The organism is Lacticaseibacillus rhamnosus (genome assembly GCF_900636965.1).
Taxonomy (GTDB): Bacteria; Bacillota; Bacilli; order Lactobacillales; family Lactobacillaceae; genus Lacticaseibacillus; species Lacticaseibacillus rhamnosus.
The window spans coordinates 402836-1325581 of the sequence record NZ_LR134331.1 but is presented as its reverse complement, the minus strand read 5'-3'; the positions used below and the strand labels follow the sequence as shown (position 1 = coordinate 1325581).

The 922746-nt window shown below is 46.4% G+C and carries 846 protein-coding genes, 38 tRNA genes, 6 rRNA genes, 1 other RNA gene, 8 pseudogenes, 2 riboswitches and 4 other annotated features (2 of these 905 only partly in view); of the genes and pseudogenes, 258 read left to right on the top strand and 641 right to left on the bottom strand.

Going from position 1 to position 922746, the window contains the following annotated elements:
* From EL173_RS06900 to EL173_RS06885, 4 genes are all read right to left on the bottom strand, one after another.
* Window positions 1-1371, bottom strand: partial view of a dihydrolipoyllysine-residue acetyltransferase gene (locus tag EL173_RS06900; RefSeq protein WP_015764445.1) — the 5' portion only. It extends 270 nt beyond the left edge of the window; 1371 of the gene's 1641 nt are visible here — the first part of the coding sequence; its start codon is at window positions 1369-1371; its stop codon lies beyond the left edge, outside the window.
* 17 nt (window positions 1372-1388) lie between these two features.
* Complete coding sequence (locus EL173_RS06895) at window positions 1389-2366, bottom strand: alpha-ketoacid dehydrogenase subunit beta (RefSeq protein ID WP_005689188.1); 978 nt, start codon at window positions 2364-2366, stop codon at window positions 1389-1391.
* A gap of 2 nt (window positions 2367-2368) precedes the next feature.
* Window positions 2369-3481, bottom strand: coding sequence for a pyruvate dehydrogenase (acetyl-transferring) E1 component subunit alpha (gene pdhA, locus EL173_RS06890; RefSeq protein ID WP_005685622.1), 1113 nt, complete (start codon window positions 3479-3481; stop codon window positions 2369-2371).
* A 260-nt stretch (window positions 3482-3741) separates the two neighbouring features.
* Complete coding sequence (locus tag EL173_RS06885) at window positions 3742-4557, bottom strand: P-type ATPase actuator domain-containing protein (RefSeq protein ID WP_005689186.1); 816 nt, start codon at window positions 4555-4557, stop codon at window positions 3742-3744.
* Window positions 4558-4770: 213 nt separating this feature from the next.
* Window positions 4771-4934: riboswitch (M-box (ykoK) riboswitch) on the bottom strand.
* Window positions 4935-5069: 135 nt separating this feature from the next.
* Here EL173_RS06885 and def point away from each other — a divergent pair.
* Complete coding sequence (gene def, locus EL173_RS06880; RefSeq protein ID WP_005685619.1) at window positions 5070-5624, top strand: peptide deformylase; 555 nt, start codon at window positions 5070-5072, stop codon at window positions 5622-5624.
* A gap of 41 nt (window positions 5625-5665) precedes the next feature.
* On the opposite strand, the gene EL173_RS06875 is transcribed toward def, so the two are convergent.
* Both EL173_RS06875 and EL173_RS06870 read right to left on the bottom strand, forming a co-directional pair.
* A complete protein-coding gene (locus EL173_RS06875; protein ID WP_005689184.1) occupies window positions 5666-5965 on the bottom strand; it encodes a hypothetical protein in 300 nt (99 codons plus the stop codon).
* A 22-nt stretch (window positions 5966-5987) separates the two neighbouring features.
* Window positions 5988-6440: a hypothetical protein gene (locus EL173_RS06870; protein ID WP_014571310.1), complete on the bottom strand. Its 453-nt coding sequence runs from the start codon at window positions 6438-6440 to the stop codon at window positions 5988-5990.
* A 494-nt stretch (window positions 6441-6934) separates the two neighbouring features.
* Between EL173_RS06870 and EL173_RS06860 the strand changes: the two genes are divergently transcribed.
* The 3 genes from EL173_RS06860 (at window position 6935) to EL173_RS06845 (ending at window position 10036) form a co-directional block, all read left to right on the top strand.
* Window positions 6935-7147 (top strand): DNA-dependent RNA polymerase subunit epsilon, encoded by a 213-nt coding sequence (locus EL173_RS06860; protein WP_005685615.1) that lies wholly within the window; start codon window positions 6935-6937, stop codon window positions 7145-7147.
* 4 nt (window positions 7148-7151) lie between these two features.
* Entirely contained in the window at window positions 7152-8834 is a 1683-nt protein-coding gene (gene rnjA, locus EL173_RS06855; protein WP_005685614.1) for a ribonuclease J1, read from the top strand.
* Between the two features lie 251 nt (window positions 8835-9085).
* The gene (locus tag EL173_RS06845) at window positions 9086-10036 is read left to right on the top strand and encodes a diacylglycerol/lipid kinase family protein (RefSeq protein WP_005689173.1); all 951 of its coding nucleotides are present in this window, start codon (window positions 9086-9088) and stop codon (window positions 10034-10036) included.
* A 129-nt stretch (window positions 10037-10165) separates the two neighbouring features.
* Here the strand turns inward: EL173_RS06845 and EL173_RS06840 are convergent, their stop codons facing one another.
* The 11 genes from EL173_RS06840 to EL173_RS06785 form a co-directional block, all read right to left on the bottom strand.
* Entirely contained in the window at window positions 10166-11383 is a 1218-nt protein-coding gene (locus EL173_RS06840) for a GNAT family N-acetyltransferase (RefSeq protein WP_005685609.1), read from the bottom strand.
* Window positions 11384-11388: 5 nt separating this feature from the next.
* The gene (gene recD2 / locus EL173_RS06835) at window positions 11389-13854 is read right to left on the bottom strand and encodes an SF1B family DNA helicase RecD2 (RefSeq protein WP_014571309.1); all 2466 of its coding nucleotides are present in this window, start codon (window positions 13852-13854) and stop codon (window positions 11389-11391) included.
* Window positions 13841-14512: a tetratricopeptide repeat protein gene (locus EL173_RS06830; protein WP_005689169.1), complete on the bottom strand. Its 672-nt coding sequence runs from the start codon at window positions 14510-14512 to the stop codon at window positions 13841-13843. The genes recD2 and EL173_RS06830 overlap by 14 nt, the downstream gene beginning before the upstream one ends.
* Window positions 14513-14557: 45 nt before the next feature.
* Window positions 14558-15220: a histidine phosphatase family protein gene (locus tag EL173_RS06825; protein WP_005685606.1), complete on the bottom strand. Its 663-nt coding sequence runs from the start codon at window positions 15218-15220 to the stop codon at window positions 14558-14560.
* A 457-nt stretch (window positions 15221-15677) separates the two neighbouring features.
* The gene (gene mnmA / locus EL173_RS06820) at window positions 15678-16811 is read right to left on the bottom strand and encodes a tRNA 2-thiouridine(34) synthase MnmA (RefSeq protein ID WP_005689165.1); all 1134 of its coding nucleotides are present in this window, start codon (window positions 16809-16811) and stop codon (window positions 15678-15680) included.
* Window positions 16812-16926: 115 nt separating this feature from the next.
* Window positions 16927-19200 carry an ATP-binding cassette domain-containing protein gene (locus EL173_RS06815; protein ID WP_005689164.1) on the bottom strand — a complete coding sequence of 758 codons (2274 nt, stop codon included), beginning with the start codon at window positions 19198-19200 and terminating at the stop codon, window positions 16927-16929.
* A gap of 216 nt (window positions 19201-19416) precedes the next feature.
* The gene (locus tag EL173_RS06810; protein ID WP_005708322.1) at window positions 19417-19758 is read right to left on the bottom strand and encodes a DUF1831 domain-containing protein; all 342 of its coding nucleotides are present in this window, start codon (window positions 19756-19758) and stop codon (window positions 19417-19419) included.
* Between the two features lie 293 nt (window positions 19759-20051).
* Window positions 20052-21215 carry a cysteine desulfurase family protein gene (locus EL173_RS06800; RefSeq protein ID WP_005689162.1) on the bottom strand — a complete coding sequence of 388 codons (1164 nt, stop codon included), beginning with the start codon at window positions 21213-21215 and terminating at the stop codon, window positions 20052-20054.
* 11 nt (window positions 21216-21226) lie between these two features.
* Window positions 21227-21937 carry a 5'-methylthioadenosine/adenosylhomocysteine nucleosidase gene (locus EL173_RS06795; RefSeq protein ID WP_005685601.1) on the bottom strand — a complete coding sequence of 237 codons (711 nt, stop codon included), beginning with the start codon at window positions 21935-21937 and terminating at the stop codon, window positions 21227-21229.
* Window positions 21938-22013: 76 nt separating this feature from the next.
* Window positions 22014-22274, bottom strand: coding sequence for a hypothetical protein (locus tag EL173_RS06790; protein WP_005685599.1), 261 nt, complete (start codon window positions 22272-22274; stop codon window positions 22014-22016).
* The gene (locus tag EL173_RS06785) at window positions 22261-22806 is read right to left on the bottom strand and encodes an NUDIX hydrolase (RefSeq protein ID WP_024305581.1); all 546 of its coding nucleotides are present in this window, start codon (window positions 22804-22806) and stop codon (window positions 22261-22263) included. The genes EL173_RS06790 and EL173_RS06785 overlap by 14 nt, the downstream gene beginning before the upstream one ends.
* A gap of 211 nt (window positions 22807-23017) precedes the next feature.
* Here EL173_RS06785 and EL173_RS06780 point away from each other — a divergent pair, with 211 nt between their 5' ends.
* Together EL173_RS06780 and EL173_RS06775 are read left to right on the top strand one after the other, a co-directional pair.
* Window positions 23018-23680, top strand: a complete 663-nt coding sequence (locus EL173_RS06780; RefSeq protein WP_014571307.1) for a 5-bromo-4-chloroindolyl phosphate hydrolysis family protein — start codon at window positions 23018-23020, stop codon at window positions 23678-23680.
* Window positions 23677-24873, top strand: a complete 1197-nt coding sequence (locus EL173_RS06775; RefSeq protein WP_005689158.1) for a toxic anion resistance protein — start codon at window positions 23677-23679, stop codon at window positions 24871-24873. The genes EL173_RS06780 and EL173_RS06775 overlap by 4 nt, the downstream gene beginning before the upstream one ends.
* A gap of 128 nt (window positions 24874-25001) precedes the next feature.
* Here the strand turns inward: EL173_RS06775 and EL173_RS06770 are convergent, their stop codons facing one another.
* A complete protein-coding gene (locus EL173_RS06770) occupies window positions 25002-26438 on the bottom strand; it encodes an MFS transporter (protein ID WP_014571305.1) in 1437 nt (478 codons plus the stop codon).
* Between the two features lie 175 nt (window positions 26439-26613).
* Here EL173_RS06770 and EL173_RS06765 point away from each other — a divergent pair, with 175 nt between their 5' ends.
* Window positions 26614-27519 carry a phosphate ABC transporter substrate-binding protein PstS family protein gene (locus tag EL173_RS06765; RefSeq protein WP_005685590.1) on the top strand — a complete coding sequence of 302 codons (906 nt, stop codon included), beginning with the start codon at window positions 26614-26616 and terminating at the stop codon, window positions 27517-27519.
* A gap of 221 nt (window positions 27520-27740) precedes the next feature.
* On the opposite strand, the gene EL173_RS06760 is transcribed toward EL173_RS06765, so the two are convergent.
* From EL173_RS06760 to EL173_RS06680, 17 genes are all read right to left on the bottom strand, one after another.
* A complete protein-coding gene (locus tag EL173_RS06760) occupies window positions 27741-27965 on the bottom strand; it encodes a cold shock domain-containing protein (RefSeq protein ID WP_005685589.1) in 225 nt (74 codons plus the stop codon).
* Between the two features lie 12 nt (window positions 27966-27977).
* Window positions 27978-30764 carry an isoleucine--tRNA ligase gene (ileS, locus tag EL173_RS06755; RefSeq protein WP_005689155.1) on the bottom strand — a complete coding sequence of 929 codons (2787 nt, stop codon included), beginning with the start codon at window positions 30762-30764 and terminating at the stop codon, window positions 27978-27980.
* A 242-nt stretch (window positions 30765-31006) separates the two neighbouring features.
* Window positions 31007-31795 carry a DivIVA domain-containing protein gene (locus EL173_RS06750; RefSeq protein WP_014571304.1) on the bottom strand — a complete coding sequence of 263 codons (789 nt, stop codon included), beginning with the start codon at window positions 31793-31795 and terminating at the stop codon, window positions 31007-31009.
* Between the two features lie 170 nt (window positions 31796-31965).
* The gene (locus tag EL173_RS06745; RefSeq protein ID WP_005685586.1) at window positions 31966-32745 is read right to left on the bottom strand and encodes a YlmH family RNA-binding protein; all 780 of its coding nucleotides are present in this window, start codon (window positions 32743-32745) and stop codon (window positions 31966-31968) included.
* A 5-nt stretch (window positions 32746-32750) separates the two neighbouring features.
* Window positions 32751-33038: a YggT family protein gene (locus EL173_RS06740; RefSeq protein WP_005685585.1), complete on the bottom strand. Its 288-nt coding sequence runs from the start codon at window positions 33036-33038 to the stop codon at window positions 32751-32753.
* A gap of 12 nt (window positions 33039-33050) precedes the next feature.
* The gene (locus tag EL173_RS06735) at window positions 33051-33506 is read right to left on the bottom strand and encodes a cell division protein SepF (protein ID WP_005685583.1); all 456 of its coding nucleotides are present in this window, start codon (window positions 33504-33506) and stop codon (window positions 33051-33053) included.
* Between the two features lie 17 nt (window positions 33507-33523).
* Complete coding sequence (gene ftsZ / locus EL173_RS06730) at window positions 33524-34789, bottom strand: cell division protein FtsZ (protein ID WP_005689151.1); 1266 nt, start codon at window positions 34787-34789, stop codon at window positions 33524-33526.
* 24 nt (window positions 34790-34813) lie between these two features.
* Window positions 34814-36151, bottom strand: coding sequence for a cell division protein FtsA (ftsA, locus tag EL173_RS06725; protein WP_005689149.1), 1338 nt, complete (start codon window positions 36149-36151; stop codon window positions 34814-34816).
* Between the two features lie 112 nt (window positions 36152-36263).
* A complete protein-coding gene (locus EL173_RS06720) occupies window positions 36264-37118 on the bottom strand; it encodes a cell division protein FtsQ/DivIB (protein ID WP_014571303.1) in 855 nt (284 codons plus the stop codon).
* Window positions 37119-37123: 5 nt separating this feature from the next.
* Complete coding sequence (murG, locus tag EL173_RS06715; protein WP_005689147.1) at window positions 37124-38215, bottom strand: undecaprenyldiphospho-muramoylpentapeptide beta-N-acetylglucosaminyltransferase; 1092 nt, start codon at window positions 38213-38215, stop codon at window positions 37124-37126.
* On the bottom strand, window positions 38216-39595 hold the full coding sequence (murD, locus tag EL173_RS06710) for a UDP-N-acetylmuramoyl-L-alanine--D-glutamate ligase (RefSeq protein WP_005689145.1): 1380 nt from the start codon (window positions 39593-39595) through the stop codon (window positions 38216-38218).
* A 28-nt stretch (window positions 39596-39623) separates the two neighbouring features.
* Window positions 39624-40589: a phospho-N-acetylmuramoyl-pentapeptide-transferase gene (mraY, locus tag EL173_RS06705; RefSeq protein ID WP_005685577.1), complete on the bottom strand. Its 966-nt coding sequence runs from the start codon at window positions 40587-40589 to the stop codon at window positions 39624-39626.
* A gap of 14 nt (window positions 40590-40603) precedes the next feature.
* Window positions 40604-42748 carry a penicillin-binding protein gene (locus EL173_RS06700; RefSeq protein WP_005689143.1) on the bottom strand — a complete coding sequence of 715 codons (2145 nt, stop codon included), beginning with the start codon at window positions 42746-42748 and terminating at the stop codon, window positions 40604-40606.
* Entirely contained in the window at window positions 42745-43110 is a 366-nt protein-coding gene (gene ftsL, locus EL173_RS06695) for a cell division protein FtsL (protein ID WP_005685575.1), read from the bottom strand. Before ftsL ends, EL173_RS06700 begins: the two co-directional genes overlap by 4 nt.
* Window positions 43111-43123: 13 nt before the next feature.
* Complete coding sequence (rsmH, locus tag EL173_RS06690; RefSeq protein ID WP_005689141.1) at window positions 43124-44065, bottom strand: 16S rRNA (cytosine(1402)-N(4))-methyltransferase RsmH; 942 nt, start codon at window positions 44063-44065, stop codon at window positions 43124-43126.
* Window positions 44066-44067: 2 nt separating this feature from the next.
* Window positions 44068-44499: a division/cell wall cluster transcriptional repressor MraZ gene (mraZ, locus tag EL173_RS06685; RefSeq protein ID WP_005685573.1), complete on the bottom strand. Its 432-nt coding sequence runs from the start codon at window positions 44497-44499 to the stop codon at window positions 44068-44070.
* 175 nt (window positions 44500-44674) lie between these two features.
* Window positions 44675-45007 (bottom strand): hypothetical protein, encoded by a 333-nt coding sequence (locus EL173_RS06680; RefSeq protein ID WP_005689139.1) that lies wholly within the window; start codon window positions 45005-45007, stop codon window positions 44675-44677.
* Window positions 45008-45498: 491 nt separating this feature from the next.
* Here EL173_RS06680 and EL173_RS06670 point away from each other — a divergent pair, with 491 nt between their 5' ends.
* Window positions 45499-45618: a DUF4044 domain-containing protein gene (locus EL173_RS06670; RefSeq protein WP_005713817.1), complete on the top strand. Its 120-nt coding sequence runs from the start codon at window positions 45499-45501 to the stop codon at window positions 45616-45618.
* 81 nt (window positions 45619-45699) lie between these two features.
* Here the strand turns inward: EL173_RS06670 and cls are convergent, their stop codons facing one another.
* The 18 genes from cls to ezrA form a co-directional block, all read right to left on the bottom strand.
* Window positions 45700-47133, bottom strand: a complete 1434-nt coding sequence (gene cls / locus EL173_RS06665) for a cardiolipin synthase (protein ID WP_005689133.1) — start codon at window positions 47131-47133, stop codon at window positions 45700-45702.
* Between the two features lie 292 nt (window positions 47134-47425).
* Window positions 47426-47581, bottom strand: a complete 156-nt coding sequence (locus tag EL173_RS06650) for a hypothetical protein (RefSeq protein WP_064460563.1) — start codon at window positions 47579-47581, stop codon at window positions 47426-47428.
* A 348-nt stretch (window positions 47582-47929) separates the two neighbouring features.
* Window positions 47930-48742: an amino acid ABC transporter substrate-binding protein gene (locus EL173_RS06640; protein WP_005689131.1), complete on the bottom strand. Its 813-nt coding sequence runs from the start codon at window positions 48740-48742 to the stop codon at window positions 47930-47932.
* Window positions 48739-49377, bottom strand: coding sequence for an amino acid ABC transporter ATP-binding protein (locus EL173_RS06635; protein WP_005689129.1), 639 nt, complete (start codon window positions 49375-49377; stop codon window positions 48739-48741). The genes EL173_RS06640 and EL173_RS06635 overlap by 4 nt, the downstream gene beginning before the upstream one ends.
* Before the next feature lie 11 nt (window positions 49378-49388).
* Window positions 49389-50045 carry an amino acid ABC transporter permease gene (locus EL173_RS06630; protein WP_005684790.1) on the bottom strand — a complete coding sequence of 219 codons (657 nt, stop codon included), beginning with the start codon at window positions 50043-50045 and terminating at the stop codon, window positions 49389-49391.
* Window positions 50046-50316: 271 nt separating this feature from the next.
* Window positions 50317-50543, bottom strand: a binding site (T-box leader).
* A 92-nt stretch (window positions 50544-50635) separates the two neighbouring features.
* Window positions 50636-51433: a septum site-determining protein MinD gene (gene minD / locus EL173_RS06625; RefSeq protein WP_005684791.1), complete on the bottom strand. Its 798-nt coding sequence runs from the start codon at window positions 51431-51433 to the stop codon at window positions 50636-50638.
* Window positions 51434-52090, bottom strand: a complete 657-nt coding sequence (locus EL173_RS06620; RefSeq protein WP_005684792.1) for a septum site-determining protein MinC — start codon at window positions 52088-52090, stop codon at window positions 51434-51436.
* 14 nt (window positions 52091-52104) lie between these two features.
* Entirely contained in the window at window positions 52105-52635 is a 531-nt protein-coding gene (gene mreD / locus EL173_RS06615) for a rod shape-determining protein MreD (protein WP_005684793.1), read from the bottom strand.
* Between the two features lies 1 nt (window position 52636).
* Window positions 52637-53497, bottom strand: coding sequence for a rod shape-determining protein MreC (gene mreC, locus EL173_RS06610; protein WP_005684794.1), 861 nt, complete (start codon window positions 53495-53497; stop codon window positions 52637-52639).
* Window positions 53498-53584: 87 nt separating this feature from the next.
* A complete protein-coding gene (locus EL173_RS06605; RefSeq protein ID WP_005684795.1) occupies window positions 53585-54586 on the bottom strand; it encodes a rod shape-determining protein in 1002 nt (333 codons plus the stop codon).
* A gap of 138 nt (window positions 54587-54724) precedes the next feature.
* Entirely contained in the window at window positions 54725-55393 is a 669-nt protein-coding gene (radC, locus tag EL173_RS06600; protein ID WP_005713815.1) for a RadC family protein, read from the bottom strand.
* 103 nt (window positions 55394-55496) lie between these two features.
* Window positions 55497-56141 (bottom strand): HAD family hydrolase, encoded by a 645-nt coding sequence (locus EL173_RS06595; protein ID WP_005689122.1) that lies wholly within the window; start codon window positions 56139-56141, stop codon window positions 55497-55499.
* Window positions 56138-57424 carry a folylpolyglutamate synthase/dihydrofolate synthase family protein gene (locus tag EL173_RS06590; protein WP_005689120.1) on the bottom strand — a complete coding sequence of 429 codons (1287 nt, stop codon included), beginning with the start codon at window positions 57422-57424 and terminating at the stop codon, window positions 56138-56140. Before EL173_RS06590 ends, EL173_RS06595 begins: the two co-directional genes overlap by 4 nt.
* 279 nt (window positions 57425-57703) lie before the next feature.
* Complete coding sequence (locus EL173_RS06585; protein ID WP_019728559.1) at window positions 57704-60346, bottom strand: valine--tRNA ligase; 2643 nt, start codon at window positions 60344-60346, stop codon at window positions 57704-57706.
* Between the two features lie 131 nt (window positions 60347-60477).
* Window positions 60478-60679: a binding site (T-box leader), on the bottom strand.
* 356 nt (window positions 60680-61035) lie between these two features.
* Window positions 61036-61698, bottom strand: a complete 663-nt coding sequence (locus EL173_RS06575) for a redox-sensing transcriptional repressor Rex (RefSeq protein WP_014571299.1) — start codon at window positions 61696-61698, stop codon at window positions 61036-61038.
* A 323-nt stretch (window positions 61699-62021) separates the two neighbouring features.
* On the bottom strand, window positions 62022-63239 hold the full coding sequence (thiI, locus tag EL173_RS06570) for a tRNA uracil 4-sulfurtransferase ThiI (RefSeq protein WP_005684804.1): 1218 nt from the start codon (window positions 63237-63239) through the stop codon (window positions 62022-62024).
* A gap of 129 nt (window positions 63240-63368) precedes the next feature.
* Window positions 63369-64526: a cysteine desulfurase family protein gene (locus tag EL173_RS06565; protein ID WP_019728513.1), complete on the bottom strand. Its 1158-nt coding sequence runs from the start codon at window positions 64524-64526 to the stop codon at window positions 63369-63371.
* Between the two features lie 444 nt (window positions 64527-64970).
* Window positions 64971-66674 carry a septation ring formation regulator EzrA gene (ezrA, locus tag EL173_RS06555; RefSeq protein WP_005689111.1) on the bottom strand — a complete coding sequence of 568 codons (1704 nt, stop codon included), beginning with the start codon at window positions 66672-66674 and terminating at the stop codon, window positions 64971-64973.
* A gap of 174 nt (window positions 66675-66848) precedes the next feature.
* On the opposite strand from ezrA, the gene EL173_RS06550 reads away from it, so the two are divergent.
* From EL173_RS06550 to drmB, 5 genes are all read left to right on the top strand, one after another.
* The gene (locus tag EL173_RS06550; protein ID WP_005689109.1) at window positions 66849-67331 is read left to right on the top strand and encodes a GAF domain-containing protein; all 483 of its coding nucleotides are present in this window, start codon (window positions 66849-66851) and stop codon (window positions 67329-67331) included.
* A gap of 175 nt (window positions 67332-67506) precedes the next feature.
* Complete coding sequence (gene rpsD / locus EL173_RS06545; protein ID WP_005713812.1) at window positions 67507-68118, top strand: 30S ribosomal protein S4; 612 nt, start codon at window positions 67507-67509, stop codon at window positions 68116-68118.
* Window positions 68119-68527: 409 nt separating this feature from the next.
* The gene (locus EL173_RS06540; RefSeq protein ID WP_005689106.1) at window positions 68528-70945 is read left to right on the top strand and encodes a hypothetical protein; all 2418 of its coding nucleotides are present in this window, start codon (window positions 68528-68530) and stop codon (window positions 70943-70945) included.
* A 14-nt stretch (window positions 70946-70959) separates the two neighbouring features.
* Window positions 70960-74472, top strand: coding sequence for a helicase-related protein (locus tag EL173_RS06535; protein ID WP_005689104.1), 3513 nt, complete (start codon window positions 70960-70962; stop codon window positions 74470-74472).
* Entirely contained in the window at window positions 74465-76426 is a 1962-nt protein-coding gene (gene drmB / locus EL173_RS06530; RefSeq protein WP_019728358.1) for a DUF1998 domain-containing protein, read from the top strand. Before EL173_RS06535 ends, drmB begins: the two co-directional genes overlap by 8 nt.
* A 27-nt stretch (window positions 76427-76453) precedes the next feature.
* Here drmB and EL173_RS06525 read toward each other — a convergent pair whose 3' ends face one another.
* The 7 genes from EL173_RS06525 to EL173_RS06495 all read right to left on the bottom strand — a co-directional run bounded on the left by EL173_RS06525 (window position 76454) and on the right by EL173_RS06495 (window position 86469).
* Complete coding sequence (locus EL173_RS06525; protein WP_005689101.1) at window positions 76454-77701, bottom strand: DNA cytosine methyltransferase; 1248 nt, start codon at window positions 77699-77701, stop codon at window positions 76454-76456.
* Window positions 77702-78015: 314 nt separating this feature from the next.
* Window positions 78016-79317 (bottom strand): APC family permease, encoded by a 1302-nt coding sequence (locus EL173_RS06520; RefSeq protein ID WP_014571296.1) that lies wholly within the window; start codon window positions 79315-79317, stop codon window positions 78016-78018.
* Complete coding sequence (locus tag EL173_RS06515; RefSeq protein ID WP_005689097.1) at window positions 79310-80059, bottom strand: gamma-glutamyl-gamma-aminobutyrate hydrolase family protein; 750 nt, start codon at window positions 80057-80059, stop codon at window positions 79310-79312. Before EL173_RS06515 ends, EL173_RS06520 begins: the two co-directional genes overlap by 8 nt.
* A gap of 240 nt (window positions 80060-80299) precedes the next feature.
* Window positions 80300-82477: a Tex family protein gene (locus EL173_RS06510; protein WP_005689095.1), complete on the bottom strand. Its 2178-nt coding sequence runs from the start codon at window positions 82475-82477 to the stop codon at window positions 80300-80302.
* Window positions 82478-82722: 245 nt separating this feature from the next.
* Window positions 82723-83370, bottom strand: coding sequence for a GNAT family N-acetyltransferase (locus EL173_RS06505; protein ID WP_005689094.1), 648 nt, complete (start codon window positions 83368-83370; stop codon window positions 82723-82725).
* A 49-nt stretch (window positions 83371-83419) separates the two neighbouring features.
* The gene (locus EL173_RS15215; RefSeq protein ID WP_064522544.1) at window positions 83420-84025 is read right to left on the bottom strand and encodes a DUF2399 domain-containing protein; all 606 of its coding nucleotides are present in this window, start codon (window positions 84023-84025) and stop codon (window positions 83420-83422) included.
* Window positions 84026-84972: 947 nt separating this feature from the next.
* Window positions 84973-86469 (bottom strand): hypothetical protein, encoded by a 1497-nt coding sequence (locus tag EL173_RS06495; protein WP_005684825.1) that lies wholly within the window; start codon window positions 86467-86469, stop codon window positions 84973-84975.
* A gap of 254 nt (window positions 86470-86723) precedes the next feature.
* Between EL173_RS06495 and EL173_RS06490 the strand changes: the two genes are divergently transcribed.
* The 5 genes from EL173_RS06490 to EL173_RS06470 all read left to right on the top strand — a co-directional run bounded on the left by EL173_RS06490 (window position 86724) and on the right by EL173_RS06470 (window position 91033).
* Entirely contained in the window at window positions 86724-87608 is an 885-nt protein-coding gene (locus EL173_RS06490; RefSeq protein WP_014571294.1) for an ABC transporter ATP-binding protein, read from the top strand.
* Between the two features lies 1 nt (window position 87609).
* Window positions 87610-88374: an ABC transporter permease gene (locus EL173_RS06485; protein ID WP_005689089.1), complete on the top strand. Its 765-nt coding sequence runs from the start codon at window positions 87610-87612 to the stop codon at window positions 88372-88374.
* Between the two features lie 67 nt (window positions 88375-88441).
* Complete coding sequence (locus tag EL173_RS06480) at window positions 88442-89470, top strand: sensor histidine kinase (RefSeq protein ID WP_005689087.1); 1029 nt, start codon at window positions 88442-88444, stop codon at window positions 89468-89470.
* 2 nt (window positions 89471-89472) lie between these two features.
* Entirely contained in the window at window positions 89473-90081 is a 609-nt protein-coding gene (locus tag EL173_RS06475) for a response regulator transcription factor (protein ID WP_014571293.1), read from the top strand.
* Window positions 90082-90187: 106 nt separating this feature from the next.
* Complete coding sequence (locus EL173_RS06470; protein WP_005689084.1) at window positions 90188-91033, top strand: ATP-grasp domain-containing protein; 846 nt, start codon at window positions 90188-90190, stop codon at window positions 91031-91033.
* 154 nt (window positions 91034-91187) lie between these two features.
* Here EL173_RS06470 and EL173_RS06465 read toward each other — a convergent pair whose 3' ends face one another.
* The gene (locus EL173_RS06465) at window positions 91188-92045 is read right to left on the bottom strand and encodes a DegV family protein (protein ID WP_005689082.1); all 858 of its coding nucleotides are present in this window, start codon (window positions 92043-92045) and stop codon (window positions 91188-91190) included.
* 266 nt (window positions 92046-92311) lie between these two features.
* Between EL173_RS06465 and EL173_RS06460 the strand changes: the two genes are divergently transcribed.
* Window positions 92312-93328 carry an IS30 family transposase gene (locus EL173_RS06460; RefSeq protein ID WP_019728331.1) on the top strand — a complete coding sequence of 339 codons (1017 nt, stop codon included), beginning with the start codon at window positions 92312-92314 and terminating at the stop codon, window positions 93326-93328.
* 64 nt (window positions 93329-93392) lie between these two features.
* On the opposite strand, the gene EL173_RS06455 is transcribed toward EL173_RS06460, so the two are convergent.
* From EL173_RS06455 to EL173_RS06435, 6 genes and pseudogenes are all read right to left on the bottom strand, one after another.
* The gene (locus EL173_RS06455; protein ID WP_005689080.1) at window positions 93393-93866 is read right to left on the bottom strand and encodes a GNAT family N-acetyltransferase; all 474 of its coding nucleotides are present in this window, start codon (window positions 93864-93866) and stop codon (window positions 93393-93395) included.
* A gap of 13 nt (window positions 93867-93879) precedes the next feature.
* On the bottom strand, window positions 93880-94743 hold the full coding sequence (locus EL173_RS06450; RefSeq protein ID WP_005689078.1) for a GNAT family N-acetyltransferase: 864 nt from the start codon (window positions 94741-94743) through the stop codon (window positions 93880-93882).
* A 217-nt stretch (window positions 94744-94960) separates the two neighbouring features.
* Window positions 94961-95581: pseudogene (locus EL173_RS06445) on the bottom strand (SAP domain-containing protein).
* A 250-nt stretch (window positions 95582-95831) separates the two neighbouring features.
* Window positions 95832-95957: a hypothetical protein gene (locus tag EL173_RS15345; protein WP_005689074.1), complete on the bottom strand. Its 126-nt coding sequence runs from the start codon at window positions 95955-95957 to the stop codon at window positions 95832-95834.
* Between the two features lie 36 nt (window positions 95958-95993).
* Window positions 95994-96311, bottom strand: coding sequence for a carboxymuconolactone decarboxylase family protein (locus tag EL173_RS06440; RefSeq protein WP_005689073.1), 318 nt, complete (start codon window positions 96309-96311; stop codon window positions 95994-95996).
* Window positions 96312-96314: 3 nt separating this feature from the next.
* Window positions 96315-96731, bottom strand: coding sequence for a cupin domain-containing protein (locus EL173_RS06435; RefSeq protein ID WP_005689072.1), 417 nt, complete (start codon window positions 96729-96731; stop codon window positions 96315-96317).
* A gap of 113 nt (window positions 96732-96844) precedes the next feature.
* Here EL173_RS06435 and EL173_RS06430 point away from each other — a divergent pair, with 113 nt between their 5' ends.
* Window positions 96845-97729, top strand: a complete 885-nt coding sequence (locus tag EL173_RS06430) for a LysR family transcriptional regulator (protein WP_005689071.1) — start codon at window positions 96845-96847, stop codon at window positions 97727-97729.
* 89 nt (window positions 97730-97818) lie between these two features.
* On the opposite strand, the gene EL173_RS06425 is transcribed toward EL173_RS06430, so the two are convergent.
* Complete coding sequence (locus EL173_RS06425; RefSeq protein ID WP_005689070.1) at window positions 97819-98589, bottom strand: ABC transporter permease; 771 nt, start codon at window positions 98587-98589, stop codon at window positions 97819-97821.
* Window positions 98586-99515, bottom strand: coding sequence for an ABC transporter ATP-binding protein (locus EL173_RS06420; protein ID WP_014571291.1), 930 nt, complete (start codon window positions 99513-99515; stop codon window positions 98586-98588). Before EL173_RS06420 ends, EL173_RS06425 begins: the two co-directional genes overlap by 4 nt.
* A 145-nt stretch (window positions 99516-99660) precedes the next feature.
* Here EL173_RS06420 and EL173_RS06415 point away from each other — a divergent pair, with 145 nt between their 5' ends.
* The 3 genes from EL173_RS06415 to EL173_RS06405 all read left to right on the top strand — a co-directional run bounded on the left by EL173_RS06415 (window position 99661) and on the right by EL173_RS06405 (window position 103027).
* Window positions 99661-100335, top strand: a complete 675-nt coding sequence (locus tag EL173_RS06415) for a response regulator transcription factor (protein WP_014571290.1) — start codon at window positions 99661-99663, stop codon at window positions 100333-100335.
* A 15-nt stretch (window positions 100336-100350) separates the two neighbouring features.
* Window positions 100351-101256 (top strand): sensor histidine kinase, encoded by a 906-nt coding sequence (locus EL173_RS06410; protein WP_005689065.1) that lies wholly within the window; start codon window positions 100351-100353, stop codon window positions 101254-101256.
* A gap of 130 nt (window positions 101257-101386) precedes the next feature.
* A complete protein-coding gene (locus EL173_RS06405; protein ID WP_019728296.1) occupies window positions 101387-103027 on the top strand; it encodes a peptide ABC transporter substrate-binding protein in 1641 nt (546 codons plus the stop codon).
* Between the two features lie 55 nt (window positions 103028-103082).
* Here the strand turns inward: EL173_RS06405 and EL173_RS06400 are convergent, their stop codons facing one another.
* The 9 genes from EL173_RS06400 to EL173_RS06360 all read right to left on the bottom strand — a co-directional run bounded on the left by EL173_RS06400 (window position 103083) and on the right by EL173_RS06360 (window position 111038).
* Window positions 103083-103895 (bottom strand): PHP domain-containing protein, encoded by an 813-nt coding sequence (locus tag EL173_RS06400; protein WP_014571289.1) that lies wholly within the window; start codon window positions 103893-103895, stop codon window positions 103083-103085.
* A 261-nt stretch (window positions 103896-104156) separates the two neighbouring features.
* Window positions 104157-104885, bottom strand: coding sequence for a deoxynucleoside kinase (locus tag EL173_RS06395; RefSeq protein WP_005689059.1), 729 nt, complete (start codon window positions 104883-104885; stop codon window positions 104157-104159).
* A gap of 75 nt (window positions 104886-104960) precedes the next feature.
* The gene (gene pnuC / locus EL173_RS06390; RefSeq protein WP_005689057.1) at window positions 104961-105692 is read right to left on the bottom strand and encodes a nicotinamide riboside transporter PnuC; all 732 of its coding nucleotides are present in this window, start codon (window positions 105690-105692) and stop codon (window positions 104961-104963) included.
* Between the two features lie 226 nt (window positions 105693-105918).
* Window positions 105919-106854, bottom strand: coding sequence for an SDR family NAD(P)-dependent oxidoreductase (locus tag EL173_RS06385; protein WP_005689055.1), 936 nt, complete (start codon window positions 106852-106854; stop codon window positions 105919-105921).
* Window positions 106855-106875: 21 nt separating this feature from the next.
* Window positions 106876-107715, bottom strand: coding sequence for a peptide-methionine (S)-S-oxide reductase MsrA (gene msrA / locus EL173_RS06380; RefSeq protein WP_005689054.1), 840 nt, complete (start codon window positions 107713-107715; stop codon window positions 106876-106878).
* A gap of 180 nt (window positions 107716-107895) precedes the next feature.
* Window positions 107896-108588 (bottom strand): histidine phosphatase family protein, encoded by a 693-nt coding sequence (locus EL173_RS06375; protein WP_005689052.1) that lies wholly within the window; start codon window positions 108586-108588, stop codon window positions 107896-107898.
* A gap of 93 nt (window positions 108589-108681) precedes the next feature.
* Window positions 108682-109551 carry an L-serine ammonia-lyase, iron-sulfur-dependent, subunit alpha gene (sdaAA, locus tag EL173_RS06370; RefSeq protein ID WP_005684865.1) on the bottom strand — a complete coding sequence of 290 codons (870 nt, stop codon included), beginning with the start codon at window positions 109549-109551 and terminating at the stop codon, window positions 108682-108684.
* Window positions 109552-109598: 47 nt separating this feature from the next.
* Entirely contained in the window at window positions 109599-110264 is a 666-nt protein-coding gene (gene sdaAB, locus EL173_RS06365) for an L-serine ammonia-lyase, iron-sulfur-dependent subunit beta (RefSeq protein WP_005689050.1), read from the bottom strand.
* Window positions 110265-110429: 165 nt separating this feature from the next.
* Entirely contained in the window at window positions 110430-111038 is a 609-nt protein-coding gene (locus tag EL173_RS06360) for a DUF1054 family protein (protein ID WP_005689048.1), read from the bottom strand.
* A gap of 164 nt (window positions 111039-111202) precedes the next feature.
* Here EL173_RS06360 and EL173_RS06355 point away from each other — a divergent pair, with 164 nt between their 5' ends.
* A complete protein-coding gene (locus EL173_RS06355) occupies window positions 111203-111625 on the top strand; it encodes a YueI family protein (RefSeq protein ID WP_005689047.1) in 423 nt (140 codons plus the stop codon).
* Between the two features lie 181 nt (window positions 111626-111806).
* On the opposite strand, the gene EL173_RS06350 is transcribed toward EL173_RS06355, so the two are convergent.
* A complete protein-coding gene (locus tag EL173_RS06350; protein ID WP_029778431.1) occupies window positions 111807-113771 on the bottom strand; it encodes a hypothetical protein in 1965 nt (654 codons plus the stop codon).
* A gap of 337 nt (window positions 113772-114108) precedes the next feature.
* Here EL173_RS06350 and EL173_RS06345 point away from each other — a divergent pair, with 337 nt between their 5' ends.
* The 3 genes from EL173_RS06345 (at window position 114109) to EL173_RS06325 (ending at window position 116987) form a co-directional block, all read left to right on the top strand.
* Window positions 114109-115404, top strand: coding sequence for a replication-associated recombination protein A (locus EL173_RS06345; RefSeq protein ID WP_014571286.1), 1296 nt, complete (start codon window positions 114109-114111; stop codon window positions 115402-115404).
* Between the two features lie 743 nt (window positions 115405-116147).
* Window positions 116148-116426 carry a hypothetical protein gene (locus EL173_RS06330; RefSeq protein WP_005684873.1) on the top strand — a complete coding sequence of 93 codons (279 nt, stop codon included), beginning with the start codon at window positions 116148-116150 and terminating at the stop codon, window positions 116424-116426.
* Window positions 116427-116486: 60 nt separating this feature from the next.
* Complete coding sequence (locus EL173_RS06325) at window positions 116487-116987, top strand: universal stress protein (protein WP_005684874.1); 501 nt, start codon at window positions 116487-116489, stop codon at window positions 116985-116987.
* A gap of 191 nt (window positions 116988-117178) precedes the next feature.
* Here EL173_RS06325 and EL173_RS06320 read toward each other — a convergent pair whose 3' ends face one another.
* The 13 genes from EL173_RS06320 to EL173_RS06250 all read right to left on the bottom strand — a co-directional run bounded on the left by EL173_RS06320 (window position 117179) and on the right by EL173_RS06250 (window position 130193).
* On the bottom strand, window positions 117179-118066 hold the full coding sequence (locus EL173_RS06320) for a helix-turn-helix domain-containing protein (RefSeq protein WP_005716240.1): 888 nt from the start codon (window positions 118064-118066) through the stop codon (window positions 117179-117181).
* A gap of 663 nt (window positions 118067-118729) precedes the next feature.
* The gene (locus EL173_RS06315; protein ID WP_005689038.1) at window positions 118730-119698 is read right to left on the bottom strand and encodes a DUF2785 domain-containing protein; all 969 of its coding nucleotides are present in this window, start codon (window positions 119696-119698) and stop codon (window positions 118730-118732) included.
* 60 nt (window positions 119699-119758) lie between these two features.
* A complete protein-coding gene (locus EL173_RS06310; protein WP_014571283.1) occupies window positions 119759-120139 on the bottom strand; it encodes a DUF1694 domain-containing protein in 381 nt (126 codons plus the stop codon).
* A 334-nt stretch (window positions 120140-120473) separates the two neighbouring features.
* Entirely contained in the window at window positions 120474-120656 is a 183-nt protein-coding gene (locus EL173_RS06305; RefSeq protein WP_005684879.1) for a hypothetical protein, read from the bottom strand.
* A 241-nt stretch (window positions 120657-120897) separates the two neighbouring features.
* Entirely contained in the window at window positions 120898-122334 is a 1437-nt protein-coding gene (sufB, locus tag EL173_RS06300; RefSeq protein ID WP_005689032.1) for a Fe-S cluster assembly protein SufB, read from the bottom strand.
* Entirely contained in the window at window positions 122327-122773 is a 447-nt protein-coding gene (sufU, locus tag EL173_RS06295; protein ID WP_005684883.1) for a Fe-S cluster assembly sulfur transfer protein SufU, read from the bottom strand. Before sufU ends, sufB begins: the two co-directional genes overlap by 8 nt.
* Window positions 122760-123956: an aminotransferase class V-fold PLP-dependent enzyme gene (locus EL173_RS06290; protein ID WP_005689030.1), complete on the bottom strand. Its 1197-nt coding sequence runs from the start codon at window positions 123954-123956 to the stop codon at window positions 122760-122762. Before EL173_RS06290 ends, sufU begins: the two co-directional genes overlap by 14 nt.
* Complete coding sequence (locus EL173_RS06285) at window positions 123949-124980, bottom strand: SufD family Fe-S cluster assembly protein (RefSeq protein ID WP_005689028.1); 1032 nt, start codon at window positions 124978-124980, stop codon at window positions 123949-123951. The genes EL173_RS06290 and EL173_RS06285 overlap by 8 nt, the downstream gene beginning before the upstream one ends.
* Complete coding sequence (gene sufC, locus EL173_RS06280) at window positions 124973-125740, bottom strand: Fe-S cluster assembly ATPase SufC (protein WP_005684886.1); 768 nt, start codon at window positions 125738-125740, stop codon at window positions 124973-124975. The genes EL173_RS06285 and sufC overlap by 8 nt, the downstream gene beginning before the upstream one ends.
* 180 nt (window positions 125741-125920) lie before the next feature.
* Window positions 125921-126610 carry a methionine ABC transporter permease gene (locus EL173_RS06275; protein ID WP_005684887.1) on the bottom strand — a complete coding sequence of 230 codons (690 nt, stop codon included), beginning with the start codon at window positions 126608-126610 and terminating at the stop codon, window positions 125921-125923.
* 4 nt (window positions 126611-126614) lie between these two features.
* Window positions 126615-127667, bottom strand: a complete 1053-nt coding sequence (locus tag EL173_RS06270; RefSeq protein ID WP_005689026.1) for a methionine ABC transporter ATP-binding protein — start codon at window positions 127665-127667, stop codon at window positions 126615-126617.
* An 18-nt stretch (window positions 127668-127685) separates the two neighbouring features.
* Entirely contained in the window at window positions 127686-128516 is an 831-nt protein-coding gene (locus tag EL173_RS06265; RefSeq protein ID WP_005689024.1) for a MetQ/NlpA family ABC transporter substrate-binding protein, read from the bottom strand.
* Between the two features lie 849 nt (window positions 128517-129365).
* Entirely contained in the window at window positions 129366-130193 is an 828-nt protein-coding gene (locus EL173_RS06250) for a MetQ/NlpA family ABC transporter substrate-binding protein (RefSeq protein WP_005713311.1), read from the bottom strand.
* A gap of 501 nt (window positions 130194-130694) precedes the next feature.
* Between EL173_RS06250 and EL173_RS06245 the strand changes: the two genes are divergently transcribed.
* The gene (locus tag EL173_RS06245) at window positions 130695-131819 is read left to right on the top strand and encodes an ArgE/DapE family deacylase (RefSeq protein WP_005689019.1); all 1125 of its coding nucleotides are present in this window, start codon (window positions 130695-130697) and stop codon (window positions 131817-131819) included.
* 129 nt (window positions 131820-131948) lie between these two features.
* Here the strand turns inward: EL173_RS06245 and EL173_RS06240 are convergent, their stop codons facing one another.
* The 21 genes from EL173_RS06240 to EL173_RS06120 all read right to left on the bottom strand — a co-directional run bounded on the left by EL173_RS06240 (window position 131949) and on the right by EL173_RS06120 (window position 149373).
* On the bottom strand, window positions 131949-132248 hold the full coding sequence (locus EL173_RS06240) for a glycine cleavage system H family protein (protein ID WP_005689017.1): 300 nt from the start codon (window positions 132246-132248) through the stop codon (window positions 131949-131951).
* Between the two features lie 11 nt (window positions 132249-132259).
* Complete coding sequence (locus tag EL173_RS06235) at window positions 132260-133465, bottom strand: FtsW/RodA/SpoVE family cell cycle protein (protein ID WP_005713773.1); 1206 nt, start codon at window positions 133463-133465, stop codon at window positions 132260-132262.
* A gap of 121 nt (window positions 133466-133586) precedes the next feature.
* On the bottom strand, window positions 133587-133808 hold the full coding sequence (locus tag EL173_RS06230) for a DUF2969 domain-containing protein (protein ID WP_005684898.1): 222 nt from the start codon (window positions 133806-133808) through the stop codon (window positions 133587-133589).
* On the bottom strand, window positions 133801-134106 hold the full coding sequence (gene yidD, locus EL173_RS06225; RefSeq protein WP_005707670.1) for a membrane protein insertion efficiency factor YidD: 306 nt from the start codon (window positions 134104-134106) through the stop codon (window positions 133801-133803). The genes EL173_RS06230 and yidD overlap by 8 nt, the downstream gene beginning before the upstream one ends.
* Before the next feature lie 8 nt (window positions 134107-134114).
* Entirely contained in the window at window positions 134115-134285 is a 171-nt protein-coding gene (locus EL173_RS06220) for a DNA-directed RNA polymerase subunit beta (protein ID WP_005689010.1), read from the bottom strand.
* Between the two features lie 12 nt (window positions 134286-134297).
* Window positions 134298-135287: a rod shape-determining protein gene (gene mreB, locus EL173_RS06215; RefSeq protein WP_005684901.1), complete on the bottom strand. Its 990-nt coding sequence runs from the start codon at window positions 135285-135287 to the stop codon at window positions 134298-134300.
* A gap of 64 nt (window positions 135288-135351) precedes the next feature.
* On the bottom strand, window positions 135352-135588 hold the full coding sequence (locus EL173_RS06210) for a DUF1146 family protein (protein WP_005689008.1): 237 nt from the start codon (window positions 135586-135588) through the stop codon (window positions 135352-135354).
* Between the two features lie 718 nt (window positions 135589-136306).
* Window positions 136307-136738: a F0F1 ATP synthase subunit epsilon gene (locus tag EL173_RS06200; protein ID WP_005684903.1), complete on the bottom strand. Its 432-nt coding sequence runs from the start codon at window positions 136736-136738 to the stop codon at window positions 136307-136309.
* 14 nt (window positions 136739-136752) lie between these two features.
* The gene (gene atpD, locus EL173_RS06195; RefSeq protein WP_005689007.1) at window positions 136753-138219 is read right to left on the bottom strand and encodes a F0F1 ATP synthase subunit beta; all 1467 of its coding nucleotides are present in this window, start codon (window positions 138217-138219) and stop codon (window positions 136753-136755) included.
* A 260-nt stretch (window positions 138220-138479) separates the two neighbouring features.
* Window positions 138480-139403: a F0F1 ATP synthase subunit gamma gene (locus tag EL173_RS06190; protein ID WP_064522023.1), complete on the bottom strand. Its 924-nt coding sequence runs from the start codon at window positions 139401-139403 to the stop codon at window positions 138480-138482.
* Window positions 139404-139414: 11 nt separating this feature from the next.
* A complete protein-coding gene (gene atpA, locus EL173_RS06185; RefSeq protein ID WP_005689004.1) occupies window positions 139415-140944 on the bottom strand; it encodes a F0F1 ATP synthase subunit alpha in 1530 nt (509 codons plus the stop codon).
* A 23-nt stretch (window positions 140945-140967) separates the two neighbouring features.
* Entirely contained in the window at window positions 140968-141513 is a 546-nt protein-coding gene (atpH, locus tag EL173_RS06180; protein ID WP_005684907.1) for an ATP synthase F1 subunit delta, read from the bottom strand.
* Window positions 141500-141988: a F0F1 ATP synthase subunit B gene (gene atpF / locus EL173_RS06175; RefSeq protein ID WP_005689002.1), complete on the bottom strand. Its 489-nt coding sequence runs from the start codon at window positions 141986-141988 to the stop codon at window positions 141500-141502. The genes atpH and atpF overlap by 14 nt, the downstream gene beginning before the upstream one ends.
* Window positions 141989-142023: 35 nt before the next feature.
* A complete protein-coding gene (gene atpE, locus EL173_RS06170) occupies window positions 142024-142236 on the bottom strand; it encodes a F0F1 ATP synthase subunit C (protein WP_005684909.1) in 213 nt (70 codons plus the stop codon).
* Window positions 142237-142258: 22 nt separating this feature from the next.
* The gene (gene atpB, locus EL173_RS06165) at window positions 142259-142969 is read right to left on the bottom strand and encodes a F0F1 ATP synthase subunit A (RefSeq protein ID WP_005684910.1); all 711 of its coding nucleotides are present in this window, start codon (window positions 142967-142969) and stop codon (window positions 142259-142261) included.
* A gap of 298 nt (window positions 142970-143267) precedes the next feature.
* Window positions 143268-143897, bottom strand: coding sequence for a uracil phosphoribosyltransferase (gene upp / locus EL173_RS06155; protein WP_005689000.1), 630 nt, complete (start codon window positions 143895-143897; stop codon window positions 143268-143270).
* Between the two features lie 40 nt (window positions 143898-143937).
* Window positions 143938-145170, bottom strand: coding sequence for a serine hydroxymethyltransferase (glyA, locus tag EL173_RS06150; protein WP_005684912.1), 1233 nt, complete (start codon window positions 145168-145170; stop codon window positions 143938-143940).
* A gap of 415 nt (window positions 145171-145585) precedes the next feature.
* Window positions 145586-146608, bottom strand: coding sequence for an L-threonylcarbamoyladenylate synthase (locus tag EL173_RS06140; protein WP_005688999.1), 1023 nt, complete (start codon window positions 146606-146608; stop codon window positions 145586-145588).
* Window positions 146609-146707: 99 nt separating this feature from the next.
* Window positions 146708-147538, bottom strand: a complete 831-nt coding sequence (prmC, locus tag EL173_RS06135; RefSeq protein WP_005688998.1) for a peptide chain release factor N(5)-glutamine methyltransferase — start codon at window positions 147536-147538, stop codon at window positions 146708-146710.
* On the bottom strand, window positions 147531-148610 hold the full coding sequence (gene prfA, locus EL173_RS06130; protein ID WP_005684917.1) for a peptide chain release factor 1: 1080 nt from the start codon (window positions 148608-148610) through the stop codon (window positions 147531-147533). The genes prmC and prfA overlap by 8 nt, the downstream gene beginning before the upstream one ends.
* Before the next feature lie 169 nt (window positions 148611-148779).
* The gene (locus EL173_RS06120; protein WP_005688996.1) at window positions 148780-149373 is read right to left on the bottom strand and encodes a thymidine kinase; all 594 of its coding nucleotides are present in this window, start codon (window positions 149371-149373) and stop codon (window positions 148780-148782) included.
* A 127-nt stretch (window positions 149374-149500) separates the two neighbouring features.
* Here EL173_RS06120 and EL173_RS06115 point away from each other — a divergent pair, with 127 nt between their 5' ends.
* Complete coding sequence (locus EL173_RS06115; protein ID WP_005688995.1) at window positions 149501-150853, top strand: Mur ligase family protein; 1353 nt, start codon at window positions 149501-149503, stop codon at window positions 150851-150853.
* Between the two features lie 65 nt (window positions 150854-150918).
* On the opposite strand, the gene EL173_RS06110 is transcribed toward EL173_RS06115, so the two are convergent.
* Window positions 150919-151923: a serine hydrolase domain-containing protein gene (locus EL173_RS06110; protein ID WP_005688994.1), complete on the bottom strand. Its 1005-nt coding sequence runs from the start codon at window positions 151921-151923 to the stop codon at window positions 150919-150921.
* Between the two features lie 33 nt (window positions 151924-151956).
* The gene (locus EL173_RS06105; protein WP_005684922.1) at window positions 151957-152823 is read right to left on the bottom strand and encodes a VOC family protein; all 867 of its coding nucleotides are present in this window, start codon (window positions 152821-152823) and stop codon (window positions 151957-151959) included.
* 242 nt (window positions 152824-153065) lie between these two features.
* Here EL173_RS06105 and EL173_RS06100 point away from each other — a divergent pair, with 242 nt between their 5' ends.
* Window positions 153066-153824: a flavodoxin family protein gene (locus tag EL173_RS06100; RefSeq protein WP_005688992.1), complete on the top strand. Its 759-nt coding sequence runs from the start codon at window positions 153066-153068 to the stop codon at window positions 153822-153824.
* A 123-nt stretch (window positions 153825-153947) separates the two neighbouring features.
* On the opposite strand, the gene EL173_RS06095 is transcribed toward EL173_RS06100, so the two are convergent.
* From EL173_RS06095 to EL173_RS06080, 4 genes are all read right to left on the bottom strand, one after another.
* Window positions 153948-155831, bottom strand: a complete 1884-nt coding sequence (locus EL173_RS06095; RefSeq protein WP_005684924.1) for an ABC transporter ATP-binding protein — start codon at window positions 155829-155831, stop codon at window positions 153948-153950.
* Entirely contained in the window at window positions 155831-157561 is a 1731-nt protein-coding gene (locus EL173_RS06090; protein WP_005684925.1) for an ABC transporter ATP-binding protein, read from the bottom strand. Before EL173_RS06090 ends, EL173_RS06095 begins: the two co-directional genes overlap by 1 nt.
* 55 nt (window positions 157562-157616) lie before the next feature.
* Window positions 157617-158273: a TetR/AcrR family transcriptional regulator gene (locus EL173_RS06085; protein ID WP_014571280.1), complete on the bottom strand. Its 657-nt coding sequence runs from the start codon at window positions 158271-158273 to the stop codon at window positions 157617-157619.
* Window positions 158274-158677: 404 nt separating this feature from the next.
* Window positions 158678-159436: a histidine phosphatase family protein gene (locus EL173_RS06080; protein WP_005688988.1), complete on the bottom strand. Its 759-nt coding sequence runs from the start codon at window positions 159434-159436 to the stop codon at window positions 158678-158680.
* A gap of 416 nt (window positions 159437-159852) precedes the next feature.
* On the opposite strand from EL173_RS06080, the gene EL173_RS06075 reads away from it, so the two are divergent.
* The 3 genes from EL173_RS06075 (at window position 159853) to EL173_RS06065 (ending at window position 160707) form a co-directional block, all read left to right on the top strand.
* Entirely contained in the window at window positions 159853-160188 is a 336-nt protein-coding gene (locus EL173_RS06075) for a hypothetical protein (RefSeq protein ID WP_005713761.1), read from the top strand.
* Window positions 160181-160366: a hypothetical protein gene (locus EL173_RS06070; protein ID WP_005688984.1), complete on the top strand. Its 186-nt coding sequence runs from the start codon at window positions 160181-160183 to the stop codon at window positions 160364-160366. The genes EL173_RS06075 and EL173_RS06070 overlap by 8 nt, the downstream gene beginning before the upstream one ends.
* Window positions 160367-160539: 173 nt before the next feature.
* The gene (locus tag EL173_RS06065) at window positions 160540-160707 is read left to right on the top strand and encodes a hypothetical protein (protein ID WP_019728545.1); all 168 of its coding nucleotides are present in this window, start codon (window positions 160540-160542) and stop codon (window positions 160705-160707) included.
* Window positions 160708-160845: 138 nt separating this feature from the next.
* Here the strand turns inward: EL173_RS06065 and EL173_RS15110 are convergent, their stop codons facing one another.
* A complete protein-coding gene (locus EL173_RS15110; protein ID WP_005688982.1) occupies window positions 160846-161022 on the bottom strand; it encodes a hypothetical protein in 177 nt (58 codons plus the stop codon).
* Window positions 161023-161786: 764 nt separating this feature from the next.
* Window positions 161787-161857 (bottom strand) — tRNA-Gln (locus EL173_RS06060).
* A gap of 126 nt (window positions 161858-161983) precedes the next feature.
* Here EL173_RS06060 and EL173_RS06055 point away from each other — a divergent pair.
* Together EL173_RS06055 and EL173_RS06050 are read left to right on the top strand one after the other, a co-directional pair.
* Window positions 161984-163414 (top strand): C69 family dipeptidase, encoded by a 1431-nt coding sequence (locus tag EL173_RS06055; RefSeq protein ID WP_005688976.1) that lies wholly within the window; start codon window positions 161984-161986, stop codon window positions 163412-163414.
* Between the two features lie 432 nt (window positions 163415-163846).
* A complete protein-coding gene (locus EL173_RS06050; protein ID WP_005688974.1) occupies window positions 163847-165040 on the top strand; it encodes an MDR family MFS transporter in 1194 nt (397 codons plus the stop codon).
* 80 nt (window positions 165041-165120) lie between these two features.
* On the opposite strand, the gene EL173_RS06045 is transcribed toward EL173_RS06050, so the two are convergent.
* The 7 genes from EL173_RS06045 to EL173_RS06005 form a co-directional block, all read right to left on the bottom strand.
* Window positions 165121-165258, bottom strand: a complete 138-nt coding sequence (locus tag EL173_RS06045; RefSeq protein ID WP_005685842.1) for a hypothetical protein — start codon at window positions 165256-165258, stop codon at window positions 165121-165123.
* An 868-nt stretch (window positions 165259-166126) separates the two neighbouring features.
* The gene (locus EL173_RS06035) at window positions 166127-166357 is read right to left on the bottom strand and encodes a hypothetical protein (RefSeq protein WP_014571279.1); all 231 of its coding nucleotides are present in this window, start codon (window positions 166355-166357) and stop codon (window positions 166127-166129) included.
* A 1020-nt stretch (window positions 166358-167377) separates the two neighbouring features.
* Window positions 167378-167572: a hypothetical protein gene (locus EL173_RS06030; RefSeq protein WP_005688965.1), complete on the bottom strand. Its 195-nt coding sequence runs from the start codon at window positions 167570-167572 to the stop codon at window positions 167378-167380.
* Between the two features lie 852 nt (window positions 167573-168424).
* Window positions 168425-168640: a hypothetical protein gene (locus EL173_RS06020; protein WP_005688961.1), complete on the bottom strand. Its 216-nt coding sequence runs from the start codon at window positions 168638-168640 to the stop codon at window positions 168425-168427.
* A 679-nt stretch (window positions 168641-169319) separates the two neighbouring features.
* Window positions 169320-169391, bottom strand: a tRNA-Glu gene (locus EL173_RS06015).
* 132 nt (window positions 169392-169523) lie between these two features.
* Window positions 169524-169991: a nucleoside deaminase gene (locus EL173_RS06010; RefSeq protein WP_014569506.1), complete on the bottom strand. Its 468-nt coding sequence runs from the start codon at window positions 169989-169991 to the stop codon at window positions 169524-169526.
* Window positions 169992-170091: 100 nt separating this feature from the next.
* Window positions 170092-171009, bottom strand: a complete 918-nt coding sequence (locus tag EL173_RS06005) for a Gfo/Idh/MocA family protein (protein WP_005688956.1) — start codon at window positions 171007-171009, stop codon at window positions 170092-170094.
* 456 nt (window positions 171010-171465) lie between these two features.
* Between EL173_RS06005 and EL173_RS06000 the strand changes: the two genes are divergently transcribed.
* The 4 genes from EL173_RS06000 (at window position 171466) to EL173_RS05985 (ending at window position 174934) form a co-directional block, all read left to right on the top strand.
* Window positions 171466-172629: a glycosyltransferase gene (locus EL173_RS06000; RefSeq protein ID WP_014571275.1), complete on the top strand. Its 1164-nt coding sequence runs from the start codon at window positions 171466-171468 to the stop codon at window positions 172627-172629.
* Between the two features lie 128 nt (window positions 172630-172757).
* The gene (locus EL173_RS05995) at window positions 172758-173501 is read left to right on the top strand and encodes a sunset domain-containing protein (RefSeq protein WP_005688954.1); all 744 of its coding nucleotides are present in this window, start codon (window positions 172758-172760) and stop codon (window positions 173499-173501) included.
* Window positions 173501-174352: a DNA/RNA non-specific endonuclease gene (locus EL173_RS05990; protein WP_005688952.1), complete on the top strand. Its 852-nt coding sequence runs from the start codon at window positions 173501-173503 to the stop codon at window positions 174350-174352. The genes EL173_RS05995 and EL173_RS05990 overlap by 1 nt, the downstream gene beginning before the upstream one ends.
* A 294-nt stretch (window positions 174353-174646) precedes the next feature.
* Complete coding sequence (locus EL173_RS05985; protein WP_005688950.1) at window positions 174647-174934, top strand: putative quinol monooxygenase; 288 nt, start codon at window positions 174647-174649, stop codon at window positions 174932-174934.
* A gap of 347 nt (window positions 174935-175281) precedes the next feature.
* Here EL173_RS05985 and EL173_RS05980 read toward each other — a convergent pair whose 3' ends face one another.
* The 3 genes from EL173_RS05980 to EL173_RS05970 all read right to left on the bottom strand — a co-directional run bounded on the left by EL173_RS05980 (window position 175282) and on the right by EL173_RS05970 (window position 178561).
* On the bottom strand, window positions 175282-176622 hold the full coding sequence (locus EL173_RS05980; RefSeq protein WP_005713744.1) for a glucose-6-phosphate isomerase: 1341 nt from the start codon (window positions 176620-176622) through the stop codon (window positions 175282-175284).
* Window positions 176623-176818: 196 nt separating this feature from the next.
* Complete coding sequence (locus tag EL173_RS05975; protein WP_005688941.1) at window positions 176819-177676, bottom strand: GRP family sugar transporter; 858 nt, start codon at window positions 177674-177676, stop codon at window positions 176819-176821.
* A gap of 279 nt (window positions 177677-177955) precedes the next feature.
* Complete coding sequence (locus EL173_RS05970) at window positions 177956-178561, bottom strand: VanZ family protein (protein WP_005713742.1); 606 nt, start codon at window positions 178559-178561, stop codon at window positions 177956-177958.
* Window positions 178562-179101: 540 nt separating this feature from the next.
* Here EL173_RS05970 and EL173_RS05955 point away from each other — a divergent pair.
* The 3 genes from EL173_RS05955 to EL173_RS05945 all read left to right on the top strand — a co-directional run bounded on the left by EL173_RS05955 (window position 179102) and on the right by EL173_RS05945 (window position 182770).
* On the top strand, window positions 179102-181360 hold the full coding sequence (locus tag EL173_RS05955) for an LTA synthase family protein (RefSeq protein ID WP_005688937.1): 2259 nt from the start codon (window positions 179102-179104) through the stop codon (window positions 181358-181360).
* Between the two features lie 84 nt (window positions 181361-181444).
* Complete coding sequence (locus EL173_RS05950) at window positions 181445-182191, top strand: hypothetical protein (protein WP_005688935.1); 747 nt, start codon at window positions 181445-181447, stop codon at window positions 182189-182191.
* 9 nt (window positions 182192-182200) lie between these two features.
* Complete coding sequence (locus EL173_RS05945) at window positions 182201-182770, top strand: hypothetical protein (protein WP_005685821.1); 570 nt, start codon at window positions 182201-182203, stop codon at window positions 182768-182770.
* Between the two features lie 185 nt (window positions 182771-182955).
* On the opposite strand, the gene purB is transcribed toward EL173_RS05945, so the two are convergent.
* From purB to EL173_RS05900, 9 genes are all read right to left on the bottom strand, one after another.
* Window positions 182956-184251 carry an adenylosuccinate lyase gene (gene purB / locus EL173_RS05940; RefSeq protein ID WP_014571273.1) on the bottom strand — a complete coding sequence of 432 codons (1296 nt, stop codon included), beginning with the start codon at window positions 184249-184251 and terminating at the stop codon, window positions 182956-182958.
* A 102-nt stretch (window positions 184252-184353) separates the two neighbouring features.
* The gene (locus EL173_RS05935) at window positions 184354-185463 is read right to left on the bottom strand and encodes an ATP-grasp domain-containing protein (RefSeq protein ID WP_005711311.1); all 1110 of its coding nucleotides are present in this window, start codon (window positions 185461-185463) and stop codon (window positions 184354-184356) included.
* 20 nt (window positions 185464-185483) lie between these two features.
* Window positions 185484-186812, bottom strand: coding sequence for a nucleobase:cation symporter-2 family protein (locus EL173_RS05930; RefSeq protein ID WP_005688928.1), 1329 nt, complete (start codon window positions 186810-186812; stop codon window positions 185484-185486).
* Window positions 186813-186820: 8 nt separating this feature from the next.
* A complete protein-coding gene (locus tag EL173_RS05925) occupies window positions 186821-187399 on the bottom strand; it encodes a xanthine phosphoribosyltransferase (RefSeq protein WP_014571272.1) in 579 nt (192 codons plus the stop codon).
* A gap of 190 nt (window positions 187400-187589) precedes the next feature.
* Window positions 187590-188225 carry a glycoside hydrolase family 73 protein gene (locus EL173_RS05920; protein WP_005688925.1) on the bottom strand — a complete coding sequence of 212 codons (636 nt, stop codon included), beginning with the start codon at window positions 188223-188225 and terminating at the stop codon, window positions 187590-187592.
* A 5-nt stretch (window positions 188226-188230) separates the two neighbouring features.
* Window positions 188231-188713: a GNAT family N-acetyltransferase gene (locus tag EL173_RS05915; protein ID WP_014571271.1), complete on the bottom strand. Its 483-nt coding sequence runs from the start codon at window positions 188711-188713 to the stop codon at window positions 188231-188233.
* Window positions 188714-188953: 240 nt separating this feature from the next.
* Entirely contained in the window at window positions 188954-189196 is a 243-nt protein-coding gene (locus EL173_RS05910; RefSeq protein WP_014571270.1) for a hypothetical protein, read from the bottom strand.
* A gap of 220 nt (window positions 189197-189416) precedes the next feature.
* On the bottom strand, window positions 189417-189617 hold the full coding sequence (locus EL173_RS05905) for a cold-shock protein (RefSeq protein WP_005685812.1): 201 nt from the start codon (window positions 189615-189617) through the stop codon (window positions 189417-189419).
* A 517-nt stretch (window positions 189618-190134) separates the two neighbouring features.
* Window positions 190135-191100 carry an aromatic acid exporter family protein gene (locus tag EL173_RS05900; protein ID WP_014571269.1) on the bottom strand — a complete coding sequence of 322 codons (966 nt, stop codon included), beginning with the start codon at window positions 191098-191100 and terminating at the stop codon, window positions 190135-190137.
* Window positions 191101-191406: 306 nt separating this feature from the next.
* On the opposite strand from EL173_RS05900, the gene EL173_RS05895 reads away from it, so the two are divergent.
* Both EL173_RS05895 and EL173_RS05890 read left to right on the top strand, forming a co-directional pair.
* Entirely contained in the window at window positions 191407-192051 is a 645-nt protein-coding gene (locus tag EL173_RS05895; RefSeq protein ID WP_005685809.1) for a YkyA family protein, read from the top strand.
* Window positions 192052-192117: 66 nt separating this feature from the next.
* Complete coding sequence (locus tag EL173_RS05890) at window positions 192118-193047, top strand: glycosyltransferase family 2 protein (RefSeq protein ID WP_005688915.1); 930 nt, start codon at window positions 192118-192120, stop codon at window positions 193045-193047.
* Between the two features lie 112 nt (window positions 193048-193159).
* Here the strand turns inward: EL173_RS05890 and EL173_RS05885 are convergent, their stop codons facing one another.
* Both EL173_RS05885 and EL173_RS05880 read right to left on the bottom strand, forming a co-directional pair.
* A complete protein-coding gene (locus EL173_RS05885; RefSeq protein WP_005716121.1) occupies window positions 193160-193825 on the bottom strand; it encodes a Fic family protein in 666 nt (221 codons plus the stop codon).
* 205 nt (window positions 193826-194030) lie between these two features.
* Complete coding sequence (locus EL173_RS05880; RefSeq protein WP_005688913.1) at window positions 194031-195758, bottom strand: glycosyltransferase family protein; 1728 nt, start codon at window positions 195756-195758, stop codon at window positions 194031-194033.
* Window positions 195759-196117: 359 nt separating this feature from the next.
* Between EL173_RS05880 and EL173_RS05870 the strand changes: the two genes are divergently transcribed.
* From EL173_RS05870 to EL173_RS05860, 3 genes are all read left to right on the top strand, one after another.
* Window positions 196118-198766, top strand: a complete 2649-nt coding sequence (locus tag EL173_RS05870; RefSeq protein ID WP_020752210.1) for a YfhO family protein — start codon at window positions 196118-196120, stop codon at window positions 198764-198766.
* Window positions 198767-199210: 444 nt separating this feature from the next.
* Window positions 199211-201046, top strand: coding sequence for a beta-glucoside-specific PTS transporter subunit IIABC (locus EL173_RS05865; RefSeq protein WP_014571266.1), 1836 nt, complete (start codon window positions 199211-199213; stop codon window positions 201044-201046).
* 14 nt (window positions 201047-201060) lie between these two features.
* Window positions 201061-202527: a glycoside hydrolase family 1 protein gene (locus tag EL173_RS05860; RefSeq protein ID WP_014571265.1), complete on the top strand. Its 1467-nt coding sequence runs from the start codon at window positions 201061-201063 to the stop codon at window positions 202525-202527.
* A 76-nt stretch (window positions 202528-202603) separates the two neighbouring features.
* Here EL173_RS05860 and secA (EL173_RS05855) read toward each other — a convergent pair whose 3' ends face one another.
* The gene (gene secA, locus EL173_RS05855; RefSeq protein ID WP_015764414.1) at window positions 202604-205675 is read right to left on the bottom strand and encodes a preprotein translocase subunit SecA; all 3072 of its coding nucleotides are present in this window, start codon (window positions 205673-205675) and stop codon (window positions 202604-202606) included.
* A gap of 265 nt (window positions 205676-205940) precedes the next feature.
* A complete protein-coding gene (locus EL173_RS05845) occupies window positions 205941-206957 on the bottom strand; it encodes a glycosyltransferase (RefSeq protein WP_014571262.1) in 1017 nt (338 codons plus the stop codon).
* 338 nt (window positions 206958-207295) lie between these two features.
* Between EL173_RS05845 and EL173_RS05840 the strand changes: the two genes are divergently transcribed.
* A complete protein-coding gene (locus EL173_RS05840) occupies window positions 207296-208156 on the top strand; it encodes a glycosyltransferase (RefSeq protein ID WP_005688896.1) in 861 nt (286 codons plus the stop codon).
* A 289-nt stretch (window positions 208157-208445) separates the two neighbouring features.
* Here the strand turns inward: EL173_RS05840 and EL173_RS05835 are convergent, their stop codons facing one another.
* Complete coding sequence (locus tag EL173_RS05835; RefSeq protein WP_019728467.1) at window positions 208446-209351, bottom strand: glycosyltransferase; 906 nt, start codon at window positions 209349-209351, stop codon at window positions 208446-208448.
* A 252-nt stretch (window positions 209352-209603) separates the two neighbouring features.
* Between EL173_RS05835 and EL173_RS05830 the strand changes: the two genes are divergently transcribed.
* Window positions 209604-211019: an IS5-like element ISLrh2 family transposase gene (locus EL173_RS05830; protein WP_019728464.1), complete on the top strand. Its 1416-nt coding sequence runs from the start codon at window positions 209604-209606 to the stop codon at window positions 211017-211019.
* A gap of 190 nt (window positions 211020-211209) precedes the next feature.
* Here the strand turns inward: EL173_RS05830 and galU are convergent, their stop codons facing one another.
* Together galU and EL173_RS05820 are read right to left on the bottom strand one after the other, a co-directional pair.
* Window positions 211210-212124 carry a UTP--glucose-1-phosphate uridylyltransferase GalU gene (gene galU / locus EL173_RS05825; protein WP_014571261.1) on the bottom strand — a complete coding sequence of 305 codons (915 nt, stop codon included), beginning with the start codon at window positions 212122-212124 and terminating at the stop codon, window positions 211210-211212.
* A 208-nt stretch (window positions 212125-212332) separates the two neighbouring features.
* Complete coding sequence (locus EL173_RS05820; RefSeq protein ID WP_014571260.1) at window positions 212333-213406, bottom strand: phosphomevalonate kinase; 1074 nt, start codon at window positions 213404-213406, stop codon at window positions 212333-212335.
* 336 nt (window positions 213407-213742) lie between these two features.
* Here EL173_RS05820 and EL173_RS05815 point away from each other — a divergent pair, with 336 nt between their 5' ends.
* Window positions 213743-213952 carry a DUF1659 domain-containing protein gene (locus tag EL173_RS05815; RefSeq protein ID WP_005685794.1) on the top strand — a complete coding sequence of 70 codons (210 nt, stop codon included), beginning with the start codon at window positions 213743-213745 and terminating at the stop codon, window positions 213950-213952.
* 15 nt (window positions 213953-213967) lie between these two features.
* Window positions 213968-214201, top strand: coding sequence for a DUF2922 domain-containing protein (locus EL173_RS05810; protein WP_005688886.1), 234 nt, complete (start codon window positions 213968-213970; stop codon window positions 214199-214201).
* A gap of 376 nt (window positions 214202-214577) precedes the next feature.
* On the opposite strand, the gene EL173_RS05800 is transcribed toward EL173_RS05810, so the two are convergent.
* Together EL173_RS05800 and map are read right to left on the bottom strand one after the other, a co-directional pair.
* Complete coding sequence (locus EL173_RS05800; protein WP_005688884.1) at window positions 214578-215624, bottom strand: glycosyltransferase family 2 protein; 1047 nt, start codon at window positions 215622-215624, stop codon at window positions 214578-214580.
* A gap of 181 nt (window positions 215625-215805) precedes the next feature.
* On the bottom strand, window positions 215806-216630 hold the full coding sequence (gene map / locus EL173_RS05795; RefSeq protein WP_005685788.1) for a type I methionyl aminopeptidase: 825 nt from the start codon (window positions 216628-216630) through the stop codon (window positions 215806-215808).
* A gap of 853 nt (window positions 216631-217483) precedes the next feature.
* Between map and EL173_RS05790 the strand changes: the two genes are divergently transcribed.
* On the top strand, window positions 217484-217945 hold the full coding sequence (locus EL173_RS05790; RefSeq protein WP_005685786.1) for a flavodoxin: 462 nt from the start codon (window positions 217484-217486) through the stop codon (window positions 217943-217945).
* Between the two features lie 73 nt (window positions 217946-218018).
* On the opposite strand, the gene EL173_RS05785 is transcribed toward EL173_RS05790, so the two are convergent.
* The 3 genes from EL173_RS05785 to EL173_RS05760 form a co-directional block, all read right to left on the bottom strand.
* Entirely contained in the window at window positions 218019-219023 is a 1005-nt protein-coding gene (locus EL173_RS05785) for a YihY/virulence factor BrkB family protein (protein ID WP_019728360.1), read from the bottom strand.
* 155 nt (window positions 219024-219178) lie between these two features.
* Window positions 219179-220555 (bottom strand): DUF2252 domain-containing protein, encoded by a 1377-nt coding sequence (locus EL173_RS05780; RefSeq protein ID WP_014571259.1) that lies wholly within the window; start codon window positions 220553-220555, stop codon window positions 219179-219181.
* A gap of 658 nt (window positions 220556-221213) precedes the next feature.
* Window positions 221214-221822, bottom strand: coding sequence for a TetR/AcrR family transcriptional regulator (locus EL173_RS05760; RefSeq protein WP_005685782.1), 609 nt, complete (start codon window positions 221820-221822; stop codon window positions 221214-221216).
* A gap of 274 nt (window positions 221823-222096) precedes the next feature.
* On the opposite strand from EL173_RS05760, the gene EL173_RS05755 reads away from it, so the two are divergent.
* Window positions 222097-223332, top strand: coding sequence for an aminopeptidase (locus EL173_RS05755; RefSeq protein ID WP_014571256.1), 1236 nt, complete (start codon window positions 222097-222099; stop codon window positions 223330-223332).
* 238 nt (window positions 223333-223570) lie between these two features.
* Here the strand turns inward: EL173_RS05755 and recQ are convergent, their stop codons facing one another.
* The 7 genes from recQ to EL173_RS05710 form a co-directional block, all read right to left on the bottom strand.
* A complete protein-coding gene (recQ, locus tag EL173_RS05750; protein WP_005688870.1) occupies window positions 223571-225352 on the bottom strand; it encodes a DNA helicase RecQ in 1782 nt (593 codons plus the stop codon).
* 116 nt (window positions 225353-225468) lie between these two features.
* Window positions 225469-226191 carry a hypothetical protein gene (locus EL173_RS05745; RefSeq protein ID WP_005688868.1) on the bottom strand — a complete coding sequence of 241 codons (723 nt, stop codon included), beginning with the start codon at window positions 226189-226191 and terminating at the stop codon, window positions 225469-225471.
* 84 nt (window positions 226192-226275) lie between these two features.
* Window positions 226276-226349 (bottom strand) — tRNA-Arg (locus EL173_RS05740).
* Window positions 226350-226445: 96 nt separating this feature from the next.
* Entirely contained in the window at window positions 226446-226868 is a 423-nt protein-coding gene (locus tag EL173_RS05735; RefSeq protein ID WP_015764411.1) for a DUF3284 domain-containing protein, read from the bottom strand.
* A gap of 327 nt (window positions 226869-227195) precedes the next feature.
* Window positions 227196-227525 (bottom strand): PTS lactose/cellobiose transporter subunit IIA, encoded by a 330-nt coding sequence (locus tag EL173_RS05720; protein ID WP_005685773.1) that lies wholly within the window; start codon window positions 227523-227525, stop codon window positions 227196-227198.
* A 37-nt stretch (window positions 227526-227562) separates the two neighbouring features.
* A complete protein-coding gene (locus EL173_RS05715; RefSeq protein WP_005688865.1) occupies window positions 227563-228858 on the bottom strand; it encodes a DEAD/DEAH box helicase in 1296 nt (431 codons plus the stop codon).
* A gap of 57 nt (window positions 228859-228915) precedes the next feature.
* Window positions 228916-229869: a Gfo/Idh/MocA family protein gene (locus EL173_RS05710; RefSeq protein ID WP_005688863.1), complete on the bottom strand. Its 954-nt coding sequence runs from the start codon at window positions 229867-229869 to the stop codon at window positions 228916-228918.
* A 325-nt stretch (window positions 229870-230194) separates the two neighbouring features.
* On the opposite strand from EL173_RS05710, the gene EL173_RS05705 reads away from it, so the two are divergent.
* The gene (locus EL173_RS05705; RefSeq protein ID WP_005685770.1) at window positions 230195-230551 is read left to right on the top strand and encodes a DUF4828 domain-containing protein; all 357 of its coding nucleotides are present in this window, start codon (window positions 230195-230197) and stop codon (window positions 230549-230551) included.
* A 310-nt stretch (window positions 230552-230861) separates the two neighbouring features.
* On the opposite strand, the gene EL173_RS05700 is transcribed toward EL173_RS05705, so the two are convergent.
* Together EL173_RS05700 and EL173_RS05695 are read right to left on the bottom strand one after the other, a co-directional pair.
* Window positions 230862-231218, bottom strand: a complete 357-nt coding sequence (locus EL173_RS05700; protein WP_005685769.1) for a YxeA family protein — start codon at window positions 231216-231218, stop codon at window positions 230862-230864.
* A 131-nt stretch (window positions 231219-231349) separates the two neighbouring features.
* Entirely contained in the window at window positions 231350-232075 is a 726-nt protein-coding gene (locus EL173_RS05695) for a GH25 family lysozyme (protein WP_014571253.1), read from the bottom strand.
* Between the two features lie 564 nt (window positions 232076-232639).
* Between EL173_RS05695 and EL173_RS05685 the strand changes: the two genes are divergently transcribed.
* From EL173_RS05685 to EL173_RS05670, 4 genes are all read left to right on the top strand, one after another.
* Window positions 232640-232834, top strand: a complete 195-nt coding sequence (locus tag EL173_RS05685) for a hypothetical protein (protein ID WP_005685766.1) — start codon at window positions 232640-232642, stop codon at window positions 232832-232834.
* Between the two features lie 41 nt (window positions 232835-232875).
* Window positions 232876-233808: an SPFH domain-containing protein gene (locus EL173_RS05680; protein ID WP_005685765.1), complete on the top strand. Its 933-nt coding sequence runs from the start codon at window positions 232876-232878 to the stop codon at window positions 233806-233808.
* Window positions 233809-233999: 191 nt separating this feature from the next.
* Entirely contained in the window at window positions 234000-234872 is an 873-nt protein-coding gene (locus EL173_RS05675) for a DegV family protein (RefSeq protein WP_005688859.1), read from the top strand.
* Between the two features lie 379 nt (window positions 234873-235251).
* On the top strand, window positions 235252-235707 hold the full coding sequence (locus tag EL173_RS05670; protein ID WP_005688857.1) for a GNAT family N-acetyltransferase: 456 nt from the start codon (window positions 235252-235254) through the stop codon (window positions 235705-235707).
* Window positions 235708-235834: 127 nt separating this feature from the next.
* On the opposite strand, the gene EL173_RS05665 is transcribed toward EL173_RS05670, so the two are convergent.
* Window positions 235835-237733, bottom strand: a complete 1899-nt coding sequence (locus tag EL173_RS05665; protein WP_005688855.1) for a M13-type metalloendopeptidase — start codon at window positions 237731-237733, stop codon at window positions 235835-235837.
* A gap of 122 nt (window positions 237734-237855) precedes the next feature.
* Here EL173_RS05665 and EL173_RS05660 point away from each other — a divergent pair, with 122 nt between their 5' ends.
* The gene (locus EL173_RS05660; RefSeq protein ID WP_005688853.1) at window positions 237856-238731 is read left to right on the top strand and encodes a PPK2 family polyphosphate kinase; all 876 of its coding nucleotides are present in this window, start codon (window positions 237856-237858) and stop codon (window positions 238729-238731) included.
* Between the two features lie 75 nt (window positions 238732-238806).
* On the opposite strand, the gene EL173_RS05655 is transcribed toward EL173_RS05660, so the two are convergent.
* The 10 genes from EL173_RS05655 to pcrA form a co-directional block, all read right to left on the bottom strand.
* Window positions 238807-239622, bottom strand: a complete 816-nt coding sequence (locus EL173_RS05655; protein WP_014571251.1) for a Cof-type HAD-IIB family hydrolase — start codon at window positions 239620-239622, stop codon at window positions 238807-238809.
* Between the two features lie 77 nt (window positions 239623-239699).
* Window positions 239700-240902: an MDR family MFS transporter gene (locus EL173_RS05650; RefSeq protein ID WP_020752204.1), complete on the bottom strand. Its 1203-nt coding sequence runs from the start codon at window positions 240900-240902 to the stop codon at window positions 239700-239702.
* 282 nt (window positions 240903-241184) lie between these two features.
* On the bottom strand, window positions 241185-242555 hold the full coding sequence (gene rlmD, locus EL173_RS05645; protein WP_019728376.1) for a 23S rRNA (uracil(1939)-C(5))-methyltransferase RlmD: 1371 nt from the start codon (window positions 242553-242555) through the stop codon (window positions 241185-241187).
* Window positions 242548-243582: a diacylglycerol kinase gene (locus EL173_RS05640; protein WP_005684628.1), complete on the bottom strand. Its 1035-nt coding sequence runs from the start codon at window positions 243580-243582 to the stop codon at window positions 242548-242550. Before EL173_RS05640 ends, rlmD begins: the two co-directional genes overlap by 8 nt.
* A 211-nt stretch (window positions 243583-243793) precedes the next feature.
* The gene (gatB, locus tag EL173_RS05635; RefSeq protein ID WP_014571248.1) at window positions 243794-245224 is read right to left on the bottom strand and encodes an Asp-tRNA(Asn)/Glu-tRNA(Gln) amidotransferase subunit GatB; all 1431 of its coding nucleotides are present in this window, start codon (window positions 245222-245224) and stop codon (window positions 243794-243796) included.
* Window position 245225: 1 nt separating this feature from the next.
* Window positions 245226-246680 (bottom strand): Asp-tRNA(Asn)/Glu-tRNA(Gln) amidotransferase subunit GatA, encoded by a 1455-nt coding sequence (gene gatA / locus EL173_RS05630; protein ID WP_005688842.1) that lies wholly within the window; start codon window positions 246678-246680, stop codon window positions 245226-245228.
* A 3-nt stretch (window positions 246681-246683) separates the two neighbouring features.
* Window positions 246684-246980 (bottom strand): Asp-tRNA(Asn)/Glu-tRNA(Gln) amidotransferase subunit GatC, encoded by a 297-nt coding sequence (gatC, locus tag EL173_RS05625; protein WP_005710356.1) that lies wholly within the window; start codon window positions 246978-246980, stop codon window positions 246684-246686.
* A 51-nt stretch (window positions 246981-247031) separates the two neighbouring features.
* Window positions 247032-248183, bottom strand: coding sequence for a CamS family sex pheromone protein (locus EL173_RS05620; RefSeq protein WP_005688838.1), 1152 nt, complete (start codon window positions 248181-248183; stop codon window positions 247032-247034).
* Window positions 248184-248195: 12 nt separating this feature from the next.
* On the bottom strand, window positions 248196-250220 hold the full coding sequence (ligA, locus tag EL173_RS05615) for an NAD-dependent DNA ligase LigA (RefSeq protein ID WP_005688836.1): 2025 nt from the start codon (window positions 250218-250220) through the stop codon (window positions 248196-248198).
* Window positions 250221-250267: 47 nt separating this feature from the next.
* Window positions 250268-252520, bottom strand: coding sequence for a DNA helicase PcrA (pcrA, locus tag EL173_RS05610; protein WP_005688834.1), 2253 nt, complete (start codon window positions 252518-252520; stop codon window positions 250268-250270).
* A gap of 294 nt (window positions 252521-252814) precedes the next feature.
* Here pcrA and EL173_RS05605 point away from each other — a divergent pair, with 294 nt between their 5' ends.
* The 6 genes from EL173_RS05605 (at window position 252815) to EL173_RS05580 (ending at window position 257233) form a co-directional block, all read left to right on the top strand.
* Window positions 252815-253135 (top strand): DUF898 family protein, encoded by a 321-nt coding sequence (locus EL173_RS05605; RefSeq protein ID WP_005688830.1) that lies wholly within the window; start codon window positions 252815-252817, stop codon window positions 253133-253135.
* A 50-nt stretch (window positions 253136-253185) separates the two neighbouring features.
* Window positions 253186-253968, top strand: a complete 783-nt coding sequence (locus tag EL173_RS05600) for an SGNH/GDSL hydrolase family protein (RefSeq protein WP_014571247.1) — start codon at window positions 253186-253188, stop codon at window positions 253966-253968.
* A gap of 3 nt (window positions 253969-253971) precedes the next feature.
* Entirely contained in the window at window positions 253972-255156 is a 1185-nt protein-coding gene (locus EL173_RS05595) for a zinc-ribbon domain-containing protein (RefSeq protein WP_020752202.1), read from the top strand.
* 112 nt (window positions 255157-255268) lie between these two features.
* Window positions 255269-255451, top strand: a complete 183-nt coding sequence (locus EL173_RS05590; RefSeq protein ID WP_014569414.1) for a hypothetical protein — start codon at window positions 255269-255271, stop codon at window positions 255449-255451.
* Window positions 255452-255600: 149 nt separating this feature from the next.
* Window positions 255601-256908, top strand: coding sequence for a Y-family DNA polymerase (locus EL173_RS05585; protein ID WP_005688823.1), 1308 nt, complete (start codon window positions 255601-255603; stop codon window positions 256906-256908).
* Complete coding sequence (locus EL173_RS05580; RefSeq protein WP_005688822.1) at window positions 256886-257233, top strand: hypothetical protein; 348 nt, start codon at window positions 256886-256888, stop codon at window positions 257231-257233. Before EL173_RS05585 ends, EL173_RS05580 begins: the two co-directional genes overlap by 23 nt.
* A 190-nt stretch (window positions 257234-257423) precedes the next feature.
* Here the strand turns inward: EL173_RS05580 and EL173_RS05575 are convergent, their stop codons facing one another.
* Window positions 257424-257927 carry a hypothetical protein gene (locus EL173_RS05575; RefSeq protein WP_005684614.1) on the bottom strand — a complete coding sequence of 168 codons (504 nt, stop codon included), beginning with the start codon at window positions 257925-257927 and terminating at the stop codon, window positions 257424-257426.
* A gap of 24 nt (window positions 257928-257951) precedes the next feature.
* A complete protein-coding gene (locus EL173_RS05570) occupies window positions 257952-258386 on the bottom strand; it encodes an ACT domain-containing protein (protein ID WP_005684613.1) in 435 nt (144 codons plus the stop codon).
* Window positions 258387-258819: 433 nt separating this feature from the next.
* Between EL173_RS05570 and EL173_RS05565 the strand changes: the two genes are divergently transcribed.
* Complete coding sequence (locus tag EL173_RS05565) at window positions 258820-259014, top strand: hypothetical protein (protein WP_005684612.1); 195 nt, start codon at window positions 258820-258822, stop codon at window positions 259012-259014.
* A gap of 73 nt (window positions 259015-259087) precedes the next feature.
* On the opposite strand, the gene EL173_RS05560 is transcribed toward EL173_RS05565, so the two are convergent.
* From EL173_RS05560 to EL173_RS05545, 4 genes are all read right to left on the bottom strand, one after another.
* Complete coding sequence (locus EL173_RS05560) at window positions 259088-259621, bottom strand: GNAT family N-acetyltransferase (protein ID WP_005688818.1); 534 nt, start codon at window positions 259619-259621, stop codon at window positions 259088-259090.
* Window positions 259622-259770: 149 nt separating this feature from the next.
* Window positions 259771-261312, bottom strand: a complete 1542-nt coding sequence (locus EL173_RS05555; RefSeq protein ID WP_005688816.1) for a sensor histidine kinase — start codon at window positions 261310-261312, stop codon at window positions 259771-259773.
* On the bottom strand, window positions 261309-262040 hold the full coding sequence (locus EL173_RS05550) for a response regulator transcription factor (RefSeq protein ID WP_005684609.1): 732 nt from the start codon (window positions 262038-262040) through the stop codon (window positions 261309-261311). The genes EL173_RS05555 and EL173_RS05550 overlap by 4 nt, the downstream gene beginning before the upstream one ends.
* A 16-nt stretch (window positions 262041-262056) precedes the next feature.
* A complete protein-coding gene (locus tag EL173_RS05545; protein WP_005688812.1) occupies window positions 262057-262452 on the bottom strand; it encodes a hypothetical protein in 396 nt (131 codons plus the stop codon).
* A 114-nt stretch (window positions 262453-262566) separates the two neighbouring features.
* Between EL173_RS05545 and ssrA the strand changes: the two genes are divergently transcribed.
* The 4 genes from ssrA (at window position 262567) to EL173_RS05525 (ending at window position 264047) form a co-directional block, all read left to right on the top strand.
* Window positions 262567-262930: a transfer-messenger RNA gene (ssrA, locus tag EL173_RS05540) on the top strand.
* A gap of 232 nt (window positions 262931-263162) precedes the next feature.
* Window positions 263163-263531 (top strand): large-conductance mechanosensitive channel protein MscL, encoded by a 369-nt coding sequence (gene mscL / locus EL173_RS05535; protein WP_005716056.1) that lies wholly within the window; start codon window positions 263163-263165, stop codon window positions 263529-263531.
* 111 nt (window positions 263532-263642) lie between these two features.
* Entirely contained in the window at window positions 263643-263891 is a 249-nt protein-coding gene (locus tag EL173_RS05530; RefSeq protein WP_003568375.1) for a GlsB/YeaQ/YmgE family stress response membrane protein, read from the top strand.
* A gap of 15 nt (window positions 263892-263906) precedes the next feature.
* Window positions 263907-264047 carry a hypothetical protein gene (locus EL173_RS05525; protein ID WP_003568371.1) on the top strand — a complete coding sequence of 47 codons (141 nt, stop codon included), beginning with the start codon at window positions 263907-263909 and terminating at the stop codon, window positions 264045-264047.
* A 721-nt stretch (window positions 264048-264768) separates the two neighbouring features.
* On the opposite strand, the gene EL173_RS05520 is transcribed toward EL173_RS05525, so the two are convergent.
* From EL173_RS05520 to EL173_RS05445, 16 genes are all read right to left on the bottom strand, one after another.
* Window positions 264769-265110: a phage head closure protein gene (locus EL173_RS05520; RefSeq protein ID WP_019728375.1), complete on the bottom strand. Its 342-nt coding sequence runs from the start codon at window positions 265108-265110 to the stop codon at window positions 264769-264771.
* Entirely contained in the window at window positions 265094-265384 is a 291-nt protein-coding gene (locus EL173_RS05515) for a head-tail connector protein (protein WP_019728374.1), read from the bottom strand. The genes EL173_RS05520 and EL173_RS05515 overlap by 17 nt, the downstream gene beginning before the upstream one ends.
* A 55-nt stretch (window positions 265385-265439) precedes the next feature.
* On the bottom strand, window positions 265440-266984 hold the full coding sequence (locus EL173_RS05510; protein WP_019728373.1) for a phage major capsid protein: 1545 nt from the start codon (window positions 266982-266984) through the stop codon (window positions 265440-265442).
* Window positions 266971-268155: a phage portal protein gene (locus tag EL173_RS05505; protein WP_005716051.1), complete on the bottom strand. Its 1185-nt coding sequence runs from the start codon at window positions 268153-268155 to the stop codon at window positions 266971-266973. The genes EL173_RS05510 and EL173_RS05505 overlap by 14 nt, the downstream gene beginning before the upstream one ends.
* Before the next feature lie 4 nt (window positions 268156-268159).
* Window positions 268160-268339 carry a hypothetical protein gene (locus tag EL173_RS05500; RefSeq protein WP_003593556.1) on the bottom strand — a complete coding sequence of 60 codons (180 nt, stop codon included), beginning with the start codon at window positions 268337-268339 and terminating at the stop codon, window positions 268160-268162.
* Window positions 268305-270008 carry a terminase large subunit gene (locus EL173_RS05495; protein WP_005716050.1) on the bottom strand — a complete coding sequence of 568 codons (1704 nt, stop codon included), beginning with the start codon at window positions 270006-270008 and terminating at the stop codon, window positions 268305-268307. The genes EL173_RS05500 and EL173_RS05495 overlap by 35 nt, the downstream gene beginning before the upstream one ends.
* A complete protein-coding gene (locus tag EL173_RS05490; protein ID WP_003593553.1) occupies window positions 270005-270475 on the bottom strand; it encodes a phage terminase small subunit P27 family in 471 nt (156 codons plus the stop codon). The genes EL173_RS05495 and EL173_RS05490 overlap by 4 nt, the downstream gene beginning before the upstream one ends.
* 124 nt (window positions 270476-270599) lie before the next feature.
* Window positions 270600-270974, bottom strand: coding sequence for an HNH endonuclease signature motif containing protein (locus tag EL173_RS05485; RefSeq protein ID WP_005690496.1), 375 nt, complete (start codon window positions 270972-270974; stop codon window positions 270600-270602).
* A gap of 82 nt (window positions 270975-271056) precedes the next feature.
* Window positions 271057-271398 carry a hypothetical protein gene (locus tag EL173_RS05480; protein WP_013245609.1) on the bottom strand — a complete coding sequence of 114 codons (342 nt, stop codon included), beginning with the start codon at window positions 271396-271398 and terminating at the stop codon, window positions 271057-271059.
* 263 nt (window positions 271399-271661) lie between these two features.
* Window positions 271662-273086, bottom strand: coding sequence for a virulence-associated E family protein (locus EL173_RS05475; protein ID WP_019728371.1), 1425 nt, complete (start codon window positions 273084-273086; stop codon window positions 271662-271664).
* Entirely contained in the window at window positions 273079-273906 is an 828-nt protein-coding gene (locus EL173_RS05470; RefSeq protein WP_019728370.1) for a bifunctional DNA primase/polymerase, read from the bottom strand. The genes EL173_RS05475 and EL173_RS05470 overlap by 8 nt, the downstream gene beginning before the upstream one ends.
* Window positions 273890-274078, bottom strand: a complete 189-nt coding sequence (locus tag EL173_RS05465) for a hypothetical protein (RefSeq protein ID WP_005716042.1) — start codon at window positions 274076-274078, stop codon at window positions 273890-273892. Before EL173_RS05465 ends, EL173_RS05470 begins: the two co-directional genes overlap by 17 nt.
* Window positions 274075-274350 (bottom strand): hypothetical protein, encoded by a 276-nt coding sequence (locus tag EL173_RS05460; RefSeq protein WP_019728369.1) that lies wholly within the window; start codon window positions 274348-274350, stop codon window positions 274075-274077. Before EL173_RS05460 ends, EL173_RS05465 begins: the two co-directional genes overlap by 4 nt.
* Window positions 274351-274394: 44 nt before the next feature.
* Complete coding sequence (locus tag EL173_RS05455; protein ID WP_019728368.1) at window positions 274395-274586, bottom strand: hypothetical protein; 192 nt, start codon at window positions 274584-274586, stop codon at window positions 274395-274397.
* Between the two features lie 110 nt (window positions 274587-274696).
* Complete coding sequence (locus EL173_RS05450) at window positions 274697-274918, bottom strand: hypothetical protein (RefSeq protein ID WP_005716036.1); 222 nt, start codon at window positions 274916-274918, stop codon at window positions 274697-274699.
* Between the two features lie 67 nt (window positions 274919-274985).
* Complete coding sequence (locus tag EL173_RS05445) at window positions 274986-275255, bottom strand: helix-turn-helix domain-containing protein (protein ID WP_019728366.1); 270 nt, start codon at window positions 275253-275255, stop codon at window positions 274986-274988.
* Between the two features lie 168 nt (window positions 275256-275423).
* Here EL173_RS05445 and EL173_RS05440 point away from each other — a divergent pair, with 168 nt between their 5' ends.
* Together EL173_RS05440 and EL173_RS05435 are read left to right on the top strand one after the other, a co-directional pair.
* Window positions 275424-276083, top strand: a complete 660-nt coding sequence (locus EL173_RS05440) for a helix-turn-helix domain-containing protein (protein WP_019728365.1) — start codon at window positions 275424-275426, stop codon at window positions 276081-276083.
* A 107-nt stretch (window positions 276084-276190) separates the two neighbouring features.
* Window positions 276191-277339 carry a tyrosine-type recombinase/integrase gene (locus tag EL173_RS05435; protein WP_019728364.1) on the top strand — a complete coding sequence of 383 codons (1149 nt, stop codon included), beginning with the start codon at window positions 276191-276193 and terminating at the stop codon, window positions 277337-277339.
* Window positions 277340-278004: 665 nt separating this feature from the next.
* Here EL173_RS05435 and EL173_RS05430 read toward each other — a convergent pair.
* The 17 genes from EL173_RS05430 to EL173_RS05345 form a co-directional block, all read right to left on the bottom strand.
* Complete coding sequence (locus tag EL173_RS05430; RefSeq protein WP_014571243.1) at window positions 278005-280299, bottom strand: alpha-galactosidase; 2295 nt, start codon at window positions 280297-280299, stop codon at window positions 278005-278007.
* Between the two features lie 223 nt (window positions 280300-280522).
* On the bottom strand, window positions 280523-281395 hold the full coding sequence (locus EL173_RS05425; RefSeq protein ID WP_005688804.1) for a 1-acyl-sn-glycerol-3-phosphate acyltransferase: 873 nt from the start codon (window positions 281393-281395) through the stop codon (window positions 280523-280525).
* Window positions 281392-282348 (bottom strand): glycosyltransferase family 8 protein, encoded by a 957-nt coding sequence (locus EL173_RS05420; protein ID WP_005688802.1) that lies wholly within the window; start codon window positions 282346-282348, stop codon window positions 281392-281394. The genes EL173_RS05425 and EL173_RS05420 overlap by 4 nt, the downstream gene beginning before the upstream one ends.
* Window positions 282349-283188 (bottom strand): glycosyltransferase, encoded by an 840-nt coding sequence (locus EL173_RS05415; RefSeq protein ID WP_014571241.1) that lies wholly within the window; start codon window positions 283186-283188, stop codon window positions 282349-282351.
* Entirely contained in the window at window positions 283185-283949 is a 765-nt protein-coding gene (locus EL173_RS05410) for a lysophospholipid acyltransferase family protein (RefSeq protein ID WP_005688798.1), read from the bottom strand. The genes EL173_RS05415 and EL173_RS05410 overlap by 4 nt, the downstream gene beginning before the upstream one ends.
* Window positions 283950-283980: 31 nt before the next feature.
* Window positions 283981-285345, bottom strand: a complete 1365-nt coding sequence (locus EL173_RS05405; protein ID WP_005684599.1) for an amino acid permease — start codon at window positions 285343-285345, stop codon at window positions 283981-283983.
* A gap of 214 nt (window positions 285346-285559) precedes the next feature.
* Entirely contained in the window at window positions 285560-286015 is a 456-nt protein-coding gene (locus tag EL173_RS05400) for a hypothetical protein (RefSeq protein ID WP_005688795.1), read from the bottom strand.
* A gap of 268 nt (window positions 286016-286283) precedes the next feature.
* Complete coding sequence (locus EL173_RS05395) at window positions 286284-287297, bottom strand: class I SAM-dependent methyltransferase (RefSeq protein WP_005688793.1); 1014 nt, start codon at window positions 287295-287297, stop codon at window positions 286284-286286.
* Window positions 287298-287701: 404 nt separating this feature from the next.
* Window positions 287702-288025, bottom strand: coding sequence for a hypothetical protein (locus EL173_RS05385; protein ID WP_005688791.1), 324 nt, complete (start codon window positions 288023-288025; stop codon window positions 287702-287704).
* Window positions 288022-288489, bottom strand: coding sequence for a hypothetical protein (locus EL173_RS05380; protein ID WP_014569400.1), 468 nt, complete (start codon window positions 288487-288489; stop codon window positions 288022-288024). Before EL173_RS05380 ends, EL173_RS05385 begins: the two co-directional genes overlap by 4 nt.
* A complete protein-coding gene (locus EL173_RS05375) occupies window positions 288449-288760 on the bottom strand; it encodes a hypothetical protein (RefSeq protein WP_005688787.1) in 312 nt (103 codons plus the stop codon). The genes EL173_RS05380 and EL173_RS05375 overlap by 41 nt, the downstream gene beginning before the upstream one ends.
* Complete coding sequence (locus EL173_RS05370) at window positions 288730-289152, bottom strand: type II secretion system protein (RefSeq protein ID WP_005688785.1); 423 nt, start codon at window positions 289150-289152, stop codon at window positions 288730-288732. Before EL173_RS05370 ends, EL173_RS05375 begins: the two co-directional genes overlap by 31 nt.
* Complete coding sequence (locus tag EL173_RS05365; protein ID WP_005684590.1) at window positions 289149-289469, bottom strand: type II secretion system protein; 321 nt, start codon at window positions 289467-289469, stop codon at window positions 289149-289151. The genes EL173_RS05370 and EL173_RS05365 overlap by 4 nt, the downstream gene beginning before the upstream one ends.
* A 2-nt stretch (window positions 289470-289471) precedes the next feature.
* A complete protein-coding gene (locus tag EL173_RS05360; RefSeq protein WP_005688784.1) occupies window positions 289472-290425 on the bottom strand; it encodes a type II secretion system F family protein in 954 nt (317 codons plus the stop codon).
* Window positions 290422-291291 carry an ATPase, T2SS/T4P/T4SS family gene (locus EL173_RS05355; RefSeq protein ID WP_014571239.1) on the bottom strand — a complete coding sequence of 290 codons (870 nt, stop codon included), beginning with the start codon at window positions 291289-291291 and terminating at the stop codon, window positions 290422-290424. The genes EL173_RS05360 and EL173_RS05355 overlap by 4 nt, the downstream gene beginning before the upstream one ends.
* A gap of 376 nt (window positions 291292-291667) precedes the next feature.
* Window positions 291668-292399, bottom strand: a complete 732-nt coding sequence (locus EL173_RS05350) for a YebC/PmpR family DNA-binding transcriptional regulator (RefSeq protein ID WP_005684587.1) — start codon at window positions 292397-292399, stop codon at window positions 291668-291670.
* 70 nt (window positions 292400-292469) lie between these two features.
* Window positions 292470-292961: a VanZ family protein gene (locus tag EL173_RS05345; protein WP_005716007.1), complete on the bottom strand. Its 492-nt coding sequence runs from the start codon at window positions 292959-292961 to the stop codon at window positions 292470-292472.
* 73 nt (window positions 292962-293034) lie between these two features.
* Here EL173_RS05345 and EL173_RS05340 point away from each other — a divergent pair, with 73 nt between their 5' ends.
* The gene (locus EL173_RS05340) at window positions 293035-294840 is read left to right on the top strand and encodes a M3 family oligoendopeptidase (protein WP_005713700.1); all 1806 of its coding nucleotides are present in this window, start codon (window positions 293035-293037) and stop codon (window positions 294838-294840) included.
* Between the two features lie 149 nt (window positions 294841-294989).
* Here the strand turns inward: EL173_RS05340 and glmS are convergent, their stop codons facing one another.
* The 4 genes from glmS to cdaA all read right to left on the bottom strand — a co-directional run bounded on the left by glmS (window position 294990) and on the right by cdaA (window position 300574).
* Window positions 294990-296801, bottom strand: coding sequence for a glutamine--fructose-6-phosphate transaminase (isomerizing) (gene glmS / locus EL173_RS05335; protein WP_014571238.1), 1812 nt, complete (start codon window positions 296799-296801; stop codon window positions 294990-294992).
* 428 nt (window positions 296802-297229) lie between these two features.
* Window positions 297230-298594 carry a phosphoglucosamine mutase gene (glmM, locus tag EL173_RS05330; RefSeq protein ID WP_005688773.1) on the bottom strand — a complete coding sequence of 455 codons (1365 nt, stop codon included), beginning with the start codon at window positions 298592-298594 and terminating at the stop codon, window positions 297230-297232.
* Between the two features lie 28 nt (window positions 298595-298622).
* Window positions 298623-299720, bottom strand: a complete 1098-nt coding sequence (locus tag EL173_RS05325) for a CdaR family protein (RefSeq protein ID WP_005688772.1) — start codon at window positions 299718-299720, stop codon at window positions 298623-298625.
* Window positions 299717-300574 (bottom strand): diadenylate cyclase CdaA, encoded by an 858-nt coding sequence (gene cdaA / locus EL173_RS05320; RefSeq protein WP_005684581.1) that lies wholly within the window; start codon window positions 300572-300574, stop codon window positions 299717-299719. Before cdaA ends, EL173_RS05325 begins: the two co-directional genes overlap by 4 nt.
* A gap of 259 nt (window positions 300575-300833) precedes the next feature.
* On the opposite strand from cdaA, the gene EL173_RS05315 reads away from it, so the two are divergent.
* The 4 genes from EL173_RS05315 to EL173_RS05300 all read left to right on the top strand — a co-directional run bounded on the left by EL173_RS05315 (window position 300834) and on the right by EL173_RS05300 (window position 306279).
* Window positions 300834-301568: an ABC transporter ATP-binding protein gene (locus EL173_RS05315; protein ID WP_005688770.1), complete on the top strand. Its 735-nt coding sequence runs from the start codon at window positions 300834-300836 to the stop codon at window positions 301566-301568.
* Entirely contained in the window at window positions 301558-302697 is a 1140-nt protein-coding gene (locus EL173_RS05310) for an ABC transporter permease (protein ID WP_005688768.1), read from the top strand. The genes EL173_RS05315 and EL173_RS05310 overlap by 11 nt, the downstream gene beginning before the upstream one ends.
* A gap of 33 nt (window positions 302698-302730) precedes the next feature.
* Window positions 302731-303411: a TetR/AcrR family transcriptional regulator gene (locus EL173_RS05305; RefSeq protein WP_005688766.1), complete on the top strand. Its 681-nt coding sequence runs from the start codon at window positions 302731-302733 to the stop codon at window positions 303409-303411.
* A 75-nt stretch (window positions 303412-303486) separates the two neighbouring features.
* The gene (locus EL173_RS05300) at window positions 303487-306279 is read left to right on the top strand and encodes a cation-translocating P-type ATPase (RefSeq protein ID WP_005688764.1); all 2793 of its coding nucleotides are present in this window, start codon (window positions 303487-303489) and stop codon (window positions 306277-306279) included.
* A 192-nt stretch (window positions 306280-306471) separates the two neighbouring features.
* Here the strand turns inward: EL173_RS05300 and EL173_RS05295 are convergent, their stop codons facing one another.
* On the bottom strand, window positions 306472-306663 hold the full coding sequence (locus tag EL173_RS05295) for a hypothetical protein (RefSeq protein ID WP_005688762.1): 192 nt from the start codon (window positions 306661-306663) through the stop codon (window positions 306472-306474).
* 321 nt (window positions 306664-306984) lie between these two features.
* Between EL173_RS05295 and EL173_RS05290 the strand changes: the two genes are divergently transcribed.
* Both EL173_RS05290 and EL173_RS05285 read left to right on the top strand, forming a co-directional pair.
* Window positions 306985-307350, top strand: a complete 366-nt coding sequence (locus EL173_RS05290) for a hypothetical protein (RefSeq protein ID WP_005688760.1) — start codon at window positions 306985-306987, stop codon at window positions 307348-307350.
* 27 nt (window positions 307351-307377) lie between these two features.
* The gene (locus tag EL173_RS05285; protein WP_005688758.1) at window positions 307378-307950 is read left to right on the top strand and encodes a DUF5067 domain-containing protein; all 573 of its coding nucleotides are present in this window, start codon (window positions 307378-307380) and stop codon (window positions 307948-307950) included.
* Window positions 307951-308159: 209 nt separating this feature from the next.
* Here EL173_RS05285 and EL173_RS05280 read toward each other — a convergent pair whose 3' ends face one another.
* From EL173_RS05280 to murB, 7 genes are all read right to left on the bottom strand, one after another.
* Window positions 308160-309233 (bottom strand): ABC transporter substrate-binding protein, encoded by a 1074-nt coding sequence (locus EL173_RS05280; protein ID WP_005684572.1) that lies wholly within the window; start codon window positions 309231-309233, stop codon window positions 308160-308162.
* The gene (locus tag EL173_RS05275; RefSeq protein WP_005684571.1) at window positions 309217-310050 is read right to left on the bottom strand and encodes an ABC transporter permease; all 834 of its coding nucleotides are present in this window, start codon (window positions 310048-310050) and stop codon (window positions 309217-309219) included. The genes EL173_RS05280 and EL173_RS05275 overlap by 17 nt, the downstream gene beginning before the upstream one ends.
* Entirely contained in the window at window positions 310040-310864 is an 825-nt protein-coding gene (locus tag EL173_RS05270; RefSeq protein ID WP_005684570.1) for an ABC transporter permease, read from the bottom strand. The genes EL173_RS05275 and EL173_RS05270 overlap by 11 nt, the downstream gene beginning before the upstream one ends.
* Before the next feature lie 93 nt (window positions 310865-310957).
* The gene (locus EL173_RS05265) at window positions 310958-312046 is read right to left on the bottom strand and encodes an ABC transporter ATP-binding protein (protein ID WP_005688752.1); all 1089 of its coding nucleotides are present in this window, start codon (window positions 312044-312046) and stop codon (window positions 310958-310960) included.
* Between the two features lie 13 nt (window positions 312047-312059).
* On the bottom strand, window positions 312060-312599 hold the full coding sequence (locus tag EL173_RS05260; RefSeq protein ID WP_005684568.1) for a helix-turn-helix domain-containing protein: 540 nt from the start codon (window positions 312597-312599) through the stop codon (window positions 312060-312062).
* 223 nt (window positions 312600-312822) lie between these two features.
* Entirely contained in the window at window positions 312823-314937 is a 2115-nt protein-coding gene (locus EL173_RS05255; protein WP_005688750.1) for a cation:proton antiporter, read from the bottom strand.
* 36 nt (window positions 314938-314973) lie between these two features.
* Window positions 314974-315873 carry a UDP-N-acetylmuramate dehydrogenase gene (gene murB, locus EL173_RS05250; protein ID WP_015764387.1) on the bottom strand — a complete coding sequence of 300 codons (900 nt, stop codon included), beginning with the start codon at window positions 315871-315873 and terminating at the stop codon, window positions 314974-314976.
* A gap of 489 nt (window positions 315874-316362) precedes the next feature.
* On the opposite strand from murB, the gene EL173_RS05245 reads away from it, so the two are divergent.
* Both EL173_RS05245 and EL173_RS05240 read left to right on the top strand, forming a co-directional pair.
* Window positions 316363-317121 (top strand): exodeoxyribonuclease III, encoded by a 759-nt coding sequence (locus tag EL173_RS05245; protein WP_014571235.1) that lies wholly within the window; start codon window positions 316363-316365, stop codon window positions 317119-317121.
* A gap of 11 nt (window positions 317122-317132) precedes the next feature.
* Window positions 317133-317675: a 3'-5' exonuclease gene (locus EL173_RS05240; RefSeq protein ID WP_005688746.1), complete on the top strand. Its 543-nt coding sequence runs from the start codon at window positions 317133-317135 to the stop codon at window positions 317673-317675.
* A gap of 187 nt (window positions 317676-317862) precedes the next feature.
* On the opposite strand, the gene EL173_RS05235 is transcribed toward EL173_RS05240, so the two are convergent.
* From EL173_RS05235 to EL173_RS05215, 5 genes are all read right to left on the bottom strand, one after another.
* Window positions 317863-319122, bottom strand: a complete 1260-nt coding sequence (locus EL173_RS05235; protein ID WP_014571234.1) for an ABC transporter permease — start codon at window positions 319120-319122, stop codon at window positions 317863-317865.
* On the bottom strand, window positions 319115-320011 hold the full coding sequence (locus EL173_RS05230; RefSeq protein WP_005688742.1) for an ABC transporter ATP-binding protein: 897 nt from the start codon (window positions 320009-320011) through the stop codon (window positions 319115-319117). Before EL173_RS05230 ends, EL173_RS05235 begins: the two co-directional genes overlap by 8 nt.
* 205 nt (window positions 320012-320216) lie before the next feature.
* On the bottom strand, window positions 320217-320681 hold the full coding sequence (tsaE, locus tag EL173_RS05225) for a tRNA (adenosine(37)-N6)-threonylcarbamoyltransferase complex ATPase subunit type 1 TsaE (protein WP_005688741.1): 465 nt from the start codon (window positions 320679-320681) through the stop codon (window positions 320217-320219).
* Window positions 320678-321655 (bottom strand): phosphate acetyltransferase, encoded by a 978-nt coding sequence (pta, locus tag EL173_RS05220; protein WP_005688739.1) that lies wholly within the window; start codon window positions 321653-321655, stop codon window positions 320678-320680. Before pta ends, tsaE begins: the two co-directional genes overlap by 4 nt.
* A gap of 175 nt (window positions 321656-321830) precedes the next feature.
* Window positions 321831-322520, bottom strand: a complete 690-nt coding sequence (locus EL173_RS05215; RefSeq protein WP_005684558.1) for a uracil-DNA glycosylase — start codon at window positions 322518-322520, stop codon at window positions 321831-321833.
* 119 nt (window positions 322521-322639) lie between these two features.
* Here EL173_RS05215 and EL173_RS05210 point away from each other — a divergent pair, with 119 nt between their 5' ends.
* Both EL173_RS05210 and EL173_RS05205 read left to right on the top strand, forming a co-directional pair.
* Window positions 322640-323533, top strand: a complete 894-nt coding sequence (locus EL173_RS05210; RefSeq protein WP_005684557.1) for a Cof-type HAD-IIB family hydrolase — start codon at window positions 322640-322642, stop codon at window positions 323531-323533.
* A 47-nt stretch (window positions 323534-323580) separates the two neighbouring features.
* Window positions 323581-324087, top strand: a complete 507-nt coding sequence (locus tag EL173_RS05205) for an LURP-one-related family protein (protein WP_005684556.1) — start codon at window positions 323581-323583, stop codon at window positions 324085-324087.
* A gap of 142 nt (window positions 324088-324229) precedes the next feature.
* Here the strand turns inward: EL173_RS05205 and EL173_RS05200 are convergent, their stop codons facing one another.
* Window positions 324230-324802 carry a GNAT family N-acetyltransferase gene (locus EL173_RS05200; RefSeq protein WP_005684555.1) on the bottom strand — a complete coding sequence of 191 codons (573 nt, stop codon included), beginning with the start codon at window positions 324800-324802 and terminating at the stop codon, window positions 324230-324232.
* Between the two features lie 298 nt (window positions 324803-325100).
* Between EL173_RS05200 and EL173_RS05195 the strand changes: the two genes are divergently transcribed.
* From EL173_RS05195 to EL173_RS05175, 5 genes are all read left to right on the top strand, one after another.
* Window positions 325101-326162, top strand: a complete 1062-nt coding sequence (locus EL173_RS05195) for an ABC transporter ATP-binding protein (protein WP_019728431.1) — start codon at window positions 325101-325103, stop codon at window positions 326160-326162.
* Complete coding sequence (locus EL173_RS05190; protein WP_005684552.1) at window positions 326152-327045, top strand: carbohydrate ABC transporter permease; 894 nt, start codon at window positions 326152-326154, stop codon at window positions 327043-327045. Before EL173_RS05195 ends, EL173_RS05190 begins: the two co-directional genes overlap by 11 nt.
* 16 nt (window positions 327046-327061) lie before the next feature.
* The gene (locus tag EL173_RS05185; RefSeq protein WP_005684550.1) at window positions 327062-327883 is read left to right on the top strand and encodes a carbohydrate ABC transporter permease; all 822 of its coding nucleotides are present in this window, start codon (window positions 327062-327064) and stop codon (window positions 327881-327883) included.
* A gap of 9 nt (window positions 327884-327892) precedes the next feature.
* Entirely contained in the window at window positions 327893-329206 is a 1314-nt protein-coding gene (locus EL173_RS05180; protein WP_005684549.1) for an ABC transporter substrate-binding protein, read from the top strand.
* 195 nt (window positions 329207-329401) lie between these two features.
* Window positions 329402-330646, top strand: a complete 1245-nt coding sequence (locus EL173_RS05175) for an MBL fold metallo-hydrolase (RefSeq protein WP_014571233.1) — start codon at window positions 329402-329404, stop codon at window positions 330644-330646.
* Between the two features lie 49 nt (window positions 330647-330695).
* Here EL173_RS05175 and EL173_RS05170 read toward each other — a convergent pair whose 3' ends face one another.
* The 56 genes and pseudogenes from EL173_RS05170 to EL173_RS04860 all read right to left on the bottom strand — a co-directional run bounded on the left by EL173_RS05170 (window position 330696) and on the right by EL173_RS04860 (window position 394405).
* Window positions 330696-330884: a helix-turn-helix transcriptional regulator gene (locus tag EL173_RS05170; RefSeq protein WP_005684546.1), complete on the bottom strand. Its 189-nt coding sequence runs from the start codon at window positions 330882-330884 to the stop codon at window positions 330696-330698.
* Entirely contained in the window at window positions 330874-331176 is a 303-nt protein-coding gene (locus EL173_RS05165) for a hypothetical protein (RefSeq protein WP_005688735.1), read from the bottom strand. Before EL173_RS05165 ends, EL173_RS05170 begins: the two co-directional genes overlap by 11 nt.
* Before the next feature lie 60 nt (window positions 331177-331236).
* Window positions 331237-331539 (bottom strand): hypothetical protein, encoded by a 303-nt coding sequence (locus EL173_RS05160; protein ID WP_005684545.1) that lies wholly within the window; start codon window positions 331537-331539, stop codon window positions 331237-331239.
* Between the two features lie 139 nt (window positions 331540-331678).
* A complete protein-coding gene (gene pgmB / locus EL173_RS05155; protein ID WP_014571232.1) occupies window positions 331679-332350 on the bottom strand; it encodes a beta-phosphoglucomutase in 672 nt (223 codons plus the stop codon).
* Window positions 332343-334604 (bottom strand): glycoside hydrolase family 65 protein, encoded by a 2262-nt coding sequence (locus tag EL173_RS05150; RefSeq protein ID WP_005684542.1) that lies wholly within the window; start codon window positions 334602-334604, stop codon window positions 332343-332345. The genes pgmB and EL173_RS05150 overlap by 8 nt, the downstream gene beginning before the upstream one ends.
* A gap of 129 nt (window positions 334605-334733) precedes the next feature.
* Complete coding sequence (locus EL173_RS05145) at window positions 334734-336485, bottom strand: glycoside hydrolase family 13 protein (protein WP_014571231.1); 1752 nt, start codon at window positions 336483-336485, stop codon at window positions 334734-334736.
* A gap of 364 nt (window positions 336486-336849) precedes the next feature.
* Window positions 336850-337323 (bottom strand): SsrA-binding protein SmpB, encoded by a 474-nt coding sequence (gene smpB / locus EL173_RS05140; RefSeq protein ID WP_005684539.1) that lies wholly within the window; start codon window positions 337321-337323, stop codon window positions 336850-336852.
* A 36-nt stretch (window positions 337324-337359) separates the two neighbouring features.
* Window positions 337360-339729, bottom strand: coding sequence for a ribonuclease R (rnr, locus tag EL173_RS05135; RefSeq protein ID WP_005684538.1), 2370 nt, complete (start codon window positions 339727-339729; stop codon window positions 337360-337362).
* 1 nt (window position 339730) lies between these two features.
* Window positions 339731-340465, bottom strand: a complete 735-nt coding sequence (locus tag EL173_RS05130) for an alpha/beta hydrolase (protein ID WP_005688730.1) — start codon at window positions 340463-340465, stop codon at window positions 339731-339733.
* Window positions 340466-340640: 175 nt separating this feature from the next.
* Window positions 340641-340877: a preprotein translocase subunit SecG gene (secG, locus tag EL173_RS05125; protein ID WP_005684536.1), complete on the bottom strand. Its 237-nt coding sequence runs from the start codon at window positions 340875-340877 to the stop codon at window positions 340641-340643.
* 159 nt (window positions 340878-341036) lie between these two features.
* Entirely contained in the window at window positions 341037-341405 is a 369-nt protein-coding gene (locus EL173_RS05120) for a hypothetical protein (RefSeq protein ID WP_005684535.1), read from the bottom strand.
* 101 nt (window positions 341406-341506) lie between these two features.
* Window positions 341507-343087 (bottom strand): ClC family H(+)/Cl(-) exchange transporter, encoded by a 1581-nt coding sequence (locus tag EL173_RS05115; protein ID WP_014571230.1) that lies wholly within the window; start codon window positions 343085-343087, stop codon window positions 341507-341509.
* Window positions 343088-343424: 337 nt separating this feature from the next.
* Window positions 343425-343799, bottom strand: coding sequence for a hypothetical protein (locus EL173_RS05105; RefSeq protein ID WP_005715969.1), 375 nt, complete (start codon window positions 343797-343799; stop codon window positions 343425-343427).
* Window positions 343800-343967: 168 nt separating this feature from the next.
* Window positions 343968-345272 (bottom strand): phosphopyruvate hydratase, encoded by a 1305-nt coding sequence (gene eno, locus EL173_RS05100; protein ID WP_005684531.1) that lies wholly within the window; start codon window positions 345270-345272, stop codon window positions 343968-343970.
* Between the two features lie 47 nt (window positions 345273-345319).
* Window positions 345320-346075, bottom strand: a complete 756-nt coding sequence (gene tpiA / locus EL173_RS05095; RefSeq protein ID WP_005684530.1) for a triose-phosphate isomerase — start codon at window positions 346073-346075, stop codon at window positions 345320-345322.
* Window positions 346076-346152: 77 nt separating this feature from the next.
* Window positions 346153-347343: a phosphoglycerate kinase gene (locus tag EL173_RS05090; RefSeq protein WP_005684529.1), complete on the bottom strand. Its 1191-nt coding sequence runs from the start codon at window positions 347341-347343 to the stop codon at window positions 346153-346155.
* A 182-nt stretch (window positions 347344-347525) separates the two neighbouring features.
* Window positions 347526-348548 carry a type I glyceraldehyde-3-phosphate dehydrogenase gene (gap, locus tag EL173_RS05085; RefSeq protein ID WP_005684528.1) on the bottom strand — a complete coding sequence of 341 codons (1023 nt, stop codon included), beginning with the start codon at window positions 348546-348548 and terminating at the stop codon, window positions 347526-347528.
* Between the two features lie 36 nt (window positions 348549-348584).
* The gene (locus tag EL173_RS05080; RefSeq protein WP_005684527.1) at window positions 348585-349622 is read right to left on the bottom strand and encodes a sugar-binding transcriptional regulator; all 1038 of its coding nucleotides are present in this window, start codon (window positions 349620-349622) and stop codon (window positions 348585-348587) included.
* Between the two features lie 804 nt (window positions 349623-350426).
* Window positions 350427-350498 (bottom strand) — tRNA-Arg (locus EL173_RS05075).
* Window positions 350499-350817: 319 nt separating this feature from the next.
* Window positions 350818-351408 (bottom strand): ATP-dependent Clp endopeptidase proteolytic subunit ClpP, encoded by a 591-nt coding sequence (clpP, locus tag EL173_RS05070; RefSeq protein ID WP_064522019.1) that lies wholly within the window; start codon window positions 351406-351408, stop codon window positions 350818-350820.
* 119 nt (window positions 351409-351527) lie between these two features.
* Window positions 351528-351969, bottom strand: a pseudogene (locus EL173_RS05065) (MarR family winged helix-turn-helix transcriptional regulator).
* Window positions 351970-352259: 290 nt separating this feature from the next.
* Window positions 352260-353207, bottom strand: a complete 948-nt coding sequence (gene whiA / locus EL173_RS05060; protein ID WP_005684524.1) for a DNA-binding protein WhiA — start codon at window positions 353205-353207, stop codon at window positions 352260-352262.
* Window positions 353208-353211: 4 nt separating this feature from the next.
* On the bottom strand, window positions 353212-354240 hold the full coding sequence (locus tag EL173_RS05055; protein WP_005688720.1) for a gluconeogenesis factor YvcK family protein: 1029 nt from the start codon (window positions 354238-354240) through the stop codon (window positions 353212-353214).
* Window positions 354237-355124, bottom strand: coding sequence for an RNase adapter RapZ (gene rapZ, locus EL173_RS05050; RefSeq protein WP_005684522.1), 888 nt, complete (start codon window positions 355122-355124; stop codon window positions 354237-354239). The genes EL173_RS05055 and rapZ overlap by 4 nt, the downstream gene beginning before the upstream one ends.
* A gap of 396 nt (window positions 355125-355520) precedes the next feature.
* Window positions 355521-356060, bottom strand: coding sequence for an HdeD family acid-resistance protein (locus EL173_RS05040; RefSeq protein ID WP_005688718.1), 540 nt, complete (start codon window positions 356058-356060; stop codon window positions 355521-355523).
* 201 nt (window positions 356061-356261) lie between these two features.
* On the bottom strand, window positions 356262-359156 hold the full coding sequence (uvrA, locus tag EL173_RS05035; RefSeq protein ID WP_014571226.1) for an excinuclease ABC subunit UvrA: 2895 nt from the start codon (window positions 359154-359156) through the stop codon (window positions 356262-356264).
* A 180-nt stretch (window positions 359157-359336) separates the two neighbouring features.
* A complete protein-coding gene (uvrB, locus tag EL173_RS05030; RefSeq protein ID WP_005688715.1) occupies window positions 359337-361352 on the bottom strand; it encodes an excinuclease ABC subunit UvrB in 2016 nt (671 codons plus the stop codon).
* 392 nt (window positions 361353-361744) lie between these two features.
* The gene (locus tag EL173_RS05020; protein WP_005688713.1) at window positions 361745-362392 is read right to left on the bottom strand and encodes a YfbR-like 5'-deoxynucleotidase; all 648 of its coding nucleotides are present in this window, start codon (window positions 362390-362392) and stop codon (window positions 361745-361747) included.
* A 586-nt stretch (window positions 362393-362978) separates the two neighbouring features.
* Window positions 362979-365345 (bottom strand): annotated as a pseudogene (locus tag EL173_RS15385) (ABC transporter permease).
* Window positions 365346-365349: 4 nt separating this feature from the next.
* Entirely contained in the window at window positions 365350-366015 is a 666-nt protein-coding gene (locus EL173_RS05000) for an ABC transporter ATP-binding protein (protein WP_005688708.1), read from the bottom strand.
* A 99-nt stretch (window positions 366016-366114) separates the two neighbouring features.
* On the bottom strand, window positions 366115-367125 hold the full coding sequence (locus tag EL173_RS04995; protein WP_005688706.1) for a sensor histidine kinase: 1011 nt from the start codon (window positions 367123-367125) through the stop codon (window positions 366115-366117).
* Window positions 367118-367765, bottom strand: coding sequence for a response regulator transcription factor (locus EL173_RS04990; RefSeq protein WP_005688705.1), 648 nt, complete (start codon window positions 367763-367765; stop codon window positions 367118-367120). Before EL173_RS04990 ends, EL173_RS04995 begins: the two co-directional genes overlap by 8 nt.
* Before the next feature lie 262 nt (window positions 367766-368027).
* A complete protein-coding gene (locus EL173_RS04985) occupies window positions 368028-369755 on the bottom strand; it encodes a phospho-sugar mutase (RefSeq protein ID WP_005688704.1) in 1728 nt (575 codons plus the stop codon).
* A 251-nt stretch (window positions 369756-370006) separates the two neighbouring features.
* Window positions 370007-370954: a thioredoxin-disulfide reductase gene (gene trxB, locus EL173_RS04980; protein WP_005684511.1), complete on the bottom strand. Its 948-nt coding sequence runs from the start codon at window positions 370952-370954 to the stop codon at window positions 370007-370009.
* Between the two features lie 65 nt (window positions 370955-371019).
* Entirely contained in the window at window positions 371020-372075 is a 1056-nt protein-coding gene (locus EL173_RS04975) for an NAD(P)H-dependent glycerol-3-phosphate dehydrogenase (RefSeq protein WP_015764377.1), read from the bottom strand.
* Between the two features lie 10 nt (window positions 372076-372085).
* On the bottom strand, window positions 372086-372913 hold the full coding sequence (lgt, locus tag EL173_RS04970) for a prolipoprotein diacylglyceryl transferase (protein ID WP_005684509.1): 828 nt from the start codon (window positions 372911-372913) through the stop codon (window positions 372086-372088).
* 1 nt (window position 372914) lies between these two features.
* A complete protein-coding gene (hprK, locus tag EL173_RS04965; protein ID WP_005684508.1) occupies window positions 372915-373874 on the bottom strand; it encodes an HPr(Ser) kinase/phosphatase in 960 nt (319 codons plus the stop codon).
* Between the two features lie 267 nt (window positions 373875-374141).
* On the bottom strand, window positions 374142-374477 hold the full coding sequence (locus EL173_RS04960) for a phage holin family protein (RefSeq protein WP_005684507.1): 336 nt from the start codon (window positions 374475-374477) through the stop codon (window positions 374142-374144).
* A gap of 2 nt (window positions 374478-374479) precedes the next feature.
* The gene (locus tag EL173_RS04955; protein WP_005688700.1) at window positions 374480-374740 is read right to left on the bottom strand and encodes a hypothetical protein; all 261 of its coding nucleotides are present in this window, start codon (window positions 374738-374740) and stop codon (window positions 374480-374482) included.
* An 11-nt stretch (window positions 374741-374751) separates the two neighbouring features.
* Entirely contained in the window at window positions 374752-376242 is a 1491-nt protein-coding gene (liaX, locus tag EL173_RS04950) for a daptomycin-sensing surface protein LiaX (protein ID WP_005688699.1), read from the bottom strand.
* Between the two features lie 706 nt (window positions 376243-376948).
* Entirely contained in the window at window positions 376949-377626 is a 678-nt protein-coding gene (phoU, locus tag EL173_RS04945; protein WP_005684502.1) for a phosphate signaling complex protein PhoU, read from the bottom strand.
* Between the two features lie 10 nt (window positions 377627-377636).
* A complete protein-coding gene (pstB, locus tag EL173_RS04940) occupies window positions 377637-378401 on the bottom strand; it encodes a phosphate ABC transporter ATP-binding protein PstB (protein ID WP_005684501.1) in 765 nt (254 codons plus the stop codon).
* 9 nt (window positions 378402-378410) lie between these two features.
* On the bottom strand, window positions 378411-379229 hold the full coding sequence (pstB, locus tag EL173_RS04935; protein ID WP_014571222.1) for a phosphate ABC transporter ATP-binding protein PstB: 819 nt from the start codon (window positions 379227-379229) through the stop codon (window positions 378411-378413).
* 70 nt (window positions 379230-379299) lie between these two features.
* A complete protein-coding gene (gene pstA / locus EL173_RS04930) occupies window positions 379300-380184 on the bottom strand; it encodes a phosphate ABC transporter permease PstA (protein WP_005684499.1) in 885 nt (294 codons plus the stop codon).
* Window positions 380181-381104 (bottom strand): phosphate ABC transporter permease subunit PstC, encoded by a 924-nt coding sequence (pstC, locus tag EL173_RS04925; protein ID WP_005684497.1) that lies wholly within the window; start codon window positions 381102-381104, stop codon window positions 380181-380183. Before pstC ends, pstA begins: the two co-directional genes overlap by 4 nt.
* 147 nt (window positions 381105-381251) lie before the next feature.
* Entirely contained in the window at window positions 381252-382118 is an 867-nt protein-coding gene (locus EL173_RS04920) for a phosphate ABC transporter substrate-binding protein PstS family protein (protein ID WP_005688693.1), read from the bottom strand.
* Window positions 382119-382207: 89 nt separating this feature from the next.
* Entirely contained in the window at window positions 382208-383875 is a 1668-nt protein-coding gene (gene pnpS, locus EL173_RS04915; protein ID WP_005688691.1) for a two-component system histidine kinase PnpS, read from the bottom strand.
* Window positions 383868-384572, bottom strand: coding sequence for a response regulator transcription factor (locus tag EL173_RS04910; RefSeq protein WP_005688690.1), 705 nt, complete (start codon window positions 384570-384572; stop codon window positions 383868-383870). Before EL173_RS04910 ends, pnpS begins: the two co-directional genes overlap by 8 nt.
* Window positions 384569-385666 (bottom strand): PDZ domain-containing protein, encoded by a 1098-nt coding sequence (locus EL173_RS04905; protein WP_014571221.1) that lies wholly within the window; start codon window positions 385664-385666, stop codon window positions 384569-384571. The genes EL173_RS04910 and EL173_RS04905 overlap by 4 nt, the downstream gene beginning before the upstream one ends.
* Window positions 385667-385936: 270 nt before the next feature.
* Window positions 385937-386824, bottom strand: a complete 888-nt coding sequence (ftsX, locus tag EL173_RS04900; RefSeq protein ID WP_005684490.1) for a permease-like cell division protein FtsX — start codon at window positions 386822-386824, stop codon at window positions 385937-385939.
* The gene (ftsE, locus tag EL173_RS04895) at window positions 386814-387500 is read right to left on the bottom strand and encodes a cell division ATP-binding protein FtsE (RefSeq protein WP_005684489.1); all 687 of its coding nucleotides are present in this window, start codon (window positions 387498-387500) and stop codon (window positions 386814-386816) included. Before ftsE ends, ftsX begins: the two co-directional genes overlap by 11 nt.
* A gap of 76 nt (window positions 387501-387576) precedes the next feature.
* Window positions 387577-388693 (bottom strand): peptide chain release factor 2 gene (prfB, locus tag EL173_RS04890; protein WP_154243967.1). Its coding sequence is split into 2 segments (ribosomal slippage): window positions 387577-388620 and window positions 388622-388693, totalling 1116 coding nucleotides; the frame shifts between segments, so codons are not numbered across the junction.
* 140 nt (window positions 388694-388833) lie between these two features.
* Window positions 388834-391197 carry a preprotein translocase subunit SecA gene (gene secA, locus EL173_RS04885; protein ID WP_005688686.1) on the bottom strand — a complete coding sequence of 788 codons (2364 nt, stop codon included), beginning with the start codon at window positions 391195-391197 and terminating at the stop codon, window positions 388834-388836.
* 583 nt (window positions 391198-391780) lie between these two features.
* Complete coding sequence (gene hpf / locus EL173_RS04870; RefSeq protein ID WP_005684485.1) at window positions 391781-392338, bottom strand: ribosome hibernation-promoting factor, HPF/YfiA family; 558 nt, start codon at window positions 392336-392338, stop codon at window positions 391781-391783.
* 124 nt (window positions 392339-392462) lie between these two features.
* The gene (locus EL173_RS04865; RefSeq protein WP_005688681.1) at window positions 392463-392981 is read right to left on the bottom strand and encodes a ComF family protein; all 519 of its coding nucleotides are present in this window, start codon (window positions 392979-392981) and stop codon (window positions 392463-392465) included.
* A 158-nt stretch (window positions 392982-393139) separates the two neighbouring features.
* Window positions 393140-394405 (bottom strand): DEAD/DEAH box helicase, encoded by a 1266-nt coding sequence (locus tag EL173_RS04860; protein ID WP_014571217.1) that lies wholly within the window; start codon window positions 394403-394405, stop codon window positions 393140-393142.
* Between the two features lie 27 nt (window positions 394406-394432).
* Here EL173_RS04860 and EL173_RS04855 point away from each other — a divergent pair, with 27 nt between their 5' ends.
* Complete coding sequence (locus EL173_RS04855; protein WP_024129572.1) at window positions 394433-395089, top strand: YigZ family protein; 657 nt, start codon at window positions 394433-394435, stop codon at window positions 395087-395089.
* A gap of 88 nt (window positions 395090-395177) precedes the next feature.
* Here the strand turns inward: EL173_RS04855 and rny are convergent, their stop codons facing one another.
* From rny to EL173_RS04765, 12 genes are all read right to left on the bottom strand, one after another.
* Entirely contained in the window at window positions 395178-396749 is a 1572-nt protein-coding gene (rny, locus tag EL173_RS04850) for a ribonuclease Y (protein WP_005684479.1), read from the bottom strand.
* A 624-nt stretch (window positions 396750-397373) separates the two neighbouring features.
* Window positions 397374-398426, bottom strand: coding sequence for a recombinase RecA (recA, locus tag EL173_RS04835; RefSeq protein WP_005688671.1), 1053 nt, complete (start codon window positions 398424-398426; stop codon window positions 397374-397376).
* A 51-nt stretch (window positions 398427-398477) separates the two neighbouring features.
* A complete protein-coding gene (locus EL173_RS04830; protein WP_005688669.1) occupies window positions 398478-399719 on the bottom strand; it encodes a competence/damage-inducible protein A in 1242 nt (413 codons plus the stop codon).
* Between the two features lie 228 nt (window positions 399720-399947).
* A complete protein-coding gene (gene pgsA, locus EL173_RS04825; protein WP_005688184.1) occupies window positions 399948-400541 on the bottom strand; it encodes a CDP-diacylglycerol--glycerol-3-phosphate 3-phosphatidyltransferase in 594 nt (197 codons plus the stop codon).
* Entirely contained in the window at window positions 400538-401473 is a 936-nt protein-coding gene (locus EL173_RS04820; RefSeq protein ID WP_005688668.1) for a helix-turn-helix domain-containing protein, read from the bottom strand. The genes pgsA and EL173_RS04820 overlap by 4 nt, the downstream gene beginning before the upstream one ends.
* Before the next feature lie 86 nt (window positions 401474-401559).
* Window positions 401560-402288, bottom strand: coding sequence for an elongation factor P 5-aminopentanone reductase (ymfI, locus tag EL173_RS04815; protein WP_005688666.1), 729 nt, complete (start codon window positions 402286-402288; stop codon window positions 401560-401562).
* Window positions 402288-403580, bottom strand: a complete 1293-nt coding sequence (gene yfmH, locus EL173_RS04810; protein ID WP_005688664.1) for an EF-P 5-aminopentanol modification-associated protein YfmH — start codon at window positions 403578-403580, stop codon at window positions 402288-402290. The genes ymfI and yfmH overlap by 1 nt, the downstream gene beginning before the upstream one ends.
* Window positions 403577-404839, bottom strand: coding sequence for an EF-P 5-aminopentanol modification-associated protein YfmF (yfmF, locus tag EL173_RS04805; protein ID WP_014571215.1), 1263 nt, complete (start codon window positions 404837-404839; stop codon window positions 403577-403579). Before yfmF ends, yfmH begins: the two co-directional genes overlap by 4 nt.
* 8 nt (window positions 404840-404847) lie before the next feature.
* On the bottom strand, window positions 404848-407148 hold the full coding sequence (locus EL173_RS04800) for a DNA translocase FtsK (protein WP_014571214.1): 2301 nt from the start codon (window positions 407146-407148) through the stop codon (window positions 404848-404850).
* A 525-nt stretch (window positions 407149-407673) separates the two neighbouring features.
* The gene (locus tag EL173_RS04785) at window positions 407674-408081 is read right to left on the bottom strand and encodes a DUF1149 family protein (protein ID WP_005687267.1); all 408 of its coding nucleotides are present in this window, start codon (window positions 408079-408081) and stop codon (window positions 407674-407676) included.
* A 23-nt stretch (window positions 408082-408104) separates the two neighbouring features.
* Window positions 408105-408614, bottom strand: a complete 510-nt coding sequence (gene trmL, locus EL173_RS04780) for a tRNA (uridine(34)/cytosine(34)/5-carboxymethylaminomethyluridine(34)-2'-O)-methyltransferase TrmL (RefSeq protein WP_005688659.1) — start codon at window positions 408612-408614, stop codon at window positions 408105-408107.
* 485 nt (window positions 408615-409099) lie between these two features.
* Window positions 409100-409942: a methyltransferase domain-containing protein gene (locus tag EL173_RS04765; RefSeq protein ID WP_005688657.1), complete on the bottom strand. Its 843-nt coding sequence runs from the start codon at window positions 409940-409942 to the stop codon at window positions 409100-409102.
* Window positions 409943-410007: 65 nt separating this feature from the next.
* On the opposite strand from EL173_RS04765, the gene EL173_RS04760 reads away from it, so the two are divergent.
* From EL173_RS04760 to rpsN, 3 genes are all read left to right on the top strand, one after another.
* Complete coding sequence (locus EL173_RS04760) at window positions 410008-410955, top strand: magnesium transporter CorA family protein (RefSeq protein WP_005688655.1); 948 nt, start codon at window positions 410008-410010, stop codon at window positions 410953-410955.
* Window positions 410956-411150: 195 nt separating this feature from the next.
* Complete coding sequence (locus EL173_RS04755) at window positions 411151-412128, top strand: GMP reductase (RefSeq protein WP_014571210.1); 978 nt, start codon at window positions 411151-411153, stop codon at window positions 412126-412128.
* A 114-nt stretch (window positions 412129-412242) separates the two neighbouring features.
* On the top strand, window positions 412243-412512 hold the full coding sequence (gene rpsN / locus EL173_RS04750) for a 30S ribosomal protein S14 (protein ID WP_003564153.1): 270 nt from the start codon (window positions 412243-412245) through the stop codon (window positions 412510-412512).
* Between the two features lie 49 nt (window positions 412513-412561).
* On the opposite strand, the gene EL173_RS04745 is transcribed toward rpsN, so the two are convergent.
* Window positions 412562-412936 carry a PTS glucitol/sorbitol transporter subunit IIA gene (locus EL173_RS04745; RefSeq protein WP_005688651.1) on the bottom strand — a complete coding sequence of 125 codons (375 nt, stop codon included), beginning with the start codon at window positions 412934-412936 and terminating at the stop codon, window positions 412562-412564.
* Window positions 412937-413179: 243 nt separating this feature from the next.
* On the opposite strand from EL173_RS04745, the gene EL173_RS04740 reads away from it, so the two are divergent.
* The 4 genes from EL173_RS04740 (at window position 413180) to EL173_RS04725 (ending at window position 417176) form a co-directional block, all read left to right on the top strand.
* The gene (locus EL173_RS04740; RefSeq protein WP_005688649.1) at window positions 413180-414220 is read left to right on the top strand and encodes a lactonase family protein; all 1041 of its coding nucleotides are present in this window, start codon (window positions 413180-413182) and stop codon (window positions 414218-414220) included.
* 204 nt (window positions 414221-414424) lie between these two features.
* A complete protein-coding gene (locus tag EL173_RS04735; RefSeq protein WP_005688647.1) occupies window positions 414425-415243 on the top strand; it encodes an undecaprenyl-diphosphate phosphatase in 819 nt (272 codons plus the stop codon).
* 19 nt (window positions 415244-415262) lie between these two features.
* Complete coding sequence (locus EL173_RS04730) at window positions 415263-415901, top strand: copper homeostasis protein CutC (RefSeq protein ID WP_005688646.1); 639 nt, start codon at window positions 415263-415265, stop codon at window positions 415899-415901.
* 216 nt (window positions 415902-416117) lie between these two features.
* Window positions 416118-417176, top strand: coding sequence for an FAD:protein FMN transferase (locus EL173_RS04725; protein ID WP_005688645.1), 1059 nt, complete (start codon window positions 416118-416120; stop codon window positions 417174-417176).
* Between the two features lie 143 nt (window positions 417177-417319).
* On the opposite strand, the gene EL173_RS04720 is transcribed toward EL173_RS04725, so the two are convergent.
* The 3 genes from EL173_RS04720 to yjbM are packed head-to-tail and all read right to left on the bottom strand — an operon-like array spanning window position 417320 to window position 419698.
* Window positions 417320-418222, bottom strand: a complete 903-nt coding sequence (locus tag EL173_RS04720) for an RluA family pseudouridine synthase (RefSeq protein WP_005688644.1) — start codon at window positions 418220-418222, stop codon at window positions 417320-417322.
* The gene (locus tag EL173_RS04715; protein WP_005687253.1) at window positions 418222-419019 is read right to left on the bottom strand and encodes an NAD kinase; all 798 of its coding nucleotides are present in this window, start codon (window positions 419017-419019) and stop codon (window positions 418222-418224) included. The genes EL173_RS04720 and EL173_RS04715 overlap by 1 nt, the downstream gene beginning before the upstream one ends.
* 1 nt (window position 419020) lies before the next feature.
* Window positions 419021-419698 (bottom strand): GTP diphosphokinase, encoded by a 678-nt coding sequence (gene yjbM / locus EL173_RS04710; RefSeq protein ID WP_005713649.1) that lies wholly within the window; start codon window positions 419696-419698, stop codon window positions 419021-419023.
* Window positions 419699-419864: 166 nt separating this feature from the next.
* On the opposite strand from yjbM, the gene EL173_RS04705 reads away from it, so the two are divergent.
* Both EL173_RS04705 and EL173_RS04700 read left to right on the top strand, forming a co-directional pair.
* Window positions 419865-420458 (top strand): CYTH domain-containing protein, encoded by a 594-nt coding sequence (locus tag EL173_RS04705; RefSeq protein ID WP_005688639.1) that lies wholly within the window; start codon window positions 419865-419867, stop codon window positions 420456-420458.
* Window positions 420459-420527: 69 nt separating this feature from the next.
* On the top strand, window positions 420528-421163 hold the full coding sequence (locus EL173_RS04700; protein ID WP_005687248.1) for a DsbA family protein: 636 nt from the start codon (window positions 420528-420530) through the stop codon (window positions 421161-421163).
* 240 nt (window positions 421164-421403) lie between these two features.
* Here the strand turns inward: EL173_RS04700 and EL173_RS04695 are convergent, their stop codons facing one another.
* The 3 genes from EL173_RS04695 to EL173_RS04685 all read right to left on the bottom strand — a co-directional run bounded on the left by EL173_RS04695 (window position 421404) and on the right by EL173_RS04685 (window position 424402).
* Window positions 421404-422471, bottom strand: a complete 1068-nt coding sequence (locus EL173_RS04695) for a competence protein CoiA (protein WP_014571209.1) — start codon at window positions 422469-422471, stop codon at window positions 421404-421406.
* A 166-nt stretch (window positions 422472-422637) separates the two neighbouring features.
* Window positions 422638-423981, bottom strand: a complete 1344-nt coding sequence (locus EL173_RS04690) for a PFL family protein (RefSeq protein WP_005688634.1) — start codon at window positions 423979-423981, stop codon at window positions 422638-422640.
* A 154-nt stretch (window positions 423982-424135) separates the two neighbouring features.
* Window positions 424136-424402, bottom strand: coding sequence for an ACT domain-containing protein (locus tag EL173_RS04685; RefSeq protein WP_005687240.1), 267 nt, complete (start codon window positions 424400-424402; stop codon window positions 424136-424138).
* Window positions 424403-424616: 214 nt separating this feature from the next.
* On the opposite strand from EL173_RS04685, the gene EL173_RS04680 reads away from it, so the two are divergent.
* Entirely contained in the window at window positions 424617-425945 is a 1329-nt protein-coding gene (locus tag EL173_RS04680; RefSeq protein ID WP_005688631.1) for a metallophosphoesterase, read from the top strand.
* 127 nt (window positions 425946-426072) lie between these two features.
* Here EL173_RS04680 and EL173_RS04675 read toward each other — a convergent pair whose 3' ends face one another.
* Window positions 426073-427281 carry a MalY/PatB family protein gene (locus EL173_RS04675; protein ID WP_015764365.1) on the bottom strand — a complete coding sequence of 403 codons (1209 nt, stop codon included), beginning with the start codon at window positions 427279-427281 and terminating at the stop codon, window positions 426073-426075.
* Between the two features lie 106 nt (window positions 427282-427387).
* Window positions 427388-427861, bottom strand: a complete 474-nt coding sequence (locus EL173_RS04670) for a glutathione peroxidase (protein WP_005688627.1) — start codon at window positions 427859-427861, stop codon at window positions 427388-427390.
* A gap of 129 nt (window positions 427862-427990) precedes the next feature.
* Here EL173_RS04670 and EL173_RS04665 point away from each other — a divergent pair.
* From EL173_RS04665 to EL173_RS04655, 3 genes are all read left to right on the top strand, one after another.
* Window positions 427991-428075, top strand: a tRNA-Leu gene (locus EL173_RS04665).
* A gap of 182 nt (window positions 428076-428257) precedes the next feature.
* Window positions 428258-428758 (top strand): NUDIX hydrolase, encoded by a 501-nt coding sequence (locus tag EL173_RS04660; RefSeq protein ID WP_005687236.1) that lies wholly within the window; start codon window positions 428258-428260, stop codon window positions 428756-428758.
* Window positions 428755-429585, top strand: coding sequence for an NAD(P)H-hydrate dehydratase (locus EL173_RS04655; RefSeq protein WP_005688624.1), 831 nt, complete (start codon window positions 428755-428757; stop codon window positions 429583-429585). The genes EL173_RS04660 and EL173_RS04655 overlap by 4 nt, the downstream gene beginning before the upstream one ends.
* 130 nt (window positions 429586-429715) lie before the next feature.
* Here EL173_RS04655 and EL173_RS04650 read toward each other — a convergent pair whose 3' ends face one another.
* From EL173_RS04650 to leuS, 4 genes are all read right to left on the bottom strand, one after another.
* Complete coding sequence (locus EL173_RS04650) at window positions 429716-429931, bottom strand: zinc ribbon domain-containing protein (RefSeq protein WP_005688621.1); 216 nt, start codon at window positions 429929-429931, stop codon at window positions 429716-429718.
* Window positions 429932-430016: 85 nt separating this feature from the next.
* Complete coding sequence (locus EL173_RS04645) at window positions 430017-430727, bottom strand: pseudouridine synthase (RefSeq protein ID WP_005688618.1); 711 nt, start codon at window positions 430725-430727, stop codon at window positions 430017-430019.
* Between the two features lie 4 nt (window positions 430728-430731).
* Window positions 430732-432375, bottom strand: a complete 1644-nt coding sequence (locus EL173_RS04640; RefSeq protein ID WP_014571206.1) for a putative polysaccharide biosynthesis protein — start codon at window positions 432373-432375, stop codon at window positions 430732-430734.
* 519 nt (window positions 432376-432894) lie between these two features.
* Window positions 432895-435306, bottom strand: a complete 2412-nt coding sequence (gene leuS, locus EL173_RS04630; RefSeq protein WP_005687226.1) for a leucine--tRNA ligase — start codon at window positions 435304-435306, stop codon at window positions 432895-432897.
* Window positions 435307-435352: 46 nt separating this feature from the next.
* Window positions 435353-435546: a binding site (T-box leader), on the bottom strand.
* 180 nt (window positions 435547-435726) lie between these two features.
* Here leuS and EL173_RS04625 point away from each other — a divergent pair.
* Window positions 435727-436398: a phosphatase PAP2 family protein gene (locus EL173_RS04625; RefSeq protein WP_005688613.1), complete on the top strand. Its 672-nt coding sequence runs from the start codon at window positions 435727-435729 to the stop codon at window positions 436396-436398.
* Window positions 436399-436462: 64 nt separating this feature from the next.
* Here EL173_RS04625 and EL173_RS04620 read toward each other — a convergent pair whose 3' ends face one another.
* Window positions 436463-437188, bottom strand: coding sequence for a DUF4811 domain-containing protein (locus tag EL173_RS04620; RefSeq protein WP_032956589.1), 726 nt, complete (start codon window positions 437186-437188; stop codon window positions 436463-436465).
* A pseudogene (locus tag EL173_RS04615) lies at window positions 437185-438663 on the bottom strand (MDR family MFS transporter). Before EL173_RS04615 ends, EL173_RS04620 begins: the two are co-directional and overlap by 4 nt.
* Window positions 438664-438884: 221 nt before the next feature.
* On the opposite strand from EL173_RS04615, the gene EL173_RS04610 reads away from it, so the two are divergent.
* On the top strand, window positions 438885-439355 hold the full coding sequence (locus tag EL173_RS04610) for a MerR family transcriptional regulator (protein WP_005688608.1): 471 nt from the start codon (window positions 438885-438887) through the stop codon (window positions 439353-439355).
* A gap of 176 nt (window positions 439356-439531) precedes the next feature.
* Here EL173_RS04610 and EL173_RS04605 read toward each other — a convergent pair whose 3' ends face one another.
* Window positions 439532-441025, bottom strand: coding sequence for an MDR family MFS transporter (locus EL173_RS04605; protein WP_005688606.1), 1494 nt, complete (start codon window positions 441023-441025; stop codon window positions 439532-439534).
* 529 nt (window positions 441026-441554) lie between these two features.
* Entirely contained in the window at window positions 441555-442739 is a 1185-nt protein-coding gene (gene metK, locus EL173_RS04595; RefSeq protein WP_005713641.1) for a methionine adenosyltransferase, read from the bottom strand.
* Window positions 442737-442824: riboswitch (SMK box riboswitch) on the bottom strand. Its footprint overlaps the gene before it by 3 nt.
* A 93-nt stretch (window positions 442825-442917) precedes the next feature.
* Here metK and EL173_RS04590 point away from each other — a divergent pair.
* Window positions 442918-443571 carry a hypothetical protein gene (locus EL173_RS04590; RefSeq protein ID WP_005688600.1) on the top strand — a complete coding sequence of 218 codons (654 nt, stop codon included), beginning with the start codon at window positions 442918-442920 and terminating at the stop codon, window positions 443569-443571.
* A gap of 153 nt (window positions 443572-443724) precedes the next feature.
* On the opposite strand, the gene EL173_RS04585 is transcribed toward EL173_RS04590, so the two are convergent.
* A tRNA-Val gene (locus EL173_RS04585) sits at window positions 443725-443797 on the bottom strand.
* 1240 nt (window positions 443798-445037) lie between these two features.
* Between EL173_RS04585 and EL173_RS04570 the strand changes: the two genes are divergently transcribed.
* Window positions 445038-445430: an acyltransferase family protein gene (locus EL173_RS04570; protein WP_225433565.1), complete on the top strand. Its 393-nt coding sequence runs from the start codon at window positions 445038-445040 to the stop codon at window positions 445428-445430.
* 29 nt (window positions 445431-445459) lie between these two features.
* On the opposite strand, the gene EL173_RS04565 is transcribed toward EL173_RS04570, so the two are convergent.
* Window positions 445460-446476, bottom strand: a complete 1017-nt coding sequence (locus tag EL173_RS04565; protein ID WP_019728331.1) for an IS30 family transposase — start codon at window positions 446474-446476, stop codon at window positions 445460-445462.
* Window positions 446477-446607: 131 nt separating this feature from the next.
* Here EL173_RS04565 and EL173_RS15380 point away from each other — a divergent pair, with 131 nt between their 5' ends.
* Window positions 446608-447255 (top strand): acyltransferase family protein, encoded by a 648-nt coding sequence (locus EL173_RS15380; protein WP_323368217.1) that lies wholly within the window; start codon window positions 446608-446610, stop codon window positions 447253-447255.
* Window positions 447256-447402: 147 nt separating this feature from the next.
* Here EL173_RS15380 and EL173_RS04555 read toward each other — a convergent pair whose 3' ends face one another.
* From EL173_RS04555 to EL173_RS04345, 44 genes are all read right to left on the bottom strand, one after another.
* Window positions 447403-448587 (bottom strand): GH25 family lysozyme, encoded by a 1185-nt coding sequence (locus EL173_RS04555; protein WP_020752189.1) that lies wholly within the window; start codon window positions 448585-448587, stop codon window positions 447403-447405.
* A gap of 11 nt (window positions 448588-448598) precedes the next feature.
* A complete protein-coding gene (locus EL173_RS04550) occupies window positions 448599-448871 on the bottom strand; it encodes a DUF6275 family protein (protein ID WP_025014102.1) in 273 nt (90 codons plus the stop codon).
* A 14-nt stretch (window positions 448872-448885) separates the two neighbouring features.
* Window positions 448886-449299 (bottom strand): phage holin, encoded by a 414-nt coding sequence (locus EL173_RS04545; protein ID WP_020752188.1) that lies wholly within the window; start codon window positions 449297-449299, stop codon window positions 448886-448888.
* Window positions 449289-449582 (bottom strand): hypothetical protein, encoded by a 294-nt coding sequence (locus EL173_RS04540; protein ID WP_014569500.1) that lies wholly within the window; start codon window positions 449580-449582, stop codon window positions 449289-449291. Before EL173_RS04540 ends, EL173_RS04545 begins: the two co-directional genes overlap by 11 nt.
* A 141-nt stretch (window positions 449583-449723) precedes the next feature.
* On the bottom strand, window positions 449724-452837 hold the full coding sequence (locus EL173_RS04535) for a CotH kinase family protein (protein ID WP_020752187.1): 3114 nt from the start codon (window positions 452835-452837) through the stop codon (window positions 449724-449726).
* Entirely contained in the window at window positions 452837-454309 is a 1473-nt protein-coding gene (locus tag EL173_RS04530) for a phage tail protein (protein ID WP_020752186.1), read from the bottom strand. The genes EL173_RS04535 and EL173_RS04530 overlap by 1 nt, the downstream gene beginning before the upstream one ends.
* 1 nt (window position 454310) lies before the next feature.
* Window positions 454311-455024: a distal tail protein Dit gene (locus EL173_RS04525; RefSeq protein ID WP_020752185.1), complete on the bottom strand. Its 714-nt coding sequence runs from the start codon at window positions 455022-455024 to the stop codon at window positions 454311-454313.
* Entirely contained in the window at window positions 455024-459916 is a 4893-nt protein-coding gene (locus EL173_RS04520) for a phage tail tape measure protein (RefSeq protein ID WP_020752184.1), read from the bottom strand. The genes EL173_RS04525 and EL173_RS04520 overlap by 1 nt, the downstream gene beginning before the upstream one ends.
* Window positions 459917-460038: 122 nt before the next feature.
* Entirely contained in the window at window positions 460039-460452 is a 414-nt protein-coding gene (gpG, locus tag EL173_RS04515; protein ID WP_003661382.1) for a phage tail assembly chaperone G, read from the bottom strand.
* A 102-nt stretch (window positions 460453-460554) separates the two neighbouring features.
* Window positions 460555-461169, bottom strand: a complete 615-nt coding sequence (locus EL173_RS04510) for a major tail protein (protein WP_020752183.1) — start codon at window positions 461167-461169, stop codon at window positions 460555-460557.
* Window positions 461170-461202: 33 nt separating this feature from the next.
* Window positions 461203-461589, bottom strand: a complete 387-nt coding sequence (locus EL173_RS04505; RefSeq protein ID WP_005686982.1) for a hypothetical protein — start codon at window positions 461587-461589, stop codon at window positions 461203-461205.
* Window positions 461589-461975: an HK97-gp10 family putative phage morphogenesis protein gene (locus tag EL173_RS04500; RefSeq protein WP_015764352.1), complete on the bottom strand. Its 387-nt coding sequence runs from the start codon at window positions 461973-461975 to the stop codon at window positions 461589-461591. The genes EL173_RS04505 and EL173_RS04500 overlap by 1 nt, the downstream gene beginning before the upstream one ends.
* On the bottom strand, window positions 461975-462304 hold the full coding sequence (locus EL173_RS04495; RefSeq protein WP_020752182.1) for a head-tail adaptor protein: 330 nt from the start codon (window positions 462302-462304) through the stop codon (window positions 461975-461977). The genes EL173_RS04500 and EL173_RS04495 overlap by 1 nt, the downstream gene beginning before the upstream one ends.
* The gene (locus EL173_RS04490) at window positions 462294-462653 is read right to left on the bottom strand and encodes a head-tail connector protein (RefSeq protein ID WP_005686976.1); all 360 of its coding nucleotides are present in this window, start codon (window positions 462651-462653) and stop codon (window positions 462294-462296) included. Before EL173_RS04490 ends, EL173_RS04495 begins: the two co-directional genes overlap by 11 nt.
* A 10-nt stretch (window positions 462654-462663) precedes the next feature.
* Window positions 462664-462903 (bottom strand): Ig-like domain-containing protein, encoded by a 240-nt coding sequence (locus EL173_RS04485; protein ID WP_005686975.1) that lies wholly within the window; start codon window positions 462901-462903, stop codon window positions 462664-462666.
* Window positions 462904-462920: 17 nt separating this feature from the next.
* Window positions 462921-464123: a phage major capsid protein gene (locus EL173_RS04480; RefSeq protein WP_020752181.1), complete on the bottom strand. Its 1203-nt coding sequence runs from the start codon at window positions 464121-464123 to the stop codon at window positions 462921-462923.
* A 41-nt stretch (window positions 464124-464164) separates the two neighbouring features.
* Window positions 464165-464794, bottom strand: coding sequence for an HK97 family phage prohead protease (locus tag EL173_RS04475; protein WP_015764348.1), 630 nt, complete (start codon window positions 464792-464794; stop codon window positions 464165-464167).
* On the bottom strand, window positions 464748-466001 hold the full coding sequence (locus EL173_RS04470) for a phage portal protein (protein ID WP_020752179.1): 1254 nt from the start codon (window positions 465999-466001) through the stop codon (window positions 464748-464750). Before EL173_RS04470 ends, EL173_RS04475 begins: the two co-directional genes overlap by 47 nt.
* A 4-nt stretch (window positions 466002-466005) precedes the next feature.
* Window positions 466006-466197: a hypothetical protein gene (locus EL173_RS04465; RefSeq protein ID WP_003661399.1), complete on the bottom strand. Its 192-nt coding sequence runs from the start codon at window positions 466195-466197 to the stop codon at window positions 466006-466008.
* A gap of 11 nt (window positions 466198-466208) precedes the next feature.
* Entirely contained in the window at window positions 466209-467921 is a 1713-nt protein-coding gene (locus tag EL173_RS04460) for a terminase large subunit (protein WP_020752178.1), read from the bottom strand.
* A gap of 21 nt (window positions 467922-467942) precedes the next feature.
* Window positions 467943-468398, bottom strand: a complete 456-nt coding sequence (locus tag EL173_RS04455) for a P27 family phage terminase small subunit (protein ID WP_005712753.1) — start codon at window positions 468396-468398, stop codon at window positions 467943-467945.
* A 200-nt stretch (window positions 468399-468598) separates the two neighbouring features.
* Entirely contained in the window at window positions 468599-469393 is a 795-nt protein-coding gene (locus EL173_RS04450) for an HNH endonuclease (protein ID WP_020752177.1), read from the bottom strand.
* A 202-nt stretch (window positions 469394-469595) separates the two neighbouring features.
* Window positions 469596-469919 carry a thioredoxin domain-containing protein gene (locus EL173_RS04445; RefSeq protein WP_025014104.1) on the bottom strand — a complete coding sequence of 108 codons (324 nt, stop codon included), beginning with the start codon at window positions 469917-469919 and terminating at the stop codon, window positions 469596-469598.
* Between the two features lie 3 nt (window positions 469920-469922).
* Complete coding sequence (locus tag EL173_RS04440; protein ID WP_020752174.1) at window positions 469923-470453, bottom strand: NUMOD4 motif-containing HNH endonuclease; 531 nt, start codon at window positions 470451-470453, stop codon at window positions 469923-469925.
* Window positions 470440-471657 (bottom strand): GcrA family cell cycle regulator, encoded by a 1218-nt coding sequence (locus tag EL173_RS04435; protein ID WP_020752173.1) that lies wholly within the window; start codon window positions 471655-471657, stop codon window positions 470440-470442. The genes EL173_RS04440 and EL173_RS04435 overlap by 14 nt, the downstream gene beginning before the upstream one ends.
* A 642-nt stretch (window positions 471658-472299) precedes the next feature.
* Window positions 472300-472965 (bottom strand): hypothetical protein, encoded by a 666-nt coding sequence (locus EL173_RS04430; protein WP_005688553.1) that lies wholly within the window; start codon window positions 472963-472965, stop codon window positions 472300-472302.
* A gap of 63 nt (window positions 472966-473028) precedes the next feature.
* Window positions 473029-473144 (bottom strand) — tRNA-OTHER (locus EL173_RS15090).
* Between the two features lie 2 nt (window positions 473145-473146).
* Window positions 473147-473223 (bottom strand) — tRNA-OTHER (locus EL173_RS15085).
* A 276-nt stretch (window positions 473224-473499) separates the two neighbouring features.
* The gene (locus tag EL173_RS04425) at window positions 473500-473928 is read right to left on the bottom strand and encodes an ArpU family phage packaging/lysis transcriptional regulator (protein WP_005711378.1); all 429 of its coding nucleotides are present in this window, start codon (window positions 473926-473928) and stop codon (window positions 473500-473502) included.
* Between the two features lie 344 nt (window positions 473929-474272).
* Window positions 474273-474482, bottom strand: a complete 210-nt coding sequence (locus EL173_RS04415) for a hypothetical protein (RefSeq protein WP_020752172.1) — start codon at window positions 474480-474482, stop codon at window positions 474273-474275.
* Window positions 474479-474757, bottom strand: a complete 279-nt coding sequence (locus tag EL173_RS04410; RefSeq protein ID WP_370742936.1) for a hypothetical protein — start codon at window positions 474755-474757, stop codon at window positions 474479-474481. Before EL173_RS04410 ends, EL173_RS04415 begins: the two co-directional genes overlap by 4 nt.
* Before the next feature lie 28 nt (window positions 474758-474785).
* Window positions 474786-474962: a hypothetical protein gene (locus tag EL173_RS15080; RefSeq protein ID WP_020752170.1), complete on the bottom strand. Its 177-nt coding sequence runs from the start codon at window positions 474960-474962 to the stop codon at window positions 474786-474788.
* Window positions 474952-475458 carry a DUF1642 domain-containing protein gene (locus tag EL173_RS04405; protein WP_020752169.1) on the bottom strand — a complete coding sequence of 169 codons (507 nt, stop codon included), beginning with the start codon at window positions 475456-475458 and terminating at the stop codon, window positions 474952-474954. Before EL173_RS04405 ends, EL173_RS15080 begins: the two co-directional genes overlap by 11 nt.
* Window positions 475455-475640 carry a hypothetical protein gene (locus EL173_RS04400; protein WP_025014105.1) on the bottom strand — a complete coding sequence of 62 codons (186 nt, stop codon included), beginning with the start codon at window positions 475638-475640 and terminating at the stop codon, window positions 475455-475457. The genes EL173_RS04405 and EL173_RS04400 overlap by 4 nt, the downstream gene beginning before the upstream one ends.
* An 11-nt stretch (window positions 475641-475651) precedes the next feature.
* A complete protein-coding gene (locus EL173_RS04395) occupies window positions 475652-476116 on the bottom strand; it encodes a hypothetical protein (RefSeq protein WP_020752168.1) in 465 nt (154 codons plus the stop codon).
* A gap of 12 nt (window positions 476117-476128) precedes the next feature.
* Entirely contained in the window at window positions 476129-476494 is a 366-nt protein-coding gene (locus EL173_RS04390) for a RusA family crossover junction endodeoxyribonuclease (protein WP_003607027.1), read from the bottom strand.
* Entirely contained in the window at window positions 476491-476745 is a 255-nt protein-coding gene (locus tag EL173_RS04385; RefSeq protein ID WP_020752167.1) for a hypothetical protein, read from the bottom strand. The genes EL173_RS04390 and EL173_RS04385 overlap by 4 nt, the downstream gene beginning before the upstream one ends.
* Entirely contained in the window at window positions 476732-477019 is a 288-nt protein-coding gene (locus EL173_RS04380; RefSeq protein ID WP_020752166.1) for a helix-turn-helix domain-containing protein, read from the bottom strand. The genes EL173_RS04385 and EL173_RS04380 overlap by 14 nt, the downstream gene beginning before the upstream one ends.
* 12 nt (window positions 477020-477031) lie before the next feature.
* On the bottom strand, window positions 477032-477376 hold the full coding sequence (locus EL173_RS04375; RefSeq protein ID WP_020752165.1) for a hypothetical protein: 345 nt from the start codon (window positions 477374-477376) through the stop codon (window positions 477032-477034).
* 1 nt (window position 477377) lies between these two features.
* Window positions 477378-478640, bottom strand: coding sequence for a DnaB-like helicase C-terminal domain-containing protein (locus EL173_RS04370; protein WP_020752164.1), 1263 nt, complete (start codon window positions 478638-478640; stop codon window positions 477378-477380).
* Entirely contained in the window at window positions 478637-479473 is an 837-nt protein-coding gene (locus EL173_RS04365; RefSeq protein ID WP_020752163.1) for a helix-turn-helix domain-containing protein, read from the bottom strand. The genes EL173_RS04370 and EL173_RS04365 overlap by 4 nt, the downstream gene beginning before the upstream one ends.
* Window positions 479466-479780 carry a hypothetical protein gene (locus tag EL173_RS04360; protein ID WP_025014106.1) on the bottom strand — a complete coding sequence of 105 codons (315 nt, stop codon included), beginning with the start codon at window positions 479778-479780 and terminating at the stop codon, window positions 479466-479468. The genes EL173_RS04365 and EL173_RS04360 overlap by 8 nt, the downstream gene beginning before the upstream one ends.
* Window positions 479781-479854: 74 nt before the next feature.
* Window positions 479855-480058 carry a hypothetical protein gene (locus EL173_RS04355; RefSeq protein ID WP_020752161.1) on the bottom strand — a complete coding sequence of 68 codons (204 nt, stop codon included), beginning with the start codon at window positions 480056-480058 and terminating at the stop codon, window positions 479855-479857.
* A gap of 84 nt (window positions 480059-480142) precedes the next feature.
* A complete protein-coding gene (locus EL173_RS04345) occupies window positions 480143-480499 on the bottom strand; it encodes a DUF771 domain-containing protein (RefSeq protein WP_020752160.1) in 357 nt (118 codons plus the stop codon).
* 74 nt (window positions 480500-480573) lie between these two features.
* On the opposite strand from EL173_RS04345, the gene EL173_RS04340 reads away from it, so the two are divergent.
* Window positions 480574-480879, top strand: coding sequence for a hypothetical protein (locus EL173_RS04340; protein WP_015764321.1), 306 nt, complete (start codon window positions 480574-480576; stop codon window positions 480877-480879).
* Here the strand turns inward: EL173_RS04340 and EL173_RS04335 are convergent.
* The 4 genes and pseudogenes from EL173_RS04335 to EL173_RS04315 form a co-directional block, all read right to left on the bottom strand.
* On the bottom strand, window positions 480872-481132 hold the full coding sequence (locus EL173_RS04335; protein WP_015764320.1) for a hypothetical protein: 261 nt from the start codon (window positions 481130-481132) through the stop codon (window positions 480872-480874). The two genes, EL173_RS04340 and EL173_RS04335, sit on opposite strands and share 8 nt — an antisense overlap.
* The gene (locus EL173_RS04330; protein ID WP_020752159.1) at window positions 481133-481873 is read right to left on the bottom strand and encodes a phage regulatory protein/antirepressor Ant; all 741 of its coding nucleotides are present in this window, start codon (window positions 481871-481873) and stop codon (window positions 481133-481135) included.
* Window positions 481874-482013: 140 nt separating this feature from the next.
* Window positions 482014-482238, bottom strand: a pseudogene (locus tag EL173_RS04320) (BRO-N domain-containing protein); the annotation flags it as partial.
* The gene (locus EL173_RS04315; RefSeq protein ID WP_020752157.1) at window positions 482235-482501 is read right to left on the bottom strand and encodes a helix-turn-helix transcriptional regulator; all 267 of its coding nucleotides are present in this window, start codon (window positions 482499-482501) and stop codon (window positions 482235-482237) included. The pseudogene EL173_RS04320 and the gene EL173_RS04315, both read right to left, overlap by 4 nt.
* Window positions 482502-482649: 148 nt before the next feature.
* Between EL173_RS04315 and EL173_RS04310 the strand changes: the two genes are divergently transcribed.
* From EL173_RS04310 to EL173_RS04300, 3 genes are all read left to right on the top strand, one after another.
* Window positions 482650-483297, top strand: coding sequence for a LexA family protein (locus tag EL173_RS04310; protein WP_025014107.1), 648 nt, complete (start codon window positions 482650-482652; stop codon window positions 483295-483297).
* Window positions 483298-483368: 71 nt separating this feature from the next.
* The gene (locus EL173_RS04305) at window positions 483369-483587 is read left to right on the top strand and encodes a LexA family protein (protein ID WP_005712700.1); all 219 of its coding nucleotides are present in this window, start codon (window positions 483369-483371) and stop codon (window positions 483585-483587) included.
* Window positions 483588-483677: 90 nt separating this feature from the next.
* Window positions 483678-484787, top strand: coding sequence for a restriction endonuclease subunit S (locus tag EL173_RS04300; RefSeq protein ID WP_020752156.1), 1110 nt, complete (start codon window positions 483678-483680; stop codon window positions 484785-484787).
* Window positions 484788-485069: 282 nt separating this feature from the next.
* Here EL173_RS04300 and EL173_RS04290 read toward each other — a convergent pair whose 3' ends face one another.
* Complete coding sequence (locus EL173_RS04290; RefSeq protein WP_005714766.1) at window positions 485070-485291, bottom strand: hypothetical protein; 222 nt, start codon at window positions 485289-485291, stop codon at window positions 485070-485072.
* A gap of 138 nt (window positions 485292-485429) precedes the next feature.
* On the opposite strand from EL173_RS04290, the gene EL173_RS04285 reads away from it, so the two are divergent.
* Together EL173_RS04285 and EL173_RS04280 are read left to right on the top strand one after the other, a co-directional pair.
* Window positions 485430-485693: a hypothetical protein gene (locus EL173_RS04285; protein WP_025014108.1), complete on the top strand. Its 264-nt coding sequence runs from the start codon at window positions 485430-485432 to the stop codon at window positions 485691-485693.
* A gap of 107 nt (window positions 485694-485800) precedes the next feature.
* The gene (locus EL173_RS04280; protein WP_020752155.1) at window positions 485801-486928 is read left to right on the top strand and encodes a site-specific integrase; all 1128 of its coding nucleotides are present in this window, start codon (window positions 485801-485803) and stop codon (window positions 486926-486928) included.
* Between the two features lie 121 nt (window positions 486929-487049).
* On the opposite strand, the gene EL173_RS04275 is transcribed toward EL173_RS04280, so the two are convergent.
* The 8 genes from EL173_RS04275 to EL173_RS04240 form a co-directional block, all read right to left on the bottom strand.
* Window positions 487050-487139 (bottom strand) — tRNA-Ser (locus tag EL173_RS04275).
* A gap of 8 nt (window positions 487140-487147) precedes the next feature.
* A tRNA-Asn gene (locus tag EL173_RS04270) sits at window positions 487148-487220 on the bottom strand.
* A gap of 7 nt (window positions 487221-487227) precedes the next feature.
* Window positions 487228-487344 (bottom strand): 5S ribosomal RNA (rrf, locus tag EL173_RS04265).
* A gap of 197 nt (window positions 487345-487541) precedes the next feature.
* Window positions 487542-490459: ribosomal RNA gene (locus tag EL173_RS04260) — 23S ribosomal RNA — on the bottom strand.
* A gap of 220 nt (window positions 490460-490679) precedes the next feature.
* A 16S ribosomal RNA gene (locus EL173_RS04255) occupies window positions 490680-492249 on the bottom strand.
* The 16S, 23S and 5S rRNA genes sit together here with 2 tRNA genes alongside, the layout of an rRNA operon.
* 492 nt (window positions 492250-492741) lie before the next feature.
* Window positions 492742-493182, bottom strand: a complete 441-nt coding sequence (locus EL173_RS04250; protein WP_005688075.1) for a Fur family transcriptional regulator — start codon at window positions 493180-493182, stop codon at window positions 492742-492744.
* A 211-nt stretch (window positions 493183-493393) separates the two neighbouring features.
* On the bottom strand, window positions 493394-495487 hold the full coding sequence (locus EL173_RS04245; RefSeq protein ID WP_014571204.1) for an LTA synthase family protein: 2094 nt from the start codon (window positions 495485-495487) through the stop codon (window positions 493394-493396).
* A 622-nt stretch (window positions 495488-496109) separates the two neighbouring features.
* Window positions 496110-496391 (bottom strand): YkuJ family protein, encoded by a 282-nt coding sequence (locus EL173_RS04240; RefSeq protein ID WP_005688073.1) that lies wholly within the window; start codon window positions 496389-496391, stop codon window positions 496110-496112.
* A 297-nt stretch (window positions 496392-496688) separates the two neighbouring features.
* Between EL173_RS04240 and EL173_RS04235 the strand changes: the two genes are divergently transcribed.
* A complete protein-coding gene (locus EL173_RS04235; protein ID WP_005693297.1) occupies window positions 496689-497861 on the top strand; it encodes a pyridoxal phosphate-dependent aminotransferase in 1173 nt (390 codons plus the stop codon).
* A 164-nt stretch (window positions 497862-498025) separates the two neighbouring features.
* Here the strand turns inward: EL173_RS04235 and EL173_RS04230 are convergent, their stop codons facing one another.
* The 4 genes from EL173_RS04230 to EL173_RS04215 form a co-directional block, all read right to left on the bottom strand.
* Window positions 498026-499036 carry a lysylphosphatidylglycerol synthase transmembrane domain-containing protein gene (locus EL173_RS04230; protein ID WP_005693301.1) on the bottom strand — a complete coding sequence of 337 codons (1011 nt, stop codon included), beginning with the start codon at window positions 499034-499036 and terminating at the stop codon, window positions 498026-498028.
* Window positions 499037-499048: 12 nt separating this feature from the next.
* On the bottom strand, window positions 499049-500077 hold the full coding sequence (locus EL173_RS04225; RefSeq protein WP_005693303.1) for a glycosyltransferase family 4 protein: 1029 nt from the start codon (window positions 500075-500077) through the stop codon (window positions 499049-499051).
* A 2-nt stretch (window positions 500078-500079) separates the two neighbouring features.
* Window positions 500080-501288, bottom strand: a complete 1209-nt coding sequence (locus EL173_RS04220) for a glycosyltransferase family 4 protein (protein WP_014571203.1) — start codon at window positions 501286-501288, stop codon at window positions 500080-500082.
* Window positions 501289-501535: 247 nt separating this feature from the next.
* Window positions 501536-503140 carry an APC family permease gene (locus EL173_RS04215; RefSeq protein ID WP_223391104.1) on the bottom strand — a complete coding sequence of 535 codons (1605 nt, stop codon included), beginning with the start codon at window positions 503138-503140 and terminating at the stop codon, window positions 501536-501538.
* 492 nt (window positions 503141-503632) lie between these two features.
* Here EL173_RS04215 and EL173_RS04210 point away from each other — a divergent pair.
* Window positions 503633-504172: pseudogene (locus tag EL173_RS04210) on the top strand (sigma-70 family RNA polymerase sigma factor).
* A gap of 621 nt (window positions 504173-504793) precedes the next feature.
* Window positions 504794-504934: a hypothetical protein gene (locus EL173_RS15075; RefSeq protein ID WP_005693308.1), complete on the top strand. Its 141-nt coding sequence runs from the start codon at window positions 504794-504796 to the stop codon at window positions 504932-504934.
* 24 nt (window positions 504935-504958) lie between these two features.
* On the opposite strand, the gene EL173_RS04205 is transcribed toward EL173_RS15075, so the two are convergent.
* From EL173_RS04205 to EL173_RS04060, 30 genes are all read right to left on the bottom strand, one after another.
* A tRNA-Leu gene (locus tag EL173_RS04205) sits at window positions 504959-505042 on the bottom strand.
* A 50-nt stretch (window positions 505043-505092) separates the two neighbouring features.
* Window positions 505093-505163: transfer RNA gene (locus EL173_RS04200), tRNA-Cys, on the bottom strand.
* A 45-nt stretch (window positions 505164-505208) separates the two neighbouring features.
* Window positions 505209-505280 (bottom strand) — tRNA-Gln (locus EL173_RS04195).
* Window positions 505281-505287: 7 nt separating this feature from the next.
* Window positions 505288-505360, bottom strand: a tRNA-His gene (locus EL173_RS04190).
* 10 nt (window positions 505361-505370) lie between these two features.
* Window positions 505371-505441, bottom strand: a tRNA-Trp gene (locus tag EL173_RS04185).
* Between the two features lie 5 nt (window positions 505442-505446).
* Window positions 505447-505527, bottom strand: a tRNA-Tyr gene (locus EL173_RS04180).
* 4 nt (window positions 505528-505531) lie between these two features.
* Window positions 505532-505604 (bottom strand) — tRNA-Phe (locus tag EL173_RS04175).
* Window positions 505605-505649: 45 nt separating this feature from the next.
* A tRNA-Asp gene (locus tag EL173_RS04170) sits at window positions 505650-505723 on the bottom strand.
* A gap of 7 nt (window positions 505724-505730) precedes the next feature.
* Window positions 505731-505804 (bottom strand) — tRNA-Met (locus EL173_RS04165).
* Between the two features lie 10 nt (window positions 505805-505814).
* Window positions 505815-505906: transfer RNA gene (locus EL173_RS04160), tRNA-Ser, on the bottom strand.
* A gap of 9 nt (window positions 505907-505915) precedes the next feature.
* Window positions 505916-505987, bottom strand: a tRNA-Glu gene (locus EL173_RS04155).
* A gap of 4 nt (window positions 505988-505991) precedes the next feature.
* Window positions 505992-506079: transfer RNA gene (locus EL173_RS04150), tRNA-Ser, on the bottom strand.
* 27 nt (window positions 506080-506106) lie between these two features.
* Window positions 506107-506180 (bottom strand) — tRNA-Ile (locus EL173_RS04145).
* Between the two features lie 14 nt (window positions 506181-506194).
* Window positions 506195-506265, bottom strand: a tRNA-Gly gene (locus EL173_RS04140).
* Window positions 506266-506284: 19 nt separating this feature from the next.
* A tRNA-Phe gene (locus EL173_RS04135) sits at window positions 506285-506357 on the bottom strand.
* A 5-nt stretch (window positions 506358-506362) separates the two neighbouring features.
* Window positions 506363-506436: transfer RNA gene (locus EL173_RS04130), tRNA-Asp, on the bottom strand.
* Window positions 506437-506443: 7 nt separating this feature from the next.
* A tRNA-Met gene (locus EL173_RS04125) sits at window positions 506444-506517 on the bottom strand.
* A gap of 48 nt (window positions 506518-506565) precedes the next feature.
* Window positions 506566-506639, bottom strand: a tRNA-Ile gene (locus EL173_RS04120).
* Between the two features lie 8 nt (window positions 506640-506647).
* Window positions 506648-506721, bottom strand: a tRNA-Met gene (locus EL173_RS04115).
* A 27-nt stretch (window positions 506722-506748) separates the two neighbouring features.
* A tRNA-Pro gene (locus EL173_RS04110) sits at window positions 506749-506822 on the bottom strand.
* Between the two features lie 5 nt (window positions 506823-506827).
* A tRNA-Arg gene (locus EL173_RS04105) sits at window positions 506828-506901 on the bottom strand.
* Window positions 506902-506961: 60 nt separating this feature from the next.
* Window positions 506962-507033 (bottom strand) — tRNA-Gly (locus EL173_RS04100).
* Between the two features lie 34 nt (window positions 507034-507067).
* Window positions 507068-507140 (bottom strand) — tRNA-Thr (locus EL173_RS04095).
* Window positions 507141-507182: 42 nt separating this feature from the next.
* A tRNA-Lys gene (locus EL173_RS04090) sits at window positions 507183-507255 on the bottom strand.
* 2 nt (window positions 507256-507257) lie between these two features.
* Window positions 507258-507330 (bottom strand) — tRNA-Val (locus tag EL173_RS04085).
* Window positions 507331-507338: 8 nt separating this feature from the next.
* Window positions 507339-507455 (bottom strand): 5S ribosomal RNA (gene rrf, locus EL173_RS04080).
* A gap of 110 nt (window positions 507456-507565) precedes the next feature.
* A 23S ribosomal RNA gene (locus EL173_RS04075) occupies window positions 507566-510483 on the bottom strand.
* Window positions 510484-510703: 220 nt separating this feature from the next.
* Window positions 510704-512273, bottom strand: a 16S ribosomal RNA gene (locus EL173_RS04070).
* 803 nt (window positions 512274-513076) lie between these two features.
* Window positions 513077-513460 (bottom strand): CvfD/Ygs/GSP13 family RNA-binding post-transcriptional regulator, encoded by a 384-nt coding sequence (locus tag EL173_RS04065; RefSeq protein ID WP_019728266.1) that lies wholly within the window; start codon window positions 513458-513460, stop codon window positions 513077-513079.
* A 63-nt stretch (window positions 513461-513523) separates the two neighbouring features.
* Window positions 513524-514108 carry a peptidylprolyl isomerase gene (locus EL173_RS04060; RefSeq protein ID WP_005692059.1) on the bottom strand — a complete coding sequence of 195 codons (585 nt, stop codon included), beginning with the start codon at window positions 514106-514108 and terminating at the stop codon, window positions 513524-513526.
* A 234-nt stretch (window positions 514109-514342) separates the two neighbouring features.
* On the opposite strand from EL173_RS04060, the gene EL173_RS04055 reads away from it, so the two are divergent.
* The 3 genes from EL173_RS04055 to EL173_RS04045 all read left to right on the top strand — a co-directional run bounded on the left by EL173_RS04055 (window position 514343) and on the right by EL173_RS04045 (window position 516666).
* The gene (locus EL173_RS04055; protein ID WP_014571202.1) at window positions 514343-515329 is read left to right on the top strand and encodes an NAD(P)/FAD-dependent oxidoreductase; all 987 of its coding nucleotides are present in this window, start codon (window positions 514343-514345) and stop codon (window positions 515327-515329) included.
* Between the two features lie 94 nt (window positions 515330-515423).
* A complete protein-coding gene (locus EL173_RS04050; protein ID WP_005685566.1) occupies window positions 515424-515927 on the top strand; it encodes a phosphatidylglycerophosphatase A family protein in 504 nt (167 codons plus the stop codon).
* A gap of 85 nt (window positions 515928-516012) precedes the next feature.
* Complete coding sequence (locus EL173_RS04045; RefSeq protein ID WP_005685565.1) at window positions 516013-516666, top strand: VTT domain-containing protein; 654 nt, start codon at window positions 516013-516015, stop codon at window positions 516664-516666.
* Window positions 516667-516726: 60 nt separating this feature from the next.
* Here the strand turns inward: EL173_RS04045 and EL173_RS04040 are convergent, their stop codons facing one another.
* The 8 genes from EL173_RS04040 to EL173_RS04005 all read right to left on the bottom strand — a co-directional run bounded on the left by EL173_RS04040 (window position 516727) and on the right by EL173_RS04005 (window position 523266).
* Window positions 516727-517359 (bottom strand): TIGR01906 family membrane protein, encoded by a 633-nt coding sequence (locus EL173_RS04040; protein ID WP_005692051.1) that lies wholly within the window; start codon window positions 517357-517359, stop codon window positions 516727-516729.
* Window positions 517360-518136: a TIGR01457 family HAD-type hydrolase gene (locus EL173_RS04035; protein WP_005714507.1), complete on the bottom strand. Its 777-nt coding sequence runs from the start codon at window positions 518134-518136 to the stop codon at window positions 517360-517362. It lies immediately after the preceding gene.
* 8 nt (window positions 518137-518144) lie between these two features.
* Window positions 518145-518753: a YutD family protein gene (locus EL173_RS04030; RefSeq protein ID WP_014571200.1), complete on the bottom strand. Its 609-nt coding sequence runs from the start codon at window positions 518751-518753 to the stop codon at window positions 518145-518147.
* 102 nt (window positions 518754-518855) lie between these two features.
* Complete coding sequence (locus EL173_RS04025) at window positions 518856-520232, bottom strand: bifunctional metallophosphatase/5'-nucleotidase (RefSeq protein ID WP_014571199.1); 1377 nt, start codon at window positions 520230-520232, stop codon at window positions 518856-518858.
* A gap of 112 nt (window positions 520233-520344) precedes the next feature.
* Window positions 520345-520947: a metallophosphoesterase gene (locus tag EL173_RS04020; RefSeq protein ID WP_005685560.1), complete on the bottom strand. Its 603-nt coding sequence runs from the start codon at window positions 520945-520947 to the stop codon at window positions 520345-520347.
* A 1-nt stretch (window position 520948) separates the two neighbouring features.
* Window positions 520949-521686: a YibE/F family protein gene (locus EL173_RS04015; RefSeq protein WP_005685559.1), complete on the bottom strand. Its 738-nt coding sequence runs from the start codon at window positions 521684-521686 to the stop codon at window positions 520949-520951.
* A complete protein-coding gene (locus EL173_RS04010; RefSeq protein WP_005692042.1) occupies window positions 521683-522750 on the bottom strand; it encodes a YibE/F family protein in 1068 nt (355 codons plus the stop codon). The genes EL173_RS04015 and EL173_RS04010 overlap by 4 nt, the downstream gene beginning before the upstream one ends.
* 201 nt (window positions 522751-522951) lie before the next feature.
* The gene (locus EL173_RS04005) at window positions 522952-523266 is read right to left on the bottom strand and encodes a hypothetical protein (RefSeq protein WP_005685557.1); all 315 of its coding nucleotides are present in this window, start codon (window positions 523264-523266) and stop codon (window positions 522952-522954) included.
* Window positions 523267-523376: 110 nt separating this feature from the next.
* Between EL173_RS04005 and EL173_RS04000 the strand changes: the two genes are divergently transcribed.
* The 3 genes from EL173_RS04000 (at window position 523377) to EL173_RS03990 (ending at window position 527148) form a co-directional block, all read left to right on the top strand.
* Window positions 523377-524717: a glycerophosphodiester phosphodiesterase gene (locus tag EL173_RS04000; protein ID WP_014571198.1), complete on the top strand. Its 1341-nt coding sequence runs from the start codon at window positions 523377-523379 to the stop codon at window positions 524715-524717.
* 135 nt (window positions 524718-524852) lie between these two features.
* The gene (gene pepV / locus EL173_RS03995; protein ID WP_005692039.1) at window positions 524853-526256 is read left to right on the top strand and encodes a dipeptidase PepV; all 1404 of its coding nucleotides are present in this window, start codon (window positions 524853-524855) and stop codon (window positions 526254-526256) included.
* A gap of 145 nt (window positions 526257-526401) precedes the next feature.
* Window positions 526402-527148, top strand: a complete 747-nt coding sequence (locus EL173_RS03990) for a biotin--[acetyl-CoA-carboxylase] ligase (RefSeq protein WP_014571197.1) — start codon at window positions 526402-526404, stop codon at window positions 527146-527148.
* A 16-nt stretch (window positions 527149-527164) separates the two neighbouring features.
* Here EL173_RS03990 and EL173_RS03985 read toward each other — a convergent pair whose 3' ends face one another.
* Window positions 527165-527848 carry a YjjG family noncanonical pyrimidine nucleotidase gene (locus EL173_RS03985; protein ID WP_014571196.1) on the bottom strand — a complete coding sequence of 228 codons (684 nt, stop codon included), beginning with the start codon at window positions 527846-527848 and terminating at the stop codon, window positions 527165-527167.
* A gap of 624 nt (window positions 527849-528472) precedes the next feature.
* Here EL173_RS03985 and EL173_RS03970 point away from each other — a divergent pair.
* Window positions 528473-531217 carry a transglycosylase domain-containing protein gene (locus EL173_RS03970; RefSeq protein WP_014571194.1) on the top strand — a complete coding sequence of 915 codons (2745 nt, stop codon included), beginning with the start codon at window positions 528473-528475 and terminating at the stop codon, window positions 531215-531217.
* Window positions 531218-531378: 161 nt separating this feature from the next.
* Here EL173_RS03970 and ccpA read toward each other — a convergent pair whose 3' ends face one another.
* Window positions 531379-532380, bottom strand: coding sequence for a catabolite control protein A (gene ccpA, locus EL173_RS03965; protein WP_005685547.1), 1002 nt, complete (start codon window positions 532378-532380; stop codon window positions 531379-531381).
* A gap of 354 nt (window positions 532381-532734) precedes the next feature.
* Between ccpA and EL173_RS03960 the strand changes: the two genes are divergently transcribed.
* The gene (locus EL173_RS03960) at window positions 532735-533838 is read left to right on the top strand and encodes a M24 family metallopeptidase (RefSeq protein ID WP_005685546.1); all 1104 of its coding nucleotides are present in this window, start codon (window positions 532735-532737) and stop codon (window positions 533836-533838) included.
* Between the two features lie 153 nt (window positions 533839-533991).
* Here EL173_RS03960 and EL173_RS03955 read toward each other — a convergent pair whose 3' ends face one another.
* The 3 genes from EL173_RS03955 to EL173_RS03945 all read right to left on the bottom strand — a co-directional run bounded on the left by EL173_RS03955 (window position 533992) and on the right by EL173_RS03945 (window position 535607).
* A complete protein-coding gene (locus EL173_RS03955) occupies window positions 533992-534525 on the bottom strand; it encodes a transcription repressor NadR (protein ID WP_005692030.1) in 534 nt (177 codons plus the stop codon).
* Between the two features lie 138 nt (window positions 534526-534663).
* Window positions 534664-535164: a YtxH domain-containing protein gene (locus tag EL173_RS03950; protein ID WP_005692028.1), complete on the bottom strand. Its 501-nt coding sequence runs from the start codon at window positions 535162-535164 to the stop codon at window positions 534664-534666.
* A 14-nt stretch (window positions 535165-535178) separates the two neighbouring features.
* Window positions 535179-535607, bottom strand: a complete 429-nt coding sequence (locus EL173_RS03945; RefSeq protein WP_005714494.1) for a DUF948 domain-containing protein — start codon at window positions 535605-535607, stop codon at window positions 535179-535181.
* A 731-nt stretch (window positions 535608-536338) separates the two neighbouring features.
* Between EL173_RS03945 and EL173_RS03930 the strand changes: the two genes are divergently transcribed.
* Window positions 536339-537223, top strand: a complete 885-nt coding sequence (locus tag EL173_RS03930; RefSeq protein WP_005692024.1) for a mechanosensitive ion channel family protein — start codon at window positions 536339-536341, stop codon at window positions 537221-537223.
* Between the two features lie 51 nt (window positions 537224-537274).
* The gene (locus EL173_RS03925; protein ID WP_005692023.1) at window positions 537275-538177 is read left to right on the top strand and encodes a DUF368 domain-containing protein; all 903 of its coding nucleotides are present in this window, start codon (window positions 537275-537277) and stop codon (window positions 538175-538177) included.
* A gap of 51 nt (window positions 538178-538228) precedes the next feature.
* Here the strand turns inward: EL173_RS03925 and cbpB are convergent, their stop codons facing one another.
* Window positions 538229-538714, bottom strand: a complete 486-nt coding sequence (cbpB, locus tag EL173_RS03920) for a cyclic-di-AMP-binding protein CbpB (protein WP_005692021.1) — start codon at window positions 538712-538714, stop codon at window positions 538229-538231.
* 287 nt (window positions 538715-539001) lie between these two features.
* Here cbpB and EL173_RS03915 point away from each other — a divergent pair, with 287 nt between their 5' ends.
* Window positions 539002-539733 carry an MIP/aquaporin family protein gene (locus EL173_RS03915; protein WP_005692019.1) on the top strand — a complete coding sequence of 244 codons (732 nt, stop codon included), beginning with the start codon at window positions 539002-539004 and terminating at the stop codon, window positions 539731-539733.
* A 92-nt stretch (window positions 539734-539825) separates the two neighbouring features.
* On the opposite strand, the gene EL173_RS03910 is transcribed toward EL173_RS03915, so the two are convergent.
* Window positions 539826-540350, bottom strand: coding sequence for a YfcE family phosphodiesterase (locus EL173_RS03910; protein ID WP_005692017.1), 525 nt, complete (start codon window positions 540348-540350; stop codon window positions 539826-539828).
* Window positions 540347-541801: a glutamate racemase gene (racE, locus tag EL173_RS03905; RefSeq protein ID WP_014571192.1), complete on the bottom strand. Its 1455-nt coding sequence runs from the start codon at window positions 541799-541801 to the stop codon at window positions 540347-540349. The genes EL173_RS03910 and racE overlap by 4 nt, the downstream gene beginning before the upstream one ends.
* A gap of 294 nt (window positions 541802-542095) precedes the next feature.
* On the opposite strand from racE, the gene EL173_RS03900 reads away from it, so the two are divergent.
* Window positions 542096-542578, top strand: coding sequence for a DUF2507 domain-containing protein (locus tag EL173_RS03900; RefSeq protein ID WP_005692013.1), 483 nt, complete (start codon window positions 542096-542098; stop codon window positions 542576-542578).
* A 135-nt stretch (window positions 542579-542713) separates the two neighbouring features.
* On the opposite strand, the gene dltD is transcribed toward EL173_RS03900, so the two are convergent.
* From dltD to ruvA, 28 genes are all read right to left on the bottom strand, one after another.
* Entirely contained in the window at window positions 542714-543985 is a 1272-nt protein-coding gene (dltD, locus tag EL173_RS03895) for a D-alanyl-lipoteichoic acid biosynthesis protein DltD (RefSeq protein ID WP_005692012.1), read from the bottom strand.
* Window positions 543982-544227, bottom strand: a complete 246-nt coding sequence (gene dltC / locus EL173_RS03890) for a D-alanine--poly(phosphoribitol) ligase subunit 2 (protein WP_005685531.1) — start codon at window positions 544225-544227, stop codon at window positions 543982-543984. Before dltC ends, dltD begins: the two co-directional genes overlap by 4 nt.
* A gap of 69 nt (window positions 544228-544296) precedes the next feature.
* Entirely contained in the window at window positions 544297-545514 is a 1218-nt protein-coding gene (dltB, locus tag EL173_RS03885) for a D-alanyl-lipoteichoic acid biosynthesis protein DltB (RefSeq protein ID WP_005685530.1), read from the bottom strand.
* The gene (gene dltA, locus EL173_RS03880) at window positions 545514-547034 is read right to left on the bottom strand and encodes a D-alanine--poly(phosphoribitol) ligase subunit DltA (protein ID WP_015764309.1); all 1521 of its coding nucleotides are present in this window, start codon (window positions 547032-547034) and stop codon (window positions 545514-545516) included. The genes dltB and dltA overlap by 1 nt, the downstream gene beginning before the upstream one ends.
* A 14-nt stretch (window positions 547035-547048) precedes the next feature.
* A complete protein-coding gene (locus tag EL173_RS03875; protein WP_005714493.1) occupies window positions 547049-547198 on the bottom strand; it encodes a teichoic acid D-Ala incorporation-associated protein DltX in 150 nt (49 codons plus the stop codon).
* Between the two features lie 400 nt (window positions 547199-547598).
* Window positions 547599-547910, bottom strand: coding sequence for a thioredoxin (gene trxA / locus EL173_RS03870; protein WP_005685527.1), 312 nt, complete (start codon window positions 547908-547910; stop codon window positions 547599-547601).
* 67 nt (window positions 547911-547977) lie between these two features.
* A complete protein-coding gene (locus EL173_RS03865) occupies window positions 547978-550338 on the bottom strand; it encodes an endonuclease MutS2 (protein ID WP_019728521.1) in 2361 nt (786 codons plus the stop codon).
* Window positions 550339-550405: 67 nt separating this feature from the next.
* On the bottom strand, window positions 550406-550939 hold the full coding sequence (locus EL173_RS03860) for a CvpA family protein (protein ID WP_005685524.1): 534 nt from the start codon (window positions 550937-550939) through the stop codon (window positions 550406-550408).
* Window positions 550940-550951: 12 nt separating this feature from the next.
* Complete coding sequence (locus EL173_RS03855; RefSeq protein ID WP_005685523.1) at window positions 550952-551197, bottom strand: cell division protein ZapA; 246 nt, start codon at window positions 551195-551197, stop codon at window positions 550952-550954.
* Window positions 551198-551394: 197 nt separating this feature from the next.
* The gene (locus EL173_RS03850) at window positions 551395-551715 is read right to left on the bottom strand and encodes a DUF1292 domain-containing protein (RefSeq protein WP_005685522.1); all 321 of its coding nucleotides are present in this window, start codon (window positions 551713-551715) and stop codon (window positions 551395-551397) included.
* Between the two features lie 46 nt (window positions 551716-551761).
* On the bottom strand, window positions 551762-552196 hold the full coding sequence (gene ruvX / locus EL173_RS03845) for a Holliday junction resolvase RuvX (RefSeq protein ID WP_005705639.1): 435 nt from the start codon (window positions 552194-552196) through the stop codon (window positions 551762-551764).
* Entirely contained in the window at window positions 552196-552456 is a 261-nt protein-coding gene (locus EL173_RS03840) for an IreB family regulatory phosphoprotein (RefSeq protein WP_019728522.1), read from the bottom strand. The genes ruvX and EL173_RS03840 overlap by 1 nt, the downstream gene beginning before the upstream one ends.
* Window positions 552457-552559: 103 nt before the next feature.
* Entirely contained in the window at window positions 552560-553663 is a 1104-nt protein-coding gene (locus tag EL173_RS03835) for a hypothetical protein (protein WP_005692003.1), read from the bottom strand.
* A 151-nt stretch (window positions 553664-553814) separates the two neighbouring features.
* Window positions 553815-556460, bottom strand: coding sequence for an alanine--tRNA ligase (gene alaS / locus EL173_RS03830; RefSeq protein WP_014571189.1), 2646 nt, complete (start codon window positions 556458-556460; stop codon window positions 553815-553817).
* 138 nt (window positions 556461-556598) lie between these two features.
* Complete coding sequence (locus EL173_RS15230; RefSeq protein WP_014571188.1) at window positions 556599-556943, bottom strand: hypothetical protein; 345 nt, start codon at window positions 556941-556943, stop codon at window positions 556599-556601.
* A 215-nt stretch (window positions 556944-557158) separates the two neighbouring features.
* A complete protein-coding gene (locus EL173_RS03820; RefSeq protein WP_005691994.1) occupies window positions 557159-558094 on the bottom strand; it encodes a hypothetical protein in 936 nt (311 codons plus the stop codon).
* Window positions 558095-558098: 4 nt separating this feature from the next.
* On the bottom strand, window positions 558099-559445 hold the full coding sequence (locus EL173_RS03815; RefSeq protein WP_005712623.1) for a DEAD/DEAH box helicase: 1347 nt from the start codon (window positions 559443-559445) through the stop codon (window positions 558099-558101).
* 5 nt (window positions 559446-559450) lie between these two features.
* The gene (locus EL173_RS03810; protein WP_005691989.1) at window positions 559451-560407 is read right to left on the bottom strand and encodes a DHH family phosphoesterase; all 957 of its coding nucleotides are present in this window, start codon (window positions 560405-560407) and stop codon (window positions 559451-559453) included.
* Between the two features lie 6 nt (window positions 560408-560413).
* Entirely contained in the window at window positions 560414-561727 is a 1314-nt protein-coding gene (locus EL173_RS03805; RefSeq protein WP_005685512.1) for a DRTGG domain-containing protein, read from the bottom strand.
* 599 nt (window positions 561728-562326) lie between these two features.
* The gene (dinB, locus tag EL173_RS03800; protein ID WP_005693235.1) at window positions 562327-563430 is read right to left on the bottom strand and encodes a DNA polymerase IV; all 1104 of its coding nucleotides are present in this window, start codon (window positions 563428-563430) and stop codon (window positions 562327-562329) included.
* Window positions 563431-563959: 529 nt separating this feature from the next.
* Window positions 563960-565447 (bottom strand): glucose-6-phosphate dehydrogenase, encoded by a 1488-nt coding sequence (zwf, locus tag EL173_RS03785; RefSeq protein WP_005691988.1) that lies wholly within the window; start codon window positions 565445-565447, stop codon window positions 563960-563962.
* 29 nt (window positions 565448-565476) lie between these two features.
* Window positions 565477-566121, bottom strand: coding sequence for a metal-dependent transcriptional regulator (locus tag EL173_RS03780; protein ID WP_005685509.1), 645 nt, complete (start codon window positions 566119-566121; stop codon window positions 565477-565479).
* A 160-nt stretch (window positions 566122-566281) separates the two neighbouring features.
* Window positions 566282-568888 (bottom strand): bifunctional acetaldehyde-CoA/alcohol dehydrogenase, encoded by a 2607-nt coding sequence (gene adhE / locus EL173_RS03775; protein WP_005714490.1) that lies wholly within the window; start codon window positions 568886-568888, stop codon window positions 566282-566284.
* A 243-nt stretch (window positions 568889-569131) separates the two neighbouring features.
* Window positions 569132-569536 (bottom strand): preprotein translocase subunit YajC, encoded by a 405-nt coding sequence (yajC, locus tag EL173_RS03770; RefSeq protein ID WP_029778475.1) that lies wholly within the window; start codon window positions 569534-569536, stop codon window positions 569132-569134.
* A 93-nt stretch (window positions 569537-569629) separates the two neighbouring features.
* Window positions 569630-570772 carry a tRNA guanosine(34) transglycosylase Tgt gene (gene tgt, locus EL173_RS03765; protein WP_005691977.1) on the bottom strand — a complete coding sequence of 381 codons (1143 nt, stop codon included), beginning with the start codon at window positions 570770-570772 and terminating at the stop codon, window positions 569630-569632.
* 490 nt (window positions 570773-571262) lie between these two features.
* Window positions 571263-572348, bottom strand: a complete 1086-nt coding sequence (queA, locus tag EL173_RS03760; RefSeq protein WP_005691975.1) for a tRNA preQ1(34) S-adenosylmethionine ribosyltransferase-isomerase QueA — start codon at window positions 572346-572348, stop codon at window positions 571263-571265.
* Window positions 572349-572357: 9 nt separating this feature from the next.
* The gene (gene ruvB / locus EL173_RS03755; protein WP_005685502.1) at window positions 572358-573404 is read right to left on the bottom strand and encodes a Holliday junction branch migration DNA helicase RuvB; all 1047 of its coding nucleotides are present in this window, start codon (window positions 573402-573404) and stop codon (window positions 572358-572360) included.
* A 75-nt stretch (window positions 573405-573479) separates the two neighbouring features.
* Window positions 573480-574076 (bottom strand): Holliday junction branch migration protein RuvA, encoded by a 597-nt coding sequence (gene ruvA, locus EL173_RS03750; RefSeq protein WP_005685501.1) that lies wholly within the window; start codon window positions 574074-574076, stop codon window positions 573480-573482.
* Between the two features lie 91 nt (window positions 574077-574167).
* Between ruvA and EL173_RS03745 the strand changes: the two genes are divergently transcribed.
* Entirely contained in the window at window positions 574168-574764 is a 597-nt protein-coding gene (locus tag EL173_RS03745; RefSeq protein WP_005691972.1) for a TVP38/TMEM64 family protein, read from the top strand.
* 85 nt (window positions 574765-574849) lie between these two features.
* Here the strand turns inward: EL173_RS03745 and EL173_RS03740 are convergent, their stop codons facing one another.
* Complete coding sequence (locus EL173_RS03740; protein WP_005685498.1) at window positions 574850-575323, bottom strand: S-ribosylhomocysteine lyase; 474 nt, start codon at window positions 575321-575323, stop codon at window positions 574850-574852.
* A gap of 134 nt (window positions 575324-575457) precedes the next feature.
* Window positions 575458-576591 (bottom strand): vitamin B12 independent methionine synthase, encoded by a 1134-nt coding sequence (locus EL173_RS03735; RefSeq protein ID WP_014571184.1) that lies wholly within the window; start codon window positions 576589-576591, stop codon window positions 575458-575460.
* Between the two features lie 886 nt (window positions 576592-577477).
* On the opposite strand from EL173_RS03735, the gene EL173_RS03730 reads away from it, so the two are divergent.
* Together EL173_RS03730 and EL173_RS03725 are read left to right on the top strand one after the other, a co-directional pair.
* Entirely contained in the window at window positions 577478-577939 is a 462-nt protein-coding gene (locus EL173_RS03730) for a DUF3290 family protein (RefSeq protein WP_005705496.1), read from the top strand.
* Window positions 577940-577949: 10 nt separating this feature from the next.
* Window positions 577950-578597, top strand: coding sequence for a DUF421 domain-containing protein (locus EL173_RS03725; RefSeq protein ID WP_015764303.1), 648 nt, complete (start codon window positions 577950-577952; stop codon window positions 578595-578597).
* Between the two features lie 9 nt (window positions 578598-578606).
* Here the strand turns inward: EL173_RS03725 and EL173_RS03720 are convergent, their stop codons facing one another.
* Complete coding sequence (locus tag EL173_RS03720; RefSeq protein WP_015764302.1) at window positions 578607-579452, bottom strand: alpha/beta hydrolase; 846 nt, start codon at window positions 579450-579452, stop codon at window positions 578607-578609.
* Window positions 579453-579457: 5 nt separating this feature from the next.
* The gene (locus tag EL173_RS03715) at window positions 579458-580219 is read right to left on the bottom strand and encodes a hypothetical protein (protein ID WP_014569300.1); all 762 of its coding nucleotides are present in this window, start codon (window positions 580217-580219) and stop codon (window positions 579458-579460) included.
* Between the two features lie 334 nt (window positions 580220-580553).
* Here EL173_RS03715 and EL173_RS03710 point away from each other — a divergent pair, with 334 nt between their 5' ends.
* Together EL173_RS03710 and nrdI are read left to right on the top strand one after the other, a co-directional pair.
* Window positions 580554-581378 (top strand): aldo/keto reductase, encoded by an 825-nt coding sequence (locus EL173_RS03710; protein ID WP_005685491.1) that lies wholly within the window; start codon window positions 580554-580556, stop codon window positions 581376-581378.
* A 174-nt stretch (window positions 581379-581552) separates the two neighbouring features.
* Window positions 581553-582023 carry a class Ib ribonucleoside-diphosphate reductase assembly flavoprotein NrdI gene (gene nrdI, locus EL173_RS03705; RefSeq protein WP_005705470.1) on the top strand — a complete coding sequence of 157 codons (471 nt, stop codon included), beginning with the start codon at window positions 581553-581555 and terminating at the stop codon, window positions 582021-582023.
* A 15-nt stretch (window positions 582024-582038) separates the two neighbouring features.
* On the opposite strand, the gene EL173_RS03700 is transcribed toward nrdI, so the two are convergent.
* The gene (locus EL173_RS03700) at window positions 582039-582971 is read right to left on the bottom strand and encodes an alpha/beta hydrolase (protein ID WP_019728524.1); all 933 of its coding nucleotides are present in this window, start codon (window positions 582969-582971) and stop codon (window positions 582039-582041) included.
* A 121-nt stretch (window positions 582972-583092) separates the two neighbouring features.
* Here EL173_RS03700 and EL173_RS03695 point away from each other — a divergent pair, with 121 nt between their 5' ends.
* Window positions 583093-583551: a MarR family winged helix-turn-helix transcriptional regulator gene (locus EL173_RS03695; RefSeq protein ID WP_005685488.1), complete on the top strand. Its 459-nt coding sequence runs from the start codon at window positions 583093-583095 to the stop codon at window positions 583549-583551.
* Window positions 583552-583664: 113 nt separating this feature from the next.
* On the opposite strand, the gene EL173_RS03690 is transcribed toward EL173_RS03695, so the two are convergent.
* The 5 genes from EL173_RS03690 to EL173_RS03665 form a co-directional block, all read right to left on the bottom strand.
* Window positions 583665-584321, bottom strand: a complete 657-nt coding sequence (locus EL173_RS03690; protein ID WP_015764300.1) for an HAD hydrolase-like protein — start codon at window positions 584319-584321, stop codon at window positions 583665-583667.
* 256 nt (window positions 584322-584577) lie between these two features.
* Window positions 584578-585732: a cation:proton antiporter gene (locus EL173_RS03685; protein WP_015764298.1), complete on the bottom strand. Its 1155-nt coding sequence runs from the start codon at window positions 585730-585732 to the stop codon at window positions 584578-584580.
* Between the two features lie 24 nt (window positions 585733-585756).
* Window positions 585757-586287, bottom strand: coding sequence for a GNAT family N-acetyltransferase (locus tag EL173_RS03680; RefSeq protein WP_005715187.1), 531 nt, complete (start codon window positions 586285-586287; stop codon window positions 585757-585759).
* 526 nt (window positions 586288-586813) lie between these two features.
* Window positions 586814-587161, bottom strand: coding sequence for a hypothetical protein (locus EL173_RS03670; RefSeq protein ID WP_005685484.1), 348 nt, complete (start codon window positions 587159-587161; stop codon window positions 586814-586816).
* A 52-nt stretch (window positions 587162-587213) separates the two neighbouring features.
* A complete protein-coding gene (locus EL173_RS03665; RefSeq protein ID WP_015764296.1) occupies window positions 587214-588137 on the bottom strand; it encodes a proline iminopeptidase-family hydrolase in 924 nt (307 codons plus the stop codon).
* 166 nt (window positions 588138-588303) lie between these two features.
* Here EL173_RS03665 and EL173_RS03660 point away from each other — a divergent pair, with 166 nt between their 5' ends.
* A complete protein-coding gene (locus EL173_RS03660; RefSeq protein ID WP_015764295.1) occupies window positions 588304-590652 on the top strand; it encodes a cation-translocating P-type ATPase in 2349 nt (782 codons plus the stop codon).
* 80 nt (window positions 590653-590732) lie between these two features.
* Window positions 590733-591062, top strand: coding sequence for a hypothetical protein (locus tag EL173_RS03655; RefSeq protein ID WP_015764294.1), 330 nt, complete (start codon window positions 590733-590735; stop codon window positions 591060-591062).
* A gap of 146 nt (window positions 591063-591208) precedes the next feature.
* Here the strand turns inward: EL173_RS03655 and ndk are convergent, their stop codons facing one another.
* Window positions 591209-591655, bottom strand: a complete 447-nt coding sequence (gene ndk / locus EL173_RS03650; RefSeq protein ID WP_005691943.1) for a nucleoside-diphosphate kinase — start codon at window positions 591653-591655, stop codon at window positions 591209-591211.
* 337 nt (window positions 591656-591992) lie between these two features.
* Here ndk and pepF point away from each other — a divergent pair, with 337 nt between their 5' ends.
* Entirely contained in the window at window positions 591993-593807 is a 1815-nt protein-coding gene (gene pepF, locus EL173_RS03645; RefSeq protein ID WP_015764293.1) for an oligoendopeptidase F, read from the top strand.
* A gap of 85 nt (window positions 593808-593892) precedes the next feature.
* On the opposite strand, the gene EL173_RS03640 is transcribed toward pepF, so the two are convergent.
* A complete protein-coding gene (locus EL173_RS03640) occupies window positions 593893-595485 on the bottom strand; it encodes an ATP-binding cassette domain-containing protein (RefSeq protein WP_019728361.1) in 1593 nt (530 codons plus the stop codon).
* Between the two features lie 114 nt (window positions 595486-595599).
* Here EL173_RS03640 and EL173_RS03635 point away from each other — a divergent pair, with 114 nt between their 5' ends.
* Window positions 595600-596574: a helix-turn-helix domain-containing protein gene (locus EL173_RS03635; protein ID WP_005691937.1), complete on the top strand. Its 975-nt coding sequence runs from the start codon at window positions 595600-595602 to the stop codon at window positions 596572-596574.
* A gap of 156 nt (window positions 596575-596730) precedes the next feature.
* Here the strand turns inward: EL173_RS03635 and EL173_RS03625 are convergent, their stop codons facing one another.
* The gene (locus EL173_RS03625) at window positions 596731-597252 is read right to left on the bottom strand and encodes a flavodoxin domain-containing protein (protein ID WP_005714480.1); all 522 of its coding nucleotides are present in this window, start codon (window positions 597250-597252) and stop codon (window positions 596731-596733) included.
* 341 nt (window positions 597253-597593) lie between these two features.
* Between EL173_RS03625 and EL173_RS03620 the strand changes: the two genes are divergently transcribed.
* The gene (locus EL173_RS03620; protein WP_005691933.1) at window positions 597594-598091 is read left to right on the top strand and encodes a thiol peroxidase; all 498 of its coding nucleotides are present in this window, start codon (window positions 597594-597596) and stop codon (window positions 598089-598091) included.
* Between the two features lie 57 nt (window positions 598092-598148).
* Here the strand turns inward: EL173_RS03620 and EL173_RS03615 are convergent, their stop codons facing one another.
* Both EL173_RS03615 and EL173_RS03610 read right to left on the bottom strand, forming a co-directional pair.
* Window positions 598149-599135, bottom strand: coding sequence for an AEC family transporter (locus EL173_RS03615; RefSeq protein WP_005684056.1), 987 nt, complete (start codon window positions 599133-599135; stop codon window positions 598149-598151).
* A 4-nt stretch (window positions 599136-599139) separates the two neighbouring features.
* Window positions 599140-600807, bottom strand: a complete 1668-nt coding sequence (locus tag EL173_RS03610; protein WP_005714479.1) for a malolactic enzyme — start codon at window positions 600805-600807, stop codon at window positions 599140-599142.
* A gap of 422 nt (window positions 600808-601229) precedes the next feature.
* Here EL173_RS03610 and EL173_RS03600 point away from each other — a divergent pair, with 422 nt between their 5' ends.
* Window positions 601230-602108 (top strand): LysR substrate-binding domain-containing protein, encoded by an 879-nt coding sequence (locus tag EL173_RS03600; protein ID WP_014571180.1) that lies wholly within the window; start codon window positions 601230-601232, stop codon window positions 602106-602108.
* A 124-nt stretch (window positions 602109-602232) separates the two neighbouring features.
* Here the strand turns inward: EL173_RS03600 and EL173_RS03595 are convergent, their stop codons facing one another.
* Entirely contained in the window at window positions 602233-603168 is a 936-nt protein-coding gene (locus EL173_RS03595; protein ID WP_005691926.1) for a magnesium transporter CorA family protein, read from the bottom strand.
* A gap of 90 nt (window positions 603169-603258) precedes the next feature.
* Here EL173_RS03595 and EL173_RS03590 point away from each other — a divergent pair, with 90 nt between their 5' ends.
* The 6 genes from EL173_RS03590 to EL173_RS03565 all read left to right on the top strand — a co-directional run bounded on the left by EL173_RS03590 (window position 603259) and on the right by EL173_RS03565 (window position 607683).
* Entirely contained in the window at window positions 603259-603609 is a 351-nt protein-coding gene (locus EL173_RS03590; RefSeq protein ID WP_005684061.1) for a DUF488 domain-containing protein, read from the top strand.
* A 7-nt stretch (window positions 603610-603616) separates the two neighbouring features.
* Window positions 603617-604189 carry a 5-formyltetrahydrofolate cyclo-ligase gene (locus tag EL173_RS03585; RefSeq protein ID WP_005691925.1) on the top strand — a complete coding sequence of 191 codons (573 nt, stop codon included), beginning with the start codon at window positions 603617-603619 and terminating at the stop codon, window positions 604187-604189.
* A 165-nt stretch (window positions 604190-604354) separates the two neighbouring features.
* Entirely contained in the window at window positions 604355-605314 is a 960-nt protein-coding gene (locus EL173_RS03580) for a hypothetical protein (protein ID WP_005691924.1), read from the top strand.
* Between the two features lie 298 nt (window positions 605315-605612).
* Complete coding sequence (locus tag EL173_RS03575) at window positions 605613-606230, top strand: flavin reductase family protein (RefSeq protein ID WP_005691923.1); 618 nt, start codon at window positions 605613-605615, stop codon at window positions 606228-606230.
* Window positions 606231-606251: 21 nt separating this feature from the next.
* A complete protein-coding gene (locus EL173_RS03570; protein ID WP_005684066.1) occupies window positions 606252-607199 on the top strand; it encodes an AEC family transporter in 948 nt (315 codons plus the stop codon).
* 10 nt (window positions 607200-607209) lie between these two features.
* Complete coding sequence (locus tag EL173_RS03565) at window positions 607210-607683, top strand: hypothetical protein (RefSeq protein ID WP_019728400.1); 474 nt, start codon at window positions 607210-607212, stop codon at window positions 607681-607683.
* 120 nt (window positions 607684-607803) lie between these two features.
* On the opposite strand, the gene lexA is transcribed toward EL173_RS03565, so the two are convergent.
* Both lexA and EL173_RS03550 read right to left on the bottom strand, forming a co-directional pair.
* Window positions 607804-608430: a transcriptional repressor LexA gene (lexA, locus tag EL173_RS03560; protein ID WP_005691921.1), complete on the bottom strand. Its 627-nt coding sequence runs from the start codon at window positions 608428-608430 to the stop codon at window positions 607804-607806.
* 394 nt (window positions 608431-608824) lie between these two features.
* Window positions 608825-609019, bottom strand: a complete 195-nt coding sequence (locus EL173_RS03550; RefSeq protein WP_005684071.1) for a hypothetical protein — start codon at window positions 609017-609019, stop codon at window positions 608825-608827.
* A 445-nt stretch (window positions 609020-609464) separates the two neighbouring features.
* Here EL173_RS03550 and EL173_RS03545 point away from each other — a divergent pair, with 445 nt between their 5' ends.
* Together EL173_RS03545 and EL173_RS03540 are read left to right on the top strand one after the other, a co-directional pair.
* A complete protein-coding gene (locus EL173_RS03545; protein WP_005684073.1) occupies window positions 609465-610631 on the top strand; it encodes an AI-2E family transporter in 1167 nt (388 codons plus the stop codon).
* Window positions 610624-611103, top strand: a complete 480-nt coding sequence (locus tag EL173_RS03540) for a hypothetical protein (RefSeq protein ID WP_005684075.1) — start codon at window positions 610624-610626, stop codon at window positions 611101-611103. Before EL173_RS03545 ends, EL173_RS03540 begins: the two co-directional genes overlap by 8 nt.
* A gap of 73 nt (window positions 611104-611176) precedes the next feature.
* On the opposite strand, the gene EL173_RS03535 is transcribed toward EL173_RS03540, so the two are convergent.
* Window positions 611177-611539: a hypothetical protein gene (locus EL173_RS03535; RefSeq protein ID WP_014569282.1), complete on the bottom strand. Its 363-nt coding sequence runs from the start codon at window positions 611537-611539 to the stop codon at window positions 611177-611179.
* A 210-nt stretch (window positions 611540-611749) separates the two neighbouring features.
* Between EL173_RS03535 and EL173_RS03530 the strand changes: the two genes are divergently transcribed.
* The gene (locus EL173_RS03530; protein ID WP_005691913.1) at window positions 611750-612775 is read left to right on the top strand and encodes a zinc-binding alcohol dehydrogenase family protein; all 1026 of its coding nucleotides are present in this window, start codon (window positions 611750-611752) and stop codon (window positions 612773-612775) included.
* 32 nt (window positions 612776-612807) lie between these two features.
* Here the strand turns inward: EL173_RS03530 and EL173_RS03525 are convergent, their stop codons facing one another.
* The gene (locus EL173_RS03525) at window positions 612808-613107 is read right to left on the bottom strand and encodes a hypothetical protein (protein WP_005691911.1); all 300 of its coding nucleotides are present in this window, start codon (window positions 613105-613107) and stop codon (window positions 612808-612810) included.
* Window positions 613108-613263: 156 nt separating this feature from the next.
* On the opposite strand from EL173_RS03525, the gene EL173_RS03520 reads away from it, so the two are divergent.
* From EL173_RS03520 to EL173_RS03495, 6 genes are all read left to right on the top strand, one after another.
* Complete coding sequence (locus EL173_RS03520) at window positions 613264-613569, top strand: SemiSWEET family transporter (RefSeq protein WP_005684079.1); 306 nt, start codon at window positions 613264-613266, stop codon at window positions 613567-613569.
* 169 nt (window positions 613570-613738) lie between these two features.
* Window positions 613739-614077 carry a PadR family transcriptional regulator gene (locus EL173_RS03515; RefSeq protein WP_005684080.1) on the top strand — a complete coding sequence of 113 codons (339 nt, stop codon included), beginning with the start codon at window positions 613739-613741 and terminating at the stop codon, window positions 614075-614077.
* 19 nt (window positions 614078-614096) lie between these two features.
* Window positions 614097-615104, top strand: a complete 1008-nt coding sequence (locus EL173_RS03510; protein WP_015764289.1) for a permease prefix domain 1-containing protein — start codon at window positions 614097-614099, stop codon at window positions 615102-615104.
* Window positions 615105-615307: 203 nt separating this feature from the next.
* Window positions 615308-615380, top strand: a tRNA-Ala gene (locus EL173_RS03505).
* Between the two features lie 331 nt (window positions 615381-615711).
* Window positions 615712-617532: a helix-turn-helix domain-containing protein gene (locus tag EL173_RS03500; RefSeq protein WP_014571178.1), complete on the top strand. Its 1821-nt coding sequence runs from the start codon at window positions 615712-615714 to the stop codon at window positions 617530-617532.
* Window positions 617533-618025: 493 nt separating this feature from the next.
* A tRNA-Ala gene (locus EL173_RS03495) sits at window positions 618026-618098 on the top strand.
* Between the two features lie 296 nt (window positions 618099-618394).
* Here EL173_RS03495 and EL173_RS03490 read toward each other — a convergent pair.
* Entirely contained in the window at window positions 618395-619966 is a 1572-nt protein-coding gene (locus EL173_RS03490) for a hypothetical protein (RefSeq protein ID WP_014571177.1), read from the bottom strand.
* A gap of 691 nt (window positions 619967-620657) precedes the next feature.
* Between EL173_RS03490 and EL173_RS03485 the strand changes: the two genes are divergently transcribed.
* Entirely contained in the window at window positions 620658-623525 is a 2868-nt protein-coding gene (locus tag EL173_RS03485) for a coiled-coil domain-containing protein (protein ID WP_019728398.1), read from the top strand.
* A 272-nt stretch (window positions 623526-623797) separates the two neighbouring features.
* Here the strand turns inward: EL173_RS03485 and EL173_RS03480 are convergent, their stop codons facing one another.
* Together EL173_RS03480 and EL173_RS03475 are read right to left on the bottom strand one after the other, a co-directional pair.
* Window positions 623798-624904, bottom strand: coding sequence for an alpha-hydroxy-acid oxidizing protein (locus EL173_RS03480; RefSeq protein ID WP_005691899.1), 1107 nt, complete (start codon window positions 624902-624904; stop codon window positions 623798-623800).
* Window positions 624905-624943: 39 nt separating this feature from the next.
* A complete protein-coding gene (locus EL173_RS03475) occupies window positions 624944-625603 on the bottom strand; it encodes a nitroreductase family protein (RefSeq protein WP_005691897.1) in 660 nt (219 codons plus the stop codon).
* Window positions 625604-625884: 281 nt separating this feature from the next.
* Between EL173_RS03475 and EL173_RS03470 the strand changes: the two genes are divergently transcribed.
* A complete protein-coding gene (locus EL173_RS03470) occupies window positions 625885-626265 on the top strand; it encodes an iron-sulfur cluster biosynthesis family protein (protein WP_005684085.1) in 381 nt (126 codons plus the stop codon).
* A gap of 142 nt (window positions 626266-626407) precedes the next feature.
* Here EL173_RS03470 and EL173_RS03465 read toward each other — a convergent pair whose 3' ends face one another.
* Together EL173_RS03465 and EL173_RS03460 are read right to left on the bottom strand one after the other, a co-directional pair.
* Complete coding sequence (locus EL173_RS03465; RefSeq protein ID WP_005684087.1) at window positions 626408-627700, bottom strand: sensor histidine kinase; 1293 nt, start codon at window positions 627698-627700, stop codon at window positions 626408-626410.
* Window positions 627697-628392, bottom strand: a complete 696-nt coding sequence (locus EL173_RS03460) for a response regulator transcription factor (RefSeq protein ID WP_014571175.1) — start codon at window positions 628390-628392, stop codon at window positions 627697-627699. Before EL173_RS03460 ends, EL173_RS03465 begins: the two co-directional genes overlap by 4 nt.
* A gap of 719 nt (window positions 628393-629111) precedes the next feature.
* On the opposite strand from EL173_RS03460, the gene EL173_RS03450 reads away from it, so the two are divergent.
* The 5 genes from EL173_RS03450 (at window position 629112) to EL173_RS03430 (ending at window position 636942) form a co-directional block, all read left to right on the top strand.
* The gene (locus EL173_RS03450; RefSeq protein WP_005691892.1) at window positions 629112-629519 is read left to right on the top strand and encodes a GtrA family protein; all 408 of its coding nucleotides are present in this window, start codon (window positions 629112-629114) and stop codon (window positions 629517-629519) included.
* Window positions 629506-631704 (top strand): ArnT family glycosyltransferase, encoded by a 2199-nt coding sequence (locus EL173_RS03445; protein WP_005691889.1) that lies wholly within the window; start codon window positions 629506-629508, stop codon window positions 631702-631704. Before EL173_RS03450 ends, EL173_RS03445 begins: the two co-directional genes overlap by 14 nt.
* A gap of 30 nt (window positions 631705-631734) precedes the next feature.
* Window positions 631735-632712, top strand: a complete 978-nt coding sequence (locus EL173_RS03440) for a glycosyltransferase family 2 protein (protein WP_005691887.1) — start codon at window positions 631735-631737, stop codon at window positions 632710-632712.
* Window positions 632713-633173: 461 nt separating this feature from the next.
* Window positions 633174-635840, top strand: coding sequence for a cation-translocating P-type ATPase (locus EL173_RS03435; RefSeq protein WP_014571172.1), 2667 nt, complete (start codon window positions 633174-633176; stop codon window positions 635838-635840).
* A gap of 142 nt (window positions 635841-635982) precedes the next feature.
* Complete coding sequence (locus EL173_RS03430; protein ID WP_005691882.1) at window positions 635983-636942, top strand: acrylyl-CoA reductase family protein; 960 nt, start codon at window positions 635983-635985, stop codon at window positions 636940-636942.
* A gap of 90 nt (window positions 636943-637032) precedes the next feature.
* Here the strand turns inward: EL173_RS03430 and EL173_RS03425 are convergent, their stop codons facing one another.
* The 5 genes from EL173_RS03425 to EL173_RS03395 form a co-directional block, all read right to left on the bottom strand.
* Window positions 637033-637836 (bottom strand): ABC transporter ATP-binding protein, encoded by an 804-nt coding sequence (locus EL173_RS03425; RefSeq protein ID WP_005684094.1) that lies wholly within the window; start codon window positions 637834-637836, stop codon window positions 637033-637035.
* Window position 637837: 1 nt separating this feature from the next.
* Window positions 637838-638809 (bottom strand): ABC transporter permease, encoded by a 972-nt coding sequence (locus EL173_RS03420; RefSeq protein WP_005691881.1) that lies wholly within the window; start codon window positions 638807-638809, stop codon window positions 637838-637840.
* A gap of 28 nt (window positions 638810-638837) precedes the next feature.
* Window positions 638838-639806, bottom strand: a complete 969-nt coding sequence (locus tag EL173_RS03415) for an ABC transporter substrate-binding protein (RefSeq protein ID WP_005715153.1) — start codon at window positions 639804-639806, stop codon at window positions 638838-638840.
* Window positions 639807-640390: 584 nt separating this feature from the next.
* Complete coding sequence (locus tag EL173_RS03405) at window positions 640391-641347, bottom strand: ABC transporter substrate-binding protein (RefSeq protein ID WP_005691876.1); 957 nt, start codon at window positions 641345-641347, stop codon at window positions 640391-640393.
* 750 nt (window positions 641348-642097) lie between these two features.
* Window positions 642098-644485: a beta-glucosidase gene (locus tag EL173_RS03395; RefSeq protein WP_005691868.1), complete on the bottom strand. Its 2388-nt coding sequence runs from the start codon at window positions 644483-644485 to the stop codon at window positions 642098-642100.
* A 457-nt stretch (window positions 644486-644942) separates the two neighbouring features.
* On the opposite strand from EL173_RS03395, the gene EL173_RS03390 reads away from it, so the two are divergent.
* A complete protein-coding gene (locus EL173_RS03390; protein WP_019728331.1) occupies window positions 644943-645959 on the top strand; it encodes an IS30 family transposase in 1017 nt (338 codons plus the stop codon).
* 542 nt (window positions 645960-646501) lie between these two features.
* Here EL173_RS03390 and EL173_RS03380 read toward each other — a convergent pair.
* A complete protein-coding gene (locus tag EL173_RS03380; RefSeq protein WP_005691864.1) occupies window positions 646502-647155 on the bottom strand; it encodes an NAD(P)H-binding protein in 654 nt (217 codons plus the stop codon).
* A 171-nt stretch (window positions 647156-647326) separates the two neighbouring features.
* On the opposite strand from EL173_RS03380, the gene EL173_RS03375 reads away from it, so the two are divergent.
* From EL173_RS03375 to thiD, 3 genes are all read left to right on the top strand, one after another.
* Window positions 647327-648160 carry a hypothetical protein gene (locus tag EL173_RS03375; protein WP_014571171.1) on the top strand — a complete coding sequence of 278 codons (834 nt, stop codon included), beginning with the start codon at window positions 647327-647329 and terminating at the stop codon, window positions 648158-648160.
* A complete protein-coding gene (locus EL173_RS03370; RefSeq protein WP_005684104.1) occupies window positions 648153-649214 on the top strand; it encodes a hypothetical protein in 1062 nt (353 codons plus the stop codon). Before EL173_RS03375 ends, EL173_RS03370 begins: the two co-directional genes overlap by 8 nt.
* 92 nt (window positions 649215-649306) lie before the next feature.
* Window positions 649307-650128, top strand: coding sequence for a bifunctional hydroxymethylpyrimidine kinase/phosphomethylpyrimidine kinase (gene thiD / locus EL173_RS03365; RefSeq protein ID WP_014571170.1), 822 nt, complete (start codon window positions 649307-649309; stop codon window positions 650126-650128).
* A gap of 190 nt (window positions 650129-650318) precedes the next feature.
* Here thiD and EL173_RS03360 read toward each other — a convergent pair whose 3' ends face one another.
* The 9 genes from EL173_RS03360 to EL173_RS03305 form a co-directional block, all read right to left on the bottom strand.
* Complete coding sequence (locus EL173_RS03360; protein WP_005691858.1) at window positions 650319-650843, bottom strand: DUF308 domain-containing protein; 525 nt, start codon at window positions 650841-650843, stop codon at window positions 650319-650321.
* 273 nt (window positions 650844-651116) lie between these two features.
* Window positions 651117-651296: a hypothetical protein gene (locus tag EL173_RS03350; RefSeq protein ID WP_005691857.1), complete on the bottom strand. Its 180-nt coding sequence runs from the start codon at window positions 651294-651296 to the stop codon at window positions 651117-651119.
* On the bottom strand, window positions 651293-651961 hold the full coding sequence (locus EL173_RS03345; protein WP_005684108.1) for an NAD(P)H-dependent oxidoreductase: 669 nt from the start codon (window positions 651959-651961) through the stop codon (window positions 651293-651295). Before EL173_RS03345 ends, EL173_RS03350 begins: the two co-directional genes overlap by 4 nt.
* The gene (locus EL173_RS03340; protein WP_014571168.1) at window positions 651958-652749 is read right to left on the bottom strand and encodes an alpha/beta hydrolase; all 792 of its coding nucleotides are present in this window, start codon (window positions 652747-652749) and stop codon (window positions 651958-651960) included. Before EL173_RS03340 ends, EL173_RS03345 begins: the two co-directional genes overlap by 4 nt.
* A 91-nt stretch (window positions 652750-652840) precedes the next feature.
* Window positions 652841-653956 (bottom strand): A/G-specific adenine glycosylase, encoded by a 1116-nt coding sequence (mutY, locus tag EL173_RS03335; protein WP_024305800.1) that lies wholly within the window; start codon window positions 653954-653956, stop codon window positions 652841-652843.
* A gap of 279 nt (window positions 653957-654235) precedes the next feature.
* Complete coding sequence (locus tag EL173_RS03330; RefSeq protein WP_005684114.1) at window positions 654236-654712, bottom strand: Hsp20/alpha crystallin family protein; 477 nt, start codon at window positions 654710-654712, stop codon at window positions 654236-654238.
* A gap of 612 nt (window positions 654713-655324) precedes the next feature.
* Window positions 655325-655468 (bottom strand): hypothetical protein, encoded by a 144-nt coding sequence (locus EL173_RS03320; RefSeq protein WP_005684115.1) that lies wholly within the window; start codon window positions 655466-655468, stop codon window positions 655325-655327.
* A 268-nt stretch (window positions 655469-655736) separates the two neighbouring features.
* Window positions 655737-658868 (bottom strand): AAA family ATPase, encoded by a 3132-nt coding sequence (locus tag EL173_RS03310; protein WP_005691848.1) that lies wholly within the window; start codon window positions 658866-658868, stop codon window positions 655737-655739.
* A complete protein-coding gene (locus tag EL173_RS03305; protein ID WP_005691846.1) occupies window positions 658865-659989 on the bottom strand; it encodes an exonuclease SbcCD subunit D in 1125 nt (374 codons plus the stop codon). The genes EL173_RS03310 and EL173_RS03305 overlap by 4 nt, the downstream gene beginning before the upstream one ends.
* A gap of 62 nt (window positions 659990-660051) precedes the next feature.
* Between EL173_RS03305 and EL173_RS03300 the strand changes: the two genes are divergently transcribed.
* From EL173_RS03300 to EL173_RS03255, 9 genes are all read left to right on the top strand, one after another.
* Entirely contained in the window at window positions 660052-660678 is a 627-nt protein-coding gene (locus tag EL173_RS03300; protein WP_019728471.1) for an HAD family hydrolase, read from the top strand.
* 450 nt (window positions 660679-661128) lie between these two features.
* On the top strand, window positions 661129-661905 hold the full coding sequence (locus EL173_RS03290) for a DeoR/GlpR family DNA-binding transcription regulator (RefSeq protein ID WP_005684120.1): 777 nt from the start codon (window positions 661129-661131) through the stop codon (window positions 661903-661905).
* A gap of 3 nt (window positions 661906-661908) precedes the next feature.
* Window positions 661909-662337, top strand: a complete 429-nt coding sequence (lacA, locus tag EL173_RS03285) for a galactose-6-phosphate isomerase subunit LacA (protein ID WP_005684122.1) — start codon at window positions 661909-661911, stop codon at window positions 662335-662337.
* Window positions 662338-662377: 40 nt separating this feature from the next.
* Entirely contained in the window at window positions 662378-662896 is a 519-nt protein-coding gene (lacB, locus tag EL173_RS03280) for a galactose-6-phosphate isomerase subunit LacB (protein WP_005684124.1), read from the top strand.
* 32 nt (window positions 662897-662928) lie between these two features.
* Complete coding sequence (locus EL173_RS03275) at window positions 662929-663930, top strand: tagatose-bisphosphate aldolase (RefSeq protein ID WP_005691842.1); 1002 nt, start codon at window positions 662929-662931, stop codon at window positions 663928-663930.
* A gap of 129 nt (window positions 663931-664059) precedes the next feature.
* Window positions 664060-664998, top strand: coding sequence for a tagatose-6-phosphate kinase (lacC, locus tag EL173_RS03270; RefSeq protein ID WP_014571165.1), 939 nt, complete (start codon window positions 664060-664062; stop codon window positions 664996-664998).
* Between the two features lie 20 nt (window positions 664999-665018).
* The gene (locus tag EL173_RS03265; RefSeq protein ID WP_005691839.1) at window positions 665019-665699 is read left to right on the top strand and encodes a DUF4867 family protein; all 681 of its coding nucleotides are present in this window, start codon (window positions 665019-665021) and stop codon (window positions 665697-665699) included.
* 85 nt (window positions 665700-665784) lie between these two features.
* Window positions 665785-666810, top strand: a complete 1026-nt coding sequence (locus tag EL173_RS03260; RefSeq protein WP_005691837.1) for a serine hydrolase domain-containing protein — start codon at window positions 665785-665787, stop codon at window positions 666808-666810.
* A 248-nt stretch (window positions 666811-667058) separates the two neighbouring features.
* The gene (locus EL173_RS03255) at window positions 667059-667265 is read left to right on the top strand and encodes a hypothetical protein (RefSeq protein WP_005691836.1); all 207 of its coding nucleotides are present in this window, start codon (window positions 667059-667061) and stop codon (window positions 667263-667265) included.
* Window positions 667266-667864: 599 nt separating this feature from the next.
* Here EL173_RS03255 and EL173_RS03245 read toward each other — a convergent pair.
* From EL173_RS03245 to lacT, 13 genes are all read right to left on the bottom strand, one after another.
* Window positions 667865-669316, bottom strand: coding sequence for a PTS galactitol transporter subunit IIC (locus EL173_RS03245; RefSeq protein WP_005691834.1), 1452 nt, complete (start codon window positions 669314-669316; stop codon window positions 667865-667867).
* Window positions 669317-669372: 56 nt separating this feature from the next.
* Window positions 669373-669681, bottom strand: a complete 309-nt coding sequence (locus EL173_RS03240; RefSeq protein ID WP_005691833.1) for a PTS sugar transporter subunit IIB — start codon at window positions 669679-669681, stop codon at window positions 669373-669375.
* Between the two features lie 14 nt (window positions 669682-669695).
* Window positions 669696-670190 (bottom strand): PTS sugar transporter subunit IIA, encoded by a 495-nt coding sequence (locus EL173_RS03235; RefSeq protein WP_005705126.1) that lies wholly within the window; start codon window positions 670188-670190, stop codon window positions 669696-669698.
* Between the two features lie 372 nt (window positions 670191-670562).
* Window positions 670563-671282, bottom strand: coding sequence for a hypothetical protein (locus EL173_RS03230; protein ID WP_019728486.1), 720 nt, complete (start codon window positions 671280-671282; stop codon window positions 670563-670565).
* Between the two features lie 283 nt (window positions 671283-671565).
* Entirely contained in the window at window positions 671566-672576 is a 1011-nt protein-coding gene (locus EL173_RS03225; protein WP_005715123.1) for an aldose epimerase family protein, read from the bottom strand.
* Between the two features lie 74 nt (window positions 672577-672650).
* Window positions 672651-673646 carry a LacI family DNA-binding transcriptional regulator gene (locus tag EL173_RS03220; RefSeq protein WP_005691825.1) on the bottom strand — a complete coding sequence of 332 codons (996 nt, stop codon included), beginning with the start codon at window positions 673644-673646 and terminating at the stop codon, window positions 672651-672653.
* A 41-nt stretch (window positions 673647-673687) separates the two neighbouring features.
* The gene (locus EL173_RS03215) at window positions 673688-675145 is read right to left on the bottom strand and encodes a UDP-glucose--hexose-1-phosphate uridylyltransferase (RefSeq protein ID WP_005691823.1); all 1458 of its coding nucleotides are present in this window, start codon (window positions 675143-675145) and stop codon (window positions 673688-673690) included.
* Window positions 675142-676137 (bottom strand): UDP-glucose 4-epimerase GalE, encoded by a 996-nt coding sequence (galE, locus tag EL173_RS03210; RefSeq protein WP_019728487.1) that lies wholly within the window; start codon window positions 676135-676137, stop codon window positions 675142-675144. Before galE ends, EL173_RS03215 begins: the two co-directional genes overlap by 4 nt.
* Window positions 676138-676203: 66 nt before the next feature.
* Complete coding sequence (locus EL173_RS03205) at window positions 676204-677370, bottom strand: galactokinase (protein ID WP_005684144.1); 1167 nt, start codon at window positions 677368-677370, stop codon at window positions 676204-676206.
* A gap of 333 nt (window positions 677371-677703) precedes the next feature.
* Window positions 677704-678039: a lactose-specific PTS transporter subunit IIA gene (lacF, locus tag EL173_RS03200; protein WP_005691817.1), complete on the bottom strand. Its 336-nt coding sequence runs from the start codon at window positions 678037-678039 to the stop codon at window positions 677704-677706.
* 288 nt (window positions 678040-678327) lie between these two features.
* Window positions 678328-679752, bottom strand: coding sequence for a 6-phospho-beta-galactosidase (gene lacG / locus EL173_RS03185; RefSeq protein WP_005691814.1), 1425 nt, complete (start codon window positions 679750-679752; stop codon window positions 678328-678330).
* Window positions 679753-679807: 55 nt separating this feature from the next.
* Window positions 679808-681520 carry a lactose-specific PTS transporter subunit EIIC gene (locus tag EL173_RS03180; RefSeq protein WP_005691812.1) on the bottom strand — a complete coding sequence of 571 codons (1713 nt, stop codon included), beginning with the start codon at window positions 681518-681520 and terminating at the stop codon, window positions 679808-679810.
* Window positions 681521-681569: 49 nt separating this feature from the next.
* Window positions 681570-682448: a transcription antiterminator LacT gene (lacT, locus tag EL173_RS03175; RefSeq protein WP_005684149.1), complete on the bottom strand. Its 879-nt coding sequence runs from the start codon at window positions 682446-682448 to the stop codon at window positions 681570-681572.
* 441 nt (window positions 682449-682889) lie between these two features.
* On the opposite strand from lacT, the gene EL173_RS03165 reads away from it, so the two are divergent.
* From EL173_RS03165 to EL173_RS03150, 4 genes are all read left to right on the top strand, one after another.
* Window positions 682890-683618 carry a glycosyltransferase family 2 protein gene (locus tag EL173_RS03165; protein WP_005691806.1) on the top strand — a complete coding sequence of 243 codons (729 nt, stop codon included), beginning with the start codon at window positions 682890-682892 and terminating at the stop codon, window positions 683616-683618.
* Window positions 683619-683824: 206 nt separating this feature from the next.
* On the top strand, window positions 683825-685342 hold the full coding sequence (glpK, locus tag EL173_RS03160) for a glycerol kinase GlpK (protein WP_015764267.1): 1518 nt from the start codon (window positions 683825-683827) through the stop codon (window positions 685340-685342).
* Between the two features lie 64 nt (window positions 685343-685406).
* Window positions 685407-687260 (top strand): type 1 glycerol-3-phosphate oxidase, encoded by a 1854-nt coding sequence (gene glpO, locus EL173_RS03155; protein ID WP_005691802.1) that lies wholly within the window; start codon window positions 685407-685409, stop codon window positions 687258-687260.
* A 14-nt stretch (window positions 687261-687274) separates the two neighbouring features.
* Window positions 687275-687982 (top strand): MIP/aquaporin family protein, encoded by a 708-nt coding sequence (locus EL173_RS03150; protein ID WP_005691800.1) that lies wholly within the window; start codon window positions 687275-687277, stop codon window positions 687980-687982.
* A 173-nt stretch (window positions 687983-688155) separates the two neighbouring features.
* Here the strand turns inward: EL173_RS03150 and EL173_RS03145 are convergent, their stop codons facing one another.
* The 3 genes from EL173_RS03145 to EL173_RS03135 all read right to left on the bottom strand — a co-directional run bounded on the left by EL173_RS03145 (window position 688156) and on the right by EL173_RS03135 (window position 692196).
* Window positions 688156-688737 carry a uracil-DNA glycosylase family protein gene (locus EL173_RS03145; RefSeq protein WP_005691797.1) on the bottom strand — a complete coding sequence of 194 codons (582 nt, stop codon included), beginning with the start codon at window positions 688735-688737 and terminating at the stop codon, window positions 688156-688158.
* Window positions 688734-690410, bottom strand: a complete 1677-nt coding sequence (locus EL173_RS03140; RefSeq protein ID WP_019728344.1) for a MutS-related protein — start codon at window positions 690408-690410, stop codon at window positions 688734-688736. The genes EL173_RS03145 and EL173_RS03140 overlap by 4 nt, the downstream gene beginning before the upstream one ends.
* Before the next feature lie 148 nt (window positions 690411-690558).
* Complete coding sequence (locus EL173_RS03135) at window positions 690559-692196, bottom strand: ABC-F family ATP-binding cassette domain-containing protein (protein WP_024305796.1); 1638 nt, start codon at window positions 692194-692196, stop codon at window positions 690559-690561.
* Window positions 692197-692915: 719 nt separating this feature from the next.
* On the opposite strand from EL173_RS03135, the gene EL173_RS03125 reads away from it, so the two are divergent.
* Window positions 692916-693737 carry a DNA/RNA non-specific endonuclease gene (locus tag EL173_RS03125; RefSeq protein ID WP_005691786.1) on the top strand — a complete coding sequence of 274 codons (822 nt, stop codon included), beginning with the start codon at window positions 692916-692918 and terminating at the stop codon, window positions 693735-693737.
* Between the two features lie 5 nt (window positions 693738-693742).
* Here the strand turns inward: EL173_RS03125 and EL173_RS03120 are convergent, their stop codons facing one another.
* Window positions 693743-694408 (bottom strand): MgtC/SapB family protein, encoded by a 666-nt coding sequence (locus EL173_RS03120; protein ID WP_005684160.1) that lies wholly within the window; start codon window positions 694406-694408, stop codon window positions 693743-693745.
* Window positions 694409-694698: 290 nt separating this feature from the next.
* Here EL173_RS03120 and EL173_RS03115 point away from each other — a divergent pair, with 290 nt between their 5' ends.
* The 12 genes from EL173_RS03115 to EL173_RS03055 all read left to right on the top strand — a co-directional run bounded on the left by EL173_RS03115 (window position 694699) and on the right by EL173_RS03055 (window position 706566).
* Complete coding sequence (locus EL173_RS03115) at window positions 694699-695640, top strand: Dyp-type peroxidase (RefSeq protein WP_005691784.1); 942 nt, start codon at window positions 694699-694701, stop codon at window positions 695638-695640.
* Between the two features lie 343 nt (window positions 695641-695983).
* A complete protein-coding gene (locus EL173_RS03110; RefSeq protein WP_014571158.1) occupies window positions 695984-697300 on the top strand; it encodes an ammonium transporter in 1317 nt (438 codons plus the stop codon).
* A gap of 145 nt (window positions 697301-697445) precedes the next feature.
* Window positions 697446-698357 (top strand): quinone oxidoreductase family protein, encoded by a 912-nt coding sequence (locus tag EL173_RS03105; RefSeq protein WP_014571157.1) that lies wholly within the window; start codon window positions 697446-697448, stop codon window positions 698355-698357.
* A gap of 235 nt (window positions 698358-698592) precedes the next feature.
* On the top strand, window positions 698593-699102 hold the full coding sequence (locus EL173_RS03100; RefSeq protein WP_005691778.1) for an NAD(+) diphosphatase: 510 nt from the start codon (window positions 698593-698595) through the stop codon (window positions 699100-699102).
* A gap of 231 nt (window positions 699103-699333) precedes the next feature.
* The gene (locus EL173_RS03090) at window positions 699334-699660 is read left to right on the top strand and encodes a heavy metal-binding domain-containing protein (protein ID WP_005704915.1); all 327 of its coding nucleotides are present in this window, start codon (window positions 699334-699336) and stop codon (window positions 699658-699660) included.
* Window positions 699661-699795: 135 nt separating this feature from the next.
* Window positions 699796-700437, top strand: a complete 642-nt coding sequence (locus EL173_RS03085; protein ID WP_005691772.1) for a carbonic anhydrase family protein — start codon at window positions 699796-699798, stop codon at window positions 700435-700437.
* 71 nt (window positions 700438-700508) lie between these two features.
* Window positions 700509-701291, top strand: a complete 783-nt coding sequence (locus EL173_RS03080) for an alpha/beta fold hydrolase (protein WP_005691770.1) — start codon at window positions 700509-700511, stop codon at window positions 701289-701291.
* Between the two features lie 308 nt (window positions 701292-701599).
* Complete coding sequence (locus EL173_RS03075) at window positions 701600-702493, top strand: ABC transporter ATP-binding protein (RefSeq protein ID WP_014571156.1); 894 nt, start codon at window positions 701600-701602, stop codon at window positions 702491-702493.
* Between the two features lies 1 nt (window position 702494).
* Window positions 702495-703361 carry an ABC transporter permease gene (locus tag EL173_RS03070; RefSeq protein ID WP_005691766.1) on the top strand — a complete coding sequence of 289 codons (867 nt, stop codon included), beginning with the start codon at window positions 702495-702497 and terminating at the stop codon, window positions 703359-703361.
* 97 nt (window positions 703362-703458) lie between these two features.
* A complete protein-coding gene (locus EL173_RS03065; RefSeq protein ID WP_014571155.1) occupies window positions 703459-703911 on the top strand; it encodes a LytTR family DNA-binding domain-containing protein in 453 nt (150 codons plus the stop codon).
* Window positions 703912-703919: 8 nt separating this feature from the next.
* Window positions 703920-704327: a DUF3021 domain-containing protein gene (locus EL173_RS03060; protein ID WP_005691764.1), complete on the top strand. Its 408-nt coding sequence runs from the start codon at window positions 703920-703922 to the stop codon at window positions 704325-704327.
* A gap of 256 nt (window positions 704328-704583) precedes the next feature.
* Window positions 704584-706566, top strand: a complete 1983-nt coding sequence (locus EL173_RS03055) for a cation:proton antiporter (protein ID WP_005691762.1) — start codon at window positions 704584-704586, stop codon at window positions 706564-706566.
* Window positions 706567-706684: 118 nt separating this feature from the next.
* On the opposite strand, the gene EL173_RS03050 is transcribed toward EL173_RS03055, so the two are convergent.
* On the bottom strand, window positions 706685-708889 hold the full coding sequence (locus EL173_RS03050; protein ID WP_014571154.1) for a DUF3800 domain-containing protein: 2205 nt from the start codon (window positions 708887-708889) through the stop codon (window positions 706685-706687).
* A 245-nt stretch (window positions 708890-709134) separates the two neighbouring features.
* Between EL173_RS03050 and EL173_RS03045 the strand changes: the two genes are divergently transcribed.
* The 6 genes from EL173_RS03045 (at window position 709135) to EL173_RS03015 (ending at window position 715414) form a co-directional block, all read left to right on the top strand.
* Window positions 709135-710526, top strand: coding sequence for an amino acid permease (locus EL173_RS03045; protein WP_005691758.1), 1392 nt, complete (start codon window positions 709135-709137; stop codon window positions 710524-710526).
* 199 nt (window positions 710527-710725) lie between these two features.
* Window positions 710726-711571 (top strand): aldo/keto reductase, encoded by an 846-nt coding sequence (locus EL173_RS03040; RefSeq protein WP_005684180.1) that lies wholly within the window; start codon window positions 710726-710728, stop codon window positions 711569-711571.
* A gap of 115 nt (window positions 711572-711686) precedes the next feature.
* Window positions 711687-712310 carry an SDR family oxidoreductase gene (locus EL173_RS03035; RefSeq protein WP_005691755.1) on the top strand — a complete coding sequence of 208 codons (624 nt, stop codon included), beginning with the start codon at window positions 711687-711689 and terminating at the stop codon, window positions 712308-712310.
* 448 nt (window positions 712311-712758) lie between these two features.
* Complete coding sequence (abc-f, locus tag EL173_RS03025; protein WP_005691751.1) at window positions 712759-714243, top strand: ribosomal protection-like ABC-F family protein; 1485 nt, start codon at window positions 712759-712761, stop codon at window positions 714241-714243.
* A gap of 99 nt (window positions 714244-714342) precedes the next feature.
* The gene (locus tag EL173_RS03020; RefSeq protein ID WP_014569206.1) at window positions 714343-714783 is read left to right on the top strand and encodes an OsmC family protein; all 441 of its coding nucleotides are present in this window, start codon (window positions 714343-714345) and stop codon (window positions 714781-714783) included.
* Between the two features lie 202 nt (window positions 714784-714985).
* Window positions 714986-715414 carry a hypothetical protein gene (locus tag EL173_RS03015; protein ID WP_014571152.1) on the top strand — a complete coding sequence of 143 codons (429 nt, stop codon included), beginning with the start codon at window positions 714986-714988 and terminating at the stop codon, window positions 715412-715414.
* A 294-nt stretch (window positions 715415-715708) separates the two neighbouring features.
* Here the strand turns inward: EL173_RS03015 and EL173_RS03005 are convergent, their stop codons facing one another.
* Both EL173_RS03005 and gdhA read right to left on the bottom strand, forming a co-directional pair.
* Window positions 715709-715909, bottom strand: coding sequence for a cold-shock protein (locus EL173_RS03005; RefSeq protein WP_003563620.1), 201 nt, complete (start codon window positions 715907-715909; stop codon window positions 715709-715711).
* A 214-nt stretch (window positions 715910-716123) separates the two neighbouring features.
* Entirely contained in the window at window positions 716124-717467 is a 1344-nt protein-coding gene (gdhA, locus tag EL173_RS03000; RefSeq protein ID WP_019728541.1) for an NADP-specific glutamate dehydrogenase, read from the bottom strand.
* A 234-nt stretch (window positions 717468-717701) separates the two neighbouring features.
* Between gdhA and EL173_RS02995 the strand changes: the two genes are divergently transcribed.
* Window positions 717702-718640: an L-lactate dehydrogenase gene (locus EL173_RS02995; protein ID WP_014571151.1), complete on the top strand. Its 939-nt coding sequence runs from the start codon at window positions 717702-717704 to the stop codon at window positions 718638-718640.
* Between the two features lie 175 nt (window positions 718641-718815).
* Here the strand turns inward: EL173_RS02995 and EL173_RS02990 are convergent, their stop codons facing one another.
* The 8 genes from EL173_RS02990 to EL173_RS02955 all read right to left on the bottom strand — a co-directional run bounded on the left by EL173_RS02990 (window position 718816) and on the right by EL173_RS02955 (window position 731756).
* Window positions 718816-720297, bottom strand: coding sequence for an APC family permease (locus tag EL173_RS02990; protein WP_005684195.1), 1482 nt, complete (start codon window positions 720295-720297; stop codon window positions 718816-718818).
* A gap of 304 nt (window positions 720298-720601) precedes the next feature.
* Window positions 720602-721888: a serine/threonine transporter SstT gene (gene sstT / locus EL173_RS02985; protein ID WP_005684196.1), complete on the bottom strand. Its 1287-nt coding sequence runs from the start codon at window positions 721886-721888 to the stop codon at window positions 720602-720604.
* Between the two features lie 254 nt (window positions 721889-722142).
* The gene (locus EL173_RS02980) at window positions 722143-724143 is read right to left on the bottom strand and encodes a PTS sugar transporter subunit IIABC (protein WP_005691740.1); all 2001 of its coding nucleotides are present in this window, start codon (window positions 724141-724143) and stop codon (window positions 722143-722145) included.
* A gap of 3 nt (window positions 724144-724146) precedes the next feature.
* Window positions 724147-725802 carry an alpha,alpha-phosphotrehalase gene (treC, locus tag EL173_RS02975; RefSeq protein ID WP_014571149.1) on the bottom strand — a complete coding sequence of 552 codons (1656 nt, stop codon included), beginning with the start codon at window positions 725800-725802 and terminating at the stop codon, window positions 724147-724149.
* Between the two features lie 48 nt (window positions 725803-725850).
* Entirely contained in the window at window positions 725851-726567 is a 717-nt protein-coding gene (gene treR / locus EL173_RS02970) for a trehalose operon repressor (protein WP_005684201.1), read from the bottom strand.
* 303 nt (window positions 726568-726870) lie between these two features.
* Entirely contained in the window at window positions 726871-728094 is a 1224-nt protein-coding gene (locus tag EL173_RS02965; protein ID WP_005684202.1) for an L-lactate MFS transporter, read from the bottom strand.
* Window positions 728095-728252: 158 nt separating this feature from the next.
* Window positions 728253-730034, bottom strand: coding sequence for an ABC transporter ATP-binding protein (locus EL173_RS02960; RefSeq protein ID WP_005691736.1), 1782 nt, complete (start codon window positions 730032-730034; stop codon window positions 728253-728255).
* A gap of 3 nt (window positions 730035-730037) precedes the next feature.
* Complete coding sequence (locus EL173_RS02955; protein WP_005691735.1) at window positions 730038-731756, bottom strand: ABC transporter ATP-binding protein; 1719 nt, start codon at window positions 731754-731756, stop codon at window positions 730038-730040.
* Between the two features lie 893 nt (window positions 731757-732649).
* Here EL173_RS02955 and metE point away from each other — a divergent pair.
* The 7 genes from metE to EL173_RS02915 all read left to right on the top strand — a co-directional run bounded on the left by metE (window position 732650) and on the right by EL173_RS02915 (window position 741570).
* A complete protein-coding gene (gene metE, locus EL173_RS02950; RefSeq protein ID WP_005691734.1) occupies window positions 732650-734935 on the top strand; it encodes a 5-methyltetrahydropteroyltriglutamate--homocysteine S-methyltransferase in 2286 nt (761 codons plus the stop codon).
* On the top strand, window positions 734913-735785 hold the full coding sequence (gene metF / locus EL173_RS02945; protein ID WP_005691733.1) for a methylenetetrahydrofolate reductase [NAD(P)H]: 873 nt from the start codon (window positions 734913-734915) through the stop codon (window positions 735783-735785). The genes metE and metF overlap by 23 nt, the downstream gene beginning before the upstream one ends.
* A gap of 287 nt (window positions 735786-736072) precedes the next feature.
* Window positions 736073-736897, top strand: coding sequence for a PfkB family carbohydrate kinase (locus tag EL173_RS02940; protein WP_005691732.1), 825 nt, complete (start codon window positions 736073-736075; stop codon window positions 736895-736897).
* Between the two features lie 231 nt (window positions 736898-737128).
* Window positions 737129-737677, top strand: coding sequence for an ECF transporter S component (locus EL173_RS02930; RefSeq protein WP_005684210.1), 549 nt, complete (start codon window positions 737129-737131; stop codon window positions 737675-737677).
* A gap of 254 nt (window positions 737678-737931) precedes the next feature.
* Window positions 737932-738729, top strand: a complete 798-nt coding sequence (locus EL173_RS02925; protein WP_014571148.1) for an ABC transporter ATP-binding protein — start codon at window positions 737932-737934, stop codon at window positions 738727-738729.
* The gene (locus tag EL173_RS02920) at window positions 738713-740431 is read left to right on the top strand and encodes a hypothetical protein (RefSeq protein ID WP_005691730.1); all 1719 of its coding nucleotides are present in this window, start codon (window positions 738713-738715) and stop codon (window positions 740429-740431) included. The genes EL173_RS02925 and EL173_RS02920 overlap by 17 nt, the downstream gene beginning before the upstream one ends.
* A gap of 164 nt (window positions 740432-740595) precedes the next feature.
* Entirely contained in the window at window positions 740596-741570 is a 975-nt protein-coding gene (locus tag EL173_RS02915) for an EamA family transporter (RefSeq protein WP_005691728.1), read from the top strand.
* A 107-nt stretch (window positions 741571-741677) separates the two neighbouring features.
* Here EL173_RS02915 and EL173_RS02910 read toward each other — a convergent pair whose 3' ends face one another.
* The 8 genes from EL173_RS02910 to EL173_RS02865 all read right to left on the bottom strand — a co-directional run bounded on the left by EL173_RS02910 (window position 741678) and on the right by EL173_RS02865 (window position 750858).
* Complete coding sequence (locus tag EL173_RS02910; protein ID WP_005691727.1) at window positions 741678-743717, bottom strand: WxL domain-containing protein; 2040 nt, start codon at window positions 743715-743717, stop codon at window positions 741678-741680.
* Between the two features lie 269 nt (window positions 743718-743986).
* Window positions 743987-744676, bottom strand: a complete 690-nt coding sequence (locus tag EL173_RS02895; RefSeq protein ID WP_014571145.1) for a WxL domain-containing protein — start codon at window positions 744674-744676, stop codon at window positions 743987-743989.
* On the bottom strand, window positions 744657-745031 hold the full coding sequence (locus EL173_RS02890) for a Rossmann-fold NAD(P)-binding domain-containing protein (RefSeq protein ID WP_005691724.1): 375 nt from the start codon (window positions 745029-745031) through the stop codon (window positions 744657-744659). The genes EL173_RS02895 and EL173_RS02890 overlap by 20 nt, the downstream gene beginning before the upstream one ends.
* Before the next feature lie 114 nt (window positions 745032-745145).
* Window positions 745146-745862, bottom strand: coding sequence for a WxL domain-containing protein (locus EL173_RS02885; protein WP_005715056.1), 717 nt, complete (start codon window positions 745860-745862; stop codon window positions 745146-745148).
* Window positions 745863-746693: 831 nt separating this feature from the next.
* A complete protein-coding gene (locus EL173_RS02880) occupies window positions 746694-748769 on the bottom strand; it encodes a WxL domain-containing protein (protein WP_005691720.1) in 2076 nt (691 codons plus the stop codon).
* Entirely contained in the window at window positions 748766-749122 is a 357-nt protein-coding gene (locus EL173_RS02875; RefSeq protein ID WP_005691719.1) for an LPXTG cell wall anchor domain-containing protein, read from the bottom strand. Before EL173_RS02875 ends, EL173_RS02880 begins: the two co-directional genes overlap by 4 nt.
* Entirely contained in the window at window positions 749103-750125 is a 1023-nt protein-coding gene (locus tag EL173_RS02870) for a WxLIP family cell surface protein (protein ID WP_014571144.1), read from the bottom strand. Before EL173_RS02870 ends, EL173_RS02875 begins: the two co-directional genes overlap by 20 nt.
* Before the next feature lie 64 nt (window positions 750126-750189).
* Window positions 750190-750858: a WxL domain-containing protein gene (locus EL173_RS02865; RefSeq protein ID WP_005691714.1), complete on the bottom strand. Its 669-nt coding sequence runs from the start codon at window positions 750856-750858 to the stop codon at window positions 750190-750192.
* 910 nt (window positions 750859-751768) lie between these two features.
* On the opposite strand from EL173_RS02865, the gene brnQ reads away from it, so the two are divergent.
* Entirely contained in the window at window positions 751769-753160 is a 1392-nt protein-coding gene (gene brnQ, locus EL173_RS02855) for a branched-chain amino acid transport system II carrier protein (RefSeq protein ID WP_005691712.1), read from the top strand.
* Window positions 753161-753326: 166 nt separating this feature from the next.
* Here brnQ and EL173_RS02850 read toward each other — a convergent pair whose 3' ends face one another.
* Window positions 753327-754235: a hypothetical protein gene (locus tag EL173_RS02850; protein WP_005691710.1), complete on the bottom strand. Its 909-nt coding sequence runs from the start codon at window positions 754233-754235 to the stop codon at window positions 753327-753329.
* Window positions 754236-754580: 345 nt separating this feature from the next.
* Window positions 754581-754826: a binding site (T-box leader), on the top strand.
* Between the two features lie 141 nt (window positions 754827-754967).
* On the opposite strand from EL173_RS02850, the gene EL173_RS02845 reads away from it, so the two are divergent.
* From EL173_RS02845 to EL173_RS02830, 4 genes are all read left to right on the top strand, one after another.
* Window positions 754968-755681, top strand: coding sequence for an amino acid ABC transporter permease (locus tag EL173_RS02845; RefSeq protein WP_005691707.1), 714 nt, complete (start codon window positions 754968-754970; stop codon window positions 755679-755681).
* A 26-nt stretch (window positions 755682-755707) separates the two neighbouring features.
* Window positions 755708-756520, top strand: a complete 813-nt coding sequence (locus EL173_RS02840; RefSeq protein ID WP_005684222.1) for a transporter substrate-binding domain-containing protein — start codon at window positions 755708-755710, stop codon at window positions 756518-756520.
* 94 nt (window positions 756521-756614) lie between these two features.
* Window positions 756615-757751 (top strand): trans-sulfuration enzyme family protein, encoded by a 1137-nt coding sequence (locus tag EL173_RS02835; RefSeq protein WP_019728490.1) that lies wholly within the window; start codon window positions 756615-756617, stop codon window positions 757749-757751.
* A gap of 49 nt (window positions 757752-757800) precedes the next feature.
* Window positions 757801-758001, top strand: a complete 201-nt coding sequence (locus EL173_RS02830; protein WP_005691700.1) for a hypothetical protein — start codon at window positions 757801-757803, stop codon at window positions 757999-758001.
* Window positions 758002-758288: 287 nt separating this feature from the next.
* On the opposite strand, the gene EL173_RS02825 is transcribed toward EL173_RS02830, so the two are convergent.
* The 4 genes from EL173_RS02825 to EL173_RS02810 all read right to left on the bottom strand — a co-directional run bounded on the left by EL173_RS02825 (window position 758289) and on the right by EL173_RS02810 (window position 761278).
* Complete coding sequence (locus tag EL173_RS02825) at window positions 758289-759062, bottom strand: hypothetical protein (RefSeq protein WP_014571143.1); 774 nt, start codon at window positions 759060-759062, stop codon at window positions 758289-758291.
* A 229-nt stretch (window positions 759063-759291) separates the two neighbouring features.
* Window positions 759292-759363: transfer RNA gene (locus EL173_RS02820), tRNA-Arg, on the bottom strand.
* Window positions 759364-759508: 145 nt separating this feature from the next.
* Entirely contained in the window at window positions 759509-760438 is a 930-nt protein-coding gene (cysK, locus tag EL173_RS02815; protein WP_005691697.1) for a cysteine synthase A, read from the bottom strand.
* Window positions 760439-760450: 12 nt separating this feature from the next.
* Window positions 760451-761278 (bottom strand): homoserine O-succinyltransferase, encoded by an 828-nt coding sequence (locus EL173_RS02810; RefSeq protein ID WP_005691695.1) that lies wholly within the window; start codon window positions 761276-761278, stop codon window positions 760451-760453.
* Window positions 761279-761765: 487 nt separating this feature from the next.
* Here EL173_RS02810 and EL173_RS02805 point away from each other — a divergent pair, with 487 nt between their 5' ends.
* On the top strand, window positions 761766-762266 hold the full coding sequence (locus tag EL173_RS02805) for a DUF1440 domain-containing protein (RefSeq protein ID WP_005691693.1): 501 nt from the start codon (window positions 761766-761768) through the stop codon (window positions 762264-762266).
* 156 nt (window positions 762267-762422) lie between these two features.
* The gene (locus EL173_RS02800; protein WP_014571142.1) at window positions 762423-763757 is read left to right on the top strand and encodes an MFS transporter; all 1335 of its coding nucleotides are present in this window, start codon (window positions 762423-762425) and stop codon (window positions 763755-763757) included.
* Between the two features lie 231 nt (window positions 763758-763988).
* Here EL173_RS02800 and EL173_RS02790 read toward each other — a convergent pair whose 3' ends face one another.
* The 10 genes from EL173_RS02790 to EL173_RS02740 all read right to left on the bottom strand — a co-directional run bounded on the left by EL173_RS02790 (window position 763989) and on the right by EL173_RS02740 (window position 776945).
* On the bottom strand, window positions 763989-765437 hold the full coding sequence (locus EL173_RS02790; protein WP_014571141.1) for an amino acid permease: 1449 nt from the start codon (window positions 765435-765437) through the stop codon (window positions 763989-763991).
* A 261-nt stretch (window positions 765438-765698) separates the two neighbouring features.
* Complete coding sequence (locus EL173_RS02785) at window positions 765699-768233, bottom strand: M1 family metallopeptidase (RefSeq protein ID WP_005691688.1); 2535 nt, start codon at window positions 768231-768233, stop codon at window positions 765699-765701.
* A 284-nt stretch (window positions 768234-768517) separates the two neighbouring features.
* Window positions 768518-769147, bottom strand: coding sequence for a hypothetical protein (locus EL173_RS02775; protein WP_005691687.1), 630 nt, complete (start codon window positions 769145-769147; stop codon window positions 768518-768520).
* On the bottom strand, window positions 769107-770234 hold the full coding sequence (locus EL173_RS02770) for an ABC transporter permease (protein ID WP_014571140.1): 1128 nt from the start codon (window positions 770232-770234) through the stop codon (window positions 769107-769109). Before EL173_RS02770 ends, EL173_RS02775 begins: the two co-directional genes overlap by 41 nt.
* Window positions 770235-770246: 12 nt before the next feature.
* On the bottom strand, window positions 770247-771146 hold the full coding sequence (locus EL173_RS02765; protein ID WP_005691683.1) for an ABC transporter ATP-binding protein: 900 nt from the start codon (window positions 771144-771146) through the stop codon (window positions 770247-770249).
* Window positions 771147-771337: 191 nt separating this feature from the next.
* Window positions 771338-772462: a HAMP domain-containing sensor histidine kinase gene (locus tag EL173_RS02760; RefSeq protein ID WP_005691681.1), complete on the bottom strand. Its 1125-nt coding sequence runs from the start codon at window positions 772460-772462 to the stop codon at window positions 771338-771340.
* Complete coding sequence (locus tag EL173_RS02755; protein WP_014571139.1) at window positions 772450-773130, bottom strand: response regulator transcription factor; 681 nt, start codon at window positions 773128-773130, stop codon at window positions 772450-772452. Before EL173_RS02755 ends, EL173_RS02760 begins: the two co-directional genes overlap by 13 nt.
* 206 nt (window positions 773131-773336) lie before the next feature.
* Window positions 773337-774953 carry an MFS transporter gene (locus tag EL173_RS02750; protein ID WP_019728489.1) on the bottom strand — a complete coding sequence of 539 codons (1617 nt, stop codon included), beginning with the start codon at window positions 774951-774953 and terminating at the stop codon, window positions 773337-773339.
* Window positions 774946-775680, bottom strand: coding sequence for an ABC transporter ATP-binding protein (locus EL173_RS02745; RefSeq protein ID WP_005691675.1), 735 nt, complete (start codon window positions 775678-775680; stop codon window positions 774946-774948). The genes EL173_RS02750 and EL173_RS02745 overlap by 8 nt, the downstream gene beginning before the upstream one ends.
* Before the next feature lie 125 nt (window positions 775681-775805).
* Entirely contained in the window at window positions 775806-776945 is a 1140-nt protein-coding gene (locus tag EL173_RS02740; protein ID WP_005691673.1) for a hypothetical protein, read from the bottom strand.
* A 225-nt stretch (window positions 776946-777170) separates the two neighbouring features.
* On the opposite strand from EL173_RS02740, the gene EL173_RS02735 reads away from it, so the two are divergent.
* Entirely contained in the window at window positions 777171-777923 is a 753-nt protein-coding gene (locus EL173_RS02735) for a sulfite exporter TauE/SafE family protein (protein ID WP_005684244.1), read from the top strand.
* Window positions 777924-777996: 73 nt separating this feature from the next.
* On the opposite strand, the gene EL173_RS02730 is transcribed toward EL173_RS02735, so the two are convergent.
* Complete coding sequence (locus tag EL173_RS02730) at window positions 777997-778341, bottom strand: winged helix-turn-helix transcriptional regulator (RefSeq protein WP_005684245.1); 345 nt, start codon at window positions 778339-778341, stop codon at window positions 777997-777999.
* Window positions 778342-778444: 103 nt separating this feature from the next.
* Here EL173_RS02730 and EL173_RS02725 point away from each other — a divergent pair, with 103 nt between their 5' ends.
* Window positions 778445-779467, top strand: coding sequence for a zinc-binding alcohol dehydrogenase family protein (locus tag EL173_RS02725; protein WP_005691670.1), 1023 nt, complete (start codon window positions 778445-778447; stop codon window positions 779465-779467).
* 179 nt (window positions 779468-779646) lie between these two features.
* Here the strand turns inward: EL173_RS02725 and EL173_RS02720 are convergent, their stop codons facing one another.
* The gene (locus EL173_RS02720; RefSeq protein WP_014571137.1) at window positions 779647-780513 is read right to left on the bottom strand and encodes an aldo/keto reductase; all 867 of its coding nucleotides are present in this window, start codon (window positions 780511-780513) and stop codon (window positions 779647-779649) included.
* Window positions 780514-780690: 177 nt separating this feature from the next.
* Here EL173_RS02720 and EL173_RS02715 point away from each other — a divergent pair, with 177 nt between their 5' ends.
* Window positions 780691-781116, top strand: coding sequence for a MerR family transcriptional regulator (locus EL173_RS02715; protein WP_005691667.1), 426 nt, complete (start codon window positions 780691-780693; stop codon window positions 781114-781116).
* Between the two features lie 109 nt (window positions 781117-781225).
* On the opposite strand, the pseudogene EL173_RS02710 reads toward EL173_RS02715, so the two are convergent.
* The 3 genes and pseudogenes from EL173_RS02710 to EL173_RS02695 all read right to left on the bottom strand — a co-directional run bounded on the left by EL173_RS02710 (window position 781226) and on the right by EL173_RS02695 (window position 785312).
* A pseudogene (locus EL173_RS02710) lies at window positions 781226-782580 on the bottom strand (APC family permease).
* 36 nt (window positions 782581-782616) lie between these two features.
* Complete coding sequence (locus tag EL173_RS02705) at window positions 782617-783759, bottom strand: amidohydrolase family protein (RefSeq protein ID WP_015764252.1); 1143 nt, start codon at window positions 783757-783759, stop codon at window positions 782617-782619.
* Between the two features lie 209 nt (window positions 783760-783968).
* Window positions 783969-785312, bottom strand: coding sequence for a glutamine synthetase family protein (locus tag EL173_RS02695; protein WP_005691662.1), 1344 nt, complete (start codon window positions 785310-785312; stop codon window positions 783969-783971).
* A gap of 306 nt (window positions 785313-785618) precedes the next feature.
* Here EL173_RS02695 and EL173_RS02690 point away from each other — a divergent pair, with 306 nt between their 5' ends.
* Both EL173_RS02690 and EL173_RS02685 read left to right on the top strand, forming a co-directional pair.
* Window positions 785619-786215 (top strand): type IV toxin-antitoxin system AbiEi family antitoxin domain-containing protein, encoded by a 597-nt coding sequence (locus EL173_RS02690; protein WP_014571136.1) that lies wholly within the window; start codon window positions 785619-785621, stop codon window positions 786213-786215.
* On the top strand, window positions 786215-787090 hold the full coding sequence (locus EL173_RS02685; RefSeq protein ID WP_005691657.1) for a nucleotidyl transferase AbiEii/AbiGii toxin family protein: 876 nt from the start codon (window positions 786215-786217) through the stop codon (window positions 787088-787090). Before EL173_RS02690 ends, EL173_RS02685 begins: the two co-directional genes overlap by 1 nt.
* Window positions 787091-787176: 86 nt before the next feature.
* Here the strand turns inward: EL173_RS02685 and EL173_RS02680 are convergent, their stop codons facing one another.
* Both EL173_RS02680 and EL173_RS02675 read right to left on the bottom strand, forming a co-directional pair.
* Complete coding sequence (locus tag EL173_RS02680) at window positions 787177-787929, bottom strand: gamma-glutamyl-gamma-aminobutyrate hydrolase family protein (protein WP_014571135.1); 753 nt, start codon at window positions 787927-787929, stop codon at window positions 787177-787179.
* A gap of 104 nt (window positions 787930-788033) precedes the next feature.
* A complete protein-coding gene (locus tag EL173_RS02675) occupies window positions 788034-788768 on the bottom strand; it encodes a class I SAM-dependent methyltransferase (protein WP_014571134.1) in 735 nt (244 codons plus the stop codon).
* 183 nt (window positions 788769-788951) lie between these two features.
* Here EL173_RS02675 and EL173_RS02670 point away from each other — a divergent pair, with 183 nt between their 5' ends.
* The 3 genes from EL173_RS02670 to EL173_RS02660 all read left to right on the top strand — a co-directional run bounded on the left by EL173_RS02670 (window position 788952) and on the right by EL173_RS02660 (window position 791565).
* Entirely contained in the window at window positions 788952-790019 is a 1068-nt protein-coding gene (locus EL173_RS02670; protein ID WP_005691652.1) for a mandelate racemase/muconate lactonizing enzyme family protein, read from the top strand.
* A 42-nt stretch (window positions 790020-790061) separates the two neighbouring features.
* Window positions 790062-791075 carry a serine hydrolase domain-containing protein gene (locus EL173_RS02665; RefSeq protein ID WP_005691650.1) on the top strand — a complete coding sequence of 338 codons (1014 nt, stop codon included), beginning with the start codon at window positions 790062-790064 and terminating at the stop codon, window positions 791073-791075.
* A 202-nt stretch (window positions 791076-791277) separates the two neighbouring features.
* Window positions 791278-791565, top strand: coding sequence for a hypothetical protein (locus EL173_RS02660; RefSeq protein ID WP_005691648.1), 288 nt, complete (start codon window positions 791278-791280; stop codon window positions 791563-791565).
* A 211-nt stretch (window positions 791566-791776) separates the two neighbouring features.
* Here EL173_RS02660 and EL173_RS02655 read toward each other — a convergent pair whose 3' ends face one another.
* Window positions 791777-793510 carry a pyruvate oxidase gene (locus EL173_RS02655; protein WP_005691647.1) on the bottom strand — a complete coding sequence of 578 codons (1734 nt, stop codon included), beginning with the start codon at window positions 793508-793510 and terminating at the stop codon, window positions 791777-791779.
* Between the two features lie 588 nt (window positions 793511-794098).
* Between EL173_RS02655 and fba the strand changes: the two genes are divergently transcribed.
* Complete coding sequence (gene fba / locus EL173_RS02650; protein WP_005684263.1) at window positions 794099-794980, top strand: class II fructose-1,6-bisphosphate aldolase; 882 nt, start codon at window positions 794099-794101, stop codon at window positions 794978-794980.
* A gap of 34 nt (window positions 794981-795014) precedes the next feature.
* Here the strand turns inward: fba and EL173_RS02645 are convergent, their stop codons facing one another.
* From EL173_RS02645 to EL173_RS02605, 8 genes are all read right to left on the bottom strand, one after another.
* Complete coding sequence (locus tag EL173_RS02645) at window positions 795015-796430, bottom strand: IS5-like element ISLrh2 family transposase (RefSeq protein ID WP_019728464.1); 1416 nt, start codon at window positions 796428-796430, stop codon at window positions 795015-795017.
* Window positions 796431-796689: 259 nt separating this feature from the next.
* The gene (locus tag EL173_RS02640; RefSeq protein ID WP_005691646.1) at window positions 796690-796908 is read right to left on the bottom strand and encodes an AbrB/MazE/SpoVT family DNA-binding domain-containing protein; all 219 of its coding nucleotides are present in this window, start codon (window positions 796906-796908) and stop codon (window positions 796690-796692) included.
* 231 nt (window positions 796909-797139) lie between these two features.
* On the bottom strand, window positions 797140-798321 hold the full coding sequence (locus EL173_RS02630) for an RNA-guided endonuclease InsQ/TnpB family protein (RefSeq protein ID WP_014571132.1): 1182 nt from the start codon (window positions 798319-798321) through the stop codon (window positions 797140-797142).
* 34 nt (window positions 798322-798355) lie between these two features.
* Window positions 798356-798952: an IS607 family transposase gene (locus tag EL173_RS02625; RefSeq protein ID WP_005691643.1), complete on the bottom strand. Its 597-nt coding sequence runs from the start codon at window positions 798950-798952 to the stop codon at window positions 798356-798358.
* 142 nt (window positions 798953-799094) lie between these two features.
* Window positions 799095-799670, bottom strand: a complete 576-nt coding sequence (locus EL173_RS02620; RefSeq protein ID WP_014571131.1) for a DNA-3-methyladenine glycosylase I — start codon at window positions 799668-799670, stop codon at window positions 799095-799097.
* A gap of 153 nt (window positions 799671-799823) precedes the next feature.
* On the bottom strand, window positions 799824-800987 hold the full coding sequence (locus EL173_RS02615) for an MFS transporter (protein WP_005691640.1): 1164 nt from the start codon (window positions 800985-800987) through the stop codon (window positions 799824-799826).
* Window positions 800988-801068: 81 nt separating this feature from the next.
* Window positions 801069-801362 carry an ArsR/SmtB family transcription factor gene (locus tag EL173_RS02610; protein ID WP_005684269.1) on the bottom strand — a complete coding sequence of 98 codons (294 nt, stop codon included), beginning with the start codon at window positions 801360-801362 and terminating at the stop codon, window positions 801069-801071.
* Between the two features lie 242 nt (window positions 801363-801604).
* The gene (locus EL173_RS02605; RefSeq protein ID WP_005691639.1) at window positions 801605-801853 is read right to left on the bottom strand and encodes a hypothetical protein; all 249 of its coding nucleotides are present in this window, start codon (window positions 801851-801853) and stop codon (window positions 801605-801607) included.
* A gap of 561 nt (window positions 801854-802414) precedes the next feature.
* Between EL173_RS02605 and EL173_RS02600 the strand changes: the two genes are divergently transcribed.
* The 3 genes from EL173_RS02600 (at window position 802415) to EL173_RS02590 (ending at window position 804539) form a co-directional block, all read left to right on the top strand.
* On the top strand, window positions 802415-802687 hold the full coding sequence (locus EL173_RS02600; protein WP_014571130.1) for a type II toxin-antitoxin system RelB/DinJ family antitoxin: 273 nt from the start codon (window positions 802415-802417) through the stop codon (window positions 802685-802687).
* A gap of 27 nt (window positions 802688-802714) precedes the next feature.
* Complete coding sequence (locus EL173_RS02595; RefSeq protein WP_005691636.1) at window positions 802715-802900, top strand: type II toxin-antitoxin system mRNA interferase toxin, RelE/StbE family; 186 nt, start codon at window positions 802715-802717, stop codon at window positions 802898-802900.
* Window positions 802901-803123: 223 nt separating this feature from the next.
* Window positions 803124-804539 (top strand): 3'-5' exonuclease, encoded by a 1416-nt coding sequence (locus EL173_RS02590; RefSeq protein WP_005691634.1) that lies wholly within the window; start codon window positions 803124-803126, stop codon window positions 804537-804539.
* 242 nt (window positions 804540-804781) lie between these two features.
* On the opposite strand, the gene EL173_RS02585 is transcribed toward EL173_RS02590, so the two are convergent.
* Window positions 804782-805657, bottom strand: a complete 876-nt coding sequence (locus EL173_RS02585) for an Rgg family transcriptional regulator (protein WP_025014074.1) — start codon at window positions 805655-805657, stop codon at window positions 804782-804784.
* 446 nt (window positions 805658-806103) lie between these two features.
* Between EL173_RS02585 and EL173_RS02575 the strand changes: the two genes are divergently transcribed.
* The gene (locus tag EL173_RS02575; protein ID WP_005691630.1) at window positions 806104-806712 is read left to right on the top strand and encodes a hypothetical protein; all 609 of its coding nucleotides are present in this window, start codon (window positions 806104-806106) and stop codon (window positions 806710-806712) included.
* A gap of 491 nt (window positions 806713-807203) precedes the next feature.
* On the opposite strand, the gene EL173_RS02570 is transcribed toward EL173_RS02575, so the two are convergent.
* Entirely contained in the window at window positions 807204-807893 is a 690-nt protein-coding gene (locus tag EL173_RS02570; protein ID WP_005691628.1) for a rhomboid family intramembrane serine protease, read from the bottom strand.
* Window positions 807894-808422: 529 nt separating this feature from the next.
* On the opposite strand from EL173_RS02570, the gene EL173_RS02565 reads away from it, so the two are divergent.
* From EL173_RS02565 to EL173_RS02530, 8 genes are all read left to right on the top strand, one after another.
* Window positions 808423-808851 carry an OsmC family protein gene (locus tag EL173_RS02565; protein ID WP_005691626.1) on the top strand — a complete coding sequence of 143 codons (429 nt, stop codon included), beginning with the start codon at window positions 808423-808425 and terminating at the stop codon, window positions 808849-808851.
* Between the two features lie 192 nt (window positions 808852-809043).
* Window positions 809044-810063, top strand: a complete 1020-nt coding sequence (gene dhaK / locus EL173_RS02560) for a dihydroxyacetone kinase subunit DhaK (protein ID WP_019728427.1) — start codon at window positions 809044-809046, stop codon at window positions 810061-810063.
* Window positions 810050-810631 carry a dihydroxyacetone kinase subunit DhaL gene (gene dhaL, locus EL173_RS02555; protein ID WP_005691622.1) on the top strand — a complete coding sequence of 194 codons (582 nt, stop codon included), beginning with the start codon at window positions 810050-810052 and terminating at the stop codon, window positions 810629-810631. Before dhaK ends, dhaL begins: the two co-directional genes overlap by 14 nt.
* A 148-nt stretch (window positions 810632-810779) precedes the next feature.
* The gene (gene dhaM, locus EL173_RS02550) at window positions 810780-811148 is read left to right on the top strand and encodes a dihydroxyacetone kinase phosphoryl donor subunit DhaM (protein WP_005686376.1); all 369 of its coding nucleotides are present in this window, start codon (window positions 810780-810782) and stop codon (window positions 811146-811148) included.
* Between the two features lie 89 nt (window positions 811149-811237).
* Window positions 811238-811804, top strand: a complete 567-nt coding sequence (locus EL173_RS02545; RefSeq protein WP_005691618.1) for a TetR/AcrR family transcriptional regulator — start codon at window positions 811238-811240, stop codon at window positions 811802-811804.
* Window positions 811805-811889: 85 nt separating this feature from the next.
* Window positions 811890-812021, top strand: a complete 132-nt coding sequence (locus tag EL173_RS15340) for a hypothetical protein (protein ID WP_005714982.1) — start codon at window positions 811890-811892, stop codon at window positions 812019-812021.
* An 11-nt stretch (window positions 812022-812032) separates the two neighbouring features.
* The gene (locus EL173_RS02535) at window positions 812033-813727 is read left to right on the top strand and encodes an oleate hydratase (protein WP_005691614.1); all 1695 of its coding nucleotides are present in this window, start codon (window positions 812033-812035) and stop codon (window positions 813725-813727) included.
* 270 nt (window positions 813728-813997) lie between these two features.
* Complete coding sequence (locus tag EL173_RS02530) at window positions 813998-814963, top strand: hypothetical protein (RefSeq protein ID WP_014571125.1); 966 nt, start codon at window positions 813998-814000, stop codon at window positions 814961-814963.
* A 178-nt stretch (window positions 814964-815141) separates the two neighbouring features.
* Here EL173_RS02530 and EL173_RS02525 read toward each other — a convergent pair whose 3' ends face one another.
* From EL173_RS02525 to EL173_RS15275, 4 genes are all read right to left on the bottom strand, one after another.
* Window positions 815142-816158, bottom strand: a complete 1017-nt coding sequence (locus EL173_RS02525; RefSeq protein ID WP_014571124.1) for a linear amide C-N hydrolase — start codon at window positions 816156-816158, stop codon at window positions 815142-815144.
* A gap of 210 nt (window positions 816159-816368) precedes the next feature.
* The gene (locus EL173_RS02520) at window positions 816369-817226 is read right to left on the bottom strand and encodes a MetQ/NlpA family ABC transporter substrate-binding protein (protein ID WP_005691611.1); all 858 of its coding nucleotides are present in this window, start codon (window positions 817224-817226) and stop codon (window positions 816369-816371) included.
* Window positions 817227-817877: 651 nt separating this feature from the next.
* Window positions 817878-817973, bottom strand: a complete 96-nt coding sequence (locus tag EL173_RS15280) for a putative holin-like toxin (RefSeq protein ID WP_019728288.1) — start codon at window positions 817971-817973, stop codon at window positions 817878-817880.
* A gap of 359 nt (window positions 817974-818332) precedes the next feature.
* Complete coding sequence (locus EL173_RS15275; RefSeq protein ID WP_019728288.1) at window positions 818333-818428, bottom strand: putative holin-like toxin; 96 nt, start codon at window positions 818426-818428, stop codon at window positions 818333-818335.
* 538 nt (window positions 818429-818966) lie between these two features.
* On the opposite strand from EL173_RS15275, the gene EL173_RS02510 reads away from it, so the two are divergent.
* The 3 genes from EL173_RS02510 to EL173_RS02505 all read left to right on the top strand — a co-directional run bounded on the left by EL173_RS02510 (window position 818967) and on the right by EL173_RS02505 (window position 821031).
* The gene (locus EL173_RS02510; protein WP_005691609.1) at window positions 818967-819857 is read left to right on the top strand and encodes a hypothetical protein; all 891 of its coding nucleotides are present in this window, start codon (window positions 818967-818969) and stop codon (window positions 819855-819857) included.
* A gap of 160 nt (window positions 819858-820017) precedes the next feature.
* Window positions 820018-820146, top strand: a complete 129-nt coding sequence (locus EL173_RS15335) for a hypothetical protein (protein ID WP_005691608.1) — start codon at window positions 820018-820020, stop codon at window positions 820144-820146.
* Window positions 820147-820260: 114 nt separating this feature from the next.
* A complete protein-coding gene (locus tag EL173_RS02505; protein WP_015764249.1) occupies window positions 820261-821031 on the top strand; it encodes an aminoglycoside adenylyltransferase domain-containing protein in 771 nt (256 codons plus the stop codon).
* A gap of 66 nt (window positions 821032-821097) precedes the next feature.
* On the opposite strand, the gene EL173_RS02500 is transcribed toward EL173_RS02505, so the two are convergent.
* From EL173_RS02500 to EL173_RS02470, 7 genes are all read right to left on the bottom strand, one after another.
* Window positions 821098-822783 (bottom strand): glycoside hydrolase family 13 protein, encoded by a 1686-nt coding sequence (locus EL173_RS02500; RefSeq protein ID WP_014571122.1) that lies wholly within the window; start codon window positions 822781-822783, stop codon window positions 821098-821100.
* Window positions 822776-823192, bottom strand: a complete 417-nt coding sequence (locus EL173_RS02495) for a PTS sugar transporter subunit IIA (protein WP_005691605.1) — start codon at window positions 823190-823192, stop codon at window positions 822776-822778. Before EL173_RS02495 ends, EL173_RS02500 begins: the two co-directional genes overlap by 8 nt.
* A gap of 123 nt (window positions 823193-823315) precedes the next feature.
* Complete coding sequence (locus EL173_RS02490) at window positions 823316-825565, bottom strand: glycoside hydrolase family 31 protein (protein ID WP_005691604.1); 2250 nt, start codon at window positions 825563-825565, stop codon at window positions 823316-823318.
* Between the two features lie 35 nt (window positions 825566-825600).
* Entirely contained in the window at window positions 825601-826422 is an 822-nt protein-coding gene (locus EL173_RS02485; protein ID WP_005691603.1) for a PTS system mannose/fructose/sorbose family transporter subunit IID, read from the bottom strand.
* Window positions 826415-827221 carry a PTS mannose/fructose/sorbose/N-acetylgalactosamine transporter subunit IIC gene (locus EL173_RS02480; RefSeq protein ID WP_005714970.1) on the bottom strand — a complete coding sequence of 269 codons (807 nt, stop codon included), beginning with the start codon at window positions 827219-827221 and terminating at the stop codon, window positions 826415-826417. Before EL173_RS02480 ends, EL173_RS02485 begins: the two co-directional genes overlap by 8 nt.
* 31 nt (window positions 827222-827252) lie before the next feature.
* The gene (locus EL173_RS02475; RefSeq protein WP_014571120.1) at window positions 827253-827744 is read right to left on the bottom strand and encodes a PTS sugar transporter subunit IIB; all 492 of its coding nucleotides are present in this window, start codon (window positions 827742-827744) and stop codon (window positions 827253-827255) included.
* Window positions 827745-827797: 53 nt separating this feature from the next.
* Window positions 827798-828805: a LacI family DNA-binding transcriptional regulator gene (locus EL173_RS02470; protein WP_005691599.1), complete on the bottom strand. Its 1008-nt coding sequence runs from the start codon at window positions 828803-828805 to the stop codon at window positions 827798-827800.
* A gap of 238 nt (window positions 828806-829043) precedes the next feature.
* Here EL173_RS02470 and EL173_RS02465 point away from each other — a divergent pair, with 238 nt between their 5' ends.
* The 3 genes from EL173_RS02465 to EL173_RS02455 all read left to right on the top strand — a co-directional run bounded on the left by EL173_RS02465 (window position 829044) and on the right by EL173_RS02455 (window position 831875).
* Complete coding sequence (locus EL173_RS02465; RefSeq protein ID WP_005691594.1) at window positions 829044-829316, top strand: type II toxin-antitoxin system RelE/ParE family toxin; 273 nt, start codon at window positions 829044-829046, stop codon at window positions 829314-829316.
* A 122-nt stretch (window positions 829317-829438) separates the two neighbouring features.
* Window positions 829439-830257, top strand: a complete 819-nt coding sequence (locus EL173_RS02460) for a Cof-type HAD-IIB family hydrolase (RefSeq protein WP_029778470.1) — start codon at window positions 829439-829441, stop codon at window positions 830255-830257.
* 247 nt (window positions 830258-830504) lie between these two features.
* A complete protein-coding gene (locus EL173_RS02455; RefSeq protein ID WP_005691590.1) occupies window positions 830505-831875 on the top strand; it encodes an FAD-dependent oxidoreductase in 1371 nt (456 codons plus the stop codon).
* Between the two features lie 166 nt (window positions 831876-832041).
* Here EL173_RS02455 and EL173_RS02450 read toward each other — a convergent pair whose 3' ends face one another.
* The 6 genes from EL173_RS02450 to EL173_RS02425 form a co-directional block, all read right to left on the bottom strand.
* The gene (locus tag EL173_RS02450) at window positions 832042-832731 is read right to left on the bottom strand and encodes an ABC transporter ATP-binding protein (RefSeq protein ID WP_019728448.1); all 690 of its coding nucleotides are present in this window, start codon (window positions 832729-832731) and stop codon (window positions 832042-832044) included.
* A gap of 4 nt (window positions 832732-832735) precedes the next feature.
* A complete protein-coding gene (locus EL173_RS02445) occupies window positions 832736-833797 on the bottom strand; it encodes an ABC transporter permease (protein ID WP_005691585.1) in 1062 nt (353 codons plus the stop codon).
* Window positions 833798-833801: 4 nt separating this feature from the next.
* Window positions 833802-834305, bottom strand: a complete 504-nt coding sequence (locus EL173_RS02440; protein ID WP_005691584.1) for a TetR/AcrR family transcriptional regulator — start codon at window positions 834303-834305, stop codon at window positions 833802-833804.
* Between the two features lie 224 nt (window positions 834306-834529).
* The gene (locus tag EL173_RS02435) at window positions 834530-835294 is read right to left on the bottom strand and encodes a GH25 family lysozyme (protein WP_005691582.1); all 765 of its coding nucleotides are present in this window, start codon (window positions 835292-835294) and stop codon (window positions 834530-834532) included.
* A gap of 11 nt (window positions 835295-835305) precedes the next feature.
* Window positions 835306-835458, bottom strand: a complete 153-nt coding sequence (locus tag EL173_RS02430; RefSeq protein WP_005686332.1) for a YvrJ family protein — start codon at window positions 835456-835458, stop codon at window positions 835306-835308.
* 116 nt (window positions 835459-835574) lie between these two features.
* Window positions 835575-836120 carry a hypothetical protein gene (locus EL173_RS02425; protein WP_005691581.1) on the bottom strand — a complete coding sequence of 182 codons (546 nt, stop codon included), beginning with the start codon at window positions 836118-836120 and terminating at the stop codon, window positions 835575-835577.
* A 725-nt stretch (window positions 836121-836845) separates the two neighbouring features.
* Here EL173_RS02425 and EL173_RS02415 point away from each other — a divergent pair.
* Window positions 836846-837583, top strand: coding sequence for a hypothetical protein (locus EL173_RS02415; protein ID WP_005691579.1), 738 nt, complete (start codon window positions 836846-836848; stop codon window positions 837581-837583).
* Window positions 837584-837618: 35 nt separating this feature from the next.
* Here the strand turns inward: EL173_RS02415 and EL173_RS02410 are convergent, their stop codons facing one another.
* The gene (locus tag EL173_RS02410; protein ID WP_014571116.1) at window positions 837619-838263 is read right to left on the bottom strand and encodes a nitroreductase; all 645 of its coding nucleotides are present in this window, start codon (window positions 838261-838263) and stop codon (window positions 837619-837621) included.
* 138 nt (window positions 838264-838401) lie between these two features.
* Between EL173_RS02410 and EL173_RS02405 the strand changes: the two genes are divergently transcribed.
* Entirely contained in the window at window positions 838402-838719 is a 318-nt protein-coding gene (locus EL173_RS02405) for a winged helix-turn-helix transcriptional regulator (RefSeq protein WP_005691575.1), read from the top strand.
* Window positions 838720-838736: 17 nt separating this feature from the next.
* On the opposite strand, the gene EL173_RS02400 is transcribed toward EL173_RS02405, so the two are convergent.
* The 6 genes from EL173_RS02400 to EL173_RS02375 form a co-directional block, all read right to left on the bottom strand.
* A complete protein-coding gene (locus EL173_RS02400) occupies window positions 838737-840806 on the bottom strand; it encodes a BglG family transcription antiterminator (RefSeq protein WP_014571115.1) in 2070 nt (689 codons plus the stop codon).
* Window positions 840807-840867: 61 nt separating this feature from the next.
* Window positions 840868-841503, bottom strand: a complete 636-nt coding sequence (locus EL173_RS02395) for a beta/alpha barrel domain-containing protein (RefSeq protein WP_005691571.1) — start codon at window positions 841501-841503, stop codon at window positions 840868-840870.
* A gap of 14 nt (window positions 841504-841517) precedes the next feature.
* Window positions 841518-842417, bottom strand: a complete 900-nt coding sequence (locus EL173_RS02390; protein WP_014571114.1) for a dihydrodipicolinate synthase family protein — start codon at window positions 842415-842417, stop codon at window positions 841518-841520.
* Between the two features lie 38 nt (window positions 842418-842455).
* A complete protein-coding gene (locus EL173_RS02385; protein ID WP_005691569.1) occupies window positions 842456-843715 on the bottom strand; it encodes a PTS ascorbate transporter subunit IIC in 1260 nt (419 codons plus the stop codon).
* A 24-nt stretch (window positions 843716-843739) separates the two neighbouring features.
* Entirely contained in the window at window positions 843740-844030 is a 291-nt protein-coding gene (locus tag EL173_RS02380; RefSeq protein WP_005686316.1) for a PTS sugar transporter subunit IIB, read from the bottom strand.
* A gap of 5 nt (window positions 844031-844035) precedes the next feature.
* Window positions 844036-844497: a PTS sugar transporter subunit IIA gene (locus EL173_RS02375; RefSeq protein ID WP_019728446.1), complete on the bottom strand. Its 462-nt coding sequence runs from the start codon at window positions 844495-844497 to the stop codon at window positions 844036-844038.
* A gap of 276 nt (window positions 844498-844773) precedes the next feature.
* Here EL173_RS02375 and EL173_RS02365 point away from each other — a divergent pair, with 276 nt between their 5' ends.
* A complete protein-coding gene (locus EL173_RS02365) occupies window positions 844774-845385 on the top strand; it encodes a KpsF/GutQ family sugar-phosphate isomerase (RefSeq protein ID WP_005686312.1) in 612 nt (203 codons plus the stop codon).
* A 133-nt stretch (window positions 845386-845518) separates the two neighbouring features.
* Here EL173_RS02365 and EL173_RS02360 read toward each other — a convergent pair whose 3' ends face one another.
* The 5 genes from EL173_RS02360 to EL173_RS02340 all read right to left on the bottom strand — a co-directional run bounded on the left by EL173_RS02360 (window position 845519) and on the right by EL173_RS02340 (window position 851741).
* The gene (locus EL173_RS02360; protein WP_005691562.1) at window positions 845519-847228 is read right to left on the bottom strand and encodes a putative frv operon regulatory protein; all 1710 of its coding nucleotides are present in this window, start codon (window positions 847226-847228) and stop codon (window positions 845519-845521) included.
* A gap of 1 nt (window position 847229) precedes the next feature.
* Complete coding sequence (locus EL173_RS02355; RefSeq protein WP_005691560.1) at window positions 847230-848396, bottom strand: MalY/PatB family protein; 1167 nt, start codon at window positions 848394-848396, stop codon at window positions 847230-847232.
* A 64-nt stretch (window positions 848397-848460) separates the two neighbouring features.
* Entirely contained in the window at window positions 848461-850005 is a 1545-nt protein-coding gene (locus tag EL173_RS02350) for a PTS fructose-like transporter subunit IIBC (RefSeq protein WP_005686305.1), read from the bottom strand.
* Between the two features lie 72 nt (window positions 850006-850077).
* A complete protein-coding gene (locus EL173_RS02345; protein ID WP_014571113.1) occupies window positions 850078-850521 on the bottom strand; it encodes a PTS fructose transporter subunit IIA in 444 nt (147 codons plus the stop codon).
* 464 nt (window positions 850522-850985) lie between these two features.
* Window positions 850986-851741, bottom strand: a complete 756-nt coding sequence (locus EL173_RS02340; RefSeq protein WP_014571112.1) for a MurR/RpiR family transcriptional regulator — start codon at window positions 851739-851741, stop codon at window positions 850986-850988.
* Window positions 851742-851900: 159 nt separating this feature from the next.
* Between EL173_RS02340 and EL173_RS02335 the strand changes: the two genes are divergently transcribed.
* Genes EL173_RS02335 through EL173_RS02325 form a run of 3 tightly spaced genes read left to right on the top strand, consistent with a single transcriptional unit; the run spans window position 851901 to window position 855608 of the window.
* A complete protein-coding gene (locus EL173_RS02335) occupies window positions 851901-853241 on the top strand; it encodes a family 4 glycosyl hydrolase (RefSeq protein WP_014571111.1) in 1341 nt (446 codons plus the stop codon).
* Window positions 853222-854004 carry a carbohydrate deacetylase gene (locus EL173_RS02330; protein WP_005691552.1) on the top strand — a complete coding sequence of 261 codons (783 nt, stop codon included), beginning with the start codon at window positions 853222-853224 and terminating at the stop codon, window positions 854002-854004. Before EL173_RS02335 ends, EL173_RS02330 begins: the two co-directional genes overlap by 20 nt.
* The gene (locus EL173_RS02325; protein ID WP_005691550.1) at window positions 854001-855608 is read left to right on the top strand and encodes a PTS transporter subunit EIIC; all 1608 of its coding nucleotides are present in this window, start codon (window positions 854001-854003) and stop codon (window positions 855606-855608) included. The genes EL173_RS02330 and EL173_RS02325 overlap by 4 nt, the downstream gene beginning before the upstream one ends.
* A 281-nt stretch (window positions 855609-855889) precedes the next feature.
* Here EL173_RS02325 and xylB read toward each other — a convergent pair whose 3' ends face one another.
* The 24 genes from xylB to EL173_RS02205 form a co-directional block, all read right to left on the bottom strand.
* The gene (gene xylB, locus EL173_RS02320) at window positions 855890-857356 is read right to left on the bottom strand and encodes a xylulokinase (protein WP_014571110.1); all 1467 of its coding nucleotides are present in this window, start codon (window positions 857354-857356) and stop codon (window positions 855890-855892) included.
* Window positions 857357-857452: 96 nt separating this feature from the next.
* On the bottom strand, window positions 857453-858136 hold the full coding sequence (locus tag EL173_RS02315; protein ID WP_005691548.1) for a D-lyxose/D-mannose family sugar isomerase: 684 nt from the start codon (window positions 858134-858136) through the stop codon (window positions 857453-857455).
* A gap of 6 nt (window positions 858137-858142) precedes the next feature.
* Entirely contained in the window at window positions 858143-859117 is a 975-nt protein-coding gene (locus EL173_RS02310; RefSeq protein WP_014571109.1) for an aldose 1-epimerase family protein, read from the bottom strand.
* 24 nt (window positions 859118-859141) lie between these two features.
* Window positions 859142-860227: a PTS fructose transporter subunit IIC gene (locus EL173_RS02305; RefSeq protein WP_005691545.1), complete on the bottom strand. Its 1086-nt coding sequence runs from the start codon at window positions 860225-860227 to the stop codon at window positions 859142-859144.
* Window positions 860228-860241: 14 nt separating this feature from the next.
* Entirely contained in the window at window positions 860242-860559 is a 318-nt protein-coding gene (locus tag EL173_RS02300) for a PTS fructose transporter subunit IIB (protein WP_005691543.1), read from the bottom strand.
* Window positions 860556-861029, bottom strand: a complete 474-nt coding sequence (locus EL173_RS02295; protein WP_005691541.1) for a PTS sugar transporter subunit IIA — start codon at window positions 861027-861029, stop codon at window positions 860556-860558. Before EL173_RS02295 ends, EL173_RS02300 begins: the two co-directional genes overlap by 4 nt.
* Window positions 861030-861057: 28 nt before the next feature.
* Window positions 861058-861999 (bottom strand): ketose-bisphosphate aldolase, encoded by a 942-nt coding sequence (locus EL173_RS02290; RefSeq protein WP_005691539.1) that lies wholly within the window; start codon window positions 861997-861999, stop codon window positions 861058-861060.
* A gap of 1 nt (window position 862000) precedes the next feature.
* Window positions 862001-862471: a PTS sugar transporter subunit IIA gene (locus EL173_RS02285; protein ID WP_005691537.1), complete on the bottom strand. Its 471-nt coding sequence runs from the start codon at window positions 862469-862471 to the stop codon at window positions 862001-862003.
* Window positions 862464-863930: a BglG family transcription antiterminator gene (locus tag EL173_RS02280; protein ID WP_005691534.1), complete on the bottom strand. Its 1467-nt coding sequence runs from the start codon at window positions 863928-863930 to the stop codon at window positions 862464-862466. The genes EL173_RS02285 and EL173_RS02280 overlap by 8 nt, the downstream gene beginning before the upstream one ends.
* A 281-nt stretch (window positions 863931-864211) precedes the next feature.
* Window positions 864212-865696, bottom strand: coding sequence for a glycoside hydrolase family 1 protein (locus EL173_RS02275; RefSeq protein WP_005691532.1), 1485 nt, complete (start codon window positions 865694-865696; stop codon window positions 864212-864214).
* A 126-nt stretch (window positions 865697-865822) separates the two neighbouring features.
* The gene (locus EL173_RS02270; protein WP_005691530.1) at window positions 865823-867685 is read right to left on the bottom strand and encodes a beta-glucoside-specific PTS transporter subunit IIABC; all 1863 of its coding nucleotides are present in this window, start codon (window positions 867683-867685) and stop codon (window positions 865823-865825) included.
* 270 nt (window positions 867686-867955) lie between these two features.
* A complete protein-coding gene (gene licT, locus EL173_RS02265) occupies window positions 867956-868807 on the bottom strand; it encodes a BglG family transcription antiterminator LicT (RefSeq protein ID WP_005691528.1) in 852 nt (283 codons plus the stop codon).
* 195 nt (window positions 868808-869002) lie between these two features.
* Complete coding sequence (locus EL173_RS02260; protein WP_005691527.1) at window positions 869003-869683, bottom strand: HAD family hydrolase; 681 nt, start codon at window positions 869681-869683, stop codon at window positions 869003-869005.
* Window positions 869684-869759: 76 nt separating this feature from the next.
* Window positions 869760-870248, bottom strand: coding sequence for a PTS sugar transporter subunit IIA (locus tag EL173_RS02255; RefSeq protein WP_005691525.1), 489 nt, complete (start codon window positions 870246-870248; stop codon window positions 869760-869762).
* Window positions 870249-870326: 78 nt separating this feature from the next.
* Window positions 870327-870911 carry a PTS sugar transporter subunit IIB gene (locus tag EL173_RS02250; RefSeq protein ID WP_005691523.1) on the bottom strand — a complete coding sequence of 195 codons (585 nt, stop codon included), beginning with the start codon at window positions 870909-870911 and terminating at the stop codon, window positions 870327-870329.
* 15 nt (window positions 870912-870926) lie between these two features.
* Window positions 870927-871430: a hypothetical protein gene (locus EL173_RS02245; protein WP_005691521.1), complete on the bottom strand. Its 504-nt coding sequence runs from the start codon at window positions 871428-871430 to the stop codon at window positions 870927-870929.
* The gene (locus EL173_RS02240; protein ID WP_014571107.1) at window positions 871399-872211 is read right to left on the bottom strand and encodes a MurR/RpiR family transcriptional regulator; all 813 of its coding nucleotides are present in this window, start codon (window positions 872209-872211) and stop codon (window positions 871399-871401) included. Before EL173_RS02240 ends, EL173_RS02245 begins: the two co-directional genes overlap by 32 nt.
* 51 nt (window positions 872212-872262) lie before the next feature.
* Window positions 872263-874146, bottom strand: a complete 1884-nt coding sequence (locus EL173_RS02235) for an alpha-glucoside-specific PTS transporter subunit IIBC (protein WP_005691517.1) — start codon at window positions 874144-874146, stop codon at window positions 872263-872265.
* 125 nt (window positions 874147-874271) lie between these two features.
* On the bottom strand, window positions 874272-875600 hold the full coding sequence (locus tag EL173_RS02230; RefSeq protein WP_005686274.1) for a 6-phospho-alpha-glucosidase: 1329 nt from the start codon (window positions 875598-875600) through the stop codon (window positions 874272-874274).
* Between the two features lie 529 nt (window positions 875601-876129).
* Window positions 876130-876933: a Cof-type HAD-IIB family hydrolase gene (locus EL173_RS02225; protein ID WP_005686272.1), complete on the bottom strand. Its 804-nt coding sequence runs from the start codon at window positions 876931-876933 to the stop codon at window positions 876130-876132.
* A 9-nt stretch (window positions 876934-876942) separates the two neighbouring features.
* Window positions 876943-878022: an L-ascorbate 6-phosphate lactonase gene (gene ulaG, locus EL173_RS02220; RefSeq protein ID WP_005686271.1), complete on the bottom strand. Its 1080-nt coding sequence runs from the start codon at window positions 878020-878022 to the stop codon at window positions 876943-876945.
* An 18-nt stretch (window positions 878023-878040) separates the two neighbouring features.
* A complete protein-coding gene (locus EL173_RS02215) occupies window positions 878041-878328 on the bottom strand; it encodes a PTS sugar transporter subunit IIB (RefSeq protein ID WP_005686269.1) in 288 nt (95 codons plus the stop codon).
* An 18-nt stretch (window positions 878329-878346) separates the two neighbouring features.
* Complete coding sequence (locus tag EL173_RS02210; RefSeq protein ID WP_005691515.1) at window positions 878347-879660, bottom strand: PTS ascorbate transporter subunit IIC; 1314 nt, start codon at window positions 879658-879660, stop codon at window positions 878347-878349.
* Complete coding sequence (locus EL173_RS02205) at window positions 879661-880113, bottom strand: PTS sugar transporter subunit IIA (protein WP_005685052.1); 453 nt, start codon at window positions 880111-880113, stop codon at window positions 879661-879663. It lies immediately after the preceding gene.
* Between the two features lie 126 nt (window positions 880114-880239).
* Here EL173_RS02205 and EL173_RS02200 point away from each other — a divergent pair, with 126 nt between their 5' ends.
* Entirely contained in the window at window positions 880240-881073 is an 834-nt protein-coding gene (locus tag EL173_RS02200) for a MurR/RpiR family transcriptional regulator (protein ID WP_005691513.1), read from the top strand.
* 146 nt (window positions 881074-881219) lie between these two features.
* Here EL173_RS02200 and EL173_RS02195 read toward each other — a convergent pair whose 3' ends face one another.
* The 4 genes from EL173_RS02195 to EL173_RS02180 all read right to left on the bottom strand — a co-directional run bounded on the left by EL173_RS02195 (window position 881220) and on the right by EL173_RS02180 (window position 884162).
* Window positions 881220-882212: a 1-phosphofructokinase family hexose kinase gene (locus tag EL173_RS02195; protein ID WP_005691511.1), complete on the bottom strand. Its 993-nt coding sequence runs from the start codon at window positions 882210-882212 to the stop codon at window positions 881220-881222.
* A gap of 5 nt (window positions 882213-882217) precedes the next feature.
* Window positions 882218-882742 carry a DeoR/GlpR family DNA-binding transcription regulator gene (locus EL173_RS02190; RefSeq protein WP_241969345.1) on the bottom strand — a complete coding sequence of 175 codons (525 nt, stop codon included), beginning with the start codon at window positions 882740-882742 and terminating at the stop codon, window positions 882218-882220.
* Window positions 882743-882788: 46 nt separating this feature from the next.
* Window positions 882789-883805, bottom strand: coding sequence for an IS30 family transposase (locus EL173_RS02185; RefSeq protein ID WP_019728331.1), 1017 nt, complete (start codon window positions 883803-883805; stop codon window positions 882789-882791).
* A gap of 63 nt (window positions 883806-883868) precedes the next feature.
* The gene (locus EL173_RS02180) at window positions 883869-884162 is read right to left on the bottom strand and encodes a DeoR family transcriptional regulator (RefSeq protein WP_241969344.1); all 294 of its coding nucleotides are present in this window, start codon (window positions 884160-884162) and stop codon (window positions 883869-883871) included.
* A 254-nt stretch (window positions 884163-884416) separates the two neighbouring features.
* Here EL173_RS02180 and EL173_RS02175 point away from each other — a divergent pair, with 254 nt between their 5' ends.
* The 4 genes from EL173_RS02175 to EL173_RS02155 all read left to right on the top strand — a co-directional run bounded on the left by EL173_RS02175 (window position 884417) and on the right by EL173_RS02155 (window position 887698).
* Window positions 884417-884890, top strand: coding sequence for a PTS sugar transporter subunit IIA (locus EL173_RS02175; RefSeq protein ID WP_005691509.1), 474 nt, complete (start codon window positions 884417-884419; stop codon window positions 884888-884890).
* 12 nt (window positions 884891-884902) lie between these two features.
* Window positions 884903-885232 carry a PTS sugar transporter subunit IIB gene (locus tag EL173_RS02170; protein WP_005691507.1) on the top strand — a complete coding sequence of 110 codons (330 nt, stop codon included), beginning with the start codon at window positions 884903-884905 and terminating at the stop codon, window positions 885230-885232.
* 26 nt (window positions 885233-885258) lie between these two features.
* Window positions 885259-886644, top strand: a complete 1386-nt coding sequence (locus EL173_RS02165) for a PTS galactitol transporter subunit IIC (protein ID WP_005691506.1) — start codon at window positions 885259-885261, stop codon at window positions 886642-886644.
* 274 nt (window positions 886645-886918) lie between these two features.
* Window positions 886919-887698, top strand: a complete 780-nt coding sequence (locus EL173_RS02155; RefSeq protein ID WP_005685060.1) for a class II aldolase/adducin family protein — start codon at window positions 886919-886921, stop codon at window positions 887696-887698.
* Window positions 887699-887863: 165 nt separating this feature from the next.
* Here EL173_RS02155 and EL173_RS02150 read toward each other — a convergent pair whose 3' ends face one another.
* Window positions 887864-889387 (bottom strand): flavocytochrome c, encoded by a 1524-nt coding sequence (locus EL173_RS02150; RefSeq protein WP_005685061.1) that lies wholly within the window; start codon window positions 889385-889387, stop codon window positions 887864-887866.
* Window positions 889388-889797: 410 nt separating this feature from the next.
* Between EL173_RS02150 and EL173_RS02145 the strand changes: the two are divergent.
* The 3 genes and pseudogenes from EL173_RS02145 (at window position 889798) to EL173_RS02135 (ending at window position 893987) form a co-directional block, all read left to right on the top strand.
* Window positions 889798-891473, top strand: a pseudogene (locus EL173_RS02145) (alpha-glucosidase).
* Window positions 891474-891491: 18 nt separating this feature from the next.
* The gene (locus EL173_RS02140; RefSeq protein ID WP_005685063.1) at window positions 891492-892871 is read left to right on the top strand and encodes an SLC45 family MFS transporter; all 1380 of its coding nucleotides are present in this window, start codon (window positions 891492-891494) and stop codon (window positions 892869-892871) included.
* Window positions 892872-892964: 93 nt separating this feature from the next.
* Entirely contained in the window at window positions 892965-893987 is a 1023-nt protein-coding gene (locus tag EL173_RS02135) for a LacI family DNA-binding transcriptional regulator (RefSeq protein ID WP_005691496.1), read from the top strand.
* 124 nt (window positions 893988-894111) lie between these two features.
* Here EL173_RS02135 and EL173_RS02130 read toward each other — a convergent pair whose 3' ends face one another.
* The 5 genes from EL173_RS02130 to EL173_RS02110 form a co-directional block, all read right to left on the bottom strand.
* Window positions 894112-894948 (bottom strand): energy-coupling factor transporter transmembrane component T family protein, encoded by an 837-nt coding sequence (locus tag EL173_RS02130; RefSeq protein ID WP_005691494.1) that lies wholly within the window; start codon window positions 894946-894948, stop codon window positions 894112-894114.
* Window positions 894945-896645 (bottom strand): ABC transporter ATP-binding protein, encoded by a 1701-nt coding sequence (locus EL173_RS02125; RefSeq protein WP_005691492.1) that lies wholly within the window; start codon window positions 896643-896645, stop codon window positions 894945-894947. The genes EL173_RS02130 and EL173_RS02125 overlap by 4 nt, the downstream gene beginning before the upstream one ends.
* Window position 896646: 1 nt before the next feature.
* Window positions 896647-897207 carry an ECF-type riboflavin transporter substrate-binding protein gene (locus EL173_RS02120; RefSeq protein ID WP_005691490.1) on the bottom strand — a complete coding sequence of 187 codons (561 nt, stop codon included), beginning with the start codon at window positions 897205-897207 and terminating at the stop codon, window positions 896647-896649.
* A gap of 82 nt (window positions 897208-897289) precedes the next feature.
* Complete coding sequence (locus tag EL173_RS02115) at window positions 897290-898126, bottom strand: SAM hydrolase/SAM-dependent halogenase family protein (protein ID WP_005685070.1); 837 nt, start codon at window positions 898124-898126, stop codon at window positions 897290-897292.
* 279 nt (window positions 898127-898405) lie between these two features.
* Window positions 898406-899299, bottom strand: coding sequence for a LysR family transcriptional regulator (locus EL173_RS02110; RefSeq protein WP_005691489.1), 894 nt, complete (start codon window positions 899297-899299; stop codon window positions 898406-898408).
* Between the two features lie 146 nt (window positions 899300-899445).
* On the opposite strand from EL173_RS02110, the gene EL173_RS02105 reads away from it, so the two are divergent.
* A complete protein-coding gene (locus tag EL173_RS02105; protein ID WP_014571103.1) occupies window positions 899446-900723 on the top strand; it encodes an FAD-dependent oxidoreductase in 1278 nt (425 codons plus the stop codon).
* 1 nt (window position 900724) lies between these two features.
* Window positions 900725-902209: an SLC13 family permease gene (locus EL173_RS02100; RefSeq protein ID WP_005691487.1), complete on the top strand. Its 1485-nt coding sequence runs from the start codon at window positions 900725-900727 to the stop codon at window positions 902207-902209.
* Window positions 902210-902341: 132 nt separating this feature from the next.
* Here the strand turns inward: EL173_RS02100 and EL173_RS02095 are convergent, their stop codons facing one another.
* The 6 genes from EL173_RS02095 to EL173_RS02070 form a co-directional block, all read right to left on the bottom strand.
* Complete coding sequence (locus EL173_RS02095; RefSeq protein WP_005685071.1) at window positions 902342-903241, bottom strand: class II fructose-bisphosphate aldolase; 900 nt, start codon at window positions 903239-903241, stop codon at window positions 902342-902344.
* Between the two features lie 188 nt (window positions 903242-903429).
* A complete protein-coding gene (locus tag EL173_RS02090; protein ID WP_005685072.1) occupies window positions 903430-904278 on the bottom strand; it encodes a mannose/fructose/sorbose PTS transporter subunit IID in 849 nt (282 codons plus the stop codon).
* Window positions 904279-904296: 18 nt separating this feature from the next.
* Window positions 904297-905130: a PTS mannose/fructose/sorbose transporter subunit IIC gene (locus EL173_RS02085; RefSeq protein WP_005691486.1), complete on the bottom strand. Its 834-nt coding sequence runs from the start codon at window positions 905128-905130 to the stop codon at window positions 904297-904299.
* 13 nt (window positions 905131-905143) lie between these two features.
* The gene (locus EL173_RS02080) at window positions 905144-905638 is read right to left on the bottom strand and encodes a mannose/fructose/sorbose PTS transporter subunit IIB (protein ID WP_005691485.1); all 495 of its coding nucleotides are present in this window, start codon (window positions 905636-905638) and stop codon (window positions 905144-905146) included.
* Complete coding sequence (locus EL173_RS02075; RefSeq protein ID WP_005685075.1) at window positions 905638-906054, bottom strand: PTS sugar transporter subunit IIA; 417 nt, start codon at window positions 906052-906054, stop codon at window positions 905638-905640. Before EL173_RS02075 ends, EL173_RS02080 begins: the two co-directional genes overlap by 1 nt.
* Before the next feature lie 34 nt (window positions 906055-906088).
* The gene (locus EL173_RS02070) at window positions 906089-906889 is read right to left on the bottom strand and encodes an SDR family oxidoreductase (RefSeq protein ID WP_005685076.1); all 801 of its coding nucleotides are present in this window, start codon (window positions 906887-906889) and stop codon (window positions 906089-906091) included.
* A 135-nt stretch (window positions 906890-907024) separates the two neighbouring features.
* Between EL173_RS02070 and EL173_RS02065 the strand changes: the two genes are divergently transcribed.
* Together EL173_RS02065 and EL173_RS02060 are read left to right on the top strand one after the other, a co-directional pair.
* Window positions 907025-907981: a sugar-binding transcriptional regulator gene (locus EL173_RS02065; RefSeq protein WP_005685077.1), complete on the top strand. Its 957-nt coding sequence runs from the start codon at window positions 907025-907027 to the stop codon at window positions 907979-907981.
* A gap of 129 nt (window positions 907982-908110) precedes the next feature.
* On the top strand, window positions 908111-909349 hold the full coding sequence (locus tag EL173_RS02060; RefSeq protein ID WP_005685078.1) for an alcohol dehydrogenase catalytic domain-containing protein: 1239 nt from the start codon (window positions 908111-908113) through the stop codon (window positions 909347-909349).
* 285 nt (window positions 909350-909634) lie between these two features.
* Here the strand turns inward: EL173_RS02060 and EL173_RS02055 are convergent, their stop codons facing one another.
* From EL173_RS02055 to dcuC, 12 genes are all read right to left on the bottom strand, one after another.
* Complete coding sequence (locus tag EL173_RS02055; RefSeq protein ID WP_005685079.1) at window positions 909635-911578, bottom strand: PTS fructose transporter subunit IIABC; 1944 nt, start codon at window positions 911576-911578, stop codon at window positions 909635-909637.
* 39 nt (window positions 911579-911617) lie between these two features.
* A complete protein-coding gene (locus EL173_RS02050; RefSeq protein ID WP_005685081.1) occupies window positions 911618-912484 on the bottom strand; it encodes a ketose-bisphosphate aldolase in 867 nt (288 codons plus the stop codon).
* Window positions 912474-914342 (bottom strand): BglG family transcription antiterminator, encoded by a 1869-nt coding sequence (locus EL173_RS02045; RefSeq protein WP_005691481.1) that lies wholly within the window; start codon window positions 914340-914342, stop codon window positions 912474-912476. The genes EL173_RS02050 and EL173_RS02045 overlap by 11 nt, the downstream gene beginning before the upstream one ends.
* Before the next feature lie 260 nt (window positions 914343-914602).
* Complete coding sequence (locus tag EL173_RS02040; protein ID WP_005685084.1) at window positions 914603-915862, bottom strand: PTS galactitol transporter subunit IIC; 1260 nt, start codon at window positions 915860-915862, stop codon at window positions 914603-914605.
* 32 nt (window positions 915863-915894) lie between these two features.
* Window positions 915895-916893, bottom strand: coding sequence for a 2-hydroxyacid dehydrogenase (locus EL173_RS02035; protein WP_005691480.1), 999 nt, complete (start codon window positions 916891-916893; stop codon window positions 915895-915897).
* A 20-nt stretch (window positions 916894-916913) separates the two neighbouring features.
* Window positions 916914-917678, bottom strand: a complete 765-nt coding sequence (locus EL173_RS02030; RefSeq protein WP_014571100.1) for an SDR family NAD(P)-dependent oxidoreductase — start codon at window positions 917676-917678, stop codon at window positions 916914-916916.
* A gap of 33 nt (window positions 917679-917711) precedes the next feature.
* The gene (locus EL173_RS02025) at window positions 917712-919241 is read right to left on the bottom strand and encodes an FGGY-family carbohydrate kinase (RefSeq protein WP_005691478.1); all 1530 of its coding nucleotides are present in this window, start codon (window positions 919239-919241) and stop codon (window positions 917712-917714) included.
* A gap of 33 nt (window positions 919242-919274) precedes the next feature.
* Complete coding sequence (locus EL173_RS02020) at window positions 919275-919838, bottom strand: glycerol-3-phosphate responsive antiterminator (protein WP_014571099.1); 564 nt, start codon at window positions 919836-919838, stop codon at window positions 919275-919277.
* Between the two features lie 59 nt (window positions 919839-919897).
* Window positions 919898-920695: a class I fructose-bisphosphate aldolase gene (locus EL173_RS02015; protein WP_015764238.1), complete on the bottom strand. Its 798-nt coding sequence runs from the start codon at window positions 920693-920695 to the stop codon at window positions 919898-919900.
* A 210-nt stretch (window positions 920696-920905) separates the two neighbouring features.
* Window positions 920906-921646 carry a winged helix-turn-helix domain-containing protein gene (locus EL173_RS02010; protein WP_005691472.1) on the bottom strand — a complete coding sequence of 247 codons (741 nt, stop codon included), beginning with the start codon at window positions 921644-921646 and terminating at the stop codon, window positions 920906-920908.
* A 41-nt stretch (window positions 921647-921687) separates the two neighbouring features.
* On the bottom strand, window positions 921688-922185 hold the full coding sequence (locus EL173_RS02005) for a GNAT family N-acetyltransferase (protein WP_005691470.1): 498 nt from the start codon (window positions 922183-922185) through the stop codon (window positions 921688-921690).
* A gap of 15 nt (window positions 922186-922200) precedes the next feature.
* Window positions 922201-922746: the final stretch of a C4-dicarboxylate transporter DcuC gene (gene dcuC, locus EL173_RS02000; RefSeq protein ID WP_005691468.1), read on the bottom strand. The gene runs 861 nt beyond the window's last position; 546 of the gene's 1407 nt are visible here — the last part of the coding sequence; the start codon falls outside the window, past its right edge — the gene reads right to left on this strand; its stop codon occupies window positions 922201-922203.

Here is a 922746-nt window from a genome sequence, read left to right as displayed (position 1 = left end):
GCGCATCTCATCTGGCTTCAACTTGCTGTCATATGCCTTTTGTGCATTGTCACTGATTTCCTTGGCAATTTCGAACATGCTCTTGGCATCAGCATTCTTGATGACCGGCACGTATAACCCATGATCCGTGTTCGTGGCAATCCCGATATTAAAGTAATGTTTGTAAACAATCTCATCGGTGGTGTCGTCAATTGACGCATTAAATTCTGGATATTCACGCAATACCGTGACCAAAGCTTTAACGATGTATGGCAAGAACGTTAATTTAATGCCTTTATCAGCCGCGTACTGCTTGTACTTCTTCCGATGCGCCATTAACTTGGACACTTCAACCTCGTCAAAGCTCGTGACATGCGGGCTTCGTTGTTTCGAAGCTAACATTGCCTTGGCAATTGCCTTGCGCGTTGGCGTCATCTTCTCGCGAGTCTCCAGCTCGGCTTCACTGCCGGTTGAAACGTAAGGCGCGACTGGCTGCGGTTTTGGCGCTGCCGGTGTTGCTGCTGGAGCTGGTTGCGCTGCTTTAGGCGCGGAGGTTGCTGCTGGCTGCGCAGGTGCTGCAGCTGGTGCCCCTGCTTTAAAGGCATCGATATCGGCTTTGGTAATGCGCCCATGCTTCCCAGTTGCTGGCACTTGTGAAATATCAATGCCTTGTTCGCGTGCATATTGGCGAACAGACGGCATCGCCAGAATTTCCCGATTTGGATCGGTGATGGCCGGTACTGATCCGGCAGCAGCTGGTGCCGCGGCCGAGGCAGCCGTATCCGTATTGGCTTGGGGCGCTGCAGCGGTACCCGATGCAACCGGCGTATCATTATGCCCCGGTGCGTCAATATCAACCAGCGCTTCGCCAACAGTTGCGGTTTCGCCTTCTGGTACTAAAATTTTAACAACGGTTCCGGCAACTGGTGATGGAATCTCTTCAACGCTTTTATCGCTTTGAACCTCAAGCAGTGTATCGTCTTCTTTGATCTGGTCACCGGGTTTAACCGCCCACTTGACAATTTCACCTTCCGCCAGACCTTCACCAAGTTCTGGCAATTTAAATTGATAGACCGACTTAGCAACTGGCGCATTGCCTGCTGAAGCATCGGTTGCCGCGGCAGGTGCGGCTGCAGGTTGTGCGGCCGGACCGGAGCCATCATCAATTTCAACCAGTAAATCACCGACTGAAGCGGTTTCACCTTCTGGTACTAAAATCTTCAAAATTTTTCCTGAAACCGGTGAAGGAATTTCCTCGACACTTTTATCACTTTGAACTTCAAGCAGGGTGTCATCCTCCTTGATGTCATCGCCTGGCTTCACGTCCCACTTGACGATCTCGCCTTCTGCCAAACCTTCGCCAAGTTCTGGCAGTTTGAATTCAAAAGCCATGTTGGCACCTCTTCTCTCTAGAAATTGACAGTTTCCCGAACTTTAGCTTCGATATCCTTAGCATTTGGTAACCAGATATTCTCCGCTTGGCCAAATGGGAATGGGGTATCTGGAGCCGCGACCCGACCAATCGGTGCCTCAAGCGATAAAATGGCCCGCTCAGAAATTTCACTGATCACATTAGAAGCAACGCCGGCCATCCGCTGCGCTTCCTGAACCACAACCGCTTTGTGTGTCTTTTTGACGGAAGCAATGATCGTCTCGACGTCAAGCGGTGCAATCGTCCGTAAATCCACAATCTCAGCGTTGATGCCGTCTTTCGCCAGATTATCAGCTGCCTTAAGTGCTTCGCGAACCATCGCACCATAAGTGATAATCGAAACATCTGTGCCTTCGCGGGTAACGGCTGCTTTATCCAGTGGAACCGTGTAAGTGCCATCCGGAACATCTTGCCGGAATGAACGATAAAGTTTCATGTGTTCCAGGAACAAAACCGGATCGTTACTGCGAATCGAACTGATCAGTAACCCCTTGGCGTCATATGGATTACTTGGAATAACAACCCGCATACCAGGAAATTGAGCGATCAATCCTTCAAAATTATCACTATGCATTTCCGGTGTATGGACGCCACCGCCAAACGGTGCCCGAATCGTAATCGGCATGGACCGTGTTCCGCCCATCCGATAGCGCATACGTGACATTTGCCCGCCAATGCTATCCATCGTTTCAAAAACGAAACCAAAGAACTGAATTTCCGGAATTGGCCGCCAACCAGTCAAGGCAAGTCCAATTGCCAAACCGCTAATGCCTGATTCTGCCAATGGTGTATCGAAAACACGATCCTCACCGTGTTTGGCCTGTAAGCCATCGGTTGCCCGGAAAACCCCGCCATTCTTACCAACATCTTCGCCGAATACCAAGGTCTTAGGGTCGTTCGCCAACTCAACATCAAGCGCATCGGTAATGGCTTGGATCATTGTTTTTTGTGCCATGGTTACTTCGACTCCTTTCCTTGAAATTCTGCCAGTTGTTCAGCAACATTTTGCGGGGCGACTTCATAGGTGTCTTTCAAGAAGCGCGATACCGTCTGCTGCGGCGCTTTATCGGCCTTATTGATAGCATCTTTAATTTCATCCTTGACCTTTTCAATCAAGGCATCTTCTTTGTCTTTGCTCCACAAGCCTTTATCGGTCAAATAGTTGCGCATTCGAATTAAAGGATCCCGTTTTTGCCATAACTCATCGGTTTCTTTGGAGCGATAACGAGTTGGGTCATCACCTGATAGCGTGTGTGGGCCATACCGATATGTCAAAGTTTCAATCAAAACCGGACCATTACCAGCCGCCGCCCATGCACGGGCTTCCTTGGTGACTTCATAGACTGCTAAAGCGTCCATCCCGTCAACCTGCACGCCGGGAACACCGGCTGCAACCGCCTTTTGCGCAAGCGTTTTGGCTGCCGTCTGACTCGCCCGCGGCACGGAAATAGCAAAGCCGTTATCCTGAACAATAAACAGTGCCGGAGCTTTGAAATGCCCAGCAAAGTTAACGCCTTCATAAAAGTCACCTTGTGAAGTACCGCCATCACCCGTATAGGTGAAGGCCACCTCATCACTGCCATTTTTCTTCAAACCGAGCGCAACACCCGCAGTTTGAACATACTGCGCACCAATAATGATTTGCGGCGGTAATGCGTGAAAATCTTCCGGATACTCATTGCCGGCAACATGACCGCGCGACCAGAGAAAAGCTTTGTCAAGCGGTAACCCATGTTGAATCAATTGCGGTAAATCACGGTAAGCTGGAAGCAGCCAATCTGATGACTTCATAGCAGCGTGACTACCAATCATGCTGGCCTCTTCGCCTGCACTTGGGGCATAAAAACCTAATCGTCCCTGCCGATTCAACGCTGTCGCCCTTTGATCCAGCACGCGTTGCCAAACCATTTTTGACATCAAATCGACCAGCTGATCATCACTCAAATCGGGCATAATATCAGGATTGACGACTTTGCCAACTTCATCCAGAATTTGGATCGTGGGCTTAAAATCGGCATCTTGATTGTCCAACAGTTGCTTAAAATCAACTGCAGCATGCTGTTTTGCCATAATCAGAACCTCTTTCCATTCCTGTAGTCATTAACTCAGGAAAACTGTACTAATTAAAACTCCTACAAAGAAAGCGTAACATTGCAAAATTCTTGTTGCAAGCGTTTTATTTCAAGGTGAGCAAGAACTGACTTGCGATAAGATTGCCGCTTATCCGAAAGCTTAATGGACTATAACAGAATACTTTTTAAACTAAAACACAAAGAAAGCATGCGCCTTCACAAGCGCATGCTTTCATAATTGAATTTAATGACCAAGCTTCACGAGACTGGATCTTGGTTGTGCCGAAAATCACTAGTTTTACTGTGATGTTTCATGGCCCCAACCAAGGTAGCGTGATGAGCAAATGCGATCTCTACCCGAATCTGCTCGTCTCGGTCTATTTGCTTATTTTTTAACATTTCAAGTGACGCAACTGATACAGCCAGACGGAAAATTCGGCAAATCTGTTGTAAGACCAATTTCAGGCCGGCAACCGCACTCGTTACAAGTGAAGTTGGCGTTGTTGTAACAGATTGTCCAGCCAATTGCTTGAGTCCATGATCAAGCAATCCGTCATTTAAAACTGCGGTCACTGTTGCCTGGGTATCGGTTGCCATCACAGCACCGGCAATACCCACCCCGGTTGGCACCCGCCGATTTAACAAAATCAGCAGCCCGGCCAGGTCACGTGGCAAGGTTACGGATGCACCAGGAGCTAATGCAACATCAACCGGCAGCTTTTCTCCTGCTGTCAGCATTAAAACATCACCAACAACGAGATCTTGCGCGCGAACTTGACGAACCAATCCGTCACGCACGACCAACACTGGCTGCTGCGGCTGACCTTGATGGCGCGTGATTGCTTTTGCCAAATAAGCAATGACCATCACCGTCAAACTAGCCAAAATCGCAACAATAGCAGTTAAAAACCAGCTGTGGCTCATAACCATAATTAAACTGCTCACACCAGCCAATGTCATCAGCAAGGGCAAAAAGAGATTCGTCTTGCTGATCGTTTCTTGGCGTATGGTAGTTGTTTTTTGGGCCTTCTGCGCTTCGTAGCGTGTCAGACCGCTTGATACCATCATCAACATCGACAAACTCCTTCCCGTATCCCGGGAAGAGCCGCGATGCTGCCGAATCCATTAATTTCACTTAAGAGATCGTAGTGGCAGCATAATGGGCCTTCCGGGATCTGCTAAATCGCTACTACTACCACTACTCTTTGAAGATTGTTCCATTATGCTCACCACCTTTTTTCTTCCCATCAAGCAAAAAAACTGCACGCCGATTGAGAGCGTGCAGAAAAAGCATCCCAATCGTTTAGTTTTAGCACTATACGCCTAGAAGCGAGCTTCAGCTGCATTAGCGTAAGCCTTAATGGGCAGACGCAGTTGACTCAATTGGCATCTCTCGATGTTTCTGAGCAGCAGCATTGTTCGTATAGGAGCCTCACCTAACGGAAAGCACCGTATTTGTTGAACCTTCTATATGATAGAGGATTGGGTGGTAGATGTCAACACTCCGACTCCTGCTGCAATAACGCGCTTTTCACATTTTCGCTCCTGTGCTAATCTAATAGAAGAAATGAACGGAGGTACGGATCGTGTATTTAATGAAGGATATCACCCGTGACGGCGCTAAGGTTTTGCGAGAAAGGGCCAAACCGGTTACTTTTCCGCTTTCCGATGAAGATAAGCAATTGGCGCATGATATGATGGCATACTTGGTTATCAGCCAAGACGAAGAGCAAAACGAGAAATATCATTTGCGTCCGGGTGTTGGTTTGGCAGCGCCGCAAGTTGGTCAAAGTAAAGCAATGGCCGCTGTCTTGGTTCCTGGTGACAACGATGAAATTCTCTTCAAAGAAGTTTTAATTAATCCGCGGATTATTAGTAACAGTGTGCAACATGCCGCATTGGCTGAAGGCGAAGGTTGTCTCTCGGTTGATAAAGATGTTCCGGGTTACGTTGTCCGTGCCGATCGCATTACGATTGCTTACCAAAACGAAGCCGGCGAACACAAAAAAGTCCGACTCAAAAACTATCCGGCAATTGTTTGTCAACATGAAATCGACCACCTCAATGGCGTTTTATTCTATGACCACATTAACAAGGAACATCCCTTCTCGATTGATCCGGAAGCGGTTCTGATCCATTAAACAATGAAGCAGCGAGCCTTATAAAACGGCTCGCTGCTTTTTTACTTGTCCGGATTACGATTTATTAACTGCTGTTCTTGAATCCACGCATTTAAACGCTGATATTGGTGAGCAGACAATCTTGTCTGTTGCCACTTTTTCAATTGTGCTTGGGCCGCGATTAACCCTTTTTCACGAATCACAGTCATGAGCGTTTTTTGATAACTGGCCAGACTCACTTCTGCTTCGTGAAAAACGATCACGGGTTGGTCTGATTTGCGTTGATTTTTGCCCAAAGCAGCGCCTAATCCCTGAGCAAAGCTTTTGATTTGACGCATGATTAAGTCTTGATCATCATTCATATCGCGCGAGCTCCTTATCTGCCTATGACGACACACGATTAACGTCGCGAACATATTCAATAGTTGCCTCGTTAGTAATAAAGGCAACATCAATATGTAATTCGCCTTCGAGTTCAAAAAAATCGGTTAAAACAAACGGTGGCAATGCCGGATCTGAGCTGGCAATGTCTAACTGTCTGGCTGCTTGGCGTAAAGCTTGATCAAGTGCCGGCTGGGTGACTTTCCCCAGACTTGACGAAATTTGATATGAAAATGCCATCACCCCATGCCCCCAAATATCGGCGATGGGCTTTGACGTCATCGGCTTGTCAGTTGAGATGCCAAGCTGCTGTAGAGCCTCTGTCATCGCCTGATCGGTTAATCGTTGGCTGTGGTAGAGCAGGATCTGAATCGCCTTGTTTCGCCGCCAACGTTTTCTGAATAACCAGAGAGTGGCAAGCACAACAAGCAGTACAACAATCAGAAGCCAGACCATGGCATCCACCCCTTTCACGCTGATTCTGCGAACGTACCTGTCTTCATTATACCTAAGTTCAACGATTAACTCACCATTGCTACTTAAAAGGGCAGCTCCTCGGTACTAAAAAGTCTGGTAGTCGGGGCCGTCCAGCTATGATCGAGGTATCGACCAAGTACGTTAAACTTTTCTTGCCACAATTAGCTGATTCGCCAGCAGGCACGTCTGTGATGCTCGTAAGCTGTTCACGCTCCATTAAATATGCTAAACTATGCCTAGCTGTTGTATTCACAACAAATCGATCGGTCATAAAAGTTTTAGGAGTTGTGGCAGGAAATGGACCACGGCAATGGTGTTATGTTGCCATTTTGCGGTTCAAGCGACGAAACATCGGCCATTCCAGCAAGATCGCCCATGCTTTTTGTGGTTCGTCATCTTGATGGCATGTCCTTTTTTTCGGAAGCTGTTTTGTTGCACTTCCTTTCTTTTTGTACCACGGAAGGAGTCCAAACATGATCTACAAAGTCTTATATCAAAAAGACAAGATCCAAAATCCGCGACGGGAAACCACTCAGACGCTATACCTCGAGGCGCCATCTGCGGTTGAGGCGCGTGCGCTTGTAGAAGCCAACACGCCTTACAATATTGAATTTATTCAGGAACTTTCTGGAAATTTCCTGGAGTATGAGGAAAAGTCAGCCAATTTCAAGCTGACCACTTTCTAATCATATGAAATTAAATATTAAAAATAACGAAACCGCCGTCTTTGCTGTCGGCGGTTTAGGTGAAATCGGGAAGAACATGTACGGGGTTCAATTCCAAGATGAGATCATCGTCATTGATGCAGGGATTAAATTCCCCGAAGACGATTTACTTGGGATTGATTATGTTATTTCCGATTACTCCTATTTGGTTCAAAACAAAGATAAGATCAAAGCTTTGGTCATCACCCACGGCCACGAAGATCATATCGGCGGGATTCCCTATTTTCTCCAGCAAGTGCCCAACGTTCCCATCTATGCCGGCCCATTAGCGGCAGCGTTGATTCGCGGCAAACTTGAAGAACATGGGTTATTACGGACCACAAAGTTAACTGAAATCAACGAAGACACGGTTTTGAAGTTTAAAAAGCTAAGTGTCGAATTTTTCCGTACCACCCACAGTATCCCGGATACGCTCGGGATTGCGGTGCATACGCCACAAGGAATTGTCATCCAAACCGGGGACTTCAAGTTTGATTTGACTCCGGTTGGGGATCAGCCATCACCGAATTTCCAAAAAATGTGCCGGTTCGCCGAAGAAGGCGTTTTGGTCTTGATGTCTGACTCGACCAATGCTGAAATTCCGACTTTTACAAAATCAGAGCGTTTCGTCGGCAAGTCAATTCGGCATATTTTCGACCGGATTGATGGCCGCATCATTTTTGCCACTTTTGCTTCCAACATTTCACGGATTGCTCAAGCGGCCGATGCAGCAATGGCACATGGCCGCAAGATTGCGGTTTTCGGACGGTCTATGGAAACGGCAATGGTGAATGGCCGTGAGTTAGGTTACCTTAATATTCCCGATGACGTCTTAGTGGATGCACATCAACTGAATTCATTGCCAGCCGATAAAGTAATGATTCTATGTACTGGCTCGCAAGGTGAACCTATGGCTGCGTTAAGTCGAATTGCCAACGGAACTCACCGGCAGATCAGTATTCAACCAGGAGATACGGTGATCTTCTCCAGCAACCCGATTCCCGGCAATACGGTCAGCGTCAATCACGTGATCAACCAGTTAAGCGAAGCCGGCGCAGAAGTGATTCACGGCAAGGTCAACAACGTCCACACGTCCGGACATGGTGGTCAAGAAGATCAAAAATTAATGCTTCGTCTGATTAAGCCGAAATTCTTCATGGCTTGCCACGGCGAATACCGGATGCAAAAAATTCACTGCGAACTCGCCCAACAATGCGGGGTTCCAGAGAAAAACTGCTTCATCATGGAAAATGGCGACGTGCTGGCGTTAACCGAAAAAAGTGCGCGAATTGCCGGACACTTCCCTGCTGGTGACGTCTACATTGACGGTAGCGGTGTCGGTGATATCGGTAATGCCGTGATTCGCGATCGCCGCATGTTATCCGAAGAAGGTTTGGTCGTTGTGGTTGCAACGATCAATATGCAAAAACAAGCGGTGCTGGCCGGTCCTGATTTACTCTCTCGCGGCTTTATCTACATGCGTGAATCCGGGGAACTGATCAACCAGGCTCAGCGGCGGGTTTATCGCACTATCAAATCAACTTTTTCAAATAATGAAAAGGTCACCGAAGCTACCTTGAAGGATGCGATTACCAGCAGCTTGCAGGAATTCCTTTTTGATAAAACCGAACGTCATCCGGTTATTCTACCGATGCTGATTCTGCTATAGCAGCCTTCACAATCTCAAATATTTATTCTCACACCGCACCTGCCATGTAAGCTGTGCGGTGTTTTTTTGCAATTTTTAACCTGCCATTTAAACGTTAATCTTTTTGAAAGGCCCCCTGACCGTTACGCCGGCTTTGCTGAAAAGTTAAGTTTACTTCTATTGACGAATATGCTATTCAAATATGACGGTAATATTGTTTTTCTTGGCTTTTTCGGTATAATTGATTGCGTGTCTAATTAGGAGGAAAGTTGATGGCGGCTGTTTTTTATTATCTCATCTATAACCCGGCGGCAGGTGGCGGAGCAGCAATTCCTATTTTTAAACAGGTTAAAGCCGTCTTAGACCAACGCCAATTGCCTTATGCAATCAAAACCTCCCGCTATCCCGGTCATACCAATATCATCGCGAAACAAATTGGTAATTTTAATACCCGCGACCATGCTATTTTACTGGTGATCGGCGGCGATGGCACATTAAATCAAGCCATCAACGGTTTAATCGGTACCCGGCAGCACGATCTGCCCGTCGCCTATGTACCGGCCGGATCCGGCAATGATTTTGCTCGCGGTATCGGGATGTCGGAAGATCCAATGCACGCGCTAGAACAGGTACTGCAAGCCACTAAACCGGTTGCAATCGATATTGGCCGTTATCATGAACGTACTCGTGATGAAACCGGTTATTTTGTCAATAATATCGGGATTGGCTTTGATGCGGCGGTTGTCAGTGCAGCCAATCACAGCGATAGTAAACAGCTGCTAAATAAATTTCATCTCGGTAAATTAACTTACTTGTTTCACGTTATTGGGAGTTTGCTAACCCGCCGCCCGTTTCCGGTTGCGGTCTATGAAAAAGGCGTCCGGCATTTTTTTCATCGCGCCTACATTTGCACAACGACAAACATTCCCTATTTTGGCGGTGGTATTCAAATCTATAAGCCGGCTGACCCGACTGATGGGCATCTTGATTTGATCATTGTCGAATGGTTTAATATCGTGTCCTGGGCATTCGCGATGATTCAACTCATGCGCGGCAAGGCTCCAACAAGTCGCGCGGTGCATCTTTTTCACGCCAAAAAGTTGACAGTTGAAACCAGTTCACTGGAATTTGGCCAAATGGATGGCGAAGAAATGGGAACACGCCCGTTTGAAATCGACTTTTCGGTGGCCTCCCAAAAGTTTTGGATTGACCGTAGTATTTAACCTTTTTAAATAGTTTCCAATTAAAAAAAGCCTTCAGATAAAAATCAGTCTGAGGCTTTTTCGCTTTTATCACATAAAACCCATCACGTGCAGGCTTTGACAACAGCATGCAGTCTTTCGAAATGCCGATCAGAAATAGTCCGAAAAATAAGGCTCTTCCATCGGTACCGCATTCTCCAACAACTTGATCGCATGTTTGCTAGCAGACAAACGCTCGATTTGGGCTAAATAGGATGGGCGCCGGTAACTCATTAACATCGTGGTTAAGGTTTGAATGTCCGTCGTAATCGCTTCGCCAACAGGTCGGTTCGTAATTTTTACCTGCTGATGCTCATCCCAATAAACGCCAAATGTCCCATTATTCCACGGCGCCAAGGGATCACTTACAACGAAATGAAACGGTTCTGTCGTCTCGGCAGCAAACGGATATTGTGCCAGAAATGCTTTAACGTCCACAATTCGCGCCATATAATACGGCTTGATAGTTTGATAAATATCGCCATCGTCCAGAAGAAAATGTAACGGCTCGTTTTTATAGATATTGCCCTTAACGTGGGTCACCATTGAAAAGTGGGCACTGATAAAATTCCACAAGCCTACGCGTGCCTCTTGATTGGTATAAATCATTTCTTTGACGTGAAAAACTTCATCGGCAATCCAGTATAAAACATAGCCTTGAGGTTCGTCATTGGCATCATAATACACGCCGGCTGTTCGCTCTTCTTCATTTTCCCAACGCCAATATTCATCCCAGTTTAGCTGATTGCGAATCATGGCACCGTGATTTTTCATGGCAAAGCGATTGTAAGTTTCAATCACATCAGGATCATCTATCTCCAGCCGTTCAACGTGACCCGGAACCTCGACTTGTTTCGGCAACTGGGTATCCTTCACATCAAACGTCAGATGATCAGACATGATTTCCCAGCCTTTTTTCCGATAAAACGGAATACTATACGGATACAGATAGGAAATCCATTGCTTATGTTGCCGCATGTGCTCTAAGCCTAACTTCACCAAATCGTGCATTAAGCCATGCCCTGCGTACTCCGGATAAGTGCCGACTCCGGTTAAACCAGCCATCTGATATAAGGTGCCGTGAATATTGACGGTGCACGGATAGATTGCCAGCGAACTGACCAGCTCATTTTGATGAAACCATCCCAATACGTCCGACTTTTCCAAAACCGGACGCTTGGCCCGTTCAAGTTCCCCTTCTTCATACCCAGATTGTTCCAGATCTTTTTGCGTGACCTGAAATACATAAGTCAAAAGGTCGTTGAACTGTTCAAGATCCTTAGGCGTCACTGATTTAATTTGCAGTGACTTGCGTATGTTGTCCTCCATAAAGGTTATTTCTCCTTCGTCATAAACATTTGTGGCGTCACACCATTCATCCCAATCATAGGATCAATCCGCTGTGAAGCCACCAATGCAGGGGTTAGCTGATAATTGTTCGATTCGTCAGTACTAATTCCATTATCCAAGTCAGACGGGTTAGTGTCAATTTGTCCGTTATTCTTGCTGACTTCAGTTGCAGGCGTCGGCTTTTCTACGTCCGGCTGGGAAACGGTCATGCCAAACGCTTGTTGCAGCCGCTGGACCAAACCCGTATGCCGATTTACCGCAATTTCGCCAACTGCGGTCTCAAATGCAGCCAGCTCGCCCACCAGAATCAAAAACGATTTTGCTCGGGTAATGGCCGTATAAAGTAGGTTCCGGCGCAGCATCCGGCGACTCTGCATGGTTAATGGCAAAATCACCATTGGAAACTCGCTGCCTTGCGCTTTGTGAATCGAAGTCGCATAAGCCAAGGTGATTTTGCTGAAGTCGCTGCGTTTATACGTTATTTCATTGCCGTCAAAATCAATCGTCAACTCATCGGTTTTACTGGCCGCCTCTTTGGCAAGTGTGATCCCGACAATCTGGCCAATTTCGCCATTAAACACATTTTGATTCGGATCGTTGACCAATTGCAGAATTTTATCGCCAATTCGATACTCGGTTTCGCCAAAATGAACGGTTTTTGTCCGAGCGCTGCGTTTCGGGTTCAAAATATCCTGCAACAATGGATTCAACCGATCAATCCCCGCAGTTCCGCGATACATTGGTGCAAGCACCTGAATGTCCGCAATCGAAAACTGTTTAACCGCGGCACGCTGAACCACCTGCCCGACCACTTCCGGAACCTGGCTGGGTGAACACGGCAAAAAGCTCCGATCCACTTGCGGGCGGGTGAAGTCATCCGGCAAGCGCCCGGCATTGACTGCATGCGCCAACGGGATAATCGAACTGTCCGCGTCCTGGCGGTGAATGTGGGTTAACGCTGCGTGAGGTAAAGCCTGGCTGCGTAACAAATCAGCAAAAACCTGTCCCGGTCCGACACTTGGCAGCTGATCTTTATCGCCAACCAACACAATTTGCATACCCGGGTGCAGCGCCGTCAACAACGTTCGAAAAAGATACGTATCAACCATCGACATTTCATCAATAATTAAAAGGCCGTCCGGGAGATCATTAGGCGCAAACTCCTGCGTATCCACGCCCAATCCCAATAGTCGATGAATCGTGCTTGCCGGTAACTGTGTCGTCTCACTGATCCGTTTAGCAGCCCGGCCAGTCGGTGCTGCTAGCATAATCGGGAAAGGATCATCCGGCGTGTATTCATGGCGATCCAAGGATAAATCATGCAATTGCGCATAGGTGCGGACAATCCCGTCCGTCACCGTTGTCTTTCCGGTTCCGGGGCCGCCGGTTAAAAGAAAAATCGGCGACTGCAAGGCAGTGATAATCGCCTTTTTTTGCACCTCATCATAGGCAATGCCAGTCTCTTCCTGTACGGCGGCCAATGTTTGTTTAATTTCGGCCAGTGCAGGTTGCTTGGCAGCGCGCCCGGCATCCGCCAGTCCTTTTAACTGCCGGGCAATCTGCCATTCGGAATCATAAAGTCGTTTAGGAAAAATGCGCTTACCTTCCGCTACCAGCGCATTGTCCTTGGCTAAAGTGACGATTGCCTGGCCGACTGCTTCGGGGTTCACTGCAACCTGACGCGCTCGCTCCAGTAAATCAAGCGTCTGGGTGACCAACGTTTTCAAATCGACAAAAGTGTCGCCTTCACCGTCCGTCAAGCGCTGCAAGGTATCCATGACCGCACCACCGAGCCGCAGTTGCGAATCCGCGGCAATCGCTAACTTGGCGGCAATCTGATCGGCCCGCGTAAACCCGATACCGTCAATATCATTGATTAACTGATACGGATTTTGCTTAATGACTTCCAGCGCATCATTTTGATATTGCTGATAAATTCGGCCAGCCATGTTACTGGTGAAGCCGTAGTCATTAAGACCGATGATGACCCGTTCCATTCCCTGATTCGTCTTGAGATTGGTGACCAGCATCTTCTGCTTGGCCGCCGAAATCCCCAATCCTTTTAAGCTCTCAGGGTCATCCAAAATACGATCAATCGCATCAACCCCGAGCTTGTCAATGATTTTCTCCGCTGTTTTGGGGCCAATTCCCGGAAACTTGTCGGAACTAAGATAATTGATCAGTCCCGTTTTATTCGTAGGCCGATCCACATGGTAATTATCCGCTTGAAACTGCTGGCCATATTTCGGATGGTCCACGACATGCCCGGTAAACGTGTACGTCTCATCTTCTTTAATATCCCCGAACGTACCGGTCACCACAATATCCGGCTCCGTCCAGGTAATCGTGGTTGCCGTGATATCAATCAGCAGGATTTTAAAAAAGTTAGTCGGATTCTGAAAGAAAATACTTTTGACCCGGCCAGTGACGCTATCTTCATGCCTGTCCATCATGGCCCCCTTCCTGCAACCGTAAGAAGCGATTGATGTCAGCAACGGTACCGGCTTTTTGATCGTAGCCTTTAGGATCAAGCCGTTTGGCTGCATCTAAATAGGCACTGCCATCTTTACCCGCAGCACTCAACGCCATGCCGTAAGTAAATAGAACTTGCGGCTGACGGGTTTCCAGCAGCGGTTTCAAAATCTCCGCGGCCGCGTCAAAAGCTTGCTCGCCTAATAACAAATCTGCCGCCAGCAACGCCGCATCTGTTTGCTTCGGCGCCAATTCGTGTGCCGTCAATGCAAAGGCCAGTGCTTTTTTAGGTTGACCGGCTTGCTGATAGCTCAATGCCAACATGTACGTGGCATCGTTTTTTAACGTCTCATCCTGGCGACACTTAGTAAACCAGGCAGCCGCTGCCGGAAAATCCGCCTGCGCATAGGCAAAAAGACCAGCTGTGTACTGTAATTCCAAGTCATCTGGGAAGAGTGCCCGCGCTTTGGCTAGTAACTCACCTGCTTGATCCAAGGCCTTCAAACTAATCAGCATCGTTGTCAAAACCGCATAACGCTTAGGATTTTTCGGATCAGCATCAATCGCTTTAACGGCTGCCTGAATCGCCTCTTCGTGTTTTCCTTGATTAAATGCGGTTAAAATATTTGAATCCATAGCATCCTCTTCATTCAGTGTGCGATATGATCGCAGTCACGACCATTAAATCGTGTCGGTTGGCTTCGGTGGCTCGGGAAGAAAACTCGTTTCATTCCAGTTTAACAACTTAAATGGCAGACTCGGACCATCCGCTTGTAGAATCGTCACACTGCTATTTGTCAGCCCACCATCTTTGCGAATCTCTGCCAATGGTGTACCAAGCAGACTCTGAATAACCGCTGCCAAGGCCGCACCATGACTGACATATAACAAATTAGCCGTACCGGTCCGATCCATCGCGACGGTAGCCACAATCGCCGGAATGGCCCGATTAATCAACTGCGGAAAAGATTCACCGTGAATTTTACGCGGATCATACGCTGCCGGTTCATGCCGAAATGCATGTAATTCCTGAGGAAAATGCTTAGCGACATCCGTAAATGTCATCCCTTCCATTTTCCCTAAATTGAACTCCCGCAAAGCCGGCATAATCGTCAACGGAATCGGTTCATTTAAGTCTTTAATAAGCGTCTGGGCCGTGACGCGGGCACGTTTGAGCGGACTGACATAAGCATGCGCAAACGAAATGCCACGCAAATAATCAGCCAATGCTTTGATTTGTTCAAAGCTCTCCGGCAATAATGGCGAATCACCATTTGCACCTTGATAACGCCCCTGATTATTCCATTCTGTTTTGCCATGGCGCACAAAATATAACTTGGTCACAAGCCGCTCCCCTTTTCACATCTTAACCTTTTTATTATCAGTATTTTCGGACAAAATATCAAGAGCGCGAACAGGGCCGCTTAGAAACCGGAGCATAAGTGGCCTTGGACGTGATGGCCGGGCTTTGGCCATTGCGTCCAAGGTCCTTATGTGCAGGTTTCTGGCCCTGTGAGCGCGTTTCGGAAACAGAGCGCGAACAGGGCCGCTTAGAAACCGGAGCATAAGCGGCCTTGGACGTGATGGCCGGGCTTTGGCCATTGCGTCCAAGGTCCTTATGTGCAGGTTTCTGGCCCTGTGAGCGCGTTTCGGAGAATAAACCCGACCAACCAACAGCGGCGTTATAAAACCCAAAACAACCCCACCCCAATCAGCCAGACAAAGTAAAACGGCCCCGGAGATAAAGTTTATCTCCGGGACCGATCTTCCTTACATCACATCATGCCAACTTGCTGGCGCACTAAACATACTGCAACTCATTAGTATGAGCATAGGCTGCATCAATCGTACCGCCGCCTAAACACTCCTCGCCATCATAGAAGACCACTGCCTGACCGGGCGTAATGGCTCGAACCGGTACATCAAAGTCGACAGTCGCCGTTCCGTCATCATGATAGTGAATCGTCACGCCGGTATCACGCTGCCGGTAACGAAACTTAGCTGTCATATGCGTGCCATCAGCCGGAGCCTCGCCGGTGGTCCAATTAAGGTTCGATGCACTGAGACTTGTGGCCATCAACGCCGGGTTGTCAAAACCCTGACCAACATACAAGATGTTTTTGTCTAAATCCTTGCCAACCACAAACCAAGGCTCGGAGTTTTGCGAGTTACCGCCGATGCCCAAGCCTTGACGTTGACCGATTGTATAATACATCAAGCCGTCGTGGGTGCCTTTCTCAACGCCATCCACTGTCATCATCTTTCCGGGTTGAGCCGGAAGATAGGTGCTGAGGAACTGCTTGAAGTTACGCTCACCGATAAAGCAAATCCCGGTTGAGTCCTTCTTCTTGGCAGTTGCCAATCCAGCTGCCTCGGCAATCTTGCGCACTTCCGGCTTCTGCAAATGACCGATTGGAAACATCGACTTCTTGAGCTGATCCTGGGAAAGCTGACTTAAGAAGTACGTTTGATCCTTATTACCGTCCGCGCCTCGCAACATATGAACAACGCCCTGCTCATCGGTTTTAACCTGCGCATAGTGCCCCATTGCAATGTAATCCGCATTCAGCTGCTCGGCATAATCCAAAAATGCCTTGAACTTGATTTCCTTGTTGCACATCACGTCCGGGTTTGGTGTGCGCCCAGCCTTGTACTCGTCAAGGAAATATTGAAAAACGCGATCCCAGTATTCCTTTTCGAAATTAATCGAATAATAAGGAATGCCTATCTCACTAGCCACCTTAGCAACGTCCTCATAGTCCGTGGTGGCCGTACAAACACCATTTTCATCAGTGTCATCCCAGTTTTTCATGAAGACACCGACAACATCATATCCTTGTTGCTTCAGCAATAATGCCGTGACGCTTGAATCAACGCCGCCGGACATGCCAACAACAACACGGGTGTTGGAATTGTCCAAAACAATCACCATCATTTCATCAGATTCTGGAGATATCCGATTTGAAGGTCGAATTCCAGTAAGTGCTATTATAGCAGGCCAAGAACAGATAGCAAGCGAGCTCCCTGCTAAGTGCGCCAAAGTGCTGCCATTAATCGTGCTGACGCTCCGGTGCTGCATTATATTGCCGTAAAGCCTGTCCGGTGCGCGATTGCTTAGCCTCCATACTAGCTTGCGGCGTGCCAGCATAGAGAATCTTACCGCCATAGATACCAGCATCCGGTCCCATGTCAATGAGCCAATCGGCCTGACTGATGACTTGCAAGTTATGCTCAACAATGATGAGTGAGTTGCCCGCTGCCACCAAATCATCAAACAAATGCAGCAATTTGGTGACGTCTTGTAGATGCAACCCGGCAGTCGGTTCGTCCAATAAGTAAATTTCGCCAGTGCGGTTTAATTCAACAGCAAGCTTCAATCGTTGTTTTTCCCCACCAGATAATGTCGTCAGCGGCTGACCGAGCGTGAGATAATCGAGCCCGACTCGCGCCATATTTTCTAACGGCTTGGCAATGTCGTGATTCTGCGCAAAAAATGTCTGCGCTGCGGCAATCGGCATGGCTAAAACATCTGCCATGTTTTTGCCTTGAAACGTATATCCAAGTGCCTGATCGTTGTAACGTTTGCCATGGCACTGTTCGCAAACGGAAACAACCGGATCCATGAAGGCCATGTTAGTAATGGTGACCCCTTTGCCTTTGCACCGCGGACATGCGCCACGGCCGTTGTAGCTAAACCAACTGCTGCCAACGTGATTGGCTTGAGCAAATACTTTCCGAATTGGATCAAGGATTTTCAAATAAGTCACGGGTGTCGAACGGATATTAGCACCAATATCCGCTTGGGCCAGATCAATGTACGGCACCGTTAAATGATCACGTAACGCCGCAACTAACGTACTTTTACCGGAACCTGCCACACCGGAGATAACCGTTTCGATGCCCAGTGGGATGGCAGCATCGACATCTTGAAGGTTGTGGCGGGTAATATGCGGCAAATGGATGGTCGTTTTAGCCGATCGCGGTTGCCGAAATGTCAGTCGCTGTTTAAGCAGACGCCCCGTCAAGGTTTGACTCGCCAATAGTTGCGGATAAGTGCCGGTAAACGTAATGTGGCCGCCAGTTGTGCCAGCACCGGGCCCAACCTCAACAATATAGTCGCCTAATGCGATCAGCGCTGGGTTATGCTCAACGATCAAGATGGTGTTGCCTTTTTCCTTGAGACGGAGCAGTGCCCGCTTGATCAGCTCGATATCGTGAGGATGTAACCCAACACTTGGTTCATCGAGAATATAAACCATATCGACCAAAGCACTGGTTAGAAACTTGGCGATTTTGATCCGTTGGGTTTCGCCGCCGGAAAGCGTCTCGGTGGGTCGATCTAAAGAAAGATAGCCGAGGCCAATATCAATCAGTGCATCAATTTTGCGTAATAATTCCCGGATCACATCCTGAACCAGCGGCACTTGAATGGCTTTCAGAAAATGCCGTACGTTTACCAAGTCCATCTGCAACACTTGGGCAATATTGGTTTGATTAATCAAACAGGTTAACACTTCCGGACGTAGGCGTGTCCCTTGGCAATCCGGACAAGGCTTGCGCGTTACGATTTCTGCCAATGCCGCCTTATGATGTTCTGCTTCTTTTTTACCAATAATGGATCGTTTAATGCGAGGCACGACACCTTCATATAGCGCTGTTCTGGGCCATTTAGCTGGTGCATGCTTCAGTGTCTGTTGCGGTGCATAAAGTAACAGTTTCATTTCTTCGGGCGTGTAGTCACGTAAAGGTTTGTCATTATCAAACAACCCGCTGTAGGCATAACGCCGCCAACGCCAAGTATCCGGTCCAAAACTGACAAAGGTGATCGCCCCTTGGTTAAGCGATTTATTGGGATCAATCAACTTACTGACGTCAATATCATCCACGTAACCTAAGCCTTGGCAGGTGGGGCACATCCCCTGAGGTAAATTAAACGAAAATGTGTCCGAATAGCCGATGAATGGCTTGCCGGCACGCGAAAACAACAGCCGTAACAGTGAGTAAATACCCGTGTAAGTTGCTAAAGTTGAGCGAGCGTTTTTCCCGATACGTTTTTGCTCCACCACAATGGCAACCGGCAAGTGATCGATCGAACCGACATCAGGCTGGCCATACTTTGGTAAATATTGCTGGGTAAAGCTCGGAAAAGTTTCGTTCAACTCCCGCCGTGACTCCGCAGCAATCGTATCGAACACTAACGATGATTTGCCTGATCCTGACCGACCCACAAAAACCGTAATGGCATCCTTAGGTATCTTCACATTCACATGTTGTAAATTGTTCTGATTGGCATCATGTACCTCAATAAACCCATGTTCAAACATACAAGCCCTCCTTCATATCAAAATTTCAATGTTTCCAGCTTACCACTTTTGGCCACTTGATTTGGCGGTCACGACATTCGCCTCACTAAAACCACGCATCCGTGATGTGGCTCATGCTTTACCAGTCGTAACGCTTTAATCCGTGATTCATGCAACAAAAAAACACGGTAATCTCCGCTTGTTTAAAAGGAAAGTTACCGTGATTTTCAAAGAGACTTATTTAGGCTCGAGCACACCACGTTCAATGAAATTGTTAATCCAATATTCATATTGTTCAACATTTTCCTTCGTGCTGTCATTCTTGAAAATGTTAATCGCCTTAAGCCCGTTGCCTGTGGTCACATCCAGCTGAAACTTGTCCAGCGTCTTAGCCACCGTCATCTTCAGTTTATTCGCCGCGGTATACGGTGAATTAGGATCCAACGACCGCTGAAGCTGAAAATTACCATTCTTCGTTGGAACAAAACCTAAATCAATTAACGTAAATCGTTTTAAGTTGGACCCAATTCGATAAGTCTTAGGATCCCCTTGAGCCGATCCGGTTGAAGCTAAAGCCATGATTACCAAACCTCCTGAGCGTGAACCAGCGCGGGTAGAAGTCGGAGTGTAAGCGGCCTCAGGCGTGATGGCCGGGCTTTGGCCATTGCGACTGAGGTCCTTACACGCAGACTTCTGCGCTGGAGAACGCGTTAATATGAGCGTAAAACGCAAGACACGTGCGTTATGAACACGCTTAACTACCCATAAGTTTAGCACATCACGGGATTGCCCGAAAAGTGTCTTCTTTTCCATCGCTTAGCTTCACAGTGCCCTAACGAGTCTCAAGATGGTACTGCCTACTTTTCCGAAAGCTACCGACTCGTTTGTTTGGCAGTTAACCGTTTGATAATCGGCAATAAGGTATCAATAAACGCCTGAATATCATCTGCAGTCGTCTGCCCACCAAAAGAAACGCGAATTGATTCACCCAGACGCGGACTATCACCGCCAAACATGGCCGTCAAGACATGGGATGGCTCCAGTGATCCCGCCGTGCAGGCTGACCCGCCAGATACCGCAATCCCCGCTAAATCCAAATTTGTTTGAAGCGCATAAGTCGAAATCCCTTTTAACCACAAATTGAACACGTGATTGACATTGTCCGGCCGAATATCGCCATTAACCGCATATGGCACCTTTGCATCATCTAGAGCGGTCATAATCTGTTGCTTAAAGCCGAGATATTTGCTTTGGCGCTTAGCCTTTTCCTCAGGCGTAATCAACTTCACCGCAGAAGCGAAACCGGCAATTCCGGCGATATTTTCGGTCCCCGCACGCCGCTTGAGCTCCTGTTCGCCACCTTTTAAAAGCGCAGGGAACTGAACTTTCGGATCGCGATACAAAAAGCCAATCCCCTTTGGACCATTAATCTTATGGGCCGAAACACTAAGCATATCAATGTGCTGTGCGTTGACGTCAATATCAAGCAAGCCATACGCCTGCGTTGCATCGGTGTGGAACCAGGCTTGATGGTCAACCAGCCGTGCACCAATTTCACTAATCGGCATCCGACTGCCAACCTCATTGTTACCCATCATGATGGTGACCAAAATGGTGTCGTCATCCAGCGCGGCATCAAAATCAGCTAACCGGATACGCCCGTTCTCATCCACAGGCAAATAGGTAACGCGATAACCTTCTTTTTCAAGGGCCTTTAACGGCTGCAACACAGAGGGATGCTCAATCGCCGTGGTAATAATGTGTTTACCTAATGACGCACGCGCATGTGCCGTCTGGGTGATAGCGGTATTATTACTTTCGGTTGCCCCACTGGTGATCACAATCTCGCCGGGTTGGGCATGAATCGAGTCCGCCAAAACTTTCCGGCTTTTGTCCATTACCGTGTGAGCTTCCCGGCCAAACCAGTGAGTCGAGCTGGCGTTGCCAAAATCATGTTGCATTTGATCCGTCATGGTCTGAATGACTTCAGGAGCCATCGGTGTGGTGGCAGCATTGTCGAGATAAATGTGTTGCATTACAATCACTCCTAATTATGCTGTGATCGCTGCAAATGACTAAAGAACTGTAACAACATCGCAGCACTTTGCTCCCCTGCTTTGATCACAAATTTGTCGAAATCAACCCCAGACTGCTCATCAGCCACATCGCTCATTGCCCGAATAACAACAAACGGGGTGTGAAATTCCTTGGCAACCTGGCCAACCGCTGCGCCTTCCATCTCACTGGCAAGCGCTTGTGGATAAATTTTCAAAATTCGGGCGATCGCCTCTTTGCCATTAATAAACTGATCGCCCGAAACAATCAAGCCGACTTTTGACGTCAAGCCGGTCGCCGTCGCAGCAGCTTGAATCTGGCGCACATAACTCATGCCGGCTTCAAAAATCTGCGGCTGTTGTGGCAATTGCCCCGGCAAATAACCAAACGCGGTCGCATCCGCATCATGATAAGCCACACCGCTTGAAATCACAACATCACCGATCGCCAAACCGCTACCGATACCACCGGCACTGCCAGTATTGACAACAACATCCGGCTTAAAAGTCGCTAACAGCAAGGCAGTCGTCATCGCTGCTTGTACCTTACCAATTCCGGATTGTACCAAAATAACATCAACACCATCTATTTGGCCTTCAAAGTAATGCTGGCTGGCAATCACCGTTTCTTGCTGATGAGTCTGTTTAGCCAGTAACGTCCGAATTTCTTCTTCCATCGCACAAATAACCCCGACCTTAATCAAAAAATCGCCTCATTCTTTCTTTAAATTAATGTCGTGAATCTGATCATAAACTTTCCTGAGCTTATCAGCGTCTAAGTTAGACAAAGTATAAAACCAAAAAGACGATCACAATCAAACCGACGACAATACCGATTGCCCAATTCAAACGTTTCTTGAGACTATTCACTTTACGAAAAGTAACGTCATCAAATCGAGCTGCGGTTACTTCGGGTTTTCCCCGTCTCTGCCGCGCATAGGCTTTTTCAACCTCAATACGTTTGGCTTCACGTTCACGCGCTGCTCGTTGCGCTTTTTCCTGCTCCTCACGGTATGCTTTGCGTGTATTAACCTCTGCCATAATTTCCCTCCTGCAGCTGCCAATACAACAAGGCGAGCAGCGTTTTACTATCACAGATTTGACCATCGTCAACTGCCTGTTGCGCCTCACTCAGCGTTAACCAGCGATGTTGGACAAATTCATCTGCATCCTGATCCAAATGATGTTCAGCGGTTGTGACGTGACGCGCTAAAAAAAGTGCCATGGTTGCATCGGAAAAACCGAGTGACTGAAAATAACTTGCCAACGGTTGCCAGTCGCGCGCCTGCATCCCGGTTTCTTCATTTAATTCGCGCTGGGCAGCTGCTAACGGCATCTCGCCTGGGGCTATCTTACCAGCAGGAATCTCCAAGGTCATCTGCCCGACCGTTGACCGAAATTGACTCACGAATAAGGCCCGCTGATCTTTGAGCGCCAACACGCCGGCCGCTGGGTGCGCCCGTACAATCTCACGTTTAGCCGTCTGCTGGTTATCCAATTTAACCGTCAGTTCATCAACCGCAACCAAGTGACCGGTAAACAAGCGTTGCTGGGCAATTGGTTTTTCTTCCACCATGATCGCCTCCTGTTAAAATAGTGTCGCTATTCGTCAATGCTCTTAAGTCCGATTGACGATCAGTTTTTTTAGCCATGTCATCAGCTTACACCAGCAGACAATTTGGTGCTTGTTCTTAACAAAAAATTTGCGAATATCCAACTTCCGGCTGATAGGCAAGGTACAAGGGTGTGCTAAACTAAACTCAAACGAAAGAGGAAGTGATCTCGTGGCCACAAGCAAACGTATTCGCACTTGGCGAATCATACTCTGGGCCGCCATGGGTGCAGTATTAGGTGCTTTGTCCGGACGATGGCTCATTGCCATTTTTGTCGGCACCGTTTTCGCATTTGCCCGCTTTATCGGTGAATTGAGTCGGCCCAAGCCAAAATCTGCCAGTCTGCCAAGTTTAGATCCCAAAATGGCGGAACACTATGCGGCATCTGGATTAAGTGAAGAAGAAATCAAACTTTTCAGAAAGACGATGGCTGATCTTGCCGAGCAAATTCGCACGATTGAAGCCTTAACCCAACAAGTCCCCAAATTACGGGCATTAACCTTAAACACTGATTTAGTTGATTTACTCCACGCTTATTTCGAGGCCCTAGTTCAGGCACCGCAACGCTTGACCGATGCGGGTACCTTCGTCTATCAACAAGTGCCAAATCTGTTAGATCTCATGCAAAAATATGCTCAAATTACCCATCATGAGGTTAAAACCGCCGACACTTATGAAACGCTTGATAAAGCCTTTGAAACCATGACGAATATGGCAGGCAAAATTCGCACTGATTACCAAGCCTTCATTAAAGACGACTTAGCTGATCTCGATAGCGATGTGCGCTTAGCTAAAAAACACCTTGAACCCGAAAAAACTCATGAAACGGAGTGACCAACGTGAGCGATGATAAACAAACCAATTTAACGGATGATTTATTAGCTGATCCGTTCAGCACAGCAACAGACGCCAATGCCGAGCCAAACATCCCAGAAGCAACGACAGCTAAACCTAAATTGAATCCGGAACAGGAAGCCAAAGCACGGGATTTAGCCAGTAAAATTGATGTCACAAAAGGTGAAACCGTGCTTAATTATGGTGCCGATGCTCAAAAGCAGCTTGGCGTCTTTTCCCAAAATATGCTGACAAAAGTCCAAAGTCAGGATACCGGTGCAGTCGGTGATGCCTTAACCAGCTTGATGACACGTTTAAATGAGGCCAACCCCGATGAGCTAAAAGCAGAAAATAATAATATTTTCCGCAAAATCTTTGGCCGTGTCAAGCGCTCGATCTACGAAATTACGGCTAAGTATCAAAAGATTGGCGCGCAAATCGACACCATCGCCAATCGCCTTGAGACTTCACAACAAGGTCTGTTAAATGACAATAAACTTTTGGACGAACTTTATGACCAAAATAAAGCCTATTTTGATGCACTGAATATTTACATCGAAGCGGCCAATCTCAAAATCGCGGAGTTAAATGAAAAAACGATTCCCGAAGCAGCCAAAGCCGCAGAAGCCGCTAATGATCAAATGGCGATCCAACAAGTCAATGATCTCAAGCAATTTGCCAGCCGTTTGGAAAAACGTGCGTATGACTTACAGTTAGCGCGCCAAATTACAATTCAGCAAGCACCGCAGATTCGCCTTATTCAGAACACCAATCAAGCATTGGCAGAAAAAATTCAGGCCAGCGTCAACACAGCAATTCCGCTATGGAAGAATCAGGTGGCCATCGCCCTGACGCTTTTACGGCAAAAAAATGCGGTAACCGCCCAACGTCAGGTTTCGGAAACAACGAATGATCTGCTCAAGAAAAACAGCGAAATGTTGAAAATCAGCTCAATTGAAACTGCCAAAGAAAATGAACGCGGCGTTGTCGATATCGAAACATTGACCCAAACCCAAAACGATCTTATCGATACCTTGAAACAAACCTTGCAGATCCAACAAGACGGCCGTCTAAAACGCCAAAATGCCGAAAAGCAGTTAGTACAAATGGAAGGCGAATTAAAGCAACAATTATTAAACTACACGCACGGCAGTATGAACGAACAAAATCCCAAAGACGTGACGCCACACTAAGTTAAATCTACTCAGTCGCCATTGATAATTGCGTCAATACTTTGAAAAAAGCCTGTGATCATACGATGATCACGGGCTTTTTGCGTGTAGTTGTACGATTCAGCAGTTATCAGTTCTCGTTACCGAATTCATGCCTGCGTTTGTGTGCGCATCTGCCACATCCGATAACCCGTCAAGGCCAGAGCTAGGCAGCATAAGGCAGTTGCAACCCAAAATGACACATGCATACCGGCGATGAACACATTTGGCTGACCCGTCAGATAAGTCGTCACCTTGCGTCCGGCAGTATGACTCATTGAAGAAAATAGCACCGTGGTCGCACTCGAAATGCCGACAACCATGCCCAAATTACGTGCCAAGGCATTCATCCCGCCAGCAATCCCAAGATCTCGCGGCGCCACACTCGACATCACGACCGTATTATTTGGCGCTTGAAACAACCCATTACCAAAACCAACCAAGCCGATCATCAACGCGACAAAAACAAAAGACGTTTGTAAATTAAACAATGCATACCCGATCTGACTGCCAACAATAAACAACAAGCCGACCATGGTAATTCGATAAGGTCCGATACGATCCGCAATTGAACCGGCTACAGGTGCCACAATAACCTGCACAATCGGGAAAATCATCAACAAGTACCCGGCTTTTTCCGGTGATAACCCACGCGCATTCTGCAAATAAAACGGCGAAATCACGTTAAAAAAGAAGTTGGTCACGAAAATGAAGAATGCCGACAACAAGCTCAGTGTAAACGCACTGTTACTGAATAATTTAAAACTAACCAAAGGATCATTTTTGTGCCGTTCAATTTGTACAAATGCAGCCAGCGCAATCACGGCGATCACAAATAACCCAAGAATCAGCGGATCAGTAAAGCCGCGTTCCTGACCCAAAAAAATCCCCATAAAAAGCGTGAGAATGTACGCCAGAAAACTAATAAACCCTGACCAATCGATTGGCACCCGCTTACTTGGCAAATCTTTTGGCAAGACGACTGTTCCCAGAATGAGGGCAACAATCCCAATTGGAATATTAATCCAGAAAATATAACCCCATGGCAGTTGGCCAAGAATCAGGCCACCGATTCCGGGACCGGCAATGGCGCCGATCGAAACAAATGAACCAATCAATCCCAGCGCCTTGCCGCGTTCATTCATCGGAAAAATTTCCGTCACGATACCGTTATTATTGGCCATGGTCATAGAAGCACCGGTCGCCTGCACAATTCGCGCCGCCAGTAATAACGCCAAACTATTATTGAAACCAGCAAAAAGCAAGCCGATTAAAAACAAAACCATGCCAATTCGAAATACTTTGATTTTACCGATCGAATCGCCAAGTTTGCCAAAGAACAGCAACAAGCCGCAGATCATCATCAAATAAATGGAAACAACCCATTCCGCCTGATTCATTGGAATGTTTAAATCGCGACTCATGACCGGCAGCGCAATATTGACAATTGAACCATCCAATGTCGACATAATGGTAAACATCCCAATTGCCGTGATGATCCACCACCGGTTTTTCTGAACTTTTTGATCCTCAATGTAATTTTTCACATTTTCCGCTCCTTTAATAACGCCTAACTGAGTCATTATACGCCGACTTTGGTTACTTTTTCAAAGGACTGTTGAACATATTTACAAAAGCAAAACGCATTATTTACATCAAAGTGGTCAAGTCTTTACACACAAACCTTATCCTAAAGTTATTCAAGTATTGGAGGGAAAAGTAATGAAGCATTCGAAATTGTTAGTCGGTTTGACCGTGGCCTTAACTGCCACTTTGGTATTAACGGGTTGCGGGTCAAAATCCGCCAGCAGTTCAAGTTCATCCAGTTCAGCACCGGCAAAACAAAGCAAAATTCTAGCGGTCGGATCCACTGCCTTACAACCGCTGGTAGAACAGGCCGCGAAACAATATCAAACAGATAATCCAAAAGCGGAGATCACTGTCCAAGGCGGCGGTTCCGGTGCCGGCTTAAGCCAAGTGGCAGCTGGATCGGTCACGATCGGTAACTCGGATATTTTCGCTCAAGAAAAGAAAGACTTGAAGGCCGATGATCTGGTGGATCACCAGGTAGCGGTCGTTGCCATTGCGCCGGTGGTCAACAAAGATGCCGGGGTTAAGAACATCTCAACCCAGCAATTGATCGATATCTTCCAAGGCAAGATTACGAACTGGAAAGACGTCGGCGGCAAAGATCAGCAAATTGTTCTGATCAATCGTGCGCAAGGTTCAGGTACCAGGGCAACCTTCGAACAGTTCGGGATCAAGACCGATAAAGTCAAGACCAGTCAGGAACAGGATTCTAGCGGTACCGTTTATCAGATGGTCTCCTCAACTCCCGGTGCTATTAGCTATCTAGCCTTCTCGGCAATTAAAGATGGCGTCCAAAAGCTGGCACTGGATAAGGTACAACCAACTGATAAGAACGTTACAACGAACACCTGGAAGATTTGGGCTTACGAACACATGTACACCAAAGGCAAGCCGAATGCATCGACTGCCGCATTTATCAACTATATCCAGTCCAAGAACGTTCAAAAGACTCTGGTTCCAAAGTTAGGCTATATTCCAATCACCAAGATGACCGTTGCTCGGACTTATGACGGTAAAATTGAAGAAGTTAACAAGTAACCTACCCAGCATCACCAAATAAAAAGCAGCATGTATACAAAAACCGCGATCAACGCAATGATCGCGGTTTTCTTATTGTCCTATAAACTTGAGTCGTCAACATTAAAAAGCAATCCTGACAGCCACAGACGTACTTGCTAGGAAGCATCACTAGCTTGCCACCCAAAGACAGACTGTTCGGATTGCTTTTAATGAATCACGTCACACGATTGAACGAGAATTTATGCATGATCCTCAGTGTCGGGTTCGTGATGGATCGTGACATTTGCTGCTTGCGGACCCCGCGGACCTTCGACAATGACAAAATCGACTTGTTCACCAGGCGTCAGACTTTTAAATCCAGACTCATTGATCGCCGAAAAGTGGACAAAAATGTCAGGCTGCCCTTCAGCTTCAATAAACCCATAGCCTTTATCGACGTTGAAATTTTTGACCCGTCCTTGCATCATAGCCTCCGCTTACTTATCAAATCCGTTTGCTGCCGCTTCAGGATAATTAGCTTCAACAATCGCGGCACACCGACTGCATAACTCCGGTAATTTAGGATCTGTGCCGATATCGGTTCGTACCATCCGGCAACGTGGGCAAACAGTTCCTTTGGCATGTTCAACGACAACAGCCATATCCTCAAACTGTTCGGCATTTTCCGGCGCCTTCGCCTCAAGTGGCGCTACTTCAAAGTGACTGGTAATCAGCAATTGCATCACATTGGCTTCAACATCATCGAGCATGTCGCGCACCGGCTCCGTTGGGTAAACTGTTACCGCTGCCTCCATGGACTTACCAATTACCTTGTTGTCACGGGCAACTTCCAAGGCTTTTTGAACTTCGGAACGAAAATCCATAAACGCTGCCCAGATATCTAGGAGCTGATCCTCATCAGCAAAGTGGGTCACATCTGGCATGTCGGATAACGCTGCGTATGCTTGTTTCTGCTTAAGATACGGCCAAACTTCTTCGGCAGTATGCGGCAGGATCGGCGTCAACAACTTGGTCAAGTCCAGCAATGCGGTATACATAACCGTTTGCATGCTGCGACGTTTAGGATCGTTTGCGGCTTCGATGTATACCACATCCTTGGCAACATCGAGATAAAAGGCACTTAAATCGTTGACCAGGAAACTGCTGATGGTTTTCTCTACCGTAGCAAAGTCGTAGGCATCATACGCTTCTTTGACTTTGGCGATGACCTGATTAAGCCGAACCAACAAATAACGATCCACTGAACCTAGCTGATCATAGGCAACCGCGTCTTTTTCCGGATCGAAATCGCCAGTATTGGCAACCATGAACCGGAGCGTGTTGCGGATTTTACGATAGGCTTCTGACGTCTGAGCGAAATTATCGACTGAGACCCGAACATCAGATGATGAATCAACGGTTGCAACCCAGAGCCGAATGATCTCAGCACCAAACTGCTTTTCAATGGTTGACGGCACAATCGTATTGCCCAAACTCTTGCTCATCTTCCGGCCTTTGCCATCAAGCGTGAAGCCTTGTGACAAAATCCCGCGATACGGCGCGATTCCGGTTGCAGCAACACTGGTAATCAAGCTGGAGTTAAACCAGCCGCGGTATTGATCGGAACCTTCCAGATATAAGTCAGCCGGGAAGCTTAGTTCAGGACGTTGCGCCAAAACAGCTTGGTGTGATGAACCTGAGTCAAACCAAACATCCATAATATCTTTTTCTTTAGTGAACTTGCCATTTGGGCTGTGCGGATTGGTGTACCCATCAGGTAAAAGATCCTTGGCCTCGCGTTCAAACCAGACGTTGGAACCATATTTACCAAACAAATCGGCTACATGATTGATCGTTGCTTCTTCAATAATCGGTTCACCGTCTTCTGCATAGAAAATCGGTAATGGGACGCCCCATGCGCGCTGGCGGGAGATGACCCAGTCGCCGCGATCACGAATCATATTGTACAGCCGCGTTTTGCCCCAACTCGGTTTAAAGTCAACGGTATCAATGGCCTTCAAAATTTGATCACGAAAGGCCTCAATTGACGCAAACCATTGGGTGGTGGCGCGGAAAATAACCGGCTTCTTGGTGCGCCAATCATGCGGATAACTATGGGTGAAGAAGTCCAGCTTCAGCAAGGCACCTTTTTCGTCCAACGCTTTCGTGACGAGTTTGTTGGCATCATCATAAAAGACGCCTTCAAAACCAGGGGCATTTTCATTCAGGTACCCTTTGGCATCAACCACTGAAATAACCGGCAAGCCATATTTCATTCCGACCTTGTAGTCGTCTTCCCCATGACCAGGGGCGGTATGAACCAAGCCAGTCCCGGCATCAAGCGTAACATGATCCGCATTCATCACTAGACTTGTCCGATCATACAACGGATGCTTGGCTGTCATCTTATCCATTTCAGTGCCTTTAAAAGTCTTTAAAATCTTAGGTTGTTCCCAGCCGACTTCTTCAGCTACCCGATCAAGCAACTCGGCAGCAACGACATACTTATGCTCGCCAACTTGCACCTGGACGTAATCGAAGCGCGGATTGACTGCAATACCGTAGTTGGCAGGAATGGTCCAAGGCGTTGTTGTCCAAATAACAAGTGACGTATCTTGGTCCAGGATTCCCTTGCCATCAACCACCGGAAAGGCAACATAAATCGAAGGTGATTTGTCATCATGATACTCAATCTCGGCTTCGGCTAGCGTCGATTCGGATGACCATGACCAATAAACCGGCTTTAAGCCATGATAGATGTAACCTTTCTTCGCCATGGCACCAAAGACCCGAATTTCACTGGCTTCATAAGCATGTTGTAACGTAATATACGGATGTTCCCAGTCACCCATGACGCCAAGCCGCTTGAAATCAGTCCGTTGCTTATCAATTTCCTTCATCGCAAACTGCCGGCATAACTCGCGATAGTCGGTCATCGACATTTCCTTGCGTTTAACGCCTTGTTTGGCCAACTGTTGTTCAATTGGCAAACCGTGCGTATCCCAGCCAGGAACATAAGGTGCCCGGAAGCCATTCATCGACTTATACCGAACAATGATATCCTTACTGATTTTATTAAGCGCATGCCCCATATGAATATTTCCGTTGGCAAACGGTGGGCCATCATGCAGCATAAACGTCGGCTTGCCTTCATTTAATTTTTGCCGCTGCTCGTAAACGTGGTCTTCATCCCACTTTTTTTGCCAAATCGGTTCATTTTTAGGCAAGCCTGCTCGCATTGGAAAAGTCGTCTTGCCCATGTTCAACGTATCTTTAATTTTCACGTGTCCCGCTCCTTTGTTAATTGAATGAAAAAAGCCCGCCCTATATTAGGACGAGCAAACGTGGTACCACCTAACTTCAGGGAACAAGTCCCCCTCAGTGATTGCTTAACGGTGATCAACCGGTCTCGCTTAGTTATTCGGCGAGACAACTGCGAACTGATATCATTCAGCGGTACTTATCAGGCTCACACCTATTCCTGACTCGCTGCAAAGGGGACCGGCAAATGACGCGTGTTCATACGTTATTGTGCGTCTTGATCAGTTGTAACATCGGTATCGGCACTTGTGGTTGCGCTTGTTGTCGCTTCTGATTCAGAATGATCTGAATCCACCGGTGCCGGCGTTGCAGTTGCCGACTCGGATGTTGCACTTTGATCATCTGGGAAAATAATCTCCGTATACGCATCAGCACCGGAAACTGCTCCACTAGAGTTTACGAAACCAGCCTGCGAATTGTCAAGTGCTTCTTGACTTGGATCCGTGGTATCTGCAGCTTCAGGAGAACTGGACAGTAATTCTTTCCATTCCGGACTTTTCACAACTTCCAACTGCGATTCCAGCATGACCTGTAACCGCTGACGGAAAACCCGGCTCTGGCGTTTCAAATCCTCTGTTTGAACAGAAATGTTCTGACGCTTAAGTTCGGCATCATGCAACGTCTGCTCGGTTTGCGCTTGGGCTTGGTGAACTTTCTGATCAGCATCAGCCTTAGCACGGTTGAGGATCCCCTGAGCATCTTGTTGCGCCTGCTGCTTGATCAAATCGGCTTCTTGATGCGCACTGTTCTTCACCTTTTCAGCGCTTTCTTGAGCCACAATGATTGACTGATTCAAGGCTTCTTTCATATCGGTGAAGTAACGGACCTTTTCTTTTGCATCCGCTAATTCCTTCTTAAGCCCCTCATTATCCTTGATCAGGCTACTATAATCCTTAACGATCTGCGCAAGAAAATCATTGACCTCATCCTTGTCATAACCTCGCATCTTGCTGCTAAATTCTTTATTGTGAATGTCCAGTGGACTTAAAGCCATAAATAGTCCTCCTCCTCTAGTGAACGTGCGCCAACCGCTTGTTAGGCCGGCATACGCGTGATCATGAACGTACTTTAGCTTATTGATACGTCCCTCATCAGGCGCTGATTGCTGCAACCTGTTAAAAAGTTACCGATAAACCAAGCGCATTGAACCGCCTACGATACGGTTTACTTATGAATCACGGCAGCAGAGACACGCAATTTACCTTTTTTGCTTTCACCAAGTATCGCATCTAGCCGCAATCGCCCAAATCCACGTACTGAAATAATATCAGAAGTGGCGACCTCAGCGTCAGGTGCATCGTTTTCGCCAAAGTTCAGCCGGACTTTTCCCGCCTGAATTAGCATCTTGGCCCGCTGCCGTGACATATTGAAACCGTGGGCCACTATGGCATCCAACCTTAGTGCACTAACTGAAAAGCTGATGGGTTCCCAGTCATTTTCAGGCGTAACGGCAGCGTCTAACGGATAGTCCGTAAAATGGACCCCGACACGCCCGATTTTGGTGATATTACTCATCACCCAATCTTCCATATGTGCGGCAACAAAAAACTGCCATGTGCGCCCGTCCGTCACAATATCGCCAAAAACATCCCGATCAAGCCCGGCATTTAACAATGTTCCTTGAATCGTACTGTGATGCATTTCGGCAAACTTTTCGGGATACACCACTTGTAAGAGCCGAATATCAAAATCAGCTGGCTGAGCGGCAAAGTAGTCCGGTGCAAAAATCAGCCGTTGTCGTTCAGCATGCGGATACCCGCCGAAATGTACCAACTTCATATCATCATGTGCATTGATCAGGCTCGCAGCAATCAACCGCTGCCTAGGATCGGTAAAATCGGTTAATACTGCCCGATACTCGGTCCGCGCAGTTTCGATTAATTCTGCAAAATGATCAATCAATGCTGCTTCATCTTTGCGAAAATGTTGATAGATGGCATCCATGCTTGTCACCCAATTATTTGAACAAGTATCAGAAACAACCGCGACCATCCAAACTTAATCAGCGAAAGCACGAAGAACGCCAGGATTGGCGAAAGATCAAGTCCACCAATAGCAGGAATGATACGGCGAAAGATACTCAGAAACGGATCAACCCACCGACCTAAGAAACGGTCAATGGCGGTTCCTTGAGCGTTTGGAAACCATGAAATCAGGATATAAATAAATACCATGATCATGTATAAATAAATCGCCCAATCGCCGACTCGAAATAATGCATAAAGAAAATTAAACACTTGACACCTCGTTTATGGTTGCGATGAGAGATTCAAACCATCGGAATCAATGGTACTAGCCAATGAACCATCAATTTCAAAATTGGCTGGCGTGACTAAGAAAATCGACTCACCAATCCGCTTAATCTCACCATTAATCGCAAAAACAGTCCCAGTTAAGAAATCAACAATTCGCCGTGCATCATCGGCCTCAATTCGATCAAAGTTAATGACGACCGCGCGATTGTTCAGTAAATGCGAACCAATCTCTTTGGCATCTGAATAAATCCGCGGTTCATACACAACGATTTTGGCAGTTTTACCAACCGGACTATTCATTGATACGACTTTGTTGCTACGATACTGGCCATGATTTGAAGGTTCCTTAGGTGCAGCCTGCGTTTGTTCGTCTTCTTGGTCCTGATATTCATCTTCGTCATCCATGGCAAAGAAATTGTTGAATTTTTCCCCTAACTTTCCAAACGCCATGTTTCATGACCTCCTGACTACTGACGCCGCCGTTGTTTAAAGAATGGCGGCTGATCATCGGTTCCGGCATCGTCTGCATTGGTTTGATTCTCGAAAATATCAAAATCTTTCTTCTTAACGTTGTTCATATCATCTGCACTCGGGGTCTGGCGCTTGCTTGGTTCCCGCCGCAAATCCCAATTACCAAACGGATCATCATTTTTAGGGGCTTGATCGGCAGACTGCTCATGCCCGCCGAATGTTGGCCGATACGACCCGTTTGACTGGGTCTGATCAGTGTTACGATTGGCAGCAGCTGGCCGGCGCGTTGTTTCGCGGCGTTGGTCTTCTTCTTCGATACCGGTGGCGATCACGGTCACCACCACTTCATCTCCGAGCTCTTCATTGATGGAAGTCCCAAAGATAATATTGACATCATCTTTAGCTGCATCCGCAACGATTTGTGAAGCATCCTGCGCCTCAAACAAGCTGAGATCCGGGCCGCCGGTAATGTTAAGCAGCACCTGCTTAGCCCCACTGATATTAACCTCCAGAAGTGGGCTGGAAATCGCTTTTTTAGTCGCTTCAACGGTGCGATTTTCACCAGTTGCACTGCCAATCCCCATCAGCGCCGATCCTTGATTTGCCATAACCGTTTTTACGTCGGCAAAATCAAGGTTAACGTAGCCTGGACTTGTAATCAGATCAGAGATGCCTTGAACCCCTTGCCGTAAAACATTATCCGCAGCATGGAAGGCTTCCAGCATCGGTGTTTTTTTGTCAACAATTTCTAATAAACGATTGTTGGCAATAATCACCAAGGTATCCACATGCTCTTTTAACTGAGCAATCCCCTCAGTGGCGTTTTTAGCACGCTTAGGGCCTTCAAACGTAAATGGGCGGGTAACAACCCCAACGGTCAGCGCACCTTGATCTTTGGCAATTTTGGCCACAATTGGCGCTGCCCCGGTTCCGGAGCCGCCGCCCATCCCGGCAGTCACAAAAATCATGTCGGCACCTTGCAATGCTGCCCCAATCGCCTCTTCGCTTTCTTCAGCCGCCTTTTGCCCGATCTCCGGGTTGGAACCGGCGCCCAAGCCGCGCGTCAATTTCGGTCCGAGCTGGATCTTGGTTTCTGCGTTGCTGGCATTCAATGCTTGCAAATCGGTATTGGCAGCGATAAATTCAACGCCTTTGACATCTTCTGCAATCATGCGATTAATGGCATTACCGCCTGCACCGCCGACACCGATTACTTTGATGTTTGCACCTTTTTCACTTTGTGCGTCCATTTGAAAATCCATTCGTGTTCCTCCTAGGATCGAGATTTATTCAAAGAAATTACCAAAGAACCGGCGTAAAGGAGATGGTTCCTTAGATTTTGCTTTTTCGGGTTGTTTATCAGGTTTGCGCTTGGCAGAACGTTGATTTTCCGGTGCCGCCGGGGTTTCTGGTTGCGGCCGTGCCGGTTGCGTTGGCATTTGCGCCCCATCAACCATAAACGGTGTTGGCAAAACGCTTGAAACAAGCATTTCAATATCCGTCATTTCAGCGGCGTACTTGATGAGCGCTAACCCTTCAGTAAATGACGGATGGCGCAGGCCCATATCTTCCGGAATAAACCGTTTAACCGGTCGCTCTAAAATGTCCTGGGCTAACTCGGTGACACCCGGCAGTGCGGTGGTGCCGCCGGTAATGACAATCCCACCCGGCAACTCAAGCGCATTAACCGCATCCAGTGCCTTCTTGAGTCGCTTGAATATCTGAGCAACCCGCGCTTCGATAATTTCAGACAGATATTTTTCCGAAATCATGGCCGGATCATGCTTGCCGACAACCGTAACCGGAAAAGTCTCATCTTCACTGGTAGCCAGAGAATCCGCATTTCCATACTCGCGCTTCAATTTCTCGGCATCGGTAAAACTGGTATTCAACACCACGGAAATGTCTTTGGTGATGTATTCCCCGCCTTCTTGATCCACCGAAGTGAACTTGAGCTTACGGTCATGAATCACTGCTGCCGTGCTTTGACCGCCACCCATATCAATCAAGACGGTGCCAAAGTCCTGCTCACCATCCGTTAACGCAAGCCGGCCAATAGCTAGTGGTGAAATAACCAAGCCGCCAACTCGTAAGCCGGCTTTTTCGATGGCCTTTTTGGTATTATGAATCACAGTTTTAGGAACTGTCAGCATAATACCGCGCATCTCCAGCCGAACACCCAACATCCCACGTGGATCTTTAATGTCATCAAACCCATCAACGATAAATTCGGTTGGAACCAGCGATAATGTTTCACGCTCAGGCGGTAGATTACGTACTAATGCTGCCGCAGCAACACTGCGCACGTCTTTATCGGAAATTTCTTTGTTTTCCTCGCCGACCGCAATCATCCCCGAAACCTGTTCAATCTGCAGCATATTAGCAGGGATGCCAGCTACAACCCGATCGATCTTGATATTTGCCTTGTCTTCAGCTTGGGCAACGGCCGCTTGAATCACTGCGACTGCCTTATCGATATCAACGATCACCCCACGACTCACGCCTTCAGACCGCTGACTTCCCACACCAATAACATTCATTTGTCCCTGTACTGCTTCGGCAACAATGACTTTTATTGAGGTGGTTCCGATATCAAGTCCAACGTAAATACCTTGATTATCCATGTATCGGGAACCTCCTTGTGTAACTTTTTAATTAACTCAATTTTCATATTAAAACGGTGCCATCATCAGTGTAACACACTCATTTTCTGATGAGAAAACAATCCTTACAAAATCAGTCATTTGACGACTTTTCGCTACTAGAATACGGTCGCCAAAATGCTCCCACTTCCAAATCAACCACGCCTTTTTGCTTAACCTGTGAAACAATCGCCGGATAATACTTGATTTTCTTGGCAATGGTGCGCGTATCGGCAATGATGCGATAACCGTCATTCATGTTGAGCGCAATCTGGTTAGGATTGGCATCCCCGCGACTGGCGTCAATTTCCGAGATATCACGCCGAATGGCAGCAGGGAACTGTTTAAGTAACGTAATCATTTGTGGTAACTCTTTGGCTGTAAACCCGGAAAAAACCGGATAAGTCGTGACTGGCGTTTGGGTTCCGGCGGCTAACACTTCCCCCGTAACCAGAATCTTGTGGTACGCATGTTTTTGATAAACATATCCGACCGTCTGATATTCGCTGGTTTTAATAATAATACGATTGAATCCCTTGATCGTCAGGCTGGCAGTTTTAATTTCCGGTAAAGATTTCTGTACCCGCTGCGCAATGGCATTTTTATGAAATGCCACACTCAACATCAAGTCATCGTCTGATAATTTAGTCGCGTTGATGACCTGCTGATCCGGAACCGTTGTCACGCCTTGAACACTCACAAGTCCGACTTTGGATAGCGGGCTGGCAAAATAGCCAAAAACCCCCAGCAATAGCAGCAGGGGGAGCAGAATCAAGACAAGGTTCTTCACGAGTTTACGGCGCCGCAACGTCTGGATCTTCGGGAGATTAACATCCAACTTCGGTTTTTGGCGCCGATCATGACGCGGCGTCTGCTGCTGGCGTGCCTGGTATTGTTGCCACGGCGTCAGCGGATCAGATTGCTGTTCTTTTTTTCGGAGCCAAGCCAAAGTCATCACCCACGTTTCGTAAGTAGTGTTGTCATCACCGCAATCAATTGATCACTTGCATCAGGCACGCCCAGTCTTTTGGATGCCTGTGCCATTGCAGCGCGTTTTGCATCATCTTCCATCAAGGTCACAACCCGCTGGGGAAAATTCTGATTCAATTCTGGTTCGGTAATGGTTAACGCCGCGCCTTTTTTGGTTAGGCTTTGCGCATTCAGGTACTGATGGTGGTGGGTCACATTCGGGCTGGGAATGAGAATTGCCGGGATCCCCAGTGCTGTGATTTCAGCAAGTGTGGTTGCACCGGCGCGACTAATCAACAAACCGATGTCCGGTAAAATCGATGGCATGTCATCAATGTACGGAACGACCTTAATAGATGCCGGTAACGCTGGCAAGCCCGCATTAATGGCGTCATAGTGACTGCGACCAGTTGCAAATAACACTTGAAAGTCTGCCTTAGCCCAAATAGGCAACGCCGCAACAGCTGCTGCATTAATTTTAGGGGCACCGCGCGAACCGCCAAAGATCAAAAGTGTTTGTTTATGCGGATCCAGCCCAAAATCTTTAAGCCGGTCATTGGGCTTTAAGCCGGCAACCTGTTGTGCCCGCGGATTACCGGTGACAACGACTTTCTTAGCCGGAAATGAGGATGCAACTTCCGGAAAGACAATCGCCACTCGATCGACAAAATGACTTAAAAACTTATTCGTCACCCCAGCAACCGAATTGGACTCATGGATCACCGTGGGAATATGCAACCGTGCCGCAGCATATAAAATGGCACCTGAAACATAACCGCCAGTCCCAACGACAATGTCGGGTTTAAAATCTCGTAATAACTTTTTGGCTTGACCGAGACTGCCGATAAACTTTTTGACCGTTGTCACATTGCTTAACGAAAGGCTGCGCTTAAAGCCTTGCAAGTCCAGGGTTGCAAACTTCAAGCCGGTTGCAGGGACGATCCGACTTTCCAAGCCTCTTTGCGTGCCCACGTACAAAACATCATCAAGTTTACCTTCTGCTTTTAGGGCTTCAATCAAAGCTAAAGCCGGATAAATGTGGCCGCCGGTACCGCCACCAGAAATAACCAGCCGCATTTAATGACCCTCGCTTTCAAGATTTTGCTGTAGGCTATGAACAGCCTTGATGAAATCATCGCCGCGCACTTCAAAGTTAGGATACTGATCCCAACTTGCTGCTGCTGGCGAGAGCAAAATCACATCGCCGGGGCGGCTGGCTTCATAGGCCAATGGAACCGCCGTCATAACATTCTCGGTTTTTTGAACCGGGACGCCGGCTTCTTTAGCAATTTTTGCCATTAATGGCGCGGTTTGACCGAATACGACCATGCTTTTGACGTGTTTCTTAACGAGCGGGGTTAAAGCGTCCATCGGCAAACCACGATCAAGCCCGCCTGCCAACCAAACAATTGGCTGCTGGAATGCATTCAAGGCTACAGTTGCCGCCTCGACATTGGTTGCCTTGGAGTCATTGTATACCCGACGCCCATTGATCGTTTCCAAATATTGAATTCGGTGTTTGACGCCAGAAAAAGTCCGCAGTACCTCACGAATTGCGTCATCACTCACACCCTTCAGTTTGGCCGCGGCAATGGCAGCCAAGGCGTTTTCGATATTGTGCAACCCCGGAATCTGCAGGTCACTGGCAGGCATAATCTTGTCACCATCAAACGTCAACCAGCCATCAATTAACGAAGCCCGTGCACCAGCAGCCTGTTTGCGGGAAAATGGGACAATCTGGGCTTGACTTTGCTTTGCTAACTGGTGCATTTCGGGAAGATCCCAGTTCATGATAAAGTAATCATCCGGCGTTTGATTCATCGTAATGCGCATTTTCGCCGCAACGTAATTAGCGCGGTTGCCATGCCAGTCCAAATGAGCCTCATAGATGTTCGTTAATACTGCGATATGGGGATGCAATGTCTTAATGCCGCAGAGCTGAAAACTCGATAGCTCAGCAACAATGGTGTCATCTTTACCTGCTTTTTGAGCCACCTGACTGACCGGAATGCCGATATTCCCGGCATCAAAGGCGTGGTGAGGCCACTGTTGGTTCAACATTAACCCGATCAGCGTGGTCGTCGTTGTCTTGCCATTCGTCCCGGTAATGCCGATCCACTCTGCTTCGGATACCTGAAAAGCTAGCTCCGGCTCAGTAATAATCGGCAGGCCCAATTCTTGCGCGCGCTGAACCATCGGATTGCTGTATGGAATACCCGGATTTTTGACCATCAACTCAAAATGCTCATCTAACAATTCAACTGGATGGCGCCCGGTAATCACGCGCATCCCGTCTGCCAACAACTCCTGAGCCTCTTTGTTGTCATCGAATTGCTTCTTATCATTGACGGTTACCAAAGCCCCTAATTTATGTAGTAAGCGCGCTGCATTGACGCCGCTTTTTGCCAGTCCTAATACAAGCACCTTTTTATTACGATAATCCGAAATGTTTTTCACAATCGTTCCTTCTTTTTATAGCTTGATTTTATAGGAAAAATACCAGATAAACACAGCTTGCGATCAGTCCAACCAGCCAGAAGGTCAAGTCAATCTGCCACTCGGACCAACCTTTCATTTCAAAATGATGATGAATAGGCGACATGAGGAAGATTCGCTTACCGGTTAATTTGAATGAAGCAACCTGCAAGATCACACTGGCTGTTTCAATCACATAGATGATCCCGATCAATAATAACGACCATTCTCGATGAAGCAAAATGGCAACAACTGCCAGCATCCCGCCTAATGCCAAGGATCCTAGGTCGCCCATGAAAATCTGAGCCGGTTTATGATTGAACATCAAAAATCCAAGCATCGCGCCGACAGTCACCAGACAAATAATCAACACGTCAACGCGGCCTTCACGAACCGCAATCACTGCATACGTTGCAAACGAAATGGTCGTCTGTCCGGCAACCAAGCCATCCAAACCATCTGTCAGATTAACCGCATTACTAAAACCAACGAGCCAAAAAACAACGAATATCACATAAAACCAAGTGGCATTGACATTACCTAAAACCGGAACCCATAACGTATGATCAAAGCCTTCGTGAAAATAAGCGATCAGAAAAATGACAGCGCCAAGAATCTGACCGGCTAATTTTTGCCACGCCTTTAAGCCTTCATTACGATGGTGCACCAATTTCTGGAAATCATCATAAAATCCTAACAAGCCATAAAGAACCAAAATAAATAAGGAAATCCAGACACTCAGCGTTAATTGGTGCTGCCAAATGCTGACCCAAATAGCCGAGATGATGATCGCAGCAATGAATATCAAGCCACCCATCGTTGGGGTTCCTGACTTCTTTTCGTGCCAGCTTGGTCCTTCTTCACGAATCACCTGGCCTTCTTTCTTATACCGCATGTAACCGATAAAAAGCGGCATAAACATAATGGTAATGGCAAATGCCGAAACCATCGGAATGAGCATTTGAGCAAGTTGCATGACTATCCCCAATTCTATTGTTGTTTAAACTCAATTGTCCCGCTGGCATTACCTAATAAGGTACCTTTAGCAATACTTTGCCGAACAACGAAGCCATCACCGACAAGCTTAAATTTCTTGCCGGTCAATTGTACAAATTTTAACACATCGGATTTCGACCAACCAGTGAGATCAGGCATTGTCATGGCACCATTCGTCAAAAGTAACACCCGTGAATCCCGCAATGCTTTGGTTCCGCTTGCTGGCAACTGTTGGACGATTTTATTCCCGGTTCCGATCGTTGCTACGTCAAATCCGGCCTTTTTAACCGTATCCTGTGCACTCGCCAACGCCGCATTGGTGACAGCAGGCACTTCAGCAGTGTTGGTTTCACCTGACACCGTGCTATTCGCGGTTGTGTCCAAAGCCCGTTGCATCATCGGCTTGAAGATGCTTGCCAAGATTGATTCCGCTGGTTCCGTCATCTTCTGTGGCTGTTTCATCGCAACGTATAAGACATACTTTGGATTGGAAGCCGGCGCAATTCCGGCAACGCTAAACGTGTAATTGGAATCCCCGGTTAAATAGCCGCCTTGAGCACTAGCAATCTGACCGGTCCCGGTTTTAACGGCTAAGTCAACACCCGGCATTTTATAAGCCACCCCGGTTCCGTCCTCGTCATTAACCACGTGACGCATGGCATCAATAACCCGAGCTGCCGTTTCTTTTGAGATCGGCTGACCCACCACTTCCGGCTTATAAACAGTGGCTTTACCGTTCTTATTAACCACCTTGGATACAATTTGCGGCTTAAGCATCTTGCCATCATTTGCCACCGCACTAATTGCCTGCATCATTTGCATCACATTGACTTCAATGCCTTGACCAAAGGCGGTGATAGCCTGATCCAATGGGCGTTGAAAACTAATCCGGCCACTTGTTTCTCCCGGTAACGTAATGCCGGTTTTTTGGCCAAATTTAAATTTATCCAAATAGCTCTTCCAAATGCCGGCACCCATTTCCTGTTCGATCTTAACCATGCCGACATTACTCGATAACGGAAACGCTTTGCTCAGCGGAATGGATCCCCAGCCGCCTGTCCGCCAATCGTTAACCGTGCCGCCATCAAGCTTAACAGATCCGGACTGGAAATATTCATTGGGGTGATACTTACCGCTTTGAATAGCAGCAGCCAAGGTCATGATCTTCATTACCGATCCCGGCTCATAATTATCCTCAACCAAAGAATCCCGCCACATATCGCCTAATCCTTCGCCAGTCGAAGCATCAAACGTCGGACGCTGTGTGGCAGCTAAAATACGTCCGGTCTTGGCATTCATCAAAACCGCCGTCATGCCTTTAGGTTCATATTTGGTTTGAACATCTGTCATGAGAGTTTCCAAATAAGCTTGGAGACCACTATCAAGCGTTGTATAGACACTGCCGCCATTCACTGGGGCCTTGGCTTTGGTCTTGGCATTAGGCAGTTTATATCCATATGCATCTGTTTCACTTCGCCGATAGCCATTGGTGCCGGTTAAAACGGTGTTAAATTGTTTCTCTAACCCCATCACCCCGGTCAAACCGCCGCCATTATCCTGCGCTTGTGCCAACCCAATCACATGACTGGCAAACACACCATTAGGATAAAGCCGCGATGGGGTTTCGCGAAAATGAATCCCCGGCAATTTCTCAGCTTCGATTTGTTTTTTGATCGCCAAACTTAATTTCGTCCCTGGCCGACCAAACTCGACTTGGAAAAGATTCTTACTTGGATTTAAACGTGCTAAAACTTTATCTTCACCAATCGCCAAATAACGACTCAGTATTTTGGCCGTTTTAGCTTTGTTGGTGACATAATCAGGCTTATCGCCATTTTTGTTTTGCTTATCGAGGATGGCATAAATGGTATACGTATTTGAATCTTCGGCGATCACATTACCACTACGATCCAAAATAGCACCCCGCTGCGCTTGCAAAACGGTGTCGGTCTGATACTGCTTTTGCCGCTGCTTCGCCAGATTATTTGAATCCACTTCGCCAATGGTTGCAACAAAAGAAAAACGAAGAACGAACCCACCGAGTACCAGAAGCGTAAACCCGATCAGCCCAATACCGAAAAATTTACGGTTGCGGGCTGGATGTGCATTCGTTGATCGTTTTGATTTGAAAATTTTCATTGATTATCAACACGCCTTATATTGCCGTTAATGACTTTAAATCCATGGGCCTTAGCAAAGGCATCAAGTCGTTCGGAGTTGGAGAGTTCGCCAATTTCTTGCTTGAGATTCGCCGTGGCTTGCGATTGCTTCATAATTTGCGCCTGTAAATCTTCATACTGGCGTTGCGTGTTGCTCAAGCGATTTTGCATGAACAAACAAACGACACAAACAACTGTTGCTAAAACGCCACAGGCAAACATCATCGTTTTCTCGAACCCGCTAAAAGCAATATGTGTGTGCGGTGCGGGTGCAGGAGCTGATTTATGTACCGGTTTCGGTGCCGGTTGTTGCACTAAAGGCCTTGCTGTACTCTCAAGCATATATGGAACCCCCCTAATTGCGAATTTTTTCGATCACCCTGAGTTTGGCGCTGTGAGCACGATGGTTTTCAGCCAGCTCGGCCGCACTCGGTAAAATCGGTTTACGATTGACTAACTGGTAATGTGGTTGAGCAGCTTCCGGCACCACCGGCAACCCGCGCGGAACATCTTGGACGGTTGACACTTCTTTAAACATGGTTTTCACCAGCCGGTCTTCTAATGACTGGAAGGTAATGACACTGATGCGTCCCCCAACGTTAATCAGCTTGAGTGCCTGTTCCAAAGAAGCTTCTAGCGCGGATAATTCATCATTAACCGCGATTCGGATAGCCTGAAAGACTTTTTTAGCCGGATGGCCACCCGTTCTCCTTGCTTTAGCCGGAATTCCTGCCTTGATCAACTCAACAAGTTGGAAAGTGGTTGTAATCGGCGCTTGGGCACGAGCTTGCTCAATTCGACGCGCAATCTGCTTAGAAAAATGCTCCTCACCATAGCGCGAAAAGATCCGAACCAATTCAGCATACGGCCATTCATTGACAATCGTTTTGGCATCAAGCGTTTGCCGCTGATCCATCCGCATATCAAGCGGTGCATCGAAACGATAAGAAAAACCACGCTTTGAATCGTCAAATTGCGGCGAAGATACACCAAGATCGTACAAAACGCCATCAACCTGCCTAATGTCCAAATCAGCCAAGGCTGCGCTTAAATCCCGAAAGTTTCGGTGAACCAGCGTTAACTGCGGTGGTAACGTCCCAAAATGACGCTTGACCGCGGCGATGGCTGCTTCGTCTTGATCAAAAGCGATCAGACGCCCATTCGTAAGCTGATTTAAAATCTGGCGGGTATGGCCTCCGCGTCCCAAAGTGGCATCCACATATGTACCATCCGACTTCACGGCCAAAGCCGCTGTTGCTTCTTTTAAAAGAACTGTCTCGTGTTTAAATTCTGTCATGGCTATAACCCAAAGTCCGTTAAGTTTTCTGAAATGTCATCAAAGTCTTCTTCAGCAGTGTCGGCAAATTGCTGCCAGCGCTCGGCATCCCAGACTTCAATGCGGGTATTGACCCCTACAAGGACGCAATCCTTTTTCAACGCCGCATGTTTGAACAGTGGCTTGGGAATATTGATCCGTCCCTGCTTGTCAATTTCACATTCGGTCGCAGCCGAAAAAAGAAAACGCGTGAAGGTGCGGGCATCTTTTTTAGCTAAGGGTAATGTGGCCAATTTTGCCTGCAGTTTGTCCCATTCCGCGATTGGATAACCAAAAAGGCAGCCATCCATGCCCCGGGTCAAAACAAACGATGCACCCAATTGCTCACGAAATTTGGCTGGAATAATCAGACGCCCTTTAGCATCGATACTGCGTTCAAATTCACCCATGAGCATGGCCTGCACCTCCCTACGATTTTCAGTCTACCACAACGCCCCACTCTTCTCCACATCTAACCACTTCTGAAGCAAAATTTAGTTATTTTATTGTTTAAAAAACATTTAAGCCACAAAAAATCCCGCGATCACAAGGATCACGGGATTTTTTCACAAGTGGTAAGTCGGTGGTGACTCAGCCCATAAAATAAATAAAAATACCGCTAAGCCACCAACAAGTGGTTGCTAGGGAGAGAATGCGCGTCAGCATCCGCCAATATCGGTGAATAATCAGGTCATATTCGCGGATTACCTGCCAAACAACCAGGATTAAGGCAATCACCATCGCCGTAAACAGGATCACCCAGATGAAATTCGGACTTTTGGTAAAGGTTAACTCGAAAATGGCCCAGAGGTTCACCATTGTCAGTAAAAAAAACCACGAACCACCATGAAAGTCGAAATAGACGACAGCGGCAACAACCAAGAGCCACACTAAAATTGGTAATCCCAACGCAAGCAACACCATGACAATTCCCTCCAGCGGCAGCAACCACGTAAGGTGCTGTCTGTTGATACTTCTCAATTAACCGTACCCAAAGGAAAGAAAGGCGTCAAGCAGAAGTTAACGCTCTTCAGCGCAGGAATTCGCGTGTACGGACATTGTATTGGGTGCAATGACCAAAGCCCGGTCATCACACCCAAGGCCACTAGTCCCCCTTTATGCCCATAACGCGTTCGCCAGCCCAGAAACCTGCACATAAGGACCTTGGGTGCAATGACCAAAACCCGGTCATCACACCCAAGGCCAATAGTTCCCCTTTACGCCCATAACGCGCTCCCCGGCGCAGAAACCTGCGTGTAAGGACCTCGAACGCAATGGCCAAAAGCGGGCCATCACGTCCGAGGCCGCTTACACTCCGGTTTCTAACCGCGCCGGCTCGCGCTCAGTTTTAGTTGCCGTTTTTTCCAAAAACCAGTACAATGAGACCCAGAAGAACTTTAAAGGTGGTGTTTTCGGTGCAGAAAAAGAAAAAGAGCAAATTCCAGAAAATGACAATTATTAGTGCTTGGGTGATGATTATTATCACCGTGCTTGGTGTTGTTCTCACCGCGCTCGCAAGTTTGCAAATCATCTAATCCGATCACCAAATGACCACAAAGCCGCTGATTTTTCAGCGGCTTTTTTAATTGCCAAAAAATCAGTGAATGGTTCGCCCATCACAAAATCGGCGCCAGCAACCGCGATAACTCTTCGGCCAAGCGTGCTGGTCGTTTCTTGGCCTTAATGACCTTTTGCGTATACGGCATGGCACGTTCCATATCCGCAAGAAATAGTTTTTGAAATGTTTTGCCTAAATGATGATCATAAAGAAACGCAGCAACTTCAAAGTTCAATTTAAATGAACGGATATCGAAATTTGCGGTGCCGGTTGAAACATACTTGCCGTCAACCACAATCGTTTTAGCGTGTAAGAAACCTTCTTCATATAAAAAGGCCTGACCACCATTGGCAACTACTTGATTGAGGTAAAACTGCGATGCTTTGGCCATCAGACTCTGATTTGTTTTCTTCGGCACCATAATGCGAACATCGACTCCCGCATTAGCCGCAATGGTCAATGCGTCCAACAAACTGTCATCGGGAACAAAATAAGGCGACTCGATCCAGATACTACGCTTGGCTTGATTAATCAATCCTAAATAGCCAAGTTTAATTGCTTCAACCTGCTGCCCCGGTCCACCAGCGACAATCTGCATGGTTGTGTTTCCGGTGACAACCGGTTCACGAAACAGCACATCGACGTCTTTGACCTGTTGCCTCTTGCTAGTACCATTCCAATCCATCAGGAAACGCGCTTGAATCACGGCAACCGCCTTACCTTGAATTCGTAGTTGAGTATCCCGCAGTGTTGGCAAACCGCGATGTTCTTTGCCCAGATTAAACCCACCCAAGTATGCCAAATGCCCATCAATCACAATCAGTTTACGATGATTGCGAAAGTTGATGCGCGGATTCCACCGTCCGAGTTTGGTCGCCACAAATCGCTCCACCTGACCACCGGCTGCTGTCAAGCCTTTCCAAAAGCTAATCGGTAAACCGTGGGAACCAAACGTATCGTATAAAACGCGCACGGTGATCCCTGCTTGCGCCTTTTCAATCAGTAAATCACGCAATTGCCGGCCCACTGCATCAGGCTGAATCGTATAGGCTTCAATATGAATATGTTCGGTAGCCAAGCCAATATCTTCAAATAACTGTTTAAAAAAGGCTTCCCGCAAAGAAAGCACCTGAACTTCATTGTGAGTTGTGACCAACGCATCGTCCGCCCGCAATAACGTTCGCACCAGCTCCGAAACCCCACCGCTACCTGGCGTCCCAATCAACGGCTGCCCTGCCGCAAGCGCTTCTTGTTGCTGAACCACCAAATCATTAATACCCAATAGCCGTTGCGTCATTAAATCCTGCATGCGATCCGCCCGCAGTTTACGCCCAAAGACAAAATAAATTAAGAAACCAACAAACGGCAGCAGCAACAGCACAAGCAGCCACGCCCATACAGCAGAAATATCACGATGGGACCGAAACACCGTCACAATCGCAATAAATGCATTGATGATATAAAGACCGCCAACAATCAGCCCAAGCCACATAAATTTCGCCTCCCTAACCAGACAATCTCACACCTCAGCCATTCGTCCAGTCTCTACATGCGATTATCATACTCTACTTTACCGATAATCAGGGGAAAAAGTCCAGTGAGCGTGAGCCAGCCCGGTTAGAAACCGGAACATAAGCGGCCTTGGGCGTGATGACTGGGCTTTGGTCATTGCGCCCAGGGTCCTTATGTGCAGGTTTCTGGGCTGGCGAGCGCGTTATGGGCGTAAAAGCGGACTAGTGGCCTCAGGCGTGATGACCGGGCTTTGGTCATTGCGCCTGAGGTCCTTACACGCAGACTTCTGCGCCGGTGAGCGCGTTATGGGCATAAACCGGAACATAAGTGGCCTCAGGCGTGATGGCCGGGCTTTGGCCATTGCGACTGAGATCCTTACGCGCAGACTTTTGCGCCGGTGAGCGCGTTATGGGCATAAGCCGGAACATAAGTGGCCTCAGGCGTGATGACCGGGTTTTGGTCATTGCGCCCAAGGTCCTTATGTGCAGGTTTCTGGGCTGGCGAACGCGTTATGGACATAAACCAGAACCCAAGCGGCCTCAGGCGTGATGGCCAGGCTTTGGTCATTGCGCCCAAGGTCTTGATGTGCAGGTCCCTGCGCCGGTGAACGCGTTAAGGGAGGCGTGTTGAACAACCAACAAAAAAGCCAGAATCAAAGTTTTCATGCAGTTACCTGTCGCAATAGACAGTATCCACACAACCACAATGATTCCAGCCTCAACATAAAATTGCCACGATGTCTAAACTCTGAACCCTTATCAGCGCTAACAAACAACTCATTGTTCGACCTTGCCAAACCATTTCTTCTGCAGTTTAGCAATCGTTCCGTCCGCCTTCAACGCCTTCAATCCCGCGTTAATTTTCTCTCGTAAAACATGATCGGACTTGCGCATACCAACCGCGAACTCTTCTGGCGGGAATGAGTCGCCGATAATGTGATAACTTGCAGGATCCGGCTTGTGGGCAATGTAGTAACGTGCGTAAACCTCATCCATTAAAATGCCTTGAATTCGTCCAGCATCCAAGTCAATAAATGCATCATTGAAGGTATCGTAAAGGATCGGCGTTTTGTTGGCGATCATATTTTTTAACAATTTGGGTTGGGCATCTAAATCAAATGCCCCGCTTGATCCGGTTTGCACGCCCAAGGTTTTCCCCTTCATATCCTTCAACGTGTTAATCTGACTTTTGGTTTTGGTCACCAGAATTTGATGGTTAATCAGATAATCATTCGAAAAAGCAACCTTTGCTTTCCGCTCCGGGGTCACGGAATAGCCATTCCAAATTAAATCAATGGTCTGATTTTTCAATTCGGTTTCCTTCATCGACCAGTCGATGGTCTGGAAATCCGCTTTAATGCCATATCGTTTGAAAACCGCTTTGGCTAAATCAATGTCATAGCCGGCCAACTGCCCATTTTTTTGACGAAAACCCATGGGAACAAAGGTATCATCTAGCCCAATCACAACTTTTTTGGTCCGTTCAATGCGTGGCCAGGAATTGTCGACTGTTTCGCGCGCGCATCCACTGATTACGATACCGGCCATGGTCAAAAACACCATGACGGCCATTATCATTCGCCGTTTCATTGACCATCACCGCCTTTGCCAACGTGATAAGTCGTGTCTGCAACACTTTGGGCAAAGTCCATGTCATGGGTCACAACCACCTGAGTCATACCTGATACTTTAAATTGGTTGACCATTGCAGCAACATTATCGCGCAACATCGGATCAAGCGCACTAGTCGGTTCATCGTACAAAAGAATTTGCGGATTTAATGCCAACGCCCGTGCAATTGCCACCCGCTGCTTTTGCCCGCCAGACAGTGAATAAGGATACGCCTGCGCCTGATCGGTTAGTTCAAGTTGATTCAGAAGTTTCTTGGCTGTCGCATCGGCTTTTTGTTGATCAACCCCCTGCAAAGTAGGCGCCAAGGTAATATTGCGCATAACCGACAAATTCGGGAATAATTCAAAGTTCTGAAACACCACGCCGATCACCCCTTGTTTGCGTAAAGCCTGCGCGGTCGTCGGCTGACCGTTCCAGATCATGGTGCCGCCATCAGCACTTTCTAAACCGCTGATGATCCGCAATAAGGTGGTTTTACCGGCGCCACTGGGACCCACAATCGCCAATGTTTTGCCATCCTCAATCGTGACGTTAACATCTTTTAAAACCGGTCGCCCGTTAAACGCTTTGCTGATATTCTTGAGTTCTAACATTTTTAACCCTCCTAGCGATAATATGAAAATGCTGCTTCGATCCGTTTTTGTAAGAACGTCAGAATCAGCGTCAGCAGTAAGTAGATGACCCCGACCAATACCAGTGGCAGCAAGGTAACATCCCGCGCACTGGCAATGTTACCTGCTCGAAGCAAATCGCCTAAGCCAATGACGTAAACCAGGCTAGAATCCTTAACCAAGTTGATGACTTCATTACCGATGGAAGGTAGCACAATCTTGACAACCTGAGGAATCACCACAAACCGCAATGCCTGCCAGCGGGTCATGTTGAGGACCGTACTTGCTTCGAACTGACCTTCATCAATTGCGCCAAAGCCACCACGGAAGATTTCTGCGAAGTAAGCAGCATAATTCAAAATAAACGCGACTAAAGCAGCTGAGAAGCGGTCAAACACGATACCGATAATCGGCAAGCCGTAAAAGATAAACATCAGCTGCAACAACAGCGGCGTGCCCCGAAATACCCACACATAGCCTTCCAGCAAGCTTTTTCCTGCCTTACCAAGTAGCGATTTAGGCTTGGGAATTAGGCCGACTGATAAAATGAGACCCAGTGGAATGGCTCCGACTAAAGTGATGGCAAAAATCCCCAACGTCATTTTCACACCAGATAATAATGCCGGTAAAATCTGAAAAATATAAGTCATGGTGCTTCCTCCTTTGAACCTGCCTATATTTGAGTCGCGCAGATCCGTTTCTTTTCTAATTGCGCTTTGTGGCTGTCGATGAGTTGAGCGGTTGGGCAACTTGTTCGTGGTATGAAAAAAGCGTCCTCTTGCTTGATGCAAGAGGACGCTTCTGCGCGGTACCACCTCAGTTTACCGATTGTTCACACACCCGGCCTCATGTGGTTGCAGCACCGCACATGATTTCGAAAAAATCGCGACCATTAAAAAATCCTCTTACAGCACTTTGCTGTAAGAGGACGGCTTAAACCGCGGTTCCACCTCAGATTTGTCAATTGCTCACACAATCAACCTCATGTAGTTGCTTCAACCACGGCGATAACGAGCCCAACCGAGACGACCTACTGTTGTTCAATCGTCCACTCATGGATGTGTGATAAACGGATGGCTATTCGGTTCCCATCAACCCGAACTCGCTGTGAACCATGACCGCTTATCGATTCCACTCAACGCTTTAATGAATTATCACTAAATTACACCGAACTTTAACGAAAGTCAACTGTTTCAGAAAATTAATCTTTAACAGCCGGCACAAAATCACCGTAAACCGTCTAATGATGGCGATGGAACAATTTTGACCAAAAGCCTTGTTTTTTCAAACGAATGTCCATCAACGGCACGCTATCACCTAGTAACCGGCGGGCAATATTGCGGTAGCCTTTACTAGCAAGGTCATCCGGATCCATCACAATCGCTTCACCTTTGTTTGAACTCTCAATCACTCCATCATCGTCAACAATGATGCCGAGTAAATCAAGTCCCAGATGACTGGTAATTTCGTCAATATCCATCGAGCGTCCATCAGCTAACATATTTTGGCGAATGCGGTTGATAATGAGTCGCGGTTTGAGCGGCATATCACGTTGTTCCAGTAAGCCCACGACTCGATCCGCATCACTCACCGCCGATATCTCCGGGGTCGTGACCACAATCGCACCGTCAGCCGCCCCAGTCGCATTCCGAAAACCTTGTTCGATTCCGGCAGGCGAGTCCAAAATAATAAAATCAAAATCCGGTCGTAACTGTTCAACAATCTCAACGACCTGATCAGGTTCTAACGCGTCTTTTTCCGCATTTTGCGCTGCTGGCAGTAAATAAAGCAAATCGTCAAATCGTTTGTCCTTGATCAACGCTTGGTGTAGCTTTGCGCGGCCAGTGGCAACGTCGACAATGTCGTAAATAATCCGATTGGACAAACCCATGACAACATCTAAGTTGCGTAGTCCAATATCAAGGTCCAACAAGACGACCCGCTTGCCTTGTAAAGCCAACGCGGTACCGATATTTGCCGAAGTGGTGGTTTTGCCAACGCCGCCTTTACCGGAAGTCACTACTAACGCTGTCCCCATCTACATTGCCTCCATTTGCTTAAATAATCGCGGCCGAAGATTTGCTAGTTCAGCCAACTTGGTATGTGCCATCGTATGTAATTCGCTCAAATAAGCAACCGGTTTAACCGGATCATAATGGTCAGCGACAATTTCGATGACATCGGCGATTCGAACCTGACTAGCACCTTGCAAGTCACCCACAACAACTGCGCGGGTGTCTCCTTGACTGCCTGCCTGGATAACGCCACTAACTTTGCCCATCACAAAGACATTGCCAGAAGCACACAGCGAGGCACCGGCATGTAAATCGCCTAAAAACAGCACATCGCCCATGACATCAATTGTTTGCCCTGATCGAACAACACCACCGATGCGATGGGTCATTTTAGCCGTCACCATATCGGCAACGACCGCTTTATCAACCACAGCACTCGTGATGCCATTAATTGAAAAGCGCGGGTAATCTTCAAATACAGCCTGAATTTGCGCCAACTGCTCTTCCGTTAAAAGCCGATTGCCCGTCTCCAAACGATAGCTGACATCACCGGTTGGCGTTTCTTCGTACAATTTGCCTAGTAATGTTTTCAGTGTCTGGATAATCTGCGTAAAGTCCGCTGTATCTTGAAGGTGCAGCGCCAGACTATCATTTCGACCTTTTAAGACCACACTGTCCACATTATCACCCCAAATTATTCTTCCGCTAAATTCATCAACAATCGATGTAATGGACCATAGACAATCACAAAAAGAATGAGATTGACCGTTAATCCCGGCCCTAAATGATTCGCTATCAGCATAACAACACTGGCAGATCCGTAGCCAATAAAATGATTCGCAGCATAACTGGCAACCCCATAGAGCAACAAAGCAATAATATAAACCATACCAACAAAAATCGGCGTGTGCGGGATATACGGCCGAATCTGGCGAACCACGTAAATGACCAAGGCAAACAGTAACGCATTAATCCCTAGAATGCCCGTGTAAAAACTGTCGAATAGCAACCCAATCAATGCCGCAATCCAGGTTATATACTTTTCTTGCGGCACCAACAACGTCACCATGACTAACCCTAACAAGGTCAATTGCGGCGTCCCCATAAAGTTCGGCTGCATGATCCACTGTGCCAGCACTGATGCTAGGCTGCCATCAATTAATAATAACAAAAGCAGCAGTAAAAAGATCCACCAATGTCCTGTGAAATGTTTTTCGTTTAACATGTTAGTCACCTTTGATCGTACGTGAGATGACGGTTACAACGGTGACATCGTTTAGATTTGCGGCGGGATCCAAATAAACGGTGTTGGCCAGACCATAGTCATCTTTCTTGACGCTGGCGACTTTGCCAATCAGTAATCCTTTAGGTGTCATGCCACCTAAGCCACTGGTAACCACCTCATCGCCTTTTTTAATCGCGGTATCCGTATTCAGCTCGCCGAGAATCAAATCACCGGTTTTTTCGTCATATCCGGTAATGATGCCGTTAACTTCTTTTTCGCCTTTGGTCTCAACGGCCGCCGCAATCCGGTCACTGGATTTATTGGCCGTTGATAGCATCTCAACTTTTGAACTCGTCCGATTGACCTCAACGACACGGCCAATCAAGCCGGAACCTGCCATAACCGGCATGCCCTTCTTAACCCCGGCGGCACTTCCTTGGTTAATAACGACCATGTTGCGCCAGTCACTCGGTGTTCGTAAAATGACAGCAGCACTGATCTGCGCGTAATCCGTCAAAGTACCGTTAAGTTTCAACTGTTGCTTCAACTGCTTATTTTCGCGTTTTAAAGTTTGTACCTGCACCTTTGTCTGCGCTAAATTATCCAGCTGTTGCTTGAGGCGCTGATTCTCCTGAAACGTATCCATGAGATTATTGATGTCATCTAATCCATTGCGGGCAAAATCTCCCGGCAACGCGACTAACCGCCCACCGATGCCAACAACATCATTGGCAATCCGCTGAATAAACGGCGGCGTATTGCGATTATTGCTCGCATAGATTGATCCAGCGACCAGACCAAGACTGACCAGCAATGCGATCATGAGGGCGATCAATTTTTTGTTGGAAAAGAATTTCTGCATTGGTTCCTCCGTCACACTCGCGAAAAGAGGCCAGGATCCTTCATCCCAGCCTCTTGCCACACGCAAACCATCTTCATTTATGGGCTGTTAACGCTTCTTTAAAACGTCAATATTCTTCAACGATTCACCAGTGCCGATTGCCACACAATCTAGCGGATCCTGCGCAATGAAGACCGGTACTTTGGTCTCATCGGAAATGACATCCGGTAAATGCTTCAAAAGCGCACCGCCGCCTGTCAACACAATCCCATGATCAATGACATCGGCAGCGATTTCTGGTGAGGTTTCTTCCAGTGTTTCTTTAATCGCCGTGATGATATCAAGCACGTTTTCGTGAATAGCAGATGCAATATCCGTGGCCGAAATGTCGATGGTCTTTGGCAGGCCGCTCAATAAATCACGTCCGCGCACGGTCATCCCATCGATATCGGCAGCCTTTTCAACCGATGCCGAACCAATTTGAATCTTCATGGCTTCAGCCGTACGTTCGCCGATGAGCAAATTAAAGTTCTGGCGTAAATGATTGATGATGGCTTCATCAAACTTGTCACCAGCCACCCGAATCGAGCGACTCGAAACAATACCGCCTAATGAAATCGTTGCGACATCAGTGGTCCCGCCGCCAATATCAACAACCATACTACCGGTCGGGTCCATAACCGGCAGACCGGCACCGATTGCAGCAGCGTAAGGTTCTTCAATGACGAAAGCATCGCGTGCTCCTGCGACTTTTGCAGCGTCAATAACGGCCCGTTTTTCAACTTCCGTCACGCCGCTTGGCACACAAATCATCACTTGCGGGTGGCTGCCGTTACCTAATGCCTTTTGCATGAAGTATTTTAACATGGCCGCAGTTGTGTCGTAGTCAGCGATGACCCCATCTTTCATTGGTCGGATCGCCACGATATTGGTCGGGGTACGACCGATCATGTCGCGGGCTTCTTCACCAACGGCAATGACTTCTTCCGTCTGGGTATTCTTCGCGACTACGGAGGGCTCATTTAACACAATGCCCTTGCCGTCGACGTAAACTAAGGTATTTGCGGTGCCAAGATCGATCCCGATATTCTTTGATCCAAATCCAAACAAGACGTTCTCTCCTTATGCTGACTCATTTCGTATTAACTCCATGCATTATAGCATATTATTTTCTATGACAAAATGTGAAACCGCCTGTTTTTGCCCTCATTGCGCCAATTTCAGAAAACCTTACAACTTTTTAGCAAATTAATTAAATTCCGGATCATCGCGCGCAAACGAATAATACGACTGCCGCCCGATGATCAAGTGGTCAAGCAAGTGCATGCCGAGTAACGCTGCCGCCAGCTGAAATCGCGTTGTTGTATCACGATCGGCCTGACTCGGAGAAGGATCACCACTGGGATGATTGTGCACCATGATCAAATTCGTGGCGCTTAGCTTTAATGCTTCCCGAAACACCACCCGCGGATCGGCTAAGGCTGAATCCACCGTTCCAATTGCCACGATTTGTTCCGTGATGATCTGATTCTTGACATCCAAAAATAAAATCAACATGGATTCCTGATTAGCTCCGGCAAAGCGTGACACCATCGTTTTACCCAGTTGCTCGCTATTTTTGATCTGCCCATATCGAACCGATTGACGACGCATGACCCGCCGTCCTAACTCCACACCCGCCAAAATGCTGGCCCGTTTAGCCGCGCCCAGTCCGCGAATATGGTCCAGTGAATCACCATCACCTTCTGCTAAGCCTCGTAATGCAGGATAAGTGGTCAACACCTCACTGACAATTTCCTGGACCGGATAGTGCTGGTTGCCTGCGCGCACAATCAATTGCAATAATTCCGCATCCGTCAGTGCCTGTGGTCCATGCGCCAATAAACGCTCACGTGGTTGTTCAGTCGCATCTGCCATCGTCTTTCCCTCCGTCATGCCGCTTTCAGAGTGGGACTGCATCCTCTTCAGCCTTCTCTGATGGGGCCGCCATTTTGAGTCATCTGAAGACTCATTATGGACATTACGCAAAGGTAGGGTGATTTTGCAGCCAGTCAGGTAAATCCGTGATCGCAGCTAAAATCGCGGTCGCCTTATGATCCGGCCCTTGACCGATGCCTGGAATCATAACGACCGGGAGTCCAGCCCCTTCTGCTGCGGCCACACCCACATGCGTATCTTCAACGACAATCGCCGGTGTCTCAGGCAACTTGGTTTTCATCACGTGATAAATTTCCGGATCAGGTTTGTGTGCCGTCACATCACTGCCAGTCAGAATCGGGTCAAACCGCTTCACCCAACCAGTTGCAGCCAACACCACGTCAACGTAATGTTTGGCACTACTTGTTGCCAACGCTAACCGATAACCCATCTGATCAAGCGTCTGCAACGTTTTGTCAGCTCCGGGTAAGACAAAATCGGCACCGCTGCGAATCTGGTCCAAAACATCCTGGGTTGAAAATTGCTGGAACCATGCGGCATGATCGGCCCCAACCAAATCGGCAATGATTTTAGCTTCACTTGGTCCGGCAGATCCAACTAATGGCCGAAAATCAGCTTCTGTCCGGTGCAGTCCCAATACTGCCGCGGCTTTAACATTACTTTTAAGGTAAAGTGCTTCAGTGTTAACCAGTGTCCCGTCAAGATCAAAGATGACTGTTGCGGTCATGATTTTCCCCCTAATAAAGTTTGACGAACAGCTGAGGCTAAATACAGCGAACCGGTGATCACAATCGGCTGATCCGGCACATCATTAAGACTCGCCGCCAATGCTTCCTGCCACGAATCCTTTAACCGACCTTCGTGCAGCGCCTCATAACCAGCCTCAGGCAAGGCGCGCGGCGTCCCCGGCACCGGAACCAGATAAACCGTGGAAAATGCCGCGGTCAGCCTATCCGCCATCGCCGCATAGTCTTTATCCGCCAAGATGCCGGCAATAACAGTAATGGGTTGGGAAAAAAGTTGCTTTAGCGCCGTAATCAAACCATTGATGCCATCCGGATTGTGCGCCCCGTCAATGACGATCAAAGGCGTATCACTTATCTTTTCGAGTCGGGCTGGCCAATGACTGGCAGCAAGCCCTTGGCGAATATTCTGGGGCGTCAAAGGCCATTCTGTCTGCTTGGCATACACTTTTGCCGTTTGAATCGCAATTGCCATATTACGTTGCTGGTAATCGCCAACCAACGGCACCTCCAAATCACTAATACGTCCATCTTGGTCTTCATAAGTAAACCGTTGGCCCCAACCGTGAAGCTTAGCCTTAGGAACCGAAAAATCGCGGTCAAAACGCAACCATTGACTCCCTGTTGTCGCGACCTTGGCTGCGACAACGGCAGCAGCATCCGGCACCAAGTTACCGGTTACAACCGGAATACCCCGTTTGATAATACCGGCCTTATGCTTGGCAATCGCCGTAATCGTATGCCCCAGCAACTTCTGGTGATCTAAAGCAACCTCGGTCAAAACACTGACAACCGGCGTGATGACATTGGTCGAATCCGTGTCGCCGCCAATACCGACTTCAATCACCGCAACATCAACCTGACGCTGACGAAAATACCAATACGCCAGCGCGGTAATGAATTCAAATTCCGTCACGTTAAAATCAGCTTGTTGCTGCTGAAGCCGCTCCAGTGCAGCCCTGACAAACGCAACCGCATTGACTAACGCAGCATCCGGAATCGGTTCATGGTCAATCATGATCCGTTCATTAAACCGCATGATAAACGGCGAGGTATATAACCCGACTGTCAAACCGCTTGCCTCAAGGACATGTGCAATCGCATTAGCGGCTGAGCCTTTTCCATTAGTACCAGTCACGTGAATATACCGCCCTTGTTGCTGCGGATTGCCGAGTGCATGTAATAACGTTAAAATCCGCCGATGGTCACCGGTCTTGGCCAAACGCGGAAAAGAATGAATGTAGGCAACGCTTTCTGTGTAATTCATTGTTAACTTTCCTTATTTTTATCATTTAGGCAGCCAGCTTTCATACTGCTGCAATATATAGCTTCATCATACCAGAAAAATGGGTCTAACTTATGAGCTTAGCCAGCCAAATTTACGTTTTCATTGCTGCCAGAACCCATCGGACAAACGGCCGCGCGCCAGATTGCTTGCTTGCGGCATGCTTTAACCACGACCATCAAAAAAGCCGGTACTAGGGCTTAAAACTCAACCCTAATACCGGTTTTTTCACCATAAAATCGCTTAAAGCCACTTGGTAACTTAAGCTCGTTGTAATTGTTCCAACCGTTGCTTAGTGCTCGTTAGCTGATCTTCAAAATCACTGCGCTTAGTGCGTTGTTCTGCAACAACCGCTTCCGGTGCTTTGGATAAGAAGCCTTGGTTATTGAGCTTCTTGTCAATTCGGGCAATTTCTTGCTCAAGCTTCTTAGCGTCTTTAGTCAGTTTGGCCTTTTCCTCGTCCAAATCAATTAATTCATTGAGCGGTACGAAAATGGTGGCGCCTGTGATCACCGCACTGCCCGCCATTTTAGGCTCGGCCACATCGGTTCCAACCGTGAAGGCTTTACTATTGACGAACCGATCGATAAAGTCAAAGTTCTGTTCAAAGATTGGTTTCAAAGCAGGATCCGTCAATTTAACGAGAATATCGACTTTGGTCTTAAGCGGAGCGCCGGCCTCTTTACGGATTCCGCGAACGCCGCGGATGAGCGCAATGATCGCATCCATTGCACTGGTAGCGTCAGCATTTTCAAAGGCAGTGTTTGCCACTGGATAGCTCGCCGTCACAATTGATTTGCCCGTATGCGGTAACGCCAACCATAGTTTTTCCGTCACAAACGGCATCACTGGGTGCAATAGCCGTAAAATCTGATCCAGTGCATAAGCAAGGTTGACGCGCTTGGCTGCTTTGGCCTGCTCATCATCGCCGTAAAGCACTTCCTTACTCATTTCAACGTACCAGTCCGCGAAAACATTCCAGGTGAAGTTATACAGGGTTCGACCCATTTCACCAAATTCAAACCGCGCCGACAAATCCATTACCTGCTTGATGGTTTCGTTCAATTGCGCAAAAAGCCATTTGTCGGACAAATCAAAGGTACTTGGATCTGGCTGTTGCGGCGTATCCAAGTCGCCTAGGTTCATCATCACAAATCGGGAAATGTTCCAAATCTTATTGATGAAATTCCAAGCTGCTTCAACCTGTTTATAGCTAAACCGTGTATCCTGTCCCGGTTTATTACCGGTAATCAGGAACCACCGCAAGGCATCGGCGCCGTATTTTTCAATCACATCCATCGGGTCAATCCCATTACCCAGTGACTTACTCATCTTCCGGCCTTGTTCATCACGCATTAACCCGTGAATCAAGGTGTACTGGAACGGCCGTTGATGGGTAAAATGCAACCCTTGGAAAATCATCCGCGCAACCCAGAATGGAATGATATCATAGCCGGTCACTAAGGTATCTGTTGGGTAATAACGCTTGTAATCCGGCGCATCGGTATTCGGCCACCCCATCGTGGAAAATGGCCACAACGCACTTGAAAACCAGGTATCCAACACGTCAGGATCCTGCTTCCAGTTTTCAATGTCTTTAGGTGCTTCCATCCCGACATAGGTTTCGCCGGTCTGCTTGTTGTACCAAGCCGGAATCTGATGACCCCACCACAGCTGCCGTGAAATAACCCAGTCATGAATATTTTCCATCCACTGCAAATAGGTATGTTCAAACCGCTCAGGAACAAATGTCACTTTCTTGTCCGGTTCTTGCTGCGCTTTGATTGCCGCTTCAGCTAATGGTTTCATCTTGACAAACCATTGTGTTGACAACCGTGCTTCAACTTGAACGCCGGTACGTTCGCTATGGCCGACACTGTGCACAATCGGTTCAACTTTAAGCAATAAACCGGCCTTATCCAAATCAGCCACCATGGCTTTACGGGCTTCAAAGCGATCCATTCCTTGATATTTGCCGGCATTTTCGTTCATCGTGCCATCGTCATTCATAGTGTTAATTCGTTTCAAATCATGACGATTGCCCACCTGAAAGTCGTTAGGGTCATGGGCTGGCGTGATTTTAACCGCCCCAGTTCCAAACTCAGGGTCAACGTAAGCATCTTCAATGATTGGAATTTTGCGATTGGCTAATGGCAAAATAAGTTCCTTGCCCACCATATCTTTATACCGTTCATCGCCTGGGTGAACGGCCACCGCAGTATCACCCATCATGGTTTCCGGACGCGTCGTTGCAATCTCAATGTAGCCGCTACCGTCCGCGAATGGATATTTTACATGGTAAAAAGCACCTTTATCGTCTTTATGAATGACTTCAATATCCGATAGTGCCGTGCGCGCTTGCGGATCCCAGTTAACGATATATTCGCCACGGTAAATCAAACCCTGGTTATAAAGGTCAACAAACACCCGTCGAACCGCTTGATTCAGGCCCTTATCCAAAGTAAAACGTTCCCGACTATAATCCAGTGACAAGCCCATTTTGGCCCATTGTCCATGAATCGTCTTGGCAAATTCGTCCTTCCATTCCCAGACTTTCTGGACAAACTTTTCACGGCCTAAGTCATAGCGGCTGATGCCTTCTTTGCGCAACTTTGCCTCAACTTTAGCCTGCGTGGCGATTCCGGCATGATCCATCCCTGGCAGCCACAAGGTATCAAACCCCTGCATACGCTTTTGGCGGATCACGATGTCTTGAAGCGTGGTATCCCATGCATGCCCCATGTGTAACTTACCGGTGACATTTGGCGGCGGAATCACGATTGAATACGGCTTAGCCTTCTTATCACCACTTGGTTTGAAGACATCTTCATCAAGCCATTCCTGATACCGGCCTTCCTCGACTGCTTTATGATCATACTTTGGTGCTAACGTTTCATCACTCACTGGCTCCACCTCACAAAATTTTTTCGTCCATCCGGTTTCTAGAATTGGCACGCGCCGATGCATCACACGCACGCCAACCCGGAAGCTGGGTCGCGCCGTGCGTATACACAAAAAAACGCCCTAATATCGATTATTAGGACGAGTCTACTCGCGGTACCACCTAAATTGGGAATCAATCCCCACTTGGTTCAGGATAACGGCTGTCACCGGCCGTTCCCTACTCACTTCAGGACGGCAGCTCACAAGCTACAATCACGGTCTTCTTTCGAGATTCACACCAACCATCCCGTCGCTGGAAAAAAAGAACGCAACCCTCTTGATCATTGCATTAGCTGCATTATAACCCGTGATCATGACAGGGTCAATGTGAGGTGAGCGTGAACCGGCGCGGTTAGAAGTCGGAGTGTAAGTGGCCTTGGTCTTGATGGCCCGGGCTTGGCCATTGCGACCAAGGTCCTTACACGCAGACTTCTGCGCCGGTGAACGCGTTATGGGCGTAAAGGCGGACTTGTGGCCTTGGTCGTGATGGCCCGGGTCTGGCCATTGCGACCAAGGTCCTTACATGCAGGTCCCTGCGCCGGGGAGCGCGTTATGGGCGTAAAAGCGGATTTGTGCCCAAGATCTTTATATGCAAATTTCTGGGCAGCTGAACGCCTTATAACGAGCGTGATCCAGCGCGTCAAGTAACGCTAGCGCAACGGTTCCGTCACCTGTCGCGAAACCTGTTTTTGATGATCAACAAACAATAACGCCTGTAGCTCACTCGTAAGATCAATATAGCGAATCGTGGTTGTCGGTTTTGCCGGGACCGGCTTAGGGGCAAAGGTTAAAATAGCGGTTATGCCATTAGCCTCAAGTTGGTTAATAACGCTGGTCTGGGCGGAACTCGGCACACAGACAATGGCAGTATGCATCCCCGGGCGAATATTTTTGGCTAAAGTTGTGAGATCAAAAATCGGCACCCCGGCAATTGTCGTCCCAATGAGCTGCGGATCCGTGTCGAATCCCACCACAATGGTCAGATCCGGATTCCGGCGAAAATTATTGGTCAACAACGCCCGTCCGAGGTTGCCACACCCCACCAGTAACATCTGTTCTTCCGAGTGCACTTCTAATAACTCGCCAAACACCTGTGCAAGTAAATCAACCGAATAGCCATAGCCGCTGCGCCCTAAATCGCCAAAATTGGAGAAGTCCCGCCGAATGGTTGCTGGCGCGATATGAACCAGCTTACTTAGCCGATCAGACCGAACCCGCTTAACCCCCGTCTGTTGCAAATCTTTGACGGTTCGATAATAAACCGGGATTCGCTTAATCGTTGCTTGTGATAACGCTTGTTTACTGACGACCACCATCAACACCTCCGCACATGTTTGTTACCATTTTCACATATTAAGTTTAACAAATTGCGCGCTCTTTTACCACTGTTTTTACTGACCCATTTTATATTAACGATCTTTTCAAACCAGGAATTAAGCACAATGCGTCTTCTGCAGGTGACAACCATTTTTCGGGCAACCATGATGGCATTCGCTCCAGCAGCTTATTAATATCGCGAAATCTTGTGAATTATTTCTTTTTTAAGATCATTCGCCGACTTTTAACGCTAAACTAAAAAAGCGGTAGTTACCGATAAGCAAATAACTTATCAGCAACTACCGCTTTTATTCAATTTTTAAAGCAATTCTGCGATAACATCCTGATCCTGATTCAGGAACTGATCAGATGACTTGATCTCCTGAACCTTGATTCCGGCCAACGCGCGCGCCATCAAACCATCGACATCAAGTTTGCTTTCGTAATACCGTGCGCGATCCGTCTTTGGTTTGGTTTTAGGCGACGGCGGGGCAAAAATAGTACAACAGTCTTCAAACGGCATGATCGATAAATCATACGTGTCGATCTTTTCTGCTTCGGCAATGATCTCATTCTTATCCATGGTCGCAACCGGACGAATAATCGGCATCGTGGTGACATCATTGATTGCAGCCATTGATTCCAGCGTCTGCGAAGCCACCTGGCCGACTGACTCACCATTAAAGATAGCCAGATCGCCACGTTGTTTGGCAATCGCTTCGGTTAGTCGCAACATCATTCGGCGTTGCACGGTCATCAGATAACCTTCCGGAACCGTTGCTTTGACTGCCTCCTGAATCTCGGTAAATGGTACTTCAATAAAGTAAATCCGGCCAACATAAGGGGTCAGCTTGGCCGTGAGCTGTTTAGCCTTATTCAGCGCCTGTTGACTGGTGTAAGGTGGGCTGAAAAAGTGCACCATTTCAATGTCCACGCCACGTTTTAACGCATAGTAACCCGCAACCGGCGAATCAATCCCGCCACTAAGCATCAAGGCCGCGCGCCCTGCTGTTCCAACCGGCAATCCGCCAGCACCTTGAATTGTTTTAGTGGATAAATAAATTGCTTCACGACGGACTTCAACTCGCAAAATCATATCAGGATGATGCATTTTGACAACTAAGTCCGGCCGCTTATCCGTCAAGAAATCGCCTAAATCAAGATTCATAGCATTGGTATCCAAGGCAAAGTCATGATCGCTCCGCCGCGTATTAACCTTATAGCTAATGCCGTGCGGTGCCGTTTCATTCATCAGCTGCAACGCAACCTCGTGGACTTTTGCCATATCCTTTTCTACGGCAATACTTGGTGAAAAATTCTGGATGCCGAATACCTGTGACAGTCGTGCCATCACCTGATCACTAGGCTCGCCATTCAATTCAATGTGCATCCGATCACGTTTAGGCCGAATGGTGAGGTTGGGGAATTCATGCAGCGCTCGTGTAACGTTACCGTTCAAACGACCGATAAACGCTTGCCGATTTTTTCCCTTGGTCGAAAGCTCGCCGTAACGAACCATAATTTCTGAATATTGCATCTTAAAATCCTTTCATGTAGGCGGTAACCGATCCAATGAAAACCGGTGATGCGTCAAAACAAGTTGGCAGTATTAGTCGCTATGACTGACACCCGGCCACTCCTCGCACTGGAAATGGCTGATGCTCGTTTAGACGGTCGCTTTATCAAGCTTGGCAAACTTTGCATAAATCGTATCAAACGCTGCATTAAACGCATCCGCTTCATCCAAAGTATTAGCTTCATCCAAACTCACCCGAATCGCGGAAGTGGCAATTTTCGGGTCCGTATGCATGGCGGCCAAGGTACTGCTTTCCGTGCCTTTCTTACTTGAGCAGGCACTAGTTGTGGAAATGTAAATCTGATGATCCTCAAACACATGAACAATCGTTTCGCCGCGGACACCAGCAATGGCAAAACATAAAACATGTGGGGCAAAATCCGGTGTTAACTGACTAAACATCGTCACCTTGGGCTTTTGGCTGACATGATCAAAAATCCGCTTGCGAACTGCTTGCTGCCGAGCCACGTTAGCATCTTCATTAGCCAAAAGTAAGCGCAGCGACTTGGCCATTGCCGCAATCGCCGGAACATTTTCCGTGCCTGAGCGCCAATCATGTTCCTGACCGCCACCGGTTAGCAACGGATCAAGCATGCGACCCTCTTTGGCATAGATAAAGCCGGTACCGCGGGGAGCATGAAACTTATGACCGGAAAAACTGAGAAAATCAATCCGCGGGTCTTGCAACGCTGCATCCAAGCCCTTACCAACGGCTTGTACGGCATCGACATGAAAATGAATATTCGGATAATTATCCAACACCCGCGCGGCCTGAACAATCGGCTGCATACTGCCAATTTCATTATTAACCGCCATAATCGACACCAAAATCGTATCTTTGCGAATAGCCGCTTTCAAATCGTCAATATGAATAAAACCGCGCCGATCAACCGGCAAATAAGTCACTTCAAATCCCAGTTTCTCTAGCTGTTTCATCGTATTGATCACAGCCGGATGCTCGATACTGGTCGTAATCAGATGACGGCCAAATTCGCGCTTAGCCATGGCAGTGCCTTTAATCACCCAGTTATCGCCTTCCGTTCCACCGCTCGTAAAATAAATCTCGTCCGGCTTCGCACCGATTAATTTAGCAATCTGGGCTCGCGAACTTTGCAAAACCTCATTTGCTTTAGTTCCCAGAGCATGCAAACTGCTAGGATTCCCAAAAAAATCCGTGCTGACCTTGTTATAAGTCGCCAACGCATCAGGCGAAATCTTCGTCGTTGCACTATTATCAAAATAAATCATCAGCCGGCCCCTTCCGTTAATTCGACTGGATTGAATTATAGACAAAAAGTTAGTAAGTTTCAAGAGCGTGAGCCAGCCCGGTTAGAAACCGAAGCATAAGTGGCCTTGAGCGTGATGACCGGGCTTTGGTCATTGCGCTCAAGGTCCTTATGTGCAGGTTTCTGGGCTGGCGAACGCGTTTAAGCAAGAGAGTGAACCGGCGCGGGTAGAAGTCGGAGTGTAAGTGGCCTTGAGCGTGATGGCCCGGTCTTGGCCATTGCGCTCGAGGTCCTTACACGCAGACTTCTGCGCCGGTGAACGCGTTTCGGAGACGTATATACCCTACTGAATGATTATTAACCATTTAAGTCTGCAATTTTCCCTGCAGATCCCTGCACCATATCACAACCTCTACCCCAAACCAAAAGCCAGCCCCAACCCAAGCTGGCTTTCCAATCACGCAAATCAATATAATGAAGCTTTCTTCCGCGCAAGATAAGCATCTTCAACTTTCTTGTAGCTGCCCTGCTCCGTCTGCTCCAACGCGGTCGCCAACGTATCGGCAGCCTGCTGATAGTCAAATTGCATATACAGTTCGGTCGCATGCTTAACCGCGTCTGCTACCGGCTTAACCGTTATTTTGTAACGGTTGGCATATTGCATCAATTCTTCGGTTAATCCGGCCGCATCAATTAAGGCACTGGTTGTTTTCTTTAAATCATCAATATCACTGGCAATCTTAATCAGAAACTTGGCAATCGCATCCATGTTAATTTTAACCTGATCCAAATCGTGATTAAGCTGATCAATTTCGGCAGTAACATGTTTAACCTTATCCACATAGTCTTGCGGCAACCCCGGCAAGTGATGGCGGACGATTTCATGCTTAATATTCCGCATATCGAGTTCAAAACTCTCTGCTTGTTTATTAGCGATGATCTCGCCTTTTTTCAAACCTGCCACGTCTTGGTTAATCTGGACCTGTTGCTTTTCAATCGCCGTTAACTGTTCTTTGGTTTCATCAAACCGCGCAATCACGTCCGAGTACACGGCCTCGCCTGCTTCAATCGCATCGGTATCCTTCGTGTAATTTGCGTCAATCGCATCTAACTGCATTTTTAAATTTTTAGCGGTTTTGATTTCATGATGATTCAGCGTATAGCTTTGGTTCAGATGATCCAATTCTGCCTGCAATTCCCGATTTTGGCGCAGTGCATGATCGATGAAGCGCCGCAAATCAGGGGACGCAACATCCACCCGTTTCTTGGCCTGCATCTCTTTTTCCATAATGGCGTACATTTTATCGATTTCAGCTTCGATTTCCGCATTGGCTGCCTCTGTTGCCTCCACATCAATCGATTTAAGAGCCGCATTGGCATCCTTCATCTTGGCCTCGACATCCGCAACCATCCCCGGAATATCATCGGTGAACACATAATGGGCGGTGGTGAGTTGCCGGTAACCGTGCTGAATTTCGTTAATTTGTCCAGGAAACTCGTTGACCTGCTCGTTTACCAGTGGTGGTAATTCCTTAACCTGCTTCTTCAAAACCCGCATCTGCTCGGCTAACTGTTTAATTTCTGCCTTTGCCGCCTGATGATCGCCATCATTATTGATCTGGTCAATTTTTTGAAAAAGCTGCGCCAATTGCTGCAACTGTTGCTCCAATGCTGGCTGAGCATCACCGAAGACAAAACTCTTGGCAAGAATCGTCTTGCGTGAAACCTGGTAATCATCTCGCAATTGCAACATTTTACTACGGTTATCTGCTTCGTCGTGCCGAATGTCTTGTAGTGCCTGGCTAATCAGTTCGTATTGGCGCTGAGCCGTCTCGATTTTATCTTCCAGCACCTTAGCAATTTTCGATGCCCGATCTAAACGGAAGCGTTTAACCTGGTCTTCGAGATCAAGCAGAATTTTTTGCAGCTCAGCTAGATCATGGTCGTTTAATTGATCAAACGCCCGCTCCCACTTGCCAAAGGTTGCCAGACTGTCACCGGTCAGCTTCAGTTGCTCAATGCTGCGAATCTGACTCGAGAGCGCACCAATATCAATCGCTTCGACTTTTTCGTCTAAGTCTTTGATACGCGTTTGAAAATAATGCTGCAGCCACCAGACACTGCCAGCAGCCACAATTATAATCGCAACAATAATGAAGAACCAGATCATCCCTACACCCTCTGCTTTACCGATTATCTTTCTAATTGCATTTTGCCTACTTACCGGCTAAAATGCCGTTAAGTGTTAAAAACGATAACATCCTAGCTACCAGTATCGCAAAAAAAGCCCGCAGTTAAAAGGCCTAGATGCTGCTTTTCATAAATTCCTAAAAGGACTGATCAAATGACAACCCTTGATCCTATTATTATCGATCAACTTGATGGCCTACTTACAGGCGAAACCAACCCCATCACCGTACTTGCCAATGCCAGTGCACTGCTAAATGACAGCATCTCCGAGCTCAACTGGGCTGGTTTCTACCTTTATAATGGCAAAACCGGACAACTCGACCTCGGCCCTTTCCAAGGCAAAGTTGCCTGCATGCACATTCAACCGGGCAAAGGGGTCGTTGGGACCAGCTATCAGCAAAATAGCGTGATTCGCGTTGCTAACGTCCATGAATTTGCCGGTCACATCGCTTGCGATTCAGCCAGCAACGCCGAAATCGTCGTACCGATCAACGTTAATGGCGAAACCGTTGCCATCATGGACATTGACTCCCCGAAACTCAACCGTTTTAGCGAAAATGATGAACAGATCCTGACACAGTTCGGTCAAACACTCGCCAGTCACCTTGACACCGCCGCGCTAAACACGGTATACTAGCTCGCGTGTAAAATAATGCAGCAGCGGCCGGCATGGTCGGCTCCAGTCCTGCCTCGGCATCACGCCGATGACAGTAGTAACCGCGGCTGCGAAGGTGAACCTTTGCAGGACTGCCCGTGTGCTAAAGCCGCAATTCGTTATTTTACTCCAAATAAAAACTTGGAGGAATACTCATATGTCTCGTTATACAGGTCCTCGCTGGAAGCAAAGCCGTCGTCTCGGCTTGTCCCTTTCCGGCACTGGTAAAGAATTAGCTCGTCGTCCTTATGCACCCGGTGATCACGGTGCCAACAACCGCCGTAAGATTTCCGAATACGGTCAGCAACTGCGTGAAAAGCAGAAGCTGCGTTGGATGTACGGTTTAAACGAACGCCAATTCCAGAACTTGTTCCTGCGCGCTGGTAAGATCAAAGAAGGTACCCATGGTGATAACTTCATGATCCTGCTTGAAACCCGTTTAGATAACTTGGTTTTCCGTTTGGGCTTGGCTTCCAGCCGTCCTCAAGCGCGCCAACTTGTCAACCACGGCCACATCACAGTTGATGGCAAGCGCCTTGATATTCCTTCCTATGAAGTACAGCCTGGCCAAGTGATCGGTCTTCGCGAACGCTCACAAAACCTCGCTGTTGTCAATGAAGCTATCGAGAACACGGTTTCCCGTCCAGCTTACGTAACCTTTGACGACAATAAGAAGGAAGGTTCCCTTGTTCGCTTACCAGAACGTGGCGAACTCGAACCAGAAGTTGACGAATCACTGGTTGTTGAATACTATAACCAGAAACTTTAATACTTTTGTCAACAAATACTGTTACATCGGTGTTTGTTGCGATCTATTGCGTGCAGTTTCGTGCACTCAGTTCAGTAGGTCAAATAATTGTCGAACACGTCCGTCTTGGGCGTGTTTTTTTCGGGCATTAACGTGATGTAATATTCTAGCTCAATGCTCAAGCGGCACAACCTAATTGTTGCTGTCTTAACTTTACGACTATTTTTGTGATGAATCTAAACTGCAACAAGGATTTAGCCCAATTTTGATGCCGCCAAAAAAGGTTGCTTGAAGTATTTTCTTTCTCCGTTCTTCCCATTTTCTTTTTCACACCTTTTAAAATTTACGGTCAGATAAAAAAAGTTTATACTCATAAGTAAACGCTTTAACTTGAGCGTTTAGTTTTATTTCTTTTTTTGGGGGGAAGGTAATGAATCTTGAAAAGTATACGGAAAAGATGATCAGCTTTTTACCAAAGCAACTGTTCAACAAAGATCCGATGCTTAGTAAAGTTTTGCGCGACTTCACAGCCGCCGAGGACTCAGGCGGTGGCTATTTATATTACTACCTATCAGAACAAGTCCCTGCCGCGTTAGCAGCATTGGCTGCTCTACGCACACTATTGTCAAACATAGCCGATCGCCAAGTCCTTTACCCAGAGAAAATCAAATCCGGGACCCCTCTAGTATATGCGGAAACAAGTTATACTTTTATCGGCGTAGAAAAACTTAATGGCCATGACGTCTGCAAAATGGCCTCAGATTCTGATGGACTGCTATTGACGATCCCACGAGAGATTTTCTTATCCTCAGTCAGCCTTGCAAAATCGGTTTCCTCAAGGAAAACTACCGACACAAGAGCAAAAGTAGCTGCTCTTTTTCACATTTCTCACTTCAGCCGAACGGATGAATCTAACATTGTAATTTTGACCGACAAGGTAGTCATTGATCGCCTTGAAAAGATGAACTTTAGAATTGAAGGAAGAGCCCTTAGCTTCGGTGCTGTTGTGCCAAGCGAATATTACCCTGCAGGTGGAAAGACAAAGCATCTAAAAGGTACGACGAAAACGATGGTTCCCATGGTTACCTTCGTTTCAAAACTTCAGACCCTAAATACCCTTCTCCACGAACGAATCAGCAAACGTTTCACGCTCTACATGATAGGCGATACTTGGTGGAAGTACTCGAACAAGGACATGTTGGCCAATGTCCGTGATTTTATCACCAGACACTCGATAGAGACGCACATTCTCTCCATGCTTAGTTCCGCCGTGTCGACCGCTGGTGCAACTTTCATGAATGCGTCGGATACTCTGTACAGTTGGCTGACAGCAGATGAGTTCAAGACGAGGACTATTTCTGCAAACTTTATTCAGACTGATGCCACAATCGACGCAGAATCGACCGAAATTACCGAATTCTTGGCAAGTATTAGAGATCAACAACTCTTCGATCTCGAGAGAAGTTTGCGACGTTTTCAGCAAACACTGTTTTCTTCGGTGATTTCAAATTCCCAAAGTGTTGCTCAAGCGTTCCAATTGGTGAAAGATGAGCTGCAACTTCAAAATATTGTCGCTGAAGATACTGCAAAAGATCTTTTGCAACATCTTACTCGGTTGGTTAATGGAAACTATGCTGTTCAGTTAGATAATCTTCTTGCCGGTTTAATTATTGATAATCAGACCGTCATTTTAACTCACTCAGTATTAGCCGGAGAGATGAGAACGAATTATAACCTTCGAAAGAAAAAAGCTCATGTGATTGAGTATGGCGAGCCCATTCAATCAATCGACAGGCGTTATGTCCCCGAACGCCTGATTATGATCGTTCCACAGATCTCAGAGCGCCGTCGCTGGATGTATTCTGGCATCGCCCGAGAAGTCACAATTGTCGCACCAAAGGACTTCGCACGTCAGCTGGCCACTTCTCTTTCCAATGACCTTTTTTTTCTAAAACAAGTCCTTCAGACTGATCAACTCGTCGATGTCGATTATGATTCCGCTTTTGTAAACAGTATTTCTAACTTGAGAAACTCTTTAACATGCAAATCGGAAAAAGAAGACTCTGAATTGACTCCCGAAGAAGACTCCGATTCTTTAGAGCGAGAAGAATCCATTTTGAATGATGAAACAAAAGAACAACTTTCAAAAACTTCGCCAACGGCCACGCAGGACAACCATGTCATAGCCAAGTACCGGTTGGCTTTTCTGGAAAATAAAAGGGCGAAAATGTTTGTCACTCCTTCTGCAACCATCCTCACGCGTGACAACGAGGGCATTCTTCGTCACAAGCCAATTGCTGATTTCAAACCCATGGATGAAGTTGCCTATGTCCAGCGCATAGAAAATGAGCGATGGTACCAAAATGACTTTGCAAAGCTCTTCGATAGCACTGAAAGCTTAGCTAAATTATTCGAAAATCATCCAGACCATCAAAAAGACTTCGAATGGAAACAAGTGTTCATCAAATACGTTCGCTCTAATCACTTGACACCCAACGACCTTGTACAGAAATTCCTACGATACGGTCTCGATCACACTCAGGGATATTTCCGGTACTGGTCTCAGCCGAATAGCGTTAAGTTTGTTCCTCAAGATCTGGAGTTCATCCGCATCATCGGACAGCTCACCAATAATCTCGACATCGAAGAAAACGCAGAAACGTATCGGCAATCGAGCGTTACGGTTCGTGACTGGTATCAAGATCAACGACAACAAGCACTTGATCGCATTGAAGGCCAAAAGCTCGACATGACTGACACACCCATTAGCTTTATGACAATTGCCACTATCACACCAGTATCCGAGTACTTACCTAGATACAGAACGAACAGATTACTAGAAGATTGACACGGAGGTAAAATATGACAGATAGAATTTCAAAGTCAAAGCAAGAAGCCATTCGCAGTCGCTATCTGAATTCGATCACTGCCAAAATATTAGGACCAGGGTCTGAACATTTCGTCTCAGATTCAAGCGTCGAAATCATCTCCGAGCCTCCCCGCAATCGTTACATTACTGGTATCCTTTATCCGAAAGTAGCAAGCAAAGCAACAGATGGCGTTTCCGGAGATGACCAAGATGTCGACTTTGATGCCGAAAGCGAGCCTATCGTTGTCGATAACACTTTCAAGCCGAGTTCCATTGGCTTATCGTTTTACTGCTTGAAAACTTCCACCTTGGATTTCACGATTAACACATCGGTTTATGACACAACTGTCAATCCTTGGATTGATTTACCAACGGATCTTCTTGAGTCGATTTTAAACATTGTAACTGATGCTCAAGCAACCGAACCAATTTTGAAAATTTCTGATGACCAAAAACAAATTGCATATGCTGATAGCTATGCTCAAAAGCCGATAAGTCTCCAAAAACAGCTTAGAAACTTACTTGATCAGCTTAAAGAAAAACCGGAAATGAAAGACGCCACTGCGTTTCTTTATCGGCTTTACAATCTCAATTACCGCTCGGAAAAATCTAAGAAGGCAAAACCCCAAATTTATCAGCGTCGTCCGATTTCCACCAAGGTCACTTTAGATTTGACAAAGCCAAGATTCACTACAGAAATTATGAAATCCGGCAAACCACTGGGATTATCGATTTTTGCGAAGGTACGAGAACTTCCCCTTTCTGACAACAAAGGGGAAGTTTGCTCCGTCACGTTGGTCGTCCAGAATACTTCAAAGTCGACGATTTTTTTCCAAACCCAAGTCATCCTGAATGCAACGCGCTCACTCAAGTTCTATGCTTCCGAGGATGTCATGGATACTCACCTAGACCAGCTTAGTAAAGAAGATCAAAAAATTCGCTTTGAGTACCGCAACAAGAAAACCTTCGCTATCGGGCACGGTATTTCGGTTGGCTGGTTACCGCAAGCTGGCGAAGTTCAATCCATATTCACAGAGTATATCCCAACCTATGAACTCTCACCCATGTCTTTTGATTTGGAGGGGCTTAGTAAGGACATACTCCGCCCGGACAGTTACCTTTTTGAGGTTCCTAAAGAGACACAAATACAATCCTTGACCAAGTTTGCTGCGAAATACGACGCATGGATTGCTAAACGTGAGCTACAGGTACCTGAGATCAAAATGGAGAACCCATGTTACGCCGAGATTGCTAATAGCAACCTTCGAGACTGTCGAATCTGCAGCAACCGCATACACCAAGGTATTGAGGTCCTGCGTAAGGACCCAGCTGCTCTGCTCGCCTTCGATCTAGCTAACGAGGCTATCTTACTGCAAAGAAGTAAAAACCTCGAACGGAAGATGCAATGTTTTCGGTCTCGCACCTATGAAAATCTGGAAGACGACCCAAACACGAGTTTTGCTTGGCGCCCTTTTCAACTGGCCTTTATACTCACAACGATTGATTCACTGATAAATGAAAGAAGCGACTTCCGTGACGTTTTAGATTTGATTTGGATAAGCACTGGCGGTGGCAAAACTGAGGCATACTTGTGTGCCATTGCGTTGGTGGTTCTCTATCAGCGTCTCGGCGACGCTGATGCTAAAGGTGTCACAGTTATCATGCGCTATACATTGCGTTTGTTGACCGCACAACAATTTCAACGTGCCTCTTCAATGATCTGCGCTCTTGAATTCTTGCGTCAGCATCGTGACGATCTGGGTATCAACGAAATTAGTGTTGGTTTATGGGTTGGCGGAGGGTCAACACCCAATCATCGTAAAGAAGCAAAAATGGATTTTATTAATCTTCGGAAAAACCATGACAGCCCAAATCCGTTTCAGGTACTTGAATGTCCTTGGTGTCATCAAAAGCACAGCATTATCCCAGATGATACAGAAAAACTTGTCATAGATGCTTGGGGATACGCCCCACTAGTCAATGACAATGGTTTTGATCTCCAATGTCAAAATTTCAGTTGCCCTTTCCATGAGAAGTTGCCAATTTATGTTATTGACGATTCTATCTACAAAAATCAACCGACGCTCTTATTTGGAACCGTTGATAAGTTTGCACAAGTGCCGATCAACGAAAAGACCGCGGCCCTGTTTTCTTGCTCCAACAACAAAACGGGCAAAGTCTATAAACCACAGCTCATCATCCAGGATGAATTACACCTTATCTCTGGTCCGTTAGGTAGTATCGTCGGGCTTTATGAGAGTAGCTTCGATTACATCTTGTCTTCAGGAGCTTCACGGCCTAAATACCTCGCCTCAACAGCGACTATCAGAAATTCTCAAGAACAAGTTCGCAATCTTTTTGATCGAGATGTTATGCAGTTTCCACCGGACGGACTAGACGTTGACGACAACTTCTTCGTCAAAACAAGCAAGCCGTCTGCTGGTGGCAATCTATACGGTCGCCTATATGTTGGCGTGATGGGCACAGGCAAAACCCAAGTGACGACAGAAATTCGTCTATTTGCGGCTCTTCTTCATTCGATTGTTGAGCTTGATCTGAGTCCTGAAGAGCAGGATCTTTTCTGGACAGTCGTCGGTTATTTCAATAGCCTCAGAGAGTTAGGGAAAGCTTCCACTTTACTGATGGATGATGTGCGTGATGAGCTGCGTCGCCTCACCAAACTTGAAGGCTCCGCTTCTTCGCGGCAGCTTAATACGTTCGGTAATCTTGAGCTTACTTCACACGTTTCTAGCAGCGAAATCGTTAGCACAATTGAGAAGCTCACGCACGCGCATACCTCAGATGAACGAGCTGTCGACACCATGATTGCTACTAATATGCTCTCAGTGGGCATCGACATTTCAAGATTGAACAGCATGATCGTTGTCGGTCAGCCTAAGCTCACCTCTGAATATATCCAAGCGACCAGTCGGGTTGGCCGAGATACATTAGGTTTGGTGTTTGCACTATACAGCTCGACTAAAAGTCGCGACCGTTCTCACTATGAGGCTTTCACAAGTTATCATCAGAGTATGTACGCACAAGTAGAGCCAAGCAGCGTAACACCATTCTCCCAACCTGCCTTAGATAAGGCTTTAGCAGCTGTTTTGATTGGTATGCTACGACACACGAATCCTGCCCTCTTGTCCCAGAAAAATGCTAGCTCAATTCTTAAGTTCAAACCAGAGCTAGCACGTGCAAAAACATTTTTGCTTGATCGCATACAGCGAAACGATTCAGAAAATCTTTACACAGCTAAAGCAAGTGAAAAGCTTGATGCCATCTCTGAACACTGGTTGCAATTTGCCGTGTTAAGTGACAACACTGCAAACAAAAATCTCTTATACTTTGCGGGGAAGAAAGACGCCACACCAGATACCGTTTACCTCCTTAAAAGTTTTGATATGAGACAAGCTCATCACGAAGCTTATTTCGCGATGAACTCTATGCGCGATATAGAAAACTCTGGGAATATTTCCATAAAGGAGAGTCTGACAGATGACTAGGTTTAACGATGGTAAAATTTCAAATGACGGTCAGCGCCGTTCACCAGAAAACCAAATTCGCCAATCACAGCTGATTACTCCGTTTGGGACTGGCGCCCTTACCCAAATCAACAATCAATCGGTTATGATTTGTGACTCGCAGTTCTGGCAACCCACAAGTAACGAAGACCCTATCGTTGACATTCGATTACAATCTAGCCTCAATGCAGCGGGATTTATCGCTCCCCCAACTGATCTTACCAAAGAATTTATCACTGGAGTTTCATTTCCACAGTGGTATTTCGGGCCAAAGAACCGCGAACTTCGGACACTCTCGCAGTGGCGTGCTGACCTCCGAAACGATGCTGATCTGAAGCGATTTAATGTCAAGCCGTTTCATTTTGAACTATCAAAGTCTAACAAGCGTTATCGGGAGGAATTAATCCCGGTCCGACTTGTCTGCGCTTGCAGAGATGGGCACATTCAAGACTTTCCATGGATGGAGTGGGCACATTCTAAAGAAAAAAACGATTTTCCCCGCGGCACTCATCGGCTAAAGCTAAAAGATAACCTTCTTTCTGGCACGATTGGGGATCTTGTGGTCGAGTGTTCGTGTACGGCTAAACGTAATCTGCAAGGTGTGTTTGATGATTCATTTGGCGCCACCCTTTTGCGCATTGGCGTGAATTGTCACGGTCGGTACGGATGGAAGAAGAACGAACACCCTAAACAATGTCACCGACAGCCAGTCGCACTCATGCGGAACGCGAATAACCTTTACTTTTCCGACATTGTCGGATCTGTCAATATACCCGAGGAAGACACTGCACTCCAGGAGCAGTTAGTTCAGAATCCTACCTACCAGACCTTACTCAAACAAGTGTTGAAGTCTACAACGCTCAACGAGGCGAAAACGATTCTTTCTCAAAGATACGCCCCCCTTTTGGAAACGCTTGTTGATGAAACCGAAAACTCACTCACACCGGAAAAACTAATTAATGTCTTTTCCAGCGTGTGGCAAGCTGCTCACGCAGAAGAAAAACAAAGTCAGATGGATTACCGACGAGATGAATATCTCGTTTTAACTGGCGCTAAGGAATATGCCCGTAACACCAATCGCTTCGACATGACACTGCAACCTCGTGAACACTTTGGGGATACGAAACTCGCAAGTGTCTTCCAAAACATTACGCTCCTAAATCAACTCGAGGTCATTTCTGTTCTTAAAGGCTATAGTCGAATTCGTCCAATCGAGTCGGATATGATGCTGGAACAAGAACAAATCGAACGTGCAAGTTCAGGACGAGCTGGCCTCGCAGACGAGGCTCCTGTTAATGAAGTTTCGTTGCGTCGCTCAGATAACCGGTTTGTCGCTCTGAAAAATTCAGGTGAAGGTATATTCATTGAACTGAGCAGTCAACATCTAAACCTTTGGAGAAATAAACTCGACGGTTCAAAAATCTTCGCCAATATCGTGCGTAAACGTTCGGTTCAAGTCCCAGAAAACCGTAAACCGTTGATCGATCCCGCATACTATATGCTTCACACCTTTTCTCATATACTTTTACGTGAACTCAGTTTCGCTAGCGGCTATTCGTCTTCTGCATTAAAAGAGCGACTGTACTTTTCTAGGGGACAAACAGACAAATCTGATATGGCTGGCATCTTGATCTATACATCAAGCGCAGACTCTGAAGGCACGTTAGGAGGTCTTGTTCGCCAGGGTATACCAGATAATTTCTTCAAAACACTCGCCAGTGCCTTAGAAAAAGCTCGCTGGTGTAGCTACGACCCCACCTGCATTGATAGTTCTGGCCAAGGACGCGATTCGTTAAATATTGCTGCCTGTCATGCGTGTGCGCTTGTGGCGGAAACGAGTTGTGAAATGGGTAATGTGTTCTTAGATCGGGGCGTCCTTGTTGGTACTCTGGATGAGCCCAATTTAGGATTCTTCTCAGCTTACATTAACGAATAACAAACAATGAGGTCAGCTAAGCTGACCTCATTGTTTGTTTAGTAATATCGTTTGCGCCATTTTCTTAGCTAGGTAGGGAGGAACTGCATTGCCTATTTGCTTAAAGGCCTGCGTTCGTGAACCCATGAAATAGAAATCATCCGGGAATGTCTGAATACGTGCCGCTTCTCTTACTGTAATCGAACGATTTTGCTCCACATCTGGATGAATGTAGTAATGCCCGTCTTTAGCAATATGAGCTACAACTGTTTGTGAGACCCCATCTGCCGGTACCGCTTTGAAACGATCTAAAAATGCCTTTTTATTATTGTGAGTCTGTAGGTCTTCGGGCAAGTCATTGTAATGCAAAATTTTATGTTTTGCTCTCTTTTCAGCTGCAATCTTGTAGATTTTTAGATCCAATTCCCGATTGGGCCGGGCAACGTTCTGAGTTAGCTTACTTGCAGGAGTGCGAAGATTTTCCACAACAAAAGCACACGGTTGAGCCTTGGAATATTTGTTACAGGTCTCTCCGGCCTTCAGCTTTGGTAAATCCCTGAAGAGTTCACCAACAGTCCCGGGAGTTTCTTGCAGATCTGCAAGTCTTTCAAAGAAAGAAAACTTCGGCAGATCATTTCGCTGTCCATAAAGAATAATACGCTTTCGTTCTTGGGGGACGCCAAATTCGGAACAATCGATTAGTTTCCAATCAATATGGTAGCCTAGTTTATCAGTGATTGCCTCGAACTCTTGCTTCATCTTTGGAAACAGTCGCTTACCATCTAAATCTTTGAAAGAAAGAAGTCCCCGCACATTCTCGAACAAGAAAAACTCCGGCTTGTAATGCTCCAAAAACTGAATATAGAAGCGATACAAATAAATTCGCTTGTCAGTTTCCTTCTTAGCCTCATTACGCTTCCTTCCCACTGTAGAGTAAGCTTGACACGGTGGTCCACCGATAATTCCATGTACTTGTCTGTTCGAAAGCTTCGAGTCGATCTTTGCCAATATTCCGTCAATAGTACCCGTATCAATTGTTTCATTGATTGTTAAAGCTTTTTGGCGTAATCCACACTGCTGTTCCAGTTCAGAAAGTGAAATTTTTCCATCCAGGAAATTGCGATATTGCTGAAGCATGTTACGCTTCTTCAGCTGGTAATAGTCATCTCGTAATCTCAGTGTCTGACAGGCATCAACACTCATTTCAACGTGCGCCAAGATATTATATTCAGGGCGCCGAAAGCCTTCAGTAAGTCCTCCTGCGCCCGAAAACAAGTCTATGATGTTTTGTTTCATGCGTGCACCTCAGAGGTATTATATCACCTTAAACCGTAGTAGGCTATGCCGCAAAACATGTCTGGGCGTAATTGTATGCCCTATACTTTTTTAATTCACCAACCACTAAATGGTTAAGAGTAATCAATCAAATATTTGGGGAAAAAGTGATATCTTTTGTCACGCATTACCTAAAACACAGTTATCGTTCAGAGTCTCGCAGATCTAATGGATTCGAACTGCACATACCAGTTTGCACGTAAAAAACCGAATTATAGGTTTGATTGCTAACCCCCGACCTGGTTTTTGTTAACTTGTTCCAATTTCTTGAGTGGTTAAACTTTCCCATGCTGCCGGTACGTGTATGTCAAGAAATAAAACGGTACCGCCACGAGCAACGCGCCAAGGCCGATGACCAGCTGACTTACCTGAACCTGAACCAATAGCCAGATGCTGACTAAAATTGCTACTGCAGGAATGACGGGGCCAAGCGGCAGATGGAAGGTACTGCTTTTATCCTTGGTCTTGGTTTTGGCAAATACAATTACCGCCAAACATGTTGGAATGTATTGGGCAAATCTTGAAACCGCGCTGATTTGAGCGAGGTAGCCGAATGTGCCGGAATACGCGATGAGTAAGGTAATGGTTGCGGACACGACGATCGCAACATATGGTGAGTTGACCCGATTACGTTTAGCCAATAATTGCGGCATCATGTGATTTTCAGCGAGGGCAACTCCAGACCGCGGGGTGATAAAGGAACTGGCAACAAGCAGTCCCCCAGTCGATAACAGCGTCCCGGCGGCCACCAAAGCATTGCCAAAGCCACCGGTGATTTTAGCGAAAGCGGTTTGAATTGGTGTATCTGTATTTGCCAACGCATTTCCCAAAATACCGGTGCTGACAACCTGAATCAGGATGTAAAAAAGTGCAACCACCGTCATGACGGTAGCAACGGCTTTGGGTAAATTACGCTTGGCATTTTTCATGTCGCCCGCCGCAACGACTAAGCCTTCAAAACCGGTGAAAGCATAAAACATGACCACCGCGGCTTGCCCGAAACTACCGGACTTATAGCTGCCGCCTGGGAATAATGGCGTGAAATTGCTGCCTTTGATGAAGAAAATGCCGATTGCAACAAACAAAACTAGCGGAACCAATTTTGAAACGCTAATCACATTGTTGACCACGGTTGAAACCCGGACACCGGCGATATTCATGAGCGCCAAGCCGATGACCATGACTGAAATAATCGAATCGCGAATAATAGGCTGGTTTAACGCTGGAAAAGTCCCGACTAATGCAGTTGTGAAAGCAACCGCCATCGTGGCCTCCGCGATAATCCGAATCGCCCAAGTGACAAAGCCGACCTCAAAGCCGACAAAATCGCCAAATGCATCTTTGGCATATAAGTACGGACCACCATCACGATCAAAATAGGTCGCGGCTTGAGCAAAACAAAGTGCAATACTGATGACCAACAAAGCATCAAAAAGTAAGACAAAAATACTAGCTGACCCAATTAACTTAGCAGCCTGATTGGGTAACAGAAAAATTCCGGAACCGATAATGCCGTTGATCCCCAGCAAAATCATGCTCCAATAACCCATTTGTTCTTTCTTCACAACATTATTCATTGCCATCACCTCCTGCACGTTTAACAATATCGGCAAATAATGGTAGTTGTTCCGGAAATTGTTGCCACATATTTTCCGGATGCCACTGAACGCCGAGAATCAGATTCGACTCCTTGCTTTCAACGGCTTCAACGACTCCATCCGGCGCTTTGGCAGTGACTTTAAGACTCGCTGCAACATCCTTAACTGCCTGATGGTGCCGGGAGTTAACATAACTACTCGTCCCTAACAATGCTGCTAAATGGGAGCCCGGCGTAATCGCAACGTGATGGGTCGGCCACTGTCCCGGTGCAGCCTGGGCATGGCGAATGGTGGCTTGCGGGTTTTGGCTTGGCAAATCCTGATAAAGGTTGCCACCTAATGCCACGTTAAGAATCTGAATGCCCCGACAAATCGCAAAAATCGGCTTATTCGCCTTCAAAGTTGCTTTAATTAAGGCAATTTCGAACCGATCCTTTTGATAAGTAGCCCGCCCCATCGCTTGAATGGGTTCTTCGTGATAAAATGTCGGATCAACATCCGGTCCGCCTGGCAAAACCAAACCGTCAAAAACATCAACATATTGTGCTGCCAACGACGCTGCTGCAGCGTCATCTTCAGGATACGGCAAAATTAACGGTGCCCCGCCAACTTTTACAATTGCATTTTTGATCATGTTTGGCGCCATGTCTGCATAGTTCAGATTAATGACAGGCGAAGGCGCGACCATTGAATCTCCGGTAAGTGCGATGATTGGTCGCATACTGTCAGCTCCTTTTTTAGATATTCTTGTATTTTAATCTTTCTATAATTAATTTCAACCGTTGTTTTAATATACGGTTATTCTGAAGATTTTATCGACACTGTCATTAAGCACACGAAACCGGATACATCCAACCTTCATTAAACTAAAAAAAATAGGCGGTGGCTTCCTAATATTGGTCCTTGAACCAACATTAAAAACCACCGCTCGTATTTTTTCTATTTATTGCAAGCTAGCCGCTTAACCAACAGTCGGCGCGATCATCGTCAGCTGTATCCGCTCGCGATTGAGATCCACCGATTCAATCCAGACCGTCACAATATCACCGACTGCCACAACCGTTTTAGGATCGCGGACAAACTTGCGGGTCATTTTAGAGACATGGACTAAACCATCGTGCTTAACGCCAATGTCCACAAACGCGCCGAAATCCACGACATTGCGGACAGTTCCTTCCAGCTTCATGCCCGGCTTCAGGTCTTCCATGGTAAGGACATCTTGCCGAAGAAGCGGTGCTGCCATGTTGTCACGAAGATCGCGACCGGGATTTTGCAGACTGCTAATGATGTCATTCACTGTCTCAACGCCAACGCCATCATTGACAAATGGCGCACCATCAACACTAGCAACCTTGGCAACCGCCTCATGATCACCTAAATCAGCCGTGGATAACCCCGCCGCAGCCAGAATCTTTTTGGCAACGGGGTAACTTTCCGGGTGAATATCGGTGTTATCAAGTGGCTGCTTACCGCCGATGATTCGCAGAAAACCAACTGACTGTTCAAATGATTTCGGTCCCAGCCGTGGTACTTTTTTCAATTCGGCACGGCTGTTATAGCGGCCATTTTCATCGCGGTATTTCACAATATTAGTCGCAATCGTTTTCGACAACCCGGAAATGTGGGTTAACAGTTGGTAACTAGCTGTGTTCAGGTTAACGCCAACCTGATTGACCGCGCGTTCCACGACTGCATCGACTTCACTTGCCAGCGCCTTGGCGGGTAAATCGTGCTGATACTGCCCCACACCAATCGATTCCGGATCAATCTTCACTAATTCCGCCAGTGGATCCTGCAGGCGGCGAGCAATGCTGATTGCGCTGCGCTGTTCGACATGCAGGTCCGGAAACTCATCCCGCGCCTCTTGACTGGCTGAATATACCGATGCGCCGGCTTCGTTGACGATGACATAATAAATATCCCGCTTGATCTGCTTAAGCGTTTCCGCCACAAATTGTTCCGATTCCCGACTTGCTGTGCCGTTGCCGATCGCAATCATCGTCACATGATACTTTTCGAGTAGCGCGATCAGTTCCGAAGCCGCGGCCTGACGCTTCTTCTCTGGCGCCGGTTTGTGCGGATAAATGACAGCTTTGTCCAAAAACTTACCATTTTCGTCCACCACGGCTAGTTTGCAGCCGGTGCGATAAGCTGGATCAAATCCGAGAACCACCTTGCCTTTAATCGGTGCCTGCATCAGCAAGTTGTACAGATTCTGACCAAAGACCTTAATCGACTGCTCCTCAGCACTTTCGGTTAAAGTATTGCGCACTTCCCGTTCAATCGCCGGGCCAATGAAGCGTTTGTAGGCATCCTGATACGCCGCTTCAATAAACGCTGTTGCTTCGGTACTCGGGCGATTATCAATCAATTTAAAATGGCAATATTGCATCACCGAAGCAGGATCAACTTGAACCTTAACTGTCAAAATCTTCTCTTTTTCGCCGCGATTAATGGCCAGCGTCCGAGTCGATGACATTTTCTTGACGGTCTCTTCAAAGTCGTAAAATTGCTGATAAACGCCTTTTTCGTCCAGTTCCTTGCCTTTGGTTTTGACGGTCGTTTTAATCGTACCAGTACGCATGGTGAAATTGCGCACCCAATTGCGGATCGGCGCCATTTCGCTAAACTTCTCCGCAAGAATTTCATGGGCACCGTCCAATACGTCCTGCTCAGTCGCAACCTCTTTGTCCGGATTCACAAATTTAGCCGCTTCAGACGTCAAATCGCCTACTGGGAAAGAAAGAATCCACTGCGCAAAAGGTTCAAGTCCGCGCGCTTTAGCAATGGTTGCCTTGGTCTGACGCTTTTGCTTATAAGGTAAATAAATATCCTCAACATCCTGCAACTTGGTACTAGCATGGATTTGCTGCTCCAGCTCAGGTGTCAGCGCCCCTTGTTCGGCAATACTCTTGATCACCGCAGCTTTACGATCCTGCAGCGCCGTCACCCGTTTATAGGCTTCCTCAATCGCCTGAATCTGAACTTCATCCAGACTCCCGGTCATTTCTTTACGATACCGCGCAATAAACGGAACCGTATTGCCCTCATTCATCAAATTCAAAACCGTACTGATTTGCCGACTCGTCATTCCCGTCAAGTCTTGTTGTACGATTTGAATGGTTTGGTCTTCAATCAAAATATCTTCCCCACAATTTCTGTTCAGTCTGCTTAGTTACTCAGCAAATATCATTATAGCAACCCAGTGAGCGAGATAAAACAGTGATCTGTCCCCCAAAGTTGGCACAAAACTTTGGGGGACAGATCACTGACTAGGATCAGGCTGTGCTCTTTTATATCTAATCGTGAAAAAGCTCGTTTAGCGATTCGTTTAAGATTATTTTCTTGATAAGATAACATCTAATTAAATGCAGCACTTGATCATCAGATATCTAACACATAAACATGTTCCGTGACAATCTTACTGACATCTTTAAGCAGGTCAATATTTACCTTTTTACCAACAAAGTACGTCTCCATATCCTGCCCGTACGGAATCTCAGCACCTTGAGCATCATAAAGCGTCATTTGATGATCATCTGTCACGTGAAAATTCACCCACTGCGGCACTTTATTATGAGAACTGTGCCCATGGACAATTGCCGCTGTATAACACAACTTGGCGCCAACTGCTCGATACAGTTGATTCGCTGGTTCGTCATCCAGCGTATAGATCAATAACGCACCGCCACGACTTTGTAACCGCCGTTTCAGCTGAGCCAACAACGCCTTAGCAATTCCTTGATGTTGAAAATCAGGATGAACTGCCATGGTGTCAAGGGTGCTCAATGGCATCTTTGCGGGCAAACCATAAGATTCCGGTTTGGCCTGTTCTTGATTTAAAAAGATGGCTTCAGCGATCCCAACAACTTGGCTATCAACCGTTGCCACTAGTGAGATGCCATTTTCTGCCGTCACAGTTTCTTTTTCACCGGTGATCTCATCCTGAAACCCACTGCGCATATATGCTAGGGCACGACAACGCAACCAACTTTCTAGTAGCTCGGGGCGATAATTTTCGATCGTATACATTGGGCTATTTTCCTTTGCAATTGATTAAAAACACTTGCTCAGTTTCTTACTAATCTTCCTGCTTCAACCAATCCGCGATCCGCTGGGTATAAATCGGCATGAGCTGTTCCTGTTCCACAAATTTTCCAAACATTGTGACCGAGACCATTTCAGCTTGGAAAACCGGCGAAGTGACTTGAAGCGCACGTGTCCGGGCCGAGTTGCGTTTCCCTAATTCTGCCAGCCAAAGTCGGACATCCCTTGGCGTTTGCAAGGCCGCCACTGCTTCTGCTGGCGTTTGCTTCAAAAGACTGGCAAATCGGTCGGCCATGCGGATACCAGCACTATCAATGTCGCCTAAATATGCATAACGCATCCCTCGTTCTTCCAGTCGTTGAATGAGTCGCACATACACATCATTGAAATCATTGCCGGACTGTAAAATCAACGGCCAGTCTGGATGTTCCTGATGAAGCAACGCAAACACCCCGTTATTTTCGATGACCACCGCCTGTTTGTTTTTCAACGGAAAGTCGAGCATCGGTGTGAGTTGCCAAGGATTCAACGTCAATGGTTGGGGTAAGTCGGTTTCAAAAACATTTGCAGAGGTGAACGCCATGCCGATCAACCGCGCTGTCAGTTCATTGACCTGTCCAGACTGAAAGCAATGCGTCATGACCCACCGGTAGTAAGCAAACAGCGCCGGATCTTCACGAGCATCGTTGAGTGTATGCGCTGTGAGTCCCATGGCGACTGCTTTTTTTCTAATGAGTGCGGTTAAATCAGCAGCCGCCACCCCTGCGCCAAGTTGATGGGCCACTGCCAAAGCGACCAGATAAGGCTTGGCAACACTAGGCTGGCGTTGCGTGTCCAGTAGCAGCGCATAACGATCCCCGATTTCTAAAACAAACCGCCCGCCTTGCGCCCACTGTTCGGCAATCTCTTGTTTGTTGACAGCCAACGTTGACCAAAGTTGCGGATTGGCTTTAGGACTCATAAATTGTTCTGTCAGTAAAACACGGTTAACTTTTTGAATCTCGCTTACTTCCTCTTGGGATTGGGTATTGACCAAATAATTCACCAGGTTCTGGGTAAATTCATTGAAATCCGGATGAACCTCCCAATAATCATCAATTTCAGCTGGTACATTTTCCGAGTCGTCTTCAAGGCGATCTGGGGTGAACAACCCGAATCGTTTTACGAACAGTGCATCAATGGTACGCAACAATTCCCGCTCATCTAGCTCCGTAACCTCGCTATGCACCTGCCGGACGATTTTTTGGGTGGCAATGGCCCGGTCCGCTTGATTATTCTGTAATTCCGGCTCATTAATGATCGTTTTAACCGTTGCCAAAAGAACATGAACCTGCACCGGCGAAAGTTTCTCGGTTCCCAATAGAAAAAGCAGATTTTCTTGAAAGTTTTCGGGCATGATGCCGAACATATTCTTAAAGTAAAAGCCGATTCGTTTCTGCACAGAAGGTTTCTTTAAATCCGCAATGGCACCTCGACTCAATTGCGTGGCGGCAGCAAGCGGCGTGGTGGTAAACACCCCGTGATCCAACAATTCATTAATCACCAGTTGATCGCGTTTAGTTATTTGCGCCATCTTATTTCTTCTCCTTAATCAAACGAAAACGTGAACCCATGCGGCAGCACAACTGCATAATCTTCGCCTGCCACTTGCAGCTGTAACGGCGGCGAATCCGGTAATGCTTCGACTGATTTGGTTGCGCGACCAAATGGAGCAAAAGCAGCAAGATCTTTGTGATAGGTGGCAGCAAATAGTTTAACGATTTCATCGCGCGCGGTAACTGTCTTGAGCGTCAAATTGTGATCAACCCGGCCATGGAAATCATCCACCATCAACGTCTGCCGAAATTCTCGCAGTCCTGCCAGTTGAGCCTGCTCACTCGGCGCATCATCGGTGACGGTCGGATTGTCGGCGGCACTGGCCGGCTGCTTTGTAATGGGATTGGCTAAATAATGAACTGGCCCCATCGTAGACGCATCTAGCAAATCATTGGGGTCATCAACTTCACGATCCGCCGGCAAGTGCCGTGGGATCTGGGCAGGAATCGTCAGCTGGACGTAATGTGCGAGTAACCCATCAATTTTCTTAGACAGTACTTTCAAGTCGATCGTTTGGCGCTTGGCATGTTCAAATTCCTGGCTAAGTAAGCGCACAATGCCTAACAAGGTATTAAAGACAAGATAAATCGAGTCAAGACTACTATCAATCGCGGTCGTCGTTGGACTCATGCTTAGCGATAACCGATTGAGCTGCGACTGTGCCCATTGCTTGTTCCGCTGAAACCGCGTTACCAACACATCTTGGCGGCCAGCAGCATGGGCAGCATCCAAGTCCCCCTCACCTTGCTGGGAATGGGCAATCTGATCAGGAAAAGTACGGTCGTCAGCCAACCCTTGAATACGTGCTGCCTGATTCAACATTTGCCGGTATGCCGGGATCGCTTCTTGGCGCAACATTTGCTGCAAGTGGGCTGCAGCCTGACTTCCATGGTTAAAGGCAATATCGTTTGCAATCTCATCAAGATCATCTTCTAATTTATGAATGCCTTTCATCACATCGTCATAGGCATCGAGCATATTTTTAAAATCATTGTAAAGCCGGGTGTCGGCCCCCGAACGAACCGGTACACTCAGTTTTTCGACCAGATCCACGTATTCCTGAATCCGATTGGTGTTGGCCGTAATGGTACTTTCGGCATCGATGACTTTTTGCATCATTTTCAAGTATTCAATGCCGCTGCTTGTGATCCGGTAAACATACGACTGGCGGATATGGTACTGACCGCTGCGCATGCGGGCGCGTACTTTTCGCGGGCTTACTTCAACTAACCCCGCTTGCGTCACGAGGACATCGAGCACCTTTTTCAAGACGTCATCGGCAATGGGCGTTTCCCCACTGAGGCCATCAAGATAATCGTTGTTGTACTTCCGGGCTAAATAACTCAAGGTAATCGGTTCACTGCTGCTGCCAGCATCGCGATAAAGAATCGTCAATACTGACCAGCCGGCTAAAGGATGATGCACACTCAGTCCTAATTGACTTGCTAATAATAGATTACGCAAAGGCTCCGATAATGTCGCTGCCATCTTCCTGATTCCCCTCTTTTAATCCGCGTCCATATTCCTTCCATTATACAAGAAGTACGGTTCGCACAATAGAGATGCTGCTGCTCCTTTGATCTGACGCTTCCGATGATTCATCATCATAGCAACAAAAGGTCGTGTGCCTCTCCAGCGCAATAAAAATCGTCAGTCATGACATTTGTCACATCACATACATGACAATCGCGACTACTGGCAATCATGGTGGCCGCGTAGTATCGATGTTGGAGGTGGATGACATGCACACAATTATTCGAACTGAACATCTGAAATTCAGCTATGGTAAAAAACAAGTTTTAAATGATATTAACTTAACGGTAAACGCCGGTGAAATCATCGGTTTGATCGGCGTTAACGGCGCAGGTAAAACCACCCTGCTAAACATTTTACTAGGACTACTTAAAGGTGAAGGCGCGGTCAGCGTTTTTGAACAGCAGCCCGGATCGGCCATTAGCAAGGCACGGATCGGGTCGATGCTTCAAGGCGACATGGTTGTTCCCGGCATCACGATTGCAGATTTACTAAAGCTTGCTGCGGCTGAAAGCGATCATCCGCTTAACACTAATAAATTGCTCACGGACTTACGCTTAGAACCTTTTAAAACACAGCGACTCGGCAGTCTTTCCGGTGGGCAATTGCGTCGGGTGACATTTGCCGTTGCCTTAATCAACCAACCGGACTTACTCTTCCTCGATGAACCTACTGTCGGGATGGACGCAAACTCGCGTAAAGCATTTTGGGACAACATCGAGCAGTTGCGCCAAGAAGGTAAAACCATCGTGATTACCAGCCATTATCTTGAGGAAATCCAACAAATTGCGGACCGCTTGTTGATTCTGCAAAAAGGTCGCTTCACATTTGACGGCTCCCTCCAGCAACTGCAAAAACAGCATCTCGGAGCCACCATTACATTCGAAACTGACCTGCAACTGCCCATTTTCAACGGATTGCCTGCAGTTGATCGCGTTGATCATCTCAAGCATAAACTCGTCATTCACAGCACAGATGGTGACCAGACCTTGCGCGCATTGACACCGCTGCTTGACCGTCTACACCAAGTGAGTGTGAATCGTGAATCATTGGAAGATATTTTCCTACAGTTAACCCAACAGGAGGCCAGCTAAAATGAAAACATTCTTTGCACAATTAGCTTTTGACGGCAAGCGATTAGTCGTCCGAAACGCCTCATTCATTTTCTTTTCAATCATCATGCCAGCTGGATTTTATTTACTTTTCACTAAGATCATGGTGAGTGGATCAGCTGCAGAAATCAAGCAATTCAATCTCACTTACCTGGGCCAGATGATCGTCTACAGTGTTTTAATTGAGGCTTTCTTCAGCATTGCTTCTATCTTAAGACGTGACCGTGAAAAAGGACTGACAACTTTTTTGCGGCTTTCTCCGCATGGCACTTTACCTTATTACACGTCCATCACTTTTTGGATGTTGATGATGAGTTTGCTGTCAGTTGTGGTGCTAGGCGGGATTGCAGTTGGGGTTAATGGCGTTCGGCTCGAAATCACCCAATGGTTGGGGCTGATAGTTGTGGTCTTAATTGGCCAGCTGCCTTTGCTCATGATCGGAATTGCGTTGTCGCATATCCATCGAGAAGAAATGCTCAGTCTTGCCAGTAACTTGCTGACTTTCCCGATGGCCCTTGTCAGTGGCTTATGGTGGCCCATCAGCATGTTGCCAAGTTGGCTTCAAGCGATTGGCAAGCTGATGCCGACTTATTTCGTCAACAATCTCTTAAATGAACTGACGTCACGTGCTAAAGTAGACTTAACCAATTTGATTGGCATAGCTGTTTGGGTCTTACTTGCCGGCTTGGTCGTTGTGGCAATGACTCGAAACGAACAACGGAGAGGCGTGGCATTGGGTGAGGCATAGCTTTCGATTATGGTTAAGTAATCTGGAATGGACCAGTTATATATGGCTGCTTTATCTGCCATATATTATGAGCGAGTTCATCCCCACCAAGTCCAGTATTGACTGGCTGTGGATCGGCTTAGGGGTCCTTTTCCTGGTCGTTTATATTCTCGTTAATGAAATCGATCGGTGGCTGGCGGTGACGATTCCACTAGAACTCTTCATTGCCGGCTTGTTTTCGATCTTTGCCTTCAATAACTACATGATTATTTACCCCGGATGGCAGATTTCATTTATCTTGGCCCGGTACCCGCGAAAATATTTTCGCTGGTTTGCCACCGCTTTTTACCTGATTATGTTCATCGGACTCTGGCGTTATAATCACTTTCATCCTGGCGTCATCAGTCTCGACAATGCGAATATTGGCGACCTTATTTTTCCATTAGCCTCGCCGTTGATTTCATACGCGGTTGCGCGCTCAGTCATCCGTCGCCGCCAGTTAAGTCAAACCAATCGGCGGCTGCAGGCGGTTGTTCGCCGCGGTGAGCGTGAACGCATCGCACGTGACTTGCACGACACACTTGGCCAAAGCTTCTCAATGATCACGCTCAAAACCGAATTGGCAAAAAAGTTACTCATCAAGGCGCCGGAACGGGTGGCCCAAGAACTAGACGATATTGCTAAAACCAGCCGCGACAACCTACAATTGGTCCGCGCCATTGTCAACGACCTTCATCAGCAGTCCCTCAGCGAAATGATGTTGGAACAAGGTAAAAATCTTGCCGAAGCGGATGTGGTTTTACTGACAAACGGGGAAAATGAAGCCACTGAATGGCCGACAACCGTTCAAGCCCAATTGAGTGCCGTCATTTCCGAAGCAATTACCAATGTGATTCGTCATGCGCACGCTCACCAAGCCATCATTACCTTCGATCAAACCCCGACCGCTTATCTGGTTGAGGTTCAAGATGACGGTCATTCAAAAAGCTATGTTCGCGCTGGGTCAAATGGTATTAGCGGCATGCAACAACGCATGCAAGCGGTCAATGGCACTTTTTCCATTGTCCATAATCGCCAAGGCACACGGGTTTCACTTACTTTGCCAAAGGAGGCCTGATGATGATCACGTTATACCTTGCCGAAGATCAAAGCATGTTAAACTCGGCACTGTCGCAGTTACTCAACTTGGAAGATGATTCAACCGTCATCGGCAGTGCACAAGACGGCGCCACCGCTTGGCAAGCCATTCAATCGCAGCCGCCTGATGTCGCGATCCTCGACATTGAAATGCCGAAAATGACCGGCCTGGATGTTGCTGATCAAATTCACACGCACGCTTTACCTACCAAAGTCATTATCCTGACCACCTTCGCGCAAAAAGCGTATTTTCAACGCGCTATTGCTGCTCAAGTGAACGGTTATCTTTTGAAAGACAGCCCAAGCGATGACCTAATCGCCGTTATCCGGAAAGTGATGACGGGGCAAACAGTTTACGCACCGGAATTAGTTGCGAACATGGTCACGGCTGAAAGCAACCCCCTGACAGAGCGCGAATTGGCCGTTCTCGGGGAAGTCGCCAGTGGTTTGTCTTCCAAACAAATCGCAGCCTCGCTTTTTCTATCTGAAGGCACCGTGCGTAACTACTTGTCGGCCATCTTTAGTAAGCTAGGGGTGCATAATCGGATTGAGGCAATTGAGATGGCGAAACGGAATAAGTGGTTGGCATGAAGGCGTCGTTTCGATAAAATTCAACTAGCTGGCTAAACTAATTCAAAGCTCATTCTATGGCTACCCTCTTCTAGGTCATCACCATCATTCAAAGTGGGGTCTAAAAATGGACACTAGCAAACTAACATTGTTGTTTCCGGGAAATCCCTTAAGAGTCTCTCAACCCGACCCAGATTACGCCGAGGAATATACGGTTGCAAAATCCATGACTAATGTTCGGCTTATTAATCTTGATTGCTTATTAGATCAAAATCAGCTTGAGTTGAATACGTCTTTTCCTTCTGAAACAACAGTTATCTATCGTGGATGGATGTTACGGCCAGAGACATATTCTAAAATGAATAGTTTAATCTTAGCTTCTGGAGCAAAAATGCTTACTGATACCCACGCCTATACAGGGACCCATTTGCTTCCTAGATGGGCCCATCACTCTAACACACTCAAGTCAGCTTGGACAACCGATTTATCCGATAAAGATATCATACGAGTGCTTAACCAATTTTCCGGACCAGTCACAATAAAGGATTTTGTTAAGAGCAGAAAACACGAATGGTATAGTGCCTTTTACATTCCAAATGCTCAAAACTTTTCACAAGCTTTGGAAGTGATTCATAACTTCATTACTCGACAGGGCGAGAACCTTGTTGGTGGTCTTGTCATACGTGAGTTTGTTCCGCTACTTCAGACAGGCACCTACTTATCAAACAATCCGACATTTGAGGAATATCGCGTTTTCTATTGGCAAAGAAATCCATTTGTGGTTATTGATTATTGGGGGAAGAATTTTGAAAGCTTGAATGCAAACGATCAGCAATTCATTAAAAAACAAGGCGCTGATATTAAATCTTCTTTTTTCACAATCGACTTTGCCCGAAAGATCAATGGTGATTTAACAATTATGGAAATTGGCGATGTTAATCATTTTTATCGGTTATGGTTAAATCAAAAATAAATCTTCAATCTTTTCCGATAATTGCTGAAAAGTCAGATAGATTTTCCTTTATGTGTGAAAATCTATCTGACTTTAATTTGCAAAGAATTAGTTTTAACTTTAATGACTGGTCATCATTTAACATTCGCAAAAAATAACCATTCGTCATAGACGCTTAATACGATTGCACAGTAGCACCAATCAACCCCGGTCCAGTATGAACGCCGAGCGATGGTGACACTTCACCGATAAAATCAACCGGGTGTCCTGTAGCTTCTTCTATTTTTGCGGCTAGTTTCTTCACCAGCGTTGGATTCTGACCATGCGCGACTCCAATTCGATAATGGTCACTGTTGACGCAATCCTGCTTAATCTGATCGACCAGTTTTTGCAGTGCCTTTTCCTCCGAGCGGGCTTTAAAGATTGGATAATAAACGCCTTCCGGATCACATGAAATAACCGGTTTAATATGTAAGACTGAGCCGACTAACCCGGCTACCCGACCAATTCGTCCCCCCGCACTCAAATATTTCAGCGTTGGCACGTAAAAATAGATCCGACTTTTAACAATTGACGCTTCAACTTTTGCCACCAGCGTCTGAAACGATTCGCCGGCATTGATTAGCGAGGTCGCATAGGCAACTTGAATGCCACTGCCAATGCCGATGCTTTTCGTATCCAAAATGGTAATCTGCTTGTCGGGAAACTCCTCCGCCGCTAGTTGAAAGACATGGTGCGTGACTGACAGCGCACTCGAAATTGTAATCCCAAGAATCTGCGTATAACCCGCCGCAAACAGCCCTGCCAGCGCTTCTTTGGCTGCATGCGGTGAAGGACTGGATGTTTTCGGCAAGGTTTCAGCCGTTGCCAATGCGGAATAAAATTCATCCGGGGTAATATCAACCGCGTCCAAATAGTTATGCCCGTTCATCGTAATGTTCAATGGGACAACCGCAATATTCGGGTTCGTATCCAGCACACTTTTAGGAACATCCGAACCTGAATCAACGAGAATTGCAATTTTTTCGGTCATGTTGCGCCTCCATCAGCTTTAATGACTATATTATATAGTTTTAAAAACTAGATGTAAATAGGTTCATGACGTTTATCACTTTTATTTGTATTCTTCCACAAACAAAAATGGCTCTGAGACTCACAAACACTGTGTTCTCAGAACCATAGCCATTTTTATAACTTCCCCAGTTTACAATTCAAGTGCAACACCCTGACGACTAGACCATAAAGGCCATGAAGACCTATTCTTGTTAGTGCTAGCTAAACAAGAAAGCAGGAATCTTCATGACCCACTCTCAGACTAACACCCACAAGCATTACCAACAACTCAGTTTTAGCGACCGTGCTACAATTCAGGCCCTTCAGGCTGCTGGTGACACCGCGACCGTGATTGCACAGAAGCTTCATCGCAGTAAAGCGACAATCTCACGAGAAATCACGCGTGGATCTGTAACTCAGCTCGACTCGAAGCGTCACTCGCATCAAGTCTATCTTGCGGAAACTGCCCAAGCCATGCACGACCGTAAACGCGATAGAACCGGTCACTACGCCTTTCTTAAGACCGGCCGTGCGTTCTTCAAGGCTCTCGCCAGGGAGCTTACTCGTAAGCCGCGCGTACACAGCGTTGATAGCTTCGTACACTTCTATCGCGACCAGGGCAAGGCTTGCCCTTCAACGACAACTGTGTATCGCTACATCGACGCCGGGCTGCTTGAGCTAGACAACATGACACTTCCCAAGAAGCTCCGACGCCGCATCAAAGGCTATAAGAACGCCCACAAGCGCAAGAATAAGAAGATATACGGCGACTCAATCGAGTTGCGTCCTGCGGCCGTGAATGACCGCACAGGCGTGGGACATTGGGAAGGCGACTTGGTCAAAGGTATTCGCTTAGCTGATGAGCCAGCATTAATGACGCTCACAGAACGGTACAGCCGGACTGAGATCATCGTCAAGATTCCTGACTATCATGCGGGCACCTGCCTTAAAGCCTTGCAGGACACGATCGACGACTACGGGGCCAAGGAATTTGAGAGTATCACTTTTGACAATGGTTCCGAGTTTGCCAAGTTATCAGAGATTGTTGGAACCCAGATTTACTTCGCACATCCGTACTCGCCTTGGGAGCGTGGCACAAACGAGAACGCCAATGGACTGCTTAGGGAATTCTTCCCGAAAGGGAAGTCTCTCAGAGCAGTTACCCTGGTTGAAATTCAAGCAGTCCAATCCGCACTGAACCATCGTCCCAGACGTATTCTGAACTATCTTCGCCCATGCGATTACTACCGATGCATGGCGTAACAGCCTAGACCACTATCAAGAATTCGTTATCATCGTTGCACTTGACTTGAAAATTGAGGCATTTTTATAACTTTTTAACCAAAACCAAACACGGATTCCAGGCATCCCACAACTGCGGGAAGACCTCTAAGCGCTCAAACCCCATCGCTTCATAAAAACGAATCGTTCGATCATATTCCGGATAATGACCTTCATCAACTGTCTTAACCTGCAGATAATGTGCATGTTGCCGCGCAAAGACCGCTAACGCCTGAAATAATTGCCGGCCAACTCCCTTGTGGTGGTAAGCTTTCTTGACGCCCATACAGTTAATCTCACCTGTTGCTTGAGTTGTTTTATCAAAATCAATGAACCCAATGACTTGATTATCCTGTTTAGCGACCCACAGTGGTAAAGTTGCCGCCGCATCAATATATTCCTGTGTTGATGCGGGTAGCCCAAACCATTCAGGCAAGTCTGCTAAAACTTCGCGCACAATGGCCTGCTTTTTTGCTGGCGCTTTTTCACGTGTGACGATGATACTGTTGCTGCTGACCATGCTGCATCTCTTTTCAATCTTGGATTAACTTGACGAAAAACAATTCACTCACGCCATTGTCAGGATAATCAACGGTTCCAAATTGTTGAAATCCTAGCGCAGGATAAAACTGCGGGCCTTGGAATGACAACGTATCTAAATGGACGATCGGGCAATTAATTTCCTTGAACGCGGCCAATAGTTGGTTCACCAGCCGCGTGCCAAGTCCTTTACGCCGATACGCCGGTGCGATCCACAAGGCTTCAATGTAGCCGATTCGATACATAGCGCTATAGCCAAAGATACCGCCAACACACTGGCCATCTTCTTCGGCCAAAAAAGTGAACGTGATTCCCGGTTTTGCCTGCAAAAGCGGCTTCTTCGCCAAATTCTCTGCTTCAAACTGATCTTCAACCCAAGTCATCGCTGCATCATCCCCTGAGGCTAACGTATAGATCGCTGGCAAGACTGGTGATACTTGCAACTGCAATGGTTTGACAAAAAAGTATTCGGTCAATGCTGCATGGGTATAATGCAACTTGCCGAACGCTTGATATTGATTGGCGCGATAAAAAGACGGCGCCTGATAATCGAAAGTTTCTAACCTGACTTTGCGACATCCCGCCTTGAAAAGTTCCTGCTCGACTGCCACTAGCAAAGCCTGGCCAATTCCCTGCCGACGAAACATTGGATCAACCCATAGCATCTCTAAATAACCGATCCCGTAATCATCCGAACTCGCCGCCACGCCGCCAATAACTTGAGTGCCTTGTTTAACAACGAGATTAATGGTCAAGTCAGCCCCCTTCCCGGAAAAAGGGTGCGACTTTACATTATCGTGATCTAATCGGTCTACCAGTTCCCACCCTTGATCCAAGGTGCCTGATTTGATTTTCATTTCATCCTCCAGTCATTATAAATAAAGTAATAAAGACTCAAAAGTAATTGCTTTGTTCAAAGACTTTTGATCATAGCATTTGTAAAGTGGTACGCTTACTTGGCTTTGATTATACTGAATATTCAACTAAAATAAAATGAAAATCAAAGAGGTCATGAAAAGCTATCGTGGTATTTCACCGCATATTGAGTGTCCCTTCCGGAAAAGGACTCGCAAATTATAATTTATATCGTGCGATTTCCTCACGATATCGGCTCAATAACTGATGTGTACAACGCTTGGGAGTCATTGATCTTTTGACGTTTTTCCAGAGAATTGCTGCAACTTTTAATCGAGAACTAAAGACAACAGTAGCATGATCAGCAAAGAAGTCGCGTACAAATCGATTCCACTCGTAAGTCTGTTCCTCGACATTATGGGCAAGAAACTGTTTGCGCGCCGATGGTGTTTGCGTCGCTTGATAAACCGCAACTAGATCGGCCACCGTCAATCCTAACTCAGGCCGCGACTCGGCTTGCCGTTTGACAACTGCCATTGGCTTGGTGAACGCAAACTTAGATGTCTTAAAATACGCCGCAAAAAAGCGACGTGCGGCCGCGTTAAACGCGAAACCCGATCCGGCAAGTGGCGTCGTGAGCGTGATCGCACCAAGATTAACCTTGGCTGTCGGCCCGCTCGTTCGCGTTGGGGTTTCAGGAGGCTCACCTAACATTACCGCCCTTAGCCGCTAATTCAATTCCGCTTTGGTACCGGAAGCAGTCAAATGATACTCACGGCAAAGTGCAGCCAACTCGGTCTTGTAGTGATAATGATCAAAAAAATCCGCTTTTAACACCATGCCACCTGTCCCTTTGTTGACTTACCATCTTGTGTCAGTTACTTCTTAAGTATACATTAGTCTAAATTAATTCTCATGCCGGTTTTTCACCGAGGACGGCAAGTTGCTTATCGTGGGCGTAACCGTACAACGGTGATTGATACTTTTCAGAGTTGACTCGGTCATCATCTAAAAACGCATATTCGGTTAAAATAAAAAGCCCGTGGTTAGATCATCAACTTACTTTGACAATCCCCACAGGCGCTCAATATTAATCTTTCATATGTTCAGTTAATTCTACTTTAGCAGCGTTATAACCCTTGATAAAATCGGCAACCTCTTGCATCCGATGACCAGTGACCACATTGCCAAACGGTGCGATTTGCCCTTCACACACAACACTTCCTAAATACTCAAATGGTGCCGCATCCGCTCATTTGCCGTACACTTCTTTAGCCAAACCCATTGCCGACCACGCCTTGGGCCACCCTGCATAAAATGCCAAATGCGTGATGGTTGCAACGACTTCCTCTTTTGTCAAGCCATGATCCTTACCCATTTTCAGGTGTGCTTTTAACTGGGGGAAATCGCCGCTCGTCATAAGACAGGCAATGGTGATCAAACTGCGATCACGCGCCGACAACTCGTTTTCTTTGGCCCAGACTTCGCCGAACAAGACATCATCATTTAGTGCGGCGAATTGCGGGGCAAAATCGCCTAACTGTTTTCTTCCTGCTGTTTGTTTCTTCATTAATTACTCAACCTCCGTTAATGCTGCATATGCTTCATCACTGACAGGTTCAAGCCATTCGCTAGTTCCCTTTGTAATTGCAATATGGCTCATCCAATGATCTTTTGTGGCCCCGTGCCAATGTTTGATACCTTCGTGAATCGTGACAACATCGCCTGGACGTAACTTTTGCGCCGGCTTGCCTGCTTCTTGGTACCAGCCTTCACCACTTGTTACCAACAAGATTTGAAATCCGTGATGATGAATGTGCCAGTTATTGCGGCACCCAGGTTCAAACGTCACATTGGCGACATGGACATCAATTTCATTTTCCGCGCCTACAAGTGAATGCAAATAGCTCTGGCCTTTAAAATATTGTTGATAAGCGGTGTTAGCTTGGCCTAGTCCGAAAAGACCCGCATGATCATTCTCTTTGGTCACAAGATCTACCTTCTTTCGTCATTGAGTTCATTATGCGTCAGCGATCGAAAAATGTATAATACTTATATAGCATATATCATTATGCATTTTTATCATGATTAGGAGCCTTGACCTTGGAATTACGCACGTTACGTTATCTGGTAGCAATTGCCGACGCAGGCACGATCACGGCTGCTGCCAATAAGATTCACATTTCCCAACCTGCCTTGTCGCGCCAAATGCAGGAACTAGAGCGTGAACTTGGCACCAAACTTTTTAATCGGAAAAATCGGGCGATCAGCTTAACTGCTAATGGCACTTATCTCGTCAACCGGGCACGCCAAATCCTTAACCTGACAGACGCTGCTATCACCGATATGACCGATGACCAAGCCATTAACGGCAGCTTAGCCATTGGTTTGGGTGAATCCAGGCTTAATCGCAGTGTTCTGCACGCGGCCAAGACCTTGGTGACCACATTTCCTGATGTTAAATTAAAAATCTACAGTGGTAATGCGGCCGAGATCACCGAACAACTTGACCATGGCTTACTCGACTTTGGCGTTGTGATCGATCCGGCCGATACTTATAAATATGCCTATACCCCGATTACCGGTGAAAACATCTGGGGATTGGTGGTTCCTAAAACCGATCCGTTGGCTAAATTCGCGGCTGTCACGCCAAAAATGATCCGCCATCAACCACTCATCATTTCAGAACGACAACCAGTTGTCACCTTGTTTGAAAAATGGGCCGGTCCGAATTTTGATCCCGCGCAAATCGTTGCCCGCTTCAATTTAGCCTACAATGCCGGAATACTGACAAACCTTGGCTTAGGTTACACTGTGGGCCTTGATCATTTACTCGATAACCGGGAAATGGCCTTATCATTTATCCCATTTTCGCCTAAGCTCACGACCCGTATGACGTTGATCTGGACCCGCCATGCACCCATGTCGCGAACCGCGCAAAAGTTTCTGACAATCTTTCAGCAACAAAACCCGTCACCCGCCACTTGAAGATTAACGCAAACAACCAGCAGATGCGCCGACTGAGGAGACGTTATCTGCTGGTTGTTTATTCAAGCTATGATTGAAAGTGACTCAGGTTATAACTCTTTTTTCTGCAAAAGCCATGCTGACGATCCGATCATCACAATCAAAAATCCGAGGCTAACTGCAATATACGGCGGCAACTCGCTCATTTCCATGCTACCAACGCCCAAGTTCTGGGAAACTGCCAAGAAATCAATATACTTCAACCAAGACCACTCTCCAATTAGATGGATCACCCCTACGAGAATCGGGAAAATAACCACGACAATCGTGGCAATTGTCATCGAGCCAGTCGCGATTAATAAAAAGACACCCAGACTAAAGATGACACTCAGGAAAAAGGTGGCTGCTACAATACTTAAGCTCATGGTATTCAAAACACTTGGCCAGCTGGCACCTAATGCGCGGCCCTTCGCTAAACCGCCAAGCAGCGCAATGCCAAAGTTAACGGTAAATAAGATAAGTAAGTCGAGCAACATCACTAAGTATTTCGCCAGAACAAATTGGAGGCGTGAAATCCCTGAAATCAGCGTGTTCTTGTAAACCTTTTGGCTAAACTCATAGCCAAAAACAATCACAAAGACCCCGATAAAGAAATAAAGTAAGAGCGTGTCCGTCATATTGGCGGCCTGCACGCCAAACTGAACCGTCCACGTTTTTGCAGCAATTTGAGCAATAAGATTGTCATCCCCATGTACTGTCACACCGCCGACATTCTTGCTTGTAACAGACCAAACAGCATAGGCGATGGTGATAAGAACGATGACATACATGCCTAGTGTACGGCGTTGGCGATAGAAATCGGCGCGAATTTGATTCATCATGCCTGTCCCTCCTGTTTTTCAGTCTGCCCTAGCAAGCGCATGTAAAATTGCTCCAGTGAACCGGCTTGGTGGCTGACGTCTTGAACACTCACCCCACTGGTCACCAGTAATTGATTGACCGCGGCCGCATCGACATCTTTTTGGCGTAATAACAGATGCTGGTCGTCAAGTACATCAAACGGCTGATAACCGTGCTGATCCAATACCTGTGCGGCCACCGTCGCCCGGTCAACGGTAATGGCCAGTCCTGATTGATTAGCCTGATCCAATTCCGCCTTGCTTAATTGCTTGATCATTTGACCATGGTGAATGATGCCAAATCGAGTGGATACTTGATAAAGTTCACTCAAAATATGGCTCGAAATCAAAATCGTCGTCTTACGTTCTTCATTTAATAACTTAAGTAATCGTCGAAATTCCATAATCCCGGCCGGATCCAAACCGTTGATCGGCTCATCTAAAATCAAAAAATCCGGCCGTGGCAAAATCGCTAATGCTAACCCCAAACGTTGTCGCTGCCCAAGTGAAAGGTGCTTAACTCTAGTGGTTCGCTTTTCCCGAAGCCCCACAAAATCAATTGTCTCTGCAATGACCTGTTGATCATTGATGCCATGCTGAATGGCGCAAAGTCGCAAGTTCTGAGTGACCGTTAATTTTTCAAACGCTGCCGGGCTTTCAATAATCGCCCCTACTCGACTCAAAGCGCGCTGGTAATGTCCGGCCCGCTCGCCCAGCAGTGTAATCGTGCCTGCCTGCATTGGGGATAAGCCGGTAATCAGCCGCATCAAGGTCGTTTTTCCTGCCCCGTTTTCGCCAATTAAGCCATAAATATCACCACGTTCAACCGTAAAACTCACTTGATCCAGTGCCTGAAAATGACCGAATTGTTTACTGACCTGATCAATCGTTAAAACCGGTTCATCCATCGTCCTTACCTCCATTATTTTGCTTTACAAAACCAGCATAGCGATCATTCCTTAATTACCAGCATAATCAATCCTTAATTAAACCTAAATTGTGAAAAGGTGCATTAATAGCTTACACTATCATTGGAGGAAAGGAGTGACGCTGATGGCGAAGATATTAATTGTTGAAGATCATCAGGATATCCAGGCCTTATTAAAAGATGTGCTAACCCCGACTTATACGGTCATCCAGGCTTATGACGGCATTCAGGCTTTAACGGCCTTTCATCGAGAACAACCGGACTTGATCATTCTCGATTTAATGCTGCCCAACGTGACCGGTGAAAGTGTTTTAACAACCATTCGTAAAACATCCCAAGTTCCCGTGCTGGTGTTAACGGCGATTCAGGAAAAAGCCAAAACCGTTGCCCTGTTGCAGCAAGGCGCAAACGATTATTTGACCAAACCGTTCGACATTGACGAATTACTAGCACGCATTCAAGTCCAACTGCGCCAAGTCAGCGGCCAACCGTTAATGACGAACGATCAACTAAAAGTCGGCGAAATTCAATTAGACCCTAAGCGTCATGTGGTGACCGTTAATCAGCAAACCCTAACGCTGCCTAAAAAAGAATATGACATGTTGGCGTTAATGATGCGTGATCCCCATCAAGTCTTTGATAAAAGCCAACTTTATGAACATGTATGGGGTGAGCCGTTTTTAAATGCCGACAATACCCTAAACGTTCACATCAGCAACTTACGGACAAAAATCAATGAACTTGCCCATGATCCCAAATACATCATTTCAATCTGGGGCATCGGTGTACGTTTGATTTAGCAAGGAGAAATCATTATGCTTGGCTTCCTTATTTTACTTATCGTGATCTGTCTAGTACTCTTTGCCTTGCTATTACTGGTGATAACCGATGTTCATCGCATCAGCCGTGATCTTGATTATATTAATCACCATAACACCAATGCAGGGATCACAAGTAACACGAACCTACCTTTGATTCGCAAACTTAGCGCGGGCATCAATCAAAATCTCAATACGATGCATCAACTTCAAATCGAACAAGTTGAACAGGAAAAAAAGATTCACCAAATGCTCATGGATCTGACGCACGATATCAAGACCCCGCTCACAGTGGCAACCGGTTATGTTCAACTACTTGACCGTCAGCCTGAAGCCGATCCCAAGCCTTCCCTCGCCCGGATTGCCAACAACCTGCGTTCAGTCAACTACTACCTGCATTATCTGATGGACTTCAACCTGATTCAGGAAAAGACCCGCAGTTTGAACCATCAATCTGTTAACGTTTCGGAATTACTTAAAAACGAACTCTTTGATTACTATGACCAACTCACCGCCAGCGGATTAAAAGTGACACCTGCCATCACCGATCAATTAATGCTCGAAACCGATGAAACCCTCATGCGCCGGATCATTCAGAATTTAATTGGCAATTGGCTTAAATACGCCAAAAGTCAGGCCAAGCTTTCTTTTGCCCGCCAAGATAACCATCACTTGGTCATGACCTTCTCAAATGACACGGCACAACCGGTTTCGCACGTCGATCAATTAGTCGATCGCTTCTACACCACCGATGCGGCGCGCACCACGCAAAGTGTCGGCTTGGGTTTAAGCATCGTCCAATCGCTGACGACCACACTTGGCGGAAAAATGAAGCTTGAGGCCCATGACGACTCATTCACCGTTAAATTGACATTTCGGACTGATAAGCTGCCAGCACACTAAATCCCGCGATACTCCTTATCCGAGACCCACTTCAGAATAGCTGAATACGAGGTTTTTTCGAGCTAAAACGCTTGCTTTTTGTAAGGAGATTGTTATTCTATTAACAGTCTATTAACTGGAGGGGCAAGACTTGAAAACACAACATAAATGGCTCGTTATGCTCACGGTAACACTCACAATTGTTCTAGCTGCATGCGGTCAGCAAGGCAAACAATCGAGTCCCAATTCGAGCAAACAACAGGTCTGGCACCGCATGGAATCAGATGTGTTGCAAACGCTTGATCCAAGTAAGGCATCGGAAGGCGTTTCCGGTCAGGCGATTATTGATACCATGAATGGCCTGTACAAGTATTACGGTCATAAACTACAGCCGGCAATGGCAACCAAGATTGTGAAGCCAACTAACAATGGGCTTACTTATACTTTTACGTTACGCGATGCTAAGTGGAGTGACGGCACCCCGGTCACGGCACAGGATTTCGTTTTCGCCTGGCAGCGGACGGTCAACCCGGCCACTAAGTCATCCCAGGCCAATATGTATTCCGGGATCAAGAATGCTGACGACATCCGCGCTGGTAAAAAACCGGCCGCGACCCTTGGCGTCAAAGCAATCAACAGCAAGACGCTGGAAGTCACGTTGGAACATCCGATTCCCTATTTCAACAGCCTGCTAAACAATGTCGCATTCTTCCCGCAACCCGCTAAAAAAGTGCAGGAATGGGGCAACAAATATGGCACCAAGTCCGAATACACCCTTTCAAACGGTGCCTTTAAATCCAAAGGTTGGACCGGTACCGGCGACAAGTGGACCGAGGTTAAAAACAACCGCTATTGGAATCAAAAGAATGTTCACCTGACTCAAATCGATGTTCAAGTGGTCAAAGACACCAATACGGCACTCGACCTTTACCACACTGGCAAACTGGATGATGCCACGTTAACCGGCCAACTTGCCGCACAACAAAAAGGTAAAACCGGTTATGTCGCCACCAAACGCGCCCGCACGTATTTCCTGGAACTAAACGAAAACAAAGTGCCCGCGTTTAAGAACACGAAGATCCGACAGGCAATTTCAATGGCCATTAATCGCGATTCTTTTGTTAAAAACGTTCTTGCTGACGGCTCAATCGTTGCACGCGGCATCACCCCGGCCGACTTGAGTCAATTGCCTGACAGCTCAACCGATTTTGCCACTGCGGTTGGTAAGGGCACAAAAACAATCACCACATATAACAAGAAAAAGGCCCAAACGCTCTGGAATCAAGGGCTTAAGGAACTCGGCATTAAGAATGTTAATGTTGAGCTTCTCGGTGATGACGTTGATGCAGTCAAGGCGACCCAGGAGTATCTTCAAGGAACACTTCAGGAAAATCTGCCTGGCTTGAAGATCAGTATTGCCAGCGTGCCGGCCAAGAATCGCCAACAGCGGGCATCGACGCGTGATTTTGACATGGTGTTAAGTACTTGGGGCGCAGATTACCCTGATCCGAATACGTATCTGGATCTGTTCACCAGCACCAGTGAGTACAACCACGGTCAATGGCAAAATAGCGATTACGACCAGCTCATGGCCAAGGCCAATGGTGCTGATGCCAACAATCCAACGGCGCGGTTTAAAGACATGACGCAAGCCGAACAACTACTTGTCAATCAAGCCGGTGCGATTCCGCTTTATCAACTCGTTGCCGCGCGGATGGTTAATCCAAAAATGCACGATCTAAAAACCAGCCCGGGTAACAGTTTCAACTTTGTCTATGCTTATTTGAAGTAAACAAAAGCCGTTTCCGCTCATCATCTGCGGAAACGGCTTTTTAGTGCGTTAACCTTCAATAAACATTATCTGCATCAACCACAGGCGGCTCAATTGGCACCATTGTCCGATGATGGCGGCGATAAGTTGCAATTTCTTTGACGCCGTGCCGCTTTAACATGGCCAGTGCCTGGTTAAAGTTGGCTTCATAATGCGGACCTTCATGCGCATCACTGCCAATCGTGAACAAATGGCCACCTGCCTGCTGATACCATGAGATGGCTTGGTCATACAAAGGCGCATTCTGCCAGCGATACATCGACTTGGTGTTTAACTCCAATGCAAGATCATGCGCGACTGCAATGGCAAAGATCTGATCCAGCAGTGGCTTTCCCCATGCTTCCAACTGCTCCGGTGTGATATCAAAGAGCCGCAAGCCATAATCAAAATGAGCGAGAACATCCGCATCGTGAAACTGTTTGAGTCCAGCCAGCATCCGCGTAAAGTAATCTTCCAATTGCTGTTTTGCCGGTAATCCAGCCAGCTGCGCATCTAGGTAATCATGCTGCCCGTCATGATGAAAACTCAACAGCGTCAAATCAAAGTCGTGATTGGCCAGATAATCGCGTAATCGTTCCTCTGCCGGCGCAAAGTAGCCTGCCTCTATCCCAAGTAACATTTCGTTTTGATAGTGACTAGCAAGAGCGGCTTGTGTTCGTTTCATCCCGGCATAATCCGGCAGATCATCACGCCCGCCATCATCAGGATTATCAAATTCAAGATGCTCAGTGGTGACAACAGGCGCCTGAGTCTGCGCTAAATAATCCCGCAACTGGGCTTCAGAATCAAATGAATACAGTGTATGCATATGCTGATCATAAATCGTCACGAATGGTTTCCTCCTTCAATAGTTCACCACATCTAAGCCAAAACGCCATGGATGACGCCTACTCCTATTTTTATTTAATCATAGCATAGACACGCGGTAATGATTGCCAAACCTTAAAACGTACCTCTGTAGCTTTCCCCGTGCAATTTCAGTACCCTGTTTTTGAATTCTGGTGATGAGCGCCAAACAAAAAGGTTCTAAGTTAACGATCCTGCCAATCAGGATAGCTACTTGGAACCTTTTTGGTGGCAACCATCAAAATTATGCAAACTTCGAAATTGGACCGGCTGCATGTTTGGCTTGTAACGCCTCAAAAGTCTGGGGTGATAGCTTGCCTAGATCAACTAGCTTAGACTCGATCTGATCAAGCACTGTCGCCCGATCCGCTGCGGAATGCATGAAATCATACCGATCACGGTCAATGGTAATCATGGATGAGCGCGTGTAACCTTTTGCCCAATCTTGATAGGCAGCATTGACGCGCTGATAATATGCGACCAATTCCGGCTTTTGGCGAATGTCTTCCATATCCCGACCGCGACTTTGAATTTCATCGAGTTCATGATCCGGATCGATTTTGAGATAAACGGCTAAATCCGGCAACCCGTTCCATGGACTGCCATTGACGTTACTTTGCATTTCCTGAGACAACGTGACATAGACGTTGTAATCAATGTCATCGATTTCGCCATGTTTATGCAGTTGTGACGCCATCACAAAGTCCGATTCCAGTGATGAGTCCATAATCGCATTTTCCTGCGTCACGGCTTTTTTCAATTGCTGATAACGGAAGGTCAAAAATGCAATCTGCAACATGGCCCCAGTTCGTTTACGACTGTCAGCGCCGGCACCATAGAACTTCTGCAGCATATTGGCAATCATCCCGTTACCTTCAACATCTTCATAATACGCAGGTGCTTCCATATCCGCTGACAAAACTTTTGTCAAAGACGTTTTTCCTGCACCAATACTGCCCAGAATGTAGATCACAAATCTCGCTCCTTAATTAGCTTAATTAGGTTATAACAAATTAAAACATTACCACATCAATAGCAAAAGTGCTATTTAAAGTGTCTTTAAACCAAGTTGCTTACGCCCACGATTGAACCAAGGACTCACAGTGAACGCAAGGATATCATTGATGACATAAATGCTGGAGTTGATCGCCATTGCCAAGCTCGCATCGCCTTGCGCAAAGGTGACTGCCCATAAAATAAGTTGTGCAATCCCGCTGAACAACCACCAGAAATATTGATTGTTGTACCGCAAGAAGCAAACAATGCCACCTGTTAACGAAATTGCAAATGCCATACCATCATAAACTGGGCGAGGATCATTTGTGAATTGACCGATTAAGTACGCACTGACTGCCCAAACCACCAAGGTGAAGCCAATAGACAACACCCATTTCTGCAAGTTGAAAGTCTTCAGATGGTTCTTGGTATCATCATTCCAAGTCCGCACACTAATTAACACCGGCAGATCCAAGGTAACCACGTAAGCAATCTGTTCGAACATGGAAAGGTAATTACGAGCGGTATAACCAACAAAAATAAAGCAGGCCGCACTCAGCAACCCAAGCCAGCCATTGACAGCCTTGGTCGCGTTAATTGCCAGCACACAAAGTACCCCTAAGGTTGTGCCAATAAAGGTAATAACGGTAACAGCAGTAATTTTTGCATCCACCAACGTCATCAGCTGACACCCAAAGGCAAACCAAAATAAATAATAATTCTGTTGCGGCCATCCTTTTAACTGATGCAGCAACCAACTAAAATAATTCCCAGACGTTTGCACAAAACAAGACTCCCTTAAGTTTCAGTTTTCGTTGTACGACAACAACCGTTTTTATTATGCCGCAAGAAAATCTGAAATGTAAGTCTTGAATATACAATATATCGGTGGTAATAGGAGCGATCACCACAACATGTGCTAATATTAAGAAACCCTTTTCATAGCGGTCAAATCAGAATTGTTGAAAAAAACCCAGCCCCAACATCTGCGTGAACATTTCGAGTACAGGCTAAATACCTGTCACCTGGCGTGAAGCACGATAAAGACGGTCCAACAAAGCTTGATCATGAAGTTCCGGTCGCTGATTCCATGCCGATAAGCCGGGATACCCGCGCAGACCGTGCCATAATGCCGGAGCATAAATAACCCCGCCTTCTGCTCGAGGTGCGGTTGCGGCATAGAGTGCGGGTAAGGCTGCTTGCTGCGGGGATTGGCGCATCCAAGGCAGCACCCGAAAACTCACTGCTGCCAGTCGCATGGGCCAGGCCGTTGCTTTCGATTGAATCACCTTAAGACTGGTTGCCGCCAGTCCCGGGCTGGACGCATTCACCATGACCGAGTGTCCAGCTGCTTGAAAAAGCTGGTTGAGTTTGACCGCCATCATGGCTTGAGCCAACTTGGACGTGATATAAAAATGCCATGGTCGATAGTTGTGGCCATCAAACTGGTTAAACGTCAGCTGCGGGTTGCCCATTGCAATTGACGCAACATTGACCACCCGAGCTGCCGGTGCTTTCTCTAGTAATCCCGCCAGCCGCAGCGTGAGCATAAATCCGGAAAAATAGTTCACCGCCCAAGTCAATTCAACGCCGTCAGCCGTCGCGATTCGCTTAGCCGGCATCATAACCCCGGCATTATTGATCAAAATATCTAAATGCGGCAGCACCTGCAAAAGGCGATCTGCCAGCCGGTTAACCGCTTGTTGCTCACTAAGATCCGCGGCCATGAAGGTAATGGCTTGCCGCTTCGTCTGTTGCTTTAACTTCACAACCGCCAGCTCGCCTTTGGATTTATTTTTACCTACAATCGTCACCGCCGCGCCATGTCGCAATAACGCTGCGCTCATGGCTAGGCCAACCCCGCTTGTTCCGCCGGTCACCACGGCAACCTTACCCGCAAGATTAGGCATATCACGCTCGCTCCAATGACGTTTAGGTTTTTGCATGTCATCATCCCCTCGGCCAAGCTACTTAGCTTTACGGCGTTTCAGCAACACCCGCAAATCACCTTGCGCATGCTGAAACTTAAGAAATTGCTGGCGGGTTTTTTCAACCAACTGGTAACGTTGCGGATTCTTTTTGTAAAAGTCCTGATGATAATTTTCTGCAGGCCAGAAAGTGGCAGCAGGTTCAATGGCCGTCACAATCGGCCGCACATAACGCCCGGAAGCCGCCACCTTAGCTTTAGCAGCTTCAGCAATTTGACGTTGGCTCGGTCCGGCAACGAAAATGACAGGGCGATAATGACCACCGCGATCTTGAAATTGCCCCAATGCATCGGTTGGATCCGTTAATTGAAAATACAAGTCAACCAATTCCTGATAGCGAATCCGCCGCGTATCGAAAATAATCTCCACTGCTTCGACATGGCCAGTCTGGTCACTGATGACTTGCTCATATGTCGGATTGGGTACGTCCCCACCTGTGTAACCAGAAATGACTGATTGAATACCGGGCTGATCAACAAATGGCTCAACCATGCACCAGAAACAGCCACCAGCAAAAATGGCCCGCTCCTGATAAGCCAGATCATGCTGAAAATGTGCACTAATATCCGTTGTTTGCGCACCTTCAGAATCACCTGTCTGCGCCCGATAAAAATCGGCTACATCCGGCGTCAGGTTATCGCGAATCGCCAAGGGTCGCAAGCTTGCTTTTAGTTGATCCCAGCTCGCCCCGACAGAAGCGCCGCCTTCCACCTGCTGTTTGGCCCGCACTAACTGTTGGCGCTCAAACGCACGCGTGCCTGGCGCTAATAGTAAATTGGTCAACTTGGCAAGATAAGCTTCGACTGTCAGCTTCATCATCCACCGCCTCCACTTCAAAATTCACCTTAAGTATACGCGCGCACGGCCGATTTAGATAGTGCACAATCTTTTCGAAAATAACAGGGTATCCGCAAAAAATGACTTGATTTTCCGTTCACCAGCACTCACAGGCGCAAAAAAAACGCCTACTTGATGATGTGACTAAGCAGACGTTTCTTTTCAAGCATCGTGGGTCCAGGCTTCCTTCAAACCCTGATCGCGAAAACTCGTATTATCCAACCAGGCGACTTTAAACCGGCCATCTTGGTAGGTCACCTTGCTAACACTGGCATTGGTTAGTTCAGTACGATTGGGCAAAACGCCTCCATGTGCACGTAACCATAACAAGCTAGCCGTGCCGTGACTCACGACGAGTACATTGGACTGGCCGGCTGTTTCCGCCGCTGCAACAATCCGACGCAAGGCAAAATCATAGCGGGCAATAACTTGTTGACTGTCTTCCGCCTGATTCGTGGTATCGGCGGCATGAAACCCGTCCGCAATCGCTTCAATCGGCACTTTGCCACTGGTGACCAGCTGATGATAATCTGGAACCTGAAAAACTTCCTGGGAAACATCTTCCAGTTCACGGCCTTCAAAAATGCCATCATTTTGTTCACGTAGACCGCTGTCAGTTTCAACTGGCAACTTTTTTTGCATCCCTAATAAGATCTGCTGGGCGGTTTCCTGCGCGCGAATGAGATCACTTGCCACTATACGCTCTACCTTCAAACCACTCGTGCGCAAACCAACACCTAAAGCAAATGCCTGTTTACGCCCGCGCGCATTCAAGTGTGAATTCGTCACGCCTTGAATTAAGCGGCGCACATTGCCTGCTGTTTCACCATGTCGAATAATATATAAATTAATCACGATTGACCCTTTCCAAATGCCTTGTTGCCAGTAACGCCGTTTAAATAAAACTCATGCCGGGTAAAAATCTGTCGTGCCGTCATTGAATCACAATTACTTTTTGCCGAAGATTTGTTCTTTCAGCCGTAAGCCAGTTGGTGTCGTTGCTAGGCCGCCCTCACCGGTTTCCCGCAATGTTGCTGGCAACTGCATGCCGACGCGATTAACCGCTTCAATCACCTCATCGGCCGGAATCACACTGATGCAACCGGCCAATGCCATGTCAGCGGAAATCATGGCTTGACTTGCTCCCAATGCATTTCGCTTCACACACGGAACCTCCACCAAGCCGGCAACTGGGTCACAAACCAACCCCAGCATGTTTTGCAACGTAATCGCAACGGCGGTGGCTGCCTGTTCGGCACTGCCGCCATTAGCACAAACCAACGCCGCCGCAGCCATCGCACTGGCCGAGCCAACTTCTTCCTGGCACCCGCCTTCTGCTCCGGCAATCCCGGCATTATTTGCAATGACCAAGCCAAACGCCCCAGCGGTAAAAAGAAAATCAAGCTGCTGATCATGCGTCAGGTGCAGGCGATCACGCATCGCCAACAAAACACCGGCCAGAACTCCTGCCGATCCCGCAGTCGGCGTCGCACAAATCAGCCCCATTTTAGCGTTCACTTCATTAACTGCCACTGCATTGCGAACAGCCTCCATGATCGGTTTACCGCTCATGAACCGGTCATCAGCAATATAATGGTTCAGCTTTTTGGCCTCGCCGCCGGTTAACCCGGTGACACTTTTGACCCCGGCAATGCCTTCCTTAACCGAGCGTTCCATCACTTCCAGATTACGGCTCATTAAATGACGGATCTGTGCTTCAGTCCGCGTTGAGTTTTCGACTTCCGTATGCACCATGAGTTCGGCAACCGAGGAGAAGGCATGACTTTGTTCTACAAGTTCTTTAACGGTATAAAACATGATAAGCTCCTTTATTAGCCAGTTCGTAACCAGTTGTTAGCGCGTCATCACTCAAAGTAAGTGACATTGCGCATATGCGGTAATAATTTCAATTTGGCCAAAATATCATCATGATAATCATCCGTTTCAATGATCATAATTGCCTGTTCCCCTTTAGCGGTGCGGGTCACCGTCATTGTCCCGATATTAATGCCGGCATCGGAGAAAATCTTGGTGACCTGTGCAATCATCCCCGGTACATCGTCATGAATGGTGATATAAGTCGGCTGACCCATGCTCAACGATATCTTAAACCCATTGATTTCCGTGATCTGAATATTCCCGCCACCAATGGAAACCCCGGTGACCGCTAACCGGTGATCACCGGCTTGCAAGACAATATGTGCCGTGTTAGGATGATCAACCTTATCGCTTTTCGGCACAAAACTCACTTTAATCCCTTGGTCATAGGCCAGCTTCAGCGATTCCGGCAACCGCGGATCATCGGGTGCCATCCCCAACAGCCCTGCTACTAGCGCCACATCGGTACCATGACCGCGATAGGTTTTGGCAAATGATTCGTAAAGGTAAATCGTAATCGTCTCCGGGGTTTCGCCAAAAATATCGCGCACGACTTTACCGATCCGCGCTGCCCCGGCTGTATGTGAGCTACTAGGCCCCACCATAACCGGTCCAATAATATCAAAGACGCTGTGAAAACGTACATCTGGCATAGTTTTCTCCTTTATGATGACCGAAGTCGAAGTTTTCAGTCGTTCAAGCCGACAACCCGTTTCTTAATCAGTGTGATTTTACCACCCTGATGTTTTCACTGCTAAGTTTTTATCAGCTTTTTTTGAAATCACATCAAGAATCGAAATCATGACAAGTAGTTATGCTTACCGGACAGCGGCAGTATTTTGAACTAACCGCGCAAATACCGGCGCTAAGGTTCGCACCCGCTGTTGTATGTCTAACCATAGCTTATCAGGTATTTGCCAAAGCGGGTCGCTTGCCAGATAAACCCAGCCAACCAGAAATTCCGCACTTTTTACGGTCTCAAATCGTTCAATCGTCTGTGCCAATGACGCAGCGGTTAACGGCACGGTTGCCTTAGATGTATGCTCACTAGCCAGTAACCAACTGTCAGGTAATGTCGAAATAACATCAGTGATACCTGAAAAATCATTCGGTACAGGTTTACTTTCGCGCAAACAGGACAGCCACAAAAACAGGCGATCATCCCAAAAACCTAACGCCAGATGCGGCAACATTTTATAGCCGCGGCGACTCGTGGAAAAGGCTACCCAGGTGTTTGGCGGCGGGTTCTTATGCCGACGCCGATGTTGGGCAATATGGGCAAAAATTGGTTGGTTCGGCGTCTGCAACAATGGCACAATGCTCTGCGCGGCTTGCGTAAACTTCGGATCCAACTGTTGCCGAATCAAGGCCATCCGCGCACTTAGCGTTGGCGCAGCAAAAACTGCAAAGTCGTCACTTGTAAACACCCTTTCGTCATTCCTTTCTTTACGCTAGAACATGTTACAATGAGGTCATATTGTAACGCGTTGTCAGGTTTCAACTTTACGACTCGCGTTCACACAACAAGACGGTTCACCAGGGATCGTTATATCTTTAATTGATCAAACCAATCATAAGGAGGCTTTTCATCATGGCAGAAGACAATATGCAGGAACATCTCAACAGTGCATTATACGGCCCACCGCAAACCAAACCCGACGAACGCCGCAAGTACATGGGCTCGTTACGTGAACGGGTCGCTTTATGTATCAGCAATCAGGAACTGGCTGATCCCAAACGACAGCATCAGGTTGCCCCATTTTTAAAAGATTTCCATGACCGCAACTATAAAGCCCTACTCAACGGCAAACTTGATAATGCCATTACCGGTCCTTACATGAAGCTCCTCACCGATGCCAATGTGCCATTTACATTGGTTGCTAACGAAACGGCCCAAACTGCCGATACCGCGCCTGGGCTGCTTATTGTGGCAGCCACTGCCATCAATCAGGCTAACATCACATTGCCGCCACTTGATGACACGCAAGAAAAGCCTAAGAAAAAGTGGTTTTGACTTATTTAAGCAACCGCTAAAGACATTTGGCGCAACTTAACAAATATAATGGAATGTGACCGCACCTAAATGTCAGCATCGTGCCCGTAACGCGCAGAAGCATGATCATGAACGGTGTAACCCAACCGACCTTAGAGCAAATTTACCACGCTGAGGTCGGTTTTAATATGACCTCGTTTACTTATCTCACAGCAAACAGCCAGTTTAGCAATGCCGGGGCAAGTGCGCGTGATTCGCCCATGTCCAGGTGCAAAGGCGCAGCGAGATCCGGTACCGGATTGACACTAATTACGTTCGCCTGCCCATCTGCCTCCGGATCATATGGTGCATACAGATTATCAATCACAATGTCGACAGCTGCTACCGGCAAATCAAGTGTGGCGGCAGCTTTTAGCGCCAGTTGCTTGTAACTGTCATCAATCTCGTCCGTCACGTCATACAAATCGCCACCGGTTTGCGGATGCGCGGCAGTGGTTAAGAAAACCTGCTGCCCGCGTTGAAGCACAGTCTCAGGTGTCAACGCTTGTGCCTTTAACTGACGGCGCGCGCTAGCATCAAGCTGCAATTGCCGGGAAGTCGCGCGGTGACCATTTTTCAAGGCGATCAATTCCTTAATGGCTTTGCGCCCATCGCCTACAACATTAGCTGCTGCTGTTTCCAAAACGCTGAGCACTTGTTGCCCGATGATGGTAAAATGGTAGGTCGTGCCGCGTGCCATCATTTCAATGAGCACCCCATGATGGCGATTGGCTTCATGAAAGGCTCGGTCAAACTGCTTTTCAGTCGGTGGTATCGAAAACTGCTCAACCGCTTCGCCTTGGCTGCGTGCCTCGGGTTTCACCACAATACTTTTATGCGCAAAGCTGTGCTCAAAAGCTGCTTTGGCATCCGGCCATTTAGTAAACTTAGCCCCACGTGCAACTGGTATTCCTGCTGCGGCCAGCAACTGTTTGGCTGTGTGCCGATGGGTGGCAACGATCATGGCATTGGCTGGCGTATAGTTGGTAACAACGCCGTCTGCAATGACTTGTGTCTGGGTATCCGTGGCAATTTGCACCAGATTCTGTTGACGATCCAGTATCGTGAACTGATACCCCCCATCCATAGCAGCTTGTAACAATGTCTGGGTGTTTTCCGATAAATCTGTCATCCCCGGCAACTCATTGGTACTGGTTAAGTCCGCCTGTGCTTGCCGACTCAATGACTCATCCGCAGCTGTTTGGTCATGAAACGTTGCAAGAACTTGACTGGCAAGGCTCGTTTCCGGCTTCACTAATCGCGTCTGCATCAATTCAAAAGCTTGTTTTTGTTGCGCATCAATGCCAACATGATTTAACCATGTCGCCATCGCATCCAGCATTGCCGGCAGCTCGGCGACTTTGGCATCAGGTGCCATCTGGGCAATTGTCCGCGCCTGCATGACAGCATGCCGGCGTACTTCACTTGCCGCGGCAACCGGAATGGCCGGTTGACTTAGCGCAAACCAGCAGCTATCACGCAAGAATGTCAGCATTTGGGTCGTGATCCCGCTAGCAGCGTACGGATCAAGCTCCACCACAACGTCCAGCGCAAGAATTCGATCCAAGTGGTCTGGATCCGTCACTTTTTGAACCAGTTGCCGTTCCTGATCCGGTGACGGCCAAAATGCGCGGTGACCGTCAGCTGGAGAAGCAGAAAACAAGTAAGTCAACAATGGCAACTGCCGCGTTAACCCGTCTGCTACCAACTGATAAACTTCATTACGATAGGCAACATATTCCGGACCATGGCCCTGAAAATTCTCTGCTGTGTACAACCGTTCAAATAGTGTTTCCGGTAAAACTATCCGGACCGTTTGCTGGTTCACTTTTTCCGCGGTAAAAGCCGATAAGTGCCCTGCTTCCGGTAATGCCGTCCAAATTCGACTTAGCCCAGCCCGTAACTGGTCAATAACGGCAGGAAAATCGTCTAGTAATGGGGTTACGATTTGCAACACTGAAGCAGAAAGTGGCTGAACCAAAGCATGGCGGCTACGTTGCGGCCACTGCGGTAAGTTGGTTTCTGCCGGCAGAATGGGTTTGACAGTTCGAATCACACCCATTCGCGTCTGAGCGGCCAAGCCAAACAAATGTTCTTTTCGAATCAGTTGCCAATAATGATTCACAATGTGTCATTCCTTTAATTGATGATTTAAAATTAGATTAACACGCAGCCGGCGGGTTTAACAGCATGCTTGTAAGGGTGCAGCATTTTTTGACTGTTAGAACTGCAAGCAGCCGAATTTTAAAATATGATTTTTTAATGTATCAGGTGACCGCATGAGGTGCTCGTCGACGTAGACTCGGCTCACGCTCACTTTCTATAACGCGTTCGCAGTCGCAGCAATCTACGTGTAAGGACCTCAAGCCTAAATGGCCAAAGCCCGGCCATTTAGGCTTGAGGCCGCTTACACTCCGATTGCTAAGCGCTCCTGCTCACGCTCACTTTCTTTAGGAGGGATCTTTTTGCAGCAACCGCTTGCTTTTCGCATGCGTCCTCAAAATCTAGACGAAGTTGTCGGTCAACAAGAGCTTGTTGGTCCCGGACGAATTATTCGCCGCATGGTTAGTGCGCATCGTTTGAGTTCTATGATTCTTTATGGTCCGCCCGGTACTGGTAAGACGAGTATTGCCAGTGCCATTGCCGGCAGCACAAAATATGCGTTTCGAATCTTAAATGCCGCTACCGATACCAAAAAAGATCTGCAAATTGTTGCCGAAGAAGCCAAGATGAGCGGAACCGTGATTCTGTTGCTCGATGAAATTCATCGATTGGACAAAACCAAGCAGGATTTTCTATTACCACTATTAGAAAGTGGGCGCATCGTTCTCATTGGGGCCACGACCGAAAATCCGTATATGAACATCCAACCGGCCATTCGCAGCAGAACTCAGATTTTTCAAGTCAAGCCACTAACCCCAACCGATATTTCAACCGCCATTGACCGCGCCCTTGCAGATAACAAACGCGGACTAGGTAAGTATCAAGTTGATTTAACGCCAGAAGCACGCGATTACCTGACCCACACCACTAATGGTGATTTACGGGCGGCGCTCAATGGTCTTGAGCTCGCGGTACTCTCTACGCCTGCTAAAAGTGACGGAACGATCACAATTGATTTAACAACCATTCAGCAAAGCCTTCAAAAACCAGCCATTTCCGGTGATACAAATGGTGACGCTCATTATGACATCATCTCGGCTTTTCAAAAATCCATCCGCGGTTCTGATGTCAATGCCGCGTTGCATTATCTGGCACGTTTAATTGCGATCGGTGATTTAAATAGCATTACGCGTCGACTATTAGTCATTGCGTATGAAGACATCGGTTTAGCCAACCCAACCACGGCCAGTCGAACACTAACCGCGATTCAAAGTGCGGAACGCTTGGGTCTACCAGAAGGACGGATTCCACTCGCCGATGCCGTCATTGATCTTTGTCTGGCACCAAAAAGCAACTCTGGCATCAAAGCAATCGATGCGGCACTAGCTGACGTCGAAAGTGGACAAGCTGGTCAGATTCCTGATGACTTACGCGATGCACATTATCGCGGGGCCAAACAATTGGGCCACGGGCAAGGATACAAACTACCCCACAACTATCCCAACGGCTGGGTGGCACAACAATACCTGCCGGATAACCTCAAAAATAAACAATACTATCAGCCCAAGACAACGGGTCGCTATGAAGCTGCACTTGCCCAACGTCAACAACAACTTAAAAGCTGGCAACACGAAGCCCAAAAGGTGAAGAAAAAGTAACGAAAGCGGTTTCGCTTGCACGAATGGTCGTTCTCGTGCTACTATAACGGTGAAAGTTCTAAGGTGTTCGCGCTTCCTTAACTATCAGTTGACCGAACAGTATCGAGACCTTGGGACCGGAAGAGTCATGGACGGTGCTGCTATTTCACTTAGCGGCTAATGTCCTTGGCGTCTGGGCCCACATAGCTAGCAGCGGGTTTCAACGATCCGGGAAGAAAACGGCACCAGTTAGTCTTTCATAAAAACCAATCATGTTTTTGGCCGGCCAAGCGCCGGCTTTTTTTGTGGTGAGCGCGAGCCGGCGCGGTTAGAAACCGGAGTGTAAGTGGCCTCAGACGTGATGGCCGGGCTTTGGCCATTGCGTCTGAGGTCCTTACACGCAGGTTTCTGCGCCGGGGAGCGCGTTATGGGCGTAAACCAGAGCTCAAGCGGCTTCAGACGTAATGACCGGGTTTTGGTCATTGCGTCCAAGGTCCTTATGTGCAGGTTTCTGGGCTGGCGAACGCGTTATGGGCGTAAACCAGAGCTCAAGTGGCCTCAGACGTGATGACCGCACTTTGACCATTGCGCCTCAGGTCCTTACACGCAGACTCCTGCGCCGGCGAACGCGTTATGGGCGTAAACAGGTGCTCATGTATCAAAACTTAACCACCCACACCCAAACACTTCACCACAAAAATCTCCACCAGCACTCCCACTCACTGTGGCATAATAGAACCAAACAGCTAGGAGGGATTTTACCCGTGACACTCATTTTAATGAGCATCTATGCGCTTTTCGTATTTGCCTTAGCCGCCTATACATGGCGTCACCGCAACCAAAACTTTTTAATGATCAAAAAACCAGCCCCAGCCCTTACCCGTTTTTTGAAGATCTTTACGGTTCTTTTTACGGTGGTCGGTGTCTTTGCCATTATTGGAGGATTAGCCTTCCCAACTTGGGCAAATCTGGTGATTCTGGTCAGTGGGGCTTTTCTGGCCACCATTTTCATTTTTATCAGTCTTACCCAGATCAAGTTGTGAAACGCTTTTCATTTAATTTCATGATGGAATCAAGTACAATGAAGGTAGAGGTGATGAGGAATGTTACAACAATATCAACATATTTTGGTTGCGATCGATGGCTCATATGAAGCCGAGCTAGCGTTCAAAAAAGCAGTTGCCGTTGCAAAACGAAATCAAGCAGAACTAATTCTCATTCATATTGTTGATACCCGAGCGTTTCAAAATGTTTCGAGTTTTGATTCCGCAATGGTTGAACAAGTTACGGAAAATGCCAAGACCACCATGGAAGGTTACGTCGATCAGGCCAAAAAAGCGGGACTAGAAAAGGTCAGTTTCAGTATTGAGTACGGCGCGCCAAAAACAATCATCGCCCGCGACATCCCCAAAGCTAAGAATATTGATCTCATTATGATTGGGGCTACAGGGTTAAATGCCGTTGAACGTCTGCTTATTGGTTCGGTAACCGAATATGTCACCCGAAACGCCTTATGCGACGTCCTGGTGGTTCGGACCGATTTATCAAACAAGCCGGCTCTAGCAAGTACAAAAAAGCCTACCCCACACGAACCAAATGATTAGTTAAATCAACGACTTCATCATATAAATGTTTTAATCAAGAACGAACTACTTTTGTAAGTTAATCATGTCATCTTGCGCCTCGGCAAAGATGCCGGACCGCACCAAAAAATACCTGAGAATGTCGTCAGCTGCAGCAACGATGCTGCAAGACGACTATCTCAGGTATTTTTAAACATCACCGCATAACCGGATTATGCAGTTTCAATATTGGGCTTCTGCGCTGCCATCTCTGCACTTAACCCAGCAGCTAATGTTGTTGAACCGCTGACTTCAGCAAAGGCAATCGCGATTTGGTAAATCTTATCTGCCTGTGGATCGCCCAGTAGTTTCATGGCACGAGCTTTTAGGGTAAACAGTTCGTCAAGCAAAAACAGTTTATCGTGCTTAACTGCTTCGCGAATCCCATGATCGGCATACTTCAAAACGGCCTTGAAGTCACTTAACTCATAGTAAACGCGGGCAATATGCCAATAAATCGTCAACTCAATATCGAGATATTTGCTGTCGGACAATGGTACATGCTTCAACATTCGTAGCGCTTGATCAATATAGACCCGCGAACGATCAAAGGTATGCTTGTCCGCATATGCTAAGCCTAAGCCAAGCGTGGCTAGAATACCGTATAAATCCCGTTCCGAATTAACAAGCGGGCTTAAGACCCGACCAAAAAAGTAGATGGATTCATCAGGGGCATTGTTCTTGAATAACTCAACAATACCTTGGTAGTAGTAATACCGTTTCTGATCGTCTTCATTCTTAATCTTTTCGAACCGAATTTTGCTCAGATTGTCTGCAGCGATTGCATATTGGTGATGGTGAATCTGATAATCAATCGCATTAAGCATTTGTTGAGCCCGATCATGATGCTCAACGACAATATCATCGAGTTGAATACCCAGTCGACTAATAAGCCGCATCAGAATATTCATGCTTGGTACTTTGTTCCGCTTCTCAATGAGGCTAATGGTAGCTTGCGTACAGATATTTGCTGCCAGTTCCGCCTGAGATAGGCCTTTCAACTTACGATAGTAGCGGACTTTATCCCCCAAAATCCGTAGCGTTTGCTGCTCCTTTCGCACACTTATCACTCCCCAGTGTTCCTTCTTACATATCAACATAGAAATCGGCGGGATCTCCCCCTTAACCTAGTGTCAATTATACGGATAACTGGTTTTAAAAGCTAATAATAACAACCGATATTTATTCTATTTTTGTAAAAAAATTTTTTAAATTTTGAGCTTTGATAATGAAAAGGCTCACAACGTTAAAACTAATATACTATAATATCTACTCACTTATAATCATTTATAACTATTTTTATTGGTCAGCCATCTTTAAATTGTTAAAAGTTAGCTAATACGTTCATCAGCTCGGTTTTAATCTCATTTAGGCCTTAACCCATAGTACTCAAGTATCAGTTGAATGATCGCATGCTTTTAACCATTTGCCTTTCGAAAGCATCTTCACCTGGGCAACGACTACGTATACCTTGATCTGCCTTTTTTAACGTGGTAAATAATTTTCTGATCTGCATTTAGTGCAGGATGGTTCACCTGTGCTTCGTCAAGTATCACGTCAACCTAATTATGCCGTTGCAACACACGCCATTCTAATAAAAAACCGATTCAAAACCGCGTTATCACAGTTTTAATCATTCGGAACCAGCTTATATCAGCGAACGTCAGCTGCAACGCCGATTAATATCAAAAATAAATATCTTAATGATCTGGCGCTTCGAACGCTCAAAAAAGATCAACAATCTGTTGAATATAATCCGCAATCGGCTGTGGTAAATCAGCGCGCAACGTTAATGCCTGCAACAAGCGATTGCGATTATACCATTGTACCCAAAAACGGTATGATTCCTGTGGCCGCACATTGACCAGCGTGTGTTGCCAATTTTTCAGACACATCAAAAAGGTCTCACTATAAAACTGATTGACGTTGGTTAAGCTACTGAAATAAAGCGCCAGCCGATGATCTTCCCCAAAAATCAACGGGGTTTCGACCCGTCGCCACGCCTCAACAACGGCAGCCATCAAAAAGACCTTTTCTGAACGCGGAAGAACCGGCACTTGGCTCAATTCCTCAAGCATATTCCCGATATGGGTAAAAGCATGCGCCCAGCCTTTATTCGGAACATAACCGCGACCATCTTTCTCCAGCAAAATATAAGTACCGATATTTTGCACGGTGCTCAAATAATCATTTTTGCTAAGAATATGGTAACGATTCTGATCCGCGTAGATCATCCCACTGAGAATCATAACGGCAAAACTCCGCAGAAAAATCGCGTCATTTTCCGGTTCAAAGATGTGGCTGAACAAAATATCGGGTGCCTGCAAGCGCTTAAAAAGTGCCTTAACTTGTTCATTCGTGAACGCCTCAGCCTGAAACAAATCGTTAAACAGGAAAAACACGCCTTTATCGCGAACAGCCGGATTGGTACTGGCTAAGTGTGCGACCAAAAAAGCAATTTCATCATCGGTCACACTTGGATCGCTGGTTTGTTTAACCCGCTTTTGAATGGCCCGAATTCTGGCGACAGCCGTTTTATCATCCCAGGGAATTTTCAGACTCGTTTTTGGCTCAGTCGCGATGCTAGTGATGACTTTGCCCAGCATGTCCGGTAAAGTCGCGAAGATCTTGCCTTGATTCAACGAAATCCGCAACTGTTGCACGGTGGTTTGAATGGTATCAAGTTGCGTCAAAATGATCCTCCTCTAAAAAATCCTTAGCTGTTTAAGCAGTAATCATGATTAGGATGTTACTTATAACAAAATCGGCCGACTTATTTTCTGGGTCGGATGCGCCAATACCCATCCAAAGTCTGTCGGCAATACCCGTTTGGTCACGCGCATACCGGGCTGATTCATGATCGTAAACGGATACTGATGTGCCAGCGCCTGCATCATATACTGATTCACCAAACTCTCACCCATCCGACCGTTTAAAAATATTCGGTAACCGGGGTAACGCTTCAAGACTGAATCAAGCATTGCGGTGATCTGGGCATCGCGCAGTTGTCGAATCGTCACTGCCATCGCCACCCGTTCGCGAAAATTCCCCAAAAATGCTCGCTTCTCATCCGGTTTAATGGTTGGAATCCCCAGCGCCATCGCCTTGATGAAATGCTCCAAGTCCTCAGCCATCATCCGCCTCCTATTAATCCAGCTACATTGCTACCCGACCCCAGCCGCATTCTTTAGCTTAAGGTGAGTATTCATACATTCATTCATTGTAGCACCCCCACATAACGTGAGCCAGCCTGCTAAATCGCATCAGTATCCAACCATGGTCATCATTAAACCTGCAAAAACGTCGACAAGGCTCAATGACCCACTTTGCTGAGTCATTGAGCCTTATCGACGTTGTCAACCTATCAAGACTGATCAGTCACCACACTCAAAGTGCCGGACTTTTCAATCAGTCCAACCGATCTTACGAAAGTCTCCCCTTTCGTATCCGGACCAGCGTATGCCCCAACTAGACCCGTTTTTTTCGATACAAGCTTGCGATTCGCTCAACATATGCCGGTGGCGCCTTTTGAATGCCCTCATAGCGATCCCGGTAATGCCAGATCTGACCGATACTGATGCCTGTTTCCTGCGCAATTTTGGACAACGCCATTGATTGCAAGACCTTTCTTGCCTTGTCGTAGTTATCCATCTGCAGCCCCCTCAATAGAATCATTTTTGGTGCCGCATCTATCATAGCCCAAAAAATTAGGCTTGCCTAATATTTTATGCAAAAAAAAGCCAAACATCACTGTAGCTCCATCCGCAAATGAGGCTACATTGATATTTGACTGATAAATACATCTTAAAAACTTGCACTTAGCTGTTTTTGCCAGATACCTGAAAGACCTGGAAGGTGACCTGAAAGTCTGAGAAACCGCGCCACCAAAGCATCACCCGACAGACCCATCCATCTCCATGCCGATCAAGCGATTAAGTTCAACCGCGTATTCCATTGGCAATTCTTTGGTAAAAGGTTCAACAAAGCCCATAATAATCATTTCGGTTGCTTTGGCTTCAGAAATGCCGCGGCTCATTAAATAATACAGCTGTTCTTCGGAAACCTTTGAAACCTTAGCTTCATGTTCCATTGAAACGGTTGAATTGTGAATCTCATTGTATGGGATCGTATCGCTGGAGCTCTTTTCGTCCATTAAAATGGTGTCGCATTCAACGTGGCAAAAGGCGTTGTCGGCTTTCTTGGTGAAACGCACGGTGCCGCGATAATCCACCGCGCCGCCATCTTTGGCAATCGACTTGGACACAATCGAACTACTGGTATTAGGGGCATTGTGAATCATGCGCGCGCCATTATCCTGATCGACTCCTTCACCGGCGACCGCAATGCTCAACATGGTGCCGTGCGCGCCTTTACCATCCAAGTAAACGCTGGGATACTTCATGGTTGTCTTACTGCCGAGATTACCATCAACCCATTCCATCGTGGCATTATCCAATGCTTGCGCCCGCTTCGTTTCAAGCGAGAAAACATTCTTGCTCCAGTTTTGAATCGTGGTATAGCGACAGTAAGCATCGTTTTTAACAAAGACTTCAACCACCGCGGCATGGAGACTGTCGCTTGAATAGTTCGGCGCCGTGCAGCCTTCGACATAGTTCACATGTGCGCCGGGTTCAACAATGATCAACGTGCGTTCAAATTGGCCGGTGTTCTCGGCATTAATCCGAAAATAGCTTTGAATCGGAACATCGGTTTGCACGCCCTTAGGCACATAGATAAAACTACCGCCGGACCACACTGCCCCGTTGAGCGCCGCAAACTTGTTGTCGCTAGGTTTAACCAATTTTCCGAAGTATTCGTGAACCAATTCCGGATATTCCTTCAAGGCTGAATCCATATCCATGAAAATAATGCCAAGCTTTTCAAATTCATCCCGCATATTATGGTAAACCACTTCGGATTCATATTGCGCACTCGCCCCAGCTAGATATTTTCGCTCGGCTTGTGGCACCCCGAGACGGTCGAAAGTTTTCTTGATGGTATCAGGAACGTCTTCCCAGTCACGATAGGTGCGATCAGTAGCCTTTTGGAAATACAGCATATTGTCTAAATCCAAGTCGGATAAATCCGGTCCAAAGTTAGGCATGGCCAGTTTGCGGTAAGTGGCATAAGCCTTTAACCGATATGCCAACATCCAATCAGGCTCATGCTTTTCAGCGGAAATAGCCCGAACCGTGTCTTCGGTCAAACCGCGCCCGGTCGAGTAAACCGGCTTGATATCATCTTTGAAATCAGCTGGATTCTCATCCGGTAAAAAGTCGATATCCGCGGCAACGACTTCATTATTTTTAGTGTTTTTGGTTTCAGTCATCGGTTTCACCTCTCTGCGTCAAAACTTGCGCGGCTGCTTTCCAAGCTAAAGTGGCACATTTGATGCGCGCCGGAAACTGATGGACACCCTTTAAAACAGCAGCATCCCCCAGAATCTCCGCATCAGGCACCGAACCATTGATAATCAAGTCAGAAAAAGTCTCGACCATCTGCTCAATTTCTGCAGGCGTTTTCCCTAAAATCTGCTCCGTCATCAAACTGGCACTTGCTTGCGAGATCGTACAGCCGCTACCGGAAAAAGCAACATCATCCACCCGACCGGCCTGTTCGCGAATCTGCAAATGCAAAACATCGCCACAGCTAGGGTTACGGACCGTTATTTCATGATCGAAATCGGTTAACGTACCATGATGCCGCGGGTGTTGGGCCTCATCAAGAATGACCGCACGATACATTTGATCCAGTTTAGTCAACGCCATGGAAATACCTCCTTGCCGCCCGAACCGCTTCGACTAACTTAGCAACATCATCAGCATTGTTGTAAACGCCAAAGCTTGCGCGAACGGTTGCCGGAACCCCTAATCGTGCCATCAACGGTTGAGCGCAATGATGACCGGCACGAACGGCAATCTGCTGCTCATCTAAAAAGGTGGCCAGATCATGGGGATGAATGCCCGCCAAGTTAAATGACACCGTTGCCAGACTCGCTTGATTGCCATAAACCGTGACATCCGGTATCGCTGCCAACTCAGAACGCAGCTGATCAGACAGGTCGTGTTCGGTTTTTAATACTGCCGCATCAACATTTTGCTTAAACCAGTGCAGCGCTGTTCCTAATCCGATCACACCGGCAATATTGGGGGTTCCGGCCTCATATTTAATCGGCCCCTCTGCCCAAGTGCTGACATCATCGCGAACTTCTGAAATCATTTCGCCGCCAAACTGAATCGGCGGCATTTTGGCTAGAAGATCAGCGCGACCATAAAGAACCCCGATACCGGTCGGCCCATAAATTTTATGCCCGGAAAAAGCGTAAAAATCCGCGCCTAACGTCTGCACGTCAACGGGCAAATGTGCCACGGCCTGCGCACCGTCAACCACCACCACCGCACCAACTGCATGCGCCTTTTTGGCAATGGCCGCAACCGGTAGCGTATCACCGGCAACATTTGTCACTTGGGCGATGGCAACCAAATTGGTCTCAGGCGTAATCGCTGCAAGCAAGGCAGGCACATCGACCACCCCATCAGGATACACGGGGGTCACTTCAAACTTGGCATGTTGACGCTTGGCTAATTGCTGCCACGGAATAAAGTTACTGTGATGTTCTGCACCGCTAACCACAATCCGTCCGCCTTCAGGAACTGCATGTGGTCCGAATGCACTCGCTACCAGATTCAGGCTATCAGTCGTGCCACGCGTAAAGATGATTTCATCGGCACTTTGAGCTCCCAGAAAATCCGCAACTTCCTGCCGCACTCCTTCATAGGCCTCGGTCGTATCATAAGCCAGTTTATAAAGGCCGCGATGTACATTGGCATTTTCATTAATATAGTAGTTTTGCAGGCTATCCAACAAGGCTTGCGGTTTTTGTGAGGTCGCCGCAGTATCTAAATAAACCAATTCTGGATGAGCCTTAAAAAAAGGAAATTGTTCACGCATCTTCAGCCACCAACGTTCGATCAATCGTTGCAAACAGTTCTTTCTTCAGCCGCTGATCATCAATCTCAGCCAAACCGCCTTCCAAAAAGCCGCGAATCACGAGACGTTTGGCTAACGTTGCTGAAAGACCGCGACTCATTAAATAGTAGAGTTGATCAGCATTGACGCGCGTCACCGAAGCAGCATGCCCCGCGGTGACGTCATTTTCATCAATGAGCAAAATCGGATTGGCATCACCTTCCGCACGCGGCGACAGCATCAGTACCCGATTTTCCTGCTGGGCATCGCTTCCCCGGGCACCTTTGACAATATGGCCAATCCCATTGAATAACAAATGGGCACTCCCGGTAATGACACCGCGCTGGTTAATATGGCCAACTGTGTGCTGCCCTTCGTTGGTCACAGAAGTTGTGTAGCTGACATGCTGACTCCCTGAAGCCAAGACACCGACATTAACCGTTGCTTCAGCATTTTGACCTAATAAGCGGACGTCAACCCGATTCAGGCCGGAGTTATGCGAAAAACCGGCTAATGTCCAGTTAAGTTTAGCATTGTCAGCCAAAGTGGCGGTGCGATTAACCAAAACGGTATCCGCAGAGAAACTATCATAGCTTAACCAATTGACCTGGGCATCAGCTTCAATCACTAGCATTAACCAAATACCCAGCACATGACCGCCACTAGCCCACTTTTCCTGGACGGTGACGTTAGCCCCTTTGCCAACATGAACATACAACAAGCCACCAGCGTTCTTGGGACCAGTCAAGACAATCGGATCGTCCCCACTAACAAAATGGGCAGGAATATCGATAGTCGTTGCGCCTTGAGGTGATTGCAACAGCCAAGCATCAAGGCTCGTTTTGGGATTAAATCGCTGCGCTTCACTGGAGCCGGCAGCATAGGCAATGTCTTGAGGTGCATGTAAAATCACACGATCCTCAACGGCATCAGGTTGATTTTTTAAATAACGTGCTAGTGGGAATTTCGGCAGATTAGGTGCTGGTAAGGTGGTGGTCTCAACCATTCTGATCACCTACTTTAAGATGTTCATACCCGGTCTTTTCCAGTTCTTTAGCGAGCTCCGGGCCGCCGCTTTCGATGATCCGGCCACCTTTCATCACGTGCACCACATCCGGAATAATATAATCGAGCAAGCGTTGATAGTGGGTAATGATCATGCTGCCAAACTCAGGACCACGCATCAAGTTGACGCCTTTTGCGACAATCCGCAGCGCATCAATATCTAACCCGGAATCGATCTCGTCCAGCAGGCCAAAATGCGGGTGAATCATCATCAGCTGCAGAATTTCGTTACGCTTCTTCTCACCGCCGGAAAAGCCTTGATTCAGGTACCGATCCGCCATTGACTCCGGCATTTCCAGCGTTGCCATGGTTTTATCCAACTGGTTCAAAAAGTCAGTAATGCGAATCTGGTCATCTTCTGGGCGCCGCGCATTGATTGCCGCCCGAATGAATTCAGCATTTGTAACGCCCGCTATTTCTTGGGGATACTGCATGCCAAGAAACAATCCGGCTCGCGCACGCTCATCCACGGCAAGATCGAGAATCGATTGGCCGTCAATCAAAATGTCGCCTTGCGTTACCTCATAAGCAGGATTGCCCATAATCGTTTCGGCTAGCGTTGACTTGCCCGTACCATTAGGCCCCATGATCGCATGAATCTCGCCGGTTGCTAATTTTAAGTTAACGCCGGTCAGAATCTCCGGATGCTCTGGTTCAGCTTTAATTTTGACATGTAAATCTTTAATCTCAAGTGTATGCACAACGTTACCCCCGAATGGATTTGACTTTTAGTTATAGGGTCATTTTACGTCAGAAACAGTATACCGGCAAACACGGCAACTTTTTTTGCTTTCTATAAAGTTAATCGTTCATGGTTGTTTGGACGCGTGTAAAGGAAAAGGCAGCACTCAAACGAGAGTGCTGCCAAATCAGCTTAAATTCTAATGATGACTCTTGCGGGCAAAGAAGTCGCCGATGAATTGAACCAGGAAGACCAATGCCAAGATGAAGATCAAAGATACAATGATCACATCATATTGATAACGTTGGTAACCCACGGCGATAGCAAGGTTCCCGAGGCCGCCGCCACCGACCGCGCCTGCCATTGCAGTTAAGCCGATCACGGAAATAATGGTCAAGACCGAAACCCGAATCAATTCGGAAAGTCCTTCACGCAGATAAACCCGCCAGACAATTCCTAATGGCGAGACACCCATCGCCTCTGCCGCTTCAATCACACCTGGATCAACCGTTAACAACGCGTTTTGTACCTGCCGCGCGTAAAACGGGGTCGTGCCGGCGATTAAAGGTACCAATGCCGCAGTCGGCCCAATCCCCGTACCAACAATTGCTCGGGTCACGGGCGTCATAATCGCCAGCAAAATGATGAAAGGGACCGCTCGGAAAATATTAACCAATTTATCCAAAATAAAGTAAAACGGATGATTGGCAAGCAACCCACCTTCATCAGTCAAAACTAGCAAGATGCCGATGATAATTCCCAAGATACCAGCCACGATTGCGGTTAAAGCAGTCATATACAGCGTTTCGTTAATGGCTTGAGTTACGCCGCCATCACCGGACCAGATGGGAACAACGTTAGGAAAATATTTTGTAAAAAATTGTGCCATCTACTTAGGCCTCCTTCTTAAGAATGTCTTCAATCTTGACATCCTGTTGTTCCAGATAATGAATCCCGGCGTCAACATCCGTCTGAGCACCTGATAACACCACAATCAGATTACCAAAAGGCGTGTCCTGCAGGATTTGAATATCACCAAACAAAATATTGGCGGTCACATGATAGCTTTCAAACAACTTGGCAACCAGCGGCTTATCTGCAGAATCTCCTACGTACGTTAAGCGCAATAGCCGGTCGTTAGCACCCAGATTCTTGACTGCCGGCTGCTGCATAACGGCCTCAATTGCCTGATCCAGTTGCAAAGTTGTATCAATGAAATCTTTAGTCAACTGTTGCTTAGGATCAGAAAAGACTTGCAATAAGTCACCACGCTCAATGATCGCGCCGGCATCCATCACGGCGACCCGATTACAAATCTGCTTCACCGCTTCCATCTGGTGGGTAATGAGAACAATGGTCAGTCCCAGCCGTTTGTTCAGCGACTGCAGTAATTCCAGAATCGAACTGGTCGTTTTAGGATCCAACGCACTCGTCGCTTCATCTGAAATCAAAATCTCAGGATCAGAGGCAAGCGCCCGCGCAATACCGACGCGCTGCTTTTGACCACCGGATAATTGGGCCGGATAAGCATTGGCGCGATCTGTCAACCCAACGAGGTCTAACAGCTCAGCAACCTTCTTTTGAATCTCCTGCTTGGACTTGATACCTTTTAGCGGAAACGCAACATTATCGGCAATGGTGCGGCTATTCATCAAATTAAAATGCTGGAAAATCATCCCAATCCGTTTACGTTCCTTACGTAATTCTGCCGGTGCTAAAGCAAGCATATCCTGTCCTAATACATGAATGCTGCCGCCAGTTGGCCGTTGCAGTAAATTGATTGTCCGAACAAGTGTGGACTTACCGGCGCCTGAATAGCCGACAATGCCATAAATGTCGCCGCGGTTGACGGTTAAGCTTACATGGTCAACGGCATGGACTGAACGGTTTTTACCGTGGAATTCGACGTCCACATCTTTTAAAGTCACAACTGCTTGATCTGACATAATTGTCCCCGTTTCTAATTAAAACTTATAGTTCCAAGCCGGTAATGTAGAACCTTTATAAACTTTCTTCAACAATTCAGCTGTCCGCTTCGTCTGATAGGCCTTAACGATCTTCTTATAGGTTGCATTGTTCTTATCCTTAGAAGACTTAGCAGCGATAAAGTTCACCCACGGCTTGGATTGGCTCGTAATCTTTTCAACCGCAATCGCGTTGGCCGGTTTCAGATTAGCTGCTGCGGCAATATCATTGTTGACAACCGCAACGGCCACATCGTTCAATGAGCGTGCTGTTTGGGCGGCATCCAGTTCCGTGAATTTCAAGTTAAGCTTGTTTGAAGTAATATCGCGGATCGTTGGTGAAGCAACGCCTTTCTTCAAAGTGATTAACTTATTTTGTGCCAAAAGTTGTAATGCGCGGCCTTCGTTGGATGGATCGTTTGGCAAGGAAATCTGATCGCCTTGCTTAACCTCTTTAAGTGACTTGATCTTATTGGAATACGCACGCATTGGGCCGATATAAGTATCGCCAATATCGGCAATCTTGGTATTGTGCTTCTTATTCCAGTTATTCAGGAAATTATGATGCTGAAAAGCGTTCAGTTGAATATCGCCATCTTCAAGTGCTTGGTTCGGCTGGTTATAATCAGTAAACTGCACCAACTTGATGGTGACGCCTTGCTTCTTCAAGCGGGACTGAATATCGGTCCAGATTTCTTTGTCAGTACTCATAATACCGACTTTAACCGTCTCATTCTTACTGGAACTCGATGACGACTTACCGCACGCCGCCAAGACGAAGACAGGTAAAACCAATGCAAGGGTTATAATGGCTCTTTTCCAAAACTTCATAAACTTTTTCCTCCTCGTTCGGGTCACAAACAATATGTGTCAGCAATTTGCCGAAAATTAAAAAAACCCGCTTCCAAAACAATGTTTTAGAAGCGAGTTAACTCGCGGTACCATTCTAATTCGACGCCAAAGCGCCCTCAGTAACAGGCAATAACCTGTGTGCGGAATAATGACCGCCAGCCATCATCGCTTAACCAATGCTCAGCGATGCCGATCAATGAGCCATCTTCAATTCAATCAACTACCCTGCTCTCAGCCAACCAGGTTTTCTGTACAGTCTCATCAAATCTACTCACTCATATCATTCGTTTCCCTAAATGAATTAAATCGATTCTAGACGATAAAAGTAGTCATTGTCAAGTAAAAAGTAAAGTAAGCGCGAGCCGGCGCGGTTAGGGACCGGAGTGTAAGGTGGCCTTGGTCGTGATGGCCGGGCTTTGGCCATTGCGACCAAGGTCCTTACATGCAGGTCCCTGCGCCGGGGAGCGCGTTATGGGCGTAAGCTAGAATGTCAGCGGCCTGAGACGTGATGGCCCGCTCTTGGCCATTGCGACTCAGGTCCTTACACGCAGATTCCTGCGCCGGTGAACGCGTTATGGGCGTAAAGGCGGACTTGTGGCCTTGGGCGTGATGGCCCGGGTCTGGCCATTGCGACCAAGGTCCTTACATGCAGGTCCCTGCGCCGGGGAGCGCGTTATGGGCGTAAGCTAGAATGTCAGCGCCCCCAAACTAACGGCCGCGCTTTGGCCATTCCAAGCAAACTCCTTACACACAGACCTCCGCATCCAGAAGCGTGCCATAGCGAAGCATAATCCAACCCCGCTCACATCCCCCAAAACAAACATCTAACTAAAACTTCTGCGTCCAAGCCGGTACTTCGCTTCCGTGATACAACTTCTCGATCAAATCAGCGATATCCTTAGTCCGAAAAGCCTTCACAATCTTCTTGTAAGTGGCGTTATTCTTATCTTTCTTATTAGCCACAAAGACGTTAATCCACGGTTGGCTTTGCTTGTTCACTTTCTCCGTGAAGACTGCCTTTTTCGGATTTAACTTAGCATCCTGAGCAACGCCGGAATTAACAACGGACGCTGCCACATCTGGCAAAGAGCTGGCAGTTTGAGCAGCATCAACGGCTTTAAGTTTCAGATTCAATTTATTGGTGGTCACATCGCGCGTTGTCGGCAAAGCCACTTTCTTGTTAAGCTTGATCAACCCAGCTGTTTGCAGCAATTGCAGCGCACGACCTTCATTTGTCGGATCATTTGGTAAGGCAATTGTGTCGCCTTGCTTAATTTGGCTGATTTTCGTGATCTTTTTGGAATAAATGGCTAGCGGTGCAATAATGGTCTGCCCAATGCTAACCAAATCAGCGTTATGGGTTTTATTCCAGTTATTCAAGAAATATTGATGCTGGAATAAGTTCAAGTCAATATCATGATCTTTCAAAGCGGTGTTGGGCTGGTTGTAATCTGAAAACTGAACAATCTTAATATTGATTCCTTGCTTCTTAACTTTCTTGGCGACTGCCTTTAAAACGCGATTATCAGCACCGACAACCCCAATCTTGACCGTTGTCTGCTTCTGACTGCTAGCTTGACTGCCACTTTTTCCGCAGCCTACCAAAATCAATCCTAAAAGAACCACCGTTGCAAAAATTTTCCAGATACGCTTCATCCTGCATCCTCCTCGTTTGTTTGCACCAAGTACGATTTATTAACTTGCCGCATTTACCTGAAATCGCCAATCAATGAACCCAATAAAAAAAGCCCACCCCTAACAGTTGCTGTTAGAAGTGAGCTTTGGCCCACGGTACCATTCTAATTGGCCACGAAAAACGCGACCCACTCACCGGACGTATTCATCCGGGAGCACGATAATGGGCGCCAACCATCACAGCCTTGCAAAAATGCTCGGTGTGCCGTGTGCACTAAGCCATGTTCATGATCACTCACAACCCTGCTCTCATCACTACAGGTTTTCTGTACTGTCTTGCGATCACTACTCACTCAGTCCGTTTATCATCAATTTCAAGTTTGTATTCATGAGTTTAGCACAAATTTCTTGGTAGTCAATCATTGAATTTTAATTCAAAAAGAGTGTAAGCTGTCTTCAACACCGACATGACATTTTCAAATCGCCAATCACACAGCCGGCATACGGAAAGGATGATCAAACATGACAGATCCCATTGCGTTTTTGCAAAAACTAATCCAAATTGACTCTGCAAATGGAAACGAACTTGCAGTAGCCCGCGTTTTGCAAGCTGAACTCGAAGCGGCCGATATTCCGACCAAATTGATCCCATACAAAGATGATCGGGTCAATTTAGTTGCCCAGCTCAATCACGGTGACCGCGTATTAGGCTTCACCGGCCATGAAGACGTGGTGAGTCCCGGCGATGAGAACGCCTGGACCTATCCGCCTTTTTCCGGAAAGATCGTGAACAACACCATGTACGGTCGCGGCACCGATGATATGAAAAGTGGTCTAGCAGCCATGACCTTGGCACTGATCCACCTTAAGCAAAGCGGCTTTGCCCATCCGCTGCGTTTCATGGCCACGGTCGGTGAAGAGTTTGGTGCAATGGGAGCGCGCCAACTCACCGAACAAGGTTATGCCGATGACTTAGCCGGACTCGTGGTAGGCGAACCAACGAACAAATTGCTAAAATACGCACACGGCGGAACGGTTAACTACGAAATTGACAGCGAAGGCGTTTCCGTCCACAGCTCCCGGCCGGAAAAAGGCGTTAACGCAATTGAAGGGTTGGTGGCATTTGCTACTCGCGAACCGCACGCCTTTGATCAGGCCCCTGATGATCCTGACCTCGGTCCATTCCGCCACTCCATTACCGTGATCAAAGGCGGCGATCAAGTCAACACCATTCCGGCCCATGCATACTTACGCGGCAACTTGCGCCCGACTCCTGCAGCAAATATCGAATTAGTCGTCGGGTTATTGGAAAAATTAGTCGATCAGGCAAATAAAGCCACCGCCGCTAACTTGACGTTGAACGTTTTACATCGTTTTTTGCCGGTACACTCTGACAAAAACGGGCATCTCGTGACAACCGCTAACGAAGCCATTGCCGCCGTGACTGGTAAACCAGCCGAGTTAGCGGTGGCTTTTGGCGGAACCGACGCGTCAGAATTCATCCGTTCCGATAACCAGTTTGACGTGATTGTCTATGGTCCCGGCGATAATCATTTCAGTCATCAGATTGACGAACATGTTGATTTAGATAGCTACACGACAGCGATTAAAACTTACGAAGAAATTGCCAAACGCTTTTTTGCCTGAAGCTCACGTCCGCCACTTATGGCAGTGTTAATAACCTTTTCCAAAAGTCAAAAGCAGCCGAGTCATTATCGTTGACCCGACTGCTTTTTTTACGCTGTGAGAAGTCACAACACGATTGATTGCTGACGCTTATTTGGTTGAAACCGTGACAACCCAATTATCGTTATGATCGGTTTCGTCTAACAAAGCAGGTTTGTCGCTGAGCTCACGATGAACATCAACAACCGTACCAGCCAGCGGTGCCTCAAGATCTAGCACGGCCTTTTCAGCTTCCACACTCAAGAAGGGTTTGCCCACGGTTAAGCTGGTACCAATTTCAGGCAGGTCCACAAACTTGATCTTACCCAACGCTTCCTGAGCTTCTTGCGTCAAGCCCAAGCGAACTTGTCCTGCAGCCAATTCATCTTGCCAAAAATACGTTGTCGCCATTATAATCTCCCCTATTCAAAATCTTCTGTGTCCCGGCTGAACATATAGCTCGTGTGATGATAACGCATGGATAGTACCATCCCAACCGATAACATATTCGCCAATAAGAATGATCCCCCTTGCGAAATGAACGGTAACGGAATCCCTGTCAGCGGCAACAAGCCAATATTCATACCGATATTTTCAAACACATGGAATAAGATCATCATGATGACTCCTGTCGAGATATAAGCATAGAACTCATTCTTGGTGTCAAATGTCACCCGAATCATCTGATAGATCAACATAAAGTATAACAGAATCAACACAGCCGCGCCGATAAATCCGAACGCCTCACCGATGACCGAGAAAATCATATCCGATTCCCGAACCGGAACCGCAACGGCGATATGAAACGCGCCTTTCCCGGTTAATTGTCCGGATCCGATCGCTTTCATCGATTGCCACAATTGATAACTGTCGCCACTTGTGCTGCCGGAAGGGTTCAACCATGAGTCAATCCGTGCAAACTGATACGTCTTAAAGCCAATGGATCCAAGGAAAGACCGCCCCCACGATTGGGTTACCAGCAAGATTGCCAGTGTTCCAATGGCTGCCCCAATTAAAGCGATGGGCAATAAAATGCGCCAGTTAATGCCGGCAACTAAAGTAACCCCGGCAAAAATCGCCAAAAATACCAGCGTTGTCCCAAAGTCGTTTTGCAATTTCATCAATACCGCAATCGGCAAGGTCCATAAAACCATGCGTCCGATCAGCTGCCAATCATGCTGAATCGTGTGCGAAAAAGCGGCATTGTGCTGGGTCACGACCCGACTCAGCATCAAAATATACGCAGGTTTCATAATCTCTGAAGGCTGAAAACTAACCGGTCCCAAAGCAAACCAGCTTTTAGCCCCTGTATTAATAGCCGTCGTTTTATCATAAAAAATCAAAACGGCAATCATCAAGAAAATGCCAATCCCGTAAAGATAAGGCGCAATCCGCCAAAGTTGCTCAGCGTCAAAACGCATCACAAAGAAAATTCCGATGCCGCCAATCACGTACCAAGCAGCCTGCATGATGGTTGCGCGAACCGGATTTTGAAGCGTTGTCGTATCATGAGCGGTCGCCAAATAAATCGAGACTAGTCCAATCAAAGCCAGCAGCATGACCGACAGAATAATACCGTAGTCGATGCGATCGCCTTCAGAATTGGATTTGATTTCATGCGATTCCACGGCCAGCCTCCTTACACCACATTCATGAACCCATTGCCACACCGTTAAAAGCTAGGTTAGTCATTCACCTACAGTGTTTCGCTAGGTTATTGTTACCGTTATTTTAACAAAAGAAAATTGCTCAGCCTTGATGCAAATGATATTCCGCAATTAAAGCATTCACTGCATCATCAATATTTTTAAAGCGATTGGGCTTGTTAGAACCGGCAACATAAGCGGCAAACCGCGTGCCATCCGGTTCGATAAAACCAATCTCCTGATCGCCGATTCTTAAGACGGAAACCGTGTGGCCATTGCGGGTTTCATCCATCTGTGCGACTTTAATATTTTTTTCTTTAGCCATGATGGCCTCCTAGCTTGCGATTAAGATTTTGAATGTCACTAAGATCCAAATCATTTTCGGGATGCGGATTACGCCGCAACGTAAAATAAGCTGGCACCGGATCTAGCCCACCTTTAACAAAGGGGTTGCATCGTAAAATCCGAGCAATCCCCATTAAAAGCCCTTTTACCGCCCCATGTCGTTGCAACGCCTGAATCATATACGTCGAACAAGTCGGATAATACCGACAACTCGGCGGAAATAACGGGGAAATAAATCGCTGGTAGCCCCGCACCAGCCAAGTCAGGATTTGTTTCATGTCCACTCCTAACGCAAGAAGTTAAAGAAATGGATCCAGGTTGAAGGCAAAAATACCTTAAATGGATTATCGCCACCCATACCAAAGCCGATTAACAAGCCCAAAATCAAGGCAATCAAGGCAACAATCAGCCAAATCTTGACGTGATGAAAAACGCGTTTAGGATATTGCGAGTCCATAAGTGACAACTCCTAGTATTGGCGATGATGTTCAATATTGTCTAATAACACGCCTGTTCCCAGTGCCACCGCATCTAAAGGATCGTCAGCCAGCAGAACCGGTACTTTCAATTCGTCGGCAAATAGCTGTGAAATGCCTTTCAATAAGGCACCACCGCCTGTCAGCATGATACCGCGATCAATAATATCAGCCGAAAGTTCCGGCGGGGTCTTCTCCAAAACCCCTTTGGCACCATCAATAATCGCCATCATGGTCTCATGTAACGCATCTGACACTTCAGCTGAGGTCACCGAAACCTCGCGTGGCAGTCCGGTTGCGATATCGCGACCCCGGACTTCAATCGTTTCTTTAGGATCGGCATCATAAACCGCACCGATCTTGATCTTGATTTGTTCGGCAGTGTGTTCGCCAATAATCAGCTTGTGCTTGTTCTTGACGTAAGCAGCAATGGACGCATCCATTTTATCGCCGGCTAACCGCAGTGAACGACTGGTAACAATCTCCCCCAGCGAAAGCACGGCAATATCGCTGGTCCCGCCACCGATATCAATCACCATGTTCCCTTGCGGCTGGAAAATATCCAATCCCGCTCCTACCGCTGCTACCTTAGGCTCAAACTCAAGGTAAACATGGCGGCCACCAGACTTTTCCGCGGCCTGGATAATAGCCTTTTGTTCAATGTCCGTAATATTAGTAGGGGCACAAATCAAAATATTTGGTTTTGAAAAAACGCCTTTTACATTTAATTTGTTAATGAAATATTCAAGCATTGCTTCGGTAATGTCGAAATCAGCGATCACGCCATCTTTCAATGGGCGAATTGATCGAATGTTACCCGGTGTGCGCCCAACCATTTTGTAGGCTTCTGTCCCAACTGCCAGCACTTTGCCGGTATGGGTATCAATGGCGACAACGGACGGCTCATTCAAGACGATGCCTTTGCCTTTAACATTGATTAGTACATTGGCCGTCCCTAAGTCGATCCCAATATCTTTTGCCATGGGTATATATCTCTCCTCGTAAATTGACTAACTATCGCATTATAACATAGTTAAGACGAGGTTTTTATAGGAAAAGTTTAGGTAAGTTTAAAGCTGCTTGAACCAGTGATAAAAAGAAGGAACTAACTAAATAACCTAAGCCAACTGCCATAAAAAGTAACAGCACCTGTGCCTCGCGAACATGATTGGCCTTAATAAACTGCTCAAAGCGTAATGCATTCAACGCCCGAAACGCCAACATGATGAAAACAAAATGGGAAACAAGGGTTATGGCAGCATTTAGGCCGATTTCCTGAAACATGCGATCACCTCACAGAACATCTTCCCGCACTTTCAACAATCACGCAAGCCTAAGTGAGCGTGAGCCAGCCCGGTTAGAAACCGGAGCATAAGCGGCCTTGGGCGTGATGGCCCGGCTTGGCCATTGCGCCCAAGGTCCTTATGTGCAGGTTTCTAGGCCAGCGAACGCGTTATAGAAAGTGAGCGCGAGCCGGCGCGCTTAGAAGTCGGAGTGTAAGCGGCCTTAAGCGTGATGGCCGGGCTTTGCCATTGCGCTTAAGGTCCTTACACGCAGACTTCTGCGCCGGGGAGCGCGTTATAGAAAGTGAGCGTGAGCCAGCCCGGTTAGAAACCGGAGCATAAGCGGCCTTGGGCGTGATGGCCCGGGCTTGGCCATTGCGTCCAAGGTCCTTATGTGCAGGTTTCTGGGCTGGCGAACGCGTTATGGGCATAAACCAGAGCATAAGTGGCCTCAGGTGTGACGACCCCGGGCTTGGCCATTGCGCTCAAGACCCTCACACCCCGACTTCTGCGTCCAGAAGCACCTCATGGTATATACCGGGCTTGGAATTAGGACTATAAAAAAACAACCCATTCAAAAAAGGCGTCCTATTTTTCCGTTAAGTTTGGAAAATAGGACACCTTCTTTTGCGCCAATGTGCCAATCCAGCCACATTGGCGTATCAAGGTGATTATCGTGGAGCTAACGCCGCAACGACTGATCACCTTCCAATCACTGACTAGTGACTGGTTTTAACGTTGATCCGGTTGATTGCCCGTCGTAGTGCGACTTGCGCCCGCCGTAGATCATCTTGGTTATTTTCATCCTTGGCCTGAGCGATCCGCTTCTTGGCCCGGTCACGTGCAGCTTGCGCACGACTAAGGTCAATATCGCGTTCACGCTCGGCTGAATCAGCGACAATAGAAGCAACATTATCTGAAACTTCCATAAAGCCGCCATTCACCGCAATTGAGTCGTTATGATCACTTGAATCAACCCGCTGAACGTCAACTTCCCCTATTTCAAGAGGCGTGACAATCGGCTCATGATTCGCCATGATCCCCAATTCACCGGCGACCGAATGAACGACTAACATCTTTGCATGATGGTCATATACCAAACCATCAGGCGTCACGATGTTAACCCGCAGAACATTGCTCGTTTCTGCCAAAACGCGTCGCCTCCTTAGTTAGCTGCAGCTTGTGCAGCTGGCTTTTCGTCAGCATCCGTGTCCTGATCATCAGGAGCAAAGCCCATCTTTTTAGCCTTTTCAACGACTTCTTCAATCCGTCCAACTGAACGGAATGCATCTTCTGGATAGTCATCGTACTTGCCTTCCAGAATTTGTTTAAAGCCTTTGACCGTTTCTTCAACCGGTACATAAGAACCCGGCTGACCAGTGAACCGTTCCGCAACGTTAAAGTTCTGTGACAGGAAGAATTGAACCCGACGAGCACGGGCAACGATAACCTTTTCCTCGTCTGATAATTCATCCATCCCTAAGATAGAGATAATATCCTGTAACTCACGGTAACGTTGGAGAACCTGTTGGACTTCTGTTGCGACTTTATAGTGTTCTTCACCGACAATTTCCGGGGTCAAAGCACTTGAAGATGACTCCAGCGGATCCACAGCCGGATAAATCCCTTGTTCAGTCAAACGCCGCTCCAAGTTAGTCGTGGCATCCAAATGGGCAAATGTTGTCGCTGGCGCCGGATCGGTATAGTCATCAGCAGGAACATAAATCGCCTGAATCGATGTAACCGATCCTTTTTTAGTCGACGTAATCCGTTCCTGCAACTGACCCATTTCAGTAGCCAACGTTGGCTGATAACCAACAGCTGAAGGAATCCGACCAAGCAAGGCCGAAACTTCAGAACCAGCCTGGGTGAACCGGAAAATGTTGTCGATGAACAGCAGGACGTCTTGACCTTCGACATCACGGAAGTACTCCGCAATCGTCAGTCCAGTCAAGGCAACCCGCATCCGGGCACCAGGCGGCTCATTCATCTGACCAAAGACCATCGCTGTATTCTCCAGAACGCCGCTTTCCTTCATTTCGAAGTAAAGGTCGTTCCCTTCACGGGTCCGTTCGCCGACCCCGGTGAAGACGGAGATGCCGCCATGCTCTTCAGCAATGTTATGAATCAGTTCCTGAATCAAAACGGTTTTACCAACACCAGCACCACCGAAAAGTCCAACCTTCCCGCCTCGCAGGTAAGGTTCGAGCAAATCGATGACTTTGATGCCAGTTTCCAGAATCTCAGAACTGGTATTCAAATCTTCAAATTTTGGTGCATCACGGTGGATGCTGTCACGCCGATGATCAGGTCCAAAAGCCTCACCGTCATCGATCGGGTCACCCAATACATTGAACACGCGACCCAGTGTGTCTTTACCGACAGGCACTGAAATCGGACCGCCAGTATCTTCAACCGCCATGCCGCGTTGCAAACCATCAGTCGAATCCATCGCGATAGTCCGCATCACACCATCACCCAGTTCCAGCGCAACTTCCAGCACAAGCTGAGAGCCGTCCTTACGGGTAATCGTCAAGGCGTTGTTAATTTCTGGCAAATTGTCATTGATTGGGAAGGCTACGTCGACAACAGGACCGATCACTTGCGCGATTTTACCAGTTGAATTTGGCATATTCGTCCTCCTGTTGTAAAAGTGAGCGTGAACCAGCGCGCTTAGAAGTCGGAGTGTAAGTGGCCTTAGACGTGATGGCCCGGTCTTGGCCATTGCGGCTAAGGTCCTTACACGCAGACTTCTGCGCCAGTGAACGCGTTATGGGCATAAGCTGGCACATTAGAGTCCTGAATGTAAGTGTCTCTAGACTTGATGGCTCGACTCCAGCCATTACAACCAAACTCCTTACAAACAGCCCCCTGCGCCAACAAACGCAATATTTATTCCAATGCTGCCGCACCACCGACAATTTCGGTAATCTCGGTCGTAATCGCAGCCTGTCGTGCTCGGTTATACTGAGTCGACAGATGTGAAATCAGATCATTGGCATTATCAGTAGCACTACGCATAGCAGTTGTCGAAGCCGCGTGCTCCGCTGTTTTCGCATCCATGATCGCACCAAAGATCAAGCTTTCCGCATATTGCGGTAACACCGCATCTAAGACGGCATCAAGATCAGGTTCGAAAAGATACTCAACATTGGTATCTTCAACTTCACTGACATCTAAATCACTGATTGGCAACATTTTCTCTGCCCGAAAAGCAGAGGTTAATGTGTTGACATGGTGGTTATAACAAACGTATAGCTCGTCAAAGACACCGTTGTCATACATGGTCACAGCAGTTTTCACAATCTCCCGTACCTCATTAAAAGTCGGGATATCGGAAACGCCACGATATTCATAAGCCAGATTCATACCGCGGGCTTTAAAAAAGTCAGCGCCGACACCACCGATTGCCATCATGACGTAATCGTCAGGGCTTTCGTGGTCATCTTTAATCATCTGCATCATGGCTTTTAATACCGTGCTGTTATAACTGCCGACTAATCCGCGATCACTTGTGATCACAAGATAGCCCGTCTTTTTGACAGGTCGCTTCTGAAGCAAGCTGGCAACGGAAATGACCTGATTCTTATCTGTCTCAGTGTCATCATTCGCAGCAGTAGCTAGTTCAAGAAGTTGACCCGCAGCTAAATGAGTCACAATCTGGCGCACTTTGTCAGAGTAAATTTGATACTTCTTGGCACGCTTTTCGATCTGGCTCAATTTGGCGCCGGAAACCATCTGCATGGCTTGCGTGATCTGACCGGTTTTCTTGGTCGAAGCGATCTTGCGCTTGATATCCATTAATGACTCAGCCATGCGGCACCTCCTTAACCTTTAGCTGCAGCAAGTTGTTTGCTTGTTTGGAAGCCGCCAGCAAACGCCTTAATCTGCGCATCAAGCTTATCGGTATCCGGTAAATTACCGGTATCGCGAATTTGCTTCAGCAGATCAGCTGCATTGCTATCAAAGAAATCAAACATTTCGTCTTGGAAACGGCCAATATCTTCAATTGGAATTGGATCAAGGAAGCCATGGGTCAAGGCATAAAGAATCAACACTTGCTTTTCGACTGGCAATGGCTTGTGTACCGGCTGCTTCAACACTTCAACTGTTCGACGGCCACGATTCAGTTTTGCCTGTGTAGCTGCATCCAAGTCAGAGCCAAACTGCGTAAAGGCTTCAAGTTCACGGAAGGATGCCAGATCCAACCGCAATGTCCCAGCAACCTTCTTCATCGCTTTGACTTGAGCATCACCGCCGACACGAGAAACAGACGCACCAGCATCAATCGCTGGACGTGTGCCCGCATAGAACAAATCACTTTGCAGGAAAATCTGACCATCCGTAATTGAAATAACGTTGGTCGGAATATAAGCAGAAATATCGCCTGCCTGGGTTTCAATCACAGGCAAAGCCGTCATGGAACCACCGCCAAGCTTATCGCTTAGTTTTGCGGCCCGTTCTAGTAAACGACTGTGCGTATAGAAAATATCCCCAGGATAGGCTTCACGACCAGGCGGACGACGAAGCAGCAAGGACAGCTCACGATATGAAGTTGCCTGCTTGCTTAGGTCATCATACACGATCAAAACGTGTTTGCCATTGTACATGAATTCCTCACCCATCGCCGCACCGGCATAAGGCGCAATGTATAGCATTGGTGCGGGTTCGGATGGGCCAGCGGTTAGCACAATGGTATAATCCATCGCGCCATATTTCTTCAACGTTTCAACTTGGGCACGAACCGTGCTGTCCTTTTGCCCAATCGCAACGTAAACACAGATCATATTTTGATCTTTTTGATTCAAAATCGTATCAATCGCAATTGATGTTTTTCCGGTCTTCCGATCACCGATAATCAACTCACGCTGACCACGGCCGATCGGAACCAAGGCATCAATCGCTTTTAGTCCGGTTTGCAAAGGTTCTGACACGGATTGACGTTGCATAACCCCCGGTGCCTTAAATTCGATTGGGCGGGTTTTATCCGTCTTAATCGTACCTAAGCCATCAACTGGCTGACCCAAGGAGTTAACAACCCGACCAATCATGGCTTCCCCAACAGGAACTTCCATAATACGACCGGTTCGTTTAACCTGGTCACCTTCGCGAATCTCATCGAAGTCACCTAAGATAATGATCCCGACATCATTCGTTTCAAGGTTTAACGCCATCCCGTATGAGCCATTACTAAATTGGAGCAATTCGTTGGCCATGGCATTTTCCAACCCAGTGGCGCGGGCAATCCCGTCACCAATGTAGGTTACAGTGCCAACTTCTTCAGCCGCCAAATCATCTTGATATCCTTCAAGTTGTTTTTTGATCAGAGAACTGATTTCCTCAGTCTTGATGCTCATCCGGTTCACCTCTTTACTTATCTCTAATCTGCCAGCAGTGCCGCTTTCATCTTCTCAAAGCGGTGCTTGACCGTACCATCAATGACCGAACCGCGAGCTTGAATGCGAACACCGCCGATCACACTTGGATCAACGATTTGCTTAAGCTGGGTCGATTTCATGCCAAAACGCGCAGCAATAGAACTGCGTAAAGCATCGGCTTGGTCGGCTGACAAAGCAACTGCAGTCGTCACAGTTGCTGCAATAATGCCGGCTTCATCATCATAGGCGCGATTAAACGTCGTGATAATTGCCGGTAATGCACCGAATCGGCCATACTGTTGGGTCAACTTTAACAAGTTAGCAACAAGTGGGCTTGCATCCTTGGTCAAAGTTGTCAACAAGTTGGCTTTGTCTGCGGCTGAAATTCGGGCATTGTCAAAAATTGTCAGGATTGTTGGATTTTCTTTGAATACAGACGCTAACGCCTGTAACTCTTCATGAACCGTCTCCACTTGATTTTGGTCATGCGCCGCTTCTAACAACGCTTTAGCATAACGCGGTGCAACCATTTGATTAGTGACTGCCATTTGCATCACCTAACCGTTTGATATAGTCGTCGATCAAGTCTTTTTGATCGTCTGCATTAAGCTCCTTGCCAATCAGCTTCTGGGCAATGGCTAAACTTAAATCTGCCACATCATTTTTGGCACTGGCCAGTGCGTCTTTGCGCGCTTGGTCAATGTCCGCTTGCGCATTTTTCTTTAACGTAGCGACTTCGGTGTTAGCAGCGTCAACCAATGATTGGCGTTGCTTTTCACCATTTTCTTTAGCTTGATTGACAATCTTAACAGCATCGGCTTGGGAGTGTTGCAGCGCTTCTCGACGCTTAGCCGCTAATGCCTCGGCATCTTTGCGGGACTTTTCAGCATAATCCAAGTCGCCGGAAATTTTTTGTTGGCGCTCCGCCATCATCTTTGAGACGGGCTTCCAAGCAACTTTCCCGACCGCGATCATCAGGACCAAAAATGTGACGAGTGTGAAGAGTGTGTCACCTAAACTCATCTTTTGCCACTCCCTTCTTTATTGATGACTCAAAATTAACGAAGCATCAACATGAAGGCAATAACAACAGAAATAATCGGAACAGCTTCGATCAAGCCAACACCGATGAACATCGTACCACGCAAGGTCCCGGCCATTTCTGGCTGACGCGCCATACCTTCAAGTGTCTTGCTGATAACCATCCCATTACCGATTGAAGCACCGAGAGCAGCGATGCCAGCGGCGATTGATGCAGCGATGAATTGCATATGAAATTTCCTCCTAAATTAATTACTCGGACACAACTTTGTGTGACGTATAAACCATACCAAGCGTGACGAAAACGTACGCTTGAATACTACCAATGAAGACTGAGAAGCCTTGCCAAACGATCTCAAGCAAGAACCCTGAAACAAAACTAAACGCTCCGCCCGAAAAAGCAAGCTGCCTAATGAGTAAAACTAAAACTTCACCGGCGAAAATATTCCCATACAACCGTAAGGAAAGTGTAATAAAGTTCGTAAACTCTTCCAATAGGTTGATTGGAAGCAGGATTCCGATCGGTGACACATATCCCTTGAGATATCCCTTGAAACCCTTAAAAACAATCCCAAAATAATGTGAAATAACCAATACTGTCATGGCCAATGTCATGGTAATGACAGGCGATGCTGTTGGCGAACGAAACCAGGTGTCTTTGCCAATATCAAGCTCAAGGAACAACCCAATCTGATTACTAATGAAAATGAACAAGAACAGCGTAAATGCAAACAGGTTAAAAGTGTACCGTTGTGAACCGGGAATTGCACCCTTCACAATGCCGTTCGTAAAATTCATAATCCATTCCAAGATGTTTTGCTTTGCGCCAGGCCGCATCTGCAAATTGCGTGACAACCAAAACACCAGTAAGAATACCAAGATCGCCGAAACCAATACGCCAATGTCATTGGTCAGGTTGAAATTTAAGCCGAAAAGCTTGATCGAGGGATATTGTTCGTTCACAGAATTCACCTCCTTACTGAAGCGGCGTCATATCGTATGTATCATCAAACCGATGATGCAAGATTACGGAGACTTCGATAATCGTTGATACTAGGGTATACCCTTGAAACACAATCATTACTCTAACACCATTTCGATGAAAAGACAAAGCCAGAAAAGCAGAAACTTTTGCCGCCATAGAGGCTTTTTCACTCATGTTTTCACATCAGACAACAGATTCTCCCTGCCTTGACGCACCATAAAAATTATTTTAACTAAAAATGAAAAAGGCATGTGCACGGCCACATGCCAAATCATGTTATTTTGTCCCAAAAAGTCTGTCACCGGCGTCACCGAGACCAGGCACAATATAACCGTTCTTATTTAAATGATCATCAAGTGCAGCGGCATAAATATCAACATCCGGGTTAGCCGCCTGAACTGCTTTAACGCCTTCTGGTGCCGCCACCAGCACTACCAACCGCATAGAAGTAGCGCCACGCTTTTTGAGCGCTTCAATGGCCATGTTAGCCGAGCCCCCGGTTGCCAGCATCGGATCAACAATGATCAGATCACGCTGGTCAATATCCGGCGGCATCTTAACAAAATACTCGTGCGGCTTTAGCGTCTTTTCGTCACGATACATACCGATATGGCCGACTTTTGCAGCAGGAATTAGCCGCAAGACGCCATCAACCATCCCTAGCCCGGCCCGAAGAATCGGAATCACAGCAAGCTTCTTGCCAGCAAGCTGTTTTTGAACCGTTTTGCCCATCGGCGTTTCGATTTCGATACTTTCAAGCGGTAGATCCCGCGTAATTTCATACACCATTAATTCCGCGATTTCATTAGCGATTTCGCGAAATTCCTTGGTGCCAGCATGCTTATCGCGAATTAACGTAAGCTTGTGCTGAATCAACGGGTGATTTAAAACTGTAAATTTACCCATGAAGCGCCTCCTGTGAGAACCATTTGTTTGCAAACCCTATCTATGATAAGGGATGACGGGCAGTCAGTGCAAGAACTTCTTGCCGAATTTGATCCAAAACTGGCTGTTCGTCACGATGCGCAATGGCCATGCTGATGAGTTCTGCCACGCGTTTGCTTTCTTCTGGCGTAAATCCACGCGTGGTAATCGCAGCTGTCCCGACCCGAATGCCGCTGGTTTTAAACGGACCATTTTGCTCGCCGGGAATTTGATTCTTGTTCGTGGTGATATCGACTTCATCCAGCAAGTCCTGAACCTGGCGCCCATTGACCCCGTAACCGGTGACATCGACTAAGACCATGTGATTGTCAGACCCGCCGGAAATCAAGCGTAAGTGTTCATCTTCCTTGAAACCTGCCACCATCGCATGCATGTTGTCAATAATCTGCTGCGCGTAAGTCTTAAACGCCGGCTGCAACGCTTCGCCTAATGCCACCGCCTTAGCTGCCACCACGTGATCCAGTGGTCCGCCTTGAATGCCGGGGAACAAGGCTGAATTAATTGCTTTGCCATACTCCGCCTTAGCCAAAATCATGCCCCCACGCGGTCCACGCAAGGTCTTATGCGTTGTGGTCGTGACCACATCTGAATACGGCACCGGATTCATGTGCAATCCCGCCGCAACCAAGCCCGCAATGTGCGCCATATCAACCATTAAAAAGGCACCGACATGATCAGCAATTTCGCGGAATTTTTTAAAATCAATTTCCCGACTGTAAGCGGACGCACCAGCCACAATCAAACGCGGCTTGACTTGTTCTGCCTGCTCGCGAATTTTGGCATAGTCGAGGCGCTCTGTTTTCGGGTCCAAACCATAATGGTAGAAATGATATTCCTGACCACTAAAACTGACCGGACTACCATGGGTGAGATGTCCGCCATCCGTTAAGTCCATGGCCAAAACCTTATCGCCGTCTTCAAGAAACGCCCGATATGCCGCCATGTTTGCCTGCGAACCAGAATGCGGCTGAACATTGGCAAATTCAGCACCAAAAAGCTTCTTCGCCCGCTCAATAGCAAGATTTTCAACCACGTCTATGTATTGATTGCCACCGTAATAACGATGACCGGGATAGCCTTCAGAATACTTATTCGTCAACACCGACCCTTGTGCCGCCCGCACTGCCGGAGAAACAATATTTTCCGAAGCAATTAGTTCGATATTATGTTCCTGACGCGCTTCTTCTTCGTGAATTGCGCGGAAAACTTCTGGATCATGCGCCATTAAATCCATGCCTACCACTCTCCTCTTAAAATCGATTCATCCACCTATCGACAGGTGATCGCCGTTTAACCTGTGCAAACTAGCAAATGCCAAAGCACGTTGACTAGATTTCCCCAACACTTTGCGCTCAATCATAACACGCTTACCGGCGCAGGGATCTGCGTGTAAGGACCTCAGGCGCAATGGCCAAAACCCGGCCATCACGCCTGAGGCCGCTTACACTCCGATCCCTAACCGCGCCGGTTCACGCTCAATCATAACGCGCTCCCCAGCCCAGAAACCTGCGTGTAAGGACCTTGGCGCAATGGTCAAAGCCCGACCATCACGCCAAGGCCACTTACACTCCGGTTTCTAACCGGGCTGGCTCGCGCTCACAAAAATAGCCAACCGACTTGTTGCTGTCAGTTGGCTATATTATAGCAAATCAAAACCGATCCGTTGGCATATTCGGTTGATAGTGCATGTTCCCAGCCGATTTAAGCAGTCGATTCATATAAGCGGCACTTAATTCGCTGTGGCTAAAGGCTTGGGCCAGCACGAGTGTTACGTCCGGATGCAAGTCAAACCAGCGCAGCCCGGCAAACAAGGCGTGTGTAGCGCTGGTAATATCTTGGCCCAACGAGTAACTAGGCACATCAGGAAAATGGGCAAGAATCGAATCTGTCGCCAAAAGTCCAAAAGTTTGGCCCGTCTTTTTAGCCCACGCCACTGCATCATCAAATTGATCAATCGTATCCACTACAACGACTTGCGCTGCTGGTGCGTAATGTTTGTATTTCATCCCCGGCGCTTTCGGTGCTTCGTTTTTGCCAACGTGATGCGCCGCAGAATCAACCGGTCCAAGCAACGGTTCCAATTCATGCGGTCCAATTGCACCCGGTCGCAAAATAGCGGGTGGGGTCACGGTTAAATCAATAATGGTTGATTCAACTCCGACTCGGGTTGGCCCATCATCAAGGACGCCGGCAATTTTATCGGCTAGATCGTGCAACACGTGATCGGCCGTTGTCGGACTTGGCTTGCCCGATGTATTGGCAGACGGTCCCACAATCGGCACGCCAGCGGTTGCGATCAACTTTCGGGTTAAGGCGTCATCCGGATTGCGAAATGCCGCGGTTTGCAACCCGCCTGTCACCTTCATTGACAAACGCCCTGGCAAAATATTCAAAATAATCGTCAGCGGCCCCGGCCAAAAGGTGTCCATGAGTTTCGCCGCATCCGGGGTAATCGTGGCATACTGACTAACCATTGCCGCGTCCGCCACTGTCACAATCAATGGATTATCCGATGGGCGCCCCTTAGCAGCATAAACTTGACTAACCGCCGTAACATTAGTCGCATCCGCTCCCAACCCATAAACCGTTTCAGTTGGAAAAGCGACCAACTCACCACGTTTTAAAGCGGCTGCTGCTTCCGGAATATCTGATTCATGATAACGTTTTGCCAAAATGATGCCTCCATATCCATTGACTGTTCGTTTTTACTAAAATACCACATCATCGGACTTGAGCTGAAAGATGACGTGTCTTCTTCTGACAATGGCAACCTAAAATTGAAGTTTGACCATGCGCGGATGCCCAGCCATGTCGCGGCGAAAAGTTGCTTGAGCTTGCGGCAGCTTTTCGGCAAATAATTGCCGCAGTGCCGGTTCCTGATGATAGCCAAACTCCAAATACACTGCGCCATGCGGGTTCAGATGTTGCGGTAGTTCAGTGACAAACCGTTCAAATAATGCCAAGCCATGATGATCAGCAAACAGCGCCAATTTGGGTTCATACCGTAACGTACTTTGATCCATCACCGAGGCTTCTTCAGGCGCAATGTAAGGCAGATTGGTCACCACAAAATCAAAGCGGCCAGGCAGGTGGTTGAATAAATCACTGGTCACAAAATGCACGCTCGCTTTCTGCGCCGCGGCATTTTGCTTCGCGACAGCCAAAGCAGACGGAGAAACGTCACTCAACGTCATGTCAATTTGTGGCAACTGACGGGCGAGGGTTAACCCAATCGCCCCACTGCCTGTCCCCATATCAAGGCCGGTTTGTGCATTCGTTTGCTCCTCTGCAACCCATGCAACAAGTTCTTCGGTTTCAAATCGGGGAATTAAAACCGCTGGGGTCACAGCAAACATCGTGCCAAAAAAAGGCGCTTGACCGGTAATGTATTGCGCCGGCTCAAAGTGGGCCAATCGCGCAACATCCGCCTGAAATTGACGCCAGGCAGCATCCGGCATCGGATCTTGGCGATGTAAAATCAGTTGGCTCGGCGTCCAGTCAGCGCGTGTCATGAGAACATAACGGGCGCCGTCAGGATCAACTTTTTGCTTGGTCAATAACAAAGACGCCCACTTGAGCGCCTCAGCGTATGTTTTAGACATTGAGCGATTCCATCTTCTGCGCCTGATCGTGGACAATCAGCGCATCAATAATTTCATCCAGTTCGCCATTCATAATGCGGTCTAGCTTATTAAGCGTCAAGCCAATACGGTGATCGGTCACCCGATTTTGTGGGTAATTATAGGTTCGAATGCGTTCGGAACGATCCCCGGTTCCAATCGCATTCTTACGATTTTGATCGTATTTTTCCTGATTTTCGGTTTCGTAATAGTCATAAACCCGTGACCGTAAAATCTGCATAGCGCGGGCACGATTTTCCTGCTGACTACGCTCGTCTTGCATGGAAACAACAATCCCGGTTGGAATATGGGTCATCCGGACCGCTGAACTGGTCTTGTTGACATGCTGACCACCAGCACCGGAAGAACGGTAAACATCCGTCCGAATATCTTTAGGGTCAATCTTCAAATCAACCTCGTCATATTCCGGCATGACACCAACTGTTGCAGTACTGGTATGCACGCGACCGGCACTTTCAGTCACTGGAACCCGTTGCACGCGGTGGGCACCGTTTTCGTACTTGAGTTTGGAATAAACATTGTCACCAGTAATCATCACGACGACTTCTTTATACCCGCCGACTTCAGTAGGGGTTGAATCAACAATCTCCGCCTTCCAGCCTTGCCGTTCCGCATAGTGCATGTACATATTCAACAAGTCGCCAGCAAAAAGACTCGCTTCGTCACCACCGGCAGCCCCGCGAATTTCCATAATAATGTTCTTATCGTCATTCGGGTCCTTAGGCAGCATCAGCACCTTAATCTTCTCTTCAAGATCGGCCTTTTGCTTCTGCAAGTCCTCCAAATCTTCCTTAGCCAGCGCTTCCATGTCTTCGTCTTTACTCTCACGAAGCACTTCTTCGCTTTCTTTAATATCAGAAAGCACCTGTTTATATTTCTTATAGGCAGCCACAACATCCCGCATGCCGCCTTCTTCTTTGGACAAAGCCAAGTAACGTTTCGTATCACTGATAACCTCAGGATCCGACATCAACTCTTCTAGTTCCTCATACCGAACCAAAAGCCCATCCAACTGTTCAAAAATCTTATCCATAAAATCCTCCTGAGCGCGAACCGGCGCGGTTAGGGATCGGAGTGTAAGCGGCCTTGGGCGTGATGGCCCGCTCTTGGCCATTGCGACCAAGGTCCTTACACGCAGGTCATTGCGCCGGTGAGCGCGTTATGATAGAGCGTGAGCCAGCCAAACCGCACCGACCAAGCACCTATTCCTCATCCTGATCAATCTTATCCAACGGCGGGTGAAAATAATGATGCCGGCAAACCGGATAATACGATTCATTGCCGCCAATCAAAACCTGCTCGCCTTCATACACCGGCTTGCCATCGTGAATCCGTAAATTCATAATCGCCTTTTTCGCGCAAAACCAGCAAATCGTCTTCATTTCTTCAATCTTATCCGCATACAGCAACAAATATTTTGAACCTTCAAACAGCTCATTGCGGAAATCGTTCTTCAAGCCAAACGCCATGACTGGAATATGCAACTCGTCAACCACCCGCGCAGCTTCAAAAATATGATGCTTCTGCAAAAACTGCGCCTCATCAATTAAAACACATGCTGCTTTCGGATCAGTCGTTTTAATGACATCATACAGATTCGTTTCATGCGCAATCGGAATCGCAGTCCGCTCAAGACCAATGCGACTGGCGATCATGCCAACACCGGCGCGATCATCCACGGCGCTGGTCATTAAAATCACGCGCTTATTTTGTTCTTCATAATTGTGGGCAACTTTCAGAATTTCAATACTTTTTCCTGAGTTCATTGCGCCATAACGAAAGAAAAGCTGGGCCATATGCCGCCTCCATTTAAAATCTCACGTCTCACAGTATAACGGATTTTTTTCGCAAAGAACACTCCGGCTGCCGGTTTGATTTCAAGTTATGCTAAAATAGTCCCATTAAGTTGAGAGGAAGAACGCCGTGGCATTTTCAGCAAAAGCCAGCCTGGCAACTGCCATTGGTCGCAGCAGCTACTGGTTCTTACACACATTTTTCAAAGGTGGATCGAGTCTCCCCGGAAAACTCGCTAACCGCCTCGATCCCCATGTTCTGCAAGCATTAGGCCATAACTATGATGTGATCGTGGTCACCGGTACGAATGGTAAAACGCTCACAACTAGCTTGATCGTCAAGGTACTCAAACAAAAATATCAGGAAGTCCTAACCAATCCCACCGGCTCTAACATGTTACAAGGGATTACGACCGCTTTTTTAGCCCAGCCCAAAAGCGGTCATGGTCGCGGGATCGCTGTTTTGGAAGTCGACGAAGCCAATGTCGCTCCCGTTGCCGCGCAGTTGAAGCCTAAAGCGTTTGTGCTGACCAATATTTTCCGTGACCAAATGGACCGCTATGGTGAGTTTTACACGACTTACCAAAAAATTCTGGATGGTATCACGCTTGATCCCACCGCTGTCGTGCTTGCTAACGGGGATGCGCCGATTTTCAGTTCGCGGAAGTTGCCCAATCCGATTTATTATTACGGCTTTACGTTGACCAACGAAGGCGATCACAAGGCCCCGCCGAATACGGATGGCGTTCTTTGCCCGGTTTGCCAGCACATTTTGCATTATCACGCTTTGACTTACGCTAATCTAGGCAACTTCTTTTGCCCTAATTGCGGTTTCAAACGACCAGAGTTGACTTATCAAGTTAATGCCGTTACCAAAATGACGCCGCAAAGCAGTGAGTTTGTCATTGACGGTCAGCTGTGTCACATTGACATTGGCGGCATGTATAACATCTACAATGCCCTTGCCGCATTTGCAGTTGGCCGAACGTTTGATGTCAGCCCTGAACAAATCAGCCAAGCGTTTGCCTACGATGAAAAAGTCTTCGGACGCCAAGAAGTCATTCAGCTCGGGGCCAAAAAGCTGACATTGATTTTAGTTAAAAATCCCGTTGGCCTGAATCAGGTTCTGAGCATGATTCAAACCGCCAAGCAGCCTTTTGGGTTTGCAATGCTATTGAACGCCAATTACGCGGATGGTATTGATACGAGCTGGATTTGGGACGGCAACTTTGAAGAATTCGTTGCGAGCAAAAAAGCCGCCGACTACCTGGTTGGCGGCGAGCGCTATCAAGATATTGCTCTCAGGCTGAAAGTAGCCGGAGTGCCAGAAACCAAGCTTACCATTAAGCCAGATCTTGGCGATGTGCTCACGACGCTTCAGGAAATGCCGCAGCAGCAACTCTATGTCCTCGCAACGTACACGGCGATGCTACAACTACGGAAAAAACTCAGTGATGGTGGTTATATTAAAGGCGGTTTTTAAACGGTTAAAGCTATCATACACACAAAAACAGGGTCGTGAATTTCGGCCCTGTTTTTGTGTACGCATTACTGGTCTAATATCGGCTGATCATTCAAAAACCGGTGAACCAACTGATCGCGTCTTCCCAGAAATTCCTGATTGGGCTGCGGATGGACGCGATTCGTCAAGACAATCAGTGCCAGTTGACTTTGCGGTTGAACCAACCAAAAAGTTCCGGTATAGCCAGTGTGATAAAGCCATAAGCGGCCCTGATTGTCATGTTTGAGATCCCAGCCGAGACTGCGCCCAAGATGATGAACGGTCCAGTCACGCGTTAGGTCTTGGGCATGTTTCGGCCAAGCTGGGGCGGTTCGAAGTCCGAATAAATACTGGGTAAATATGATCAGATCGTCCAAACTGGCAAATAAGCCGGCTGCCCCACTATGCGCCCCTAAAATGGCACTCTTGGGATCATGCACAACCCCGCGCCGTAATCCCGAAAGTGGCTGATAAGTAGTTGGCACACACTGCGCTGCTTCAGGTTGAAAAGTGGCACGTGGTAAATCCAGTGGACGCAAAACCTGCCGTGTCACTAGTTTCTGAATCGGTTGATGATACACTTCCTCAAGTGCCCAACCAACCAGCAGCAAATTCACATCTCGGTAAACCACCTTGCGATTCACTTCATCCGTCACCGCTAATTGAGTCAGCAGCGCATGTTTTAATGCCGGAGCAGGTAAAGCATCGCGATGAGGAATGTACCCCTCAAGTCCCGATGTATGCGTCAGTGCCTGCTGAAACGTGGTCGAATGTGGAAACGCCGCCAACAGTTGTTTTAACGGCATTGTCGGCGCAACCAGCCCATGATCCCACGCCTGCAAAAAGACAGTGGTAGTGCCGACCACCTTGGTTAACGAAGCAATATCATAAAGCATCTTAGGCCGCAGCGGTTCCGGATGCGGCAGCCACTGCGCTTCACCTGCCACCTTGGATTGAACCCGCTTGCCAGCTAGCATTGCAACACTAAAACCCGGTACAATCCGCTCCGCTACCCATTTTTGCAACCTCGTCGTTACTGCTTGAAAATCCATCCTGGCCTTCTTTCCGATCCAAGGCCAGATCGGTTACGCCACTCGAAACCATAGCGTCAGTCGATTCGGCCCAGCGATCATCAAAAACTGGTTCTCATGGTGATAATCGTAATCCGTTAAGCCAGCTGCATCAAGGTTCATCAAAATGTTGGCCATCGTCATTTTGTCAGGCAAAATAAAGCTCACATAGTCCAATCCATACATATCAGGCGTCGGTAACAATAATTTGGGATCCCGGCGTAAATTAATCCCAATGTGATGGCGATAGTCGCCTGCAGCAAGAAAGATCTCATCTTTTACCTGTGTTGCCTTTTCGCGAAACCCAAGTCCTTGCGCCAAATAATGACTGGTCGTTTGTAAATCAGCCACTCGAAACTGAACGTAGCCAATCGCCGTCCCTGATGGCAGGCGGTCATAATCGCGCACCGCATGCTTGCCAATTTCTTCGGGATCAAGCGCCTGTTCCACTTCATCATCCCAATTGTATTGACGCTCCTCTTGATACTGTTCAATTGCACGATCAATTGTAAAGGCCACGCCATTACCTTCCGGATCATGCGCCAAAAAGCCTTGGCGATAATTTGTCTGAAATGCCTTGGTCACTGCCTGATCCTGCTTAACAATGCGATACGCCGCCCCTAAAGCCCCCGGATTCGGTAATAAAATGGCAAAATAATCCAGTCCGGTGACCGCTTCTTGAGGGGTTAATCCGCTAATCTCATGCAACACGACTAACACCTGCTGATTTAACCGCGTGCCCAGATAAACCGTACTGCCGTTTTGCCGCAATAAATCTAACCGCGCAACGTCTTGATACCAGCGACTCACCTTGGCCAAGTCAGCCACTTTAAGCGCAATAAAATCCACGCGTGTTTCTTCCGGCAATGGAATTCCTGCCATGTTGACCCTCTCCTTCTCATTCATCCATGAGATCCTAACGCCTTTAACCTTTTGTTGCTGCCAACAGCATAATGAGTCTTCATCTTTTTTGCCAATAAAAAGCTTGATGCGCATGAGTACAAGGATCGGTTTGCAAAAATTCTTAATCTTTTTTAAAGTTAAGAGGAACTAATACTTGCAAAAATTGTTATTTTTGGCAGGTTGTTACTTAAGTCGTTTATTTTGTTTTGTGAGGCTTTCAAATGAAAATTTTAGGTATTTACGGCGGGCAGGATCCTGATGGGTTGACGGCTAGCCTAGTTAAAACAATCCTTGCCGGCGTTACGGCACCGGCGACAACCGAGTTTATTGACTTGAATCAGTACCAGCTGCGACCTGATCGTCCTGGCCAGACCAACCCCGTGCTAGACGAACTCGAGGAAAAGTTGCAAGCGGCTGATGTGTGGATTCTTGGAACACCCACCTACTTTGGAACCGTGGCTGGACAGTTTAAGCAGTTACTCGATTGTTTACGCCATCGCATCACTCGGATGACGCATCAAGGGGATACGCTTCCAGGAAAGTTTAAAGATAAACATTACGTTAGCGTCACCAGTTGTTTTGCCACCGGCCTGGACAACACTTTTACGCATCAGACCGATGCGACCCTTGTCACCATCGACAAAGCCATGACCGCTGCCGGTTTACATAAAATTACTGAACTGGTTCTCCCACATACTTGGGGCATGACGGCTTTACCAGCGGCCAAGGTCAAACAAGCACAAGCGCTCGGGGCAAAATTGGCCACTTTTAAAAAGAAGGATGATGAGACTTTGAAACGTTACTTATTGTTGTTCGGCATGATCGTGGTAATGGCTTTGGCAACCATGGGTATCCAGCAACTCATACCAGGTGTGGCAACCAACTTCTGGTGGCGCTATGTCAGCTTTGTTGTCATCTTTTTCGTCTTACTTGCTTGTTTGCTACACTACGCAACGTTTATGCGGCACAAGCGGCGGTAACGCTAAAAGGGTCCCGAAGACAAGATCGTTCTTGTCTTCAGGACCCTTTTTCATGTCACGGGATAAAAACATTTTCCCCGCAACGCACTATTTTTCTAAGCCTCAGCATCATTGCAAACTAACTTAAATCGCGACATTGCCACTGAACTGACTGTTGTACAGATCAGCATAAAAGCCGTTTTTAGCCATTAGTTCGTCATGATTCCCGGTTTCAACAATGGAGCCGTGATTCATCACGATAATCTTGTCGGCATCACGAATCGTTGACAGCCGGTGGGCGACTACGAAGCTCGTACGATCAGTCAGCAAGCGGTTCATAGCGTGCTGAATATGAATTTCCGTCCGCGTATCGACCGAGCTGGTGGCCTCGTCCAGAATAAGAATTTCCGGATCTGCCACGAAGGCTCGAGCGATCGTCAACAACTGTCGCTGACCTTGCGAAATATTCGAGGCTTCTTCGTTCAGAATCGTGTTGTAGCCATCCGGTAACTGCCGCACAAAGTTGTCAACATGGGCTGCTTTGGCTGCGGCCAATACTTCGTCGTCAGTTGCGTCTTCCCGGCCATATTTCAAGTTATCCCAAATCGTGCCGGTAAACAGCCAAGTATCCTGAAGCACCATCGCAAAATGCGCGCGAACATCTTCTCGCTTCATATCGCGGGTATCGGTACCATTCAAGCGAATCGATCCGCCGCTAATATCATAAAAACGCTCTAGCAGGTTGATGATCGTTGTTTTCCCTGCACCGGTCGGCCCGACAATCGCGACCATCTCACCTGGTTTGACTTGCAGGTTATAGTCCTTGAGCAACAAGGCATCCGGGGTATAACCAAACTGAACATGATCCATTACCAGTTTGTTAGGATCATTGGCCACTGCCGGCACACCAGACGGCTCATCCTGCATGTCTTCTTCGTCCAACACCGCAAAGATCCGCTCGGCACTGGCAATAGTGGATTGAATCGTATTGGCTAGGTTAGCAAGCTGGGAAATCGGCTGGGAAAATTGCTGCATATACTGGAGGAACGCCTGAACATTCCCAAGGGTGATCGTGCCATTGGAAACTTCAATGCCACCCATAATCGCAACAAACACGTAACCAATGTTGTTTAGGAAAATCATAAGCGGCATGATGATCCCGGAAACAAACTGCGCTTTCCACGCTGCATCATAAAATGCCTGGTTCTGGCCTTCAAATGCCTCAACTTCATCATCTTCACGATTAAAGCTCTTGATGATCACCTGGCCACCATAAGTTTCTTCAACTTGATTATTCAAGAGACCTAAAGCTTTTTGCTGGGCGGCAAAGAACCGTTGCGATTTTGGTGCGACAATCCCGACAACAATTAAGCCCAGCGGAATCGTTACCAATGCAATCAGCGTTAACTTCCAGGAAATCGTAAGCATCATCCAAATGGTCCCCACGAACATAACCGCACTGGTTACCATCTGCGTCAGACTTTGTTGCAGTGTCGAGGCGATGTTATCCATATCGTTAATCGCCCGTGACATAATATCGCCATTACTATGTGTGTCATAATACTTGATCGGCACAGTCTTCATCTTGTGCTTGAGATCTTTACGCAATTGATAAACCGTATTCTGCGAGATCCGAGTCATGATGAACTGCTGTAAGAAACTAAACAGTGCACTACCCAAATACAGAACCAAGACGATTAAAATAATCTGTTTGATCTTATCAAAATCAATTGGATAGTTGCCAACAGCGATACCGGCCTTTTGCTCCGCTTGGCCTTTCATAACCCCTTTAAAAATCTCGGTTGTAGCTTCCCCCAAGATTTTTGGTGTGCGAATTTGAAAGACGGTCGAAGCAATGGCCAAGACTAGCACCGCAATAATACCAATCAGACGGTTGCGCATGTAACCAAATAACCGCGCTGTTGTGCCCCAGAAGTTCTTCGGTTTTTCAACGAGACCACCACGGCCAGGACCCATCCGTGGGCCAGATGGCTGCTTGGTCGTTTGGGCTTTGTGATTGTCTGCCATTATTGCTCGTCTCCTTCCCGAATCTGTGACTTGATAATCTCCTGATACGTTGGATTGTTGGCTTTCAACTCGGCATGCGTACCTTTACCAACCATCTTACCTTCGTCTAGCACGACAATCGTATCAGCATCTGCAACTGTCGAAACCCGCTGACCAACAATCACAACCACTTTGGTCTGAATCTTGGCATCGGCTTTCAAAGCTGCACGCAGATTCGCATCGGTTTTGAAATCCAACGCTGAAAACGAGTCATCAAAAACATAAATTGAGGCGTCTTTCACCAATGCGCGGGCGATGGCTAGTCGCTGCCGTTGTCCACCAGAGAAATTGCCGCCGCCTTGTTCAACTTGATAATCAAGGCCTTCTGGGTTAGCTTCAATAAAATCGCGGGCCTGGGCAATCTCTAAGGCATGCCAGATGTCATCATCAGTCGCGTTTTCATTTCCATATTTCATGTTATCGCGAACACTTCCGGTGAAGAGGTTCGCTTTTTGCGGTACAAACGCAACAGCTTCATGCAATTTTTTCAAATCAACTGCTTTAACGTCTTCACCGTCGACGCGTACGGCCCCTTTTTCCACGTCATAAAAGCGTGGAATGAGGTTGACCATCGTCGTTTTACCACTCCCGGTACCACCAATGATGGCTAAGGTCTGTCCGCCTTTTACCTGAACATCAATGTCGCGCAAGGCCGGTTCTTCGGCATGGTGATAACGGAACTGAACATGGTCAAATGCCAATGCCGGATGAGCGGTATCTAATGCTTTAGGCGCTTCTGGTGTGGTGATCCGACTTTGTTGCGCCAGAACATCATTCAAACGTGCCGCTGATGCCTGAGCACGCGGAATGAACACGAAGATCATGGAAAGCATCATGAAACTCATCAGAATCTGCATCGCGTAAGTCATAAACGCGATCAAGTTCCCGGTTTCAAGCGCTTGTTGGGCAATTAAATGGCCGCCCCACCAAGTGATACCGATATTGGTACCACTCATAATCAAGGTCATGACCGGGAAAACAGCGGCAATAATTGAGAATACCTTGACCGCATTTTGGGTGTAATCCTGATTGACCCCTTCGAAGCGATTCTGTTCAAAATCATCTTGCCGAAACGCCCGAATGACCCGCACACCGGTTAAGCCTTCACGGAAAACCAGATTAATATTATCAGTCTTTTTTTGCATCGCCTTAAACAGCGGAACAGCAAAATACATAATGATGACTAGAAAAAGGGCCAATAATGGCAAGCTAATCAAAAACACCATCGTCAATGTATGACTCTTTTGATACGCCAGAAAACTTGCGCCGATCAACATAATCGGTGCCATGATCATCATGCGCAAAATCATCATCCAAACATTTTGAATCTGCGTGACATCGTTGGTTGTTCGGGTGATCAGCGAACTGGTCCCGACTTTATCCATTTCGTCATGCGAATAGTTGATGACTTTACGATAAACATCTGACCGTAATTTTTGCCCTAGCTTTTGTGATGTGCGCGACGCAAGAAAGACGTTCCCTACGCTCGCCAGAATACTGAGCAAGGCAAAAAGAATCATTTTCATCCCGGTTGCCCAAATATAGTCAATATCACCCTTGGCAACCCCGTTATTAACAATATCGGCCGTTAAGTTCGGCAAGTACAGATTACTCATGACCTGAACAATCATAAATAATATGGCACCAATGACGGCCAGTCCTGACATTCGCTTTTTTGCAAGCTTAAGCATAATTTCCTCCTAACAGTTGCTTTGGACCCCGCGTATAGTCCAGTGTGATGCGTTGCTAACGCTGCTGACGATCACTGGCAACACCAAATTGCAACCAGTCAAGGAGCTGATGACTACGCCGTTTTAATTCGGCGACCGTAATCGGCTTACCTTCAGCCTGGTGCGAATAGTAATAACCGATTGTCTGCATGAACATGCCGACAATCTGGCGAATCAGCAAACTAATCTCATCATCCGTTTGAATCCGGAGGCGACTGCGATCAATGCTGGTTAACAAAAACGCATGAATTTCACCATGCCCGTGCGGTGGCTTGGAAAATGGCACATCCGACTTTGCCATTTTGGTGGCACTCCGAATATCCATGTGCAAAAAAACATTCCGATACAATGCAGCATGTGGGCCATGAGTGAGCGCTGTGATCACTTTGTCAAAAAATTCTGACATCGCCGCAAACAAATCGCCATGATGTTTGGTCATCACTTGTTGTAATAATGCCACCGTCCGCTGTCGGACATTTTCCAGCAAATAAAAATAAAGATCCGCCTTATCATCGAAATACTGATAATAGCTGCCACGCGGAATACCGGCCTGCTTAATAATATTACTAATGCTGGCTTCATTAAATGGTGCCCGCGCAAACTCTTGATAAGCCGCATCCATTAATCGCTGTTGCTTAGCTTTTGGCAATCGAAAAAAAGTTGCTTTCGGCATGGCGACCTCCTTCCTAGTCTTCATCTATTCGTCAATTTGGAAAGTGTTTCATTATGACATCCCGTCATATGACAAGGTGTCATTATAGACGCCCATGCCACAAAATGCAATCGAAAAATGGAAGTATCAACTTTTTCTTGGACCTATAGAGATGCTTTTCCCGTTAACTTTGGCATGATTCCTGATAGTACTTGTTCCATGAAGGTCACTTGTTCCTCTACTCTTGTTGGTAACTTAATTAGCGAAGCGGGTCTCTTTTTAAACTCCTCCTTATGGCTCTATTATTTGGATCTATCGCCTTACCGATAGAAATTCTACACTAACTCAAAAACGGTAAATTCAGTCAATGGTCTGAATTTACCGCTTGCAACTGTTTTTGAGGTTGGTTTCAATAGCTTCTCTAACTAACGAAACTTGTCTAACATTGATGACTCTTTACCTTGGTCAATACTTTGAGGATCGTTTTGATGATCGTCTTTTTGAGGCTCATCATGGCGCAACGCCAGAATATCTGATTCACGAATCAAGTTGACCCCACGCAGGCGCATCCCCTTGTCAGTCACATCTACTCGCGTCACGCTGGTATTTTTTAACAACCCCAGCGGTAACTGTTCCGGTGCCAACTGATAGATTAAGGCACTCAATAATAAGCCATGCGACACCACCAAAATGTCACTGTTATCAGGACTCTGAGTGTCAATCTGCGCAAACGCTTGGCGAACTCGCACTAGCAGATCCGGCAAGTCTTCAGCCTGATGGGTCGGATCGGCATTGCGAATGGATCGGATCAACCCAGCAAAACGCTGTGAACCCACCCACGCGCGCCATGATGCCGTCAAGCCATAGCGGCGAATTGTCCGTGTCATCACAGCATTGCCTGGATCACCTTCCAGTCCGCCAAAATAATATTCACGTAAAGCCGATAACTTGATTAACGCCGGTTGCGGTTGATGACCCGCAATAATTCGCCTAGCCGTTTCAATCGCCCGTTCGCGATCGCTTGAAAAAGCCTTGACAAATGGTATCGGCCGCAACAATTCACCCAACCGATCTGCAGCATCACGCCCTTTTGCCGTCAAGTTTGCGTCGGTAATCCCCTGCAGCTGACGAGCAACATTCATCGGCGTCTCACCATGTCTGACTAAATACAATCGTTTTGTCATGCTTTTAACCGCTCCTATATATCTGTGCTGGTGGACTTATCAACTTAGCGTAAACTTATAACTTGGTCACTGGGACGCGTGTAAGAGCCTTGGACGCGGCGGTTACCGCTCTTTTCCTAAACGCGTTCCTCGGCGCAGGAATCTACGTGTAAGGACCTTTGTCGCAATGGTCAAAGACCGGCCATCACGCCCAAGGCCGCTTACACTCCGACTTCTAACCGGCCCCGCTCACGCTCTCTTCTAAACGCGTTCGCTGGCCCAGAAGTCTGCGTGTAAGGACCTCAGCCGCAATGGCCAAAGACCGGCCATCACGGCTGAGGCCACTTACACTCCGACTTCTAACCGGGCCCGCTCACGCTCTCTATTATGTTATCATGAATTTCGTAAATAATTTTGATTTGAATGGAGGTCTTTTTGTGATTGACGCAGCCATTATGATTCTGGCATATGCGCATGACCATCCGCAAAGTTATCAGGTTCGTCAGGTACCGTATCAAAATGTTGCTAGTATTTTGCTTGACGACCAAGTCATCTTCCCGCAACAGCAAGTTTTCTTCCCACCGAATCGATTGCGGGTTATTCGATTACCAGAACACTTTTCTTTTGACAATCCTGACATTAGCGCTTGGTTGCTGAGCTTGTTGCCTGATTTAGGTGAAGATGTTGAAGCCCCTTCGTCTGATCAGATGTGGCTCACGACCAGCCATTTGACCAAGGCCAAGCAGTTACTCATTGAGGTTTCTTTTGAATAGCACTGTCAAAGTCGTCTTAACCCGCGGATTACGTGCGGTATTGATGGCTTTCTTCTTATTCATCGCCCGCGCCTTTTTGACCTGGCCGTGGTTGGCATTTATTATCGTTGCTTTCTTGATCTATGCGTGCGGGTGCTTTGCTTATGCTGGGTTTTTAGCTTGGGTGCAGCGTTTGTGAGGTTTTTCGTGACGCCCAAAATTGAGACAGATCTGTAAACTAGCATCTAATATAGGTGCCCGCTTTGCCTGACGCTTTTAACAACCAAAGCTACCGTATTTGTGTTTAATTGTCGCTAGAATCAAATTAAGATATTCGTGCAACAAAGGCACACACGCAAAGGAGGGCGCGCCATGCCACAAGTAAAGAATGCCTTTTATGTGCATGGAAACTCTGTCGTTGAATTTAAGCCAGATAAAACGGTTCGAATTGACGATTATTTTTTAGTCAATAACCAGACAAAAACAAAGGTTATAGGACTCCTATGGTACCGCCAAATACGCCATTGTCATTTCTCATGACTGGCAAGCTACACGTTGGCGATATCTTGACATCCATTCCGTAACCAAAATAATTCACAATATTGATGGTAAGTTTACCAATAAACTATTTGGGAGAAACAACACCTGTTGCTTATTTGTGTCGTGACTCGAGGTGGTTTAATTTAATTTATTAGTGCCAAATTTTTTCTGAACCCGTTTCAATAAATCATCACGCTTTTTCTTGAAACCAGGCTGACTTTCAATTTCCCTCATGTGGGCTTTCTGCTCATCCGTAAGTGGACGAGCCATACTCTCATCAGAAACCATATATTCTTTTTCCTTATTTTCAGCCATACTTCAATACCCCCGATCTAAATATCAGCAGTTGCAATTTTCTTGTTCTCTGATTGGAATGAACATCTTCTTTATGGTCGCCACATAGCGACTTAAAGCTTCTGCGGTCGACTCAGAAAGGAACGAGCACCTGAAAATTTCTCATCTATCAATATCACAATCAGGATTAAACTCAGTCAGAAAGATTTGCTAAACTAGCACGACTGATCTTTAACAATCCGAAGACTAGGTCAAAACAATCGCCTCCTCGTTAACGACCCATCACCAAGACGATTGTTCATTTCAAAACCAGAAAGAATTATTTTCATTGCAAGTCTCATTGTATTTTTCAGATCTTTAACGAGTTGTAAGTTTATAACTACAGTTTTACCCCCACAAGGTCTATCGTTTGCATAGGGCATGCTTAAGTTTACCATAGACAGAAACCCAACTTTGATAGCCTTCACAATATTCTTGTGGTGATATGAACGGTAATATTTTGATTCTCTTTTAGAAATACCCGTAATTTTGAGGACAACTAAAAACCGCGACCCACAAGGCTTCATAAGCGCTTGTGAATCGCGGTCACTGTTTTACGAGCATATGTTCAAAAAAGCAGAAGAAATTCAAGTTAGAAAAACACTAAAAGCGCTCGATCAGCTTTGAATTTGTCTCAATCATGTCTCAATTGCCCGAAGTTAACGGATATTTATGGAAAACAAAAAGCAGAAACCCTTTATACCAAGGCTTCTACTCTCATTAGTAATCTATTGTAATGTCCAGAATTGGGTAGATAGGGATCGAACCTATGATTATGGATTCAGAGTCCACTGCGTTACCACTTCGCTACTACCCAGTAACTTAACAACGAGTAATATCTTAAAAAAAAATCGCGCACTTGTCAACGACTTTTTTGATGAAGGTGCAAAAAAGTTAATTCTGGCGTAAACTATTACCAATACTTAAGAAGTGAGGCGCAAGAATGAAAATTGAATCTGCATGTACTTCGATTCTGGTTGGTAAAAAGGCCAGTATTGACGGTTCAACGATGATCGCTCGTAACGATGACACGTTTAGCCCCCTGACGCCGCAACGGTTCTATATGCACGCCGGATGGAAAGGCGAGAAATCCTTGCACGTCAAGTCACCGCTGAATGGCTTCGAGGCGGATTTGCCTGAAAATGGTTATCGCTACAACGCGGTTCCAAACGTTGAAAACGATAAACTTGGCGACTACGAAGAAAGCGGCATTAATGAACGTAACGTTGCAATGTCGGCAACGGAAAGCACTTATGGCAATGAACGGGCATTGGGTTTTGATCCGCTTGTCAAAGAAGGTCTGGATGAAGACTTGATTGTTAATATGGTACTGCCTTTCATTGAATCGGCTCGTCATGGCGTTGAATACCTTGGCCAGCTCATCAAACAATATGGTTCGCCAGCTGGTAACTCGGTGCTCTTTTCCGACAAAGATAGCGTTTGGTACATGGAAATCGTCACCGGCCATCACTGGGTTGCCCAACGTATCCCTGATGATGCGTATGCGATTGCGGCCAATCAGGTTGCGATTCAACAAGTCGATTTTGACGACACCGACAATTTTGCTTGGAGTGAAGGCATTCAGGAGTTTGTCGAAACCCATCACCTCAACACCGATAAAGAAGGCTGGAATTTCCGCCACATTTTCGGCACGATGAATGAAAAAGACCGTCATTACAACACTCCACGCGTTTGGTACGGTCATAAACTGCTCAATCCCGAAATTGAAGCCGATCCGGAATCTGCGGAATTGCCTTTTATCATGCGGACCGATCATCTCATCACCCGCGAAGATATTGCCCAGATTCTTGGCAGCCACTATAACGAAACACCTTTTGATCCTTATGGCCACGGTGATGATGCCGACCGCTTCCGTTATCGGCCGATTGGTTTAAACCGAACCCAGAATTCCCACATCCTGCAGTTGCGCAGTGATGTTCAGGAAGGTTTGGAAGCCATTATGTGGCTGGCAATCGGCATGCCTTCATTTAGCCCGTATGTCCCGTTTTATTGCAACGCGAATGACACCGACCCGAGCTATTCCAAAACACCGAAAACCTTTGATATCGATGCTGATTCGGCTTACTGGCTGCATCGATTGCTTGATGTATTGGTAGAGGCACATTACACCCAGTTCATTCAAGCGGATCGTGACTATCTAACCGCCTTGAACCGCGACTATCGCGAAATGATCCAAGGCTTTGACAAAGGAGCCAAAGAACTTGGCGCTAAAGAATTAACGCAATATCTGACAGACGCCAATTACAAGATTGTCGCGCATACCAAGGCGGCAACGAAAGCCTTGATCAACGAATACGTCATGGAAAGCTTGAAACTTTCAAAACTAACCTTCAACATGGATAAGAACCTTTAATAGCAAGCAAGCGGTCAAAATGATGGCCGCTTTTTTGCTGGGATTTTACTGTTACTTGACATTGTCCTTCACTGCATCACTGATCTGCACATGTGGGTGCCAGCAACGTCACAAGCTTTTTAACGTGAACAAATTCAGCATGCTTGCTTTAATGCAGGCAGGTTTTGATTGCTCCGATCCGTGCCCACCCGAAAAAGTCATCGGTCACGGCTATAAAAATGGGTTTGACCTACTACTCATGCTTGACGTACGATGGCCTTATTATATTGGGACGGAACATTTATTAGTGACAAGCAGATGGGTTGATTCATACCCAGCGCTGACTCAACTAGTTTGACACAGCTAGAACACCATGATCACGATTCAAGTCTTGGTTCGGTGCTTCAAAACCCGATCCCCCAAATATGTTGACATACAAAGGATGGTGTTGTCATGCAACGCGAAATCAGACTGCGCTGGCTTCTAACTGGTGCTTTACTGAGTAGTATCGGCATGAGTTTTATCTGGCCACTAACCAGTATTTATTTACATAATCGGCTTCATATCTCGCTAACGGTTATCGGTGTCGTTTTATTACTCAACTCACTTGGCAGCGTTATCGGCAGTATTGTTGGCGGCCGGCTGTATGACCAAAGCGATCCTTTTCGGCTAACGTTATTTGGCGTCGGCCTCACCGGCATCGTTTTAATTGGCCTGACAATTTGGCATGGATGGCCGGCTTACTGTTTTTGGCTGGCACTACTTGGTATCGGCTCCGGTTGGAACATTACCATGGTTAATTCTCTCGGCACCAGTCTACGTTCAAAAGATGGTCGATACGTCTTTACCATGCTCTATTTCGCGCAAAACGTCGGCGTTGTTGTCGGCACCTCTTTAGTTGGTTTTATCTATGACATCAGCATCACCCTGCTATTTTTAATTGCGGTCATCTTGTATGTGCTATTTTTTATTGTCGTGCTTACAAAATTTCAGCCAGCATCCAAAATCACACGTACACCTTCAAAAGAAGCGATGGCAGCATCCCCAAAAGCCACATTACCGGCAGCAAATCACCTAATGTTAACAACTTTCTTTTTTGCCTTACTGGTCTTTTGGCTCATGTACCAGCAATGGTCATCTAACTTGTCAGTTTATATGACAGGACTAGGCATTCCACTACGCAACTATAGCTTTCTGTGGACGCTCAACGCAGCTTTAATTGTGGTTATTCAGCTATTTCTAAACTGGTTTAACGAACACGTCAACGGCATCCGCATTATCTATCAAATCCTGTTTGGCCTCGTGATGGTGGCAATTTCTTTTCTAATCCTCATCACCGCCCGAACTTACCCCTTCTTCGTCATCGCCATGATTGCCTTAACCACGGGTGAAGCCACCGCATCCCCTGCTATTCCCGCTCTAGTCAATGACTTAACGCCACGGGCGATTAAGGGGCGATATCAAGGCTTCGTTAATTCGTGGGGATCAGTGGGACGTGCACTGGGTCCGTTATTTGGCGGCCTTGTTATCGATTGGCTCAACTACCGCAGCCTCTTCATCATCGCTGCAATCGGCGTCTTAGCACTTGTTGCCATTCTCACTGCTATCTGGATCAAAACCCGCCGCGACCTGATACGTTACCAGTAATCCATCTTTTTCTCTTCCAATTAAAAATACCCCATCTGCAACTAGCAATAAAATTTACGCCAGTAGCAGATGGGGTTTTATTACGCGGCTTTATTTGTCGCTTTTAATTGATGAATGGCTTGTTCAATTGTCCGGCCAGTTCCAAAATGATTCTGGTCATGCGCATCAATCGCCACAAACAACTGGTTTTTGGTATCGAGTTGAATTCGATATTGCATGATGCCGTCGCCTCCATTTTTATATCAAAAGGCTCCTTTAAAATGTTAAAGGAACGCCTACACCTTCTATGTTAAAACGGTTGTCAAGTGAGAATGTAGGCAATCTTGGATAGGCATGCGAAATTTTAAATACTCTGGATCATCTTTAGTTTGTGGTTGGATTTTTCTTTGGCTCATTATCCAGCTGAATAGTTTTACTCTCATTTAACGTCATTGGAGAGAAGCCTCAGTTGTTTTTTAGTCCTACAATCAGAAAAAAAGAACACAAAAATAGCCCCTCAAAGGCAGTTGGACACTTATCTTTCAGTGCGACTCTTTACCTTCGAGAGCTGTAATTCTTTGTAAGCTTCTTCAGCTACCTCGGCTCGCTTATATTGATCAAAGTCTGCTTGCTGCCGAGCTGTCGGATGCTTAATTGTGAGCACGGGCAAACCGCTTTCGAACTTAACATATTTAATGATACTAATTGGAGGAATGACCAAGACTGCTCAGCTCCCTTCGCGTGATTTTTTTGACGAATCTCATAATGATATTATCAGGATCGGCGTTCATCTTGGCATCTGCTTAAGCTTCTCCAGACATCTTCATAGCACACCTACTATAACGTACTTTTCAACGTACATTTGTGTGTATTCTATGTTGGCTCGCTTGAACGCCTCAACCACTCCATCATCAAGCGTGTGCTGGTTCGTTAATTTGTGACTCAGTTTAACTTTTTGACCACATTGTCATTAGTTGCAGTATCTTTGTCTGACTATATCGCGATAGTAACAATCTATCTGTAATAAAATGCGCCATTTCACAATTCATAATGCCATAAAATTAGCCGTTCACTGGCGGCTAACCTATTACTTGTTCGTCTTTATTGTTAAACGTTAACCCACTCATACTCAGGATAAAGGTTTTCCCAAGCTACTTCATTAGGCTTTTTTTCTTTCGAATGTATTTCAATTTGAGTTTTCTGCTTAGCTGTATTGTCCCAGGCAAACAAAATCACTGTGTAAGGGGTGATCCGCATGAATTGATGTCCAAACTTGCCATTTGGCTCTTCTCGCTGATTCTTCAATATTCCAATGATATAGTCCTTGAATTCCGTCAACCGTTTCCAACTCCTTTTCTGCGTTTCTTCATCCAGGTTAGGCCTGCCTGTTCGGCTCTTCTTCAAAGCGCGTCATATGACCCCGACCAAGTTTTACCCCGTAATTTTTGTACTGTCGAATATGTTCTCTTTCATGCAAGTACGTCATTTCATGATTCATAACGGCATAAAAATAGCCGCTCACTGGCGGCTTGACACTTTGTTAATTTGCTGTAGGCGCTGGCCATTCGGTTAATTTATCGTTTGCTTCTTTGTGCAATCTATCAAAGTATTCCCACTCTTCTTTGGGAAAATCAAGCTTCCATGGAACAATATCTTGTGGTCGTAGTGGCAGGTCAATTTTCGCTGGATGAGGCATGTAATAGTCAAAAGACTTTCTAACAAAATCTGTTCTCAGTTTAAACCATCCCTCCCCTTATAGGATGCATGCGCTAACATAAACAACATCAATTACACTGTCAGTATACTTGCGTGCCGTGCTTCAGCAACAGATGCGTCTATAACTTTGTTGATCATTTGTATACTCCACTAGTTGGTCAACTATGTATTTAAAAGCCCTGATGTCATGCGTACCCACAACGCCAAACTTTTAGTCACTTCCTTGACACTGCCTATCGTGGTTGAGCCATAATTCTACTCGAGGACATGAGACTCATTAAATTCCGAATACTTTAATAGAATGGGTTATTAAAACAGTTCCGGGCCGTGCCTAACTACGCAATCTCCGGCCAGATGGGGCTGGAACGCTGTGACGGCGCTTGGAGCCTGCAAGTCCGGCAGCCTCCAAGTCGCCTAACAACCCGCGACAAAACCCGGTCGCTGTGTTGTTTTCACGGCTGAGCCCCATCCGGCCTACGATTGCGCCGCTTTGGCACTAATATCGTTAAAACTCATGTTGATGTAAGAAACCTAAAAGACGTACAATTCATCGATTAAATCGATGAATTGTACGTCTTTGTTTCAGAACTGTGAATTATGGCCCAACCTCAACCATTTTATTTAAATTTCTATATTGTGTTTTCATCCAATTGTTGTCTCGGGCCATTCGGTTAGCTTATCGTCTGCTTCCTTGAGAAGTTGATCAAAATATTGCCATTCCTCTTTAGAAAAATCAATTTTCCAAGGCACAATGTCTTGTGGGCCAAGGGGCAGGTCAACTTTTGCAGGATGTGACATGTAATAGTCAAAAGACTTCCTAACAAAATCTCTTCTCATTTTAAACCATCCCTCCCCTTATAGGGTGCATTCGCTAACATAAACAACATCAACTACACTGTCAGTATACTTTGCATGCCGTGCTTCAGCAACAGAAGCGTCTATAACTTTCTTGATCATTTGTATGCTCCGCTGGTTGGTCAACTATGTATTTAAAAGCCTTGATGTCATGCGTACACACAACGCCAAGCTTTTAGTCACTCCTTTGAAACTGCCTATCTTATACGAATGTATTTCATATAAAACTATTTTATTTAAATTTTTCATATTAGAAAACGCGCAATTTCTTGTTACCCATAAAGTCATCTGACGGAGCTTTTAAAATCTCATTATCAGGAAAGGTCTGCAGAATTGCTCTATAAGACGTTGGGTCCGTTGTGTATGTCGTCATAATAGTCAACGCCATCGGGAAGAGTGACTACCTGAGGAATATGCACTCGTATTAACTGTGAGAAGAGCGCCACGATCTTAGAATCATCTCCCTTTAAAGAACCGTCCCAAAACAGTACTGACTCTCTATTTAGTGAATTGACTTTAACTTTAAAGCCCACAACCATCCCTCCCTCATTTTACTCACGCGCTAACAAGCCTAGGATCATAGATGCATAATCCTTACTGAGATTATATGTGAGCCGGAATGCCGATTCAAGTTCTTTGAGAAGTAACATGCAAGAGGACTTCTCCGTATTTCCTTAATCTTTTCCCAATATACGGATGAACGGAATCATTATCCATATCGAATGCCCCACCAACATTTAAAGTTGTACGAGACGATTTCGCAGTTGTTCTTTTGGCCTGCAAGCAGGAAAAGAGGCATAAACATAGCCGACACACTGGCGGCCTTCACAGTTATTATCGCTTCATATCTTCTTGTATTTCCTTGCGTATTTCTGATAATCGCTTACGAGCTTTTTCAAGCGAAATTTGCTCAAAATCAGCGATAATTTGAACAGATTCTTCTTCTGAGAGCTTTCGGGCTGGATGAATCGGTCGTTCATCAACGATACCTACAGGAATTGGTACGTCCTTTTGAATATCCTTCAACTTCTTACTACTCATCAAATCCATCTTCTTCCATCGAAAATTCAAATATCTTCATCACCCGCGTCGGCGCTCGTAACATAGCTAAGTTCCGGCTAGCAGCGTTTGCCATATAAAAATCAATCAATCTATCAAGTTAGAACTCACTTGGGATCTTCTTTGCTGAACGATTATACTTTATATCCTATCTATAATGCCTAATCACCGCAGTTGAGTCAATTTTTCCGTTCGCCTAAAATCAATCTATTCACCATAAAGTCACTCTCGCAAAAGAAACATCTTTAAATTCCCAAAAGCCACAAAAATAAACCTTCATCCAGCATCAGCGAGCAGAAGCGCATTCATCAGTTTTGTGCTAACCGTTCCCCAGCCAATTTAATTTGAGGATTCTTCAATAGTCTGTTGAGACACGATTGGACAAAATTACCTTGGCAAAGTATCCCACAAGGTTGTCAAAATGGATCCAACGTAATTCATCAAACGTCAAAGTCTTTGCCACTCAAAGGGGTACAGGCATCAATGATGAATATCGAACAATCAGCCTAGATTTATCAAACGCCAAAGCATTTGTACCACAAGACTTCCTACTTTTGACGGTGAACTTGAATCTCAAGTATTCAAATCTTTTCTCTCCAAAACAAAAACCCCCGAAACACCGTTATAAAGGCATTCCGAGGATTTCGTTTCATCACATTTATTCTATTTCTCACCCGTACGGGATTCGAACCCGTGTTTCCGCGCTGAGAACGCGGCGTCTTAACCCCTTGACCAACGGGCAATGAGTGGCGCTTTATCGTACCTAAATTATTCTACAGGAATCTATAAAAATGTCAAACATATTTTGCGAGTAAGCGACCACTTCGCACCCTTTTCCACCAAGCCACCAGCTCCAGAAATGTGTGTCAACTTATCAATACAATTCCTTTTGTGCTGACTGATACGCCTTAAACGCGCCGATGGTCAGATTGCGATCATGCTGACTCAGCTTCAGCATTTCCCCCTTTAATCCGGCATTGATAAAGTCATAAATTGCAGCATCGCGAAACCCAATTGCCGCAGCATCATCAGCGGTATTGCCATAATAGACTTGTTTGATATTTGCCCAAATAATCGCACTTAAACACATTGGGCAAGGCATCGCCGAAGTATAGAGCTCACAACCGGACAAGTCGTGTGTTCCCAATGCCTGGCCAGCTTTGCGAATTGCGGTAATTTCGCCGTGTGCAGTTGGGTCATGATCAACCAACACCCGATTATGTGCACGACTGACGACTTGACCGTTCTTGACAATTACGCACCCGAATGGCCCGCCATCGGATCCGTTAACATTTGCTTTTGCTTCTTCATCAGCCATTGCCATAAATGATTTTTGATACATAGCACTTGTCCCCTTCCTTATCTGCTGGTCCGACACTCATGTTCAAGCTGGCAGATTTCATTTTATCGATCTTCAAAAGCGTTTTGGGTTAGTACCCTGTCTAGTTGTTAATTTGATTGACCAAATCGGCGACAACAGCGTGCGCTAATTGACTGGTTGCCGGTGATACCGGATTCTGGCCATCTGGATTACCCACGGCCTGGACAAATGCCTGTACCATTGGCGCAAATCCCCGGGTTTCAAGCATAGGCTGCCAATCTGGGGCAAAGGTTTGTGAAGCGCCACCACGGCCATACACGACGAGTTGATCCAGGTTTTGGACGCGTTGAACGCCGCTTGGAGCTGCCACTTGTGCCTCTTCAAGGTTGGTGCCTGCTTGTAAGTCAATCCCTGCCTCACCGCGAATACCTGGAGCCGTGAACGTCACGCTTGCTTGTTGAAGTTGGCCATCACTCGTGGTGTGCAAGGCATAGCGGGTGTTTGGTTTTTCCGGATAGCCAGCGAGCATCAGTGCAGTGTCTACCGGATGAATGAAAAGATCCCACAGCGCATGTTCGGTATCATCAAGCGCATCAATGCGATTCTTATCAACGCGGACGCCTGTTTTATCTGTCACTTGCGCTAAATCTTGAATCATTGGGGCAAACCGGCGATTAAAGCCAACCGTCAGCATGACATGTTTCGCATCGGCCAAATCATATAATTCATTAACTTGCGCCATATCGGTTGCTAAAGGCTTATCCACAAAGACATGAACACCTTTTTCCAAAAAATGCTTAACATACTGATAATGTGTCGCGGTTGGTGTATGAATCATCACCGCTTCAAGTGGTTGTCCATCGAGGTCTTGTAGCGAATGGCCTGCACTTTCAAGCCCGTACTGTGCTGAAAGCTGTTCTAACTTGTCTTCATTGCGTGTATTCAATAACCAGTGCACTTGATTTTGCATTTGCGCATAAACTGGCAAGTAGGCTTTTTGAGCAATCGTGCCTAAACCAATGACTCCAATCGTTAACATAGCTTCACCTGTTCTTTCATTGATATCGATACTTTCACACTAGCACAGCCCCATCTCACGGTAAAGATAAGCATTCATTATGATTTGAACAGGCGCTTAGGAAAGCTGAAATTTCACTGGCCAACCAGGTCCTCGAACTTCACGATCATAATGGCCGGTTACAAAAAGAATTCCGTCCAATGGCAATATTTCAAAACAAGCCTTCATAATATTATGGCAAAACCCTCTCTATCATTCAGAATACGCCGTTCCAACCTTGGCGAACTTGAAAACGATCACTATTTAGCTTACGGTTATTATGTAAACTAAAATAAGCGTCAGGCATTTGCATCGTCTTTTAGTTTAATCGGGTATCGCCGCTGACAAGCAGCCGTGACACCAGACTTCTTTTTTCTACCTAATTTTCGAGTCTTTGCCTGCACTTCATCGTTCGAAAAATTTTGAGGAGGAATGGCTGTGAAACCTGCAAAAACTAAATTTAGTGACGCTCCTGATGGTAGTATTCATCAATATGATCAGATACTTAAATACTTCAACGATCGGCCTGCCGATCAAACCAAACCGCGCGGCAATCGGATCACTTTTGTAACGACCGGTATCATCGGCTTTGATGGTGGTCAAACAACAATGCTGCATTTAGGAACCTTGTTAGCCAATGCGGGTTATGACGTTTACTATCTAAGTTACGTTCCGCAAAGTCAAGATGAGATGATTCAAAACGCCGAATTTAACTATCCAGGCTATAAAGGAACTTGTTTGCCAATGGGAGAACTCGAATCCCATCGTTCTGACATCTGGGTCGCTACTTTATGGGAATCCGTTTATGTCATCAAAAATAAGCCGGGTTATAAGATGTATTTTGTCCAGGATTATGAACCTTATTTCTACCCATACGGTGATCGTTACCAAATGGCGCGCCGTACTTATAGCCTCGGACTGCACATGGTTTCACTAGGGCCTTGGTGCGCACATATGATTACGACACATTGCAAAACTAACAGTCCGATTGACATTATCAATTTCCCGGTCGATGTAGCTCGTTATCCGTTTAAAGAACGCGATCCCAAGCCTTACCAAGATAAAAAGCAAATCAAACTGGCGGTTTACACCAAATGGAGCAGTCCTCGCCGCGCGCCTGTCACCATTCAAATTGTCCTTGAAAACTGTCGCCATTTGCTACGAGCTAAGGGAATTGATCTCAAAATAACTTACTTTGGCACGGGTCGCAGCAAACGTTTTATTAACGGTCAAAATCTCGGAAAGCTGCCCCCATCAGAGCTCAATCAGCTTTACCATGAAGCGGATTTTGGTATTGCCCCTTCAATGACCAATTTTTCTTTGGTTCCTTACGAAATGATGAGCGCCGGCCTACCTCTGATCGACTTTAAGGAAGGCACTGGCAGCTACTTCCTGAAAGATGGCACTTACTTTTCATGTCACTTGGATGAACGTGATCTGGCCAAAACACTCCAAACAGCATGCGAAAAACCCGAGATCATTACCCAAAACATCGAAAAAGCACAAGCCTATCTAAAAACAATCAGCTGGGAACGAACCGAAAAAGATATGCTTGCGATCATCGCCAGTCTATATGCCGATGTTGACGTGGTGAAGTCCTAATTCAAATCGAGCTTGACGCTTGCCGCCAAGCTTTTTTTCTGGGAAAATAAACCTTGTAAATAAGGAATGACGAATATTCTTATTCGAGATTATTCCTAGTTCGAACCTAGCAATATTGGAGGAGAAAAATGGCTACATTGGGCGACTTTTTAATCTTACTCGGATTGGGTGGGACTATCTGGGGTGCCGTGCGCTTATTTCGGCAACGGAAACATCCGTCAACGAAACGACTCAACCTAATTCTACTAATTGGCGGTATTATTTTAATGTTCATTGGCACCCCGATAAGTGACACAAAAACATCGACAGTTTCAACTTTGCAATCAAGCGTTGTTAATAAAAGGTTAACGGCAAAACAGCGAAAACTGCTGAACGCCGAAAAAACACACGGAAAAGTCTTATTGGCAGTAAAAGCTAAAAAAAACGCGGAGTTAAAAGCCTTAACCAAAGAACAAAAGAAACTCGAAGCAGCCGCAGACGAACGAGCATCCTCATCGCGAGCGGCAGCAGCTTCCTCATCTATTGCTGCATCCACATCAGCATCTCAGGCTGAATCTGCAAGTAAAGCAGCTGCGGCATCCATCCAAGCGGCTGCCTCATCGCAAGCAGCGGCAAATGCAGCCGCAGCCAAACAAGCAGAAGAAGCCCAGAAATCGGCAGCACAACAGCAAGCTGCACCGGCACAGCAGCAAACGCCAACAAACCAAGGTGATTTATATACTGGCACGCAAGGAACCATCGTTGGCAACAGCCGTAGCAAGATCTATCACGTTCCTGGTCAAGCCGGCTACCATATGAACGCTGCAAATGCTGTCTACTTCCATACCGAAGCCGAGGCATCATCGGCTGGTTATCGAAAGGCATTACGCTAATGAAAACAAAGTTAATGAAATATCTTACCCCTCTGCTCATAGTAAGTCTCTTACTAACCGGTTGCAGTACTCAAGGCACCTCAAAATCAACCTCACCATCCACGGATCCTGTGGCCGATCAGACTAAACTTAATAATAAGACTAATTCTGCGATCAGCAGTCTCGATGAAGCTATTGCTGATAAACGTGAAGAAGTTAGCAGTCTAAAAGCGACATTAGATAACAGCAAGCCAAGCACAGAAGCTTCAAAGACGACAGCAGGTACCACGGATGCCAATACTTTAGCCAATCTCGATTATACCGGCCAGCAAGAAATAACCGTCAATAACAACGATCCCGCATTTTCAAAAAATGATCTTTCAACTGCAAAAGGCGCATGGGCCACTTATTCCGATTTAGATAGTCTCAACCGAGTGACCGATGCCAATGCCTTGTTAAACCGCTCACTCATGCCTTCAGCCAAACGCGAACCACTAACTTGGAACCCAACCGGCTGGCACAATAAAAAAACGGCACATGGATGGTTATATAATCGTAGCCATTTAATCGGGTACCAGCTGACCGGCGAAAATAATAACCCAAAGAATCTCATGACCGGTACTCAAACGCTCAATAGTCCCTTGATGTTGGCTCATGAAATGGATATCGCTTATTATCTCAAACAAAGTAATGACCACTACGTCCGTTACGAGGTAAAGCCAATTTTCCGCGGTAACGAACTCGTTGCACGCGGTGTTCAAATGCGTGCTCAAAGCATCGGCGACAACACCATTCATTTCAATGTCTATATTTTTAATGTCGAACCAGGATACACCATCAATTACGCCGACGGAACAAGCACCAAAAATTAAATATTTCTGTCCAGAGAAAAAAGTCGTTGATCAACTGTCTGCTCAACGGCTTTTTTGCGCTCGCACCGGAACCGATCTCGTGAAATCCTTAATCAAGTTTACCCAATCTTGTGACCCATTCCGGCTGAAATAAGCTCATCACAAGTTATGGCCCCACCCCATTTCGATTGCTGCCCATTTTTTGCTAGTATAATCAGTTGTAGTGACGATCTTAGCGGCAAAAATTTGCCTTCTAAGAACGCCTCTATCAATACATTACGCCCTCGTGGCCAAAACCCCTTTAGGAGGAAGAAAATGAAAATTATTAATGTTACCCTACACGTCAAACCAGAGCTTGCCAGCGACTACCAGCAGTTCATCAGTCAATTGGTTGCGGGATCGCGTGCTGAAGCCGGTAACCTCAGCTATGACCACTTCCAAAGCCTCACTGATCCCAACAAATACGAGATCATCGAACACTGGCAGGATGCCCAAGCAGTGGCATCACATAACGAAACCTCCCACTTCAAGCAGTTTTTGGCTGGAATCGATTCCTTCTTAGATGCGCCGCTTGAAATTATTCGTATGGACTATTCGGCGTAATCAATCCTAATCAATATAGATAAGGAAAAATGAAAATTAGATACCTGATTATCTATAATGACGTTGAAAATGCTCTCCCCGAAAAGGCACGTAATTTAGCGCGTCAGTATGGAACTGAGCTAAAACCCTGGAGTCAAAAGCAATTAATAGCATTAGTTTAGTTTTTAACGCTGCTTCAGCTCTTGTGGAGCAACAAATTCAAACGCTGCCCGAACACTTGCCCATAAAAAAAGCCCCAGAACCAGTTGATAACTCCTGACTGACAGCCACAACTCAGCCACGGACCTTTCCAACATGATTCTGGAGCTCTTTATTTACCTTATTTCAAATCGCGCAAACCCTTGCGATTAAAGGCGTGCGTTCAATTCCTTGGTCATATCCTCATAACCCGGACGACCAAGCAGTGCGAACATGTTCTTCTTGTAAGCTTCAACACCAGGCTGGTTGAATGGGTTGATCCCGTTCAGGTAGCCGGAGATGGAAACTGCCGCTTCAAAGAAGTAGATCAGATAGCCTAAGGTGTAGGCATCTTGTTTCGGAATGGAAACGGTCATAACTGGGACGCCGCCATCTGTGTGGGCCAGAACAACGCCTTCGTAAGCTTTGCGGTTAACGAAGGACATCTTCTTGCCAGCCAAGTAGCCGAGGCCATCAAGGTTTTGCGCGTCGTCAGGAATGGTTAGGTCGCGGTTAGGTTCTTCAACCCACACAACGGTTTCCATCAGATTGCGGAGGCCTTCTTGAATGTATTGGCCGAGACTGTGCAGGTCAGTACTGAAGTTAGCGCTTGAAGGATAGATGCCCTTTTGATCTTTACCTTCAGATTCGCCCATTAATTGCTTCCACCATTCGCCAAGGTATTGCAAGGTTGGTTCGTAGTTTTCGAGTAGTTCGGTGGTGTAGCCTTTGCGATATAAGATGTTACGCAAAGCTGCATACTGATAGGCTTCGTTTTCTTTCAAATCAGCTGATGCATAGGCTTTTCGACCATCACCGAGGCCACGCATCATTTCGTCAATGTCGCCGCCAGCAACTGCGATTGGCAATAAGCCAACTGCTGACATTACTGAGAAGCGGCCGCCAACGTCATCAGGAACCACGAATTCTTCGTAGCCTTCCGCATCGGCTTCTTGCTTCAAAGCACCCTTGGCCCGATCGGTTGTCGCATAAATTCGTTCCTTGGCACCATCTTTACCATACTTTTCGATTAACTTAGCCTTCAAAATACGGAAAGCAATGGAAGGTTCAGTCGTGGTACCGGACTTGCTGATGACGTTGATCGAGAAGTCACGATCGCCGATAATGTCGAGCAAATCAGCTAAATAAGTACCGGAGATTGAGTTACCCGCAAAATAGACTTCTGGGAACTTTAGCTCAGGATCGAGGTTACGGAAGGTTTGGGAAAGAAAATCAACTGCCATCCGTGCGCCTAAATAAGAACCGCCAATCCCAATCGCAACAAAGACCTGGGAATTGCCTTGAATCTTCTTGGCCGCAGCCTTAATCCGGGCAAATTCGTCCTTATCATAATTGACTGGCAAATCGAGAAAACCACGGAAATCCTTGCCGGCACCTGTACCTTCACGCAATTCCTTGTCAGCTGCAGTTACTAACGGCTGCATCTGTTCAAGTTCATTCGCGTGAACGAACTTATCCAGCTTAGATGAATCAAATTTGATGTACGACATCGTGTGCGTTCCTCCTCTAAATACGTACCTTACCGTGAAACTTTTGATCAAACCGGCATCGCCATCAAAAATAGCGGCACCGCTTCCAACCAAAAGTTTACGCCAGTGCAGTACGCTGTTCAAATTCACACTCTAACAAGTTAACTTTAAAATTGAATTTGTAAAAAAGCAAGCAATCCAGCAACTTCTCATCAGATTACTTTGCTTTCATGATCCCTAAGACGACCCCGCCAAGAATGACGAGAGCCGAACCGCAGCTGACCCAGATCATTTCCTTACGCGTCTTATGCTCACCAAGTAAGTAAATGGATCCAAACGTTGAAATAACGATGCCCATTTGTGAAAGTGAATAGGAAACTGCCAACCCGACATTTGCCATTGACAACAGCATGAACACATTACCGGTCCCCCACAAGAGTCCGGTTAAAACATTCTTCGCAGTGGCTTTAGCAAAAGGCTCATGCCCGATGCTCATCAACAAAGCGCCAATAATCATTCCAAGCGATTGCGGCATCACCACTGCCAAAGCACCAAGCTGGCCGGCATTGACGATAATCGTGTAGCCGGCATAACCTGCTGTTGAAATCAGTAACGTCCGCAAACCCTTAGCGACGCCGGTTTCCGAGGTGAAGTCATCATTTTGCTCCCGCCGCGAAGTCAACGTCGCACCAATGATTAGTAACGCCAACGCCAAAATGCCAAGCAACACATCACGGCCGCTATGCCACTCATGAAACAGCAATGCACCGGCCAACGTGGTCGCAATCAGTTGCATGCCGGTTGAAATCGGCATGGTCATTGAGACACCCATATATTTCATAGACTGAAACTGTTGTCCCTGTCCTAATGCCCAAAATAACCCAGAAATAATGCCAAGCAGCCAAGTCTTAGTGTCGAGAACCGGATGCATGATCAATAACGTGCCAACGCCAAAAACCAGCGCGCCAAACGTCATCCCCAAAGTCTGCTGATAGGCATTGCCGCCAAGTTTGCCACTGACCAGGCCAATGGAACCCCAAGCAAGTGCCGGGATCAACGCAAGTAAAAATACCATAATGCGCCTCTTTCTTTATCGTATCGTTTAACTGAGTACGAATACACCTGCTTAGAAAACTTCATATAAACGACTTTACACGTGAGATGAACGTGGGTTTCTTCCATAGAAAGTCTTTATACAGAAGCGCCTGCAGATATACGCGTTTTTTATCGAAAATAGAACACAAAAAAATATTCTATCGTTCTTTTCCCAGCAAAACAAGTCGAATTTTTCGCGCAGGTAGGCGGTTAGTGTTGCGAAAAAAAGCTTGACTGCTTCAATTGAAGCGACCGCCGTCTAACCTTTTGGATGCAATAACCGGTAAAAGGCATATCCCAAAATAGCGCCGATAACATTAAAGATGACGTCATCAATATCAGCAACGCCGCTAATCAGCAAGAATTGTAAAGTCTCGATACTTAATGATGTGATAAGTCCGATCCCGACAACGGCAAACAATCGCCGCCGATGCACACTGACCCAAGGAATGCCAAAGCCCAGCGGCATAAACCAGGCAACATTGCCTAACGACTGATACCATAAGTCAAAATGACTGGCGGCCTGCCGCAATTTCAGCGTTTCGACCATGGGGTGTAGATTAATGACAGAAAGTGAGCGTTGCCAATGAAAAACCAATTGCCACGGATAGTACACATCGCGAAAAACCGTGAGTGCAAACAGTAGCATCAAATAGCCGACAAACAATCCCAATTTCAGTTCGCGTCCGAATGTCGTTCGCCGATGATGTCGAACCAGCCAGAGGCATCGCAAAACGGCAAACACTAATAGGTAAAGGATGGTCTTGTCCAGACTAAAAATAATGAGCCGCACCAAAGGAAAATGGTTCACCTGACTCAAAGACGTTGAATTAATCCAGTTATAAAATGGCCCCAAAAAAAGCATGGCGATACCTCCAGTTGCCATTGTAGCAAACACAACGCGTGATACCCACAAGCGTTGCAACTTTTAAAGACTCCATAAGAATCAGCCGTCAATGCCTAGGTTAAGGCAAACTGCGGTACGCTATTGAATACAGCAATTATCATTGGCGGTTCCCCTTCACCAGCCCGGAACCTGTACATAAGGACCTTAGACGCAATGACCCAAAACCTGTGAACACGCTCAAGGTTACTAGTCTGCTTTTACGCCCATAACGCGCTCGCCGGTGCAGAAGTCTGCGTGTAAGGGCCTTGGTCGCAATGGCTAAAGTACGGCCGTCACGTCTGAGGCTACTAGATCCGCTTTTACGCCCATAACGCGCTCCCCGGCGCAGAAACCTGCGTGTAAGGACCTTATCCGTAATGGCCAAGACCGGGCCATTACGGATAAGGCCACTTACACTCCGGTTTCTAACCGCGCCGGCTCGCGCTTACCGTCTCTTTTTGTGCAATTGCCGTTTTGCGGGTACAATGACAAAGAACAAAGTGGAAAGGAGTTGCCGCTTTGAAACGGTTACGACTCAATCAACTTTTACAATGGGTACGCAATACTCGAATCGGCTTCTTAGCCCTGCTGCTTTTTTTATTGTGGGCAAAAACGATTTTCGGGTATTTCGTTGACTTCTCGCTCGGGCTGAATGACCCGCTGCAATATACCCTACTCATCTTAAATCCGTTGGGAACGGGCATTATTCTCCTGTCATTAGGGCTATACCCCAAGCATGCCCGCCGCGGTTACGCTATTGGCCTGATCGTCTACATATTAAGCACGTTATTATTGCTCGCCAACGTCCTTTATTATCGTGAATTTACCGACTTCTTGACGGTCACAACGATTCTTGGTGTGTCAAAAGTCAGCCAAGGACTCGGTGCCAGTTCTTTAAGTATGGTCAAACCCCACGATTTAATTTATATTCTGGACATTGTGATCGTAATTTTAGCTTATTTGGGTTACAGCATCTGGAATATTTGGCGCTATATCCATAATCAACGGCTTAAGTGGCCGCATTTTGGGCTGTCGTTGGATACCAGCCGCCTGCCCTTCCATCTGCCCCAAGCGGTGACGGTTTTTGGCATTGCCTTTTTTGCTTTGATGACGGCAGTGAGTGAAATGAATCGACCACAGTTGCTGACGCGGACCTTTGATCGTAATTACATCGTCAAATATCTCGGTTTGGCGCCTTTTACAATTTACGATGCAGCTAAAACGGCACAAAACAATCAGGTACGGGCTCAGGCAGACAGTGCCAATCTCGATCCGGTTCTACAATACACGCGTTCGCATTATGCCGCTCCTAACGCTAGCTATTACGGAGCCGCTAAAGGCAAGAACGTGATCATCATTCACCTTGAAAGCTTCCAGCAATTTCTGATCGGTCAAAAAATCGATGGTCAGGAAGTAACGCCATTTCTGAACTCGTTGATTAAAGAAAAAGACACGTTAAGCTTCAATAATTTCTTCCATCAAGTCGGACTCGGCAAAACCAGTGACGCGGAAAATATGCTGGAAACCAGTACGTTCGGGATTGCCAATGGATCCTTGTTCAGCAGTCTGGGAACGGAAAATACGTTTGAAGGCGCCCCGGCAATTTTAAATCAACGCGCTGGCTATACCAGTGCTGTCTTCCATGGCGGCTCCGCTTCATTCTGGAACCGCGATAATGTTTATAAGAGTCTTGGCTATAACAATTACTTTTCCGGCAACTTCTATAATCATGATGAAAAAGCGGCCACCGAATATGGGATTAAAGATAAATTGATGCTGGCAGAAACACCGAAGTATTTAGAGCATCTCCAGCAACCGTTTTACACTAAAATTATTACGACCAGTAACCATAATCCATTTTATATCACCCAGGCGGATTCGGATTTCCCGGATGCCGGTACTGATGACGCGACGATCAACGGTTACTTCAAGACGGCTCACTACCTTGATGAAGCATTACGGGAATTCTTTAATTACCTGAAGGCCAGTGGTTTGGAAAAAAATTCACTCGTGATGCTGTATGGTGATCATTTTGGTATCAGCAACGATCGTAATACCACCTTAGCGCCATTGTTAGGTAAAGACGCCAGTGACTGGAATGGCTTTGACGATGCCCAACTGCAGCGGGTTCCGCTAATCTTCCACATGCCGGGTCTTAAAGGCGGCGTGAACAATACTTATGGCGGCGAAATTGATGTTCTACCGACGCTACTGCATTTGCTTGGGATCAGCAGTAAGCGCTACGTCCAATTTGGTACCGATCTGCTTTCCAACCAGCATGACAATGTCGTTGCTTTTCGAAATCACAATTTTGTCACCCCGAAGTACACTGTTTTAGGCAGCAAAGTTTATGATAATACGACTGGCAAACTCGTGACCATGACGCCAGCCTTACAAGCAACCATTGATAAGGACCAGAAATCAGTTGACACGCGGCTTAGTCTATCCGATGACGTTGCTAATCGTAATCTATTGCGTTTCTATGTACCATTAGGCTTTAAACCGATTAATCCCAGCCAGTATGATTACAATCAAAGTCTCAGCAATGTGCTGTCGATTGAACACGGTCGCGGCAGCAAGAGCACGAGTCTTTATAGCGAAAATAACGACCAATCAACAACCGGACTCTATCAAACCGATGCGCCTGAATTAGCAGATGACACCTCACCGATCACCGATTTTCCGGAAAAAGTTCAAAATCAAACCGATTCATCCGCTAGCAGCAGTGCATCTAGCAGCTCCAGTACCCTCAATATCAAGAATAACCAGCTCAAATGAATCAAATAACATAATGAATGCTCGGTTTATGTTCACACTTTGTTCAAATTCATTGCTTATACTGCTTGTGAGGTGAACGGGTAGATGCATTTCTTTGAGCGAACGTTCTCGGGTTTCCGTTATCATCGCCGTTATTACTTTGTGATGATGCTGCTGTCAGTTGCGTTCTGCTTGATCAGCATCATGCTGATAACGAGTGAAATGATCGACCAATCCGCACAAAGCGCTTTTTTACAGCGGCTAAATTCTTTTGGTACCCAAAATAAACAAACGATTCTGCTAAGTACGCAAGTTGGCCAAGCCCATATTAAAATGATGCAAATCACGCAAACATTATTAAATCGTGTCGTCATCATTAATGGTATTTGCTGGTTGATCGGGACGGCCTTGCTGTGGTTTCTGCGACGTTCTGAAACCGATGCGCTTTATTTGGTCGGCAAAAGCAGCATGTCCATCGGGTTACAATATGCGTTTGAAGCATTTTTCAGTTTCTTAATCAGCTTTATCATTAGTGTTTTTCTGATTATTTTATTTAATGATCAGCTGATTCAGTTTCTGACCAATGCGAATCGTTCTGCTTTTGGTCATCTTTTACAGGAAGGCTATCGTGGAATTGACATGAATCACGCCTTTCAGCAACTCTTTGCCCGTCACCTAACTGGCTTTACGCGTGAAACCTTATTCTATTACGGCGGTAAAACGGACGACCTCACCCAACCGGCCGGCTTCTTGACAACATTGAGAAACGGCCTTGGCGTGATTTTCGTCACCAATCTAGGCTTGGTAACCCCGCTTTCGATTATTCGCAAACGGCTTGTCATGCCGCGTTAGGAGACAGCTATGTTATTTCGGTCAAAGCAGCTTGATATCTATCGTGAAAGACTTGCAAAGCTTTTCGCGCCTAAAACGATTCAATATTTATACGTCCCGGATGAGGAAGCACTGACCGCATTACGCGACCAATATATCAAGGATTTTATTAATGGTGGCCTCATCAAGCAACTTGCTTTCATCAGTAGTCGCGACACTGGTATCTTGGATTATCTCAGTGTTCGGAATAACCTTTGCATCAATGGGCACACCAAGCATACGGACTTTTTGCCGGAATGGCTTGCCAATACTTCTCCGGTTCTCGATCAACCCGCGGCCACTTTAAACACGTTGCAACGGATCTATTTGCAATTTTATCGTGGTTTGATGGGTAAAAAACGATATTTACTATTAAGCGGTCATGCCGAGATTTTTGATCCGCAAGTTACCCGCGAGTTCTTAACCGAAGCCAACCATGCTTTGCAACAAACCGAAAGCTGCTTATTGGTCCTGACAACCGATCAATCGCTGCTCAGTGCCAATCCTCAAAATGCTTGGCAACAACCACCTGTCTTATCACTACATGCCGTTACCAAATGACCTTGCGAAGTTACATTGCAAGGTCTTTTTTTGCGATTATTGTCACCGGCACCGATTTTGAAAAAGTTGGCGCTAGCGTACCGGATAACGACTGTCGTTCAAATTTAAAATTTAAACACAAAAATTGACCCTAGAAAAATTCTAGCGTCAATTTTCGTTATCATATTCTGAGCAAACTTGTGAAACTAAGCCAGTCCAACGCGCTTGAAGATTTCATCAACATGCTTGAGATGATAGTGATAATCAAACGCATCATCTAAGTCAGCCTCGCTTAACCGGCCCATGATTTCCGGATCGGCTTCTAACAGCGGCCGGAAGTCGCGGTGCTCGTCCCATGCAATCGCGGTCTTAGGCTGAACTAGGTCATAGGCTTGTTCCCGACTCAAACCACTTTCGATGAGTTTTAACATCACTCGCTGGCTATAAATCAAGCCGTGTGTGAGGTTCATATTGGCCTTCATCCGTTCCGGGAAAACATCCAGATGATCCAAAATACTCGTGAAACGATGCAGGATGTAATCTAGCAAGCCGGTTGCATCCGGTAGCATGATACGTTCGGCACTGGAATGGGAGATATCCCGTTCATGCCATAGTAGGACATCTTCTAGTGCCGGCGTTTCGTACCCGCGAATCACCCGCGCCAATCCGGAGACATTTTCCGAGCCGATTGGGTTACGCTTATGCGGCATCGCACTGGAACCTTTTTGCCCCTTGTTAAAATGTTCTTCGACTTCATGCACTTCGGTTCGCTGCATATGCCGAATCTGCAAGGCAAACCGTTCAACTGAGGTGGCAATCAGGCCCAGCGTTTGAATGTAATGGGCATGCAGATCACGCGGCAATACCTGGGTTGAAATCTCCTGTGCGCGAATGCCTAGCTGCTTGGTCACATAAGCTTCCACAGCTGGCGGCGTGTTGGCAAAAGTTCCGACCGCCCCGCTGATCTTTCCTGCTTCAACATCACTTGCCGCATCTTCAAATCGCCGAATATCGCGATTGAGTTCCGAATACCAAGTGGCAACAACCAGACCGAATGTTGTTGGCTCAGCGTGAACCCCGTGCGTCCGGCCCATCATAACCGTATCTTTATGGGCTTTTGCCAGTTTCGCCAAACTTGCTTTTAATACGGCTAAATCCGCACGTAGAATCTGGTTAGCCTGTTTAAGTAAGTAACCTTGAGCCGTATCGACCACATCGGTACTGGTTAAGCCAAAGTGCACCCACTTCTTCTCTTCGCCAAGGCTTTCGGAAACATCCCGCGTAAATGCGACCACGTCATGGTGCGTGACCGCTTCGATTTCGTGGATTCGATCGACATCAAACTTGGCGTTGGCCCGTAAAGCTTTAACATCGGCTTCCGGAATTTCGCCTAGTTTCGACCAGGCTTCAGCCGCTAAAATTTCAACTTCCAGCCATGCAGCATAACGATTTTTTTCTGACCAAATTGCCGCCATTTCAGGACGACTATAACGCGGAATCACAGGTAGTTTCCTCCTCTATTGTAAGCGCCATGTTCTATACTCATCATCGTATCACCGGTGAGCATGCCGACTTTTCCATGCAGCCGGCACGCTCGAGAATCTTTACTGAATCACAAAATGTCCCGTGGCATTGATGCTGTCTTTTATTGCTTTCAAATCACCAACGATTTCAATCTCGCCGACTAACTCATTGCCAGTCGGATAGAAAGCAAACCGCCAATCCGGCTTGATTTGAATCTGCGTCAAAACCGCATCCATGTCTTTTTGCCGTAACGGAATCGCAACGCCATCTTCGGCCAATTCCAGTTCTGGCAGCGGCCAGCCGAGAATCGCGCGCAGATGTAGTTCATATTCCGAAATATCGCTGGTACATTGCATGAGGTGACCATACAATTTTGGCCCCGGGAAAACCCGTTTGACGTACAGGGTCCCGTTAGCCGCCAAGAAAAATTCAAGACTGAAAATGCCATTATAATCAAGCTTCTTGGCAATTTTTTCTGCAATGCGGCGAATCTCAACAATCACCGCCGGATCAACGTCAGCCCGAACCGAAGATGCTTTGAGTTGATGATGTTCAAAATAATTCTGAATCACCGGCCCAATTCGGATTTCTTTATCAGCCTTGGCGACCATGACGGCAACTTCTTTAATATTTTGCAAATAGGCTTCCAAAATGTACGGACGCTGCTGCAGTAATTGTTTGGCGCGATCGACATCCGCCGGGGTTGCCAGCAACAACTGCTGATCCACGCCCATCCCCTTTTGAATTGGCTTCAATAAGGCCGGATAGCCAATGGTGTCAATTGCTTCATTAATATCGCTAGGCGTGATGACTTGGGTATATGGCAGAATATTCATGTTGAGATCGTCAAGAAAGACCTTTTCCAAGTACCGATCCTGGGTCACGGTCAAAATATCGGTTCCTGACGGCAATTGGCTGCTGGTTGCTAATTCAGCCAATACAGCGCCGTCAACGTTTTCATCGGTAAAGGTCATGACCGTACTCAGTTGCGTCAACTCTTTTAATGCTTCCCGATCATCCGCTTGCCCGACCAACGGAATATCGGCTTTTTCCAGTGCAATATCCGTTTGGGTCGGTGCTAAAACCACAGTCCGCATGCCCATTAAGCTTGCAGTATCAGCCATGCGAAAAGCTGATACGCCACCGCCAATAATGCCGATGGTAGCGCCTGGACTAATAAATTGCGTCACAATTGTTCCTCGCTTTGACTTTATTTGTCTGAATCCTGTTCGTTTAACCCGCGATCAACCGGCATTTCAGGATGACGACTTGGTGAATTAAACAACCAGTTCAACAACACCGCACTCAGACTTGTCATCAAAATCCCTGATCCAAACAACAGTTGAATGGTTTTTGGCAAGAACTGAACAATATGCGGCTGTACCGTTACCCCTAAGCCTAAACCGATTGAAATCGCGGCAACCAGTAAATTCTTATCATTTTCAAAATCAACCTGTTGCAGCATCCGGATACCTTGCACCGCAACCATCCCGAACATCACCAGCATAGCACCACCAAGAACCGGTGCCGGAATGATCGTTGCCAAGGCGCCGATTTTCGGCAGCAACCCAAGGATAACCAAGAAGACTGCCGAATAAATTACCGGCTTGCGGGTTTTGATTCCGGAAAGCTGCACCAACCCGACATTTTGCGAAAAAGTTGTGTACGGGAAGGTGTTGAACAAACCGCCGAGTACCACGGCTAGGCCTTCTGCGCGATACCCGCGTTTCAGGTCATCTGCTTCAATTTTACGCCCGACAATATCCCCTAGTGCAAAGAAAACACCGGTACTTTCAACCATAGACGTCATTGAAATCAGAATCATGGTCACAATTGAGCTCCATTCAAACTGTGGAACCCCAAAGTAAAATGGCGTCGGGACGTGGAACCAACTTGCCTCAATGACCGGCTGAAAACTGACTAAGCCGAGGAACCCGCCTAAGACCGTGCCCGCAATCAAGCCGACCAGAATCGCGATTGAATGCAAGAAGCCGCGTCCCCAGACATTAATAGCCAAAATCAATAATACCGTAAATGCGCCGACAAACAGGTTCGTCATATTGCCGAAGTCTTTGGCTGTCGTCGAACCCCCGCCTAGATTCTGGAAAGCAACCGGAATCAGCGACAGACCGATCACGGTAATCAAGGAACCGGTCACCAGTGGCGGAAACAAAAAGCGCAGTTTAGAAAACGCACCGCCAATGAGAAAAACAAACAGCCCAGCAACAATGATGGCGCCATACATGGTTTGGAAGTTAAACTTCTGGCCAATCATAATGAGCGGCGCCACTGCCTGAACTGCACACCCCAACACAACCGGTAATTTAATGCCGAAATATTTGTTACCAAACACCTGCAAAGCCGTCGCAATCCCGCACATGAAGATATCAATCGAGACAAGATACGTCATTTGCTCAGAGGTAAAGTGCAACGATGCCCCAATCAAAATCGGCACCAACACTGAACCCGAATACATCGCTAATAAATGTTGCAGCCCCAATGCCGCTGCTTTTGGATTGGAAATTGTTTTATTCTTCATCTTCGAGCCTAGTCCTCCGGTTCAAAAACAACCTGACCGTCTTCAAATGCACGAATCCGCGCCAACGATTCCACGCGAATGTGCTTATCATCCAACAATTTACGGCCTTTTTGGAAAGTCTTTTCAATGACAATACCAACGCCGCTTAAAGTTGCCCCAGCCTGATCAATAATATCCATTAATCCTTCAACTGCTTGTCCGTTAGCCAAAAAGTCGTCAATAATCAACACATTGTCATCAGCCGACAAAAACTTCCGCGAAATGGCAATCTCATTGGAAGTCTTTTTGGTAAACGAGTAAACCGTTGCTGTGTACAGGTGATCTTTCAACGTCAGACTCTTATGCTTGCGGGCAAACACCAGCGGCTTGTGGAACGACATCGCGGTGGCAATCGCCGGGGCAATCCCAGAACTTTCAACTGTCAAAATCTTTGTAATCGGCTCATTGCTGAAACGCCGGTAGACTTCCTTACCAAGATCAGCCATTAAATCAGGATCAACTTGATGATTCAAAAAGTTGTCCACCTTCAATACGTCTGTTCCAATAACCTGGCCATCTTTTTTAATCCGGTCTTCCAGTAATTTCACCACAAGCACTCCTTTTATTTGTAAATTTTCAATCAGCTTACCATAAAAAACGCCGTGGAACAATACAAGCTCACTAATTCCCGAACAAACTAAGTAGCCGCTTTCACAGCGATAAAAGAACGAAATCCCCGCAATTTGGCGCTACCATAACCAAATAACGAGGATTCAATAATCAACAAAATACGAACATTCAATTGTCATACTGGGTCAGATTCCATGCTTCGATCAAATGAATCAGCTTCTGGGGATAATCCGGATCAGTGGCATAGCCGTCCGTCTGCAAAGCCGAGGCAGCAGTCTTATAATCTTTTGCGGCTCTTACCGTTGCATACTGTTGCGGATTCCAGTCGGTACCGTTAACGAATAACAAGGCATGATCACGAATCGAAGCAGCATCATCGCTATAAACCCGAAACCGACCATTAACGGTAATCCATTTATCGTTAACATATTCCTTCGTCCGTAATACTTTCGTGGTGGCAGGATCCGTCCCTTTAATGCCAAATAAGTTATGGTAATCCTTGGCTAACGTGCTCGTTCCCCAATCAGACTCAAGAATCGCTTGGGACAGCGTAATGCTCGTTAAGACACCATACTGTTTCTGCATGGCCTGGGCTGTCGGCACCAATCGCTTGATAAAAGCCTCTTTCTTCGCTTTTTCAGCCGCCTTCTTATCGACAATTGCTTGGCGCTGTGAAACTTCGGCTTGCCGTTGCGACCAATACGAGCTGACAACCAACATTGAACCAACCGCAAAAAAAGCGATGACCAGCCAAGCCGCCAATGGAACCTTCTTTAAGGTAAAACGTCGGCGCTTTTTCGCCAATAGCCTTACTCCTTTGTCTTATCCTCACGCGTCAACAACAATTTGCGGCGTAACACGATCATGTCCTGTAATCGCAAGCCATCAGCATAAACCGGCTGACTATATTCATCAAAAAAATGCTTGCGAATCGAATCAAATCGAAACCCGCGGCGCATATAAAACCGAAGATTATCAAAATCAACATCTCCGGTACCCACCAGCATATCCTGATATTTCTCGGCGTACACCAAACTGACATGCCGCAATAATCCTGATGCAATCCCTTGACGGCGGCGGGCAGGCGTGACCGCAAGATTCTTCAACTCTACCGTGGTCGCATTGACCGCCACCACCATGGCAACGCCAACCGGCACCTGCTGATCAATGGCCGCAAAAAGTGTCCCTGCACCTAAATAGCGCTGAAGCATAGCCGGATCCTCATCGCCCACCAACAAGAGATCCAGATATTGGAGTCTTGCATCAGGTGCTACCTCTTCAAATCTTAACATGTGCCCCCCGCCTTCCATAGCCCAATCCTAAGCTTATAACTGCTAACTATCAGTTTACCATGAACAGCTGCTTATGAAGCTCTCCATCGCCAAAAAAGGCCTACATCTTTAGTGTTGATATATCACCAACGCCAAAAAGTGTAGACCCCTTTTTGAATGTTTGATAGACAGACATAAATGATTGATCTTTTAATGTATTCAAATACCCAACCTGCCTACTGATATGGGATCTGATTATCACTATTCATGCCAGGCGTCCTCACGTCCAATTGGAATATCATTGTCACCAATATTTTCTTCCAGCATTGCCTGACGTAAATCGTAGCCAGCATTACCCCTGAAGATATGATGCTTAACAGGTAGCAGGCTGATGACGCCATTTTCGTCAATAATCGGTTGATATTCAACGTTTTCGCCAATATTGAATAACGCTGGAACGGTAACCACAATTGAGTTTCCTAGCCGATAAGTTTTAACAGTCATGCTTGTCACCCTTTCGCCTGTAATGATATGTGTCATTACAAACCACGGCAATACTTGTGCTTTACGGTGATTGAACTTAAGCGTGTTATCTGATCCCGAGTTTGCCAGACGGGACTTCTGAGCCTTGAAGCGCTAAACGCTAATCACCTAATCAAAAGAAAAAGTGTACCATTTTGAAATAAAATTCAAAATAGTACACTTTTGTTTTGAAACTTTTAAATTAGTCTTTGTTAACGTTAACCGCTTGTGGGCCGCGATCGCTGTCTTCAACTTCAAACGTTACCGCTTGGCCTTCTTCAAGAGTCTTGTAACCTTCGCCTTGGATTGCGGAGAAGTGAACGAAAACATCGCTGCCATCTTCACGTGTGATAAAACCGTAACCCTTTTCAGCATTGAACCATTTAACTGTGCCGTGTTCCATGAGAACATTCCTCCTTGCGCCTATTGACGCATGATAATATCGTGTATTTCTGTTTGGTACAAGTGGAAGAAAGTCCTGAAACCATGCAACCACGACCATTCAAAAAGTACATGTTTAGTCTAACATCACGGTAAAAACCAAGCAAGTAGGAACGCTTTCAAGTAAGTGTCAGGTTTTTCTCGGTTCTACTCTAATTAAGTGATTTCCGATACTCCGAGCTGGCTCCGCGGTGGCTGGGGCTGGCGACCGCGCAGCTAGAGTGGTGGGCACGACTTCGAACCCGCAAAGACCGCGGTTTCGAAGCTCGGCCTTGGTCTAAAGCGGAGAAGCCCACTCCGCTTAAGACCAATTTCACCACTGAGCCCGCCACCGCTCCGCCAGCTCTTGCTTTCTATCCTAATAATCGAACAAGGTGACCCATCGCACTGCTTCTAAAATCGTCTAAACTGATGCAGCCTTGCTTAACACCCACTGAAACTTTACGCCATTCGCTCAGCTAGGCAATTGCTCGTCTGATTCAATTCTGCGAAGAAATAATATGATTAAAATTCCGCTTCAACTGCAACAGCCGGGAAAAATCCTCCAGAAAATAGAACAACCGGGCGCGACTTTCAAAAGAAGCACGATCCGTTGGCAGAGGTGAGGCAGCAAAATCACGCTGAATTTTCTTCACCATTGTCACCAATTGCGCTGCCGGATTGTCTTCATTCAAAACACTGGCTGTCATTGCCAAGGCATCACTGATCACCGCCGCCTGCATCACCGGCGTTTCAATACGATCCAAACTATCTTGCATCTGCCGCAGCAGTTCATATTGATTCGCGCGCATTTCAAAATAGGCCTGATAGTAGTCATTTTCAGACAACAACTGATTATCGCTATGTCGATTGGCCCACGCAACTGCTGCGTCCAGCGTCATCTTCAAATCAGATAAATTGGCCCAATTGTCCGCACTTTTAAGCTGATCTGTCCCTAACTGCTGACTCATATGATCAATAATTTCACGCATCTCGGCTTCGACTTGTTTTTGAAAGCCCATGATCTTAGCTTCAAGACTTGGCATAAACAGATTGGCAATGAGCGCCACCCCGGCCCCGATCGCCAGCAGCAAAAGTTCGTTTTTAATCCAAAACCAACTGCAACTGCGCGCCATCATAAAATGCGTTACCAAAACGGCAGTCATCACAATCCCGCTTTGGACCGCGAACACATTGGTAATCGGAATAAAAATCACCAAGAAAACGCCAAAAGCAAACGCATTGTAGCCTAAAATCAAGAACGCCCCGATCGCAATCACGAATCCTAGCAGCGTGGCTAATAAGCGGTAGGCGACTAACCGAAACGACGCCTTCGTTGTGTTTTGCACTGACAAAATGGTAATAATACCGGCAGCGGCCCAATATTCCAAGTGCAACGAATAAGCGATCAACATCGCTGCTGCTGTCCCTACCGCTGTTTTGATTGTGCGCATCCCAATGTGCATCGTCATCACCCTCCACCTGTCAGTTTAGCATAGGAACGCATCAAACCAGTTACACCACAAATTTTTTAGCCCGCCCGTCAGCTATGTGCGCTCAGATATCTGTTATTTTACCGTTAGCCGCGGCTGTCGTCACGTAAACTTTCCACTGACCGACCACCTTATCATGATCCTTGAAAAGAACTTGTTGCCGCTTCATTTTTCTCGTATCCTGAAGAAACAGGATTCAGGGGTGAAATTCATTTGCAATCCCCCTGCTGCTAGTATTTCAGCCGGCTTTACGCTACCATATATTTAGAGGAGTTGCTGATGAAAAAAATACTCATATGGCTCGCGGGTCTGGCACTTCTGATTGCCGGATGTTCGGCCACTTTAAACCCTAAACAACAATTAAAAACCACAACCGCTACCGTTCAAACACAAGTGCAAAAAGAACAAGCTGCACTAAAAATTATTGGTGATAGCGTCGGCGCGTTTCCATCAACGTTTGAAAAAGCGTATCAAGATCATCCTGATACAGATTTCAGAAATGATGACGGCCCCGTTAAAAAGCTGCTCGCCAAACGTGCAGCTGCGTTCAAACAGCTTGAGGCAGCCAATACTGCTTTAGTAAACGCCAATAACACGCTCACCAAGTTAAATAACCAGCCGACCGATGATACCCCCCAAACTCAAGTCAACAAAGTGCTAACAAGTCTGAAGCTCGCCAAATTGGATCACAAAACGCTGGTTAGCTACTACCGCGAAATGCAGACAGCAGAAGATGCCTTTTTTGATAACACTGCTGACAGTGAAGAGACGTCTCAAGCCGACCTAGAAACGCAAATCTCCCAACTAAACCAATATTACAGCTCACTCAATCAGCAAATCGATGTCATGACTGCGAACCTGACAACCGTATCAAGTCAGGCCGACAGCTTGGCCAAGGCCGTTAAAACGATGCATGATGATTGAGTATTGATTTTGCTAGGAATCATCAATTTATTAAGAAAATTAACTTGAAATCGAGGAGGCCGTTTCATGCCGCAAAGCGTGGCAATTATTATTCCTTGTCATAATGAAACCGAAAATGTTCCACTGATTTATCAAGCATTGATCAAGACTTTTCGTGAAAGCTTGCCGCAATTGCAACCGCAAATCTGGTATGTCAACGATGGTTCTACTGACGATACCCTCGATCAAATCAAGCAGTTGCAAGCTAAAGACGATCAGGTTCATTATATCGATCTTTCCCGCTCATTCGGTAAAGAAGCAGCGATGTATGCCGGCCTTTCAACTGCTAAAGCCGACTACTATGCCGTTATGGACGCCGACTTACAGGATCCGCCATCAATGCTGCCGGATATGTACGCAATTTTACAAGAAGGCTACGACATGGCTGGAGCTCAGCGCGTGGATCGGTCTGGCGAGGCTCATCTGCGTTCTTTCTTTTCGGATATGTTCTACAAATTCATCAATAAAGTGTCGCAAACGCAAATCGTTCCCGGCGCGCGTGATTTTCGCTTAATGACGCGGCAAGTGGTTGAAGCCATTGTCCAAATGACCGAGCGTAATCGGTTTTCCAAGGGACTTTTCAGCTGGGTTGGGTTCAAAACCAAGTATCTACCTTATCGCAATATTGAACGCCAACACGGTCAAACGAGTTGGTCGTTCCCCAATTTGCTCCGTTATGCTACTGATGGCATCATCGACTTCTCCGATGCCCCGCTAACGTTTGTTTCCATTGTCGGCATCACCAGCTTCATCGGTGCGTTCATCGCTCTCATCTTCATCGTTGTCCGTGCCGCTTTGTTCGGCGATCCGACATCCGGCTGGCCTTCTATGGTCTCGATCTTTCTGATGATCGGCGGCCTGCAGCTCTTTGCACTTGGCATCGTAGGACGTTATATCGGTCGCATCTATTTGGAAACCAAAAGGCGCCCCATCTTCATTGCTCGCGAGATTAAGTGAATAAGGCAAGCCGACTTTGCAAAATCAAGGTCAGCTTGCCTTATTTTTCTGGTTATATCGCGATGCCAACAGAATGGCTCAAAACAACTACCATTTTCAATCGAAACATCACTTATTCAATGCCAAAAACCGCATGTTCATACAGCCACCGCTTAAGTTGATCAGCTCTCCCTGTTTTGTAGTACTTGGCTAATTGAGACAGGTACCAATGCATCTTTTTCTCTGGCACTGCTAATAAACCGACTTTAGCTTGATACATCAATGCATTAGCCGCTACTATCGCCGTTCGCTTATTCCCGTTTGTGAAAATTTGTTGCCGTGACAATGTAAGCATCAGTAGTATCGCTTTTTCAGTAGCACTCTTTTGAGAGGTTAACAGCGCTTCCAGATTTTTGGTGACATTGGCTTCATTTGGAATGGCAGGGACATAATCTTCGTTGGTTAAACCGACTAATACCGTCTTAGTCCTGAATTTACCTGCGTCAGGCGTTCCTGCACCTTGAATGATAAGATTGATTTTCTGTATTTGTTCAATCCCAAACTGAATCGTCTGCGGTAATCCGACGATATATTTGTAAGCTGCTTTTAAGTTAAGGACAACTTCAACATCATCAGGTTTAACCCCGCTAATGGTCAGATTATTGATAATTGCTTTAGTATCGAGCAATGTGGTGCTTAAGTTTTCGTACTTTCCAGCAAGATAAATCATGGAAGGCAGATTCTTCTCAAACAGCAACTTTTCTTCCGCATCGGACATCTTATACTTATCTTCAAACACTTCAACATCACCTCTGATCTCTTCGCTGAACATAATTTACCCTATCTATCCCTTCAGAAAGCATAGCATATGGGGTCTCACAGTCCAAGAACGCCGAATATATCTAATTTTAGGAAGTTCAGAAATTGCCGCTGTTCAAAAACTGCCATGAGATTGTGTTTTAAAATGCTTGTTATCCGCACATTCAACGCTTTTCGCAAACTTACTAAACCAGCGCATCATCCACATCCCGTTGCCTCCGAGCATGGACAACGATCCACCAAGCGAAAAAGACAAACGCAGCGACAAGCGAGATCCACCCGGTCACATGTTGCAAGACGGTTCCGGTGTAAACCACCCGAACATGATGCGTACCCGCGGGTGCATGAAGCGTGATACGGTCAAGTTTGCCGCTTGGGTGATAGGCAGTTGGGCGGCCATCAACCGTCACCGTATAACCAACATAAGCAAACTTAGGCAATCTTAGCGTCACGGCACGCCGACTCGTGTACGAAAATTGCATGTCATTGTAGTTTTGGGTCGGGGTGGTAACATGCTCAAGGTTATGTGACGCCAAAACCGTCTGATGATTTTTCTTAAAGAATGTGGTCATGTCGAATTCTCGCGGCGCATATTCACTTCCGCCACCGGTAGAATCCTGATAGTATGAAACCGCATTTTTATCTGTAATGCGGTAAGTGTTGGCATTGATCATGGTCGTGTTGATATTAACGGCATAGCTAAAGCCGACGATGCAAGTCGCCAGCACCAACCCCAAAGCTAATGGTTGCGGTTGCGACCGATCTGCAACCAAAAGACCAAGCGCCAGACTGAAGAATAAGGTCACTAACTCCAAATATCGCCAAGGAAATTGAATCGTGCCTAACACGGTTTTGCTAAATAATGCCCACGGAAATAAATCAGTGCTTAGAAAAATACCGATAAAGCCCAAACCAGCCGCAACTTTGACTGCCCGCGACAACTTTACCCAAAAAATGGCGAGTGCAATGGCCGTCACAAGCATCAAGACGCCAATCCCCGGCCGAAAAGCCTGACTGACATTTTGCATGCTGCTGGTTGAGGCATACATGCTCAATGAGTTCGTGACTAAATCACCTAAATTGAATTGAAGATAATTGGGCCAAATCGTTGCCGAATCCGCGAGTTTAAGTGACAGGTGCCGGGAAAGTTCGACCATTGGCAAATAACTGCCCAAGCCCATCAACAACGCACTCACTGCCGCCATGGCCGTATATCTGACCATGCGCCACGTTACCCGCTGCAACGCCACCAAAACCAGGAACCCGCCGACAAGAAATACCAGCACCATCACGAGTGACAACATATGCGCATACATCAACCCAGTCACGCCAAATGCCAGCAAGAACCAGTTACGCGACTGCTTGGCATAAATTTCATACATACCTGCAGCAATCACCGGCAAGAAAATAAACGCCAAATTCTCGCCCAAAGCCCCGCGTACAAAGGCATCCAAGGCCCGATAAACCGCTGTCGTGTAAACCAGACTAAAGACGAATCCTGCCAGTGGCTGCCGGCGAATCCGCAAAAAACTAACGTAAGCCGTGACCACAGTTGCCACTAGAATCAGCGTCTGATAGCCGTAATAAGCACTGACAATCCCCATCCCTGCCAGTCGCAACCAGACATATGGCAATAACAACAATGACGGGTAAAAGGCATCAAAAGCATAGCCGAAATTGCGTACTTCTTCGGGAAAGACTTTTGGAAAGTAGCTACCATGCCGGACGCTGGTCACATAACTCTCCATTCGGCGTAACTGCGGCATCGTATCATCCTGATGGAAAATGTAGGTCAAATGTAACTGCGGCCACTGGACAAGCAACACCAAAATAATCGCTAAAAGTGGCAATAGCCAGATTGCATTGGCCTTAAGCTGTGAAACTAAACCTGAATCTTCGGTATCCGCGCGCATGAAAATCCTCCCGCTAGTGCTTTCCCAATATTGTAACTTTCAAATCGTAAGTTGTCATGTGTGCCGAGGAACGGGACGGTGCGATCGCCATAACGCGCTCCCCGGCGCAGAAGTCTGCGTGTAAGGACCTCAGGCGCAATGACCAAAGTACGGTCATCACGCCTGAGGCCACTTACACTCCGACTTCTAAGCGCGCCGGCTCGCGCTCAGTTCCTGACGATCGCGTGCCGAGCCATTCTGCGTTATGATTTAATTAATAGTTAAGGTTACCTGATTTTTTAACCTGTTATTTCGCTTGCTATCATAATTAATGACAATATTTGATTTTCAAGGTTTTCAAAAAGGAGTCCTCGTCTGATATGTCGCGTTCAAACAAACAATCAACCTGGCCACTACTCTTCATTAGTTTCGGTGTTACTTTTGTCATCAGCCTCATCGTTTTTGCGGCTTTAAAAATGGCTCCGTTTGGCTCATCATCCATTCTTGCTAATGACTCGGCCGTTCAATATGTCGACTTCTTTACTTACCTAAAACACGCACTGCTGGGTACTGCCGGTAAAGCTTATTCTTTTTCCAATAGTCTTGGCGGCGGCATGTATGCCAACTGGACTTACTATTTGTTAAGTCCATTTAATCTCGTATTTGTTCTGGTTCCCCGCTCCGCATTACCAGTGGCGGTTTTATTCGTGACCGCGCTTAAATACAGCACCGCGGCCATGGCAGCACAAGCCTTGGCGAATTATCTGACAGGCGGCCGCTGGTATAGCTTTGTCTTCAGTATTAGCTATGGTCTATCCGGATTTCTGGTTGCCAACTTTTTGAATATCATGTGGATGGACGGGGTAATCCTGTTACCACTTGTGGTCTTGGGCATTGAACGATTATTTGATGAGCAACGGCTGCTACCATACGTCATCCCGCTGAGTCTGGCATTCATCACCAATTATTACATTGGCTTCATGGTCGCCATTTTTGCGGCGCTTTACTTTGGCTGGCACTGGGCGATTCAACATCAACCGCAATTACTGCGAAAAATCAGCCTATTTGTTATTGGCTCGCTACTCAGCGGTATGATCGCGGCGGTCGTGCTCATTCCGACCTATTACGCGCTGAGTGCTTCCCGCCTTTCCAGTGCAGGTGCTGATTTCAGTTTCAAAGCCTTGTATTCGCTGATTGACTTGCCATCAAAGTTACTTCCGGGTAGTTTCAATTTTGATCAGCTCTCTAATGGCCTGCCTAACCTGTATATGGGCATGATCGGCCTATTAGGTGCCAGTTTTTATTTCCTTGCCCGCACGATTCCGGTTCGCGAACGCTTGATTTCGGCCGGCATGACGTTACTCTTGATATTATCCATCTGGCTCAATCCTCTCGCCATTATCTGGCAAGGGTTCCGCGCGCCGGTGTGGTATTTATACCGCCACTCATTCATTGTCATTTTTTGGTTCTTACTACTCAGTCTCCGTGGACTCATGCAGCTGCGAGCCGTGTCTCGGTTACGTTTACTCCTCACCAGTCTAGTCATCGGCGGGCTGCTCATCATCCCCGCCGCCTTGCGCATGGGAACACACAAATATGTCACCTTACCGCATCTGATCCTCGCCGGTATCCTGCTCCTAACCGCCGCCGTGCTGCTCTACAGTTATGCCACCCGCCTATTCCCGGTAAAATGGACGGTTGGCGCACTTTTGACCTTGCTTGTCATCGACTTAGGCGCCAATGCCTATGCCAGCCTCGGCGCCATCAGTTTCATCTCCAAAGCCGATTTCACCGTCACCAGCAAAGTGCTTAGTGCCGCTTACAACGATGCTAAAAAAATCGGGCCATCCGGGTTCTATCGCATTAATGCCGACACCCAACGCTCCATGGACGATCCCTACCAATATAACTTCAACGGGATCAGCACTTTTTCTTCGGTTTTAAACACCAGCACCATCAATACCCTCACCAATGTCGGGGCAATCGGTTCAGCCGGGCGGGTCAAAAACAATGACCTCACCTGGCCGCTAGAAAGCTTACTCGGCGTCAAACAGTTATTGCTCCTCAACACGACGAGTAAAAAAGTCGGCACTTCCGAGTATCAACAAGCTTCCTCGCGCAATATTTTCAATGCCCGCTATGATTTGCCAGCCTACAAATTAGTCGGTCACAACCAGCTCTTTAATATTTATGAAAATCCGGATGCCTTACCCGTGGCCACTCAGATTTTCAGCAAAATTCCAACCCAAGTGCAGGCAAATCCGGTCTTGCAACAAAATGCTTATTTTGCCACTTTGACGAACCAGCAAACGGCCCCGATCTTCACCACTTCTGATTTCTCCGGGATCAGTGTCGATAACGTCAAACCGCTGACCACCCTCACCAATGCCGTGGCAACCAAGGTAAACAAAAAGCTTGGGGCCAGCATTACCTTAAGTGTCAACCCTAGCAGCGAGCAGCAATATCTCGTGATGGGTGAAGGCATGCGCAAGGATATGACCATCAGCATTAACAACATCCCCCTTAAAAATGATCCCGACAACGGCTCCAAGACCGTATCATTGCCACTTAATGCCACGAAACCGACCACCGTCACCTTGACCTTCAATCGCGGTTTCAGCCAAATCGACCTCGATCACTTTGCGCTGTATACCCTTAACCGCCAAGCCTTCAAGCAAACGGTTAAAACCGCCAAAACCAACGCACCTAAGCAAATCATCCAAAACGGCCGTCTATCGTTAACCACGCAAAAAAACAACAGTGGCTACATCATGCTCACTATCCCTTACGAAAAAGGCTGGCAAGCAGATACCCAGTCCGTGAAAATTCAAAATTATCGCGGCTTCATTGGGATTAAAGTCCCTAAAAAAGCCACTACCTTTACCCTCACTTACCACACCCCGGGGATACCGCTTGGTTGGCTGGTCACCATCATGGGGCTGATCGGCCTCGCAGCCCTCATTCTCTATGAATATCACCCGCGTTTTCGCAAGCGTATGATGACTGGCAGCCAGCCTAAAAGTCGTTAGCCGTAACAGTTTGATTAAACATTCGCCGCTGAGATTATTAGGCATGAACATGTTGGTATTCATTTTAATTTTATGTACAATTTAATTCAGCTTGCTATTTATCGTTTATTTTTAGATAAATAATAAATAGTTGGATACAAACAATGCAGAAAGCAATCTAATTAGGTTGCTTTTTATTTTGGTATCCGTTATCATACGCTTAACAGCTGATATCACATCTACTGTTACCGGGTAAACAGACAGAACTTTGATCATCGTTTTATCGTTCAAACGATCTTCTTGGCTATGTCTGTTTTTTTACTGCCAATAACAGGGTTTGTTTATGAAGGGGGTTATTCATATTGCAAGTACAAAAGCATGACTGTCGCACGAGCAACCAGTTGAATAAAGGATTCGGGCATCAACGCGGCAAAATGACCGTGGCGTTAAGGGGGTGTCTTGACCGTGTCTGATCCAGCCAAAATCGCCACCCAAATCATGGCTGCTGTAGGTGGGATCCAAAATGTCAAAAGCCTCACCCACTGCGCCACTCGCCTCCGCTTCACTTTACGCGATAAGCAGCAATTCAATCAGGCACAACTCGAAAAAATGCCGGAAGTTCTTAGTACCGTGGTGGCCGGCGATGAATCTCAAGTCGTCATCGGTGCTAACGTGACCAAATACTATGCCGCTATCCAGCAACAATATCAGCTTCATGAAGCAGGCGAACCGAATCAACCGACACCAACCCAAGAGAAAAATTTAATTAAACGCATTCTTAACGCCATCGTCAGCATCATGGCCCCGATCATCACCGTTCTCATTGCCGGCGGGATGTTCAAAGTCGTCATCGCCATCTTAGCCTTAGTGGGCCTCAATCCAAAAAGCACCGCCTATCTCACCTTGAGTTTCATGGCTGATGCCGCGTTTTATTTTCTACCATTCATGCTCGCCGTCAGCGCCGCCAAGAAGTTCAACACCAATACCTATCTGGCAATGATGATGGCCGGTGTGCTACTTCACCCTAACTTCACAGCGCTGGTCGCAGCAGGCAAGCCCATTGCGTTATTCGGTGCGCCCATTCGCCTAGCATCCTATGGTGGAAGCGTCATTCCCATCATTTTAATCGTCTGGTTTATGAGCTATGTCGAACGATTCGCGGAAAAAGTCGCACCCAACATGATCAAAACCATGCTCAAACCGCTGTTAGTCGCACTCATTACCGCTCCGATTGCCTTAATTGTCATCGGTCCCATCGGCAGTCTTTTAGGCGATGGCCTTTATACCGCGGTCACCTTCATTAATCAACATACACCATGGCTCGTTCCAACCCTGGTCGGCGCCTTCACCCCACTGCTGGTCATGGTTGGCATGCATGTTTCACTTTTGCCATTAGCGACCTTGTCCATGACCAAGTTTGGTAGTGAAACGATTATGGGTCCCGGAATGTTAGCCAGCAATATTGCCCAAGCTGGAGCCGCTGCCGCCATTGCCGTGCGTGAAAAGCAAACCCGCGGACGCCAAATCGCGCTCTCTGCCAGCGTCACCGCGTTGTCCGGCATCACGGAACCGGCACTGTACGGCGTCACGCTCAAGTATAAACACGCGTTAACCTGCGTCGTGGTTTCCGGGGGACTGGCCGGTCTTTTTGCCGGGCTCACTGGGCTGGTCCGCTATTCATTCGGTTCACCGGGGATCTTCACCCTCCCCGTCTTCATCGGCGCTAATCCTACTAATTTCCGCAACGCCTTACTGACTGTGGCCATCGCATTTGGCGCGACTTTTCTTTCCACCTACTTCTTTGCCACCGTCGCGACCAATGCAAGCACCAGCGCTAAAACGCACCCGCAACCTTTTCAGAGTGTGGTCGCGGGTGAGATGATCCCGCTTGCTCGCGTCCAGGATGAGGTTTTTGCAGCTGGCACGCTGGGACACGGAGTCGCTATTATTCCTGAGAGCGGCACCATTGTCGCGCCGGCCGATGCCACTGTCTCCATGTTATATCCAACGAACCACGCGATCGGCTTAACCACGGCCTCGGGACAAGAGGTGCTGATCCACATCGGCATTGACACCGTGCGACTGGATGGACGCTTTTTCAAACCACTTGTCTCTCAAGGTGAGTCCGTCAAAGTCGGCCAACCGCTCATTAAGATCGATTTGCCGCTCATTGAAAAGTCTGGTTTTGATCCCACGGTGATTGTTTTACTACCGAATACGCCTCCCGAACGGATTGAAGTGCATGAAAAAGCATCTGTCCGGCCAGGCGATAAGCTATTCAGTTTCATCCCCGAAACCTAATGAAGGAGGTCGTTATGTCCATTTGTCAATTTCCCGAAAATTTTCTCTGGGGTGGCGCAACTGCTGCCAATCAGCTCGAAGGCGCCTATAACGTGGACGGCAAAGGGTTAGCAACCAGCGACTTGTTACTGGGCGGCACTCACAATGTCCCCCGTCAACTCACCCGCGAGGTACGTCCAGACGCGTTTTACCCCAGTCATGAAGCCATTGATCATTTTCATCGTTATCAAGAAGACATTGCGCTGTTTGCGGAAATGGGCTTTAAAGTCTACCGCTTCTCCATCGCTTGGACGCGGATTTACCCAACCGGTTCTGCAAGCGACGGCCCAAGCAAAGAAGGGCTTGCCTTTTACGCGGCGTTGATTGCTGAACTCAAGCGCTACAACATTGAGCCACTTGTCACGATCTCGCATTTTGAATCGCCAATTGCACTGACGAAGGCGTTCAACGGCTGGGCGTCACGAGACATGATCGAAGAATATGTTACATTTGCGCAAACTGTCATTGCCAACTTTCACAATGATGTCCACTACTGGCTGACCTTTAATGAAATCAATATGCTAACCCGACCGATGGGAGCCTACTTAGCTGGCGGCATGTATGTGGACGACACCAACCGGTTCATCAGCCCTGATATCGATTCCACCCAAATGCGCCTCCAAGCACTGCATCATCAATTTGTGGCCAGTGCCAGAGTCTGCAGCTTTGCCCATGGGTTCGATCCCAACCTGAAAATTGGTTGTATGCTGGCTTATCGCATGCTCTATCCGCTGACAAGCCACCCAGAAGATATTGCCCTTGTCCAAACTGCCACCGAACTTAATAATTTTTATTGCGGCGATGTCCAAGTGAAAGGTCGCTATCCCTATTTTGCCAAACGTTATTGGCGCGATCACAATATCATCATGGATATGGAGCCGTGGGAAGAAGAGCTCCTTAAAAGAGGCACCGTGGACTTCTTTGCTCTGTCTTATTACCAGTCCAGCACCATGGCGACCACTGAAAGCGGCGAAACCAGCGGCGGTAACTTCTTTGCTGGCGTCAAGAACCCCTACCTCCAGCGCAGTGCCTGGGGCTGGGAAATCGATCCCCGCGGGTTACGCACGGCGCTTAATCAAATTTACGATCGCTACCAAGTGCCGGTAATGGTCGTCGAAAACGGCTTCGGTGCGCGCGACGAATTGATTGAACAAGATGGCCAAAAAACCGTTAATGACACGGCACGCATCAGCTATCTTCGTGCCCATGTTGCCGCCATGTATGATGCTATTCAAGACGGCGTGGATCTGATCGGCTACACCTCATGGGCACCGATTGACCTCATCTCCGCCAGCACCGGTGAAATGGCCAAACGCTACGGCTACATCTACGTCGACAAACACGATGACGGCAGCGGTACTTTGAAGCGTTATCGGAAACGATCATTTTATTGGTATCAACAAGTCATCCGGCAAAACGGCTTATCAGAATCTGACGCATAAGCCTGCCGATGCGCAAAAATAACCCCACATTCTCGCAATGATTGCGAAGATGCGGGGTTTTTTTGGTTTCACACGACTAAGGCGCCTTGACCAGCGTCCAAGTAGCGGTAGACTGATACGTTCCCGGCTGAATCGTTGACGTTTGCGGCACCTGCAGCGAAGTCGTGGTAGCGGTTGTCGTGGTAACGTCCTTGGTCACTTTGCTGTAAACCGTCACCGGCTGGCGGTTATCTTTGGCCTGAACCGCGGTCCCATCAGCAAAATGCAAGGTCACAGCCGCACTGCCACCAGTCTCCGTTGATAAATAGTGCTGCGTTGTCTGATTTTTAAACGGTGAAAACTGAACATTCAAACTCCAGGTACTACCGCCGCCAGCAATCGCCAACGCACCATGATTGTTACCATCCCAGTTTGTCTGGTTAGCGATTGTGCTCGGCTGATACACCATGGTCACACCCTGTGCGGCATAAAAATCGGCAATGCTTGGGTTAGCGCCCGAACTAAGCGCAAACTGCAGATTAGGAACCGCGTGCAGCTGCGGAGCGGAGGCGGTGATGGTTAGTGGGGCGATGTTACTGTACCAATAAGACTTTTGGCCGCTATCAAATTCAACTTCTAACTGATAATACAATGTCCCTGCCGCCGCCTGGATATTTTGCCAGTTTAAAGTGTCGGTATTATTCGTGATTTGTTCACCAGCCACCGGCGAATAGTCCTGACTGCCTTTTTGATCCTTATACAGATGCCATTTAAAAGTGGGCTTAGAAGGATAAGTCACGCCATCTAATGCTGCAGGCTTAACGCTAAAACTTGTGCCCCGCTGCACTGTCAACGGATTAAGTCCACCAATCGTTGCCTGGACCTTGCCGGAAACTGTGGTCTTATCATCGTTAGTCGCTGTCGCCGTGAATGTAACCGGAGTGCCGTTATTGGTTTGTAAAGCCGCGTTGGTATTGCCGCTGGGTGCCTCCGTTTTAAAGCTGGTGATCCGGCCGTTAACGTTGGTAAAGGCACCAACGCCGCTAGCCGCATTCGTGCCCCAAGCAACTGAAGCAGTACTGTTTGTAGGCGTCAAATGAGCATTCAAGCCAATTGATTGCCCCCATAGGACTGTTGTCGGATCTTGCCACTGATTTGGATGGTCCTCTAGCATTTGGGGGAGATAATCGCGATCAATGTTGGTATATACAAAGTCTAGGAAGTCGGAAATATCCCCGTTCCTATGATCCTTCACATGATCCTTCACAAAATCTTCTGCAACTCGTTTAAAAACTCCTTTTATAACTCGTTCAAGGGAAGAAGCAACCATCACTTTGTCTCGCGTTGCATAAACACAATCACGTTGGGCACGGAAAACCTCACCGTATTGCAAGGTTGAAAATCGTGCACTCCGACCTGCATTGCTGACGCGATTTTGAGCTTCGTCAATCACCCTATGAAACCGACCATGACGACTGAGCTGTTGATGCTTGTCATGTGAATGCTTGTAAGCATATTTTTGAACCCGTTTCGGCGCATTCTGAATGACGATCCGATCTTCAAGAGATGTATAAAAAATACTGCTTCCAGGCTCTCCTTGTCTGCCCGCCCGTCCGCGTAGTTGATTATCAACTCGCCGATTGGCCATTCGCTCTGTTCCTAAAACAAGCAGCCCCCCTTTTTCTTTAACTCCCTTTCCAAGCTTAATATCCGTGCCACGACCTGCCATTGAGGTTGCAACAGTTACAGCCCCTAGTTGACCAGCTTCAGCCACGATTTTTGCTTCTTTTGCGGCACTGCGCGCATTCAGTAAACTATGTGGAATTTTTTCTCTTAATAATAAACGTGAATAGAGATTCGAAAGCGAGAGTGAACCGGTTTCAATCAAAATAGGACGTTTCTCATCGTATGCTTTATGAACAGTCTTCAAAGATGCCAATAATTTGGCTGTTTGACTGATGTATAGCTGATCAGGTAAATCCTTGCGAATCATCGGTTCATTGGTCGGCACACGGTATACTGCCAAGCGATAAACCTCCATAAACTCCGCGGCATCAGTGGCAGCTGTTCCTGTCATCCCTGCAAGCTGGCCGAACATTCGAAATAGATTCTGATAGGTTACGGAAGCCATCGTACGCATTTCATCAGTCAACTTAACGTGTTCCTTAGCTTCAATTGCTTGATGTTGCCCACTTTGCATCTTCATACCGATCAATTCACGACCATTATCGCGATCAACTAAAACGACCATGTCATCATCCACAACATAATCACGATCCCGTTTGTAAATGAAGTGTGCTTTTAAAGCCAAAACTAAATGACGATATAGCTCATGCCATTCATCGCCTAGAAGATCATCAACACCAAAGAAATGCTGCATACGTTTAATGCCATCAGGCGTAAACCAAACAGACTTACGATCATCACTACGCTTATAGTCGACCTTTTCCTTGAGCATGTTAATCATGCGATCTGCCGACTGATAATAATTTGACTGGACTCTAGGAATACCAGCGATAATCAATGGTGTTTGCGCACTGTCGAGTAGAATTGCATCGGCTTCATCAAGCAACGCATAATTCAAATGATTGATATACTGTTCTTCTGGATTGGCCGCAAGGTTGTCAAACAAATAGTCAAATCCGAGCGCCGAATTTGTCGTGTAAACAATATCTGCTTGATAGATTCTCTGCCGATCGCGTTTTTCGCTTTCATGCCCGGGCTGCGCAACACCGGAAGCAACTGTTAGGCCAAGCCAACGGTAGACCTGACCCATCTGTTCCGCATCACGATTAGCTAAATACCCATTTGCTGTAATTAAGAAATTCCCAGCACCTGTCAATCCGTGAAGATACATCGGCATGGTCGCCGTCAAAGTCTTTCCTTCACCGGTCTTCATTTCAACGATGTTATTGTATTCCATTGCAACGGCGCCCAAAACTTGAACAGGAAATGGTCGCATATGGAGAACTCTAAAGTCTGCTTCACACACAACAGCATACGCTTCAACGAGTAACGATCGCAAAGATTCGCCTTTTGCAAGTCGTTGGCGAAATAATTCAGTTTGCTGTCGAAGTTCCTCATCGCCCATTGCACGATACGTCTCTTGCAACTTAATTATTTTTTTTGCTTTTTTATGATATCGGTAGCTAGAACCCCAGAAATTCATTCATGAATCTCCTTCATATTTAATTTCATCTAGAGTTGCTTTTGTTTTTTTGTCTCTTTATACTCAAAGTATTATGAAACAAAAAAGAAAGAACCTAATCGACAAAGACATTGCCCAGCGCGTCCATAAAGAAAACGAAGAAATCACGAAACCATCCAAAGACCATTTAAAGATCAGTACAGTCGTTCAAGTAACGGTATCTGTTCTGTTAGCAATAATGGTTTTATTTGGTATTGTGTACTCTCTCTTTCAGATCTTCTAGTCATCAGAACGGTAATGTACCCTTTACTGCCAAAACAGCTTGTAAGGCAGCCATCTGATTGTGCCTTCCGCTGCGGATTAGATCGCTGATGTTGGCTACCTTATCGACAATGCGATTAAAGTCATCTTCTGTGACACCTTCGATAATGTTGCCTAGATTATCAAGGGAGTCAATGGCGATTCCTAATCCGTTTTCGCTAACGTACCGGCCAATAGCAGTTTGGTTACATGCAATAACCGGCAAACCAAGAGATAGATACAAACTAAATTTGTGGGTCATATTAATCCTGGCATATGGGTCAAAATGATGTTCCTTATCTTCATCCCAAATTAAGCCGTAACCATCATTTAAAGCTAAAGCCAACTCTTCTTGACGATAGCTCCCTAAATATTCTACAGAATCCGCTAGCGAAAAAGGCAGGTCAGTTTTACCATCAGCTGAACCATATACCTTAATATGTAAGTTTTCTGGAAAGTTTTGCAAAAATCCGGCCTTGCGATCAACTAGATTGCCTGCATAGTGAAGCGTCTTTGAAAAGCTAGGCCGACGATAAGCAATCGGTTGGCGATACCCCCACGGGCCACTCGGAATCATTGGAATATTGACGCCATCTGCGGCCAATTTTTCTTTTACAAGCTGCGTACCAACAATCAATGCATCAAATGATTTGAAGAAACTAAGCACCTGTCCTTTGTCATAAGAGTCCGGAAACCGTAAATATTCGACATCATGGACAAATGCGATAATAAGTGCGCCCTGCTTATGCACCAGCTCAACAACGGCCTTCTCTACGGAGGGTTCAGCATAAGTGGGAATCTGATAAATGACAACATCTCCCTTTCCAACTGTCGCAATTATCCCTAAAATCTCAGATCGCCAGTGCTCATCATTCCAAAATACATAACGCGATAAAAACAATTCACGAAACCCAACTTTTCCAAAAAAGTAGGCCGTATCCATTTTTGCTTTAACGGTCGCTTGATCAGTATCAGGTTGCAATGGTGAAATTACATATTCCATTAATTCAAATCCTCCATACTGTTTAGCAGCATCCTAATTTCATAAATAATGTTATTATAGCATAGCAAACCAATTTACAAAATTTGCCAGTTGGTGCCCAACCCTCACCACCACAGACCATTGTATTAATAGATACTTTTGCACTGGAGCATATGTGGCTACTTTTGCTATCTAGCAATAAATCTAAGTTCCTAAAGCCCTCTTTGATTAAAGTGTTGAGTATCTACAGAACATCTTGAACAGTTAAACAACGGCTGGCCTATTGCTGTGTCTATATTGTGATTCGTGATGCCAGCTCGTGTCACCCTTACCGAAACATCTTTAGGAGGTTATATTAAATGAGCGAAAACGCCGTACTTTTTACTGTTACCGGCAGTCACATCCAACTTACGGGGACTGCCATTGCTTCCCTTGTACTACACTGGCCAGTCAATATTCCTCTTAGAATTCTGGTAATGGCTGATGATTATCTTAATCAGGATATTTTTTGGTTAAAGAGCATTCCCAAACAACTTCTGCGCCCCAATATTACAGTTGACGTCTGGCAAAAGCCATCGATCATGGATCAGGTTCACACGGCCAACACAAATACCAGATATCCTTCCGTTGTCTTGTGGCGGTTGTTTGCGCCGTACATATTTAGTGACACAGACCGTTTGCTCTATTTAGATAACGACGTCCTTATCTGTGACGACATATCACCTATGTTTGACATGTTACCGGATGATAAAGCCATCGGTGCAGTCAATGATTTTCAGACCCTTCTATATGCTGATACTAAAGAGGGTTCCATTTGGCCAGAAATCAAACATTTTGACAGTTACTTTAATTCTGGCGTGCTACTTATAAATACCCACAAGTACATTCAAGCGTATACTCAGGATCAATTGGTTAATACTATAAACACTTCTGATTATTCGTTCATTGACCAAACCATTTTAAATAACCTGTTTGAAAGCCAATCAATCCACCTTCCTTTACAATATAATTACCAAAAAGATGATGAATGGTTAAACGGTTACGCACTTCACTACAATCTAAAACAAGCAAAAAAAATGCAAGCAGCACGAAAAAAAGTAGTTATCCGTCACTTCGTTAGTGAAATCCGTTCACTTCCATGGGAACATGGGTATTCACGGGATGAATTCGAACAAAATTTCTGGCGTGTGTTTAGCTTGGTAAAGTCGATTACGCGTTAAATTCTAGTATAACTAGGTAAGAGCTGGGGTATCTTACGCCATTAAATTTAGAGGATAGTGCGCATCTTATCTTGCATATATTGAAGATCTTTTGAAAATGAAGAACGCTGAAGCGCAATGAGATTGATTACGCTTGAAGCTAAGAGGCGGGCCAATTTCCTAATCTCAAGGAAATCGGCCCGCCTCATTCAATAATGGTCACAGTCTTTAAGCCTGTGCTTCTTTTTTCAGATTCAAGGACAAACCAGTGTCCGAAGATAATCATCAGCAACCCACTACATATGTCCCATTAAGGTTCATGAACTGTATCCTCGGTAGTCCTAGCTATGAAATCCAGGTGCTTTTTTTGCATATCAACAAAGGTTTCCCACCACATTTTCTCCCATCTTGTAGTAGGCGTGAAGACATACCAAGGCGGGAGAACAAACCCGTTTGCTGCAAAGTGAATAATACCAGGCTCATTTAGTTGTTCACGAATTCCTTTAATACGTTGCGGTGCAAGACTTTCATATTTATCAAGGAGCCGGTTATCGTATTGTAAGTTGAACCGCCATGGCAACAAATAAATATGATTGTAAAACGCAATATTCAAAATATTTTGATCGCCATATGGATAGTTATGCCGATTAATGATCTCTATCATTTTCTCGAACGGAACAACTGACCGATATGCATTTGAATTGGCGACAAATACCCCTGCATTAATATATTGATCGGTACTAGGGAGGTAGAACTCTTTTGAACGATCGTGATCAGGATGCGTAACGTCTTCGTAGTCTAACACACCACCAATAACATCTTCAGGTAGCATCTGATCAAACAAATCGTTAATGTCGGTTGTTATTAAAATATCATTGTCCATATAAGCAATCTGATCATAATCAGGAAAATAGTATGGCAAGAACAATCTCCAAAGAACCAATTTAGGCAAACTTGTACCCGTCTCAAACTGATCGGAAACTTTATCTAGCAGAGGATATGGAGGCGCCCAAAAATCAACCGAGATCTGTTGTTTTCCATACAAACTCGGGATACTTCGAATAAAGTTAATATCGTCTTGATTTCCGCCTTCTATTATAACCAGGATTTTCATTTCCCGATCAGAATGGTATTTTTTAACTAAAGACGTTATAGCCGTTGCTACAAGCATAATGTGCAACCCTTTTACACAAAAAACCACTGCCCGTTTTGTCATATTAAGACTCCTTGCTATGTTTATCAAACCGGCATACTAACGATTTATGCTAGGTAAAGTCGGATATAAATTTTATTTTGCCATATTGACTTGCAATGCTAATTAGTGGATGGTGAAAAACTATAAAAGTACTTTCATGATAGGCTTTGACAATAGTTAAGTGTATAATAAGTGTAAGCCTTATTTGCCCGAAATGCCTATGCTTTGGGATTTACCCTTGCACTTATCGCTGACCTATCGGAGGAATTGATCATGGTTTATCGTCAAAAAGCAACGCAACTATCACTTGAATCCTTTGGAAGCGCTCTGGGAACACCGCTCAGCCCGGACAACGAGTGGGTTCAATATGCAGAATTGATCCCATGGGCCAAACTTGAAGAGGCATACCAATTACAGTTCCCTTCAAAAACCGGCCGAGCAGCGAAGCCATTTCGATTGCTTTATGGCGCAACGTTGATCCAGTTGAAGAAAGGCCTGACCGACCGCCAAGTTGTCGACGATATCCGTGATACACCAGCCTATCAGTACTTCATCGGATTACCCGAATATCGCGCTAAGAAGCCATTTGAACACACAACGTTGGTGCACTTTCGCCAACGGCTTTCAGCCATCTCAGATTTGATCCGCAACATTACTAATGACTTCACGCGCGAGCGGTTGGAGGCCGATCTACCTGAGGGGACACATGTTTTGATTAGTGATGCGACTGCCGTTCCGGTCAAGATCAAGTATCCCCAAGATACAACGCTGCTTAACCAGAGTCGTTTGAATCTCGAACAAATGGTCACAGATCTGGCCCACGGGTTAGGTGTGGAAATTCCGCGGACGTACAGACGTGAAGCAAAAGGTAAGTGGACCGCTTTTTCGAGGAAACCGCGGCGTCAAAACAAGGAACGCCGCAAACAGCTTCAGGCTCAGCTACAATACATCCGAAGAGATCTGCGATATGTGGCGGAACTGCTTGCGCAAGGCGGTCAGCTCACTGATTGGCAAGCACAGCGTCTGGAAGTGATTAAACAAGTCTATGAGCAGCAGCTCTTCATGTTTGAGAACCACACTCACCATGTCGAGAATCGCATCGTTAGCCTTCAACAGCCGTATATCCGGCCAATCGTGCGAGGTAAGGCAAAGCAGTCCGTTGAGTTTGGCGCCAAGATTGACTGTTCCATGTTGGATGGCGTGATTGATGTAGAGCGTTTCGACTTCAATTCATTTAACGAAAGCACTGATCTTGAAGTAACGCTTGACCATGCTTTTGACCTAGTGGGTGAATATCCGGATGAGGTGCTGGTCGATACTCTCTATCGCACGCGAGATAACATCAATCTGTGTAAGAAGCTAGGCATTAAACTTAATGGGCCAAAGCTGGGTCGAAAGCCCAAACATGTGGATCCGAAACAGCGCAAAGCCGATGTCAGTGCGGAAAACCGTCGCGGTGCCATTGAGCGCAAGTTTGCCTTCTTGAAAGGTTCACTTGGGCTTGACTTAGTGAACACCAGAACGGCTGAGTCCTTGGTGGTAACGGTGGATAGCGCGATTGCATTGGCAAATATCGACCTCCTCCTTAAGCTTTTTTCTGTACCAATTTCTATTGTGGTCGAACAGGGTGGCCTGCATTATCAAATCAACTATAAAGTGACTGAAATTCGGCCAGAAACCGCAGCCTAAATCACCAGGCACTAATTAAGACATTACTAATTTTACCATTCATGAACTCATGATGCCATTGCCAACCAAACAGATCTCGCAAAAGTATTGCACAAAACAGAACGAGTGTCATAACTACAAAAAAATAACTTAGCCATTTTAAGAACTCCATGACCAAGTTACTTTTGTTTATCATACGTGACTTTAAGATTTACTTCTTATTTGCCGGCTTCCCCACATGCTTGCCTGATTGCAACTTAGCAGCCAGATCAAGGATGTATGCGCGGAGTTCATCTTTTACTTCCGGATGGGTCAAGCCATATTCAACATTAGTCTTGACGTACCCGAACTTATTGCCGACATCGTAGCGATCCCCTTTAAACTCATGTGCAAAGACGCGCTGAGTTTGGTTCAAGGTATCAATCGCATCGGTTAACTGAATTTCATTGCCTTTGCCCGGTTTTTGATTATCAAGAATATCAAAGATTTCCGGGGTCAGCAGGTAGCGGCCGATGATAGCCAAGTCACTTGGGGCATCAGCAACAGCGGGCTTTTCAACGAATTTCTTAACGTTATAGAGGTCTTTGGAAACTTCTTTTTCCGGATCAATAACGCCATATGCCGATACTTCATCATGCGGCACCTTTTTAACGGCAAGAATGGACGCATGGGTTTTATCATATTCATCAATTAATTGCTTGGTCAACGGCACTTTGTCATTCATCAGGTCATCACCCAACATGACCACGAATGGTTCGTCGCCAACAAACGATTTGGCTAAGCGAACGGCATCACCAAGACCACGCGGATATGGCTGCCGCACGAAGAATAAGTTGACGCCGATGTCGGTTGTGGAATGAACCAGCTGTAGCAAGGCGTCTTTATGTTTTTCTTTCAGATTCTGTTCCAACTCAGGTGCTGAGTCAAAATGATCTTCAATAGAGCGTTTTTGTTTACCCTCAACAATCAGAATATCCTCAATCCCACTAGCCTTAGCTTCTTCAACGATAAATTGAATGGTTGGTTTGTCGACAATCGGCAACATTTCCTTAGCTAAAGCTTTGGTTGCTGGCAGAAAACGGGTCCCAAGCCCGGCTGCCGGTATCACTGCTTTGCGAACTTTCACACTCATACAAGTCCCTTCTCTACTAATTTAACTACCTACTCTACTATACTAGAAACCGCTTGCGAAGAGTACGCCTTTTCTGATAATTCCCAGAAAAATTCATAAGTTATTCGTATAAAAATAAAAAAATCCCAGCTACTGGGTATTTGCTTCGCCATTGGATCCTATCCATCCGGAATCTGCTTACCAAATCATAGCTGAGATGTCGTTAATCGTTGATTTCGTGTACTTTGAATTTCAATGGCTCAATGTGGTGCTTACGCCAAGCTGCCAGCAACGGCTGAATCGCCTGATGGGAATCAATTAAAACAATCCCACAGTCGCCGCCGCCTGCTCCGGAAGACTTGGCAGCCCCGCCTGCTTGCTCTGCTAACGTTACCAGTTGTCGCAATGCTGGCGTCTGAATCGCCACCCCCGAGAAGTGTGCCAATTCATCCAACAATTCGCGATTGCGCCGAATGCCAGCCTGAATGTGGCTAAGCGAATGCTCCCGGAACCCATTGATCAATTTCTCCAGCGTCTCACGACTAGCAGTTAAGAAGTCATGGTAAAGCTGTGGTTTTTTGGCTTTAGCTAACGTAATTTTATCGACTAATTGGGAGGTTGAAGCCGGCGATCCCGTCCAGCCAATCAGAAGTTGCATATCAGCCGGTGCCGTTAAGAGTTCAATCGACAACTCCGGCCATTCAGCATTGATCAGTGCCGACAGCGACATTTGGTTTCTAGCTGCCGCCAACCATGCTTTGTCAAACGAACGATAAGCAATCCAACCGCCATAAACTGACGCAGCAATGTCACCTAAAGAGCCATTACCCTGAACATCAAGATGGGCAATGGCCGCCAGTTTATAGATTTGATCCTTGGACATCTTCAAGTCATAGAACTTGGCAAGTGCTTTGATCGTTGCCACGGTGACTGCGGCTGAGCTACCCAACCCATACTTTTTCCCGTCTTTAGCATCCAGTTGTGAATCAATATACAACTTATACAGCGCCAACGGTTTGTTAAGTTCACGCGCATATTGTTCCGTTAATTTAATTGCCGAGAGAATGTAGTGGAACGGATTATCTCGGTTATCAAAGACCATTTCATCGCCTTGACGTTGCCAATACAACGAATTTTCCTGATACTGTTCAGACACGATACTGCCGAAATGTTTCGTTGCTTCAACGGTTACAGTGACGAATTGATCTAACGCCACGATGATCGCAGGGAAACCAGTTTCGACCACCGCGTATTCACCGGCAACATAAAGTTTACCTGGCGCCTGCGCTGTTATCACACAATCAGAACCCTTCAAATTTTCATTAATCAAGGACCCCAGAAGGAATCCGACTGTAAGTATAGCTGACTGTACATAACAAAATTGTAAGTCAGCAAAAACCTTACTCTTTCTAAAGAAATACCTTAATTATTTTAGCAGACATTCGATATTCTGCAATGGTTACAAATTTATAAGTTAAGGGTTGTCATATTCACTAACTCACCGATTTATATCAGTGTAGGACGCAAAAACTTCCTACACTGATCGGGATTTTGGACCAAAATATCCAGTAATAACTGTCTGGAATGCAGGCCACATTCGGACAACACAAATTCTAACTGAGGAGGAAACATCATGAGTCGCAATGTTAACAAGCAAACCATCGTGTACACCCTAACTGATCCGGAAAACGAGGCATTTAAGCAGGTACGCCGGATGAACAATGTCGCTGCCGATGCGAAGGACGAGCAACTGGTCGCGATCGGGCAAGCCTTTGCCAAGCTTTATCCAAACGCTGCTTTGACGAGCATTGTCTTGCAGCAAAACGCAGAAGTCACAGCCTAAACGGAGGGATAATCAATGAAAACACTGATTTTTAATTTCAAATCCGAAGCTGGTAAATCCACAAGTATTCGGATCAGCAAGTACGAAGGTGATATCACGGCTGAGCAGGCGCAGACCTTCGCCGATGCGGTTGCAAAAGCCCAAGCGTTCAAGAAAGAAGGCATCGGCCTGTATGCAACTCCGGTTGGCGCCAAGGTGACTGAAACTCAAAGCACCGAAATCTTCACCACGGAGAAAAAGCCAGCTTAACTGCCTGCACCAACACCCCACCCCAACATGCCGCGGCATGTTCGATCTCGATACGAAGCCATTTGCCAAAAAGTTGGCAAATGGCTTTTTTACTGAGCGCGAGCCGGCGCGGGTAGGGGCCGGAGTGTAAGTGGCCTTGGGCGTGATGGCCGGGTTTTGGCCATTGCGACCAAGGTCCTTACACGCAGATCCCTGCGCCGGGGAGCGCGTTATGGTGAGCGTGAGCCGGCGCGCTTAGAAGTCGGAGTGTAAGTGGCCTCAGACGTGATGGCCGCACTTTGGCCATTGCGGCTGAGGTCCTTACACGCAGACTTCTGCGCCGGGGAGCGCGTTATGAAAGTACAACTCAACTCACCCTTGAATCCCTCCCTACACGCTAAGACTCCTTTTTAACATTCTCATCTTCGCTATTTGCCAACTTGTTCAGGTCATCAAATGTTGGCAATCCCAGCAGATGCGACCAAGCACGCAGTTTATCCAGTAAACTGGCTTTATCGGACTTATCTGTGGCCAAATCATCCGCATCCCCAGCCGAGATAATCCCCTGAAACTCGCGAGCATATTGCGCCAAAACCATCCCTAACTGTTGGACATACCCCCAGTTAGCTACAAGCTGCCGCGGCGACATTTTCGATAAAACGAACAGGCTTAAGGCAGCATACCGGCGAACTGCCAGTGAAGTTAACTCCGGCTTTTCCCGAGCCAACGTTAAGAAAACGGCACCCAATTGATGAATGGCTTCCAAATCACGCTTCTGAAACTTGGCGTGGACGCTACTGGTCGCATTGAAGCGATAGTAGTAAAGTGGTTCATCAATAAAGTTGATCTGGTCTATTCGTGGCAACAGCTGCCCAATGAAGTAGGCGTCCTCAAGCAGATTGAAGTTCGCCACTGGTACCGGCTGGCTAAATAACTCAGCGCGAAACATTTTATTCCACAAATATCCGCGCAGGTCGCGATCCTCAAGCCAATAACGGTACTTGTCATCACCGGCAATCTTAAATGCCTTCTCGTGAAAAGAACGGGCTTTCAGCTTGGTGCCGCCGATATAGTTATAGTAATTGACCACAGACATATCGACGCGTGGAGCCCGCATCCCTTCTGCCATGGTTGCTAGCCACTGGGGATGAACCAGATCATCACTATCCATAAAGGTAATCAGTGATCCCTTGGCGTGTTGAATGCCAATTTGTCGAGCCCGTGCCTGTCCGCCGTTTTCCACGTGAATAACACGTATCCGTGGATTCTGACGTGCATAAGTCGCCAAAATAACCTTGCTAGTGTCCATTGACCCGTCATCCACACAAAGCACCTCAAAATTGGGATAGTCCTGAGCGAGCAAACTATCCAGTGCCTGAGTCAAATACTTTTCGGCATTATAAACCGGCATGATGACCGAAACCACTGCTTCATGACCTGCCATATCGTCCCTCTTTTCCTTCGTGTTTTAGTATAACGTAATTGCTCCATTGTTAAACGAAACCGGTTAACATTTTAAAAAAACAATAAAATAAAAGCAGGAAACAATGACTGCTTGCTTCCTGCTTGACGATTTGATGCTTCTGGCACCTCATAACACATAAAAATAGTAATGGTGGTCCCCGTTATTCCGGAAGCGTCTTCAGATCGTCTTCGGTTAACTGATATTTAGCATCAATCGGATCACCTTGCGAGGTCAGAATCTTAGGACCATTGTCGGTAATCACTAGAGTATGCTCATACTGTGCGCACTTACTTCCATCGGCGGTTACATAGTATTCCCATGTATCGCCGGGAACTTGTTTACCCTTAATCTTCCAAGTACCTTCCGTAATCATCGGCTCAATGGTGATCGTCATGCCGGCTTTTAAGCGTAAACCGTGACCGGGAACGCCATAATGCGGAACATTTGGGCTTTCATGCATCGTTGGTTGAATGCCATGCCCAACCAATTCACGCACGTCGCCATAGCCGTTATCATCTTCGGTATAAGTCTGAATCGCGGCACCAATATCACCAATACGATTGCCAACAACTGCTTCATCAATACCCAAGTAAAGCGACTTCTTGGTTACATCCATCAGCTTCTGATCAGCTTCAGAGACCTTCCCGACACCATATGTCCAGCAAGAGTCACTAAAATAACCATTCCAACTGATAACGGTGTCCACACTGACGACATCACCGTCTTTTAACTTCAAGCCCTTACGCGGTACCGCATGCGCAACCTCATCATTGATACTGACACAAGTAACATACTTATAACCTTCAAAACCGACCTGCTCAGCCTTGGCACCATGGGATTCAAAAAATTCCTTAGCAAACTTTTCAATTTCCCAACTCGAGATACCCGGCTTAATAATATCGCGCAAGCCAACATGCATCGCCGCCAGAATCGCTCCCGACTTAGCCATACCTTTTATTTCACGTGCTGATTTGATGGTGATCAAACTTCCAGCCTCCAATACGAATTTAACTCGCAATTAGTGTAGCATTAATTAGAAGAGAGCGCGACCCGGCGCATTTTCTAAACAACCAAATGCTGTTAGTATGCGAGTTGATCCCATCGGCAAATCAGTTAATGCCATTGACTATTTACCAGTTTCTAAGATATACTTTATCTGTCGAGGGAAAGGCCATCAGGATGCTCCCCGATGACCTCAACGTGATATCAGATGACGTTTTGGGTAAAGCTAGCCGTTTCGGTTAGCTTTTTTGAATGGATGCAAACCCGTCAATATCTTGACGCCTCACCAGCCCCTAAGGTATACTTTAGAAGTCGAAAAGAGGCCATCAGGATGTAGCCCCGATGACCTCAACGTGATATCAGATGACGTTTTTGGGTAAAGCTAGCCGTTTCGGTTAGCTTTTTTGATTATCGCGTATGCCTTAGCACCGCTAGTAAGCAATATGCTTATAGCGACGATAATCGTTGCCACGTCCAACGCGGCGATCCCCTTTCGTCTCCTGATTTTGGCATGGCTGTCACCTCCGTTTTATCAAAATGTCGAGAGGTGTGTGCCATCCAAATCACTGGGCTCAAAGAAAAAGATGATGAATCCCTTTTCAAAGCCGTAATGACAGTCTACAGATAATGAGAATTGACGTCAACAAAATACTTCCACGTAAATCAGGAGACGAAGGGGGGGACGGTCCAAAGCCTACCCCACCACACATAGCCAACTTCAGTGAATCTCCCCAAGCGGCTTTCCCGTATGCTATAATCAGGCGAATGAACAAGAATGACAGCCTCGCCGACTTGTAAGCTCCCGAGTGCTGTGTTTTAGGAGGAATACAAGAAAAATGGCAAGCGCACGGATTGTATATGCCAGTTTGACCGGTAATAATGAAGATATTGCCGGTATCATTGAAGAAGCTTTTGAAGACCTGAATGTGGACGTGACGACCACTGAAGTTTCCCAAGCACTCGCGAGTGATTTTGAAGATGTCGATATTTGTGTCACGGCAACTTACACGTACTCAGATGTCGGCGATGGCGAACTGCCGGACGAAGCGGTTGATTTCTATGAAGAATTGCAAGAGCTGGATCTAACTGGAAAAGTCTATGGTTGTTGCGGTAGCGGTGACCGCTTCTATGATGACTTTGCCACTTCGGTTGATGATTTTGACAAGGCCTTTGCCAAAACCGGCGCCACCAAAGGAGCAGAGAATGTTAAGATTGATCTTTCTCCTGAAGAAGATGACATCAAGCATCTTGAAGCTTTTACAAAACAGTTGGTTGATAAGTTCAACGCCATGCAATAGTAAGTAGGCAAAAGGCTCGCGCTGATTTCAGTGCGAGCCTTTTCGTATGCCTTAGATCATCTTATATTGGCGGTCACGGAGTTTCTTTTTCCGAATGTGCTGACTTCACTCGGCGTTTCAAAAAGTCGTGCACTTTACCCTTGCTGCTGTGCAACCGGCCGATGAAGTATTCTGCGGTTAACGCGTTAATCACAGCGCCCCAAAGCAAGACGAGCGCGGAGAAATTCAACCACAGCATGATCGCAATAAACGTACCGATCGTGCCATAAGAAAGATAACGCGTGCCAAAATAATGCATATATAACGAAAATGCCTGAGCAATTAAGAGCCAGCCAATAACGGTGAAGGCAGTTCCGGGTAACACCGTCCACATTTTGATTTTGACATTCGGTAAAAAATAATCCAAAAACATAATAATAATGAACAATGCGGTAACCGTGATGGGCCAGCGTAACGTATTAAAGGTTCGCAGCCAGCTGGTATCCAGTCGTAGCAACGGTATCAGCCATTCCAAAAATTGGCGGCCAAATGCAAAGGCAATTAAAATGGCGCCCATCACAATAATTAAGGTAAAAGTCATGAGCATTGATAATAATCGCTGAATAATGAAGTTTTGCGTTGCCTCCACACCGTAGACTTGATTAAAGCCCATTTTTAAGCCGGTTACACCTAGACTGGCTGCCCACAGCGTTGCAATTGCCCCGATTCCCAGCAATCCCCCGCTGCTTGAATCCAGTAAATTTGCGATGATGGGATCGAGCCATTCCATGACATTTGCCGGCACTGCCTGCGTTAAGTACGTGGCCAAACTGCTATACTTCAGTCCAAGGTACGGCAAAGCATTGGCAACAAATAAGATTAACGGAAAAAGCGACAGCAACGTATAGTAAGCCAATGTAGCAGCACTTTGCCCAATGTTGGAGTCGGAAATCCGATTAATGGCAAGCTTGATGAAAACCCAGAACTTGGTGCGCTTTGGTAGCTTCATGTCTGCTAAAGCCGTACGTCCTGAGCGAATGTCAGCTGCTTGCTTTGCCGACAATAATGACCGTTTCAACGGGTGCTTCTTCCGTCCCATACTTTACCTCCCTCCCAGCCTTGCTCGTTAATCGCAGACGATCATCCTCTTTAATTCTGCCAGAAGCAATCCGCAGAAAACAAGCTAAACTTATTTTTATGAATAAATTTTGCAAATGAATCCGGTAAATAAATACACCGGCTAATCAAGCACTTTTAGGCTAAAACACGTTGCTTGACTGCGCGCATAAACGCAGAATAATCGGCTTTCACCTGATTCAGATACCACTTGCTCCAAGTTTGCACCGCACTATCGAAATGTTTATCCAGATAACCGGTCACGACTGCTGCTTGCGGGGTTTGCGCATGCGCCATGGCCAAAAGATAAGCCGTAATTTGCGTATAGTACTTGAACTCGGGAAAACTAAGCTCATCAAGATCAACGGAGCCCTTCATGTCGCGAAATTGGCGGACATAGTAGCTCTTGTTGTCCACATTAAACCACCCCAGAAACGGATCGGACGCTTTTTGGAGGATCATTTGAGCCGCAATAATTCGCTGCCCCTGACTGACTTCTTGTTGCAAGGTCATGCGTTCCATATTGGGCAATAATTCCCGGCGTGGCGGTAACGCCTCTTTAACTTGTAGCACCAAATGACTACCGCCTAAACCACTCAGCAGGATCAAATAACAATTCGTCCCGAAACTGCCAATCCCGACACTGTGATGAATAATGTCGGTAATGCGATATTGGCTCAGTAAAACCAAAATGTCCGGACGCGTGGTTTTGCGATACTGGGTAAAGCCATCATAAATTGCCTGATAAGTTGTTTGATCAATGTGAACCGAACTCGGCGGATCATCTTTAAATCGCATGTGCCCCGCTTCATTAGTCTCGGTGTACTTTTTAATGACCGAATCGTTGTTGCGTTTGGTCGCCTTTTTAATGAATTTGGCCAACAACGGTGAATCTTCGGCTCCGGGGATGACCTGCACTAAACGTTCTACTTCAGTCGATTGATAGAACCGATCCAGCGCGCCCAGCTTGAATAGATCCCGTAATGTTTTCCGATAAATACTGGCATCGTTTTGGACTAAATCGTCGAGATCATCACTGTCAAACCCTTGCTGATCGCCAAGCAAATAAACGCTGGTCAGCAGGCGCTTGATGTCGAATTCAAAACTATTGATCTGAGCTTCATCAAAGTCATTGAGGTCAAACAGCAAATTGCGTTCCGGCGAGGCATAAAAGCCAAAATTCTGCAGATGGGCATCCCCGTCAATTAATAGATTAATACCTGATTTTTCGCCTTGCCGCAAATCATAAGCCATTAATTCGGCCGTGCCGCGGAAAAAAGCCGCCTGAGATGCACCCATTCGCTGATGGCGCATCGGCAGCAACGATTTGATAAGATTCTGCTCAACACTGTTAATAAACTGGACTGGATCACGGTCAATCTTGCTGACCGCCCCTAGATTTTCAATCGGAACCGCTTGCCGAATCTTTTTACCGGTTTCCTTGAGGTCGTCAATTGTGTACTTAGTGGCGACTCGTTCGCGTAATAAGTCTTTTAGATCTGATGAACTTCCCATAATAACCTCTTTCGAACGCCTTCTAACGCAGATCCTTCCATCGAGGAGCGCGTTATGTTGCATGTCAGCTATTTGTACCAGCATGGCACTTACTTATTAAATCAAAAGTAGCGCATTGGCCGCCAGTTTTCCAGTTTTATGTGCATTTGGCGATCAGGGGCTGAGGTGAGGTGGCTGTGGGTAAAGGGGTTGGAGGCGGTGGTTAATATGATATATTTGAGGAAAATCGCAGCAGGGACAGAGGTATTCTCTTTTGGGCAATTTGGGAGTTTTATTTTGCTTTCTATAACGCGTTCGCCAGCCCAGAAACCTGCGTGTAAGGACCTTAGCCGCAATGGCCAAAGACCGGCCATCACGGCTAAGGCCGCTTACGTTCTGGTTTACGCCCATAACGCGTTCGCAGTCGCAGCAATCTACGTGTAAGGACCTCGAACGCGATGGCCAGGCCCGGGCCATCACGCCCGAGGCCGCTTACGTTCTGGTTTACGCCCATAACGCGCTCACCGGCGCAGGGATCTGCGTGTAAGGACCTTGGTCGCAATGGCCAAGCCCGGGCCATCACGCCCAAGGCCACTTACACTCCGATCCCTAACCGCGCCGGTTCACGCTCAACAAAAAAACCGCTCCCCCCGCGGAACGGTTAGCCCCAATTAAACTTTTAATAGCCTTGGGCGACTTTTGCTTTTTCGAACCAAGAAATGCGCGGGTCATCTGAGAAGCGGCCGTTAACGATGAAATCTTGTGTGACCGCCGTTAAGATATCAACCATTTGATCGCGTGTAATGTCGATGAACCCTGGCGCCATGAGATTGGCAATCCCGGTTGCTACGATCCATACCCCGCAAATCGTATTGCGTAATTGTGCCTCACTTAAATTCTTAGCCGGTTCATACGCATCAAACACGCGCATAGCCGTACTCATAGCGTATTCACGCATTTCATCAACGCCAAAGTGATCTTCAACAAATACTGCTCGGTAAAGCGGCCGATTTTCAAGAGCAAAATAGATATACGCCAAACCTAAATCAACCACTGGATCATTGGTGTAGTGTTTTGCCATCTTTAAAGCCAGCAGTTCTTTAATACGATCCATCACGGCCTGTTTCAATTCCGCCATATTCTTGAATTCCAAATAAATCGGCTGCGTTGAACAGTTCATCTTCTTAGCGATATTACGCGCCGTGAAACTTTTAAAGCCCTGTTCCACAACGAGATCATATGCTGCATTTAAAATCTGATCATGTGTGATCGTTTTTTTTCGTGCCATATTGTTCCCCTTACTTTCTTTAAGTTATTTAAAACTAACTTGCACACAACTTAATTCTGACAAATAAAGTTAAATCTCCACTCCAAAAGACCAACTTCATGTCTTGGTGTTATTTTACCAGACATGAAGTCAGAAGGAAACAGAATTTACTAATAAATTTCAGTTTTTCTTAATTTATTTTGAAGATTTCTGCCACGGCACAGCAGCATTTTGCACTGAGAATTCGCCGCCCTATGGTAAACTATTGCCAATCACTTTGAGGAGGAGCGTTTTTATGACATTATCTAACTTTAAAGAAAGCCTTAAAAAATATGCCGAATTGGCAGTCGATATTGGGGTGGCCGTTAAACCCGGCGATACCGTTTACGTGCAAATTTCAGTGGATCAAGCACAGCTGGCACGCTTGATCGTTGCGGCTGCTTACCAACGCGGTGCCGCGGAAGTTCAGGTTCAGTGGTTCGATGATGTACTCAAGCGTTTAGATATGGCGCACATGGCAGACGAGCGCCTTTTCAACATCCCGGCGTTTGTCAAAGGTCAATTCGATTATTGGGTTGATCACCAAGCCAAGCGGATTACCGTGGTTTCATCAGATCCGGATAACTTGGCAGGAATTGATTCCAACCGCATTGCCAAGTATCAAGAAGCGTTCGCAAAAGCCTACAAACGACTCATGGAAGCAATCAGTTCCATGAGCATTAGCTGGACGATTATCGGTGCTGCAAGTCCGCGCTGGGCTCAAAAAGTTTTTCCTGATGCCGCCACCCCTGAAGAAGCAACTGAGCTACTCTGGGAGGCAATTTTCAAAACTACCCGAATCGATCAACCCGATCCGGAAGCTGCCTGGAAAGCCCACGATCAAAAGCTGCGGGAAAAAGCGGCTTGGTTAAACAACGAACAATTTGATCAGCTTCATTACATGGCTCCGGGAACGGATTTGGTAGTCGGTTTACCAAAGAACCACATTTGGGAAGGCGCCGGCGCTTTTAACCCGCGTGGTGAGGAATTTATGGCTAACATGCCAACCGAGGAAGTCTTCACTGCCCCTGATTTTCGGCGCATCGACGGGACCGTTGCTTCCACCAAACCGCTTAGTTATGGCGGCAACATCCTCGAAGATATGCACTTTACTTTCAAAGACGGGCAAGTCGTGGAAGCCCACGCCAAACAAGGTGATGACGTCTTACAAAACCTGCTGAAAACGCCGGGTGCTCGTTCATTAGGCGAAGTGTCGTTGGTTCCGGATCCTTCCCCCATCTCACAATCAGGACTTATTTTCTTCAATACGCTGTTTGACGAAAATGCTTCCGATCATATGGCACTCGGTCAAGCCTATCCGTTCTCAGTCAAAGACGGGGTTGCCATGACCAACGAACAACGCGCGGCGGTGGGATTAAACCAAAGTCCGACCCACGTTGACTTCATGATGGGCTCAGCCGCGATGAACATTGACGGCATCAAACCAGACGGAACCATCATCCCAATTTTCCGCAACGGCGACTGGGCCTAACTTCTCATCGCTACCGTTATTTTAGTAAAAAACCGAGCCGCGACTTTTTTGCACTCATTCTGCAAAAATCAACGGCTCGGTTTTTCTATGCGTTATTATTTGTGTGAGCGTGAGCCAGCCCGGTTAGAAACCGGAGTGTAAGTGGCCTCAGACGTGATGGCCGGGCTTTGGCCATTGCGGCAAAGGTCCTTACACGCCCCTGCGCCGGGGAACGCGTTATCGCAAGCGTGAGCCCTAATCACGCTTTCTCCGTTTGAATCGCCTGCAACACATCCAAGAAAATCTGCCCATACTTATCAAGTTTCGCCTGGCCAACTCCTTTAACCGCCAGCAACTCATCCAACGTTTTCGGCATCGCATTGCCAATCGCTTTTAACGTCTTATCGGAAAAAATCATATACGGCGGTAAATGCTGCTGCTCCGCCAGTTGCCGGCGAGTACTGCGCAGTTCTTGGAAGACTGTGTCATCAACTTCAAGCGTCTGAGTAACTTTTTGCGCGGTCTTTTGGAAAACAGTTGTCTGTCCGCGTAACACTTCAGCACCTTTTGCGGTTAAGCCAAGCGTTGGATACTGACCACCACGCGTTTCCAGAAAGCCACCGGCCGTCAGGAAATCAATGAAGGTCGTAATATCCCGCTGCCGGCGATTTTTCATCAGCCCATATGTTGACAACTGATCGAGATGAAACGACAAGACGCGTTGATTGTGCGCACCAGCCAAGACCTGGGCAACAACGCCTTTCCCGAATCGCTCGTGCAATCGAACAACACATGACAGAACCTTTTGCGCGTCAATGGTCACATCAACGGATTCACGATCATCTAGGCAGTTCGAACAACGTCCACACGGGGCAGTGCCAGTCTGACCAAAATAGTTCAAAATAAACTGCTGCAGACACTGATCGGTATTGGCATAGCGCTCCATGATTTTCAGTTTGTCATACTGCCGCCGTTGATGCGCCTCGTCACCTTCAGACTGTTCAATAAAAAACCGTTGCACCTGCAAGTCTTGCGGTCTAAATAACAAGATCGCCTCACTAGGCAACCCATCACGACCGGCGCGACCTGCTTCTTGATAATACGATTCCAAATCTTTGGGAATCTGGGCATGAATCACGAAGCGAACGTTACTTTTATCAATCCCCATCCCAAACGCGTTGGTAGCGACCATAATCGGCTTACGATCAAACAAAAAGTCTTCCTGATTAGCAGCACGTTGCTTTTCAGTCATGCCGGCGTGATATTTGGCTACCGGCAACTGCTTATGCTGCAAAAACGCATAAATCCGATCGACTTCTTTGCGCGTACTTGCATAAATAATGCCGGATTGATCAACATTGAGTTTTAGATAATCCAACAAGTACCGATCCTCATCCTGATCGCGCACCACTTTGAAACTCAGGTTGTCACGTTCAAACCCTGTGTTGATGACCCCATCGTCCGGGATCATCAAGCGTTGGCAAATATCTTGAGCAACCCGCGGTGTCGCCGTCGCAGTTAAGGCAATGACCGGCGGCTGCGAGGGTAATTGAGCCGCAACGTTAGCCAAGTTGAGATAACTCGGCCGAAAATCATGTCCCCACTGTGAAATACAGTGGGCTTCATCAATAGCAAAAAGCGAGATATTCATGTCACCGAGCTGCTGAAGGAACCAATCCGCATCAAACCGTTCCGGCGCCACATATAACAACTTAATGTTCCCACTGCGCGCCTGTTCCAGACGTGCAGTAATTTCACGATAATCCAACGTGCTATTAATAAACGCCGCCGGAATGGCATTGTCGTTTAACGCATCAACTTGATCTTTCATTAAAGCGATTAAAGGCGAAACGACCAGCGTCAAGCCCGGCAGAATCATCGCCGGCACCTGATAACACAAAGACTTGCCGCCACCGGTAGGCATCACGACCAGCGTGCTCTTACCGGTCATAATTCGCTCAATTGCCTGCTTTTGACCGGCTCGAAAGTGATCGTACCCAAATTTTTCTTTTAAAATCGTCGCTGGCTGCGGCAAAAGCATCTTTTTCCTCCTATAAAAACTTGACTGACTCAATCATAGATTATGCCATCGCAATTGAATTTCCCTTTTAAAAATTTCTGATTAGTATAACGCCAACTGCTACTTCATCACAGCAACTAAAACATACTGACCAGTAACCAGATGAGCAGACTAAAACTCAGCATCACTAAATTCAACAGTAACAAATTCAAATTTACCCACGCCCACCAAGCAAATCCTGCTGGCCAAAACGTCAGCAAACTATAAAAGATCACAATTGTTACCAGAAAAGCAATCGGCGCACTCTGCCACATATTTTGCAAATCCCGATGCGACAAAGCAACCCCTGGCGTTAAAACTAAGGTTAACACGAAAAAAATCAACAGCCAACGCCAGTTAATCTGCATCATTTCGCGCATCATAACCCATTTTTCACCGAGACTGGCCGTGGTCGCAAACACCTGCCACACTTGACTACCTGCCGAGAAAAAAGCCCACCGCCCTAGTACCAGCAAAATGAGGCTAATTCCCCAAACCGGAGCGCTGCTAGAAAGAAACAGTCCTAGCTGGGCAATCGGATTATGCCGTTGATATTGCAAACTAACATGAGCGGCACTGCCTTGTCGCGGATCAGCCCGCAACGAAAAATTCGTCACCTGCAAACCAAATAGCCGCGCAACAATTGCATGAAGTAATTCATGGACAAAAATTCCCGGCTTCATATACCAGATCTGCGTATTAGACCGACCAACGCGATTAACCAAGGCTTGAACTGTCGCCCCGTTGACCGTACTGATCAACACGATCCCGCCAATAAAAATCAGCCAACCCGGAACATAGATGGCCATAAACGCCTGCATGTAAGGCCCCTCCTTGTTTGCTATTGAAAGATGCCTATTTCAATTTAATAAAAAGCACAGCCAAATGACTGTGCTTTTTATGACTGTGCCCTATCGGAATCGAACCGATGACCTACTGCTTAGGAGGCAGTCGCTCTATCCTGCTGAGCTAAGGGCACCAGACAAAGTCAATTATGCCAAAAGCAGCAGCGCAATTCAAATAGATTTGTTGTCTCAGCAGCTGCAGCTCAACGATATCGTTCCTCTTAGCCTCATTAAGCCGTCATATAAGAACGCTCAATCGAGTCCAACATCCGGCCAACATTACGCCGCCGCTTATGGCCGACAAATAGCTCGGTGACCATCTGTTTAAGCTGCGCCGCCCAATTAACCGGCTGCACGGTTTCACTAACCTGCACACGACTTGCATCAGCACTAAGCGGCGTGATCAAATAACGAACCTTAAAGCGAGAAAAACGGGTCATCGTCAGCATCGCAAATTCACGATTGATAACATTTTGCGTAATCTTGACCTTTGCCCATTCACCATCAGGAAATTGTTTGCGATAGGTATAACCAGCAAGTTCATCAACTTCAACCTTACGATGACTCGCCGCCGCAATATCGGCCTGAACCGGTGCAACGATTTTACTATATAAAAATGCTGCCGGTGTCTGTAATGTTTTCTCGATTTTCATGGGGATTACCTCTTTTATAAAGTGAGCGTGAACCGGCGCGCTTAGAAGTCGGAGTGTAAGTGGCCTCAGACGTGATGGCCGCTCTTTGGCCATTGCGGCTGAGGTCCTTACACGCAGACTTCTGCGCCGGTGAACGCGTTATGGTGAGCGTGAGCCAGCCCGGTTAGAAACCGGAGCATAAGTGGCCTTGGGCGTGATGGCCCGGGTTTGGCCATTGCGACCAAGGTCCTTATGTGCAGGTTTCTGGGCTGGCGAACGCGTTATGAGCGTGAACCCGTGCCCCAACGCATTCGCCAGACAAACAACCTCTACCAACAAACCCTTGACCTACTTCTGTGCGTGCACTTGCTGGTAAAGATCAATAATATCATCCGCAAGCCGGCGAATCGTCATGGCACTGATTAGATGATCCTGACTGTGCACCATTAATAACGTTACGTCAACTTTTTGCCCTCGTGCCTCATACGTAAGCATTTGGGTCTGTGCTTGATGTGCCTGTTTCAACTTGGCATCCGCGTGCTTTAACAATTTGCGGCTGCGGTCGATCTGATCGGCTTTGGCTGCTTCAATCGCTGCCATTGTTGCCTGTTCCGCATCACCGGCTGCACTCATCAGTGTCATCATTGCAGCCATTTGTTCCGCCTTCATACTCGCCATGACTGCCCTCCATCCTTATCATACCGCTGATGCAGCCTCATGTGTTGTTTTTGTGCTTGCCTTTATTGCGCTGATCACGTAGTCGCTTTTTTTTATGCTTACGCCGCGGTTTTTGCTCAGGTTCATTAGTAACAACCGACCGATCTTTAGCCGCAACCTGCTGACTTTTATGCTGACTCGGTGCTGGCGATTTGAGCGTCACCGGCGTTTCGTTATCTGGCTTTCGGGCTGGTGGTGTGGTCACCAACTTTCCATCGGTCATATAGGCACGCTGAATGGCATATTGCGGTACCAGCTTTTTCAAGTCCCGGCGATCGTGGTCGTCTCCTAACGTTACCACCAGTCCGGGTTCACCCATCCGACCGGTACGACCTGCACGATGAATGTAAGCTTCAGCACGCTTAGGCGGTTCGAAATTGACCACGGCAGGAAGCTTAGGAATATCCAATCCGCGGCCAGCCATGTCGGTCACAAGTAATAAGGTAATCCGCCCGTTACGAAAATCCGTCAACGCTTTTTGGCGGCTAGTCTGTCGGCCCTCCCGTGACAATACGGCAAAACGAACAGCTTGGTGGCGCAAAATGCCGGCCGCGCGTTCCAACGATGCATTTTGATTAAAAAACACCAGTGCCTTGAAGCCATCAGTGTGCGCCAACGTTCGCAACCAATCAATTTGATGTGCCCGATCCGTTTGCAAGAATAAGTGCCGAACCGTCCCGCGTGTTTGATCAATCGCACGAACATCAACCAGCTTAGGCGTCTTGCCAAACCATTTATGCATCTCGCTAAAATACGGACTCGGTGTCGCCGAAAAGAAAGCAAGTTGGGCATCGGCCGGAGCCGCAGCCGCAATTTCGCGAACCTGATCGAATCCCGGATCCCGTAACATCTCATCGGCTTCATCAACAACCAGCGTCTGTAAGCCATCCAACTTCAGCTTGTGCGATTGAATCAGTTCAAGCAAACGACCCGCTGTTGCGACAATGACTTCGGGTTTTTCTTTTAGCTTCGTCAATTGCCGTTTCACATTAGCCGACCCGATGATGCCCTGCACCGCCACATTGATATCGTGTGCATACGGCGTTAAAACATCCCGTGTTTGAATCGCTAACTCCTGCGATGGCGCCAAAATCAGTATTTGCAAACCATCACCGGGCACGATTTTTTCCAGTAATGGTAGGCCAAATGCCAAGGTTTTCCCTGAGCCGGTTGGAGCCAAACCGATGACATCCTCATCGGTTTTCAACGGCTGATAAACCGCTGCTTGAATGGGTGTCTGCTCCGTATACCCGGCAGCCTGCCAACGTTTTTGAAACGGGGTTGCAATTGTCACAATATTTGTCCTCCATAACGCGTTCGCCGGCGCAGAAACCGCGCCGGTTCACGCTCACTAAAAATCAAGATTTGCGGACGTCCGCAGAATTGACATGACTTGATGAACTTCCTTGGCCAGCTGCCATGCCTTATCAAACGCATTGCGATCATGACCGGTGATAGCTTTGGCAAAATAAGCTGCTTCTGCTTCCATCGGGTTGGCTAATTTCTCGGTACTAAGCACTTGATCATCGAGCTTGATAGTTTCAAGTTCAGCAGCATTGTCCATCGTCAACGTTTGCTTACCGGAATAAATTTCGGATGGCAGGAAACTATTGGTTGTTTTACCCGTAATCAACGTTACTGCGAATTGATCATAATCCAAGCGCGCAACCCCATCGCCATCCACACCACTCTTGAGAAAATGCGGGAGGTAAACAGCGTTATCGGGAACCCCAAACCAAGCCACCGCATCGTAGACCAAATAAATACCCAGATCCATCAATGCACCACCGGCAAACTCGGGATTAAAAACATTCGGCAACTTGCCAGCCAAAAAAGCATCGTACTTAGAAGAATACTTCATATAAGTCAAGGTAGCCCCGTCAATCGGATGATGATGGGTAAATTGATCGACAACCTGAAAATTGTGCTCATAAACATGCCGAGCTGCCTCAAAAAGATACAAAGAAGGCTTTTTGCGTAATGCCTCGTCTAATTTTTCAAATTCCATGGCGGTTGCAACCAAGGGCTTTTCAACAATCACATGCTTGCCGGCATCAAGAGCTGCCAAGGCTTGAGACGCATGCAAACTGTTAGGACTGGCAATATACACCACATCGACATCACTACCAAGAAAATCGTCCATTTTGGTATACGCTGTTGCTGGTGCAGTTTGATCAATGAACGCCTGAGCACTCTCCTGATGACGTGAATAAACGGCAGTAAGCGTATATGCCTTCGTGGCCGCCGCTGCATCCACAAACTGCTTAGTAATCCATCCTGTTCCAATCACACCAAGTTTCAACATGGTAAAATCCTCCTCTAAACGTAAGCTGGTGCGCCAGGAAGACGGGGTGTAAGGGGTGTCCTCAGGCGTGACGGCCCGAACTTGACCCTTGCAACTTAGCTCCTTACACGCAAGTTCCTACGCCAGTAAACGCGTTATCAAGCATTATAACAGTCATTCACGGCTGTACGTATGATATCCAGCTCTGCCGTGATTTAACATCAAGCTGGCAAAACTACTCATGATTATTGTAACAGCCCAGTAACAGAAAAACAGCACCACTGTAACCACTAAACTAAAAACTCATGGTAGACTATGCTTAAACAGAAATGGGAGGTCGAAAAACATGGCGAGTTTTTTACGCGGGCTGAAACATTTACTCGCGCACCACGGTCATCATCAGAAGGCACAGGACAAGGCGCCTAATCCCGCATTGGCGTTGGCAAAGAATTTCACAGGGAGTTTTGCTTTTCTTGATGAGCAAACCAATAAGACCCACTCGCTAGCGATTTCGCCCCAACTGCAGATTAAGATCGACAATAAAACGCTACCTGGGCAAGTTGTCGGCATCACCATCAACGAGCTGACTTTTCTCGATCATTATGGGTACAAATTAGTCATTAAGGCGGATGATAACGGTCCGCAAACCATTTATGACGAGGCAGAAGATGCTACCTACGCCATTATCATTCCCAGCGCATAAGATGCAAAAAGTGCGATCCGAAAATCGGATCGCACTTTTTTTGTGTGAGCGTGAGCTGGCGCGGTTAGGGATCGGAGTGTAAGCGGCCTTGGGCGTGATGGCCTGGGCTTGGCCATTGCGACCAAGGTCCTTACGCGCAGATCCCTGCGCCAGCGAACGCGTTATGGTGAGCGCGAGCCGGCGCGGTTAGGAGTCTGCGTGTAAGTGGCCTTGGGCGTGATGGCCTGGGCTTGGTCATTGCGTCCAAGGTCCTTACACGCAGACTTCTGCGCCGGGGAGCGCGTTATAGAAAGTGATGCATTTGATTGCTTTATTCAAGTTTTGACAAGGCTGCTTTGGGAACTTCCGAACGCGGCACACTTTCCCAGCTGGTGACCCCTTTTTTATCATTGTATGTTACTTTTAGATAAGCATTTTTTCTCAGCGGTCGATCTTGGTTCGCATTAAACTTCAACTGCTGCAGACCGCCTTTCTCATCATATCCAGGCAAATCATAGGCATAAATGATGTACTTGTTGCCTTCATCATCGCGATCCGTCACCCGCTGACCAGTGTTGGTAATTTTTGTGTAGTATGTGGTTCCGCCATAGTTGGTAATTTCAAAAATTTTCAAACCGCCAAAAACGAGCACAATCAGCACAACCAAGCCGATCAGGACTTTTTTCATTATCTGTTCACCTCGCTTATCAGTATGTCCCAATCGTTCAATTAAGTAGATAGTTTCGGCGAACATTCAACGAACATTTTTGTTAGATCAGTGCAATGCTCGGCTTTTTGCACGAATTAATGGTGGTCCGACTATTGAGCCAGCTTCAAAAATGTGCCGCGCTTGCCCATGAATACCGCTGCTCGATAGGATGCCTGAGGACCGTCTGGCAACCGCGCACCGTCAGTATATTGCCAAAAGCCGCCGTTATTAGCAGGCCGCTTGTCCGTGATCGTCCACCGCGGTGCTTGTGGAACCACTGTTTTGACCACCTTTAAAATATCAGGACTACCCATCAGCAACACTTGGCGATGATAGCGTTGTTGAATGAACGTGATAAACTCGGTTAGATGCTGTGTCAACCACGAGGAACTTGGCTTTTGCTCGCGATAATAACTTAGGTAAATACCAATGGGCAGGTCGCCAATGTTGGAACCTACTTTGCGGATAAATTGAGTTGCTTGAGCTTGCGGTGTCGTTTCAAAACTAAAAACGTGATACACGCCTATGCTCACTCGACTCCCTGCTGCCTGAGTAAAGTTGGTATTGAAATTATCGTCAAAATAGCTGCTGCCTTCTGTGGCCTTCAAATAAACAAAGCTAACCCGGCTGCTACGTAAACGATCAAAATCCTGAACGCCATCGGTTTGATCAAGGCGAACGCCCAACACTGGATAAGCGGTCGGATCCGGCCGTGGATTACGCAGCAGCCACCAGCCGATTACTAAGGCCGCGACCACCCCTGCGCTAATCAGCAAAAACCACAACCGTCGCCGATGCTGATAAGTATTTGCATAAATCACTCGTCGTCTACGCATCAACATCCCTCCTACTAAAAAGTGAGCGCGAACCAGCGCGCATAGAAGTCGGAGTGTAAGCGGCCTTAAGCGTGATGGCCGGGTTTTGGCCATTGCGCTTAAGGTCCTTACACGCAGACTTCTGCGCCGGTGAGCGCGTTATGGTGGGCTGAGCGTGAACCGGCGCGCTTAGAAACCGGAACATAAGTGGCCTTGGACGCAATGGCCCGCTCTTGGCCATTGCGTCCAAGGTCCTTATGTGCAGGTTTCTGCGCCGGTGAACGCGTTATGGAGCAAGAACCAGCACAATCAAAGACGCACACCTACGACAACTGCTCTGGCTGTTCATTCCACAATGGTCTTATTGTAACAAAGTCTTCCACAATAAAAAGTGTTTGAACTAATTACGGAATGAAGCATAGACTGTACTAAAGTTCCAGCATAGAATAACGAGCATAATTTTTTCTTTCTAAGCCGTCCCAATTGTCTTTCATTCAACCCTGCTTTAAAATTGGCTTGTGATAATCATTGCTAGCGTCAAGTAACAAAGCAATCAATGAAGATGACCAGAAAGGAGTAGCGCCCATGCTTGACGATCGCCTTTTAGGGACAACGTTTGTCTTACCAACATCGCATCAAGAGGGTGAGATTACGCTTTATGGCATTCATTATCATTACCGGGTCACTGATGACGCTGCGGCTGGCGATACTGTTGTTGTCAATGCAGTTTCGCCGCTTTATCTTAGCGTCGTCAAACCAGAACATCGCTTACATTATTGAGATTGAGTCGTAATTGACTCGCTCACACGGGGGGCTTTCGCATGAATATTATCCTGATTTCTGTTCTAGTCATTGTTTTAGTCATCGTCATCGCAATTCTTTTCACCAGCGTTGCCATTATCCATACCGGTGAAGTTGGCATTGTCGAACGGTTGGGGAAATATGTGGCAACATTGGAGCCAGGTTTTCATGTGGTGCCACCGTTCATCTATCGGATCACCGAAATCGTCAACATGAAGCAGATTCCGCTGAAGGTCGATGAACAGGAAGTGATTACAAAAGATAACGTTGTCGTCCGTATTTCCGAAACGTTGAAATATCATATCACGGATGTTAACGCCTATGTTTATCAAAACAAGGATTCCGTGCTGTCCATGGTTCAAGATACGCGGGCTAATCTGCGTGGGATTATCGGCAATATGGATTTGAATGACGTCTTGAACGGCACCGAAACCATTAACCAAACCTTGTTTCAGCAAATCGCCGAAACCACAGCTGGCTACGGCTTGAATGTTGATCGGGTCAACATTGATTCCATTCAAGTCGATGCTACCATTCAAGACTCCATGAACAAACTGTTGCGCGCTTCACGGGAAAAGGAAGCCAACATCATGGAAGCTGAAGGTCATAAGCAAGCAGCGATCGCTAAAGCTGAAGGTGAAAAACAGGCCGCAATTCTTGAAGCCGAGGCCAATAAGCAAACGCAAATCCTTCAAGCACAAGGCCACGCAGAAAGTCAACGGCTGATTGCAGCGGCGGTTAAGGATCAAATTAACTCGATCAATGCCGGCTTGATTGACAATGGCGATTTATATTTGAAATATAAAAATGTCGAAGCACTTGAAGCCTTGGCTAAGGGCACTGCCAACACAGTGGTGCTACCAAGTACCGCGATTGATTCATTAGGCAGTCTCCCTGCTGTGGGAACCCTATTCAATCAAAAACAACCGTCAGCATCCACCAAGGAAAAGTAAGGTTAAAAAGTCGAATCGCATTGTGCCATTCGACTTTTTAAGTTCCGCTACTGCGTATCACATCAGGTAAGGCTGGTATCGTTCAACGACTTTATGGTACGCCATCCGCCCTTAGCTTTCAGAACAACCCCAAACAGCGTAGTATTGATGAAAACAGATCCGTTTTAGTGCGGATATTTTGAGGTGAAACCATGTATCAACTGTTAACCGATTCTTGTTGCGACTTACCCTACCAGACTTTGCATGATCATCAAGTTGAATTTGTCTCCATGCACTTCACCGTCAACGGCACAGATTATGAAGACGATCTTGGAGAAGATCATTACGATATCAATGCATTTTACGAGCAACTGAAGCAAAATGTGATGCCCACAACGACACAGGTAAATGTCGGCCAGTTCGTTGACTTTTTCACACCGTATGTCAAAGCAAACACGCCCATCTTATATGTCGGCTTCTCCAGCGGCTTAAGTGGCACATTCAATTCGGCGACTCAAGCACGTGCCATGTTACTGGAAAAGTATCCAGATGCGCAGATTTACTTGGTTGACACCCTGGCTGCGTGTGCTGGCGAAGGACAATTGGTGCTGGATGCCATTGAAAAACGCGATGCTGGCATGCCAATCGATGAACTGGCGCACTGGCTCACAGCGCACCGATTGGACTACCGGATGTGGTTTACGGTCGATAAATTGGACTTTCTGTACCACGGTGGCCGCGTGTCGCGTACTTCCGCGGCATTGGGAACGATGTTAAACATCAAACCGGTGATGGACGTTGATACGGCCGGTAAATTACGCGTTGTGCGCAAGGTTCGCGCCCGCAAACGCTCGCTGATTGACTTGGCCAACGAGACTTTAAAAGCCATTCAGGAAAATCCGCAACATCGCGTTATTATCTCAACATCCGGCGATTTTGAGGCAGCAAACTTTGTCAAAGATCGCCTGCATGAAGCCTCCCCGCAAACCCCGCTGCAGATCGGTAACATCGGCCCAACCATCGCCAGTCACACCGGCTTTGGCTGTGTGGCGGTCTTTTCAATGGCGGCTTCGGAGCGGAAATAAGTTAGACTTTCAAAAAATTTTAAGCTCAGACTTCATTAGCAGCTTTTTGCTGTTGTTGCAGGTAAAATAGTTGCAGATGAACTTGTGTGCAGTGCTTATTTTCACAATCGTTAAGGCTTCATCACGTGTTTCATAACTCGTTGCTTGACACAGGAATCTGCATGTAAGGGTCTTGGTCGCAATGGTCAAACCCGGGCCACTTACACTCCGGTCCCTAACCCGTCAACTCACACTCCATAACGCGTTCACCGGCGCAGAAGTCGGAGTGTAAGGACCTCAGTCGCAATGGCCAAAGCCCGGCCATTGCGACTGAGGCCACTTACACTCCGACTTCTAAGCGCGCCGGTTCACGCTCACTTCAATCAAGGAGGATTTTATTATGGCAGTCCGCCCTGCAGTGGCAACCGATATCCCACTCTTATTACCGCTTGTTCAAGGTTACTATCATGATAGCCCGGTGCCGCTGACCATTGACTCACAGGCAATGGCTCTTCACCTTGACCGCTTGCGCTCCGATACCAGTCTTGGTCACTTATTGGTCGCCACCGTTGATCAAGAATTAGCCGGATTTGCGATTTTATACCGCAGCTTTGAGACCCGGGCGCTGAAACCACTGCTTATTATCAATGACGTCTACGTGGCACCAAAGTTTCGTCGGCACGGGTTGGCGCGTCAACTCATGATCGCAGCGTTCGACCTGGCAAAAGCGCACGGATACAGCGGCGCAAGTTGGCAGACTCGCACCAGCAATCTTGGCGCTCAACATTTGTATGATCAAATCGGCGAACGCGAAACCGGCTGGCTGCATTACTACCACGACCTGTCCCAAGATTGAAAAAAGGTAACGATTGTCTCACGGCAATCGTTGCCTTTTTGTTTACGCTTCCCCATGAACAAGTGTGACACACAGTTGATCTCGCGGTTCTCGAAAAAGGTTCACATAAAACTCTTTTATTTAAATATTACCGATGCCAAATCGTCAGCCGCTTCTGTGGTTGCCGATACATACCATCTTGTGGCTGAACATTAAATGCCTGGTACCATGCAGGAAAGTTCTGCACCGGCACATTCACGCGTAAGGTAGCCGGCGCATGAACATCTTGCCGCAAAACAGTTTTAGCCCGCTCCGGTCGCATTTTGGTGGCCCATGAACGAGCGTAAGTGATGAAGAATGCCTGCAGATCCTTAACATCCGGCTGATCGCCTAGTAACGCCAACGCCACATCCATGCCGGCGTTATCCGCCATGTTTTCACTAACGGTCAGTGTACCGTTGACCTTAACTCCTTCATAGTCACGGCCATCAAACTGTGCCGCCATCGCTTTTACCAGCTGATCAAATGCCTGCTTATCCGCTGGCGTCCACCAGTTATGCAAATTACCATGTTCATCATACAGCGCCCCGTTATTATCAAACGAATGCGAGATTTCATGACCGATCGTTGCGCCTGTCCCTCCGAGGTTTTCCGCCCGGGTCCACTTGAGTGAATAATACGGCGGCTGCAAGATACCAGCGGGAAAAGTGATGTCATTTTTCAGCGGATCATAACTGGCATTCACCAAGTGTCCCGGCATATTCCATTGATTCCGATCCACCGGCTGGCCTACCTGTTTAAACCAAAAGGCCTGCGTCTGTGCGCTCAGTTTCAGAATTGCCGTCAACAAATCATCGTCAGCATCCACGCTCAAGTGATCATACAAGGAAAAGAGTCGCTCCGGATACCCCATTTTGACTTGCATCGTGGCTAACTTGCGCATCGCCTTTTGCTTCGTAGCCGGACTCAGCCAAGTGTTGTTTTCTAGCTGTACGCGGTATTGCGCAAGAATCTGCTTAACCATGGCCGTCACATCTGCCTTAGCATCGGCACCAAAGTAGGTTTGACCATAATACTGACCAATCACATCGTCAAAATACTCATTGGCAATCCCAAAAGCGTGTTTCGTCCACGATGACGCCTCAGGTTGACCCGCCAAAAACCGATCATACTGTCCGGCCAATTGACGTAAATCATCACTGAGGTAAGTGGCGCAGGTTAGCAATTCGTTAATCACCATCCATGCGTGCCATTCTGAATAGTTATCCGCCGTCAGTAGTTTGCTTAAATGCGGAAGATAAGCCGGTACAACCGCATTGACTTTCGCCGGTGTTTGCAGCATGTAAGTTGCAAAGGCTTGTGGGATCCCCAAATAACCGGCCGCATCTTCAAACGCCTGCCAGCTCAATGGATTGTCATACGTGCTATCTACCGCTAAGTCAACATTTGCTGGCACATAATCAGCCAAACGCCGATCAAATCGTTTAGCCGCTTCAACATATGCTGTTTGATCAGTCTGACTGAATCCCGCCGCAGCCAGCATGGCAGCTGCCATCTGCGACCACGCTGCCAGATCCGCCGCATTTTCGGCATCTTCCTGTTGGTACATCGCCGCATCAGGTAAAATCGTGTCTGGTCCGCCAAGATTCAGGATATTATGCTCGGCATCGTGCATATCAGCATCAACGTAGGGACTGATTGGTAAGACGTATTGGTCAGCAACCAGTTTGGGCATAGCGGCGCGAAATTGATCAAGCGTCGTGAGCGTCATCAAAAAGCTTATCCGGTCACGAACTGGCTCAATGCCTAGCTGCTGACGGCGGGTTTGGTCATTGGCTTTGGCAAACAACCGCGCTGCATACTGGAGCGGCAAAGTTTTGGCTGTTTGCATCATCGTGCTTAAGTCAGCCACTAGTTTTTGGCGAATATCATCGGTCAGATTACTATCCGCACTCACAACACTTTTGTCAGGTGGAATCGGCGTCTTGGCTTGCCATTCGCCATTGACGGCCAGGTACAAATCATCTTGAATTCTTGGTAATGTCATGCAATTGCCTCCGTTTTCATGTCGTAATCTCAGCATAGATTTAATCCGCCAAGGCGTCAATTGCTTGCACATCCTAGGCGTAACTACTATGTTGAAACTAAGCATAAATCGAAGGTGATAAGATGACATTGGAAAAATATCGTTTTGACGGCACTAGCACCTTTAACATTCAAGCGTTTGCGACCGCGCCGCCAGAACATTTTCAAAATAAAAAAGAGCAGATCAAAGCAGACATTGATCATAACATCAAGGTGCTCTCTAAAGTTCAGCAACACTTGGCGGCGCAGAAACAATACAGCGTCTTGATTATTTTTCAAGGGATGGATGCAGCCGGCAAAGACAGCATGATTGAACACGTCATGTCCGGCGTCAATCCGCAGGGAACCTCAGTGGTATCGTTTAAGATACCAACTGAGCTTGAACTAGGCCATGACTTTTTATGGCGCATCCATAACGCTTTCCCGGCTGGTGGCGAACTGACGGTGTTCAATCGCTCTCATTATGAAGAAGTGCTGGTCGACCGGGTTCATCCCGAGTTGCTATTAAAAGAAAACCTGCCGGGAATCGATACCGTTGCTGATGTCCATGACGATTTATGGGCCAGGCGCTTCAACGATATCAAGGCGCTAGAAACGTATGCCCACCGCAATGGCATCTTGCTGCTCAAGTTCTTCTTGCACATTTCCAAAGCCGAACAAAAAAATCGCTTCTTAAAACGAATCGAAATTCCCGAAAAGAATTGGAAGTTCTCATTGGCGGATATTCACGAACGCCGCTTTTGGGATGATTACCAGCAAGCTTATCAAGAGGCCATTCAGCACACCGCCACCAAAACAAATCCTTGGTACGTCATTCCGTCAGACGATAAGTGGTATTCCCGACTGGTTGTGTCCCAAATCATCAACCGCGAAGTCACCGCTTTGCCGCTAAAATATCCGGAAATCTCTACAGCTCAGAAGCAGGAGTTGGAACAGGCGATTATTGACTTAAAAGATTAGGTTTAAATAAAACTATTTTGGTTAAAATAAAAAGCGGGTCGACTTCCATCACCAAGAATTCGACTCGCTTTTTTATTAACCTTCACCCATTGCATACTGCTTGATGGCGACTGCTGCCCCATCATGATCATTATCAGGTACAACTGTTTTAATGACATCTAACACCTGAGGCAAAGCATTTTCCAAGGTCACCCCTAGGCCGGCTGCTTGCAACATTGGCAGGTCATTTTCACCATCGCCGAGTGCCATCGTTGCCGCCATTGGAATGTCGAATAAATGACTGAGCGTTTTTAACGCCGCCTCTTTCGACACTCCTTGCCGGACAATTTCCAGATAAGTTGCCTTCGACCGACTGGCAACCAACTGCCATTCCGGATGGGCTAAAACGATTTGTTCAGCACGATCGATCACGTCAGGCTCCCCCATACATAAAAGTTTATGCACTGGCAGACCGTTTGCTAACCCTGTTTCAATCGGAACTGTTTCCGGTGCAAAACCGGTGATCGCTGCTTCTTGCCGGGTCCACTGACTCGTATCAGCGACATACCAATGCGTGTCACTGAACACATTCAAGCTCAGTGTTAAGCTAAATAATGCGGTATAAACTTTGGCTGCAATTCCTGCTGGCCAAGGCGTCGTTGCCAACACTTTTAGCTTCTTATCATCGGTTGGCTGAGCAATGACCGCACCATTAAGACTGACAAGCGGCACCGCCAACCCCATTTGTTGCGCGAGCGCAGTCATGGCTAAAGGCGGTCGCGCCGAAGCAAGTACAAAAGTCCCGCCCGCAGCAACATAATGCTGAATTGCTTGCTTAACGCCGACAGTCAACTCGTGTTTTGAATTAAGCAGTGTGCCATCAATATCACTCAGAATCAACCGATAGTGCAAGAAAAAATCCCCTTCCCTGTGCCTTTGAACGTGCCCTATTGCATGAAACCTAAAACTGAATCTGCATCATTTGGCGGTTAATGAGCCGCTGGGTGTAACGGATCATTCAGTGCCGGAATACTTTCGCGGACCGTGAAGGCAAAGCCCAACACCGCTAATAAAATCAAACCGGTGGCACCGACAAACAACAACCGATAACTTTGCGTACCTTCAATCACCATTGCACCTAACAGTGGCCCCAGTGCCCGGCCCGCTGATGCAAAACCTTGAATCAATCCTTGATAACGCCCTTGTTGTGCAAGCGGCGTAAACAAAGTGACATAAGTTGAAACTGCCGGCAATGCCAGAATTTCGCCTAAAGTCAAAACCACCATGGCGACAATAAATGTCAGATATTGCCCGGAACCATTTAGCAAAATCAAAAAAGAACCGGCAAATAACACAAAACCACCGATCAACCGCAACCGGATATGCTGCAACAACCAGTGATCAAACGCAGTCAAAACCGGCTGGAACAAAACAATCAGCAGCGCATTAACTGTCCACAAAAAGCTGTAGTCCTTGACTGTAAGGCCTTCGCTTAACATAAAGGCGGAAATATTGCTTTGCCACTGTTCATACATTAACCACGTCACAAACAACGTCACCATCAGCATGATCAACCGTGGGCGCGCCGGATTGCGACTGCCGTGGGCGACTGGCTGTTCGGCGGCTGTCGGAGTTTCTTTTTCAATACGATAATGCCAGATCGCGACCACTAAAAAGACCGCAAATAGCAGCGCGGCCAATGCAAACACCATAGCAATCCCATAAGGCAAGACAAATCCGACAATCAGCGTGCCGATCACAAGTCCTAGATTTGATGTGAAATACAAAATATTAAACACCACACTTGGGCGCTTGTCGCGAATTCGCGTGGCATAAGAGTTAATCGCCGTGGCCGTAATCCCACTGCCAAAACCGGAAATAACCAGTAGTAACGGATACGCCGGCCAGCCATGGAAAAAGATCAATAAGCCAGTTGCGCCAAGATTCAGACAAATACCCGCCAATACCGTTCCATACGGTTGCCAATGGTCAAACAACCAGCCCCCGAGACTGTTGCCAATGACCATAAACATTGAATTCAAAAAAAGGACGATTCCCGCCACTGTGAGTGATTCACCCAAATATTCATGCATATAAATCGTTGTTAACGGCCAAATCAAACTAATGCCGGTATTGGTGATTAGTGATCCCAAAAACAACCACTTCATTGCCAAAGTCTTGTGCTGCACCATTCTCCCCCATTTCGTGTCACTGATACTGATCATAATCGAAACCAGCCAAACATAGCAACTTGAATGAGCAAATATTTAGGCGGTTATCATGATTCTGCCGTCAAGCCGCAAAATATAAATAGGCGTACCATCCTGAAGTGCCCCACAATCGTTAGAGTATCTGCCTAACAATTATGGGGCACTTCAAAAATAGTACGTCTTTATTTCGGAGTTGTAAATTATAGAACCAACCTCGATACTTGGCACATACTCACAATTAACCCAGATTTAACCCGCTATGCTTTAACCCAACGTCAACGCGGTAATACTTTCAATATGCTGCGTCTGCGGAAACATATCCACCGGCTGAGTTTCTTTGGCTGTATAACCAAACGCTGTCAGCAACTGCAAGTCACGCGCTAGGGTAGCGGGATTGCAGGAGATGTAGACCATCTTTGGCGGCTTCATATACCCCACCGCGTCGATAAAGGTTTTATCCAAGCCTTTGCGCGGCGGATCCACCATTAGGACATCAACGGGCAGGTCCGCGTCCTTCCACTTCTGCATGACGTCTTCTGCTTTGCCAACCTCAAACGTCACATTTTTGATGTGATTACGCGCTGCATTAGCCTTTGCATCGCGCACCGCTGATTCAACGACTTCGACGCCATAAACCTGTTTTGCGTGCCGCGCCATGGTTAAGGAAATCGTCCCGATGCCAGAATACGCATCAATCACGGTCTCCTTACCGGTTAACCCCGCTGCTTCAATGGCTTTCGTATAAAGCACCTCAGTTTGAATCGGATTAACCTGATAAAAACTGACTGGCGAAATCTGAAACTCACTACCTAATAGTTTGTCTAAAAGATAGTCACGGCCGTAAATTGTTTTTGACTTACGCCCGAGAATCACATTGGTACGTTGATCATTCAGGTTAACCACCACACTGGTGACCTCCGGAAGAGCCAACGTGATTTCTTCGACAATATCATTCAGATGCGGTACTTGCCATGTGCGCGCCACCAACACAAGCATCATCTGGTGCGTTGCCCGCCCACGCCGCACCATAATATTACGAATCACGCCGCGGTTCGTACGTTCATCATAAGGCGGCACCTGATATTTACGTAACAAGTCGCGAACCACAACGATTGCCTGATCGATTTTAGGATCCTGAATCAGAAAGTCCTCAATCGGCACTAAGTCATGGCTGTGTTTTTTATAAAAACCAGTCTGAAGTTCGCCACGAACCAACCGCACTGGCACTTGCGCTTTATTGCGATAACCTAGTGGATGCTTCATTCCGATTGTTGGCAACACTTTGATCGCCAAGTGGGCCTTTTTATAGAGTTCCTGGATCTGATGTTGTTTGAATTTTAATTGTGCTGGATAAGCCAAAATCGACAACGGGGCAATCCCGGTGCGAATGTAAGTACTATCAGCGCCGGCCACGCGATCAGGCGAGTCGGTCAGTCGCTTCACCACTTTGGCAAAACCGTATTGCTTCTGGGTCTTAAGCACATGTACCTGCATCTTTTCGCCAGGTAGCGCGTCTTCGATAAATAGCGGAAAACCCGCGACTTTCGCAACGCCCATGCCTTCATAAGTGAGATCCTCAATCGTAACTTCCAGATCCTGATTCTTGGTAACAGCTGGTTGGGCCAAATTAGTCATCCTTTTCATCTTGTGCGCCGATTTGACCATCGCCATCAATGTCGCGGTGGGAGATCGATTCGACTTCTGCCATGTAGTCTCTTTGCTTCTGGGCATCCGTCCCTAAATTCTTGGTTGGGATCTCATCTACATTAGCATACATCGCGATATGTTGCTTTAAATTAACAAACGTCATCGGTGCATCGCCGCCATATTCGCCATCCAGGTTGATCTTAAGCGTGTCTTGGCCGCTGGTTTTGACTTTCAACTTTTTGGTCTTGGTATAGACAATATTGGGATCGTCAACATGGCGTCCACCGTTGAAGACAAGCGCCATCAATTTCAACAAATTGGCCATGTTGGCAGTCTTGACAATAATCAGCGAGAACTTACCGTCACCCAACTCGGCATCCGGCACAATTTGTTCAAAACCGCCAACTGAATTGGTCAAACCAAGAAAGAACATGCTGGCCGGCCCATCATAGACACCACCGTCATATTCAAGCTTCATCGGCATCGTCCGGACCGCTGGCAACATTTCGGCGCCCTTAATGACATAAGCAAAATACCCAAAAATAGACTTGACTTCGGATGGGACCGAATAAGTCAATTCGCTTAACAAACCACCTGCTGCGATGTTCATAAAATAATGATGGTTTGCCTGACCGATGTCCATCGCCAAAGTTTGCCCTTTTAAAATAACCCGTGCCGCTTCAACCGGATCATCACGGGAAATCCGCAGTGCCCGCGCATAATCATTCGTTGTACCGGCAGGGATAATCGCCATTTTAGGCCGCTTTTTGGCTGGCGCAATCCCATTGACAACTTCATTGATCGTCCCATCGCCGCCTGCTGCCACAATGAGCTCAAAGCCGGCTTCAGTAGCCCGCTTTGCTTCTTCACGCGCGGAAAAAGGCTTTGGCGTTGTTTGAAAGGCCGAGCTTTCATAGCCTGCCTGTTCCATGATGTTTAAAATGTCAGGAACGAAACGTTTTAATCCTTCGTTCCCGGATGTCGGGTTGTAAATCAAGCGCGCCCGTTTTCTCATGACTCTCTGCTCCTTCAATGCACAAGCCAATTCCAAAACCAACTGACTTGCGGGTTCTTTTCACGTGGTCTAAGGTCATCACATTCTAAGCATGTTTAACCTGACCAATACCCGAAAAACGGCGGCCCAATGGTGTACCACGGACCGCCGTCAATCGGTTGCAATCGTATGTGGTCAATGAATACCGTACCACAATTTTCAATAAATGCCTTTAACGCTTTTTGATTTCTGTCATCAAAATCTGATTGACAACTTTAGGATTCGCCTGACCATGGGTTTGCTTCATGATCTGCCCAACCAGGAAACCAATTGCACGATCTTTCCCGGCTTTAAAGTCATCGATACTTTGCTGATTGTTGTCCAATACCGTGGTAATGATCGGGGTCAACTTAGCCGGATCGGAAAGCTGAATCAGCCCTTTTTCGTGAACCCACTGATCCGGATCGGTGTCATGCTGAATGATTTCCTTGAAGACCTTCTTAGCCATTTTACTGGAAATCGTGCCATCGCCAATGAGTTTAATCATGCCAGCCAAGTGTTCCGGTGTCAGCGCAACGTCACCAAGCTCCGTGTGTTTGGCATTGAGGTAACCGGAAACTTCACCCATTAACCAGTTAGACGCTTGCTTGGCGTCCGCACCTTGGGCAACGGTGGCCTCGAAGAAGTCAGACATTTCCTTGGTTTGCGTCAAGACGCCAGCATCATAGGCCGGAATGCCCCAGTCCTTAATGTAGTGCTCACGCCGTTCTGCCGGTGGCTGTGGCAACGTTGCCTGCACTTCATCAATCCACTGCTGGGAAACCGTAACTGGCGGTAAATCCGGTTCCGGGAAATAGCGATAGTCATCGGCGCCTTCTTTAACCCGCATCAAAATGGTCTCTTTAGTATCCGGATCCCAACGCCGCGTTTCCTGACGTACTTCACCGCCGCTAAGTAAAACTGCTTGCTGGCGCTTTTCTTCATATGCCAAACCATCACGAACATGAACAAAGGAGTTTAAATTTTTAATTTCGGTTTTCGTTCCAAAATGCTTTTGTCCAATTGGGCGAACGGATAGGTTGGTGTCGACCCGCATGGAGCCTTCTTCCATCTTGACATCGGAAGCGCCGGTAAACTGCACGATTTGGCGCAGGGTTTCAAGGTAGGCGTATGCTTCTTCCGGGCTTGTGATATCCGGCTTGGAGACGATTTCAACCAACGGCGTGCCTTGCCGGTTTAAGTCGACATAAGAGTAACCGTCGTCTTCATGCTGGTTCTTGCCGGCATCTTCTTCAACGTGCAGTTCCGCGATGCCGACCTTTTTCTTCTTCCCATCGACTTCAATTTCAACCCAACCGTTAGTGCCAAGTGGTTTTTCACTTTGCGTAATTTGGTAAGCTTTGGGGTTATCCGGATAGAAGTAGTTTTTACGGTCAAAATGCGTCTGCCGGGTGATGTCTGCATGCAACGCTAAGGCCACCATGATGCCAAGTTGGTACGCACCGCGATTGATGCTTGGCAAAACGCCCGGAAAGCCCCAGTCAATGACATTGGTCTCGGTATTCGGCTCTTGCCCGTAAGTGACTGGCGCTGGTGAGAACATTTTGGATTTGGTTTTTAATTCAACGTGGACTTCAAGCCCGATTGTCGTTTCAAAATTCATCTTACTTGCCTCCCGGGATCTGTGCTAAGTAGTCGTTTTGCGCTTCAAAAGCTGCGGCAACTTGGAAGATCGTACTTTCATCGAAATGTTTGCCAATCAGTTGCAAGCCCACAGGCAAACCATCAACAAATCCAGCCGGAACAGAGGCAGCCGGTAAGCCAGCTAAGTTGACCGGGATCGTCAAAATATCATTCATATACATGGTAACCGGATCGGTGACTTTTTCCCCAATCTTGAAGGCAACAGTTGGCGTGGTCGGTCCAATGATTAAATCATAATCCTCGAAGACAGCTTCAAAATCCCGGGTGATTAACGTACGTACCTGCCCGGCTTTTTTGAAGTAGGCGTCATAAAAACCAGCAGACAAACTGAAGGTTCCTAACATGATCCGCCGCTTTACTTCGGGTCCAAAGCCTTCGGAACGGGAACGAACATAGACATCTTCAATGTTGTGGACATCTTTGGCACGGAAACCGTAACGAATCCCGTCAAAACGTTGTAAGTTGGAACTGGCTTCGGAACTGGCGATGATGTAATAAGATGGTACGGCATATTGGGTGTGTGGCAAGGAAACTTCTGACACGGTTGCGCCTAAAGCTTCAAGTTGCTTAGCTGCAGCTTTGATTTTAGCTGCCACTTCAGGGTCGACCCCTTCACCCAAATATTCTTTAGGCAACGCAATCTTCATGCCTTTGATTGATTGCCCGATCTTGGCCGTGAAGTCCGGTACCGGCGTATCGGCAGTGGTGCTGTCGCGTTCATCATGTCCGGCAATCACATTCAGAATCTGAGCGGCATCTTTAACCCCGCGCGTCAACGTGCCAATCTGATCCAGACTGGAACTAAACGCGATGAGCCCCCACCGGGAAACCCGGCCATAAGTTGGTTTAAAGCCGACAATGCCGTTGAAAGCAGCAGGTTGGCGAATCGAACCACCCGTGTCACTACCCAAAGCGGCAATCACTTCACCGGCCGCCACAGCCGCTGCTGATCCACCTGAAGAGCCACCGGGAACGCGGCTGTGATCCCAAGCATTTTTAGTCGTTTTGAAAGCAGAGTTTTCAGTTGAAGACCCCATCGCAAATTCATCCAGATTGGTTTTACCCACATTAATCGCACCGGCAGCGGCCAGCTTCTGCATCACCGTTGCATCATAAATGGGATTAAAGTTTTCCAGAATTTTCGAAGCGGCGGTTGTCACAACGCCTTTAGTCACGATGTTATCTTTAATCGCGATCGGCACCCCGGATAACGGCTGATCATCGGCAATACCGGCTTCGTCAATTGCGGCTGCCTGCTTCTTGGCACCGTCCGCATTTATGGCAAGGAAAGCGGCCACTTCCGGATCGATTTTATCGATACCAGCCAGCGTCTCATCAACCAACTGGCGACTGGTCAGCTTGCCAGAACGTAACTGTTCATGAAGTTGATCAAGATTCGTTTTAAAATAATCCACGCCCTAGTCCTCCTCCTTGTCAATGATCGCCGGCACTTGAATATAGGTTCCTTTTTTAGTCGGAACGTTCTTAAGCAATTCGGCGACTGGTTCGCTCGGCTTAGCAACATCCGGACGCATCACGTTCTCAAGATGAATGCTTTGGGTGGTGACTGGTACATCCTTAGTTGAAACACTTTCCAATTGTTCAACCATATCCAAAATTTCAGAAAGCTGACCGGTATACTTCTCCAAATCGGCTTCGGAAAATTGCAGCTTAGCCAGACTGGCCACGTGTGCCACACTGTCTTTTGAAATCATGCTATCCCCGCTTTCATTTTCATTATCATTCGTAGTTTACCATAGTTTCCTTTAATAACTTCCAAATACATGCGTATAAAAGCCTTTGTCCCCAGAACTTCGCGAGACAAATGCCTGGATGCCTTGGGTACTTTGAATGGTAATTTCAATTGGCACACCGGATGGCAAATACTTATTGGCGGCAGTTGAAATGTACTGCGTGAAACTTTGAATTTCCGTCAAGCCATAGAACTGAGTGTTAACGGTAATCTTCATGCCGCTTAAATTGCCATCTTCATAATGCGCCTGAGCCGTGATCCCTGCTAAGGTCGGGAAGAAGCCTTTTACCTGATTTGTAAAACTCGAAAAGTCATTGGCAACCGTACTGTTAATCGCTTTATGGTCACTGACAACCGGCAGAATTTCATTTTGCTGATTAAGTTTCTTCCAGGAACCGAGATCCGTTCCACTCTTGCTGGTCGCGTGTTCGACATAAACGCCGCCAACCAGACTATCTTGTTCGGCGTTTTTGTAAATACCTACCAAAATCGGTACATCACTCGGCACTTTTTCCATTTTGCGTAGTCGTGCGACAACTTTTGCTGCCATGGCCTCGCCTTGTTTCTTCAGCGTTGCTTCGGAAATTTCGGTTTGATATTGCGCGCCATATTCGGTCTTGGTGTAGTAATCGACCTGATTCATGCCAAGCGCAATCGCAATCCCGCCTAGTTTCATGCTATTGCCGTCTTGCACCATGAAGTCCTGCTCCAGAATCTGCTGTAGATACATCGGATTACGGGTATCAGGATCTTTCTTCCCGTTATCAACCGGATTTAAGCCATCGGGATTGCTCTTTGACTCCCGCTTAAGCCAACTTCTTGCTGTTGCCGTGCTCAATAACTGCCCTTCTTCAAACGAATATTTATCCGTTGAAAATTGGGCTTTGGCCAAACTCTCCAAGCCACTTTCCATACTCTTGATGTTAAAAGTATTTTCGCCTTGATCGTTTTGTTGCAGCATCAAACCACGTGCACTGCTGGTCTGATAGCGGCCATTCTTGATCACGCCTTGGTACATACTATTATCAACCGTTCCAGTCGTTTGGTAGCTGCCGGTTTTGGTTCCACCGGTGCTACTGCTGCCGCTGTCAAGATTTAGCTTGCCGCACGCCGCCAACAGCACAATGGCGCCTGTCAGTAAGGTTAACGTAAAAAATTTCTTCATTGATGAAGTTCCTCAATTCTTCAAGTTCGTCAACAACGCTGTCTCATCCATAATTGGAACATTCAAATCCTGTGCTTTGGTCAGTTTGCTACCAGCTGCATCCCCGGCAATGACGAGATCGGTTTTCTTCGACACTGAGCCAGTTACTTTTGCACCCAGCTGCTCTAAGCGTTTCGTCAATTCCGGCCGGGAGAACTCGGCAAACTTGCCGGTGATCACCACGGTCTTGCCAGAAACAAAACTATCGCTTACTGCCGGACGGGTTGGACCGGTATAACGCAGGTTAACACCGGCAGAGCGCAATTGTTCAACCAATTTCTTCACCGTATCCGTTTTAAAATAGGTGACAACCGCTTCGGCAATGGTTGGCCCGATATTCGGAATTGCCGCAACTTGGTCTTGGTCGGCTGCCATGAGCTCATCCAAACTGCCAAAATGCTCGGCCAGAATACGTGCCGCTTTGCCACCGACATGGCGAATGCCCAACCCAAAGATTAGGCGTTCGACAGAATTTTGCCGACTATTATTAATCGCATTTAACAAATTATTAATTGATTTTTCTTTGAACTTATCCAGCTTTTCCAAGTCAGTGGCCGTAAGTCGATAAAGATCGGCGACATCCGTCACAAGCTTCTTAGCCTGCAGTTGCGCGATGATTTTCGGACCTAATCCATCAATATTCATTGCATTACGCGAGGCAAAATGGGTCAACTGTTCTTGTACTTGCGCCGGGCACATCGGATTGATGCAGCGTAACGCCACTTCATCATCAAGGTGAACCAGTTTTTGACCGCATGATGGACATTCTTCCGGAATCGGCGCTGGTGGGGTATTGGCTGGCCGTTTTTTAACCAGTACGCGTGAAACTTCCGGGATAATATCGCCGGCTTTATGCAACATGACAGTGTCGCCGATGCGGATATCCTTATCCCGAATCATGTCGGCATTGTGCAACGTTGCCCGTGCGACTGTTGTCCCAGCCAACTGAACCGGATCCATCACCGCAGTCGGCGTCACAACCCCGGTTCGACCCACCGTCCACACGATATCGTGAATCACCGTTTTGGCTTCTTCCGGGGGAAACTTATAGGCAATTTCCCACCGCGGTACTTTGACGGTGTTTCCGAGTTGGGCCTGCAAAGCCAAGTCATTGACCTTTAGCACAATCCCATCGATTCCATACGGCAAAGCATCCCGATCACTGGTGTATTTCGTTATATAAGCATCGATCGCTTGCATATCACTAGCCACTTCGGAACTTGGATTGGTTGTGAACCCAAGATCCTGCATAAATGCGATCGCCTCATGCTGGGTTTTGACATTAAACCGATCGGCGTCAATTAACGTGTAAATAAACGTATCCAATTCACGCCCGGCAGTGATTTTAGGGTTGAGCTGTCGCAACGAACCGGCCGCAGCATTACGCGGGTTGGCAAATGGCGTGTCCCCATCTGCCTCCTTGCGTGCGTTTAATTTGGCAAACGCAGCTTTAGGCATATAGCACTCACCGCGCACTTCAAGCGATAGTGGCCGCTTCAAAGTCTTAGGCACCGAAGCAATGGTTAAAACATTTTTCGTCACATCTTCGCCGATATTACCATCGCCACGGGTGGAGCCTTGCACTAAGCGGCCATTTTCATAAATAAGCGACAAAGCAAGGCCGTCAATCTTCAATTCAACATTGTAATCAACCGCATGCCCCACATTAGCCTGCATCCGCGCATCCCATTCGCTAAGTTCTTCAAATGAAAAGACATCGCCCATTGACAGCATGGGAATCGGGTGCCGAACTTTGGCAAAATCCGAATTAATCACATCGCCAACTTGCTGCGTCGGTGAATCAGGCGTCACCAGTTTTGGAAAAGCGGCTTCTAACGCTTGCAAGTCACGATAATGATCATCATAAACATTATCTGTGACCGTTGGAGCGTCTTTGGTGTAATACTCCAAGCGCCATTGATTTAACTGTTTTCGAAGCTTGGCAATCTCGGCTTCGGCTTCTTCAAGTGTAAATTGAGCAGCTGGTTTACTTAACACGGCGAACCTCCTTATTCACTACGCGGTTAACAACCTTTCATGCATCGTTAAGCTTCAACTTTTTTAATCGGGGCAAACGCAGCTAATAACCGTTTAATCCCCATCGCTTTAAAGGCTATATCAAGTTCCTGATCGTCACCGGTGCCGGTTACTTTGACCACGGTACCGATTCCCCATTTACGGTGTTCGACTTTATCGCCGGCTTCCCAGCTTGTCTTACCGGCACCAGTGGTTGGAGCCGGTTTAACGGTTACCGGCGTCCCGGTGGTTTCAGGATGACGGCTATAAGGCGAACTAAAGGCGCGATCGGTGCGGTTGATGAACGGTATATCACTTTTCGGCTGGGCAGCACCGGAAATATCAAGCAATTCAGGATCAATTTCTTCAATAAAACGGCTCGCCGGATTATTTTGACGCTGACCATACAACATCCGGGCATAGGCATTGGTCAAATATAACTTTTGTTTTGCTCGGGTGATCCCGACGTAAGCCAATCGCCGCTCTTCTTCAAGCTCGCCTTCATCCATGGCCGCGCGACTCAACGGGAAAAGCCCTTCTTCCATGCCCACCAGAAAGACCACTGGAAATTCCAGTCCCTTAGCCGCATGCAACGTCATCAACGTCACTTCCTGGGCATCTTCTTCAACTTCATCTTGATCAGACAACAGCGCCAATTCAGCTAAAAAGTCGACAAAAATATCACTGTCTTCATTTTCTGGCTGGTAGCGCGCATCAAATCCTTGGGTCACTGACAAAAGTTCTTCAAGGTTTTCCACTCGCGTTTCGGCTTCCAAGGTGTTGGCGGCACGTAACGTCCCTAAATAACCGCTATCATCCAGAATTGCCTGCATCATTTCCGTAACGTTCAAATCTTTCCGCCGCTGACCAAGTCGTTGAATCATTTTACCGAATTGGGCTAGATTGCCGCGGGCTTTGCCTGAAATCGGACTAAGCTCAGCATTTGCCGCTGCTTCCAAGAGTGACCAATCATGCTGATTAGCAAAGGCTTCCAGTTTAGCAACACTTGTATTGCCAATCCCGCGCTTAGGTTCATTCACGATCCGATTAAAGCTCATATCATCATCCGGATTGACGACCAACCGGAAATAAGCCAAGGCATCGCGAATTTCCTTACGATCATAGAATTTATGTCCGCCCACCATTTTATAAGGAATGTTGGACTTCACGAACGCTTCTTCAATCGCACGGGATTGGGCGTTTGTCCGATATAAAATCGCAAAGTCCCCGTACTTGCGGTGATGTTCTGCCATTTCCGCTTCAATGCGGCGAATCACAAAAATGGCTTCATCGGTTTCGCTTTGAGCCCGATAATACGTGATCTTGTCGCCGGTGGCATTTTCCGTCCATAACGTTTTGGCCTGGCGATTCAAGTTGTTTTTAATCACATCATTGGCAGCACTCAGGATTGTCTTGGTTGAGCGATAATTCTGCTCAAGCAAAATGACTTGGGCTTTAGGGTAATCCTTTTTAAAGTCCAGAATGTTTTGCATATTAGCGCCGCGCCAACCGTAAATACTCTGATCGGCATCCCCGACCACGCACAGATTGTGATAACCTTCCGCCAGCATATGCACGAGGCGATATTGGGCTTCGTTCGTATCCTGATACTCATCAACGTGAATATACCGGAATTTGCGCTGGTAAAAGCCGAGCGTTTCGGGATCCTTTTCAAATAACACAATGGTCTGCATGATGAGATCATCAAAGTCCAGTGCCTGATCACTGCGCAGGCGTTTTTGATATTCCGCGTAAACTTGGGCCACAGTTTTGGTAAATGGGCTGTTGGCCTGCTCGTCTGAATAAGTTTGCGGGTCGATTAGTTCGTTTTTGGCACCCGAAATCGCGCCAAGAATCGACTTAGGATCATAACGCTTGGGATCCAGATTGAAGTCAGCCAAAATGTGCTTAACCAAAGTGAGTTGTTCGGCTGGATCAGCAATCGTAAACGCCCGATTGTAACCGAGTTTGTCAATGTCGCGCCGCAAAATACGAACACACAATGCGTGGAACGTTGAAACCCAAATATCGCGGGCAATTTCAGGATCGACCAGTTTACCCACCCGTTCCCGCATTTCCCGCGCAGCCTTGTTCGTAAACGTAATGGCAAGAATGTTCCATGGATTAACGTTTTTTTCTTCAACTAAATAAGCAATTCGGTGGGTCAAAACCCGCGTCTTGCCAGAACCGGCCCCTGCCATAATCAAAACCGGTCCTTCAGTGGCTAACACCGCCTCTGCCTGCTTATCATTCATACCCTTTAATGCGGCATCCATTACCATTTAACGAATCGTCCTTTCAGAAAAGCCAAGTGAAAAATTCCTTGACCTATTGTACCAAACTTTGGCGTTAAGCGTGAGCCAGACAATCACGATAACGCGTTCTCCGGCGCAAGGGCTTGCGTGTAAGTAGGGCTTTTGGTCGCAATGGCCACGCCCAAGGCCACTAGTTCTCCTTTACGCCCATAACGCGCTCCCCGGCGCAGGAGTCGGCTCGCGCTCACTATAGCGCATATTCATTGCGTTGCCCGATGACTCTGATACACTTAAGTAAAGAAGTTGGAGGATGCAACGATTATGGAAATGAGAAATGGACGAAATTCTTTTTTCGATGGCGGCTTATTGGCTTATATTGGCTGGGCCATTCTTGGTACAGTGATCACAATCGCCACGTTTGGCATCTGCTATCCTTGGGCGTTGACCATGTTGTATGGCTGGAAGATCAACCATACCGTGATTGAAGGCCATCGGATGCATTTTTACGGTTCCGCTGTCGGTTTATTTGGCAATTGGATTAAGTGGCTGCTGCTATCGATCATCACGCTTGGCATTTACAGTTTCTGGGTCTTTATCAAGCTAGAAGATTGGAAAGCGCGCAATACCCGATTTGTTAGCTAAAGACCATTTATAACCAGCATGTCATCAGTCGATTCAAGAAGGGTATTGGGATGAAAAAGATTTGGTTGGGATTGGGTGTTTTACTATTGTTGCTAGCGGCTGGCTGTGGGGTTTCGCGGCAAGCTGCTAAGTCAAGCCGCTCCTCTGCGCCAGTTCGCAGTCGGCAGGCCAGCGCCGCTTCAACGCCGCCGCGCCCGACCCGACTGGCGCAATTGAAGGCCAAAAGCAAAACACAGTTAGTTTATGCTCCTTTTGGCGACAGTCTTTCAGTTGGCCTTTTTGCCGATAAAAAAGCCACTCGTTTTACATCGCTTTTTGCCCGGCAGCTGGCCCGATTAACCAGCAAAACCGTCACCGAGGCCGGCATTGCGGAAGTGGGAAAAACGGCTACTAACTTGGGCGTCCCCGCTTTACCGCAACTCATTGCTCAGCATCCGGATGTGATCACTATTGAGTTTGGCACCAATGACGCTGTCGGTGGCGCAACCCCAACTGCGCTCGCTGCCTATCAACAAGCACTGACAACCATTGTCACCACGTTGCAAAAAGAAACCTCGGCACAACTGATCCTCATGACAACCTGGTCACCAAATCAAGGGCCCTACGTTAATGCCGACTTGAAATTCGATGCCGTTGTTAAAGCAGTGGGGCAAACCTACCAGGTACCGGTCGTTGACTTGGCAACCATCTGGCAAGGTCATGATGATGTCACCGGACCGGCTGGCACTGTCATTCCGGATTTCACTGCCAATGGCCCCCGGGATACGTTCCACCCTAATCAACGCGGCCATGATCAAATTGCTGCTCAACTCATTAAAACTTTGGAGGAATGATACATGCAAACACCGTTAAGATTCTGCCCTAACTGTGGGCAACCGATTAAACCGGACGATGACTTTTGCCCAAACTGCGGCTTTGATTTACGGTCAGCCCGCCTGCAAGCGCAGCAAACAAGCGAAAACGAAGCGTCCACGCCGCAACCGCCAACGACCCCTGCATCAACAACTGCAGCAGCCCCAGCGCCAACCCGACATACGCCGCACTCACATCGGCGCTGGCCATGGATTGTCGGCATTGTCGTCATCTTAATAGCCGGTTGTGCCTATTTAGCCGGCGCCGCCTATTATAGTCAAGACCGGCAAGTTGCCGAGCTTGCCGAAGAAATGACAAGCGGCGATGCTGATGATATGGCGGAAGTTGCCGTTGCCAGCGATGGAACGCCTTTGCATGAAGATGACCTCAAACCACTGGCCCAACTCATTGAGGATCGCCATTATCGCAGCCTTTTAAATACCATGATTCGGGCTAAGTCCACCAGCGGCATGGTACAGGTGGTCAAGCGAGGTCAGGAAATGCTGTTTTTCCCGAAGTATAAATTCAAGCTTGGAACCACCGCGGTAACCGTGAAGACTAACCTTAAAAACGCAGCGTTAACGCTGAATCATACGCCGGTGCAAGCTGCCAATCATAATGGTCAATACACGATCAACAATCAACTTCCGGGCCGCTATACCCTTAAACTCAGCGGCACGCATGACGGTGCTACTAAAGATTTCACCCGTGACGTGATCGTTCCCCTGAAAGGCCAAGCCGCTGCACTCACTTTAGACGCAGCAGCTGCCTCGTCCAACACCGCCTCGTCATCGTCACAGGCTTCACAAACAAGTCGTGACACTGATGACGACGATGATGATGACTATGACGACAATGGCGTGACCAAAACCAACCGCACCTACCCATCTGACACTTCAAAACGCAACGATAATCACTCAACCAGCGGCATTGTTGGCCGGTGGGAATCCGGCGATCGGGCAACGTTCAATTTCAATAGCGATGGCACATACACAGCAACTAACAACAACACCCCAAGCAACGGTACTTGGGAGGTGGTTTACCGCGATGATAATATTTTAAACATCAAATTCACGAAACCAGATGGCACCAGCGTGGTTGAACCATTTGCACTCGATGATGGCGACTTAATCGAAACCAACCTCAAGATCAAATGGGAGCGTGATTGATTCACGTTTCGATCATGCTGAACGACGGTGTTGCCTGCAGCTTAACTTGGCTATTAAGTTCGTGGTGCTATACTAATGGCAGAAGTTAACATTCAATAGCAGGAGGCGAAGTATGATGTTATCGGAAAAATGGCGGCCTTTAATCGTTACTTTGAGTGTTATCGCAGCAATCTTTACCGCCTTATTCGTTTTAGCATTCGTTACCCACGGCTGGACAGCCATTGCCCCTGATACCATGATGCACGGTTTTACATCTTGGGCTTCATCCTGGCATATGGGTGGCTGCATGCGTTAGTCAGTTAATAGTTTCAACCGATAAACTTTTGATCCACGGTGTCTTTTTTCAGGCAGCGTGGATTTTTTATTTGCGCATTGTCAACGTAAGCAGAAAATAACTTGCCTTTGCAAACATACGTTCGTATAATAGCCACAGAGGTGATTGATATGCGCTATGACTATTCGCATGAACCGCATCGCGTCATTTTTTTGATCGACAACAAGTCCTTCTATGCATCGGTTGAAAGCATCGAGCGTGGACTTGATCCACTCAAAACCGTCCTCGTGGTGATGTCCGAACAGGAAAATACGAACGGCGGTTTAATTTTAGCCACATCGCCAATGGCCAAAAAAATGTATGGTCTCAAGAGTAACGTCAGCCGGCAACGCGATTTACCTAATGAACCACATTTAATTGTCGTGCCCCCGCGTATGAACCTTTACATTAAGAAGAATCTGGCTATCAATGACATTTTTCGTCAGTTCGTTGCCGATGAAGATTTATGGCCATACTCGATTGACGAATCCATTCTCGATTTAACCCATACTTGGCGACTTTTTGGCAAGACACCACGCGCCGTTGCCAAGTTAATTCAGGCAACGGTTCACCAACAGCTCGGTTTACGCACCACTGTCGGTATGGGTGAGAATCCAGTCCAGGCCAAGATAGCACTGGATGTATACGCCAAGCACAATTCCGATTTACTCGGCGAAATTACATATGCAACGGTGCCTGAAACTATCTGGCGAATCAAGAATATGACGGATGTCTGGAGCATCGGTCACCGTACCGCCGCACATCTAGCACGAATGGGCATCACAAGTATGTATGAACTTGCTCACGCCAATCCGTACGCCTTAAAACAAGAGCTGGGCATTCTTGGCACGCAGCTTTTTGCGACCGCATGGGGCATTGATCGCACCAAGATTAGTCAGCGGATCGTCACGCGCCAGCCAAGTATCGGTAATTCTCAAGTGCTGCCACGCGATTATCGTAATCAGTTCGAAATCGAAATTGTGATTAAGGAAATCGGCGAACAAGTGGCCGCCCGCTTGCGTCATCACCGCAAACGGGCCGGTGAAATCACACTTGGAATTGGCTTTTCATACGCTGAGAGCCAAGCAGACGGTCGCACTGGGTTTTCACAAGCTAAACGAATGCTGCCAACGAATCGCGACTCAGATATCGTGACGACTTTACGCGAAATTTTTCGCGATAACTGGCATGGCGAAGTCGTTCGTAATGTAGCAGTCTACACCTCCCGCTTGGCCCCGGACACCGGCGAACAACTCAATTTTTTTGAACCGATCGATCAGCAAATCAAGGCAACAAACCTGGAACGAACGCTTGATGCGATCCGCAATCGATTCGGCTTTAAAGCACTCGTCTACGCCAAAAGCGCCATGCACGGCGGTACCGCCATTCAGCGCGCATCACTTGTAGGAGGCCATAATGGTGGCAATAGCTATGACTAACGATCTCAAGATTATCATGGAACGATTGACCCCGTTATTTAAACGGCGCCGGAAAACACGGTACTGGATTTCACTTGTCAACCAGACCTACACGCCGGCATTTAACTTCTTTTTTAACATCCAACCAAAAGATCAACGCCTGCGTTCCATCCCCTTGCACAGCCTGCACAACTATGATCTGGCGCAATTAGAGCTTTTTATCGGCTTACTGCGGCAACAGACCCGCCTAACCATTGAATTCATCGGTTTCGAGGAACTGCGCTGGCCGCGAACCAATCGGCTCATTCAACGACGCCCACGTGCAGACGAAACGTGGCCCAATTAAGCGATCCGACACTTTTTATCATGCCGATTGGTAACGGTGCCAAGGTTTAGTGCTTCGTTTTACTGAACCCATTAGCTGAAAAAAGACCTTAGCGCAACTGAAATTGTTAAACGCTAAGGCCAATTTTTTAAACATGCTATTTCCGGTTTCGAGAACATCCCAAAACGGTGAACTTACCTTCGATTATTTGTTAATAAGCAATGGTATATGAATGACGTTTATCTAAGACAAAAGCCTCTGCCATCTCCGGACCGTGTTGCGCGAGAATCTGGTCTGCCAGATACGCTTGAAGATCTTCATGAAAATACGTCTCTAAACCAAAACTCCACGCTTGAAAAACATGTTTTCCCTGACGACGCCCAGCTTTGTAATTTTCATAAATAGCATGGTAGATCGCGCGCCCAGTTAAATGAACCCTCACCGGAAGGACTAAGCGTTCACCGCCGCGCTGAAATCGGGCATTAACTGTCCGGAAAGTCATAAATCGAATAATGAGCAAGACACTTGGAATCATAATGCCCAACCCTACCAATGCAACAAAAATAGTGCCCATTACAAAACCAACGGCACTGACTGCCAAAGCACCCGAAATAACAACGCTCAGGCCAATGACAAACAAAATCAATAATAGCGCCGGAAATAAAGCAACTCCGGCTACTAACACCCAGAGCAATAATTTAAATGCGATTTTCATAAAGCCTCCAAAAAAACATGCCGCTTATTCTACCGAAATCAGATGAACATCACTGACGCCGCGAATATCGCCAAGTTTGGTTACTAAATCATCAATGGTCCCTTGCAGTGCCGAAATATCAAATGAGATCACAACACTAGCCCAATTATGGATTGGAATATTCTGGTTAATCGTCACGATGCTGGCCTGTGCATGCGATATGACCGTCAAAACTTCTGACAAAATACCGCGATCGTGATGGAGCATTAATGAAATGACCGCCTTTCGCGATGCCATTTCATGATCAGGCAGGAAAACATAATCTTTGTACTTGTAATAGGTGCCGCGAGAAATGCCAACTTGCTTAACCGCCTCGCTGACCTGTTTAACTTCACCATTTTGGAGTAAGGTTCGTGCGGCAATCACTTTGCCAACCACATCTGGAAGAATTGAACTGTCAACAATATAAAACTGCTTCACGCAAAATCCCCCCAAAATAATTGACAGCCACCACACCTTACGAACTACCTGATAGCCGTTTGAATATGTTCATATTGTAACAGTCATTGTCACTTCTGCAAAGTAATCGTTAAACTGTAACCGACTTGACATGTTGTGATACCTAATAAACCCTGTCGTTTAAAAGATTTCGCCAGGCCATGAATCATCAACCGAATCAATCGTTAAATGGACACATATGCAACGATCATCACAGCAACTCACAGGTAAGGGCTTTAAACTCAAGGATTTTTGCAGTAGGCTGATGGTGACTTTTTATTAAGAAAATATGATGATTTTGACGGGCGTAGAAACCTGCGTGTAGAGGTTGGAAAATTTCCACGCGTCAGGGCTCCACACCTGCTAGTTTCGAAACGCAATCAGTTAGTTAAGACCCAAAAAAGAAGGCTTTTAAATGAAGGCACGGCAACCCTATCATCTGTCATGGCAACTATTGACAGCAGTCATTATCATTGGTTTCGTCATCTTTGTAGAATATTGGCCACATGTCACTGACAACACACTAATGGGCGGTGCTTTGGTCAGTGGCGGCCTGTGTATCGGCACCTTACATAAGGCACATCAATCAGCCCACCACAAAGAAAAGTAATGTTTGAAGGCAACGACCAGCAAAATAAGCTGCAGAGTAACCTGCAACTTATCAACGGATTCAATTAATTTGTCTAGTTTGGCATTTTGGCAAGAAATGGGCGTGCATAATTGACTTTCCCGTGCACACTGGCTAGAACACCGGGCACGAGTTCCTTAATGAGATGATCTTCGGCAACAATCGAAAATGGCGGTTCAAGTTTGTAGGCGGCTGCTTTACGAAATCCGAACCGGCCGAAGAATTGACGATCACCAATCGCACTGACAAAATCGCGGCGTAGATCGGTTGCCCGCATATCAAGCTCAGAGACAATGGCCGTGCCTAAACCGCTCCCTTGATACGCCGGTGCGACTGCTAACGGCCAAAGTGCTACTCCGTTCATATGCGCATCCGGCGTAATCGTTGCCGCCGTCATGAGCCCATAGCCGACTAAATGTCCATCAATCATGGCAACGACTTCTAAAGCCGCTTCATAATCAGTGGTTCGCCTCAATTCTGCTACGAGCGCTGCTTCGTCATGATAGCCGCGCTTACTGGCGCTAAATGCGGTATGCAATAATGCGTCTACATCAGCAAAATCACTCTGCTGTATTCGTCGGATGGTCATAAGGGTCTCCTTTTTAGTGCTTATTTGTTTGCTTCACACTGCTTGAGGGGCGTTTGGGGATCGGCGCCCAATAAATGTGATTTGCTTTTACCTATCAAAAATCATGTCTGACGCTTCACTATCCACCCGCACGTCCAGAAAAGCTACTGTTACTCGGACTTGGGATGGTCGTTTGATGCAGCGTCAGTTTCTTTGGACGCACCGGCTGTCGATGACGTTGTGCTTGACGATGATTTTGTTCCCGGCTGCTTTTGTTTAGGTGCCGTCGCCTCATCCGGGAAGATTAAGGTGAAGGTCGTTCCTGAACCCAACTTGGAATCCACCTCAATTGTTCCGCCATGTAAGCCCATTAATTGATGAACAATGGCCATACCAAGTCCGGATTCGCCGTATTTCGTATTTTTGCGTGATGGGTCGGCTTTGTAATAGCGTTCCCAGATATTCTTCATTTGATCTTTGGACATGCCGATACCGGTATCACTGACGGTAAATTCGGTTTGGTGATACCCTAATTTACCGCCAATCGTAATCTGCCCGTTTTTGGTGAATTGAACCGCATTTTGGACAATGTTAAACAGAATCTGGACAAAACGATCATGGTCAGCGTAGGTCGGTAATTGGGCTGGCGCTTTAATCGTAATGGTATCGCCTGCTTCTTCGGCCTTTTGCGTTAGCTGCTCGGTAATGTTGTCAAGATCTTTACGGGCATTAAACGTGTGCTTGCTTAAAAGAATCTGATTGGTGCGAATCTTTTCGTAATCAAGGTTTTCATTGACCAATCTAATCAGCCGATTCGTTTCATTGCGCATCAATTCGATACTTTTCCCTTTGCTTTCTTCAGGGATCGCATCGTAAGCCAACCCTTCCAACAAGCCATTAATCGTTGTCAGCGGGGTACGCATTTCATGTGCTGCATCCGCCATGAACTGACGCCGGCGATCTTCTTGCCGTTGGATTTCCTGTTGGCTTGCTTTTAACGAGTTCACCATATCGCGAAAATCATCCGCTAATTCGGCCACTTCATCATGGCTGCGGCTTTTCATTTTAACGGTCACGTCATAATTACCTTCCGCAACCTGATGCGTCGCCTGACGTAACTGATTAATGCGACGAACCTGATAAGAAGCAATGAAGTAACTAATGATGAAAGCTGCTAATGTTGATAGCACAAATGCGATCAACAAATTGTGTTCGGTTTTGTTAATCGAACTTTGGATCTGCTCTACCGGCGCAAATGCAGCAATGACAAATAACAGTTTTTCACTTAAGAAAACCGGCTGATAATAAATCGTCATGCTTTGTGCGCTACCGCTAATCGGATTCGTCATCATTTCCGGCACTGCCACTGCTGATCCCTGCTTCAACTTTTTCCAATAACTCGCTTTAATCGCAGTCATCCGACCCTTTTGCGAAACGGGATATTTTGCAACGTTATTCGCATCATAAATAACAAAATGAACATGCTGATCACTCAAAATTTCTTCGGCATTCTGAATAAACCGCGCATTGATGACATACGTATTTTCGTCAACCGCGTTATTTTTCAAAACATCCGTATACTGTTCAAGTTGTTTGAACCCATTTTCCCAAACCGTATTGGTGGTTGAGCGAATAAACAGAATCGACACGATCACCAGCGTCACCATGATGACCGAAAAAAAACCGATTAGCTGTTGATAAAGCATTTTCATTGATCAAGCCCCGAATCATCAAACTTATACCCAACGCCCCAGACTGTTTGAATGATTTGTGGACCGACTTTTTCAATTTTTTGACGTAATTTTTTGATATGCGCATCAACGGTTCGTTCATCGCCATAGTATTCATAGTCCCAGACCAGCTGCAGCAGCTGTTCGCGTGAGAAAACCTGTTTGGGACTCTTGGACAAGGTATGCAACAAATCAAATTCTTTGGGCGTTAACCCTTCGATCTGTTTGCCGTTCAAATAGGCTTCCCTAGTCTTTGTGCTGAGTTTAAAGTGATCGGTTTCAACATCAAACCCGTCTGCTTTAGTTTCCGGCGTTGCTTGTTCCGCGCCAGCTTCGGCTCCAACCTCGGCGCGCCGATGCAAAGCCTTAATCCGCGCAATTAATGTAATCGGCGAAAACGGCTTGGTGACATAATCATCAGCGCCGAGCTCTAACCCCAAAACCTGATCACTTTCGGTATCACGCGCAGTTAGCATAATTAGCGGCACTGTTTCGCTAATTTGCCGAATTTCCTTAGCCACCTGCATCCCGTCCATTTTCGGCAGATTCAGATCAAGCGTAATGATATCAAAGCTGTCAGGTGCCTCTTTGAATTTCGCCAGTCCTTCTTCACCATCATAGGCGTTGACAACTTCCCATTTTTCTTTTTGGAAGAACATGGCCATCATTTCGGCCACACTTGTATTATCTTCAATCATTAATAGTTTCACTGCTGAATCCCTCATTTCACAGATCTTTAAAACCTTTACGGCGTTTAGGCCTTGGCGCATCATCCGGCGCAACATAATCATACGGCAGCGCATCGTGTGCCTCCAGATAATGCTTCAGTCGACTTTCGGTATAAACAAAACCGGGCAAGAATAACAAAACAGCCAGAAAAAGCCAGATAATAAAATAGTTATCCCACGCTAACCGGTGAATTGCCCAGCCAGCAAGTCCTTCAACGGCGCCTGTGGCAATTAACGCCTGATAAAACCACCTTTGTGCCAACCGAAAACTATCAGCGTTGACACTGGCGAGATACGATGTGTAGCCCCACAGGCCGGTTTGATGACGCGGTCGAAAAATAGCAAGAAGGATGCCCATTAGTAATTGCATGCATCCTGCAACAAGTAAGATCATAGACATGCCCCCATAAAAATAGCTTAAAACCTAAGTGTGCGTCAGTACAATGATAACTGCAAATGTTTTGACAAGTTTAATTATACCGTGGTAATATATCATTTGCACCTTCTTGGGGGTGTAATGGTCTCGACATTGCTTTTCGCGCATGCGGTGCACCTCGGAGGCTCGGCTCCGTCATCAACGGAACAGTTAATATAACTGCAAAGAACGAAAATTCTTACGCTTTAGCTGCTTAATAACCAGCTAGCGTGATCCTTCCGACTTCGCTCAAGGGTCGGGTCTGGGTCTCAAATCATTGAGCTACGGTTGATGTTGCCACCTGAGGCATCAACAAGAGACTAGTAGGTTAGCTGCCTTGTGTTAGCCTTGTCGGTTGGCGCGACATCGCAGCGAATTTTAAATAAATCGGCTATGGGTGTAGAGCCGCATGTAGCAGGGGTGATGGACAGGAGTTCGATTCTCCTCACCTCCACTTATCATTATCATTAGCTTTCATCGGTGTTCAAAATGCCGATGTAACAGCATTTTATGTTTGGCAGATAGTCGCTGATTATCATTAGTTGGTAACATCAGGTAACATTTAGGTAACATTTTAATCTGCTAGGCAGGCGGTGGTCGTCCATTATGGACGGCTATTTTTTCGCTTTCAGAAAATTCTATCGTCTGCTATACTATGGTGCGTTACATAAATTTTGGAGGCGAACAATATGATTAAGGAATTTCGGGACTTTATTATGCGAGGCAATGTTCTTGACTTAGCCGTTGGTGTTATTGTTGGGGGCGCTTTTACTTCTGTGGTAACTTCACTGACTAAGAACTTAATAAATCCAATTATTTCAATGTTTGCAGGAAAGACTGATTTAAGTGGTCTGTATTTTACACTATTTAATGCCAAGTTCAAGTACGGTAACTTCTTGAACGATGTCATTAACTTCTTGATAGTTGCATTTGTTGTCTTCCTTCTTGTCAAAGCCGTCAATCGAATTATGCCCGCAAAGAAGAGCGATGTTCCCACAGTATCAAAAGAAGAGCTGCTGCTTACACAAATACGTGACTTGCTTCAAAACAGCAAATGATTGCATACGTAATCCTAAGCTGCTAAGGCTGATTATTTTACATTCTAATGGTTGTGTGTCTATAATTAAATTGTGCAATAGATATTCAATTTAATTGAAGGAGGAATTATTATGCATTTTCTTTGGGCTTTAATTGTTGGTGCTATTATTGGTGCAATTGCTGGTGCTATCACTAGCAAAGGAAAATCGATGGGCTGGTTTGCTAATATCATCGCAGGGTTAGTAGGTTCTGCTATTGGTGAAGGGCTTTTAGGCCATTGGGGGCCACAACTAGCAGGAATGGCTTTGATTCCATCAATTATCGGGGCAATTATTGTTGTTGCCGTAGTCTCCTTCTTTGTTGGCAGATCCAAAGACTGATAGGAGGACAACTTTATGGACGCTTTAAAAGCTGCATTTAAGTTTATGGTTGCTAGTACTCTAATCGTTGGCGGTGTTTTAGTTGCAGGTACAGTCTTCGCAGCTAAGGGCATTGATAATGCTGGAGATAAACTACAAGAAAAGCTACATGACTAACACAAAATAGCCACTTCGCTATGAGGTGGCTATTTTTGTATCCATTGACTAGGTTGACTAGGTGACTATTTGTCACTTGCTTCCCATAAGCAGGTCAATATTTTTGACTTGGATAGCAAGACACGAAATTCGGGGCCTGTTAGTTGCTTCAATATTATCGAGCGATCATTGAATATCAGAGGGGGTCGTGTTTTGCGACCCCCATTTATATTGCCAGAACGACCATACTCAAGGCAAACTTGTTCAGCTTGCACCAGAATGCGTCTGTCAGCACAACAACGAGCTGTGTATTTACAGATACACACCAAACATTTCAGTTCAATTAGATTGACCTATTTCGCTATCGTTTTGAATGATAGCAGATTATAATAGGCCATTTTGAAAGACCTGAAAGTGGGTTTGAGCCACTTAGAACTTTTCCAGCACAACAAGCAAACATCTCAGTGTGCTTGAGCCATTGAGAACTTTTTCAGCACACAAAAAAACGGGCATCTCTGCCCGCTTCGCCCAATGATATTGCTACTTTAGATGAAAAAAATGAAACAAGTCAAGGAAAACTATGACTATCGTATCAGCGAGGGTTGAGGAAGGTCCTTCACTTGCTACGAGAAATCAATCTGACTTGGTCTATAAAATGCGCCACCGGTTAGCTATGCCGTGCGTCGGTTAAAACGGATCTACCCGCTTATCGCCTAGGACTATCCTAATTATAAGTTAAAACTTATTTATTGGCAACTGGTTTCCCTATAATCGTTGTCCATTGTTTTTTGGCTGTGTCCGGTGTCAGTTTCACGATGTCGTACTGCTTTCCCTGCCATTCAATGCACCATGAGTTAAGGATAGTTTCTGGCTGATCATACCGAATAACAAAGGTCACCGTATCTTCGAGCTTCGTCCCAACTGACGCCTTCACTTCGCTTAAATATTGGCTTAACACAAGTGCCCATGTCGTGAAGTGCTCTTTCCTGACGTTGCTCACAGGAACCCCATTTACATTACCCATCGTGTAGCTCACTAAAGTAATGGGTTCATTTAGTTGGCTGATGCTATTTACCAGTGGCATAGTCAACACCCCGCAATTGCTGAATCATGCTCACAACGCTATCTGGTACATACGTTGCCCCATCGACACCACGGTTAATATACCAGTGTTGTGCTAACAACGAGACAGCAAAGTCAAAACGAGGATCATCTCCAAAGTTTTCATCCGTAAGGGTCTGGTCAACCGCGCTAATCACGAACTGCTTTGCCGTCAACAAGTAGGCTGACAACATAGCATCATCTTCGTTGTGGCTAATGCGCAGTGCTCTCTTTAAATCTTCTGTGGTAACACTCATGTGTTCATCTCCTATATAAAAATAGGGGCGTACCCTAAGGCACACCTCCACTAAATTATGCTGCTGGCGTGGCTGCTACCGGTGTAATGTCAACAATTCGAGCAGCGTCTGGATCAACCACTTCATAGTCGTTGCGGATGACAACAGCCAAGCCTTGGCTATAACTGTCGAACCGTTCCCACTGGGTGTTGACTTCGTTCTTTTGGGCTAAGAAAATTGCTTGAGCAAAGTCCCCGATGATGATCCGATAGGTGCCCGCCTTATCAGTCGGCAATACTTTGTTAGCAATCACGATCACCGGCGCCCCAAATAGTTGCTTGCCTGATGGTGCCGTGATGGACGGTTGTAACAAGTAGCGGCCTTCGCTGTCTTTCAGGGTATCAAGGTAGTTGAAAGCGTCCTGATTGACAATAACAGACAAGGACAATGCTGGGTCTAGCTCAATATTGAAGGTTTTCTTGAGGTCATCGAGACCAGTACCTGTGATGTGCTTGAAGTTATCGTTGGTTCCCGTCTTGCCAGTCAGAACACTGATAATGTTGCTATTGTCCGTGTTTTGTACCAGCTTCTTGAGTTGATTCTTAACCTCGGCAACAATATCAACTTCACTGTCTTCTACCAGTTCATTAGACAGATAAATCTTGCCAGCACGGCTAGCAACTTTGTAGTCAACGCCACGGAATAGGTTTGAATCGATATCTGGAATGTCTGCGAGTTCTGCCTTTGTGGCTAAGACACCATTGTTAGTGAGGGCAATCGGGTACGTGCCGACGGGGGTTCCAACTTGCTTCACAGTGACATATTTAGCCAGATCGTAATCAGATTCTTTTAGATCGAATACGTCATTGATGACTTCTTTTGGTACGACCGCACCAGCAGTGGTTGTCGTTATGCCGTCACGTTGTTCACCCATGCTGCGGATGTAGTCTTCGTAAGCGCGGGATTCGGTATGTTCTTTGTTGTCGATAATAGTTTTTTCGGTCATGGTTTTATCTCCTTTTTCTGGTTGTTCAGTATTAGTTTTAAGCCACTCAGTGTAGCTGCGTTTGTCCACTTGGACGTTGGTATCGTCATACGCTGGAATAGCTACCAGTGAGACGTCAAACAAGCTCTTTACTTGCTTGATGGTACGGATCACTTGCCCGCTGTCGTCCTTAGTGAACGTGTCACCGTCTGGCGCAGCATTGAAAGTAAAACTCATGGCTGACAGATTACCAGCTTGGACGTTGTTATAGGCATCGTTGGCTGTGGTCGTATCGGGTAAGGTTGCTTCAAACTGCAAGCCTTTATCATCCACATTTAAGGTCAAGGTGCCGGCCTTGGTGCTGGCTAAGACTTGGCTAAAATCATGGTTTGAAACCATATAGACGTCTGATAAGTCCACATCATCGAAGGCGTGCGGATCAACAACTTCTTTAAAGCCACCGAGGTCTTTACTTGGGCTATTGAAAACTACTGCATAACCACTTAGTTTCTTTGGACTGCTAGTGGTGTCTTTCTGTTGTTGTGTGTCTGGATCGTCTTGGCCTTTGCTGTCGTCTGCTTTGGCAGTTAGACCAGCGTTAGGATTCAGACGTTTTTCTACGTCATCTTGATTCATTTTCTGGATCACTCCTTTGTCTTGTGTTTTGATAGTTTGTCAGGTTGCTTAGTGGCGTGTAGTTCAGACTGGCCATAATCTCATCTCCACCGGTAATTGGCGGCAGGTTTAACTTGGCTCGTGCTTCATTAGTGGTCAGAACACCGCCTTGTAGCCCCTTAACTGCTAGTTCTTGCATCGTGGCTGGGTCCGCTGAAAACAGCTTGTCAGTGTTGAAGCTGTACCGGTTGTCACCTGTGGACAGTTTGGCATCCATCTCACTTGTGAAGCAGGTAAAATACTGAATCAGCGTGTTTTGCAAGTACATCACGTTAGACTGTACGGCATTTGAGTGCTCGCTTTCGATACCCAGCCGATCCAGTGGTAACCCGAACGCTTTGGCAATCTGCTTCGTGGTCCAATCGCTAGAATTGACTAGATTCAGCACGTCAGTATTAACTTCGAGTTGCTTGTAATCCATATCATTGTCCAGAATGATGGTCTTTAGGGCATTATCACCACTATTGGCAGCTTCAAATTTATTCCGGATGTTTTCTTTGGCCTTACTGTCTAGCTGGGTCTTGTTGACTTTAAGAATGCCTGTCCCTTGAACACCGGTGTTAAAGAATCCCTTCAGCAACGCATGCCCAGACTTTTGTACCCCAACCTCATCATGGAGGCTATAAAGTGGCGATATTCCTTTGTAACCGTCTTGTGTGAAGCACTTGAAGTGTAAGACCTCGCTGGCATTTAAACGCTGTGAGCGACCGCTGTCAGGCGTGTATTCGTAGCTGATAATGCCGGTCGTATCGTCTTGTTTAACCACCATCTGGCTGTTAGGGACCAACTCGAAGCCAGTAACTTGTCCGCTGGGATTCTTAGTAACCCGTGCAAAGCTGTTACCATTCAGCAGCATGTTAGCAGCTAGGGCAAACTTGAATGCCCACGCGGTCATGTGGTCATTGGGTGCCTTGTTAAGAAGCACGCTGATGCGCTTGTCACTGTATTCAATCGGATTAGTTGCAAGATCACTGGCAATCACGCGCACGGCCGTAAACACATCCGAATTACGTAAAGCACCAATTCCCACATATAGGCCGCTGTCGTTACTGGTCATGCTGACAAGCGCATCTAAGAACGGGTCGCTGTTGTCATCGCGTGGTTGTGTCGCGCTATTCGTGAAAAAGCTCATTGTTTCACCTCCCTTTGTTAAAGTTGATAATGACTGCGACAGAGATCAAGGTCGTGCCGACTGCTAACATACCAACGCCAAACCCGAACAGCCACCAGATCCCGACAACCATACAGATCAGTCCCAGTAGTAATAGCACGGTCTGCACATTAAAAACTAAAGTCATCGCTCGAATAAAAGTCATTGTCTGCCACCTCGCTTTCCTTGTTTTGATCCATTGCAATTGTGTAGGCATTCATCAGTGCGGCTACGGGGTCAATCTTCGTAGCGTTGTGGGCCTTATCGATAATTGGATTGTTGTTAGCGTCATATTTCAGAATTGCGTTGTTCACCGCATAGGCCAGTAACTGATTATCAGGGTGCTTTAACTGGCCATTGAAGAGATCATCACGAAAACGAGTTGTCGGAATTGAAAGTGTTCTAACACCTTGTCGCACCTCAAGCAGTGGCAAATCGCGTTTTTCAAATTCTGGAATCAGGTAGCCCATGGCGAAGGGATCATAACAGATGGCACGCACGTTCCACTGGTTCCGCTCGATCATGTCGAGAATGAAGCGTAGCACCTCGTCATAGTCGATCATGCCGCTATCAAGTTTGGTAATGCTACATTCGCCGCGACTAGCACCACTGATGTAATCGAACCCGTCACGCTTGATTTTCTCTTCCAGTCCGTACTTCGTCCCCACGAATGAGTGGCTGTCGGCATACAGGTAGCCATCTTCTGGAACTAACCACGAGATACTGGTCAGGTCGCTAGACTTAGAGAGATCCAGCCCGATATACACGTCCTTGCCCATAGTGTCTGGTGGCTCGATAATGGCTTTCTCCCAGTCGTCCAGACTGATGTAACTGTCTGCTCTGGCTGATTGCCACATGTTGAAGTTCTTGACGAGAATTGGCCGCAACGTTCCTTGCTTGGCTGCTAGATCAACATCAGCTTGCAAGCTAGGTCGCATCGTCTTCGCTCTTTCAGTATTAGCCAGTAGTGGATTTGACTTCTCCCAAGTCTCTGGTACAAAGGCTTCATCCTTGCTATCCTGTTCAAAAATGGCAATAAAATACCGATCTGCTTGTTCGCGACCGGTTAAGACTTTGGAGACAAATTTATATTCTTTATACATAGGGCCATTCAGGTCTGGCCCCGTGGTCGAGATGACGGCTAGTAAACTGTTGTCGCTGTTGATCTGGCCGGATTTTAGTGTTCGTAGAATCTCATCAGTACGAGCTAAGGCGAACTCATCAATAATGGCCAAGTCACTTTGATAACCATCTAAGCTATGCAGATCAGACGCAAGCGGAACAGCTCGGCTGTTGCTCGGCAAGTCGATAATTTCGTTGCGATTGATCTTCAAACGATCGCGCACCGATTTGGACATCTTGGAGACCTGACGCAAACCACTAGACAGCATATCAAAAGCCAAATGTGCTTGAGCGTTGCTATTGGCTGTGTAGACGATTTCGCGGTTCATGGCTGGTTTGTTCTCCATGAGGAGATAAAGTGCACCTAGATCAGCCGTCAGGAAGCTCTTACCATTCTTGCGCGCCATGCTGATGTAGGCTCGATCATAACGACGATTGCCGGTTTCTTTGTCTCTCCACCCGAAAAGCTCTGAGATCAAATATTTTTGGAAAAGTTCTAGCTTGAGTGGTGATCCATCACGTGCCGGCATCAGTTCGATAAACTCAACGGCTTTGTTGGCAAAGTCCTCATCAAAGTAATACGGCCATGGATTCTTTTTGCGCTTGCTGGCTTTCAAGTCTCTGCGATAACGTCTTGCTGCTTGCTTAATCTTTTTGCCGGCAACAATCTCACCACTTAGCACCTTGTCGGTATATTCAGTCGCATAGTTCACGATGACACCAGCTCCGCGAACGGATCGTCAGGCTTCTTCTTAGTCTCACTCTTCAAGGCAAGTTTCGCCCGGCTATACACTGACAATCCCAATACTTCGTCAATGCGCATCATTTGATTTGTGGCATCGAGCTTCATTTTAACTGCTGGGTTAGCTTTCACACTATCGGTGGTTTCAACCATCATGCCTTGTTTTTGAATTAGCTCGGCAGCTTTCTGAATGTCAGAATAGGCTTGGCAATGACTGGCAATCAGGGCGGCATCTAGTTCACTCACTGGAATGTCTTTTTTGAGCAATGGTACAATACGGTGCCACTCGGTCACAGCATAGTCATCAAGCCATGTAGGGGGCTGTACTTGCAATTCTTTGTAAGTGAACAGTGCTTTTTCAGAGGCAACACGATCAGCTAACTGTTTTTTGGATAAATGTGCACTTAGGTTAGTCACTGATTTTAGGGGTGCTCCCATGTGTAACGTCCTTTCTGAATTTGTATTCGTTTATACCTATTATAATTATAACACATTGATTATACCTATGTTCTATGATTTTCGGTATTCATCGAAAAGAAAAGAGGCCGACCGTTCTTTTGCTCTAAAATTTGAGGGCGGGGGTCGATCTGTCGGGGGATCTCATCCGGCGTTGTGCTACCTCCCGTGCGGTCTTAGCGTTATGACAAGTCTGGCACAAGCTTTGTAAATTGCTCTCATCAAGCCTGTGTTGCCAACCATAAGCTGTTTTGATTGGCTCAATATGATCAACAAGCACAGCTTGACGAATAATCCCACGTTTCAAACAGCTAGCACAAGTTGGATTGCGCAACCTGAATGACTTTGAAAGCTTTGTCCATGTTGTTGACTTGTAGAAACGTAATTCCTTCTCTTCGTATTGCATGCGTTCCTGATTCGTCGCTTGTTTGCTCTTGTCTTGCTTATGCTCCTCGCAAAAGCGTTGATTGAACGGGATCATGCGACGGCACCCGGGGTGCATGCAAATGTGCAAAGGCACACTCATTTGCATCACTTCGCTTTCATCTCGGCCTTGGGGGTTCTTAATATCTCTTATCCTTGACGAGATCAATCATGCGGTCAATTGAACTAATAGTGTCACTTGCTGAGGAGCAAAGTTCATGGTATGCAATGTGGCTAATGCTTCCATATGAAGATCGTGTCAATAGATTAACGTGTGAGAATTGAAAACCATCTGACATTTCAAACGTTGGATATACTTCAATTTCATAGCCTTCACGTTGCTTAACAATGATGAACCAATCTTTTGGTGTCATGCTACGAACTAAGTAGCGTTCTTTTACAAGCGCCCCAAGTTCAGCCCATTTGTCTCGATCGTGTTTAACGTCTACAAGTGCTGCTTTGCGATATGCTGTTTTTGTCATTTCAATTTCTCCTTGTGGGTAGTTTTAAACTTGCTTGTCTTTGACGTGGTCCACGTGGTCCACCCGGGCAAACGCTGATATGCCGGCGTTTTGAATTGCAACGCACGTGGTCCATACCCGGTCCACACCCGGTCCAGTTTCTTAGCTGTAAACGGTGGACCACGCATGGACCACGTTTAGCCCACGTATACAAAACTCGCAATCCATTGCTGTGCGTGGGATTGACCACGTGGACCACGTGGACCACGTTAGAAACGAGAAAACTATGTCCGTACATAACCATGTGGTCTGTTTCCGTTGACGCGCAGCCTTTGTGCTTGCCAGCCTTCCATGTTGTCCATAATGAGCTTAATACGTTTTGCATCAGAGTTTGTGCGCCCCATCAGGTAACGATCGACTGACTTGTCGAACACCACTTCCATGATCTCTCTAGTGGTGGTTTGTTGCAGTGGTTGTAATTCTCCAGCATCCAAGTGCTGTTGTAACCAAGTGGCCACATCACCGTTATGGTCAATATGAGTGTGAAAGAAGCTGGCCTTTAGGCTCAATGACAGATTTTCCCAATTCGATGGCACTTTCATGTTGAGAAAGTCTTCAATGGCCTCTTTCATAGGGTCAACGGTCTCTGCTTCTTGTTGATATGGTTTAGCCAGTTGCATCAGCTTATCATCAGCAAAGACACTCTCACCTGCATCCACCCATGTTTTGACCTCTGCCAGTATCTGATGTATATCGTGGTTAATCTTAGGCACGCTTTCTTCATTGCGCCATACGGTCTTTGTGGGCTTTGTAACGCCGCATCTGATAGGGAAGAAACGGCGTTCACCAGTAGCGTCTTTCAAGTAGTCCTGTTGATTAGTGCTGCCAATGAACACACACTTGCGTAAATGTGGATAAACATAATGGCTATAACTCCCTCGGTATGAATCAGACTGGGCGCTAATGAAACTCTTAGCCGACTCAATCTCAGTTTTTTTCATTGCAGAAAGTTCACCGAGTTCCATGATCCAGTTACCTTGCAGCTTCTTATAATCTTCGTCCGTTTTGCCCATTGATTTTAATGAATCGCTGAACTTTTTCGGGAACAAGTTACGAGCAGCCGTGCTCTTACCAAGTCCTTGTTTACCTTCAAGAATTGGAACGAGTTCAAACTTGCAACCCGGCTGATAGACACGTTTTACAGCCCCAGCTAACCATTTACGAGTAACAGCACGGGTATATTCACTATCCTCGGCACCTAGATAGTCGATGAAGTAACGTTCTGCTCTAGGGGTACCGTCCCATTGCTCAGCTTCGATCCAGTCTTTAACCGGATTAATTGAATGTTCCTTGCCAACAACAACCATGGCATCTTGCTCATTCTGCTTGCTAAACAAGAGATTGTGCTTACGCTCCATATATGAGCGGACGACAGCGTCATCTTCATCAGTCCAGAAACCTTTACGAATCGGCAATCCTTTAACGCCTTTTGTCTTGATGAGCATCTCTGAAAAGTCGTCCCAAGCAACGACATTGGCGAAGGTTGGATCATTTTCAAGTAGCAGTTGAATATTAACCACTGAATCTTTTCTAATCCCACCATTGCCATCAAGTTTAAGGTCATTTCGCCATTGCTCTTGACCTGTAAAATCAACGTTGACCACTTTCTTTGCTTCTTGCTTAATATCTTCGGGCATCGTTTTAACCAACCGCACGCCTCCTCTCTTCGGCTTTCAATACTGACTTGAAAATCTTATTAACTTCGGCTTCTGCCAGTGGTGTATCTAAATAGTTATCATTAGTTGTAAACAGCAAGTTATAAACTGTCTGCGGCTCTGCGCCTGTGAAGAACATTTTGCCAGCAATCTTAGTCAGAAAATCATTGCGATTGCCGGTACTAGCGCCGTTTACTATTTCATCTAGCAGCTTGCCTGTCCATCGTTTGCCTCGATAAACTGTTGAACCACCAAACCCTAGGTTAGGGTGGCTGACACGTTGGATTTCATCTAGTAACCACTTAGGTGCTGGGGCTAATTTGGTGATCTTGTGCCCTTTGAGTGGTTGATACATGCCGTTCTCGCGAATGCTAGGGAAAACCGGCACTCCAGTTGCAACATAGTCAAGGCCGGTTTTCTCGCCATTCTTTGAGAACAAATCCGATCGACTAGTTAGTTTCAATTCCTTGGGATAGGTGAAGAAAATATGAAGTCCACCGTTTGGCGTTGTTTCTATATAGGTAGAAGGAATTTGATCAGCACGACCCTCAGCGCTCAATTTAGCCAACGACTCATTGCCATTAGCCTCGCTTTTATGCCCCATATCGATATCGAATACCAGCACGCCATCAAGCCCTAAGCCGATATTGTAATTAGGATGTTCGCCCCACCATTTTTTGGCCTGTTCTGGGTCTTTGGTGGCATCTTTGTACCCATGCGAACCAGTAAGTGGTGTTCGTGTCTCTGGCGCAAGTGGATAGACTGAAAAGCCATGCTGCTGATAACCAAGCGCTACTTTAAGCACGTCGACCATCGGCAGCATCTCCCTCCATAAGTAGACGGCGAGCATCAATAATCATGTCAGCGACTGTGTCGGCCAGTGCTGATTGCTGTTCATCGTTGATCTGATGTCGCAAGATATTCACCATTGCACTTGTATCACTCAAAAGTGCCTGTGCGGTTGTATAGTAATCTTCCTTCATCATTTGTTTACCTCATCAATCGTTGCCAAGCTGCTATCAACGTATTCTTGAATTGTTCTCAGGAGCGCCATCCATGTATAAAATGATCGATTCGTACCGTATGCCAAGATTGCAGCATTTTTTTCATTACGATCGTTTCGATATGAAATTACAGAGCCTTCCATAGTGTCGAATTCATCACTAAGAGCTTCTAGAAGTCCTTTTGCAGTGCTTAGGTTATAAGACGCCATTCCTAAATCAGGCGCTTTGGTGCTGTTTGAAACATTTTTTATCATAATTGCCTCCATTTTCCTTGACAAAGTAACCAATTCGAGGCAAGCTAAAAGTCGATATAGATTTTTTCGCTTGTCTTCTTCTCGCCTTGAGTTGCCGCTCTTGGCGATTTTTTTGTGGCCTCAATTAGTGAGCGTTTTTCGGCTTTTTTAGCTGCCCAATACCGATCACAATCAGCGTCAGCTTGGACGTAGTCATGCCACTGCCAGCCAAATTTTGTGCTAACCCTTTGTGCCATGACGATCGTCCTCCGAGAATTGAGCATAGGCACCACAGACAGCTCCAACCATGAAAGCCATACAGAGCGCCGGAACAATGAGCGGGTGGCTTAGTAGCCACGTAATAATGCTAATCATCAGCATCATCCTCGTTTTCATACATCTTTAGGATTTCCGATACCCGCAGCAGCTCTTTTGCAGTCGTAACGGCCAACTCGCTATTGGGAATATACTTGCCATCAACCGTGACAGTACTGTCTTCTGCAATGCCATGAACGTTAAGCTGAATGTCGTCAATCAAATTTCCAAGCTCGTGATCTAGTGCTATCTCTTCTTTACTAAACAAATTCATAATGTTTCCTTTCTGGCTTTATGTTCCTGTCATAAGTTACTTACAATTTTCCGCCTGCCCAGCGTGATTACTTGCCGTGGTTATTCATGTAATCGTCTATGTCTGCGGTATTGATCCGCTTAACGCCACCAACCACTTGCATCGGCAAACCTTTTCTAGTCCAAGACAACAGTGTGTTACGAGCCACACCGGCATAAACCGCTGCTTGACCGATGTTCAGCTTTTTAGGCTCATCATGTTGTGGTGCAAGCTTGCTAACTGCTTGGATCACTTCCTGATGAATACGATCTTGTAGCTGCTTATCGAAGTCTTCTGACAATACTAGTTCTGCTTTCATGTATATTCACTCTTTTCCGATGAACTGTTAAGTTGTTAATTAACCTTAAATCTGGTTACTTAACAACATAATAATGCACCTTTCTTTTATGTCAGTCAATAGGCTATTTGAAAACTTTTATAGTCACACGACTTCAAATTTTGTATAATTGGCCGTGAGGTGACGAATATGCTTCAAAATAGACTTAATGTTTTAATTGCTCAAAAGGGATATTCAATTAAAAAAGTTCATGATGATACTGGGTTGTCAAGAACAACTATTTCAAATTTGGTCAACAATGTTGGCGGTGGCATTCAGTCGGTAACGCTCAATAGACTGTGTTTATATTTCGGTATAACTCCAGCTGATTTTTTTGATTTTGTACCGTTTGATCTATCTTATGATGCTGTTGCTGACAAGCTTTCCGCACTGAATATAGTTTCTGAAAGCGACGACCCAGGTGGGAGTTTTTTCAATTTAATTATTTCAGCTGATAACGGACAGCTATCTGTGAATAAATACTATTTTAGAGTTGGGGTATTCTTTTTTAATAAAGGCCTGAGCGATCCTCAGGATTATAAGGTACCGTATTCGGCTTATGTATACGTCGCTGGGTGGTCACAAGACAAGCACCAAGAAGAAGCGTTGCAATTTAAACGAATGTATTTCGATAAAATGCCTGCAGCATTTCAAGAACAGTTTTATACTTCATGCACCCAGCACATTGTCGAATATGTCTCGCTTAGTCTTGCACCCAAACGCCTTATTTTCGAAGCCGACAGTGATTATAAGATGATTGTTAATCTTCCATACGGACGTACTGTAGAAGCATCTATTATTCCAAAATAATAAATCCAATATCATGGCCGAAAAATCGGCCGCCACCTTTTCGCCATTTTCGGCGAAAACTCTCCAATCTAACACCGCCTGCCCAGCGTGACGGATAGGAGAAGAATATGGCAATTAAGAAAGTCAAGCTTAAGTCTGGTGCAGTTCGCTACCGCGTAACGGTCAATGCTGGGCTTGTTGCTGGAAAACGCAAGAATATTGTTCGCAATGTTCAAAGCATGCAAAAAGCACGTCTACTAGAGTCAAAACTCAAGCTAGACGTGGCTAATGGTTTATATGATGAAGAAGACACTACCCCACCGGTTCATACCTTTAGTGATTTGTACAATCAGTGGTGGCCGATCTATGTTCAAACTGTGGAAGGAAGTACAGCCTATAAGACTAAGCAACTTTTCCATAACCACTTGATCCCTATGTTTGGTTCTAAAACTCTCACCGCGATAAAAACCGGCAGCATTCAAAGTGCTGTCAGTCAGTGGCGAGAAACAACCACCAAGGCATACAAGGAACGTTTCATTTATTTGAAAAAGATACTCTCATTTGCTGTTAAGATGCAGTACATCGAAAAGAACCCCGCAGACGGTGTCGAATTGCCACGCGGGGTACGATCTGGAAAGTCACCAGTGTACTGGGATAACAAGCAAGTCGCCCGATTCCTAACTTGCATTGATCCTAATAACGATCCAGAAAAGTACACAATGTTTCTGCTGATGGTTAGCACCGGTATCAGGCGTGAAGAACTATGCGCCCTGAACGTATCAGATGTTAATTTCAAAACGTCCACACTGTCAATCAATAAAGCCTATGCAACTGGTCTGAATGGTAAGGAATCAATTAAAGGCACCAAGTCAACCGCGGGTATGCGCACAATACCATTAACCCCGAAAGTGACAATACAGCTTAAAAAGTGGATAGCATTACTTGACACAAGCAAGATTATCAGCATTCGAGATGATCGGCCACTGTTCCCATCTCCACAACACTTTGAAAAACGTTTAGGCATTAACAGGCCTAACAAGTGGCTGAAAGATATTATTGAAGCAAACCACCTTACACCTCGCATCACATTGCACGGTCTGCGTAAGTCTTTTGTAACGAATATGATTCGCAGCGGTGTTGATGTTTCGACTGTACAGCGGCTTGCCGGTCACTCTACGCCCGATGTGACGCTTCGCATATATGCTGGCATGAATCAGTCGGATGCTCGAGAAGGCATCGAAAAGTTAGCAGATTATATGGAACAGGTAACATTTTAGGTAACATTTGGAGTAAGGCCACCGCACAAATGCTGTTATATCAGCGGTTAAGGCTAATGGAGTTGGAGACTCCTCACCTCCATTTTGACCCTTTTTCTTGTTTCTGGTTAGTCCCGAAATGCTGTTAAATCAGCGTTTCGGGGCTTTTTATTTTGTGCTGTTTAGGGGTGTTTTTGAAGTGAAGTGCACAAAAAGTGTACGTTTAGTGTCCGATCTTAGCTGTTGAAATCCCCTATTCAAAGTGAGTTCAGTCCATAAGAATCTCACTTAACGTGACCAAATAAACTTCACCTTTAACCAGTTACATTTGTTAAAATACGGATATTAAACGAAAGAAAGAAATCATCAACCTTCGCCATTGTTTTTGTGCCAGCTATGACCCACCGCAACTCTAGAAAGGAATGTCAAACTTGAAAAAAGCCAACCATTTACCACTCAGTATCATAACAATTGTTGCTGGCAGCCTCAGCATCATTGCCGGCGCTATGAATCTTGCTTCAGGCATCTTACTACTGGTGAAAAGCCGCCATTCGCCATCATAAATTGTTGAATGGCGACAATCAAATATCATGAAATGAAAAAAGCCCGTTGCAACGAGCTTTTTTTTGTTATTGTTCAAATTTCAAACTAGGCGATTAACTAAACCCGAGCCGCGTAGTAACGTCTCAAGCATGTCCAACCTTCTGCTGCTTGCGAGTCTCAGGTTGATGCTTGCCGGTTTTGGTTGCTGTCACCCCGTCAAAAGTCAATAAGGCCGATTGATAGTCACCGATCAATTGGGCTTGTTGCCGGTTAGCGCCATTGAATTGGATCGGTAAGCGAACGCCAACCCGCTGCAAGACATCACCGGAAACCGGCCCAGTGTGACCGTTTACCCAATAACGTTGGTTTGGCTGGGCAACCGGTATCTTCATATACTGCACGGCGCGGCTGTCTGCATCGGCAAGGACGCGGAAGAAGCCTAAGACTAAACGCTTGCGGGAATGATCGCTTAGCAGCCATGCTACTTGATTCTGGCTGTTGGATTGACGTGGCAAAAGCAGCCGAAAATCACCATTTAAGACTAATGGTTGTAATTCATGATAATAAGCAATTTGGTTTTTGATTGCTGCCAATGCCGCATCATCCAGTTTGGTTAAATCCAATTCATAGCCGAGAATGCCAAATGCTGCCACACGAAATCGCGTAGCCAACGGTGTGGAGCGTCCGACTTGTTCATTCGGTATCGCCGTCACGTGATTGCTCATACAACTTAACGGATAAGCCAGTGCGGTTCCTGATTGAATTGCCAACCGTTCGATCGCATCAGAATCATCACTGGTCCAGATTTGCGGACTATAAAAGAGAATCCCCAAATCAAAGCGCCCGCCACCACCAGCACAGCCTTCAATCAGCAGGTGGGGAAAGGCCGTGAGCAGCTTTTGATAGAGGGTATAGACGCCTTGTACATAGCGATGGAAGAATTCACCTTGAGGATGCCCAATTTTTGCCAGGTAGGGTGAATAGGCTTCGGTAATACTGCGATTGAGATCCCACTTCACATAATCAAGCTTGGTTTCGGTAATAACGCGTTGCATTTGCGCAAAAATATTATTCACGACCGCTGGATTACTAAAGTCCAGAACATATTGATGACGCGTGATCGACATTCGGCCGCGCTTGGGACGGACCACCCAATCCGGATGTTCCTTGAAAAATTGCGATCGAGGCGATACCATTTCCGGTTCAAACCACAGGCCAAACTGAAGGCCGAGGCCATGAATTTCCTCAGCAAAATGCCCTAAGCCATCCGGAAACTTATGCTTATTTGTGAACCAATCCCCCAATGAACTTAAATCATTATCACGGGTACCAAACCAGCCATCATCAAGAACAAAACAGTCAACCCCCACCTGACGTCCCAATTTAGCCAGATGCAGCAACTTTTGTTCATTCAAGTCAAAATAGGTCGCTTCCCAACTGTTCAAAACAACCGGACGCGGCTTTTGGCGCCATTGCGGGTCAATAATATGCCGGGCCACAAAACGCTGATTGACTTGGGATAAACCAGCTAGTCCCGCTGAACTAAAGCTTAAGACCACTTCAGGGGTAGTAAAACTGGTTTTCGGATCTAGTCGCCAGCTAAAAGAAGCCGGATGAATGCCAGCCAAAAGCCGCGTCTGATCCCATTCATTAACTTCAATGCTATCCAGAAAGTTCCCCGAATAGACTAAGTTCGCACCGTAAGCATCGCCAACAGCAAAGGGTTGTCCGGCTGCGTGCAATGCGACGAACGGATTTTGTTCATGACTCGATGCCCCGCGCAAAGATTCCACTGAAAACGTTCCTTGCGTCAAAGGCTGTGTCTGAATATGCCGCTCTTTGGCCCAGTTACCTGACAAGTGAACAACATCATAACGGCCTTGGGGTAAATTCAGCGCCCCGCTCAACATCCGCTCAATCATAACCGGCTCAGCACCTTGGTTCGTCAAAGTAGCTACCCGAACGACCGTGGCACTATCCGAAAAAATCGTATACTGCAGCGTTAATAATAACTGCGCCGTTTCATCTTCAAGGTGAATTGTCAAAATATCGGTCAGGGCTGGATTACCAAAGCTCGTTGGATGATGCAAATCCCGCATTTTGGTGTGACTCACCTGATAATCTTTAAACACAAAATTCGGATACACGGGTGCGTCTGCTTGGGTCACACTTAAACTGCCTTGCCGAAAATCGCCAGTTCCATAAACCGGATACTCCTGTTGCGCATCACCTAATGCAAACGGCTGATCGTCGGAAAAGTTAGCCATCCACGCAAACGGACTGGAACCTTGCGATAGATAGGTCAAATCAGCAGTCGTCAACGATAATCTTGGGCCAAAATAGAGATGGCCCAACTGACCATTTGGCAATAACGCACAAATATAGCTGATCTTTTGATTATATAAATGAAAAGCATGATCGTCAGTAACATCGATCAATTAGGGTCTCCTTTCCGCGATAAATATCACCTTTGTTATAGCATATAAACTGTTTTGATGTACCTTTCTATAAGTGGCATTCTGCCGTCAGCATCGGTGTGACAAAAATACCGTTTTCGTTAAGGCTTGGTTCGACCCATTAAGCAGATCGCGCCAAATGGCAAAATAAAAACGAACTTCCCATCGAAAGAAAAGTTCGCCTTTGGTTAGCTTATTCTGTGGCTTACCGTTCAGGATCCCAACCAGCAATATCCTGCTGCGTAAAAGCATAGGATAACGGTTTGCCATAAGCGGCTGCATACGCTTGACATTTTTGGGCATAATCACGCTGCATCATGTAAAAACTATTGTCGCGCGCCGAAAGCTGCGGATCCGGATAAATTGGATCAAGAACATGCAAAATATAACGGACTTCGCGCAGTTGCTGATTCTCGCGGACTGGCAGATCACGAATTTCCGTAAAACAGGAGATAATCGGAACGCCCGCCTCGGCAGCATAGAAATAAGCGCCGCGCTTAGGTGGTCGTGGTTTACGATAATTGAACCACATTTCCTGTTCAGGATAGATCAACACCCAGTGATGGCCCGCAAACGCCGCATTTAACATTTGTTTAAACGGACCATTTAAGAAACTGGGGCGTCCGGACAGCGGAATCGTATCATCATAGTTCATCACAAAGCCTAGCAGCCCTTTCATTGCCAAGTTTGTATCCTGACTGACAATATACATGCGGTGCCGTCCTGCCAGATGCACGGCTTTACGCACGGCCATATTTTCAAATGGGCTGAAATGATTGCTTGTAATCACACCGCCACTTTTGATGCCCCGAATTTTATCGACCCCGACTACTTCAACATCTTTGGTCACCTGTAACGCATAGGCATTAACGACCAAGCGACAAACCAGTGTCTTGAGCTTAAACAGCTTGTCCTGACGCTGTTGTAAGTAATGTGTCACAATCCGCTGCTCCTCCGACTTGGAAAACACCGGATCATGTTCTTCAACTTTAATATTAAACGCTTTAGCCGCCACCGCACGCCGAATATTGCCAACAACTTCCGCGCGATCCGGACCGACAAACCGGCCCGATTTCATAGCGCCACCTGCTCGCCATGTTTAACGGCATTCAAAATTGTATTCTCCGTGTGGCAAACATCAATAGCCGTCTGCAACATCCCACTCATACTTTGCCGATCAGCCTGCTGATCCGCCAACGTAAATGCTGCCAACTGCTGCTTCAGTTCCGCCTCAAATCCCGAATCCGGTGCATACCGCCAAAAGCGATCGCCTAATTTAGCATGATGATAATGCCAAGGCTTGCCAAACAAATTATAGTGAATCAACTTTCCACCAGCTTCTGCAGCCGCAGGGACTCCGGTTTGCATATTCCAGAGTTTCGGTAAATATTTGATGCGATGTTGTGCGATGACATTGATATAATCCTGGTCGGCAGCAATCATCGTAAAGTGGTAAGTCTTCAACAAGTGCAAGAACCGATCGGAAAAATGCTCCTGACGCATCTGCGCAAGATTCATCACCAAAACACCGGAATTAATATACTTACCTGGCTGAATGCCGAAATCGCGTTGAATGTAAGTCATGGTTTCCGGATAAGTCATCATTACCGGATCAGCCACACCGGCAACTAGGTTATCACCTAAATCCGTTGCAAACAAAGTGGTCAAGTCGTCTTCTGCCACCGTATCCGCATCAATATAAATCGCTTTGTCATACTGTGGAAACATATCCGCGATAAACAAACGAAAATAAATGGTCATGGTCACGTAATCACCGCGCAGTTTGTTTGTATCACCACTGATTTGTCGCGTGACCTTATCCATCGCGATAAAGCGAATGTCAAAATTGGATGTCCCTAAAGCAGCCAACCGCTTTTGATTGGCGGGTAATAAGCCATTATTAAGAATATTGATTTCAAAATTAACGCGTGGATTTTTATTTGCCCGAATCGAAGTCAAAGCAACGGCCAGACAAGGGACGTAGCCATCATCGACGGAAAAGAAAATTGGAACCGTAGTTGGAGTTGGCATTTAGGACACTTCTTTCAATTTAGGTGCTAGCCGGCGATAGTCTTTCAGCAAATCATCATATTCATGCAATCCTAGCTGCTGATGAACGGCATGAATCTGCCACGGCTTGACCGTCACAATGCGAAAACGCGGCCAAAAGCGAAACGATGTCGTAAAGTGCTGAAAAACCGTATCCGGCTCAAGCTTATGCTGCTCATTGTATTTTGGCGGCAGAATCCGTTTACACTTGGCCAGCTTATTTAAGGCACTCTGATCCGGCATAAACAGCCACCGCTGCTGTAACAACTGACGACAGCGCGCTAATAAACCATCTGCGCGAATTCTAGCAAGATTCATCAGCAAAACGCCGGAATTGAGATAATCAAACCACATCAACCGGTGATGAAACCACCATTTGCCATAGTGGTCCAACGCGCCGGCAATATCAACACCAGTCATGGACTCATGGTAAAACGCAGCAAATGGCCGCCGACAAATGACATCGGTGTCCAGATAAAGCATGCGATCCGGTAACTGTGGCACCAAATCGGCATACAACCGTAACATACAATAAGGCGTAAACATCGTTGTTAGATTAGCGCGCGGCGGATTTGCCTCAAACAAATTCGTTATATCAATTCGCGTGAACTGATGCACTGGGTTTTCTTTTTGCATCAACTTGGTCATTTGCGCGGCGGTCGCAACTGGAAACGGCTTATAACGATGATCGTTAACTGTCAGTGTCGCGGTCAAAACAAAGATATGCAGCGGCTCACGCGTTTGCCGCATCAAGGATAAGGTTGCAAGCAAAACACCATCGGTCATGTTGGCATCACCGCAAAATAAAATATTCATGGTCACGGTTGCGCCTCCTTTTGCTGCTGATAGTGAATATAGGCAACGTTGCTCAATTTAGCTCGCTTCTTCATTACGGTCCGGACTGTGGTTGCTAACTGTTTTTGGCGCATTTTTAATGGCAGCTGCTGATCCGGCCAATAAGGACCATCGACATACAAAATGCGTTTAGGCCGAGGCCACCAGTGTCGCCGTTGATAAGTCATGGTGGTGACAAATACGGGTGCATTTAGTTCAGCCGGATAATGAAATGCACCGGACTCAAACGGGCGGATACCGGTATAATATGGCCAAACGTGAGCCTCCGGATAGATCATCACAACTTGTTTGGCCGCAATTAACCGTTTGATTTCAGTATTAAAGGCGCGTAGTTGGTGCAACTGTTTGGGGACTAATAGACCACCGCCGTATGGAACCAACCGTCCAAGAATCGGGACACTCAAATTTGCCGGTGCCGCTAATGTCGCCACCCGTCGCGCCTGATTAACGCGCATCGGCGTAAAAACATCCCCAAATGGCTGCGTGTGGTTGCCATAAACAAAGTAACCGCGACCGGCTGCCTGGCGTAAAACGCTGCGATGACGCACCTGCACCCCGATGCGGCAATACCCCTGAGCAAACAGCCACGCACCGGCATAAACCAGATCGGCCTTGAAGCGAAAACCCAACGTCGGCTTCCAACAGTAATTAGCAGGAAGCCGATCTTTTTGATTAGGGGCAGTCACAATATCATCGGTTAGTCGCTGATAAGTCACAACTTTTACCACGCAAAGCCCCTCTTCCTGTCGACAATGTGCGTTATGCCGCTTTTTCCGCTCGCCGCAGCCTCCGCAATATAAAGAGTGTGGCAATCCACACAATTGCGAAGATCAGCGCCGATAACATTGCGCGATCAAACATCATGATCACTGCGGTTAATAGCAGAAAACCCAGCACGAGATAATCGGCAAATGGGTACAAGGGCATCCGAAAGTCGGTACTGTGGGGATGCAACTTCTTGTACCGCAAATGTGCCAACATGATCATGCCCCAAACAAACAGAAAACTGATCGTTGCCATACTTGAAACCAGCGTGAAAACCGAGCCGGGGAGAAAAAGGTTCAAGACAACCGCTACGGCAATGACACCGGTTGAGACTAGAATCGCCCGGGCTGGCACCTGGCGTCGTGAAAGTTTGGCAGTCCACTGCGCTGATTGACTTTTTCCGTTCAACGTTAGCGAAAATAATAACCGCCCTGTGCTAAAAATAGATGAATTACAAGCCGAGGCCGCCGCGGTTAATACCACAAAGTTAATAATATCGGCCGCAAACGGAATCCCCACATTATTAAAGACTTCAACAAACGGGCTGTTAACCGGGGAGACATGCCGCCATGGATAAATACACATGATGACAAACAAGGCCCCCACATAAAACAGCAAAATCCGCATTGGAATTTCATTGATCGCTTCCGGAATCACCTTATGCGGATTTTTGGTCTCACTAGCAGTCAAGCCGACCATTTCAATGCCGACAAAACTAAACACAACCATCTGCAGCGACATGAGAAAACCGCCAACGCCTTTAGGGAAAAAGCCGCCATCGTTAACAAGATTGTCAAGACTGGCATGACCAAGTGGCGTTTTAAAGCGAACAATTACCATGAAGATGCCCAAAACAATGAGTCCAATGATGGCCACAATTTTAATCAAGGCAAACCAGAATTCGGCTTCTCCGAACAATCCGACACTGACCAGATTCAACAACAACAAGATCGCTAAAGCAATTAAACCGGGTAGCCACTGCGGCACATCAGGCAACCAGAACCGAATATATAATCCAATCGCCGTCACTTCAGCCATCGCAAGTGCTACCCAGCATATCCAGTAAGTCCAGCCAGTCACCCATCCGGCATCCTTACCCAAGTATTTTGTGATGAAATCAATAAAAGTATGTGAATCCACATCAGACATCAACAACTCGCCTAATGCGCGCATTAGCAAAAAGCAAATGCCACCAGTTATTAAATAAGCAAATAAAATGGACGGTCCTGCCGAGTGAATCGATTGACCAGAGCCCAAAAACAAGCCAGTCCCAATCGTGCCGCCTATTGCAATCAGTTGAACATGGCGACTCTTCAAATGACGTGCTAGTTCAGGCCGATCATCTTTTTCGGCTTGCATACTCATCCTCCTTTAAAAGCATAAAACAGTCTTGAAACTTATTTTTCATCTTGTTTCAACGGCGCGAACCAAGCTTAAAACTAATCATTGTCTGACTATCCTTGTGTCACACTTATTAATAGAGACGGCCAAAATAGTTGTTGCCGTCTGAATAATAGCATGCGGTATTAGAAAAATTATACACCATTTTCAGAAAACCCCAAATCATTCACACCTAATCGTCAATACTAATGCGGTCAGGCGGCATCTTGTCAGCTAAAAATGCGTTAATGGTCGGCGGATCCTGACGAAACTGCAATTTTAACACCGTCAGATTTCCCGCCTGTGCCAACAAAACCGTTCCTTTAGGCTGAGCTTGTAAGACAACCCCGGTCAGATTCTGATACATGCGAATACTACCCAAACCACCAATGATAGCGGGATCAGCTAAACCTTTTTGCCAGCTTGCAAAACAAAGAAACATGACAACAATGAACCCGCCGCTGATCAAGTCGTCAAAGGAACGGCTTTGTTGCAAGGTTAACACCAGACTAAACGCCGCAACTGCCAGATATAAAAGAATACGCCATGCTTTCGGACGCGCTCGTATCCGTACCTGCACAATGTCAAAAATCGTGACGCCGACAGCAACAATGGCAATGAGTACGTAAGCAATACTCAATAACGACATAACCAACCTCCTGTTTATAACTATCTATTCTACCTGATTGTTCCCCAAAAAGCAGAAAATGCCCTTTGAAGAATCGTCTCGGTAGCTTATTTTGAGTCAAAAATAGACGCCAGTTTTCTGACGTCTAACGATTCATTTCTAACAATCAGCAATAGGCAGGATTGATTTTTCCCTTTAAGAGCCAGCTTAGCGATGATCCCACTCGCCACATTGTATCGCCGGAACCTGACGCAATTCCGCATAGTCTTCACAGACAAGCCGCCGCGCCCTATTGTGCAATATTGGCGGCAGCCCAGTCTTTAACCTTTGCAATGAAGGCGGCGAATGCCTCACGATCATTCAAGTTCGGGAACTGACCGAGTAAGACTTGTTTAGCGCGCTTCACGTCCTGACTTGGCTTTTGAAGAATCAGCAGGCTCTTTTCTGCTTGCTTATCGGCAAAAAAATCATCTGGCAAATTAAGCAAGCCTTGGAAGTAAGTTTTTTCCGCCAGCCATGCGGTTAAACCGGCAGCTTCTTCGGACTGAAAGACCCGACTTGGTACATAAAACATCCCCAATCCGCCTGGTTTCAATACTTTCATGCTTTGTTCAATGAGCAAATGATGCGCATATGAATGACCCTTTTTGGCTGCAGTCGCAAATTTCTTTGCCCGTTCATCTACAGGGTAATACCCCACCGGCAAATCGGAGACCACCACATCAATATCCTTAAATAAAAGCCCATCCAGTGCATCTTGATGAAACAGTTCAACGTCCAGGTGTTGTAAGCTACTGCTCATCCCGGCAACCGCCAACAAGGCCTCGTCATTATCAACACCGTAACCTTTTACCGTAACGTTACGTGCTTTGTGTAGTTGATTCATCACTGCAAACAACAAGTTCCCGCTTCCAACTGCCAAGTCCGCCACTTTGAGTTGGTTCGGTTGCTGCTGATCAAAAACGGTCGCCATAAAGGTTGCAAGACTGGCCATGGCATCCGGTGTGATCTGTTTATTGGGTTCAATGCCATCAACTTTGATGGCTTTAACCAGTACCAGCTGCAAAGCCTGCCGTATTTCTTCCGGTTCATATGTTGCCAACTTCACCTGACCAAACAAAGCTTCCAGTTTCTTCTTAGCTTCATCATTAGGCAACCCATCTTCTTGCATCACTTCACCAGAAGAAAGATCTTCGCCAGCTTCAGTAATTGCCGCAATATCAGTAGATTTCAACTGCTGATGCAAAATCGTGGTGCTTTCATCCAAAACATGATAAAGCTTCTCAAGATGTTCATTCGCCACAAAGACAACCCCCTAAATAAAGTGAGCGCGAACCGGCGCGCTTAGAAGTCGGAGTGTAAGCAGCCTCAGGCGTGATGGCCGCACTTTGGCCATTGCGACTGAGGTTCTTACACGCAGACTTCTGCGCCGGTGAGCGCGTTATGATTGAGCGCGAACCGGCGCGCTTAGGGATCGAGTGTAAGTGGCCTTGGGCGTGATGGCCCGATCTTGGCCATTGCGACCAAGGTCCTTACATGCAGATCCCTGCGCCGGTGAGCGCGTTATGGTTGAAGCCGCGCATCATCATGACCATATACGGCCAATAAGCATTTTATTGGGAGTCTGCTGCTAACGCGCCCCTTCAACGCTCCATTTACCAGTGTACCGATTGGAAATACCTTATTCAAGCGGGATCATTCTTTAACCTAGGGCACCGATTTGGTATCTGTCTCACTGACCGTCTTTTCAACCACTGGCATTGACCTCGTTGGACTGACACTTACTTCACTCGCCTGACTAGATTTCAAGCTCGCACTGTCAGCTGTTTCTGACTTATCATGATGGTTGACTCCTTCCGCATTTTGCCGCCACTGCGAATAAGCCGACTTAAACTGGGACTTTTCGACTTGCTTAATAATTTGATAATGCTGCTGCCAGCGGTTAAACTGCTTAAACATCCCAATTGTCATCGTCAAAAATATACCGAATAAAATGATGGTATTAACCAGCACACTTCCACGTAATTTCATTGATTAAGCCGCACCCCGCCTTCAAAAGTCTGGTTAGTACCCAATCTTATCTCATACAAAAAGCCATGAACGGACCCCAAAAATTGGCCGGACTTGATTTGCATAAATAATGGAATATGGCCCCCATCATTGGTTCTAGCGCGAATCATACTGTTGCCATTTTTGGTATAAAACTCAAAAACATAAAATTTCGATTGATGACCATCTTTTCCCTGAAGCCTGACCCGTTTCTGTTTAAGCGACTCGAGTTTCATCCGATGGGTCCGCACATTAGCCTGTAAGTCTGCATCTGCTTGCAGTGCATGCAGTAAATATTGATCTTGATTTGTAAAACGTTGAACGCCTGTCAAAAGCGGCGACCAAAGCAACATCACCGCGACTATGATTCCTAATCCAATCACAACTTCGATCAAGGTGAAGGCGCTAAGGGTTAAAGGTATAGCTGGCCGTCGAGTTATTGGCATCAACCCGAACCTCCTTTGCGCTCACCACTACCTTCCAAACATCAGGGCCAACGCTAACCTGAGTTTCCCCACCACGCGCAGGCACCCGCATTAAAGCAACGCGAGCGGCATAGTAAGCAGTGGTTTCTTGTCGGACAGGTATGACAACTTGCTGATAAGTCCTCATCAATAACGCCAACCAACCCACAGCCATGAGAACCACGCCCAAAGCCGCAAGATGTTCGACTAACAACACCCCACTTAATTTTTGGTCAATATTGCTCGCCCCCATCCTAGCTGAAAACTTATCTTCCAAGTAATGTCTTTAAAATGTCTGAAATATAACGATCCTGCCGTGACTATTTTTCCGTTTGGGTTACATTCCATCCTACTTTCACCACCAAATGCCAATGATTCAGGGAAAGCAAGGATCTTTGTCTTGCCTTGAGTCACGAATCTAACTTCCCTTTTTTCACCATTCACATACATATTGCCACTTGATGGTTCAGCTCTTGCCCGCATTTTAAGCATTTCCCATTCTTCCACCAAGGCTTCCATAAATTCACGTTCGCGGTATTGCGTTAAAACATTTCGGCCAACCGGGACCGCAACGATTGCTAATGCAGTTATGACAAACATGACAGCCACGACTTCAATCAAGGTAAAACCATGTAGCCGTTTCATTTGCTAAACGTCGGTGGTGATCCTGCTGTCAGCTTAAACCCGCCTTTTTTAAGGGTGTCTGCCTGGCTTTGTGAAATCACGTCTTTTTTAACTAATTGATCCGGAGAACTAAAATCAACCCCGCCGTGATCTGGCTCATTGTAAGTCATTTCCAACTGGGTGTTGACCGTCGCCACGGTTGCTTTCAGGTTCTGAGTATCAACACGTTTCATCTGGCCCTGAATGGTCAAAACCAGCGCGAGCGTCAGTAGAATAATGACTCCCAGCGCCGCAACTACTTCAATTAAGGTAAATGCGCGCAACTTTTTTCGTTTCATGCTTAACCCCCTATAGATTGATAAAGTGGTAATAAGATTTGTAAATACACCAGTAAAATCTCTCCGCCGATGATTAGAAACAAAAACGGCTGTACCAAGCTCACCAGTCGTTCCAATTGTTGTTGAAGCCGCGAGAAAAGCTGTTCACCAAAAAGTTTTAACCCGGTTGCGACCAAATGATGCGATTGGCCCATGGTTAGCAAACGGGCAACTTCAGCGGGAATCAACGGCTCTTGAAGCGCCACACTTAATTCGTATCCCTGTTGAACCTTCGCCTGAATGCGGATGCCTAATTTCCCCATCGGTCCGTCTAAGGTTGCTAAGTGCTGGCAAAAGTTGGCAATATCTGCACCTGCCAACAAAAATTGAGCCGCTCCTGCTGTAAACTGAAACTGATAATAGGTTCGTAGCAGTTGGCGCATCCCCGGGACGTTCTGTAACACCAGTAGACGTTTGAGCGGCGACAAACGATGCCAGTAGCAGTAACCCAAGAATCCAATCACTGTCACCACGCCCAACCCAATCAATTGAAGCGCGACTAAATTCGACTGTGGTAAAGAAAGCGCCGGAAGAACGCCAAAAACAACGACAATCTGTAAGACCACCAGCATTGCCAATAACAGACACGGATAAACCAGCAACTGTACAATGCGTTGCCGATTGCGAACCCGTAAGTGAAGATAATCCGCCGCAATCGTCAACGCTTTCGCTAAGTCACCATGAACCTGAGCCAACTGCAATTGTTGGAAAAGAATCGGTGCCAGATCCTGGCGCGCAACTGCATCCGAAAAGGCTATGCCGTTAGCCAATTCATTTTCAATTCCTTGCCAAATCGCGGTGTGTTTAGGCAAACTCACTTGCAAATAGGCGAATACGTCACTCAGATTGAAACCCGCCTTCATTAAGGCTGCACTTTGACGACAAAAACGTTCCTGAACGATCAGAGGCACTTTCACGAAACCACCTCCGTTGCACCGCTTTGATGCGCCGGCTCAAAAACAACCACTTCAGCTACCGGATGAATCGTTGGACGATACTGCAACGTGATTGCGGCACTGGCTGTTAAGGCGGCAGAAACCAATTCGGCAGGTAAGCCAAAGCTAGTCAGTCTCAGTGGGGTGTCGTTGGCCGAACGTGCGTGCACGGTCGCAAGCACAATATGACCGCTAATGGCAGCTTCACAGGCGCTCTGGGCGGTTTGCCGATCGCGGATTTCACCAATCAGCAATACATCCGGGCGATGACGTAAAGCGGCCTTTAACAACTGCGGATAACTCATTTCCGCTTCTGGGTTAACCTGAAGTTGCAGAAACTGGGGCTGATTAATTTCGACAGGATCCTCGATAGACAGCACCATTTTCGAGGCGGCCAAGCGAGTTGCAAGCTGGTACAGTAACGTTGTTTTACCCGATCCGGTTGGGCCAGCCAATGTCAACATGCCTCGGCGTTGCGTCAAAATACTCATTAATCGATCCAACAACTGACGTGCACCCTGCGCATCTGGAATACCACTGATCAGTCGCACCACCAATGATTCGCGGCCCCGAAAATCTGCCACCGAGCTTAAACGCAGAAAAACATCAGAGTCCGGATGATAAAATGCGCCTAACTGGACACGGCGATGCTCTGCAACATTCATCCCAGCCATGAACTTCAGATAATTAATCTCTTGCTGACCTATGCGCGTTTCCAGTTGCCCTAAAGTCACTAACCCTGTCGGTAACCGAAGCCGAATCAGATAACCATGCGGATTTGGCAAATAGTAAATATCGCTGGCTCCTTTGTCTAATGCGTTGGTCAATAACGTTTTCACTGACTGCATATTTTTTCCTCCTGCATTAAAAGAATTCGCAGGCAAGGACGAGTTTGTCATTAACATAAAAAATTTACCCGTCATGCTTTTTCGGGTGTCATCGTTTGCACATAAGGACATTGATCACGGTGATTAAAAATACGATCATTATGTCTCAAGATGCTCACACTCTGTCCCTTAGCCGCGCTGTTTCCGCCCTAGCTATGCAACGCCATCCATCTAGCCAGAGATTACTCCGCCTTGGTGCTAAAATCGTTAAATGCTATTGATACTAATGTAGAGAATCTAAAAGGCGTACCATTTCTCGTCAAATTCGAGAAATAGTACGCCTTTAGTTTGAAACTGGGAATGATAGCCCAGCCTCTTCACTCATTTATTCAACTCATTAATCGTCCGGCCAGTCGCCAGCTGTGTAGACTTCTTGCACATCATCATCGTCTTCTAGCTGATCGATCATGGCTTGGAATTGTTCGACTTTATCTTTAGGAATCGGGGTCAGATTTTGTGGTACCATCGTCAATTCGTTCTGGACGAATTTATACCCTTTTTCTTCCAAAGCATCGCGAACCTGTGCGAATTCTTTGGGATCGGTGTAGATTTCGTAAGCATCGTCTGAAGTTTGCATATCTTCAGCCCCAGCTTCGAGTGCATCTTCCAACATCTGATCTTCATCGACATCATACGCTTCACGTGAGATAACGAGATACCCTTTGCGATCAAACATGTAAGAAACCGCACCGGCTGCCGCCATATTGCCGCCATGACGGGTGATGGCAACCCGAACTGAACTGGAGGTTCGATTTCGATTGTCCGTTAACGCTTCAACCAGGATTGCAACGCCACCCGGGCCATAGCCTTCATAGGTAACTTCATCATAATTAGCCGCATCGCGATCACTCGCCTTGTCTAATGCCCGCTTGATATTGTCCTTAGGCATGTTGGCAGCTTTGGCTTTGTCCATGACCAAACGGAGGGATGGGTTACCACTGGGGTCAGGACCACCTTGCTTTGCTGCCATGTATAATTCACGTGATAACTTCTGGAAAATCTTACCACGCTTCGCATCCTGAGCGTTCTTACGGCCCTGAATGTTATGCCATTTGGAATGTCCTGACATGATAAACCCTCTTTTCATAAGTATAGAAGCATATGGATCGCTAAAATTATAGCAAAGAACGCGCGGTTATTCAACGCCGCTTCTGACGCCACAACCATCCCCACATGAAGGTCACTGCAATCGCAGCGGCAACCGTGTCTAGCATCACATCCTGAAACAACGGCGTGCGCCCGCCTGTCAGCATTTGATGAAACTCATCAAATGCTGCAATTCCGGTACAACTCAACACCATCAGCGGCCAATGCAACCACCGATTTTTTTGATACATAAACGTCCCTTGCGTCAAACCCAAGCCCAATAAGAAAAAGATACTAACGTGGGCCCCTTTGCGCACAAAAAACTCAACGAACTTAAAATATCCGACTTTAGCAACTGACTGTGTCTCGCCGGCATAATTAAACTGAATGCTACTTAAGAATGGCTTGAACGGCTCATTATGCAACAAACGTTCCATTAACGGGACGGTTGTTTGTTCCTTATAGGTCATGCTAGAACTGACGAACAAAACAAATAAAATTGCGGCCGTCAACCATAATCCCCAATGCCGTTTAAAAGAATTCACAAATTCAACCTACTTTCACTCATACTTTTCTCATCTACTGTATAATGAACCTATTTGGAAAGGAAGTGCTGTTATGTCTTACCCCATTAATTGGAATCTTGATTCAATCTTCCCAGGTGGCATCGACTCGCCACAACTTACCGCACGGATTCAGACAGTGACCGACGAATTGCCCCAACTTGAAGCCCAAGTAGCAGCGTGGTCGCCTGAAGATGATGCCCCTGAGTTTACCGATTTCAAAACGCTTTGGCAACTTTTTGAAGATATCAGTAAAGGTCTCGGCACCACAGGCAGTTTTGTCGAAATGATTGCCAGCGCCGATACTGCCAACTTAAAAACCGGTCCCCTGCTAGGACAACTTACAACACTAGAAACCCGTTTTCAAAACATTAACAACCCCTTGGCAAAGAAATTAGCCGCCATGCCACAAACTGCTTTCGATCAGTTGACGGCTACTGGTACATTGGCTGAGAGTCGTTTTGGTTTAAGTGAAATTCGTGATCAGGCCAAGGAATTGCTTGATGATAAAACCGAAACCATGATCAATGACTTGGCGGTTGATGGATTCACCGGCTGGAGTAATCACTATACAACGCTCAGTGGCAGTCTTAAGTTCCCGATCACTCAAAATGGCGAAACGACCGAGCTAAGTGCCGGTCAAACGCAAAATAAGTTTGAAGGTGCACCTGATCCTAAGACGCGCAAGGACGTTTTCAATGTTTGGGAACAAGTTTGGAGCGATCATGCCAGTTTGTTTGGCGAAACCCTCAACCATATTGCCGGGTTCCGCTTGACCAACTATCGCTTACATCAGTATCCAGATTATCTATACAAGCCACTGCAATATAACCGGATGAAGCGTGCCACCTTGGATCAAATGTGGCAAACCATCAGCGCCAATAAAGCGCCTTTCGCTGCCTATCTCACGCGCAAAGCCCAATTAACCGGGCAGTCCACCATGCAATGGCAAGATCAATGGGCACCAGTGGTTGTTGGCGACTTCAAGCCGAAGACCTACACTTTTGACGAAGCTGCAGAATTCATTGTTAATAATTTTGCGAAGTTTTCACCTAAAATGGCCGCCTTTGCGCAACATGCGTTTGAAAATGGCTGGATTGAAGCAGAAGATCGACCGGGCAAACGGGCAGGCGGTTACATGACCAGTGTTCCGGATGTCAAAGAAAGTCGCATTTTCATGACCTTTGACGGTTCGGCGTCTGGTGTATCAACCATTGCTCATGAACTAGGGCATGCTTTCCACAGTTCTATTTTGAAGGATATGCCGGTTTTGCGACAAAACTATGCCATGAACGTTGCCGAAACTGCGTCAACTTTTGCCGAATTGATTGTTGCCGATGCGACGGTGAAAGCTGCTAGCGAACCGGCAGAAAAGCTCAACTTATTAGACGCAAAAATGGCCAATCCACTAGCGATGCTGCTCAACATTCATGCGCGATTCTTGTTTGAGGACAGTTTCTATCAAGAACGTGAGCACGGTATTGTAAGCGTTCCCCGCCTGAAAGCCTTGATGACCGCGGCTCAGGAGAAGGCTTACGCTGGCGGCTTGAGTTCATTTGATCCGATGTATTGGGCCGATAAGTTGCACTTTTATTTTGACAACCCACCGTTTTATAACTTCCCATATACATTTGGCTACCTGTTTTCTAGCGGTATTTACGCTAAGGCACAGCAAAGCGATCATTTTGAAGATGATTATATTGCCTTATTGCGGGACACCGCCAACATGAGCACGGAAGCACTAGCGAAAAAGCACCTCGGCGTTGACTTGACCCAACCAGAATTTTGGCAGCAAGGAATTGATTTAGCCGCTAAAGATGCCCAACAATTCATGGCATTAAGTGAAGCGTATCTTAAGTAGCCTTCTTTAGATCGCTCGGTAGCCTTCAATAAACAAAAAAACTGTTTGCCACATTTGGCGAACAGTTTTTTTGTTTAATCCCCACTGACATTAAATTTAAATATCAACTTAACCGTCATGGAATTTTTCATGCCATTATGAGCTTAGACCTATTCAACAGTAACCGACTTAGCCAAGTTGCGGGGACGGTCAACGTCATACCCACGATCGGAACTCGTGAAGTAAGCCAGCAGTTGTGCTGGGATGATCGTAACCAGTGGCGCCAGAAGCGGATCAATTTCGTCGACGATAATCTGGTCACCTTTTTGGGCTTGGCTCGCCATGGCAATGTGTAATACCTTGGCTCCGCGCGCCTGCACTTCATCGGCATTGCTGCGGGTCCGAGCAGCGGTCACTGGGTCGGAGATGATGGCAACGACTGGGGTATCCTTTTCAATTAAAGCGATGGTGCCGTGCTTTAATTCGCCAGCCGCAAACCCTTCAGCCTGCACATAACTGATTTCCTTGAGTTTCAATGCGGCTTCAAGACTGGCATAGTAGTCGCCGCCACGGCCAATGTAAAAAGCATTGCGCGTGGTTTTGAACATATCGGTTGCCAATTCATGAATCCGATCCTTTTGATCAATCAGTGCTTGTTGGCCGGTTGCTGCCAAACCTAATTGGTGAATCACATCAAAGTCCTTAGCGTTTTGTAAGCCCTTTGCTTCACCAACGGCTTTGGCTACCAAGGCTTCTACTGCAATCTGGGCGGTGTAAGCCTTGGTTGATGCGACCGCAATTTCCGGCCCGCCATGCAGCAACAAGGTGAAAGTTGCTTCACGGGCAAGGGTTGAGCTGCCAACATTGGTAATCGTCAGTGTCTGATAACCTTGCGCTTTGACTTCAACCAAAACCTGACGAATATCAGCAGTTTCACCACTTTGGGTCAGGAAAATAAACAACGGATGTTTGGAGAGTAATGGCTGATGATAAGCAAATTCCGAAGCAACATGGACTTCGGTTGGAATGCCAGCCAGCTGTTCAAACAAAGGAGCACCAACCAACCCGGCATGGTAGCTGGTCCCCGCGGCAACAATGTAAAGCCGATCTGCATTCTGTAAGGCTTTCATTAAGTTTTCAGGAATCACCACATGCTGCTGATTATCGGTATACTTTTCAACCAGTCGCCGCATCACAATTGGCTGTTCATCAATTTCTTTGAGCATGAAGAATGGATAGGTTCCCTTTGAAACTTCGCCATCATCGACTTTGACGGTAAACGGCTTGCGATCTTCTACCTTACCATCAAGGGTCTCGATATGAACTGCATCAGCGGTTAGGGTCACAATTTCCTGATCTTTCAGTTCAACAAACTGATCGGTTTCGCTCAACATCGCCAATGCATCTGAAGCAACGACATTGAAGCCTTCACCGCGGCCAATCAATAAAGGACTCTTATTTTTAGCGATATACAAAACTGTCGGATCCAAACGATCAACCATCGAAAAAGCATAGGAACCTTGAATCATTTTCAACGTTTTCCGAAAGGCTTCTTTGGCTGACAATCCTTCCCGAGCGAATAACGCGATGAGTTGAACCACGACTTCTGTATCAGTATCACTGTGCAATTCAATATCTTGAAGATACTGTTGCTTCAGGTCATTGGCGTTGGTCACAACCCCGTTATGCACGAGATAAAAGCGTTCATCATTGGAAACTTGCGGATGTGCGTTGGCTTCGGTCGGACCGCCATTGGTCGCCCAACGTGTATGTCCAATCCCCATCACGCCTTGAACATCAGGCGTTACTGCTTCTTCCAAGTTCGAAATATGGCCAACCCGCTTAATCAAATGATCATGGCCTGCCTGATCATTAACGTAAATACCTGCTGAGTCGTAACCACGATACTCAAGTTTTTCAAGTCCCTTAAGCAAGATTTGGGTTGCATTTTTCTTACCGATAACACCGACGATTCCACACATAGTCAACATCCTTTTCCGACTGTCTCAAAATTGGTTTAGACAGGTTTATTTATTGGTATTGTTAAAAACAAGGCTAACTATATGTTTTACAAAGCGATATGTCAACACCTGTTTTTCAGTGGTATACTTTAGTAAGTAAAACCGGTCTATATCAGATCGCCAAAAGCCGTCATTTCGGTTAATCGTTTCCCTTTATAACAAGGTTTTGCACAAACGCGCACTTTAGTCTTAAAAAAATTTAAAGAATACGCCTAGCAACGGCAACTGAAAAAAGTTGACTAAAAAAATCGGTCGTAGCGACAAACACGTCACTACGACCGATTCACTTTTGGAAAGATTTATCGAATGCTGATCCACCTCAGCATCAAGTTTAGACCTTCATCATCCAACTCAACCTAAGCGAGCTGACAATTCAATTCAAACCAGAGTTAGGCTTCCGAGCTTCCCATTTCCTGCTTAACAACATCGACAATTTGATCAACATATCGTGACACCAAGTCCTCGGTTTTGGCTTCTGCCATGACCCGCAACAGTGGTTCAGTACCTGAAGGGCGGACGAGTACCCGTCCATCACCCGCCATTTCTTTTTCCACGGTATCAATGGCTGCTTGGATTTCCGGATAGGCTTGCCAATTTTCTTTGTCCGCCACTTTTACGTTGACAAGTTTTTGCGGGTAATCCTTAACCGGTGCTGCCAGTTCAGAAAGCTTTTTGCCAGTCTTTTTCATAACATTCAGCAAGTGAATACCCGTGAGCATCCCATCGCCAGTGTTGTGGTAGTCAAACAAAATGATGTGGCCGGATTGCTCGCCACCAATGTTATAGCCGTCTTTGCGCATCGCTTCGACAACATGCCGATCACCGACTGCCGTTTGAACCGACTTCATGCCATTAGCTTCCAGCGCCTTATACAAGCCGAGATTGCTCATAACGGTCGTGACGACTGTGTCCTGCTTTAATCGACCTTGAGACTTCATGTAGTTGCCCAGGATGAACATGATCTTATCGCCATCGACAATATTGCCTTCCTCATCAACCGCGATGCAGCGATCGCCGTCACCATCAAAAGCCAAGCCAACATCGGCCCCTTTTTCAACTACGAACTTAGCTAAGGCTTGCGGATGGGTTGAGCCAACATCAGCGTTAATGTTCAAACCATCCGGCGTTGTCGCCATCGTATCAAAGTCAGTTTCAAGGTCAGCAAAAATACGGCTGACCAATCCGCTGGTAGCACCATTAGCGCCGTCTAGACAAACATGGATGCCACTCAAATCATCAGCAAGCGTCTGTTCCAAAAACTGCGTATATTTAAGGGCACCTTCAGGATAATCATCGACTGTTCCCAATCCTTCTGCAGCAGGGCGCGGCAACTTGTCTTCCGGTGCATCCAGCAAGGCTTCGATTTCTTCTTCGGTTTCATCGGAGAGTTTATAACCATCGGCGCCGAAGAACTTAATGCCGTTGTCTGCTACCGGATTGTGTGAAGCAGAAATCTGAATTCCGGCATCGGCCCCTTGAATTTTAATCAAATAAGCCACAGCCGGTGTGGTAATAACACCAAGATCCAGCACTTCAATTCCGACCGACAGTAAACCGGCAATCAATGCATCGGCCAACATCTGGCCAGAAATTCGCGTATCGCGAGCAACCAAAACCAATGGGCGGCGACTGGCATCTTCCTTATGCTGCGTTAAAACGTATCCGCCTGTCCGGCCTAACCGAAACGCCATTTCCGGACTCAATTCCTTGTTAGCAATGCCGCGAACACCATCGGTACCAAAATACTTTGTCATCTTAATTCTTCCTCATTTCTTCCAGTCATTAATCTTCACTTGTCGATGTGCTTTCACTTGAAGAGCTTGATTGAGAAGCACTGGCACTTGTACTAGCAGTCTTTGATGAAGTAGCCGAGCTCTCAGCGCCACTGCTATTATTACCACTATTGTCGTCATCACCGCTACCGGTATTACCAACACTGACAGTCACTTTAATCGTTTCCGGACTAGCGGCAGAAATACCATCGTTTAAATCCGTGACATTAAATGTTCGGGTAGTACTTGATGTTATGTCACTGACATCAACGGGAACGGTCAATTTACTGAGCTTGTCCAAACTCTGTTGATCTCCATATACGGTAACCTGTTTTGTATCTGACGACAAGGCATACGTATGTCCGGAGACGGCATTGCCAGTTTGCTTCAGCTCGACATTTATTTTTTTACTGGGCTGGGAAATTGGCAAGGTGACGTGCACTGTTTGCGGTGATAGAACAACATTCATGGTATTGCCATTGTCATCCAGTGCCTGTAATAAGACTTCTTGATCAACCGACTTACGCGTATTATGCGCTAACGAGACATTTGCAACCACTTGCGCAATAGAATCGATAACGGAGCGGGCACCGGTCACTTCAACAGTGCGCGTTGAAAGTTTCGGTTCACCAGCTGCATAGCCAGATGCAATACTTGCCTTATTATACCGAACCTGAATCGGCATCGTCTTGTTATCCCGAACCTGGATGTCAACTTTCACTGACTTTGGCGAAATAGAATAGCTAAGATCCTTATTCAATCCTTCCGCCTTCAGCCGAACCCGGTGTTTCCCGACACCCAAATTGGTTAAATCAGCAATGACGCGAAAATTCTGTGTGTTTGCTGTCATTGTGACTAAAGAAGCCGTGCCCGTCAATGCTACTGAAACTTTTGACGGATATCCAGTAATAAAATACTTGTCGGTATTGGCATTAACCTGAAGCGGCACTTTCACGGTCTGCGTTTTATTAGCGACCAAGGTGGTGTCATCATTGGCACTTTGCCGGGTATTATTAATACTCTCGACATTAACATAGGCAAACAAACCGATTGCAAGAAGCAAGGCTAACAACCGATTGACCCATGGTTTATCCCATAAGCGATTCATTGCTTGCCCTCCTTCTTTTTACGTTGACTAAAAAGACGTGAAAAGAAACTGACAACCGGATTGGGATCAGGTGCTTCTTCTTTAGGTACCAGCTGTGCGGTCAGAAACTTCATGTAGTCTTCACGGGTCAGATTGCGAATCAAGTTGTTGTTATTCGTAATCGTGACTTCCCCGGTTTCTTCTGACACAACAATTGTCAAAGCATCCGTGACCTCACTGATCCCCACTGCCGCCCGATGACGGGTGCCAAGTTCTTTGGGAATGAGGTTGCTATCAGACAATGGCAAATAGGCCGCAGCGACAGCAATCCGATTATCCCGAATAATGACTGCCCCATCATGCAGCGGTGTATTAGGAATAAAAATATTGATCAGTAATTCACCGCTAATATCGGCATCAAGCGGAATCCCCGTCTCGATATAATCTTCAAGGCCGGTATTCTTTTGAATGGTGATCAATGCCCCGATTCGACGCTTGCTCATGTACTGAATTGCTTTATCCAATTCCTTGACCATCCGCGCTTCTGCTTCATGCTGATTATTATTGCTACGGAAAATCAGTGAGCCCCGACCAAGATGTTCCAACCCGCGACGAATTTCAGGCTGAAAAATGATCACCAGCGCCGGAACACTCCATGTAATCACCAAATCCGTTAAATACCCAACTGTTTTCAGCTGCAAGAACCAGGAAATGATCTTGATGGCCGCAATCACAAAGACACCTTTAAGTAATTGAACCGCCTTTGTACCGCGAACCAGCATAATCAAGCGATAAATGACGTACCAGACGACGAGGATGTCAACCAGATTAATAAGTGTGGACCAAGTTAATAAGTTTGCGAGATAGGTGCGCATCCGCGTCCCTCCATTATTGTTAAAAATCGAACTTCTGAATAATTATACCACGAGAAACCGAACGGGCGAGGACGGAAACAAATGACGAAGCGTGGCACCGCCTTCACAGCCTCCAAGTTCAAACGCAGCATCACAATTAGCCTCATCGCCGCAATTCCTAGGCATCGGTCGAGATACGTAAATCAGTTGCATTTTTTAACAAATAGCTTACAATGCAGGTGAGTGAGTACTCACTATCAAAAAGAAGGTGGCGAATCAAATGTCAACTCAAGCAATCGTCCAGGTTTCCGATCTTCAACAGGGTTACGGTACAAAAACGGTGCTTAGCCACATCAATCTAACATTGAATCGCGGTCAGATTCTCGCTTTGATCGGTCCTAGTGGCGCTGGTAAAACAACTTTGATCAGCACCATTATGGGGATGATCCGTCCTCGCGCCGGGAAGGTTACCGTTTTTAACCAGCATGTTCCCAATCGCTTATTATTAGGCCGCATTGGTTTTATGGCGCAAACCGATGCGTTGTACGAAAGCTTAACCGGAGCCGAAAATCTCACTTTTTTTGCCAAAATGCAAGGCGTTGGCCGTTACTTACTGACCAAACAGTTAATGTATGCTGCTGACGTTGTTGATTTACAAACTGCCCTTAAACAACTCGTCAAGGATTATTCAGGCGGGATGAAAAGACGTTTATCATTGGCCATCGCTTTAATTGGCAAACCACAATTGTTGATTTTAGACGAGCCGACGATTGGCATCGATCCTGCGTTACGTCGCCAAATCTGGCAGGAATTGCATCGACTGGCAAAACAAGGCGTGACAATTATTTTAACCACCCATGTGATGGCGGATGCTGAAGAAGCGGATCTGCTCATGATGATTCGCAATGGTCAAGCAATCGCTCAAGGCACACCGAAGCAGTTGCAAGTTGACTATCAAGCGAATTCGATTGAAGCGGTATTTCTAGCCGCAGGGAGGCAGCAAGATGCGCATTGAAGCTTTGATGATAAGAATTTTCAAAGAAATGTTACGTGACAAACGCACACTGGCCTTAATGTTTATCGCGCCTTTGTTTATCATGACGTTAATCTTCTTCTTATTTCAGTCCAACACAACGACAAAGGTTGATTTGGCCGTGCATGGCGTCCAAACATCCTTAACCAAGGCGATGGATACGAAGCATTTAAGATTACATCACGTTGGCACTGAAAAACCTACCCGCATAATCAAACAGCATGATTATGCGGGCGTTTTAACGCAACATGGCAATCAGCTTACGTTAACGCTTGCCAACACCGATCAGGGACAAAGCACGCTGTTGAAGCAAACATTACAGGCTGCCACCGTTAAGTTAAGACTAAAAGCTGCGGCCACCAGCCTTAAAACACAAGCGATTGCCTTAAATAAACTGACGGACGCGTTACAACAAGCCACGCACGGTGCGGTACAAGTCCCCATCCCGCAACAACCCAAGCAGACCAATTATCGCATGACAACCCACTATCGCTACGGCTCGTCTGAATCCACTTACTTTGATACTTTGTTACCGATTCTTATTGGCTTTATCGTCTTCTTCTTTGTCTTTTTTATTTCCGGCATTGCCTTACTGCGCGAACGGACAACCGGAACGCTTTATCGCTTGCTGGCGACTCCGATTCGTCGCGGTGAAATCATCAGTGGATACCTACTTGGTTACGGGATCTTTGCGGTCATTCAAACGGTTTTGATTGTCGGTTATGCCTTGGTGGTCTTTAAGATCCAAATTCTTGGAAGCATTCCGGCCATTTTTCTGATCAATTTGTTGCTGGCATCAACAGCCCTTGCGCTCGGCTTGCTCATTTCAACCTTTGCCAACAGTGAGTTTCAGATGTTGCAGTTTATTCCTATTATTGTGATCCCCCAGATTTTCTTCACCGGATTGATTCCTGTCAATCAGATGCTTGGATGGCTGCAACCCATTGCGCATTTGATGCCACTTTATTATGGTGCCAATGCTTTAACCGGAATTATTACCAAAGGCCAATCACTAGCAGTTTTATACCCTGATGTCATTGCATTGGTAGGCTTTTTCCTGCTATTTTTAGACTTGAATCTTTTGACAATGCGCAAATATCGTCAAGTTTGAAATTAATTCAATTTATGAAAGAAGTGTAGCTCGATGAAACCGCATAATATCACCGATTTATTCTCGGCATCCCTTGCAGATAGTCAGCTATCAACCAAACAGCAAGCCGTACTCAAGGCCAGTTTAAAGCTCTTCTCCGAACAAGGATACGATCGCACCAGTACCCAAGAAATTGCCCGGGTCGCCCAAGTCAGCGAAGGCACTGTCTACAAACAGTTTAAGACCAAAGAAGGTATTCTCCGTGCGCTATTGGCTCCGATGATTCAACAGGTCATCCCCAGTGCGATCACAGAGTTTATTCATGAAGTTGGCGAGCATCATCTGCCTGATTTGCATACTTTTTTAACGTTTATTGTCCGCGATCGCATGACATTTGCCATCACCAATCAAGCCCAATTGCGTATTCTTATTGCCACCCTTTTGCGCGATTCATCTTTGAGCAAGGCACTAGCAAAACAGTTTCAAACGCAATTTTTGGGTGAAGCCACGCATTTACTAACCGCGTATCAAGAAAAAGGCGTTCTCGTTAATTGGCCGGTGATCCGAATTCTGCAGTACATTTTCGGCACAGTGTTCAGTTATCTGCTTCCGGTCATACTCGATATCCAATCACAATTTGATCTCAACGCCGCGGTGAATGAAGCCGTCACCTTTCTTGAGCGCGGCTTACAAGGAGAAGTCGCTTATCCTGCCCCGCCAACTCATGAAAATTAGCACTTTTGGTGTTTTCCATCCCGCAGAACGTTAGAATGGAGTTAAACGTTTTTTCAAAGGAGACGTGCTTGAGTCATGAAGAATGAAAAGGAGACGCGGCGTAAGTTTGCCACTGAATCAATTGCAGATTTAATGACTGATTTACACACAACTTCAACCGGATTGAGTCAACAGGAAGCTTCAACCCGGCTAGCAAAATACGGTGAAAATACGATCACCCGCGAAAAGCAGGCATCGCAGCTGTTGATCTTTCTCAAGAACTTTACCAGCGTGATGGCGATCTTACTTTGGGTCAGCGGATTTGTTGCCATTTTGTCCGGCACATTGGAGCTAGGCATCGCAATTTGGTTAGTCAATATTATTAATGGTGTTTTCAGCTACTGGCAAGAACATGAAGCTCAAAAAGCGACGAATTCACTTATGAAAATGCTGCCGACCTATACGCAGGTCTATCGTGATGGCAAGTTGCAGCAAGTTAATGCGACCCAAATTGTCCCTGGCGATGTGTTTAATCTGCAAGCCGGTAATGCGGTCCCTGTTGACGCCCGGTTAATCAAAGCTACCTCCGTTCAGGTTGATCAAAGTGCCTTAACCGGTGAATCCGTACCCGAATCCAAAAAAGTTGCTTTTGATGCCGGACAAGGCGAGTTTGCCGAGTCCAACCTTGTTTATGCCGGTACCACTGTTGGCGCCGGTACTGCAACGGCGGTGGCGTTTGCAACAGGAATGCATACGGAATTCGGCCGGATTGCCGCGTTAACCCAGCAACAAAAGCGCAGTCTAAGCCCATTGCAACTGGAACTCAATCGCTTAACCAAACAGATTTCGTTGATTGCGATCAGTTTAGGGGTACTTTTCTTCGTTGCTGCTATTTTCTTTGTCCATTATCCGGTCGCGCAAAGCTTTATTTTTGCGCTAGGCATGATCGTTGCGTTTATTCCGGAAGGGCTTTTACCGACTGTCACGTTGTCGCTGGCACAAGGCGTTCAGCGGATGGCGAGAAAACACGCCTTACTCAAAGATCTAAACAGTGTCGAAACGCTTGGTGAAACCACCGTTATCTGCTCGGATAAAACCGGCACCCTAACGCAGAATCAGATGACAGTTGATCACGTCTGGACGCCGGCGCACACTTATACCGTCACTGGCCAAGGCTATGTCAACAACGGCGAGATCCAGCTAAACGGTCAACCGATTCACTATGGTAGCGATCCGGACCTGGATTTACTCATCCGACTGGTCGCGTTTAATAATGATACTGAAGTCGAACCGGCAAAAGGCGAAGCACGACCGAAAATTCTCGGCACTCCAACCGAAGCCTCGCTGGTCATTTTGGCGCAAAAATCAGGCATCGATACGAACGCCTACACCCAGAAGTTCCCGCGACTCAAAGAATTGCCGTTCGACTCGGATCGAAAGCGCATGACCACCATCCACCAACACGATCCCCAGACGCTCTCCATCTGTACCAAAGGCTCATTAAGCGATTTATTACCACATTGCGATACCATTCAAGAAAATGGTAAAGTCCGACCGCTAAAGCAAGCTGACAAAGATGCCATTGATGCGGCCAACCGTAAATATGCAGCTTTAGGTTTGCGGTCAATTGCCACGGCATATCGCGAAATCCCACAAGCAGCTGACAAAGAAAAACAGCTCGATGGTCTGACGATTGAAACGGCTGAAACCAAGCTCACATTCGTTGGCTTAGCAATTATGTCCGATCCGCCACGACCAGAGATTTACGCGGCCATCAAAAAATGTCATAACGCCAGTATCAAGATTATTATGGTCACCGGCGATTCGTCGTTGACTGCTAAATCTATCGCGGTCAAAATCGGCTTAACCTCTGATAAAGCCCGCGTCGTCACCGGCACCGAACTGGATGCTATGAGTAAAGCCGACCTCAAACAAGCGCTTGCTGGCGAAATCATTTTTGCGCGGGTAGCACCGGAACAAAAATATAAAATTGTCTCAACCCTTCAAGAAATGGGTGAAATTGTTGCTTCCACCGGTGATGGCGTCAATGATGCACCCGCCTTGAAAAAAGCCGATATTGGCGTGGCAATGGGCGTGACGGGAACAGACGTCGCCAAAGATGCAGCCGATATGATTCTCACGGACGACAATTTTGCTTCTATCGTTGCGGCGATTGAAGAAGGTCGAACTGTTTACAGCAACATTCAAAAGTTCCTGATTTATATTTTGAACTCTAACCTGCCTGAAGCTGTGCCATCTGCGCTTTTCCTCTTCTCACGTGGCGCTATTCCCCTACCGTTAACCGTGATGCAAATCTTAACCGTTGACCTCGGAACCGACATGATGCCTGCTTTGGGACTGGGATCTGAAAAAGCCGAGCCCGGGATTATGGACAAACCACCGCGCGCACGTAATGCTCACCTGATGAGCCGAACCGTCTTGTGGAAAGCCTTCGCGTGGTACGGACTGATTGCTTCAATCATCTCTAGCGGCGCCTACTTCTTCGTCAATCATCTGGACGGCTGGCCGACACATGGTTTAGCCACAAGCGGTTCAACTTATGTCATGGCAACTACCATGACCCTAGCTGCGATTATCTTCTGTCAAATTGCCGCAGCCATGAATTGCCGCACGGAAAATGCCTCAGTCTTCAAAGTCGGTTTGTTTGCCAATCGACTTGTCTGGTTCGGCATTATCTTTGAAATTTTCCTGCTGGCCCTACTCAGTTACACCCCGTTCTTACAGGAACTCTTCCACACGGGCCCACTAGCCCTCACCGATTGGATCTTCCTAGCCATCATCCCGATTCCACTCTTCTTAATCGAAGAAGGACGGAAATGGCTCAATCGTCGGCGCTTAGCCCATGCGAAGGTAAAGCGTGTCGAATAAGCAACACTAAGAAAATGGCCTTGGAATTTGAACTTTCCGAGGCCATTTTTTAGTGTCACTTTTAATTTTTAAATCAAAATTACCATGCATATCTTTTGATAAGCAAGATAAACTTATGCTACACTCGTCGCGAAAAATGAGAGCGGATTCACACCCAGGATTTACCTGACTGATGCAGATCATTCTGGCCAATCACCAATTTTTAAAAACCGCCACTGTTTCGCCAATCGCACAAAAAGCTAATGCCAACATAATAATGATATATGGCCGATTAATATGAATCACCGTTGCCGCGGCCACCAAACTTCCAACCGCCAGCCATAGACTGATACAACAAACGATATCCAGCCACACACCTTCACTATGCCGACTATGCTTCTTCATCGCGATCACCTCATTCCTATGGTACCCGATTGCAGCTGCTTGTACTACTCATTTAAAAAAACCGAATAAGCACGCCCAAGCGTAAAGTTTGCATTAATCTATCTCACTGCCTTAAATTTAAAACGGTATTGGGAAATTACGAACTAATAAAAATCCCATTGCACTATTTACATGAAACGTTGGCATTTATGAAAGAAGTGATATCCCAAATCAAAATAAACCTAATTGTTGTATCTAAGTATTATCACACAAGGCTTTGGTGTTGATCCTATTTAAGTGTCGTTATGATACAAAAGCTTTTTGTAAAGGGGTTGGATTTTTATGGGCAAGATAAAGATTAATATTTGGACTGCCATTTACGACATTGTTGCCTGCTTTATCTTCGCATCATCTTGGTTTGTTATCTTTGCAACTGCCGTTAATGACGCGGCCAATAAAACCAATGTCACATCTGGCGCAGGCATTTTCTTTTACACCGTTGCGTGGATTGGCGTAGTTCTAAACGCTGTTGCACTATGGCAGAGCTACAAACACCATATTTCACTTGTCGGCGGAATCCTGGGAGTCATTGGATCACTCTGCTTTGGCATTTCTGCTGTATTTGCGTTTCCTGCTATTGTTCTATTAATTATTGCTATTGTGTTCCTGTTTTTGCAACATCCACGCAAGCAAAACAAAGTTGCTTAGTCAGCATGATAGTCCTAGGAGGAGAAAATGAAAAAACTGATTTTAGTGACAGTCGCAACCTTATCAATATTTTTTTTAGCCGGTTGCAGTAGTTCCAGTTCAGCAAGTAAGGATAACTCGTCAGCCGCCAAAACTTCCACTGCTGAAAAAGCAGAAAAGGCAGAAAACAAAACCTCTACCCCAAAAAGTGGTTGGTCCTTTAAAAATGATACTTGGGTCACAGCAAATATGACCTTCAAGTTCACTAAAGCAGAAGTCCAGGATGCCTACGAGCAAGGAAAGAAGAATCTTGTCTTATTTGTGGACGTTACAAACACTTCCAAGAAAGAACAGATGCCAATGGCTGGAATGGTATCGATGAATGTTAAACAAAAAAATGACACTTCAAATGTCGACTTAACCAGCGGAATGCCTAAAATGAATGACGATGGCTCAAATCCTTTCGAAGCGCAAGAGAACGCTATGCATAATAACTTACTACCAGGTAAAACTGTTCAAGGTGTCTTTATTTATGAACTAAAAAATGATAATCCAGTGACTGTTACGTTTGAAAATGCCAGTTTCCAAACTATTGGCACCAAAACCTATAACGTGAAGTAACATTTAGGCGCAATAATCGGCCCTCGGAAAATCTTCCTGTCAACGCTTATTCTCCACCATAAGCGGTAAGATTTTGAGGGCTATTTTTGTTGTCCAAAAATATAAAGCATCGTTTCGAAGGTATTTAAAGCAGCCAAAAGTCCAAACAAAAAAGCCCGCCAAGTCAGCTTTTTCAGCTAACCGTAGCGGACTGAATGGTACCAAAACCCTCAGCGGCGGTACATCTTAAATTCTAAGAATAAATCATTGTATAGACCAACTTTAGCCGGTGGCAGATCGGAATAGATCTCAAGATGTTTCATGGTTTCGTCATCAGGGTAGAATTGGCGATCGTTTTGAACACTTTTAGGCAATAGCTTTTTAGCCGTTGCATTTGGTGTGGCGTAACCCACGTATTCTGCATTTTGCGCGGCGTTCTTTGGCTCCATCATGAAGTTGAGAAAGGCATAGATCGCTTTGAAATGCTTGGCCGTCTTAGGAATGACAAGGTTATCAAACCAGAGATTGCTGCCTTCTTGAGGAACGACATAGTGCAGGTGTTTGTTGTTAGCTAACATTTCGCTGGCTTCACCTGACCAGTCGACGGCAATTTTAGCTTCATTTTCTGCCATGTACATCTTGATTTCATCCGCAACGACAGCTTTGACGTTGGGCGAGAGCTGATCGAGTTTGGCTTTGGCAACAGCAAGCGTTTGCGGATTGGTCTCGTTGACCGATTTGCCTAGCGAGATTAAGGCTGGCGCAAACACATCACGAGCTGAGTCGATCAACATAATCGAGTCTTTAAACTTCGGATTCCACAATTGGTTCCAGTGTTGAACCTCACTGGCATTGACAAACTTGTCATTATAAATAATGCCCAGCGTGCCCCAGAAATACGGAATGCTGTACTTGTTGTTTGGATCGAATTCTTTATTAATTAAACGCGGGTCCATATGCTGCATGCCGCGTAATTTACTTTTATCCAGCGGTAATAGCAAATTGGCCTTCTTCATTTTCTCGATCATATAATCTGAAGGAACGGTCAGGTCATAACTGGTGCCCCCCTGTTGAATCTTGGTAAACATCGCTTCGTTGGAATCAAAGGTCTCTTGATTGACATGATAGCCAGTTTGCTTTTCAAATTTACTGATCAAGGCCGGATCAATATAATCGCCCCAATTAAAAAGATTCAGTGTATTGTCACCGGTATCTCCTTGCGATTTTTGTAAGTTCTCGCTCCAAACAGCTAATCCGAGACAGACTGCCAGGATCGCAACTGCAATACTAATGAGTCGTTTCATTGAGTAACGCCTCGCTTTCTCGCTTGTGTTTTGCCCGCCTGCTCTGTCCCGCTTGTTGGATAAAGTAGTACCCCACCACCAGCAGCAAAGCAAAGACGAACATCACGCCAGATAATGCGTTGATTTCCAAGCTGATTCCCTGACGTGCACGGGCATAGATTTCCACCGCCAGCGTTTCAAAGCCGTTACCGGTCACAAAGAAGGTTACGGCAAAATCATCCAGCGAATAGGTGAAGGCCATGAAGAAACCCGAGAAAATTCCCGGTGTGATATATGGCACAATGACCCGCGTCAGCACCTGATAGTTTGAAGCACCCAAATCACGCGCAGCATCAAGCATGGAATGGCTCATTTCCTGTAGCCGCGGTAAAATCATCAACACCACAATCGGAATGGAAAAGGCAATATGGCTCATCAGTACCGACCAGAAACCCAGCGGTACTTTTAACGCGGTATAAAAGATTAAGAAACTGGCCCCAATGATGACATCCGGACTGACCATTAAAATGTTGTTCAATGACAGCACCGTATTTTTAACCACCGGCCGACTGGTACGATCAATCGCAAGCGCACCTAATGCCCCGATAATCGTGGCGATCAGGCTGGATAGTAACGCCACAAGCAGTGTATCCAAAACGATTTGAATCATCCGGGTATCCGCAAAAAGTTCGGCATAGTGTTTCCAGGTAAACCCGGAATAGTTACTCATGCGATCGCCGGTTGAAAATGAATAAATGACCAGATAAAAAATCGGAACATATAAACAGATGAAGACGAAAATCAGATAAAGGTTGGACCACTTAAACTTACGCTTCATGACGGCGGACCCCCTTCTTCTTTCGTTCACCGGTTAGGAACATAATCACAAACATCGCCACAATCAAGACCACGCCAATTGTGGAACCCATCCCCCAGTTCATGGTGGTGAGAAAATGCTCTTCAATCGCGGTCCCTAATGTGATCACCCGGTTCCCGCCGATCAAGCGCGTTAACATGAACAAGCTCAAGCTAGGGATGAACACTGCCTGAACGCCCGATTTAACGCCGGAAATGGTTAGTGGCCAGACAACTTTGGTAAATGTCTGCCACCCTTTGGCACCCAAATCACGTGAGGCATTGACCAAATTTTCAGGCAATTCTTCAATCGCATTGAAAATCGGTAAAATCATAAACGGAATTTCAATATAAGCGGCGACAAAGATAAAGCTGAAATCAGTAAACAAAAATTGCTGCGGGGCAATTCCGAACATGCCCAAGAAACTGTTCACGCCGCCATCCTGACTAAAGATTCCGATAAAGGCATATGCTTTAAGTAACAAATTAATCCAGGTTGGCAGAATAATCAGCAACAACCATAGCTGCTTGTGCTTGGCATAATGCAGAAAGTAAGCGGTCGGATAGCTGATTAGCAATGTTGCAAGTGTGATTAAAAAGGCATACCAGACTGAATTAATCGTCATCATAATATAAGTGCCTGATTGAAAATAAGTCTGATAATTTGCCAAGGTAAAATGGCCGCTAATATCAAAGAAACTTTGATAAACGATCAACACCATTGGCGCGATCACAAACAACGCGAGCCACATCACGTAAGGCGTGTAAAATGCTACATTCGTGGTGGATTTTTTCACGATGACCCTCCTCAGATTAGAAATCAAACGGTGCTTAGCCGAAACCGTGCGTTAACGGACACGGTCACAGTAAAGTCGCTGTCAATACTGTGCTTAATCGCCTTCATAAGTTTCCAGCCGCGCATCGAATTCTTCTTCGGATTCGTTTAGCCGCATAACGTGAATGTCTTCAGGATCAAACGTCAACCCCACCGTCTCGCCGTCTTTTGCCGGATTGGTCGAGTGAATCAACCACTCATTCTTAAGCTGATCGTAAGCAACGATTTCATAATAATCGCCGCGGAATAATTGGGTATCGACTTCAACGTTCACTTTGCCGGCATCGGCTGCGGTGATATCAAGATCTTCTGGCCGTAAAACCACTTCGACCGGTTCATTCGGCCGCATCCCTGCATCGGCACATTCAAATTGCTTACCGTTAAATTCGACCAGGAAATCTTTAATCATATGCCCCTGAATGATATTACTTTCACCAATGAAATCCGCAACAAAGTGATTCACCGGTTCATCGTAAATATCAACCGGGGTACCACTTTGCTGAACCTGACCATCATTCATGACAAAAATTTCATCCGACAGTGCCAGTGCTTCTTCTTGATCATGGGTCACAAACAAAAAGGTAATCCCGAGCCGTTCTTGTAACTCGCGCAACTCATACTGCATATCTTTACGTAACTTTGCGTCCAGTGCCGATAACGGCTCATCCAATAACAAGACTTGCGGCTCCAGCACAATGGCGCGGGCGATGGCTACCCGCTGCTGCTGGCCGCCAGACAATTCAGAGATTTCCCGGTCAGCATAGCCTTGTAACCGAACCATTTTAAGCGCGTCTGTCACTTTGGTCTTAATCGTTTCCTTGCTCATCCGATGCAGACGTAATCCAAACGCAACGTTGTCAAAAACATTAAGATGCGGGAATAACGCATAATCTTGGAATACCGTATTAACCTTGCGCTGATTTGCCGGTACATCATTAATCCGTTTGCCATCAAAAAGCACTTCGCCTTCCGAAACATCCAGAAACCCGGCAATGGCGCGCAGAATCGTCGTTTTACCAGACCCGGACGGACCAAGTAATGTGTAGAACTTGCCTTGTTCAATTTCGATATTGACATCTTTTAATACCTGCGTGTCGCCATAACGTTTGCCGACATGCTTCAGTTCAACAATGATATTGCTCAATGACCCCAACTCCTTATAGATAAGATGCCGTCGCAACCAGCAGGCATTTGCTGCGACCCGTTGCGGCGTTCACCAGTTGATGTTGTTTCGTTGCGTGGAAATAAATAGTTTCCCCTTTTTTAGCGACATAAGTCTGTTCACCCAGCAACAACTTCACTTTGCCGCTAACCACATACACAAACGTTTCCGCCGGTGATGGTTCGAAAGTTTTAAAAATCCCATCCGGTGCAAAATCAATCATCACCGGCTCCATCTCGTTTTCATTGCTTTCGGGAACTAACCACTTCAATTGATAACCTTTGTCCTCATCAAGATAAGTCACCTGATCCGAAGCATGATAGACCAGTGAATCAACTGGTTCTTCACGGAAAAAATCGGCTGGCGACTCACCTAAAACGCTTAAAATATCAAAAAAGGTTTCCAGTGACGGCGAACTTTGATCATGTTCAACTTGCGAAATATACCCCTTTGATAAATCAGTTCGTTCCCCTAACTCTTCTTGGGTCAGGTTTTTGCGAATGCGCAAATCACGAATTTTGCTGCCAATGTCCATGGCACACCGCCTTTATAAGTTTCGTTAAACTAAACTTTAAGTTTACTAACTCTGCCTATTATACGAACGTCACGCACCAACGCAAGCTTTTATAGCTGATTTTCAAAAAAAAATTTCACGGCAGCTTAAATGCCCTTTGATACAACAAAACGGCGCCCGCACATGCTCATTTGAGAACATCTGGTCGCCGTTTGTTTGTCGAGATATTTTTTAATCCCAGTTCCTAAACTTCTTCCATCGAAGTTAAAGTTGCAGCATTTTCCGTGAAGTTAACATTTTGATTTAAGCGCTGGGCCATGGCCATGGTGATATACCCTTTTTCAAGTAGATCATGAATGGCCGTTCGCTCGGCTGCAAACGCAATCGCGCGTAATCGGCCGAGTTCATGTTCATATTGCGTTGATTTGTGGGTGTTTAACGCTTTAACCGATGCAATTCGATTGCGGTACTGAACAATCAACGAATAAATCACTTGGCGGTTGTAATGATGGGCCTTGTTTTCTTTTTGACGAAGAAATTGCGACAAATACTTCAAGCCGCCTTTTGCTGTTTCCTTTTCAATAAACAGTTTCTCATTGAAAAAGCGATGCGAGCGATTCTGTTCACTCGCGACCGTGTACCAAAAGTGGGATAGCTTCAACGCGGACCGGTCAAGAAGCATGCGCAATGTTGGTCGGCCGGAGCGTTTCGCCATTGAATTCAAATCATCCAGGCGATGCTGCAGTTGTTTGTGAGCTTTGGCATAACTTTTGGACATGATTTTGTTCTCGCGCCATAAGTCATCTAACGCGTATAATTCGCCTTGAACCCCCACCTTACGTAAATCAAGTTCATCTTGAACCAATGGCGGAATGGCGGCGCCGGTATCCTCGGCTAGCTCCAGGCGCCGAATCAGATTTTGATATTCGGCGATCAGATCAAGTGCCGCTTTTTGATTTGACTCCCGCCGCTCGGATTCAACGCGACGAACTGCCATTTGATAGACAAACAGCTGGGCTTGACGCTGAGAGATAATGCGAACATCGTGACTATTTTCATCATCCTCGGCGACATCGCTGCTACCATCTGCGGCAATCGTGGAGCCACGGGTTTGCAGCGGTGCGACTGAGCGCGTCACCAGCGGCAAGGCCACAATCGCCACGATTAAGCTCAAGACGACAACGCCGGCAGCAATAAACAGCATCAGGCTGCGCTCGGGGAACGGCTGGCCATTTGCCAATGCTGCGGGAACAGCAAACACACCGACTAGCGTAATGGCACCGCGGACACCCGAAATACCGCTTAACAACGCCGCCCGCCAAGAAGGAGGATTGCCTTTTGAACGAACCGTAAGCCACATGTAGCCATAAATCCATAACGTCCGCAAAACCAAAATGCCGAGATAAACAATCACAACAAATTCAAGAGCTTGCCATGTGTTGACTTCATGATCGGCTATCGTGTCCCGCATGGCAACAGGAAGCTCAATCCCTAAGATAAGAAAAATAATCCCATTCAGGGTATAAACAATTAAATCCCACGTCCGTTCAGAAACAATCCGCAACTCCGGCAACGCGGCAACATACCGATTATGCTGCGTATTGCTCAGTAAACCGGCTACTACGACAGCAATGACGCCAGAAGCATGCATAAATTCATCCACAATCAAATAAATGAAAAACGGTGTCAACACCTGCAAAATCGTATGCAAAATGACATCATTGAGCCCTTGTTGCAAAAGCCAGTTGCGACTCAAATTAATCAAGCCGATTAGCACCAAGCCAGCTAACGCCCCTACTAACGCCACGTAGAAAAAGTCCCGAACAGCATGGCCTAGTGCAAATGCTCCGGTCATGGTGGCCGCGATGCCATACTTAAACCCAATCAAGCCACTGGCATCGTTGATCAAACTTTCGCCACTCACCAAGTGCAAAACCCCGCTTGGCAAATGCACACGCTTAGCCAAACTCTGAACCGCAATCGGATCGGTGGGGCTAAGGATGGCTGCCAACGCAAAACTCGCTGGTAGTGGTAATGGCGGAATCAGGAAATGAATTAAGTAACCTCCGACCAGCATCGTTGCAAACACCAGAAAAATGGCGTTCCCCATAATCGGACCACGCAACTCCCATAGTTCTCGCCGCGGAAAATGCCGACCATCGTAAAACAGCAGCGGGGCAATGAAAAGCAACATAAACCAATCAGTCGCTAAATTGATCGTTAAATGAAAAAATAAAGCCGCGCCTAGTCCCAGCGCGACTTGAATCAAAGAAACCGGGACAGCCACAATGTAATGACTGAGCACGTTTGAGATGATGACCAATGCCATCAAGAATAAGACGGCTTCGACTAAATGCATTGTGTAGCCCCTTTCAAATAGATTTTAAGATATTGCTTAGTGTAACGGTTCGCCAATGATCCGAACTTCAGGCTCTAGGTCAACGTCAAACTTGGCTTTAACCGTTTTTTGAATAAGGTGGATCATATCAAGATAATCGGTTGCCGTTGCATTGCCTAAATTAATGATAAACCCGGCATGTTTTTTCGATACCTGCGCACCGCCAATGATATGCCCTTGCAAACCGGCTTTTTGAATCATCGGACCAACAAAATGATCCGGGGGACGTTTAAACACCGAGCCACATGATGGATACTCCAGTGGCTGTTTAGCTGCCCGTCTTGCATTGAGTTCATCCATCTTGGCCCGAATAGTAGGCTTATCGCCAAACTTCATGGAAAAGGTGACACTCAAGACAATGTCACCGGTATCTTGAACCACACTATGCCGATAGCGAAAGTTTAATTCACGATGATTGTAAGTTTTGAGTTCCCCTGCGCGCGTCAAAACGTGAGCCTGACTGATCACACTGCAGACTTCACCGTTATAAGCGCCCGCGTTCATGAATAACGCGCCACCGACACTGCCGGGAATCCCGGCCGCAAACTCAAGTCCGGTTAATCCGGCCCGGTAAGCGGCTTCGGTTGTGTCAATCAGCCGGGCCCCCGCCTGAGCCGTTACATCGTTACCATTCACGGTGATTTTTTTCATCGCCGTTAAAATCAAGACTAACCCCCGAATGCCGCCATCACGCACAATTAAATTGCTGGCGTTGCCGATGACCGTTAACGGCATATCCCGCTCCCGAGCCATTTCAACCAAAGCCTGAACTTCAGCCACGTCTTTAGGAAACGCAAGCAAATCAGCCGGCCCACCGGTTTTTGTAAAGGTATAATGACTCAACGGCTCATCATGCAACATGGTGATACCTTCAAGTATCCGTGGTGCGTCTACCACAACATCAGGTCCTTTCAAAAAGACTACTTACTATTTTAGCAGAAATTCGGGCGCATGAACACAGAGCGCAAAAAGCAGTAAGTGTCAACTTTTTCTCGGTTCTACTCTAATTAAGTGATTTCCGTTACTCCGAGCTGGCTCCGCGGTGGTGGAGGCTGGCGACCGCGCAGCTAGAGTGGTGGGCACGACTTCGAACCCGCAAAAACCGCGGTTTCAAAGCTCGGCCTTGGTCTAAAGCGGAGAAGCCCACTCCGCTTTAGACCAATTTCATCACTGAGCCCGCCACCGCTCCGCCAGCTCTTGCTTTCTATCCTGATATTCGAACAAGGTGCCCCTTCGCACTGCTACGAGAATCTTCTAAACTGATGTGCTCGTGTTTGCCCCTCCACATGCACTGAGAGAAGTTTTACACTAACAAGAACGCCAGTCGCATTCACCCGTAAAGTCTAGTAAAATGAAGGCGCATAGCAGCGATAGGAGTGAAGCATGTTGAAAATGATTTCATGGAATGTAAACGGCTTACGAGCGGTTTTAAAAAAAGACTTTATGACGATTTTTAACGAATTGGATGCAGATTGGTTTTGTCTTCAGGAAACGAAGATGCAGGCTGGTCAGGTAGAACTCGATTTGCCCGGCTACTATCAATATTTTAATTATGCCGAACGTAAAGGTTATTCGGGAACCGCCATTTTTACTAAGCACAAGCCGCTGAATGTCACGTATGGCATGGGCATCCCTGAACATGATACCGAAGGGCGGATCATTACGCTTGAATATCCCAAGTTTTATTTAATGACGGTCTATACGCCTAATTCCGGTGGCGAGCTCAAACGACTCGACTATCGCCAACAGTGGGATCGGGATTTTCTCGCGTACACGAATGAACTGGCAGCAAAGAAACCACTCGTTTACTGTGGTGATTTAAACGTTGCCCATGAACCCATCGACCTGAAAAATGACAAAACCAATCACCACAACGCCGGCTTTACCGATGAAGAGCGGGCTGATTTTACCAAACAGCTCAATAGTGGCTTCATTGATACGTTCCGCCATTTTTACCCGGATACGGTCACATATTCCTGGTGGAGTTATCGCTTCCACGCGCGAGCTAACAATGCCGGCTGGCGGATTGATTATTTTGTCGCCAGCTCAGCCTTTCAACCTTACATTCAGGATGCTAAGATTTTAACGCAAATTATGGGCAGCGATCACTGTCCTGTCGAATTGGTGACTCAGGATTTAGTTTAGGAGAAGATGACATGGATTTTATTGCGATGGATTTTGAAACGGCAAATCGCAAACGGGCTTCGGCTTGCTCGCTTGCCTTAGTCGTCGTGCAACAAAATCGAGTTGTTGACAGTTTTTACACACTGATCAACCCGCAGATGCAATTTGACCCGCAAAACATTCGGATTCACGGGATTACACCTGATATGGTTCAAGACCAGCCGACTTTTGATCGGGTTTGGCCGCATATTCAAATGTTTTATACGCCTGGTCGGATTGTCACCGCCCACAACGCACCGTTTGACGTTTCCGTATTGCGCTTGACACTTGATCGCTATGGCATTGCCGCGCCACGCTATCAGGTCATTGATACGGTTAAAACATCACGGCAGTTTTTACCAAAGTTACCGAATCATCGTTTGGATACAGTCAGTGCTGCACTCAAGATTCCGCTTGAGCACCATCACAACGCCTTAGCGGACAGTTATGCGTGTGCAAGAATCCTCATTGCCGAAAATGAACATTTTGGCGAAGCGCAGACTAAAGCCATGATGAAGTTAGCTAAAGCAGGCTGAAGCTTAACAAATTAGCGTATAAAACTAAAAAACGAGTGCAATTTTCGCTGCAGCTTAACACGAAAAATTGCACTCGTTTTTATTTTCAAATTGTAAACAGCACGCTGATCGTCAAATGTTAAAATGCATCTTTGCCAGCCATTTTTATTTACCCGTTCAGTCAGGCGTTCACAATTTCTTTTTCAGCTTATTTTTTCACGACATGCCGCTCTGACTTCCAGATGCTAAAGGATGTCTTCATTGACTGCCATAAGCCGGAGCCTGAGTAAACCAACACATTATTGCGATAGACTTTGACCGTGAACATTGTAAACAGGGCCAAGAAGGCGATGCTAATTGCAATACTGATCCACGCCTCGCCCATACTTGCTCGTCCCAGTGACATTTGCGTCGGCATCACGAAGACATTTAAAAACGGCACATAACTGGCTATTTGAGCAAGCATTGAATCACCTGACTGCGCGGCAATGGTAATGAAGTAGCCAACCAACCCCAACATGCTAATCGGCATAGCAGCTTGTTGCACCTGCTCCTGATTGGAAACTAGCGAACCTGTCAAAGCAGCTAACACCGAAAATGTTAGTGTTCCAATAACAAAGAAAATCGCGATCATACCGGTAGTCCCGGAAAATAGAATCGAGAAATCAAACTGTTTCAAGACCCCTGCGACCATGCTTTGGTTTTTAAGAAATTGCCAACCAATCAATCCGGCAACAAGATAAATTGCCAGCTGTGTCAATAACAAGGCGAAGATCCCGGCCAGCTTACCGAAGAACTGAGTCGTGGCACTGACGGATGATAGAAGAATCTCCATAATCCGTGAGCCTTTTTCCGTCGCGATTTCCTGCGCGAGAATTGAGCCGTAAACCATCGTCACCATCAGAATCAGCACCATGGACACGACGGCAACACCATGGTTCATGAGTTGCGTGGAGTCTGATTTGGGTACTTGCTTGCCATCTTCAATCGCGACTGTTTTTGAGGTAACCACAGGCGGCTGCGTTAAGGCGGTAACTTGGGCAGGCGTCAAGTGCATACTGGCAGCGGTACTGCTGAGCTTAAGGCCGCTCAGTGCGGTGACAAGGGTCGACGTGTCAACCGTTTGCCCGTTATCGCGCGCTACATAATGGGAACGGAAATGGTCAGCAGCCTTCACCGTTAAAACACCGTCAATCTTCTCATCATTTAAAGCAGCATTGGCTTTTTTATCTGACGAATAAACCTTAAACTTTAAGTCATCGGTACTTTGTTTGCTTAATGCCTGACCCACGGCGCTAACGTCACTGACAACGGCCACTTGGGCAGGAGCTTGTGTTTTGGCTACATAAAACGCGATGCCGACCCCAATTGCCAGAAAAAGCAATGGCGACAACACTAGGAAAATCCACGAACCACTTTTGACATTCTTTTTGTAAACCTGACTCATAACCACCCAGAACTTATGCATTCGACTCACCTACTTTCAGGCGGAAAATTTCATCAAGCGTAGGCGGTTGTTGGCGAAATTCCGGTATGTAGCCATTCGCCACAGCTTGGGTAAATATTTGTCGACCCACTGCTGGATCAGCCAGTGTTAACTCAAACTCCTGTCCGTGTCGGCGAAGATGTGTTACCCCGTCAAATGCTTGCAATTCTGCTTCCGACAAGCCAGATTCAATAAACAGTTTGGTTCGGCCAAAGCTTTCCCGAATGGCATTTACAGCACCATTTAAGACCATGCGACCTTGTTTCAACATCACCAAATGATCCGAAATAGCCTCAACATTAGCCATATCATGACTGGAATAAATAATCGCTGCGCCGTTGTCTTTAAGCATCTCGATGCCGGCCATTAACAAACTGGCATTAACCGGGTCGAGTCCGGAAAACGGTTCGTCAAGAATGACCAGCTTTGGCATATGTATCATTGTCGCGATCACTTGAACTTTTTGCTGATTGCCTTTGCTTAAATCCTTGATCTTATCCGTAGCCCTACCTTTAACCTGAAACCGTTCCAGCCATTCCGGAATCCTCGCTTTGATTTCAGCTGTTTTCATACCCCGCAACCGGGCAAAATAAACAATTTGATCCTGCACCCGCATTTTAGGATATAACCCGCGTTCTTCCGGCAAATAGCCAATGATGTCGTAATCTTTGGCCGTCAATGGTTGCCCGTTCCAGCTGATGGTACCGGCATCAGGCGTCAAGAAATTCAGAATCATTCGAAAAGTCGTGGTTTTACCCGCGCCATTTTGCCCGATTAATCCCATGATCTCACCGGGTTTTACCGTGAAGCTCACATGATCAACGGCGGTCATGGTACCGAAAGTCTTGACCAGATCCTTGACTTCTAACATTTTGCACCTACTTTCCTATTCGTTCAACAGCTCACATTGCTATTAGTTTAGCATGCAAACTTTAGTTATCAAAATATAAGCGTTCAGCTAGACAATTACTCGGCTGATTCAAAAAAAAAAACAGCACCGGGCATCGCTTTTTCGACTTGCGATCATGCTCGATCCTGTTTTTCCGAATGTTCTCTAGCAAACCATCATTAACACATTAGCTGAGGCTTTGAAGTAACGCCTCATAACGCGGACCACGGGGAACCAGTTCTAAGTGACGTGTGGTATCCGAATTATCATCCTTTTGAAAATGAATCAGCAGGTCGGTTTCCGGTTCACTAAGCCCCAGAAAGTCAGGCCACTCGACAACCGAAACCCCGTCACCTTCGAAATATTCTTCCAACCCTAAATCCTCGGCGCCACCATCTTCCAAACGATAAAGATCCATATGATAAAGCGGCAGGCGGCCATGGCGATATTCACGAATAATTGTGAAGGTTGGGCTTTTGACATAATCCGTAATGCCCAGCCCCTTAGCCAAGCCTTTGGTAAAACTAGTCTTGCCAGCGCCAAGATCCCCGTCTAGCAGTAACACATCGCCTGCTTGCAACTGCGGTCCCAGTGAAGCAGCAAAGGCCTGCAGTGCAGCTTCACTGGTGAAATCTTTCTTTAAGCTTGTCATAGCAAGGTCTGGGCCGCCGTGATAATGGCCAACTTATAGACGTCTTCTTCATTTGCACCACGGCTTAAGTCGGAAACCGGTTGATTCAGTCCCTGAAGAATTGGCCCAATCGCTTCAAAGCCGCCGAATCGCTGGGCAATTTTGTAGCCAATGTTACCTGATTGCAGTTCTGGGAAAATAAAGACGTTAGCTTCCCCGGCTACCTTGGAATCAGGAGCCTTTTGCTTGGCAACGGTTGGAACAAAGGCAGCATCAAACTGTAATTCGCCATCCAAAGCCAAATCCGGTGCCAATTCATGCGCCTTTTTGGTGGCTTCAACCACTTTATCCACTTGCGGTCCCTTGGCACTGCCTTTGGTTGAGAATGATAACAAAGCCACGCGGGGTGGTTCGATATCAAATAATGCGGCCGTTTTAGCCGATTCAACCGCAATCTCAGCCAATTGGTCAGCATCCGGATCGATGTTAATCGCGTTATCGGCAAATAAGTATCGTTCATCCCGACCGCGTTGCATGATGAAAGCACCACTCACTAAATGAACCCCAGGCCGCGTTTTAATGATCTGTAACGCCGGGCGCACCGTGTCAGCCGTTGAATGGACCGCACCGGAGACCATCCCGTCAGCTTTCTTCATGTAAACGAGCATGGTCCCAAAATAATTGGCATTCTGAACAATCTTTTCGGCTTGTTCTTGGGTCGCCTTACCTTTACGCCGCTCGACAAACGCCGTCACCATTTGGTCATGGAGCTCGTCATGTTCAGGATCGCGAACGGTTAATTTACTCAGATCCCAGCTTTTTTCGGCGGCCAGGCTTTGAATCTTATCCGGGTTACCTAAGACAATTGCCTGAACCAGGCCATCAGCTGCAAGCCGAACTGCAGCGCCTAAAACCCGCGGATCCTCGCCTTCCGGAAATACAATCCGCAAATGTTTACCGTTAATTTTATCTTTTAAGCTTTCAAATAGGTCCAAACTTTATCCCTCCATAAAAGCGCTTTATTCTGTATCATCATACCGTTTTTATTGGGTTATGACCAGCAGAAGTCAGAAGGAAAAATCGGCTGCTCGTTCCTCAACACCCCACTGTCCCCGCTGAGACAAATGGGGATCACTGGTTTGCACCGCTTAAACGGCTGTTGCTATCATTTTAATTTTCTGTCGTAACCGTCTCTGGCAGCTGCCAATTAATCGGCGTCTCTCCCATTTTCTCTAATGCCTCATTCGTGCGTGAAAACGGTCGACTACCAAAAAAACCACGTGATGCTGACAAAGGACTTGGATGTGCGGACGCAATGATGGCATTTTTAGAAGTGTCAATCAAGGCGGCTTTTTTCTTGGCCGCATTGCCCCATAAAATGAACACGACGCCACCGCGCGCTGACAAAGCGGCAATCGCGGCATCGGTTAATGCTTCCCAGCCGTGATTCTGATGCGAATACGCGTGTCCAGCCTGCACGGTCAGGACCGCATTGAGCAATAAAACGCCTTGATTCGCCCACGCTTTAAGATAGCCGTGATGCACGGGTGGATACCCTAAGTCGCTTTGCAATTCTTTATAAATATTCTGCAGTGATGGTGGCAAGGCAACGCCAGGCGCAACCGCAAAACTAGCCCCCACTGCCTGATGCGGATTGTGGTAAGGATCCTGGCCTAAGATCACCACTTTAACATCATGAAACGGGGTCCATTCGAAGGCCTGGAAGATATGATGCATCTCGGGATAGATCGTTTTAGTGGCATACTCTTCTTTTAAAAAGCCATGCAGCCGTGCATATTCGGAACTTTCAAAAATCGGTTCCAGAACCGTCTGCCAATCATTATGGATTAATGTTTTCAAAAGCTGCACCTCCGCAAATAGTGTACAAGAATCCCAGCACGTTTGCTACCGGACAAGCGTTTTTCATGCTAAAATTAAAATCGTAACGGCACCATGACAAACCGGAGGGAACTGTAAATATGATTAAACTTATTGCATCGGACATGGATGGCACCCTTTTGAATGACAAAATGGAAGTCTCAGACGAAAACGCCCAGGCCATCCGTGAAGCGCAAGCCGCTGGTATCGAATTCATGGTTGCAACCGGACGCGGCGTGACTGAGGCAAAACCCTTATTGGCAGCTCAGAACTTAAAACCCGCCTTCATCACGTTAAATGGCGCAATGGTTTTTGACGAGGCTGGCAAGCTCGTGGTCACAATTCCAATTGCTGATGATCTAAACGATTACATTGTCAAAACGCTGCAAAAAGACAACATTTACTTTGAAGTTGTCACCAACAAAGGCGTCTTCTCAGATAGTCGCGTCGAGCGGATTCAAAATGTTGCCGATTTGCTCGTTGATCTGAATCCTGATACAACTTACAAACTTGCGGTGGCACTGGCGGCTGCTCGGCTTGAACTGATGAATATCAATTACGTTGATAACTACCAAGAATTATTGGACGATCCAACCATCCAAATTATGAAGTTCATCGCGTTTACCGGTGAACGGCATGATATTTTAAAAGCACCCGCAAAGACTTTTGAAGCCACCGGCAAACTCAGTGTCACCTCAAGCTCGGCCAACAACATTGAAGTTAACAATATTAAAGCACAAAAGGGTTATGCCGTTGAAGCTTATGCCAAGCAACGGGGCATCACGATGGATGAAGTCATGACGATTGGCGATAATCTCAACGATGCTAGCATGATTAAAATGGCCAAGTATGGCGTTGCGATGGGAAATGCGATTCCTGAAATCACTGCCTTGGCATGGGATACCACCAAAACCAACAGCGAAAATGGCGTTGCCGCCGCAATTCGCAAGGCTATTCGCGTTAACAAGGCAGAAGCATCAAATGCCCATTTCTAATCTTTGCGGTTAAACACAGCATGTGACCTTTCCTGGGAGGTCTGCAAATGGCGTTATATCTTGATATGAATGCGTTAAGTACCGGCAGTCTGAGCGTGGTAAAAACCGACAATGGCAAACCGGCGTATATTTTGACGGCCCGCCACGGTATTATCAATGGCGGATTTGATTTGAACACACTAAGCGGCAATCCGCTCGGTTCGATTCGTCAAAAAACAGTCAGCGTTTTCCCTCGCTATGACCTATATATTGCCGATCGTAATGTTGCCAGTGTCAAAAAAATGTTTGGCGTCTGGCACCAATTCATTTTTATCTCCAAACTTAACTGGGTCGCCATGGGTAACTTGCTCAACAATCATTATCAGGTCTTCCATGGCGTCAAAACCATTTTTAGTGCCGAAGAAGTCGCTCCGGCAATTGTTAAGCTTACGATTCCCAGCAATCGGGACATTCCTGCTGCCATTTTGTTGGCGGCTATCCTCGACCGCTTCCGCCATGTTGGGGTGGCTGATCCGTTGAAACGTTATGAATATGGTCTGGACTTCCCCGACTGAGGCTTTAGCTGCTGTATTGATACAAAAAATGGACGATACCTTAAGTATGGTAAGAAAAACAAAACGGCACTCGCAAAAGATTTCCCATCGCGAGTGCCGTTTTGTTTGGTTCCACTACCAGCTGTAAGTGCCGACTTTTCACTTAATCACCAACTGGCCGAATCATATGATCGTAGCGATGGCTGCCAATCATCAGCTCGCCATTTTTGACAAAGCCATTGCGTTCATATAACTTCTTAGCCCGCGGATTCTGCTTGTCCACGTTCAAACTGACTACATCGGCTTTGCGGGCGCGGGCAACCGGATCGACCGCTTGTAATAACTTGGTTCCAATGCCATGTCCTTGCGCAGTGGCCGCCACGGCTAAGGTGTCAAGATACCATTCGCCTGGATAAGTTTCGGTATCCGTAAACAAAGATGACTGCGGGGTTAGCCCCAGTTTTGGCAACAAGGGACGTAAAGCATCATCAATATGCGCTTCTTGTTCGTGTAGATAACCCACTGCAATACCTTCAATATGCCCATCCTGATCGGCTACCAGAATTTGTGGATAACCGTAACGATAAGTGGGCAGCAGAAATGCTTGTTGCAAAACTGCATATAAGGTTGGTTTTGGAACCCGCATTAACTGCGGTATTTCCATTTCAGTAAAGACAATATCAATCAGCGGGGCCACCTGAGCAGCATCCGCTGGTTTACTTGGACGTATGATCACAAAAATCGCTCCTTTTTCATGAATTTATTATAGCAAAGAAGCCGAACGTTCGCGTCTTATCACTTGTTGTGTAACAATCAAATGTTTTTAAGCGAATGAGTCCAATTTTGAGTGAAATTGGGTTAAAATATGTGAAGAGTTGTGTTGTCGCCCCGCCCCCTAGATATGCTTTAGTGAAGTGGCGGCACCACAATATCTTGTTCCAAATTTTCTTTTTGGCGCGACCCCACCGGCATGCTTGCGTGGGACCGACGAACGGAGGTGAGGAGCAGAAAACTATTCGAAGGAGCGTACTGGGTTGAAAGTTACTTTCAAGGACGTCACGATGTCCTACGATGGCAAGAAAGATACCCTGAAGGATCTGAATTTTACCATTCCCGATGGCACGCTGGTTTCCCTGCTGGGTCCTTCCGGCGGCGGTAAGACCACGACACTGAATTTGATTTCGGGACTGTTGGCGCCAACTGCCGGGCAAATTTTCTTTGGTGATACGGATGTCACTAAAAAAGATGCCTTAGCCCGTAAAGTCGGCATGGTATTTCAGAACTACAGTCTGTATCCGCACTTGTCGGTCTTGGACAATATTGCCTTTCCACTGAAGATGGCTAAAGTCGGAAAAGCCGAGCGCCACGCCAAAGCTAAAGACCTTGCCAAATTGGTGCACGTTGAAGACCAGCTTGACAAAAAACCGGGAGCTTTATCCGGTGGTCAACAGCAGCGAGTCGCCATTGCGCGCGCGTTAGCCAAATCGCCAAGTCTTTTGCTGCTTGACGAACCACTATCCAACCTTGACGCGCGGTTACGAATCGAGATGCGTGAAGAAATTCGCCGGATTCAACGTGAAACCGGCGTCACCACCATTTTCGTCACCCATGATCAAGACGAAGCCCTGCATATTTCCGACAACATTATGGTGCTTGCAAACGGGTCCATTCAGCAGTTTAGTTCGCCACAGACCCTCTACGATCAGCCTAACAATCTGTTCGTTGCTAAGTTTATTGGCGAACCTGTTATTAACACGATCCCGGCACAGGCATTATCAGCTGATTTAGCTAATGCGGTACCAGAGGCGATTTTGAAACAAGCTGTCACTGCCGGCATTCGTAGCGAAGCCATTATCCCTTATGATGCTGGCGAAAATGTCCTTGCCAAGTTCCATGGCAAGATCACGCATAGTTCCAAATATAGACGTGAGGCGACTGCCGATATTGATTATAACGGCGAACGGCTTCTGTCTACCGAAATGGCCGGCGTTTCCAGTCGTCAGCCGGAGTTGGATTTTTACATCACTAAATCAGGATTTTTTCTCTTTGATCAGTCTGGCGCCTTGATTTTTGGTGGTGAAAGTCATGCTGAATGAAAAAGCCACGCTCAAATCGACGGCTAAAGCAGCACTCTATTTACTGCCAATGCTCGTCATTACCATCACCTTCAATATCTGGCCGATCATTAATTCCTTTTTAATGAGTCTATACACCAAGTATGACTTTTACACGGATAAGGTCAGCGGCTGGGGCTTTGACAACTTCGTCTATCTCTGGAATGATCCTGATTTTCATTTAGCAGTGCGCAACACCTTGGTCTTTGTGATCGGCGTTGTCCCGATAACAGTTGTTTTGTCATTAATTATTGCTTTACTGCTTAATCAGGTAAAGATCATTTCCGGTTTTTTCCGAACCGTGTATTTCTTACCATTTGTCACAAGTACGGTTGCGATTGCGATGGTCTGGAATTGGATGTTCCATGGTAATTACGGCTTGATCAATTACTTCATGAGCTGGTTTGGACTTCATCCGATTAACTGGTTGACTGATCCGCACTACGCCTTGTTGGCACTGATCATCATGAGTATCTGGAAAAGTTTGGGCTTCAACATCATCCTTTTCCTGGTTGGCTTAAACAACATCGACCACGGTTATTACGAAGCTGCTGAAATTGATGGGGCCAATGCTCGTCAGCGATTCTGGAACATCACGATTCCGATGCTTTCACCGATCACTTTCCTGGTTTCCGTTAACGGGATTATCGGCAGTTTCAAAGTGTTTGATGAAATCTTTGCCTTATTCCAAGGGACGCCGGGACCAGGCAAGGCCGATTTAACGATTGTGTACTACTTGTACCAGAAATTTTACACCGAGTATAAGTATCCGATTGCGGCCGCATCCGGCGTTGTGCTTTTCTTCCTCATCTTGCTCGTGACGCTCGTGCAGCTGTGGTATTCGCGCAAGCACGTTCATTATTAAGGGGGAAAAGCAAACTATGGCAAAAAAGCTCAGTAAAGTCTTACTTTATCTGATCGTCATTTTAGGGGCCATCACCATGCTGATCCCCTTTCTATGGATGATTTCGACATCGCTGAAAACCGCACCGGAAACAATCGCCGTTCCACCAATTTGGATTCCAAAGGCCTTGCAGTGGAGCAACTATGTTAAGGCATGGAATGAAGCGCCATTTGGTCAGTATTTCATCAACAGTATCATCGTAACGGTGGTGACCACGGTTGGACAGCTTTTCACCAGTATTCTTGCTGCCTTCGCTTTTTCACGGTTGAAGTTCTATGGCAAGAATATTCTGTTTATCATTTTCTTGGGAACCATGATGATTCCTGGTGAAATGCTGATCATCCCCAATTTCGTCACCTTGTCGCACTTAGGACAAATCGACCACTACGGAGCGCTGATTCTCCCGTGGCTGGCCAGCTTCTTTACCGTCTTCACGTTGCGTCAAACTTTCCAATCGACGCCGGATCAGATTTATTATGCCGCCAAAATTGACGGGGCGTCGGATTGGAAGTATCTATGGCAGGTGCTCGTTCCAATGAGCAAGTCCACGATCACAGCGGTTACCGTCCTTCAGGTGATCGGGTCATGGAACGCATTCATGTGGCCTTTGATCGTCACGAACTCTGATAAGATGCGCACCTTGCCAGTCGGCTTACAGGCCTTCACAACTGATGCCGGCACACAATATCAACTTTTGATGGCGGCTTCCACATTCGTCATCATTCCAATGGTTATTTTGTATATCTTCTTGCAGAAGTACATTATTGCTGGGATTTCTAAAGCTGGATTGAAAGGATAATCTATCAAAATGAAAAAGCAAACTTGGGTAAAAGCATTACTTGCAATGTTTACGGTCATGTTGGTTGCCATCTTAACCGCATGCGGCAGCAACAGTAGCAGCAAATCCAGTTCCACGACTAAGAGCGATTCGGGTAAACGTGTGACGATCACCTTTTGGCATGGGATGAACGGTCCTTATCAAAAGGCGCTTAATCAGATCATCACGGACTTCAACAAGAGCCAAAAGCAGTATAAAGTTGTCGGCACCGCGCAAGGCAATTACACCGCGTTGCAGCAAAAGATTATGGCTGCCGCAAAGTCGCGTAATCTCCCGACAATTGCGCAGACAACCTACACCACCGTTCCTGATTATGTGAAAAATGGTTTCATCACCCCGCTTGATCAATACATGCTCAAAGGTGATGACAAAATGAGCAGTAGCGACTTGAAGGATATTTACCCAGCCTTCTTGTCTAGCTCCAAGTACCAAGGCAAGTACTATAGCGTGCCATTCTCCAAGTCAACGCGGATTCTCTTTTATAATGAAGCACTGATGAAGAAGTATAACATTGATAAGCCAAAGAGCTGGGAAGACATTAAGAAGGATGCCGAGAAACTCAAGGCTGACGGCGTTGCGGCAATTGGCTTTGACAAGAGTTTCGATATGGAATTCGAAGGACTTGCACGCCAAGCAGGCAATCCGCTTGTTTCTGCTAACCCGCTGAAGGCAAACCTGGACAGCAAGAAGACTTTAACCGCAGCCAACTTCATCATGGATATGGTGAACAACGGCGAGGCTAAAACCGCTGGCGAAGATATTTATGGCGATAAGAACTTCACTTCCGGCAAAACGCTCTTCTACGCGGGCTCCAGTGCCGGTATCACCAACATGAAGCAAAATGCGCCCAAAGACTTTAAGTGGGGCACCATGCCACTACCAAGTTACAAGGGCAAGAAAGCAACCGAACTGGCAGGCAACGATATTGTCCTCTTCAAATCCGCTTCTACTGATCAGCAAAAAGGTGCTTGGGCATTCATGAAGTTCCTGCTATCTGAAAAGGAAACTTCCAAGTGGGCACAATTAACCGGTTATGTTCCGCTGCGTAAATCCGCGGTTCAATCAGCTGACTTCAAGAAATATCTCAGTGATAATCCAACCAGCAAAGCAGCTGTTGATTCACTCGGCTTCGGTTTCCAATCTACTGCCTTCATCGGCTTCTCGGAATATCGCAACGATCTTCTGAACGCGGTTGATGCTATGCTGACGAAACACGAAAAACCAGACCAAGCTTTGAAGACGCTGCAAAGTCAGGCAGAAACAATTATCAAGACAAACAAATAACCAAAAACTACTAGGTTGGTATGCTAAATTATGACTTGTCATACCAGCACGACACCGAATCAGCCCCAGAGACGAAACTGTCTCTGAGGCTGATTTTAATTTCCGGGTTCACTTTAATAGTTGCTTTTCACGCATAGACGGGGTACGATTTAATGTTCTCGCGAATGCCAACGAGAGACATTGGAGGAAATTATTGTGACGACGATTCGCTTTTTAAACGGTCTCAATACCATTGGCGGCAACATTGTTGAATTTGCTACCAAAACTAGCCGGGTCATCATGGATTTTGGGGTTGCAGCTGATTTAAGCCATGAAACGGTTGCCTCGGCCATTGATAACGGCAAATTACCGCATGTCCCGGAACTTTTTTTCGATCAACCGGATTCGTTTGCCAATGAAGCCATCTTCATCTCGCACCTGCATATTGATCACATGGGCGCCTTACAATATTTGCAGAAAAACATTCCGATTTATCTTTCCGAACCATCCTATCGCCTCTATCAGGTGCTCATTCGCTTAGGCATCGAAAAACCGGTTGCCAATCTCCATCCCTTAGCCTTTGAATCGCCACTGGCAATTGGCGATTTGACAGTAACCGGGTTTCACAGCGATCACGATGAACCCGGAGTGATGGCGCTGTTGATTGATGATGGTGCGCGCCGCTTTGCCCATTCCGGGGACGTTCGCCTCAATGGCCCGCATGCCGATCGCGTGCACGCCTGGGCTAGCCGTTTCAATGCTGAAAAGATCAGTCTCTTCTTGCTTGAAGGCACTAGCTTTTCGTTTGATACACCGACACCAGTTGAAGATCAGGATCATCCAAGTGTGCCACTGACCGAAATGAGCCTGCAAACTAAATTTCGCCAATTGCTGACTGACAGCTCGCAACTGGTTGTCATTAACCCTTACAATCGCAATTATGAGCGGATGGCAGCCTTCCAAGTTTCAGCGCATGCAAGCGGGCGTCAGGTGGTGTGGGAGCCTAACGAAGCGGCAATTTTAACTGCAATGACCAACCAGCAGCCTGATGCGATTCTTGGCAAAACAATCCAGTTAACTGACCTTGCACAGGCGCCTCAACAATATGTTCTGCAAAATAGTTACGCGCACCTTGAACGGTTGGCAGACTTACCAATCAGCGCTTATGTACACAGTAACGGTGAACCTTTGGGGGATTACGATCCGCGGTTTGCTCAGCTGAAGGATTGGTTGGCGGACCATCAAATTCCTTTGCAGTTTATGAATGCTTCCGGCCATGCAACTCGCGAGGACTTAATCACGTTGGCTAAAGAAGTGAACCCCCGGGTGATCGTGCCGTGGCATAGCTTTCACCCGGAACGTGAAGCTGAGGCGATTGACGCGGAAACAAATGCAGATGTTGTCTTACCCGAACGTGATCTTTATTATGACTTCGATGCGCTCGGAGAAGATGATGATTGATCTATCTAAAAAGCAGGCTATTCACGTTGTTGACGTGGACAGCCTGCTTTTAACTTTGAAAGAGATGATCAACGGTTGTCTGTAACTGCCTGGCTAACGCGAATGCTAAGGACAACGTGGGATCATACTTATTGTTTTCGATGGCATTGATCGTTTGCCGCGTAACATTGACTGCATCTGCTAATTCCTGTTGCGTCAGGTGCTGCTGGGTTCTAAGGGTGCGAATTTTATTTTCCATGACGCATCAGCATCAGCAAGCCCAAGGTTAAAAGAGCGGCCACTAAAATAATCGTACCAACTAAAATACGGCTAGGTTCGCGATCAGTTTTATCCGCCCGATGTTTAAGCCATTCAAAGCTTCCAAGTTGAATGACAATCGCAGCGCCTATCACAAACGATGTAAAATCGCCTTTTTCACCATGAGCCAACTGAAAAAGATTATAAAAGACCAATGATGTCATCGCAAAAACATAGGCATATTTGACCGATTGATCTGAAAGTTTAAGCTCCATTTCGTCCATTTTCCGCATGGCTCTCACTCCTTTAATTCTTGTTGCGTCAAATGCCGCTGAGTTTTGAGGCTCCGAATCTTATTTTCCATGACGCATCAAGGCGAGCACGCCAACAGCAAGAACAATCGCCACCCCTGCGATGGTCATGTACAAAACTCGTCCCGGCTCCTTGTCAGTTGAATCAGCTCGGTGTTTGAACCACTCATAGCTGGCAATTTGAACAACTGTCACCACGTTAACCACAAAGAAATCGAAATTCCACGCTCCTGTACGAATATGCTGAAAAACCGCACTTGACCATAACATTAGAAACATCATCATGTAAGCAATTCTTATCGAGTGATCGGCAAAATTCCGCTCCATTTCATCCATTTTCTTCATGGCTCTCACCCCTTAAATGTCAAATTCTTTTGACATGATTAGTATAACGCCAGCGAAAGAAATGTCAAAATGTTTTTACTTTTCAGCACATGATTTTTGACCTATCAATATCCGTATCAACTTAGCGTGACGTCGCTGATTACCGCGCATGATACCGCTCAAACGCCGCGACAATTTGATTATAATCAAGCTGGGCTGTATTGCTAACCAAATAATCGGCCGCCGCCAATGCCGAAGCCTCCCCGATGCCGACTGCAAACTGGCCGGCTGCTTTAATCGCCGCGATGCCAACCGGTGCGTCTTCAAAGCTAATGACCTCATCGGCTTGCAACTTCAGCAATTCCTGCGCCGCGCGATAAATTTCCGGATCCGGTTTGCCATGGTGTAGACTTTGCGGATCGACAATCGCATCGAATTGCGCGAATAATCCCAACCGCTGTAAAATCAACGGAGCATTTTTGGACGCCGAGGCAATCGCCAATTTTAACCCCGCCTGCTTGGCATTTTTCAACAGTGCTGGTATTCCCGGTAAAATATCCGCAGACGTCAGTGATTGAATGAACGTTTGGTAGCGCTGATTCTTTTCTGCGGCTAAGGCGGCTTTTTGTGCCTCATCGTAGTCATTTTCTTGATGACCATAACGCAGGATCAGATTCAGCGAGTCCATTCGCGAGCGGCCACGCAACGCCGTATCGGCCGCAGCTGGCAAGTGAATGGCGAGACGCTGCGCCAGTTCATGCCAAGCAGCCAGATGATAAGTGGCTGTGTCGGTTAAAACCCCATCCAAATCAAAAATAAACCCTTTAAGCATGGTCATCCTCCACCTCCAAGTGCTGCGTTTCACCATTGATGTCGAGATCGATCGGTGGGCCAGCAAGTAGCGTAACCGTTACCTTTTGGCCAACGTCAACTGCTAACAGACGGCCACGATAAGTCAGCTTAAATTGATACCGCCGCCAATTTTTCGGTAATTGTGGCCGAAAGCGCAAACGGTCATGGTCATAGCGCATGCCGGCAAATCCTTGAACAATCGCAAGCCAACTCCCGCTCATGGATGTAATATGCAACCCGTCTTGAGTATCGTGATTATAATCATCCAGATCCAACCGAGCCGTGCGCGCATACAAGGCAACGGCCGTATCCATTTTGCCAAGTTCTGCCGCCAAAATAGCGTGAATGGACGGACTAAGTGAGCTTTCATGAACAGTTAAGGGCTCATAGAAATCAAAATTCCGTTCTTTTTCCGCGTGCGAAAACCGGTCGTTTAAAAAATACAATCCTTGTAAAACATCGGCCTGCTTAATAAACGGTGAACGCAGAATTCGATCCCATGACCAATGCTGATTAATTGGGCGTTGCGCATCCGGAATCGTACTTACCGGCCGTATATCCTTATCTAAAAAGCCGTCTTGTTGCACAAAAATTTCCAATTTCTTGTCAGTGGGATAATACATCTGGTCAATAATCGCCTGCCAATGCCGCTTTTCCTGATCTGTTACTGCCAATGCCGCCACAATATCAGGATCGCCTTTAGGTAACCGTGCCAGCGTATACTGCAACTCCCACACAGCCATGGTATTGGTATACCAATTGTTATTGACGTTATTTTCGTACTCATTAGGGCCAGTGACCCCGTGAATCATATACTTTTGGGCATGCTGGCTAAAGTGCACCCGATCAGCCCAAAAGCGGGCAATGCCGACCAATACTTCGAGCCCATCGTGGTTCACATAGCTTTCGTCGCCGGTATAAACCGTATATTGATAAATCGCAAAGGCAATCGCCGCATTTCGATGAATTTCTTCAAAAGTAATCTCCCATTCGTTGTGACATTCAATCCCGTTAAACGTCACCATAGGATATAACGCGCCGGCCAAGCCTTGCTGACGCGCATTGTGATAGGCACCCGGTAACTGATCATGCCGATACTGCAGCAGCGCGCGGGTCACTTCCGGCGGGGTCACGGCTAAATACATCGGCACGATAAAAGCTTCGGTGTCCCAATAAGTCGCTCCGCCATATTTTTCACCGGTAAATCCCTTTGGCCCGATATTGAGACGTTTATCTTCACCATAGTAAGTCATAAATAATTGCGCGATATTAAACCGAATCCCTTGCTGCGCGGCCGGATCACCATCAATGACGACATCACTTTTAGCCCAGCGCTGAGCCCAACGTTGCGTGTGAGCTGCTAAATGGGTCTTGAAATCATCCTTGACGACTCGGTTCATCAGCTGGGTAGCTTTTGCGGCTTGATCGTCAGGGGCAATATCACGACTTGTCACAACCACCACATCTTTTTCCAGCTGATAGTGCTCGCCTGTTGTTAAATGCACTGTGACCTGCTCCTGAAGCCACCCACTAGCAGTTGTGACTTTGCCGACAATTGCCTGCCCATTCACGCGTAATTGTTGCTTAAGTAATACGGTGAATTGCGGGACGGCGTAGGGATTCGGTTTTGTTTGCAGTTGAATACTTTTAGCCGTTGCATCCTCATGCTGCGCTATCCAAAACCGCTCATCATAGTTACTATCTTCATTTGTCACCCGCCCATCCAAGGTAGCGTCAAAAGTGATCGTGGCGGTTCCTTTTAACACGCTCGCATTAACGGTGATCAAAGCTGCCTCTGGTATTGTCTGACTCAAAAAGCGGGCAAACTCAAACTGAACTTCCACGTCAGCACCGATATAAACAAACCGCCGTGTCAACAACCCTTGATGCAGATCCAACGCCAGATAAAAGTCGCGGTAATGGCTTTTGGCTAAGTCCACCTGTTGACCATTAACCGTTATCCCAATCCCCAGAAAACTGGGCGCATTAATCACTTTGCCAAAATACTCCGGATAACCGTTCTTCCACCAACCAACACGCGTTTTATCCGGAAACCAGACGCCGCCTAAATACGTCCCTTGCAAACCATCGCCGCTGTAACCTTCCTCAAAATTCCCGCGCAGGCCCATATAACCATTGCCTACCGCCGTGATACTCTCTTGCAGCCGACGATCTGTCTTCTCTAAACGATGTGTTGCCACTAACCAAGGATCGACTTCGAATAATCGCTTCACTTTTAATCCCCCCACTAAAAGAAAATAAACGCTTACTGGCGCGGGTAGAAACCTGTACCGGTAAGCGCGTTATGGCACGTACTCCTTTGCACAGGTAGGTCTCGTTCCATACGCAAACCCTGATACTCCTTACCGGTTACCCACTTGTACCATAAATCCTTTTGGCGCCAACTTGCCATTCGTAAAACCTTGCGTCAAAACAGCACTGCCACCAACGGCTGCTTCATGATCCTGCGTATTAAAGTAAGCCGTCAACGTTTCATCACCATGGCGGGTCACTTTTATCAGACCGGCCGCAGTCACCGACATCCTAGTGCTGCCTTGGCCTAATGTCTGTGCGTGTTTCCGGCGAAAGTGTACCAGCTCCGCCACCTTTTTCCAAATCGGGCTGCCAAGTTTGCTCCAGTCCATCGGCTTGCGGTCATCCGGATCATCGCCACCCGACATCCCCATCTCGGTACCATAATACAAGCATGGCGCACCAGTCTGCATAAAGGTAAACGTCAACGCCTGCAATGCCAGAACTTCATCACCATGCGCCAGCGTCAGGATGCGCGGCGTATCATGCGAATCCAGCATGTTCAACATAACCTGATTGGTTTGATCGCGATAGTACATGAGTTGATCGGTTAACAGCGCCACCATTTCTTCAGCGGTCAATGTTCGCTTGAAAAAGTGATCCTCAATCTGCTGCGTGAAGGGATAGTTCATGACCCCGGAAAATTCATCCCCGTTTAACCATGGCTGCGCGCGATGCCAGACTTCACCTAACACATAAAAGTCCGGCTTAATCGCGGTTACCGTGGCGTAAAACCTTTTCCAGAAATGATGATCGACTTCATTGGCAACATCTAACCGCCACGCATCAATATCAAATGTCTTGATCCAGTAAGTGGCAACTGTTAATAAATATTCTTGAACTTCAGGATTGGCAGTGTTCAATTTAGGCATCTTTTCTTCAAATGCAAAGGTATCATACTGCGGTTGGCCGGCATTCTTGAGAGGATTGTGAAACGGTGTGACTGGTGTTTGATAGATGTGAAACCAAGACGCAAACCGCGATGCTTCTCCGTTGCGTAAAACATCTTGCCACTGCATACTGCCAAAGCCCATATGATTGAACACCGCGTCAAGCATGACTCGCATCCCGCGTTGGTGAGCCGCCTGAATCAATTTCGCGAACAAAACTTTATCGCCAAACGCGGGGTCCACGTTCAAATAATCAATCGTATCGTACTTGTGATTGGAAGCAGCCGTGAAAATCGGGCAAAAATACAGCCCATTGATACCAAGCGCTTGTAAATCGTCAAGGTGGTCCAGTACCCCTTGTAAATCACCGCCGTAATAATCCTCGCGCCCGGGATGATCCGTTGGCCGCCACGGCTTGGTTCCAATCGGATCGTTATCGGGATCCCCGTTGGCAAAGCGTTCTGGAAAAATCTGGTACCAAACTGTCTGTTTAACCCAATCAGGCGTTTTAACCCGATCAATCGCATGAAAATACGGCATCCGAAAATAGTTTTCCGCCTTATGTCGTGCTGCCGCGTGATTTTCTCGGACGCCGCGATCACCATACAACCACACAGCGCCATCTTGGCCGGTAACTTCAAATAAATATTGCAGGCGGCGATAAGGAGCTTCGAGTGTCACCTCCCAGTGATCCCTAGTTTGCCCGTGACCTATCAAATGCATCGACCGGCGCTGATAAATCAACTTATTAGTGCCATCTGCATCAGGCAGTTGCCAATAAGGATCGCCATACAGAACCGTCACCTTCGCAACATCGGCACGTGCCGTGTGAAATCGCACACGCATTGCCTCATCCGTATATAAGAAACAATCTTCACTTTCCGGGCGATGCAACAAAGCAGCTAAGTTCATAATCCGCCCTTCTTTCTTCATAAGTAACAAAATCCTGCCAAAAAACGGTATCTATACAGCGATCATACCGCCTTCATATCAGGCGCTCAAACAATTCGCATCAGCGTGTTTGCCCTCCGCTTAACTGATCATCGTTTAATGTCATTTAGGCTACAATCATAACAGTCTATTGGCGGTTCATCATTAGGGCATCATACAAGGCGTCAGGGCCCGATGCGTCAGAGCCCGATGACCTTTCATTGAATGGGGCTGCCACACTCAGGACAAAATAAATAGGCATCAGCGTCATCTCTGACCGCTAATGCCTATTTGTGTTACACCAACACTCATCTGCCAAAAAGCCTTCATGCTAGCGTAAATTTTATTAATACCGCGCTTTTAATGCCCGCTGAACCTCACGCTCTTGATCCTTACGCTTTAAGGTTTCGCGCTTATCATAGTTGTGCTTACCTTCCGCAACGCCGATCAACACTTTGGCATAACCATGTTTAAGATACATCCGCAACGGAACCAAAGTAACTCCTTGGCGCGCCGTCATTTGACCGAGCTTGCGAATTTCTTTTTTATGCAGCAACAGTTTACGGTTACGCATCGGATCAACGTTAAACAAATTGCCTTCTTTGTAAGGACTGATATGCACATTTTCAAGCCAAGCCTCGTTGTTGCGAATACGGGCAAAGCCATCACGCAAATTGAGCTTGCCATCGCGCACAGATTTAATCTCGGTACCTGTCAAAGCAATCCCGGCCTCATAGGTATCAAGAATGTTGTAATCATGACCGGCCTTTTTATTCTGGGCGAGCAGGTTGTCAGGTTTTTGTCGATGTTTCTTCGCCATTGAACCATCCCCTCGTATATTTAAAAGTTGCCAGCGTTATTTAGTCCCGCGCTTGGCGTTATAATGTTTACCTTGATGAGGCGCACCTGCTGGCTTATGTGGTCGTTGATTATTGGGCTGATTACGATTACCACCACGCCCATTGTTCCCGAAGCTCGGGCGACTGCCATTTGAGCGTCGATCACGGCGATCATCTTTTTTAACCAACTTGCCTAAATCGCTGGTTGGCGTTTTTTCGTCTGGAATCAATGAAAAGTCAACTTGCCGCTGATCGATGTCCACATTGTCTAACTTCACGCGCAACGATTGCCCGATTCGATAAGTCCGCTTGGTGCGTTCACCGACTAAGGCCATTTGACTTTCGACAAACGAATAGTAATCATCGCTCATTCGTGTGATGTGAACCAAGCCTTCAACGGTGTTTGGCAGTGCCACAAACATCCCGAAGCTCGTGACACCGCTGACAACGGCGTCAAATTCTTCGCCAACCTTATCAGCCATGTATTCAGCTTTCTTCAGGTCATCAACGGCACGCTCGGCATCAATGCTGCGACGTTCGGCCATCGATGCTTGGGTCGCAATATCAGGCAGCTTCTTATTCCAAGACGTCTTCACGTCATCGGTGGTGCCTTCCAGAGCGTAATCCCGAATCAAGCGGTGCACAACCAAGTCAGGATAACGCCGGATCGGGCTTGTGAAGTGACAATAGTATTTTGCCGCTAAGCCAAAATGCCCCAGCGGATCTGGTGAGTACCGTGCCTGTTTCAAGCTCCGCAATAATTTAACATTGACCATGGCTTCTTCTGGCGTGCCAGTTACATCGGTTACAACATCTTGCAGTTGTTTAGGAGTGATCTCCTTGCCTTTTTTCATCGGTACCGTGATCCCGAAACTGGCAATGAACTCCATGAATTCCTTGACGCGATCTGCATCCGGGGTTTCATGTACCCGATAGAGGAATGGTAAATGCTGCTTGTTGTAGTGCTCAGCCACGGTTTCATTTGCTGCCAGCATGAAGGATTCAATCATGCGCTCTGAGACGCCGCGTTCGCGCAGCACAATGTCAGTTGGATGACCCATATCATCCACAATGATTTTGGCTTCGTTTTCTTCAAAATCAATGGCACCGCGAGCATGACGCATTTTATACAAGATCTGATGCAATTCAACCATGTCTTCAAACATGGGTACCAGTTCTTGATATTCGGCCATGACTTCCGGGTCGTGATCGGTCACGATTTTATTCACATTGTTGTAGGTCATCCGGGCATGACTCTTGATCACACTTTGATAAATCTCGTGGTTTACGACATGACCATCATGATCGATTTCCATATCACATGACATTGCCAATCGATCTACACCTGGATTTAACGAACAAATGCCATTGGATAGTCGAAATGGCAGCATTGGAATGACGCGATCAACCAAGTACGTACTGGTACCACGATCAAATGCTTCTTGATCCAACGCAGAGCCTTCCGTCACATAATGCGAAACATCGGCAATGTGAACCCCAAGATGGAAGTTTCCATTTGGTAATTTCCAAACCACCACGGCATCGTCAAAGTCTTTACTGTCATCCCCGTCAATCGTGACAACAGCCTGATCGGTAATATCTTTGCGACCAACTCGTTCTTCTGGCGTAACGTGATCGGGAATGGCATTGGTCTGATCCATCACTTCATCCGGAAATTCCGTTTTGATATGGTTTTGCATGACCAGCGACATAATATCAACGCCAGGATCATTCTTGTTGCCTAACGTCTCGACAACGATCCCATACATCAACTTGGGATGATATTCGGTTGGAAATTCAGTAATCTCCGTCACGGTCATATCGCCGAGTTGCGGAATATTACCGGTATCTTTAACATAAACCGGAAAATTCTTCAGTTTCTTTTCATGACTAACCACCATTCCGATAAATCCAGACTTAGCCCGATCTTTATCGGAAAATGGTTTGAATTCACCAACCAGTGTGGTTAAACTGCGCTGCACAATCTTAGTGATTTCGCCTTCAGGTCCGCGACTATCATTGGGACGGGCTTCACGAACGATCCGCACTTCAACGGTATCGCCATCAAGCGCAAAATCGGTGTTCATCGCCGGTACATAAACATCATTGTCCAAGCCCTCAACTGCCACGAAGCCAAAGCCTTTTTCGTTGCCGCGGAAAGTGCCGGTCAAGACTTTAGGCGCGCCGCCCAATGCATAACGTCCTTCGTGATTGGCGTGAATCAGGTTATCATTTTCCATACCGTTTAACGCCTGGACGAGTACTTTAAAATCGCCGCCTTCACTTAACTTAAGTGCGCGACTGAGTGTTTGAACCGAATAATCAATGTTCGGATTCTTACGAAATGTTGCTAATAGTTCATTACGAATATGGCCAACTGTGGTCATGCTATCCCTCGTTTTCTTGTTGCATAAATGCGATTACGTCTTCTTCTAATGCGTGATGGGCCGAGTTAACGGTAATGACATGCTTGGCATCATCATACCAATGAAAATCAACGCGTGCAGCATTGATTAAGGCATCGCGTAATTGATACGCTAATCGACCATCAACTAATTCATCCTGACCGGCTTGTCCAATAAAAGTCGGCTGTTTGACTAAATTTAAATCAGCAGCAACCGTCGTGGCAAACTGATCGATTGCGGCCAACTGTCCCGGCAAATATGCCAGAATCTGTGTGCTTTCATCTGATTTGCCTGCTAACCGATTCATATACTCGGCATACTTTAAAAAACCCGGTACTAAGTGATGTTTGCCCGGCAAAATCGGGGATGAAAAAACACCGCCTGCTGTAATCCCTGGCAAGGTTTCTAGCGCCTTCATCGCGAAAATACCTCCCAGTGATAAGCCAAAAACAAACACCTTGGCGTATTTTGCCGTCATATGCGCAACCGCGGCACTACTTTCTGCCCACCAAATATCCGGGTTGCCTTTTGTCAAAATGTCTAACGGCTCCACTGTCCCATGCCCGGAAAAAAGCGGAACATAAACCCCATAACCGGCTCGCTGCAAGGCCCGCGCCATAAAATTCATATCATTGGGGCTACCCGTGTATGCATGTAACAATACCACGCCAGTATCGGTACCTTCATATTCGAATGGTTGTGGTTTGCGGAAAATCATGATCAATCATCCTTCGTGACAATCGATTAGCAAGCAATCCTAAAAGACCGCCAACCGATAACTGCCTGTTGCCCTGCCTGACATAAAGAGCTTAAATTAAATGGTTATGTCAGCATACTGCAGATTTTATGTACTCTGCAAAAAAAGTCTCCTGAATGTTCCAGGAGACTTTGTTTTAGTGGGCTTCCAGATAAACCAGCGCGATGGCAAGCCCAAAGAAAATGACACCCAGTACGACGGTGACTTTCTCCATAAACGCTTCAAAACCGCGCGATTTCGTCTTCCCAAAAAGATCTGTTGCTCCACCGGACAATGCGCTTAACGCGTCCTGTTGTTTGCTTGGTTGCATTAAAGTTGCGATCACGATCAAAACCGAATCGATCACTAATAATGTGGTCAATAAACTTTGCAAGTTGCTGCCTCCCTTGCGAAAAATCTCACTTTAGTAGTTTAGCATAAAAGCAAGGCAAAGGCGAATTTTACCCGATTTTGTTCTTATAGCCGTCAGCCGGATATTTTAGCCGCCATTTACACTTCAAACCTGACAAAATCATGTACACTGACGAAAGATTTAAGCGGCATCAGGACGTTGCTTAACCGTTCGATACAACATATATCCGCCAATAATCGCAACAAGAAAAGGAGCCAAATAACTCGCCTGATCAGCAAGCTGCAACGGTAATATCAGGTTCAGGCCAATGTTAATTCCCATCAAAGCCGGATACCCCAGATACCACCAGCGCATCTGCTTATCAACGATTAATCCTGCAATGACCAACGCAATCATGCCCCAATTAGCAACAAAGCCCAACAAAAATGGCACCAAAAAACTCGCAACGCCACTACCAGATGACGTAAGCAAACCCAGTTCTCCGCCGATTGAATAAAACAGGCCTAAGAAAATACTGACAATTGCATATACAATGCGAAGTTTTTTCATACTAATCAAAACCTTTCTATTGCAAGTCGGTACGTCTTTGCTAGGTACAAGTATACGCCTGAATTGACTAAACCAACTTGAAAAAGCTTCGCCCTAATCGACTATGGTTCAGACTTATGCGCGGTTGCCAAGGCTGCTGAAAAAGCATCTATTCGGCGTTTCACTCGTGCTCGTTGTGCTTCATCCGTCAACAATACCAATGTATCGCCTTCACGAATCAACGTGTCCCCATGAGGAATAACTTCACGCTCGCCACGCCGAATGCCGATGAGCAAGGCTTCTTTTGGCCAAGGCATGTCACGAACCAGTTTGCCATTTAACGAACTACCAACGAATACCGGAATTTCCAAACGATCAGGCCGGTGCAGTTGAGCGACGGTTTTAGGAATCGTCATCTGTTCCAGCAAGGCTTCATAAATCGGTGCCCCACCAAGCAAATCAACCACCAGATACGCAGTCAGTGACAAAACAGCAAGGGGCATGAGATGCGTTAAGTTGCCCACCATCTCGGTTACTAACAAGATTGCCGTAAACGGCGCCTTCCCGATACCGGCAAAGTACCCGGCCATCGAGAAAATAATCAAATTCATGATATAAACATGCGGCAATAACCCTAGCTGATTCATCACCACGCCATAAACCGCACCAATCACTGCCCCCAGCGACAAAATAGGTAGAAAAATGCCGCCGGGTAACCCCGAACCGTAAGAAATCATGGAAAAGATAAAGCGAATCACAAAAATACCCAATAACACCAGAAGTGATGGCACATATTGGCCAAAACCAACAATCAAACTATTCCCACCACCAAGAAGATTCGGTGTGAAGTAACCGACCGCCATTAAGAGCATAAATGGGACAACACCTTGGATTGCACGCGGCAAGTGTGTCAATCGCTGATACCAACGGGGCATGGCTAGTAACATTCGCTGATACAAATAACCCAGCAAACCTAACAAAATCCCTAATAAAATCAAATGCCAGTAACTCGTAACCGGTAAACTGCGCGAATAACTCAAATGCAAGACCGGCACTAGTCCAAACACATTTAACGAAATAAAGTCCGAACCAATCGCCCCAGCCAAGGCAGTCAGCCAAACCAGTGGCGAGAAGTTATGATAAACCTCTTCTAGCACAAACAAGGTACCGGCAATCGGTGCATTAAACGCCGCCGCCAAACCAGCAGCCGATCCAGATGCAATCAGCAACCGTCGATCAGTGCCGCGCAGTTTAAACCCGCCTGCCAAGCCTTGCCCGACTGATGCACCTAACTGAATCGAAGGCCCTTCACGTCCAAGAAACAAACCGGGAGCAAGCGCCAAAACCCCGCCGACAAACTTGCGCCAAAGAATCGACCACCAATTCATTTCCAACTCACCGGCAAGTTGTCCTTCTACCTGTGGAATCCCTGAGCCGGAAATATACGGTTCCTTTTTAAGCAGCCACGCAACAATACCAGCAAGCACTAGGTTAAAGCCGATTAACAACGCCCAATGCCACCAAACAAACGGTGTTACGCGCAAATAACCGTACACCTGACGACTGGCGCGTAAGCCAACTTCAATACAGTAACGAAACGCACTGACAACTGTTCCGGTCATTAAACCTACAAGCAGTCCTAGCAAGACAAACCGCAGCCGGGTGATATCAAATTTTTCTTTTTCTTTTACCGTTCGTGCCAAAATGCTTCCCTCCATGCCAACATTTATTTAGTATAACCCTTTGAGGGAAACGTGAAAAACATCATTTTTAGAGCGTGAGCAGGAGCGCTTAGCAATCGGAGTGTAAGTGGCCTCAACCCTCAATGGCTGGGCTTTGGCCATTGAGGCTTGAGGTCCTTACACGTAGATTGCTGCGACTGCGAACGCGTTTTGGAGAGCGTGAACCAGCGCGCCTAGGGATCGGAGTGTAAGCGGCCTTGGGCGTGATGGCCGGGCTTTGGCCATTATGACCAAGGTCCTTACACGCAGATCCCTGCGCTGGTGAACGCGTTTTGGAAAGCGTGAACCAGCCCGGTTTCTACACCGACTTGTGCGTTACGCTCTGCTCACGCCAAGCAATCCACGCCATCAAACAACCGAGTATCAGCGTCAACATCGGAAAAGGATACGTAGCCCAGCGTTGCACCATGATTTTAGGGAAAGACCACGCTAACACGTTATAGATCAAGGTAACGACTAGTGTTACCACATACCACGGCCAATGTTGCCGATCAATAAACCACCCGACAAGCGCATAGATCAATAAGCCATATAGCAATACGATGCCAATTAAGACGATTAAGGCGCCGAAAAAAGGTCCTGTAGCTCGCAATCCAACATCAAAGGTCATCCACAGCATGGCTAGGCCCAAAATAATCTCAAGCCAGGCAAAAATTGCAAAAAACTTTCTCATCATTGCCTCCATTCGTTTTATTAATGCTCAGACATAGGTGCTTGCACCGGCACCAGACAGTCCTCAGTCACAAAGCGTGAGCAAGTTCATCTTTTGCTTAAGCTAAGAATAGAAAAAACACGCCACCATTTGAAGTGACGTGCTTTTCATGTTAACGTCAAGCGTTAATTAGTCAATTGCTTTAACGTTGTAGAAGGACTTGCGACCCTTGTATTGTGATTGAGCACCTAATTGATCTTCGATGCGCATCAACTGATTGTACTTGGCAATCCGGTCAGTCCGGCTCATTGAACCAGTCTTGATTTCACCGGCGTTGGTTGCAACAACCAAGTCAGCAATCGTGGTATCTTCGGTTTCACCTGAACGATGTGAAACAACAGCCGTGTAACCAGCTTCTTTGGCCATTTCGATTGCTTCGAAGGTTTCTGTCAATGTACCGATTTGGTTCAACTTGATCAGGATGGAGTTAGCAACACCCATGTCAATACCCTTCTTCAGGTAATCGGTGTTGGTAACAAACAGGTCATCACCAACGATTTGGACTTTGTCGCCCATCTTCTCGGTGAATGTCTGCCAGCCTTCCCAGTCGTTTTCATCGATTGGATCTTCAACAGAAACGATCGGATACTTGTTAATGTAGCCGTCAATCATGTTGGTCCATTCTTCGGTTGTGTACTTCTTGTCAGGGTTGGACCACTTGGTTGTGTACGTCTTGGTATCAGCATCGTACATTTCTGAAGCAGCAACGTCGAAGGCTAAAGCAATGTCATCACCCGGCTTGTAGCCAGCTTTCTTGATCGCTTCAACAAGCAATTCGAAAGCTTCTTCGTTATCCTTCAAGTTAGGTGCAAAGCCGCCTTCATCACCAACAGCAGTGATGTCACCCTTGCTCTTGAGCAGTGCCTGCAATGCGTGGAAGGTTTCTGAACCCATCCGAACGGCTTCGCGAACACTCTTGGCACCAACAGGCATGATCATGAATTCCTGGAAGTCAACGGTGTTAGTTGAATGTGCACCACCATTAAGAACGTTCATCATTGGCGTTGGCAAAACATGAGCATTCGGGCCGCCAAGATATTGATACAATGGCAGACCAACTTCATCAGCCGCAGCACGGGCAGCAGCCAAGGAAACACCCAAGATCGCATTGGCACCGAGCTTGCCTTTATTAGGCGTGCCATCAAGATCGATCATGGTTTGGTCAATCAAGCGTTGTTCGGTGACGTCAAGGCCAATCACAGCCTTAGCAATTTCATTGTTTACGTGGTCAACGGCCTTCAAAACACCCTTGCCGCCAAAACGATCCTTATCGCCATCACGCAATTCAACGGCTTCATGTTCACCGGTTGAAGCACCTGATGGAACTAATGCGCGGCCGAAACCGCCATCTTCGGTATACAATTCAACTTCAACAGTAGGGTTGCCACGTGAGTCTAAAACTTCGCGTGCCAATACATCAGTAATGATAGACATATATTCTTCTCCTTTTTGCCAGAAGGCTGTTTAATATTGAAACCAGATTAATCTTGGTAGTTAGCCAAGGCGATGAAACTGTCAGGATCCATCGAAGCGCCACCAACTAAGCCACCATCAATATCAGGCTTAGCCATTAATTCCTTGACGTTCGCTGGTTTAACAGAGCCGCCGTAAAGAATCCGAACAGCATCTGCCGTATCTTTATTATACAACTTCTCAACGGTTGCACGGATGTGAGCAACAACTTCTTGTGCTTGATCTGCAGTTGCTGTTTTACCAGTGCCGATAGCCCAGATTGGTTCGTAAGCCAAAACCGAAACCTTAACTTGGTCGGCACTTAAGCCTGCCAAAGCTGCTTCGATTTGAGAAGCAACCCAATCTTCGGTTTGACCGGCTTCACGCTGAGCCAAACTTTCACCACAGCAGATAATCGGCAAAAGATTGTTCTTAAAGATGGCCTTAGCCTTCTTGTTGATATCTTCGTCGGTTTCGTGGAAATAACCACGACGTTCACTGTGACCGATAATGACGTAATCAACGCCCATTTCTTTTAAGGCTTTCGGGCTGGTTTCGCCGGTAAAAGCACCTTCGTCTTCAAAGTAGCAGTTTTCCGCCGCTGTCTTCAAAGGAGTGCCTTCTGCACCGGCAACCAGCGTCGTTAGATCAATGGCAGGTGCGCCAATGACTGTTTCAACTTTGCTTGCATCAGGTAACTTACCTTTAACAGCATCTAAGAAGGCTTGCGTCTCCTTAGGGTTCTTGTTCATTTTCCAGTTACCAGCAATGAATGGTGTCCGCATGACATAGCTTCCTTTCATTATGTACCGACATGCATCAAGCATGTCGATAATGACTGTTAGATCAGCATCACTAACAATTACTTGTCAGAAATGGCTGCAATACCTGGTAAGGTCTTGCCTTCAAGGTATTCAAGGCTAGCACCGCCACCAGTGGAGATGTGGGTAATCTTAGGTGCAATGCCAAGTTGCTTAGCTGCAGCTGTTGAGTCGCCGCCACCGATGATCGTAGTTGCATCCTTCAAATCACCAAGAGCACGACCAACTTCAAGTGTGCCTTCAGCATAGTTACTCATTTCAAAGACACCCATTGGGCCGTTCCAGACAACTGTCTTGGCACCCTTAAGTGCATCCTTGAATTCCTGAATCGTCTTAGGGCCGATATCCAACGCCATGTAGCCATCCGGAATGTCGCCTTCAACAACCTTATGCGGTGCATCGTTAGAAAATTCTGGGGCAACCACAGAATCAACAGGCAAAAGCAGCTTGTCACCAGCTTGGTCCATGATCTTCTTAGCTAAGTCGATCTTGTCCTTTTCAACCAGTGAGTTACCGATGCTCATACCCTTGGCAGCATAGAAGGTATAAGTCATGCCGCCGCCGATGAGAATCTTGTCAGCTTTAGGAACCAGGTTTTCAATCACACCGATCTTATCGGAAACCTTAGCACCACCCAAAATTGCGATGAATGGATGCTTTGGATTGTCCACAGCGTCACCCAAGAACTTGATTTCTTTTTCCATCAAGAAGCCGGCAGCAGTTTGTTTCATGTTGGAGGCAATACCAACGTTAGAAGCATGCTTACGGTGAGCGGTACCAAAGGCATCATTGACAAACAAGTCGCCTAAGCTTGCCCAGTACTTGCCGAGTTCAGGATCGTTGCCGGATTCTTTTTTACCGTCAAGATCTTCAAACCGCGTATTTTCCATCAAAAGTACGTCGCCGTCATTTAACTTCGCGATCGCGTCTTCCAATTCTTTACCACGGGTAGCCGGTACAAATGTAACTGGCTTCTTCAGCAATTCACTAAGGCGTTCTGCAACAGGCTTCAAGGTCAGCTTTGCCTTATCTTCTTCGGTCTTAACCCGGCCAAGGTGAGACAGCAGAATTGCCTTGCCGCCGTGATCAATGACATATTGGATGGTTGGCAATGCTGCCACGATCCGATTGTCATCACCGATAACGCCGTCTTTGATCGGCACGTTGAAGTCAACGCGAATCAAGACTTTTTTGTCTTTAACGTCTAAATCTGAAACGATTAATTTAGCCAAAAGATATGACCTCCTTCATTTTCCTAAAGATGATGCTTCAATTAAGCTTACCATCAACATCTCGTTTACAAAGGCCAAAGCGACACTGATAAAAGCACCTTTTAATGGTCTTTCCAAAAAAAGCGGAGGGAGTAAAGCTCCCTCCGCTTCGGATGTTGCGGTTAGAAAAGCGTTACTCCGGATTAGAGAGTAGCAAATTTCAGCAAGGTACGGATCATCTGGCAAGTAAAGCCATATTCGTTATCGTACCAAGCAACCGTCTTAACTAATTGATAGTCACCGGCAGTTGTAACTTCGGTCTGAGTAGGATCGAAGATTGAACCGTATGTCGTACCGATAACATCGGAAGATACGATTTCGTCTTCGTTCCAGCCAAAGCTAGGGTTGTTTTCGGTGTGCTTCTTGATAGCTTCGTTGACTTGGTCAGCCGTAACGTTCTTGGTCTTCAAAATGGAAACCAATTCGGTCAAGGAACCGTCAACAACAGAAACACGCTGTGCATGACCCTGTAACTTGCCGTTCAATTCTGGGATAACCAAACCGATAGCCTTAGCAGCACCAGTGCTGTGAGGAATCGTGTTAGCAGCAGCTGAACGTGCAGCACGCAGGTTGCCGCCACGAACTGGGCCGTCAAGCAACATCTGAGTTGAGGTGTAGGCATGAACGGTGGTCATGGTACCAACTTCAATGCCGAATTCCTGGTTCAGGAAGTAAGCCATTGGTGCCAAGCAGTTGGTCGTGCAAGAACCTGCAGAAACGATCTTGTCGTCTGCATTCAAGGTGTCATCATTAACGTTATAAACGATAGTCTTAATCTTGCCAGCTGGGGCAGAAATCAGAACACGCTTTGCGCCTGCATCCAAGTGAGCTTGTGACTTTTCAGCAGAAGTATAGAAGCCTGTGCATTCAAGAACGTAGTCAACGCCGTCGTTCTTAACCCAAGGAATGTTCTGGGCTTGCGGTTCTGCGTAGACACGGTATTCTTTACCGTCAACGACAATACCGTTATCGGTTGCACTAACTTCACCAGGGAAAGTACCGTGGGTTGAATCATACTTCAGCAAGTGAGCCAGCATGGTTGGGCTGGTCAAATCGTTGATCGCAACAACCTGGATGTCATTGCTCTTTGCACCCAATTCGTAAATACGACGGAATGCCAAACGACCGATACGGCCAAAACCATTAATACCAATCTTAACAGTCATGCTAAAATTTCCTCCTTTAGGAAATAAGGTTTTATTCTAACGGGTTGCCCCAGTTAAAATCGAGTTTGTGGCACCGACGTCTGTTAACAGCCACGTCCGACTCGGTGCATGTTGCATGTACGCCGCAATTGCCTTGGCTTTACTTTTGCCAGCCGCAACTGCGAAGACATACGGAATATGATCAAGATCCGCAAGTTGTAATCCGATTTGCGGTATCTTGTAAACGACCTTGCCCTCTGCATCATAGAAAACACCAAATGCTTCGGCAACGGCATGTTTGGCTTTCAACATGCGGATCGTATCAGGTGACATGCCACGGCGTTTCGCCATAACAAGTGCATCACCTACGCTATGAATCACGACTTGAGCTTTATCGATAAGTGTCAAAACTTCTTTTACCGATGGCTCTTTAATTAATGACTCGTAGGATTCCGAGCTGAGGTTTTCAGGAACATATAACGCTCGGTATTTGCTATCGGTTGCTTCTGCCATTGCAGCCGCAATCGAGTTGGCTTGAATCGTGACAGCCTCACCGAGACCACCACGTGCGGGAACAAATGATAGTTCACGGCCGGCAGATAATTGAAAGGTCAACTGCGAAGCCAAATGAGCCATCGTTGTACCGCCCATCACCGCAATTGTCAGGTGACCGGGCGGCAACAGCAATTGTAAGGTTGAATTCAGCGTTTTACCAAGTTCGTCTAAAACTCGGCTGCTTTGATCCGCATCTCCGGAAACGACCAGACAATGGTCAATCTCCAAATGAGTTGCGAGTCGTTTTTCATCATCCTTGATGCCCAGTAGTTGGTTCATCAGATGATCGAGACCATGAAAAGTTTCCAACCCCTTAGCTGTTAACACCATCCCGGACTTAGAGCTTTCCAAAAGCCCCTGTCCGCGTAGAAAATCCGTTTCCGTACGCAAAGCACGTTCCGAAATCTTCATCTGTTCGGCTAAAGTTCGTCGACCAACTGGTGCCATCCAGTTAATAAATTGAAGGACCTGATAGCGTTTAGTGACAACGCCCATCAGATCAGGCGCGATCGCTTTGAGCCACGCAAGTTCAGTATGCATAAGGCACGTCCTTCTTTAATGGGTCATTCCACGTCCCTCCGAGTCGTTTTCCGACCCAGCAAGCTGAAAAAAATTAGGAATCCAACATTTGCTGTTTTCCCTTACCAACAGAACCAATTGTAGCAGGGGTTCCGCTTTATCGCAAGTCTGATGCCTAAATCGACTTAAAGTAATCACAAAACCCGCTAAGTTTGAACATCTAATTCGAAAATTCTTCAAGTGTTCGGTTTTTAGCTTTCCCGATGACCCTGAATCGGCCTTTTGATAACGCAGGTTTCGGGTGGGTTCTAATGAAATTTTCATGAAGTTTCTGTGTGACTGTTTCAGGCTCCCGAATATACCTAACACGCGCTTCTTTCACCGAGACATGTTCTGTTTTGAGCAATTTTCACTTGTAAATTAATTATTTGTTGGCAGGCTTTCATGAAGACTATCTTGTTACTGACAAAGCCCGCTAAGCCTGTTTGTAATCGCATAACGGGTGCTACTAGATATTTCACTAAATTAAGAAGTCTTCCAGTCTTCCCACCCCATGTTTAATTCCAGCTCGAATTATTGTGTCAGCCGCAACCCATACGCTACCATTTAGGTTTTTAAATCACTGTGTCCGCCGTATTGCCTGTACCTTAGTCGATTCAGCTATGTGTGTGCAATCGTGTGCAATAACCAATTTTTTAGACGTTTTTTTAGGTCCATTGCACATAAAATTGCACATAAATTCGTTTTCCCCACTTTTCCGGCAAACAAAAAGCCCACCGTAGCGGGCTTTTACTGTTCCTAGCTTTTCCCATTTGACTGGGTTTCTGCGCAGCCCGGGAGTCGAACCCGGATTTCGAGAACCGGAATCTCACGTGCGATCCATTACACTAACCGCGCAAGTACCTAATTATATTACTCAATCAATCAGAACTTTGCAAGTCTTTTTTGGAATGAACGACTTTGGAGGCGATGCCAAGACTTAGGCCATTAGCATTCATACCTTTACATAGGTTGCTGCCTATAAACAAAGGAGTTGGCCTGAAAGCAATTTTGAACATGTCACAATTATACATAGAAACCCAACATCTCAATCTTACACCGTTAATGTACGTGCTCAACGTCCAAAAAGGCCCCTGCTGTCAAACCTACAAACGCTTTTATGCCAAACAAAAAACCCACCGCCTAATGAAGGTCGGTGGGTTTAAACGCTTTAAACTTACTTTTGGTTGTTCTTATTGACCAAAATATCATCAATCAAGCCATAATCTTTGGCTTCCTGCGCGCTCATATAGTGATCACGTTCGGTGTCCTTCTTGATTTGCTCAACCGTTTGACCAGTTGCATCGGCCAAAATCTGGTTCATCTTCTTGCGAGTCTTCAAAATTTCTTCGGCCGCAATTTCAATTTCGGTTTGCTGACCTTGCGCACCACCTGAAGGCTGATGAATCAGAATGGTCGAGTTCGGTAATGCAAACCGCTTGCCTTTAGTGCCACCAGCCAATAAGACGGAGGCCATGGATGCCGCCATCCCAATTGCAATGGTCTGCACATCGGACTTGATGAAGTTCATCGTATCTAGCATTGCCAGACCGCTGGTGATCACGCCACCAGGACTATTGATGTATAGGTAGATATCCCTTTCAGAATCCTGAGCATCCAGAAAAAGCAGCTGCGCAATGACAGAGTTGGCCATTTGATCGTTCACTTCACCGGACAACATGATAATCCGGTCTTTTAATAGACGTGAGTAAATGTCGTAAGCGCGTTCGCCACGACTAGTTTGTTCAACGACGGTAGGTACTAGCATGTCCTAACCTCCTGAAAAAATCGTTTTTTAGCACTCTTTAAAGTACAGTGCTAAGTATACTGCTAAAGTCAAATAAGGTCAAAGATTTTCATCACAATCTTTGACCTTATTGGGAAGATTTATGCTTCGGGATAAGCATTATCAGCGATAGCACTCAAATGTTCGTCCACCCGCGCTACTTCGGATTTAATATGATCATATTCAGACTGCGGCAGATTCATCAGTTTCATGCACGAGCCAACATGTTCAAAAATCTGATCGCGGGCATCCAAAGCCTTTTTCGTCAGGCTCACATCAACGCGACGCTCGTCTTCAGTTGAGCGTTTGCGATTGATCCAGCCGTTTCATCAATGGCGTTAAGGTACCACTGTCCAGTTCAAGCGTTTGTCCGACTTGTTTAACCGACATCGTACCGTGTTCATATAAAGACAACAGGGTGATATATTGCGGATAAGTCAGCTTAAACGGTGCCAATGCCTGCGCGTAAAAATGGTTATATTGTTTTTGTGCCTTGTAAATCGCAAAACACAGTTGTTCATCTAATGTAATCGGTTTGACCATGATGTTTCCTCCTAAAAATTGAAGCAAAAACTATCAAACTTTGTCGCATCCAACATTCCGGATATCGTCGAAAATAATCGGCAATCGCTGCCACGCGTGAGTAAAGTTGCTTTGACAAAATGTGTGGCGTTATGTCCGTGAATTTAAACTAAACCGGCACATATTTTGCCTACAAAAACACACACCATAACGCTTGGTGTCGGTTACATTGTACACGATTATCTTGAGGAAACAAAGGTATTATTTTACTGGTCAATAAGGTATTAACGATTTTATATGATCGATTTGGTCTAAGCATCTTCTGGTTGTTGATATCCCTCAGCAATTTGGTTCAACTTGCGCAACCGATGATTGACTCCCGACTTCGAAATCGTACCCCCAGGAACCATTGCCCCTAATTCTTGTAAGGATACATCAGGATGCGCCAACCGCAACACTGCAATTTCGCGTAATTTAGTTGGCAAATTATCTAAACCGACATGATCTTTAAGATAATTAATGTTCTCGATCTGTTTTTGAGCAGCATCAATGGTTTTGTTCATATTAGCCGTTTCGCAATTCACCAGCCGATTAACGGAATTCCGCATATCGCGCACGATGCGAATATCTTCAAATTTAAGCATCGCATTGGTAGCGCCAATGACCTGCAAAAAATCGGCAATCTTTTCCGCTTCTTTTAGATAAACGATATAGCCGCTGCGACGTTCAACGGTCCGCGCATTCAGATGAAAATGATTCATCATTTTTAAAATACCCGCGTTATGATCGGCATATAATGAGTAGATTTCCAGATGATAGCGCGATGTTTCCGGGTTGTTCACCGAGCCACTTGCCAAAAAGGCGCCGCGCAAATACGAGCGCATGCGTTGTGGTTCCTTTAAAACGCTGGCTGGCACAGTCGTTGAAATGGCCATCGTGGTTGGATCCAAAATAGCCAAGTCAGACAGAATATCATTGACGCCTTCCGTCAATCGAACAATATATTGGTAATTCTTCTTAAGCTTCATTTTTCGATGAACGACCAAGTTCGCTTCGTGATGGTACACTTGGCGAATCAAACTATAAATACGCCGCGCAATGGCGGGATTCTCCGTTTGAATGTTCAACACAAACCGATGTGCCATCAACGTTAGACTGCCGTTCATTCGAATCAATGCCGACAGCTCCGCCTTAGCATGCTCAGGATGAACTTCCAGTTGCGTCAGTTCTTTTTTCACAATACTGGCAAAGCTTGCCATGCGCTCACCTCCGCGTTTTGGCACTTACTTGAAAGGCTAAGTTCAAAATCTCCTTGGCCACCTTATCACCATCATGGAAAACGCCACGATCGCGCAGTTTCAAAAAGTCTTCTGAAATGACGCGACAGCCCATATCCCGTAGTCCCTGATAATTATGCTTCACCGGCGTCAAAATTTCGTTATATTTTTGGTGATCCAAATAATTATCCGGTACCGGCTCAATATTGACCAACACCGTATCAACAAAGTTCTCACCCATTTGCTCGTTTAAGACGCGAACATGATCGGCATCGGTAAAGTTTTGCGTTTCGCCTTTTTGCGTCATGATATTAACAATGTAGATCACTTCTGCCTTGGTCTTTTTCACCGCATCCCCGAGGTTACCAATCATCAAGTTGGGCAAGATACTGGTGAACAGACTGCCTGGTCCCAGCACCACCACATCCGCATCCATGATCGCATCAATCACTTCTTGGACGGCTTTGGGTTCACCATTAGCCGGATCAGTCTCGGACACGGAAATATGCTTAATGTTCTTCCCGGCTGCGGTTATTTCCGCCTCGCCGGACAACTTTGTACCGTCAGTAAACTCGGCATTCAAGGTCAGCGGCGTATTGCTGGCGGGATAGACATGCCCATCAACCTGCATCATCTCGCTTAACTGCTGAACAGCCGGGAAAATGCCGCCTTTCATCTCTGACAAAGCCGCAATAATCAAATTTCCAATCGCGTGACCGGCAAAAAAAGCATCAGTCGTATTAAAGCGATATTGAAAAATGTCCAGATACAAACTCGGCAATTCCGATAAGGCAACCAAAACGTTACGAATATCACCAGGCGGCACGACATTAATATAATTGCGAATCGTCCCTGACGAACCGCCATCATCGGCAACCGTCACAATCGCTGTCACATCGGCATCTTGCTCATGTAAACTATGCAAAATCACCGGTAAGCCAGTTCCTCCACCAATCACGACGACTTTAGGACGCCGACCGCGAATAACCCGAATAAATTTAGTTTCACGACTCATGAACGATTCACCGTCTCCTTATGCTTCTTAATGTCCCGATGTGTGATGTCAACCGCATAAGCATCGGAAAAGGCTTTGCCAATACGTTCTGCAAACGCTACGCTGCGATGTTGTCCCCCGGTGCAGCCAATAGCAATGGTCACGCTGGTTTTCCCTTCAGCCTTATACTTAGGCATGATTTCGGCCAACAAAGCGTAAAACTTATTGTAAAAACTTTCCGCGTCTTCGTTGTCCATCACATAATCATAAACGTCCGGATCCAAGCCGGTTTTCGGGCGATAGGCCTTGATATAAAACGGATTAGGCAAGAACCGGACATCCATCACAATATCGGCATCAATCGGTAAGCCGTACTTAAAACCAAAGGACATGACTTCAATATGAAACGCCGGTTGGCTATTATTTTCTTTGAAGTTCAGGAAGATTTTTTCGCGTAACTGTCGCGGGCTTAAAGTCGTCGTATCAATGACCACTTGCGCACGATTACGCAGCTCAGTTAATAACACCCGTTCCTTTTTAATGCCATCCATCAACCGGCCTTCCATTGCCAGGGGATGTGAACGGCGGGTTTCTTTATAACGGGATACCAATTCTTCGTCGGTAGCATCCAAAAATAAAATTCGGGAATGAACATACGCATTGTTATCTAAATTTGCCAGCATATCGATGATTTGATCGTAAAAAGCCCGACTGCGCAGATCGACGACAAGCGCAACTTTTGAAATCTTGCCGGATTCCTTCACCAATTCCCAAAACTTAGGCAATAGTGCAGGTGGCATATTATCAACGCAAAAGTACCCCAAATCCTCAAATGCTTGCATGGCGACAGTCTTACCTGCGCCAGACATTCCGGTAATAATAACAAGATCCAAACTTTCAGTCATAAACGGCTCCTTTGTGATCATATTCTATACAGTATAACATTCCGGGCGTGTCATTCATACTGCTTCATACTTTTCTCTTGCAGCGGTGCGATCCGTGAGTCGGTGGCTTTCACGCTCCATAACGCGCTCCCCGGCGCAGAAGCCTGCATGTAAGGACCTTGGGCGCAATGGCCAAAGACCGGTCATCACGCTTAAGGCCGCTTATATTCTGGTTTACGCCCATAACGCGCTCCCCAGCGCAGAAGTCTGCGTGTAAGGACCTTGGGCGCAATGGCCAAAGACCGGCCATCACGCCCAAGGCCACTTACACTCCGACTTCTAACCGCGCCGGCTCGCGCTTACTAAAAAACCCAATGCCACGGTTTGATCACCACGTCATCAGGTTCAAATGAAACATTAAATATTCCGCCGGGCGAACGCAATCACGATACATTCGATTCCGAATAAGACGAAGAACATTGCCAACAGTGTGACTAAGGTGACTGCTGCAACAACCGGCTGCATGAATAGCATCAGCGAAACAATCACCGCCAGAATGTCCAAAATCAAATATAAAATGAACCAGCCGGTACCGGCAATGCGCAGATGGCCGACGTTAAATAATGACCCGACAGAATCAACCAAGAACCAAATTGCAAACATCATGGTAATCGTTGCCATCCCAAAGCCGGCATTTAACAGGAAAACCAACCCGATAACGAGATCAAAAATCCCCATCAGTAAGGAAATCCACGCTAACTTACCTGTAAACTGGCGCAAGGTGGAATAACCGGCAAGAATCGCAATGCCACGAATAATCGCCACGACCGCAAAAATAAAGGTAACGGTTTTTAAAGTGGCTAACGGATAGCGTAAAACCACAAAAGCAGCGATCAGGAATAAAATACCAGTGATAAACTGTCCCCAGTCAAAACCAAAACTCTTTCGATTTAACATTTAATTCCCTACTTTCTTAATCGTTTCAATCATACCATTTCAAAAAGCAATTTAAAAAGTGTCTAAGGTGGCTGTTTACTGACTTCCACCCCAAAGTTCCGGCTTGAAGTCGCGGTGGATAACTTTTCGTCAAACTCAAAGAAAGCCAAACGTTTGTTATGTACATAAATAGTCGCGCTTTTCACGCGACTATTTTTGATGCTATTTCGTCGATGTTTTAGTCGCTTTTGCCTGCTTAGACGAACCGGCCGCGGCTTCTTTCGTCCGTTTGGTGTCACGAATTAAAACCGGTTTAAGGTACTGGCCGGTGTAACTGTCTGCTACCTCGGCAACTTCTTCAGGTGTACCGGTAGCAATCACCTGACCACCGCCATCTCCGCCTTCCGGTCCTAGGTCAATGACCCAATCAGCCGTTTTGACAACATCCAGATTATGCTCGATCACCAGGACTGTGTTACCTTCATCCACCAGCCGTTCGAGGACTTCCAACAACCGCTTAATATCATCGGTGTGTAATCCCGTTGTTGGTTCATCGAGAATGTAGAAGTTTTTACCCGTTGATAGCTTTTGCAATTCACTTGCCAACTTCATCCGCTGTGCTTCCCCGCCTGATAAAGTGGTGGCACTCTGACCAAGCTTCACATAACCCAAACCGACGTCGACAATCGTCTGTAACTTCCGGCGAATCTTAGGAATGTTTTTAAAGAATGCGGTTGCTTCTTCAACGGTCATATCCAGAACTTCAGCAATATTCTTGCCCTTGTAAGTGACTTCCAGAGTTTCGGAATTATATCGTTTGCCGTGACAGACTTCACATGGAACGTAAACATCAGGCAGGAAGTTCATTTCAATCTTGATGATGCCGTCACCTTTACAATTCTCGCAGCGTCCGCCTTTAATATTGAAGCTGAACCGTCCCTTTTTATACCCCCGCAACTTGGCTTCATTGGTTTCCGCAAACAAACCGCGAATGTCATCAAAAACACTGGTATACGTTGCCGGATTACTCCGCGGTGTACGCCCAATCGGACTCTGGTCAATGTTGATGAGTTTCTCGATATTTTTATAGCCGAGAATCTTATCATATGGCCCGGGTTTTTCGGAATTGTGGTTTAACTTTTGCGCCAGTGCCCGCCGCAAAATCGAATTAACCAGCGTCGATTTACCTGATCCGGAAACGCCGGAAACAACAATGAACTTACCTAAAGGAAAATCGACATTGATATGCTTCAAGTTGTGATCAGACGCACCTTCCAGCCGAATCACTTTGCCATTGCCCGGCCGTCGTTTTAACGGTACCGGGATAAACTTGCGACCCGATAAATATTGGCCGGTAATTGATTTACGCACGCGGGCGACTTGCTTGGGGGTTCCTGATGCCATGATTCGACCACCATGCTCACCCGCGCCAGGACCTACATCAATTAGATAATCGGCTGCACGCATCGTGTCTTCATCGTGCTCCACAACGATTAGCGTGTTGCCTAAATCACGCATTTTCTTCAGCGAGGCAATTAAACGGTCGTTGTCGCGCTGATGCAACCCAATAGATGGCTCGTCAAGCACATACATCACACCACTTAGATTAGAACCGATTTGTGTGGCCAATCGAATTCGTTGCGCTTCACCGCCTGACAGCGTCCCCGCGCTTCGACTTAAGGTCAAATAGCCGAGGCCCACGTTGACAAGAAAAGTTAACCGATCCACCACTTCTTTGACAATTGGCTGAGCAATCACGGTCTCGGCTTCGCTCAAATGTACTTGCTTGAAAAACGGCAGCGCATCCTTAATGGCCAAGTCAGATACTTCAGCGATGTCACGTCCGGAGATCTTAACCGCGAGTGCCTGACGATTGAGCCGTTTCCCATGACAAACCGGACAAGGCAAAGCCGTCATATAACCGCGCATCTGTTGCCGGGTGAAGTCGCTATTTGTCTCGGCATAACGCCGGGAAATGTTGGTCAAAACGCCTTCAAACGGCACATCAACATCGCGAACACCGCCGAAGTCATTTTCATAATGAAAGTGGAATGGCTTGCCATCACTGCCATTGAGAACAACATTCCGTTCGCGCTTGGTCAGTTTTTTAAACGGTACATCCATTCGCACCTTAAAGGCAGTTGCCGCTTGTGCCAACAGTTCCGGGTAATATTGCGAACTAATTGGATTCCATGGGGCAATGGCACCTTGAGCTAAAGTCATACTTGGATCCGGTACAACCAGATCCATGTCAACAGTCAACTTCACACCCAGCCCGTCACATTCCGGGCACGCTCCAAATGGCGCATTAAATGAAAATAACCGCGGCTCCATTTCACCAATCGTAAACCCGCAAATCGGGCAAGCAAAATGTTCCGAAAAACGCAATGTATCGCCACCAATGACGTCAACATTAGCGTATCCTTCCGAAAGCCGCAACGCCGCTTCAAAAGAGTCAAATAACCGACTGCGGGCTTCTGGCTTCACCACAATCCGATCAATCACGATATCAATATCATGGGCTTTGTTTTTGTCTAGTTCATAATCCGCTGTGGCATCCATGACTTCACCGTCAACGCGCATCCGGACATACCCTTCACGCATAATTTTGGCAAAGACTTTCTTATGGCTGCCTTTTTTCCGCCGCACAATCGGTGACAGAATCTGAATGCGGCTCTTTTCCGGCAAAGCCAAGACGCGGTCCACCATTTGTTCAACACTTTGACTGGTAATCGGCGTCCCATCGTTAGGACAAATCGGATGCCCGACCCGCGCCCACAACAGTCGCAAGTAATCATTAATTTCAGTGACCGTTCCAACTGTCGAGCGCGGATTCTTGGAAGTCGTCTTTTGATCAATCGAAATTGCCGGACTGAGACCATCAATCGAATCAACATCCGGTTTCTCCATTTGACCAAGAAACTGGCGTGCATAAGCAGATAAGCTTTCGACATAGCGGCGCTGGCCTTCTGCATATAACGTATCAAACGCCAGACTCGACTTACCGGAACCAGAAAGGCCCGTCATGACCACAAGCTTATTGCGCGGAATCGTCACATCAATATTTTTTAAGTTATGGGCCCGAGCCCCGTGGATTACAATTTTATCATTTGCCATTCACAAAAGATCTCCTCAATTAAAACATGCCGACAACTGGTAGCGCTGGCGGGAACAAACTAGAAATGCCTCAGCACTTGCGCCTAATTCGAAAGCAAGAAAACAGCCATGATCGCCGGATCTGCTCATAGCAATCATGGCTGAGTTGGTGCCATCATGCAAGTCCTGTCCACCTCATTCTCAAGACATATCCGCTTGCAATTCCAAAATCGTATCGCGCAAAGAAGCTGCCTGCTCAAAGTCCAACTTTTTGGCCGCCGCCTGCATCTGTGAACGGAGGTTGGCAACCAGTTCTTTCTTATCCGCTTTACTCATATCTTCGTAATCAACTTCAGCAAAAGTCTTCTTTGCATCGGCTTTTTCGTCATCCGATTGTTCATAGGTTGAAATAGCCGCCCGAATTGGTTTGATGATCGTCTTGGGTTGGATGTGATGTTCTTCGTTAAACTTCTCTTGAATTGCCCGTCGCCGCCGAGTTTCATCAATCGCGGCTTTCATCGAATCCGTGACCTTGTCAGCGTACATAATGACTTTACCATGTTCATTACGCGATGCCCGGCCAATCGTCTGAATCAGCGAACGCTCTGCCCGCAAGAAGCCTTCCTTATCGGCATCCAGAATCGCAATTAATGATACTTCCGGTACATCAATCCCTTCACGCAAAAGGTTAATCCCGATCAATACATCAAACTTACCTAGCCGCAAATCACGAATAATCTGGGTTCGTTCAAGCGTCTTAATGTCGCTATGCAAATAACGGACTTTAATTCCCATATCCTTAAGATAGTCGGTTAAATCTTCCGCCATTTTCTTAGTTAACGTTGTGATGAAGACTCGTTCATGCGCATCAATCCGCTTGTTGATCTCGCCAACCAGATCATCAATCTGACCCATCACCGGACGCACTTCGATTTTAGGATCCAACAACCCGGTCGGTCGAATAATCTGTTCAGCAATATCTTCTTTAGGAACGCGACTCAGTTCATAAGGTCCTGGCGTTGCGCTCACATAAAGAATCCGTTTGACATGTTTTTCAAACTCATCAATCTTCAAAGGTCGATTGTCCAAGGCACTTGGCAGACGGAACCCATAATTAATCAACATCTGTTTCCGGGCCCGATCGCCATTATACATGCCTTTAACCTGTGGCATCGTAACGTGACTTTCATCAACCATAATCGTAAAGTCTTTCGGGAAAAAGTCGAGCAACGTATACGGCGGTTCTCCGGGTTTCCGACCATCCATGTGGCGCGAGTAATTTTCAATCCCACTGGTAAAGCCCATTTCGCGCATCATTTCAATATCATAATTAGTACGCTGCTCTAACCGTTGGGCTTCTAGAAGCTTGTTTTCACCGCGCAACACTTTTAAGCGATCCTCGAGTTCTGCAGAAATACTCTTAATTGCGCGTTCCATCTGTTCATCGCTCGTCATGAAATGAGTGGCCGGGAAAATGGCAACATGATCTCGCGTACCAATCACTTCACCCGTCAAAGCATCGACTTCGGTAATCCGATCAATTTCATCACCGAAAAATTCAACGCGGATGGCGTGATCATCACGACTGGCCGGGAAAATTTCCACCACATCTCCCCGTACCCGAAAACGACCGCGTTGAAAATCAATATCGTTACGATCAAACTGAATATCTACTAATTGCCGCAACAACGTATTTCGGTCAATGGTCATCCCAGTCCGCAACGATAACACATGGTTCTTATATTCATGCGGATCACCCAAGCCAAAGATAGAAGATACCGAAGCAACGACAATCACGTCATTACGCTCAAGCAACGCACTGGTAGCGCTATGCCGCAATTTATCAATCTCATCATTAATGGCACTGTCTTTTTCAATATAAGTGTCCGTGCTAGGCACATAGGCTTCAGGTTGGTAATAATCGTAATAAGACACGAAGTACTCAACCGCGTTATGTGGGAAAAACTCCTTAAACTCACCATACAGCTGACCAGCCAACGTTTTATTATGCGATAAAATCAAAGTCGGTTTGTTCAAGTTAGCGATGATATTGCTCATCGTAAACGTCTTCCCGGTCCCGGTTGCACCTAACAGAATTTGCGCCTTTTTACCTTCTTCAAACCCCTTAGTCAGCTTAGCAATCGCCTGGGGCTGGTCCCCGGCTGGCTTATAAGGCGAAACCAAATCAAATTTACGATCAGCAATTCGTTCAATCATCGATGTACCTCCAAAGAAAAGTGAGCGTGAGCCAGCCCGGTTAGAAACCGGAACATAAGCGGCCTTGGGCGTAATGACTGGTCTTTGGTCATTGCGACCAAGGTCCTTATGTGCAGGTTTCTGGGCTGGCGAACGCGTTATGGTGAGCGTGAACCGGCGCGGTTAGAAGTCGGAGTGTAAGCGGCCTTAGACGTGATGGCCCGCTCTTGGCCATTGCGACCAAGGTCCTTACACGCAGATCCCTGCGCCGGTGAACGCGTTATGGCGAGCGCTAACCGGCCAACGCAAAGCTCACAACCACACTAAAACCTTCTCATTAAAAAAGTTGGAACCGATAAGAAACGCATCCCAACTTTCATCCTGCATATTATAACATAGCGAACATACTTTCGCTACTTGCCAGTCTCATGTTCTGCCATGGTTTCTTTAGTCAATTTAGCCAGTTGATCCCGACTGGCGAACTTCTCATCTAGCATATCCGGTAATACTTCATCAAGAAAGTAGCGAACACTCGGACGATTCTTGAACTGTAAAATAGTACTTAAACTTTCCGAATAGATATCGAGAAAAACCTGCTCCGGATTGCCTTTTTCGATTTCCCCAAAACCTTCATACAGTAAATCAATCTTATCCGCAACGCTCAGGATCTGACCTTCGAGCGTTTCGTCTTTGCCCTCAGATAACCGCCGACGATAACGATCCTGAAAATCGTGTGGAATTTCATTTTTGATGAAGTTTTCCGTCATGGTAGCCTCAACGTCAGCCAACATTTGCCGTAACGTTGGGGTTGCATATTTCACTGGCGTCTTAATATCACCGATGAAGCGCTCGGTATAATCATGATTGAGTGACTTCTCATAGAGCATCTGCCAATTAACCTTGTTTCCAGCTAACTCCTCAACATCGCCCAACATCTGCGCGATCTCCGCCACCTTGAAACTGTGAGCCGCCACCGAATGCTCCTGATACTTGAAAAAGCCCGGTGCCCGCCGCAGTGTTTCCAGATTGCTCAGTCCTTGGATAAATTGGTGCATGCCCATTTCGAAATGACCTCCTGATAGTTGTCGTGTCTGATCGTGAAATTTACTTAAATTGTTAAAAGACTACCACCATCAAGTAGGCATTGCAAGAAAATTCACAGTGAGCGCGAGCCGGCGCGGTTAGAGACCGGAGTGTAAGCGGCCTTGGGCGTGATGGCCGCACTTTGGTCATTGCGACCAAGGTCCTTACATGCAGGTCTCTGCGCCGGGGAGCGCGTTATAGAAAGAAAGCGTGAACAGGGCCGCTTAGAAACCGGAGTGTAAGTGGCCTTGAGCCTAAATGGCTGGGCTTTGCCATTTAGGCTCAAGGTCCTTACACGCAGGTTTCTGGCCCTGTGAACGCGTTTATAAGTGTATACAGGGATTTACATTCTGGCATAATAGCCACCCATTTTAGCCATTGCGACCAAGGTCCTTACACGCAGACTTTTGCGCTTGCGAACGCGGCTAGAGCCAATTAAAACGCTGAAGCATTGTCCACTCCATGATGTCAGTCACTATCCCAATAACGAATATGGATAACATTGATCAAAGCGATAGAAACCCTAAAGCAGCAACTGTGACACCACCTAAAAACAGGCTCTTGCTAACTCAACCAAATCAATTGGTCAAGATCTTGATGTTTCAGTATTTGATGACTCACGCCGGTAAATACCGCCCAAATAAGCATCAACATTCCCCCTGCAATCAAGATCTCTTGCCATGGCACGCGATAATTAAACGCTATGCCAGTGTTTGCCACGCGATAAAGTAACCATGTCAGTCCGGTTCCGAGAATGCTGCCAATGACTAAACTTGTTCCAAACAAAAAACCATTTTCAAGGCCAATCATGCTTGTGATCTGACGCGGCGTCATCCCCACGCTTTGCAACATCGCCAAACTACGCCGTCTTTGCAGTAAGTTGGCAAAAATATGATTGACAATGTTAGCAAGACTCACCAAGGTTAGTAAGGTTAAAAACCCGTAAACCATCACTTGAATAGCCAATCCAAACGAACTTTCCTGGGCTCGATTAGCAATCTGATCATTCAGTGCTCCTTGAGGCACCATTTTGCGTAATATTTTTGCAACCGAATCATGAAATTTAGCCTGGGTCAGTTGCGTTTGAATCGAATAATCAAGCTCACGATCATTGATGGCCAATGCTTTTAATAGTTTCAGATACCGATCACGGGACAGGACTAATCCGGATTGATCGCCAAATTGCCACTTACCCAACGCCGCTGTTGTTTTAGTCACGACGCGAATTGATTGCGTGAATTGCTTTTCTCCGCGCCGATTGATCAGCTGTAAGGTCCCAGAAAAGTCTCTCGGCAGTTGCCACCGTTGCTCACGCTGACCGGTCTTTGAATTCACAACCAGTTGGCTACTGGTCAAAACAGTCGGCTGATTCTGAAAAGCAGTTTGAAAAAGCCGGTCGCTAACAACGATGATATTTATTTTGTCTCCAAAAGCTTTCGGCGCATGAGCCAGCTGCATTTGCTTGGTTCCAGTCACAGTTGCCTGCTTGATCCCTGCATCTTCTGAAGGTTCAAATGTCCAGGGTATAGCATCCACGGCAGCGGTACTGGCAATGGTAACATCAGCTTGCTGCGTGAAAGTTTCATTGTTCAACGTCAAAACACTTCGAAAGAAACCGGTTAAACCAATAAAAATCATCAGTGAGAGTGATAAAGTCGCGATCATCGTCAGTTTTGACCACCCTAACCGGCGATACTGCTTATAAGCTAGCTTTGCAGTTGGGGAACGGAGTAGCCGCTCGATCGGACTAAGCCGACGCGACCGGCGACTAATCTTCACACTCTCAGGCAGCATTTGAACCGCCGCAATCGGACTGACTGAAGCCGCGCGATGTGCCGGGCGCCACGCAGCTACCAACGTCACTAAGAACATGAAGATCGCCCCTAGAAAAATTGGCCACCAATCAATCACAAGGAATAATCTGAAGGTATTTCCTTGCACTATAAAGCGCTGATTGAGGATGTGAAATGCGACTGCTAAGCCACCGATTCCCATTCCGATACCAATTAAAAACGCCGGAAAAGCAAGCATCGCCGCCTATGAATAAACTAGTCTGCGCAATTGTTTAGGGGTCGCGCCAATTGAACGTAATAAGCCATAACGCTGTGTTTGTGACCGGACACTAAGATTAATACTTGTATAAATTAACGCTAGCGATACGAACCCAATCACACTTAAAATAACGACTACCAATAAGGCAAACATGACTCTCAGCTTAACATCACGTGACTCGCCTGCCCGTTCTAATGCCATGTTATTAATTGCCAGCTGACGCGAATGCACTCGATGCTGCGATGTCAGTGCATGAAGCTTTCCATAAAAATTACTGTAGTCTCTAAAAGCAGCTGCCACCGTGTAATCTTTGGACCCGGTCACCGTACCAAGTGTTAAAACGCCATCAGGTGGCAACAGTCCTGCGTATCCGCGATAACTACCGACAATTCTCAACTGAATGTTTTTGCCCTGCTGCCGACTTTGAATAATCTGACCAATTCGATACTGCTTTGTCACCAAATCCTGGGCAAGAATGGCTTCGTTTGGCTGTTTTGGCAACCGCCCGGCAAGTACCACCGGCTTCACTAATCGTTGCATGGCCGCTTTTGGTAACGTTAGTAACGGTGATGCCATCGTTTTTGCCACTCCCGGTTCCTTAATATCAACCGTTCCTTGCCGTTGATAAACCACACTTTTGGCGATTGCTGAGTCTTTCCCGATTGCCTTTGCCGTTTGTCGATCTAACTGCGAGATTGCAAACTGCATGCCGCCAGTACTTTGGATATTCTTTTGATACATCGAATGTCTCGCCGAATAAATGCCGATTAAGGTTGCAAGTGTCAAGGTGGCAGCGACTGCCATTGCTAAAATGGTCGTCACGGTCCGCGCTTTTTGACCCAACAGCTGCTCTTTAGTCAAATGTCCCACGATCCCCATCATCTCACCGCCCCCCGCTCACGACCCCATCGTCAATGCGGACAATACGATCAGCTTGACTGGCAATGTCTGGATCATGGGTGATCACGACCAGTGTCTGCCCCTGCTTAATATTGGCTTGTCGTAGTAGCGTCATCACATCCTGTGAATTCCGGCGATCAAGATTGCCTGTAGGTTCATCGGCCAAAATAACCGCGGGATGATTGATTAACGCCCGTCCAATTGCCACCCGTTGCTGCTGCCCGCCTGAAAGCTGATTAGGCAAAGCAGATGCCTTTTCGACAAGGCCCAAGGTTGTTAACATCTCCGTCAAAACGGCTTCTTTAATTGACCGTCCATCCAAATCCGCTGGCAATGTGATATTCTCAGCCACCGTCAAGTTCGGAATCAAGTTGTAAAACTGATAAATCAAGCCGACTTGCCGACGTCGAAAAATCGCCAGTTGCGTTTGATTCAGTGCGTAGATATCCGTGTCATATAACCGGACCTCCCCACTGGTTGGCTGATCAATCCCGCCTAACAAATGAAGCAAGGTTGACTTTCCTGAACCACTCGGCCCCACTATGGCAACAAACTCGCCTTGTTCAATCGTCAAATTGGCATGATCCAGTGCCGGATGCGCTTCACCAGCATATTGCTTGGTCAATTGGCGTGCCGTTAAAATTGCCATCCCAAATCTCCTCCTTTACCCGACAACAGCCTATCCTGTTATCGGTTTCTTGCCGTCATTTTAGCAACGCCAAGTGACAGGTGAGTGACAGCCACCGTATCAGCGGAAAAATTCGAAAGTCATTTGGACACCATTGGCAGTATTAGCTGCAGTTAGCCGACCATCATTGGCAGTAGTGATGCCAGCAGCAATTGCCAGTCCGATGCCCACATTGTTGGCAGTAGCATATTGACCACGGTAAAAGCGCTCGAACAAATGTGGCAGGTCCTGAGCGGCAATTGGTTGACCGGTATTCATAATCATAAGCCGCGTGCGCACCGGGTCACCGATTCCGCGCACACTCATTCGGCCGCCAACCGGGGTATGCGCGACTGCATTTTTAAAAACATTGGCAAAGGCTTCTTTGACCAATACCGAATTAACGTTGATCGTCAGCGCTGGTGGCACTTGCCAATCAACGGTAATCTCTTTGTCGGCAATCTGGCGCAAGAATGGACTAAGGGCTGCTTTCCCAAGGTCGGTCAACACAACGATTTCCCGCCGCTGACTCAACGTATGCGTATCAACTTTTGCCAGTAAGATCAGCTGCTCGATTAATTGCGCTTGGTGCTGCTGTTGTGCCTGCAAAGCCAGCCGCGTCGTTTTCCAATTCGATTCAGTCATCATCTCAAGCAAGTTACTGTTGGCTGCAAGTGGCGTCCGTAACTGATGCGCAATATCCGTAATCGCCTCATTGAGATGATCACGATCACGCTTAATAGCCTCACGCTCGGCTTGCATTTGGCGCGCATAGTGATAGAGACGATTATTGAAGTCAGAAAATAAACCTTCATCATTGCGATCAATTAGGTAATTGTCCTCGGTTTCCTTCGTCATATCCAATTGCAAAAGCGCTTGATCAAAATGATAACTAAACTTTCGCGCCCAGCACCATGTTAACCAAACACTTATGCCAGTAGCCAAACCGCCCACCAGCACCAACCATATGCGCATATCCGGTACGGTGATACTGGTTAATAAAAGTACCGTCCAAAGAATCCCAATTAATATCGCTGTCAATTGAAACACTTGACGCGTCTCAGGCATCGTCCAATAAGCATGCTTAACCATCGATAAAATACCCCATTCCTCGTACGGTTCTTATGAGTGTTGGCTTGGCGGGATCATCTTCCAATTTTTCGCGCAGCCGTTTAATCGTTACCGTCAACGTGTTATCAGCAACAAATTGTTCGCGCGTATCCCATAAAGCGGCCAGCAACTGTTCACGGGTCAAAATTTGGTTGGGATTAACAAAGAAATAGGCCAGCAGTCGTTGTTCGGCACTTGTAAGCCTAACTGGTTTGCCGTTTTTAGTGACCTGACCTGTCCGCAGATTTAGCGCAACGGCCCCAAATTGCTGGGACTCTCCCGGTAATTGTTTGGCAATCCGTGCTTTAAGAACCTTAAGACTCACCGGCTTGACCACATAATCATCGGCAAGATCCAAGCCGGCAATCGTGGTTGACTCGTCATCATTTGCCGTCAAAACAATCACTTTAGCCGTCAAATAAGCCCGCCACCGTTTCAACCACGCCAAACCGTCCCCATCCGGCATGCCCAAGTCTAAAATGATCAACGCCGGATGTTCTGTTTTCACAATCGTGGTGGCTTTTGCCAGTGTCGCCGCTAGCCAAACCTCTTCGTCACGACTGAAATAGGTCTGAAGCGTCTTCCCCAATGCCGGTTCGTCTTCAATGATTAAATACGTCACGCAATCGCCCCCCGCCTGTCAATTTGTCATAGTAACCAAAGTATACTAAAGAAAGCTGTGGCAGAAACAGAAAACGCTTACTTTTCCGTATACTTTTAGCTCCAACGCTAGATTTAGCGTCACGGTTGCATTAGCGCAAAATCAAAAAATAGACCCCAAAGGCTGCCCTTTAGGATCTATCGGTTAAAATACACTTTTATCCGCGGTTATCACATTGCATTCACTAGCACGACTGCAACCGCTGACCACGTGAATCGTTCATCTAAGCTTCCTTACGAAAAGCATCCAAAGCTTTCTCAAAGGCATCAAGCTTTTCTTGCGCCTTTGCATCCGTATCGGCTTTGGTGCCAACGTAGAACTTCACTTTCGGCTCTGTACCGGATGGCCGAATGGCAATCCAGGTACCGTCTGCCAAAATATACTTCAGCACATTGCTGGATGGCATCGTCAGCTTTTCAACTGTGCCATCTGCGGACTTAGCTTCTTGACTCAGGAAATCTTCAACTTTCGCGATCTTAACGCCAGCAAAATCATCTGGCTGTTCTTCACGGAATTTGGTCATCAGATTAGCCATCTGCTTAGGCCCGTCAACGCCTTCAAAATCAACGCCAACAGTCTTTTCGGCGTAGTAGCCATACTTCTTGTAAAGTTCCTGAACGCCATCCCAAAGTGTCTTGCCTTGTGATTGATAGTATGCGGCCACTTCAGCTAGCAAAACAGTTGACTGGATGGCATCCTTATCACGCACAAACGGTTTGATTAGATAGCCATAGCTTTCCTCAAAGCCAAACAGGAATTCATGTTCGCCTGTTGCCTGGAAATGTTTGATCTGATCACCGATAAACTTGAAGCCGGTGAGCACATTGATCATGTCCACGCCATAATCTTTGGCAATGGCCGTTGCCAACTCAGTGGAAACAATCGACTTGACGACCGCACCGTTCTTTGGCAAAGTTCCGGCTTGTTTACGTGCTTCAAGAATATAATGCAATAGCACAGACGCAATTTGATTACCGGTCAACAACTGATAGTGATCGCCAACTTTAACCGCAGTTCCCAGCCGATCAGCATCGGGATCAGTGGCAATCAGAACATCGGCCCCAATTTTCTTGCCAAGTTCAATTGGCAAATCAAAAACTTGGGCAAACTCAGGATTTGGAAATGGCGTTGTGGCAAATTCCGGATCAGCAACACTTTGTTTCGCAACCAACCGGAAATTTTCAAATCCGGCATTACGCAAGACCATTTGTGCCGGAATCCGACCGGTACCATGTAACGGGCTATAAACCAGCGACATGTTTTTCCCAACGGTTTTGATCAAATCATGATTAATCGTAACCGTTGCGACTTCAGCATAATAAGCTTCATCGACATCTTCACCAATTGGCTGCATCAAATCCTTAGCCCGTAACTCGTGAACGTTCAAGGCCTTGATGGCAAAAAGATCATCAGCCGACCGCGCATATTTAGTAATCTTGTCAGACTCTTCCGGAGGCATTTGACCGCCATCAGGGCCATAAATCTTATAGCCATTATATTGTTTCGGGTTATGGCTAGCTGTGATCATAATTCCGGCATATGTCTTCAGGTGACGGACAGCAAAACTCAGCTCCGGTGTTGGCCGCAGTTGATCAAAGACGTAACTCTTAATGCCATGAGCGCCGAGAACGCCTGCGCTTTGGTAGGCAAATTCCTGACTCATGTACCGAGAATCGTAACTAATAGCAACACCCCGAGCCTTAGTTTCGTCAGTCAAGGTATCCATAAACCGTGCCAAACCTTCAGTCGCCTGCCGGACGGTATAAATATTCATGCGGCCGATACCGGCACCAAGCACACCGCGCATGCCGGCAGTCCCAAATGCCATTGGTTCCGCAAACGCTTCTTCTTTGGTTGTTTCATCGTCTGCCATTTTCTTAAGGTCAGTTTTTAGCTCTGGATCAAGCGTTGGTTCATCTACCCATTGTTGATACGTATCACGATAACTCACGTGATCAGCTCCTATCTGTCTAAATTGATAATTTCGGGTACTACCCTTCCCTGTCCAATCATACTATAAGTGACCAACGCTGGGTTGAAAACGCGCTCAAATAAGAAAATTCTTTTACGATTTTTGCCATCATATTCGCAATAGTGTGGTATTTTTAAAAGCAAAAACGGTTCTAACAGATTTTCGTGTCTGCTAGAACCGTTCCTTGATCAAATTCAATTGGTGGATAATCTTAAAAGACTCGTCAAAACTTAGGCTTTTACTTCAACACTGGTGTCATTCAGACTTTGAATATAATTGAAGACGCCTTGACCAGCGGTGCCGCCTTCTCCGACAGCAGTGGTAATCTGCCGCAAGTCTTTAGCGCGAACATCGCCAATCGCAAAGATGCCAGGCACCTTGGTTCGCATGTGTTCATCCGTTGGAATCCAGCCATGATCGTCCAGAATTCCTAGATCCTGGAATGGCTCGGTCATTGGCATGATGCCGACGTAAATGAAGACACCGGCAACTGGCAAAACATGTTCCTCACCGGTTTCTTTATCACGATATTTGACGCCGGTAACTTTCATATCGTCGCCTTGGATTTCCTGAACCTGGGCATTCCAGACAAAATGCATCTTGTCGTTTGCAAAGGCTCGCTTTTGAATGATTTGTTGTGCCCGTAATTGGTCACGACGATGAATGACGGTGACCTTTTTGGCCATCTGCGTCAAATAAAGTCCTTCTTCAATGGCCGAGTCGCCGCCGCCAATGACTGCAAGTTCACGATCCTTAAAGAACGCACCATCGCAGACCGCGCAGTACGATACCCCTCGGCCACTGAAGGCTTCTTCGCCGGGTACACCGAGTTTTTTGTGTTCAGCGCCAGTCGCAATGACAATCGCTTTAGCTTCAAACTCGTCTTCATCGGTTTTGACCAACTTAGTAGCGCCGTGATTTTGGACACTGATCACGTTGCCGTACGCATATTCGGCACCAAATTGAGTTGCACCATCGTACATCTTCTGGCCAAGATCAGGCCCAAGGATAGACTTGTAACCCGGATAGTTTTCTACTTCGGCGGTATTGTTCATCTGACCGCCATAGACGCCGCGATCAAGCATTAACACTGATAAGTTGGCTCGGGAAGCATAAAGTGCTGCTGTCATGCCCCCTGGTCCGGCACCGATCACGATTACATCATATTTTTTTGCCATGGGCAGTCTCTCCTTTTGCCTTATTGCTTACAAATAGTAAGCTACATGTTCTAATATACAGGGTTTTATGGTTTTTGTAAACTGGCATTATCAAAATCAAATTCAGGTTTGCCAGTTCGCTTCATGAGATCGGTAATCACCGTTCGAATCGGCGCGTCTTCATACAAAACCTGATAAATCGCATCGGTGATCGGCATATCGACACCCAACTCACTTGCCATGTGGTGGGCAACTTTGGTCGTTGAAACACCTTCAACCACCATGCCCATATTTTTCAACACATCGGGAAGTTTCTCACCTTGGCCAAGGGCATTACCGGCACGCCAATTACGACTGTGAACCGACGTACAGGTGACGATCAAATCACCGACGCCGGATAAGCCGATGAACGTCAACGGATCTGCGCCCAACTTGACCCCAACCCGACTGATCTCTGCCAGACCGCGAGTCATCAAAGCAGCTTTCGTATTATCGCCGTATCCGAGACCATGCAACGCGCCAGCCCCGATTGCGATAACGTTTTTTAAAGCAGCTCCGATTTCAACTCCGATCACGTCAGTATTGGTGTACAGCCGAAAATAGTCATTCATGAATAACCGCTGGACTTTTTTGGCCAGTGATAAGTCTGCCGATGCTGCTGTCAGCGTTGTGATATCATGAGTCGCTACATCTTCGGCATGGCTTGGACCCGAAATCACCACGATGCCTTGAATGAGTTCTTTAGGCAGGACATCAGCTAAGACTTGTGAAATCCGCAGCTCACTGCCGCGTTCCAATCCCTTGGCTGCATGAACAATAATCGGCTGTTCACCACGACCACGATGAGCCTGCAGAATGGGTCTAATCTGCTCGGCAACACTGCGAATCGCATTGGTAGGCACAACGAAAAGAATCACATTGGCTTGATCTAATGCTTGGCCTAAATCAGCCGTGACATGCAGCGCATCGTGTAAGGTAAATTCTGCACCTAAATAATGTTCATTTTTGCGGGTTTCTCGCATGGTCGCAACCTGTTTAAGATTATGACTCCATAAATCGACTTCGTGGCCATTTTCCGTTAACAAATTGGCTAACACGGTTCCCCATGAGCCCGCTCCTAAAACCGCTATTTTTGTCGGCACAAAATCACTCCTATTCAACCGCCTGCAGTGGATTACCGTCTAAGTACCACGCGACATCGCCACGCCGCCGTCGGTACCAGATGAGCCCGGCCGCCACCACGAATAAAACAATCGACAAAAGCTGGGAAACACGTAAGCCCGGTATGACATATAACGAATCCGTCCGCATGCCTTCAACAAAGAACCGTCCAAAACTATACCACATGACATAACTCAAGACGATTTCTCCTTGCTTAAACCAGTGTTGGTGATGGCGAACCGTCATAATTAAAGCAAAACCAACGAGATTCCACATGCTTTCGTATAAGAAGGTTGGCTGGCGATAAGCACCGCCGATATTCATTTGTTGAATAATGAATTCTGGCAGGTGCAAGCCGCGCAAGTAAGCCAAGCTGGTGATGGCACCATGGGCTTCTTGATTCATGAAATTACCCCACCGGCCAATTGCCTGGGCTAACATCACGGTTGGCGCCGCAATATCCAACACCAGCCAAGCCGGCAGCCATTTGACGCGACAATAAATCGCAAAAACAATCACACTGGCAATCAAAGCGCCGTATATGGCAATCCCGCCATGCCAAATTGCGATGATTTCACTTGGATGAGCCGCATAATAAGACCATTCAAAAGCAACGTAATAAAGGCGTGCACCGATTAACGCAAATGGCAACGCCCATAAAATCAGATTTAAAATATGATCTTCTTTAATACCGCGTTTTGGTGCTTCCTTCATTGCCAGATAAACCGCCAGTAAAACGGCACTGGCGATAATAATCCCGTACCAGTGAACTTCCAGCCCACCCAACTGAAAAGCAATTGGATTGAGTGTTAATAACAAGTTATTTTTCCTCCGAACTCTTCTGGTCGTTCGCTTCGTTATGTTCGATCAGATGATTTAAATTCTTTTCAAATGTTTTAGTGGCATCATAGCCCATCGATTTGGCGCGGAAATTCATCGCGGCCACTTCGATGATAATGGCTAAGTTACGACCAACCTTGACCGGAATCGTAATTTTGGGAACCGGCACGTCAAAGATCATTTGCGTCTGTTCGCCAGAGCCCAAGCGATCGAAGGTTTTGTCTGGTGTCCAATTCTCCAAGTGCACAATCAGCGAAATGGTGGTGTCTTCACGAACTGCCCCGGCACCAAAGAGATTCATGACATCAATGATACCCAATCCGCGAATCTCCAACAAGTGGGATAAAATCGGCGGTGCAGCTCCGACAACCGTTTGTTCATCTTGCTGATAAACATCCACCCGATCATCAGCAATGAGCCGATGACCACGCTGAACCAATTCCAAGGCTGTTTCGGATTTTCCCACCCCGGAATCGCCAGTAATGAGCACGCCCAGACCGTAAATATCAACCAAGACGCCATGCATGCTGCGACGTTCAGCTAGTTGGCTGTCTAAGTATTCGGTGATCAAACTTGACAGCCTGGTGGTCGGCAACCGTGATCCTAATACCGGAATATGTGCGGCAGTGGCTGCCGTGATCATTTCTGCCGGTGGCTGCAATCCTCGCGAAACCAGAAAGGCCGGTGTATCTTCTGTTGCCATCCGTTTCAGAATTAATAAACGCTCTTCTGAAGACATATTACGAGCAAATGAAATCTCCGTCCGCCCGAAAAGTTGAATCCGTTCATGTGGATAATAATTAAAGTAACCCGTTAACTCAAGGCCGGGACGCGAAATATCACTCAAAACGACTTGCCGGGCATCAAGATACTCCGAGCCGCTGTATACCTCAAGCTTTGTCGCTTTGACAAGTTGCCGTACTGTCACGCTGTCTGCCATGAAGTCCACCTTTCTTTCGCCGTATTTGCTTTATTTTACCATAACTCGCCGGCCCTCATAGCAGCTCGCTTCAAAACATTCGCCTAATTCTGAAACGATGGCGTTTAATATGTCAATGTTGAAAATGGGCATTTTCCACGCACTTATCCACTAACCAATCTCTTTAGACAAAATAAAATCGACCTTAAAGACAGGAAACATCTTTAAGACCGATTTATTTTTACATGATGATAATCTCGTGACGCACACTTTTATCGTTAAGCTGACTTAATGTTTGCCGACAAAGATCATATTCAAGACGGATATGATGATGGCAAGTACCATCGTTGACCCGAAACTGCTGAAAACAATTCCGGGAACGAACCATGTCATCATACTTAACATCAGCCCATTGAGCACAATCAGAAACAACCCTAGTGTCAGAATCGTAATCGGAATGGACAAAACGACCAGAATCGGCCGCAACAAGCCATTGAGAACCCCTAAAACGAGTGCCCCGACAACGGCAACACCAAAGCTCGCAACGAACAACTGACCAGGAAACACCTGAGCATAAATCAGGAAGACAGCTGTTGTGATAACTGCGCGTTTGATGAAGTTCATGATTAGAAATCGCTCCAATCATCATCACGTGATTCGGTCACATGCGTTGCGTTTTTTCGCGGACGAGACGTGCTCTGGTCACGGTAAGGGTGGCGCGGACCTTGCCGTTTCTCATGATCATGGCGTGAGAACAGCCAAACCGCTAACACCACTAACAAGGCGGGAACGATTAACAGTTTTAGCAAGAAAATACCGATTGCAAACACGGCCACCAGTACCAGGCCAACGATGAAGAACATAATTGGAATTATTAGAAAAGGCATAAGCGATCCCCTCAGTCATTTGAATCTTTTAATTGAATGTTGCCACTTGTTGTATTGAGTTTCAACTCGCTGTTGCCGGTTCCGGGCCGGTCTAACTCAAAACGCTTGAGTCCTTTGGCTGGCTCCGCAACGTTGCTAAGTCGGCTCTTAATGCTACCAAAATGGGTACGGGCTTCACCTTTCAGTGCAATAGAAGCCGGAACCGCCACTTTCACATTGCCATTCATGGAAGTCCCTTCAATTTTGGTAAAGTCCGTGTGATAAGTGGCTCGAACCGTCCCATTGACCGTCTTTAGTGCTGCTGTTGCCGGATCGGCATCCACTGAAACATCACCATTAACAGTCGTCAACAATAAGTCATGGGTATGGCCGCCTTGGACCTTAATCGATCCATTGACGCCTTCACTTTCAATCATCACACCATCCACGTTGGTAAAATTCATTTGGCCATTGGTGCTCTTAACATAAAAGTCTTTACCATTCAGACCGGTTAAATCCGCACTGCCATTCAGCAAACGAACTGACACGTGGTCGTAAGTGCGCTTTGGCAACGAAATGACCAAATCGGCCTGGACGCGCTTATTTGGCACTTGGAAGCTAAAATGATCGTCGGTAACATCAATGCGGCTACGATCTTTAAAAGCTTCAAACGGTGAATCGGCATCCATCTTTCCGTATAACTTAATCGCTGCTTCGACTTGAATTCCCGGCTGATCCCAAGTCTTAAACTTCACATCACCGTTGGCCACTTTGACATCCAGAATCGTCGCCTGACTGTCTGGAAACTTGAAAACATGTTCAAATTTTTCAGTCGCCAACCCGGGAACCGTTACAGTAACATTCTTCCAGTCAACGTTATCTAGGACATTGTTGACAGTGTCCTTAACGAAACCGCCTAGTTGTGACGTGGCATCCCCGATGTTCTTGCCAAACTCCGAGAAGACATCACGAGCATCTTTTTGCCAGTCATCGTTGAAGATTTTGTCACTGATCTTTTGGCGTTCAAGATCATGCTTTTGACGCCGCAACGTTGCCAGGTTGGCCTTCATGGTTTCAACCTGTCCCTTTAGCTCGGCTAACTGATCGTTAAGTTTCTGATTCTCTTGCTTCAATTCCCCGCGCTTTTGATATTTTTCCGGGGAAAGTGCTTCAAGATCTTCCATTGTGTCTAAAACAATAATTTGTTCGTTATTCGCTTCAATTTGCTTACTGATGCTTGTCACTTGCGCCGTCGCAGCATCCAAGGCACCGGCGGCTTCGGCAATTTCGGTGTTAAGCTCTGTCAATGCAGCATCCGTATCTTTATTAGCTTCTTGTTGTTCCTGCGTTGATTGATCATCGGTTTCGGTCTGTTCCGAATGAGCTTCGGGAGCAGTATCATCGGCCGGGCTGCCGGCTTGCGTACCTTGCTGTTTTGCGAGGTTTTCCAAAAGCACAAGCGCCTCTTCGCTTGAAATGACGCCTTTTTTAACGAGGTCTAAAATTCTTTCGCGTTCATTCATGGGTTATCCCTCCAGGATTTGATTACATGATTAGTATGCACGGAATTCGGCCAAGGCGCATAGGTCCAAAGGTTGATTTTTAAACAGGTCGTAAGGCGGACGCGATCAGTTTTGTGGTCATCCCGACACCTCACTGCTTTCTAAAAAAGCGGAATGAACGAGGGTGTGGCATCATTCCATTTCAGGATTCGCTACTCACCAAATTCGAATATCATCGCTAGAAAATAAGTCAAATAGTCCCGTGTCGCGCCAAACGCCGCAATCGTCAAGGCTCATTTGTACTCATATGAATAAGCCAAGGGACTGAGGCATAATTCTATCTCAGGATGTGATGCGCACTAAAATCCGAATACTATGACTGAGAAAGTAACTAAAGTAGTTCCGGGCCGTGCCAAACTACGCAATCTCCGGCCAGATGGGGTGACGACGCGAAGCTAGAGCGGAGACGGCGCTTGGAGCTTGCAAGCCCGGCAGTCTCCAAGTCGCCTAACAACATCAGCGACAAAAACCGGTCGCTGTGTTGTTCCACGGCTGAGCCCCATCTGGCCTACGATTGCTCCGTTTTGGCACTGGAATTGTTAAAGCTCATTTATACTAATATGAAGAAGCCAAAAAGCGTACCATTTCTTAAAAAATCGAGAAATGGTACGCTTATATTTTGAAACAATGAATGATGCCCCAGCCTCGTTAAAAAAGTCTCCAGGATCTAGAACTTGTCTTCAATTGCGTTTGAGTTTAATTCGGTAATCTTACCGGTCTTTAAGTAGACAATCCATTCACAAATGTTGGTTACATAGTCGCCGATTCGTTCAAGATAGGACGAAACCAGCATATAGTCCATTGATCCGACAACGGTTTCGGGGTTTTCCTGCATCTGGCGGATACACTCTTTGTAAATCCGCGATGAAAAGTCATTGATACCGTGATCTTCCAAGGCAATTTTACGTGCACGGGCTGAATCTTCCTTCACATAGGCATCCAGCACCTGTTCAACCATCTCTTTTACCGCGTCTGCCATCCCGGCAATATCAGCTTCGATTTGCGGTACCCGGGTTTCACCTTTAACTCGAATAGTAGACTTAGCAATTGAAACGGCATGATCTCCCATCCGCTCCAGATCGGAACTTGCCTTCATCACCGTGACAATCACCCGCAAATCGGTCGTCACCGGCTGCTGCAAGGCAATCAATTCGAAGCTGCGTTTTTCCAAATCAACTTCACGCTCGTTAATGTGTTTGTCTTCGTGGATCACTTCGCGGGCTAAAGCTTTGTCATGATTGATGAAGGCTTTCACGGACTTATAGATGGCCTCATTAACCATCATTCCCATTTCCGAAAAACGTACATGAAGATCGTTCAATTCGTCAACAAAAAGTCGTCGCATACTACCCCTCCTAGCCGAAGCGTCCAGTGATATAGTCTTCGGTTTCCTTTTCTTTTGGATTTAAAAACATTTGTTTCGTGTCAGCGAATTCGATCAGGTTGCCTGTCAGGAAAAAGGCGGTTTTATCGGAAATTCGAGATGCTTGATGCATACTATGCGTCACTAGAATGATCGTGTATTGGTCACGCAACTCGAGTAACATGTTTTCGATTTGCGTGCTGGAAATCGGATCCAAGGCACTCGTCGGCTCGTCTAGCAAAACAACATCAGGTTTGACTGCCAATACCCGCGCGATGCAAACCCGCTGCTGTTGGCCACCTGAAAGCGATAATGCACTGTCATGCAGATGATCCTTCACTTCATCCCAGATGGCTGCCTGCTTGAGACTGGTTTCCACCGCTTCATCCAAAATGCTTTTATCTTTAACCCCTGCCAAACGCAATCCATAAATCACATTTTCGTAAATGGAGAAAGGAAACGGATTGGGTTGTTGGAAGACCATGCCCACTTGCTTACGTAATTGAACCACGTCTTCACTAGGCGCATAGATATTCTGACCGCGTAAACTGATGGTTCCTGTAATCGTCACCCCCGGAATCAGATCATTCATCCGATTCAACGTTCGTAAATACGTAGACTTACCACAGCCAGAAGGTCCGATTAAAGCTGTGATCTCATGTTCGTTAAAATCCAGATTAATCCCTTTTAGCGCTTCAAACTTACCATAAAAAAGATGAACATCTGAACTTGTAATGATTTTTTGTGCTTCAGCCATGGGAACCTCCTAGCCGAAATGTCCGGAAACATAATCGTTGGTTGCTTTAATCTTGGGACGCGTGAAGATTTTACGGGTTTCATCATACTCAAGCGCTGCTCCACTATAAAAGAACGCCGTGTAGTCACTAATCCGGGCCGCCTGTTGCATGTTATGCGTCACGATGATAATCGTATACTTATCTTTTAATGACAACAAGGTATCTTCAACTGCCGATGTCGAAATCGGATCCAAGGCACTGGCCGGCTCATCCAAGAGTAAAATATCCGGTTTCATGGCAATCGCCCGTGCAATGCATAACCGTTGTGCCTGGCCACCGGAAAGCGACATACCGCTTTGATTAAGATCGTCTTTAACTTGATCCCACAAGGCAGCCTGTTTCAAACTGGTTTCAACAATTTCGTCGAGTTTCTTTTTGTCCTTGATGCCAAACCGCCGCAGTGCAAAAGCAATATTGTCGTAAATCGACTTGGCGAATGGATTAGGCCGTTGAAACACCATTCCAATGTGTTTACGCATCTCATAAACGTCAACCGCATCACTATTGATGTCAATATTCCGGTACATGATTTTACCGGTGACTCGCGCACTTTCAATATTATCGTTCATTCGATTGAGTGAGCGCAAGTATGTCGACTTCCCGGAGCCGCTTGAACCGATCAATGCAGTGATTTTATAGCGTTCAAACGGCAGCGAAACGCCATGAATGGCTTCATTATCACCATAAAAGACATGCAGATCTTCCGTTTCAAGCGCAATTTCCTGCCTTTCGCGATCAAATGGTCGAATATAAGTGTCATCTAATGAATACTTTTCCAGTTCTTGCATCCTCTGCCTCCACGTATTATCGCGATTATCATACCGGGTAAGCCTCATTGATACTAGAAGCCTAACCCGTTTAAGCCGCCGTCATCTTTTTAAATAGTCGATTGCCTAAATAGCGGGCGCCAACGTTGAAGACCAAAACGGCGATCACAAGTACGGCACTAGCTCCGGCAGAAACAGCAACGGCATCAGGTTGAATGCCTTCAGAGTTGATTTTCCAAATATGCACCGCCAACGTTTCGGCCGGTCGAAATGGGTTTAGGGGACTCGCAATATTAGCCGGATTCCAGTTGGTGAAATCCAGCGCCGGGGCACTTTGGCCAGCAGTGTAAATTAGCGCCGCCGCCTCGCCAAAAACCCGTCCGGCACCTAGAATCATCCCGGTAATAATCCCCGGCAATGCCTCAGGGATGACAACATGTAAAACCGTCTCCCAGCGCGATAGGCCAAGCGCTAAGCCGGCCTCACGCTGTTCAAAGCCAACGCCGCGTAATGAATCTTCAACATTTCGCGTCAGCAACGGGAGGTTGAAGACGGTCAATGCCAAGGCCCCGGATAAAATCGAGAACCCGAATTTGAATTGTAAAACGAAAATCAGAAAACCGAACAGTCCAACAACCACAGACGGTAAGGAACTTAGAATTTCAATCGAAGTCCGAATAACATCCGTCAACCAATTCTTTTTGGCATACTCGCTGAGGTAAATGCCTGCCCCTAACGAAATCGGTGTTGAAATCAGCATCGCAAGGACTAAAAGATAAAACGAGTTGAACAATTGAATGCCAATGCCGCCTCCAGCTTCAAAGCTTTGTGCTGGACTCGTGAGAAAATGCCAGGAAATATGCGGTACCCCTTTAAAAAGAATGTACCCGAGGAGACTGGCCAAAATAACAATGATAATCCCTGAAACAATGTACAGAACCGTTGTGGCAATTTTATCAACAACTTTTGGATTCATTTGTTCAGCTCCCCTTTCTTCCCGATCCAACGAATCAACAGGTTAAAGGCTAATGACATCAGCAACAGCAGCAATGCCAAGGACCATAAAGCGTTATTTTCCAGCGAACCCATGACTGTATTACCAATCCCGCTCGTCAAAACAGAAGTCAACGTCGAAGCTGGCGAAACAAGGTTCTTTGGCAACAAAGCCGCATTCCCAATGACCATTTGAACCGCCAACGCTTCACCAAAAGCGCGCGCCATCCCAAAAACAATACCGGTCAAAATGCCGGGAATTGCCGCACGCAGCACCACGCGATAAGTCGTCTGCCACCGAGTAGCACCTAGCGCCAATGAAGCCTCGCGATAATGGCGTGGGACAGCTTTTAACGCATCGACGGTCATGGATGTTACGGTCGGCAGGATCATGACAAACAAAACAAAAGTCCCGGCTAAGATCCCAAAGCCAGTACCGCCAAAGATATGGCGAATGAAAGGTACAATGACGGACAAGCCGATGAAGCCATAAACCACAGATGGAATCCCGACGAGCAGCTCAATAACCGGCTGTAACACTTTTTGCCCCCACTTGTGGGAAATCTCGGTCATGAAAATGCCGGCGCCAACCGCAAATGGCGTTGCAACGATTGCCGATAAAAAAGTCACGCCGAAAGACCCGACAATCATCGGTAACGCGCCAACTTCCGGATTCCCATGGGCATCTTTAATTGATGGGTTCCACACACTCTTACTCAAAAACGACCATAAATTAATCTTATTTTGAAAGAATGTTGCTAATCCTTTTGAGGCGACAAAGAAAAATATTGCCACCACTACAAGTACAATCAGACTGATACAAATCAGGCTAATCGTTTTGCCGCGCCGCTCTAACTTTGATGAGCGCGATTTTTTTAGCATCGCTTCTCGAATTGGATCCATCATAACCTCCTAAAACCTCACCGCAACTAGCCATTGTCCTGGCCGCATCTGCCTTCATTGATCTGCTAGGTTGCCTGAACCTAACTGCCCACACTGACTTGTTTCATCAATCCGTGAGCCGAAAAAGCTTTTAGACGCTAGACTCGCTTATGGACGACTAATCTGGCCACTGGCGTTACGCACTACTTTCATTTTAGTCATCGGAATGTAGCCCATTTTTTGGACCAGTTTCTTCTGAATGGCCGGTGACATCATGTAAGTCAAAAATCGTTTGGTCAAACCACTTGGCCGACCTTTTGTATACATATGTTCGTACGACCAGATATGCCAGCGATTCGTTGCCACGTTACTATCAGTTGGTGCAACGCCGTCTACAGACAAGCTGCGGACGGTTTTATCAACGTAAGAAAAAGCGACGTAAGAAATTGCCCCTGGCGTACTGCCAACGATTTGTCGCACCATCCCGGTGGAATCCTGTTCCTGAGCGGCAATCGGTTGCTTGCCTTCAAGCGCCCATTTTTCAAAAGTCGCGCGGGTCCCTGAACCTTGTGCGCGGTTGACAAGGACAATCGGCACATTCTTGCCACCTAACTGTTTCCAGTTGGTGATCTGACCAAGAAAGATCTGTTGCAACTGCGTCATTGACACATTTTTCACGCCGACTTTTGGATTAACAATCGGCGCAATCCCGACAACGGCCACTTTATGGTCCACCAAGGCGTTGGCTTTAATGCCAGGTTTTTCTTCAGCAAAAAGATCCGAATTACCGATATCAACCGCCCCTTGCTGGATCTGGCTTAATCCGGTACCGCTCCCGCCACCTTGGACGTTGATAAACACGCCGAGATTTTCCGTCTGATATTGTTCGCCCGCCGCTTCAACCAAAGGCTGCAAGGCACTTGATCCAACTGCGGTGATTGATTCACCCGACTGTTTCGAACTATGACTGCTGCCACATGCACTTGCTAACAGCGCCAAAAATACGATCGAAAACAGGGTCACAATTTTTTTCACACGAAATCCTCCATTTCAAGCTCCAATCATCTTAACAGTTGCGTGTAAATGTTCATGTCGTTGAATGTAAAGGTTCTGTAAATATCTCATCAATCTTGCTGCTGGCGCTTGCTGACCGGCAATGTCACGGTAAAGGTCGATCCAACCCCGACTTGACTCGAAACGGCAACCTGACCATCCATACTTTTCACCAGCTCACTAACGATTGCCAGACCCAAACCAGTACCGCCATTGTGACGACTGCGCGCTTTATCAACCCGATAGAAGCGTTCAAAAATCCGTGCCTGCTCTGTCTCGGGAATCCCAATACCGGTATCAGCGACCGCCAATGACAAGTGCCCTTCGACTACTTGGGCCGTGATCGTCACATGTCCGGCTAATCGATTATAAAACACGGCATTGTTCAAAAGATTCCGCACAATCTGAGTTAACTTGCGCTCATCGGTCACAACCTGTAAGTCTGGTGCAATTGCCACCTCCACCCGAATCTGCTTGTCTTTAATCACTTTAGCTAAATTACGCAATGCATCGTCGACTAACTTCTTAAGTGGTACTTGTGCCTGCACCGTTTGATTCGATTCGGGCCGGCTCAACGTTAGAATATCATTGATGAGCTGGGTCAGTCGCTTACTTTCATCGAAAATAATCTTCAAAAACTTATCTAGCGTCGCCGGATCATTTTTAGCCCCGCTTAATAGTGTCTCGGCAAACCCGGAAATAGCAGTCACCGGCGTCTTTAGCTCATGACTCACATTGCCAACAAAATCGAGCTGCATTTTCTCGACTTGGCGCAAATACGTGACATCGTACAAAATAACCAACACCTGGAGACGACTAGTTCCTTGGTTTAAAGGAATGACACTGGCATCAACCGACTTTTGGGTTGCCAGGACGGTCAACTCCTGATGATGAGTCTTTTCATGGCGAAAAGTGTGCTCAATCATCCGGGCCAACGCATAAGTCTTAACATCGTCCAGATAATTGTGCCGCGGCTGCGGAATCTGATGGCCCAAAAGCTGGGACATGGCATGATTATGCAAAATGACATCCTTATTGGTATCAATCAACATGACGCCTAGTGGCAAATTATCAATCAGACGATCAAAACTGGACTGCCGTACTGCGACTTTCTCACGTAAATGGGTTTGTTCCGCAGCTAAGGCATTAATTCGCCGTGCCACAGGCGTAAACGGCGACTGTGGCGGCAGAATCACAGGCTCGGGCTCTTTTTTCTGGCGAATCCGATCCAAGTTGTGGCTCATGACCCGAATGGCTTCTTGATACTGATGCTCCGAGCGAAAAAGCCAAGCCAGAATTAAAGCAATCAGGACCGCAAATGTCAGCGTCAAAATCCAAAATTGCTCAGGCGCCGTTGTCCAAACGCTGGACTTATAGCGACTAATGGCAACCCAGTGTCCCCGGTGACGAAACAGATATGCCTGTTCAGCTCGCCCAAGAACATTAACCGTTGTCACAAATGGTTCGCGATGATTGCCACGTAAGGCATCGGCCATCACTTTTTGTCGGGTGGTTTTGGGATTATCCGGAACAACCGTAATAAAAGCGGCTTCGGACTTTGCCAGCGCTTGCGGATCAACGCCATCCTTAGCAGAGGCTGCATAGGTTCTGGCTACGCGCCTCAAATCGCGTGCCTGCTGATGTACGATTTGTTGATTGACCGTCGTGACGAGTACAAAAAAGCCTGCTAACGAGAGCAGACTAATAACCAGTACACGGCGTAAAATCCGTTTATTCATGTGGCGCCTCCATTTGATAACCGAATCCCCGCACCGTCTTTAAGTAATCCGGATGTTTAGGATCTGTTTCGATTTTATCCCGCAAATGGCTGACCTGAATATCGACCATCCGTGTTTCCGCCGGGTAATCGAAGCCCCAAACCCCATTAAGCAAGGCATCGCGTGATAGCGTTTTGCCAACTCGTTGAGCAAAATAAACCAATAGTTCAAATTCCTTAGGGGTCAATTGCAGTCGGTGTCCGGCTTTGCTAGCTTTATAATTTTCAGGATCAATCGTAATTTGACCAACCGTAATTTGATTGGCATTACCGGGAAGTGGCGCTTGTGGTTGACTTTGACTACGCCGTTCGATGGCTTTAATTCGGGCAATAATTTCCCGCGGCGAAAACGGTTTGGTCACATAATCATCGGCACCAAGCTCAAGTCCGACGATCTTATCGGTTTCGTTGTCTTTGGCCGTCAGAATCATGATTGGCGTTTGAATCTTTTCTTCACGAATCTTACGGGTGACATCCAGTCCACTCAAACTCGGCAACATGAGATCGAGAATAATAAAATCAAACGGCTCGCTACGTACTTTATCTAAAGCCTCCTGACCATCCGTTGCCGTTTCAACCTGATAGTGTTCAGCCTCTAAATTGTATTGCAGCAAGGTTAAGATGGCTGGTTCATCATCAACAATCAAGATCTTCTTCATGCTGTCTCCTCCGGGAATAAAATCATACCAAGTTCATGGGGTGCACCGGCAAAAATTGCGGTTTCGGCTAGCCGTATCTCGCCATCTGCCTGTTGAAGCCGTAAGCGGCAATAAGTGGGTTCCTTTTGAATTGCGTTATAAAGTTCAGCGGCATTGTTGACGGCAATATGATTGCAGGTTAAGACCCGATCACCCGGCTGCAAATCCATTTGTGCAGCTGGTGTCTGTGGGACAACCCCGATGACAACCACCCCGTGATTGGTTTGTGTCACGTTTAAATGTACTTGATGTGCTTGCCAAATTAAGCCGGCACCGAGTATCAAACTCACCAACACAGGTATTAAGGCGATTACCATCACAGGTATGGTAAGGATCCGACCCACCAGTCCAAAGACGATCAAACCGCCACCGGCAACTGCAAACCATGGCCAACTTCGGCGCAAATACGGTTGAACGCGATCACGCTGCGTGGTAAATGCCGCGCCTAAGACCAGTGGAAGCCCAACCGCAACAAAAGTGTCCGTTGCGATTGATAAGAGCGGCAATCCCGCAACTTGGTCAACACTCACCGGTAAGAACAAAGGCACCCAGTAAAACTGTCGCAATCGAAACGCAACCTGTTGACGTTGACGTCGATCCTGCAAAATAACCGGGGACTCAATTTGAGTGCCCCGATTTAACCGCGCGATCAAGGCTTGCGCTAACCACAACACACCAACTAAAACGGCTAAATCAGCACTCATTTGGCTCGTTGTCGGCCGCAGCAATTCAACTAAGCCCGCTAATCCTAGCCACCATGGACTGAACCGCCAGCCAGAAAAGATTAGCCCGACCAGCGTTAAGCCACTTAATGCTAATAATGCGGGCAAACTAACTTGTAAGCGCGCAACCAACATCAGTGCCGAGATAACGATGCCTAGCAAAATACCGACCCAAAAGAATGGGGCAATTTCGCTATGTCGGGGATGAATCGCCCGCAAGTACTGATGGCGTTCGCGGCTTGTCCGGCTAACCGCATACAAAATCGTCAACCCTAAAGCAAGCCAGAATACGGCACCAATCGGGCTGATAAGTAAGGCAATGATCACTGCCATCGGTAACCCTCCAATATTCACTGTGACCAGTATAGCAGAAATTAACGACCGCTTCCTACAAGGTTTTGGGCTCATCAAACAGAAAATGCCGAAAAACGGCCATTTTTGTCCCATCGATTAACACGTATGAGTTATTTTCGACATAAGCTTGCGTATTCAAAACATCGTACTGACATTCATTAAAACCGCCCACCAAAAAAGGACTGCCCGGAAAAGAGCAATCCTTTCACATTGAGTCGATAGCAGCAACTCAAATGTTCAATTTTGAAATTAAAACTTAAGAAAACGCCGCATGGAGATAACTGATCCCAGTGCCCCGATGACAATGCCAATCCCGGCTAACATCAAGTCAAGCCAGAACAAGAACGGCATGTTGGCATAAAGCGTATAACCACTGGCTCCGTTTGCATAAGTGAAGCTCCGATAGACAATCGCATAACCGACATCCACAATAATAATCGGTAATACTGCCCCAAACAAACCGGTCCAGGCACCTTCAAGCAAGAAAGGCCACCGAATGTAGGAATTGGTTGCCCCCACCAGTCGCATAATCCGAATTTCGTCGGAACGTGACAAAATGGTAATTCGAATCGTGTTATTAATCAGGAACACGGCAACAAACAAAAGCAGAATCGTGAAAGCAAGCCCCCATTTCTGGGCTACATCCACAGAATTAAAGAGTTTCTTTGCCGTTCGCCCGCCATAGCTTGCATCAACCACATGATCCAGTTTCTGTGCTTCTTTTGACACGCTAATGGTGGCCTTAGGACTATTCGTCTTAACCATGAACACATCGCTTAATGGGTTTTGGTCCCCGGAGAACATCCGCCACTGCGAACCATAACCCCCGATGATTGTATCCAATTCTTGTTGACGTGAACGGTAAGTGACCTTGTTGACATGATCCAGCTTTTTAAGTTTGTCTTTAAGGTCATCACGTTGTTTGGTAGTTGTTTTTTTATCAATATAAACCCGCACCTGAACATCATTTTCAACTTGTTGTGAAATGTGGTGCAGGTTGAAAATCAAGGCCATAAAAATACCGACCAGCAGTAATGTGACGGTGACTGCACTAACCGCTGCAACCGACATCCAGCCGTTACGCCGCAAACTGCGCAGGGAATCTTTAACATGGCGGAAAAAGACCTTACTCTTCATTGCCGTATGTGCCTCCTTCTTCGTCACGCACTAAGCGACCCCCGGCAATTTCGAGTAGCCGGTGTTGACGTTCATTCACAATATCCTTGTTATGGGTTGCCATGATCACCGTTGTTCCATTTGCATTGATACGTTCAAGAATATCAACAATTTCATCGGAGGTTTGCGGATCAAGGTTCCCAGTCGGTTCGTCAGCAATCAACACTTTAGGCTTGTTGACAATTGCACGCGCTACTGACACCCGCTGCTGTTCACCACCGGATAATTCATCAGGAAAACGCCGCAATTTCTGTTCCAAGCCAACGAGTCCTAATACTTCGAGCACGCGGTCTTTAATTTTATCGTCCGGCGCTTCAATGACTTGCATCGCATAAGCCACATTCTCGTACACCGTCAAGCGTGGTAAAAGTTTGAAATCCTGAAAGACGATCCCGATGTGACGACGCAAAAATGGCACCTGCGACGGCTTCATGGTTGAAAAATCAAAATCATCAATTTTAATACTACCGCTGGACGGCTTTAATTCATGATACAGCATTTTAACGAACGTTGATTTCCCGGCACCACTAGGACCGATGACGTAAACAAACTCACCATCCTGGATTTTAAGATTCAAATCCTTAATGGCAGTGACGCCGTTAGCATACTGTTTCGTCACGTTTTCCATTTGAATCATGCATTTTGCTCCTTTTTCTAAGCTAGGATTAGTATAACAGCCGATTAAGTCAGCAAGATTTCAGGCAGGTTACAGTTTAATCAGGATTTTTCTGGGCGAGCTCCCATTGCAAGTATGCATTGATAAATGGATTAAGATCGCCATCCATCACTGCCTGCCCATTACCGGTTTCGTAATTCGTTCGGTGATCCTTGACCATCGTGTACGGGTGGAAAACGTAAGACCGAATCTGTGAACCAAAAGCAACATCTTTTTGCTCGCCTTGAATGGCTTTGGCTTTGGCCTTTTTGGCTTCCTCTTCACGCTGATACAACTTGGCCTTCAACATCGCCATTGCCGTGGCCTTGTTCTGAAATTGTGATCGTTGTGCCTGACTGGAAGTGACAATCCCGGTCGGCAGATGAATCAGCCGAACCGCACTGGAAGTCTTGTTGATATGCTGACCACCAGCACCACTGGACCGAAAGACTTCCATTTTGATATCCTCTGGGCGAATATCGACTTCAATTGAATTATCAAGCTCCGGCATCACATCAACCGAGGCAAAACTGGTATGACGGCGGCCGGCGGAATCAAATGGCGAAATGCGGACGAGGCGATGGACGCCTTTTTCACTTTTCAATAAGCCATATGCGTTTTCACCGTTGATCAAAAGCGTCACACTTTTGATGCCGGCTTCATCACCAGGTTGGTAATCAGCAACTTCAACCTTGAAGCCATTCTGGTCGGCCCAGCGCTGATACATCCGCATCAACATCGAACCCCAGTCTTGTGATTCCGTACCACCTGCACCGGGATGAATTTCGAGAATTGCATTATTGTGGTCATATGGCCCATTTAAAAGCAACTGCATCTCATACTGATCAAGTTTTTCCTGCAGATCTTTAAGCTTGGTCTCTTCTTCGTGTTGCAAATCCGGATCGGGTTCGTCTTGTAACAACTCCAATCCGGCCTCAAGATCTTCCAGTTCATTTTCAAGTGCGTAAAAGCGATCGTGTTTTTCTTTGAGTTTATTGTTGGCATCGATCACTTTTTGTGCTGCTTCCGAATCATCCCAAAAGCCCGGTTCCGCCATTCTACCTTCATTTTCACTAATGCGTTCATTCAGCGCATCGAGGTCAAAGAGACCCCCTGAATTGATTTATTTTGGTTCGCATGGCGGCCAAGGTGTTACGCATGACACTGAGTTCCATGATAATTGCTCCTCTTTTTTAAGTTGATTCTAGTGATGACTGGGTTGCCTCAATCCCACATTTAGCTTCTGCTTCTGTTATCCTCAAAACACCCCAGTACCGCAAATTTGAGCTTGCAGTGCCGGGGCGCCGGTTCACCATTAACGGCGAATATTTTGCCGAATTTCGGCTTTCATGAACAGTCGGGTCACATCATCATCAATTGACGCAATCATTTCCTCAAACATCCGGTAGCCTTCTTCTTGATATTCGACTAGCGGATTCATCTGCCCATAACCACGCAAACCAATAGACTGGCGTAGTTGATCCATGGCGTCAATGTGATCCGTCCAAGCTGAGTCAACAACGCGTAAGATGACCACTTTTTCGAATTCTAGCATCTGCGCGTCATCGCCAAGTTGCTTGTTTTTATGCTGGAAGTTATTTTCAGCCATATCCGCCAGTAAACCGATGAGCTCATCTTGCGACTTGCCATCAAGTTCGCTGCGCTTGAATTTCTCCGGATCGGCCATGTTTGCGGTGATCCAAGCATACAACGCATCAAGATTCCAATCCTTTTGATCGCCTTGGGTATGCGTTTGAACGATGCGGGTGATGGTTCGATTAATCATCGCCATCAAAACGGGCTTGAGGGTCTCGTCTTCATTGATAATCTGCTGACGCTGCTTATAGATGACTTCACGCTGTTCACGCATCACATCATCATACTGCAGCGTGTTTTTACGTGTGTCGTAGTTATTCCCTTCGACACGCTTCTGCGCTGATTCAACCTGCCGTGAGATCATTCGACTTTGAATGACCTGATCGTCATCGGCAACCTTGAACCGATCCAGCATTGCTTTAATCCGCTCAGAGCCAAACCGTTTCATCAAGTCATCTTCTAGACTCAGGTAAAATTGGGTAGAACCCGGATCACCTTGACGACCGGAACGGCCACGTAATTGATTATCAATTCGGCGACTCTCATGCCGCTCAGTCCCAATAACAGCCAAACCGCCTAACTCGGTGACACCAGGGCCTAATTTAATATCCGTCCCACGACCAGCCATGTTGGTCGCAATTGTCACGGCGCCTCGTTGCCCGGCATTCATGATGATTTCCGCTTCTTTAAAGTGGTTCTTCGCATTCAAAACCGTGTGCGGGATCTTTTCATCATCTAATTGCTTACTCAGGCGTTCACTCGACTCAATCGCAACCGTCCCAACCAGAATCGGCTGTCCTTTTTTATGGCGTTTTTTGATATCGTCAACAACCGCATTGAATTTAGCATCCAAAGTCGGGTACAAAACATCCGGTGAGTCAACCCGGATAACCGGTTTATTGGTTGGAACCGAAATAACTTCCATATTATAGATTTCGCGGAACTCTTCTTGCTCCGTTTTAGCGGTCCCAGTCATCCCTGCCAGCTTGGTGTACATCCGGAAGAAGTTTTGATAAGTGATGTTAGCCATCGTCTTATTTTCATCCTGGATTTGTACCCCTTCTTTGGCTTCAATTGCCTGATGCAAGCCATCGGAATAGCGCCGGCCTTCCATTGCCCGACCGGTAAATTGATCGACAATCAGCACTTCGCCGTTAGACACCATATAGTCGATATCTTTAAGCATAATGTAATTTGCCCGCAATGCTTGGTCGATATGGTGGGTTAAAGCCGTATTTTCGGTATCGTATAGGTTATCCAAGCCAAAATTCTTTTCGGCTTTGCGAATGCCGCTTTCAGTGAGCGAAATGGTCTTCGTTGGCCAGTCAATCTTGTAATCAGTATCGGCTTTAAGCGTCTTAACGAAGCGGTCCGCCCGAATATAAAGGCCGGTTGTCTTTTCTGCGCCACCGGAAATAATCAAAGGCGTCCGGGCCTCATCAATGAGAATCGAATCAACTTCATCAACAATTGCAAAATTCAGTGGCCGTTGTACCATCTGTTCCTTATAAACCACCATGTTGTCTCGCAAATAGTCAAAGCCGAGTTCACTATTGGTGGAATAAGTGATATCGCAATTATAGGCTTCGCGTTTTTCGTCACTGTTCTTGGAGTTAAGATTCAACCCGACGCTGAGACCGAGCCAATTGTACAACTCGCCCATTTCCGTTGCATCACGCGTGGACAAGTACTCGTTAACGGTAACCACGTGGACACCTTTACCAGTCAAGGCATTCAAATAAACGGGCATGGTTGCCGTCAAAGTTTTACCTTCACCGGTTTTCATTTCCGCAATATTGCCTTCATGTAAAACGATCCCGCCAATAATTTGAACCCGAAACGGGAATAACCCTAAAACTCGTTTAGCCCCTTCACGCGCGGTGGCAAAAGCTTCCGGTAAAATATCGTCTAACGTTGCCCCTGCTGCAAGGCGATCCTTGAATTTTTGGGTATTTGCTTTTAATTGATCATCTGATAATGCTGCATATTCATCTTCATAGCGCTGAACTTGATCAGCGATTTTGCCGAGGCGACCGATTTCTCGCTTATCGCTTTCGACCCATTTTCTAAGAATATTGGCCATTAATGGATTCCTCTCTGTCGAAACCTCGTAGAACTAACACTACTTTAATCATTCTAACATTTATACATCTTAACATTTATACATTCTAACATCTTAACATTTTAAAGGGGAGATTGAAAATAACTTGGTGAGCGTGAGCCAGCCCGGTTAGAAACCGGAGCATAAGCGGCCTTGGGCGTGATGACCCGGGTTTGGTCATTGCGCCCAAGGTCCTTATGTGCAGGTTTCTGGGCTGGCGAACGCGTTATGGGCATAAACCAGAACATTAGCGTCCTTGAACGTGATAACCACACTTTGGCCATTGCGTCTGAGGTCCTTACACGCAGACTTCTGCGCCGGGGAGCGCGTTATGAGCGTAAGCCAGAACATAAGTAGCCTTAAGCGTGATGGCCCGCTCTTGGCCAATTGCGACCAAGATCCTTAAATGCAGATCCCCGCGTCAAAAATCACATTAATTGCCACACTTCTCATAAACTGCAATAGCCACACGCATCGTTTTATAGGCATGATGGAGCTGACAGGCAAATAAAAAGCAAGCCCGCCGATAAGCAGCAGCCTTGCCTCTCTTTTAAGAAAATCGCTATTATTCGTTCGTTTCAATCAAGCCATAACGGCCATCACGACGCTTGTAAACAATGCTCGTGCCATTTGTATCTGCATCTTCGAAGATAAAGAAGTTGTGGCCCAGCATATCCATCTGTAAAATGGCTTCCTGTGAATCCATTGGTTTTAACGAAACGCGTTTTGTTCGCACAACCTTCAGATTATCATCATCTTCGGCCGGTTTCGGTTCAGCCGGTGCATTGCTATCGATGTCAATCTGACCAAAGCCTTTTTCACGTGACTTGCGATTAATCTTGGTTTTGAACTTACGCACCTGCCGCTCCAGCTTGTCAGTAACAAGATCAATGCTGGCGTACAGATCCGGACTGGTTTCTTCCGCACGCAGGGTCAAGAACGACAGCGGGATCGTCACTTCTACTTTTGCGGTCTTATCTGGGTAAACCTTCAAATTGACGTGCGCTGTCGCAGTAACTGAACCACCAAAGAACTTGTTCAGTTTGCTAATCCGCTTCTCCACGTAATTTCTGATGGCTTCGGTGACTTCGATGTTTTCGCCACGAACATTGTATGTGAGCATAAAACTTCTCCCCTTTCCTGCGTGTAGGCAAACGCTTACACGCTGATTGGCTGGGGTAAAACCCTTCCAATCTCCACCTTCATTATACCCGAATGTTACCACCAGACACAACAAAAGCCACATTTCACCGAATTAATGTAAACGCCTGGATAGTCCCCTTGAAACCGGCAGCCACTAAAGCATCCCGCGCGTGGTACAACGTCCGCCCTGTCGTATACAAATCATCAAGCAATGTTATCTGACGCACGCGGTTTAAGGTTTTGGCTGAAACGAGCACCCGAAAACTTTGTGGCGTCTTCAGCCGTTCTCGGCGGGTCTTTTGAGCTTGTGGTCGCGCTGTTGCCGACTTTTGGAGCCAGTTTTGTAATGGCAGGCAACCAAATAATCCTAAAATCGGATCAAACCCGCGCCATTCATAATGTTTAGCTTCGCTTGGAATGGGGACCAACGCTTCTGCATGTCGCAGACGCTCGGCAATCAAATCCTGAAAAGCTACATGCAGCCGATAGTCACCCAGTCCTTTATATTGGTAAATCCACGCCTTCATTTTTGCGTCATACACAAATAAGGCCCGGTTATTTAAAAGCGGCCCATGCTTCGCCCATTTTCGACAGTCCAAACACGGCTCCGCGGCTACCTGCATTCGCCCGCAGCCGGAGCAGGTTATACCGGTAATGAAACTAAATTGGCTCAAGCAACTGTGACATAACCTCGGCGCTAGCAATGGACCACGGGAAAATAACGTTGTCAGCTTCAAGCCGCGATCTGTCGGGCGGGTACAACCAATACAGCGCATCGTCTTCACCTGCCATTCATCATCACAATTTGGCGTCTGGCTGCCAACATCGCAAGGGTATAACGATCGGAAAAGAAGACAACCGGATCGTCCGGACTATCCGCTGCCCGACCAGCTCGACCGGCAATTTGAATTAAAGCTGATGCCGAAAACTCGGGATCTGCCGCTGCTAGCACTGCAACCGCACAGCGAGGGACGGTAACGCCTCTTTCCAGAATTGTTGTCGTCACTAAAACCTCCAATTGTCCTTGTCGAAATGCTGTAACCTTTTCCGCCCGCTGCGCATCAGTACTCGCAACACCAGCCGCCTTTAGCCCTATTTGGCGCAACTTACCGGCAAGTTGTTCTGCCCAACTAATCTTCGGCACAAACAACAGACAGACTCTTTTAGTCGCTAGCACTTGCTGCACCCACATAATGACTGCTTTGGGAAGCGAATGGGGCACATGCCGTAAGTTCACTAATTGAATCCGAGGAACCGGTAATGGATGCCCGTGAAAACGGCGAAAAAGTCGACTAACCCCAAGCCGCCCCCGCCGAATTGCCTGTTTTAATTGACGATCAGGAGTGGCAGTCAAATAAGCAACCGAGCCGCGGCGTGCCTGCCTCACTGCTTGATGTAACATTGGTGTTCCGCGCATAGGAAACGCGTCAACTTCATCTACGACAATTAAGTCAAATGCCCGATAAAAGCGTAATAATTGATGAACCGTTGCTAAGAGCAAATCACTATCCGTTTGATCAAAATGCCCACCATAACGCACGGAAATGGGTGTGGTTGCAAATGCCGTTCGAAATCGTGGTGCCAGTTCCCGAATCACGTCAATTCGTGGTGAAACAATGGCCACCCGCTTTTGCTGCTGGATCAGCTGGGCAATAGTCGGAAAAAGCATTTCAGTCTTCCCCGCCCCGGTAACCGCCCAAATCAAATGTTCACGACCTGCTGCGACACTCGCCTGTAATGCATCCGATGCCGCCTGTTGATCAGGTGTTAGTAAACCATGCCAGGTTAATTGACCATCACCAACCGGCAGATGCGCCTGTTCAAACCGATAAAGATGATCGGCATTGGTCAGTCGTCCTAAAGCAACACACTCCGGACAATAAATTCGGCCATCTGGCAGTGCAACAGGTCTTCGGCTGCAACATCGCTGACATTGCCACTGATGATGGTCTTTTACCAATGCCGGCACAACAGTTGCGTGTGATATATTAGAGACAGCTAAACGCGCCAGTTCACGCTGTGTGAGTTGGGCACCTGCCAGATCCATTTTCATCACCTCAAAAGGAGATTACGCATAATGAAGCCATATCTCACCATAAAAGAATCCGGAAATTACACTCAAATCATTAAAAAGTCTCGTTTCATCACCCACCTCGCTCGTATTCATGATGAAGACGAGGCAAAGGCTATTATTGATCGCATCAGCCACGAGCATGCCAAAGCAAATCACAATGTCTTTGCTTACGTGCTCGGTAACGAAAACCAAATCCAGCGGGCCAGCGATAACGGCGAACCATCCGGAACTGCTGGCTCCCCGACACTTGAAGGCCTCTTGCAACATGAACTTCGCGATACACTCGCCGTGACGACGCGTTATTTTGGCGGGATCAAGCTTGGTGCCGGCGGTCTGATTCGCGCTTATGCCGGCAATGTCAACGCCGCAATTGAAACAATTGGCATTGTAGCCCGAATTAAGCAAAAGGCTGTTACTTTTCAGATTCCATATGCGGATCTTAATCCACTGCAGCATTTTTTAGAAACGCACAACCTCACAATCGCAACCATTGATTATGGCGTAGCAGTGACACTGACGTTACATCTTGATGCTGACCAGTTAGACAAGAACCTCGCCTTAATCAAGGATTTCCTACACGGCCAATTTGACCCACAGATCGGTACAAGTCAGTATCGTGAGGTCCCATATGCCACGTCAGAAGTTCACAAGCCTTAAAAACGCAAAAAGATCCGCAAGCTCAATTACCGCTTGCGGATCTTTTTGGTTTACATATAGTGCCCTTTAATAAGGCCTAACTGCAAACTTATTTAGCATATTCAACGGTTCGGGTTTCTCGAATGACTGTAACCTTGATGTGACCCGGATACTCTAATTCTTTTTCAATTTCATTGCGAATGTCGCGAGCCAAAATGACACTCTGATCATCAGAAAGTTTTTCTGGCTGAACGATCACCCGTACTTCACGACCGGCCTGGATCGCGAAACTATGGTCAACGCCAGCATGACTGTTGGCAATAGCCTCCAATTTCTCTAAGCGATGCAGGTAATTTTCAAGTGATTCCGACCGCGCGCCTGGACGAGCGGCGGAAATAGCATCAGCGGCGGCGACTAGTACCGAAATGACACTAGTTGGTTCAACGTCACCATGATGGGACGCAATGGCATTAATCACCGTCTTTGGTTCTTTGTACTTTGTTGCTAGCTCGACCCCAATTTCAACGTGGGATCCATCGACTTCATGATCGAGCGCCTTACCAATATCATGTAATAACCCCGCGCGTTTTGCTAAGGTAACATCTTCTCCTAATTCAGCAGCCATCACACCGGCCAGCTTTGCAACCTGAATCGAATGATCCAGAACATTCTGACCGTAACTCGTACGAAAATGCAAGCGACCCAAAATCTTAATCAAGTCAGGGTGCATGTTATGAATACCCACATCAAAAATAGCTTGTTCGCCGATTTCACGAATGCGGTCATCCATCTCTTTGCGTGCCTTATCAACCATTTCTTCAATGCGGGCCGGATGAATTCGGCCATCTTGAATGAGCTTCTCCAACGCGATTCGCGCGATTTCCCGTCGAATCGGATCAAATCCGCTCAAAACAACGGCTTGCGGGGTATCGTCAATAATTAAGTCAATCCCCGTCAAAGTCTCAAGTGTCCGGATATTTCGACCTTCACGACCGATAATTCGGCCTTTCATGTCGTCATTTGGTAAATTAACAACCGTAACCGTTGTCTCGGCAACGATATCTGAAGCACTGCGCTGAATTGCATCCGCAATCAGTACCTTGGCTTTCTTATCTGCGGCCTCCTTTGCTTCATCTTCGCTTTCTTTAATCATCACGGCGCGTTCATGCGTCAATTCTGATTGTGTCTGGTCAAGGATCTGAGTCCGAGCCTGCTCATGGCTTAGCTCGGCAATTCGTTCGAGTTCTGTCTGTTGTTTGCTGATTTCAGAAGAGATAGCTTGTTCACGTTCATCTAACTGTTGCTGCCGCTTGTTCAAATTTGCTTCCCGGTCAGCAAGACTCTGCTCTTTACGATCAAGCGTGTCATCACGCCGATCAAGAGTATCTTCTCGCTGGTTCAGTCGATGTTCTGACTTCTGGACTTCCGCCCGCCGATCTTTCAATTCGTCTTCAAGTTGGGTTCGATAGCGATGATTCTCATCTTTTGCTTCTAGCAGTTTCTCTTTTTTTAAAGTCGCTGCTTCTTTTTTAGCGGCCTCAATGATACCTTCTGCTGTCTGCGTCGCTCGATCCAAACTGTTCTGGTGGAGCTTCTTTTGAAGTGCAAATCCGATCAATAAACCGACCGCTAAAGCGATGACTGCTGCGAGGGTTATTGAGACCAGTGTTACTGAACTCATCATTTCACCTCCGCATCATCTAAGCGATTCAATCATCAAGTTGATCAAAATCTTTGATGCTTTTTTTAAATTATTACACCTCTATTAGTTTACGTGCTGGCCTGCAAGGTGTCAACTGGAGGCAAATTTAGTGAGCGCGAACCGGCGCGCTTAGAAGTCGGAGTGTAAGTGGCCTCAGGCGTAATGGCCGCACTTTGGCCATTGCGACTGAGGTCCTTACACGCAGACTTCTGCGCCGGGGAGCGCGTTATGGGCGTAAGCCAGAACATAAGTGGCCTTGGGCGTGATGACCGGTCTTTGGTCATTGCGACCAAGGTCCTTATGTGCAGGTTTCTGGGCTGGCGAGCGCGTTATGGGCGTAAGCCAGAACATAAGCGGCCTCAGGCGTAATGGCTGCACTTTGGCCATTGCGCCTGAGGTCCTTACACGCAGACTTCTGCGCCGGCGAGCGCGTTATGGGCGTAAGCCAGAACATAAGTGGCCTCAGCCGTGATGGCCGGGCTTTGGTCATTGCGATCAAGGTCCTTACACTTCGATTGCCGCGACTACGAGCGCGTTATGAAAAGCGTGAGCCATTTCCACACACGATTCGCTCGCAGCACAACAAGCACCCCTTTTAACCAGTCATGATGCAGCAGATGTGGTAGTATCTGTCTCCGTGTCCGCTTGATCGATAACGTGATCCGGCGACATTCCATAAGCAAGCCGGACTTGTTTTTCAATGGTTCGGCGCAGCTCCTCATGCGTTTCAAGATAGCTTTTAGCGTGTTCACGTCCTTGACCAATGCGCTCGCCTTGGTAGGCATACCACGAACCCGCCTTTTCAATGATGTCTTTTTCAACCGCCATGTCGACAAGTTCACCGCTTTGGGAAATGCCTTGACCATACATAATATCAACAATGGCAGTCTTAAACGGCGGTGCAACTTTATTTTTAACCACTTTGATTTTGGTGCGATTGCCAATAATATCGGCACCGTTTTTGATCTGCTCAGAACGGCGCACTTCCATACGCACAGTGGCATAAAACTTCAGCGCCCGACCGCCCGGCGTAATTTCAGGATTGCCGAATACAATACCGACTTTTTCCCGGATCTGGTTGATGAACAAGGCAATTGTTTTGGTTTTATTGATCGCCCCAGACAACTTTCGTAAGGCCTGTGACATTAGCCGTGCCTGTAACCCAACGTGTGCATCACCCATGTCCCCTTCAATTTCTGCGCGCGGTACCAGAGCTGCCACTGAATCAACCACTAAAATATCAATGGCTCCCGATGCAACCAGCTCATCGGCAATTTCCAATCCTTGTTCACCGGTATCCGGCTGTGAAAGCAACAGCTCATCAATATTGACGCCAAGTGCCGCTGCATATTTGGGATCCATGGCATTTTCGGCATCAATATAAGCGGCCGTGCCACCGTGTTGCTGAACCATGGCAACTGCATGCAAGGCCACAGTCGTTTTTCCGGAACTTTCCGGACCATAGATTTCAACAATTCGTCCACGTGGCAGCCCACCAACACCAAGTGCATCATCAATTGCAAGTGATCCGCTGGAAACAGCAGAAACGCGTGTCTCCACTTTGTCCCCCATCCGCATAATGGCCCCTTTGCCAAAATTCTTCTCAATCTTCTTTAACGCCGTTGCCAATGCTTCCTGTCGTTCGGTTTCTGCCATCTCTTACCGCCTCCTGTTTAATGAGCTTGTTCCATCCACAACTATTTGCTGTTATTCGCGTAAACGCTTCAACACCATCATCATCCCCGTCATAACGGCGCGCTTGCGGACGTCATTTCGCCCACCCGGAAAATGATAAACTTGTGCTATTGGTTTCTCTCCTAACCGCGCCAAACCAATCCAGACGGTGCCGGCTGGCTGTCCTTCCAGCTTGTCAGGACCGGCAACTCCGGTAAAACTAACGGCAATGTCTGCCGCGGCTCGTTGACGAGCATGCTCTGCCATTGCTTTGGCAGTAAATTCACTCACCACACCATGTTCTGCTAGCTGACGGGCATCGATATTTAAAAATGCAGCTTTTGTCGCTAAAGCGTACGTAACGAAGCCGCCTTTGAAATAAGCCGAGACTCCCGGAACGTCTCCCAATGCCGCTTGAAATGCACCTGCAGTCAGGCTTTCAGCGGCACTAATTTGCTTATCACTAGCCGCCAATGCTTTGACTAATTCCTGAGCAAGACTGTTATCGTCACCGTAGCCGTAAAAGTAGCGGCCTTCACGATCCATAATGATGCCGATCATTGGCTCAAGTTTTGCCGCGGCTTCTGCTTGTGTTTTGCCACTCGCAGTTACCCGAACTGTCACCTCATGATCTTTTATATAAGTTGCAAGTGTCGGATTCGTCTGGTTGGCAATTAAATCACTTAAATCTGTCACAAGTTGCGATTCGCCGACACCAAAGAAACGCATCACGCGACTTTCCAAAACTTCTTGATGCCCGCTATATTTTGCCAGTCGTGGCAACAGTTCATGATCAACCATTGGCACAAACTCTTTAGGTGGTCCCGGCAATAAAACATAGGCGTGTTGGCGCTGCTCAACCCATGCGCCGACCGCCAACCCAACACGATTGGCCAATACGATTGCGCCTTTGGGATACATCGCTTGCAAGCGATTATTGGGTGTCATTGGACGTTGCTGTTGTTTAACCCGCGCAGCCAACTTGGCCATAGCGCCAGCGTCTTCCACCAAGGGTAAATTCAGGTGTGCGGCTAGGGTTTGCTTCGTTAAATCATCCGGTGTTGGTCCTAAACCGCCAATCAAAATAACGATATCACTGCGTTGTTCAGCCAAACTTATCGCGTCAGCCAGTCGTTTTGCGTTATCCCCAACAACCTGTTGATGATAGCTTGCAATACCTAATGTAGCCAGTTGTTTAGCCATATACGCGCCATTTGTATTTGTGATTTGTCCCATCAGAATTTCCGTTCCGATAGCAATAATTTCTGCTTGCATATTTTTCCCACCTAACAATAGAATTCGATGTTTAGCACATCTGCCCTTTAATGCATTCACTCAATATTCAAAAATTCTGCTGCCAATCTGCTGCAATCACCCAACCATTAACATAAACAATGCCTCCAAGCCCAACAAGGTTCAGTTTTATTTTACTACCCGTTCCGTTTTGCGCCGAATGACGGGCACAAAAAAACCCAAGCTATCAGCCTGGGTAAAAAAACGATATTACTGCTGTTTAGATCCAAATGAATCTGCAAAAACGCCGCGATTCTTGTAAAAATATTCCACGCCAGAATAAATCGTGAAGAACACTGCAACATAGAAAAGGATTAGCGCAAACGGAATGTTAATGTTGTTGAACCATGCGTTATTGAGCATCAAAAAGATGATCGCAAACATTTGCGTATTGGTCTTAATCTTTCCGGGCCAAGCAGCAGCCAGTACCTCTCCTTCATTGGAAAGCAATAGTCGCAATCCCGTCACCGCTAACTCACGCCATAGGATAATCGCCGTTCCCCATGCCGGAATCTGTCCAGCTGCTGTCAGGAACAAAAATGCAGTCATGACTAACAATTTATCGGCCAACGGATCGGCAAATTTTCCAAAATTGGTCACTAAATGTTTGCGCCGGGCAATCTGACCATCCGCAAAATCGGTAAGTGAAGCCACAATGAAGATGATCAAGGCGATAAACCAGCTCATGGCAACTTTTGTCCCGGCAATTGTCAGATAACCAGCTGGCCAATTGAATGCCAATAACAAAGTGAAAACAGGAATTAAGAAAATGCGAATCAGCGTCAACTTATTAGGGAGATTCATTCTTGAGAAGCCTCACTTTCACTTGTACTGCTTGTGAAGGTAATCGTCCGAACAACACTGGTACCGTTTGAAATGTCAACCTTCTTGCCATTCAACTCAATCGTTGTAGCAGTCGCATTCCCTGAGCGGACTTGGAAGGTGGACGTATTATCTGGTAATGTCACCTCTTGTGTATTTCCGGATGTCAAGGAACCCTGCCAAGTTGTCGAACCATTGACAATGACTGAAATCCAAGCGGTCGCCCCGTTTGCACCGAGTGTAAGTTTATTCCCGCTGGTCGGCAAATTCTTCAACGTAACTGCCTGAGTAGCACCATTTGCCGCAGCAACAGAAATGTCGAGCTTGTCACTCTTCTTTTTGCTTTCTTTAGATGCCTTTTCTGATGACTTGGAACTACTTGATGCAGAAGACTTGCTAGACTTCGAGGATGATGAGGTTTTTGATGATTTCGATGCCTTAGAACTACTGCGCTTGGACGAAACCGCAACACTCTCGGAATCCGCGGGAATCGTTTGTTTCGGTCCGGATTGTGAAAATAGCATCACGACATAAATGACGATGATGGCAACAATCACAAAGGCAGCAATCGCAATCTGCGGAAGATAGCGCCGCAAACGGTTAACCGGACTCGCTTCTTCGGCGCGGGTCGCCCGAGTCTTATTTTCAACTGACTGTGCAGCGTATTCTTGGGGTTGCGGTTCCGGGATATCCTGCTGAAATTGCGTCAACAATTCATCCCCGTCAAGCCCAACCGTATCGGCATATTGCTTGATAAAGGCACGCACATAAAAGTCGCCTGGCAACGCATCGAAATGACCTTCTTCGATCGCAATCAGGTAGCGTTTTTGAATTTTGGTAATTTGTTGTAGATCATCAATGGTATAGCCTTTTTCAATCCGGGCGTCCCGTAATTTTTGCCCAATTTCATCCATATGTTTTCTTCACCCGCTATTTTTTATTAACCATTTTTAGTATAGCATGAAAAACCGTCTGAAAGCCTTAAGAAATCCTTTGTTTACTACATGCGCCAGCCGCCTGTTACGTACAGTGTCTGTCCGGTTAGATAAGCCGCTTCCTCGGCAACCAGCATACTGACATAGTAACTAATATCCTGGGGGGTCGCAAACCGAGCCGCGGGAATCTCTGCCTGAACTTTGGCGAGTGTATCGGAGTCAAACATCTTTGTATTCATTTTGGTGGTGACGGCTCCGGGGGCAACAACGTTCACGGTAATGCCAAGACTGGCAACTTCTTGTGCATAAGCCTTCACAAAGGCACTTTGCGCTCCCTTGACCGTGCTATAGGCCACCTCCATCGCTGATCCGGTACCACCATAGACAGATCCAATGAAAATAACGCGTCCATGACCAGATTGTGCCAATTTACGCTCCACTTTAGTCAAAAGAACCATCGGCGTTAACAAATGGACCCGCATCAAAGTCGTCATCTCAGGGACCGTGGTTTCTTTAAAAAGATGATAATAGGTCATGCCGGCTGCAAAAATGACAGCATCAAGACTAAAAAGTTGATTTGTGAGTTCGTCTAGATGACGGTCATCCGTCAAATCATATTGTAACGGAATAAAGTCCTGATGCGGATATGCTGCTTGATAAGCCCTCATTTGATCCATCACAACTTGCTCATGCTTAAAGTAATGCAGATAAAGCGACCACCCTGCTGCCGCCAATTTTGCTGCTACCGCTTGGCCAATATCACCAGAAGCGCCAATGATTAAAGCCGATCGCATTATTTTCCCTCCGGAAGCATTGTCAAAACCGTTAAAGCTTCAGCATTAAAAAGTTTAGGAATTAACTGCTCAAGATCTTCAAACCTAATCCTGTTTAATATTTGCGGAAAATCAAACAAAGACGCTTCGCCAAAGCTTAAGGCGCTTAATTGGTTGGCAACGCCATTTAACCCATTCAGTCCGGCATAGTATTTGCCGAGTGACGCGCGTTTAATTAGCGCAACCCGATTTCTATTCAAATCAGCCTGATCCGCAGCATGTGCCAATACTTCCTTAATGGCGGCGCTTAAGCCTTGAGGATCATCGGTGTCGCCGCCAACAAGCCCATAACTAAAACTACGCTGATTCGTAAAATCAAAATCAAACGAGTCATCAATCAAACCGCGATCATACCATGCTTGATAAAGCTGCGATGAATCTCCAAACAAAACTTCCAGCAATAGGCGAATACTTAATTGATACCGCCAACCAGCAGCCGTCTGCGGAATTGCCACCTGTCCTTTAAAGCCAACCAGCGTTTTGGGACGACTGACCGGCATTTTCAACTCCCGATAAGGAATAATATCTGCTGTTTGCACGTCTGCTTCAACGCCTCGCACAATTGGCTGTCGCGTTGGAAATGTCTTTTGAGCCTGATTGGCAGCAACAAAATCAATCACATTCTCCGCATCAATATTGCCAACAATCACCAAGGTCATATTACTTGGTTGATAAAAAACGCGGTGAATGGTATAAAGCATCTCCGGCGTAATCTGAGCGATACTTGCTGCTGTCCCTGCCACGTCAACATGCGCTGGATGATTGGGGAAAAGGTTTTCCAGCAAACCAGCGTACACCCGCCAACCTGGATCATCTTGATACATTTGAATTTCCGAGCCGATAATGCCTTGCTCTTTAGCCACCGATTCCGTGGAAAAAAACGGTGCCTGCACAAAATCAAGCAAAATTTGCAGGTTCTTATTTAATTGAGTGGTCGTGGAAAATAAGAAGCTGGTTTTTGTCGCACTGGTAAACGCATTGGCTGACGCACCGGTCTCGCCGAAAAGATCAAATGCATCATGATCTTCTTTTTCAAATAACTTATGTTCCAAAAAATGGGCGATACCGGCTGGATAAGTCACCATCTGCTTGCCGTCCGGTGCAAAGCGCGTATCAATCGCACCATAATCAGTGGTCATGATCGCATAACTTTTATGATACGCCGGGCGCGGCACCACTTGCAGGCGCAAACCGTTGGGCAGCGTCGTTGTGATGAGTGTTTCATCAACATCACGGAAATATTGTGTCTTCATTCGCTGTCCTCCCCAGTCAGAAAATACGTCGCTTGCAGTTTCATCGCGGCAGCCGCTTGTTGCACTGCCTGCCGATCCACGGCCTGAATTCGGCTAGCAAAGCTTTCAAAGTCTTGCGGTGCGTCCGGCACTAACAGTCGATACAGCGCCTGATTTGTCAAAAACCGCGGACTATCATACGCTGCACGCTGATGATCCAAAATGCCATCTTTAATCGCCTGCAACCGGTCATCGGAAAAATCACCGCGCACAATGGCTGCCAGTTGCTGCTGAATCAAATCCGCAACCCGCGCCTGATCTTTGCTTTCAATCCCGGTTTGAACCAACATCAAGCCGCGAAAAGTATCCAACATGGAACTCGCATAATAAGCCAGACTGGCCTTTTCGCGAACGTTGGTGAAGAGCAATGACAAACTTGAACCGCCAAACAATTCTTCTGCCACTAAAGTAGCTGCATACTTTGGACCCATCAAATCCGTGCTGACATGATAGGCAAGATCAAATTTAGCTTGTTGGGCAACGACTTTGGCGGTTTGGCTGACGACTTCGGCATGCTCCGGTAAATTAAATGCAATCGCGGGGGTGGTTTGCGAGCGCGCCGCCAGTGGCCAATCAGCAAACAAAGCCGCCACTTTTTCAGCCTGAACATCGCCTAAAACGGTGATAACGACTTGATCTTCACTGATCATTTGGTGGTAATAGGCGGTTAAACTCGCTGTCGTGATCGGCGCAAGATCTTCACGCGTGCCAAAGCTGGGGATGGCCTGATCAGGATCAACGCCGAAATACAGACGCTGGACACCCAATGCTGCCTGCGTTTGACGATCATCATCTAAACTGGCCAGATAGTGATCCAAGTTTTGCTTTTCCCGATCAAAAGTTGCCGCGTCAAATTGCCCAGCTTGAAAGTTGGGGGAAAACAAAACCGTCTTCAAAAACGCTGCTGCCTTTGGTAACAACGGTGCATCCGTAAACCGATCGTCCACAGTACTCATTGTCACCCCAACCCGGTGCAGTCGGCCTTCGCGCGCAACACCAATACTGAAGTTTGCACCGTAAAGTGACTCTAAATGGGCCGCCATAGCTGCCTGAGTTGGATACTCCTGACTATTTGTCTCCAAAAGACTGGTCAGCAACGTTCGTTTTGTGACCGTATCTCGCCGCAATGGGGTTAAAAACTGAATATTGATCCGAGTAGTTTTAAATTGGGTGGTTGGCAAAACCATAAGCCAAACGCCCGGCTTGATTTCTTTTTGCATAGTCTCCCTCATGACTGATTCCCATCTGTTGGTGTAACGAAAACTTTCCGGGGCTTACTGCCTTCGCTGGGGCCAACAATCTGATTAGCTTCAAGATCGTCAATCAATCGTGCCGCACGATTATAGCCAATTCGAAAGCGTCGTTGCAGCATTGATGTAGAAGCGCTTTGTTGTGCAATGACAAATGCCTTGGCATCATCGTACAACTCGTCTTCAGAATCCCCTTGTTGCTCGGTTTCAACATTTTCAGTCGGCGTCATACTGTCTACATAAGCTGGTGCCACTTGATCCGTGATAGCTTTCACAACCCGTTCTACATCAACAGACGGGATAAACGCACCTTGAACTCGTAATGGCTTGGAAGCGCCAATCGGTGAAAACAGCATATCACCGCGGCCCAGAAGTTTTTCTGCGCCATTACTGTCAAGAATCGTACGTGAATCAATGCCGCTAGATGTGGCAAAAGCAATACGTGATGGAATGTTAGCCTTCATCAACCCCGTGATAACATCCACAGATGGCCGTTGTGTGGCAATGATAACATGAATGCCGGCAGCGCGCGCCATTTGGGCCAGTCGTACAATGGCGGTTTCAATTTCGTGACCCGCAACCATCATCAAGTCACTTAACTCATCAATAATGACAACGATATACGGCATTTTGGACTGACCACTGGCAGGATTTGCTGCTACTTTTTGATTAAATTCTTTCATGTTACGCACGCCTGCTGCCGCAAATCGTTGGTAGCGTTCATCCATTGCGGTTAAAATCTTATTTAAAGCACTTGGCGCCTTTTTTGCTTCGGTCACGACTGGCGTCAATAAGTGCGGCACGCCATTATAAACGGACAATTCAACACGTTTGGGATCGATTAACATCAGCCGGACATCAGTTGGCTTCGTACGCATCAAGATACTCGTCAGGATCACATTGATCATCACTGACTTACCTGAACCGGTTGCGCCGGCAATTAGTAGGTGCGGCATTTTGGTTAGATCAAAGGTGACCACTTGACCATTAACATCCCGGCCAAGTGGTAACACTAAGGGATGATTCGGTGCCTTAGGCGTCTCCGCCATGACCTCTTTAAACCCGACTGTTGCAATATGTTGATTGGGCACTTCAATTCCGATTAACGATTTCCCGGGGATCGGTGCTTCAATCCGAATATCTTTTGCAGCTAAAGCCAATGCCAAGTCGTCGGATAGATTCACAATTTTTGAAACCTTTACGCCGACCGCGGGCTGAATCTCATATTGCGTAATTGACGGCCCTAATGTCGCACTTTTAACGCCCACCTTAACCCCAAAGCTTTCAAAAGTTTCCTTCAGTTTTGTACGGTTCGTTTTAATTGCCTGATATTCTGCACTTTGGTCGACAGGCGGTGTCGCCGTCAGCATGGCTAGGCTAGGCAACTGATAGTCTGAAGCCGGCATGTCTGCGTCCAGCTTGCTGGCGGGCACCTGCGCAGTGGCAGCAGATGACTCACTCACAGGTGCGGCACTTGCTGGTTTCGTTGGGGCAGGCGCTTCACTTTGCGGCAACGGTTTAACCGGAGTTGGCCCCTTAATCGTGAAGTCATCGGCTCGCTCCGATGATGGTTCTGATTGCGTGTGAGCAGCATCCGTTGCAGCTTCTGGCGTCGATGTTGGACGAGTGGCAGCCTTTTTAGCATCTGCTTTTTTTAGCGCCGTTATGTGATCAGATACCTGAATCAATCCACGTTTGCAAGCCTGTCCAAAAGCTTGCAACCAGTTAAAAACCTGGTTGGCGCCCACCCCCAAAAACACGAGGATACCGGCAATGACACCAAACCACGCAAGAATGGTTGCGCCTAAGCTACTTAATAATGGCGCCAACAACGCAAAAAGTCCTGCACCAAGCAAGCCGCCTCCGACTTGTGACGCGGTTGTCATTAACCCAAAATCATTTTGCAACAGGTGCCAAGTCGCTAGCAAATAATGACTGTGGACATTCAGTGTCGCCATTGCCTGTGCTGTTAGTAAAACCAGTGCGGCGATCAGAATGATACTTAACCCGATCCAGACATGCCGCGCCAACTTCGGCAACCGATCTGCCAATAAAAACCAGATACCGGTCACAACAGTCGCAGCACTGACTACCAGAAAACTATCGCCAACTACTAACCGAAAAACGTTGGCAAGGACCGTTCCAACAATGCCGAGACGGAAAAATGCCAGGCTCGCGAACACGACAAATAGCGCGCCAACCCAACTTAAGGTGTGCTGTTGCTGTTTAGTTGGTCGTTTTTTGCGCGGTCGCCTGCGCCCGCCACGTTTTTGTGCCATGGTCATGCTCCTTTCATTCCTGCCTATTATACACGAGCTGAGCCCGCATTTAAAAAGCCACTGCGGTGATTTTGCTATGTTCTTTTGAGATATGCGGTGGGTCGTTATGCCGGTTTTTACAATAGCCGGGGTTATGTTTGGGCATAACGCGCTTTCCGGCGCAGAAGTCAGAGCGTAAGGACCTTGGGCGCAATGGCCAAAGCCTGGGCCATTACGGCTGGGGCCGCTTATGTTCTGGTTTACGCCCATAACGCGTTCGCCAGCCCAGTAGCCTGCGTGTAAGGACCTTGGGCGTAATGGCCAAAACCTGGCCATCACGGCTGAGACTGCTTATGTTCTGGTTTACGCCCATAACGCGTTCGCCGGCGCAGAAACCTGCGTGTAAGGACCTCAGCCGCAATGGCCAAGCCCGGGCCATCACGTCTGAGGCCGCTTACACTCCGGTTTCTAACCGCTCCGGCTCGCGCTCAGCAAAAAAGGCAGCTTTCCGGCCGCCTTTTTGATCTTTTCCTATTCACTACCTGCTTAAGCTTGGCCAGGTTGTTCGTCACTTGCGCCGAACTGAAGATTAACGCCTTGATCCAAGGCTACCGCTGTCACCTGATAGGTTAAGGTTTCAATGGTTTCAACCAGTGGCCGACTCAATTTGCCCAGTTCTTCTTGTGGCAGCTCATTTGCTTCACCGAAATAATCCATAACCTGAACAATTTGGGTGATCTTACCGGAAATTTCAAATCCGGCATTGTCAGGCACCACGTCAAAGGGAATCATCATTTCAAAAAGATTGCCTTTTTTTAATTCTGCCTGTTTCTTAGGGTCAGACCACTGAATCTGACGCATGGCTACCTGTAAATCGTTCTTCACTGGGGTTCCTTGTTTCACGAGATCATAATGAAATGATTCAACCGTAATCGGATAACGTTTTGCTTCCATGGGTTGCGCCTCCTAGCGTATTTTCACTTTAGTTTGTCATGTTCATAGGTATGCACGGTTTCCAGTCCGGCAAAATGCTGCTGTCGTAAAGCTTCATAAACCACTAATGCTGCACAATTGGATAAATTGAGAGCGCGCACGTTTGCCGTCATGGGGATACGAAGGCACTGATCTTCATGTTCCCGCATAAATCCCTCAGGCAGTCCAGTGGTTTCTTTGCCAAAAAGGAAATAGTGGTCGGCATGCGTATCGGTGTAATCGCGATCAGAATAGGTTTGATCTGCAAATTTGGTGATGAGATACAAATGCTGCGGATCCTTGACCGTTGCCATGAAGTCATCAAGACTATCATGATAGACAATTCGAACCTTGGCCCAATAATCCAACCCGGCGCGGCGCAAATGCTTATCATCAGTCTCAAATCCCAATGGCTTAATCAAGTGCAAATAGCTATTGGTCGCTGCACAAGTCCGCGCAATGTTACCAGTGTTCGCTGGAATTAACGGTTCAAATAAAACAATATGATTCGCCATGTTATCGTCCCTTCAACACAAGTGCTTTCAGTGTAGCACATTCTATTGTGTTAACACCAACCCGCAGTGAGCGTGAATCGGCGCGGTTAGGAATCGGAGTGTAAGCGGCCTGAGACGTGATGGCCCGCTCTTGGCCATTGCGACTCAGGTCCTTACACGCAGATTCCTGCGCCGGTGAACGCGTTATGGGCGTAAAGGCGGACTTAGCGCCGAGCGTGATGTCCCCCGCCCTTGGTCATTGCGACTCAGGTCCTTACACGCAGATCCCTGCACCGGGAAGCGCGTTACAAAGCAAAAACTTGGCGCCAACCTGATTTTAAGCAAGAAAAAAACGCATTGCTTCGGAGCGCACTCAGCGAAGCGATACGTTAGTGAAGTAATTTATCGCAAACTTTTATCAATTACCCAAAAGCTAGCCCTGATAAAAGCCCGAAATAAATAGCTTAAAAGCATATTAACACCGGTTATTCCTGTTTTCAACCCTTTTACTTGACAAGATTCGAAACGGTGAGTAAATCAACCTCAATATGAATACTTTTTGGCGGATTGGTTAACATTACCTGGCGCCGTTCAGCCGGTGCTTGCCAAGACAGTGGCGTCATGGTCATCAAATCGGTAAACTGATCTGCAACCAGTGGAAAATCATACGTTATTGATTGGATGGTTGCTTGAGGAAACGCTGCTAAAAACCGTTCACGCACAGGCTGGTTATCATATTCAGCCTTACGTGTTCCAGAATATAACCCTTCACGCAACTCTTTTAAATAGCCGGCGCGTGGAATAATCTTCAGCAGCTGTCCTGTTGGTCGTAATACGCGCCGAAACTCCCGGTAGTTGCCTGGCGAGAAAATGTCGATAACCGTGTCAAAAGCATCGTTGACAAATGGTAGGTGCGCCAAATCGGCCACGGCAAATAATACTGGCGCTGCCAAACTACCCGCTAAGTTAATTGCCGGTGCTGAAATATCGAAACCGACTGCCATCTGTTGCTTTTGGTGAGCCAAGTAAGCAGTTGGTGTCCCCTCACCGCAACCAACATCTAATAGGCGCTGATGCGGGACTAATTTAGCTGCCATAGCGTCCAAAAACGGTGTAAACAATCCCGCCGTCAACATTCGCCGTCTGGCTGCTAGCATCGTAGCTGTATATTCAGTCGCGACTTGTTGATTCAAGAAGTTCACGGTCCCTTTACGACTGAAATCGCGCCGGTGTCCTTTAGAACAAATAAGCGATCCGGCTTTGACCTGCATTGGCTGAGCGCACACCGGACACGCAAATAAAGGCGTTTGTTGAGCCGCCAATTCAATTTTTGCTTCACGTTTTCGCATGATTTTCCTTCCTGCATAGCTTGGCCGCTTGTTGTAAACTAAGAGAAAAAGCCAAGGAGACTGCCATGCTTTCAATTTATCGTTTCGATGACAAAACCGGCCGGCTAAATCCACAATCGCGGATCAGTCCCGGCGTCTGGATCAATGTGGTCAACCCCACCCCAAAAGAACGGGAACAATTGCAGACTAAAGCCAATCTATCAGAAGCATTCCTACTATATGGCCTTGATCCGGATGAAGGCGCACGGTATGAGTATGATGAAGACAATGACAGCCACTTGTTTATTTTTGACATGCCCGTTGTTACCCGTGACGCCCGAAAAAAAGTAGTTTATGAAACGGCTCCGCTTGCCATTATTATTACAAATATTGCGGTGATTACGATTAACGAAGAACCGATACCGTTGCTGAGCCTTTTTTCGGAAGGCAAAATAAGCAACTTCAATCCGCAACATCAAAATCGCACCGTCTTACAGATACTGTATCAGATCTCGATCAGTTACCTGACCTACCTGCGCGATCTCAACAAAGCCCGCGAAGCCAACGAAAATAAACTTCAACGCAACTTGCGCAACGAAGAACTTTACGGATTAATGGGCATTCAACGCTCCTTGGTTTACTTTATGATGAGTCTGCGAACCGACCGTAATGTCCTGGAACAACTCAAACGCACCAACCCATTGCATCTAAACGAAGATGATCAGGATCTTCTGGAAGATACCATCATCGAAAATCAGCAAGCGGTTGAAATGGCGCAGATTAGCAATTCCATTATTAACGAAACGGCTGATACTTATTCGTCAATCATTAACAATAACATGAATGGCGTCATGAAATTTCTGACATCCTATTCAATCTTACTGACCATTCCCACGTTGGTCTTTTCATTTTATGGCATGAATGTCCACTTGCCACTAGCAGATATGAAGGTGAGCTGGATCATCACGATTGCCATTTCAATTGCGATTGCGATGGTTCTTGCCTTTCAATTTTGGCGAAACAAATTTTTCTAATCCACTTGCTACCTGGCCGGGATGTCCCGGCTTTTCTTATTTTTAAGCAAAACACGAACATTAAAAAGAAAAGAAAGTATTTTGGTTGACTTTTACATTTTAATCGCGTATCTTAGCACTTGGTGTTTTGAATAACACCAATAATACTTAACAATGTTCGGCTTTTGCGAAAGGATGAATCCGATGAACAACGGCATGCAGATTTTTGATTACGAAGATATTCAAATGATTCCCAACAAATGTGTGGTGCGCTCACGTAAAGAGGTTGATACCAGCGTGAAATTTGGCCCACACACGTTTAAAATTCCGGTTGTTCCTGCCAATATGCAGACCATCATTGATGAACCTTTGGCGATCTGGCTGGCCGAACACGATTACTTCTATATTATGCATCGCTTTCAGCCAGAGCGGCGCATGGATTTTGTCCGCGACATGAAAAAGCGCGGTTTGATCGCGTCAATTAGTGTTGGCGTTAAGGATGAAGAATTTGATTTTATCGAAGCGCTGGCTGCTAACGATTTGACGCCAGATTATGTGACCATTGACATTGCCCACGGTCACGCCCAAATCGTCATTGACATGATTCAGCATATCAAACACTATTTGCCAAAAACGTTTGTGATCGCTGGTAATGTCGGAACGCCTGAAGCTGTTCGTGAACTGGAAAATGCCGGCGCCGATGCAACGAAAGTCGGCATCGGTCCCGGTAAGGTCTGCATTACCAAGCTCAAGACCGGTTTCGGGACAGGCGGTTGGCAACTTGCAGCTGTCCGTTGGTGCGCTAAAGCAGCGCGTAAACCCATCATCGCAGACGGCGGTATCCGTAACAATGGCGACATTGCCAAGTCCATTCGCTTCGGTGCCACCATGTGCATGATTGGTTCTCTATTTGCAGGCCATGAAGAAACGCCTGGTAAGCACGTCACCATTGATGGCAAAGAATATCAGGAATATTACGGTTCAGCTTCCGAGTATCAAAAAGGCACCCATCATAACGTTGAAGGCAAAAAAATCCTGCTGCCAGTTAAGGGTAAGATCGGCGATACATTAAAGGAAATGCAAGAAGATTTACAATCCGCTGTTTCCTATGCCGGTGGTCGCGATCTGGAAGCTTTAACCAAGGTCGATTATGTCATTGTCAAAAACTCGATTTTCAATGGTGATCAATACTAACCGCTTATCTTTTGTAAGTGTTGCGAGTGACTTATTGCTGTGCTATGCTATGTGGGTTGAACTGTTCGAATACCAGTATCCAATACAAACGACAAACAAGGAGTGATTGCATAGATGGCTAAGAAGTCAAAGATTGCCAAAGAAAAAAAGATCGAAGCGACGATTGCCAAGTACGCTCCGCTGCGTGCCAAGTACAAGGCCGAGCATAATTATGCTGCTTTGCAGGCGTTACCGCGGAATGCTTCCCCTGTTCGCGCACACAGCCGTGATGAACTTGACGGTCGGCCACATGCTTACATGCGTAAATTCAAAATGTCACGCTTGAACTTCCGCGATTTGGCTCACAAAGGTCAAATTCCCGGTGTTCGCAAGGCATCATGGTAAAAAAAACACCTGTCATTACAGGTGTTTTTTAATATCCAATTAACAACCGCTAAGCTTGCGTGTTATAGGTCAATGTTGTTCCAACACGAAATGCCGGCCGTTGGGTGGGTTTGAGATAAATGGCATTTTGCATTGGCTTTTCGGCTGGTACGTCTTGGAATAATAAGGTGACGTGACCGATTGTCTTCAAATTGCTGATGGCTAACTGGCCCACGTAAGTCATGGTGAAAGCTGTCCCGTCAATCGTCAGCCGATCCCCCGCCTGAATGGAGAATTGGGATAAGGCCGCGGGATCATCAAACTGCTGAATCACTGCAACATCGCGCAGTGCATCTGTGGCTTCCGGGCCAAATAAAATAATCATGGGATCTTTTGAACTTAAAGCGTCTTTACCAATGGCAGTGATCGTTGCCGTAAATTGCATGTTGTTGCCTCCGTTTTTACTTGTGATATTTTTAAGCCTATATCGCAGTACTAAAAAAGATGCGGTACGTTCGTTTTTGTCGGTCTTGCTGTACCTCGAAAAGTGACAGATAAGCCGCTGCTTTGAAGGACAGCTGGCAGCAAGTTAACCAGCTATGTTGGGGCGGCTCACGCTCTATATCATAGCATAAGCATCCCCAAAACATGCTATACTCAAAGCAAATTCGAAAGGAGCGTTTTGTCTATGAAACAAAGACTCTTGTTAGGCGGTTATACCCGTCACGGCGGTGCTGGTATTTATACTGGTACGTTTGACGACACACAAGGCCAATTAACTGCCCCGCAACCGTATATTACCGATTTAGGTTCCCCTACTTATTTAGCCGTTTCAGATGACCATATTTTATATGCGGTTGATGCTGAAGGGGATCAAGGCGGTGTAGCCAGTTATGATCTCAACGTTAATCCTCCTAAGCTGATTAATCGCGTTTTACAACCCGGCTCTTCTCCTGCCCACATCTCAATCGATGAAAATCGTCAACTTGTATACGCGAGCAATTATCATGAAGGGCGCATCAACGTCTATAAGATCAACCGTGATCATAGCTTAACTGCGACAGACGAAATTGTGCACACCGGTAACGGTCCGCGTCCGGAACAAGACGGCGCCCATGTCCATTTCGCTGCCGTGACGCCAGATTTTCAACGCTTGGCAGTCGCTGATCTTGGTAATGACACTTTGACCACTTACACGATTAGTGATGCTGGCAAGCTTGGCGATCCCGTTGTCTTCCACGCTGAACCTGGGTTTGGTCCGCGCCATATTGCATTTAATCATAACAATCCGGTTGCTTATTTACTTGGGGAACTCTCGAGTCAGGTCAGCATCTTAAGCTATGATGCTGCCACCGGAAGTTTTGAACTTATTGCTACCTTACCGACTATTCCGGAAGATTATACGGATCATAATGGTGCCGCAGCTATTCGCCTAAGCAGTGATCAACGGTTCCTATATGTTTCAAATCGCGGCTTCAATAGTTTAACCGTTTTTGCTGTCAGTCCGGATGGTCGCAACTTATCACAACTGCAACAAATCAGTACCGCCGGCGATTTTCCACGTGATTTCAACTTCGACCTCACCGAACGCTATGTCTTGGCAGTTAATCAAAACACTAGCAACGGGACTTTATACAGCCGGGATTCTAAAACCGGGCTGCTAACCGAAGAACAGCGCGATATTCCAACTCCGGAAGCCGTTAACGTTTTGTTTCTGGCAACCAAATAGCCGACTTTCAAACTGAAAAGCGGCTTTAAATCAGATCTTTTAACAGCGGCTTTAACGCAATTTGCTTAAGCCGCTTTTTGCTTGCCACAAATCAGTTCACCATTAACCACACAGATTATATAAGATCTCGCTAAATTGCATTTGCACTATGGCAAGTAGGATAAAACCTTGTATACTGTTAACATTGAGAATTGGAGGGTTATTATGTTTGATATTATCAAGGCCGTGATTATCGGCATTGTCGAGGGGCTGACAGAATTTCTGCCGATTAGCTCCACCGGCCACATTGATCTGGTTGACCAGGTCGTTAAGTTGTCGCAAGGACGGCAATTTATGAACATGTTCGAATACGTCATTCAGTTTGGGGCAATCTTAGCGGTTATTTTGCTTTACTTCAATAAATTAAACCCATTTTCCAAACCGACTGTCCAGGCGCAAAAAGATACTTGGCAGTTATGGGCCAAAGTCATCATTGCGGTGCTGCCATCTGTCGTTGTCGGCTTACCGCTCAATGACTGGATGGACAAACATCTACATACACCACTCGTTGTCGCAACGACTTTGATCCTTTACGGGGTTTTATTCATTGTTTTGGAAAATTACCTCAAGAATAAGCAGGCGCACATTACAAGTTTGGCCGACATCACCTATCAAACCGCTTTGTTAATCGGCTTGTTCCAGGTTCTGTCAATTGTTCCGGGGACTTCCCGCTCTGGTGCCACCATTTTGGGGGCCTTATTGATTGGGACATCGCGCTATGTTGCGACAGAGTTCTCTTTCTTCTTGGCTATTCCGACCATGGTTGGCGTTTCTATCTTAAAAATTGGCAAGTATTTGTTGCAAGGCAATGGCTTTACCGGCGAGCAATGGGTTGTGTTACTAACCGGCTCAGTCGTGTCCTTCTTAGTCGCCATCGTTGCTATCAAATGGCTGCTTAAATTCGTCCAAACGCACGACTTCAAACCGTTTGGCTGGTATCGAATCATTCTGGGTGCCATCGTGTTACTTGTGATGTTTCTTTAAATAACGACAGGAGGTTACCATGTTACGAGAAGTTGCTGTTGAAAACTATACCGACATTCCCAAGGCACTTGCTGCAGGCGCTGATCGAATTGAACTCAATGATAATTTGGCGGTTGGTGGGACGACCGTTTCCAAAGGTGTGATGGCTGAAAGTGCCAAGTATGTCCATGAACATGGTCGCAGCCTCGTCACTATGATTCGGCCGCGCGGAGGCAATTTTGTTTACAATGACACCGAGTTGAAAATCATGGAAGCCGATTTATTCGAGGCGCAGGCACTTGGCGTTGATGGCGTTGCATTCGGTGCCTTACTGCCGGACGGGACAATTGATGAAGATGCCATGACGAGTTTGATCGCAGCAAGCGCCGGTATGAGTGTTGTCTTCCACATGGCTTTTGATGCCATTCCCGAAACCAAGCAGCTGGCCGCCATTGACTGGCTAGCCGCACATCACGTTGATCGGATTTTGACGCATGGTGGCCCACTATCAACGCCAATTGAAACAACCTTGCCACATCTACAGGCGCTGATCGCCCATGCAGCGGAAAAACAAATCACGATTCTTCCCGGCGGCGGCATCACTAGCCAAAATGCCGCTACTATCAGCGAACAATTAGGCGTTAAGGAGCTTCATGGCACCAAATTGATCGCCTTCTAGCTTTTTTTGTTTATTCAAGACACTAAAAAGGCCGGCTTCAGAGACAAATTCGTCTCTGAGGTCGGCCTTTTTAATGTACCCAAGTAATTCGTTGATGGTAAACCTGACTTGGCCAATATCGGTTCGTCTAAATCACAGTGAGGCGAGTCGCGTTTTTCTTTTTAGAAAACGAGCGTTATGATATTAAAGGGAAAAATGAAATGAGGGTTAAGTAACATGCGTAAAATATTCATCGGTCTCATTGCTTTCATGGGACTTTTAACATTAGCCGGGTGCCAAAAGAAAACACAGGCGACCTATCTAAAAACGCCATATACACGTAATGAATTCGTCATGGGGACAACATGTACGCTTACCATTTACGATAAAGGCAAAAAGTCAGCTTTAAAAGATGGTTTTGCGATGATCCATCATGTTGACGCCGAAGCTACCTTGACTCGTGGCGGTTCAGTGCTTGATAAAATCAACGCCAATGCCGGTGTCAAGCCTGTCAAGGTTCCAAAAGATTTTATGCCGCTACTGGAAAAGGCCTATTATTTCTCCAAAAACTCAAATGGCAGTTTTGACATGGCAATCGGTGCTGTTACCAATCTCTGGCAAATCGGGCTGCCTGGTGCGCGTGTTCCCGCACAAAGCGAAATCACCCAAGCATTGCCGCTCGTTAACTGGCGCGATGTCAAGCTTGACACCAAAAACAACACGGCCTACCTAACCAAAAAAGGGATGCGGCTTGACTTTGGCGGTATTGCCAAAGGTTGGGTTGCCGACAAGGTTCGCGAAGTCTTGCGTAAAGATGGGGTGACCGCCGCCATTATTGATCTTGGCGGTAATGTCGTGGTCATGGGTCATTCACCACTTGGAGCGAAACGTGATTGGCATGTCGGGATTCAAGACCCGACAGCCGCGCGCGGTACTGCCGTTGGGACAATCCCGGAAAGCAACGAATCCATCGTCACTGCCGGCACATATGAGCAATACCTAATCTCGCACGGTCACAAATATATCTATCTCTTTGATCCCAAAACCGGTTACCCATACGACAACAATCTGGCCTCGGTCACCATTGTTTCCAAAAACAGCGTGGACGGGGATGCCTTGTCAAACGCCGCTTTTGACAAGGGGCTCAAGGATGGCTTACAGTACATGAATGCCAAAAACAGTCAGCACATTCAAGCCATCTTTATCACCAACGACAAAAAGATTTACTTAACTAACGGACTCAAGAAACAATTTAAGTTCGATGCTGATTCCGGCTATCATAAAGGGAATTTTTAACCTGACAGTGGCAAAAATAAAAAGTATCCCATTTTCGCGATCGCGTGAAAATGGGATACTTTTATTTAGAAGCTGCAAATGATGTCTCAGTCTTCATGCGGCCAAACGACTTGCCAGTGTCCCCTTCATCAATGACGCCATGCCTAATAAACAACTGGTAAATGCAAGTGGTCGCTAAGCTTTGCCATGTCAGTTGGTAACGGTGCATGCAAATCGACCCACTGTTTTTGCAACGGCTGCCAAAACCGCAAATGCGCGCAATGCAAGGCTTGCCGCTTGAAATCATCAGCTTGCCGATTATACAGATCATCGCCAAACAACGGATGTCCGATCGCGGCAAAATGAACGCGAATCTGATGGGTACGGCCTGTGTGTAACGTTACCAGTACCGCGGCGGCGTGCGAATTTTGCGCAAGTGTTTGATATTCAGTCACAGATGGCTTACCGGTCTCACTGACGACACGGCGCATGTAAAATCCTGTGCTGACACCAATTGGCAATATAATCCAGCCATGTGCGGACAGCAATGACTTACTCGTCACCAGCGCCAAGTACTGTTTTAAAAAATTCTCGCTGTGCAATTGCCGATCCAGCAAACTGTGCGCCAAACTATGCTTAGCAAACACCATTAAGCCGCTGGTGTCGCGATCTAGCCGCGTGACAACATGAACTGCCTGACTTTCTGCATGGGTCTTAATCAAATATGCCTTAACCATATTGGCCATGCTGTCATTTCGCCGGCCAACTGCTGGAATCGATGCTACCCCGGCAGGCTTATTAACGACCAAGTAATCATCGTCTTCATAACAAATCGGAAATTCATGTTCATACGGGACAACACTAGCGGCGGCTTGCTCAGGCGCGGTTTGGACCAGAATCCGATCGCCGTTTCGCAGCGGATAAGCTGTATGCCGCTGCCGTTTATTAACAAAAATAAAGCCGCCTTGATAACGCAGCTTTTTAAGTTGGGCCCGGGAGAAACCCTGTTGTTTTAAAAAAGCCGCCAATTTGAGCGGCGGTCCCTCGTATTGCCATTCAAATCGCATTAATGTTTTGCTCCAATAAACGCATCCTCCACACGGTCCCAAAAATGCATGTGCCGATAACGGGCAAAGTGAATGCGCTCTTTTGCAATTTTATAACGAATCTGCTTAATCGTCGGCGGATTAATCACAAACTGGTCAACTGTCATCACATAATCATCCCGCCCGGTTGGTTCCAAAGTGACCCATTCATCTGGTGCGGTAATAATCGGTGAACTGAGGGTCCGGAAAACCCGGTTATTGATTGAGGCAATCTCTGTAATTTGTAAGGCATCAAGACGCGGATGAATCACGGCCCCGCCATTTGACTTACTATAGGCAGTTGATCCGGTCGGTGTCGAGACGCACAGCCCATCCCCGCGAAAACTTTCAAAAAAGTCGCCTTTAATATAAACTTCTGTCCGCATCGTGCCATTCAGACGCTTCAGTGTTGCCTCATTCAGCGCCAAATAATGGGCACTCGTAGCATCTGCATAAATCGCCCGAACATCTAATAGCGGATAACTGACACTTTGGCCTGAGTCTTCTTTTAAAGCAATGACTAAATCCTCAATTTCAAAATCACGCCAGTCCGTATAAAAGCCTAAATGCCCTGTATGCACGCCGATAAAGCGAATCGTATCCAATTGGTCGGCATAACGGTGAAAGGCTGACAGCAGCGTGCCATCGCCGCCAATGGTGATCACAACTTGAGGATGGCGCTCATCGAGTTCAAAATGGCCATTTTTTAATAACTTAAGTAGTTTCTGCGCTGCTTTAATTGAAGCAGGTATGCTGTTATGAAAAACTGTCACACGCATCTTATTCATCCTTTTTATCATCAGGCTTTGAGTCATCGGTTGTATCTGAATACGGCTGTTGGCCTTTACCGTAGACAAATAAATGTTGTGCTTCCTGAATTTCTTCGCGAATATCCGACATTTCTTTATCAAGCATAAAGGAAGCTTCAGCAGCGCGTTTGAGTCGCGCCTTTAACGTATCGGGAAACTCGCCATTATATTTATAATTCAGACTATGCTCGATCGTTGCCCAGAAATTCATGGACATGGTTCGAATCTGGACTTCCGCAAGAATCTTTTTTTCACCATGAATCAATTGAACGGGATATTCGATGACCACATGGTAGCTGCGGTATCCTGAGGGCTTGACGTTGGTCACATAGTCGCGTTCTTCCACAATCTTCATGTCGGTTCGCTGCCGCAACAAGTCAACCACTTGGTAAATATCTTCCACAAATTGGCACATAATGCGCAGGCCAGCAATGTCTTGCATGTCTTGTTCCAGGAGCTCATCGCTGATAAACCGCCGACTTTGCTTTTCGATAATCGAACTGACCGGTTTTACCCGCCCCGTCACGAATTCAATGGGCGTATGCTCGTTTGCCTGTTGAAATTGTTTACGCATCCCGCGAAATTTGATTTTCAATTCCCCGACCGCTTGTTCATATGGCATTAAGAAACTGTCCCAGTCCCTTTGCATTACTGGCCCTCCCATACTAAACTACTAGATAATGTGATGTCCATCTGGCTAGTCGTCACCACGTCAGCTAAACGCGATGTTGACTTTGGCTAAATATGACACTCACGACCATCATTCTATCATATTTTTGGCATGTAACCGGTGCCGTTGTTTCTGGAGGCAAATCATGTCTATTTCCCGCGAGCAGGAATTCAAAACTTGTTTAAGCAAAAATGCTTTCTTAGCGCTTTTGAATTATTTTGATTTTGAACCGGCCTTTAGCCAAATGAACACCTATTATGACACAGCTGACGGTGCTGTCAAAGCAGCGCGGCTTGGTTTGCGTATCCGTCAGTTTGCCGACCATGCGGAACAAACCCTTAAAGTACCTAATGAAAGTACCCAGCGCGACTTAGAAGAAATCACCGATCCATTGAGTTTAGTGGAGGCACAGAAACTAATCGAACAAGGCGAGCTCAAATCAGGCCAAGTGACTCAGGCTCTGGCTGCCCGGGGGATTGATCCGGCAACGGTTGCTCCTCAAACCCAAGCCAAGACAACCAGAAGACTTGCCCATTTGCCGGCTGGTTTGTTAACGCTCGATCAGACCTTTTATATCGACCAGACTTCTGATTTTGAACTGGAAATGGAGTATCAGAATCTTGCTGTAGCGCAAAAATTTTACGATGATTTACTACGCCATTTTCACATAAAAAAACAACCCGTTATTAATAAGGTGCAACGTGCATACATGCATGTGCACGATTCACAAGCTAAATAATTGTTACTTTTCGGTTTTCTGATAAAGTAAGTATAGAAATTTGTTGCCAGCAAATTGGAGGCCATGACCGTGTTAGAAATCTTTCTTTTTTTCAATCCTATTGGCAGTGTCTGTCTTAGCACCGAACAAAAGCTGCTACACCAGTTGGACAAATTCGAACAGGAAGTCAAAGTTCACTTTGTTCCGGTTTTAAATCTGGATATTATCGAACAGTTTATGCAGTGCGAACAATTAAATGTTCACAGCCTCGCCAAACGCAACCAGTTATTGCGAGCTGCTTATAATCTTGCTTTAGATTACAAAGCTGCCCAATATCAAGGAAACAAAAAGGCCCGGATGTTGCTGTTACGACTACAACAGCACGCGCCTTTAGTTCAATATCAATACGATGCAGCGTTTGTGGCGAAAATGTTAACCAAATGCCACTTAGATCATGAGATGTTTTACGAAGATCGACAACGGTCAGAAGTCAAAATGGGCTTTGATTCCGATCAACGCACTGCTAATCAAATGGGCATTACCCAAACCCCATCTTTGGTGATTGTCGATACCGATCGCAAAGTTGATGATGGGCATGCCGTTTTAATTGAACAGATTAGTGATCCTGATCTTATTCCCCGCCTTTGCGAGCTCATTCGAACCGATCCCTCCCACTTCTTTACTGAGCGACCAGAAAACATGGGCAGTCATTTCCGATTTTTCTAACTATGGGCAACTTTGATTTCACCAACACTTAGTCTTCGTCTGAATGAAGCAACTTTTGTAGTTGGATTTTAACCCAACCTTTTTGCTAGCGGCAACATCAAATAAACTAAAATTTACTGGTTTTTAGCGGGCTCTGCGATTATGCAGGGTTTTTTTTACGCTTAAACCGGCGCACTTAGGAGTTAACGAAGCAATTGACCGCGCTGTCCCATCGTCGTTATTGCTTCTGAGTCCTTTCTCTCAGGGCTTTGCGCTTGGGACGATGCATGATGGAGCAACAAGTTTGTGATCAATATCCGTAAACCAGTGCGGTAACTGACGCCAACGATACCCCAAATGATCACGCCGAATAAACCCAGCTGTTTGTAGCAGTTCCAACCAGTGTTTACCGATTAGTGTGCCGAGGGTTCCTGCTGGCAACAACGGCGTCCAGACATTCGGTAGCGCCGCCAGCCAGAAGTTTAAATTGTCGCGATCCGTAAACGTCCGCCCTTCAAACGTCAGTAACCATTTAACCCTTAACAATAATTCCGGGATGCCAAAATGCCGCAGCGGATGTGAACGGTGATGCACAATCCATGGAACCCCGTGTAAGTTATGATGCTGCTGATATGCTAACGCCTGAAGCGCCAGCCATGAAGGTACTCGCTTTTGTAAAGACAAACCGATATGCCTAGTCTGACGCAACCCATCTACCAGTTCCGGTTGCCAACATTGTTTAGGAGAGCACCGCTGAACATAATAAGTCAATAGACGTCCATTTGGCATCAGCTGAACCCGTGTAAGTTTGCCAGCTTGCGAATTCAAATACCACAGTGTCAACAAGTTGTCTTCCAACGTTAAAAACTTTCGTGCCTGTCTTTTACCACGGTTATGCTGATACCGCCGTCCTAAAATCCAAGTGACTTCCCACCCACGCGCGTGATACATCGTGGTACGCTTTTTCAAATCGGGAATACTTAACGGACTGGCTTGGAATTCCAATACTTTTGGCGGGTTACGGTGAACAAGAATATCTGCCCGCTGCCGAATGTTGGCATCATAGTACTCCAACGTAGCCGCCTGCTGATGCAATCGAAGCCAGGTTACCAGCCAACTTTTACCTGTCAGGTGTTCGACACTCTCCGGTTCTCCTTCATTGTCTGATCGCTGCCGATGAGCAAAATGTGCCGGCATCACCACACCATTTTTAATCAAAACGTGTTGTTTGCAGATTGGACAATGGAACGATCGGTTGCGTAGTTGTTGCGCCTGTTCATGACTGGTTAATATGACTCGCCGGTTTTCTTCATCCAACGCTACAAACATCATTCTCACCTCATGAATAGATTACGCCGTCAATTAAAAATGCCTTGCGCCGCCATAAAATCATGAGACGGGCAAGGCATTTTTCGAATGCAACTGCAAAGTACGTTATTAAAAAAATAAACCGGCCATCAGAAATGCTTCCATGCTAAGAATTTAAAGTAGCGGGTTAATTCTTAAAGCTATGGATTGGTGCCGGGATGCGACCGCCGCGATTAATAAATTGACTGGCATCCCCATCATTAACCGCCATAATCGGGGCAGTTCCAAACAAGCCGCCAAATTCGACTTGATCACCGATTTGCTTACCGGGTACCGGAATCACGCGCACTGCAGTGGTTTTATTGTTAATCATGCCAATCGCTGCTTCATCGGCAATCATCCCGCTAATTGCTGCATCTGGCGTATCACCAGGAACGGCAACCATATCCAACCCAACGGAACAAACTGCCGTCATCGCTTCCAATTTTTCCAAACTGATTTGACCATTAGCCGCTGCTGTGATCATGTTGGCGTCCTCAGAAACCGGGATAAACGCACCGGATAGACCGCCTACTCGTTCAGCAGCCATGATCCCGCCTTTTTTGACCGCATCGTTAAGCAAAGCGAGTGCCGCAGTGGTTCCTGGCGTGCCAACATGGCTAAGACCCATCGTTTCTAAAATCTGGGCGACGGAATCACCTTGAGCCGGCGTCGGTGCGAGACTTAAATCGACAATATTAAACGGTACCTTTAGCCGATCAGCAGCAACCTTTCCAACAAATTGCCCCATTCGTGATACCTTAAATGCCGTTTGTTTAATTGTTTCGCATACTTGTTCAAAACTGGCATCCGGTTCAGCGGCGAGTGCGCGCTGTACCACGCCGGGACCGGAAACACCGGTGTTGATCGCAACATCACCTTCTGAAATCCCCCAGAAGGCTCCTGCCATAAACGGATTATCTTCAACTGCATTACAAAAGACGACCAGCTTCATGGCATTTTGCGGCTTCCGATCAGCCACCTGTTTGACCACCGTTCCCATCAACTTAACGGCATCCATGTTCAATCCACTACGCGTACTGCCAATATTTACCGAAGCGCAGACCCGTTCTGTCGTTGCTAACACTTCCGGCAAACTCTTCATCAGCGCGGTTTCGGCCTTGGTACTGCCATTTTGGACTAATGCCGAATACCCACCGATTAAATCTACGCCCAGATCCTTAGCGGCACGATCCATCGCATAGGCAACCGGCCGAAAATCAAGCATTTGATCCGCTCCAGCTAAAAGACTAACCGGGGTCACACTGATCCGCTTATTCACAATCGGAATGCCATACTCATCACTAATGGCATCCGCCACCGCTACCAAATTGGCCGCCTTTTTCATAATCTTAGCGTAAACATGATCAGCGGTTGTTTGTAAATTACCCGTCACACAATCCAGCAAGGAAATCCCCATGGTTATCGTTCTAATATCCAGATTTTCCTCACTGATCATTTCAATTGTTTCTTTAATCTGTTGCGTCTCCATGATCAAGCTACTCCTTTATAGTGAGCGTGAGCCGGCGCGCTTAGAAGTCGGAGTGTAAGCGGCCTTAAGCGTGATGGCCCGCTTCTTGGCCATTGCGCTTAAGGTCCTTACACGCAGACCCCTGCGCCGGCGAACGCGTTATGACTAAACCAGCTTACAGACGGTGCATCGCGTCAAAAATCTCCTGACGGGAAACTTTGATCTCCACACCGATTTTGTCGCCTAAAGCTGTTAGTTGTTGCTTAACAGTTTTGAAACTGGCATCATCCGGAATTTTAGCCAATAACATCATGGTAAAGGCGCCTTGCATAATGGTTTGTGACACATCTAAGATATTAACATCTAAATTAGCGAGTGCAGTGGTAACCTGCGCTATGATCCCGACCTTATCTGTCCCAATAACGGTTACGATGACTTGCATGATTCTTTCCTCTCTTTAAAAACAATTATTTTGGTTCATACGGTGAAACGATGCTTTATTTTACCATAACCGATGAAGTAAGCTGCGAAGATTTTCAACAACTGCCTGCAGTCCTCCACTCCCAAATTCGCATCCGGCAATTAATGCTTATACCTAAATAAGTCAATCTGGCGCTGGTCTTTTGTCATGGTAGAATCAACTTTGGAGGCAGAAAATGAAAGTCGGTAAATATTTGGTAGCACTGTTTGGTATGTTCCTGCTCGCATTAGGATTAACCCAAATCCACCCTGATCACCAAACACCGTTAACTGACGATGCCCATCCACGCATCTGGGTGCTTAGTGATACGCATTTTATTGCGCCTAGTTTGCACGATGAACGCAGCGCCTATACCCAAATCAAACGATCAGCCGCGGGTAAAGATATGGATTATCAACCAGTTGCTATTCATGCATTAGTGCAAAACGCCTTAAAATCACGGCCAACCGCCTTAATTATCACTGGGGATGTGACGTTTAACGGTGAGAAAACCAGTGCTGAAAGCTTGATGCACCGACTACAACCGCTTGTTGACCACGGCATTAAAGTGTTAATCATCCCCGGAAATCACGATATTTATGACGGTTGGGCCCGCGCTTATAAGGGACGCCAACAACGCCTGACTGAACAAATTAGCCCCAGCGACTGGCGCCAGATCTTCCACAGCAGTTATGAACAAGCTGCTGCCCAAGATGGGAACAGTCTAAGTTATCGCGTAAATCTCAATCACCAATACCAATTATTGCTGCTAGATAGCAACATTTACACGATTGAGCCATCTAATCGTCCGCCTAATACAGGTGGTAAGCTTTCTCCGCAAACGATGACCTGGGTGCGCCGCCAATTAGCGCTGGGTGCCCGCGCGCATCGCAAGTCAATTATTTTCATGCATCACAATCTATACACGCATAACGAAGCCGTCAATCAAGGTTATGTTTTAGACAACAGTGACGCGTTAAAAAAATTGTTAACCCGCTATCACGTGCCCTTAGTCTTCTCCGGGCATATTCATGCTCAAGACATCAGCCGCGACCCAGCTGGCCAGTGCCCGACTATCGAAATTGTCAGTGGTGCATTTTCTATTAGTCCCGCTAGTTATGGGGTCGTCACGTTTGGTCCCCAGCAAATTACTTATCAAAAACAGATCACCGACCTGACGCCTTATCTCACCGCAAAACAGCGAAAAAATCCTGATCTCTTGCACTATCAGCGTTACTTGAAAAAATTATTTCTGCAAGATGGTGAAGCGTTAGCCTATGGTGATTTAATGGACAATAATGTGACCAATCAGCGTGATCTTGACGCCGCTGCCAGATTAATGGGTATTTTGAATTGGCGCTTTTTCACCGGAAATGATCATCCAAGTCGCGCTGAACTTAAACGGTTGCATGCCGACCCCGGTTGGTCCGTGCTTGAACGTTCAGCCATGTTACGCCGATATCTGAAAACCATTGTTCAGGATCACAATCTAGGCGATCAGTATTTACGCCTCAAGCTTCGATAACACGTCCCATATCAAGTAAACTGGTTTGTGCAGCACAATATTAAAAAAGCTCGGATTCAAGGAGAACCATTCCGTCTCTTTGAATTCGAGTTTTATCTTGAAAAAGGCAATTTAATTCTTGTCCCGATCACCGCTGCGGCTGCTGTGCCAAATGAGTGGTTAGTCGGTTAATCGCCTCGGCAACAAGCTTAGGATCAGTAGCTAAATTTAAACGAATATAAGTTGCCGTTTGCGGTGAAAACCATGCACCATAATCAACGGCCAATCCGCACACCCCTTCAACAAAGTCTTTGATCTGACTTGGCGCAACATAAGCACCAATATCAACATAAGCCAAATAAGTCCCTTGTAAGTCGGCCAGGGTCGCTTGTGGTGCCGCCGCGGCTAAACAAGCTTGCAGTTGCCGATAATTGTAGCGAACCACTTGTAAGACCTGATCTAACCAAGCAGCGCCATGCCGATAAGCAGCTTCACCGGCCACTTGCCCCATCAAGCTCGTATCAACCGGATGCAGCTGCTTAATGAAGGCATCATAACTCGTACGCAACGCTTGATCGGGAATAATAATGTGTGAATTCAGCAAGGCGGCTAAATTAAATGTTTTTGACGGCGCATTGAGCACAACAAGCTTTTTTCGAGCTTTACCTTCAGCGACCTGTAGAGCGGATGTAAACTTCGGCCCACTCACTTCAAGATCACCGTGAATTTCATCAGAAACCACTGTCACATCATACCGACTTGTGATGGCAAAAAGTTGTTCTAACTCATCTCGGGTCCAGATCCGACCAACCGGATTGTGCGGTGAACACAGAATCATCGCTTTAATTTCATTCGCCGCCAAGGTCTTTTCTAATTGGTCAAAATCCATGCGCCAACCATCAGCGGTTAATTGCAAGTCAACTGATACGACTTTACGTCCAAGATCATTAATGGCATTCATAAAGGGATAATAAACCGGCTGCATGATGAGGACCGGATCACCAGGTTCTGTCAGCCAGTTCACCATCGCATACAGTGATTTGACAACGCCAACGCCAAAACGCATCCACTCAGGTTCAACCGTGATGCCGTGTCGTTCTTTTTGCCAGTTAATGAACGCTTCGTAATAAGACTGCGGGCGAATGGAATAGCCAAACGTCCCTTCCTTGACGCGAGCTGTCAATGCATCCAAAACTGCTTGAGGCGCCTTAAACTCAGTGTCGGCAATCCACATAGGCAACAAGTCAGCCCGGCCAAATTCTTCTTTCAGACCGTCCCACTTCACAGCATTGCTATTATGGCGATCAACTAAGTGCGTGTCCACAAACGTTGCAATATCAGTTGGCAAATCTTCCATCAATGATCCCTGCTTTCTTGCTTTTGTTGTCATTGTACGCATCCAGTAGAACCATGTCCACCGTCATCAAGTACCCAATCAGTCATCCGGCAATCCTTTTAAAGCCTTAGGATAACAGCTCCTCAACCGCTGGCTCGATTGCTTCAGGAGTTGTTTTAGGTGCAAAGCGCTTCACAACATGACCGTTGCGATCGACCAAAAACTTGGTGAAGTTCCATTTGATCGACTTACCCAATTCACCTGGAGCCTCGGTCTTTAAATACTTAAACAACGGCGCCGTCTGCTGACCATTGACCTTGATCAGTTGATGCATCGGAAAGCTGACCCCGTACTTCATTCGACATGCCTCTGCTGCAGCATGTCCATCCGCCAGCTCTTGCTTAAACTGATTTGATGGAAATCCTAACACGATCAAGCCTGCTTTTTGATACTTTTTATACAATGCTTCCAAACCGTCGAACTGCGGGGCAAAACCACATTTGGTTGCCGTATTGACGATCAACATCGGCCGGCCTTTATATTTATTCAATGAATACTTGGAACCGTCTTCTAGCGTTACTTCAAAATCGTAAATTGACATGATGCTACCACCCTTCTCAAATAATCACGTTGCTTTATCCTAACATTTTTTGAATCGGACAACCCGGAAAAATATTTAAAGTTTTGCTTGCGCCCCTTCTACGCATCCGCTATAATCATTATTGTTGTTGCCGCGATGGCGGAACTGGCAGACGCGCAGTGTTCAGGTCGCTGTGGGATTTATTCCCGTGCAGGTTCGATTCCTGTTCGCGGCATTTCATAGGATATTTTAGCCTTCTTTAGAAAATGAAATGCCTATACATCAACGTTTTAGCCCTCCTAGGTTATCTTAGGAGGGCTTTGTTTTTGTTTCCAGGGGGACAAAATGGGGACCAGCCAAGGTACTCATTGTCTCACCTCCCTCTCCGTGCTACGCTTAGACGATGGAGGCGAGACAATGACACATAAAACCCATCGCGCGTTTGGCTGTTATGGCATTGCAACCATTGACCAGCGCTTGATCGTCATTCGGAAAAATGGCGGACCGTACATTCATCGATTCGATCTTCCCGGTGGCAGCTTGGATGGTCCCGAACCACTTGAGCATGATGTCTTGAGGGAGTTTAGCGAAGAAACCGGCCTAACTGCCACAATCGACCGACAGTTAGGGGCAACCAGCTTTGTTTATCCGTGGCAATATGAACGTTGGACGATTAATCAACATATTTGCGTGTTCTATGCATTGACGTTAACCGGTGGACAGTTGGCATCGTCAGTCCCACAGTTTACAGGTCAAGACTCACTGGGAGCATGTGCCCTGCCGCTAGCAAAGTTAACTTGGGAAAACGCCTCACCACTTGTCATGTTTGCCAAAGACTACCTGCAAACCGGCACCCCGAATTTATCCACGCAAACATTTAATGACTGGACGGTTTTAAAAGAGGTGCCCACACCATGAAACAACTGACGGAACAATTAGCGCGTGCCATTGTTCGTCCGCGATCACGGAATACTTATAAAGGCAGCTTCGGTAAAATCCTTATCATCGGCGGTAATGCGCAATATGGTGGTGCAGCAATTATGAGTGCCAGTGCGGCTGTTTACACCGGTGCCGGACTGGTTAGTGTTGCGACCAATCCTGTCAATCGCAGCGCTTTACACGCCCGCTTACCTGAAGCGATGATCCTGGATGCTTCCACTTCGGCACTGGAGACAGCGATCCATCAAGCGACCGTCATTGTTGTGGGACCGGGATTAGGCACGGACACGACTGCTTTGAAAATTTTAAAGCGTGTCTTTGCAGCCGTTAGTCAAGCCCAAGTGCTCATTATTGACAGTTCGGCCATTACCCTTGTCGCCGCTCATCACCTCGCCTATCCCCAAGCCCAGCTAATTTGGACACCGCATCAAGTCGAATGGCAACGTCTCTCCGGCTTGGCACTCGCAGCGCAAACAATTGAAGCCAGTCAACAAGCAGCCGCAAAAATCCCTGGAATCATCATTGCCAAAAGTGCCCAAACGCATGTATTCATCGGAAACGAAATCTATGCCAACACAGCTGGCGGACCAGCCATGGCAACTGGCGGCTCCGGTGACACCTTAACCGGCATCATTGCTGCTTTTGCGGGGCAATTCCATCCTTTGACCCAAGCTGTGTTAGCTGCGGTTTTTGTTCACTCGCATGTAGCAGACATTGTAGCTATGAACAGCTACGTCGCCTTACCAACCATGGTCATTCAGGAACTACCAGCCTACCTGAAGCAATTATCCGAATCAGCAAATTAGCTCAAAAGATGACAATCAACGCAGTCAAAAAACGTCCTTAGAATTTCGAACTTCTAAGGACGTTTTTATGTCGTCTGCGGCGCTCATCTTCATGAATCTTAACGAACACGACCCGCCAAATCGGTCAAAATCAACCGCCATTTAATAGAAAATCCAAGACATTCATCCCCGAACTGGTTTCACTGCGATATAGCTCGGTATAACCACAGCGGGTACACGAAATCGTCACGAACTTCTTGTTTTGAACATCAAAGATTTTGGAAAAATTACCGCCCGTTGCCTGAAACCGATCCGAAATATAGCTTGTATTTTGACATTTGGGGCAAATATATTGTTGTTGGTCCATTGCGCTCACCCTTTCTTGTCTATCAGTATAGGGGTGCAACTATGCCATGACAATGGATCCGTTAACGAAAAAGTAAAGCTTAAACTTAGCGTACCATCTGATCCAGTAGCGAACGCTCATCATCCGTCAGTGCCCGATACTCACCGGCGTCTAAGTCCTCAGGCAAACGTAATGGTCCCATTGCAATTCGTGTCAATGCGACGACTTCATTATCAACGGCCAGCAACATCCGCTTAATTTGGTGGTATTTGCCTTCTGTAATTGTGATATAAATTTCTTTATTGTCAGTCGCCGGTACAACCTGAACATCAGCTGGTGCCGTTGTAAAGTCTTTTAAAGCAACGCCATGTTCTAACTGGTGTTTCATCTCAGTTGTAAGTGCCTTGGCTAACTTAGCGGCATAAGTTTTTGGCACATGGTGGTTCGGTGCTAACAAAGTATGCCCTAAATTGCCATCAGTTGTGAGCAATAGCAGTCCGGTTGTATCTTTATCAAGGCGCCCGACTGGATAAAGGCCGGGCCGATAATCATGCGGTCGAATCAAGTCCAATACCGTTGATTGCGTTGGATCTTCGGTTGCGGTGATGACGCCAGCCGGTTTGTTCATTAAATAATCGACTTCAAGTGGCCCGTCCGCTTGAGCATCATTAACCTCAACGGCAACACCCGGAAGAATATTGTAGCCCGGATCCGTCACTAACTCCCCAGCAATCCGAACGCGCTTGTCGCGAATCAAGGCTTTGACTTCTTTTCGACTACCAAACTGTAAATGACTTAAATATTTATCTAATCGCATAAAATCACCGGATGTGTAAAATTTCGCGCAGCCGACTGACCCGTGCACCAATGATCATATCGGCCAAACGTGTTTTCAAAATCAAATAACCGTAAATCAAAACGCCAACACCAACTGCTACCAGTAAAACAAACGCTGCGCCAAACTGACTCTCAGGGTTAATGAGAATACCGGATACGTCCACGATCAAGTAGCAAACCGCACACATAATCAGGGAAAAAGCTAAAATACCGACGCCGCGCCGAATGGTCTGTCTGACATGAATATTGTACATCCGATTAGTCGAATACAACATCAACAAACTAGACACCGTCATGCCCAACATTGTCGCCATCACCGGCCCGTAAACATTAAAGAAGAAGATCATCGGCCATTGCGCAATGACTTTAACAGCGAGACCAACCAGCATCTCCTGAATCGCCAATCGATTATTAAACAACCCTTGAAGAATAGCAGCCAATACCGTAAATAATCCTAGAAGAATCGCCAAAATTGACGAAAATTGTAACAAGCGAATCCCAAGGAAGTCCATATCACGATAAAACAAAACATATAACGGACGCGCAACGGCCACCATGCCTAACGCCGATGGAATCATGACGATGAAGAAAAGCTGCAACGTGTTCGTAATTTGCCGCGCTAAACCTTCAACATCCCCGCGCGTTTTTGCGCCAGCCAGCAAAGGAACAACCGTAATTGCCATGGCCACTGCAAGACTGACAATGATCATGATCAGCTTGTTGGCGTTGCCGGCAAATAATGCATAGAACCGATCAAGCTGATCTTCGCTAACTAAGTAGAACGCCTTCATCATTGGATTAAACGTGTATTGATCAACAATATAGTAAATATTAATCGTTGAATCCATGATAATGAACGGAATCGCCTGCCGCGCAACATCAACTAAAATTTCGTTAACGCTGATATTGAGCGCCTGTTTACTGTGTGCCACCAAAGTATCCAATCGCGGTTTCTGCCGAACAAAATACACGACCAATAAGCCAAGTCCAAAAACTGCCCCAATGAATGCCGCAAAGGTTGAATGCACAACCGCATTCAGGTAATCATGGTTACCGGCAACCATGATGGCATAAGTCATGACAAGCATATACAGAATACGGGCAACCTGTTCAATAAACTGACTGATCGCACTAGGCGCCATTTCGTTATAGCCTTGGAAAAAGCCCCGAATCAGGCTCAACGATGGAATCAGCAACAGTGGCCATGCCAACGAGCGGAAAACCGGAATCATCCGGGCATCCCCTGCTGCGAGCAATGGCGCTAGCAACCACATTGCCCCACAAGACAGGATCCCCATAATGAACATGGCAAATGTCCCGTGATAAAAAAGCCGCATACCGGTTTTATATTCACCCATCGCATTATAGCGGGCAACTTGTTTGGAAACCGCGCCAGGCACACCAGCAGTTGAAATAATCAAAAACAGGCTGTAAATCTGATAGCCTTTAGTAAATAAAGCATTAGCCGTTAAAAAAGCCGCTCCAAGCCAAATACGCCACGGAATGACATAAATAGCACCAAGAATCCGCGAAAAAACACTGCCGGCAGTCATCCACGCCGAACCGCGGATCATTTTTTCCTTGTCTGAACGTGGCGGTTGCGTCCCGCCGCCCAGCGAATTTTCCATGATAAGCTCCTGTCGTGTTGCGTAATCCTTTATATTTTAGGCAATCCCAGCCTCACTTGCAATCTTTACTGAGTTTCTTTGTTGAATCAAAAGAAATCTTTGAAAATCGTAGTCACGTAAACTAAACCATTGCCTTCACATAATGGTTAAGGCCACTTATACTCCGGTTTACGCCCATAACGCGCTCCCCGGCGCAGGGATCTGCGTGTAAGGGCCTCAGGCGCAATGGCCAAAGACCGGCCATCACGCCTGAGGCCACTTATATTCTGGTTTACGCCCATAACGCGTTCGCCAGCCCAGAAGCCTGCGTGTAAGGACCTTGGTCGCAATGGCCAAAGACCGGCCATCACGCCCAAGGCCACTTACACTCCGGCTTCTAAGCGGGCTGGCTCACGCTTACTTTCTAACCGCGCCGGCTCGCGCTCACCAAAAAAGCGATTCCAGAGGCAGTTTTTGTCTCTAGAACCGCAATTGTGGCAATCAAACTTATCCTATCAGTCTGACCAAAATGCAACCACATTACTTAGCAACGATATTAATAATCTTACGTGGTACGACAATGATTTTTTTAATATCCTTGCCTGTCGTATACTTCTGGACATTTTCATTGGCTAAAGCAGCTTGTTTGATCTCGTCATCAGTCTCATCAACGCTCGCAGTGATGGAACCACGAAGTTTGCCATTGACCTGCACCATCATGTCGTAGGTGTCGGTTTTAAGCTTGCTTTCGTCATAACTTGGCCACGGCGCATAGGTTAAGCTGTGATCATGTCCCAGCCGTTGCCAGATTTCTTCCATCAAGTGCGGTGCGATCGGTGCGAGCATTTTGACAAAGCCTTCAACATATTCTAGCGGCAAATCATCGTCTTTGCGCGCCGAATTGATGAAGACCATCATTTGGGCAATCGCCGTGTTAAAATGCAACGCCTCATAGTCCTCGGTTACTTTTTTAACCGTTTCGTTGTAGACCTTATCCAAACGACCGTCATTAATGGTGGTGATACGATCGCGCAGCTTGCCTTCATCATCAATAAAGGCGCTCCATACTCGATCCAAGAACTTGCGGGCACCCGCCAAACCATCCGTGGACCAAGCGATACCGGCATCCAATGGTCCCATGAACATTTCATACAGGCGCAAGGTATCGGCACCGTATTCGTCCACCACGTCATCGGGGTTAACGACATTCCCTTTGGACTTACTCATCTTTTCATGATTATCACCCAAGATCATGCCTTGGTTAAACAGGCGCTGGAATGGTTCCTTGTTTGGAATCGCGCCGATATCATAAAGGAACAGATTCCAAAAACGCGCGTACAGCAGATGCAGCACGGCATGTTCGGCCCCGCCGATATAAAGGTCCACTGGCATCCACTGCTTGAGCTTGTCATAATCAGCCAAGGCCTCTTTGTTATGTGGATCGACAAAGCGCAGGAAGTACCACGAAGAACCAGCCCATTGCGGCATGGTATTCGTCTCACGCTTACCTTTACGCCCGTTCTTGTCTACAACATTGACCCAGTCAGTCAGGTTGGCGAGCGGGCTCTCACCGGTTCCACTTGGCTTGATATCAACTTCTTCCGGCAAAGTCAGCGGCAATTCATCTTCTGGTACCAGGGTTGTCTCGCCGTCTTCCCAGTGAATCACTGGAATGGGTTCGCCCCAATAACGCTGCCGGGAAAAGACCCAGTCACGCAACTTATAGTTAACTTTTTCCTGGCCAATGCCTTTATCTTCCAGCCATGCGATCATCCGATCAATGGCATCCTGTTCGTTTAAGCCATCAAGAAAGCCGGAATTAATGTGCACGCCATCGCCGGTATAAGCTGCCTCGTCAATATTGCCACCTTCAATCACCGGTTTGATTTCGATGCCAAATTTCTTAGCAAAAGCATAGTCGCGATCATCGTGGGCCGGCACCGCCATAATCGCCCCGGTACCATAAGTTGCCAGCACATAATCCGAGATCCAGATCGGCAACTTCTCGCCATTGACGGGGTTGGTCGCATAAGCACCTGTCCAGACGCCGGTTTTTTCCTTATCGAGCGCCGTCCGGTCAAGATCGGACTTATGTGCCGCTTCTTCAATATAAGCATCAACAACTGCCTGCTGTTCCGGCGTCGTAATCTTTTCAACCAAGTCGTGCTCTGGTGCCATGACGACATAAGTTGCGCCAAAAAGGGTGTCCGGACGCGTTGTGAAAACGTCAAACTTTTCCTGAGTATCGGTGACCGTAAACGTGATTTGCGCCCCGGTTGACTTGCCGATCCAGTTTCGTTGCATCTGCTTGATTGATTCAGGCCAATCCAAATCATCCAAGTCTGCAAGTAATTTATCGGCGTACGCTGTGATCTTTAGCATCCATTGCCGCATCGGCTTACGAACAACCGGAAAACCGCCCCGCTCCGTTTTACCATCAATCACTTCTTCGTTAGCGACTACGGTTCCCAAATCAGGGCTCCAGTTAACCGGAACTTCAGCTTCATACGCTAGTCCATGTTTATACAGTTGTTCAAAAATCCATTGTGTCCATTTGTAGTAATTCGGATCGGTCGTATTAATTTCCCGGTTCCAATCATATGAAAAACCAAGGCTATTAATTTGACGCTTAAACGTTTCAATGTTTTGCTTAGTAAAAGTCCGGGGATTGTGACCGGTATTCAAGGCATATTGCTCAGCTGGTAAACCGAATGCATCCCACCCCATCGGATGCAAAACGTTAAATCCTTGCATTCGTTTCATCCGCGCCACAATATCGGTCGCGGTGTAGCCTTCTGGATGTCCAACATGCAAGCCCTGGCCTGATGGATATGGGAACATGTCTAATGCATAATAATTCGGTTTCTTCGGATCGGTTGTGGTGTTGAATTCGTTATGTTCGGCCCAATAACGCTGCCACTTCTTATCGATCTCATGATGATCGTATGCCATTTTGTTACCTCCCACTTATTTTCAAACAAAAAGCCGCCCTAGTCTTCATTAGGACGGCTCAGCCGCGGTACCACCTAAGTTCTGCTTTCACAGCGCTCAAAAGGGGTAACGGTCCGGCCGGCTGCGATTACTCCGTTCACCGCAGCAACTTCAAAGGTCAGTTCAGTCTTAGCATCGTCAGGCTCGCACCACCGCCTGCTCTCTGAAACCCGCGCCGACTTACTACTCCTTTGTTCGTTTGATGATTGCGTCAATCATAGCAAAAACCATGAAAGTGTTCAATGGTCTTTATGCTATTCTAGTCATATTAGTTATTTTCTTTGTCAATCTGCGGAAACGTCAACGCGTCACCGTGGATTAACCAAAAGCCGACTAAACGGTATTCAGTCGGTTATCAATTTACGTTTACAGGAGGTTGTCTTGTTGCATCGTCGGTCATTGCCACTTTATTTTTCAGGTACTGCTTTTATGATCTTCATTATTTTCTTAATTGGCATCCTCAATCAAGCCAGCTGGATTCAAACGACTGATCAGCATGTCATCGCATTTGTGACCCGGTTCCATGTGGATGCGCTAAAGCCAATCCTCATCGTCATTACCGAACTGGGCAATCCGAGCATTCTGATTTTTTTAACGCTCGGGTTAGCAGGGGTGCTTTTGATCTATCGTTATCGTATCGCCGCTTTATTTACGGCTAGTGTCGGTGCCATGATGGGGATTCTAAATATTGGTATTAAATATCTAGTCCAACGGCCGCGTCCATTCATCGCCGACCCGCAAATTCGCGCTTTGGTACAGGCTGGCGGGTTCAGTTTTCCAAGTGGGCATTCAAGCGGCACGATGATGTTTTATGGAACCTTGATTCTTTTAGCATGGACTTTTGTCAGGCGACCGACTGTTAAATGGACGATAACCTTATTGGCTGGCGGCATGATTGGATTGACCGGTTATTCGCGAATTTTTGTGCGGGTTCATTATCCAACCGATGTCTTCGCAGGCTTCGCGCTCGGGTTTGCCTTATTAATGCTCAGCTGGTGGTACTTTAGCCCGTATTTCTCCCGCCGTCATCAGCGCCATGAAAAAAGCAGATAACAGCTTTAACGGCTGATATCTGCTTTTTGATTGTCGCATCGTCATCAACATTAACTCGGACCGGTTATTTTTGTTGTTGAACTTCTTTAACCGCCTGTTGAATCATTGCTTGTTGAACCGTTGCTTGTGCTTGTTTCAACAGTGCAGCCTGATCGCTCGCCAGTTTCGGATTCGCATGAGCCAACTCAGCAGCTTTGGCTTTCACCGCGGCAGCCATGGTTGCTTTCTGCTGAGCATTCGGGTGTTGCAAGGCTTTGAGCTTAGTGCCGAGACGTTTGGCTTGCGTCGTCGTCAGCTCAATCCAACTTTTAGGCATCACGAGTCGATTATGCTGTGCCACCAACTGGCCTGCACCTTGGTGGTTAAACAATGCACTGAAAAAGCTATTTTGATATTCCCAGCGAGTTGTGCGACTTGTCATCGAAGCCGTTGTTCCTGTCGTCTGCACAACCTGATTGCTGACAGCCAGATCTGCTTTGGTATGCACCACTTTTTTCTTAGGATCGGTTTTATAGATGTAGACAACATGCTTACCGGCAGTGCCAACATTTTGCTTCAATAACATTGGCATCTGCGCATTGGGTGATGCCGTATAAATCGTTTGTTCATCCGTAGTCGTTCGTTTTTCCATTCCAAAATGGGCATTATCGTTAAGCACCATCAGTAACAGACTGCCCATCAAGCCAATACTGAAAATGGCAATTAATGTGCTCCGCTTTGCCGATCGATGCATCATGATGAAACTGAGATAAAGGCCAATGACCATTAGACCTAAGAACCAAAGAATCATGCCTTCACCTTCTTTTCTGGTTGAATCGTGATTTCCTGTGACATGGCGTGGCTATTCAGGAAAAATGCAAGCACCCAGCCAACCAGGCTAAAGCCAACTGCTAATAAAAAGGCTGCGTGGTAACCGTTTAATGTTGCATTGAGGAAATCCTGTTTATACTGCAAAGGATTACGCTTCAACAAGCTGGCAGCCGGCTTGGCGAGGTTGGTAACATTTGACAACACGGAAATCAAAACCGCCGTTGTCATGGAAGTCGCAACCTAGCGTACCGTGTTATTCACCGCGGTACCATGCCGAATCATATCAGGTGTCAGTGCATTCATCCCGTTGGTGGTCAATGGCATCATCACCATCGAAATCCCAAACATCCGCACCGCATAAATCACGGTAATGAAGATTGACGGCGTATTCGTCGTTAAGAAGAAATACGGCAACGTTGCAATCGTCAGGAAGAAGAGACCTAACTGGGCTAAGCGTTTTGCCCCAATGCGATCAAAAACCTGACCGGTAACGGGACTCATCACGGCAATTAAAAGCGCCCCTGGCAACAGCGTTAGTCCTGATTCCAAGGCACTTTTACCATGAATGATCTGCAGATACAGTGGCAAAATCATTTCAACGCCGACCATCGCCATGTTGGCAATCGTCCCTAAAGCAGTCGATAACGCAAAAATCTTACTCTTGAAAACTCGTAATTCGACAAACGGCTCCTTAAGATGCAACTGCCGATACCCAAAGATGACAATGAAGATGAGTCCGACAGCAATGGAACCAAGGACCATTGGATCGCCCCAGCCGTCATTACCGACTTCAGAAAAGCCGTACAACAAAGCGCCAAATCCAATTGACGACTCAATCAGCGACGGCACATCCAGCTTCGGATTCGAAAGTGGTAACACGTTTTTGAAAAAGAACATGGCCGCAAGAATCACCAACGCCGCGATTGGCAGGATCATGCCGAACAAAACCCGCCAGCCGAAATTATCGATGACATAGCCGGAAAGTGTCGGTCCGATTGCAGGTGCCACCCCAATCGCGATCCCCGCCATTCCCATAGCAGCTCCACGCCGATTTGGTGGGAAAATCGACATCATGATGTTTTGTAACAGCGGCATGGTAATTCCGACGCCGATCGCCTGAATCAATCGTCCGGCTAATAAGACGCCAAAACTATTAGCAACAAACGCCACCAGCGTGCCAACAAAGAAAGTACTCATGGCACTCATATAGAGCCATTTTGACGGGACTTTTGCGCTTAAATAAGCCGAAACAGGAATCATAATACCGTTTACCAGCATGAATCCCGTTGACAACCACTGGACGGTTGCGGTTGAAATATCAAAAGCCTTCATCAACGTTGGAAACGCGGTGGAGAGAATTGTCTGATTAAGAACCGTGATGAATGTCCCGACAATGAGGGTAATCACCATCATCGGTACGTTCACAGGTTTCCCGTTGATATCTTTAACGTCCATAACTTCGCCTGATTTCTTTATAATGTTTCATACTTTTAATATCACATAATGTAATATTGACAAGAGATTATATTACATTTAAACTAACTAGTTGTCAAGGTTGTGATTTGAAAGTCGCTGCATATTTTTTAAAGGCAGCGGATTCAGTTTTAACAAATTCGTCTGGTTCACGCTCACCATAACGTGCTTCCCGGCGCACGCTCATCAGAGGAGAGATTTTCATGGAACTGTTTAATAAGCGGTTGCGATCACTCGATATTTCACTAGGCATCGGCGAAACAAGTCGTGTCACCGGTGCAACCCCTACCCAAATTCGTTATTGGGAAAAAAAGCACCTGATTCATTCACGTCGCCACGAAGCAAATGGCAACAAACGTTATTCGCTGTCCAATATTGCGTTAATTGTCATGATCAAAACCATGCTGGATGAAGGTTATACCTTAGCTAAAGCCAGTGAAGAAATCAAAAAGTCGCATCAAAAAGCCGACATGCTTCATGTCCTCATGAGTACCCGCCTTCAAGACATTCAATACGATGACCAGCAAACCTTGCTAAACTTTGGGCCTCTTGAAAATGACCCCACATATGATGTCGTGGCCGTCGTAAATGAAAAAAATGCTAAATTATATAAACAGCCGATTAAACCGTCCGCCGCGATCAATCAGCAAACGACCGATAACCTGCTGAAATGATTGATACCTCTTTTCGCGCTTGATGATGAACGCTGCTATGCAAAATCGGCCTTAGAGAAACGAATTGACGTTCTCTAAGGCCGATTTTTTTATGCCCGTCCGCTAAATAATACAACGGCTTGATTAGAAAAATTTTGGCTCAAACAACTGGCTAACGTAACTACCGGCTTCATAGCTCAAGCTTCTTCATCAGATTCTTGCGTGGCAGCTTTTGCTAAAACCTTTTTGGCTTCAAAATGATTGGCCACCAAAGCGAGCGCCACAATCACAATTGAAAAGAAGTAAATATTGTGCAGCCCCTCATAAAGGATTTGACGTAACGTTGGCAAAACGCTAGCCGGTAACTGTTTTGCCGTATGCGGATTGATCAGTTCGTTTAACATATTACTGTTTAACCGGCCATCAGCTGCTACGCCTTGAGTCAGCCGCAAGTTAAGCACGATCCCATAAACGGAAACCATCAAAGTTTGCCCCAGCGTCCGCGATAACGTATTAAAACTCGTCGCTACACCCACTTGATCAGGGCTGACCACCGCCTGAGCTGTAACCGTTGTGATCGTAATGACCAAGCCAAATCCCAAGCCAAGACAGCCAGCAACTAGCAGGAAGACAAAATACGGCGTTGACTGTGGCACCAGCGCTAAGACCAAGCTTCCCCCAAGTAGCCAAAACATGGCCCCTGTCAGAATCGGTTTAGGTTGAAAACGTCCCAGTAACTTACCGGCAAAAAACGAACCGACCACCCACATCAACGAACTCGGTGTTACGGCAAAACCGCCAAGTGATGCATCCATGCCAAGAATGCCTTGAATCCACATCGGCATATAAACTTCAAACCCAATCACAAACCCTGAAATCAACGCGGCAATCAAGTTATGAATGATAAACGTGCGATTTTCAAAGAGTTTTAGATCAATAATCGGATCAACTGCCTGCCGCTCTGCCTGCCAAAAACGCCAAAAGCCAACAACGGCAATAAGTGCCATCCCCGCTAACTGCCAAATCGCATTGGGTTCAGCAAGCGTCTGGAATCCGTACATCAGTGCTAACAACGCAACCAAAAGCCAGACCGTACCGCGCATATCCAACGGTTGCCGTACCTGACGCCGATCTTCTTGCAAAAAGAACCAAACAAGACCAAAAGTGATTAACCCGAGTGGCACATTAATGAAGAAGATCCAATGCCAGCTCAATTGATCCACGATGAAGCCACCCAGTAACGGGGCAATGACAGATGCAATCCCCCACATCGAACCATTAAACCCCAGCATTTTAGCCCGCTTTTCAAACGGATAAATATCAGCAATGATGGTAAACGTCACCGGCATAATGGCACCAGCACCGACCCCTTGAATCGCGCGAAAGACGATCAGCATCACCATCGACTGCGACAAACCCGATAACAAAGAACCGATAACAAAAATAGTCAGCCCAATCAAGAAAACCGGTTTACGGCCAATTTTGTCACTTAATTTCCCATAAATCGGCGTTGCCATCGCATTAGTCAAAAGAAAAATTGAAAAAACCCAATTCATAAGATGCACGCCATGTAAACTACCAATAATCGTCGGCATCGCAGTTGAGACAATCGTCCCCTCGATGGCGGTCATAAAAGTACCCATAAAAATTGCCGCCGTCACAACAGCAACATTTGTTTTTCTCTGCTTCATAAATTACTCCTTAAAAAATGTGAGCGCGAGCCAGCCCGGTTAGAAACCGGAGTGTAAGTGGCCTTGGGCGTGATGGTCGCACTTTGACCATTGCGCCCAAGGTCCTTACACGCAGGTTTCTGGGCTGGGGAGCGCGTTATGGTGAGGCGCGAGCCGGCGCGATTAAAAGTCGGAGTGTAAGCGGCCTTAAGCGTGATGGCCCGGGTTTGGCCATTGCGCTTAAGGTCTCCTTACACGCAGACTTCTGCGCCGGGGAGCGTGTTATAGAACGCAATGTCAGTTCCCTTAATCGCCTAAATCAGAAAACTTTCCCGTCCTCCCGCCTATTTTCTTAAAATCAAGCCGTCTTTAGCCGTGCTGGTCACACTTTGACCATTGCGCCTAAGGTCCTTACACGCAGGGTTCTGCGCCGGGGAGCGCGTTAGGTGAGGCGCGAGCCGGCGCGATGCCAGTGCTAATCTCACACTACCAAAGCATAAAAAAACGACCCGGATGGGAATACGCCCGTCCAAGGCCGCCTCTTTTCTCGCTAATCTCGATACTTGAGAAGTGCTTGCACCTTATCTAAGTGCTCCCAAGGAAGATCAACATCTGTACGTCCAAAATGACCATAAGCCGCTGTTTGTTCATAAATCGGCCGCTTAAGATCTAACATTTTAATAATACCAGCTGGTCGCAAATCAAAGTTCTCGCGAATAGCCTGTTCAATTACTTGTTCAGAAATAACGTTGGTGCCAAATGTGTTAACAGATACCGACACCGGTTTAGCAACGCCAATCGCATAAGCCAGTTGCACTTCCACGCGTTTAGCCAAGCCGGCTGCAACAATATTTTTAGCAATATAACGCGCTGCATAACTAGCAGAGCGGTCAACCTTCGTCGCATCCTTACCGGAAAAGGCCCCACCGCCATGCCGGGCAAACCCACCGTAAGTATCAACAATAATCTTACGACCAGTCAATCCGGAATCGGCTTGCGGACCACCTAAGACAAAGCGACCGGTCGGGTTAACATAAATTTTCGTGTCATCATCCATCATGTCAGCTGGAATGATCTTCCGAATGATTTTAGCCTCTACGTCACGCCGAATTTCTTCCAGTGTGACGTCAGGATCATGCTGAACAGAAAGAACTACTGTATCAACCCGAACAGGCTGCTCATTATCATCATACTCTACTGTTACCTGGGCCTTTGCGTCTGGGCGCAGATAACTGATTTCGCCAGCGTGCCGCAATTTATCCGTTTGACGCATCAAGGCATGAGCCAACGAAATCGGTAATGGCATATAGGTGTCGGTTTCGTCAATGGCAAACCCAAACATCATCCCTTGATCACCGGCACCGATTTTATCTAACGGATCGGTATCGGAATCGCGGGCCTCAAGACTTTCATCCACACCTTGGGCAATATCCGGGCTCTGTTCATCAAGTGCAACCAAAACACCGACACTATCCGGATCAAACCCAGACTCTTTTGTATAACCAATTTTCTTAATCGTGCCACGAACAACGGACTGAATGTCAACATAAGCATTGGTCGAAATCTCGCCGACCACCAACACCAATCCCGTCGTCACAGTTGTTTCACACGCAACTCGAGAATTCGGATCTTTTTCGAGCATTGCATCCAGAATGGCATCACTGATTTGATCAGCAATTTTATCCGGATGTCCTTCTGATACAGACTCAGAAGTAAATAAATGGCGTTCTTGCATCGTTTGTTTCCCCCTCATGATTTTCGGTTACAAGGCATGTTCGTTAATCGCTAACGAACCCCATCGGGAATGTATTGCAACTCTAGTAGCATAACATAAAAAATATAAAAATTCCGAAAATCTTTGTCTCTGGCAACGTGGTTTTGTAAAATGAGGCTATATAGAAAGGACATCCATCTTGAAAAAAATCGATCAAAGCGCCTACGCAATCGCATTCTTAGGCCAGGCACTTGCTTACCCATTTTTAATTGCTATGGCGCTGCAAGTCAACTGGACTTTTCAACTTGTCGCATTACTGTTTATGACAATATGTCTTGCTGGAACAACACTCGTCAGTTCAAACAAGCTTATGCTCCTACTGCTCATAGCAGGCGTTAGCGGTATCATCGGCACAATCAATCAATGGCTGCTACTGCCACTCATTATTGTTCAAATCGTCATTGCGTTTCTTTTACAGACGCAAAAAATGCCTGCGCTCTGGCTTGACACTGTCGTTTTTGGTCAGGCCCTGCTACTTCAAATTACGCTAATCTATGCCAGCCTGCATTTCTTCAATCGCACCATGCTACTAGACCTAGCGCTTCTCTATTTACCTGCGCTGATCGGGCTTTGGGCCAACCGTTTTCCTAAGTGGACCGATCTGATTCTTCTACTGGTCGTTGCCATCCTTGGCTATGTACAGCAACGAATAAACTTCATTGCCATTGGCGGCATGTTCATCATTGTCACCGTCATTAACAGTCGTCGTCCCTTTAAATTGCCTCGTTACATTTATCAATTCAGTCCATTAATCATGACCCTTTTACTCTACTTAGCACGCATGCATGGTTAGCATAAATACCACCGTCAACACTAAATCTCCTCCCTTAATTCAACAGTTTAGGGAGGATTTTTTTAACTTTCACGATGTCACAATCAAAGTTTAGACGTTGAATTAGCTTAACAATTCAAAAAAACGCCCGCAGTGACAGCGGACGTAAACTGATGGAGGATACAGGGCTCGAACCTGTGACCCTCTGCTTGTAAGGCAGACGCTCTCCCAACTGAGCTAATCCTCCATGACGATTACTTACTACTTGTACAAGACTACCGGAGACAGCCAAGAATGGCAAGTACTTTAAACATTTATTACAAATAAAAATTAGCGTCAATTTTACTTTTGTAGCATAGGCTTTAAGAATAAAGATCTAGTCTCGTCCAGCAGGTCTTAATTTAGTCTCAAAATTTTTAAAACATCCAAAAACAAGAGAAAATAAAAATCCCAAAACACTGTCATATCAGCGTTTTGGGAAGCTATGGAAAGCAACTAGAGACAATAAAACGGAGAGTAAGGGCGAAACTAGATCCCTATTTAATAGACTTTAATAACATTTTGTGCACATTGTGTGCACATCAAAAAAATGAATGCAAAACCCCGTCCACAGTTGGAACGGGGCGGAGTTGGCAAGGAATTGTTTTAATCGGGAAGACCCGCCGAGGGGGCAGGTTCCTACCAGTATACAGTCCGTATGCGCGATTATTCTTGGGGTGGGTAGCAGCTTAGCTTGCCAACTCCTAAGGAGCTTTTTACTCCTAGCTATTGGAGTTTTTCTCCTTCACCGTCAGTATCGCATGGTCATGCTGGGTATGCAAACAATTTGCTCATAGTAAGTTACCTAATCCGGCATATGTAAACCTTTTGCCTTTTTGAGTCGATTCTGTCAACTCTGTGCACAAAAATAAGCCTCCCTGAGCAAGGGAGGCAGAACGACAAGGTATTACAGGCTGACTAAAATATTTAGTTGCTTACGTATCTTATTTTACAGCATTATGCCCGTGCTTCAAAGCAACAAATTGTCAACTCAAGTGCAACTTTTTACCCATGAAGACTTCTTATCTCTCCTATTATATAGGGAACATTTCATAAACTTTAAATGGATTATATTGACAGTACTGTTTATGCATTTATCGGCCATTTCAGAATACAAAAGCTTTTAGGATATTGTATCGAATTTAAACGAAAGCAATATTACGCAAGCAAAATGTAAGCAAATTAAAAATAACCGCTTTATAAAGGAACGTTTGTTTGTATAATATCAATTGAGGTGATCATCTTGAATAAATACGCTAAAATTATATGTGACCGAATTGATCAACATTTCCGTCCTAAACGCAATCAGCAATGAAACTACGCCCTGAAATTAACAAAGTCATATTTTGTGGTGTCCGATGTATCCTTATGATACAATAGGTTTCGCTTCCAGTGCTGTGATCTAATAAAAGTACCAGTATTTGGGGACTAAATTTAGGGGTGGTTTTGTGCTTTTTTTGGTAGGAATTTTTGGAGTCCTGTTGCTTTGTAGTCTGCGCTTTAGTTCAGACTACAAAGAGGGCGTATTATCAGTTGATACAACAGGAAGGCTTGAAGGCGTTCTCGTATTTGTTGTTATTCTAAGCCATATCGCTATGAGTGATTATCGTCTTGGTATTGGGTCATCGTCTTCCATGCTTGTACATGTTGGTGCATTAGGGCGCTTGGCAGTTTCGGTTTTCTTTTTTATATCGGGATACGGATTGCTTAAACAACTTCAAGCACGTAAGAATGCATATATTGCTCAATTCGTTCGTCATCGTATTATGCCGTTCATGCTGTCATATTTTATCAGCGCTTTAGTTTACTATCCTCAATTTTCAAGTCAAGTGCAACGATGATAACGAATTCTTGATAGTGGTCTAGGCTGTTACGCCATGCATCGGTAGTAATCGCATGGGCGAAGATAGTTCAGAATACGTCTGGGACGATGGTTCAGTGCGGATTGGACTGCTTGAATTTCAACCAGGGTAACTGCTCTGAGAGACTTCCCTTTCGGGAAGAATTCCCTAAGCAGTCCATTGGCGTTCTCGTTTGTGCCACGCTCCCAAGGCGAGTACGGATGTGCGAAGTAAATCTGGGTTCCAACAATCTCTGATAACTTGGCAAACTCGGAACCATTGTCAAAAGTGATACTCTCAAATTCCTTGGCCCCGTAGTCGTCGATCGTGTCCTGCAAGGCTTTAAGGCAGGTGCCCGCATGATAGTCAGGAATCTTGACGATGATCTCAGTCCGGCTGTACCGTTCTGTGAGCGTCATTAATGCTGGCTCATCAGCTAAGCGAATACCTTTGACCAAGTCGCCTTCCCAATGTCCCACGCCTGTGCGGTCATTCACGGCCGCAGGACGCAACTCGATTGAGTCGCCGTATATCTTCTTATTCTTGCGCTTGTGGGCGTTCTTATAGCCTTTGATGCGGCGTCGGAGCTTCTTGGGAAGTGTCATGTTGTCTAGCTCAAGCAGCCCGGCGTCGATGTAGCGATACACAGTTGTCGTTGAAGGGCAAGCCTTGCCCTGGTCGCGATAGAAGTGTACGAAGCTATCAACGCTGTGTACGCGCGGCTTACGAGTAAGCTCCCTGGCGAGAGCCTTGAAGAACGCACGGCCGGTCTTAAGAAAGGCGTAGTGACCGGTTCTATCGCGTTTACGGTCGTGCATGGCTTGGGCAGTTTCCGCAAGATAGACTTGATGCGAGTGACGCTTCGAGTCGAGCTGAGTTACAGATCCACGCGTGATTTCTCGTGAGATTGTCGCTTTACTGCGATGAAGCTTCTGTGCAATCACGGTCGCGGTGTCACCAGCAGCCTGAAGGGCCTGAATTGTAGCACGGTCGCTAAAACTGAGTTGTTGGTAATGCTTGTGGGTGTTAGTCTGAGAGTGGGTCATGAAGATTCCTGCTTTCTTGTTTAGCTAGCACTAACAAGAATAGGTCTTCATGGCCTTTATGGTCTAGTCGTCAGGGTGTTGCACTTGAATTGTAAACTGGGGCTTTAGTTTACTATGGATATTATAAAGTTCTGTCGTCAATTCGCCTTGCTGATGCTTTAAAAAGTCTCATTAATGGCAATCCTTTTATTGTTAACAGTTGGTTTATGGAAATCCTGTTAATTTTATATTTCATATTTTATCTTTCTGGTAAAATATGCCGTTCCCACATTTCGTCAACAGTATTGCTCGTTGTTACAGGTAATATAGTAGTTTTTCTCCTTTTTTATTTAAATTCATACCCGCATAATTGGTACAACACGGTTCTTTGCTTTTCTCTTGGTATTCTATGGGCATTGTATGAACCATTGCTAGGGAAAGTCATGCGCTCAAAGTCGTTATATATAGGCACAATTATATTTTTACTTGTGTTGTTTCTATTTTTGTTTTTGTCAAGAAAATTAGAAGCAATTAGTTCATTGCTATTTGCAGCCATCGTTATTATGATCAGTTATACTTTTACTTTTAAAAACTCATTCTGGAAGAAAACAAAACATATTGGATTAGAGATGTATCTTTATCACGGATTATTTATTAGCCTATTTCGTGGAAAATACCTGTTTATAAACAATACTTTTATTTTTGGAGCAAGCATTTTTCTGGCAACCTTCGTAACTGCTTTAGTCATAAATAAATTAACTAAGTTATTTCTCTCCGTTGTTCAGCGTCATGCAGCTTAATTAAAAAAAATCCATCGGCGATAGAAAAATTAAGTTTTGTGCCTAGAAGAAATAATAATTAAGATTAAACATTGCGGTGAAACGTTTGCTTTTCTAAAATCATACAGAAAGCCCTCCGCCCGCATTAGCGAGCAGAGGGCCTTTTTGTTACCTGATATACAGGCTTTCGCCCGGATAAATCAGGCTATAGATTGATTTGCCGTTGTTAGCAGCCAGCGTGTACATGCTGATGCCATACTTTCTGGCAATGCTCCAGAAGCTGTCACCATATCGGACTGTGTAGTACGTGTGGCTTACCAGCGAAGTATATCCAGACGAACGCGAGCCATAGCTCTCCCCACCATTCACGCCCAAGGCAACATAACGATACCTGCCTGAATAGCTGAGATAACGTGCCCAAACATATGTGCCACGGATATACACGTGATCATAAATCACGCTTTCACCGGGTGCATAGCTACCAACAGATGCATATCCAGTTCCGGCACCCGTGCGAATGTTTACCGTCGTGGACGGCTTGAAAACACCCGCTTGCGCATAGTCGGTATCACTGGCTGCATTCGATTTCGCTGGTTGACTTGGTACCGGTGTTACAGGCACCGACGGAGTTGCTGGCTGCTTCGAGTATCCATTATCGGTCACACCAAGCAGATCAATGTTACCATCGAGGCCTTGCGACAGCCCAAATGCGCTCGTGTACTGCCAAATAGCTACCCCATCCATACTCGGAAAATAACCGTAGTCTGGTTTGGTAGTTGGTAGATAATCACGGTAAGCAGCAATCCAAAGGCTGTTAGGAAATTCTTTCAGAATACGCTGATAATCGACATGTGCCAACGTATATGGCTTGTAACTGTAATACATGGGCGTGTAGCCTTCTGAATGAATGCGCCGCATACCAGCTAAAATTGCATCCGTATTAGCTGCCATATTCCCGGAAGCACCATCTTCGTAATCCAAAGCAACGATGCTTCCCTTTGGTGTCTGCGCTTTGATACGAGGCATATAACGGTCAAGTGCTTCTAACCCCAACTGGCTACTTCCACCAACGCCATACCAGATGTAGCTATGCACACGTTTTCCTGCCGCCTTGGCACTGGCAATTTGGCTATCGTACGTCCACTGATCGATGTAAGTACCACCGTAAGTACCGCCAATCTGAGCGATGATGAACTTGTCTTGGCCTGTTCCATATCGTCCACTTGCTCCCTGATACTTTGACCAATCAGGTCCCTGATCTCCCTTGGCCGCATTGGCCTGCGATGGCAAGGCAAAAGAAATAGCCGCCAAGAAGGCGACTACCAAGGTAATTAGTTTGGTTTTTAGTTTCATGGTTTCCTCCTTTATTCTTTATCAATTTGGATTGCACGATTTTCAAATTTTTTGTAAGCATCAAGATACAATTCATGTTTATCACCATTGTATGTTATCTCGTAGTACATGCCGTCGCTGACCTTTGTACTAGCCAGTGCCTTTGAGTTCTGAAGCGCTCTGCATGACCAAACGATATATACATCATCCGGAGTGATTGAGTCCCCATCGGTCTTATCCATGTGATCATTTGCATAATCAGCAACTAAACGCTGACACGTGTTTCTAAAATCTAAGTCATTCATTGATTTTCCCCTCCTTATTGCTGTGGAGCAAAAGATGCCGGAGCTGACTCCGCCGGTGCTGCAGAAGACGTCTCTGGAACCACTTCACTAGCAGCAGTTACCTGGTCAGCCTCTTTATCCGCTTGCAGTGCCTTAATCTGATCCTCTAGCGCCTTGATCTTAGCTGCCTTGGTGGTAATGAGTGCCGGGTAAGCTAACGCCTGCTGACTATCACTAACGCCCTCCGTGGTTGGATCAACCGCTACCCCGACAATGGTCAATAATGCAAACACTGCATTGACCACTGCAGTGAGTTCTTTACCCAAACTAGCAAAGTCCCAGTTGTAACCGAAGACTGCCGCTACCGTTTGGATCACCAACAAAGAAGCTGGCACAACGGCCAGCCAGAATTTGACGCTTAATACTCGTACTTTCCAATTAATCTTCATGGTTATCTTCTCCTTTAATGCCTACATGGTCTTCCAATCGAGTAATCCTAACCGAGTGACTGCCAAGCTCATCATCGTGTGTCCTCAAGTGTTGTCCCAAGTCTGCCAGCGATTGTTCGTGCAGTTTTAGCTGACGATTAATTGTCTCTGAAAGAACTTGAATATCAGAGCGTAATGGATCTAAGGCAATCTTTTTGAACAGCCAGCTGCCCGCACTTACACCCACCCCTATGATTGATATAACCTCTGCCCAGTCACCAATCGTGTATCCAAAAAATGTCACTTTCTCACTTCCTTCCATAAAAATAGCCGCTAGCTTTTGCTGGCGACATAGTCACTGATGATTAGAAAAAGCCCAACGGTGAGTGCTGTATGTGTGGGTGATCTCTGATTTTTTTTGCATTGTCATCACCTCCTGTTTGATTTACAAATTTTTGAAAATGTAATCGGATATGCGGAAACGTGTGATAACGTTCTTCCGAAGCGTTTTGAAATCGAAGAACGTTGAAGGAATGTTAGGCCAGCGTGATAGTTCCTTGGCGTAGGCGTTAGTGCCAACACTATCCATGAACTCCTCGAACATGCTGGTGACTTTGTCTGGCGTCAGTACAGACGTCCTCAGCTGAGTATACCGTGCCTTGATTTCTGGCTTGAACGCTTTGAGGGTTCGATTCATAAGCATGTTCAGTTTGAAGTTAGCAAAGTTCTTGCTTGTCAGACCGGTATTTAGCATATCCATTTCAGGGTCGAATATTGTCTTGCCGTCCCAATTTAAACCCCATGTAGAATCAAGGTCATAAGGAATTGGTAGCCAGATGTTGCCATCGTATGTGGTGTACTCAATATTCTTGATATAAGAGTCACTGCATTCAGCAACTTGGTAAAAGATTAGAAAGTCGATAACCGCTTCGAGGTCAAGATATTGACTGAATTGGTCGTGGAACGTAGCATCGTCAGACTGCGAAACAAACTGTGCTAGTCGGTTAGTTGCCGCTTGAAATTCAGGAGTTGTCGTGCCGACTTGAACTTCCATATCTGCATCAGGATTGGCTGTGATGTCATCAGTGATGACAATGGTTGGCTTGCCGAACCCTTTATCCGTGAAATGATTTTGTGCTTCTAGAACACCGGCATTTGAAGGCACGTTATCAAATCCAAACAGATTCTCATCTTTGCCAGTATTGATGGTGTATAACCCGTGAAAAGAGCTGTTCGTATACAGAAGCGCAGGGGTTCCCTGAATTTCCCCGAGCATGCTTGCGTTTAGCAGATTTGAGTTCACATTCGCGCGGTTCTCTGTTATTTCGGCAAACAGCTTGGCGCTGACGATATTAAGCGCATGAGTGACGTCAATCCAGTTGGCTTTTAGGACAATGGTTCCCTCGTTGAGCCAGCTTGGGGCTGCTTTGAACTTGGCCTTTACAGTGCAATCAGGGTCGCTGTATAACTTGAGCTTGTAGTTCTTCTTGTCGTAAGTGGCCGAGGAGTCGCCCTGAATAGACAACTTAGCGAAGTAATTTTTGGCAATGCCATTTTTGAGAATTCTAACCGTTACTGTTGTTTTATCGCCTTTTTGAGTTGGTAAAGTACCGTCGATTTTGATAACCGGAAGATTTGTTCCGCTAGTGAAGGCGTGTTCCCCTTGGTTATCAATACCGACATCAGCACGAATGTTAATGTTTGATACTGAATAAGACAAGTCACCCGTTGATGTTGAGCAAAGTCCGAAACCATAGTTGAATTCATCAGGCTGGAAACGCGGCAATATGAAGTCAATATGGTTAATAACGCCAGCTGTTAGTGGTAGAGCGGTAATGACATAATCTCGAACCTTGGCGTTATTTAAATCGTAGCTGGTAGCGTTCACGGTGTAAATTCCTGTTGTGTCAACCAACACATCACATTCAACCAAAACATTGTGAGTACGGAAGTCATCATTTGTGGTCTCTTCGTTATTGAACAGGTATTCGAGACGAGATGTAGGCTGTTTAGACGCGGCTGGACACGAATATTTTATCCAGCGATGGTTTAGCAACATTACTGGAGAGTATGCACCGCCATTTGATGTACGGAAGTAGGCCGATCCAGTTTTTAGCGTTGGATCGTCAACTACGTTCATAGATAGCCGGTCAGGTTTTTCAAAAGCGATCGGGTAGCCGACAATTTCGGTGACGTTGAAGTCAAAAGCGGCTGAGTAATGATCCTTAAAAGTGATGAGGACTGTCGAAAGATCGGGGCGTCCAATTCGCGGTATGAAGAAATTAACCTTTGTTGGAACCGCCAAGTCACGCGACTTTACCGTATTGACGATAACATCATCAAGAACAGCCCCATTAACATCACGGAAAATAGCATGAATATCAATGACACTCGCAGCGTTGAACTTGATGATGAGTGATCCGCGAACACCCGTATTACGGACACCGTTTACTAGTTTGGTACCATCCGCACCTAAATAGCTCACGCTTTGTCCAGTGTGTCCTCCAGTCCACACGTGAAGCCATTTTTTGTCCGCGTAGAGCTCATTCCTGAAATCTACATCCGTACCGCCCTTCTGCCAAGGGGTTGTCCCCTCAGTGAAGAACGAATTTCTGAATACATTGTCACGGTTTGCGGCTTCGATATATCCGGATTCTAGGTCCGAATTGTTTGAAACTTCGTCCTCCTTGACGAGTGAATAATCAGTTGCTGAAAAGCTGACTGGCTGTCCGTCTGTATTCCATACCATAATCAAGAAATTGTCCTCCTGCCCCGTCACGTCAATATGAGCGCTGTTTCTCACAGCCATTATTTTTTGTGCATGTGCATTGAACGTCCCGAAGTCAAAGCTGGGTAGCCAGTCACCGTTTGCCTTACGCGGAATCAGCGTGATTTTCAGATTTTGATCAACTGCCGAAACAATGCGAACACCAAGACGGTAGCTACCGGTGCCAATGACGGGTTGCCCGATGCTATTCAGTCTAGGGACGACAATACCAACCCCTTGATTGTTGACGGTGCCGGAAGGTGATTGAACCGTTACCCACGTTGTGCCCTCACGATGACTTACTGAAAGCAAAACGCCGGCAACCGAAGGAACAGCATTATTGATCAGCCCGTTTTGAAACTTAGCATTTGGTACGAGGTTATTGCGGGACAGATTGTCGAGGTATTGGCCAATCTGATCCATTTTAGCGGCATCGATTGCCGGTATCTGGTAAACTCCGCCATCCTGCCATGCACCGTTTTTGTAGTAATACCATCGTTGGGAATCCAAAACCGCATAAATACTCTTACCGCCATCTCCATTAGGAAACGCCTTTTTGAGGTCATCAAAGGTTGGATACGTTCCTCGAGGTGTCTCATTTTTCATTTTGCTGAACCACTCAACAGCAAGGGCAAGCGATTCACGAACGTCTAACCCCCACTGTTTGCTACGTATCCACGTGGCTAACGACTCAGAAATATTATCGACAAAGCCGTTGTTGATGTCTTCCCTAATTGAATTTTCGTATGGAATATGCTCTGGATCACGATATGGTTCCTGCTTGTCTACCATTATTTGCTCCCTTCTGCCGGTTTGGCAGCATCTTCTAATTTCTTGACACGTTCTTCTATGGTTGCAAGGGTTGCTCCAGTGGAGGTCGTTTGTGCCTTTTTTAACTGGTCAACGTCTTTACCAATTGCGCCAATATTTTCAGTAATCGAATTGAGTTTATCGCTTATATCGGTCAGCGAATTTTTGATGCCATTAATGTCGGCATCACTAAACTCTGTCTGTATTTTGTCAACAGTTTGCTGTGCTTCTTGAGCTGCTTTTAAAGCATCCTGAGCATTAGTGTTCACTAATTCGATACGGGCCGATTGGCCGAGAACTGTTTTCTGGATCTGACCATATAAGCGTTGATTATTAAGATTTTTTGCTACAGTATCGACTGCATAATCAACGCCAGACTTAAACTTATCACCAATAACGAGCTCAGCGTTTTGAGGTTGAATCAAGTCAAGTGTTTGTCCAACGATCCGCATTGTTTCGTCTGTTTGGGTTAGCGGATTAATTACTCGATTGAAGTTGTATACTTTGAAGTCTTCTGGAGCACGCCTAAGTAGGGAAAGGTCTAATGCTGTAACAGAAAACTTCCGCGTAACTGGGCGCTGTCCACTTATCCATGAATTAACAGCTTCTTGAAGTTGCTCAGGTGTTTTTGCATTATCAAAGACTTGTACGCCTTCAAGGACTCCGTATTTATTTATCAAATCAGGAATATCCACATACAGCGATTTTCCAGCGTCTGTTAAATTAACCCGAGGCTGAACTGACTCTTCGGAACTCACGTTATCTTTGACAGCTCCTAAAGGAACAACTCGTGTAATTATCCCAGTAGGGTCAGTTTCAACCTTCATTGCTTTCAAATTGATGCCAAGACGAATGATTGTTTTGCCAGTTTCGCCAAGCTGTGACTTAACATCTAAAAAACGTCCATTCTGAGCAGAACGAACGCGGATATCATATCCTAATGTGGTCACTACAAAATCATGAAGCGTATCATACAGGTCTTTTTCTGGAGTCGTTTCTAAGGTTTGTGACTGTGTAGATTCTGGCATAATCCCCAGCTGCATTTGTTTAAATGGGTCAACTCGGGAATTGAACATATCAACCAGCTGCTTGATGATCGTAGCAGGCGTCCCGGTAAACGTTTGGTATCCGGGTACAACATCGTGGAAGAATGCGAGCGCACCCTCACAAGTATAAGAACGTGCTAGAGCACCAGTTTCGGCCATTTCATTAGTGGGAACCAAAACGCGACCGTCGAAAAGGACCTCACCGGTATCTATTCGGACAACCCGCACTCTTGTGACCATCGGCATTATCTCGTTATAGCCAGGATTGTTAGGCAACACACTAAACGTAAATGACGGAATTGAATTGATATCCGTTTTAATTTCTGCGGACGTCAGCATTGTTCTACTGCCGCCAGGACGCATGATAACAATAGACTTGTCATTATTAATAATTGTGACCTGATACAAATTAGATCACCTCCCTGTGCCATGCGAATGAGATTTTTCCCGATCCAGTAACGGTAATCGTGTTTGTTCCTACCTCTAAGGGAATATCTTGTGATGTGCCTTGTGGAAGTTGATACTCGATTTGTCCAATGCGCACAGTCAAAGCCGCATTTGTGGTTATTTGCGGTGTCACGATTGTCACGCTGTTATTGATAAGTTCAAAACTCCGACTGCCGTTTATTTCGAAATCAACGTCCTGAGCAACATCATTATTAAAATCAAACGTGTCCCAATCGTCATCGCCTTCAAACTTGTTCGCAATCATGAATGGATAGCAAGTGAATACGACTGTTAGCTCTCCTGATCGAACATCGTCTTTTAAATCTGCCGCCTCTTGCAACTCGGCCAAAAAATGATAATCAGGCAACTTGTCGTCATAAAGTTCCGCTTTTGAATTACTTGAGTACAGCCAATTGGCTATTTCCGTTTTTAATTCGTGCATTGAAACTTGATCATATCCATATTTATTGACAACGTTTATGACATAGGTCACTTTGCGTTCGTTATAAGGCTGAACCCCACCAATTGTTGAAAAGTCATAGCTTTGGTTACTGAATGGCACCGACACAATCGTTTTAATCTTTGAAGGAAAGCCAATGTCGTGGGAAACAACATGAATGTACGCGCCGAAATCGCTCGGCCGTTTTCCTAAATACGTGAAGTCATGAAAAGGCATTAGCTTGTCACCCCTCTTGTTTGCAATTGAATTGCCTTGCCGTTTGCGTTGTTTAACATTGGCCCAACGACTTGGCCAAGAACCTTACCGTCAACAATTAGGTAGATCGGCCTGTCATTGTCTGGTTTAACGTTTGAAGCCAGTGCTTTGCCAAGGCGTTCAATCGTTTGGTCGGATAAAGTCATATTGTTGGTGATGCCGCTGACATTCACTGTACTTGGCGTCCGTGCTGCGAACGTTTGCGGATTCAATTGGTTTATTCTATTAGCAGCGCCTCCGAAGTCTGTGGTGCCACCAGCAAAACGTGGAATCGAGTAGTTTCTTGCGGACTGCATGGCAGTTTCAATTTTTGTATGTCGAGGAAGTGGTAAGGTAACATTTCGCCCATATGCCACAAATTTTGCTCCATTTGGTAGTGTGACGACCTCTTGATAACGAGTGCCAGATGCGTCGTTAATAGTTGCTAATCCACCGGTAAAGTTTTGAGTGCCTCGTGCAAACTTGCCACTGTTCAAAAGTCGTTGTACAGCGGGATCAATATCTGCACTAATCCTGAATGTTTTTGTGATGGTAGCATTGCCACCGAATGCAGCAACCGCATTAACACCAATTTGTGACGCTGATGAAACACCATCTGCGTTACCATTGAAAAACATCATAATCGGTACTTTGCTGTTAAACGATGTTATGCTACTTTTACCTGACTTAGATGCTCCATCAACGCTTCCCGAATTTCCTTGGAAGAAACGCATGAGAGGATTTGTAGCGTTGAAGCTGCCTATTTCTTCCTTTCCTTTTTCCGCATGATTTGTCACGCTGCTTGAATCGCCGGGAAACAGTTTTAATCCCGGCAATACCTCGTTATACTTAGCAATACTCGTTCCGCCTGAAGATGATTCATGTTTAACCTTACTTGCATCGGCAGGGAACAGTTTTAATCCCGGTAGAACTTCGTTGTATTTCTGAATGCTCCCTTTGGCTTCTTCTGTTTTTCCAAGCACATCAGTATTATTTGCTTTTAGCCCTTTTTCGTTGGGGTTCTTAAACAAATTATATTGATCAATTGCAACTCCAGCTTTTTCCAATTTTGTACGAGCATCGGAATCGTTCATCAACAGACTTTTGGTAGAGTTTGGAAGGCTGTTCCAAAGACCGTATTTAACAACCATATCGGCTAAGTCGGATTTGCCTTTGGTCTGCATAATAGCAGTTTTTTCTTCTATTGATAGGCCATTCCACTCTCCGGCTTTGATCATGGCCTGGACTAAGCCTGCAGAAGCCTTATCTTTAACGATTGCTTCTAGCTGGCCAAGAGTTAATCGATTCCAGTCATTTGCTTTATCAATAGCAGCTATCAAAGAGCTGGTATCGCCCTTTGCTACAGCCTTGATTTCTTTTGGTGTAAGTGTATTCCACAAATTTAGCTGATCAATAATATCAGCGATGTCTTGCTTGCCAAAAGAAACTAGGGTTGCATATTTCTGCGTATTTGGAAGCTTGTTCCAAACTCCCATGTCAAAAATGATGTCTTCAAGATCTTTCTTGCCTTTAGCATTGACAATCGCTTCTTGAACTTTTAAGTCGAGCTTCTGCCACTCGCCGGTTTGCTGAAGTGAAGATACTAATGGCACTGTTGCTTTATCCTTAACAATGGCTTCTTGCTGTTTCAAGGTGAGATTGTTCCAGTCTCCACTCTTGACTAAAGCATTTACTAAAGGCGTGTAATCGCCCTTCACAATTGCTTGCTGATCCTTAAGCGACAGACTATTCCAGGAAACAAACTTATCCATAATATCAGCAAGTTGCTCGCGTCCCTGAGTACGGATAATTGCATTCTTTTCGGGAACGCTCAATTTCTGCCATTGTTCAGATGATGCCAGCGCTTCGACAATCATTTGCTTGGCATTTGATGTAATCTTGGCGTACTTGAGGTCAAAGACAAGTTGCTTCCAACCTTTTTTAGTGCTGGCCGTATCTTTCAACACTTCAGGAAGATTTGTTTTAACTTTTCCTGTTTTGGTGTCAAATACAAGATTGTTCCAGTGGTCACCTGCCTGTTGCGCAGCTTTGCCAAATCCTTCAGTTGCCGCCGCAAAGTCGCGATTACTCTTGACGCCTTTCGCCATAGCATTTTCGTAACTATTCATCGCAGACTCTGCTTGCGATGCTGTCAGATGAAAGTCAGTTTGCAGTTCCGCTAGCATTTCGGAGCGAGACGTTCCCTGTGCTTTCATGGCTTGGATAGCACCGGCATAGAGGCTCTTCATCTTATTCTGGTGATCGCGTTCTAAACCTTCTAAAGCAACGTGACGCATGGTCGCATCATTCTTGAATTCTTCATTAATTTTTGCTTGTTGCGACTTGTATGCACTGTTTTCTTTGTTAGCAGCGTTCCACATATCTTGATACTGCTCTAGGGCAGCACTCTTAGACATTCGTGTTCTCTCACCAAGGACAGCTTTGAGCACATTATTCTGTTGTGATCCAGAAATCTGTAGCGTCTTGACAGCCAGTGCGGCATTTTTACGACGGTAGTTATCCAACAGTTGATACTGGTCAGCCGTCATCTGTGCTCCGCTCTTGTTAAACGATGCAGTAATGGCTTGGGCCTTTTTGTTGTTGCTTTCCATCTCTTTGATTCGCTTAGCGTTAGCGGCTTTTTCCTTAGCGGCCTGCTTTTCAATGTTGTCTGCGGCTTCACCGCCAAGGCTTTTAGCCAATTTCTTTGCTGCTGTCTCAGACTGATCAGCGGCTTCTTTTGCGGCCTTCGTTAAATCATTGAACCCTTTAGAAATCGTCTTAGCATTCTGGGTGACTGTGTGGTTTGTATCATCAAAAGCACCAGAAATTTCCCCAGAGGCATCTTTCATTTTGGAAGCAGATCGGTCGGCATCGGCACCAATATCAGTACCCCATCGTGAAGTTCTGTCAGCAGACTCAAGAGCCTTTTTGCCCCACAATTCCCAAATGGCTACACCGGCACCGACGACTGCTGTCACGCCTAAAACAACTGGGACGATTGGCCCCAATGCCGCTAGCAAACCTGTTCCGCTCGCTGCGGCTCCGCCCATGGCCGCTCCCATTCCAGAAGCACCATCTGCTACCGCAGCCGCTGCAGGTGCAACCTTCAGTGCTTCAAAAGCTGTCTTACTAAACCCAGACTTGAGCACATCCATTGCAGTCCCGCCAATTTTTGCGGCTGCGGATGCTCTCCCAATGACTCCCGCAATTCCAGATATTCCTTTGCTCAAAGCAACAACCGGCTTAAGAGCTCCACCGATAAGAGAACTCACTGGCCCTACAACTGCCGCAAACGCTGCAAATTTGATAATGGTTTGTTGCGTACCGCTGTCCATTTTTGAAAAGGCATTGACAACATCGGTTGCTGTTTTGATAAGAGGAGTCAGCGTCGGTAGAAGTTTTTGACCTACTTCAATTCCTAAAACATGAATCGACTCTTGAAATCTCTTCAATTTGGCGGCATCCGTATTGTTTAACTGGTTAGCAATTTTGGCAGTTGTTCCGCTAGCATGCTCAGCTTCACTGGTATATTTGCGTAGCTCACCGCCACCTGCACTAATCAAGGCATTCATGCCGGCTTGCGCTTCAGTGCCAAAAGCCAACGCTACTGCAGAAGCACGTTGCTGGTCCGTCCACCCCTTAGTGTTATTCTTGATTTTGTCAAGAATCTCTGGAAGAGTTAGCGTTCCTTTTTTGAAATCAGCAACAGATATGCCTAATTCACTAAAGCCTTCAATGTTTTGCTTAGAAGGCTTCAACAGTCTTGTTAAAGCACCACGTAATGCTGTGCCAGCAACTGATCCTTCAATCCCTTTGTTGCTCATAATACCAATAGCAGCCGCTGTTTCTTCGAGTGAAATACCAGCAGCATGAGCAGAAGGGCCGACATATGTCATTGCCTCGCCCATATCCTGGAATCCTGCTGCAGTAGCGTTCGCAATATAGGTAAGAGCATCTGTAACGCGAGACGTGTTTTTAAGCATGCCCGTTGTTGATTCTGTCTTTAGACCAAATTGCTCCAAAACGGATGTAGAAACATGCATAACATCGTTGAAGTCATCGCCAGACGCTTTTGCCGCATTGAGAACTGCAGGCATAGCGCCTAAAGTTTGCGCAGCGGTATAGCCACGTTTGATCATTTCTGACATGCCGTCGTTAATCGCAGCCGTGGAAATGCCATATTCAACCGACCACTTTTTAGATGCTGATGCTAGTTGATCAAGTTGCGCACGATACTTAGCAGTAATCGCACCCCCATTTGTTAGCAAAGGTCCCATTGCTTGAATTTGGCTGTTGAAATCAATAGCAGATTTAGCTGCTGCCACAAACCCAATGGCAATTGGAGCAGTTACCGCCCTTGTCATCGTTGATCCGAAACTGGTTAGTTTGGAGCTTGTCTTTTCGGTAACAGATGCAAATTTAGAGGCGCCGTTTGATACTTTAGTCCAGCCGTCACTTTGCAGTGCAATCTCTTTGCGTAAGGCCGCCATTCGATTTTCATTTTGAGCAGCAGCGGCAGCAGTTCGATTATACTGTGATGCAGCATTAGCTTGCAGTTTTGTCGCACGATTAATTTCTTCCTGCGATGCAGTCTCACTTTTATTAAGTCTTTCAACCGCTTTCGAATTTTCATCATACCGTTCTCGCTGTTTCTGAAGCTGAGCTTGGTAGTTCTTTGACTGGCGGCTCAATGTGTCATAGGTTGAACGCATGTTGTTGATAGACTTTTCAGAGCCCTTAAACGCAGCATCTTGAGCCCGCAACTCAGCGGCAGTTGCTTTAATTGAAGAATTCAAAACTCGCTGGCTTACTTGAAACGGATCAATGTTCAAACTAACAGTAGCCGCAATTTGTCCGAGATTTCCTAACATGTTTTACCTCCCTTCATAGAATTAGAAAAGGAACGGAAAGGCCTTGTCGATCGTGGTCTCCCGTTCCTCGTAAATCTGGTTAAGCTTTTCAATATCGCGGAGCGTCATAGCATCAACGTCAGCTAATCGGTAGCCTTCAGAGAGCCTTGCTTTGTAGAAGTCGTCAAGGTTGCTAATGGCTTCTTTGACGTCCGCTTCGGTGATTTTTTTGCTGTGTCCTTCTTATCCTCTTCACCATCGCTTAGAGAATCGCCAATGGCATCATTGATTGAATCCAGCGATTTCAAAGAAATAGACGAGCCATCAATAACATCATCGGTAGTAAACTGGTTTTTCCAGAAATCAACCGCAAATTTGGCTAAGTTTTTCTCGTTCTCATCGTAATCATCGTTTGAAGGGCCATCTTTACGGTTTAGCATGCGCAGCTGTTGTTGCTGCACTTTTAAGGCGTTCGTGGTATCACGTAATGTTGGCTCTCCATTTCGTGTGAACACGCAAGTTTCGCCTTTGATATTTAGTTTAATTTGATATGCCATGCTTAATCTCCTTAGGTATAAGCCGCCCGCTGTTCGCGTATTGTGCATTTACAAGGCGACAATGATAGAAACGGCTCCAGCTAATGTGTGATCTGCGAATTACTAAGCCGGTGTAGCGGGAGTAATAGTCGCGTCTTCAGCAGTCTTAGGGAATACATAGCTGTGGAAGGTATCAAAATTGAATCCATCGTTGTCTTCACGACCAATCAACACAACATTGCCAGTATCTTGGTCACCACGAGGAATAAATGAGCCTTCGATGCTGTCAGCACTTGGATCTGGTGTGCCGTCAACAGTCTTGGTATCAACGCCCGGAAGTGAGAACATTCCCTTGAGCATACCAACCCAAACGTATTTACCATTTGAGAGCTTTGTACGGAACAAAGTTGCGGCGTAATTAGGGCTAAGGTTCTTTGGATATACTTCAACCCCATTAACAACATTAATGCCAAATAAATCAGACTTCATCTGTGAATCCACATCGTACATTTCGATTGTTTCGGTTGCTTCTGTGATACCACCAGAAAGAATCAAGTACGGGCCATCATCAGCGGACAGCGTCTTTTGCTCTGTTTTAATATCCAATTTCACACTAGATAAGCCTTGAATCTTTCGTGTGCTTGGTACAAAGTCGTCATCACCGACAACCCCGTATTCAAAGGCCGAAGCCCCAAATTTTGCTAACTTCTTATTAGTTGTAACAGCAGTATCTGCCATATTTAAAATCCTCCTTTAGGAAAATAAAAAGGGCTAGCCAATCGGCAGTCCTTGAAACTGAAAGTATCCTGTTGTCATACGGAGGGCTGGGGTATCACCATCAACGTAGGAGTTGCGATAATACCTTTCCCAGCCAGCCGCATGTAGTGCTTGATATATCTGTGTTTCAATTTTTTCTTGTTGATCCCAGTCCGTTTTGTCCACCCAAAAATCTACTTGTACTTTCGGATACTCTAGGATTCTAGAATCGTCAGCATAATCAGCAGCATCACCGGGCAAAGAAGTGATTCTCACCCATGGAGCTAAACTTTCAGGAGTTACGCTAGTCTGGTTATTGAAGCTTGGAGTGCCTATATACACCTTGTCAGCAATATCCAAATTGGCCGACAGGATGTCATAAACACGTTTTTCAGGTGCCATTACATCCCGCCTTCCTTCAAGTGGCTTAGGAAAGCAGCGATAACAACTGGCCGCATGACTTCTTGGGTTTCTTCAATGAAATGTTGCGGGTCCTGCATTGAAGTGCCCGAGTTTGGAAAGTGAGCACGCCAGCCAGTATTTTTACCATATCCAACGTCTACTTCTGTTACACCACTCGTTTCACGGACACTTGAAAGCTTGATGTCATCTCTCAGATGTCCGCTCATATCCGTCTCGCCGTCCCACTCAGGCGTATTGCTTTTTAGCTTGTCGGCAAACTTTTGTGCGCCATCTCGGACAGCCGCTCGAGCCTCTTTTGCAACTCCAAATTGGAGCTTGTTAAGATTAGCAAGCAGTTCAGCATCCCCTGTGACTTTTACGCCCATCAGCTCACCGCCTTTGCCGTAATCGTTGTCAGATCGCGCCTCTCGTAATCAGGATCAAGCCCTGTGATTTGATATTCATTACCACGCCATTGAATTCTCCAAGTTGGTTGGATTTCCTCTGCGGTCAAAAATCGCACTAAAAAAGTCGGGCTGTCTTTGCGAGTTCCCAACTTTGTCTGTGGATCATTTGCTTCTCTGATTGGCACCTTAGGAACTTCCGCCCAAACCGTCATATGCTTAACAAGCACACCATCAACCGGAACTCCGTTAACCTTTTTTGACTCATAGCTGACGAACGCAATTCTCTCAGTCATTCGATTAGTTCGCATCAGGATCACCATCCTCTTCCGGCAATTCTGAGCGAAGCTGATTGATGATATTTGTGGTTGATGTTTGCAACGGAAAGCGCATGACTTCAGCACCCATACCTCGGTAGTCATAGTCTTCCTTCACTTGCTTCATAAGTGCTGTGAAAAAACGATCCCGAGTTTCTGGATTGCTTAGAAATTGTTCCGGCTTTGATCCAAAACTAATAGCCGAACTGATTTCACCACAAGCGTCATGCACCAGTTGCATAATCATTGGGTCTTCGATTGTCTGATCAACTTTCAAGTACATTTTCAGAACCTGAAACTGTTCATCAGTCAGTGGGCTTTTGTCAAGCGTAGTATCTGCCAAGAGTAATCACCTACCCGGCGTTAACAGTAACAGCAAGCGTTGAGCTGATGCCATTAGTGCTAAATGTGATTGTCGCTGTGCCCGCTGCCAGATTGGTAATTGTGTAAATACCATCGGACTTCTTAACAACCGTAGCGACGCTTTCATCGCTCGACACAGCTTCGACTGCTTGAGGAGCGCCATCAGGAGTGACTGTCACCGTGATATCTTTTGTGGCACCGACACCACCCGTGAACGTTTTCTGGCTCAAAGTCACTCCGTCAGGCGTTACGCTTTTGGGGTATATGTTAGGAAGTACCCTGCTTTTTCGTCAGCAACAGATACACCAAAGCGCATACCAGCTTGCAAATATTGACCGTGAATCTGGTCATCCGTCCAGCGAACCATGAAGTCTGCGCGGTTAGCAAACAGAATCGCCCGCTTGATGTCACCCAAAAAGGCGTGTGCTTCGCCTGCTGCACCCAAAGTATCATCAGATACAACAACAATCGGCATACCAAGAACGCTCTTGCCAGACGGGGTCAAGATACTGTCTTGCAACAAGTAACGGCCATTACCGTCTTTCACCGTATCCAAGAAGTTGTAAAAGCTCTGGGACGCGATGATTGCACGAGAGTACGCAGGGTCCAAATCCACGTTGTTGATATGCTTCAAATCATCAATGCTAGAGATCGTCTTGGCAGTGAAGCCTTTCAGCAGAGTTGCAACGGCACTGTTAGTCGTGTTGACCTTAATTTGTTGTGCGTTCTGGGCAATCAACCCAACCAAATCAATTGCGGAGTCGTCAATAGATTCCTGTGAAACCGGAAGAGCCTGACGATACGTTTCAACAGACCAGTCGATCGATTTGAAGTCCGGCTTTGCCATTGCTGGGTTCTTTTCCAACTCGGCAACAGTAGCCATCTTGGTTGTAGCATTTGCAACTGTTGGGTAAGTACCCTTTTGTGTGGAGGCTTGGAATACGTTCGTGAAAGGTTTCAGATCAACAACAGTCTGCAATTCACGCTGTGGTGTATTGCTAATAGTTTCTGGAATGGTCACGGCCGCATCCGCTGCCTTAACACCTGCATTTACAGCATCACTGGCATCGGTAGGATCGGCACGAAAAATTGCAAATTCACCAGCTTCTGTCTTTTCAAAATTGACGCCATCAGTATTACGACCACGAGTATGCAAATAAGCATTCAGTGCATCGCGATAGCTATGCTCTTCCGGATGATTGGGCTTCTTCCCACTCGGCTGTTCATTGCCTTTCAACGCAGCCTCGTATAAGTCACGTTTTTCTTCAAGATCTTTGATCTCTTTGCCAGCTTTATCATACTTGGCACGAACGCCTTCTGCCTTCTTCAGGTTTTCCTCGGAATCTTCACCTTCAAGTAAAGAACGAAGTTCTGTCTTCATAGCTGGCAACGCTGAACGCTTTTCATCAAGTTGCTTTTTAACAGCAGCTAATTTTTCATCTAAAGTCATCTAGTGACCCTCCTTATTTTTTGTATAAAAATAGGCACCGATTATTCGATGCCCTTGAGCAATTCCTCTTTATTCAGTTGATAAAGCATCTTGCGCCGCTTAAGTTCCCATTCTGGCGGCTGATCTAGCGCTTTTATCTGTTCCAACGATCGTGCTCCGACCTTTACCTCAGTGTCTGGATAAGCAGGTGTTGTCACCGGCGAAACATCAAACAGATGATCAATGTTGTTGATTGTGCGCTCGTATTTAACCCCTCGTTCGCTTGACTTTTGCCACTTTTGCGCGTCTTTGTCTGGCGCAATCGTAAATGCAAAGCTTGACTGACTGATAATCCCTTGCCGGACGTTTTCTAGTAAGTCACGACCGAGTTGTGTATCTGGTGGCGTCAGAGTGTACTTAAGTCCAGTGTCGTCAATGGTCAGTTCCAAATTAACGCCAGTGCGGCCTAACACTTGGTTTTGATCATGGTTAAATAGCGCCACGACATTGCTCATATCAGCATTGTCGAGCGCATGGCGGTCAATGTGCTCACGAAAACTAAATTCACCGCCGCCCATGATTTCAGATTTCCGGTCAAATTTAAGCGCATAACCTTCGATGACAGTTGGATGTTTCTCATCCCCATCACGAATTTGCATGGGTGTCGCTGTCATTCGCAGCTCCTTTGTCATTAGCATCACCTCCCTTCAATTGCGATGCGTGTTCAGCTTGATATGCTTCCTTTTGATCAAGGAACACTGTGTTAAGTGTCGACTGAATACGATCCATGTTCGGGTCTTTTAACGGTTTCTTTCCAAGCTCCGCACGTCCCTCGTTTCCAGTCCACAGTCCGCCATTAACTGCTGTATTGACGTCAGCAATCGGCAATCCGTTTACTGATTTTGTGTCAAAGCCAATGCGATACTGATGGCGCTGGTTGTCATCAAGCAACTTTAGTTCAAACTCGCTTGTAATCGGTTCAAAGTAAAATGGAAGATCATTGCGAATATAGTCATCAGCAAGCTGCTTAACTGACTGATTGGGACTATTTTGGGCTAATCGATACGCTGGCACCCGTAAAGCCTTCGCAATCTGCGCTGTTGAATAGTTATTGCTGTTAATCAGATTAAGAACGTTGGTATCAACTTCCAACGGCTGATAATCCATCGTCGCGTCAACTATAATTGGCGATCCAGCATCAGCACCTGCCTGTGCCCTTTCAAAATCTTCACGAATCTTCTGGCGTGCTTCGGCAGATAGGCGGCTCTCTTTTGCTTTGATAATTGAGCCTTTCAATCCGCTCTTGAAGAACTTTTGAAGCGTGGAAACACCGGATTCTTGAAGTCCAATCTCATCACCTAAGGAAAGTAGCGGCGAGCGGCCCATGATGGTGTCATATGAAAAGAACTTCCAATGAATAACATCCTCAAAACTGCAAACTTTTTGAACACTTGCGTTGTATGGTGTGAATCGATAGACAAGATTCTCGGGATCGCTTGTGTCCACCTGCGTCTGTGATGGGGCATAGAACTCAAACATAGCTGGTTCGTTGGTTATCGGATCGCGCACAATCCGCGAATAAGCATTGCCAGTCAAAATTGCATTGACCATCATGGAAAATTTCCACTGATATGCTGATAAACGTTTGTTAACCTTTGTGTTCATCAGATAATCAATGTCAGACAAGTCTATCACTTCATCGGTTGAGCTGTCAGTAATCACTAACGGGAACCGGCTGACGTCACCAGCGACAATTGATACTGCTGTTAGCACATCAGAGTTGCGTAACGCTGAAATCCCAAGATAAGCCCCACGAAATGACGGAATCACCCCTGAATCAAGCAAATTATCAGCCCAATGGGGATCTGCTTCTGTTGCAAGTCCTCGAAATAGCTTCATTCAATCACCTCCCTTCGTTATCAGGAAGCAACAGAATAAAGGCGAGAACAAACAACAATCCGCCGCAAACCATGAATCCAGTAGGCCTATTGATCAAAAAAGCCCCATATCCAGCTAAAATGAAGCCTAAAACAGTGGCAATTCCAGCCATATTTGCGCCAAGAATTCTAAAAAAGTTAGCTAGTTTTCCATTCACGTTCTCACCTCCTAGAAGCCAAAATCATCGCTGAAGACACGCTCATCGTCCAAGTAGTTGTCCAAGTCTTCCTTGAACGCGATGGCATAAGCATCAAGCGTGGCATCAATCATGTCTATTTTGTTAGCATACTTATTCTTATTAATACGGACGCCGTTGTTGTCAGACATTAGAACCGCGTTCATTGCGGCGGCCTGCATAATGCGATTATCTGAATGCTTTATGCGACCGCCTATAACATCATCGCGGAACTGCTTAGTTGGCATTGACAGTGTCAGCGTTCCTTGTCGTACCTGTACCATCGGCCACTCAGGATGATTCTTCTCAATTGCCGTTAGCATTGGTCCAAATTGATAAGGGTCGTACATGATACCTTGAACATCTAAGTCATTACGTTCAATGAAGTCTTCGAGCCATTCATATACCCGATCGTTGTCGATGATACCTGACTCTAAGCTGCTGATCTCTCCTTCGCTGTGTTGTTCAGCAGCCAAGTAGTCAATCCGATCCGTCTTGATTTTGTTATCAATTCCGCCTTTAGAAGCGACAAATGCATAACCATCGAGCCACCACCAGCCTTCTTGCGGGATTAACCAAGTAATGGCAAAAAGGTCGCTTGTACGACCAACATCAATACCAATCCAAGCTCTTTTGCCGCGAATATCAGGCTTTTCACTCAATTCAGCATCCTTCCAAGCATCGAAGTCTAAATAACTATCTTCAGTCGCTTGCCGCCAAATGTTGAAATTCTTGACCAGTTTTGCATTTAAACTGCCATCAGCACGTGCTTGAGATAGCTTTGTGGTCAAATAGTCGGTGATCTGATCATGCACAATATCAACGTCAAGTAGCGGATTCGATTTAATCCAAGAATTGGGGTCATCAACCTCTTGTACGTTGTCTTGTTCAGCAATGAATGCAAAATAGCGTTCTGCCGTTTCTTCACCGGACAACACCTTTTTTGCATATGGATAATTTTGTTGAAACATCGGCACGTTCATGTCGAATCCAGCCGTTGAAATGATGAACGTCAGATAACTAGGCAGTAACACCTGACCTGAGGCAAGGGTTTCAATCATATCTGTTGTTTTAGCGTTGGCATATTCGTCAACCACCGCAACATGGGGTTCATAGCCATCGACAAGTCCTGTATCACGAGAGAACGAACGAATTGTTGATCCGTCGTCTAAATTGACAAGTTCATCTCGCGTAATCTTAACCATTCGTTTGATGCCTGGGTCTTTCCGCATGAGCGCACGTAATCGGTCTTTTACCATTCCGAATACAATGCCGGCCTGCTTGCGATCATTAGCAGCGGTATATAATTGCCGTTTGTTGGCTGGATTCTTTCCGAACAGAAACTCATACAGAATGACGCCAGAAATCAAAAGCGACTTACCGTTTTTTCGTGCCATCGAAATGAACACATCGGTAAATCGCCTTATATTTGGATCATCTTTGTCAACCCAGCCATATATACTGCCAATAATGAATTTTTGAAACGGTGCTAATGGTTGTGGTTTCCCACTTTTTGGTTCTGGCAGAATCTCCATAAATTTAACAGCTTTTCCCGCTAGATTTGGATCATATCGCCATCGCCAATCTGTTCGTTTCAAGTCTTCTTGATGCCGTTTCACCGCGAGATTAACTGCCTTAGAAGTAATAAGACGACCGTCTAGCACACGTTTTATGAAATTAGGCATTGGATCTTTAAATTTTGACAACCAGCATCACCTCCATCGCGTCTAGCCAAAAGTATCAATGATTGAATCGTTCTTCTGTGCTTCGGTCTTAGGCATGCTCATCTGCATCCGGCTGTTGACATTAAGGCCAAGATCACTGGCTAGACTTTTAATATTTGCTGTGGCTTTATTCAAGGTGCTAATGTACGCATAATATTCATCTTGATCTCCATTCTTTAAAGCCAATTTCATGTTGACCGATGTGTTTTTGTAAACCGAATACCATGTACAATAGTTTTCCAACTCGGCGCGATCGAGATTTCTAAGTGGTAAGGTCCCCAAAGATTCGATGATTCGCTTGTATTCTTGTTTTGCGACTGGGTCAAGATGATTAGGCGGTGTTACCTGAAGTTTTGGAATGCCATCTTTGGCCATTAATTCCGCATGTAGCTTGGCTTCTTGCCGTTCTTTGGTCAAATCACCCTTAGACATTTGCAACACTTTGTATTTTCCAGCCATTTCCCACTTCACCTCCTAATATCTATATAAAATGGGCTGAGTTTACCCCTGCCGCCTTAAAAATCGTTACAATTTGGGGTGCAAAAAAGAGGTCGATCGTTCTTCTGTTCCAAGAAATGTAACCCCCGATAAAAATGGAAGGGGGGTCTAGCCGTTTCCAGCCCGTGTAGTCGCCCGATAAATTGTCGAAAATTTGTTTTTTAATTTTTTATTTTCTTGAATTTTGCAAATTTGTTTTCTGATTTCATTTCGTCAAGTTTGTTCATCGCTTTGATGAGTTGACTCACATCTCGACCTTGCTTGGATAGTCTCTGCATGCATGTGTCTCGGTCAGTGTCAATGAGTATGTGTTCGACATCTCGACTAGCAAGCAACGTGTCTAACTTATCATCTGGATATGTCATGACTAACCATACATGGTCGAATGTCTGCTCTGCTTTAAGCTTCCGCAGTATCAGCTCATAGATTAGCTGCACATAATCATTGGCGTCTATATTGCCCTGATGTAATGGCAGCCCTGTTAACGCCGTCATGAGATGGTAGTAATCATAGACGAGGTCATGCTGTCCTTGATGCCGCTTGACGTACGTTGACTTGCCACTTGCTGGATAGCCAACGATTACTGTAATCTTCATGGCTCGATGTTGTCCCTTCTTACGCTTGGTTGTCTCACGTCTCGTCTTCCAGTAGTGGCAGTCCCTGCATAAAGCCTGCAGGTTATCCGCATTCGTGCGGTCTTCCCAGTCATCTTCGCTTGGAACAATATGATCAACTAATGAGGCTTGCAGGCCACAGCGTTGGCATAAACTGTTGTCTCTAATCAATATCTGCTCACGCAGCTGCTTCCATTCATTACTGTGATAGAACCTAAGGTAGTCCGACTGCTGCTCATTCCGCACACGGTTGTACTGCCTATCCGCCTCCGATCTAACACGAGCATTGGCATCAACCAATTGTGGTCTTCCATTTATAAAGGCGAGCTTCTTACTTGGCATAGATATCTCCCGTATACGATGTGTTAGTCATGACCATCACTCCTCGTGTAATCTAATGATGATCCCAAATAAGATAAACAACGCCAGTAAAGCAATCATCACTATTAGTGGCGCGAATACTAGCAGCCAAATCCATGCGATCAAGCCGAATAGCTTGGCCAGCACGAATATTAGTGTGAGCAGTAATAGGAAATTGCACATGCTAAATCATTTCCGTGTATTGTTTGATCTTGTCAACCCGCAAGTCGCACCATTCATCATGTGTGCCGTCTGCCTTGTAGATTGTTACGACTGGCATTGATCGGTATCCCAGCTTGCGGAACCGCTCGTAGTCGTCCGCGTCTGCTGTGATGGTTTGCACTGGCATGACTTGTGACAGCTTGAATACTGTTCGCCGGCACTTTTGACAGCGCGGCTTTGTGTAAATGATTGCGTTCATGTGTTTCTCTTCTCTCGATAATTTCTCAATTATTGCTTGCTCTGTGTGGCTAACGTACCCGTAGCTGACTCTTTTCATACCTGACATGACCTACACCGCCAACTCGAATGTATAGCCGTGGTGATGTTTTTGCCTGCCACAAAGGCAAGCATGTACTCCAGTGTCCTTCAGTCCGAGAAGTCTCGAGGCTTTCTTAATACTGTCGAAGTAGTACCGGTGTCCTGAGCTAGTGATTACATAAACCGGACTTCCGTTCGCCTTTGCCATGCGTTCAACTAAAGTACCATATGTCATATTGTAAAGTCTTGTGCACCATTCCAGATTAGATACATTGTTGTTTGTCTTGTCTTCGTCTTTGTGGTTGACTTCGGGCAAGTTGTCGGGGTTCGGCAGAAATGCTTCACTCACAAGACGGTGAACGAGTTTTTGCTCAACTTTTCCATCTCGATGCAGGCCAACCTGAAGATACCCAGCACCTGCTAAATTGTAAGCGAGCACTTTCCCTTTTAAGTGGTTTCCTCGCATGTCTACACGGTCAAGACTCCTTACTCGGCCAAGATTGCTAACCTGATATAGTCCTTTGTAATCTTCAATATCTTTCCAAACTTCAGTTGAGTTCATAAGTGCACCGTAGCCTTTCATCGTCATAAACGAACGCATACAGCAGATGTTTGCCCGTGGTGAAGCCATTCTTAATCTCATAGGGATCATTTGGCTTTGCTGTTCCAAGCTGGCGCCACATAATGCCACGATCATCTTTAAACCGCTCGCTATGATAGTGGCCTGAGTGAAGTTCGTATGTTTTTGCCATATTGAATATCTTTTTGTACTCAAATGGGAAAAGCCCTGTCAGCTTGTCCTTGGCTACATCTCCGTGGGCGAGCATAATGCCAACATGCCCTAGCAAGTATGCACAGCGCCAGTCGGTTGCCGGATTACTGTCATTGAGATCAACGTGTACTTGCGGATAGCGATCTATTAGCGCATAAAGAAAAGCGTATTCGAGATCACCTGAATGGTTACCGAACACGCTCTTTATTGAGACGCGATTGCTATATTCAATTGCCAGCGGAATAATCTGATCAAACAACTTCACAGCATCATGGAATGCCTGACGCATGTTTGCGTGATCTAATTGTGTTCCTCTAACCGTTTGTGTTGCATGAATCTGATCACTATGGAACAGATCTCCCAATTGCTCGATCACAATCTCGTTGTAGCCGTCCATGATTATCTCTCTAAGTTGACTCACCATGTCTTTTAGATCGGCGAATGTTGTCCAGCCAAAATGCAGGTCAGGCAATGGGATGACTAAGTTGCGATCGCCCGATTTCTTCATGCCGTAATTGACCGGAATGATTTTGTCGTTGAACGCTTCAGCCATTTCATTTATCGATAAGCCTTGTTTCGGCTTTACGCGAATATGAATGCTATACTGCGGAACTGTGCCGTCTTCGGTACTATGCTGCTCATAAACTTTGTAGTCGCCTAAGACCATCTCGAACTTATCAGGATCGTATCCACACAACTCCATCAAAGTTCGTGGGTCTTTATTTGGCTCATGCTTGAGTCTCATTAAGGCCGTGACTGTTTGACTACCATCAGCATTAAGAGCGACTTTTCTATCAACGGGTTTGCTGTTTCTATCTGTTTTCGCTGAATCGTATTCATTCTTGGCTGGTTTTTGGAACTCGATGCCAAGCCGTCTTGCTTTACCTTGAAGCGCATCATAGCTAATTCCGAGTTTGTCGGCTGTCTCGCGTCTGGTAAAGCCTTCAGAGGCGAGCTTCCTAATGTCACCGATCTGTTCATCTGTCCATTGCATCTACTCGCCTCCTGAAATATAATGACCGTGAGCAGTTTGATGACGCTGCTCACATTCTCATGAAGAACTTCCCGAGTTCTTAAGCCCTCGGATTCGGACCCGAAAGCTTTTTTGTTGCTTAAAAAATTTCGATGAGTTAGAATTAAATTGTTCCCAACAGATACTCATTTTCACTCCTCTGTAATACCCTATCTTTAGGCTCTCGGCCCCCAACCGAGGGCTATTTTAGTATCTTCTATAAGGAATGTGCTAATATATATGCGTGAGTAGTGTCTTTTCTCCTCCAAGTCAACCGCTGCTGCTCACACAAGTATTTCGTTTTTTCATTCTTTTGGCTCTTGGACTGGTCTCTGAGGGCTTTTTTAATCCGATTTATTGCTACATGTGTTATACTCTTTTTTGGTACCGTTGTTTCACCTCAGTAAACACCGGTAGCTAGGCCCTCAGTTAATCGCTCAGAGGGCCTTTTTGTTGCACAAAAATAGCACCTCACCGTTCGGCGGAGTGCTTGGGTAAATAAAAAGACGCCGTGGCGTCTTGATATCTCACCGATTTGTCTTTCGTTTGATGTCGCTTGATCCGAGATTACAAACAGAAAAGCACAAACTAAATATTCCTAGAAAAAGACTAAAAAGAATCATTTTATTTCCCTCCATATACGTTCAAATCGCCACTGACTCTTTCATTCAAATCCTTACCGTTCTTTTCTTGGAATTTTTGATTGAACTTTAAGTATTTTGTGGCTAGATCATTCCTCTTCTGCAAAGCATTTCTGTCGTCAAGAAGAACCCGTCTAACTACAGCCAATGAATTCATGAAGTCTTCCCGGTCTCCTGCAGTTAGATAGAAAGACTGCTTGTACTTTTTATTTTCAAACAGCTCAGTTACTTTGGCATTTAATCGATAAATGACATCAGCTAAGTCCTTGCGATAGACTTGGTAATTCATTGAATTGCGTTGAGGCAAACGAGTTATTTGAATATCTTCAATTACTTTCAAATTTTGTTTCAAGCTATATATTTGATAGTCAATTTGATTTTTTGTAACGGCTATGTGATCTGACTCTGCAACTTTTCCAGTCAAAATATCAATGTCAGTTTCGGCTAGTTTAGAAGAGTTTACCAACGCTTGATTTGACCTTTGCATGTATTCTTCATTTGCTGTCCTATAACTATTCCACGTATTCAAACTGATCGCAACCGAAACTATTGATATTATTATTGGAATAATCTTGTCCCACTTTGTTTTCATTACGTGGAATATTCCTAAGACAAAATCACCAATTCGCTCATACAGTGGCAGCTTCACTTTCAATCACCTCAAAAGAATAGTACCCCAGCATGAACTGGAATACTACATTGAGGTGGTGAAGGCACGAGAGTTGGATTCGAACCAACGGTTAATGACGTAGTTAAATGCGGCCGCATTCCTCCATAATCGTCATTCAGGGCAGGTGCTGTGTTTTAGACCACTCAGCCATCTCGTGCAATGCAACCGGCGGGATTTGAACCCGCGACACCGACGCACGCGCGAACTTTAGTCGGTGAGCCTATCTCAATCGGTTGCTGCTCGCTCTCCCAGTGTCAGATGGGGTCGTCGCAAGCTTTGTCCGGTCGCTAAACTGGACAATGTGGCATACGGGAATCGAACCCGCCTGACTATCTCAGCCAGTCCTCATTGCCACGCCTTGCCACAGCTTTATCATCACTGAGGCTCGGAGGAAAAATGCGGTGTCTCAGGTTTCTCACCTTTGGCACAATACAATCATAAGGGATTCCGTTTTTAGTTCGCCACTCATTTATCAATCAATTAGTCCTCAAATAGTCCTCATTCATCGATCATTTATTGCTCACTACTTTTTCTGGGTGTGACGCCAAAGTACCAGGCCGCTGCTAACAACGCATTTTTCTTTCTGCGTGTGTAGGTTGCTGCAGATATATCGAGAATATTCATTGCATCACCGTCTGGCGTATCTGTTTCTGGCCCATCGCAATAGCGCACCCTTAATAAACGCTGATGTGATTGTTTCGGCATTGATGCAATACAACTGTCGCACCATTCACAGAACTTACGTGCCGATTCTTGTCTTTCCAAACGCTGCTGTGCATACAGCGGACGCTGAACAGTGCTGGCAGAAGTTCCGTCTCCCCATGCACTAGTGATCTTTGGATTGACTGGCGCCTTTATGAATCCACGCTCTGCTCGGTATTTATTTAGGATATTTTCGACTGCTTCCCGATCCTTTTCATCGCTAATTGATAAAAGCTCCATCACAAGCGCCACCCCTTATGGTATAATTAAATTTGTAAAAGTTTTGGGGATAAGCGTGCCTTCGTGGTGCGCTTTTTTGATGCCTTAAACGTGCGTTCAACATGTGCGTTTGCTATACTGTCATTGGAGGCCAACTCCTAATCTTTGATTTCATTCACTCTCAATCGTACGTTTGGCCTCCGGCGCGTCCCTCATTAGGCGCGCTTTTTGTTTACAATCATTTGATCCTTTCCCAGTTAGCCCACATCCACATTGCAGCGCCTGAGATTAGCAGCATTACGGCAATCATTGCTTTCCCTCCAATAGCTGTTTGTCTTCAAAGATGTTGCCAATGTGACGTACTCCTAATCAAATTTGATTGCTGTCATGTTCAGGTGCTCAATCAAGCCAAGGCGTTCCAACCGCTCATAGTTGAGACGCTCGCAGTATAAATCTGCTTCGTACTGAGACCTGAATTCCTTGATTTTGGTTTCGCCATTGCGACCCACAATCTTGAATTTCATTTTTTTATCGGTCCTATCCAGTTGGCTCATTTCTTCATAATGTTTACTCATTTTTCTTCCTCCAATTTCACAATTTCGCCGGTTTCCTCAACGCGCCATACACCTAGCACCCATGCAAGGGCGAAGGTGTCCTCATGTTCAAACGTCATCCATGGAGATAAAGAAACTACTGCGGCGTAGCTCATCGTTCCGGATAGAGAGAATTTTTTGTGTTTGAGTTTTACAATCACATCGCCTACCGCTTTCGGAATAACCGGCAGATTATCTGGAAACGCGGCGTCATATCTGGCACGCCATTGTTCTGAACCGTGTGACATGTCAGCCATTAATGCGTTGAACACGTCTTGCTTCGTCTCATTGCTCATCGTCAGTCACCTCCAACTGTTCCTTGTTGTAATCGATGATGCGTTGATAGCCATCATGTGCTTGCCACGCGCAATCATACAGGCCACACAGATCAAGTTTGTTGATCGCATTGTTCGCGGCATCGATGGCCTTTTGCGCAGCGTCTATGTCGGCTTTATTCGTCATCGTCAGTCACCTCTTCTTTTTCGCAGTATTGCAAGCCGTAGTGCTCGATCTCTGCTTCGGTGAACTTGCCACGAAGTTCTTTATCCGCTGGGCAAATCGTTAACAAATCTGTATCGCCGGACTTGTAATACCAAACCTCTTTGGTATGTGGCACCTTGACGTTATACTTCTTCTCCTTTGCCACGGTGTAGCCGTTGACGTAAGCATTCATCAGCGGCTCTTCGTCATCATCGCCATAGAAAGCAATGCTGGCTGCTGGGAACTTGCCGCTATGTGCACGTTCAACGATTTCGGCTTGCTCCTTGGTTAGGACTACCTTTTTAGGCTCCTCAACGAACGTGACAACGTGACCGCCATACTTTTCCGCCCATGCAAGCGCAACATCAATATTTCTTACAGCGGTTCCTACCGGACTGTTCCACCAAGGTGCCGTACGCTCAACGGTCAAGTATTCCCCATGATCGTTCTTAATAAGGTATATTTTCTCTTCGCTCATTTTTCGTCCTCCTCTTTCTTGATAATCAGTGGTTCCGGAATATCGACTTTAATGTCATCGCCACGGGTGTTGTGCGATTCCGTGTGCTTGGCCATGTTCTCGTTTATCCAGCGGATACACTGAGATTGATACTTTGCTCGGTAATACTCGGTTCTTGTGTTTAAGCCTGCTACTACGTACATTTGTGTGCCTCTCATTTCGCGTTGACTGACTTCACAGCCTGATCGGAATAGTCCTTGATGCTCTGTGCGTCTTTGATGGCTTGTGATAAGTCATTGTTTGCCTGTTTGGCGGCTTCTAACTGAGATGTAAGATCATTGATGGTCTGCTGTTTAGCATCGACCTCAGCCTGTTTCTGGGCAACTGCTCGCTGTCCTTCAATGATCTTTTGCTGAATCTCGGCATCTTTGCTTGCCATGTCGTTGTCGTATTGCTGTTTTAGGGACGCATACTGTGCCTGCGCGTCAGACAACTGATGCTGCAAATCGGACAAGCTAGATTTTGAAGCGTGAATCTTAGCCGTCAGCTTGTCGATATTGTTTTTGGTCTCCACGATGTTCTGGTGACCTTGCCAAACATTGTCGGCAATGGTGGTTGCACCGGCCCCAAACATAAGTCCTGCTAAAACAGTTACTGTAAATGTCAATTTTTTATTCATGATTTTTTCTCCTTAATCGATCTCTTCGACTTCAACTCTCGGATTAGCTTTGTCAATAAAGAACCGATCTCGCAGTTCTACAATGTGATCCCAGTTGTCGTTTTCTAAAAATTCAGCCTTTTGCATGCCGTCGAAGATAAACTTGTGCTGAAACGCGATGTTGTCCGGGTCTGTTCGCTTGTCATACCAGTACCAGTCGAAACTTAGAGGTTTTCCCCATTGAAATTTCACGCCCTGATTCATCGCTTTTCTAACAGCCAACATTACCGTTTCCGTTGCTTGTTTCTTGACTTTTGCTCCGCCGAACATATTGCCTCGTTCAACCTTGATGTACTGATTAAGAGTCATGAGGGGCAATGGAATAATGATCCTGTTCACGCTGGTTTCACGTCCTTCAGATAATATTGACGTTGCTTGCCGTCAACCATCTCAACCGTTGCGATTAACTCTTTAGGCGCATTGTTGTCAAAAGCAACTGGCTTGTTAATATCTTGTCTTGCTCCTCTGGCGTTGTATCGTTCAATCCTGATGATTCGTGCCACACCGCCAAGATCACGCACGCCCATGAATACTCGATCAGGAACCATAACCAGATCACCGACCATCATTTTTGTTTTAATTGCTTGCATTTGAAGATTCCTCCAGTAGTTCCTTGTATTCTTCCTCGCTAATTGGCTGTTTTAGCTTTTCTAGCGATATTCCCATGGCTTTAGCTATCTTTGTAAGTGTGATCATCATTACCTCTCTGCCACTAAGAAAACTAGAAATAGTGATGCGACTCACGCCAGCAATCAAAGCAAAACGGTATATTGGCAAGCTGGGATGATCATCAAGAAAGTTGCGAAGTCGTTCACGTGCCCAATATTGGCCTGCATTGTTAGTTTCGTTCTCATGCTCAATCATGCTTTTGCCTCCTCAAAATTTTTGTTCTGGTAAACTCACGTTTAGCTTCTGCAAGTATCCTCGCCAAATATCGTATGTGTTTTGGCAGTATACTCGCGTTACTGGATCAGTTTCTTTCGTGGGAAGATAAGCACTAGTTTCTCCGAAATATTCTGACTCAGCCGTCTCTAAGGCATCGACCAAGGTAACGTACGCCCACTGGTTCCAAAACTTCTTCATACCAGCATCGGCTTGTTTTGCCTTTTTAAAATACTCCACGGCTTCATCAAGTTGCAGAATAACGAACAGTGAGTATTGATAATGTCCCTCCTGCATGTACTCATTGAACTCTTTAAGTGTCATAGTTGGATAAGACATTTCAATACGCCACCTTAAACTGCAACTTTGGCGCGAAAAAACGAAAATCAATGCTACCAAGTGCTCCTTCACGATTTTTGGCAATTGTTAAAGTCACAGTACGGATATCTGATTTTTCATCCTGCCGGTCACTGTTCCAAAGGAATCCAATGGCATTGCTATCTTGTTCAATTGATCCCGACTCTCGTAAATCTGATAGTACCGGTTGCTTGTCCTGACGATTCTCAACGCCTCGTGATAATTGACTAAGCAAAACAATTGGAATATTAAGCTCGTTGGTCAGCACTTTAAACTGCCGCGTGATCTCTTCTATTTGCAGGCGGCGATCAGGCTGTCCACGAACACCGATCAATCCAAGGTAATCCACGATGGCAAGATAGCCTTTTTCCGCTTCTGCGGCTCGCTGACGCATTGTTTTGACGATCTGTGGTAATTCCACCTGCTTGTCGTAAAGCTGCAAGCGATAGTCTTTAAGAACGTTTCCCGCCTTTTCAACCTCAACCTTCTCAGCATCGCTTAGACTTTTCTGCGGGTTGATGAATTTGCCAGCACTGATGCCAGTCTTGCAGGCCAACAAGCGGTTGTAGTTTTCTGCATTTGACATTTCAAGCGAAAACATATCAATTGTCAATTCCGGTTGCTGTTTTAAAGCCTCAATGATGAGATTAACCGCAAATGCTGATTTACCGACACCAGGGCGCGCACCAATCGTCAACAAACGTCCCGGCATCAAGCCACCACCCAGAATATTGTTAAGAGTGAAGTACGTTTTAATCCCATTGTCAGCGGCACCGTGTATCATTTTGTCTTCCATGTCTGCTGCCAAATCAGCAATGGTACTTTCAGTTACCGTCTGACTGGCAGCAGTAGCATTCTGTGAGGCAACCATCATCGCGGTAAGATTGTCCTCGCTTGGTTCTTCCGAGTACGCTTGTGCTGCTTTAATGAGCTGACTACGGAAATAATCCCGTTTAAGCTTGCCTACCCACCAGTCAAAACGTGAGGTGCCAAAATCACTGGTCATAATGTATTGCCAATCTGCTGCTGACATCACGCCGGGATGAGCTGTATCGAAACCATCCTGCAATTCCAGCGTATCGACGTCACCTGGCAACTTGTTCATGTAGGCAACTACTGCAGCGTATTGCTGGCTGTTAAACCATTTAGGATCAATCCATTCAGACTTGATGAGTTCCGGCTTCGTATATAGTCCATACATGACATGTGGTTCAGGATTGCTAGGGTCATAAAGCTTTTTTGTCAAGCTTGTTGCCTCCGTTCATCGTATTCAGCAATGTAACGTTTAGCATCTTCTGGCTTGATCGGAATACCTTGCGCTTTGATTTCTTCAAGCACTCGGTCAAGGCTGTTGTAGTCGATATACATTGCAATAGCAGTTTTCTTGGGATCGAACTTAGGCTTTCGAGCTTCCTGCTCCTCTCGTTCTTCCTTTACGACCTCGAGGTAATCGTTCCATGCCTCTTGATTGAAGAAAGTACTACCGTCTTTGACAAACCGCTTCTCTGTGCCTTTGCTCTTGATTAGCTGTCGATAAGCCACAATGCCATCCTGAATTTGTCTGTTGGTAGCAGGGTTCTTCTTTCTACTCATTGCTCGTTTGTAAGCAGCTAATGCTGGCTTCTTGCCAATCTTCTTTGGATACAGTTTCCAGAGCTTTTCAAAGTCACTCTCTAACGTGCTATTTGCACGTGTATTTATATTATTAATACTTGTATTATTCTCTTGCTCATTTTTGAGTATAGGGTACTCGCATTTTTGAGTATAGGTATTCTCATTTTTGAGTATAGGGTAAGCATTAATTCGGATATACCTTTTTTCGATTTCTTTACTGCCATCTTTGTATTTAACGGTTCGATCAATATATCCATTTTTTTCAAGTGAAGTTAGCCACCTCTGAATCGTAGCTTGGCTAACTTTATAAAGCCCCATAAAATACTGATCGCCAGCCCAACAGCAACCGGTTTTATTACTCAAAGCCGTGATTTCTCCATATAGAAGCTTTGCTCCTTGTTGAATGCTGTTGTTATACCGTACATTTGCAGGTATAATTGCATAGTAATTAGGGGTTTCATTCATGATCGTCACCACCTTCATGGAAGCATTGATCGGCAATATTTTGGCGAACATCCATTAAGTCTGCTTCGAATTTGATCATATCGAGTGATGTTTGACCCAAGATATCCATGTATTTTTTAAAGTTATCTTTCAGGAACAAGCGGTTTTGAATCTTCTCACCATCGGTCATGTGAGGATCATCATCCCTGAATAGATCGCACTTGGTTTCTGCCCATTCTCTCAAATAATCCAAGAGGTACTGATTAGTTCTTACTTTGTATGCAAGTGATTCAAGACGGTCAAGTTGCTTGCCAATTTCTCTGGTCATTGTTTTACCTCATTTCCTTCTGTGATATAATGAGGTCACTCAACGCGAAACCTCATTTTTGGCCGTTAAGTGTTCTAGCGCTTAGCGGTTTTTGTTTTGCCAATTATTTCGTTGATTAAGCTGATGGCGGTTTGCAAGCCGTCTTCTCGTCCCATGGCATAAGCTCGCGTCTGATCCGTTCCTTGACGGTAATTATGGCCAACCAGACGTGCGTTCTCAGCCTGGGTATACAAGTAGGAGATAAGTGGAACTAGCTTGGCTATAGCTTCTTCATTCAATCCACTGCCTCCAATTTCCGCTGTGGCCTAAGCAGTGACCAATGATCACGCCGAAGGCACCACCAATTAGTAAATATTCAATCATTATTTGCCCTTCTCTCTAAGCGAACTTGAAATCTCTGGGAACCATTTGTCGATGAATGTTCTCCACGGGCCGGCGTGAAACATATATCCCTTTTGACCAGGTGGTGGGTAATGGACGATCCTGTCCTCTAACACTTTTCGAAAGCGAGGTACATCGAGAATATTGTTAACGACCCATGTGTTGTTATGTCCTTTGATTAGACTAGCGGCCGTTGTTAGGTCCCAATATTCCATTCCTTCAAGCTGACGTTTTAGTTCTTGGTTCTCCTTGATCAGCTTTGCTTGCTCTTCTGCATCAACTGCCAAATATTTTTTGCTTGAAATCTGCTTATTTTCGACAATTTGTAACAGTTCCATGGCATTTCCTCCTTTCTTTCGACCTCCCCTTGGCAGATAATCAGGTTATCTAGTGATGGAAGGAGGTGATTGATATGAAAAACGCAACTTTGCTTTTTGCTGATGGCTCCCGCCTTGAACTTCATGAAGGTGAAAAACTTAGCGGTGTTTCGTTTTCTGAAAATGCAACTCATCCACGGAACAAAGATCAAGAGTATGAAAAACTGATTTACCCTGAACTTGCTTTAGAGGGCGTTGTTCTGAAGCTCTGGTCTCATCCAGAAGTCGGACTAGCTGAATCTGTTTTTGAAGTTCTTCACAACTATGAGTGGTTTAGGCCATATCACGAAAGTGGTCATTACTATCATTCAAGCGCCGTTATATCTGCTACCTTCAGTTAGCTATGCGTTGGCTTAACGCAACTTTGATGATTCGATCAATCGCTTGTTGGAAAACTTGATCATCATCTGAAAATCCATTTAGGTATCTATGGTCTCTACGTTGCTTTTCTAGATCAGAAATTGCGTCGTCATAGGTACCTTTTTTGTGTTGCTCGATTAACTTTTCACAGTAAGATGCCAACTTTTCTGCCTTTAAAATCTTTAAGTTCAGGCACACTTGAGATAAGCTTTGCTTTTCTTGTTCAGCTTTCATTTAGACAGCCTCCTTTTGTAGAAACTTGTTGATAAAATACTGCTGGCCTTTTCCGGTTACCTTGGTAGTCTTGGTGATCCGCACGCTGCCGTCTGGGTTCTGGAATGTACGTTCCTTGATGTCGAACAGTTCCAAGTCCATCGCGCGTTGCGTTGGCATGTTTCGCCGGTCACCCTTACTAATCAGATAGCCGTGATCTCGCAGCCAAGCGAACAGCCTATTCTGGCCAATATCCACACCGTTCTGGCGGATGAGTTTGGCTAAGTCACCGATGAGAATGCTCGTATGGCTGGTGGCTACCGCGTCTGCAAACAACGCTTTAGGCGCTTGAATCGCGATGGTTTGCTTCTGTTGCTCAATCTTTTCAGCTTGATTAGCTGCCAGCTTCAACGCTTCGGCATAGCTTCCCGGGATTGCATAACCCGTTCTGATCTGCGTTTCCATACTGTTAAAGGCTTGGATGTACTGAATCTTGAACTGAAGCGCACGCTTCCCAGTGAATCCAACAGCCAGCAATGTGAATCCGTCACGATTCATGTAGTACATTGGATTCGTTTTCCCATTAGAAGCGGTGTAACTACCATCAATAAAGTACTTTTTTAGTACAGCGTAATTTTCCGCGCTACTCATCAAATCACGAATTGCTGCTAGTACATCTCTGTGGTTCTTTCCAAATGATTCAGCGACCTTAAGACTGGTGGTGACTGCCTGACGGTCGTGCATAATTATTAATTCATTCAATGTGTTCCCTTCTTTCTTTTGGCCTCATTCATTAACGATGGCCATTTCACGTGCTTGACCTGAGGTACCGATTTGGTACTTCAGCTGGTCTTCTTCTTCAACTATGAGACGGTAACAAAGTCTTGCTTGCCACCGGGGGTCATCAATTTGGTGACTCCTTTTTCAGTTGCGAGATTGGTCTCGCCTGATAAGCCCCCTAAGTTAAACTTAGTCACCTCATCGCCGTCTAATGATTTCAACGCTACCGTTGTGTTTGTTAGTTTCAGCGCATTCGTAATATCCGGTGCTGAAAACCAGATAATGCCGTTTGAGCTGACAGTCCGAATTTGGTTATCCTCGAACTGAAATAGTTGTAGTTCGTTCATACCGTCTCCCCCTTTGTAAGCAAATATTTTTTGCCAACTACAAATGTTTCGTAGTCTTTGGGCAAAAAAATAATCGAATCAAATGGTAGTTTAACTAGCTTTGCAAACTCAAAAGCTTTATCTGTTCGCAAAACTTTTCGATATTTCTCATAGTCAGCATAGGTTTTGGTGCTCATTCCCAGCGCTTCCGCTACTTCTTTCTGTGAAAAATGCAAGTTGTTTCGTGCTCCTTCAAGCGTAAAAGCTGGTTCAATTCCTGTCATTTTCGTTCCTCCTTTCAACAAAACTAAATATACTACGAATGGTTAGTAGTTGCAATAGCTTTTTGCAAATAAATTGTATTTAGGTATGTACTTTTCTACGCAACAGGTGTACATTATAGCCAGCATAAATAGGAAATGAGGAAACGAAATGAATACTGGAGACACCATAAAAAAGCTAAGAAAAACCCGCGGGATGACGCAATCTGATTTGGCTAACAGATTGGGAGTTGCTCCGACCACTGTGTCTTCTTGGGAACGTGGAGCTGCTTATCCATTAATGACTACTGCTAAATCCATAGCAGATATCTTCGGTGTTCCTGTTTCTGTGATTGCTGGAGAAAAAGAGATCTCAAATATTGCTCCATCTATGCCTGTACACTCCTACAAATACTTAGATGCAGGGGTTTCATGTGGTGCCCCTGAATTAGTTGAAGCTTATACGAAAGACAACTTGGAAGAAATCCAATTATCAGATGCCATAATGGGACGCTACGCTGGTGATGATGACATTCTTATCATACATGCCAACGGCGAATCAATGAACAGAGTTTTCCCTGATGGTGCGCTTCTCGCAGTAAAGCGGACAGATGATCTAAGCAATGGAGACATTGTCGTCTTCTCAATTGACAATGAAGATTTTTCTTGCAAACGTTACTATAAAAACGATGAAGCTAAAGTAGTCTCTTTTCAGCCTGACAGTGATGATCCTCGTTTTGAACCATACGTTTATCGTTATGAAGATGCAGACAATGTCGCTATATTTGGTAAGGTTGTCGTATACACAGTCGTTTTATAAAAAATAATCTTACGTCCAAACCCTGATCGACGTTAAAAGCTGATGGAAATTGGGGGAAAATCGACATAGGAATGTTTGATAATGCTTCAAAGAAAGCCACCCAGTATCTTAACAAGCAAGGACTTGGCGATCTCGGCGTTGGCCGTGTGGCCGACGAGGGCGTCACATTCAAGCAGCTGTCCCGCGATTATCAACAAAAGAAAATTGTTCTACACTCACTGAATGACAAGTATCCCGACAGATGCCTCGATCCCGAAGATATCAGCATCATAGGCGTTGTCATCAACTAACCCGCAACAGTATCAGGACGCGGCGTCGGCCTACTTACGCGATACAATCTAGTCAACAACAAATAAACGGCTTAGAGGTGACAATCAACCGTGACTACAAATAAACAAATGGTACCGGAGCTTCGCTTCAAGGGGTTCACTGACGCTTGGGAACAGCGTAAGGTTTCGGAACTAGCAGACCGCTATGATAATCTTCGAGTTCCAATTACAGCATCCGAACGTGTAGCTGGGGAAACACCTTATTACGGTGCAAATGGTATTCAGGACTATGTTGAAGGTTTTACTCATAATGGTGAATTTGTTTTGGTCGCAGAAGACGGTGCGAATGATTTACAAAACTACCCTGTTCAATATGTTGATGGTAAGGTTTGGGTCAACAATCATGCCCACGTTCTTCAAGCTAAAGAAGAAAGAGTGGACAACAAATTTTTGACGAACGCATTGAAACATACCAACATAGAACCATATTTAGTCGGCGGTGGACGTGCTAAATTAAACGCCGATGTCATGATGAAGATTAATTTTAAAGTTCCAACATTACCTGAACAAGTTCAAATTGGTAAGTTTTTCGATAATCTTGACCACCTCATCACTCTTCATCAGCGTAAGCTTGAAAAACTCCAAGAACTTAAAAAAGGCTACTTGCAGAAATTGTTCCCCAAAAATGGAAGCAAGTTCCCACAATTAAGATTTGCTGGATTTACTGACGCTTGGGAAAAGCGTCCTATCAAGAAAATCGCTACCGTGAACGGTGGCAAGGACTACAAGCACCTTAACAAGGGTGACATTCCAGTCTATGGAACTGGCGGATACATGCTAAGTGTCGACCAGGCTTTATCTGAGGAAAACGGCATTGGCATTGGGCGAAAAGGTACAATTAACTCCCCCTACATTCTAAGAGCTCCATACTGGACCGTAGATACGTTGTTCTATGTGATACCTAAGGGGACACAAGATCTAAATTTTCTGTATGCGATTTTTCAACGAGTTAACTGGAAGAAATACGACGAGTCTACCGGTGTACCATCATTGTCGAAACAAACAATCAATGCCGTGGAAGTTACAACTCCTACTCAAGCTGAGCAAGAATTGATTGGAACAATGTTTAAGCAACTTGATAATCTCATCGCAGTCAACCAGCGTAAGGTTGAACTGTTAAAAAAATTGAAGCAAGCCTATCTCCAGAAAATGTTCGTGTAGTACTTAACTGTGGTACAACTGTCATCAACAACCCACGCAAGCGGCGTCCCCGTGCAAGCCGGAGAGTGGGGCTTGTACCACATACCAAGTAAAGGATGTGAGTCATCATGCTAAAAAAGATAGTTGCCATCTTACTTATTGTTTTGTTGGCTGGCGCAACAACCGCTTGCGATGATGACACCGGTCATGATGAAAACGTTGAAATATTTAACTGAGTGCGAACTGGATACAAAAAAGCCCCGGCCGCTGTGGTCGAGGAACAGTTGTTTCTGTCAAACGTAACTACTGTCGCAATCTGGCTGTTTTGATAGCATCTGGTGTTAGCTGAATCCAGTGAATATATTCACCATCTGAAAGATCAACAAGGGCCTTACCAGACAAAAGTGCAGCAACCTCGTTTGGCCCAATATTGGGCTTACTTGAAAACATGCCATACATGCCCGATGCTTCGTCGATATCCCATACTTCGTCTTTTTCGTCAACGATATATATGCCATTTTCCATTTGGAGAACCTCCTTTATCATGATTACGGTTCACCTAATTTCTTTTTTCATGAATTTCATTCACTTAATTATATCACGAAAAGCGCCTACTTCTTCAAAACATTAAAGAAGCCACACAGATTGTAGGAGGTAAAACCTATGAAGCCAGTTACAGTAAGCTCTTATAAGTTTGGCGAAAAAACCTGGAAAAATTTTGAAGGAGAACCGATCAAAAAATATGAGCACTCAGTTCTCCTAGACATTTCAAACACCGAAGTCTTCAGTGATAAAGAAAAAACAGAACTAAACCACAAGATCGTTGTCCCCTTTTCTAGAATTAGAGAGAAACGATTCATCAAAGATATTCCACTCAGTAACGTAAACGAGGCGCTTAACAAGAAAAAAGCAAGTAGGAGAAAGTAACGACAAAAAGCGCCTACCCAAGCGAATGGGTAGACGCCTAACAGAACGTGACTGCATGGTTAGGTGCAATAGCACCCGTCTGTATTGTAGCACAAGGAGGTGTAAATGTGGCCAGTATTAGTAAACGTGGCAAAAAATGGCAATATCGTGTCTCTTACAAGGATAATGATGGAACACGCAAGTATGTCAACAAAGGCGGCTTCCCCTCAAAAAAAGCTGCTGATATAGCGGCAACCGAAGTCGAACGTCAGCATAATCGCGGTGCAAATTTGGATCTTAACAAGATAACGTTAATCGACTACTGGGACAAATGGATTGAGCTGTACAAATCTGGTAAGCATTCTCGTATCACCGAAGCCCGGTATAAAACAATTCGTAAACAGTTATTAGCCTACTGGGGCGAAAGCCGTGAACTAAAATCAATTTCAAAATCAGACTGGCAGGGATTTATCAATGAGTTTGGCAAAAAAAGGGCTAAAGATACAGTCAGCAAATTGAATGGCTATGTTCGCTCAATGGCTGATTCTGCCGTCGATGACCAAATAATATATACTAACTTCACTCATAACGTTGTCCTCACTGGTAATGAAGGCCAAGCAGGAATCATCAAATATTTGCAAGTAAAGGATTTGCGCAAGCTCGTCAATTACTGCCTAGAATTTGCAGACTACGAGCATATTGCTTACTACATCATCGCAACCGGGGCACTGACCGGAGCTAGGTATTCTGAAGTTCTTGGGCTCACGTGGGATCATGTTGATCTTAAAAAACACGTTGTGCACATTACTAGAACGTGGGATCACAGATATGGCAGCGGCTTTGCGGCTACTAAGAACAAATCAAGTGTACGTGACATCGACATCACGAGAGAACTTGCAGACTTGCTTTTACGTCTCAAGAAGGAACAGCAAGAGGTATACGTTGCTCAGGGATATCGTGATAGCAAACAACTATTATTTCGCAGCATACGGCATAACATGCTATCGAGCACGGCAATTAATAAGGATCTAAGGACGATCGAGAAGGCTCTAGACATTTCCCCCGCGATTACTTTCCACGGGCTTAGACACACTCACGTTTCCTATTTGATTGCCAATCACGTTGACATTAACTATATTTCAAAAAGACTTGGGCATGCCAATACAATGATCACTCAAAAAGTCTACGCTCATCTTCTTGAAGATCAAAGAAAAGAGCAGGTATCCCAGACGCTACAAGCACTTTCTAGACTTTAGCTTGTGCACATTTTGTGCACCGGAGGAAAAAAACAACCGAAAATAAAAGGAAACAAAAATCCCGAAATGCCTTTATACCAGCATTCCGGGAAGCTATAGAAAGCATCTAGAAGCATAAAAACGGAGAGTAAGGGATTCGAACCCTTGATACAGGCAAAACCCGTATACATGGTTTCCAACCATGCTCCTTCAGCCTCTCGGACAACTCTCCATAAAAAACTCCGGTTGTCAGGCTCGAACTGACGACAACCTGATTAACAGTCAGGTGCTCTACCAACTGAGCTAAACCGGAATAAACAGCGTGGCAGCTTCCTACCCTCGCAGGCAGTTTCCCACCAACTACTCTCGGCGTGAAGAAGCTTAACTTCTGTGTTCGGCATGGGAACAGGTGTATCCTTCTTGCTATCGCCACCACACTTATGAGAACTTTGCGCTCTCAAAACTGGCTATCATTGTTGTTGGTTTTGCCGATGACGCGTATTTGTTCATCGAAACGCGCTCCCAGTCGCAGAAACCTCCGCATAAGGACCCTGACCGCAATGGCCAAAGACCGGCCATCACGCTCAGGCCCGCTTATGCTCCGGTTTCTAATCGCGACTGCTCGCGCTCTTACTTGGTTAAGTCCTCGACCGATTAGTACTGGTCCGCTCCATGCATCGCTGCACTTCCACTTCCAGCCTATCTACCTGATCATCTTTCAGGGGTCTTACTTCCATATAGGAATGGGAAATCTCATCTCGAGGGGGGCTTCACACTTAGATGCTTTCAGCGTTTATCCCTTCCGTTCATAGCTACCCAGCGATGCGCCTGGCGGCACAACTGGTACACCAGCGGAACGTCCATCCCGGTCCTCTCGTACTAAGGACAGCTCCTCTCAAATTTCCTGCGCCCGCGACGGATAGGGACCGAACTGTCTCACGACGTTCTGAACCCAGCTCGCGTACCGCTTTAATGGGCGAACAGCCCAACCCTTGGGACCGACTACAGCCCCAGGATGCGATGAGCCGACATCGAGGTGCCAAACCTCCCCGTCGATGTGGACTCTTGGGGGAGATAAGCCTGTTATCCCCAGGGTAGCTTTTATCCGTTGAGCGATGGCCCTTCCATACGGAACCACCGGATCACTAAGCCCGACTTTCGTCCCTGCTCGACTTGTCAGTCTCGCAGTCAAGCTCCCTTCTACCTTTACACTCTGCGAATGATTTCCAACCATTCTGAGGGAACCTTTGGGCGCCTCCGTTACATTTTAGGAGGCGACCGCCCCAGTCAAACTGCCTACCTGACACTGTCTCCCGCCACGATCAGTGGCGCGGGTTAGAGTGTTCATACAGCTAGGGTAGTATCCCACCAATGCCTCCATCGAAACTAGCGTTCCGATCTCTACGGCTCCTACCTATCCTGTACAAGCGGTACCAACACTCAATATCAAGCTACAGTAAAGCTCCATGGGGTCTTTCCGTCCTGTCGCGGGTAACCCGCATCTTCACGGGTACTATAATTTCACCGAGTCTCTCGTTGAGACAGTGCCCAAATCATTACGCCTTTCGTGCGGGTCGGAACTTACCCGACAAGGAATTTCGCTACCTTAGGACCGTTATAGTTACGGCCGCCGTTTACTGGGGCTTCAATTCTGGGCTTCGCTTGCGCTAACTCATCCTCTTAACCTTCCAGCACCGGGCAGGCGTCAGCCCCTATACATCATCTTACGATTTAGCAGAGACCTGTGTTTTTGATAAACAGTTGTTTGGGCCTATTCACTGCGGCTGACCTTGCGGTCAGCACCCCTTCTTCCGAAGTTACGGGGTCATTTTGCCGAGTTCCTTAACGAGAGTTCGCTCGCTCACCTGAGGATACTCTCCTCGACTACCTGTGTCGGTTTGCGGTACGGGTAGTTTATTTCTCACTAGAAGCTTTTCTTGGCAGTGTGACATCAGGAACTTCGCTACTTTAATTTCGCTCCCCATCACAGCTTGTCCTTAAGGCGGCAAGCATTTCACTCGCTACCGGACTTACTGCTTGGACGCACTTTTCCAGCCGTGCGCTTTCCTTAGCCTCCTGCGTCCCTCCATCGCTTAAACAAAATAAACTAGTGCAGGAATCTCAACCTGCTTGTCATCGACTACGCCTTGCGGCCTCGCCTTAGATCCCGACTAACCCTGGGAGGACGAGCCTTCCCCAGGAAACCTTAGTCATACGGTGGATCAGATTCTCACTGATCTTTCGCTACTCATGCCGGCATTCTCACTTCTAAGCGCTCCAGCCGTCCTCACGATCGACCTTCAACGCCCTTAGAACGCTCTCCTACCGCGCACCCTGACGGGTGCACCCACAGTTTCGGTATTATGCTTAGCCCCGGTATATTTTCGGCGCAGTGCCACTCGACTAGTGAGCTATTACGCACTCTTTAAATGGTGGCTGCTTCTGAGCCAACATCCTAGTTGTCTGTGCAACGCCACATCCTTTTCCACTTAGCATAAATTTAGGGACCTTAACTGGTGATCTGGGCTGTTCCCCTTTCGACAATGGACCTTATCGCTCACTGTCTGACTCCCGGAGTAAGATCAATGGTATTCGGAGTTTATCTGAATTCAGTAACCCTTGACGGGCCCCTAGTTCAAACAGTGCTCTACCTCCATGATCCATCCTCCGAGGCTAACCCTAAAGCTATTTCGGAGAGAACCAGCTATCTCCAAGTTCGTTTGGAATTTCACCGCTACCCACAACTCATCCCAGCATTTTTCAACATACATGGGTTCGGTCCTCCAGTGTGTTTCACCACACCTTCAACCTGGTCATGGGTAGGTCACTTGGTTTCGGGTCTACATCTACCTACTGAAGCGCCCTGTTCAGACTCGCTTTCGCTCCGGCTCCGACTTTTCATCTTAACCTCGCAGGCAAACGTAACTCGCCGGTTCATTCTACAAAAGGCACGCCATTACCCGTTAACGGGCTTTGACTAATTGTAGGCACACGGTTTCAGGAACTGTTTCACTCCCCTTCCGGGGTGCTTTTCACCTTTCCCTCACGGTACTGGTTCACTATCGGTCACTAGGGAGTATTTAGCCTTGGGAGATGGTCCTCCCGGATTCCGACGGAATTTCACGTGTTCCGCCGTACTCAGGATCCTGGACGGAGAGTCCGCCGTTTCGTTTACAGGGCTTTCACCTTCTATGGCGCAGCTTTCCAGCTGACTTCGACTACGTCGAACTTTGGTAACTCCAATGTCCAGTCCTACAACCCCGAGAAGCAAGCTTCTCGGTTTGGGCTCTTCCCACTTCGCTCGCCGCTACTATGGGAATCGAGTTTTCTTTCTCTTCCTGCGGGTACTGAGATGTTTCAGTTCCCCGCGTCTGCCGCCAACAAGCTATGTATTCACTTGCAGGCAATACACTGATGTGTACTGGGTTCCCCCATTCGGAAATCTCCGGATCAAAGCTTACTTATAGCTCCCCGAAGCATATCGGTATTAGTTCCGTCCTTCATCGGCTCCTAGTGCCAAGGCATCCACCGTGCGCCCTTTGTAACTTAACCTGTACTGACTTGCGTCAGCGGTTATGCGATGCGAATTTCTATTATTAGAAACTCATACAAATACGCTGTGTTCTCGGCAATTTAAAACATTTACAACAATGATATCCAGTTTTCAAAGAACAAAGTCGCACCCGCTAGGGTGCTTGAGGGTAATCCCCTCAAAACTAAACAAAGTTTCGTGTGTGCAGGTTTCCGTCAGACTTTCAGTCTGTTTCCTTAGAAAGGAGGTGATCCAGCCGCAGGTTCTCCTACGGCTACCTTGTTACGACTTCACCCTAATCATTTGTCCCACCTTAGACGGCTCGCTCCCTAAAAGGGTTACGCCACCGGCTTCGGGTGTTACAAACTCTCATGGTGTGACGGGCGGTGTGTACAAGGCCCGGGAACGTATTCACCGCGGCGTGCTGATCCGCGATTACTAGCGATTCCGACTTCGTGTAGGCGAGTTGCAGCCTACAGTCCGAACTGAGAATGGCTTTAAGAGATTAGCTTGACCTCGCGGTCTCGCAACTCGTTGTACCATCCATTGTAGCACGTGTGTAGCCCAGGTCATAAGGGGCATGATGATTTGACGTCATCCCCACCTTCCTCCGGTTTGTCACCGGCAGTCTTACTAGAGTGCCCAACTAAATGCTGGCAACTAGTCATAAGGGTTGCGCTCGTTGCGGGACTTAACCCAACATCTCACGACACGAGCTGACGACAACCATGCACCACCTGTCATTTTGCCCCCGAAGGGGAAACCTGATCTCTCAGGTGATCAAAAGATGTCAAGACCTGGTAAGGTTCTTCGCGTTGCTTCGAATTAAACCACATGCTCCACCGCTTGTGCGGGCCCCCGTCAATTCCTTTGAGTTTCAACCTTGCGGTCGTACTCCCCAGGCGGAATGCTTAATGCGTTAGCTGCGGCACTGAAGGGCGGAAACCCTCCAACACCTAGCATTCATCGTTTACGGCATGGACTACCAGGGTATCTAATCCTGTTCGCTACCCATGCTTTCGAGCCTCAGCGTCAGTTACAGACCAGACAGCCGCCTTCGCCACTGGTGTTCTTCCATATATCTACGCATTTCACCGCTACACATGGAGTTCCACTGTCCTCTTCTGCACTCAAGTTTCCCAGTTTCCGATGCACTTCCTCGGTTAAGCCGAGGGCTTTCACATCAGACTTAAAAAACCGCCTGCGCTCGCTTTACGCCCAATAAATCCGGATAACGCTTGCCACCTACGTATTACCGCGGCTGCTGGCACGTAGTTAGCCGTGGCTTTCTGGTTGGATACCGTCACGCCGACAACAGTTACTCTGCCGACCATTCTTCTCCAACAACAGAGTTTTACGACCCGAAAGCCTTCTTCACTCACGCGGCGTTGCTCCATCAGACTTGCGTCCATTGTGGAAGATTCCCTACTGCTGCCTCCCGTAGGAGTTTGGGCCGTGTCTCAGTCCCAATGTGGCCGATCAACCTCTCAGTTCGGCTACGTATCATTGCCTTGGTGAGCCGTTACCTCACCAACTAGCTAATACGCCGCGGGTCCATCCAAAAGCGATAGCTTACGCCATCTTTCAGCCAAGAACCATGCGGTTCTTGGATTTATGCGGTATTAGCATCTGTTTCCAAATGTTATCCCCCACTTAAGGGCAGGTTACCCACGTGTTACTCACCCGTCCGCCACTCGTTCAAAATTAAATCAAGATGCAAGCACCTTTCAATAATCAGAACTCGTTCGACTTGCATGTATTAGGCACGCCGCCAGCGTTCATCCTGAGCCAGGATCAAACTCTCATATAAATATGAGCTGTTCGAATAGCTCGATTTGTTGTTCTAGCGAATTGACTTCGCAAATGTTACTTTTTGCCTCGATACCGAAGTATCAAGGACCCTGCACATTTAAACGAAACTTTGTTCAGTTTTCAAAGGACTACTTTGTCAAAAGACAACTTTGATAGATTATCATGATCAGCATATCATGTCAACATTTTTTGTTAAAAACGCTTCATATGTTTTATTCATGACTATTTTTATCTTTACCCCAAAAAGGGATCTGCTTTTTGACAGCAATAATATAATACCAGCAAGCCGGTTGAGGCGCAAGCATTTTTTCAAAAAAGTCTTGCTTGATTGACGTTGCTCAAAGCACAGGATCATTGCACGTTAGATATTACGGTGACTTATCCTTTGCAGCGTCTATCGCCAAATAAAAACAGCCATCACTTATGCTTGATAGCTGTGTCTAAATAAAATCTCATTTTAAAGCGTGGCCATCCGAACAGTAACGTAGGCTTATTTCATACCCAGTTTAATCTGACACTCGGGACAAATACCGTAAACCTCGAGATGATGTCCACTGACTTTGAAACCGGTTTTTTTAGCTGCCACTGCCTCCACATCCGTGACCCCTGGGTAAGTGAAGTCAAAAATCTTACCGCAGTTGGTACAAATCGCATGGTAGTGTGGCTCAATCGGGAAATCAAAATGAGTCGCCGCATCATTAGACGACATTTCCTCAACTAAATTAAGATCCACCAGTAGACGTAAATTGTTGTATACGGTTGCGACACTCATATGTGGAAACTGTGGCGATAGTTTTGCATAAATCATTTCAGCTGTCGGGTGTGCCGTACTGTCGATCATATAGGAAATGATCGCCTCGCGCTGCGGGGTGACCCGAATCTGCTTTGCTTTGAGCAAGTTAATTGTTTTGTTATAAACTGCCTGATTCATCGTCAGCCTCCTAATTTGTAACTATTATCATCTAGTAAAATTGTACGCTTTTTTCTAATTTAGCATAACCTTTTCACTTACAAATGTTTAGAAAATTTCAAAATTCAAAAGTACACTAAATGCATGTGTTACCAATTATCGCTTAAATTTAGCTTCATATCAGTCCAAAAAAACAGTGCCTAAAAAGACACTGTCGAAAAGGTTTAGTCGCTTATTTGGATTCGCTACTACTTTCGTCATCATCGCTTTTAAGCTCTGGCGCATCGGTCTTATATTCATTTGCCACCGATTTACCCTTATTTTCTGCTTTCAAGCTTGTACCTTTCTTCTGGGCGGCTTTGAGCTTCTTTTTCGTATCGGTCAGCTTATACGAAAAATCGCTACGATCGACCTTCTTAAATCCGCTCGGCGTGTAGAATCTCAGCAGATCACCATTGATGACGCGATCAGATAAGGACAGTTCCGTTGTCACACGGTTAGTGGCAGCGTCAACCGTTTTCTTTTGGCTTGGGGATAGCTTGGTGATTTTCTTCCCTGTGCTGGTATTAAAGTATTGACTGCCTACCTTAGTGAAATCAGGTGTGACGAAATCACCATTTCTGAACGCAACTGTTTGCGGATGATTAGCGGAGAGCAAATCTGAACCAAACTGAACCGTATCATTGTCCTTAACGCCTAACAGGTTCAATATTGTCGGCAAGGCATCAATTTCACCGCCATATGTGTGATTAATGCCGCCTTTTAGTCCTGGCATGTGAATCATAAATGGTACGCGTTGATACATGGCATTGTCATAGTCATTAAAACCGGTAATGTTGGTTAACTTGGCCATGGCTTTTTTATGGTTGTTTGAAATCCCATAATGATCACCGTAGAGAACAATCATTGACTTATCGTACAGTCCGGTTTCCTTCAGCCAGTCAAAGAATTCACCAATTGCTTCATCGAGATAACGGGCTGTCTGGACATAACCATCAACGGTATCATCGCCAGTGTCGGTCTTACTGATGGTCTGATTTTCCTTGTCCAGTGTGTAAGGATAGTGATTCGTGACCGTAATCATTTTGGCATAAAATGGCTGCGGCAGTTGTTCGATGTACTGCGCTGAATCTTTCAGGAAAATCTTGTCCTTCAACCCATAGCCGACATCATAATTTTTCCCACTTGAGAAGTAACTCTTAGAAAAGAAATAGTCGTATCCCCAAGACTTATAGGTGTTATCACGGTTCCAGAAACTTGGTACATCCCCATGGAACGAAGCGGTTGTGTAACCCTGCTGATCTAAGATTGCTGGTGCCGCCTGGAAAGTGTTCGTCGTCCCGTCAGTTACCATGGCCGCCCCTTCAGGCAACCCAAACAATGAATTTTCCATCATCATTTCCGCATCAGCCGTTTTCCCTTGACCAACTTGGTTAAAGAAGTTGTCAAAAGATAGTGTGTCTGATTCATGATAGAGCTTATTGAGATTCGGAGTGACTTCCTGTCCATCCCATTTGAAGTCAATCATAAATTGCTGCAGGCTTTCCAAGTGGATGACAAAAACATTCTTACCTTTTGCCACACCGGTATATTCTGCGTTCGGGGTAACACGATTCTTATTGAGATAATTCAGTACGGATTTGACATCACTCGAATCAGCGTTTGCCTTCGTTGCACTATTGCTGGCAGTTTTGACCCCGTCAACAACAGTATAGGCATTGAGACCCAGATATTTCACAATGTAGTTATTGTCAAACGTGCGCGTCAACAGTCCGGAACGATCGCTATAAGCCATAGCCAGATTCGCCCCAAACATTAACACTGCCAGCAGCGAAACTCCCAGTGCAAACCGCTTTTTGATCGGGCGGATATCCATCCGAATAACCTTGAAAGCTAACAGTAAAATCAAAAATAGAACATCGACAAACACAAGAAAGTCTGTCGGCTGAACGATCCCCATAATTCCCTTGTTCAAGTTATTGGAAACCGCACCTGATCCTTTGATTAAAGCAAAAGTCAGAAAGTCGGAAAATTCCCGATAATAAAGTACATTAGCAAAAAGCCAAACCGACGTCAGGGCATCGATAATCAGCATCGTGACATACGATTTACGTCCCGACATATATAAAGCAATCCCAAAAAGAAAAAGCGTTGTCGGAATCGGATTAACTGCCAGAATTAAATGCTGAAAGCTACCAGTGACCCCTAAGTTGAATTTAGCTTGATATGCCCAATAAGTTTTTGCCCAGAATAAGACAATGGCAAGTACCAGAAAACCGAGTCTGGTATTGAAAAATCCTCGAATTTTAGCGCCGATCTGGTTCATGTGGAGCCTCCAAGTCATTGTTTAATGTCAAAAGTATAGCACATTCGCTAGGATAACCGCTCATTCCTTAAAAGACAAACTTTCAATGCCGATTACAGTCGAATCAACCGCAATCTTAAAGAAGCCTTAAAACCACGTCATTCAAGTTAGTGGCTCGTTGCCAAGTGTTTAAATCTTTTCAACGGTTTAAAATTGATCCTTTGTAAACCGCCTATCTCCTAACGCGCTCCCCGGCGCAGAGACCTGCATGTAAGGACCTCGCGCGCAATGGCCAAAGACCGGCCATCACGCGCGAGGCCGCTTACACTTCGGTCTCTAACCGCGCCGGCTCGCGCTTACTAAAAAGCCGCGATGTCATTTTAGTGACAAACACGGCCTAACGCTTTTCAGTTCAAATCGGCCATTCGCAATGTGGCAGTCTTTCTCTCGAGCTTGTTGAAACTGATACAGGTATCTACTCAACAGCCTATCAATAGCCTACATTTGAATGCGTTTGAGCAAGGCGGTGCGCGTCAACCGCCATTTAACTCAACATCAGTCAAATTTCATACTACTGATCCATCAAATCAGAAAAGATTCACACAGAAAAAGCGAACCTTCGCAAGTCCGCTTTACTCAGAACTCAAGCTTGAGCCTGATCGCTACTATCAGTACCGTTAGTGCCCTCGTCTTCATCAAAATCCATTAGATCATAGATTTCCATGGCCGCAAGATCGATATTATCAAACTGGAACGTCTGGTGAGTGCCTAATTCTTCAAGTTCGTAAGTTTCGGTCTTGGGATCGTACGTCACGAGGCCCTTTTCATCACCATTTTTTTCGAAGCGGCGTGACTGTGCCTCGCCATCGCCTGCCTGCATGGCTTCAAGGCGTTTGATGATGGCCACGAGCTGTGATTGTTTCATAAAATGGCCTCCTAATTTTTCCTATTTCAAGAAATAGCTTAGCATAAACCGTCGCCTCTGTGGGAGAAATATCACTTTGAATTCTACTTTTATGACGTTGCGTGTCGATAGGCAAATGGACTATGCTATTTGCATGCTATTATAACGCGTTTGCCGGCGTAAAAGTCAGTTAGGCAATCTTTTAGTGGTAGCCGTCTAACTCCGACTTCTAACCGCATCGGTTCGCGTTTACATCATAATGCGCTCTCCTGCCCAGAAATCGGGTTGGCTCGCGCTTACTTTATTAAGGAGATTTGTATGACATTGCAACCTTTAAACGAACAACTACCTGCCATCGAGGTTAGTGAGATTCGACAATTTGACGAAAGTGTCAGTGATATTCCCGGTATTTTGAAACTGACGCTAGGCGAACCTGATTTCAACACCCCGGAACATGTTAAGCAAGCCGGGATCAAAGCCATTCAGGAAAATTACTCGCATTATACCGGGATGGTTGGTGATCCGGAGTTACGCGAAGCCGCACAACATTTTTTTAAAACGAAATATGGCACTGACTATCAGGCTACAGATGAAATTCTGGTGACAGTCGGGGCCACTGAAGCACTGGCAACCGCTATTACGACGATCAGTGATCCGGGTGATGCTATGCTGGTTCCGTCACCAATTTATCCGGGCTACATTCCGCTTCTGACGCTGAATCACGTTACGCCGCTTTATATGGATACGAGTAAAACCGACTTTGTTTTGACCCCAGAACTCATTGAGGCCACCATCACTGCAAATCCTGATGCTAAAATCAAAGGCATTATCCTTAACTATCCAAGCAATCCCACCGGTGTCACGTATCGGGCGGCAGAAGTAAAGGCCATTGCGGACATCGCCGCTAAACATAACCTCTACATTATCTGTGACGAAATTTATTCTGAACTGACTTATGGTGAGCCGCATGTATCCATGGGACAATTTGCCTACGATCGTACATTTATTGTCAACGGTCTGTCTAAATCACATGCAATGACCGGCTGGCGAATTGGCTTTTTGATGGGTCCCCAGCAGTTAATCGCGCAAGCCAAAAAGGTGCACCAATATCTTGTGACTGCCGCAACGACCATTGCCCAGCGCGCTGGTATTGAAGCTCTGACGAACGGTGCAGACGATGCTCAGGTGATGAAAGCAGCTTACGTTAAACGCCGTGATTTTGTTTATGCCGCCCTCATCGACATGGGCTTTAGCGTGGCTCGTCCTGATGGTGCCTTTTATCTTTTTGCAAAAATTCCGACCCAACTGCATCTAAGCTCACGCGAATTTACGCACGCCTTGGCACATGAACAGAAGTTAGCTCTGATTTCAGGTACCGCTTTTGGCCCCGGCGGCGAAGGTTATATCCGAATCAGTTACGCGGCATCAATGACCGATCTTCAAGAAGCCGTTAAGCGATTGCGCGCGTTCATGGCCAGCCACATCGGCTAATCAAGCGTAAACGGAAAGAATCCGCACGCGTTTTGAATCATCATCAATTAAAAATGGGATCCTGAAGACATAAGTAACTGTCTCCGGAATCCCATTTAATTTAATTTCAGCTTGCCATCCATCCGCCAGAAAACCTTGAACCAAGCTGACTGGCTGAAGGGCGTTTACGCGTCTTTTTTTGGAGGTAATGCCATTGCAACAATGCCGCAGATCATTCCTAGATAATAAGTTAAAAAGCGCCATAACAACATGCCAAGCACTAACTTAGATGGTGAGGCCACATACGTCGCAAACAGGGTTTTAAAACTATACTCTGCACCGCCAGCTCCACCCGGAATTGGAAACAGACTGACAATCATCACAATCATCACGTGTAACACAATCACTTCAACAATGCTAACGTGATTCACACCCAGTGCCAATAGCACAAAATACGGAACCGCATAGTAAAGCAGCAACTGAATTAACGTCAAAAAGCACGCCTTAATCACACGAACTTTTTCGCGCTTCAAGTGCAGGCTTTCGGCGTAAAAAGTATCGATTTTGTGATCCAGATCAAGCTGCATCGCCATCTTCTTTTCCGGCTTCACGAACCAGCCGACTGGTATCATGATGATTCTGACGAGCTTCTTGGTGAATTTGTAGTAGTACATCACCATGAGCAAGCCGACAATCACAATCACGTGGATAACAAAGCCAAAGATGATGAAAATCACAAGGGCCCCAAAATGCCGAGACACTTGATCAAAGCCGATAAGTAAAGTGAGTACAAAGTTAATCAGCACCATAAACTGATACACAACAAACTTCATCAACAGTACCGAACTCGCGCGACCAGCCTCCACCCCACTTTGCATGAGCGCAAACAGCTGAGCCGGTTGACCGCCAGATGCCATGGGCGTAATTGCGTTGAATAGTTGCTCGACAAGCGGAACCCGCAACGCTGTCTTAAAGTCTAATTCGTCCGATCCGTTTTTAATAAAAATCTGCACAACGAAGGTTTCAACGATCCATGAACCAAACATCAGTAAAAAAGCCACTAACAGCCACTTAAGATCAAGCGATAAAAGTTCATGGATCAGTTTTGCGCCATTAAGATCACGTGCTTCATAAATAAAAATGCCGGCGCCAATCAGAACCATGATGAAGACGGCCAGTTTGTTCTTCCGTGTCATATAACTCCTCGGCTAGTGTTTACCCAACGCTGCTTGTTGCACGTAAAAATCATGCCAGACTTTTTCAAGCCGAGCTTCATCGTACACCTGCGCCGCTTCACGGCTCTTGGCCGCATATGTTGCCAAAAGCTCGCGATCATCGGCTAATGCTCGAATTCGTGCCTGCATGTCTGCCACATCCGCCGCCGTAATTGCATAAGGCGTGATGATTTGCTGATACAATTCAAGATCACGCACCATTACCGGCGTATCCGTTGCAAATGCTTCTAAAACCGACATTGGAAACAACTCTTCAAAAGATGGCAGAAGGAACAAGTCTGCCATGTTATAGTAGTCGATCATCGTTTCTCGCGGCATAATACCGGTAAAGTTCAGGTTGGCAGGCGCATTTGCAACTGCCTTTTTGAGCCGCTCATAACCTTCTGTAATGCGGCCAAAAGAAAAGCCGCCCGCCCAGACAAAGCGGTAGTCAGGGTTTTGTTGCGCGAGTTTGATGAAATCACCGACGCCTTTGCGATCTTGCACTTGCCCGGCGCCAAAAACGACAAAATCATCCGGCTTAAAACCATTCGCATGTCGTAACGCCTGCCTTTTTTCCCGGGAAACCGGATGAAACGTACGTTGAGAAACGAAATTTGGAATGTACGTTACCTTGTCCGGATTAATCCCATAGGCCTCAAGCTTAGGAATGAAGTTTGGATTCACGACAACAAGTTCATCCATACGTTTGTAAAAAGCTAACGTATAGCGGTCTAGTGTCCACCGCGCCACTCGCGGCAACTTTAAACTCGCATCTAAAGTACTAGGCACAAAATGAACGAAGCCGATTTTGCGGCCTCTTTTTTTGGAGAACGTCGATAAATAAAACTTAGGATCGATTGTATGATAATGACTAATATCACTGCGCGTATAACGATTGACATTAATTTGAAATTCATTGGCAAAATCGTGTTTCAACAGTCCCATCAGTTCTGTGTAAACTGCACCCACGCCTTGCCCAGCAACCTTATTGGCTGAAGAAAACATGTTAATAACGATCATAGTTAACCTTTCATGGTCCGTTTGCTACTACTTTCATCGGTCCATGGCACAGTTTCATCAGCTTCATTCGGGGAATAGTGACTGATAACATCGCGATAGAAATCAAGTACCCGATCGCCAAACCGATCAGCAGAAATTGCCACCAGCTTTTCAGTTCGCGGTTTGGGATCATCATAGGCATTAGGATGCTTCAGATAATTCACAACTTGATGAACCATTTCTGCTTCAGTCGTAAAAGTTGTTCCCAACGCCGGATCATCCAACAGTTGATCAGTATAATCACCAGCAAGGGCAACAACTTTCCGATCAGCGGCCATTGCCTCAATATAAGTCAGTCCCTGTGACTCTGAATCACTAGCCGACACAAAAACATCGCCGACACGATAATAGTCGCCTACATCATCATGGTCAATTTCACCGGTAAACCGGACATGATCGGCAATCCCTAATTCAGCAGCCTGTGCCTCTAGATCTTCACGTGCAGGGCCATCACCGACAATTAGGAGAACTGCTTTAGGAATTTGCGCCAAAATTGCGGGCATGGCGCTGATTAATTTATCAATTCGCTTTTCATAAGCAACGCGACTAAGCGAAACCAATACCGGCACATCTGCCAGTCCCAGCTTTTCCCGTAAGTGCGGGTCCTTTTGCTCTGCGAATTGCGTTAAATCGACTCCGGTTGGAATAATCTTAATGTCGGTCTTAACGCCATAACGCCGCAACGTATCATACACCCGCTCAGACGGCGCAATCACACCGCTTACGTGATACAGAAAAGCGCGGGTAAATTGCTTGACATGGTACGGCTTTAGCAGATGACCGTTTAAGACATAATGCAGATAATCCTCATACATAGTGTGATAAGTATGGATCGTTGGAATTTTCAGTTGTTTGGCCACAAACTTACCAATGTAACCCATTGAGAACTCAGTTTGTGTATGCACAATATCCAGATTTAATTCCTTAGCCACTGCATAAGCGTGAAACAGCCCCCGAACCGCAATGCGCCGATCAGTAAAAGAAACAAACGGCACACTTGTAAATCGGAACAAGTTCGGTTCGACCGCATCATCTGGCACATGTGGGTCGGTTGTCGTGAAAATATAAACCTGATGACCCTTACGTTCTAGATCGTCCTTCAAGGTCTTGATGGACGTCGCGACACCACTGACTTGCGGAAAATAGCTGTCTGTAAAAATCCCGATATTCACCTGATCCCCTCCAGACGTCATTTGTTTAGTATAAGTATAAAGATAGGCATGACTAAATGCAATTTTCTCACAAACCTTTAAAAATATCTTACCTTGCCATCAGATGAACATCATCCGGCAAAAGTCGTAAATTTTTAAGCAGCCGCTTGCGAAACATCCCGACAATCAGTCATTTACAACCTATCTTTTTTGAAGAAATATCTATTAATTCATTTATGAATACATATTAACATCTTCACTTTTGGGGTTACTTGTCACGCTCGATGTCTTCCGCTGCAGGCATTTTAACTTTATCGTTAACACGCGCGGCCTTACGGAAGTACTTCGATATGATATGACTGTTGATCCCCCAAAAATAGAAGACCACCGCGCCAAGTATAATGACGACAAAGTCCATTGGATAATGGATCCAGTTCAACCCATTAAACTCAGCACTGCCAATCAGCGAAATTACCGAGAGAAAGACCAGGTAACCAAGCATCCACGCCGAGGCTTTTAACTGCTGCCACGTACTGCGCCAACCTGATCGCCATTCATAAAACAGATACAACGGAATCCCTAAAAAGATAACCCCAATGACTTCAACGGTGGTTGGCCATTTTGCCCAGTAAGCCGCTAATGATGTCAACACAAATGCCAACGGTGCCATTACTCGCAACATCGCTGATTTGACCGGACGCTTGAAATTAGGCGCCATTTCACGCAAAGAGATCACCGTGACCGGTCCTGTCAGATAAGCAATTAACGTAGCCGTTGAAATAACACTGGCAAGCGTCCCCCACGATGGAAAAATAGAGACCATAATCATACTTAAGACAGCATTGACCACCATCGCGACACGCGGAGTTCCGTACTTTTCGTCAATTTTACCGATAAACTTAGGAATGTGATTGTTGCCCACCATCGCCTGAAGCGCACGACCGGACGAAGCGACAAACGAAACGCCAGTCCCAAATGGCGAAACAAACGCATCCATATACAGCAAAACCGACAGCCAGTGAATACCAAGCAAAATTGCCAAATCCGCAAACGGCGAGTTGAGGTTCAGGCCTTTCCATCCATGGGCAGCAAGCATATCAGGAGAAATGGTCGTGATAAAGACACTTTGCAACAGAATATAAATAATTCCGCTAATAAGCAAAGAAATCCCGATGCCGCGACCAATATTCTTTTGCGGGCGTTTCACATCGCTTCCCATGTTAATAACAGTCTGGAAAGCGTTAAAAGAAAAGATAATCCCTGAAACCGAAGTCGCCGCAAAAATCGGTGCACTACCATAAGGCATCAAGGTTGCCAACGAATGCCCATAATTTTCGGGGTGAAAACTCGACAAGGCCAGCAAAACGATCGTCAACAACGGTACCCCAATTTTAAAAATGGAAATAAAACTGGTAAAGCGCGTCAGCAACGTCACTGACCAGTAATTAAGCAACGTAAAAATGATGATAAACGCAAAGACCACTAACAGTCCTTGTGGGGTAATCCTCCCTGCATGTAAAAAGCCGTGGGTAAAACCAGCCCACTTCCATGGCCACGATGCCATATACTGAACTGCGGCAACTGCTTCAATTGGCAATAATGTCACCAAAGAAATCCAGTTAGCCCATGATGCTATAAAGCCAACCAATGAGCCATGCGAATACTGCGCAAATTTACTCATTCCGCCTGATTCCGGAAACATCGTACCTAACTCCACGTAATTATAGGCAATGACACCGATAATGACGCCGCCAATGACCCAAGAAAAAATTGCCGCTGGTCCGGCGACTTCTGCCGCTTCCCACGATCCAAACAACCAGCCCGATCCAATTAACGAACCAAGTGCCAACATGACTAGCTGAAATAGACCAATTTTGTTGTCTTTTGTTTTTGAAGAAATAGTTGGAAACCTCCTTATAAAATGACCTAATTAGGTTACCGCAGATTACGGAGTATGTAAAATAACTCACCTCGTTAAATCAAGCGCAAAAGCTCTTCCTTACGCATCGGGCAGCTTTTTAAACTTTATTTCCACAGGTACCATTCAGCCCAATATTAAAGTACAGACAGTCGCATCATATAAAGGCTATTTACCATACCAATTTTAGCCAAACGTGCCAATTAAACCGGATCACGATGTCCACGCGCTAATCAGTCATTCAACTTGATCAGGACGCATTCTTTGATTCTAATTGAAAAAATAAGAAAATAATGTTAATAATTTTGTGCCCCAGAAAAGCTGATTCTTTGCGATTTCTTATACATGCCCTGGTATAAAAAGTTATACCTGAACAATTGTTCCCTATTCAATTGTAAACGTTTTATTGTAGAATGATCTTGCTAGTAGATCAGGGGAGGAGGATATATGAAAAAAGAAGAACTGAGCTTGATAAGAGAAGCTGTGAACGATTCAGAAGCTTTCCGTAAACTATTCGAACAATACCGCCCTCTGGTTTTAAAGGTTTTAAAACCCTACAACCTCAGAGAATTTTCCTATGAGGATTGGTTGCAAGAGGCCAGAATTGCCATGATAAAAGCTGTTGCGCGTTATGACGGCAGCAGTGGCTCGCAATTTGGGCCGTATTATCGAATGGTGTTACAGTCCCACTTACGTTCAATCTTGCGCAGACACTTTGCCCATAAGCGTCGGATTGATGCTACCGCTATTCCATTCAAAGCGAGTGCGCTCGAATCTTTGCAGGAACGGCTAGCAATACGTTCAGTCGAAGACGGATTGCTCATGCGTGTTGAATTTTTTCAGCTTCTAGAAAACCTGTCACCCCTGGAATATTAGGCGTTTGAGACGGCAGTCTTGCATCCGTTTGATACGCCCACAAGCAATCGTTTCCGTCGTGCTTTAGAACGCTCACGAGCAAAGATTATTAAGTTTACACGGGAAGATTAATCCCAAGCTGTGAGCTTCTTAGGCCAGTTCAAGATTGTCCCATGATTGCCTTGGACACGGCAATCATGGGACAATTTTTTTGCTTGAATTTTCGCTGTAAGCATTGCAATCGATCTGTTGTACTTGAGTGCTAAGGAAACGCAAGCCAGATTTAGTTCTCTCTCAACGCCATCTGTTGGTATCACCGCATACAATTAAGGAAGATTCGTCCTTGATACAAAGGCTCCCAATCTATCTCGTCTGACAAATTAAGCGAAAGCGACTCCCATCTATCTTTCTTGGGCCACTCGCCAGTTGTTTATACGAGGAAGCAGTTAACGGTGATGCCGTAACTGCGAAATCCGTCGTGCAAGTATGCGTTTAGACATGCTTGGCCTAAGTTCCATACCCTTCGCCACACTCGCAGTAGTATTTGCCTGTTAAGGGTATGGCTATTTAATTCATGTTTCGGCGCTCGAGACATGAGAACATCGAAATCACTTTAAAAATCCACAAACCTCTGATAGACAAGTTGGCTCCAAGACAAGCGGCGAAAACCGTTAAAGTTTTGTGATAGCCAGCGACCACTTTGCCGACCAACAAAAGGCTCTCAATACCTTGACACACGAGGAGTAGCGTCATTTGGAATTACGAGCTAACCGACCACTTTTAGCAAAATACCCCCAAAAAGCAAAAGTGGTCGGTAAAAGCATCTTTTTTCAGGGATTTTTAAGCGCCCAGAAAAAACAAGAATCCCAATTTAAAGCCATTTCTGAGCACTAAAAAAGCCCCTCTAGGGGGCCGTGCTACCGGTGATCGGGGTCGAACCGATACTCCATCGCTGGAACGGGATTTTGAATCCCGCGCGTCTGCCAATTCCGCCACACCGGCATAATAATGATAGCTAACACTCTGTCTTGCTGGGGTTTAGCCGCAAGATAAGGCGGTGATCGGAATCGAACCGACGATCAAGGTTTTGCAGACCCATGCCTTACCGCTTGGCTACACCGCCATATTCATCAAGTTGAGTGCATTTCTCCTATGGCAGTTGGAGAAATTGGGGTAGCTGGATTCGAACCAGCGCATGACGGAGTCAAAGTCCGTTGCCTTACCGCTTGGCTATACCCCAATAAAAGGGCGGTATGTGGGGATCGAACCCACGTATGCCGGTGCCACAAACCGGTGTGTTAACCGCTTCACCAATACCGCCATTATAAAGCAGGGATAGTAGGAGTTGAACCCACACTGACGGTTTTGGAGACCGTAGTTCTACCATTAAACTATATCCCTATGAATGGAGGAGATAGGATTCGAACCTATGAACCCGAAGGAGCGGATTTACAGTCCGCCGCGTTTAGCCTCTTCGCTACTCCTCCATAATGGCGCGGGACGGAATCGAACCGCCGACACATGCAGCTTCAATGCATTGCTCTACCGACTGAGCTACCGAGCCATTTGAATCTTTTTATAGAATTTGTTCCTCTCAAATCGAGAGGGACGGTCCCAACGGGACTCGAACCCGTGATCTCCTGCGTGACAGGCAGGCGTCCTAACCAACTAGACCATGGAACCATATTAATTGCGGGAGCAGGATTTGAACCTGCGACCTTCGGGTTATGAGCCCGACGAGCTACCGAACTGCTCCATCCCGCGATAATTATAAAGGAGAATGAGGGATTCGAACCCTCGCGTGGATTGACATCCACCTGACGGTTTTCAAGACCGTTCCCTTCAGCCAGACTTGGGTAATTCTCCATTTAACCATGACCCGTACGGGATTTGAACCCATGTTACCGCCGTGAAAGGGCGGTGTCTTAACCACTTGACCAACGGGCCACAACGGAGAAGGAGGGATTTGAACCCTCGCACCAGTTTCCCGGTCTACACCCTTAGCAGGGGCGCCTCTTCAGCCACTTGAGTACTTCTCCATGTGTATATAAAATTAAGTGGTGCAATGGGCCTAGGTGGACTTGAACCACCGACCTCACGCTTATCAAGCGTGCGCTCTAACCAACTGAGCTATAGGCCCAATATCATAACCGCAGCGGGTGACGAGAATCGAACTCGCGACAACAGCTTGGAAGGCTGTGGTTTTACCACTAAACTACACCCGCATAAGGATGATTATGAATATGGCGCGGGACAGAATCGAACTGCCGACACATGCAGCTTCAATGCATTGCTCTACCGACTGAGCTACCGAGCCGCAAACGGTCCCAACGGGACTCGAACCCGTGATCTCCTGCGTGACAGGCAGGCGTCCTAACCAACTAGACCATGGAACCATATTAATTGCGGGAGCAGGATTTGAACCTGCGACCTTCGGGTTATGAGCCCGACGAGCTACCGAACTGCTCCATCCCGCGATAACAGTAACAAACTGATTATACCGAACAGTGGCCCGCCTGTAAAGATGGACCTTGTAGGGCTCGAACCTACGACCGGGCGGTTATGAGCCGCCTGCTCTAACCAACTGAGCTAAAGGTCCAAGCTCAATCGCGGCGGGGGGGATCGAACCCTCGACCTCCCGGGTATGAACCGGACGCTCTAGCCAGCTGAGCTACACCGCGAGAAAAACATATGGACTAAGCGTCCAATCGGGAAAACAGGATTCGAACCTGCGACCCCCTGGTCCCAAACCAGGTGCTCTACCAAGCTGAGCTATTTCCCGTTAAATGCACCCAGTAGGAGTCGAACCTACAACCTTCTGATTCGTAGTCAGACACTCTATCCAGTTGCGCTATGGGTGCAAATCATGATAATGCCGAGGAACTTTTCGACCAAGCACACCCTCGGCACTGTGCTTGGAAAGCGGAAGACGGGATTCGAACCCGCGACCCCCACCATGGCAAGGTGATGTTCTACCACTGAACTACTTCCGCATGAAACAAAATGCTTATCAAATTATTGGTGCCATGCCGACTAAAGGATTCGAACCTTCGACCCCCTGTTTACAAGACAGATGCTCTACCAACTGAGCTAAGTCGGCAAAAATATCGACTTGAGCCGTCAATTAAAACCAATAATTCTCTGAGCCGTGACAGGCTCGAACTGTCGACCCACTGATTAAAAGTCAGTTGCTCTACCAACTGAGCTAACGGCTCAATGGAGGATACAGGGCTCGAACCTGTGACCCTCTGCTTGTAAGGCAGACGCTCTCCCAACTGAGCTAATCCTCCATATGTAAGCGTGGCAGCTTCCTACCCTCGCAGGCAGTTTCCCACCAACTACTCTCGGCGTGAAGAAGCTTAACTTCTGTGTTCGGCATGGGAACAGGTGTATCCTTCTTGCTATCGCCACCACACTTATGAGAACTTTGCGCTCTCAAAACTGGCTATCATTGTTGTTGTTTTTGCCGGAACTTAACGTATTTCATCGAAACGCGCGCTGGCTTAGCGCCAGTTGGCGCTTTACTTGGTTAAGTCCTCGACCGATTAGTACTGGTCCGCTCCATGCATCGCTGCACTTCCACTTCCAGCCTATCTACCTGATCATCTTTCAGGGGTCTTACTTCCATATAGGAATGGGAAATCTCATCTCGAGGGGGGCTTCACACTTAGATGCTTTCAGCGTTTATCCCTTCCGTTCATAGCTACCCAGCGATGCGCCTGGCGGCACAACTGGTACACCAGCGGAACGTCCATCCCGGTCCTCTCGTACTAAGGACAGCTCCTCTCAAATTTCCTGCGCCCGCGACGGATAGGGACCGAACTGTCTCACGACGTTCTGAACCCAGCTCGCGTACCGCTTTAATGGGCGAACAGCCCAACCCTTGGGACCGACTACAGCCCCAGGATGCGATGAGCCGACATCGAGGTGCCAAACCTCCCCGTCGATGTGGACTCTTGGGGGAGATAAGCCTGTTATCCCCAGGGTAGCTTTTATCCGTTGAGCGATGGCCCTTCCATACGGAACCACCGGATCACTAAGCCCGACTTTCGTCCCTGCTCGACTTGTCAGTCTCGCAGTCAAGCTCCCTTCTACCTTTACACTCTGCGAATGATTTCCAACCATTCTGAGGGAACCTTTGGGCGCCTCCGTTACATTTTAGGAGGCGACCGCCCCAGTCAAACTGCCTACCTGACACTGTCTCCCGCCACGATCAGTGACGCGGGTTAGAGTGTTCATACAGCTAGGGTAGTATCCCACCAATGCCTCCATCGAAACTAGCGTTCCGATCTCTACGGCTCCTACCTATCCTGTACAAGCGGTACCAACACTCAATATCAAGCTACAGTAAAGCTCCATGGGGTCTTTCCGTCCTGTCGCGGGTAACCCGCATCTTCACGGGTACTATAATTTCACCGAGTCTCTCGTTGAGACAGTGCCCAAATCATTACGCCTTTCGTGCGGGTCGGAACTTACCCGACAAGGAATTTCGCTACCTTAGGACCGTTATAGTTACGGCCGCCGTTTACTGGGGCTTCAATTCTGGGCTTCGCTTGCGCTAACTCATCCTCTTAACCTTCCAGCACCGGGCAGGCGTCAGCCCCTATACATCATCTTACGATTTAGCAGAGACCTGTGTTTTTGATAAACAGTTGTTTGGGCCTATTCACTGCGGCTGACCTTGCGGTCAGCACCCCTTCTTCCGAAGTTACGGGGTCATTTTGCCGAGTTCCTTAACGAGAGTTCGCTCGCTCACCTGAGGATACTCTCCTCGACTACCTGTGTCGGTTTGCGGTACGGGTAGTTTATTTCTCACTAGAAGCTTTTCTTGGCAGTGTGACATCAGGAACTTCGCTACTTTAATTTCGCTCCCCATCACAGCTTGTCCTTAAGGCGGCAAGCATTTCACTCGCTACCGGACTTACTGCTTGGACGCACTTTTCCAGCCGTGCGCTTTCCTTAGCCTCCTGCGTCCCTCCATCGCTTAAACAAAATAAACTAGTGCAGGAATCTCAACCTGCTTGTCATCGACTACGCCTTGCGGCCTCGCCTTAGATCCCGACTAACCCTGGGAGGACGAGCCTTCCCCAGGAAACCTTAGTCATACGGTGGATCAGATTCTCACTGATCTTTCGCTACTCATGCCGGCATTCTCACTTCTAAGCGCTCCAGCCGTCCTCACGATCGACCTTCAACGCCCTTAGAACGCTCTCCTACCGCGCACCCTGACGGGTGCACCCACAGTTTCGGTATTATGCTTAGCCCCGGTATATTTTCGGCGCAGTGCCACTCGACTAGTGAGCTATTACGCACTCTTTAAATGGTGGCTGCTTCTGAGCCAACATCCTAGTTGTCTGTGCAACGCCACATCCTTTTCCACTTAGCATAAATTTAGGGACCTTAACTGGTGATCTGGGCTGTTCCCCTTTCGACAATGGACCTTATCGCTCACTGTCTGACTCCCGGAGTAAGATCAATGGTATTCGGAGTTTATCTGAATTCAGTAACCCTTGACGGGCCCCTAGTTCAAACAGTGCTCTACCTCCATGATCCATCCTCCGAGGCTAACCCTAAAGCTATTTCGGAGAGAACCAGCTATCTCCAAGTTCGTTTGGAATTTCACCGCTACCCACAACTCATCCCAGCATTTTTCAACATACATGGGTTCGGTCCTCCAGTGTGTTTCACCACACCTTCAACCTGGTCATGGGTAGGTCACTTGGTTTCGGGTCTACATCTACCTACTGAAGCGCCCTGTTCAGACTCGCTTTCGCTCCGGCTCCGACTTTTCATCTTAACCTCGCAGGCAAACGTAACTCGCCGGTTCATTCTACAAAAGGCACGCCATTACCCGTTAACGGGCTTTGACTAATTGTAGGCACACGGTTTCAGGAACTGTTTCACTCCCCTTCCGGGGTGCTTTTCACCTTTCCCTCACGGTACTGGTTCACTATCGGTCACTAGGGAGTATTTAGCCTTGGGAGATGGTCCTCCCGGATTCCGACGGAATTTCACGTGTTCCGCCGTACTCAGGATCCTGGACGGAGAGTCCGCCGTTTCGTTTACAGGGCTTTCACCTTCTATGGCGCAGCTTTCCAGCTGACTTCGACTACGTCGAACTTTGGTAACTCCAATGTCCAGTCCTACAACCCCGAGAAGCAAGCTTCTCGGTTTGGGCTCTTCCCGCTTCGCTCGCCGCTACTATGGGAATCGAGTTTTCTTTCTCTTCCTGCGGGTACTGAGATGTTTCAGTTCCCCGCGTCTGCCGCCAACAAGCTATGTATTCACTTGCAGGCAATACACTGATGTGTACTGGGTTCCCCCATTCGGAAATCTCCGGATCAAAGCTTACTTATAGCTCCCCGAAGCATATCGGTATTAGTTCCGTCCTTCATCGGCTCCTAGTGCCAAGGCATCCACCGTGCGCCCTTTGTAACTTAACCTGTACTGACTTGCGTCAGCGGTTATGCGATGCGAATTTCTATTATTAGAAACTCATACAAATACGCTGTGTTCTCGGCAATTTAAAACATTTACAACAATGATATCCAGTTTTCAAAGAACAAAGTCGCACCCGCTAGGGTGCTTGAGGGTAATCCCCTCAAAACTAAACAAAGTTTCGTGTGTGCAGGTTTCCGTCAGACTTTCAGTCTGTTTCCTTAGAAAGGAGGTGATCCAGCCGCAGGTTCTCCTACGGCTACCTTGTTACGACTTCACCCTAATCATTTGTCCCACCTTAGACGGCTCGCTCCCTAAAAGGGTTACGCCACCGGCTTCGGGTGTTACAAACTCTCATGGTGTGACGGGCGGTGTGTACAAGGCCCGGGAACGTATTCACCGCGGCGTGCTGATCCGCGATTACTAGCGATTCCGACTTCGTGTAGGCGAGTTGCAGCCTACAGTCCGAACTGAGAATGGCTTTAAGAGATTAGCTTGACCTCGCGGTCTCGCAACTCGTTGTACCATCCATTGTAGCACGTGTGTAGCCCAGGTCATAAGGGGCATGATGATTTGACGTCATCCCCACCTTCCTCCGGTTTGTCACCGGCAGTCTTACTAGAGTGCCCAACTAAATGCTGGCAACTAGTCATAAGGGTTGCGCTCGTTGCGGGACTTAACCCAACATCTCACGACACGAGCTGACGACAACCATGCACCACCTGTCATTTTGCCCCCGAAGGGGAAACCTGATCTCTCAGGTGATCAAAAGATGTCAAGACCTGGTAAGGTTCTTCGCGTTGCTTCGAATTAAACCACATGCTCCACCGCTTGTGCGGGCCCCCGTCAATTCCTTTGAGTTTCAACCTTGCGGTCGTACTCCCCAGGCGGAATGCTTAATGCGTTAGCTGCGGCACTGAAGGGCGGAAACCCTCCAACACCTAGCATTCATCGTTTACGGCATGGACTACCAGGGTATCTAATCCTGTTCGCTACCCATGCTTTCGAGCCTCAGCGTCAGTTACAGACCAGACAGCCGCCTTCGCCACTGGTGTTCTTCCATATATCTACGCATTTCACCGCTACACATGGAGTTCCACTGTCCTCTTCTGCACTCAAGTTTCCCAGTTTCCGATGCACTTCCTCGGTTAAGCCGAGGGCTTTCACATCAGACTTAAAAAACCGCCTGCGCTCGCTTTACGCCCAATAAATCCGGATAACGCTTGCCACCTACGTATTACCGCGGCTGCTGGCACGTAGTTAGCCGTGGCTTTCTGGTTGGATACCGTCACGCCGACAACAGTTACTCTGCCGACCATTCTTCTCCAACAACAGAGTTTTACGACCCGAAAGCCTTCTTCACTCACGCGGCGTTGCTCCATCAGACTTGCGTCCATTGTGGAAGATTCCCTACTGCTGCCTCCCGTAGGAGTTTGGGCCGTGTCTCAGTCCCAATGTGGCCGATCAACCTCTCAGTTCGGCTACGTATCATTGCCTTGGTGAGCCGTTACCTCACCAACTAGCTAATACGCCGCGGGTCCATCCAAAAGCGATAGCTTGCGCCATCTTTCAGCCAAGAACCATGCGGTTCTTGGATTTATGCGGTATTAGCATCTGTTTCCAAATGTTATCCCCCACTTAAGGGCAGGTTACCCACGTGTTACTCACCCGTCCGCCACTCGTTCAAAATTAAATCAAGATGCAAGCACCTTTCAATAATCAGAACTCGTTCGACTTGCATGTATTAGGCACGCCGCCAGCGTTCATCCTGAGCCAGGATCAAACTCTCATATAAATATGAGCTGTTCGAATAGCTCGATTTGTTGTTCTAGCGAATTGACTTCGCAAATGTTACTTTTTGCCTCGATACCGAAGTATCAAGGACCCTGCACATTTAAACGAAACTTTGTTCAGTTTTCAAAGGACTACTTTGTCAAAAGACAACTTTGATAGATTATCATGATCAGCATATCATGTCAACAACTTTTTAAATTGAATATTTATTCAATTTATTGAAAATGATGCACATCCTGCTGATTCATCAACTTTATCTCATCAGTTCATCCGTCAAGGAACGACGTCTTTGTTTTGACAACAACAAGTATCATACCAGCACTTGCGCGAACTAGTCAACAAAAAATTGACATAAATCAAAATAAATTCCAATTCCGAAAAACAACGAACGTTAGCAATTAAAATGCATAAAAATTCGCATATTTTGCGAACAATTGGTGGGAGGACGTGTTAAAAGTTCACTAAAACGTTTGATGACACTTGCGAACGACTGTGGGGCATTCCGTTTTCCATTTGCCACAACGACAATTAGCGCCCTGCATCAACCCATGATTCCCTTACACTAAGCTCTAAGGCAGCGTGCATCTCCTCAAAATGCTAAAGATCGTATCGTGAACCCAAAATTGCCACGTTAATGTCAAATTCTAAAAATTCGCTGCATCAACCTTGCAAACTGGCTGACCACATTCTCGCAATACCCTAACTTCATTACCATGAACAGCCTAATGCCATTTAATTAAGCCAGAGCAATCTATGCCCGCCTCATTTGCCTGCACTGCTGATGAAGCGTAAAGAAAAAACCGCTCATTTATGAGTGGTTTCTCCATCTAAGTGTTCAAGTGCTTCAGCGACCCACCCATCTAAATGAGCGGCAATCGGTGCAAAGCCGGTGTGAAATTTACGACTGGTCCAGTAATGTTTGCGACGCCGCTTCTTACCTAACCGAGGCGGCGCTTGCAACGCACGCAAGGATAAACTAATTTTTTTGGTATATTCGTCGATGTCCAAGATCACAACTTCAACTCGCTGGCCGACGTTAAAAATATCGCTGGTGTCCTTGACATAACCGTGCTGGCATTCTGAAATGTGCACTAAACCTTGTGTGTGCTCATCCAGCATGACAAACGCCCCATATGGTTGGACCCCTGTCACTTTGCCAGTCAAGATATCTCCTATGCGATATTCCATTCTGACACTTCATTTCATTGGATTTCTCTTTGAGTATACCCTAAAAATCAGCGGCAACCAATATTAGTCTTGAATTGTCAACCGATCGATCGTCACCGGCTCAACCGGCTTATCGTTGGCACCGGTTTTGACTTGACCGATTTTCTCCACAACCGATAGTCCTGATAACACTTGACCAAAAACGGTGTGGCGATGATCTAACCACGGTGTGCCGCCTTGTTCATAGGCTTTGATAATCGGTTCGGGAAATCCGGCTTCGCTTAATTGTGCCTTCATGCTCGGATCCAGATGCCTATTCGTGACGATGAAAAATTGACTGCCGTTGGTGTTAGGACCCGCGTTGGCCATTGACAAAGCACCTTTTAGATTAAATAGTTGATTTGAAAATTCATCTTCAAAGGGTTTGCCCCACAGGCTTTCGCCGCCCATTCCCGTGCCTGTCGGGTCGCCGCCTTGAATCATAAAATCGGCAATGATGCGGTGAAAAATCAGGCCATCGTAGTACCCTTTTTTAGCTAAGCCGATGAAGTTATCAACGGTTTTAGGAGCCTGTTTTGGAAATAGTGCAATCTCAAAATGTCCTTCGCTGGTTTCAAAAATTGCTTTTGGTCCTTTGAATTCTGCAAGTTCTAGTTGTGGATAGTCCATAATCAGTCTCCTTCATTTGTCTCATTCGTATTTCTAACACTAGGCGTAGTATACCAGCATCATCAATATGGGCAAAGTAAATGTCATTTGCTTTGTGCACTCCCTTAGTCAATGAACCATTCAATGGTGATATCTTGTTAAACAGGCTTGCCAGACTACTGTCACCTTGGTAACCATTAGCAAAATATGGTAGGGTATGAACGTCATATTATTTATCGAAACGGAGCATTGCAAATGTCAGTGCAGCATGTATATGAAATCACTGTGATTGGCGGCGGCCCGGTCGGCATGTTCGCCGCTTTTTATGCCGGGTTACGTCAAGCAGATGTCTTATTATTAGAAAGTCTTGACGAACTCGGTGGTCAAACCGGAAATTTATATCCGGCCAAGATTCTTTATGATATCGGCGGCTTCCCCCATGTCAGCGGTAAGGATTTAGTCGCTCAACTGAAAACTCAGCTGATGCATTTTAAGCCGGACGTCAAAACAGCTACTGAAGTTCAGACCATTGACGAGGCTGATGATGGTACTTTTGTTTTGCATACGAGCCAAGGAGATTTCCACACTAAAACGGTCATTGTTGCGACTGGTGGCGGTGCCTTCACGCCGCGTAAATTAGCCGTTGATTATGACCCCGCTTTAGAAGGTCAGCAACTTTTTTATTTTGTTCAAGATCTGGAGACTTTTCGCGATCAGGAAGTTGCCATCGCTGGCGGCGGCGATTCTGCCATTGATTGGGCTTTGGCGCTGGAGCCGATTGCCCGGCATGTTACTTTAATTCATCGCCGCTCCAAATTTCGCGGACTTGAGGCAAGTGTGGCTGCACTTGAAAAAAGTAGTGTGACGATCGAAACCCCGTATTTAATCGAAGCCGTCACGCACGAAAATAAGCGCCTGGCTGTACGCTTAAAAGAAGTTCGTGGTGAGGACCAGCCCACCTTAACAGTCGACAAATTGCTGGTTAATTATGGCTTTGTTACTGACAAACGGCATCTTCAAGCATGGCAGTTCAAAACCGATCGTAATGGCATCCTGGTTGATTCACAGATGCAAACCAGCCGACCCGGAATTTTTGCGATTGGTGATGCCGTCAGTTATGCCGGAAAGTTGCCATTGATTGCCAGCGGCTTTGGTGAGGCACCGACTGCCATTAACGAAGCGCTCAGTCGGCTTTACCCGGAACGCCGTCAAGCTTTGCACAGTACCCAACTTTATCGATAAAACCAGCCAGCTCAACCTAATGACGCTAATGTGTTCGCCAGTACCGACTGCTAAGCACACTGGCCAACGCCCACTTTGAATGGAGAAGCGAAAAATGACAAATGAAGAGAAATTGTATGAACGCACGATCCAGTTATTACACGAGCGCGGTGTGCAACTCAGTGATATTGGTGAACTTGTCATGTTCTTACAGGAACGTTTCATTCCTAAATTGACGATCGAAGAAGCCACGCAAAACGTTCGCATTGTTTTGCGTAAACGGGAGGTTCAAAATGCCGTGATGACTGGCATCGCTTTAGATAAGGCTGCTGAAGCAAACAGTCTTGAGGAGCCTTTACAGAAGATCATTGCAGAAGATGAAGGGCTTTATGGGGTCGATGAGGTGTTGGCCTTTTCAATCGTCAATGTTTATGGATCAATTGGTTTTACTAATTACGGCTATATTGATCGGATTAAGCCAGGAATTCTGGCCAAGCTCAATGCCCACGAGCCGGGGATCATCCACACTTTTCTTGATGATATCGTCGGGGCAATGGCTGCCGCTGCTGCCAGTCGCCTTGCCCACTCCCATCCGGAAATCGAAGACGATATTTATTGATGTTTTTCTAAAATTTTCGCATGTTTCATGAAACTTTCATCTTATCCCGTATAATGAAAGATAATTCATTAAAGGAGTTTACAAAATGACCCAGTTGTTTGATTTCATCTTACACATTGATGAACATTTGATCACCATCGTCAATAGCTTCGGCCCCTGGACCTACGTCATCCTCTTTGCGATGGTCTTCATCGAAACCGGGGTCGTTGTCTTCCCGTTCTTACCCGGAGATTCACTGTTGTTTGCCGCAAGTGCTTTAGCTGCCAACGCGGCTTACAACTTGAATGTCTGGATTCTCTTCGCGGTTTTCTTGGCTGCTGCGGTTTTAGGCGATACTGTTAATTATGAAATCGGTAAGCGTGTCGGTTCTGCTGCTTCTACCGGTAAAGGCTGGTTCGGGCGCTTGATCAATCGTGACAAGTTGCGCCAAGCAGAGGCCTTCTTCGATAAGCATGGCGGCAAAACAATTGCAATTGCCCGTTTCATGCCGCTTATTCGCACTTTTGCCCCATTCGTTTCCGGTGGTTCCCGTATGCACTATGGTAAGTTCATCCACTACAATTTACTTGGCGGTTTCTTATGGGTCACCTTATGCGTGCTCGGCGGTTTCTATTTCGGTAATGTGACTTTTGTAAAAGAACACTTTTCACTCGTTGCGCTTGGCATCGTCTTGATCTCACTTCTACCAATGGTCATTGCCGCGGTTAAAACCCGCACTGCCAAAGTCGCTGATCGCTAATCATCAAATCTAACAAAAAGGCGCAACGCATGTTTATAAACAACATGTGCTGCGCCTTTTCTATTGCTTTGACCCGAGCCGTGCATCTTGCCGCCCTCGCCAAATGCCCCATATCATCACTGCTTCAAACAAACCAAATGCTAGTAGGAAACAAAGCATGAAGAATCCTTCCGGCAAAACATTGATAATCGGATCGGTTGCCGGATCAAACAGCCAGTCCTGATTCCGGAAAAGCATTTCATGAAAAACAATAAAGAACCGGTCAAAGTTCATCGCCAATAGTGCCGTTAACCCGATTGGCACGACTGCCCCGATCATAAACGGTCGCACCAACAAGTAACGCTTACTCGTGGCTTTGAGCCGATGTAGCCAACGAATAGCAAAAGGCAGCGTTACGAGGGCCACGAGGATATCGAAAATAAACAGACGACGCACGTCAGCAAAGTGAACCGCTCCATGCAGACTAGTTGGAAAATCCTGCATTCGAAGTGTCCCAATCCAAGGGAAATTCAGGTAAGCCATCAATTGTAAGTAATTGTGGTAAAGCCTTCCTAATGACATAGCGGCAATTTGCGGTAAGTCATCCATATGTGCATAAATTGGAAACGTCAGCAACGTGCTCAGGATCGTGACCAAAATGACGGTACTAATTATTGCCAGCCAAAGAACCACCCACTGCCCAGCGCGTTTCATCTAAACCTCCCAGTCCGTTAACTGGTCAATTTGATGCGTTGGCTGATGAACTTGTTTAGACACATAATCACGCGTTGACACCCCGGTATAAACCAGGATCGTATCAATGCCCGCGTTTAATCCCGCCTTAATATCGGTGTTGTAATTATCACCCACCATGGCAACCGAGTCTTTAGGCAAGCCCATCTTTTTAAGTGCTTTCTCCATAATTGTCGGCTCCGGTTTGCCAATGTAAAAAGCGCGCTGCTGGGTACTACGCTCTACTAATGCAATCAGTGACCCAGCTCCTGGAACCAATCCCCGTTCATTGGGTAGGTTGGTATCCGCGTTGGTGCCGATAAACTTGGCGCCACGCTTAATGGCCAAAGTCGCCAATTCAAACTTATGATAGGTGACATCATAATCCAAGCCCACTACCACATAGTCCGGATCCACTTCATTTAACCGTAATCCGGTATCCAAAAGTGCTTGCTTCAAGCCAAGCTCACCGATGATATACACGGATTTCCCTGAAACATCCCCGTGATTAAGGTCCGTCAAATAAGCCGCCGTTGCCAATGATGGCGTGTAAATCTGATCAGGCGTGACATGAATATCGTGATTTTTGGCTAAATTATCAACGACATCTTCAGGGCTTTTAGTCGTATTGTTCGTTAAAAATAAAAACGGAATCCGCGCCGCTTGCAACCGTTCGACAAAATCCTTTGCTGCCGGAATCCGTTCTTTCCCCCGATAAATCGTTCCATCCAGATCAATCATATAACCTTTATACTTCAAGTCTGTCCCTACTTCTTGTTAGTCTCACGTTGACGGATCGTAAAATGCCGTTTGCGTGGTTGGTTTTGGTGTACGGTTTTAGCCTGTTCGCCGCGAAATTGCGGTGATCGAACTGACTTTTCCGTGTATGGTTTGTTGGCTTTACGTTTGCCATGTAATGGGTGCTTATTGGCATGTTTACGCTGCGCATTCTTAGTCGTTTGCGAATGCTGATCGCGTCCTTGCCGGCGGGGACTCGACTTAGGGGCGGGCTTGTCTAGACATGCAAGCACAAAGTAAGCACAGCCAAAATTACAGTATTCATACAGGTAATCTTCTAATGTGCTGATAAGCTGATCTTTGCTGGCACCACGGCGATCGTCTTTATAAAAGCCCCGAAGCCGTAACTGGTCATATCCCCAGTCGCCGACAATGAAATCATACTTATCAAGAATATCATTATAGCGTTCATTTAATCGCTCAAGATCGCAGGCATCCCGATAATTCTCGACAATCCGATACCGGCGCCCATCGATCGTGATCAAATCGTGCCCGACATTGACGATTCGTAAATCTTTTTTTAAGGCCGGTATCAAGGCATCATCGATTTGTTCGGATAATGGTGATCGTTCACCCAAGTCATGACCTCCTTTTTCATCTAAAAATCGTTTCATGCGGCTTATCATCGCCGCACGTACACAGCAGTCCTTGCGTGGGTGTTCCAAAAGTATAACACGAAACTATCTTGGATAAACTTTTGCCATGTAGTCACCGATAACCTGCCGCAAGATTTTGGGGAAAAGCAATTCATTACTGCCCATAATCTCGATGGTTGGGAAAAATGGAATGAATAAAAAGTTGTCGACGGTCGCAAACGTATATTGCTTCTCCGGAATCAGCGGCTCACCTTGCCATAAAACCCGCCGCTTCTCCCGATCCACCGTTATCCCGCGATAGCCGATATCGCCAAAAATTTTCCCGCGAAAACTCATCCCGATCATGTGAAAGTGTCGTAAAAACATCCGATTCTTTTCCATTTCCATGATCAGCCGCCAAAGTTCCTTACCACTCAAAGTCACCTTCAGTAAATGCATCGGATGCGGTAAGCAAGCTAACAAATCGGCTTGGGTGACAACCCCGGGGCCAAGAGGGGTCAAAAACAAGCCGGCATTCAAAATTGCAGCATCCGTCTGAGCGGTTGCTGCCACCGCGGCTAAACCAAAATCAAGTAACGGTGAGGGCCGATCGTAGCTAATGGCTAGCTGTTTAGGTAAATGTGCGACTTGCTGTTGTTTTAATAAGGCGATTCCTTTACTTTCATAGCCTTGAATCTCACGTGGATCCGCCGCGGCACTTTGCAACAAAGCCGTTTGAAAAGTTTCGGCTCGCCGCGTTTGAATGTGATGGTCATCATTTAAGGTTAAGGTTATTTTCCCAACATAATGACCATATTTTTCAGCGGCGGTTAACAAAGTGGTGCCATGCAATTCGCCTTCAGGGAGCAAGTGATGCGTGTGCCCACCGATAATGACGTCTATTTGCGGATAATGTTGCGCCAAATGTCGGTCGGCTTCAATGCCTAAATGCGACAAAACAACCAAAACATCATACGAACCCTCCAGCTGCTTAAGTATTGCCGGGAAAACATCCGCCACCGTCTTAACCTGCCAGCCATTCGGTTCATACGTGAGAAAAAACGGTGCCGTAAAGCCCACAATCGCCACTCGGGTTCCTGCTGGTGTCTGCTTCATAACAACCGGTTTTGCCCAGCGTGGTCTGGTCCCATCCGGCTCAAATAAATTGGCAAGTGCAACCGGAAAATTGGCATGATCATATAAATGTTCCAGCACTGCATGCGGATTACCGACGCCTTCATTATTGCCAATGGTTACTGCGTCATAACCGATTTCGTTTAACAATTGAATGTTAATCTGGCCATCGGTTGCCTCGGTTAGTGGCACGGATCGATCCATGGCATCCCCATCGTCAAACGCTAAGACACTAGCTCCTTGCGCTTGCTCAGCCGCCCGTGTTCCTAACATGAATCGCCGAATTTTTGGCCAATTTTCAAAGTGGGAATGCAAGTCATTCGTGTGCAGGATCACCAACTTCTCCACAAGGCACCTCCTTAGACTCCTTGCAACCAGCATCTTTTCAAGGTATTGCTATCAATCCATTCTAATTTCATCCTATGCCCGAAATTGCGACCGGTCAAACCGCTTCTGATCGCTACCGTTCCTTACTCAAAACTGCAACCTTTAGTCGATAAATCTCATGTATTTCAGCTGCCGTCAGTGGCGTCCCGAAAGGCAAATGCGGCACCAGTAAATCGCGCTCCGGTGCATCCACGCCGACGTTGATATTTTCCGCGATGTTGACACTATTGTGATGAATGTGACCATGTAGATTCAGTGTCTGCTTCACAATTCCCATCATCAGCGGATAGTGTGTCATAATAAATTGCGTGTGATCGTCTTTGATAATCGTACCAACCGAATGAAACGTGAACTTAGGCAAACCATTTACGCCCGGGTCATGCCGGTGCAGATATTTGAATAACGATTCATAATCATGATTGCCCTTGATAAAAACAATGCGACCGTGAAGCTGCAATAAGATTGCCAAAACTTCCGGCGGCTGGGGAAAATGCTCCGGATTCATGGCAATGTCGCCCAAATGATACACCACATCCCGATCGTCAACCCGTGCATTCCAAGCTTGAATCATCGCATCGTCCATTGCTTCTACAGATGGAAAAAGTCGCGGTGCAAAGTCATTATCACCTAAAAGATCCGCGTGAAAAAAGTGGGTGTCCGCAATAAAGTATTGCATGTTACTCCTTCCGACGATGTGCATGTCTTGTCGCCACAACCCAAGTGGTCATCGGTACCGTTAAGATCACCGCAATAACCGAAATCAAGACCTGCAATAACTCGCCAACGAAAATTTTGTTATTAATCACTTGTGAAAAAGGATATCTAAGGGAAGCAAACCAGATAAACAAAGAGGAAAAACCACCAAAAAAACCGAAGAACAGCGTGTTTAAAGCCGTTCCAATGATTTCATGACCCATTTGTTTAATGCCCGCGCTGCTCGCTTGATCCTTAATTTCATCCATCCCGGCTGCGACCGCAATCGCCGCTTCAGCGATGGCGCCAAGCGTGCCCAGTAAAGTTGTTGCAATCAGAATGTGTGGAAAACTAACCCCAATATACACCGAGAAACCTTCAAGGCTCTCGGAATCTTCCGGCCCGAAACCGGCTGTTTGACTTAAGGTCATGACCACCAAAATCAAACCGACCAGTAACGTCATGATCAATAAAGCAGAAACAAACGCAGGCCCAGCAACATTAAGCTGATTGGTGCTCAAAAAGATCGTTGCCGCTAAAATGATTAAGCCAAAAATAACCGCGACAATAATCGGATTGAACCCGCTGGCCATTAATATCACGACCAAAATCATAAGCAGGGCATTGGCAGCCAAGGCAAAGAAGTTCGCTAAGCCTTGCTTGCCGCCAACGATAAACATCATGACCACTAACACCAAGGCTAGCGCAAGAATCGCGTTCATGCTGTCACCTTCTTAATCTTAGCCATTAACGCCGCTAATCCGCTGGTCACCGGTACTGCCAGGACAATGCCGAATGCGCTAATCAGACTTTGGGCAAAACCAAGTCCCATCACCCAGATAACCGTTTGCGCGATCGAATTATTATTGCGAATCCACAAAACCGACTCCATAAACGTATCGGCGATGAAGATCATGAAAAGCACGGAAATTAAGGGACCCATCACATTCCGTCCAATGGCCATGCCAGCGCGAAATCGTTCTTTAGCCGTCTCGTGAAGCTGGAAAATAGCGACCGAAATATCACTTGCTTCATCAAGCACGGCTCCTAAAGAACCGATAACAACCTGAGCAAAGAACAGCAACTGCGGCGTTTGGGTAGCATATTTGACCTCTTCAAAATGAACCCCATTGTAGTTTGTCATGGCCATAATCCCGTAACCAAGCGCCACTGCCAGTCCGGTCGCCACCAAGGATCCCAAAGAAATAGCAACAGCAATCGCTTTAAATCCGACAATGAAGACAGCCGTTAAAACAGTAAAAACAACCGCTAACCCGACAAATAACCACCAGGCTTGCCACTGTTTACTGCCAATTTCCCATTCAACTGCCGCAAAGAAGATCAGCGTATTCAGCAAAATACTGATACTCGTTAACCAAGCACGCCGTCCCATCACAAGGAAAATCAAACCAAACGTTAGCACCAAAAGCCCCGCCAGAATTGCGTCTCGTTTGACGTTGTTCAATGTGTAGGTGCCTTTATTGACATCCAAAAACACCTGCTCACCAACCCGCAGCTGATTATCCAAGCCGCCGCTAAACGAGTAGGTATTATGCATGGTGACCCGCCGCCCCCGGTTAGCAGTATTCAGCAGCCGAACCTGCACCTGTTGCCTCACCAGACGATCGTGATTCTGGTCTTCATCCTGATGACTCTCGGTCTTGACTACTTTCACGGCTTCGACTCGCCCAATCGGTTTGGTATAAAGGCCGCTATCAAACTGCATGCCGATAAAAACCGCAATTGCCGCTATAAACGGCAGTAGCCATTTACCTATGTATTTCACGCGGACCCCTCGCTTTCATATGCCTTACATTATATAAGTGGCGTCAATCCAACGCAAAATCCCCGACCGGTTTAAACCGGAAGTTCTAAAATGGCGCGCCTACACCCGTAATGATGCTGGACTTCATTTAAAAATTGATATTTTTATTAAAATATTCGGCTGCCATGTACCTTCACCGAGACAAGTGAATGCAGCAGCTAATTAACCGACGTGATTTTGCTTGAGGATCTCATGATAAGCGTCACGAATTGGGCCCTCCGGCTTGTCCCATTCTTCCCAACTCGTTAAATCGGCCGGTGGAAACTCGTAATGTTCATTAATATATTTTTCATAAGTCGTCACGGCCGTCGAATGGGCAATATTCAGTTGAACGATCCGGACCCGCTTAATAAACCCTTTCATCGCGGCTTTTTCGGCACGTCCGTTCATCATGACGTTCCCTAGCTCGAAATAACGACTCCCGTCAAGACGCGTTATTTCCTGAATTAAATCGAAAACCTGATATTTTTCTGCCATTTTCAATTAAGGCTCCTTATTTGATTTCACGAAGTATGGGAAATTGTCCCAGTCGCGTTGCGGTGCTATCTTTGTGGTATGATGTTTTTTTCTGGAAAGGAGCAGCCTGTATGGGCAAACGACTCACACTGATAGTCTTTTTAGTGCCATTATTTCTTCTGCTTTCGGGGTTTACGCTAGTCGGCCACCGTGGTGATCCTTTAAATTATCCGGAAGAGACCTTTCAAAGTTTCGACAGCGCTTTTAACAACGGAGCTGATTACGTTGAGCTTGACGTCCATGAAAGTGCAGATGGTGTGATTGTGATTCAACATGACACCACGATTCAGCGAACGACTGGTGCCAACTTGGCGATCGCGAAAACAAACTTCGCACAACTTCAGCAATATCATACCAAAAATGGCGAACCGATTCACAGCCTAGAGGAACTCTTCGCCCATGAGCAACAAACAAAGCATAAATTCCTGATTGAGACTAAAATTGTAAAAGGTGAACCGCATCCGCATCTAGAAGACAAAGTTGCGGCCCTGATCAAGCAATATCACATGGAAAATCGCGTGATGTTTCATTCATTCTCAGCAGCTAGCCTCAAACGCTTGCAGGCAGTTCTACCAAATATTCCGCGAATTTTGATCGTTGGCTCGCTTAAGCGGATCAACTTTGACGTCTTGACGTACGTGGACGGTATTAATCTAAGTTCCGATTTAGTGACGCCGCAACTTGTCACCCAACTGCATGATCTTGGTAAGAAAGTTTATGTCTGGGATGAAATGAACGAGGATCGGGCGAAATGGACTTGGCTCGTCAATCTCAACATTGATGGCGTCGTCACTAATTACACCAGCCTCGGCCACGAGTTTCAAACGCTTAAGGCAGCTGCTGTCACCACCAGCATCAATGATCTTGGCGCAAACTCAAGCCTTGCTGCACTGCCAGTTTATGAAAATCCTTATCAGCCATTGTTGCGCTCTGAACGGCTGGCACCGCAAACCCCGATCATGATTTCCAGCATGGTTTCCCTCGCTGGCAGTACTTACTATCAAATTGGCGACAATGCGTTTGTCCCTGCCGAAACCATTAACCTTGCCCCTGAAGCCGGTTGGGCAAGTCTTTTTCTCCATCAGCGCATCGTCATCACCAGCCGACACTTTAAGGTACCCGTGCACGCCGATCCCTTACATCAGCAAGCCATTACCGGCCATGTTGGCAATCACAAATGCTACTGGGTATTAGCAGCCCGTTATCAAAGCGGCCAGCTGTATTTAAAAACAAAAATCGGTTGGTTAAACGCCAAAGATTTACAGGTGCTGCCAACCGCCGAGAATATGCATATCTGGCTCACGCTCTATCGCAGCATCCCCGAAAACCAAAAACCGCTCCTTCACTGGGCACTTGGCGACACGGCCTTCGATACACCGCTTCTCAATGCCAGTGTCCTGAACATCGGTTAAAAACTTGAGTTGCTCTATCAATAGGCGCGGCGTCTGTCTTCACTACGCATTATCAATGATCGAGTCATTCATTCGTTTCTATGCCTTAAACATGCTATTCTTAAGGCAACACTAGTAAGAAAGTAGGTTAACCTTATGACCATTAATTGGCAGCAAGAAGCTGAAAAATTGGAACCCCAACTTCTCTCAGATCTAACCACACTTTTGAAGATCAATTCGGAACGTGATACTGACCATCAAACCGATGAGTATCCTCTCGGACCGGGACCGGCCAAAGCGCTTGAAGCATTTTTGACGATTGCACAGCGGGACGGTTTCAAAACATTAAATGTCGACCATGTTGCCGGCCGCATCGAATTAGGCGATGGCGACGAAATCTTTGGGCTTTTTGGCCATGTTGATGTCGTGCCCGCGGGACCAGGCTGGCAAACCGATCCATTTGACCCCGTTATTCGCGATGGCAAGATTTATGGGCGCGGAACCAGCGATGACAAAGGCCCAAGTATCGCTGCTTACTATGCCTTAAAGCTCATTCGCGATCTCAAGTTGCCGATTAATAAAAAGATTCACTTCATTCTTGGTACCGATGAAGAGTCTGACTGGGTCGGTATTCACCGCTATCTCGAAACTGAACCTGCTCCCGACTTCGGGTTTTCACCAGACGCGGAATTCCCTATCATCAATGGCGAAAAGGGGATTGCCAGTTTTGAAATCGTTCAAAAACCAATCGCCGCTGCAACCGCTGATCTAACGTTGAATCATTTTTCCGCCGGTATTCGGCCAAACATGGTGCCACAAGAAGCAAAGGCTGTCATCAGCGGACCATTACCGGAAGCATTTATGACGCAAGCCGAGAAGTGGGCGGCAGAGCAAGAAGTCGCCCTCACCCTGACACCAGGCAACCCGACGACGATTGAATTGATTGGAAAAGGCGCCCATGCCCAAGAACCAAAAGATGGCAAAAACGCCGCAACCTATTTAGCAACGCTTTTGGCCGACTTACCATTTGATCCAGCCGGGAAAGCCTATCTGACCATGATTGCCAACCACCTTCATCTAGACTCACGTGGTCACCATTTAGGGATTAATTATACCGATAAACTAATGGGCGACCTGACCGCAAGTCCGGATATCTTCACCTTTACGCAAGACGGTCCCCAAAGCGTTCTGGTCAATGTCCGCTACCCGCAAGGAACCGATGCAGCCAAAATCCGTGATCAGATTGAAACGGCGCTAGGAGCAGATCAGTACAATGTGGCAGTCAGCGGTCACGCTCAGGAACCACACTATGTATCTGGTGATGATCCACTTGTCAAGACATTGCTTCAGACTTTTAGTGATCACACAGGCATCCCCGGTCATGAACAAGTCATTGGCGGTGGCACTTATGGTCGTATCATCAAACGCGGTGTTGCCTTTGGTGCCCAAATGCCAGGCCAGGAAAATGTCATGCATCAGGCAAATGAATATATGCCGATCAAAGACATTGTGGCAGCAGTCGCCATCTATGCCGATGCAATTAGCCGGTTAGTGAAGTGACTTTGCCCGCTTGATTGCGCTGCGAACACTAACGCCTTGACGCTCTTTAAACTAATCATGCAACCCAAGCGCCAGAAGTCGGCAACTCACGATGTTGCGGTGACTTCTGGCGTTTGTGCGATGCAAATCAGAAAGGAAGCTTATGATGTTTACACCTCATGCTTTAGATCCATGGTTAGACGATCCTCATTTGCGTGCAGCCGTTGCTACTCAAGCAACCGTGACCTCTACCAACACCGTTTTAAAACACGCCGTTCAAAATAACAGTACGGTTCCCCAAATTCTTATTGCCGGTGAACAAACTGCCGGAGTCGGCCGCCATGGCAAACATTTTGCCAGTCCTGCCGATGCGGGGCTTTATCTTAGTTACGCATTCCATCCGCAAATCAGTCAGTCCCTGATCACACCAGCTGCAGGGGTTGCGCTGCAGCAAGCAATTGAAACCCAGTTTGGCATTGTGACCGCGATCAAATGGGTGAATGATCTGCAAAAAGGTGGTCGCAAGGTTGCGGGCATTTTAGCGGAAGCACTCATTGAACACAACGCTGTGGTCTTAGGCATCGGGGTTGATCTTTTTCCGGCTCAATCAGCAGTGCTGCCAACCGATCAGCCGATCACCACGTTACTTGCCAATCAGCCAGATAGCGATCCGCGTCCAGAACTGGCAGGCCGATTTTTAACCAATCTGATGCGTCTATTTGCCAATCCGGAAACCATTATGCCGATTTATCGCGCAAAAGCTGCATGGGTTGGCCGCCGAATTACGGTGAATGGCACACAAAACCCGCTGACCGGAACAATCAGCGGGTTTGATGATAATGGTGCCTTACTGTTACAAACGGCCCAAGGTACCATGGTGGTTACGAGCGGCACCATTCGTTTAGCCGACTAATCAGTTCAGACAGCCGTTAATTAGCCAAGAGTAATTTAGTTAGATCACTAAATTCGTTCAGTTGGTAAGTCGGGGTAATTTGATCGCGATTCGGCTGAAAATGCGGGTTAAACCAGATCGAATCAATCTTACCGTTAATCCCGCCTTGAATATCCGAGGTTAACGAGTCGCCCATAATCAACGTCTCGTTGCGATTAAACCGCGGAATATGTTTAGCAACATAATCAAAGAACGCGACAGTCGGTTTGGGACTACCCACACTATCAGAAACAAAAATATCCTCAAAGTAATCAATCAAGCCACTGGTAGCCAATCGCTGGCGCTGAACCGGCTCAATACCGTTACTAACAATGAAGAGTCGATAATCTTTTAGTGCATCCAAGGTTTCCATAACATGTGGCAATAAGATCGCTTCTTGGTCCAAAAAGTGGTGATAAGTGCGTTCAGCCAAGTGCGGATCAGCATCAATGCGATGATGCCGAAATAGCTTGGCAAACCGCACATCAAAAAGTTCCGGTCTAGTGATACGACCTGCTTCGTAATCGCGCCACAAATTGGCATTTATCTTTAAATAACTCGCTTCAATCCGCGGTGTGTACGTTAATTTCAGCTTGGCAAACATTTTTGCCAGGCTTTTTAATTCCCCTGCTTTAAAATCCAACAAGGTATCGTCCACATCAAACAAAATAATTCGATACATAACCTGCTCCATTCTCTCATTCATGACATATGCTATTAGTCTTACACAATGAAAGTTAAGTCGCAAGAGCGTGAACCGGCGCGCTTAGGAGTCGGAGTGTAAGCGGCCTGGGACGTGATGGCTGGGCTTTGGCCATTGCGCCCCAGGTCCTTACACGCAGACTCCTGCGCCGGTGAACGCGTTTCAGACCAGAGCGTGAACCGGCGCGCTTAGAAATCGGAGTGTAAGTGGCCTCAGACGTGATGGCCGGGCTTTGGCCATTGCGTCTGAGGTCCTTACACGTAGATTTCTGCGACTGTGAACGCGTTTCAGACCAGAGCGTGAACCAGCCCGCTTAGAAACCGGAACATAAGTGGCCTTGAGCGTGATGGCCCGGGCTTGGCCATTGCGCTCAAGGTCCTTATGTGCAGGTTTCTGGGCTGGTGAACGCGTTTTAGAGCAGAGCGTGAACCAGCCCGCACGCGTAAACCTCCCCCTAAAAAACCACCACCCCAAGCCTAACGCTCCTTAGATTCAAACCTCCAAACACCTCACTTGGCACTCCCCATTTACAGCATTAGAATCCGCCCTGTTTTTAAGGTATACTAAGGCGTACTAGACCAAAATTTAAGGTGGGACAAGCACTTGAAAAAGTTCGTCAATCGGGTCAAGACGCTTGGGACTCGATTTTGTCGTTGGTTCACGCAATTCGTGACCCGGCATCCCGATTCCAAAGCAGATACCAATCAACAACTAACGGGTAAAGCTGCCGTTGTCTATTATGGCAACGTCACACTTCAAAGCATCAAAACAACTGTTTACTATTTATTAGGCGTTTTAGGCATTGCTGTCGTGTTTGGCCTCGGCTTGTTTGGCGGCTATTTTGTGTCGATTATTGACGCAACGCCAATTCCAACTGAAACTGCTATGAAAGCAACGTTGTCCAATACCAGCCGCACTTCCAGCATGTATTTTGCCCACAACGTCAAGCTTAGCGATGTTAAAAGCGACCTGTACTCAACCAAAGTCAACCTCAATGAGATGTCGCCATGGCTCACCAAGGCGATTATCGCCACTGAAGATGAAGACTTCTATCGCCACAACGGCATTGTTCCTAAGGCGGTTATCCGTGCGTTCTTCTCCGACTTAACCGGTATGGGCAGTCAGACAGGTGGGTCAACTTTAACGCAGCAAGTGGTCAAAATGATGTTTTTAAATTCGGAGACAACCTTTAAGCGTAAGGCTGCTGAAATTATGCTGGCCCGGCGCTTGAACAATCACTTCAGTAAAAACACCATTCTGGCAACCTATCTCAATGTTGCTACGCTTGGTCGTAATAACAAAGGCCAAAATATTGCCGGAGTTGAAGCAGCGGCGCAAGGACTGTTTGGGGTTTCGGCTAAGGAAGTTAACTTGCCGGAAGCGGCTTTCATCGCTGGCCTGCCGCAAAGTCCATTTGTCTATACCCCTTACACGGCCGATGGTAAATTGAAAACCAGTCTCAAAGCCGGTATCAATCGCCAACAAACCGTCCTCTTCCGCATGTACCGGGCTGGCGTTATCAGCCATCGTCAATATGTTGCTGCCAAATCATTTGATCTAAAGGGTGCCTTTCTCCAGCCAGAAAAAGCAGACCAGGATGATGATGAGTATGGTTATGTCTATAACATGGTACTAAGTGAAGCCAAATCATTGTTAGCCGAGAAATTAGCAAAAAGCGATGGCCATTCTGCAGCAGAGCTCGCAAAAGATAGCGCTTTAAACAATGATTATCTCCGACAGGCAGGTGATCTTTTTGCGTCCAAAAACTATCGCATTAAGAGCACGATTGACAAAGATGTTTATGATCGCATGCAATTTGTCATGCGCGCAACCCGTGATACGTTCGGTCAAACTTATACCAGTAGTCAGATTAATCCGAAAACCGGTGAAACGGAAACCGTTAAATACCCGGTTCAAAACGGATCGGTTGTCCTTGATAATCAAACCGGGGCCGTTCTCGGCTTTGTTGGCGGCGTTACCGGCGAACTCAACCATATTTATACCCTCCGTTCCCCCGGTTCGACGATCAAGCCACTTTTGGTTTATGCCCCTGCGATTGACCAAAAAATTATCGGCTCGCAAACTGCCTTAGCTGATTTCAAAACCAATCTCGGGAACAATTACAGCGTCACTGACTATGGCGGCCAGATCCAAAACCGCTTTATCCCTGCCACTGAAGCACTGGCACAATCCTATAACATTCCTGCTGTTAATCTATATAAACATATCAAGCCATCCGTAAACGTCAAAGCCTACATGGAAAAGATGGGGATCAACACCCTGACCGACAACGACTATAGTCAACTTGGTCTGGCACTTGGAGGTACTGATTACGGGGTCGACGTTAAGGAGCAAGCCAGCGCCTTTTCAACATTCGCCAATCAAGGTGAACATGTTCCCGCCTACGTCATTTCCGAAATTGTCGATCCCTCAGGCCATGCCGTTTATCGCCATCAAGTCAAAAAGACCAAGGTTTTCTCTAAAGGCACCAACTACATTATGAACCAGATGCTCAAAAACGTGGTTGCATCCGGAACTGCGGAAAGCCTGAACTATCAGTTGCGATTTAATACCGATAATCTGATTGGTAAAACCGGGACCAGTAACGATTTTCGCGATATTTGGTTCATCGGCTCAACTCCGGGCATCACGATTGCCAGCTGGATGGGGTACGATAATAGTAATGGCACGAACTATACCCTCACGGAAAATAGCTCGATGACCAATGAAGCATATTGGGCAAAACTGGCCAATGCGGTATATCATACTATTCCTAAAAAATTCAAAGCGGATAAGAAACTAAGTCGACCGAGCACCGTCAAATCCGTCACCGTTGATAAACAAACCGGTCAGCCGGCTGCAAGTCTTTCGTTTAACGGGCACACCTACCGTACTGGCGGCTCAACTGTGACCAGCCTTTATAATGACTGGGAGCCAACCGCCAAGGCCGAGTTTGCAATTGGCGGCAGTAAAGATAATTATCAGCTGTTCTACGATTATCTTGATGGCAAAAGCAATGGTTATGGCCAAGTGTCAGATGCTAACGGCCGCTCCACCGAGGCTAAAAAAGAACATCAGGAAACGCCGATTACGACAGAAACCCCTTCATCAGCAACAGTTTCTAGCAGTCGTACACCTAGCGTAACCGTGCCATCGAGTCAGCAAAACCAACAAGGCACTTCGGAAAATCAACCGAGTGAGCCGCAAACTACCGGTACTGGCGGCAACAATGGCACAACCGGTGGCGGTACTGGCACTGAAGCAGCCACCACCAGTTCTGCACCGACAACAGGCGGTACCACGACTACTCCGCAAACCCCGTCAACTAATACAGGTACCGGCCATTAACTGATTAACTACCGTCTAAGCAATGCGCGGATGGCAGCATTGATCTTTATCATACCAACAAACCAAAAAGCAGATGAACCGCGCCATATATGCGCTGATTCATCTGCTTTTTATCGTCTATGCTTGCTTGGCATGCCGCCAGAATATCGTGTTACTTCTGCCTACTTGGTTGAACCACGCTTAAGAATATCAAAACCTAGCATAACGGTCTTTTCTTCGATTTCTTCTTTATTCATCATCTTGGTGAGCAAGCGCATCGCCACCGCACCAATGTCATACAAAGGTTGATCAATGGAGGTCAACTGTGGCCGTGTCATTTCCGTCAGCTTCGTATTGTTACTGGAAATAATTTCGAAGTCTTCCGGGACCTTAACGCCTTTGTCCAGCGCACCATCCAAAATGCCAACCGCCAATTCGTCATCGCCGGCAATGACAGCTGTTGCGCCAACCTTTTGCAACTTACCGAATAAGGCCAACCCAGCCTGATAACTTGGTTCATTTTCAAAAATCAGGCTTTCATCGTAAGCAACACCCGCTTTTTCAAGTGCCTGCTTGTAGCCTTTCAAGCGAAATTGACCATTGATCGGATGTGTCAATGAACCGGTTGCCAAGGCGACGCGCTTATTGCCGCTTTCAATCAACTGTCTGGTCGCCTCTTCAACCGCAGCCACGTAATCAATATTGACGCTGCCTACCTGTTCGTCAGGATCAATTGACCCGGCCAAAACAACCGGTGTTTTGCTGCGTGAAAACTCGGCGCGAATCGCATCCGTCAACTCGTGCCCCATAAAGATCAAACCATCGACTTGTTTCGCCAGTAAGGTGTTGAGAACCGAGACTTCCTTTTGGTTATTCTCATCCGAATTGGCCAGAATGATGTTGTATTTGTACATGGTAGCAACATCGTCAATCCCCCGCGCCAGACTTGAAAAGAACATGTTGGTCACGTCGGGAATGATAACGCCGACAGTGGTGGTTTTCTTACTAGCCAAGCCGCGGGCAACTGCATTTGGTCGATAGTCAAGGCGCTCGATGACTTCCAAAACCTTTTTACGCGTAGCCGGTTTAACATTTGGATTGCCGTTAACGACTCGTGACACCGTTGCCATGGACACATTTGCTTCGCGGGCAACATCATAAATTGTAATTGTTTGTTTTTCCACTTTATTTTCTCCTTAGTCGCGAAAATGAAAATTCACGAAACCTCTATTTACATTCCAAAATAACAGAACCAGAACGGCAATGCAAGCGTTTTACTGATTTTTCCATGAAATTTTCACAAATAGGCTTTTCAGAAAGTTTTAGCATTTTCTCCGTGTTATACTGATGGGTAAAGTTGCGTTTGTGTTGCTTGCTAAGCCGCTAGCAGCGAGTTTTAAGGAGTAACCTGAACCAACTGTTTTCAACACACCACAGGACATGATGAATCGTCAAGAAACTGACTTACCCAGTGGCTGTTTAATCAGGTATGTCATTTTGACGTTTACTTTTGCATTTGTCCTTTGAGGAGGAAAATCATGAACGAACATTTAGCAGCATTACAGACTTGGATCGGTGAAGAGGGCCTTGATCTTGCTTACATTAGCGACCCGATCAACATCAACTACTACACCGGATTCTTCCAAGATCCAGAAGAACGGATTACGGCTTTAATTGTCGCTCCAGATCACGATCCCTTCTTATTTACACCGCAACTGACCATCGAAGAAGTCAAAAAAGCCGGCTGGGCCTACCCGGTATTCGGTTATCTTGATCACGAGGACCCGTTTGCAAAACTGGCGAGTCATATTAAAACCGTCAACCCTAATCCAACGAAATGGGCAATCGAAAAAGATAATCTCGCCGTTTTCAAATTTGAAGCGATCATGAAGCAGTTCCCGGACGCTACCTTCCCGATTGATGCTTCTCGTTTTATTGAAAAACAGCGCCTGATCAAAACCGCTTCAGAGATCAAGCAGATGGAAGCCGCTGGTGCTCAAGCCGACCGGGCATTTCAGGCAGGATTCAATGCCATTAAAGCCGGAGCAACCGAACAAGAAGTCGCCGCTGAAATCGATTATGCCATGATGAAAGAAGGCGTCATGCACATGAGCTTCGGCACCATTGTCCAAGCTGGTGTCGATGCTGCCAACCCGCATGGCGAACCGATGGGAACAAAACTCGCACCTAACGAATTGGTTTTGTTCGATCTGGGCACCGACAATCATGGGTATATGTCCGATGCGACCCGCACAGTTGCTTTTGGTCAAGTCACTGGTAAGCCACGGGAAATTTTTGACATCTGTCTTGAGGCTAATTTAACCGCGATGGACGCTGTTAAGCCAGGACTTAAAGCATCCGAACTGGATAAAATTGCGCGTGATATCATTACTAAAGCGGGCTATGGCGAGTACTTCAATCATCGGCTCGGCCACGGCATCGGTATGTCGACGCACGAATTCCCGTCCATCATGGAAGGCAATGATATGATCTTGCAGCCCGGCATGTGCTTCTCCATCGAACCCGGTATCTATGTTCCGGGAGTGGCGGGGGTCCGCATTGAAGACTGTGTCCACGTCACGGAAACCGGCTGCGAACCATTTACGCACACATCAAAGGAATTCACGGTCATTAATGGTTAACTTGTGACGTTAATTGTTGCGCTTTTGAAATCGAGGGTTACATGTCAATCTAGTAAAAAAGGTTCTAACAATGACAAGCTCAGTCATTGCTAGAACCTTTTTTAGATTCACTCACCAATTTCTTTCAGCCTAAAAGCTCAGATACTAAACTATTTATCCCTGATCCGCTGCTTCCTCCAGCTGCTCATATAAGATACCCGCCTGATGAAGCGCCATTTTAATCTTCGCAATGTCGCTTTTCTGCTTGACACTAATGCTGTGCAAATGAATACCGCCCGTTAATTCTGATAAAAGATGGCCATGATACCGCGCGACCCGACTCAAGAACAGTTTCATGTCGGCAACGGTACGAATATTCAATTGCCCGCGTAACTGGCCATACAACGGATGCTCAACCAAAACGTCTTCAATCCAGCCACCGTTATCAAGAATCAATTGAAGCTCCTGCTCGGTTTGGGCGGGGGTATGCTTACATGGAACCAAAAACTCAAGTGCAGCTGGTTGCGATAACGTATAGCCTCTTGGGGTGGCGATAATGGGTTCGCCTTGTGCCCGTAATAGTGCAATATCCCCGACGATCGTTTGGCGACTGACCGTAAATCGGCGTGCAAAACTCGATGCACTAAGCGGTTCAGCTGCCGTACTCAATGCAGCCTTGATATGCGCCTGACGTTCACTGTTTAACATGTTACTCCCTCAATTTCTAACCAAAATAGCCAATTCGGCTCGCCTTGACCGTTACGATGTGAAAAGCGACAAGCGAAGGGTACTCACACGGAGTTACCTTTCGTTTGCCGCCATCTTTAATCATCAAAAAGCTGATAATTACTTATCTGCTGCTTGAGAATCTGCCGCTGCCGAATCTGCTGATGCCTCTTTAATCGTTACCGGTTTTGTCGGTTCAGGCACTTCATCGGTGCGGGTTTCACTACCTTCATCATCGTCTTTCGCCTGCGCAAACGCACTTTTACCATCAAGAACGATGTCATCAAAGTCAGCTGAAGTATCGGTATCATTAGCCGTGTTCAGCTGATCGCGTAATTGTTCGGTTGCAGCATCATAATTAGCCAAGGCTTGTGACCCGTCAGCATCGTTACCGCGCGTCTTGATCTCATCTACGAAATCCGTTGCACTTTGCTTCCAATCAGCACTTGCTTCTTTGGCGTAATCGAAATAATCAACCGCGCGATCAGCAAGGTTCTCAGACGCATGCTTAACCCGCCGCTTCAACTCATCACTGGTTTGCGGTGTCAATAAATAAGTCGTTGCCAAGGCGCTAGCAGCTCCAAATACAAATCCAAGCAAAAAATGTCCTTTTTTAGCCATTATGTTTCCCCCTGCTATTCATTTTGATGTTTCTTTTTGGTCAACATTGAAAATGCTTTGGCACCCATTCGTGCAGCAACCGTTGCCTTAGCCCCGTTTTTTGCACCATTCGTGACCCGCTGAGTGAGCTGACGCGTTGACTGGTTCAAGTCCGAAACACTTTCGCCAAGTTCACCAATCGCGGTAAAGACCGGATCAATCGCCGCCACCTTGCCATTTACATCTTCAAGAAGGGTATTGCTCTTGGCAAGTAGGCCTTCAACTTCTTTCGTCAAAATGCCAAGCTCCCCGTTGATCGTATCCAACGTCTTATTCGTCTCAGCAACGGTTTCTTTAACTTCTTTGGTTACGCCAGAAACGCGAACAGCAATGATGGCAATCGCCAAAGCAATAATCAAAAAAGCCGTTGCCGCAATAATCCAAGCAATCTCTCCACCTGACATCCAACACCCTCCTATTTCAAACCAGTTGGTTACATTAATCATAACATCGTCACAACACGCGTGCAAAAGATTTAAAGAGCGTGAGCCAGCCCGGTTAGAAACCGGAGTGTAAGTGGCCTTGAGACTAAATGGCTGGGCTATGGCCATTTAGTCTCAAGGTCCTTACACGCAGGTTTCTGGGCTGGCGAACGCGTTTCAGAGCATGAGCGCGAGCCGGCGCGGTTAGAAGTCGGAGTGTAAGTGGCCTTAAGCGTGATGGCCGGGCTTTGGCCATTGCGCTTAAGGTCCTTACACGCAGACTTCTGCGCCGGGGAGCGCGTTATGGGCGTAAACCAGAATATAAGTGGCCTTGAGACTAAATGGCTGGGCTATGGCCATTTAGTCTCAAGGTCCTTACACGCAGGTTTCTGGGCTGGCGAGCGCGTTATGGGCGTAAACCAGAATATAAGTGGCCTTGAGCGTGGTGACCGGGTTGTGGTCAATACATCCAAGGTCCTTACATGCAGATTTCCAGATTTCCGATCCCGTAAACGCGTTTCAGATCCTAAGCCGATTTCAGACGTAGCTTTCTGCACCTACAACCACATATTGAAACCATCCGTCCCCACACTCGCCACTCGCACTTTCTCCACAACCCTGCCTAACATTAAAAATTGCCTCACACGCGGCAAATCCCCAGCAAGCTAGCCCTGATTCTGATAAAATGAGGCTAATACAAAGGAGGCCATCACGTGATTCGCACGATCTTCACAACCGCGACCGTGACTGGACAATCCAATGTCTGGTTAAGGTACTTTACGAAAATAAATTGGGACCAGATTGCCGGAACTTTGATTGATAAAGTGCTCTCGTTGCTATTCTTCTCAATTCTGTTTCTTGCGCTCTACCGCTTAGGCCAATTTGCCATCAATCGCACCTTTAAAAGTTACCAACATCGCGCCAAGTTATCAGGAACACGCGTCAAAACTATCCACGCGTTGTCCAAAAATCTTTTTTTCTACTTTGTTCTCTTCTTTTATTTTTACGCGATCCTCTCAACATTAGGGGTTCCTGTTGGCACGTTGCTCGCCGGGGCTGGTGTTGCCGGGTTGGCGATCGGCTTTGGCGCTCAGGGCTTCGTCAATGATGTCGTAACTGGTTTCTTCATTTTGTTAGAAGCCCAGTTTGATGTTGGTGATGTGGTTAAACTAGGAACGATTTCCGGAACCGTCACTAGCCTAGGGTTACGCACAACTGTAGTAAAAAGCTACGATGGTACGGTTAACTTTATTCCTAATCGCAACATTACGATTGTTAGCAACCTTTCGCGCAGCAACATGCAGGTACTTATCAAATTGCCGTTAGCCCCAACGACCGATCTTGATTTGGTCCGCCGAACGATTGAACATGTCAATCACAATCTGGTACCGAAATTCTCAACCATTACGGATGGACCGGATATCCTTGGCCTGACTGAAGAAAAAAACGGAACTTTTACCTATCAGGTTCTGTTCTACGCCGAAAATGGTGAACAAGTCAGCCTCCAACGAACTTTCCTGGCTGCCTACATTGCCGCATTGAAATCTGCCGGCATTCATGTCATTACACCGCCGCTGAATCTGCAAGCAGGTTCATGATCGACCTTATCCGTGTTTGTCTATTAATAAATCCATCTATAAGGAGATGTCATGCTTAATTTTATCAAAGGTGCCATTATCGGCATTGCACTTGTCATTCCCGGACTTTCCGGCAGTATCTTTGCGGTTGTGGTTGGGCTTTATGATCGCCTCTTAAATGCACTTAATCACTTTCGCGCCAATCCGCGCAAAAATTTACGCTTTCTGACCCCGGTTGGCTTAGGCGCAATCGTCGGGATCCTTTTGTCTACTAAAGCGGTTCTGGTTATCACGACCCACTGGCCATTACCGAGTTACGGCTTTTTCATCGGCTTGGTACTGGGGATCGGACCGTTCATTTATCGCAAGCTGGTTCTTAAGCCGTTTTCATGGTGGTATCTTTTGTTGGTGCTTGGCGGATTTATTGCGATTTATGGATTAGCCAAGCTTGGCGGCACCCAACCGGAGAACCTGATCGCCATTCAACGACTATCGAGCGTGCAGGATGCCGCAATCATGGGCTTTTCAGGTATCTTTGCCGTATCATTAATGGCGATTCCCGGAATTTCCGGATCGGTCATGCTCATGGTGATCGATCAATATGGCACGGTTTACCATGCTGTCAGTCAGTTAGGTGATGCTGCTCGGGCTTTGGTTGCCGGTAATTGGGCCGGGTTTACGTCTGCGATGGGATCTGTCGCCTTACTGGTACCTTTTATGGTAGGTGCGTTGATCGGGCTCATTGCCATTGCCAAACTAATGGGTTATTTACTAGAACATTTTGAGGTTGAGGTTTATTACTCGGTTTGTGGCATTGTCGCCGCGGCGGTGGTCATTCTGATTGAAACAGGGATTGCTCCTTATTGGCCAACTACGGGTACGCTGGCTGCTGTATTGGCTGTTCTTGTCAGTCTCGTGATTGGGGTTTTGGCAACTGTCTTTTTGGATAAACCGGAAAGCGATCGGGATGCCTGATGACAGCAAAAAAACCAGCACGCATTCATTTGCTTTGCTGGTTTTAATCAATTAGGATTCTTTCTCCGTTACCGGTGTGACCGGCTCCAATTGAAACTGCTTGTCGATGTTGTGGCCAATGTTGTTGATGCCTTTCATCACTTCACGTCGCGTCACAATTCCCGTAAAGTAGCCATCCTGAACGACTGGAATAAACGGATTATCGACCAGCAAATGTAACACAGTCTCCAAATCATATGGGTCGTTAATCGTGGCGACATCCGTTTGCATCACGTCTTTAACCGTCATGGTGTCCAAAGATTGAAAACTGATATGGTCCAGCCCCAGCATCGTGTCGGTAATCATAGGTAGTGAGATGAGTCCTTTGAACTTCGAATCATGATCCAACACGGGAATCTTTGCATATCTAACCTTTGTAAGCACAAGAAAAGCGTGACTCAAGGGATTATTCTCCGAAACCGTTGCCACCATATCCGCAGCGATCATAAAGTGATGCCGATTCTCAACCAGCATGTTGGCAATGACCTGATTTAACATATGACTAGCTCCTTTTTGATATTGCTATTCTAGTTTAAAAAAGCGAAATTATGTTGAGCTAAGTAACCTTCTTTACAGCATCTTAACGCTCATTAAGGTAAGTGCCATCCGCCAAAAGACGGATAAACACCTCATATTATTTTACCATGAGCTGTCTATAACGCGCTCTCCAAGGGAATTTCAATGGACGGTATTTATAAAAATTGATACACTATCTTGAGCAATAATTATACTTGTATAAGCTCCACTGAAACTTTAATGATCTTTGACTAATTTGGAGGAAAAAAATGACATATGATTTAGGAGTGCGGTTAGCCGCTGAATTTATTGGGACCGCCGTTATGGTTCTGTTAGGGAACGGTTCCGTTGCCAACGTTGATTTGAAAGGTACCAAAGGAAATGGCTCCGATTGGCTGTTGATCGCGGTTGGGTATGGTGCCGGGGTGATGATCCCTGCCATGATGTTTGGCGCCATCTCCGGTAACCACATCAACCCCGCCTTTACCTTAGGATTAGCAGCATCAGGCATGTTTCCTTGGTCCGAGGTGCTACCATATATTGCCGTTCAGATGGCAGGAGCAATGGTAGGCCAGCTGCTTGTCGTTGCCGCGTATAAACCGCATTATGATCTCACCACCAATACACAGCATATTCTTGGAACTTTCAGTACGATTAGTGCCACCAAGAGTAAGCTGAATGGTTTTGTTAATGAATTTATCGGTTCCTACATTCTTTTTATTGGCGCTCTGGGTATTACTAAGGCGCCTTTCTTCCAGAACAACCTGGGCACTGCACACATGGGTTTAGGATTTCTCGTGGCAACGCTGGTAGCATCCTTGGGTGGCCCAACCGGACCAGCATTAAACCCGGCCCGTGATCTGGGACCGCGTATCTTGCATGCACTGTTGCCACTAAAACACAAAGGCAGCTCCGATTGGGGTTACGCCTGGGTTCCGGTTGTAGCACCCATCGCCGCTGCTATCCTAGCTGTTTTAACGTATAAGATCTTATTTCTTTAACCTCAAATTAAAGATGACCATATAAAAAACGGTTCCGTAATTGGGACCGTTTTTCTATACTCGCCTATTCCGCTGCCACAATGTTTTCGTAATCAGTGTGATGATTGCAAAAAATCACGGCTTAACGGTGCAACGATACTGCCATCACGCTTCAAGAAATCAACGTGAATCTGATCGGATGTAAAAGTAACCGTGGCATATGTGCCGCCGAGATTGGCGAATTGCCCTCGCGGCTGGCTAATAGAGCCTGGATTCAACACAATCATCCCGGCATGTTCTTCAACGCCCAACTGATGCGTGTGACCAAAAATCACAAGCCGTGCGTGGGCTGCTTCCCCCGCCGCCACCAGCTTATCCAGTCCAAAGTTCACCCCGAAACGATGTCCGTGTGTCATAAAAATCGTGGTGTTATCAATAGTTGCTGTAACGGTCATGGGAAAATCCGGATCAAAATCCATATTACCTGCGACTGCACGATAAATTTTAAAAAGCGGATCGTTTGCAGGTAATTCCGAATCTCCCGCATAAAAATAACCATCTAGATTCGGCTGTTGCTTCAAAATAGCCGCCAAAATATCGCGGTCGCCATGTGTGTCACTCACTGCCAAAATCTTCATACATTTTCCTCCAACCATGCCTGCCAAACCTTCTCCAATGCGCGCATTGCATTACCACGATGACTAATTTCATTCTTTTCATCCGCGGTCAGTTCGGCTAACGTTTTATCTAACGCCGGCACCAGGAAAAAAGGATCGTACCCAAACCCGTCTGTTCCACGGGGGATCGCCGTGATGCGTCCGGATAGATCGCCATGAACCACCAAATCGGCTTCAGGGTGATTGGGCTTGGCTAATACCAGCGTCGTATGAAACGTTGCCGTTCGCGCTTCTTCAGGGACATCGGCCAAAGCAGCCAGCAGTTTGGCGTTATTTGCCGCATCATTGTGACCGTCACCGGCATAGCGCGCCGAACGGATTCCCGGTTGTCCATCCAAGGCATCAACCATCAACCCTGAGTCATCGGCAAGCACCGGCAAATTTAAATCCTGTGCATACTGATCAGCTTTTTGGCGGGCATTTGCTTCAAAAGTGGTCCCGGTTTCATCCACCGTGGGCACAGTAGGAAAATCAGCCAAACTTTTAACGGTTACCCCCGCTGGCTCAAACATCGCTTTAAATTCTTTTATCTTGCCGGGGTTCTTGCTGGCAATGACAATGGTTTTATCAGTCGCCTCAGAAGTCGGCTCTACAAAATGCGTTGGTTGTGTATCAATGTCAACATGCTGTGCGTGCATCGGTTTTTTTAGTTCCAACCATGATTCCCCCAATTCGTCAAACATTGATGGTGCGCCGGTCGTATAATACGTATGCGTTGGCACCTCGCTACCATCGTTGGCTAAGTCAAAATAGTCAAGTAACATCGAAACATCATTAACGGTTTCAGCACCAGAATCAATTAACGTGACGTCTTCACCCATCACATTTTGAATAATCGGCCGCAAAATCGGATAATGCGTACAACCCAACACCAGTGTATCAATATCTTGATGCAAAAGCGGCTGCAAGGTGTCCGCTACCACACGCTTGGCAATCGGTGAGTGCGCTTCGTTACTTTCCACCAGCGACACAAACTTGGGCGCGGCCAGACTCGTGAGGCGAATGTTAGGTGCTTTGGCTCGTAAAGCTTTAGGATACGCCCCGCTTTTGACGGTACCTTCCGTAGCAATAATACCAATATGGCCGGTCTGGGTTGCCTTTAACGCTGCTCGGCTACCAGGCTTGATCACCCCGATGACCGGGATCTTCAATCTGGCCTTGATTAACGGTAATGCTGCCGCCGTTGCCGTATTGCACGCAATTACCAGCATTTTGATATGCTTGGTGAGTAAAAAGTTGACCATCTGCCAAGTAAATGCCTGAACCTGCTCAGCTGGCCGCGGTCCATATGGCAAGCGTGCCTGATCCCCTAAATAAATGGTGTTTTCGGCCGGTAGCTGATGGAGCGCTTCTTTCACAACCGTTAAGCCGCCGACACCTGAATCAATAAATCCGATTGGTTGCTTGTTCATCATAATTCTCCTTTTGAATCACTTGATGACGGCAAGACCGCCGATTAGTGGTCGCCGTGTCCAGAAAGCCGCTGTCGGCCACCCTTTCACGCCAACCCATCCCGTGGTATTCCCAACATCAACCCTATCCCTCGAAAAGGAACGCAGCCGTCGATCCCTTATCGTGCTGGCCTCCGCTATAAAGCTCCGAGTCTTTATTGTGAGTTTAATCCAAAAAAAATGCAAGCACTCAGAAAAGTATGTTATCAATCCATTTTTCAGCTATACTAGACGAATAGAAACAGGAGGCACAACATGGCAAAATCTGATTATACCACCCTGCTGAACCTTCCCGGCTCGGTTTCATTCTTTGCAATCACGGCAATGCGCGATCTTATGCTGCCAAATATGCTAGGTGAAGAACAGCACCATATTCTCTATTGGGCTGGACGTGACTTGGCAACCAAATTACCTGTCGCGGAATCTGCCTTACCACAGCTATTCACCCAGGTTGGTCTGGGAACTTTGTCGCCACTTAAACAGAAACGGCAAGAGCGCCAATATCTGCTTGCAGGAGATGTTGTCGCGACTCGGATTCGTACTTATGACGATCCCGACTTTCAACTCGAAGCCGGCTTTTTAGCGCAAGCGCTGCAGCAGGTATTTGGCTTTGCAGTCGAAGGAGGCAGTGCCATTCAGCGCCGCGAGCAAAATGTTGTTCTGACTGTTGTGATGGACAATAAAGATGCGCAACCCACCGCCAAACATTTAATTGATCTTGCCAGCGATCAAAGCTGAGTCAACTTGCATACAGAAAATAAACGAAGGGCAAATGGATTTTCCCGACATGGGAGAAATTCGTTTGCCCTTCGTTTTTTATGCTTGCCTCACTTTTTACTACATAATGCGATGGCACCTAAACCTGACTGGCCTCTAATCCAACCCATTGGCCGATTGCTGCTGCCAGTGTTTGGTATAAAACTGATCATTGAGTTTGTAATGAACGGGAGCTGCTTTGGTTGTCTTCAAAAATGGCCGCACCGTTTGATCCATCTTCAGCCAGCCGCGCCAGCCAATATGAATGGTATCTTCCATGAAGTAAGGCTGTGCCCCATCCTGACTCAAATCCAAAACGTGATTAAAGCCTTGTGTTTTCAGCTGATACTTCATTTTGGTGACCGTGTTTTGAATCATGCCTAGATCCAGCCCGGTGAAGGCCGCCCATTTTGCATTGATCGGCGGGATAACAAAGAGCACTTCCATATGCTTCTTGGCGAACGTATTCAGCACTAATTGTAAGTCTGAATACTCAGGCGACTTAACATAACTCCAAGTTGCCTGCGAACCCTTTAATTTCGGCATGTTCCGCTTAACCCGCTTTGTGTAGAAATCATTCTTCAATTCAAATGGGTTATTGGTCGTCTCCTGCATCCCCATCCGCGTTGCCAATCCATCTAGATCATCAACATCGTAAGTACTTGGCAATGTCTTGGCAGCCTTATCAAGTTGCGGTTGGTTATTATTTAAAAATAGCCGTGAAAACAACGCATCCTGATGATCAGCCATTGGATCCTTGACCTGCTTCAAATACCAATACTGGCCATCTGACAGTTTCTGACCGGCAGCAATATTCTTCAGTGCTTCATTGACGGTTCGATCAGAATCGGTGGACGGAAATTGAAGTAACCGTCTGGCTGCAAAGCGATCCGCTTCCGAATTCGGGTTAGCATGAAGTAAGAAGGTCGTCATCTGTGCCGGCGAATAGAAATAATCAAACTGGGCTTTGCGAACGCCGCCTGGTACAAACCATTGTGGGGACAGCACCATCACTGCCTTCTTGCCTTCAACATGCGTCAAGGCATTGATGGACAAGAAGTGCGTGAGTGATTGCGTTCCCGCCATTCCCATGAGAAATGGGCGATAATCACGATGATACTTCTGAGCCAACACGGAAGGGTGAAATGCGTCCATCCGCGACAATTCGGATGACCCAATGAACGGGACATAGTTTTCGGCCATGGCCTCGTTTTTTATAGTTTCGCCTTTCAGCACGTTGGCCGACATGGAGCTGGCCGCCTGCCTGATCGTTGCTTGGCTGCTGCGGCCAAACTTAAATGGCACGAGCATCAACGCAGCGACCAGGATGATAGCGATCAGCAACGGGCCAAGTCCGCGCCAAAGGATCTTCCCGATCGGTTTTTTCATTGTGCTTGTTCGACCTTTGCAATGATTTTATTTGGTGTATCCCATTCTTTACGATCAAATTCTGAAACCGGTGCGTCAACGCCAAACTGACTCTGTAGTTCCAATAGCAACTGAACCGTTCCCATTGAATCAAGCAATCCGGTTTCAAATAAGTTCAGATCCAAGTTCTTTTTCACATCATCCGAACCTGTCAAATCTGCCAAAATATCCAAAACACCATTTTTAATTGCTTCGTCTGCCATGATGAATTACCTCTTTCTTTTAAACCCTAGCCAATCTTCAAGCGATTGACCGCCTACAACAACATTCTTTTAGTGGAACCACAGCTTGTCTAAGAAACCGGAGAAAATCAAAAACGAGAAGCATACAGCATTAGCGGTCATGAAAATGGCGAAGTAGTGCGTTGCGCGGTTATGCGGGAAAAAGTCCTTATGCTTTTTCTTGAACCGCAGCCATGCATCCGTCAGATTAATGAGCATCGCATGGAACAGCCCATAGACAATGTAATACCAGGTCTCACCATGCCAAATCCCCATAATCAGGAATAAAACGAGGTAACCGACAAATGCCGTCCAGACCCGCGATTTAATCCACTTGTGTTTCATCATAAAGAACACAAAGCGCATATAGATATAATCACGGAACCAAAAGCTCAAACTCATATGCCAACGATTCCAGAAGTCTTTGATGTTATATGACATCCAAGGCTTATTAAAGTTCATCGGTGTTTCGATGCCCATCAAGTAGGAAATGGCAACCGCGAACAAACTGTAACCGGCAAAATCAAAGAACAAATAACCGGAGTAAGCATACATGACGCCCACGACTGGCCAACTGAGTCCCAAGAAAGCCCCACCGCGACTGGCCATCGCCATGTGTTCAACAGAAGGCAGCCACAAGGTTCCAAAGATGTACCCCAGAATAAACTTATACAGAAAACCAAGCATCAGATAGTGAATCGCTTTGGTCACCAACTGGGCGTAATGCTCGGGATCAGGAACGCGATCGTAATCTTTGACAAATCGCCGATACCGATCAATCGGGCCACTTGAGATGGTTGGGAAGAATAGCAGAAATTGGATAAACTTCCACATGTTCAGGTCTTTAATCGACCCATCACGAATTTCCATAATCGTGCCGACCACTCGGAAAGTTAAATAACTAATGCCCAAGAAGCCAAGAATAGACCCATGATGTTGAAACAGCGGCGTAAACTTGACAACTGCCAGCTGCGCAATTCCTAACGCGACACTAAGATAAAAGACTGCCGTGGAGTTTTTTGAGCCTTCGCGCGTTCGATATTTGAAATACGCGTAAACCAGTAATAAGTTGAAAACCACATACCCCAATAACGCTTTTCCTTGAGGCCATTTATCGGCATCAAAAATCAGTACCAGGAAAACCAACGAAAAGATGCTTTCATACCAATGCATCCGAAAGCCTTTGAACATGCCGATGATGACGGGAAGCAAGGCAATGATTAAATAGACAAAATACTGTGGATTCTCATACGGTTGTAAATTAAGCATTAATGATTTACCTCTGCAATCAGTGCTTTGCGATCAACCTTGCCATTAGCCGTTAACGGTAACTGATCCCGGTAAATAATCCGTTGGGGAATCATATATTCCATCACCATTTTCCCTAGTTCGGCTTTAATTGCCTGCGTTAGTTTCATTTCGCTATCAAAGTCATTTGGTTTGGCAACCGCAAAGGCAATCAACTGGGCAACTTTATGATCCTTGTCATACCGCGGAACCGTTGATGCCTGCTTAATATAAGAAACCTGATTCAAATTATGATCAACATCTTCTAGCTCAATGCGATAACCATGCAACTTAACCTGGAAATCAGTCCGACCGCGATAAAAGACCATCCCATCTGCGGTCATGGTCACTAAGTCACCAGACCGATAACCGCGTTGATTGCCAGCCTTGAAAAATGCCGCGGCTGTTTTGTCCGGATTATTGAGATACCCTTTCGACACGCTTGGACCCACGATCATCAATTCGCCTTCTGTGCCAGCTGAAACCTGTTCACCTTGCTCATCAACCACATAAACGTTGGTATCAGGCTTCGCATAGCCAATCGGTAACCGCGGATATTGATCAACAATCGCCTGGGTAATCGCCATTCCCGTAACCGCAACGGTGGCTTCGGTCGGACCATACGTGTTATAGACGGTTGCTTTCGGGAAACGTGTGATCAGCGCTTGGGCGGTTTTATTAACTAGCTCCTCACCGCAAAACAGAAAATGGGTCAGGTTCGGATAATTTTCCTGCTTGAAATTCGGATCAAGTAACGCAATTTCGACAAAAGAAGGGGTTGATACCCATTCGTTCAAGCCCAATTTTGGCAACGTCGCAAATAATTCTTTAAAGTTATCAGTGACTTCTTTTGGTAAAGCCTTCAAGGTGCCGCCTAAAACCAAGGTCGGATAAAGATCCATCACACTTAGGTCAAAGGAATACGGCGGCTGAGACATGGCGACAACGCCTTCTTCAAGCCCAAAGTCGGAAATATTCCAGTTCACATAGCTCAAAAGGTTATCGTGACTAATCTGAACGCCTTTTGGTTTCCCCGTTGTGCCGCTTGTAAAGATGATGTAGTAATTATCATCGCCAGCAACCGCATGCTGCAGTGAATGAATTGGCGCGTGTGACTGCTCAGCTTGATGTAACGCCGGTGCCCGAATAATCTTGACATCTGGGACCGTAATCGGAAGCGGTGCCACTTCAATCACAGCAGGCGCATGGGCAACATCTTGCACCTGGGTAATCCGTTCATTTGGACTATGCGTGTCGATCGGAATGTAGGCATGCCCTGATTTAGAAAGTCCAAGGAAAACCTCAACCATGTCAAAGGTTTGACCACCATAGACAATGATGGGTTCACCAGCCGGCAATGATTCCGCAAAGAATCCAGCAAGGCGGTCACTGCCTTCTTTCAACTGGGCGTAGGTATATTGGGTTCCTTCATAATCATAAGCCACGCGCGTTGGATGCTCTGCGGCGACCCGATCAATCGCTGTAATAACATTATCGATCATCGCGGTTTCCCCCTTTAAAACTCGTTATAAATGAATTTACTGTTGTTAATACCGCTGTAACCGTATAGATAAACCAAGACCAGCAGTATCACGAAATACGTGACGGTCCAAAAGATGAACCGAAATGTGGGATTTTCCCACACCGCTTTTAATTTTGCGAACATCTTGTCACCCCACGTTCTTATTGACACATCCATTATAGTTTTACAGAAAAAGCCTCGCCAACGAAAAGCGTAACAATCACCTAACAGTTTCGTAATGTGAATCAAACAGGCCAGTTAGATAACCGTCCGAAGTCCCGAAACACTAGGCATCGCCGGCATTTTTTCAAACTCGAATCAGCGCAAATTCAGCCGGTACTTTTTGCCTGAAAAATTCGGTGACGGACCATCGAAATAGCTTAAATATATCCGCTTAAAGCTAAAAAAGATATTGTTTTCCCTCGTTTTAGATGAAATCAGAATTTTGGGATATTTTTTTGCTTTCTTGATTCTGGCGTCCCCGAAAAAATGGTCAAAAAAACACACTGACCATTCAATCAGTGTGTCTGAATCGCAAATTCAATTAAGCGGTGTACTTGTTTAAGGTTGCTTCTAATTGATCCTTGGTTTGATAACCGACCAGCTTTTCAACGACCTTGCCATCTTTTTTGATGACCAGCGTTGGGATCGCCATAATCCCGAATGATTTAGGTGTCTCCGGATTAGCATCGACATCCATCTTAACAAACTTGACGTCATCGCGACTTTCGGCTAATTTGTCGATCACTGGACTCTGCATCCGACAAGGGCCGCACCAAGTCGCCCAAAAATCAGTGAGGGTGACGCCAGTGTCGGTCTCCGTCTTGTAGTTTGAATCTGTAACTGCTTGAACCATGAACGGATTCCTCCTCTTACTTTTTGTAACTAAATCATAGCACATCTGCCGGCAAAAAACTAGCCAACTACTTGAAATTAACAATCGTCGCGCCGGAGCCGCCAGCATTTTGCGGGGCAAATCCAAAGCTTTTGACTTGGCGATGACGTTTCAGATATTGGGTAACCCCATTGCGGATCGCACCGGTGCCTAAACCGTGAATAATTGTGACGGATGGGTACCCGGCTAACAGTGCTGCGTCAATATACTGGTCTAAGTCAGCCATGGCCTGATCGTAGCGTTCGCCGCGTAGATCCAAGGTTGTTGAAGGGCCGCTCATGCCACCGCCACTGACTTTGACGACCGGCCGCTGCTTGGCTACCTGCTTAGATGGTTTGATCTTTTCAAGCTCGGTTGTCGGGACTTTCATTTTCAAAATTCCCAACTGTACCTGCCAATGATGCTCATCGAATTGTTGTAACAAGGTCCCGGTTTGATCATAACTGGCAACCTTAACCTCATCACCAACATGCAACGCCTGCTTTTCGCGTTCTCGCCGCAACACGCGGTTCTTCTGAAGCGGTTCATCTTGATGCAACCGTTTTAGATCGGTTTTGGCTGCGATTAACTGATTTTCTTTGACGGTACCCGGATTGGTCAATTGCATTTGCCGCAGCTGCTTAATAATTTTATCCGCTTTTTTCTGTGCTTTGTCAACTAGCGCATTCGCCTTTTCCTTGGCCTGGTGTAGCTGAGCATCGCGCTCGGTGGTAAACGTGTGATATGCGCTCGCCAATTCATCATGAAGTGCCTGAGCTGCTGCTAATTGCCGCTGTGCAGAAGCGCGAGCAGTTTCGGCCGCCTTACGCTGTTTTTCCAAATCGCTAATCATGTCGTTAAGTTCATGACTATCGGATCCGATCATCGACTTGGCACGGTCAACAATTGTGTGGGGCAACCCCAACCGTAACGAAATGTCAAAGGCGTTCGAGCGACCCGGAACGCCTACCAACAGGCGATAAGTCGGTTGAAGGGTTTGACTATCAAACTCCATTGAGGCATTGATGGTCTTCGGAGTGTTGTAGCCATAGAGCTTTAATTCCGGGTAATGAGTCGTTGCCACCACATACGCGCCGACTTCACCCACCGCGTCCAAAATCGCAATCGCCAACGCTGCCCCTTCTTGCGGATCCGTGCCGGCGCCTAGTTCATCAAACAAGACGAGACTGTTTTGCGAAAGCTGCTTAAGAATATGGACAATGTTATCCATGTGGGCAGAAAACGTCGATAAGTTCTGCTCAATCGACTGCTCATCACCAATATCAGCAAAAACTTCATCAAAGATCCCGATCCGACTCTCATCGTCAGCCGGGATGAATAGGCCGGATTGCCCCATTAACTGCAGCAATCCCAGCGTTTTTAACGTGATCGTTTTCCCGCCGGTGTTGGGGCCGGTAATCACCATAGCTTGATAATCGGCGCCAAGCGGAATGTCATTGCCAACCACCTGATGGGGATCGATGAGCGGATGACGGGCATGGCGCAGCAGGACATCATTTTCTGCTGATACGAGTGGCTCGGTTGCCTTTTGAGCTTTTGCCAGCTTGGCTTTGGCATTAATAAAATCAAAATGTCCCAAAACTGCCGCATTAGCCTTAATTTGGCCGGTATACGGCGCCAATTCATTCGACAGTTCAGCCAAAACGCGATTAATTTCGGCTGTTTCAGCCATTTGTGCCTCACGTAAGCGATTATTCAGCGCAACGATTGCCTGAGGCTCAACAAAAAGCGTCTGTCCGGTGGCACTCTGATCGTGAACGACCCCGCCAAACTTGGCACGATAAGCTGCTTTTACGGGAATAACGTAGCGATCGTCACGAATGGTCACAATCGGATCGCTTAAATATTTGGACTGCGCCCCGCGAGTATATTCGGACATTTTGCCGCGAATATCGCCTTCGATTCGCTTAATCTGTTCGCGAATACCATGCAGCTCCGGACTAGCTTCATCCGTTAGCGTTCCTTCTGGATCCACAGCCGTCTTTAACCGCCGAGATAATTGTGGCAGCACGGTCAGCTCGGCCTGCAGTGAATACAACTGGCGAAAGTCAATCTGGTCTTGCAAATCCGTTAAGAATTTATCAATTGCACTGACTGTTTGCAGGACCCGACTGATGCTGGCCAACTCCTGACCATTTAGCACGGCGCCAATATCAACCCGTTTTAGCGCTGGGTCAATATTTTCCAACTGTGGAACCGGAATGCCGCCCTTAAGTCGCAATGCCGAAGCTCCATCTGCGGTTTCGTCTAATGCTCGCTGAACCTTTTCGGGATCTGTTTGCGGGGTCATGTTTTGGACCATTTTCTGTCCATTTGCCGTTACCACTTGGCGCAGTATGGCCTGTTGAATTTTGTCGTACTCAAGTGTTCTTAAAATCTTCGTGTTCATTTAAATTGCTCCCATAATCAAGAAGCGCCCAAAGACGTCAGTTATCCGTCCTTGAGCGTCATCATGTTCATAACCAAAGGGCATTCACAAACTGTGTCAGCCCAGGTGAGTATTTAATCATCATTTTGGCAACAAGCGAGTGATCAAGCCCATGTTGAATACCGGTGATGGGAATCAATGCCAATAATGACAAAATGAGAAATAAAAAAATATACCCTATCGCTAAATTGGCCCAGCCGCCTATTAATGCACTCTTTTTGTGCGCCATTGCTTTATACGTCAAGTCGTGGAACCACAAAGCCGCAATCCGCGTCAATAACCAGCCGATCGTCAGCACCACTAAAAAAGCAAATCCGCGATAAAATGCATCATCCAACGTCAAGCCGATTTTATCGGAATAAAAGGCAAACTGGCCTGCATTCGTCGCAGAGGGATAAGGGATCAACAACGTAAAGTGTTCTCCCAAAGGTCGGGCTAGTGCCGTTGCAGCTAAAAAACTCAAGGCATAACCACCTACATGCAACCACTGTAAGGCTGCACCGCGGCGGGCCCCGCTATAATAGAAATAGGCCAAAACTAAAATAATCGTAATTGAAATCAAAACGTTCCCCCATTATGCTTTCTGATCGGAATGATCCTGCTGGGCTGCCAGCAATTTAACTTGATCAGAAACAGCATTGAAGGCAACTAAAATCGCCTGTTCCTCGGCAGTCAGATCCGGCGCAAGTTTTTTGACTTGATCAAGCCGTTCATTCAACAGCTTCGTGACCGTCAAAAAGTGCTGTTCGGATCCGGGACCGATAATCGTATACGCTTTATCACCGATAACGGCCTTAAAACGACGCTTCTCTTCACTCATGGCGTGAATGCCTCCACTCTTTCAAAGTGTATTCTACCATAACTGGTAAAGTGCGAGCAGAAGTGCTTCGGTATGCGCCAACTTTCCTTCGTTTCTACTCTATTCGTTCCTTCTTGGGACCACCCATACTGGGGCATTTTGGCATTGCCACAAAAAGGCCACCAAAATACTGGTGGCCTGATGGGTTCATGACGTCATTAATCTTGTAGATTCGAATCGTCATCAGCCAAAAAAGTATTCAACACTTCTTCGACCATGTCCCATTCCTTATCATCTTCGATTGGGAAAAGATCTCCCGAACTGGCATCACCGTTTGCATCAGGTGTGAACGAGAAAGCCTGAATTTCGACTTCCTGATCATCATCTTCACTGGCAGGATACAACAGTACGTAGCTCTTACCATAATCTTCGGAATCAAATGTAAACAAAACCTGATATAGCTCTTCATTACCCTTTTCGTCAATCAGGGTAATCTGCTGATTGTCGTCACCGGGTTTGACATGTTCATTATTTGCCATCTTGTTCTCCTTCAATTCTGGCAGGGACGCATCGCCGCAGCCAGAGTTATTGCTTGGTCAAGGGACCTTTTGCATCCAGATAATTCTGCAAAATCATTTGCGCTGCCAGTTTGTCGATCACTTGTTTCTGCCGCTTACGGCTGGCATCTGCTTCTTCAATTAACATTCGCGAAGCTTCAACCGTTGTCAATCGCTCATCGATGAAATCAACTGGCAGCCCAAACGTCTCTTTAAGTAAATCACCATATGCTTGTGATTTCTCTGCGCGCGGTCCAATTGAATTGTTCATATTCTTGGGTAATCCCAAGACAAATGCTGTCACCTCATATTGGGTCACCAATTCTTTGAGCCGTTTGAGTCCAAACTGCTGCTTATCCTCATTGATTCGGATGATCTCTAATCCTTGAGCAGTCCACCCCAAAGGATCACTGACCGCAACCCCCACAGTTCGGGAACCGACGTCCAACCCCATCAAGCGCATTAAGCTTGCTCCTTGCCAAGATAGTTTCGAACAAGCTCTTCAATGATCTCGTCTCGCTTATGTTTCCGGATCAAGTTACGCGCGTCGTTATAACGCGGAATATACGCTGGATCCCCGGAAATCAGATACCCCACGATCTGATTAATCGGATTATATCCTTTTTCCTCTAGTGCTTTATAAACAGTTTCCAACGTCTCGTGAACATTTTTAGGATTGTTATCGCGAAAATCAAAGTGAACGGTTTGATCTAATGTGCTCATTCTTACACCTCTATTCTATCCGCTTCACAGACCATTTTACTTGAAATCAATGCAAATGTACAATTCCTGAGCAAAAGTAAGTGATATTTTTGGACGATGCGCTTTAACACCAATCGTCCTCGTCCTCGTCTTCATCATCATCCAAGTCAGCCAATCCGATCACCTGCTTGATTTTATCAGGTGGTACCGGAAAGTGAATTGGCGGTATCACATGCGGATTCGTAACTTCAGCATGTAACGTGCGGCCTTCATTGCCCACTGGAACAACAACTAGATCGCCTTCCTGCAAACTGGGGATATCCGTTTTGTACAGATAGTCTTTGACCCCGTGGCGGAAATTCACCTTGATATAGTGCATCAATTGCGGCCCAAGCTGAATGGCATCTTGCTGATCTCGGTGTTCACTGCTGCGCTGAAATGCCTGAATTGCTTCTGTGACGGTCTGCCATAGCATTTTCATGGTCCGATTCAACTCGGCATCCACCTGAATACGCGTTGGCTCACCGTGGGGATATTGAATCGTCAAAGCCAGTACAGACCGTGGTTGCCACGTTGAATCAATTGACAGGTCAGCGACTTCGCCCAATTCAGCAACTGCAGCTGCCACTTTTGAAGCGAGTGCCGCGACTAATTTGGGATCATGATAGACCACATCATGATCACTAAGCGGTTCAGCATACTGGGTGCGCAACACAACCCGATTCTCGTTGGCTTCAATCAAATACGTCCGCCGATAGCGTAACTGCCGGCTTAAGAATCGTCTTGGGCCTTCAAACTTTGGTAACTGTAACGTACCAAATCGCACATAATCCAGTTGCCATGCGATCGGCGGTAAAAAATGGCCGCCTGGAACCGTCACGGTATATTTTAATAAACTCAGTAGCTCGTTAAACCTATCCGGAAATGGCTGCCCGCCTTCATATCGCAAAACCCGTTCATCATCTTCCGTTATCGCAAGGTTCCACCGTGTATCAGCAAGCAGTGGCGGCTGCGGTTCACCAAGTACTCGCCAAGACGCAAAGTCAAACGTTGCTAACCGGTTGAAAAACGCCTCCGCATCTGTGCCAGTCAATTCATTTTCGATTGTCCCCTCGGTACTTGATGGATCAACCGTATATGTCAGTTTAACGCTATCGGCTTGACGGACAACGCGATACAGTTCACGCGACCCCAAAAAATCCGTCATTCCCAACCGCAACGCTTTCATCTCCCTCACCTCGCTGAAATCGTTTTCTTAATTCTACCATGACTTCCCGTATTCATGGCAGCAAAAACAAAAACACCAGAAGTCAGTCAGCAAAACGCCATCCTAACTCCTGATGTCCATTGTTTGATTTAAGAAAAACTGCATTCAATGCTTATGCATGCTGGCCGATCACGTTTTTGGCTTCTGCCAGTGCTGCCGGAATGCCAGCTGGCTTCTTACCGCCTGCTTGGGCCATATCCGGACGACCACCGCCACCGCCGCCTACTTTTGGCGCAATGGCCTTGATCAGGTCGCCTGCTTTCAAACCGGCTTGATTGGCATTGGCATTAGCCGCTACTAACAAGTTTGCCTTGCCATTTGCTTCGGTACCTAACACTAATATGTCCGAAGCCTGCTTTGTTTTCCACTCATCGGCAAGTTGTCGTAATTCATTCATTCCGGCTACCTGAACCTGCTTGTCAATCAGTTTAAATCCGCCTACTGTTTCAGCGTGGTCAAAAATGCCGGCTGCTGCTTGGGCTGCCAACTTAGCTTGCAATCCTGCCACCGTTTTTTGTTCGGTTTTCAGATCAGCTTGGAGTTGAGTGACCTTGCTTGGCACATTCTTCACTTGATCTATTTTCAAATGATCAGCCGTTTCCTTAAGCCAGTCCTGCTGTTGGGTCAGGTATTCATAAGCTTCCTTGGACGTGACTGCTTCAACCCGGCGAACCCCTGCGCCAATACCGGATTCGCTGGTGATCTTGAACAGACCTAGCGCATTGGTATTGGTTGGGTGGGTACCGCCGTCAAATTCCTTATTGTAATCGCCGATGGAAACAATTCGCACGACATCACCGTATTTATCCCCAAACATCGCAATCGCACCAAGCTTCTTGGCTTCGGCAATCGGCATCTCTTTCCACGTAATCGGCAAAGCATCCCAGATCTTCTGATTAACAATCGTTTCAACTTCGCGCAGTTGTTTTGGCGTTACCTGACCGAAATTAGTGAAATCAAACCGTAAATAATCAGGCTCGACTAACGAACCGGCTTGATGGGTATGCTCGCCTAAAACATCCCGCAACGCCTGATCCAGCAAATGAGTGGCCGTATGGTTAAGTGAAACTTTCTTACGCCGCAAACGATCAACGCTGAGCCAATATGGTTGGCCCTTTGTCAGTTTGCCTTTAACGGTAACGGTATGCAGATTTTGGCCATTGGGTGCATGCTGGACATCCGTCACTTCGGCCAATACGGTGCCATCCTGAGCTTTAATAACCCCGTGATCAGCAACCTGACCGCCCATTTCGGCATAAAAAGGCGTTTCGTCAAAAATCAGTTGGGCTTGCCCGGTGCTGACTTCATCCTGAAGCTGATCATCCACAACAATCGCCTGTAACGTGGCATGTTTATGATCCAACTCGGTCCACCCGGTGAACTTGCTTGGCGTGGTAATGTCCATCAAAACGGTATCTTGACTGCCCATTGACTGCCGATCACCCCGTGCTTTGCGAGCCCGATCGCGCTGTGCCGCCATGTTCTTTTTGAAGCCGGCCATATCGACTTTCAAGCCTTCATCTTCAGCATATTCATTCGTCATTTCAACCGGGAAGCCATACGTATCAAACAATTTAAATGCATCCGCACCGGAAATTTCTTTTTTTCCGTTTTGCTTCAGTTCAGCAACAATTTGATTCAACAGATTAACCCCAGCGTCAAGCGTTTGCCGGAAGCGGGCTTCTTCGGATTCAATGACTTTTTGAATAAATGGCTGGTTGGCCAGAATCTGTGGATAATAGCTCTTCATGATCTCGCCGACAACCGGCACGAGTTGATACAAAAAGTCATGATTGATACCGAGCTTCTTACCGTTTAAAACCGCCCGCCGAATCAACCGCCGTAAAACATAGCCGCGGCCTTCATTGCTTGGCAGTGCACCGTCACCAATCGCAAAGGTTACCGTCCGCGCATGATCGGCAATAATCTTAAAGGACACATCATCTTGCGCACTGGCCCCGTAACGCTTGCCTGCACTCATCTTTTCGGTTGCCTTGATAATCGGCATGAATAAATCAGTTTCAAAAATAGTTGGCGTGCCTTGAATAACCGCGACTAAGCGTTCAAGCCCCATGCCAGTATCAATGTTCTTATGCGGCTGCTCAACAAACCGGCCATCCGGCAAATGGTTAAGCTCGGAAAAGACGATGTTCCAGATTTCAACATAACGTGAATTCTCGCCACCAGGATAGTTTTCCGGATCATCCTCAGCCACATTGTTAAAGGACTGGCCACGATCATAAAAGATTTCGGAATCCGGACCAGATGGACCTTCGCCGATATCCCAGAAGTTATCCTCAGCCTCAACAATATGATCATCTGCAACCCCGACTTTGCGCCAAAGTTCCTTGGTGCCCTTGTCTTTAGGATAAACCGTGACATACAAACGCTTAGGATCAAAATCAAACCACTTAGGGCTCGTCAATAACTCCCACGCCCACGGAATGACTTCTTTTTTGAAATAATCGCCAACCGAGAAATTGCCCAGCATTTCAAAAAATGTCAGATGGCGCGCTGTCTTCCCGACAAGTTCAATATCATTGGTCCGAATCGACTTTTGAGCATTGGTAATACGCGGGTTGTCTGGAATAACCGACCCGTCAAAATACTTCTTTAAAGTTGCAACGCCTGAGTTAATCCACAACAAAGTGGGATCATCAACCGGAATCAACGAAGCACTAGGTTCAACTGCATGACCTTTACTCTTGAAAAAATCCAAAAACATTTGGCGAATCTCGCCGCTTGACATTTTTTTCATGACATATCCTCCTAAAAGAAAGTGAGCGCGAGCCAGCGCGGGTAGGGATCGGAGTGTAAGTGGCCTTGGGCGTGATGGCCGGGCTTTGGCCATTGCGACCAAGGTCCTTATACGCAGATCCCTGCGCTGGGGAGCGCGTTAACGTGAGCGCGAGCCGGCGCGGTTAGAAGTCGGAGTGTAAGCGGCCTCGGGCGGGATGGCCTGGGCTTGGCCATCGCGTTCGAGGTCCTTACACGCAGACTTCTGCGCCGGGGAGCGCGTTATGGAAAGTGAGCGTGAACAGGGCCGCTTAGAAACCGGAGTGTAAGCGGCCTTAGGCGTGATGGCCCGCTCTTGGCCATTGCGACCAAGGTCCTTATACGCAGATCCCTGCGCCAACAAACGCGTTAACGTGAACCGCACACCCTTATCAACATAAAAAGCACCATTGCTGCCAAGGGCGCTTGCACGCGGTACCACCTTGGTTGCAATGATGCGAGTCATTACCACTTCATTAATATTCGTTCACCTGATATTAGGGAGCATATCTTAGCCTGGTGCAGCCGCTCTCAACGTATGTGGCTGTTTCTGTCTCACTCAGGGGTCGACACATATCCTAACGAGTCCCAATTATAGCTTTTCTGAAAAACCAGGTCAACTCGTTATTGAAAAAACAACCGGCTATTCGTCATGTTTCAAGACACCAGATGTCTACCTTCTTAATTAACCGTAACTGTCGCAACCCGCCGATAACTGGCAACGGTCAGGTCATCGGCACCTTCTGCCTGATAAAACGGCGACAATGCCAACGCTGCTTTTGCTGACGGCTGTGCGGGTAACACTGTGCTTTTTTGAATATCTTCCGCAATCAGTTCACTACCCGCACGTTCAACCGGAATCGTCAAACCAAATGGATTCGGCAAATAACGCGGTAACTGCGGCGGCAAGGTATTGCCAAACGCAAACAGACTTTGCCGGCCGCCGCTTTGTAAATATTCATACTGATCCTGAGTCGGCAATCGAAAGCCAAAAAAACTCAGCGACTTGATCAAATCCGCTTTTTGCCAGGACTTGACGATGCTCACTTGATAATGATGAGCGCTGGCAAGTCGTAATTTAATGTTGCCACTGGTCAAGCTCGCCGCCCAACCGCTTTGGGCAAAAGGATCAAGGCTGCCTTGCCGATCCAACAAGCGCAACACCTGCGCGCGAATCGCAGCATAGCGCATGTGATTACCCTTGAAAATACGAGTCGTCAGGCTAATCCGCCCTAAGATCTCCTCATTTGCCGGCGTAGCTTTAGTCGCAACCAGCATAGGCGGCATAGCGACTTCCCGTTGCGGCGACAAAGCCTGCGTTAAGTCCGTTACAGTCAAACCGCTCTGCTGCATGTAAGAAGCCAGTTGTTCTTGCTGCTGCGCATGAAAACCTAGGGTAACTTGGGCCATCCCCGGAATCAACCGCACCCATTCGCCGCCGATCATGGCTTCAAAAGTATGCAACGTCTGCCCATAAAAAGTAGCAGTCACCGGTCGAATCTCATCAACTGTCAGTAACGGACTCAAAAAGTAGCGGGTCAACTGTTGGAAAATAAATCGTTGTCTTTTTTCATCCAAGCTATTCCATGTCGGTAACGTCAACTCGTTTACGGCCATGTTCTCACCCTCGTTTACGGTGCTTGCGTTTCTCGGCTAGCAAGGCTTGACGCCGCGCAACTTTGGCATTGCGCTTGCGTTCCAATAACACTGCTGTCCGGATCTTCTTACGATAGTTTGGCATATGCTTTTGTTTCGCTTTTTTCACCAAGCCGCGAATGGCAAGGCTCGTGTCCTCTTGCTTAGGCTTGCGCTGAACCCGGCGATTACGATCGTACGTGTCAACCAGTTCACCTTTTTGAATGGTCTTAGGCTTAAATTTGATGCCCATATGTTCCAATTCAGCAATCTGATCTTCCTGGCCCGGCTCATATAACGTAATCGCTGTCCCTGGCAAACCATTGCGGCCAGTACGCCCGACCCGGTGAATGAAGAACTCCTGATCGCGCGGAATCTCGGCATTAATCACCATCGATACCCCCTTGATATCGATTCCTCGCGCAGCCAAATCAGTGGCAACTACATACTGATACTTAAGGTCAGCGACTTCCTTCATAATTCGCCGCCGTTCCCGAGGCTGAACCCCGCCATGAATCTTGGCAACCTTGAGTCCCTGATGTTTCAAATAATCATGAATGGCATCCACACTGGTTTTCGTATTAGCAAAAATCAACACCAAAAACGGATGGCCCATCGTCACTAACTGATAAATCAGCTCGTTTTTGTCGCGCCCCTTTGCTGCGATTAAAATATTCTCAACGGTATCGGCAATAACCGATTGTGGCTTGAGTTCAATCACGGTCGGATGATCCATGTATTTGCGCAAAAACGGTTCGAGCTTTTGCGGAATCGTCGCGGAAAAAACGGCCATCTGCAAATGTTCGGGAAAACTTGAAGCAATGGCGTCAACGGTTTCCAAAAAGCCCATGTCTAAAGTCATATCCGCTTCATCCACGACAAAATGACGAACCGATGCTGGCACAAGATCATAGCGCTTGATCATATCCAAAATTCGGCCAGGTGTGCCAATTGCAACGTGCGGTTGATGCGCCTGCAGCTTATCAATCTGCTTTTGCTTATCCATCCCGCCCACCAAACGGCTAATCCGGATTGCTGGTTCGGTTTGCGTCAATTGTTGGGCAACTGCATAAATCTGATTGGCAAGTTCCCGCGATGGCGCCGTAATCACAACTTGGGTCGCGTCTTCATTTGGATCTACCAGGCTAAGCAATGGGACCAAAAAAGCATGGGTTTTACCGCTACCAGTCTGGCTTTGACCTACCAGGTTCTCGCCACGCAGCAACGCAGGGATCACCTTTTTTTGAATCGGCGTCGGCTGGGTAATCCCCATGGCGTCAAGGCCGGCAATCACAAAAGGCTTGAGTTGGTATTGTTTGAATTGATTGTCCATAATGCCTACTTTCTTGTTGTTGAAAAGTCTCTAACTAATTGATCAAGTTGCGTTTCGATTTGAATGATTTCGTCAAAATTGGCCGCCTTGGCTCCGCTTGCCAGTGGATGGCCGCCACCGTTATGTTCCTTAGCTAGGCCGTTAATAATCGGACCCTTAGACCGTAAGTGAACCCGATAACCGCCTTCTGCCTGTTCAATGAACTCGGCCCATGCAACCACCGTGTCTAACCGCCCAGGAGTGCCGACAACCGCGCTTACCTGATCATCAGCTAAATGCAGGTCATTAATTGCCGTGCGCGGTACCGTCACGCTAGCCGCACCAGCCGGACTGATTTTCAAATGATCAATAACATAGCCCTGCAAACGCGCCTGCCCCAGCGTCACGGTATTCATCCGATTGTTAATGGCAGTCGGATCGAAGTCTTTTTTGATCAGTTCAGCAGCAACCTGCAGTGTATGCGGGGTGGTATTGTTGAATAAAAATCTGCCGGTATCGCCAACAATTCCGGCATAAAGCAACCGCGCTGCTTTGTCGGACAACGTTAAAACTCCGTCACTGGCAGCAATGAGATCATAAATCAATTCAGAAGCTGAACTCGCCTGATTGTCGACCCAGACGAGATCGCCGTAAGCATCATCGTTGGGGTGATGGTCGATTTTAATGAGCATTTTGCCTTGATTAAACCGACTGTCCGAAATGCGCGGCGTATCAGCAGTGTCGGTGACAATCACCAACGCATTTTGATAAACATCATCTTTAATTGTTTGCTCTTCAGCCAACCAACTTAAATTGCCAGTATCGCTGCCGACTTGATAAACCTGTTTATCCGGAAAACTGGCACGAATGGTTTCTGCCAGCCCCACCTGTGACCCTAGCGCATCAGGATCAGGATTGATGTGGCGATGAATAATAATTGGATTATTGGCTTTAATAGCGTTAATAATATCGGTCTGGATCATTTTTGATCAATTCCTTTCTAATAGCTGACAAGTCACAACTGCCTTGGCAACCTGAACGCCATCACTGAGAACGTCCACGTCCAAAGTCGCATCGTGTCTCGTTAGCTCAAGCACCCGCAATAAAACAGTCACAATACTCTCCAACTGAACCGGTCGAAAAGTGGTCAGGTTAACGCCCTCAACCAAAACATTCCGGCGCCCGGTATCGTGCAAGTAGCGAGTCGTGCAACTATTAATGGCTTCAGCAAGGACGCCAAAACTCATCGTCCCCAGCGTATTGGTCATCGCCGGCACTGTTTTGAGCTCAAACCCACCACCATATGGCTTTTGCGGGGTAATAGCCGTTAACTGTGCACTCACCTGGTCAGCAATCGTATTGGTCAGTTCACGGCTATGGGCAATCCCGGTTAAGCTGGAAAAGACAGCATTGCGCGTGACGATACCTAAAAGATTCCAACTGTCATCGACAACCGGCATTGCGTTCATGCCATTATCCTGCATCGTGTGGCCGACAGTCGTCACGCTTAAATATGGTTTGACAGTTTGCGGATCTTTTTGCATTAGCCGTTCGATTGGCACAGTCGGTTTCTTGCCAGCTGCCAGTGCCGGACGCATTAAGCCGACCAAGCGTCCGTTTCGCGTCACAACCGGGAGCGGATAATGGGGATCTGTCATTGCCAGGTAATCGCCAACGGTTGCCTCCACGCCAATCGTTTCGATTTGTGAAAGGGGCGTATAAATAGCGGCAACGGTTAAGATGTCTTGCTTAATCGCCTGATCAGACAACGCGCGGTTAATCATGGTTGCAACTGTAAATGTATCATAAGCCGTCTGTAAAACCGGTAATTGCTGATCATCAGCAAGCGCAATAATCGCGGAACTTGTTTCAAAGCCCCCGGTAATCAGAACCGCTGCTCCGTCTTCAAGTGCTAATCGCTGAGCGTCTTCACGGTTACCAACAATTAATAACGAATTACGCGTAATGTATGGACGCATAGCAGCCGGTGTCATGGCCCCGATCACAAACTTATCGAGTTTTTTGTCCATACCAGCCTGCCCGCCTAAAACTTTAGCGTCAATCAAATCAACCAAGGTTTTAAACGTCACGGATTCAATTGGATTTAACGGTTTTTGCTCAATTCGAATGGTACCAACCCGTGCAATTGTCGAAACAAAACCAGTATTTTCCGCTTCCTTAATCGCACGATAAGCAGTACCTTCGCTCACCTTCAAATGCTTGGCAATCGAACGCACCGATATTTTCTTACCAACCGCCAAATTTGCAATATAATCCAAAATCTGCTCATGCTTTGTCGCCATACCATCACCTCATTGCAATCTATCGTTAGTATACCATAGGGTGAGAGTGTACTAATACAGAGCGTGAACCGGCGCGCTTAGGAGTCGGAGTGTAAGCGGCCTCGGGCGTGATGGCCGGGCTTTGGCCATTGCGTTCGAGGTCCTTACACTCCGACTCCTGCGCCGGTGAACGCGTTTCAGCAGAGCGTGAGCCAGCCCGGTTAGAAACCGGAGCATAAGCGGCCTTGGGCGTGATGGCCGCTCTTTGGCCATTGCGACCAAGGTCCTTATGTGCAGGTTTCTGGGCTGGCGAACGCGTTTCAACAGAGCGTGAACCGGCGTAAGTGTCAACTTTTTCTCGGTTCTACTCTAATTAAGTGATTTCCGTTACTCCGAGCTGGCTCCGCGGTGGCAGGCTGGCGACCGCGTAGCTAGAGTGGTGGGCACCACTGAGCCCGCCACCGCTCCGCCAGCTCTTGCTTTCTATCCTAATATTCGAACAAGGTGACCTATCGCACTGCTGCTGGAATCGTCTAAACTGATGCCTCTTTGTTTGCCATACACATAACTCTAACTAAGCTAATACGCTTAGGAACCATTTTTAGACAGCACATCCCTCTCTACAACGGCAAATCAATATTTTCATACTGCTTAGGGTCAAGTCCGGTGACCGTAATCCCTAAAAGTCGAATGGCTAGCTTGGTCAGTTTAACTTCCTGCCAAAGTTGCCACGCAGCCGTATAAATGGCTTGTTCACCCTCAAAATAATGGTCCTGAGTCAATCGTTTCGTCTGGGTCACAAAGTCAACGTCTCTGACTTTCAATACCACCGTTTTGCCATGCATTCCCTTCTGATTCAAAGCAGTTACCACCATCGCCGCCAGCTTCCGCAATTGGGTCTCAACTGCCGTGGCATCCGTTAATGGCGTGCCATATGTTCGTTCCTTACCAATCGATTTAGCGGTATGCACGGCAACTGGTCGATTATCAACACCACGCGCATGTTGATATAAAATAAACCCCATTTTTCCAAACATAGTTAATAACTGATCCTGCGACAATGCCCGTAACGTTTTGCCGTTTGTGACGCCAAGATCAGTCAGTTTTGGTAGTGTCTTCTTGCCGACACCTCGAAACTGCTTGATAGGCAAACGATCCAAAAACAGCAATGCCTGCTCGGGTAACACTAGGGTCCGCCCCACCGGCTTATTATAATCAGACGCCTGTTTAGCAATAAATTTATTATATGAAATGCCAATTGAACTCGTTAGCTGGGTGGCTTGTTTAATCTGATCCTGTAGCCACAATGCGAGCGCAATCGTACTGGGAAAAGCATGGTTAGCTGAAACATCAAGATAAGCTTCATCAAACGCAACCGGCTCGATTAAATCGGTCACCTGATGAAATAAAGTATGAATCTGTGCCGACACCGCTTTGTACTTGGGAAAGTCCGGAGTTTTAAAAACGAGTTCCTTACGTGGCACCAACTGTAGCGCCTCATTGGCTGGCATGGCGGAGTGGACGCCGTAACGTCTGGCAACATAATTTGCGGTGGTGACCACTCCTTTGCCTCCGGTTGTCCGCGGATCACGAGCAATCACCAATGCTTTATGGCGTAGTCGCGGATTATCCCGCATTTCAATCGAAGCGTAGAACGCATCCATGTCTAGATGAATAATTTTACGTGACGTATCGTTTTGTAAGGGTAATTCGAATAACGCCATGTGTTTGCTCACCTCCCCGGAACCTTGACACGTTTCAACAAATCTTGAAGTCGGACTTGCGCTTCATAACACGCTTTCCTGCGCAGAAGTCGGCTTTTCCGCTCCATAACGCGCTCCCCCAGCGCAGGAGCCGGAGTGTAAGGACCTCGGTCGCAATGGCCAAAGATCGGCCATCACGCTTAAGGCCACTTACACTCCGACTTCTAACCGCGCTGGCTTTTCTGCTCCATAACGCGCTCCCCAGCGCAGAAGTCTGCGTGTAAGGACCTTAAGCGCAATGGCCAAAGACCGGCCATCACGCTTAAGGCCGCTTACACTCCGACTTCTAACCGCGCTGGCTTTTCTGCTCCATAACGCGCTCCCCGGCGCAGAAGTCTGCGTGTAAGGACTTTAAGCGCAATGGCCAAAGCCCGGCCATCACGCTTAAGGCCGCTTACACTCCGACTTCTAAACGCGCCGGCTCGCGCTCACTTAAAAAAAAGAGGCTTTGACCTTTTATTGGTCTCCGTCCCTTTGTTCAGTATCATCATCAATCAGCTAGCTGGACGCGCCGTGGTTGCCAGAACCATTCGCGGCCATCGCGTTCAAGTAAGTCAAATGCCGCCTTTGGTCCCATTGTTGCCGCTGGATAAGTTGGCATTGTTGTTTCCTGGGACCATGCCGCCTGAATGGCATCAATAAATCGCCATGAAGCGGATAATTCAGACCAATGCGTGAAGTTTGTCTGATCGCCTTCCAGCACATTGCTGATTAAACGTTCATAGGCCTCCGGAGCTGCTGCAGCCGCTGTCGGGTCGTGGCGATAGCGCAACTCATCCGGCTCAACGTCAAAACCCGTTCCCAATGCTTTACCGTTAAGCTGCAGGGAATAGCCTTCGCTCGGTTCAATGTAAATCGTCAGGCTATCCGGGCGGCTTGCTTCTGCTTGACTAAATAACGGCGCGGTCACCGGTTTGAACGTTAACGTGATTTGAGTCGATTTACGGGTCAGTCGCTTGCCGGTTCGAATATAAATCGGTACGCCTTGCCATTGTGGCATATCCAACAAAATCTTGCCTGCGACAAAAGTTGGCGTTTGCGAATCCGGTGCGACCCCTTCCTCTTGGCGATAACCAGGAACCGTTTTGCCATCTATTTGCGCCGCCACATATTGTGCCTGCACAAAGTTAGCCTTTGCTGCTGCCAGATCATAAGGCCTTAACGCAGCAAACACCTTATCTTTTTCCGTTAAAATATCGGTTGCCGTAAACGACTTAGGCTTGGGCATAGTCAAGTAAGACAATACTTGCATCACGTGATTTTGAACCATGTCGCGCAACGCACCCGCCTTTTCATAATAGCCGGCACGTTCCTCTACTCCGACAGCTTCAGATAACGTGATCTGAATGTTGTCAATAAAGTCTTTGTTCCAGACACCCTCAAAAATGGCATTATCAAACCGGAACGCCAGTAGGTTCTGGATCATTTCCTTGCCAAGATAATGGTCAATTCGAAAAATCTGATCATCATCAAACGTCGCGGTCAGCGAATCGTTCAATGCTTTGGCGCTAGCATAATCATGTCCAAACGGTTTTTCAATAATCAAACGATTGAATCCGGCATCCGTCAACAGATGTTCTGACTTAAGATGACTGGCAATGGTTTCAAAAAAGTCCGGTGCCATAGCCATATAAAAGACGCGATTACCGCCGACTGCAAACTGATCATCCAGCTTTGCCGCAAGATTTTTCAAGGTGATGTAATGATCTGCATCGGTTACATCATGACTTTGATAGAAAAAGTGCTGGGCAAAGGCGTGCACCTGTTTAGCATCCGCATGTGCACCTGCAACAGCATTTGCTACGACTTCGTGATAATGTTCGTCGCTCCATGGTCGGCGGGCAGTTCCGATAACTGCAAAGTGTTCAGCAAGCACTCCGCGGCGATAAAGATTGAACAATGCAGGATAAAGCTTTCGTGAAGCTAAATCTCCTGACCCACCGAAAATAATGATCACAGCGCGCGATTCTTCTGGCATGTATATGACCCTGCTTTCCCAAGTCTTGATTACAATTCAACAAATATGTGAGCAGCGCGATCAGCATCGACTGCCAATTCTTTTCCAGTTCGATCTAGTTTGATGACAACTGCATCCAACGTTTTGGCGGTTACCGTAAAGACGTCATCAAGGCGCAAATCAAGTTTGACAGTGTAATCAATCAATGAAACCTCATCGATCAACCGTTCAATATGACCCTTTTGGCCGACTTCCATCGCTCCCAAAGTGACGCGACTCTGCTGAATATAGTGGCCGTCAGCATCAGGGATCACACCGCCATGAGGGCAATATTGAGGATTGCCTAACATGGCCGCCAAACGTTTTGCCATTTCTGGCGTCAAGGCGTGTTCCAATTTCTCAGCTTCCTGATGAACTGCGTCGGCAGGATACTTCAAGCACTTAACTAAAAAGACTTCCCAGAGACGATGATTGCGCACTAAGATGGCCGCCTTTTTTCGCCCAGCCGATGTCAACTGGATGCCTTGATAAGGCGTGTGTGCTACTAGCTTCTCTTCGCCCAGTTTATTGATCATCTCACTGACCGAGGCAGCAGAGACATGCATCCCCGCAACAATTTGCTTATTAGAGACCAGTTCGGTATCGCCGCCGATCTCAAAAATCAACTTAAGATAATCCTCTTTATTCGGTGTCATTTTACATCCTTACTTTTAATTTGCAGTCACTGTACTACATTATGCCATGACTTGCACAAAAAAACACGTCAATTTCTTGACGTGTTTAATGACGACCGACGCAAACGGTTTATCTGATGAACAATTGCCGATCATCGTGAAATGATTAGCATGTGCGTACTTAGAATGTTGAATCTGTTCCTTCATATTCATCGAGAATAATGTGCTTCAAATCGCTGATCAATGGTTCCTGCGGGTTGGTAACCGTGCAGTTATCTTCATAAGCAAGTTCAGCAAGGCGATCAACTTGCTTGTCCAGATCCGCTTTCTGAACCCCCTGATCCTTCAGGCTTAACTTGATCCCGACGCTATGTGCCAATTTAATGAAGGCTTGAACATAGCTTTCTACTAATTCATCGGTGGTCTTTCCTGGCAGCCCAAGATAGCGGGCAATTTCTGCATAGTCTTCGTTAGCACGGAAGTAACTGTACTTGGCCCAGATTGCACGTTTCTTTGGTTGACTAGCATTGAACCGGATAACGTGTGGCATAGTGATGGCGATGCAGCGTCCATGTGGTAAGTGGAACGCCTGACCTAATTTATGGGCAATACTGTGGTTAATCCCCAGTAAGGCATTGGCAAACGCCATCCCTGCAATGGTAGAAGCATCATGCATCTTTGACTTAGCCGCAATGTCGCCATGATAACTCTTTTCGAGGTTTTCAAACACTAGCTTGATTGCTTCAAGGCTCAGCCCCTTCGTATAGTGGGTTGCCATGGTTGATACATAGCTTTCGGTTGCATGGCACAAAACATCGATCCCGGAATCAGCCACAACTACTGGCGGTACTGATTCAATAAACTGACTATCCACAATCGCAATATCTGGCGTCAAAGCATAATCAGCTAACGGATATTTGATCCCTGCTTTGGAATCAGTGATAACCGCAAATGGTGTCACTTCAGAACCGGTCCCGGAAGTCGTCGGAATGCAAACCAGTTTGGTCTTATTCAGCTTCGGGAAAGTGTAGGTCCGTTTCCGAATATCCAGGAATTTCTGCTTGGCACCGAAGAAGTCCGCATCGCCAGCATCGTTGAACAAGCACATACCCTTGGCTGCATCCATTACAGAACCACCGCCAATCGCGATCACGGTATCCGGACCAAACGACCGCATGATGTCGGTTCCCTTGAAGACCGTATCGGTTGATGGATCAGGTTCAACATCCACGAACGTCTGAACCTGTACCGGATTCTCCCGCCGAGCCAAAACGTCTTCAATGATCTTGACGAAACCCAGCTTTTCCATTGAACGATCAGCAACGATGAAGGCGCGCTTGATGCCTTCCATGTGTTCCAGATAGCGAACCGAGTTTTTTTCGAAATAAATCTTTGGCGGCAATTTCATCCATTGCATGTTGTTGCGCCGTTTTGCCATGGTCTTGATATTCAACAAGTCAACCGTCCCCACATTGTGCGAAATCGAGTTGCCGCCATAGGAGCCGCAGCCCAGCGTCAAACTAGGAATCATTTCGTTGTAGAGATCCCCGATACCGCCAACAGAAGAAGGTGTATTGATCAGGATACGGCAAGCCTGCATGGTATCAGCAAATTTCAATGCCAATTCGTCGTCAGCTGTGTGAATCACCGCGGTGTGTCCCAAGCCGCCGATATCCAACATGGTTTCACATTTCTTGAAGGCATCTTCATGACCATCGGCTTTAACCATCGCCAAAACCGGGCTCAGTTTTTCCCGAGAAAGCGGATATTTCTTGCCAACGTCTTTTAATTCGGCAATCAGGATGGTCGTGTCATCAGGAATTTGAATCCCTGCCCATTCAGCAATTTGCTTAGGACTTTGGCCAACAATTCGAGGATTGACACTTTGCTTCTCAAGGTTAATAACCGTGCTCTCGAACTTCTTCATGTCCTTAGGTTTGACAAAATAGGCACCTTGGGCTTCAAATTCTTTCTTCACGGCATCGTAAATGCTGGAATCAACGATGGCCCCTTGTTCGGAAGCACAAATCATACCGTTATCAAAACTCTTGGACAAGACCAAATCATTAACAGCCTGCTTAATATTGGCACTTGCTTCGATGTATGCCGGTGCATTCCCTGCGCCAACACCCAAGGCCGGTTTGCCGGATGAATAAGCTGACTTAACCATGCCAGGGCCACCGGTTGCCAAGATCGTGGCAATGCCGGGATGATCCATCAGTGTCTTAGTTGCTTCCATGCTTGGAACCGGAATATACTGCAAGGCCCCTTTTGGCAATCCGGCCTTTTCAGCTTCCTCCCGAATGACCTCCAACGCACGCGCTGAAGACTTTTGTGCACCCGGATGGAAAGCAAAGATAATCGGATTACGGGTCTTGATGGAAATTTCGGATTTAAAGATCGTGGTTGATGTCGGGTTGGTCACCGGCGTTACCCCGGCAATAACCCCGATTGGTTCGGCGATGGATACCAAGCCGCGTTGTTTATCTTCATTGATAACGCCAACGGTCTTGTTGTTCTTAATCGAATGCCAGATTTCTTCAGTGGCAAACATATTTTTAATGGCTTTATCTTCCCAAACACCACGGCCGGTTTCGTCAACAGCGAGTTTCGCTAATTCCATATGATGATCCAACCCGGCAATTGCCATACGATGAACAATATGATCAATTTTTTCTTGATCAAAAGTCTTCATGATCTTCAAAGCCGAGTGCGCATTGGCAACCAGTTCATCAATCATGCCTTTCACATCAACTTCAGTAGCAGCCTTCGCAGTATTCTTAAGCATGAGCTTACCTCCAAGCATTTCGCAGAATTTTTGTTAACCATTTCACAAGAACATCATACCTTGTCCTTGTGATTTTGTAAACAATTTTAGTGAACTTTTTCACGAAAATTTCGCTTGTTCACTGTTAAAGCTGATTTGTCAGGGGAATCCAACGTTTTTCACTTTGTATCTTTTTGAACTTATGGCCGTAAAAAAAGACCGGTCAAGAACCGGTCTCTCTGTTAACATCATTAATCTTTAACCTTAAGCCTGCTTGTCATCGTCTGCTTTGGCATCGCTGTCAGCAGCAGCCGGTTGATCATCGGACTTGGCCGCAGTATCAGAAGCTTCCTTAGCCACACGCTGTTCATCTGTGTTGGTGGCTTCGGCTTTTGCTGCTGGAGCCGGGGTTGGGGTTGCCGGACGTGAAGCAACGCCGCGAACCGCATTTAAATTGAATGTCAGATAAATACCGTCTGAGTCAATCACAACGGTCCCTGCTTGCTGATCAATTGAATCGATCACACCATGCAGGCCGCCAATTGTAACGATCGGATCACCTTTTTTTAACTGACTTAGCATTTCCTGACGCTTTTGTTGCTGCTTTTTTTGTGGGCGAATCATGCCAAAGTACATGAACGCTACAAAGATCACCAGCAGAACGATCATTGAAACATTACCATTTCCCAATTTAGGCACCTCTTGTTTTTTTAGTTTGTCATTCAACAGTGTAACAGAATTTCGGACCATGCTCCAAACAATCTAGAAATTCTTCGCCTTTTCCTTGTTATAACCATAAGCTTCAAAAAAATCTTCGCGGAAGGCAAGCAGATCATCGTTGGCAATGGCTTCACGTACTTGCTGCATGAGGTGTAAAAGGAAATAAAGATTGTGGTAGGTTGTTAGCCGAATACCGAATGCTTCGCCAACATGGATCAAGTGGCGAATGTAGGCGCGACTGTAATTGCGGCAAGCATAGCAATCACAATTAGGATCAAGCGGGCCAAAGTCGTGGGCATACTTGGCATTCTTGATGACAAGACGCCCGCGACTGGTCATACACGTCCCATTTCGTGCGATTCGGGTTGGCAAGACGCAATCAAACATATCAATCCCGCGCAATGCCCCATCAATCAAGGCATCAGCCGAACCAACACCCATTAAATACCGCGGTTTATCCTCTGGCAGCAAAGGTGTGGTGAAGTCCAAAACATGGTTCATTTCATCTTTGGACTCACCGACTGACAAGCCGCCGATTGAATATCCCGGAAAATCCATACTTACCAAGTCTTTGGCACTTTGTTCACGAAGATCTTTGAAGCCGGCTCCTTGAACAATACCAAACAGCGCTTGCCAATCCGGATTTTTATGCGCTTTTAACCCCCGCTCAGCCCAGCGACTGGTACGCGCAACACTTTTTTTGACATATTCATAACTTTCAAAAAACGGCGGACACTCATCCAAACTCATCATAATATCCGGCCCTAACGCGTTTTCGATCGCAATCGCCTTTTCTGGTGATAGGAACATTTTCGCGCCATTCAGATGATTCTTGAAGGTGACCCCGTCTTCCGTAATATGCCGGGTATCTGCCAGCGAAAAGACCTGAAAACCGCCTGAGTCCGTCAAAATTCCCTTGTGCCAATTCATGAAACGGTGCAATCCACCGGCTTCTTCAATTAAATCCGGACCGGGACGCAACCACAAATGATAGGTGTTGGCTAAAATAACCGTTGCTCCCATTGTGTCCAATTCCTCTGGCGCCATTGTTTTGACGCTGGCTTGGGTTCCCACCGGCATAAACATCGGCGTTGGAAAAGTTCCATGCGGTGTGATCAATTCACCTAACCGGGCACCACTATGCTTATCTTGATGAATGAGACGATATTTAACTGCTGGTTCCATACAGACTCCTTATTCACAGCAATGCCCTCGCAGCACCGCTTATCCATTTTCTCGTTATGCCAGTTTAACAGAGTTACTTGTGATTTAAAAGTAAGTGACTCGCTCAAAAGCTGCAGGCCTGTTCACAAATGAAACCTGTCCAGCAAATGATAACCAACTTTCTTATAAAGCACTGCCCCACGATCACCGAGCTTTATCCTTTTTTCTACTGGTTTTTCCTGTTAAAATAAAGGTAAGGACGGGATCACCGTTACCGTAGTTTTCGCACTTCCCGGGTTTTGACCTGGCCATTGTGATCGTCTATGAATACGTTGTTCCACGCAGCGATGCGTTAAAAGAAAAATCGAGACATGTCTGTTGGTATGTGTTGATGTGATCCCGTCCGTTATAAAAACCGGTTTGCAAACGCGCAAACCGGTTTTTATATACCTTCAGAGACGATCAATGGCGTAAACTACCCGCAGACAGTAGCGGGTCACATGATCGATCATCAATAAATGAACATCGCGTCGCCAAAGCTAAAGAATCGGTACTTTTCTTCAATGGCGTGTTTGTAGGCGTTCAAGATCGTATCCCGGCCTGTGAACGCAGCCACCAGCATCACCAAGGTTGACTTTGGCAAATGAAAGTTGGTGATAAAGGCATCCACGACTTTCCACTGATACCCAGGCTTAATGAAAATATCTGTCCAACCGGAATCCGCCTTGATAGCACCATCAAATTTAGTGCCAATCGCCTCAAGGGTTCGAATTGAGGTTGTTCCAGTAGCAATGATGCGCCCACCGTTATCGCGTACCTCATTCAAAGTTGCAGCTGCTTCCGGTGTCAGACGATAAAACTCGCTGTGCATCTTATGCGCTTCAATATTTTCTTCTACCACCGGCCGAAATGTTCCAAGACCGACATGCAGCGTCAGATAAACCAGCTTAACGCCCTTATCCTGCACCTTTTGCAATAACTCTTTCGTCCAATGCAATCCGGCAGTTGGCGCTGCTGCTGATCCTAGCTCTTTGGAATAAACGGTTTGATACATTTCCGGATCTTCAAGTTTTTCTTTGATGTAAGGCGGCAGCGGCGTTTCACCGAGCTTATCAAGAATTTCCATGAAAATGCCATCGTAATCAAAATGGATCATCCGTCCGCCATGTTCCAGCTCTTTGGTGACCGTCGCCTTTAACAACCCGTCACCAAAATCAATCACTGTCCCGACTGGTGCCTTGCGCGCTGGCTTCATCAAAGTTTCCCAGTCGTCGCCGGAAGTATTATTAAGTAATAGCACTTCCATGTGGGCACCGGTTTCCGGTTTGACACCATAAAGTCGTGCCGGCATAACCCGTGTGTCGTTCATGACCAACGCATCGCCTGGTTTAAAATAATCCAGAATGTCATAAAAATGCTTATCCTGCATCGCGCCAGTATCAGCATTTAAAACCAACAGACGGCTGGCATCGCGTTCTTTCAGCGGTGTTTGGGCGATCAATTCATGCGGTAAGTCATAATCAAAATCCGAAAGTTGATAATCTTTATTTTCTACGCGCCGATAACGTTTTTTGTCTTGCAACTTGTTCGCTTCCATTCATTTCATTTAGTTGTTTTTTGATGGCGACTGCTCGTCTGAGGATTGCGGCATCGTCATCCCCATGTGTGCAAAGCCAGCAGGGGTCACCATGCGTCCGCGAGGAGTTCGTTTCAAGAACCCGATTTGCAACAGGTAGGGTTCATACATCTCTTCAATCGTGGCCATTTCTTCACCGATATTGGCAGCAATCGTTGATAAGCCAACCGGTCCGCCTTGGTAATCACGAATCATGAAGGTTAATAACTTGCGATCAATCTGATCAAGCCCTTGGGCATCGACCTGCAACTGATCAAGCGCATGATCGACCATTGCCAAGTCAACCGGGCTCTTGCCGGCAACTTCAGCAAAATCTCGAATACGCTTCAACAAGCGATTGGCAACCCGCGGCGTTCCCCGCGACCGCCGCGCAATCTCGTAAGCACCTTCTGCATCAATCGCCATATTGAAGACATTCGCCGAGCGTTTAACAATCTCACTTAAGTCATCAGGCGAATAATACGCCATATGTTCACTAATGCCAAATCGATCGCGCAATGGTGCCGACAACATACCAGCTCGCGTTGTGGCCCCAATCAAGGTAAATGGCGGCAAGGGAAAATGAACCGGATGGGCAGTCGGACCCTGGCCAACGACAATATCAATATAAAAGTCTTCCATGGCCGAGTACAACATTTCTTCAACAATTTTTGGTAATCGGTGAATTTCATCGACAAACAACACATCTCCGGGGCGCAACTCATTCAGCAACGCGACCAAATCACCTGGTTTTTCAATGGCCGGTCCGGAAGTGGTACGGATATTCACACCCATTTCGTTGGCAATCACCAGTGCCAGCGTGGTTTTGCCTAATCCCGGCGGTCCATATAACAAAACGTGATCCAAGGATTCTTCACGTTGCTTGGCCGCAGTAATATAAACGGTCAGCTGATGTTTAACCCGATCCTGACCAATATATTGAGCAAGCCGCCGTGGACGTAAGCTTTTCTCAATTTGTGCTTCATTCAGATCATCAATGTCGCCTGAAACTAACCGATCCTTGTTTGCGTCTGGCAAAAACTCACGCCCCTTCTATATTGTCTGAAAAAGTCTTACCGTTGTCGATGTCCTGCTGCTCCAGTATAATCAACGTTATGCTCGTCCGCTCAACAAGCGTAAACCTTCACGCAGATAAGCATCGGTCGTCGTGGCGTCAAAGGCTTTCAAAGCATCGGTAATGCCATCAACCGCGCGTTGGGTGTATCCTAAGGCAACCAGTGCAGCCAAGGCATCTGCCAGCTCCGGCGCTACTTGATCGGCGGTCGGCATGATCGTTGCGGCAGCCGGTTGAGCATCGGTCGTAATTTTGCCTTTTAGATCCAGGATAATCTGAGCGGCCGTCTTCTTACCGATGCCCGGAAACTTGGTCAAAAATTTAACATCATCTTGGGCAATGGCAGTTGCTAGGCCACCACTTGAAACATTTGCCAAAATTGCCAACGCTGATTTCGGACCAATGCCGGTGACGGATAACAACTGGTTAAAAGTTCGTTTATCCGCTGCCGTTTCAAATCCGTAAAGTGTTTGATCATTTTCGCGGATGATGAGTTGCACATAAATCCGGGTCTGCTTTCCCGCTTCAAAATCGTATGGATTGGCTACCAGCAGGCGAAATCCGATGCCATTGACATCAATGACAATGTACGCCGGCGTTACGGCCTGAATTGTGCCTTCAAAGTATTCGTACATAAGCTCTCCATTCAGTACATATGTTTGGTACGCTTGACTCATTGTAGCATAGAACTTTTCTTGATGATAAATCGTTCTGAGGCTTAACGTTATGACTCCAAAAAATGTCCGCCATTTGATCAATCTTGCCACCCTGATCGTTGTGATCGCTTTAGTCATCGTCACTATTTATTGGTACGATCTAGGGATTCTTTCTGATGTCAAGGTTTTACAAAGTTACATCGCCCGACTCGGCTTAACCGGAGCTTTATTTTTCGTTGTCATTCAAGTTATCCAGGTCGTGATTCCCATCATTCCAGGCGGCATCAGTACCGCTGCAGGTGTGATTCTTTTTGGCCCGTGGTTTGGTTTTCTCTACAACTACATCGGCATCGCGATCGGATCTTTTATTAACTTTTTTCTTGCCCGCCGTTTTGGCAAGCCCCTGCTGACGTATTTAATTTCGGAAAAAACTTATGAAAAATACATCGGCTACACTAAGAATCAGACCCGGTTTGATCACCTGTTTACGCTTGCCATTGTGCTGCCGGTTGCCCCAGATGATGTGCTATGTTTGCTCGCCGGTCTCACCAAAATGACCTTCACCAGGTTCTTCTGGATTATTATACTCGGCAAACCCATTACCATCTTCGCCTATAGCATGAGTTTGCTATATGGTGGCCGGTGGTTGATTGATCTATTCAGTTAAACATGGTGACATGAAAATGGCGCTGCTAGGTTCGCTATTCGAACTTGTGCAGTGCCATTTTTGGTTCTAATCAATGCTCGTTAGATTAGACAACCTGCCGGGTAAATGGATCGTTAGAAATGCCGCGACTCAAAATCAACTTTGCCCACTCTTTAGCAGAAAACAGGCTGTGATCTTTGTAGTTGCCACAACTCTTGATGTCAACACCGGGTACATCATCCCAGGTAATATCGTTAGCAATCGCTTCAAGGCTGGACTTCAGCGCTTTGGCGACTTCCGTGGTGCTGTGTGTTCCCCAGGTAATCAAGTGAAAGCCGGTGCGGCAGCCAAACGGTGAACAATCAATCACGCCATCCATGCGATCGCGCAATAATGATGCCAACAAGTGTTCAATTGTATGCAACCCGGCAGTATCAATCGCAGCGGTGTTTGGCTGAACCAAGCGTAAATCATAGTTAGAAATTTCATCGCCATTCGGGCCCTTTTCGGTGGTAATTAACCGGACATAAGGCGCCTTAACTGCAGTGTGATCTAACGTAAAGCTTTCAACTTTTGCCATAAATTAAGGATCTCCTTCTCAATAGCTTACCTACTCATCATATAACACAATCCCACCGGTGTGAAAAAAATCTGGGAATGACATGACATCATGCCAAATAGGGTCAAAAAATTTTGAGTCTAGCCGGCTTTCTGTTAAGCATCTTCCCAAACCCGATGCGCAATACGCTGAACCAAGGCCAACTTCGCCCATTGATCATCTTCGGTCAGCTTGTTGCCTTCTTCAGTTGACGCAAAACCACATTGGGTGGACAAAGCCAGGTTGCTCAGTGGCACATAAGCAGTCGCAGCATGGATACGTTCAATCACTTTTTCCTCGTCTTCTAACTCCGGAAACTTCGACGTAATCAACCCTAACACAATCCGCTTATTGGTATCGCCTTGCCACAGCTGCGGTAATGGCTCAAACGAACCGGCACGCTGACTGTCATACTCAAGGAACAATCCGTCATAAGGCAAGTCGCCAATTTCATCAGCAACATACTGATAGCCGCCCGAGAATAAGAAAGTCGACTGGAAATTTCCGCGGCAAATGTGCGAAGTTACGGTCAAATCTTCAGGTAATCGAACTAACACTGCTTTAATGACCTGATGCGCCAGCTTGGCAAAGTCGACAAAATGCTGGTGTCGTTTCGGGTCGTTCTCTGTATCTTTTAGGTTTTGAATCAGATAAGCCCAATTCGTATCATCAATCTGCAAGTAACGGACACCCAAAGTATAAAAGTGCTCAATAGTTGCCACGTATGCTTGCACCACGTCAGCTAAATAATCATCAAAAGAAGCATAGTACTTCGACCAGTTATCGCTGCGATGATCCCTAAACAACAGCGCTGGACTAGGAATCGTTTGCTTCGGCAAGACCCCGGCAGGCACAATGCTCTTGAGATAGTTAAAGGCGGCAAAGAAGGGATGATCGGGATTGAAACCAACCTTACCGGCAAGATGAACATTGGCAGCAGCGTTGATACCACCTTTAAAGTCCCGTTCATACTTCCATGCATCATCCTTTTCGAAACCATTCAGGCCCCAGAAAAAGTCTAGGTGCCAATAACGCCGCGAGAATTCACCATCAGTAACGGCATTAAACCCGAGTTCGACTTGCTTTTTAACAATATGTTTGATGGCTTCATGCTGAATCGCCAGCTCCTGATCCTGCTGAATCTCACCGATCCCAAGCTGCTGATGAGCAACCTTCAACCGCTCCGGACGCAGCAAACTACCAACTAAATCAGCACGAAAAGGGGCTTTGGTTTGAACTTCTTCTGTCATGTGAAACCCTCCTAAAAGAAAGTGAGCGCGAGCCGGCGCGCTTAGGAGTCGGAGTGTAAGTGGCCTCGGGCGGAATGGCCGGGCTTTGGCCATTGCGTTCGAGGTCCTTACACGCAGACTCCTGCGCCGGGGAGCGCGTTATGGAAAGTGAGCGTGAACCGGCGCGCTTAGGGGTCGGAGTGTAAGCGGCCTCAGACGTGATGGCCGGGCTTTGGCCATTGCGGCTGAGGTCCTTACACGCAGACCCCTGCGCCGGTGAACGCGTTATAGAAAGTGAGCGTGAACAGGGCCGCTTAGAAACCGGAGTGTAGGTCAGATCTCTAGCCCTATAAACGCGTCATGGCAAACGCACTACAGTCTTGAATAACCATCACATTCAAAAATGGATGCCTACGCAAAATCAACTACAAATTAATATTTCACCACTGACAACACGCAGCAATGAAACAACCAACTAGTCGGTACCTTTATGCAACACACTCGACTGATGCGGTAAGTCATAGCCGTCACGGGACGAAAAAAGCCCCTTGATCGAATCCGATCAAGGGGCGACGGTGCGCGTTACCACCCTTATTCGTGTTAATTTAACATTAACACCTCAACAGTACCAAAACTGATACCTGGCATCATAACGGGTGCACCCGTTTCAATGGCGTGAACCACTGAAAAGCTATTTGGAGCTCATCTTCACCGATTAGCCGATCACCTGCTCACACTGTCCAGGCTCGCTGTCGATCTGCGCTTCGGTTACTCTTCTCCGCAAAGCAATGTGTTTGTCATAAATTGAATTCATCATAACACCGCGATAAGCCATGTCAAGAACAACTTCACCCTCGCTATTATTCTTGTTATGATTTGATCAGACCATGATTCATGGAGGTGCACTATGGGAACTACCTTTTTTGCTTATTCCGTGCTAACCCAGCAGAACAGTTGGCAAAGCACCTTACGTTATACCATTATTTTAATCGGTGCCTTGCTTATTATTGCTTATCTTCTGTACTTTTTACGCCACAAACGCAGTAACAAATACCGCGATCTTTTGGTGCTAGTTGCTTTAGTTGAACTCCTGACCATCGGCATCCAAGTTCGCGATCTTCAGGCTAGTCGAACGGCCAATGCTGATTCCCAAGCCGTTGCCACCCTGTTACGCAGCGTGGCAACCCAAAAGCATGTCGCTACCCGCCAGCTTTATGCCAACAGCAATACTGTTCACACCGGCATGCTGATCACCATCGGCCGCTCCACAAAAGAAATGTACACCGTCACAATTAATGCCGATAATAACAGTTACCAGTTATCTAAAACGACCTTGATTGTGCCAAAAGCTCAGTTCATCACTAAATAAGGAGATTCATATGCGACTTTTTCAGGATCCATACTTTGTGACGGCAATGAAGCTGCTTTTGGGCTTCATTGTCTTCATCGCGCAAATCAAGCTCACCGGTAAAGGTAATCTTGCACCGGCAACCATTGTCGATCAAATGCAGAATTACGTTCTTGGCGGCATCATCGGCGGCGTTATTTATAATACCGATATCGGTCTGTTGCAGTTTGTCAACGTGCTGCTGATCTGGACGTTAATCGTTTTCAGCACTAAATACCTGACGAACCACAATCGTTGGCTCAAACGGGTGATTGATGGCGAACCGTTATTAGTCGTTCAACATGGTCAAATCAAAGTGGATACCGCCACACAGGTAGGCTTGTCTGCTAACGACCTTGCTTATAAACTACGAGCTGCCGGCGTCAATGATTTACGCGATGTTCGCCAGGCTTATCTTGAACAAAATGGCCAGTTAAACGTCATTTTAAAAGGCGATGAAACCATCAAATATCCACTCATTTTAGATGGACAAATTGACCCGGCCGCACTTGACGCCATTGACCATGATGAGAAATGGCTTAAAGATCGCTTGGCAGAGCAAGGATACGAACCCGGTGATGTCTATATGGCCAGTTTTCTTGGTGGACGCGTTGTTGTGTCACCATACGATCGCACCTAACCGTGAGTCTCACCAGAGAAAAGCATCTACCGCTTGGGCGACCTTAGGATTTTCATGTAATGCGCTGTGTTGGGCATCGCGACCGAAGTATTCTCTTTCCCGGTAACTGGTTGCGCGTGGGCTAACCAGATATCGTAACGATCGCGATGAGTTGTTGCTAACCCGCCCATCCGAATCGGAACCATCGCGAAGATCACCGTAGATATTCAACACCTTAACCCCTTTTGGAAAACGATCGCGCATCCGAGCCAACTCAGCATAATTTTCGTCTAACGGGGATGGATAGCCGTTAGCAGTTAACTTGATTTGATGTGGTTGATCGCCCATACCAATGATGCCGTCAAAATGCCCGGCAATGGCAACATAGGCGTTTATTTTGGGTAGTTTTTGCTGGTCTTGATTGCGAATTGCATAGAACATCACCGCCATATTTCCCATTGAGTGGGCGACAAAGTTAACGTTGCGCACACCATAACGTTGGTAAAGCTGACGATTAACCGTCGCCAGCCAATCAGCCCATTTCACAGCATCCGGATTGCGATTGTCTTCAAAGACCACTTGCACAATTGGCTTACGAACATGATGAGGCGTCCCAAGCCAACTGACTTTCCCGTTTTTACTCACCGTTGCAATAAGGACTTTGGTTGCTCCCGCCTGTTTAGCGTGACGGATTAACGTGTTGGTCGACCCGGCACCACCGGAATAGCCATGCAAATAAAGCGTTGCGGTTTTGCCAATCGACGCCTGCTCCTGATCGGATGTGTTGGCAGACTGGTTGTGGAACCAATACCAACCTGCACTGACAACCAGAACCATGCCAAGTAAGCCCAACCAAATCCAGTTGTTTCGTTTCATGGAACCTACCTTTCTGCTGCCGGGTTCGCCGAATCATCTGCAAGCAAGGCAGGACGTGGTAAGAAATGGCTAATTGCCGCAATGATTAAACCAACGACAATGGTCCAACCTGCCACTCGCTGCCATAGCGGTGAGTATGCCCGAATTAAATCACTCGCTAATTGCGTATTTAACGGTGCCCGCGTACTAATCATGCCTAACAATGGACTCGCAGTTACAAGAATCGCTATGAAACCACCAAAATAACCCATTGCGTAAGTCGACCGCCCAACAACGGCCATAAACCGCCGCCATGAGTGTGCTGTTTTTAACATAATGAGCAGAACAATCACCAGCAAAATCGCGGCTACAATCACCGCTGTCTGGGTCATAAGGACCAACAACGGATAAATAAGCCCCCAGCCTTGCTCCATGATTGACTCATTGATTTCATATTCAAGTTTGGCATTGAGACTCGCCAACACTTTTTGATCGTCAAAATTTTGACCTTGATTTTTCGCCGCTGTCTGAAGCCGACTCGTCAGACTTTCTTTAATGGTTGCCAGTGAAATATGCGTTTGGTTAGCTGCACTGGCAGTGATCATTTTAACGGCAAGCCGCTGAGTGTCATCAAGGGTGACCAGTTTAGTGTCACTATTCAAAGCAGCGCCATTTTGGTTCGCCGTTGTTACCAGATCATGGTTTAAAGTATCCGTGAGTTGTTGCAGACCTTGGCTTTTAACAACGATTTGCTCTGTTCGTGCGGGTGTCCCAATGGTCAACATCATACCGGTACTAAAGGCTTCAACAAAAAGAAGTACCCAAAAGATCAGCGTAAATAATGCAAACCAACTACGGGAGACGCCTCGCCATTGTTGTGTTCTCGTGTGGATCCCCTCCCTCGCATCTGGCCCTATTATACACGAAGCGTCATCATGACTTGTACGCTTCCTGACATTTGGACTACACTTAATGGTGATGCATGTCGGTCATCATTAAGCCATCATCCTAAATCGCTTTTCGCCGTATGATTGCTGGTGTTGGCGCCGGTTGGCAACCTCACTTTCACATGTATTTATTCGATGTTGCATCGGGTCACAACTTCACAAGGAGGTTTCTCAAATGCACTATACATTAAACGACGGCAATGTTTTACCAGCCATTGGTTTTGGCACATATAAATTAACCGGGACTAACGGGGTTCGAGCCATGGTTGGGGCCCTTAATCTGGGTTACCGCTTGTTGGATTCAGCCTTTAATTATGAAAATGAAGGTGCTGTGGGCGAAGCAGTGCGTCAAAGTGGGATCCCACGTAGTCAGCTTATTGTTGCGTCTAAACTTCCGGGACGCCACCATCGTTATCAAGAGGCGATTGATACCATCGAAGAAAGCCTATATCGAGCCGGTTTAGATTACTACGACCTTTATTTGATTCACTGGCCGAATCCGAAAGAGGATCTTTATCTAGAAGCATGGCAAGCGCTGATTCAGGCCCAACGCTTCGGACTGATCCGGTCTATTGGCGTTTCAAACTTTCTGCCTGAGCATATTGACCGGCTCATCAAGGAAACCGGGGTCACGCCAGCAGTCAACCAGATTGAATTACATCCCTATTTCAATCAGCAAGAACAACGCGAGTACGATGACGCGCACAATATTCAAACGGTCGCATGGAGTCCTTTAGGGCGGGGAGCGGTTTTGCAAGAACCAGCGATTAAACAGATCGCCGCAACCCATGGCAAGAATGTTGGCCAGGTTATTTTGCGTTGGGATCTTCAACACCACATTCTCCCGATTCCAAAGTCTGCCCATCTTTCCCGCCAGCGCACGAATCTCGATGTTTTTGATTTCAGCCTGACTAAAGAAGAAATGGCTGCGATTGACGCATTAACTAAATCAGATGGACGCTTAAACAATCAGGATCCAGCGGTCTATCAAGAGTTCTAATGTTGCAAATCAGCTCATTTTGGCAACAAGCATTGATTGCATCAGATCCATTTCATTAAAAAGAGTCGCGGCGCTATCAGTGACAGCACCGCGACTTCTTTTTCTAACCAGCTCACCTTAACGATCAGCCGCATCATTGTTATTTTCAAAACTCTAATGAAAGAGGCAGGCCACATGACTGAACCTATTCGCATCTTATTTATTTCAATTTCAGGTAACACGCGCGCATTTGCTAAACGTCTAGCCGAATATGCGCAAACCCAACATGATCAGAATCCGGAAAATCCAGCGATTGTTCTAAAAGAAATTTCCGAGGCGACGCAAAGTGACGGCGAAACGAAACCGTTCTTTGTGATGGTACCCACCTATCTCGATGGTGGTAACGGCATTGATAACGGCGTCAAGGAACTGATGACCAATGCCATGGGTGACTATCTGGCAGAAGGCGACAATGCCAAGCTTTGTCTAGGCATCATCGGTTCTGGCAACCGCAATTTCAATGAACAATATTGTCTGACCGCCAAACGCTACGCCAAGGAATTCGACGCGCCTTTTTTGGCCGATTACGAGTTGCGCGGAACACCAAGCGATGCCAAAAAAATTTACACCGTCTTAACCCGTGTTGCTCATACTGCCACCCATTAAGCAGACATACAACGGTTACCAATTAGCGTTGAACCAGCCAACCACGCGCTTTGTATATGCCTTCTGATGATCCGGAAAACTACGGGCATGTGCTGCGCCTTTAACGACCCACAAAGCTTTTTTCGATTTTGTGGCCGCACGATAGTTTTGATAAACCATCTTGGTCGGGACAAAGGTGTCTTTACTGCCATGAATGAATAAAATCGGTCGGGTGTTTTTGTGCAAAGCGTCAATGGCACTGGCATCAAAAACATTGTAGCCGGCTTTGAACGTCGCAGTTAGCGCAACTGCCGGTACCAACGGCCACTTCGGGATATTAAACATTGACTTGGCTTGATAAGCAAGTTCGTCAATGATGCTGGTATAACCACAATCTTCAACGATACTTTTGACTTGCGGCGGCAACTTCTCGCCACTAAGGTACATCACGGTTGCACCGCCCATCGAGACCCCGTACAAGGCAATCTGACTCTGTTTGCCTTGTTTTTTTATAATCTGGTTAATCCATTTGAGATAGTCCAGTCGATCCGGCCACCCGTAACCGATATAGTTTCCTTCCGACTGGCCTTGGCCGCGATCATCAGGAGCCAAGACGTTAAATCCGGCATCGTGAAACATCTTGATTTGCGGGGCCATGTATTCCTTGTTGGTCATATAACCATGCGCAACCACGATCGTTTTATTGGTCGGTTTGGCTGCGGGTACATAATCCGCGACTAGTTTGAGCTTATCGCCGGCTGCCTGTTCAGTCCAGGTTTCCTTATGTACAGATTTAAGCCATACTTTACTATCCGTAATAATCCGGCTTTCCTTCCCACTCAAGAAAGATTTCTTGGATGGAACAAAGGCATACTGATAAAAATATAAGCTGGCACCCACCAGCCCGGCCACCATCACCCCAATGACCGACAGAATACCGATCAGCCAAGCTTTTTTATGTTTTCGCACGTTATTAACCTCCATAAGTGGTTCAAGACCTTTACATAACTGAAAAGTGTACCGCAACTTTTCAGAATTTCAAGTTACATGTGACCCGTGATTTGTTAAACTAATATTCGGAGGAAGAAATATGACTGATAAACCCTTACTAGAGGCATATGTGGATGCCTATTTTTCAACGTTCAAGAATATCAATGAACTGATCTCGGAACCAATGGCGGCGTATCACTTAAGTTTTGAGCAATATCGGATTTTATCGGACATTGCCAATGATCCGGAAATCAGTTTAACTGCAATTGTGAATAAGCGTGGCGTAACCAAGCCCGCGGTAGCCCGTCAACTGCGGGTTTTACGCAACTTAAATTACGTCACCCAGTCAAAGTTTGAAGCTGACCGGCGCCGCAATATGCTACAGTTAACCCCGCTTGGCAAACAGGTCGAAGCGGCCATTACGAAAAATGCCAATGAGCAATTCAACGAATGGGTCGCAGCACTAGGCGAACGCAAAGCAAAACAGTTCGTGAAGTTATTGAATGAAATTGGTTCCAAGGTCATTCGGCCACAGCAAGCCGCTAAAAAGAATCGCTAATGACTGAATAAAGGCGAATGCATTCTCCGCACATATGGAAAATGCATTCGCCTTTTGTATCCCCATCGTGATGCCATCAGGGATTTAATAGCTTCAAACTTATCTAACGCTTATTATTTAGCCAATTTTGCCAAACCTGCAGGAATTGCTTCCGGTTTATCGACAAGCACCTTAGCTCCCGCATCTTCTAGCTCTTTGGCTGATCCAAAGCCATAAGTCACACCGAGTAACTGAACATGATTGTCCAAGCCGCCAATCATGTCATTCGCGCGATCCCCGACCATGACACTTTTAGCAGGATCTTCATTGGTTTCTTTTAAGGCGTAGGCCAAAACATCCGTCTTCGTGACGCGCGTCTGCTCATCGTCACTTGCCCCATAAGCAGCGTTAAAGTAACGATCCAAGGCAAAGTGTTTAACAAGGCGATGCAGCATCATCTCGGGTTTAGCCGAAGCAATATAAAGATGGTGTCCCTGTTCCTTCAATGCCGTCATCGTATCTAGAAAGCCAGGATAAAGTTTGGCTTGATATAAGCCTTCCTCTTGATAATAGTGATGAAAGGCATCAATTGCCCGCTTAACTTCAATATCATCCAATTCCGGCCAGACTTCAGGAAGCTTTTGCACCAACGCCGGGCCAATAAATTGAACATAGGCTGAATTATCCAACGGACGCAATCCGCGATCCTGAACCATGTACTTTAATGCTGCAACGATTCCTGCTTCTGAATCTGCTACCGTGCCATCAAAATCAAAAAATAATGTTGCCATTGAGATCCTCCTTATTTGACATGAATGAAAGGCTGTAAAAAAGCCATTAAGTGTCGTCTATTAGTAACGCCGACAACAGGTATGGGCGCTTAGACAATGATTTCGATGCGCTCCTGTTCACGCTCTATCCTTAAACGCGCTCACAGTCGCAGAAATCTCCGTGTAAGGACCCTGGATCAAAATGGCCAAAGCCCGGCCATTTCGGTCCAGGGCCACTTACACTCCGATTTCTATGCGCTCCTGTTCACGCTCTCTATTATACAAGTTCCTGTTCACGGTGTAGTGCGTCTTTTAAAATAACCGGGGCAATTAACGTTGTGATGACAATAACCACAATGACGGCGGAATAGTATTCTGCGTCCATAAGCTTGGCCTCAAACCCAATTTGAGCCACAATGAGCGCCATTTCACCGCGCGAAACCATGCCAGCTCCCACAACATTGCTTTGTAACCAACTAGCGCCTGCTAAACGATCGCCAAGGCCACAGCCTACCCACTTGGTCACCAATGCCAAAACCGTCAAAATGGCAATGAAGCCCAAATCACGGCCAAAGGTATCAAAACGCATATTCAAGCCAACGCTGACGAAAAATACCGGAATAAAAACGGCATACCCGATTGCACTCAAATTGCCATCAACCTCATGCCGATAATGAGTTTGTCCAACCGCAACTCCGGCAAAAAAAGCACCGATGACTGCAGACATGCCCACAAGATCGGCCACATATGCCATTCCAAGGCAAATCAATAACGACATAATGGTAACCGCAGAAGCCGGGAATAATTTTTCAGACAACCGCATTAAATACGGCGCTGCCCATCTGACCACAAAATAAATTCCAACGAAGTACAACAGTTGCTCGATAATTTGCAGCCAAAACGGAACACTGGTTGTTTTTTGTTCCCCTAATACTGCGACCGTAAAACTTAGAATTAAGACCGTCAAGATATCGTCTACGACTGCAGCCCCTAAGATCGTTGCCCCATTGCGACCTTCCAAGGCATGCAATTCTTTTAAAACCTCAACCGAGATGGAAACCGAAGTAGCCGCAAATGTAATGCCAAGAAAGAGACTGCTGGTCAAGTTAAATCCCCAAAGATGGGCAAAGCCAAAGACAACGACAACTGGCACAATAACGCCGATAACCGCGACTAACATACCGGGTTTAAAGTATTTCTTCAATAACTCCAGATCACTTTCCAACCCGGCTAAAAACATCAGAATAATGACACCGATTTCTGCAAATAGTGAAATCGTATGCGTAGACGAAATCCATCCCAGAAGTGCCGGCCCAATTAAAATTCCTGCTAATAATTCGCCAATAACTGCGGGCATTTTCAGCAACCGACTCACGTGTGCCAATACCAATGTTGTTACTAAAATAAGTGCTAAGTTACCAATGTCCTGCATCTTTACCCTCCATGTTTACGTCTATTAAACCGATGTTAACCGAACTTCATAGGCATTGCGTTCAGGAACCGGTTCGTCCATATAAACGATGCCACGAAAATCAAAGCCCATACCTGTAATCGCATGCTGCATGATCACATTTTTTGCGTGGGTATCCACTCGCAAATCGTCAAAACCGCGCCGATAAGCTTCACTCATAATGTTGCTAAAAAATACCCGACTCAACTGTTTACCGCGAATACTACCGTCAAGTGCGAATCGGTGAACTGCTAGATACGGGACATCTGCCAACCAGCCTGCCCCATCAATTCTGAGATAATGCGGATCCGGACCGACAACTAAAGCCGCCACTCCGGCAACCCGGCCATCCACAATCAAAACCCGGCCGATACCGGTAGCAATGTCCTGCTCAATCGCGGCCTGATCCGGATAAGTCCCCTGCCACTGGTCAATTCCCTGCGCGCCCAAAAACTGCCGCGCAGACGCGATAACTTTCATCATTGCAGGAATATCAGCAGGCATCGCAACCCGCATAAATATGGTTGACACAAACATCATCTCCAAAACATAATTGTGTCCTTCATTTTCCCCCAACTGTACGCGAGATTCAATCTGAAAGTAAAAAGAGCGTGAGCCGGCGCGTTCAGGAGTCGGAGTGTAAGTGGCCTTGGACGTGATGGTCGGGCTTTGACCATTGCGTCCAAGGTCCTTACACGCAGACTCCTGCGCCGGCGAACGCGTTTCAGCAGAGCGTGAGCCGGCGCGTTCAGGAGTCGGAGTGTAAGCGGCCTTGGACGTGATGGTCGGGCTTTGACCATTGCATCCAAGGTCCTTACACGCAGACTCCTGCGCCGGCGAACGCGTTTCAGCAGAGCGTGAGCCAGCCCGCTTAGAAACCGGAGTGTAAGTGGCCTTGAGCGTAATGGCCGGGCGGGCTTTGACCATTGCGTCCAAGGTCCTTACACGCAGACTCCTGCGCCGGGGAACGCGTTTCGAGAGTATGCAAGAACCCCCCAACCGAAAAACGACTCCCGCGGGTTTATTGGCGGGAGTCGTTTCAAAGCAAATCACCTAATACAAATTAATGCTTGTGATGCAAATGATGTTTTTTATTAACCGGTACTTCTGCATATTCCGGTGCAAACACTTCATGTGCGCCACGATGTTCTGGTGCCAGTCGCCATGGATGCCGGCCATGATGACGTTTGTGCATTTCCAGCTTCAGGCTCAATTGCTTGGTTCGTTCTTTTTCCGCGCGTAATTTCTGGTGACCGCGAATGATCGCAATGCCGCCGCCTAAAGTCAGTGCAATGGGAATCAAATGAATCACTGCTAACGGAATAATCAAATCGGGTTGTTGCTCCAGTGCGTGATCAAAGGCATGAACCGGTTCAAGTAGCCCTTCTTTTAATTCATCAAAATCAGACATGAAAGCACCTCCATGACATGAGAGACATATACTTACCATTTATATTATAACGTTAATTATCTAATAAAGGTGATCCAGCATCCGTTTTCACAAGCCACTGACCCAAATGACTGAAATAATCTGTCGGGTTGTCCAACATCTGACCATGACCGGCATTAGGTGTGACATGCAAAGTGGCATTTGGTATTGTCTGAGCCATTCGCTTGGCAGCTGATAACGGCATGGTTTCATGTCCACCGAATGTCAGATAAGTCGGCATTGTCAGACGATGTATATCAGCCCGTCGATCCCAGTCCTTAAGTGCGCCTACCATCACAAATTCATTATCACCTTGAAAATGATGATACACGGGGGTCGCCAACGTGCTAATTAAATGGCGCGGCTGGGGATCTTTGGCATGATGAAGATATTGCTCCCCTAACTCACGCACCAACTGCTGGTATTTAGCATCCGCAAACGCGTGCTGGGCTTCAATCCGTTGCATGTATGCCACGTCATCACTAGAAAACATGGTCTCCCGAATCTTGTTAATGTTAACTAAATACTCATCCAAGTTATCAATCATCGAGCTCAAAATAAGTCCCTTAAGATGCTGCGGATATTTCAAGCCATATTCAATCGCCAACACACCGCCCCAGGACTGACCTAATAGGTAAAAATGATCAAGGCCCAGCTGTTGCCGAACATTTTCCACTTCGTCAACATAATAGGCAATATTGAGAAAACGCTTTTGATTAGCCGGATCGGAAAAGTCCGGTTGATCAGAGAAAAATGAACCCAGTTGGTCGTACCGCGAGACACGGACACCAAAAGATGCCAGTTCAGCAGCAAAATTTTCAAACACTTCATTCGTGCCGCCTGGTCCGCCGTGCAACGTCAGTAATTGAATCGGGCCACTGCCTAATGTCTGGGTCCACAAGTGGTAGCCATTAGGTAATGTGATAAATCGGGTTCCATTTGGGTTTCGTTTTACCATGAGAGCACTTCTTTCTATAACTTTCATCTCATTATGACGGTTTCATGACTCCCTAACCATAACCCAACCATGCCAGCAACTTCAAAGTTTTGTAAAAACAAGTGTGATATTCGGCATCTTGTTGTCTGGATTGGTAAAATGGATGAAAAGTACTGGAGGGCATGCGATGGCAGAGCAAAAGATTTCACCTGATCAAGGGTTATCGGAAGAACAAGTTCAGCAACGAATCGATGCAGGCCAACACAACCTGCCACTAAAGCCACTGACACGATCAATTAGCCAGATCATCAAAGTCAATACCTTCACTTTATTCAACTTGGTCAATGTCGTGTTGGGTGCGCTCATTATTACGACTGGTAGCTATAAGAATTTACTGTTTCTCGGTGTTGCCATTATCAATACTGCCATTGGTACGATTCAGGAGATTCAAGCCAAGCGCCAAATTGACAAAATGTCGATTCTTGCTGCCACCCGTGCGACAGTCATCCGTAACGGTCAGGTGGAAAAAGTCGAGCTTGAGCAACTGGTTATGGACGATATGGTCATCCTCAAACGCGGGGACCAAATTCCGGTGGACGGCACCGTGGTAGCTACCAACGGCCTTGAAAGCGATGAAAGTCCACTAACCGGTGAATCCCGCCCCATTGCCAAAAAAGTTGGTGACACTTTGCTCTCCGGTGCATTTGTTGTATCGGGACAGGCTACCATGCAAGTAACCGCTGTCGGTGACGCTACCTTTGCCGCTAAACTAGCGCTAGAAGCTAAGGCAGAAAAGGCCAGTCAAAGTCAGCTATTAGCCACTATCAATCGTATCATTCGGGTTTTAACCTATGTTTTGATTCCAATCGGCGTCATTCTTTTCACGGTTTCCATGATTCGACGGGGTCATTATAATCGCGCGATTTTAACCACCAGTGCAGCCATGATCGGGATGATCCCTGAAGGACTGGTTTTGTTAACAAACGTTGCACTCGCTGTTTCTGCACGCAACCTTGCTGTCAAGCGCGTCTTGGTGCGGGCATTACCGGCCATTGAAGCTTTAGCAAGAGTCGACACAATATGTTTGGATAAAACCGGGACGATTACCAGTGGCAAGCTCAAAGTCACCGACACATTACCTGCAGACGGACGAACCGCTAAAGATGTCACCCGCGCCGCCGCTGCGATCGTCTATGCACTCAACGATGACAATGAAACGGCTTTGGCAATCAAAGCTGCAGCCGATGCCGATGCCAATCAACAAGTCACCCAGACCGTTCCATTTTCTTCAGCTCGCAAATGGTCCGGGGCCGTTGTGGATGGACAAGCCTTGTTTATGGGGGCGCCCCAGTTTACATTTGGTGATCAACTGCCAGCTGCCATAACGGCTAAGATTCAAAAAGCTGCGGCAAATGGCTACCGGGTGCTTGCGGTGGGAACGGCCACCCAACTTACCCAGCCTTTGGTTAATCCGCAGTTAATCGGCTTGATTCTCATCACGGATGAATTACGCCCGACTGCCATCAACACGTTTGATTTCTTCAAGACCCAAGGCGTGGCTTTAAAAGTCATTTCGGGTGATGATCCGACCACAGTCGCTAACATCGCCAAGCAAGCCCATCTCGAAGGTGCTGATCGCAGTGTGGACATGAGCACCATTTCTGCTGATGCCACCGCCGCTGATTTTCAAACGCTGGTTAACCAATACAATGTCTTCGGCCGGGTGACCCCGGATCAAAAAAAGCAGCTCATCATGGCTTATCAGGCTTTGGGGCATACGGTTGCGATGACCGGCGATGGTGTTAACGATGTCTTGGCGTTGCGCCAAAGTGACTGCAGCATTGCGATGGCTTCCGGTGCCGATGCCGCCAGTTCGATTGCCGATTTCGTTTTGTTGGATTCTAATTTTGATGCCATGACCGGGGTACTAAACGAAGGGCGGCGGGTCATCAACAACATCGAACGTGTGGCCTCGATGTATCTGGTCAAGACCATGTATTCCGTCATTTTAGCGACTATCTTTGTCTTTTTGCCGCTCGATTATCCGATTGTCCCCATCAATCTCACCCCGGTTTCAGCTATTGGGGTGGCCATTCCCTCTTTCTTCTTGACCCTAGAGCCTAACTTCGAACGCGTCACCGGTCAGTTCATGCAAAAGGTCATGACAGTCGCGGCACCAGCGGCTATTAGCGTCGTTGTTTATACGCTCCTGTTAACCTGGATGGAATCATTCTTCCATCTCAGTTTCGATACCACTTCGACCATGGTAGCCATGTTGATCGGGACTATTTCCTTGAATGTCCTGCTAGTCGTTGCGCGACCGTTTAACCGGCTTAAAACCGGCTTGCTTGCGAGTCTCAGTGTCGCGCTATTTCTTGTCTTCTTTGTTTTCAACGGTATTTTTTCACTCGCCAACTTATGGCATTGGCAGTTAGCCTTACTCTATCTGCCGCTCATGGCCTCAACCGTACCGTTTTACCTCTTGATTCAAGAATTCCTCGGTCGACGGGTGCTTTCTAAAATCAACTGGCGGTAAGCTGCACCCAGCTTTAAAAAACGATGATTTCTTTTGATCACTGACGCATGGTAAAATCATTTAAAAAGGATGTGTTATAGATGGGGATTGACAACAACCAGCTAGTAGCGCGGTATTTTGATCGTAAAGCCGATCATGGCGCTTTTTTTACTGCACTAGAAGCTTATCTGGACGATGAACTAGGCAAACTGTATGCCACTTTGAATGATACATTCGCGGACGATGCCATTGCACAGGCGCATCAAGCCGGTGCTAAAATTGACGACCCTGCAGCTGAAGAAATTGCCACGATAAATTATCTGTTTAAAGAGCTCGCGTCCCGCGGCTTGTGGCTGCAATCACCGGATATGACGGAACCCAACACCATCATTGCCAAATTAAACTTCGGCAATCGCCGCACCTACTACTAACGGCTTAAAAGCACCTGCTACATTAATCCGATGACACCAAAAGGCAGTTGCGGTATGATCACAGATCGTATCGCAACTGCCTTTTTGGATGCTTTCTTCAAATACAGTTTCAGATGATGCTATTAAAATGAACTAGGCCAAAGCGGCTATTGATTGGCTTTAGGGGCATATTGCTTGTCTGCAAACCAAATTGGAATCTCACGTTGCGCACTGGCTTCGCTATCTGAGCTGTGAATAACGTTGCGAATCGTCTGATCGGCCCATTCCCGACCAAAGTCCCCGCGAATCGTGCCTGGCGCAGCATCTCCGGGATTCGTAGCGCCTGTCATCGTTCGAACGGCTTCGATCACATTAAACCCGCTGACAATCATCGCCACCAGCGGGCCACTGGTCATGAAGCGTTCAATTTTGGGAAAGAACGGCTTGTCAACAAGTGCTGCATAATGCTGATGTAATTGGGCGGAGGTTGCCTGTGTGACTTTTAGTGCCTCAATGGTGAATCCGCGTCGTTCTATGCGGGTAATGACCTCGCCGATATGTCCTTGGGCGACACCATCGGGCTTAACCAAGACTAAAGTTTGTTCTTCTGCCATGCATGTGCCTCGATTCCTTGAATATTTTCAGTAAATTCGTTCATATTCAGTATACACGAGTGGTAGCTGATGAAAAAAGGCAGTTTAGCTTTAGTTAAGTTTATTTTTCCCGCAAAATGAACTGCTATTACCGGCAGTAAGCATAGATGTACCAATACCTTTTTGGAAAAATTCTGAACTTGCTAGCGTGCGCATGCGTTTTAGTCGTGATCAATGCTATACTTTAGCCACTATAGTGCGTTTCCTGGTGTTAAACGCGGCGATTCGCACATAACGCGCTTCCCCAACGCAGAAGCCTGCGTTGGCTCGCGCTCACTTTTTTAAGGAGGCTTTTTACATGAGCGAGACAACACTACCAAAACGGCAAGCAGTCGATCAGCAGTTGACTTGGGATCTTACTCCGATTTTCAACGATGATTTTGCGTACACTGAAGCAGTAAAGCAGGTGCGGGCCTTGACCAAGGATTTTGTCAGGATGTATCAAGGCAAATTGACGCAACCAGCTGTCATTGCGGATGCATTAGCTGACTATGGAACCATTGTAGCTCTTGCCAGTCGCATCATTCATTGGGGCTTTATGCCATACTCCACCGATACAACTGATCCTGCATTGCGTACGCGGCAGGCTCAGGTAACGGGCCTCGATGGCGAAATCAGCGGTCAGCTAAGTTTCTTTCGAGCCGAACTCACGCAACTTTCCGAAAACGTGCTTGATGCAGTTGTCGAGACCGCTCCTGATTATGCCGGTTTTATTCGCCAAATCAAAGTTGCCAAACAAGGTGCCTTACCACCAGCTGCCGAGAAGGTGCTAGCCGAATTGACACCGGTTTTTCAGGCTCCAAGTGATATTCGCGACCAAAGCATCTTTGGCGATATGGACTTTGGTACGTTTACGGCGCACGGTAAAACTTACCCGTTATCGTTTGTCATGTATGAAGAAAATTATCAAAAACATCCCGATACCGAAATTCGGCGCGCCGCTTACGCTCAATTCAACCAGACCTTGCGTCGTTATGAAAACACGATGGCGGCAGGTTACTTAGCCCAAGTCACGCGTGAAAAGATTACGGCTACCATGCGCGGTTATGATTCGGTGATTGACTATCTACTCGCCGATCAAGAAATCACCCGCGAGATGTTTAACCGTCAGATTGATGTTATCATGCGCGATTTAGCTCCGATCATGCGTCGTTATGTGACACATGTGAAATCGCTTTGGGGGCTTGATCATATTGGTTATACCGATTTGCAAATCGACATTGATCCGAATTATGCGCCAACCATCACACTAGAACAAGCCAAAGAAGATATTAAAAATGCCACCGCACTCATGGGTCAAGATTACCAGGCACAGATGATGCAGGCTTTCTCAGAGCGGTGGATCGATTTCCCTGCTAATCAAGGCAAGGATTCCGGAGCTTACACTGCTGGACCGTATGGTGTGCATCCTTATGTCGAAATGACTTGGAGTAATACGCTGCCTGCCGTTTACACCTTGATTCACGAGTTAGGCCATACCGCTCAGATGGTCCGCTCACAGGAAGCCCATAATGTGTTGGATGCGGACTTTAATGCCTATTTGGTCGAAAGTCCTTCCACCTTCAACGAACTGTTGCTGACTCACTATCTCGAAGAAAACGCTAAAGATCCGCGAATGAAGCGCTTTGCCTTGTCACGGTTATTAAATGATACCTATTTCCACAACTTTGTCACCCATCTGCTCGAAGCCGCGTTTCAACGGGAAGTCTATAACTTGATCGATAACGGCGAAACTTTTGATGCTGCTCGGTTGGACGCCATTACGCGTAAAGTCCTGACCGATTTTTGGGGATCGGCAGTAGAACTTGAGCCAGGTGCTGAGCTGACTTGGATGCGGCAAAGTCATTACTACATGGGACTTTATTCGTACTCCTACTCAGCTGGCTTGACGGTTGCTACCCAAGCATTCCAAGCCATCGAACAACAAGGCCAACCAGCCGTTGATCGGTGGTTGCGTTATCTCAGCCTAGGCGACTCACTTGATCCAGTCGAAGCAGCTCGAGTCGCCGGCGTTGATGTCACCACCGACGCCGCTTTGAAGCATGCAATCAGTTTCTTGGGGACGACAGTTGATGAGATTGAGGCATTAAGTAAAGAAATTGAGCAGGTATAAGAACGACAAAAACCGCATTTTTATCATGCGGTTTTTGTTTGACCTGTATTCTCCATTGCACCCGTGTCACGCAGCATCACCTGCTTCAACCGGCTTTTGCATCTGCATCAAGTTGAATGACCTGATCGTATCGCTGCTGCCATGACTGACTTATATGATGCGCCACTTCGATTAACGTTGCAGGACTTTGCAATAGGCGGGTATGGAGTTGATCACTTAGTTTTTCATCCAACGCAGAAGTGACCTCGTCGGCTAACAAAATCGGGCGCTGCCGCAAAAGAGCCCGGGCAATTTCAAGCCGTTGAATTTGGCCGCCTGACAAATGATGGCCCTCTTCGCCAACTTGATAATCCCATCCTTTTTGTGCAATAAGCGCCGTCAGACCAGCATCAGCCACCGCCTTGTCTAAAGCTGTCTGGGAAAAATGACCGCCTAACGTTAAATTAAACCGAATCGTATCGTCAAACATAAATGGTGTCTGTTTAATCAAGCCAAACAAATGACTTAATTGCGTACGAGTCGCCGCCGTTATTTGGACATTACCAAGATAATATTGTCCGCTGGCTAGCGGTAACTCGCCGATCAGCAGTCGCAGCAAGGTGGATTTACCGTACCCGGAAGGCGCCATAATCAATACTTTTTGGCCAGGCTTAATGGTAAGGTTGCGCGAATCAAGAATCTTTTGTTTGCCAAGTGTTACCGATGCATCTTTAAGCACAATGGGTCCAGTGGTTATTGGCTTTTCAGCTGTCGACGCATCTCTAGGCTGTGCTTGCTTGATCTTTGCGACTAGCGGTTTGGTCGTCTGCCATTGATTCATCGCTTCGATAACCATAATCAGCGGATTGCGCATATCGTTTGACAGTTGCACAATGCCCATAAATAACGCTAAAGTCGAAGCCCCGATCATCACGCGGTAAATCCCGATGCCAAAAGGTGCTAAAACGCCGAACCAAAGTGCCAATAGCATGCCCAGCGTGTTCATACTGCCGGTCAAAACGGTCATCTTTTTCAACTGATCTTCAAGGCCGCGTGCCAGCCTGTTGATGCGCGTTTTAACAACCGCCTGCGCCTGATAAATCCGAATGGTATCCCGCCCGGCCAAATAGTTCTTGATTCCTGACGTCCAGTGACCATTGGCAGTTGACCAATCTTTTGACGCGCGATGCAACCCCTTCCTAGCAACTCGGGACACCGTTAGCGGAATGAGATTGCCGAGGAAAAAGGCTAAGGCGGTCATCCAATCAAACGCAAACGCTCCAATCATGGCCCCACCAAAGATGAACAGCTGGTTAATGATGGCCAATTCGCTTGCAATGCCATTTGTTTCGATCATTTTTAAATCATTCGTCATAAACGACAGTGCTGATGATTGGGTGCTGACGAGATCTGCGTCATCAATCAAATAAGCTGCCATTCTTGCCTTAATATTCAAATTGACTCGGCGTGTGATCACGGCCTTCAAGAACATCACGAGCCAATTTGCTACGGAGGCACCTAAGAAAATTAACAAACTGGGCACCACTGCCTGCACCAACCGCGCCATAGATCGCGCGGATGCCGCCTGAATCAGTATCGTCAAGCAGTAGGCAACCCCTACATTCATCATACTGTAAAACAAAGCCGCAATCGCATAGACTAGCAACTGCCATTTACGCCCATAACGCCATGTCAACATCGTCCTCGCTCCCATCATCTTGTTTAGCTTCATCTGATCAGATGCCTTGTTGTTTAATATAGTCAGGTTTATGCTGATGGAAACGAAAAATGTCATATATGAAAGGCGAAGTCCATGAATATCGGTACGCTTCTTAGACAAATTCGAAAAAATAAAGGCTTGACGCTCGCGCAAGTAGCCGATGCCACCATCAGTAGTTCTTATCTGTCCAAGGTCGAGCGCGGACAAAACGACATAACGGTCACGAAACTATTGCACCTGCTGGAACGCTTAGAAACAACACCGGAAGAATTCTTATATATTGCCGCTGATGATTTTGACATGGACTACAGTAATCTTGATCGGATGCTTGAGACTTATTTTGGTTCGTCCCTCACAATGTCAGCCAACCCCCAGGATTTTCCCGAAACTCTGCGTAAAATGAAGGAAAACGTCCGGCAAGCGCAAACCCGCTTTCAACAAACACCCACGCTCAAAAATAAACTGGCTGTCAACGCGCGCATGCTTTTGCCTGTCTTTTTTCAGTCATTGGTCATTGATGAGGCGCATAAGTTGCCAGTGCGACCCGATCTTACCCATGTCGCGGAACAATATCTCCAGCAACTAGACAATTGGGGGGAACTCGATTTATATCTTTTCATCATCTTCAGCATTGCGATGCCGGCTGAAACACAACATCGCTTACTGACAATTGCCATCAAGCGTAGTCACCACTATCGCCATTTTCGCAGTGCGCCGTTACTTATCCTTAACTTATTGGAAAATCAGGTGATGTTGGAATTAACCCGGCAAGATAATCAGGCTGCCGCTAGGTATCTGAGCCAATTAGAAACAGCGCTCGACAAAAAGCCAAGCGCTGAGTTTGCTTTATGGGCACAGTTCCATCGTGCCGAATTGTGCGCACGCCAAGGACAGCACAAAAAGGCACGTGCATTGTTAGATCAGGTTGTTGAAATAGCAGCGGCTTTAAAGTTTAAAGACTTAGCCGATATTTTTGCTTTCGCCCGAACGATTATTTTGACTGAGCCGCCAACATCAATTTATAAATACTTCCATATTTTGGTGGGCTCAATTGCCGAGGGTGAATAATCAGTTTTAACCATAACGCGTTCTCCGGCGCAGAAGTCGGAGTGTAAGAAGCCCAGCCGCAATGTCAAAACCCGCCCATCACGGCCAAAGCCACTTACAACACTCCGACTTCTAAGCACGCTGGCTCACGCTCACAAAACACAGAACCCACCGAAGTCAAGACAACGGTGGGTTTTCAACGATATCAGTAGCAAATGAGCGATTCAATACCTGAGTCACATCCGAAACCAGCGGACGAATGGCGTCTTGAACCGCTGGGCAGGATCGGCTTCCGTAGCGTTTTAATGCCCACGCAGCCCGAATCCGCCAAAAGAGGTTCATTTGATTCAGTTTTGGATGCCCTTGCAGATAATAAAAACGGGTGCATTGACACTGATGATTCTGCTGATACTGCGCAATCTGTTGACAATTCACGGACTCGCGCCGGACAACCCCGCTGCCGAACACAATAAATTGTTCAGGCAAATCTTCTTTAAATTGGCGATAAAAGGATTTTAATCCCAACACTTTATTGCCCACAAGATGACCGCCATATATCACCAATGACCGATTTTTCAGATCTGAAGCGGTCAAAAACTGTACATCAATCATTTCGCAATGTAACGTTTGCGCGATACATAAGGCAAATCGCTGCGTAAACCCTGTCTCGGAACTATAAACTACCAATGTCTGCTCCATTTGACCGCCCCCTTTGCCACTTTCTTGCGCGAGTTCCATTCATTAGGATAGCAATAACCACGGACTGCTACTTGCCATTAATTTAACCTTACATAAATATTTATATTCGCGTCAATTTATATGCTGATCGACATGTTGCAATTAGATTGTGCACATTTATTTTAGTATGTGGTCATGTTAAACTAAGGATGTCAGGCGTTATTATTGAGCAAAGTAGTTTTCGGTTACTGTGTTTTTCCGGCGTTTCAAAATTTTCCAACACGCCGGGAAACGCACATAACGCGTTCGCCAGCTCAGAAGTCTGGCTTACGCTCAGCACACAATACAAGGAGTGAATTCTGATGGAAATAACTCGTCACGGCACCGCTATCATGACAAACGGTACCCCAACAGCAATTGGTGAAAAGTTACCCGTTTTTACGGTCAAGGATGCGCAAGGTCAGTCTTTAACCACGCAAGATCTTAGCCGACGTTTGACGTTAATCAGCGTTGTTCCAGACATCAACACGCGAGTTTGCAGTATTTCAACCAAGCACTTCAACGAAGATATGGATGCGTTTGATAACGTCGATTTTTATACTATTTCGACCAATACCCCTCAAGAACAGCAAACATGGTGCGCCGCAGAGAACGTCAAGAAAATGCAGCTACTGTCCGATCAAAATGCTGACTTTGGGAAAGCCATGGGACTGTTTGTTGCTGACAATCATACTGATGCCCGCAGTGTCTGGATTATCGACGACACCGGCACCGTTAAGTATCGCGAGTTGATCACTGAACAAACCCACGAGCCGGACTACACCAGCGCTTTAGCTTATCTCGAAGCCCATCAACATTAAAAGCAACAAAAAAAGAGCCAGCTGGCTCTTTTTTTGTTGCACCTCAAACTATTCACTTTATGCCAAACCTTGAACGAGCATCATGAGAATCGGCACGACGACCACGAACAAAACGGTTGAAGTTGTGACAACGTTGGTGGCATATTCAACATCGGCATGGGCTTCAGTCGCCAGAATCGGCAAGACCGCAAGTCCTGGTGCCGCCGCCTGAATGATCAGCGTTTGGGCTTCAAGTCCCGGCACATTGAAGCCAGCGTGCATGCCCAACAAGATCAAACCAGTAATCAAAGCTGGCGCAATCACAAAACGACCAATTAAGGCCACAATCGTATCGCGATCAAACCGGATAGCCTTTAATCCGGCATCAGCTAAAATAATCCCGATATAAATCAATGATAGTGGCGTTACTAAACTACCAACATAATCCAGCGTGTTAACTGCAAAACCTAACCAGCCAACGTGGATAAACGGAATCTTAAGCAACAGAAAGACTAACGCAACCAGGAAACCAACCAATGGCGCTGGCAATAACTTCTTCCAGTTGAAGCTGGCGCCGCTTTTTTCTGCTTTTTCCTGAGTCGGATCATCCCATGCCATGATGAAGGCACCCACTGTCCAAGTTGAAACTGTGTTAACCACGTAATACATCAGGAAATATGGCACCGCCTTGTCACCAAACAAGGCCAGGTTCAACGGTAAGCCGATGAAAATGGTGTTGGCGTTGACGAACATGTTGATGAAAGTGCCACGCCGTCCTGGCCGAACTTTAAGCAGCCAAACCAGCAAAAAGGCAATCAGATAGCCAAGAATAACGGCACCGAAGCCGTAAACTAAGCCGGATGACAGACTTACCAGCTTGTTTAAAGTCAGTCGTTGCAAAACAGAAATAAAGATCGAAGCAGGCAACGCAATTTTCATCAATAAATCAGAGATGGTTTTACCAAACTGATCATCGAACCGCCCTTGCCGCCGTAAAACATAACCCACGGCAATGAGCAAAACGATGGTCAGCACACTTTGAATGGATGTACTTAATGCAGTCACAGTTCTATTCCTCCAAGTCTAGTTCAATTGAATCCGGTAATGGCTGATATTCCGGCTTCCAGGTCATGTCGGCCACAGCCTGTTTGGCATCGCTGATCGGTTGCTGGTTTAACCCATTCTTGATGGCGTCTTCAGCAACAGCAATCGCAACGGTTTGGCTAAACTGATCGAGCTTCGAAACCGGTGGCAACACGGCAGCACCTGGCTGATCCGGATCAACAATTCCACCTAAACTGTGCGCAGCGGCCGAGATCATGGAGTCCGTCAACAGTTTGGCCGTTGAAGCAATGGTTCCCAAGCCCAGGCCCGGATAAACCAGCGCATTATTCGCCTGACCGATCGCATAACTGACACCCTTATATTCAACATTAGCAGCCGGAACCCCGGTAGCAATCAAGCCACGGCCATCCGTCCACTTGATCAAGTCATCTGCTTTAGCTTCGGCCAGCTTCGTCGGATTGGACAATGGGAAGATAATCGGTCGATCGGTGTGAGCAGCCATTTCCTTGACGATACTCTCCGTAAACGTACCCGGAACGGTTGACGTGCCAACCAAGACTGTTGGATGAACTGCCTTAACGACAGCTTCAAGCGTTGTCAGCTCGTCTGCATTAGCAAACTCGCTGCGAGAACGGGCAAACGGCTTTTGTTCTGGCGTCAAATCCGTCATGTCATCAAAGAGTAAGCCTTGTTTGTCCACCAAGTAGAAATGCTTCTTGGCTTCTTCTGGGCTCAAGCCTTCTTCAACAAAGGCCTCGTAAACTCGCGAAGCAATACCAGCACCGGCAGTTCCGGCACCAAAGCTCAAATAAACTTGGTCGGTCAATTTTTGCTTGGAAATATTCATGGCGCCTAATAGCCCGGCCAAAACGATGATCCCGGTACCTTGAATGTCATCATTGAAGGTAGTGATCTTGTCTTTATATTGATTCAAAATATCTGCAGCATTACTGCGTCCAAAGTCTTCAAAATGCAAATACAGGTTCGGGAACAGCTTTTCTGCTGCGGCGACAAATTTATCGACAAAGTTGTGATACTTTTCACCGTATACGCGCTTGTGACGATTGCCTAAATAAAGGTCGTCGTTCAACAAACTTTCATTGTTAGTGCCGACATCTAAGACCACTGGCAAGACCTGACTCGGATCAATGCCGGCAGCAGCCGTATAAACCATCAATTTGCCGACTGAGATGTCAACACCCTGCGTGCCCCAATCGCCAATACCAAGAATACCTTCAGCATCGCTTACAACCAGCAACCGGATATCGCGGCCATCTGCGCTATGCTTCAGTGCGCTTTCGATATGGTCCGGATCATCGATTGAAAGATACGTGGCATTTTGTGGATTAACAAAAAGTGCACTGTAGTTTTCAATCGTGTCGGCAATAGTCGGATCGTAAACAATTGGCATGAATTCGTTGATATGCTCGGAGAAAAGCTTATAGAATAAAACATGATTCTCGTTGAACAAGGTCATCAAAAATTGACGCTTGGCCAAATCAGTTGGCTTGGTCTGCAACTGGGCATAAGCTTGCTTAACCTGCTGATCAAGTGTTTGTACAGCTGGTGGCAGCAAACCATTCAAGCCATATTGGTTCCGTTCCTCCTGCGTAAAAGCAGTCCCTTTATTTAAAAATGGGTTATTCAGGATCTGTTCTGGTGTATATTTCAAAGTCCACACTCCTTTTTGTGCCAGTTAAATCGGACACAACTTTTAATCACAAGAGGAGACGATACGCCGCCGCAAAAACTATAGTCAAACCTAACAGAAGTGATAAAATATTTTTATATGACGCCATTATTTTTCTTTTGTCGGCGTGGCAGCTCACACCATAACGCGCTCCCCGGCGCAGGGATCTGCGTGTAAGGACCTTGGTCGCAATGGTCAAAGAGCGACCATCACGTCCAAGGCCGCTTACACTCCGGCTCCTAACCGCGCTGGCTTTTCTGCTCCATAACGCGCTCCCCAGCGCAGAAGTCTGCGTGTAAGGACCTTAAGCGCAATGGCCAAAACCCGGCCATCACGCTTAAGGCCACTTACACTCCGACTTCTAACCGCGCTGGCTCGCGCTCACTTTTTTTAGGAGGCTAAACGTGAATACTCGGGATTTTGACTATTTTCTTTCGCTAACGAAAACCGGCAATTTCTCACAAACTGCTGAAAAATTCGCAGTTAGTCAACCCACTATTACAACCGCGATTAAGCGTCTGGAGGATTATTTTCACGCACAGCTGATTATTCGCGACCGCCGTCATCATGATATCAGTGTGACCCCGGCTGGCGAACAGCTAGCGGCCCATGCGGCGATTATTCTGAATCAGTTGACACTTGCCCAACAAGACATTGCATGGGATAAAAAAACCAAAATCCGCTTTGGTCTTCCTCCAATCATCGGTGGTTATCTGTTTCCTAAGATTGCGCCCGATTTGATTAATACCGGTTTAATGCCACAGCTGGAAACCATCGAAGCTGGATCGGCCGCTTTGCTTGATCAAATCAAAGCTGGCAAGTTGGACTTCGCCGTGCTGGGTGCCAGTGGTCCATTAGTCGAGTCTGACTTACATGTCGTACAAATCAATGCGGCACCGTTTGTGATCATCACCCGCAAAGACGATCCTTTGGCAGCCAACAAAAGCGTTCGTTTCGCCACGCTTGCTAAACGCCAATTCATTACTTTAAGTGAGGGCTTTGTCCATACCCGCGCGTTTGCCTGGTTTGAACAACGGCACACATTCTCGCCGAATATCGTTTATCGAACCGGCGATGTGCCCCTACTCAAGCGATTGGTTCGCCAAAATGTCGGGATCGGGTTCTTAACCAGAATCGCAATTAACCCCGATGACCGTCTGGCTACTTTAGCCATTGATGATGCCCATCAGCCGGCCTTCACAATCTCGATCGTACATCGCAAAGATCGCGTTTTAACGCCAGCGATGAAACGGTTCGAATCGATTTTAAAATCATATAAGTGAGGCAATGCTGCCCAGAAAAAAATCGATTCCAGCAAATACGTTAGAATCGATTTTTATATGGAATTTTTTCCTATAGTTGACGCCAAACAAGCCAATTTTGCGGGCGTTGAAAGTATCTGCCACTTTAAAAGTAATCCTTGCGCCACAACCACCATGCGGCAAGACCGCATAAAACCGCGGTGCCGCCAATCAGCCACCAAAATGCCCAGTACGCATTCTCAAATGGCAGCCGTACATTCATACCGTAAATTCCGCCAACGATGGTGGGAATGGTCAAAATAATTGTCAGGCTCGTCAAGACCTTCATGATGAGGTTCAGGTTATTTGATACAATCGCACTCACAGCAGTCGAATACTGCTCCAATAATTTGTTCGTAATGCGGACCATGGTTTGAGCCTCAACCACCTCGACTTCCACGTCATGTAGCCGACGAAGGTAACCAGCCGCCGTGAAAAAGCGCTCGCCTGCACGTAATGACTTGAGTAGGTTTCCCGAGTGCTCTAACGCCGCATCAAAAAAGACCAGACTCTTTTGCATCGCCATCAATTGATAAAGCTGAGTATTTTTAGCTGCTTTGCCCAGACTGCCTTCAATCTGTTTGGTTTCGTCATTTAATTGATCCATGTCAATCACGAATTGGTGCAACACTAACCACAAAACTTCCAAGGCAAATTCTTCCGGTTTGGAGGATAATGGCTGCGCGGCCAAGTCGTCAAAAGCCCGCAATGGATGCTGCATAATCGTGATAACGCGATCGGCCAGTAAGATCATCGTGAGCGGTACGGTGTTAAATTGGCGGAATCCTAATTCATTGGTTATTTCGATTGGATACCGTAAAACAATTAGGCCCGGCATCTTATCAGCCGGATCCAGCCCTTCTACCCGTGCATTTTCATGTTTATCCAAAGCCGCATCGACATAGGTTTGCGGAAGTCCGTAAGTGGTTGCCAAGGTTTGCAGTTCTTGGGGTAAAGGAGATTGGACCCTAATCCAGTTAGCCTGATCATCCGTTGCCACCTGCACATTGCGGTCTTTTTGAATTTGATAACACGTAATCATGATGACACCTCTTTTAATTAGTATACCGTATCGCGACTAGAACATTCACGACTTGCCAAGACTGGTATCATAAGAAATGAGGTGATCGATATGAAAGTAACACTCGAACGGATTTATCAAAAACCCCAAGCCCAAGGTTTTCGCGTTCTTGTTGACAGAATCTGGCCACGTGGCATCAGCAAGGTCAACGCGGCATTGGATTTATGGGCCAAAACCATTGCGCCCTCTCCGGAATTGCGTAAATGGTTCGGTCATGATCCGGAAAAATATCCTGAATTCAAAGAACGCTATTTGGCAGAGCTAGCAAAAAATCCGGATTTGCCAAATTTCATTAAAACTTTAAAGGAACACGAACAGGATCCGGTTATCATGTTATACGGAGCTAAAGATGAAACCCATAATCAAGCGGTTGTCTTAAGCGAATTCCTAAAAAATAAGTGAGGTTGTCATGTCTACGAAAGCCGAATTTCGCTCCCGTCAGCTCAAGCGCCTACAAACAGCGGCCAAAGAAACCCAGATGGCTGGGGAAAATCTATTGGCAGCATTAGTGAAAACTCCGCTGTGGCAGCAAGCTGACAGCATCGGGGTCACGGTTAGCGGACCTTTTGAAGTTCCCACTGCCCCTATCATTGCAGCTGCTCATGCTGCCAACAAAGCTGTGTTCCTGCCGCGCGTTATGCCTAAACGTCAAATGGTTTTCCTGCCAGACCCCGGTTTTGATCAGTTGGTAACCAGTCGTTTCGGTATTCCCGAGCCGCCTTATCATGCCGATCAAGTCGAGCCGGCCCCTGATCTTTTGATTGTTCCCGGGATCGGTTTTTCGCTGGCAGACAATTTCCGTATTGGCTTTGGCGGCGGCTATTATGATCGTTTTTTAGCCGATTACCCAGGCCATACGGTGACGCTGGTGCCACCGGTTATGGCGTTTAACCAACCAGACTGGCCAGTTGAATCTTTTGATATGCCGATTGAAACTTTGATACTTGCTAATGGCAACATCATTGTGCAAAAGTCATATTAGACATGATCCTGTCATTAGTATTTTAGTGGGCCGCCGCTATCGACTGCGATCACGTACAAAGGTTTATGTGATCGTAGTATACCGGCAGCTCATTTGTGATACTTCTGGTTCATCCTTATCTATCCCAGTTTTGAACAAAATTCATTTTATCTCAGGAGGCAATCCATGCGACGTGAACGTATTCGCCGGAATCGCAGAACGCTTTACCTCACACTAGCCGGAATCGGCGCGATTATTCTGTTTATCGGTGTCTTCATCTGGCTAGTGCTTCGGGGAGCTAAGGTTCAAGGACCTGTCGCTTCCTCTTCAAGCAGTAGCGCATCATCCACCTCGGCAGTCACCCAGTCTTTTAAAAGCGGGACTTATACCGCTACTGGCGATGTCACGGACGAAAACGGTGTTCATCACGATCTTACTGTTTATGTGAAATTAACGACTGCCAAGACTTATACCCGCCTGCTCATTATTGACGCGCATAGTCAGCCACAAGTCATTAATGATACCGGTAGTATTAAACAGAAAAAAGGTAAGTTGACGCTTGTATCCGATCACGCCAATGTCTACACTTACACGACGACCACGACATACAAGCACAAGCAGGCATCAACTGTTGATGAATATTCAGCCAAGGACGCATCTGGCACCGTGCTGAGCTACACAACTGCCTTGAAGAAAGAGCTCAACAATACCATCTCGTTGAAGGGTAAAACGCCTCATAATTATCACTATTTAACGACTAGTTTGCCCCTACAACGTTCTAAGAAAAAGCTTGTCAGTCTAGCGAATTTTAAAACCTCGCAGACTGCTTCAAGCGTTTCTTCAAGTTCAGTCATCAGCTCGGTACCGTCATCAACAAACTCCCAAACTAGTCATTCTGTTTCCTCAACTGTTTCCACTGAACCATCATCTTCTGCCGCGCCTAGTGTCGAAAGTCAGCATAGCCAAAGCGGCGCGTCAGGTAGCAATCCGGCTCAAACTGGCGGTCAGGGTACGCAGACTGGCGACGATTCCGAAAAGCCTGGTAGCGATCAAAGTAACCAGCCGCCAGCCGGTTCGTCTAGCAGTCAGTCACCATCTCCGACTGATCCCGGATCAAATTCTGCTACTGATACCAGTCCCCATTAATCAATCGGTCCTCCGATGCCTATACGGCGATGTTTGCGATCTCAATCGCCAAACATCGCTTTTTTGTTCGCGCTAAGTCTCACTGGGTGATGCCTTACGTTTGGCTATTAAGCTCGACTGCCGCTGTGCCCTGACAACTTTGAACAAACTAGTGAGTGCTTGAGAATGCCAAACGAGCTTGTCCTTTTGACGCCATTCGTTCCCTGCGCTACACTTGCAGTCGTGACGTACTTTTGGGCTACACCAGCTTCTATTGCAAGGTCTCACCATCGGATTTGTTATGTACTGGAGGTCTACGATGATTAACCTATCTGCCAGCGAACTTTCACCGCATGAACAATACAAGCTTTTGTCCGGCAGCATCATCCCACGGCCAATCGCTTGGATTACCACCCAGAATACAGCAGGTCTCATTAATCTAGCACCATTTTCGTTTACAACCGGGATTTCCAATCAGTTGCCGTTGTTATCGGTTGCGATTTTGCGCGAACGCCAAGCGCCAAAAGATACTGCGGCCAACCTCCTTGCTCGCCATGAAGCGGTTGTGCACATGGTTAGCACTGATCTTACCAAGGCGATGAATCAAACCGCAGCAAGACTGGCTCCTGATCAAAGTGAATTAACGCTGATTGATTTACCATTGATTCCGAGCACGGAGATTCAGGTGCCGGGTTTACAAGCTGCTCGCATTCGCTTTGAAACCAGTCTTTACCAATATGTCCCCATTCGTAATGCGGCGGGAATCATCATGACGGATCTCTTTATTCTAGAAATCCGTCAATTTCATTTTGCAGAAGCCGTGCTTGATTTACCGACACTGCATGTGAATCCAACTGCCTTGGCCCCCATTGCCCGGCTTGCCGGTCCTAACTACGCCGAATTGGGACGAACGTTTACATTGCGGCGACCAAAATAATTTATAAGGAAGTGGCGGTATTTGACAGCATTTATCTCAAGCGTTTTTGGCGTTTTCGAAATTCTTATTCTCATCATCATCGGCTACTTTCTAACGGCGCGCGGCTGGTTTAACAGCCACTCTAGCAAGGTCATCGCCAAGGTGGTGACCCAAGTCGCATTGCCTGCTTACATGATCGTCACCATCTCGTCGAAGTTCACTGCGGGTATGCTTTTGCGCTTGCTACCGGATTTGTTCTTCCCGGTGTTATCCATGATGATCCTTTTCGCCTTGTCATTTCTGGTTTGTTACTTGTTGAAAGTACCGAAGTCACGAAAAGGCACCTTTAAATCCATGTTCTTCAACTCCAACACGGTTTTTATTGGTTTACCGGTGAATTTGGCACTGTTTGGTCCTCGCAGCCTTCCTTACGTCCTCGTTTATTACATGGCCAATACCACTATTTTCTGGACAATCGGGGTTTATCTTATCCAAGGTGATGGGCCCAAACCGGCACGCTTTGATTTAAAAAAGGCGCTCGGCAAGGTTTTCTCACCTCCGTTATTAGGCTTCATGTTCGGGATTGTGCTCGTCTTATTGAACATCAAGCTCCCGGAGTTTCTAATGGCGGATCTGACATATGTTGGTGACTTAACGGTACCTGGATCCATGTTTTTTATCGGTATTGCGTTGCATACGGCTGGCTGGCGGCAGTTGCGGCTCAGCAAGGAAGCCTGGGGTATCTTTAGTGGCCGCTTTCTTTTTGCGCCGCTACTCATGACCGCATTGGTTGCTTTTGCTCCGGTTCCGACCTTGATGAAACAAATCTTTATTCTCCAGTCCTGCATGCCGGTCATGACCAATGCACCGGTTGTGGCCAAACTCTATGACGCCGATGCTGATTATGCTGCCATCATGGTCACAGAAACCACCTTGCTATCAATGATCGTGATTCCTATCGTTATGACCTGCATCCAATTTATTCACTAGGAGCTCGGAAATGAAAAAGCTGATATTTCTTACCATCTTAATCTTGCTAAGCGGCTGCTCTTCCACAACCCCGGCAAGCAAGTCTACATCCAAACAGCCAGCGGCCAGCACCGTCACCAGCCACGTCAAGCCCACTAAAAAGACCGTTCCCAAAGCCACTTTAAGTACACTTGTCGGCCACGCGTTCGTCCAAGTCGATAATCGCAAAAAGGCCATCCGGGTCACGTCCTCAACCAGCGGCTACTATCTTGAAACCTTAGCCAACCAAGGCGGCGTTTTTGAAAGTACCGATCAGGGAATTTTTGCCGCTCAGCTTACATTAAAAAGTCGAGTTTTCACCTTCACGGGTAAAGCGCAACCACAAGCGGCCAGTTCTACTTTGCAATTCCAACTCACCAAAAAAGGTCAACTCAAGCAACTTCCAAATGGACCTGTTTACAAAAAGGTACCGCAAGACGACCTTGATCGCCTCGCCCAACCTTGATATTTGCAACGTTGACATCAGGGTACATAATCAAAAAGACATTTACCACCACTTCGATAAAGTAGCTGGTAAATGTCTTTTTGATGTGAGGGCGATTCGTCCTACTGAATTATGAGCTGATTACACAAGCGCCGGCCGATATAAACTAACGACAATTCCGAGAATCGTGACACTTGGGAAGTACATATCATCCATATCATCATTTTCCGGATGCAGACGAACGCCATGCTTTTCTTTGTAAAAGCGTTTAACCGTTGCCTCATCCTCTTCGGTCATCGCAACGACAATCTGGCCATTTTCGGCATCATTTTGTTTCTTGACAATAATCTGATCGCCGTCTAAAATGCCGATCTTAATCATCGAACTGCCTTGGACCCGAAGCATAAACAATTCATCGGCGGAATACGGAAGATCGTCAGGGACAGGAAAATAATCATCAATATTTTCAATCGCCGTAATGGGAACCCCTGCAGCAACCGTTCCGACAATAGGGATTCCTTGTGCCTGAACCCCAATAAAATCAAGCCCTGCTGTCGTGACTTCAATAGTCCGCGGTTTAGACGGATCTTTGGCAATCAAGCCAGCCGCCAGCAACTTCTCCAAGTAAGCCGCGACCGTACTGGAAGAGCTGAGTCCGACCGATTTACCGATTTCGCGAACCGTGGGCGGGTACCCATGATCCTCGATCGCTTCATAGATTGTTTGTAAAATCTGTTTCCAACGTTTCTGACTTGCTTGTGTTGGCATCCGCTCACCGCCTCGTTCTCTTTTGTTACACTCAGCATACCAATACGAACGGACGTTTGCAATTGTTTTTGCTGTTTCATTTGAAAAAACTGTCGTTAGGCGCAACAAAATATCTTTTTGCCTCAATATTAAGGCCATTAACGCTTTTTATTTGCGTATGGACCGCGCCGCTCCCCAATGCAAGGACAAAGCATGCTTGGGTGGGCAATTCGATGGTTTTATCCTGCTTTCTATAACGCGCTCCCCGGCGCAGAAGTCTGCGTGTAAGGACCTTAAGCGCAATGGCCCGGTCTTGGCCATCACGCTTAAGGCCACTTACACTCCGACTTCTAACCGCGCCGGCTCGCGCTCACAAAAAATCCACAGTCGTCATGGCTGTGGATTGTTTCATCAATTAGTTATGCAATAATGGCATCTTATGCATCTGACGCCGATCACATCTGCTCTTGATGACTGCATAGAAGAAGCTTAAGAAAATATCTAGAGCCATCAACAAGATGCCGGCCGTCGCATAGTTACTAAACAATAGCAAAGTTGCGACCAGGGTCAGAGTTATTAATGTCCATTTAGCGCCCCGAAGTATGCTCATATGGGGTCACTCCTCTCCGTATCGGATGAACCGACATTGACTCACCGTTTTGGTTGTGACTTTATCATACCTGATTTTTTTGATTTGTAAAGCTTTTGTATATGTAAAATTTACATTAAGCGCCTTTGTTTAGGCTTTTATAATATTTGTAACGATTTCAGCGTGTTTTTGTAAATTTTATGTAACGACTGCAATTACACGTTCTTGACATTTCACGGAACCCATCCTCGAAAAATGCTACTCAGTCGAGTATCATTGTTATACAAGGTGTACTTGATTTTTGTGCTTAAAATCAGCGCTAAAGTGACGACTTCAGCTGTCGGTTACTGACAAGGTTAACTTGCCAGCCCTACGTTTGTTTTGTAAGGGCTTTTGTGACTGTCTGACCGCTTTGGCGTGCTGTGACCGGAATATAACCTTTACCGTTATTAGAGGAGGATCGCCTTTGAAACGTACCGACTCGTGGCTCTATCGCCGCTTTGTTAATAGTAAGTTCATGATTCTGCTAGTTGATTTGCTTTTGGCCCTGCTAGTCATTTTTGTCTTTACCAAAATTGCTTGGGTCTTTCAACCAGTCGTTGATTTTCTAGGGATTATTGCGCCGCCATTTATTTTTGCCGGCATTCTCTTCTATCTCACCGTTCCGATTATCAACCGCCTTGAAAAAGCCGGGTTGCATCGGGGCTTGGCAATCGGATTGCTGTTCATTGTATTGATTAGCCTGCTGGTCTGGGGCTTATTACGGTTTATTCCTGCTGTCAGCAATCAAATCACCAGTATCGTTGATTCCGCTCCGCAAATATTTACCGAAATCGGCAAATGGTTAGATGATTTAAATGACAAACAGAACATCCTGTCGCAACATGATCTCAACGAAATTGCCAATGAAGTCCAGACTTTCTTCACGGGTAAACAAGGTGCCTTTGTGACTGGCACCATTTCACAGCTGCAGAATCTGATTGGCATTGTCGGCAATGTGGTCGTCACAATTTCCACTGCGCCCATCATCCTCTTCTTTATGCTAAAAGATGGCGATAAGTTCACGCCGATGATCTTGCAGATTGTACCAACGAAACTGCGCCGCTCGGTTAAGCAAATGCTCCATGAAATGAATGAAAAAGTCGGTTCATACGTGCAAGGCCAGATCACGGTCGCATTATGCGTTGCGGTGATGTTCATGATCGGCTATTCGGTTATCGGATTGCGTTACGGTTTGATTTTCGGCTTGTTGGCTTGCCCGTTGAATCTGATCCCTTATTTCGGCTCGGCCCTTGCGATGATCCCACCGCTAATCATGGGCGCGTTAACTTCTCCACGCATGATTCTCGCCGTGATTGTCGTCTTCTTTATTGAATGGTTGATCGAAACGCAATTGATTTCGCCGCTGGTTATGGGCAGCAAACTTGAACTTCATCCCATTACCATTGTGGTTGTCCTGCTCACAGCCGGCAATCTCTTTGGCTTGGTCGGGGTCATTCTCGGCATCCCTGGCTTTGCCGTTTTGAAAATTGTCGTCACGCGATTCTTTAGCTGGTATCAGCAGGTTTCTGGTTTGTACGAATCAGATCACCCCACAGATGAAGTTGACCAAAAAGGAGTACCTCATGAATAGTTTTAATGTGTTATTGATCGGACTGGACATCGTTTTAATTGGCCTAGCTGGCTACTATCTTTTTTGGCAAAGTAAGATCCAATTTACTTCCCGATATGCAGTATCTCAGCTTATCTGGGCCGTGCTGCTTGGCTTTTGGTTTATGACAACCCGAGTCAACAACATGCCGTATATTATTTTCATCTCGATCTTTTTGGTGCTATCCATTATGGCAGGGACTGGCGGACTGGCCCCTACTCGCCTGATCGCCAACGGTTTACTGGCGCGCGTGATTCCATACACGCACATGTCCAGTATCACCTTGACACCGGTAAGCCTTCCAAATGGCCAGGAATGGGTTGTTGCCGTATTTGCCCTTAGCAAACGCCGGATGGTCCGCCTGACATTTCAGGCCAGTCTTCAAAACCTGTTAACCGAACTGTCAAAAGTACTGCCAAAAACGGTTCCTGTAACCGTCCAGCGTATGAACTAGCACGCATACGTAAAAGCAAAAAAGCTCCCCGAATAAATTTTTCGGAGAGCTTTTTTGCTAGTCGTCATTAACACTATTCATCGATCTTTCGAATAGCTAAGAGTGCAACCAGTACCACGGCCAGGCCAGCACCCGTCACCAGCATCTGCCACGGCGCGGTGACATCCAGGAAGTAATAATCAATCAGCGCCAGCATTAACCCGGCGAACAAAAGATCAATCCAGAAACGTCGCCACCGAGTCCTGGCTGCAGCATCTAACAATAAGACGATACCAATCAAGGCGGATAATACAATGCCAAAACTAATTGTCGCAATTGTCCCGATCGTATCAGCCGGCCGCATCGTGTACCACGCGAAAAATGCAAACCCCGCCGCTGCCAGTACTAAGACAATGACCAAGCCTATCAATTCACGTTTTGAGCCAAATTTTTTCACGAGCAGCCTCCTTAAAGCTATCGTCTTCACGTCATGTTCATCGTTAATTTTTTATGATTCGTCAATCGGCATCGAATTTTTCAAGCTGGGTTGCGCACACTTGGCTTGTTTCGCCAATATCCTGCACATTTTACCAAATAACCTGTGCATTTCCAACTCACTTCATAAAAAGGTTACAATAACGACAGATTAAACGAAAGGACGATTCAAATGTCACAAAATATTGCGATCGGTTTTACTAAAGGCTTAGCGATCACTGCCGAAAACAGCTTCCAAAGCTTTGCCCTCCCTGTCCCGACTCCCCAACCAAATGAAGTCGTTGTACAAGTTGACGGCGTATCGGTCAATCCGATTGACACCAAACGTCGGCAAGCGGCAACGCGACAAGCAACACCACAAGTGCTGGGATATGATGCAGTTGGAACCATCACCCAAGTTGGCGCACAGGTTGCTGGTTATCATGTTGGCGATCGGGTCATTTACGCCGGCACCACCCGCAAACCCGGCAGTAATCAGCAATATCAGGCAGTTGACGCACGACTAATTGCCCGCGCACCACAACAAGCCCCTACTGCTGACTTGGCAGCACTGCCACTGGTCGGATTGACGGCTTGGGAGTTGCTATTTGAAAAAATGGGCTTCATTCCCGAGTACAATGCGAATAAAGGTCAACAATTACTGATTATCAATGGCGCTGGCGGTGTCGGTTCCATGCTCAGTCAGTTAGCCCATTGGAGCGGCTTAACTGTTTTAGCCACGAGTAGTCCCAAAAATCATCCATGGCTGCGCGACCATCACGTTGATGTGCCGCTCGATTACCACGAGGATCTGATCGCCCAAATCCATCAAGCCGGCATTCAAACCGTTGATGGTATTGCGCTCCTCTATCATCCCGAACCCTATCTAGCCGCTGCCAGTCAGTTAATTCGGGCATTTGGCCATATTGGGTGCATTGTCGGTCCGCAAGCCGGGCTTGATTTGGCAGTCGTCAAAGATAAAGCAGCCAGTTTTGATTACGAGTATATGTTTGCTAAAACCGATTTTGCGTACCACATTGCTTCTCAAGGCGCGATCCTCAGCAAACTTCTAACTCTGTATCAAGACGGACAAATAAAGGCTTCGGTAACCAAAGAATTCACCGGCATTAATGTAGCAAACTTAAAAGCTGCCACTCAATTAGTAGAAGAAGGGCATATGGTCGGTAAAGTCGTTTTGACTGGGCCCTTTTCTCTGTAAATGATGCCTCCAGTTGCTTTAAGATCAAGGTTTTATTTCCGGAAACCTAAAGCATGCTGCAATGCAATCTTTGCCCCTTCTGAATTCAGCTGGCCGGGATCATAGATAATCGTTCCATCACCCATATAATAATGAAATTGTTGCATCACTGCTCGATTTATAACTGTGCGTAGGCGCAATTCATCATTAATGGCATCTAACAACTTCCCACTCCATGTCTTATCCATCATTTCAGGGATATCCCGTTCGGTCACAAACCCCTTATCCATGATCGCATCGGCACCTTCCTGCTTCTGAATCCGAGTGACCATATCTGTCTCTTTGTCTGCCATAAAGTTCCCTCATTTCGTGCTTTTTCAGAAAAAATAAAAATTGACCAACGCGATGCTGGCCGCCTATTCGATTCTATCACAGCCATCACCTCGACTTGGCATTTAAGACCAATCGTGTTAAAGTTATTTTTATCCTAAAAGAAGGGGGCATTTTAAATGCGCGTTGATACTGGGAAATATCCTGATGGTGTTGACCCCGCCCGAATAAAGCGGCTCAAACTCCTCAGTAAGCTGGCAACTTTTACCTGTATTTTAATGTATGTTTCGTACATTCCGGAAATCATTGCAAACTTTTCTGGAAGTCCAGTCAATCCAATTCAACCATTAGTAGCAATGGTTAATGCTACCTTATGGACTTGCTATGGCTGGTTAAAAACTTACAAAGATTGGCCAATCATTATCTCTAATATGCCAGGTATTCTGTTTGGGCTAGTTACATTCGTTACTGTTTTTGTACATTAATCGACTATCAGCAAACACCTTCATGATTGAAGGTGTTTTTTTACTTTACCTGATGAAGTAATCGTGTTAGCATTACTTCATCAGATGCAGTAGTCAACGAACGGCACCTTTGCCAGTTAGTTCACGACCACTGCTGCACCAACCAACCCTGCACAAAGGAGGCGCGCTCGTGATCAGTAGTGATGCCATGCGTGGCTATAATGACGTCCTTATTCTCGCCATTTTACATCAAGGCGATTCGTACGGTTACAAAATTGGCAAAGAAATTCGCGAACGAACCTCCGGACAATACATCATTCGCGAGACCACCCTTTACGCCGCCTTCAACCGTTTAAGTAAAAATGGCTATATCGAAGCTTACCCCGGTGCAGTCACAAATGGAAAGCCGCGAACTTACTATCGCATCACCTCAAGCGGTCAAACCTTTCTCGCAGTTAAAGCCGCAGAATGGCGCCGCGTCAAAACTGTTGTCGATTTATTCTTGAATCAGCCGTTAACCGATCTTTAGCCTTTGGAGGAACCTGCCCATGGATACGATTAAAACCTACTTAGATAGTCTATTCGCCTCACTACCCGATAATGCCAAAACCCAACAGGCAAAAACCGACATGCTCGCCAACATGCGCGACTATTATCGCGATTTGCTACGGGACGGTAAAAGTGAAGAAGAAGCCATCGGTGCTGTGATCAGTGCATTTGGTTCCTTAGATGAGTTGCGCGCTGATCTGGGCCTCCCGGTGCAATCCGATCCCAACCGTGCTGAAGCGGCAGCCGACGATGATGCCATTACCGAATCAGAACTGCGGCATTTTTGGCAAAGCGTTGACCATTTTGCCACCCAAATCGCGCTTGGCGTATTGCTATGCTGCATCAGCGTCGCCTTACCTGCCTATGCCGGCACCTCTCGTTATGAAGTGTTCGGGGTCATTGGCATGTTCCTACTAGACGCCATCGCAGTCGGTCTCTTCATTTGGGCAGGCACCACGTACAGCCAGCAAAAAAAGTTACTCAATGACCGACCAATCACCAAAAGCGCCAAGCACCTTGCCCAACAAGAAACGGCGGCCTATAGTCGGCAATTCGCTGCGGGCCTGATCGTTGGCATCATGATTTGCATCTGCTCTCTCATCCCTGCCATCCTCTCTGAATACATTAGCCATTTTATCAGCGATGACGCAGGTGGCGCGCTGTTTCTCATTATCGCAGGATTAGGTACTTATCTTATTCTTTATGTTTCCATTAATTATTCGCAACTGAAACGTTACACCTACGCCACAACAGTCCCAAATTCAGCTCCGGAACCCCATGACGAACACACAAGCAGTTGGTCCGCAGCAAAACACCACCATAACCAGCGCGCACGTCAAGACATTGCACTTTTCCGGCAAGTTTATTGGCCACTGATTCTTGTCACCTACTTCTTGGCCTCAACCCTTTTCGATACCTGGAGCTATTCTTGGCTCATCTTCGTTATCGGAGGTGTGCTCCAAAACGTCTTCATTGCCCTTATCACCCGGCGAGCTGAATCAAGATAAGCTTGATAAAACTTTGAGTCAGGCGCTGTCATTCCGAAATCAATCATATGGCCGCCTTTTCTGCAAGTGCCTCGTATGTGCTTTCCAAAATAATCGTGCTTTCCACTATTATTTTCCTTGCTTAACGGCAGACATCCTTGCCCAATTACGGTCAATCCCCTTTACACCAACGTCGAAGTTCAGTACAATTAGGTTTGTGTTTTGGGTCCATAGCTCAGTTGGGAGAGCGCCTGCTTCGCATGTAGGAGGTCGACGGTTCAAGTCCGTTTGGATCCATAATTGAAAGTCGCCAAGTAATTATATAAAGCAGCGCAGGCTTGGTAGCAGGTATATAGGTAACAAGCGTTGGGATTTTTTAAATAAGACTCTAGCATTGAGAATTTTTGAAGTTCTTAATCCTAGAGTCTTTTTTGTTCAATCCGTGCGATCATGATAATCGTAGTTTTGCCGCTGGTGTGTACAATAAAGTTGCATATATGCAAAAAATCTTTTTTCTGCACCGTCGTTCTCTCATAATTGGCTTATATCGTCTACATGCTCCATGACACTCACCGATATACGTATCATGGATGCCACCTGAATTAAAACATCTTTGGAGGGGGTATATTTGAAAACGAATAAAAGCGGTTCCGTATTAGAGGCTTTGGGGAGCTTCTTTCGCAGTCAACGCATCGCACGTGGCTTAACTCTGCAGGAAGTCAGCAGTAACTGGTCTGCTGCCACTTTATCAAGATTCGAACGCGGTGAAATCGATATTAGTACCGACAAAATGCTGTCACTTATGACCAAAATTGGCATCGATGAATTAGATTTTTTGGAGTTTTATGAATCGATTCCGGCCAATTTTCCTTTACAATTACAAGACCTCACGCAGTTAAATGACATTGCCATTTTGGAGGCACGCAAGCGTGGATTCTTTGCTGCACATCCACATATCAATAGCATGACTGAGTTAGCCCGCCTTATGTTCGCGGCAGCTGAAAATTGGCCTAATCCCCAGTTTCGATTTAGCAGTGAAGATGAGCAGCTTTTGGCAGACCGCTTGGCTACCCCTGAACGTTTTACCATCTTAGAGTTAGAACTTTACAAGGCAATCGCTGGTCCGGCCAGCCATGAACTGCTGTCTTTGCTTTGGCATCGTGCTCAACGAATTCCTGACAACTGGCGCCAACCTCGGGAAATGATCGAACTATTGTTATGGCTCGGTGCCTTGATGGATCAAGATATGGAACTCGTTAACGATATGGAGTCTGAATTGGCAGAATGGTACGTCGCTGATTCAGTTCGCGACCGCATCATTGAATTCATGCCAAACTGGCAATACGGTCGCAGTGTTGCAAACTGGCTGCGCACACCAACGAATCAAAATAAAGCCAAGATCCAAGCAATCATTAGTATCCTGAAAAAATACGATGTTATGACTGATGCTCGGTGGTTTGAAATGATGTTAGTGCGAACTCAATCTGGAAGTGTGTATCACAACACGCAATTAATTGACCATCCGCGTAAACTAACGGAAGCACACACAGCTCAGGAAGTTGTTAAACGCCAACGTCTGTATCTCGGTCTCAAAATCACGGACATTAATTTAAATGTCTCCCCCACAACATTAAGACGCTTTGAAAACGGTCAGACGCAACTAGCCGCATCTTGTTTATTTCAACTTTGTGGTGAGTTAGCTTTATTACCTTCGCAGATTCTTAGCTCACTTGATCCGACATCAGACAATGTTCTAGGAAAGATCTCACTAAAACAAACTTTCAAACAAGTACAGCAAGCTACTGCTCTAAACGAAGACAAACATTTAGTCGCCAATCTCATTCATCAATTCACGACTCAATTTTCTGATATACCAGCAAACACACTCAACATGCAACTATTTGTATTGAAATCAGCATCAGGATTAGTGTCAGCAAATGATCCCACAATGCTTCGGCAAGCACCCATACTTCTGTCAAGATTATTACAGAATAATCACTGGGGCGCCTTAGAAACCCACACTAGTCAAGAACTCGTCAATTGGCTAAATCCTGAACAACTGACAATGCTGTTCCAAAAAGGGAATCATGTCGTTGTTAAGCACCCACTAACGGTAGGAATTAATTACGTTTTTAGTGGACTGAATCAAGCTATTATTCGGGTTATTCTCCACTATTCATCAAAAGAGCTGAGCGCATTTTTGCAAAGCTTTAGATGGCTATTGACATCCACTGATCCAAGTCCCGAGCGCTGGGAAGCTTTGGGTTCTTGGTATCTTGGGCGTTATCTCCTCGATCCAAGTAAAGCTAATGCGGATCAAGTTGAACTCTACGTCCATGAATCCTTGCGTATAGGCCATCCTAATGCAATTACAAATTTGAAAAGTTTCAATATCAAGCATTTACCGAAAGGCTTTATTGATAAGTTTGTCTCATCCTACAAAGATTAAAATTACAAAAACTAAGATACTTTAACATGCATATATGCAAATTTGCTGGGAGCCACTCAATAAAGGCGCCATAATTTATGACAGGTTGAGGTAGTAGAAGTGGGTAACCTCAGTGGAGGAGTATTGAAAAAAGCGGGGTTGGGGCCTCGCTTTTTTCTGTGCAAGCGTGGTAAACCGGCGCGGCTAGAAGTCGAAGCGTAAGTGCCATAAACGTGATCACTCGGGCTCGGCAATTGCACTTAAGGTTCGTACACAGACTTCTTTGCCTGTAAATGTGTTAAGTAAACGTCTGAGCAGCATAATCACTAGAGACTAAACGTGACTTTGCACAATATTTTCGTTAGTCCCCAGACTTCGCGATTTAACCCAAATTCTAAGTGTGCCAAGTTTTCCATTTTGGCCAGCATCCTAGTTGAAAAGCAGCCGTCAACCTTGGTATAATCGTTTTCGAAAATAGTTTAGGCACAACTTTGTTTATACGCATTGAAATAGCGGGTCTTTAGCTCAGCTGGGAGAGCGCCTGCATGGCATGCAGGAGGTCGACGGTTCAAGTCCGTTAAGATCCATAGTTGTTATATAAACGGCTGTCAATCATTGTCATATTAAGGATTTAAATGATAGTTTCAGCTTAAAAACTGTCATTTAATTGCAAAGAAAATCAAAAAAAGAATGTCCAAAGGAATGTCCGACATTCCTTGCTTGGCAGGCAGTGGCCGTAACTCTTTCAAAGGAGTTGCGGTTATTTTTATACTAACAAGACGCACTTCATAAAAAGAGCACCAAAAATTTTTAGATTTCAAGCTTCTAGTCCGTCATTCACACGCTTTCAGTGTTTGTTTATTTGTTTATCAGTGATTACTTGTTAGATCTTAAAATAGTCATTCGGTACTAGTTCACGCCAATAATCCTTTAAATCAGCCAAGACTTTATGATGCCCCGTGTTCTGACAACGAACAATAAATTGTTTAACCGCGTTTTTGCTTGTTTCAGTCTTCTGAATTAAGTCAAGCGCTATCTCTCTGCTACCCATTGCCATCCACCGCGAACCATCAGCTTCATCGATATCATTGATCCAGCCCAGACCCTGAATAAAATTTACGACTTCATCAGACGACTTTGTTTTCACTGCACAGACAAATGCAAGGGACATGGCACCGTATGCATATGAGCGACCAAAAAATCCCGGTTGCTTGCTTAAAATACGCTGAACATGTTGAAATAACAACGATAAGTCATCGAATGCTAATAAAGGACAAATATAGCGTAGGATTAAGTATTCAAATAATCCCCAATGATTTGACTTTAGCAGTTGCTTCAAAAGTTTAGAGGCGACTGTCCGTTGTTCACTTTCATCAAAATGGTTAAATCCAACCTCCATGGCCGCACGTTGCAAGACAAAGAGCTGTCCTTGCCGGATCTTTGCTGGAACATCTTTCATGAATTTCATGGTTCGATTTATCACATCTTGGGCACTTGCAACGTCCTTGCCGCGCGCTTTAAGTGACACCATGTCATACCAGGAAAACCACAATGTGATATTGCGATTTTGGCCTTGCAATGTGACATTCATACTTCCAAGTAAAGTAGGTACTAAAACAGCCATTTGTCCACTTAGCTGAACCAAGCCGCCAAAAGAAAGTTGTGACTCAGCTTTTTCAAAACGGCGAAGTGTCGATTTGTTGCGACCCAAGACAATGTCGTCTAGATGAAGGCCCAAATAGCGTCTACGGCCAAGTATCACACCGCCAGCCGTCTTACGGACTACAATCGGCATAGGATCGGGATTTTTCAGTTCATAGTTGTGATACGGATGTCCCTGCCTTGTACGAGCAAATATCAACGTAAAATATTTAGCTTGGCTAATATCACCCATCAACTGTGTGTCGGTAATCATATCATCAATTTGTTTTTCATGAGCGACGTTTTGAGAAACGACCCATTGTTCTAACAATTTGGTGAAATGCCATACTTCTTGCCACTCCGTGTATGATTCTAACTCGCCGTACTTATCCATTTCTTCGGTCAAATCAGATCTAAAAGTATCAAGAAATTCAACATCACGATCCATCAAGGCACCAAGCCACAATTTTGCAAGAATTGTTCCACGCTCTTCTTTGCGCAAATTATGTTTCATTCGATCTGTTCGATACCAAAGTAACATCAATAGCTCATGACTTGCGGGTCCCATGATGGCTTCCTGTATCTCCCATTCGAACGGGGTCAGATTTTCGGGAATAGTCAACCGATCCGCGATAATTTGTTCTGCTTCAGCATCAAAATGATACTTTGCTTCAGGCCAATGAATACCAGCATCAAAAAGGACTGAGGCTAACTTGGTCATACTAGTTGTTTTCTTATTCTCTAAAAAGAACTCTGCGCGTCGTTTTGTCAAAGCATTGATGTCGTTTATTTGAATAAGCGTTTGTAAGTGCATGGGAAAAGCTCCCGGAGCTTCAGGATACAGTAAGAAATCTTGGGGCTGTATTCCGATCCGACGAATTAACCCCGTAGCCTTCTCATTGCTAATGTCACTAACGCCATTCTCAAAACGCGACAAAGTGGTTGCGGACCAATCTTCGCCTGCAGCTTCCTTTAAAGTTAAATCTCTCCCTGTTCGGAAATCCTTAAAAAATTTACCCAGTCTTTTAAGTTCAAAATTTTCATCCACATTCAACACCCTTTCTAACCGGTACCCCATCCAACTGACAAACTTAGCATAACAGGTATCTTCCGTGTTAGCGTGTTTTTATGAATGATCACGAGCTTACGAATCTAAATTTCCAATCATGTAATTTAAAAAGAACCGAATCACTTTATCTCATTTTAAAAGCGACTTGGTTCTTTTGTGTCATCTTCAAAACAGTATTATTGCACACGACCCTATCTTTGCCCAATTTACTTGGTCGCACCCGAAATTTAATTGTGCTTGCTCAAAGGATAACGAAGGCTATACGAACTTTTTATTAAAGTACCATGCACAAACAATGTTGTACACAACTAAAATTGCGAATATGCAACAAAGCTTCACTTTAACCAAAATAATTTTAATATTCCTAGTGTAGATGTTGTTATCAATAACATCTAAGTAAATGGGGTTTAGATTTTACATTTGGAGGGGCTTAAAAATGAATAAGCATAATTCGTTACTCACCACCACTGTGGCAACAGCCGCCGTATTGACCGTTGCTGGCGGTGTGACGACCGTACACGCCGATGACCAAACGCCAACCAGCAGTGCGACAAGCAAGACAGCTCAGTCCGCGGCTGATACTTCGGCTAAAACACCGGTCGAATCTGCGCAACAAGGCGTAAAAGATGCGCAAGGCAATGTCGATGCGGCCCAAAAAGCTAAGGATGATGCATCAAAAAATGTCGCCGACACTACGGAAAAACAAAGCGCTGCGCAACAAAAGGTTGACGCGGCCCAAGCAGCAAAGGAAGCGGCCCAAAGTGTAGCAGCCAGTTCTGCTGCTGCCGCCGAGTCTGCTGCAACTCAGACCTCCGCAGCACAATCTGCAGCTGATGCGGCAACACCGGAAGCCAAGCAGTCTGCTGCGACAGCTGTGAGTGATGCTAAGGCGGAACAAGAAGCGGCCCAATCTACTGTTAATTTAGCAACGAGTCAGCAGGCCAAAGATCAAGCTGCTCAATCCGCTGCTAGTTCTGCCGCCCAATCCGCCGCAAATGCTACCGCTCAAGAACAATCCAAGGTTAACGTCACCAAGCAAGCCACCAGTGATGCTGCCAAGGCCCTTGATACAACGGCGGCCAAGACTGCAGTCGATCAAGCAAGCACTAGCCTTGCCGCTGCCAAAAGTGCTTTAAGCAAGGCCCAAGCAGAAGCCGATCAAGCACAGACTGCCCAAGCGGCCACTGATCAATTGGTCTCTGCAGCCAAGTCTAGTTTGGACCATCAAGCCACAACAACGAGTAGTGCCAAAGATGCACTCGCACAGGCAACTGCTAAGAGTACTGCAGCTAAAGCAAAAGTCGCGGAGGCACAAAAAGCTGTTACGGATGCACAAGCTGCTCTTGATGCGGCCCAAGCCAAGACAAATATTGATTTAGCAGCAGAAGGCATTACTGTCACCGTCTCCGACAATGCCAAAGCGACTGCCAAGGAACTGGTGGCAAGCAAGTCACGAGATGGTAACTATATACATTCACATTTAGCCACCATTGCTAAAGGTATTAGTATCTCGTATAAACCTACGGATGCTGACTGGAGTGAAGAACTTCCTTACACGAACACTGGCACAGATTACAAAGGCAGAACGATCGGTATATCGTCAATTAACTTTGCCGCCCCATCAGGCGCCTATGATTCACTCACTTCTGCGCAGAAATCACATATAGAAGACCTCTATCTCGCAATTTTTAATCGCATCCGAACGCAATTAGGTATGCCGCCCATTATTAATAGCAATAGCGTTAATGGCACTACAAAGGTTGCTGTTATAGGACCATCTGACATTGCTGGTGGTTCCTTCCTTTACAGTCGTGCCTTTTATCCCACAAAAAAGAGTGATGGTACAGTTGCTTGGCTTGATGACCCGCCTACAAACCCATTAACTCAGTACAATATGGCTATTTTAAAAGATAATGTGTTTAACAATAGTGTCTTATCAAGTTTCTTAAGTAAATCAGGTGACACCTCAGACGGTACTTTGGCTGCCTCAAATCTACAACCCTTACTTGGGTTCAATAGAGTAGGCGAATCCAGCAAAACGTTAGCCGACACTGTTACAATCGCCCGTTCTGGTCAACTCCTTTTCCTAACTGTCAATGTTGCAACCGTTAACGATGATGCAACCTTCAATACATCAACGGATACAAAAGCACTTTCAACTGCCCTAAAGAATGCTCAAACTCAACTTGCTAGCTCGCAAGCGGACCTTGCAACGGCAAACGCCACCCAAGCTGCCGCACAATCGGCTTTTGATCAGGCTAATGGTGAACAAACAAAGGCGCAAGCTAACTATAATGATGCCGTTCAAGATCAAAAAGCAGCCAGCGTCAAAAAGACTAGTGCTGATAATAAAGTGGCCGTTAACAAAGTTGCTGTGACAAACGCGGAAACAGCATTAGCAACTGCTCAAAAGATCTACGAAGCAAGTCTGCAAGATCAACCAGCAAAGATTGCAGCGCTCAATGCTGCCAAAACCGCACAAGCTGAGGCGGAAAAACAGCTGTCACTCGCAAAGTCAGCGCAGGCTACTGCTGAAGCAAGTCTCGAAGCAGCTCAGAACCAGCTTAAAAAAGATCAAGACGCAACCGCTGATGCAAAAGCTAAATTAGCGAAGGCGGAACAAGCCGTAACAGACGCAAAAGCCAAACTCGATCAACTGAATCATGCACAGGATCGTTTAATCAAAGCTAAGGAAGCACAGGCCAAAGCTGACGCTGGGGTTGCAAAAGCCAAAGCTGCTGTCGTTGCGGCAGAAAAGAATCTTAGTGAAAAACAAGCTGTTTTAGCAGATGCAAAGGCTAAAGCCGCGACAGCTAAGAATAAATTGGCTGAGGCAACCGCAAGCTTAACCGCTGCGCAACAACAACTCAAAACAGCTAAATCAGTTCTAAAAGCTGCCCAAGATGCTGAAACTTTGGCTGATAATGTTACTCGTCAACAACATCAGCTTGAATCTAAAGCAGACGCATTAAAACATGGCTATCATATTAATGGCCAACAAGTGCTTGATCAAAACGGTCATCCCGTATCCGGATGGTCAGTTGTGAATGGTCAAATGGTTGATCCATACGGTAATATCATCAAAATCGCTCAAACACAAACAACTCCAGGCACTAAGACTGCCGCACCAGTGACCAAACCACTAGCCGCCAAGGCCTCGGTTAACTCAAATGGCCGGCACAGTTTCCCACAAACAGGTGAAAATCAAGTGATAACCGTTTGGATGATGTTGCTTGGTTTTGCTATGACGGCATTAAGTATGCTTGGCTTTGAATCTCATCGTAAATATCGTCATCAACGTTAAGCTGAAATGATTGTTTGGCTTTGATTAATTTACTAGTCAACGTCAATTATCCGCTAGACTAAAGAAGTCGGCTCTTCTCCACCAAGGGCAGATCGTGGTTGCAATGCCACGGCGGATCTTTGATAATTTTGTCAGATTAAGAAATGAAATGTAGATACAAAGGTCTTTCTCGCCTCCCCCATTTTTGATTTCGTATCAACAAGTATCTTTAAACGTTATATTCAAAAAGCGTTGAGCAATCATTTCAAAATTGCCCAACGCTTTTTAATTTCTTAAGCAAATGTCGTTTTAACCTTCATCTGCTTCACATCCGCCATCGTCTGGCAGCCGGTCAGCTGCATGGCGATGTTGATTTCCATTTTCAGATGGTCGGCAACATCCTTGACGCCTTGCCAGCCGCCAAGTGCTAACCCATAACTAAATGGTCGGCCAATGCCAACGAGATCAGCGCCTAGTGCCAGCGCTTTGAGTACATGGGTGCCGCGCTGAACACCGCCGTCAAAGATGATGGGAACGCGATGATCCACAGCGGCGGCGATGGCGGGTAACTGTTCAATGGCGCCTGGTGCCCCGTCGAGTTGGCGGCCACCATGATTGGAGACGTAAATTCCCGCAGCACCTGCTGTAATGGCAGCAACGGCATCGGCAGGGTGTTGGATGCCTTTGATAATAATCGGCAAGCCTGAATAACTGGCTAATTTACTGATCAGGCCAAGATCCAGCTTTTGCATGGATTCTTTAAACAAACCGCCTGCACCAACCCCGGATTGCCCTGTGTTATAGCCTTCGAGGTTGGCAAGTCGGCCTTTGAGATGGTAATGATTCATCACGTCTTTTTCACGATAACCGCCTAATGTTGAATCTGCTGTCAAAATGATGGCCAGTGCACCGGCCTGTTTCGCTTCGTCTAGCAAGTATTGACAATATTCCCAGTCTTTAGGCATATACAACTGAAACATGTATGGCGCACCATCGCTGACCGCTGCGGTTTCCGCGATGGTTTTGGAAGCAAAGGTGCTTTGGGACATCATGATACCGGCTTCTTTGGCGCCTTTTGCTAAACCGAGTTCACCGCTTGGGTGGGCCAAAGTGTTGCTGGCAATGGGAGCGGTTAGCAGCGGTGAAGCAAGTTTTGCGCCCATAAACGTTGTTGACTGATCCGGATTTTCAACGCCTTGTAACACACGTGGCAGCATGTGCACATCTTGAAATGCCGTTGTATTGCGGTGCATGGTGTAGCCATCGTCAGAGCCCTCACTGATGTACCCGAATTCACCGCGACCAAGGACTTTTTCAGCGCGCGCTTCTAAACTTGCTAAATCTAACACATCAATTGCATTAACTTTGCCGAATGGATCAGCTTTCACTGCATCTACCATGATTTGTTTCCTTTCTTCTTCGCAGTCAATGTGACTCGGTTAATCTAGGTAATCAATCAGTTGCTTGACGTCATAGCGCTCTGTTTGCAATGGCTGTTCAGCGGCTTTTCCGATGGCAACCGCCATAACCGGTACAAAGCGTTTAGGATCCAGGCCTAGTGTTGGGATGATCGTTTTAAAGTCATACCCGGACCATGGATTGGCGTCATATCCGTATGCTCGGGCTAGAAGCAACAATTGCATGGCAACCATAGCGCCGTCAATGGTCGCATCTAAAGTCAGAAATTCAGGTGAGGCATGTTCGTACAGTGGTAGGAAGGTGTTGAAGATTTGGTCCAGCTTCTCTTTACTGATTTTGCCTGCCTCGTAAACCTTCGTCCACACATCGCGATAGACCTCATGTGATTGGGTATCGCCGGCAACGAAAATAATGGCGGAACTGGTATCAATTTGCGGATAGTTGAATTTCATGGCCGCTTTTTTCAACTTCTCTTTGCCTTCAGAGGTGTCAATGATGACAAAATGCCACGACTGCAAATTGCATGCGGACGGCGCGGTTGTTGCCTCCCGAATCATATCTTGCAGCTCATCGCGGCTGATTTTTACCGTTGGATCGAACTTGCGAACCGAATGCCGATCGAACATCACCTTTGCTAAATCGTTATTAGTTAATTTGTTTGGCGCTACTGTTTCTGTCATTTTAAATTACCTCATTTCTTAATTAATATGTTAACCGTTTTCATTCAGATAGTATAGGGCTTCACAAATGGAATTATCATACATCATTACAAAAAATCGATTTTAAAAATAAAAAAGTTCATTCTGATTGGCGTCAATTTTTAAGACCGCCGTTATTTGGATCACCGTTGACGCTCCCTCAGCCGCAAATGAGCAGCAGCAGTTGTAAAATTACCACTAAGTCAAAAAAGTTGCTTTTACTGCTTAATCAGCCTACATTGACGTCGAAAGGGGTTGATCTGATGCAAATCCATTTTGACGAAGGCGCTGTGAACAAGATCCAACCGCATTTGGGTTCGGACAAGAAGTTGCTTTTGACGTTTGAAGATGGTGTTGGGCCGTATTCGCAGCACGCGATGATTCATATGCAAGTTCAATTTTCACTTAATGTCGTCAAGGCTAGTGACCCAGCAACCGACTATGACACTGAGATCAGCAGTAATCTTGGGCCAATTTTGATCAAGGGTTATTCGCAGGAAGACTTAAATGCCAATATGCATGTCCATTTCAACTCGACCTTAAATACTTTGGTTTTAAGTGGTGATGGTGGCGACATTGATACCAACATGGGCTTCATTGATTTCACACAAGCCAATGGTGTCCGCAATAATCCGGCCCGTTAAAAGCTAAAACGGGTAACTTGACTATTCTGACGATCCCCAACCAAAGCTTCACACTGCTGCTTCACCCTTAATTTTTCCACCATGAAAATAGCCGCCTCCAAGCCTATGAGTTTGGAGAACGGCTATTTTTCGTATTTAATTTTTAAATGCCACGCGGTTTGTTTGGCAAGGTCACCACAAAAGCGGCACCATGCGGATGAACATCTTTTACTTCGATATGGCCATGATGGATGGTCACAATCCAGCGGGCAATGGCTAGTCCCAGACCGCTGCCACCGGTTTTTCGGCTACGGGATGCATCTTCGCGATAGAAACGCTCAAAGATACGTGATTTATCCGCGTCAGCAATGCTTGGTCCGGAGTTGCCTACTACCAGTTGCCACTCTTTTGAGGTTTGGGTGACCTTCACCCAGATGGAATCGCCTGCCTGGGTATATTTAAATGCATTGTCCAGTAAGATAACCAGTAACTGTTTAATCCGTGCAGCGTCAAACCAGGCATGGCTTTTTGGCGGAATCGTGGTGGTAAACGATTTATCCTGACTAATCGCAATGTCGTGATAAGAAGCCAGTTGCGGGGCCAGTGTTTGATCAAACCGCAGATCGGTCAATTCGATTTCAATCGTGTTGCTATCGGCCTTGGCAATTGTCAGTAAATCATCCGTGAGTTGCCGCAAACGCTTGGTCTCGCCCAGTGACGTTGCGATGGCCTCGCTTTCGTCAATAATGGTGGCTTGCGGCTTGGTTAGCAAGGCTTCCTGTTTACTTTGAATCACAGCCAGTGGTGCTCGTAGTTCATGCGCTGCGTCTGCCACAAAATCTTGCTGCCGCTGCCATGACCGAACAATCGGGCGCATTGAACGGGTTGATAACCAATATGACAAGCCCAGTGCCAACGCCCAAAATAGGATAATCGTCAAAATCAGAACCTGACGAAAAGAACGAATGGCAGCTTCTTGAGCGTCCGTATTTTGCAAGATCAACACATAATGCCCGGCATATTGAGGATCTGCGGCCGTCACCGGAACCTTCACCAGTAAAGTTCTAAAGGTGCCATTTGAAGTCGGCAAATTTTGCAACTTATTAACTGCCTGACGATCTAGTTTTAACGTTTTGAAATAGGCATAAAACCGTTCACCTAACATCGCCTGATTGATGATTTTTCCTTTTTTATTAAAAACCACCATGTTCATCCGAAAAGGTACTGGTCGTGAAGTCACCGGGCGTCCGGGACCACCTGCACCGCTCATGGTTTGTGCCGGCTTGGTAAGCATTATTTTTTGTTGTTCCAGCGAATGATCGATATCTTGATAAATCGAACGTTCATAAAGGAAAAAAACAATGACCCCCAGCACTAGAAAAAGTCCGGCAAAGCTCAGTAGTTGACCGATAAATAAACGTCGCTGTTGTCGCTTAATGCCTTTATCTGCATTCATGCACGGTCCTCCGGTTCCTGAAAGATGTAACCGACATTGCGAATTGTTTTGATCCATACGTCGGCTTGCATCGGTTTTAACTTTTTGCGCAGGTTCGACATATAAACTTCGACGACACTGACGGCCGTATCCGAATCAAATCCCCACAACCGATCAAAAATCTGATCCTTCGTAATAATGGTTTTTTGATTCTGTAATAAGTACACTAACAAGTCGAATTCTTTTCCATTTAACGCTACTGGTTTGTCGTGAATTAAGACTTCATGCCGGTTTAGGTGGACTTCAAACGGGCCGGCTGTTAACCCATCCTCATCAAAAAAATGTCCTGTCCGCTTTAACAATGCTTTTAACCGCATAATGAGCTCTTCACGGTGGAATGGCTTGGTAAGGTAATCGTCACCACCCAACTCAAAACCACGCACCTTATCTGTCAGAGCATCTTTAGCCGTCAAAATAAGAACCGGGGTCTTCACTTGCTTAGCTCGCAGCTGCTTAAGCAAATCAAACCCATTCAGCTCTGGCAGCATAATATCCAGCACAATGGCATCAAAAATCCCCTCTTCTGCCAAATACAAACCATCAGCACCCGTCAAAGCAGCTTCAGGCTGAGAAAAGTCCCGAACAAAATCAACAATACTCTCATTCAGATCAGGATCGTCTTCAATTACCAGAATTTTAGGTTTAACTATCATAAATTCTCCTCTAAAAGTGAGCGTGAGCGTGAGCCGGCGCGGTTAGAAACCGGAGTGTAAGCGGCCTCAGGCGTGATGGCCCGCTCTTGGCCATTGCGACTGAGGTCCTTACACGCAGACTTCTGCGCCGGCGAACGCGTTATGGTGAGCTGAGCGTGAGCAGGAACGTTTAGCAATCGGAGTGTAAGTGGCCTTGGGCGTAATGGCCGGGCTTTGACCATTGCGATCAAGGTCCTTACACGTAGGCCCCTGCGACTGCGAACGCGTTATGGTGAGCGTGAGCCGGCGCGGTTAGAAGCCGGAGTGTAAGCGGCCTCAGGCGTGATGGCCCGCTCTTGGCCATTGCGACTGAGGTCCTTACACGCAGGTTTCTGCGCCGGGGAGCGCGTTATGGTGAGCTGAGCGTGAGCAGGAGCGTTTAGCAATCGGAGTGTAAGTGGCCTTGGGCGTAATGGCCGGGCTTTGGCCATTGCGACCAAGGTCCTTACACGCAGATTGCTGCGACTGCGAACGCGTTATGGTGAGCGTGAGCCGGCGCGGTTAGGGGCCTAACCACCAACCACCATCCCCACCAAAGCCAATGTTTCAGTCTTATCAATTACAGCGTCAGCTTAACATGAAAATCATAAACTCAGCTTAAGAAAAAAATTGCTGGCTTTAAGGTTAATTTATGCTGCATCTCGCATACTAATCCCATTCATCAAGAAGGGAGCGATTCGATGCGCCAAAAGCTGAAACAATTCATTGGCTTCGGTTTAGTCGGTGGTATCAATACTATTTTGACATACTTGCTTTACCTGACATTATACCAATTGATCAATCCAACCGCTGCGATGGGTGTCGGCTATGGATTAACGTCAGTTTTAGGACTTTTCCTCAATGATACCTGGGTCTTTAAGGTTAAAGATCACCGCGACCTTAAAAGTGTGGCACCACGATACTATTTTTCGTATGGTCTCACCTTTATCATGAGCCTGATACTCACAAGCTTCTGGAATGATGCATTGAATTTACCAAAACCATTAGCACCGATGTTTGCACTTATGATTACCGTCCCAACGAACTTCCTTTTAAGTAAGTTCTGGGTATTTCGAGAAAAGGGAGTTACGGCACATGAAAAAAATTAAACAGTGGACCCTTGATTGGTGGCTCATTGGCATTCTCGTTCTGGCTGCGTTTCTTTACAGCTGGAATATCTGGGAAGCAGGAAACGCTAATGATTATTACACGGCTGCTATCACCAGTATGATCCAAAGTTGGCACAATTTCTGGTACGGCGCATTTGATCCCGCTGGCTTTATCACCGTTGACAAACCACCGGTAGCGCTTTGGTTCATGGCCATTTCCGCCAAAATTTTCGGCGTTCACGGCTGGTCAGTTGTTTTACCCTCAATTTTGTTTGGCATCGGCAGCGTGGCGCTAATCTATAACATGATCAAACCCCGCTTTAATGTTTGGGCCGCCCGCTTAGCTGCATTGGCACTCACCTTAACGCCCATCGTTGTCGCGGATTCCCGAACAAATAACATGGACGCCACACTACAGTTCTTTCTGCTGCTCGCCAGCTGGTGCCTGATGAAAGCAATCACCAACCGTAAGCCCTGGCTGGTTGTCATGAGTTTTGCTTTGATCGGGGTCTCGTTCAACATTAAAATGCTCCAAGCGTTCATGATTTTGCCAGCCTTATTACTCTTTTTCTGGCTTGCATCAAAGCAGCAGTTATGGCGCCGATTGGCTACACTGGGGATTGCATTAGCTGCGATGGCTGTCATGACACTTGCCTGGCCACTACAGGTGGACTCAACCGCCGCCAGCCAGCGGCCCTATGTCGGCAGTTCCCAAACGAATTCAGAAATGGAGCTGGCTTTTGGCTATAACGGTACTGAACGATTATTGGGCCAAACAACCGGTACCGGTGCGGCCTTCCCCGGTATGGGCAACAGCAAGACCAAAGCGACTGGTGAAATGAACCCGACATCTGGGGCGACCAAAGGCAATAATAGCAAAACCGGCACGGCACCGACTGGCACTAAAGGAAATCCACCAACCGGCACAAAGGGCACAACCGGTACGCCACCTGGCGGAAATGGTGGTGGTCGCCCAGGTAATGGTCAAGGTCAGGGCGGCACGCCGCCAGCTGGAACCAACGGCAAACAACCTACTGTGAAAACCAAATCCGGCACATCTACAAACAACGCACCTGCAAACTTTGCAGAGGGCAACTTTAAAGGCGGCCGTGGTACTGGTGGTGGTGCAGCTGGCGGTCGCGGCGGTGGTGCCTTTTCAATTGGGAATGCCGGGCCACTGCGCCTGCTGCAATCTGATCTTGGTCCACAAATAAGCTGGCTTGCACCGATGGCTATCATTGGCTTTATCAGTGCCTTTGCTTATTATCTTGATCGAAAGCGCAAATGGTACCAAACCACAAGTCAGCAAAATCACTTGCTTTTCTGGCTTGGTTGGCTTGTGCCAGTCGCCGGCTTCTTTTCAATCGCCAGCTTTTTCCATCCTTATTACACGATTATGCTTGCGCCACCACTCGCGGCATTATTCGGTATCGGCACAGTCACCATGTTTAACCAGTTCAAATTAAGCTTCAAGCACTGGCAGAGTTGGCTGCTCCCGCTTGCACTTGCCGCAACGACTGCACTTCAGACTTGGTATGTCAGTCTTTACTATCAGTGGCAACCGATTCTTGTGGTCATTGCCGGTGTAATCGGTTTGGCACTGCTCTTCATCGCCCGAACCAAAACCTGGCGGAAATCGGCGCTGGGCGTGGCGATTGCCGCTATCTTAGCCGCACCGGGTTTCTGGTCGTTGACACCGACACTTGCCGGCTCGTCATCGGGCATTCCAACCGCTGGCCCTACTTTGCTAACGTCAGGCGGTAATAGCGGTGGTATCGGTAGTGGCAGTGTCAATAGCGGTTTATTGAAGTACGTTGAAGCTCATCAAGGCAATGCCAAATACCTTTTTGCTACCAGTAACGCTAGCACTGCTGCCCCGTATATTATCAAATCCGGTAAAGCGGTTATGGCAATCGGTGGATTTAACGGCACTGACCCGGCAATTACTTTGAAGCAATTCAAAGCACTGGTCAAAAGTGGCGACATGAAATATTACCTGTCATCGGGTCGCGCCGGCAATTCAAAGATTGAAGCGTGGGTCGAAAAAGTCGGCAAAAAAGTGGCCGCAAGCAAATACGGCAGCAAGACAACCACCAACGCCCAAAATAATCATGGTGGTCGTATGGCAATGGGCGGCATGGGCAGCGGCACGCTGTATGAACTTGATGCCAGCATGGTGAAGTAATTTTCATTAATTCAGAAAGGAGCAAGCGTGATGCGACAAAAAACAAATCCCTTCATTTCCGTTGTCTTACCCGTTTACAACGAAAGCGCAGGCATTGGCGAAACGTTAACCGAACTTGCCAATTATGTCCGGGCGCGACCAGAACGGTATGAACTTATCTTCGTCAATGATGGCTCAACCGATGACAGTGCCACCCAGATTAAAGCCGCGATGGCTAAAAACCCAACCATTCGCCTCGTAGACTTCTCGCGCAACTTTGGGCACCAACTTGCCATTACCGCGGGCATTCGTTACGCAAGCGGTGATGCCGTTGTCGTCATGGACGCTGATTTACAAGATCCGCCAAGCGTCATCCCAGCCATGATCGCCCGCTGGCAAGAAGGCTATGATGTTGTCTATGGCAAACGACGCAAACGCAGCGGCGAGACTTGGTTCAAGAAGGTAACTGCCGAAACTTTTTATCGCGTGCTAAAGGCGCTCACAAGTGTTGACATCCCCGTCGATACAGGTGATTTTCGCTTAATGGATCGCAGCGTCGTGAACGTTTTGAAACAAATGAATGAACATGATCCGTACGTGCGCGGCATGGTGGCCTGGGTTGGGTATAGGCAAATTGCCGTAGAATATGATCGGCAAAAACGAACCGCCGGAGAAACCCATTATCCATTAAAGAAAATGCTACACCTTGCCATGAACGGCATTACCAGCTTCTCCACCGTTCCTTTAACAATTGCCAACTGGCTTAGCGGCTTCTTTCTACTACTGGCCGTGGCTATTGTCGGCATCAGTTTCTTTTTAGGTCATCTCAGCTTATTAACTTGGGTGATCGCGACAACGTTACTTGTTGGTGCCGGCATCACCTTCAGCATCGGTCTACTTGGCAACTACATCGGCCGAATGTTTGCCCAAAGCCGACACCGACCGCTTTACATTGTGGCTGACACTTATGGCTTTAAAACGCAAACGACCCAACAACAAAATTACCGCTACCACGCCTTGCAAAATTAACGGTAACTAAGATTTGATATCTGTACCAAAATGGACTGCTAATAACACAAAGCAGTCCATTTTTTGTGAGCGCGAACAGGAGCGCCTAGCAATCGGAGTATAAGTGGCCTCTAGCCTAAATGGCCGGTCTTTGCCATTTAGGCTAGAGGTCCTTATACGCAGATTGCTGCGACTGTGAGCGCGTTATAGAACGCAATGTTATTCCCCTAAATGCCTAGAATAGAAAGCTTTTCCGCCCTCCCGTCTACCTTCTTAAAATCAACCACTCTTTAAACGTGATAATCGCACTTTGACCATTGCGCCAAGGGTCCTTACACGCAGATTTCTGCGCCGGAAAACGCGTTATGGTGAGGTCGAACAACTACGCACTTCAGCACAAGATTTTACAGCCACCGCATCATTATGTTACGGTTATTAAAAGTAAGTACAAAGACAACTCGACCCCAGAAAGGATTGAGCATATGCCAACACCAACGACCAAAGACCTGACGCTTTTGACGCCGAGCGATTTGGCCGCTGATTTTGACACCGACCTCACAACCGGTTTAACAACAAACGCAGCTGCCAAACGCCGCCAAGAAGATGGCCCCAACCAACTGACTGCTGCCAAAAAGCCCAGTTTATGGCGGCAAATCGGGCACCACCTTAGCGACATTACCTCGTTAATTTTACTATTTGCCGTTGCCCTATCTGCTTATCTAGCCCTGACGACTGACAGTGACTGGACCAAAACAATTGTAATCGGCAGCATTGTGATCCTTAACGTCGCCATTGCCTTATACCAAGAACACAGTGCCGAAAAAGCATTGGCAGCTTTAAAAGCCATGACGGTTCAAACAGTCACCGTTGTTCGTGAAGGTAAGACCCAAACCATTGCCGCAGCAGATTTAGTCCGCGGTGATTTGATGCTCCTCAAAGCAGGTGATGCAGTAGCGGCAGATGCGCGACTAATTCACAGTCAGGATCTCGAAACCGATGAAGCAGTTTTGACAGGAGAAAGTTCCGCCGTTGCCAAATCTGCCGCGCCACTGACTGAAGTGCCGGATGATCTTGGTGATGCCGTCAATCGCCTTTTTTCCGGTACGGCAATTACCAGTGGAAAAGCCAGCGCTATTGTCACCGCCACAGGTATGAAGACCGAGTTGGGAAAAATTGCATCATTATTGAATCAAACGCAAAAACAAGCGACACCATTAGCCAAACGCCTAAACGCACTGGGCAAACGTCTATCGTTAGTGGCCATCTTAGGCGGTGCGCTGACGATGTTGTTGTCCATGCTTTACCACCAAGAAACCTTAACCGAAAGTCTCATGCTCGGTGTGAGTCTTGCCATTGCGGCGGTTCCGGAAACATTGCCGGTCATCGTCACGCTCAGCTTGGCGCACGGCGTCCAGAAAATGGCCAAACGCCACGCCATTATTCGACAAGTGACCGCGGTTGAAACCATCGGGAACATCAACGTTATAGCTTCCGACAAAACCGGCACATTGACGCAAAACCAAATGACCGTGACCCATTTTTGGCCGTTTGGTGAAACACTCCAAAAAGTTACCGATCAACCCTTATCAACGAATCAGCAGCAATTTTTGACTTATCTGGGACTGGCAACCAACGCCCGGCTCACCAAACAAGGCGAACCGGATATCGGTGATGCCACCGAGCTGGCAATTGTTCGGCTGCTGGCCCACTACGACTTAAACCGGGATGATCTTGAAACCTGCTATCCACGAATTGCCGAGTCACCATTTTCATCCGATAAAAAGACCATGGCGACCTTGCACAAAACTCCCGATGGCCATTTTCTGGCTATCATCAAGGGCGCTGCTGATCGGATTGCCTTTTCCAATGATCATTGGCACGAGGAAGCTACAGCGATTCATGATCAGATGACTGCGCAGGCATTGCGAGTCTTGGCAGCAGGTTACCAGCAATTCGAAAACGACCCCGGTGCCAACTGGGAGACCCAATTAACCGCCGTGCAACCTTTAGGACTGATTGGCTTAATTGATCCACCGCGTCCAGAAGTACCGGCTGCGATTCAAGCCGCAAAAGATGCAGGCATTATTACCGTGATGATCACCGGCGACCATCTTGACACTGCCACTGCCATCGCAAAAGACATCGGCATCCTCGACCACGGTCAACGCGCCATCACCGGGCACGATCTGAGTCAAATGAGTGATGAAGCATTGGCCGCTGATATTCAGCAAATTCGCGTTTTCGCCCGAACCACTCCGACCGATAAAATCAGAATCGTCAAAGCATGGCAGCAGCAACAAGCCGTTGTGGCCATGACCGGCGATGGCGTAAACGATGCCCCCGCGCTAAAAGCCGCCGATGTTGGCATTGCAATGGGCATCACCGGAACGGACGTGGCCAAAAACGCCGCCGATATGGTGCTCACCGATGACAACTTTGCGACAATTATCGATGCGGTGGCACAAGGACGAACTGTTTATCAAAATATCCTCAAGGCCGTTGAATTTCTGATTTCCGTCAATTTCGCGCAGATTTTCACCATGCTGATCGCGGTTCTGATCGGCTGGGGGGCAATTATGACGCCGGAACAGCTATTAATCGTCAACGTGCTCGCTGACGGTATTCCCGGCTTCTTCTTGAGCCGTGAACTAGCCGAACCTGGCATCATGCGGCTTAAACCGATTCCTAAAAAAGCCAGCATTTTTACCAGTGGACTTGGAAAAAGAGTAGCGGTGCGGACAACGACTTACGTTGGCCTAATCCTCGGCGTTTACGCACTCGGTCGCTTTGGCTTGAGCGCCAATCAACCAATTGTCGGCATGACCATGCTCTTTTTGACGCTGGCGATTGGCTCAATGTTGGATATTTTCCCGATCAAAACCCGTGGACGACTTAATCGCGCTGCCTTCACGGTCAATCCGATATTAACCGGCAGCTTACTTGGTACCATTACCTTGATCTTGTTGTTAGCCACTGTGGCCCCGCTTCAACAGGTCTTTCGGCTGGCACCGTTAAATCTCGGACAATGGCTCATTGTTTTGGCGGTCATCTGGTTGCCGATGCTGGTTGTGGAAGGTTACAAACGCCGCCAGCATCGCAATGAATTAGCCGCATGGCAACCATCGGAATTGATTGGCGATGCGGAATAACGGTTGTTTTGTATTTATTGATGAATCTGCTATGCTTTAGTTAATATTTGAGCAAGCTATGGTGCGTGCCCCGTTTGTCAGATTAGGAGTCGAATTGCGCTATAACGCGTTCACCTGCTCATGCTCACTAGGAGGTCATAAAGTGCAACCGTTTCAGGCATTGCTCCACGACGGCCAACAAGCTACCTTACAAACTATGACGACAGATGACTTACCTGCCGGCGAACTTTTGATCAAGGTTGCTTATTCAGACGTTAATTACAAAGATGCATTGGCCTATCAACCACAAAACCAAGTTGTGCGGCAATTTCCGCAGATCCTAGGCATCGACTTAAGTGGAACCGTTGTCGCTAGTCACGACGCGCAGTTTAAAAAAGGCGATCAAATTATTGTGACCGGTCATGGCTTAGGCGTCAGTCAAGGTGGCGGTTACGCTGAATATGCCCGCGTTCCGGCACAATGGGCGCTACCATTACCTAAAAATCTCACACTGGAAACTGCGATGGCGTTTGGAACAGCCGGTTTGACGGCAGCGTTGTGTGTCACAGCGTTGATGCATGCCGGAATGACACCTGAACGACAGCCGTTGATTTTGGTTGGTGGTGCAACTGGCGGGGTTGGCAGTATTGCCTTGCGATTATTGGCAAATGCCGGCTTTTCAAACCGCGTGGCCCTTGTCCGCACGCCTGATCAGCAACAACAGGTTCGCGCGCTCGGAGCAACCGCCACACTAGCCCTTGACGAGTTACCAAAAGGCAAGGCATTGGCACGTCAACAATTTGACTTTGCCATCGATCCGCTTGGTGGTAGTTTCACCACCAGCCTGTTACCGAGTATGCGTTACGGTGGAGCGGTTGCGCTATGTGGCAATGCTGCAGGCGCTTCCCTACCGCTCACGGTATTTCCGTTCATTTTGCGCAACATCAGCTTGATCGGGATTGATTCTGTGAGTGCGCCAACAGCCTTACGTCAAGCTGCTTGGACCGCGTTAGCCAAGCTAGCCCCAGTGCCTTATCAAACGGTCAATCTCTCTGACTTGCCGCACGTTTTGAACAAACACTTTACCCATCACGCACTGCGGACGGTTGTGAAAATCAGCTAGATTGCAAGTAAATCGATTTTATAGGCAAAAAGATAACCGGCATGCGCTCATTTAATCATGATCGCATGCCGGTTATTTAAGTTTTCAAAACTAGCTCAGCAAGACCGCATCATCGGCAAATTCCTGCCCGCTGCGTTCTTTAAACAGTGTTAACAAATCTTCAACTGTCAAATGTCGCTTTTCCTCGCCGCGTACATCAACAGCGATCTCCCCGTGATCCAACATGATTAAGCGGTCACCGTATTTCAACGCGCTTGCCATGTTGTGCGTAATCATCAAAGTGGTAATCTGTTGAGCGCGCACCATTTGATCTGTCAAGGCCATAACAGTCGCACTCGTTTGAGGATCAAGCGCCGCCGTATGTTCATCCAGCAGCAACAACGCCGGCTTCTTCAAGGTTGCCATTAACAAAGTCACTGCCTGGCGTTGGCCTCCTGAAAGCAAGCCCATTTCTGCGCCAAGACGTTTCTCTAGTCCTAAACCCAATGTCGCCAGTTTCTCCTGAAAATGCTGCCGATCACGACGCTTGACGCCGCCTGCCCAGAAGTTACGCCATTCGCCACGCTTTTCTGCTAAGGCAAGGTTTTGTTCAATCGTCAATAAAGAGGCAGTGCCAGAACGCGGGTCTTGGAAAACCCGCGCAATGAGCTTGGCCCGTTTCGCAACATTTTGGTAAGTGACATCTTTGCCATTGATCAGGATTTGGCCTTGATTAACCGGCAATGTTCCGGCGATGCTGTTTAACAAGGTTGATTTACCTGCACCATTACCACCAATAATAGCGACAAATTCACCACGTTCCAGGCTCAAATCAATTCCTTTTAACGCGTGATTCTCATTGACGGTACCTTGCTCAAAATATTGGTGCAACCCGCGTACGTCCAGAACTGCCATGTTAATGAACCTCCTTTTGTTGCTCTGCCGGTGCAATCGTCATATGATCCGATGTTTTGGCAACCATGCGTTGGTCAGACTTGACCTGTTGCCGATTGCTGTGTCGTACTTTTACTTGGAAGAGTTTCTTTTTCAACAACGGCAGTGATAAGAAAATTGTCAACATGAGTGCGTAGAAGAAGCGCAAGTAGTTCGGATCCACGCCCATATCCAAGACCACCGCAATAATGAGCCGGTAAATCACGGCACCCACAATGATCATTAGCAAACGCGCCCACAACGGCACCCCGCGCACCAGGATTTCGGAAATGATGATAGCGGCCAAGGCAATTACAATTGTGCCAATACCCATGGACAGATCTGCATAGCCATTAGTCTGTGCCATGAGACTGCCAGACAATGCAATCAAACCATTGCTCAACATGTAAATAATGATCTTCATCGCATCATTATTAATCCCGTTAGCAGCCGCCATATTCTGATTGTTACCAACTGCGGCTGCAGCCAATCCCATTTCGGTATGGAAGAAGAAAACCAGAGCTCCGATGACAATTGCCACCACAATAGCGCCCACGATGATGCCAGTCGTTGTCGCATCCCCGCTATCTGTCAAATTGAACACAGTCTTGACCGCGCCAATCAAGCTGACATTGGCTTTTCCCATGATGAAAAGATTGACGGAATATAAACCGGTCATGGTCAAAATACCAGTGAGCAGATCCGGAATGTGCAATTTGGTCGTCAGAAAACCCGACACCGCACCTGCAGCAGCCCCGCCGGCAAAACCCAGCAACGTTGCTGCAATCGGGCCAACTCCTGATACAATTGCCTGAGCAGTTATTGCCGCGCCTAGTGGAAAGCTACCTTCTGCCGTCATATCGGCAATGTCTAAAATACGAAATGTCAGATACACGCCAATGGCCATGACCGACCACAATAATCCTTGGGCAATACTTGATGTCACAATATCCATAACGAAACCCCTTTTTAAAAATGCTCGCTTATTCTGCTTGTTTCAACATCGCTTCAGTCAGCCCAAATTGCTGCATCCGTTTGGGATTGGTGACTAACCGGGTTTTGGCAGGTGTTTCAACTGCCAAATCTTTGACCTGTTTACCCTTCAAAAGCTTAACTGCCAACTTACCGGTTTGTTTGCCGAGGTCCTCGTAATTGATGCCGACCGTTGCAACTCCGGCTAACTTAACCATCGTGGCATCGGCTGGCACAACCGGAACTTTTTCCTTGGTGCTGACCTTACCAATGGTGGCCATAGATGCGGCCATCGTGTTGTCGGTTGGAATGTAGATGACATCACTTTGCTTCATCAAGGCCGTGGCACTTTGTTCAACATCATTGGTCGTTGCCGCGGTCTTCTCAACTGACGTCAACCCTAACTTCTTAATTGCTGCCTTGGCAAGCTTAACTTGAACCTGGGAATTTTCTTCAGCGGCATTGAAGAGCAACCCTATTTTCTTGGCTTTAGGGAAAACTTTGTGAATAAAGCTGATTTGCCCTGCAACATCGACTTTATCCGTTACCCCCGTTGCATTTTTGTCTGGCTTAGAAGGGTTACTTACCAGCCCGGCCGCCTTAGGATCCGTCACCGCTGTAAACAGCATTGGCGTTGTAGCATCTTCCTTATGCAAAGCCTGAGCTGCCGGAGTGGCAATCGCTAGGTTAACATCGTTCTTATCCCGCTTCAGGCGTTGACTCATCGTCTGCAGATTCGACTGATCGCCTTGGGCATTCACATAATCAAGTTTGATCTTCTTACCCTTGTAACCGGCTTTAGCAAGCTCTTCGGTAAAACCTTTTCGTGCTGCGGTTAAGGCTTGCTGATCAATCAATTGCAAAACCCCAACCTTCACCTGACTCTTATCAGCCGCAGCACTCGTGGATTTACCACAACCAGCCAAAGCCACAACCGTCAACGCCGCTGCTACAACGGCAGCCATTTTTTTAATCATCATTTTCTTCCTCCTAAAATAAAGTGAGCGTGAACCAGCGCGGTTAGAAGTCGGAGTGTAAGCGGCCTTAATCGTGATGGCCCGCTCTTGGCCATTGCGACCAAGGTGCTTACACGCAGGTTTCTGGCCCTGTGAACGCGTTATGGTGAGCGCGAGTCACCTTCTACTCACACTGGCACTCGCACTACAGAACTCACTCGCCAAAAAAGGCCAGCCACTGGATTTTCTCATCCATGTGACTGGCCTTTTACTTTTTTCCCGGGAAAGAAAAAGCCACATGGATGAATTCGTCCATGTGGCGGTTAATTGCAAGTGAAATACTCACGGCCATCATGGATACAAACCTGATTGGCTTGTATCCATGAGATACAAACCATTATCCGAAATAGCCGTAATAGTACGCGTGAATAAGTTGTGTTGTTTTTCTTTGTCTCATGATCAACACTCCTTTGCTCAGAAGTTAACCCTTCTGGCTTGTTTCAAAGCGTATACTCATAATCTCAGTTTGTCAACACAAGTTTTCGCCGGTAGGTTGGCTAATCGGATTTCAGAATATCGAAAAATGTCAAAGAATGTTGATATCATGGCTATTTTGGCAGGTGCACCGTTTGCTTAATATTTTTCAGCATTGTTTCATTTTTTACGGTTTCAACTTTGGCCGGTTTTTCAACGCTTAGTTTTTTGACTGCTGTTCCCTTAAGCAGTTTGATCGCCATCTTCGCAGTTTGTTTGCCAAGATCACGGTAATCGATGCCCTTGGTGATGGTGCCTCCATCTTTAACCATGGTTGATGCGGCTGGGACGACCGGAATCTGGTGAGCTTTGGCAACTTTACCGATCGTCGGCATTGCAGCAGCCATCACGTTATCGGCCGGTAGATACAAGGCGTCGACATCCTTGGCTAAACTTTCGGCTGCCTGCTGCACATCATTGGTGGTTGCTGCGGTTCGAATCTGATAGCGCAACCCCAACTGTTTGAGCCGTGCCTTAGCATGTTTGATTTGATAAACCGAATTGGGTTCGCTGGCGTTGTACATTAACCCAATCGTTTTAGCTTGCGGGAAAGTCTGATGCAGCAAATTAATCTGATCTGCCACCGCGACTAAATCTGTAACCCCGGTCGCATTCTTGTCAGGCTTTTCTAAATTCGTCACCAGTCCTGCAGATTTAGGATCAGTAATCGCCGTGAAAAGCAACGGTGTCTTCTTATCGGCTTTTTGCAAGGCTTGAGCAGCTGGTGTGGCAATGGCCAAATTAACATCATTCTTATCGCGCGCCAGCCGGTCACTCATGGTTTTGAGATTAGCTTGATCGCCTTGTGCGTTCACATAATCAAGTTTGATCCGCTTGCCACTGTAGCCAGCCTTGGCAAGTTCTGATTCAAACCCTTTACGCGCTTCGGTCAAAGCAGTTTGGTCCATTAACTGTAAAATACCGACTTTAACCGTTCGACTGCTGGCGGCACTTGATTTCTTGCCGCAGCCAATTAAGGTTAATCCAATCAAGACAGTTGCTGCCAACGTGAGTACGAGATGCTTTTTCATTAAAATTCCTCCCAATTTGCGCGATCCAGCGCCGTTAGACAATTAGATCACATATTCGTCCAAGTTATTTTTTAATTAACAAAAGCCAAAACCGAGTACCTTTTTTGGTTGCTTTTTAGGTGAACGCGTCTGATTAACCGGTATTATCAGACGGGTTAGCCCCTCCGCACGCTTGATCATAACGCGCTCGCTGGCGCAAGGATCTGCGATCTGCGTGTAAGGACCTTGGACGCAATGGTCAAAGCCCCCGGCCATCACGTCCAAGGCCACTTACACTCCGGCTCCTAACCGCGCCGGTTCACGCTTGATCATAACGCGCTCGCTGGCGCAAGGATCTGCGTGTAAGGACCTTGGACGCAATGGCCAAAGCCCGGCCATCACGTCCAAGGCCGCTTACACTCCGATCCTTAACCGCGCCAGCTCACGCTCACAAAAAATGGGCCAGCCGTTGGATTTTATCCATGCGACTGGCCCGAGTTTTCGGTATCGAAAAGCCGCATGGATGATTGTTCATCCACACGGCTTTGTTGGCACATTCAATGTGACAGCCTCATGGATGCAAACCGTTGCTTGCGCGGTTTGCATCCGAGTGCAAACCGCTATCCAAAAAAGCTGCCAAAAAAGTTATTCAGTTGTGTTTGCCGATAATTCATCACGGTGAACACTCCCTCGGTTTTGTATGGGATTAAGCATACTGGAAAGCATTTGTCCGCGTCAAGGAAAAATTCTAATTATTTTACAATACACTTGTTATCCAAAAATCATCTTGAGATATTGATGGTTGGCTGCAGCGACTAACCGATCAACCATGCTTAACTTTAAAATGCCACTTGCTTGCTGGGCCAGTCGAATTAATGGTGTATCTAGCACAATTGCTTGCTGAAACTTAGCTTCCGGGCCTTCTTTGTCAAGATAGTCTTTTGTTCGCATTCGGACCGTGATCCGAGTTACCGTACGGACAATCCATGAGTGTTTTTGCATTTCACGCGGTGTATTGAGTCGCGTGAATTCTCCCGGGACAAACTCATGATGCGGTGGCACCTTTTGACCGGTTAACTGTTCAAAATCATGGACAGTCGGTTTGCCTGATAGTGTGGTATACCAATCAGGAATATTTTTGAAATTGGTGACGTTGGTGCCGTTTAAGTGAACAGGCAACGTTGCCACAATATCAGCAGCGCTTGTGCCAATTGCTACCGACTTGGCAGCGGCAGGAAGCACCCAGGTCTGGGTCTTTTCCTGCCATTCTTTAAATGCTTGCGCGGGTAATTCCAACTGAACTGCGACTGTTTCACCAGCTTTAATAAAGACTTTCTTGAATGCCTTTAGCGCTTTTTCCGGCCGTAATGGACGCGGCTGCTGTTCTTTGACGTAAGCCTGAATCACTTCTGCCCCGTCCATATCCCCTGTATTGGTCACATCTAATTGAACCGTCACCGGCTGTGCATCGGTTACTTCGTCATTGACAAGCCGTACATGCTTGATCGCAAAAGTGGTGTAACTAAGACCAAAACCAAACGGAAACGCCACCGGTACTTTTGCCTTATCGAAGTAACGATACCCGATATAGGAACTTTCTACATAAGGAACCGCGCGCGTGTGTTTGTCATAAATCTCAGCTGACACAACGTCTTGATAGCGCTTAGGATAGGTTTCGGCTAACTTGCCACTGGGGTTGACTTGACCAGTCAGTACCCGTGCGGTTGCCGTTCCAATATGCTCCCCGCCTAAATATAAATTCAAGATCGCCTGTACCTGATCTAACCATGGCATCTCAACCGGTGCTCCGGCGACCAATAAAACAATGACATGCGGATTAATCGCTGCAATGGCCTGAAGCAAGTCGTTTTGTACTTTTGGCAGGGCCATGTTCTTCCGGTCAAACCCTTCTGATTCATAGTTATCGGGTAACCCGGCAACAAAAATAACCTTGTCGTGCGTCCGCGCTAATTCCAACGCTTGGGCAGTTTTCTCTTGATCAACTTCATCATCAAGTCGATACCCGGCTGCGAAATCATAAGTGAGCCCGGCCTGTTTGATTCCGGTCAAAATCGACACTTGTTCAGCTGCTTGAATATGGGAAGAACCTGCACCTTGAAAGCGGGTTTCCTTGGCCATCTCACCAACAACCGCTAATGATTCACTGGTCTTCAATGGCAAAATGTGGTCATCATTTTTTAGTAACACAATGGCATTTTCCGCAATTTTCTGCGCTAACTGAGCATTTTGGTGTAATAAGGCTTCACGCGTACCATGGAAGCTAGGCCGATGTTTACGCGCCATTTTGATAATATTAGCTGCTGCACGATCCAAACTGGCCGACTGCAATTCACCGGACTGCAACGCCTTCAATGCCTCATCGTCAAATAAATGATCATCACCTGGCATTTCTAAATCCGTTCCGGCATTAAGCGCAGCCACTTTGTCGTTCAACGCGCCCCAATCGGTGATGACCGCACCATCAAACCCAAATTGATCGCGCAACACGTTTGTCATTAAATAGCGATTGTCACTCGTATAAGTACCGTTTACTTTGTTATAAGAGCACATGACGGATTCTGGATGGCCTTCAGTAACGGCAATGCGGAAAGCCTCCAAATAAATTTCATGAAGTGCCACCGGATCAATCATCGAATCGGACGACAAGCGACCATTTTCCTGATTATTTGCAGCAAAATGTTTGAGACAGGCAGCGATTCCTTGCTTCTGCATGCCTTGAATCCAGGCCGCACCAAGCTTACCGGCCAAGTATGGATCCTCGCTAAAATATTCGAAGTTCCGCCCGCATAACGGATTGCGTTTCATGTTTACCCCAGGGCCCAACACGACATCAACTCCCAGACTCTGAGCCTCAAGCCCAATCGCTGCCCCCATTGCGGCAATCAATTCCGGATCCCAAGTAGCCGCACTGGCACTCGCGGTTGGAAAACTTGTGCTTGGGACACTGTCATTAATCCCTAAATGGTCAGCAGCAGCGGCTTGGTAACGTAAGCCGTGGGGTCCATCACTCATTCGGATACTCGGAATCTTATGATCAGGAAGTGCTTCGGAGGCCCAGAAGTCCTTACCAGAAGTCAGTTTCATTTTCTCTTCAGTGGTCAGTTGATCAACATTGATGTTTGATGCTGAGTTGTCCATCAAATTACCCCATTTTCAAATTTCTATTAGAACCATTTCCACCCTTAATATAACGTTTTTTTGTGGCGATTTCCTGTTAACGGCTCTAATTTTGTAGAAAAGAAATGATTAATCCTTTAATCTGACAGTGTTTATCATTTTGATTGATTATTATTGCAAGAAACTGACATCTCACAGCTTCTTTTTAATAACTAGTCATTCGGCCGAAAAAGTGCGCTGATGACGAAAAAAACGTCCGTTCTAAAATTTTATGCCAGAACGTCATAAAAAGTTCACATTTAGCGATTATTCTGTTAACTGTAGCAAGGAAGTTTACCCCCTTCTTACTACTACCCCAACCCAACTTTTTTCATTTCCCCAGTTTACAATTCAAGTGCAACACCCTGACGACTAGACCATAAAGGCCATGAAGACCTATTCTTGTTAGTGCTAGCTAAACAAGAAAGCAGGAATCTTCATGACCCACTCTCAGACTAACACCCACAAGCATTACCAACAACTCAGTTTTAGCGACCGTGCTACAATTCAGGCCCTTCAGGCTGCTGGTGACACCGCGACCGTGATTGCACAGAAGCTTCATCGCAGTAAAGCGACAATCTCACGAGAAATCACGCGTGGATCTGTAACTCAGCTCGACTCGAAGCGTCACTCGCATCAAGTCTATCTTGCGGAAACTGCCCAAGCCATGCACGACCGTAAACGCGATAGAACCGGTCACTACGCCTTTCTTAAGACCGGCCGTGCGTTCTTCAAGGCTCTCGCCAGGGAGCTTACTCGTAAGCCGCGCGTACACAGCGTTGATAGCTTCGTACACTTCTATCGCGACCAGGGCAAGGCTTGCCCTTCAACGACAACTGTGTATCGCTACATCGACGCCGGGCTGCTTGAGCTAGACAACATGACACTTCCCAAGAAGCTCCGACGCCGCATCAAAGGCTATAAGAACGCCCACAAGCGCAAGAATAAGAAGATATACGGCGACTCAATCGAGTTGCGTCCTGCGGCCGTGAATGACCGCACAGGCGTGGGACATTGGGAAGGCGACTTGGTCAAAGGTATTCGCTTAGCTGATGAGCCAGCATTAATGACGCTCACAGAACGGTACAGCCGGACTGAGATCATCGTCAAGATTCCTGACTATCATGCGGGCACCTGCCTTAAAGCCTTGCAGGACACGATCGACGACTACGGGGCCAAGGAATTTGAGAGTATCACTTTTGACAATGGTTCCGAGTTTGCCAAGTTATCAGAGATTGTTGGAACCCAGATTTACTTCGCACATCCGTACTCGCCTTGGGAGCGTGGCACAAACGAGAACGCCAATGGACTGCTTAGGGAATTCTTCCCGAAAGGGAAGTCTCTCAGAGCAGTTACCCTGGTTGAAATTCAAGCAGTCCAATCCGCACTGAACCATCGTCCCAGACGTATTCTGAACTATCTTCGCCCATGCGATTACTACCGATGCATGGCGTAACAGCCTAGACCACTATCAAGAATTCGTTATCATCGTTGCACTTGACTTGAAAATTGAGGAACTTTTTTCATTTTTACTCCTCCAAAGTAAAAATAAGTCAGCTCCACCCCCAATGGCGCTGACACGGGAACACCGCGTACCCCCAATACGCGGTGTTTTTTTGTTGAGCGCGAGCCGGCGCGGTTAGAAGTCGGAGTGTAAGCGGCCTCAGACGTGATGGCCGGGCTTTGGCCATTGCGTCTGAGGTCCTTACACGCAGATTGCTGCGACTGTGAGCGCGTTATAGAACGCAATGTAAGTTCCCTTAACTGCTTAAACTAAAAATCCTTACCTCCAACACCACAAAAATTAGTCTAGTACCCAAACTATATCACCAAACTTTTATCAGTTGATAAGCGCATAACCACCGCTACCAACCCACCATACCGCGGCTAACCACCCATCGTTTTCCAAACTCATTCATCTCAAAAATCACCAAAAAACACGATTCACACAAGGCTTTGCCCCTGCGTAAACCGTGTTTTTTTGGTTGCTATTACCGCTCATTCATCCACATCGCGAACGGTTATCCGATCTTGCAAAGCGGTTGGCTGCTCTAGCTGATCCAAGATTGCCAAGGCCATATTACCTGTTGTGATGTGACTCTGACCATCTTCGCCAACTAGTAAGGTATCTTTTCCTGCAATATAACCCGTTGCCGGTCCGCTTGGAAAAGCCTCGCTGGCGGATATACCAATCCATTTAACGTTATCGGTCATCTGCAAGAATCGATATTCATCATACTGAAACTTCGCACCGTCATACCACGGCTGACTCGCAGCACTTTCCGGAAAATCAAGAATCATCGGATGATCGGCACCCGGCATTGCCAAGCTAGCACTTCCCAGAATAAAAACGGCTAACGTATCCGCATTACGCAACAAACTAATCAAATGCGTGGCAAAATCCAAATGTAAATAGCCGCGGCCTGAGCCCCACGGAACACTCAGCGCATCAACAACGGCATCAACGCCATCTAGATCTGCTTCGCTTAAATCTAGTGGTGCCTTCACCAGCGTCGGAACGGTTTGGCCCAGCCGGCGCGCAGCTTTTTGCGGATCGCGCACGACAGCCAACACATCATGACCGCGTTTTCTCGCTTCGGCAACAATGGCACTTCCGGCACGTCCAGTCGCACCCAAAACTGCAATTTTCATTTTCTTACCTCATTTCGTAAACCCGAACACCCTACACGAGCTCATTTTAGCATGCATCCATTTAAAACGGTTGATTTGACCTTCTTAGCTCTAAATGAGAAGAAAACTTCCTTATATGCCCGTTTATGCGGTACACTTAAAATAATTGGACAGAATGTGAGAGGATATTATATGTCAATCGAAACGAGTCTTACTTACCAAAAGAAATTCTTTAGTGATTTTACCGATGCTTGGCATAAAAAATCACGTTACCGCCTTTATCAGGGAATCGATGCCACAGCAGAGAATTTGCGCCTCGATATTGAAGAAGCGCCTGGCTACATCTTAGCTTACGACAAAAGCGCCCAAGCCGAACTGCATGATTTTTTGCAAATCGGGTTTATTGATTTCTTGCGGCAGCATATTCCGTTTTTTGAAGTCAATGATCAAGGGACGATTTATTTTGGTAACTGGTATCACCGCCGCGATTTTGGTCATATTAACGTCATTTTGCGCGCGATTACCCAGTCAACCGATGAGCAACGCAAGATCCTGCCGCAACTGGAAGCCTTTTCCGATGATCCTGATCACTATCTGGATCGCCAGTTGGACGCCATGCGCAAGGAAGTTTACCACGATGTTGATTCACTGCATACACAAATTGATAATCTTGAAGCTGAAGCAGCACCTGAACGCGATCAATCCGCCCAAGGTAACGGTGGCTTCCGCGGACTTTTGAAAAATTTCATCGATCCAAGTGATGAATCCGATGCACCGGCAGCCCATGCATCCAAAACCGATGCCTCGCAACTTAAAGCCCGCTTTGATAAAGAAAAGCTGGCGGCTGATGACGCCTTCGATAAACGTAAACGCGAATTGGAAGTTTCTGCAGCCATTACCCGTTATGAATACCAAGCTGTCTTGAGCACCTACAGTTCCGTTGCGGAATTTGAAAATGTTCTTGCCAACTTGAAAGATGATTTCATGCAGTCATTAAAGCTTGAAGGAGGGCGCACACATGCTTAATCTTAATGACACACATTTGGCTGCCCTAATTGCAAAACCGTTAAATGTCTCACAGCTACGTCAACAAATCAGCACCGCGTATCAAACCGAAGCTGACCGACTAGCCGATTCGCCTTTATGGGGTTCAAATGATGATGCGTTAACCGCGTTACTAGCAAGTTACACGGGCTTGATGCGTGACAAACTTTATCAAACGTTGCAAAATATTGCTGCCATTCCAACTAATTTTTTACAGACATTGTGGTTTAAAGACACGACTAGCGATCCCCACCACAGTGAAATCACGCTTATTCAGGCAACTGAAGAAGACAATCAGCCCCTGCTAACCATTGTTGATCCGCTAAGCCCAAGCGCCACCCTGAAAGCCGTCAATTTGCCAACCTTGTTACAAATTACGGCAAGCGACAGCAACGCGCTGCCTTACGATGCCGATGAAATCAAAGCACTGTCTGCTTTAACCAAGGCCCTTAATCAAGGCGGCTATCAATTTGCAACCATTGACGAAACGGTTTTGCAGCCAATCAACGGCTTACACTTTAAAACCCGCTTTGATAATCTCAAACCATTAGTCGCCAAAAAAACGGTTGTTAAAGCCGGCGAATTCAGCATTCAGACTAACCTTGATCGGGACAGCAAAGTTCTCGACTACCAGGTTCTGGATGAAGACGGCCATGATTGGAAAGATTTAGGTTCTGAAGAGGTTAAAGGTGACCGATTTGAATGGGCCTCGACCACAATTCCGGAAGAACTGGTCAACCATCACCTCAAGCTGGTCGTGCGGGTTTCTGCCGGGACGAACTCCCCTGCGTTAGACGAACTGTTTGTCATTGCTTCCAGTAATGCGATTTTGATGCGGCAAGGCAGTCACCAAGGTGTATATGAATTACCGCTGCCCAATCAAAAACTCTTTACTGTAATGGTTAATCCGGACAATAATATGATTTACCTGAAATACCCAGATCCGGAAACTCAGGTAATTGAATTAAATCGGCAATACCCATTTATTGGCGAATGGCTCAAAGCAGTTTTACCTCAAAAACGAGCCTTTAACTAACCGTACAGAGGAACGATTGGCATTAGCGCAAACCTTCCAATGAATGGACATGCTGATGAGAGCTCAGACTTTTTTATCAGGAGATGATCATGATGGCTAACGAATTTCCACAAGTGATGACAATTGGTGGTACTGACAGTGATGGCAGTGCCGGCGTTCAAGCAGATCTGCACAGTTTCTTCATGCGTGGCGTTTACGGTGCGACCGTTTTGACCGCGGCGGTTGCCGGTAATTCCTATGGTATCCAAGACAGCATGGTGATGCCGCTGCCGTTCATCGACGCGCAGTTCAAATCCTTGGCTGCTGACCTGAAAATCAAAGCAGCTAAAACCGGAATGCTGGCTGATAAGGCATTGGTACAAGCGATTATCAAAAACTGGCAACAGTATGACTTCGGTGCGCTGGTGGTCGACCCGGTCATTATCACGAAGCACGGCGCGATGCTGCTGGAACAAGATGCCTACGATGCCGTCAAAAATGAACTGATTCCCTTAGCAACCGTGGTAACTCCGAATCACTATGAAGCAGAACATCTTACCGGCATGAAACTCGACACTGATGCTGATACAGAAGCTGCAGCCCATCAGCTACAGGCATCAGGAGCAAAAAACGTTGTATTAAAAGGTGCCCATGATGATCCAACTCAAAAAGAAGTTCGGGATTTTGTGTTGCTGGAAAGTGGCAAATCTTTTTGGCTGAGCGAACCTTATCACGATACGGACCGCGTTAACGGCACCGGCGATACACTTTCGGCAGTGATTACCGCCGAAATCGGCAAAGGTAACGATGTTGAAGACGCCATTCGGATTGCCAAGCGCTTCACTAATCAGGCAATTGGCCATCCAATTCCGGTTGGACACAAATACGGTCCCATCAATCATTGGGCTAATCAAATTGTGTATCCACAACAATAAACCGATGACTAACCGCAGAACAGCTCGTTGAGTAGCCTTGTCACCATTGCGTAAAAAAAGCAGGACCAATGCTGCGACGATATCGCGCATACATGGGTCCTGCTTTTTTATATTGTGAGTTAGCCATAAGTTGTGATGCGAATATAAAAAGCCATGGATAAATTCGTCCGTGGCTTTTTGTTTGGTCAGCTTAATCGCTTTTTTTAGTGAAAAGTTGCAGAATGCCCATTACCACAAGCACGCCGCCGAACAAGGCGAAGACCATCATCACCGTCTTAAATGGGTTAATCGCCATGATAAACCCGATAATAAGCAAGGCCACACCATAAATAATCGTCGACCATGGTGAAACATTCACATATTGCTGTTGCTGGCGGGCGCCGATAATCTTATTAACCCCGTAGATCATCAAGATAATCCCGATAATCAACGGTCCCAGACTCATGAGCGGCTTGACGATTGCCGGAATCAGCAACGCCAGCAAGAGGTAAAATCCTCCGGCAAAAAGCGATGTCCCATAAGTTCCAGAACTTTTGTGCGCAGAAAATCCATCAATCAATTTAGGAATAGCGGCAATAATCAGAACAGCGGCAACAATCCACAGAAAGCTTCGGTAGACCTGATGCGGATCAATTAAAATCCAGCCACCAATCAAAATCATAAGCAGGCCGCGCAACCACGACCAACGTTGAAGACGATCAAACATTGCTTGCATTTTTGATACTCCCTTTTTTCCGAGCGTGAGCCGGCGAACGCGTTAATATGAGCGTGAGCCGGCGCGCTTAGCAATCGGAGTGTAAGCGGCCTGAGGCGTGATGGCCGCTCTTTGGCCATTGCGACTCAGGTCCTTACACGCAGATTGCTGCGCCGGCAAACGCGTTAATGTGAGCGTGAACCGCGCGCTTAAATCCCACGTTGTTCCAACACTTTATGCTAATTAAAGCATAGCATATCGTTTTGCAATGTCCCTCCGTCGTCAGACTGAACTTTACCACTGCTCATGATTCCAACTGCGCCCATCAATTTCGGCTTCATATTGTTCACGGCGCTCAGCTTGCTTGGCGACAAACGTCTGTAAAGCCGCAAAAAACGCTGCATTTTCATACGATGCCGCGTCTTTTTGATGCTGGGCGGCCGTCTCGATAAGCCATTGTTCATCGGTCGTCACTCTGACTCACCTGCCTTTAATTCATGTAAAGTCAGCCGCAACCGGTCAATTTCATCGGTTTGGGCGGCAAGTTGATCCGCCAGCATGCTCGTTTCCGGGTTGGCTTGCAGGCGATCAATATACCATTGCGCCTGTTCGTCAGGATCATCAGGGTGAACTAGGGTCAGATATTGCTGGTACCGCACAAGCAACTGTTGGTGAGCCATATCCGTTTGATTGGCAAACTGTGAAATCGTCAAAGGAGCCAGCAAATCCAGGCCCGTTTTTTCTGCAAGCGCCGCATACGGAGTTAAAAATTGACTGAGGCTAAAGCCCACCTTACCACCCAGCTGATATGCGGCTTCTGGCTGGCTGAAACTTACCACTAATCCCAGTGACTTTCCCCTCAGCAACCCACCATGCGCATCATAGACAAACTGCTTCAGCCACACTTCTGTCAGCCATTGATGCAAACTGGCAGGCGCCATATACCAGTACAACGGAAACTGGAAGACGATTCGATCAGCAGCTTGAATGGCATGTTGTTCAGCGGGCACATCAAAAGGCAGATTAACATCCAAATGATGCCACGCTACCTGCGACAAGGTTGCCGCACTGGCTTTTAAAAACTGCTGGGTGTTACTTTTTTCAATGTCTGGATGACTGACAATCACTAATGTTTTCAAATTGATCCCTTCACTAAATGCTGTGCCAAAAACGCCACTGTCCCCGGCCACGCTGCCGACAAGTACCCTTCTGCATGCTGACCACCGGGAATTACCTGCAAAGTCACCGGCACACCGACTTTTGCCGCTGCTTGAGCCAGTCGATAAATCCCACTAACAGGAATAATTTCCGCCTGTGAATTAGCCAAGTACAGCGGCCCTGCATCAGCCGTCAACCGGTCAAACGGCTCAACCCGGGAAAATTTTGTTTCATCTGCATCGACATAATTCAAAATGAACCACTTGTAAAATGGATCATTGCGCCCGCCTTGATCAATCTCGGCGCTGGCCGTCTTAACAAAATCCGTTTTCGTATCGGGTTGAGCCACAACTGCTGGATGATCCGCAAACCACTGTTGAATGTCGAAAATACCCGACCAAGAAACAGTTGGTACACCTTCAGCCAGCCCGACATCAACGGCTAGTGATCCACCGGCACTCGACCCGAAGACACCCAGATTCTCAACTTGAGCATGGGTGCGCAACCATGAAAAAGCCGCTAAAACGTCATCACGTGCGGCTGGAAAAAAGTCTGCCGGTGCCAACCGATAATTAGGAACCGCCACGTGATAACCCAATGCGGCGAACCGTTTAGCCATATCGCTTTCTTTTTGCTTTTCACCACGAAACCAGCCGCCACCATGAATATCAAGAACGGCTGCTCCATTTGGCTTATCCGGTTCATAGAAGTCGAGCTTTTGTAACGGTGCATCGCCATAAGTGACGTCTTTAGTTACCTTAACTGTCAATCTGACCACCTCCGCTTTCATTGATGACCACAGTATACCGCCGCTTTTTCCAAACCAGTTAACAATTGTCTTGCACTGCTACACCAGATGATTATCCCGGCTCAGTTAATCCCAATGCCCGATTAAGCTTCTTTTGAACGGTCGGAAGTGCCATTTTACCAAAATCTTCAACCGGTACCCACCGTGCTGGCATAAATTTTAATTCGGCAGCGGCTGCATCCGCTCCGATTAAAGTCAATTGCCAGCGTTGATGGGTGAAGGTATGTTGCACCTGAGGACGACCGAGATCAGCAAAAGTTAAAGTCATTCCCGACAAGTCTGCAAACCGAGCACTGATTTCATCCAACTGTTCGCTTTCCATAGTGGCTTCAAGGTCGGCAATATCAATTAACGGGAACATCCACAAATCAGCCAACATCCCCTTACCTGGACGCTGTTCAAGCAAGTAACCGGCCTTTGATCGAATCACCAACGCAAAATAACGATGAATGACCGGCCGCGGCTTTTTGGTTTTAACTGGGTAGTCCTGCACAACGCCATCGCGAAAGCTGGCATCAAACGCGCGCACCGGTGAATGGGCGGGATCAGGATGACTGGCAGACATATAACTTGAACCCAGATCCATCACGGCCTGGTTAAAATCACCCGGCCGCTTCTTGGGCATCAGTGGCCGAATCAAGTCATCGAACACTTTTCGGGTTTGCGGGCGCGCAATATCGGCATCCACTTTAAACAGTCGGGCAAAGACACGAAATGCGTTCCCATCAATGGCCGGAACGACTTCTCCAAAACTGATGGAAGCGATGGCCCCAGCTGTATACGGCCCAATGCCAGCCAGTGTCTGTAACTCCGCAGCCGTTTTCGGCCACTTACCGTCATAGTCATTCACGATTTGTTTAGCTGCCTGTTGCAAGCGGCGGGCGCGTGAGTAATAGCCCAACCCTTCCCAAGCTTTTAGCACCGTCGCTTCCGGTGCTGCTGCCAACGCTTCAACTGTCGGAAACTGCGCCATAAACCGTTTATAGTATGGAATGACGGTTTGCACCTGGGTTTGCTGCAACATCAACTCGCTGACCATGACGTGATAAGGGTCATGGTCTTGACGCCACGGCAATGCCCGTGCATGGTGATCGTACCAATCCAAGAGTGCATGCTGAAATGCCGCAATTTTTTCAGGCGGCCAATCCATTAATTTGTTATTTGTCATCATAGAAAATAGCTTACCATGGAGTTTCATAATTTGGAAAAGTAAATCGAATCGGTTAAAGGCCAATCTCACTCGGTGCAAAAAGAGCAAAAAAATCAGCCCCACGATCGTACGCATCATGGGACTGATTTCTTACGGTTCAATGATCACTGCAACTGCTGCAATTCTCATCGACTGATTTTTGCTTACTACTGGGTTTTGCCCATCAACGACAGTGGTGCCGCTTCTGATCATGCTTGCAATGCAGTTCGTGAATCTTGAGCCGCCTTATGATAAACATTACTGAATGTCAATGTTGTGACCAGACTCCTTAGATTCAGTTAACTTTGGCAATGTGATGTTCAGAACACCATCTTTGTAGCTTGCCTTAATGTTGCTGTCATCAACGTTTGGCAACTGATAGCTCCGACTCATCGTGCCATAGTTGCGTTCGGACATCATGACGTTGCCGTTCTTGTCGGCGTGATCTGTGATGTCGTCCTTGTGAACATTAATGCTCAAGACACCATCATGGTAGTTCAGCTTGATGTTGTCCTTATTGATCCCAGGTACATCAACATGAACTTCGTAAGCGTCCTTGGTCTCCTTAACGTCAGTCAGCAATCCGTTGACGGCCGTGCTGGCAATGGAAGGTGTTGCCCAATCCATCCAGTCAGATACCGGGCCGAAGAACCGACGTGCCAAGTTGTCAAAGAACGGATCATTTACATCATTCATCAACTCATTATTACGACGATTCATAACTTCATTAGCCATAACAGATAACTTCCTTTCAAACAGAGACTTCTGGGATTCAGGAGAACGATCTTAGCTCCGGAGCTCTTGTTCCTTCTCCCTCGCTCCACCTATAGTTATACCACAAATTAGCACTTGTGAACGCCAAGTGCTAAATTTTTTCAAAAAAAGTTTTTAAAACAGGAAACGCGGCAATGGTTCACTTTATTTTTCTTGTCAATAGCAGCTATACCGATGATGTCAAAATGGTCTGCAATACCTCGAATCTTCATAGCTATCGTCATTTACGAACTTCGCCATTCCAGAGAGTTGTAAGTAATCAGGCAGCCTCCAGCATAACGCGTTCGCCAGCCCAGAAGCCTGCATGTAAGGACCTTGGGCGCAATGGTCAAAGACCGGCCATCACGCTTAAGGCCACTTACACTCCGGCTTCTGACCGGGCTGACTCACGCTCACTTTCTATAACGCGCTCCCCAGCGCAGAAGTCTGCGTGTAAGGACCTTGAGCGTAATGGCCAAAGACCGGCCATCACGCCCAAGGACACTTACACTCCGACTTCTAACCGCGCTGGCTCGCGCTTACAAAAAAGAACCACAAACAAGTATATGTTTGCGGCTCATAACTTAATAGATATTAGTTTTCATTTTCAAGGCGTTCTGCTTCTTCGTCAATCGTCTCGAAGCCAGACTTCTTTGGCTTCTTCTCAGGATGTTCTTGGCGCTCCTTTTCGACCTTAGCGATCAAAGCTTTCTTTTGTTCTTTGCTCAATGATGCCATGTGATCTCGCCTCTTTTTGGTGTGAGTTAGAAGGTATAACCCTTACAACTTCTGTTATACCACTTAAACACAAAAATGACACAGAGAATTTTGCAGAGCGTGAGCCAACCCGGTTAGAAACCGGAGCATAAGTGGCCTCAGATCCCAATGGCCGGGCTTTGCCATTGGGGTCTGAGGTCCTTATGTGCAGGTTTCTGGGTTGGCGAACGCGTTTCAGAGCGCGAACAGGGCCGCTTAGAAACCGGAGTGTAAGTGGGCATCAGCCATCTTACGCCGACGCCATATGCATCACCCTAATCCGACTCCGTCCTGTCCCTGCTGGCTGCACCTGCAACTGATCAGGAATATTATCCCTTAATTCCGTCACGTGCGAAATAATCCCGATCAATCGCGACTCGCCTTCTAGCGATTCAAGCGCGTTCATTGCCACATCAAGGCTATTAGTATCCAAACTCCCGAAGCCTTCATCAACAAACAAAGCATCGATATTGATGCCGCCACTTTCTTGCTGAATCACCTCGCCCAGTGCCAATGCAAGGCTCAACGCAGCAATAAAGCTTTCACCGCCAGATAGTGTTTGAACTGCGCGGCGTTCACCCACCTGATCATCGTAAACATCGATTTCCAAACCCGAATGGATCTTTTGAGTTCCCAAATCCGTGTGCAACACAAATTGGTAGCGCTGATTGGAAAGCACTTGCAAGCGGGTGTTGGCAACATCCAAAACTTCCTGAAGATAGGCTTGTAAAACGTAGCGCTCCAAACTAAGCTTCTTGGGACCATTGCCGTTCATAACGGCGGTCAGTGTCTGCAAGTCGGCATAGGCGGCCAAAGCAGTCTGATTGGCCGCTAAAATATCTGCGGCCTGTTTGAGCAATTTTTGGGCCGTATCATGTTTCTGCTTTGCTTCAATGAAGGCAGTTTGTGCTTTTGTTGCCTCTACTTCAGCTGCACTTGCTTGAGCCTCAAGCTGATCAAGGGCAGGTTGCGGTTGATTGCCAATCGTCTTGTTAGCGGCTGCCAGTAATGTCTGCTGCTTTAAAACGTCATCCTTATAACGCTGCGTTTGTTGCTGCAAAAGTGGTAATTGCCCTAATTTCTCGCGCATGGCAGCAAATTTTGCGACACCATCCGAACCAAAATAATCAGTTACTGCAGATAAAAAGTCATCTTCTGCTTCCTGGTGCTCTTTTTTCAGTGTCGTGATCTGGTCAGTAGCATGGCGTTCATCTGCATGTAAGCCTGCTAACTGGCGATCGAACTCACTTAATTGACGCTGCGCCGTTTTTAATTGTTCCTGGTGAGTCTTGATTGCTTCAGTCAAGACATGCGACTGTTCGGTTACTGTCTTAAGATCAGTCGTGCCTGCAGGTAAACTTGCTTTCATGGTCGTCAGTGCACTGTTAGCTTTTGCCGCCTCAATCTTCGCTGTATTAAGCGCACTTTGGGTTGCTTGAATTTCCTGATCATCTGCGCTCACAACAGTTTGACCAACTGTTATTGCTTTTCTCAATGCATCCTGCCTGATCTGAGCCGCGGATAACGCTTGAACTGCAGTCTGTGCTTTTTCTTCAAGTATTGCCAGCTGTTTCAAAATATCTGGCTGTTCAACTTGGGGACTCACTGCATCTATGCTTGAGCTCACCTGTGCCCAAAAACTGTTCTTTGCTATATCTGCCTTTTTGGTAGCGGCAGCGTGCTGTTCTTCTAGGTTGGATACCTGGGCTTGCATAGTCGTTTCTTTTGCCGCTGCTTGCTGGCGCGCTTGGGTAGCCCGTTTCACCTCAGCCTCAGTCACCAGCGGTTCATCCAAGGCTACAGCCGGGTGTGGATGCTCGACACTGCCGCAAACCGGGCAAGGGGTCCCGGGCGTCAACTTAGCCGCCAATTGGGCAATTTGTTGCCGGATCTGAGTTTGTTGTAATTGATTCAACTGTTGCTCGGCAGATTGACTCGCATTTGTCGCCTGAATCAGTAACGTCTTTGTGTCCGTTAGCTTGCTGGCAAGTTGTTCAGCTTCAGCATGTGCGTCTTGATAATTAGCGGCTACCGGTTTCAGCGCTGCCACTAATTGTTTATGGTCAGCTGCTCGATCTGCCAAATCTGACACCGCTAGTTGGTTCAACTCGGTTTGATATTGATCAAGTTTTTTCTGATCATCTGCCAATTTTTTTTGCGCCTGTACAGACGCTGCTTCTGCCTGTGCAACTGCTGCGGTTTGTTGGGCTACTTGTTTTTCTTGAGCCGCAATTGCAACGAGTTGCTGTTTAACCGATTGCAGTTGATCAAGTTGCGTCTTTTGGGCTTCAATAGCTGAATCTTGTTGCTGCAAATCATTTAATTTCGTTTGGGCCTGGTTCATGGCCTGCTGAGTGGTTTTTATTGCCGTTTGGGTTTGTACTAATTGCGTCTTGGCTAGAGTTAAATCGCGAGCTACTTTTTGTACCCGTTGCTCAGCTGCCTCGTGTTCTTGAACCCAGGTTAACCGCTCCATTAACTTGAGGCGGTCTTCCTGCGTCTGCTTTTGTTCAGCAAGTTGTGCCAAAGCCGCAGCAGTTTGTTTTCGGTCTTCAAATGCTTGTGCCAACTGCTTACCGGTCTGAAGAGCTGTCTGGGCCGTCTGATAGCGCTGGTGGCGTTGGTCTGCCATGGTTTGCAGGTTGGTGACGGTTGTTGCTTGCTGCGTTACATCCTGATGCATCAAGGCCAATTTGTCAGCCATCGTTGCGGTGTCAGATGGCGGCGTGTCAAATTCGAACTGTGACGTCAGCAAATTCAGCATCCGTTCCTGATCCTGAATCGCGGCTCCCTGCTGCTTGGTTTGTGCTTGCATAGCTGTTTGCCAGCGTTGAATCAACTGGGTCCCAAATAAATCCCGCAGTAAATCTTCTTTGGCATTACTGTCGGCATCTAGAAAACGCCGAAAGTCTCCTTGAGGCAGTAAAACAATTTGCCGAAATTGTTTAGCATCAAGATGTAAAATTGCATCAAGCTGGCTTTGGACCTGATTTTTTTTGGTATATTCGGCCACTTGCTTATCAGCATCTGCAATCGCCAATAAGGCCTTTGCTTTGACCTCAGTCAGTCCATCACCACGTTTTTTTTGCTGTATCTGTTGCGGCTGGCGCACTACCCGATAATGTTTACCGTCATGATCAAAAGTTAACGTAATTTTAGTCAGATCATGGTGGCTGGCAAAGTTGGACCGCATCTGCATGCCATCGCGTTCCCCTGACGTCTCGCCGTATAACGCATACACTAAGGCATCAAAAATCGTGGTTTTCCCGCTGCCAGTCGGTCCGCTGATTAAGAATAGCGGGCTCGTGCGAAAATCTTCAAAATTAACCGTTTCATCTGCATAGGGTCCGAAAAACTGCATGTGTAATTGTTTAAGTTTCACTGTTTCTGCCCGCTTTCTGCTTCACCAAGTCCCGCTTTGGCCCACTTCAGCTGATCCGCTGTCAGATCTGTTTGCATCATCTCAGCATAAAAATTCTTCAACAAACTCAGCGGATCGAGATCGCGCTGCCGTTGTTTTAACGGTTTTACGGCGGTGACCCCATTTTCACGGCGCAGACTGATAATCCTTGGGTAAATCTTCCGCAACTGGGCCATGACATTAGGAATCACCTGCGTGTCGGTTAGATCAACGCCAATATAAGCATCGCGGTCCTGCTGGCGATAAAAATCCGGATCAGTCAATTCCGCATAGCTAGCTTTCAACTCAATCAAGTCATGTTGTGGCGTCAACGGAATAAACGTCCGCGCCATCGTGTCAGTATCGACAATGTAGACGCCCTTCTCCTGCTTGGCTTCAGCGACCGCATATTTCAATAAGGCACCACTATACTGAATCTTAGGTTCGGCGTGCAGCGCATTATGATTATGCAAATGACCTAACGCCACATAGTCAAACGCTGCCAAGTCATCAATCGGGACTGCATCCAATCCGCCGACGTTAACCTTTGTTTCCGAAGCGCTATGATCACTACCGGCAGCAAAAAAATGACTCACCAAAATATGCCGCATATCGGGTTTAAACTGGGCTTTCATTTTGGCAACAATCGGGCGAATGGCTTGTGCTACATTGGTAATCGTTGCATCCTGAAAATAATCACGGACAGCAAACGGTTCAAAATAAGGTAGCAAGAAAAATTGAGTGTCACCAAGTTCAACAGGAGTAAATGCCTCGGCTAATTGCGTATTGACGTACATCTTAGTTGCGGAAAACCATGACCGGCCAGTACGTAGACGGACGGCCGAGTCGTGATTGCCGGAAATCACCAACAATGGATAATTCAGCTTACGATTTAGCGTTACCAGCATATGATCAAGCGTTGCCACCGCGGCCTCACTGGGTAAAGCGCGGTCATATAAATCGCCGGCAATGACAATGGCATCGACTTGCTGCTGCTTGGCAACGGTCACCAATTGTTCAAACACCGCCTGCTGATCTTCCAATAAGTCAAAATCGTTTAGTTTTTTGCCAATATGCCAATCGGCTGTGTGTAGAAATCGCATGTTTACGCCTTTCTTTGTTATCGCTTACTTGTTACAATAATAAGCGTTATAGGAGGAAGAATATGAATACGTTTATCTTTGATATTGACGGCACCTTGCTTGACAACGTTGAAGGTTACCTTTACGGGCTTCAAAAAACTTTACGCCGCCATGGCCGCGAAATCGCCATTGAGGACTTGACTTGGACCAATGGCCGCGCTGGTGTCGATAGTTTAAAAGAGCTAGGCTTCAGTCCAGCAGAAATTCCCGTGGTGCATGAAGAATGGCGGGAAGACTCGAAAGCTTTTCTCAACCATGTCACTTGGTTCCCCAACATGCAAAAAGTCCTAACGCAATTAAGCCGCCACTATAAGCTTGGTCTCGTCACTTCAAAAGACAAACCGCAATTCCTCGAAGAAGATAAGAAGTATCTCTTTAGTCCGTATTTTGAAACAGTGGTTGTCGCCGGTGAAGCCAAACGCAACAAACCCTTTGGCGATCCGATTACCTTAGCACGTAACCGGTTAGGCGGCCAACCTGACACGACGGTTTACATCGGTGATACGCCGACTGACGCCCAAGCCGCAGCCGATGCAAAAGTTGCCTTTGCACTCGCGGGGTGGACAACACCACCATCGCCCGCTGTCACGCCACGCATTGCTGTCCTCCAGCAAGCGGCTGATTTATTAAAACTTTCAAAGCTTAATTAACGTATGACTGCTACTGTATATTACGCATTTTAACAGTGACACTGCCACTAATAGTCAAGTTATTACCAATTAATTCTACCAGATAACAATGTAACCACAGTCCTAAGCATGCAAATGTTTAGGGCTTTTTTGCGCTTCTTGAGTTCCGTTCTTGGTCAATTGACGCCAAATGAATCAGTCGTTTGATCCGTGAAAACATCAACCGATATTTGGGTGGCACCGTATTGCTGTGTGTACCTGTTGTCTTCTGTTTATTCGATTACTAATAATCAGCTGTATCTGCACATTTCCATGGCGCTTTTTATTTCTTTTTTTATAAAAACGCGCGATAAAAATAGTCGTAAACACCGCGACTATGGTCTTGACGAATCATGTAGCCAGTGGTAACTTAAGGACTGTAATAAGAAACAAAATCAAACAACAACGAACATTTTTTTGTGAGGTGAGTCAATGTTAAAAGACGAGCGCTTGCTAACAATCCGTAATTTAGTTGATCGTAAAGGGATTGTGACCGTTAACGAAATTGGTGAAAGTTTAGGCGTTTCAACCATGACTGTGCGACGGGATCTGGAAGAGCTTGCTGAAAGAAATGAGTTAGTCCGTATTCACGGCGGCGCACAGAGTACCCATTTTAAACCGCTAACCGAATTGTCCAGAAATGAGAAGCGGTCCATTCACGTCAACGAAAAGCGTAAAATCGCCGCTACCATTGCTGATATCATCACTTCAGGCGATACGATTTATATCGGGCCCGGCACAACGAATGAACTGATTGCACAGTACCTCAAGAAACCTGACGTCCGGATCATCACCAATAGTCTTCCCGTCTTCCAAAGCTTTCAGGACCGCGCCGATTACTTCTCGTTAAAACTGATCGGCGGCCAGCTCCGCGAACGATCAGGAGCCTTTATCGGAAGCTTGGCAAATGAGATGTTAGCTCACCTCACAACGACCAAAGCATTCATCAGTGTTAACGGTATCGCTGACAATCACATTAGTAACGCCAGCCCCGAAGAAGGTCAGACGCAGCGAATTGCGTTGAACAATGCGGGGATGAAATTTGTTGCTGCGGATCATTTCAAACTTAATCGGCAAGATTTCTACAGTTTCTACGACCTTGACCAAACAGACGGGCTTATCACTGATCCCGGAATCAGCGCCGACGATCGGCAACATTACAACACATATACGCATGTTATTACAGACAAAACAAAAAAAGGAGAATAGATCATGGATGTCATTATTGGTGCAGACAAAGATGGCTTTGCAATGAAAGAACAAGTTAAGAAATATTTGGAGGAACATCAATATCGGGTCGCGGATGTGACGCCCGAACCAGCCGAAGATTTTGTTGAATCTTCACTGGCAGTTACCAAAAAGCTGCTAAACAGTGATGCGCACAAAGCCATCATGTTTGATCGTTACGGTGTCGGTTCTGCCATGGCTTCTAACAAAGTCAAAGGCATGGTTACCGCGGTCGTTGAAGAAGAAAACACTGCCCACATGACGGCTGAACATAATGGCGCCAAGGCAATTGCTATCGGTACCGGCATTACAGGTTATGATCGCGCACTGGTCATCATCCAACGTTATCTGGATACCGAATATGCTGGCGGCCGTCATCAAATCCGGCTCGACATGCTTGAAAAAATGATTTAACGCCGTCTTTCACCCAATATAGAAAGGAAGCTTCACACTTATGATTATTGCTATTGGTAACGATCACATCGTCACGATGCAAAAGATTGAAATTTCAAACATGTTAAAAGACATGGGTTACACGGTTATTGATGAAGGTACCTATGACACGCATCGTACCCACTATCCGATTTATGGTAAGAAGGTCGCTGAAGATGTTGCTGATGGTCGTGCAGATCTCGGCATCGTGATGTGCGGTACGGGTATCGGTATTTCAACAGCCGCAGATAAAAACGAAGGCATCCGCGCGGCCATGTGTGATGATGTCACCTCAGCCGTCTATGCTCGCGAACAGCTAAACGCTAACGTCTTAGGTATCGGTGGCGCAGTTGTCGGCGTTCACCTCATTCAAGATATTGTCAAAGCTTATCTGGATGCCACCTACAAAGAAACGCCCGAAAATAAAAAGTTGATTGATAAGATCGACAACATCGCGAAACCAAATCCTGATCAAAAAGACAACCCGCATTTCTTTGATGCTGAACTTGAAAAGTGGGCTGAAGGCGTCTATCACGACTAATTAAACTTTAAAATCCTAGGAGGCATTTTTACATGACAGTCACCCTTACTGCGGGCCAATTCAAGCATCTGCAAAAACTTTCCGACGAAAATAACGTTATCTCCGCGCTGGCAATTGATCAACGCGGTTCTTTAAAGAAAATGCTTGCAGCTGCAGCGAACAAGCCAGCTGATGAAACCACCATTGTCGATTTCAAGAAAGCGGTTTCTGAAGAACTAACCAAATACGCCAGTTCAATTTTGCTTGATCCGGAATATGGCCTGCCAGCTGCCAAAGTTCGTGCACCACAAGCCGGCTTGCTTCTCTCCTATGAAAAAACCGGCTACGATGCGACTGAACCTGGCCGTTTCCCGGATTTGATTGATAACCAAAGTGCTTTGCGCATCAAGAACGAAGGCGGCGATGCAGTCAAATTCCTGCTATACATCGACCCTGACGAACCTGATAGTATCAACGATCGTAAATATGCGTTTGTTGAACGGGTTGGTGCTGAAGCTAAGGCTAATGATTTGCCACTATTCCTGGAACTGGTTTCCTATGATGGTACGCTCAACGAGACTGGCACCGCTGCATGGGCTAAGGTTAAGCCGGACAAGGTCATCAAGATCACCAAGGAATTCAGCAAACCGCAGTACAATGTCTCCGTTCTAAAAGTCGAAGTCCCGGTTGATCAGAAGTTTGTTGAAGGCTTCACCGATGAAGGCGTAACCCCGGTTTATACCAAAGAAGAAGCTGCCAAATATTACAAAGCCCAGTCCGACGCAACCGATTTGCCATTCATCTTCCTGTCCGCTGGTGTTTCCAACGAATTGTTCCTTGAAGAACTCAAATTTGCTAAGGAAGCCGGTTCAACCTTTAACGGTGTGCTTTGCGGCCGGGCAACCTGGAAGCCAGGCGTTAAGCCATTTGCTGCTGAAGGCGAAGCTGCCGGCAAGCAATGGCTGGAAACGGAAGGTAAAGCTAACATCGATCGTTTGAACAAGGTTCTAGCGGATACTGCTACTCCTTGGACGGACAAGGTCAGCCACGAATAGTTCGTGTAAGACCATAAAAGCCGATTCCTTGAGGGGTCGGCTTTTATTAACCGAAAACCGACTAACACAATCACTAATATGACGTTAGCAGGCAATCTGCTCACGTTCACTTTTGGAGGAAAACTCATTATGATCTTAACGGTTACATTAAATCCCTCAATCGACGTTTCCTATCCACTCGATCATCTTAAAATCGACACGGTCAATCGGGTTAAAACCGTTCGCAAAACTGCTGGTGGAAAAGGGTTAAACGTTTCCCGCGTCATTCATCTGCTTGATCATGACATCACGGCCACTGGCTTCATCGGCGGTTATTTTGGCAAATGGCTGGAAAATCAGTTGGATCACGATGGCATTGCCCATAACTTCTTTCCCATTGACGCCGAAACCCGCAGTTCGATTGCGGTATTGCACGATGGCGGCAAACAGACTGAAATTCTCGAAGCAGGCCCAACCATCGCGCCTGAAGATGCAAGTGCCTTCCTAGACCACTTTGATAAGCTACTTGATCAGACCGATTTGTTGACGATTTCAGGCTCAATGCCACAAGGGCTTCCTGAAGATTACTACACGCAAATGATTGCCCATGCCGGTGCCAAAAACGTGAAGGTGCTGCTAGACACATCCGGTGCAACCTTGAAATCAGCCCTTGAAGCACCCGTCAAGCCGCTGTTAATCAAGCCTAATGAAGAGGAACTCGCCGGCCTGCTCAATCGTCCGGTGGATAAGACTGATTACGCAACCTTGAAACAAGCTCTCACTGATCCGATTTTTGACGGCGTAGACTGGATCGTTGTTTCATTAGGGTCAGCCGGTGCTTTTGTTAAACATCAAGATAAGTTCTACCACGCCGCGATTCCTAAGATTCAGGTTGTCAATCCCGTTGGCTCAGGGGACTCAACACTTGCCGGTCTGGCGATGGGCATTCATGATGGCAAGTCCGATGAAGACATTATGAAAACCGCAATGACAACCGGCATGCTCAACACCATGGAAGCAGAAACCGGTTTTGTCGACCCCGCCAAATTTGCCGAGTATTTTGCTAAAGTCACCATTGAAACTTATTAAACTAGGAAAGAAGCAATCAAATGTCAACTCTCGAAAAGATTCAAGCTCTGAATCCGGATAAGACGATCTATCAGTTAACCGATTCAGCGTTTTCCGATTACGGGGTCACCTATACACAGTATGACGTCAGCGAACTCCAACAGTTCATGGATCAGCAAGTCCCCATCCCCGCTCCGACTGCTGCCAATCGCTATATTCCTTCCAACCCCGCGATGGAAAAGCTCCCGGTGGTCCAACAGATTGGTCGTGATGTTTTTGCCGGCCTGCCAATCGAAGCCGGTGAATGTGCCGGACACGCCGAGGCTTTGACAGCAGTCGAATTTCACCAAGGCAGCGAGGTGAATGTTTTCTTCACCGATGTCGTGATGGTGATCGGTAAACGCGGGCAGATGCATGATGGTCAATTTAACGCGGAAAAGGACGCTAAGCTATTCTTCGTCCCTGCTGGCACTGTGGTTGAATTCTTCAGCGACACTTTGCATTACAGTCCCTGTGAGGCTCATGCAAGCGGATTTAAATTTATTGTCATGTTAATTCGCGGTAGCAATCAACCGTTACCAGTCGGCTATCACACCGACAACCCATTGATTGTTAAGCAAAACAAGTTCCAAGTCGTTCATGCCAGCCGCACCGACAAGATCAATCAAGGCATCAAAGTCGGCGTTACTGGCAAGCTAGTCACTGTCAATCACCTAGATTAAAACACAACCAAAACGGCCGAAAACGCCACGTTTCAGATAACACAGCTAAAGTTCGACCAAGTCAATCTTGCTTGGAGGCATCAAAATGGTAACACCAGAAGTTCTTAAAGATGAATCACCGTTGAGTCGTTCCTTACAAACCGAACACTATAACGGCGCCGTAGCAGTTGTTTCCCCCGATAAAGAATTAACAGCAGACGCGCAGGGGTTTTCCCATATTGACATGAAGGTACCGTTTGCATCCCATACAATGAGCGGTGCCGGAACTGTCACCCAACAGTTCTTCGGTGTTTTACTCATGCAGTTTGTTGAAGCCGGCACCGTCAAGCTGACTGACAGATTGTCTAAGTATATTCCGGAGTATCAACAGGCCGAGCAAATAACCTTAGCGCAACTAGCCACCATGCAAAGCGGAATTCCAGACTATCTAACTTTGATGGCTGCACCATTTAAAGCCAACGCTCCCGACACGCTGCCGGCCGAACGGTTAGCGCTGCAAATCAATCAACATACCGGTCAAAACATGGATTTAGCCAAGGTGCTGGCTGTGGTTGATGATCTCCCCCTGAACTTTAAACCCGGCAGTAAAACCGCGTACAGCAGCACGAACGCACTGCTGTTGGGCGAAGTTCTAGATCGCGTGACGAATGAACGGCCACTTGAGGCGATCTTAAAAGCACAAATCTATGATCCGCTGAACTTAACCAACACAAAACTCGGCACGGCCCACGCATTTGCAGAAAGTTATCATTGGATAGCCGGCAACCCCAATGTGGCTGGTAAAGGTAATGAAAACCAAGCCGATCGCGGACTCGTCACAACGGTCGCCGACTTAGAAAAATTTGCCCAAGCAGTTTTGACAGGTCAACTACTAACCGCGGCCAGTTGGAAGACGATCTTTAAGGCCGCCGAAGCTGGATACGGCTATGGCTGGTACAAGCTGGCAGACGGATGGCTCGGTAACACCGGCAGCGTTCTAGGCTACACTGGCCTGCTGGGCATTAATCAAGCACAAAAGAAAGCTGTTGTCGGTTTGACCAATGTGCTTAAGCCTCAAGCAACTATGGATCAATTCTTTAAGCGAATTTACACTGCTGCCGTTAAACTTTGACTGCTAAAGTCAACTTAAAACTTCCGATTTATTAAACAATGTACGGAAGATTCATATTAGACGCGAAGGACGAAAGCCGTTTACTGGTCTCGATTAGTAAACTACTATCGCCCTTCATTTTATGTGATGTCAGCGTAAAGCATGATCGTGGATGTGCATTTTTGTTTGAATACGTTCATTTTCTCTAGTGTTAGCGCTTCAATTAAGCTATAATGGAGCTAGGATAAGATTAATGGAGGTCCTTTTTGATGACAAATCGTAAAAAAAGTTACCTAATTTGGCTCGGCATCGTCACACTTGTCACCATTTTAAACGGCATTTTCAAGAATACATTCACCCAGGTAGCGGTCATGGTAACTGCTTGCTATGCACTTTATCAGTTACTCAAAATTGATAACGTTTTTGATCGTAAAAAACGGCGGGCACAGCGGATGAATCAAAAATCCACGAACTAAAACTTGTCGATAATGGTATACCACTATGAACTATCATCCACCTGTCAAAAAGACGGACAGATTTCAACTCGAAATCTGTCCGTCTTTTTCTCTCTGTTGCTTGAACACTCAAGCCGGCCGCCAGCCATGCGTTAGTATTGACCTTCAAGCTATTCCATTACTGGTATCATTTCAGCATGCATCCATCCTTGCTCAATTTTGGCGAGGTTTAGTTTTCTTATTGGACTCAACTTTCTTTGTTATCACATCAGCGACCTTAAGCGTTAGTAAGTAACCGATTAGGCGGATATAGGCTGCCACATTAAGATCAATCTTAGTAGCAAGTTCCGTCAACTCAGCGCCCACTAGTCCGACACAAATAAAAACAAGCCATGATTTGAGAAATGCTAGTCTCTGCAAGTATCTCCACGCCCTCACCATTTTAGAACTCCAAAATTCGAATTGGTTGGTTTTTACTATACACCCGGTTTACGGATATTTGTATGCCAAATTATTTTAAAACTTTTATAGCAAAACAGCCCTAGACCGCATCGTCTAGAGCTGTTTATAGCACAATCACCATCAATGATACCTAACAGAATGGTTTAAATGCTTCATCATTAATCTGCTGAATTAGCAGCGGCATGGGTTGCGACAAATTTAACATCATCAGCAACCTCTTTACCCTCATCAGAGTACTTCTGATTCCGTTTCATCATTTCATGACGATACCAGAAGAACAATGCAGTGTAAGCAATTAATGCCAACGCAGCATACAGAATCATCATCATTTCGCCCTTAGAAGCTTTACCAACCAAAACAGCAATGAACTGTTCAATCGGGCCTTCCTTGGTTGACGAAGAGATTAACCCAGTGGCAGGAATACCACTCGCATGTAAAGCACGTGCTGTGTGGGTAATGAATGGTGCTGAAAGTGTGCCGGCCCACAAGAACAGTGGCAGTTCGATAGCACCAATAACAATCATTCGAATGATCTTACCACGCGTAACCACCAACAGCGCTGGGGTAACACCCATTGCAATGATCCCACCTAAAGGCAAGATCCCGTTACCAGGCAATACCAAAGCCTCCAGCAACATGATTGGTGCTAAAACGTTAGCTGCAGCCCAAATTTCAGCACGACCAGCCAAGAATGGCCAGTCAAGCCCGATATTAAGCATCCGACCGCCTAAACGTTTGTTAGCAAAATCCGCAACCCCTTGAGATAGCGGTTCAACCGCTGCGATAAACCATGAACCAATAATACTAAACAGCTCCAAGCAGGTCGCAGCCATAAAGGCCAGCGTCGTAATGGACTTAATATCTTGATGGGAAATCAGACCGATAAAGATCCCCAGATAAATCCCAATGGCAAAGCGGCTGCCCCAGAATCCGATCTTTTCATTTAGCTTGGCCGCATCGAAGTCATATTTATCCAACCATGGGAACAATTTGTCAAACAACTTATCAAACACCATGATCACAGGATTCATCATGTAGTTTAAATGCGTTGTCGTCATCGGGTTCTCCCAGTCGTCCAACAAGTCATTGAAAGTCGGCTTCATCAAATCGGAATTGATAATTTTTAAAACGCCAATGAAGATAACCAACACGGTAGCAACAAAAAGGTTAGCACCAAAATAAATAGCCAATAGACCTGTAAATGACAAATGCCAGATATCAAAAATATCGACATCTAATGTGTTGGTGCGATTCAGGAACAGTAAAATCAAATTAACAATAACCAGAATTGCCAAGAAGAATAATGTATACGGTGAACCCCAAGTAATCGTTGCTAACGGCGCCCAACCTAAGTCAGTAATTGAAAGGTTAATGCCGGTCGATTTAACAAAGGCATTTAGCGCTGGCTGATAAGTATCCGTCAACAAACCGATGACACTGCTAATAGCGGTAATCGCAATCGCTAATTTGATGCCGCCTTCCAGCGCGTGGAAGAAATTAACGCCAACCGCGAACGCAATGACCGTCAACACAATTAGCATAATTGGAGCCGCACCCAACTTGATGATTGGCTCAAAAATCTTGTTGGCCAGATCAATAATCGTTTGCATAAACTTTTTCACTCCCTACTATGTATCCGACAGTTTCTCGCCATCGGATGACATGATTATTTCAAATTTTCTTTTTTGATGACATTCTCGATCTTGTCATAAACGGGTTTAGCCATAGCCGGCATCCGGTACAAAATCGGTCCAGCATTAATGACTGGAATGTTTGGGGTGAAACCAAGATCAGTTTTTGCAATCGGTGTAAAAATGTCATAGTTCTTGATCATATCTTCATTAACATCTTTGACCATCACCGCATCCGCTTGCACATCATAGCCACGCTTCTTAAATTCCTTTTCAATCGCATCCTTGATTTGATGACTAGAGTTAACCCCTGCACCACAAGCAGCCAAAATCTTAACAGTCATAACAAACTTCCTCCTTATTTTTTAAAACTTGTTGCCAAAATATCGTGAATCGTTGCGGTGTCTTCAGCATGAAACAGTCTGTTGAGCGTTTCTTCGGAAGACGTTGTTAGAAAATCCATGATCTGTGCCAGAACATTTGCCTGGCCTTCCGGATCATTATTCAAAATCATGAACAGAAAACTCACATTGAACTTCTGATTAGGATCAATCATATTCGCGAATTCAACCGGTTGTTTCAGCCGAATCGGAACAACTTTCCTGACATTAACAAATTCGCCTTCCGTGTGCGGGATCGCAACATTCGGATAATCAGGATTGACCACACTCATATCAATGCCAGTCGGATACGCTTTCTCGCGTTCGCTGAGGTGTTGATAGAAGTCCGGTTTGACCGCCCCTAATGCCACGAGTTTGTCCGAAACCTGCTTAAAAATTGTGTCTTGATCCGTACCATCTTCAATGAACACTAGGCTTGAATCAAAGAGATCCTGTTCGATTGTGTCTGCCATCATCTACACCTCTGTTAATTGTTGTTCGCTTCTGTTCACTATTAATTATAGTCAAGCGCTTTCAGTAGTCAAGAAATACTTTTTCAGCTTTGCAAAATAACATTGTCTATTCTGTTGTTTCGTCGTTCCTTTTACCACGTGTATTTGACTACACTCGTACATTTGGCAAACATCGGATTGCAGTTAATATTACTGATATATCAGACAACACAAAGAAACACTTTTAAACAAATAGAGGGCGATAAAATTGTTCAACATCAATTTTTCAAAACTTTTGCCATCAAAAAGACTGCATAGGTTAACCTAGGAATAATCCTATTTGACCGAAAAAATAGTGCGCCATTCTATAGCAGCGCACTTGCTTTGTCAGGCCTAGCCTTGGGTATTATTCTCGTTGTGATACTGATAACGTGCTAGGAACCAGATTAGACCGATTAAGAGCATTCCTACCGCCCAACCTAGCCAAAAAGGGAAAGTTGCCCAAATTGCTCCGTCACTGGATGCTACAAGCGACATAAAATGCCCGCCAAAAGTAAATTTCAAGTGACTTAGCATATAAAGCGCGACAATCGCAGTCAGCAGGTACAACCACATCCATTTATTCGCGCTCCAACCATGTTTATACGGATTAATTGCCCAAAGAAGCGGAACTGACCCAAACAGTCCAATTTGCCAAGAAAAAATCGCTAGAATCAAAACCAGTTGTTCGAAATCCGAAAAGCGGGCTAACCCCATTTGTGGAACCCAATGATTCAATAATAAAAAGCAAGTCCCCATAAACAGCCAAACCGGTAATAGGTGACGTATCAAGCGAATAAATAGCGGCGATTTTGTCTTTTGCATTCGCGTTTGCCTGATGAGATACCAACTCGTCAATCCAACAATAATTGCCATACACGGTTGCCAATTAGTGATGACGACACCGCTTCTGGAACTGATCAAAACAGGAAACACCGGTAAAAAAGCTGGCACAAAATCAAACTTATTAACCGGCCAGTTGTACCAAATATAAATCGCGCTAACTACCGACCAGACAACCATTATGACGATCCCCTGTACACTGAGTGGCAATTTCAAGAAGCCGGTTTTCATGGCGAACCCCCCCACTTTCATGCTCCATCTTTAATCACAGCGGTTAAATATTAGTTCACGTGAATAATTCAATTTAAATGTTTGTAATCGTAATCGCTTTCATTTTCTAAAAGTATATATCAGGATAAACCCGCTGCAAAATATAACGGTTTGCATAAACTTGATCTTTTCGATTCCCTAACTCCACAAACGCCATGCCTCAACAAGCAGAAAGCCAGCACCGATACCCCAGCATACAAAAAAGCCCTTTGAGCATCCCCAAAGAGCCTTTTGTCGTTAACTATTATTCAAACGTCCAGGTATTCGCCAAGGTAAATGGTTCACCTGGCAGCAACGTGATCGCGGATAAATCCGAACCGCTTACTGGCGGATATTGGCATTCAAGTGCTACCCCATCAAATTGCTTGATGTTATGCGCAACGCCTGTACCATCGAAATGATTGGCTGTATAAACAACCACGCTTGGTGCAGTGGTGACAAGTGTCATCGTGTGATTTTTAGTTTGCAGCTTGGCGGCTAGTGCTTTGCCGTTTTTTAGGAGGAACGGGTGATTAATGCCACGTTCAGATGTAATTTGATCGGCACGCGTATGGATGACATCGCCCAGTTTTTGCCCGTTGCGAAAATCCAATACAGTACCCGCCACCGGTTGCCAGCCTTGATCCGGAAGATGTTCGGCGTCCAAGGGCTTATAGGCATCTGCTGGAATTGTCAGTACGGTTTCATCAATCGTAGCTGGTTGATCCAGTGCAAAATAAGTATGGTTGGTTGGATTAAACAGCGTCTCCTCATCACTCAATGCATCAACGCGATACTGCAAAGCATTCGCGTTTGTCAGCGTGTAAGTCACCTGTAATTTAAGATTGCCGGGATAACCGTTGTGTCCGGCCGGATCAACAAAAGTAAAGCTCGCACTCGCCGTCGTTGCAGTTTGCTCGGTGCGAAAATTGTAAACTTGACGATCGAGCCCATCATCTCCGCCATGAATATGGTTCTTGCCTTCATTCATCGGCAAATCGACTTTAACGTCACCGTGTTGCCAAACGTGCCCCCGAATTCGCCCGACAATGCGGCCAACCGTACCGCCAAGAAAATTACGTTCTTTTGAATAATCTTCGCGTGTTGGTAATGACAGCACCATGTTGTGGAGCCCATCTGCTTCCGGTAAAAGCACCTTCTCCAGCGTTGCACCATAATTTAACAGCTTAACTACCATACCTTGGTCGTTAGTGAGGGTTAATTCATAAAGATTTTGTCCCTGATACTGACCATATTGCTCAACTGAAACGTCCATCATAACCTCCTTATATCATGGTTCACGGATCGCACAGCCATCTTGCGGCATCATCTGACAGCTGCTGACGCCACCTACAAACTGCTGGCGCGCATAATCAACTCGCTTTTGAAATTAACCTGTCGCGGAACCCGTTTAGCATCATTCAAGCGCGCCTGTAGCAACTCAACTGCAGTTTGACCCATTTGATCGGTCGCTGCATGCACAGTCGATAACGGGGGCGTTGTAAACTTAGCCACGGCAACATCATTAAAACTGATGACCGAAACACGCTGCGGTACCGAAATGTTAGCTTCATTCAGCGCCCGCAAAGCACCCACCGCCATAGTGTCATTAGCAATGATAAATGCGTGTGGCAACCGCTCACCTAATTTTTCGATGGCCTGTCGCATTAGCCGATAACCGGAATCCGGGGTGAATTCACCGATCAATCGAAACTCGGCATGATCGATTCCGGCAGCTTTAGTCACACGATCAAATGTCGCGGTCCGAACATCCTGAAACTGTTCGCGTCCACTGCGGCTCGTTTCCAATCCGCCAAGAAAACCAATATCATCAATGCCGACCTTCTGAAAATGATCAATGATCTGGGCAATTGGGCCAGCATAATCGCCGGTAACGGAATCGCAATCAAACGCCAGCATATTCTGATCAACAAACACAATCGGCAACCCTAACGCCTTAATTTCGGCAACCTCACCTGCATCGTACTTGCCAAGTGCAATGATACCCTGAACATTTGCAACACTTTCCGCGTTTAATTGCTCCAGGTGCAGATTTTGCACATGATAACCAATGGATGCGGCCCTGGCTTCAATAGCGTACTGAATCTGCAGATAATAGAGGTCATTAAGCTCCTCTTGTTCACTCCGCCACTGAATTAGTGCCACCGTTGTTTGAGTAGCAACGCGTTTGCGGCGACGTGGTTTATACGCCAACTTCTCGGCTGTTTTTAGAACCCGTTGGCGTGTCTCCGGCGTCACTGCCAGTGTAGCGTCATAATTCAAAATCCGCGAAACCGTAGCGATCGACACCCCCGCCGCCTTCGCAATATCCGTAATCGTGGTCATCGATTCCCTCCGTTTCCCTGACCATTAACAACAACCAGCAACTATAGCGAGTGACAGAAGCGGCCAAATGCCTCTTGCCCGATCTTGTCACGTTTAAAGACGCCAGCATCTTCCAATACCCGGGCGAAGACTTTTCCGACTGCTTCTTGCAACTGACTTTCCGCATTTTCCGGTGTCCAATTGTAAGCCACTTTCAGCTGATCTGCCCAAGTCTTATGCATTGGCTTCATCTCATTAGCCTCGCCTAAGAGATACTTCTTAACTTCTGCTAATTCAGACTTAAGCCGCGCTGGCAAAATCGCCCGACCCATGACTTCAATTAAGCCAATGTTTTCTTTCTTAATATGTTGTACATCCTGATGCGGGTGGAAAATACCATCCGGATACTGTTCGCTCGTTTGATTATCCCGCAAAACCAGATCCAGTTGATACTCCGATCCCACGCGCCGAGCGATTGGCGTCACCGTATGATGCGGCTTACCCTCCACAAAAGCACGAACATTAACCGCTTCGTCAGTATACTGATTCCAAACCTGCCGGATGTGTTCAGCCGCATTGGTTAATTCTTCGCGATCGGCACTGACCAGCCGAATCACACTCATCGGCCATTTCACAATGCCGGCAAAAACATGCGGATGCCCACTGATCTCGATTTGCGTTTCGATCGGCGCTTTCGCCATCGGAAATGTGTGCCGTCCACCTTGATAATGCTCATGAGCAAGCATCGAGCCGCCGACAATTGGTAGATCCGCGTTTGAACCGACAAAATAGTCTGGAAACATGGCAACAATGTCGAGCAAGTTGGTAAAAGTACTTTGGTCAATCACCATGGGCTCGTGAATAGCGTCCAAAAAGATCGCATGTTCATTAAAATACGCATAAGGCGAATATTGAAAGCCCCAGGTTTTACCGCCTAACAAGAAACGGATAATCCGGTGGTTAGTACGTGCAGCAAAATTACTTCGGCCAGCATACCCTTCTGTCTGCAAGCAAAGTGCACACGCCGGATAACCCGATTGCGCATGGGCAGCGGCAGCGATATCTTTAGGATCCTTTTCCGGTTTGGATAGGTTGATCGTGATTTCAAGATCGCCATACTCGGTTTTTGCAGGAAAGACCAGGTTTTTAGCAATGGCCCGCGTTTGAATATAATTGTTTGCTCGACTTAGCGCGAAGAACCAATCTGTGGCTGCGCGCGGTCCTGCCTGATATTTATCCCAGAATAACTGATTGATCCGGCTTGGCGTTGGCGTGGCAAAATCCATTAATTGGGCTTCAAGGATTTGGCGTGCAGCCTGCGAATCCGCAATTTTACCGTTCGTTTGCGCGGCTTTGACCATTAAATCCAGATTATTCAGCGGATCCGGATCACCTGGCAGTTCAAGCGCCGCATCACCGATTAAATTAAGCAACTTATTGGTTAAATAAACCGAATCCATCTGCGTGTAATCAGGATTCAGCTTGATAATGGTCTCAATGTGATTGCTAATTGCGGTCAATTACGGTCACCGAAGCCTTCCGGATGATTCTCATGCCAGTTCCAAGCCGTTTCGATAATTTTATCAATGTCATCGTAGTTTGGCTTCCATCCCAGAATATCGCGAGCCTTCTCTGAACTGGCAACCAAAGTGCTAGGATCACCGGCACGCCGCGGACCCACCGTTGCCGGAATCTTTTGACCGGTAACTTTACGCGCAGCATTGAGAATTTCCATGTTTGAAAAGCCATGAGCAGAGCCAATATTAAATGCAGATGACGGATTGCCGGCATTCAAATATTTCAGTGCCAAAACATGTGCGTCGGCCAAATCAACAACATGCACATAATCGCGCACATTGGTACCATCTTTGGTTGGGTAATCATCACCGTAAATCTGCAAGCCTGTGCGGGTACCTGCAGCCACCTGCAAGATAATCGGAATCAAGTGGGTTTCCGGATGATGGTCTTCACCAATGGAACCATCTGGCATTGCCCCAGCCACATTAAAGTAACGCAAAGCAACATACTTCAAACCATAAGCAACGTCAGCCCAATGCATGATCTTTTCCATGGCCAGCTTACTTTCACCATATGGATTAGTCGGCACTTGCGGATCGGTTTCCTTGATCGGCACTTGTTTAGGTTCACCATATGTGGCAGCAGTTGACGAGAAGACAATCTTCTTGATCCCAAACTGATTCATGGCTTCAAGCAGCGTAATCATGCCGCCTGTATTGTTATCAAAATACTTCAGCGGATCTTTCATCGACTCCGGTACAATCGAAAATGCCGCAAAGTGCACAATTCCGTCAATCTTTTCCTGGCTAAAAACCTGACTCAAAAAATGGTAATCGCGAATGTCCCCTTGATAAAACCGGGCCCGTGGATCAACCGCCTTACGATGACCGGTAATCAGATTATCCAAGACGATGACATCTTCTCCATCTGCCAGTAACTGCTTAACTGTGTGTGAACCGATGTACCCCGCGCCGCCTAAAACTGCAATTGTCATATTAAAAATCGCTCCTTTGAATGTTTGTGATGCGTTTACTTAAGCCGAACATTTGGCCTTTTTGCCTCAATTCAATTGCTTAGCACCATCGGCAATGTCCGCTACGTAAAAGTGAGCGTCATACCCGATCTTTTCAGTATAAGCTTTCCCAACGTTACTGATAAAGTCCTCAACGTCTGCACTGTTGACAATAGCGATGGCACAACCGCCAAAACCGGCTCCGGTCATGCGCGCCCCTAACACACCACGTTGCTTCAAAGCATTGGTAACCAAGGTGTCCAACTCAATTCCGGTCACTTCATAATCAAAAGCCAAGGAGACGCCTGACGCAGAAACTAATTTGCCAAAGGTTTTAAGATCTCCTGACTGCAGTGCTTTAGCAGCCGTTAACGTACGTTGATTTTCAAATACCGCATGCCGGGCACGCTTAATCAATGTCTCGTCGTAGATCAAATAAGTATTTTCATCAAATTCATCTTCCGTTAGCTGCCCAAGACTCTTGACATCAATGCCTTTTTGCAACATCGCCAAAGCTTTCTCACATTCGCTGCGCCGTTCGTTATATTTAGAATCGGTTAATTCACGCCGCTTGTTGGTATTCATGATGACAATCACGTTGTCGCCCATTTCTACCGGCAAATATTCATACTTCATGGTGTTGGTATCCAGCAAAGTTGCCTGGTTTGCCCGTCCCATTTCGATCGCAAACTGATCCATGATCCCGGAATTGACGCCAATATAATCATTTTCGACTTTAACCCCGAACTTAACCAAGTCCAGCGGTGCAAAACCACCATCGAATAAGTTGTTCAAAATCGTGCCTACCAGCATTTCCAGAGAAGCAGAACTTGATAGCCCGGCACCATCCGGTAAGTTACCGTTGATATAAACATTTAGGCCATGCGTATAATTGATACCTGCTGTTTTCATGACCCGCGCCATTCCCTGAAAATAATCCGTCCACAAACCGCGCTTGTCCTGGAAAAGATCAGGGAACGGAATGTCAATAATACCCACTTTAGGGAAATTGGCCGAATACAAACGGAACGCATTGTCATCATTTGCCCCAACCGCTGCATACGTCCCAAGCGAAATCGCACAAGGGAAAACGTGCCCGCCATTGTAATCCGTGTGCTCACCAATCAAATTAATTCGCCCAGGCGCGAAAAAAGTGTGTTCTGCCTGCTTGCCAAATTGCTCCGTAAAGCCTTTCGTGACATCTGTACTGTTCACTGCCAATACCTCCTAATATTTAAAAACGCGTCAATTATTTGTCGATTTTTGTAACCGTTTTTATTTTACTAAAATTAACTCCAAAATGGAAGCGCTATTGTCGAATATTTTTTCAATCCGTAAATAAGCTTCCAAAACTCCGCTGATTTGTTTGCTGGTGTTTTAGTAAAAAATTCAGAAACATGATCACTATATACAAAAAGCATCAGATTATCTCACCTCCAATAATCCGATGCTTTTGCTGTTTAATCCATATGGCAACATGTTTACCAGGTCAGACGCTATCACTTGGTCAGTTTTACCACAAGAAGAGCGCGGGTGTTGGGTTTTAGTTTATTGCTTGTCTTCGAGTTGCTTGATACGTTTAAGCATTCGAATCATGTAACGAGACTGATCAATAAGCAACATGGTGGTCATTAACGTATCCTGCCCATGCACCATGATAAAAGTCACATCCATTTCCGCTCCGCCTGCTTCTTGGCTTAACAATTGCGTCTGTTGATTATGTGCTTCATTAATATCTTTTTGCGCTTCGTCAAGTTTGGCCTCGGCTCCTTCAAAGTCACCCGCTTCTGCAGCATTCAAAGCACGCAAAGCCGCAGTCCGAGCATCCCCTGCATAAGCCACAAGTGCAAACCCAACCATCGAAATCTCTTCTCTCGTCGCCATAATTCAACCTCCATTTTAAAAAAGTGAGCGCGAGCCGGCGCGCTTAGGGATCGGAGTGTAAGCGGCCTGGGGCGTGATGGCCGCTCTTTGGCCATTGCGATCCAGGTCCTTACACGCAGATTCCTGCGCCGGGGAGCGCGTTAATGTGAGCGCGAGCCGGCGCGGGTAGAAGTCGGAGTGTAAGCGGCCTCGGGCGAAATGGCCCGCTCTTTGGCCATTGCGACCCAGGTCCTTACACGCAGATTCCTGCGCCGGGGAGCGCGTTAATATGAGCGCGAGCCGGCGCGCTTATTCCGGAATCACATGCGTTTGGCTAACTTGTTTTAACCATTCGGCACTTTGCTTGACATAACGTTTTTGCGTCGGAAAGTCGACGAAAAACAATCCGTACCGTTTGCTATAACCATTTGTCCAGGAAAACTGATCCTGCAGTGACCAAACAAAGTAGCCTTTTACATTCGCACCAGCCTGAATTGCATCTGCAACGGCACTTAAATATTTTTTCAAATAATCAATGCGTTTGGGATCCGCGATGACCGTATTTGGCGTCACTTCTGCTGGTAAGGATTCTTTCAATCCAATACCGTTTTCGGTGACATAGATGGCTGGTACTAACGGATAATCTTGGTGAATCCGCATCAACATGTCATACATACCACGCGGATAGATGGACCAGTCCCAATCCGTTGTCTCAATCCCGGCTGGCTTCTTCTCCTCGCCGATACCGTGAAGGCGGGCAACTGACGATCCCTTTGAGCCATCACCATTATGAATCGTTTCCGACTTGCCGTGATAAGCGCGCAGCCATTTGCTGAAGTAATTATTAACGCCAACAAAATCAAGCTGGTGCGCCGCCTTCTTAATAGCCGCCATCTCTTCATCAGTGTACTTAAACATCGGTTGTTGATTGGCTGCCAGAATTTCTTTGATCAAAGCCAAGGTCTTAGGGGCGTAATCTCCTGCCAGTGTGCCATCTAAATACAGGCGATTTTCCAACGCATCCTGTAAATCAGCGGCATGCTGATCTTCCGACGAATCACTATATGGATAAGGTGTCTGCAAGGCATGCACGATACCGATTTCACCATCTAGCCCCATCGACTTGTACAAATTAACAATACGCGCATGGGCAACGATTTGATTATGTTCGGCCTGAAATGTTTTATCAAAATGACCGGTTTCCGCTGGTGGAAAAGTACCGCTCGTATATTGTTGCACTGCCATGGACGTTGGTTCATTGATCGTAATCCAGTGTTTGATTTCCGGAAATTCTTCGAAGCAAAACCGCGCGTACTCGACAAAATCTTCCAGCATTTCTTGACTCAGCCAGTCACCAATCGCATGTAACCGTTCTGGTGTATCAAAATGATGCAACGTTACAAACGGGATAAGATGATGCTTGGCACAGGCAGCAAAGAGCCGATGATAGAAAGCAACGCCACGAGGTTCCACCGCCCCGGCACCATCCGGAAAAATTCGCGACCAGGCAATTGAAAGCCGTATTACTTGATGACCATATGCTTCTGCTAACGCCAAATCCTCATCATAGCGATGATAAAAATCAGCGGCGGGGTCAGGACTAAACCGCCCTTGTTTTTCCAGAAAATCATCCCAAAGAACTCGACCTTTTCCGTCTTCTTTGGTTGCCCCTTCAACTTGGTAAGCAGCAGTTGCGCCACCGATTACAAAGTCCTTGGGTAATTGTTTACGCATGTTTTAACTTCCTCCTATAAAGTATGCAGACGAGTCTGTCTAGGTTGATGAACGCCTAAAGATTGGACTCAACAAAATCCAGTGCCATATCGCCGTTGTTTGTCAGTTCAATGTACTGGCGGCCAGTGGTTGTAACCAACTTAACGCCATATTTATCGGTAATCTTTTTCAAATTATCCTTCATACTTTCCATTTGTGGCGCCAGAATGACCATACTCATATCTTTGATCAAGTCCATATCCTGTCCATAAGCCCGAGCCGCGGCGGACAACTTCAACCCCCGCTCCTTAGACAGCTTGTTTAGCGCATTGGCTAAGATGCCACTGGTTCCACCACCGGCACAAAGCACCAGAACGTCAATTTCATTATTTTTGAAGAAACTCTCATCATGCGCTGCCGCTGGTTTTTCATCAGCCATTTCGGATGCTTCGACCTGAACCTCAGCCGTTTGTGGTGCAACCGTATCGGCAGCCAAAACCGCCGTATCCTGTCCTTCAATCACATCTTCTTTAGCTTTTTCTTCGGCTAAAAGCGTTCGATCGTACACGCGAATAAACGGGAAGTAGATAAGGACGTCTAACACAAGTGTCAACAATACAAAGACAAATGCCAGTGGAGCAAAACCGGTTGAAACTAAGATCCCGATGGGTGCCGGTACCGTCCACGGCATGGTGTAGATCATGCTATTCATGCCTAACACACTGACAAAGAACTTAAACAGGCAAACATTCACGATCGGCGTTGCCAAAAACGGAATGAAAAACATCGGATTCATAATAATCGGCATCCCGAAAAGTACCGGCTCGTTAACAGAAAATGTTCCCGGGATAAAAGCCGCTTTCCCGACTGCTTTTAATTGTGCCGAACGCGCCGCAAACAGCATCACGAACGCGACAACCAGAGTCGATCCCGTACCGCCAAAATTCATAACATAATCCATCGTGTTCATCGCCAACACATGTGAAACATGCTGTCCGGCTTGATATTGCTGGAGATTGGCCGCTGTATTGGCAATCATGATCGGAACAACAGCCGGCTGGACAATTGAAGGCCCCTGAACCCCACAGAACCAGAAGAATGCCATCGCGCCGGCAATCAACGCTAACCCCAGATAAGAATCACTGGCCTGGAAGAGTGGCGACAACACTTGAATAATCCAGCGCGGCAGGATCGTTCCCGTTGCTGCTTTAAACCCAACGCCAAAGAGCCAAAAAGCACTAACAGATAGCCCCATTGGAATTAAATCTTTAAATGACTGGGAGATATTGCCTGGAACCTGTGGCGGCAACTTAATCGTGACGTTGTTTTTAATACAAACGTAGTAAATATTAGGCACAATTAAGCCGACGATATAAGCGCAGATCAAGCCCTGAGTGCCCATGTAGGTTAAATCGACCCCGGTTTTAAGCGGTAAAATCGATAAAATGACAAAGGCGATTTCCGAAGCAACAATGACCGCAACCGGATTGATCTGGTTTGTCTTGGGTAATTCCAGATTCTTGCTGTCGGTTAAATTCTTTGCAGTCGTACCGGCAACAAATAATGCCAACAATCCCATTGAGTAGTTGTAAGCAATCATCAGGGTATCGGTCACATTCTTAGGCCAGTAAAACCCCCAAGCATTAGGAACATAAGCGATCATCATGAAGATACTGGAGAAGATGATGATCGGCATACAGGCAATAAAGCCATCACGGATTGCGGACACATACTTATTCGCCGCAATCGCTTCAAAAATCGGCTTTAGCTTATCGAAAACCTTATTCATGATACTTTCCTCCCGTGAGCGTATGCTGCCCTCCAAGCCAGCAAACGCGTTATGATTTTTTGCCCTGTTTTTGATCGTGGGCAGGCGCTTCGTTAATTAGCCGCTGAATATGAATGATAAAGTATAAGCGTTCGTCTTCACTCATGTTGCGATAAAGCTGATCCTTAATCTCATCAAAAATTTCCGAAGCAATCTGATAAGACCGCGGATAATTTTGCTCTAATTCATTGGCCACCTCGGGCACAATGGCAACAGCATCCGTATTAACACGCTGCAGTCGGTCAATCAGATACTGTAAGTGAATCATGAAGCGATCATAATAATTGCCGTTAGTTTGCGATCTCGTAATGCGATGCCGCTTCAAAACGCGTTGCACCAGTTGACTTAATGACGCCTCATTATTCTTATCAAAGGCCTGCTCGTTGTCGTCTTCACCGCTGGCATTGATGAAATGCAAGGCAAGATTTTTCACTTCGGAAGGTGGAAATGCTACGCCAAGGTTAGCTGCAATGATCTGCAACGCTTGGTTAGCTACGGCATACTCTGCAGGATACTGAATATGAAAATCCGGCACCATCGTCTCTTGATACGTTCCATTCTGATAACGTTTATAGGCTTCGTAAATATGATCGCTTAACGTAATGTAAATATAGTCAAGTACCTTAAGGTGAAATTGCTTTTGCGCAACGTCAATAATTTCATAAGTGGTCGTCACCACGTCGATCGGAATATTGCGAAGTAAAAAGTACAGATTCTGGCGGGAAGTTTCACTTGCAAGGTAGAAAATTTTTTCAATTTGTTTAGCCGGAATCACATCGCCACGCTTCTTTTGAAACGCGATCCCCCGTCCCTTAACAACCGCTTGACTATGGTTGTCTAGCTCAACCAACGCCACGTTATTGTTAAAGATCTGATCGATTTTCGGCATCTCATCATCTCCTCACCCAGACATAGAAAAAACCACAAATCACGCGCTACTCTCAGCGTCATGATTTGTGGTCTCGCCTAATTGAATAGTCACAATCCACAATGAATATTCCTATCAACAAACAAATTGTACCATATATAAACAAAATGTAAACGTTTTATTTGATTTACTTTCTGAATTTTCACAGACGTTTTTGCATAATCGTTTTAAAAGTTCACTTGCCATATAGACAAGCACATTCATAGATAAAATAACAACAATACTGTAACTGCTGTTTTCACCTCGCAATTTTTGTGGCTGAATCGTACCCCCCATCCGCGCCAAGCATTTTAATTGACGCCTTCCTAAATCAGACGATAATGATCGAGACGAATGAGCAAGCTGTTAACAATCCGGACAAAATATTGACCGTAACAGCACATCTTTTTCAAGGAGGTCATCATGGCAATTCCTGATTTAACCATTATTGTCCCCACCTATAACTTAGGCCGGTATCTTCCAGCGACTTTAAAGCGCATCCAGCAACAAACCATCGACGTGGAACTTTGGTTAATCGATGATGCTTCAACCGATGAAACTGCTGAAACCGCCGCCGCGTTTGTAAATGGCATCCCCAATTATCACGCAACCGCCTTTTCCCATCACCAAGGTATCGGCGCCGCACGCAATTTTGGTATTGACCATGCGACTGGGCGGTTCCTTGCGTTTGTCGATGGTGATGATCTGATTGCACCGACTTTTGCTGCGACCTTGCTACGCGGATTTACCCCCGGCGTTGTCGCAACAGCTGTCGGCTATGACTGGTGGCAGCGTAACCGCGGCGGCCCTGATCAATTTCAATTGCTATCACAAGCGGCAATGTTTGAACAGGTCTCGCATCACGGTACCGAAATTGGCGGTTATATTTGGAATAAGGCTTTCCCTCGTGCCAGCTTAAATGCCGGGCATATTCGATATGATGAACGATTACAAATTGCGGAAGATTACTACTTTACTGCTGACTTCGTTGCCCATACGCCCGGCATGTATGCCTACAACCCAACCATTCTCTACACCAAAGTCAACCGTCCCGACAGCACGATGCACCGATTTTCCCCGGCTGATCGGCGCCAGGAAATTCAAATTTTTGAACGTATTCTTGAATTAAAAAAATTAATTCAGCCGGACTAGTTGAGGTGAGAAACTGGTTTTGAGCCCGTATTTCCGCGGGTTTGGGCTAGGTCTATATATTCACGCTTTTAAATATTCACCTTATAGTTAAAATAACTTATGATCTATATAAGTGTACTACTTGCAATCAGCAGCAAAGTCATGTATAACTATTTTAGAAAACGTTTTCATTGTGCGCAATCATATTTTACTGGAGGTAGTTAACCGTGACAAACGAACAGCAGTATATTCTGGCGATTGATGAAGGAACAACCAGCACGCGTACCATCATCATCGATCACAATGGGCAAAAAGTTGCTGATGCCCAGCGCGAATTTCCACAGTATTTTCCACATCCTGGTTGGGTTGAACATAACGCAAATGAAATCTGGAATGCTGCGTTATCCACGATTGCCACAGCGTTTATCGAATCGCATATTCAGCCGCGCCAAATTGTTGGGATCGGCATTACGAATCAGCGGGAAACAACGGTCGTGTGGGATAAGCAAACTGGGCTGCCCATTTACAACGCCATTGTTTGGCAATCCCGTCAAACCAGCGACATTGCTGATCAACTTAAAGCGGATGGCTATGCTGATCTAGTTCACGATGCCACCGGTTTGCTAATTGATTCCTACTTCTCTGCTACCAAAATTCGCTGGATTCTGGATCATGTACCAGGAGCGCAGGAACGGGCTGAAAATGGTGAATTGCTTTTTGGCACCATTGACACTTGGCTATCATGGAAGCTTTCTGGCGGTGCCATTCATGTCACCGACTACACCAATGCTTCACGAACCATGCTCTTCAATATCCACAAGTTGGATTGGGATGATGAGATCTTACGGATTCTCAACATCCCCAAGCAAATGCTGCCGGAAGTTCGCAGCAATTCAGAAATTTATGGGGATGCAGCAGCCTATCATTTCTTCGGCAGTACCGTTCCCATTGCCGGTATGGTCGGGGATCAGCAAGCAGCATTATTCGGACAGCTGGCTATCGAACCGGGAATGGTCAAAAACACGTATGGTACCGGTGCCTTTATCGTCATGAATACCGGCGATAAGCCAACCTTGTCGAATCATAATCTGCTAACCACTATTGGCTACGGACTTAACGGCAAGATCACTTATGCCTTGGAAGGTTCGGTCTTTGTGGCTGGCAGCGCCATTCAATGGTTACGTGATGCCATGAAACTGATTGAGCGTTCAAGCGACTCCGAAGCTGCCGCACGAGCATCCAAGAGTCAAAACGAGGTCTATGTCGTCCCTGCCTTTACTGGCTTAGGTGCTCCTTACTGGGATTCGGATGCACGTGGCGCTATTTTCGGAATTACCCGTGGAACAACTCGGGAAGACTTCATCAAGGCAACGTTACAATCGCTTGCTTATCAATCCCGTGATGTTGTCGACACGATGAACAAGGATACCGGCATGCCGATTCCAGCTCTGCGCGTTGATGGCGGGGCTGCTAATAACGATTACCTCATGCAGTTTCAGGCTGACATCCTTGGTATTCCGATTGAACGCGCCGCCAACCTTGAGACCACTGCCATGGGTGCCGCCTTCTTTGCCGGGCTAGCAACCGGATTCTGGAACAGCACCGATGAACTCCAAAGTATCGTCAAGGTCGGTAAGCGCTTTGAACCGACCATGGACGTATCAGACCGGGAATCACTTTACGAAGGCTGGAAACAAGCCGTTGCCGCCACCCAACAGTACAAGCACACCTCCAAGCAAGACTAATTCATTCTAAAGCACGATCTTATTGCGCCATCATTTATCTTATTTAAAAAGGAGCCTACTCAAAATGGCATTTTCAAAAGAAACCCGCACCCAGACGATTGATCAATTGAAGCAGACCGAACTCGACTTACTCATTGTTGGCGGTGGTATTACCGGTGCCGGCGTAGCAATTCAGGCAGCCGCAAGCGGTTTGAAAACCGGCTTGATTGAAATGCAGGATTTCGCGGAAGGAACCAGTTCCCGCTCGACCAAGCTGGTTCATGGCGGCATTCGTTACCTCAAGACTTTTGATGTCGGCGTTGTCGCCGATACCGTTAAAGAACGTGCCGTAGTTCAAGGAATTGCGCCTCACATTCCGCGTCCATTCCCGATGTTGTTGCCAGTTTATCAGGAAGCCGGCAGTACTTTTGATATGTTCAGTATCAAAATCGCCATGGATCTCTATGATCGTCTGGCAAACGTTGAAGGTTCCCAGTACGCCAACTACACCGTCACCAAAGATGAAATTCTGCAACGCGAACCGCATTTAGCCGCTGATGGCCTCCAAGGCGGCGGCGTGTACCTCGACTTTGTCAACAACGATGCCCGGCTTGTTATTGAAAACATCAAAGAAGCAGCAGAATTAGGCGGACTGATGGCTAGTCGGGTTCAAGCCATTGGCGTTTTGCATGATGATGCCGGTCAGGTTAATGGCTTACAGGTTAAGGATCTTTTGGATGGCAGCGTTTTCGACATTCATGCCAAACTCGTGATCAATACGACCGGACCTTGGTCTGACAAGTTCAAGGCGTTGGATCAAGCCGAAGATCAAACCCCAACATTGCGGCCAACGAAAGGGGTTCACTTGGTTGTCGATGGTTCTCGACTGCCGGTACCACAGCCAACGTATATGGATACTGGCTTGAACGACGGCCGGATGTTCTTCGTGGTGCCACGGGAAGGCAAGACTTACTTCGGCACCACCGATACCGATTACCACGGCGACTTCAACCATCCGCAAGTCGAACAAGCCGATGTCGATTATCTCTTGAAAGTCATCAACAAGCGCTATCCGCAAAGCCATATCACGCTTGACGATATCGAAGCGAGCTGGGCAGGATTGCGACCGCTGATTGCCAACAACGGCAGCTCCGATTACAACGGCGGCGGTGCGAACACCGGTAAAGTTTCGGATGATTCCTTTGAAGCGTTAATCCGTGTCGTTGATGATTACGAAGACAACCAGGCTACCCGCGCTGACGTTGAACATGCGATCTCCAGACTAGAAACAGCCCACGCCGAAGCTGCTTTGAGCCCATCACAAGTTTCACGCGGCAGCTCACTTCGCCAAGCCGATGATGGCATGATCACCTTGTCCGGTGGGAAAATCACGGATTATCGAAAAATGGCAGCGGGCGCGCTTGCTTTGATCCGCCGCTTGTTGGCTGAACATTTTGCAACCGAAACACGGACCGTTGATTCCAAAAAGCTCCAGGTTTCAGGTGGGCATTTTGACCCGACCAACGTTGACGATACGATTGCTTTTTACACGCGGATTGGCATCGATGCCGGCTTGCCGGAAAAAGATGCTGCCGACTTGGCCAATCGCTTCGGTTCAAATGTCAGCCGGGTTGTCACCTACACAGATGGGCAGGCGGCTCCTGGACTCAGCCTTAAGGAAACCATGAGCCTGCGCTATTCGATCAACGAGGAAATGACCTTGACACCAGTGGATTACCTATTGCGGCGGACCAATGCAATTCTCTTCCATGCCGAGACCCTTAACGAGCTTAAACAGCCAGTCGTTGATGAAATGGCACGCTTATTGGGTTGGGATGACGCGACTAAAGCCCAACAATTGGCTGATCTTAATCAGGCTATCCGTGAAAGCCAATTAGCAGACTTGAAGAAGACGCCAGCATCAACCAATCCTGCGTAGAAAGAGGTAGCCATATGTGGACACAAACATTAGGTGAATTCATCGGTACCTTCATCCTGGTACTGCTTGGCGATGGTGTCGTTGCCGGCGTATCGCTGAATAAATCCAAAGCGAATGGTGCTGGCTGGATTGCTATCACACTCGGGTGGGGCTTAGCCGTGACGATGGGCGTTTATGCCGCGGCATTTCTCGGTCCAGCCCACCTTAACCCGGCCGTGACGCTTGCGTTTGCTGCCATCGGTCAATTTCCATGGGCTTGGGTCATGCCATTTGTCGGTGCGCAAATGCTCGGCGCTTTACTGGGAGCGGCAGTTGTGTGGTTGCATTACTATCCGCACTGGGAAGCGACCAACGATCCTGCGACAACGTTAGGCGTTTTTGCAACCGGCCCCGCGATTCGCAATTATGCGGCCAACTTCATATCCGAATTCATCGGCACGGCTGTTTTGATCTTCGGACTTTTGGCCTTTACAAAGGGAAAATGGACAGATGGACTGAATCCAATCGGTGTCGGCATCCTAATCACCGCTATCGGCCTATCGCTTGGCGGGACGACGGGTTATGCCATTAACCCGGCACGAGACTTGGGACCACGCCTCGCCCACGCCATTTTGCCAATCGCACACAAAGGCGATTCCGACTGGCCTTATGCTTGGGTACCGATATTAGGACCCCTGGCAGGCGGCGTTGTTGGTGCCTTGATCTTCACGGTTTTGCCGTAACCTGTCTCTAAAAACTCACAATGTAAAAACCGCCAATTCGTTAATAAAAACGAATGGCGGTTTTTTATTGAGCGTGAGCCGGCGCGGTTAGAAGTCTGCGCTGGGGAACGCGTTATAGAAAGTGAGCATGAACTGGCACGATTAAGTATCGGTAAACGCGTTATGGTTGAACCCTACTTCATTAGTCGTGCCACTCGTTCCTGTAAAGCAGGCACAACTTCAGCCATAAACCATGGATTGCGATTGACCCAACCATAGTTAAGTGGCGAGGGATGGACAATCGGAAAATACGTCGGTAAGTAAGCCCGAAAGTTTTTAACCGTTGCCGTTAACGTTTTTTCCCGGCGCTTGCCTAAGTAATATTTTTGCGCATAGGCACCAATAACAATGGTCAGCTGAATATGGGGCATTAACGCTAACAAGGACGGATGCCATTTTGCGGCGAAATCTTTGCGCGGCGGTAAATCTCCGGACTTACCTTTTCCCGGGTAGTAAAAGTCTAATGGTAAAACGGCAATTTTACCGCTGTGATAAAACTGATCTTTGGTAACGCCCATCCATGTCCGCAGACGATCACCGCTTGGATCATTCCAATAGGTTTTGGTTGTCTGGGCTTTGCGTCCCGGCGCCTGGCTTGCGATCAAAATCGTTGCGTCAGGTTCGATGTGATATAACGGATCCCAACCTTGAGCCGTAAAGGTTGCATTAGCCGGATCCTGCCGAATTGCTTCAAAAATCTTGTCGGCCGTTGTCACGCTTGAATCCCTCCTTGCCGATATTTGGGCCATGCTTTGTTGCGTTCGAAATCCGCGGCGAGTTGACGCGCATCTTTAATCAGCGGCTCAGGATAGGCCATTGTTGCCAACAACGCAATCGCATTATGGGAAGTGGCCGGTCCTTGATGCAGTAAGTAATCAAATACGACGCCATCTTTTTGGGTCACTTTTTCCTGAAAATGCCAATTGATGCACTGATCCCCCATGATGTCGGTTAGTTCATTGTCGTGCGTGGCAACCACGACCAAACTCGGATAATGGCTTAACCAGTTGATGACACTGGCTGAGGCGGCAATACGTTCGACTGTATTGGTGCCTTTTAGGATCTCGTCAATAAACCCATAAACCCGCTTGTTTGACGCCACTGCCCTTAACAACCGGTGAATCGCTTTAATTTCCGCGACAAAATAACTATCGCCTTCACTGAGATCATCCCGAACCGCCATGGCTGTCATCACCAATCCCGGCTGCATCGTCAACTTTTCAGCTAAAACCGTATTAATCGTCTGCGCCAAAATGGCATTCACCGCTATGCTTTTAACGTATGTCGATTTCCCTGACGCGTTGGCTCCGGTAATCAAGGCATTTTTGTTCCACGCTACCGGATTGGCAACTGGGTGTTTCAATAGCGGATGCACGATTTTCGTGGCCGTCATGCCGCCTGCTGCAAACGCCGGCTGGCTGCTTTGCGAATGAGCCGTCCGAAAATTGGCAATCGCAATCGCTAACTCCAAATCGCCCAACGCCTGCCACAAAGTCAAGGCCTCGTCATGGTTGTGATATAACCGCGTCAACACATTATTATAAGCAATAAAGCCCAACATAAACATGCTGCTAAAATACTCGGTGATCATGTCGCTTGAGCTGTTATCCCGCGAGCGAAACACAAACGCCAACCGGGTAATCCCCCGCATCGGTCGAACGGCAGCACGCAAAGCATCCTGAGTGGGCTGCTGAATTTTGACCAAATGTTCCACGGTAACAATCGTTCGTACTAAGTAGCCCATCGCCGTTACTTCAGCGTCCAAGGCTTCACGCTTCAAAACATAATAGAAAAGATTCACCATCAAACTCAAGACGATGATGCTCACGCCAACAGCCGGAAGTACCAGCGCCAGCACCAAGCCGACCAGCGGCAAACTGCCTAACACTTTAAACCGCCAAGCATGCGGCAAAGCAGACTGAGTCGTGGTGCGTAAATAATGCTGGCTGTTGTTAGCAACATCTTCCCCCAGTCCGGCAAATGCCAGCTGCACTTTGAGCCGTTCTTCTGCATGGGTCTGGAAAAAGCTGATCAACGCTTCATTGACATCGGGCTTGCCTAAATTATAGGCTCGCAATTGTGCATAAACCCGCTCGGCACCGACACTGCTCTGAGTCGCATTCAGTTGTTTAAACACGTCAAACATATCGAGATCCTGCCAGGTTAAATCATCAATCTGACAATCATGGTTAACCTGCGCTTCATGATCAAGGTACGCCGCTTTTAAATAGCGCTCACTGCCACCACGTTTAACCGGCAGCTTGCCCCAATTCGCAATCAGATCGCGTTTAAGCCTCAGTTGTCGTTGCCCCGTTAAGATAAGGTTGAGCAGCACAACTGCAACAACGAAACCCCCAACACCTAATAAAATCATGACTGGTTGTGTCATGTTGAATTCCTTCCTTTTGCCCTTTGATGCAGCGATACCAGACGTTTACCGGATAAAGTTGCTTACATTATCCCTCACCATTGCAGAAAAAACAAAAAGCATTGTCTCTCCACCCGGGAGCAACAATGCTTTTCATTAACAATTACACTTAATGCTCAGATGCCGGATAAATCGCCGCCACCTGCGCCTGGGCAGTTTCGTGTTGCATGAATTCGTCGTAACTTGTGTCGGCGCGGTCAACTACACCCAGCGGCCCGACTTCAATAATATGGTCAGCGATCGTTTGAATAAATTGATGATCGTGACTGGTAAAGATCAAGGAGCCGGTGAAATCAATCAACGCGTCATTCAGACTCGTAATACTTTCCAAATCAAGATGATTCGTGGGATCGTCCATAATGAGCACATTGGCTTTACTCAACATCATTTTGGCCAGGTATGATCGTACCTTTTCGCCGCCAGATAAAACGTTAAGCTGCTTGAGTACTTCATCACCGGAGAAAAGCATCCGCCCCAGAAAACCGCGCAGGAAAGTGTTGTCCTGTTCTTCTTGCGGGGCAAACTGACGCAACCAATCCAAAATGTTGAGTTCCGGATGGTCAAACTCCGGATTCAGGTCTTTAGGCATTGCGGCTCGACTGGTCGTCACACCCCAGTTAATCGTTCCGCTGTCCGGCTCCAATTCGCCAGCCAGCAACTGCATTAAAACGGTGGCCGTCACGTCATTGCGGCTAATAATGCCGGTTTTGTCACCGGGGCGCAAAATGAAGCTCACATTTTGCAACACCGGCTGGCCATCAATCGTCTTGGAAACATTTTCCACTCGTAATAAGTCGTTACCGATGGCGCGTTCAGGTTCAAACTTGATATACGGATACTTACGCGAGCTGGGACGGATATCGTCCAATGTAATTTTTTCAAGTTGCTTCTTGCGCGATGTGGCTTGCTTGGATTTAGACGCATTCGCTGAAAAACGGGCAACGAATTCTTGCAGCTGTTTAATCTGCTCTTCTTTTTTGGCATTGGCCTGACTTTGCAGTTGCAAGGCCAATTCCGAGCTCTGCTTCCAGAAGTCATAATTACCGACATACAATTCAATCTTGCCAAAATCGACATCACACATCATGGTACAAACCGCATTCAGGAAATGCCGGTCATGGGAAACCACTAAAACGGTGTGTTCATAGTCAGCCAAAAAGTCTTCCAGCCAGCTAATCGCCTGCGGGTCAAGTCCGTTTGTCGGTTCGTCCAGCAACAACACATCCGGCTTACCGAAAAGCGCTTGGGCGAGCAAAACCTTGACCTTCTCACCTTCGGGCAAATCAGCCATGAGCTTCTGGTGTTCACTTTCGCTAATCCCCAAAGACTGCAAAAGCTGCGAGGCATCACTTTCGGCATTCCAACCGTCCATTTCCGCAAACTCGCCTTCCAGTTCGGCTGCCTTATTACCATCCGCTTCAGAAAAGTCCGGCTTGGCATACAAGGCATCTTTTTCGGTCATCACTTGATACAAGCGTTCCCACCCTTGCAAAACCGTATTCATCACCGTTTGATCATCAAAGGCAAAGTGATCCTGCTTCAGGCTACTCATCCGCTCATTCGGCGACAAACTCACGGTCCCGGTTGTCGGTGTTAATTCGCCTTCAAGAATCTTGAGAAAAGTCGATTTCCCCGCCCCATTGGCACCAATAATGCCATAGCAATTGCCAGGGGTAAATTTCAAATTAACGTCTTCGTAAAGTTTCCTATCCGAGAACGTCATCGAAACATTATTTACTGTGAGCAATTTCATACCTCGCTTAAAAGATTTCTACATATATTAGCAGATATTGAGGGGATTCACAAATGTAGAGCGTGAACAGGAGCGCTTAGAAATCGGAGTGTAAGTGGCCTCCAGGCTAAATGGCTGGTCTTTGGCCATTTAGCCTGGAGGTCCTTACACGTAGATTTCTGCGACTGTGAACGCGTTTTAGAACGTGAGCGCGAACCGGCGCGCTTAGGGACCGGAGTGTAAGCGGCCTTGGGCGTGATGGCCGGTTTTTGGCCATTGCGCCCAAGGTCCTTACATGCAGGTCCCTGCGCCGGTGAGCGCGTTATGGGCGTAAACCAGAACATTAGCGGCCTCAGACGTGATGACCCGCTCTTGGCCATCGCGTTCGAGGTCCTTACACGCAGATCCCTGCGCCGGTGAGCGCGTTATGGGCATAAACTAGAACATAAGTGGCCTCAGACGTGACGACCAGAGCTTTGGCCATCGCACTTAAGGTCCTTACACGCAGGTACCTGCAATTATAAACACCTTTAAAGTGTGAACCAGAACATCTACAACCTAAGAATTCAAGCGGTGACACGGTGTCACCCGCTTTTTACCTTTTCTTTTGCGTAATCTAATAATCGAATGAACAAATTACCAAATCCACCGAAAAACACCCTGCCCCGCAAAGTCAGACTTGTGTTAACCTCAAACCATATCTTTTCCACGACAGTCGCCATCTGGAGGAACCTATGAACAACTTAGTCACATTGATGCTGATCCTTGCTGGCATAACGCTGCTTTTATTACGCAATGGCACCAAACGCCAACGCCGCGCCAACCGTAAACTTGCAATCACCCTTTTGTTAGTTGGCATTGCGAGTGGCGGCTACACTTATACGCAACAACACCCGCAAACCAATTGGCTGCCAGCTTTAACTAGTAGTAGCAGTAGTAGCACATCAACCGCTAAAACCGGCACGTCGCAGCAACCGGTTAAGCAATTAGCACAACTTACCGAAAACGGTCAGCCGGAAATCACAATCAACAATAATGATCCCGGTTTTACGCAATCCGAATTGACGACCAGTAACGGACCATGGACGCGTTTTAGCGACTTGGATTCTTTAAACCGTGTCGGTACCGCGAATGCCCTTTTAAACCAAAGCATCATGCCCAAAGTAAAACGCGAGCCTTTGACTTGGAATCCGACTGGCTGGCATAACAAGAAGGTTCATGGTGAATGGCTCTATAACCGCAGTCATTTGATCGGTTTTCAGTTATCCGGCGAGAATAACAATCCCAAAAATCTGATGACAGGCACACGTCAACTCAACTCACCTTTAATGCAGGCGCATGAAGATGACATTGCGCATTATCTCAAACAATCCCCTCAACACTTTGTCCGCTATGAAGTCACCCCGATTTTTCGCGGCGATGAACGCCTAGCCCGCGGTGTGGCCATGCGGGCGCAAAGTATTGGCGATAACACGATTCGCTTTAATGTGTATATCTTCAATGTCCAGCCTGGTGTCACCCTCAATTACAGCGATGGAACCAGTCAGATCAATTAAGCAGCTTAAAACTCAATTGAAATAATGTTGGGATTATCTGCATAAAACGTCAACAAACGTCGCATATCCTCATTGGCTTTACTTTCAACATGCAACGTCATCTTGACTTCATCGCCTTCATGTTTAATCGAAACGTTTAGGACCTTAATGTGATACTTACCCAGTGTTTGTCGCATGTGTTCCATATCGAACCCTTCATTACGAATGCGAATGGTCAAAATGCCATTATCGCCACCTGGTAACCACCGATAATGATGATGCAGCAACACCTGAATACACAGAACCAAAACAGTCGCGGACAAGCCGATAATATAAAGCTTGGCGCCGATTGCCATCCCCACTGCAGCCGTCGTCCAGACACCAGCGGCCGTGGTTAAGCCATTGACATTATTGTGCCGCACTAAAATCGCACCGGCACCCAGAAAACTGACCCCACTGACAATTTGCGCTGCCACCCGGGATGGATCCAGTGCCATATTTTTCAAATTTAAAATATCAAAGAAACCGTATTTAGATACGATCATAATCAACGCAGAACCTAGCGCCACAATCATATGTGTCCGAATGCCGGCGTTTTTGAAGCGGTTTTTGCGTTCATAACCAATGGCAAAACCGCAAAATGCCGCGACCAACAACCGGACGACTAATTCAACCTGATTCAGTACTGTCATCGTTAAAAATCACAACCTTTATGATTACTTTACCACCTAGCTATGTCGATTTGATGAAAATTACGTAAAAGGACAGCTTACAATTAAAACACATGCGGCTCATGAAGCCTTCCAGCCACACTGATAACAACCCCTTCTAACACCTCACGTGCGCCCTCAACAGTCGCATGCAACGAACGCGTTTTTTCATCTAATATATTAGCAGAACCGGCGATGAAAAGGATTGCATTCCGGCACGGCTATGCTAAACTGTTTCTAGGTTAGAATGATTCTAGTTTGGAGGCGGAAATATGACCATTGATTTACGGGACGTTCAAGATGTTTACAAGGATGCAGGCTCAGACATTATCTTTGCCACGTTTGATCTAAAACGAGAAGACCCCGCTAGTGACAAGGCAATGATTGCCGACTTGGCGGAGCATCTGCCAGCTTTTATCAACAGCATGAATATTCGTTACCCCGAGGCAAAATTAGCAGTCGCTTTCGGGTTGTCGCGCAAGGCATGGGACTATCTTTTTCCCGAAGCCGCACGACCAAAGGAATTGGAAAATTTTCAATCTATCGTTGGGCCAAAATACACAGCCGTCGCAACACCGGCTGATTTATTCTTCCATATCCGCTCGCAAAACTCGGCCGTACCGTTCGAACTAATGAGCGAGATTATGGCCATTATTGAAGCCAATACGGTAACCCTCGATGAGACCCACGGCTTCCGCTACTTTGAAGGACGGGCCATTATCGGTTTCGTCGATGGCACCGAGAATCCAAGCGCCTTAGACACGCCGGAATATGCCGTCATTGGCGATGAAGACCCGGCATTTGAAAATGGCTCCTATGCGTTTGCCCAGAAGTATCAGCATAATCTAGACGCATGGAACGACCTGTCAACCGAAGATCAGGAAAAAGCGATTGGCCGTAAGAAATTTAACGATCTTGAACTAGACGACGAAGCCAAACTGGCGAACTCACATAACGTGGTTTCTCAGGATAATGACGGCGGCGTGGAACATAAAATTGTCCGCATGAACGTGCCCTTCAGCAACCCGGCTGAAAAGATCAACGGCACCTACTTTATCGGCTATGCCCGCCATTGGACCGTCACCAAACGGATGTTGCAAGGGATGTTCGAAAAATCCGACCGGCTATTGGACTTTTCAACCCCGTTAACAGGCGAACTCTTCTTCATCCCGTCTAAATCCGTATTGGGGAAAATTGCTGACGGGGAACTATAATTTAGCACGATACCGCCATCAGGTTAAACGCTGATGACGATTGGATGCTCAGCCTCTGCCTTAACGACAAATTTGTTGTTGAGGCTTTTTTAATGTTGACATGACTAGCTGTTTTTCATGTGGACCAATCAGTAAAAAACATCAAATTCCAAATCATCGTCAAGCATTCATGTCATATAAGCTGACGTTCAAAATATTTTTTTGCCGTGCCATAAATCCTTTTAAATCAAGTCTTGTCACCACGATAACGCATTCGGTCTAGATCAATAAAGCCAGCACTTACGCCGTAGCCGGCAAAACCCGTGCTACAATACCGCCATTCAAGATGAATGAGGTGGCACAGATGAATTTAGCCGATACAGGATTTGTGATCATTGCAAGCGTTCTGGTTTGGTTTATGACCCCGGGACTTGCTTTTTTCTATGGAGGCCTCGTCTCTAAGCGCAACGTCATTAATACCATGCTGTCAGTCTTCTACATTACCGGGATTGCGATTTTACTGTGGGTGGCCGTGGGTTATGAATTGAGCTTCAATGGTAATCTTTTCGGGGTGATTGGCCAGGTACAGCATCTCTTTCTTAGCGGCGTCTCGCTTGGTACGGCAACGGTGGCTAGGATTCCAACCGGCGTTTACATTCTCTTTCAAATGATGTTTGCTATCATCACGCCGGCTCTGTTTGTCGGTGCGGTTGTTGGCCGCATGCATTTTAAGTTCTTGACTTGGTTTATTGTCCTGTGGTCCCTATTGGTTTATTACCCGCTTGTACATTTAATTTGGAGTCCGGATGGCTTGTTGGCTGGGCTTGGCGTGCTTGATTTTGCCGGTGGAACCGTCATTCATATTAACGCCGGGATTACGGCACTGACCTTGTCTGCCTTTCTTGGCCGGCGCGCGGATGAGCATACGGTGCCTTACAATCGGCCGTGGGTGTTGCTAGGAACAGCCATTCTTTGGATCGGTTGGTATGGCTTTAATGCCGGGTCGGCGCTGGGGGTCAATCAGGCGGCAATGACGGCGGCTTTGACCACATCGGTTGGCGCCGCAGCAGCCTTAGTCACCTGGATGATCCTTGATATTTGGCAAACAGGCCATCCAACCTTAATAGGCACTTGTACCGGCGCTTTATGCGGACTGGTCGGAATCACGCCGGCAACCGGCTACGTGACCAGTTTTGGTGCGGTTTGCATCGGTGTGGCATCAACGTTAGCCAGTTACTGGTTCATCAGCAAAATCAAGCCACGACTCGGTATTGATGACACATTAGACGCTTTTGGCTGTCATGGTGTTTCCGGGATCGTCGGTAGTGTCCTGACCGGTGTTTTTGCCAGTAAAACGGTGGCTCCAGGCATTGCCCACGCCGGACTCGCATATGGCGGCGGCTGGCATCTGCTGCTGATTCAGCTAGCCGGAACCATTATCGTGATTGCTTTGGTCGCTGCCATGGTCACGATTATTACGAGTATCCTTACCCAGTTTGTTGCCATCCGCGTATCGCCAGCCGCTGAAAAAATGGGACTAGACTACAGTGAGCATGCCGAACCGGTTGACGAAGAAGTCGCAGCCAGCTGGGAACAACATACGCCGGTTAGCTCGTTTCCGGATGAGTTCAAAGGCCAGCTACATGGCTTTGATCCCCGACCACATCAAAATGATCAGTGACCGCTGAATAACGTATCAGCCACTGATGGCGATTTGATTTGAAGGTAACGGGTGATATTTAGCACACCAAGTCACTTTAATTGTTTTTTCCTCGCATCATGGTTACAATGCCGCTAGTTTAACATGGCATGATGGGGGAATCATGATGATCGGATACGGATTTAGTCATGCAGGCGGGCCGGAAGTGATTGATGCGATTGACTTGCCGACACCACAACCGGGACCTCATGAAATTCAAATTAAGACTAGCGCAATCGGTCTCAATAACCGTGATCGCATGGCGCGGCAACTAGGCGGCAGTGGCTTGACAGTACCGGGATACGATGTTGCCGGTACCGTCAGTTCGATCGGGAGCAATGTTTCTCGGTTTAAAGTGGGCGATCGCGTGGTGGCGCGAACAACCAGTGCCTATGCAGAAATCGTCACTGCCGCAGCTGACATGAGCGTCTTGTTACCAGCTTCGATTACTCCGGAAAAAGGCGTAGCGGTCATTACCCCTGGTGTCACCGGTTACCGCATGGTGGAACTGGGCAATGTTAAAGCTGGTGATACTGTTATTGTTAAAGGTGCCTCTGGCGGGGTGGGCTCGGCAGCAATTCAACTCGCCGTTGCGCGCGGGGCCTCGGTCATCGGCATTGCCAGCAGCCGTCATGAAGTCGCGGTTGAGCGGCTTGGCGTTGAACACTTTGTCGCTTACGATCAGGGTAATCCCGTCACCCAACTGCGCCAGACTGCCGATGTCGTGATTAACGCTGCTATGAACGGGCTTGGTGGCGATGATGATGTCGCTATGACCAAAGACAACGGACTGATCGTTTCCGTTAGTCACACAGAACCTTTACTCAGCAGAGGCATTCGTTTTATTCATACCCGGCCACTTGGCGGATCCGAGGTAGGCAAAGCTTTGCAACTGCTCATTGATTTGATGGCACAAAACAAGCTCAACGTTCAGGTCGGCTATGTGTTGCCATTTACCCGCGAAGGTTTTGTCAAAGGGCACCAGTTGCTTGATGATCCGCAGCATGAAGGTAGAATTGTCATTCGCGTGGATAGATAAATCGCGCTATAACAATTGTGCAGCTCCTAAAGCTCTGACTGAAAAGATAGAAGGTCAGGGCTTTTATATATTGAGAGAATTGCAAGTGATTCCATTTTTATTGGTTGATACAGCCGTACAGGACTAACTAGAAACAACCATCACAAGGGGTTATAATGTCGTTATTTCTATCTTATCCACTTCTAAGTCGCGACTTCTTTTCAGGCCGCGATTCCTCAACCCCAAGGAGCCCCTCATGACTTTTAAATTCTGTCCTATCTGTGGCCACGCGCTCATCCCAAAATTGGCAGGCGATGATGGGAATGTGCCTTACTGTGAAACTTGCCAACGCTTTTGGTTTCCATTATTTGCCGATTGTGTCCTCGTGCTGGTCGTCAATGAATTTGATGAGATTGCATTGGTGAAAATGCCTTATTTGTCTGAGAAATATGCCTCTATCATCTCAGGTTATATGCAGCCGGGTGAAAGCGCTGAGGAGAGTGCCAAGCGCGAAGTTATAGAAGAACTCGGCATCCATCTGGATCAACTCGACTACGCTGGCACATATTGGTACAAGAAAACTAGCAGTCTCATGCATGGCTTTATCAGTCATACTTCCAAGCAGTCTTTAGTCACTTCACCTGAAATTTCCGAAGCCGAATGGGTACCGGCATCGCTTGCGCCCGAAAAAATGTTTCCTGATTCACCGGATAATGCCGCTTTAGCCGTCTATCGTACCTATCTGCAAACAAAACAACGTCAATAAACCACCAACTTGTTTCATCAAGTCAGCCTGACCAATAGCAAGCAGACAGGTTAATGGGGCCTGCTTGTTCGCGCCAATCAGCTTGATCAATAACCAACCGCAGCCGCCCGTTGTTAAAGTCGTTTCGCTTGTTGTCGGCAAACACCGGTGGTAGGCTAAAACACGGTGAGACTGTGATACATGGTCCGCTGTACATAAGTAACGATCAAGCAACTCATAAGGAGGCCCATGATGGCTCAGGAAATTTTGATTACCACCACCGAGAACATTCCCGGGAAACATTACGAAATCATTGGTGAAGTTTTTGGTTTAACCACTCAGTCCAAAAATGTGATTAGTAACATCGGCGCTGGCTTGAAGAACCTTGTTGGAGGTGAAATCAAAGCCTACAGCGATATGCTGCATGAATCGCGAGAAAAGGCAATTGATCGCCTGCGTACTGAAGCTCGCAAAGCAGGAGGCGACGCTGTGGTGATGATGCGCTTTGATTCCGGATCAATCGGCGGCGATATGCAAAGCGTTGTCGCATACGGAACGGCAGTCAAACTACTCGACTAGCCATCTCACCACAACGCGCTCCCCGGTGCAAAAGTCGGCTCGCGTTTACACAAAAGCCAGATTCAGCCGCGGTTGAATCTGGCTTTTAAAATCAACAAGAACGTTATCCCCTAGTGATGAGAGGAATCAAAGAACATGGCATTTTTAGATTATCACCATCAGGAAAAATGGCCGAATGGTTTTGGCCAACTTCAATCGCCCATCAATCTTTTACCGGCAACTCCAGCTGACCCGTCAACGTTGAAAATTGAAACGCCGTGGCGGGTGACGCAAGAAATTGATGACCAGGTTACGATCCGGCTTACCGGAACCGGTCGCACCCGAATTGATCAGGATCAGTGGCAATTGATGCAGGCCCATATTCATGTACCTGCCGAACACCAAATCACCAATCAACACGCTGCCGAACTGCATTTCGTCCATCAGTCAGCAATCGGTGCCTTATGCGTTGTTGCGGTTCTCTTGCCGTTGGGTCCTGACAATGTTGTGCTTGAGCAAATACTCGATCATTTTGCCGCCCATTCAACCCAATCCATTGCCCTTAGTCTGGATCAGCTCATTCCGCAACAAGGGACGGTATATCGCTATCTCGGCTCCTTAACCACGCCGCCGCTGACAGAAGGTGTTACTTGGTATGTTATCGATCAAACGGCGGTTACCATTGGCACGCAGCAATTACACCGTTATCAGCAGCTTTTTGCAGATAACCATCGGCAGCTTCAAGCGCGTTATCAGCGTCCGGTCCTGCGCAGCACATTTACCAAATTGGCTGACTAAATCGGTACTGGCCGTGCCTGCTATCACCGGTGGTTGACTAAATACCGTTGTTAAAAGGGGTAAGTCGCAACATGACACGCAAACAATCACGTCAGCACCGCTGGGGATGGCGCTTACTTTTGATACTCTTTCTACTGTTGGCAGGGAGTTATTGGGTTTGGTGGCAGCTAGGCAGTCGTCGGATTCATGCCCAGACTTACCGACAAACATCTGTTGTGACCGTGTTTGTTCCCGGCTATGCCAGTAATGGCCTAACTTTTGGCCCGATGGTGACCCGCTTCAAGCAGGACCGCGCTTCCAATCAAGTGACGACCATTACCATCAGCGCCACCGGCAACCGCACGATAACCGGCGCTAACCGGTATACCGGCAAGAATCCGTTAGTTAATGTAATTTTTGAAGACGCCAAAGCCCCGGAAAAGGAAACCCGACAACTGACTGCCTTGTTACATTGGCTACGTGCCAAGCACAACGTCACCAAAGTCAATCTTGTCGGTCATTCTATGGGCAGCAACCTCAGTTTCAGATACCTCACGACCCACCACGCTGATGCTCAGCCGCATGTAGTGAAGTATGTTTCATTGGCAAGCGAGTTTTACCGTGACCCCACACCTCAATTACAGCAATTCCCTAAATCAGTCCAAACCCTCGTCATCGGCGGTCAAATCTTTGGTGCAAGTGGCGACTGGGCCGTGAGCATCGCTGGCGTCAAGCGCTTTGAAAAGGCCTTGCGCGCGGCAAATATTCCAAGTACGCTTTACATCTATCACGGAACGCCGCTTGGTGCCTATCACAGCAGTCTGCACCAGAATCCTTACGTTGATGCAAGAATTTTGGCATTTCTGTTCACCTGACGCGAATTTCGAGTTAGCCGCTGTGCTGTTTTTACTTCAAACAACTGGACAATGTTTAAAACGATGCTAGTGTTTTCGGACTGGCATCGTTTTTTTTGGTGCCCATTAATTGAACTTATTTCAAATTCTTGTCATGACGAATTGCAGTTACGCTCACTTTCCTTTTGTCCACGAAGTTAAATATCCGCTGTCATTCACCGTCGGCATCTGACCACTCACCTTGCAATTTTGACCACTTATCGGCATCAGCGGGACGGATTCGCTCGCACTGGCTATGCTTGAATCATCAAACAAAAATGGTGATAGATATGATCCTTCTCGAAACAACGAATCTGACAAAAACATACGGTACCAAAACCGTTGTCAATGATATCAGCCTAAAAATCCAAGCTGGCCAACTGGTTGCCTTTTTAGGGCCTAATGGTGCAGGCAAGTCGACAACCATCGGCATGCTGACGGGATTAATTCAACCCAGCAGCGGCAAGATCACAATGGGCACAGCCACGCCGAATCAAGCGGCTTATCGGCAACAAATCGGTGTTGTCTTCCAAGACAGTCGCTTAGATCGGCAGCTGACTGTAAAAGAGAACTTGGAAATCCGTTCGCAAATGTATACCAAAACTGATCCGGCCTGGTTTGATCACTTGGTCGACCAATTTGATTTGACGCCAATTCTTAACCAAGCTTACGGCACATTGTCTGGTGGTCAGCGCCGGCGTGTTGATATTGCGCGCGCCTTGCTCAATCATCCTCATCTCCTTTTTTTAGATGAACCAACAACGGGCCTCGACATTCAAACCCGCCAAACCATTTGGACCGCCATCGCTTCCTTACGTGCGCAATCACAGTTAACCGTAATTTTGACGACACATTACTTAGAAGAAACCGAACAAGCAGATTTTGTCTATGTCATTGATCAGGGCACGATTATCGCCGCGAACACTGTTGGCCAACTAAAGCAACAGTATGCCGGACATCAGCTTATTGTTCGCACGCATGCACCTCAACAAGTACAAATAGCCGCAACCCAAGCGAATCTCCCCGCCCAGATCGATGGTGACACAGTGCGGGTGCAGGTTAGCCATCCCCAAGCAGCCATCACATTACTGACAACTATACAACCGCAGCTCATTGACTTTGAGTTTCGTACGGCTGATATGAATACCATTTTTGTTGCTTTAACCGGAAAGGAGATTCGTTAACATGTGGGCATTTGTCAAACGCAATTTGTTACTATTCTTTCGCAACCGCGCCGGGGTCTTCTTCTCGGTACTGGGCGCTTTAATTGCCTTTTTACTGTATTTAGTCTTTCTCAAGAAAAGTATGAGCACGCTTTGGCCACTGACACATCCCGAAAAATTGCTGGATCCGTGGTTAATTGGCGGCACCTTAACCATCACCGCTGTCACGACCACACAAAATGGTCTCGCGCGGATGATTGTTGATCGCGAAACTGGCCGACTTAGCGATTATTTATTAACTCAAGCTTCGTATTTACGTATCGAGTTGGGCTATCTGATTAGCGCCGTGATCATTGGCACCATCATGCAGTTACTTATGTTCTTTACTATGTCTGGTGCTTTTTTATGGTTAGACCACATCGCCATTTTCTGGCAATTGACCGGCCAGATTATCGTCCTTGCCGTGTTTAGCAGCTTAGTCTGGACGGCTTTCAACCTTTTGATTCTTAGTTTCGTGTCCCGGGTCACCACAATGAGCGGCATTTCGACGATCATTGGAACCGCAGCTGGTTTCTTTGCTGGCGTCTATCTTCCCATTGGTTCTGTTCCAACTGCCGCGCAAAATTTGATGAAATTGACGCCTTTTCCCTACAATGCCGCAATATACCGGCAGTTACTCCTACAGCAACCCCTAGAGTCCACTTTTTCCGTTCACCAGACAACGGCGCGTCAGACCTTTGAAAAAATGCTCGGCATCCGAATTGATCTGCATGGCCTGCTTTCATCAAGCCAAACTTACCTGATTCTAACTAGCTTCACGCTGCTTGTCGGACTGGTCATCATTCTGATAGCCAAAGTCAGTCGAAAAACAGCGCTTGTCCGCGTATAATTAATTTGATTATCATGGTTGCTTTTTCCAATATTATCGCAACACCGCCATGATTCGTTTCACTATCATGCATGCACTTTTTACGGGAGGGGTGTCAATGAAAGTTTCGTTTAAGCAAGACGCAACGATGCAGCCAGACGACCTGCAAGTTTACGTCAAGGCTGCGCAATTGTCACCAGCTGTTTTGCAGATACTGCAACAAATTCAGCAACTCGCCGACAGCCACGCAACCTTACCCCTACTCGTTGGCGAACGCGTTATTGTTTTGCCGACCAACGAGATTGTGGCTATCGAAGTCTACGGCGATCAGCTTTCCGTCCATACCCGTCAAGAAGTCTATCAAAGTCGCGGTCAACTCAAAACGGTCTTGGCCAAACTTGACCCGCAAGCATTTATCCAAGTAACGAAAAGCAGTCTTTTGAATATTAATTATTTAACGTCACTAGAAGCGTCTTTTTCCGGGAACATGACAGCCTTCATGGCGAATAACATGAAGTTAACGGTCAGTCGTAAATATCTTCCTGCGTTAAAACGCTTGTTAGGATTGTGAGGTGCCCGATGAAAATCATCAAAGATCTTATCACGGATAGCGTTATCGGTATGATGATCGGTGCGACTGTTTATCTAGGTGCGCTCATGCTACAGGTCCAACTGACCCCACCAACGCCACGCACCATCGCTGGCTTGTTTGTGATGAGCGCTTTAATCGGGATGCTCGCCCTTATTTTTGACAATGAATCCCTCAGCCTGCCTGTAGCCTATAGCCTTCATTTTATCGGCACCTTCGCCATTGTCATCGGCACCAACTATCTCATGGGCTGGCAATTTCTCGTCGGATCGGCACTCCCTAACTTTCTAATCGCCTTTTTGATCATTTACGTCCTCATCTGGCTGGCGCTTTATCTTTCCTGGCAGATCACAGCTAGAAAGATGAACCACGTGTTAAAAAAACGTCAAGGAAAATAGTCTTATCCTACTAAGTGTCGAAATATTCCCGACACTTTTTTTGCTCCCACTGCTACTATCGACACATCAGGCTGAAAAATAATCCAATCCGATTTTTAATCAGTATGTCCGTTTGCGCACCGTCTAGGCGATACAAACGCGTTCACCTGTCCAGAAACCAGGCTGGTTCACGCTCTCCAAGCCTGCAACCAGTGTTTTCCCCGGTTTGGTGCTAAAATAAAATGATCGAATCGGTCAAGCTAGGAAGTGAGTCGCTGTGAATCAAGTCGTTATTTTTGGCATCATGTTGGCCACGGTTATCGTTGGCAATTTGCTTGCTCGCCATGTCCCACAGATTCCTTTGCCATTCTTCTTGATTGGTCTTGGTGCAGCGTTGGCAATTATGCCATCCCTGCGTAGTTTTACGATTGATCCATCGGCGTTCTCCTTTGCTATCATCGCGCCGCTGCTTTTCAATGAAGGTCAAAATGCCTCACGAGGACAAATCGGCCGGTCACTGACGAATATTGTGTCACTTGCAGTCGGCTTGGTGATCGTGTCGGTCGTGATCTTAGGCTTCGGCGTCCATGCACTTTTCCCGGTCATCCCATTGAGTCTGGCATTTGCTTTGATTGCCATTGTGACCCCAACTGATGCTTCCGCTGTCAGTGCCGTTGCGCAGGCCAATCCGTTGAGCACTAGTCAAATGCAGTTGTTAAATAATGAAAGTTTGTTCAACGATGCGGCGGGGATTGTAGCGTTTGATCTCGCTCTGTCGGCCTATATTTCCGGACAATTCTCGGCCACTGACGCTTTACTCGACTTCCTGTTTGTTTTCTTTGGCGGTATTTTATTCGGCGCACTGGCAGGTATTTTTATTGTCAATCTCAGAGCCTGGCTAATCCGCATTGGTGATGATGAGCCATTAATTATGGTCGGAATTCAGTTGCTGACGCCTTTACTGGTTTATTTTCTGGCTGAAGAACTGGCACTTTCCGGTATTTTAGCAGTTGTGGCTGCAGGGATTGCCCAAGGCGTTGAGCGTGATCGCTTGCGGTTGACCAGTGCCCGCATGCAAATTATCAGTGCCAATGTGTGGGAAATGATTGCTGCCGTTCTTTCTGGGCTGGTTTTCGTTTTGTTAGGCGTTTCGCTGCCAAATGTTGTGATTGAGGCATTACGCGGGCAGGCAGGGTTATTCGGCTTGCTCATTGGCATCGGTGCTTTCATCTACGTGGCCAAATCCTTTGTTCGCTTCATCTGGAGTCGGACGTTATTGAAAATGGGCAAGAAACATCGATGGCGCAATGCGTTGATCATGATGCTCGGCGGTGCAAATGGAACCATCACTTTATCGCTGGCTTTTTCGATTCCGCAAACAGTTGCCGGTCACCATTTTGCCCTGCGCCAAGGACTCATTCTCATTGCGGCTGTTGAGATTCTCCTCAGTCTCATCGTTCCGGTCATCGTACTGCCGTTTTGCGTTTCTAAACCGCCAAAACGCAATCGCCAATTTATCTGGTTACGGCGGATGCTGGCGGCGGGCATTGATGCGATGCGCGATGAGACCGAACATCACAGTGAAGCACAAATTGTCGCCGATGCCTTAGCTCAGGAAATGATCTTAAATGACAATCCTTCGCGGCGGCTGCAACGAACGATTTTTGAAGGCACCATCACTGCGGAAAAAAGTGCCATTGAAACCTTACGGATGAACGGCACGATTACTCGCGATGAAGCCCATTATTATAATCGCTTCATTGATCTCAATGATTTCACAGCGGATCAACGACTCTGGAAAAATCTTTGGCTCCGGTTTCGTTTTTCGTTCAACATGGGCCGGATGTATAAAGCGTTTAATGAAGCCCAAAACGCCTTTTTAACCACCCCGCTCAACCTAGAGCCGATCTATTGGAAACGCCAATTTGCGGCTCACGGTGAAGATCTCTTGCCCATTGAACAGGCTGGATATACGGCGGTCATGCGATATTTGCAACGGATCGAAACAATTCAAAATCGCAGTGCGGTTAATACCATTCGGCGGTTCTACCGCGATCGTCATCGCCGGGTTCATTCCGAGTCATTTGACGGGGATGCTTTGTACGCGATGTTTCTTAAAGCCTTTCATGCCGAATACGAGTTCATTCAACAGGCTTTTACGGATGGGAAGCTAAGTCGCGACCTCATGCAGCGCCTCCAAACCCGAATCACCTTTGACGAAATCACCTATTTGAAAAATCAGGACAGTTTTATCGACTAGACTATTTTGCCTTTCTTTCATTTCAGAATATGCCCCTTGCAAAATAAAAAAATCGGCTGCAGAGAAAATTCTCTACAACCGGTTTTTATTTTGCAATTAACTCAACGAACGATCTCTTTTACCGTTTTGTCTTTGAGCCTGAGTCTAAAGCCATTTCAAGCTCATCGGCAGCCGTCTTTGTAACACTTTCAATCTTGGCTAGAACCTTACCATATGGCTTTGGATCCTTATTGATGTAGCGTAACAAGCCGGCCATACGTGCAGTCATGTCGTACCAGCTTTGGTTTGGCATGCCGGAAATTTGACCGACACGGGCATTTGGCAACACATCAATGAGTTGTTCCACCGCATTCTTGACAACCGGTAAAGCACCGCGCACCAGATCCGAATCGGCGTAGGTTGCATCAAAGATCAGCTGCATGAACCGATCCGGCTGGGAATGCTTGGAAGGGGTTGCGGCTCGTTCCGCGCGAACCCCCATGACAACCTGTTGCAGGCCCAATAAAGTAAGACGAACAAGCTGATCGTGCTGCGAAATGCCTAATTCAGGCATCGGCGTGATCCCGATCAGACTGAGCTCATCTTTGCTTAACCGCAACGCAGCATTGGCAATAAAGTCGGATAGTTGTAACCCAAGATGTTCACGCGAGTCCGCAAATTCAAACCGAACCTTAATTGGCCGTTCCAGTGACAGGGTCAAGTAACGACTAACGATATCGGCTCCCATCACGAGCTGATTGCCTTCCAACTCATTTCGATGATCGATCATGATCACAATATCATCAAATATGGTATGGACATCACGCAAGACATGGATGGTTGCCCCGATATATGGATAAAGATATTCCATTGATGGTGCAAAATCCGGGTAAGTTGTTTTACGTGAAAAGACCGTATACATGCCCATGTTTTCATGCTTGGCAGCTTTAATCAGTTGCGTCAATGCATCAACCTGTTTGCCGCGAGCTTTAACTTCATCCCCTGGCTCCCAGCCGTAAGGATAAAGCGCGTTCCGGAAACCGGCTAAGCTTTCATCGTCGCCTTCCGGTAAAATGGCGGCAATTCCCATATGCATCATCCGCGGATCCGGTCGATGCTCTTCAAAACTTTCATCAATGAAAAGACGTAATTGCTTCCCGGTTACCAGTGGCACCTCATCATGCGTTCCGTAATTGGCGCGCGCTGACCGATTCTCCGCTGACTGTGTATTGGCGGCATTGCTAGTACTGTTTGCAGCGCTACCGTTTGTGCTAGACCGATCAGCTGACGTGGATCGGATGACGCTTGGCGTGTGGGTTGTCACTTTATTAACAACAGCAGGAGTCCGGTGTTGACTGGCATCTTGATTGCTAAGCGATTGTGAATTGCTTGTAGAAGCTGATTGCGTCATGGGTTGCCAATTTTGCGGATCAGCATTGGCAGCGAAGCGATTCTGTCTTGGCCGTCCCGGTCGCCGCGTACCGTTTTGTTTGTTGCGATCGAGCCGCACATTGCGCCGATCACGCCGAACCGGTTCGTGCTCGCTTGTACTGTTGTACCGCGTTGCATCTGTTTTTCCGGTTGGCGTATGTTGCTTGGTATGGCGCACACCGTTTTCGTGGCGGTCAGTGCTTTCAGACGTGCTCATTGAATTAGCAGTAGACTGACTGTTTGCTGCCTGCGCCTGACGTTTGTTGGCCTCGCTTTGTGCTTGCTGGGTTGCGACATCAGGCTGCTGGCGAATGGTGAAACGATGATTGCGCGTTGTCGGCCGTTTGGTGGTCGGCTTTGACTCACTCGCAGTGTTAACACCACTGGTTGACGGTGATTGCCGGGTATTGCGATTCGCTTGTCGGCCAGTCGTTGTTGTGCGGGCAACTCGTTTAGTTGTCCGGCGCGGTGATTGCGGACTGGCTGAATTTTCCTGAGAATGTACAGCTGCCTTGTTCTGATCGGTGGCAGCAATACTTGTTGGCTGCGTTTGCGCTTTTGCCTGTCGAGTTGGCGTCTTTGTTGCGGCTTGCTTCGTTGTGCTTGGTTTCGTTGCTGGCGCTTTGGCAGTCGTCTGCCGTGTGCGCGTCTTAGCGGCTGGAGTCTTAGCGGCTGGTTTCGCCGCAGCTGTCTTCTTTGGGGTCCGTTTTACCGTGGTCTTTGCTGCTTCCGGGACTTTTCCCGATGCGATGATGCTTTCAATCTTTGCGGTCGTTTTACGACTGACGTTATGACCACGCAGCGCCTTTCGCAGGGTCGGTACGGATACACCAATCGCGATTGAAGCGGCGTTGGTATTCAATCCATGCTTTGCCATATAAGCATTTAATGATGTTTTTAGCTTATTATCCAAAATATTTCCTCATATCCTACTTAAATTTAAGTGTTCCGTTACTAGTTTAACGCAAAAAGTCATACGCGAACATTGCCTTAATCAAACGCCGAAATCAGCCCACTTTCCTGAGTTCTAACCTGATTGACGGCTTGCATTTACGTTTTTGACATGTCTACGTTTTGGGTTCACCTGTTTGCGAAAAATAGACTTTTCTTGTATAGTCTTCTCTTGTATGTCACAACAATGAAAGAAGCGAACTTAACATGCAACGAAAACTCAGTGGCCGCCATATGCAGATGATTGCGCTCGGCGGGACCATCGGCGTTGGCCTTTTCATGGGCGCTAGTGCCACCATCAAATGGACCGGCCCTTCTGTCTTAATTGCCTATATCATTGCCGGACTTTTTCTTTATCTCATCATGCGGGCGTTGGGCGAAATGCTGTACGTTGATCCGGCAACTGGTTCATTTGCCAAATTTGCCAGTGAATACATGCACCCGCTTTTTGGTTATTTAACTGCGTGGAGTAATATCTTCCAATTTGTTGTGGTAGGCATGTCAGAGATGATTGCCATTGGTGAATACTTCAAATTTTGGTGGCCTGGGCTGCCGGCATGGCTGCCTGGCCTGGTTGCGATCACCTTCCTTGTTTTGGCAAATCTGATTTCGGTGCGAATGTTTGGTGAATTGGAATTCTGGTTTGCTTTGATCAAAGTCGTAACCATTGTGTTGATGATCATCGCTGGTCTCGGCGTCATTTTATTTGGACTAGGAAATGGCGGTCGGCCAGTGGGGATTAGTAACTTGTGGACCCACGGCGGATTTTTCACGGGTGGCTTTACTGGCTTTTGCTTTGCCTTGTCCATTGTGCTTGGTTCTTACCAAGGCGTTGAGTTACTCGGCATCACAGCTGGGGAAGCGGAAAACCCGCAACCAACAATTGTTAAAGCGGTCAAAGACACCATCGGACGAATTCTCATCTTTTACGTTGGTGCGATTTTCGTGATTGTAGCCGTTTATCCTTGGAATCAACTTAGCGCCTTAGGGTCACCTTTTGTTCAAACCTTTGCCAAAATCGGCATTACCTTTGCGGCATCACTCATCAACTTTGTGGTGATCACCGCCGCATTATCAGGTTCAAATTCCGGCATTTATTCTGCTAGTCGTATGCTTTACACATTGGCAGATGCCAAACAGTTACCGCGAATCTTCACAAAACTAAATCGCCATGGCGTCCCTTTTTATCCCGTTGTTTCGGTCGGCGGCGGCATTTTACTCGGTGTGCTTTTAAACGCCATCCTGCCTTACGTGGCACCAGCAGCGAAAAATGTTTTCGTTCTCGTCTATAGTTCCAGCGTCTTGCCAGGAATGGTTCCCTGGTTTGTGATTCTTATTAGTGAAATCAAGTTTCAAAAAGTTCACGCCGATAAAATGACGGACCATCCTTTCAAAATGCCATTCGCACCATACAGTAATTATCTCACACTTATTTTCCTTGTGTTCACTTTATTTTTCATGTTGCTGAATCCGGAAACAAGTATTTCATTAGTAGTCGGGATTATCTTTTTAAGTTTGGTGAGCTTGCATTATTTTATCTATTATCGCCATGGAAACAGCAAAACAAAGGCGGTAATGGATCAAGACAATGACCTTTAAAGCTATGTCCTGATTGCGCTGAATGCAAATTTTTCAAACTTTCACTTGCCAGACCCCCTCACCTTGCATCTTTTCTGACATTTTTCTATGAGTGTTTTTATTTCACGGCTAATTTGTATAATGAAATTGTATGAAGCAGCCTGTGTTTGCTCATCCGGAACAAGTGGCAAACACTCGCAAAGGAAAGGGGTTTGCTTTTATGAAAACGATCAATATTGGCGATGTAACAGTTCCAATTGTCGGAATGGGCACCTGGTATTTAGGTGAAGGCAATGCTGAACAAAGCGCACGCGAAACCCAAGCTTTAAAGTACGGGTTAGATCACGGCTTGCGGGTGATTGATACAGCCGAAATGTATGGCAACGGCGCGGCGGAAACCTTGATCGGCAGCTTTTTAGGTGATTACCCACGGGCCAATATCTATCTGATCTCTAAATTCTATCCGTCACATGCCGACAAAAAGCAAATGCGAACGGCGCTGACAAATAGCTTGTCGCGACTTAAAACCGATTATCTCGACCTTTACCTACTTCACTGGCGCGGGGCTACCCCACTGGCGGAAACCCTTGAAGGCTTACAAGAGCTGAAAAAAGAGGGACTGATTCGCCAATACGGGGTCTCAAACTTCGATGTTGACGATATGGATCAGCTCACTTTGGAACCGGGTGGCGAGCAAGTCGTTGCCAATGAAGTCTTGTATAACCTACAATCACGCGGTATTGACTTTGACCTACTTCCACGCCAGAAGCAGGCAGGGATCACTACGATTGGTTACTCGCCTTATGGTTCCGGCAGCGGCAAATCCATCAAGCTAACTCCGGAACTCACCGATTTGGCAAAAAGCAAGGGCATTTCGACTCACCAGCTCCTGCTTGCCTGGGTATTGCGCAATGGTGACGTGCTATCCATCCCCCGCACTGGTGAAGCTAGCCACATGGCAGAAAACATTGCCGCAGCAGACGTCACATTTTCACCGGACGAATTAGATCTATTTGATCAAGCCTTCCCGATGCCTCGTCATCACGTACCCCTGGAAATCATTTAGTCAAAACAACGCCTCACCCCAATTACTGCTGTGTTCAGTCAGCGGCGAGCGCTTTCACGTCAGCACGAAAAACGTTATACTAATAACAATCATTTTCCAAGAAAGGATCATTGTTGTGAAAATTTTTGTTGTCGGCGCCCACGGTCAAATCGGCCAGCTATTGGTGCATAAATTACTGGATCGAGGCGATACGGTCACAGGGGGCTATCGTGACCCGCTCACCCAGACACCCGATCCGGAGAAAAATTTTCGAGCAGTCGAGCTTGATCTGTCATGGCCGGTCAATCGATTAGCAAACCTTTTCGCCGGTCATGATGCAGTTGTGTTCGCTGCAGGATCGCGGGGAAAAGATCTACTCGGGGTTGACTTAGATGGGGCCATCAAAACCATGAAAGCCGCCGAAGCCAAGGATGTCGGCCGCTTCATCATGCTTAGTGCACTTGATGCTGAGGATCCGGCACACTGGCCTGCACAATTGCACGATTACTACATTGCCAAGTATTATGCAGATGAGTGGTTAATCCACAATACGGATCTGGATTATGTCATTGTCCAGCCAACCTCACTCACGAATGAACCGGCGCAAGGAACCATTACGCTGCAGCCGCAACGCCCATCAACCATTCCGCGTGCCGATGTTGCCGATGTCTTGGTTGCCGCATTAGATAGCGATCGTCACCGCGAGACAATTAAAATTGCCACTGGCCCAACACCAATTGAAGAAGCCGTAAAAAGTTGACGCAGCACAAAACACGTGGTAATTTTAGTTTAACGTTAAATCGAAAGTGAGGTCTCGTCCATTGAAGAACGCCAATTGTTGAAATGTCCAAGTCCTGTCATCATCAACGGGATTCGTGTGGACTTTTTGACAATCGGGCGCGATCAATGGCGGACACTCCGTCTATTTTGGTCAGCCTTAATTTTGGGGGCTGACCTTTTTTTATCTGAGCGTGAACCGGCGCGCTTAGGAATCGGTGTGTAAGCGGCCTTGGGCGTGATGGCCCGGTCTTGGCCATTGCGCTTAAGGTCCTTACACGCAGATTCCTGCGCCGGTGAACGCGTTATCGTGAGCGTGAACCGGCGCGTTATCGGCCAGCATTTTCACGCTCATCACAACCCGATTTCAAAAAGCACCGAGCACCACCCGTCTTGATACCACAGGCACATCCCGGAAAGGACGTGGCTGTATGTCTACCATCCAAATCAAACATCTACACTTTGCTTACGATGGCCAAGCACCGATCTTTACTGATGCCGGTTTCGATCTTGATACAAACTGGCATCTCGGCTTAGTTGGCCGTAATGGTCGCGGCAAAACAACTTTGTTACGCCTATTGCAAAAACAACTTGATTATCGCGGTACGATCACCGTACCACTGCCGCTGCAATATTTTCCCCAAGCACTCGATGAATCTCAGGTGACATTGGATGCTGCTCAGGCGTTTAACCATGTCGCCCAGTGGCAGCTTGAGCGCGAACTCAACTTATTGCACGCCGATCCTGCGATTCTTTGGCGACCGTTTGCTGATTTATCCGGTGGTGAACAAACCAAAGTGCGCTTGGCTTTGCTTTTCATCCAGACTGATGGCTTTGCACTCATCGACGAACCAACCAATCACCTTGATCTGCGCAGTCGCCGGCAGGTAGCAGCTTATTTGCAGCAAAAACCCGGCTTCATCGTTGTGAGTCATGATCGCGATTTTTTAGATGCTGTCACCGATCACACCTTGGCCATTGAACGCCAGAAAATCACGCTATATCAAGGCAACTACACGACGTTTGCAACTGAAAAAGCGCGCCAGGATCAAACCGAAATTGCCCAAAATACCCATTTAAAAACCGAAATCAGTCGGCTCAAACAAACGGCTTATGACAAGAAACTCTGGGCCGAAAATAAAGAGCGCAGTATTTACGGCGATCGGCACGTTAAAAATAGCGGTCATAGGGGTCGCGGCTTTATCAGCGCCCGCGCAGCAAGAACCATGAAAAAAAGTAAAAACCTGGAACACCGGATGAACAAAGAAATCGAAGAAAAAGAACAGCTGCTCAAAAATCTGGAAAAAGTCGATCCTTTAACGATGAATCCGCAGCCGACCCACCAGCACCAATTGATTGTGGCGGAAAAGGTGCAACTCGGTTTTGATCAACCGTTATTCGAGCCGATTTCGTTCACCTTACACCGTGGCGATCGCATTGCCATTGTTGGGGAAAACGGCAGCGGTAAATCAACCTTGATCCGCGCATTGCTGGGTCAGTTTAACGGGATCAGTCGCGGCCTGTTAAAGTTGGCGCCCGTATCTTTGAGTCTGGTACGCCAGCAGTATGCCGATAACCGCGGTACCCTTCCAGACTTTGCCGAAACCCACCAGCTTAGTCGCGAAGCATTGCTCAATAACTTACGCAAGCTTGGTATGCCGCGCGCTGATTTTGCCACGCCGATTGAACATTTGAGTATGGGCCAGCAAAAGAAAGTGGAAGTGGCCCGCTCCCTGGCAACGCCTGCAGCGCTTTACATCTGGGACGAGCCACTTAATTATCTGGATACCTACAATCAAGATCAGATTATTGCGGCCGTCTGCCAATATCAACCAACGATGCTCTTTGTCGAACACGATGAACATTTTATCGATCAGGTTGCCACAAAGATGATTCGCCTACACCCGTTGCTATAAACGAAAATCCAAAGCTATGCGCGCGCGAGCCACAATAACACCATGTTAAGCGGTTCCATGGTATACTCACGATGAAAGCTCAAAGAAAGGATGGATAGCATGGCAGAGCGTTCTTTATATCATACCTATGTCCGTAACGAAAATGGTTTGGTTGGTGAAAGTTATGTTGAAGGCAACCAAGGATTAGCACTGGGCGTTTCCAGCTCGCTCATTGATGCGCCGGGTACCAATCCGGAGCAGTTTATCGCCTTTGCACTGTCTACTTGTTTCAATGCCACCATTCGTATCGTTCAGCATCGCGAAGGCACCGCAGAGGATTCCCAATTACGCACCCGTGTCGATATCGTCCGTGACAAAATCGGCTACAAATTCATTGTGGATGCCCAGATTCTCATGCCAAGCCACACTCGCGAAGAAGCCCAAAAGATTGTCACCCAGGCTTTAGACGAGTGTCCGGTTGCCAAACTGTTGAAAGAAAATGAAAATGTCACCTTCCGCATTGTCGATGAATTCACTGATGAGCCAACTTTAGGTGAATAAGCGCAACGCCTTCAGTAAGGTGGTTCATTCCTTCATCGGGTGTCATGAATTGAATCGCGCCATCCCAGTTTAGCGTGAACCAGAAATCAGCAATTGTTGATTTCTGGTTCGCGTTTTTTTACTTTTCCTACAAGAATTCACGACTTAGCGAAACTCGCCCGTTTAGAAGTTTACAGTGAAAGGTAAACGGAGGGCGTTTAAGATGAATAAATCATTTAACCAGTCAAGTATTTATCGGTTTGGTTTGCCACTTTGCTTAGGACTTGGTAGTTTAGCATTCTTGGCAATCGGTATTTGGGCAACCATCTTGTTACTATTCACATCTAAAATCACGACAGTTCTCATACTGGTTTTATTAGGTGGTTGGTTCGTAATCGGCTGTATCATCACAGGCGCGGTGTTGTTATGGCAACTAGTGCGCAATCCTAAGCTCGTTAACCGTAACGTTCACCGGCTTCAGTGGCTTCTTGGGCTCATTGCGATCATCATTGCGGCCATCTCGTTGCCACTTTCATATTTTTGGGCGGATACGGGTGACGCGCCGGGGGTTGTGTTTATTGGTTTGTTTCTTGCGGCAATGCCGTTTGCTTGTTGGGTTTTGGTTAGTGTTTGGCGGTGGACGTTGGGGTGAGGATTTATTTTTTGGTTTTGCGGGGATCTTCGGCTGCCTGTGAAAGGTTTGAGAATAAGCGATAACGCGCGGAGATTGGTTTTTTTGTAGGCGATTGTTTGGTTTGACTTTGCGTTCTATAACGCGCTCCCCGGCGCAGAAGTCTGCGTGTAAGGACCCTGGGCGCAATGGCCAAGACCGGGCCATCACGCTTAAGGCCGCTTACACTCCGACTTCTAACCGCACCGGCTCACGCTCACACAAAAAAAAGACCCACTCAGTTTCCTGAGTGGATCTTTTTCAACGAACCAAGAATTAAAGCTTGGTAACGTTAGCAGCCTGAGGGCCACGATCAGATTGTTCTACATCGTAGGAAACAGCCTGACCTTCGTCAAGACTCTTGTAACCTTCACCGTTGATGGCGCTGAAGTGTACGAAAACGTCTTGGCCGTCTTCACCAGTGATGAAGCCGTAACCCTTATCAGCGTTGAACCATTTAACTGTACCTTTTTGCATGAAAGTGAATCTCCTTTTCAAAACTAACAACAACAGACAACCGTAATCCTAAAAAGGAAATTCATGTTACATGATGTTTCCCGTTCAAGTATTACCATGAACAGAGTATAACACGTTCAGCAAGAAACACCTAATTTATTTTCGAATTTCTGGCAAATTTATTTGCGATCGGTTAATTGCCACGAGTGGTGTAGACCAAATTAGATCCGGCCGACTACATGCCTTGTGCATACATCGCATCGGCAACTTTCAAGAAGCCGGCGATGTTGGCCCCGGCCTCGTAATCACCTGGAACCCCATACTCGGCGGCAGCATCGGCACTGGCTTTGAAAATATGCTGCATGATCTCGTGCAACTGTCCGTCAACCGTGTCGAAGCTATCACTTAAACGCCGCGAATTTTGGCTCATTTCGAGTGCGGAGACTGCCACGCCGCCAGCATTGGCCGCTTTGGCCGGACCGTATAAAATGTCGTCATGCTGATAAGCCGCAATGGCATCCGGATCACTGGGCATGTTGGCGCCTTCTGCCACGGCGATCACGCCTGCAGCCTTAAAGCGCTTGGCCTGCGCTCCATTAATTTCATTTTGGGTGGCACACGGCAAGGCCAGATCAAACTTAATCGTTGCATCCCAAACCGAACCTTCATAATATTTAGCGCCGTCAACTCGCTCGGCATAAGTTTTGATTCGACCACGCTCTACTTCTTTAATTTGCTTGACGGTGGCAAGATCGATCCCATTTTCATCCACCACGTAGCCATTTGAATCGGAAACCGTGAGCACTTTAACCCCCAGCGCTTTTGCCTTTTGAGCGGCATAAATGGCAACATTCCCGGCACCGGAAATCACTGCCTGCTTACCGGCAAGCGTTTCGCCATTAGCCTTGAGTAATTCATCTGTGTAATAGATCAAGCCGTAACCGGTAGCCTCCGTGCGTGCCAATGAGCCGCCATAACTGAGACCTTTGCCGGTTAAAACGCCGCGTTGTGCCCCTTTAAGTCGCTTGTATTGACCATATAGGTAGCCGATTTCCCGTGCGCCAACGCCAATATCCCCGACTGGCACATCCAGGTCCGGCCCGATGTATTTGCTCAGCTCGGTCATGAAGCTTTGACAAAAACGCATGATTTCCGCATCCGATTTACCTTTTGGATTAAAATCAGCCCCGCCTTTTGCCCCACCGATTGGCAAGGTCGTCAGGCTATTCTTGAAGATCTGTTCAAAACCCAAAAACTTCACGATACTTAAATTGACTGATGGATGTAACCGCAAGCCGCCTTTGTATGGACCGATGGCGGAATTGAATTGCACCCGAAAGCCGCGGTTCACTTGGATTTGGCCTTGGTCATCCTGCCACGGCACGGCAAATTGAATGGCCCGTTCCGGTTCAACCAAGCGGCCAAGAATGTTGGCTTGTATATACTCCGGATGTTTTTCAAAAACCGGAACAACGGTTTTTAAAATAGTTGTCGCTGCTTCCAAAAACTCCGGTTGGTGCGGATCGCGTTGTTTGAGCGTTGCGAGAACCGATTCGACATAAGCTGTTGCTGAAGTCATAAATACCCACCTTTCCAAAAACGGTAACAAGTGTTGTTTTAAGGTTAACAGAAAAATGGCAGTTTGATAAGAATTTTCTCCATGTGCCCTCAGCCAGATTAAGTCTTTATCAAGCTGAAAGCCTACACCTCTGTTACAATGAAATCGGATACATGTTACCTATTATGATTGATTTGGACACAGCTATCGTCCAATCGTTGCGTGAAGCGGCTACCTGTCAAGGAGGGGTTTAGGATGCAACATAGCGGAAATATTATTTTAATTGGTGACGGCGCTATCGGTTCGAGCTTTGCTTTTAACTGTTTAACGACCGGCGTTGGTCAAAGTCTGGGCATTATTGACGTCAATGAGAAGCGGGTTCAAGGCGATGTAGAAGATCTTTCAGACGCCCTACCATATACGTCTCAAAAGAATATCTACGCAGCGAGTTACGAAGACTGCAAATACGCCGATATCATTGTGATCACGGCTGGCATTGCGCAAAAGCCCGGGCAAACCCGACTGGAACTGTTGTCGATCAATGCCAAAATCATGAAAGAAATCACTCACAACATCATGGCCAGTGGTTTCAATGGTTTTATTCTCGTTGCCTCAAACCCGGTCGACGTGCTCGCGGAATTAGTGCTGGAAGAATCGGGGCTGCCGCGTAACCAAGTGCTAGGATCAGGTACCGCGCTGGATTCAGCCCGTCTGCGTTCGGAAATCGGCTTGCGTTACAATGTGGATGCGCGCATTGTCCACGGCTACATCATGGGCGAACATGGCGACTCCGAATTTCCGGTTTGGGATTACACCAATATTGGCGGCAAACCGATTCTCGACTGGATTCCCAAAAATCGCCAAGCAAGTGATTTGGCTGAAATCAGCCACCGCGTCAAAACTGCTGCATATGGCATCATTGAAAAGAAAGGTGCTACTTTCTACGGGATCGCCGCTTCGCTCACTCGCCTAACCAGTGCCTTTTTGAATGACGACCGGGCAGCATTTGCGATGTCGGTCCATCTTGACGGTGAATATGGTTTATCCGGCGTTTCCATTGGGGTGCCGGTTATCCTCGGCGCAAATGGTTTAGAGCGCATCATCGAACTGGATTTAAATCCGGAAGACCACAAACGCCTGGCTGACTCTGGTGCCATTTTGAAAGATAATTTAAAGAAGGCACAGGAAGCCTAGGCAATAACCAGCATTTAGTACCTTTCCAATGGGTATTGGTAATAACAATCAAAATCGGCCTTACAGACAGACAAATTTGTCTCCGTAAGGCCGATTTTTTCATTTGCTTATCAATTCTTTGGCCATACACGCTTATTCTGCCCGTCGTAATCCAGCATTCAGCTCAAACAGCCATTTACTCGTCCGACTTGGCTTGCTCCAGTGCTTCCGTCTCCTTTTCAACTTCGGAGCCTTTGGTTAATGCCGAGTGTCGCATGCCATAAAGGAAGTAGATCGCACAACCGATTAGGAACCAGACGCCTGAATACAGCTTTGCCTGAATGTCCAATCCGAGAAAGACCACTAGCGATCCGAGAAAAGCAACCGCTGGCAACACTGGGTAAAATGGCATCCGAAAACGTGGCTTGGCAATGTCCTGCCCCTCACGCGGACGCAGCCGGTAAATGCCAAGCGTGACAAACATGAATGCGATCAGAGTCCCCGCGGAAATCAGCTGGGCAAGAAACGCAAATGGAAAGAACGCACCGATAATAACGCCAATAGTGATGAGCACCGCCAAAGCGCGATTCGGCAACTTGCGGCTATTCAATTTCCCTAAACCATGCGGCAACATCCCGTCACGCCCAAAACTGTAAAGCAGCCGAGATCCCGCCATCGCCATACCAATGAGCGCCGTGAACATACCTAAAACCGCGATGCTTTCGACAACCGTTGCGACCACCGCGTGACCTGAGTGGCGCAACGCCCAGCCGACCGGTTCTGCATTGTTGGCGTAATCCTGATACGGGAACATCCCCAACAAAACCAGTCCCACCGAAACGAATAAGAAAACGGCAATCAAGAGTGACCCCAAAATTCCCCGCGGCATCGTTTTCTCCGGATCAATCGCTTCAGCCGAATTAGCCGCAATCGAATCAAACCCGATATAAGCCAGGAAAATCATGGAGACGCCGGCATAAATACCTTGCCAGCCTCCAAATGGTGTGCCATCCGCGTTAAGATGATACGCCGGGAAGAACGGATGGAAGTTTTCTGGGTGAATCGCGGTTAACCCCACCACAAGAAATAGCAGGATAGCCAGCACTTTCATGACAACGAGAATATTTTCGACTCGCGCAGCACTGGACACGCCGCGCGACAACAAAATCCCGACCAGCAGCATCACCACCACGGCAACCAAATCAACAATGCCACCGTTAGTACCAAAAGGATGCGCCAAGGCCGCGGGAAAATTCACCCCGATCGTCGCCAATAAGCCGCGAAAATTAGCCGATAAGCCAGACGCAACAAAGGCCACGGCAATAAAGTACTCAGCTAACAACGCCCAGCCGGCAATCCACCCGAAGAATTCACCGAAAACAACATTAATCCATGAATAAGCCGACCCGGCAAATGGCATGGCAGCTGACATTTCAGCGTAGGCAAATGCCACCAGTCCGGCAACCAGCGCCGCAATCAGAAAAGAAATTGACACCGCTGGCCCGGCATGTTTAGCCGCAACGACCCCAGGTAATGTAAAGATCGATGCGGAGACAATGGTACCAACGCCTAGCGCCAGAAAATCACGCACGCGCAAGACTCGCGGCAAATGCGAGTCTTTGTCTTCATACACACTTGGATCTTCTTTTCGAAACAATCGTTGCCATACTTTCCCCATTGGAACCTCCGTTGACTTGTTTATGCTCTTTTTACGTATTTTGGTAAAAAACCCATGAAAAATAGGTTAGCACATTTCAGTAAGACTGGAAAGCGCTGTGTTTTTAATGACATTTGTTATCACAACATTGAATGCTCGCCGGCCAAGTTTGCGGAATGATGAGCCGCCAAATCTTAAGCTTTTTTAAGCAAACAAAAACTGCCTAAGCGTGGTCTGTACTCACTTAGACAGTTTCTATTTGCCTACTAACGATGCATGGCACTTATCAACAGAGTAAGCATTCATGAACATTTGTGGCTGCTAATCATTTATCATCTTCTGCCACTGGCGCAGCGGACTTAAGCTTCTGTTTGCCTGCCGCCTTAACAGCAGCACGCATGTTAACCGGGTGACCTTCACGCCGATCATCCGCGTATTCAGCCGTGGCCGTGAACAGTAAATCCGACGCAGAGTTAACCGCCGTTTCAACCGAGTCTTGTACGACACCGATGATAAAACCAATCCCAACGACCTGCATGGCAATATCATTTGAAATGCCAAAAAGCGAAGCCGCCATTGGAATCAGAAGCAGTGACCCACCGGCAATACCCGATACGCCGGTTGCCGAAATGGCTGACAGGAAACAAAGCAACAAAGCGAGGAAAATGCTGACATGAACGCCCATTGTATTAGCGGTGGCCAAGGTCATAATCGACACGGTAATGGCCGCCCCGCCAGAGTTGGCTGAGCCGCCCAGTGGAATCGAAATAGCATAACTATCTTTATTCAAGCCCAAATCTTCCGAAGCTTTGAGGTTAATCGGAATGTTGACGGCGCCACTACGCGTGAAAAAGGCCGGAATCCCACTGACTTTTAACGTCCAAAACGTCAGCGGATAAGGATTTTGCCGCGTCAGCAACCAAACCATGAACGGATAAACGACCAGATAGACAAACACCATGGTGGCCACCAGCAAGATCAGCAGTTGTCCATAAGCCATGACCCCTCTAACGCCGGTCTTACTCAATGATTCATGCAATAAGCCAACAATCCCAAACGGTGCAAACTGGATGACATTTTGCGCTACTGAGCTGACGGTCTCTGCCAGCTCGGTTACCACTTTTTTGGTCGTGGCACTCGTCAAGCGCAAGCCAGAACCGATCAACAACGACCAGAACAAAATAGCGAGATAATTACCTTCAACCAACGCTGAAATCGGATTCGCCACAGCATTAGTCAATAACCCGGTCACAACCGTTCCTAAATCCTTAGGCGCACTTTCGGCAATCTTCATCGCCCCCGGTAACACCAGCTTGATGGGGAAAAGATATGAAACGACAACAGCTGCCACCGAAGAAAGTAATGTGGCACTTAAGTAAAGGACAATGACAGTGCCAAAATGGTTTTTCGACCCTGAGCGATATTTGGAAATTGCGGACATAATCAACAGGAAAACAAGTAACGGTGCGATTGCCTTCAACGCGCCAACAAACAGCTTGCCTAAAACATCGATAAAGGACCAGGAGGGCACCAATACCCCTAACACTGCCCCAACCACGATTCCGATCACAATTTTCAGAATCAGCGACACATCTTTGTACCGTTTATACATTTCTGGCCCCTCCTCCATATAAAAATTAATATTTAATGAGAACACTTCTTAGTGTGCCCGAATCTTTGACCAACTGCAAGTTATTTTTATCGATAGCACCGCAAATCTTTTGTTAGTCCGACTGTCACCAATCCAAACAAAAACACCGACGTCAAAATGGCATCGGTGCTTTTACTTAAGACAAAAGTTAAACCATGTTTTCGTCATTAAACGAATGATTACTCAAGTGAACACATGCTTAACCTTATCAAATATTATTCAACCGTTTTACCTAAACGCTTCTTCTTAGGTACTGCTTTTGCGGCATTCGCATCCGCATCTTTGTAACCAAAAAGGTAAACCAATGTGAACGCTGCAACCAAAGTGACAAGTGATGCAATCCAGAAAAACCAGATGTTGTTCGGATTGTGAGCCCAGCCTGGTGCTACGAATGAAGGTGCACCTAGGAAACTGCCGGTAAAACCATACATGTTGACATTTAATAAGCCGTTGACCAAACCACCAATTGCGGCGCCGATACTTGAAAAGATGAAGACACGGCCATATTTTAGGTTAACCCCGTACATAGCTGGTTCGGTAATCCCGCAGCAAGCACTGATAAAGGCGGAAATTGACAGACCTTTTAAGGCCGGATTGTGCTTGGTCTTAACCCAGACTGCCAATGCACCGGCACCTTGGGCAATCATGGAAATGGATACGATCCCATTCAGCACGGACTCGGGATGTGCCGATGACAATTGCGCGGTGATGACCGGAATGACGGCCCAGTGCAATCCGAAGATAACCAGAACTTGATAGAAGCCGGCGATAATGGCATCGGAAACCATCGGCGTTAAGCTGAGCAATGCCTGAATACCAGCTGTGATGCCATTAGACAGAACCGTGATCAGTGGCCCAACCGCCAAGACAACCGTCATACCAACCAAGAAGATTTCGACTAATGGTGTGAAAATCATGCGCAGTACCAGCGGCATCCAACTCTTAATCCACGGCTCGATTTTTGCCGCCATCCACGCTGCGAAGATCATCGGGAAGATGGAATACGTGTAATTGGCAATGTGCACCGGCAAGCCGAAGAAGTTCGCGTTGATGCCCATGCCTAACACTGTGCCGGTCACTTTGCCAGCAGTGGCGATTTTAGCAATTGACGGATAAATCAGGAACGCTCCGATAATTCCGACAATAACCGGATCCGATCCGAGTTTCTGGGCAGCGGTGAAGCCGACAATGACAGGTAAGAAGTAAAAGGCTGCATCGCCCATCGCATTAATAATTTCATAAGTTGGATTTGTGGTTTTCAGACCGCCCCATGTTGTTAAAATGTTCAAAATCCCTTTTAACATCCCGCTTGCGGCTAAGAGTCCGATAACGGGAATCATGGAACCGGTAATGGTGCCGATCAATGCCTGGGCCCAACGTTTGATCGTGCCAAGTGCACTGGTATCTTTAGCTTCCGCTTGGGTTTCTTGAATGGCCTTCGCAGTTCCTTCTGCATTCGAATAACCGGGGCCGAGTTGTTTAATCACTTCATCGTAAACATCCGTCACGGCTTGGCCAATGACAACCTGATACTGACCATTCGCCCGCGCAACATCGATAACGCCCGGAATGTTACGCACGGTGTCATCATCCGGTTTTTGTTCATCTTTTAAATAGAACCGCAAGCGCGTGATACAGTGAATCAAACTGTTGACGTTTTGGGCGCCACCGACATCCGCAATGATTTGCCGCGCTGTGGCCGCATACTTGCTTTCGTTCTTCGGTGCTGCCGGTGCTTGTTCAACCGCGGCCGCTTTAGGTGTCATCACCGCAACTTCTTCGCCGCGTTTGACTTCGCCGGGCGTCACGTCCAGCTGATCAACGACTTCCTTCGTGTTGGTAATCGCCACAATGACGGTGGTCTTCTTGCCAGCTTTTTTGATTGCATCCAGGTCCATGGACCCAATCACATCGCCGGCTTTAACCCGTGCATCCATCGCCGTATCAATTTCAAACGGCGCGCCTTTGAGTTCGACCGTATCGATCCCTAAATGAATCAATAACTCGGCGCCATCATCGGCTTTGATCCCGATTGCGTGCTTGGTATCGGCAATCATCATGATCCGTCCATCGACCGGCGCCGCAATTTGGCCATCGGTTGGCTCAATGCCAAAACCGTCACCCATCATTTTTTGTGAAAAAACTGGATCGGAAACATCGGTAATGGCCATCGCCAATCCGGAAACCGGCGCCATTAAGTGCAATTTCTTTGTCATTGCTTATTCCCCCTTATCTGACTGCAACAATGCAATCGTTGCGTATGGTGGCAACGTCATGGTTGCAGTTGGTGTTAAATCTGCTTCATTGGTTATCAAAACGCGTGCATGCTGGAAACGTGGCGGTAGCGGTACCGTAATGGCTTTATCACTGAAATTATTCAGTACCAGCAAGTGGGCATCGCCAGCAACCCGTTCGTAAGCGTACAAGCGATCAATTTCAGTCCCAAAAGGCACATAACTGCCATTGCTGATCACTTGATACTGCTTACGTAACGCGATCAATTTTTGATAGAATCGGAAAATTTCACCATGCGCCAGCTCAGCTTTGACATTAATTTCGCGCTGATTGGTTGGCCGCAACCACGGTGTTCCTGTGGTAAATCCGGCGTTGGCCGTGTCATCCCACTGCATTGGCGTCCGGCTATTGTCCCGAGCCTTGGCCAAAATGATGGCAAAAGCTTCTTTTTCGGACTTGCCAGCTTTCAAAAGTGCCTGATAAGCATTCTTGGCTTCAACATCGACATAATCGGCCATCGAATGATAATGCGGATCGGTCATGCCGATTTCCTCGCCCATGTAGATGTATGGCGTCCCGCGACTTAGGTGAATCGCAGCAGCTAGCATTTCGGCACTTTTAACGCGATATTGGCCAACATCACCAAACCGATTAAGCGCACGCGGCTGATCGTGATTATTCCAGAAAAGCGCTTGCCAGCCGCCGCCTTGATCTAACTGTTGACCCCAAGTGTGCAAAATGTTGCGCAGTGCCTTGAAGTCGTACGGCATTTTGCTCCACTTTTCACCGTTCTTATAATCCGTTTTCAGATGGTGAAATTGGAAAACCATTGATAACTCGTGATTTTCCGGCTTGGTATAGGCGATTGAGTTCTTAATGGTGGTCGAACTCATTTCGCCTACCGTGACGCTATTTAGATCCTGGCCAAAACTGTTGGCGGCTAGTTCCTTGATATAATCCTGAACAATCGGTGTATCCGTATATAATGTTTTGCTTTCGACTTCCGGTGGCGCATCAACCAGCTGATTTGCCTTGCCAATGACGTTGAGCACATCAAAGCGGAAACCGTGAACCCCTTTGGCGCGCCAAAAATTAATAATAGCGGCTGCTTCTTGACGGACGGCTGGATTATGCCAATCGAGATCAGCCTGGCGACGTTCGTATAAATGTAAATAATAATTGCCAGTGTCGCCAAACGGGGCCCAAGCCGGACCGCCAAACTTGCTCTCCCAGTTAGTCGGCAAGCTGCCATCCGGCTTTGGTGGTCGAATGTAGTAATAATCCTGATAGTGCTTGTCGCCAGCTAAGGCTTTTTGGAACCAGACATGTTGTGTGCTGGTATGATTGAGCACCATGTCCAACATGATGTCGATCCCGGCAGCTTTAAGTTTTTGCGCCAACTCTTCAAAATCAGCCATCGTTCCAAACCGCGGATCGATTTGCCGATAATCAGCCACATCATAGCCGTTGTCATATTGCGGCGACACAAAGAATGGGTTGAACCAGATCATATCGATGTGCAGTGCCTTGAGATAATCGATCTTTTCAATGATGCCGCGTAAGTCGCCGACACCATCACCATCGCTATCGTAAAACGACTTGGGATATAACTGATAAATAACTTTCTTATGAAACGCCATCATAACCTCCTTGTCCTTGCTTTTAACAAAAGTAAGAACTGCCAGCGTTTACGGTCGGATCCGGCGAGCAAAATCATGAAACTTAAAACGATCTGCCCGGTGACGTGATTCCGTATATTGAAACTTCGTGGTGTCCGTCAAACTGCTGCAACTGCGTACCACGACCACGACTGCAGATGGTGGTATTTTCAGATACCGTTGATCTTCTTCCGTTGCCGCTTCAACCGTAATTTCCTTAGTTGCATAGGCAATGGTCAACCCCACCGGTCCTTCAAGATAAGCATATAGTGAGTCTTTAGCCACCGACTCCGGAATCGGCGGCACGACTTTAGGATCGAGGTAATCAATATCAATGATGTCTGGCTCATTTTCCAAATACCGCACCCGCTTCAGTAGGCGCATCTGTTTGACTTCTACCGTTGGATCCACATCTTTGAACGACTTGGCGGGCAATGTTGCAAAGTGATTGGTTAAAACCACCGTTCGCGTCTGTAAGTGAAATTGCGCGGCTAATTCGGCATAACTGACCACGCCGGAAACCGGAAACACGTATTCCTGCCGGTTGATAACCGTTGACCCTTTGCCTTTTTGCGATTGAATAAAGCCATCATCCTTAAGCAGCCGCAACGCCTTACGTACCGTGTCGCGTGATGCCTGATACATGTCTTGCAGCGCACTTTCACTTGGCAGCAATGAGCCGGTAGCATATATTTCTGCTTCGATCTTTTCCTTCAGATCCTGATAGATAGCATCGTACTTGCGCATTGTTTTTCCTCCAGTAACCGTTTTCACTTACAATGCTTATTCTACTTGTACGTACAGGTATGTCAACAAAAAACGCTTAAAAGCTTAGATTTAAATGTAGAAAAGCTTCACAATCCCTATATGGCAACGTTTTTAGGTCAAAAAAAGACCCACATTTGAGTGTGGATCAAATTTTGCTTATCATTTCGATACATGAAATTTTATATATACGGTAAGTATCATCGTCGAAAACGCTCTTAAGGCCTTTTCCATTAACCATCTTTTAATGCCTTAAGTTAACCTGTACGTCATGACTGCCAAACTTTATTCCGTAACATCCTTAACTTGGGCGTCCGCAAACTGGTGCCGAATACGAATCGACAATCCCAAGGCAATCAGTTCAAGCACAATAAAGATCATCAGACTGACGCTATAGTTGTGGAAGTACTGCTCGCTAAAGCTCAGCAGTGTTGGTCCGGCAACCCCTGCCGCTGCCCAGGCAGTCAGTACGTAGCCATGAATGGCGCCGAGTTGTTTGGTACCGAAAACATCGCCAAGATAAGCTGGAATAACCGAGAAGCCCGCGCCATAACACGACATTATCAAGCAAAGTGCGATGCCAAAAAGCAGTGGTGAACGCAAGACTAAGATACCTGCCAGCATCGCGACATCAACGATAAAGATCAGGGTGTAAGTCAGTGGGCGCCCGATTAAATCAGACAACGTAGCCCATGCGAGCCGGCCGAAACCGTTAAATAAGCCGACAACCCCGACCATCACTGCCGCTGTGGTTGCCGACATCCCGGTTTGCTGCTGAGCCATGGGTGATGCGACCGCCACTAAGCCAATGCCACAGGTGATGTTGATAAAAAACATCAGCCAGAGATACCGAAAAGATCGCGTTTTGACTGCTTCGTTCGCCTTCATGGCTTTCCCGGTCAGACTCACACTTTTGGCAAGATCGGCTGCCGGTACTTCATGAGGATGCGGCTTGCGGATTACCTGTGCGGATCCCAGCATAATTACCATATAAACCGCGCCTAAAACATACATTGTTGCGACAACTCCCAGATTTGCAATCAGCTGCTGGGCAACTGGACCCGTCAGCATCGCCGCAAATCCGAAGCCCATAATCGCCATGCCGGTTGCCAGCCCGCGTTTATCCGGAAACCAGGCAATAATCGTTGAAACCGGCGTCACATACCCAGCACCTAAGCCCAGACCGCCAATCACACCATAACCGATATAAAGCAACGGTAACGAGTGAATCTGAACGGCTAAACCGGTTAGCAAAATCCCCGAGCCATACAAGAGCGCTGCCACGGTGCCCGTCAACCGTGGTCCAAAGCGCTCAACCAGTCGGCCCATGAACGCCGCGCTCATACCTAGAAAAAAGATGGCAATGCTAAACGCAATCGTAACTGCTGATAATGCCCAGCCCGTTTGTTTAGCAATTGGACCGGTGAAAACACTCCACGCATATACCGAGCCGATCATCAAATGCAACAAAATACCGCCAAGTGCCACTAAATATCTACGCTTGCTCATTGGTTACCTCCACGATGCTTTTTTATCAGTTCAATGTCGGCCATCGTTCTGATATAACAAGCGTATCATAAGATTCGAATTTAAGATAGCCACTGTAACCGTTTTATGTACGAATGATAATAAAAAAGACTCCGAAAAAGTTCGGAATCTTAAAGGTGTTATTCAAAGACCATCTGATTGTGATATAACTCGGCATAAAAGCCATTTTGCGCTAACAACTGTTCATGATTGCCTTCCTCAATAATCCGGCCGTCCCGCAACACGACGATTTTGTCTGCATTTAGAATCGTCTTCAAACGATGGGCAATGACAAAACTCGTTCGACCCTGAATCACATTATCCATCGCCGCTTGGATCTTAGCCTCGGTCACCGTGTCAACATTACTGGTAGCCTCATCAAGAATTAATAGCCGCGGATCAGTCAAAATAGTCCGCGCAATCGACATAAGTTGCTTTTGCCCGGCAGAAAAGACACTTTGCTCATCCGACACAAACGTATCATAACCATCAGGCAAACTCATAATGAAGTCATGAATATTCGCTTGCTTGGCAGCTGCTTCTACCCGGGCTTGATCAGCAGTCGGATCACCGAAGCGAATATTATCGCGAATAGTCCCGGAAAACAGCTGCGGATCCTGCAACACAATCCCGACGTTTTGCCGCAGTGATGCCAATTTAAAATCGCGTACATCCACGCCATCAAAAGTAATCACGCCAGAATCCACATCGTAGAATCGATTCAACAAATTCATAACCGTCGTTTTCCCACTGCCAGTCGGACCGACTAACGCCACCATCTCGCCTTTTTCGACTTTGATCGTGACCCCGTGCAGGATTTCTTTGCCCGGAATGTAACTAAAATGCACGTTATCAATCAGCAGTTCATGTTTCAGACCATCAAGGGTACGGCCATTTTGGGGATCGACTTCATCCGGCTGTTCACGAACTTCGGTAATCCGCCGCGCGCCGGTGATGGCCAACTGGATCATATTGAATAAGCTGGTCAACTGGACAATTGGCTGATAATATTGCTGGGCATAATTGACAAACACCACAACCATTGCCAACGCAGCCCCTTGACTCAAGGAGCCATTCAGCGCCAGCCAGGATCCGGCGAAAATTACAATCGCCGTATTCAACAACGACAAACCCATCAACAACGGATTCAAAATGCCGCTCCAGATCTGGCCGCGTAAATTCGACTTACGCACCGCCGCGTTATAGGGTTGGAAGCCCGCCACACTTTCTTGCTGTAGCCCATTCGTAATCAGCATTTTCTGGCCGGTAATCTGTTCGTTGATATAGCCATTCAGTCGGCCAATATCGTCTTGTTGGCGATCAACCGACACACTCGCCTGATGCATCACGAAGGCAGATAACCCGATTGCGACCGGCGTTGAGGCCATCGTAATCCACGCAAGGGTCGCATTCTGCGTGAACATCATCCAAATAATCCCGATAAACTGAGCGCCACTTAGAAAGATTTCAATCAACGCCTGATTCATCGCATTGAAAATATTATCCAGGTCGCTCGTAAACCGCGAGAGAATGTCGCCATCACTATGACTGTCAAAATAGCGCACTTTCATCCGTTGCATTTTCCGAAACAATCCAACCCGCATCGTTCCAGTGGAATAACCGCTGATTTTTGACAACAGTAAGCTCGAAATTAAGATAGAGGTCGCATCAATCACATACAGTAAGACGAAAATAGCCAACGTGTGGTTAAACGCCGCAAACGATGCCTGAGCGCGCGTCGCCGGATTCATCCACTGTTGCACATACACGGTCAGTTCTTCAATCGCCCGCCCCATATATGTCGGCGCGACAACAATCGCCCAGGTAGAAATCGCGATTAAAATCGTTGTAATCAAAAATTCTAACCAGTACGGTCGCAAATAATGCGCGTAAAATTTACCTGCGTTTTTCAAGTCTTTCATGAGCTACACCCCCTCTTCCAATGCCTTCTGGGTGGCATAAATTTCTCGATAAACCCGATTATGCTGCACCAGTTCGTGATGGGTGCCACTGCCAACCAACCGCCCGTCATCAAGCACCAGAATACGATCGGCTTTAATAATGGAACTGATTTTTTCGGCAATAATAATCGTCGTTGTATGCTTCAATTCATGCGCCAAGGCCTCTTGAACCAACTTCTCGGACCGCGCGTCCAGAGCTGATGTTGCATCATCCAAAATCAAAATCTTCGGATGACCGATCACCCCGCGCGTAATCGAAAGGCGTTGCTTCTGGCCACCGGAAAAATTCGACGACCGTTCTTCAACTTCCGCGTTGTATGTCTGCGGCAGCCGTTCGATAAATTCAGCCGACTGCGCCACCCGAGCCGCCCACTTCATCGCCGCCAAATCAGCATTAGGATTGCCTTGCTGCAGATTTTCGGCAATCGTGCCGGAAAAAAGCGTCGAGCGCTGCAACACATACCCGACCGTCTTGCGCAAATCCGCTTCGGTGACGGCACGAACATCATGCCCGCCGACTTTAACGATTCCGGTATCCGGATCAAACAACCGCGGAATCAGCTGTGCCAAGGTCGTTTTACCGCTACCGGTCGCCCCGACGATGCCAATCATTTCCCCTGGCTTAACCGCAAAATCGATATCACGAATTGTCGGCTTTTCATCACCTGGATACGTAAAAGTCACATCGTCAAACTCAACGGACCCGTCTAAATCCCGTTGCGGTCCGTCGACAAACGTCATACTTGGCTTAGTATCCATAACCTCATGAATGCGCCGCAAAGAAACCAGCGCCCGCGATGCAAACGTCAGCATAAATCCGCCGTTGATAATGGCAAATAAAATCTGCATCAGGTAATTGATAAAACTGGTAATGGCCGCTAAATTGCTCGGCTGACTGGTAATATTTTGCCCAATGAGCCAGATACTCAACGCCATGGCTAAATTGGCAACCAGAAAGAAGGCTGGCATCAGCAACGCAAACAGATTACCGATCTTAACACTGACATCGCGCATTTCGTCACTTGATTCGGCAAATGTTTTCGTCTGGTTAGCCCCTTGTACAAATGACTTCACCACCCGCATGCCCATTAAGTTTTCCCGCGCCAAGGTATTGACCCGCTCAATTAATTGCTGCATGCGGCCAAAGTATTTGCCCATATGACTAAATGAAAAGAAGCTGACGCCAAACAACAGCACCATCATCACGGCAATCACCCACCACAATTGCGGCAAAGTGACAATCGCAAGAATAACCGCACCGATAAAGAGAATCGGAATCCGGGTAACCTGCTGGAAAAATCCCATGATAATCTGCTGAACCTGATTGATATCATTGGTCATGCGCACAACCAGATTGGACGGCGAAAACTTCTCCACATCCGCATAAGCCAAGCTTTGAATTTTGGCATACTCGTCTGCGCGTAAATCCGTCGCCACACCTAACGCCACACGTGCCGAATAGATCGTGTTGACAATTCCGCCAGCAATGCCGACAATAGCTAGCCCAATCAAATACAGGCCATTGACCCAGACCGTTTGCTTATCATTTTTCATAATGGCGTTCATGATAATCTGCAACAAATGCGGCTGCCAAAGCGTCGCGAAAGCCACGACAAAAATCGCAACAACCGACCAGATCGCGTCCCAACGATATTTTTTGATATATGGAAATAGTACCTTCATTTCTTTTTCCTCCGATGACTTGTCCTAATAGCTTACCGCAAAATGGAAGACAAGTCAGGGTAAATGCCCGGTTAGTAAGTGCCAACTTTTTCTCGGTTCTACTCTAATTAAGTGATTTCCGATACTCCGAGCTGGCTCCGCGGTGGTGATGGCTGGCGACCGCGCAGCTAGAGTGGTGGGCACGACTTCAAACCCGCAAAGACCGCGGTTTCGAAGCTCGGCCTTGGTCTAAAGCGGAGAAGCCCACTCCGCTTAAGACCAATTTCACCACTGAGCCCGCCACTGCTCCGCCAGCTCTTGCTTTCTATCATAATTTTCGAACAAGGTAACCAATCACATCGCTGTTGGGAGTTCTTAATTGACAACCAAATTGATAACTATATAACTAATAAACAACTTGACAACTATCACAATTGTCAGTATGCTAGTCGCAACATTGAAATGCGGAAAGATGAGTAGCTGTTCATTTTTTGTTTAGAGAGTGTCCATTTTGGTGAAAGGACATCTAAAAATGCCAGCGAATATGGTCTTGGTGATGCAGGTGTGCCGAGCAATGGCAAAGCACACATGGGGACGCCCATTATTGCGTTAGGTCTCACAGTGAATACTGTCGGACTGATTGAGGAAAGTTGTGTGAGCAGCTTTCAAACCAAGGTGGTACCACGGTAAGCCGTCCTTGGCCCAGACAAGCTATGTCTGGGCCAAGGACGGCTTTTTTATTTTCAAATGTGCCGTACGCCTAAATGACCGCATCTTTTGGCAAGGTTTTTGATAAAAGCTGACATGGTTGGCTAATTTGCACAGCTGATCAGTATTCGTTTCCACAGCACTGACTTTTAACGCGTTCACCGGTGCAAAAACCGGTTCACGCTCATTTACCTAGGAGGATTTTTATGACAACAACGATTATCGGCTACCCACGCATTGGCGAACATCGGGAATTAAAATTTGCAACCCAAAAATATTTCAAGCATCAAATTTCTGCCCAAGACTTGCAGGAAAAAGCTAAAGCACTGCGGAAAGCTCACTGGGAAACCATTCAAGCTGCTGGGATTGATCAGATTCCAACCGGTGACTTTTCATTCTTCGATAACACTTTGGACGTTGCAAATCTTTTAAACATTGTACCCAAGCGCTACCAAGACCTGAACTTATCACCGCTTGACACCTACTTTGCCCAAGCGCGTGGCTATCAAGGAGAGGCCGGCGACGTTAAAGCGCTGGCGATGAAAAAGTGGTTCAACACCAACTATCATTACTTGGTACCTGAATTCGATCACGATACCCAGATCCAAGTAACGGATTGGCAGCTTTTCGCGCAATTTGAAGAAGCTAAAGCGCTAGGCATTAACAGGCGCCCGACTTTGATTGGCCCGTATACGTTACTGAAATTGTCTCGCTTCATTGATGTTGTGCCTGATGACTTTGTTGCCGACCTGATTTCTGCGTACACGACCATCATTGATCGCTTGCATCAAGCTGGAGCTGACTGGGTACAACTTGACGAACCGGCGCTGGTTTATGACCAAACCGATGCCGACCTTGCTTTATTCGAACGGCTTTATACCCCAATTTTGGCCCAAAAAAAGGCTACCAAAATCCTGGTTCAGACTTACTTTGGCGATTTAACCGATTCGTTTGACCGTATTCAAAAGTTGCCATTTGACGGCTTCGGGCTGGATTTTGTCGAAGGATATGCCAATCTTGATCTGCTCAAACAACACGGCTTCCCAGCGCACGCCACCTTATTTGCAGGAATCGTGAATGGTAAGAACATTTGGCGGACACATTATGCCGATGCCTTGGCAACGATCAAACAACTGGCAACCATTACGGACAAGCTGGTATTAAGCACCTCGACCTCACTCTTGCATGTCCCATATACACTTCGCAATGAAGCCCATCTGAAACCTGAAGAAAAGCAATATTTGGCCTTTGCCGAAGAAAAACTCAACGAACTGCATGAGTTAGATGCCATTTTCCACACCGGCGCGGATCATGCTGCTTATCAAGCCAACGTTGCCCTTTTCAGTAAACCGCGTTATCAGGAAAATAAAGCCTTGAATGCCAAAATTGCCGCTTTGACGCCGGAAGATTACAAACGCACGCCTGAGCGCAAAACCCGACTTGCTATCCAAGCAAAAGAATTCAAACTCCCGCTGCTGCCAACGACCACCATCGGCTCATTCCCCCAAACAGCTGAAGTTCGGCGCAATCGGGCCAAGTTCCGCCGCCACGAAATTACCGAAGACGAATACACCGCCTTCAACCACAAAGAAGAAATCGAATGGCTCAGATTCCAAGAAGAAATTGGCCTGGATGTTCTCGTGCACGGTGAATTCGAACGCAACGACATGGTGGAATATTTTGGCGAAAACTTTGGCGGGTTCCGCTTTACCGATAATGGTTGGGTTCAAAGCTATGGCACCAGGGGCGTTAAACCACCGATTATCTGGGGCGATGTCGTCCGCACCAAACCGATTACCGTTGCCGAAACCGTCTTTGCCCAAAGTCAAACCGATCATCTCGTCAAGGGCATGCTCACGGGCCCAGTCACCATTTACAACTGGTCCTTCCCGCGTGAAGATTTAAGTCAAAAAACCAGTGTGGAACAAATCGCCTTAGCCTTGGAAGATGAAGTGCTCGATCTTGAAAAACACGGCATTAAGATTATCCAGATTGACGAACCGGCCTTACGCGAAAACTTGCCGCTGCGTAAAAAAGACTGGTATCCGAAATATCTGGACTGGGCAGTTCCGGCATTTCGGCTAGTTGCCAGCAAAGTGAAACCGGAAACCCAGATTCACACGCATATGTGCTATTCGCAATTTGGCGACATCATTAAAGCAATCGATGATCTCGATGCCGATGTAATCTCCTTTGAAGCGGCCCGCTCCGACTTTAGCCTTTTGGATATTCTAAAAGCCACCCACTTCCAGACTCATGTTGGCCCTGGCGTCTACGACATCCACTCTCCACGAATCCCGTCTAAAGACGAAATTGTGCATATTATCCACGAAATTCTCAAGCGGCTGCCTGCTGACCACGTTTGGATCAATCCAGATTGCGGTCTCAAGACTCGCGATGTCCCTGAAACCAAGGCCAGCCTCATCAACATGGTTGCCGCTGCTAAACAAGTGCGTAAGGAACTTACTCATGAAAATCAGCCAGTGCTTTAAAGATCATCAAGTCATCTCATTTGAAGTGTTTCCCCCGCGTAAAAATGCGACGAACATCGCCATGCGCCCCATCCTCAACACTTTGGACGCGGTTAAAGCCGCCGATCCGGACTTTGTTTCCGTCACATTTGGTGCTAGTGGCAACAAACCGCACATGGGAACCTTGGAAGTGGCTAAGTTGATCAAGGATGAATTCAACCTTGAACCCGTTGCCCATCTTCCTGCTGCCCAACTCACGCGCGCCCAAGTCGATGCTGAGCTGCGTGGGTTTCAGGAAGCCGGCATTGACAACATCTTGGCTTTACGCGGCGACATCCCAAAATCCGGACGCGTCAGTGAAGACTTCCCTTATGCCTGCAATTTAATCGAACACATTCACCAAGTTGGCGACTTTGATGTTGTCGGCGCCTGTTACCCGGAAAAGCATCCCGAGTCACCAGACGTTGTGAGCGATATTCGCCATCTCAAGGAAAAAGTCGATGCCGGAGCAAGCCAGTTGATTAGTCAGCTTTTCTTCGATAATCAGGTTTTCTATCAATTCCGTGAGCGTGCGGCATTAGCCGGCATTAATGTGCCCATTGAAGCCGGGATTATGCCGGTGATTAATGAACACCAAATTGAGCGCATGGCAACAATGGCAGGCGTTCACTTACCCCCAAAGTTCGTCGCCATGATGCAGCATTTTTCCGGTAACAAGGAAGCCATGCGGGATGCCGGTATCGCCTATGCCATCGATCAAATCATTGATCTACTGGTCCATGGCGTTGATGGTATTCACATTTACACGATGGACAACCCGACTGTCGTTAAACGCATTGCAGCCGCTACTCAGACCATTCGTAATGCTTAATCTTCCAAGAGCACACACTTTGCAACCCGTTTTCTTTGCCGTGGTCAGTTAAACCCACGCAAAGAAAACGGGTTTTGTGCACAAGCGGGAAAACGTTTAAGCAACCTTCATTTCAAAATGACTCAGGATCGATGCACAGTCCAAATGATTTTTGACCAAACCTTGCCATTCCCAGTTAGCCGAATAATGATGTGAGACCAGAAAGAATGATTAAATTTCATTTGACAAATTGCCATAATTTCGCCATTCTCAAAGTTAACAACTAGTTAAAAAGAAAGGAGATTCATTTGTCGACTAAAAGTATCATTATCAGTCAGGATCTTTGCGGTGTCGGTCAGGTTTCGATGGGCGTTGCCTTACCACTTGTGGCCGGCTTGGGTTTAACGCCGTATGTCTTACCCACTGCCTTGCTTTCCAGCCACACCGGCGGACTCGGCGCGAATACCTATCTGGATCTTAGTTCGGAAATGTCCGGTATTCTCAAACATTGGCAACAACTGCAACTAAATCCTGACGGGATCTACCTCGGCTACTTGGGCCAAGGCGCTGCTGATCAATGGGAACGTTGGCTGCCTAAGTTCCAATCTCACCTTATCCTCATCGATCCGGTGATGGGCGATGATGGCAAACGTTATAAGGGCTTTGATTCACAGTATGTTGCTACCATGCAGCGATTAGCGCAGCGAGCCACTGTTTTAACCCCAAATGTGACTGAAGCACAACTACTGCTGGAAGAACCTTTAACTGCACCAACCGATCCTAAAGCGGTGAGCGCTTTGGCCAGACGTCTTTACACCCAATTCAACAGTGCCGTCTTAATCACCGGCGTGCCGTACCATAACCAAGTGGCCGTTATCGGGGTGGATGCACAAGGTGGCCCACTTGCACTCGCTCAGCCCAAAGAACCCGGGCATTATTTCGGCACAGGCGATCTTTTCGCCGCTGCTTTGGCAAGCGCCTTGCTAAAAGGACAAACTTTACGTCAAGCTGCAGCGATCGGCATGATTGCCGCGCAAATTGCCATTAAAGCCACTTTGGCTACGAATACCAATCCCAAATATGGCTTGAATTTAACTGGGGTCATTTCGGCTATTAGTAAAGAACTGCCGTAGAGATTTCGGCTATTGTGGCATTATTTTTTATAAACTAGATTCCACCATAACGCATTCGCCAGCGCAGAAGCCGGCTCGCGCTTACTTTCCTATAACGCGCTCCCCGGCGCAGAAGTCTGCGTGTAAGGACCTCAGGCGCAATGGCCAAAACCCGGCCATCACGCCTGAGGCCACTTACACTCCGACTTCTAACCGCGCCGGCTCGCGCTCACTTTTTTTGGAGGTTTTCCCATGCAAGTTTCACGACATTCCTTGAAAAACATTATCTTTACCGGCTTGTTTGCTGCCATTATTTACATCGGCATCTCCCTTTTGCGTATTCCCATCCCTGCGATGGTCGGGCGGCCGTTTATTCACTTTGGCAATCCGCTCATGGTGCTCGCAATTTTATTTCTTGGTGGGCGGCTTGGCGGATTTGCGGCTGTGGTTGGTCTTGGTGGCTTTGATTTGCTTAACGGTTATGCTGCCACCTCATGGCTAACTGCCTTGGAAGCAATCGTCATGGCCATTGTTGTCAGTGCGTTGGTTAAGGCTTTCAAGCATCAGGACAAGCCGCAGTATATTATCACCATTGCCATTGTTGCCGGGCTAACCAAAATCGTCACTTCTTACTTAACCGGTATCGTCGAAGCACTCATGGTCGGAACCATCTTAAAAACCGCGGTTGTTGGTGCCTTTTTAAGTCTTCCCGCAACGGTCATCAATTCCATTGCCACAGCGATTATCGTGCCTATCCTGTACTTTATGCTTCGTCCACTATTCAAACGGTTTAATAGTTAAGCTCGTTTATGTTCTTTAATCAGCCTTTATTGTGGACTAGTCCAGAAGTCTAAGCATTTATCTAACACTGCTAAATCTCAGCAGTGTTCTTTTTATACCCGAAAAATACGTTATAAATAAGTCGTTTGCCTATACACGCATAATTTTTTCTGTCATAATCAGCGCAAGCATTGCCGTACCATTTTCGATCACATCATTGACTAACGCCGATGACATACATACATAACAACGCCCGACTAAAGGAGGCCATTATGATGGCAGAACCCATTGTTTCATTGAATCATATCGTGAAAAGTTTTGGCGCTAAACAGGTTCTCAAGGATCTCAGCTTCTCGATTACCCCCGGCAACATTGTCGGTTACATTGGTCCTAATGGTGCCGGTAAAAGTACCACCGTTAAAATGATGCTCGGCTTGCTCCAGCCTGATGCCGGTACGATCGAATTGTTCGGTCAACCACTCAAACCTAATGCGACAGCCTACAAACGCCGCATTGGCTATGTACCGGAAAGTGCCGATGTTTTCGATGCGCTCACTGCCCGTGAATATCTCAGCCTGATCGGGCAACTGTATGGTCTCAGTGCCGCCGATGCCGAGCAAAAAGCATTCGCCTTAGCAGAACTGGTTAACTTGAAAGATGCATTCGATCGGCGAATTTCCTCTTATTCTAAAGGGATGCGTCAATTGGTGCTGATCATTGCCAGTCTATTGCATGATCCGGATATACTCTTTTGGGATGAACCGCTTAATGGTCTGGATGCCAATACGGTGCTCGTCATCGAAGAAGTTTTACAAAACCTGCGCGACCGCGGCAAGACAATTTTTTATTCGAGCCATATTCTCGATGTTGTCCAAAAATTGTCCGATCGCATCATCTTGCTTAATGACGGGATGGTGGTTGCAGATGGACCGTTTAAGACCCTTGCTAAAGAAGCGGATACCAACCTGCAACAGCTGTTTAACGATCTGACCGGATTTGCCGAGCATGGTCAAAAAGCCCAGACATTCGTGGATATTGTGACAGGCGGTGATTCTAATGAAACGGCTGAATAAAGCGCAAGCCGAACCGGTCAACACAGCCGCCATGCCATTACCCAAAGTGTTTGCTTGGCTAAATCGCTTTGCCCCGGCGCTGGAAAAACGCGGTATCCAATTTGATCAGTTGCGGCTCATTTTGGCCACCAAAAATTTACTGGCCGCCCGCGAGCCAAGTGGCATGGGCAGTCTTTTCAGTCAGCGTAAGCGCGGTAAAGATGCCAGCCTGAGAACCGGTTTTCTCTGGAATCTGCTTTTCGGGGTCATTATTGGCCTGATGATGTTTCTACCGGCCTCGGCTTTGACACTGTTCACAATCTTTTTCTCCGTTCAACTGCTAACAAGTTTTCTGAACATCCTAACCACTTATTCGAGTTTAATTCTTGATCCGCGTGATCGAACCGTTTTTGCTTCACGCGGGGTCAATGATCGCACTTTGAGTTTTGCGCGCATCCTTAATGTTTGCTTCTATCTTGGCATCACATTATTAGCAATGGGGATTCCGGGAATTGTCATCACCGGTCTTCACTTTGGACCACTGGTAGCCGTGGGTGGGCTGTTGGGACTGATACTAAGCGGTATCCTCAGTTTAGTGATCGCCTTATTTGTTTATTTACTGGTATTACGCTATTTCGATGGCGAACGGTTACGCAACATGCTCAACTTAGTCCAGATTCTATTGATGATCGGGATTTACGTTGGCGGACAGTTACCTAATTTATTACCGCGGGGAATGTCGTCAGTCAACCTGTCACTCGCTCCTGAATTCAGTTGGGTATACTTGCTAGCAGTGCCAGCATGGTTTGCCGGACTGCCGATGCTTTTTGCGGGTCAAGTGAATTTATTAAGTATCGTATTAACCATTTTAAGTATCGTCGTTCCCGGCGTTCTCACACTCGTCTTCTTACATTATTCTGGCGCGTTCGAGTCCTATCTGGAAAAATTGAATCAAGGCGATGCACGTACCCGGAAACTTGGTTGGTGGTTCCGCGGCATTAGTACTTTAATGACCCGGCCCGGGGATGAGCGAACTTATTTCACACTAGGCTGGCGGGTGCTTGGTAGCGAACGTGATTACAAGTTACGCGTTTACCCGCAGCTGGCGTATGGCATTATTCTGCCGTTGATTTTTATCAGTACCGAGATTCGCGATATGCCGTTTGCAACTGCCCAGCACTATATTGCATATGCCGGTATGGGCGTGATCGTGGCATTGGCTCCTGCGCTGGTTAACTTACGCTTCTCAAGTCAGCCAAAAGCGATGGCGGTTTTCCAATACGTTCCGTTCACAACCCACGGCTTATTACTACGCGGCGTGGTTAAAGCCATGTTCGCCCGACTCTTCCTGCCGCCACTGTTGCTAATCACCTTGGTCACAACCATCATGGGTGGTTGGTTATCCTTGTTGGCCGGCATTAGTGTGATCGTGTTGACTTATGGCTTCACGCTCATGATGGGCTGGCCACTGGTTGGCGGCCAATTTCCATTTGCCAGTGTCTATTCTGCCAATGCCAACTTTAGCGGTGGTGCGGTTGGGTGTGTCAGCATCGCCATTGGCCTGATTGCGGCAATGGCCGTCATTTTCATCGGCGGCTTTCTGGCCAGCTGGCTCTTCCCGCTATGCCTCATTATTTTAGGCGCTTCTATCGGGGCACTCCTCGGACATTTCTATCGGACCAACTTACGCTATGAGCTCAGAATTAATACTGAAAATGACTAACAAACCTGCCTCGCAAATGCGCTTGACGTGTTTGCGAGGTTTTTTAATGGCCTGATTTAACGGTTGGCTTGTTCGAAAGTTTGATCAACAAGGCACGAACTAGCCAAGTAGCAGCTTTTTGCGTAGAATGGTCTGGATAGTTTATTTTGGAAAGGAAACCCGCCATGTCGCGCACTGAAACCCACCTTGTGAACCAAAATGATCAGAAACTAAAAGGCGTCATTTTTGCTGTTGTTGGCGCCATCTTTTGGGGTGCTAGCGGTATATTCACCCAAATGTTATTTACCAACGCCGGGGTGCGACCGTTATGGCTAGTCGGCATCCGGTTATTTTTTGCCGGATTATTGCTGGTTATCTGGAGTTCGCTCAAAGACTTACGGCAACTGGGCACTATTTGGAAAAATCGGCATGATGCCATGTTGCTAATTCTCTTCGCCTTTCTGGGTATGGTGCCTTCCCAACTGACTTATTTTCTCGCCATTAGTGCCGGCAATGCAGCCACAGCCACGATCCTGCAATTCCTGGGGCCAGTTTTTATCTTGCTATACGTCGCATTTGCTACCCGCCAAATGCCGCGGCGCATTGATTTCGTGAGTATTACTCTCGCGCTGATCGGCACTTACTTGTTGGTAACGCGCGGACGGCTCACCAGTCTGAGTCTGGCACCGGCTGCGGTCTTCTGGGGAATTATGGCCGGCGTGAGTCAGGCTTTGTACACGTTGTTACCTCGCACCTTGCTTGCCAAATATGACGCGCGGGCAGTCACCGGCTGGTCCATGCTGCTCGGGAGTTTGCCCTTTTTGCCCCAATATGTACTACGCCGCAATCCTGTGCTGACATTGCCTAATCTTGGTGCCATTGCCTTTGTCGTAATTTTCGGCACCATGTTCGCTTACCTGCTCGTTTTAGGCAGCTTGCATTACATTTCACCAGTCGCAACGGGCATGCTCAGCGCGTTTGAGCCATTGACAGCCACCACACTAGCAGTCACCCGCTTGCACATTGCGTTTGGTCCGGCAGAGTGGCTGGGTGGTTTTCTTATCGTGTTAAACACCTTGTTGCAAGCCCTGCCGTTTAATAAGCTGCAACATGTGCAGCGCCGCTTAATCCGGCAGCTTTCGCGAAAGAAAAGTCTTTAACCGCGTCCAAAAAAGCACCTTGACCTTGGATATAAAAGGATCCTGATCTGCAGTGATTATCACTGCAGATCAGGATCCTTTTTTCTAATCAGCGATGCTTACTCGACTCACTGAGGAGCGTTGCTTAATAACCAGGTTGCGGTGGCTTGATATTGTCCGGCTTTAGCAGTAGCAGTTTGCTCAATGCCTAGATAAGCCGCAATATTGCCGGTCTGTGCGCCTAATGTCCAATCAGTACCGCCTGCTGCCATATTCTTCACCAGGGTTGCATTGTTGTTATCTCTGATTGTAGCCACTTTGTCCGTTCCGGTGGCGGTTCGATCCGCCAAGACCAGCGTTGCTTTGCCACCTTGCTGACTACCATGATCACCTAAAACATACGGCTGCCCGACAAGTGTAAACGGCGTCAGTTGCATCATCAAATGCCAGCCTTGCTTGGTCGGTCGGGTATCCTTGATGCTTAACACTTTCCCTGTCGAGTTGGCTGGCTCCAGTCCATGCTGATTGGTCAACCACTGGCCTGTTTCTAACTGATTCGGGGATGCCGTATCGGGATTAGGAATACCGTTCACCATGTCCATGACGTTCGGATTGCGATAACCACCCGCGCCATCTTTGAGTTCAAAAATAAAACTCGGCACTTTTTCCAGGGTTAAATCACCGGTTTCCGGATCAAGGATATACTCCAACACATCTTTACCGGCAGGCGTTTTTAAATCATAAGTTTGCCCGTCGCCACTGACCGTTCCGATTGGTTTATCATGAAACAGCGTCGATTTCAGCAAGCCGTGATGCTTTACCCGCGCCGGTAGCGAAAATTGCAATTTGGCTGCGGTTCCGGCCGCAACTGACGGCATTTGCGTAACGACAATCCGATTGCCGTCGCTCTGCACTTTTCCTTGAACGGTAACCGTGCGACTGCCAATCGTAAGCGTTATCGGCAGCTGGTCGCCTGGTTGCGCCGGCGTTCCATCTGCTTTGAGATAATCAAAATACTGTCCTTTGGGTACATCCATGGTGATGGTGCCATTGGTAGGCCATGCTGCTTGCATAGTTGCTTGGACGTCCACCACATAATCATAATGAATGGCATCTTCTACCTTCAAATGCGTGTTGGCATCAACTGTTTCCGCGCCTCGCATTAACGCAACCGTTCCCTTAACCTTCGCCACTTCCGGTAAAGCACCGATAGCAACCACATGTGGTTCATAGTAATTACTGGTGGTACCGGTGAAACCTAAATAAAGTTGCCGCGGAACCGGATCGTCTGCATTTTGGGCAAAGTATTTTTGAATATCAGCACTTGTCCAAGTGACTTTCTCCGAAAAGACATAGGGTTTGCCATTGCTTTTCTGAACCGTGACAGTATAAGTTAGCGTGCCGCCTCCCCGGTTATCCTTCTTCCAGTCTATTTTCACTTGATGCCATTTGCCGTTTGCCGCCGTTGATGCAAGGGTATTCTGTCGGCCAATTCCGGTTTGGACGCCATTAAAAGGAGGATCGCCTTTAAAATATAGCCACGACATCCAATAAGGATTAGAAATTCGATACATATTGGCTTGTCCTGGATAGCCCGCGCCAAAATAGTAATCGGTATAAGCACTATATTGATCATAACCACCTGCAGCATCACCACCATTACGCCGAGTATCAACATATAAGGCAAAACTATTTGGTAATGCTGTATTAGCTATTTGCTGGGAGGTGCTGCCTGCAGGTAAATGATCGACACCCCAGATACCAAGCGATGATGGGTCAATTTGTTTTGGTGCAGCTGGTCTAGCTGCCAGCACAAACGCCATCCCTTCACCAATTGTGGTTTTATTACCCAGATAATAATACATGGTGTATGACGCATCTTTGTCCAAGTCAAACATAGGCGCCGTACTCCAGATGGCACCGGATTGGTTAGGAGCATCTTTATTAATTTCCATTCCGACCGCACTGCCCGTCGCAGAATCGATAATCAAACTTGAATCTTTTTGAGTTGGTTCAAAGAGCCCGGTAACATCAGAAAATGATGGCGGTGCGGGGTACCCTGACGATGACGGCCACCCAGCCGCGGCGTGTGCCGACACGGAAGGGGCCACCATCAAAAAACTAACCAGCAAGCCCAACCAAGTAACCAGGTAGCCGCACTTCTTCATGATCGTCACTCCTTTCTAAAGTGAGCGTGAACCGGTGCGGTTAGAAGTCGGAGTGTAAGTGGCCTTAAACGTGATGGCAAGCTCTTGGCCATCGCGTCTAAGGTCCTTACATGCAGACTTCTGCACCGGTGAACGCGTTATGATGAGCGTGAACCAGCGCGGTTAGAAGCCGGAGTGTAAGTGGCCTTGGGCGTGATGGTCGCACTTTGACCATTGCGACCAAGGTTCTTACACGCAGACTTCTGCACCGGTAAACGCATTGATGTGGTTTAAGGTTGCGGCGCATTGGCAAGTGTCCAAGTAATTGCCGCCTGATACCTGCCTACTTGAGTGGTAACATTGATCGGGCTTGAAACCAACGTCAACTCCGTACCAGCGCCAATAGTCACCTGATTATTACCCTGCCCTTGCCCGGTACTAGTCGCGCTTGCAGCATCTGCCTGCCAAACCACCGTCTCAGGCGTTTGTTGATCTTTGGCAAACTTCAACCGCGGCGCTTGGGCCCCTGCTGGGTGAACGGCATTCAAATCAGGATTACTCGTCGTCGGATTCGTCCCCACCAGATCAATATAACCTTCCAAAAAATGTCCCTTACCATCCGTTAGCGCGTCCATCTTTGCTGTTAACGTCCATCCTGCGCTGGTGCCACGATAATCACCCACCTGCAACAACCCAGACGCGTTACCGTCATTAGCATTCGTACTATTTTTAACCGGCCCCTGATTAACCTTATTGCTGCGTAACGCATGCTTTGTGAACTGTCCGCTAACAATTTCATAAACGGAAATTCCGCCAAAATTTAAGTCAGGAACTTGCTGTAAAACGATATTGCCTGGATCAACTGTCAATTGAGCCACGGATGATTTTGGCCCTAAGTCATCTGCCGCAGCTACCGGATAGGCTGTTGAGATTCCAGCTGCTATTAACAAGGTGGTAAGACTAAGGATTTGCTTTTTCATTTTCATCCCCCTTGTCTTTTCGCCCGCGCCAGAAGCTCAGGCCCATGATGTTGATGAGTAACAGCATCATGCCAATCACCGGTAACATACCCTGCTGACGGTTTTCACCAGTTTGCGGTAGGCGACGCGGCATCGGTTTATGGGATCGCGATAAATCATTTTTAAGTGGCTTTGGTGTTAAAATGTCGCTGCCAGGCGCGTTAATGGGATTAGCGGGTTGTGGTCGATCATCTATCACGATCACCTCGCCGATGGAAGTTGCTGCTTGTACCTCATACACGGCAACACTACTCAAGCCAATGAAGCCCATTAAAACAACAAGCTTGATCCAAAAACGCCACGTACTAAATCCCATCGGTTAGCACCTCCTTTTTCAAGCAAACCTTGGCTAAAAAACCAATTATTCAGCGTTAAACTTGGCAAAAGAGGGCCAGTCGAAGATCACTGTCCCTCTTCTGACGTTTGATAATCAGTTACCCGGCGCATTTGTCAGGGTCCAGGTAATCGCAGTTTGATACTTACCTGCATAGGCCTTAACATTTTTGGTCAGTTTCAGTAGGTTCTGCGGGGAGGTGAACAATGAGGTGTTTCTGCCTTGTCCTTGATCTTTAGCCGCTTGCCAGATTGGAACCGAGCTACCTGCCAGAACTAATTCAGGATTTGTTGCGAGCGCTGCCGGATTATTATCGGTTTCGTCCGCTTTGATATCACCCGCCAATACAATGCTGCCGCCCAGGGTTTGACCCGTTTCATTCTTAAGTTCGCCTGCCTGAGCTTCCAATCGCCAACCTGCACCAGTTCCGCGATAGTCTGTAATGTTCAAGATTCCCTGATTATTACCATCTGCCGCATTCCCAGCAGGTTCATTCTTCACCGGTTTGTCAGTGACCGTATTATTCAGTAACGGTAAAGTTTGATCGCCAGTAGCTAAAGCTTCAACACTGACACTCTTAAACTTCAGATCCGGAACTTTTACCAGTGATAAAATATCCTTCGAACCATCTGGATTATCTGGGTTTTTCGGATCTGGGTTAGTCGGATCCACCCCGACCCGAACTTCACCAACGGAAGTCTTCTTCGATGGCGTGTCAGCCTCGCCTGCAGCCAATACATTGGTGACTGGTAAGATCATACCAGCCAACGATAATGCAGTAAGACCCATCGCCATGTAGTTAACTCTTTTCATTATATTATCCTCCATATTCTTGTTTGATTTGTTTTTCCTCTCTATGTCTATTATAGTATTCTCAAAACAATCGTAATGCAAGCGTTTTCTTCAAGCATTACAATTGTTATTGTTATAGTTTAGTATTTAAACGTTATTTATGTCATTTTCTTCCTTGACTAGACAGCATTATGATACTTGCGTTCGTCTGGTTTTATGTTCTTGATGTAAAAATTAAATAATTTAGTTTTTTCTTCCTTATAGAGTCAATAACAATATTATTAATTATTTCAAAGTTTTAAAATATCATTTATCAAAGATTAGATTCCTAAAAATTGATATCGTTTGATTAAAAGCATTTATTTAATAATTTTCAGCGATTATATTCTTCCCTTCATTTTTGCACAATTATATTTATACCAACTAAAAGTGCCGTATTTTGATTTTCCCCCATTCACGCAAAACTGACATTTTCAAAATACTGCCGCTGCCGTGACATTGAATCAATCTTATATTTCCCGTAATCAAAAAGGACCGTGCAACTAAGAGGTTGAACTCTTAATCACACGGTCTTTAATTAAAATATAGCGCATTGCGTTTCTTCGCGGCTTCAGTGTTTGATCCAGAATAAGGCGTCTTAACCAAAGTGACTAACACTCGCAATTAAAACGTGGATGGGTGCTTGAGAAACGACAGCAAGTGTTGCTAAGACAATGGAAACGACTAGTAGTGAAAATTTCGGTGAACTTTTTTTCATAACCAAACCCCTCAACTTAAATGACAACCTTCAGCAACATTGGATATGCACATCATATCCTCATTTGCAATTCATTTCAATGCCATTTTAAGTTGTTAAGGCATGGGGGCATCTGATAATGTCCAAGTTACCGTTGACCGATATTGTCCGGTACGAACGGATGGCGTTTTTTGAATCGACATGAACGCTTGCGTTTGCATTTCCTCTGTTCCGAGTGACCAGTTGCTACCGCCAGGAGCCATGTTTTTCACCGTGACAGCGTTGCCATTATCTCTTACCCGCGCAATTTCAGTTACTTTTGCTTCATTATCTTTGTTCTCAGCGATAACCATTTCCGCTTTGCCTCCGCTTGTGTTGCCGTTGTCACCTAAGACGTAACTGCCGTCTGCTAATGTGAATGGTGATAAACTCATTTGCAAATGCCAGCCCGGTTTATTCGGTCTTGTGTCAGTGACGCTGAGGATTTTGCCTGTTGCTCCTTGAGAAGGTGTCTTTGAATCAAGCGTATTTAGCCACTTGGACAAATCAAGTTCGGAAAGCGTTGTCGGGAACGGTTTTTGGCCTGGAATACCTTGAATAAAATCAGCAACTGTCGGATTTACGTTGGTTGCTTCTTCGCTGCCTTCCTGAAAAATTTTTTCAAAAACAAAGCTTGGAACACTCTTCAAAGTAACAGCACCCGGGTTTGCTGCAAGAACATACTTGATAGTCTTACCGATCTGATCAGCAGTGTTGGTAAAGTTATAGGTTTCAGCCGTGGGCGTCCCGCCAGTTAAACTGCCAGTGGCATCATCGTCAACTAGAAGATTACTAGTCAGTGTATGATTCTTAACAACCGCCGGCACACTAAATTCAAGCTGGCTATTTGTATTCTTGGGAAGGCTCCCTAGACTAGTCATTACCGCTGAGTTTCCATCGGCTTGGACAGTCGCTTCAGCCGGGATCGTTTGTCCATTTACCTTAATCGATACAGGCAATTTGTCGCCCGCAATAGCAGGCTTCCCATCTGGTTTCAAATAATCAAAATACTTGCCTTTGGGTAACTCGATCTGGCTAACCGGCCACTCCAAACCATTGAGATTTTCAACATTAATTGAGTAATGATAAGTGAGCTTATCACCAATACTTAGTAATGTGTCTTGTTTAACTACCTCGTCACCGTGCTTAAGCGTTACTGCACCTTTGAAATCGTTGAAATCAGCCAGGCTTTTGATAGCAACAAGATGCGGCTCTGACGTATCAGTCGTTGTGTTCGTGGCACTTGTGAAACCTAGAAAGAGTTCTTTGTTACTCGTACCGGTACTGGTAGTGCCAAAGATTGCACCAATTTCGGCTTCAGTCCAAGTAATACTACGTGCATTGGCCTTTCCTTTTAACTGATAAGTTAGGGTTCCTCCCCCACTATCTGCCTTTTGCCATGATACGATCAAGTTATGCCATTTATCATTTGTAACACGACCATTTAAACCATCAGCGTAACGTGTCGGTTTACCGATTGCATTGTCAAAAACTAATTCAGTTTGCCAAAAAGGAGCTCCAATGTTATACATGCTAGCATGACTCGGATATCCAGATCCAATATACTGTTCGATACTATTTGCATAGTGGACATGTTTGTCCAATCCGCTCGTCAAAGGATTAACGCTTTTCTTTGTGTCAATCACAATTGCAAAGCTTTTGGGAATCCCCGTCAAAGCAATCTGGTCTGGTTTAGCATCATTTTTTTCGGAAATCCCCCAAACGCCTAATGAGGATTTACCGTTACCCAGTGTACCTGGCTTTGCACTGGTCAGTACAAACGCAAGTCCGTCAGCTCCCTTATCATTCTTATTACCAAGATAAACTTGCATATCCAATGTGAAATCTTTATCTAGATTAACAAATGACTGATTGCTCCAAATAGCTCCGATACTATTTGGCTTATCTGGATTTATTTCAAGGCCTACTGTATCAGTATTAACGTCAATAACTTGAGATTGACCACTTCCAATTTTGCTAAAGATTCCATTCAAACTAGTGAACGTTCCTGTGTCCGGTATAGGATATGCCTCCTGCGTACCCAACCCCGGACTTGGCCATCTTGATGTTGCCGACATCACCATCTGCAGCGGCCCAAGCACCATACTGATCATCACGGCAAGGCAAGTTATGATAAAGATTTTCTTTTTCATTTTTGACCTCCTTGCCGTGAACGGCCGAGTACGAGTAGCGCGGACAATAAAACGATGATCAGAATTTCAACCCCAATCACGACATACCATACCTGCACGTCATCACCGGTTTGCGGTAAACGTTCCGTAGTGGCTGCTAGGTGTCGTGGCTGCTGTCCTTTATCTTCAGGTTGACCCGGCTTTCCGGGCTCGGGAACTGCAGGTTGCTCAGGATTGGGCGCTGGCATTTCTCCGGTGAGTTCAACTTGAGCCACAGAAACCTCGGCATGCACGCTCTGAGTTGCGGTACCCGCCATCATGAGCAGTGCCAGCAAAAGTAGCATCATCAAGAAGTTAGTTTTCTTTTGTTTCATCAGTCTCCCTCCCTTTGCGTCGCTGCCGCCAAACCAGCCACAGCAAGACGAGAATCACCAGCGCCAGGACGATTGCAATAATGATCCATAACCACGGTTTTTGTGGTGTTTCCCTTCCTAGTTTCTGCTCAATGGCTTCAGATTGCTGACGCGTAATGGTAAAGTTGCGGCGCCAGTGCCAGGTCTTACCAACCGCTTTGGCTGTTAAATCTAGCGTATACGTGCCCGGCGAAAGCGCCTCTTTGGAAGGAAGTGCGTAATCAAAATGCGAGTTCGGGGCAAATGACCAGCCTTTCTCCGTCCGGCTTAGATAAGGCTTATCTGAACCTTGACGATAAACTTTGCCATCTAGCGTCATGTCGCCAAATAAACGCGGCTTGGTATTTTGAATAGTGGCCAACACCCCGGCCCGATTATCCTGTGACCCTGGTTTAACCGCCATGAGGTTAAGATCGGGTGCTACTTCGGTCGTTGAAGTTTGCAAGACCACCCCGATGAGCATGGCGAACTTGTTGTTAATCGCCATCCCTCCGCCACCGCTTTTATGGACCGTTGGATCTTCAACATACAAACTGCCGAGAATCTGACCCGTGAAGCCTTTTGCCGGAATCTTGACATCAAACGTCACCGGCACCTGAGCATCCCCAGCCAGATCAATGGTTTTGGGTTCACCGGCTAATTGTGAAAACGTGTACTCAGCCGAATCATCCTTGTGGTCATTGGGGTAGTAGCCAATCGTGCCATTAGTTTGCGTAAACGCACTCACCGGACTGACTTTAAGTTTCTTAGCTGTCTTCGTCGTATTTTTAACATAAATGAGCAGCCGCTGGGTTTCACCCGGCTTTACCAATAGATTGAAGTACGTTGATTGATCGATCTGATTTTGCGGTAATGCGGGGCTGATTGTAAAACCTGCGCCTTCAGCTGCATGCACTTGCTGATGGGTGCCAAACCACAGGAAGCTCAAGCAGGCCAGCAGACCTAGTAAAAGTTTTTTTCTCATAATCTTATCCCCACGGTTATGAAAAGGGCAGCGACTGACCGCTGCCCCAGAAATAGTTGCTTAATTACTTAGGTGCATCGGACAAGGTCCAGGTGATCGCAGCTTGGTACTGACCGGCTGTTGCGGTTGGGTTTTTGTCCAGTATAAGCGTGGTTCCACTGTTCTCAGTGATCGCTGCCGTATTTTTCCCTTGCCCCTGTCCATTATCGGTAGCAGTCGCTGCTTCAGCTTTCCAAATCGTAACAGCAGAACCGGCGATAGGGATTTCAGGCAAAGTTCCTCCAGGATTAATAGCGTTAACACTGGTGTTGTCCGTCTGAACGTTTGTACTAGCGAGCTTCAATTTCCCTGCCAAAAGTTTTCCAGCAGTGTTTTTCATTTGGCCGAGCTGAGCAGTTAGTGTCCATCCAGCGTTGCTCCCTCGCAAGTCAGTTACACTCAGATTACCCGTGTTATTTCCATCCATAGCATCTGTTCCATTTTTGACCGGACCATTACCAACAGCATTGTCGACTAAGGCTGGTGATACTTGGCCCGCAGCCAAATCGGCGATGGCGATCTCCCCAAAGTTAAGATCGGGAACTGCATCAAGTGTCAGCTCTCCCCCTTTTAAGTTAATTTCAGCCACAGAAGTTTTAGTCTGATCAGCAGCAAAAACCTGTCCAACAGGGAGTAGCATACCAGCAAGTGTCAACGCGGAAATACCCGCTGCAATATAATTAACCTTCTTCATTGTCTTATTCCCTCCGTATTGTTCTTCCTGTAGTTTACTATCTATCTTACTGGTTTAAATATAACATGATGATGTTTGAGCAATCAAAGAATACGTTTACTTGTTAACTCGGTTCTCAATCGCGTTGTATCCCTTAATCTATCACTCATTTTTTACAAATACTCGCTCCTAATAAAGCTTCACTGCGACTCAATAAGCGAAATATACTATTCTCGGCATTATCTAACGCTTGTTATCGTTTAATCAAAAAGTCGGTTTTACTCATCTGTTTTAAAACGACTCATTTGGACTTTCGGCAGAAATTAACCCGAGTAGCAGTTAGGACTCTGTAAATCTTTTGCTTGCGCCTTTCCGATCACCAAAAAATTTCTACCCACCCAAGGCTTCAAAATCTTTGATATTTCACAACTTTTGCCTTTTTTTCAATTTTGCTTTCAAAATTAATTTTCAATTAGTGATTGACATGAAATCAAATCATGCTAGACTAAAATGCAAATACAAATGCAACGCGAAAGACAAGTAGTTGTGTTCATGGATTCAGCGAGCTTCGGTTGGTGTGAGGAAGCATTCAGGACATAGCGAATATCCCTTTCAAGCAGGACACCGAACCTTCAGTAACGTGTCATGGGGGCACCCATTACAGTGCTAGCATATCGTCATTTGACCGTATGCGATGAAGACCAGGCCGTTTTTGGCTATGGTGAATTAAGGTGGTACCGCGCAAAGTCGCCCTTAGCAAATGCTAAGGGCGACTTTTTTCGTCTATCTCCGTTGTGAGAGCATGCTTGAACCGTTCACGTATCTCAATTAAGGAAGTGATGCAATTGGAATCTGACATTAGTCATATTAAACCGATGACAACCGCTTTAAACGTTACGCAACTTAAAACATTTTTATTGGAGGCAGTTCAATGGAATTATCTGAAAAAAAACTCAAAACCCGTGATTATGTCGTCATTGCATCGCTTTTGTTTGGCCTTTTCTTTGGCGCCGGCAATTTAATTTTCCCGTTACATTTAGGGCAACTGGCTGGGGCCAATTGGTTCCCGGCAATGCTCGGATTTTTGGTCACCGCCGTTGCATTACCATTACTTGGCGTTTTGGCCATCGCCGCAACGCATGCTGAAGGTGTTTATGATATTGGCCGTCCACTTGGCCGCTTCTTTGCCTTAGCGTTCATGGTGCTCATTCATGCCACGATCGGGCCAATGTTCGGCACGCCGCGGACTGCCACTGTTTCCTTCACCACCGGCGTCTTACCGATGTTACCAAAAGCCTGGCAACAAGGCGGCTTGCTTGTCTTTTCGGCTTTATTCTTTGGGGCTGCTTTTTTCCTGTCATACAAGGAACGCAAAATTACCACAGCTGTTGGTAAAGTCTTAAATCCCGTCTTCTTACTATTGTTATTCTTCGTCTTCTTCATCGGTTTCTTACATCCAATGGGGAATCCGGCTGCCCAAACAGTAACGGCTGCGTACAAAAATGGCGGCAGTTTCATGAGCGGCTTCCTGCAGGGTTACAATACCATGGACGCGCTTGCTGCCTTAGCCTTTGGTGTGACTGTCGTAACGGCGGTTCGCGGTTTAGGCTTGAAAAACGATGATCATGTCTCCAAAGCAACGGCTAAGGCTGGGGTCATGGCTACGAGTTGGATCGCGTTAATCTACGTTGCCTTGATCGTCTTAGGAAGTATGTCTCTGGCCCACTTTAAGCTTAGTGCTGAAGGGGGAACTGCTTTTAATCAGGTGGTTACGTTCTACTTTGGTACTGCTGGCCACGCTGTCTTGGCAACCTTGCTAACGCTGACCTGTTTGACCACCGCGGTAGGTTTGGTCGCGGCATTCGCGCAGGACTTCCACCGGCATTTCCCTAAAGTCAGCTATCAGGTCTGGCTTGGATTGACAAGTTTTCTGTCATTCTTAACCGCCAACTTCGGACTTGAACAAATCATTGCATGGTCCGTTCCAATGCTGATGTTCCTATATCCTTTCTCAATGGTTCTCATCTTACTATCGGTCTTTGGCAAAGCGTTCCATCACGATCCACTAGTTTACCGAATCGTTGTAGCATTCACCATCGTTCCGGCTGTGCTCGACATGTTTGCAGCTTTCCCCGCCGTTGTCAGTCAAAGTTCGTTAGGCTTGGCATTGCATAGCTTCCAGCTTCATTTTCTACCATTTTCCGCAATGGGTCTCGGCTGGCTCGTGCCGGCTGGTGTGGGTCTCGTCCTTGGCCTCGTCGCACATGCAGTCAAAGTTCGCAGAGCAGTCGCAGCAACTCATCTCGAAGCTGAACAAAACTAAGCTAGTACACGATATCTGATCAACCCAAAAGCCAGCTTAATTTCAAGCTGATGACCGGATATTGTTTACAAATGCCAAATCCATAAAAAGGCAGGTACCGAAGACTTCACTTCTAAGTCTTCGGTACCTGCCTTTTATGCCGCTATCATAATCCTTCAAAGCTTCTTTATTCTTGCGAAGCTGAACTATCTGGCATAATGACGAGAACTAACATTATTTGGTTAAGCGTCTTGATAACGTCCTTAAACGTTATCTGAAGCGGTTTCAAAAAATCTTTTTGAAGCATCCGTTTCAGCATATCATCAGAAAAGTTTGCCTTAATGTACTTCTTAACCGGCGTCAATGAAGCTTTTATAAAAGTAAGATTAGTCGTCGGCGTGGTCATGATCAACCGATTTTCAAAGCTGATTGGGCATTGTTGCCGGTGTGCAACGGATTCGATTAACGCCTGCCACAGTCGCTCCAATGTGTTATGCGGTTTATCAGAAATCGTGAAGTCATCAGTTCCCTGGGTAACAGCCTGAACTCCCTGATCCATCTTCACATGAATGTTGTCGTGCGTCGCTGCCTGCGCTGCTACCACCATAGCTTGTTCTTCAGCAGTATGTTTCGTCTTCGGTTGGTTGGAACCTTTATTGCTCTCCTGCTCAGTTTTAATTGTAGGTACTGAACTGCTAGATGCTTCACTCTTGGCATCTGTCTTTTTAGACCCAGCTTCTGTTGTTGCGTTCGCATCCCTGCTACTCGTGGCTGAGGAATTCTCAGACACTTGACTGCTCTCCGATGCCTGCTCCTCTTGTTGACTGCCGGAATTTGATGCCGAGCTGTCATTGATAACCGATTCGCTGGTCTCTGCTACGGTAATCACCGGCGTTTGATTAGCTTCCGATGATATATCATCTTGTACACAAGTTTGATCGTCCGTATTCTTTTGGTCAGTATCAATCTTTTGTGTGGTTGTGTCCGCTGCTGTTGGCGGCGCTGATGCAGCAAAAGCCGATGCCTGATCAGCCATTACCGTTGATACACCCAAGCCAAGCATGGCAGCTAAGCCGAACGCCCATGCCTTTTTCATCTTAACCCTCCGCTTAAACACTAAAATATTAGTATCCCTTTAACTACTCCGACATTAATATACCGCATCTTACAAACAAAGTCACTGGACTTTAGACCTAAAAATGTACCACGGCTTTATGCTTAAGTTTGGATCAACCGTCTGCCAAGTTCGCCTTTTTGAATGATCATCCGTCAACTGACTAGTGGGTAGCCGTCTCCAATGTGCATCGTTTAATGAGAAAAGCGCATTTTTGCCTAAGCCCTGGTCAAAGCAGTTCTCATCGTATATCAACCTTGTACAGCTTACGATTTGTCACCGGCTATTGACAACAGTTGTTTTTTAGCCTAATGTGATGTCAATATCTTAGAAGCGAAAAGATGAGTACCCAGGCGAAGATCCTCAGCGAGTTGTCATTTTGGTGCAAGACAATGATCGGGAACTGGTGAAGATGGTCTTTTAAAGCATTCAGTTGCAAACGGCGACCGCAAGCAACTGACGGGCACTCCCGTTACTGAGTTAGAGTATCACACATCAAGATGTGTCGTACTTAGAGCGAGTCGACCATTTCGACTAATCAAGGTGGTAACGCGGAAAGAATCCGTCCTTGTCTATTAATAGGCAAGGGCGGATTTTTTGTTCCCTCCTCGGCCTCAATGAAGTTTGAAGTCAAAATGCTATATCGGGTTGCCCGACTAAAGAATTCGCTTGAGTATCAACATCTGCATATATTGTTATTTTGGGAGGAACGTTATGTGGAAAATTATTACCGATGCAGTTCCGCAAATGATAGCAGCCGGCATTAAATACACCATTCCAATTGCACTCGTGTCATTTGCGATCGGCCTGATCATCGCGCTTGTAACCGCATTGACGCGCATATCGGTTCGTAAAGGCATTTTGATTCGAATCGCAAAAGGAATCGCCGTTTTTTACGTTTGGCTCTTTCGCTCAACGCCTTTGCTAGTGCAGTTATTCATTGTTTTCTTCGGCTTACCCAGCCTCATCATCCCGGGTATTTTCCCGCATGGCATCAAGTTAGATCCCGTGGCCGCGGGAATTATAACGTTCTCACTTAACACAGGCGCGTATTGTGCCGAAACGATCCGCGCCTCGCTGTTGTCGATTGATTCCGGGCAATGGGAAGCGGCTTATGCAATTGGATTGCCGCGGCGACTGGTACTGCGCGAAATCATTATTCCTCAAGCACTACGAACGGCCATCCCGCCACTGTCAAATAGTTTCATCAGCCTGATCAAAGACACATCCCTTGCTGCCTCGATCACCATTGTCGAAATGTTTCAAGTCAGCCAACAAATCGCGGCGGAAAATTACCAACCATTACTGATGTACTCAATCGTTGCGCTTCTGTATGCCATTGTCTGCACTTTCTTAGCTTGGGGTCAGCGGCATCTCGAAAAATTCACATCACGCTACAATGCCAATGCACAAACCACGCAATTATAATCCGCTATTTTGAAAGGAAGAACGCTATGTTAAAGAAAAAATTGTGGTTCCTGTTGCCGCTTGTGGCCTTGGTAACCTTCACGCTCACTGCTTGCACCAGCGCATCATCTGACACGTCAAAAAACAGTGACGTCACCGCCGAACTCATCAACAAAAATGAGCTTACCATCGGCCTTGAAGGAACTTATGCGCCATTTTCTTATCGCAAAGATGGCAAACTTGAAGGCTTCGAAGTGGAACTGGGGAAAGCCTTAGCCAAGAAAATCGGGGTTAAGGCAAAATTCGTGCCCACCCAATGGGATTCGTTGATTGCAGGATTAGGCAGCCAGAAATTTGATCTCGTACTGAATGATATTAGTGAAACGCCCGCACGCAAAAAGGTCTACAACTTCACCACCCCGTACATGTACTCGCGTTATGCCTTAATAACCCGCAGCGATAATACCACCATCAAATCGCTTGCCGATATTAAAGGCAAAACATTTGTTGAAGGCACCGGCACGCCCAATGCCGCTTTAGCCAAAAAATACGGCGCTAAGATCACCCCGTCTGGCGACTTTACCGTATCGCTTAGCCTTGTGAAAGAAAAGCGGGCAGACGGAACCATCAACGCCTCGGCTGCATGGTATGCCTTTGCCAAGAATAACTCAACCGCGGGCTTAAAGAGTCAAACCCTCAAAGATAGTGTCGTTAAACCCGATGAAGTAGCTGGCATGGTCAGCAAAAAATCGCCTAAACTACAAGCCGCACTTTCAAAAGGCATTCAGGAACTACGCAAAGACGGCACGTTGAAAAAACTGTCGCAAAAATATTTTGGCACCGATTTAACCACCAAGTAATCATGCCATTCAGCCAGCAAACATTGCCCGTCAATCTGCTTCATTGACGGGCATACATAAAAGAACACTATTCATTAAAGGAGGTCGGGTTTTAATGACCCAATTCAATACCAAACTCGTTCATGGACCGCAACTAAATGTCGACCAAGCCGGTGCTATCGTGCCACCTGTATATCAAAGTGCCATGTTCCGCTTTGCTCCTGATGGTCAGGAAACCCACTGGGACTATGCGCGCAGTGGTAACCCGACCCGTGAATACTTGGAACGTCAGATTGCTACGCTAGAAAATGGCGATGCCGGCTTTGCGTTTTCCAGCGGCGTTGCAGCGATTGCAACGGTGCTTGCGATTTTTCCCGACCACAGTCACTTCATTATTGGTGATTCGCTCTACAGTGGCACCGATCGCCTCATCAACCAGTATTTTTCTCAACATGGTCTGACGTTTACGCCAGTGGATACGCGTGATCTGGCAGCGGTGGAAGCCGCCATCCGCCCCGAAACCAAAGCAATTTTCTTCGAGACTTTTTCCAATCCGCTTCTCAAAGTCAGCAGTATCAAGGCTATCAGTGCCCTCGCCCAAGCCCATGATCTGCTAACGATTGTCGACAACACGTTCTTAACCCCTTATTACCAGCGGCCACTTGACCTCGGTGCCGACATCGTTCTACACAGCGCCACCAAATACCTCGGTGGCCACGGTGATCTCATCGCCGGCCTCATTGTCTCCGCTCACCCCGACATCAGCGAGAAGCTCGCTTTCCTGCAAAACACGATCGGCGCCATTTTAAGCCCGCTTGACTGTAGCCTCGTCACCCGCGGCATTGCCACCCTCTCCGTTCGCCTTGATCGTGAAACTGCAAACGCCCAAGCCATCGCCGAATTTCTAGCGCAGCACCCAGACGTTGCCCACGTTTACTACCCCGGGCTTAAAAACGATCCCGGTTACGCATTAGCCCAAAAAGAAACCACGGGTGCCAGCGGACTCTTGACGATCAAACTAGCCGACAACATTGATCCCTTAAAGTTCGTTAACAGCACCAAAATTTTCGACTTTGCCGACTCACTTGGCACCATCTCCAGTCTAGTCAAACTACCTTGGTTTAAGCTCCCGGAAAACAAACGCGCCGATTCAGGTTTGACACCGCAACATGTCCGGATTGCAATTGGCTTGGAGGATCAGCAGGACTTGATTGACGATCTGGCGCAGGCACTGGTTGCAGCGGAAAAATAGTAGCAAAAAGAATATCTATTACTTTTGCTAATAGACGCGAGGTGACAAAGTGAAACAGGCTCAGTCGTTAAGCTTGAAATACTGGTTGATCATTTTCTGTACGATTATCATTCTCAGTCCGATTGCTTATATGATAAGCACCTGGGTGGGACCATCAGCAACCTACATTCGTCTCATCGCTATTTTTCTGATTGCTTGGTTGGCAGTAAAAATAGCTAAATACTTTACAACCAACAAAGAGACGAAATAGTGCGTTGTCCTTTCTTAATTACCATTCCGCAGAATATAGCATAATCAACTAACAACGACATTCTCAACTTTGACATATTTTGAAACGAATTTGGCATAAGCCATTCAAAGTTTGAAGAGTGCCAACATTCAACCATACTCAACAAAAACATCTAGTTAGTTCACTTGCAGTCGGATCTGGCCAAATATATCAGCGGACGTAAAAATGTGCTCTGTCTATCACTGTTACACTGACGGTGATAAACAGGGCACATTTTAGCGTTCGTTTAGATATCTTATCAATCGATACTAATCTTCATTATATGGCCATCCAATTGAAACTGGTTGGTTAAGATCAGCCGTTCCATCTGTTTCAAGCGATTGCAGCGCCTGCAATGCAAGTCGCAACCTGCTCGTGTAACCGTGCCAGTTATCGTCATCCCGACCTGCGTTTAAAGCCGGCACATACGGTAAAAAGTTAACGCGTTTGGCTGTGATCGTTAATCCCGCCGCCTTACAAATCAACGGCCATTCCGTATCCGTCAGCAAACCATCTGAATTAGCCAAAATATATCTGGCAGCCATCTGACTCACCGCACAGCAACCAGCAGTAATATCCAGATCAGGCAAAGCAAACACTTCAGAAGCCGCCTTATTCGTAATTGCCTCGGTTTCTCGCCAAGTTGCCGGATAACCCCGCATGTTTTCTGAACTTCGACCAATAATCTGATAACCATCATCAACTCGAAGCTGGGCAATAAAGGTCTTAAACTCAGATACATTTGCCTCGATCCCTGTCACTACTTTATCAAAATCGCAGTAAAAAAAAGAAGCGCGGTAACGAACCTGACGCAATCCAAAATCAAGCACCCGCCGCCGCGCATCAGCCGCGCCACGAGGTTCAATGATGCGAACATGAACGCTGGGAAAAGTTTGCAATAATTTGGTAATTTCACGATCTGTAATCGTACTAACTGTCAGATAAGCAGCCGAGAAACTATCACTAACTACTGCCAGAACCCGTTTTAACTGCGGCAAAGACACATTGGGGTGGTGAACCGTTGCGAGTAAGACTGGTTGCATGCTAACCACAACTCCTTTGCACGTTACTGTTGACATGGGCTAGGACTAACGAATCTTATCGAAACCGAGAATTAACAAATTCCGGTTTCTCCATCTCGTGCTTGCCAGTTGTGTCCCCTTTTCGTCCCCCTTAACGTAATCCTGACACTTTCTAAGGTGAGCTAAATCAATGAGAACACTGATATAAAGGCATTTTCATTTCTAAAGTACGCTAATAAACGCTAAATAATGCCTCCACCGAGATTCGAACTCGGATCTGTGGTTTCGAGGACCATTATGCTATCCATTGCACCATGGAGACTTACAGATTCCATTATAACAATCTTGTTCAATGTTGACGCACGCAATCTTCCCTGCCGCTCATTTTCTCAAGACAAAAAGCGACGATCAACTGACTCAATTGATCGCCGCTTCTGTTTTTCGCTTACTTATAACTATTGGTTTTACTAATCATCAAACTTAAACAAATCTGTCGACAAATACCGCTCACCATTATCCGGTGCTACTGTGGCGACACTCTTGCCTTTGCCGAGTTTCTTTGCGATTTCAATCGCACCGAAAATGTTGGCGCCAGCGGAAATGCCTGGTAGGAAGCCTTCTTCATGACTGACGTGGCGAGCCATGTCGATAGCTTGGTCGCTGGTGACTTCAATGATGTCTTGATAGAGGTTCGTATCTAAGACGTCTGGAATAAAGCCGGCTGAGATCCCTTGAATCTTGTGCTTGCCGCCATGGCCTTCTTTTAGCATTGGTGACTCCGCCGCTTCCAGCGCATAGATTTTCACATCTGGGTTAATCTTACGCAAAGCCCGACCAACCCCGGTGAGTGTTCCGCCTGTGCCGACACCGGCTACAAAGGCATCCGGGGTGCCACCATCAAATGAACGGATGATCTCTTGTCCGGTCGTGCGTTCGTGGACGTCTGGGTTAGCGGGGTTCTGGAATTGCATTGGCAAGAAGTAGCCATTTTCCTTGCTCAATGCTTCAGCTTTTTTGATCGCTCCCGGCATTCCATCGGCACCCGGCGTCAAAATGAGTTCGGCTCCGTAACCACGCATCAAGGCTCGCCGCTCAACACTCATTGTTTCCGGCATGGTAATGATGAGGTGGTAACCTTTTGCGGCCGCAACCAGTGCCAGGCCAATGCCGGTGTTGCCGGACGTTGGCTCAACAATGGTGCCGCCTGGCTTCAAGACCCCTTTATATTCAGCGTCTTCAATCATCGCTAAGGCAATCCGGTCCTTGACTGAACCACCGGGATTAAAGAATTCCAGCTTGACATAAACATCCGCGGCGCCTTCAGGTACAACGCGATTGAGCTTGAGTAGCGGCGTATTGCCAATTAAACCTGTAATATTATCTGCTGCTGTCACCATAATAAAGCCTCCCTAAATAATCGGCGAACGGTTTTCATTGCGATGATCCGCGATGTGGCGAACCCAATTGTCAAAAATCGTTCGCTGCGTTTTCTTCCAATTAAACTTCGGATGGTCATAATCGTTTTTGTGATGGTAATAGTGTTTAGCCCGTTTATAGCTAATCTCAGGGTGTGCGGCCACTTCCCGCTTGTATTCCGAATCCAGGCCCCACCGGTCATATTCAATATGCGAAAAGATAAACGTTTGGGTGTCAGTCGGTTCCGTCACCATGAAGAGTTTCCCCTTCGTTGTTGTCGCATTGATCGTTAAGCGGGGATCGTTACGAATATCGCGTACATCCATCTCGGCATACCGAGCATGTGGGGACTTAAAGCCTTCTTTTAAACCTTTTAAAAATGGGTGCGGTTCAAGAATTGTTTGCGGATAAACGCCGAATAACTTGTGCGGAAGAATCAACTTGCTGACGCCGAAAAAGTAATTTAGCGCCACCATCCCGCCCCAGCACAGGTACATTTGGTTGGGCACATGCTGACCTAATGTCTTTAGCAGCGTCCGCACCTCGGCGATATAGTGAACCTGATCAAATTCCAGCGTTTCAATCGGGGAGCCGGTGATGATGAACCCGTCCATCGTTGCCGCTTCGTGAATATCCAGCGGCTCCAGAATCGAGCTCACCGCTTCCGGTACTTCCCGACCAGCGTAATGGGTCATGGGATAGTAAAAATGCAACTCAACTGGGATATCGGTGTGGCTCAAAACGTGTTGCAGCCGCGTTTTGGTATCGGCTTTGTCGTGCATCACGTTGAGAATCCCGATTTTAAGTGGTGCTTCTGTCAAGGTTCACCTCCCAACCCGGCTAATTGACTCGCATGAACCGGCAAAATTTTGAAACGATTGCTTGCAGACACCGTTAAGCAAAATACTGCCGATGTCTCACCTGCACGAACACATCAGGAGGATATCCTGATAAAGCTGATAGCGCCAACATCGCTTGTTACCAATAAGGTTTGCCATATTTTAATACCCTCCCTTTCAGTAACTATATACTAACTAAATGTAAGATCGATAGCAACCTTTGACCTTATTTTATTCGCGTCTTCTTTTCGAATAATTAGTTTTTAAATGATCTTCGTCTAGCCAACTTTAACCGTTCATAAGTAAGTGATATCCCGCGCTACAAAAAGTGGTCATACCTATATAATTCAAAAATATAAACCCGGAGAATTCCACCTTATTAAAATAAACATGCGCCTCCGGGTGTTAAATAGTTCATGTTGTTTTAAAATGTAAGTAGTTCTAAGTACCTTTAAGGAGGTTTTTTAATATGCGCACGCACACTTCACCTTCCATCGTTAAACTAGCCGCAGTTGGGGCGGTTGCGGGGTTGGTTTCCGGTTTAGTCAAATTAGGGTGGGAAAATATTCTGCCACCACGCACACCGGAACGCGATGCGACTAATCCACCGCAAACTTTTCTACAACAGCATGGCTTGACACCGGCAGAAACACACGCAACTTACACCTATTCAGGCCACCAGATTCCATGGGTTAGTCTGCTGGTTCATTTTGGCTTTTCATCAAGCTTAGGGGCACTTTATGCGGTAGCCGGGCATTATGTTCCGCTGTTCAAACTGGGATATGGCAGTATGTGGGGACTGGGTGTTTGGGCCGGCGCGCATTTATGGGCGATGCCTGCACTAAAGATCGTCCCAGCCGCAAAAGATCAGCCAGCTGAAGAACATCTGTCCGAAGCTGTGGGACACATGGTGTGGAATACCGTCAACCAAATCGTTATCAGCGACATGTTGCGGGAAAAACACGCCTAGTCTTTTGCCGATGCTGAAACGGTGATCATCATGAGCGCGAGCCAGCTCGGGTAAAAGTTTGAGGACCGTTTTATACTCGCGTTTTATCATCCCGCTTTGAATTTTTCCCGCGTGCTGATTCGGCGTTCAATCGCATCTAAGAAAGGAGCGGTGTCTGTGTCAAAACCCTCTACTTCTTGGCAAACCAAATGGCCGGAACGCATTAGCTATGGTTTAAGCGATGCAGCAGATAATTTGGTGTTTCAGGTGATGACGTCTTATCTGTTGTTTTTTTATACCGATATTTATGGCTTACAAGCCGGCGCGGTTGCCTTACTCTTTCTCATCGCGCGGATTGCCGATGTTTTTGAGAGTCCGATTGTGGGCTTGATGATTGACCATACCCGTTCGCGCTTCGGTAAAAGCCGGCCGTTTTTCCTCTGGTATGCCTTGCCGTATGCAATCTTTGCCGTGCTAACGTTTGTCACGCCAGGGTGGTCGGCAAATGGCAAACTCGTCTGGGCCTATGTCACTTACCTCATGCTTGGCTTCTTATACACGGCGGTGAATCTGCCTATTACCTCGGTGTTGCCGACGTTGACTCAGCAGCCACAGGAATTAACCCTGCTAGGAGTCATCCGCCAGTTCTTTGGCAGTTCGGTGCAAATCATTGTCGCCGTCTTCACCTTGCCATTAGTCGCCTTCTTCGGTCGCGGCAATGATCAGCGCGGGTTTCTCTTAACCATGACGCTTTTTGCCGGCATCTCGCTCGTCCTGATTCTGAATACGTTTATTCATATCCGTGAACGATTTACTCAGGAAAAAATCGCTCACCAACCGCTAAAAGTTGTGGCTAAAATTGCGGTGCATAATCGCCCGTGGCTGCTGCTATCATTGATTATTTTTACGTACTGGCTGTTGACCGCCATTAAAAATCAGACCACGGTTTACTATTTTAAGTACACTTTACACGATCAAGGCTTGGTATCATGGGCCAATAGTTTTACTTTTTCTTCGCTAATCGGCGTTTTATTGATCCTGATCATTGCAGGCCGGTATGGGAATAAGCACACGATGCGTCTGGGTATGATCATTGGCTTAATCGGCCAGCTGGTCATGGCAGGTGGCGTTTATGCGCGGAACTTGTGGATTTTATTTCCGGGCATTTTGATTAACAGCGTCGGCCAAGGGATGATTGTCGGTTTAGTGTCGATTATGTTAGCCGATACCATTCGCTATGGCGTCACCCTCGGCGCTCAGGCGGAAGGCTTATTTGCCTCCAGCAACGATTTCGGCGTTAATCTGGGACTCGGCATCGGCGGCCTCATCACTGCCGGACTCTTCGACCTCACCGGATACGTGCCCAACACCAGTCAAAATGCTGCAACGCTTGGCATGATTAACCTGAATTATGTCTGGCTGCCGTTGCTGTTGTATGGCCTGTTGTTGCTTTTGATTCACTTTTATCCGGAAAAGCAGATGTTAGCTGCGATTGAAAAGCATCAGGCTTAAGTCGCCACCAATGATATGGGCTGATGTTTTGCCCGCTCACATGCCAATGCATTTTCCCAGCATCGCGCTCCCCGGCGCAGAATTCTGCGTGTAAGGACCTTAAGCGCAATGGCCAAGACCGGGCCATCACGCTTAAGGCCACTTACACTCCGACTTCTAACCGCGCCGGCTCGCGCTTACAAAAAAAGATTCAACGACTTCCCTAAAGGTAGTTGTTGAATCTTTTTTATCTCACTGAGCATCCAGATCATTTTCATGAAGCCGAGCAATAACAGGTAAAATCAGCCCTAATGCCAACAAAATAACCGGCGTAATAATATTCAAGCCCATCTGGAACCACCATGTGCCGGGGTCATTAAGATAACTGATTTTCGGTAACATTCCCAACAAGCAGGCAAAGGCGGTGAAGAAGAAGCACCAGCCGCCAATGAGCATGCCCAAGCGTTTATTTTTAACCAGCATATAGTCGGCCTGGAACTTTTCGAGATGTTGATTTAGCAAATAATACGCGAGGAAAACCCACAGATAGCGCAACGGCATGACCACAGAGTTCAAGTTAAGCAGCCACTTGTAAAGCTCGTTCATGTTGCCAATGCCAAATGCCGGAATAATGATCAGTAAGCTTACCAGAATACCGGTCATCCAGTAACCATTAATCGGTGTGCCTTTGCGATTGATCCGCCGCAATTTTTTAGGAATAAAATGCGGATCGGCGTCACTCAGCAAGATTTTCAGCGGCGCATCAATGGAAAATGCCAACGCGGAGATTGAGGCCAAAGCATTGGCGATTGAATACAAAATGACAAACAAACCGCCGACGTGATAATACTTACCTAACATTGCAAACGCTGTGTATGGACCATTCGCCATGAGATCGGTCGGAATGTTGTGGCTGTTAAACAACATCCCCATGCCAAAAGATCCTAGCAACGCGCAAAAGGCAACCATGCCCGCCAGCACCAACATGCCCAACGGAAATTCCTTGGAGGCGTGCTTGGTATTGTTGACGTATGGCGATATCTTTTCCGCGCCGCCAACTGCAAAGACTAGCATGGAAATCGTCGTGAAGTAGTTGAGGTCAAATTTAGGCAAATAAGTATGAATGTCGCCCATGTTCGGGGTCGCCACATGGACGCCTTTTACCATCAATGGTGCGGTCACAGCTAGAATAATGAAAAGAATCGACATCAGAAACATCGCCGTGCCCGCCATGCTGCCAATGCGATTCAAGGTGGTAAGCCCGCGCGAAGACAGCCAAAGGAAAAGTAAGAATAACGCCAGGCAGATCAAGGAAACGGTCATGGACGAAACGGTGTTGACAAAATCACCGTTGCCTTTAAACAGCCAGCTCAAGGCAATCAAAATCGCTTGCGGCTTCTGGGCTAAATAAGGGATGTGCACGACCCAATAAGTCCACGCCGCATAGTACGCCAATCGCACACTGCCGGTTTCCTTGATCCAGGAACTAACGCCACCGGCTTGATCTTTAAACGTTGATCCTAGCTGCCCCACAATCAAAGCATAGGGCACAAAATAAATCAGCATAATCAGAATCCAGCTAGTGACAACGGAAAGGCCTTGCTGTGCATAGTTATTGAACACATTGCCAAGACCCCATACCGATACGAACGCGATTAAGGCCACGTTATACCAGCGCAGTTGTTTCTTTGTGTCTGCCACAAACATCCCTCCAAACGGTATCCTGCTCGATTAAGAACAGTTACTCGCCTTTCAGTGTAACGGTTTGACCACCTCTCTTTCCCGTGAAATTGTATAGATAAGGATTAGATTTTTCTAAAAGCCCGGTTGCGGTTTCGTTATTTCATGCCGTATGGATACTCATTAACTGGAAGTATGAAGGCATAAAAAGACCGCCACTGTAACGCTGAGTGGCGGCCTTTTGTCATTTCTCTTTAGCTATCAGCCAAGACGACTAATATTTTACTTAACAGCTTTGGCAACTGCTTCATGCACAGCTTGTTGCTCTGCTTGAATCAAATCGACGCGACTGGCAATGACGCTGGTGTCCATGGTGATTTCCCGCGTTAGGCCAGGGGTCGGTAGTTTTGGCTCGAAGAATTTCTTGAATTCATCGAGTCGTTGCGTGGTGCGGAAAATACCGGCGATAACGGTGATGTAGGTTGTGAATTCCATGTCGCCGCCAACCGTTTTTTCAAGCCAAGCCCATTCGTTGCGAACCCAATCCCATGCTGCTTGTTCACCGGCGTGATTACTCAAGACGCCGCGGAACCATGAGCGCAAATCTTGCGGCTTAATGGTGTCGGCATTTTCAAATTGATCCACAATTTTAGCGATTAACTCGGCATCCGGGGTGCTGGTTACCGCTGCAAGAATGTCGGCTTTGTAGCTTGAGTCGGTTGTCTGCTTATACGCCGTCAGTAACTGATCGAACAAGGTAGCACTGCCGAAGTTTTTCACTTCATTTTGAAGGACAAACATCCGCACATCAGCCGGTAACTGAAGCAGGTGATCCTTATTTGCCGTAAATAGATCGTGACCTTGCGCAATGGCGTCTTTATTCTTAGCATACAACGCCATGCTTAGGACATAAGGACGGGTTAGTTGATCATCATTGGATTCGCCGGCTTTTGGTGTCCAGCCCAGGCGCTTGAACTGGTCGGCGCTGAGTTGGTTGAAGAAGGTTTTCAGCTGCGTTTCTTCGGCTGAATCCGGGTTGACGAATTGTTTCAAGTCATTGGCCACCCGATACAAGGCGTTGATGACGATGGCACTGTGACTCTGGGCAAACCGCGACAGCAACGGCACAATGTCGGCATAAGCATTTTGCCGGCCCTCCGCCAATAATCGCAGATCTTGAAGCACCTGCCGCTGATCAATCGCATTGAGTTGGTCAAGATGCGCCAAAATATCGGCGAGTAAGGTGGCGTCGTATTTCACGATGAAATGCGAATTATTGCCCACATTTACGCGGAATGGTTGACCGCTTGCTTCGCGCAACTGGGTGTAATCGCCCAAAGTTACCTGCTTATCCGCAAAAATCTGCGGTGCGGCAGCATAATTGCTATTGAGCGGAATCTGCCACTGCCTGCCTGCATCTTTGCCTGCACCAATGAAGAATTGTTGCTGGGACAAGGTCAGTTTGCCATCAACCACCGCTGCTGTCACCACTGGGTAGCCTGGTTGTTCCAGCCATGACTGCATAATGGTGCCGACATCTAACTTAGCCGCTTTACCCAAAGCTGCCCACAAATCAGCACCGGCAGCATTGCCAAAATAATGAGCCTCAAAGTATGCCTTCAAACCGGCCCGCAACGCATCATCACCGATTAAGGAACGTACCATGACCAGCATCCGCGCCCCTTTTGCATACACAATCGCGCTGTCAAAAAGCGAATCGATTTCAGCCGGATCTTCTACTTGAACATGAACTGACTGAACCCCATCCGTTGCATCACGTTGCAACGCCATTGGTACTTCCAGTGTCTGGAATGTTTCCCAAATATGCCAGTCCGGCTGCAAGGCATCAACCGCAACATATTCCATCATGTTGGCAAAACTTTCATTCAACCACAGATCGTCCCACCACTTCATCGTCACCAAATCACCGAACCATTGATGCGCCAGTTCATGCGCAATAACGGTAGCAACCCGCTGCTTGGTTTCCAGCGAGGTATTGTCCGGATCCAGCGTCAGCAACGCTTCCCGATAAGTGACAAGCCCCCAGTTTTCCATCGCGCCAGCCGAAAAGTCAGGCAACGCCAACTGCCAGGAATGCGGAAGTGGATAAGGGGTCTGGTAAAAGTCTTCGTAAAATTCAATCGAGCGCTTGGCAATGTCTAATGCGAAATCAAGCTCATTAGGTTGATGTGCTTTGGTAGCAAAGACCCCGATTTTAACGCCGCTTTTGGTGGTTGTCTGCTTATTTTGCAATTCACCAAATGCAAAGGCGATCAGGTAAGTCGACATCCGAACCGTGGTGTCAAAATAATGAACGCCATTTTCTTCACGAACTTCCGGCATGTTACTGATAATCGTTTCACCGGGATGTTCATCAAATTTAATCGCTAAATCAAACGTCGCCTTGGCTTCAGGCTCGTCTACACTAGGGAATGCCTGACGTGCAGCCGTTGTTTCAAACTGGGTCCCGATAATCTGCTTCTTAACCCCGTCCACTTCGTAATAAGAAGGATAAATACCCATCATGGTGTCCGTCAACGGTGCGGTATACGTCAGTGTCAACGTCACCTTGCCAGCTTGCGGCAAAGTAATCCGCACCGCTTCGGCAGGATCATCCACCGTAAACGGAACATCCTTGCCGTCAGCCTGAACCGCACTGACCGTCAAATACTTCTGATGAACCGCAATTTCGGTTTGCTTGGCATCACCGGTAATCGTCGTCTTCCCGGAAATCTTCTTCGTCTCCCGGTTAATATCCAAGTAAAGATTATAATGTTCCGGTTGAAACAACTGATAAAAATGCGTTGCTACAGTCATGCACCAATTCCTCCTTGTGTGTGAGCGCGAGCCGGCGCGGTTAGGGACCGGAGTGTAAGCGGCCTTAGGCGTGATGGTCGCACTTTGACCATTGCGACCAAGGTCCTTACATGCAGGTCCCTGCGCCGGGGAGCGCGTTATGATGAAACGCGCACCGAAGCAGTTAATCCCCTACACCGGCAAACGCGTGATGATAACGTTAATCACGCTTATTATACGCCAAGTGGCCCACCGCTTGTAGCAGAAAGTCACACGCTCAAGCCGCCTGCATGCAGCAACTATTTTCAACTGTTTACCAACCGCCGCCGCGCCAAAAGAAAGCTAATGATCATCAAAAACGCCGCAACCCCTAGTTGTAACCAATTATCGCTTAACGGTCGCTGACGCATTAAGGTCAACAAGTTTAACGCCCCTAATTGATTGCTACCAATACAAAGCGCAAAGTAGACGGTCGGAATTAAATACGCCACCGCAAGTGACTGAGAGCAACAGTAACTACCAAGCGTGATGCTCCCGATAAATAAACTCTTAACCGACGCATTGCCCAACAGAACGCCAGCAGCCAATGTCGTTCCCTGAATCTGATATAGACCAAGCAGCGTAACGTTCAGCACTGCCAACACGCCAAAATACCAAGCAAATCGCACCGCGTAAACCGTCCACAATTGGATCGATTTACTATTGATAACTGCTGCTACCCCTGTTGTTTGCTCCGGTAAAAATAAGCTGCCAAAACAAAAGATCGCTAGCAACGGCATCCACAACTCAGTCGGCATCGCAGCTTGTGCCAGACTCTGCGGTGTCAGCGTAAAAACAATCGGAATGAGTCCCCAGCCGAGTACCGCAATGAGGCTGGTTTTCAAGACGTTGGTTTTAATTTCTAATCGGACGAAGCGACCTAAACTTGAGTGCATGTAGTTTACCTCCCCGTTGTGCAGCCAAGATCCAAGCAGTTAACGCCATCAGTCCAAGCGCCAACAAAGCGTATCCGAGCCGATTTTGCAACAGCTGGTTTAGCTGGGCATAGTAATACGCGCCATTGTGCAGCGAATTATGCCGCGGGATCAATAACCATCCGTAGTTACCACTCACGCGGCGAGCACCTGCCATCATCGTTGCCAACCACCAGCCAATTTGAATGCCAAAACCAATAAAATTGCCAAAAATCGCCGCACTTAAATAGCCAACCGCACTGCTGACCATGAGCGTTGGTAACACCCAGATAAAGGCCATTTTCACAATCGCGGTATAATCCAACGACATCCCTTGGTATAAAACGGCGACCTGAATCGTTAGCGCAATAGCGATCGCAATCACTGGCGCAAATAAACTTCCTAAACTCGCAACATACCGCGTCAATAATAAACGCGGCGTGGTCATCGCCTTGGCTTGAATCACCGCCAACGCATGATGCCGGCGATCGGCAGTACAAAAAGCAATGGCCACAATTGTCGGTAAAATGCCCATCATGATTCCGGCAATATCCGCAAACAATCTCGCGAACGCTCCGGTGACCCGATCACGTTGCCGAATGAGCTGCTGATCCGCGACGACTTCGGCTTTCGTCATCCGGCGATAAGCAAAATTCTGAATATTTTGTGAACTGTACGCAGACTGTCCACCCAAGAGCCGATCAACCTTTGCCAATGTTTTAACCAAGGGTGCGCGCGTGTCTGCATCCTCCGCCTCAGTCATCAACTGCCGAACTTTTGCCTGGTCTGCCGCGCGTAACGTCACTTGTTTTGCAAACCCCAACGGATAAGTCGTATACAAATTATGCCGATAATCGTAGTGCAACTGATCCAGACTGTTTGTCTTGAGCGTCTGATAATCGGTCGCCGTAATATTTTCGTAGCTCGCTGGTGATTTCGGCAGGGTGGTTAAGTTTCGTGAAAGTAATGGCCAGACATTCATCACGATAAATGCCACGACTAAAAATGTGTAAATAACAAACGTTAAACTTCGCGTCTGCCGCTTAAATTCCATCCAAAGCAGCTTCACAATGACCCCTCCTCACACACCGCTTACCGTCTTCACCAACGCTTGATGATGCTGGGTTTGTAAATACAGATACGCCTCCTCCAACGTTGGCGCAACCGATTGCCAAGTTGCCAACGGAGTACGAGCTAAAAAGCGTACCCGAATATGCTGCCCGTGCGCTGTTTGTTCACTAATCTGGTACTGCGTCTTAAACTGTTTAAGCTGCGCCACCGGTAAGTCACCGACAAAAACATGCCCCGCAGCCGCATCAATAAGCTCGTCAGTGGTCCCATTGAAAACCAGTCGCCCATGATCAAGGATGCCAATACGATTAGTCGTTGCCTCAACATCGGAAACAATATGAGTAGACAAGAGTACCAAACGCTCATTAGCAAAATCTGCCAACAAATTCCGAAATCGTATCCGTTCTTCCGGGTCCAGTCCCGCAGTGGGTTCATCAACAATCAAAACCCGTGGCTCATTCACGAGCGCCTGCGCAATGCCTAACCGTTGCAACATACCACCAGACAACGCCTTGACTTTCGTTTTCGCCTGAGCTGTCAAATGAACAGCTGCCAGTAACCGCTCAATTCGCCGCTTCTGCTCGCGAGCCGGCACCTCAGCTAAGATTGCCAAATAGGTCATTGCGTCAATAACTTTCATGGTTGGATAAAACCCGAACTGTTGCGGCAGATACCCAATTTTGCGCCGAATACTGCGCGCATCTTTAAGTGGTGTGCCATCCACCAACACCTTACCGGAAGTAGGTTGCTCAAGTGTTGTCAAAATCTTCATCAACGTGGATTTACCGGCACCGTTTTTCCCCAATAATCCATACATTCCTGACTGGATATTCAACGAAACGTGATCCAAAGCCGGCTGTTGTCGGCCACGATATTGCTTCACTAACTGCTCAATCTGAATCGTTGTCATCAAAAAAAGCCTCCTTATTCATGAAGCGAGCCAGTTTGTTCAAAACCGCGCTGTGAGAACCGCGTGCAGTAAAGGCACCCGTTTTTTCTCACCTGCAATTTCTAAATTGGCAGACGCATCATGTTGATAAGCAGACTGTAACAAGTAAATGACAATTTTCTGACAACTCAGCCAATTTACCTAAAATCAGATCAATCAGTCGAGCTGGAGGCAGGCGTTAAAAAACCAAATTCGGCAATGGTGCTGACGCCTTGGGTATCTGGTTGATTGGCAATTGTAAAATGACCCCGATGCGCCGCGCATAATTGCGTACAGATGTACATACCGACTCCGAGATGTTGGGCTTGACGATCATTGGAAAAATACGGCAACTTGGCTTTAGCTTGTTCACCCGGCGTCAACGGCGGACCATCATTATCAACTTTTATCGTCAACCCGTTTGCCGTTGCGGTTAAGTGAATCGCCACCTGCTCAGCGGCAAACCGACAAGCATTGGTCAGTTGATTATCGAAAACTTCAAGTACCACATCCGGTGCAATTGCAAGCGACTCGTTTGTTGTCAGCTGGTTCTCGACCTTCCAAGTAACCGTTTTGGTAGCCGGAACAAGTTTGCTGGCTTCTTCTTTAAGTTGTTGTTCCAAGGCGGCCGGCGTCATCGCCTCACCGGTTAGCTGACGGTTTTGAAGCGCGGAAAGATGACTCATCGTTTGGATAAAAGCCGTCATCCGATCCAACTGCTGGTGCATCTCAGCCAAGAGTGCCTGATCCGGCTGCTCATCCTTATCCGCCATGGTCAAAAGTTCCAGGTTGCCTTGCAAAACCGTCAATGGCGTTCGCAGGTCATGGGCAAAAGCCGCATTCACCTGTTTTTGATCCTCAACCAACTGCCATGCTTCTTCAAGTGCTTGGCGAAGGGCCTGGCGCATCGCTTCAAATGCGCCCACCAATTGCCCCAGTTCGTCGGTTGTCTTGGCATGCAGTTCAAAATCCAGATCCTGAGCCTGAATATGTGCCACCCCCGCCTTTAACTGGGCTAACGGCGGTGCAAACTTAAGCCGATAAACCATCCGCGCCATCGCATTCATAACCGCATATAAAACGGCGAAGCTACCAATAATTGCTCCGCCAAAATACAAACCGACACCGCCTAAAAACCAGTGAGTCGCTAAAGCCGTCGTTAAGTGAAACATCAGGAGATGCCAGACTTGTAAAAATAGCAACATCATGATGCCGGCGACAATCGTTCCCAGCAGAATCATCTGTAAAAGTGCTTTTTTAATCGATAGCTTCATAAAGTGTGCTTTTAATTTTGCCATTTATATCCCACTCCCCAAACCGTTACGATGGGCGATGTTACCTGACAGGCATCAAAGAGCTTGCGAATGCGGCGAATGTGCTCGGTGATCACCCGCTCATCCCCTTGTGCATCGTAGCCCCAAATCTTTTCATACAACTGCTCGCGGCTAAACACCTGCCCCGGATTCAGGCTTAGCCATTCAATCAGTTGATATTGCTTATTTTCAAGTTTTAGGCAAGTCGTATCCACCGAGACCTGATGCGCATGATAATCAATCATGATCCGCCCAAAAACGGCAATCTGCGCCTGTTTGTCCGGCTGATGGGCCCGTCTGACATGTGCCTTGATGCGTGCACCTAATTCCGTCAGACTAAATGGCTTGGTCACATAGTCATCACCGCCTGCGCCTAACCCCTGCACCTTATCCTGATCGGTAATACGTGCGGTTAAAAAGATAATGGGGACAGAAGTGATCGCACGAATTCGACTGGTTAAAGTAAAGCCATCAATATCCGGTAAATTAACATCCAGCAAAATCAAGTCGGGCTGCTGCGCCAATTGACTCAAGGCTGCTTGCCCTGCATCTGCTGTGAGTAATCGAAACTCCGGTAGCCGCCACGCAAAGTATCGCTTCAACATTGCCAAAATAGCAGTATCATCATCCACCGCCAGTACCTTCGTCTGCATGCCTTCACCCTCCATTGCCCCAAGCCTATTAGCTCCGCACTTATATCGGTTATGATTCATTGCAAAACAAGTGTTTCCTAATTCAACTCTACCTGTTGCCGCAACCGCTTGCAACAAGGCATCTGCTGGGTGATATTAAAAAAGCACTGCCAGCTGCTGGCAGTGCTCATGAACTAACATTAAATTCCACCCTAAACGCGGCCAGATTAATACCGAATCCGGAAAGTCTTAGGTGCCACTCGGTAAATCACCGCGGTACCGATCCCGACATAAAGCAGCGTCACCGTACCAATGAGAATTGCATAACCATAGCCGTAAAAATGAATCTGCGTAAAAAGCCACGCCACCCAATACATTCCGAAGCTTAAGAACCGATACAGCGGCGAGACAACGTCCATATCATCCGTAAATGGCTGCAGCAGGTAGTAAATGAAGAGATCGTGAAACGAAAAGAACAACATCAGCCCACAGATTTCCAGCAACAAGACCAGATAAAAGTTAACCTGATCTGCTACCGGTGCGATTAACTGCAGTGCAAAAATCAACAGGAAAACCGTGAACCCAGTCACTGCATTGTACTGAACAATGTGCCAAAACCGATAAAAGAATCCCGCTAAAATGGTCTTGGGCTGGCGGTAAAAAGGATAATACAACATTGCCGCGTCACAATTAACAAATAACAACTGAACAATTTGGCCACCCAGCGAGGTTAAATACATCAAGAAGAAAATGCCGCCATAGATCGGTGTCAGATCGCCTAAGTTATGGACAGCGAAAAGTTTTAAAGCGATCAAAAGCCCTCCGCCAAGTCCAATAACCCAGAACAGGCGGGTCCGCAACTTTTTCCATAGCTGGCGGCGGTAACGGGCAAACAACAAGGCATTGAGATAATTACTGCCGGAACGGTTTTCAGACTTGAGGGCCACGGTGGTATCCAGCGTCAGTTTCTTTTGCATTGCAGTTCCTGCCGCGAGAAGTTGCTGCTTTTTGGCTGAGGCAACAAGATTTAACGTCCGCACCGCATCCTGAATGGAGGCCATGATTAAGGAATTATCATTCGGAAAACGGTAAATATACCACCCAGTCAGCACCACGCCAGCCCAGCCAATCAGAAAGCCCAGCGGTGAAAAAACGCCAACCGTAAAGGCGGCTAATTTTCCGGTTACCACTAAGCCAATGGGGAGTCCCAGTAAACTCAGCCAGTACCCAATCTGCACCAGCAATCCCAGCCGCCAGTGTGCCCAAAGCAACCGCGGAATGAAACTCGGCCATAACCACCCGAAAATGGCAATCGGCAGTCCAACCAAAAACAGCCACATATGCTGCGTCAACAAGGCGAGCGCAAACATAGGCAATAGTGGTCCAAGTACAACGCCACTGATTTGATCCATCAGCATCAACCCGCGCACCAGTGCCGGCCGATCCAAGGCAAAATAATCACCTAATTTAACCGACTTGAGGCTCAGCGGCAAATTGCGGAATACCAAGCCGCGAAACATGAGAAAGCCCACCAGATAAACCAGTACCGCGATCATGACGCGCAGTGAAAGATCGGTTGCCAGTGGATGCACATAATCGTGATACGCACTGCCAACCAAAAACGCTAACCCGATTAGCAAAAGCGTTGTCACCGGTTTTAGCAAAATCGTGAAAAAGTTAACCGCAATTGCCATGAGGGTTTTCAAAGCACTTGGCCGGTACCACTTTGTCGGGATCTTTTTACCTAGAAACGGAAATCGCCGCAAAAAGTAGATGAACCCATTCACCATCGTCGTTGCATTGACCTGCGCCTGAAACCAGTAATATCGCCAAGCATCACGCATCTGCCTGCACCTCATCACTTAAACGCGCAATCACAGCCTCTTCAAATTCCTGACTGTGAATATCCAGACCTTCCAGTTCGCTCAGCTTTTTATCATGCAGCAACACCACCGCGTCACAAATGGCCTGTGCTAACTGCATAATATGGGTCGAGAAAACAACTACCGAGTCGACCTTCATCGCGACAATCATCTGTTGCATTTCATGAGCCGCCACCACATCCACCGTCGTCAGCGGCTCGTCTAACAGTAATACGGGCGGCTTAAGCATTAGTGACACCACAATCTGCAACTTATTGCGCATCCCCTCGGAATAATCGCGCAACAACTTATTGGCATCCGCCTGCGACAACCCCGCCAATGAAAAGAAATCCGCCGCTTTAACGCTCGTGTGGGTTTGCTCAAGACGCTGCCGATTAATCGCCATAAAATAATCCACAAACTCCACCCCGGTCATAAACGCCGGCAAATGCGGTTGGGTATAAACCATGCCCACCGATGTGTCCGCATAATCCGTGATCAATCCTTGACCATCATCGGCATCAATTGCGATCGTGCCATGATCATGCGGCAAGTTACGCACAATCATGTTAAATAAAGTCGACTTTCCCGAACCGTTGCGCCCTAGCAAGCCATAGATTTTTCCTTGTTTAAACGTATAGTTAGCATCTTTAAACAAAACCTGCTGATCAAACGCCTTATCCAAATGTGCAATTTCCAGTTGTTTCATGGGCTCACCTTCTTAGCAATCCAAAGATTTTTTCTAAGTATAGCAGACCATTTTTGCCTATACCGCTTAAATGGCAAAACTAATTTAAAAAACGGATGTAACTTTACTTAAGGTGTCTGCCAAGGCTAATGCCGTTTGGGCCATTCAAACCAGCGACGTTTGGACTGGGTTGCTTCCTCTGCAGGCGGCTCCAGACCATGTTGCCGTTCATAAGTGCAGACAGCCTGATAAAGATCCTGCCGACCAATAATCAACAACGCATTATAAGCTAAGCCGTGATAAACAATTGATCGCAACCTTTGATAATCCGTTGACGAAATCGGAAGCGTGATGTCAGCCAGCACTTGCTTCAATTGATTTTCACTCTTCACTCGATAATGCGTCATCACCGCGGAAATAACGTTGCCGCTGATGAGAAACACAATACTGACCAGCGTTAGCAATTCGCGAATCGCCGCAATCATTTTCGGCCCAAACAAACTAGCCGTCAGTGTCGGCGATAAATCAAGTCCTTGACTAATCTGATGCGCAATGCCTGCCATCGCCGTATTGCCAAACTCCGCCAGCAGAAAAATGATCACCGTGCTCGTCGCATTAATCGCAGGAATATAATTCGTCAACACCCGCAACTGATAATTCGGCACCATCACAATCATTACCGCAGAAATCGTGATGCTCAACAGCAGGTAATATAGAATATAATCGCGGAAAGCACTGAAGTCAGGCATGATTCCGGTTATATTCAGGCCAATCAGCAAAGCCAACGGGGCAAACAGCTGCAAACTCACAAAGGTTCGAATTAAGTGCGTGGCAAATGCCTGAATGGCGCCAATAATATACACCGTGATGAGCACCATCAGCGCTAATGTCCAGCCAATCGTCACCACAAAATCGCTTACTCGCACAAATCCCAGCCCATCTAAAATCAGTCCTGACAGCATACTCAAGACATAACTATAAACGGCCAACCCGCGAAAATGTCGCGCCTGATCGGCAAAAACGCGCCGCTTCAACAAATCTAGCCGGTTCTTCGGATCAGAAACAATCATAAACTGCAGCGTTTCAATTTGATGCCACAAGTGCCGCACCTCACGAAAAGGCGGCAACCGAACCATTCGAATCCAAAGCAGACTTAAAAAGGCCCCGATTGCGATGATGACCAGTTTAAGCCAGAGTTTTGCAGCTTGATCAAGGCCACCTAGGGCAAGCCATAGGTAGAAAAAGGTTAGGGTTGGGATGAGAATGCGGTAAACTTTCTTAGTCATAAAAGCTCCTCAGACGTCAATGCGTTTTACTCAATTTAACCGTAAGTTGGGTTCCATTTATTATGTCATGAAGTCCGTATCATTCAATTATTTTGCTTATCATGCAAAACGACCGCACACTAACATCAATTGAATCACCTTTTCAGATGTGTAAAAGATGCACTATTAACGAATTTCTGGTATCAAAGATATATAATTTCAGCTAAAGCAAAACGAGGCGAATTCATGACAATCGAAACCATCCTTTTCTTACTAGGCATGAGTCTACTTGCCGGCATTCTCAACGGTATTGTCGGGATGGCAGCACTCACGCTTTATCCGGTGCTATTGTCAGTTGGCGTGGCGCCGATTACAGCTAACGCTACCAATACAATTGGACTTTTATTTAGCGGTTCATCTGCGGTTGCTGCTTCTCGCCACGAATTAAAAGATCACTGGCATCAGGCGCTTGTCATCACGTTGCTTAATACCATTGGCGGCGTTTTTGGGGCTCTTATTTTAATTCATAGTTCCAACGCAGGATTCAAAAGAGTCGTCCCGTTTATCATCTTTTTGGCTGGCGTCTTGATTCTAATGCCACCCAAACCCGCAAGCAGTAACAGTTCTACGCGTCAGCACTTGCGGTGGTTGGGCTATGTGCTGGTGATGTTAGTCGGTATTTATGTTGGCTATTTTGGTGCCGGTGCCGGATTGCTGATGGTGGCCGTACTTTCGCGACTTGTTGAAGGCCCTTATGCCACCTACAATGCCATGCGCAATCTTGCCTCACTTGTGAATAACCTAGTGACATCCATCATGTTTATCTTCTCAATGCCAATTGCCTGGGGTGTCCTAATCCCGGTCTGCATCGGCTTATTTGCAGGTGGTTTTCTCGGACCGGTCATTGTTCGCTTGATCCCATCTCGCATTATTAAAACTGCAGTCGGTATCTTTGCACTTGGGCTTGCGGTTTTCCTGTTCTATCAGGCGTATTTATAGCATAAAAAGCATCGTTGGGGACCATTTAAAAATCCCAACGATGCTTTTTAATGTTCATCTTCAGTATGTCCAGTCAGGCGGTCGCTTTTTGTCGTGCTTGATAAGCCTCGCCCCAGGTTGCCATCGCTTGGATCACTGGTGCCAGTGTCTGCCCGAATTCTGTTAGTCCGTATTCTGTGGCTCGTCCATCGGCGTCACCTGGCTTTTTAGTAATGACATGATCCGCTTCTAGCTGTGCTAATTGTAATGCCAACATCCGTTCAGTTACTGATGGGATGGCTTTATTAAGCGTACTGAACCGTGTCGCGTCACCCTGAAAAAGATGGTATAGGATCACACTTTTCCATTTACCTGAAATAATGTCAACTGTATTTTGAACTGGACACCCAGCCGCACAATCATAAAGTTCGCCTGACATCATAGGACTTCCTTTTTTAAGTTACTTACAATTTACTCACTTACTATTTTAGAACATGCCCGCTAACATACAAGGTGAAACTTAGCGAAAGGAAGCTACTTCAATGAAAGCAATTGGTTTTACGCAACATTTACCCATTCAAGATGCTCGTAGTTTAGAAGATCTGACCCTTTCTAAGCCAACCCCCACTGGTCACGACCTTCTAGTGAATGTTCGTGCTGTGTCTGTTAATCCTGTTGACACAGGTACACGAGGAGCAGGGCACGCGCAGTTGGCTCAGCCTAAAGTGTTGGGATGGGATGCTGTTGGTACCGTCAATGCTGTGGGTCAAGATGTCACGCGCTTTAGAGTTGGTGATCGGGTCTTCTACGCTGGTAGTTATAAACGCTCCGGAAGCGATGCCGAATATCAGTTAGTCGATGAACGCATTGTCGGTCACGCACCGAAGAACCTGAACGATGCCCAAGCAGCCGCCATGCCACTAACCAGTCTCACCGCATGGGAAGCGTTGTTTGAAAAGTTACATATTTCGCCGGATGCAACTGCAGAAAATCGGCATCATACGATCTTAATTATCAACGGTTCCGGCGGTGTCGGTTCCATGGCGACACAGTTAGCGCATCTGGCCGGTCTGCAGGTTCTGGCAACCGCTTCACGTCCCGAATCACAAAAATGGGTACAGGATCATGGTGCTGATCACGTTTTAAACCACCGCAAGCCATTACCACCGCAGCTGAAGGCAGCCGGGTTTAAAGATGTCGATTATATCCTTAATCTGTCGCATCTAGACGAGCACTGGTCCGAGATCGCCACCATGATTCGTCCTGATGGTTGGGTCGCGGCTATTACCGAAAATCGCCACGGCATCAACTTGCAGAAACTCACTAAGAAGCGGGCAACATTTGCGTGGGAGTGGATGTTCTCAAAGTCTTGGTATGGCTATGGCCTAGATTCGCAAGGCGCCATTCTTGATCAAGTTGCCGCGCTTCTCGACAAAGGCACGCTGCAATGCACCTTGACTAAGACACTACAACCGCTTAATGCCGCAAACCTGCGTCAGGCACATGCACTCGTTGAATCCGGACACATGATCGGGAAGATTGTGGTTGCTGGACCATGGGCATAATTTGCTGGCATATAGACGCCTAAGAGTGATCAAAGCAGGACCAAATCGCTAAGCATTGCGGCTGAAACAGTATTTAAAACTTCACAAAAGTTAGTGTATGCGTCTAAAGTTGACTAACAAAAGCGAGCGACTCACTGCCGCTCTTTTTTGTTGGTCTGTACGCAATCAATAGTCTGTTCTCAACTTAACCGATCACTATAAACCGGGAAAGACTGATACTGACCATAGTCTGTCAATGGCTTCATGTGTTCAAGCGTCGACATGTCGGTTTCATTGATCTCAAAGTCAACCTCGGCATTCGCCTTCATATGTTCCGGTTTGACCGTCTTCGGCAGCGGTAACAGGCCTAGCTGCAATAAATATCGCATCCCTAATTGTGCCACTGAAACGTGATACTTTTCCGCCATCTGCTTAATTGCCTGATTTTTGAACATTTCACCATGTCCAAACGGTGAATATGCCTCAACCAGAATATGATGTTGTTTGGCAAATTCAATTGTTTTAAACGGCGTCTGGGTAATGTGTGCTAACACTTGGTCAACCATTGGCGCAATCTCGGCATGATCCAACAGATTCCTGAGATCGGTGGGATCAAAATTAGACACACCGATCGCCCTCAGTTTGCCAGCTTTATACGCTTCTTCCAGCGCCCGCCATGCTTCCAGGTTGCCTTCAAAGTAACGGTCAGGCTCATCGTATTTTGCCCATGGCTTCGGTGCGTGAATGATCATCATGTCGATATAATCCAAATTCAGTTTTTGCAGCGACTCGTCAATTGCTTTAACTGCTGCATCGTGTTCCTTGATCTCTGCGGCTAACTTGGTGTTGACGAAAATGTCCTGCCGCGCAATACCGGCTGCCCGCACGCCTTCGCCCACGCCGACTTCATTACCATAAGCTTCGGCTGTATCGATATGTCGGTAACCAGCGTCGATCGCCTCGTGCACGGCCGTTGCTGCAGCGGCATTGTCTGCAATCATCCAAGTGCCAAAACCAATTTTAGGGATCTTAACCCCATTGGCTAATAGATACGTTTCTTCTAACAAGTTTTCATCCCTCTTTTGACTTTCGCCGGGTGTTTTCAACGAATTGAAAAAGCACCCTAGCATGATCAACTTTTTTGCACTTGTTTTGATAAGTGCTACACTCAGCCTAGCCCCTAAAGTCAACTTTAGGGCAACTATTTTTTAAATTATCTTTAGTCATCACCATTGGAGGTTCATATGTCCGTATCTTATTCGATTGGCGAAGTCGCTGCCATCACGCATCTCTCCGTCCCCACCATCCGCTACTATGATAAAGAAGGTCTCATTCCCGATCTCAAGAAAGATCCTGCCGGGGTTCGCTGTTTTGACGACCACAATCTCGGCGCGCTGGAAATGATCAACTGTCTCAAAACTGCTGGCATGTCGATTAAAGATATCCGCACCTTCATGCAGTGGACGCTGGAAGGCGACACGACACTGGAAAAGCGGCTGGACTTTTTCAATCATCTTCATGAGTCCGTTGAAACTCAAATGCAGCAACTGCGCCAAACCCTTAACACGATTGAATACAAGCAGCATTATTATCGCCAGGCCGTTGCTGATGGCACGGAAAAATACGTCAAAACCGGCACAGCCCATGAAAAAGTCGCGGGGACTGACTAAAACCGCTGACGATTTTGAAAATGTCTCTAGTTTAGACACCCAATATGGGATCAAAAAAACGCCTGCATCGCGATGATGGCAGGCGTTTTTTGATGGATTCAGGAATGATTTAAAAATCTTCTAGCCGCGTTGTGACCTTACGCCGTTTTGCTGCCACCCAGAGGCCAATGAGGAACCAAGCGATTGCAATGTACGGGAAGGTGTTCATTGGAAATGCCGGAATGGGCCAAAGACTGGTGTAGATAGGATAGATGAGGACCAGAATCCCAATGACAGGAGCAAGCACATGTTTGAACATTGAGCGGCCTTTATCTTTGCGGAAATAAACAATCGCGCCAATATTCACCAGCACATACACTGTCAGCAAGCCCAGCATCCCAATCGTACCAAACCAGTTGTACATATCACTGGCACTAACGCCCAAGCCGATTGCAAAAATGACATACACAATCAACGCCAGCCCCGTGATGCTATCAAGCGCATGCGTCGGCGTCTGCTTGTCCCCGGTTTCTTCCGCCAACCATGGATGCAGATACCCACTTTTCCCAAGTGCTTCCAGCATGAAGGCCCCAGCATTGAGTGCGCCGAAGTAACAGGCAAAGTAGCTCACCATGGCGGCAAAGTCCATAAAGATCGCCGCGTTGGTGCCGAGATAATGGGTCGCCAGGAAGTTCATTGGCGCGGTACTTTTGGCAAGATCGCCAATGTGTGCCGAGCCAAAACCGATGACTTCCGCGTAACTCACCAAGAAATAGAAAATTGCCGCAAAGCTTACCGCACCTAGCAGCGCAATACTGATCGCCTTGCGTGGATTCGTGGCGCGCGGAGCAATGGTTGCTGAACCTTCAAACCCGGCAAATGACATCAGAGCAAACACCATCCCCATGCCTAAGCCAGTTGCCATGTGGGGCTGAGGGATCAACGGCTGCACCGAATTACCGCTGCGACCGCCGGAGAAAATAATCACGACAGTCAACACACTCAACACTAAAGCCGCCAGCAATTCCAGCACCAAGGTCAAACGAGTGGAGAACTCAATGCCTTTATGACTGAGCCAGCCCCCTAACAACAGGACGATAATATTGTATAAATTGACTGGCAAATGGATGCCTAAGTGACTTAGAAAGACATTGGCAAAGTTTCCGACAATGGCGCCGGAACTGAACACAAAGGTCACGTAGGTCAGCACCAACAACCAGCCGGAAATGAAGCCGGCCTTTTCGCCAAGCGCTTTGGCATTGTAAGCATATGCCGAACCATCGCCAGGGATGCGCTTGCCTAGCTCAACAAACGAAATGGCCACAAACAAGACACCAATGCCACCAAGCAAGAAAGCAATTGGCATATTGATCCCGGCATTGCGGCGGCACTTGCGGTGTTAAACGACATGGCGCCAGTGGGAGCAACCATGGCGATTGAAAGACCAAAGACCTCAAGTAAGGTTAATTTTTTACGTTTTTCCATAATGGGTTTGTTTCTCCTCTATTAGCAAACTCGCTTTTAGCGGTGCGGATCTGTGGGCTTAAACTCATCCTCTTGGTGGTAGAGCTTAGCCGCGGTTTCCCAGCAGATGGCGTTGATCCACGCTTTTTTCTGGGCTAAATCGACAAATGGCAACGGTGAAAAATGCGCGATGAGTGCCTGCTTAAATTGCTGCGCCGCTAAGCCGTACATTTCCGGATACGTGCTCGCATCAGACGCAAATAGTATCCGGGTATACGGCGCCAGTTCAACTGCCTCATTGAACACCCGCCGCACGCCGCTGGGACCAAGATTGTCCAACAGCGAAATATCAAAATACAAATTTGGAAAGACACTGGCGAGATAACCAGCCTCCCGCTGATACGGGTAACAATGTAATAAAACGACTTTAAGCCCTTTTTTCGCAAACGCATTTAAAAAGTCGCGCATCAACAGCGGGTTACCTAGATACATATCCGTATCCGCGTCGCCATAACCAACATGAAACTGAAGCGGCAGGTCTTGGGCGATAATTAGCGGCGCCGCGTGGTACAAGATGTAATCAATCAACGGCTTTGACGTCAGCCGGGTTTCACCAGACTGTTTCCAGGTATCAAACCCTGCTGCCGCTTCCATCAGATTAACCGGCTCAATGTGCAAGCCCACGCGGTAAGCCGCAATCGACTTAAATCCGACAAAACCACGTTCTTTAGCTTGGCGAATATCATCACGCAACGCCTGCCACCACGCAGCAAAGTTATCATGCTGCAACATCAGCGCTTCAGCATGCGTCTCCAGCCGATAAATGGCTTTAACCGGAACCCCAGTCAATTTAGCGGTTTCATCTAAATCCAAAATCGCATCATCGGGCACAAATCCAGTATCAATCAACAACTCCTGAAAATGATAATAGCTAAAAATGCGCTGATTATAGGTTGCATACCCCGGATCATTCATCGCTGCTAACGGGTGCTTGGCATCAAGGGCAAACTGCTTTGCTAAAGCCAAAAAGCCATGATAAGCAAGGCGGTTTTTGGTATCGGCTAAGGGATAATCATTATCCGCTTCAGTCGAAACCTGTGCCAATCGTTCATCCCGATCCGGCACTTTGCCATTAATCAAAAAGTGACAGTGATGGTCCAACAATGGGACTTGGTCGACAAATTCCGTTAAGTCGTCCAAAATGAAACCTCCTCAAAGAAAGTGAGCGTGATCCGGCGCGGTAGAAGTCGGAGTGTAAGCGGCCTTGGGCGTGATGACCCGGGTTTGGTCATTGCGACCAAGGTCCTTACACGCAGACTTCTGCGCCGGTGAACGCGTTATGGTGAGCGTGATCCGGTGCGGGTAAATGAAATCGTACGGATCGGCGCTGGCTTAAAATTTTCCTACAATCAATACAATTCCCGATGCAATGCGGCAATCTTTTCCAGTTCCAACTTGCCATAGTAGTGGTCATCTTCACGCTTGATTTTTGCATAAGCATCTACCAGCTGAGCGCCGAACAAATCCTGAAATAGCGGATCCGCCACAAATGCATCAACTGCCTGACCTAATGTTCGCGGCAAGCGTCGGATACCTTTTGCCGCGCGTTCCGCATCGCTAAGGCTGGCCGGATCGACATCGCAATAGTCACCAGGTTGCAGTTGGTGGGTGATGCCATCAAGTCCGGCCGCTAATAGCCCTGCAAACGCTAAGTATGGATTGGCCGTGGCGTCACTCGCTTTTAATTCAATGTTCATCGAGCTGGCTGGATCGCTCCAGGCCGTTGACGGAATTCGCACGGCGGCTTCGCGATTATCCTGACCATATGTCGCATAAGCACTACTCCAATGTCCCGGGGCGAGGCGTTGATACGAATTGACTGACGGACAGGTTAATGCCAGCAAACCTTGAATATGTTTCAAAATGCCCCCCACAAAATACTGACCGGTCTGCGACAAATGCATCGGCGCATCGTCATCAAAAAAAGCATCTTTTTGGTCTTGCCACAACGAAAAGTGAATGTGCGCTCCGGAGCCAGCCGAATCCACAAGCGGTTTTGGTGCAAAGGATGCATAGAGATCGAAATCCTTAGCCGTATTTTTGATAATCCGCTTATAAATCACTTCATTATCCGCGGCCGTTACCGGATCTTGCGGCAACATGCTCAATTCATGCTGGCCAATCCCGCCTTCCGGATAATACGCATTCGGCATAATCCCGACTTGTTGAAGCTGATTAATCGCTTTGAGAATAAAAGGATAAGCAAAGTCCATTGACTCAGTTGAAAAAGCAACCCGCGGCATCGCAGGCTCCCGATGATCCTTGTCGCCAGTAAATAACTCAAACTCGTTTTCATAGGTCATTTTCACACTGAACCCAGCATCCGCAAGCTGCTCAACAACACGCTTCAATATCGACCGCGGATCTGATGCATAAGGCGTTTTATCGAGGTTATAAATGTCACCCATTAAAGTGGCTACTTGCGGCATATATGGCAGCACATGGGCCGAAGCCGGATCGCCAACCAGCCGCAACTCCCCGATTGGCGTCATATCCTGCACCGGTAAAATCGTATCGCGCTCGCTGACATTCAAGGTTGCCTTGGTCAAGCCAATGCCATCTGCCAGTTTAGCTTTCAAACTTGCTAGTGGAATCACCTTTCCTCGTGTCAGGCCGTTATAATCCACATACAGAAACTCGATCAGCTCGGTTTGCTTTTCTGTCAATTGCTCAATCACAGCTTCTTCATTCATTGCTAACCTCAGCCCCTTTTCATCATGCTTGCCGTCTTAAACAACACCCGTTACGTAACATCACTCGGCTTCAATCTTACATGATTATTGGTGAAATGAAAGAATTTCTGAAAATTGCCTTTCGAATCTCCTCTAAACATCTTGTTAAGAAACTGGCATTACTCTTAACGACACTGCTCAACTTAGACACATCTCCCCTTGCATCCTACAGCAAAAGTAAATCTCTATAAGAAAGTTGGTTTGTTTATATATACTACATATGATATATTTGATGTATATAAAGCCAACTCGAAAGGAGAGCCTCTTATGGGTGTTGCGAGCGGCCTCAATGCGTTATTACAGGAACATCACACTTTTGTTAGCGGCACAGCCAAGCGTTTTGGTGTCTCCTCCTCTACGCTTAATCAAGCCGTCAAAAATGGAAAAATCTTGCGAGAGGCGCGCGGCGTTTATGTTGAGAACGGGTACACATGGGATGACTTTGAAGTTTTATCGCAGCGCTATACAAAAGGCGTCTTTGCTCTTGATACAGCCTTGTTTCTGCATGGATTAACCGATCAACTGCCTGACCGATTCATCATGGCTTTTCCACATGGTTACAGTAATCCCCGTTTAGCTGAGCATGGTATTGTGCCGATTTACTATGTCCCCGACCGTTATTTTCCAGGTATCACATCAGTCCAAACGCCCAACATGGGACTAGTGCCGGCTTATTCGGTGGAACGAACCTTACTTGAATTCTGGGAACGATCAGATGTTGCCCCATACTCGCGCAAAGAAGCAATTAACAATTACATGTACGAATATGGCAATAACGTCAATTCCTATAAGCGGCTTAAAAAACTTAAAGAGCAACTATATCCGCAGAGCGACATCTTTAAATTACTGGAGGTACTAGCCTAATGCCGCCGTATGCTAATCTATCTCCCCAAATGATTGCTAATCGCATTAACAAATCAGCAGATTCTCTTGGAGTGCCGCGTCAGGACCTACAGCTGCTCTTTCGACTGCAGGAACTTTTGCGCCAGATTTCTGAATCAAAGTACAGAAGTGATTTTGTCTTTAAAGGGGGCTTTGAGATTATGACATTAATCGGCGCCCCCTTACGAACAACAACTGATCTCGACGTAACTTTAAATCATTACAGCTTAAACGCTGACGAACTCAAAAAAATCTTTTTTGACATCTTTGAGCACGCGGAAGGACCAATTCATTTTGAAATCACGCAAGTAAAGTCAGAAATGAATGAAAATAAATATCCCGGATTCCGCTTGGGTGTCATTGGAACAATGGGAAAAACACGATCAAAACTGAATATTGATATTTCAACAGGTGACGTGATTTACCCTAATCCAATAAAGTTTGTGCATACTAACTTTATTGACGCGCATGACAAAATTACAATAAACGCCTTTCCTCAAGAACAAATCATGGCTGATAAATTGATAACGATCTACCAAAAGGGTCCCAACAATACCAGAGCCAAAGACTTCTATGACATTTGGGCTCTCAGTACACTAATATCAATCGACTTAGACCATCAACAGTTGATCAAAGCCTTTCACGAAACAGCTAAAGCAAAAAAGATCGGTAATCTCACGTTAAGTCAGGGAGAAGCCATACTCGAAGAACTCAAAACAGCACCTGGAATGGCACTATCTTGGAAAAGCTATCAGCAAACAAAGAAATTTGCGCAAGATATCCGCTTTACTCGCGTGTTAGACAGTGCAAGGAAACAACTTACCCAAATTTTTAGCGCGCCGCAAACCGAGAAATAGAAAATCTAAAAAGCCGCCATCCAAACTGGAGACGGCTTTTTAGATTCAATTTTCACCATGATGCGTGTGCTAGCTGGCCAGCTGATTTACTTGCGATGAGCAGCGATTCGATCCAGAAAGTCCTGAAAGACAACTAACTGCTGCGGATCTTCCTGTTGCCACATGTTTTCCGGATGCCATTGAACGCCGAGGAAGAGATCGGTATCTGTGGATTCCATGCCTTCAATCACGCCATCCGGTGCAACCGCCGTCACTTTCAATCCCTTACCCACCGCTTTAACAGCTTGGTGATGGCGCGAGTTAACTTTAATCGTTGACTGCCCGTAAAGCTTGGCCAATTTGCTGCCAGCGGTCAATTCGACATGGTGGGTCGCAAATTGCCCCAGTGTGGCTTGTGGGTGTTGGATTTTCAACTCCGGATACTGACTCTCAAGATCCTGATACAACGTTCCACCCATCGCCACGTTCATAATCTGAATCCCGCGGCAAATGCCGAAAATCGGCTTGTCCGCAGCCAACGCCGCCTTAATCAAGGCAATTTCAAAACGATCTTTCTGGTACAGCGTCATCCCAATCTTCGGATGTGGCTCTTCCCCGTAAAACGTTGGGTCCACATCCGGTCCACCTGGCAACATCAGGCCGTCAATCAGCTGCACATAATCTTGTGCCAGCTGGTCAACCTTGCTGACATCATCCGGAAAAGCGATGATCAACGGTATCGCGCCTAATTTAATGAAAGCTTCTTTGACATCATGTGGTGCATAAGCCGGATGATTGTTCGGCATGATAGGATTAATTTCAATGAGTTCATCGGTGGGAATACCAATCTTAAATTTCACGCGAGGTCCCTTCGCTTTCTTCTTATTTTCATTTTCAAAAGTATACCCCGTTATTTTTGACGCGACAATATTCAAGTCTCTGCCTGCATCTTAATTTCGAATGGTCAAGCGGTTTTAGTCGTAGCCACAATTAACATCATCGGTCGCCGCAGCTCATCAGCCATACCGGGAATATCCCGCACCATCGCGGCAGTGGGCGTCGGTTCAATCACACGATCCAAGCGTAAGTGATGATCAAGCAGCGTATTCAAATAGGTCGTCAACGTCCGGTGGTATTTTTGAATGCGGTGGTCCAAAAACTCGGTTTCACGCTGACCTTCCGCAAAATATCGATCTACCGGCCAATAAAGGTTATGCCCGCGATCATCTTTGATCCATGTCTCGTCACCTTGAGCCGTAAAAACCGGATGTTCCACTGACATGATAAACTGGCCGTCCACGGGTAATTTGGCACTGATTTTTTGAACCAGACCTGCATAATCAGCAATGTAATGAATGGCCAGTGAACTTAAGATGACATCAAAAGATCCTGGCAATTGATCAATGGCCTGCATATCCATTTGTTGATAAACGATGGGTTGATCGTGGGTCATCGTCGCGGCTTCGGCCAGCATTTTGGCGGAAGTATCAATTCCTAGCACCGTTTTGGCCCCATGCTCAGCGGCGTATCGACAGTGCCACCCATAGCCACACCCCAGATCGAGTACCCGTTTACCGGTAAAGTCCGGCAGCACCGTTTTCAACTCGTGCCACTCGCCAGCGCCGGCTAAACCTTTTTTCGAGCGATCCATTTGACTATAAGCCTTGAAAAAATCCGGATCATCATAAATAGCTGTCATGTTTTGCCTCCATCGTTGTCTGCTTATTGCCATCATCGCAGTCCTGTCGCGGTGACGCAACCGCGCGGCTAGAAAACTGCCCGTCAAAAATTTGATTCGGGTTACATTCCAATGATATTTTAGTTTGAAAATCATGACGATGCATGCTACCGTTGGCTCAATACTTATCAATAGGAGGCAGCCATGCAAATTACTGCGATTACCGCTCATCCCCGGCCGATTAAACTCAAAACCCCGTTCAAACTTGCCTTAGGAGAATTGAGTGCGATCACGACTCTCATCATTAAAATTGAAACGGATACTGGCATGACCGGCTTTGGCGAGGCATCACCATATGCACCGGTCAATGGCGAAACGAATGAAACCGAGCAAGCTGCTTTACCAACATTTGCCGCAGCACTAGTGGGCACTGATCCGCGCAATCTCGAACAAGTCCATGCGCGCATGGATGCGGTGATGGCCGGTCACACTGCCTTAAAGTGCGGGATTGACGTTGCCTGCAGCGATATTTTGGGAAAATCGGCTGGCATGCCGCTTTGGCAATTGTTCGGTGGCGACTGCAACACCATTACCACCGATATCACGATTCCCATCGGCTCAGCTGAAGAAATGGCAGCAACAGCCCAACAATATGTACACGCCGGATTCACCGCCTTAAAGTTAAAGGCAGGTAACGATGAACTTGCCGATATCGCGGCTATCAAAGCGGTCAGTGCAGCAGTCGGTCCTAACGTTTCCATTAAGGTCGATGCCAACCAAGCTTGGACCGCCGCCCAAACCCGCCGCATCATGGCTCAATTGCAACTTCCCAACCTCATCGCCCTCGAACAACCATTACCGGATTGGCAACTCATGGAAGCCCCAGCACTTCGCCAAGAACTCGCGGTGCCGTTGATGCTTGATGAAAGTGTTCACAACGCACATGATGCCAGTGCCGCGGTTAAACTCGGTGCAACTGACCTGATCAATATTAAATTAGCCAAATCAGGCGGTTTTGCAGGCGCCAACGCTATCAATGCCATCGCCGCAGCAGCCGGGATTGGGTGTATGGTCGGCTGCAACGCCGAAACCCGCCTAGGAACCGCCGCCTCCGCCCACTTTATCGCAGCCCACGCCAATGTTCGTTACGGCGATGTCGATAGCTTCATGCTGCTAGAAGAAACCGATTGGCTCACTGGCGGGTTTGAAGCAGACGGAGAAACCTTAACCTTGTCTGATCGGCCGGGATTAGGTGTTGAAGTTCATTTATAGAAGAAGTGTGAATTTTAGCCAAACATATAAGGAGAATTTTACGTGCATAATCTTCAAGGTTATCAACTAATTAATAAAAAGTATCAACTAAATGGTGCCACTGTTTTGGTCGACGCTCACCGTATGCTGTCATACTGGCAAAACGGTATGGCTGACTTTGCCAAGCATCAGCCGTTTACGCTCAACACCACTAGCGGCTTAGGCTCACTGAGCAAACAGTTCACGGCCAACAGTATCTTATTACTAAATGCCGCGGGAAAACTGAATATCGATGCACCGCTGTCGGACTACTTGCCTGAATATCGTTTCGCCAAACAAATCACCTTGCGTCAGATGCTACATATGGCGAGTGGGATTCCGGATTATACGGAGCTACTGCTGGCCGACTATGCAAAAAAAATGCCCGATGCGAGCGAATCGCATTTAAGTTACCCCATCCTAGAAGATCTCAACGGCAATGACGCCCTTCAGCAGATTATCGAATTGCTCAATCAGCATCCCCTCGACTTTGCGCCGGATGCAAAAGGTGCCTATTCCAATAGTAACTACTACCTTCTGGGACATATTATTAGGCAGGTTGCGAATATGCCATTGCGTGACTTTCTCAACCAACACTTCTTTGAGCCATTGGCGATGACGAAGACTCAACTGGGCACGCAACATGCTGATGCCAATAGTTACGATGATTTGGACTTTACTAACGGCAAACCAGTCGCCCTTGGCCGCGGCCACTACCAAGGTGGAGATGGCGCGGTGGTGAGTTCACTCGCAGACTTGGCCATCTGGGCGCGGGCCGTTTTACAGCGCCGCATTTTGCCGGAATCCGCGTGGGATGAGGCACTGACGCTGACCCACGACTTTTACGGCATGGGTTGGATGAAATCCCGAACACAGCACTGGTTAAGTCACAATGGTCATATTTTCGGTTACTGGGCGTTTTTTGATGTTTCATTTGAAAAGCAATTAGCACAGATTACGCTGACCAACATGTCGCCTGGTGTTGAGACACTCAAAAAATGGCAAGAGGAGATGGCCAACTGGCGCACATCGTTATAGTTTAAAGGCAATAATTTACGCCAAGATAGCAAGCTGATATTAGTTTATTTATTAATTAAAGGTGTAATATTTAGTATAAAGAGTAAAATAAATCAATAAACATCGGCATCCCCATCTGCTTTAAAAGTAAAATGCATTGCATCCAACTTGCCTTAGAATTATAATGTAAGCGTATTCTATTGAAAAGCAGGAGGATCGCCTCATGAAAGTTCAACCCGAAGAAGTCATCGCCAGTATGGAACAACTGAGCGTAAAGCTGAGCCACAACCATCCGAGTTCCGAGACGGCGAGATACGTTGCCAAAAGTTTAAAAGAGCTGAAAAACAGCCACGGAACTGCCTTCACCGGCGCGCTCCAATCTTTTTTCAATTTTGCGCCTTCCGTTAAGTTGAGTGATCGCTTTTCGTTTACTGTTGAAGAAAAAGCGCTCTGGGATAAAGTCTTCTCGTTTAAACAGCTCGGCAATAATCTTTGGCCGCTAAGTTTATAGGCTTTGATACGCAATTGTGATGTTGGAAGCTGCGGCGTGTTAATACCGTTAACAAATAACTCATGCACAAGCTAGCAAAATCCGGCAGACTAAGTTCAGCTGCCGGATTCCCGTTATTTGCTCGTCAACCACTCCAAACAAAAACAGGCACGGCTTAAGTCACTGTCCAATTTAAGCCATGCCTGTTTTCATTGTTGCACTCCCATAAATTTTAGAAGAATTGCCGCATAATATCTTTCAATGGCGGCATGGAAGGAATCTTCCAATAATTTTCAAGATACTGGGAGCCATACTTCATGTAGCCTTTCGCTTCTTCACCAACAATCTTTCCTGGTAGTGGCGCGTCGTCTTGAACATAGGTATTGATCAAAACCGGCTTGTCTGTTTCTTGATAGGCTTTGGTGAGTGCCTCTTTAAATTCAGCATTACTGTGTGCGGTATAGCCAACGCCACCAGCGGCCTCGGCAATTTTGGCGTAATCCATGTCGGCCAAATCAATTTCATAATTCAACTGACCGGCGCTTTGTTGTTCGTATTCAATGAAGGCAAGCTTTTGATTATTCAAAACCACCATGATGATTGGCAGCTTATACTTGACCGCCGTGACAAAATCCTGCATGACCATGGCAAAAGCACCGTCACCGGCCACGCTGATATTTTGCCGCTTTGGAAATGCCTCGGCACCTGCAATCGCTCCGGGTAGCCCACAGCCCATCGTCCCTAACCACGCAGAAATCGTATACTTCTGCGTTGGCTGGACATTCAGAAAACGGGCACCCCAAGACGTTGACGTGCCGACATCAATCGAGTAAACCGCATCTTTAGGCGCCGTTTGGTCAATTGTCGCAAAGACGGCTTCCGGTGAGGCAGGGTTCGTATCCAGTAGCCGTTTTTCGGCCATCCATTTGTCCCAACTCTCCATATTCTTCCGGCATGCTTTCAAGAAGCGATCATCATCACGCAAAGCTCCTTTGGCATTCAGTTCGGTTAAAAAGGCACCGACATCGCCGTCCACGGCAACATCAACCGAATACCGCTTGCCTAAGTTCTCCGGCTGCGTATCAATCTGGACACACTTAGCCTGCCCTGCATCTGGCAAATAGGGGGTGTATGGATAATTGGTCCCGATCATAAACAACAGGTCTGTTGCCTTCATGGCTTCATACGCAGGCTTCGTCCCGAGCTTGCCGACATTACCGAGGCTATTCGGATGATCGTCTGCCACCGTTCCTTTCGCCGGCATGGTCTGAATAAACGGGATATGGTTCGCTTCAACAAATTTTTGAACGGCTTCACCGGCATTTTCCGCCCCACGGCCAATCAAGGCTAAAGGTTTCTGGGACTTTTGCAAAAGCGAAGCCACATCATCCAACTGCTTAGGATCCACTTCCGGTACATTCAAGGCAAACGCCGCTGCACTGTCGCGGTAACTGGTGGTTTCCTTTTGATCAGGCAAGTCGTCTGGAATCGTCAACACCGCAACGCCTTTTTCCGTGAACGCGGTGCGAATGGCCGTGTCAACGATCTGGCCTAAATTATCTGATGCCATGACAGTTTTGTTGTAAACCGCCACGTCATCGAATAGCTTAGGCGTGTTGACTTCCTGGAAAAAGCCTTCATTTAAGTTACTGGTTGTGACTTGCCCTAATAATGCCAGTACAGGAACATGATCCATTTTGGCATCATACAGGCCATTCAATAGATGAATCGCGCCGGGCCCGCCGATTGACAAGCAAACACCGAGGCCACCTGTCAGCTTAGCCGTTGATGCAGCAGCCAGTGCGGCGACTTCTTCATGACGTACCTGAACGAACTTGATCTTATCTTGTTGGCGCCGTAAAGCATCCACGGTGGTGTCAATGGAGTCACCAGGCAAGCCAAACACATGCTTAACCTGCCAATCCATCAAGACGCTGACTAACTGATCCGCTGCTTTTGTTGCCATATCAAGATCTCCTTTGGTTAATTTATTCGTGTGAACAACTCAATTGTTATCAATCTGTTACTACCTTTACCTTAGTGCTTTGATTTCCAGGGTCAATCGTTCTAAGCAAGGTCTTATTTGTGGGGACACCAAAAGCTTGTGAAAAGCTCTTTTTATTCAGTTATTTTTTGAAGATTCTACCATCACAACCCACTAAAGAAAGCGATTTATGCGTCGGTCATTTTAAATCAGCTTGTGAAATCCACTACGTTACCCCGCAGCTCATCTAATATAAAATGAGAAAAATCTCATTTCAACCTGTAACAATCGCTAATCACCGTCATTGTCATGACCTTTTTCATTGTTGGCTAGTTGGCTTGAGTAAGCAGATTCTAACCTCTGAAAATGCCGAGTCAATCAATGGCGTTTTTTCTGAAACTACGGTAAATTTAATGGAGCCTTGGTAACGGTGGGTTATCAACGTGACCGTTTTCTTTCAAACCGGTCAGTAAAACCGTCACGTTCTCATCATTTTCTCGCCCTTTTCTTTTGTCATTTATGGTAGAATACAACAGTTGTGAATTGTATATTTCGTAGGAGGATATCTACATGCCATTAGTTAACGCTGCAGAGCTTGTAAAAGCTGCACATAAAGGTCACTACTGTATCGGTGCCTTCAACACCAACAACTTGGAATGGACTCGTGCCATTCTCGCCGGCGCTCAAGAATTGAACGTTCCGGTTATCATCCAGACTTCCATGGGTGCTGCTAAGTACATGGGTGGCTATGAATTTTGCCAAACCATGATCGAAGCTGCCGTTAAAGCCATGGACATCACAGTTCCTGTTGTGATTCACTTGGACCACGGTAACTATGAAGCAGCCAAGGAAGCTATTGCTGCTGGCTACAACTCAGTTATGTTTGACGGCCACGACCTCGACTTTGAAGATAACTTGGAAAAGACCAAGGAAATCGTTAAGCTGGCCCACGCCAAGGGCATTTCCGTTGAAGCTGAAGTTGGTTCCATCGGCGGTGAAGAAGACGGTGTTGTCGGCGAAGGTGAATTAGCTGATGTTGAAGAAGCCAAGACTTTGGCAGCTACCGGGATCGACTTCCTGGCAGCTGGCATTGGTAACATCCACGGCCAATATCCAGACAACTGGAAAGGTCTGCACTTCGACCGCTTACAAGAATTGAACGACGCTGTTAAGATGCCGCTCGTTCTCCACGGTGGTTCCGGTATCCCTCAAGAACAAGTTCAAAAGGCGATCACCATGGGCATTTCCAAGTTGAACATCAACACCGAATGCCAACTTGCCTTTGCTAAGGCAACACGTGAATACATCGAAGCTGGTAAGGATCAACAAGGCAAGGGCTTTGACCCTCGTAAGATGCTCAAGCCAGGCACCGATGCGATCACCGATACCTTCAAGGAAATCACCGGCTGGATTGGCAACAAGCCAGTTAAGATGGTTCCTGAAGCACTTTAATTTTTTAATCAAAGACTATTTAGTGCCTGGTGATTTAGGCTGCGGTTTCTGGCCGAATTTCAGTCACTTTATAGTTGATTTGATAATGCAGGCCACCCTGTTCGACCACAATAGAAATTGGTACAGAAAAAAGCTTAAGGAGGAGGTCGATATTTGCCAATGCAATCGCGCTATCCACCGTTACCACCAAGGACTCAGCCGTTCTGGTGTTCACTAAGTCAAGCCCAAGTGAACCTTTCAAGAAGGCAAACTTGCGCTCAATGGCACCGCGACGGTTTTCCGCACTGACATCGGCTTTGCGCTGTTTCGGATCCACATGTTTGGGCTTTCGACCCAGCTTTGGCCCATTAAGTTTAATGCCTAGCTTCTTACACAGATTGATGTTATCTCGCGTGCGATAGAGAGTATCGACCAGCACCTCATCCGGATATTCACCCACTAGGTCAAAAGCATGGTCAAGCGTTACTTCAAGATCAGTGCTTTCGTTAAATGAATTGAAGTCGAAACGCTCTACATCAATCACGCCATCCAACATGGAACAGTCAATCTTGGCGCCAAACTCAACGGACTGCTTTGCCTTACCTCGCACGATTGGCCGGATATACGGCTGTTGAAGGCTAACGATGCGATTCTCGACATGGTGAGTGTGGTTCTCAAACATGAAGAGCTGCTGCTCATAGACTTGTTTAATCACTTCCAGACGCTGTGCTTGCCAATCAGTGAGCTGACCGCCTTGCGCAAGCAGTTCCGCCACATATCGCAGATCTCTTCGGATGTATTGTAGCTGAGCCTGAAGCTGTTTGCGGCGTTCCTTGTTTTGACGCCGCGGTTTCCTCGAAAAAGCGGTCCACTTACCTTTTGCTTCACGTCTGTACGTCCGCGGAATTTCCACACCTAACCCGTGGGCCAGATCTGTGACCATTTGTTCGAGATTCAAACGACTCTGGTTAAGCAGCGTTGTATCTTGGGGATACTTGATCTTGACCGGAACGGCAGTCGCATCACTAATCAAAACATGTGTCCCCTCAGGTAGATCGGCCTCCAACCGCTCGCGCGTGAAGTCATTAGTAATGTTGCGGATCAAATCTGAGATGGCTGAAAGCCGTTGGCGAAAGTGCACCAACGTTGTGTGTTCAAATGGCTTCTTAGCGCGATATTCGGGTAATCCGATGAAGTACTGATAGGCTGGTGTATCACGGATATCGTCGACAACTTGGCGGTCGGTCAGGCCTTTCTTCAACTGGATCAACGTTGCGCCATAAAGCAATCGAAATGGCTTCGCTGCTCGGCCGGTTTTTGAAGGGAACTGTAATTGGTATGCCTCTTCAAGTTTGGCCCATGGGATCAATTCTGCATATTGAACCCACTCGTTGTCCGGGCTGAGCGGTGTTCCCAGAGCGCTTCCAAAGGATTCAAGTGATAGTTGCGTTGCTTTTTGACGATAAACCATGATCAATTCCTCCGATAGGTCAGCGATAAGTGCAAGGGTAAATCCCAAAGCATAGGCATTTCGGGCAAATAAGGCTTACACTTATTATACACTTAACTATTGTCAAAGCCTATCATGAAAGTACTTTTATAGTTTTTCACCATCCACTATTTAAAGAACCCACTCGCTGAAAATTGCGAGTGGGTTCTTTTCGTCTCTCGTTACTTGAGCTGTTAAGGATGAGTGCTGCCGCTGTGACTGAATTTAGGATGACGTACGCTTAGTCCTCTATCTCATCCCATGCTAGGTCTTCATCAGTCACAGCATCTCTGAATCCTTGCCAATCAGCGGCAGCGGCAAATAAATCAGATCGCAGCGGTGTCAGCACAAATGTATCCTTAACTTTAGAAATCTTATATTTTCTGCCAACTTCAGCTTGTAATGCTCGTGGAAAAATGACGCCAACCGAATCTCCAATCTTACAAATTGTCGTTTCCATTGATCAGACCTCTTTTTGGTTTTAAATCAGTATAAATGGGTTGTTGTATTTTAATCAAATACGCTGCTATATAAAATGTGGAAGAATGTCTCTTTGACACCAATAAAGGTTCTATATATTTCCTTTCTTGATTGACATTCAGCATTTCATTTAGTCCCGTCAACAGCGATATTCCCACTCTGAAATAATTCATCATGACAGTGACCGCCTCTTGAACTTTTAGGGTATAGCCTACCCCTGTACTTTTGATTTCGCATAATCGATCAGGTTATCAACTGCATTTTCATCGCGCCGCATCCTAGCACCGCATTGGTAGCAAATGTAATCGTCATGTCCAGTGTGGTATTTGGCATTACCGTGCAAAGTAAGTTTCTCTTCACCAGTTTTGATGTAACCACATTTTGAACACCGTTGCGTACTCGGAAACATTGGATCGGCAAGAATTAAAGTACTGCCGTTCCAATCCGCTTTGTATTGCATCATGATTTTGAATTTACCAAACATTGAACGATGCAGGTTTTTAGCAAGACGACGATTCATGCGCATGTGCTGATTATCCAAGTCTTCTATCCCAATTAGATCGTTATCTACAATTAGCTTGGTTGTAAATTTGTTTAACAAATCCATTTGTATCCGTTCAACGCGTTGATAGTTTCGCTTCAACTTGGTTCTCGTTGCGCGATAGGTCGCTGAATTAAAGCGCTTTGGATTTGTGGTTCGTTTACGGGCAAGCTGTTTTTGGTAGTGCGTGATACGAGCGTAAAGTGCTGCTAGCGAAGCAGGTATTGTCGGCTGAATGGCATAACCGGAGGCAGTTCGGTAGTCGAACTTGCCCACATTGACATCAACGCCAGTAACCCGTCGAATGGGTCTTTTTTCAGCTAGGACTGCAGCTTCAATAGACAACGATGCATAGTAGCCATCTGCGTCTTGAACGATGCAAACTTGCTTGATGTCACCCCGCCATCGTGGCAGTTCAGCCAGTTTAATGTCATACCAGAGTTTGGTACCACGTGGCTGATCCAAACGAAGCTTGCCATTGACTATCTGAGCACGATCCGTTTTAAAAGTTTTACGTGATCGCTTTTTCGACTTCCACCTAGGCTTGTCATGATTGGGCATTTTAGGATTGAAATAGTTTGCCCACGCCTTACTTAAATCATTCACGGCAAGCTGTAAGACTCGCGCTGATCGTTCAAACTGCCAATCTGCCTTATTCGCCACCAGTTCATCACGAACTTTTCGCTCATTAGGCCGTATTGACTTATCTATCATGACTAAAGAAGCATCATACATGTCATTCCAGATTTCCAGCGCTTGATTCCAGACGAAACGGCGATAATCAAACAATTTATCTAGTTCTTTGCGCATCGTTGAATTGGGATATAGTTTGATCTTATGCGTTTTAATCAAAAGTGTTCACCTCCTTTCAAGTTAACTAAGGGACTTACTTCAAAGACGGATCGTCTTCAAGTTTCTTCTTGTATTTACGTAAGCCATATAATCGGCAAGAAAACACGTGAATAATACTAATCAGGTCTTCAGTTAGTTCTTCTTGAGGCGAAAGATCAGGGTTATTCAACACCACGATTTGGGTGTCGAACTTTTGCGCTAGGCGTTCAAACCAGTCGTAGCCGAAACGAACAAAACGATCTTTATAAGTCACGAAAATAGTTTCAACATGACCAGCCATCACATCATCTAACAAGGCATTCCATTTTTTGCGTTTGTAGTTTAGGCCACTCCCAATATCCGTTATCACTTCATCAAGAATAATGCCCTTACCATTAGCATATCGACGCAAAAAATCAATTTGATTAGCTAGATCATCTTTTTGCCCGACATTTGATACTCGAGCATAAGCCACCTGAAGACGTTTCTTTGGTTGATCATTATGACTGATATAAGCCAAATATTGATCCTCAGTGTAATAGCGTCGATTTGTCGGCGTTCGATGAGCTTTAAACTTACCGGAATTATCCCATTTTTGCAGAGTTTTGACGGTCACACCAAGTCGCTTAGCCATTTCGTTTGGTTTGAACATACGAGCACCTTCCACTTGATTATTATGCTCGTATTATACCCTTATATTCTATATTGTTCCATGTTTATAGGTACTGTTGATCACCTCCCCGTTTAAAAGCTGTGAAATCATGGTTACGTCAATCCAAAATCTAAATCCCCAGTTATTGGCCAAGCTGCTGATAAACAAAGCAACCTGTTTCGTGATCGTTAACCAACCCCGCCGCTTGCATAAACGAGTACACAACCACAGGACCGGTAAACGCAAAGCCATCCTTCTTCATCTGCTTGCTCATCTGTTTGGCCAAATCGGTTGTATTCGGTACCTGTTCATGCCGCTCAATATGATGTTGAATGGGTTGGTTACTGACAAAATTCCAAACATAATGGTCAAAATCCGTACCATTGGCCACTAACTGCGCAACGGCATTGGCATTTTTGATCATCGCCGTCACTTTCATTCGATTCCGAATAATTTGATCATTTTTCAAAAGCGCAGGAATTTGTGGCGTCATTTGTGCAACTTGTTGATAATCGAAATCAGCAAACGCCGCCTTAAATGCTGCCCGCTTGTTTAATACGGTCTGCCAGCTCAATCCTGCTTGCATGATTTCAAGTGACAACAGCTCAAACAAGTGGCGATTGTCATGGCTCGGACGTCCCCATTCGGTATCATGATATTGGCGCATTAAATCATTGGTGGTATCCGCCCACGCGCATCTTTGTTTATTAGCTGGCAATTGACATTCCCCTTCCAAGATACAAACATATGTTCTGCCTTTTAATTATACAGTCTCTGTCAGGTTAAAACAACGCCAACTTGTCAACGCGTGATTTGCAAAACAATGATGTCAAAACCGAGGTTGACGAATCATTTTCCAATGCAAGTTAAGTTATCTACTTGTCTGTAACTGCTTAAAGTACCCCTGCTGTGCATATAACAGCATTGCCAACACCGCGACCACTGCCGTAAACGTTGCAATTCCGGAAAAACCGGCAAACTGCTTGATTAAAACGCCACCGATGACGCCGCCAATTGCTTCGCCTAAATACATCACTGCATTGGCCAACGCCGAGATCGTGCTGCGAGCTGTACCGGCATGCTCCTGTAACGTGCTCATAAACAGCGGCAACAAAGCCCCGCCAATAGTATAAATGAGCGCAAGAATAATCGTGGCCGCAAGTGGTGAGTTGGCAAACGGTAGCACCACATAACCGATGATGAACAAGATAAATTCAAGTAAAAAGGCGTGAGGTTGACCTAACCATGTCACAAGCCGACTGCCAAGAAGGCTGCCTACAAACTGACCTACGCCGATTAACAGAATAAAGCTGCCAATCGCGCCAACGGATAAGTTGAAACTTTTAGCAAACCACGTACCGATAAACGCAAAGCCGCAGAAATTGGCCGTTTGGAACAATAAGTACGCCGCTAACAACTTCATAACCGGGTGATTACCGACTAGCTGCCGATAAATACTCTCGGATGCCGGTGCAGCCTTTGCATCGTTCAAACTAGGCATTAGACGCATAACCAAAAGCGTCAGGATCAACGCAATGGCTCCGACGAAAAAGAACGGGAAACGCCAAGACCAAACTGCTAAGTAACTGCCTAAAGGAACGCCGACGATTTGCGCCACTGCCAAGCCAGCGGTCGCATAGCCCATCACTTTGACCACTTGCTGACGCGGGAATAAAACAGGGATCGCAGCCCAAATCTGTGGACCGGCAGTCGCAGCGGCAATTCCGGCAACAAAGCGCGTGATCAACATCCACGCAAAAGTATTCGCTAATCCACAACTCGCAGTCGCCACGGTGAAAACGACTAACCCACCAACCAGGATCTTTTTACGATCATGGCGATCCGAAATCGGGCCGATCAACAGCGCTGACAGCATGTATCCAATGGCATAAGCGCTGACAATAAACCCGGAAAGGCTGGTCGTAATGCCATAATAATGTGTCAGTGTCGGTAACAGCGGTGAAACCAGGAAAGTGTCCGTCCCGATCACAAACATGACTAAGAAGAAAAGTAAGGATAGTTGACGATGTTTCATGCAAAAAGCCCCCGGTTCATTTTATAGTTTTAAAAATATCAAACAATTACTGCTAAAAAATAAGCATTGGTTTGCTTATTTTTAAAGCCTTTCCAGTAATCCCGGAAACGCTGCTTCAATTTTTTCTCGATTCAACGTGACAAACTTTTGCCGTCCCTGCGTTCGTGTGGTGATCATGCCGATTTCTCGAAGTGTTCGCAAATGATATGACATCGTTGATTTGTCAATCTCCACGTGTTCGTTCAACTCGTTGCAACCCATCTCGTGGCCCACGTGGTAAAGCATGCGGACAATTTTATATCGACCGGGATCAGACAGCGCAAAGAACAACCGTTGTTTAAAATTCTCGGTAATGACTGATTGTTTGATATCCATACAACAGTTATCGCATAATTTTGGTTCTAAAACAAGGGGGGTATCTTCAAGACTGCTAGCAGGTTAGTAAACGCAAAATAATTGTGAACATCACAGTTCATCCTTTTCTTGAGAAGTAATACTTAACCGATGACATTTCTGTGTGCGACCGTTCTAGCATTTCGTTGTACCTTTCCTCAAGCAACAAAATAGCTCTAGTAATTCTCACATACGAATTGCTAGAGCTACCTTATATCTTGTTTTCAAAAGTTACGCGCAAAAGACCACAAAATGACCAATTGGAAGAAAGCAAATGAATAATTATAGGCGATTGCCCACTGACTTCTTTCACTTGCAATGATATAGCCAGCAATGTTGCCAACAACAACTAAACCAATAATTATCCAAATTAGTTCCTTTGTTCTCCGATCCGCCTTACCCTTAGAAGTTATCACTATCCAGATAATGACAACTGCGGTGAACACAATCTGAATAAAATCCCAGACAGCCATTTGTGGTCATCTCCTTCACACGCTAGTCATGCCAAACGCCGATGCCCCAACAAGAATAAGCCCGATTAATGTGCTCTTCATTTTTATTCTCTCCTGTCTGCAATAGGCCAAAATATATGGCTTACTTAGAATGAAACCAGCCGGACATTCTACAACAGCATTTATGAAGACGCGTTCAAGTTCATCTTGCCGCGCTTAATTTACACCCATACCGTTTCCGAGGTCAACAATTTATACCCGCATTTTGTTGTCGAATATGAAGTCTCTATATGTCTTGTATATTAGGTCATTCTGTAAGTACTCCCGACCAATGTTAGCCCATCCTTTAAAAGTAATACCAATACAATATCTCGCAACTAGATCTCGTAAATCTACAACCCTTTATTTTGTTGATTTTATGCGCATCTGCTAAATTGTTTCATCTAGATCATGACGTTCCAGCTCCTTGCCTTCGTTTAAAGACATCGCATTTTTGAAATCAACAATGTATGTGGTTAAATGAAGTTATAGTTGAATTTGGCATTAAGTGACGTACATTCTCAGCTGAAGGAGTTGATGAACATGACCAAAAAATCCCGCATCAGCGTTAGGATTGATACCAAAACTAAAGAACGAGCGCTCCATGTTCTTAATAGCATGGGATTAGATATTTCCTCGGCTATTAACATGTACCTGAAACGGATTGGTGACACCGGTGCATTGCCATTTACACCTCCAATGTCATTTGTTGATCAGCTTCAAGTTGCAGAAGCTGATGTTAAAGCGGGGCGAATAAAAAGCTTCAAGACTGTCGATGCTTTGATGAAGGATTTATACAGTGATGTTGACGATTAACTGCATGCATATTGACAGGCAACAACTTTGCAGCGTCAAGGTCATGTAAAATTAGCTTCTCTACATGACCATGCTTTAAAGGGTGCTCACAGCGGCGAACGAGCATTGCGTGTTGCTCCTGATTGGCTTCTCGTTTATAAAGTCGATGCTGAAGCGTTAATTTTAATGCTTCTTGCAACAGGCACACACCGCGATACATTGAACATTGAGTAAGATCAAACTCGTTAAACATTTAAACTTTACGAGACAATCCAAACAGCCATCCGCAACTCACTTTCAGTTCGAAGATGGCTGTTTTTGTTTTAACATACGCAAAACCAATCTGTACTTTCATTGTGTCTGCTCAACCATCACTCAAGAGCCAAAAATGTAAATCCCCGCCACACTTGGTATACTGTTCTTAGATTTAATCTCGCTAAGAAAGGAGGCTGTCATCATGGTGCAGTCCAGACCACATCGCAAGCCAAGTCACTCACCGCGTCAAGCTCGCCGGCAGCTAAATCATTTGCTGCGTGATCCGATTATCAAGCCGCGCAACGCCGCCGAGGTTCGCACCCGACTCAACGAACTGATGGCGGTTCTCCAGCATCGTACCCCAACCGCTAAACAGCCGGCCACCGTTAATCAGGTCTCTCCTCGTGGCGATGTCAGCTTTGATCTAGCCCGCTGGTTCCCGGAAGGTGGCCGTCTGCGTTATATGTTGCGCCCGCGTAGTGCCATTTTACCAGTCAAGTTTAAGCTCAAAGACTTTGGCAATCATCGCAAAAGCCTCGCCTTGCAATTAGCCGCTGCTGTGTCCGCAGCGGCTAAGCGTCTAGATCGGTTAGACCGTCAGCGCCAGTTGTTTGCTTTCATGCGGCCTTTTCGCGATTGGGTTCATCTACTCGCCTTGGGGTTAACCAACTGGGCAGAAAATGGACAGGTGGCATTCGCTCTGCCCGATATAAACGGGGTGTATGTCACTACCGCTCCGGCTTCTGATGCGGCTATCTGGCTCGCACGGTTATTTGATATTACCCTTGGCACCGCGGATCAATCGCTGGTCTCACTACAACATCAGCGGCAAGTTCAAGCAGATCAACTGATGGCCCGGCTCGCCGCAAAATTTGCCCGCGAAGAGATGCCGCTAGTTCAAGCAGCCCAGCGCCGCGCAGCTAAGTCATTGCAGCTTAACCCCACTTTAGTAACCGAGCTTGCCTCAGATCAGCCAGCATTGACAACCCACCGCGATGTCATTGACCGCCTTGCTCACGGTGATTATGTCGTCATCGACACCGAATTCGTCGCCGATCGCAATCAGCTTGACTTAACCGAAATCAGTTTGTTGCGCATCCGCCAGCATCAGATTGATCAGACATTCGATATTTTCACGCAACTGCCAGCCGGCCATCACGTCATGCCATTCTCGGTTAAAATCACCGGCATTACCGACGACTTATTGGAAAAATACGGCCAACCTCTGCCACTTGTTAAAACTGCGCTGCAACAGCTGCTCCAGCATGAATTAGTTGTCGGGTTCGCTTTAAGCAACGATCTCCGCGCCATTGAATCCGGCCTAGCCATCAAAGTTGCCCCTCTACAAGCGTTTGATGCTGCGGTGCTGGCGCGTAAAACGTTCGGTATCGGCAAAAAACACACCCCGTCACTGCAACATTACAAAGAGGCACTCGGAATCGACCTGCCCTCCCACACCGCGCTCAGTGATGCCAAAACCACGATGGCGCTGCTGGAACACCTCATCTGGCAAGGCCACCCGCTCATCACTCGTGATATCGGTTTTTCTCAACGCCCACCGGAACACGCTAATAACCCGGAACCGGATCAAAAACCGGATTCATACAACAAAGATTAACACTACAAATACTTCCAGCAAAAAATCTACACACGAGGACGACTATTGGTGCAGTCTCATCAGCTGTTCGAAAACAAAAGTTGATTTTGGCTAATTCTTTTTAAAGCGATCTTTCTGTTTCACTCTTGCTTCTAGCTACTGCAAACCTTCTTGGTCATAAAAAATGCCAACTTGTATGACTTCATTAGGAAAAATCAAAACTGATTGTCAACGATTATTAAGTGATGTCTAATTTACTATCTCTATTTCCCTAAAATAATCACGGGATTTATTTTTAGCGACTCAATCCAGTCAATATTCTTTTTAAATAAAGTCTCATCAATAAGCCTAGTCGCTTCTAAGAACACCTTTAGCTTTTCTACGTTAGCTTTGTCTAATGGATTTGTTTGAAATCGAATAACTAGCTTCAGAAAAGTTATATGGTGTCGCATATAAAGATTGTTGTGATTTAACTTATCTAAATCAAGAAAGTTTAAAAAGCGTGCTGATAATTTAGGGTCTTCTTGATCAAGAAATGAGGTCGATAAATTATATAAGACATTTACCAAAAGACTATCATAACTGGGTAAATGAAACTGTTCGTATGCTCGCACCATTTTCTTGGAAACTCTTAAGTTAATCTTAGCCGGCATTGAAAATGACAGGTTAGCAAAAACAATATATTCAAAGCTAAACCATCGTCCTGGATGCAGAAGATATCCTTGAACAAAGTCACAATCATCTTGAGACAACAAGTGCTTTTTTTCAGATAATTCATCAATGCAGCTTTGGATTGTCAATAAAACCAGTCTGTTTGGTGTGGTTAGCAATTTATCCCTTTTGTAAACAGTCACTAGCTGTTTCAAGCCAGCCACGTTCATTTCATCATAATAACGCGCAATCTTTTTGAAAATGAAGGTTGGTGACTCGCTTTGTTCATCAATCAATTGGCAGAATTCTTCAGCCGACATAAAAGTTGGTTTAAGTATCTTCATCATCGTATTTAAGGTCATGTCAACCGTATCATGTTCCAGGTGCGAAATCGTTGATTGGTGGAGGTTTCCTCTAACCTCCTTAATCCTCAGTTCTCGTCGTCGCCGTACTTCATGGTAAATAGAACCCGCTGCATACTTCAATATATAAACTCCTAATTTTTAGCCAAAAATATGAATGATTTCATATTAACACAAAAAACAGCGTTCATCCCCTACACTATATGCAGAACAAAGGAAGGAGCTGAAGAAGTGATGATGACCGTACTTCTTTCAATCTTAGTGCCTCTTGGCGGTCGCGTTATCGCAGGTGGCTGATCGAAAATCCAACGGCTACTCGCTAAAATCGAGTTAGATTGTTAAATATATGTTCCGAGGTTTAAATCAATGCTAAAATTATGGATTTCATTTTTGGTAACATTCGTCATTGCGATGTTACTCGCATTTCTTTACAAGCAAACCCAAAGCGGCATCGTTTTATCTACGATCTTTATCTTTGGCCTAATCAGTTTCGCTATACTGATTTTCATTGCTTATAAAAGCATCTCAAACGCTTTAAAATCGTAATAGAGACATTTAGGAGGATTATATTTATGCAATTCAGCGCAAAGAAACTCTCAGTACTTGGTCTAGCTATAGTTCTTGGATCGGTTGGTCCGCTTTCGGCTGTTACAAGTGTGCACGCCGCAGAATCGGATACTGCCATCTCAGATTCGATCCAACCAAACAATGGGGGAACATTAGACGACTTAATAGATCAAACGTTTGGAAAATCTGCCCCCGATTATTCTGGAGAGATCAATTGGTCTGACACGATCATTCATCCTAGCTCCAAAAGTTTTTCCCAGCTTTACGCTGAACTATCACCCGAAGACAAAGCAAACTTTGATACATTAGCAAGCCATTATGGATGGTCTGATTCCGAAAAAACTCAATTTCTACAATCAAAAGCAGGTATTGCTGACGATCCAGCAGTACAGGCAAGATGGAAGGTAGCCGTTATAAAAGCTGTTTTCAAGGCTGCTGCTAAGGTACTCGGGGCAAAGATGGGTGAAAAAACATTAAGTGACTGGGTCAACTATCTTACAAACTTTGAAGGTGATATGCAAGATGGTATCCAAAGCTTTTTAGTCACTCAAATGGGATGGAACAGTACAGCAGCTTATTGGACTGCTCGAACGATTGTATTTTTAGCCTTTTAAGGTCAGATGAAAGTCTTCCAAATTTAAATTGTAGTGTGCTGGGTCAAACAGCTCATAACAAATAAATCATGATGCAATATACAGTTTAAAAATATAGCCATACTATTATTCACTTGAATTTGAAAGATAGTATGGTTTTTTATCTCCTTAAGGTTTTTAAAGATCCTGGTATCAAGGCAAAGGAATCATAGACTGGGTGAAAATCGGCTGGTTACCACGCCATCATGTCCATTAAGATTGAGCAATACGAGCGTTTAGTGCTACTGTTTTAGCCTATAAATAGTTCGAAATCGGCAAAACACAACCAGTTACTTCAATCTGCTCCCACGCCGCGTTCAGTGATGCCAAAACCACCCGCTCATCACCCATGCTACCGGCTTTTCTCAACGCCCACCGGAACGCGCTAATAACCCGGAACCGGATCAAAAACCGGATTCAGGTAACAAAATTTAAAAGCAAAGCAATTGTGACCGTACCACAGCAATATACGTCTAATCTGTTGATCGGCGAAGGAAAAAAGAAACAACTTTCCTTCGCAGTTTGATTACAGAGACAACAATTGCTCCGATTATTCCCGCAATAAATCCACTTACATGCGCAATTTCCACAAATCTCTGGGCATCCGATGCATCTGCTTTAGGAAAAAGTCCGAGTATGAGATATGAGAACGCGCCAATAACCACTGCCTTAGTAATGAAGGAATATTCAGGTTCTTTTATTAAAAACGCCGCTATAGTCAGAGGAAACAATGCATATACTGCAATTGACGCGCCATAGAACACACAGAGATATAGACCTATGCCCAAAATCGACTGAATAAACTCACCAAATACAAAACAGAATATAGAAGACCCAACCCATCCAGAAACAAAGAAACTGGTTACGAAAACCCAACTACCAATTTTCCACTCAATAAAGGGCCCTAGAACAGCAATCGGTAAAAGATTCCACATTAAGTGATGCCATTCATAATGGAAAAGCGGTCCTGTTATGATATACCAGTATTCGCCTCTTAAAATTGATGGTATATTTCCGACAAATTTGTCAGATGGTATTAAGAATGTATTGGTTAAAACTGAGAATAAAAAATAAAAGAACATCAATGTGAAGCATGTTAGAAAAGTCCCCCTAGCGCCGAAATAGATATTCACAAGATTCGATCTTCTTAACTTTTGCAGCATGATAGCCCCTCCCCAAACATAGTGCAACTCAGTAAATAACCCTTATGTGTAAAACGAATAATACCTTAAAGTCGCCCATTGTCAACTTTTTGTTCATTTAAACTACTCCCATGAATAAAAATATATTTATTTTTTCTATTAGCACATTTGAAAGTATTGACAACACTGTTTTTATATTTTCCTAAGCTGTTTCACCAAGCCAAAGACCCTTATGATGAACAGAGACGGCTATAAACAGTTCATAGTAAAGTCAGGTGTTGATGCCTTAAATACAGTAATCCCAAGTGGAAGGAGAAGTATTAACGGTCAGTAAAATCTTAATATATGTCTATCAGCTTAACGAAATTGCAAGGCGCTATAAATTAATTGCGAAGTTCGTGTAAGCGCTTATAATAAATAGCGTTCACGGTTTCAATGATTAATCCCAACTTTAACCCTATATGTCTGTACTTCACTGTCACGTACGACTGATGCGAGGCGCATCTCCGCAACAAGTGAACACAATAACAAATTTTTAGGAGGCAAAATAATGGCAGATGAACGTTGGCAACATCCACTGTATACAACCGAAGCAATTAACGATGAAGGCCTCGAGGGGCACGCGTATGTTCCCGGCGGCCTTAAAGTTCAAACAAGCAGTCCATTGAACGATCATCCCGGCACCAACCCAGAACAACTTTTGGGCTTGTCGTTAAGCACCTGTCTGGAAGCAACCCTAGAGGCCGTTGAAAAGGAACACGGCTTGCCGCATACAGGCGCGGTCCGAGTTAAAGTTGCCTTTATTGGCGAACGCGCGGAGTATCAATTCTTAGTTCACGCTCAGGTTATGGTCAAAGGTGTTGATCTTGACACGGCCAAGGCTTTTACCAACGAAATTGAAAATCGCTGCCCGGTTTCAAAATTACTTAAAAATAGCGGCAATTACACCATCGAAACCGTTACTGATTTCGCTGATTAATTGCTTGCCCGAAAATCGCCTCGTTAAGTTACCCACACTTGATGAGGCGATTTTTGATGCCTTGCGATCATCATGCAAAAACTGGTTGCCAGCCTACAGCCATACGATCAAATACCTTCTGTTATTCTTTGCATCCCACCTGATTTTTAGCACTGCAAGCGTTACACTGATAACTAGAAGGGAGTTGCAAATATGAAGAAGATTATCAATGCTCCAGGCGATATTGTCCCGGAAATGATTGCTGGTCTCACTGCCAGTTATCCGCAATATTTGAAACAGATTCCTGAAACAACGGCGGTCGTCCGCAATGACGCCGCGTTCAAGCAGAAGAAGAAAGTCGGGGTTATCTCCGGTGGCGGCTCAGGTCACGAACCGCTGCACGCCGGCTATGTCGGTCAAGGCATGTTGGATGCAGCCGTTGCCGGTCAGGTCTTCACCTCACCCACCCCGGATCAGATTTATGCCGCGATCAAGGCGGTTGACCAAGGCGAAGGGGTTCTGATGATCGTCAAGAACTACTCCGGCGATGTTATGAACTTCGACATGGCCAAGGATCTCGCCAGTGTCGACGATATCAACGTTGAATCCGTGGTGGTCGACGATGATGTGGCAGTCAAAGATTCGCTGTATACACAAGGTCGCCGTGGCGTTGCCGGCACTATTTTTGTCGAAAAGATTATCGGCGCGGCTGCCGAGGCCGGTCTCAGCCTAGATGAGCTCAAAAAGTTAGGCGATGCTGTGGTTAAAAATACCAAGTCGTTTGCCGTTGCACTGCACGCCGCGACGGTTCCTGAAGTGGGCAAACCCGGTTTTGACCTCAAGCCTGATGAAATCGAATTTGGCGTTGGGATTCACAATGAACCCGGCACTGGTCAGGAAAAGTTGCCGACTTCCAAAGCACTTGCCAAACAATTGATTGGTAAGTTAACTGTTGAGTTTAAAGATCCTAAAGCGCATGCCTATGCCGTTTTAATCAACGGTATGGGCGCAACTCCGCTGTCGGAACAATACATTTTCATGGGTGATGTTTTGAACGAGTTACACGCACAAGGCCTTAAAGCAGACTTCACCAAGGCTGGCAACTATGTCACATCACTTGACATGGCGGGGATTTCACTGACAATGCTGGCACTGGATGATCCGCAATGGTTGAACTATCTGAATGCATCTGCGCACACTGTTGGCTGGGGGGATACTGATGTTAAACGCTGAAATTTTGACTAAATGGATGACAAATTTTGAAAATCGCATTACGCAGCAAAAAGACCATCTCACCGAACTTGATCGGGTCATTGGTGATTCCGACCACGGTAACAACATGGAGCGTGGCGTGAATGCCATCAAGGCTGCCTTCGAAAAAACGCCACCAACTGCCGATCTTGCCCAAGACTTCAAGACCATCGCCATGGCCATGCTCAGCAAAGTCGGTGGTGCTAGCGGCCCATTGTATGGCACTGCTTTTCTGGAAATGGCCAAACTCGCCAAAACCGATACTGACTTCGGCGATCTGGTTGAAGCGGCAGCAAAAGGCATTGCCAAACGCGGCCAAGCCAAACCAGGCGACAAGACCATGCTAGATGTCTGGGCCCCCGCCGCTGACTTAATCAAACAAGGCAAGCTGGACGATGCTGCCATTGACAAACTCGTTGAAGCCACCAAACCCATGACTGCCAAACGCGGCCGTGCCTCCTACCTCGGTGAAAAAAGTGTCGGCCACATCGATCCCGGCGCTGCCTCAACTGGAGAGCTGCTAAAGGCATACCTAGAGGCAAGAGCGTGAACTGGCGCGGTTAGAGATCGGAGTGTAAGTGGCCTTGGGCGTGATGGCTGGGTTTTGCCATTGCGACCAAGGTCCTTACACGCAGATCTCTGCGCCAGTGAACGCGTTTCAGCAAATTACCGTCAAAAACCAAAGGAGTGTGATTTTCATGGCAATGGGCATGTTGCTCGTCTCCCATGTGCCGGCCATCGCCAGCGGCCTTGAGACCTTAATCAAACAAGTGGCCAAAGATGTTCCGATCACCACGGCTGGCGGTACCAGTGATGGTCAAATCGGAACGGATCTGGACCATATTCAAAAAGCAATCAACGACAATCCGGCTTCCGAGTTGCTCGTCTTTTACGACCTCGGCAGTGCCAAAATGAATTTGGATATTGCCGAAGAGGTCAGCGACAAACAGATGCACGTTTATGACGTGGCCTTTGTGGAAGGTGCTTACGCCGCTGCGGCTTTACTGGAAGCTAACGTGACATTGGATAAAATCGAAGCCCAATTGAAGCCACTAAAGGTCAAGTAACTTTCATTTCCGCTTGTCGGCATCCCTTGCAGACAGGCGGTTTTTCGCATTCGTAAGCTGATATTTTTTAACCACAGGAGTGAAGTGTGATGGCCACATCTGACCAAACCAAAATGCAATTTGCGACCACCTTGAAAGACCTCATGCACCACAAGCCGTTGGATCGCATTACCATCGCTGAATTAAGCGCGGCAACACACGTGAATCGCAACACTTTTTATTACCATTTTGAAGACATCTACGGCTTGTTGAAGTGGACGCTGGAAGCCGATATTGGCCGTAAAGTCATGCAAAATCTTGGCGCGGCGACTTGGGAGGCTAAGTATCAACTGGTACTCGATTACATCATTGCCAACCAAGCCTTTTGCCTGAATGCCTATCATTCCGTGGGCCGTGACATGCTGGAAGAGTTTTTGTTTCAATCAGCGACCGACATGGTGAAGCCGGTGGTGCTCGACATCGATCCCACCACTCCGGCGAAAATGGTGGCCGATATCTGTAACTTCTATGGTGCCGCCATCGTAGGTCAGATTCTATTGTGGCTAGCCCAATCCTTGCAAGAACCCGAGCGTGACCTGATCAAACGAGCGGATCTCATGTTGAATGGTTCAATTGCGTTCATCGTGCACAAACAGGCGCATGGAAAAGAACGTTAATTTTCGAACAAACATCATATTTTGACTAAAGACGCTTCTTTTCCGCCTGGCTATAATGAAGTCAGAAAGCGAAAGGAAGCGTTTTATGATGAAAAAATTCTTGTGGACGGCGCTGGGATTAGCGCTGGTTGCAGGTGGCACGGCTTGCTACTTTGCAAACAAAATGGAACTGTTCAAAGATGACGCTGACGCATACAAGAAGTTTGAAAGTCGCTAGGAGGCAAAATAATGATCAAGCATAAGGCGATCATGATCGGCGCGGGGTTAGCCAACATGGCAGCCGCCGTTTATTTAATTCAAGAAGGTCACTGGCAAGGTGATCAGATTACGTTCTATTCCCTGGATGATCACGGGTCCAACGACGGCGCACCGGCAGAAGCAACGGCAGACGAATATTGGAATAAATATCATCCAATGGAAAATACCAAAGGCTACGTCGCGCGCGGTGGTCGGATGCTCAATTATCGAACCTATGTCGATTTGATGGACTTGCTGAGTCGCATTCCATCGGCAACTGAACCCGGATTGACGGCGGAAGAAGATACCCGGCAATTTGACGCTCAGCACCGGACGTTTGATAAGGCGCGGTTAATGGAAGGCGGCATCGGCATTATCCAAGCCGGTCACCTTGGCTTAAACAACAAGGATCGCCTTTTGCTAACCAAGCTGATTATGATGCCGGATTCGGAAGAAGAGAAACTCGACAATGTTAGCATCGCCGACTACTTCAAAGATGACCCGCATATGTTCCAAACCAACTTCTGGTACATGTGGGAGACCACTTTTGCCTTCCGCGTTGAAAGTTCGGCGCAGGAGTTGCGGCGTTACATGCATATGATGATTTACGAGTTCACCCAAATCGAGCATCTGGTCGGCGTCAACCGCACCCGTTACAATCAATTTGAAAGCATCATGTTGCCGCTAATCAACTACCTTAAGGATCAAGGCTGCCGCATCATCCTCAACCGCCGCGTCACAGCGTTCGAGTTTAAAGACACCGCGATGACCGATGAAATCACGGTAACCGGTTTGAAAATGCTGAACACCGAAACCGATAAGCCGGAACATGTGGTCGTGGATGACGATACCGCCGTCTTCTTCACTAACGGCTCCATCACCGACTCAGCCACTCAAGGTGATTTTGACCATCCTGCTGTTGAAAACATGGACTACGGTGCCGCGGCTAGCTTATGGAAACAAGCCACGGACCACTTCTACAACCTAGGCAACCCGGATAAGTTCTTCGCGGATCGGGCAGCCAGCGAGTGGGTCAGCTTCACCTTAACCACCAAGGATCACTTGCTGCTCAACGAAATCGAGCGCATTACCACCCAAGTCCCTGGCAATGCATTGAACTCTTTCTTATCCACCCAACCCATCACCGCGCTTGGACAAAAAGACGTGATGATGTCGATTGTGGTGCATCACCAACCGCACTTCACCACCCAAAAACCTAACGAAACCGTTTTGTGGGGCTACTTCCTGTATCCTCGCCGTTATGGTGAATTTGTTAACAAGCCATACATCAAAATGACGGGGAAGGAAATGGCATTGGAACTGATCGGTCAGCTTGCCAAAGTCGATCCGGGTCCTGACAACATTCGCGATCGCCAAGATGAAATCATGGCAAGTATCATCAACAACATTCCGGTTTACATGCCGTATGCTTCGGCCCTCTTCAATAATCGCGCCAAAGTTGATCGACCGGAAGTCATTCCCGCCCACTCAACCAACCTCGCTTTCACCGGTGAATTTGCCGAGCAGCCATTCCAGATGGTCTTCACCGAACAAAGCGCGGTCCGTTCAGGCGAAATTGCGGCTTATCACTTCACCGGTATCCCGATGAGCCACCTCGTACACAAGCCACGATATGACAAAGATATCAAGACTTTGATGCGCGCAACCAAGAAAATGTTTGAATAACCACGCGCTATTTGCAATTTAAAAAGTTTATTGACCAAAAAAGTGTAACAGGCATATGAGATGCGTAATGTATCTTTAGATGCCTGTTTTTAAATGCTAAAAAATCCCCGGTTCCCCGCCACAACCCCCGCTAACTAGCATGAAAATTCAGCGTCAATTTTTTCTGCACTTTCTCTCGTCACCCACAGCAAGTTTTTATGTGAGCACCACCTGGCACCTGTTAAACTAAGGGTAATAAAACCCGCAATGACCGTATATGGAGGGCATATCATGGACTATCAAGTAAAACTGCAACGACACGCCAGTCGCGAAATCGATCTTTACTGGCCTGATTTTCAAAAAAGCAGCGACTACACGGCCTTAATGCAGGATCCGGATTTCGCGAAAATTCCGCCGCAAGAAATCCGTTCAATTCTCGTCACCTTTTTTTCCGAATCATTTGAAAATCTGCGCTCGACGATTAAAGCCCTTTCAGCCGAGGCGGTTTCAATCGCACTCGAAACCACGCTGCAACAAATCAGCGATAAGCATCGCCGGCGTAGTGAAGCGATTGCGATTGCTGCCGAGCTGATTAAGAGCATGATGATTTGGTTGATTCGAACCAAACGCGTTAAGTTGACCATCATTGATTTTGTCGATGCGTTGATGGGCGCCTTACTCACGACGACTTATGTATTGGGACTGGTCGAAGAAGGCGATCTTGCTTCGCCACGTGCCGGCCAACGTGACGAACGTTTTGACGATGATGACGACATGACGATCGATTCAGCGAGCATGGCCACGCTGATTGAACAATTGATGCTCTTTTTCGACTCTAAGACCTGGCATCAACTACCGCATTCAGCTCAAGACGAAGAGTTCTTCGGTGCGGTCATCTTTTTCCTGATTCAAACCATTCAAAACATGTTTGGTCACGAACCTAAAGAGTGGACCAGCCAGGATATTGGCGCTGCTTTGTTGCTACTGCTGCGTGACACAAAGATCGTTCCGCGTGATAAGCAGCAGGCACTGGGTAAATCGCTGGCAATCTTCATTAAGTCAACTGCCAACTCGCATCTTTGGACGGCAACGCAACTCAAGGCTTTGGCGGATACCGCCCAAGCACAGGTCAAAGAAGCGCTCGCCAAGATGCCGGCGACACCGCCAAAAGCCACAGCCGCGGCAACACCGGCGACAGGTCCATCAGATCGCGTCATTCCCATGGCAGACTGGCAGAAAGGTCGCCACAAAAAGTAATCATGTCAACCAGCAGTGTTTTTAATTAACCGCATAAAAAGAGACGTCACAATCAGGTATGGCAAAATCCGTACTTGGTTGAGACGTCTTTTTTCTTATTCAATCTGCTGAGCCTGCGACCTAATGAATCGACTTAAGTATAGCGCACCGTTCGTATTTTCATGCCCGCAAATCTTACTTAAAGTTGATTAAACTGTTCCGTTTTAACCAAATCATCATAGGTCACTTCAGTCAGGTTCGGATCGAGTGTCTTGGTCGTCATGGTTAACGTGTTGGCGTCCTGAACAAAAATGGCGCGCTTGCTCAGGTCGTATCCGGACCAGTACTGGGTATAATCGGTTAAAATCGAATGCTTCGGGTCGCGGCCTAGACCTTGAGGAATCAAAACGGTTTTGAACGCATTGTAAAGCACGCGGATACCTTCGTTGCTATTGAACGGGTCGAGGTTGCGTGACACGAACATCGCCCGAACAAAGCGGGATGGAGACGTATAATCACCTGGCAGGCCAAACATGCCATAACCGGTTCCTAATTCAATCGGCTCCAGATGTTGGTCGCCAAGATCGGCCCCTTCCGGATAGTTGCGATCATTAAGACTGACATAGTTCCGTAAATTGGTTGTATGCCACCCGTATTCCGGACTATTTGTCATAGCGCCGACACTGTCATACAGCTTGAAGGCACCATGGTCAGTCGGTTCAATCACGAGTCCGGCACCGGATGGATCAACGAACGTGTAATGCAAAGGAATCTTGACGCCTTGACCACCAAACTGAAACGGCTCGTCCAGCAGTCCATACTGACTCGCAAGTGCGCGCACTTCCGCAACATTCTTGCAAGTCGTCAGCGCCAACGTGACAAACTCCTCACCTTTAATCGGCTTCAGATTGCGCTTCGCCAGTGACTCGGCACTTGCCCAACTGCATTCCACCAGCACCTGCAAGTCCCCGGCCAAACCTTCACTGTTGACGCCATCAAACAGCGCCACGCTTTGATCAACCCCAACACCAACTGCGGCATATTTAGTCTTCCAAGTAGCCGTTTGCGCTGGCAATGTCTGGTTCGCAGGCAGACTCACAATTTTCCCCGGCACCCCACCAGCAGGCGACTCGTGGAAGAAACTCGTGTTATAGTCCATCGTTCGACCCCAGAAAATATCCCCTTGAAGCGATTTAATTGTCATGGATGAGCACATATATAAAACCTCCTATTGTCAGCGTGAGTCTGTGTGTGAATGACGGTGGACGGTGTTTAACTAGGGCATTATCCGCCGACCTTTTCACTGGAAAACTCGCTTTTTTCGGTAACGATACAACTGTTATTATACGCTGAGTCGGCTATCTTTTAGCGCCAGATCCAGAAAATACGTCCATTTATACCTAGCAAAGCCGCCTCTGTCTGAAAGCTATTTCTTTTGTAAATAACTAATCGGCTTATTCACCTCAATTTTAGTACCAGAAAAAGTCTTCTTGATCCAGGCCTGAATCGTTGAGTTGTGATAAAGCGTGACTAACTTTTTAAGTTCGGGCTTGTTTTTATTTTTAACCGCCGTCACCAAAATATTCACGTTGGCACGAGTATCCTGACCCAGCTTCTCATGCACCAACGAATCCTTTAAAACATTTAGCCCACCATCCAAAGCACGCGTATTTGATATCAATCCTGCATCTAGGTCAGGCAATACCTGAACTGAAGGATCCACCTCTTTGAACTTTAAATGTTTCGGATTGCTTTGAATATCCTTGACGGTACTCAAGGCATTAAAATCCGGCTTTAACGTAATCAACTTGGCCGCAGCCAGCAGCAACAAACCGCGCGTCGCATTCGCCGGGTCATTGGAAATACCAATCGTTGCACCATCAGGAAGCTGATTTAATCGCTTATATTTTTTGGAATACAATCCCATCGGCTCTAAATAAGTTGTACCAAGCGCCGCCAACTTTTGACTTGGATTTGCCTTGTTATACTGTTCGAAATACGCGTAAGATTGAAACGCATTGACATCCAACTGCCCTTCAGCGGTTGCCGAATTTGTTACATTGCCGTCTGCCACCTGTTTGACTTTGAGCTTCACACCAGCCTTTTTAGCTTGTGGTGATTGCGCAATATGTTGCCAGATCTGATAATCCGAGCCACTGCTGCCAATTACAATCGTCTTGTTGCTCGAAGTCGCCGTACTGCTGGTAGTTTTTCCACAAGCTGTCACGCTGACCAACGCCAACAACGCCGCACCGACTAGCACTAATTTTTTCCAACTTCGCATGAAAATGCCTCCTCATCATCACTTTTCAACCAAAACCGACACAAGATGAATTCAAAAAAGGCCGTCCCTTGACCACCAAAAATGTCGTCAAGGGACGGCCATGCCGTGTTACCACCCTCGTTTGCAATGCCGAAACATCGCCTCCAGTACCTGTTGATACCTGGCAGGATAACGGCTGCAACCGATCCGCAGGCGTTATCCGCACGAATCACTATTCGAAGCTCATCTTCACCTTTTTGCCAACGCCCCTTTTTCACCATCCGGGTTCTCTGCAACGCTTGCGCTAAGGCTAATCTTCTTCTCGAAGTGTTGATTTAATAACATCTTTAACGCTATTCTCGTTAAACAGGTCACGTTATTGAATGCATCATACCCTCTTCACAAATAAATAGCAACTTGATGTTTGCCAATTTGTGATTGTTCTATCAGTTAAAACGTTAACATGTAAAGAGCGCGATCGTATTCTCAATTCTTAACACCGAGAAAAATATGTTGACATCTCTGCACGGATCACTGAAAATAAAAGTGTACTAAAAAGAGTCGCTGGCTAATCACCAGCGACCCGTGAAACAACAATGCTGCTTGACGGCGGCTCATTCTAACTTAATTAAGCCATCACGAGCCCGTTAAGCTGACGTGACGGCTTTTTTGTTAGTCTCGATCGATTAGCTTTAGAACCAACTCGATCACGGCAATCAACAATAGTGCGGCCATGATCATGAGACTCAAAGCTTCGAAGTCGGACATTTCTGCTCCTTTCTAAAGAATTCTGCGGTCTTATCGTTTTTACACCATAAGCACCATCCCCTTCTTCAAAAAGAGCCGCCGTCGCGTAGCATTGTTGGTTTTAGTTTATCAGTTGTTACTTTATCATTCCATATATACCATTTGTTATTAATCTAGGCTAGTAATTTTTCTTTTTCCCGCCTCAAATCCTAAACAAATATGTTGACATCTCTGCACGGATCACTGAAAATAAAAGTGTACTAAAAGAGTCGCTGGCTGCTTACCAACGACCCTTTGAACAACAATGCTGCTTGACGGCGGCTCGATTATAACTTGATTAAGCCATCACGGGCCTGCAAGCTTGCGTGACGGCTTTTTTGTTAGTCTCGATCGATTAGCTTTAGAACCAACTCGATCACGGCGATTAACAATAGTGCGGCCATGATCATGAGGCTCAAAGCTTCGAAGTCGGACATTTCTGCTCCTTTCTAAAGAATTCTGCGGTCTTATCGTTTTTACACCATAAGCACCACCCCCTTCTTCAAAAAGAGCCGCCGTCGCGTAGCATTGTTGGTTTTAGTTTATCAGTTGTTACTTTATCATTCCATATATACCATTTGTTATGAATCATCTTTTTTCGCACATAACTGACACAGCAACAACCTGTTCCACATGGGTTTCAAAATCCCCTCGTATTCTCCACTAGGCACACCTCCTTGCACCTGCTAAACTAAAGCCAATGGTAGCCTCACTTATAAATAAAGGAGCAAGGCAACGGCAAAAGAAAAATTAACTTATGAAACGAAAATGTTGCGCCACGCAGGACGTGAACTTGATAAGTATTAGGACGATTTTCACATCACTCCGGTTTTTGTTAAGCTGCTTCAAGAGACGACGTGGGTTGGGGATGCAACTTCTCAAGCCCGTTCGACGCTCATAACATTTTTCGCCACCGCGTTTGCAAATCTTCGCTCAAGCATTGCCAAACTCGATATTCCCCAAATTGTTGATGGCTTGGAACAAACTTTAGAGGCATCGGCGAATTCAGATGATCCATATGCTGACATTGACTTTGATGCAGACGTTATTCGCGCAATGATCATGTGGCTGATTCAGCAGAAAAAGATTCAGCTCACCAGCGATGATTTCATGACGGCACTCATCCATGCACTCACCGAAACCACTACCCACGCTGCTATTAGCCAGTACGCCGACTATGCTGATTATGAAGATGATGATGACCCATTCGGTGATAATGACTTTGACGACGATGACGAAGCTGTAGATGATGATGGCTATGATGCCGAAATTGAAAAAGCATTAGCTGACGTCGAAAATGACCCGGAATTCGAGGAAAAAGCCATTGACTTCTCTTCACCGCAAACCCAAACACTTTTGGATTTACTTTCGCGTTTCATCGAATCATCCGCTTGGGACCGTCTTCCGGAAAAAGTGCAAGACCCCGACCTGCTCACCATGCTAGTTTTGCTAATCATGCAAAGTAATAAGGTGATGTTCAATCACGAAATAAAAGCGTGGACCAAGGAAGACCTTTCAACAACCCTGGCCTTCATCCTAAGCGACAAGGAAATTATCAAAGCAAATCAACGTAAACCGGTCTTACAAGCATTGGCAGCGTTTATTCGTTCAACTGCCAATAAAGGTCTCTGGTCAGCAAAACAAGTCAAAGATTTTGCTGAAGCCGTCGATGAAAAAATCAAGGCGTTGGCGCCAGAGTCATCAACGCCTGAAGTGAAAGCCAAAAAAGATAACAAACCGACAGTTGGCCGAGTTGTGCCGATGAAAAAGTTTAAAAAGGGTAAATACAAGAAAGAGTCTTTTGTTGAAGCTAGTTTCAAACCATCGTGCTGTATCAGATTGTGGCGCGATGGTTTTTTCATTTGAGAAGCCAGTAACTCTTTGCTCTCCCGCCTTTTCACACACTACTTTTTGGCTTCAATCGCTAAACTATTTGAAAGTCGTCAATTACTTATGTTAAAAGCTAACAAAATCAGCGGCTTTTAAGATACAATCGTTGTGAATCAGAAAGCAGGAGGATTTTTCAATGTCAAAACCAAACATAGAAAAAAGTGCCGAACAAATCAGTGAGTATCTTCGAGGAAATCCCCAGCATGTGCGCGTTGAAACGATCAAGTTACCAGAAACGTCTCAGGACACGACTGCACATCAATGAGTGAAAGCACCCATCCCGTAAGTCAAACTAGCGGATGGGTATTTTTCATAAGCTTGCCTATTTTGAACTTGTTATTGAGTGCCTAAAAAGTTAGCGAGTCCGACTGAAGGGGAAATGAGCGTGGATAAAACCAATCAATTATTGGCACTTTTAAAAACCAGTTATACAAGCATCTTAACTACCAATTTAGTCGGTATTTACTTGCACGGATCCTATGTCATGGGCTGTTTCAACCCGGCAGTAAGCGATTTAGACTTTCTTGTTGTTATCAATAGCCCGCTAAGTAACAAAGCTAAGGCTAGTATCATGCATGTAACACTTGAGAAGCTTTGGCCTTTGAGTCCGGCAAAGGGATTGGAATTTCACATTCTTCTTAAACAAGACCTATCTACTTTTTCCGAACCCGTTCCCTTTGATTTTCATTTTTCAAAAATGCACTATCAAGAGTATTTGCGCGAACCAGCAAAGTATATTAATCAAATGCACGGAACCGACCCCGATCTCACGGCACATTTGATGATCGTCAATCAATATGGTCAAGTTTTAACCGGGGAACCAATCGCCGAAGTTTTCGCACCAGTTCCTGCCCAAGCGTATTTAAAAAGTATTCTTTATGACGTTGGCAACGCAGACACTACAATTATTAATCAGCCAATGTATACGATTTTAAACCTATGCCGGGCATTGGCGTTTAAAAATGAACGCCTCGTCACATCAAAGTCTTCCGGTGGGGAGTGGGCACTGGCAACGTTATCCCCCAAATGGCGCCCACTCATCAAGCTGGCGTTAAACGAATATCAATCTGGAAGTGGACGTGTGAGTGAATATCAGGCGACTGAGTTAAAAGCCTTTGCTGGTTATATGTTAAAGCGGCTTGTAAATTAAAAAGACAAAGCCCACCCAAACGGCGACTTTGTCTTCATGAAAATCGATTGAAACCAACTCTGTTACTCATTGAAGTTTATAAACAACGCTACCAAATGGTGGTAGTGTGATGATCTTGCCAACTCGTTTAGCTATTGGTACGTTGCTAATTAAAGTGGTTACTTGCTTATTTTGCAAGGCGTCTGGTAATGGCCATCTTCGTTGTGACTCCGAGAAGTTTCCAGCTACTAATAACGTTTCATTTTTACCTCTTCGGAGATAAATAAACAAATCGGGATCATCTGGAGCCAACAATTCAAAATCGCCAGTTGTAACTAACGGTTCTTCATGTCGCAGCTTAATCAAGCGTTGATAATAGTGATAGACACCGTCACTATCTGCTAAGTCCTTTTCAGCATTAATTTGTTGATGATCGGGATTTAGTTCTAACCACGGCTTTCCGGTTGTAAATCCCCCCTTTTGGCTCCCGTCCCACGGCATTGGTGTGCGGGCGTTATCTCGCGAGTGGAGATAAATGGCTTCCATCGCAGCTTCAGGACTTTCATGATGTTGATTAGTCAGTTCGCTAAAGATATTCTTAGTTTCAAGATCGTTGTACTGATTCAAATGATCAAAGCGAACATTTTTCAGGCCAAGTTCTTCACCTTCAAAAATAAACGGCGTTCCTTGAAGCATGTGTAACACTGTCCCTAACATCTTGGCTGATCGAATCCGATATTGACCTTCATCTCCAAAACGTGTAACTGGGCGCGGCTGATCATGATTACTCCAATATAAACTGTTCCACCCATCGACCTGCGCTAATGTGGTCTCCCAACGAGCCAACACCGCTTTAAGATCAACTAGTTTAAACCGATTCGTTGAGAACTTTCCATATTTGCCATAATCAAGATGCATATGATCAAAGTGAAAAACCATGTCCAGCTCGTGGCGATTCGCTGCTGTATATAGTTGGGCCTGTTCGGCTGTCGTATGCGGTGTCTCACCAACTGTCATGATATCGTAATGCGACAAAACCTGTTCATGCATTTCCTGTAAGTAATTGTGAACCTTAGGTCCGTTCGCTGCGCCAGCATAATAACTGCCATACACCTTACCTTGAATTAATGGGCCATCCGGATAAGCAGGGTCCTTGGAGATTAGCGAAATAACATCCATTCGGAAGCCGTCGACGCCTTTATCCAACCAAAAGCGCATAAGCTCATAAACTTCTTGCCGGACCTTGGGATTTTTCCAATTGAGATCCGGCTGCTGTCTTGCGAAAAGGTGTAAGTAATATTCGCCCAAGTCTTTCTCATAAGCCCATGCCGAGCCACCAAAACTCGAACCCCAATTATTGGGAACATGGTTATCAACCGGCTTTTTCCAGATATAATAATCGTGATACTTGTTTGACACCGACGATTTTGCCGCTTTGAACCATGGATGTTGATCTGATGTGTGATTAACCACCAGGTCCAAGATAATCTTTAACTGCCGATCATGAGCAGCGTGTAAGAGCTGTTCAAAATCAGCCATAGTCCCTAGCTGCGGTTCAATATCACGATAATTTGAGATATCATAACCATTGTCAACTTGTGGCGACCGATAAATCGGATTCAGCCAGAGCACATCCACGCCCAAATCGGCCAAGTAATCCAACTTTTCGGTAATTCCGTTTAAATCACCAATCCCATCACCATTGCTATCGTTGAAACTCTTCGGATAAACTTGATAAACAACGCTGTTTTTCCACCAAGGAATTTCATTCATCATCGTCATCCGCCTCAACTTGTATCTCATTAACATTGACAATGGCGTTCTTGGCTTCTTGAATTAAAGCATCAATACGTGAATCACTGATGTATTGATCAGTAGGCTCCATTGTAACGCCTAGAGCAAGTGGTAAATTCATGCCACTAATGATGTGAGTATGCGGACGGGTTCTATATCGGAAAAACTTCTGATTGACACTTCCTGCTGTCATATCAGTCAGTACAATCACATCACGATCAGCGGGCAAAGCTGCCATCAATGTATCAACCTGCTTTTCAACAGGTTGATTGTCCAAATACGCTGCCATGGCCACAACATCCTGACTGCCACCACTAATAAATTCCAGCGTATCTTTTAATCCATCTGCCAGTCTATGATGCGATGCTAATACAATTGTGCGTTCCATGTGTTTTTCCTCCTTGCAAGTGTGGTGGTACAGTTAACAGCAGATCCTTAAGAAGGTTCATAGCGTTTAACTGCCACACCAAGCACTCTTAAGCTCAACTAACTCGTCAAGTTATCTCTTCATTTAAGCCTCATCGTTTAGAAGTATTTCCAGCAGGGCATCGCTTAGACTCTCAGGTGCGAGACTTGTCAGCGCCAAAGCAGCCTTAGCTCTTGGCATATCTTTAATGGCTTGCCACAACTGCTTCTTGAGATCAAATCCAAGTTTGGCATGCTGCAGAATGGTGAAAACACGAGCCAATTTGGCGCCTTGATGATCTTGCGGTTTCAGTTTAAGTGTCAGTTCATGGTCTTTGTGACCGTCAATCGGATCTAGGTAGCCCTCATAGCCAATAGCTTCCAGTTGATATACTCGTTCAGTCGGAATGATGTTAGCAGGATCGCTTACTTTAATCGTAAATATCTTTGTTTTCGGATCCCAAGTAAATTTTGTCTGAGCCATCCCTGAAGCAGTCTGCTCCCGCAAAACATACTTATTTCGTTCACCCGGAAAAAGTTTGATTGTCATTGCGCCCGGTAACGTATCAACCGGTGCCATCGGATCAACTGCCAGTGGGATAATTCCCCCAGAACGTACCAAAACCGGATAATCTTCGCTATTTCGATGAAATTTCACGACAGCTGGGCCAGTGTATATTTGCTGTGTAAAGAAGTCTGTCCAAGTACCGGCTGGCACATAGCCCTTCACACTTGCTAACCCAGTCGTTTCATCACTAGGCGAGGTGATCGGCACGACAAGCATCTCTGAGCCAAAAAAGTATTCATTTTTGAACTGATAGGCCTCTTCAGCCTCCGAATCACGGTAATAAATCGGCTCGATGAGGGCGCGGCCTTTTTGATGGGTCAATATATCGGCCGTAGCTAAATAGGGAACTAATTGAGCCCGCAGACGCATGAATCGAATCATCGTTTTAGTTATGACAGCATCGTAATTCCATGGTTCTTTTCCCATGAACGGATTATCTGAGCTGTGAAGACGCATGATTGGACTAAAAATACCGAACTGCAACCATCTTAGTGAAAGCTCCGGATCATAATGACCATGCATGTGTCCACCAATATCATGGCTCCACCACGTATAACCAATATTCGTGGCTGTCGCGGTGAAATAAGGCTGAAACTTCAACGACTGCCAACTGGCAATCGAATCCCCTGAAAAACCGATTGGATATCGATGACTTCCCGGTCCTGCATAGCGTGAGAGAATTAACGCTTGATCCCCTTTTTCTTGTTGTTGATCCAAGAAATGCAATGCGTTTAATGTCCACAACGGGTCAATCTGAGTTCGCGATCGTGCTTTTCCCTGCTGCCAATCAATCCACCAAAAGTCAACCCCTTCCAGTTCAAGTGGATGGTGCACAAGATTGAAATAGGCTTTAACAAATTGCCGATTATTCAAATCGAATAACACCGGCCGTTGCGAGGCAGGGTCAATCCCAACTGCCTTCGCAACCGCTTGATACTGGGCTTCAGACGGACGTATTCCCGCAGCTGGATGCACATTAAGTGTGACACGTTTACCTTGTGCATGCAGTGTCTGTAACAATTTAACCGGGTCGGGAAATAATGATCGATTCCAAGTATATCCTGTCCATCCGCTTCCGTACTTAGCTGGAATGTCTGTGATATGCCAATTCATATCCAGTACCGCAACGGATATTGGTATGCCCGACTTTTGAAAGCGTTCCATCAAGTCGAGGTAAGTTTTTTGCGTATATGGATAAAAGCGACTCCACCAATTACCAAGTGCGAAGCGCGGGACAGAAGGGGGAAAACCTGTTAATTGATAATAATCTCGCAATGCCGCACGATAATCATGACCATACGCAAATCCATAAATGTCAACCTCAGCAACCGACCGATTGCGGATAGTTGAACCGGATTGTAACATACTTTGCGAATCATCCAATATTGCAAAGCCGTTTTTTGACATTATCCCTGGTGCAAGCGGAATGGAACCATCTGCACCATCCAATGTTCGAGCCGTTCCCAGCAAATTCTTAGGGTCACTATCTCCGTAATGCCACCGAGAATAGTGAGTCTGATAGTTATATTTCGTGTCAATAAATAAGTTAGCTCCATTAAATTCGCCGTCCCGATAGTAAAGATGAAACGAATCAGTCTCAATTTGAACAGCAAATCCGTCCATATCGCGATAAACTTTGAATTTAGGTTGTGCGAAATCACGGTTTGTGACGATCTGTGTTGTTGCATCTTCAAACTGACCCTCGGGTTGATATTCCATGCGAATCATTTTATCTGTGATAACGGTAAAACGATATTGCTCCCCGACAATCTGATTTTTCTGATTCAAATGATCAACCTCACTATCTAACTTCTTCGACTCACTTATTTTGTTGGCTGTACGCCTAGAATGCCAAAAAATGAACCGACGAGTGCAATAACCAGAATCAATATGATAACCCGATTCGGAGTCCATTTTTTAGACCCAAGTAATTTATAAACCATCCAGGCCACTAAAGCTGGTAATAATGCCGGCATGATCTTATCCAAAATACCGGTTTGCATCGCCAACTTAACCTTGCCAAATTGGAACTGAAGCGGTGTATAGACCTTCACCACGGTGGCAATTAGTGTGCCGACAACCGTAATTCCCATGACTGAAGCCGCTTCAGTGAAGGCACTCAGTTGGTTTGCCATCGTTGTTACTAATTTAACCCCGGAATCATATCCTATATCAAAAAGCTTAATACGGATCCAGAACAACAATATATCCACTAAGATCCAAATAATAGCCCCCAATGGATTTCCCTGTAATGCCATATATCCGGCGATAGATCCCATAATTGTCGGTAACAAAATCCAGATAATGGTGTCACCTACGCCAGCAAACGGTCCCATTAAGGAAGTCTTTAACGCTTGCACGGCATCCTTAGACTTTATTCCATCGCGTTCTTCCATCGCCAAAGTCGCACCAAGAATCATACCTGCCATTGCAGTCGTGGTGTTGAAATATTTGAAGTGATTGTCTAACGCTGCTACATATTCGTCATCATCAGGATAAATTTTCCGCAAAACCTTTGAAAATGCCCAGACAACTGACGGACCTTGTTGAGTTTCATAGTTAAAATTGTTAACTCCCATCGCCATGTAACGAAGGATGGCGCTATGACGTTCTTTTTTTGTCAATTTTGGTTGTGCATCACTCATCGTAGTCGTCTCCTTCATCGTCATCCGTAGTACCTGCATTATTAGCAGCTGCAACTTCCCTCTTCTTAGAAGCGCTGATCAGATTTTGATACGTGTAGATTGCAAGTGCTAAGCCAATAATTGCAACCCCCAGAATTGGCACTTTCAGATAAGCCGACATGACAAAGCCAATCATGAGAACCCAAATATATTTTTTCAGGGGCATATAGTGCATCAACATACCAATCCCGACAACAGGCAACATACTGCCGGCAATCGTTAGTCCATTAGTTAACCATTTAGGAATAATCTTTAACAAGGCACTAATGGCTGAAGGTCCGACTGTAACAATCAAAATCATCGGAATAAAGTTTTTAAGTCCAAAGAACAACGGTCCAAGCCAGTTAATCATACGCATTTTGTTAAATTCTTTGGCATGTGCGTATGCTTGAGCTTTATGAGCGATAAAGTTATTGATAATCTTAATCAAAACGTCCAATTGAATAGTGAGTAGGCCAACCGGCAGTCCAACTGCCACAGCAGCTCCCAAACCAGCTCCTGTACGTGCCGAGAGATAGATTCCCACTATTGTTGCCAAGCCATAATCAGGAACCGAAGCACCGCCTAAACCTGCAACTCCGAGGCTCATCAACTGAAATGTTCCGGCAATCGTCATTGCAGTGGGTAAGTCTCCCATAATCAAACCCGCAAAAAGCCCAACCGTCACTGGCCAATAATTCATAATCGTAATCCCTTGGTTGTCCAAGGTGGCATACGAGGCCAGCAAAATAATTAAAATATCCTGCAAAATATGGGGCATGACATTTCCTCCTATCATGTTTCAGCTCTGGTTACTGAATGGTTTTCCCTTCAAGTGCTCTTTCCAATGGTATTGGGGCATCAGCGGGTACGTAGCGAATATTCACTGGTACACTGCGCTTTTCTAATGCTCTGAAATCGTTAACTTCTTGCTGATTGACTGAAACAAATTTACTGATTTGAGTTCGACCGTCTTCCGCAAAAATAATACCGATATCAACACGCGGAATCTCAATACCAGCATCCAATAATTTCAACATCGTGTCAGGTTCTTTTGCAATGACAAAAACTCGCTGTGCGTCATACTTGCCGGCTTTAAAATTAGTCAAGGCCTTTTCAGTATCGATAATTGACATCCCGGTACCAGCTGGTTTGCTTAATCGCATGCTAGCCTTCACGTTTTCATCTTGACTGACAACATCGTCAATCACCATATAACGCTTCGGCTGCACTTCAGCCGACCATTGATTGACAACGATACCATGAACTAAACGTTGATCTACTCGAGCTAATACAACTGTCATTTTAATTTCCTCCATTTTTTGGTATTGATACCAATTTTGGTTAAATAAAAACTCTAGACCGACTGCCGAACAACCAGAGAAAGGGGCAATACGACCTCCTTGACTTCAATCGATTTGCCTTCTAACGCATCCGCTACCATATTTGCGATTCGATCCCCAATTTCGTGAACCGGCTGATGAATCGTTGTTAAGGGCCGTGCCACAACTCGACTTAACGGTTGATCGTCAAAACCCAAAACAGCCAGATCTTCCGGAACCTTTAATTGCATAGTTTGAGCTTCGGCAATAATACCAGCGGCCACTTGATCGGAGCCAGCAATAACAGCATCTGGACGTTTCTTCATTACCATGAGCCTCTGCAATAACTTTTGACCATCAGCAATCGTATTGATATCCGTAAACTGCCACTCCATGACAGGCTCTAAGTTAAATTCCTGTAAAGCTCGCAGATAACCGCGATACCGATCGCTGTTGAGATCCTCCGCTTCCGAATTGTAACGAATGGCTTTCTGTCCCGTACAAAAGGCAAGCTTTCGATAACCACGATTTAACAGGTATTTAGCACCAGCATACATGCCACTTTCTTGATCAGCACGTACCATTAATGTATCTGAATCAGCCACATATTCATTGCAGACCGCAATTAAGCCATATTGCCGGTATTGTTTAATCAGGTCCCAGTCATTTTCGATCGCACACATGATTACAGCATCAACCTGATTCGTCTTTAAAAAATCCAACGCATTGCGCTCGTGACTCTTTTGACCAAATGTTTGAACAATTACGGTTTTGTATGACCGCTCATCAGCTGTTCGTTCGATTGCTGCTACCAGCTCAGAGAAAAACGGATTTGTAATATATGGTACTGTCACCGCAATGGTTTGTGATCCAGACCCCCGCATTTGTCGTGCTGCTTGCAGAGGCTGATAACCCAGTTTCTTCATTGCTTCTGCTACCAGCGCTGCTTTGCTTGGTGATACGTGGGGCTTGTTATTAATGATTCTTGAAACTGTTGATACTGAGACCCCCGCCAATTTTGCGACTTCTGAAATCGTTGCCATTTATCACCGTTCTCCTTTGTTCCTTAATCACAAGAACAATATAGCGCTTTCAAAAAATATGTCAAGCATTTTTGGTATCGATTTCAAAAATTTCTTATATGCTATTTTGTGCAGATGCCTCTCCTTTTCTTCAGCTTCACGCCGCAGTGTTTCACAAGCAACGACAATAACTTTATAAAAGAATTCCCCGTTTTCTTCCATCCGGCGTTACGCTAGAAGAAAAAGAAAGGTCCCAACCATGCCCACCTCCCTGCCCCTCATCGAACAATCCCGCTTCAAAAAACATCTCAAACAACTCCTCCAAGCCGGGCGCTTCACCAAGGCTGACTTTCAGCAAGTCCTTGCTTACTTACAAACCAGCACCCCACTGCCGGAAAAGTATGACGATCACGTGATCAAAAAACGCAAACCAGATCGTGCTTTGTTCATCAAAGGTAATTGGCTGCTCATTTACCGAGTTGAACCAGACGCGATCCGCTTGATTGATGTTGGCCGCCATGGCGAGATTTAACGGTTGTGACGGCTTAGTGCCCGAGCATTCTTTTCACCGGACTTGTGCTGGTCGGCAAGGTTGCATATTGTTGCCACCAACGCCCCTGTGCTAAGCTGATTTCAGGAAGGGGTGTGACTGCCATGATTCGTTTGATCGCAGTCGATTTGGATGACACATTATTGAATTCGCATAAGCAATTGTCACCGGCCACGGTCGAGGGTTTGCAAACGGCTCTGGCTTCCGGGATCAAAGTCGTGCCGTGTACCGGGCGGCCACTGCCAGGGGTACGGACAACGTTGGACGCGCTGGGGCTGCATGGTGATGATCAATATGTCATCGTTCAAGGTGGCGGTGTGGTTCAGAGTACCAGTGGGAAAATCATCGCGCAAAAATTCATGAACCATCAGGATTATAAAGACTTCTCGACTTTTGCAACCTCGGTATCGGCGGCCGGAATTGATAGCAACGTCTTAACCCCAGCCGGTGACGTCTACACCGCCGATCGGAACATCAGCCGGTACACAGTTTTGCAGGCATGGGAAAATCACGCTGGCATCAAGGTTCGCGAGCCTCAGGAGATGCCAGATGATTTTGTCATTGCAAAAGGTATCTTACTCGGCGAACCAGAGCAGGTGGCTAACATTCAACCGCAAGCCGAAGCCGAATTTGGCAATCGGTTTACCGTGATTCGCAGCATGCCGTTTATGCTGGAAATTATGCCACAAGGGGTCGATAAAGGCTGGGGGCTGGCGCAACTCACACAGCATCTGGGGCTAAAACCGGCCGACGTGATTGCTTTTGGCGATGAACACAATGACCTTGATATGTTTGATTTTGCCGGGGTAAGTGTGGCCATGGCAAACGGTCAGAATGTCGTCAAGAGCCATGCTGATTATGTAACCGCCAGCAATGATGACGATGGCGTTGTGAAGGCGCTAAAACATTTTAAAATTATCTAGTTTTACAGACGAAACCGCTGCAGAGAACCCTCAATGTTCTGTGCAGCGGTTTTTTCTTACCCCTTAGACCGACACGTTGGCAATTTTCAAACGCCAAGGTGTATCATTGGGTTTAGGCAAAGCTAAAATAAAATTGTCCAATAATTAATTGTTCTCGGCTATTGACGCTAGATTGTAATTATTCTAATATAGAGATAGAGCCGTTGTTACATAACTGCGGTTACTACATATCCTAGGAGGGATTTTTGTGGACAAGCCAAAGATCATTGTTGTTGGGGCATCACACGGCGGTCACCAAAGCGTTCTGGAATTATTGCATCGGTATCCGGATGCAGAAATTACCATGTTTGAAGCGGGTGACTTTGTTTCGTTTATGTCCTGCGGGATGGAATTATTCTTAGAAGATCAGGTCACAGATGTGAATGATGTTCGGAACTTCCGCCCTGATGATTTAATCAAACGTGGTGCGCATGTGTTCAGCAACCATGAAGTAACGGCCATCAACGCTGATGTCAAAACCGTTACTGTCCGCGACACGAAGAACGGCACGGCACAGGATTATCCTTACGACAAATTGATTCTGAGTTCAGGCGTGCGGCCGAACTCACTACCGGTACCAGGCAACGACTTGAAAAATGTTTTCCTGATGCGCGGTTACGATTGGGCAACCAGTATCAAAGCCAAACTTGCAGATCCGGCAGTCAAGCATATCACGGTGATCGGTGCCGGCTACATCGGGATTGAAGCCGCTGAAGCCAGTCGCAAAGCAGGTAAAGAAGTCACCTTGCTTGATATGATTGACCGGCCACTAGGTACCTATCTTGATCCGGACATGACCGACATCTTAGCTAAAGAGCTGACTGACAAAGGCGTTGAGCTGAAACTCGGTGTAAAAATCGAAGCGTTCACCGGCGATGGTGCAGTCAGCGCCGTGAAAACCGATGCTGGCGAAATTGCCACAGACCTTGTGATTCAAGCTGCTGGTATTCAACCAGCCACCGAATGGCTCAAGGGCACGGTTTCGCTAGACGATCGCGGTTTCATCAACACCGACCCATACCTGCGCACGAATTTGCCTGATGTTTACGCCATTGGTGATGCAACGCTGGTTTATTCCGTACCGGCACAGCAAAAAGTTCCGATTGCCTTGGCAACAGTTGCGCGGCGTGAAGCCCGTTATCTGGCGGCTAATATCTTTGCGGAACACCCGGCACGTCCGTTTGGCGGCGTTGTCGGTTCCAGCGCGTTGAGTGTATTTGATTACCACTTTGCAGCAAGCGGTCTGAATACGTTCACTGCCGGACGCTCAAATGTCCAAGTCGACACCGCATTTTACGCAGATTCCCTACGTCCGGCTTATGTTCCGGAAGCCAATGGTAATCCGCAAGTTTGCGTCAACCTTGTCTTTGATCCACAAACGCACCGGCTGCTTGGAGGCGCAGTTCTGTCCACTTACGACGTCACCGCGCAAGGCAATGTTTTGGCCTTAGCCATTCAACACGGCCTCACGTTGGAAGACTTAGCTGAAGCTGACTTCTTCTTCCAGCCAGGATTCGACCGGCAATGGAGCCTGCTCAACCTCGCCGCTCAACACGCACTAGGTGAACCACGCTTCTAGTCAGTTGCTAGTCCTACTGCAACATTGTTTCCTCTTTTAATCATCCGCCATGCAAAAAGACCAAGCTTTCACTGATTTAGTGAGCTTGGTCTTTTTTGGGTGAGCATGAACTGGCGCGCTTAGAGATCTGCACGATGATGGCCATGAAGGTTAAAGACGCACAGCCTTATGCCGCATACTCCGGTTCGCCTTCACGTAACTTACCATCCAAAAGTGTAAACTTCCGATCAGCAAACTTTTCAAGGCGAACATCGTGGGTCACGACAACAATCGCTTTGTTATGCTTGTGGGCAAGATCAACCAACAACTGGCCAACCACTGCCACCCGCGGGCTATCGAGTGCCGCAGTCGGTTCATCCGCCAGTACAATCGCCGGATCCGGATAAAGCGCCCGCGCTATTGCAACACGCTGGGTTTGGCCGCCTGATAACGATGCCGGATACTGATTGACCAAGTTTGCAATACCCAAATCATCCAATAACTCAGAAAGGGCTGCATGGCTAAGGTTCCCTTTTGGTTTGATTTTATCGACCAGCTTAAACTGCTCGCCGACTGTTAAATACGGCACCAAATTATAAGACTGCAGAACAAAGCCGATTTTGTCCAACCGCAACGCATCTCGTGCCTTGCCAGAAAGTTGTTCCAGATTTTCCCCGGCTGTGGTTACAATCCCGTCAGTCGGGGTTTGAATTCCCCCAGCAATGGTTAGGAAGGTGCTTTTCCCGGATCCAGATGGCCCGAGTACCAGTGAGAGACTGCCGGCATCGGCACTGAAATTGACGTTCTTGAGCACTTCAACGTCACTGGTTGGCGTTTTAAAGTTTTTAATGATGTTTTTTAATTCGATTGCTGGCATATCATCAACCTCCAATAGCGGTAACAGGATCAACTTTTAAGATGGTGCGTACGGGGATAATCGCACCGAGAAAACCGGTGAGCAGGATGCCTAAGATAACTGCAATGCTGAGTCCCGCCGAGAAAATCATCGGTACACCCAGCGGCATGAACTTAGCTGTCATCGCCGTCAATGCGCCGCCTAAAACGAGTCCCAGACTGACTAGAATCAACGCCTGATCAATCGTGGTCGCAACCAAAGTCCGTGCTGGTACACCTTGGGCCCGCAATACCGCGTAGTTTGGCAGTTTTTGCATGGTCAAAATGTAAAGGAAAACAGCAATGACGATCAGTGAAATGACAAACAGGAACCCAATCATAAAGGTGAAGGTGCTATTTTGCGCCGAATACCCTGGGAGTTTCTGAATAAACGTGTTGGCCGAATACGTCTTAAGATCGCTGGTGTTGATTTTAAAATCGGCCGTCTTGGAGATGATCCCACTGGCGGTAAAACTGGTCGGCAGATTGTGCAAGGTACGCCAGGTGGTCATCGTGCCATAGACAACCGGCGCCACACTCATCTTGGCGTTCTCGGTAAACCCGACAATGGTGTAGCGATCGCCTTTGGTACTCAAGCGAATCTTGTCGCCCAGCGCGTAACCTTCATTCTTGAATTGCGTGTCCACCACCACTTGATGGTCGTTTTGAACTCGGTGACCACTGACCAGCTTCATGTCCTTGCCAATATATTGATTCCAATCCAAACCAATCATCGTGGAGCGGATCTCTTTGTGCTGGCTGCTCGTTGCCACCGCGCCGATTGTTCCGACATAGGCCTGACTTTTACCTAGCTTGAGATCCTTGGTCTGTTCAGACGTCAACAAGGACTGGCTTAAGTTAATGTCGGAATCCTTGGCCAAAACGACTCGGGACGTGTCCCAGGATTCAATCGCCTGGGTATTTTGCTGCGCCAGCCCGTTTGCCAGCGCGCTGAGAATGAACACCAGATAGGTGACCAGCAGAATCATGGCGATAATTAAACCATAACGTAATTTTTCATGCCAAATTTCTTTTAATGAGAGATACATCGACTCACTCCTTCACTTGCAGCTGGTTAAGTGCTGCTTTTAGATGCTTCAAAATCAAATCCGCCTGTTCTGGGTTGGCCAGCGCCTCGGAAATCGCGCTGTGGCATAAGGTCGCTACCGCCCATTCAATCGCATCGGCTGGAATCGGGGGCTGCCCAACCGTCACCAACCCGCTGTTTTTGGTAAAATGCATGCGGATGAAATCACGATCCTGACTTTCATCAGCTTCGTGCAAGAACGCCGCGGTGGCAGCATACGGATCACGCCGCATTTCCGGACCCGCAATGCCCATATGCAACCGCCCGATCACGGCTTTAAACGCATATTGATACGCATCTTTTAAATCACTGAAATATTTATAAAACGCCCCACGCGCAATGTCAGCCTGCTTCACAATCCGCGCCACCTGCGCCTGTGCCAACGGATGCTGCGAAAATTCGGTCACCAACGCAGCCAGAACCCGTTGCTGTTTTGTTTGATCTAAATGTTGGAACGTTGCTAAAACCATGTTGATCCTCCTTAAGCTTTCGCCGCCACGGTTAAACCTTGGTGGTGACGAGTACGCGTGGTGACACCGTGTCACCGTTCAACAATTTGTAGTCTACACGGATAGTGACACGGTGTCAACATCTTTTGCAAAATCTTTTTTCAGAAACCCGCTTCAAATTAAAAACGATCGCCGACGCAAGGCATCACACCGCATCGACAACCGTTTGTCAAAATATCGCCGCTTTAATTCAACCGCAGCTGATCGCCCGGATGAATCACACTGTAGATCGTCTTACCATTGAGGGCCGCGAGCTTGTACATATTCAAGCCATATCGATCTGCAATCGCCCACCAGCTTTCGCCTGCCAAAACCGTGTGATAGCGAATCGTGGGAACGCGCGCCACGCCGCCATTGAGGTTACCGGTCAAGCGCGTGGTGTAGTGACCGAAAAAGTCATAACTCATATCCACCCCTAAGCCGTGAAAGTTATTGGTAAACTGCCAGGTCCCGACATTATTGATGCCCGGCTGATCAACGCCATAACTCGCAATCCACAGGTTCTTAGGAATCAATGCCACGCGATCAAAGCGTCTGGTTTTCATCCAATTCGCCATTGTATACAGGTCTGTGTGTGGATACCCTAGCGCTTTGACCGTCTGAATGAAAACATTCGTCAGCCCCGTCAGCTCCCCATTCAAATCAGGTGCTTCAACATCCGCTGCCATCACACTTTGCGTCGACACGCCCAGCGCGCGGGCCGTGACGCCGAAGAAACGTCCTTCTGCAACGGCTTCGGCACTGTTATGAAAATGGGCATAGTGATAAGCGTGCACCTGCATCCCCATCCTGCGCCCAGCCGCCAACTGTGCCGCCGCCTTAGGATTCTGGTAAGTCGTTCCTTCTGTCAGTTTGACGACCACCGCCTTGACACCCAGATCAGCCAACTTGCGAAACCAGCTATCCGAATCCGGCTGCCAACTGCTTACATCTGCCATTAACATCGCCATCTTTTCCCCTCCTACCGTAATTGCTTGCCATCAAGCTTGGCCATGAACGTTTCGATATGTGTGATCAGCGTGTCGAGGCGCCGTTCAATACGCGTGAGTAAAATCACGGCAATGACAACACCGACTGCCTGATCTAATACATACGTCAATAATTCTTTATCCATTTGCGTTATCCTCCATAAAAGTTAATTGATTGTCGCTGATTCGCAGCTATTTTCAGCATGCGGATAGGAACGCAGCGTTTTGCTACTGTCTCTCGCAATCGCGCACACTATTTTGTTTAAACCGAGGCACAGTTTTGACTCAGCGCTCGGTATTTTACCTGCACCCGTTTGCGCACCTGCAAAATCCGCTGCCGACTGACATGCAGCTGGGCGGCAATGGCAGCATCTGACAATCCGCTTAACCGCAACTGCAACACATGGCGTTCCATCGGGGTTAACAACCTGTGCAACTGCTGCAACTGCCACTTCAATTCCAGCGCTTGTTGCAAGCTCCCCGGCGCCATCGCCAGCGTGGTCGTTTGAATATGCGTCGTATTTGCCGGTACGTTTTCCAACTCCCGCCGATGCTGCGCTTTTTGCAGCCGCTGCATCAAGGTCAGAAACACGAAGCGCCACGCCAACTTATTGAACTTTGCGATTGCCGTCTCATCCACCAACGGCTCGCGATAACGGTTGAAGTAGTTGAGATACACCAACATCCCTTCATCCCGCCAATCCTGAAAATCACTGCGGCCACGATGAATCCCCAACCGTGCCAACGCCCCATAAACCACTCCTTGATGCGCAAGAAAAAAATCAAATCCTGTCGCTTCTGTTACCATCACTTCATCCGATCCGGCGCCTTGTTTGTTTCGATATCGATAAGGTTAGTTTAACGAGGCAAGCAGTGATTCGTCTTGGTCGCAATCAGATGAGTGAAAACCTGTTCTATCAAGCTTTCGATTTAGTGAGTGCGGGTATTTATCTGTGCAGGCCTGGGTTTATCGCCTTTTCAAACATAAATTGCGCGAAATTTTCAGCTAACTTTTTTTGCATTTAAAAAAGTGCTCCCCGACTTTTCACCTCATCGGATCGCACTTCCATCAAAACACACGCTTCTTAACGTGTTCACCGGCACAGGAATCTGCGTGTCAGGATCTTGGTCGCAATGGCCAAAACCCCGTCATCACGACCAAGACCACTTATACTCCGATCCCTAACCACGCCGGCTCACGCCCATCAAAAAACGCATCCGGGTGTCGCAGCCGGACGCGTTTTTCATTAAGTATCGACTTTTTCAGTTACCTTGTCACGTCACACCATAACGCGTGAGCCAACCTGGGCTGACTCACGCTCACACCAAAAAGGCAGCTTCATACATAACACACCCACCTCGCTCCTCGCCCAATTACCTCCTAAGCTCGATAAAATCAGCCAATACTAGACAATTTGTTGCCATTTCCTGAACACCTGTCGCAATTTCGTACCATAAATTCACCGCGTTTAACATTTTTAGCTTTTAATTAGCATAAGTTTAAACTAAAATTGAGCCATACATAACGCGGCTATGGTCAAAACCGCTCCAGATGATCCCGACTGTCTCGTGACTGAACTCGCCCGTAACGCGATAGCATCAGACGCCTCGCAGTTGCCGTTAAAGGAGATTTTGGCGATTCTCCCTTTACCAGCGTCTTTCCTTCCCCGAAAAACGCTGATACTCACGGCCACTGCGGCACACCTGATCAAGCCATCGACGTTAGGCTTCATTCGTTCGCACGAAAACAGTTCGGTTTACTCCCCAACGATGCGCCAAGTTATCGTGCAAAAATTATATCACGGGACCGCCAAAAAACTGCCCAAGATGCTCACCGGTCCATGCTATGCCTTCATGCCGCTAGCGGCTCCCGATCACCGCAATGTCGGTTGGATCGCGACCCACCGGCTTGTTGATTACGCCATCACAAACCGGCAGCATCACCGAATCGTCACCGTCCGCTTCCAAAAAGGCCGCACACTTACCTTACCCACCACGTATCACACCGCACGTTTTGGGGAAATCTTAGCCGGCAGCAACTTGCTGATGGACGTTATCAGTCAACTGGCACGCATCGCTGAAGGCAACTTGCCGCTGACAAAGGATGCCCAGCAACAACATCACATTGTGGTCACTGCGACGATGGCTCGGACACTGATGAACACGACGCATCAACGGGAGGCTTATTTTGGGGCTAAGCAGGTTGTTGGGGAAGAGGAGTATCGGCTGCAAGCTGGGTGGGATGAAGGGTTAGGTGGGGATGGAGTTTAAAAAACAGCATTGCTACTAAGCTCAGGGCAGTTTGACTAGTCACTTATTTGCACAAAGTCACCTAGCGAACGGCGATCTGTGCGTAATTCGTTGATTTTACTTTTCGCTGGATAACCGATGGCAATTCCCATCAACAAGACCTCATCATCCGGAATATCAAAATGCGCGTGAATTTCTTCGGGATAACGAATGATCTCATAAGCAGGTATTGACCCAAGCCCATTCGCAGCAGCAGCCAAAAGTACCCCATAACCAAACGCACCTGCATCATAAGCTGAATACGCCGAAGCAGCCCGCGGGATGGTTAAATAAATTAACGCCGGAGCACGATAAAGCATCGGCCCCGCCTGATGAAATGCATGTGCTTCGGTTTCATTGAAGAAATTAGCTGTGGAGGCTTGCCAATGATCAATATTTGCCTGCGCTGTTTTTTGCCAAGCAAGCGGCGGCGTCACCTCAGTCCAACTTTTCCGATGAGCCTGAACAGCCTTAAAATGCTCGGCCCGAATGGCATTTGCTGTCTTGCCAATCGCCAGGTAAACCTTCCACGGCTGTGAGTTTTCCCATGAAGGTGCATGATTAGCCGTTCGAATAACTTCCGTAAGCGTTTCTCGCGGTACTGGTTGGTCAGTAAACAACCGAGTAGAGTGCCGCTGATAATAAGGGGCAATCGAATTCACTGAAAAACATCCTTTCAATAAGAGACTAAGCATCGTCACAGGTCAATCGTTTCCTGTGTTTCGTTAATGGTATAATGACTGACACATCGCCACAATACTGCACTTTTTGTCACTAGTATCGAAAGGAGCCGTCTTTAAATGCCAGCTTGCACATCGACCACCGCAAAAAAATGTCCAGCAACCCAGCTACTACAAGCCATCTCCGGCAAATGGAAAGCAATCATTCTGTACCGCTTCACCCAACAAGCTAAGTGGCACTTCGGTGAACTAAACGCCAGCATTCCACCTTGTTCAACTCGCATGTTAGCTCGCCAACTCGCGGCACTATGCACTGATGGCCTAATTCAAAAAGAGATTCTCTCGCAAGAACCTCTGACTACTGTTTATCGGTTGACAGCTCGTGGTGAGACGGTGAAGCCGGTTATTGAGGGGATGGCGGAATGGATAAAGTTTTAGTACAACAGTCGCGCTCATCAACTCTGTTTTACTTTCTTTTCACGTAAATACTGCATTACCTTTCGCGAATCTGTCTTCTTATCTGCTAACAGTTTCATAAAATTGGCATCGCCCAACAAATCCATTAAATCTTGTAACACCATCAAGTGGTCAGTAGGGTTAACCGCGCTTAACACAAAGATGAATTTTACTTTTTCGCTTTTTGCTTGGCTAAAGAAAACGGGTTTCTCTAAAGTCGTTATACCTATAGCGACTCTTTGTGCACCATTTTTAGGATCTGTATGCGGCAGTGCAACGCCCGGTGAAATAATATAAGCGTCTAAAGAATGCCCATCATCAGGAGATATCATCTTTTCAACATAGTGCTGATTGATTGCACCTTTGGCCTTCAATGGCTTGGCAGCAATCCGAATGGCTTCTTCAGGCGTATCGACTTTGACGCCCAATTGAATATCTTCCTCTTCTAAAACATCAATCAACGTAAGCTTCATGTTTTCTTGGTGAACTTTTGGCTTAAACAAGTTAACATCCAGTTCTCTGCGAATCTGTCCTAACTGCTTAGTATTCTTGACAGTTCGTGCGACAATTTCCATCACGGAGTTTAACGTGGGGATAGTCAATGTGCTTGATGACATTCGAGTGTTGACTTCCTGAATAAGATTATATTTTTCCTCAGCTGACATGATCGGCTTGATAATGAAACATGGTTTACCTTTAGCAAAAAGCTCGCTCCTATAAAATGTTGAAAAGATCAAGTCTGCGTCAGCTAAGTGACTATCCAAATCTGCATAACGAAAAGGTTTCAGAAATTTTATATTAGGAAACAAACTGGTTAATTGCAGATAGGCTAAGGCCGAACTACCAATGCCATTAGGACAAACAATGACGGCTGTTACATAATCATTCTTCGAGTTATCACTTGTGTAGATAAAGCTAATCAGGTGAATCGTCAAAAACGCAATCTCATCATCAGGCACTTTGCCAAGGATGTCCTCAAACGTTTGGATAGCTTGAGCAACTAAGGTGAAAACTTCCCCATAATTTTCGATCACCTGTTCCGTTAAGGGATTCGTAATAGGATACCCAAACTGTAATCGATAATACATTGATCTAAAATGAGTGAACATTTGTCTAGTAACCTTATGATTATCTGCAAAGACGATCCCAGAAACGTCTGAAAACCTCTGGACAAATTGATTGGTAACCGAAAAGATGTTGCGATCTGCCCGCATATTCTCTAAGCCACCAATGCTAAGACATAAAATAATCGTTGTTAGATACTCTGTTGCGGTAATATTATGAATGCCTTCGTTGTTCAACAAAGATTCAGCAAGCTCATATTCCCGAGTGCTCTGTATATTCATCTTTTGTGCCCGAGCAGGTAAATAATCCTTCTTAATCCGCAACCGCGCCAACATAAAGATAAAGATATAGCCAAATTCAAGAAAACGATTTTCCACAAAATCAATTTCGCTGGCATGAGCCAGCTTTGAAATTTGCGTCAGTTTGGCACTGACATCAACCTGCTGAATCAATTGAGCACATGTCGTTAACAAATCAGCATGGTTTTTAAACAACTGTTTAGAAACTAACTTAATCATAAAGCTTCGTATCTTATCCTCAGAGCCTTCTAGCCTGTAGCCCGAACGACGATCATAATGAATTCTAAGCTGAAAGTTCAGGAGTCGTTGCTCCAGCACTCTAAGATCCTTGGATATGGTCGACTGACTTACCTGCAAGTAATCTTGAAGATGTATAAGCGCTAAATACCCTTTATGGCAAGCCAATAGCAGTGCAAGAAACAATTGGCGTTCTGAGTTGCTTAGAACATAACCGGAGAGTGCTGTCAGATTTTCAGAGGCGCGTAAATTCAGTAAGTATTGATACGACTCACTCGGGACATTAATATATGCGCCATCAACATCAATCTGCGGCATTTTGTTATCTACAAGCTGCTGGTTCAGCTTTTCGATTGCATAATCTATTTGACGATTTGTAAAGTCGAGTTCCTCGCTTAATCTAGTCTTAGTCAAAATAGGATTCTGAATCATTGTGTCGATGATTTGTAATTGCTTTATATCAAGCATCCATTCTTCCTCCTTTCCTAATGCGAAAAAGGCTAAGCCAATTTTGCCTAGCCCTAACGCTTTATTTAGCTGCCGACCGAAACGCGTCAATTTCTTGGCGAATAGCCTGTGCACTTGCTTCGATTTCCTGACTAGTACCTTTTGATAAGGCACTGCCAATGCCTACAACCTCGACCCCTGCCTTAAACCACTGCTGGACATTGCTAGCATCAACACCACCTGATTCTAACAATGGCATCTCGGGAATTGGCGTCTTGATTGTCTTAATAATATCCGGCCCCAATAATCCACCATAAGGAAAGTATTTAATGAACGTTGCCCCTGCTCTCATGGCGTGCACCGCTTCGGTAACAGTTGAGCAGCCTGGTGCGTAAGGAATCTGATATTCGTTTGCTAAGCTCATGACCTCCTGATCAAAGATAGGGGAGTATAAAAAGCCTACACCGTGCGAAATAGCATCCTTTGCAGTCGCACCATTGTTCACAGTCCCCGCGCCAACCAGAATTCTGTCACCCAAACGTTGATGCACAAGATCTATTGCTTCTGGCGCATCCGAGTTAGTATAACTAATTTCCATTACGGGAATGCCGCCGCCAACAATACCTTCTGCAATTTCCAACACTCGCTTTGGCTTTGCGCGTACAACTGCAAGCGCGCCACTAGCTAGAATTCTTTGGATTAAGTCAAATTTTTTCAATGCGTTCTCCTTTGCTAAATAATGCCCTGAAGTTCATATTCCTTGATCACATCACCAATCTCTTGGTATAACGCATCCTGTTCTCGTGGCATCTTTGCAGGCAGTCTTGCTGGTCCGACCGTAATACCTGCAATATTGAGTGCTGTCTTAAGCGATACGGGTATCGTCGCTTTATGCAAGACACTTCTAAGGGCCTGAATCCGATCCTGAAATTTCTGGGCTTTTTCAATATTGTCATTAACAAATGCGTGATACAACGCTACATTGTTAGCCGTCAGGAGATTGGCTGTACTTGCAATAGCCGCATTACCGCCGTGCTGAAAGCTTTCAAGAATGCGACCGTCAGAGCCCATAATAACTGAGAATGGCCGTTCGGGGCGATTGGCTAGATAACCGTCAAAATTCTCCCACTTTCCCGAGCTATCTTTTATACCGATTAAGTTCTTATATTTTGACAACTGTTTTAATGAGGCAGGCTCAATGTTAATGCCCGTTTTTGCTGGCATATTGTACAGTAGAACAGGTATATCAACCGCGTGGATTATGGCAGCAAAATGATCAACAAGTTCCTGCTGCGAGGGAGCAACAAATGAAGGAGCAACCAAGGTAATTGCGTCTGGTTTTAAAGATGCTATCTTTTGACTGAAGCGAATGGTTTCCGCTGTTCCGTTCAAACCTGTTCCTACAAGTACTTTGGTTCGACCATGGACATAGTCGATAACATGTTCTGCAAATGCCAACTTTTCATTCTCCGCTAAGACGTAAGCCTCACCATTTGTTCCTAAAATGAAAATGCCCGCAATCTCTTCAGTTAATAAACGATCCAACAACCGATCTGTTCTTTTAAAGCTGATTTCCTGATCATCGTCTAAAGGTGTTACCATCGCAACTAAGATACCTGATAAAGGTGCCATTTTGTTTATCCCTCTTCTCATTCACTAATCAACTGGCACTAATGAAACAGGCCTAAAATGCTATTGAGTAAGGAGCCTACCACGTTATAATCAACATTCGGGAACATAGCCGTTGAAACACCCATACTTGAAATTGCAGGATATAGTAACACCGGTAAGAAAACAAGTAACAGGCCAACGATGAATGAGCCGAAAACTGCCCCACGCCATCCTCCTGTAGAATTGCCAAAAATCGCAGCGGTTCCGCCAGAGAAGAAACAGATATGTGCTGCCGGGATGATAACCATATCGAAGTGAAAGGCAATCATGATGCCAACACCAATCAGTCCTGCTGCATAAGAGCTTAAGAAGCCTACAAGAACCGCAGTTGGTGCAAACGGAAAAATCGTTGGGACATCAAGTGCCGGTCGCGATCCTGGAATAAATTTCTCCGCAAAAGCGTTGAATGCGGCAGTGATTTCAGCTAGAAACATCCGAACACCAGTCATCAAAACCGAGATCCCAGCAGTACATGTCAGTGCCTGAATGAGCGGAAAGACTAACCAATCAACGCCACCAGAGATCTTCATGACAGCTGGTTTTCCAGCAGCAATCGCGGCAATATAGAATAAAATCAGCATTACAAAAGCAAAGCCCATCAGAAAATCTTTGAAGAAAGACAACGCTTTAGGGAACTTAATGTTTTCTGTTGTATCATCAACATGTTTTTTAAAAAAGTTGCCAAGCAAGCCGGAAAGTGCATAACCAAACATGTTAAAATGTCCGATTGCTTGAAAGTCTCCACCGGTAATTTTTCGCATAAACGGCTGACATAATTGTGGTAAAGCTGCAGAACAAAAGCCTAATATCGTCCCTCCAACAACAATTGTCCACGTATTATTGAACCCATTTGCCTTCATCACCAAGGCAAGCACACAAGCAAAAAAGAGACTATGTCCACCGGTGAAAAACACGTTTTTAAATGGTGTAATACGGGCAAACACTAGGTTCATGATGAAGCCAATAATCAAGGTCATCGACACAGCAAAACCAAACTTGTCTTGGGCAAGGGCAGTCGCAGCTTCAGGTGAAGCAATAACCCCATTGATATGAAACCCTTCTGTAAAAAGCTTGTTGAAATTTTGCAGTGTGCCAGTCATCGTAGTGGCACCAATTCCAAAGATTAAAAAACCAATTGCTGTTTTAGCAGTACCAGTGAAAACCTCGGTTGGATTTTTCCGCTGTGAAATTAAACCTATCATCGAAACAACAGCCAAAAGCATTGCTGGTGTGGAAAGCAGACTAACTAAGAACTTCATAATTGATCCCCCATCTTAACGCCGCTAATTAACGCCAACATCTTGTAATGCTTTTGAGACCTTTGTATAAATTTCATTTTTATCTAGTAGATTCCTGATACCGACAATTTCTTTATGGATCCCTTCTTCTTTTAATTCCTCTGCGACATCACTTAGTGTCACAACAATTGGTCCGTCAAAACTACTTAATTCATCCAGTGACGAATGAATAACTTCTAAGTTCCACTTATGCTCAGAGATAACCTCATTTAACTTGATCTTTAACATTAAGCTGGATCCAACCCCTGCACGACATGCAACTAATACTTTAACCATCATGATCACTCCTTATTCATTGCCAAAGCTGATTTAATATACGCCATAATTTCCTGACCAGATCCTGCTCGATCAAGGGTAGTATAAAAGTCGCCCATTGAAAGTAATTGGACAAATTCTTGCATCGCCTTAAGATGTGTGTCAGCATCTGTTGCGCTTAATGTAAACACATATCGAACAGGATCATTTGCCTGATTGTGGAAAACGATGTGCGGATCCAGTGTGGTTATGCCCATAGCTAATTTCCTTGCGCCCGCTTGACGAGGTGCATGTGCTAATGCAACATGCGGCGCAATGACGAAATACGGGCCAAACTTCTCTGCCGAACGGATAATTTCCTCAACATAATTTTGTGTCACATCACCATTTTCAACCAAAACACGTCCGGACTTTTTAATGGCATCACGCCAGTCAGTCGTTTTTACTCTCAGCTGAATGAGCGGAATTGTGATAATATCTTCAATCATTCTGAATTCACCTTCTTCGTTTCTACATATCAAATGTAAGCGCTAACTGCCCATGCTTCAACTGGATTCGATTGCACCTTTTGTTTGTCTTCTCACAATATCAACAATGTCTCTGATCACTTTTAGAAAGCGCTGCCACCACATCGCTTTTCTGAATATCAAAGCGTATAAAGACCTTTCATTTATGTGAGTTGGTCAACAAAAAGAACTAACAACAACAATTGCTATTGAGCATAACCCAGTCAACAATGATGGTGACGCAAGGAGGTCATCAGAATGAAAGAAAACAAGCTAGACTTGGTGCATACTTATATGCAGCGAGAAATTGCCGCAATGCAACTGATCGAATCTCAAATTAATGACGTGCAGTATTGTTCAGTGATCGATAAAATTATGCATTTAACTGGTCGATTAGTTTTCATGGGTGTCGGTAAGACTGGTCATATTGGCGTTAAACTTGCTGCCACATTTGCAAGTTTGGGAACGCCCGCTATTTTTGTTCATGCCACAGAGGCAATGCACGGTGACATGGGTATGATTACCTCGGAAGATTTAGTGATCCTTATTTCGAATAGCGGCGAAACCAAAGAAACACTTGCGCCGCTTCCCTCACTCAAACGTATCGGAGCCGCGACCGTTGCCTTTACAGGACAGGATGACTCCCACTTAGCCCAAGCTTGTGAAAGCGTCTTAACCATCCCAGTTACCCATGAGGCTGATGACTTGGGACTCGCACCTACAAGCAGTTCAACTGCTGCGCTAATGGTCGGTGATGCGCTTGCCTGCACAATCTCAAGGTTAAAAGGATTCACTGCTTCAGACTTTGCCTTATATCACCCAGGCGGCGCATTAGGTCAAAAGTTGCTTAAACAAGGAAGTCTCGAATAAAAAATAAATTTGCAATGACACAGTTAAGACAACACATAAAAAGTGCATGTTGGTGGAAAACTAGACCAACATGCACTTTTTATGCCCCGATGTTTGTTTCTAACTCCCGGAGTAAAAGCCTATTTTATAAAGTTTACACGCTACCTTTCAGCAATTTAATCACCTGCTGATAATCCTGAACATCTTCAATATCAGCCGGTACGTATCTTCGCAATGTTTGATATAAATAGCTGAAGATTGTATTCTTTTCAGCCTGAGATGTTCCGACCAACACAATAACCAACAAGTATATTGGTTGGTCATCAATTGTAATGACCTCTTTTGGTTTAATGGCAAACAAGCGATAATCAGTCACGCTATTCGTAACAATATGTGGGATCGAGATATGATTTAAGACCAGCTGATTGCCAGCTTGTTCACGTTCAATAATCTTTACAGCATCCGCTCGATCTAAGAGATCATTTCTGACAAAGTTCTGAAGTCCTTTCTGTAAAACTGTTAGAAACTTATCCCCTGTAATTTGGCCAACAAAATGATTGGGGGCAAGCATGGCTGCAATGTTCTCTCGATAATATTGGCCATTGACCAACTGCTCAAGCGCAGCTATATCTTGATCAGTAACAACTGCCGAAAAAGTTAACACAAAACTAATTGAGGCATGCTCAACAACATCATGGCGCACATTTGCAATAGCTAAGTCAAAGTGGCGCTGGTCGAAAATTGTTTCGGCTTCCTTAAGGCTGCGTACCATATGCAAAGAAATATTATGCAGCTTTTGCTGGATAATTGTCGCATTAATTTGAGCCAAGGACATTCGCGGTGCCAAAAAAAGGATCCTGACGGGTTTTGCCTCTCTTTGATTAACTGCTTGGACAATATACAAGGCTAAAAAGTCTGAATCCAGCCAAACTTGATGACTGATCTTAAACAAATCGAGTGCAACAACATGAGCATAATCAAAAGCTACTGGGTTCTGGGCAGACAACTTGGCAATATCATAGTCACTTAAAACACTCAGTGGCCTAGGAAAAGCACACTCGCGAACAAAATGTGTGAATAGTGACTCAAAAGTTGATTGACCAATCGCTTCTAACTGGAAGTCATCTGCAATCTCACTAAACATTTGAACAATCTTGTCCCGACTCTTTCCTAAACCCATTAACAGTGCTTCACGTGTCTTTACAAAATTATCGATTTGATTAGACTGTCTTGCTGCCGTCAATGTCCCCGAAGACGGTGAGCAAATAAAGGCTGCAAGCACTTGTGCACGCCACTGACTGTCGATTACCCATGTCTGGTAAGGACAAATATTCTCGCTTAAATAATCTGTCAGTTGCGGCAAGCGGTCAGTACCCGGTGCAACTTTATCCAACAATTGTGGATATTCAAAGATACAGTCAGCAGCAATGTCAATTCGCGTTAACCGTTTCATCTTGATGGTCATTCCCATTCCTGGGCGACTACTTATGCGAAAAATATCCGCGTAATCCGCATTTAGCTCGGAGATGTAATCCATGATTTGGGTCCGTGATAAATAAGTCTCAGCAATCAAGTCGGCCATTGGAATCGTTTCGGAGATACACAACCGTAAGAGAATTTCATTAGCTTCATCGCGACTTGTATCTAACAAAGCCATTAATCGACCAGGATTAAGGATGGTGAGATGGTACTTGTTTTGGGTTGTAATCATCCCAATGCCTGAAGACTGCAACTCAGTATTAATTGCGGCAATATCACGGACAATGGTTCGACGAGATGCCTTTAGTTGTTTAGCCAGCTCGCCCCCAGAGAAATCTTGTTGGGACAGGCGGCGTAAGACTTTGATTTCTCTGAGTAAGAGCATATTATCCCCTAATTCCCTTCTTTAAACGTTCTAGCCCCATCACTAACTTCTTCTTTGGACAGGCAATATTCATCCTTAGATATCTGGTATCACCATAAGTTTTGCCCGCCATAATGCCAACATGGCCGCCGTTTACTAACCGATGTTGAAGTTCCTCTGATGTTAATCCCAGTTTAGACACATTTATCCAGGCTAAGTACGTGGCATCCGGTAACGAAAACTGCAATTCCGGCAAATTTTCCTCTAAATAACTAGCAACCAACTCCATATTATTTTTTGTATAGGCAGTCAGTTGTTCCACGTAATCCTCTGAACCGTTATAAGCCGCAATTTGCGCCAACATGCCAAAGATGCTTACAGAAGACAAAGCATTTTTCTGCTTTAATTCCGTCAAAAATTGTGTCCTTACATCATGATCGGGTAAGAAAGCATATGAGCCAATCAGGCCTGGTGTGTTAAACGTTTTTGACCCTGAGCAGCAGAGTGCAACATCACTTGTGCCGACATTTGTCATTGGTTCGTACGAATGACCTGGATAAACAATATCACGATGAATATCATCAGAGATCAAAAACACATGGGCAGCCTGACACAAGTTATAAATTCGCGCTAATTCCGATTTTGTAAAAACATATCCTGTCGGATTATGCGGATTTGTTAATAAAAATATTTTTGTTTGCTTTTCAGCAAGTACCGTTGCCAAACTATCCCAATCAATCACATAGCCTTCATCTGCAGCTGCTAATCGAATCGGGATCAACACTCGATCGTTCTGTTCAATCGTACCATAGAAGGCATCATACATAGGTGTAAACACAGCCACTCCGTCCCCGGGATCGCTCTTCATTCGAATGAGCGTAGCAATCGTAAAAACAACGCTAGGGCTATAAACAATCCAATCCGGGTTTATCTTTGTATGACCATCACGCTCGAACCAGCGAACAATACTGTCTTTGTAAGTAGCATGATTCCACCGCGTATAGCCATAAATTGGATGTGTTAACCGTTCTTTTAGCGCATCTTGCACTTCAACTGGTACTGGAAAATCTGTATCCGAGATCGAAAAGGGCAGGATATCGTTACGGCCAAACCTATCAGCAATATAATCCCATTGAGTGCTAAACGTACCCCGGCGATCGATAACATGATCAAAGTCATAAGTTGTCAATTTAATCGCTTCTTTCTAAAAAGGCACAGAAGCCTAAGCCCCTGCACCATCCCTAGTTTGCTAACTATTTCTTGGCAGCATCGGGTGACAATGTCTTTGTTGCCTGAACACCTTTTGCTGCTGGCTTTGAAACATTTGTGTCGCCTGCAATAACGGTACTTTGTGGCTGATCATCCAAACTCACAAGCCCATTTTTACGTTCCTGCCGTTTCAACCATGCCGATTTGAAGACAATCACAAACAGAACGTTCAAGATCAAGCCTACCGCTAGTGCAATGTAATAAGCCCATGCAGGTCGTGATAATCCAATTAGCGGATCGAAAACACCCAGACCCGGTGCTAATCTTTCAACGCCCAGTCCCATTGAGACAGCTCCGGCAATCCCGCCAGCAAGTGTATTTGCTGTAATCATAGGTACTGGCGCTGCTAAAGCGTATGGAATTGCAGGCTCCGTTGCAACGGTCATTCCGACAAGCATAGAAGGCCAGCTAGATTCACGCTCTTGCTTGGTGAACAGACCCGGCCGTAACCATGTTGCAATCGCCGCAGCCATCGGAGGCAACACCGTGACAACACCCGCAATTCCATACCAGGTATAAACATGAGAACTCAACAAGGAGAACCCGAAGAACCAAGCCGTCTTGTTAATCGGGCCACCCATATCAAATGCCAACATTGCGCCGACTAAGAACCCACCAGCAATCTTCATTTCCGGTGGAATACTGCGCAGGAAGCTCAGCAAAGCAGCCATCAACCACGCCATACCAGGTCCCAAGAGATAATAGGTCACGAGGCCAAAGAGCAATAGCGTCACGAACGGAATAATTAGAAAACCCAAAGTCGATTGGAATGTCTTCCCTAATTTGACTTTTCTGAAAGCTTTGACAAAATAACCAACACTCAGCCCAATAACAATTGCACCCAAGAAACCGGCACCGCCTTGAGTTCCCAAGATATCTGGAGTGTTTGCAAGGTAAGTCACCAGAAATGCAGGAGCCAAAGCAGGTTTATCACCAATTGAATAAGCAATATAAGCACCCATAATTGGGATCATCATTGTAAAGCCTAAACCACCAACAGTATTAAGAACCCAAGCCAAGGAAGCCATTTGGCCGGCTTTAGGTGCGACATTAGGAGCACCAAATTGGACCATTAAGCTCCCAAGTGCCATCAATAGTCCACCGCCAATAACAAACGGCAATGCTGCCGAAACACCGGCCATTAAGTGGCTCATGATACCAGTTGTTTGTTTACGATCGCCCAATTGAACCTTAGATGCCGTGTACAAATGCGCTTCATCGTGTAGATTATCAAAAATGACATTGATCTTTTTCAATGCTTCAGAAACAGGAAGTTCGATAACCTGCTTCCCATTAAAACGAGCTTTGTCTTCATCACTCATACCTTTCCCCAAGGCCAGGATAACGTAATCAGCAGCCGCAATTTCTGCTGGTGTAAGCTTATTTTCAATTCCATTAGCGCCTTGAGTTTCAACATGTACTTCATAGCCAAGCGCTTTTGCCTTTTGCTCAATTGCTTCGGCGACCATGTAAGTGTGAGCAATTCCAGCGGGACAATTCGTTACACCTACTATCTTCAGCTTTGCCATCATCTTTTCCTCCTCGATTCAAAACTAACGAAAACATTCAATCATAACTCGTGATGAGTACGTGACCCTCTTCTAATTAATTGCCTTCTGGATTACGTCAAAGACCTCATCTTGACTGCCTTTCTTCAACACATCAACAAAATCAGGATGAACTAACTGACGACTGAGTTTTGCTAGCAGCTGCAAATGAACACCCGCTTCAGACGCTGGCACAATTAAACTAATAAAGGTATTTGCAGGTTGCCCGTCTAAAGATTGCCACTCAATCGCTTGTTTACTTCTACCAAAAATAATGGTTGCTTTCAGGTTGTTGTCCGACTTTGAATGCGGAATTGCAACACCGTTCCCAAATCCCGTTGTCGACTCTTCTTCCCGCGCCAGGTAATCCGCAACCAATGTCTCTGCATCTTTAACAGCGCCAAGTTGATAAGCCTTTGCTGCTAGTGCTTCCAATATTTCTTTCTGATTATCTCCATGAAGTTCCATGATCATATTATCTTTTGTGAACATCGGCATGGTCTCTGTCCTCGCTTTCTTCTTTACAGTCTTTATATTAAATGATTCCGCTTTCAAACTTAATTATGATTTTGTCACTGAGGTGTGACATGTAAAATTGATGCCATTATATTCTCAGCATTTGTCATCGCTTTTCGCTCAGCTCTTCCGCAAACCTATAGATATTGATATTTGCCGCTCACTCCAATTAAATAAGGTCTTCTTGCCGGATTATATAAAGCACATGTAGAGCAAGTAAAAATCCAGTTCCTAGTACTCTGCTATTCATCAAATGTGCCGCTTTCAATTATTGGTATCTAATTTAATAAACTCTGTTTCCATCGTTGCAAATTAAACTTCATTACTCTAACTCACACCTAATAAAAATGACGGTTTTGGAAACCCTTATTAAGATAAGGAGTCCCAGAGCCGCCCTCAAAACTTATTCCACTTTCGCACATCCAATAAAGTTCAGGTTATAGTATTCATTCATGTTGAAAATTTAAAATCTCATTTATTAACATTTCTAAAGAAAAAGACATCGTTATTGCCGGCCAATGCCGATTATCTTGAAGATTGGTGTCATCCGCAAAGTAAATGGCTACATCGCTGATCTCACTCAAGGGGTTAGAAACATCTCTGGTGACCGAAATGATTGATACCTTTTGAAGCTTTGCTTGCTGAAGCGTGGCGGCATACTCATCCGTATTACCGGAGAGCGATGTGAACAGCAATACACTATGCTCATTCATTTGCTTGACCGCATTACCTAAATCGTATTTATTGCGTAATGTAATGCTGCTTTCACCATAAACAAGCAGGTCCGTGGAGAAGTTATCCACGGCCTGTTTTTGTCGCCAGCCGGTTCCATAGACATAATGGCGCTCAGCTGCCAAAAACAGCCTTGCGGCATCTCTAATCACGCCTTGATTAAGTCTGAACGTATGCTCGATTGAGCTTATAGTGATCTTTAGCAAATTAGGTTGCGCAAGAACCAAGGGCAATTCACTTTCAAGCGAGTCTTCAACACGCACTTTAAAGTCTGTGTAACCTTTGAAGCCGAGTTTCCGAATTAGTCGATGTATGGTTGATGGCGAACTAAAAACGGACTGTGCCAATTCCGTAATAGTCGCTCTAGGAATCACGCCAGCCTGAGCACTAAGCGACCTCAGTAGTTCAGTTTCATTATGAGTCAGTGTAACTTTTGCTTGCTGAATACGCGAAGAAAAAAGACGTAACATCAGAAAGCACCTCCCTGTTGACATAATTTTCCATTTAATGACACTTTTTTTCAATTTAGTGAACAACCAGTCATTATGATTATACACTGTTCAAATGTAAACGGTTACATGGTTAACTTAGAGTGTCAAGTCACTGATCAACTTAAATGGAGGTTTAGGATGAAGAATATCATTACGATTGCTGGTTCAGGAAGCGGGTACACTCCGGGAATTCTGCTAACTGCCTTGAGCTATAAGGATGAATTCCCAATTAAGGAAATTCGCCTGTATGACATTGATGAAGAACGTAATGAACAAATGCGAATTATCATGGATTACCTGTTACACCGAGAAAACGTGGATGTCGAACTGATTGCGACTTCAGATCCGCAAGTTGCTTTTTACGGCTGCAACTTTGTCTTCTCTCAGATTCGAGCTGGTGGCATGAAAATGCGCGAAATGGATGAAAAAATCCCACTCAAGCTTGGGTTAGTCGGCCAAGAAACCTGCGGACTCGGCGGCTTTGCCTATGGGATGCGTTCCATGAAAAGTTTTGTTGAACTAGTCGGATTCATCCAAGAGTATGCACCTGATGCATGGATCTTAAATTACACCAACCCCGAATCAATTATCGCTGAAACGGTGCGCCGGCGTTTTCCAAAAGCAAAGATCATTAATGCTTGTGATATGACCATTGGCATTGAAGAATTGCTTGAAAACTCGTTTGGCTATGATAGGCAAAACTTCATTTCGACCTATTATGGTTTAAACCATTTTGGTTGGTACCGCGAAATATACGATGTTCAACGCGGTAAAGATATCATGCCAGAAATCATTGAAAAGATTATCACGCAAGGGTTTAAAACTTCCGATCTTGATCCATCGTGGGCAAAAACGTACCAGCTGATGGCTGAGATGCAACAAGACTTTCCTCAGTATCTGCCTAACAACTATCTTGAATACTACCTCTATCCCAACAAAATCGTAGAAGAAGCGAATCCCGATTACACGCGTGCAAATGAGATTATGGACGGCCGACTAAAGCAGATTACTGATACCGTTTCAAAAATCAAGGAAAAACGTGATCTAGAAACCATCAATTACCAAAGCGGCGTTCATGGTCAGTACATTGTCCGAATGGCAATTTCAATTCTGCATAGTCGCAATGATCGCTTCATGCTCATCGTTCCAAATAGAGGCGCGATTCCAAACGTGCGCGAAGATGCAGTTGTTGAAGTTCCTTGCTATGTCAATGCTAAGGGTGTCGAACCGATCTCGTTACGTGATCCGATTCCCGATTTTCACAAGGGTCTGATGGAAGCACAAGTTGCTGCAGAAAAATTACTCGTTGATGCCTTCTTTGAACATTCTTATCAAAAAGCCTTTCAAGCTTTCACCCTTAACCAAACAGTGCCAAATGCAACAGTCGCCAAACAAGCATTGGACGAAATGATTAAGGCAAATGGTGATCAATGGGTTGAACTAAAAGGAGGTCCGACCTATGCGTCTGTTAATTATTAATGCTGACGATTTTGGGTACGGCAGCGGGATTACTTTAGGTATCCTTGATGCCCATAAAAAAGGCGTTCTAACATCGACCACAATAATGGCTGGAATGCCTGGTTTTGAAAGGGCTGTTAGACTGGCAATTCAAACGCCATCCCTGGGTATTGGCGTTCACCTCACCCTAACCTGTGGCAAACCACTTTTACAAGATGTGCCCTCTCTAACCACCAGCAACGGTGAATTCAAACGACTAAGCTTCTATGAAGACCATTTTGAAATTAACCAAAATGAGCTTTATCGAGAGTGGAAAGCCCAAATTGATCGTGTGATCGCCAGCGGTATTACGCCTGATCATTTGGATAGCCATCATCACGTCCATACTCTAAATGGTGTAACGGAAGTATTCGAACAACTTGCCACTGATTACGAATTACCCGTTCGCGGAAATTATAACGTATCGCCGGGAATTGTAACGATCAAACGATTTAATGATGCTCTCGATCAAATTGGGGTTTGCAAACCGATTTGGCAGCCGATGCCGCTTCACAACTTAATCGAAGACGTCAAAACCTTTGGCAGTGTGGAAGCCATGTGTCACCCAGGATATGTTGATGCAGATCTGACCGAACATTCTAGTTTTACGACCGGCCGCACTTATACCCTTCGCGAGCTTATCAAGCCCGAACTTAAAGCAAGGTTGGCTGCTGAGGGTGTCAAGCTTGGTACCTATCGCGATTTAGTCACCCAGGATCAACCTCTGGAGGAGGAACCGGTATGAAGGACAAATTGCAAAAAATCACTCAAACATTTGCCCGTTCTATCATTCAACCTGTCATGTTTATGGCCGTCACCGGACTCTTGATTTCAGTTGCCGCTGTTATGAAGCTTGAACAATTACCTGAAGGTATCAAAAATGTGGGGACGGGTTTATTTACAATTCTAACCAGCGCGGCCATCAATCAATTATCAGTCATCTTCTGCGTTGGTATTGCAGCAGCAATTGCAAAAAAGAAGAAGACGGATGCCGCTATATTAGGAATCACTGTCTTTTTGATCTTCATCTATGCTAATAACTTTTGGTTGTCCCAAACTGGTCAACTTGCCAAAGCGGGTAAACAAGGACTATTCGGCACTGGGCAAAACATTGTCCTCGGTGTTCAAGTTACCGACATGGGGGTTTTTCTGGGTATCATCTTGGGCTGCCTAGTCGGCTTCTTTGTCAATAAATTAGGGGATGTCAAATTTCACAAATATCTATCACCCTATGAAGGAACCAAATTTGCATATGTAGTACTGATCTTTTTGACCATCATCTTCGCCATCGCAGTTTCATATATTTGGCCACCAATTAATGGCGCGGTCAACGCCATTGTCGGAGGTCTATCTGGTATGGGCGCGTTTGGCTTCTTCCTTTATGGTTTCCTAAACAGAATGCTACTGCCAGTCGGCATGCATCACCTCCTGTGGATGCCACTTTATTACACTCCACTTGGTGGAACGGCACAGGTTGCAGGAAAAACGTACAATGGGGCAATGAATATCTGGCTCGCTGAGATCGGTAATATGTCGTCCGTCACCTCAATTCATTCCTCTGTTGGCTATCTAGTCAATTTCGGTTATATTGCCCTACCAATTGGTATTGCATTCGCATTGATTCACACAGCTAAACCGGAAAACCGCGTTAAGCTACGAGCAATCCTGATTCCAGCGGTCTTTGCCTCTGCATTCGCCGGTATTACGGAACCCATTGAGTTTCTCTTCCTTTTCATTTCACCAATTCTGTGGTTAGCGCATGGGATCATCTATGGTTTCGGACTATTTATTTCCAACGTATTGGGCTTAAATGTGATGGTTGAAAACATCATCAATACCATCATGTATAGTATTGCGGTTCCATTCGGCTTAGGAAGGCAGTGGCTTCTTATACCGATTGGACTCGGACTAGCGCTTCTTGAATACTTTGTGTTTAAGGCACTGATTATTAAGCTTAATATCCCCACTCTTGGACGAAATGGCGAAAACGAATTAATTCCAGATGAATTAACAAAAAAAACTGCCAAAGGAGCTGTCCAAGAAAAGAGATCACCAGCAGCACCTAAGCCCGCTTCTGATCTCGCAGTAATCGTAAAAGGCCTTGGAGGTATCAACAACATTGAAAATGTAAATAATTGTTTCACTCGATTGCGAATTGACGTTAAAGACGCCGATAAAGTTGATATTGCAACCTTGAAGACCTATCCGTCCTCAGGTGTCGTAGACAAGCATAAGCACATCCAGATCATAATCGGCCTAGGTGTCCAGGATGTCCGCGAAAAATTAGATGATTATCTTAAAGAAAATGGATGGAACCTTGAACCTAGTGATGCTGCTGTTCAGGATTAAAAATCAATTTGAAATTTCAGCTATCGACATCATTATAGCAGCTCGCAGACAGCCCTTAGAACATTCCGTTGCTGCATAAAATTACCGAAACCCTCTATCTATGCTTGGATTACCAAGAAGATTAGAGGGTTTCTTTATGTCCAAGACAAAGGCTGAAGATCCCAGTTAAAATCACTAATCTAGGCGATGTCTCCATCACGCAGTCAAAATCCAAACATATTTCTCTTCGGATTGACTTCCATGATTTCTGGCCAATTAAACGTTCTTGAGAATCAAATGCCTTATTTTAGTCGGGCATATAATTGATGATATGATTCATAAACAATTTCATATCTAGATGATTGATTCTCAACAGGTACATAGACATATGGGTAAAACACCAAAGTCTTAATCGCTTCCTCGACATTTCTAAACCAACCAGCCGCAACCGATGCTATCATGGCAGCGCCAAATCCAGGCCCTTCATCAACCTTGGGAATTTTAATTGGTACTTTAAAAATATCTGCTTGCATTTGTGCCCAAAAGGCATTTTTTGCACCACCACCGATAGCGATCACTTCCTTCGGTAAAATACCAAACTTGCTATACAAGTTAATGACATCATTAAGTGAAAACACAATGCCTTCCAGCACCGCTCGCGCAAAATCGTCAAATGTATTTGCATTTGAAATATCTGTAAAGGCACCACGAATGTGCGGATCAAAGTAAGGCGTTCTCTCTCCTGAAAGATACGGCGCAAAGCGAACACCATTAGCACCAATTGTTGAGCGACGTGCCACGTCAATCAAGTCTTCAAAAGTCTTGTCTTTAGCGAACGTATCTCTAAACCAACTCAGCGAATTGCCGGCAGCCAAGGTCACGCCCATCGAATAATAACGTGACTGAATAGCATGTCGTTCCAGCTGGAGTTGACCACCATAGTTCTGTGGCAGATGGTCTTCAGGATGTAAAATGACGCCTGAAGTCCCAATACTAGACATCATCTGATCAGGATGAAGAACACCAGCTCCGATAGCGCCCATGGCATTGTCTGCACCGCCCATTGTGACCATCGTATCCGTTGATAATCCGGTAGCCATTGCAGCTTCTACACCTAAGGCGCCAACAATCGTCCCGGACGATATCACCGGTGGCATCCACTCAAGCGGAATCCCAAAATGTGTCAAAATTTCCTGACTCCAAGTGCCTTTCTGAATATCAAAATAGCCCGTTCCAGTTGCATCTGAATAATCAGTTCCTAGTTTCCCGGTCATTCTTAATCGCAGAAAGTCCTTGGGTAAAATAATTGCCCGTATCTGATTCCAAACATCAGGTTCATGTCGCTGCAGCCATAAAAACTTTGGTAAAACATACCCTTCAACGGCTCGATTGCCGGTGACTTTAATATATGCTTCTCCCAGATCACTATGAATTTCATTAACTTCTTCAGCCGCTCGGGTATCATTCCATAAAATGGCATTTCTTAAAGCCTGATGCTCCGCCCCTAACGCAACTAAGCCGTGCATTTGGCCTGAAAAACTGACAGCACGAATAGCTTCAGGCGAAATTGAATTTTCCTGCACAATAATCCGAATTGCTTTATAAGTCTGCAAGACCCAGTCTTCTGGGTCCTGTTCGTTATAGCCATTTTGCGGATGAATCAATTGGAGCGGCTCCGAATGGGTATAAAGGCGCCCATCCTTACAAAGCGCCAAAATTTTAACGGCACTTGTGCCCAAATCTATTCCCAAAACCACATCGTTTGCCATCATTTACCTCCCTAGGCTCTTCGCTACATGCCAAAGAATTTTAGCATATTGATTTGAAAAAGCCTGAAGATTGTGACGTCTTCAGGCTAAAATTAACTACAATTTTCGATAATCTCCGAACAACAACCGATACGGCTCTTCATCTTCTTCAATTTCAGGAACTCGCGGAGTATCACGTAAAAATCGATTGTCGATGTTGTCATCATTCGTAGAGGAGACTTCCCAAACCAAGACTTCACCTGTGCCGGGCTCTACTTCCCACTTATGGTAAATACCTGTTGTTGTTGTCAGGCTTTCTCCTGGATGGAGCGTCACCACTGTACCAGGATCCAAGACAAGCTTGTGACCATCTTTAACCAATTCTACCGGCGTTGTGCGATCCAATCCTTCATCCTCAGTTGAATGCCACACCGTGATTTGCAAATTGCCGCCGCCGCGGTTGATTGTATCTTCCTCTTTCAGTCGATGAAAATGATAAGGTAACTCCTGACCTTCATTCAACAACAAGACTTTTTCGCAATAAGGCTTCGGATACTTTTCTGGTTCCGCATAGTTGCCATTTCTAAATGTAAAAGCAACCAAGCCGTATTTGTCGAAATCACCGGTTCCGAAATCCGTGACATCCCACCCAAGCATATTATCCTTGATTTCTGCATAAGAAGTATCCAGATCTCCCCAGTCAGCTGGTTGCCACTGACCAAAAGGGGGAAGAACAACTTGACGCTGCCTGAGGAATCTTTCGCTTTCCTTTAAAATCTGATTGATCCTTGATCGCTTCATTGAAGCTCAGACCTCCATCCTTGAAAAATCAACCCGCAAATCAAATGTTGCTTGCTCATCCGGAGCAAGTTTCTTCAATGTTCCAGCACGCTCGGCAGCTTCAATGCCATTAACATTGTTAGTTGCCGGCTCTAAACCCAGAACATAATTCTTTGTCTGCATAAGTTTCCATTCATTTAATACCGACAACAACGATGATTGAACAGAAATAGTTGCCTGCAACCCCGTCTCGGGACTTAACAGCTTATACTGCACCATATCGTCGAAATCAGGTTTAAAGCTGTGGAAATAAACGCGCTCTTCAGTTTTTGCTTTGGGCAATGAGAATGTCTTCCAGTCGGTTGCCGGCAGTCCGTCTCGATCTGTTGTTACAAGCGGATCGAGCACCAGCTGGGTTTCAGGACCAAAGAATGGATACCCGAAGTTCATGTGATATAACATCATTAAAGGTGCTGGACGACTGCCTTCATTGACGACGATGTCATGCAGATAAATACTCGTTTGGGCTTTTGGTAGCGTGATGCGACGCTTCAATAAGAGATTAACCCCGAACATCTCCGCTTCTCTTACATCCCCCTGAGCCACAATGGCCTGACCGTTATCCTGATGATAGAAGTTTTCAGCCGGCGTATTGCCAATCGTTCCATGTAGCCCTCGGGCTGGATCCTTGGGGGCGCCCATATAACTGAGACCACCAGTCGTCAAAAAGCCGACATTGAAGTTCCGCATGAATCCAGTTGCGCCCTGCTCCACAAAATACGTGCTGTTGACGAAACCAGTCACCGAGACGAAGGAGATATTGGTCCCATGAACTTTCAGCTCTGGTATATCCATGCCGCGATCCGGCGCAACGAGCATGCTGAGACCCGCTTCGTTGTACATTCGAATCATTTTCAAACCAGCTGCTTTACCTTCTAAAAATTGGATTGTCTGTGCACCTGATGTTTGGAGCGGATTACCTACAAACAGACTACTTTCCATATGGTCCATTCTCCTTGATTAAGCTTAATCGGAAATCTTCAAATCCTTGAGATTGAGGTCTTCTTCTTCCTTCTCCGTTGCCAAGTCTTCAGCTGAAACTGGCTTCTTTAGCACCAGATAGACAACTGCGGTCACAACACTGCCAATGATGAGTGCGATAATAAATGCCCACGGTCGCGACATTGTCGGAACTGCAAACAAACCACTAGCAGGAATCTTTGAATCTGCTCCCCATAACATCGAGAAACCGCCGCCAATCGCACCACCGGCACCAGTTGCGACAACGCTTCGCCAAAGATCGTTCAACACGATCGGCAAACTGCCTTCGGTAATCTCTACCAGCCCCATCGGAAAAGCTGTCTTGAGTGTCTCAACTTCCAATGGTGTGTAGATATTCTTGTGAACCGCTTTACCCAAGAAGTAGGCCAACGTATAACCCATTGGCGTTACCATTGACGCAAGAATTAAAACCGTAATCGGTTCATTAATCCCTTCAGCCTGCAAGGCAAGAACAAATGCAAAGACTGTTTTATTAATTGCCCCGCCATAATCAATTGACGCCAAGATACCAATAATTAAGCCATACAGAAACTTTTGACTTGTATCCAATGTCTTCATGTACCCAGTGAGCCAAACTGTCCCTGCAGCGATTGGCCCACCCAAAATATAGAACATGAAGAATCCGGCAATCACTGACGCTAAAAAAGGAATGATCAGCGTCGGCATTAAACCTGCTGCCCACTTCGGTACTTTCACGTAGGCAATGATGAGCAATGCTGACCAACCGGCAATGTGACCACCAATCAAGCCACCCAGAAACCCTGCACCAATAATGCGCGATATAAGCCCAACCAGAAATCCCGGTGCAATCCCCGGCTTGTCAGCAATTGCAAAGGCAACCCCTGTAGAAACAACAACTGGCAACATCCCCAAGATCAAGCCGCCCATTGTTGAAAAGGCATCCCAGACATTCGCGATGCCTTTGACTGCTTCTAAATTCTTACCACCCATAATATTGCCAATTGCCAGCAAGAACCCACCTGCAACAACAACCGGAATCAAATACGAAATTGCGGTCAATGCCGGTTGCTTAATTTGAATCTTTTTCATCTTACCCACCTCGCTTAACTGGGCTGCCCAGAAAGCTCGTGAAGTTTAGCGATAAGCTTTTTGGGACTTTTAATTGCAACATCAGTTGGCACTTCAACGACTTTTTTACCCGCAAATCGTTCACGCCCGGCTATCTTGACATCAATGGCCAGCAAGACAATATCTGCCTGACTAATTTGTTCCGAGGTTAAGGCATCTTCAGTGCCAATCGTTCCTTGCGTTTCTACATAGGCCGTGTCCCCGGCATCCTTAGCCGCCTGCAGAATTTTTTCCTTTGCAATGTAAGTGTGGGCGATGCCAGCTGCACATGCAGAAATACCGACAATCTTCATTGTTCCGAACCTTCTTTCTGAGTGAACGCTGCAATGACTGCATCAGGCGTAGCAGCGTGCTTTAGCCTCTTAACGACGTCATCATGTCCCAGTTGTGCCGCAAACAACGATAATAACTTCAATTGATTGCGCGCAGATTCAGTATCATTGCTTACCGCAAAGAGGATAACAATATTCACCCCTTCGCCATCCAATGTTTCCCATGCAATTGGTTTATTTAAAATGCCAATCGCCACACCCACCTTGGTGACGTAATCACTCTTGCCATGGGGAATCGCAATCCCGTCGCCAATTCCGGTGATGCCCTCTTCTTCCCGCAAATAAATATCTTTGACGAAGGCGGGGACATCGTTAATATAATCTGCAGCCTCGAGCGTCTCTGATAATTGCGTAATCGCATCACGCTTAGAGCTTGCCTGCAAATTGAGTCTGATCAACCTTGGATCAAGAACTTCCTCAAGCTGTTCCATCAATTAAGCCCCCTTCCCTCAAGTTGCATTAAGCGCTGAAATGTTCAACTTGGAGATTCTTGATATCATAGGGAATTTCGTTAACCGGTTCGTGCTGATAGTAGAGTTTTGTCCGGTCTACATCCCCAAACAACTTGATCTTCTGGGCAACAACCTTCTGGGTGGCGATCATCGGTGAAGGGAAAAGCACTTTTGGCTCACGAATCTCGTCAGGGTCATTTTCATTAAGGACGGTCCGCAAATCCTTGGCAAACGCAATCTTAATGTCGCTTGAAATATTGATCTTATTAATCCCATACTCAATTGCCTGGGCAATCTTGTCATCCGGATTATCGGATGCACCATGTAATACCAGCGGAATGTCTACCGCTTCCGCAACTGCTTTTGCAATTTCTGGTTTGAGTTTAGGTTTAACATCTTTGGGGTATAAACCATGGGCCGTCCCAATCGCAATTGCCAATGAATCAATACCAGTTGCCGCGACGAATTCTTTTGCAGTTTCTGGGTCGGTGTATTTGACGTTATCCGTTAAATGACCTTCAACATCATTTCCCGTATCTGCAATCGTTCCTAATTCAGCTTCAACCGAAACGCCTGTCGCATGGGCGGCTTCAACCACTTTTTTAGTTAGCGCAACATTTTGCTCATAATCGGTTAGTGAAGCATCAATCATGACGCTTGTGAAGCCCAGATGGATGGCATGAATCACTTGTTCATATGAAGCGCCATGGTCCAAATGCAATGCAATCGGCAGATCAGTATGGTTAGCCGCATCAATCACCTGCGCCACAAAACTATCCCGCAAAAACTCGAGTTCAGTAGGATGAATAGCCATAATAAAGGGTGCCTGCAGTTCTTCTGCCTTCTCTAATGTTGCCGTGAAAAGTTGTCCTGACCCCGCATTGAAGGCCGGGATGGCAAAGTGATGTTCCTTAGCTACTTGTAAAAGACGATCTCCAGATACTAACATATTAGTTGTCCTCCAATTTGTTTTTGATTGTTGTCATAACCGCTTGCGGTTCAGACGCTTGTGCAAGTGTGTCCAAAAATTGAGGTGATGCCAGTGCTTCAAATAATACCTTAATAGCATCGCCTTCTTGTGACGTCAGGCCGTCTCGTCCTAACAGAATGGCTAAAACCAGCCTCACGGCATGACTATCCAAATCTTGCCAATCACTAATGCCGTCGGGACAGCACAGGATGCCAAGAAAGGGCGCCTGACGTCCTACCAAGACTGCATGGGGAATAACAACACCCGATTCTAGCGCCGTATTACCAACAGCCTCTCGTTCCAAAAATGCAGTCTTGATTTGACCCTTGTCCTTCCCCGATACGTCAGCTAACGTGGTCGATATCGCATCGAGACAAGCCAATTTAGTCGGCGATACCTCGGCTGGCAAGTCTAAAATTGGAATTAATTGAATCGCTTTGAAGCTAGTCATCTTGCCGCCTCCTCAACGCCTCTTCAACCTTGTTTTTATCCTGAACTGTGAACATCGCGCTCACTAATACTTGTGGAATGTGCTTTTGCTTTGGCAAATTAATCGTGCTAATGAGAATGTCAACATCAGGATGTCTGGCTAAAGCCTTTTCCAAGTTCAAATTTGAAATAATATCCAAAATCTCCAGATCCGGTAAATCTTTGCGAATCTTGGCGCTGATCAGCTCGGACGAACCTAACCCTGTTGTGCAAATCACGAGCGCTTTTTTAGGACGCTTGGAACTTTCCATATACTTGGCGATATAAAGAGAGAGAAAACCAACTTCGTCAGCTGAAATCTCTGGCAAATGGTATGCTTTGGCGAGTGATGCTGTCGCCAACAGCACTGATTGATAGACACGAGGATATTCATCCTGAATTTCTTTGAGTAGCGCATTCGGCAGTCGGATATTGTTTTCCAACCGATTAAGCATGGGCGCCACGTGCGGAACAAGTTCTTCAACCATAGCCCCAGTATTGTCAGGCAACTGAATATCCTTAGCGACTTTATCGATGAGCGCCTCCGCAAACGTATAAGCCGAGGTGCCGGCCTTTGTCTTGAAATCACTTCCCGTAAATCTGGCAGAAATCAGATATTGAAAGAGGTAATAAACTTCATTCTCCGCAACTGGCTCACCCAGATAATTCTCCAAGTTGTGCTTCACAATTTCGCTGACACTGTACAAATCCGGATAGTTGTGCACTTTTGCCTTTAGACGGGTAATGTCCTCGTCTTCAATTGGCAGCTTGACAAATTTCCGAATTCTATTGATCAACACGTAAATATGCGAAAACAGATTGACATCGTATGGATAAGGTAGGTCGGCCTTTAAAACTTGCGAGACAACATCAACTTGTTTTAGCGCAAAAGTTGTATCGTGTTCCGCTAAGCCCTGCGTCATCGCTTGAAAATTCATCGTTGTATCCTTACTCAAACCCAGAATCGCCTCCATCAAAGCATCGCGAATGTCCTTCTCCTCTCCTTGAATATGCAAGGTTCGATTAATCCGTTTAACGCTTAAATCGTACCTTTGCAGCCACGACTCTAAAGAGCTGATATCACTTTGAATCACAGATTCACTGACATAGAAATCTTCTGCTAACTGTGCGACTTTAAGTTCCGATGGTGCCGCGAGCAATAATCGCTTTAGCATTTTCTTCTGTCGTTCAGCTGGCAGCGAATGGTCAGCTGACGACTTTCCGCTCAATTTACTTAGAAGAAATCGTTCGTAATCTAGCTTATATCCCCGCCCCTTCTCGGAAGTAATGATGTTATTGCCATAAGCGGTGTTGATTCGACTCACAACCCGCTGAATGGTTTTAGAAGAAACTTTAAGTTCTCTGGCCAGCTCATTAGAAGTCAAGAAACCTTGTTGGTCTTGCAGTAGATGGATCACTGACTGCGCAAGATCGGTGGTCATTTGGTCTCATCTCCTTCCACTATCATTATCTCAGCCAGGCCAGTAAGCGCTTACAAGTTTTTGTCCTTTGAGGAGGACATAAAAGTTGCTGATCTAAACTAGAATCGACGCTTCCAATATACGTTGATAACAACCTTCACGGAAAGCGATTAAGCTTATACTTTATTAATATTTCTCGAAAACTCGTAACAGTTATCCGCTTCAGACCAAAAAAACAGCCATAAAATAACCTGACATCAAGCCTTACTCAACTGGCTTCAATGTCAGGCGATATTCAATTTCTAACGTTTAAGCGCCGCTGCTTCCCGAAAAGCCAAATCTTCGCCATTAGACGCAATGACTTGTCGATACCAATAAAACGACGCTTTACGAATACGTTTAAGCGTGCCCTGACCCTCATCATCTAAATCCACATAGATAAAGCCATAGCGTTTTGACATTTCAGAAGTTCCTGAGGATACAACATCAAGCGACGACCAAGTTGTATAGCCAATGAGATCAACGCCATCAATAATGGCTTCCTTCATCTGTTCAATGTGCCGTTGAAGATAGTCAATTCGATAAGTGTCGATGATTTGCCCATCTTCAGACACGGAATCCTCGGCGCCGAGGCCGTTCTCGACAATGAAAAGCGGTATTTGATAGCGATCATACAAATTATTCAGTGTGTATCTTAAACCCTTGGGATCGATTTGCCATCCCCACGCCGAGCTTTCCAGATATGGATTCTTCAAAGTCTGTTTTAGATTAGAATCGGTCACATCAAGATCATCTGGTGCGGCGCTTGAAACATTCGACACATAATAACTGAAGGCTAAATAGTCAGCCGGATATTGTTTTAGCAGCGTCTCGTCTTCATCGCCCCAAACAATTTCAACATGATGCTCCCGGAAAAACCGCCCCATATAACCAGGATAAGCACCTCTTACCATGACATCTGTATAAAAGAAGTTATCATATTGATCATCATGCATCATTTGCAAAACATCTTCGGGCTTGCTGGTGGCCGCATACGTTGTAAAGCGGGCAATCATACATCCCATTTGAGCTTTAGGATTCACTTCATGCAACCGTTTGGTAATTTTCGCGGCTGCAACAAATTGATGGTGAACCGCCTGATAGCAGGCTTGCAAGTAGTTGTCGCTCTTATCTTCAACGACACCTGTCGATTTAAAAGTTGAAAAACGACCTGCATTAATCTCGTTGAATGAGATCCAATAAGGCACCCGTTGCCCGAAATGTTCAAACAAGCTGTCCGCATACCGATAAAAAAGATCAATAACCCGGCGATCGGCCCAGCCATTATACCGATTGACTAACGCCAACGGCATCTCAAAGTGTGAAATCGTGACCAGCGGCGTCATCCCATGATGTTCGATTTCAGTCAAAACTCGATCATAAAAAGCCAACGCTTCAGGATTCGGCTCCGCCTCTTCACCAGTTGGAAAGACACGACTCCACTTAATGGAAAAGCGAAACACCTTAAATCCCATTTCAGCACACAATGCAATATCCTCGCGATAACGATGGTAAAAATCAATGCCATGTCGCTTAGGATAGCGTGTTGTTCCAGGATCAGCCATCGCAACTTCGATATTCTGGGTGGTCACATGTCGATGCTTCGATAAATCCTCACGATCCAACTTAGGGTCAAAGAAAGAAATATCAGAAACAGCCATGCCGCTACCTTCCTGCAAATAAGCGCCTTCAGCTTGACAGGCAGCTAGTGCGCCGCCCCATAAAAAGTCCTTTGGAAATACGTTCATTGATTATATCCTCCTCAATTAGCAATCAGTCAAAACTTTTGCATAAGAATATAGGCGATCGTAATACCGATCCTATGCACTTAATTTCAGTGATTTCGTCCTACAAGTACGATCCAAGACCTTAGCTCAAATTAAGGTTGCCAATCGTTCTCCAGTTTCAATCTCTGTTTGCGTACTTTCAATCATGTCCTCATGTGGCGCCATGCTTGTAATAATCACTGGCGTTGTAATGTCATACCCTGCTGCTTTAATCGCATCCAAATCAAATGTCACAAGCGGATCGCCGACTTTAACCTTTTGGTCTTGTTCAACTTTCAGAGTAAAATATTGGCCATTTAACTTCACGGTATCCAATCCGATATGAATGAGAATCTCTGTACCATCATTGGCCGTTAACCCAATAGCATGACCTGTCGCAAATGCCATGGTAATGGTACCGTCAACCGGTGATAGTACCTCACCCTTTGTTGGTAAAATTGCCACTCCTTTGCCTAGCGCGCCTGATGCAAATGCTTTGTCTTTAATTTCCGCTAGTGGCACAATCGTTCCTGTTAACGGGCTAAAAATATGCGTCGTTGTCGGTTCACCAACCTGAGGCTTCTCTTTGTTTGCAGCCAATGAATCAGCCTTGACTGGTACATCCTCGAAACCAATCAAATACGTGAGAATGGCGGCGGTAGAGAATGCGACAACCATCGCGATTAAGAACCCGACAAATCCAGCGCCGGTTTTACCATAAAAGGCGGGAATCATCAGAATGCTGGAAGGCCCAGCAGCATAGCCAGCACTACCAGCAAAACCGGCAATCCCGCCACCGATTGCAGCTGAAGACACCGCAATGATAAAGGGACGCTTGAGACGTAAAGTAACCCCATAGATCGCTGGTTCTGTGATGCCAAACAAGGCGGAAATCGCGGCTGAGGCGGATAATGCCTTAAATTGCTTGTTCTTCGTTTTCAGCATAACCCCCAGCGTTGCGCCGGCCTGTGCAAAGACTGAAATGGCAACGCCGGGCTTCAAAGGATCCTTTCCAAGCGTCGCTAAGTTATTGAGCATGACTGGCACAATCCCCCAGTGCAACCCGAAGATGACCAGGATCTGCCATGCAGTGGCCATAAGCGCACCGGCAATAATCGGACTAAAGTTAAAAATAGCGGTCAAAACAGCAGCAAGCGCATTCCCAACATAAACGCCGAATGGTCCAAACACCATCAAGGTCAATGGCACAACTGTGACTAAGACAACCATCGGCGTGATGAAGTTCTTGATACTTTCATGCAAGTGATCATTTAGAAACTTTTCAATTTTGTTAGCCACATAAACCGCTAAAATGATCGGAATAACCGTTGAGGTGTATTTCACCATAACAAGCGGGATGCCAAACAGGTCAGCATGAACCCCCGGATTAGCTAATGTGATAATTGATGGGTAAACCAAAGTACCTGCAATCGTGACAGCAACAAAGGTATTCGCTTTAAATTTACGCGCCGCAGTAATCGCCAGCAATACTGGCAGAAAATAAAACAGACTATCAGCAATCGCATTAAGAATTGTATAGGTTGACGTATTGGCAACTACCCATTTAAGCTGGAGCGCAATTGAAAGTAAGCCTTTTAAGATACCTGCGCCAGCCATCACCCCAAGTAGCGGTGTGAACAATCCAGACACCAAATCAACAAATTTTCCAAAGATGGTCTCTTTCTCATCTGTAGCCGCTGGTGCGGCTGATTGATCGTCATCAACTAAGTGGGAAATGCCGTTGAATGCTTGATAAACATCTGAAACTGTATTGCCAATCACAACTTGAAATTGACCGCCACTTTCCATCACGGTCACAACGCCAGGAATATCGGCAACTTGATCTTTATTGACAATATCGCGATTCTTGAGTTTGAATCGCAACCGGGTTGCACAATGTACCAGCGAATTCACATTACTTTCACCGCCCACCCCGGCTAGTATTTCCTTTGCTAACTTCTGGTTATCCATGAGTACGCCTCCTCGTATAGTCTCGCCAATGCTGTGCTGACTCGTAAATTCAACCAGTTTTTGGGCAAAAGAAAAACCTAAGCTTCAACAAAGAAACATACACGTATCTGCATATGAATCCTCGTAAAAGCTTAGGTTTCGCCTGCCGAACAGTCACAATCCACTAATCTTATACAGTATTATTAAGTTACCTCAATGGTACCGGTTACATTTTCAAAAGTCAACCATCTTTTTTAAAACAAAATCGGTTCTCAAGTTCATAGCACGTAGCTACGCCCGATCAAGTTCCGTTTCACGTGTCTTTAAACGGTTAAGATGAATCATGAGATACAGCACTTCCTCAGCAGGCAGCACAACGTGAAAAGCGTTGGCGACATACTTTGTAATCTTGTTGGCAACACGATAAGCATCCGGATATTTACGGCTGACCAACATGTACAATTCTGCATCGTCACTCGCCAGCATGCTCCCCTTCATAACACGTTGAACGAAGAACTTAAGGTGCGTCAACAAACGATAATAGCTTAACGATCTTTCATCATACTCGACATCCATTGAGTACTTAATGATGTTTAGAATCGCATAAACTTCTTTCATGATGGAAACCGTCGTTCCCATCTCTTCATTCATCTCAGCATTAATTAAATGCATTGCAATGAATCCGGCCTCATCAACTGGTAACTGAACGCCTTCTTGTTCAGCGATCATCTGTAAAAAGTGCTCAGACAGCTCAAATTCCTCAGGGTACAAATTTTCGATCTCAAAAATAAGTGAGTTTGAAATAAGTTGCCCTTTTTCGTAACGTTTCAGCGCATGATAGATATGATCAACAAGTGACACATGCAAGCTTGCGTTCAGCTTTTGTTTTAATTGACTGGCTGCCTCGTCAATAAACTTCTCACTAACACTTAGAATCGCATAAGGTACTTCATTGATCAGCGACGAAAAATGTTCCTGCAGATCGCTGTTCTTCAGATAAAAGATCTTATCGACCAATGACGGATCCAGCGTCTCGCCGGCACTCCGCTTAAATCCGATACCCTTTCCCATCGCAACTTGTTCAAAACCTTGTTCATCTTTCGTAACGATGACGTTGTTGTTAAGGATCTTGTATATTTCCACCTGCCTACCCCCTTGTACGCTATATGATAGAGATCCTAAGCCTTACTTTAGCATTGATTTCTGTGCAAGCGTACAAAAACAGATCTTCCGTGGCAAGGACTTTTGCTTGGAAAACCTGTTCTCGTAAGTGAAATCTTTCAAATGTGCAAATGACATGCTGTTTGAAGCTAATGCTTACAAACCTAAGCAAGACACCTAATTTATAAGCTGTTTTATCTTCGACATCGGTATTTCAAGATAATCATCAATCACCAGCGTTAAGCGCGAATCCTTTTCCAACACCGCGCGATTATGATTAGTCACAACACCGACAATACATTTAGCACCAGCTGCTTTGGCTGCACCGAATCCTGACGGTGAATCTTCAAAGATGACAGTTTGTTCTGGTCGTAACTCCAATTTTAACGCCGCTCTGAGAAAGGGATCTGGGTCAGGCTTACTCTTCATTGTGCCATCATCGTAAATAACCTGCTTCATATCAAACCATCTTGACAAACCGAACGCCTCAAAAAAGAAGTCAACATTCTTCTTCGCCGAAGCAGTTGCAATCGTCATTGGCACGTTTGCCCTGCGCAGCTCATCAAGAAATTCCGGTGCTCCTTGTAGCAAATGAAACCGGTCAGTGTCTGCCTGACATAAATTCCGGTAGATCTTTTCCTTACGCTCACTATAATCGTTAACTTCCGTTCTCGTAAGCTGACGATCAAACAAATAGTTCAGCGTCAGTTCGGCGTTCTGACCATGAACATGATCATCAAACTCTTGGTCAGAAAGTTCCTTATTCGCATAGTCGCGTGCAAAACGACGCCAGGAAATCTCCTGTTTATCCGCATCCGCGAAAAGCGTACCATTAAAATCGAAAATAAAGCCCGCCATGTCTCATCCTCCAAATTGCCTAGAAGTTTGATGGTTAGTCGCCTTGATGAAGTCTTCATCAAAAGGTCGGTAGAATTTAACTGTAAACTAATTCTCCAATTTGATGTCCTTGAACGACATGGCTCTGCACAACGGTTGGAAAGTTCTTTAGTTTGTCCATGTTCGTGTAGATAACCACGATCGTATCGTCGTAACCACTGGCTTTAATCTCATCACGATCAATCGTCGCTAATATTTGTCCTGCCGTAACCGTATCATTCAAATTAACGCTAACAGCGAATGGTTTTCCTTCCAACTCAACTGTGTCTAGACCCATGTGAACAAGAACATCTAGTCCGCTTGGTGTCGTAATGCCAATCGCATGTTTAGTTGGAAAGACGGTTGAGATGGTACCAGCCACTGGCGCCACGACTTCATTATCTTCTGGATCAACTGCAAAGCCATCGCCCATCATCTTTTGCGAGAAAACGTCATCGGTGACATCATCTAGCGGCATCAGCACCCCGGTTGCAGGAGCAACAACTTCTTCACCAGTCTTTTTCTTATTTTTAAACAAACCAAACATCTTCAGTCCCGCCTCTCCTTAAAGTCGTTTTCTTCTTTAGCACTCTTCATAAAAGCTTTTGCGTGTTTGATGCAATCGTCACTGGATCTGTCTTTTGTTTTGCCGAAGCAAGCGATTAAGTTCCCGTGCAATTGCGGTTGCTTGGTCCATCTCGATACGAACCTGATGACCGTGTTTGGTTAAACTCTTAATACCAATGTTTAACTGCAACATAACGTCGTAAGGATCAACCCAATCCGGATCAACAACTTGAACAGCGACCGCCGAACCAATGACCGTGACGCTTAGAATGTTCTCAGGGAGCCCCAGACACTCGTAAAGAATCCGAGCGCGTTCGCCATTTGGCGTCAACCCATACTCGTCCAACGTACCCTCATCGGTCAGGTTTAACCGTTTGCGCATTGCTTCTAAAACCTGAGCGACATCCAAACCAATGATAATCTGGGCAAAGTGTCCGTGAAGATTAAAATTTACGGCCCCTACGTGCATAAAGACACGATTGGAAGCAGTCTTATCTGGGTCCTTAACAATAACCCGAATCCGGGTAGCGCAATTAACCAAAGAATCAATATTATCTGCACCACCCAAAGCTTGGATATAGTTGTCCGCAATATCTTTATAATTCGGCTGCACTGTCATCACCTTTTTCGTCTTTACCCGCATTTATTAAGCTCAGTGTTATCGTGTCATGACGGCTACCATCATAGCCATGCAGAAAACATATCCAAACGTCAGTAAGCTCATGGGAACAATCACTTTACTCTTCGGCAGGATCGCATCGGTATTCTGAATCTGACCGCTAAACATAAGACCAGCCACAGCAGCTCCGGCGACCAGCAGATTACTTACAAACAATTGGGTGATCAGGACGCCGATCAAGATCATCTGATAAAGCCGGCGATCTGCCAGAACCTGCTCACGTATCATCCACAATGAATAACCGCACATGACGTCAAGACCCGCAACGATGGACAGAATCGCAATCGTAGGCCGTTCTTTCATGACACCAGTTATGCTCAGGCCTTCTTTGGCAGCATTCAGCATCAAAAAGAGTACATAAGCCAACGGGACGAGCGCGAGAATCAGAATAATAGTATAGAAGACCCTTTTAAGATTAAGGTGCAACAGCTGCGCCAACGATTGAAAGTAGTTACTTACTTTCCCTCTGATTGTATTCACCATGCTCACGCGTCCTCTCTTCCTGTGCTGCCAAATAATTGGCAAATCCCATGCTGAAAATATCGATAAGAAGTGTTAAATTTGCGAAGAAACGCTCGACTTTTTTGTCGGCCCCGATCGTCTTGTTGATCACGTCATAGTACAAGTTATAGTTTGCCGCTTGAGCAAGTCGATTTTGCCGAAATGACGTAAATGACACGATCTGAACACCGTTTAATTTTAAGTTATTTACCAGCTGGACAATCGTTGCATTCATGCCCTTGTACGAAATCACAATCACAACATCCCCTGGCTTGATCTTGGTGCTTGACAGTTGCATCTCGTCATGGCCAGTTGGAAACAGAAACGCAAATTTGCCGATAAGGTATAAATCGCGTTGCAGTTGTTGGGCCATGATCTGCTGCTGCCATCCAGTCGAATAAATATAGATCGTGCCAGCATTTTCAAGCGTGGCATAAATACCCTCAACATTCGTGCTCTTAAATTGGTTAACCGTCCATAACATGGACTTAACTGTTTGGGCCAAATAATCAACGTTGCTAAGTGAATCTTGGTCGCTTTCCTGCTCCTCAGCCAACACATAGCGAAGTTGGCTAAAGCCGGTGAGCCCGATTTTTTGGCAACAACGGAAAATCGCTGATTTAGAAAACAAGGATTTTGCCGCAACTTCGCTTAAGCTTGAGTTGCGGACAAACTCACGATTCTTCACAATAAAGGTCAGGATTTCCTTATCGCTTTGGTTCAAACTGGTATATTTTTGATTAATCAGGGATTCTAGTTGCACAATAATGCCCTCTCTCATGAACTGGTTTACCCGATTATATCATGTAACCGTTTACGCCATGATTTGTCGTGCAATATCGGCCATCTCTGAAAATGTAATAGTGACAGTCTTATCAGTAACTTGGACGTCTTTGACCCCGATTCCCAGAGATTTAAAGACATCAACCGAATCGACTAAATTAGGATCGTTCACTTGAACAATTAAAGTGCTACCCTGATCTTTGACGCTTTGCACATTTTCCTGCGTACCCAGTGAATCGCTAAGAAGCGCGGCGGTCTGAGACTCAGGCGTATCATCAACCGCGATTGATGGTGCAGCCGGTTGAACAGTATCCTGATCCGTCAAAAGACCTTGAATCTTTTCAAGAACTTGTGGCACATCTAGGCCAACAATAACCTGTAAGGCCTTGCCGTGATGAACCACATTCACGGCCTTATTAGCTTTAAATTCAGCATCTGGCGCCACCTTGGTTTCATCATTAACCGTCACTCGAAGTCGCGTTGCACAACTGGTCATTTCCTTGATATTATCCGGTCCGCCAAGTGCGCTCAGGTAAGCAATTGCCCTTTGTGTATACGGGTCGGAAGCCACTGAATGAGCAGATTTTTCTGCCTCCTTAGCCGCTTTGTATTCTTTCTTGGTCATAAGCTTCGCGCTTTGATCTTCCGGTTCACGACCAGGCGTCACAAAATTGAACTTCAGGATTAAGTACTTGAAGGCAACATAATAGATGGCAACGAATACCAATCCGATTGCAATTTGTAAGAGATACGTTTTCCATTGATGGTTCCAAAGAGGTATCCAGTTCTCCGAAACCCAGCCGATCAAGCCTCCGCTAAACTCACCAACAACGCCGACCGCAAACATTATGGCGTCCATCGTTGCTGCCAGAAAAGCATGCACAAACCATAATAGCGGTGCCGCAAAGAGAAAGGTGAATTCAACAGGTTCTGTAATACCTGCAAACATTCCGGTTAAGACGGCCGGTATTAATAGTGCTGCTGTCTCTTTCTTTTTTGAAGGTTTCGCTGTTGCATACAAACCTAATCCGATGCCAAGCATGCCGAAGACTTTTTCAAATCCATAACCTTCAAATCCCATTAACGGCGCTAACTCTTTGATTGGACGAGTTGACTGACCCAAAGTATTCAGATTAGCAAACCACCAAGCTTTTAATCCGCCAGATACAGCTGCAGGTCCATATTCAAATGGAATATAAATGAAATGATGCAGTCCAGTCGGAATCAATACCCGTTCCAAGAAGGCATAGACCCAGATACCGAACACCCCTGATGCTTTCATAAATCCTTGCAGCGCAGAGATACCCATCTGAACTTTGGGCCATAAGAAGCAAGTAGCAACAGCCAACGGAATCATAATAAAGAGTCCTAAAATAACAATGTAAGAGGATCCTTGAAAAGTACCCAGCCAGTCTGGCAACTTTGTGTCAAAATAACGGTTGTGCAGCCAGACAACAATACCGGCCACTACTAATGCTCCGACAATGCTCGTATCAAGTGTTTTGATACCGATAATGTTCGTAAGCCCTTGGTTGGTGGAATTGGCCACGATTGTCATTTTGGCAAAGTTCTTGAATCCAAACGCCGGTCCCCAATTCGTTAAAATAGCATTGATCATGTAGTTCCAAGAAGCATAGATAACGACCGCTTCCATTGCCGCTCGTCCCGGAGACTGCTTTGCCAAACCAATGGGCAAACCAACAACAAACAATAATGGGATGATATTAAAGACTGTGAAGGCTCCGGCTTGCAGCGTCTGCCACACACCATACCAATTCGTTCCAGGGGCAGCCATACTTCCAAAAATCTGCTCATTTGTCATCAAAATACAAATTGCAGTCATGATCCCGGCGAACGTGAAAAGCAATACCGGTGTGAACATTGCGGCACCGAATCGCTGAAGTTTCTGCATCATTGAAGCTCATCTCGCTTTCTATAATGTAAGCCCTTACTTTTCTCTTCGAAAGAAAAGGGCGAGCAATTAACAGATTCGCTTAATTCTCGTCCTCTCTACGTTATTTGGATTTTGACACAGTCAACTTATTTCAATACTGGCCAATAGTCTTTGTTTGCAATAACCATTTCATCCAAGATCGTCTTAGCAACACTTGCATCGGGTACAATCTTGCAAAGGCTCATTGCTTCCCAAAGCTTCGTATACGATTGCTCTTCAAAAGCATCAACAACGAGTTTTTCAACGCAGTTTTGTTCGGTGATAAGGCCTTTTTGGAAAGTAGCTGCCTTACCCATTGCTAAACGTTCCGGGCCATTAGCCCCAAACAAGCAAGGCACCTCAACCATCGCTTCAGGATCAATATTCTCAATGGCACCGTCATTAGGAACAATAGCTAACATTCGCTGTTTGGTATCGTAGGCAATTGCTGTACACAGATCAACAATATAAGTCGCATGATCGTCGGATTTGAAATGTGTATCTGCAGCAGTTCCTGCACCAATAATTCGATCACACTCAGAAAAGACATTTTTCTCACGATAGGCTTCTACTTCATCCGTTCGCGTGTAGTCGGGGTTTGAATGTTCAACCACGTATTGCGGATATAGATAATATTTAAGATACGTATTCGGTAGTGTTGTTGGATCTAATGCATACACATCTGCTGCTTTTTTGAAAGTAGATACCCAACTTGCCTCGGTGTCTTTGTCCTCGTCACCCAACCAATAACCCTTTTTTGCAACATATTCTTTAAGCTTTGGCATCAAATCTTTCCCAGTCTTATCCCGAACATCTGTCCACCAGCCAAAGTGGTTTAACCCGTAATACCGGAATACAAGATCGTTACGATCCTTAAGACCAACAATTTGCGCCATTCGATCCATAATACCAATTGGCATATCACAGATGTTAATAATTCGTGAATTAGGACGTAACCGACGAGTTGCCTCAGCTACGATTGCAGCTGGATTCGAATAATTAAGCATCCAAGCATTAGGTGAATATTTTTCCATGTAATCAACCAGTCCGATAACCCCAGGAATCGAACGTAGTCCATACGCAATGCCGCCAGGACCAGTTGTTTCTTGACCGACCACACCATGCTTTAACGGAATCTTCTCATCAAGTGAGCGCATCGCATATTTACCAACGCGAATCTGGGCCATCACAAAATCAACATCGGTGAAAGCTTCTTTAGGATCCGTAGTCGCTAAAAATTCGACTTCTGGTGCGCGCTCTTTCACCAAGATCTTGCAGGCATCCGCAACGCGTTGTTGGCGATGCCCATCAATGTCATAGAACTTAAGCTTCCGAAGTGGAAACTTCTCGATGTGATCTAACAACGTTAAGACAATTCCTGGTGTATAAGTACTGCCGCCACCTGCAATTAATACTGAAAATTTACGATCATCCATGATGTGTATCCTCCTATACCAAACTGGTTATTCAATCTGGATTCTTCTCTTCCCCGGGTACACATTGAGTATTATGCCGCTCAAGTCTTTATGCAAGCGTTTTCATTTAAAAGGGAACAAGTTTCGGATTTTTCGAAATGTTCCAAATAATGAAATATATTTCAGATTTGTTTTGCATCAATGCTCATAATACAGCTATTAGCTAAATTCAAACAAAAGTGTTTCATAAAATTTTTCATTTAATTCAAAAACAATACCGTTAAAACGTACTTTTCATTATTCTGTTTTCAATTATCAAAGCGATGACATAGACCAATATCGTTAACATTAGTACAGTTCCAACATCTGTTTCTTAGCTTTGTCAATCGTTTTCCAACACTGTATTGTGGGAATCGTTTCATGTGATCATCTAAACTTTAAAAACGCCTCTTGAGAACATATCTCAGAGGCGCCATGGAAACTCACTAAAGGCTCTGTTTGTTATAAGAATCAATGCATTTGAAAACGAACCAACGTCAAGCACGTAAACTTAAGATGAAGTTGAAAACCAGCTTTTCAGAAATTGTGCAACTCCATCAACCTCATTCGTATCTGTGATATACCTTGCAACAGCTTTTACCTTTGTCTGTGCATTGGCCACAGCGATGCTAACCCCTGCATACCGCAACATCTCCAGATCGTTCTCCTCGTCACCAAATGCCATTACCTGTTGGGCATTGTACCCTAACTGGTGAACAACCTTTTCGAGACCCACTGCTTTATTGACCCCTAGTGGCATTAATTCTAAAAATTCTCTTCGTGATCGAGTAACTGATACGTTCAACATCTTAATTGTGGCTTGAAGGGCATCAATCCTTAATGGTTCATTGGCGAACCCTATCTTATAGATTGGCTTCCGAGGAAAAAACTCCGCTTGCTTGACATAAGAAAACTTCATCCCTTTTGGAGCAAACGTACTGTAGCTAGATCTACCAAAATCAGTTGTTGAGTATACCGTGTCAGCACTAATATACTCTACTGGAATAGCTTCTTGCTGTGCAAACTGACCAACTGCCTCTAAGGTTTCTGCTGTCAATGTTCGGCTATAAATCTCATAACCAGTTCTGTTATTCAGAACCAATGCACCATTTAAATAAATTGAATAATCTTCTGGCTGCATTAGACCCAACTGAGCATTCAGATCGGTTAGGCCTGGAACCGGTCGTCCAGAAGCCAAGATAACCTTCAATCCCTGATCGTGCAAATGTGATAAAACCTTTGCTGTTTCTTTCGACAAGGCGTGATTTTCACGCAGGAGCGTATGGTCAAGATCAGTTGCAATGACATGTATCATTGGTATCACCTACAAAAATGAGCTATACGGTAAGTTTGCCGGATGCTTAAAACGATCATCAAAGCCACGCGGATAATGATAAACCCGCAGTTCACGGTCACTCGGCCAATCAAATTCACCGCCGATTTGCCAGATAAACGGGTGAAATTGATATCGAAATCGTTCTTTACGGTAATCATAAAGTGCCAAAATTTCATTGGGGTCACCTAACGTATTCGTCCAAACATCCCAGTGCAATGGAACAACTAGCTTTGCTTTTAAAGCTTCAGCCGCGCGTAATATATCAACAGACGTCATTTTGTCCTGCACTCCAACCGGATTTTCCGCAAACGCTAATAAGGCAATGTCAATCGCATGCTGTATCCCAACATCGGCAAAGTTTACGGAATAGTGGGAATCACCAGCATGATAGATGGTGCCCGCAGAAGTGGTTAAAAGATAAGCAACCGCGCGCTCATCCATATCCGGTATCTGTCGATCGTCTGGCACGGACATGCCGACCGGATCAGTAATCAAAATAGTACGGTCATACGAAGGCAATACTTCAATCTTAATATCCTTGACTTTAAAACTATCCCCTGGATGAACCACCTTAACACGATTCTCAGGCACTCCCCACGCTAGCCATTGATTGACGACAGCCTGGGGGCCAATTAATGGTGTCTTAAGAGCGGTATTGTTAACAATCGCAGCAGCTACATTTCGATCTAAATGGTCATGATGGTAGTGGGTCACCAGTAAAGCATCCAGAGTGGTGATACTAAATGGGTTAAACACTTGTGGCGTTCTGCGCAGATTAGGTTGAGTCTGCATAGCTCCTAGCATCCGTCGCCACTGATGACGTGGTGGATTATCCGGCAAGTCATGTGTTTGTTTGCCTGTCCCTGCCCAGAGATCAATCGCAATATTTGTCTGCTCATCATTCTTCAGCCAAATTCCCATATTGCCAAGCCACCACAGTCGCATATGACCTCGAAGAACCTTCTCGCGATCAATACTCTGATTAAGCCAGTTACCCCACTCAGGAAAAGTCGCTTTGATCCATGTATCTTCTGTCACATTTGATAATTGCTTGTCTTTAGTTGTCATAAAATCAACTTCTTAGTCTTATTTGCCCAAATTTTCAAGCTTAGGATCAATACTTTTCTTAATTGCATCCTTATCGACGAAATTAGACAGCACAATTGTCTTTTCTTGAATATCTTCTGGAATCTGATCAAACAATTCGTTGGTTGTAACGTATAAATCACCATCAGTTCCACTGACACTGCCGAGATCAACCGTTTCAACTGTCGCATCGCTTGATTTGTTTTCTTCGTCTAGAATGCTCTCGATATTCATCTTAGCAATGACACTCGAACCAACACCAAAACCGCAAACTGCAATAATTTTCATGATGAACCTCCTAAAATTTTAAAAACCCAACAGCATTCTAATTGCCTTAAGCAAATACATAACCGGTGTCCAGACTAAAGCATAATCAATATTAGACCAAGTTAATCCGCTACCATAAACTGCACCTGTCAACGGGTAAAAAAGGATAACGGCAGCAGATGAAATCATACCAGTTACAAATCCGGCGGCAATGGCCCCGCGCCACCCACCAGCTTTATTTCCAAAGACACCCATCACATTACCGTCAAAGTACATAATAATTGGCGAAGGAAAGACGATGATGGGAGCGTGAAGCACAATCGTTAGAATCGTAACTAAGATGGCGCCAATGGTTGAGCCAAGGAATCCCAACATACCTCCCATTGGTGAATATGGAAAGAATGTCGGCGCATCCAAAGCCGGTACTGATCCCGGTAAGAACTTGTCGGAAATTCCTTTAAATGCAGGAACAATTGAACCAATAAACATCCGGACGCCCGAAAGCAAAATGACGATTCCGGCAGTAAACTGAAAGCCCTGTAAAATAAGCCAGATTATCCAATTAGACCCGCCTGACAGCTTTGTGATACCCGCGGGACCGACAGCCACTCCAATGCCAATAAAGATAATTGGCATCAAGAAAAATAAAACAATCGTTGAATCTCTGAACATGCTTGCCCATTTAGGAAGCTTCAGTTTATCTGCATCTTGATCGGGATCAGCATTGCCCACCCATTTTCCAATAAAGTGTGCAAGAATTGATCCCACCTGATCCATGAATCCCAAGGTAATTTGATCATGCGTCCATTTACGCGCAAGTCTACGTGTAATTGCTGGAGAATACGTGTAATACAAGGCATTTAGCAATGTTCCGACAACAATCGTGCCCAATGCCTTGGCATGTAAAACAACTGGCAACGTTACTGCCATGAAAGCTGCGTGATATAACATCAGATGCGCCGTCAAATAGACATTCTTAAAATCTTTTCCTGGCGTCAGCCGAACGAGTAATAGATGCAGGAAAAAAGCCAGTAAGAAGATCACAACCGCATTTCGGGCAATCTCATCGAACTTAAGCACAACTCCAAATACAGCATCATTGGTCGGTAGCACGCCCTTAACATGTAACGACTTATTTAACTCTTGCACTACCGGCGACAATGAATTAATTAGTAAGCCCGCGCCTGCACCCAGTACGGTAATCCCAATAACTGTCTTTACAACACCATCAATCACTTGAGGTAGCTTCTTACGCTGCAATAAGAGACCTAATAACGCAATCAAGCCCAGAAAAATAGTCTGATTACTTAGAATTTCAAAAACAATGAAATTCAGTGCTTTCATGACCCCCACTTACCCTTCCAATATTGCCTGAACAATACGGGCAGCATCTTCAGAACTCTGCATTTGACGCAATGCCTGCATATTCGTTGAACTGCCCAAGAAATTAACAAGTTTTTGCAGTAACTTCAGATGGTCCTTACTATTGATCGATGCTAAGACGACAACAACATCAACAGGATCATTGGTTTTACTTCCGAATTTAACTGGCGTATCAAGCGTTGCAATTGCATAGCCGGTTTTAAGCACATTTTCATCCGGTTCAGCATGCCCAAGTGCTAATCCAGGCGCAATGACAATGTATGGTCCATACTTAATAACTGCTTGAATCATATTTTCGACATAAGTTGCTGTGATACTACCGTTATCAAGTAGTGGCTTGGCTGCCAATCTTAATGCAGATTGCCATGAATCTGCATGAACGTTAATTTGAATGTCAGATGTATCAATTTTAAAGTCAGCCACTTTGTTTATCTCCTTTCATATGATATAATGTTACACGATTCGTCAATATTTAAAGTAACGATTTTACAAGGGAATTGTAACCCCTTTCATTAGCAAAAATCAAGCATTTGATTTCGAGGTGACAACATGAACACATTTGACAGTCGTATTGCCCAGGTTTATTCCGCTTTAGGTGAAGCAAGCCGCCAAGTAGCAGACTATTTCCGTCACAACTACGCTAAAGTAGCTAACTCTTCGTTACGGAATCTGTCGGATAAAATTGGTGTGTCGACAGCCACCATCTCGCGTTTTGCACGGCAACTCGGTTTTGCTTCATTTGATCAACTAAAACTAGCCCTGCTTAAAGAAATTGACAACACAACTAATGGAGATGTCGAAACAAATGACAATTCTTTGGCCAGTGCCCGAAAAACTGTCAATGCTAATATTGCCGCGCTCGAAGGCACCCTATCATTCTTAACTCAGGACCAAATCGATCACAGCGTCAATTTGTTGTTGGACGCAAATAAAGTGGCTTTATTTGGATTGGGGAGTTCAAATGTTATTGCAAAAGCGGCGTATCACACTTTTCTACGATTGCCATTAACACTTATTGCCGACAACGACTATCACATGCAGCTAATGAGCGCAAACAAGCTTACTGAACACGATGTTGCGATCGTTATTTCTCATACTGGCAATGACACAGACATCCTGGCACTCGTGGATTTATTATCAGCCCATCAAGTACCGATAATTGCTGTGACCAGCTATGCCACCTCGCCACTCGCAAAAAGAGTATCGGATGTTTTCTTTTCAATTTCCGAAGATACTCGCTATCGATCTGATGCGCTAATTTCAATGACGTCTCAGCTTGCGATTTTTGACGTCCTTTATACCGAGCTTGTCCGACGAATGGGTCTTCAAAGTGAAAAGACAATTGCATTGGTTCATCAAGCAGTGGCACAAAAGCATCAGTAATACTATTTCCCATATCATTAGGAAGTCACCGACTTTACAAAATATCCTATAAGATCAAGAAAAAGCTCTAGGTGCTGCCGTTAAAAATGCGGCTACCTAGAGCTTCTTGGTATATGTGAGCTCGGCTAGAGCAAAAAATACTGAGCTTAATTTTCGCCTAATATCGGTATTGCTTGAATGGGTTGAGCTATTACTGCCTCACCACTAGTTACAAACCTTAAAAATGCATTTTTTTCAACAAAGCCTGTCTTCGATTGCAAAACATTGGCCATACCTGCCGCCATACCGTATCGAATAACGTCCAGTCCCTGCTTTCCCTTAGCAACTGCATATAGCATTCCACCCACAGTCGCATCACCAGATCCTTCAGTGTTAACTGCCTTTTGTTGCGAAATTTTTAACTTGAAGTACTGAGGAACATCAACGCCTAATTTGGCAATACCTCCTTGAGAACCCATTGAGACTAATATATTGGGAATGTTTTGGAAGATCGGCTGTTGCAACGCATGTAAAACTGCATCATCTTCCTCTGGCACGACAATTCCCAAAAGCTCACCAAGCTCATCATTGTTTGGCTTGATATAGTCAGGAGGCGCGCTACTGCTCAAGACCGAATCCAGAGCTGCTCCCGAAGTGTCTAAGATAATCTTCGCGTCTGGATTGTTGATCCTGATTTGTTCAATCAATCGGATATAAAAATCGTCAGAGAGATCCTTTGCCAACGAGCCGTTGATCGAAACTCCTTTCAAGTTGTGATGTCTTGAAACTTGTCCTAAGAGCTCCTCAGCTTTAGTCGCAGAAATAGACTGCCCCAACTCATTCAGTTCCGTCTTAACCCCGCTATTGTCAATAATTGTATAACAAAACCTTGTTGCTCCAGACACCCGAATCATTTCATCTTTGACATTGTATTGGGCCAAATCATGAGCAATTTGGTTCGCGTTCTCACGACCTAAGAAACCTGTAGCGGCAACAGCTTGCTTGTCCTCAGACAAAATCGAAGCAACACGGGCCGCATTTATTCCTTTGCCACCAATTGTTTGATAGTGTTCCAGTTCCCGGTTTGTCGTTCCCAAGTCAAATGAACCAGTCTTATAAACCAGATCAATTGAGGGATTCGTTGTAATTGTCAGTAACATCCTCTTCAGCCCTTCCCCACAAGCAATTTCGTAGCAGTCTGTAAGATCTTTAATTCTTGTCGTGACGCCTTTGAATCCGTGATTAAACCGTCAAAATCTTTTAGTTCTGCAAAACTAAAGGAATCTCCTTTTCCAAACTTAGTATGGTCAGCAACGATATAGTTTTTCTTACTACGCTTCATAGCGGCTTTTTGGATATTTCCTTCATCAAAATTGGATGTTGTCACTTGGTTTTCAAAAATACCATTTGTACTGATAAACGCTAAATCAAATAAATAGTTGCTTAATGTCTGTTCAGCAATCGTACCAACGAACTCATTCGTTGTTCTATGATAAAAGCCGCCAGTTAGAAGTACATTAATATCCTTGCTCACCAAATATCTAAAGATTAAGTCAGAATTTGTGACGTAGTTGATGTCTTTTGTCTTTGGCAAGAAATCCGCGGAAGCATAGATTGTGGTTCCTGCACCAAGAAAAACAGTCATTTTAGGCAGGATCAATGAACCGATTATTCGTCCCTCAATTTTCAAGTCAAGTGCAACGATGATAACGAATTCTTGATAGTGGTCTAGGCTGTTACGCCATGCATCGGTAGTAATCGCATGGGCGAAGATAGTTCAGAATACGTCTGGGACGATGGTTCAGTGCGGATTGGACTGCTTGAATTTCAACCAGGGTAACTGCTCTGAGAGACTTCCCTTTCGGGAAGAATTCCCTAAGCAGTCCATTGGCGTTCTCGTTTGTGCCACGCTCCCAAGGCGAGTACGGATGTGCGAAGTAAATCTGGGTTCCAACAATCTCTGATAACTTGGCAAACTCGGAACCATTGTCAAAAGTGATACTCTCAAATTCCTTGGCCCCGTAGTCGTCGATCGTGTCCTGCAAGGCTTTAAGGCAGGTGCCCGCATGATAGTCAGGAATCTTGACGATGATCTCAGTCCGGCTGTACCGTTCTGTGAGCGTCATTAATGCTGGCTCATCAGCTAAGCGAATACCTTTGACCAAGTCGCCTTCCCAATGTCCCACGCCTGTGCGGTCATTCACGGCCGCAGGACGCAACTCGATTGAGTCGCCGTATATCTTCTTATTCTTGCGCTTGTGGGCGTTCTTATAGCCTTTGATGCGGCGTCGGAGCTTCTTGGGAAGTGTCATGTTGTCTAGCTCAAGCAGCCCGGCGTCGATGTAGCGATACACAGTTGTCGTTGAAGGGCAAGCCTTGCCCTGGTCGCGATAGAAGTGTACGAAGCTATCAACGCTGTGTACGCGCGGCTTACGAGTAAGCTCCCTGGCGAGAGCCTTGAAGAACGCACGGCCGGTCTTAAGAAAGGCGTAGTGACCGGTTCTATCGCGTTTACGGTCGTGCATGGCTTGGGCAGTTTCCGCAAGATAGACTTGATGCGAGTGACGCTTCGAGTCGAGCTGAGTTACAGATCCACGCGTGATTTCTCGTGAGATTGTCGCTTTACTGCGATGAAGCTTCTGTGCAATCACGGTCGCGGTGTCACCAGCAGCCTGAAGGGCCTGAATTGTAGCACGGTCGCTAAAACTGAGTTGTTGGTAATGCTTGTGGGTGTTAGTCTGAGAGTGGGTCATGAAGATTCCTGCTTTCTTGTTTAGCTAGCACTAACAAGAATAGGTCTTCATGGCCTTTATGGTCTAGTCGTCAGGGTGTTGCACTTGAATTGTAAACTGGGGACCGATTATTCGTCCAATTTCAATCTTTGATTCTCTTTGAACCTGTGTTTTTTCCTTCGTGGTTTTTTCATTAACCAACGAGGCCCCGCCATAAATTCTAGTGATCAGTTTTTCTTTAGCCATATCATTTAAATCACGGCGAATTGTCATTGAGGCAACATTCATCTTCTTGGCAATTTCTGTCGTCGTAAGTGTTTTACCCTCAGTAGCATTAAGAAGTGCAAGTATGGCACTTTGACGTTGCTTCTTCATCATTACGTAAATTCTCCAATCTGGTAGCCGTTGCCCATATAATAGCCTGATTCGGGTTATTGTTCAAGTATGTTCGACTTAAAAGGCATTTGTCATTGAATGTTTCAGTTTTCCGAATCAGTTTCAATGCATTGTCAGAGTTAGCTTGAAAAAAGTAAAAGTTTTTTGTTGACAAAGAAAAGGAAACCGCTTACTATACGAATTGAAACAAAGTTAAACATTTTTAAATGTCGAACATTTAGAAAGGAGAACCGAAATTGTATGAATTCATGTTTGATGAGGGGTTAATCGATATAGAAAACAAATCCTCTACAGAAGACGAATTGTTCGAGTCTGTAGCTTCAGTCGCACATTCAAAAGGATACGTCCGAAGCGATTATAAGCAGGGTTTACAACTAAGAGAAAACAAGTTTCCAACAGGTTTGATCTTTCCTAAGTTAAAACTTGCATTACCACACGTTGATCCCGAATTTGTTTTAAAGCCATTCATTTACGTGGTTAGAACTAATTCCGAAATCCCGTGGCGACAGATGGGCGATATGCAGCAAATGACGACTCGCAACTTTTTATTTCTAGGTATTAAAGAGCCTTCACAGCAAGTTGGCCTCCTTGCCCAGTTGATGAGCGCATTTAAAGATTCAACTTTCGTCTCCGCTTTTTTGAAAGCGAATACACCGGAACAAATGTACAGTCTATTGTCCGATCATTTCTCTAAAGTTAGTGCACACTAGGAGGTAATTGTCATGAAAACCATTCTTGTATGTTGCGGTTCAGGGGTTGCCACAAGTCCCCAAGTTGCAAATAAAATCAACGAATTTCTCGCAGATCACGACCTGGATAACGTAGCTCACGCCGAACCGCATCCTGTTGAAACGGCCAAGTCAAGAATTGATTCTAACCCTGACATCATTGTTTATGTTGGCATTGCACCTGCAGACGATGATTTACGCGAAACCATTGAAGCAAATCACGTAACCGAAATCGTTGGTGTTCCTTGGTTGACCGGTATGGGGGAAGATGAGGCGAATGCCAAAGTTGAGGAAGCCGTTTTAGCAGCAACACAAAAGAGCTGAGGGTAATCAATTTGGAGGACTGAATTATGAATTGGAATGAAATTGTTCAGGCGATTCTCTCTCCTGGACCACAAGTCGTTGTTTCTGCCCTTATTATGATTTTAGGGTTCGCGTTTGGCATGAAAGCTTCTAAAGCTATACTTTCCGGTCTTTACCTCGGTGTTGGTTTCGTAGGTATGACAATGGCAATCAACGCTTTAGTTGCTGCAGTCAGTCCCGCTGCAAAAGCCTTGGCAACAAACACCGGAATCAATTTACCTACCGTTGACTTTGGCTGGACCGGTGCCGCTGCAATCACTTGGGCGTGGCCACTAGCTTTCGTCTTCTTTGCCGTAGAAATTGGCGTTAACCTAATCATGCTTTTGACAAAGACAACAAATGTTATAAACGCAGATATGTGGAATATCTGGGGAGTAGCTTTGACCGGATACATGGTTTATTCAACAACTAATAGTTATATCTGGGCATTCGCTGCTGGTGCAATTCAAGTCATCGTTATGTTAAAACTTGGCGATATGTGGTCAGAAGAAATCCATGAAATGCTTGGTTATCCAGGTGTTACAACAACCCACATTGAAGCTTTCACTGCCGTGTTAATGGCGCCGGTTAACAAATTAATGGATTACATTCCAGTCTTCAATCACCGCTGGGATGCAAAGGCACTCAAGAAGAAAATCGGCATTATTTCAGAACCAGTTGTCATGGGATTCATCATCGGTCTGGTACTCGCCCTAGCTGGTAGATATTCAATCGGTAAGGCTCTAAATCTAGCTGTTACCACCGGCGCAATTATGGCGATCTTCCCAGTGATGGCAAAGTTCTTTATGGACTCTCTCACACCATTTGGAACGACAATGAGCAACTTTATGAAAAAGCGTTTCAAAAATCGAGAATTTGTTATCGGACTTGATTGGCCGATTTTGGGTCAAAGTACTGAGTTATGGGTCACAATGGTCATCCTTATTCCAGTTAGCATTTTGTATGCCGCAGTTCTACCAGGAAATACAATTCTGCCGTTTGCAGGCGTCATCAACTACTGTTTAGGCGTTGGCGGACTGTTATTAACTGGTGGAAACCTGTTAAGGATGGTTGTTCTGGGAATCATCTACGAACCTTTATTCCTGTACGGTGGTACCTTCTTTGCTAACGAATTCACCGCACTTGCAAAATCAACTCAGGCTATTGCAGTACCTAAGGGATCAACTGTTTCCTGGAGTTCAATTGAAGCACCAGATCTGCGTTTCCTGATGGCTCAAGGCTTTAAAGGCAGCTGGCTGGCATTATTGGGACTTGCTTTGCTGATGGCTCTCTTCTGGATTGTCTATCGTTCATTTAAGAAAAATCCAAACCCGGCTAGAAAGTATGTCGATAAAACTAACCAGCCTACAGCAACGGCCAGTACAAAAGGATAGAAGCGAAACATCATGGCTAATAAAAAGATACGAATTCAAAGACTTACGTGGACAATCACTAGTTTTATCACCTTTGGAATCTTTGTCTTTGCAATAACTTCAAAAACTTACTGGTTAAATATTTTCGTCATAATTCTTGGCCTTTTGATTAAGGAAAAGGGTTATCGTCCTCTCTTTTCAGAAAACGAGAAGAAAAGAGCGATCATCAAACGTGAACTGATCGAGTCTCATGTCATCAAGTCAAAGTCATATCTAAAAAAAGGGAGTAATTAAAATGACTATGTTTAAAGCACCTAAGGGTCGAATTATGTTTGAACATGAACGCGAAGATCTTGCCAAAGTTGTAAAAATCGTGATGGAACGCGATGATACAAATATTGCAGGCGGAAATATTTCTTTTAAAGTGAGTGCGGAAGATACCGGAAAAGAATATATCATCATGACGCCGACAATGATGTCCGAGGCATATTTGGGCGATCTGGCTCCAGAACAAATCTTGGTTGTTGAACCTCACACCCGTAAGATTATAGCTGGCGAAGGAAATTTGACCCGCGAAATTAATATGCATGAAGCGGTTTATGACGCAAATCCCGACATCAAATGCGTTTTCCATTCACACGCTAAGAATGCTATGTTTTGGGCAACCAGTGGCCTGAACATGCCGAATATCACCGAAGCAACTCAAAAGGTAGGCTTTATTGAAACCCTTCCATTCGAACCGAACTGTTCAGAACCATTAGCGGAACTGGTCTCCGCTAACATTGCCAAGATTGGTGAGAAAGCAATCCCGCATATGTATCTTTTGAATAGCCACGGTGTGCTCATTACCACTGGTGGCAAAGATATGGATGGATTGACCGCACTTCATTCTGCACTTGCAATTGTAGATACAGTTGAATGGAATGCCGATATCGCCTTTAAACAAACCCTAATGCAAAAGTTAGGTCTTTTAGACGGTTACTACTCTAAGGGAAACAAGATTGGCTCATTGGAAGATTTAGAAGACGGAACACCCATTTACAACCGTAAAGCAGTGGCAGTTAACGGTGACTAGTACGTAATTCTGATTGCCATGTAGACAAAAATTTATTGCGTAATCCGGTTTAAAAAACAGCCATACCAGTGTCAAAATTGGTATGGCTGTTTTTTTTAATATTCAAATGAATAGAAGTACTTAAAACATGGTGACAACTGTCTTTTCTCAAGTACGCGACTTATCTTACTGAGCTTTCGCGAAAGCAGTCGCTTGCGTACCTGCTTGTCGACCGAAGATAACAATATCGGCCACAGAATTTCCTCCGATTCGGTTGTTTCCATGAAGGCCACCAGCCACCTCGCCAGCAGCATATAACCCAGGAATTGGTTGCTGTTTCTTGGTTAACACCTCAGTCTTTGTATTAATCTTAACGCCACCCATTGTGTAATGAATACCGGGCGCAATCTTAAATGCATAGTAAGGACCTGTTGTCAGACCGTGATCCATCCCAGTTGTCCGCCCAAATTCACTATCCTTCTTGTTATTAACGGCATCGTTCCATGTCGCTACAGTCTTCTGAAGCGTAGTAGCTGGAACCTTCATCTTTTTAGCCAAATCATTGAGTGTCTTGCCCTCTACATCAAGCTTGTCCTTAATATAGAAATCAATCGCACTTGATCGTTGCCGAACGCCGGAATCAATGACTACCCAAGCGTATTTGCCTTTCTGTTTGTTGATTGCAGCTGATACCTTGTCACGTGTATTCATTTCATTGAAAAACCGCTTGCCGCTTTGATTGACCAAGATACCACCTTCACCACGGGTAGCTTCACCAATCAAGATATGTTTACTCTGATTTACAGTCGGGTGAATCTGAATCTTCTTCATATCAATCGCATACCCGCCAACCTTTTCGATCATCTTAATACCATCGCCAGTAGCGCCCGCCTGATTGGTTGTGACATAATGCGCCAAATCAGGTCGATACTTCTTAATTAATTGCTTACTTGCACCAAAACCACCAGTTGTGACAATAACGGCCTTAGCAACGATTTTTTTAGTTTTGTCTTGATTAACTTTTGCAGTAACACCAGTAATCTTACCATTCGTTTCATTCAACTTAGTGACATCAGTATTTACAAATAGTGGAATGTTTTCCTTTTTGACTTCCTTAACCAAACCGTCAACAAGATAACCGCCAACTGCTGACCCATCATGAGGTCTGTGGGTTCGCTTGACTGACATACCACCGGAAATAGTTAGCTTATCGAGCTTAATTCCGATTGAGTCTAACCAATCTATTGCACCCGCAGAATTATCGACAAAATACCGAAGCAGCGCCTTATCGTTGGTTCCGCCGCCACCCTTTAAGGTTTCCTCATAAAATTGGTCATTGCTGTCCTTAACTCCCTGTGCCGCTTCGACCTTAGTCTGGCTAGCGTTCATTCCACTAGAAGCTTTTAACGTGTTACCGCCAGCGATCGGCATCTTTTCAAGAATTACAGGGTTCATACCTTGTTGTTTTGCCTCAATAGCAGCTGTCATTCCTGCTCCACCAGCACCGACGATCACAATATCATATTTGCTCTTCATAGTTTTCGGATCCGAATAGCCTTGCTGAGAAGCACCGCTTGTAACTTTACTACTCGTTGACTTGTTAGTTTTTGAACTTGAAGAACTTGATTTTGAGCTTGTCTGACTGCTACAACCTACCAGAATCACACTCAAAAAGGCGATAAAGCCCAATATCTTAACCCACTTTTTCAAAATAACTCCCCCTGTCATGTGTACTTGTTCACGTGAACAGCGTAACAAACAGGGCAAATTAACTCAACTAGAAAATTCTTTATTGCGCCCCGGCAGCAGTCCACATTATGTTCGTATCATAAATAAAGTTAATCACAATCTCCGGAAAACATTGACTTTCAGAATGAAAGGGATTACATTCATTTTAAGCAAACGTTTGCGTAACTTTCAAACCAAGTACTGATTATTGAATTGACTCTTTTGCTCTGTCTAAACCCTTATCATTTAGGCCGATCGGATTTAGTTCATCTCACATGCAATCCTTGCTCCGGTTTGGTAGCGAGGGATCTCATGGTGCACAGATAACCTTATCTTGTTCAATGTATTTGTGTTTTCAATGTCAATGAAGAGCTATTAGGAGGATTTTACCAGTGGAAAAATGGTGGAAAAACGCGGTCATTTATCAAATCTACCCAGCTAGTTTTCAAGATAGCAATAACGATGGCGTAGGAGATTTAAGAGGTATAACTGAGCGATTGGACTACATTAAGAAATTAGGTGTAGATGTTTTATGGCTAAGTCCAATCTATAAGTCACCTCAAGTCGATAATGGATACGACATTTCGGACTATCAGGCGATTAACCCAACTTTTGGTACGATGAAAGACTTTGACGAATTATTAGCAAAAGCACATTCACTTGGGCTTAAAATCATGATGGACTTAGTGGTTAATCACACCTCTAACGAACATCATTGGTTCCAAGAATCACGAAAAGGCAAAGATAACCCGTATAGAGACTATTACATCTGGCGAGATGGGAAAGATGGCACAGCGCCAAACAACTGGGGATCATTCTTCACCGGGTCTGCTTGGAAATATGACGCTCAGTCAAACCAGTATTATTTACACTTGTTTGCCCCTGAACAACCAGACCTAAATTGGGAAAACCCTACAGTACGACATTCCGTTTACGACATGATGAACTGGTGGGCAGACAAGGGCGTTGATGGATTTCGCATGGACGTTATCAATTATATTTCTAAGCCTGAGGGATTGCCTGATGGTAAAAAAGGCAAACAGGAATTATATGCTAATCCCGAACCCTTAGTTGCCAACGGACATCATGTCCACGAATTCTTGCGAGAAATGAATCAGACAGTGCTGAGCAAACACAATTTGATCAGTGTCGGCGAAACCCCAAGTGTGACAGTTGACGAGGCTGAAAAATATGCCAGCCTTGACAACAAAGAACTAAACATGGTCTTTCAATTCGAACATATGGGCTTGGACGGCAATTCAAACCCCGCCCTAGGACGTTGGGCCGATCGTAAGGCTTCGTTAAAAGATCTTCGCGCCAATCTGACCAAATGGCAATTAGCCTTAGCCGGAAAAGCATGGAATTCACTTTATTGGAATAACCACGATCAACCAAGAGTCGTATCCCGATTTGGCGATGATACCACCGAAGAAAACCGCGTCCTCAGCGCTAAAATGCTTGCGACCATGCTGCACATGCAACAAGGAACCCCATATATCTATGAGGGTGAAGAAATAGGCATGACCAATGCATACTTCTCCAAAATTGAAGACTATGTTGATATTGATTCACTTAACTCTTATCACCAAATCGTTGAAGAGCAACATCTTGTCGACAAAACGACCATGATGAATTACATCAAGATGCATAGCCGCGATAATGCGCGGACGCCGATGCAATGGAGTGATCACGAAAATGCAGGCTTTTCGAAACACAGTCCTTGGGAAAAATGAACCCAAACTTTAAAACTATTAATGTTCAACAAGCATTGGGTGATCCAAATTCAGTGTTTTATTATTATCAAAAGCTCATCAAGCTACGTCATACACTCCCAGTCATCACCGACGGCACCTACGCATTAATCCCCGGAAATTCTGACGATGAGGAGATTTATGCTTTCACAAGAACAAACGCTGATACCACACTTGTCGTCATTCTAAACTACACGAACAAAAACTTGACTCGCCATTATGATCTTCCAAGTCACGCGAAAATATTAATTTCTAATTACGCTGATGATCAAGGAGACAACATTCGGCCATATGAAGCAAAAGTTTATCAATACTAAGAGAAAGGTATAGCTAATATGTCTAAAAATACGATGAATCCTTCAGTAGATAGCAAGGAAAAAGTCGAAACGACCACAGTCGATAGCAGTATGCCTGACCTGTCCATGCAGACGATCTTAGCCATGACGTTTGGGTGCATTGGGGTCAACATGGCGTTTACGCTACAAGGATCTCAAATGAGTCGAATCACCCAAACGATTGGCGTTAATCCTAATAGTCTCGGCTTCTTCTTTCTACTACCACCCTTGTTAGGCATGGTTGTTCAGCCACTACTAGGTAAATATTCTGACAAGACCTGGACCCGTTTTGGCCGCCGGATCCCGTATTTGTTGTTTGGTGCGCCAATTGCTGCCATTGTGATGGTTATGCTTCCCTTTACTGGCTCATTTGGTTTTGGCTATGGCTCAATCACTGCGCTTGTATACGCTGCTGTCGCAATTGCTCTCATGGACTTGTTCAGCAATGTTTGCCTAGCTCCATATCGAATGATGGCCGGCGACATGGTCAATAACAAGCAAAAGAATCTGGCATGGTCTTGGCAACAGATCTTCAGTTACGCTGGCGGTATCTTGGCTGCATTGCTGCCCTACCTTCTGACGATGGGTGGCATGTCAAATACTGCCGCTAAAGGTCAGGTACCTAATACAGTTATTTGGGCTTACTTAATCGGCGCAGCCATCCTCCTTTTGACCACTTTCGTAACCGTACTCAAGGTCAAGGAGTATGATCCTGAAACGTATGCCAAATATCATGAAATTGACCTCAAAAAGCAACACGCTAAAACCCCAAGTCTCTGGCAACTTACAAAAACAGCGCCAAAGTCTTTCTGGGAACTGGCTGTTGTTCAATTATTCAGTTGGATCGGCATCATGTACACTTGGACTTATGCAACCGGAGCCATGGCAAAAAACATCTGGAATACAACTGATCCCATGTCGGCAGGCTTCCAGGCTGCCGGAAATTGGTACGGCGTTATGACAGCCTTTTATAGCGTTGCCGCCCTACTTTGGGGATTCGTTTATGCTAAAACAAAACCAAATCAACGGAAATTCTGGTATTCTTTTGGCTTATTTGCAAATGCAATCAGTATCATTATTACAGCAACTACTGGTAATAAGTGGATTGCCTTAGCCGCCTTTGCGCTATATGGCATCGGTAACTTCACGATCAATACACTGCCATTTACCTTGTTAACATCCTCTCTGAATGGACAAAATGAAGGATCATATTTAGGGCTATTTAACATTGCAATTTGCTTACCTCAAATCTTTGGATCACTTTTAAGCTTCATCATTTTCCCAATGATGGGTAACAGTCAATCAATGATGATGATTGTCGGTTTTGTGTCAATGGTCATCGGTGCTATTTCCGTAGTTATCGTTCATGAAGGAAAATAGAATTTGCTGAAGTACCTCCTTGTAATTCTTGCTTTAAGAACCTAAGAATGTACAATTGTTGGTAAATATCATTTGGAATCAGGAGGCAATTGTATGGTTGCAACAATCAAGGATATTGCAAGAAAGACAGGAGTTGCAGCATCAACTGTTTCCCGCGTTTTGGGTAACAAACAATCCGGATATAGTCAGGCTACAGCCGCAAAGGTACGTGCTGCTGCTAAAGAACTAGGTTATAAAAGAAACCAAGCAGCAGTTGAGTTAGTCAAACAGCGCAGTAACGTCATTGCGACCGTTGTTAGTTCTGTCAAGACAAGCTTTTCAGGTCAAATTATTGATGGTATTCAATCAGAAGCAATTAAGCATGGATTGAATTTAATTATCATCTATTCAAATAGTGCCGATCCTGTTGAACAAAGACGAGCTCTTATGACTGCTATTGAACGTCCTGTTAGAGGAATTCTATTATTGTCAATTGCACTATCCGCTGAAAATCTTGAACTCTTGCAGGAGTCTCAAATACCGTTTTGTTTCTTATCAATTGGATTTAATGATCAGCGATTCCCATTCATTAGCTCTGACGATCGCCAAATCGGATATCAGGCCACACAGTTACTTTTAGCTAAAGGACACCGAAAAATCGGATTAGCCGCTATTGACAAGTATCCTTATACAGGAAGACTTCGTTTAGAGGGTTACCGTGAGGCCCTAAAAGAAGCCGGTATCACGCCAAAAGATGATTGGGTGCAACTAGGCGACTATAGTTATACTTCTGGCCAAGCGGCAATGAAAGCTTACGGAGGCAAAACAAAGTTAACGGGTATTATCGCCGGAAGTGATGAAGCCGCAGTCGGTATTTTGAACCAAGCACGCGACTTTGGCCTAAATATTCCAGACGATTTATCAATAGTCAGCATTGACGGCACTGAAATATGCGAAATGGTACAACCACAGTTAACGAGTGTCACCCAAGCATTCTATAAAATGGGGGTTGAAGGCGTTAAACGATTGGAAGCGCCTGACGCAGAAAAGAAAATAGTCTCCAAACAGCAAATTTACACATCAATTTCAATTGTTGAACGAGAAAGTGTAAGAGATATTGGCCATCAAGACAAATAAGGTTTCCTCTTACCTAATTCTCGATTGACATAATAATGGCGGCACGGTTTCCTTAACTTCAGGAGAATCGTGCCGCCATTGCCATATATTTATCTCTATTGATTGAACAGTCGGTCACGCATAATTACTGGTTCGAGCCCAGAAACGGATTAAAAAACCGCCCGCCATTAACCCGAAACAGCACCAATCCAACCACAGTAATCACCACAACACCACCCAGCACCAACCAATCAGGTGTCCGAAGCGGCTGATCCATGTACCACGTCCGACGCTTACCAGTACCAAAACGCCGCAGTTCCATGGCTTGGCTGATTTGGTCGATGCGATCCAGACTTGTAAAGATCAGCGGCATGAGAATCTGCCCCATCCCTTTCAGCCGCTGGAACAGCTTGGCTTTGCGCGACAATTCATAGCCACGCGCTTGCTGAGCTAGGCTGATTTGGCGGAAATTGGCTTGGACATCGGGAATGTACCGCAGTGCCAAGGCCACCGAGTAGCTGATGCGATACGATACGTGTAACTTATTGAGACTCGCCGCAAATTCGCTGGGATTGGTGGTGATTAAGAAGATCAAGGCCAGCGGGACAGTTACGATGTATTTTAAAGCGAGATTCAGTTCATAAAATAGCTGTTCCTGAGTCAGGGTCAGGTAGCCGGCATGGATCAAAACATGTTTGCTTCCATAGAGCCCCACCCCGTATTGCGGCGAGAAGACATAAACCAGTAATAGGTTCACGACCGCAAAAATGGTAATAATTTTGATAACCAAGCTAATTTGGTGCCAGTGAATTTTTGCTTGTAAGAATAAAATAATCGAAGCCAGCATGACTGCGCAAACGAAGCGTGTGTCGTAACTGGCCATGACAATAACCGAAATGCCGAGGAACGCCAACATTTTAGTTGCTCCGGTTAAACGGTGCAGCCACGTGTCTTGGGGGTCGTATCCAAAAAGAGAATTCATTGGCGCACCCTCCGTTCCTGATCAATCACTGCTTGGGTAAATGCCAGCGGGTCAAGATTTAAGCGTTTGGCTAAACGATATAGGCTGGGTTGGGCCAGCGAAGCGTGTTGAATCACGTCCGGATTGGTCAATACCGCAGCGGGCGTGGCATCCATCAAGACGCCGCCATCGCCGAGCACAATCGTCCGCTGCGCATATTCCAACATCAGGTGCATATCATGGGTAATCAACATCATCGTAATGCCTTGGTCATTCAACTTGGTCAAAAAGCGCATCATATCGGTAAAATGCCGCCAATCCTGACCGGCAGTCGGTTCATCAAGAATCATCAATGCCGGCTCTAGTACCAAAATTGCTGCAATCGTCACCCGCTTCTTTTGACCGTAACTCAACGCGTTAATTGGCCAGGAACGGAATGGATACAAGCCGCAAACTTTAAGCGCCGATAGCACTGCCGATTTGACGCGGTCTTCATCCCAACCACGTAATCGCGGTCCCAGTGCAACTTCATCAAAAATCAAATGCTTGCTAATCATCTGGTTCGGATCCTGCAGAATATAGCCAATCTTATCTGCCCGCTCTTTAACCGACCATGTGGCCAAATCCTCGCCATCCAGCGTAATCTGGCCAGCATTCGGATTCAGAAACCCCGCGATCAAATGGCTCAAGGTAGACTTGCCGACACCATTGCGTCCCACCAACGCCACCATCTCACCATGATGCAGCGTTAAGTTCAAATCGGTGAAAATCTGGCGGCCTTTTGGATACGCAAATTGTAAGCCGGCAACCGTCAACAGCGGTGTTTGCGGCTGATCGGCGACCGTTTTCGGCGCCTCGGTGGTAAAGTCTGCAAGTTTGGCACCTAAATTCGGGGCGTCGAATGTTTCGAGGTTTGCCAAGTGCGTTGCCTGCTTCAAATCAATACCTGCAAACTCGGCTGCTTCAAGATACAACGGCTCGCGTAGTCCGATTTTTTGGAGCAATTGGCCGCGCAACAATGCTTCCGGGGTGTCGTCAGCGAGAATGCGGCCATCTGCCATCACCACCACGCGATCAACCGGCCGCCGCAACACGTCTTCCAGTCGATGCTCAATGATGACTTCCGTGACATGATAGGTTTGATGCAGCTCATCAATTAACGCCACTGATGCTTCACCGGTTGCCGGATCCAGGCTCGCCAACGGTTCATCAAACAGCAAAATGTCGCCTTCATCAATTAAGACGCCGGCCATTGCCACCCGCTGCTTTTGCCCGCCAGAAAGTGATTGCGGTGCCTGCGCCAATAAATCACCAATTTTCAGACGCTCGGCCCACTTTTTAACTCTGGTGTGCATCTCACTCGGAGCCACGGCGCTGTTTTCCAATGCAAAGGCAATATCTTCGCCGGCTGTCAACGCGACAAATTGGGCATCTGGGTCCTGCAACACCGTTCCGACATTCAGCGACAATGCAGCCAGACTCTGATCCTGCACAACATTCCCGTTCACCTTCACTGTCCCGCTTAATTTCCCGGGAAATGCATGTGGAATCAGCCCGTTAATCAGGTTGCCTAGTGTGGATTTGCCTGACCCGGATGGCCCGACAATCAAGACTTTTTCGCCTGGCTGAATTGTCAGGTTAATATCGTGTAAGGTCGGTTCAGCCTGACTGTCATATTGAAATGTCACATGATCAAGTTGAATTGCTGGTGCCGCCATATTAAGACTCTTTCTTCAAACTGCCAGAACGTGTCCGCGTTGCTGCATACGCCACCAACAAAATCGTCCCGATCACACCAGTTGCGATGCTATTGGAAATTGCCGAAACAATCCCCTGAACATAAACCTTATTAGCCGGTTCGCTATAGATGATAATATCCAGCGTCGGTGCAATCAGACTCCAGCTAACCACATTCGTAATCACCTGCAAAACGTTAAACGCCACAATTTTTTTCGCACCAAAATTGCCGGCTTCAACGTTAAACCGCCGCCAAAATAGCCCAATCACAAAGCCAACCAAACCGGTAGTGAAAACCCATGTCCACCAAGGCTGACCGTATTGAGTAAAGTCATTCAGTGCATGGCCGAGAAAACCGATAAAGAAGCCGGCGATCGGTCCAAACAGCGTTGCAATAAAGCCCAAGAAACCATAAGAAATATCAATATTCGTGTTAGCAATCCCAGTTGGAATAACGGCAAAGCGCTTTAAAATAAATAAAATTGCAGTACCAATCCCGATTGCAACAACCGTTCGGACACTCAAAACTTTGTGATCTCGCATAAAAATCCTCCTCGTATCATTCGTGCCACAACGTCAACGAATGATTAGCTGACGCAACATTTTCATAATGAATTCATTATACCTAAAGCCGCTTAACAGTGATATGCCAATCAACGCCAGTACCAATATGATACAACTTCGAAAATGAATCCTGATTAATCGCCACGCCAAGGTTCAGCAATGAATTCACATACACCAGCGGCTCGCCAACCCGTACCGCCGCAAACGTCCGCGTAAACGGCATCTGGTTTTGATACCGCATCTGATCATGATAATAAATCGACACCTGCACCAACTCGCCCGGTGCCACGCCAAGCTTCTTAAACGCATCCAGCGGAATATTCGTCCACAACGAACCAAACCGAATATCCAAAATATCGATTGTCCCGGCAATTTGGCCTTCCTGCTGCGTCACTTCGCCCAACGGCAACATTACAATCTGATCAGCAGCAAGCGGTGTCCCTAGATCCTCAAACGTAATCTGGCCACTCGCCAACTTTGCGCCATTGTACGCATAAATATCCCGGCCATGAAACGTGTGACTCTCCTGACTACCAGGCAACGCATGCGCCGCCTCATCAATCACACTCACCCGCTTCAAACCAACAAACTTCGCCAAATGCGTCAACGTCCCATTATCCGGTGTAATCACAAAATGATGGTCCGCCGTCTCCGCAATAATACTCCGTCGATCACTGCCAACACCCGGATCAACCACCGAAACAAAAACCGTCCCCGCCGGCCAATACTTCGTCGTCTGATACAACCGATAAGACGCCGCAAAAATGTCATACGGTGGAATCTCGTGCGTCAAATCATGAATCGACAGCTTATCATCAACACCATAAGCCACCCCATACATCGCCGCAACGGCACCATCCACCAATCCGAAATCTGTCTGCAACACTAACTTTGCCATCTACTCGCCTCCTATATTCTCAGCAGCATCCTATGACCAATTGTTCGTTGGCAGATGCTGCTGTGTTTCGTTCAGTTTTGGTACTTGTTTGTGGGTTCTGTGGAAACTGAATGTAATCAGAGTTTAGCTGAGAAATGTTCGGGTGTAAAGGCTGTGTTCAAACTTAAACTGCTTAGTTTATAAATCTTTCCGCATACCAAGGACCTCAAATTTCTTGCCGGAAAAAATTAAGATTGATTGAAATTCAATACCGTCAAATTTGGAGACGCTTAATTCGGTTCATCCTTTGCTATTTCTGATACTTGATAGCTGTATTAATGACCGAAATTCTTTCGCAACCGGAGAAAGAATTTGATATTTCAGATACGCACAAAATATATCCCGGTATCGTTGATCTTCTAAATTCAAAACTTTGACATCAAAGTTATCTAACACATAGATACGTGGTATGACTGCAATCCCAATACCAGACTCTACAAGCGACACCATCATGGATGAGTCGTCAACCTGCATAACAATGTCTAACTTTGTCATATCAACATTCAGCATACGTGCAATGTCATAGTAAACAGCGCTCTGAGTGCTAAAAGTAATAAGCGGATACTTAAGGATTTCTGAGATTAAAATCTGTTCACGTTCAGCAAGTTCATGCCATCTGCTGGTTATGACAACATAGGGTTCCCGTTCAATTAATGAAAATTCGATATCCTCATTATGCCTTGAGTAGGAACAGATTCCAAAGTCAACATCGTGATCCCTGATACCTTGTAATATCTGTTCGGTATTTCCTTGAATGATACTAAAATTTACAAGGTTTTCTGGATGAAATTGTCGGTAACGTCTAATGGCCTTAGGAACAATATTCACTCCAAAAGATCCGGAAACTCCAATCGTGACATTTCCGATATTTCCATTTAGATATTGAGCTACCTTTTCCTTGCTTTGAGCAACATCTTGAAGTATTTTCTTTGCCTCTTCTTGAAAAACAGCCCCTGCCCCGGTCAAATAAGTAACTCGTTTCTCAGCATAAAACAATGGTGTTCCAAATTCTCGTTCAAGATTCAGCATTGACTGGCTTAATGTTGATTGGGCAATATCCAATTGAAATGCCGCTTCACTGTATGAACCAACTCTAGCCAACACCAAAAAGTAATTCAGTTGATTAAGATTCATGACTGTCCTCTCTGCTCTGATAAATCGGTTTTACCGAAAGAAGTAGTGAATTAAATCGATTGCACGAATGAAAGCGCTATTTTATTCTAACACCAACAGCCTGTTGTACAACAGAAAAAAAGGATATGCTCAAGGAGGACATTTTGATGAATTCAGACTTAATAGTCGTTGGTGGTGGAACCGCAGGCGTAATGGCTGCATTAGCAGCCGCTTCAAGGGGTATAAAGGTAACCATTATTGAACAACAATCCACCTGTGGGGGAAATGCAACTTTATCAGGGTTAGCGGAATTCAACGCAGTCACATTTAAAAAAAGATTGATCTATAAAGGTTTTGAAAAAAAGATATTTGATCGTCTCGTTGAATGGAATTCAGGTAAATATTATTACCAATTACCAATGTCTTCCGACAAAAGTATACGAGTAGATCGACTCCGGTATAATCCCGAAGTTTTGAAACTGATACTGGAGGATCTATTGACTGAAAACAACGTTCGCATATACTACAATACTTCCTTCAGGTCTGCACAGAAATTGACAAATGGATTTGAAATAGAAGCTGAAAGTTTTGGTAAATCAGTTCAGCTTTCAACGAAGTACATCATTGATGGAACCAGTAATTCTGCAGTTGCAGTTAGTTTAGGGTGTCAAACTCAACCATTAGCTTCAAATAAAATTCCCGTATCGACACAATTGTTCAGACTTTCTAATGTAGATCTTACTACTCTCCAGGAATTTATTGACAGCGGTCATCTGTCAGAAATAATTAATGATGCCTTTGCCAAGGACATTATTAAAGGGAGAATACTTGCATTTGCTCCAATACCGGGAACCAACGATGTAAGCGTGAATGTTACCAGAACAAGCGTCGACTATCGTGATGCCTTGCAACTTTCAAGAGGATTGCAAGAAAGCAGAAAACAAATAAGTTCAATCATTGTATTCATTAAAGAAAATATCCCAGGTTGTGAAAATTCTTATATCTCAAATATCGCACCAATTCTAGGCGTTAGGGCAAGCATTAAACTCAAAGGACGAACAACGTTGAGCTTATCTGATATTCAGCAGGCACGCCAATTTGAAGACTGTGTTGCTGTTGGCTGCTATCCAGTCGATGTTCATGATCCGATTACAAAAAAAGTTCATTTTATGAAAATTAACAGTATGTATCAAATTCCTTTTAGTGCTTGTCTCCCACAGGAAGATCTCAATCTTGCTGTAATAGGCAAAGCAATATCAACCGATGATGAAACTTTTGCAGCTACGAGAGTTATGCCAATAGTTATGAATGTTGGCGAATCAGTTGGTGCCATCTTTGCCTATGCAATTAACGCTCACAAGAATATCTATGATTTCTCTCCTTCCAAATTACAGCAAGTCTTAAATCAAACAAATCTGGTTTCAAATTTTAGTGAGGTGAACTGATATGCAAACTACGGCAAAAGCTTTTAGTATTACTGAATTTCTTGGCAAAATCAATTCGAAAAAGATTATGAACGTGATTTCGTTTGCCTTTATATTTCTCTTTCGTTTTATCCCCGCTCCAGATGGACTATCAGTTGACTCCATGCAAATGATAGGAATCTTCATCGGCATATTGTTACTTTGGAATTTTGCGGGAATTGGGTGGACCAGCCTATTATGCATGACAGTCATCGTTATCTTCCAGATCATGACTCAGACTGAGATTTTTGCCAATGGAATTGGCAATTGGGTGAACTCTTTTCTTTATGCATTCTTCATGATCAGTTACGTTATGGCAGAAACGGGTTTGTCAAAACGAATTGCAATTTGGTCAGTATCTAACAAATTTGCTAGTCGCGGTCCATGGACTTTCATTGTGATCTTTCTCTTCGCCTCAGTCTTTCTCTCGGCTTTTATGTCTCAAACGGCCGCTTTGTTAGTTTTCATCCCAATAGCTGAGGAGTTATTCAAAGAACTAGGTTTAAAAAAGGGGGATCGCTTACCGCAGATGATTATTCTGGGTCTTGCAATGTGCGTCGGCATTGGATCTTCAATGACACCTATCGGACATGCCATTGTTCTAATTCCACTAACATTCCTGGCTCGTGATACCAACATAAACATTGACGTTGTATCATATAGCATTGTTGGCATTATCACTGGACTGCTCGTTTTCATTGCGTTCATACTAATCTACAAATTTTTTTACCGTCCTGATGTTAATCCTTTGCGCAACTTTGATTCAAATAAATTACGCCGAGAGTTACCCCCTATGTCTAAACAAGAAAAGATCACCGCATTCGTGTTCGTCAGTGTCATTGGTATTTGGATTATTCAAGGAACAATTGGAAACTTCTATCCTGCATTTGGCGCATACATGTCTTCTTTAGGAAATGCCATTCCTGCTTTTATCGGCGTTATCTTGCTTTGCTTGATCAGTATTGATGGCAAGCCAATAATGGATTTTAAAGTTGCTTCAACTCAGGGCGTGCCGTGGAACACATTAATATTCAATGCAGCTGTCTTAGTTTTATCCACTGCACTAGTACAAGATAAACTCGGAATTACCAAGTACTTTGCAAAAATCGTTGGTCCAGTTGTCGGTGACTTTTCTAGTTTCCTATTCGTATTAGTAGCGATGTTCTTACTGGTTCTATTAAAGCAATTTATTTCAAGTACGATTATGGCAACAGTTTTCTACTCGTTACTAATTCCATTAGCTACAGCTCTTGGAAATGTAAATGTAGCGGCGCTCACGACGCTTATTGCCGCTGGTGCCTCTTATGCATGGTCAACACCACCTTCAACGATACCCATGGCACTTGCTGGTGGTTCTGGGTGGGTAGATCTTAAGGTGATGTTAAGATATGGATTGGCGCTAGCCGTTGCTGGTATACTTATCTTAGCATTCGTTGGTTATCCTGTTGCGTCACTGATCTTTAATTAATAAGCCGCCCAAAGATATTTTAATTTCAAAATATCTAAGCTAAAAAGCGGTTCTGATCTCTTGCCAGAAATCAGAACCGCTTTTGTACATATAAAGTAAATATAGTGGGAATCTTGAAGCGTTGGTCTCTCATTATGAGTTGATATATGGCGTCAATTTTTCTGGAGACTCAAGGTAAAGGCTTAGTTTATGATCACTGCCAAATAAACGAATCTTTTCCGCAATCACCTTTTTTTGCGAATCATCCGCACCGGGCGTCATAATCCACGGCTCATACTCATTCGGATTCTCAGCCACAGCTTTAGCAATCCCATGATAAAATGGCACTTTAATATCTGTCGAAATATTAACTTTTGATATGCCATTTTGAATAGCTTCTCGAATCTTGCTGTCAGGATTGTCTGATCCGCCATGTAGCACCAAAGGCATCTTCAATGTTGCGTTAAGTTTCTTCAAGATGTCAATTCGTATATCATTTTCCCCGCTTGGATACGGGCCGTGGACAGTGCCAATCGCCACGGCTAGATCATCAACGCCCGTTTCTTCAACAAATTGTTTAGCACTTTCAGAGTCAGTATAAATTCTGCCCATATTCTGATCTTCTGTGAACTTTCTATTTCCAATACTTCCCAGTTCCGCTTCTACGGAGACGCCAACCCTGTGGGCCACTTCAACTACTTGTTTTGTTAGCCTCAAGTTCTCTTCGAACGAAAACCCCGAGCTATCAATCATGACAGAATTCGCTTGATCTTGAATTGCTCGCAATACATCAGCCATATTCCTCCCATGGTCTAGATGAATAGCAACTGGAATAGTGGCGGTCAGAGCTGCTTCTCGAATATATTTAAAAATAGCACTTCCCATTAGTTCATATTCAAGAGGATGAATTTCAAGGATGACCGGCGACTCTAATTCTTCCGCAACGGCAATGATATTTTTAACAAATTCGCTATTTCCAACGTTAAAGGCACCGACTGCAAACTTATTTTGATAAGCTGTCGTCACTAGATATTTCGTTGATACAAGTGGCATAAAAGAACAACCCCTCCCTAAATTACTTTCAGCCCAATTAATACGATGACAATGCCTGCAATCATATACAGCAAATTACATCTCTGCTTCTTACCCTGCTTTTCGTTTTTTACTAGAAAACCACTGGTCAAAAGTATGAGGCCGATTGCAATTATTATTGTGTTTTGATTGATCGTTTTACTTCACCCTTACTTCAAAATACCGAGCCAATAGCCAATGATGCCAACTCCAAATAAAACAAAAATCAAAAGAATTGGGCTAACTTTCTTCCGAAGTAAATACATGCACAACAGTGTCAGACCCAACGCTAAGAGTCCTGGACAAAACTGATCTAGGATATTTTGCAAGGTCGTTACTGTCGTTTTACCACTCACGGTCGTCTTCGAAACAACTAATGGTACATTAATGGTTGTCCATTTTGTGACTAAAACACCCATGATAAAGAGGCCAAGTACCGTCGCGCCTTCGGTAATCTTTTGTAGAAGATTACCGCTCATGTCTTTAACAAGCGCTAATCCTCTCGAAAATCCAAGTTGAAGTCCATACCATTTAAATGCCAATCGAACTGCATTAAAAGCGAAGAAGAACAGAATAGGCCCCAGCCAAGATCCCTGAAGTGCCAGTGAGGCACCTAAAGCTGCAAGAATAGGACGCAGTGTGCCCCACATGATTGGATCACCAACACCAGCCAAGGGTCCCATTAAGCCAACTTTAAAGCTATTAATAGTCCCATCATCAATCGGTTCCCCAGCCGCTCGACCTTCTTCTAACGCCATTGTCACACCGACAATTGGTCCACACATAGCCGGCGTTGTGTTAAAGAAGACAAGGTGTCGTTTTAGGGCCGCCACTTGATCTTCTTTCTTTGAATAAACACGTTTAATTGTCGGAATCATATCAACACAAAAAGCGAGCGCATGAATCCGTTCAAAGTTGAATGAAGCTTGTTGAAAGTTCTCGAATACAAAAGTCTTAAACATATCTCCCTTTGTAATCTTAGTTTTCAGTTTATTTACTTGTACAGGTTGATCAGCCATAATTCATTACACTTCCTTTCAGTCGTCCAACTCGTCTTCTGGTAACTCAGCAGGATGATCACTGGCCGATGCAACTGCCCCACCGGAACTGCCCGATCCATTGCTGTGGTTTTGCGCAAACTTAGGATTTAGTTGAACATAGATGATAGCAAAGATCAGCCCAACAGCGCCCCAAGCTAACAAGCTTAATTTTAAATATCCGCCAAGTACAAAGCCGAGATAGAAGAAAGGCATCAAATACTTAACACTCATCATATTTAGAATCATGGCATACCCAACAACCACAATGAACCCTCCTGCTACTGTAAGGCCTCCGGTAATCACTTGTGGCAATGCATCTAGCATGCTCTTAATCTCTTCTGGACTCACGAATACTGCAACAATCGTGGTCGGAATTGAGACCCGGAGCGCTTGAACAATTAATGCCGTGAAGTGTAACCATATGATGGCAGTAAAGTTTGCCTTTTCCGCCTCACGATCCGCCGCATGTTGAAATGCCACTGTAACAGTTCGTGCCAAGACTGTAAGAACTTGCCCGGCCGCTGCAACCGGTAAAGCAATCGCAATTCCCTTCTGAATATCCTGATTGCCAACAATAACTAGAATTGTTGAAATAGTACTTGCCAAAGCCGAATCTGGAGATTGTGCAGCCCCTATATTCATCCAGCCAAGGGCAATAAGCTCCAAAGTTCCACCTAAAATAATCCCTGTCTTTGGATCACCTAAAATCAAACCCATAACTGAACACGCGATCAAGGGCCGATGAGTCTGAAATTCATCTAATACACTTCCCATACCCACTACTGAAGACCAGATGAATATAAGAATAATTTGAATGGTAGAGATTGCCATTTATAATCACCACCTAATCCTTTCCAAACGTTTCATCTATCTTAGTCAAAATATCTGTAGATGGATCTGTTTTAACTACACGGAGATCAAGCTTGACTCCTAATCGATCTAATTCTCGAAATGCTGCAACATCTTCTGCATTTAAGGAAACAGCCTTACTAATCTGGGTCTTACCTTGCTTAAATTGCATTCCACCAATGTTTAATTTCTTTAATGGAATTCCACCTTTTACCAGATCAACTACTTCACTTGGATTGGTAAACAAATAGAACACTTTATCTTTGCTATATTTGGGATTGTTATAAACAGCAATCGCCTTTGGTACATCAACAATATTGACTTTCATGCCTGGAGGTGCTGCCTGCTTTAACAAGGTCTTACGAATATCGTCCTTATAAACCTCTGAACTGACGATGATGATACGATCCGCATTTGATTCTTTAGACCAGACTGTTGTAACCTGACCATGAATTAAGCGATCGTCAACTCTTGCAAGCGTAATAATCATCAGAAATCATCCTCCTTTGCATTTGCTGTCAATTTTTCGCTAAGGCTCGTTGAGAATTCTTCTTTGCTCTTCATTAAATGTGATACTAGTTGACCAACATCCATACTATTTGCGTTAACTGCAACCTCCAATAACATGGGCAAGCACATTCCAGCGACAACATCGGCCGCTTTCTTTTTCAAAACTAATTCTGCTGCTGCATTGTAAGGTGTTCCTGAAAATAAATCGGTAATAATTAAAGTACTAGACGCTTTTTTAGGATCAATCGCTGAAATAATTTTATTCGTCAACGATTGCAAACCCTCTTTAGGTGTAAAGTCTATTGGATGGAAATTTGGCACCTCACCATAAATCATCTCCACTGCTTCTTTAAAGGCTTTTGCAGTATGTGCATGCCCAACTAAAATTATTTCCATTTCTATCGCACATCTCCAATCTTATAAACATGTTTTAACCGCGTGATTTTCCGCCTGCGACATTAGTTGTAACCCCAGTGATGTAGCTAGCACGATTGGAAACAAAATAGTTAACTAAGTCAGCCACCTCACTCAGTTTGCCGCTTCGGCCCATTGGCGTTGTAGATGTGGACTTATAGCCTGCTCGAATTGCTTCTACAGTTGTCCCTCGGGTGTAAGCCAATGCTTCTTCATAATCGGGAGTTCTTAGCCCTGTAGCTTCCATGATGCCAGGCGCGACGCCAACAACTCGAATATTGAATTTACCTAATTCTTTCGCCCATGAACGGGTAAAACCGTTGATAGCACCTTTACTGGCTGAATATACGCTTTGGCCAACAGAACCTTCTAGACCTGCTTCAGAAGACATATTCACGATAACTCCGTGACGTTGCTTGACCATTCGCCGTACTGCAGCTTGAGAAACTAAAAAGACGCTCTTTACATTGACGTTGAATATTTGGTCAAATGTGTGAACATCAAGTTCATACTTCCCATGCGGATCTTTCGGATCAACTAAAACACGTGGTTTGTTAATTCCTGCGTTATTGACAACCCCCCAAATCTCCCCGTTAATCTGTGTTGCCACTTTAGCAAGATTTTCAACAGCCTCAGGATTAGTCACGTCTGTCTTTACGTATGTTAAGCGTGGATCCTGTATAGATCCTTCTCTTAAATCACCATTAACAACATTTGCTCCATTTTGCAGTAACTCTTTGACGATTGCTTCCCCAATTCCTGACGAGCCTCCCGTAACAATAATTGTCTTCCCTAACAAACTGAGCCAATCTGACATGATATTTCTCCTTTCATCATTCACAAATGTTAAACTTAAGTTGTTACTAATTTCACTTTTGATTATAATTGGAATGTAATCGGTTACAACGTGACTGTTGAATAATTTCACATTTGTGATTTCGAGGTGACATCAATGTCAAATTTGCCTAAACGGTATGATCGTGCAACTTTAGTCAAGATATCCGATCTTTACTACATGCACGGTCTAACTCAACAAGAAATATCTAACATTGCCCATATTCACAGAACCGAAATAAGTCGAATTCTGAAGGCGGCTAGGGATGAAGGCGTGGTATCTATCGCAATCAATCCCGAAACCACCGCCGTCAGCCAACTTATTGATTTTTTTAAACAAAAATACAATTTGCGAGAGGCCGTTATAGTCCCGGCTTCTGAAAATGGAGGCAATGAGTTAAACGCTTTGAGTGTTTACGCATCAATGTTTTTATCAAGAATCATTAAAAGTGGTGACGTAATTGGGTTAAGTTGGGGTTCAACGCTTTCAAGTGTTATCAGTCAATTTCCAACAGATAAAGGCCTTCGTGATATTAAAGTTGTTCCGCTGGTGGGTGGCCCAATGGGAAGAATACCTTCGAACTATCATGTGAGCTATCTGACACACCGGCTCGCCAATCGGCTAAACGGAACAGCGTTTGTCTTGGATTCCCCTGCCTTTGTCAGATCAAAAGCGCTTCGTAAAGAGCTTCTCGCCAACCCCAACACGCAAGAAATCTTAGGATTGTGGAATCGTGTCAATATCGCGATCTTTGGCATCGGAAGTTCACTAATTACAGATTCTCCTGATTGGCAAGCGTTCTATGAGAACACAAACTTCAAGTCTTATTTCAGTGCCGATATGGTCGGAGATATTCTTTCACACCCTTTCGACAAGGATGGAAAATTAGCTCGCGATATCGACTCCATTCTTGTTGCCTTTCCTTTTTCGGCATTGCGAAAAGTACCACACTCCGTTGGAATTGCTTTTGGGGAAGAAAAGGTAAATGCTATCCTTGCCGCTCTTCGAGGTGGTCTCTTAAACACTTTAATTACTACCGAAGCAACAGCAAAGGCAATCAAAGAGTTGTCCTAACAGTTTCACATATGTGATTTTTTGGTAGCGCTTACTTGCTCAAACGAAATTGCTGGATTAACATCTGTTTGTAGCTAGAAAAAATAAGTACCCAATCAATTCTCACATTTGTGAATGGAGGATATCAACATGGAAAGTACAGCATTACGAATTTATGGTAAGAAGGATCTCCGAATTGACACTTTTGACCTTCCCGAAATGAAGGACGATGAGATCCTCGCGACTGTCGTGAGCGATACAATGTGTATGTCATCATGGAAGCTTGCGATGGAAGGTGAAGATCACAAAAAGACCCCTGATGATTTAGCGCATAATCCAGCAGTTCTAGGCCACGAGTTTTCTGGAAAAATCTTAAAAGTGGGCAAAAAGTGGCAGTCAAAGTTCCACGCTGGCCAAAATTACGTAATCCAGCCAAATTTGGCTCGTCAAAACACGCCTTTTGTACCAGGTTATTCATATCCATATATCGGCGGTGATGCAACAAAGATTATTATTCCTGATGAAGTGATGACAATGGGGTGCTTAATTCCATTCGAAGGCGATGCATATTATGAAGGTTCGTTGTGTGAACCGGTAAGTTGTGTTATTGCCGCATTTCGAGCACAATACCATGTCAACTTCCACTCATACCAACCAACAACAGGTATCAAAGAAGGTGGCAACATGTTAATCATGGGCGGGACAGGCCCAATGGGACTACTTGCCATTGACTACGCACTACATGGTCCAAAAAAGCCGTCGACGCTTGTTGTAACCGATGTCAATCAGGCCAAACTGGATCGTGCTAAAAAACTTTATCCATCTGACTGGGTAGATATCAAGTTTGTCAACGTCAACAACTTATCACTTGATGAGCAAAAAGAAGTTCTTCTAGATGCAGTTGATGGCAATGGGTACGATGACGCTTTTTTGATGATCAGCGTTGCACCGTTAGCAACTTTAGCAGACTCCCTGCTCAATCCTGATGGGTGCTTAAATCAGTTTGCAGGCCCGATGAAAAAAGACTTTTCTGCGTCTGTAAATTTCTACAACATCCACTATAATTTTACTCATTTTGTTGGCACATCAGGTGGTGACGCAGACAATGAAGCAGAAGCAGCTAAGCTAATTGCCGAGAAAAAGCTGGACGTTTCCAAAGTTATTACCCATGTTATGGGCTTAAACGATGCAGCTGAGACAACAATGAATCAACCTGAAATTGGCGGTGGCAAAAAGTTGGTGTACAGTGGTAAAAAATTTGACCGAATAGAATTAGCCAAAGTAGACCCCACGACCGACCTAGGAAAGATTCTGGCCAAGCATGACGGCTTGTGGTCAAAAGAAGCAGAGGATTGGATTCTGACAAACGAACCCGACTATGATGCGTAGAAAACACCATCACTATCTAAATTTTTCAGCGTTAAAAATTTCTTAAATACTTTAAGCTTAAGGACTAGCTTATAGCATCAAATATTCAAAGTAGCGGATACATCGAAGAAATGTATTTGCTACTTTTTTAATTCATTTAAATTGTGCAGTATTTATAGTTATAAGAAATTCACAACTGTCACAAGAATCAATATAAAAAAGTCCGGTATAGTCCTTATACTATGACCGAACCTTTTATCATATCGATAATTCTCTCTATATTCAGCTTCGCACCTTGCATAATTCTCAGATAATACCTGCTGCCATCTGTTGCTTCATTTGCTGTTCGCTCAAATTCTTTTTGGTAAAGCCCAAGATAAGCGCTGTTATAATTGTTCCGATTAGAATGCAGCCAATATAAAGAAGTGGCTTATTGCAGGCAATTGGGATAACAAAGATTCCGCCGTGGGGTGCTTGCAACGTAATGCTTGACGCCATGCAGATTGCGCCACCAACTGCACCACCAATAATATTTGCCGGAATCACCCTCAGCGGATCAGCTGCTGCAAACGGGATTGCCCCTTCTGTAATGAAGCTTGCCCCTAATACCCAATTAGCTTTACCCGCCTCGCGCTCTTGGATTGTAAACTTTCGCTTAAACAAAACAGTTGCGAGTGCAATTCCGAGCGGAGGCACCATGCCACCGACCATCAAGGCTGCTGAAGGCCCATAGATTTTTGAAGCGAACATAGCAAGTCCAAAAGCTGAAGCGGTCTTATTGATAGGACCACCCATATCAGATGCCATCATTCCAGCTAGAAGTGCTCCCATCAAGAAAGCGTTGACGCCCGTCATGGATTTTAGCCAATTTGTCAGGAACCTTATCATATTCGACATTGGTGTATTCAGAAGGAAAAACATAACAAGCCCCACAATAAAGGTTGCTATGAGCGGGATAACTAATACTGCCATAATCCCTTTATATGAGTGAGGAACATTCTGTGTCTTTTTGACAATGAATCGAGTAACATATCCGGCCAGGAAACCAGCGACCATGCCCCCTAAGAAGCCTGATCCACCATTAACAGCCATCATGCCGCCGATCATACCAGGCGCTAAACCTGCTTTATCCGCAATACTCCATGAGATGAAGCCGCCAAGAATCGGAACATAAAGTTTAAAAGCCGCATTACCACCGATTTCATTGAAAAATGCTGCCCAGATATTATACTGATCGCTCTTAGGATCTGATGCGTAGATACCAAACATGAAGGAAATTGCGATAAAAATACCACCAACGACAACAAATGGAATCATATACGACACACCACTCATGATGTGCGTGTAGAAAGCACGAGCAAATTTACCGCTACCAGTCAACTCTTCTTCAGACTTAGTTTCTTTCCCTAAGGCGGATTCAAGGTTCTTATGCGTTGGAGTAGATTTTGAACTTGTCGTATCTTTTTCTAAAGCTTGATCAACCACTGAGCCGGGCTGATCAATAGCTCGTTTTACGGGAACATCTAAGAAAGGCTTCCCACCAAAAACCGTGGTGTCAACTTTTACGTCATGAGCCACAACAATTGCATCGGCTTCTTCAATGTCCTTTGAAGTTAGTCTATTCTCAACACCAGTCGAACCATTAGTTTGAATCTTGGCGCGCATCCCCCTTTTTTTGGCTTCATTAGCAAGTGCCTCGGCTGCCATATACGTATGTGCGATTCCAGTCATGCAGGCGCTAATCCCAATAAGATATTTCCCAGCAGATTCTCGCGCATTTGAAATGTTGGCTTCAGTATCTTTCTTAGCATCCTCTTGGACAAGAATCTGGTATATTTCATTAGGGTCAGCTGCAGTTATCAATCTAGCTCGAAAGCTTTCATCCATTAAAAAAGTTGAAATCTTTGACAACATCTTCAAGTGTTCATCCGAAGCGCTCTCCTCAGCTGCAATCATAAACACTAAATTAACTTTTTCCTGGCCCCATTGAACACCTGCAAGATCTCTAAAGACAGCAATTGTTGATCTTTCGACTGCTCTGGTTCGGGCATGGGGAATTGCAACGCCATATCCAACTGCAGTTGAAATTTCATTTTCACGTTGATAAATAGCTTTTCTGAATACGTCTGCATCTTGGACATAACCATTCTGGCTTAGTTTACTGATCATCCGGTCAATGACTTGATCTTTTGTCATCGGTTCAATGCTAGTGTCAATATTTTTGATATCAATTAGTTCATCAATACGCATCTTGTTCACCTCCACAATTGGAAATCTCGATGGTTATCTCTAGTACAATTCAGCTTTACCAGTAGAATTAAAGAGATCCATTTTGTATTCGACTACCTCTTGAGCCGCCTTTCTGGCTGATGGCATCAGCTGATCGGGTTCATAAGCACCAGGATTTTCATCCAAATTCTTGCGTAATTGCGAAAAGAATGCAGTTTTCATGTCCGTTGACAGGTTGATCTTAGCCACACCATGAAGATACGTCTTCTTAATCTCCTCATCTTTATTATCAGAGCCTCCGTGTAAGACTAATGGAATGTCAACTGCCTCATGAATCTTCTCAAGCAAATCAATTCGCAGTTCAGGTTTTTCAACATGACTGTAATGCCCGTGCCGCGTACCAATAGCTACAGCAAGCGTGTCAACGCCAGTCAAACTCACAAATTTCTTTGCATCCTCTGGATCGGTGTAGAGAATCTTGTTGACCCCGGTCCCTTCTGTCGAAAGTTCGTTAGACCCGATTGTCCCTAGCTCCGCTTCGACAGAAACACCTACACTATGGGCCACATCTACAACTTGTTTAGTGAGTGCTACATTGTCATCCCAAGACTTTGCCGATGCATCAATCATGACTGACGTATACCCGTTATGAATGCCGCGTACGCAATCTCCCAACGTTGCACCATGGTCCACATGAATGGCCATTGGTACACGAGTTCGATCAACTGCTTGTCTAACATACGCAGTGAAATTGTCACCTACCAAATTGATTTCGTTGGGGTGAATCTGAATAATAGCTGGCGCATTTTTAGCTTCCGCCGCGTGAATAATCGCTTCTACGAATTCACTATTGGCGACATTATAAGATCCAACAGCAAAATTATTTTTATATGCAACACTTAGTAAATCAACCATGTTATAAAGCATTCGAATAATCTCCTTTTCTATTCCAAACCTCGATGAACTCTCGCTTTGTCTTAGTCTCTAATAAGGCATGAACTTCAGCCAAGTTATTGGTGTGTTCATAAACATCATTAAAAAAGTTTTTGTTTGTTTTAAGATCAGCCGCGGGAATGTATATCACAACCAATCTAACCTTTTGGCGTCCCCAAGAAATTGCTGTCTTATTAATTCCTACGATGACTTTGGCAGCTGTCTCCGAACCCTTTAAAAAGGGGTGAGGCATAGCTACAAGATGTCCAATATCAGTAGATGACATTGATTCCCTCTTTTTAAAATACGGGAAAAGGTTAAAGTACCCTGATTTTTTCAATAAATATGCTATCGCATCCATACTCGAAGACTCATTCATATGATGATAGTCAAGCTTCTGAATCAGAGACATCGTACCAACTGTCTCAATAAAATTTTGAATTCTGGCTATATCATTAGTGTTCAATGCTTTGCTAATTTCTATTATCTTATCGTTTACCTGGTCATCCGACTCTTGAAACCCACATCTTATGATCAATTGATACTTCGATATATCAGCTAAATCCATTGCCGTTGTGACTACCCCAATATCTATCCTTGGAAAATATGTCTGGATCTTATATCGAAACAATTCTCCTTCTGCCTTCTTGCCTTGGAAAACTAATTCTGTCCGAATTGTGCTCTTGGTCTCCTCAGTTAAGACAAGTTGAATATGAATTGCGAGATAGGCTATCTCCGATTCAGGTGCTTGTATATCAAAATCGTTTTGCAGCTCATCGTAAAGAAAACAAGCAATCGAATAGGCAAACAGATATTCTCTCTTTGTTTTTTGAGAATATGGATTAAATACCGGTATACTTTCTTCGATTGGATCTAGAAGTCTCATAATATGATTTATGATTTGGTTCCGATAACTTTCATTAGAATATAGCGGAATGCCGTAATAGCTTTCTGCTCTTTTCAGTGAACTTTCCAATTGACCACGCTGTAGCACATTCATATTTGGCACGAACGAACCTGGGGTATTTAATGGCATGGCAATCAGATAGTTGGTAAGCGCCATTATTTCAGCTTTGTTACTTATTGCTGTTGGGGCTCTTGCTAATAAAGAAGAAGCCAATTGAAATTCAGGATGGTCCTTGTTGCTATCTTTAACTTCTGAACTATTGATCGGATGATTTTCTCTGTAACGGCTTATCGCAATGACCATGTGACAGATAATCTTCGCGTATACAATGAAATCCATTGTTGTATGGTGCTGAGAGAAAACCGTGTCTATACTAACAATTTCTTTCTCAATCGTTTGCTTATCACACACCCCATTTAACAATTTAAAAGTAGAATCGGTTAAATCTCCCTTAACAATTTTTCCAATTGGTATTAGTTGTTCTAAAAGCAATCGTTTTTGATTTTCTGCCCCTAAAATCCGAATACCTGTAAAGATTCGCGACTCCAACGCAACGTTAAGGTTCATATCATGAATTTTGGAGAACAGCACCTGAACCTTACTGCGAATACTTTCGACAGAATAATTTAATTGCATTGCAAGGTCATCGAACGTAATGAAAGAAACATGGCTCACTAGAATAAAAGCAATTCTAAAGAGCAATTCTGCATCATCCTCAGCGAATAACCGATTTTCTATACTTTCGTTATACAAGTCTCTTTGTATCCGGTACCCCTTGTTAGAGGAAATAATCAGAGGCCCTTGTGTCTCACTACTGTTTAAAGTTCTCACATAGTTCCGAATACTCCTCTCTGTAACCCCCAACATTTCAGATAGTTGCAAGGCAGTAAGGTAATCTTTTTGCTGTAATAAGATGTCAAGCAACTGTTTAATCTTCTCGTTCATAATTGCCTCCTCTTCTACAGGTCAATCCCAATTGCCCTCCTGACAATTCCAGTATGACACGTTAGTTAGCGCTTACATTAGTATATATTTTTCCGGGCCCGGAAGTAGAGTTTTTTAAGGTCAGTATCATACAATACAGCCTACGCATGTCTACTTAACTAAGCACTGAGGACTGAAAAAGGAGTCAAGGTGGCATTCCCCTCGGCTCCTTTTTAAGCACTTCGTTAATCTGATAAACCAACGCATTCAACTATTCCACTTTAAAACAACGATCCTATTTTGACACAAACCCATCCGATCCAGGTGGTTGCAGATCCAACAATATTGGACATACTGGTTATTCCCTTACCCATCGGAATCTTTGAGGAAATTGCAGATTGAGTATATTCGGGTGCAATGCTGGTTCCAACGTAAAGGATACAAATTAAAATTAATGTCCCCGCGATTACCATCCGGAACATGTTCCGTTTAACAAATGGGGTTACCAGTGCCAGCAAGAACATTAACGATGCTAGATCCACAAATGGTAACATTTTATTGCCCGGCAAAATAAAGGCCAAGATAATTGCGATCGGAATGAGAATCAAACCTGTTGCAAGTACAGATGGCTCACCGATAAGCAACGCAGTATCCATTCCAATATAGAAGGACCGTTTGGGAAACCACTTTTTTAGCTGTTTTTCAACATGATCACGAACCATGGTCAAACCCTCAACTAAGATGTCAATCATCTTTGGTAATAGAACCATAGCGGCTGCAACATTAATAGCCAAAGTCAGGGTCTTAGAGATATCATACCCCGCCATTAGCGCTATCGCTATCCCAAGAATAAAGCCTAAAGTTAATGGCTCACCAAAGACCCCAAAACGCTTCTGGATCTTCTCAGGTTGCATGTCTATCTTCTTGAGACCGGGGATGCGTTCAATCACCCAGTTGGTTGCTATGCCAAATGGTACCCAAGCAAGGCATGTTAGGTGAGGAAATGAAATTCCTTTTAAATTTAATGACTTATACTGTCGCTCTATCCACGGTGCTGTCAAATCTGCGACTATCAGTGTCAGAGCAAAGATAATCCATGTTGTCAATGCCGCGACCCAAAAGCTATGCGAAGCGGCATATACAACGGCAGCAAGCAGAAGAAAGATCCAGTAGTTAAAGATATCAATATCAACCGTCTTGGTCAGATTTAATACTAGCATTACCGCATTAATTACCAGGAACCCAATAACGATAATCGGCATAATTGGTGTTCCCCATCCGATAGTTGAAGCAGTCGGCCAACCTGTATCGACAACGGTAAGATGCAATCCCATCCGCGCAACCATTGCTTTTGAAGCAGGTCCAAGATTGGTTAGTAAAAGATTAATTACCATACTAACTCCTGTGAATCCAATACCGACCAACATGCCGGCCTTAAATGACTTTCCTATAGAGAGCCTGAACACTACCCCAACAACGAAGAAGATAATCGGCATCATAACTGCGGCACCCAAATTAACGATTGCCTGAATTATTTGCATTATGCTTCACCCAGCCCTTCTTTAGTGACAAGCTACTCTTGCAATGACGCCATAAATCTCTCAGCAAAGAGTTTAGGCGTATTACGAAAAGCGTCAGCAGTACTTCCTGCTAAATGTGAAGTCAAAGTAATATTCTTTAGCTTCAAAAAGCGGCTGTCTGGAGGCAATGGCTCGTTGTTGAATGTATCAACTGCAGCACCGCTTATCTTTCCCTGCTCAAGAGCGGTCAGCAGGGCATCTTCATCTACCAACTCAGCGCGGGCTGTATTAATAAAGTAAGCGGTAGGTTTTAACTCGGCGATGCGCTTTGCATTAATAATGTGATCTGTTTCAGGAGTAACCCGCATGTGAATTGTTAACACATCTGACCGCTTAATCAATTCATCTAAAGAATCAATTTTTGTAAATCCTTTCTGTTCATCAACATATTTGTCGTAAAAGATGACATTTGCGTCAAAGCCTTTCAAGAACTGCCCAACCAACTGGCCAATGTGCCCAAAACCAGCAATACCGATAGTTTTACCTCCCAATTCAGGAATGTAATCTTTATTAGGAAAGTCTTTTAACCAAATATCTTTTTCCATTGCGGCGTGAGTTCGCGCAATGTTACGTGTCTCCGCAAGAATCATGCCTACCGTAAATTCGGCTACAGCACGTGCATTGCGGCCAGCCGTGTTCATAACTTTAATGCCTTTCGATTTAGCATATTCCGCATCAACATTCTCAATACCACCACGTAAAACTCCGATATATTTGAGGTTTTTTGCACGATCGATAATCTTTTTACCGATTGGCATAAATTGTGTAATGATCAAATCAAACTGATCAATATCTTTCAAAAGCGAATCGTCAACGTTTACTGCTTCCGGGCCATGCTGCTCAACCTTCAGATTGTCTGCTTGAAGTGCAGCAGTGGATTCGTGAGACCAATCTCGGATTGTCACATCAATCCCCGCATTTTCCAGAGTAGTAAGACCAACTTTTAACATGGAAACATCAATTAAATTATCACCAAATGCGATTGCCTTCATTTTATCTATCTCCCCATTTATTAATGCATTAACATACCACCGGTAACATCAACAGTTGCCCCAGTCATATAACTGGCTGGCTCAGATGCAAGAAAGATTCCTAGCTCTGCGATTTCGGATGGTTCCGCGACACGTCCCATTGGAATACGGTTTACATAGTAATTAGGATCTTTATCAAGATTGGCTTGAATCATTCGCGTATGCATCACTCCGACTGCGATATTATTGATATTAATTCCATTTTTTGCGACTTCACGAGCTAATGAAATTGAAAAAGCAATTAATCCAGCTTTACTTGCCGCATAGTGAGCATGTCCAGTTGTTGATCCATAATAAGCCGCTTGTGATGTCACATTGACAATATGACCTCTCCGCTTCGTCTTCAGAGCATATCGAACAAATTGCTGGCATAGTAAGAACGGAGCTCGAAGGTTGACTTTCATCGTCAAGTCCCAATCTTTAGCAGGAATGTCCACCACTTTTCCTGAAAGCCAAATACCCGCATTGTTCACGACAATATCAACGCTGCCAAGCCTTTGAAGTGCTGTATCGAAGAAATTAACAATCTGTGTTTCGTCGGCCAGATTTGTTAAAACAGGTACCGCTTTCAAACTTGGATTAATTGCATGCACCTTTTCAACCGTCTGCTCTGGCTTCTCTTTTTCACTCATGTACGTAAAAGCAACATTAGCGCCTTCTTTTGCTAATCCGAGAACAAATTGCTGACCCAGTCCAGTTGCTCCTCCTGTAATAATGGCGTTCTTCCCTTTAATACCTAAATCCATTATTAAAACCTCCATATCTTCATACGAGATAATTCAAACCGTCTGTAGTCCATTCCAAACAGGTTCCATGTTTGTCAATGCTTTCTTATAACATTCATATTTCTTTTGATAAACATCTTCAAACTCGGGTTGAGGAAGAATTGTTCGGCTAATATGCACCATGTGGTTTGCCGCATCCTCAACGCTCTTAAAGTCTCCTGTCATGACCCCCGCTGTCATAGCAGTCCCAAGAGTTCCATTTTCTTTCACGTTAACAAGTTCTAAAGGCTGCTTTAAGACATTTGCAAAAATCTGCAACCAAACTTGAGAGTTGGTGATCCCGCCAGCAATACGAGCAGCACCGTCTAAATGCCCATCAATTCTTCGTAACTTTTCAATGTGATACATATGCGAAAAGACAACGCCCTCATAAACTGCACGAACAAAATATTTAAGATCGTGATATTTTGTAGCTCCCACAAAACCAGCACTAGCATTCGGTACCGCATTACCACCAAAGATAAAGGGGAAAAATAGTAAATCACTATCCTGTGGTTTTGTGCTTGCAACAAGCTTGTTGCAATACTCGTATATTGAAAATCCCGCATCCTCTGCAGCCCTCTTCTCCTTATTCATGAAAGTATTGATGAACCATTCTAAGTTACTAGCTGATGTGGGACTGGCTTCCGTAATCAACCAACGATCTGCTATCGGATAAATTGAAGTCATAAATAAGTCTTTGACAACTTTAGGCTTGTTCGTAATGTACTCGTTGATTGACCAAGTTCCGGTTACAATTCCAAGTTTGTGACGGTGCACCAATCCTGTTGACAACGCGGAAGCCGCAATATCGAATACCCCACCCGAACACGGAGTTCCCTCGACAAGACCTGTTTCACTTGCGATTTTTCTTGATATACTACCGCAATGATCGGTAGAGTTTGCTAGCGGTGGCAGCTTAGCCATCCATCGTTCAATCCCAAAGAACTTGAACAAATCCTGATCAAACTTTTTCGTATTGATATTTAACATGCTTGTTCCAGATGCATTAGTAATCTCAAAATGTGCATCGCCCGTTAACCAAAACCGAATGAGGTCCGGAATCATGAAGATGTATTTGGTTCGTTCAAATACTTCAGGTTCGTTATCTTGCAACCAGGCCAAAAGCGCGACTGGCTGTGAAGACCAAACTGTTTGATAAGTCTTGGGACGAATCTCGTTTTCATAGTAAGGATCCGCTAGCCACTTTTTCACATAAGCGGCGGCCCGATCATCGGTAGAAATAATGCCATTACGAACAGCATTTCCTTTATCATCAACCAGATACAGGCCGTTTCCATGTCCAGTACATGCTATTCCCGATATATTTCTAGGATCAATGTGCGACTTTTCGAGTGTTTGTTTTATAACATAGATATTAGCTTTCCAAAGTTCGTTCATATCACGCTCTGTAAAGAACGGATGCGGAGTCAACATTTTTGTATTAACAGTAGTCTTTTCTAGCTCATGACCATCCATATCATAAATGGCAGCTTTTGTACTCGTTCCACCATTATCGATACCCATCAAATATTTTTTTGACATACTTGTCTATCCCCCTCATGTATGGGTAGATATTTAACTACGATTCACCCCATACTGCCAAAGTTGACGATCGCTTGTCGTAACGCCCCAAAATCCTGCAGCAAAAATGTCGGAAATATTCTTTTCTGACCGTATAAACCCTCCTGCAATTAATTTCGTATCCCCCGCATATTTTCTGATCTTGTCGTATTCCGACAGAGCATAGCCACTCGGTAAAATCTCTATTGCAGAAAACTGCCCATCACTCATTGCTCCAGCTGCCCGTTCCAGCGATCTTGAATCGAACAAAAACAGCCGGTATATTGTTTCTAATTTAATCGCCCGTGCACGTGTTAATGCGTGCATATTAGTTGAAATAACGCCATCTAGATGAAACATATTCTTTAACAACTGAATTCCAACCTCGTCTGGTCTGAATCCGCCTGTGATGTCAATGTGAATGTAAGCTTTCTTGTGATGTGCATGGATATACTCAACAAAGGAACCCAGATTACCAATATTCACACCAGACAATAAGACGATTTCTGATTTGGCCTCGCAAGCTTCTCTAAGGTATTTGCCATTGAGGGAGGATGGAATAACAATCGATTTAGGCATATGAATCATCCTTTCAAGTATTTTGTTTTCAATTTTTGGAGACAGTTTTTCTACACTACTTATTTTGTTTCGTTGTATACACTCAAAGCTTCTTCAGGTGTTCCACCCTTATGAACCAGTACGTTTAAGCCTGCAACCATACCAGCCGGATTCTTATCTTGGGTAATATTACGACCAACAGCCACACCATGAGCACCTGACTCCATGCAATGTTTAACAAACTTGAAATAAGTTAATGTATCTGTTTTAGGCCCACCAAGAGCTAGGACAGGGCGACTAGCATTTTCAATGATTTCTTTATCTGTATCTTCTCCACTCAGACGAGTTTTAATGATGTCAGCACCGAACTCCGCGCCTAAACGTGCTGCAGCCGCAATATACTTTGGATCATTTGACTCTTTAGTTGTAACAGGATAGCCAAACGGCAACGTTTCAGCGATCACTGGAACACCCCAATCCTCGCTCTGCTTAGCTAGTTTGGCTAACATCTGGTGAGAAAATTGTTCGCGTGAACCTGCGCCAGGAAATGTCATGCAAACAACTCCCTGTGCTCCGAGTTTTAGTGCATCTTTAACATCAAAGAACTGATCAGTCACTGGAACAGAGCTATCATAAGCATTAATAGAGGCATCTACTCGCAGAATTGTGGTGATCTTTGCTAGTTCCTTTTCATACGTCTTTGCCTGTCCGTATGTGACTAAAGCCGCATCCAATCCATTAGCAATTAATTTATCAAGGTGTTCTGTTGTATAGTCGACACCCTGTGTATTCATTGAAAATCCAAAACCATCTAAGGCTGCAATAATCGCATTCCCATCTGAACCCCAAATTTGTGCTAACCGACGTGCTTTACTCATAACAAATCTCTCCTTTTTGATAAAAAAGAACACAAAAAGACGCCCAATCACTACTTATTATCCAAGTGTGATCGGACGTCTTTCTTCTAGTGCCCAAATTTACCGTATATTTAGATTACGACTGTATAGTAGCATGTCATTTAGAGTCAGTCAAGCGCTTTCAAAAATAAATTTAAACAAGCCGTTTTAATTAGAGTATCAGTATCTCGCTTACTCCACAGCCCCAATCTGATTCTGCAAATCATTCTGATACCGCATCACATTTGCCCGATACAGGTTTGCAGGAATGTAATGCTTGTTTTGTAAGAGCCGTTCACCGTTAAATCCAAAAATATCCTCTGTCATCAAAATAAGTGGGCTCGTGTCACCAAACGTCCGCCGAAATGTCTTTTGTTGGCGATCTGACAGAGTAATGAGCACGTTTGAACTCGAGGCTTTTTGGTAGATGGTTTCCTCAAGAAAGTTGATAATAGCCGCGCTGTCACTCAAGTCTACGCCAAACATTTGAATTGTTGTGGGTAAAACAATGGCGAGTGTATTTCCAATATTTTCGCCTTTATTTTGATACCAGATGTTTAACGTATCGTATGGGGCGTTTTGACGATCGAATAGTCGATCCGTAAATTCACTGGCCTGGTTTTCATGAAAGTAGGTTTCCCTGCTTTCTATGGGCAGAACGAGACTTTTAAGCATTGGGTTACCTAGAGCTTCAATGCCACTTTTTTTCTGACTTTCACTCGCCTCGACAAAGTGTCCTTGGCCATGAATGCTCCGGATAAATCCATCTTCTTTAAGGAGTGATAAAGCGGTTCTTAAGGTAACTCGACTGACCTCAAATTCTGTTGTCAGCACTTCTTCAGATGGTAGTTTTGCGCCGGGTGCGAGTTGGCCTTGTTTAATCATCTTTAGAATTTGGTTATAAACTTGAACGTATTTTGGTGAACGATGCATGCCGATTCTCCATCTTTCAATAATTTATATAGCGCTTCATTTTAACATGAATCCGCATTGGAAAATCTGCGGTACCTAAATTCGATAAAGGCTCCAAAGTTTTCTCGATCTTGTGCATGATAATAATGATGAAGTAGGAACCCTTGATGGTTGGCTAACCGAATCATTCGGTGATTGGTATGGTTTGTGCAAAGGCGTGCTTCAGCCACATGATGAACGACCATCAATTGTTTAATTTCATCTATTACCAAGCTAGCAATCCCCTTCCCGGAAAACGCCGAATCAACGACTAGCCGTTTAATATTCCAGAAGTTTAAATTCTCTTCAATCACCGCCATTGCTTTTACGTCATCACCAAATAACCAAAGCTGGCGTTTCAGAATGTCCCGGTAGATGTCCTCGTGATTAGGATACGTTTCAGTCCACTGAGTGATACCTTCTGAACACATCTGTTGTTTGGCATGATCAAGCATTCTTTCAAGATGTGGTAGATCTTTGACAGTAGCAAGTTTTCTGGAGATTCGTCGGGTCTCGATCATTGCTCAGGCCCTCGCTTAAAAGAGTATCAGTGACATAACCAACATCATCACAACCCCAAAAATCATGGGTACAGAGGTCCGCTTAACAATCTGAATTGGCGATAGTTTTGTGGTGCCGGCTACAATCAAGACAACGGCAGCAACCGGAGAAACAGCGCGCAACAGGTTGCCTGCCAGTTGCATAGGTATGGATAAAGCTACCGGATCAATGCCAGCTGCTTTTGAAAGTGGGATGATGAGCGGAATCATTGCAAAGACTAATGCCGTTCCGCTGCCGCTCAACAGAACGATAACGGCTGTGAAAAGTACCATGATAATTGGTAGGATAATTCCGGAACCGCTCATATTTTGCATGGCGTTTTGAATTAAGTTGATGATGCCCAGTGAGGTGAGCCCTTGTACAAATGTTTGCGCTGCGACCAACAATGCCACGATGCTCATCACATCGCCCATACCAGTGAAAAACGTACCGGTTTCTTTCAACACGGCTTGGGCTTTTCTTTTGGCCAATAGTTCGACAAAGACCGCAACAACAAAGCTAATCAAGGTTACCATTTGAAC

What these genes read in the sequence shown, in the direction of transcription:
- EL173_RS04650 (WP_005688621.1), bottom strand. Translation starts at nt 429,931, where the DNA reads ATGGACCAACAACAATATATTTGCCCCAAATGTCAAAATACAAGCTAT.
- EL173_RS03005 (WP_003563620.1), bottom strand. Translation starts at nt 715,909, where the DNA reads ATGCAAAAAGGTACAGTTAAATGGTTCAACGCTGATAAGGGTTACGGC.
- cbpB (WP_005692021.1), bottom strand. Translation starts at nt 538,714, where the DNA reads ATGTTAAATCAGGTCATTGCCAACATGCTGGTTGAGAATCGGCATCAC.
- EL173_RS05465 (WP_005716042.1), bottom strand. Translation starts at nt 274,078, where the DNA reads ATGATGAAGGAAGATTACTATACAACCGCACAGGCACTTTTGAGTGAT.
- EL173_RS04445 (WP_025014104.1), bottom strand. Translation starts at nt 469,919, where the DNA reads ATGTCAGGTATGAAAAGAGTCAGCTACGGGTACGTTAGCCACACAGAG.
- EL173_RS04335 (WP_015764320.1), bottom strand. Translation starts at nt 481,132, where the DNA reads ATGAAAGCTGAACAAGAAAAGCAAAGCTTATCTCAAGTGTGCCTGAAC.
- EL173_RS06760 (WP_005685589.1), bottom strand. Translation starts at nt 27,965, where the DNA reads ATGCAAGGACGGGTCAAAAATTTCAACGTCGATAAAGGCTATGGGTTT.
- EL173_RS06285 (WP_005689028.1), bottom strand. Translation starts at nt 124,980, where the DNA reads ATGGTTGAGACCACCACCTTACCAGCACCTAATCTGCCGAAATTCCCA.
- EL173_RS05900 (WP_014571269.1), bottom strand. Translation starts at nt 191,100, where the DNA reads ATGCACATTGGGATGCGCACAATCAAAACAGCGGTAGGGACAGCAGCA.
- EL173_RS05160 (WP_005684545.1), bottom strand. Translation starts at nt 331,539, where the DNA reads ATGAAGAAAATGGATGAAATGGAGCGGAATTTTGCCGATCACTCGATA.
- EL173_RS02865 (WP_005691714.1), bottom strand. Translation starts at nt 750,858, where the DNA reads ATGAAGAAGGTTAATTATATTGCAGCGGGTATTTCCGCGTTGACACTT.
- lacA (WP_005684122.1), top strand. Translation starts at nt 661,909, where the DNA reads ATGGATGTCATTATTGGTGCAGACAAAGATGGCTTTGCAATGAAAGAA.
- EL173_RS05810 (WP_005688886.1), top strand. Translation starts at nt 213,968, where the DNA reads ATGAAAACACTGATTTTTAATTTCAAATCCGAAGCTGGTAAATCCACA.
- gdhA (WP_019728541.1), bottom strand. Translation starts at nt 717,467, where the DNA reads ATGACTTCAGCAACAGCTTATGTCGAATCGGTTCTCGCAACGCTCAAA.
- EL173_RS05235 (WP_014571234.1), bottom strand. Translation starts at nt 319,122, where the DNA reads ATGCATAAGTTCTGGGTGGTTATGAGTCAGGTTTACAAAAAGAATGTC.
- EL173_RS05445 (WP_019728366.1), bottom strand. Translation starts at nt 275,255, where the DNA reads ATGAAAGCAGAACTAGTATTGTCAGAAGACTTCGATAAGCAGCTACAA.
- EL173_RS04785 (WP_005687267.1), bottom strand. Translation starts at nt 408,081, where the DNA reads ATGGAAGCAAAACGTTATCCGATTACGGTTGAATCATTTCATTATGAT.
- EL173_RS03590 (WP_005684061.1), top strand. Translation starts at nt 603,259, where the DNA reads ATGAAAGTAACACTCGAACGGATTTATCAAAAACCCCAAGCCCAAGGT.
- EL173_RS05685 (WP_005685766.1), top strand. Translation starts at nt 232,640, where the DNA reads ATGCTTGACGATCGCCTTTTAGGGACAACGTTTGTCTTACCAACATCG.
- EL173_RS05105 (WP_005715969.1), bottom strand. Translation starts at nt 343,799, where the DNA reads ATGAGAAAGTTTTTTGCAATTTTTGCCTGGCTTGAGATTATTTTGGGC.
- EL173_RS02135 (WP_005691496.1), top strand. Translation starts at nt 892,965, where the DNA reads ATGGTTGCAACAATCAAGGATATTGCAAGAAAGACAGGAGTTGCAGCA.
- EL173_RS05170 (WP_005684546.1), bottom strand. Translation starts at nt 330,884, where the DNA reads ATGGAAAATAAAATTCGCACCCTTAGAACCCAGCAGCACCTGACGCAA.
- EL173_RS02180 (WP_241969344.1), bottom strand. Translation starts at nt 884,162, where the DNA reads ATGATGAAGAAGCAACGTCAAAGTGCCATACTTGCACTTCTTAATGCT.
- EL173_RS04455 (WP_005712753.1), bottom strand. Translation starts at nt 468,398, where the DNA reads ATGGCTGGAAAATACAAAGTGTTGCAAATGTCTAAGGGTGATTTGACC.
- EL173_RS02275 (WP_005691532.1), bottom strand. Translation starts at nt 865,696, where the DNA reads ATGAACGTATTTCCAAAGGACTTTTTATGGGGCGGCGCACTAGCTGCC.
- pnpS (WP_005688691.1), bottom strand. Translation starts at nt 383,875, where the DNA reads ATGAATAAACGGATTTTACGCCGTGTACTGGTTATTAGTCTGCTCTCG.
- EL173_RS03405 (WP_005691876.1), bottom strand. Translation starts at nt 641,347, where the DNA reads ATGAAAAAGCATCTCGTACTCACGTTGGCAGCAACTGTCTTGATTGGA.
- EL173_RS05355 (WP_014571239.1), bottom strand. Translation starts at nt 291,291, where the DNA reads ATGCAGTCAGTGAAAACGTTATTGACCAACGCATTAGACAAAGGAGCC.
- EL173_RS03540 (WP_005684075.1), top strand. Translation starts at nt 610,624, where the DNA reads ATGAATAGTTTTAATGTGTTATTGATCGGACTGGACATCGTTTTAATT.
- EL173_RS03420 (WP_005691881.1), bottom strand. Translation starts at nt 638,809, where the DNA reads ATGGATATTGTGACATCAAGTATTGCCCAAGGATTATTGTGGTCGGTC.
- pstB (WP_005684501.1), bottom strand. Translation starts at nt 378,401, where the DNA reads ATGGCTGAAGCACAAAAAATCATTACAAGTTCAGATGTTCATCTTTTT.
- sufU (WP_005684883.1), bottom strand. Translation starts at nt 122,773, where the DNA reads ATGGCGTTGACTAAACTGGATCAAATGTATCGTGCGGTCATTCTTGAT.
- EL173_RS05400 (WP_005688795.1), bottom strand. Translation starts at nt 286,015, where the DNA reads ATGTCGTTATTGAGTATTGCTTACGTACTCATTGCCATTGTTGCTGTC.
- drmB (WP_019728358.1), top strand. Translation starts at nt 74,465, where the DNA reads ATGACTAGGTTTAACGATGGTAAAATTTCAAATGACGGTCAGCGCCGT.
- EL173_RS03990 (WP_014571197.1), top strand. Translation starts at nt 526,402, where the DNA reads ATGTTTACACCTCATGCTTTAGATCCATGGTTAGACGATCCTCATTTG.
- EL173_RS06310 (WP_014571283.1), bottom strand. Translation starts at nt 120,139, where the DNA reads ATGGCTGAGGACTTGGAGCATTTCATCAAGGCGATGGCGCTGGGGATT.
- EL173_RS04435 (WP_020752173.1), bottom strand. Translation starts at nt 471,657, where the DNA reads ATGCAATGGACAGATGAACAGATCGGTGACATTAGGAAGCTCGCCTCT.
- EL173_RS02735 (WP_005684244.1), top strand. Translation starts at nt 777,171, where the DNA reads ATGACAATCGAAACCATCCTTTTCTTACTAGGCATGAGTCTACTTGCC.
- EL173_RS05555 (WP_005688816.1), bottom strand. Translation starts at nt 261,312, where the DNA reads ATGAAAATGCTTTATCAACAGCTAATCGGTTTTTTTTCGGTCATCATG.
- atpD (WP_005689007.1), bottom strand. Translation starts at nt 138,219, where the DNA reads ATGCCAAATTCAACTGGTAAAATCGCGCAAGTGATCGGTCCTGTTGTC.
- EL173_RS05310 (WP_005688768.1), top strand. Translation starts at nt 301,558, where the DNA reads ATGCGCATTGAAGCTTTGATGATAAGAATTTTCAAAGAAATGTTACGT.
- EL173_RS03875 (WP_005714493.1), bottom strand. Translation starts at nt 547,198, where the DNA reads ATGTTCGCAAAATTAAAAGCGGTGTGGGAAAATCCCACATTTCGGTTC.
- EL173_RS04995 (WP_005688706.1), bottom strand. Translation starts at nt 367,125, where the DNA reads ATGGTTAAGCATGCTTATTGGACGATGCCTGAGACGCGTCAAGTGTTT.
- EL173_RS05350 (WP_005684587.1), bottom strand. Translation starts at nt 292,399, where the DNA reads ATGTCAGGACATTCCAAATGGCATAACATTCAGGGCCGTAAGAACGCT.
- EL173_RS05510 (WP_019728373.1), bottom strand. Translation starts at nt 266,984, where the DNA reads ATGAATCAAGATGACGTAGAAAAACGTCTGAATCCTAACGCTGGTCTA.
- EL173_RS02360 (WP_005691562.1), bottom strand. Translation starts at nt 847,228, where the DNA reads ATGCTCTTACTCAGAGAAATCAAAGTCTTACGCCGCCTGTCCCAACAA.
- EL173_RS03370 (WP_005684104.1), top strand. Translation starts at nt 648,153, where the DNA reads ATGCTTAATCTTAATGACACACATTTGGCTGCCCTAATTGCAAAACCG.
- EL173_RS03305 (WP_005691846.1), bottom strand. Translation starts at nt 659,989, where the DNA reads ATGCGATTTCTACACACAGCCGATTGGCATATTGGCAAAAAACTAAAC.
- EL173_RS02285 (WP_005691537.1), bottom strand. Translation starts at nt 862,471, where the DNA reads ATGACTAGCTTCAAAGCGATTCAATTAATTCCAATTTTAGACTTGCCA.
- glpO (WP_005691802.1), top strand. Translation starts at nt 685,407, where the DNA reads ATGGCATTTTCAAAAGAAACCCGCACCCAGACGATTGATCAATTGAAG.
- glyA (WP_005684912.1), bottom strand. Translation starts at nt 145,170, where the DNA reads ATGGATTTAATGGCGCATGATCCAGAAGTTTTCCGCGCAATTCACGAA.
- EL173_RS05190 (WP_005684552.1), top strand. Translation starts at nt 326,152, where the DNA reads ATGCTGAATGAAAAAGCCACGCTCAAATCGACGGCTAAAGCAGCACTC.
- EL173_RS02530 (WP_014571125.1), top strand. Translation starts at nt 813,998, where the DNA reads ATGGACTATCAAGTAAAACTGCAACGACACGCCAGTCGCGAAATCGAT.
- EL173_RS15215 (WP_064522544.1), bottom strand. Translation starts at nt 84,025, where the DNA reads ATGACGCATTGCTTTCAGTCTGGACAGGTCAATGAACTGACAGCGCGG.
- EL173_RS05735 (WP_015764411.1), bottom strand. Translation starts at nt 226,868, where the DNA reads ATGAAAATCGAGAAAACATTACAGACACCGGCAGCATTTTTATATAGT.
- EL173_RS03900 (WP_005692013.1), top strand. Translation starts at nt 542,096, where the DNA reads ATGGCAAAATCTGATTATACCACCCTGCTGAACCTTCCCGGCTCGGTT.
- EL173_RS06105 (WP_005684922.1), bottom strand. Translation starts at nt 152,823, where the DNA reads ATGGCAGGAATTCCATTGCCGGAAGAAACACGCGTGGATTTTATTGCG.
- EL173_RS03125 (WP_005691786.1), top strand. Translation starts at nt 692,916, where the DNA reads ATGAACAACTTAGTCACATTGATGCTGATCCTTGCTGGCATAACGCTG.
- EL173_RS03955 (WP_005692030.1), bottom strand. Translation starts at nt 534,525, where the DNA reads ATGTTAAACAGTGAACGTCAGGCGCATATCAAGGCTGCATTGAGTACG.
- racE (WP_014571192.1), bottom strand. Translation starts at nt 541,801, where the DNA reads ATGAACAAGCAACCAATCGGATTTATTGATTCAGGTGTCGGCGGCTTA.
- EL173_RS04505 (WP_005686982.1), bottom strand. Translation starts at nt 461,589, where the DNA reads ATGGCACCTGAAAAACGTGTTTATGACATCCTGTCGGCCAATTTGGAT.
- EL173_RS05565 (WP_005684612.1), top strand. Translation starts at nt 258,820, where the DNA reads ATGAAGGCACGGCAACCCTATCATCTGTCATGGCAACTATTGACAGCA.
- EL173_RS06550 (WP_005689109.1), top strand. Translation starts at nt 66,849, where the DNA reads ATGACAACCCTTGATCCTATTATTATCGATCAACTTGATGGCCTACTT.
- EL173_RS02925 (WP_014571148.1), top strand. Translation starts at nt 737,932, where the DNA reads ATGGCAGAACCCATTGTTTCATTGAATCATATCGTGAAAAGTTTTGGC.
- EL173_RS06275 (WP_005684887.1), bottom strand. Translation starts at nt 126,610, where the DNA reads ATGGCACAATTTTTTACAAAATATTTTCCTAACGTTGTTCCCATCTGG.
- EL173_RS03300 (WP_019728471.1), top strand. Translation starts at nt 660,052, where the DNA reads ATGAATACGTTTATCTTTGATATTGACGGCACCTTGCTTGACAACGTT.
- EL173_RS03460 (WP_014571175.1), bottom strand. Translation starts at nt 628,392, where the DNA reads ATGATAGTTAAACCTAAAATTCTGGTAATTGAAGACGATCCTGATCTG.
- treC (WP_014571149.1), bottom strand. Translation starts at nt 725,802, where the DNA reads ATGGCGTTTCATAAGAAAGTTATTTATCAGTTATATCCCAAGTCGTTT.
- EL173_RS02025 (WP_005691478.1), bottom strand. Translation starts at nt 919,241, where the DNA reads ATGTCAAAAAAATATTTGATGGGTATCGATAATGGTGGAACGAGTACA.
- EL173_RS15335 (WP_005691608.1), top strand. Translation starts at nt 820,018, where the DNA reads ATGTCAAAACCAAACATAGAAAAAAGTGCCGAACAAATCAGTGAGTAT.
- mnmA (WP_005689165.1), bottom strand. Translation starts at nt 16,811, where the DNA reads ATGATGGTGATTGTTTTGGACAATTCCAACACCCGTGTTGTTGTTGGC.
- EL173_RS05945 (WP_005685821.1), top strand. Translation starts at nt 182,201, where the DNA reads ATGTTATTTCGGTCAAAGCAGCTTGATATCTATCGTGAAAGACTTGCA.
- EL173_RS05830 (WP_019728464.1), top strand. Translation starts at nt 209,604, where the DNA reads ATGGTTTATCGTCAAAAAGCAACGCAACTATCACTTGAATCCTTTGGA.
- EL173_RS02605 (WP_005691639.1), bottom strand. Translation starts at nt 801,853, where the DNA reads ATGGCTGTCTGGGATTTTATTCAGATTGTGTTCACCGCAGTTGTCATT.
- EL173_RS06005 (WP_005688956.1), bottom strand. Translation starts at nt 171,009, where the DNA reads ATGTTAACGATTGGAGTCATTGGTTTAGGCACGATTGCTCAAAAAGCC.
- EL173_RS02185 (WP_019728331.1), bottom strand. Translation starts at nt 883,805, where the DNA reads ATGACCCACTCTCAGACTAACACCCACAAGCATTACCAACAACTCAGT.
- EL173_RS05405 (WP_005684599.1), bottom strand. Translation starts at nt 285,345, where the DNA reads ATGCAAGCCGAAAAAGATGATCGGCCTGAACTAGCACGTCATTTGAAG.
- EL173_RS06440 (WP_005689073.1), bottom strand. Translation starts at nt 96,311, where the DNA reads ATGAAGAAACAAACAGCAGGAAGAAAACAGTTAGGCGATTTTGCCCCG.
- EL173_RS06410 (WP_005689065.1), top strand. Translation starts at nt 100,351, where the DNA reads ATGCTTGGCTTCCTTATTTTACTTATCGTGATCTGTCTAGTACTCTTT.
- EL173_RS05870 (WP_020752210.1), top strand. Translation starts at nt 196,118, where the DNA reads ATGTCGCGTTCAAACAAACAATCAACCTGGCCACTACTCTTCATTAGT.
- EL173_RS05835 (WP_019728467.1), bottom strand. Translation starts at nt 209,351, where the DNA reads ATGACAAAACGGGCAGTGGTTTTTTGTGTAAAAGGGTTGCACATTATG.
- EL173_RS06565 (WP_019728513.1), bottom strand. Translation starts at nt 64,526, where the DNA reads ATGATTTATTTTGATAATAGTGCAACGACGAAGATTTCGCCTGATGCG.
- ulaG (WP_005686271.1), bottom strand. Translation starts at nt 878,022, where the DNA reads ATGACAACTAAAGACAAGCAATTATCAAATGTGACAGAAGATACATGG.
- EL173_RS04495 (WP_020752182.1), bottom strand. Translation starts at nt 462,304, where the DNA reads ATGCGAACTAATCGAATGACTGAGAGAATTGCGTTCGTCAGCTATGAG.
- EL173_RS04800 (WP_014571214.1), bottom strand. Translation starts at nt 407,148, where the DNA reads ATGGCACAAAAACGTGGCGGGCGCAGGCGACCGCGCAAAAAACGACCA.
- EL173_RS06505 (WP_005689094.1), bottom strand. Translation starts at nt 83,370, where the DNA reads ATGTATACGATCGAAAATTATCGCCCCGAGCTACTAGAAAGTTGGTTG.
- EL173_RS04425 (WP_005711378.1), bottom strand. Translation starts at nt 473,928, where the DNA reads ATGGAGCTTTTATCAATTAGCGATGAAAAGGATCGGGAAGCAGTCGAA.
- EL173_RS05675 (WP_005688859.1), top strand. Translation starts at nt 234,000, where the DNA reads ATGTATCAACTGTTAACCGATTCTTGTTGCGACTTACCCTACCAGACT.
- EL173_RS05950 (WP_005688935.1), top strand. Translation starts at nt 181,445, where the DNA reads ATGCATTTCTTTGAGCGAACGTTCTCGGGTTTCCGTTATCATCGCCGT.
- EL173_RS02625 (WP_005691643.1), bottom strand. Translation starts at nt 798,952, where the DNA reads ATGTTCAAACCAAACGAAATGGCTAAGCGACTTGGTGTGACCGTCAAA.
- EL173_RS03435 (WP_014571172.1), top strand. Translation starts at nt 633,174, where the DNA reads ATGCCAACACCAACGACCAAAGACCTGACGCTTTTGACGCCGAGCGAT.
- treR (WP_005684201.1), bottom strand. Translation starts at nt 726,567, where the DNA reads ATGCGCAAGTACGATGCTATCTATCAGGATCTGAAGGAAAAGATCGAA.
- EL173_RS02520 (WP_005691611.1), bottom strand. Translation starts at nt 817,226, where the DNA reads ATGCGAAGTTGGAAAAAATTAGTGCTAGTCGGTGCGGCGTTGTTGGCG.
- EL173_RS05860 (WP_014571265.1), top strand. Translation starts at nt 201,061, where the DNA reads ATGTCCATTTGTCAATTTCCCGAAAATTTTCTCTGGGGTGGCGCAACT.
- EL173_RS05520 (WP_019728375.1), bottom strand. Translation starts at nt 265,110, where the DNA reads ATGCCACTGGTAAATAGCATCAGCCAACTAAATGAACCCATTACTTTA.
- EL173_RS03520 (WP_005684079.1), top strand. Translation starts at nt 613,264, where the DNA reads ATGCGCGTTGATACTGGGAAATATCCTGATGGTGTTGACCCCGCCCGA.
- fba (WP_005684263.1), top strand. Translation starts at nt 794,099, where the DNA reads ATGCCATTAGTTAACGCTGCAGAGCTTGTAAAAGCTGCACATAAAGGT.
- EL173_RS02055 (WP_005685079.1), bottom strand. Translation starts at nt 911,578, where the DNA reads ATGCGTATTGATGAACTAATTGATATCAAAAATATTGACACTAGCATT.
- EL173_RS15340 (WP_005714982.1), top strand. Translation starts at nt 811,890, where the DNA reads ATGATGAAAAAATTCTTGTGGACGGCGCTGGGATTAGCGCTGGTTGCA.
- EL173_RS03725 (WP_015764303.1), top strand. Translation starts at nt 577,950, where the DNA reads ATGCGACTTTTTCAGGATCCATACTTTGTGACGGCAATGAAGCTGCTT.
- EL173_RS03265 (WP_005691839.1), top strand. Translation starts at nt 665,019, where the DNA reads ATGTCAACTCTCGAAAAGATTCAAGCTCTGAATCCGGATAAGACGATC.
- lacC (WP_014571165.1), top strand. Translation starts at nt 664,060, where the DNA reads ATGATCTTAACGGTTACATTAAATCCCTCAATCGACGTTTCCTATCCA.
- EL173_RS15280 (WP_019728288.1), bottom strand. Translation starts at nt 817,973, where the DNA reads ATGTCCGACTTCGAAGCTTTGAGTCTCATGATCATGGCCGCACTATTG.
- EL173_RS03180 (WP_005691812.1), bottom strand. Translation starts at nt 681,520, where the DNA reads ATGAATAAGGTTTTCGATAAGCTAAAGCCGATTTTTGAAGCGATTGCG.
- EL173_RS03680 (WP_005715187.1), bottom strand. Translation starts at nt 586,287, where the DNA reads ATGTTTGTGTCAACCATATTTATGCGGGTTGCGATGCCTGCTGATATT.
- phoU (WP_005684502.1), bottom strand. Translation starts at nt 377,626, where the DNA reads ATGCGACGACTTTTTGTTGACGAATTGAACGATCTTCATGTACGTTTT.
- EL173_RS02170 (WP_005691507.1), top strand. Translation starts at nt 884,903, where the DNA reads ATGAAAACCATTCTTGTATGTTGCGGTTCAGGGGTTGCCACAAGTCCC.
- glmM (WP_005688773.1), bottom strand. Translation starts at nt 298,594, where the DNA reads ATGACAAAGTATTTTGGTACCGATGGTGTTCGCGGCATTGCTAACAAG.
- EL173_RS03020 (WP_014569206.1), top strand. Translation starts at nt 714,343, where the DNA reads ATGGCAGAGCGTTCTTTATATCATACCTATGTCCGTAACGAAAATGGT.
- EL173_RS02765 (WP_005691683.1), bottom strand. Translation starts at nt 771,146, where the DNA reads ATGACAACGATTCAGATTGAGCAGTTAGTGAAGCAATATCGTGGCCGA.
- liaX (WP_005688699.1), bottom strand. Translation starts at nt 376,242, where the DNA reads ATGAATGAACGCGAAAGAATTTTAGACCTCGTTAAAAAAGGCGTCATT.
- EL173_RS06830 (WP_005689169.1), bottom strand. Translation starts at nt 14,512, where the DNA reads ATGGATTCAAATATTTTAACCGCATTTAATCAAGGAAAACACGAAGAG.
- dltB (WP_005685530.1), bottom strand. Translation starts at nt 545,514, where the DNA reads ATGCTTAATTTACAACCGTATGAGAATCCACAGTATTTTGTCTATTTA.
- EL173_RS05185 (WP_005684550.1), top strand. Translation starts at nt 327,062, where the DNA reads ATGGCAAAAAAGCTCAGTAAAGTCTTACTTTATCTGATCGTCATTTTA.
- sdaAB (WP_005689050.1), bottom strand. Translation starts at nt 110,264, where the DNA reads ATGCCAGATGTACGTTTTCACAGCGTCTTTGATATTATTGGACCGGTT.
- EL173_RS02400 (WP_014571115.1), bottom strand. Translation starts at nt 840,806, where the DNA reads ATGCTTGATATAAAGCAATTACAAATCATCGACACAATGATTCAGAAT.
- upp (WP_005689000.1), bottom strand. Translation starts at nt 143,897, where the DNA reads ATGGGTAAATTTACAGTTTTAAATCACCCGTTGATTCAGCACAAGCTT.
- EL173_RS02785 (WP_005691688.1), bottom strand. Translation starts at nt 768,233, where the DNA reads ATGACTGTAGCAACGCATTTTTATCAGTTGTTTCAACCGGAACATTAT.
- EL173_RS02505 (WP_015764249.1), top strand. Translation starts at nt 820,261, where the DNA reads ATGAGCGTGGATAAAACCAATCAATTATTGGCACTTTTAAAAACCAGT.
- EL173_RS03440 (WP_005691887.1), top strand. Translation starts at nt 631,735, where the DNA reads ATGCGACAAAAAACAAATCCCTTCATTTCCGTTGTCTTACCCGTTTAC.
- EL173_RS02035 (WP_005691480.1), bottom strand. Translation starts at nt 916,893, where the DNA reads ATGAAGGCAATCGCATTTGGTGATAATTTAATTGATGTTTCCATGTTA.
- EL173_RS03290 (WP_005684120.1), top strand. Translation starts at nt 661,129, where the DNA reads ATGTTAAAAGACGAGCGCTTGCTAACAATCCGTAATTTAGTTGATCGT.
- EL173_RS02775 (WP_005691687.1), bottom strand. Translation starts at nt 769,147, where the DNA reads ATGCACTCAAGTTTAGGTCGCTTCGTCCGATTAGAAATTAAAACCAAC.
- EL173_RS02415 (WP_005691579.1), top strand. Translation starts at nt 836,846, where the DNA reads ATGGTCAAAACCGCTCCAGATGATCCCGACTGTCTCGTGACTGAACTC.
- EL173_RS02445 (WP_005691585.1), bottom strand. Translation starts at nt 833,797, where the DNA reads ATGTATCTCTCATTAAAAGAAATTTGGCATGAAAAATTACGTTATGGT.
- EL173_RS02300 (WP_005691543.1), bottom strand. Translation starts at nt 860,559, where the DNA reads ATGAAGATTGTCGGTATTTCTGCATGTGCAGCTGGCATCGCCCACACT.
- EL173_RS02660 (WP_005691648.1), top strand. Translation starts at nt 791,278, where the DNA reads ATGAAAGTTCAACCCGAAGAAGTCATCGCCAGTATGGAACAACTGAGC.
- EL173_RS06765 (WP_005685590.1), top strand. Translation starts at nt 26,614, where the DNA reads ATGAAGCATTCGAAATTGTTAGTCGGTTTGACCGTGGCCTTAACTGCC.
- EL173_RS06800 (WP_005689162.1), bottom strand. Translation starts at nt 21,215, where the DNA reads ATGCAACACATTTATCTCGACAATGCTGCCACCACACCGATGGCTCCT.
- EL173_RS05435 (WP_019728364.1), top strand. Translation starts at nt 276,191, where the DNA reads ATGGCAATTAAGAAAGTCAAGCTTAAGTCTGGTGCAGTTCGCTACCGC.
- EL173_RS06480 (WP_005689087.1), top strand. Translation starts at nt 88,442, where the DNA reads ATGAGCGAGTTCATCCCCACCAAGTCCAGTATTGACTGGCTGTGGATC.
- EL173_RS03945 (WP_005714494.1), bottom strand. Translation starts at nt 535,607, where the DNA reads ATGTCAGGTGGAGAGATTGCTTGGATTATTGCGGCAACGGCTTTTTTG.
- EL173_RS02570 (WP_005691628.1), bottom strand. Translation starts at nt 807,893, where the DNA reads ATGCTGCAAAAGTTAAGAAGATCGAATCTTGTGAATATCTATTTCGGC.
- EL173_RS02965 (WP_005684202.1), bottom strand. Translation starts at nt 728,094, where the DNA reads ATGAGCAAGCGTAGATATTTAGTGGCACTTGGCGGTATTTTGTTGCAT.
- trxB (WP_005684511.1), bottom strand. Translation starts at nt 370,954, where the DNA reads ATGGCAAAAAAATATGATGTAATCGTGATCGGTGCCGGACCAGGGGGC.
- EL173_RS03230 (WP_019728486.1), bottom strand. Translation starts at nt 671,282, where the DNA reads ATGAAAACCGGCTTCTTGAAATTGCCACTCAGTGTACAGGGGATCGTC.
- sdaAA (WP_005684865.1), bottom strand. Translation starts at nt 109,551, where the DNA reads ATGTTTTATACCGTTAAAGAACTTGTAGAACAAAGTCATGCCTTCTCC.
- EL173_RS05020 (WP_005688713.1), bottom strand. Translation starts at nt 362,392, where the DNA reads ATGGGCATGCACCAATTTATCCAAGGACTGAGCAATCTGGAAACACTG.
- EL173_RS04360 (WP_025014106.1), bottom strand. Translation starts at nt 479,780, where the DNA reads ATGACCAGAGAAATTGGCAAGCAACTTGACCGTCTTGAATCACTTGCA.
- EL173_RS06540 (WP_005689106.1), top strand. Translation starts at nt 68,528, where the DNA reads ATGAATCTTGAAAAGTATACGGAAAAGATGATCAGCTTTTTACCAAAG.
- ruvA (WP_005685501.1), bottom strand. Translation starts at nt 574,076, where the DNA reads ATGTACGAATACTTTGAAGGCACAATTCAGGCCGTAACGCCGGCGTAC.
- EL173_RS02105 (WP_014571103.1), top strand. Translation starts at nt 899,446, where the DNA reads ATGAATTCAGACTTAATAGTCGTTGGTGGTGGAACCGCAGGCGTAATG.
- EL173_RS02005 (WP_005691470.1), bottom strand. Translation starts at nt 922,185, where the DNA reads ATGATCGAGACCCGACGAATCTCCAGAAAACTTGCTACTGTCAAAGAT.
- EL173_RS02290 (WP_005691539.1), bottom strand. Translation starts at nt 861,999, where the DNA reads ATGTTAGTATCTGGAGATCGTCTTTTACAAGTAGCTAAGGAACATCAC.
- EL173_RS02015 (WP_015764238.1), bottom strand. Translation starts at nt 920,695, where the DNA reads ATGAGTAAAGCACGTCGGTTAGCACAAATTTGGGGTTCAGATGGGAAT.
- EL173_RS05305 (WP_005688766.1), top strand. Translation starts at nt 302,731, where the DNA reads ATGAAACCGCATAATATCACCGATTTATTCTCGGCATCCCTTGCAGAT.
- EL173_RS02095 (WP_005685071.1), bottom strand. Translation starts at nt 903,241, where the DNA reads ATGCCACTTGTATCAACGAAATATCTAGTGACGACAGCTTATCAAAAT.
- tgt (WP_005691977.1), bottom strand. Translation starts at nt 570,772, where the DNA reads ATGGAACCAGCAGTTAAATATCGTCTCATTCATCAAGATAAGCATAGT.
- EL173_RS05560 (WP_005688818.1), bottom strand. Translation starts at nt 259,621, where the DNA reads ATGACCATCCGACGAATACAGCAGAGTGATTTTGCTGATGTAGACGCA.
- EL173_RS05695 (WP_014571253.1), bottom strand. Translation starts at nt 232,075, where the DNA reads ATGCGTAGACGACGAGTGATTTATGCAAATACTTATCAGCATCGGCGA.
- EL173_RS05315 (WP_005688770.1), top strand. Translation starts at nt 300,834, where the DNA reads ATGTCAACTCAAGCAATCGTCCAGGTTTCCGATCTTCAACAGGGTTAC.
- EL173_RS05480 (WP_013245609.1), bottom strand. Translation starts at nt 271,398, where the DNA reads ATGACAAAAACAGCATATCGCAAAGCAGCACTTGTAGACGTTAAACAC.
- EL173_RS04365 (WP_020752163.1), bottom strand. Translation starts at nt 479,473, where the DNA reads ATGAATGAAACCCCTAATTACTATGCAATTATACCTGCAAATGTACGG.
- EL173_RS04610 (WP_005688608.1), top strand. Translation starts at nt 438,885, where the DNA reads ATGGAACTGTTTAATAAGCGGTTGCGATCACTCGATATTTCACTAGGC.
- EL173_RS02805 (WP_005691693.1), top strand. Translation starts at nt 761,766, where the DNA reads ATGCGCACGCACACTTCACCTTCCATCGTTAAACTAGCCGCAGTTGGG.
- EL173_RS05640 (WP_005684628.1), bottom strand. Translation starts at nt 243,582, where the DNA reads ATGAGAAAACGGGCGCGCTTGATTTACAACCCGACATCCGGGAACGAA.
- EL173_RS02600 (WP_014571130.1), top strand. Translation starts at nt 802,415, where the DNA reads ATGACCAAAAAATCCCGCATCAGCGTTAGGATTGATACCAAAACTAAA.
- EL173_RS02200 (WP_005691513.1), top strand. Translation starts at nt 880,240, where the DNA reads ATGAACACATTTGACAGTCGTATTGCCCAGGTTTATTCCGCTTTAGGT.
- EL173_RS05375 (WP_005688787.1), bottom strand. Translation starts at nt 288,760, where the DNA reads ATGGGGGCGAGCAATATTGACCAAAAATTAAGTGGGGTGTTGTTAGTC.
- EL173_RS06870 (WP_014571310.1), bottom strand. Translation starts at nt 6,440, where the DNA reads ATGGTCTGGCTTCTGATTGTTGTACTGCTTGTTGTGCTTGCCACTCTC.
- EL173_RS02350 (WP_005686305.1), bottom strand. Translation starts at nt 850,005, where the DNA reads ATGGCAAAGCTGAAGATAGTAGGTGTAACGAATTGTCCCGCTGGAATT.
- EL173_RS02405 (WP_005691575.1), top strand. Translation starts at nt 838,402, where the DNA reads ATGCCAGCTTGCACATCGACCACCGCAAAAAAATGTCCAGCAACCCAG.
- EL173_RS03220 (WP_005691825.1), bottom strand. Translation starts at nt 673,646, where the DNA reads ATGACCACGATTACGGATATTGCGAAGGCGGCGGGGGTGTCGATCGCT.
- EL173_RS02885 (WP_005715056.1), bottom strand. Translation starts at nt 745,862, where the DNA reads ATGAAAAGAGTTAACTACATGGCGATGGGTCTTACTGCATTATCGTTG.
- EL173_RS06875 (WP_005689184.1), bottom strand. Translation starts at nt 5,965, where the DNA reads ATGAATGATGATCAAGACTTAATCATGCGTCAAATCAAAAGCTTTGCT.
- EL173_RS06895 (WP_005689188.1), bottom strand. Translation starts at nt 2,366, where the DNA reads ATGGCACAAAAAACAATGATCCAAGCCATTACCGATGCGCTTGATGTT.
- EL173_RS06640 (WP_005689131.1), bottom strand. Translation starts at nt 48,742, where the DNA reads ATGAAACGGCGAATGATAATGGCCGTCATGGTGTTTTTGACCATGGCC.
- EL173_RS02080 (WP_005691485.1), bottom strand. Translation starts at nt 905,638, where the DNA reads ATGATTATTACGCTTGCAAGAGTTGACGATCGCTTAATTCATGGTCAG.
- EL173_RS02915 (WP_005691728.1), top strand. Translation starts at nt 740,596, where the DNA reads ATGTCGCGCACTGAAACCCACCTTGTGAACCAAAATGATCAGAAACTA.
- EL173_RS04905 (WP_014571221.1), bottom strand. Translation starts at nt 385,666, where the DNA reads ATGGCAGTGATCATTGCCTTACTTATCAGCCCGATTGGTGCCGTATTC.
- EL173_RS02295 (WP_005691541.1), bottom strand. Translation starts at nt 861,029, where the DNA reads ATGGAACAGCTTGAGGAAGTTCTTGATCCAAGGTTGATCAGACTCAAT.
- EL173_RS02645 (WP_019728464.1), bottom strand. Translation starts at nt 796,430, where the DNA reads ATGGTTTATCGTCAAAAAGCAACGCAACTATCACTTGAATCCTTTGGA.
- EL173_RS02085 (WP_005691486.1), bottom strand. Translation starts at nt 905,130, where the DNA reads ATGGCAATCTCTACCATTCAAATTATTCTTATATTCATCTGGTCTTCA.
- EL173_RS03045 (WP_005691758.1), top strand. Translation starts at nt 709,135, where the DNA reads ATGCAACGAAAACTCAGTGGCCGCCATATGCAGATGATTGCGCTCGGC.
- EL173_RS05780 (WP_014571259.1), bottom strand. Translation starts at nt 220,555, where the DNA reads ATGGGAAGTTCATCAGATCTAAAAGACTTATTACGCGAACGAGTCGCC.
- EL173_RS05800 (WP_005688884.1), bottom strand. Translation starts at nt 215,624, where the DNA reads ATGGCAGGTCATGAAGCAGTGGTTTCGGTCATCATGCCGGTTTATAAT.
- EL173_RS03820 (WP_005691994.1), bottom strand. Translation starts at nt 558,094, where the DNA reads ATGGCCGTAAACGAGTTGACGTTACCGACATGGAATAGCTTGGATGAA.
- EL173_RS04235 (WP_005693297.1), top strand. Translation starts at nt 496,689, where the DNA reads ATGACATTGCAACCTTTAAACGAACAACTACCTGCCATCGAGGTTAGT.
- EL173_RS06220 (WP_005689010.1), bottom strand. Translation starts at nt 134,285, where the DNA reads ATGGACTCGCAATATCCTAAACGCGTTTTTCATCACGTCAAGATTTGG.
- EL173_RS03445 (WP_005691889.1), top strand. Translation starts at nt 629,506, where the DNA reads ATGAAAAAAATTAAACAGTGGACCCTTGATTGGTGGCTCATTGGCATT.
- EL173_RS06470 (WP_005689084.1), top strand. Translation starts at nt 90,188, where the DNA reads ATGGACACTAGCAAACTAACATTGTTGTTTCCGGGAAATCCCTTAAGA.
- EL173_RS02020 (WP_014571099.1), bottom strand. Translation starts at nt 919,838, where the DNA reads ATGCCTAAATCGATTGTTATTCCATCCTCCCTCAATGGCAAATACCTT.
- yidD (WP_005707670.1), bottom strand. Translation starts at nt 134,106, where the DNA reads ATGAAACAAATCCTGACTTGGCTGGTGCGGGGCTACCAGCGATTTATT.
- EL173_RS02615 (WP_005691640.1), bottom strand. Translation starts at nt 800,987, where the DNA reads ATGAAACATCGTCAACTATCCTTACTTTTCTTCTTAGTCATGTTTGTG.
- EL173_RS05340 (WP_005713700.1), top strand. Translation starts at nt 293,035, where the DNA reads ATGTCTTACCCCATTAATTGGAATCTTGATTCAATCTTCCCAGGTGGC.
- EL173_RS03390 (WP_019728331.1), top strand. Translation starts at nt 644,943, where the DNA reads ATGACCCACTCTCAGACTAACACCCACAAGCATTACCAACAACTCAGT.
- EL173_RS06355 (WP_005689047.1), top strand. Translation starts at nt 111,203, where the DNA reads ATGGCAGAAGACAATATGCAGGAACATCTCAACAGTGCATTATACGGC.
- EL173_RS02335 (WP_014571111.1), top strand. Translation starts at nt 851,901, where the DNA reads ATGAAGAATATCATTACGATTGCTGGTTCAGGAAGCGGGTACACTCCG.
- EL173_RS04765 (WP_005688657.1), bottom strand. Translation starts at nt 409,942, where the DNA reads ATGCGAAAACGTGAAGCAAAAATTGAATTGGCGGCTCAACAAACGCCT.
- EL173_RS05295 (WP_005688762.1), bottom strand. Translation starts at nt 306,663, where the DNA reads ATGAAGAAGCATAGTCGGCATAGTGAAGGTGTGTGGCTGGATATCGTT.
- EL173_RS02040 (WP_005685084.1), bottom strand. Translation starts at nt 915,862, where the DNA reads ATGCAAATAATTCAGGCAATCGTTAATTTGGGTGCCGCAGTTATGATG.
- EL173_RS04730 (WP_005688646.1), top strand. Translation starts at nt 415,263, where the DNA reads ATGTTACGAGAAGTTGCTGTTGAAAACTATACCGACATTCCCAAGGCA.
- EL173_RS05285 (WP_005688758.1), top strand. Translation starts at nt 307,378, where the DNA reads ATGAAAAAACTGATTTTAGTGACAGTCGCAACCTTATCAATATTTTTT.
- EL173_RS02655 (WP_005691647.1), bottom strand. Translation starts at nt 793,510, where the DNA reads ATGGCAACAAAAGCAGCGGATCAGTTAGTCAGCGTCTTGATGGATTGG.
- ftsX (WP_005684490.1), bottom strand. Translation starts at nt 386,824, where the DNA reads ATGAAGAGTAAGGTCTTTTTCCGCCATGTTAAAGATTCCCTGCGCAGT.
- EL173_RS03245 (WP_005691834.1), bottom strand. Translation starts at nt 669,316, where the DNA reads ATGCAAACGATTATTGATCTGGCCAACAAGATTTTTGAGCCAATCATC.
- EL173_RS03165 (WP_005691806.1), top strand. Translation starts at nt 682,890, where the DNA reads ATGGCAATTCCTGATTTAACCATTATTGTCCCCACCTATAACTTAGGC.
- EL173_RS05425 (WP_005688804.1), bottom strand. Translation starts at nt 281,395, where the DNA reads ATGAAATCGGGCCGGTTTGTCGGTCCGGATCGCGCGGAAGTTGTTGGC.
- xylB (WP_014571110.1), bottom strand. Translation starts at nt 857,356, where the DNA reads ATGGCAAACGATGTGGTTTTGGGAATAGATTTGGGCACAAGTGCCGTT.
- EL173_RS06230 (WP_005684898.1), bottom strand. Translation starts at nt 133,808, where the DNA reads ATGGCTAAAGAAAAAAATATTAAAGTCGCACAGATGGATGAAACCCGC.
- EL173_RS05975 (WP_005688941.1), bottom strand. Translation starts at nt 177,676, where the DNA reads ATGGTATTTTTACTTGCGTTGATCCCGGCACTTGCTTGGGGTTCCATT.
- EL173_RS06590 (WP_005689120.1), bottom strand. Translation starts at nt 57,424, where the DNA reads ATGAATTACACAGAAAGCGTTGCCTACATTCATTCTTTTCCGCGTTTG.
- EL173_RS03475 (WP_005691897.1), bottom strand. Translation starts at nt 625,603, where the DNA reads ATGACAGAAACAGTAGCGCCAAACAAATTAACTAATAACGATTTAGCA.
- EL173_RS03395 (WP_005691868.1), bottom strand. Translation starts at nt 644,485, where the DNA reads ATGGACAACTCAGCATCAAACATCAATGTTGATCAACTGACCACTGAA.
- dhaL (WP_005691622.1), top strand. Translation starts at nt 810,050, where the DNA reads ATGTTAAACGCTGAAATTTTGACTAAATGGATGACAAATTTTGAAAAT.
- pdhA (WP_005685622.1), bottom strand. Translation starts at nt 3,481, where the DNA reads ATGGCAAAACAGCATGCTGCAGTTGATTTTAAGCAACTGTTGGACAAT.
- msrA (WP_005689054.1), bottom strand. Translation starts at nt 107,715, where the DNA reads ATGATGAAGCTGACAGTCGAAGCTTATCTTGCCAAGTTGACCAATTTA.
- EL173_RS06305 (WP_005684879.1), bottom strand. Translation starts at nt 120,656, where the DNA reads ATGGATAACTACGACAAGGCAAGAAAGGTCTTGCAATCAATGGCGTTG.
- EL173_RS02030 (WP_014571100.1), bottom strand. Translation starts at nt 917,678, where the DNA reads ATGGATTTAGGTATTAAAGGGAAGAACGCCATTATTACAGGAGGAGCA.
- EL173_RS02215 (WP_005686269.1), bottom strand. Translation starts at nt 878,328, where the DNA reads ATGAAAATTATTGCAGTTTGCGGTTTTGGTGTTGGTTCGAGTGTCATT.
- EL173_RS04910 (WP_005688690.1), bottom strand. Translation starts at nt 384,572, where the DNA reads ATGAAGAAGATCTTGATTGTTGATGATGAACCAGCCATCTTAACCTTG.
- EL173_RS03070 (WP_005691766.1), top strand. Translation starts at nt 702,495, where the DNA reads ATGTGGGCATTTGTCAAACGCAATTTGTTACTATTCTTTCGCAACCGC.
- EL173_RS05755 (WP_014571256.1), top strand. Translation starts at nt 222,097, where the DNA reads ATGACATTATCTAACTTTAAAGAAAGCCTTAAAAAATATGCCGAATTG.
- EL173_RS02575 (WP_005691630.1), top strand. Translation starts at nt 806,104, where the DNA reads ATGCAATTCAGCGCAAAGAAACTCTCAGTACTTGGTCTAGCTATAGTT.
- EL173_RS04680 (WP_005688631.1), top strand. Translation starts at nt 424,617, where the DNA reads ATGAAAGTCGGTAAATATTTGGTAGCACTGTTTGGTATGTTCCTGCTC.
- EL173_RS03105 (WP_014571157.1), top strand. Translation starts at nt 697,446, where the DNA reads ATGATCGGATACGGATTTAGTCATGCAGGCGGGCCGGAAGTGATTGAT.
- EL173_RS06845 (WP_005689173.1), top strand. Translation starts at nt 9,086, where the DNA reads ATGGCGGCTGTTTTTTATTATCTCATCTATAACCCGGCGGCAGGTGGC.
- nrdI (WP_005705470.1), top strand. Translation starts at nt 581,553, where the DNA reads ATGACTGAACCTATTCGCATCTTATTTATTTCAATTTCAGGTAACACG.
- EL173_RS03485 (WP_019728398.1), top strand. Translation starts at nt 620,658, where the DNA reads ATGAATAAGCATAATTCGTTACTCACCACCACTGTGGCAACAGCCGCC.
- EL173_RS03735 (WP_014571184.1), bottom strand. Translation starts at nt 576,591, where the DNA reads ATGACAGAAGAAGTTCAAACCAAAGCCCCTTTTCGTGCTGATTTAGTT.
- thiD (WP_014571170.1), top strand. Translation starts at nt 649,307, where the DNA reads ATGGCTAACGAATTTCCACAAGTGATGACAATTGGTGGTACTGACAGT.
- EL173_RS05040 (WP_005688718.1), bottom strand. Translation starts at nt 356,060, where the DNA reads ATGTTAAATCGAAAGAGTTTTGGTTTTGACTGGGGACAGTTTATCACT.
- EL173_RS02525 (WP_014571124.1), bottom strand. Translation starts at nt 816,158, where the DNA reads ATGTGCTCATCCATGACAATTAAATCGCTTCAAGGGGATATTTTCTGG.
- metK (WP_005713641.1), bottom strand. Translation starts at nt 442,739, where the DNA reads ATGCAAGAACGCCATTTATTTACTTCTGAGTCTGTATCAGAAGGACAT.
- EL173_RS05485 (WP_005690496.1), bottom strand. Translation starts at nt 270,974, where the DNA reads ATGATCCCGTTCAATCAACGCTTTTGCGAGGAGCATAAGCAAGACAAG.
- EL173_RS04020 (WP_005685560.1), bottom strand. Translation starts at nt 520,947, where the DNA reads ATGCAATACTTTATTGCGGACACCCACTTTTTTCACGCGGATCTTTTA.
- trxA (WP_005685527.1), bottom strand. Translation starts at nt 547,910, where the DNA reads ATGGTTCAAGCAGTTACAGATTCAAACTACAAGACGGAGACCGACACT.
- EL173_RS03120 (WP_005684160.1), bottom strand. Translation starts at nt 694,408, where the DNA reads ATGACAGTACTGAATCAGGTTGAATTAGTCGTCCGGTTGTTGGTCGCG.
- EL173_RS06840 (WP_005685609.1), bottom strand. Translation starts at nt 11,383, where the DNA reads ATGGAGGACAACATACGCAAGTCACTGCAAATTAAATCAGTGACGCCT.
- mscL (WP_005716056.1), top strand. Translation starts at nt 263,163, where the DNA reads ATGATTAAGGAATTTCGGGACTTTATTATGCGAGGCAATGTTCTTGAC.
- EL173_RS06120 (WP_005688996.1), bottom strand. Translation starts at nt 149,373, where the DNA reads ATGGCCCAGCTTTTCTTTCGTTATGGCGCAATGAACTCAGGAAAAAGT.
- metE (WP_005691734.1), top strand. Translation starts at nt 732,650, where the DNA reads ATGACAACAACGATTATCGGCTACCCACGCATTGGCGAACATCGGGAA.
- EL173_RS05385 (WP_005688791.1), bottom strand. Translation starts at nt 288,025, where the DNA reads ATGAAATTACGTGGAAGTGTGCTGGTTAATACCATCATTTTATTCGGT.
- EL173_RS02195 (WP_005691511.1), bottom strand. Translation starts at nt 882,212, where the DNA reads ATGTTACTGACAATTACAACGAATCCCTCAATTGATCTGGTTTATAAG.
- EL173_RS03810 (WP_005691989.1), bottom strand. Translation starts at nt 560,407, where the DNA reads ATGATCCAGACCGATATTATTAACGCTATTAAAGCCAATAATCCAATT.
- EL173_RS05440 (WP_019728365.1), top strand. Translation starts at nt 275,424, where the DNA reads ATGCTTCAAAATAGACTTAATGTTTTAATTGCTCAAAAGGGATATTCA.
- EL173_RS04345 (WP_020752160.1), bottom strand. Translation starts at nt 480,499, where the DNA reads ATGGAACTGTTACAAATTGTCGAAAATAAGCAGATTTCAAGCAAAAAA.
- EL173_RS04290 (WP_005714766.1), bottom strand. Translation starts at nt 485,291, where the DNA reads ATGGAAAATGGCATATATATCGTTGACGAAAAAGACGAAGTATGGGAT.
- EL173_RS03660 (WP_015764295.1), top strand. Translation starts at nt 588,304, where the DNA reads ATGGCAGAGCAAAAGATTTCACCTGATCAAGGGTTATCGGAAGAACAA.
- clpP (WP_064522019.1), bottom strand. Translation starts at nt 351,408, where the DNA reads ATGCTAGTACCTACCGTCGTTGAACAAACTAGTCGTGGCGAACGCGCT.
- EL173_RS06525 (WP_005689101.1), bottom strand. Translation starts at nt 77,701, where the DNA reads ATGAAACAAAACATCATAGACTTGTTTTCGGGCGCAGGAGGACTTACT.
- EL173_RS05500 (WP_003593556.1), bottom strand. Translation starts at nt 268,339, where the DNA reads ATGACTTTTATTCGAGCGATGACTTTAGTTTTTAATGTGCAGACCGTG.
- yfmH (WP_005688664.1), bottom strand. Translation starts at nt 403,580, where the DNA reads ATGAAGACACAATATTTCCGTGATGTTGATGAAACACTCATCACAACG.
- EL173_RS05080 (WP_005684527.1), bottom strand. Translation starts at nt 349,622, where the DNA reads ATGCATACTGAACTTGCGTGGCTCAAAGCGATCGCGCCTGATCTGATG.
- EL173_RS03655 (WP_015764294.1), top strand. Translation starts at nt 590,733, where the DNA reads ATGGGGATTGACAACAACCAGCTAGTAGCGCGGTATTTTGATCGTAAA.
- EL173_RS03910 (WP_005692017.1), bottom strand. Translation starts at nt 540,350, where the DNA reads ATGAAGATTTTGGCAGTGAGTGACACACATGGCGACCGCGATATTTTG.
- EL173_RS02930 (WP_005684210.1), top strand. Translation starts at nt 737,129, where the DNA reads ATGCAAGTTTCACGACATTCCTTGAAAAACATTATCTTTACCGGCTTG.
- EL173_RS04675 (WP_015764365.1), bottom strand. Translation starts at nt 427,281, where the DNA reads ATGGAAGATTTGCCAACTGATATTGCAACGTTTGTGGACACGCACTTA.
- EL173_RS06190 (WP_064522023.1), bottom strand. Translation starts at nt 139,403, where the DNA reads ATGGCTGAGTCATTAATGGATATCAAGCGCAAGATCGCTTCGACCAAG.
- ruvX (WP_005705639.1), bottom strand. Translation starts at nt 552,196, where the DNA reads ATGCGCTTGATGGGGTTGGACGTCGGTTCCCGAACTGTGGGGGTTGCG.
- EL173_RS05365 (WP_005684590.1), bottom strand. Translation starts at nt 289,469, where the DNA reads ATGAAACGAAAAAAGTTGCGCGCATTTACCTTAATTGAAGTAGTTGCG.
- EL173_RS06110 (WP_005688994.1), bottom strand. Translation starts at nt 151,923, where the DNA reads ATGGATTTTCAAGCAGTAACGACGAGGTTGCAAAAATGGGTAGCGGAG.
- EL173_RS04860 (WP_014571217.1), bottom strand. Translation starts at nt 394,405, where the DNA reads ATGGATCTGGCAGGTGCCCAACTCACACAGCGTGAACTGGCGCGTTTA.
- EL173_RS02380 (WP_005686316.1), bottom strand. Translation starts at nt 844,030, where the DNA reads ATGGTTAAAGTATTAGTTGCATGTCGTGCAGGGGTTGGATCCAGCTTA.
- EL173_RS02480 (WP_005714970.1), bottom strand. Translation starts at nt 827,221, where the DNA reads ATGCCCCATATTTTGCAGGATATTTTAATTATTTTGCTGGCCTCGTAT.
- EL173_RS04005 (WP_005685557.1), bottom strand. Translation starts at nt 523,266, where the DNA reads ATGGCAGAAAAATATCAGGTTTTCGATTTAATTCAGGAAATAACGCGT.
- lacF (WP_005691817.1), bottom strand. Translation starts at nt 678,039, where the DNA reads ATGGCGACGAGAGAAGAGATTTCGATGGTTGGGTTTGCACTTGTGGCT.
- EL173_RS05370 (WP_005688785.1), bottom strand. Translation starts at nt 289,152, where the DNA reads ATGAAACGGCTACATGGTTTTACCTTGATTGAAGTCGTGGCTGTCATG.
- EL173_RS06065 (WP_019728545.1), top strand. Translation starts at nt 160,540, where the DNA reads ATGCCACAAGTAAAGAATGCCTTTTATGTGCATGGAAACTCTGTCGTT.
- EL173_RS04440 (WP_020752174.1), bottom strand. Translation starts at nt 470,453, where the DNA reads ATGAACTCAACTGAAGTTTGGAAAGATATTGAAGATTACAAAGGACTA.
- EL173_RS06420 (WP_014571291.1), bottom strand. Translation starts at nt 99,515, where the DNA reads ATGGATGAACCGGTTTTAACGATTGATCAGGTCAGTAAACAATTCGGT.
- EL173_RS05650 (WP_020752204.1), bottom strand. Translation starts at nt 240,902, where the DNA reads ATGGTGCAGCACAAGACTTTGGCAATGAAGTGGTTGTTTTTGGGATCA.
- EL173_RS02470 (WP_005691599.1), bottom strand. Translation starts at nt 828,805, where the DNA reads ATGGCAACGATTTCAGAAGTCGCAAAATTGGCGGGGGTCTCAGTATCA.
- EL173_RS04660 (WP_005687236.1), top strand. Translation starts at nt 428,258, where the DNA reads ATGACACATAAAACCCATCGCGCGTTTGGCTGTTATGGCATTGCAACC.
- EL173_RS02695 (WP_005691662.1), bottom strand. Translation starts at nt 785,312, where the DNA reads ATGAATGAAGAAGCTGTGATTGAGCAATTGACAGAAAAGCAAACCGAG.
- EL173_RS03425 (WP_005684094.1), bottom strand. Translation starts at nt 637,836, where the DNA reads ATGGCAGTTCTGGACGTACGCGGGTTGCACCAATATTTTGAGCAAGGT.
- EL173_RS06245 (WP_005689019.1), top strand. Translation starts at nt 130,695, where the DNA reads ATGACAGATCCCATTGCGTTTTTGCAAAAACTAATCCAAATTGACTCT.
- EL173_RS04720 (WP_005688644.1), bottom strand. Translation starts at nt 418,222, where the DNA reads ATGCGATTTGAATGGCAATACGAGGGACCGCCGCTCAAATTGGCGGCT.
- EL173_RS02045 (WP_005691481.1), bottom strand. Translation starts at nt 914,342, where the DNA reads ATGAACGAGAAGATTAAACAGTTGCTTGACATCTTATTACAGCAAAAA.
- EL173_RS06270 (WP_005689026.1), bottom strand. Translation starts at nt 127,667, where the DNA reads ATGTCAGATCAAGCAGTTGTGACTTTAAAAGATGTGGACGTCGAATTC.
- EL173_RS02890 (WP_005691724.1), bottom strand. Translation starts at nt 745,031, where the DNA reads ATGGGATTTAGTACGTGGCGTTTTTGGATCAAGCTTGTTGTTTTAATG.
- alaS (WP_014571189.1), bottom strand. Translation starts at nt 556,460, where the DNA reads ATGAAAAAAATGTCAAGCGGCGAGATTCGCCAAATGTTTTTGGATTTT.
- EL173_RS06415 (WP_014571290.1), top strand. Translation starts at nt 99,661, where the DNA reads ATGGCGAAGATATTAATTGTTGAAGATCATCAGGATATCCAGGCCTTA.
- EL173_RS05055 (WP_005688720.1), bottom strand. Translation starts at nt 354,240, where the DNA reads ATGAGTCGTGAAACTAAATTTATTCGGGTTATTCGCGGTCGGCGTCCT.
- minD (WP_005684791.1), bottom strand. Translation starts at nt 51,433, where the DNA reads ATGGGGACAGCGTTAGTAGTGACTTCCGGTAAAGGCGGCGTTGGCAAA.
- EL173_RS03575 (WP_005691923.1), top strand. Translation starts at nt 605,613, where the DNA reads ATGATTAACCTATCTGCCAGCGAACTTTCACCGCATGAACAATACAAG.
- EL173_RS06680 (WP_005689139.1), bottom strand. Translation starts at nt 45,007, where the DNA reads ATGGTGTTGCTTGCGTTGGGATTACCAATTTTAGTGTGGCTCTTGGTT.
- EL173_RS03585 (WP_005691925.1), top strand. Translation starts at nt 603,617, where the DNA reads ATGTCTACGAAAGCCGAATTTCGCTCCCGTCAGCTCAAGCGCCTACAA.
- EL173_RS04055 (WP_014571202.1), top strand. Translation starts at nt 514,343, where the DNA reads ATGTCAGTGCAGCATGTATATGAAATCACTGTGATTGGCGGCGGCCCG.
- EL173_RS05760 (WP_005685782.1), bottom strand. Translation starts at nt 221,822, where the DNA reads ATGGCACGAAAAAAAACGATCACACATGATCAGATTTTAAATGCAGCA.
- EL173_RS04015 (WP_005685559.1), bottom strand. Translation starts at nt 521,686, where the DNA reads ATGAACGCGATTCTTGCGCTAGCCTTGGTGTTAGTGGTCATGATGTTT.
- EL173_RS03320 (WP_005684115.1), bottom strand. Translation starts at nt 655,468, where the DNA reads ATGGCATCATTGAGCAAAGAACAAAAGAAAGCTTTGATCGCTAAGGTC.
- EL173_RS03690 (WP_015764300.1), bottom strand. Translation starts at nt 584,321, where the DNA reads ATGGCAACATTATTTTTTGATTTTGATGGCACGGTAGCAGATTCAGAA.
- EL173_RS05785 (WP_019728360.1), bottom strand. Translation starts at nt 219,023, where the DNA reads ATGGGACGGAAGAAGCACCCGTTGAAACGGTCATTATTGTCGGCAAAG.
- metF (WP_005691733.1), top strand. Translation starts at nt 734,913, where the DNA reads ATGAAAATCAGCCAGTGCTTTAAAGATCATCAAGTCATCTCATTTGAA.
- EL173_RS06490 (WP_014571294.1), top strand. Translation starts at nt 86,724, where the DNA reads ATGCACACAATTATTCGAACTGAACATCTGAAATTCAGCTATGGTAAA.
- EL173_RS02315 (WP_005691548.1), bottom strand. Translation starts at nt 858,136, where the DNA reads ATGAAGCGATCAAGGATCAATCAGATTTTAAAGGAAAGCGAAAGATTC.
- leuS (WP_005687226.1), bottom strand. Translation starts at nt 435,306, where the DNA reads ATGGCATACGATCATCATGAGATCGATAAGAAGTGGCAGCGTTATTGG.
- dhaM (WP_005686376.1), top strand. Translation starts at nt 810,780, where the DNA reads ATGGCAATGGGCATGTTGCTCGTCTCCCATGTGCCGGCCATCGCCAGC.
- EL173_RS04475 (WP_015764348.1), bottom strand. Translation starts at nt 464,794, where the DNA reads ATGACAAAGGAGCTGCGAATGACAGCGACACCCATGCAAATTCGTGAT.
- EL173_RS02235 (WP_005691517.1), bottom strand. Translation starts at nt 874,146, where the DNA reads ATGATGCAGAAACTTCAGCGATTCGGTGCCGCAATGTTCACACCGGTA.
- EL173_RS04640 (WP_014571206.1), bottom strand. Translation starts at nt 432,375, where the DNA reads ATGGAAAATTCGCTGGGCGGCGGGACGCAACCGCCACGTTCAGACAAG.
- EL173_RS05255 (WP_005688750.1), bottom strand. Translation starts at nt 314,937, where the DNA reads ATGCATTTAGTCGAAGCCGTCTTATTCTTGATGGCATTGGTCATCATC.
- EL173_RS05420 (WP_005688802.1), bottom strand. Translation starts at nt 282,348, where the DNA reads ATGCCAACTCCAACTACGGTTCCAATTTTCTTTTCCGTCGATGATGGC.
- EL173_RS02440 (WP_005691584.1), bottom strand. Translation starts at nt 834,305, where the DNA reads ATGGTTTTAGCAACGTTCCAACATTTAGATCAAACAAAACAGCAACGG.
- EL173_RS06700 (WP_005689143.1), bottom strand. Translation starts at nt 42,748, where the DNA reads ATGAAAATTTTCAAATCAAAACGATCAACGAATGCACATCCAGCCCGC.
- dltC (WP_005685531.1), bottom strand. Translation starts at nt 544,227, where the DNA reads ATGGCAGACGAAGCAATTAAAAATGGTGTTTTGGATATTTTGGCAGAT.
- secA (WP_005688686.1), bottom strand. Translation starts at nt 391,197, where the DNA reads ATGGCCAATATTCTTAGAAAATGGGTCGAAAGCGATAAGCGAGAAATC.
- dhaK (WP_019728427.1), top strand. Translation starts at nt 809,044, where the DNA reads ATGAAGAAGATTATCAATGCTCCAGGCGATATTGTCCCGGAAATGATT.
- EL173_RS02670 (WP_005691652.1), top strand. Translation starts at nt 788,952, where the DNA reads ATGCAAATTACTGCGATTACCGCTCATCCCCGGCCGATTAAACTCAAA.
- EL173_RS02155 (WP_005685060.1), top strand. Translation starts at nt 886,919, where the DNA reads ATGACTATGTTTAAAGCACCTAAGGGTCGAATTATGTTTGAACATGAA.
- pgmB (WP_014571232.1), bottom strand. Translation starts at nt 332,350, where the DNA reads ATGCTTAAAGGGTTTATTTTTGATTTGGATGGGGTTTTAACCGACACA.
- secA (WP_015764414.1), bottom strand. Translation starts at nt 205,675, where the DNA reads ATGAATTTCTGGGGTTCTAGCTACCGATATCATAAAAAAGCAAAAAAA.
- EL173_RS02675 (WP_014571134.1), bottom strand. Translation starts at nt 788,768, where the DNA reads ATGACAGCTATTTATGATGATCCGGATTTTTTCAAGGCTTATAGTCAA.
- EL173_RS06080 (WP_005688988.1), bottom strand. Translation starts at nt 159,436, where the DNA reads ATGACAAAACGATTGTATTTAGTCAGACATGGTGAGACGCCGATGAAT.
- EL173_RS05905 (WP_005685812.1), bottom strand. Translation starts at nt 189,617, where the DNA reads ATGGAACACGGCACAGTTAAATGGTTCAATGCTGAAAAGGGTTACGGT.
- EL173_RS04395 (WP_020752168.1), bottom strand. Translation starts at nt 476,116, where the DNA reads ATGAATAAAAAATTGACATTTACAGTAACTGTTTTAGCAGGACTTATG.
- EL173_RS04250 (WP_005688075.1), bottom strand. Translation starts at nt 493,182, where the DNA reads ATGAATCAGGCAGTTTATAACAAAACAATTAACTTGCTCAAAGCAAAG.
- yjbM (WP_005713649.1), bottom strand. Translation starts at nt 419,698, where the DNA reads ATGCAAAGGGACTGGGACAGTTTCTTAATGCCATATGAACAAGCGGTC.
- EL173_RS05515 (WP_019728374.1), bottom strand. Translation starts at nt 265,384, where the DNA reads ATGAGTGTTACCACAGAAGATTTAAAGAGAGCACTGCGCATTAGCCAC.
- gap (WP_005684528.1), bottom strand. Translation starts at nt 348,548, where the DNA reads ATGACTGTTAAGATTGGTATTAATGGTTTTGGCCGTATCGGTCGTTTG.
- EL173_RS03640 (WP_019728361.1), bottom strand. Translation starts at nt 595,485, where the DNA reads ATGTTGACATGGCGTTATGGGCGTAAATGGCAGTTGCTAGTCTATGCG.
- EL173_RS03805 (WP_005685512.1), bottom strand. Translation starts at nt 561,727, where the DNA reads ATGGCGACAAAGCATGAGCAGATTTTGGATTATATTGCAAATTTGGCG.
- EL173_RS02590 (WP_005691634.1), top strand. Translation starts at nt 803,124, where the DNA reads ATGGTGCAGTCCAGACCACATCGCAAGCCAAGTCACTCACCGCGTCAA.
- EL173_RS02870 (WP_014571144.1), bottom strand. Translation starts at nt 750,125, where the DNA reads ATGAGAAAAAAACTTTTACTAGGTCTGCTGGCCTGCTTGAGCTTCCTG.
- EL173_RS04315 (WP_020752157.1), bottom strand. Translation starts at nt 482,501, where the DNA reads ATGACAGGAATTGAACCAGCTTTTACGCTTGAAGGAGCACGAAACAAC.
- EL173_RS05130 (WP_005688730.1), bottom strand. Translation starts at nt 340,465, where the DNA reads ATGATTTTCCGCAAACCACAACCATTCGAATATGAAGGTACCGATACT.
- EL173_RS04830 (WP_005688669.1), bottom strand. Translation starts at nt 399,719, where the DNA reads ATGCAAGCAGAAATTATTGCTATCGGAACGGAAATTCTGATGGGACAA.
- EL173_RS05880 (WP_005688913.1), bottom strand. Translation starts at nt 195,758, where the DNA reads ATGCGCGCGGATACCGAAGATTCAGGTTTAGTTTCACAGCTTAAGGCC.
- EL173_RS02120 (WP_005691490.1), bottom strand. Translation starts at nt 897,207, where the DNA reads ATGCGAGATCACAAAGTTTTGAGTGTCCGAACGGTTGTTGCAATCGGG.
- EL173_RS02075 (WP_005685075.1), bottom strand. Translation starts at nt 906,054, where the DNA reads ATGGAAATAATTTTAGTTGGGCATGCACATACTGCAAAAGCCTTTAAA.
- EL173_RS06265 (WP_005689024.1), bottom strand. Translation starts at nt 128,516, where the DNA reads ATGAAGTTTTGGAAAAGAGCCATTATAACCCTTGCATTGGTTTTACCT.
- EL173_RS03255 (WP_005691836.1), top strand. Translation starts at nt 667,059, where the DNA reads ATGACAAATCGTAAAAAAAGTTACCTAATTTGGCTCGGCATCGTCACA.
- EL173_RS06050 (WP_005688974.1), top strand. Translation starts at nt 163,847, where the DNA reads ATGCAACGCGAAATCAGACTGCGCTGGCTTCTAACTGGTGCTTTACTG.
- EL173_RS05505 (WP_005716051.1), bottom strand. Translation starts at nt 268,155, where the DNA reads ATGAGCTTTTTCACGAATAGCGCGACACAACCACGCGATGACAACAGC.
- EL173_RS04960 (WP_005684507.1), bottom strand. Translation starts at nt 374,477, where the DNA reads ATGAACTTCATCAAACGCGCAGTTATCACAACAGCTGTCTTCCTGATT.
- EL173_RS06810 (WP_005708322.1), bottom strand. Translation starts at nt 19,758, where the DNA reads ATGGCTTTAGCTTCAACCGGATCGGCTCAAGGGGATCCTAAGACTTAT.
- whiA (WP_005684524.1), bottom strand. Translation starts at nt 353,207, where the DNA reads ATGGCAAGCTTTGCCAGTATTGTGAAAAAAGAACTGACGCAACTGGAA.
- EL173_RS06210 (WP_005689008.1), bottom strand. Translation starts at nt 135,588, where the DNA reads ATGTTTCAGGAAATCGGCCTAAATGCTGCCATAACCCTTGTTTCCCAT.
- EL173_RS02325 (WP_005691550.1), top strand. Translation starts at nt 854,001, where the DNA reads ATGAAGGACAAATTGCAAAAAATCACTCAAACATTTGCCCGTTCTATC.
- EL173_RS03730 (WP_005705496.1), top strand. Translation starts at nt 577,478, where the DNA reads ATGGGAACTACCTTTTTTGCTTATTCCGTGCTAACCCAGCAGAACAGT.
- EL173_RS02125 (WP_005691492.1), bottom strand. Translation starts at nt 896,645, where the DNA reads ATGGCGGCACCAGCAATTCAACTTGATCATGTGACATTTCAATATGAC.
- EL173_RS04655 (WP_005688624.1), top strand. Translation starts at nt 428,755, where the DNA reads ATGAAACAACTGACGGAACAATTAGCGCGTGCCATTGTTCGTCCGCGA.
- rnr (WP_005684538.1), bottom strand. Translation starts at nt 339,729, where the DNA reads ATGACCACAGTTGGCCATATTCGTAATGAACTATTAGCAACATTTCGT.
- EL173_RS06055 (WP_005688976.1), top strand. Translation starts at nt 161,984, where the DNA reads ATGAAAATTGAATCTGCATGTACTTCGATTCTGGTTGGTAAAAAGGCC.
- EL173_RS05915 (WP_014571271.1), bottom strand. Translation starts at nt 188,713, where the DNA reads ATGTTAAGATTTGAAGAGGTAGCACCTGATGCAAGACTCCAATATCTG.
- EL173_RS05985 (WP_005688950.1), top strand. Translation starts at nt 174,647, where the DNA reads ATGAAAATTATTAATGTTACCCTACACGTCAAACCAGAGCTTGCCAGC.
- atpE (WP_005684909.1), bottom strand. Translation starts at nt 142,236, where the DNA reads ATGCAATTCATCGCTGCATCAATCGCCGCTGGCATCGCTGCTCTCGGT.
- EL173_RS04305 (WP_005712700.1), top strand. Translation starts at nt 483,369, where the DNA reads ATGTTTGATAATGCTTCAAAGAAAGCCACCCAGTATCTTAACAAGCAA.
- EL173_RS04605 (WP_005688606.1), bottom strand. Translation starts at nt 441,025, where the DNA reads ATGAAGCAGAGAAAAACAAATGTTGCTGTTGTGACGGCGGCAATTTTT.
- recD2 (WP_014571309.1), bottom strand. Translation starts at nt 13,854, where the DNA reads ATGGACAGGCATGAAGATAGCGTCACTGGCCGGGTCAAAAGTATTTTC.
- EL173_RS03075 (WP_014571156.1), top strand. Translation starts at nt 701,600, where the DNA reads ATGATCCTTCTCGAAACAACGAATCTGACAAAAACATACGGTACCAAA.
- EL173_RS03620 (WP_005691933.1), top strand. Translation starts at nt 597,594, where the DNA reads ATGGAAATAACTCGTCACGGCACCGCTATCATGACAAACGGTACCCCA.
- EL173_RS02450 (WP_019728448.1), bottom strand. Translation starts at nt 832,731, where the DNA reads ATGCCAGCAATCGAATTAAAAAACATCATTAAAAACTTTAAAACGCCA.
- EL173_RS05545 (WP_005688812.1), bottom strand. Translation starts at nt 262,452, where the DNA reads ATGATCTTACTTGTTGCAGGATGCATGCAATTACTAATGGGCATCCTT.
- EL173_RS06010 (WP_014569506.1), bottom strand. Translation starts at nt 169,991, where the DNA reads ATGTATCAAAAATCATTTATGGCAATGGCTGATGAAGAAGCAAAAGCA.
- EL173_RS02245 (WP_005691521.1), bottom strand. Translation starts at nt 871,430, where the DNA reads ATGGTGAATACAATCAGAGGGAAAGTAAGTAACTACTTTCAATCGTTG.
- EL173_RS03780 (WP_005685509.1), bottom strand. Translation starts at nt 566,121, where the DNA reads ATGACACCGAATAAAGAGGATTATCTTAAGTTGATTTTTGAGATCGGC.
- EL173_RS03985 (WP_014571196.1), bottom strand. Translation starts at nt 527,848, where the DNA reads ATGTATCGAATTATTTTGTTTGATGTGGACGATACCTTGTTGGATTTT.
- EL173_RS04545 (WP_020752188.1), bottom strand. Translation starts at nt 449,299, where the DNA reads ATGAAGATTAATTGGAAAGTACGAGTATTAAGCGTCAAATTCTGGCTG.
- prfA (WP_005684917.1), bottom strand. Translation starts at nt 148,610, where the DNA reads ATGGATAAGATTTTTGAACAGTTGGATGGGCTTTTGGTTCGGTATGAG.
- mreB (WP_005684901.1), bottom strand. Translation starts at nt 135,287, where the DNA reads ATGGCAAAAGATATTGGGATCGACTTAGGGACGGCCAATGTACTAATC.
- EL173_RS04375 (WP_020752165.1), bottom strand. Translation starts at nt 477,376, where the DNA reads ATGTCTTATCCAACTATGACACTTAAAGAGTTCAATGAGTACATGCAG.
- EL173_RS03110 (WP_014571158.1), top strand. Translation starts at nt 695,984, where the DNA reads ATGAATTTAGCCGATACAGGATTTGTGATCATTGCAAGCGTTCTGGTT.
- EL173_RS04225 (WP_005693303.1), bottom strand. Translation starts at nt 500,077, where the DNA reads ATGATCGTTATTAACATGTTTTCTTCAGCCAATAAGGTTGCTGGGCAA.
- EL173_RS06485 (WP_005689089.1), top strand. Translation starts at nt 87,610, where the DNA reads ATGAAAACATTCTTTGCACAATTAGCTTTTGACGGCAAGCGATTAGTC.
- EL173_RS03685 (WP_015764298.1), bottom strand. Translation starts at nt 585,732, where the DNA reads ATGCAGGACATTGGTAACTTAGCACTTATTTTAGTAACAACATTGGTA.
- EL173_RS04380 (WP_020752166.1), bottom strand. Translation starts at nt 477,019, where the DNA reads ATGATTGAGCATGAGAACGAAACTAACAATGCAGGCCAATATTGGGCA.
- EL173_RS02130 (WP_005691494.1), bottom strand. Translation starts at nt 894,948, where the DNA reads ATGAATTCTCTTTTTGGATACGACCCCCAAGACACGTGGCTGCACCGT.
- EL173_RS02495 (WP_005691605.1), bottom strand. Translation starts at nt 823,192, where the DNA reads ATGGAACGCACAATTGTATTAGCATCGCATCATAGACTGGCAGATGGA.
- EL173_RS04510 (WP_020752183.1), bottom strand. Translation starts at nt 461,169, where the DNA reads ATGGCAGATACTGCTGTTACAACTAATAAGAAGTTAGCAAAATTTGGG.
- EL173_RS05840 (WP_005688896.1), top strand. Translation starts at nt 207,296, where the DNA reads ATGAGCGAAAACGCCGTACTTTTTACTGTTACCGGCAGTCACATCCAA.
- EL173_RS02310 (WP_014571109.1), bottom strand. Translation starts at nt 859,117, where the DNA reads ATGGAAAGTAGTCTGTTTGTAGGTAATCCGCTCCAAACATCAGGTGCA.
- EL173_RS06030 (WP_005688965.1), bottom strand. Translation starts at nt 167,572, where the DNA reads ATGAGAAGAGATTTTGTTAGGAAGTCTTTTGACTATTACATGTCACAT.
- lexA (WP_005691921.1), bottom strand. Translation starts at nt 608,430, where the DNA reads ATGCCAACACAAGCAAGTCAGAAACGTTGGAAACAGATTTTACAAACA.
- EL173_RS02880 (WP_005691720.1), bottom strand. Translation starts at nt 748,769, where the DNA reads ATGAAAAAGAAAATCTTTATCATAACTTGCCTTGCCGTGATGATCAGT.
- trmL (WP_005688659.1), bottom strand. Translation starts at nt 408,614, where the DNA reads ATGGCGAATCATATTGTTTTATTTGAACCGTTAATTCCAGCGAACACT.
- EL173_RS03470 (WP_005684085.1), top strand. Translation starts at nt 625,885, where the DNA reads ATGCAAATCCATTTTGACGAAGGCGCTGTGAACAAGATCCAACCGCAT.
- EL173_RS03865 (WP_019728521.1), bottom strand. Translation starts at nt 550,338, where the DNA reads ATGAACACGAAGATTTTAAGAACACTTGAGTACGACAAAATTCAACAG.
- EL173_RS04565 (WP_019728331.1), bottom strand. Translation starts at nt 446,476, where the DNA reads ATGACCCACTCTCAGACTAACACCCACAAGCATTACCAACAACTCAGT.
- EL173_RS03060 (WP_005691764.1), top strand. Translation starts at nt 703,920, where the DNA reads ATGAAAATCATCAAAGATCTTATCACGGATAGCGTTATCGGTATGATG.
- EL173_RS02375 (WP_019728446.1), bottom strand. Translation starts at nt 844,497, where the DNA reads ATGATTGAAGATATTATCACAATTCCGCTCATTCAGCTGAGAGTAAAA.
- EL173_RS03090 (WP_005704915.1), top strand. Translation starts at nt 699,334, where the DNA reads ATGGCTCAGGAAATTTTGATTACCACCACCGAGAACATTCCCGGGAAA.
- EL173_RS05325 (WP_005688772.1), bottom strand. Translation starts at nt 299,720, where the DNA reads ATGAATCGCTTATGGGATAAACCATGGGTCAATCGGTTGTTAGCCTTG.
- EL173_RS06465 (WP_005689082.1), bottom strand. Translation starts at nt 92,045, where the DNA reads ATGACCGAAAAAATTGCAATTCTCGTTGATTCAGGTTCGGATGTTCCT.
- EL173_RS05275 (WP_005684571.1), bottom strand. Translation starts at nt 310,050, where the DNA reads ATGAAGCGTAAGTTTAAGTGGTCCAACCTTTATCTGATTTTCGTCTTC.
- EL173_RS06885 (WP_005689186.1), bottom strand. Translation starts at nt 4,557, where the DNA reads ATGTTGATGATGGTATCAAGCGGTCTGACACGCTACGAAGCGCAGAAG.
- rny (WP_005684479.1), bottom strand. Translation starts at nt 396,749, where the DNA reads ATGAGTTCAGTAACACTGGTCTCAATAACCCTCGCAGCAGTCATCGCT.
- EL173_RS02730 (WP_005684245.1), bottom strand. Translation starts at nt 778,341, where the DNA reads ATGTCAGGCGAACTTTATGATTGTGCGGCTGGGTGTCCAGTTCAAAAT.
- EL173_RS02565 (WP_005691626.1), top strand. Translation starts at nt 808,423, where the DNA reads ATGGCAGATGAACGTTGGCAACATCCACTGTATACAACCGAAGCAATT.
- EL173_RS05205 (WP_005684556.1), top strand. Translation starts at nt 323,581, where the DNA reads ATGGCGTTATATCTTGATATGAATGCGTTAAGTACCGGCAGTCTGAGC.
- ftsZ (WP_005689151.1), bottom strand. Translation starts at nt 34,789, where the DNA reads ATGGATTTTCAAATGGACGCACAAAGTGAAAAAGGTGCAAACATCAAA.
- EL173_RS05790 (WP_005685786.1), top strand. Translation starts at nt 217,484, where the DNA reads ATGGCAAGCGCACGGATTGTATATGCCAGTTTGACCGGTAATAATGAA.
- EL173_RS02740 (WP_005691673.1), bottom strand. Translation starts at nt 776,945, where the DNA reads ATGACTAAGAAAGTTTACCGCATTCTCATCCCAACCCTAACCTTTTTC.
- EL173_RS03225 (WP_005715123.1), bottom strand. Translation starts at nt 672,576, where the DNA reads ATGGACGTTTCAGTTGAGCAATATGGTCAGTATCAGGGACAAAATCTT.
- EL173_RS02760 (WP_005691681.1), bottom strand. Translation starts at nt 772,462, where the DNA reads ATGGCAAAATTAAAAGCACACTTTATGAAGCTATCGATTAAAAAAGCA.
- EL173_RS04000 (WP_014571198.1), top strand. Translation starts at nt 523,377, where the DNA reads ATGGGCAAACGACTCACACTGATAGTCTTTTTAGTGCCATTATTTCTT.
- EL173_RS05665 (WP_005688855.1), bottom strand. Translation starts at nt 237,733, where the DNA reads ATGACATTACCAAGAATTCAAGATGATTTGTACCTGGCCGTCAATGGC.
- EL173_RS02385 (WP_005691569.1), bottom strand. Translation starts at nt 843,715, where the DNA reads ATGAAGTTCTTAGTTAGTCTGCTTTCCACACCAGCAATGCTTTTGGCT.
- EL173_RS04620 (WP_032956589.1), bottom strand. Translation starts at nt 437,188, where the DNA reads ATGATTCTTTGGTTCTTAGGTCTAATGGTCATTGGCCTTTATCTCAGT.
- EL173_RS02345 (WP_014571113.1), bottom strand. Translation starts at nt 850,521, where the DNA reads ATGCCGATGTTCACAAAAGATAATATGATCATGGAACTTCATGGAGAT.
- EL173_RS15230 (WP_014571188.1), bottom strand. Translation starts at nt 556,943, where the DNA reads ATGACTCGCATCATTGCAACCAAGGTGGTACCGCGTGCAAGCGCCCTT.
- EL173_RS02060 (WP_005685078.1), top strand. Translation starts at nt 908,111, where the DNA reads ATGGAAAGTACAGCATTACGAATTTATGGTAAGAAGGATCTCCGAATT.
- rpsN (WP_003564153.1), top strand. Translation starts at nt 412,243, where the DNA reads ATGGCTAAGAAGTCAAAGATTGCCAAAGAAAAAAAGATCGAAGCGACG.
- EL173_RS03065 (WP_014571155.1), top strand. Translation starts at nt 703,459, where the DNA reads ATGAAAGTTTCGTTTAAGCAAGACGCAACGATGCAGCCAGACGACCTG.
- EL173_RS03415 (WP_005715153.1), bottom strand. Translation starts at nt 639,806, where the DNA reads ATGATGATTAAAAAAATGGCTGCCGTTGTAGCAGCGGCGTTGACGGTT.
- EL173_RS04310 (WP_025014107.1), top strand. Translation starts at nt 482,650, where the DNA reads ATGAATACTGGAGACACCATAAAAAAGCTAAGAAAAACCCGCGGGATG.
- EL173_RS05575 (WP_005684614.1), bottom strand. Translation starts at nt 257,927, where the DNA reads ATGAAAATCGCATTTAAATTATTGCTCTGGGTGTTAGTAGCCGGAGTT.
- hpf (WP_005684485.1), bottom strand. Translation starts at nt 392,338, where the DNA reads ATGCTCACATACAATGTTCGTGGCGAAAACATCGAAGTCACCGAAGCC.
- EL173_RS04760 (WP_005688655.1), top strand. Translation starts at nt 410,008, where the DNA reads ATGCTTTCAATTTATCGTTTCGATGACAAAACCGGCCGGCTAAATCCA.
- EL173_RS03100 (WP_005691778.1), top strand. Translation starts at nt 698,593, where the DNA reads ATGACTTTTAAATTCTGTCCTATCTGTGGCCACGCGCTCATCCCAAAA.
- EL173_RS05450 (WP_005716036.1), bottom strand. Translation starts at nt 274,918, where the DNA reads ATGAATTTGTTTAGTAAAGAAGAGATAGCACTAGATCACGAGCTTGGA.
- rsmH (WP_005689141.1), bottom strand. Translation starts at nt 44,065, where the DNA reads ATGACAGAATTTAAACACGAGACAGTTCTTTTAAAAGAAGCAACAGCG.
- EL173_RS04740 (WP_005688649.1), top strand. Translation starts at nt 413,180, where the DNA reads ATGAAACAAAGACTCTTGTTAGGCGGTTATACCCGTCACGGCGGTGCT.
- EL173_RS05280 (WP_005684572.1), bottom strand. Translation starts at nt 309,233, where the DNA reads ATGAAACGACTCATTAGTATTGCAGTTGCGATCCTGGCAGTCTGTCTC.
- EL173_RS04340 (WP_015764321.1), top strand. Translation starts at nt 480,574, where the DNA reads ATGAAAAACGCAACTTTGCTTTTTGCTGATGGCTCCCGCCTTGAACTT.
- EL173_RS04955 (WP_005688700.1), bottom strand. Translation starts at nt 374,740, where the DNA reads ATGCCTTTTCTAATAATTCCAATTATGTTCTTCATCGTTGGCCTGGTA.
- EL173_RS06085 (WP_014571280.1), bottom strand. Translation starts at nt 158,273, where the DNA reads ATGCCGAAAGCAACTTTTTTTCGATTGCCAAAAGCTAAGCAACAGCGA.
- ftsL (WP_005685575.1), bottom strand. Translation starts at nt 43,110, where the DNA reads ATGCTTGAGAGTACAGCAAGGCCTTTAGTGCAACAACCGGCACCGAAA.
- EL173_RS06095 (WP_005684924.1), bottom strand. Translation starts at nt 155,831, where the DNA reads ATGGCAGACAATCACAAAGCCCAAACGACCAAGCAGCCATCTGGCCCA.
- mutY (WP_024305800.1), bottom strand. Translation starts at nt 653,956, where the DNA reads ATGACAAATAACAAATTAATGGATTGGCCGCCTGAAAAAATTGCGGCA.
- ftsA (WP_005689149.1), bottom strand. Translation starts at nt 36,151, where the DNA reads ATGGATAATCAAGGTATTTACGTTGGACTTGATATCGGAACCACCTCA.
- cdaA (WP_005684581.1), bottom strand. Translation starts at nt 300,574, where the DNA reads ATGCGCACCTATCTCGCAAACTTATTAACTTGGTCCACACTTATTAAT.
- yfmF (WP_014571215.1), bottom strand. Translation starts at nt 404,839, where the DNA reads ATGCAAAAAGAAATCAAGCCGGGCGTTTGGCTTATGGTTTTGCCAACC.
- recQ (WP_005688870.1), bottom strand. Translation starts at nt 225,352, where the DNA reads ATGCTTTTGCCGCAGCCAGCGACGATTTTAAAAGAAAAATTTGGGTAC.
- EL173_RS06385 (WP_005689055.1), bottom strand. Translation starts at nt 106,854, where the DNA reads ATGCAAAAACCTAAACGTCATTGGAGCGAGCGTGATATGCCTAATCTT.
- EL173_RS06460 (WP_019728331.1), top strand. Translation starts at nt 92,312, where the DNA reads ATGACCCACTCTCAGACTAACACCCACAAGCATTACCAACAACTCAGT.
- EL173_RS05620 (WP_005688838.1), bottom strand. Translation starts at nt 248,183, where the DNA reads ATGAAGAAATTTTTTACGTTAACCTTACTGACAGGCGCCATTGTGCTG.
- EL173_RS02500 (WP_014571122.1), bottom strand. Translation starts at nt 822,783, where the DNA reads ATGAATGAAATTCCTTGGTGGAAAAACAGCGTTGTTTATCAAGTTTAT.
- EL173_RS03745 (WP_005691972.1), top strand. Translation starts at nt 574,168, where the DNA reads ATGACTCCAAAAAATGTCCGCCATTTGATCAATCTTGCCACCCTGATC.
- EL173_RS02990 (WP_005684195.1), bottom strand. Translation starts at nt 720,297, where the DNA reads ATGGGGAAAGTATGGCAACGATTGTTTCGAAAAGAAGATCCAAGTGTG.
- EL173_RS04240 (WP_005688073.1), bottom strand. Translation starts at nt 496,391, where the DNA reads ATGAAACAATCACAGCTCGTGGCCATCATCAAACGCCTTGAAGCCATG.
- EL173_RS04520 (WP_020752184.1), bottom strand. Translation starts at nt 459,916, where the DNA reads ATGTTAGGAAATCTCGGACAAATTGCGGCTACTGTTAGTTTGAACATT.
- EL173_RS02995 (WP_014571151.1), top strand. Translation starts at nt 717,702, where the DNA reads ATGCAACATAGCGGAAATATTATTTTAATTGGTGACGGCGCTATCGGT.
- EL173_RS04285 (WP_025014108.1), top strand. Translation starts at nt 485,430, where the DNA reads ATGAAGCCAGTTACAGTAAGCTCTTATAAGTTTGGCGAAAAAACCTGG.
- EL173_RS03260 (WP_005691837.1), top strand. Translation starts at nt 665,785, where the DNA reads ATGGTAACACCAGAAGTTCTTAAAGATGAATCACCGTTGAGTCGTTCC.
- pstB (WP_014571222.1), bottom strand. Translation starts at nt 379,229, where the DNA reads ATGCAAGAACTGGAAAAGTATTCATTAGATGACACTTATATTCGACCA.
- EL173_RS06250 (WP_005713311.1), bottom strand. Translation starts at nt 130,193, where the DNA reads ATGAAGCGTATCTGGAAAATTTTTGCAACGGTGGTTCTTTTAGGATTG.
- EL173_RS02825 (WP_014571143.1), bottom strand. Translation starts at nt 759,062, where the DNA reads ATGCAACCAGTCTTACTCGCAACGGTTCACCACCCCAATGTGTCTTTG.
- EL173_RS03565 (WP_019728400.1), top strand. Translation starts at nt 607,210, where the DNA reads ATGAAAAAGCTGATATTTCTTACCATCTTAATCTTGCTAAGCGGCTGC.
- EL173_RS06790 (WP_005685599.1), bottom strand. Translation starts at nt 22,274, where the DNA reads ATGGCAGAGGTTAATACACGCAAAGCATACCGTGAGGAGCAGGAAAAA.
- EL173_RS04690 (WP_005688634.1), bottom strand. Translation starts at nt 423,981, where the DNA reads ATGGAGACGCAACAGATTAAAGAAACAATTGAAATGATCAGTGAGGAA.
- EL173_RS03465 (WP_005684087.1), bottom strand. Translation starts at nt 627,700, where the DNA reads ATGAATGCAGATAAAGGCATTAAGCGACAACAGCGACGTTTATTTATC.
- EL173_RS03380 (WP_005691864.1), bottom strand. Translation starts at nt 647,155, where the DNA reads ATGAAAATTGCAGTTTTGGGTGCGACTGGACGTGCCGGAAGTGCCATT.
- glmS (WP_014571238.1), bottom strand. Translation starts at nt 296,801, where the DNA reads ATGTGTGGAATCGTCGGTGTTATCGGTAAGAAAAATGCAACCCAAATC.
- tpiA (WP_005684530.1), bottom strand. Translation starts at nt 346,075, where the DNA reads ATGCGGACACCATTCATTGCTGGTAACTGGAAAATGAACAAGAACCCT.
- recA (WP_005688671.1), bottom strand. Translation starts at nt 398,426, where the DNA reads ATGGCAGAAACCGAACGACAGGAAGCATTGGCAACGGCGTTAAAGAAG.
- hprK (WP_005684508.1), bottom strand. Translation starts at nt 373,874, where the DNA reads ATGGCAGACAGCGTGACAGTACGGCAACTTGTCAAAGCGACAAAGCTT.
- EL173_RS06495 (WP_005684825.1), bottom strand. Translation starts at nt 86,469, where the DNA reads ATGGCAGCGACATTATCGGAGCCTTTGCGTAATCTATTATTAGCAAGT.
- brnQ (WP_005691712.1), top strand. Translation starts at nt 751,769, where the DNA reads ATGGAATTATCTGAAAAAAAACTCAAAACCCGTGATTATGTCGTCATT.
- EL173_RS04715 (WP_005687253.1), bottom strand. Translation starts at nt 419,019, where the DNA reads ATGCGTGTGACAGTTTTTCATAACAGCATACCTGCTTCAATTAAAGCA.
- EL173_RS03530 (WP_005691913.1), top strand. Translation starts at nt 611,750, where the DNA reads ATGTCACAAAATATTGCGATCGGTTTTACTAAAGGCTTAGCGATCACT.
- EL173_RS03150 (WP_005691800.1), top strand. Translation starts at nt 687,275, where the DNA reads ATGTGGACACAAACATTAGGTGAATTCATCGGTACCTTCATCCTGGTA.
- EL173_RS03580 (WP_005691924.1), top strand. Translation starts at nt 604,355, where the DNA reads ATGCGACGTGAACGTATTCGCCGGAATCGCAGAACGCTTTACCTCACA.
- EL173_RS02340 (WP_014571112.1), bottom strand. Translation starts at nt 851,741, where the DNA reads ATGTTACGTCTTTTTTCTTCGCGTATTCAGCAAGCAAAAGTTACACTG.
- uvrB (WP_005688715.1), bottom strand. Translation starts at nt 361,352, where the DNA reads ATGATTGAACGAATTGCTGATCGTAAATTTGATTTGGTTTCGCCTTAT.
- ezrA (WP_005689111.1), bottom strand. Translation starts at nt 66,674, where the DNA reads ATGATCTGGTTCTTCATTATTGTTGCGATTATAATTGTGGCTGCTGGC.
- atpH (WP_005684907.1), bottom strand. Translation starts at nt 141,513, where the DNA reads ATGGCAGTCACTAATCAAATGGTTGCACCGCGTTATGCTAAAGCGTTG.
- EL173_RS02750 (WP_019728489.1), bottom strand. Translation starts at nt 774,953, where the DNA reads ATGCGTGATGCTTGGCGATATTACTGGTTTCAGGCGCAGGTCAATGCA.
- EL173_RS02140 (WP_005685063.1), top strand. Translation starts at nt 891,492, where the DNA reads ATGTCTAAAAATACGATGAATCCTTCAGTAGATAGCAAGGAAAAAGTC.
- prmC (WP_005688998.1), bottom strand. Translation starts at nt 147,538, where the DNA reads ATGTCTAAAACATACGCTGAGGCGCTCAAGTGGGCGTCTTTGTTATTG.
- EL173_RS02010 (WP_005691472.1), bottom strand. Translation starts at nt 921,646, where the DNA reads ATGCATCGTTCACCAAAATACGTTCAAGTTTATAACCAAATTCTAAAG.
- pcrA (WP_005688834.1), bottom strand. Translation starts at nt 252,520, where the DNA reads ATGGTAATGGATGCCGCATTAAAGGGTATGAATGATAAGCAGGCAGAG.
- EL173_RS03080 (WP_005691770.1), top strand. Translation starts at nt 700,509, where the DNA reads ATGACACGCAAACAATCACGTCAGCACCGCTGGGGATGGCGCTTACTT.
- EL173_RS05815 (WP_005685794.1), top strand. Translation starts at nt 213,743, where the DNA reads ATGAGTCGCAATGTTAACAAGCAAACCATCGTGTACACCCTAACTGAT.
- EL173_RS03720 (WP_015764302.1), bottom strand. Translation starts at nt 579,452, where the DNA reads ATGAAACGAAACAACTGGATTTGGTTGGGCTTACTTGGCATGGTTCTG.
- EL173_RS02365 (WP_005686312.1), top strand. Translation starts at nt 844,774, where the DNA reads ATGAAAGAAAACAAGCTAGACTTGGTGCATACTTATATGCAGCGAGAA.
- EL173_RS03480 (WP_005691899.1), bottom strand. Translation starts at nt 624,904, where the DNA reads ATGGTAGATGCAGTGAAAGCTGATCCATTCGGCAAAGTTAATGCAATT.
- EL173_RS02230 (WP_005686274.1), bottom strand. Translation starts at nt 875,600, where the DNA reads ATGGATGATCGTAAATTTTCAGTATTAATTGCAGGTGGCGGCAGTACT.
- EL173_RS03695 (WP_005685488.1), top strand. Translation starts at nt 583,093, where the DNA reads ATGACTGATAAACCCTTACTAGAGGCATATGTGGATGCCTATTTTTCA.
- EL173_RS04450 (WP_020752177.1), bottom strand. Translation starts at nt 469,393, where the DNA reads ATGCCAAGTAAGAAGCTCGCCTTTATAAATGGAAGACCACAATTGGTT.
- EL173_RS06240 (WP_005689017.1), bottom strand. Translation starts at nt 132,248, where the DNA reads ATGGCGACAACGTATTTTTGGCAAGATGAATTGGCTGCAGGACAAGTT.
- EL173_RS05180 (WP_005684549.1), top strand. Translation starts at nt 327,893, where the DNA reads ATGAAAAAGCAAACTTGGGTAAAAGCATTACTTGCAATGTTTACGGTC.
- EL173_RS05470 (WP_019728370.1), bottom strand. Translation starts at nt 273,906, where the DNA reads ATGGTCGACGTGCTTAAAGTAGCGCTTGGTTATCAGCAGCATGGCTTT.
- EL173_RS02715 (WP_005691667.1), top strand. Translation starts at nt 780,691, where the DNA reads ATGTCCGTATCTTATTCGATTGGCGAAGTCGCTGCCATCACGCATCTC.
- EL173_RS06745 (WP_005685586.1), bottom strand. Translation starts at nt 32,745, where the DNA reads ATGGATGCCATCTATCAACATTTTCGCAAAGATGAAGCAGCATTGATT.
- EL173_RS03840 (WP_019728522.1), bottom strand. Translation starts at nt 552,456, where the DNA reads ATGAGCACATTAGATCAAACCGTTCACTTTGATTTTCGCGATAACAAT.
- EL173_RS05290 (WP_005688760.1), top strand. Translation starts at nt 306,985, where the DNA reads ATGGGCAAGATAAAGATTAATATTTGGACTGCCATTTACGACATTGTT.
- yajC (WP_029778475.1), bottom strand. Translation starts at nt 569,536, where the DNA reads ATGATCGTTCTGCTGGTGATCTTTGTAGCGTTCATGTACTTTGGCATG.
- EL173_RS04865 (WP_005688681.1), bottom strand. Translation starts at nt 392,981, where the DNA reads ATGCAGGTAGCCGCGGAGCCGTGTTTGGACTGTCGAAAATGGGCGAAG.
- EL173_RS02485 (WP_005691603.1), bottom strand. Translation starts at nt 826,422, where the DNA reads ATGAGTGATGCACAACCAAAATTGACAAAAAAAGAACGTCATAGCGCC.
- EL173_RS02960 (WP_005691736.1), bottom strand. Translation starts at nt 730,034, where the DNA reads ATGAAAGACTTGAAAAACGCAGGTAAATTTTACGCGCATTATTTGCGA.
- EL173_RS02850 (WP_005691710.1), bottom strand. Translation starts at nt 754,235, where the DNA reads ATGAAAAAGGCATGGGCGTTCGGCTTAGCTGCCATGCTTGGCTTGGGT.
- EL173_RS04685 (WP_005687240.1), bottom strand. Translation starts at nt 424,402, where the DNA reads ATGCAAGTCATCGTAACCGTTATTGGGACAGATAAGGTCGGGATCATA.
- EL173_RS06325 (WP_005684874.1), top strand. Translation starts at nt 116,487, where the DNA reads ATGTTACAACAATATCAACATATTTTGGTTGCGATCGATGGCTCATAT.
- EL173_RS02070 (WP_005685076.1), bottom strand. Translation starts at nt 906,889, where the DNA reads ATGTCAGATTGGCTCAGTTTGTTAGGGAAGACAATTATTGTTACGGGA.
- EL173_RS05120 (WP_005684535.1), bottom strand. Translation starts at nt 341,405, where the DNA reads ATGAAAAAACTTCGCATTGTATATGCAATTGTCAGTATTTTCTTAGGC.
- atpA (WP_005689004.1), bottom strand. Translation starts at nt 140,944, where the DNA reads ATGAGCATCAAGACTGAGGAAATCAGTTCTCTGATCAAAAAACAACTT.
- mreD (WP_005684793.1), bottom strand. Translation starts at nt 52,635, where the DNA reads ATGTTAAACGAAAAACATTTCACAGGACATTGGTGGATCTTTTTACTG.
- abc-f (WP_005691751.1), top strand. Translation starts at nt 712,759, where the DNA reads ATGTCTACCATCCAAATCAAACATCTACACTTTGCTTACGATGGCCAA.
- EL173_RS02980 (WP_005691740.1), bottom strand. Translation starts at nt 724,143, where the DNA reads ATGACAAAGAAATTGCACTTAATGGCGCCGGTTTCCGGATTGGCGATG.
- EL173_RS06425 (WP_005689070.1), bottom strand. Translation starts at nt 98,589, where the DNA reads ATGATGAATCAAATTCGCGCCGATTTCTATCGCCAACGCCGTACACTA.
- EL173_RS06650 (WP_064460563.1), bottom strand. Translation starts at nt 47,581, where the DNA reads ATGTTCCGGCTTATGCCCATAACGCGCTCACCGGCGCAAAAGTCTGCG.
- EL173_RS05930 (WP_005688928.1), bottom strand. Translation starts at nt 186,812, where the DNA reads ATGAAGAATAAAACAATTTCCAATCCAAAAGCAGCGGCATTGGGGCTG.
- EL173_RS04550 (WP_025014102.1), bottom strand. Translation starts at nt 448,871, where the DNA reads ATGAATGACTTAGATTTTAGAAACACGTGTCAGCGTTTAGTTGCTGAT.
- EL173_RS05380 (WP_014569400.1), bottom strand. Translation starts at nt 288,489, where the DNA reads ATGCCAATAACTCGACGGCCAGCTATACCTTTAACCCTTAGCGCCTTC.
- EL173_RS05705 (WP_005685770.1), top strand. Translation starts at nt 230,195, where the DNA reads ATGGCGAGTTTTTTACGCGGGCTGAAACATTTACTCGCGCACCACGGT.
- EL173_RS05990 (WP_005688952.1), top strand. Translation starts at nt 173,501, where the DNA reads ATGAAAACAAAGTTAATGAAATATCTTACCCCTCTGCTCATAGTAAGT.
- mreC (WP_005684794.1), bottom strand. Translation starts at nt 53,497, where the DNA reads ATGCAGAAATTCTTTTCCAACAAAAAATTGATCGCCCTCATGATCGCA.
- gatC (WP_005710356.1), bottom strand. Translation starts at nt 246,980, where the DNA reads ATGATTTCAAAAGACAGTGTGGCACACGTGGCCAGTCTGGCTAAGCTG.
- ymfI (WP_005688666.1), bottom strand. Translation starts at nt 402,288, where the DNA reads ATGCGATCGGCTTTAATCATTGGCGCTTCTGGTGATATTGGCCAAGCG.
- EL173_RS05585 (WP_005688823.1), top strand. Translation starts at nt 255,601, where the DNA reads ATGCGCTATGACTATTCGCATGAACCGCATCGCGTCATTTTTTTGATC.
- EL173_RS05455 (WP_019728368.1), bottom strand. Translation starts at nt 274,586, where the DNA reads ATGGCACAAAGGGTTAGCACAAAATTTGGCTGGCAGTGGCATGACTAC.
- EL173_RS02755 (WP_014571139.1), bottom strand. Translation starts at nt 773,130, where the DNA reads ATGCAGACGAAGGTACTGGCGGTGGATGATGATACTGCTATTTTGGCA.
- EL173_RS03635 (WP_005691937.1), top strand. Translation starts at nt 595,600, where the DNA reads ATGAATATCGGTACGCTTCTTAGACAAATTCGAAAAAATAAAGGCTTG.
- EL173_RS03085 (WP_005691772.1), top strand. Translation starts at nt 699,796, where the DNA reads ATGGCATTTTTAGATTATCACCATCAGGAAAAATGGCCGAATGGTTTT.
- EL173_RS03140 (WP_019728344.1), bottom strand. Translation starts at nt 690,410, where the DNA reads ATGACACAACCAGTCATGATTTTATTAGGTGTTGGGGGTTTCGTTGTT.
- rlmD (WP_019728376.1), bottom strand. Translation starts at nt 242,555, where the DNA reads ATGACTAATTTGGCCCAACCAGCTGTTACCAAGAATCAGGATCTGGAA.
- EL173_RS06515 (WP_005689097.1), bottom strand. Translation starts at nt 80,059, where the DNA reads ATGCGACCAATCATCGCACTTACCGGAGATTCAATGGTCGCGCCTTCG.
- EL173_RS02640 (WP_005691646.1), bottom strand. Translation starts at nt 796,908, where the DNA reads ATGGAAACGACAATTTGTAAGATTGGAGATTCGGTTGGCGTCATTTTT.
- EL173_RS05700 (WP_005685769.1), bottom strand. Translation starts at nt 231,218, where the DNA reads ATGAAAAAAGTCCTGATCGGCTTGGTTGTGCTGATTGTGCTCGTTTTT.
- EL173_RS02835 (WP_019728490.1), top strand. Translation starts at nt 756,615, where the DNA reads ATGACCCAATTCAATACCAAACTCGTTCATGGACCGCAACTAAATGTC.
- pepV (WP_005692039.1), top strand. Translation starts at nt 524,853, where the DNA reads ATGACCATTAATTGGCAGCAAGAAGCTGAAAAATTGGAACCCCAACTT.
- EL173_RS05590 (WP_014569414.1), top strand. Translation starts at nt 255,269, where the DNA reads ATGATGTTATCGGAAAAATGGCGGCCTTTAATCGTTACTTTGAGTGTT.
- EL173_RS03550 (WP_005684071.1), bottom strand. Translation starts at nt 609,019, where the DNA reads ATGAGCATACTTCGGGGCGCTAAATGGACATTAATAACTCTGACCCTG.
- EL173_RS05745 (WP_005688868.1), bottom strand. Translation starts at nt 226,191, where the DNA reads ATGCAGGCGTTTATGGCCATCTATGTTCCGGGTTGGCTGATTTTTATT.
- EL173_RS06860 (WP_005685615.1), top strand. Translation starts at nt 6,935, where the DNA reads ATGATCTACAAAGTCTTATATCAAAAAGACAAGATCCAAAATCCGCGA.
- EL173_RS02065 (WP_005685077.1), top strand. Translation starts at nt 907,025, where the DNA reads ATGTCAAATTTGCCTAAACGGTATGATCGTGCAACTTTAGTCAAGATA.
- EL173_RS05970 (WP_005713742.1), bottom strand. Translation starts at nt 178,561, where the DNA reads ATGCTTTTTTTGGGGCCATTTTATAACTGGATTAATTCAACGTCTTTG.
- EL173_RS04065 (WP_019728266.1), bottom strand. Translation starts at nt 513,460, where the DNA reads ATGGAATATCGCATAGGAGATATCTTGACTGGCAAAGTGACAGGGGTC.
- EL173_RS05595 (WP_020752202.1), top strand. Translation starts at nt 253,972, where the DNA reads ATGCAAACACCGTTAAGATTCTGCCCTAACTGTGGGCAACCGATTAAA.
- EL173_RS02875 (WP_005691719.1), bottom strand. Translation starts at nt 749,122, where the DNA reads ATGAAACAAAAGAAAACTAACTTCTTGATGATGCTACTTTTGCTGGCA.
- EL173_RS05490 (WP_003593553.1), bottom strand. Translation starts at nt 270,475, where the DNA reads ATGGGAGCACCCCTAAAATCAGTGACTAACCTAAGTGCACATTTATCC.
- EL173_RS05240 (WP_005688746.1), top strand. Translation starts at nt 317,133, where the DNA reads ATGGATTTTATTGCGATGGATTTTGAAACGGCAAATCGCAAACGGGCT.
- EL173_RS05000 (WP_005688708.1), bottom strand. Translation starts at nt 366,015, where the DNA reads ATGGCAATTTTAACGGCACGCCAATTGACCAAGCAATATGCTGGTGAA.
- EL173_RS02280 (WP_005691534.1), bottom strand. Translation starts at nt 863,930, where the DNA reads ATGACCACCGATCTTGCGCAGTCAGTGATCCATCTACTGCAAGACCAA.
- EL173_RS15275 (WP_019728288.1), bottom strand. Translation starts at nt 818,428, where the DNA reads ATGTCCGACTTCGAAGCTTTGAGCCTCATGATCATGGCCGCACTATTG.
- EL173_RS02475 (WP_014571120.1), bottom strand. Translation starts at nt 827,744, where the DNA reads ATGACAGTTGTATTAGCTCGAGTAGATCAACGTTTAGTTCATGGTATC.
- EL173_RS02165 (WP_005691506.1), top strand. Translation starts at nt 885,259, where the DNA reads ATGAATTGGAATGAAATTGTTCAGGCGATTCTCTCTCCTGGACCACAA.
- EL173_RS04725 (WP_005688645.1), top strand. Translation starts at nt 416,118, where the DNA reads ATGCGTAAAATATTCATCGGTCTCATTGCTTTCATGGGACTTTTAACA.
- EL173_RS02845 (WP_005691707.1), top strand. Translation starts at nt 754,968, where the DNA reads ATGTGGAAAATTATTACCGATGCAGTTCCGCAAATGATAGCAGCCGGC.
- EL173_RS04040 (WP_005692051.1), bottom strand. Translation starts at nt 517,359, where the DNA reads ATGAAACGCGCTGGGCAGTGGGTGGTTCTTTGGCTGGCAATAATTAGT.
- EL173_RS02260 (WP_005691527.1), bottom strand. Translation starts at nt 869,683, where the DNA reads ATGGCGGGCTTTATTTTCGATTTTAATGGTACGCTTTTCGCGGATGCG.
- EL173_RS02100 (WP_005691487.1), top strand. Translation starts at nt 900,725, where the DNA reads ATGCAAACTACGGCAAAAGCTTTTAGTATTACTGAATTTCTTGGCAAA.
- EL173_RS02610 (WP_005684269.1), bottom strand. Translation starts at nt 801,362, where the DNA reads ATGGATATCAAACAATCAGTCATTACCGAGAATTTTAAACAACGGTTG.
- uvrA (WP_014571226.1), bottom strand. Translation starts at nt 359,156, where the DNA reads ATGGCAAATGATAAAATTGTAATCCACGGGGCTCGGGCCCATAACTTA.
- EL173_RS05530 (WP_003568375.1), top strand. Translation starts at nt 263,643, where the DNA reads ATGCATTTTCTTTGGGCTTTAATTGTTGGTGCTATTATTGGTGCAATT.
- EL173_RS03015 (WP_014571152.1), top strand. Translation starts at nt 714,986, where the DNA reads ATGAATAAATCATTTAACCAGTCAAGTATTTATCGGTTTGGTTTGCCA.
- EL173_RS06045 (WP_005685842.1), bottom strand. Translation starts at nt 165,258, where the DNA reads ATGCAATATCGAATTCAACTCGATACCAAAAACCAGTTGTTTGTGGCG.
- EL173_RS02545 (WP_005691618.1), top strand. Translation starts at nt 811,238, where the DNA reads ATGGCCACATCTGACCAAACCAAAATGCAATTTGCGACCACCTTGAAA.
- EL173_RS02390 (WP_014571114.1), bottom strand. Translation starts at nt 842,417, where the DNA reads ATGGCACCTTTATCAGGTATCTTAGTTGCGATGGTAACACCTTTAGAC.
- EL173_RS03360 (WP_005691858.1), bottom strand. Translation starts at nt 650,843, where the DNA reads ATGCAAGCAATGTTTGATCGTCTTCAACGTTGGTCGTGGTTGCGCGGC.
- EL173_RS02725 (WP_005691670.1), top strand. Translation starts at nt 778,445, where the DNA reads ATGAAAGCAATTGGTTTTACGCAACATTTACCCATTCAAGATGCTCGT.
- EL173_RS02305 (WP_005691545.1), bottom strand. Translation starts at nt 860,227, where the DNA reads ATGAAAAAGATTCAAATTAAGCAACCGGCATTGACCGCAATTTCGTAT.
- smpB (WP_005684539.1), bottom strand. Translation starts at nt 337,323, where the DNA reads ATGGCGAAGAAACATCGACAAAAACCTGACAACCTGCTCGCCCAGAAT.
- EL173_RS05260 (WP_005684568.1), bottom strand. Translation starts at nt 312,599, where the DNA reads ATGGACATTGGCAGCAAAATTCGTGATTTGCGCATTCGCAAAAACCTG.
- EL173_RS02920 (WP_005691730.1), top strand. Translation starts at nt 738,713, where the DNA reads ATGAAACGGCTGAATAAAGCGCAAGCCGAACCGGTCAACACAGCCGCC.
- EL173_RS03595 (WP_005691926.1), bottom strand. Translation starts at nt 603,168, where the DNA reads ATGATTACGTGTTATCAAATTCAAAAAGACCGCAATGTGCAGGTGGCA.
- EL173_RS02425 (WP_005691581.1), bottom strand. Translation starts at nt 836,120, where the DNA reads ATGGTAACAGAAGCGACAGGATTTGATTTTTTTCTTGCGCATCAAGGA.
- EL173_RS05230 (WP_005688742.1), bottom strand. Translation starts at nt 320,011, where the DNA reads ATGTTAGAAGTCAAGGATCTGGTCAAGACTTTCGGTACCATGACCGCC.
- pstC (WP_005684497.1), bottom strand. Translation starts at nt 381,104, where the DNA reads ATGGATCCAATTCGAGAAGCGATGCTAAAAAAATCGCGCTCATCAAAG.
- EL173_RS06100 (WP_005688992.1), top strand. Translation starts at nt 153,066, where the DNA reads ATGAAAATTTTAGGTATTTACGGCGGGCAGGATCCTGATGGGTTGACG.
- EL173_RS05995 (WP_005688954.1), top strand. Translation starts at nt 172,758, where the DNA reads ATGGCTACATTGGGCGACTTTTTAATCTTACTCGGATTGGGTGGGACT.
- lacG (WP_005691814.1), bottom strand. Translation starts at nt 679,752, where the DNA reads ATGCGTAAACAATTACCCAAGGACTTTGTAATCGGTGGCGCAACTGCT.
- EL173_RS03925 (WP_005692023.1), top strand. Translation starts at nt 537,275, where the DNA reads ATGCTTAATTTTATCAAAGGTGCCATTATCGGCATTGCACTTGTCATT.
- cysK (WP_005691697.1), bottom strand. Translation starts at nt 760,438, where the DNA reads ATGGTGACAGCAGCAGATAATATTACAGGTTTAATTGGCAATACGCCG.
- EL173_RS04705 (WP_005688639.1), top strand. Translation starts at nt 419,865, where the DNA reads ATGTCTATTTCCCGCGAGCAGGAATTCAAAACTTGTTTAAGCAAAAAT.
- EL173_RS04735 (WP_005688647.1), top strand. Translation starts at nt 414,425, where the DNA reads ATGTTTGATATTATCAAGGCCGTGATTATCGGCATTGTCGAGGGGCTG.
- EL173_RS02270 (WP_005691530.1), bottom strand. Translation starts at nt 867,685, where the DNA reads ATGGATAACCAGAAGTTAGCAAAGGAAATACTAGCCGGGGTGGGCGGT.
- EL173_RS05680 (WP_005685765.1), top strand. Translation starts at nt 232,876, where the DNA reads ATGAATATTATCCTGATTTCTGTTCTAGTCATTGTTTTAGTCATCGTC.
- EL173_RS04755 (WP_014571210.1), top strand. Translation starts at nt 411,151, where the DNA reads ATGCAGATTTTTGATTACGAAGATATTCAAATGATTCCCAACAAATGT.
- EL173_RS04245 (WP_014571204.1), bottom strand. Translation starts at nt 495,487, where the DNA reads ATGAACCAGATCGGCGCTAAAATTCGAGGATTTTTCAATACCAGACTC.
- mraZ (WP_005685573.1), bottom strand. Translation starts at nt 44,499, where the DNA reads ATGCTCATGGGTGAATTTGAACGCAGTATCGATGCTAAAGGGCGTCTG.
- EL173_RS04820 (WP_005688668.1), bottom strand. Translation starts at nt 401,473, where the DNA reads ATGGATGAAATTGGGCAAAAATTACGGGACGCCCGGATTGAAAAAGGC.
- cls (WP_005689133.1), bottom strand. Translation starts at nt 47,133, where the DNA reads ATGTGGCTTGGGCTGATTGTTGGCGGTCTTTATATCATCAATGCATTT.
- EL173_RS06450 (WP_005689078.1), bottom strand. Translation starts at nt 94,743, where the DNA reads ATGAAAATCAAATCAGGCACCTTGGATCAAGGGTGGGAACTGGTAGAC.
- dltD (WP_005692012.1), bottom strand. Translation starts at nt 543,985, where the DNA reads ATGAAAAAACCGATCGGGAAGATCCTTTGGCGCGGACTTGGCCCGTTG.
- EL173_RS03375 (WP_014571171.1), top strand. Translation starts at nt 647,327, where the DNA reads ATGTCAATCGAAACGAGTCTTACTTACCAAAAGAAATTCTTTAGTGAT.
- EL173_RS05980 (WP_005713744.1), bottom strand. Translation starts at nt 176,622, where the DNA reads ATGTCGTACATCAAATTTGATTCATCTAAGCTGGATAAGTTCGTTCAC.
- EL173_RS03835 (WP_005692003.1), bottom strand. Translation starts at nt 553,663, where the DNA reads ATGAAAGCGTTGCGGTTGGGAATGACGGATTTTTTGGGGTCGCGTGAA.
- EL173_RS04745 (WP_005688651.1), bottom strand. Translation starts at nt 412,936, where the DNA reads ATGCAATTTACGGCAACGATCACTGCCATTGGTAAAGACGCTTTAAGT.
- EL173_RS02840 (WP_005684222.1), top strand. Translation starts at nt 755,708, where the DNA reads ATGTTAAAGAAAAAATTGTGGTTCCTGTTGCCGCTTGTGGCCTTGGTA.
- EL173_RS05600 (WP_014571247.1), top strand. Translation starts at nt 253,186, where the DNA reads ATGAAAAAGATTTGGTTGGGATTGGGTGTTTTACTATTGTTGCTAGCG.
- EL173_RS02050 (WP_005685081.1), bottom strand. Translation starts at nt 912,484, where the DNA reads ATGCTTTATAACATGGTTGATTTACTAAGTGTTGCATATAAAAATAAT.
- EL173_RS06635 (WP_005689129.1), bottom strand. Translation starts at nt 49,377, where the DNA reads ATGTTAGAACTCAAGAATATCAGCAAAGCGTTTAACGGGCGACCGGTT.
- EL173_RS03850 (WP_005685522.1), bottom strand. Translation starts at nt 551,715, where the DNA reads ATGGCAAATAATGAACATGTCAAACCCGGTGACGACAATCAGCAGATT.
- sufB (WP_005689032.1), bottom strand. Translation starts at nt 122,334, where the DNA reads ATGACTGAAACCAAAAACACTAAAAATAATGAAGTCGTTGCCGCGGAT.
- EL173_RS03040 (WP_005684180.1), top strand. Translation starts at nt 710,726, where the DNA reads ATGAAAACGATCAATATTGGCGATGTAACAGTTCCAATTGTCGGAATG.
- EL173_RS02435 (WP_005691582.1), bottom strand. Translation starts at nt 835,294, where the DNA reads ATGGCGATGTTAATGGCAGATGTAAGCAGTTGGCAGCCGGATTCGGAT.
- EL173_RS03710 (WP_005685491.1), top strand. Translation starts at nt 580,554, where the DNA reads ATGCACTATACATTAAACGACGGCAATGTTTTACCAGCCATTGGTTTT.
- EL173_RS06290 (WP_005689030.1), bottom strand. Translation starts at nt 123,956, where the DNA reads ATGCGTGAACAATTTCCTTTTTTTAAGGCTCATCCAGAATTGGTTTAT.
- zwf (WP_005691988.1), bottom strand. Translation starts at nt 565,447, where the DNA reads ATGCCAGAAGAATCGCGCGCTGTGATCATTATTTTCGGTGGGTCAGGA.
- gpG (WP_003661382.1), bottom strand. Translation starts at nt 460,452, where the DNA reads ATGGCATATCAAATTAAACTAAATATCAAAGGCGAAACTTGCGTGTTC.
- EL173_RS04410 (WP_370742936.1), bottom strand. Translation starts at nt 474,757, where the DNA reads ATGGCTGACATGTCACACGGTTCAGAACAATGGCGTGCCAGATATGAC.
- EL173_RS03715 (WP_014569300.1), bottom strand. Translation starts at nt 580,219, where the DNA reads ATGATGTTGACCATTGGGACACCCGCACGAACAGAGCAAATCGTTGTT.
- EL173_RS05580 (WP_005688822.1), top strand. Translation starts at nt 256,886, where the DNA reads ATGGTGGCAATAGCTATGACTAACGATCTCAAGATTATCATGGAACGA.
- eno (WP_005684531.1), bottom strand. Translation starts at nt 345,272, where the DNA reads ATGTCTATCATTACTGATGTATTGGCACGCGAAGTTTTAGACTCACGT.
- sstT (WP_005684196.1), bottom strand. Translation starts at nt 721,888, where the DNA reads ATGTATAAACGGTACAAAGATGTGTCGCTGATTCTGAAAATTGTGATC.
- EL173_RS02110 (WP_005691489.1), bottom strand. Translation starts at nt 899,299, where the DNA reads ATGAATCTTAATCAACTGAATTACTTTTTGGTGTTGGCTAGAGTTGGT.
- EL173_RS02685 (WP_005691657.1), top strand. Translation starts at nt 786,215, where the DNA reads ATGCCGCCGTATGCTAATCTATCTCCCCAAATGATTGCTAATCGCATT.
- EL173_RS06750 (WP_014571304.1), bottom strand. Translation starts at nt 31,795, where the DNA reads ATGGCTTTAAGTCCACTGGACATTCACAATAAAGAATTTAGCAGCAAG.
- dltA (WP_015764309.1), bottom strand. Translation starts at nt 547,034, where the DNA reads ATGATCGATAATGTTATTACAGCGATTGATCGGGTCGCCGCAGAGCAT.
- EL173_RS03235 (WP_005705126.1), bottom strand. Translation starts at nt 670,190, where the DNA reads ATGGCAGACACAATCGAACAGGATCTCTTTGATTCAAGCCTAGTGTTC.
- EL173_RS04230 (WP_005693301.1), bottom strand. Translation starts at nt 499,036, where the DNA reads ATGACACGGAAGAACAAACTGGCCGTCTTCATCATGGTTCTGATTGGC.
- EL173_RS03450 (WP_005691892.1), top strand. Translation starts at nt 629,112, where the DNA reads ATGCGCCAAAAGCTGAAACAATTCATTGGCTTCGGTTTAGTCGGTGGT.
- EL173_RS15110 (WP_005688982.1), bottom strand. Translation starts at nt 161,022, where the DNA reads ATGGCTGAAAATAAGGAAAAAGAATATATGGTTTCTGATGAGAGTATG.
- EL173_RS05910 (WP_014571270.1), bottom strand. Translation starts at nt 189,196, where the DNA reads ATGACTGTTAAAACTTATCGGCTAGGAAACTCAATTGTGGTTACCGTT.
- pepF (WP_015764293.1), top strand. Translation starts at nt 591,993, where the DNA reads ATGAGCGAGACAACACTACCAAAACGGCAAGCAGTCGATCAGCAGTTG.
- pgsA (WP_005688184.1), bottom strand. Translation starts at nt 400,541, where the DNA reads ATGAATCTCCCTAATAAGTTGACGCTGATTCGCATTTTCTTAATTCCT.
- lacB (WP_005684124.1), top strand. Translation starts at nt 662,378, where the DNA reads ATGATTATTGCTATTGGTAACGATCACATCGTCACGATGCAAAAGATT.
- atpF (WP_005689002.1), bottom strand. Translation starts at nt 141,988, where the DNA reads ATGAGTTTAGGTGACACACTCTTCACACTCGTCACATTTTTGGTCCTG.
- EL173_RS02895 (WP_014571145.1), bottom strand. Translation starts at nt 744,676, where the DNA reads ATGAAAAAGCAAATCCTTAGTCTTACCACCTTGTTAATAGCAGCTGGA.
- EL173_RS05845 (WP_014571262.1), bottom strand. Translation starts at nt 206,957, where the DNA reads ATGGAATATGTAATTTCACCATTGCAACCTGATACTGATCAAGCGACC.
- ndk (WP_005691943.1), bottom strand. Translation starts at nt 591,655, where the DNA reads ATGGCAGAAGAACAAACTTTAGTCTTGGTTAAGCCCGATGGTGTCGCC.
- EL173_RS04480 (WP_020752181.1), bottom strand. Translation starts at nt 464,123, where the DNA reads ATGACTTTAGATGAAAAATTAGCTGCTGTTAAAAAGCAACTTGATGAA.
- dinB (WP_005693235.1), bottom strand. Translation starts at nt 563,430, where the DNA reads ATGGCGTTATTCGAATTACCCTTACAAAACGATACGTCACGTAAAATT.
- EL173_RS15080 (WP_020752170.1), bottom strand. Translation starts at nt 474,962, where the DNA reads ATGACGAATAAAGCCGACATAGACGCTGCGCAAAAGGCCATCGATGCC.
- EL173_RS05670 (WP_005688857.1), top strand. Translation starts at nt 235,252, where the DNA reads ATGGCAGTCCGCCCTGCAGTGGCAACCGATATCCCACTCTTATTACCG.
- EL173_RS02255 (WP_005691525.1), bottom strand. Translation starts at nt 870,248, where the DNA reads ATGTTTGGTTTGTTTAAAAATAAGAAAAAGACTGGTGAAGAAGTTGTT.
- EL173_RS02465 (WP_005691594.1), top strand. Translation starts at nt 829,044, where the DNA reads ATGCCCACCTCCCTGCCCCTCATCGAACAATCCCGCTTCAAAAAACAT.
- EL173_RS02955 (WP_005691735.1), bottom strand. Translation starts at nt 731,756, where the DNA reads ATGAAGGTACTATTTCCATATATCAAAAAATATCGTTGGGACGCGATC.
- queA (WP_005691975.1), bottom strand. Translation starts at nt 572,348, where the DNA reads ATGGAAGCGAACAAGTTGCAAGACAAAAAACGTTATCGGCGCGTAGAA.
- EL173_RS06630 (WP_005684790.1), bottom strand. Translation starts at nt 50,045, where the DNA reads ATGACTTATATTTTTCAGATTTTACCGGCATTATTATCTGGTGTGAAA.
- EL173_RS04670 (WP_005688627.1), bottom strand. Translation starts at nt 427,861, where the DNA reads ATGTCAATTTACGATTTTGAAGTAACGCTAGAAGACGGTTCCAAGTAT.
- EL173_RS04405 (WP_020752169.1), bottom strand. Translation starts at nt 475,458, where the DNA reads ATGAGCGAAGAGAAAATATACCTTATTAAGAACGATCATGGGGAATAC.
- ftsE (WP_005684489.1), bottom strand. Translation starts at nt 387,500, where the DNA reads ATGATTCAAATGGAAAACGTGACGAAACAGTATGCTAACGGCGTCACT.
- EL173_RS04470 (WP_020752179.1), bottom strand. Translation starts at nt 466,001, where the DNA reads ATGAAGCTATTTCGAGGACTTGCAACAGAAGCAGATCCCCATTGGGCT.
- EL173_RS04555 (WP_020752189.1), bottom strand. Translation starts at nt 448,587, where the DNA reads ATGAAACTAAAAACCAAACTAATTACCTTGGTAGTCGCCTTCTTGGCG.
- EL173_RS03960 (WP_005685546.1), top strand. Translation starts at nt 532,735, where the DNA reads ATGAACGAACATTTAGCAGCATTACAGACTTGGATCGGTGAAGAGGGC.
- rpsD (WP_005713812.1), top strand. Translation starts at nt 67,507, where the DNA reads ATGTCTCGTTATACAGGTCCTCGCTGGAAGCAAAGCCGTCGTCTCGGC.
- EL173_RS02430 (WP_005686332.1), bottom strand. Translation starts at nt 835,458, where the DNA reads ATGGATAAAGAATTATTGACGTATGTATTAGATCAGGCAGTCGGTGTT.
- EL173_RS02090 (WP_005685072.1), bottom strand. Translation starts at nt 904,278, where the DNA reads ATGGCTGATCAACCTGTACAAGTAAATAAACTGAAAACTAAGATTACA.
- EL173_RS04645 (WP_005688618.1), bottom strand. Translation starts at nt 430,727, where the DNA reads ATGCGATTAGATAAATATTTAAGTCATTTACAGTTTGGTAGTCGAAAA.
- radC (WP_005713815.1), bottom strand. Translation starts at nt 55,393, where the DNA reads ATGGCAGATGCGACTGAACAACCACGTGAGCGTTTATTGGCGCATGGA.
- EL173_RS03510 (WP_015764289.1), top strand. Translation starts at nt 614,097, where the DNA reads ATGGATACGATTAAAACCTACTTAGATAGTCTATTCGCCTCACTACCC.
- pstA (WP_005684499.1), bottom strand. Translation starts at nt 380,184, where the DNA reads ATGAATCCAAAAGTTGTTGATAAAATTGCCACAACGGTTCTGTACATT.
- EL173_RS02745 (WP_005691675.1), bottom strand. Translation starts at nt 775,680, where the DNA reads ATGAAACAACTGGAAATTGCACATTTGGATAAGGCGTTTGATCAGCAG.
- EL173_RS02115 (WP_005685070.1), bottom strand. Translation starts at nt 898,126, where the DNA reads ATGGCAAAGTTAGTGTTGCAGACAGATTTCGGATTGGTGGATGGTGCC.
- EL173_RS05720 (WP_005685773.1), bottom strand. Translation starts at nt 227,525, where the DNA reads ATGGCGAGTATGAAGGCGGAACAAATGGCTGCAATGATGACACTGATG.
- EL173_RS06455 (WP_005689080.1), bottom strand. Translation starts at nt 93,866, where the DNA reads ATGGTCAGCAGCAACAGTATCATCGTCACACGTGAAAAAGCGCCAGCA.
- EL173_RS04385 (WP_020752167.1), bottom strand. Translation starts at nt 476,745, where the DNA reads ATGCAAGCAATTAAAACAAAAATGATGGTCGGTGATCTGGTTATGGTT.
- EL173_RS05525 (WP_003568371.1), top strand. Translation starts at nt 263,907, where the DNA reads ATGGACGCTTTAAAAGCTGCATTTAAGTTTATGGTTGCTAGTACTCTA.
- EL173_RS03490 (WP_014571177.1), bottom strand. Translation starts at nt 619,966, where the DNA reads ATGCACTTACAAACGCTTATTCAAATAAACGACATCAATGCTTTGACA.
- EL173_RS05710 (WP_005688863.1), bottom strand. Translation starts at nt 229,869, where the DNA reads ATGTTGAAACTTGGTGTGATTGGAACAGGATGGATTACTAAGCAGTTT.
- EL173_RS05890 (WP_005688915.1), top strand. Translation starts at nt 192,118, where the DNA reads ATGCCGCAAAGCGTGGCAATTATTATTCCTTGTCATAATGAAACCGAA.
- EL173_RS03240 (WP_005691833.1), bottom strand. Translation starts at nt 669,681, where the DNA reads ATGACTGTTAAGATTTTGGCTGCTTGTGGTGCAGGGGTTAACTCTAGT.
- EL173_RS05460 (WP_019728369.1), bottom strand. Translation starts at nt 274,350, where the DNA reads ATGATAAAAAATGTTTCAAACAGCACCAAAGCGCCTGATTTAGGAATG.
- gatB (WP_014571248.1), bottom strand. Translation starts at nt 245,224, where the DNA reads ATGAATTTTGAAACGACAATCGGGCTTGAAGTCCACGTTGAATTAAAA.
- EL173_RS06595 (WP_005689122.1), bottom strand. Translation starts at nt 56,141, where the DNA reads ATGACCGCAACAGTCATCTTTGATCTTGACGGGACACTGGTTAACACT.
- EL173_RS05895 (WP_005685809.1), top strand. Translation starts at nt 191,407, where the DNA reads ATGAAAAAAATACTCATATGGCTCGCGGGTCTGGCACTTCTGATTGCC.
- EL173_RS06475 (WP_014571293.1), top strand. Translation starts at nt 89,473, where the DNA reads ATGATCACGTTATACCTTGCCGAAGATCAAAGCATGTTAAACTCGGCA.
- EL173_RS05660 (WP_005688853.1), top strand. Translation starts at nt 237,856, where the DNA reads ATGACATTGGAAAAATATCGTTTTGACGGCACTAGCACCTTTAACATT.
- adhE (WP_005714490.1), bottom strand. Translation starts at nt 568,888, where the DNA reads ATGCTTAAGAATACTGCGAAGGCTGCTACTGAAGTTGATGTGAAAGGC.
- EL173_RS05210 (WP_005684557.1), top strand. Translation starts at nt 322,640, where the DNA reads ATGATTAAACTTATTGCATCGGACATGGATGGCACCCTTTTGAATGAC.
- EL173_RS04500 (WP_015764352.1), bottom strand. Translation starts at nt 461,975, where the DNA reads ATGGGCGTAAAAGTCACAGGGGATGCTGAACTGCTTGCTAATCTTAAC.
- EL173_RS04535 (WP_020752187.1), bottom strand. Translation starts at nt 452,837, where the DNA reads ATGGTAGACAAGCAGGAACCATATCGTGATCCAGAGCATATTCCATAC.
- EL173_RS02460 (WP_029778470.1), top strand. Translation starts at nt 829,439, where the DNA reads ATGATTCGTTTGATCGCAGTCGATTTGGATGACACATTATTGAATTCG.
- EL173_RS02250 (WP_005691523.1), bottom strand. Translation starts at nt 870,911, where the DNA reads ATGCGGGTAAAGACGAAAAAGGTGATGACAGTGCAGCCGAATTATAAA.
- EL173_RS02690 (WP_014571136.1), top strand. Translation starts at nt 785,619, where the DNA reads ATGGGTGTTGCGAGCGGCCTCAATGCGTTATTACAGGAACATCACACT.
- EL173_RS03525 (WP_005691911.1), bottom strand. Translation starts at nt 613,107, where the DNA reads ATGGCAGACAAAGAGACAGATATGGTCACTCGGATTCAGAAGCAGGAA.
- EL173_RS03855 (WP_005685523.1), bottom strand. Translation starts at nt 551,197, where the DNA reads ATGAGTGAAGAGAAGCGTCGTTTTAAGGCCGTTATCGGTGATAAAGCG.
- EL173_RS06815 (WP_005689164.1), bottom strand. Translation starts at nt 19,200, where the DNA reads ATGTTTGAACATGGGTTTATTGAGGTACATGATGCCAATCAGAACAAT.
- tsaE (WP_005688741.1), bottom strand. Translation starts at nt 320,681, where the DNA reads ATGACAAGCTTAAAGAAAGATTTCACCAGTGAAGCTGCACTGCAGGCC.
- EL173_RS05300 (WP_005688764.1), top strand. Translation starts at nt 303,487, where the DNA reads ATGAAGAATGAAAAGGAGACGCGGCGTAAGTTTGCCACTGAATCAATT.
- EL173_RS04415 (WP_020752172.1), bottom strand. Translation starts at nt 474,482, where the DNA reads ATGAGTAAACATTATGAAGAAATGAGCCAACTGGATAGGACCGATAAA.
- EL173_RS02535 (WP_005691614.1), top strand. Translation starts at nt 812,033, where the DNA reads ATGATCAAGCATAAGGCGATCATGATCGGCGCGGGGTTAGCCAACATG.
- EL173_RS03115 (WP_005691784.1), top strand. Translation starts at nt 694,699, where the DNA reads ATGACCATTGATTTACGGGACGTTCAAGATGTTTACAAGGATGCAGGC.
- rnjA (WP_005685614.1), top strand. Translation starts at nt 7,152, where the DNA reads ATGAAATTAAATATTAAAAATAACGAAACCGCCGTCTTTGCTGTCGGC.
- EL173_RS04525 (WP_020752185.1), bottom strand. Translation starts at nt 455,024, where the DNA reads ATGCCTTTTCATGACTTCACGTATTTAGGAAAACGGCCGAGCGATTTC.
- EL173_RS03950 (WP_005692028.1), bottom strand. Translation starts at nt 535,164, where the DNA reads ATGGCTAAAAAAGGACATTTTTTGCTTGGATTTGTATTTGGAGCTGCT.
- EL173_RS03275 (WP_005691842.1), top strand. Translation starts at nt 662,929, where the DNA reads ATGACAGTCACCCTTACTGCGGGCCAATTCAAGCATCTGCAAAAACTT.
- mraY (WP_005685577.1), bottom strand. Translation starts at nt 40,589, where the DNA reads ATGCAACTTGCTCAAATGCTCATTCCGATGGTTTCGGCATTTGCCATT.
- galE (WP_019728487.1), bottom strand. Translation starts at nt 676,137, where the DNA reads ATGACAATTGCAGTTTTAGGCGGCGCGGGGTACATCGGTTCACACACA.
- EL173_RS02225 (WP_005686272.1), bottom strand. Translation starts at nt 876,933, where the DNA reads ATGATACATGTCATTGCAACTGATCTTGACCATACGCTCCTGCGTGAA.
- EL173_RS03330 (WP_005684114.1), bottom strand. Translation starts at nt 654,712, where the DNA reads ATGGCTAATGAAGTTATGAATCGTCGTAATAATGAGTTGATGAATGAT.
- murG (WP_005689147.1), bottom strand. Translation starts at nt 38,215, where the DNA reads ATGCGGCTGGTTATTTCTGGTGGCGGTACCGGCGGCCACATTTATCCG.
- EL173_RS04400 (WP_025014105.1), bottom strand. Translation starts at nt 475,640, where the DNA reads ATGTACGTAGTAGCAGGCTTAAACACAAGAACCGAGTATTACCGAGCA.
- EL173_RS05605 (WP_005688830.1), top strand. Translation starts at nt 252,815, where the DNA reads ATGGAAATGAGAAATGGACGAAATTCTTTTTTCGATGGCGGCTTATTG.
- EL173_RS06090 (WP_005684925.1), bottom strand. Translation starts at nt 157,561, where the DNA reads ATGCTTAAGCTTGCAAAAAAGCGAATGTCAGGACTGGCCGTCATTGGT.
- EL173_RS04050 (WP_005685566.1), top strand. Translation starts at nt 515,424, where the DNA reads ATGACAAATGAAGAGAAATTGTATGAACGCACGATCCAGTTATTACAC.
- EL173_RS06020 (WP_005688961.1), bottom strand. Translation starts at nt 168,640, where the DNA reads ATGGATTTGATGAGTAGTAAGAAGTTGAAGGATATTCAAAAGGACGTA.
- EL173_RS04060 (WP_005692059.1), bottom strand. Translation starts at nt 514,108, where the DNA reads ATGGACTATCCACAACTAGAACTTGCAGAATTCAAAGGACCAAAAGCA.
- EL173_RS02910 (WP_005691727.1), bottom strand. Translation starts at nt 743,717, where the DNA reads ATGAAGAAGTGCGGCTACCTGGTTACTTGGTTGGGCTTGCTGGTTAGT.
- EL173_RS03915 (WP_005692019.1), top strand. Translation starts at nt 539,002, where the DNA reads ATGACATATGATTTAGGAGTGCGGTTAGCCGCTGAATTTATTGGGACC.
- thiI (WP_005684804.1), bottom strand. Translation starts at nt 63,239, where the DNA reads ATGCAATATTCAGAAATTATGGTTCGTTACGGCGAGCTTTCGACCAAG.
- EL173_RS02330 (WP_005691552.1), top strand. Translation starts at nt 853,222, where the DNA reads ATGCGTCTGTTAATTATTAATGCTGACGATTTTGGGTACGGCAGCGGG.
- EL173_RS03740 (WP_005685498.1), bottom strand. Translation starts at nt 575,323, where the DNA reads ATGGCAAAAGTTGAAAGCTTTACGTTAGATCACACTGCAGTTAAGGCG.
- lacT (WP_005684149.1), bottom strand. Translation starts at nt 682,448, where the DNA reads ATGCCGAAAATCGATCAGATCTTTAACAATAACGTGGCGTTGGTTGAG.
- EL173_RS03665 (WP_015764296.1), bottom strand. Translation starts at nt 588,137, where the DNA reads ATGGTAAAACGAAACCCAAATGGAACCCGATTTATCACATTACCTAAT.
- EL173_RS03815 (WP_005712623.1), bottom strand. Translation starts at nt 559,445, where the DNA reads ATGGACAATCAATTCAAACAATACCAACTCAAGCCTTTTGTGATTGCC.
- EL173_RS05165 (WP_005688735.1), bottom strand. Translation starts at nt 331,176, where the DNA reads ATGCGGAAAATGGACGAAATGGAGCTTAAACTTTCAGATCAATCGGTC.
- EL173_RS06535 (WP_005689104.1), top strand. Translation starts at nt 70,960, where the DNA reads ATGACAGATAGAATTTCAAAGTCAAAGCAAGAAGCCATTCGCAGTCGC.
- EL173_RS06520 (WP_014571296.1), bottom strand. Translation starts at nt 79,317, where the DNA reads ATGAATAATGTTGTGAAGAAAGAACAAATGGGTTATTGGAGCATGATT.
- EL173_RS04695 (WP_014571209.1), bottom strand. Translation starts at nt 422,471, where the DNA reads ATGTTTGTAGCGTTGGATGAAGAAAACCGGCGAGTCATATTAACCAGT.
- EL173_RS03625 (WP_005714480.1), bottom strand. Translation starts at nt 597,252, where the DNA reads ATGGAGCAGACATTGGTAGTTTATAGTTCCGAGACAGGGTTTACGCAG.
- rapZ (WP_005684522.1), bottom strand. Translation starts at nt 355,124, where the DNA reads ATGACTGAAAGTTTGGATCTTGTTATTATTACCGGAATGTCTGGCGCA.
- EL173_RS06735 (WP_005685583.1), bottom strand. Translation starts at nt 33,506, where the DNA reads ATGGCGTTTGGAAAGTTAGGGGAAAAATTCAACAATTTCTTTGCCATG.
- EL173_RS05145 (WP_014571231.1), bottom strand. Translation starts at nt 336,485, where the DNA reads ATGAACTTAGCTGCTTTGTTGCATCGCCCGGAAAGTGAAGATTGTTTC.
- EL173_RS03670 (WP_005685484.1), bottom strand. Translation starts at nt 587,161, where the DNA reads ATGTCTGATTTTGATGAATTAAAAGAAGGGCTACTTGAACCGGTTCAT.
- EL173_RS04045 (WP_005685565.1), top strand. Translation starts at nt 516,013, where the DNA reads ATGACCCAGTTGTTTGATTTCATCTTACACATTGATGAACATTTGATC.